Below are 922,746 nucleotides of genomic sequence, written 5' to 3'. Positions count from 1 at the left end.
GCCGCCTGCGCCGGAGAGACGTTGGGGTCGTTGCGGTCGACATGTTCGGCTCTGGCGGTGAGCAACCACACGGTGCGGCATCGCGGACCGATGAGCGCGGCGTAATCCGGTAGGCCCGCATCGGGCCGACCCGCGATCTGCTCGATCGCGGCGGCGGCGTCGACCTGATCGAGTCCGGGGACGGTGATCACCAGGATTTCCGCCTCAGTCGGTGAGACCGCTCGGCAATTGCCTCGTGCCGCAATGGCATCGACGAGGCGCTGGGTCAGCGCACCCGTACCGAAAAAGCCGACGTCAACGGGGGCCGCGCTCGGTGGGATGGGCGAAGACATCGGCTGCCAGTCCTCGACGGCCACGGTGGGCGCCGGCGGCGGCGCCGCTTGGGGCAGTCGCTCCGGTGCCGCCCACAAGTGCACCGCCCGCATCGGCGCGTTCGGGAATCCCCGCAGCGCGGGCCGGTCGGACATCGGAACCACGTCGGCCCACCTGTAGCCGGGGTCAGCGGTCGCAACGGCGGCGATGCTCGCCGACAGCGAGTCGGTGATGGATCGATCACGGTGCCCCGAGCCGACGATCACAGTCGACTCGTCATCGACGATGTCACCCAGCGGATAGAGCAGTGACGGGTGCGCCGAGAGCTCCACGAACGTGTCGGCACCGCAGGCGCGGGCGTGCTGCACGGCGCGGTCGAATCGCACTGTGCCGCAAAGATTTTCATACCAGTAGTTGCCGAAGTCGGGTTCGTCACCCAACTCGGTGCCCAGCGTGGAGCCGATGAACCGCACCGGGCTGTCCCGGAACGTCGACTTCGGCGTCAGGTCGGCCAGGCTCGCCCGCAACGGTCGTAGCGCAGTGGTGTGGCCGGGATAATCGACGGACAGTTGCTGGCTGAAGATCCCCCGCTGTTGGGCCAGTCGCACCGCGGCGGCCACCGCTTGGTGATCACCGGCGACCACGGTCGACGACGGCCCGTTGACCGCCGAAACTTCCAGCCAGCCCGGCGTCTCGGCCAGCACCGCCTCCGCGATGTCGAGGCCGGTGCCGAGCACCGCCATCGCGTAGCGGCCGGTCAGCTGCTCGACGACGGTGGCGCGGGCCACCACCAGAGCGACGGCGTCCGGCAATGCGATCACTTCCGCCACATAGGCCGCCGCCACCTCGCCCAGGCTGTGCCCGATGGTGATGTCGGGCAGCACCCCACAGAATCGCCACGCTGCGGCAAGGCTCACCGCGTGGGTGAACTGAGCACCCTGGATCTCGGGGCGCGACCAGCCGCGCTCCTCGTCACCCACCAGATATGGCAGCGGAGAGGGAAATCCGGCGGATGCGAACGCTTCCGCACACCGGTCGGCCGCGTCGCGGTAGGCCGGCAGCCGCCGGTAGGCGTCGGCTCCCATCGCCTGCCACTGATTGCCCTGGCCCGGAAACACGAACGCGGTGCACGGCGGCGTCGTCTTCGCGGAGTGCGAGACCAATTCGTGGTCGTCACCGCGAGAGATCGCGGACAGCCCCGCGAGCAGTTCGGTGCGATCGGCGGCTCGCAACACCGCGCGGTGACGTCGCACGCGTCGCAACCGCAGCAGGGTGGCGGCGACCGCAGCGGTCGGGTCGGCGTCGTCGATACGGCCTAGGTAGTCGGCGATCGCAGCGGCGTCCCGGCGGATCAGCTCGGGGTCGTGGGCGCTGAGCAGCACCGGGACGCGTCCATCCGGCAGCTCGTGGGTAAGCATCATGCGACCTCAGGTACGGAGACGATCAGATGTGCGTTGGTGCCGGCGATCCCGAACGCAGATACCGCGGCGATGCGCTGCCCGTCACTGGCCGGCCAGGGTGCCAACGTCTGCGCGAGCCGCAAACCTTGTTTCCCCCACTCAATCTCGGGACTGGCGTCGCCGGCGTGCAGGGTGGGTGGCACGGCGCCGTGCTCGGCGGAGACCAACACCTTGGCCAGCCCCAGCGCCCCGGCGGCGGCCAGCGAGTGGCCCACGTTGGATTTCACCGAGCCCAGCAGTGCTCCAGCGCCGGGTTCGGTGTCGCCGTAGGTCTGGGCCAGCGAGCGCAGCTCGGTCCGATCGCCGAGGCGGGTGCCCGTGCCGTGCCCCTCGATCATCCCCACCTGGCTGGGCTTGACCCCGGCCTGGCTGATGGCCCGGTGGAACAGTCGCACCTGGGCGTCGCCGCTGGGGGCGCTCAGACCGGCGCTGCGCCCGTCCTGATTCATGGTGGTGGCTCGCACCTCGGCCACGATCCGCCGGCCGGCACGCAGCGCCACCGACTTCCGTTGCAGCACAAACATCGCCGCGCCCTCGGCCCACACCGTTCCGCTGGCCTGCGCGCTGTAGGGGCGGCAGTATCCGTCGTCGGAGAGCGCGTGTTGTTTGGAGAACTCGACGAAGAAGCCCGGTGAGCCCAGCACGTTGACACCACCGGCGATGGCCAGGTCGCAGTCGCCGTTTTGCAGGGACCGCACCGCGACGTGGAAGGCCACCAGCGCGGACGCGCAGGAGGAGTCCAGGGTCAGCGCCGGCCCGGCCAATCCCAGGGTGTAGGCGATGCGGCCCGAGATCACACTGAGCGCGGTGCCGGCCAGCAGATGACCGCTGTGTTCGGAGAACTTGGCCATCTCGGGCCCGTAGCCGGTGGCCGAGGCGCCGACGAAACAGCCCACGTCGTGCCCGGCCAGATCGTCGGGGTTGATGCCGCTGTTCTCGCACGCCCGCCAGGCCACCCGGAGCGCGACCCGCTGCTGTGGATCCATCGCGACGGCCTCGCGGGGCGAGATGCCGAAGAACTCCGGATCGAATGTGGTTGCCCCGGTAAGGAAACCACCGCGGTCGTGAATCTCTTTGAACCCGCTACGGCGTGAGCCGGTGAGCAGTTCACGCACCGCCCAACCGCGGTCGGTGGGGAACGGGCCCAGCGCCTCACGGCCGTGTGCCAGCAGATCCCAATAGTCGTCGGCGGTTTCGATGCCGCCGGGCGCTTCCACACCCATGCCCACGATCACGACCGGGTCGGCGCGCTCGGCGTCGAACCCATCCTCAGACGTTGGTATCACCCGGCATTCACCTGCGCGGCGATCGCTTCGACATGCTCATACACATAGAAGTGCCCGCCGTCATACAGCGACACGGCGAAGGATCCGGCGGTGTGTCTTTCCCACCGCCGCAGCACGCCGGGGGCGATGCGGTGGTCGTCATGGCCACCCAAGACGTGAATGTCGGCGCCGATGCGAACATCGGGGCTGGGGGTGTACCCATTGAAGGCCTGGTAGTCGGCGCGCACGGCGGTGGTCAACAGTTCGGAGAACTCTTCGTCGGCAAGCAGTTCGGGATCGGTACCACCCAAATCGGCGATATCGGCCAGCAGCCCGTCGTCGCTGGTCGGCAGTTCGGGCATGTCGGCGACAACGCATGGCGGCGGACCGGCCGACACCCACAGTTTCCGCACGGGCGTGCCGTGTGTTTCGGCGACGCGGGCGAACTCGAAGGCGACGACGGCGCCCATGCTGTGCCCGAACAGCTTCAGCGGCGCGACGCTGGGCCATGGCGCGGCCTGGAAGAGGCTGACGGCCAGGTCGTGCACGCTGTGGTGAGCGGGTTCGCTGAGCCGGTCCGCCCGCTGCGGGTACTGCACGATGTACGTGTCGCCGCCGGCGGCCAGCGCGGCTGCCAAGACCCGATAGCTCGCGGCGGCCGCGCCGGCGTGCGGAAAGACCACGGTGGCACCGGCGGGTGATCCACTGTCCCGGCCCGGGGTCAGTTTGATCCAGGACGGGAACGTGGCGGATACGGTAGTCAGATTAGTCAATGTCATTGCACTACCTGGTATTTCGCGGTTTGCCGAGAGGCCGCCAGGACCGATTCGGCGTCCATGCCGATCACTTCCAGGTACAGCTCGGCGACCTGGTCGAGCCGGTCGGGGTCGTTCTCGCCGGCGTTGAGCAACGCGGCCAGTGCCGACACGGTTCGGTTGGCGAAGATGTCGGCGACCATGATGTCCGGCGCGTCCAGCCAGGCCCGAATCCGCGCCACCGCCTGGGTGGCGAGCACCGAGTCGCCGCCGAGGGCGAAGAAGTCGTCGTCGACCCCGATGTTGTCCCGGCCGAGCAGGTCGCCGACGATCGTTGCCAGGGCGGATTCCAACGGTGTCGACGGTGGGCGGTGCGCGGGCCGCTGCACTTGCGAGAGGGCGGTTTTCAACTCGCGTGCGACGGCACGGCGGTCGAGCTTTCCGGCATCGGTGAACCCGATCCGCTCCACCACGGTGATGTGCCGCGGGACCATGTGCGCGGGGACCAGGTCACCAAGGCACTGCCGGATCCGCGCGGCGGTCAGCGAGACGTCGTCGGTGCACACCTGCGCGGCCAGCACGTCGGATTCCCCGGACCCGGCGATCAAGGCGGCCACCGCCGTTCGGACCCCGGGTACGCGCCGCAACGCGGTCTCGACCTCGCCCAGTTCGACGCGATACCCGCTGATCTTCACACGGTGGTCGGCGCGGCCGACGAATTCGAGGGTGCCGTCCGGCCAGTAGCGCACCAAATCGCCGGTGCGATACCAGATTCGGCCGTCATGCTCGACGAAGCGTTCCGCGGTGAGATCGGGCCGCCCGCGGTAGCCGCGCGCGATGCCACGGCCGGCCACCCAGTACTCGCCGGCGACCCAATCGGGACAGTCGGCGCCGGTGTCATCGACGACGCGGCAGGCGTTGTTGGGCAGCGGGACGCCGAAGGGCAGGGCCGCCCAGCCCTCCGGTATCGGCTCGGTGACCTCGAAAATGCTGTTGTGCACCGGGGTTTCGGTCGCACCGCCGAGCCCCGCGAAGCGCAGGCGCGGCGCTTCGGCCTGCAAGCGGCGCACCACCTCGGGCCGCACCCAGTCGCCCCCGGTGGGGATCACCCGCACCGAGGACAGCCGCCCGCGGCCGACTTCGATCAGCATCTCCAGCCAGCCCGGCATGAAGTGCAGCACCGTGACTTGGTGGGTGTCGATGAGCCGGGCCCAGGCGTCGGGATCACGCCGCTGCGCTTCGTCGACCACCACGATGGTCCCGCCGGTGCGCAGGGTGACGAACACGTCCATCACCGAGATGTCACCTTCCAACGTCGACAGGGCCAGGCATCGATCAGCGGGCCCGATGTCGAAGTGGCGGCCGACGAATTCCACCGTGTTCATCGCCGCGTCGTGCGTGACCTCGACACCTTTCGGCTCTCCGGTGGAGCCCGAGGTGAACAGCACGTAGGCCAGCTCGGCGGGATCGATTCTCGCTGGGGCGATCTCAGCGCCACGGGGAACGTCGCGCAGCACCTCGGCGATCACGAGTTCAGGCACCGGCAAGGACAGCCGTTGTCCACCGCACACCACGGCCAGGCTCACCGCGCCGGTGTCGAGGATGCGCTCGGCGCGGTCGCGCGGCTGGTCGACGCCGATCGGCAGATACACGGCGCCGACGGACAGGATGCCCAACACCGCCGGAATCTGCTCGGCGGTCTTCGGGCCCATCACCGCGACGGTGTCGCCGACTGTGATGCCGGCGGCGCGCAACGCCGCGGCCACGGTCAGCGCCTGGTCGCGCAGTTGCGCGTAGCTGAGGTCGCCCGAACTGGCGATCACCGCGGGGGCGTCGGGCCACCGCTCGGCTTGCCGAAAGAAGCCGTCGTGCAAGGCTTCTCCGCTGGGCTCGGCGGTACGAGCGTTGGCGGCCTCGCGCACCGCGCGCTGCGCTTGCGGCAGCGCCGAGGGGCCCGGGGCGTCCCAGGAATCGTCGCCGCAGGCCAACTGGAGCAGCTCGTCGATGTGGTAGCCGAACATGGCGTCGATGACCCCGGGCGGGAACATGCCTTCGCGCACATCCCAATTCACCAGGACACCGCCGTCGAACTCGGTGACCTGCGCGTCAAGCAGCACCTGCGGCCCCTGGGAGATGATCCATCCCGGCGTGCCGAATTGGTCCGTCACGTCGCGGCTGAACAGTTCGCCGAGCCCCAGCGCGCTGGTGAAGACCACGGGCGCGAGCACCTGGGTACCACGGTGACGGCTGAGGTCGCGCAGTACCGAGAGCCCCGGATAGGCGGAATGGGCGGCGGCCCTGCGCATCGCGTCCTGCACCACCTGCGCCCGCGCGGTCGCGGTCTTGGCGCCGACGAGGTCGATGTCCAGCAGCAGCGAGGAGGTGAAGTCGCCGACCACCGAGTCGACGTCGGGGTGCAGGGCCTGGCGTCCGAACAGCGGGACGTTCAGCAGGAAGCGCGAGGTGGTCGACCAGCGCGCCAGGGTGTTGGCGAATCCCGCGGCCACGGCCATCGCCGGGGTGATGCCGCGCGCCTGGGCGCGGCCGAACAGCGCATCGCGGGTTTGCGGGTCCAGCCAGTGCCAGCGCCGGGTGCTCTGGTTCGAGGGGCCGGCACCGGTCGACGGCAACGCCGGCGGGTCCGGCAGCTCGGGAAGGCGCTGCGCCCACCAGGCCCGGTCGGCCTCGCGCGCGGGTTGCGGCTGCGCCTCTTCGGCCTCGACGGCTTGGCGGTATTGCCGGTAGGTGTAGCACAGCTCGGGGAGGTCGCGACCGCTGTAGAGGACCGCGAGATCGGCCATCAAAGTGCGATAGCTCATCGCGTCGGCGGCCTGCATGTCCAGATCGACGTGTAGCCGCGACCGCTGGGCCGGTAGCAGCGTCATGGCCAATTCAAACACCGCACCGTGCAGCTGTTGGTCCGATTTGGCAACCCGGATTGCGCCGAGCCGCCGCTCGACCTCACCGGCGCTGCGCGAGCGCAGGTCCTCGACGCTCACCGGGAAGTCGCCGCGCTCATCGGCCGGGGCGACGCGCTGGGTGCCGTCGGGCAGGAACTGCACCCGCAGCATCGGGTGGCGACGCGCCAGCGCGGTGGCCGCCGCGCGCAGCCGCTGGGCATCGATCGGGCCGCCGTCGAACTCCACGTAGAGGTGCCCGGCAACCCCGCCCAGCTGCTGGTTGTCTTGGCGACCGACCCACATCGCGTGCTGCATCGGGGCCAGGGAGAATGGCTCGCCCTCCCGGGACAGCTCAGCGCCGCCGGGCGACTCGGCGGGAGGGGCCTGCTGGCCGGCGTCTTGCCCGCCGGCGTCGACCAACCGGGCCCACGCCTCGACGGTCGGGGTTTCGGCAAGCGTGGCGAAGTCGACGGCGATGCCCTGGCGGCGCCAGCGGCCGGCCAGCGTCATGATCCGGATGGAGTCCAGGCCCTGGCCGACGAGGTTGCTATCGGGCTGAACTGCATCGACGTCGACGCCGAGCATTTCGGCCACCTCCGCGCGGATGTCCTCCGAGCGTGCCGAGGCGTGCACCACAGACCCTCCCTGAATTAGCACAGGCTGCCCTAATTTTTTGGTTACCCTATCCTTACTCCCTGCATCCCGCTACTACGCCCCGTCTAAGCCCCGCCTAAGGAGCCATGAGCCCGCCCACCCCGCAGCCGCCGACCGGAGCCCTCGACGGGTTCGTGCCGTTCCCTGCCGATCGGGGCGCCGCCTACCGGGCGGCCGGCTACTGGACGGGCCGGACCCTGGACACGCTCCTGGCCGACGCGGCTCGGCAATGGCCCGACCGGATCGCCGTCCGCGACGCCATGGGCGACACCGGCTTCAGTTATGCGGACCTCGACGAGCAGGCCAACCGCGCGGCCAGTGGTCTGCGCGGCGCGGGTATCGCGCCCGGCGACCGGGTGTTGTTGCAATTGCCGAACGGCTGCCAGTTCGCGGTGGTGCTGTTCGGCTTGCTGCGGGCGGGGGCCATCCCGGTGATGTGCCTGCCCGGCCACCGCGCCGCCGAACTTGGGCATTTCGCCGCGGTCAGCGAGGCCACCGGGCTGCTGATCGCCGACACCGCAGGGGGTTTCGACTACCGGACGATGGCACGAGGCCTCGTCGCGCAACACGCCTCGCTCAAACACGTCATCGTCGACGGCGACCCGGGGCCGTTCACTTCATGGGCACAGCTGCGCGATCAGGCGACCAGTGGCACCCCGGCATCGGCGCCTGATCCGGGATCGCCTGCGCTGCTGCTGGTTTCAGGTGGCACCACGGGCACGCCCAAACTCATCCCCCGCACCCACGACGACTACGTTTACAACGCCAGGGCCAGCGCCGAGCTGTGCCGGCTCACCTCAGACGACGTCTATCTGGCGGTGCTGTCGGCCGGGCACAATTTCCCGCTCGCCTGTCCGGGCCTGTTCGGCGCGATCACCGTCGGCGCCACCACCGTTTTCGGCACCGATCCCAGCCCCGAAGCGGCATTTGCGGCTATCGCGCGTCACCGCGTCACGGTGACCGCCCTGGTGCCGGCGTTGGCCAAGTTGTGGGCGCACGCCTGCGACTGGGAGCCCGTAACACCAAAAACTTTGCGGCTCTTGCAGGTTGGTGGCTCCAAGCTGGAACCCGAGGATGCCCGGTTGGTGCGCAGCACCCTGACGCCGGGACTGCAGCAGGTCTTCGGGATGGCCGAGGGGTTGCTGAACTACACCCGGCTCGACGATCCCCCGGAAATCACCGAGCACACCCAGGGCCGGCCGCTGTCGGCCGCCGACGAACTGCGGGTCGTCGATGCGGCGGGCGAGCCGGTGGCCCCGGGCGAGGAGGGTGAACTACTGGTCCGCGGGCCGTACACATTCAACGGCTACTTCCGCGCCGAGCGCGACAACGAACGCAGCTTCGACCCGGACGGCTACTTCCGCAGCGGCGACGTGGTGCGGCTGCGCGACGACGGTTATCTGGTGGTGACCGGTCGGGTCAAAGACGTGATCTGCCGTGCTGGGGAAACGATTTCCGCGGCAGATCTCGAGGAGCAGCTGCACCGCCACCCGGCGATTTTCTCGGCCGCCGCGGTGGCGCTGCCCGACCCGTACCTGGGCGAGAAGATCTGTGCGGCGGTCGTTTTCAATGGCCCTGAATTGTCGCTGGCCGACTTGAACGGCTATCTGGACACCCGTGGCGTGGCCGCGCACGCGCGCCCCGACGTCCTGATCGCGATGGCCTCGCTGCCCACCACCCCGATCGGCAAGATCGATAAGAAGGCGATCGCCGCCCAGGTTGGGGCGCGACAGGCACCCGCGCGACGCTGAGGCGCGGCGCCACCTCTGGTGTCCGATCGCCGCGCGGGCTCAGCCCATTGCCGCGTAGAGATCGGCGAGCAGGCCTGCCGTGGTCGGGAAGTCCATGCACTGATCGGTGACGGATTGGCCGTAAGTCAGCTGGCCGCCGAGCGATTGGGCGCCGGCCACCAGGAAGCTTTCCAGCATCAGACCGGCGATACCACGCTCGCCGGCGGCGATGCGTGCGGTCAGCTCGGCTGTGACCTCGGCCTGCCGCAGATGGTCTTTCGCGGAGTTTGCGTGTGAGCAGTCGATCATGACCTGCCCGGAAAGCCCTGCCGTGCCCAGCCGTTGGATGGCGGTGCTCACCGACGAGGTGTCGTAGTTCGGGCCGGCGGTACCACCCCGAAGGATCACATGACAGTCGGGATTGCCCATGGTCTGCACGACGGCCGCGTGACCGACGTTGTCGGTGCCGAAGAAATGGTGCGCTGCCGCAGCGGCTTTGACGCCGTCGATGGCGACCTGGATGTTGCCGTCGGTGCCGTTCTTGAAGCCGACCGGCATCGACAGCCCGGATGCCAACTGGCGGTGCACCTGCGATTCGGTGGTCCGGGCGCCGATCGCGCCCCACGCGACGGCGTCGGCGATGTACTGCGGACTGGTGGGCTCCAGGAATTCACATCCCACCGGGAGGCCGGCGTCGATGATGTCGAGCAACAGCCCACGCGCGACGCGGATCCCGCGTTCGACGTCGAAGCTGCCGTCCATGTTCGGATCGTTGATGAGTCCCTTCCAGCCGATGGTGGTGCGCGGCTTTTCGAAGTAGACCCGCATCACGATCTTCAGCCGATCCGCGTACTCGGCGGCCAGTGGCGCGAGCCGGCGTGCGTAATCGAGCGCGGCGACGGGGTCGTGCACCGAGCAGGGGCCGACGACGACGAAATCCTTCGCTATGTCATTTCCGACCCGGAGTTCATCACGTTGGTGCCGACCGATCTCGGACGGATGGCTCCTCACCAGATTCGCAAGCTGCTTCTCGATACGCCCGACCCGCTGCAGTGGGACTGCTTCACTTTCGGAATCATTCAGGCTCAGGACCGATTCACCATCTATATCGCCGTTGACCACTTGCGCGCCGATGGCATGTCGGCGGGGGTGATCTTCCTCGACATCCAAACGATGTATTTTGCCGCGCTGCAACGGGCGCAGAACCCGCTGCCACCAGCCCCGAGCCATCGCGAATACAGCGCGAACCAGCATGCGTACACCAGGGACCTGAATGAAGAGTCGCCCGAGATCCAGTCATGGCGGGCTTTTCTCGCCGCGAATAATGGGGCGCTACCGAAGTTTCCGCTGGAATTGGGTGAGGCGAACGCGGATACGCCCGGGGCCATCGACGTGTTCGACCTGATCGATGATGAACAGGGCCGACGGTTCGAAGCGGTGTGCCGGGCCGCCGGCGCGCGTTTCAGCGGCGGCGTGTTCGCCTGCGCTGCGCTGACCGAGCATCGGTTGACCGGCGCCCCAACCTATTTCGGTCTCACGCCATTCGACAACCGGCGGGATCCCGCGCATGCGACCGCGGTCGGTTGGCTGGCCAGTTTCGTCCCATTGGCGATTCCGACGGCCGGTGCATCGTTCGATGAGGTGGTCAGCGCCGCTCAGGCATCCTTCGATGGCAACACCGCCTTGGGCGCCGTGCCGTATTACCACTTGCTCGAGACCACGGACCCGTCGTCGAACCCCATCGAGGTTCCGGACCGTCCGGTCCCGATGCTGTCCTACATCGACATCCGCAAGTTGCCGTTCGGCGATTACTTCGACGGCCTGCAGGCCGGTGTCTGGGGCGACAACCGGCTGTCCGAGACGGTGTGCATGTGGGTCAATCGCATGCACGACAAAACACAGCTGGTTGTCGCTTACCCGGGCACCGACATCGCCCGCAGGTCCATCCTGCGCTATGTCGAGACGATGCGTGCCGAGTTCCGCCGGGTATCCGACGCCGGGCTGCATATCGATGCGTGACGCGGTTCCCGTCCCGCCGCCGGAGGCCCTGGTATGAGTGCCCTGGTGGCACTCACCTTGCGCACGTTGTCAGCGTCCAGACGCGACGCCGACCTGCTTTTCGCGGCATTGGCACCGGTGGGTTGCTTCCTGGGCTTCACTTTGGTCCTGGGTGGCCTTATCCACCCCGGGTCCATGACCTACCCGCAATACGTGCTTCCCGTGGTGATCGTGCAGGCCATGCTGTTCGGGGCGATGACCACAGCCGACCGTGCCGCGCGAGACCGGTTGTCCGGGTTCGGTTCCCGGCTTCGCACCCTGCCCGTTGCCGCGTGGGTGCCGCTGGGCGCGCGCATGCTTTATTGCTTGATACGCACGATCGTGGCACTGATTGCCGCCGTCGCGGTCGGATGGTCGTTCGGCTTCCGGACGGAAGGCGGCCCGGGCGACGCGGTTTTGTTCGTCAGCATCGTCGTGGCGTTCGCGATGGCGGTGTGCCTCGGCGCCGACGCCCTGGGCTCCCGGGTCGGGTCCGTCGAATCGTCGAGCCAACTGCTGCTCCTCCCCCAACTGGTCCTGGTTTTGCTGTCCACCGGCATCGCTCCGGCGGAATCGTTTCCGGCGTGGCTCGGCCCGTTCGTCCGATGGCAGCCGGTGTCGCAGGTCACCGAGACGCTGCGCGGCCTTGCCTCCGGTCACGCCACCGCGCGGGGCATGGCGGTGACGTCGACGTGGTGCCTCGGCCTGCTGGCACTCTTCGGCGTGCTCGCGGTGCGCATGCAGCGACGCGTCAGCGCAGGAGATTCGGGCGCGCCTCGGTTCGTCCGCAAGGTGCGTGACGGCGCCGTGCCGGATCTCGACGCGCCGGCAGATCGGCCTCTGGTCACGCTGAACGCCGAGACGCAGCAAGCGATTCCGCACCTAACCTCGCTGTTGTCGTTCGCCAGGCAAAGCGCATCGGAGACGGGGCGGCTGCTGCGCCGCTGGCGACGCGACCCAATCGTCGCGGTGCAAGCGCTGTTGTTTCCGACCTTTCTGCTGATCGTCTACAAACTGCTGGTCGGCAAAGCCGTCCTGGCCGTCACCGGACACGACAGCCTGTACGGACTGGTCCCGATGTGCGCGGTGGTCGGCGCCGTGTTCGGAACCCTCGGCGCCGGTTTGGCGTTACCCGCAGAGCGGGAGTCCGGCGTGCTGACCAGGTTGTGGGTGCAGCCGATTCATCGGGCCAGCGCAGTGGCGGGACGACTGGTCGCCGAGGCCATCCGAACTATCACGTCCGCCGTTGTGCTCACCGTCTTCGGCGTCGCTCTGGGGCTGCGATTCAGCTACGGATGGATCGCGATGTTGGCCTTTGTCCTGGTGCCCGTGGCGATTTCGGCGGGGATGGCGACGTTGGTCATCGCCATCGCCGCCCGCGCGGACGGCAAGGCGATGGTGACCTGGTTCGGTGCGGGGTGCGTGGTGCTGCTGTTCCTCAATACCGGGGTGGCGCCCGCCGAGGTGTTTCCGGGCTGGCTGCAACCGGTGGTGCGGTTTTCGCCCGTCTCCCCGACGATCGAGGCAATGCGCGCGCTCGCGCAGGGCGGCCCGGTGCTGTCGCCGCTGTGGCAGGCGGGCGTGTGGGGCGCCGTCCTCGTCGCGGTGTTCGCGCCGGTCGCGGTGCGCGGGTACCGCGCTGCGGCCGAGGCGGGATGCTAGTGGCGAGGCTGGCACTGCTGGACCAGGCTGCCTTCCTGCGGCTGCGTGCCACCGGTCAAGGCAGCACGGTGCAGTCCACCTGGATCTACGACCGCGACGTATCCGTCGACGAAGTGCGGGCCTTCAACGACAATCTGGGTGCCGGGCTGCTCGGGCGCCGCATCGAGCGCTCGCCGCTGCCGTTCGGGCGTCACCGCTGGGTAGTCGACAGCGACTCGCCCGACATCGCGTGGGAACCGCGGCGGCCGCGCGGCGAGATCGGTGCGTGGCTGGAACGACGCGCGCAGGTGAGCGTCGACCCCGAGCGTGGCCCGACGTTTCATCTCGGCGTGCTGCCGTTGGACGACGGCGGTGCGGCGGTCACCCTGGTGGCGTCGCACTGCGTGGTCGACGGGCTCGGACTGGTGATGGCCATCGCCGACGCGGTCAAGGGCGAACGCCGCAACCTTGGCTATCCGCAGCCGAATTCACGCGGGCGGTGTCGCGCGGTGTTGGAGGACCTTGCCGATGCCGTGCTCGCCGTGCCGGCGGCAGTCCGCGCGCTGATCGCGACTGTGTTCATATTGCTCAGGGTCTCTCCTGATCAGCACGTGCAGGCGCGCCGGCCCGGGCGCCCCGCCCCGACCGGCGATGACGCGAACACCTCGCCGTCGGTGACCATCCAGACCGACGCCGCGGCATGGGAGGAGCGAGCGCGCGCCCTCAACGGAAGCGGCAACGCACTTTTCGTCGCGTTCGCCGCTCGCCTGGCCCACCGGATGGGCAGGGTGCTGGCCGACGGGAACTCCGTGACGGTGGTGCTTCCGGTCAGCGACCGCACCGCAGAGGACGACCGCGCCAACGCGCTGACCTCGATCACGTTGACAGTCAACGGCGCGGTGGCTGACGACTTGAGCCACGTGCGCGCCGACATCAAGAGATCGCTGGCGTCCCTGGAGCAACAGCCCAACGAAATGCTCGCCGGGTTGCCGCTCATCCCGTTCACTCCGCAATGGCTGGTGCGGCGCGCCGAAGGCATCGCGATGTCGTCCGGACAATTGCCGGTGGGGTGCTCCAACCTTGGGCTCCTGGACAGCGCCGTCAGCCGCATCGACGGCGCGGAGGCGACCGAGGTCTCCATGCGGCTCGCCGAGCAGGGCCTCACGCAGGCCCGCATCGAGCAGGTTCAAGGCCAATTGTTCTGCGGCACAGGAGTCGTCAACGGGAGCCGGTTTCTCACCGTGGTGGCGTACCAGAGCGGCGCCGGCAATGCCGGAGCCACCCGCCAGCTCGCGTGTGGCGCGCTGGCCGACCTGCGGCTGTCCGCTACCTCGGTTTACGAGAGCCAGGTCTGATGGTGGCGTCGGGCGTTGAGGCGGATCAGCGTGCCCGCAACCGCCTTGTCGGCATCGGTGCCGCGATCGCGGCGTGGGTGGTGGCCGTGCTGTGGTTGGCGATCAAGGTTGTTCCGCTCGACGTGTACTGGATCTCGTATTACGCCGCCGACTACACACACGGCTTCGTCCGTCGCGGGCTCGCCGGAGAGCTGGTTCATCTGGTCCCGGGGCACTTCTTCGCCGCAGCGCTAGGCCTGCGCTGGCTGTCGACGGCCATTTATCTGTCCGGTCTGGCAATGGTCGCCGGCGTGGTGCTCTTAGCTGGCCATCGGTCCGAGCGCCGGCTGATGGTGGCGATGGTGATTCCGTTGCTGCCCTTCGGTGTTCCGTTCGCGGCGTTCTCCGCCCGCCCAGACCTGTTCGGTGGGGCGGCGCTGGCGCTGTTCGGCTCGGCCTTGGCATTGACCCGTTCCCGCGCCCTCGCGGTGGGGTGGTGCGTGGCCTACGGCGTCGCGAACGCGGTGCTGACGCTGGTGCACGAGGCGATAGGGCTGCAGTTCGCGTTGGGTGCGGTGCTTGCGGTCGTCGTGCTGGGCGCTGCGCTGGACTCCGCTCGGCGTTTCGGTGCGCTGGTGGCTGTTACTCCGGGGGTCATCGTCGCGGGCGTGGTGGCGGTCTTCGGTCGCCACGACATCGCGTCTCAGCTGTGTGCGGCCGTGCCTCATCACTTGATGCCCAACCCGTTCGCCACGGTCACGTCGCCGGAGACGCTGATGCGCTTCGTGATCGATGGGCGAACCGGTCAGACGGACTACCACGACTGGGTGTGCCGCAACGTGATGCCGCACTACGACCATGGCATCGCCGACGCGATCCGCACCGTCGGCCACATCGGAGCGCTCGGCCTCACCGTCTCTTTGATATTCGGTGCGGCAGCGCTCGCGGCGACGCTGGGCGGACTCAGCGGATTATCCGGTGTACCGCTGCGCGCGTTCGTTGAGGCGCTGCGAGGCCAAACAGCCTGGGTCGCCGCCGGGCTGTTGCTGGTCGTTCCCGTATTCCTCACCGGCTACGACTGGACCCGCTGGCTGACGATCGTGGCTTTCGACGTAGCGATGGTGTTCATTCTTTTCGCGGCGCGTCGAGCGGAGATCGAACGGAAGACCACACCAAAAACCCTGCGACTGTTCATTCTTCTCGTCGTCGCGTTCGCGCTGATCCCCGTGGGCGCCGTTCCAGGGTTCGGCGGACCGCGAATGATCTGATGCCGCGTGCGACGCCACCGCGTTCACCGATCGCTGGAGATCGGTCGTTGCACGGCTTACCGCTTCGCGCTCTTCGCTCGCGTCGTTACCGTCGCCGCGTCGGCGGCGGCGGGGCTGAGGATGCCCGGAATGACGAAGTTGCGCAGCGTCGACCGCCTGTCCATGTGCGCATCGTGCGGCCCTGCGGCGAGATGATCCATCAGCAGCATCTGCGCAACTCGCACCAACCAGTCTGCGACCGCGTCGGGGTCGAGTTGCTCTCGCAGTTCGCCGCTCGCCTTCGCCGCGTCGACGTAGGGTCGCAGCGTCTCGCGGATGCGGTCCCGGAAGGCGGTGGATGCTGCCGCGGCCACCGTCATGGTGAAGCTCTCCGGCGAAAACAGCACACGTAGCCAGCGAGACTTCTCGACCGCGGCGATCGCACCGTCGAGCGCATCGAGTAGGCGGTTGCCGAATGGGCGGCTGCCTTTCATCGATTGCTGGGCCCCCTCGATCACCCCGGCCGATTCGCGCAGCATCACGAACGCCAGCACGTCGTCGCGCGACCCGAAGTAGCGGTACACCGTCGTACGGTGCACTGACGCTTCCCTGGCGATGTCGTCGACCGTAGTGCGGCTCACGCCGTGACGCTCGTAGCAGGCCTCGGCAGCGTCGAGGAGGCGGCTACGCGCCTCCTCGTCGTCAGTCGGCGGACGATCGCCCCAGGTCCCAGCGCGCGACCTTCCTTTGACGACTCGGAGCCGGCTCGGCGTCACAAGCTCGGCCCCGATGGGGGGTGCGCCGCGCGAACGTCGCCAGAGTCGGCACTGCACGAATCGGTTGGCATTTAGCTGCGGATCTCCTCCGTCGGACCGGTGTCCCGGCAACAACGGTAGCGAACATGGCGCGGCGGGCACGTTCGATTGCCCAATCTTCGCGGGTTGCGCGCCGCACCGGTTCCGGCCGCGCCACTCCACATGCAACACACACCTGGATATGTTGTATGTTGCTTAAGCGCCGGCCGGCTGCACCGCGCGCCGGACCGTCGAAAGTGCTCAGGGGGCTGTATGGCGTGCCAACGACTTCAGACCGGTCCGGCCGAGGGCCGTGTCCGACGCTCGCGCCGGACACGGTGAACGACCATGCCGCGATCCCACCATGCCGACCACTACAGTGAGGCGCTGGCCGCGCTGGCCCGGTTCACACTGAAACACAAGGCCGTCGTCGTCGGCGCCTGGCTGGGGCTTGCCGCCGTGCTGGCCTTGGTGTTTCCGCAGCTGGAGACCGTCGTCAAACAGCAATCGGTGGATCCCGTTCCCCGCAATGTTGCGTCGTTCCAATCGCTGGACAGGATGGGGAAAGCTTTCGACGAGGTTGGCTCGGCGACGACGGTGGTGGTCGCGATGGAGAGTCCGGGCGGGCTGACTTCGCAAGTCCGCGAGCGATATTCGGCGATGGTCGATAAGTTGCGTGCCGACTCGGGCGAAGTGAAACTGGTGCGGGACCTGCTGGCCGATCCCGCGACTGCGCGGCAGGCGACAAGCGACGACGGGAAAGCGTGGTACCTGCCCGTCGGGATCGCCGGGACGCTCGGCAGCCCGCGGGCGGCCGAATCGGTGCAGTCGGTTCGCGAGATCGCCACCGAAGCCTTCCGAGGCACCGGAACCGTCGCTGAAGTGACCGGCCCACCGGCCACGATGAGCGATCAGATCGTCTCCGCCGACCGCGATCTGTTGGTCATCTCGCTGGCCACCGTCGGCCTGATCGCCGCGATCCTTCTACTGGTTTATCGCTCGGTGTTCACCGCGCTGCTTCCGCTGCTCGTCATCGGTCTGAGCCTGGGGATGGGGCGGGGGGTCCTGTCCGGACTCGGCGAACTCGGAATGCCGGTGTCGGAGTTCACCATTGCGCTCATGACTGTCATCCTCCTGGGTGCCGGCACCGACTATTCGGTCTTCTTGATCAGCCGATATCACGAGCAGCGGCGACAGTGCGTCGCGGTGGAGCAGGCAGTTGTACATGCCACGGCAACGATCGGCCGGGTGATTCTGGCGTCAGCCGCTACGGTCGCATTGGCGTTGGTGGCCATGGCATTTGCCAAACTGAACATCTTCGCGACGTCGGGACCGGCGTGCGCCATCGCCGTCCTGACGGGCTTTATCGCCTCGGTGACCTTGCTGCCACCGGTGCTCGTACTGGCCGCCAGACGCGGCATCGGCGAACCGCGTGCCGATCGCACCCGAGCCTACTGGAACCGCATCGCCGTCACAGTAGTACGCAGGCCGGTGCCCTTATTGGCGATCAGCCTGCTGATTTTGGTGGCGCTGGCCTCCATTTGCCTCACCGTGCGGATCAGTTACGACGACCGCAAGGCGCAGCCGGCCGAAACCTCCAGCAACAAGGGGTACCGCTTACTGGACAAGCACTTCCCCAAAGACACGACGATGACCGAGTTTTTACTCGTGGAGTCCGGGAAAGATATGCGCACCGGCACCGGCCTCGCCGATCTGGAAGAGATGGCCTCGCGTGTTTCACAGATCCCGGGCGTCACGAAGGTCGTCGGCGTTACCCGGCCAACCGGCAGGCGCCTCGATCAAGCCCAATTATCCTGGCAGAACGGTCAAATCGGCGACAAGCTCACCAATGCCGCAGTCGAGGCCGAGGGCCACAGAGATCAGCTGCAGCAACTCACCCACGGAGCCGACCGATTGGCCGACGGATTGACCCAGCTCTACACCAGCATCCAGTCGGCTCTCGGCCCGATGACCGGGCTGCTCGACCAGGCCCAACGGGCCGGTACCCAGATCGAAAGTTATCGGGCTGTGCTTACCCAGCTGAATGCCATGGCGCCCAACATTGATCGCCTTGTACAGGACCGTGAGAATTTGCGACCCTTGGCGTTGCGGGCGCGCGAAACCATCGCGGCGATCGAACCTTTGGCCGCCACGCTGGACAGCGCCCCCTGGTGTGCCGGTACGCCGCAGTGCGTGACGCTGCGCGACCACGTTCAGACGCTGGTTTCGCTGCGAAGTGGTGGTTTCTTCGATCAGATCGCCGACCTGGGCGATCAGCTGAGCGCACAGACCGGCGAGATAGCCGTCGCGCCGACGCTAGCGCAGATTCAAGGCGCGGCGGAGACCCTCGGCCGAAGCATGAACGAAGCCGGAGGCCCAAATGCCGGTGTTGCGGGGCAGATCCGGTTGCTGCAAAGTGGCATCGGACGACTCGCGTCGGGTGCGCGGGCACTGGCTGTGGGGGTTCACACGCTGGCCGACAGCAATATCCAGTTGGTCACGGGTATGAGCCAGGTCGCGGCACAACTGCAGGAATCGGCCCGTGGCTCCGCGGGAGCGGACTCGGCCGCGGGTTTCTACCTGCCGCCGAATGCTCTCGCGGACAAGCAATTTGGCGAGGTCGCTCGCCAGTTCGTATCACGGGACGGCAAGACCGTTCGCTTCCAAATCCAGTCGCAGTACGATCCCTATACGGCTGAGGCGATGGCGCTGGTCCACAAGATCGCTGCCGTCGCAGGCGCGTCGACGCCGAACACGTCGCTGGCGGGCGCCAAGGTTTCTATGGTCGGTTTCCCTGCGTTCAATGCCGACATCCAGCACCTGCTCGTCGACGACTTCGTCACGCTCGCGATCGCCACCCTGATCATCGTGGGACTGATACTGATTGTGCTTCTTCGAGCGGTCCTGGCGCCCCTGTATCTACTCGTTACCGTCGTGCTCAATTACGCCGCCGCTATGGGCATCGGAGTATTGATATTCCGGTATGGCCTGCACCACGACATCACCTGGCCGGTGCCGCTGTTGTCGTTCATCATCCTGGTAGCGGTTGGTGCCGACTACAACATGCTGCTCATTTCGCGGCTCCGCGAAGAGTCGGCCAATAACATTCGGGTGGGAGTGCTGCGGACCGTGGCCAGCACCGGCTCAGTGATCACCTCGGCCGGCCTGATTTTTTCGGCCAGCATGTTCGGGTTGATGGTCGGCTCGATCGCAACAATGGTTCAGATGGGTTTCATCGTCGGATGCGGCCTGCTCTTGGATACATTCGTCGTCCGAACATTGATGGTGCCCGCCATCGCCACATTGCTCCGCGAAGCGAGCTGGTGGCCCGGATACGGCCGACAGACGTCGCCGCGAGAGGCAACCGGTCGACGGAAGGTTATTCGGTTCGGATGGCGCCGCTTTCGGCCCGCGTGAACGAGCTTCTGCCGAGTATCAGGCGAAGCCGCTGGTGATCGCGGCCATGTCGAAGTAGTCGCGCCACGCCGCGATCTGTCCGTCGCGGATCTCGAAGACCCCGGCTACCGGAAGATGTATCTCACCGCCGTCTTTGCGTCGCAGCACATCCGTGCGTTCGTTCATCACCAGCCGCCCGTTGCTGAGCTGCCGATGGATTCGGAACTCGATGCCATCAAGCGCGGCGGTGAACCCCTCGATGAATTCCTTGATCGCAGCCCGCCCCTGCAGCGGTTGCATCGGGATATTGTGGTATACCGCGTCTTCGGTGAAATAGCCGGCCAACTTTTCCGGGTCGGGGCTGGCCCACAGCGTGCAGAATTCGGTAACCAGGTCGTCAGCTGATGTTGTCATGTCTTGATGAAAGCCGTTGCAGCACCGTAAATCAAGTAGCTACTTACGACATATTGCGTTGGATGTTGCACGGGTTATAGGGTGAGGTCATGCCGTCGGCATTAACCTTGGACGTCGATACCGTCGATTTCGCGTTCGATGATCAACCCGACCTGCACGCCGCGCTTGCGCGGCTGCGGGAACGCAAGCCCTACGCGATCGTGCGCTTCGCCGGCGTGCCGGCGGTCTTGCTCTTGACCGACGAGCTGGTTCGGGCCGCCTTCAGAGACGAGGCCACGTTTCCCGCTGCGCCCGTATACGCGATGACCACCGAACCGGTCTTCGGCAGAACGGTTTTAAGCATGTCGGGTACCGAACACCGCGCCAACCGGGTGCTGGTCTCCGCGCCGTTGCGACGCAATCGTGTCCAGGAGTACATAGAGCCGGTGATCGAACCGGTCATCAATGAGTTGATCGACCGATTCCTCGACCGAGGAAAGGTCGACCTGGTCGCCGACTTCACCCACCGGTATTCGCTGCTGATCATCACCCGCCTGCTCGGCATCCCCGTCGACGACGAAGCCAAAATCCATCGCTGGGCACAAGCGATGATCCACTACCCGTTCGATCCCGACTGGGCCACCCGGTCGGCGCGGGAGTTCACCGAATATGTGACCCCGCTGATCGCCCAACGCCGACGCGAACCGAGCGATGACATGATCTCGATGCTGATCACGGCCAGCACCGAGGACGGTGAAACCCTCACCGACGAACAGATTCACACGTTCTTGCGGATGTTGTTCCCCCTGGGGGCTGACACCACCATGCTCGCCCTGGGAAACATCTTGTCCGCGCTGCTCAACCACCCCGAGCAGCTCGACCTGTTGCGCTCCGATCTTGAAAAGCACACCCAACCGGCGGTCTGGGAAGGACTGCGCTGGGAACCCGCAGTCGGAATGCTCCCGCGGGCATGTCCCGAGGCGACCACATGGCACGGGATCGAGATCCCGGCACTGACGCCGATGATCTTCGCGATCAACGCGGCGCACCGAGATCCAGCGGTCTATGACCGTCCCGACGAATTCGATATCACCCGCAACGTCATGCCGACCGTGTCATTCGGGCAAGGCCCGCACAGCTGTATCGGCAATTGGCTGGCAAACGCCGAACTCGTCGCAGCATTGAGGTTGCTGGTGCAGCGCTTGCCCGATCTCGCGTTGGATCCCGCGCATGCCCAATGGTCGACCATCACCAGCCAGGTCGGCACCACGCTGCGTGGCCCGGATGCTCTGCGCGTCACCTTCACGACGCCGTAAGCCACGCCCGTAGCCCAGTACAGTTGCCAGGCGCTGACCCTGGCAACTGTACTGGCGGCGACTCCCAAACCGATTTTCTAAAGTAGCGACCGCCTCTATTGGAGGGACGCCACACCCTGATCGAGGTTCCGTACCCGCGAACGAGTCGGTGGTTGAGGGATGATAGACCCAGACCGACACGATGGACGGCGCCGGAGCGATCGAGGGAGGAAGCACGGTGAGCAGGTCACCGGCACGAGAGTCCGAGAGGCTCGGGCGGCCACGCCACTTCGACGACGACACCGAGCGTCGCTTGCTGATGGACGCCGCGGTGCGCTTGATGACGCGCAACGGTTTCGCCGACATGGCCGTTACCGATATCTTGGCCGAGGCCGAACTGTCGACGACCAGTTTCTACCGGCACTTTCAATCCAAGCACGCATTGCTGGCCGCGATCATTCAGCGCGACGGCGAGTCGGCACGACGAGCATTGGAACGCGCCATTGCGGCGGCCCCCGATCCTGTCACGGCGCTCGAGGCCTGGCTCGATGGGCTGCTAGCCCAATTTTTCGAACCCAGGAAGGCCTCGCGCACAGCGCTTTTCACCACATCGGAGGTACACAGCGCCACGGCGGTGACCGAGATCATGGAGATGCGCTGGCTGCTCTCCGAGCCGCTTGTCAAGGTGCTGCGCGCCGGCCACCGCGCCGGAGTGCTGCATTCACCCAAGCCGGAACCGGACGCCGTGAGCATGTTCGCCGTCGTCAGCAGCGCGGCCACCTCCCCGCACGGGCACCGCAAGAACCGCAAAGCGGCACGGGCGCAGGCCATACGATTCATCTGGCCCGCCTTGAAAATCACCGAATCCGGCCAGAGCCCTGACAATCCGAGTCATCGGTCAGGCAAGCCGCGTGAGCAGCACACAGCCTGAAATCGGTCCTCCGCCGTTGGATACCACCGCCACCTCGGGCTTTCCCGCGACCTGTCGTGCCGCGGCCTCCCCGCGCAGCTGCAGCACCGCCTCGTGCAGATAGCCATAGCCGTGCAGGCGGCCGCCCGATAGCTGGCCGCCGTTGGTGTTCAACGGCAGTTCGCCATCGAGGGCGATGCGCGCGCCACCCTCGATGAACGGGCCGCTTTCACCGTGACCACAAAACCCGAGCGCCTCCAACCATGACATGGTCAACCAGCTGAATCCGTCGTAAAGCTCCGCGATGTCGACATCGGAGGGCCGCAAATCGGTGCGCGACCACATGTGCTCGGCGGAGGTGCGCGCCGGCATGGTGGTCAGGTCCTCCCAATGTTCCCACGACGGTCGTCCCCGCAGCGCGGTCCCCACAGCTTCGACGCGCGCAACCGGATGGTCCACGGCCGACGCATGTTCGACTACAGACACCACCAGGGCGGTGGACCCGTCCACTGGAACATCGCAGTCATAGAGCCGAAACGGCGACGACACCATCCTCGACGCCAGGTAGTCCGCGAGAGTCAACGGATCACGGAACACCGCCTTCGGATTACGGGCGGCATTGCGGCGCCCGTTCAAGGCGATCTGCGCCATCTGCTCCGGAGTCGTTCCGAACTCATGAAAATGCCGCTGGGCATATAGCGCAAGCCAATTCGCCGCCGAATACGCGCGAAACGGGATCAGCCACTGCAGCGGGCCGCGCACGTCCCCGCCACCGACGCCGATGCCCGCGCGATGTCCGCTACCCTGCGCCGACGACTCGGTAACCGTGCGGTACACCAGGACATGCCGGGCCAGTCCCGTTGACACCGCGAGCACCGCGCTGACGACCGCCTGCAACTGTCCGGGCCCCTCGGCGGCGCCGCTGTGCCAGTTGAGCGACAACCGCAGCGCGTCCTGCACCTGGGGTGAACCGGGACCCGAGAACCCGGGAAACCCGTTGACGCCGCCCGGATAGGTGGCGAGCCCATCGATGTCAGCCACCGTCAGGCCGGCGTCCGCGATTGCCTCAAGGGCGGCATCGATGGTCAAGCTCAGACCGTCGCGCCCCAACCGCCGGCCTACCTGCGATTGGCCGATGCCCGAGATGACGGCTCGGCGTTCGTCGGCGGTCATGATGGCGCCGGGCGGAACAGCGGAAGATGTACCGGTGCGTGGTCCTCGAAGACCACTTCTACCGGCATGCCGATGCAGACGTCATCGGGTGCCAGGTCGACCACGTTGGTCATCAGCCGGAGGTCGTGCTGCTCATCCATCGCCACTAAACCGATGATGTAGGCGTCGGTCGAGCCGTCCCAGGGCTGATGATTCACCGTGTACGAGTAGAGCTTGCCTCGCCCCGAGACGGCTTCCGGTGCGGCGTCACGCCCGCCGCAGCGCGGGCAATACGGCGCAGGCGGATGAATGAAATATCTACACGCCGAGCAGCGTAGGAACCGGAGGCGACCATCGGCGCCCGACGTCCAAAAGAACCCGCTGGGCTCGTCGATTGAGGGCAACACGCGGGGTGGTCGGGGCATGGTGTCCATCCTGTGGGTGTTGGCTGCGCACTTGCGCCGGCGACACTATAAAAATAGCATTTGTAATGTCACTGCGGGGCTACCACACGGTCCGCGGGGCCAACGGAATTGGACGATGAGGGAGCCGGATGACGCAGGAGAATGACTCGCCCGGGCTGGGCCTACTGGCGGCTCCCGAACTGACCCGGAATCCCCAGCCGATATACAAGATGCTGCGGGACTCCGCTCCGGTCATGCGCGTGGACGGCGTCGGCGTACTGGTCAGCACCTGGGAGCTGGTGGACGAGGTGTTGCACAACCCGCAGCTGTACTCGTCGGCGCTGACCTCGGGGATGCTGAAGAACGACCGGCCGCTCATTCCCCTTCAGATCGATCCCCCGGAGCACGGAAAGTTTCGCAAGATCCTCGACCCGCTGTTCGCGCCGAAACGGATGAAAGCCCTTGAGGCATCGATGGCGGCACTGGTCGACCAACTCATCGACGGCTTCATCGGTCGAGAGGAGATCGACTTCGCCAAGGAGTTCTCCGTCCCCTTCCCCACCCAAGTCTTTCTGACCATGCTGGGGCTGCCGCTCGACGAATTACCCACGTTGCTGATGATGAAAGACGGGATCATCAGGCCGCACGAGTTAGTCGGGAAGCCGATCGGGCATCCCGATACCGATGCCTTTCAGGCGAGCACGGCACAGTCCATCTATAGCTACTTCACCGCCACGATGGAAAAGCGGAAGCGCGAGCGCCGCGACGATCTGCTGAGCTGGTTCCTTGAAGCGGAGATCGACGGAGACCGGCTCACCAGTGACGAAATCCTCGACATCTGCTTTCTGTTTCTCATCGCCGGTCTCGACACCGTATCGGCCTCACTCGATTGCTTTTTCAACTACCTCGCGCAACATTCAGATGTTCGTAGGGCGATCGCCGACGATCGGGAGAACGTTCCGTTCATCGTCGAGGAACTGCTGCGGTGGGAAACGCCCGTCATGGTGGTCGCACGCCAGGCTAAACACGACACCGAACTTGCCGGGTGCCCAATCCACGCCGGCGAGCAAGTGCTGGCCATGCTCGGTTCGGCCAACACCGATGAAAAGTCCGTCAACGAACCGGAATCCGTCCGATTCGACCGCAAAGTGAACCGACACTTGGGCTTCGGCGGCGGAGTTCACCGCTGCCTGGGATCGCACCTCGCTCGCATCGAGCTGCGAACGGCCCTGCGCATCTGGCACGAACGCATCCCGGAATATCACCTCAAACCCGGAGTGGAGCTCGACTTCACGCCGGGTGTGCGGGCAGTGCAGACATTCCCGATGATCCTGCAGGCCGGGGCCGAATGATGCCCGGGCCGGCCATACCGTCCGGTGCCTAGGCCTGCCGATGGTTGGCATGGTTCATGAGTCGCGCGACGGCACTGTTGCCTGGCTGACATTCGATCGTCCAGAATTTCTCAACGCGTTCACCGGGACCGGCTATCGAGAGCTGCGGATCGCGCTGCAGCGCGTCGCCGGTGATGACGCAGTGCGAGCCGTGGTGCTGACCGGCCGTGGACGGGCTTTCTCTGCCGGCGCCGACCGATCGCTCCTCGACGCCGCGACGCCAGATGCCGTGCGACAGCACGCCGGTGACGAATTCCTGCGGCTTCTCGACACCCTGGGTGACTTCGACAAACCCCTGCTCGCCGCGGTCAACGGGCTTGCGGTGGGGTTCGGCTGCACGCTGCTGCTGTACTGCGACCTGGTGCTCCTCGCCGAAACCGCCCGGCTGAGGTTTCCGTTCACCGCATTGGGCATCGTGCCGGAGGCGGGCAGCTCAGCGCTGCTGCCCACGAAAATGCGGTGGGCGGATGCTATGTGGGCGATGCTTTCCAGTGACTGGGTCGACGCCGCGTCGGCTTTCCGAGCCGGCCTGGCCTGGCGCGTGGTTCCCGACGCCGAACTCGTCGAGCAAGTCTCGTCCGCGGCAAAGCTAATTTGCACGCACGACGCGAACGCAGTGACCGCGACCAAGCGACTCATGACCAGCGGGCGGCGTGATGCGGCGCGCGAAGCGATCGGCCGCGAATTCGCCGAGATGCAAGCACTCCGACGTCCTTGATGAACCGACGGGCGAAAGCGGGATTCATCCGGCTGCCACCGTCGACAATCGACGCCGAGCAATCGTGCTCACAGGACGAATTATGACGACTTATTTCAACCCACCGGGCGCACGCGTCATCGAGGCGAAATTGTCACAGTGGTTAAGGCCTTTGTTCCGCCGGTGCGGTTAAGGCTCCGCAGGCCGGCACCTCCGCCGCAGCGAAGACCGTAACCCGAGGAAACATCAATGACTTCGATGCGAATCGCCCCTTATCCCGCGCAGCGTGTGGATCCTGAGGCGCATAAGGGTCGGCACTTCAGTAGCTTTCGCGATTACGTCGAAGCGCTCGAGGGCATCGGTGAAATTCAAGAGATCGACCAGCCCGTTGACTGGAATTTGGAGATGGGGGCGATCATTCGCCACTCCACCGAGACGAAGGCCGCTGCTCCGTTGTTCAACAATGTGATTGGAGCCGATCCGGGTTTGCGTGCTATGGGTGCGCCCGCGGCGACGAGCCGCCAACCCGGTCACTACCTGGCACGTCTGGCCATGATGATGGGACACGACCCACGCGCCACCGGTCTCGAACTCGTCGAAGCCTACGTTGAGGCGAAGTCACGCCCGGTGCTGGCGCCGATCCTGGTCTCGAGGGACACCGCGCCATGCAAGCAGAACATCATGCTGGGCGAAGATGTTGATCTCACGCGGTTTCCGGTGCCCTATATCCACGATGGCGACGGCGGCCGCTACATCCAAACGGCCGGCCTCAATATCGTGCGCTCACCGGACGGCACATGGACAAACTGGTCGGTGAATCGCTCCATGCTGGTGGATCGCAACCACCTCACCGGCCTGGTGATACCCGAGCAACACATCGGCATCGTGCACGGCATGTGGAAGCAACAGGGTAAGCCGACTCCATGGGCGCTGGCGCTGGGCGCGCCTCCGGCGGCGATGCTCGCTGCCGGCGCACCGATGCCCGCCTACGTCAACGAGCACGACTTCGTCAGCCAGCTGACCGGCGAACCGGTTGAACTGGTCAGATGCGAATCGGTCGACATTGAAGTCCCGGCCACGGCCGAAATCGTGTTAGAGGGTTTCATCTCCGACATGGAGACGGCGATGGAAGGCCCACTCGGCGAATACGGCGGGTACACGATGGGGGAGCCGGAGCCGTGGCCGCTGTTCACGGTGACCGCCGTGACCTACCGCGACCGCGCCATCCTGCCGGTGATCGCGCCGGGTCGTCCTGTCGAGGACGTGCACACGATATGGGGTTTGGGGATCTCGGCCGAGGCCTTGGATTTGTGTCGCAAGGCCCAGCTGCCCGTCACCGCCTGCTGGATTCCGCTGGACTCGGCGGCGCATTGGATGGTGGTCACTGTCCCGGACAGCTGGCACGACGATACGGGCCTTCCCGTCGACGATTTTTTGCACCGCATCGGCCAGACCATCTTCGCGTCACACACGGGTTGGCAGTTCCCCAAGATCCTGGTCATGGGCGACGACATTGACCCGACCGACCTTACTCAAGTCGTGTGGGCATTTTCGACCCGGTGCCACCCGGGTTCGGGTGAAATCTTGTTCACCAAAACCAAACTCGGCTTCTGGGTCGCCTACCTTGACTCATCGGAGAAATACACCGGCCGAGGCGGTCAGGCGCTGTACAACTGCTTGATGCACCCCCAATCGTTTGGGCGGCCGCTGCCCGAGGTCGCCTCGTTCACCACGGCTTATCCCAAGGCGTTGCAACAAAAGGTCCTCGCAAACTGGCACAGCTACGGCTATCCACCGGAATAACCACGTCGCTCGCCTAATCGGTAACCGGCGCCAGGCGTGATCCGATTATCGGTGCTTGCGTCGGCTAGGAGTCAAAGATTTTGGAAGCACAGGTTTTAACAGATTCTGGCGTTGCACGCAGCGCAAACGAGGAGCACGAGGCTGGCGGTAAGAACCGGCTCATCATCGGCATTTCCGGTGCCACCGGCATCATCTACGGTGTCCGACTGTTGGAGGAACTGCGTGCCGCTGGAGTGCAAACCCATCTGGTCACCAGCCGGGCTGGTGAAATAACCAGGTCATACGAAACGCCTTATTCGGCAAGCGAACTGCGGGCGAAGGCCGACGTGAGCTACCCCATCGGTGATGTGGGCGCGGCCATTGCCAGCGGATCGTTCCGGACGCGGGGAATGATCATCGCGCCATGCTCGATGCGCACACTGGCTGAAATCGCCACTGGCGTCACCACTACCCTGCTAACGCGAGCCGCCGACGTTTGTCTCAAAGAGCGCCGTCGCGTCGTCCTACTTGTGCGGGAAACCCCGCTCACAACGGTTCATTTGCGCAACATGCTTGCGGCAACCGAGGCGGGAGCCATCGTCTTTCCACCCGTACCGGCATTTTACGATCGGCCGTCAACCATCGAAGACATCGTCAACCACACAGTAGGGCGTGTACTGGACTTGTTCGACGTGGACTCCGACCTGCTCCATCGCTGGAGCGACTCGGCCCATCGCGACTTGGCCCAGCGAAACGGCAAGCACGTCTAGCTCGCAGAGACCCAACCTAAGATCGCGAGTACCAACGACCCGCGGCGATGGACCGCTACAGTTCCTCGATGTGGCCATCTGACCATTCGATACGCGTGCCGTAGTCGGGATGCGGGTAGATGTGGATGTTATAGAGGTCTTGTAATGAGTCCCACCACACGCAACTTCGCGATCCGACTCGCCAGCGTTGGGCCACCCTCCCGTCGGTGAACTCGCACATCTCGAACTGGACTTCGTCGGGCTCACCGTAGTTGGCCTTCTGAGGCTCCCGTTTCAACGCCTTGGCTTGCGTTCGATAGACAACTGCGGTTCTCAAAGGTCCCTCTCGAGTAGGTGTTCGCACGGGGGCTGCGAGCCCCCACGTGGCCCGCGGTTTGACGATCAACGCTTCAGCGGCGGCGTCCTCGCGGACAAACAGAAAGCGGCCAGGCTCGTCGTGCTCCCCCATAGCCAGGTTTGTCCGTCTCCTGCCGAATCCGTAACCGCTTGTTTGCAGCCAAGCCGACCGATACACCCGTGCGATATCCGCTAACCGCACCGAACTTGTCCCGTTTCCGTCAACCGGCGGCATGCGGGCGGGCAAGTTTCCGCTGTTGGATCGGCGCTGAGTGGCAGCTACAACCCCGATTCGGTCGCATTACCCGGTGCGAGGGACACGTCTGCTTTGAGGTTTTCGCTGCGGTCGAACGCGATCGGATGGCATGGTTGGAGGTGAGCATGTGGCTGCGAATGGACTGGAAGGACGCAAAGTCACTGGAGCGGGTAGCACCATGAACGAGTTAGCCTTTGATCTGGCACCCGAGGTTCGGACAAGGGACGTCGACGAGGCGACCGACGCTTTGGGGCGCGTCTACGTCGCGGCCGAGCTCACTCCGATCGGTACCAGTGTGGTGGACATGCAGATGAGAGCGGTGCAGTTTCCTCTCTTCACCGCCGGTTACCTTGGCTTCGGCACCGACATCGCTATCCGGGCAGACGACGTGACCGCCTATTACATCGACGCCCCGTTATCGGGTAGCGCGGTGAATCGGTGGCGCGACGGGGGCCTCGTTGAGGCGACGACCGGGTCATCCGCCATATTCACTCCGGGCACACCGTGTGTGCTTGACTGGTCCGGCGATTGCGCTCAGATCTGTCTTAAGGTTTCTGAAGCGCAGATGCGGCGGCAGCTGGAAGCCATGCTTAACACACCCGTCCGCAAACGCATTACATTTGCCCGTCATTTCGATCTGAGCACTGCCGCGGCGACCGATTGGCACCACTTGGTCCGGCTCCTGGCACGTGAAGTCGGCCAACCCGGGGGGCTTCTCAACCACCGACTCGCCGTGGAAAACCTACAGCTGCTGTTGATTCAGGGTCTGCTTCAGATCCAGCCCCACAATTACAGCGAGGCTCTGACTCAAAGTGAACGCGCGGCGAGCACAGCCGTCGTGAAGCGCGCAGTCGATTTAATGCAAGCCCACCCGGAAAAACCATGGTGCACTGCAGAACTGGCACGAGCAAGCGGGGTGAGCGCACGAGCCTTACAGCGGGCGTTTGAGCGGTCCGACCAACCCTCGCCAATGATGTATCTGCGGCGCATTCGGCTACACCGGGTACACGCAGAACTCGCCGCCAACTCCCCTGGGTCGGTCACGGTAACGATGGTTGCAAGCCGATGGGGGTTCGTACACCTTGGCAGGTTTGCCCGGCAATATCGCCAACTGTTCGGCGAAACTCCCTCGGAAACACTGCGCGCCCGGGGAAGCGACCCCGGCCACGGTCCACCCGGCACCGTCGGCTGCCCCGTCTGAGGGCGCCCGACTCTGGGCGGCCCCGGATTTCCGGGCCCCGCTCAACACCTTGTGCTGCCAGCCGTAGTTACCGGCGCCGTCGACAGCGCGTCTGCGCCGGCTTGAGCGGCGTCTTGGTCCTGGTCACCGCTGCCGCCGCTGACGCCGATCGCCCCGATGATCCGTCCGTCTTTTCGTAGCGGAATGCCGCCAGCAAAGATCATCACTCGGCCGTGGTTGCTGGCGTGGATGCCGTAGAACTGTTGCCCGGGCTGGGCGTTGTCGCCGAGGTCCTTAGTCGGGGTGTCGAAGGCACGCGCGGTGAAGGCCTTGTTGATGCTGATGTCGATGCTCCCGAGCCACGCCCCATCCATGCGCACGTGAGCGATCAGGTTGCCGCCGGCATCGACGACGGCGATGTTCTCGGGTTGCCCGATTTCGGTGGCGCGCTTTTCGGCAGCGGCGATGATGTGGCGGGCGTCGGCCAGGGTTAAGTTGGACATTGTCAATCGGGCCTCCCTCTGTGTGCGTGGCGCTTCGGCTTGCCGGCTTGCCGGCTGCCGACCCGAACAGCTCGGCCGCCCTCGCGGTTAAGTGCTTGGCGGACTAGACCTTTCAGGTGTGTGCAAGCCCGGTCATCGCGGATCGCGTCACCCCCGAGCCGCAACTGCTCGACGGCCTGCGCCTCAACAAGCGTGAATCTATCCCCGCGCGGCCGCATTGTGCTTCGTACCGGCGGAGCAAATCAGCGGCCGATATTTGGACCTGTGCGGCGCATGCACTCGCACTGTGCCAGGACGCATCGTTTACGGCGGTGCCTGTAATGCCGGGACTGAGGGGCAGAGCGCCTGTCATACGACACGGTGCCTCTTCGCTGCGGCGCCTTGTTTTTCGCCTACCGCTGCGGCCGCTAACTCGCCCCATAGGTGATGTCTCCGTGGCATGAGGTGACCGATGGGTCTCACACAGCAAGGAGAGTCGAAATGAAAGCAGTTGTTTACGACGGGCCTCGGGCGGTTCATGTCAAGGATGTGCCTGACGCCAGGGTGGAGCGGCCGACCGACGTGTTGGTGCGGATCACCAGCAGCAACATCTGCGGGTCGGATCTGCACATGTACGAGGGCCGCACCGATCTGGAACCGGGGATGGTTTTGGGTCACGAGAACCTCGGGATCGTCGCGGAGGTCGGTGATGCTGTGGTGAAGGTATCGCCCGGGGACCGGGTGTGTATCCCGTTCAACGTCGGCTGCGGTTTCTGCCGCAACTGTGAGGAAGGTCTGACCGCGTTTTGCCTGACGACACATCCGGATCCCAATATGGCCGGCGCCGCCTACGGCTTCGCCGACATGGGCCCGTACTGGGGTGGTCAGGCCGAGTACCTGCGGGTGCCGTTCGGCGACTTCAACTGCCTGCGGCTGCCTGAGGACGCGGCGGAAAAGGAAAACGATTACGTCATGCTGTCGGACATCTTCCCGACGGGATGGCACGCCACCCGGCTAGCCGATATGCAGCCCGGCGACTCGGTCGTCGTCTACGGTGCGGGCCCGGTCGGCCTGATGGCCGCCTACTCGGCGATGATCCAGGGGGCGTGCAAGGTGATGGTCGTCGATCGGCATCCCGATCGGCTGCGCCTGGCCGAGCAGATCGGGGCCATCCCCATCGACGACTCCAAGGGTGACCCGGTCGAGCAAGTTCTCGAGCAGACCAACGGCAAGGGCGCCGACAAGGGCTGCGAGTGTGTCGGCTATCAGGCGCACGACCCGCAGGGACATGAGGACTCCGCGATGACCATGAACCGGCTCGTCGACTCGGTGCGCTTTACCGGACACATCGGTGTGGTCGGGATTTATTTGCCCCAGGACCCAAATTCGCCGAACGAGCTGGAGAAAAACGGCAAGATCGCCTTCGACATGGGCAAATTCTGGTTCAAGGGCCAAAAGGTCGGAACCGGGCAGGCCAACGTCAAGCACTACAACCGTCACCTGCGCGACCTCATCCACGCGGGACGGGCAAAGCCGTCGTGGATCATCTCCCACGAACTGCCGCTGACCGAAGCCGAATCCGGCTACCAGCATTTCGACGCTCGCGACAACGGATGGACCAAAGTGGTTCTCCACCCCGACAAGGCGTAGCAAGCGGGGCGCGACTGGGGTTCTCCGCGGGATGACAGACCGGTAGTAGGTTCTTATGTCTGATGTCATATCGTGCTCCCCGACCTGCGGCGATGCCAGTTGTCTCACATCGTGTCATCTGCGTTTTGACTCATATTCGTGTCCCTAAGTTGAATGGTGTCTTGGGTTGGTGCTCTGGATGCCCAGCGCGGTGGGGTGTAGCTGAAATTCGTGTGCCGTTTGTGGCTGGAAATGACTGGCTGCCCCGCCGCGCTGGACGCTCCGGTCGCTGATTGAGAGCTGATGCGGATCGTCGCTGTTTAGGGAACTTGCGGCGGGGTCGTCCACGGGCTTGAGGTGCGATCAGAGGGAGAACAAGTGTGACGATGCAGCGGCGGGTGTGGATCGGGATCGATGTCGGCAAGTCCAGCCATCATGCGTGTGCGATCGACGAGACCGGAAGGTGGTGTGGAGTCAGAAGTTCGCCAACGAGCAGCGCGTGATTGAGCAGGTGGTTGCTCGTGCACGCATCGGCGCCGAGCAGGTGCGGTGGGCGATCGATCTGACCAGCCCGATGGCGCTGATGCTGATCGCCGTGCTGCTGGGTGCCGGACAATCTGTCGTCTATGTGCCCGGCCGGACGGTCAACACCATGACACATGCCTTCCGTGGAGAGGGAAAGACTGACGCCAAAGACGCCCGAGTGATCGCCGAAACCGCCAGGCTGCGAAACGATCTCAGCACTGTCGCGCTACCTGACGAGCTGGTCGTCGAGTTAACCCAGCTGACCGGCTACCGTGCCGATTTGATGTCCGACTGGGTGCGCGGCGTCAATCGGCTGCGTGCCTTGCTGGGATCCATCTTCCCCGGATTGGAGGCGGCGTTTGACTACACAACGCGCACCCCGCTGATCCTGGTCTCCGGCTGCGCACGCCGGCAGAGATCCGCGCGGCCGGAATCGATGGTATGACTGCATTTCTCGCAGATAATCACGCCTGGCGGACCCGGATCGCCAAGACCGCGGCGACGCTGGTCAACGAGCAGCCGCTCGCCGTGCCCGGAGAGGCCGGCACCGCCGCGCTGGTCAAGCGGCTGGCGCGCAGGGTGCTCGAGCTCGACCGCGAGATCAAAGCCATCGACAAGACCATCACCGAACGCTTCCGCGAGCACCCGTATGCGCGCAGCATCGAGTCCCTGCCCGGCTTCGGACCCGGCTTGGGGGCCGAATTCCTGGTCATCACCCGCGGCGACCTGGGGAATTTCGCCACCCCGGATGCCTGGCCTCCTATGCCGGATTGGTCCCGGTGCCAAAGGATTCCGGCCGAAAAACCGGTAACCTGCGTCGGCCGAAACGCTACAACCGCAGACTGCGGCGCGTGTTCTACCTGGCCGCGCTGTCCAGCATTCGCACCGACGGACCCTCGCGCCGCTTTTACGATCGCAAACGCACCGAAAGACTCGTCCACACCCAGGCCCTCCTAGCGCTCGCCCGCCGACTGACCGACGTGCTCTGGGTCCTACTCCGCGATGGCCGCGAATTCACCCCCGAGAAACCGACCACGACTACCGCAGCGGCTTGACTTAATCATTGAGAGTCATTTCTTGGGGTGTGCATTTGGGGTGGCTTCAGCAAGCTCTGGTCATCGCTCGGCGCGGCCGTAAGGGCCATGAGCGCCATTACGTCACGTGACAGCGACTAGAGGGGCGGACACTTCAGCGTAGGAGTCAACCAAACCCGGGGCAGTACCTAATGGCGTCAGCTCCGGGTGAGCTCTTGCAGGAGCGGCACCACCGGCGAGCCACGATGGTCATCCATCATGAGGCCAGGCAATATGCGGTGAGTATGCCAAAATCTGCTGTCCAGCCTTGTATCTGCGCGCGATCGCCCGGTGTCGGGTCGCCAAGCGTTAGCCAAAGCGCTTGAGCAACGGCAGCGGCAATACCCGCATGAGTTGCACCATCGGCCCCCAGGGCCACCAGGGCACAGCCGCCCGTCCCGGCTCGCGCTCGATCGCCGAAACCATTGACTTGACCCCAGTCTCGTTGTCCACCATGAACATGGTGCTCTGTGACTTGGCGGTCATCTCCGACTCGATATAACCGGGCTCTATCACCGAAACCTTGATCGGCCCACGCGCATACTCGGCGCGCAACGCTTCGCCAAGCGAACTCAACCCAGCCTTGCTGGCCGCGTAAGACGCTTTCACGCCCGGCACTCCCCTGACGCCGAGCACCGAGGAAATCAACACCAGGTGCCCCGATCCCTGCTCATGAAACATCTGCAGCGCGGTCTCGATCTGCACCAGCGCCGCCACCAAGTTGGTCTCGAGAGTCGCCTTATTGGCCCACAGTTTGCCCGACCCCAGGCGGGCACCCTTGCCGATGCCGGCGTTGACGATCACCCGGTCGATGCCGCCGAGTGCATCCGACAGCTCCTCGAACACCTTCGGCACCTGCTCGTGATCATTGACGTCCAACGCCGCGGTGGCAACATTTACATCAGAATGTTGTTGCACGAGCTCAGCTTTGAGATCAGCGAGCCGGTCGGTACGTCGAGCGCACAGTGCCAGGTCGCGCCCTTTGGCCGCAAACGCGTGAGCCATACCGGCACCCAGGCCGGAACTCGCACCGGTGATAAGGATCTTCTGCCGAGTCACGTCCGCAGTATAACCTCCTGAGCGAAAACGACTTTGGTCGGTTCGCTGATACTTTGACTGTCGGCGGCTGCCATTGCGGCTTCAGGCGAGGTCACTCATGAGCTCTTCACCTCGGGAGCCGGACCTGCGACGTATCGCTTCGCCGTTTGGCTTTGCGTCCGTCTGCGGCGCACCACGGGCCTCAATGCCGTTGATCAACATATGCATTGCCGTAGCGGGGGCCAACGTCACCCCGCCACGGCAAAGTTCCAGCATACCGGCCGAGCCCCTCGCCAATGGCAGCGGTAGCAGGCGCGGACACCGAGATGAAAACGGCGTCACTTCATCTCCGTTTGGAAGTCGGGTCCGAGCCGGCGATCTCGCGGCCGATGAGCTCCTTCATGATCTCCGTCGTGCCGCCATAAATTGTCTGCGCTCGGGTGTCGACATACGCTCGGGCAACGGGGTATTCAAGCATGTAGCCGTATCCGCCGTGGAGTTGCAGACACCGGTCGATGAGGCGGTGTTGAAGCTCGCTGACGTACCACTTGCCTTTCGCCGCATCAACTGGTGAAAGTTCGCCCGCATTGAACGCTTCTACCGATTTGTCGACGTAGGCTTCCGCGATATCGAGTTCCGTTGACATCTCAGCCAGTTCGAAGCGGATGTGTTGCTTCGCGGTCAGCGGCTGACCGAATGCCTTGCGCTGTCGGCAATACTCGACCGTGAGGTCGAATATTGCGCGTGTGGTCGCGATAGCCTGTGCCGTAACACCTAATCGCTCGCGCGGCAAATGGCTCATCAAGTATTGGAGGCCGCTGCCTTCCTTGCCGAGCAGATTTTCGATTGGAACGCGGGCGTCGTCGAAGAATAATTCGGCAGTGTCTTGGGCCGGTAGCCCGATCTTGTCCAGCTGGCGTCCGTGTCTGAATCCTGGGGTGTCGCGCTCGACTACGAACAAGCTGAAGCCTCGCGAGCCCGCCTCTTGATCGGTGCAGGCGGCTACCACGATGAGGTCGGCCATGATCCCACTGGAGATGAACGTTTTCTGCCCGTTGAGAACCCAGTGGTCGCCGTCGCGGCGAGCACTGGTGCGAATCCCTCGGAGGTCGCTGCCAGCACCCGGTTCCGTCATAGCGAGGGCGCCGATCAATTCACCGGAGGCGAAGCCCGGCAACCAACGTCGTTTCTGCTCCTCAGACGTGAGATCGAGGAGGTAGTGCAGCACGAGGTCGTCTTGGAGGCTGATGGTCAAGCCGAACGACAAAGCGTTGATTCGGGCGATCTCCTCGCAGACCACCATTCGGTAGCGGTAGTCGTATTCACCGGCACCTCCGTACCGTCCGTCCACTTCAAGTGCGTAGATGCCCGCTTTGGCTGCGCGGACGAACACGTCGCGGTCGATCCGGTGATCTCGGTCCCAACCGTGCTGGTGCGGGACCACTTCTCGGGCTAAGAATTCCTTGACCGTTTCCCGGTAGGCCTCATGGTCAGGGCCGTAGAGCGTTCGGCGCACAGCCTAAAGCCTCTCGATGATCGTGACGTTGGCTTGACCGCCGCCCTCGCACATCGTCTGCAGTCCGTAGCGGCCGCCGGTTCGCTCGAGCTCGTGCAACAGCGAGGTCATCAAGCGGGCGCCGGTGCAGCCGATGGGGTGGCCCAACGCGATCGCTCCACCGTTCACATTCACGCGATCCGGGTCGGCCTCGAGTTCTGCCAGCCAGGCGAGCACCACAGGTGCAAAAGCTTCGTTGATCTCGACGAGATCTATGTCGTCGATCGAGAGTCCCGTTCGCTTGAGTGCGTGTCGGGTGGCCGGAATCGGGGCCGTCAGCATCATCACCGGGTCGGCGCCACGCACGGACATGTGGTGAATTCGGGCCCGCGGTGTCAGTCCGAACCGCTTGACAGCGCTTTCCGACGCGATCAGCAGTGCCGCCGCCCCGTCGGAAATCTGGCTGGCCACCCCCGCGGTCAGCACTCCGCCCTCAACTAGGGTCGGCAGGGCCGCCATCTTCTCCAGTGAGGTGTTGGCGCGCGGCCCCTCGTCCACCGTGACGCCCGCGTACGGCGTTATTTCCCTTGTAAATCGGCCGTCGGCGATAGCTGCCACGGCGCGCTGGTGGCTGGTTAACGCAAATTTCTCGTTGTCCTCGCGACTCAACTTCCACTGACTGGCGATCATCTCCGCACCGCGGAACTGTGAGATCTCCTGGGTGCCGAACCTGGCCTCCCATCCGCGGCATCCGGTCCATGGATCGCTCGCGCCGAACGGCTCACCTGCGCCGAAAGCGCACAAGATCGGATACTGGCTCATTTTCTGCACGCCGCCCGCGACGATCAGATCAGAAGTTCCGCTCATCACCGCCTGCGCAGCGAAATGCACGGCCTGCTGAGCGGATCCGCACTGGCGGTCGATCGTGACGCCGGGAACCGACTCTGGCAGGCCGGCCGCAAGGGCCGCTGTCCGCGCGATGTCGCCGGCCTGGGAACCGATGTTGTCCAGGCAGCCCAAGATGACGTCATCGATCGACTCGGGGTCGATGTCGTGTCGATCGACGACAGTACGGATCACGTGGGCGGCCATGTCGGCCGGGTGCTCGTCAGCGAATCCACCACCGCGCTTACCCACAGGTGTACGAGCTGCGTCAACGATAAAGGCTTCAGTCACGCCTATAATTTAACATAGACTCAAAAAATCGTGAACCGGTCCCAGTCGGTCCATTCAAGTAGGCGGATGAGGTGGGTCCTCTGGGTGTTTCGCGTAGGTCTTGAGCACAGATCTCGAGTGAAGCCGAAACGAGTGACGAACAGCGCCAAGAAACTTAGCCTTCTCGGGGGGAGACATCCAACAGTGGCGCTCGGTGGCGGTCCGGCGGTTCAACCCAGCCACAGCCCAGGTCGAATCGTCTTACGACGCGGCCGCCCTTCACCCGCGTACGCGGCAAGACTGCACACGTCACGCATCACGAGCAGGAACGCTCTTATTGGCAGTATCACCCAATCACTTCGACAGTGCCGACATCGCCGTTGACACGTAACTGCGCACCGTCGGGGATGCGGTTGGTGCCGGTTTCGGTACCGCACACGCATGGTATGCCGATCTCGCGGGCGACGATCGGGCCGTGGCTGAGCATGCCGCCGTGATCGGTCACCACCGCCCCTGCCACCAGGAACAGTGACACCCAGGATGGGTCGGTGGTTTCGCACACGAGAATGTCACCGTCGTCGATGTCCACGTCGCCGGGGTCACGCACCACCCGCGCCCGCCCCTCGGCGATGCCGCCGCTGGCGGCCACGCCGGCCACTATCCCTCCGACGTCGAGCAGTTCGCCGGTAGCCGTTGCGAGTTTGGTGATCTCCGGGCTGCCGGACCATGCTTTGGGCAACCGAATACCTTGACGTTCGGCGTACTGCGCCACCCGATCGGCGACCGCGGCCCGCTGATCGCCGGATATTCCAGCTACCAGGTCTTGATACGAGAGGTGAAAAACGTCCTCGGAGTCGGCAATGATGCCGCGTTCGACGAGCAAAGCACCGAGCCTCCGAGCCGTCGCACGGGCCACGTCGTAGGTGAGCAGGTAACCGGCTTTACCCTGTTCCCGCAGAGCCAGGAAACGGGCCGCCAGTTTGACGATCATCGCAGTAAGGCGACGCTTGAATCTAGGAGTCGCGGCCAACAGTTCGGCGAGCGCCCGCTGGCGGGCGGCCGCTTGCGCGGCGCTGCGGTTGCGTGGTGCACGCGGGCTTCCGGCGTCAATCGCCCGATAGTCGTCAAGGCGCGCCAGGACGGGAGCTGGACTCTCGCGCCACGTGACGCCGATCAACTGCCCCTCGTTGGGGCCGTGGTAGCCGTGGCGGTCCGTGAATTCACCGACCGTTATCTGGTTGTGCGCCAACGCCCACAGATCGTGTGCGACCTCGTTTTCATCGGAGCCGACGCCGGAGAGCAGTTGCGCTTCCAGTCCCGGCTTACCGGCGGCGGCAGCAGCAGCAGCGACCTTCTCGGCGATCGATGAACTGATCATCGCAACGCCCATGTGAATCTTCATCATGTCCTCGAAGCGGCGGCGCGAGTCGGCAAGCACTGCCAGGCAACTGTTTTCGTCGAGATTGGGGATCCTCGACAGCTGATCGAGCCGCCATCTTCGGAGCTCGGCAAACATCGTGTTGTGCCGCTTGGGGGTGCTCAGCATCCAGCGCGGGGCTTTCACGATGATCGCCGGGTAGCGTTTCCGGCTGTTCTCGTCGACGGTCTCAGGCCGCGCATACCCGAAAAGCTGCTGCTCGACGGCTTTTGCGGTAGTCCCCGGCATGACATTGGCGATTTCGCGGAATTTGTCGATATTCCCTGCGCCCCAACCGGAGAACACCGTGAGGAAGCAGTCCTCAACATCCTCGGGCACCCGCAGCTCGTTACGGGCGAAGACCCCCAAGTCGACGAAAAGACGCCGGAATGACATCTCCATCGGCTCGAACGCGAACGTCATGCCGAACAGGGTGAACACGCCGGGAAAAGCCTCGGCAATGTTGCCGGTGGTCCACCGCACCCCCGGACGCGGATCAACCGTGTCCAGCGTCTCGAGCATGTCGCTTACCCGCGTCACCTGGCAATCCCCCGCGCAGCGTGCTGCTGACTCTTTCGGAACGTCAACATACATTTCTCGGCCACGAAACCTGCTGCCATATAAGGCATCACCTCAGTCGTTCGGGCGGGCAACCGCGGCGATTTTCGATCGAAGACGCTGATGGTCATTGCCTTTTCGTCAGGCCGCTGGCGAGCGCAGCGTTGATTGAAGTGCCGACGGGCGCGGTTCCTAATCTAGCGTTGTTGCTGATTTCGAAATCGCAGATCCCCCAACGGTCGGCGCCGGGCAATCGGACGTCGCAGATGGAGTCGACGTAGTAGGCGTTGTGCAGATGGGCCACGACGGCGTCGACGGGTTCGGCCCGAAGCTCGAAGACGTCTCCGTCGGGCATCCACCAGCGGACTTCGCCGCCTCGGTGCGTCAATCCATCGGGCTCGAGAAACGTCACGGCGTCAACGTCAGCCGCGTAGTTGACCTCTCCGTCGCGGACGAGGTAGCCGACCCTGACCATCGACTCGTCGGTGGCATGCCAGATGATTGAACCGAAAGACAGGTCCGAGCCAAAGGTTCCAGAGATCCACCGGTGGCTCTTCAGGGTCATCGTCTTGCGTAAACCCCAGGAGTGGTCGCGATGGTACATCCCGTCAACGTCGAAACTCCGGCCATCGATGCGGGCGCTACCGCGGATACGTCCCGACGTCTCGTAGTGGTCCTTGGCGAAATCCTCAGTCATGCTCCCCTTGGGTGGGAAGAAGTCGGTCAGCGGATAGAAGTTGTCCATGCGCAAGTCGACGTGCACGCCGGGTTCATTGATCACCAGCCTGGGTGCTCCCGCGTCGACATGCCACTCCGAGCCGCCGGAGCGAAATCCACGTGGTGATGCGGCCGGCTCGAAGGGAAGTTGAAAATCGTTGCGACGAAAGCGGATGCCGTCGGTGGTCGCCACGAAACAGTGCAGCGCCGACCGGCCACCGCCCGGTCGGTTCGGTTCGTGGCCGATCCGGCTGACTCCGCCGATCCCGGCGGCGCGGTCATACCAGTGCACGAACACACTTTCCTGCCAGTCGGGATCGTCGCTGGCCGGCTCGTGGCTGCCCTCGTCGTCGTAGGAATACTGCATGCTCATCCTCCGCGTCATCCGTGTTTCTTCAAACGGGCACAGACTTCGAGGTTCCTGTGCTGTCCGAGTTGTGCGTCCGCGGGGTCGAGGATGAGGGGCAGGATGTCGCAGACACTGACCCAGGTGGCCCCAGCCTCCACGTATTGCGCCACCTGGTCGGCGACGGAGGCCGGGGTGCCGTATACGAATGATTTCTGAGCCATCTCATGTGTTGTGCGGTTGAGCACACCGTCGATCTCGGCGTCGGTCCATTGAACCGGGAGCAGTTTGATGGCGTAATGCCAGTCCCTCGGCAACGGCGGTTCCATTCCCTCTGCGTTCCATGCGCTTTGGTCGACACGACCGAAGACCCCTGCCATCCAGCGCATCAGCGGATTGTCTAATGCCTGTTCGAGGAGTTGCTCATCTTCATGGATCAATGACATGAACCAGATGCCGAATTCGAAGGCTTCCGGGTCACGTCCTTTTCGCTCCAAGTCGGTCTTCAGCGTGGTAACCGTTTGAGCCCACGAATCCACGTTCGGAGCGACGCAGGGCACGATGGCAGAAAATCCGTCGGCGTACGTCGTGGCGAGGTCGAGAAGCTTTGGGCCTCCCCCCAACGCCCAGACGGTAGGTCGGTGACCACGCGCTTCACCCAACCAGGCATTTTTGAAAGTCCAGTGATTGCCTACCAAGTTAACGGGTCCGTCGGTATTCCAGAACGCGTCGAAGGCCTTGAACTGATCTTCGAGACGTTCTAGACCCTCTGACCTCCGCCACCCAAAAGGTGTTATCTGTTTGGCCTCGCCCGCTCCGATCATGATCTTCGCGCGACCCTCAGTGAGGTTGGCCAGAGTCATCATGGTTTGGGTCAGCTCCGCAGGCCCGCGCCGGATGGCGTCGGTGCTGATCGTCATGCCGAGGCCGGGAGCCTTCGCCGCGAGGTAGGCGCTCATCGCGAACGCGTCGCAGTACGAGTCCAGGTCGGGCACGACCGACGCCATGCGGGTATTGCCGGGGCACCACAGCTGTCGCGGCCAGAAATTGGTCATCTGATCCCAGACGAGCAGTTCGTCGACGGCGCCGCTGTCCAAAGCGGCCCCGGCCGCCTGCCCGAAAACCGCAGGGGGCGTGTAGCGATCGCACGAGAATGCCAGCGCCGTGGTCACAGGTCGGCGGCTCATTTCAGCAGCTCCATCGAGTCCAGGTCGCGAACTTGGTGGGCGTATGCGGCGAACATGCCGGCGAACAGCGCGTCGCCCCGGTCGGATCGCTCGAGTTGGACGGCCATTGGTATCGAGAGCATGAAGCCGTAGAAGGCACACCAGCGATAGCTCGCCCACGCGTCGTCGAAGGAGAAGTCCTTGACACCGCCAGACACCAGCCCGTCCTGGTATCGCTGTAACAGATCACGCTCGTGCGCTCGCCGATCCTCCAGCGAAAGACAACCGCCCAGGTAGACGGCCACATCTATCAGCGGCGGACCGAGCTGGGCGGCCTGCCAATCGATCACAGCGGCCGGCTGGTCGGGCACCGTCGGGAAGAACACATTGTCCATGCGGTAGTCACCGTGAAGAACCGTCTTGCGCCCCTGATTCGTCCGCTCCGCCCATGAGTTGGCGTGGGGTGCCACCTGCTCGGCGAGAGCCACGTCGCGAGAGTCGAGGCGGTCGCCGAAGCGCTCGAGAAAGCTTGGCAGCATCAGCTCGACTCCGGCGAAGAAGTTCTGCAGGCGTTGCGGGTTGGCCAACCACGTCAGTGCGGCCAGGCTCGGGTCAGACCACCTCGGCGCGTGCAGCGTTGTCAGCCCGTCCAGCGCCTGCGCGGCTTGCTCTAGGGTGCCGCCGGCGATCATGTCTCCGGGTGCAGCGATCGGGCTGAGATCTTCCAGCAACAGCGTGAAGCGCCCGGTCGCGGGCTCGATGTCAGCCGCGTAAAGCAGCGGAACTCGGACGCCGACGGTGGGCGCTATCTGTTGGTAGAACCCCACTTCGGCTTCGTAGAAGCCAAGGGACACGCTGAGGCCTCTACTCCCGGCATCAGTTGACGGCAGCTTCAACATGACGGAGGAAGGTGCATCCGATTCCACGCTGTCGTAGGCCAGATTCAAACGCGCGACCAGTCCCAGTTGACCTACATTCATGAGGTCGCTGGTCACCTCCGTGACCTCACCCTGGTGTAGCGCGCCCGCAGCCTGCAGGGTGCCGGTGAGCCAGGCTGGCGTTGCCTGGTCAACAAAATCAATGATGGCCGTGCGTCGGCGTTGCGCATCGACGGTAGACGTTGGCTTGACCATGGTGGCAGCGCTCCCGGCTTCGGTGACGTGAGTTGACTCGTTTATTAAATCTATATTCAAGTAAAAAGTCTTGCACAAGATCCGGGGCGAATTTGGTGTCCTGATGCTTTGCGGCTCAGGTTGGACGATGCGAACCGTGGGCCCGGGTCCGGTCTTGCCGGGCTCCGATGACGCACGGCATTCCCGGTCACGACTCGACCCTGCGGCCCCCAAGTAGGCTCCGAAAGCGGGTTGTGCTCTGGATCGCATTGAGCATACAGTGTGTATGGTGCATCAGAATCGTGGCGATGGCCACGGTGCCGACGGCCCTTGTTCGAGCGTTCGGGCAGGCACGCACTTGAGCGGGATTCATAGGGCGCCAAACCTTTCGGCCGCAACCGTGGGCCCGCGATAGCACTATTTAATATTGGTTAGATTTAGAGCGCTGAGCGAGTCTCGCTCTCGGACGATCGAAGGACTGGTGATGAAGGACGCTCTCCCGCCGCGCGAAGCCGACATTGTGGTTGTGGGATCGGGGCACAACGGGTTGGTCGCCGCGGCATATCTCGCGAAGGCCGGGCTGGATGTTCTCGTCGTCGAGGCGTCCCCGACCGCCGGCGGTATGACGTCGACGAATTCCTTCGCCCCAGAAGCGCCTGAGTACACGATCAACGAGGCGTCGATCCAGGCGTCGTTGTTCCGCACCACAACGATCGACCGCGATCTTGGGCTGTCCCGTTATTACGGTCTGCGGCAGACGGTTATCGACCCCGCACACTTTCAACTCTCGGCTGACGGCGCGTCGCTGGGGTTGTGGCGTGACCCCCGCAAGACCGCCGCAGAACTGGAGTACTTCTCGAAGAAGGACGCGCGCGCGCTACTCGAGCTCTACGAGGTAATCGACGCTGCCGTCGAAATCGGGCTGCCCATGATGCAGACCAACGTCCGTGAGCCGGAGATCAAGAACATCTTGAAATCGGCACGCGCGGTGCTGAAGAACCGGAAACAGCTCGCAGCGCTCGGCCGGTGGATGTCGAGCTCTCAAATGGAGGCGGTCGAGGAGAGCTTCGAGCACGACATGATCCGTGCACCGATGCTGGCCAGTCTGCCGTTCATGCCTTTCGACGCTGATATGTCTGGCTGGTCGCTGATCTACCTGGGGGTGCTGAGCAAGTATGGCGTGGCCATGTTCCACGGCGGCACCGGATCGCTGCCGAAAGCGCTGATCAGCGTGATCAAGGACAATCATGGTGACGTGATCACCAGCTCCCCTGTCGAAGAGCTGATCATCACCAACAACCGCTGCACCGGGGTACGTGTCAAGGGCGGGATTGAAATCCGCGCTCGGCGTGCCGTTCTCACCGCATGCAGTCCGAAGACGACGCTTACGCGGTTGCTCCCGCGTGGCGTTCTGGAACCGAAGAAGCAGAACGCCGCCGACCACATCCCGACCCGCAAACGCGGTATCGCCGACGCAAAAGTCAACGTCGCGCTGTCCGGACGCATCGACATGTCCAAGCATGAAAAGTGGCGCGGCGACGGTATCGATATGCGGCAGGCGTGCAACTGCTACCACACGTACGAGCAAGCAGTCGAGGCCGCCCGCGCCTGCGTGCGGGGCAAGGTGCCGGAGGCCATCCCGGGCCTGGCCCAGGTGACGAACTCTTTCGATCCGTCGATGTCGCCTCCCGGTAAGGACCTCTGGTGGTTCTGGACCGGCCTCACCCCGTCTTATCCAGAGGACGGCTGGGACGTGGCCCGCAAGAAGATCACCGACAGCATCATCAAAGACGCCGACGAGTACTACAAAGGCGTCGAAGACCTGCAGGTGGCCGTGCGTCCCTTGGTGTTGCCCGACATCGAAGAGCGGTTCTGGGCGATCGACGGCTCGGTGTACCACGTGGACCCGACCATCAGTCGCTTCGGCCCCAACAAGCCGGTCGCCGGATTCGCCGGGTACAAGACACCGATCGAAGGTCTCTACCTGACCGGATCCGGCACCCACCCGGTCGCCGGTATCAGCGGCATGCCCGGCCAGAACGCTGCGCGAACCATGCTCAAGGATTTCCACCTGCAGAAGAAAGGTGAGCGCATCGCGGGCGTGTTGAAAGAGTTGATGAGCTCACGGAAGGCAGCAGACACCGACCCCTACTCGAGCGGTCAGAACGACCCCTTCCCGGTAGCCCGTTGATGTGAGGCGCCGTCCTGATCGCTGACGGGACGGCGCCGTCCAAGTGCAGCCGAACCTCAGACTCTGCGATGACGCGCGATTTGTGTTCGGGCTTGGCCGAATTCAACGAAAGACGGCGCTCTAGTTAGTCGGCTGTGGGTCGACACGCGATGCGTCGTGCAGGATTTCCACGCGACCAGTCGTGCCGTCAACCCGGACCCGCATCCCGTCACGCAGCGTTGTGGTGCCGGTGCGGGTGCCGGCGACGCAGGGCAGCCCCAATTCCCGGCAGACGATGGCGGCGTGGCTCATCGCGCTGCCGACATCGGTGACCACCGCTTCGGCGAGCGCGAACAACGATGCCCAGCTGGGATCGGTCGCGCGGCACACCAGGATGGAGCCCTCGTCGATGTCGGCGTCATCGAGATCACGAACGACGCGCACGATTCCTTCGGCGGTACCGGCGCTCACCCCTAGACCTTCCACGACGTCGGGCTGGTGCTCGGGTGCCGGCCCGGTGGCCGCGGCAGCGGCGGCGGCAATCTCGGGCACGCCACGCCATACGTGCGGAAGAACGATCCGGTCGAACGTGGCGTGGTCGGATCGACGTTGACGGACGAGATCAGGCCAGTCGCCACGATCACCACGCACGATCTCGTCGATCGTCAGGAACATCACGTGCGTGGGATCGTCGAGCACACTCGCCTCGGCAAGATCCCGACCGACGACGCGTGATGCCGCGCGGGCGACGTCGACGGCTTGCAACATGCTGGCTCGCCCGGTTTCGCGCCACGTCGGCGCGTGCGCCGCGAATCGGATGAGCGCGCGTGCCGGGATCGATCGGATCGGGCCGAGCGCCTGCTCCAGCCGGCGGACTGCGGCCACATGCTCGCTCCGCCGTCGCGACACCAGGGCGTCAATGTCTTCACCGCCGCGACGGGAGCGGTAGGCGGCGGCCAGATCCGCGACGGGTTGGGTGTTCTCCCGCCATACCGTCGATTCCACCAGCCCCTCGCGGGGGCCGTGGAAGCCGTGCCGATGCAGGAAATCCTGGAGCGTGATCGTGTCGGCCGACAGGCTCCACAGATCGCGGACCAAGTCGAACTCGGCAGTCCCCTCATCGCTCTTGATGAGTTCATGCTGCACGCCGTCCAGCCCGGCCTTGACGGCCAATGCCTCGACGCGGCCCATCAGGCCCTGACACGCCATGGAGAGCACCATGTGCGTGACCAGGATTTCCTCGAACCGCCGACGCGCCTCGGCCAGTGCCAGCACAGCCGAATTGCCCACCAGCGCCTCGGGTTCGAAGACAGTGGCCCGCCACCAGCGGGCTGTATTCTGCGCGCACGGTTCAAGCTCGCGCATCGCGCGACGCAATGCGCGGGGAAACTTCGCCGCGACGAACGGATAGCGGCGCATCTTGCGTAATCCACTGGGCTCCGGTTCGCCATCGCGCTCGACCGATCCGAACAACTGAGCTTCCATGGTTGCCGCAGAGCCTCCCGGCACACGCGCCGCCATCTGGCCTAAGAGATCCAAGTTGGCGATGGCATGGCCGTAGGCCACGGAGAGGAAGCGACCGTCGACGTCGTCTGGGATCGGGCGCTGCGATTCCGGCAGCACACCGAGATCCACCCAGCAACCGCGCATGGTGGACTCGGTGGGCGGGAAGTACATGGACCAGGTCAGCGGGGTGATCGTTCCGGGCAGGCCTTCATCGACGTTGGCGGTGGTCCATCGTCGCTTGGCGCCCGGATGATGAACCGGACTTGCGGCCAGTTCTTCCGCGGACACGTCTAGGGCGGATTCCGACCGATTCAGCGACACCCTCACCGCTCCTCAGTTGACGGAAGAGCAGACGGTCGGTAGTCACGCTCGATGACGCCGTAACCGACTTCGCCGTCAGGCGCCACTACACGAACCGTGCTCTGCGTGACGATGAGAGGGTCGGGCTGGGTGACGACGTCGACTCCATTGATGTTCTCGTTGGGCTGTAGATACGTCAACGAATAGCCGTGCAGCCATGTGGCTTTCAAAACCTCGGAGGAATGGTCCGCCCGCTGCAGGGTGATATCCATCGAACGTGGTTCGTGAGTCGCGACCGAATGTAAACCGGTGACTCGGACATCGGTCCCCACCTCACAGACACCGGCCTGCTGAGTGCAGAAGGTGCGATGGTCGACCCTGCCGTCCTGACGCCAGTTCACCAGGCCGTTGACCACGCGACCACTCTCGGGAAACACCAACAACAGGAAGTGCAGCCCACCCAACTGCCCGACGTCCCGTGGCCCGCTGGAATGGTCCCGAATGGCGACGCCGTCGATGTCCCAACGCTGCGAGCCCGCGGTCAGCGAGCCCTTCGTTCGGAACCCCTGGTTGTGATGGAAGGAGGCCCAGCTCAGGCGGTCGATACCCAGCGCGCCGTGCAGGTCCCACACCGGGGCCGCGGCTTCTAGTTCCAGGTCGAAAGACAACCGGCGCGCCGGTCCGGCGCCCACCGGGCCTGCCGCCATTGCGCTGAGGTCACAGATAGCCCCAGCCCCGTCAAAGGCCAAGCGCCAGCTGCGCAACGGAGTAGTGCACGTGACTTTGAGGTTTCCCGTCGCCGGACCCCGATCGTCTGTTGCTCGCCCCCACGACCGATCGACCAGCAACTCACCATTGGGCAGCAACGCGATTACCTGAGCCCACCACAGATCGAGGTCGCTCGGCCACCTGCCGGTGTGCACGAATACACCGACATTCTCCCGGGGAGACCATGCGTGGAAGAACATCGTCTCGCTCCAGCCCGGTGCATCAGCCGGCGCTGTATGCAACAGGTCCATTTCGGGTTCGACATTGAAGGGGTTGCTGCCAATGAGTAACCGGCTTTCAGCGGTTACGGGATGAGACACAGGCGCCAGATTATAATCTGGATTAAATCTACGCAACACCTTGCCGACTTCGGCGGTATGCCTTGATGAGGACGTCAAAAGGCTACCGAGACCCGCAGAACGATCAGCAGGCATCCCTCTAAATTCTACCAAGACCCGTTGGCGCAGAACATAATCCATGAAGCCGGCGCCGATGGAGACGGAGACACCCACCGCAACAAAGCACCACCGTAATCGATTGTCAAGCGCCGACACGACATCCACCGAGTAACTTCTGGACCGCGAGCACCACGAGTAGTGAACTCGTCACTGATAGAAAGGTGCTGACGGCACCGAAAACTGGAGATTCGTGTGATCACATGCGACCGAACCGCTTCAGGCCGGTGCTAGTGGACCAGAAGTGCGCCACCTCGACAGCCGTCTGCGTCGGAGAATCGGTGGCAGCAGACCGACCATAATGATCGCTGGAAACAGTAGGAGCACGAACACCGCACCGCAGGAGGCCATCGTTCGCTGCACACCCTGCGTAATCACGGCATTCCCTCGATCGCCGGCTGAGGAAGCCGGGTCGCGTCAGGCGTGCCGACGGATCAGTCGTGGGTCGCCCAGGATTGACCCGAGCGACCCACGACGACGGTCAGACGGCGGCCCTGTCGCGCCGAGGATCCCGGCTTGCACCGTTCGGGAACACCAAGGTCGGTCCGACGAGCAGCGCCTGAGTTGGATCTTCCGGGTCGGTGGCAATCCCGTCTCCGGCTCGCACACCGCCTTCCTCGCACATTTTCTGCCACATGGCTTGGCGCATCGTCCGGCTGGGTGTGACCTTGCCGTAGGCGAAGATCCGCCACAGTGTCCAGTGCGGCGCGGGCAGGTCGTTCGGCCGACCAACGAGATGGTGCAGCACGAACATCCAGCCGACCATCATCGCCATCATGATGGTCGTAGCCACCCAGCGGACCGCGACAGGCAGCGTCGAGTTGCTGGCCAAAATGTGCACCCACCCGACACCGAAGTAGTTGAACATCATGCCGCTCGGCGCCGCCAGCAGCAGCCAGAGCTTCCGAGCGCCCTTCAATCGGGGTACCGCATACGCCAAGATCGCGCCGACGGTGACAAACGATGCACCGTTGATGAATCCCCACCAATAAGGGAAGTTCAGAAACTTGTACGGCTGCACGCCGTAGTAGGTGTAGACACCCAGGTTAATGCCGATCGTTTCCATCAACGCATCGGTGAATATGCCCAATCCGAGCATCATGACAAAGTGCCGGGCGTGTGCGCCATTGCGGATCACGAAATAGCAAAAGTAGGACTCGAGGCCGAGGAACGCGACGTAGCAGAGCGGAATCAGGGCCGGCACCGTGATCCCGAAGTTGGTGAATGCCGGCACCAAGTTCTTCGCCCAGTGCAGATGCCCCAGCATGTCGAGCATGGGCTCACACAGGCTGCACAGCAGGCCGCTACCGATCACCAGCAGTGGGGTGTAATTCCGACTTCGCATCGCCGCGCGGATGGCCCATGGGAGCGCGAAGATGACGACCGCGGCCCCGGCGATGAAGAAGAAGGCGAGTTGCGCCGGGGCGCTGCATTCGAAGTCACCCGGGCTCGGCACGATATTGGGTGGCCATCCCTCGTGACCTACCAGCGGCCACGCGCTGACGCTGATCATCGAACTCATCCGAATCTGACCTTTCCGCCTATCCATCGGCATTCTGTGCAACAGCGAGAGACACCCCTGGGCGCCAGTGACGGCGCTGACAGCTCCCCGCAGGTGTGGACCGGCTCACACTAACACAATGTCCATACAGCGTGTATACCTCAATTGAATTTAGTTTAAATTCGCCGTTCGGCGCCGCTGAGGTGGGCAAATCGGGAGTAAGGTGGCGGCGATGACCGAAACGACGAGGCGAACGCTCGGTCGACGAAGAGTCGCAGACGCCGACAGCGCCTCAGCAGCCGAGAACATCCTGGCCGCCACTGAGCGCCTACTCGCACGCCAATCGTTGACGGACATCAGCGTGGCGCAGATTCTCACTGAAGCGAAAGTATCGAGGGCGACCTTCTACTTTTACTTCGCCTCCAAGTTCTCCGTCGTCAGCGGCCTGCTCGAGCGCGCGATGGAAGACATCTTCCAGACCGTGCAGCCGTTTCTTGCTCGATCCCCCGAGGACTCGCCAACGGTTGCCCTGGAACGCAGCATTCGGGCCGTGACACGCGCCTGGCATCGACACCGACCGGTATTCCAGGCGACCAATCATCACTGGCATGCCGAGCCCGAACTGCGCGATCTGTGGCTGGCGATAGCCGAGCGATTCATCGCCGCCGGGGCGGCGGAGATCGAACGCGAACGCGCCGCCGGGATGATCACCTCGCCGATCCCGAGCAGAATGCTTGCGGCAACCCTGTTCTGGGGCACCGAAAGAGTGCTGCACATCGCTGGGCTCGGTGTCGAGTCAAGCCTTCGCGACGAGGAGAGCGCGGTCGACGTTCTGGTGGCCATGTGGCGAGGCACCCTGTACGCGGTCTGAATGCCGCCCGCGACTGAAGGCCCTGGTTGACCTTCGAGGTATATTCTAATCGCAGTTAAATTTTGTCGGATCAACATCAGATCGAGGGTGATCGTGGCGCTGAAGAACAAACTGGACGCGGATGCCGTCGGTGAACACCTTGCCGCCTGGCTACCGGCCGTGGTCGATGCCTCCGGGCCGGTCAAGGTGTCGAACGTGATAATTCCCTCGGCAAGTGGAATGTCCAGTGAGACGGTTTTATTCGAGGCCAGCTGGCGGCAGCACGGTGAGCTGGTGGAAGAGGGTTTAGTCGTTCGCATTCCCCCTCAGGACGGCGGATTGTTCGAGACCTACGATCTGGGCCGTGAACTCAGGGTGATGTCACTGCTGTCGGCGCACACCGACGCCCCGATTCCCCGGGTCCTGGCCCACGAGACCACCGGCGACGTTCTCGGTTCACCATTCGCATTGCTGGAGCGGGCGTATGGCGAAGTGCCTGGCGATGATCCGCCCTTTGTGACCGGGGGCTGGGTGGTCGACCTGACCGCCGAACAGCGCGCGACCATGTTCGACGAGGCTCTGAAGGTTATCGCGGACATCCAGCGGGCGGATCCGGTGGCGCTCGGCCTGACCGAGCTACTGCACGCCGACCTGGGCGACACGGTCATCGAGCAAGAACTGCAGTACTGGCAACGCTTCTACAGCTGGGCCGCCGGCGACACACTCAGCCCGACCATCGATAAGGCCTTCGAGCTGCTGGCGGCCTCCCGACCGACACAGGACAACCCGCTGGTCGTTTCCTGGGGCGACGCCCGATTCGGAAACCTCATGTTCGGCCCCGACCAGAAGGTCACCGGTGTCTTCGACTGGGAAATGGCCACCCTCGGGCGCCCCGAAGTCGACCTGGGCTACTTCTTGTTCTTCGACCGTGTCTATTCGGCCGGGATCGGGCTGTCGCGCCTGGAGGGCTTTCCGGACCGTAGCGCCGCTATAACACGTTTCGAGCAGCTCACCGGCCGCACAATGCAGGACCTCGACTGGTTCGAAGCGTGGGCTGCGCTGCGGGGCGCGATCCTGCTGCTGCGGGTCGGCAAGCAGATGATCGAGCTGGGCCTGCTGCCCCCGGATGCGCCAATGCCGTTCAACAATCCTGCCTCGCAGGTCTTGGCGTCCCTGCTCGATCTGCCCGCACCGACCGGCGCGGTCGGGTGGATCACCGGACACCGCTGACCCGTCCTCGGCCCCGTTGCCGGTCGCCCTGGTCGGTGCGGGTGCTCGATGGCTACGCGTAGGACATTCGATCAGAACACTCGGTGCAGGATGCCTTGCTCGAAAAACCCCGCGCCGGAACTGTTTTCGCTGTCGAGCAACATGAAGTCGTCATAGGTTCCAAAAGACGGCCCCTCGGAGTCTGCGCCCATTGGCACAAAGAATCCGGCCATCCTCGACGAGACCGTCACCAGCCGGCTGCCACCCTCCGCGTCTCGCAGACGAGCCAACCGGAATTGCCCGGCAGCATCGCGCCCGAACGTGACATCGACGATCGTGACCGATCGATTCGCGTCGATAAGGAACCCATCCGACCGTAGCGAGCCGTCTGCTCCCAGAAATTTCATGACGGTGACGAAGGTGTCGCCGATGACGGCCACCAGACCCGCATACTCAATCCACTGCGCGGACTCGTCGCGGAAACCCCAAGTGCGGTCGCGCATTCCCTGCGCTCGCACCGGTGACTCGACGCCGTCGAGCACCAGGGTGCCGTTGATCTCGCAGGCCTGCTGGAAGTGCTGCAGCGGCTTGCCGGGCACCAACTCGGGAACAACCCCACTCACCGCATAGTCGGCCGCGACGAACAGCGGAACATTGACCAAATCGGCGTGTAACCGCTCATGGCGCACTGCGATCCGGCCGTCGAGCCCGAATTGGATCGACGCGCTCTCAAAGCTGCCCGGTGGTAGATCTTCGATGATTTCCAGAACCTTGCCCTGCACGGACACGCTGCACCGGGCCCGCCGGGCGCCCGTTCCGTTGGGTGATGTGGAGACATGGAATGTGCCGAACACCTGGTTATGGGTGTCCCAGAAGGACAGGTAGGCGTTGTCTTTCCAGACCGGATCGGTGGGTCCGGCGGCGTCGGCGTGGATGGGTTCGGCCAGTGGCCCCCAAGCCTTGGTGATTTCGGCAGCGGTCATCAGGTGGTAACTCCTATTCGTTGCAGGATTTCAACGGTTCCGGCGGCACCGTCAATGCGGATCAAGTCGCCGGTCTGCAGAGTGGACGTGCCGCGGGCGGTGTTCATGACGCATGGGATGCCGAGTTCGCGCGCGACCACCGCGGCGTGGCTCATCATGCCGCCGATATCGACGACGAGCCCACTGGCGAGAAACATCAGCGACACCCAGGACGGATCGGTGGTGCGCGCGATCAAGATGTCACCGTCGTTGATCTCGGCATCCGCGGGTTCGTCGACCACCACCGCGCGACCTTCGACGACGCCTCCGGATGCGCCTACACCGGCCAGGGTGGTCACATCCTCGGCCTCTCCGCCGGTCCGCACGACCGGTTGCGGCTGCCCCTTCCACGACGACGGGACCGCGACCTGACGGTACTCGTCTCGAAGCTTGCGGCGCTGAGCCACAATGGTTTTGACGTCGGGCGGCAGGCTGGCGGATAGTTCTTCTGCGGTGAGATAAAATGCATCGTCGCGGTCGCCGAGGACACCTTCAGCGGCCAACTGGTCCCCGAGACGACGGGCACAGGCACGCACCACGTCGAGGCTTTGCAGGTATGAAACTTTCCCGACACCGCGCAGCGGCAGAAACCGGCGGGCGAGTCGCAGGACCAGCCGAGACTTGACCCGTTGCGCACCCCTGAACGACGCGTGGAAGCGGCTCTCGGCTGGCTTGCCCGCGCGGCGCTGCGCAGCGGGATCGCTGTCGGGCGCCGCCGTATCGTCCATCGCACGGTATTGCGCGATTAGCTTGCGCACGGGTTCAGGGTTCTCCCGCCATGTCACGCTGGACAACTCGCCCTCCCCCGGACAGTGGTAGCCGTGCCGGAGCAGAAAGTCCGACAGTTCGAGGCTGCCGCGCGAGACGCTCCACAGGTCGGCCAAAACCCGGGCCTCCTCGTGAGAGCCGTGACCGCGCAACAGTTCAGTGGCATCCACGCCGGCCATGGCGGCCAGGTTGGTCAGTTGCTCGTGCAACGGCTGAATAGCGCAGGCGCTGACCACGGCCTGCACGGCGAGTGTTTGCTCGAAGCGGAGAATCGCCTCTGCCATCAACGATCGGAGCTGCTCGCCGGACAGCGAATCGATCATGCCGATTGCGCTGCGCCACCAAGCGTCAGTTTCCGTGCGTAGCCCCTCGATTCGCCGCGCGATGTGCAGCAGCGTCCGGGGGTAGCGCGCGGCGATCGACGGGAGTCGCCGGATAGACGGCCTGCTGACGAAATCATCGGGAACAAAGCCGAAGAAGTCCCGGGAGAGCGCTTCGCCTGACTGCCCAGGGATCAGATCACCCATCGCGCAGAGGAAATCCACCCGCACGGCCATCCGGCCATAGAAGGCACCAGTGATCCGGTGCTCGTCACGCTCTGGGATAGCCGCCTGATTGGCCGGTAGCACACCCATGGCCACGAACGGGGCGCGCAGTCCGAGTTCGCTGGCCGGAACCCACACGCTGGCGCACAGCGGCGTCATCACACCCGGGACGGCCTCAGCCAGGTTGACCGAACTCCACGACGCATCCGGAGGCGAAACGGCATGTAGAGCAGACGCCGCCACAACGCCGGCCGCTTCCGCCACAAGAGCCTCCCGCTACTGGGGTATCAGGATTTTTTTATCCGTATTAAAAATACCATATGCACTCGTCCCGCGGAGGCATAGTGCGAAACCATTAATTGCCACGGAAAGCTATTCCGTTCCCTTGACGTCGCCCGCGCACTGCTCGCGTCCTCGCCCTGCTCGGGGCCCTACGCAGGAGGTGGTGGGGCCCCGCCCAGCTGAACGCCGACCGCCAAGCCCGGTCGAGTGTTAAATACCGCCGCGCGAAACAAGCTGACCTGCAATGACATTACGCTGAATTTCGTTGGTTCCCTCGCCGACAATCATCAGCGGCGCATCGCGGAAGTACCGCTCGACGTCGAACTCGGTCGAGTACCCGTAACCGCCATGAATCCGGACGGCATTCAGCGCGATCTCCATTGCCGTCTCCGATGCGAAGAGCTTGGCCATGCCGGCCTCCATGTCGGTGCGCTCGCCGCTGTCATAACGGTCGGCCGCATACAGAGTGAGCTGCCGAGCGGCAGTGAGCTTTGTCGCCATGTCGGCCAGATAATGGCCGATGGCTTGATGCTTCCAGATCGGCTGACCGAAGCTCTCCCGCTGCTGGGAGTAGGCGAGCGCGTCCTCAAGGGCGGCCGTGGCCACACCGAGCGCACGGGACGCGACTTGGATCCGGCCGGTCTCCAGGCCCTTCATCATTTGCGTGAAACCCTTGCCGGGCACCCCACCGAGGATCGCCGATTCGGCGACGCGGTAGCCGTCGAAGGACAGCTCGCAACTCTCCACGCCCTTGTAGCCCAGCTTGGGCAGATCGCGCGAGATCGTGAGTCCCGGGCCGGGTTCAACCAGCAGGATAGAGATGCCGGTGTGTCGCGGCGTCGCCTTCGGATCGGTCTTGCACAGCAGAGCAATCAGACCCGATCGGCGAGCGTTGGAGATCCACGTCTTAGCACCGGTGACCACAAAGTCGTCACCGTTACGGACCGCGGTGGTCGTCATGCTCTGCAGATCTGATCCGCCGCCGGGCTCGGTGAGCGCCATGGTCGCACGCATATCGCCGGATGCCATCGCCGGGAGATAGGCTCGCTTCTGCTCCTCGGTCCCGAACAGTGTCAGCAATTTGGCCACCACGGTGTGCCCACCCATGGCCCCGGCCAGGCTCATCCAACCGCGCGCCAATTCCTGCGTCACCAGCACATAACATGCCATCGACACCGGAGAGCCGCCGTATTCTTCGGGGATCGCCAGTCCGTATATCCCGATCTGTTTCATCTGTTCGATCCACTTCTCGGGGTACTCGTTGTCGTGCTCGACCTCGCGAACTGTCGGCTTGACCTCCCGATCGATGAACCCGCGCACGGTCTCGACGAGCAGGGTCTCTTCATCGGTCAATACAGTGTTCACGCCATCACCTCTCGGGCCAGATTTTATTCTAGATTAAACGCGGGGTGCGAGCACTTGGCGCATGCCCACCCTTCTTAGGGTCGGCCGGAGATGACGTGGGCCAAACAGTGATCGATGGCCGAGCCGACTACCCGACGCGTTTAGCTGGCGTGCCCGGCGCGTGCCTCATCCTCACGGGTGAGACCCGAGGCCTCGATGAATTCCTGATGAAGTTCGAACCATACGGTGTGGTAGGAGTCGGCGATCGGCCTGGCCAACCAACTGGTATCGCCGGCTTTGACCTTCGTCAAGGCCGACTCGAGTTTGTCGGCGTACGCCTTCAGCCGGTTCAGATATGTTGCAGCAGAATCGATGACCGGCCGCACCATTCGATGGACGTCATCGAGACGAGCAATCACAGCTGCGTCGTAGTCGAGGTCGTCGTGGGAGTTCGGTTGGCCGTCCTTTATCTGCCAGTCCGTTATGAGAGATTTGAACTCGTCGTTGGCGTCACGAAAGCTGTCGTAGATGCCGGCCAGTACATCTTGGTCGACGCCCGACCGCTCCTCAGCCAGAAGAGCGTTAAGCCGCTCGCGTCCCGCAGGACTGAGCCGGACAGTCTTTCCCTCGACGACGAGACCCCCTGAAATCAGTTGCTCCAGAGTCGATGCGACCGCTGCAGGGTCTTCACCGACGGTGGCGATCAAATCCGGCTCACGCACCCGACCCTTGAGGCGGATCGCTTGCAGGACAGTTAAATCAGACATCGGTCAGTACCTTTGTGTTGTTGTCGAGTTGGTGCGCGACCAACATGGTGATGAGCGGGTGCGGGGAAACGACGTCGGTGAGGCCTGCAGCAAGCGCGTTGGCCACCGCTGATGGAGACGTATCGGTAAGCGCCGGGTAATCGCCCACTGCATGGCCGCGAATCGGGCTGACACGGCGCGCGATCTCGGCTAGCTCAGCAAGGTCCGGGGAATCAGTCTCGGACCACGCGGTGAGTTCCAGGATCCCCTCGCGCACCTCACCCTCGGCCCCATCAACCGTTATCAGCTTGCCCTCGAGCTCCGCGACGGCCCCGTCTCCGCATCCGACGACGGCCGGTCTGCCTATCTCGCGGCTCACCACCGCGGCGTGCGATGTTGCGCCACCCGTCTCCGTGACGATTCCCCGCGCAGCCAGCATGCCTTGGACGTCGTCGGGGCTGGTGGCTGCGCGCACCAGGATCACATCTTCCCCCTCCTCGGCGGCATCGAGTGCCTCGTCGACGTCGGAATAGGCTTTGCCCGATACCACGCCTGGGCACGCCGGCAGTCCGCGTGCTAATAGTGGTGCGGCTAACCGGGTTTCAGGAAGAAGCGCCGGTGAGAGCAGCGTCTCGATCTGGCCCGGTGTCACACGGCGCAGTGCCTCCGCATCGTCGATCAGCTCTTCGTGGCGCAACCGCAGCGCCAGCCGTACCGCAGCCTGAGCGGACCGCTTGGCCGCCCGAGTCTGCAGCAGCCACAGTTTGCCCTCCTCCACGGTGAATTCGATGTCCTGGACGTCTGCGGCGAGCTGCTCCAGGGTCTGCGCCGCGCTCATGAGTTGGTCGTAGACGGCGGGCTGCTCATCCCGCAACGCCGCGATAGGTTCGACATCGACGTTCCCTGAGACCACGTCCTCACCTTGGCCGTTGGCAAGCCACTCACCGAATGGTTCGTCGGCTCCGGTGACAGGATTGCGCGAGAACAGCACCCCGGTGCCTGAATCGCGCGCGAGATTGCCAAACACCATGGCTTGCACGACAACTGCCGTTCCTGCGTCGGCATCCAAGCCACGGTGTCTTCGGTACGCGACGGCCCGCGGGCTGTTCCATGAGGCGAAGACGGCTTCGACCGCTCTCCGGAGTTGCTTCCACGGATCCGCCGGTACCTCGAGCTCTGGGTTTCCTCCCAGCACGATGCGCCGGTACATCTCGTTGAAGCGCTGGCGAGTGTCGCGGGCGAATTCGGCGGAAGCGGCGAGTGCGAGTGCCTTTTCGACGTCATCATTGATCCCGAGGTCGAGCACAGTGTCCATCATCCCGGGCATCGATAGAGCGGCTCCGCTGCGCACGCTGACCAACATCGGCCGTGGGCCGCGACCAAAAGTGCGGGATGTCTGATTCTCGAGCCGCCGTACGTGCTCGCATACCTCGGCCCACAGCCGGTCGACGCACTGAGTGCGATCGGCGAAAAACTCCGCGCAAACACTGGTCGTGATGCAAAATGCCGGCGGCACCGGCAACCCCTGCCGTCGCATCGAATCGATGCCGTACCCCTTGTTTCCAAGCACCTCACGGCCAAGGCCGGCCCGGCCGTCCAGAGCGACAACCGAGGGACTCGCTCCCTCACCTATTTTTGACATAAGATTAGATTCTAGATGAGTGTCGGAGATTTTGACACAAGATTAGATTTCTAGCGAAGTTCAGGCCACAGGGCATGACTCGGCCACGGGAGCCGGGCTGATCGCCCTGATTGTCGGAAATCTCGGGGACGACCAAAACCGTTCGACCAGCATCATGGATCATGATGCGCTGCACCCTCGCGAGTGACCGCGTACTGCTCCGGTCTCGCCGGTCCATGTCGACATCAACGAGACATCCGTCGGGTCTCGCGGGGGTTCAAGCCACGCTGCATGTCCTCGCCGAGCCTCTTCGGGCCATCGAATCCGGCGCTCCGCTCGTTGCTGTTGTCAGCAAGAAGAGGGCGGCATTGCCGCAGGCTTCTCGCCGATGCTTGGTGCTTGGTGGCCGGAAAAGGCGGCGAAACCCACAACTTGTGTTGAATACTATTGAACCGTGCCTAGAAACCCGTCTTCTACGAAGGCCGACGCTGACAGCACGAACACGAAGTCGCAACGCACGCGGGCGCGAATTCTCGACGCAGCCGCCCGTGTGCTCAGCGTCAAAGGTTTCGCCGGGACGCGGCTGACAGATGTAGCGGATGACGCCGAGATACAGGCACCGGCGATCTATTACTATTTCCCGTCCAGGGAGGACCTGATCGAGGAGGTGATGTATTGCGGGATCCACGATATGCGCACGCACCTACAGAAGACGCTGGACGCACTGCCGGCCGGCATGGCGCCCATGGATCGGATCATGGTCGCGGTCGAAGCTCACCTGCGGCACGCGCTTGAACTCTCCGACTACACCACCGCGTCGATCCGGAACTCAGGACAGATCCCCAGCCGGCTGAGCAAGCGGCAGAAGAAGGAGGAGGCCGCCTACGGCCGGATCTGGCAGGGGCTGTTCGCCGACGCCGTCGCAGAGGGTGAAGTCAACCCAGAGTTGGATCCGCAGCTGGCCCGATTCTTGGTGATGGGAGCTATGAACTGGACTGCGGAATGGTGGGACCCTCGCCGCGGATCCGTCGACGCCATTGTGGCCAACGCGCAACTTTTGGTCCGAAGTGGTCTCACCTCGGCGACCAAGGCATCCGCAGCGGCAACGCAACGCGCTGCCAAGCGTGCGGCGACATCGGCACGACCGACCGGCGCCCGCGCTCGCTCCCGCGCCCGTCGGCCATCTGAGTGACGCTGCCCGACGAGACCGCTCACGTGGCACTTCCACCCCAGCCGTATCGCGCGACCGGCCTAACCCAGTCCGGGTGAAGGGAGTCGACGGACTGCCGCCCCTCGACCACCGCCACCTCCAGCCGGCGCGGGGAGCTTGCGTCCCCGATCACCCGCACTATGGGGCAAACTCCGACGAGTTCCTGCTGCAAGGCCCGATCGGGTGTCCCTCCGCTCATCAAGACCACATCGTCGAAAGCAAGTCGTTGCATCCGGTGCGGGGCCTCGAAACAGGCCACCTCCGCAGAACCGGGTGACAGTCGGTGGATGACCGTTCGCGGGAAGAACGTGAAGTCGCCCTTCAGAAGCTTCGCTAGAACTGGGCTACCAACCATTTCCCACCGCATTTCCAGGTTCGCCGCTACCAGCGAATAACGGCTGACCATGAGGACGCGACGGCCGCTGTCGACGAGCTGTTGTGCGACGTCAGTGCTCTCGTAATGCCCGATCTCGTCGAGCATCAACACCGTGTGCCCGAGACTGGCTCCGCGCAGCACGTCCCAACCGGTGTGGACGCTGACCGTGCTGATTCCGGGCAACGGCAGGCGCGGCTGCAAAGTCTGGAATCCGTCTTGGCGGGGCTTGACGCCGGTAGCGACGATCACGGCGTCCGGTGCCATGCGCCGCACCGTCTGGACGTCAGCGGGAGTCCGCAGCCGTACATCGATGGCATGCAAGCGCATCTGGTGCTCGTAGAAATCGAGCAACCTTGCGATCTCCGGCCGGGTGGGCGGCACCAGCCGGAGCTGTCCCCCCAGTGCGTCGTCCGTCTCCAACAGAGTCACGCGGTGACCGGCGATAGCGGCGCTGCGGGCCGCTTCCATACCGGCCGGGCCACCGCCGATCACAACTACCTTCAGGCCTGGCGCGTGCCGGACGATGGTGCCGTCATCGTGGGTCAGTTCTCGACCGGCGGCGGGGTTGACCGTGCACATGGCGCGACCGCGGGTGTTCAGTCCGCCCGCACAGCTCTGCAAGCACGCGATACACGGGCGTATCTCGGCGCCGCGACCGCTTACCGTCTTGGTTATGAGCTCGGGTTCGGCGAGCGTGGCGCGAACCATGGCGACGAGATCTCCGACGCCGGAAGCCACTATCTGATCGGCCTGTTGCAAAGTGGCGATGCGACCGGCGACGATCGTCGGCAGCGTTGTCGCGCGGGTCATCCGTGCGCTGACCGGCAGCATGTATCCGGGTGGTTGATGCGCGCCGCCGATCAGCAGGTCGCGCGCGTAATGCGATCCCAGCGACACGTCCCAGAAATCGACCAAAGACTCACGCTCCAGCATCGAGATGAGCGTGCTGAGGTGCGACGGTGTCGTTTGGTCCTCCGGACCGTCGGGCGATATTCGCAGTCCGACGGGATAGTCCCGTCCGACCGCGGTACGGACCGCGCGGAGAACCTCCACCAGATATCGGGACCGATTTTCCAATGACCCGCCATACTCGTCATCGCGCAGATTGGTCGCCGGGGAGAGAAAGCTCGAGAAGAGGTAGCCATGTCCGGCGTGTAGTTCGATGCCGTCAATCCCCCCTTCGCGCGCGCGCAGCGCGGATGCGACGAAGGCTTCGGTCAACTCGTCCATCATCATGCGGGTCATCGGCACAGGCAGCATCCCGAGGCCTGGATCGGGAACGTGCGACGCGGCCCAGGGCGCTGAGCTGTCCCGGGTCAGCTGGGTCGGACCGCCATGCCAGATCTGCTGAAACAGCTTCATGCCCTCGGCATTCACGGCGGTGGTGAGCTTTGTCAGACCCGGCAGCACGCGGTCGCTGGTCAAATCGAGCATGGCCGGCGAACTCCAGTGGACCTGCGCGACATCGGCGAATGCGAGCGCTACCCCACCGCGGGCCCGAGCCAGCAAGAACGCGATCATGTCGTCGCTCACCAACTGGTTGACCGCCAGCCCGCTGCCCTGGGAGGTGCGGACCACCCGATTGCGCAGCAATACGGGACCGATGTGTGTCGGGCTCAGCACATGCTCGTAGCCGCTCATCGCGGGACCGGAGTAAAGACCACCTCTAGCTTCGCGGGCCCACGAGTATTGCCGCCTCCCCGCCATTCAATATCGGCCGGGCCGCCCTCGTCGGACAGCCGGTAGTCGGGAATGGTCGCGAGGATCTCCTCGAGGACGATCAACATCTCCGTCACCGCGAGGTGCTCGCCGAGACACCTGTGACGCCCGGACCCGAACGTGAGGTGGGGGTTGGGCGTCCGATCGATGTTGAAGGAGAACGGTTCGCTGAATTTTGCCGGGTCGCGGTTGGCCGCACCGAAATTGAGCATCACTTTGTCACCGCGGCGTAGCCGTGTGCCCGCTCGATCGTGGTCGTCGACGACGGTGCGGGCCATGTGGATGATCGGCGGGTCGATGCGCAACGACTCGTGCACCATCGCTTTCATCAGGGCGGCGTCGCTGAGCAGGCGGTCCTTGAGACCGGGCTCGGCGGCAACCCGGAACAACATGCTTCCGATGCCGTGGACGGTCGTCTCGTGTCCGGCCAATACCGTCAGTTGCACCATGCCCAAGGCGATCTGCGGCGGGATCTCCGCACCGTCGATGCGGGCGTTCACAAGTTTGCTTAGCGTGTCGTCGGTCGGGTTGGCACGCCTGCTGCGGATCAGTTCTTCGAGCCAATCTTCCAGCTCCTTGGCCGCCGCTCGTTTCGCCTCGATGCCGACCTTCGCCGTCGACAGGAAATTTCCGGTCAGGCGGCGCGCCACCGACCAATCCTCGCGCGGGAGGCCCAGCGCGAGGCCGATCGCCAGCGACGGCACGATCTCTGCCACAGATTGCACGAGATCGGTGCGCCCATCCGCCGAGAACGCCGCGATGCAGTCCCGAGCTATCTCGCGTAACTGCGGCTCCATAGCCGCGACGGCGGGGGCGGTGAAAAACGGCATGACCAGTTTGCGGTAGGGGGTGTGCTCCGGCGGGTCGAGTTCCGCCGGGACGACCGGCATCGATGCACCCGTTGGCGGGATCATGATGCCTGCCGTAGTGGTGTAGCGCTCGTGGTCGCGCGCCACCTCGAGCACATCGTCATACGTGGCGAGCAGCCAGAAGCCGCCATATTGATCACTCCACCCGACCGGACAGGTCTGCCGAATCGCCGCGAGGGTTTCATGCAAGTGGGACTGCACGGTTGGGTCGGCGAAGTCGTAGTCGATCGCTGGGCAGCGAACGCTCCCCGGGGCATCGGTGGTCATCGGGGACTCCTCACCGCGAGTCGTTCCAGGGGGAGCGCGGAAGCCGACCGAGGCAGATGCCACATTCGCCGCGCTGCGCCCTCGCGGATGTGCGGCCGCGCAGGGCATTGCGATTCGAGCTACCGCTAATCTAACGTCGTTAGGTGAGGATCGCAAGCAATCCCTGGACAGAATGGAGCGTCTGATGCATGTGCTGCTGTTAGGGGCAACCGGCAAGGTCGGCGCGCCGATCCGCGATGAATTGCGGGAGCGCGGCCACGAGGTGACCGCGGTGGTGCGCGACGGATCGCGACTGCCCCCGGCCGACGCGTCCCTACATCACCGGATCGGAGACGTCTTCGACGGCGCATTCCTCGACGACGCTGCGCAGGGCACCGAAGTCGTGCTCTGCTCGGTGGCGCTGCGTGACGAGGCCCAGCGTGATCGGACACCCGTGACGCTGATACGTCGCGCCGCCCACGCCGCCGGCCGCGCGGGCGCCCGCCTCATTGCGCTCGGCGGTGCGGGCAGCCTCCGAACGGCCTCAGGTGTCGACGTGGTCGACACGCCAAGCTTTCCCGAAGTCGCCAAGCGAGAGTCACTGGGATTCCGTGCGGCGCTGCATGATCTGATCGACGACGCCCCCGAGGACCTCGTGTGGACCGTGGTCTCGCCGCCCCTCGCTATCGAGTTCGACGGGCCGCGCACGGGCAGCTACCGAACCGCCTACGACGATCTCATCGTCGACGAGGCCGGCTCCTCGCGCATCTCCGCCGCCGACCTCGCCGTCGCCGTGGTGGACGAGGTGGAGAAGTCCCAATATCCGCGCCGACGATTCACCGTTGGATATTGACGGTCCACGGCCAATACCAATCGCTGCTTGATTAGGATGGGCGTACGTCGATAAGCTGCACGGATGACAGTCCGGCACGGCGACCTTCGACTCGAGCGCCACGGCAACGTCGCAGAGATCATCTGGGCAGCGCCCAAGCTGAACCTGTTCACCCCACACGTGGCCGAGGCGTTCGAGGCGATCCTCGGCCAGCTGCCCAGCGACATCCGGGCTCTGTTGCTGCGCGCCGAGGGCAAGGTTTTCTGCGCGGGGGTTCGGGTCCAGGAATTCACCGTCATGGACGACCGGGCCGGCGCGGATTTCAGCAGGCGCCTACTCACGTTGGTCCGCCGGATCGAGCAACTGCCCATACCGACGGTGGCGGTCGTCCACGCGCTCAACCTCACGATCGGTCTTGAACTGGCGTTGGCATGCGACTTCATCTGGTCGGCCGCGAACGTCGAGATGGGCCTGGTCGAGGCCACCGTTGGCATCACGCCGGCGGCGGGCGGCACCCAACGCCTGGTCGCGCGCGCCGGCGTGGCACGAGCCACCGAGATGGTCTACACCGGACGGACCTACGACGCGTCGCGATTGCGCGAGTGGGGTGTCGTCGACAAGGTCCTGCCATCCGACCAGCTCATCACCCAGGCCCGCGCCTTCGCCGATGAATTGGCGGCGGGTCCCACCGTCGCGACAGCGATTGCGAAACAGATCATCGCCGTGGCCCGCAATCGCGGCGTGGCCGCCGCCGACGACATCACCCCGGACCTGGCCGGACCGGTTCTCATCAGCGAGGACGCGGCGATCGGGCTAGAGACCTTGCTGTCGCAAGGGCCGGGCGCCAAACCCGCATTCGTTGGTCGGTGACGCTAGGCGCGCTTACCGAGCTCGGCGGCAGGCAACCACCGTGCCTGACGTTCCTTCACCGCCGTGTCGATCGCGTCCAGAATGCTGTTGGTGACCAGGTCGTAGATCTCGTCGAAGGACAGTCCACGTTCCGACAATGCTTTGGCCAACGCCGGATATTGATCGGCGTCGATGTCGTGCCGACTCTCGGGCGTGTATCCCTGCGTTTCGTGCAAGGCGCTGCCGATGGCGAAGAGCTCGAGAGCATCGAGCAAGGGCATCACCGCCGCGCCCGGAACGCCCTCCTCGACCAACCGCTGCGCCGAAGTATCAAGCATGCGGGCCCCCATTCCGAGCGAGCGTTTGCCGACGATCAGCGGGACCAACGCGGGGTGCTTGAGTAGCGCGGCACGCAACTTCCGGGCATTTTCGGGCAGCCAATGCCGCCAGTGGTCGTCAGATTCCTCCGGAGCGCGGACGTCAGCCAGCGCGAATTCCGCTGCGCCGATGAGGATTTCATCCTTGTTGTCGAAGTGGTGATACAGGGAAGCTCCGTTGACTCCGAGGGCGTCGGCTAACCTACGGATGCTGAGCCCTTCGAGTCCGTCTTCGTCGATGATGGCCAGGGCCGTCTCCAAGACTTTCCGCCGCGAGATCAGCGCCACCTTCGGTCGAGCCATGCGTGCTCCTCCCACGATGTTGCTGACAGCTTAACCAAACGCCGTACCCGCTGCTGAGCACCGCAACGGCGGTGTCATCACGATGGCTCTCGCACTAGGGAGCGGTCTGCATTGTCGCGGTGATTCGTCGGACTCGGTCGTCACCGCTGTGCCGACGCCACGGTCGAACGTCCAGAACCGTACTTCTGCTTCAGCTCGGCTTTCGGGATCTTGCCGGTGACGTTGCGTTCGAACGGCTCCACGACCAGGAAGTCGGCGGGCACCTTGTATTTGGCTAATCGGGTCCGACAGTGTTCGGCGATGGCCGTCGTATCGAGTTGCACACCGGGCCGCGGCACGATCAGCGCGCGACCGACCTCGCCCCAGCGCTCGTCAGCGATCGAGATGACCGCGGCGTCGGCCACGTCGGGATGCTCCGCAATGACGCGCTCGACCTCGGCCGGATACACGTTCTCGCCTCCGGACTTGTACATGTCCTTATAGCGGTCGACCATCGTCAAATATCCGTCCTCGTCTTGGACGAGGGCATCTCCGGTGCGGAACCATTCACCCGCGAATGCTGAGGTGTCGTCGCGGTCGCGGCGCCAGTAACCCGGCGTGACGGCCGGGCCGTGCGCCCACACCTCACCGGTCTGGCCGGGCGCGACGTCCTCGCCGTCGGGCCCGACGATCCGAATAGCGGTGTACTGCACGGGAAGTCCACATGAGCCGAACTTCGTCAGCGTGGCCGTGGGCGGAACGATGCTGACGATGGGACCCATCTCGGTGGAACCGTAACCGACACTCAGCGGCAACCCACGATCGTGGAAGGCTGTGGTGACCTCCCAGTTCAGGAAGCCGCCGCCAATCTGACCGTGCACCATGTGGTTGAAGTCAGCGTCGGCGAACGCGGGAACAGCACTCATCATCTGATACATGACCGGCGCCCCGGAGAAATGCGTGAAACCTCTGTCCCGGTCGGCCAGCAACTCGACTACTCGGACCGGATCGAATCTGGGTACTACCGCCACCGTTCCGCCCAGTGCCAGCACCGGGTTCGTCATGCTGTTGAGACCGGCCGCGTGAAAGAACGGCAACACCGCCAGATAACGACTGGACGACGACAGTCCGTAGGGCTGCACCGAGTTCAGCAGCTGGTAATGCAACGTCTGATGGGTGCAGATCGCCGCTTTGGGCCGGCCGGTCGTTCCTGAGGTGTAGAGGAGTTGCACCGGATCGGTGATGCGGCTTATCGGGCGGGCGGCTCTCGGTGCGGCGGCCGCAGCGCCGGCGACGATGTCGTACGCGCAATCGGCTGGAACGCCAGACTCGTCGGCTCCGGCCACGCCGGGGAAGGATGCCAGCCGCGGGATCCCGGCCGCCGCCGCGATGTCGACAGCCACCTCACGCATGCCGGCGTCGTGGATCAACACGATCGGATCCGAATCAGTGCACAGGAATTCCAGTTCCGGGCGAGCCAGCCGGAAGTTCAGCGGGACGAAGATCGCGCCGAGTCGCATACAGGCGAACTGCACCACTAGCACCCAAGGGTCGTTGTTCGCCAGCACGGCCACCCGATCGCCCTGAGCAACCCCCAGGTCGTCGGCGAGCGCGCCGGCCAGACCTCCAACCACCTCGTCGAGCGCGCGCCACGTCATGACCTCTCCGGTCGTGACGTCCTCGAGCGCGGGTGCGTGCGGCCTGCTGCGGCTGTGATAGCTGACCGGGTCAGAAGCCAGAGGGTGAACGCTCATAATCTCCGTTCTGCTGCGTCGTCAGTCAAGCTGTGGAATGACCGCGCTACCGATGAGTTCGACCATCTCACGGAATTCGCCCGCGGGCTGGCCACCCATGTCGATGTAGATGAGGTTGGTGGTGCTGGACAACAGCTGTGCCCAGGTGTTGAGCCGGTCGGCGACCTCTGCCGGACTACCTACGATCGCAGGGCCACGCGTGGTGAGGAATTCGAAGTCGAACGGCTTTTTGATGAATGGCGGCGGGTCCGGGTTGACCCTGCAGATGATGGTCTTCATCAGCTCGAAGTAGTTGTGGTAGCGCGGTTCCCACCGCTGCCTGGCCGCCTGGCTGGTTTCGGCGACATTGACATGCCAGCAGGCGCCGACCCGGGGTTGACGCGAGTGGCCGTACGAGGCGAACTTCTCCAGGTAGCTTTCGACCACCGGCTTGAACATCTCCGGATTGCCGAACGCCGAGGGCAGCATCAGATCGAGACCGAGTCGGGCGGCCAGTTCGAGCGACGATTCCGAGGCACCACCGCCGATCCACAACGGTACGGCGCCGACCGGCGCGGGTTGAAGCACGAAGTCGTCGATCGGCCCACGGTGGCGCGATCCGGCCCAGTCGATCTTCTTGCCCGCCCACAACTGGGTGAGCAGCTCGATGTTCTCGGCGAAGAGCTCGCGGGAGTCTTCCAATCGGTTGCCGAACAGCGTGTAGGTGGAGACGAAGAAATTGCCGCGCCCCGCGACCACCTCGCAGCGCCCTCCTGACAACGCGTCCACGGTCGCATAGTCCTCGGCCACCCGTATCGGGTCGAGGTTCGCGGCCAGCGTGACCGCGGTGGATAGTCGCAGGTCCTTGGTGCGCTCTCCGATCGCCGACAGGATCACCGGCGGTGCCGACGTCGTGTACTCCAGTCCGTGGTGCTCACCGATATGAACGCCGTGGAAACCGACGCCGTCAGCTGCCACGGCAGCTTCGACGATGCCGCGATGCCGTTCGGCCGCGGTCTCGGTTGCACCGGTGACAGGATCGGTGACCACATCCCCCAGCGACATCAAGCTCAAATTCATGTTGGCCTCCTGTAGGAGTAGAAAGGGCGGTCAGGAAGTGGCGAAGCCGTGCCGCTGCATCCAGTCGTGGACGTGATCGGCGGCTTTTGACAAGTGGGAGCGCTGGTCGTTGCCGGTGAAGTAGTGGTTCGCGTCGACCAGATCGATGCGTTCCTTGTCCTGGTGGCCGATGGCGTCGAACACCTGCTCTTGATGGCTGGTGGGCACGGCGTCGTCGGTGCCGTTGCACATCATGAGGATCGGGACCGACACCCTTGGTGCGGCGTCGCCTGCGTCGACCTGTGCGGTGTCCAGGCCCCACTGGGACAGCCAACTGCGCGCGGTGGTGAAGCGCATCAGCGCGCCCGGGCTGGTATTGGCGATCTCCGGGTCGCCGAGGTAGCTCCAGCGGGGCCGGCGTCCGTTGGGTTCGATGGCCGGGTCCAGCCAGCGAGGATCGGCCATGGTGCCGTGTACGACGAACGCGTGCTCGGCGTGTGGGCGGCCGTTCCGACGAAATTCGTCCAACTTCTCCTGAGCGAACGCGGTGATCCGACGGTTGCGCTCACGTTGCCGGTCCCGGTATGCGGCCAGAAAATCCGCCGAGTATGGCGGTTGATTCGGGTTGGCCGGATCGTAGAGATCGAACTCGGCGTCGCGATTTCGCTCGGGCACCAATTCGTCGGTAACCGAGGCATCGAGGAATTCGGTGAGCAGTCGGTGGCGACTGCGGGGGGCGGCCAGCAACATCACGCCGTCGGCAGCCGTCAGCGTGGTTTCGGCCAGCGGCGTCGGCTCCCCCGCCGCGGTCTGGGTGATACTAGGTTTTTCCGCTTCGGCCTGGTAGCCCATCATCGGTGAGCCGCCGCCGCTCCACCCGGCCAGCACAACCTTGCGGTATCCCAGCCGTTCTTTGGCGTCGCGCACGCAGGCGCCGACATCGAGGAGATGGTTTTCCATCTGCAGCGCCGAGTCGCCCAACGTGTAGCGATTCGCGCAGCCGATGACATGCAGGCCGGTCCGCGCCAACTCGGGAAAGAACGGCAGGTAGGCCGGCGAGCCGATCGGGTGCGACGCCACGATCACGGTGTCGGAGTCACGGTCCCCGCGCAGTAGCTGGGCCTGGCGCACGACGTTATCGCCGATAGTCCCATACACGTCCTTGCGCGCCGCCCGTTCGGTCGACACCACCAGATAGGGCGTCCGCCGGTACTTGGACCGCTCAACCGAGACTGGTTCGGCGGTCATAAGTAGCGCACTTTCCGCATGTTGCGCATCGCGTCCCTCATTTCCTGGTCATGGCGACCACAGCATCGTAACCATACATCGTTTGGTTTGTGAAGTCGCGGGTCAGGAACGTCGCGTCGCACGCCACGGGATGCCAGTGTCGACCCGAGGCTCGCCAGGCAGGCCGAGAACGCGCTCTCCGAGGATGTTGCGCAGGATCTCCGAGGTTCCACCCTCGATGGAGTTGGCCAACGAGCGCAGATAAGCCTTGCGGACATCGTCGCCGCCGTACGCCGACGATGCGGTCGGCGCGGTCTCTGCGTAACCGTCGATCAGCAGTCCGGCCGTGCCCGAAATGTCAACGCCGAACTCAAATATCGCCTTATTAAGCTCGGCCATCTGCAGTTTCGCGATCGAGCCCTCGGGCCCGGCTTCCCGGCCGGCCTGCGCGGCCCTGACATTCGTTAGGCGAGCGGCTTCTGCCTGCGTCCACAGCAGCATGAGCCGCTCGGTGGCGACTGCCGTCACCCGTCCGGCCGCGGCCGCCGCACGGTAAGTCGCGACGGCTCGGACGATCGTCCCGTGTCCGCGGGGCGTGGTGCGCGCGCCGATGGCGATCCGCTCGCTGGCCAAAGTGGTGATTGCGACTCGCCAGCCCCCGCCGACCTCACCGAGCACATTGGCCGCCGGGATGCGGACGTCCGTCAGGAACACCTCGTTGAACTCGGCCTCACCGGTGAGCTGACGCAGTGGCCTCACCTCAACCCCCGGCGTGTGCATGTCGAGGATGAAGTACGTGAGCCCTTTGTGTTTGGGAACGTCGGGGTCGGTACGCGCGAGCAACAGCCCGAACCGAGCGACGTGGCCCAGCGACGTCCAGATCTTCTGGCCGTTGACGACGAACTCGTCGCCGGCGGACACCGCACGGGTTGCCAACCCGGCCAGATCCGAGCCGGCGCCCGGCTCGGAGAACAGCTGGCACCAGATCTCCTCGCCGGAGAAACAGGGGCGTAAATAGCGGCGCTTCTGCTCTTCGGTGCCGTGTGCGTGAATGGTCGGCAAAGCCATCCCCAGCCCGATTACATTGCGCGCCTGATGATCCGGACAGCCCGCAGCAGCGAACCTGCGATCGACGACCGACTGCAGCGAGCTGTCGAGGCCGCGCCCACCATACCCGGGGGCAAAGCTCACGACCGCAATTCCGTCATCGAAGCGAGCTTCACGGAGCGCGCGATCCGATTCGCCGTCAGCCGGATCGCTGACCGGGTGTCGCCGCAGAAAATCAGCAACAGCTTCTTCGACCGCGTCGACTTCAGGCGACGGGTCACCGGGCTCCGTCTCGTTGAAGGTGCCTTCAGCGGCCGGCAGTTCGGACTCGCCAGCCATGTCGAGCAATTCGGCAAGCCGGGCGCGGTGGCTGAACGGGGATCCGAATAACAGCTGAGAGCTCTTGGCGCGCTTGAGATATAGATGCGCCGGGTGCTCCCAGGTGAACCCGATACCGCCGTGGATCTGGATATTGTGCGCCGCCACTCGCGTATACGCGTCCGAACACACGCTGCGGGCCAGGCTAGCTGCGACCGACAGGTTGGCCACATCGTGCACGGCCGTCCACAAGCCGTGGTGAACCACCGACCTCGCCGATTCGACATCGACAAGCATGTCAGCGCAGCGGTGCTTGATGGCCTGGAACGAGCCGATCGCCCGGCCGAACTGCACCCGGGTGGCGGCGTGCCGCACCGCGAGGTCGAGGGCCCGTGTCGCACCCCCGAGTTGTTCGGCGGCCAGATAGAGGGCCGCCAGGTCCGCGCTGCGCTGCAGAGCGTCTGCGGCGCCACCATCGACGCCAAGCAAGTCAGCCCGCGCGTGGTCGAAGGTGACTTCAGCCAGCTTGCGGGTGGTGTCCATGGTGCTCAGCGTCTTGCGCCGGACCCCGTCGGCATCACCACCGACGGCCAGCAGGCACGGGCCCGCTGCACTGCGGGCGGCGACGAACAACACATCGGCCGCGAGCCCGTCGACCACTATCGCGGCGGTACCGGATACCTCCCACTGACCGGCGTGCTTTGCCGCGGCCAACGCACTGCCCGCGGGGCCTGGGCCCGACCACGCCAGGGTCGCGATGGTCGTGCCGCCGGCGATTCCCGGCAACCATCGAGCCGCGGCAGCGTCGTCATCCAGTGCGAGCAGAGCGCTCGCGGCCATGCCCACGCTGGACAGGAACGGCCCACCGAACAACGCGGCGCCCATTTCTTCGAACACCACGCCGAGCTCGACCGCTGTCGCACCGCTGCCATCGAATCGCTCGGGAATTGCCAGGCCCTGCAGCCCCAGCTGGTCGGCCGCGCGACGCCAGACCGCCGGGTCGAAGCCGATCTCGGTCTCCATGCACCGCCGCACCGACGTTTCATCCGAATGCTTGTCGAGGAAGTCGCGCACCACCGCGCGCAGCTCCTCGGCATCCTCCCCCGGAAGGAAGTTCACACGTCTACCTCCGCGTCACTGGACCACGTCGAAAACCAAGGGCAAACTCTCCGGGCCGTTCGCGATTCCCGCCGCCCAATGGACCTCGGCCTCGGGGTCGGCGAGGCGCAAGTTCGTGATCCGTTTGAAGAGCTCGTCGAAGGCGATCGCGATCTGGATTCTGGCGAAATGGGCTCCCAGGCAACGGTGCAACCCGAGCCCGAACCCCACATGGCCGCCGCGACGCAGATCGAATCTCAGGTGCGAGGCATCCTCGAAGTGCGTCTCGTCGCGGTTCGCCGAGTCGAACCGCACCAGGATCTGCTCGCCCGCTTTGATCTGCAATCCGCCGACTTCGACGTCCTTGGTGGCCGTTCGCCCGAGACAGCCGACGGGCGAGGTCAGCCGGATGAGCTCATCCATGTCCTGGCGGATCCAGGCAGGGTCGCGGAGCCGCGTTTCCAACTCGGGATGAATTGCCAACTGATGGGCGATACCGCCAAGCGCACCCCGCGTGGTATCCAGGCCTCCGAGGAACAGCACGGCCACGACGCCGAGCCGCTCCATCTCGGTGAGGTGTCTACCGCCTTCGACGGTGCCGGTGGAGATGGCGTTCATCACTTCGTTGGCTGGATTGGGGTTTTCTGTCTGTTCGGCGAGGTACTGCACGGACAGCGCGACGAGTTCGCCATAGGCCTCGTCGGTTCCTTCGACCGCGACGCGGACCACCACGTCTTGGGCGTGCGCCATTCGCACGGGGTCGTCTTCGTTGAAAACAGCGCGCGACAAGGCATTTCCGACGAACGGCCCGGCGAATTCCCGGACGAAATCGAACCGGCCGTTACCAATGAATCCATCGATCAACTCGGCTGCGTTCTTGCGCAGTTCAGGCTCGAACTTCGTCAGGAAGGTGCGGGTGAAAAGGGGGTTGAGAATCTTGCGCAGATCAGGCTGATAGGGCGGATCGGCGTCCAGTGGGTTCAGTCTCACCGGAGACGGCCGAGGCGCCACACCTTTCGACGAGAAGGTGTATGGATCTTCCAGAATTCGTCGCACATCCTCGTACCGGAAAACCATGTACTGGCCACCGCCGTCGGCATCAGTGTGCGCGACAGGGCATTTTTCGCGGGCGTACGCGAGCACATCCCACTTGATCTTCTCGTGCGCGGGATCCCACATGTCAAAGTGCGGAAGCAATTCTTCGTAATCGATCCCCGGGTTGGACACCATCCACCACCACGCCCTTCATCGCCACTTAGTCATCCGCGCAGTTCACGCGGGAGCGTAAATCAGATTAAACCATCACCGTTTGGTTAGGGCCACCATGGCGAAATAGCTTCCGTCGGTCAGAACGTGATCATGCCGCGCATGATGGTTCCGCTGAGCAAATCGTCGTAGCCCTCGTTGACCTGCTCGAGGCGGTAGGTCTTGGTAATGAGCTCCTTGAGCTTGAGTTCGCCCCGTTTGTACAACGAGAGCAGACGGGGCAGGTCGGCGTGCGGGTTGCACCCTCCGAACACGTTGCCGACGATCTCTTTTTGGCTGAGGATCACGTCGACCAGCACGACGTCGACGTTGGTCACGCTAGGAGGCGCGACGGATGTCAGGCAGGCCCGACCGCCCTTGCGGGTCAGCAGCATGAGGGGCATCAGCATGTCGCCGCTCATCAGGCTTGCCGTCATGATGGTTTTGTCGGCCATGACACCTCGGGTCAGCTCGGTGACTAGAGGCATCGCCTCCTCCATCGACGCGACCGAGTGGGTGGCACCGAGCAACTCGGCCTGCTGCCGGCGGAACGGCACCGGATCGACCGCAACGATGACCTCGGCGCCGGCGATCCGCGACCCCTGAATGGCACTCGACCCGACGCCGCCGCACCCAACCACGACGACGGTGTCCCCCGGACCGACCTGTGCACGATTGACCGCCGCCCCGAATCCCGTTGCCACGCCGCATCCCACGAGCGAAGCCAGCTCCAGCGGGATGTCGTCGTCGATCTTCACGCACGAGTCTTGGTGAACGACGGCGTACGGGCTGAAAGTGCCCAACAACGACATCCGGGCCAAACCTTGTCCGCGAGCATGGGTGCGCGGTTTGCCGTCCACGATCGGCATTCCGGCCATGATGACGGCACCGTAGTTGCACAACACCGAATCACCGCTCGCGCACCACCGGCAGTGCCCGCATGCCGGCATGAAGGCCATCACAACGTGGTCACCCGGCTTGAGCCGCGTCACCCCGGCGCCGACCTCTTCCACGACACCGGCGCCTTCGTGTCCACCCACGATCGGAAGACCAATTGGCATGTCTCCCTTGACACCATGGTCGTCGGAGTGACAGAGGCCGCTGGCGGCGAGCCTGACCCGCACTTCGCCGGGCAGCGGGTCGTCGAGTTCGACGTCCTCAACACTCCACTTCTGCCCGACTTCCCACAAGACCGCCGCCGTTGTCTTCACTGGTTCTCCTTCGTGACTGAAAAGTAAGGGAGCGCGCAGAAGTCGCGGAGCTACCGGATGTCGAATTCGATCGGCAAGGCGTACAGGACGCGGCTCATCCCCGGCCGTCGCGCGATCTCGGCCCCCGGAGCAAGCCGTAGGTTGGTGATCCGTTCCAGGAGCGTGTCGATGGCGATGCGAATCTGCTGGCGCGCCAGGTGCATGCCGATGCAGCGGTGCACGCCCATACCGAAACCGACATGCGGGTTGCGTTCCCGGGTGTAGTCGAGTTCGTCGGCATGGTCGAAAACGTCGGCATCACGGTTTGCGCTGCCGAAGTGCACCAGCACCCGGTCGCCGGCGTGCAGCTGAGTGCCGTTGAGCTCCACGTCGCGGGTCACGATGCGTCCCATCGCATTGACCGGCGAGGTGTACCGCAGGAACTCATCCAGGATCGTGCGTTCCCAGCCCGGCTTGCGCACCAGCTCCTCGAACAAGGGGTTGGTGGCCAGCTGGAGCACCATGTCGCCGATCGCGACCTTGGTGGTGTCCAGACCGCCGACGAACAGCACCTGCACGACGCCGATCCGTTCGGCATCGGTCAACGGGCGGCCCAGCACCGTTCCCGTCGTGACGGCGTCGACGATGGCTCCCGGCTGCGAACTCGCCGCCCGTTTCTCGACGAATTGCACCATCAGTTGGTAGAAGTCCAAGACACCCTGAGTGTCGCCGGTGATGAAGCGCTCGTTGCACTCCGCGGCGTTGCGGAAGAGCTCGCCGTCGTCGTCTTCGAAGATCACCGACGCCAGGACGTTGGTGACAAACGGTCCGGCGAAATCCTGCATTGCTTCGCATCGGCCCGACCCGACCCAGGTGTCCATGGCGCAGCGAGCGATCTCGCGGACCCGCTCGTCGCTGGCGGCGAGCCGTTTGGGGTGAAAGAACGGATTGAGCAACTGGCGGAAGCCGTGCTGCAGCGGCGGATCGGTATCCAACGGAGGCAACGGCACCCCGCCATTGCCGGAGATGTTGGTGTACTCCGTGGAAGAGAAAGTCTCGGGGTCGGTCAGCACGCGCCGGACGTCGTCGTACCGGGTCACGATGTGATAGCCACCTGTGGCCGAAGTGTGTGGGACCGGACAGTGCCGGCGCGCGTAGCCCAGAATCTGTACTGATCGGTCCGCGTGCTCTTTGTCGAAGAAATCGAAATCCGGTAATAGGGCCGCTATCTCAGTTTCGGTCAGCACTGACGCGAGTTGGGCATCGCTATTCGCCGTGTCGGTCATGGAAACGGGCCCCTCTCGCCGTGCCGCTAGTGCAGCGCTGTGCGGCCAACCGATGAGCATGCCGACCGCGTGGAGCGATCCGGCTCTCCCAGTTTCGGAGTTGTCCAGATCACAGTCGCCAATAATCTAACGATGATTGGCTACCGCGAGCAAGTCTCGGCCGTCGGCGCGCCTTGCTTCGACTGTCACCACACGGGAACCGCCGTCCGCGCTCGACGCCAGTCAGACCCCGACCGAGGCCGGCCGCGCCGCGCGTTCACGCCAACACCGGATGAGCTCGGCATTCTCGGCCGGCGTGCTGCCGTAGATCGCGATCTCGTCGACCCCCGCCGCCCGGTATTCGGCGAGCCGGTCGGCACAGTGCTCGACGGAACCGATCGCACACGACTCGGACATCCACTCGTCGGGCACGAGCCGTGCCGGCTCCATCAACTCGGCACGGTGGAAATCCTGATCGGCGTTCTTACCCATCAGCTGTTTGTGCGTCCGCAACTTGTCCAGCACCGACTGATCCCAGCCGTTGGAGTTGGTCAGCGCCTCGCCATGCCCGGGCCACTCGAGGTAGGTGACCGCACGTGCGTGCGCGTAGGCGCGCGTGCTGAACTCGTCCAGCTCGGCGGCCACCACGATCGGGTGGCAGATGCGCAGCGAGGCCGGGTCGCGATTGCGGTCGGCGCAGGCGTTGCGCAGCCGCTCCACCACCGTGCGCACCGCATCGACGGTGAGGAAGGGATAGAGCATCACGGCGTCGAACGCGGCGTGGGCGACGGCCTTGGCGAACTTCGGTCGGCCGTACCCGCACGCCCAGACCTCGGGCTTGGGAACATCACCCAGCGCATCGATGGTCCGCAGTTGGGTGCCGTTGTAGTCGACCACGCCGCCTTGCCAGAGTGCTTTGACGGTCTCGGCGTAATGAACGAAGTGGTCGTAGGACAATTCCGGCATGTCCGGTAGCGGCACGCCGCGCCCAAGTCCGAGCACGAACCGCGGCCCGTAGAGCGCGTTCATGGTCGCGCCGAAGCTCGCGGCCACCATGGGGTGGCGCGAGGACGCCGACCACACCCCAGTGCCGACGCCGAAACGCGTTGTGCGCGCGGCGATGCCGCCGAGAATGGCGCCGGAGTCCTTGAGGTCGAAGCGTTCGCTGAGCCAGCCACGGCGAAAGCCGAGGCGCTCGGCGGCCTGCGCATCAGTCAGCGCGGTGCTGATGTGGGTGAAGCCGCGCTCTCGCTTGGTGGTCACCCGCCCGCAGATGAGGTAAATGCTGAGGTCGTCGACGACCGGCGCGAGTTGGCCGCTCGGGTCGTGATCCACGGTTTCCATTGCTGTGCTCCTCGGTGACGTCGCCGCGTGCAGCCGTGATCAATCCCATTGACCACCGGCATCTTTCAATCAATAACAGTAAGAGTACTTGTACGCAACGCGGCAGTGCGACAATTTGCAGATGCCGGCATCGCTGAAAGGTGGAGGCCAACTCACCCGTCGAACCGTGATCGCGACCGCCATCGCGCTCATCGAATCCGACGGCGTGGACACGTTGACCATGCGCAAGCTTGCCCGTGCCTGCGGAGCGGCGCCGATGTCGCTGTACCGGCACGTCGCCACGAAAGAGGAGCTGTTGCACGCAGTCGTGGATGCCTATCTCGCCGACGTCGAACTGCCGTCTACGGACGACCTGCCGTGGGATGAAGCGATCGAACGGGTCGTGCTGACCGTCGCGGCAGCATTCGACGCGCACCCACAGCTAGCGGAGATTCTGGCAGTTCAACCGATCGACGCCGCCGCGGTGTTGGACGCGATGGAACGCATCGCCCGAGCCTTGGGGTCTGCGGGATTCGACGACGGCGCGGTCAGAAGTGGACTGGCGACGCTGAGTGCCTTCGCCACCGGCTACGCGCACCGGCGTGCCGCGCATCGCCGGGCCCCGGATGTCCGCGCACGCCGTTTCGGTCGCCTCGCCGAGGAGCCGGAACGCTTTTCGGCTCTATTGTCGGTCTCCGCGGGGGAGGGTCTCGACACTCCAGAAAACTTTCGCGTCGGACTCGGATGCATCATCGACGCCCTGCGGCGTCAGGCGCCGGGCCCACGGCGTCGGGTCGGGTAGCCGACACGACCGGGCAATCCAAATCGTCACTGCCTCAACGATTGATCGCGGAACTGAGCTGTTCGATCAGCTTGTGTTTGCGGACTTTTCCGGTCGGTGTGAGCGGCAGGTCCTCGGCGCGGTAGAACACCACCCGCTTGGGCACCTTGAACCGCGCCAGATTGTCCCGGCAGAGGTCGAGGACGTCGTTTTCGGTAATTGTCGCGTCCGGCGCCGGAACGACGACCACCCAACCGGCCTCACCCCAGCGGTCGTCGACCATGCCAACAGCGAAAGCCTGGCTGATCTCGTCGTGGGATGCCAGCAGATCCTCGATCTCCTTGGGCATCACCAGTTCGCCGCCGCTCTTGTACAACTCGCGGCTCCGACCGGTCACCTGCAGGTAACCGTCGGCCCGCACCCGTCCAAGGTCTCCGGAGAACAACCGCCCCTGCCGCAGCGTCGCGGCGGTCTCCTGTGGACGGTTCCAATACCCGAGCATCACGGTCGGCCCGGACGACACCAACTCGCCTTCCTCGCCGGGCGGCAGATCCTTATGCGTCTCGGGATGCACTGTCGCGTAATGCACCAGAGCGTCGGTGCCTGGAATAGACGCGGCACCGGCCATTTTCGCCTTCCCGGCGGTTTCGGCGGTGAATTCCAACGGGTCTTCGGGTCGTGTCAACGTCATCGCCCCGCCGCACTCGGTCATCCCGTAGCCGGTGACGATCTCGCTGACACCGAGACGGTCTTCGACGTTGCGCCACAACCAGATCGGCGCAGGGGCCGACCCGCAGAGCATCGCCCGCAGGGAGGTGAGGTCGTAATCGCGGCGTGCGGCACTCTCGACCAACGCGACCGCCATGGTCGGCACGCACAGGATGTCACTGGCGCGGTGCCGGTCGACACCGGCGAAGTACCCTTCGGGACTGAACGTGGGCTGCAGAACGACCGCACCGCCGGCGAACATCGCCGAGAGCAAGCCTTCGATGTAACCGAACATGTGATAGCAAGGCAACGAGAACAGGATGCGCCGCCCGTCCTCATAGGCTCGTGTCAATGCCGACGCATAGGCGGTACGCAACACCGCGTCGTGGGTGACCAGTACGCCTTTGGGTGAGCCCGTCGTACCCGAGGTGTACAGCATGTCGCCGGGGTCGGCGGGGTGGGCCGCCAAATCGTCGGCAGCACCGCGGTTCTCGTCGCCGAGCTCAGCGAGTCCGGGCACCGTCAGGCAGCCGCGGCGTGCTCGGCCGTCGTTGTCGAGCAGCACTACATCGAGCGCGAAACCGGACCGCGGTGAATCCCAGCCGGGCATGATGCCGTCCAGCATCGACTGATAGTCGAGGCCATGGAAGCCGGTCATGGTGACTAACACGCGGCACCCGGCGTCATTGAGGACAAAGCGCAATTCGTCCTGCCGGTAGAAGAAGTTGACCGGAACGGCGATGGCTCCGACCCGGGCGATAGCGAACTTGACCGTCACAAACTCTGGGTAATTGGCCATCACCATGCCGACCCGATCGCCCGCGTGGACACCGAGTGCCGCGAGGCCGTCGGCCAGCCGGCGTGACTCTGCCGCGACCGCAACGTAACTGAGTTCTGCATCGTCGGTGAGCACCAAGGGCCGCTCGCCGTACTGCGCAGCGCACCAATCAAGCCACTCGGATAGGGTGTGAGATCGCCACACGGGGAATCGCGCGCGAAGCAGCTCCCGTCGCGCAGCGATGCTCGCGGTCAACGACTTACCCACGCCATGTCGGCCGCTTCCCTACCCCACCGGGTTGGTGCCGAGTTTTGCATGAGACATGTCGCTGATTTCGGCCCAGCGCTTGGTTATTTCGTCCAGAGTCGGCGGTGTGCCGAATGTGACGCCGTCGTTTTGGAACTGCGCGACGCGCTGCACCAGGCCGCCGCCGACGACGAAAACCGAACCGGATTCCTGGTTCTCTTCTGAAACCAGGTAACCGACGGCCGGCGCGACGTGGTCGGGGTTCAGCTTGTCGAGCACCTCCTGGGGTGCGATATCGGCGGTCATCCGAGTGGCAGCCATCGGCGCGACCCCGTTCGCGGTGATCCCGTACTTGGCGCCTTCGATCGCCAGGGTGTTGAGCAAGCCGACCAGTCCGAGCTTGGCGGCGCCATAGTTGGCCTGACCGAAATTGCCGTAGAGCCCGCTTGTCGACGTCGCCATGACGACGCGACCGAACTTCTGCTCGCGCATGTGCGGCCACGCCGCACGGGTGACGTAATAGCCGCCGTAGAGGTGCACTTGAATGACCGCGTCCCAGTTCTCATCGGTCATCTTGTGAAACGCGCCGTCGCGCAGGATGCCCGCGTTGCTCACCACACCGTGCACAGCCCCGAAGTTATCGATCGCGGTCGCAACGATCGCCTCGGCCCCTTCCCGGGTGGCCACACTGGAATAGTCGGCGACCGCACGGCCACCGGCACCGACAATCTCGTCTACGACCTTGTCCGCCATGCTGGTTCCCGATCCCGAGCCGTCCCTTGCCCCGCCGAGGTCATTGACGACGACGAGCGCTCCGTTGCCGGCCAGGAAGTGCGCATAGGACCGACCGAGGCCCCCGCCGGCGCCGGTGACGATGACAACCTTGTCCTGCAATCCGGGCACTTATGATCCTCCAGTCGGTTTCAGACGCTGACAGCTTGGTTTAATTTAGATTCAAATTTTCACTCGAGTCAACCGGCGTCGGGCAGAGTCGCGAAGATCTGGCGGTTTCGAATGCCTTGCACACGCCCACGCACCCGCGACGCTGCGGCCGACTAAAGTGCCAATGATGGCGAACGGCGTCTCCCGAGGGGCCTACTTCGACACGGGTCTCGACGTCCTCTCCGACCTGGGTTACGGCGGGCTGAAGTTGGCCGAGGTGTGTCAGCGGCTCGGGATCAGCACCGGTTCCTTCTATCACTACTTCGAAAACTGGCCCGCGTACACCCGCGAACTGGTCGAGCACTGGCGCCAGGTAAACACTGTTCGGTTGGTGGAGTGGATTCGGACCGAACCCGATCCGCGCCGACGCATCGACCGCATCATCGACATCGGCCTGAATTTGCCCCACGGCGCTGAGGCGGCTATCCGCGCGTGGAGCAGCGTGGATGCCCACGTGTATGCGGTACAAGCCGCCGTCGACAAAGAGCGCCACCAGATTCTTCGAGAGTGCGCATTCGAGATTCTGCGTAACGATCGGCAGGCGCAATTGTTCGCCGACTGGGCGGTCTACCTGCTGGTGGGCTACGAGCAGGCCACCTTGCCTCCCGACCCCGCCGCGCTCGAGTGGATTGTCAGCCAGTTGCTCGACGCCTTGGACGCCGACCGATTTTCTTCGGTGCCGCGCAGCTGAGCGACACGCTCATATCGCCAGCGCGGCCCGATGGGCTTCCTTGAAGCTGTCGAAGGCGGTTCGCGGTGCTACGGCGTCTCCGACCACCGAGTGGGGAATGCTGAGCGCCTGTACGACTGGAAGCAGACTGAGCGCCGGCCGCATCGGCACTGCGGCGACCACCGATCCGACGGCCAGCTCATCGATCGTCTCGCCGTCCGGCCGGACGATGGTGGCCACGCCGTCCTCCAGGTCGCCGAAAATGCCCTGGGTGATGATGCGTTTCAGCCGCCGGTGCCAGGTACGGGGGGCTTCGAAGCGATGCAGAATTCCGCCGAAGGGCATCACCGTCTCATAGCAGGTGACAAAGGTGACGGACCTGCCGTCGGCGGCCAGCGCCTCGGCGACCAGCGCTGCTTCGTTGGTACCGAGCGCGTCGTAGACGAGGACGTCGTCGTGCACGCTGCCGGAGAGCGCCGCGGCGGTGCTGATCATGTGTTCGGCGCCGACCAGGTCCGGCGCGAACGTCGCCCCCGTCGCCAGAACAACGTGATCCGGCGCGAGGTCGGCGAGCATGGCTGCGGTGACCTCCACGCCGAGCTCGACTTTCACCTGTGCTTCGGCGAGTTCGTTTACCAGATGGTCCAGCGAGCTGGCCAGGTCGGCTGCCGCGGTGAGTTCGACGGCGCGCAGCCGACCGCCGGTGCGCGTTCCGGCGTCGAGGATGCGAACTTGATGCCCGCGCTGCGCAGCGATCTCGGCGGATTTGAGACCCGCCGGCCCGGCGCCGACGACCAAGACCTGCTTGCGGAGGGTAGCGGGCCGGATGCGGAGCTCCTCCTCGCGCAGCACCGCCGGATTGTGAAAGCAGCTTGCGGTCGGCGAACCGGCGAGCTTGCGGTCGACGCAGACGTTCGCCGCGACACAGGGACGGATCCGATGCGCCTGCCCGGACTCGAGCTTGCGTATCAGCGCGGGCTCGGCGATGTATGCGCGGGTCATGGCTACCAACTCGCACTGGCCCTGAGTCAGCAGCGCCTCGGCGGTACCGGCAGAAGCGATCCGCCCGGTCCCGATCATCGGGACGGTTGTGTTCAGAGATTCGCGCAGCTGCCGCAGATAGCGGATGTTGGCGCCCTCGGGCTGCCGGTAGTTCGGGATCGCACGGTCGTAGCTCGGCCCGCCATAGCCGACAGTGGTGTTGAGCACATCGATCTCGCCGGTGTCGAGTAGGCGTTGCAGACCTTCTGCGATAGCTCGAGGGCCTTGTCCCCCGTCGTCGGCTGCCCGTAGGTCGTCGGTCGGGGTCCGATAGCCGAGTATGCGGTTTGCACCGATTTCGGCGCGGACCTGATCAATGAGGCAGCGGGCGAAACGTGTCCGATCGCCGCTGCCGGACGGCCCCCATTCGTCGTCGCGCGAGTTGTTCCACGGTGTCAGGGACTGCTGAATCAAATACCCGTGCCCGCCGTGGAGTTCCACCCCGTCGCACCCCGCCTGTGCGACAAGCCGCGCAGCGCGTCGATAGGCGTCGAGGACCTGCTCGATCTCTGCGCCGGTCATCTTGTGCACCGGCTCGCCCTCGGGCGTCTGGGTGTGGTCGAACCCCCACAACGCCGGCCGGGCGACATCGTTGTCGGTGCGGAACGTGGCGCCGAAGTGCACCAGCTGCACGATCAGCGGCGTGCCCTCCCGGTGCACCGCCTCGGCCAGGCGCGCGTGCCGGTCCAGGATCTCGGCCGGGTATTCGCCGAATGGGTTGACGTAAAACGGGTGCGCAATCAGCAGCCCTAGGCCGCCCGCAGCTCGTTGCCGGGCGAACTCGATGTACGAGTCGGCAGGCAGCAACGGGTTCCGCCAGGGTTCGCTGATGCTCGTGGCAGTCATGACGACGCGGTTGCGCAACTTCACCGTCCCGACCTGAAGCGGGGACAGCAGCGTAGGAAAACCAGTCACGGACCGGTCTTCTCCGGTGTGAACACGATCGGCAGTGACTCGACGCCCCGGGTGTTGCCGCCTCCCGTCCAGCGAATCTCGGCGCCCGGAGCGATCCGGGCGTCGGGCAACCTGCTCAACATCTCGTCGACCACCGCGGAAAGTTCGGCCACCGCGAGGTGTTCGCCCAGACAGCGATGCCGGCCGGTGCCGAACGTCACGTCCGACGGCGAGCGCGGCCGATCCAAGCTGAACGTGTCGGGCTCCGGAAACACCTCGTCGTCACGGTTGGCTGCGCCGAAACAGAGCATCACCTTGTCGCCGCTGTGCAGGTGTTGCCCGCGCTTTTCATGGTCGGCCACCACCGTCCTGGCCATGTGCATCACGGGCGCATCGAGTCGCAGGGCCTCGGCGATAGCCACGTGACGCAGAGACGGGTCAGCCAGCAGCCGGTCCCGCAAACCCGGCTCGGCCAGGATCCGGTAACAGAGGCTGCTGATACCGTGCACCGTCGTCTCGTGGCCGGCAGAGATGATCAGGCGAACCATTCCCAGGATCGCGGCGGGCTCGAGCGGGTCGCCGTTCTCGCCGGACAACGCCACACCGATGATCTTGCTCAGAGTGTCGTCGCCGGGCTCGTCGATTCTCTCGTCGATCTCGCGCTGGACGAAGGCCTCGAACCGTTTGGCGCTGGCCATCTTTTCGTCAAGACTCACCTTGGCCGACGAGAGGTACTCCATCATCAGCCGGCGCATCTCGTCGGCTCGATCGCGGTCCAAGCCGAGATAGTGCGCCAGTACCGCGGGCGGTACCGGGTCGGAGACAGCTGACACCAGGTCCGCGTGGCCGTCCGCGACGAACTTGTCGAAGCACTCCCGCACCAGCTCCCGGATAGCATCGTGGTTCAGCGCGACGGCCTTGTTCGTGAAGAACGGCATGACCATCTTGCGGTACGCGGAATGCTCGGGCGGATCGAACTCGGCCGGCACCAGGCGCATCGATGCCCCGGTCGGCGGAATCATGATCCCCTGCGTTGTCGTGAATACCGAGTGATCGCGTGCGGCATCGACAACGTCGTCGTAACGGGTCAGCGTCCAGAACCCGCCATAGTTGTCGCTCCAGCCGACCGGGCGGCGACTCCGGAGATCCGCGAGAGTCTGGTGCATCCGCGGTGGCAATTCCGGATCGCCATGGTCGAATCCGGTGGACGCCGGCCTAGTGCCCCGTGATGTCCCCGACTCCCTCATTCGGAAACCCCGTGCCTCATTTCGGCCGCAGTGGGTGCTGACACGACGGGTTGGCCGAGCTCGAGCTTTGAAATCCAGTCGTCGCAGTAATCGCGCCAAGTGGTGACCTTGTTTGCGTCGAATTCGAGAACTCCCGTAACCGGGATTTCCGCGATCACGGTGCCGTCGGCGCGGTACAGGTTGTCCGACCTTTCCACGACCACTCGGCGCGAGGTTGCGAGCAAGGTCCGGATCGGGCACTCGACCGTCGCGATCTGCAAGGCGTCGAACATCTCGTCGAGACCCTTCAGGCACTCTTCGAGACCCGTCAGGGCACCACGGCCGCTGTTCCACCAGACCAAGTCGTCCGTGCCGTACCGGCGGAACGATTCCTTGACTCCTTCGACACCCGGTCCCCACATCTCGAGGATGTGTCGCACGATCCGTTCCTCGTTGGTCACATCGGCCGCCTCAATCGAGCTGGCCGACGGCCAGCAGCGGGCCCGGATCGAAGTAGTCGCGCCACTGGGTGATCTTGCCATCGGCCCATTCGAGGACACCGACCACGGGAGCGGCGAAGATCTCCTCTCCGTCGGCGTCGAACACCCGGTCTATCCGCTCGACCATCACCAGGCCCGGCGTGGCCAATAGGGAGCGAGCGTCCACCCTGGTGCTGCTGAACTTCCATGCCTGGGCTTGCGCAGTCAGCAGTTCGATGCACGCTTCAAGGCCTTCGACGCTGGGAATGCCGGTATTGATCCACTTCACGTCGGGGGCGCAATAGCGTTTGAACGCGTCGATGATGCCGTCCACCCCTGATTCCCACAGCGCGATCATGTCCCGCGTGTGGCGTTCTTCGTCAAGCATGTGTCCGCCTCCTTCGTTCTCGTAAGCCGATCGGTGGAATAACGCGGCCGCGCTAGACGAGCGCGGGAACCTCCGGGACGCTCGATCTGGCGCAGCACATCGGCCAGATTCCAGTAGTCGCGGTTCTGCGCGATCAACTCACCGCGGATGACACCGGTCGAAATCCCACGGATGGTGAACTGCTGGCCCTGTCCGGTGAAAATGCCGAAGCTGCCGTCGATCACACCGGACACGGTCCACTCGAAGCTGTAGCTGTCCTCGTCGACCACGAGGCTCTCCTGCACCGCATTGAAGGAGTCGCCCGCCGCCTCGAAGTAGAGGTCCCAGAAAGCCTGCACCGAATCTTTTCCCCGGTGGATCTGCTGGACAGCGAGGTCCTCGTAGCTGATGTCGTCGGTGAAGCAGGCCAGCGCCGCTGGAACATCCTTGGCGGCGAACGCATTCCAATAGCGGGTCAGCATGTCTCGATTAGCGGCGACTGACATCGTGACTCTCCTTCTGGTGAGTGACCAGGGATTCGTGGTCGGTTGGCGGGGGCGTTGCCGTAGCCGAGTGGTAGTGCTCACGCAGCGCCGCCTTGGCCACCTTTCCGGTGGCATTGCGGGGCAGCGCCGCGACGACGTCAAGGTGTTTGGGGTACTTGTAGCGGGCGATGCGGCCCGCGCACGCGGATTGCAGAGCGTCGAGGGTCACGTCGGCGCCCGGGCTCGCCACCACGACCGCCAGGCCTACCTCGCCCCACTTCGCGTCGGGGACGCCGATGATCGCCACCTCGGCGACTTCGGGCAGGTCGATGAGAACGTTTTCGACTTCGGCCGCATAGACGTTCTCGCCACCGGACTTGTACATGTCCTTGTAGCGACCGGCGATATAGAAATAGCCGTCGGCATCGCGGCGGGCCGCATCGCCGGTGCGGAACCAGCCGTCCACGAAATACTGTTCGTTGGGCAGGTTCCAGTAGCCAGGGGTGACCGCCGGCCCCTTCAGCCACACCTCGCCGACCACGTCGTCGGCGACATCGGTCAACGTGTCGGGATCGACCAACCGCACCGCGGTATGCAGCACCGGCTTGCCGCACGTCCCCGACAGCGCCCGCTCCAGTCCCTCCTCGAGCACCAGCGCGGCCGGGCCAGTCTCGGTGCCGCCGTACTGCGGGTGCAGCGCGACATCCTTGGCAGCGAAGGCCCGCAGCAGCTGCGGAGTGGTGGTACCGCCGCCCAGGACGATCTTGCGCATCGTGCCGAAGTCGGTGGTGCCGAACGTCGGATCGTCGATGAGGGTCTGAAGCAGCGACGGCGCGGTGGTCAGATGGGTCACCCCGTTGGTCTGCTCGCCGATGTAAGCCAGGATTGCCGCCGGGTTCCAGCGCGCCATCGTGGTGACCTGCCCGCCATGCATCAGTATCGGGTTGGCCAGCACGTTCAACCCGCCGGCATGGAACAACGGCATTGGGTTGAGCATGTTCACAGCCGGGGCCGCGACCTGAGCCGCGGTGAGGATGTTGAAGGCGTTCCACATCATCGATGCGTGCGAGACCAACGCTCCCTTCGGCGTACCGGTGGTGCCGGACGTGTAGAGGATGTGCGTGATGGCGTCAGGGTCGTGGGGTTGCGGCGGCAGCGGAACGAGTCCATTCCCGGGCTCGGCGCTGGTCAATGTCTCCAGCTCGAGAATGGTCTGCACGCCCGCGGCGTCGGCGACGTCGCGCGCGGGTTCGACCCAGGTTGCGTCGTGGGTCAGTGCGGACACGGCGGCGTCGATGCACTGGTGCCGCATCTCCGCGGTGACCAGCCGCCAGTTCAGCGGCACCATGACCACACCCGCCCGCATCGCGGCGAACTGCAGCACGAACGCCCGTGGCGCGTTGTCGGCGACGACGGCGATCCGGTCTCCCGGCCGCAGTCCATGTGCCAGCAGCGCGGCAGCAGCCAAGCCCACTCGCTGCTCCAGCTGGGCCCAACTCACCTGCTCGCCAGTGTCGGCGCTGGCCAGCGCGATGGCGTGCGGCCGAACCGAAGCGTGGTGCGCGACCCAATCCGATACCGGAAATTGGAAAGTCCTCGACGGCATTGTCACCAGGGGGCACGACCGTCTGAAGCCGGTGTCGTGGCAACGATGTACGAACAATGCATGTTTCGTCAGCCCGCCCTTCTCCTACGTGCCCGATGGCCATCGAAGGCATTCGTCCGCACGGTGGGCACGAACTTGATCACGACGCGCCCCGGGTGATCGGCTGCGCGAGCATGGGCCTGCTGCGCCTGCTCGTCGTGCGGGTCGTAGCGGCGGGCGATCTCGGCCAGGAACCACAGAATGCGTTCGCGTTCCCGGACGACCTCGCTAATTCCCTTGAAGGACAGCGACTTTGAATGACCCATCGAGGTGCCCATCGAAGAGATGACCACGCACGAGCGGGGATCGCGCATGATCGCTTTGACGCGAACCCGGGATTCCTCGGCGCACAACCAGATTGCGCCTTCAGCGTGAATGAAAGCCTCAGTCAGCGCGACCGGGTCGCCAGCGCGGTTCGTCCAGCAGAAGGTGCACTCGAATTGCTCTGCCAGCAGTTGCGCGACCTCCTCGTCGCTGAGTGTGAACGCGCGGGCATCAGCGAGCGAGTCAACCTGAACGTCGCTACGTGAGGGCGGCGAGGAACTTCGGGTCATCGAGCATGTCCTTCCATGCGGCTGCTCAACAGGTTTCGTGACACGTCCGACGTGACGTCAGGCTCGTGCGGTATGCACCACTTGAGGCTCGGTGAACGCCAGCAGCCCGTCGACCCCGTTCTCCACACCGATGCCGCTCCATTTGGCGCCACCGAACGGCACCGTCGGCAGCAGCGCCGCGTGGGTGTTGACGAAGGCTGTACCGCACTCGAGGCGTTCGGCCACGTCACGGGCAGCCACTTCATCGGAGCCCCACACCGAACCGCACAGGCCGTACATCGTCGCGTTGGCCCGCTCGACCGCTTCGTCCACCCGCGAATAGCGCAGGATCGGCAGCACCGGACCGAACTGCTCCTCATCGACGACCGCGACACCCTCGGCGACATCGGCGAGGATGGTGGGCTTGAAGTAGTAGCCCGGCCCGTCGATCGCGTCACCACCGGCGACGATTCGGGCACCGTTGGCCACGGCGTCCTGCGCCAGGCCTTTGACGCGTTCGAACTGCGGTCGGGTGGACAGCGGACCCATTTGCGTGGCCGGATCGGTCGGGTCACCGACCGCGATCGCCGATGCCGCGGCTCCGAAGGCCTCGATCGCCTCGGCGTACACCCCGTCCGGCACGTAGATCCGCTTGGGCAGGGCGCACGCCTGGCCGGTATTGAAGAAAGCCACGCCGAGCAGCGCCGGGATCACCGAAGCCAGATCGGCGTCAGGCAACAGGATTGCAGCGTCGTTGCCGCCGAGTTCCAATGTCAGCCGCTTGAGGTCGGCGCCGGCCGCCACGGCGACATTCTTGCCGCCGGCGATCGAACCGGTGAAGGTGATTTTGCGGGGAATCGGATGCGCTACCAGCGCCCGTCCCAAATCGTCTCCACCCGAGATCACGTTCAGCACGCCGGGCGGCAATACCTCGCCCATGATCTCGCCCAGCAGCAGGGTTGCCATCGGGGTGAAGGGCGAGGGCTTGACGACGACGGTGTTGCCGGCCAACAGCGCCGGCGCGATCTTCCACATCGCTAGCCCCAACGGGAAATTCCACGGCGTGATCGCGCCGACAACACCGATGGGCCGCTGCGCGACTTCGATGAGCGCGCTGCTGTCGTCCTGCAGGATCCGCCGCGGGATTTCCATCTGGGCGAAAACCTGCAACCACGCGACGCAGATCTGCACCTCACTGGCGGACAGCGGGGCGGGCTTGCCCGTCTCCGCTGTCAGCGTGGTCGCGAGTTCGCTGTGGGCAGCGGCGATCGCGTCCGCCAGCCGCAGTAGCGCTTTGCGTCGCTCGGCTTCGTCCAGCCGCCACGACCGCCCGGCGGCTTGCGCACTTTCCAGCGTGTCATTGAGTTGCTCGACGGAGCACTCCGGCGCTTGACCCACCACGTCGCCCGTCGCGGGATCGATCACGTCAAAGGTTGCCTGCGCGTGGACTTTGTTCCCGTTGATCGTCATCGCGACCATAGTTCTCGCCTTCTCTTTCTCGAGTGAGGTAGCGGCAGGCAGTCGATGCGGCCCGGCTGGTAACGCCAGGTGACACAGCGTGTAAAGCTAACACTGATTGGTTTACTCCGAAAGTGTCGGCGGCGTCCGTAACACTTCCTCCACCAAACGGCATTGAGCAGCCTAACGTTGTTTGATAACCTCAGCTCCCAACACGCTGCTCGAACACATCGTGGTGAGGAGACAGTCAGTGAGCGGACCCTTGTCCAGAGAGCGCGTCGCGGATGTCCTCGTTGTCGGCGGCGGCCACAATGGGCTGGTAGCCGCGTGCTATCTCGCTCGAGCCGGGCTGGACGTCCTGGTGCTGGAAAGCCGCGATGTGCTCGGGGGCTGTACGACCACGGAGATCCTGATCCCCGAAGCGCCCGAGCACTGGTTCAGCCCCTGCGCAGACGACGTCATATCGCTTCGAGCCTCGACGGTTCCCAGGGATCTCGAGCTCGCCAGGTACGGCTACCACGAGATCGACGTCGATCCCCCGTACGTAGCGCTCGCCCCCGACGGCGGGTCGCTCGCGTTCTGGCGCGACGTCGGCCGCACCGTGGCAGAGGTAGCACATTTCTCCCGGCGCGACGCCCGGACGTTCGAACAGCTCATCGAGCAGCTGATGCCGATATCGGATGCCGCGATCGAACTGATGGCGACCAATCCGACGCGACCCGATCTGGGCAGCGTGCTGCGGGCCGCGAGCAAGCTGCGCCGCCCACGCGGTATCCCCACCCTCGCCTCGTTGGCCACCGTTTCGGCCGCCCAGGCGATTCAGGAGCGGTTCGAACATCCGCTAGTGCAAAGCGGCCTGGCTCAGCTCGCCAACTTCGGTTCGCCGATCACCATGGAGCACACCGGGATCAACTTGCTGATCGTCCCGCTGATCATGCGTGTCGGCATGGCACGCCCGCGGGGCGGGATGGGCATGCTGCCACGAGCGCTGGAACGCTCACTGGTCGCGGCCGGCGGCCGGGTCCAGACGTCTGCCCGCGTCCAAGAACTGCTGCTCGACGGCGGTCACATCGCCGGCGTGCGGCTGACCACGGGTGCGGAGCTGCGCGCCCGCACCGTGCTGACGGCGACCGAGCCGACGCAGGTGTTGAACAAATGGCTACCGGACGGTGCATTGTCAGAACGCATGGCCGCGCGCGCTTCACACATACCGACGCGTAGCGGCAACTGCGCACACTTCAAGATTCAGGTCGCTTTTCGCGGCAAGCTGCAGTTGAAGCGGCACAATGCCGCGCGCACCGACGGACTCGATCTACGGACGCCCACCCACGTCGTGGGAAGCATCGACGATATCTGCCGGGCGATCACCGACGCGGGTAGCGGCCGACTGCCCGACCCACTGCCTTACGCGAGCATGATCAACACCGCGATGGACTCAACCCTGGCGCCCGCCGGCCAAGACTGTCTGAGCCTGTGGTCGGGATGGGTGCCGTTGGAACCCGCCGAAGGGTGGGACGACATGAAGGCCGCCACGGAGAAGGCTCTGGTCGAACACGCAATGAGTTACCTGGACGGCTTCGAGTCTTTGGAGGTCGCCCGCTGGGTCGAGTCACCACCGGAGATGATGGCGCGAACCAGCGTGCCCACCGGCAACGTCTACCACGTCGACATGACCATGATGCACCTCGGCCCATTCCGGCCGGCGTGGGGTTTCGGGGGCTACCGGACACCGGTGCCGGGCCTATATCTCAGCGGCGGCGGCACCCACCCGGGGCCCTCGGTATCCGGCCTGCCCGGTCAGCAAGCTGCCCGCACCCTGCTGCGCGACCTGCGCAAAGGGAGAACACGCACGTCGGACAACGCACGACTGGCACAGCACGCGACCTGATGTCGGCCGTCGGCACGACCGCCGAAGCGGCCGGGCGACTCTCAATTGCTGCCGTAGTCCAACTTGAGCTGCGCCCTGGACACCTTGCCGGTCACGTTGCGTGGCAACTGATCCACCACCGACAGTCGCTTGGGCAGCTTGTAGCGCGCCAACCGCTGCGCGGCAAAGGCGTTGAGCTCGTCGAGGGTCACTGCCGTGCCCGGGGCGGGTACCACGACCGCCAGCCCGACTTCGCCCCACCTCGCGTCGGTGACGCCGACAACGGCGACGTCATGGACGTGCGGATGCAGAGCGAGCACCTGCTCGACCTCGGCCGGGTAGACGTTCTCGCCGCCTGATTTGAACATCTCCTTGGTGCGTCCCGACGGGTAGTAGAAGCCGTCGACGTCGCGGTAGGCGGCGTCGCCCGTCTTGAACCAGCCGTCCTCGGTGAAGTATGCGGCCTTGTCCTGCCTCCAGTAGCCGACGGTGATGCTCGGACCGCGCAACCAGATTTCACCCGTCACCCCGGTTTCGACGTCACGGTCGGCGGAATCGACCAACCTGATCTGGGTGTGTGGTGCCGCGCGGCCCGTCGACCCCTTCTTGGCGACGCCGATGTTCGCCCTTTCGTTGTCCAAAACCGTTGCCATCGGCCCCATCTCGGTGCCGCCGTACTGAGGCTGAAGCGGAAAACCGTGGTCGGCCCACTGCTGTAGCAACTCCGGTCCGGCGACCGCCCCGGCGATCACCCCGTGCCGAAGGTGCGACAGGTTCGCACTCGAGAAGCCGGGCAGGTCGGCGATGCGCTGGTACATCAGTGGAATCGCGGCGAAATGCGTGATCGGCGGCTGCCGGCTCAGCATTTGCTGCAGCACCTGCTCGGGGTCGAAGCGCGCCATCGTCGTCACTGCCCCGCCGAAGTAAAGAATCGAATTGGCCATCACGTTCAGTCCCCCGGCGTGGAACAACGGCATCGGGTTGAGATGGTGGCAGCCGGGTTGTGAGAAGCCGGTGGTGTGCGCGGCGCTGAGGGCCTGCCACACCAAAGTCGAGTTGGTCGAGATGGCACCCTTCGGCTTCCCCGTGGTGCCCGACGTATAGAGGATGTGGGTCGGGTCATCCATCGTGATATCACCCGTCGCCCGCAACGGCTTGGCTGTCCAGATCGCATCTTCATAGTCGATCGGGCCTTGCGGGCAATCCCAGGAGAGCTGACGCGGGATCCCTGCCTTGGTGGCGACCTCGAGAGCGACCTCTGCCCAGACACCGTCGTAAACAATGATGCGTGGCTGAGCGTCCAGACATATCTCTTGGATCTCAGCGGTATGCAGGCGCCAGTTGAGTGGGACGAACAGCGCCCCGAGGCGCATGCACGCGAATTGCACCTCGAACACCCGGGGATGATTCTCGGCGATCAGCGCAACCCGGTCACCGTGACCGGCGCCGAGTCCGCGCAGCGTGGCGGCAAGACCTGCCACCCGTTGCTCGAGTTCAGCCCACGTCGTTCGGATTCCGTCTTCGGCGCAGCCGAGCGCGAGCGCATCCGGGCGGTGCTGCGCGTGGTAATCCACCCAGTCGGTGGCGAAGAAGGCCAATTTCGCTCCAATCGCGACGGAGTTACCAAACGACGTATGAATGGTAGTAAAAGGCGCCCATGCTCACTCCGAAGCCGCTCGGCGGGCAGGGCAATGTTGTTTTACCAAACGCTGATCGGTATCGTCCATCCCAATGGCGCCGGACGAAGAGGCCCTGTCGATAACCGGAGATCACCATGACGCAGTTCGACCACCATTCCGAGGATTTTGCGCAGAACTGGCGAGAGATTTACGCCAGCATGCGCAACGAATGCCCGGTGGCGCACAGCGACCAGCACGGGGGCTTTTATGTCCTCACCCGCTACGACGATGCCAAGCGGGTGTTGCGGGAGTCCGACACTTTCGTCTGCGGGCGCGACCTGACATTTGGTGACACCGTCGTCAGGGGCGGGGTGACCGTGCCGACCAACCCGGTGCGGATGGGCATGATGGAGATGGATCCTCCGCAGTCACAGGCCTATCGGCAAGTGCTGGCACCGTGGCTGTCACGCAAGGCCGTGGAGCACTACCGGCCCCGCATGCAGGAGATCGTGTCCTGGATCGTCGACCGCGTGGTCGAGGCCGGTGAGCTCGATTTCATCGACGACATCGCCAACCCGCTGCCCGCGATGGTCTCGCTCGACTACTTCGGCTTGTCGCTGGAGAAATGGAGTGACTACGCGACGATCCTGCACAAGGCCGTCTACCGTGAGCCGGGCTCTGCGCGCGACCTCGCCGGGCTGCTGGACGACTTGCGCGCCACCGTCAAGGCGCGACGCGCGACGGCGCACACCCCGCCGACCAATCTCACCGAGGCGCTGCTCAATGCCGAGGTCGAGGGCGTGCCCATCGACGACGAAACGGTCACCGAGATGGTGTTCATGTTGCTCAACGGAGGTGTCGACACCTCCACTGCGCTGATCGCCAGCATGTTCCTCTACTTGGACGAGCACCCCGACCAGCGGGCTAGGTTACAAGCGGACCCCGGGCTGATTCCCGCCGCGATCGACGAGATGCTGCGCTATTTCACGCCCGGTCCCGGAGTCGCCCGCACGGTCGCCCGCCCGGTCGACATCAACGGCCAGCACCTCGAACCGGGCGACCGGGTATGGCTCGCACTTGGTTCGGCGAATGCCGATCCCGCCACCTTCACCGATCCCGAGCGGATCAATTTCGACCGCGACCGTGGCAGCACACACCTGGCATTCGGGTTCGGCATGCACCGCTGCCTCGGTGCGTTTTTGGCTCCGGTGGAGATCGCCATCCTCCTCGAGGAGGTGTTGCGCCGGTTGCCGGACTACCGCATCGATCGGGACCGGGTCCGGCACTATCCGACGATTCCGCTGGTCAACGGCTACCTCGCGATGCCGGCAACATTCACACCGGGACCACGGGTGCTGAGCGGCTACGCCGAGGCGCTGCCGATTCGGCTGGAACCCGAGGTCGTGGGACGAGGCTGATCGTCGATGCCCCGACGGCGCACGCGATTCCCGATATAGCGTCGGGTCGGCGATGACGCTCCGGTCGAACTCGCTCCGCCCGCCGCGCGGACGGCAGTGGCCGCGCCTCAGCGCCGTCGACCGCCCGAAGCGCTGCACTGGGAGCTCGGGCGCCACGGGGTGGCGGTCACCGGGTTGTGTCCCGGCGGCGTGCGAACCGAGTTCTCCGAGGTGGCGGGGCTGCTCGGCACCGAGAGCCGCACCCCGAGCGCGTTGATGGCCGAGCCTGCCGAGATCGCCGAGGCCGGGTTACGGGCGCTCGCACAGAGCAAACGCGTCGTCATCCCGCGCCGAAGCGTTCGCGCCTTCGCCTGGGTGGGTAGCCACGCCCCGCGGCGAATGTGGTTGCCGTTGGTCGGCCGCATGATGGGCGACGGGAACTGACTCCGACCGGCGCGCGATCACGACGACGACGTGGAGGTGTCGCTCATATAGCTGTCGCGGGTGCCGTCCAGAAAGGTCTGGCGGGCTTTGCTGCTGTCACCGAGCATATTCAGCTCGAAGGTGTAGCTCAGTTCCTGCCGATACAGCCGGCGCAAGTCACGGCCCGCGGTGTTGTTGAGCGTCAACTTGAGGGCCCTGATCACCCGGGGCGCTTTGGCCGCGATCGTCGCCGCGACCTCGTAGGTTTTGACCAGCGCGGCGTCGACCGTCGCTTCCACGTGGTACACGCTGCCATAACTGTGCAACTCGGCGATGTCGAACGGCTCGCAGGTGAACATCGCCGAACGCAGCCGGCGTTCCGGCAGCAGGCCCAGCGCCTGCACCGCGCCGGTCGTCGCGCCGTTGTCCGCCTCGGCGAGCACGAATCGTGTTCCCCGCGAACCGATCAGCACGTCGCAGGTGCCGGCCAGCAGCACCCCCAGGCCGACGCAGTAGCCGTGTATGCAGCCGATGACCGGAACCGCGCACTCGGCAATGGCCACGCTGGTGTCCTGGGACCCCCGAGCCTGACCGAGGATGCCGTCGAATCCCGGTAGGCTCTGCACCTCTTTGACGTCACCGCCGCCGCAAAACCCCTTGCCCTGCGCTCGCAACACCACGGCCCGGACTTCTTCGCGACGCTCGTAGCTGCGCAACAGTTCGGTCAGCTGGGCCAGGTCGCCGATCGAATAGGCGTTGACGGGCGGGCTCTCAACGACCAGTTCCGCGACACCCGCCAGTCGGCCGCTGTCGTGGACGGTCTCGGTTACCGGCACGCAGGTTCTCCCAGCGCCACCCCTGCCTCGCCCAGCAGTCCGCGCGCCTGGGTCACGATCCGCCCGACCAGGTCGGCGACCGTCGGGATGTCGTGTATGGCCGCGGACACCTGACCGGCCACCATCAGGCCGTCCACCACGTCGCCCTCGCGCTGGGCCTTGCGGATCTGCTCTTCCTCCCACACCTGAAAGTCCTCGGGAGACATGGTCTTTCGCATGTCCTCCATGAGCTCCAAACCCTTGTTGCGCAGGCCACGGATCGGGGCGTAGATGCCGCCGTAAACGACATCCTCCCACTCCTTCGCGTCGACGATGCGCTGTTTGTACGCCGCGTGCCACTGGTGCTCCTGGGTGGCGATGAACCGGGTGCCCATTGCGGCGGCGGCGCCACCCATCGCCAGGACGGCGGCCAGCCCGCGGCCGTCGCAGATCCCGCCGGATACCACGACGGGGATGTCAAGCGCGTCGATCACCTGCGGGGCCAGCACCATGGTGTGCACCCCTTTGGCGTGCGTGTGGCCGCCCATTTCGTAGCCCGAGGCGATGATCACGTTGGCACCGCTCTCGGCAGCCTTGAGCGCGTGCCGGACGGACCCGACCTTGGCCATGTGCACCAGGCCCGATTCCCGGATGGCCGCGCCGAACTCACCGGCGAAGCCGGCCGAGGTGACGATGGCCCTCAGCTGGTCGCCGGTCCGTCCGCCGTCACGTTTGACCGCGATGGCCTCGTCAATGCAGATGCGGCTGACCAGGAGGAGCTCGCCGCTGGCCGTCCGGCCGACCGGGACGTTGACGGCAAACGGACGGTCCGTGCTGGACGCCACATGCTCGATCGCCGCGCGGAATCCCTCGCGGAGGAACTGCTCGGAGCTGTTCACGATGGACGGACAGCTGACGGTGCCCAGCCCGCCGGCCGCTGACACCGCGGCGGCCAGCAAAGTGGTCGGCGACGGGCCCATGCCGTCCTGCATGATCGGGTACTCGATCCCGACCATGTCCTGAAAACGACGCCACATGGTCGTCATGGGTTCCTCCTGCAAGAAATCAGCGGCCGTCCTGATCACGGCCAACGGAAACGGTTTTCGGATGGGGCATCGGGTGACGCACGTCCGGCGCCTCGTCCGGGGCCTGGTCTCGCACCCAGCTGACGGCCTGCGTGTAGGCCTCGATCAGTCGGTCCTCGGCCGGGTAATCGAACCTCGCCGGATACAGCGGGTAGTCCTCGCTGGTGACTGGGTGCGCCTCGAGCCACTCTACGGCCTCCACCATCGCGTCGCGGGCGGATATGACCTCGCGGTAGCCCAGCTCGCGCTTCGCCTTGTTGGTGTCCAGCAGGATGTGCGGCCGCCCGGTCGGCGGCAACAGTTCGATCAGCGCCGAACCCGCGAGTTCGCCGGGAATGCCGACGAATTCGAGCTCACCGCCCATGATCTGCGCGATCGCCTCGGCCCACTGACGCACGGTGTATTGGTCGTCGTCGCCGGCGTTGTAGGCCTGGCCGTTGGCGACGTCGGGGTTGTCGACGGCGCCCAGCACGACCTCGGCGGCGTTACGCCCAGCGGCCCGGGAGATGATCCAAAAACCGTTGTCGGGCAGGATCATTCGGGTCCTGCCGTCGCGGATACGGCGCATCACCGACCATTCCCAGGGCACCAGGTTGCGTGGGCCGTAGATCGCGGGGTACCGGATCACCGTGCCGCGGAACGCGCCGGACGCCGCCCGATCCAGTACGGCGCGCTCGGCCGACCGGATCAGCTTGGCGAAACGCGGCACCGGTTCGGTGCCGTCGGCCAGCGGGCCATCCTCACGCGCGTTGAGCGCCATGCCGTAGGGCGTGACGGTTTCGGGCTGCAGACAACCGCGGTAGGCCGGCACCCCGCCGATGCTGATCAGCTGCCCGCACCGTCCGGCGAACACCTCCGCGATCGCAGCGACTCGCCCGTACATCGCCAGCACGATGTCGAAGGACTGGTCGCCCACCGCCTCAGTGATCGATTCGGCGAAGTGTGGGTCGGCGTGGATGTGCGGGACGTCCGGCAGGTCGGCCGGCTCGTGCACGCCGCGGTGCAGCATGGTCACGTCGTGACCCCGTTGCAGAAGTCCCTGCAGCACCGGGACGCCGGTTGCGCCGCTCCCGCCGATGACGAGCGCTTTCATACTTCATCCGCCTATCTACCGAACCAAACAGCAATTGGTTCTTCCATACAACCATATGCTGGGCCGGTCCGCTGTTGCCTGTCGCCAGTATCCGTACATCGTTCGTGATTACGGGCCGAGGCAAGGCGATCAGCGCGATGCCGCGCGTGGTAATCGACCCAATCCGGTGTGCGGACATCAATTTTTGTTCCGATCACCCGCTGCGTGCTACCGGCCAGATCACGCAGAATGACGGGACTCATATCCTCTACACGTCGGGGACCACCGGGAAACTGAGGGCTGCCCTGTCGACCAACACGACGTTGAGATGGCAGGCGGTCAACACATTTGCAGCTAAGTTGATGCGCTGCCTCGCAACGCCACCGGCAAGGTGGCTAAGCGCGCGTCGCGTGCCCACCACCACTCAGAAGGTGACAAACTAGCCACGCTCGGTGACGGCACCTCCCGCGGGAAGCTGTCCACGTCATTTCCCACATGACAAACGAAGCACCGATGGCGGTCGCCAGTGATGGGCGACCTTAGGGAATCGGCGTGTGTTCCCCGTTCTTGAGGTGGTCGCGATGGTGTCCGGGAGGGGTGCCATGCCAGCGTTTGTAGGCGTTCACGAATGCCGCAGGGTCATAGTAGCCGAGCCGGTCCGCGGTCTCGGCGATTGAACAGCCAGCTCTCAGCATCCCCTCGGCCCGGTTTCGGCGAATGTCTTGGATGATCGTTCGAAAGGACGTGCCCTCTCGGGACAGTGCGCGTCTGAGGCTCCGGAGCGAGAGATGGAACTCGGCGGCTATTTGCTCCATTGACGGCGGTGAGCCGGCGACATGCTGTAAGCGAGCGCGGACGGCTCCGGCCACGCCAGCGCGAGCTTGGCGATCGCGGAGCAAGGCCGGGCACTGTTGCTCGGACTGGCCGAATGCACGGCAATCGATCGCGGTGCGAGGCTGGTCGAGTTCGATGTCAAGGAACTCGATGCGGCATTTCTCTCCGTAAAATCGGGGCGTCAGCCCCAGGGCGTCGCGGTAGGTTTTCGAGAGCCCGGAGCGTGACGCGGGAAGCCAGACACGGGGCAGCGCCGCGCTGTCGTTCATTTCGCGCCAGGTCTTGATGACGGTCGCGAGGGCATGATCGATAACGAACGCTCGGATCCCCTGAGGAAGGTGAGTCGCGTCGAGTTCAAGGCGGGTCCGCTCTCGCGCACGCTTGATACTCGCCCGCGCCAGCGTGAAGGAGAGCTCCTGGTAGCGGACGGCCGTCTCGACAATCCTGCGCATCGTCGGAGCGCTGAGCATCGCGAAGCCGTAGATGCCGTAAATCCGGATGGAGTACATGGTCCCGACCCGTAGCCCGAGGGTCGGCTTCGCAGGCATTGCACCGACTAGGTTTTGGACGATGCGGATCTCCTGGTAGGCCGCAACCTCGGAGAGCGGGCTTTGGAGGTCATCGGGGCGAAGTCCGGTCTCATCCAGACAGCGGGCGCGCGAGACGCCTTGAGCGGATGCGAAGTCGAGCAGGAGCCGAGCACTTTCCGAGCCGCGCGGGAGGCTGGGATCCAGCATCGCCGCAGGGTAATCCCCGCTGGCCGAAAATCACAACTTTATGGCCGCGCGGAGCATCGCCGCCTTTCAATGCCGAATCTAACGTCATGGTCGCCGACTGAACATCTGCAAAGGAGTGAGGAATGACACCATTGAAGGTCGGGCTGCTTGCACCTGCATTTCCCCCGGTCGGTGCGGCGCTCGAGGCGGTCAGGCGCGCGGAGCGAATGGGATGGGACTTCGTCGATTATCCGGACCAGCTTGTGTCGACAAACCCGTATGGTCAGCTCGGACATCGACCTGTCCCCGCCAGTGATCCGTCGCTGCCGAGCGGCTTCTTCTGCGACGAATGGATGGCCTCGCTGCCGATGTGCGCCGCCGCGGCGGTGGCGACCGAGCGCATACCGATCATCGTCGGTGTCATCGATCCACTTCGCCGGGCGCCGGCGCTCATGGCCCAGGAGCTACTCACCCTTGATCACCTCACTGGTGGCCGGACCACCTTCGCGATTGGGAGCGGGGAAGCCAAGCAGTTCCGGCCGTACGGGATCTCGCGGTCCAAGCCGATCACTCGCATGCTCGAGGCGATCGAGGTGTGGCGAGCATTGTGGAACTTCGAGGGCACACCGCTGGTGCGTCCGTCGGAGTTCTTTCCGCTTGACAACGCTGTCTTCCCACTGCGCCCGTTCGAGGGCCGGTCGCCGAGCCTGCTCGCTGTCGGAGCGGGGGACAAGGTGTTTAACCTCGCTGGGCGCGTGTGCGACGGCTGGTTGACCTACCTGCCTGCCGGCCTAGGTGACGACTACAGCCAAATAGCAGAGGCGATTGCCGCGATCAAAGCGATCGCGGATGCCCACGGCCGGGATCCCGACGCGCTGCGGTTCAACGCCATGGTGAATGTGGCTTTCGCGGACACCGACGAGAAGGCGTGGGAGATGGTGCGGCATCCGGTCTGCGCCTGGATCTCGATGGCCGCCGCCGGCCTCAACGCCGGGAAGACTTGGGCCGAGTTCGGGTACGAGAACCCGCTCGGGAACGACTTCGTGTGGGCGCGCGATATGGATGCCTTAGTCGTCGATGCCGCCGAGGTGCCGGCGATGGCCGAGCGCGTCCCGGACGACATCGCCGACCGCGTGTATGTCTGGGGGACGCCCGGACGAGCCGCCGATCGCTTGCAGCGAATGGTCGATGCCGGTATCAACGAGATCTGTTTCATGAACGTCGCCGCCGGTGCTGATCCGGAATACGCCGCTACGTTCAACAGGCTTGCATCCGACGTCCTTGTGCGCCTCGGGCACGCCCCGCTTTGTCTGGAATCGGAGGATTCGGCCGTCATGGCCGCGGGCGTCTCACGATGTGCGACATGATCGTCGTCAGCGCCGCAGGTAGGGCGCACCGTTGACCGCCATCACTACGAAGCGAAACGGAATGCGCGAGCCACTCCGGGTCTAGCTCTGGGGCCGAGACTTCGGTGACTCCAGTAGTCAGGGTAGCTGTTCGTCACTGCCAGGTTGCCGCGAGCGAGGCGGGTGATCCGATGTCGCCGCCCAGCCCGGGGATGGCCTCCGCTTCCTTGATCAGGCTCTCCGCGAGGGCATCGTCATCTTCGTCGAACAATTCATCCAACCAATCCGAGGTGGGATAGATCCCGCCGATGTCTTTACCGTCGGGGGCCGACCAGGCACCTTGTTGTGTGCGAAGGTGAGTCCGGAGCCGAGGGTGATGCCGCGCGATCGGGAATATAGTACGCCTTCGTGTCAGGGCCTACCGCAGCGCGACGTTGCCGTAAAGGAACCTCACGCGGTCGCGCACAAACGTCCGGCGAGGTGCATCCAGGGCCCGGGTGTATTCGCTCTGCGGCATGAAGATCACAGGCGAGCACGACGCCTCGTCTCTTCGTGTTCGACCCCCGCAGCGTCTCGCCAGCTCAGCCGATGGTTTGGCGGCCAGGATGCGTGTGCGCTTGCTTTGACCGCCCTAGCCAACCACCTCCACGGTCGGCGCCGTATTGGCACTCGGCGGCCCAGGCATTCCCTGCCGTGCTTACGTGTGCGGGTCGGGTAGCCGAGAGCGTGCCAGGCGTGATTGAATTTCAAATCAACCACTGTTTGGTTTGAGCGGAGGGGCGCATGAGTCTTGCCTACGTCAGCACCATCATCGAAAGCGACGTCGACACCGTGTGGTCGGTGATCGGCGACTTCCACGGGTTGCCCGCCTGGATCACGATGGTTCGGTCCAACACGCCCGAGATCGGTGCCGGACCGGGCGCGGTGGGTTCGGTGCGCAACCTCACGCTGGAGCCCGGCGGCGGCACCGCCCGCGAACGGCTGGTGCGCTATGACGCAGCCGCCCGCAGCTATTCCTACGACTTCGCCAACGAGATACCTTTTCCGGTGTCTACCTACCGCGGCACCATCCGCGTGCTGCCAGTGACCGACTCGAACACCACGTTTCTCGAGTGGTACGGCGAGTTCGACTGCGAGCCAGCTGTTCTCGAGACGATGACCGCGACCTTCCGGGCGATCTACTCGCAGTTCATCGAAGATCTGCGCCAACACCTCAAAGGCCGCGATTTGAGCGTCCCCCAAGCATGAGCGGCGAGCTCGACGGCCGGGTCGCGCTTGTCACCGGCGCCGCGTCCGGGATCGGCGCGGCCAGCGCGCAGGCGCTGGCCGAGGCGGGAGCGGCAATCGCGGTCACCGACGTCAACATCGACTCCGCCGAAGCCGTTGCCGCAGCGATCGAGCGAACCGGTGGGCGGGCCCTCGCGCTGCGGCTCGATGTGGCCGACGAAGAACACTGGGCCGCCGCGATGCCGGTCGTGCGCGCCCGGTTGGGGCCCGTCACGGTCTTGCACAGCAACGCCGCCGATGTCTCGATCTTCAACCGCGACAACGACTTACTCACGTTGGAGGTCGCGACGTGGGACCGCGCATTCGCCGTTGCGGCCCGCGGATCGATGCTCAGTGCCAAACACACCCTGCCGGACATGATCGAAGCCGGCCGGGGCAGCATCATCTACACCTCGTCGGTCAAAGGGCGCTCGGGCTCCACCCGCCAGGTCGCGTACTCGTCGGCGAAGGGCGCCATTGAGTCACTGACGCGCATCATCGCGACGACATACGGTCCGTCAGGTGTGCGTTGCAATGCGATCGCGCCGGGCGTTGTCGATACGCCGGCTGCGCGCGCGAACGTCTCTGACGAACTGCGCCGGCTGATCATCGAGGGCCAGGTAGTGGGTCGGCTGGCCGAACCGGCGGATATCGCCCGCGTCGCGGTCTTCCTTGCCTCCGACGCCGCCGCGATGATCACCGGTCAGGTGCTTGTCGTCGACGGCGGGATGACCGGACACATTCCGGCGCTGTCCTCACGGTGACGCAACCGGCCACTGGGTGCCGGAGTCAGGCGCGGGTGACGCTTTGCGCCGAGGGCGACATCGCGGCCCGGATGCGCTCGGTCACCAAGCGTGCGGATTCCACGCAGCCGCTCTGGCCTGCCGTGGCCCACTCACGCACGCCGTCCCCGACGTTGAAAAGGTTTGCGATCGGGGTGGTTTGCGGCAGATCGCGGCCGGCGATGGCTCGCTGTGCGGGCCAGTCCTCCCCTGCGCAGATCTCGACCGACAAGATCCGGGCGGAGTCGAAGCCCGGGAAGTGTTCGTGCAGATCCGCTTTCAGCAACGCGACCTCGTGGTCGACGTCGAAATCGCCGGTCGCGGGGTGCGGCGTGGAGGCCGCCGCGTACAGGTTCCATCCTGCCGGCGCCATCTCCGGACATGTCGCGGTGAGATTGGCGGCGTAGGCCAGCCGGCGGGTAGGTCCGAAGAACACCAGGCCGGTGACCGAGCCCAACGGCTGCTCGCTGGCGAAATTCACGGTGATCAAGGCGCTCGGATCCGACTGTGCCCGAACATGTTCGGCGTAGCCATCGGGCAGGTTGGCGTCGCCGCACATGCGTACCGTCGCAACCGGTCCGGCGTTGCTGACCACCACGCGGGCGCTGACGTGGACCGTCCCGTCGGGCCGGCGGATCGTGGCGCCGTCGACCCGACCCGAATCGTCGAATGTCAACGCAACGGCCTGGCTGTTAAGCCAGAGCGTGCCGCCGCTGCGCTCGAAGTGATCTGCCAGCTGCCGCCACGGTCCGATGCTGCCCTCCGGATGCATGGCGTAGGTGTCGAGCGCCTTCGGCTTGGTGAGGTAGTCGAAGAATACGGCCGCCTCGACATCGCTGGGTTCGGCGGCGAACATCGCGCTGGTGAGGTTACGAACCAATCCATGGACGGACGCCCCGGCCCGCAGGCGGGACAGCCACTGCGCGGTGCTGATACCGCGTTGCGGACGCACCCGTGGCGCGCGGCGAGCGACGGCGCCGACCAGCGCGAGCAGCGCGCGAAAAATCAGGCCCGTCAGCCCGCTCATCATCGGCACATCCCAGCGGCCCAGCCGCAGCACCAGGGGCCGTTTGGGCGTCCGCGCGTTGATGGTGAGGCCGAGATCCTCGAAGAGCTTGGCGTTTTCACCACCGAGCTCGATGATCAAGGCACCGGTGTTGACCCGGAATCCGTCGACATCAATGGTGGAAGCCCGCCCGCCGACACGGTCGTATCTCTCCACCAGCAGCGTCGTGAAGCCGCTGGCGTTCAGCCGGGCCGCGGCCATTCCGCCGGCCCCGGCGCCGATCACTATCGCGTCGTAGGTCGCCAGGCTCTCTGCGTGATTGGTCACCACTGCCTCCCGCAGGTCGTAAAGTTGCTGGGATGACTCAACCTGGCGCTCGCCGCGGACCCGGCCGTCCGTTGGGCGCCGACGGAGCCGAGACCCGGCTCAAGATTCTGCACAGTGCCCGAGAAGTGTTCAGTACCATAGGATTCGACCGTGCCAGCCTTCGGCAGATCGCCGAGGAAGCCGGCTTCACCCGCAACGCGATCGCCAACTATTACCCGAGCAAGATCGAGTTGTACCGGGCCGCTTTGGCATCCGTGCACGAGGTGGTGATCTCGGAGATCCTCGGCCCGGCGCTGTGCCAGACCGGCTCGATCGACCGCCGGATCGTGGCGGTCTTCGACCGTGCGGTGGCGACCATCCGGATTGACCAGACCTTCGTGCGCTTCTTCGTCACGTCGACGGCCGACGCGATCCATCACCCGGATCTGCGGGACCAGGCCATGCAGCCTCTGGTCGCGGTACGCGAGCACTTTGCTGCGGCACTGGCAGCAGCGCAACGCGACGGCGAAGTCGACGCCGGCATCGACACCGAAGCCACCACGCAGGTCCTGGTCGACCTGCTGTGGGGACTTGCCGTCGACGCCGGTTTTTACTCTGACCAACACCGAACCCGTCGAACACTGGAGGCGCTCGAGCGGATCGTCGTGGCACTCACTTGATGGAGGCACCGGCGTCGATCGGCAGCGACACCCCCGTGATATAGCGAGCTTCATCGCTGGCCAAGAACAGCACCGCATTGGTGACGTCGATACTTTCGATCCACGGAATGGCCAGTGCGTTCATCTCGGTAGCCGGTACCGCGAACTTCTCCCGGGTGGGATTCGGGTCATCGGGGAGGAACACGCGGTATGTCGGCTCATTCTGGATCATGTCAGTGTCGACATTGGTCGGGTGGACGCTGTTGACCCGAATGTTGAACGGCGCCAACTCAAGTGCCAGTGTCTTCATCAGCCCAACGACGCCGTGCTTGGCCGAGACATAGTGCGCTAGTCCGGGTTGGGCGATCAGGCCGGCGATGCTACTGGTCAGCACGATGGATCCACCGTTTCCGGCAGCGATCATGTGTGGAATGGCCGCCTTGGTGGTCCGCCACGATCCGCTGAGATTGATGTCGATCATCTCTGTCCAGGTCTGCTCCGTCAGTTCAAATGACGGACCGATAGAGAGGATGCCGGCGTTGGCGGACACGATGTCCAGACGGCCGAGTTCGCTCACCCCCTCGCCGACTGCCGCTGTCAACGCCTCGCCGTCGCGAACGTCGACCTGGCGAGCGACCACGCGTCGGCCTCGAGCTTTGATTTCGCGCGCGGTCTCGTCCAGATCGGCAGGAGTGGCCAACGGGTAGGGCGCAGACTCAACCTGGGCGGCGATGTCGAGCGCGATGATGTCGGCGCCCTCGTCGGCCAACCGCAGTGCGTGGCTGCGCCCCTGCCCGCGAGCGGCGCCGGTGATCAGTGCGACCTTGCCCTCGACGCGTCCGGTCATAGGGTTCTCCTCGTTGAAAGACGTTGTGGGAAAAAGGGATTGACAGCGAGTGTCTAGACCTTGTCGAAAATCAGCGGAACACGGTCCGGGTAGTTGGCGATTCCGGGCACCCACTTCAGGTCGGCCGGGTCTGCGTCCAGCCGGAAGTTGGTGACGCGGGCGAGCAATTCCTCGAACGCGATGGCGATTTCCACCCGAGCCAAGTGCATGCCGATGCAACGGTGGATTCCGAGGCCGAAACCGGCGTTGCCACCGCGGGGCGGATCGAACTGCAACTGGTCGGCATTGGGGAACTTGGCGTCGTCGCGGTTGGCCGAATCGAACCGGATAAGCAGGCGCTCGCCCTTTTTGACTGGGCACCCGGCGATCTCGGTGTCCTTCATGACGGTGCGGCCGAACGTCCCCACCGGCGACGTCAGGCGGATGAACTCGTCCATGTCGTTGCGCACCCAACGGGGGTCTCGGACCCGTTGCTCGAGTTCGGGATTGAGCGCCATGTACATCGCGATGGCGCCGATCGCAGACCGGGTGGTGTCCAGCCCACCGAGGAACAACACCGAGATCGCACCGAGTGCCTGCTCGTTGGTCAACCGCTCGCCATTGATAGTCCCGGTCGCCAGCGCCCGCAGGATGCCGTCTTGTTCCGGCGGAGTCTCGATCGCCGCAAACAAGTACTCCGCCGAAAGCATCCCGAGGTTCATGAACGACTCCTCGGTGCCGTCCTCGGTGACCCGGTACACGATCTCTTTTGCGCGTTCCATCTTGGACATGTCGTTCTCGTTGAACACCATCCGCGCCAAGATGCGGGAGACGAACGGGCTCGCAAACTCGCTGAGCAACTCGACCTTGCCGTTTTCGATGAATCCGTCAATCAGCTCATTGGCGGTTTTGCGCATCTCGTCGGCGTATGTCAGCGCGAACTTGCGGGTCAGGTATGGGCTGAGCAGCGCGCGGAAGCCGGTGTGCTCGGGCGGGTCGGAATCCAGCGGACCCAACCGCACCGGCGCGGGTGCCGGCGATCCGCCCACCGAGGAGAACGTCTCTGGATCCTCGAGCACTCGCCGGACATCTTCGTAGCGCGTGATCATCCACATCGGCCCGGTGAGCTCGGTCTCGGTCCGCACCACCGGACAGTGCTGCCGCGCGTAGGCGAACGCGTCGTACTTCCACTCGACGTGGTCGCGATCGAACGGATCGTAAGACTCCAGCAGCGCGGCGAGGTCGCGGTCAGTACGTGCAGAGGTCATCGCATAGCTCCCCAAAGGTCGACAGCTTCGTCACTACCGTCCCGCGGTCAAACACTGTTCGGTATTAATTGGCCACGATGCCATATGGCTTGCGTCACGTCTAGGCCAGGGGTGTGACGTGGCTCGTCAAGACGGCGAGAGGTCAGCCCTGCAGCACGGGGTCGAGCTTCAGTGGGCGCGAGGCCTCGACCATGATGATTTCCCACTCGATGCGCGGGTGCTGCTCCCACTCCCGCCGGGACTTGATCCGGGCCCGATCAGGGAAGCCGTGGTGGATGCCCTGCGGATCGTGACTGACCAGGCCGGCCTTCAACGGTCGACCGAGAGACTTGCCGCCGTGAATAAGCGCGATCTCGTCATAATCGGCGTTGCGGTGGAACCACGGGATGCGTTCGACACCCTGCACCGACTCGAACGGTCGTGGCAGCAGATTGATGATGTTGATGCCCTCTGCCACAAGGAAGCAATGCATCGACGGCGGGAGGTGCAGGCTGTCGGACATGATCACGTTCCAGTCGCGAATGTTGAATGCAAATGGGAAGTAGTCGCCCTTCCACCCCTCTACATCGCACGGGTGAGAGGCGGCGTAGATCGATGAATATTCGCCGTCGTACTTGACCCTGATCTCGTACTCATGCTGGTCCGATGTCACCGGCACCGGTTCGGGTACGCGCACGACATCTGGGTCGAAAGGAGCGTGCCGGCCCAGGCCGACGTACGTCGGCGCCCGCAACTCGCCGACTGTTTCGATGCCGAACAGCATGGTCTCACCGGGGTCGACCACCCAACGATGGGTGACGGCCTTCGGTAGCACGACGTAGTCGCCCTGCTCGTAGCTGATCGGCCCGAATTCGGTCTCGACTGTCCCCGAGCCGCGGTGCACGAACCAGCATTCGTCGCCGTCGACGTTGCGCCGGTGGAAGGGCATCGGTTCGGACCGCCGGGATAGCCAGATCGTCGCGTCTGCGTTGTAGTACAGCCGCTGCGCTGCGCCCCGGGCGTCGGTGAGGTCGTCGGTCTTGATATCGGTCAATACCGCCGAGGTGGACTTGAAGCGGCCTTCGGTGCGAAAGACCGTCGGGTCGTTGGAGCGATACAGAACCGCTTCACGTCCGTCGAAGCCATGCCGGGTCAGTTCGTCGTCTTTGAGCAACGTCCCGTTTGAACTCGAGTCCGGCAGGTCGCGATGGGCCTGCCGGCTTGTCTTGCCCTTGCTGTGCTGGATCAGGGTTCGCATGTTCATGCCCTGCAGCATACGAATATGTCAAGCTTTTAACAATCGCCATTAGGTTAGGGGGTCCGCCGATCCGCGACGGTGGCCAAAAGGCGGCTGAGCAAGCGCTGTTCGGACGCGTCCAGGACCGAGAGCCACTGCCGCTCGCGGTCGGCCTGTTCGCGGATCGCATCGCATAGCTCCGTCCGTCCTCGCCCGGTCAACTCCAGCCGGATCAGCCGCCGATCGTGGCTGTCTCTGGTGCGGTTCACCAGGCCGTCGCGCTCCAAAGTGTTCAGCGCACTCGAGATCGCTGCGCGCGATCCGCCGGACAGCCGGGCCACGTCGCGTTGCTCAACAGTGCCGAACACCCACAGCACGTTCATGATCCGAAAGCCCGCCCACGTCCACCCACGCCGCCGGTGCAAGACCTCGAAGTCCTGCGAGATTCGGGTGTGCAGCCGAGAGAGGTTGAACACCAACTCCGCGTGCTCGGAAGCGTCGGCACCGACCGCGCCTTCCGCACGCAAGCGCTGCGTGAGCAGCGCTCGATACGCCTCGACGCTCGTCGGGTTGCTCGCGTGGGACTGCGCTCGGCTGCCCCGGGGATCGTCCGACTTCGTCCCAGGTCTCATCGGCGCGAACCTACGCGCCGTCGTCCGAGCACACAACCAAACTTTGTTTGATACTTTGATGGCGTGACAGGCGATTCCCCAATTTCGACCGGAGCTCCCCCGCTGAGCGGAGTGCGGGTCCTCGACCTCAGCGCGCTCGGGCCGGGCCCGTTCTGTTCCATGCTGCTCGCGGACTTCGGCGCTGATGTCGTCACCGTCGAACGACCGGGCGTCCCGCTCCCCTTCGATCCGGCCGCGAATATGTCCCGGGGCAAGCGCTCAGCGGCCATCGACCTGCGCGCGCCCCGCGGTGCCGGGGTGATCGCCCGACTTGCCGACCACGCCGACGTGCTGCTGGAGAGCAACCGTCCCGGCACCATGGAGCGGCGCGGGCTGGGCCCGGACGTACTGTGCGGGCGAAACCCCCGGCTGATCTATGCGAGGTTGACCGGATGGGGCCAGGATGGGCCATACAGCGACCGGGCCGGGCACGACATCAACTACACGGCGGTAGCCGGCACCCTCGGCACCATCGGCTCCGAAAAGCCTGTCACCCCCCTGGCCTACGTAGGTGACCTGGCAGGCGGGTCGCTGGTCACCGCCCTCGGAATCATGATGGCGCTCTTCGAACGGACCCGCACCGGCAAAGGGCAGGTGATCGACGGCGCCATCGTCGACGGCGCAGCCCTGCTTGCCGCGATCCACCTCGCTGAACTGAATAGCGGGCTGTGGTCCGGTCGCGGCAAGCACCTGTTGTCCGGCGGGGCGCCGTTCTACGGCGTTTACGAATGCGAAGACGGCCGATTTTTCGCCGTTGGCGCGATCGAACCCAAGTTCTACGCGCAATTCTTATCCGCGCTGGGCATCGAGGACATCGCCTTAGCCGCTCAACTGGATCCGACCGGCTGGGCGCAGCTACGGGAGCGGATCGCCGAGGCGTTCCGGTCCAAAGCCCGCTCGCACTGGTCGGCGGTGTTCGCTGACATCGATGGCTGCGGCGCGCCGGTGCTGGAACTGGACGAGTTGGCCGACGACCCGCACTTGCGGGCCCGCAACACGATCCTGGCAAGCGACGACGGGACAGTCACCGTGGCACCGGCGCCGCGGCTATCCCGCACCCCGGCACGCCTGCGACCGGCACCGGCCAGCCGGGGCGCCGACACGTCAGCGGTGCTCGGCGAGGCCGGCTTCACCGCAGACGAGATCCGCGAGCTGCAGGCGGACGGCACCATCACCACGACGGCTTGAAGACCAACACTCAGTCCGACAGCCGGATCGCATTCTCAGGGCAGCTGAAGACCGCTTCGTCGACGTCGGGCGATGACCCGGCCTCGTCGTCCAATACCTTGCCGAAGCCGTCGTCGTCCATGTCGAAATGGGTCGGGGCGATCAGCACGCAGCGACCATGACCCTGACATTTGCCGCTATCGATCGTTATTCGTGACACACCTATCTCCGCTCCTCAGAGATCATTTCGGTCCGCGCAGCCCAAGCCGACGACGCCAGTCGTGCGCTCCGGTGAGCCGGATCAGCCGCTTCTGCAGGCGACTCATCCGAGGCACGTAGGGATACCAGTGCGGCTCGGACTTGAGCCGGAACCGCTCGGAGACAATCGCCTGTTGCCGGCAGAATTTCAGCATTCCCGCGGGTCCCCCGTTGCGACCACCGACGCCAGAGGACTTCCAGCCGACCATCGGCAACGGGATCAGCATGGTGGCCGTCAGCGCGCTGTTGATGTTGACCGCGCCGGTCTCGAGTCGGCGCGCCACCCGGTCAGCGCGTTGCTCGTCGGCAGTCCAGACACTGGCCGCCAGCCCGTACGGCGAGTCATTGGCGAGGCGGATCGCCTCCTCATCGTTCTTGACCTTCATTACCGGCAGCGTCGGGCCGAACGTCTCCTCGCGCATGCACAGCATCGAGTGATCAACCCCGGTCAGCACGGTCGGTTCGAAGAACAGACCCTGGTCTTTACGCCGGCCACCGGTAACCGCGACCGCCCCGCGTTCGACGGCGTCGCCGACGTGGCGCTCGACGATCTGCACCTGGCGTTCGTTGGCCATCGCACCGATCTCGGTGGTGTAGCTGCCGTCGGGATCCATGCCTTGCCGCAGGGCTCGAACCTTGGCCACCAGCTTGTCGACGAACTCGTCGTAAACCCGCTCCTGGACGTAGATTCGCTCGACGGACACGCAGATCTGGCCCGAATTCCACAGGCCGCCCCAAACTGCGCCGCTGGTCGCGCGATCGATGTCAGCGTCGTCCAAGACGATCATCGCGTCTTTGCCGCCCAACTCCACGCTGTGCGGGATGAGGCGTTCGCCGGCACGAGCGGCGATCTTTCGCCCGGTCGCGATCGATCCGGTGAACTGGATCATGTCGACTTCGTCGAGCACCGCGGTTCCGGCGGCTCCACCGCCGGTGACACACGCGATCACAGGGGGAGCGCCGAGTTCCTCGATCCAGCCGCGAGTGACCTCTGACCAGGTCAACGGTGTCACCTCGGACGGCTTGAAGAGCACCGCGGCCCCGGCCATCAGTGCCGGGATGCCGTCGACGATCGGAGTCGCCAGCGGACCATTCCACGGTGTGATGATGCCGACGAGTGGGTGCGGCCGGATGAACACCCGAAGGTTCTTCGTCAACGACACCGGGCCGTCCCGCTTCACCGCCCGATCCGCAAGGAAGTCGGCCGCGTGCTTGGTGAAGTAGTTGATGGTGTCGAGGGCCACCGCGATCTCCATCGCCGCATCACCCCACGACTTGCCGGTTTCCTCCTGCATGATGCCGACCAGCCGGTCTTCGTTGTCCAATATCCAGTCGAGGAATCGGAGCAGATGCTTCTTGCGGCCGTGCGGCCCGAGCTCCTCCCACGCCGGCTGGGCGGCGCGCAGCCGGGCGGCCACCTCGTGCACCTCGGCTGCCGACATCTCGGGAACACTGCCGACAATTCGTCCATCCGCCGGACAGCGCACCACGATCCCGGCCGCTGCCGTGTCCGGATCCCCGACCTCTCGTGCGGTTGCCGTCATCGTGGACTGTCCTTTCCTCGCGAAACCGTCGCGCGCAGTACCATCACCGGATCCGAAGAATACCTAACGCTGTTTGGTGGCTGATGGCCAGCATGACATAAGTTGCGCGCAACGTCGAGAGCGTCGGACGCAGGATGCCCAGCAACTTCAGCGCAATTCAATGTCAACGGTGGCGCGGTCGCGGCCGTCGTCGCCGGTCGCCGACAGGGCGACAGACGTGCTGTCCGACGCCAACCGCTTCAGCCGCGCGGATTGCCCGCAGAACAGCGGCGCGACATTCCGGTGGCGCAGGCGGTGCACACCGGCGTCCGGCGTTTCCAACCGCACGATCTCGGCAAGCGCTAACGTCACGAGCGGCCCGTGCACCACCAGCCCCGGATATCCCTCGACACGGGTCGCGTACGGCCAGTCGTAGTGAATGCGATGGGCATTGGCGGTTGCGGCGCTGAATCGCATCAGCAACGACGGATCCGTTTCGAACTCCCACTCCCACTCGCCGGTGCGCCGCAGTGGCGACGGTGTCGGAGGCGTGATGGCGGCGTCAGCGGGATCGGAACCGCCGGAGGTCTGCGACGCCGCCTCCCGGAAGATCAGGTTCTGACGCTCAACGACGGCCAGGTCGGAATGGTCGTTGTACAAGTGCGTCGTCACCCGCACGATGACCAGAGAGCCGGACCGGCCGGTCTTCTCCTCAACGCCATCCACCCACGACTCGCGTCGTATGACGCGACCGACGGTGAGCGCAGCGTGAAAGTCGATCTCACCACCGGCGAACATCCGCCGTGGCAGGTCGATCGGCGGCAGGAACCTACCGCGTCGCGGATGGCCGTCGGACGACAGCGCAGAGGATGAACACCACTGCGGTAGCGCGACCCAGTGCCAGAGCGGCGGCAAGTCGTCACCCGGTAACGGGGCCGGGTTGCTGTCGTCGAAGAGGGCCGACAGGGCCGCCACACGACCAGCGTCCACGACCACGTCCTCGCAGACGGTGTGCGGCTCCCATCGCGGGTCAATCACTAATGCACTATGGCTCATAGTCTTTCGCTACTTGTGTTGGGGCGGTGATCTGCAAGCGAAATTAGCAGGCCGCGTCGCTCGAGTTGGCGGCGCTGAGCAGTTCGGCTATGTCAACGAATTTCACGCGTGGCCGCGAAGTTTCGCGACCCCGTTCGCGTTCGGCGGCGTCGATGGCACGCCAGCCCTGCCAGTCGACGGGCTCGGCCCCTCGTTCCGCGAGCAGATCGGCCATGGCGTCCCGGTCTGCGACCTCACGATCCAGCAAGCCCGAATCGTAGTCCTCCCAGAGCTTTTGGACCGTCTGCTCGGCACAGCTCCGATTGGTCCCGATCACGCCGCGCGGACCACGCTTGATCCATCCTGTGACATATACGCCGGGGACGTGCTGGCCGTCCTCGCGAAGTACTCTGCCGTGTTCGTTGGATACTACGCCGTTCGCGTCGTCGAAGGGCACACCGTCGATCGGCACACCCCGCTGTCCGATCGAACGCAGGATCAGCCGGCTCTCGATCACTTCGCTTTCCCCGCCTACATGCACCACGCGAAGACTCTCGGCATGCTCTTCGCCACCCACCTCCACGGGTGAGACCATGAAACGGAACACGATCCGCTTGTTCTGCGGCTGCGTCGGCCGTTGAGTGAACTCGCGCGCGATCTCCAACTTCATTCGTGTCTCGACGTCGTCGTCGTCGTGCGCGTCCAGTTCGTCGCTGTCAACGATGACATCGACCCCCGGCAGATGGCCCAGCGCCAGAAACTCGCCGACCGAGAAGGCGGCCTCCCTTAGCCCTCGGCGCGCCAAGATGACCACTTCGTCAATTGCGCTGTCCGACAACTTATCCAACGCATGCTGTGCAATGTCGGTCTTCGCGAGATCCTCCGGCGCCATCAGCAAGATCCGGGCCACGTCCAGTGCGACATTGCCGTTGCCGATGATCACCGCCCGATCTGCAGACAGGTCGAACGTGGTGTCAGCGTGGTCGGGGTGCCCGTTGTACCAGCCGACGAAGTCCGCGGCGGCATAACTTCCGGGCAGCTTCTCCCCCGGGATACCGAGGTCGCGGCCCTTCGGTGCCCCCACCGCGTAGATCACGGCATGATAGTGCGCCAGCAGATCTTCGTGCGTGATCGTCTTACCGACCTCGACGTTGAAGTGGCACTCGAAGCGCGGGCTCGCGAACGCGGGATCGAAGAGCTTGACCACCGCCTTGGTGTGCTGATGATCCGGCGCCACTCCGGTGCGCACGAGACCGAACGGCGTCGCAAGCCGATCGAACATATTTACTTCCACGCCGGCGACGCGGGTCAGCTCCGCTGCGGCGTAACAGGCTGCCGGTCCTGCCCCGACGATCGCGACCCGTAACGAGCCCCGCTCCACGGCGGGATGATCAGTACCGGCTCGCTGCGAATCCATCGCCAAGGGATGGTGTTCGAAGTAGCTGGAATTGATGTCTTTGAACCGCTCCAGCTCAGGCGGCAGCTCCTCCTCGTAGTAGATCGCGTCGACGGGACACGCGTCGACGCACGCGCCGCAGTCGATGCACGTGACCGGGTCGATATAGAGCATCTCGGTACCGGTGATTTCACCCGTCGCTCCCACCGGCCTGATGCAGTCCACCGGGCACACCGGCACGCAACTGGCGTCCTTGCAGCAACTTTGGGTGATGACGTAAGTCATTGCAGATGCTCCCTATTCATCGATAGACAGCGCGCCGGTCGGACAGTTGTTCACCGCCTCTTCGACTTCTGCCCTTTCGCCCTGCGCTGGTTCGGATTTGATGGCGTGCGCCTGGCCGTCGTCGCCGATCTCGAACACCGACGGTGCGGTGACCTCACACAACCCGATTCCTGAACACTTGGTGGTGTCAACCTTGACTTTCATCAGAACAATCTCCGCATGATGTTGAGGGCGAGTCGGCTGTAGGGCGGGTAGACCAGACGCGGATCGGGTTTCGCCGTTTTGGACAGCACCGCGCGGCGGTGGCTGAGCGTTTCGAAGCCCCATCTACCGTGGTAGGCGCCCATGCCGCTGGCGCCCACACCGCCAAACGGCAGCGACGGCACCAGACAATGCATAGCAACGTGATTGATCACCGCGCCGCCGGATGGGATGCGATCAACAAGGCCGCGGCTAGCGCGTCCGGAGCCAAAAACGTATAGCGCCAATGGTTTCGGTCGGCCGTTGACGAAGTCGACTGCTTGGTCGACTGACCTGTAGGTGATGATCGGCAGAAGCGGACCGAAGATCTCGTCGGCCATGACCGGGTCGCTGGGTGACGGATCAACGATGACGGTCGGTTCGATGCGCAGCGTGCTGCTGTCCCAATGGCCGCCGACGGCCACTTCGCCTTCGGTGCTGCCGATCAGCGAGACCAGCCGGTCGAATTGACGCTGGTTGACTATCGGTACCCCCAGACCACCTTCGTCCGAACGAAAGTCGCGAAGGTTGCCGACGACCTTGCCGACGAGTTCGTTGGCGATGCTGTGATCGGCGAGCACGTAATCCGGCGCGATGCACGTCTGACCGGAGTTCAGCAGCTTGACCCATGCGATGCGACGGGCGGCGACATCGATATCGGCATCGGCCGTGACAATCACCGGGCTCTTGCCGCCCAGCTCCAGCGTGACCGGGGTGAGCGTTGGTGCCGCCGCGGCCATGATCTTCTTGCCGACTTCGGTTCCGCCGGTGAAAAGAGCGTGGTCGAAGCCCGCCGCCAGCAAGTCTTGGGTGACCGCGGCGTCACCTTCCACGACACGCACGGCCTCGGGGTCGACGTACTGGCTGAGCTGTCGCGCCAACAACGCCGATGTGGCAGGCGCGAGTTCGGACGGCTTGATCACGGCGCAGTTGCCGGCCGCCACCGCGGCGACCAGCGGCGCCAGACTCAGATACAGCGGATAGTTCCACGGACCGATGATCAGCACAGCGCCCAACGGGTCGTATTGCACCCATGCCCGGCCAGGCAACTGCGCCATCGGCAACGATTCCCGTCGCCGGCGCATCCACTTCTTCAGGTGCTTGCGCGCATAGACGGCCTCGCCCTTGGTCGAGGCGATATCGCCCAGCCAGGCCTCCGCAGGACTGCGGCCGAGGTCATCGGCCAAGGCCGCAGCGATCGCGGGCTCGCGCTCCTCGACGAACCGCTCGATGCCGCGTAGCTGTTCTAGTCGCCACTGCAGGCCCCGCGTTCGACCGCGGTCGAAAACTTTCCGAAGATCGGCGAGCACATTGGCGCCAGCGGTGATCTTCGGTGCCGAGATAGTCACAGATTCTCCTGAGCGGTATAGGTTCTTCTTTGGGCGGTATCAGATTTCGGGCGCGGGGACTACGCCACTCGCGACCGCTCCGCTGATTCCGCCATCGACCGCGATAGCCTGACCGTTGACCCAGCGAGCGTCGTCGCCGGCCAGAAAAAGCACCACGTCGGCAACGTCGCCCGGATCGGCGTGACGCCCGAGCAGATTCTTCAATCCGTCAAGCGTGTCTTTGCCCATCGATTCTTCGAAGTCGACCAAGATCGGAGTCTCGACCGGTCCGGGCAACACCGCATTGATCCGAAAACCCATCTCTGCCACCGCCAAACCCATCGACATGGTGTAGACGGTGGAAACTTCCTTCGAGAAATTGTAGGCGTTACCCTGCTGCGGGTTGGCCTTGAACCAGGACGCGCCCTCCTCAAAGGTGTCGGTCGCCAACAGATCCCGGATCAGGTCGAGCCGTTGCGGCCAGCCGAACCCTGCCGTCGACGACACGATGGTGATCGCGGCGCCCGGCTTCAGTCGTTCGAAGAGCGACTCCGTCAAGTGACGAACCGCAAGGCTGTTGACGGCCAGCACCAGGTCGGCCGGCGCGGTTCCCGGTATACCGGCGATGTTCATCAAGCCGTCGAATTCTCCGTCGAGTTGCTCCACCGCCGTGTCGATGCTGTGGGGGTTCGCCAAATCGACTTCGATGTGTCGGGTCACCGGCGCTGTCGGTTGGTTGCGGTCCAGGCAGTGCACCTCCGCTCCTGCGGACAGCAAACGTTCTGCCACCGCGTGTCCAATGCCTGATGCGGCGCCGGTGACGACGTAGCGTTTCCCGGAAAAGTCGGCCATAGCTCTCCTAGTCGATCGTGTAGGGCAGGGATTTGACTGCGGTGATGAAGTTTCCGGTCAAATACTCGGGCTCGCCGACCCGCAGGCCCGGCGCCCGGAAGATCAGCTCGCGGAACATCGACTCCAGCTGCATCTTGGCCATGAACGCGCCCATACAGAAGTGCGGGCCGCCTCCGCCGAATGCGACATGCGGATTGGGTGAGCGGGTGATGTCGAATACGTTGGGGTTGTTGAACACTCGCTCGTCGCGGTTGGCCGAGGAATAGACCATCGTCACCCAGTCGCCCTCGCGGATGTGGTGGCCGTGCAGCTCGGTGTCCTGAGTGGCAGTGCGCCGGAACGTCATGACGGGGGTCGTCCAGCGGACGAACTCGTCCATCGCGACTTTGATCCGCCCGTCGAAATCCTGTGCCAGCAAGGCTTTCTGGTCGGGAAATTCCTGCAACGCAATTGTGGTGAAGGTGGTGGTGGTGCGCGTGGTGTCGTTGCCTGCCACCGAGAGCAGGACGAAGTAAGGCCCCAGTTCGTCGTCGGTGAGCTGCCGTCCATCGACTTCCGCTTGGACCAGGGACGTCATCAAGTCATTCTGCGGATGCGCCCGGCGCTTCTCGGCGAGACCGATCCCGATGTTGAGCAGCCCGACAAGGGAGTCGGTCAGCACTTCGCCGGGTTCACGACCGGCCGCGACATCGGGATCGGCCCATGCCACCATGCCCTCTGCCAGATGCGCCGCCTCGTCGCGCTCGTCCTCGGGCAGCCCGAGCATCTCGTAGATGGTCCACATCGGAAGGCGTTTGGCCACCTGTTGTACGAAGTCGCCTTCCTTCGCCTTGATCAGATCGCTGACAATCGATTCCGCCTGGTGCTCGATCTGTTCTTTGATCTTGGCGACCTGGCGGGGCGTGAAGACTGAACTGACCAGCCGTCGCAAGCTCGAGTGCTTCGCCCCATCCATACCCAGGAAGGACTGCGTTGCATCGAGCATCTCTTCGGGAACGGCCTCGAACGTAATGCCCTGCCCGGAGCAGAAGATCTCAGGGTTTTTGCTGACGTAGCTGACGTCCTCGTGGCGGGTCACGACCCAGACACCGTCGATTTCTGGCTCCATCATGGAGCCTTCGATCGGCCGGTGCCAGCTCACGGGGCGTTCGTCGCGAAGGATCTTGAATGCCTTCTCGCGCTCGTCGAAGCTTTGCGCCCAGAATGCTTGTGACGAGATGTCTACCGGGTCGAAGGGCGGGCGGTCGGTTTTGGCTGGTGTCTCAGTAGTCATGCGGGTGCCTCCATATAGCGGTCTTTGAGACTTCTCTTGGCGAGCTTTCCGGTGGCTGTCCTGGGCAGCTCGTCGACGAAGTCGACGGAGCGGGGTGCTTTGAAATGCGCGATGCGCTCCCGGACGTAGGCGATGATCTCGTCTGCCAATTCAGGAGATGGCGTTGCCTCAGAGCGTAATTGGACGACGGCTTTGACCTGTTCCCCCATCTCCGCATCGGGCACGCCGATGACCGCGACATCGAAGACCTTCGGGTGCAGCGTCAAGACGTTCTCGATTTCCTGCGGATAGATGTTCACTCCGCCGGAGATGATCACGAATGCTTTCCGATCGGTCAGGAACAGGTAGCCGTCGTCGTCGACGTAACCGATGTCGCCGACAGTGGTCCAGTTCTCGTGGGCCGGATGCCTCGACGAAGCGGTCTTTTCCGGATCGTTGTGATACTCGAAGGGCGCCACGTCGCGCTCGAAGTAGACGGCCCCGACCTCACCCGGGGGCAACTCACGGCCCTCCTCGTCGCAGATGTGCAGGACACCCAGCGCGGATTTGCCCACCGATCCCCGCTTGTCTTTCCACTCCGCGGCGGTGATCACGGTGGTGCCGTGTTGCTCTGTCGCGCCATAGTATTCGACCAGCACAGGGCCCCACCAGTCGATCATGGCGTCTTTGACGTCTGGCGGACAGGGCGCTGCCGCGTGCACGGCCAGCCTCAGTGACGAGAGGTCGTAGCGGTTGCGAACTTCCTCTGGCAACTGCAGCATGCGGACGAACATCGTCGGGACCATCTGACTGACTGTCACTCGGTACTTCTCGATGGCGGCCAGTGCCTGTTCGGCGTTGAACCGCTCCATCAGAATTACGGTGCCGCCCAATGCCTGAACCCCGCCACACCACTTCAGCGGGGCGGTGTGGTAAATCGGTGCGGGCGAAAGGTATACGTCATCGCTGGTGATCTTGAAGGCATGGGCCAGCAGCCCCACCAGCGGATCCCCGGGCTCGTCAACCTGGATCGGAAGCAGGTGCGGCCTGATGCCTTTGGGCCGTCCGGTGGTTCCGGATGAATACAACATCTCCGAACCGCGCGGCTGATCCGTGATCGTCGGGTTAGCGCTGGCCAGTAGGTCGTCGTAGGGCAGATAGCCGGCGATCGCATCGCCGATGGAGTACCAATGTCGTACCCCTGAAGCCCGATCACGCAGGTGACTGGCCAATTCCCGCACCCCGGCCGAGGCGAACACGACACTCGCGCCGCTGTCCTGCAGGATGTACGCCGCTTCCTCTGGAGCCAAGTGCCAATTGACAGCGGTGATGTACAGACCAGAACGTAATGCGGCCCAATAGATCTCGAAAGCTTCAGCCGTGTTGTCCGAGACCAGCGCAATGACGTCGCCTCTGCGTAGGCCCATTCCGTGCAGCGCCGCCGCGAGTCGGGCCGAATGATCGTCGAGTACGCCGTACGTCAGTGTCCGGCCCGACTCAGCCATGATCACAGCCGGTCGGTCCGGGGCGGACCGCGCGTGTGTACCGGGGAACATCGGCCTAGACGAGCAGGTCGTCGCGACCGTCGTTCTTGAGCCGCTCGATGTAGCTCGGGTACAGCTTCTTTCCAAGCGGGGCCAGCTTGAGCAGGCTCGCGACGTTGCCGTCGACTTTGATCTTCTTCTTGGCCATCGCCAGTGGCAGGTTGACCTTGCCCTGCCAATACCCGTTGCCGGTCTCAGCCGTCATGGACATAGTGGCGGTCGGCGGCGACCCGCCCTCGAGTCCTTCCCGCACGGATTTGTTCGCCATGTCGATGACCACAAGCGCCTCGGGATCGGAGAAGTCGAACGCCACCACGAGTCCGGTGGCAACTAGCTTCGGCCCGATTTCTTCATCCTCGAAGGCCGTCTCGAAAATCCCGCCGATGTATTTTGTGACTTCCGCCGAGTCCTTGAACCCCATTGTTCCGCGTCTCCTTAATCTCCGTTTAATTTAATTCAGATTCAAATCTTCGCCGAGTCAGGTTTCGTGCCACGAAGTGTGCTCGGCATGGTCTATGACCCCCGTCACAGGGACCATACCATAAGTCAACTTATGTTAAGGCGCCGCTCCTCGTCACCAACCCCGACATCCACCCTTGCGGCAGAGATCAGGCCCCTCGCAGGATCGGGATCGAAGCGGTATCGGCCTCGTCGTGCTGGTCGGCGTAACCGTCGTAGTCCTGAACTGCGGCATGCTTGCCGGCTTTCGCGAACGATTCGAGGATGGCCTCCTGGGCATCCTGGGGCAGCAGGTGCAGGTTCTCCCGAACCCGGGCCTGACGGCGGGAGACAGCTTTGCGCTCGGGCATGCCCGGAGTGCAGGTGATCTGTGGGGGCACGCCCTCGACCTCCTCGACACCACCGTCGTGGTGACCGGCCTCCATTTGGGCCTGCTCCTCGGCCATGGTGGCCTCGTCCTTTTCCTCGGACATGCCGATCGGCCCGATACGACGACCGTTGAGGAACTGCCGCACCACGGGCTCGTCGCTGGTCAGCAGCACTTCGCGGGGCCCGAACATGACCAGCTTGCGACGGAACAGCATGCCCATATTGTCGGGCACCGTCCGCGCAATGTTGATGTTGTGCGTCACGATCAAGATGGTCGCGTCGATCTGGGCGTTGATGTCGATCAGCAACTGCGACAGGTAAGCGGTACGGACCGGATCCAGACCCGAGTCGGGCTCGTCACACAGAATGATCTGCGGGTCCAACACCAGCGAGCGGGCCAGGCCGGCACGCTTGCGCATACCACCGGAGATCTCACCGGGGAACTTCTTCTCATCCCCGCCCAGACCGACGAGTTCCAGTTTCTCCATGACCACGTCACGGATCTCGCCTTCCTTCTTCTTGGTGTGCTCGCGCAATGGGAACGCGGTGTTGTCATACAGGTTCATCGACCCGAACAAAGCGCCGTCCTGGAAAAGCACGCCGAACATAGTGCGGATGTCATAGAGCTCCTTGGGCGAACACTCGGTGATGTCGGTGCCGTCGACCACGATCGAGCCGTGCTCTGGGCGCAGCAGACCGATCAACGACTTCAAGAACACTGACTTGCCGGTACCCGACGGGCCCAGCAGCACGCTGACCTCACCCTCCGGAATGTCCATCGTCACGTCTTCCCAAATTCGCTGAGCGCCGAATGACTTCGTCAGCCCCGTAACCGAAATACCGATACCCACGCCAAACCCCTCCCGTTTCGACACTTGCTCATCGCCGGTTCGCTCGGCGCGCGAGCAATCCGCTCAAGCGTGTCCGCCGGGGCCAGCATAACTTCGCTGCGTCGACGTGGCGGCAAGATTTTTATCTTAAATAGAAAAATTTCGGGCTGGTGCATGACGCCAGCGATCGCGTCGCCTCACTGGCCACGATTGCCGATGAAGCTGATGCTGACCGCGTCCGGAGGGGTCAGACCGAGCAACTTCGCGACCAGTTGGGTAGCCGGATTGCTCAGCGCCATCGTGGCGTCCGGCGGCAGAAGTCCGGCACCGATCATCAGGTGCGCGGCCCGAACCATCAAGATCGCCAACCGGGTTCCGGCCAAGACCTCGTAATAATCCAGGTTTTGCAGCCGGTGACCCGTGAGTTGCTCGTAGTAGTCGACCGTTTCGGCGTGATCGGGAATACCCTCAGGCAGCGGCAGGCCCACACCGTCGGTGTGATGGCGCTGGAGGAACAGCCACCAGCCAATTTCTTGCTCACGGCTGGCCAGGACAACCATCTCCCAGTCGAGCACCGCCGCGGCCGCCAGGCTGTCGGAGAAGATGATGTTGCCGACCCGTGCATCGCCCCAATTGAGCACCTTCTCTGTATCGGACTCAGGCCGGTTCTCGTCGAGCCATGCAAGGGCCGCTTCGATCGTCGGGTTCGGCTCGCCCTCGGCCGCCCAGTCGAATGTCTTCCGCCAATGAGCCAGGCCGGCGTCGAGACCGCTGTGGTTCTCGGGTGCGTCGAGGAACCCCAACCCGGCCCCGCGCCAGTCGACGCCGTGAATGGCGGCCATCGCGTCGATGCCGTTATGCCACATCCGACGTCGCTGCTCAGGCGTCAGGTCGAGCACCCACCCGGCCGCCGTAAACGGTGGGTCGTCAGCCGGGATGCGTCCGTCGATGCGCTCCATCACCAGGAACGGCGAACCGAGGATGGACGGATCCTCTTCGTAGAAGTAGGCCGCGGGGACCGGCACCTTCGTGTGTTTGCCCAATGCCTTGATGACGGCCCACTCCTTGTGCAGGTCGTAATCCGGGAAGACGCCGGGGCCGTCGGGCTGCACCCGGGCGACCATGCCTCTCGTTACTGCCGCACCGTCCTGCTGCCAGCACGCGGTGAACAGCACCGTTTCGTTCGACAACCCGCCGGCACCGGGCACCTGCAAGTCGGCGATCGTGATCTGCTGGGCCTCAGGTATTTTCGAGGACAGCCAGGAAGCCAGCTTGGCGGCTGCGACATCGGTGTCGATCACGTTCTTCAGTGCCATGAGATCTCCTCAACGAGAGTTCGAGAGTCGCTGCCTGGCGCGACCGACCAAGCCGTTGGACCGCTTCATCTTTTTCAGTAGCCATTTGGCCGATTGCTGACCGGGAATGGCGCTGATACCGCCCGTGGGATGCGTCCCGGCGCCGCTGAGGAACAACCCGGGAACTGGCGTGTCGTAACTGCCGAAACCCGTTGCGGGCCGTAATGGTCCGAACCGCATCCCGGCCGGGTCGACGTGATACACGTTGCCGCCCGGCACATTGAAGCGCGTCGCCAGGTCCGGAATGTTGAACACCCGTCGCTCGATGACCATCGAGTCCAGCCCTTTGTAGAAGTCGGCCGCTGCGCCCAATGCGCGGTCACCTATCTTGTCCCGGACGTCCTCCCACGGCTCGTCGGGATGCGCCGGCGTGATGCCGGACCAGTACCAGAACGTGTCCTTGCCGGCCGGGGCCTGGCTGGGATCCAGGGCTGTCGGGATGATCCCGATGCCGCAGATCGGGTCCGGCCAGCGGCCGGCAATGGTGTCCTCCCACGCCCGGATATGCTCTTCGAATGTCTGCCAGGCGCAGATCGGTTCGCGCAGATCCAAGCCGTCATCTCGCCAAGCCTGGTGGCGCGGCAGGGACAACTGACCGTCGAGTGCGACGTCGATCTTGAGCGTCGCGGCCTCGACCACATCGACCGGGATGGCGTCCGCGCGTCGTTGCATGGTGTCGTCGAGAACCCCGCGTGGCAATAGCTCGCACAGCGTGAGTTTCGGGCTGCACGACGCCAACACATAAGGCGCCCGCACTACCTCGCCGCTTTCCAGTCGAACACCGCTGATCTGACCGCGGTCGAGCAACAACTCTTCCACGCGTGCGGACAGCCGTACCTTGCCGCCATACGCCTCCAACGAACGCTGAATGGCCCCCGGCAACGCGCCCGAGCCTCCGACCATCCGAGACGAGTTGGTACGCAGGCACATTGCGATATAGATCAACGCCCAACCGGTGCCATCCTGCGTCATCCAGCAAAACGGCGGCATCGACGCCAGTGCGGCGCGCAATAGCGGAGTGTCGAAACGCTCGGTGATGATCTCGGCATGCGACCGGGTCAGGAAGCTGATCAGAGGAAGCAGATCCTTGCGCCGACGCATCGCCACGGGTATCGCATTGAGGATCGCTTTACCTGATGGGCGGGTCGGGTGTCCGTTCATAAAAGGCAGCGCGAGATCCATTGCCGCGTCGAGCTGTTGGGCGAACTCGAGATAGGCGCGAGCGTCTTTGCGTGAGAAGTACTTCAGCTCGTCAGCCGTACGCGCCGGGTCCTTCCAGAAAGCCAGCGATGGTCCGTCAGGATCGAGGTGCACGTGGAACGGATCGGCGATGACCTGCCGCAGGCCGTGGCGTTGCAGGCCCAGATCGGCCTCGACAGTGCTCGAGCGGAACAACGAAGCCTGGATACCGCCTTCGTTGATCAGATGTTGTGGTGCACTGTCGAAGATGGCGTTCGTACCCAGCATGCCGCCAGGCGTGGGCGAGGCCTCCAGCACGACCACCCGAAGTCCGGCCCGGGCGAGGTAGGCCGCGGCCGTCAACCCGTTGTGGCCGGCGCCGATCACTACGACGTCGTAGTCATTGCTCTTCGAATGAAACACTTCCTGCCCTCCCATTACGACTGCCACGCGGCCAGCGCACGGCGCTTCATCAGTTGCTGGTACTCGTGAAACCACAGTTCTTGGTACGTCGCGTATGTCATTCGGCCGTGTTCGTCGGTCCAGCGATAGACGCTGTCGTGAAAAGACGTGTTAGGCCACGCCGGCAGCGACGCGCAGGCGATCGCCTCGCCCTGAAACCGGTACACCTCGCCAAGCTCGTCCTCTGTAGTGATCTCCTGACGCATCGGCAGGTACGTTCGCTGGTGGTATTCGAGGACGTTGCGGCGTACCCACTTGATCGACCGGCTTTCGTCGCCGCGCTGAATCCAGGCGAAGTGGTGCGACGCGCGGTCGCCGACCTCGTAGAGCCCGGCCCATGCGGGATCGGTGTCCAGCGGTTCAAAGCTGATCTGGTTGAAGATCAAATCCGGACCGAAGTACATCGGTGACCAACCGACCGGCGGAACCGGGACTGCGCCGCGGCGTTCCACCCGGATCTGGCGCCACGATCGATCTCTGGGTGCATAGCAGTTGACCGCGTGAACCTCGCCCCGCAGTCGTAGTTCGCCGGTCACATGCATGAATTGCTCAGTACCGCCGGCCATCCGGGATGCTTCGTGGTGATCTTCTTCCCCCGGCATCACATGCCCTCGCGCCAGAAGCGGGGTCACCGCCTCGGCGATGACATCGATCGCGGCGGCTCCATCACCGCTGTCGTAGGTAAGCCGCGCGGTCTTTCCGGGCTCGATGAAGTCGATCGTCAGCCCATTGTCAGTGGTGATCGTGTTTCCCGACACTGTGGGCCACGGCATCGTTATCTCGTAGTCCAGGAAAGCCATGTCGGTGTATTCGATGTTGTCGGTGCCCTGAAAGATGCAGACGCCGCCCTGTGACAACGGGAACGCCGGCTGGTAGCGGACGTAGAGAAATACGCCGATCGCCGCCTCGGGAACCGAGAAGCCGAAGTAATGCGTATGGATGAGGTGTGGATCCCACTCCTCCCCTGCTGCAGGCAGCGGTAACAGCAGGTCGGTTGCGGCTGGATGAGTGTGTATCGGCATGAAAGCTCCTATGCATCAAATGGTTTGACGGCAGACAGCAGCCGGCGGGTGGGCCAGCGATTACCAGCCCGAAGCACGCGCGACCGTGCTCCCGACGCCGCCACGCCGGACACCAAGGTGTTCACGATTGCCTCGCCGCCCTGGGCATCGCCAGAAAGATCGGCGGCTTCGGGATCGCCTAGGGCAGCGGAGAAACCATCGGAATCTTCCTACTCATGTGAGCCAGTTCACGGCGCCACCCCTCGAAGCTAACATGAAAGTGAATAGGATTTCAAGCATGAATCCGCATTCAGCGCGTATGAATTCGGGCGTGGCCTCTGCTCCCGAAAGCAAGACGCTGACCCGCGTCGAGCGTCAGCGACTCCGCACGCGGCAGTCGCTGATGGATGCCGCTCGCTCGCTGATCGCAGCGAAAGGCGTTGCTCGCGTGCGTATTCAGGACATCACCGAGGAAGCAGATATCGCCTTGGGCGGCTTCTACAACTACTTCTCCTCCAAAGAAGAGCTGCTGGAGGCGGTGATCACCGAGAGCCTGTCCAAACTCGCGTTGGCAACGATCAGCGACATCAATGCGGACACCGATCCAGCGATCGTGGTGGCGCTGGCCAACCTCAGGGTGATCCGACTCGCCTACGACGAACCTGACTTCGCCCGGCTGATCGTGAACATCAGCCATTCGGAGGCCCTGTTCGGCGAAGCGGTCCACCCCCATGCTCGGGTCGCCGTCGAACGCGGTATCGCGAGCGACCGCTTCGTCGTCGCCGACATCGAGGTGGTACTGACTGCCGTGATCGGCGGCGCCTTCGCTCTGATTCGCGAGGTCCTCGACGGACGGCACGGTCCAGACGCCGACCGGGCATTTGCCCAGCATGTCCTCGCGGCGCTCGGAGTGCCGGCCACCGAAGCCGAAACCATCGTTCGCACGGCCGCCGACGAGCTGCTCTGATCAGCCTGTCCTCGCGGAGCCGAAAGACACGCCCAACACAGCGTCGCGCTCTAGATTCCTTGAGTCGCGCCTACTACCGAAACAAAAGAGACACAACTGCCCGGACGCCCGCCCAGGTTGTGGGTAAGCGCGGTGTGCGGATCGCGCAGTTGTCGCTGGCCCGCCTCTCCGCGGAACTGCAGCCACGCCTCGTACAGCATCCGCAGCCCGCTGGCGCCGACGGGATGGCCGAATGACTTCAGGCCACCGTCGGGGTTGATCGGCAACCGGCCATCAGCGTCGAAGTCACCCGCCAGCACGTCTTTGCACGCCTGACCGGGGTCGGCGAATCCGAGATCTTCCATCAACACGATCTCCGTGGGAGTGAAGCAGTCGTGGACCTCGGCCAGAGAGAATGCGGTCCGCGGATCCACTATGCCCGCCTGCCGGTAGGCGTCCTGGGCCGAGCGCACAACCTCGGGGAAACTGGTGTAGTCGTAGCTGGGATCCATCGCGCCGCGGCCCGAGCCGGCCACCAGTGAGAGTCCGAGAACATACATCGGCGTTTCGGTGTATTCATGAGCGCGTTCGGCCGGCACGATTACTGCGCAGGCGGCACCGTCGGACACCCCAGAGCAGTCGAAAACCCCGAGCCGTCCGGCCACCTTCGGCGCCTTGTCGATGGTTTCCCTGGCGACGGCAGAACGGAACTGCGCCTTGGGGTTACGGGCGCCGTTGGTGTGGTTCTTCCAGGCAACGTGAGTCATCGCCGCACGCATCTCGTCAGCGTGGGTGCCGTACTTCGCGCAGTAGGCCGGATCCAGTAGCGAGAAAGCCGCAGGTGCCGTCATCGACAGTTCGGGCGCGGTGCCATCGCTGGGCGGATCTTGACGTAACAACCCGGAGAAGCCGGAATCCTTGAGCTTCTCCACCCCGACCGCCATGGCCACGTCGTAGGCACCACTGGCGACCGCGTAACAGGCGTTGCGGAAAGCCTCCGATCCGCTGGCGCACATGTTCTCCACCCGAGTCACCGGTTTGTCGCCGGTTCCCAGTGGTCGGCTCAGAGTCAGGCCCGACATCCCCGAGCTCAAGGTGCCCAGCCAGTAGGCGTCAATATCGTTGGCGCTCAAGCCGGGAACCGACGTCATGCACTCGCTGTAGGCCTCGAGTAGCAAGTCGTCGGCAGAATCGGCCCACCGTTCGCCGAATCGCGAGCAGCCCATCGCCACGACTGCGACCTTGCCTGCTATTCCCCTGCTAGCCATCGCCGCTCCCGTCCAATCGGGCTTTCCAGAAATAGTTGTGCACGTCGCCTGCGGTGAACAGGCGCCGGAAGGTGAATCCCACCGTTGAGCCGACCTGGATGCGTTCCGGCTCGGCATCGGCAACTTGGCAGGCGAATCGGCCGCCACCGGACACGTCTACCACGGCCTGCACGACGGGCGGCGACGGTGAGTACGCCAGGTAGTCGACGGTGTAGGTAACGACGGCCCCTCGCATGGCCGCAACGGGCATCACGCCCATCTGGTCGGTCGCACCGCAACTCTTACAGACGCGGCCCGGTGGGAGATGAACGAATCCACAAGCCTCGCAGCACGATCCGCTGAGACCGAACTTCCACGGCGCAGACCGCTGCGCCGCCGGGCCCGAGGGCCGGTCCGGCTCCGGACGGCGCGGGGGTTCCATCTCGACCAACCCGCGCCACGACAGGTACGTCAAGTGCGCGACGGGCAGGCCGTCGGCCCGTTGCCGGGTGACCGGCCGTGGTTGACGGGCGCCCGGCAGCGCGGTCGTCGCCCGCAACAACATCGCGTCACAGCCATCGACTGCCCACAACACCAGGATGGTGTCCCCCGCATCGGCGGTATCGAGCACGCTGCACAGTGCCAGTGCGGCATCACAGGCACCCGAGAAGCCTATGGGCGAGGTGACCACCGACTTCTCCCCTTTGACCAAGGTCGCCGCTCGCTTGACGATCGCACTATTCGGGCAAGCGAGTACCACGTGGTCAACGTCGGCTACACCGGCAGGTTTCAGAACGCGTTCGACCGCGGCGCGGATGAGCGCCGCGTAACGCTCGGCACCGAACCGCTCCTCCCATTGCTCGCCAGTCACCGAAGTAACCGCGCGCCAACGATCCAGGAATTCCGCTGTCAGCGATGTACTAGCGACGACTTCGGCGAGAGCCTCATCGCTGTCTCCGAACAGCAGTGCTGCCGCGCCGTCGCCGCCAAGCTTCTCGTCCGCCGACCCGGGCCGTCCCACCCGGATGTCGGCGCTCACCGCGAGGCCGCCGGCGCGCGCGGCGGCCAAGACTGCCGCGAACCCGCTTCGGCCCGTCCCGCAGAAGTCGACGGCCAGGCTGTCTTCGGCCAGACCGAGCGCGGCGTGGATCGCGGTGGCGTTGGTCTTGTCGGCGTAAGCCGGTGTGCTGGTGGCGAAATACAGCGCAGTGGTGTTCTGTACGCCGGGTATCGCCGCTGCGGCCGCCACCGCCATCGTCGTGCTGTCCTCGTCGAATCCACCGAGTACCCGGTCTCCCCGACGTAGCCCGATGTCGGCGCCGGCCAATCGGTAGCGGGGCAGGTATGCCGCGTAGCCGACCAGACCCTTCATCGGCACACCACCTTCACCCCGACTCGCCGCGCACCCTGGTCGCCGGTCATGATGACGCTCCGCGGAATATCGCGGCAATGCCCTGCCCGCCACCGATACACATGGTCTCCAATGCCAAACCGCCCCCACGCCTGCGTAACTCGTGCAACATCGTGGTGAGTATGCGGACCCCAGTGGCGCCGATGGGGTGTCCCAGGGAAATGCCCGAGCCATTGACGTTCAGCCGGTCCTCGACGTCGTCGAGCTTGACGCCCCATCCGGCCAGCACCGCCAATACCTGCACCGCGAACGCTTCGTTCAGCTCGATCAGATCCAGGTCATCGAAGTTCAATCCTGTCCGACCGAATAGCTTTTCCACTGCACCGACCGGGCCGATGCCCATCCGTGACGGCTCACAACCGACGGCGGCCCAGCCCTCGAAATAGCCGAGCGGTTCCAGGCCGAGATCGTCCAGCCGACCTTCGGCCACCACCAGGCAGGCTGCCGCGGCATCGTTCTGCTGGCTCGAGTTGCCCGCGGTAACGGTGCCGTCGGGCATCACGGTGCGCAGGCGGCTCAGCGTGTCCGATGTGGTGTCCGGACGGACGCCCTCGTCGCGGTCGAAAATCAGCGCGTCGCCTTTACGCTGCGGCACCTGCACCGCGACGATCTCCTCGTCGAACAGACCTGCCCGCTGGGCCGCCGCGGCGCGTTGATGGCTGCGCGCGGCATAGCTGTCGGCGGCTTCGCGGTCGATGCCGTAATCGGTGGCCAGGTTCTCGGCCGTCTCGATCATGCCGCTGATCGGGCCGAATCGCGCGGGCGGCTGCGATAATTCGCGCCCGCGGTCGAGGCGGTCGTAGAGAGTCTGGTTGCCCGAACGGGATCCCCACCTCGCCGTCGTGGTGTAGTGCTCGATGTTGCTCATCGACTCGACGCCGCCGGCCAGCACGACGTCGGCGGCGCCGGTCTGCACTGTCATCGCCGCGGTGACAACCGCCTGCAATCCCCCACCGCAGCGCCGGTCGATCTGCAGACCGGGGACACTGATCGGAAGTCCGGCATGCAGTGCGGCCCACCGTCCGATGCACGGCGCCTCGGAATTCGCGTAGGACTGCGCGAATATGACGTCCTCGATGGCGGCCGGATCGACGGCGCTGTGCTCGACGACCGCGTCGATCACTCGCGCAGCGAGGTCCTCGGCGCGCAGCGGCCGTAGCGTGCCGCCGAAGCCGCCGACGGCCGTGCGCAGCGGGCTGACTATCGCCGCGCGCCTCACGCGTCGCCCCGCCAACGATCGGACGAGGGATTCATCAGGGCGGTCAATCGATCCTCAGGCAGCCAGACGATGGTCTCCAATTCCAACGCATCGAGGTAACGCACGCGGCCAGATCGAAGGTCCTCCAACCTCAGCCGCGGAGAATTACCTCTGGTATCGAAATTTACTGACACTTGGGCGAATTCACTGCCGATAACCGGACCCACACCGGCCGCGCTGACGGCATCGCCGTCGCCGAATTCAATCGTCATCAAAGGCTCAGATCAGAAATCCGAGGGTAGGAATCGGCCGGTCTTTATCCACCAGATCCACCTTCTTGTACACCAGTCGTAATTCCCCGTCCAGGCAACGCACCCGGTACGTGACGCGGCCGCCCCACAGGTGATTGCCGCGAGCCCGCGATTCCAGCACCATGAAGTTGGCGCCCACCTCCAAGTCGACTCCGCCGCTGGGATTTGGCTGAGTACCGAGGATTTCGATGTTGGACAAAAGACGGCGAAGATTCGACGGCGGCGCCTGGGCATAACGCTTGCCGGTGCGAACCTGCTTGAGGCGAGTCGCGATGCGACTGCGGTTGTCGTAGATCACCGACATCTCGCGCAGCGGATCGTCGGTCGAGGCGACCGGAACCCAGTAGAGCGCGTCATCGGTCCACAACGCCTCCCAGGCGTCGTAGTCGGACTCGTCTGCATAGCGCGCTTCCCGGTACAGGAATTGCTCGACCTCCCAGCGGTCGAAGCCCTCAGGGAGTCGCCCTACGGTGGCGGCGTCATCGCGTGTGCTCGTCACGATTCAGTCTCCATCAGCCTCTTGTAATGCGACCAAAACCCGCGCATCCCAGTCTCATCGGTGGCTCCGCCGATAGTGAAGCCGTTCTCGTCGACGCTTTCGCGACTGAGTCCACGACGAACGTCGAGCCATTCTGGCGTCAGGTTTTCCAGGCCCAGTTGGTTACGCTCATACATCTCGGTGTCGTCGGCCAGCAGCATTCCGGCCGGCCCGACCGAACCCATGCACTGCGACACCATGCGCTTGTTCATCTCCGGCGCGCCGGCCAGTTGCACGGCCGTGGAGTACTGGATGCACTCACCCACCGACACCGGTTGGATGTTGAATACCTGGATCTCCGCGATGAACAGGTTGGGGAAAATCATCACGTGCGGCCCACCTTCGATGAGGATTTCATCTGCCGCATCGCCGTATCGCTTGCGGATCGCCGCGACATAGTTGGGCACCCGGTCCTCGCTGGTGCCGAACCACCGCAATGGCTGGGCGAACTTGCGGAACTCCGGCCGCAAGTCGTTTTCGCTATGACCGTTTCCCAGGTCTCGGGTCACCGCGGTCGACGATTCGCTGTACAAAGGACCGATCGGGCTACCGGTGACGCCGAAGATCGAGCCGTGCACGAACTGGGGGTGGTAACCGTCGGTTTCGTTCTCCGCCAACAATTTCCAGTTGGCACGGGTCTGATGCTGCAACCACCCGGCGGTGAGCTGGACTTCCCCCTCCGGCGAGAGCCTGACTAGCCGGTCTATCTCACCGGCGGCTGCGCCGAGGTGCTCGGTAAGGCTGGGGCCGTCGGCGGCGAAGCTGCCGAACACGAACCCGCGGTAGGTATCCATTCGCGGCACCCTGCCCATTGGCAAGTCCAGCTTGCGTTCGCCGTAACCCTTGAAGAACGGGAACCCTACGAGTTCACCGTCGTTGCGGTAGGTCCATCCGTGATATGGACAACGGAAGGTTGACGAGTTGCCCTTGGCGTCGTCGCAGACCTGGTTGCCACGGTGCGCGCAGCGATTGAGCAGTAGGTGCAGCTGCCCGCCGCGGTCGCGGGTCATGATGACGTCTTGTAATCCGAGGCGCTTACGCACATAGTCGCCCGCCTGGGACACCTCGCTCTCGTGACCGACGAAAACCCAGGACCGATACCAAACTTTGCGTAGCTCCTCGGCAAAGATGGTGGGGTCGGTATAGAGCGATCCGTGCACCTTGTCGCGTTTGATCAACTGGTCGTAGCGACCGCCGGTCGCGGAGGCTGACTCGATCAACGAAGTCATTCTTGGGGCTCCTCTCGGGAGATCTCGCGCACGCTACCGTTTGCGATGAGGTCGGGTAAGGCGAACTTGCGCACCTTGCCGGTGGGCGTTCTGGGAAGGTCCTCAGTGGAGAACCAACGCTGCGGAACCTTGTGCGGTGTCAAGTGTTTGCGCGCATGCGCATGCAACCGATCAACGAGATCTGTCGGCGACGGATCCTGGGTCTCGATCACCGCGCCCACAACTTCGCCCAAGCGGTCATCGGGAAGACCGAAGACGCACACCCGGGCGTTCGCGTCATGCGTGGACAGACATGCCTCGATTTCTGCTGGGGCGATGTTCTCGCCACCGCGGATGATCAGCTCTTTGAGCCGGCCGGTGATGGTCAGGTAGCCACCCTCGTCCATGGCACCGATATCGCCGGTGTGCACAAAGCCGTCCGTATCAACCGTCGCAGCTGTGGCCTCAGGATCGTGCAGGTATCCGATCATCTGCTGATAGCCGCGCGCGCAGATCTCGCCCGGCTGCCCGACCGGTAATACCACACCTGTGGCCGGATCGACGACTTTGCAATCAACCTGCGGCAGTGCGCGACCCACGGTATGGAGCTGATCGGCACGGGCGTCGTCGGGCCGCGTTGCAGTGAGAACCGACGCCAGCTCGGTCTGACCAAAGACGGTCACCACCGCCGCGCCGAAAGTGCGTTCGGTCGCCTCGATGAGCTCCGCCGATACGGCGGACGCCCCGCCGAGGCAGATGGACAGCCGAGGTGGAGGATTGGTGGCGGTGCGCTGCGCTGCGACGAGACTGGACAGAATCGTAGGGACGAAGAACAGCACCGACGCCTGTGTGCGACGCAGGGTCTCCAGCACCGCGGTGGGCTCGAACCGGCCGATCAGCACCTCGGTACCGCCGATCCACATCGGGCCCAGCGTGCTGATCACGCAGGCGGCGGTGTGAAACATCGGCAGCGGGTTCACGGCTACCGCGCCGGCGGGGATGCCCGCAGACTGGACGGTCAGCTTCGCGACGTTGATCAGCGAACGGTGCCGCAGCAGCACTCCTTTCGGCGTGCCGGTGGTGCCCGAGGTGTACTGCAGCATGACTGCTTCATCAGGGTCGGTTGGAGCCGCGGCGATCACCGCGCCGTCGACAGCGTCAGCTCGCCACTGCGGTCGGGACGACAAGCTGATGGTGCGCAAGGCCGGGAGCGACTGGGCGATCTCGGCTACGACGGAGGCACAGTCGTAGTCGCGGCTGCGGTCAGCATGGATCAGCAACGAGGCACCAGAATGCTGCAGCGCGTAGCGCAGTTCGCTGGCACGCATCGCAGGGTTGAGCGCGACAAGGACCACGCCGGCAAGGGCCGCGCCATACTGAATTACCGGCCACTCCACCACATTCGGCGCCCACAACGCGACATAATCACCGGGCTGCGTCAACCGGGACAGCGCGGTCGCTACCCGGGAGGCCTCATCCAGCAGCTCGCCGTACGTGAATCGCAGCTGCGCCCCATCGCCATGACGCGGGCCGACCAAGGCCTCCACATCGTGGTGGGTATGGGCACGTTCGGTCAGCAGGCCACCGACGGTGTGGTCCACCAACTCCGTTCCGGTGTCGGCGTCCAGGTACGACCAGTCAAGGCGCCCGGCTAGTTTCGCGCTCACCGCGCCGGCGCTCCGAATTCCGGTCGTCGCTTGGTGTGGAAAGCGTCTATCCCCTCGGCGAAGTCGTCGGTGCCGAACAATTGTGCCTGGTGCTGAGCCTCGCGATCCAAGACGTCGAACGGGTCCATCGAAGGCCCCCGTGCGAGTAGCGATTTGATTACGCCGAATGCGTGCGTGGGACCGGCGGCGAGTCGCTCAGCGTCGATTAATCCGGCTTGTAACGCAGATCCCGGCTCGGCGAGCGCATCGACGAGACCCATGCTCAATGCCTCGATCGCGTCAAACGGCGTCGGCATCATCAGCATCTGCCGGGCGCGGGCCACGCCGACACGGGCCGGCAGCGAGACGAAGGTGCCCATGTCGCCCGCCAGGCCCACATTGGTGAAAGTCGTCGCAAAGCGAACGTTTCGGGCGGCGACCACACGGTCGCACGCGGCCGCGAGCGCGACGCCCGCACCGTAGGCGGAGCCTTCCAAAGCGGCGACGACGGGCTTTGGGGTTCTCCAAATCGCGCGAATCACCTGCTGTGCCAGCTGAGCCCGTTCCAACGCCGGCCCGGGTTCCATACGTTGCATTGATGTGATGTCGCCACCCGAGCAGAATGCCGGCCCCGCACCTGTGAGCAGGATTGCATGGATCGCGGTGTCGGCGTCGGCGCGCTCGAACGCGCCGGCAAGCTCGATTCGGACCCGAAGATCGATGGCGTTGCGCTTGTCCGGCCGGTTCAAGGTGATGATCCGCACCGCACCGCGGTCTTCGGTGACTACACAATCGGCGTTCATTGTCCGGTGAATTTCGGCTTGCGGCGTTCGATGACAGCCCGCAGGCCCTCGAGTGCGTCGGCGGTTCCGGAGAGTTCGGAAACCGTGCGCGCCTCTTCGGCCAGGCGTTCTTCGACCGACGACCCCAATCCGCTCCATACCAAGCGCTTGGTGGCCGACAGGGCGCGGTTCGGCAGCGTCGCCAGCTCGACCGCCCATCCCTCTGCGCGATTCAGCAATTCGTCATCGTCGACGACCTCGGTGATCAACCCGATATCAAGCGCCTCGTCGGCTGTCAGGGTGGGATTGGTCAGCAGGATCCGCAACGCCTGCCGCAGACCAACCAATTGCGCCAGCGTCACTGATGAGCCACCATCTGGTGCCATGCCGACCCGGACCGCGCCGGAGAAGAATTTTGCTGATCGCGCCGAGATGACGATGTCGGAAGCGCACACCAATCCCAGTCCGCCTCCCCCGGCGGCGAAGCCCTGGACGGCCGTCACCACCGGCGCCCGAAGCTGGATCAGCGCGGCAGTGGCCAGTTGCAGCCATGCCGTGGCCTCGCGCAGATAATCGGGGAGATCTGCACCCTTGGACTCGAAGGTGTGAATATCGCCGCCGGCGCAGAAATTGCGCCCCTCGCCGGTGAGCAACACCACGCGTACCGCGGGATCCGCATGACACGCCAGCACCTTCTCGTGCAGGGCCTTGAGGAACTCGACATTCATCCCGTTGGACGCCTTCGGCCGGTTCAGACGCAGCCTGGCAACGCCGTCCGCGACATCGAGGGCGACCGGCGCCACAGTTTCTTTGACGTTCATCGTTTGACTCCTCGCTGTCTGAATGCGGCCGCCCCGTTCTGTCCGGCACCCTCGCAGATGTGGTTGACCACCGTGTCGATTTCGTCATCCAATCCGCGGGGTGATGCCACCTCGACTCCGGCGTAGACAAGGCGCTTGATCGACGTGACAGCCTCTCGGCGCCGCCCGGCCAACGCGGTGACGAACCGTCTCACGCCCTCGTCGAAACCGGCTTGCGGAAAACTTCGATATGCCAAACCGTGGCGCACCGCCTCGGCGCCGGAAAGTCGATCGCCGGAGAGCAGCAGTCCCAGTGCCTGCTGACGCCCCACCAGCCGGGCCAGCCGCTGACTGCTACCGCCGCCGGGAACCATCCCGAACTTGATGTGGTTGTCAGCGATTTTGGCGTCGTCGCTGACCAGCGCAATGTCTGCGGCTTGCATCAGCTCGAAACCGCCGGCCATTGCGACACCCTCGACCGCCGCGATGACCGGAACCTCGACGCGGGCAATGGCTTCACACGCACGCCGAAACCCCACGAAGAGTTCCCGCAGCGCATCAGATCCCTTCGACCGCAGGCGCTCCACTTCCTCGAAATCGCCCCCCGCGCAGAAGTTTCCGTTGGCGCCCCGGATGACGGCAACAGTGACGTCGGAGTTGTCACCTACCTCCAGGATGGTCTGCGACAATTCCTCGTTCAGGCCGACGCTGATCGCATTGAGCTTCTCCGGTCGATTGAGCGTGACCCACGCTATTCCATCGACGACATCGCGTCTCACCAGCGTCATCGCTTGGGTCCTCCGGTGAACTGCGTTACGGTAACGGTCAATTCGGCCAAATCAGCGGTACCCCTCACCCGACGCCCTCGTCGGCTATCGCCCTGTGGGCGTCGAGCCCCATCCCCGGTCGTAGCGCCGGACGGCCGGAGCCGTTGCCATCGCCAGTGGTAGCGCGAGCGCACTGGTCGATCAACGACTCAGCCATCGTGACCTCTCTCTATCGAATCCAGTTACCCCTATTTCTAATCCACGTTAAACTAAGATGACGGCGGTCACAACAGCCGCCCCAATGAGGAGCTTGGAATGGACCTTGGACTGAAAGCTGCCCGCGTGGTAGTGACCGGCGGCGCTTCGAACATCGGACGCGGCATCGTGCATGTGTTCGCCTCGGAGGGTGCTCGAATCGTGATCAGCGATATCGATAAAGCTCAGGCGGACCGGGTTCGCCGCGAAGCGCAAGATAGGGGCGCCGCCGAGGTCGAAGTCGCGATAGGTGATCTTACGGCTCCCGACCAAGCCGAGGCCGCAATTGGCGTCTCGGTCGATAGTTGGGGCGGCATCGACGTCTTGGTCAACAATGCCGGTTGGAGTGTGCCCGGTTTCATCGCGACCGACACCGACCGCGAAAAGTGGGAACGCACCATCGAAGTCAACCTGTTCACCGCGATCGCGGCCACGCAGGCCGCGATCGGCCCGATGAAGGAGGCCGGCGGCGGCGCGATCGCGTTTATCGCCAGCGACGCTGCATTCGGTCAGATACGTCAAGGCGTTTACGGTGCGTCGAAAGCAGCGATGGTCGCCCTGGCCCGCACCGTGGCGCGCGAACACGGCCGCCATGGGATCAGGTCCAATGTCATCTGCCCGGGCCTGGTGATTCCCGAGGGCCCGGAGGCGATCGGCGAATCGAGCCTGTGGTCCGTCGGCCAGGATGAGGTCTTCAACCAGGATCAAATCGACTACATGATCAAGGGCACTCCGCTTCGCCGCTTGACCAGCGCCGAGGACGTCGCGAAGGCAGTGGCGTGGTTCTGTTCGCCGACGGCGGCGCGGCAGGTCACCGGCCAACTCATCTCGGTCAGCGGCGGCTACACGATCCCGTAACAGCGGCCATCCCGGCAAGGGCGAACGCCAGCATCGGCGCGCCGGCAGCAGAGCCCGAGAGCAGTCGCGATTTCGCGTTCTAGCTTTGCGACTTCGTCACTACGAGTAGCACGGGCCGCCGCCGGGTGGCGCACACGATGCCGGCCCGAGCTGGACCCAGGCCAGGTCTATCCACGGCGCCGACAGCCAGGTCTTGGTAGGTTCGATGACGAACCTCATTGGCCCGCGCTCACAGTAGGTTCTGTTGTCACCAGTTGCCGCGCAGCTCGTTCCCTCGTGGTCGATGCGGGCGTGCGGCGGCAACGGTTTGTCGGCTTGGTTGCCGGGAAACCGCGCCGCTACCGACCAGTCATAGTGCACTGCCCGGTCTCCCTCGATCCAGCCGATATGGCCGATTCCCGGACCGGTGCCGGGAATATCGCCGGCACAGCCGAAGCTGCCCCGGCGCCAGATCCCACACGTCTGTCCTGTCGGGGACAAGAAAAACACTCCACCCGGAGATGCGAAGTCTTCAGCGTTGACCTCGTCGTAAAACCGGATATCCGGAAAAGGGTCGGGCCCGGCGCCCGGTGCCGGATCGGCATGCGCCACCCCGGGATCGCCGAGGGCCAGCATGCCTACCCCGACAGCGGCCGCAGTGCGGAGGCCATCTCTGATCCCTCGACCGAGTCCGCGTCCGCGTCGAACAGTTCTTGGCTTTGACCTGATCACCAATTCTCCCGACCACCTCTCACGGCCCGCTTAGCGAAACGATGGAAATCTGCTCTGGCTACTAAGGCGATAAGGGTGGGTCTCATCGCGGGCCTACGTAATACGTGGCGTAATGCCGTAGCAAGCGGCATCACCGACATCGAGAGTGTTCTGGCACAGGAGCTTGCCCTGGTAAAAGATGCGCGCACTTACCCATTTGGAAGGGCCCGCGGTCGGACGCCAATCTGCGCGAACCTGGCTTCCATTCGGTGGCGGAGCTTTTACCGAGGCTATCGTCGCTTCAATTCGCCAGGGCAGCGGCACGTTCGGTATCGCCACCCGCCCTGACGAATCCTCGTATTCGATGTTTGCCACGGTAATCACGTCGGACACGACTTCATAGGTGACGGATTCATCAGCCCGCGCAGTCGATGGGTTTATGAGCGCGGAAATGCTGATCGCCGCCAAGGCGGCGATCGACCCCGCGGCGCGCCGGAGACCGCGACTCCGCCGTTGCGAGCGCTGACCAGCCGGGATCATTTGCCCGCCAGGACGACGACAGCAAGCGAGAGGCCGGTATCTGCATTGTGGAGAAGGCTGACACCGAAATCGGTGTAGGAGCAATTCGCCAATGGCGCTGGACCCGTGTCTTCCAGCGTCTTGAACACACCCGGGCTGACATTCAAGCTAACGCCGGCGCCCTGCGTAGTCCCTTCCAGTATCGCTCCTTTGATCGCGTCGGCGTCGCTGTCGTGCCCAGCGCCCTGCAGCGACCACGATTTGCCCGCGCTGCTGCCGAGGTCCTTGAGGATGGGCAGTGCGCCTGTCGGCGAGTCCGCGGGGGAATTCCTCGTCGTGTGGCTGACGTAGGCGTCGGTCGAGTGATTCACGATCTCCGCAGCGTGCTCGACGATCGGGTCATACCGCAGCGGCGGGCAACTTGTGCCACTGCGCGCCGACATGACGGCTTGTTGGAGCGCGGGGGACGGATCGGCAGTGCTCGGCGGAGCGGACAGTACAGCGCTACTCAAAGCCGCGGCGAGCGCGACCAACGTCGCGCCGACTGCCGGCGCGCGACCTTGACGTGCCCGAGCCGGCACAGCCGTGCCGACATGGATTCTCAACACGTGTGCCTCCTCATCGAGATGCCGCCCACCGGACCACTTTCAGTCGCAGACATGGGACCGCTGGATCTTGCTGCCGTAGTGCATTACCCGCTGAAACGATGGTCCGGTGAACCAGGTCGGCTGATGGCCCTTGATGCCCGCGCTGACGTTCGACAGGTTCTGCCAGAGGATGTAAAAGCTTTGACCCTCGTAAATCGGGAAATACATATCTCCTGCGTGGTCATAGCTCTGAGTCAGCGACTGAGTACGGGGAGCAAGGAAGTCCACCGACTGATCAATATTCGCAGTCATGGCAGCTTGCCGCTCCGGGATCCCCTCAGCATCCCAGTTACCGTTCCTGCTCAATACGCTGTTGTTGAATCTCTCGATCTGGAGCCTCAAATCCGCGTAATCCGCATTGAACCACCCACACATTTCTCGCTCGGCATTGATATCCGCGTCGGTGACGTTCCCCCGAGTCTGGTCGAACGGAAATGGAAATTTAGGCTGCCAATTTGCCATGGGCTTGACTGGCGCCAACGGCGGAGGCACCGAGTCGCGGCCCGGTGGATCTAGCGGGTCAGCGCCGGCGCGAGCCATGAGAGTTGCCGTCCCAGAGAGAACGAGCAGCATGCACATCATCACGAATCTGCTCCGGAGACGAGTTCCGGTCCGGCTGGTTGCTACGGATTCCATCCCTCAGCACATCCTTTGAAACATCGCCCGTTATTTCTGTCCAAGAGCTGCGGCGATGCCGCCGACGTCGCTGATTTGCCAGTCTTTGTTGCTGTCGATTGTGAGACTGTAGGTAGCGGTCGATTGCAGTCCCTCAGGAGCTTGCATTGTCTTGGTCAGAACGCTGACGAAGGAGTCGACGACATAGGTCCCGCCCACATCTGAGCGAACTTTCGCGGCCAACGGCCGCGCGGTCGAAATCCATTGCAGCGGAGTAAGGATCTGTTCCATCTCACCCGCGGCCTTGGTGAGCTTTTCCTTCAGTTCCGGGGAGGTGCCCTTGACGAGTTGCACCTTCCAAGCGTTGAGGTCCTGGAAGTTCATCTCGGCGGCATGCACGGCGTAGTCCTGGGCTATTTCTTCCGCATGCTTCTTGTTGCTGGTAGCGCGGGCTTCCGCACTCAATTTGTTCTGCGCGCCGATGTACAGCCACGCCAGCACTCCGATCGCGCTGACAGCAACGCAAATGACGGCCGCGATGACCAACGTGCGCACCGATATCGACACCCGGGCGCGGGACTTGTCAGAGTCCGCCTTGGACTTGCTCTTGACGGTCGCTGCTTCGTCAGCTTCTGAAGTTGTTTCCTCTGGCTTCTCGTCCTTTGCCGGCTTCTTGTCGGCTTCTGGCTTCTCGTTCACTTCTGGCTTCTCGTCGTCGACGACGTCCGACGACGCGTTCTCGATGTCGTGGTCAGTGATGGACACGGCTTCCCCTCAAAACTTCGATGATTGCCCGGCCTACCGGTCGGGAACGGCAACGTGCAGTGTAATCGCGCCCTCCTTCGGGATGCTCTTCAATATGTTTGAGAGAATCTGTCCACTGTCGAAATTCATCAGGGCTCCGCCAATGCCTTTGAAATGCGGCAAAAGCGTCTCCGTCAGAACTTTGAGGTCAGGAGCCCGCGTGTCCAGAAATTTCTGAATTCGGTCCAGGTAATCACCGAACAGCGCCATGTCTCGCGGGTTATTCCATTCCAGGGTGTGCATCATGCCTTGATAAGTACCGGCGGCCCCGAAACCCGCCGCTCGAATGGGTGAAATGAGATCACCGAGCAGGGGACCAACCCAGCCCGCGTTGCGCAGCAGCGCCTGCAGATTGTCGATCACTTCCTGTCCCCGGCCATGCATGCTTGTCGCTTGACTCCGCAGTAGCGAGCTCGCATGTGCCAGGTTGGGCAGCACCTGCTCGGGCGCGGGCAGAGCAGCGTCGGCCTCCCCCAGAATTCGTTTGAGCTGGCCGGGATCGAGCTGGTTGAGCACGCGCACCACGCTGGTGGCCAGCTCCGAGATGGACGGCGGCGCTTCTATCGTCTTCGGCGAGATACGTTGGCCGTCCTTGTATACCGGGCCTCCGCTCGTCCGTGGCGCCAGTCCGATGTAGGCCTCACCGAGCGCGGACAGATTGTCCAGCCGCACGTCGGTGTCGACAGGAATGTGGTGATCGCCGTCGACGTAGAACTGCACGGTAGCATCGCTAGTCGCCGTGTTGATTTCGGTCACCTTGCCGACCGGCTGGCCGCGGAGCAGCACATTCGAACCGACAACGAGGCCCTTGATGTCAGGGACCGCCATACTCAGGTTGGTCCGCTGAGCAGGCGGGCCGGTCCGAACACCGAACGACCAGATCACGCTGAGGGCGAACGCGATGATCACTCCGAACATCGCGAACGACAAGGCGCCCTTTAATTTCATGGCGTCGCTCCAAGAATCCGCAGCACGTCCTGCACGTTGTCGATCAGCTCTTTCCCATCCGGCCCTTTTATCGACGTGATGTTTATCGCCGGGTACTTATCTGCGGGAAGGAAGTAGTCGGTGAGTAGCCGCTGCCACGCGGGCGCTTCGTTCTCGAACGCCCATTTGCTCTCTTTCAGGGCTCCAAGCGCACCGCCGAGCGACTTCAGCAGGGGCACAAGCCAATAGCCACCGCTGTAGATACTGCCGATCGAGGGCAACACGGTAGCGATGTAAGACCCGACTTGGAATGAGCGTTTCCAGCCCAGCATCCCCTCCGTCGACCAGAAGTACTTGTATTCGGGTAGGTCGTTATACATGACCTGGGCTGTTCCGGATACGCCCGTAAGCCACTGATCGACCATGTCCATGTTGTTGCTCAGATCCGCGAGGTCGGTGTCTACCCGCTTCACCAGGTCGCGGAATTCACCGCTTCGTGCCGGCGTCACCCTGTTAATCCCGATGATGGTGTTTTGGGCACGCTGAATGGATCCGCTGCCGACGAAGTTCGCCAAGTTGGCGATCGTGTCCTCCAGTTGGGGAGGAGACGTGGTCTGTGCCAACGGAACCGTCCCGGCCGGGCGCAGTGCCGGCGCCGGCGGACCCGACTCAGGACGCTCGAGCGCGACATAGGTGTCACCGAGCACCGTGGCTTGCTGCAACGTCGCATGCACGTTTGCCGGCACCACCACGTCGGGGTCGATCCGCGTTACGACGTCGACGTGATTGCTCGCCAGATTGATCTTGGTTACCAATCCCACGGTCGTACCGTCCTGCACGACCTTCGCACGGTCGGGCAGGCTCAGGACGTTGGCGAACTGCAGGACGATTTCGTAACCGTCGCCGTAGCTCTTACCCGGTTGAGGTAAGGAGTTGACGGTCATGGAAGCACACGACGGAACCAACATGGCACTTGCCGCGACGGCGACAGCCGACCATATCCGCCGCCTCATCGCTTCGCCGCCTGCTGTAGCACGTACTGCAGGAGCGCGACGTCGACGGCAAAGGGCTGGCCGTTGACATCCGCGCAACTGCCGGGCATCGACGCGTTCATCATGCCGCAGAGCGCGAGCCCGTCGTGGGTCCGAACCCGATACAGCGGGGGCCGATAGGCGAGGTTGAACGTGTGGAAATCACGCCTGTTGAAGTGATTGGCGATCGTGTTGATCCACCACGGCACCGGGGTGAAAAGATCCGACATCGCGGTCGCGTGGGGAGTCAGCTTCCGCACCGTGACGCTGACCGTGTCGAGCGCTTGCTGTGTCTCGTCACCCAATCTGGTTTGCAGGATCGCCACCAACTCGGCCAGTGGCCCGAGGGTCCCCATTCCGCCGCCGGGACCGGCGAGCCCTGTAGTACCGTCCAGCGCCAACGCCAAGTCCGGCGTCGTCTTGCGCGCGTCGTACATGATCTGCTTCAACGGCGGCATCAGTTCGCGCAGTACACCGGTCAGCTCGGCGGTGTTGCGGATGATCGAGCCGATGTCACTGATCGCTTCGTCCGGGCTGTCAAGTAGTGCGGACGTCCTGGTCACGAGCTGGTTGATCCCGGCACCGTTGTTGTGCGCCAGTTCGTCAAGTCCGCGAACTGTGTCACCGACGTTCGTCGACCCGTTGGGGTTGATCGAGTTGAGAAAGGTGTAGGTCGATCCGACCACCTGCGAAATCGTCTTGGCCGAAAACGAGTGGTCGAGCCGAATGCACTTGTTGGGCTGGAGCCGCGGACCGGAACTGTAGTTGCCGACCAGTTCCAACGAACGGTCGGCAAGGATCGATGGCGACCGGATGACTGCCCTGACGTCGGGCGGGAGTGGCCTGCTCTGTGTGATTTCGAAGTCGACCCGGACCTGGGTGGGGCCAGCGGCGATGGACGTGACCTTGCCGATCTGATAGCCCATCTGGGTCACCGGGTTGCCGGCGTACAGACCGATGGTGTCTGGGAACATCGCGCAATAGGCGACGCTCTTCTCGCCGCCCATCATGGCGCAGGACGAGGCACCAGCGACGGTTGCAGCGCCCGTGAGTGTAGCTACGGCGGTACGAAATATGCGGCGAACCATTCGCGAGACCATCAGCACGGACTCCCCGCCATCGGGATGCAAAGATCTGTGGCAAGCAACTCGGGCGGCGCGTTCTGCGCGTCCAGCATCCGCTCGATCTTGTTCCTGATCCGCCGAAGTCTGGGAATGATCCGGCTGTTGTGGTCCTTCCACCGGGTGACTCTGTCCTGCCAGTCGCGAACCTTCTCGATGAACTCCTCGCGGTGGTTCACCCAAAAGTCGCCGAAGGGACGCAGGAACGCATCACCGACGTCGCCCATACCTTTCAGGGCCTCGCCGAAACCCTTGCCGTACAGAACGAGCGTCTCCTCGAGGATGGCAAGCTTGCTCACCAGGACCTTCAATTCGCCGGTGAAATTACGCAGCGCCTCGATGTACTCATCGGAAAGATTGAGGATCGAAGTAACCTGCCCCCGCTGACGCTCGATCGTGGACGTGAGGGCATTGCCCGCATCGATAACGGCGGAAAGAGTCTGCACGTTTGTGCCGGTGAGTCCCTCCTGGATTTGATCCAATGATTCGCGAATCGGCTTCGGATTAACTCGCTCGGTAATTTTTGTCGAATCGGTCAGCGCCCGCATCAGGCTGTACGGCATCGTCACGCGCTCTACCGGGATCGGATTTGCACCCAGTGGCTTTCTGCCCAGCGATACCAAATTGACATAATAACCGCCGACCACCGTGAGCATACGGACCTGAATTTGTGACTGATCACCGACAAATGCGTCGTGATCCACGGTTGCGCGAACCTTGACCTGATTCGGTTCGATTGACAGATCTTTCACTTTGCCGACCGTGATCCCGGCGATCCGCACGGTATCACCTGGATGGATTGCCGCCGCATCATCGGTGTAGAAGGAGATCGTCTTCTGGCCAGGAGGACTGATGTTGATTTCGGCAGCAGTGATCGCCAGCACGGCGACCAGTACCAGCGCGGTGACACCCCAGAACGTCGAACTCTTGAAAATTTTCATCGATTGCACAAGATCACCCTTTGGCCATTCAAGAGCACGTCCATTGAGTCGGGCAGTTGCGCGCGACCCCGCGAACAGGGCAATGGTGTATCAGGCGCCCCTGGCGGGGGAACGTTATCCCACATCACCGGTATCAGCTTGAGGACGTCGCGACTGTAGTCATCGAAACGCGTGATTGCCTTGTCGAGACCGTCGGCGATGTCGCTCCGCGAGGAGTCAACGACGTCGATTCTGCCGTCGGGTTGCTGCACCCGAGTGGCGGGCCCGAGCGGAAACCCTGCGTTGGCAAGGACTTGGAGAGTGGGCCCGGTGAAGGCAGGGCCATACAGCTCCGACTTACGAAACTCGTCCATGACCGAGATCGCCGCGTCCAACGGCTGATTCAGCCACTTCAGGACCTGGACGAAATCTTTCGAATGCCCGCCGAATGTGTCGGCCACAGCGTCGAGGTTGCGCATCACCGTCGCGATGACTTGTTCGCGGTCGGACGCGAACTGAGTCAGCTTTCGGACGCTGTCGAGCATCGGCTTGAGTCCGCCCTCACCCGAGAGATACGTCGCGGCATTCTCGGTGAAGGTGTCGATATCGCTGGGACTCAAGGTCGCGATAACGGGCTGCAGGCCGTTGAACAGAGTGGTGATGTCGAACGACGGTTGCGTCATGGTGATCGGAACATGCGACACAATGCTCGCCGCCGGCGCCGTCTCGGACGGATTGACGACATCGACGTAGCGCAACCCGGTGAGCGCCTGGTACTTGATGGCCAACCGCGACGTGGACACCACTACGTAGCGCTTGTCGAGACTGAACTCGACCGTTGCGAGGCTCTGTCCAGCCCTACGCTCGAGCGCCAGCGATTTGACTTTCCCGACCCGCACTCCCCGGACCCGCACGTCAGCGTCGACGTGCAGGCCCGACGCATCCGTGAATTGAGCTGTGTAGGAGCGTGTGGGTGCGGCAACTGGTTGTCGCAGGACATTGACCAGGACGATGAACACCGCCAGTGCGGCGGCGGCGGCCAACGCGAATCGCCATAATGCGGCCTTGGGCGTGATCACTGGGCTCCTATCGCACCGAGCGGGGCAGCCACACCGGGTAATTCATCCAGGACGATGTGCGTCTGTATCGCCCGTTGATCAGGGGATCCCGCATACAGATTTTCCAGTCGAGTTCGCAATTCCACCAAGTCTGAGGAGATATTGGCCGGTGTTATCAGACCGGGCACTACATCGGTCAGAGTTTTGACCAGATCGACCGCAGGCATCAAGTCTTGCGGGTGGGACGACAATAGCTTGCCTAATGCACCGAAGAATCTATTCGCCAGCAGGTCAAGCGTCGCTATAGACCTCTTGTTCCAATATTCATCTGTTTGATACTGGCCGAGAGAAGGGGCAAGGTTGACAAAATCTTGACCGGGCAGGCAGCCGTCGGCGGTCTGCATGAACCTCACGAATCCAGAGTTGTGATCGAAGTTATAGCCAGCAGAAGTAATCGAGTCCAGCGTGCCGGGGAATGCCACACTCACACCGGTCGTATTTCTCAGAAGTTGTTCGGTACTTACCGTCTGCACCTTGGTCACCGCCTCGGCCGCGACCACGATCGTCTCGATGAGTGGATTGAGCCCGTCGGTGAACCGGGTGGCGCGGTCCATCACGCGCACCAACTGTGGCGTCACTACGCCGCCGGTGATTTCACCCAGCCGGTAGAGCAACGCCTGCAGGGTGAAGTTTCCCTTTGGAACGGTGTCGATTCGCGAGCCATTTCGCAGCGGTGCGCCGCCCGTTAAGGCAACCAGGTTGATGGCGGTGACACCGAAATAATTGGACGGCCGGAAGTCGACGTTCATCTTGTCGGTCAAACCGGCAGTGGGCCCCGATCGGACGTCAGCGTTGAGCCGGACGCCACCGCTGGCAAGGCTCGACACGGAGGTGACTTGGCCGACGTTGACCCCGTGCATTATCAGCGCGGTACCTGCGGTGACTCCCTGACCCAGATACGGCAGGTCCATGACGATCGAGATCCGGTTCGCCGGGCGGCTTCGGAATGGGTTCACGGCGATCAACACGCCCGTCACCAACAAGGACAGCGCGAGCACCGCGCCGATGATGGTCAGCCGGCGCGCTTCGGCCGCCTCCGACATCCGGAATAGCAAGCTTTTCCCCTAGCCCTTGAACTCGAATTTCGGCGTCCAGCCCCAAATCATGACGGTCGTCATAATGTCGAGGACCATAATGGTGACGAGACTCGCGCGAATTGCGCGTCCGGAAGCCTGTCCGACCCCAACGGGTCCGCCCGATGCAAAATATCCGTAATAACAATGAATCAACGTTGCGGCGGCGCAGTAAATAATCGCCTTGGTGAGCGAATATGCAATGTCCGTCGGGGAGAGGAATTGAACAAAATAGTGATTGTATGTTCCGGCTGGTTGATTGTAGGAAACGCGAATCACCAGATCCGAGGTGAAGAAAGCAACCATCAACTCGAGCAGAAAGCCGGGTACCACACATATCATTCCGCCGACGAGACGCGTGCCCACGACGAACGGGATCGATCGCAGCCCCATCGACTCGGTGGCATCGATTTCGTCCGCGATCCGCATGGAGCCGATTTCGGCAGTCATCCGGCAGCCGGCTTGGGAGGCGAACGCGACGCCGGTGACCAGCGGTGCCATCTCCCGGACGTTTCCCCACCCGCCGATGATTCCGGACAGCGCGCCGAGGCCGATCAAGTTGAGCGTCGCATAGGCTTCGATGGCCACCATTGCGCCGATGGTCACACCAAGGATTGTCAGGATGCTGATCACGCCGCCGTCGACGACTATTGAACCCCGGCCCCACGCCAGGCTGTTCATCACTCGCACTGTTTCCCGTGAATACCGCCGAATGGTTGTCGGTAGCAGCCACACGGTCTGGGCGATGAACACCACCCATTGGCCCGCGGTTCTCAGCGTGCCATTAACGAGTCTGACCGGTGCCCGGCCAAAATTCAGATACTTTGACGGGACGGCGCGAGAGCCTGGCAGTGTCGGCTGCGCCACTATGCCACCGCCATGGGGAAGAACATCGTCTCCAGCTGAGTGATCGCCAGATTTGCGGTCACGATGCAGACGACGTTGAGTACGACAGCGGCGTTGACCGCATCCGCCACACCACGCGGTCCGCCCTTGGCCTCCATGCCCCGCATCGAGGAGATGATTGCGACAAACGCGGCGAAGGTGACGGTCTTGCCCATCGCAAACCAGACGTCGACCATCTTCGCAAACGAACCGAATGACAGCCAGAAGCTTCCGGGCGTCACGTCATTGACGGTGACCGAGATCGTGAAGGCTGCGGCCACGCCGGATGCGATGACGATGGTGCACAAGATCGGCGCGATGAGGATCAGGGCCAGAAAGCGCGGCACGACCAGACGCTGCACCGGATCGATACCGAGTGTTCTCAGTGCGTCGAGTTCCTCGCGGATCGCTCTGGCCCCGAAGTCGGCAGCGATCGCCGACGCCGCGGCGCCACCCATGAGCAAACCCGCGGTCATCGGTGCGCCCTGACGAACCACACCCACGCCGATTGCCGACCCGATAAGTGAGTTTGCCCCCACCTCGTTGACGAGGCCGGACACCTGGACAGCGATCATCGCGCCGAAGGGCACCGCCATCAGCACCGCTGGAACTGCCGTCACCTTGAGCAGGGTCCAGGCCTGCACGATGAGCTCACCGACGGGCAACCGCATCGAAATTGTGTCGATGACGGCATACCGCAAGACCGCGGCCGCCATCAGTACAGCGCGACCCGTGGTCGCCGTGCTGCGCGCCGGAATCGTGCCGACTCGCGATGCAGCCTTGGCGACGCTGGCGCCGGGCTGCGTCAGTACCGCGCGCCAGCCATCCGGCGGGGTGCCGTTCCCGAAAGGTGCGCGATGCAGGGCGCCGCGGTGCCCACTGTCGCCGTTTGCTGACCCGGCGCGCGTAGTCGCCGCCGTCGGCGTCTCTGTCGCCATCGAAAACTCGCCTCCTCCCCGTCGCGCTGACCACTGTCGTTTGCCTTGTGCTCCGGCTCACAACGCTGCTCCTGAGGCAAGGTACACCACATCGGAGCATTTTTGAACACAGTCTCAAAAATTCTCGATAGAACTTCCAAGGAACCAGGCGGCACGACGCCGACACACCTGCAGCGGCTCCCGAGTCGTCCCGCAAGACGGAGTAAGGACGAAGGTCAGACGAGTCGATTCCGTTGATTGGCAAGGACATTCGCGCGACCCGGGGCTCAGCGCGGACATGGGCGTCATTGACGACGCCGATCGCGTCGCCCGTCGGCCACCTCGGACAGGATGCCTCGTCGGGGCGCACGACAGGCCGCGGCGCCACCTGTTACGCCCTTGCGGGCGGACTGACCGGCTGCTTGCGGGTCCAGGCGCGGCATACCCCTACTCCTCATATGACAGCCCTTAGAGGCACCGCCGTGCCACCGCGAACGCTGACTGTAACGGCTGTCACAGTAGTCGTCCGCCAACGCAGTTGTCAAATAGTCGGCATCACCGTAACCTGGCGTCTGGCGGCGTTGAAGTTATGGCAGGAATGGCCAGGTCCGTACGCGTTCCTAACATCGCCATGTCCCGGTGACCCGGCGCTCGTGTCCGGACCGTTCTGGACTTCACCAAGCGCACGGTGACTCCCGGGTAGGGGAGTTAATGAGCTCGACAACGTCCCGTCTGATGGTGGGGGACTTGCCATTTCGGGTGAATGGCGATACTTCGGAGAATCGGCGCCGCAGCCAAGCGGCCGAGAGGTTTCGGCGTCGGTAATGCACGGCCCCGAGTTGGAGCGTGACGGCCCTGCGTGCATCACGGGCGCGGTTCCGGCTCCGGCCACCGGCTCGGTGTTTTCCGCTGGCAGATTGCCGCCACGGCCCAAGGCCAAACGCCGGAGCCCGTCGAGGCATCGGGGTCGTACACCGTACGGCGAAACTCTTTGCCTCTGTTCGGATTCCGGACCACCTCGGGTGAGCTGAGATGTCTGACCGCCAGCCGGCTTGACCCCGGTTTAGGTCAGGTACGAGAAGTCGCCCGCGGTAATCATCCATGGCAGCACGTCGGCGATGACCAAACCCGACTTGATCGCCGGGTCGTTTTCCGCGATGCGGGAAGCCTCAGCCGCGTCGATGCGGGGACTGAGGACCATCAGGCCACCAGCGCCTTCGGCCAGCAGCGGTCCACTCAGCAGGATCGCCCCCGACTCTTCGAGTTGCTGGACGTAGGCAAAGTGTTCGGCGACGCCGTCCTGTTCGGTGGGCGCGACCTCAGGTCGAAAGTTCGGGCCTGGGAGGTGCCTGATTACGAACAGAGTTGGACGGTTGTCAAACTGGTCGGCCATTGCTTTCATACCTTTCGCTACCCACGACGAAGGGCGCTCCCTATCGGCAGTGGCGCGCCACTCGACAGACGATGCTACGTTTGCGTTGATAAATCAACTACATCGTTGATCGGCCAACGATTGTTGCTCAACTGCTCGGTGGCCGGGCTGCGGCCCAGCCGGGTGATCAATTCACGCCGCGGCATCGGCGGCGAAAACGTCGACGGCGCAAAGATTGTCGACGATCAAGCCGGCGCGCGATCCCCCGGTGGAGCAAGATGTGATGACTCAGTCCGTAAGGTCCCAAGCCGTCACCCGCGCCCCCGCTCTAGATCAAGTTCGGCGGCAAAATCCGCAGCCTCGAGGCGACGCTTGATCGTGCTCAAGAAACGGCCGGCATCGGCGCCGTCCACCAGTCGATGGTCATAGGTCATAGACAGGTAGCAGACCGACCGCACGCCGATTGACTCGTTGCCGATCGCGTCGAGCACCACCCTGGGTTCCTTACGGATCACTCCGGTGGCCAGGATCGCCGCCTGGGGTTGCACCAGGATCGGCGTATCAAACAGCCCACCCTCACTGCCGATGTTGGTGATGGTGAAGGTTCCGCCCGACAATTCGTTTGGAGTCAGGTCGCCAGAACGCGCCCGCGCGGCAACGTCGACGATTGCCCGCGCCAACCCGCCAAGCGAGAGGTCACCGGCATTGGACACCACAGGCGCCAGCAGTCCTCTCGCCGTATCGACGGCGAAACCAAGGTGTTCGGCGTCATGGTAGGTAATGGTTTTGGACTCCTCGTCATAGCTGGCATTGATGTTGGGATGGGCTTTCAACGCATCGATCGCGGCGGTCGCAATGAACGGAAGGAACGTCAAGTTGACTCCTTCCCGCTCGGCAAAGGATTTTTTTGCCCGCGCCCGAAGCGCCGCGATCGCCGTCATGTCGACCTCGTGGGTCTGCGTCAATTGCGCTGTGCTCAAGAGTGATTCGTGGGTCTTTGCGGCGGTGAGCTGGCGGATCCTGCTGGCCTTCTGGACCGTGCCGCGCACCGGCGCATGGGCACGCGACGGTGAGGTTTGGTGACTGCGGTCTGCTGGGTGCGTGTGTCCGGCAGTGGAGCGCCCGTCCACCGGTGCCGGCGCGGGCGGTGCGGCGGGTTTGGGGGCGACCCTGGCTGCCGGCTCTGCACCGGGCGCGGGGTCGTCACGGGGCTCCGCGTCCGCTACGAACTGCGGCGCCGGTTCTCCTGCCGTCTGAGCTTCTCGTTGGGATTGTGGCGGCGCCTCTGATGCTCGCGGTGGCGCGGATGAAAGTGTCCGAGCCGCGCCGAGCTTGCCCAGCTCGGCACCGACTGGGACGACCTGGTCTGCAGCGGCGGTGATGGCCAACAGCGTCCCCGCAGCCGGCGACGGGATCTCCGTATCGACCTTGTCGGTGGACACTTCTACGAGCGCCTCATTCACTTCCACGTAGTCGCCGACGTCCTTCAGCCAGCGAGTCACCGTGCCCTCGGTGATCGACTCGCCCAGCTCGGGCATCGTCACCGACAACGTCTCAGCGTCCCCGCTGGGGGCCTGCTCTGCGGCGTCGAGTTCCGATCCGGACTGCCTGTCGGGAGCGGGCCCCCGGACAGCTTCGGGCGGCGCACCGACACGAGTCGGCGGCGGCCGGTTGTCGACCATTACCTCGGTGGGTGCGGAATCAGCTTCGGCGATGAGCGCCAGATCGCTGCCCACCGCGACGGTTTCATCCTCGCGCGCGAGGATCTCTGTGAGCACGCCGGCCGCCGGCGAGGGTATTTCGGTGTCGACTTTGTCTGTCGACACCTCCAGCAGAGGCTCATCGAGGGCGACGGTGTCCCCCTGCTGCTTGAGCCACCGGGTCACTGTCCCTTCCGTGACGCTCTCGCCGAGCGTCGGCATTTGGACGGTGATGGCCATGTGGCGACTCCTTGAGTCAGAGCAGCTGTGAACGACATGAGTTTACACATACGACTGATAGTTGACTGTAGCGTTGATTCGATCACGGGCGCGCCATCGGCTTGCGGTTCGGAGACACCCGACGAATGGCTGTTCACCGCCCCGCAGGATGACCCGATGGGTGCCGCGCGTCTTCGCGAGCGTGGCGTGGGGTCCTTTGGCGCACCGCGCGTCCGGATCTCCGAAGATTAAGCGTTTCACCAATTAAGATGGTTCGATGGCGAAAGCGACAGAGACCGCGTCGGGTTCCGGGGCGCGTGAGGCAACCAGGGACGGCAATGCGCAGTCCCAGCCGGCGGTCAGCATGCGCAAAGAGCTAGTCGAAAACCAGATGTACGAAACCGCGGCCAAGCTTTTCGCCGAGCGCGGCTTCGCCGGCACCAGTCTCCAAGATATCGCCGACGCCATGGGCATCACCCGTCCGGCTCTTTACTACTACGTCAAGAGCAAGGAAGATCTGCTCTCCAGGCTCGTCACCGAGATCACGGCGGGAAACACGGCGCAGATCCTGCGGGTGACAAACAATAAGACGATCGACCCTGTGCAGAAACTGTCCGAGGTCGCCTATCTGATGGCGCATAACCGTGCCCTGCACCCCACGCGCTTCTTACTGCTGGCTCGTTCCGAAGCCGAATTGCCCGAAGATCTGGCGAAGGTTCACGAGACCACCAAGCGCAAGATGTTGCGCAACCTCATCGAAGTCATCCAAGCTGGTATTGACGCAGGCCAGTTTCGCCCGGTGAATCCGCGAATCGCCGCGTTGGCCGTGATCGGTATGTGCAACTGGGTAGCGTGGTGGTTCCACGAAGATGACCCGGCCAGCGCTGAGCAGGTCGCCACCGACGTCGCCGACATGGCGGTGGCGAGCGTGCTGCAGGCGGAGAACCGGGTGACAGCGGCGACTGGACCGCGAGCCGCGTTGTCGCTGCTCCGTCAGGATGTCGCCTACCTCGAGCGCTTGCTCGACGATGCCGATAAGAAGCGCTGATCCCCTACCGGCCGAGCAAGGGCCGCCAGCACCGGTGCGGTTCGTGATCGGCCGGCCGTCAAGCTTGCCCGGAAGACAGTGGAGATTCCTGCTGCCACTGCGATCTGAGCGAGGCCATACGTTCCCAGAAGATTTCTCGACCGCTCCTGGCGTCGAGTCGACGAGCCCACAACGCGGCGAAAAGTGCGTCGTATGCCTCCATCGACGCATCGATGATCGCTTGGTCGTCGCCGCGCTGAAGCATAAGGCCCTCCGATAAGAGAGCCCATGCAACGCCGAGTTGGATCACCGAGTCCGGGGTATCGCCCTGATCTTCTTGCAGGACGTGGTGCACGCCCGCGCGAATGACAGCGGCCATATCCGCCAGGACCGGTGATTGCAGGCTGTAGGCGCGCAGAATCTTGTCGAAAGTCGTGCCGTCGTGATCATGCATCCCCAACGCTGCGCCCGGAAGTGCGAACGGTGTGGCGTCTTCGGGCCAGGGCCCGTCGGCATCGACAAAGAGGAATTGCGCCTCCGGATCCACGAAGCGTTTGATGAGCCACGGTGAGGCGACACGATCGAGGTGCACCGTCTGGCGCGTGACCCATTTCATCGACGATTACCCTCGTCGGCGAGCAATGTCGCGATCTCTTCGCGAAGAATCGCCTTATTGACTTTGTGGATATTGGTCAGCGGGAGTTCCGTTCGGATCTCAAGGCGCTCAGGCCATTTGAACTTTGCCACGCCTTGATCCGAAAGGAATTGCTTTACGGTCTCGAGCTCGATGGCCTCGGATCCCTGACGTAACACTACGAAGGCGCAGGCCCGCTCGCCTAAACGCGAGTCGGGCATCGCCACCAGTGCCGCACGCTCGATCCCCTCGTGCCGGAGTAGTAACAGCTCGACCTCTTCGGCATTGATCTTCTCGCCACCGCGATTGATCAGGTCCTTTATCCGGTCCTCGAGTCGGTAGTAAGACTTGTCGCCGTCGAGAATCTCTGTGACGATGTCGCCCGTACGGTAGAAGCCGTCGGAAGTGAAGGCTTCGGCGTTGCGTTCCGGGGCAGCGAAATAACCGCGAATGGTGTATGGACCTCTGGCGCACAGCTCCCCCGATGTTCCCGGCGGTACCTGTCGCTCACTGCCGGGTTCGAGTACCCGCACCTCGTCCCCGGGAGAGATTGGGGTTCCCTGTGTACCGTGCCGGATCTCCGCCGATGCGTCGCGTGGGGAGAACATGCACAGGCCCTCGCCCATACCGAACATCTGGACGACCTTGCACGCTCCGGTCTCGTACTCGTCGATCACTGCGCTGGGCACTGAGCGGTCGGCCCAGGCGACCGTGCGCAGCTCCGCCAGGGCCGCCCGCAGCCGTGTATCAGCCTCGATGACACGCGCGATCGGTCGCGTCATCAGCATGTGGGTGATAGCTACAGTCGACGCCAACCGCAAGAAGGCCGCGGTATCCGGCGGGCTGGTGGCAAAACACGCCCCGACTGAATGTGCCGCGTGAAGGGCACACACGATGCCGGCATTGTGGATCAACGGAAGCAGATGCACGGCAACGCTGGTCGAGTCCATGTTCATCGCGTCGCCCCACTGAGCGGCGTTGTACCAGTACTCGGTGCTCAGGCGCGGAATGAGTTTGGGCACACTCGTTGTTCCGCCGGAGAGTTGTAGCACCGCCAGACTCTCCGGGGAGAGTTGGCGTTGCACCTGCTCTATGGTGAGACGTCGCTGCTGAGCCGTAGATTCGTTGGCTTCGGCCAGCGATTCGATCGAAAGTTCGTCCGCGGCAGGTGCGGTCGTTCCGACCGTGAGCTTGATGCGCAGGCTCGGTTGTGCGTGTGCGATTTCTGTTGCGAGGCTGCGCAAATCATGACCGGCGAACCCGGGCTCGTACAGGTGCGCGGCCGGCGCACACTGCCCGGCGATCGCACTGATTTCGTGCCAACGATGCTGGGCCAGCGTCGCAACCGGAACGAGGCCGGCTTTCAGCACGCCGTACCAGCCCAGCACGGCCCAGACGTGATTGGTCGTCTGAAACAAGACACGCTCGCCGGGCTTCAGACCCGCCTGAAGCAAGCCGGTCGCAATCCGATCGGTGAGATCTCCCAGCTCGGCGTAGGTCAAGCTGACACCGGGATCGACCACAGCGAGCCGATCGGAAAAGCGTTCGACAGACTCCTGCAACTCCTGACACAGCGTCCGAGACCTCCAGAACCCGGCTGCCCGATAGCGCGCAGCCAACGAATCAGGATAGGGAGTTACCTTGTCCGCGATGTCCACGTCTTCGGTCCCGATCATCGCGAAGCCCGTTCGCTGACCCAAGTGGTTATCTTGTGTCCCGCCAACGGCATACCGTCAGGCTCACCATCCGCGAGCGGTCGACCGAAGTGGTCGGCGCGAATCGGATGATGGGTTACGTCAGCGGACGCTGCGCTCGCCATCGCCTCGCTGATGTCGCTGGGGAACACCGAGCAGTCACCGGTGAACTCGATGATGAGCACTGGCACGGATACACCCGCCAGGGAGCGGGCCACCGATGCGTTGGCCGACAGACCAGACCATGTCGACAGCCACGCCTCGGGTGTGGTCAGCCGGCCGAACCCGTTGACGCCGTAATTTGACACTGACGGCTTGGCGCTGATCACCGAACCGTAGGGCCGCTCGGATTTGTCCAGCCGCAGGTCCGTACAGCGGAGGTCCGCGTCGGTGCGGTAGGTGGTGATGACCGGGGTGAGGATGCTGCGGCGCTTATCCGCGCGAGTAGCGGTACCGGCCTTGATCTTCTTGCGGGCCGATAGCTGCTCGGCAATCAGTTCGCGCGCCCGCGCGTCGATGCGGGCAACCCGCTCTGCCTGCGCGTCCCGGTAGGCGATAACAAAAGCCTCCGAATACTGTGAGCCGCCCTCTTCAGCGGTTCCAAAGCCATTGGCAGGATCGAAGGGATCCAGGCTCGGATCGACCGAGAAAGGATCGGCTTCGTCGGTAACCGATGGGTCGATGGCCGCTTGCAGGAGTTTGCCTTGGCCCGGATGCGGAGCGATGAGCACCAGGCCGTCGGGTGCAGGCATCGGCGCATCCCCGAGCTTCGTTGGCGCGCCGCCCGGGGTACGTGAGATTCGCGAATCCGGTTGCGCTTCTGCTTGTTCGGCGTAGAACGAGTAGAGGCCGCCGCCTCCCGAATGGCCGATCAGGAAGATGCGTTCAAAGCCTTCCCGCCGCAGCCACTCCATCGCAGCGGCCACGTCGAGTAACGCGTTTTCGTGCACAAGCCGCAGATCGTTGCCGACATCACGCCCCACCTGTGCCCATACCGCGCTCCCCGATCTCAGCAACTCGGGGATCAGCGGGTGTTGACGAAGGTCTTGACGTGGATGCATCAGGCAGAACACGGTGCGTGCGCGCGCAGGCGGTTGATACAGCGTTCCACGGGTGACTTCGCCGTCGAAGGTAATCAGGGTTTCCGAACGCGCGGATACGCCATCGGGGAGGCGTGCGGGCCAAAAGTCGATCGCGAGCGCCGCACGGCCCCTGCCCGAGGGTTGATAGCCGGCCGGTGCCGGCGCATGCCCGGTGGTGGTTTGAGTCATCTGTCCCTACCTAGTGCTGCTATTACGTCGGTGTTGCCGTATTGCTCAGTGCTTCAGCTAATTTGGGAAGCAGGCGGACCGATCGGAGACCGGACCCATCGGCAGCGGCCTGAACCTGCTTCACACGCACGATCACCGCCGGGTTCGTTTCGCCGACCTTGGTGAATTCGGAACGAAAGGTGACCGATCGCTCGGAGAGCGTGTCGACCGACAATGTGGCCTGCACTCGATCATCGAGCCGCAGCGCCGACGCATATTCCATTTCGCACCGCACGGCGGGCAGACCATACCCATTGGCCAGCGCGTCAAAGGTTCCGCAGCCCACGTCGGCGAGCCAGGTGGAAACCAGCCGCTCGGCCCATAGCAGCGGGGCTCCGAAGTAGATAACCTGCGCCGCGTCGGTGTCGGCCATCACCACTCGGAATGAGCTCCGTGTCAACAGAGACGAGCTATCACGGGCCCGGTCTGACATAGACACGCGGAATTCGCTCCTCGCTGCGACGGCGGTTATCGGTGGGCCCGACAGATCAGAAGAACGGCACGTCCGGCGCCAGTCCGCAGCGGACCCGGCCGTGCAGTTCGGCATTTGTGCTGAAGACGAGGAATGAGTGCACCGTAAGCGCTTCGATGTCATCCACGATGCGGCCCATCGGATTCGACAGGGTCAGCGCGCTTGCGCCGGCGGCTTGGCGGATGACCTCGATCGCCTCACGGCTGCGGCGAAAGCACCAGGCTGCATCCGACCGGATTCGCACCCGGCTCGCCACATCGGCGAGGTTCTCAGAGACCTTCAAGGCGGTCTCGACGGCCCGCTCGGCATGGAAGCGCGCCTCGTCGATCTTCATGATCGCTTCATCCATCTGCAGATGCGTCACCACCGCGTCGGACTGCTTGGCGTAAGTCGTGTACGTGATACCACGCTTGTGAATTCGGGATGCGAACAAATCCATTGCCGCCCTCGCCATTCCGAGTGGGGCACCGGTGGCTCCGGCAGTAAAGAACGGGATATGAGGCACCTTGAAGTAGCTATCGGAGGCCAGCGATTCAGAACGGGTCTCCGCCATGGCTGCAACCGCGATGGGCTGCACCATGTGCTCAGGAACGAACAAATCCTCAACCGAGAGCGTGTTGGATCCTGATCCGCGCAGACCACTGACGTGCCAGTCGTCAGCGGCCACCATGTCGGAGCGTCGGATGATGAACGTGGCGGGCTCGGGATCTTGACCGTCGCGAACGATCATCGAGGCCATCAGGCCCCAGTCAGCGTGATGCTGGCCGCTGCAGAACCGCCACGAGGCCGTGATGCGATAGCCGCCATCGGTGGGAATGGCCTGCCCTGAGGGTGTGAAGTTCGAACACATCAATGGCGCACCATCGGCGAACACCTCGTCGAGCGCCCGGTCCGGGAAGGTGCAGCTCATATAGATGCCGCCGTTGTAGATGCTGGTGACCCACGACGTAGATGCACACCCGCGCGCCAACTCTTCGCCGATCCTGATGAAGGTCGGTAGCGACACCTGGTAGCCGCCGCGTGATCGAGGCGTCGTCAGCTTGAACATGCCGGCGTCACGAAGCGCCTCGATGACCGTATCAGCTGGCCGGGTCAGTTGCGACGCTTCGTCGGCGTGCTCGGCGAGCAGCGCGGACAACTCCGCAGCCTTGGCGATCAGCTGCTCCTCTGTATCCGGTTCCAGGGCCTCGTCAGTGGTGGTCAGTGCGGACACAGAATTCCTCCCAGGCGATGTTCTTGTGCGCGAGAATCGCTGTAATGCCAGTCACGTTAGGGGCACCCAACGCTATTGTCAAATAGTCGGCGTCACCGTAAGCTGACACCTGCCGGCTGGTGGCAACACCGAACAAGCAGCCGCGTCGCGAAACCAACCCGACATCAGGAGGCAGCGTTGTCACCGATCGGCATCGAGCGTGTCAACTACATCGCACTGAACGCTAAAAACCCGGAGACGGCCGCGGCATTCGCGGCCGAAAGGATGGGATTCTCGCTCGTCCACGCCGATCCTGACGGTACTCACTATCTCAGTGCGCACGGTGTCGATCGATACTCCCTGGTCTACAAACCCGGCGACGATCACGGTCTGCACCACGTGAGCTATCTCGTGCACGATGCCAAGACACTGGACGCAGCGGTCAGCCGCTTGGAAGCGACGGGCGCCAAGGTATCCAAACTTGAATCGGCCGGGTGGGAGGGAGCGCCCGCGGTCAGGGTTTTGACGCCGGCCGGTCACTGTCTCGAGTTGACGACAGGCGTGAGCACTGCGATTCCGGTTGCCCATCTCATCGAGGCACCTGAGACCGGCGGGCCCGAACCCGTTGTCGCGGATCATCTCGGACTTGGAGCCGCGGATTTCGAGGCCGAGGAAGCGTTCATGCTCGACACGCTCGGTCAGCTGTACTCCAGCCGCATCATGGGTCCTGGCGGAGTACAGGTGATGGGCTTCATGCGTTCCCCTGGCCGCTATCTCTATCACGATGTGGTGTTGGTGAGGACGCCGGCCACTGCGCTGCACCATTTGCAGTTCAGCATGAAGAATGTCGATTCTTTTTACGCCACCGCCGAAGCTCTGCAAGCCAACGATGTACGCATTGAATGGGGCCCGTTGCGGCACGGTCCGGGACATAACATCGCTCTTTACTTCCGCGACGCCGAGGGCTACTGGTTCGAATACTCGGTGGAAGAGGAGATCATCCTCCACGACCCGACCTACGTGCCGCGCACGTGGACGGTCGCCGATTCACACGCCGTCGATGAATGGAACACCGGCGCACCCCCGGCCGAGTTGATGGGTCCGCCCCCACCCGATGCGTTGCTGGGAGCGGATCTCAACGAGACGTTTGCAGTCACCGACAGCTGATACCGGCGCGGCGGGTCTTCGTCGTGGTCTTGATCAGAGGAGTTTTACATGAGTGCGCTCACAGTGGGTTTCATCGGCGTGGGCCGGCTGGGCTTGCCCTTGGCAAAGGGGTTGCTTGACAACGGGTTTCATGTCGTCTCCACCAAGCGCGGCCGATCCGAGGAATTGATTGCCGCCGGCGGTGCTGTTGCAGGCGACGGCTCGCCCCGCGACGTGGCCGAAGCCGCCGACGTCATCGTGACCTGCATGCCGTCCGCGGCGGCGTTTCAGGACGTCATCGACGGCCCAGACGGAATTCTTCGAGCCAGTGCAGTCCCAACCGTCATCGAGTGCAGCACCCTGCCCTTGGATGTCAAGCAAGGCGCGCGAAAGCTGTTGATCGACAGGCGTTCTCAATTTATCGATGCGCCAGTGAGCGGTACGCCACCGATGGTGGCTATGAAGATCGCGATGATCTATGCCAGCGGCGACCGCGACGCGTACCTCAGTTACGAAGCGGTACTGCAGGCCATGTGCCCCAAGGTCACCTATGTCGGGACCGAATTCAACGGTTCGAAGATCAAGTTCGTCGCCCAGTTCTTGGCGACCATCCATGTCACGGCCGCCGTCGAGGCGATGGTGTATGCCCAACGTGCCGGTCTCGATCTCAGCCAGGTCGCCGAACTCATCTCGGCGAGCCCCGGCGCCACCTCGGGGCAGTTTCAGATCCGCGCCCCAATGATCGCCGCCGGTAACTTCGACGCAACACTTGTCACCGTCGACATGACATTGAAGGATGTCGACGAGGTCATTGCGTTCGCCCGAGAAATCGGTGCTCCCACTGATTTGTCGCAGATCGTCGCAGATCGCTATCACCGGCTCAGTGATGCAGGCCACGGCAACGCTGAGCCGGCGGCGCTGTTCCGCGCTCTGTGTGACGGCGAACAATGACCGCCTCCCGACGGTTCGCCGACGATCGAGGCGAGCGAGGATGAGGCTCGTCCGCGCACACGGTGGTGCCACCGGCCTGATACTCGAGGCCGATGGGCGCCTCGAGGTACTCGACATCGCTGCAGCCGGCGAGACGCTGCGCGCTGCGAAGCCCCACATCGCCGACGGGGTTCAAGCTTTGTTTGATGACAAGCGGCAGAGCTGGCTGCCGATGATCGAGCGGTGGACCGAGGCGCGCGAGACGCTTCGGTTGCTTGCCGAGCATGCCTTTGGGTGCTGGGACAGCAGTACTCATGATCTCCCGCTGACACCCCTGAATGAGTTGGAGCTCGAACCCCCGTTGCCCGATCCGGGCTCTCGGATCTTTGCAATGGGCGGTAACTTTCCGGCCCACGCCTCGAAGATGTCCGGAGTGCTGAATCTGCCGGAGTCCGTGACGAATTCAGCTGCCCACGATGCGCCACCCTGGGGCTTCTACGTGATTCCCGGCACGGTGGTCGGACCGAACCACACGATCGTACCTCCGGCAGGAACCAAATACCTGGACTACGAAGCTGAAGTGGCCGTGGTGCTCGGCAGCGCTGCGCGCGACGAGCTATCCGCTCGTTTCTGGGGATATACAGCATGGAACGACTTCAGTATCCGCGACACAGCCCTCGGCGCTGCACAAACTGACCATGGACCCTTGACCTGGTCGTTGACTAAGAACTTCCGCACCGGGAATAGCTGCGGGCCCTGGATGGTCGTCAACTACCCCCCCGTCGACAATCTTTCGATCACCTGTCATGTCAACGACGAGTTACGACAGTCGGGCAGCACCGCGCAGATGGCCCATCCGTTTGGCCGAATCGCCAGCTATATCAGCGAATTCGTTCCGCTGAGCGCTGGCGACATGATTCTGTCCGGGACACCCGCCGGCACCGCGATCGAAGGCGGAGTTAATGGCGCATTCCTGCAGGCCGGCGATCACGTTGAGGTTCGGATCGATGGGGTCGACACGTTGCGCAACGTGATCGGCGCCGGTGACTGATGGTCTTCGCTTGATCGGAAGCCTCTTCCCATCACCTGCACAAATCTTCTGACGGAGGCATAGAGACACCATGCTCGTAAAGATCATCGGCGGTGGGCCCGCCGGCGCATTAACCGCCAGATTAGCAGCCTCGCGTCACGCCGACTGGACGATCGAGGTTTTCGAAACGCTGCCGCCCGATGATACTTTCGGATTCGGCGTCGGTCTGACCAGGGCTCTGTTGCACGCCGTGCAAGTAGCCGATCCGGTGGTCTTTGATCGCTTGATGGCGGCTACCTTCCCCTTCTCTTCCGCCAGCTTCCGCCTTCCCCAGGGCACAACGCAATTCGGGCAATTCCATAGCGGTGCCATCAGGCGTTCGGAACTGCTCCGGATACTGCTCGAAAGTGCCGCAGAGGCCGGCGCCGACGTCAACATCGGCAAGAGCGTCCATGTCGACGATCTAACGGAAGAAGCCGACATCGTCGTCGGAGCCGACGGGCTATCGAGCTCAACCCGCGCACGATTCGCGCCGCAGCTGGGCGTCCACCAGTCCAACGGCCGCGGAGCCTTCATCTGGTGCGCCGCTGACATCGAGTTGGACGGCACAGTCTTTCATCCGGTGCAGACGTCTGCTGGGACTTTTGTGGCGCATGCCTACCCCTATGCCCCCGGCCTTTCGACGTTCGTCATCGAAGCCAGCGTTGACACGCTGGAGCGCGCCGGGTTCGTCAACCGCACGTGGGAATCGGAATCCTCTTCCGATGAGGAGGCTTTGAACTACCTGTCCGAGGCCTTCGGCGCGTTGCTCAAGGGCGGCCACTTCTTCGGCAACCGCTCACGTTGGACGCACTTCACCACGTTGGCATGTGACCGTTGGTCCTACCGCAATGTCGTGCTGTTGGGTGACGCGGTGGCGACCGTGCACCCGTCGCTGGGCTCGGGCACCAAGGTGGCCCTCGAAAGTGCCATCGCCCTTGTCGACTACCTGGACACCGTTGAGGGCCAGCCCGTCTCTGATGCCCTGGCCGGGTTCAGTCGCAGTCGGCGGCCCAGTGTCGCGCGCCTGCAAGAGCGAGCGGCACGCAGCCAACTCTGGTGGGAGTCCTTTTCCCAGCGGCTGCACCTTTCGCCATCGCGCGTGGCAGTGGCCTATCTCAGTCGCGCCGGCGTGGTGTCGCTGGACAGCCTGGCTAAGACAGAGCCGGCGTTGGCGGCCAACGCAATTGCGGACTTCGCGGACGTTCCTGTCGACGATGTACCCGATTCCAACTTGACAGACTGGGTTTTGAATCTCCCGCTGCATACCGAGGCGATCAAGCTTGACGACCGCAGATTGCCGCCGCCGTCCGGACACGACGCTGCTTCGGGCGTCGCGACGATCGAGGTCAACTCCGGGGATGCCTGGGGGCCGCACGGCGAAGACTATCTAGATCTGGCACGCGAATACTTGCAGTCCGGCGCCACCGTTATCGCGTTACACGGCGGCGATACCCGCTCCGATGTGATGGATCGGTTAGCTGTCGCCGAGCGCATCCGCATCGAAACGGGCAGCGTCGTCGCCGTCCGAGCTCGACGAGACCACCAAGACATCGTCGCCGACGGCATTGTCGCTGGGCGAACAGACCTCATTCAACTCGAAGGAGCAAGGAGCCGTCCCGTGTCGAAATTCAACAGCAATTCTCTGCTGCCCGAAGGATCGGTGCTGGCGATGCTCAAGGCGGCGGTCAACGCGGCGCGCGAGCTCGAGGCGCCGTCGGGTGTGGCCATCGTGGACGCTACGGGTCTGTTGCGAGCCTGGGTGCTGATGGACGGCGCCACCCCGCTCGCCGTAGAAGTCGTGCCGAAAAAAGCACGCACTGCCGCGTTCAGCGGCCTACCCACCGGTGATGTGCCGGCCGAAATCTCAGCCCAGCTCGCCACGGCGTCGCAAACATTCGTCGCGTTGCCTGGCGGGTTGCCGATCGTCATCGACGGCGCCATCGTCGGTGGGATCGCCGCCGGAGGTGAGTCGGCGGAAAACGATGTCGCGATCGCTCAGGCCGGGCTCGACGTCCTGGCAACGCTTTAACCGGGTCGATCTAGCTCGGGCTCATCGCAAGGCATCGGGTACGTTTTCCTCGGCGACGCATGGGCTGGGCCGCTCGTAAAGTTTCAGCGATGCGGGGAACACGCGCCTGAGCGGTTGCCGCCCTCAGCCGACAACCGCGGCCGTTTCTGCCCGTGGGGTACTGACGATCGCGGATTCCCATCACCAGACCGGCGAAACCACTTGCTATTACACGTCGCCGACACACCGCCGCTCCCCGGCACCCTTCGAAGGTACCCCGGCTGCGGTCAACTCCCAATGCCGACGTCGCACCGACAACAGCTGAGGCTGGCCCGTCATCAACACCCCTGACTACGAAGTGTTGCAATCACCCCATGAGTCCAAGCCGCCGCCGATCGTAGTGTTCACCGACCCTGACCGGTAGCCATGACTGGCCACGTCATCCACCAGGCGGTGACGCGTCGATGCGGGGGTTGGCCTTATCTGTAGCGACGGCCATCAAAGGCCGGTCAAACGGCGCTAGTTGGGGCCGGATCGATATTCTTGTTGTATCGCAGCATGTTCTGCGGATCCCATTTGATCTTCGCATCGACTAGGCGGCGATATTTCTCGGGTGATCCCCACGCACCTTTGCGCCACGCGGAGCCCAGGTCGGTTGTGAGATTGATGTAGCAGTTATCCCTGAACTCAGGCCGCAGTTCAGCATCGAGGGCGTCAGCCCACGCCATGAACGTGGCGTCGTCGGACGGGTCATCCCATTGCGTCGCCACTTCCCAGAACCAGGTGGCGCCCTCTCGGGAGAAAGCGCAGGAATCTTCCTCGAAGTCGTCGCTGATCGCACCGCCGAGTGCCCAAAGGTTCTGCACGGTGCTGGGCGTCGGAGGTGCCGTGGGAGCAGGGGCGATCCCCGCGTGCTTGATGGTCGCGTCGATCGCACTGTCGGACAGCTCGCTCAGGTACCCGCCCTTGGTGTACACACGTCGCCCGTATGGCGCGATAACGTCGAGCATCGAATTGGCTGCGGGCCACGGAACCGGTTGCACAGCAACGGTAGCCGGCCTACCCAAACTTGCCAGTTGTGCCATCACCCGATCGGAGTCGCTTTGTGGACCGGTGAACACCACGACGAACATCAGAACGTCAGTGCCGTGTGCTTCGACCGGCACCGGCGGCAGGGGGGGACACTGGGTGAGGGCAGCAATCAGCGCCAATTCCCTTGGTGCCGTGGGCATATACTCGCGGAGAGACTGGAGGACCTCGGATGCCTGATCCAGCGAGAACGGGATCATGCCGGCTGACACCATCTGCGGTATGGGATGGGCCTGGAACTCGAAGTTGACCACCACGCCGAAGTTGCCGCCTCCACCGCGAACCGCCCAGAACAAGTCTGGGTTCTCGTCGGCGCTCGCACGTACTAGGCGCCCGTCGGTCGTGACGATGTCGCATGCGAGAAGGCTGTCTACCGTCGCGCCGCGGGCGCGCATGTTGTAGCCCACGCCTCCGCCGATTGTGAGCCCGGCGACCCCGGTGGTGCTCACCGTCCCGGCGGGCACCACTAGACCATATTCGGCGAGCGCTCCATCCATCTCGCCCAGTAGCACACCGGCGCCGAGTCGCACCCGACGCGAGTCGGGTTCGACGGAGATCTGCTTGAACTCACTGAGGTCAACTACCAGTGCATCGTCGGGCATCGCGCTTCCGTCCACCCCGTGCCCGCCGGCCCGGATCGCAAGACCGCGGCCCTGCTCGGCAGCGAATCGCACGGCGGCGATGACGTCGTCGGCGTCCAAAGCACGTGCGATAGCCAATGGCTGTTGATCGCTCATCCGCGTGTTGTAAATGGCGCGCGATCGCACGAACATTTCGTCGCCGGGCGTATATACCGGTCCCCGAAAGTTGGAAAGGCCTTTCAACACAGGCACCGACATGTCACTCCTCCGAAATGTAATCGCGGTTGATTGCCAAAGAGCTGCCGAGGTGCAAGTTGTTCTCTCGTCAGATCGATTTCTCGCCGGTCGTCACTCCGGCTGGATATGCAGCTGGTCGCTGTCGAACTGGGTCACCTTGCCGTTGCTCAGTGCGCCGATCGCGCTGAACCAGACTGCGCGTCGCGCACGCGCTTTCTTTCGGTCGATGATCAACGAGCCTTCACTGCTGATCTCGACGTAGTGGCCGATCACCCGCGCATGGTCGGCGACGGCGCTGCCCTCGTCGATGACGGGCTTGAATTCGGGCACGTTGAGCACATACAGGCGGATCACCGAATGAGCTCCGCAGCCGGCGAGATATCCTCGCTGTGTTTCAGGATAAGTTCGGCTTTGCGCGCCCACAGCGCCGCCAGCGAAGGCTTTTCCGACGACGCCACCACATCGAGCAAAGCTCGCACGGTCAATTCGGCATCATCATCGTCGGCAACGGTGGTCGCCCTCGTGGGATAGGTGAATTCGACGAGATACCCGTTGGGGTCATGGGTGTAGATCGACTCGATCGTCTCGTGCTTGACCCGCATTTCGACACGCCAGTCGTTGGACTGCATACGGCGTTGGTATTCCTCGAGGACGTCAACCGAATCCACATGGATCGCCAAGTGACGGGAATCTCGGAAGAACCCAGGAATTTCCGGGCCGTGGGTGGCGTACGCGTCGCCGTCGGGACTGAACCGCTCCACCCCGAAGTAATAGAAGAACGCGATTCGATCGCCTTTGCCGATGTCGAAGAAGAAGTGTACGAAATCCGGGTGGTCCGCCGGACCCCAGCCCACTGCGCAGACCGAGTGCACGATCGGAAAACCCAAGATGTCGTGGTAGAAGCGGACGGTGCCTGCGGGGTCGAACGTCGGGAATGCCGCATGGTCAACGCCGCGCGCCAAGTGCTCAAGCCCCGTGGGCGTGCTGTCAGCCACGTGTTCCACCTTCCTCGATCCAGGTGCTGCTGTCGTCCAGCCTAGGCGGCACTGGACCGCTCGTCAACACCATCGTCAACTATTGGTCTTATCCGTAAAACCCGGTGTGCGCTTATCCGTCGACGATGACCGCTTTGGTGGGGCACAGCTTTTGTGCGAATTCGACTTCTCCTCGCATGCTCTCGGGGGGGCTTTCCAGTACGACGTGTGCGATTTCGTCGGAGTCCGCCATGTCGAAGACCTGCGGTGCTGCGCTTACGCACTGCCCGTGGCCTTCACAGAGTCCGGTCTCGATCCTCACCTTCATGGTCACGACTTGAACACCGCGGGAAGCGATGGGATCGCCGCGGTTTCGGTCCCGCGGAACTCGTAAACCGCAGCCGCGGGATCGACCAGGGCGATATCGGGGGCCCGCGTCAGAAGCTCTTCGAGCGCCACCTTCATCTGCATGCGGGCAATGGGCGCTCCGGGGCAGGCGTGGATGCCGAAGCCGAAAGTCAGGTGCCTGTTACGTCGAGACTGCTTGCGGTCCAGGGAAAAAGCATCGGGGTCGTCGTAGACCTTCGGATCACGGTTGGCCGCAGCCCAGCACAACAGCACCGACTCGTTCTCGGCAATGTCGGCGTCACCAATGGTCGCCGGCTTGACCGCACGGCGGAATAACCCGAAGAAGGGGGGGTGGAGACGCAGTGTCTCTTCGATGGCTACGGGAATCAGGTCGTGGTCGGCAGAGAGCCGAGCTTTCACTTCGGGTGCCGATAGAACGTCGCACAGCAGACTTGACAGAGCCGCCACGGTGGTGCCGTGACCGGCCACCAGGAAACTACTCATGGTCATGGCGATCTGCTCGACACTGAGCAACTCGCCATCAATCTCGGCGGTAGACAACTCGGTGAGGAAGTCGTCGCGCGGCTGGTCGCGTCGCGCGAGGACCTCTTCGACACCCAATTGAGCCAGGGCCATGAAAGTGGCCCCCGCAAGCTCTTGGTCGCCCAGGCTGCCCACCATCTCTAGTGCCTTTGCGCGAACGGCATCCCGCTTCTCGGCGTCGAAGCCGAGAAAGTGACACAGCGCCAACAAGGGCAACTCCTCGGCGAAATCCGCGACGAGATCGAAGGAGCCACTCTCGCGCAGCCGGTCGATCAGTGTGATGACATCGGCCCGGACAAGAGGTTCGATCTGGGCGGCGGTCTCGTTGTTCAATATCCGGCTGAACAGCTCGCGCCATGAGGTGTGTTCGGGCGGATCCTGCTCGAGCGGTGGAAAGGCGGGGCGTTCGGCGAACGGGCGCGTCACGCTCGGTGACGATGCGTAGGTCTTCCAGTCACCCTGGACAGCCTTGACGTCGTCGTAGTTCAGCAGGAGCCGGAAGCCACCTTGCTTGTCACTGCGACCGACAGGGCAGGTTTCCCTGGCTTCCGCAAACAGTTCATAAGCGAGTTCAGGGGTGGTCTCGTCTGAGGAGAAATTGCGGAGTTTCTCGATGAGGTCTTCGTGGGACGCGGACAACGGGGATGGCCTTTCACTCGAATTACTGGGGCGCTGGGTTCAGATATCGATAGTCAGTTTTGTTCCGAGGCAGCGTGATACGCAGATCATCATCGACTCGTTCGACGCGCGGTCCTGAGGGCTGAGAAACGAGTCCCGATGGTCTGGGAGGCCTTCGAGAACGTCTACCTCGCAGGTGCCGCAGGTGCCTTCCATGCATGAGCTGAGCAGCTCGAGTCCTGCTTCTTGGGCGACTTCGAGAATGGATTTACCGGGAGGCACGGTAAGGGTGAGATCCGAAGTACTGCAATAGACTTCGAATGCCGACTCGGGCTCGAGTATCGTGTTCTGCTTGGGGGCGAAGCGTTCGACATGTAGTGTCACGTCGTCTCGGGTCTGGCAAATTTGCTCCGTGGCTTCGATCATCGGCTCCGGGCCGCAGCAGTACACCGCCGTCCCCGGCTCTAGATCAGCACATATAGCTTGGAGGTCAAGCAGTCCCTCTTCGTCTTCAGGGCGGCTCACGACTCTGTTTCCGTAAGTGGAGAGCTCGGCGAGAAAGGGCATCGCTGCGCGTGTCCGCCCGCCATAGTGCAACTGCCAGTGCGCGCCCCGGCGCGCAAGCTCGGCCATCATGGGTAGCAGCGGCGTGATGCCTATGCCGCCGGCGAGAAAGACATACCGTGGAGCGTCGCTGACGAGCGGAAAGCCATTCCGCGGGCCGCGGACAGTCAGCACCGACCCCTCAGTCACTTGGTCGTGCAGTCGAATGGATCCCCCTCGGCCGTCGGGCACTCGACGCACCGCAATCTGCCATCGGCGAACGTCGTCGGGGTCTCCGCACAGTGAGTACTGGCGAACGGTTGCCTCGTCGATGATCACGTCGACATGTGATCCCGGGGTCCAGATTGGCAGCGGCCCGCTGTCTTCGGCTCGTAAGGTGAGCTTGATGACGTCGGCAGCGGCGTGCTCGACGCTCTCGACGGTCATTTCTGCAACGGCCTCGCCCCCGGGTGGCGCGGCCGCACCCGTGGGGGTCCGTGAGGTGTGGGTCACAGTCATTGAAGCGATAGTAAACTATTCGACGTTGCCGTAGCAATGCATTCGGGCTGTGCGGGCCTCGAACAGCGACGGGGCCGCCAGGAGGTGGCCGTGGGTCGCTCGAGTGATCGGTGCCGATACCGGTCAGTCTCCGCGCTACCGCGCACGAACTTTGATCGTTCTACGAGTATGATTATTTTTCGACAAAAAAGTCAGGGCCGAGGCACACTGTAAACCCGCGGCCGGCGTCACCAACGGCCAATTGCGCGTGACAACAGACAAGAGGTGCTGATTGTTCGAGCCTGAGAACCGTACTGCGACGAACGCTGTGAACGCGGGCCGGATCCTGCATCGCACATCGTGCACGCGCCCACCGGGCCCCGGCCGGCCCCGATCCACCCGCGGCGTCGGCTGCCGGGCGCATCGCCTGACACGTCCGCATGAACTTGCCCTACTTGCCCGCCAGGAGCGCCCGTGACAACTGCTCAAGTTGATGACCACACGACATCAACAACCGAACCCCTTCAGCGGATCGCCGACCACGTGCGGTGGCTGGCAACTGCGATCGTCCATCACGCGAACCACGTCCGGCCAAACCCCAGCGGGCTGAAAGTCGGCGGGCACCAAAGTTCATCCGCGTCGATGGTCGAGATAATGACCGCGCTCTACTTCGAGGAACTCCGAGAAGGTGACCGGGTCTCGGTCAAGCCGCACGCGTCGCCGGTCCTGCACGCGATCAACTACCTGCTTGGTTGGCTCGATGAGAAGTACCTGACCACGCTGCGTGATTTCGGTGGGCTGCAAAGCTATCCCAGCCGGTCGAAGGATCCTGATCCCGTCGACTATTCGACGGGATCAGTCGGCATCGGCGCCACCGCGCCCATCTGGGGGGCCTTCGCGCGCCGGTACGTCGACGCGAACTTCGGCAGCACCGGCACCGGCCGTCAGTATTCTCTCGTCGGAGACGCCGAATTGGACGAGGGTGCGGTCTGGGAAGCGATTCTGGATCCATCTGTTCAAGAGCTGGGCGAAATCGTCTGGATCGTCGACATGAATCGTCAATCGCTGGACCGCGTCGTTCCCAACATAGCCGCCGGCAGACTGGCGACGATGTTCGACGCCGCCGGCTGGCAGGTCATCAATGTCAAATTCGGTGCGCTGCTAGAAGAACTGTTCACCCGCCCGGGCGGTGCGGAGCTGAGAACCCGCATCATCGAGATGGCCAACCCCGAATACCAGCGCCTGCTGCGCTGTCCGGCTGACGAGTTGCGCGCCCGACTGCCGGGTGACGGCCCCGGCTCGGCGGCGATCGCGCAACTTATCGGCGCACTCGACGACGAGACCGTCGTCGCGGCCATCAGCAACCTCGGTGGGCACGACCTCACCGCCCTGCGCAATGCGTTCGCACAGATCGACGACACTCGCCCCACGATCATCATCGCCTACACGATCAAGGGGTTCGGCCTTCCCACGCAAGGACATCCGCAGAATCACTCGTCGCTACTGAGCGTGGAGCAGTTCGAGCAACTCGCGGCAGCCACCGGCCAGGATGCTGCTCACCCATGGTCAAAGTTTGCGTCCGGCACTCCAGAGGGCCAGATCTGCGAGGCCGCCGCTCGGCGGTTACGCCGCTCGATCGGCAAGCGCAATTCGCCGCCGGCACTGCCCGTAGAGATCGGACGTACTCCGCTAGCCGTCACCACCACCCAGGCGGCCCTTGGGCGTACTCTGCTCGACTTGACCCGCGAGGCCCCCGAGGCCGCCCGCCGGGTCGTCACCGTCAGCCCCGACGTCAGCTCGAGCACCAATCTGGCCGGCTGGTTGAACAAAGTCGGCGTGTGGTCGGCGGCCGAGCGGCTCGATTGGTTCGCCGACGACGCGGAAACCATCATGCATTGGCGCGAAAGACCAACCGGCCAACACATGGAGCTCGGCATCGCTGAGACGAATCTCGTCGGACTCATCGGCGAACTCGGCGCCACCTGGAGCCGTTGGGGAGAGCCGCTATTGCCAATCGGTGTCTTGTACGACCCGTTCGTGGAGCGCGCGCTCGAGCCATGGTCCTACGGCATTTACGCCGGTGGGCAATCTATTCTCGTCGGCACACCCTCCGGTGTGACCTTGGCCGCCGAAGGTGGCGCGCACCAGTCGATCAAGACACCATCGATCGGTTTGGAGCAACCGGGCTGCCAGAGCTACGAGCCGGCTTTCGCCATCGAGGTCGAGTGGATGTTGTTGCACGCCCTGTCTCGATTGGGGCACCCCGACGGCGAATCCGCCTACTTGCGCCTCTCGACGCGTCCGGTCAAGCAGGAGCTCGCCGATTTACCAACCGACCCGGCCGCGCGGGAACGTCGCCGCCAGCATGTCCTGGCCGGCGCGTACACCATTCGAGCCTGCTCCAACCCTCAGGCGACGATCGTGTCAATGGGTGCCGTCGTGACCGAAGCCCTTGACGCCGCAGCCCGATTGGAGCAACTCGGGGTGCATTGCGAGGTCATCGTCGTCACGTGCCCAAGTCGGCTCTTCGAGGCCGTTCAGGCCCGACGAGGTCTTGCCGATGCGCCCTCGTGGATCGTCGACCAGGTGTTCCCCGCGCAACGCGCTGCGCCTATGGTGACCGTTCTGGATGGACACCCCCACACGTTGGCATTTTTATCGACGATCAACCGGGTGCCGACAAAATCCTTGGGAGTCAGCACGTTTGGACAGGTCGGGTCTCTGGACGCCGTGTATCGCTACCACGGCATCGATACCGACAGCATCGTCCGGGCAGCTCTGGACCTTCAGGACTGACCCGAACCAACCTGCGCATTCTCCCGACCACACCCCACAGAAGGAACGATGACCGAGAATCTCAAGGGTCCGCTCGCCGGGATACGCGTCCTCGAACTCGGCAATTTCATCGCTGCTCCCACGGCCGGCCGGATCCTCGCCGATTTCGGCGCCGACGTCATTAAAGTCGAGCGGCCTAGAGTCGGAGACGAACTGCGTCGGTGGCGGCTGCACGCAGGTTCGACGTCACTGCTGTTTCGCACCCTCGGCCGCAACAAGCGCAGCATCACCCTGGATGTCGGGACGCCGCAAGGCAAGCAGGTCGCGCTGCGGCTGATCGAGAAATCCGATGTGATCCTCGAGAATTTCCGACCGGGCACGCTCGAGAAATGGGGCCTTGGACCCAGCGAGATCAAACAAAGGAATCCCCAAGCCGTCCTCGTCCGCATCTCGGGCTATGGGCAAACCGGACCGTACCGCGACAGGCCTGGATTCGGTGGCGTCGCTGAAGCCATCGGCGGCCTGCGCCATGTCGTCGGTTACCCCGATCGCCCACCGGTGCGGGTAGGCGTCAGCCTTGCCGACACCGTCTCCGGCCTCTACGCGGTGATCGGCGCGTTGATGGGCTTACTGCAACGAGGCCGCGAGCCCAGCGGCGAAGTTGTCGATGTTGCGCTCTATGAAGCCGTGTTTTCGCTGATGGAGTCGCTGGTGCCCGACCACGACGCCTTCGGTATCCGCCGCGCGCCAGAAGGAGCCGGACTACCCGGCATCTCTCCGTCGAACACCTTCGCCTGTGCCGATGGCAAATACGTGGTCATCAGCGGTAACGGCGACGCCATCTTCAAGCGGTTGATGAACACAATCGGACGCCCCGACCTCGCGCAGAACCCAGAGCTTTCCGACAACGCCGGGCGGGTGGCCCACAATCAGGAATTGGAGGACGCGATCGCAGGCTGGGCGGCGACCCTGCCGTCCGACCAGATCCTCGCCGAACTCGAAAGAGCCGCAGTACCTTCCGGTCCGATATATCAAGCCAGCGACATCCTTGCCGACCCGCACTTCGCTGACCGAGGGATGCTGGAAACACACTGCGTCGATATCGGGCATGATCGCCCGCAGCCGGTCGTGTTCCCAGGCATCGTGCCGGCGCTGCAGAACCGCCCCGGCACCACGCGATGGCTTGGACCGGAACTGGGAGCGCACACCAGCGAAGTTCTCCGCGAACTGGGCTTCGACAGTGAAGCCGAAAACGAACTGCGCGAACAAGGAGTGATATAGCGATGCCTGCAGACGACACAGTGGTGGTCACCGAGGTCTCGCTCCGGGACGGTCTGCAGATCGAGCCCGTGATCGTCCCCACCGACAAGAAGGTGGCCTTCGCTCATCGACTCGTCGATGCCGGCTTCACCCAGCTCGAAGTCGGTGCCTTCGTCAATGCGGCCAAGGTACCGGCCATGGCCGACTCCGCGGAGGTGGTGCACCAGCTCGGCGACCTTCCGGTGACCCTGCATGCGCTGGTGTTCAACCTGAAAGGCGCCCAGCGTGCCATCGCCAGCGGATGCCGCAACGTGCGATTCGTCGTGTCGGCCAGCGACGGGCACAGCCATGCCAACGCGGGCGTCTCGACCTCTGATGCACTCGGCCGCGTCGACGAAGCCGCAGAACTGTTGCGCGACAACGATGTACACCTCGAAGCCACCATCGCCACCGCTTTTGTCTGTCCCTTCGACGGCGACACCCCGGTCCAACGGGTGTTGCGGGTCGCTGAGCGACTTATGCGTACCGGCATCGATGTCTTGCATCTCGCCGACACGATTGGCGCGGCGTCACCCGGCGATATCAGACGCACAATCAGTGCCGTCAGCGCTGAGTACACCGATGTGCCACTGGGACTGCACCTGCACAACACCTATGGCATGGCGGCCGCCAATGTCTGGGAGGGGTTGCAACTTGGAATCCGAAGGTTCGACGCCGCGCTCGGGGGTCTTGGCGGCTGTCCCTTCGCACCAGGAGCCGCCGGCAACATCGGCGCCGATGATTTGGTGCACTTCCTGCATCGCGAAGGGTTCGTTACCGGCGTTCAGCCAGATCGCCTGGCAGACGCGCGCGAGGAACTGACCCAATTGGTTGGGCACCAACTCGATTCGTCCCTCGCGCGTGCCAACAAGCCACCGGCCATGCTGCGGATCGCCTGACGGCTAGCGACGTGTAGGCCGGCCAGTGTCCGACGGTGTAGGCGCGGAACCAGCGGACGCCGGGCCCCACAGCGCCAGCGGTGCACGCCACACCGAGCTCCTGACTGATGCGATCTTGGGTGCGCCGCGGGAGTTCACCAGCTACGAGATCGCCGCCGCAGCGGACGTTCCGGTGTACCGAGCCCGGCGTTTCTGGCGCGCGCTCGGGTTGGCCAACCCCGAGGAGGGTGCCGCAGAATTCACCTCTGCCGACGGTGATGCGCTACGGCGCCTCCTCCTTCTCATTTCCGACGGCATCGTTGACGAGAGCCACGCACTGCACATAACTCGATCACTGGGTGGGTCAACGGCACGGGTAGCGCGGGCATTCGTCGAGGCGATGCTCGATCCGCTCCCGCCCGACGCGGATGGGGCTGAACGCACATTCGCCGTCGGCACTGAGGAACTCATCCGTGCGCTGAGCGACATGGAGAGCCTTCTGGTCTACAGCTGGCGACGACAGGTCACCGCCGCGCTGCCGGTGCTTCAACGGCGCGGTCCACGCAGCAGCATTGCCGTCGGATTTGCAGACCTCGTTTCCTTCACGCATCTCAGTCGCCAACTCTCAGATCGCGAACTCTCCAGTCTCGTCGCTCGATTCGAGGAGCGCGCAGGCAACCTCATCACCGCCTACGGCGGACGGATAGTGAAGTCGATCGGTGACGAAATCTTTTTTGCCGCCGACTCCCCTTCCGTCGCAGCTACCATCGCGCACCGGATAGCCGAGAACGTCAAGCGGCGCCGTGTCCCCGGAATACGGATTGGAGTCGAATACGGGCCAGTCATCACCCACGGCGGGGATCTATTCGGTGACACAGTGAATCTTGCGAGTCGACTCACCGCAATGGCCGCCCCCAACCAGATCGTGGTCGGACCGTCGATGATGGCCGCCTTGGCGACGGTGGCGGGCTTCGAGATCCATCCGCTCCCAGTCACCGACGTGAAGGGTTTCGGCAGCGTGACGCCCGGGGTTCTGAAGGCGTGCGGCCGCTAACCGGCCCGGACTCGACCGCTCTGACGTAGGGCGAGGCGCCCGCGGTCACGCGCCGGCGGTCGCCAGCTCCCCGTGGTCAATCGAACCACCCAGCGCGGCTTTGAGTAGTCCCAATTTCGATCTGACATGCACCTCGTCTTCGGCGCGACCGACAACGAACGACAACGCCCACACGAAGGTCAGAGCCAACCCGAGTGTGACCAACCAAGCCAGATGGGTCACCCATAGTGGTGCGCTGCGGTTGAGTGCCGTCCACACTGGCCATGCGGCCGCGCCGTTACCGATTCCGTCGGCCATCGGTATGAAGGCGATGACGAGCGCCAACCTCCAACCCGGCAGGTGTGGCCGCAATCGATAGATCAGAGTGCCCGCGGTGAGTGGCATGAGGGGATTCACGCACACCCACCACAACGGGAGCCCCCAGAAGTTCAGCGGTTGCGGACCGTAGTACTCGTAGGCCCCCATCAGGACTCCCGGACTTTCCAGCCAGATGTTGATGAACACATCGATCAGGTAGATGGCGAATACCATCCGGCGGGTGATTCCCACGTTGAAGATTCGATAGGCGAGGTAGGCCAGTCCCCCGACGTACCAGATGTAGACGAAGTTGATGAACAACGGGAAGTCTCTGCCCATCGAGTAAAACGTCGTCGTAGCTGCTCCCTGCCGGATATAGCAGAGACCGAGGGTGTCGACGATCGGCTCGAACAGGCACGCAATCCCGCCGCCGATCAGGCAGTACGTCAACAGCGGACCGCGCCCGTTCAGCAGGTGTTTGACGGCGAAGAAACAGCCGATCAGAACGGGCACTCCCAGGAAGATCGTGAACAACACCTCGGGCATGAACGGCATTGGAGTCTGAGGGTGCGCGGGAACGGCGCGCGCGGCCACGATCTCGTAATGCGAGGTCATTGTCGTCTCATCACCCGTCTGTGCGTGGATGCTCAATCAGGAATCGTGCGGCCCTTGGTGGGCTGTTCGAGGTTTTAATCCCCGCTCTGGGTCAGCTTAGCTTTGTGCTGAACATATTTTCAAGGATGAACTGCAATTCATTCTGCGGCCGCCCCCGAGTGGGTATCCCTACCCACAAGGGCGCCCAACGCGTCGGACTCTCCTCCGCGGCATCATCCAGAATTCCGCCCAGCTGCACAGTGTCATCTTCAGACCTCGCGCAGCAACGGCGGCGGAGCAAGTGGCGCAGGGTGATTCGCCGCTGCGCTCGGTGAATTTCCGTGACATCGCCGGGACCCGTTCCAGATAGCCGACCATCAGCAGACCAGTGCGACGGGAGGCCGTCCTCCCGTACGGCGGCTCAACGGATACCCGACGATGGGGCCCCGGATCGTCCAGACAAGCTCGACGAGATTCGAGCGAAATTACTCGGCTAGTGCACGTTGCCCAAGAGTCGACGCACCCTGCTCATTGCGCAGACAACCGGTGAAAGCCACTGCGGTGAAAGATGATCGGTTGCACGTCAGAGTAAAGAGTCACGCCCAGAACCGAAAGCACCACCATGGTGTGGTCGCCGACGCCGACGAGCTCGTGGATCGCCGTCTCCAGCCAGGCACTGGTCCCTTCGAGGAACACCGCACCCGTCTCGGCGGTCACCGTGGTCAGCTTGACGAACCGGTCGCCGCTCTTGGCCGCCAGCAACCGTGCAGCGTCCTCGTGGCCTTCTGCGAGTAGGCTCAGGCCGAGCCGCGGCCGGGCGACCAGCTTCGGCCAGGTGGTCGACGTGTTCTGCACGAAGAACGCCACCAGCGGTGGATCCAGGGATACCGGCACGAATGTGCTCGCGGCAAACCCCACCGGCTGATCGTCGACGGTCGCTGCCACGGCGACCACCCCCGAAGGAAAGTGGCCATACGCAGCGCGGAGCAAGAGTTGGTCGATTCCTACACCAGCTGGATCCACCGCGTCACCCCTCTAACCAATTCAACGGATACGCCAATTATTCAACGCTACCGTATCCGCGTGATTTCGGGCGCGGAGCGCGAGGGCCGGCCCGTCATGTCTCGGTCCGTGGCTCTACGATTGCCGCCACGCGGGTGTGCCGCCCGCGCAGCACCACCTCCGCGAACTGATACAGCAAGGCTCCGGTCGCGGCGTGGATGATGACGCCGAGCAGCGGGAACTCGATCAACAGCAGCCCAGACTGGGGATCTCGTGGAAATCGCGGCGTCACCAGTAGATCGGCTAGCGGCACGAAGTACGCGCGAGCGACCTCGCCAGGATTCGGACGAATCGTCGGGTCAGATTCTGCCCAGCACACGATCGTGCTGATGAGATGATCGGAGCGCGTCACATAGTCATCAATGCGCCCCAACACATCCTGGCGCCCCAACACGATCCCCGTTTCTTCCTCGAGTTCGCGTAGACCGGTGGCGATGACGTCCTCGCCAGGTTCAGACCGCCCGCCCGGCAATGCGTATTGGCCGGGAGCATGACGCAGTCCCGACGCCCGTTCGATGATCCAGATTCCGAATTCCTCGCCCCGACGGTGAACGACAATCACCACGGTTGCTCGTCGCAGCCCATCGCCGTCGAACGCCCAATGCGAGAAGCGTTGCAGCGCAGAGGCGATGGCTTCGCGGGTCAGGATCGAACGCTCTGGTCGAACCTGCCGGCCTGCGCCGTCGACATCGATGTCGGTTGGTGAGTCCGTCACGGCGCAGTCGACGACGGACCGTACTCCCTCGCGGCCACGTCGTCGATCGTTGCCGGCGGTCGGCCCAGGAGCTGGGTAAGCACGAACGGGTTGCCGCGAAACCCATGGCGGTCGTAGTGGGCGTAGGTGGAGATCATGTCAGCGGCCGCTACCGGGTCTTCAACCGCTCGGGGCGGCAGAGGGCCTTTGGCAACTGGAACCGTGCAGGCATGCAGGTCCCTGCCGCGCGCCCGGCCGAGCGCGCGGGCCGCCTCGCGCATCGTCGTAGCGGGACCGGCTAACTCGTAGCCCGCGTAGTCATGAGCACCGGGCTCGAGCAAGGTTCGCAAGGCAACTTCAGCCCAGTCATCGAGATCGATGACTGACACCTTGGCGTCGATGTCGAACGGGACCCACACGGCGCTGTCCTGAATCGGGCCGAACATCGCCAATACCACCTGCGCGTACATCGACGGTTGCAGGATGGTCCATTTCAGCGAGGGACTCGCGCGCAACACGCATTCGACACTGGCTTTGCGCTGATGGTTGCGTAGGAAGGGCGTATTCGAGTGCAGCACGGAGTGATAGACGAAACGTTCCACGCCGACGGCTTCGGCCGCCCGAATGGCGTTGATGAGGTATTCATCCTCGCGCGGATGCAAGGCGGGTGGGATTGCATATACCACAGAGGTATTCGTCAACGCCGGAGCCAAGCTCGCGGGCTCGCCCAGGTCCGCGACGACAGGTCTGGGCGCTCCTGCCTTCATCAACCGGGCGGCGCCCACGTCGCTATGGCTGACCACGCGATAGTCGGCGCGGGCAGCGTTGAGGGCGCGGACCAGACGTAGACCGGCCGTGCCGGCCGCACCGATGAGAACGATCTCACTCACCGCACTCCATTCTCCGCTTCGCTGACCGAATGGCCGTGCAGGCAGATCTACGGGCGGCGTGTGCGCTCGCGTCCGAGTCCCTCACCGTCCACCAGGTCAGTCATTTCGAGCATCCGTCGCCGGCCCTGAAGGATAGCGGCGCCTGTCAGCATCGTCAACGAATTGGTCAAGAATTAGTCCCCAGCGTAAGCTGCTGATCAACTTGCTGGGTTCCGCATTCGGTAGACCCAGCGCGACAAGAGCGGGGAGATGGTGACACCCTCCGACGGCGCCAGGCCTGCTCGCCTCAAGCGGCAACGCTCAGAAGAGACCTCATCGAGTCTGCGTCGAGACCTCGTCGAGCACCGGATGTATGCCACCGCAACCGAATTATTCGCGCAGCGCGGTTTTGCCGGCACCAGCTTGCAGGACATCGCCGACGCAATGGGCATCACCCGGCCTGCGCTCTACTACTACGTCAAGAGCAAGGACGACTTACTCGCTCGACTCATCGCCGAGATCACCGCGGGCAACACCGCACAGATTCGCGAGGTCGCAGAAAATGCGGCCTTGGACCCGGTCGCGAAGCTCTCGCAGATCGCCGAAATCATGGCGCTCAACCGAGCACGGCAACCGTCGCGGTTCGTCCTGCTGGCGCGCTCTGAAGCGGCGCTTCCGACCGATCTGGCCACGATCCACGAAACGACTAAGCGCGCGATGCTGCGCACACTCATCGGTGTGATCCGTGATGGCGTCGACACCGGCCACTTCCGCCACGTGGAGCCGCGGATGGCGGCATTGCAGATCATCGGCATGTGTAACTGGGTCGCGTGGTGGTTCCACAAAGATGACGCGACCACTGCCGAGATTGTCGCCGCCGATATCGCCGATCTGGCGGTCGCAAGCCTGGTTCGGTCGGGCGAACCGGCAGCGGTCGCCAGCGGTCCCCGCGCGGCGGTGGACCTGTTGCGCCGGGACCTGGACTATCTCGAACGCCTCATCGCTGAATCCGAACAGCCCGAGCCGATTTAGTCTTCGGTCGCCTCGAGGCGTTCGCGAAGTACCTGGGTCATCGATAGGCAATGGCTTCGACGGCCCGAGGTTGCATGACAGTGTCCAGGATGAGGATCAAGTCCCTCCGAGTCGGCGGCCGCCCGGTGAGAACGAAGTGCTGGCTGATGAGCGCCGGTCCAATTTCTACGCTCCACGGCGTGACTGAGGCCGAGTCGATCTCACCCTGCTCCAAAGCTGTTCGAAGGATAGATTCGATCACCGTCAACCGCGGCCGGATTACAGAATCTACGAAGATGGCGCGCAGCGCGGGCTCGTGTAGAAGCTGAGCGATGACGTTCAGGCCAGGGAACCCGGTCTTGCCCGCCAGCAGATCGCGATGTGCAGTCAGCACGACCAGCAGGTTTTCCCGTGCCGACCGGCGGGCGCTGGGTACAGGCAGCGGCGGTATGGCAGAAACCAGTGCAGCGCAAAGTAACTCGTGCTTGCTTGCCCATCGGCTGTATAGCGAGGCTTTGCCGGTACGTGCTCGGGCCGCAATTCCGCCCATCGTCAGCGCGGGGTATCCGTGCTCAGCCAGCTCGGTCAGCGTGGCATCGAACAGCACTCGCTCCAGTACCACCCCCCTTTTACGCCCGTGGCAGGTACTCGCCGGCGGGCCGGAACGCAGGCGCTCGCTCATCACCACCCATCTCGGTGCAGGTCCATACGGAGAGACCCAAACCCGGCGCGTCGTTTCGAGAACGCAGCCTGCCGGCTTTGGCCCTACGTGGCATTCTCGGCCGGCGACGGTCGGGCCAGGCCAGTCGTTTTCCCGGCAATATAGGCGTCGGATTCAATCCTGTCAACGTCTACGTCAATCATTAGTCGTAGGAGTAAATGCTTGACGCGCAGCGCCTTCGAGCAGGAATGATCTCGCGACCGATGCCTTGCCGGCCCCGGTCACCACCGCAATATTCTGCGCCAACAGTGGCTTGGTCATCGTCGCCAAACTCTCATCCAGACGGAACCGCCACCAATATGACGCAGCTTTCTAATCTAGGTTAAGTTAATCGCGCCGAACGCTTGGGACGACACCCCGATCCTGTCGCATATGCTTTGCCGCGTGATATTTGCCGTGAGATCCGAGGGTTCACGTCCGCCGGCAAACCGCGGCGCTTCGGCACGCCGTCCGCGCAAACCCGTCATGCCCGTCGCACGTCTGATGGTCGCGGCCGGTGTCGCTCTCGTCGTCACGCCCTGCTCGGCCAACGCCGCCGTCCGCCACAACATCACATTGACGCTGGTGCGGCATGCCCAGTCGGCTGGCAACGCGTCTGGCCTCATCGACACGTCAAGTCCTGGACCTGGACTCACCGCCAAAGGTTGGTGCCAAGCGGTGCTCGACAGCGGACCGCTAAGCGCCAATCACTACGACGGCGTATTCGCCTCCACCATGACCCGAACACAGCAAACGGCGACGCCGACGGCACAAGCACTTGGCGAACCCATCGACGTTCTGCCGGGACTGAGGGAGATCGAGGCCGGGCAATTCGAGGGGCCAACCCGAAGCGAACGCAACGACGTTCATGGCCGTGCCGATGCGTTGGTTACACGGTGACCGTAGCGCACGCATCCCGGGGTCGCTTGACCGGGACGAATTCGAAGCGCGATTCAACGCGGCCGTGCAGCGCATCTATGACAGTGGCGACGTGCACCCTGTGGCGTTCTCGCACGGCGGAGCGGTCATGATCTGGACGCTGATGAACATCCGCGAGCCAGACCTCTCGTTACCGGCCCGCCAGCAGTTCCCAACATGGGACGCCTGGTTCTGCAGGGGAATCCGGCGCAGGGTTGGACGTTGAGCGAATGGGATGCCGATCCTCCGCCGTGCTGAGCGGGCGAAATCAGCAGGAGTTCAAAGTCCCACCGCGCGGAAGGAGTCGAGGTCGTCGACCGCGGCAGCGGCGCGTCGGATGACTGCCTTGCAACGGTCGACCGGCTGCATCTGGGGTTGATACCACGCCCGCCCTATGGTGAATAGCCACGCAGTCAGAGGCCAGAAGCTCTGCTGCCGGTGGCGTGTTCCCCCTGATTGAGACCGGGAGGTTTTAGAGTCCTGTGGCCCGATGTCGGGCTGGAAGGGACGATGAAACACATGGCTGGTCGGAAGCGGAATTCCGCGGAGGACATCGTGCGCAAGTTGCGCCGCGCGGATGAGCTGCTGCCGAGGGCAAAACCGGCGAGGAGATCGCCGCCGAGCTGCAGGTGTCGCCGGCGACTCTGTACAACTGGCGGCGCACTTACGGCGGTATGGATACTGACGCTGCCAAGGAGCTCAAGGAGCTGCGCGAGCAGAACTCCCGACTAAAGCGGCTGCTGGCCGAGGCCGAGCTTGAGAAGGACGCGCTGCGGGAGGTCGCGAAGGGAAAATTCTGAGCCCAGCTGCCAAGCGCCGCGCTGTGGACATGCTCAAGACGACGTTGAGCGTGTCGGAGCGGTTGGCGTGCAAGGCCGTTGGGCTGGCCCGCTGCACCTACCGCCGGCTGCCACTGGCGCAGACCGCAGTCGATCCGGACGCCGAAATGAGGGCCTGGCTGCGCGCCTACGCCACCAAACATCCCTGCCACGGGTTCCGGCGAGCCTGGGCGGCGCTGCGCTACGACGAGCGCCGTGAGGTCAACAAGAAGAAGATCCACCGCCTGTGGCGCGAGGAAGGTCTGCAGGTGCGGGTGCACAGCCCGCGCAAACGGGCCGGCACCTCCTCGGTACCGCCGGTCCTCGCCGATGCACCGAAGGTGGTGTGGGCGGTCGAATTCCAGTTCGACTCCACCATCGACGGCAAGGCCATCAAGATCGCCTCGATGGTCGACGAACACACCCGCGAGTCGCTGCTGCACCTGGTGGAGCGCTCGATCACCGGCGAGCGCCTGGTCGAGGAGCTCACGAAGGTGTTCGCCGCTACGGGTGGGCCTCCGAAAGTGCTGCGCATGGACAACGGTCCGGAGATGGTTTCCCAAGCGCTGCAACGGTTCTGCCAGCACAAGACCGGGATGGTGTACATCCCGCCGGGCTGCCCGTGGGACAACGGCTACATCGAATCGTTCAACAACCGACTGCGCAAGGAGTGCCTGAACCGCAACTACTGGAACAGCCTGTTCGAGGCTCGCGTGGTCATCGGCGACTTCAAGGATGACCACAACCACCGACACCGCCACTCGGCCCTGGGCTACCGCACACCGGCCGAGTACGCTGCGGCGTGCAGGTGCACCCACACCCCACCGCACCACCATCCCGAGGAGCAAGGATTCGCGGCGGGCCGGTGATCTGCTCGACAGGGACTTCACCGCGTCGGCGCCGAACCACAAGTGGGTCACCGACTTCACCTACGTGCCCACCTGGTCGGGATTCGTCTACGTCGCGTTGGTGATCGACTGCTATTCGCGGGCGATCGTGGGCTGGCAGGTATCGACGAGCAAGGACACCGCGATGGTGACCACGGCGTTGAAGATGGCCCTGTGGCGCCGCGACCACTACGGTCGCACCGTCGCGCACGGATTGATCCACCACAGCGACGCCGGCTCGGCTTACACATCGATCGCGTTCGCCGAAACCCTTCTGCTGGAAGGGATCGCGGCATCAATCGGCAGCATCGGCGACGCTTACGACAACGCGTTGGCTGAGACCACGATCGGCTTATTCAAAACCGAAGCGATCACGCCGAACAGCCCATTTCGGACCGGGCCGCTCAGAACCCCCGATGACGTCGAATACCTCACCATGGAATGGGTCGACTGGTACAACAACCGCCGCCTTCACAGCGTGCTCGACTACGTCCCGCCCGACGAATATGAGGCCACCTACTACGCTCAACTCCGAGCGTCCCAGCCGGCGATGTCTCAACCATGAAGCCGGCATCAAACCCGGAACAGTTCACATCGGAGTGACACTCGAAATGAGACAGTGACATCTCATTTGAGAACTGACAGCCGCGACACGGTAGTTCAGTGGCTTCTCCCCAAAGCTGCCATTGACCAATGTCAACATTTGGTGTTGACTGCGTCGTATGACGGACGGCGTTCCGGCTCGCGGGTCGTTGCGATCCCGCGGCGCGGCAGCGGTAAGTACGTACACCCTTCGGCCGATCACCAGCGTGATTCCGCCCGAGCGGGCGTGGGGGCTGTGGCTATCACGCCAGATCATCGCCAGGATCATGGGGACTTTCGGCCCCTCGCTCGCGGGCACCCGCGTCGAATCGGTAGACGTCAAGCTACCCGACGGCCGCCGCGTCAAGGGTGAATGGGTCTACGGACCGCGAACGCCCACCAGCCAGACCGAGCGCTCGTCAATTCGCGAGGGCGCGATCTACTACGTGCACGGCAGCGGGTATGCCGTCTGCTCGCCAAAAACGCACCGCCGCTTGACATCCTGGTTGTCGTCGCTGACCGGCTTACCGGTGTTCTGCGTCGATTACCGCCTTGCACCACGTCATCGCTTTCCCACCGCGGCCGACGACGTCCGCGCCGGCTGGGACTGGCTGGTCGACACCTGCGGCGTGCCACCGAAACACATTGTGCTCGCCGGTGATTCGGCGGGTGGTCACCTGTCGGTCGACCTGATGCGGCAACCCGAAATCGGTCACCCGGCCGCCATGGTGCTGTTCTCTCCCCTGTACGACCTCACGTTCGAGCTATCGCTGGCGCGCGAACGGATCCGCCCCGATCCCGCCACCCGGGCCGCCAACGCGATCCGCCTTGTCGGCCTCTACCACAGCGGGATCGAGCTCACCCACCAACGACTGACGCTCAACGTCGCCGGCGGCCCCGCACTCCCGCCCACCCTGATCCAGGCCGGCGGCGCCGAAATGCTGCAAGAGGATGCGCGTCAACTCGCCGCCGACATCCGTACCGGCGGTGGCCGGTGCGAACTGCAGATCTGGCCCCACCAGGTGCACGTCTTTCAGGCGCTGCCACGCATGACACCCGAAGCCGCCAAGGCCATGGCCTATGTCGCGCGCTTCATCGCCCATGCCCTTCAGGATGCGCGGGCCGTGGCCGAGGAGGTTCACTGACCATGTTGGACAGACTGCTCAACCGGCACAAAACCAGCCATGGCGCGTCGGCGGTGGTCACCGGCGCCGGCAGCGGCATCGGCGCCGCGTTCGCCGTCGAACTGGGCAAGCGTGGTGGCGCGGTCGTGTGCAGCGACATCGACGAGGCCGCCGCCCAGCGGACGGCCGACGCGATCACCGAGAACGGCGCAAAAGCGATCGCCATTCGCTGCGACGTATCCCGATTCGACGATGTACAGGCGCTGTCCGAACAGTCGCAGTCCTGGTTCGGCGCGCCGCCCACGCTGGTGATCAACAACGCCGGCGTCGGCGCGGGCGGTGCCGCCATCGGCGATGCGCCGCTGGACGATTGGCGCTGGACCTTGGGCATCAACCTGTGGGGACCCATTCACGGCTGCCACGTGTTCACCCCTATCCTGCGCGATGCCGCCCCCTCGAATGCGCCGCGGGGCATCATCAACGTGGCCTCGGCGGCGGCGTTCGGCGCGGCACCCGGCATGGCCGCCTATAACGTCAGCAAGGCCGGTGTGCTCTCACTGTCCGAGACCCTCGCCGCCGAATTGGCCGGCACGCCGGTGCGAGTCACCGTGCTGTGTCCGACCTTCGTCAAGACCAACATCCTCGAATCCGGCCGCATCAGCGAGCAATCCAGCGAACTGGCCGGAAAACTGATGCGCTGGACCGGGCTGTCCGCGCAGAAAGTCGCCCGCACCTGCTTGGACGCCCACGACCGCGGCGAGCTCTACTGCATGCCGCAGCTCGACGCCAAGATCGGCTGGAACATCAAACGCCTTGCCCCGCAGACCTATACCCGAGCGGCCGGCCTGGTGTCCCGCATCAACCTGCCCTGATCACCCGACGAAAAAAGGAGCTCCCGGTGGCAATCGACATGGAAGCCATGCTCGCCAAGATCAAGGATCGACAGTGGGCCCTCGCCGACATCGATTGGGACGCGCCCGGCGCCGACACCATCCGGCCCGAATTCCGACCCAAGCTCAAGGCGTTCATGGCCGACCTGTGCTGGATCGAAAACGTCGGTGCGCGCGGGTTCGCGGCACTGGCCAAAAAGGCGCCAGACCCCACGCTGGCCGAGATCTACCGGTATTTTCACGCCGAGGAACAACGCCACGCCAACGCCGAGATGGCCCTGATGAAGCGCTGGGGCATGCTCGACGACGGCGAGGTGCCCAAGCCGAACGTCAACATCCGGCTGGCCATCGAATGGCTCGACACCTACTCCGACAACATGCCGCTGTCGGTGCTGGGAACCGTCATCCCCATGCTGGAGGTCGCCCTCGACGGAGCGCTGTTGAAGTTCTTGCTCGACACCGTGGAAGACCCGGTGTGCCATCAGGTATTCGAGAAGATCAACAACGACGAATCACGGCATATCGCCGTCGATTTCGAGGTGCTGGACATGATCGGGCACGCCAAGGCACGGCGGCTGGCCATCGAATTCATCGGCACGGTCGCCACGCCGGGCCTGATCATCGGCGCCCTGATGTACATTCCGCTGCTCAATCGCGTCCGCAACGAGATGGCCGGCATGGGCATGGAACCCGAACGTTTGTACAACGCGGTCAAGCGGTTCAAGCAACTGGGCGAGCGCGGCGAACGAACCCGGCGGGTGCCCGCCTACCAGGTGCTCAAGCGGCACGCCGGCTGGGTGGTCAACCCCGGTCATCCCTATCACCTGCTGGCCAATTCCATGGTGTGGCTTTCCGACCGATACCCCAAGCCCTTGCTGAAACCCGTGCCCAGCTGGTTCAAGGAACTCACCTACCGGCCGGCGGCGTGACCGTGGCGAACAACACCGCCCATGCGGCGCTCATCGTCGGCGCCGGCTTCACCGGTCTCGGGGCGGCGATCCGCCTGGCCGAAGCCGGAGTGCACGACATCGTGATGCTGGAACGCGCCGACCGCGTCGGCGGAACCTGGCGCGACACAACATATCCCGGCGCGAGCTGTGACGTCCCGTCGCTGCTGTACTCGTATTCCTTCGTCCAGAACCCGACGTGGTCGCGTACCTACTCGCCCGCCCCCGAGATTTATCGGCACCTCGAGGACATGGCGAGCAGGTTCGACATCCGCAGCCGCATCAAGTTCGGCCACGAGGTCAAGGGCTTGACCTTCGACGAAGACGCCGGCGTGTGGACCGCGACCACCAAGAACCGCAAGAAGTTCCGCGCCCGCACCGTCGTGCTGGCCTCCGGCCCGCTGTCCGACGTCAGCTTCCCCGACATCCGGGGCCTGGACAGCTACCGCGGACACAAGATCCACAGCGCCCGCTGGGATCACGACTACGACTTCACCGACAAACGCGTCGCGGTCATCGGTACCGGCGCCAGCGCCATCCAGATCATCCCCGAACTGGTCAAGCAGGCCGGATTCGTCAAGGTGTTTCAGCGCACACCCTGCTGGGTGCTGCCACGCCTCGACGTCGCCACCCCGCCGCCCGTGCAGGCCCTGTTCGCCAAAGTCCCTGCCACCCAACAACTTGCCCGCCAAGCGCTGTATTGGGGCCACGAAGCCAGCGCCACGGCGCTGGTGTGGGACACCCCGCTGACGTCACTGGTCGCCCGGCTCGGCCGGGCGCACCTGCGGGCCCAGGTGAAAGACCCGTGGTTGCGGCGGCAGCTGACGCCGGACTTCCGCCCCGGGTGCAAGCGAATGCTGGTCTCCAGCGAGTACTACCCCGCACTGCAACGCGACAACTGCAAGCTGATCGACTGGCCGATCGCCACGTTGAGCCCGGTCGGCATCCGCACCAGCGACGGCCTCGAGCATCACCTTGACTGCATCGTGTTCGCCACCGGTTACGACGTGCACTTGACCGGTCCGCCCTTCCCGGTGACCGGGCTCGGCGGCCGGTCGCTGGCCGCCGAATGGGCCGGCGGGGCACAGGCTTACAAGAGCATCAACGTGCACGGTTATCCGAACCTGTTTGTCATGACCGGCCCCAATTCCGGACCGGGCCACAACTCGCTGCTGGTCTACATCGAGGGCCAGCTGGACTACGCGGTACGCGGTATCACCACCGTGCTCAACGACGACCTGCGTTACCTCGATGTGCGCGAGGAGGTCCAACGCCGACACAACGAGGGCCTGCAGCGCCGGCTCACCAAGACGACCTGGATGTCGGGTTGCCGCAGTTGGTACCTGACCAAGGACGGGTTCAACGGGTCGATGTACCCCGGTTTCGCCACGCAGTATCTTCGCCAGATGAGGGATTTCCGGTACGAGGACTATCAGGCGGTGGCTCGTCATGCCCGGACACAGGCCACCGCGTCGGCCTGAGGTGCCGCACTGACATGGCCACCGAGCGCGCGTCACGGCCCGAACCCGGCACCATCGCCAGCGTGCTGCACAACGTGCGACGTGCACCGAAGCGGGTTCGGCGCCAATCGCGGGAGTATCGCCAGCTCATCGAGGGGGCGGTGTCACAGCTTTTCGACGCGGCCACCCGGCACCCGCACGGCGCCGCGAACTCCGGTGAGTACCGGATCGACGACCTGGCCCGGCTGGCCGGCACCACCACGCGCAATATCCGCGTCTACCGCGACCGCGGACTATTACCGCCCCCGCTGCGGGTGGGACGAATAGCGCTGTTCAACGACACCCACCTGACCCGGCTACGACTCATCACCTCGATGCTCGACCGGGGCTACAACATCGCACACGTGCGAGAAATGCTCAGCGCGTGGGAGGAAGGCAAAAATCTCGGCGACGTGCTGGGCCTGGAAACCGCCATCGTCGGCACCTGGACCACCGAAAAGCCGGAAACGATGGCGCTGGCCGACGCCCGGCGACTGGTCGACGACGCCGACGCGTTCGACCGCCTGGTGGCGCTGCAAGTGATCCGGGTGGAGGGGACGCAGGCCACCATCACCCGCCCGAAACTCATCGAAGCGTTCAACGAAATCCGGGGCTACGGCGTCAGATTCGATAAGCTCATCGACCTCCACGAACAGATCGTCCCGGAGATCGACAAGATCAGCGACATGCTGGTGCGCGCCGGAGCGGAACACGTGTTGGACCGCATCAAGCCCGGCGAACCGTTGCCGGCCGACGCCGAAATCGCCGAGCTGATCACCATGCTGGTGCGCTTCCGGACTCAAGCGGTCGCGACCGTCACCGCCACGCTCGCATCGTCGATCGAAGCGAATATCGAGTCGCTGGTCGGCCGCATCCTGGCCGACTACCTCGAGTCGAGCTCTTCGAGCTGACCTGCGTTCGCGTGCACCTCGGTCCGTAGCTATTGGCGCGCAATCAGGTACGGCGCGAGTGTGGACAGCTTTTCGCAGGTCTCTTCGAATTCGCGGTCGGGTGTCGACCCTTCGATGATGCCCGCGCCGGCCCGCAACCAGGTCTTGCCGTCACGTTCGTACGCCGCCCGCAACGTCAGCGCCGCATCAAGCCCGCCGTCGGCTGAAATCATCACGACCGCACCGGAATACAACCCACGCGGCCCCTCGTCGAGACGCATGATCGCGTCGACCCCACCGGCTTTCGGAATGCCCGACGCGGTGACCGCCGGGAACAGCGCTTCCAGCGCGTCCATCCGGTCATTGGCGGCGCCGAGCCGCCCGCTGACGGTGGAGCCGAGGTGCTGCACACTCCCCCGCTCCCGCACCGTCATGAAATCGGTGACCACCGTGGTGCCCGGCTCGGCGATCTCGGCCATCTCCCGCAGCGAGCTTCGGACCGAGATAGCATGCTCGACAATCTCTTTGGAGTTCGACTCCAAGTCGTCGCGGGCCTGGCGGTCGCGGACCTCGCCGCGGCCGAGCGCTCGGGTGCCCGCCAGCGGTTCGGTGACCACGACGCCGTCATGATGGACAGCCGCGACCAGCTCGGGGCTATATCCCAGCGCGCGAATGCCGCCCAGCCGCAACAGAAACGACCTCACCGGCGTGTTGTGCCGACGGGCCAACCGGTAGGTGGACGGGAAGTCCAGCGCGAAGGGCACATCGAGAGAACGGGAAAGAATCACCTTGTGGTAACGACCCGCGGCGATCTCACCGACGGCCGACGCCACCCGATCGCGATAGCCCGACGGGTCAGCGACCACGTCGACCGCCGAGGCGGCGCGCACCTCGGGCACCCCGTCGCCCAGGACACCCAAGACTTCGTCCCGGTGCCCGGCCGACGCGCCGAACAGGCGGACCTGCTCATTGGTGACCACGATGCGGCCGTGCGGCCAAAAAACCCGGGCCAGTGGGGTTCCCGGCGCCAGACGCTGCTGCAGCCCGTAGCGGTAAACACCGAATTCAAAGGCGATCCAGCCGAAGAGGTGGTCGGTTTCCAGCAGCAGCCGGTCAATGGCTTCTCCGAGCACCGGCCCGGGCCTGCCCGACCAGCGTTGGCATTGGGTGGTGCCGTCGCGGATCACTCGCAGCTCGTCGCTGTCCAGCTCAATCATCGCGCGCACCCCGGTGGCCAGCACCCATTCGCCGCCGCGCTCATAGAGCAGATACTCTTCGCCGACGCGCTCGGACAGCACCACGGCCAGTTCGGCCGCCAGATCCGCCGGATCGATATGCGGGGGGAGCGGAATCGACGGCGACTCGGAGCCGGCGGAACTCGTCTTGACGCTGACCTCGGTCACGGTTAGTAAATGTAGCCTAACCTATCTAGTTGTGCGCAACCGATCCCGCCAACTGCCCCTCGATTAACGCGTTCAGCTAATACTCCCGCAGAGTCAAAACACCAGCCCGTCCCCTCCCAGCCCGCCAGGGGTGCCGCTGCATTGCCGGCATCCGGCCGTTTGCGCAGGTACACCAGGCGAAACCCCGCCCATAAGGGCCGGGTCCGCACGCCGGCAGTGCAGGTCGCGGCTCCAAAGGTTTCCCAACCGTTTACGTTGCGGTCGCACACCGGGCGGCTGCGGCGGCCAGACTTTGCCTAGCGCCCGCGCCCGCCCGCCCGAATCCGCCGGATTGGAGGAACACCGTGTTCATCATCCGGCTTTTCAACGGCGAGGAAGTGCACGCAAGCGAAGGCGACGAGCTCGAAATCAATCCACAGACCGGTGTGCTTTCGGTATCCCGGGTCGACGGCTTCGAGCAAATTACGACGCATTACTCGCCGTCGGCCTGGCTGTCGGTGACGCACCGCAACAAGGGAGCCGGCGTCCGTCCCTCCCTCGTCCCGTCGGCACGCTGACCGTATTTGACTACACAGTAAACGCACAGCACTTTCACGCCAAACTCGCGGCGTACGCGTCGCGCACGGCTGGGTGATTACTCCGGGAGAATTTCGCCTTGACCAGGAGTTTTGCCAAGTGTCATCAGCCCTGCGGGCGTCGGTCACCCTGTGTGCTTTCAACTGGCGGCGCGTAAGCGGCGGGGATAAGTTCTTGACGGTCGTCGCGATGTTTCGTGGTTGCTCCGCTTGCGGACGGTGCTTCCCCAGATCAGCGCTCTAACCAACGGAGGCATCGATGCTGCAAGAGTTCTGGCACAACTTCACCCATAACTTGTTCAAGCCGCTTCTGCTGTTCTTCTACTTCGGGTTCCTGATTCCCATCTTGAAGGTGCGGTTCGAATTTCCCTATGTCATCTATCAGGGATTGACCATGTACCTGTTGCTGGCCATCGGCTGGCACGGCGGCGAGGAACTCGCGCGGGTCAGCGCGTCGAGCGTCGGCTCCATCGTGGGCTTCATGATCGTGGGCTTCGCGCTGAACTGTGCGATTGGCGCGCTGGCCTACCTGGGCCTCAGCCGCCTGAAATCACTTCGGAAAGTCGACCGCGCGACCATCGCCGGCTATTACGGGTCGGACTCGGCGGGGACCTTTGCCACCTGCGTGGCCGTCTTGGCCGCGGTGAACATCGCCTTCAACGCGTACATGCCGGTGATGCTGGCCGTGATGGAGATTCCGGGGTGCTTGGTGGCGCTGTATTTCGTTGCGCGACTTCGGCATCGGGGCATGGACTCCGCCGGCTACATGCCGGACGAGACCGGCTACACGCCGCCGGTCAAGGTGGGGGTCGGGCCCGGCACCGCCGCGCGCCCCCCGCATGGCCAGAGCCTCGAGAGTCAAGAGGAAGCCGCCATCGAGCAGGAGCTGGAGCTCTCGCTGGAAAAGATGGAGCACCAGGATTGGGAGCCCGACCAGAGCTCCGCGCGGACGGGCAAGAAGGTGCCGATCTTCTCCCGCGAGCTGTTCCAAGAAGTCTTCCTCAATCCCGGCCTCGTCCTCTTGATGGGCGGCATCATCATCGGCCTGGTCAGCGGGCTGCAGGGACAGAAGGTCGTTGCCGACGACGACAAATTCTTCGTCCTGGCCTTCCAGGGCGTGCTGTGTCTGTTCCTGCTCGAGATGGGCATGACCGCGTCGCGCAAGTTGAAAGACCTTCGCACGGCGGGCCCCGGATTCATCGTCTTCGGCCTGGTGGCACCGAACGTCTTTGCCACACTGGGCATCATCGTCGCCTGCAGCTACGCGTCGCTGACCCACACCGACTTTAAGACCGGAACCTACGTCTTGTTCGCGGTTCTGTGCGGCGCGGCGTCCTACATCGCCGTCCCGGCGGTGCAGCGCCTGGCGATCCCCGAAGCGAGCCCCACCCTGCCGCTGGCCGCCTCACTGGGCCTCACGTTCTCCTATAACGTCACCGTGGGGATCCCCCTCTACATCGAGATCGCCCGCGTCTTCGAGCATTGGTTCGGCGTCTGACACGGACGGCGCCGCTACCCCAACAGGGTTCGCACCACGGCGTCGGCCAGCAGCCGGCCGCGTGGAGTCAGGACAAACCTGTCACCCTCGGAAACCAACAGCCCGTCGGAAACCACGCCCTGCGCGCGGTCACGCTCTGCGGCACTCAGCAACTCTTTCGGGAGCCCTTGGCGTAGACGGGTTTTCAACAACACGTCCTCGGTGTGTAAGGCGTCGGCATCGAGCTGCTCGAATCCGGCCACCGGCAGTGCCGCGGCGCTCAACCGCTCCGCGTACGCGTTGGGATGCTTGACATTCCACCACCGGGTCGCACCGACGTAGCCGTGCGCGCCGGGCCCCGCACCCCACCACTGGCCGCCATCCCAGTAGCCGAGATTGTGTCGGCACTGACCGCCGGGCCGTGACCAGTTGGACACTTCGTACCAGGACATCCCGGCCTGCGACAGGTGCGCATCAACCAGCTCATAGCGGTGCGCCAGCACGTCGTCGTCGGGTGCGGCCAGCTCGCCGCGCCGGACCCGCCGGGCCAGCGCGGTACCTTCCTCGACGACCAGCGCGTAGGCAGACACGTGATCCACGCCGGTCTCGATCGCCGTCTCGACCGACCGCAACAGGTCGTCGTCTGACTCGCCCGGAGTTCCGTAGATCAAATCGAGGCTGACGTGCTCGAATCCCGCGGCCAGCGCCTCGCGGGCGGCGGCAGCGGACCGGTTCGGTGTGTGGATGCGGTCCAGGACACCCAGCACCCTCGGCGACACCGACTGCATCCCCAGCGATACCCGGGTGTAGCCGGCCGCACGGATGGCGTCGAAGAAGTCCGGCCATGCCGACTCCGGGTTGGCCTCGGTGGTGACCTCGGCGTCGGTCGCCAGAGTGAAGTGCTGGCGCACCATGCCCAGCAACGTGGCCATCCGCGCCCCGCCCAGCAGCGAAGGGGTTCCGCCACCGACAAACACGGTGTTCACCTGCGGCGCCTGCAACCTCGCGGCGGCCAGTTCCAGTTCCGTCCCCAGTGCGCTGAGCCAGGCGTCCGGATTGACGCCACCCAACTCGGCCGGCGTATAGGTGTTGAAATCGCAGTAGCCGCAACGTGTCACGCAGAACGGGACATGCACATAGATGCCAAACGGCTGCCCGGCGGCCGCCCCGACGTCGGGCAGCTCGACCGGTTGCTCGCGAATGGCCATGCCAAATGATCCCACGCCGCACGGGTGCATCCCGAGTCGTCGGTTCACCGGCAACGCCGGCCGGCGGTCGCATGAAGTTCTAAGGCTTTTCCGGGGTGATCCCCCAGAGTCGCGCGCTAGTTTTAATCACCGTGAGCCAAGATTTGACCTGCTCGCATGGCCCTTCGACAGCCATGGCACAATGGGGACGTGACCGCCGACCAGCCCAGCCCGCACATTGTGCTCGTGGCGCGACGGCACATTGATCTCAAGCGCGTGTGCAGCTGTATCTGTCTGCCTTGACGTGGTAGACCCAGGCCCCCTGTGTCTCCAGCTGGCCGACGGTTCCGCGCCGCCCAAAAGTGCCGGTGAACTGTGCTGGCCGCGCTGGCGATCTTTTTGAAGGAGAGAACTTCCGATGACCACCGCCCGAGCCGCAAAGCCCCGTAACGAGGGCCAATGGGCACTGGGAAATCGTGAGCCGCTGAACCCGAACGAAGAGATGAAGCAGGCCGGCGCCCCGCTGGACGTGCGGGAGCGCATCGAGACCGTGTACGCCAAGAACGGCTTCGACAGCATCGACAAGAGCGATCTGCGGGGGCGTTTCCGCTGGTGGGGCCTGTACACCCAGCGTGAACAGGGGTACGACGGCACGTTCACCGGCGACGACAACGCCGAGTTGCTGGAAGCCAGGTACTTCATGATGCGGGTGCGTTGCGACGGCGGCGCACTGTCGGCCGCCGCGCTGCGCACCGTGGGCCAGATCTCCACCGAATTCGGCCGCGACACCGCCGACATCACCGACCGTGAGAATATCCAGTACCACTGGATCGAGGTGGAGAACGTCCCCGAGATCTGGCGGCGGCTGGCCGAGGTCGGGCTGCAGACCGCCGAAGCCTGCGGCGATTGCCCCCGCGTGATCCTGGGTTCCCCGCTGGCCGGTGAGTCGCTCGACGAGGTGCTCGACCCCACCTGGGCGATCGACGAGATCGTGCGCCGCTACATCGGCCAGCCCGACTTCGCCGACCTGCCGCGCAAATACAAGACCGCGATCTCCGGCCTGCAGGACGTGGTGCACGAGGTGAACGACGTCGCGTTCATCGGCGTGAACCACCCCGAGCACGGCCCCGGGCTGGACCTGTGGGTCGGCGGCGGGCTGTCGACCAATCCGATGCTGGGCCAGCGGCTCGGCGCCTGGGTACCGCTCGAAGAGGTACCCGAGGTGTGGCACGCGGTGACCTCGATCTTCCGCGACTACGGCTACCGACGGCTGCGTTCCAAGGCGCGGCTGAAGTTCCTGGTCAAAGACTGGGGCGTGGAAAAATTCCGGGAAGTTCTCGAACAGGAATACCTGAAGCGTCCGCTGATCGACGGCCCGGCCCCCGAGCCGCTGAAACACCCGATCGACCACGTCGGGGTGCAGCGGCTCAAGAACGGGCTCAACGCCGTTGGCGTCGCCCCGATCGCGGGCCGGGTGTCGGGCACCATCCTCACCGCGGTGGCCGACCTCGCCGAGCGAGCCGGCTCGGACCGGATCCGGCTCACCCCCTACCAGAAGCTGGTCATCCTCGACGTTCCCGATGACAAGCTCGACGAACTGATCGCGGGTCTGGAGTCGCTGGGCCTGCAATCGCAGCCGTCGCATTGGCGCCGGAATGTGATGGCGTGCACAGGGATTGAATTCTGCAAGTTGTCGTTCGCCGAAACCCGGGTCAAGGCGCAGTCTTTGGTGCCCGACCTGGAACGCCGCCTCGCGGACATCAACGGCCAGCTCGACGCGCCGATCACCGTCAACCTCAACGGCTGTCCCAATTCCTGCGCCCGCATTCAGGTCGCCGACATCGGGCTGAAGGGCCAGATGGTCGACGACGGCGCGGGCGGCTCGGTGGAGGCCTTCCAGGTGCACCTGGGCGGCAGCCTGGGCCTGGACAGCGGCTTTGGCCGAAAGCTGCGCCAGCACAAGGTCACCAGCGACGAGCTCGGTGACTACATCGAGCGGGTCACACGCAACTTCCTGAAATATCGCGGTGAGGGTGAACGTTTCGCACAGTGGGCTATGAGGGCAGACGAGGACGATTTGCGATGAGCGAACGAACTACCAAACTTCCAGAAGCCGAGCTGCGGGCGCTTGCCGCCCGCGGTGCGGCCGAGCTGGAAGGCGCCAGCGCCGCCGACGTATTGCGTTGGACCGACGAGACGTTCGGCGGCATCAACGGGCCCCGCGGCTGGGCCACCTGCAACTATGTGGTGGCGTCCAGCATGCAGGAGGCGGTGTTGATCGATCTGGCGTCCAAGGTGCGTCCGGGTGTGCCGGTGGTGTTCTTGGACACGGGTTATCACTTCGTGGAGACCATCGGCACTCGCGACGCGATCGAGTCGGTGTATGACATCCGGGTGCTCAACGTCACTCCCGAGCACAGCGTGGCCGAGCAGGACAAAATGTTGGGCAAGGACCTGTTCGCGCGGGATCCCGGTGAGTGCTGCCGGCTGCGCAAGGTCGAGCCGCTGGGCAAGACGCTGCGCGGATACTCGGCATGGGTGACCGGGCTGCGCCGGTCGGAGGCGGCGACGCGCGCGAACGCCCCGGTGGTCGGCTTCGACGAGGGCTTCAAGCTGGTGAAGGTCAACCCGATGGCGACCTGGTCGGACGAGGACGTGCAGAACTACATCGACGAGCACAGCGTGCTGGTCAATCCCCTGATCTACGAAGGCTATTCGTCGATCGGTTGCGCTCCCTGCACGGCCAAGCCGCTGGCGGGCGCCGACCCGCGCAGCGGACGCTGGCAGGGACGGGCCAAGACCGAATGCGGGTTGCACGCGTCGTAGCGACAGCCGCGCGACAACCCGACGACGGATCCAGCCGGATCAGGCCGACGTCAGCGTGTTCTCGTCCGCGTCGGCCTGGTCGGCGCGACTGGCCTCGGCCGCGGCAGCGAGCGCGATCGGCGGCACCCGGGTAGCACGCACGTACACGGTGTCGCCCTCGCGCAACGCCAGCGCCTCGGCGTCGCCGCGGGTGATCTGGGCGGTGAAGAAGCCGCCGGTGGCGGCGCTGGTCAGCTCGACTCGCACCTCGAAACCCAGCGTGACGACGCGGTCGACGACGGCGCGCACCACCCCGACGGACTCGGCCGTGCCGTCGCCACCGGCGATCGCCATCTCGGGGTTGCGGCCCACCCGGATGTCGTGCGGCCGGACCAGGGTGCCGTTCAGGGTGGACACGGCGCCCAGAAACGACATCACGAACGCGTTCGCCGGGGCGTCATAGACGTCGGTGGGGGATCCGATCTGCTCGATGCGGCCCTGGTTCAACACCGCGATGCGGTCGGCGACGTCCAACGCCTCGGCCTGGTCGTGGGTGACCAGCACCGTGGTCACGTGCACCTCGTCGTGCAGGCGCCGCAGCCACGCCCGCAGGTCCTCGCGGACCTTGGCGTCCAGCGCGCCGAACGGCTCGTCGAGCAGCAGCACCTGCGGATCGACGGCCAATGCCCGCGCCAGCGCCATCCGCTGCCGCTGACCGCCGGACAGCTGGTTGGGGTAGCGGGCCTGAAACCCGCTCAGCCCCACCACTTCCAGCAGATTGTCCACCTTGGCTTTGATCTCGGCTTTGGGTCGCTTGCGGACCTTGAGCCCGTAGGCCACATTGTCGCGGACCGTCAAGTGCTTGAACGCCGCATAATGCTGGAACACGAAGCCGATGCCGCGGCGTTGCGGTGGCACCCGGGTCACGTCACGACCATAGATCGTGACGGTTCCGGTGTCGGGCTGGTCCAACCCGGCGATGGTACGCAGCAGGGTGGATTTACCCGAACCGCTGGGGCCCAGCAAAGCCGTCAGCGAGCCGGTGGGCACGACGAAGTCGACATGGTCGAGGGCGACGAAATCGCCATAACGCTTGTTGGCGTCACGCACGATGATGGCGAGGTCGTCGCGGTTGGTGCCGGTGTCAGTCACGGTCATTCTCCTCGTCAGGCCTGTCTGGCCGCTCGTGCGCGGCGCGCGTCGAGCACCACCTGGAAAACCAACACCAGCACGGCGACTCCCATCAGCAGCGTGGACAGCGCGTAAGCGCCGTACTCCGCGCCGCGGTTGTAGCGGTCGGAGACAAGCAATGTCAGCGTCTGCGACTTCCCTGGCAGGTTCGACGACACCATCAACACGGCACCGTATTCCCCCAGGGTACGGGCGATGGTCAACACGATGCCGTACGTCAGGCCCCACCGGATGGACGGCAGGGTGATCCGCCAGAACGTCTGCCACCAGCCCGAACCCAGGGTGGCCGCCGCCTCCTCCTGGTCCGTGCCCAGCTCGTGCAGCACCGGCTCCACTTCGCGCACCACGAATGGCAGCGTGACGAAGATGCTGGCCAGCACGATTCCCGGCAGGCCGAAGATGATCTTGAAGCCGAGGTCTTGCTCCACGAACCCGAGCGCACCGGCCGAGCCCCACAACACGATCAACGCGACGCCCACGATGACGGGCGAGACCGCGAACGGCAGATCGATGACAGCCTGCAGCACGCCCTTGCCCCGAAACCTGTTGCGGGCGAGGACCAATGCGGTCGGGATACCGAAGACGACGTTGAGGGGCACCACGATGGCCACCACCAGCAGCGTCAGATTCAGCGCCGATATCGCGGCGGGGGTGCTCACCCAGTCGAAGAACTGGCCGAGCCCGGGCTGAAATGTCCGCCACAGGATCAACGTCACCGGGACGACGAGCAGCACGAAGATGTATCCGAGCGCGATCAACCGCAACGAATAGCGCACTCCCGCAGCCGACGTCATGCGGACAGCTCCTCTCGCTTGGCCGCGCGTCCGCCCACGATCCTCAGGATGAGCAGCACGACGAACGAAATGCCCAACAGCACAATCGAAATTGCGGCGGCACCGGTGCGGTCGTCGTTCTCGATCAGGGTGCGTATCCACTGCGACGACACCTCGGTCTTGCCGGGCACCGCACCACCGATGAGCACCACGGATCCGAACTCGCCGATCGCCCGTGAAAACGCCAGGCCCGCACCGGACAACAACGCGGGCAGCAGCGACGGCAGCACCACGGACGTGAAGATCTTCGGGCCGCTGGCACCCAACGACGCCGCGGCCTCCTCGGTTTCGCGGTCCAATTCCAGCAGCACCGGCTGGACGGCGCGCACCACGAACGGCAGAGTGACGAAGGCCAGCGCCACCGTCACACCCCATGACGTGTGCTGCAGATGCAGGCCGACCGGGCTGTTGTTGCCGTACAGCGCCAGCATGACCAGGCTGGCGACGATGGTGGGCAGCGCGAACGGCAGATCGATGATCGCGTCGACGAGCCGCTTGCCCGGAAAGTCATCACGCACCAGCACCCACGCGATCACCAGACCGAACACCAGGTTGAGCACGGTGACCCCGGCCGAGATCGTTAAGGTCACCCGGAACGATTCGACCGCGGCATTGGAGGAGACGGCGAGCCAGAACGCATGCCAGCCGCCGCCGGCGGATTGCCAGGCGATCGCCGCCAGCGGCAGCAACACGATGACCGACAGCCACACCGTGGCCGCTCCGACCCGAAGAGCGGTGGTTCCGCGGCCGCGGCCGGCAAGCGCACCCGGTGGTGCTTCACCGCTGAGCTCGGGCCGGACGGCCAGCGGGTCCGGCGTGATCGCGGTCATCCGGTGGCCTTCGTGTAGATCTGGGTGATGCTGCCGGTGGTCTTGTCGAACAACTGCGGATCCGCGGTGGCCCAGCCGCCGAGGTCGGCGATGGTCCACAGCTTCGCCGGCACCGGGTACTGGGCGCGGAAGTCGGCGGCGACGGCCGGATCGACCGGACGGAAACCGGCCTGCGCCCAGACTTTTTGGGCTGCGGCCGTGTACTGGAAGTTCTTGAACGCGACGGCGGCGTCCAGGTGCGGGCTGGTGTTGACCACGGCCACCGGATTGTCGATCTTGAAGGTCTGCGCCAGATTGATGTGTTCGACCGGCTTTCCCGCCCGCTCGGTGGCGATGGCCTCGTTCTCGTAGCTGATCAAGACGTCACCGCTGCCCTGGACGAAGACATCGGTGGCCTCCCGCCCCGATCCGGGACGCAGTTTGACGTGTTCGGTTACCAACTTCTTGATGAAATCCACACCGGCGTCGGAGTGGGCGCCGCCCTCACTCTTGACGGCGTACGGCGCGAGTAGATTCCATTTGGCCGATCCAGAACTCAGCGGGCTGGGGGTGATGACCTCGACGCCCGGCCGCAGCAGGTCATCCCAATCCTTGATGTTCTTCGGATTGCCCTTTCGCACCACCAGCGTGACGACCGAGCCGAACGGAATTCCCTTGGTGGCGTCAGCATTCCAGTCCTTGGAGACCTTGCCGGCCTTCACCAGCCGAGCGATGTCGGGTTCGACGGAGAAGTTCACCACATCGGCCGGCTTGCCGTCGACGACACCGCGGGATTGGTCACCGGAGGCCCCGTAGGAGGTGACCACTTGCACGGCCTTTCCCTCATCGGAGGCATTGAACGCGGGAATTATCTTGCTCCACCCCGGTTCTGGGACCGAGTAGGCGACCAGGGTGATGCTGGTGCGCGCGTTCGACAGCCCCCCGCCACCGACGGCATCACTGGCGCCGCCATGGCATCCGGCGATGAGACCGGCAATCAGGGCAAGGGCGAGGACGGGCCGCCAATGCGATGCGGTCCTGATGTCCATTGAGGGCCTTCCGACGCGGAACGTATGGGATTTCGGTCCCGTTTCTGCGGATAGGCACCTAGAACTTCAGGAGAATTCGAAGACTCCAGACCAGACCGCGTAACGGGTTTGGGAGTCAGCGACAACAGTGCACGAAGGCATAGCACCCCGGAAAGCCGAATGCCACGCGCATGGCGGGAAGCCTAACAGGAATTGAGGTTGCCGCCACCGCCACGGTTGGCCCAGCAAACGGACCCTGCCCGTCAGTGGTGCATCAGGTGCGTTACCAACCATGTCACGACCACCAGCGCCACCAGGATGGCCAGAATCAGCGTCACGTGTGACCGGGGCATGGGCGTTACTCGGGGGTCCCGTCGGCGTGGCGGGCGCGGCGCATCAACTCGATGCCCTTGCCGAGCACGCCGTCCAACGCGGCCGCGGTGGCGTAGGCCACCGCCAGCACGACCGGGGTCACCACCATGGCCTGCAGCACGAAAGGGAGCCCCGACAGCCACAGCTCGTTGCCGTCCCACCAGTTGAGGAACGCGTTCACCGGGCTCACCCTATTCCGCCCGGCCGCCGAAGACCAATGTCTGACGGTCGGCGCGTGGTTGCCCGTCCGGATGACCCGACCCGCCTGATGGCCGCCGGCGGACCGACGGGCATGGGGCTTGACCCGCTGTCGGCGGGCGCCGGCATCACATCACGGTGATGGAGAAGCACGCCGACTTCCCGCGTGACTTCCCCCGAGGGGCCCGCGCCACGCCACCTGGCCGGAACGTTGGACGCGCGATAGCTGAGCAGCGATGATGTCCAGATGGTTCTGCATGCCCAACCCGAAGACCAGCCGGCCCAACCGGACGGGGCCATGCCCGAGGACGCGTTCCAAACCGCCTCCGCGGCGTCGATGTCGTCGTCCATCGACCTGCGCACGCCCGGGCCCCTGGCCCCCAGCGCCGCCCTGCGGAACCCATTCCCGCCGATCGCCGACTATGCGTTCCTCTCGGATTGGGAGACCACCTGCCTGATCTCGCCGGCCGGGTCGGTGGAATGGATGTGCGTGCCCCGGCCGGACTCCCCCAGCGTGTTCGGGGCGATCTTGGACCGCAGCGCCGGCCATTTCCGGCTGGGCCCCTATGGCGTCTCGGTGCCCTCGGCGCGCCGGTACCTCCCCGGCAGTCTCATCATGGAGACCACCTGGCAGACCCACACCGGGTGGCTGATCGTGCGTGACGCGCTGGTGATGGGCCCCTGGCATGACCTGGAGCGGCGGTCGCGGACGCATCGCCGCACCCCGATGGACTGGGATGCCGAACACATCCTGCTGCGCACCGTGCGCTGCGTCAGCGGCACCGTGGAATTGATGATGAGCTGCGAGCCGGCGTTCGACTACCACCGCGTCGGCGCTGCGTGGGAGTACTCCGCCAACGCGTACGGCGAGGCGGTCGCGCGCGCCACCAGGGATCCCGACGCCCACCCGACGCTGCGGCTCACCAGCAACCTGCGGATCGGGCTGGAAGGCCGCGAGGCACGCGCGCGCACCCGGATGAAAGAGGGCGACGACGTGTTCGTCGCGCTGAGCTGGACAAAGCACCCGGCGCCCCAGACGTACCAAGAGGCCGCGGACAAGATGTGGCAGACCACCGAGTGCTGGCGGCAGTGGATCAACATCGGCAACTTCCCCGATCACCCGTGGCGGGCGTACCTGCAGCGCAGTGCGCTGACGTTGAAGGGCCTCACCTACTCGCCCACCGGTGCGCTGCTGGCCGCCAGCACCACGTCGCTGCCGGAAACGCCGCAGGGCGAGCGCAACTGGGATTACCGCTACGCGTGGGTGCGCGATTCCACATTCGCGTTGTGGGGTCTGTACACGCTGGGGCTTGACCGCGAGGCGGACGACTTCTTCGCGTTCATCGCCGACGTCTCCGGCGCCAATAACAACGAGCGACACCCGCTGCAGGTCATGTACGGCGTGGGCGGTGAGCGCAGCCTGGTCGAAGAAGAGCTGCATCACCTGTCCGGCTACGACCACGCCCGCCCGGTGCGCATCGGCAATGGCGCCTACGACCAGGTCCAGCACGACATCTGGGGCTCGATCCTGGATTCCTTCTACCTGCACGCAAAGTCCCGAGAGCAGGTTCCGGAGACGTTGTGGCCGGTGCTGAAAAAGCAGGTGGAAGAGGCGATCAAGCACTGGCGCGAGCCCGACCGCGGCATCTGGGAGGTGCGCGGGGAACCGCAGCACTTCACCTCGTCGAAGGTGATGTGCTGGGTCGCGCTCGACCGCGGGGCCAAGCTGGCCGAGCGGCAGGGCGAGACGAGTTACGCCCAGCAGTGGCGGGCGATCGCCGAGGAGATCAAGGACGACATCCTGCAGCACGGCGTGGACTCCCGCGGGGTGTTCACCCAGCGCTACGGCAGCGACGCGCTGGACGCCTCGCTGCTGTTGGTGGTGCTGACGCGGTTCCTGCCGCCCGATGACCCGCGGGTGCGCAACACCGTCCTGGCGATCGCCGACGAACTCACTCAGGAAGGCCTGGTGCTGCGCTACCGGGTGGAGGAAACCGACGACGGGCTGTCCGGCGAGGAGGGCACCTTCACAATCTGCTCGTTCTGGCTGGTGTCGGCGCTGGTCGAGATCGGCGAGGTGCGACGCGCCAAGCGGCTCTGTGAACGGCTGCTGTCCTACGCGAGCCCGCTGCACCTCTACGCCGAGGAGATCGAACCGCGCACCGGCCGGCAGCTGGGCAACTTCCCGCAGGCGTTCACCCACCTGGCGCTGATCAACGCGGTGGTGCACGTGATCCGCGCCGAGGAGGAAGCCGACGGCTCCGGGATGTTCCAGCCCGCGAACGCACCTATGTAGGGACTTCGTATGTAGGGATTTCGCGGCGCAAGGCAACCGCGGGGCATCCGCCTAGCGCAGTGCGCCGACCTTGTCCCTCATAACCTGCGCAATGTCGAGCGCGCTGGCCTCGACTTCGTCTGGTTGGGTCAGCGGCCGAGTGAGGGGGTTCGCAAAGTCGACCTCGACTTCGATGAGGCAATTGTCCCGCACACCGATGGCCCGGCCGGCCGGTAGCGACTCCTCGACAAGCGGGTTCGGCGAATCGAGCTCGATCGATGTCTTCGCCGCGAGAACCGAAGCCGCGACTTGCACGCCGTCCACCTTGGCCTTCAGCCTGAACGGGCGTCCGGTCAGGGCAACCGTCTTGCCCTGACATCGTTGCCACTGCCGAGAGAACGTCACGAACAGCTCCTCGGCGTCGGCGGGCGTCGGCAGGTCGACGACCGCCTCTTGGACGCGGATTACGGTAGCGGTCGTGGATTCGGGCCGAAACGTCTCCTGCGCGACGTCTCTGACCCTCCGGTGACGGTAGGCGCTTTGCTGCAGCATCACCGCGACTTCGATGCAGTCGTCGGGCGACACGGCTCGGTCGCCCTGCAACGACTCGGGACCCGCGAAACTCGGCGGGAATCCGGGATCAATCTCCAAGGGCTGCTTGACAATTCGCGACAGTGCGGTCTTGCCGAGCAGCACCCGCTTGATGGTCGGCCCGCTGAGCGATCGCGGCGCCGCGCCGGGCACCGGCCGTGCCGTGCCGTCGACCGCCACGGAGCAACCCGAGGCCAGTACCGCGATGACCATCAGGGCGCTGAGGCCCCAGGGGCTTCTCGTACCGGTCTTCACACTGTTACCGCGCCTCCCCGAGTCCGTCGATCTACACCACAAGCCGCTTGACCAGCAGTTTACGGTCGCCGCCGAGGTAGAGACCACGCGCCACACCGTGGACATCCCCGGCGCCAGGCGCCACATCACCCCAGCGCGCTGACTTTGTCCATCAGGGCGTGCGCGACGTCGATGGCGCTGGAGTTGATGTCGGCCGATCCCGGATCGGAGGACCGGCGCCCGCCGAAGAACACCACCTGGACCTCGACCAGGCAGTTCGACCGGATACCGACGGCGCGCGCCTGAGGGGTGGGCCGCAGGGGCGGCATGTTCGGCAGGACCGAGGTCGCGGTCTTGGTGGCCGCGATGGTGGAGTCGGTGGTGCGGACGTCGCTGATCACGTTCGTGGTGCTGATCGGGCCGCTCTGTTCCGACGTCGTCATGCCGTTGCACTGCTGCCACTGCTGAGAGAACTGCGCGAACAATGCCTGGGCCTGGGCGGTCGACGGGAGGGCGACCACGCCCTCCTCCACCACGATCACCTGCGCGGGCTCGCCGTTGTTCCACCACGACTCCGACGCAACGTCTTTCACGTCCGCGGACCGGTATACGTCCTGTTGCAGCATCGCCGTCACGCCCAGACAGCCGGCCTGCGACATCGCCCGCCTGACCTGATAGAGCTTTTCCGGGCCGCCGTATTCGGCCGGATCCCGCGCCACAAAGGTCTGATTGAGCATCCGCGACAGCGTCGCGCCGTCGAGAAGCACCTGCTTGACCGTCGCACCGCTGAGCGGTTGCGGCTTGAGGTTCGGCGCCGGCTTTGCCGTGCCCGCCACCACGCCACCGCAGCCCGTCACCAACGCGGCGACCGCCATCAACGTCGTCGCTATCCCCCGTATCCGCATGGCTACTTTTTGCCCTTGTCCCCTGCGGCGTCGGCGGACAGCGCCGCGACGAAGGCCTCTTGCGGAACGTCAACCCGCCCAATGGTTTTCATCCGCTTTTTGCCCTCTTTCTGCTTCTCCAGCAGCTTGCGCTTGCGGGTGATGTCGCCGCCATAGCACTTGGACAGCACGTCCTTGCGGATCGCACGGATGTTCTCGCGCGCAATGATTTTCGATCCGATGGCCGCCTGGACGGGAACCTCGAACTGCTGGCGCGGGATGAGCTCCTTGAGCTTGGTGGTCATCTTGTTGCCGTAGGCCGCGGCGCCGTCTTTGTGCACGATCGCGCTGAACGCGTCGACCGCCTCGCCCTGCAGCAGTATGTCGACCTTGACCAGTTGCGCCGGTTGCTCGCCGGCCTCCTCGTAGTCGAGGCTGGCGTAACCGCGGGTGCGCGATTTCAGCGAGTCGAAGAAGTCGAAGATGATCTCACCCAGCGGCATGGTGTAGCGCAGTTCGACCCGTTCGGGCGACAGGTAATCCATGCCGCCCAGCTCGCCGCGGCGGGACTGGCACAGTTCCATGATGGTGCCGATGAATTCGCTGGGCGCGATGATCGTGGTCTTGACCACCGGCTCATAGACCTCGCGGATCTTGCCTTCCGGCCAGTCCGACGGGTTGGTCACCCGGATCTCGGTGTTGTCCTCTTTGATCACGCGATAGACGACATTGGGCGACGTCGAAATCAGGTCCAGGTTGAACTCGCGCTCCAGGCGCTCGCGGGTGATCTCCATGTGCAGCAGACCCAGGAAGCCGCAACGGAATCCGAAGCCCAGCGCCACCGACGTCTCCGGCTCATAGGTCAGGGCGGCATCGTTGAGTTGCAGCCGGTCCAGGGCATCCCGCAGATCCGGGTAATCCGAACCGTCCACCGGATACAGGCCCGAGTACACCATCGGCTTCGGTTCGCGGTATCCGGTCAGCGCCTCGGTGGCGCCGTGGCGCGCCGTCGTCACGGTGTCACCCACCTTGGATTGGCGGACGTCCTTCACGCCGGTGATCAAATAGCCGACCTCGCCGACCCCCAGCCCCTCGCTGGCCTTCGGCTCGGGCGAGACGATGCCGACCTCGAGCAGTTCGTGGGTGGCGCCGGTGGACATCATCGCGATGCGTTGGCGCGGGGTGATCTTGCCGTCGACCACCCGGACGTAGGTCACCACACCGCGGTAGATGTCGTAGACGGAGTCGAAGATCATGGCGCGCGCCGGCGCGTCGGCGTCACCCTGTGGGGGCGGCACCTCGCGCACCACATGGTCGAGCAGGTCGGCGACGCCATCACCGGTCTTGCCAGAGACGCGCAGCACGTCGCCCGGCTCGCAGCCGATGATGTGGGCGATCTCGGCGGCGTAGCGGTCGGGGTCCGCGGCGGGCAGGTCGATCTTGTTCAGCACCGGGATGATGTGCAGGTCGCGGTCCAGCGCCAGGTACAGGTTGGCCAGGGTCTGCGCCTCGATGCCCTGGGCGGCGTCGACCAGCAGCACCGCGCCCTCGCAGGCCTCCAGCGCGCGGGACACCTCGTAGGTGAAGTCGACGTGTCCGGGGGTGTCGATCAGGTGCAGCACGTAGTCGGTGTCACCCACCTTCCACGGCAGGCGCACGTTCTGGGCCTTGATGGTGATGCCGCGCTCGCGTTCGATGTCCATCCGGTCCAGGTACTGGGCGCGCATCGACCGCTCGTCGACGACGCCGGTGAGCTGGAGCATCCGGTCGGCCAACGTCGATTTGCCGTGGTCGATGTGGGCGATGATGCAGAAATTCCGAATCTGCGCCGGCGGCGTGAAGGTCTTGTCGGCGAAACTGCTGATGGAAATCTCCTGGTGCGTGCAAGCTTGGCGGGGCGCGGGGCGGCCGCTTCTGGGGCGGTTCGCGCGTATGTCCAGCGTATCCAGACACTGTCGCCCGGACCTAGTTGGACACAATCGCGGCCCACCGCTCGCGTCTATGCTGCGAATATGGCGTCTCCCCGCAAATCCCAGTGGAAGACGTTTCAGCGGTTCGCCGAGAATCTGGTGTTCAACGGCGCTTTACGCCTGGTCCGGCAGGTGCAGAATTCGCAGACCGTGCTGCGTGAGCTGCAGCAGGCCGTGCGGATCACCGCGAACGTCATCGCCGCTGTGGCGCCGCCGCCCACCGACACGCCCGTCACCGGCCGGCCGGTGACCAGCGCCAGCGTGCCGACCGCGCAACGGGCCCGCAAGCTGGTGTACGCGCCGAGCCTGGACGGCCGGGCCGATCCCGGCGAGATCGTCTGGACATGGGTGGTCTACGAGGACGATCCCACCCGCGGCAAGGACCGGCCCGTCCTGGTGGTGGGACGCGACCGCAGCGTCCTGCTGGGGTTGATGGTGTCCAGCCAGCAGCGCCACGCCGCGGATCCGAACTGGGTCGGAATCGGTTCTGGCCCTTGGGATTACGAGGGCAGGCTGAGCTGGGTTCGGCTGGACCGGGTGTTGGACGTGCCCGAAGAGGGCATTCGCCGCGAGGGCGCCATCTTGGATCGCGACATCTTCGACGCGGTGGCCGCGCGGCTGCGCGCCGACTATTCCTGGCGATAGTGCGCCGCCTGGCGTTGAGCTGCGGGCAATCAGCCCTGGGTGATGTAGGACTGCAGCTGCTGCTGCTCGGCCTCGAGTTCTTCCATCCGGGTCTTGACCACGTCGCCGATACTGACGATGCCGATCAGCTTCTTGCCGTCCATCACCGGCACGTGCCGGACCCGGTTCTTGGTCATCAACACGCTGATGGCGTCGACCTCGTCGGTCTTGGTGCAGGTGGCCAGCATCGACGTCATGATCTTGGACACCGGGCGCGACAGCACGCTGGCGCCGTGCGTGTGCAGCTGGCGCACCACGTCGCGCTCCGACACGATGCCGACGACACCCTCGTCGCCGACCACCACCATGGCGCCGATGTTCTGGTCACTCAGCCCGGCAAGCAGCTCGCGAACCGTCGCGTCCGGGTTGATCGTCACCACCGCCGCACCCTTGTTCCGCAAGACGTCCGCTATCCGCATTGAGGCCTCCAGCCGGGTTGTGATCTGCTTCACACCAGGCTACGGCTAACTAGCGCGGCGGAAAAGCCACTAGGAGAAGCTGCAAACAGATCGTGTCCAAGCGGTGAAAGCCGCGCGGATCGGCCGATTGAGCCACCGCGGACACCTTCGGCTTGCAAGATGGGGCCATGATCGAGGTCACGCTGCTGGGCACCGGAAGTCCGATCCCGGATCCGAACCGCGCCGGGCCGTCCACCCTGGTGCGGGCCGGTGGGCAGGCGTTCCTGGTCGATTGCGGGCGTGGGGTGCTGCAGCGCGCGGCCGCCGTCGGAGTGGGTGCTGCCGGCTTGACGGCGTTGCTACTCACCCACTTGCACAGCGACCACATCGGTGACCTCGGCGACGTCCTCATCACGCGGTGGATCAGCACCTTCGCCCCCGATCCCGCGCCGCTGCCCATCATCGGACCGCCCGGGACCGCCGAGGCGGTCGCGGCGACGCTGAATGCGCTCCGGCACGACATCGGCTACCGGATCGCCCATCACGCCGATATCAACGAGCCGCCGGCGGTGGACGTCCAGGAATACACCGAAGGCGCGGTCTGGGACCGCGACGGCCTGACCATCCGGGTGGGCCCCACCGATCACCGGCCGGTGGCCCCGACCATCGGCTTCCGGATCGATTACCAGGGCGCCTCGGTGGTGCTCGCCGGCGACACCGTCCCGTGCGCCGGCCTGGACGAGCTGGCAGCGGGCGCCGGCGCGCTGGTGCACACCGTGATCCGCAAGGACATCGTCGCCACCATCCCCCAGCAGCGGCTGCAAGACATCTGCGACTACCACTCGTCGGTGCAGGAAGCGGCGGCCACCGCGGCCCGCGCGGGAGTGGGCACCCTGGTCATGACGCACTACGTGCCGGCCCTGGTGCCCGGCCAGGAAGAACAGTGGCGGGCGTTGGCGGCCGCGCAGTTCGGCGGGCGCATCGAACTGGGTGACGACCTGCACCGCGTCCAGGTCGACGCGCCATCGTAACGCCGCGACTCACCGGGCGGGCGGAATTCGTTGCGCCGCAGCGGATAACGCAACCCCCGCCACCATCAGCCAGGTCAGCGCCAGCACCCGCGCGATCGGCAGGATCACGCCCAGCGCCGGCCAGATCAGCACTGCCGTCGTCAGTTCGGCGAGCGCGGCCGTCGCCAGACCGATCCAGACAACACCTCTGGGCATCAATCCGTGGCCGGGCACCGCGAGTGCGCCGACCAGCAGGCCCAACGCCACGATGTGTCCCGGGCCGCCGGTGAGAAACACCAACGCGTAGAGCGCCCGGACCACTGCCGCGTTGGCAGCGACTTCCGGTAGCGACAACGTCCAACCCAGCAGACCGGCCAGGCCGAGCGCACCGGCGGCCAGTGCGCCACCGGTCAACGCGATCGCGACGGACCCGGTTCCGGCCCTAAGTTGCCGCAGCCGGGCGCCGGCGATCGCCGCGTAGATCGCCAGCGGCACCGACGAGGCGAACGTCGCGACGGCGATGATGCGCACGGCAACCGGCTGGGCGCGAACGTAGCTGGTGACGGCGCCTGCCGGGCCGTAGGGCAACGGCATGACGCCCCCCACGGCGACGCCCAGGGCGATGCCGCCGACGAGCAGCCCGATGCAGAGCAGAGACAGTGCAACCAAGGCCGACCCGCGCCCGAGGGGCCGGACCGCGCCTTGTGCCGAATCGCTCATCCCTGCAACGGTATCGCCACGCCGGTGTACCGCCGACGGCTCGCTCCCGGGCTAGGCGAGCCGGGTCACCTCCACGATCACGTCGAGGTCGGTGGCGCCCTCCCCGGAGTAGATGCCCTTCAACGGGGACACGTCGGCGTAGTCGCGGCCGGAGCCCACGCCCACGTACTGCTCGGTGATCTCGGTGTCGTTGGTGGGGTCATAGCTCCACCACGCGCCGGTCCACGCCTCGATCCAGGCGTGGCTTCGCCCGTCCACGGTGTCCCCCACGACCGCGTCGCGTTTGGGATGCAGATAGCCCGAGACGTATTGCGCCGGAATGCCCATGCTGCGCAACACCATCAACGACAGATGCACGAAGTCCTGGCAGACACCCTTGCCCTCTTTGAGCGCGTCCAGCCCCGAGGAGGCCACGCTGGTGGTCCCGGGAAGGTATTCGAGTTCGTCGCGCACCCAATTGGCCACGGCGACAACTGCTTCGGCCGGCTTGTAGGCCTTACTGATCTTCTTGGCCACCGACGCCACCCGCTTGCTGGCCGGGGTGTGCTCGGTGGGGCGCAGCAGCTCGTCGTAGCGATCGATCACGGCCTCCGACTGCAGGTCGCTCCAGCCCACCTCGGTCGAGGGCGGCTCGGCGCGTTCGGTTTCCACCACCGACGACGACATCACCGTGAGATCGGTATGGGGAGCGTGCAGGTCGAACGCCGTGACCGCGGTGCCCCAGTAGTCGATGTAGCGGTAGGACCGCGTCGCCGGGATTGTTTCGACGCGGTTGAGGATGACGTTCTGCCGGGTGTTAGACCGCGGGGTCAGCCGGGCTTCGTTATAGGAGGCGGTCACCGGCGACTGGTAGGCGTATCCCGTGGTGTGCACCACCCGCAGCCGCCACATCAGCCGTCGCCTTTGCGGCTGACCAGCCGGCCGTGCTGGCCGGCGTCCGACCACGCCACCCAGGGTGTCACGTGGAAGTACTGCAGTGCCAACGCTTCTCCGACATCGCGGCAGGTGCTCTGCAGCCCCGCCAGGCGGCTCTCCAAGGTTTCCAGCAGCACGCCGGGCTGGACGAACTCCAACTCGCTGCGGGCCTGACCGAGCAGTCGCTGCGCCTCGGCGGTGGGCCCGATCCGGCTCTGCCGGTTACCCACCAGTTCGTCGAGGTTGTGTTCGGCCAGCCGCAGCGAATAGAACACCGAACGCGGAAACAGCCTGTCTAACAACATGAATTCGACCACCCGGGCCGCGTCCAGTACCCCGCGGTAGGTGCGCAGGTAGGTGTCGTGTGCGCCCGCCGAACGCAACAGCGTCACCCACGCCGGGGATGAGGCGCTGTCACCCACTCGCGACAGCAACAGCCGCACCGTCATGTCGACCCGCTCGATCGCCCGGCCCAGCACCATGAACCGGTAGCCGTCGTCGCGCGACAGCGTCGAGTCGGCCAGGCCGGCGAACATCGCCGCGCGCCGTTCGATGAACGACAAGAATTCGTGTGGCCCGAGGCGTTTGGCGGCACGTTGGCGTTCCGGCAGGGTGTGGTAGGTGGTGTTTAGGCACTCCCATATCTCGCTGGAGGTCACCTCGCGTGCCGACTTCGCGTTCTCCCGCGCCGAGGTGATGGCGTCGACGATCGAGCAGCCGCCCCGTGCGTTGGTGCTGTAGGCCACCAGGTCGGTCAACGACCACACGTCCAGGTCGTGAACCGGCGGGTCGATACCGAGCACCCGCAGCAGCAGGCGCGAAGCCTGGTCGGGGTCGACGCTGGAGTCCTCGAGCAGCTGGTGCAGCGCGACGTCCAGGATGCGCGCGGTGTCGTCGGCGCGTTCGACGTAGCGGCCGATCCAGTAGAGCGCCTCGGCGTTACGTGCCAGCATCGTGCACCGCCCTTTGCTGTTGCTGCTGCTCGAGCTGCTCGCGCCGGGGCAGTTCAGTGGGTTGCGCCTGCTGAGACGTCAGCCGCGGCTCGTCGTCGAGCAATGGATCCGGCATCGAGGCGGGCAATGACCGCACCACCTCCGCCGCCTCGAGTTCGTGGTCACCGGCCGCCGCCCGCGACGCCAGCACCCAGGTGTCCTTGGAACCGCCCCCTTGGCTGGAGTTGACCACCCGCGAGCCCTCGACCAGGGCCACCCGGCTCAAGCCGCCGGGCAGCACCCACACCTCGTTGCCGTCGTTGACCGCGAACGGCCGCAGATCCACGTAGCGCGGCGCCAGGGTGTTGCCGATCTGTGTGGGCACCGTCGAAAGCTCCATCATCGGCTGCGCGATCCAGCTGCGCGGATCGTCGCGCACCTTCTTGGCCACGGCAGCCAATTCCTTGGCCGAGGCCTCCGGGCCGAACACGATGCCGTAGCCGCCGGACCCCTCCACCGGCTTGAGGACCAACTCGTCGATGCGGTCCAGCACCTCTTCGCGCTCGTCATCGAGCCAGCAGCGCAACGTCTCCACGTTGGCCAGCAGCGGCTTCTCACCCAGGTAGTACTCGATCATGGTGGGCACATAGGTGTAGACGAGTTTGTCGTCGCCGACACCGTTGCCGATTGCGCTGGAGATGGAGACGTTGCCGGCGCGCGCGGCGTTGACCAGGCCGGCCACCCCCAGCATCGAATCGGCGCGAAACTGTAGCGGGTCCAGGAAGGCGTCGTCGATGCGCCGATAGATGACGTCGACCTGACGCTCGCCCTCGGTGGTGCGCATGTACACCTGGTTGTCGCGGCAGAACAGGTCGCGCCCTTCGACCAGCTCGACACCCATCTGACGGGCCAGCAGTGAATGCTCGAAGTAAGCCGAGTTGTACACGCCCGGGGTCAGCACCACCACCGTCGGGTCGGCCTCGTTGGTGGCCGCCGAGTTGCGCAGCGCCCGCAGCAGGTGCGAGGCATAGTCGTCGACCGCGCGCACCCGGTGGGTGGCGAACAGGTTCGGGAAGACGCGCGCCATGGTGCGGCGGTTCTCCATGACGTAGGACACACCCGACGGCGAGCGCAGGTTGTCCTCGAGAACCCGCCAGACGCCCTTCTCATCGCGGATCAGGTCGATGCCCGCGACGTGGATCCGCACGCCGTTGGGCGGGACGATGCCCATGGCCTGGCGGTGGAAGTGTTCGCACGACGTGATCAGCCGGCGCGGGATGACGCCGTCGGTGAGAATTTCCTGGTCGCCATAAATGTCGTCGAGGTACATCTCGAGCGCCTTGACCCGCTGGGTGATGCCGCGCTCCAGCCGGGTCCACTCGGCGGCCGAGATCACCCGCGGCACCAGGTCCAGCGGAAACGGCCGTTCCTGGCCCGACAACGAGAAGGTGATTCCCTGGTCGAGGAAGGCGCGGGATAGCGCTTCAGCGCGAGCTTTCAGCTCCGAGGCGTCCGATGGCGCAAGCTCGGCGTAGATGCCCTTGTAGGGGCCGCGGACGGTGCCCTGTGCGTCGAACATCTCGTCGAACGCCATCTGGTAAACGTCCGAGGAGTCGTTGTAACCGCCGAAAATCCGCTCAGAACGCGCAGCGCGAGACCCCCGCTTGGTGTCGTCAAGCTGGTTCGTAAGACTCACTGTTCAGATGCTGCCTCAGGTCGACGTTCTGGCAGCCCACGTGTTCCCGTTTTGGGAGAAAACGTAACTCACTGATAACCTGGGCAGTCGCTGTGGCGATATCCGGCGCCCACAAAAACGTCCAACCGAAGAAGGAACTCCAGCGTGGCCAACATCAAGTCGCAGCAGAAGCGCAACAAGACGAACGAGCGCGCTCGCCTGCGCAACAAGTCGGTGAAGTCGTCGCTGCGTACCGCTGTCCGCGCGTTCCGCGAGGCCGCCCACGCCGGGGACAAAGACAAGGCCGCCGAGCTGCTGGTGTCGACCAACCGCAAGCTGGACAAGGCGGCCAGCAAGGGCGTGATCCACAAGAACCAGGCGGCGAACAAGAAGTCGGCGCTGGCGCAGGCCCTCAACAAGATCTGAGGCCCCACAGCCGACGATCCGCCGCCTAGTGGTTGCGCTGGGCGGCTAGTTCGGCAACCTGCCGGACGGCGGATTCCAGGGCGTAATCGGCGTCTACCACCGCCCCCTTGACGTTCGCGTTCAGCGCGGCCACCACCTTCATCGCCGTCGCCACCGAGTCACGCGACCAACGCCGGGCCTGTTTCTGGGCCTTCTGGACCCGCCAGGGTGGCATTCCGAGCTGCGACGCCAGGCGGTAGGGATCGCCCGACAGGGGGCCGACCCGCCCGATTGTGTGGATCGCCTCGGCCAGCGCATCCGCCAGCACCACCAGCGGCTCGCCCCGCATCATCGCCCACCGCAGCGCCTCGGCGGCTCCTTCGATGTCGCCGGCCACCGCCTTGTCCGCGATGTCGAAGCCCTTCACCTCGGCCCTGCCGCTGTGGTAGCGGCGCACCGCGGCGGCGTCGACCACGCCGCCGGTGTCCGCGACCAGCTGGGAGCAGGCGGAGGCCAACTCGCGCAGATCGGAACCGACCGAATCCAGCATGGCGGTCACCGTCTCCTCGTCGACCTTGACTCGCAGGCCGCGAAATTCCTTGCGGACGAAGTCGATGCGTTCGCTGAGTTTGGTGATCCGCGCGCACGCATGTACCTCGGCGCCAAGCTTTTGCAGCTCGGTGGCCAGCGCCTTCGCCCGCCCGCCGCCCGAGTGCACCACCACCAGCACGACACCCGTCGGCATGTCGCTCGCGGCCGAAACAATCACCGCCGCAGCGTCTTTGCCCGCTTCGCCGGCGGCCTCCAGCACGACGATGCGCTCGTCGGCGAACAGCGACGGACTCAACAGCTCGGCCAGTTCATACGTGCTGACATCGCCCGCCCGCATCCGGTTGACCGGAACGTCGTGGGTGCCGGCCCGTTTCCGCGCCGCGCGCAGCACATCGGCGACCGCCCGCTCGACCAGCAGTTCCTCGTCTCCCAGGACCAGGTGCAACGGCGAAACCTCGCTCACCCCACGATCGTGTCACGCCGCACCGACCGCGCCGCTCGCGGATCCGGCGGGACAATCCCTCCTACCCCACGCCGGACAGCGCCCAGGCCAGCCCCGCCAGCGCCGCCCCTGCCGCCGCGAAGCGGAACGGCCGCCATCGCCACAGCACCACCGCCAGCACCGTGACCCCGGCGACGATCACCATGCCGGGCACACCCGGCGGGACCGGCAGCGTCGCGCCGGGCATGCCGGCCGCCCAACGGGCCACCCCGTCCACCCACCACAACTCCGGGCCGGTGAACCGGATCAGCAGCCGCGCCGCGGCCGGCCACTCCGCACACAGCGCGGCCGCCGCCGTACCGAGCACCGTGATCGGCGCGATCACGGCGGCCACGGCCAGATTCGCCAGCGTGGCGACCACACTGAATCGGCCCGAGATCGCCGCCACCAGCGGCGCGGTCACCACCTGTGCGGCCCAGGCGACGGCGAGCGCGTCGGCCAGCGGCTTGGGCCACCCCTTGGCCACCAGGCGCCGCGACCAGGCCGGCGCGACGACGATCAGCGCACCGGTGGCGACCACCGACAGCGCGAAGCCCACGTCGACGGCCAGCGCGGGTGCGACGGCCAGCAGCACCAGCACGGTCGCACCCAGGGCCGGGACGGCTTGGCGCCGACGCGACGACAGCATCCCCACCAGCGCAATGGCGCCCATCACGGCCGCCCGCAGCACACTTGCCGTCGGCTGCACGACGATGACGAACGCCACCAGCGCCAGCGCGGCGAGCGCGACCGCCGCGCGGGGGCCGACCAACCGAGCCGAAAACAGCACGGCCGCACACACGATCGTCACGTTGGCGCCCGATACCGCCATCAGGTGCGTCATACCGGCCGCGCGAAAGTCGCGGCTGGTCTCGGTCGGCACCGCCGAGGTGTCACCGAGCACCAGCGCGGGCAGCATCGCGGCCTGCTCGCCGGGCAACGTGTCGCGGACCGCGGCGGCGAACCGGCTGCGCACCCCATGCGCCGCCCGTTGTATGGCGCTGCCGGTGCCCATGGTCGGCGGCCCGGACGCGTTGAGCACCGCGACGGTCAGGTCGCGACGGGTCGGCCGGCCGATGCGCGCGGTGAACCGCACCGGCTGGCCCACCACCACGGCGGCGAAGTCCGACGCGCGGGCGAAAACGACGACCCGGCCGGATGTCTGATCGTCACGCACGCGTTTCAGGGCGGCGCGAAACATCAACCGGCCGCCGCCCAACGACACCGCACTCTCGGTGGGGGTGACCGTGACCGGAGCCCTGCTGCCGAACGCCGCGGTGATCGGGTGGTGAGCGACCGCGTCGGCGCGCATCGCCACGGCGAAGCCGTATCCCGCTCCCACCACGCCGACCGCGGCCAGGCCGGCGCTGATCGGCCGCAACCGTGCCCAGCGGCCGGGCCGGCGCACGCTGCGCCACCCCAGCACACCGGACGCCGCGATCAGCGCGACGCAGCACCAGGCGAGGATCCGGCCGGCCGGCCACCAGATGCCGGCGGCCGTCACCGCCCAACAGGTCAACGCGGCCGGCACCAGGCGCACGTCGATATGTGCCGAAGCCGATTCGCCGCCCGGCCCGGGAGGAAGCACCGGTGTCAGACACGGACCAGGGCGCGCAGTTTCTCCAACCGCGCCGGCCCGATGCCCTCGACGTCGGCGAGCTGCTCAACGCTGGTGAACTTGCCGTTGGACTGCCGCCACGCCACGATCGCGGCGGCGGTGACCGGCCCCACCCCGGGCAGCGCATCGAGCTCCTGCACGGTCGCGGTGTTCAGGTCGACCGGCTGGCCCGGCTTCGGCTTGGCCGATCCCGGCCCGGGTGCCGGTGCCTTCGACGTCGGTGTGGTTCCGGTGGCCACCGAGCTGCCCAGCGCCGTCGGCTGACCCGGCACCGGAGCGAGACCGACCACGATCTGTTCACCGTCACCCAGCGGCCGGGCCATGTTCAGTCCGATGGTGTCGGCGCCGTTCACCGCCCCGCCGGCGGCCTGCAACGCGTCGGCGACGCGCGCCCCCGGCGCGAGCGTCACCAGCCCCGGGGTGTGCACCAAACCGACCACGCTGACCACCACCGGGCGGTCGGGGCCTGGGAGCTGTGTGGTGGCCGGGCCTGTCGACGACCTGGGGACGGCCGTCGACACCTTCTGCACCGGAGGCAGCTTGGCCGACATCACCGGCGCCGGCTGGTCGCGCAGCAACGTGAAGACGGTGACCAGCACCGCCAGTGCCGCCACGATCGCCAGCCCGATGGCACCGGCGCGGCCGGGATCGGCGCGGATCCGGCCCAGCCAGCCGCGGTCCCGCGACGCGTCGGGAAGCCACCGCGGCAGCAGCGAATTCTGGTCGTCGTCGGGGGTGCCGTCGGTCGAGGCGGACCCGGCGTCCTCCGACTCGGAACACCCATCGGTCTCCGGTTCAGCGTGGAGCCGCCGCTGCAGGCGCTCCGCCGGAAGTTCTGTTCGCATGGGCCGACGGTAGGTCCGCGGACCGCCACACCGGCGCCGCTCAACGGCGCCACGGGGCCGATCTGTGGATTAACCCGAGGCTGTGCACGGGACCCCGCGAGCGATGGGTCAAGATGGAAGTCGAGCGAACGACCGACATCGTCAGAAAGCAGCTCTGGACGGTGGGTCGCCACGGTCACCGGAGAAACGACAGGAGGCTGCCATGCAACTGGCGCTCACGCCCGAGGAAGCCGCGTTCCGCGACGAACTGCGCACCATCTACACGACCAAGATCCCGGAGGACGTGCGCGAGCGGGTGCGCCGGGGCTCGGCGGAGGTCAACCACGAGGACATCGTCACCAGCCACAAGATCCTGCACGAGCACGGGCTGGCGGTACCGAACTGGCCGGTGGAGTGGGGCGGCAAGGACTGGACGCCGACCCAGCATCAGATCTGGGCCGACGAAATGCAGCTGGCCTGCGTGCCGGAGCCGCTGAACTTCAACACCAAAATGGTGGGCCCGGTGATCGCCGAATTCGGTTCGGAGGAGGTCAAGCAGCGCTTCCTGCCCCCGACGGCCAGCCTGGACATCTGGTGGTGCCAGGGATTCTCCGAGCCCGAGGCCGGCTCGGACCTGGCGTCGCTGCGCACCACCGCCGTCCGCGACGGCGACGACTACGTCGTGAACGGCCAAAAAACCTGGACCACGCTGGGCCAGTATGCGGACTGGATCTTCTGCCTGGTCCGCACCGACCCGCAGGCGCCCAAGCGGCAGGCCGGCATCTCGTTCCTGCTGTTCGACATGAAGACACCCGGCGTCACCCTGCGGCCCATCAAGACGATCGACGGCGGCCACGAGATCAACGAGGTCTTCTTCGAAGACGTCCGGGTGCCCGCCAATCAGCTTGTCGGAGAAGAGAACCAGGGCTGGACGTACGCGAAGTTCCTGCTGGGCAACGAGCGCACGGGCATCGCCGGTGTGGGGCGAACCAAGGTGCGCCTCGCAGAGGCGAAGAAACACGCCGCGGCCACCGGGGTGCTCACCGACCCGCTGTTCGCGGCGCGGCTGGCCGAGGTCGAAAACGAGCTGCTGGCACTGGAACTCACGCAGTCGCGGGTGGTCACCGACTCCGCCGACGGACAGCCCAACCCGGCATCGTCGGTGCTCAAGCTGCGAGGCAGCCAACTGCAGCAGGCGGCCACCGAACTGCTGGTCGAGGTCGCCGGGCCGGATGCGCTGCCGGCCGACGGCGAAGACATCTCATCGCCATCCTGGGCGCAACACAGTGCGCCGCACTACCTCAACTACCGCAAGACGACGATCTACGGCGGTAGCAGCGAGGTGCAGCGCAACATCATCGCGTCGACGATTCTGGGATTGTGAGGCAGCCATGGACTTTCAGCTGAGCGACGAGCAAGCCCTGCTCCGCGACACCACCCGCGACCTGTTGTCGCGCACCTATGACCCGGAGAGCCGCAACAAGATCATCGGCTCCGACCTCGGCTGGAGCCGCGAGGTGTGGAATCAGCTCGCGGACACCGGGATTCTCGGTCTGGGATTCGAGCCGGAGGAGTCCGGCCAGATCGAGATCATGGTGGTGCTCAACGAGGTCGGGCGGCGGCTGGCCCCCGAGCCGGTGCTGCACGCGGCGCTGGGTCCCGGTGCGCTGATCGCCGAGCTGGGCAGCGCCGAGCAGAAGGAACTGCTCGACGAGGTCGCGGGCGGCCAGCGGCTGCTGGCGTTCGCCCACCTCGAGCCGGGCCAGCGCAAGCCGTCCGCCGAAGTGAGCACCAAGGCTGCGCAGCAAGGTGATTCGTGGACGCTGAGCGGCCGGAAGAACCCGGTGCTGGCCGGGGACTGCGCCGACACCCTGGTGGTCAGCGCCGCCCTGCCGAACGGCGGCACCGGCCTGTTCCTGGTCGACGCGGCGACGGTGACCAGGCACCCGTACCGGACGTTCGACGGACAGCGCGGCGCCCAGATCGATCTGGACTCCACCGCAGCCGAGCCGCTGGGCGAGGCGGTCGACGCATCGGGCGCCATCCGCGACGCCATCGTGCGAATCTCCTCGGCGCTGTGCGCCGAAGCGCTGGGAGCGATGGAGGAGTCGCTGCGCCTGACCACCGATTACCTCAAGACCCGCAAGCAGTTCGGCGTCACGCTCAACAAATTCCAGGCGCTCACGCAGCGCGCGGCCGACATGTACGTGTCGCTGGAAATGGCCCGCAGCATGACCCTGTACGCGGCCATGTCGATCGCCGACGGCAACATCGACCCGGTGATCGCCTCGCGCGCCAAGCTGCAGATCGGCCGCTCGGGCCGGCACATCGCGCAGGAGTCGGTTCAGATGCACGGCGGCATCGGCGTGACGGCCGAATACCCGGTCAGCCACTACGCCGCCCGGCTGACCGCGATCGAAAACACCCTGGGCACCTCGGGTGAGCACCTGCACAACCTGATCGATCACCTCGGCGACTACGACCTGGCCCGCCTGTAACGCATGGCCGGGCCCGCGGAGCTGACCGAGAAGGTCGTCGAGTTCCTGTCGGCCGGCACCCGGACCGGGATGCTGGGGTACGTGGCTGCCGACGGCCGCCCGCTGGTGGCCCCGGTGTGGTTCGTCGTCGACAACGGTGAGCTGGTGTTCAACACCGGGCGCGACACCGCGAAAGGCCGTGCGCTGGCTCGGGATTCACGCGTCGTGATCTGCGTCGACGACCCGTCCCCGCCCTATTCGTTTGTCCAGGTGCAGGGCATTGCGACCGCGCAGGACGGCGCCGAGGACCTGCTCGAGATCGCTACCCGGATCGGTGGGCGCTACATGGGAGCAGATCGCGCCGACGAGTTCGGCCGGCGCAACGCCGTTCCCGGTGAGCTGGTGGTGCGAGTCCGGCCGACGAAGGTGAACGCGGCCTTCGATATCGCCGGCTGAACCCGTTAGATCTCAATTCGACCCTGTCGCCGCAGCCGATTCCGCGTCGGTGGATTGCGAGCGTGACTCCGACTCCGCGTCGGGCAGCTGATCTGCCAGATACTCGGCGAGCCCGCCGATCGTCGGATAGTCGAACACCGCGGTCGCGTTGATCGTGAACGCGCCACCGAATTGGCTGTGCAACCGGTTGCGAAGTTCGACGGCCATCAGGGAGTCCGTGCCCAGGTCCAAGAACCGACTGGTCGCTGCGGGTGGTTGGGCGAGCCGCAGGAATCCCTGCACTTCGCGCTGCAGGAATTCGGTGACGAAGCTGGCGCGCTGCGCCACCGGTATTTCGTAAAGTTGCCGGAGCAATTCGCTGTCGCCGGTCGCTTCCCCGGCGGCGCTCGGCAACACGAGGTCGAGAATCGGTGGGCGAGAAGCGCCCAGCAGCTTCGCGGCGCGTTGCCAGTTCGCCTTGATGACGGTCGCCTGTCCGGTTCCATTGGCGACAACCTCGGCGAGCGCATTGAGGGCGGCCGTCGGTTCCAACGGAATCAGGCCCTGCGCACCGATATTGGCGCGTGCCGCCTCCGAGGAGGCCATACCTCCTTGTGCCCAGGGGCCAAAGTTGACCCCCGTCGCCGGCAAGCCTCGCGCCGTTCGCTGGGCGACCAGCCCGTCGAGCAGCGCGTTGGCCGTCGAGTAGTTGGCTTGGCCGGGGGAACCCAGCAGGCTGGACACCGAGGAGGACACGATGAAGAAGTCGAGATCATCGCTTCTCGTCATCCGGTCCAAATGGCAAGCACCGAATGCCTTGGGCCCCAACGTCGTCCGGAAACGCTCCAGGTTTTGCTGGGACAGCAGGGCGTCGTCGAGCACGCCCGCCAGATGCGCCACCCCCGCGAGCGGAGGCAACTCCGCGCGGATCCGCGCCAGCAGCTCTTCGACTTGCGCCTCGTCGCCGACATCGGCCGCGAAGGTGTGGATGCGGCACCGATAGCGCTCGACGATGTCGTCAATTGAGCGTTGCGCGTCGGCGTCGGGCGCACGCCTGCTGGTCAGCACGAGGTCACCCGCTCCGAGTTGGGCCAGATAGGCCGCCATGTGCAGACCGATTGCACCGAGTCCACCGGTGATGAGATAGGTCCGATCAGCGCGCGGCTGCAGCGGGCCCGGCATCTGCAGCACGATCTTGCCGATATGCCGCGCTTGCTGCATGCGGCGAAACGCCGTCTTCGCCTCGGACAGCGGGTAGATCTCGGCGGGCAGCGGCGTCCACTCGCCGCTGGCCAACCCGTCCGACACCTCGGTCAGCAGCCGCCGAATGTGCTCCGGCTCCTGCACGCATGCCCAGTCCAACGCGACGATCTCGTAGGCGATATCGGGACGGGCCGCCGTCATCTGCTCGCGCGTCCAGATGTCTCGCTTGGCGATCTCGACGAACCGGCCGTGTTGGGCAGTCGCCCGCACGGTCGCCTCGATGAACCCTTCGTTGGTCAGGCTGTTGAGCACCACGTCGACGCCGGCGCCCTCGGTGTCGGCGAGGATCTGATCGGCGAAATCCGTTGTGCGCGAATCGTAGACATATTCCACGCCCAACTTGCGCAGTGTCGCACGTTTGTAGGTGCTGGCCGTCGCGAAGACGATCGCACCGTGCAGTTGCGCCAGCTGGATGGCGGCCAATCCGACCCCACCGCTGGCCGCGTGAATGAGCACCCGGTCACCGGGCTTCAGCGCCGCCCAATCGAACGCGAGCCGGGCCGTCAGCGCGGCGGCGGGGATGGTGGCCGCCGCGACTGCGCTCAGCCCGTCGGGTATCGGCGCCAGCAACTGGACCGGCACATTGAACCGGCTGGCGAACGCACCCTGCATGAAGCCATAGACACGTTGGCCGACCTCGAGTCCGGTGACACCCTCACCCAATTGCGTGACGGTGCCGGCGAAGTCGCCGCCGAGCGGGCCGGGATCGCCCGGGTAGAGGCCCAGCACATTGAGCACCTCCCGGAAGTTCAAACCGCCGGCCTCAACCCGGACCTGCACACAGCCCTCGGCCGGTGTCGACGCTTCTTTCTCGATCAGACGCAGATTGTCGATCGCGCCCCGTTCGGTCGGAGCCAGCACGTAATCGGTTCCGCGCGGCACCGTGAGATGGCCGCTGCGCGCCCACGGCAGCAACCGCGACGCCAACAACTTTCCTTGCCGCACTGCCAGTTCTGGTTCGTCGAGCCGCGCCCTGAGCAGTCCGGCCAGCGAATGCACGGCCTGCGGCGAGCCATCGCAATCGACCAGCCTGCAACGCAGGGCCGGTTCCTCGTTGAGGACGGTGCGCCCGAGGCCCCACAGCGCCGCCTGCACCGGATCGACCGGCTCGCCGGATTCGGTCGCCACCGCCCGTTCGGTGATGATCCAGAGCCCGTCGGGAAGTTGGGCTGCCGCCGAGTCACCAGCGGTCTGCAAGGTGTGCACCGCACTGAGCAGATGGGCGATCTCGGTTTCCAGCCGCCGCGCAAAATCAGCGCTCGATTCTTCGGCACTCGGTCCGCAGGCGCGCCAGACGATGCCGGCGAACGGCACGTCACGCTCTCGGGCCTGTGCCAACAACTGCGCCAGGGATTCCGGATCCGCATTCCGGTCAAAGGTGGTGCAACCGGGCAGATCGGCCGCCAGTTCGTCGAAGCCGGCAATCAGCCAGCTGCCGTTCGCATTTGCGGCGGCCTCGGCATCATCACTCGACGGCTGAGGCGGCACCTCGTGCCAGCCCAGGGTGTACAGCAGCCGGGTGGCATCGCCGCCGAGTCCACGCAACAGCGCCTCGCGGGGCGCGCGCTTGACCGTGAACTCGCGAATTCCGCCCAGCAGGCGACCGTCCCGATCGACGAAATCGATGTCGAAGACCTGTGTTTCGCTGTCGAGGGGGCTGGCGCGCCACTTCCCGCGGCAATAGAACCGTCGTGGCATCTTCTCCCGCAGTGACACTTGCCCGTACCGCAACGGCAGCAAGAGATCGTTGATCCCCTGTTCGGCCGCGAGCAGGGCCGGGAACGCTGGGAAGACCACGCCGGTACACAGATCGAGCAGCACCGGATGCATCGGCTCGGTGCCCAGGTGCTCGGCGAGTTCCTCGCCGACGGTGACATCGCCGATCGCCTCGCCGTCGCCGAACCACAGCGATTTGAGGGACGTCGACCAGGTAGTCCCCCATTCCAACTCGCTTTCGGCGAAGCTCTCGAACAGCAACTGGGGACGGCTGCGCTCCAGCCGCTCGATCGCCGCCTCGATGGAGTCCGCCGGGTCAGCGGCCGGCTCGTCATCGACACCGGTGACGACGGTGCCATCGGCGTTCAGCGCCCATTCGGCGTCGGCGACGCCGTAGGGGCGGCTGTTCACCCGGAAGCTCCAGCCGCCACCCTCCTCCAGTGGATGAAGGCTCAGCTGCACTTCGCGAGAAGCCTTCTCCGGCAAGATGATCGGCTCATAGAAATACACGTTTTGCACGCGCCCCGGCGCCCCGACGGCGGCCAGGGCCATCGCCGCATACGTTGCGCCCGGGACGACGACGGTGCCATAGATGACGTGGTCGGCGAGCCACGGCTGCGACTTGACCGACAACCGGCTGGTGTAGACGGAGTCGCCGGAGGCGAGCTCTTTCGCGCTGCCCAGCAGCCCGGATGCCGCAGCACCCTGGCCATCGATGCCGGCGATGCCAGAAGCCCTGGGCCAGAAGCGCCGGTGCTGGAACGGATAAGTGGGAAGTTCGAGCCTGCGGCGCGGTTGACGGTGCAGCGCAGCGAAGTCGGGCCGGTGACCGCTGACGTACGCCGCGGCCAGCGCCTCCGCGATCTGGCGCCGGTCGTTGACGCCCTTGCGCAGGGAGACGATCGCGCGCGGCGCGGCCAGATGTTCCGGCCAGACCTGCACCGCGGCCCCGGTCAGCACCGGTTGCGGACCGATCTCCATCACCACCGAGCATCCCAGCGCCGCCGCGGTCCGTACGCTCTCGGCGAACTGCACCGGCTGGCGGGAATGCCGTCGCCAGTATTGGGCGTCCAGTGGGGTATCGGCGGTGAGCACGGCACCGGTGCGGTTGCACACCAGCGGCAGCGTCGGTACCGCGAAATCCAAATGTGCTGCATATGCTTCGAATTCGCCGAGCACCGGCTCCAGCAGCTCCGAGTGGAAGGCGTGGCTGGTCTCCAGCCAGCTGCAGCGGATCCCGTCACTGCCACCTCGGGCGACGATCTGTTCCAGATCCGCGCCGGGACCCGACAGCACCGTGTTGGGGCCGTTGTAGGCCGCGACCGACACCCGGGGGAAGTCGTTCGCGATCTCCTCGACGTATTTGGGGTCGGCGAACACCGCAACCATTCGCCCGCCATCGGGCAGGCTGCCGAACAGCCGGCCCCGCTCAGCCATCAGCCGTGCCCCGTCCTCGAGGCTGAAAACCCCGGCCACGCACGCCGCCGCATACTGACCCACGCTGTGCCCCAGCACCACGTCGGGCTCGACGCCCCACGACTGCCACAGCCGGGCCAGGCCCATTTCGACGGCGAACAGCGCGGGCTGCGCAAAGGAGGTGTGCCGCAGCGTCTTTCCGGCTTCACCACCGGTCTCCCGGTCGGTCGCGAAGAGCACCTCCAGCAACGGACGCGCCAGCATCGCGTCGACCGCGTCCGCGCAGCGCGTCACCGTTTCGGCGAAAACCGGCTCTGCGTGAAACAATTCGCGTGCCATCCCGGGGTACTGGCTGCCTTGCCCGGTGAACAACCATGCCGTCGTCGGCGGCTCCGTGCACTCACCACGCACCACCCCGGGCCGCATCCGGTTCTCGGCCAGGTCGGCGAGCGCCTCGCGTGCGCTCTGAACCGAGTCCACCACCACCGCGGCCCGGTGCTCGAAATGCGAACGTCCGGCCCCGGCCGTCAAGCAGACATCGGCGATGTCGGCCTTCGGGTGGGTGTTCAACCATTCCTCGTAGCGCCGCGCCAATGCCACCAGGGCTTCCGGGGATCGCGCGGACAGCGGCAGCACGTCGGCCGGCTGGTCATGAACGTTCGTCTCCGCTGCCGCCGCGCGGTCGCCTGGGGAGTATTCGTCGTCGGTCGGCGATGACGCGGGCGCCTCCTCGATCAGCACGTGTGCGTTGGTGCCGGTGAACCCGAAAGAACTGACGCCGGCACGGCGCGGCCTGCCGTTGGCCTGCCACGGAATCGCTTCGTCCACGACCCGCACCGGCAGCGAGTCCCACGGGATGTGCGGCGACGGTGTCTGGAAGTGCAGGCTCTGCGGCAGCACTTCGTGCTGTAGCGACAACACGACTTTGATCAGACCGGCGATGCCCGACGCCGACTCGAGGTGGCCGATGTTGGTCTTCACCGAACCGATCAGCAACGGCCGGTCCACGTCACGGGCGGCACCGTAGGCGGCCCCGGCGGCCTGCACCTCGATCGGATCACCCAGCGCGGTGCCGGTCCCGTGCGCCTCGAGGTAGTCGATATCCTCGCCGGCCAGACCGGCGCGAGCCAACGCCGCGGCGATAAGACGTTGCTGCGCACCACCATTGGGCACCGTCAAACCACTGGAAGCGCCGTCCTGATTGATCGCGCTGCCCGGGATGACCGCGCAAACCCGATCGCCGTCACGCACCGCATCGCTCATCCTTTTGAGCACCATGATCCCGCAGCCCTCGCTGCGCACATAGCCGTCCGCGGAGGCGTCGAAGGTCTTGCATCGCCCGACCGGAGACAGCATCCTGGCACGCGACGCGGCGATGGTGGATACCGGACTCAGCAGGACGTTCACACCACCGGCCAACGCCAAATCGCAGTCGCCGGAATGCAATGCCTGGCAGGCCTGATGGACGGCCACCAACGACGAACTGCACGCGGTGTCGACCGCCACCGCCGGTCCTTCCAGCCCGAGTGCGAAGGCGACCCGGCCCGAAATGGCATTGAGCGCGTTGCCCGTGATGAAGTGGGGCTCGATTTTCTCAACCGAGTCGGCGGACAGCAGATGCGAATACTCGTTGGAGCCCACCCCCACGAAGATCCCGCTGCGGCTGCCGCGCAAGGCCCCCGGCGAATACCCGGCACGCTCCAAGCCCTCCCACGCAGTTTCGAGCATCAGCCGTTGCTGCGGATCCATCCAGACGGCCTCGCGCGGAGAGATACCGAAGAATTCCGGATCGAAACCGTCTATCCCGTCGAGGAATCCACCGAAACGGCTGTAGATCTTGCCCGGAGTGTCCGGATCCGGGTCGTAGAACTCATCGATGTCGTATCGGTCGTCGGGGACTTCCCGGATCGCATCGACACCACCGGACAACAGCTCCCAGAATGCTTCGGGATCGGCCGCACCGGGAAAACGGCACGCTACTGCGACGATTGCGATCGGCTCATCCGTGCGCGTCGTCACTACCGGGGCCGGTCGCGTCCCCGGATCGGCGGATGGCTGCTGGCTGAGCCCGAGCACGTCGCCCAGCAGATAATCCGCCACGTCGGACAGACGTGGATAGTCCATCGCCAGGGTGGCCGGCAACTCCTTACCCACCCCTTGCTCCATGCGGCGCCGCAGCTCGACGGCCATCAGCGAATCCATGCCGAGATCGAAGAAGCCGGCGTCGCCGCGGATCTCCGCTACATCGACTCGCGTCACCTCCGCTACCGCGCTACGCAGGTAATCGGTGATGAGTTTCTTGCGCTGCTGCACCGGAGCGTGGCTGAGCTGCTCGACCAGTTGCGTCCTTCCGGACGCCGTCGGGCCGGAGACGGAATCGGGAACTTCGCTTGCCAACTCAGCCAGCAAGGACCGCTTCCCGGCCTGCTGATAAAGCGGCAGGAAACGGGCCCAGTCGATTCGCGCCACCACCCCTTGGGCAACGTCCGGCGCGGCCGAAGCCGCCATGACGTCGGCCAGGCCCGCCAGCGCATCGGCAGGTGATAGCGTCTTGACCCCGCGTTCAGCCAGTCGCGCCCGAGCCGTCTCGTCGGCCATACCCGCCGACCAGGGACCGAAATTGACGCTGATCCCCGGCACGCCCTGCTCGCGCAGCCGCCAGGCCAACCCGTCGAGGAATGCGTTGGCCGCGCCGTAGGCCGTCTGACCGAGCCCGCCCCAGACCGAGGCGATCGATGAAGTGCTGAGGAAGAAGTCCAGCTGCAGGTCGGCGGCCGCTTCGCTCAAATGCCAAGCGCCCCAGACCTTGCCGGCGAACACTCTGTCCACCTCGGCGTCGTCCAAGGCCCGCAGCGCAGTGGTACCGATCTCGCCCGCCGCATGGACGATGCCTGCCAGCGGCAGTTCGGCCTGCACATTGCCCAGCAGCCGCGCGACGTCGTGGGCGTCGGCGACGTCCGCGGCGACCACCCGGACTTCGCATCCGTGCTGTTGCCGTAGGGCATCGATGCGCTGATGGGCGGCGTCGCTGGGCGCGCGGCGGCCGGTCAGCACCAGATGCCGGGCGCCGTGTGCGGCCAGATACCCGGCGACTTCCAGTCCGATCGAACCAAGCCCACCGGTCACCAAATACGTTGCATCCTCACGCAATGTCAGCGGTGTTGCGGCAGGCTGCCCGCGTCGCCGGACCAGCCGGGGAACATAGACGTCTTGGCCACGCAGCGCGATCTGGTCTTCCCGCACGGCCGAGGCGCGTGGTGCCGCCGCCACCTTGATCAGCCGCGACCACTCGTCGGCACCGCCCTGCGCCACGTCCGCCAGTCCGCCCCACAATTGCGGATGCTCCAGCGAGGCGGCGCGACCGAACCCCCATAGACAGCTCTGATCCGGGAATACGGTGTCGGCGTCAGTGACTCGTTGCGCGCCGCGGGTGACCATCCAAATGGGTTGGCGCAGTTCGGCGGCCGCCGCGGCCCGAAAGAGTCGCCGCGTTCCGGCCAGTACCCGGTGCTGCATCCGCAGCAGCGATCGCATCGACGGCGCGGTAACGGAATCGAGGGCGCCGACGTGCACGATGCGTAGCGGCGCCTCGTCTGCCGCGGCAGCGCGCAGCACGTTCTCGAGCCGCTCCTCGTCGGCGTCGGTGGTGGGCAACGCCCCCAGAATCCGGGGCTGGTGCCCACGCGCGGTGAGCGCGTCGACCAGAGGCTGGGCGGCATCGTCATCGCCGACCACAAGCCAGGTGGATTCCTCGTCGGCTTCCGCCTCGGAGAGCGGCACCGCGGCCTTGTCCCAGCGTATCTCGTAGCGGTCATCCGAAATGGTCTGGCTCTTACGCTGTTGATTGTGCTGCGCGGCAAGCTTTGTCAGCACATCGAGGGTGTTTTGGTCACCGTTCGTGCCATCGAGCAACGCGGCGAGCTCCGCGATGCGGTTGTCCTCGAGAAGTCGGACGGCGTCGGTCCGCGGGGCAGTGGCCTGGCGGGCAGAGGGCCGGACCCGCTTCTCGCGGAACCAGTACTGACGATGCTGGAACGGATAGGTGGGCAGGTCGAGCTTTCGCGCCGGTTCCCGCCGCACCGCACCGAATTCGGGCACGTGCCCCAGGACGTACGCGTCGGCAAGGGCTTCGGTGATCTGGCGATGGTCGGCGGTGTTTCGACGCATCGACGCGATCGCCCGCGGTGCGGTGGCGGGGTCAGGCCATGCCCGCAGTGCTGCGGCGGTGAGAACCGGTTGCGGGCCGATCTCGAGCAACACTTTGCAACTCAGGTCGGCAAGGGTCCGCACGCTCTTGGCGAATTCCACCGGTTGGCGGGCGTGGCGACGCCAATACGCCCCATCGAGTTTCACGCTCCTGCCGAGCGCGGCGCCGGTGCGGTTGCACACCAGAATCCGTTGTGGCGAGCGGAAATCGAACCGGTTCGCATACGACTCGAACTCGTCGAGGATCGGATCCAGCAGTGACGAGTGGAACGCATGGCTGGTGTCCAGCCAGTCGCAGCGGACACCGTCTTCCGTCAACCTGGCCACCGCCCGGTCGAGATCCTGCGCTGGTCCCGACAATACGGTGTTGGCGCCGTTGTAGGCGGCAACCGACAGGCTCGGGAACTCGTCAGTCAGCGCCTCGACCCGCTCGGCGGCGGTGAACGCCGCGACCATCCGACCGCCCGCGGGCAAACTGCCGAAAAGACGGCCGCGCTCGGCCATCAGCAGCGCCCCGTCCTCGAGGCTGAACACACCGGCGACGCAGGCCGCCGAATACTGGCCGACGCTGTGGCCCAGCACCACGTCGGGTTCGAAGCCCCACGACTGCCAGAGGCGGGCCAGGCCCATCTCCACCGCGAACAACGCGGGCTGGGCATAGCTGGTCTGCCGCAAGGTCTCTTCGCTGCCCGGACCGTCCGCATCGAAAATGACTTTCAGCAATGGTCTTTCGAGCACATCGGCAACCACTGCCGCGCAGCGGGTCAGTGTCTCGGCGAACACCGGCTCGGTGTCGAACAGCTCCCTGGCCATGCCGGCGTACTGGCTGCCCTGACCGGTGAACAGCCACGCCGTCTTGGGTGCGTCATCGGATACACCGCGAACCAAACCGGGTGCCGGCCGGTCATCGGCCAGCGCGCCGAGCAACTCACTGGCCGATTCTCTCGAATTCACCACCAGCGCGGCCCGATGTTCCAGGTGTGCCCGCCCCACCCCGGTGGTCAAGCGCAAATCGGCCAGCGTGGCGTCGGGGTTCGCGCTCAACCAATTTCGGTATCGCTCGGCGATCTGCACCAGCGCGGCGGGTGTCCGCGCCGACAGCGGAAGAATGCTGAACCGCCGGTCGTCGGTCCGGTCGGCAAAAACCGGGGCGACGGCGGCCTGGGCCACCTCCTCGGGCGCCTCCTCGAGGATGACGTGCGCGTTGGTCCCGGCGAACCCGAACGAACTGACTCCCGCAATACGCGGCCGACCGTTCCGTTCCCATGCGGTCGCCTCTTTGACGACCTGCACCGGAAGGCGGTCCCACGGAATGTGCGGAGACGGATCGCGGAAGTGTAAGTGCTGCGGCAATAACCCGTGCTCGAGCGACAGGATGACCTTGATGACGCCCGCGATCCCGGCGGCCGCTTCCAGGTGCCCGATGTTGGTCTTCACCGAGCCGATCAACAGCGGCTTACTCGCCTCGCGCCCGGCGCCGAGCACCGCGCCCGCGGCCTGGGCCTCGATCGGATCGCCCAGCGACGTCCCGGTCCCATGTGCCTCCAGGTATCCCACGTCCCCGGGTTCGATGCCGGCGCGCCGCAGCGCCTCGGCGATAACCCGTTGCTGAGCAACGCCATTCGGCACCGTCAAACCGCCCGATGCGCCATCCTGGTTGATTGCACTGCCCCGGATCACGGCCCGAATCCGGTCACCGTCACGAATCGCGTCTTCGAGCCGCTTCACGACGATGACGCCACAACCTTCGCCGCGCACGTAGCCATCCGCGGCCGCATCGAAAGTCTTGCACCGGCCGTCGGGCGCGAGCATGTGCGCGTGGGAAAAGGTGATCATGGTCGCCGGTGTGAGCAGGGCGTTTGCGCCGCCGGCCAGCGCGAGGTCACATTCGCCCAAGCGCAGCGCTTGGCATGCCTGGTGGATCGCCACCAACGACGAGCTGCAGGCGGTGTCGACGGCGACCGCCGGACCCTGCAGTCCCAGCCGATAGCTGATCCGGCCCGCTGCCGCGGCGGACGACGTCCCGATCGCCATATAGGCCTCGATCTCGGCGTACGTCAGCTCGTCGGACGCCATGCCCAGGTAGTCGTGGGTGGACATCCCGACGAACACACCAGTGTTGGTGTTCGCCAAGGCCGTTGGTGCGGTGCCCGAATGTTCCACCGCCTGCCACGCCGTCTCGAGCAAGATCCGCTGCTGCGGGTCCATCAACCTGACCTCACGCGTCGACATACCGAAAAACGGCGCGTCGAAACCCGTTACGTCGTCGACGAAACCTGCCCGGCGGGTGACAACTTTCCCGGGCGCGTCGGGATCCGGATCGAAGAATTCGTCGGCATCCCACCGGTCCTCGGGCACCTCCGAAATCGCATCCCGACCCTCTCGCAGCAGCTGCCAGAATTCGTCAGTGTCCGCGGCGCCGGGAAAACGCGCCGCGTATCCGACGATCGCGAAACCGGATGCGGGTCCCATCAGACCTTCGGCGGTTGACATGCGGTTGTCCTCTCTGCTTGGGCTCGTGAGGATTCCATGCGCCATGGGCCGGCCTTCAGCGCCACGGCCGTGGTGTTCCGTACCAGATCTTTGGTCGCTCGCTGCGCACCCCGGAGCAGACAGCGTGCGGGATTTTGCTGGTGCACTGCCTCCAGCAACCGTCGTCAACTCAAATCACTTCACCACCAAGCCGGCCCGCGTTCGGAGAGCACCCCGACCCGCCGCGCCGCAGATATTCTCAAGTGCAACATTCAAATTCGCGCTTCCCGCCAGTCATCGACTGCAGGAAGGTCTCCGGTACAGGCGACGACAATACACCCGCCGGGATCGGGGAGACGGAACCTGTCGCTGCGCCGGCGACAGTCGCCTCCTCGACGTGCGTGGACCCGCTGCGGCCAGGGATGCGAACGAACCCATCCCTACCATCCGCGGCCGGCTGCGCTGCTGTCACGAAACCACGTCATCCATCACCTTCAACGGCGCTCGGCGCGAGGCAACCCGCATCCCGGATCGCGTCAACCGTCCCACCGCGCGCGATCTAGTCCAACCGCCGTGCGAAATCTTATGTCCCGCAACGGGGTTCATGTTCACGGGTCCAGACCCGTGAACATGCGATGATTTACCCGCTCTCAAAGAGCCTTGACCCGACGTCTCGACGTATCGCCCATCTCGACACTCCTCGCAAGATCAAGTATTCGCGCCGGTCCAGCCATCACTGGCTGACCGCGTGGCAGCGAAACTATCAGGTCCGTAAAACAATGTACGCATGCCGCGCCGGTTGTGCACGCGTATAACAATCAAACGGGTATCGCGCTTCTCCGCGGCGCGTCGCATAAGTATCGTCGGGTGATCGCACGAGTATCGTCAACCCTCGGCGCCGGCCCGTGTCCGGCGCCAGCCGTTTTGTCCTCACGACCGCCGGCCGTGTCGGTGAGCTGTCGCAGGCGTATCCGCGCATCTCGCCGTCGGTCACTGCGGGGAAAGTTATCTTGGTGCCGCGACCGTGGCGCCCCACCGCGGCTGTCCAGAACGAGGAGATTCAATTGCGCATCGGGAAAATCACGATCGGTTCGCTCGGCGATTGGGCGCCGACACCTGGGTCGGTCATCTCCTGGCACCCGACGGCCGCGGCCGCCGAGCGGGCGCGACAAGCGCCGGCCAGTTCGGTACCGGTCAGCTATATGCAGGGCCAGCATCTTCGTAATTATCACGAGCGGACGTCCGCCGGCCTCGACTTTTCCCGCCAGATCATCGCTACCTGCGACGTGCCCGGCCAATGCGATGTTGCCGCCATGAACCATGCCGTCAACGCATACCTGCGCCGGCATGACACGTTCCGCAGTTGGTTCGACCACACCGGTAATGGGGAGTTCATCAGGCACACCATCAGCGACCCCGCTGATATCGAATTCGCACCGATCGATCACGGCGAAATGACTGTTGACGAAATGCGCGCTCACGTGGTGTCGATACCGAGTCCGCTGGAGTGGGGCTGCTTTACCTTCGGGATCGTCCAGGGTGCTGACTGCTTTACCTTCTTTGCCGCAATGGATCATGTCCACGGGGACGCGACGTTGATCGGCACCACGATGCTCGAGGCCAACGGAATGTATGCGGCGGCGAGCGCAGGCAATGAACCCCTTGAGCTTCCCGATGCCGGCAGTTTTGACGATTTCTGCGCCGGCGAGCGCAAGTACACCTCAACGTTGACCGTGGATTCGCCCGAAGTACGTGAGTGGATTGACTTCGCCGAGAACAACAACGGCAGTTTTCCCGAATTTCCGCTGCCCTTGGGCAATCCGTCCGGGGCGAGTGCGAGCGACATGGTGTCCGAACTCGTGATGGACGCAGAACAGACGGAGCGATTCGAATCAGCCTGCACCGCGGTCGGCGCGCGTTTCATCGGCGGCCTGTTCGCATGCATTGCCCTGGTGGAGCACGAATTCACCGGCGCTCCAACGTATTACGGCCTCACTCCCCGGGATACCCGCAGGACTACGGACAATTTCATGACGCAGGGCTGGTTTACCGGCCTGGTCCCGATCACCGTGCCGATCGCCGCGGCGTCTTTCGCCGAGGCCGCGTGGGCGGCGCAGACTTCTTTCGATTCGGGTCAGCACTTGGCGAAGGTGCCGTATTACCGCGTATTGGAATTGGCGCCGTGGCTGAAGTGGCCGCAACCGAACTTTCCGGTGTCCAATTTTTTCCACGGCGGCGCCGCTCCCCTCAACGCCGTACTCGCGGCAGCCGACCTCGGTTATGCGAACAACATCGGAATCTACTCGGACGGCCGGTATTCGTATCAGCTGACCGTCTATCTGTTTCGGTACGGGGAAGGCACGGCAATGGCGATGATGTTCCCCGACGATCCGGTAGCCCGGAAATCAGTTGTCCGCTATTTGGAAGCGATGAGATCCGTGTGCGGTCGGGTCGCTGACACCGGGCATTGGGGACGCGTCGGAGAGTCTGGAGTGGTTCGATGACTCGTGGGAATTTGCGCGCTTTGACAACAGCGCCGGGTGCCGTCGCAGTATGCAAACAACCGCGCCAGCCGGGATGAGGCCGATGTGCGACGAATAGCCGATTTCGTGGTGCGCTGGCCCTGGGTCGTCATTGCGGTCTGGGCCGCCTTAGCGGTCGCCCTCCCATTGACACTCCCATCCCTGGGCGAGATGGCCCAAAAGCATCCGCTCGCCATCTTGCCGAACAATGCACCATCCAGTATCGCCTCCCGAAATATGACCGAGGCGTTTCATGAATCGGGCTCGGACGACCTCCTATTGGTGGCCCTGACCGACGAGAAGGGCCTCGGGCCCGCCGACGAAGCCACCTATCGCAAATTGGTGGGCGCGCTGCGCCAGGACACGCGAGATGTCGTGATGTTGCAGGATTTCGTCAGCGCGCCGCCCCTGCGTTCGGCCGTGACCAGCAAGGACCATAAGGCGTGGGTGCTGCCGGTCGGCGTTGCGGGCGAGTTGGGCACCCCACAGTCTTACGCCGCATTCAACCGGATCAGCGACATCGTCAAACGAACCTTGCAGAACAATCCGACCGGAACGGCCCTCACGGTGAACCTCACCGGCCCCGCGGCGACCGTCGCCGACCTCACCGTCGCCGGGAACCGGGATCGCCTTCCGATCGAGCTGGCGATCGCCGGTCTGGTGCTCATCGTCCTGCTGTTGGTCTACCGCAGCGCGGTCACGATGCTGCTGCCGTTGATCACGATCGGACTATCCCTGATGATCGCGGAGGCGGCGGTGGCGGGCTACTCGCAACTGAGCGGCTCGGGGGTCTCGAACCAGTCCATCGTGTTTCTGAGCGCGATCATGGCCGGGGCCGGCACCGATTACGCGGTCTTTCTCATCAGTCGCTACCACGACTATCTACGGTCAGGGGATGATTTCGATCAGGCGGTCAAGCGGGCGCTGATCTCGATCGGGAAAGTGATCACCGCGTCGGCCAGTACCGTGGGAATCACCTTCCTTCTGATCAGCTTCGCCCGGATGGGCGTGTTCAAGACGGTCGGAATCTCCTCGGCAATCGGGATCGGCGTCGCGTTCCTGGCCGCGGTGACATTGCTGCCGGCGATCATGGTGCTCGCCGGACCGCGCGGTTGGATCAAGCCCCGGCGTGAACTGACCGCTCGGTTCTGGCGGCGATCCGGAATACGCATCGTGCGGCGCCCCCGGGTGCATCTGGTCGCCAGTGTGCTCGTGCTGATCATCCTGGCCAGCTGCGCGAGCTTGGTGCGCTACAACTACGACGACCGTAAGGCCCTGCGGTCGTCCGCTCCGAGCTCCATCGGCTACGCCGCGCTGGACCGCCATTACCCGGTGAATCAGTCCATTCCGGAATACATCCTGGTGCAGTCGCCGCATGACCTGCGCACGCCGCAGGCCCTCGCGGACCTGGAACAAATGGCGGATCGAGTCAGCCAACTGCCGAATATCAGTGCCGTCAGCGGCATCACCCGACCCACCGGGAATGTGCCGGAACAATTCAGGGCCACCTACCAGGCCGGCGCGATCGGCAGTCTGCTGGCCGGCGGGTCCAAGATGATCAACGACCAAACCAGCGACCTCAATCGCCTGACCGAAGGGGCCGGGACGCTGGCCGACAACCTCGGCGATGTCCGCGGCCAGGTCAACCAGCTCGCGGCGAGCGTGCGCGAACTGGAGAGCGCCTTCTCATCGACAAAGAATCAGTACAGCGGCAACGCGCTGGTCGAAGAGGTCGACATCGCAGCCCGACTCGTCGACCACGTCAACTCGCTCAGCAACGCGATGGGTTGGAACTTCTCAGCCGCCAAGAACATGTTCGCCTGGATAGGCCCGGTCCTGGCAGCGCTGCAGGGCAACCCGGTCTGCGATGCCGACTCGTCGTGCAGCGCCACCCGCGGGACATTCGAGCAGCTGGTGGGTGCGCGCGATCAAGCAGACCTCGACGCGATCAACGACTTGTCCCATCAATTGCAGGAGTACCCGGACAAGCGGGCCCTGAAAGCGTCGACAGACCGCCTGCGCAGCGCATTCGCCAAACTCAGCGACGTGCTGCATTCCATGGGGATGGACCGGCCCGGCGGTCTGCAGGCCAACCTGAACTCCTTGCAGAACGGCGCAGGCCAGCTCGCCGGTGGGAGCCGGCAGGTGGCCGACGCGGTGGCTGCGCTCATCGACAAGGTCAAGCAGCTGGGCGCGGGGCTCAGTGAGTCGGCCGCGTTTTTGTTGTCGCTCAAACACGACGCGGCGCGTCCGGCGATGGCGGGCTTCAATATCCCGGCCCAGCTGCTGCGTCTGCCGGAGTTCCAGCAGGCGGCCAAGGTGTTCATCTCGCCGGACGGCCGCTCGGTGCGGTATCTCGTCCAAACCAAACTCAATCCCTTCTCCACCGAAGCCATGGATCAGGTCAATGCGATCACCGCGACGGCCCGCGGAGCCCAGCCCAATACCGCGTTGGCGGACGCCACCGTCTCGATCGCGGGATACACCGCCGGACTGAAGGACACGCGAGACTATTACCAACACGACATCCGGTTCATCATCGCGGTGACCCTGTTCGTCGTGCTGCTGACCTTGATCGCGCTGCTACGCGCGATCGTCGCGCCGCTGTATCTGGTTGCCACCGTGGTGATTTCGTATCTGTCGGCGGTAGGCATCGGCGTTCTGTTTTTTCAATTCCTACTCGGCCAGCAATTGCATTGGAGTGTGCCGCCACTGGCATTCGTGGTATTGGTCGCGGTGGGAGCCGACTACAACATGCTGCTCGTCTCGCGGATGCGTGACGAGTCTCCGCACAGCATGCGTTACGGCATCATCCGCACCCTGAGTTCGACGGGCGGCGTGATCACCGCGGCGGGGCTGATCTTCGCCGCCTCGATGTGCGGCCTCCTGTTCTCCAGCATCGGCACGGTGATCCAAGGCGGTTTCGTGATCGGCGTGGGAATTCTGCTGGACACCTTTGTGGTGCGCACCATTACGGTTCCCGCCCTAGCGGCGCTGGTGGGCCGGGCGAATTGGTGGCCGTCACGAATGAGCGTGGGGCGGCCGGTGTCGGCAACCCCGGTCCGACGCGCCGAACCAGAGCCCAGTTAGGACGCACCCGTGATGTATGTGAGACTAGAGCAGCCGAAGGGTCAGGAGTAGGGATGAAGAAACTACTCGCAGGAGTTACGGCGCTGGTAACCGTCAGTGGCGCAGGCTATTTCGGCGTCGGTACGGCAAGGGCCGACACACCCATCGGCGGCCCGCCGACACCCGGAGCGCCGGGCGACCAAACCGCCTACGCCCTCGGCGGCGCGCACGTCCTGGGCATCCCGTACGACCAATACATCCGTATGGAAGGCGCGGAGTGGTTCCCGGGCCAGCAGCGCCAAATCGTTCGCTACCCGGCGGGTCAGGTGCAGGGGCATGTCCTGGAGCGACTTTTCCCAGGCATCGGCAAGCTCGACGAATCCTTCCCGGGTCTGGGAATGGACGGCCCCAGCGTGGGCGAGTCGGTCGACGAGGGCATCAACAATCTCGACGCAGCGATCCGCACCACCGGTCGCCCCGGCACGGCGATCGGCTTGTCGGAGGGCGGGTTCGTAGTCGACGGCGAGCAGGCCCGACTGGCCAATGACCCCACCGCTCCCCCGCCCGACAAGCTCAACTTCGCAACGTTCGGCGACCCGATCGGGCAGCACGCCTTCGGCCAGAGTTTCCTGAGCGCCATGTTCCCGGTCGGCAGCGTCGTGCCCGCACTGGACTACCGCATGCCACCGCCGTACGAGAGCCAGTACGACACCGACAAGTTCGTGGCCGCCTACGACTCGATCGCGGACTTCCCCGACCGGCCGGACAACTTGTTCGCTCTGGCCAACACTCTGCTGGGCCTCGCCACGGGTCACACCGCGGTGGCGTTCACGAACCCGAGCATGGTCCCGCCGCAGAACATCAGAACGACGGTCAACTCCCGGGGCGCCAAGGTCACCACGATCATGGTCCCCGAAAAGCACCTTCCGCTGGTGATGCCCCTGGCCTACATCGGGATCCCGGAGGACACGCTGAACAAGCTCGACGCAATCTTGACTCCCCGGGTGAACGCTGGCTATTCGCGAAACGACGACCCGGCGACCGCACCGGTTCAGGTGGACCCCGTGCACGGCTTCGACCCAGCGGCCGTCACGGCACCGGCCAACCAGGCGACATTCGGCGGCGGCGCTGACCCGTTCTCGCAGATTCTCAGCGGCGCCATGTCCGTGTTGTCGCACGGCGCAGGCGAAGCCGACCACTGAGTCCGAGCCCCGCAAATCGACTATCAGTATGGACGTGATGTGACGCCTATGTCCCAGTCTTCTATTCTCTCGATGCTGCACGGCCGTGCCAGCATGCGGCCCAATGACATAGCGTTCACGTTCACCAATTACGACGACGACTGGGCGGGTGTCCCCCAGAGCGTGACGTGGTCGCAGTTGTCGCGCCGCACCCTGAACCTGGCACGCGAACTTCACGTGCACGGGTCCGTCGGAGACCGGGCGGTGATCCTGGCCCCCCAGACACTGGACTACGTTGTGGCGTTTTTGGGATCCATGCAGGCCGGGCTCATCGCGGTGCCGCTTCCGTTACCGCACCGCGGCTCGAGTCACGAGCGGGTGAGCGGTGTCCTCGCCGATACGTCACCCTCAGTTGTCCTGACAACGTCCGCGGTCGCGGAGGACATCACCGAATACGTTGATGAAGCACGGCTGGACACTCTTCCCAAGATCGTCGAAATCGATTCTTTGCACCTCGATGTCGATGGCGGAACAAGCGTTCGGACGGCCGATCTGCCCAGCACCGCGTATTTGCAATACAGCTCGGGCTCGACACGCCAGCCAACCGGCGTCATGATCTCGCACCGCAACCTCCGCGTGAATTTCGAGCAGTTGATGCGTGGCTTCTTCGCGGATTCCGGGGTCACGGTCCCGTCAGATCTGACGATTGTCTCGTGGTTGCCCTTCTACCATGACATGGGTTTGGTGCTGGGGGTCTGCGCCCCGATCCTGGGCGGCTACCGCGGCGAATTGAGCAGTCCGATTTCGTTTTTGGAGAGGCCGGCCAGATGGGTGCGATCGTTGGCCTGCAATCCTCATGCGTGGTCGGCGGCGCCCAATTTCGCCTTCGACCTGGCCGCCCGCAAAACCACCGACGGCGACCTGGCCGGACTCGACCTCTCCGGCGTGCTCGGCATCATCAGCGGTGCCGAGCGCGTGGAGCCGGCCACGCTGCAACGTTTCGTTGACAGGTTCGCGCACTTCAACTTTCGCGACCACATGGTGCGTCCGTCATACGGTCTGGCGGAGGCGACCGTCTTCGCGGCGGCGGGTACCTGGTGTGATGCATCGGGCGCGGTGCATTTCGACAGCGGGGAGCTGTCCGCCGGCCGCGCCCGGCGATGTGCGGCCGGCACCGGCACGGCGCTGGTCAAATACAAGATGCCGCAAACGCCGACGCTGCGGATCGTCGACTGCGACACAAACCGGGAGTGCCCGCAAGGCACGATCGGCGAGATCTGGGTGCATGGCGATAACGTGGCCGACGGCTACTGGCGCAAAGCGCCCGAGGAGCAGCGCTGTTTCGGCGCAACGCTGGTCGAGCCGTCGCCGGGCACGCCCGAAGGGCCGTGGCTGAGAACCGGAGATCAGGGCTTCAGCTACGACGGCGAGCTGTTCATCGTGGGCCGGATCAAAGATCTGCTGATCATCCAGGGGCGCAACCACTACCCGGAGGACATCGAGGCGACAATCCAGGAGATCACCCGCGGCCGGGTCGCGGCGATATCGGTCCCGCTGAACAGTACCGAGAAGTTGGTCACCATCATCGAGGTAAAAAAGCGGGGCGAATCCAACGAGGAGACGATGCACTGGTTCACCGGCGTCAAAAGCGATGTCACCTCCGCGATAGCCAATACGCACGGGTTGAACGTCGGGGACCTTGTCCTGGTGCCACCGGGATCGATCCCCACCACTACCAGCGGCAAGATCCGCCGCGCCGCCTGTATCGAGCAGTACCGGCAGGAGCGGTTCGTCCGGCTGGACGCCTGAACCGTCCAATTGCGGGCGTGCAGCCGTATCGATGTTGATCACCGTCCTGGTAATGGCCGTTGCCGTGGCCGTCGAACCTTTCCGCATCGGCATGACGGTGCTCATGCTGAACAGGCCAAGACCGGCGCTGCAGTTGCTCGCTTTCTTGGCCGGCGCTTTCGCGATGGGAATGACGGTGGGCCTGGTGGTCTTGTTCCTGCTTCGCCGCGCGCTGACGGGGTCAACCTACTTCACCGTGCCGATGGTTCAGATCCTAATCGGGTTCCTGGCGTTGGCGGTCGCCGTCGCCGTGGCCGTGGACATCCCCGGAAGACTGGGCCCGCACCCGGCGAGATTGACGACGCCGGGCCAACGGTTTCTGCGGGGACATTCGTTGTCGGTCGCGGGAATCGCCGGTCTCAGCATCGCATTACCGTCGGTCGACTATCTCGCCGCGCTAGCGCTGATTCTGGCCTCGGGTGCGGCTGCCCCGACACAAATCGCAATGCTGTTGATGTTCAACGTCGTGGCCTTCGCGCTCGTGGAGCTTCCGCTGCTGGCCTATTCACTGGCGCCCGAGACAACCGCCAGGTCGATGAAAGCGTTGCACAACTGGATTCGATCGCGGCGCCGCCACGAAGTCGCGCTCCTGCTTGGCGCGGCCGGCTGCCTGTTCCTCGCGGCCGGCACGGCCGGACTGTGACCACCGGCTCGCGTGCAGGTGGGCCGGCCTGAACATAATGAGTCGATCGCACGGCAAAGGAGCCCGCATGAAAACGACCAGTCCATCCCGTCCCCTGCGGGTCATCCAATGGACGACCGGCAACATCGGCCGGCGTTCGCTGCACGCCATCATCGGGCGACCCGACCTGGAACTGGCCGGGGTGTATGCGCATGGCGCCGACAAGGTCGGTGTCGACGCCGCAGAACTGGCGGGCTGGCCGGAACCAACCGGTGTGCAAGCGACCAACGACATCGACGCGCTGTTGGCCCTGAGCGCCGACGCCTGTTGCTATAACCCGTTGTGGCCCAACATCGATGAATTGGTGCGGCTACTGGAAGCGGGCGTCAACGTATGCACCAGCGCCGCGTGGATCACCGGCGGCAAGCAGACACCGCAGGACCGCAAACGCATCGAGGATGCCTGCCGGAAGGGCAATTCCACGATCTTCGGCAGCGGCGCTCACCCGGGGATGACGAACATGGTGGGCATGGTGCTGTCCGCCTCGTGTGAGCGCGTCGACGAGATCCGCATCACCGAGTCGGTCGACTGTTCGACCTACGAGTCTGCGGAAACCCAGACGGCCATGGGGTTTTCGCAAGATCCCGACACCCCGGGATTGGCCGAAAGCGTCCGGCGGGAAAGCGAGGTCTTCGCGGAATCGGCCGCGATGATGGCCGACGCGATCGGGGCGAAGCTGGACAAGATGACCTTCGACGTCACCTTCACCGCGGCGACCGACGACTCCGATCTGGGCTTCATGAAGATTCCCGCCGGGACGGTCGGCAGCGTGTACGGCTATCACCGCGGCTGGGTCGGCGATCGCAACGTCGTCAGCGTCGGATTCAACTGGACCATGGGCAGTCACGTCGTCCCGCCCAAGCCGCTCGAGCACGGCCACGTCATCCAGGTGTTCGGGTTGCCCAACATGCGCACGGTGTTGCACTGCCTGCCACCCAAGGATTGGACGGAGCCCGGGTTCATGGGGTTGGGAATGATTTACACCGCGATGCCGGTTACCAACGCCGTCCCGGCGGTGGTGGCCGCCGAGCCCGGGATCGTCACGCTCGCGGATTTGCCGCCCGTCACCGGTCGGCTGGCGCCCTAGCGGTATGCGGTTCGCCACAACTGGCGTCCCCCGGGAGGAACGCTTGCGTGCACTAAGGTTAGTATCCCTAACTGAGCAAATGTTCCGTTGACATCGGTGTGCTCGGCGACGGTTGGTGAGCTTGACGGAAGGCGGTCAGGTGGTGGCTAGTCCAGACTCGGGTACCCGCCCCGGCCTTGTCAGCCGCGGGTTGAAACGGGCGTGGATTCCACTGCTGCTGGTCGTCGTTCTGGCGCTGTCCGCGCTCGTCGTGTCACGACTGCACAGGATCTTCGGCTCGGAGGATCTCAACGCAAACGCCGGCAAGGGGATCGAAATCGTGCAGTTCAACCCGAAGGTCGTCGTCTACGAGATCTCCGGCGCCCCCGGCACGACGGCGAACATCAACTACTGGGACGAGAACGCCAACACGCACCAGGTGAACAACGCCCCACTGCCGTGGTCCACCACGATCTCGACCACGCTGCCCTCGGTGAGCGCCAACATCATGGCGCAAAGCGACGGCAGCACGATCGCTTGCAAGATCACCGTGGACGGTGTCGTCCGCGACAACCAGACTTCCGCCGGCCATAACGCCCAGACCTTCTGCCTGGTGAAATCCGCATGAGCGACGTGAACAGTCAGACCGAGCGCGACCTGAGCGCTGCCGACACCGGCCCGATCACCACCCGGGGCTTATCGAAGGCCGAGCGCGGCCACCGGCCCTACCTTCCCCATGCGATCCGCATCTTTGCGATTCCCATCATTTTGGGCTGGGTGGCGGTCACCGTGCTGGTGAACGTCATCGTTCCCACGCTGGAAAAAGTCGGCGAGGCGCACTCGGCGCCGATGACACCGCTGGACGCACCATCGATGAAGGCGATGATGCGCCTGGGTCACAACTTCCACGAGTTCGACTCCAACAGCACCGTCATGATCGTCCTGGAGGGACAGCACCCCCTTGGCCCGGATGCGCACCAGTACTACGACAAGCTGATTCGGCAACTCCGCCAGGACCCCAGGCACATTCAGCACATCCAGGACTTCTGGGGCGACCGGCTGACGGCCGCGGGTGCGCAGAGCGCCGACGCCAAGGCCGCCTATGTGCAGGTGAACCTCGCCGGTAACCAGGGCACGACGCTGGCCAACGAGTCGGTCGATGCCGTTCGCAAGGTGATCGACGAGAACAAGGCGCCGCCCGGCGTGAAGGCCTACGTCACCGGCCCCGCGGCCCTGTCCGACGACATGCACATCATCGGTAACGCCAGCCTGGCCAAGATCACGCTGTTCACCCTGGGCGCCATCGCGATCATGCTGCTGCTGGTCTACCGGTCCGTCGTCACCACGCTCGTGCAGCTGTTCATGACCTTCGTCGCGCTGGCCTGTTCGCGCGGCGTCGTCGCGGTTCTCGCGTACCACAACGCGTTCGGGCTGACCACCTTCGCCGCCAACATCCTCACCATGCTGGCGATCGCGGCCGGAACGGACTACGGCATCTTCCTGGTCGGCCGATATCAGGAGGCGTTGGCCGCCGGCGAGGATCGAGAAACCGCGTACTACACCACATTCAAGGGCGTCGCCCCGGTCGTGTTGGGGTCGGGCCTGACGATCGCGGGCGCCACCTATTGCCTGAGTTTTTCGCGGCTGCCGTGGTTCAACACCATGGGTGCGCCCGTGGCGATCGGCATGCTGGTGGTGGTGCTGGCCGGCATCACGCTGGGCCCGGCGGTGGTCTTCATCGGCAGTCGGTTCCACCTCTTCGAGAAGCAGGCCAAGCGTGGCCGGCTGTGGCGTCGGGTCGGCACCGCCGTAGTGCGTTGGCCCGCACCGGTTTTGGCCGTCAGCGCCGCGGTCGTGCTGGTCGGCATGATCGCCCTGCCGAGCTTCCACACCAGCTATAACGACCGCCATTACCTGCCGTTGTCGGCACCTTCGAATCAAGGGCAAGAGGCCGCGAACCGGCATTTCTCCGAGGCTCGGATGAACCCCGACCTGTTGATGGTCGAGTCCGACCATGACATGCGCAACCCGGCCGACATGCTGGTGCTGGACCGGGTGGCCAAGAACGAGATGCGCACGCTCGGCATCGCCATGGTCCAGGACATCACACGCCCGCTGGGCATTCCGATTCAGCACAGCTCGATTCCGTTCCAGAACAGCGTCCAAAGCCAGACGACGATGCAGAACATGAGTTTTCTCAAGGAGCGCATCGCCGACATTTTGCGGATGGCGGACGACCTGCAGACCCAGATCGAGACCACCCAACGCCAGTACGAGGTGTCGCTGGATCTGGCCAACGCCGCCGACGACAGCGCCAAGACCACTGCGGTCACCTCGCAGATCACCGACACCCTGCGCGACCACATCGCGGATTTCGACGACACCTTCCGGCCGATACGCTCGTACATGTACTGGGAGAAGCACTGCTACGACATTCCGGTGTGCATCGGGCTGCGGTCCCTGTTCGACACGTTCGACGGGTTCGACCAACTGGCCGAACAGTTCCACTACCTCACCGCTGACATCCAGCACACCGCCAACGCCACCCATGACCTGAACGCGCTGTTTCCGCCGCTGATCACCACGCTGAAGACCACCAGGGGCATCACGCTCACGCTCTACCAGACGTTCAAGGCGATGATCGATCAGATGGAAGCGATGAGCAACACGGCCATCGTGATGGGGCAGAGCTTCGACGCGTCGAAGAACGACGACTTCTTCTACCTCCCGCCGGAAGCCTTCGACAATCCCGACTTCCAGACCGGTCTGCGCATGTTCCTATCGCCGGACGGAAAGTCTGCGCGGTTCTTCATCACCCATCAGGGTGATCCGATGTCGCCGGAGGGCATCGCGCGCGTCGACGCCGAACGCACCGCCGCGCAGGAGGGGTTGAAGCAGTCCTCGCTGTCGGATGCCAGGGTGTACCTCGGCGGAACCGCCGCGACCTTCAAGGACATGGCCGACGGCGAGAAATACGACCTGATGATCGCCGTGGTGTCGGCCCTGACACTGATCTTCATGATCATGCTGCTGCTGACCCGCAGTGTGGTGGCGGCGCTGGTGATCGTCGGCACCGCGGCCAGCTCGATCGCGGCGTCATTCGGTCTGTCCGTGCTGATTTGGCAGGATCTGTTCGGCATCCGGATCCACTGGATCGTGATGGCGCTGTCGGTCATCATCCTGCTGGCCGTCGGCTCGGACTACAACCTGCTGCTGGTCTCCCGGTTCCGCGAAGAGATCCATGGCGGGCTGAAAACCGGGATCATCCGGTCGATGGCCGGCACCGGTGGTGTGGTGACGGCGGCGGGCCTGGTGTTCGCCTTCACCATGGCGTCCATGCTGGGCAGCGACCTGCGCGTGCTGGGTCAGTTCGGGTCGACGGTATGCATCGGCCTGCTACTCGACACGCTGGTGGTGCGCACGCTGCTGATGCCCTCGATCGCCACGTTGCTCGGACGCTGGTTCTGGTGGCCACAGGTTGTGCACCCGCGCGGTGACAACGCGCGACGGCCGGTGCGGGTCCCCGCTACGGTCGCCGGGCCGGCCTAGGTCGCCGGCAGCTGCAGGCAGACCGCGACCGCGCCCGCGCCGACGTGTAATGCGAGCACCGGCCCGAGTTCGGTGACGATCGCCGGCTCACACGCCGGCAACCGCTCGCCCAAGGCCTTCGCCACCTCGCGGGCACCGTCCGGATTGTCGACGTGGTGCACCGCCAGGGCGGCGGCATCATCGCCGATGACCTGACAGACCCGGTCGATCATCACCTCGGTCGCATGGGTTACCGTGCGGACCCGCTGGGCCAGAACAAGTTTGCCGTCATCGATACGCAGCAGCGGCTTGAGCGCCAGCGCGGTGCCCAGCCACGCCTTCGCCCCGCCGATGCGTCCGCTGCGGCGCAGATTGTCCAGCCGGTGCACCACGATGAAGGCGTGTCCGCGGTCCGCGGCCGCGCGTGCGGCGTCCGCGACGGCATCCAGGTTTCCGCCGTCGCGCGCGGCCCTCGCCGCGGCCAGGGCGACGAAGCCGGTGCCCATCGCGGCGGATTTCGAGTCGATGACGCGCACCTTCGGATCGAGGTCGACCGCGGTGCGTTCGCCCGCTCGGCAGGTGCCCGACAGCTCCGACGAAATATGTACAGCGACAACGCCGTCGGCGTCGCTGTCGGCCAGCGCCTGCTGATATGCGTCGGCGAGTTCCGCCGGAGTGGCCGCCGCGGTGGTGGCGGCGAGTTTGTAGATGTCATCGGGAACGTCGTCCACACCGTCACGCAGATCGTCGCCGTCGAGCAGAATGTGCAGCGGAACGACGCGTATCCCCCACTTGTCGAGCAGGTCAGCCGGCAGACGTGCCGAGGAGTCGGTCACCACCACGACAGTCACGAGCGCTACCCGCGGGGCTTGTCGTTGGGCACGCCGGCTTGATTGCGCGGCTCCTCCTCATCGCGCTGCGCGCTCTGCATCGTCACCACGCCGGCCTCGGCGAGCGCCTTGAGCATCAACTCCGCGACCGCCTGGTGGGCTTCGAAATTCCAGTGAATGCCGTCGGGGTTTCCCCGGCCACTCATCACCTGCTCGGCGACAGCGGCTTTGAGATCGACCAGGGGCACCTCGTGGTTCTGCGCCCACTCGGTGATCGCGGCCGCTGTCCCGGCGCGGCCGTGGTGGGCCCTGCCATAGGTGTCGGCGATATGCACCGACGGCAGCGACGCCACGATCGGGATACCGGGGCGGTTGAAATCGATTGCGCCACGGGTTTGTTCGAGGTAATCGGCGCTCAAATGCGGGGGCAGGGCCGACCTGGCCACCGGTGAGAGCCTGGGCTGCAGCCAGCCATAACCGTCGCGGACCCAGCGCCGCAGCCAGGGCGGCCGCACATAGCGGATCAGCTCACGCAGCGCGGTGGGCAGCACCGACGGCAGCGAATCCATGCCGCCGGTGGCGAAAATGACCGCGCCAGCCCTCGGTAGCGCCGCCCAGGCCCGCGGGTCCTGGGTCGCCGCCCACCAGACATCCCGGCACGTCCAACCGATGCGGCCGATCAGCTCCACATCCCAACCTAATTGCGACGCAACGATGTTCGGCCAGATTCGCGGATCGTCGGCGGGCAGCCCGCCGGTCGGGCCGTAGTACGCCAGCGAGTCGGCGAAAATCAGCAGTGTGGGCTTGGGCCGCTGCTCAGAGGACATCGTTGGACACCTGCGCCGAAGCGTTCCACACATCCAGACGCCAACGGATGCTGTCGAATTCGTCGGCGGGATCGTCGTTATGGCCGGAAAGCTGCACCCAGCTGGCATTACCCATGCCACCCAGAATCGGCCAGCTGGCGACCGGAAGCTTCAGCAGTGCGGCCGACAGCGCGGCGATCAGCCCGCCGTGGGCCACCAGCACCACCGGGCGATCCGGCCCGTCGGGGTCGCCCCATTCCGGCTCGCCGGCCACCAGTTCGGCGACCAACGGCACGCTGCGTGCCGCGACGTCGACCCTGCTCTCGCCGCCATGCGGGGCCCAGGTGGCGTCTTCGCGCCAGGCCAGCCGCGCGCCGGGGGCCTGCGCATCGACCTCGGTGTGGGTCAATCCCTGCCAATCGCCGAGATGCGTTTCGCGCAACCTCTGATCCACCCGGATCGGCAGGCCGGTCAACTCCCCCAGCCTGACCGCGGTGTCATAGGCGCGGTGCAGATCCGACGACGCGATCAGCAACGGCTGCGACTTGCCCAACACCTCGGCGGCGGCAACCGCCTGGGCCCGTCCGAGCTCGCTGAGTTCGGAGTCCAGCTGGCCCTGCATCCGGCTGCCCGCGTTGAACTCGGTTTGCCCGTGCCGCAACATGATCAGACGACGAATTCTCATTGTTCGCCCGAGTCTTCGGAGTCGTCCCGGCCCTCGTCCAGGACAACCGGCACCACCGGGCAATCACTCCACAACCGGTCCAGGGCATAGAAGTCCCGGTCTTCCTGGTGCTGAATGTGAACGACGATGTCGCGATAGTCCAGCAGCGTCCAGCGGCCTTCCCGCGTGCCCTCACGGCGGGCCGGCTTGTAGCCGGCCTTGCGCATCTTCTCCTCGACCTCGTCGACGATGGCGTTGACCTGTCGCTCGTTGGACGCCGAGGCGATCACGAAGCAGTCGGTGATGGCCAGCTGAGCCGAGACGTCGATGACGACGACATCATCGGCCAGCTTCGCGGCGGCGGCGCCGGCGGCCACCGTCGCCATGTCGAGGGCTTCAGGGGTGGCGCTCATGGCCGTTCCCCCGTGGTCAGGCGTGTTTCGCTCACGATCACCGGCGGCCCCTCGTCGTCGCGGTAAAGCCGGCGCTTGGAGACGTACTGCACGACGCCGTCGGGCATCAGGTACCACAGCGGCCGGCGCTGCGCCGCCCGGCGGCGGCAATCGGTCGAGGAGATGGCCAGGGCCGGGATCTCGACCAGGGTCAGCGCATCCTCGGGGAGCTCACCGAGCACGCCGGTGACGTGTTCGCGGCGCAAGTCGTAGCCGGGCCGGCTGACGCCGATGAAGCGCGCCAGCTCGAACACCGTCTCCCAGCCCTGCCACGACAAAATGGAGGCCAACGCGTCGGCGCCGGTGATGAAGTACAGCTCGGAGTCCGGGTTGAGGGCGTGCAGGTCGCGCAGGGTGTCCTTGGTGTAGGTGGGGCCGGCGCGGTCGATGTCCACCCGGCTCACCGAGAAGCGGGGGTTGGAGGCGGTGGCGATCACCGTCATCAGATACCGGTCCTCGGCAGCGGAGACGTGCCGCTCCTTCTGCCAGGGCTGCCCGCTGGGCACGAACACCACTTGGTCCAGGCCGAACAGGTGGGCGACCTCACTGGCGGCAACCAGGTGGCCGTAATGGATGGGGTCGAACGTCCCACCCATCACTCCTAACCTGCGAAGCTGCTTTTGCACGATTTGCCAGCTTACTTGAGCCGGTGTTACGGCCCGATTTCCCAGGCATCGGTCACAGGCGCCACACCGGCCGCTGTGTCGTGCGCCGACACACCTACACCGGCAGCAGCTGGTCGATCACCGCGGCCAGCTGTTTGGCGGACCGGCACTCATGCATCGGGATGACTTCCTGATAGCGCGGCACCGCCGAGTCGCCGCTGCCCCACAGATGCTTGGGCTCGGGGTTCAGCCAGTGTGCATGCCGGCTGGCCGTCACCATGTGGGTCAGCAGCTCGGTTTCCGGATTGCGGTAATTGGTGCGGCCGTCGCCGAGCACCAGCAGCGAGGTGCGCGGCGACAGCACATTGGGGAATGCCTGGACGAACGATGCGAACGCGTTGCCGTAATCGGAATGGCCGTCGCGGCTGTAAACGCCGGATTCCCGGGTGATTCGCTGAATGGCCACGGCCAGGTCGGCTTCCGGGCCGAACATGTGGGTCACCTCGTCGGTGGTGTCGATGAAGGCGAACACCCGGACCCGGGAGAACTGTTGGCGCAGAGCATGTACCAAAAGCAACGTGAAATGGCTGAACCCGGCGACCGAGCCCGATACGTCACACAGCACCACCAGTTCCGGCCGTGCCGGACGCGGCTTGGCCAGCACCACGTCGATCGGCACCCCGCCGGTGGACATCGACTTGCGCAGCGTCTTGCGCAAATCGATCGACCCCGCCCGGGCGCGCCGCCGGCGGGCCGCCAGGCGGGTCGCCAACGTCCGGGCCAGCGGCGCCACCACCCGGCGCATCTGGCGCAGCTGCTCACCGGAGGCGCGCAGGAATTCCACGTTTTCGGAAAGCTGTGGGATGCCGTACATCTGGACGTGATCGCGGCCCAGCTGTTCCGCGGTGCGCCGCTTTGTCTCCGAGTCGACCATCTTGCGCAGCTGGGTGATCCGCTGCGCGGCAAGGGCTTTGGCGATCTCCTCCTGGCTGGGCGTAGGTTCGTCGCCGTACGAGGCGAGCAGTCCGGCCAGCAGCTTGCCCTCGAGTTCGTCGAGCGCCATCGCCTTGAGGGCCTGATACGACGAGAAGGACGGGCCTCGGCTGGAGCTGTACTTGCCGTAGGCTTCGACGATCCGGGCGATCATCGCGACCAGTCGCTCGTCCATGTCGGCGAGATCAGGGTTCTCGGTCAGCAGGTCCACCAGCATCTGGCGCATCGCCTCGACGTCGTCGGCCGGCAACGCGTTGTCGTCCGACGAGTCGTCGGCCTCCTCGTCGGTGACCACCGCGCGGGCGCCCAGCGCCGCGGGGAACCAGAGGTCGAACATGGCGTCGTAGGTCTCGCGGTGATCCGACCGGCGCAGCACGGCGCACGCCAGCCCCTCGCGCAGCACCTTGCGGTCCCCCAGGCCGAGCGTCGCCATCACCCGGCCGGCATCCACCGTCTCCGACGGGCCCACCGAAATCCCCGCTCCGCGAAGCGCTTCCACGAAGCCCACCAGGTGTCCCGGCAGCCCGTGCGGGGCGAGCGGCCGGGTGGGTCGGATACGGCGGGTGACCATCGCAACCTTCCTAATTCAGCCGCAGCTCGCCGGTTGCGCGCTGCTGGTCGGATTGGTGTTTGAGCACCACGCCGAGCGTGGCCGCGACGACCGCGTCGTCGATGGTGTCCAGGCCCAACGCGAGCAGCGTGCGGCCCCAGTCGATGGTCTCCGCGATGGACGGGACCTTCTTGAGTTGCATCCCGCGCAGCACGCCGATGATGCGAACCAGTTCCTCGGCCAGGTGCGCGGGCAACTCGGGTACCCGGGACAACAGGATGCGGCGTTCCAGGTCCGGACTGGGGAAGTCGATGTGCAAGAACAGGCAGCGACGCTTGAGCGCCTCGGACAGTTCGCGGGTGGCGTTGGAGGTCAATACCACCAGCGGCGTCCGCTCGGCGGTGATCGTGCCCAGTTCGGGAACGGTCACCGCGAAGTCCGACAGCACTTCCAGCAGCAGGCCTTCGATCTCGATGTCGGCCTTGTCGGTCTCATCGATGAGCAGCACCGTGGGCTCGGTGCGCCGGATGGCGGTCAGCAACGGACGCTGCAGCAGGAATTCCTCGCTGAAGACGTCGTCCTTGGTCTGGTCCCAGTCCCCGTGTCCGGCCTGGATGCGCAGGATCTGCTTGGCGTGGTTCCACTCGTAGAGCGCGCGAGCCTCGTCGACGCCTTCGTAGCACTGCAGGCGCACCAGGCCCGAGCCGGTGGCCTGGGCGATGGCGCGGGCCAACTCGGTCTTTCCCACGCCGGCCGGGCCTTCCACCAACAACGGCTTACCGAGCCGGTCGGCCAGGAACACTGCCGTGGCGGTAGCGGTGTCGGGCAGGTAGCCGGTCTCGGCCAGCCGCCGCGAGACGTCGTCGATGTCGTCGAACAGCGGCTTGGACCGGGCGGGCACACTCACAATCGGTTCTCCTAAAACACTTCCTCCACGCGGGTATCAGGCCGGACGAATTTGTCCGTCGCCCCACGCGATCCACTTGGTCGAGGTCAATTCGGGCAGCCCCATCGGACCGCGGGCATGCAATTTCTGGGTGGAGATGCCGATTTCGGCGCCGAACCCGAACTGCTCACCGTCGGTGAACGCCGTGGACGCGTTCACCATCACCGCGGCGGCATCTACACCGTCCGTAAACTTATGCGCCGCAGCCATATTGGTGGTCACGATGGCCTCGGTGTGCCCGGTGCCGTACTCGTTGATGTGAGCGATCGCCGCGTCGATTCCGTCGACCACCGCCACCGCGATGTCCATCGACAGGTACTCGCGACGCAGGTCATCCTCGTGCGCATCCTCGGAGAACCCACCATGCACCGTCACGCCGGCGTCCTCCAGGGCATTCACCAACCGGGGCAGCGCCTCCTCGGCGATCCCGACGTCGACGAGCAGGGTCTCGGCGGCGTTGCAGACGCTGGGCCGACGGGTCTTGGAATTCAGCAGGATTCGCTCTGCCACCTCCAAGTCGGCGCCCTCGTGCACGTAGACGTGACAGTTGCCGACACCGGTCTCGATGGTGGGCACCTGCGCGTCGCGGACCACCGCGTTGATCAGGCTGGCCCCGCCACGCGGGATCACCACGTCGACCAGCCCGCGGGCCTGGATCAGATGCGTCACCGTGGCGCGGTCATCGGCCGAGAGCAGCTGAACCGCATCGGCGGGCAGGTCCTCGCTGACCAGCGAAGCGCGCAGCACCTGCACCAGCGCCTGGTTGGACCGCGTCGCCGACGAACTTCCGCGCAGCAGCACGGCATTGCCGGATTTCAGCGCCAGACCGAACGCGTCGACGGTCACGTTGGGCCTGCCCTCGTAGATCATGCCGACGACGCCCAGCGGCACCCGCTGCTGACGAAGCTGCAGCCCGTTGGGCAGGGTGTAACCGCGCAACACCTCCCCGACCGGATCGGGCAGCCCGGCCACCTGACGCAATCCGGCGGCGATGCCCTCGACGCGTCTGGAGTCCAGTGCCAACCGGTCGAGCATCGCGGTCGGCGTCCCGGCGGCCCGGGCGGCATCGAGGTCTTCGGCGTTGGCCGACAGGATCAATTCGGTGTGGGCGGTGATCGCGTCGGCCGCGCAGCGCAGTGCCTGGTCCTTGGAAACCGTCGGCAGCAACGCCAGCACCCGGGACGCAACCCGGGCGCGGCGTGCGGCGTTGTGCACCTCCTGGCGCAAGTCGGGAAGCGATGGTGCTTGCAGACTCATTGAACCAGGGTATCGGGCGGCAAAACCCCGGGTGAGGCGACCCGTTCGCAGCCTTTCTTGCTACGGCGCTCGCCGACCCGCTCACCGCGCCGCGCGCTGCGCACCTTGCTGCGCCGCTCTTCGATGATGTTGCCGAAGTTCTGCAGCAGCAGGGGCGCACGCGTCACCAGGTGCTCGATGTGTTCCCGGTCGATCTCCAGCGCGGTGACCTCTTCCAGTGCGTACGCGCTGGCCAGGTTCGGTTGCCGAGTCAGCGCCGTCAGCCCCAGGAACGACCCCTCGACCAGAGTGCTGATCGGGACGGTCGATCCGTCGTCGGCGGTGGTGGTCAGTTGCACGCGCCCGGCGATCAGGAACGTCATGGTCGCGGGCACCTGGCCGGCGTACTCCACCACCTCGTCGGCGCCGTACCGGACGATCCGCGCCGCGGACCGCAACGCTCGCTGCTCCTCGGCGCCGATCCGCAATGCCGGCGCCACCACGGTGTGCAACGCATGCTCCACCCGTTCGACGGTGGAGAAGTCGTCGTCGGCGTCGTCGAGGTGCAGATCCTCCCGGCGCGTCGCATACCACGCCCAGCGCAAGAAGGTCGCCTTGGCGGCGCCGGCGTCCGCCGGTGAGTTCAAGCCGATGGTGGTGTGGTATTCGGCCGCGCCCACCGGCACCGTGCGGGGCACGCTGCCGGTCTTGAGCTGTGGCAACCCCTGGGCGATCCGCGACAGCAGCGCGCACACCCGGTCGGGCGGGTCCACGGGAGAGAACTTCGTCGTCACCGCCAGCTTGTAGGCACCGGGCGGGCGAGAAAGATTCGTGAACGCGTTGCTGGCGAGCATCGAGTTCGGCATGACCCGAATGCCGCTGCCGGTGTCGATGTGCACGGCGCGCCAGTTCACCTCGACCACGCGCCCGCGGGCCGTGCCGGTGTCCAGCCATTCATCGATCCGGAAGGGCTGCTCGAACAACATGAACAGGCCCGACACGATCTGGCCGACGGAGTTCTGCAGCATCAGACCGATGACGACCGATGTGACGCCCAGCGCGGTGAAGATGCCGCCGATTCGCACACCCCAGATGTAGGACGACATCACCGCCAGCCCGACGCCGATCACCGCGAACCGGGCGCAGTCCAAAAAGATGGTGGGCAGCCTTTTGCGCCAACTCTTTTCGGGCGCGGCTTCGAACATCGTCGCGTTCAGACCGGACAGCACCAGTACCAGCACCAGCAGGCCGAACAACGTGGTGAGGACGCGCACCGGAACGTCGCCGGCCGGAATCTGCGACGCCTGTACCAGCAGCAGCAACAGCGCACCGAGCGGCAGCAGGTAGTTGCGCAACAGGCCGACCTGCCTGGCCAGCGGGCTGTTCCTGCGCAGCAGCGCGTCGTGCAGTTCGGTGAGCGCGATCAACCCGAGCGGCAGCCCGACCGCAATGCCGATCGCCCAGTAGAACCACGTCGAGTTCAAGAGGTTCATCAGCGCTCCAGCAACCGGTAGATGGCCTGATCGGCGCCGCCGACCGAGATGGTGCCCGCGGGCGTGAACTGCCGGACGTCTCGCATCGCCTCGTACACATGGGAACTGACATAAACACCGGGCTGCGGTGCGCCACTGTGCATTTGGTAGGCCAGGCTGACCGCGCCGCCCCACATGTCATAGACCAGGCTGGAGCGGCCGACCAGCCCGCTCACCACGTTGCCGGTGTTCACGCCCACTCGCAGGCCCAGCTGGTGCACCGACTGACTGTTGAATCGGTCGATGATGCGACCGATTTCCAGAGCGAAGTCGACGGCACGATGGATGCTGTCCAGCCGGGGGGTGACCACCCCGCAGCTGGCCAGATAGCCGTTGTGGAACGTGCGAATCCGTTCGACGCCGAGGGCGTCGGCGGCCGAATCGAATTGGCGAAAGAGGTCGTCGACCGTGGCGACCACTTCGTTTTCCGGCAGGTCGTTGGAGATCTCGTCCAGGCCGACGATATCGGCAAAGATGATGGCGACGTCCTGATGTTTTTGGGCGATGGTCTCCTCGCCCTCGCGATAGCGTTGCAGTACCGATTCGGGCATCAATGCCAGCAGCAGCCGGTCGTTTTCCCGGCGCTGCTCGTCGAGCAGCTCTTCCTTGATCGCCAAACTCCGGCTCATCTCGTTGAATGCCGCGGTCAGATCACCGATTTCGTCGCGCCGCTGGACCGGGATGTTGATTTCGTAATCTCCGGAGCTGATCTTGCGGGTGCCCTCTTCGAGGCGCCGGACCGGTCGCACCGCGGCCTGCGCGACGAACATCGAGGCCACACAGATCGCGAAGATCATCGCCGCGACGGCGATCACCAGGTTCTTGCTGAACCTGCCGAGGCGGGCGAACGCATCGGAATTGTCCCGCGTCGCGAGGATCGACCAGTGCAGGTCGGAGTTGGGGATGTTCAGCGGGGCATAGGCTTCCAGCTCCCTGTTACCCAGGTAGTCGGTGGCGCTGACCACGCCCGTCTCGCCGCGTTTGGCGGCGCGAAGACCGGCGGTGTCGACCGGCTGCACCAGGGTGGTGGTGCCCAGCCGGATCGCCCGGTCCACCACGTCGGGCGGCGTGCCGGCGTCGATCGCCGCGCGTCGATAACCGTTCGGGTCCTCGATGAAATCCCTTGAATCGGAACGCATCAGGTCGTCGGGGCCGGCCAGATAGGTTTCGGTCGCGGGTCCCATCCCGGCGGCCTCCCAATGCTTGTCGGCGGTCATGATCTTGTTGATCTTGGCGACCGGGACGGGCAGCGCCATCACGCCTTCGAACTTGCCGTTCATGCCGATCGGTGACACCACCCAGGCCGTCGGGGTGTCGAGCGCCGGCTGGTACTGCTGGAAGTCGGTGATCCAGACGAAGTCGAGGTCGTTGGACGCCAAGGCTTTCTGGTACGCCTCCCGCAACTTCGATTCGCGGTACGGGCCGGTCAGGATGTTGGTCCCGAGATCGGGACCCTTCAGCACGCTGTAGACCACGTTGCCCTGCATGTCCAACAGCAGCGCGTCCCGATAGTCGAAGCGGGTGACGATGCCGCGCATGTAGAAGTCGAACCGCGCATTCGCCGCCGACCAGGCGCTGCCGTCACCGGCGTCCAGGGCGGGCAGCGCCTCGGGGTTCGGCCGCGGCGCGGCGGTGTAATACGCCTGAACGTACCTCTGGGCGTTGGAACTTGGCAGGACGGCCCGGATATCGATGTTGTCCCCGGTCATTTGCTTGATCGGCTTGATCATGTCGTTGTTGTAGTAATTGACCAGTGCCTGCTGTTGTTCCGGCGTGATCGTCGCATTGTTCAATTGCGCGAAGTCCGCGGTGAGGGCCGTCGTCGCCTGGTTGATGCCGAACCCGCCGCTCCAGGTGATCAGCGAATTCGACACCTCGCGAAACAGCGCCTGCACCGCGCGCTTCTGGGATTCCCGCATCTCGATCAAGCGTTCGGACTCGACCTGCCGCAACGCGTTGCGCCCTGACACCGCTCCGATGGCGCCGATCACCGCCACGCCCAGAATGCTGGACAGCAGCATGGTGATCAGAATCTTGGACTGGATGCCGAACCGGAACCGGGCCAGGGCACGCCGACGCGGGCGCTTGGTGGTCGGTTGGGCCGGTTCGGGATCGATGTGGGGTTCGGCGTCGGTGAGCTCGCTTGTGGTCAATCGCCTGCCCTTTTCTTTCGAATCCAGCACCCCTAACGCAGCAGAATATCGCGCGGACATCGAGTTATTCAGCGTTTGCCATGACGCGATTCGGTGTCGAAAGTGCTGGTCTCCCTGGTGTGCTTTGCGCTCCCGTCACGACTACCGTCGGTGTCATGGCAGGGGTGTGCGTAGTGGGCAGCGTGAATCTCGATCTGTCGTTAGATGTCGACGCCCTTCCGCGGCCCGGCGAAACGGTTTTGGCGTCGTCGTTGACGTACGCCCCTGGCGGCAAGGGCGGCAATCAGGCGGTGGCGGCGGCCCGCGCGGGCGCGCAGGTGCAGTTCGTCGGGGCGGTGGGCGATGACGCGGCCGCCGAACAATTGCGTGCGCACCTCGAGGCCAACGGCGTCGGGCTCGACGGAGCCGTCGAGATCCCCGGACCCAGCGGCACGGCGATCGTGGTGGTCGACGCGAACGCGGAGAACACCATCGTGGTCGCGCCCGGTGCCAACGGTCATTTCACGCTGACCGACGACCGTGTGCGCGCGGTCGTCGCCCGCTGCGATGTGTTGTTGACCCAGCTAGAGATTCCGGTGGACACGGCTGTCGCCGCGGCGCAACACGCGCGTTCGGCGGGAGCGGTCGTCGTCGTGAACGCCTCGCCGGCCGGTCGGGATTCCGGCTCGCTGGGCGACTTGGCGGCGGTCGCGGACGTGGTGATCACCAACGAAGACGAAGCCGCCGAATGGCCTTGGCGGCCAGAGCATTTGGTGGTTACGCTGGGTGCGCACGGCGCCCGGTACCTTGGCGCGGACGGCGAGTACACCGTACCGGCTCCGGCGGTGGATCCGGTGGACACCACCGGGGCGGGCGACGTGTTCGCCGGCGTGCTGGCCGCGAGCTGGCCGCCCAATCCCGGTTCTCGGGATCGGCGGCGGCTCGCGGTGCGACGTGCGTGCGCGGCGGGTGCGCTGGCGACACTGGTCCGCGGCGCCGGTGATTGCGCGCCCGACGTCCGGGCGATCGACAAGGCACTGCGGGCCGCGTCTTAACGGCCCTGACCGCCGACGTCGTGGGCGATCCTCAGCCCGTCGCCTGTCTCCATTTCGTCGGCCGTCTGGCTGAGCAGTACCCGACTTCGGCTCGGCGATAACAGGGCTGAGAGATAGTGATGCGGCGCATCGGCCGCGTAGACCAGCCGGTTCACCCGCAACAGCGCGGCGCCGATCGGCACGTCGAGCAGGTGCGCGTTGCGCGGCGCCGCGATTTCGGCCGTGATCTCGTGCCGCACCCGGTTCACCGTGACGCCGCTGTCGGACAGCAGCTCGTAGAGAGGTGCGCGCCGCAACGCGGCCTCGGTCAGTACGGCGGCCAATTTCGAGGGCAGCCAGGCGTCGGTCACCAGCAACGGCTCCCCTGTCCTGCGTTGCCGCCGCACGCGCACGATGTGCAGCAACTCGCCGGTGCGCCCGAGGGTTTCAGCGACGACCGGGATGGGTGGCCGGATGCCCAGTTCGACCACTTCTACTTCGGTTTCGAATTGGGTCTGTTGCAGTTCTTGCAGGTACGAGCGACCGGCCGGCACATCGGCCGGATCATGTTGGCGGACAAACGAACCGACGCCCTGCCGGCGTTCGATGTAGCCCTGCTCGGCCAGATCGGCCAGCGCGCGGCGCACGGTGATGCGAGACACCCCGAATTGATCGCACAGGGTCTGCTCGGTGGGCAACGCCTCGCCGGCGGCGATGGCCCCGCGGTCGATCTCGTCATGCAGCACCAAGAACAGCTGCCGATGCAGCGGCACACCGGCGGTAGCGGATACCGGCCCGGCCTTCTCGCTGCGCTGCTGCACGGTGCTCAATGCTGTCACACCGCCTCCCTTGCGTGATCCGACTAGTTGTTATAAATGTATAACAACTAGTCCGCCATTTACAGGGGGTCGCAATGACCGCGGTGCAGCAGCGGGCCGCCACCGATCCGACCGGGCCGACGGGACGCCTCGCCACCTGGGTCGCCGACCTCACGCTCGACGACGTCCCGGCCCCCGTGGTCGACCGAGCCAAACACCTGCTGCTGGACGGCATCGGCTGCGCCCTGGTGGGGGCCCAATTGCCGTGGTCACGCACCGCCACCGACGCCGTCTTGAGCTTGGAGGGCAGCGGCGACAGCATCGTCATCGGCACCGGTAGGCAGACGAGCGCGCCGGCCGCCGCGGTGCTCAACGGCACGTTCATCCAGGGCTTCGAACTCGACGACTTCCATCCGCTGGCCCCGCTGCACAGTTGCTCGCTGCTCATCCCTGCGTTGCTGTCGACGGCATCGACACGCCCGCTGCCGACGGCGGGCGCCGACCTTCTTCGCGCGGCCATAGCCGGGTTCGAAGTCGGGCCCCGCGTGGGCTACACCCTGCACGGCACCCAAATGCTGGACCGTGGCTGGCATTCGGGTCCGGTCTTCGGCACCCATTCGGCGGCAATGGCGTCCGGCAAGCTGCGCGGACTGCCGCCCGCGCAACTCGAGGACGCACTCGGACTGGCCGCAACCCAGTCGGCGGGCCTGATGGCCGCACAGTACGAAGCGATGAGCAAGCGCATGCACCACGGCCTGGCCGCACGCAACGGCTTCTATGCGGCGGGCCTGGCGGCTGCCGGATACACCGGCATCAAGCGCGTCTTCGAGCGCGAATATGGCGGGTTTCTCAGCGTTTTCGGCGAGGGTCACGATCCTGATGCCGCGCTGCTCACCGGCGAACTCGGCGGTCGCTGGGAAACCACCATCATCATGGTCAAGTCCTACGCCGCGATGGGTGGGCTGCACGGCGCCATCGACGCCGCCAGAAAGTTGCGGAAAACGGTTGCGCCCATAGATATCTCGTCGGTCGACATCACCGTCGGAGAGACCGTGTACAAGCATGGTTGGTGGCCGCCGGAGCGCCCGCTCACGCCGATCGGGGCGCAGATGAACATCGGGTACACCACCGCGGCGGCCCTGCTCGACGGCAATGTGCTGCCCGAACAGTTCACCGCGGCTCGACTCGACTCCGACGACATCTGGTCGCTGATCGCGGCGACCACGGTGCACCTCGACGAATCACTGGCCGACGCCGGCGTCACCGAGAAATTCCGCACCGACCTCGCGGTGACCAGCCGCGACGGAACCGTACACCGCGCGCGAGTCGACCTGCCGCACGGCGCTCCCAACGATCCGGTCACCAACGACGAATTGGTGGCCAAGTTCCACGCCCTGGCCGACCGGGTGACCAGCCACGACCGCGCCACGGCGATCGAGCGTGCGGTGGCCGGGCTGGACGACCTGACCGATGTCAACAACCTGATCGACCTGCTCGCCGGCCCCGTCGCCGGCGCGCTGGACTGAAAGGACGCAAGATGGCGACAACCCCGGCCCGCTCTCGGCTCAGAGAATTGCTGGACAAGCGCGAACTTATCGTCGCCCCAGGCGTTTTCGACGGAATATCGGCGCAACTGACCAGGCGCACCGGCCACGTTGCCGCGTATATGACCGGTGCCGGAGTGGCGGCGTCGGGGTTCGGCCTGCCCGACATCGGTCTGGTCACGGCGACCGAGATGGCCGATCGGGCCCGGGTGATCGTCGGCGCGTTGGGCGATGTCCCGCTGATCGCCGACGCCGACACCGGCTACGGCGCAGCCATGAACGTGGTGCGCACGGTTCGTTCCTACGAGGCGGCGGGAGTGGCCGCGATCCAGCTGGAGGACCAGGTCTTTCCCAAGCGCTGCGGTCACCTGCCGGACAAGCGGGTGGTCGACGCAGCGGTGTTCGAACAGTCGATCGCCGCAGCACTGGACGCCCGATCGGACGACAGTTTGCTGGTGGTGGCCCGCACCGACGCGCGCGCCCCGCTGGGCCTGGACGCCGCGATCGAGCGCGCCAACCGGTACGCGCGTGCGGGCGCCGACATCATCTTCGTCGAGGCACCGCAGGACGCCGACGAGATCGAGCGCATCGCGCGCGAGGTGGACGCTCCCCTGCTGATCAACCTGGTGCTCGGCGGTATGACGCCACTGCAGTCCGTGTCGCGACTGCAGGAGCTGGGCTACGCGATCGCGATCCACCCCAGCACTCTGCTGATGCAGACGACGTTTGCCATGCTGCGAGGCCTGTGCGAACTCAACGGCACTGATCTCGCCACTCAACTACCCACCTCCCCGGCCGACTTCTTCAACCTGGTGGGCATGGCGGAGTGGCGCGCGCTCGACGACAAATACGCACCCACCGAGGACCGCACATGGGCATGACCATCATCGAAAAGATCTTCGCCCGCAAAGCCGGGCTGGACTCGGTCGCACCGGGCGACACCGTCGTGGTCGACGTCGACATGACCGTTCTGATCGACCTGCAGTTCGCCACCATGTGGATACAGCCCAACCGGATTCACGATCCCGACAAGCTCGCGGTGATCATGGACCACGCCGTTCCCGCCCCGACCATCAAGGACGCCGAGGGCGGCAACCACGCCCGCAAATTCGTCGCCGACTTCGGCATCGAGCGCTTCTACGACGTCGGCCGGCATGGCATCTGCCATCAGGTGATCGCCGAGAACGGGTTAGCCCGCCCGGGAGAAGTGCTGGCCTGCACCGACTCTCACACCTGCGCGGCCGGTGCATACAACACCGCGGCCCGCGGACTGGGGCCTGCGGAGATCTATTCGATCATGTGCACCGGCTCCACCTGGTTCCAGGTTGCGCCGACGATCCGCTACGAACTCCACGGCACCAAACCGGACGTGGTGAGCGGCAAGGACATCTTTCTGCACATCGCCAACGAGTACGGCGATGCGCCCAATCAGAACCTCGAATTCGGCGGGCCCGGCCTGGCCGGCCTCCCGATGCACGATCGGCGGACCATCGCGACCCAGGGCGCCGAGGTGTCGGCCGATTTCAGCACATTCGAGCCCGATGACGTGCTGGCGTCGTTCTTCGATGAACGCGGGGTCGACGGATTCGACGCCGTCACACCGGATCCCGATGCCGTCTATCACGACCTCCGGCATGTCGACCTGGCGGCGCTGGAACCCTATGTGGCGCGTCCCGGCACCGTCAGCCGCAACGGTCTGCCGGTATCGCAGTTGGGCAAGCAGAAGATCGACCAGGCTTTCATCGGTTCCTGCGCCAACGGGCAGCTGGAGGACCTGCAGATCGCCGCGCAGGTGTTGCGCGGCAAGACCGTCGCGCCGGGCGTGCGGCTGCTGGTGACGCCCGCATCGCAGGCCGTGTACCGCGAGGCCATGCGGCGGGGCTACCTTCAGGACCTTGCCGACGCCGGCGCCGTCGTCACCAACTCCACCTGCGGGGCGTGTTTCGGCTATCACATGGGCGTGGTGGGGCCCGGCGAGGTGTGCATCACGGCCAGCACCCGTAACTTCACCGGACGCATGGGCAGCACCGAGGCCGAAATTTTCATGGCCTCACCGGCCACGGTCGCCGCGTCCGCGGTCACCGGATACATCAACGACCCTAGGAGTGTGACCGCGTGACGCTGCGTTCGCTCACCTTCCAAGGCAAAGTCTGGGTGTTCGGCGACGGCCTGAACACCGACGCTATGTATCCGGCGTTCGCCATGAAGATGGAACCCGCCGAGGCCGCCAAGCATGTCTTCTACGAGGTGCGGCCCGGCTGGACCGACGAGGTATCACAGGGCGATATCGTGTTGGCGGGCAAGAACTTCGGGCTCGGCTCATCGCGCCCCGTGGCAGCGCTGTTCGTTGAGCTGGGCGTCGCGGGTCTGGTCGCCGAGGAGTTCAACTCGCTGTTCTTCCGCAACGCCGTCAACTCCGGGCTGCCGGCGATCACCGTCCCCGACGCCACCTCGGTGTTCAGCGACGGCGACACCGGGACGTTCGACCTCGCCGACGGCAGCTGGCGCAACGACACCACCGGTGCCTCGGGCACGGTTGCGCGCCTGCCCGACCTGATCCTCGACATCATCGAGAGCGGCGGCGTGTTGCCCCGGCTTGCCCGGCAGGGTTTTCTGCCCAGCGAATTGGGCGACCTGCTGCGCTCACCCGCGGTGGCGATGCGCGGCGCGGGCAGCGGCGCATGATCGAGCTACTGGGCAAAATACTTCGCGGGGTGCGTGCGGGTGCCCACCGAAGCCCCCTCTCCGGCGACGCATTCGCGGCGCCCGCCTCCATCACGGTCACCAGCGCCGCGTTCGCCGACGGCGGCGCCATGGCGACGGCCAGCGCGGGCAAGGGTGTGGGTGACAACACGTCGCCGCCGTTGCATTGGGGTCCACTGCCCGTTGGCACCCGCCAGGTCGTGCTCGTCATCGACGATGTCGACGTTCCGCTGCCCCGTCCCCTGCTGCACACCGTCGCGGTGATCGAGCCAAGTGTCGACGGCGTGGCCGCGGGGGCACTGCGGCCGGGATGCCCGGGAGTTCGCTTCTTGCGGGCCGACCTGGGTCACCACGGCTACGCCGGCCCGCGGCCGATTCCCGGTCACGGGCCACACCGTTACCGCTTTCACGTGTTCGCGCTCGACGTGGTCGTTTCAGACACCGTGACCAACGCCAAAGGCCTGCTGGTCGCGATGCGCGGGCACGTGCTGGCCCGCGGCACGCTGACCGGAACCTATCAGCGCTGAGTGGCCAAGTCACCGCGCTGACCTGCGGTTGGCAGTGTTTGGCAGCGCCTGGCCTCGATCTGGCAGTGGTTCGCGAGCAGCGTCGATGGTGATCGCAGTCCGCCATCGAGAAAGGAACACCATGTCCGCAACCACGATTGACCGCACGGGTACCCGGGACGGCTTGCTCCGGCTCGCCATGCGCGGCGACGCCGCCATCAGCGGGCTGGTCGGCCTGGCCGGTCTCCCGTTCGCCGGCTGGCTCGCCGACGTCTCGGGCACCACGAAGGCGTTCGAGTACGGCGTGGGCGCGTTCTTGATCGCCTACGGCGTGGTGGTGTTCGGGCTGGCCACCTTGCCGTCGGTGCGGCGCGCCGGGATGGGCGTCATCATCGCGAACCTGGCGTACACGGTGGCGGCGATCGTCCTGGTGCTGGCCGACGTCTTCCCGTTGACGTCGACCGGCGTGGTGTTGAACCTGGCGGCCGGCGTCGGCACGCTGGTCATCGCCGAGATCCAATACCAGGGCTGGCGCCGCGCCAGGGCCTGATCCGGAGCTCAGGACCCGCCCGGTGCTATCCGGGCGGGCTACTCTTCGGGGACTTCGCGTTCGATCTCGTCGAGCCAGATGCGCGCCGACATGTCGGACGGGGCCCGCCAATCCCCCCGCGGCGACAGCGAACCGCCGTGCGAGACCTTGGGCCCGTTGGGCAGGGCCGAACGCTTGAACTGACTGAACGAGTAGAACCGCTGCACGAAGATTTGCAGCCAGTGCCGAATTTCCTTCAGTGAGTAGGACGGCCGTTTGTCCTGCGGGAAGCCGGGCGGCCAGATGCCGTGTTCGGGATCGCTCCACGCATGCCAGGCCAGGAAAGCGATCTTGGACGGCCGGAATCCGTAGCGCAGCACGTGGAACAGCGAAAAGTCCTGCAGCGCAAAGGGACCTACCTTCGCCTCGCTGCTCTGCAGCTCTTCCTCCTCGCCGCTGGGAACCAGCTCGGGGGTAATCTCGGTGTCGAGCACCGACTGCAGCACCTTGCAGACCTCCGGCTCGAACTGCTCCGACGAGATCACCCAGCGGATCAGGTGCTGGACCAGCGTCTTGGGCACGCCGGCGTTGACGTTGTAGTGCGACATCTGGTCGCCGACACCGTATGTCGACCAGCCCAGCGCGAGCTCGGACAGGTCGCCGGTGCCCAGCACGATGCCGCCACGCTGATTGGCCAGCCGGAACAGGTAGTCGGTGCGCAACCCGGCCTGGACGTTTTCGAAGGTGACGTCGTATACCTTCTCGCCCCGGGCGAACGGGTGATCCATATTCTTGAGCATCAGTTCCGCGGTCTCGCTGATGTCGATCTCGGCGAACGTCACGCCCAGCGCGCGGCACAGCTCGACCGCGTTTTGCTTGGTGTGGTCCCCGGTCGCGAAGCCGGGCAGCGTGAACGCCAATATGTCATTACGCGGCCGCTGTTCGCGATCCATCGCGCGGGCGGCGACGATCAGGGCGTGCGTCGAGTCCAGACCGCCGGAAATACCGATCACAATCTTGGGGAAATCCAGTGCGCGCAGCCGTTGTTCGAGACCGGCGACCTGGATGTTGTATGCCTCGAAGCAATCCTGTTCCAGCCGTTGCGGATCGGCGGGCACGAAGGGGAAGCGCTCAATCTCGCGGCGCAGCCCGATGTCGCCGCCCGGTGGGTCCACCCGGAACTCGATGCGCCGGTAGGTGTCCGTCGTCGTCCGGTGATGGCGCCGGTTGTCGTCGAAGGTGCCCATCCGGAGCCGTTCCGAGCGAAGCAATTCGAGGTCGATGTCGGCTATGCTGAGCCGCTCGCCTTTGGGGAAGCGCTCGGAGGAGGCCAGCATCACCCCGTTCTCGAACACCATGGTCTGACCGTCCCAGGCCAGGTCGGTCGTCGATTCGCCTTCCCCGGCAGCCGAATACACGTAGGCGGCCAGGCAACGGGACGAGGCCGAACGGGCCAGCAGGCAGCGGTCCTCGGCTCGGCCGATCGTGATCGGGCTGCCGGACAGGTTGGCCAGCACCGTCGCGCCCGCCAGCGCCGCCTCCGCGCTGGGCGGGATCGGCACGAACATGTCCTCGCAGATTTCCACGTGCAGCACCAGGCCGGGGACGTCGGACGCCGCGAACAGCAGGTCGGGACCGAACGGCACCTCGGCGTCGGCGAGGCGGATGGTGCCGCGCTCGTCGTCGCCGGGTGCGATCTGGCGACGCTCGTAGAACTCCCGGTAGGTGGGCAGGTAGGACTTCGGGGCCACCCCGAGCACTTGTCCGCGGTGGACGACCACGGCGGCGTTGTAGATCCGGTGCCGGTGCCGCAGCGGCGCCCCGACGACCAGGACCGGCAGCAATTCGGCCGAGGCCGCGGCGATCTCCGCAATGGCCTTCTCGACGTCGTCGAGCAACACGTCCTGCAGCACGATGTCTTCGATGGAATACCCGGACAGCGTCAGCTCCGGGAAGACGGCGAGCGCGACGGCGTCGTCGTGGCATTCCCTGGCCAGCCGCAGCACCGATTCGGCATTCGCGCCCGGATCGCCGATGACGGTGCGGTGCGTGCATGCGGCGACGCGGGCAAAGCCCTGGCTGTAAGCGTTGTAAAAGTCCATCGCCCTTCCATCGTCGTCCCAGGGGTGTCAACTCCCAGCCACCGGGTATCCCCGACACCATGAGCGACACTGCTGTCCTAGTCGTCGACATGATGAATACGTATCAGCATCCCGACGCTGAAAATCTAATACCCAATGTCGAGAAGATCATCGAGCCTTTGACCGATTTGGTTCGGCGGGCGCGCGCTGCCGACGGCGTCGACCTGGTCTATGTCAACGACAACTACGGCGACTTCACCGCCGAGTTCTCCGACATCGTCCATGCCGCATGCGACGGGGCGCGGCCGGATCTGGTGAAGCCGATCCTGCCGACCGACCAGTGCCGGGTGATGACCAAGGTGCGGCACAGCGCGTTCTACGCCACGGCGCTGGCGTATCTTCTCGGGCGGCTGGAAACCAAGCGGTTGATCATCACCGGTCAGGTCACCGAGCAATGCATCCTCTACACCGCCCTGGACGCGTACGTGCGGCACTTCCCCGTGGTGATCGCGACGGATACCGTCGCACACATCGATCCCGACCTGGGCGACGCGGCGTGCAGGATGATGCAGCAGAACATGTCCGCCGAACTCACTACCGCGGCGGACTGCCTGGGCTGAGTCTCTTACTCTGGATGGGTGATCGCCGGCCGCGCAGAATCGCCCGAACTGGTTACGTTGCTGGCCGGTCGGCGGATCGCGGTGCTCACGGGTGCCGGCATCTCCACCGATTCGGGCATTCCCGACTACCGCGGACCCGATTCACCGCCAAGCAACCCGATGACGATCCGCCAGTTCACCAGGGACCCGGTGTTTCGGCAGCGGTACTGGGCGCGCAACCACGTCGGTTGGCGGCACATGGACGACACGCTGCCCAATGCGGGCCACCGAGCGCTCGCCGCGCTCGAGGACGCGTCGGTGGTCACCGGCGTGATCACCCAGAACGTCGATCTGTTGCACACCAAGGCCGGTAGCAAAAACGTCATCAATTTGCACGGCAGCTATGCGCACGTGATCTGCCTGGACTGCGGAGCCATCATGACCCGTGCCGCCTTGGCCGAGCGGCTGGAGGCGCTCAACCCCGGCTTCATCGAACGCGCCGAAGCGATCGGCGGCCTGGCGGTGGCTCCCGACGCCGACGCCGTCGTCGCCGACACCACGTCGTTCCGCTACCTGGATTGCCAGCGCTGCCGCGGCATGCTCAAGCCCGACATCGTCTACTTTGGCGAGAGTGTCCCCAGAGACGTTGTCGCCGAAGGTTATAGGCTGGTCGACCGGGCCGAGGCGCTTTTGGTCGCCGGGTCGTCGCTGACCGTGTTCTCCGGCTACCGGTTCGTCCGTCACGCCGCCGCGCGGGGCATCCCGGTGGCCATCGTCAACCGTGGCGCGACCCGCGGCGACGCCCTGGCCACCGTCAAGGTCGACGGCGGCTGCTCGGAGTTGCTGGCGCTGCTGGCCAACGAATTAGCGCCCCTGTCAACGCGTTAGAAGGTGCACGGCATGCTGCGGATGGCGTGCACGAAATTGCCGGCCAGATACGCCGGCTCGCCGGCCTGGATGTCGGGCAGCTGACGGAACAGCTCGCCGAAGATGGCCCGCAGCTGCGCGCGCGCCACGTGTGCGCCCAGGCAGAAGTGCAGTCCGCCGCCGCCGAAACCGACGTGCGGATTGGGGTCTCGGCTCAGGGTCAAACGTTCCGGGTGGTCGAACGCCTCGGTATCCCAGTTGCCGGACGGGTAGAACATGACCACCTTCTCGCCCGCCGCGATGGTCTGACCGCCCAGCTCGATATCCGTTGCGGCGGTACGGCGGAAGGTCATGACCGGGGTTGCCCAGCGGATGAACTCCTCAATGGCGGTACCGATCCGGTTGTCGAAATCCTGCAGCAGCCAAGACTTTTCGTCGGGGAAATCGGTGAGCGCCCTCAGGGTGTGGCTGATGGTTTGCCGGGTGGTGTCGTTGCCCGCCACCGAGAGCAGGACGAAGAACGCCGCCACCTCCGCATCTTCCAGACGGTCGCCGTCCACCTCGGCGGTGACCAGGCTGCTGATCAGGTCGTCACCGGGGTGCTCGCGACGCTCGGTGGCCAGTGCGCCGACGACCTGGTGTAGATACAGCTGGTTTTCCACCAGGACTTCCATCGCCGGGCGCCCGTTTAGGAATTCCGGGTCGGCCCAGGAGACCAGGGCGTCGGTGGCGTGCGCCATGCGCTCACGCTCGGATTCCGGAATTCCCATCATGTCCGACAGGGTGCGGATCGGCAGTTCCTTGGCGCAGTGGTCGACGAAATCCGCGCCGGTGCCGGCGGCCTTCAATTCCTCGACGATAGTCTTGGCGTTGGCATTGATCGAGTCCTCGATGCGTCGGACCTGCCGGGGGCTGAGCGCGGCATGAGCGAGCTTGCGCAGCTTGGTGTGTCGCGGTGGGTCCATCGCCAGAAACGATTGCGACGCCTCGAGCAACTCCACCGGAATGCTCTCGAACATCACCCCCCGGCCGGACAGGAAGACGCCGTTGTTGCGGCTGACCGCGACGATGTCGGAGCGCCGGGTCACCGCCCAGAAGCCGGGGTCGGTCGGATCGGGCATCAGCGAGTCTTCGACGGGCGGGTGCCAGCTCACCGGGCGCTCGGCGCGCAGCACGGCGAAGGAGCGTTCCCGATCCGCCGCGGTGGTGGACCAGAACGCCCGCGAGGACAGATCGATCTCGTCGTAGGCGCGACCGGACTTGTCGGTCCCGGACTTACCCGTCAGCACGGCCATGGTGGTGATCCTCCGTCTCGTATGACCCCGGTCACAAGCTGCTCGTGACGATATGCCTAGACACTGTGTCTAGTCAATATGTCGGTCACTCGGCTATGCTCGGCGCATGCCGTCGCTCACCCGCAAGCCGCAGGGCAACCGGAGCCTGGGGCGCGAGCAGCGGCGCGAGCAGCTGGAGCGCCGGCTGTTGGACGCCACCGAACGGCTGATGCGCGACGGCGCCAGCTTCACCGAACTCAGCGTGGATCGGCTGTCGAACGAGGCCGGCATCTCCCGGGCCAGCTTTTACATTTACTTCGAGGACAAGGGTCAGCTGCTCCGCCGGCTGGCGGGCCAGGTGTTCGCCGACCTGACCGAGGGCGCCCGCAGCTGGTGGAGCGTGGCCGGACGGCACAATCCGGACGACGTGCGCACGGCGATGAGCCGCATCATCGCCACCTATCGGCGGCATCAGGCGGTGCTGGTCGCGCTCAATGAGATGGCCGCCTATGACCCGCAGACGGCGGAGACGTATCGCGAACTGCTGACCGGGATCTCGGAGCAGTTCACCCACGTCATCGAAGGCGGCCAGGCCGACGGCTCGATCCGTCCCGAGCTGGTCCCGCTGACCACCGCCAGCGCGCTGACCTGGATGGTCGAGCGGGCCTGCCAGCAGAACCTCCCAATAAAGCCACCCCAGTACGACGCCGAGCTGGCCGCGACCCTGACCGAAATTGTCTGGGGCGCACTGTATCTCAAGCCCATCTCGGCGAGCTGACAGTAGCGCGAGCCTACACCGCCACCAGGTCGTCGGCGTGCACCGCGGGCCTGCGCAGCTCGCCGGGCAGCTCGGAGGTCGAGCGGCCCATCATCGTGGTCAATTCGGTGGCGTCGTAGGCGACCACGCCACGGGCCACCATCACGGCGTCCGGGTCACGCAATTCGACGACGTCGCCGGCGTAGAACCGGCCGGCCACCGCGGTGATCCCGGCGGGCAGCAGCGACCGACGCTGATGCACCACGGCGCGCACCGCGCCCTCGTCCAGGGTCAGCGCGCCCGCGGCCTCTGCGGCGTAGCGGACCCAGAACCGCCGCGCCGACATCCGCACCGGGCGTGCCGCGAACACCGTGCCGACCGAGGCGTCGGTAAGCGCGGTGGCGGCGTCGGCGGCGGCGGCCAGCAGCACCGGCACACCGGCATCGGCGGCCAGCAGCGCCGAGGACATTTTGGAGGTCATCCCGCCGGTACCCAAATCGCTTCCTGGACCGGCGATTACACCGATCAGATCAGCGGAGCCCGACACCTCCGAGATGAACCTCGCGCCGTCGGTCTTGCGGGGATCCGAATCGTAGAGCCCATCGATGTCGGACAGCAACACCAACGCCTCGGCGCCGACCAGGTGAGCCACCAGCGCCGACAGCCGGTCGTTGTCGCCGAACCGGATCTCGTTGGTGGCCACCGTGTCGTTTTCGTTGACGATCGCCACCGCGTGCAGGGCGCGCAGCCGATCCAGCGTGCGCTGGGCGTTGGTGTGCTGGGCCCGCATCGCAAAATCGTGCGCGCTGAGCAGCACCTGCCCGACCGTGCGGCCATAGTGGGCGAACGCGGCGCTCCACGAATTCACCAGCGCGACCTGGCCGACGCTGGCCGCCGCCTGCTTCGTCGCCAAATCCCTTGGGCGACGGGATAATCCGAGCGGCTCGATGCCGGCGGCGATGGCCCCCGACGACACGATGACGACGTCGGTGCCCGCCTTCATCCGCGCCTCGATCGCATCGGCGAGTCCGGCCAGCCGGCCGGCATCGAACACCCCGGTCGGTGTGGTCAGCGCGTTGGTCCCCACCTTGACCACCAGGCTGCGCGCATTGCGGATGACGTCGCGGTGGGCGGTCACGATGCGCCGCTCTCCCCCGCCAGCGGGAGGTGCCCCCACCTCATCGCTACGCTCTGCATCGTCGCCGGCGGTCACGACTCCTCACCGTGTTCTCTGGTTCTGCGCCGCTCTCCCCCGCCAGCGGGAGGTGCCCCCACCTCATCGCTGCGCTCTGCATCGTCGCCGGCGCGGCGCTGCCGCCGGGCGGCCTTGCGCTCGGCGGCGCCGACGCGCTCGGTGCGCTCCAGCCGCGCGTCGGTGCCCCTTCCGGACATCGGGCCCTTCATCGCAGCCTGTTGTCCGGCAGGCGTTTGCGGCTCCCAATCGAATGTCATGTCCCCGATGGTCACTTCGCAGCCCGGCCGCGCACCCAGCCGCAGCAATTCTTCTTCGACACCGAGGCGCGCCAGCCGGTCGGCGAGATATCCCACGGCCTCGTCGTTGTCGAAGTTGGTCTGTCGGATCCACCGCTCGGGCCGCGCCCCGCTGACCACGAAGGCGCCCGGCTGTTCCGGATCCGGCTCGACGCTGAAACCGCTGTCATCGACGGGAACCGGACGGATCACCGGGCGACGCGGCACGACCTCCGGCTGGGCGGCCTGGTATTCCGAGATCATCTTCCATAATCCGAAGATCAACGGCTGCAATCCTTCTCGTGCGACCGTTGACACCAGGAACACCGGCCAGCCGCGCTCGGCGATCTCGTCGCGGACGAATTCGGCAAGCTCGCGCGCCTCGGGCACGTCGATCTTGTTGAGCACCACCGCGCGGGGCCGCTCGGTCAGATCACCCAGCGTCGCATCCCCTTGCAGGGTCGGCGTGTACGCGGCGAGCTCGGCCTCCAACGCGTCGATGTCCGAGATAGGGTCGCGGCCGGGTTCCGCGGTGGCGCAATCGACGACATGCACCAGCACCGCGCATCGCTCGATGTGCCGAAGGAAGTCCAGGCCCAGTCCGCGGCCCTGGGAGGCACCCGGGATCAGGCCGGGCACGTCGGCGACGGTGAAAGTGTGCTCGCCCGCCGATACCACACCCAGGTTGGGAACCAGCGTGGTGAACGGGTAGTCGGCGATCTTGGGTTTGGCCGCCGAGATCGTGGACACCAGTGACGATTTCCCCGCCGAGGGAAAACCGATCAGGCCGGCGTCGGCGACGGTCTTGAGTTCCAGGGTCAGGTCGCGGGTCTGGCCCTGCTCACCCAGCAGCGCAAAGCCGGGGGCCTTACGTGCCCGCGACGCGAGCGCGGCGTTGCCCAGCCCGCCGCGGCCACCCGCGGCGGCTTCAAAGCGGGTGCCGGCGCCGACCAGATCGGCCAGCAGCCGGCCGTTTTCGTCGAGGACGACGGTGCCGTCGGGGACTTTGACTTCCAGGTCGGCACCGGCGGCGCCGTCGCGGTTGTTGCCCATCCCCTGCTTGCCCGAGGGCGCGGTGACGTGCGGATGGAAATGGAAGTCGAGCAGGGTGTGCACCTGCGGATCGACGACCAAGACGATGCTGCCGCCGCGGCCGCCGTTACCGCCGTCCGGGCCGCCGAGCGGCTTGAACTTCTCGCGATGGACCGAGGCGCAGCCGTTACCTCCGGCACCGGCGCGCGCATGGATGACGACGCGGTCGACGAACCGAGGCATCGTGGGTCCTCTCACCTACCTCCGGGCGCCGAAATCACCGGGCTGGGCCCGGAACACGCTCAGTCGGCGGCTTGTCCCGCGGTCACGATGTTGACGGTCTTGCGGCCGCGCTTGACGCCGAACTCGACGGCGCCGGCTTCCTTGGCGAACAACGTGTCGTCCCCGCCGCGCCCGACACCCACGCCCGGGTGGAACTTGGTGCCGCGCTGCCGAACGATGATCTCGCCCGCCTTGACGACCTGGCCGCCGAATCGCTTGACGCCCAGCCGCTGCGCGGCGGAATCGCGACCGTTGCGCGAGCTGGAAGCGCCTTTCTTGTGTGCCATATCTATCGCCTCATCACTTGATGCCGGTGACCTTCAGGACCGTCAGCTGCTGACGGTGCCCCTGACGCTTGTGGTAGCCGGTCTTGTTCCTGAACTTGTGGATACGGATCTTGGGGCCCTTGGTGTGCTCGAGGACCTCGCCGGTCACGGCGACCTTGGCCAGCGCCGCCGCATCGGTGGTCACCTCGGCGCCGTCCACCACCAGGGCGACCGGCAGCGACACGTTTGAGCCGGGCTCGGACTCGAGCTTCTCGACCTTGACCACGTCCCCGACGGCGACCTTGTACTGCTTGCCGCCCGTCTTCACGATTGCGTAGGTCGCCATCGTTGCTCCTGCTCCTTCTGCTAGCCGCTGCTCTGCGCGTCGCGCGCGAACCAGCCGCGGTGCGCGTGGTGGGTCTGGGTTGCGGGCCTGCGCCGATTCCCCGGGAGTCCCGCTGCCGCCGGCCGAAGTTTAGTTGCCCGGCCTGACGACAACTGTCCAAGGGTACGTGACCAGCGGCTACAGGGTCAAACCGGACACGACCAGCGCGGTGTGGCCGCCGACTCAGTCCGCGTGGATCGGCGGTCCAGCCGGCCTGCCCGCGGCGCGTCTGCGCCTGGGGCGTGCCGGGCCGGCCTGGTCGGCCCCAGCCGAGCCCTGCCCGGGATCGGTGTCGTCCGAATCGTCGTCCTCGGTGTCCAGATCGTCGTCGTCGAGCTCGAGATCCTCGTCGTCGTCGCCGAGATCCTCTTCGTCGTCGATATCCTCGTCGTCGTCGAGGTCGTCATCGTCCGAGTCCTCGTCGTCTTCGTCCTCGTCGTCTTCGTCGTCCGAGTCCTCGTCTTCGTCGTCTTCGTCGTCCGAGTCCTCGTCTGTGTCGTCGAAGTCCTCTTGGTCGGCTTCCGCGGCCTCGCCGGCTCGCGCCGCCTTGTCCTGATCGAGCGCGTCGGTGGTGTCCTCGGTGGTCTCGTCGGCTTCGTCGTCGTCGTCGGACTGCGTGGAGGAACCGGCGGCCATCGCCTTGAACATCGGATGTTCACCGGGCGCGTGGGTGGGCACCTTCGCCACCACCGGCTCTTCGGCTTTGTTCTTCTTGCGCCTGCCCCGGCGGCCACCACCACCGGATTCGGATCTGCGGCCGTTCGACGGGGACGAATCCACCGGGTCGGTGTGCAACAGGATTCCGCGCCCGCCGCAGGCAGAACACGACGTCGAGAACGCCTCGATCAGCCCGGTGCCCAGCCGCTTACGGGTCAGCTGGACCAGCCCGAGCGAGGTCACCTCGGACACCTGATGCCGGGTACGGTCACGGGCCAGCGCCTCGGTCAGCCGCCGCAGCACCAGATCGCGGTTGGACTCCAGCACCATGTCGATGAAGTCGATCACCACGATGCCGCCGATGTCGCGCAGCCGCAGCTGACGCACGATCTCCTCGGCCGCCTCGAGGTTGTTCTTCGTGACGGTCTGCTCGAGGTTGCCCCCGGAACCGGTGAACTTGCCGGTGTTGACGTCGACCACCGTCATGGCCTCGGTCCGGTCGATGACCAGCGTGCCGCCCGAGGGCAGCCACACCTTGCGCTCCATCGCCTTGGCGAGCTGCTCGTCGATGCGATGCACCGCAAACACGTCCGGGCCGGCCTGCCCGTCCGGCCCAGCCGGCGGTTCGTACTTCGTCAGCTTCGAAACCAGGTCGGGCGCAACGGAATTCACGTAGTCGTTGATGGTGGTCCAGGCCTCGTCACCGGAGACGATGAGGCCGGCGAAGTCCTCGTTGAACAGGTCGCGGATGACCTTGACCAACACGTCGGGCTCTTCGTAGAGGGCCACCGCGGCGCCGGCGGCCTTCTCCTTGATCTCGATCGCCTTGGCCTCGATCTGCTTCCAACGCTCCTGCAGTCGGCTGACGTCGCTGCGGATGTCCTCTTCTTTGACGCCCTCGGACGCGGTCCGGATGATCACACCGGCGTCGGACGGCACCACTTCGCGCAGGATCTCTTTGAGCCGTTGCCGTTCGGTGTCGGGCAGCTTGCGGCTGATCCCGGTCGACGACGCCCCCGGCACATAGACCAGGTAGCGGCCCGCCAGGGACACCTGCGTGGTGAGCCGCGCGCCCTTGTGCCCGACCGGGTCCTTGCTGACCTGGACGACGACGTAGTCGCCGGGTTTGAGGGCCTGCTCGATCTTGCGGTCGGATCCGCCGAGACCGGCGGCTTCCCAGTTCACCTCGCCGGCGTAGAGCACACCGTTGCGACCGCGGCCGATGTCGACGAACGCCGCCTCCATCGACGGCAGCACGTTCTGCACGATGCCCAGGTAGATGTTGCCCACCAGCGACGCCGACGCGGCCGACGTGACGAAGTGCTCGACGACGATGCCGTCCTCGAGCACCGCGATCTGGGTGTAACGCGAGCCCTGGTGCGGCGGCTCGGTGCGGACCCGGTCGCGCACCACCATCATCCGCTCCACGGCCTCACGGCGGGCCAGGAATTCGGCCTCGGTCAGCACCGGGGGGCGGCGACGCCCGGCATCGCGACCGTCCCGGCGCCGTTGCCGCTTGGCCTCCAGCCGAGTGGAGCCGTTGATGCCCTTGATCTCGTTGTTCGAGCTGCCGGAGTCATCGCCGCCGCCGCTCTTGCCGTTGCGTGGCGGCCGCTCGTGCACCACGGTGTTGGGCGGATCGTCGGGCGATGACGCCTCGTCGTTGTCGTCGCCCGATCCGGATTTACGTCGCCGTCGCCGGCGGCGGCGGCGGTTGCCCCCGTCGGCCGAACCGTCGTCACCGTTGTCGGAGTCGTCGGAGTCATCTGAGTCGTCGGAGTCCTGGCCATCGGAGTCATCGGAGTCGGTGGAGTCGGCGGGGCCGCCCCTCTTGCCCCGCGGTTGCCCCTCGTCCTCGTCACCGTCGTCGCCCTGGCCGTCGGATGCGCCCTGCTCACCGCGCCCGCGGCCACGACCGCGGCGGCCGCGACGCCGCCGCCGGTTCGACGGGCGGTCGGCCTGGTCGTCGTCGTCGCTGTCGGAATCGTCGGAGTCGGCGTCGTCGTCGCTGCCGGCGTCCTCCTCGCGCGCGTCGATCGGCTGCGGCGCGACGAACAGCGGCATGTAGTGCGGCCGCTCGGCGGCGTTGTCCGGGGTCTCGAGCAGCAGCCGCGATTCGGGTTCGTCGGCCGCGGCGTCGGCGACCGCCGGAGCGCTATCCGCGGGTTGTGCGGCCGCCAGCAGGTCTCGCACCCGGACCGCGTCGTCGCGGTCCACGGTGGAATGCGCGCTGCGGATCCGCCCGTCCAGTTCGCTCAGCGCGTCCAGCACCCGCTTGCTGGTCGTCCCCAGCGTCCGGGCCAGCGAATGAACTCTCAGGCGGTCCGGCAGTTCCTCGGGCCGAGTCGATTCTTCTGATGGGTCTGCAGTCGGTGCACCGTCTACCACGTATTCTCCTCAAGCCCCCGGGCGCGTCGTTGCGACGCGGCCACGCGAGGGCTTCGCTATGGACCCGGGTCACTTCTCCCGGGCTTGTGATGGTCTCGCCCCGAGCGGCCCAGGATCGCAGACCCACTCGGCGCCGTGCTGAATGACGGCTTGACATGCAGCGAACCAAGGCGACGGGGCTATGGTCGCGCTTGTCTAAGTCTTCATTCGGGTGTCTGACGCCGGTCCGGCGACGTTCACCCGAGACCAGTATCCCACATCACGCGGCCGGTCCAGCCACACCTGATGCAGCCGGCTTCAGCAAACCGCTCGCGGGCGCGATCTCCGCAGCTCTAGGCGTTGGGAAACCAGAGCGCGATTTCGCGCTTGGCCGACTCGACCGAATCCGACCCGTGCACCAGGTTGAACTGGGTTTCTAGCCCGAAATCGCCGCGGATCGTGCCGGGGACCGCCTTCTCCACCGGGTCAGTACCGCCCGCGAGCTGCCGGAATGCCGCGATCGCGCGCGGCCCCTCCACGATGGCCGCCACCACCGGACCCGAGGTGATGAACTCCAGCAGCGACTCGAAGAAGGGCTTGCCGTCGTGTTCGGCGTAGTGCTGGGCGGCGAGGTCGCGGCCGACGAGCCGGAGCTCCAGCGCCGTGATGGAGAGGCCCTTGCGCTCGATGCGGCCGATGATCTCCCCGACCAGCTGCCGCTGCACGCCATCGGGCTTGATCAGTACCAATGTCCGTTCGGTCACGGCGCACAGCGTACATAACCAGGCGGCACCGAGCTGGGCGACGGCAACCGGCCCCTGCTCGGACCGTTACGCCGCCGCCTGCGGGCCTCATTCCTGCCTGCGCCGGACCTCGGCCCGGAAGTAGGCGATCAAGCCCCACAGGCCGGTGAACAGCACGCCGATGAACCCCACCCCCGGGTAGACCGCGAAGCCCGCGAGCAGGATCACCTGCACGCCGAGGTTGGCCCAGATCGCCCAGGGTTTGCGCTGTACCCCGGACATCAGGATCAGCAGCGTGGCCAGCCCGATCAGGTAGACCAGCGACACCGTCGTCAGGCCGCCGCCGACCGCGCCCACCACCGGGATCGCCAGCAGCACCACGATCGCCTCCAGGAACAGCGTCAGCGCCATCACCGCGCCGAAGCTCCGCCACGGGTCGGCCGGCGGCGCCGGGTCGGGCGCCTCGGGGTTCTCGGGCACGTCCGATTCGGTCATTCCGGATCCCGGCCGAACAGGGTGCGCGCAGCCCCGGCGGTGACCACCGAGCCGGTGATGACGATGCCGGTGCCGGAGAAGGCTTCGGCCGGGCCGTCCACCGCGGCGTCGTCCACCAGCGCGGTCGCGACGTCGATGGCGTCGCGCAGGTTCTCGGCGGTGCTCACCCGGTCCGGTCCGAAGCGTTCGCCCGCCGCCAGGGCCAGCGACTCGACGTCGAGTGCCCGCGGGGATCCGTTGTGGGTCACCACGACAGCGTCGAACACCGGCTGCAGCGCCGCCAGAATGCCGTCGACGTCCTTGTCCGCGAGCACGCTGAGCACCCCGACGAGATAGCGGAAGTCGAATTCGCCGGCCAGGGTCTGCGCCAGCGCGGCCGCGCCGGCGGGATTGTGCGCGGCGTCGATGAACACCGTGGGCGCGCTGCGCATCCGCTCCAGCCGGCCGGGGCTGGCGACGGCGGCGAAACCCGCCCGCACCGCCTCGACGTCGAGCTGGCGCTGCGCACCGGCGCCGAAGAACGCCTCCACCGCCGCGAGGGCCAGTGCGGCGTTGTGCGCCTGGTGTTCGCCGTGCAGCGGCAGGTAGACATCGGAATACACCCCACCGAGACCCTGCAGCTGCAACACCTGCCCGCCGATCGCGACCTGACGGCCCAGGACGGCGAACTCGGAGTCCTCGCGGGCCACCGCGGCGTCGGCGCGCACCGCTTGGGCCAACAGCACTTCCATCGCCTCGGGTGCCTGGCGCCCGATGACCGCGACGGTGTCGGGTGCCCCCTCGGGCGCCTTGGTGATGATGCCGGCCTTCTCCCCCGCGATGCCGGCCAGGTCGTCGCCCAGGTATTCGACGTGGTCGATGGAGACCGGGGTGATGACCGCCACCGGGGCGTTGATCACGTTGGTGGCATCCCAACGCCCCCCCATTCCCACCTCGACCACGGCGACGTCGACGGGGGCGTCGGCGAACGCGGCGAACGCCATCGCGGTCAGCACCTCGAACTTGCTCATCGCCGGGCCGCCGTCCGCCTGCGACTGCGCGTCGACCATCTGCACGAACGGCTCGATCTCGCGGTAGGTCGCCACGTATTGGGCCGGGCTGATCGGTTTGGAGTCGATCGAGATGCGTTCTACCGCCGATTGCAGGTGCGGGCTGGTGGTGCGCCCGGTACGGCGGTGCAGCGCGGTGATCAGGGCGTCGATCATCCGTGCCACCGAGGTCTTGCCGTTGGTGCCCGCGACGTGGATCGACGGGTAGGCCAGCTGCGGCGAGCCCAGCAGGTCCATCAGCGCGCTGATCCGGGTCAGGCTCGGCTCGATCTTGGTCTCCGGCCAGCGCTGGTCCAGCAGGTGCTCGACCTGCAACAGCGACGCGATTTCGTCCGGGGTGGGGACCGGGTCGGGGATCTCGGCGGGCACCTCGTCCTGCGGCCAGTCGGGCGGCTCAGTCATCGGTCACTCACTGCAGCCCGGTTAGCCGGGCGTTGATTCGCTCGGTTTCCTCCTGGGCCACGCGCTGACGGTCCCGGATCTTGTCGACGACGTTCTGCGGGGCCTTGCCCAGGAACTCGTCGTTGGCCAATTTGGCGGTGGTCGACGCCAGCTCCTTGTGCGCCGCGGCCAAGTCCTTTTCCAGCCGGCGCCGTTCGGCGGCGACGTCGATGGTGCCCGAGGTGTCGAGCTCGACGACGACGGTGCCGCTGCTGAGCCGCACTTCCACCGACGCCGACGGGCGAAACTCCGGGCCGGCGGCCGTAAGCCACGCCAGCGACGTCACCGCGCTCACCTGGGTGCTCAGATCGGCTTCGTCGACACCGGCCATCCGGGCCGGCACCTTTTGCCGGTCCGCCAGCCCTTGATCGCTGCGGAACCGGCGCACCTCGGTCACCAGCTTCTGCATGTCGGTAATCCGCTGTGCGGCAACCGGATCCAGGCTGATTCCGGACGACTGCGGCCAGTCGGCGATCACCAGGGACTCGTGTTGGCCGTCATCGCCGGTCAGCGCCTGCCACAGCGCCTCGGTGATGAAGGGGATCACCGGGTGTAGCAACCGCAGCAGGGTGTCCAGCGTCGCCGCCAGCACGGCCGTGGTGTGTGTGATCCCTTCGGCCAGTTGCGTCTTGGCCAATTCGACATACCAGTCGCAGAATTCGTCCCACGCGAAGTGGTAGAGCGCCTCGCAGGCGCGACTGAATTCGTAGCTGTCAAAAGCCGAATCAACTTCGGCGCGAACTTCTTCCAGTCGCCCGAGAATCCATCGGTCGGCATCGGTGAGCTCGGCCGGTGCGGGCAACGGGGCCAGCTTCGCGCCGTTGAGCAGCGCGTAGCGGGTGGCGTTGAACAACTTGGTACAGAAATTGCGCGACGCCCGGACATGGTCCTCACCGATGGCCAAATCACCGCCGGGACTGGCGCCGCGGGCCAGCGTGAACCGCAGCGCGTCGGCTCCGAAGATTTCCACCCAGTCCAGAGGGTCGATGACATTGCCCTTGGACTTGCTCATCTTACGGCCGGACTCGTCGCGGATCAGACCGTGCAGGAAGACATCGGTGAACGGCACCTGCGGGCCGCGGCGGCCGCCCAGGGTGATGGCTTCGTCGTCACCGACGAAGGTGCCGAACATCATCATCCGGGCCACCCAGAAGAAGAGGATGTCATAGCCGGTGACCAGAACGCTTGTGGGATAGAACTTTTCGAGCTCCGGGGTCTTGTCGGGCCAGCCCAACGTGGAGAACGGCCACAGGCCCGAGGAAAACCAGGTATCCAGCACGTCAGGGTCCTGCACCCATCCCTCCGGCGGCGTTTCGTCGGGGCCGACGCAACGCTGTTCGCCATTGGGGCCGTACCAGATCGGGATGCGATGGCCCCACCACAGCTGGCGCGAAATGCACCAGTCGCGCATGTCATCGACCCAGGCAAACCAGCGGGGTTCCATGCTGGCAGGGTGAATCACGGTGTCCCCGTTACGCACTGCATCACCGGCGGCCTTGGCCAGCGATTCCACCTTGACCCACCATTGCAGCGACAGCCGCGGTTCGATGACTTCGCCGCTGCGCTCCGAATGCCCGACGCTGTGCAGATAGGGACGCTTTTCCTCGACGATACGGCCCTGCGCTGCCAGGGCCTTGCGCACCGCGACACGGGCGTCGAATCGGTCCATGCCGTCGAATTCGGTTCCGGTGTCGGCGATCACGGCCTTGACGTCCATGATGGACGGCATTGGCAGGTGGTGCCGCAGCCCGATTTCGAAGTCGTTCGGATCATGCGCGGGGGTGACTTTGACCGCCCCGGTGCCGAAATCGGGGTCCACGTGCTCGTCGGCGACGATGACCAGCTCGCGATCGACGAATGGGTGGGGCAGCGTTGTCCCGACCAGGTGCGTGTAGCGCTTGTCGTCGGGATGCACAGCGATGGCGGTGTCGCCGAGCATCGTCTCTACCCGGGTGGTCGCCACGACGATGTGCGGCTCGTCATCGTTGAGTGATCCGTATCGGAACGAGACCAACTCGCCCTCGACGTCCTCGTAGACGACCTCGATGTCCGAGATCGCCGTCTGCAGCACCGGCGACCAGTTGACCAGCCGCTCGGCCTGATAGATCAACCCGGCGTCGTAGAGCCGCTTGAAGATGGTGCGGACCGCCCGGGACAGCCCCTCGTCCATGGTGAAGCGGTCGCGGCTCCAGTCCACGCCGTCGCCGAGCCTGCGCATCTGGCCGCCAATAGCGCCGCCGGATTCCCGCTTCCACTCCCAGACCTTTTCGATGAACAGCTCTCGGCCGAAGTCCTCTTTGGTCTTGCCGTCGACCGCCAGTTGCTTCTCCACCACGCTCTGCGTCGCGATGCCGGCGTGGTCCATGCCCGGCTGCCACAGCACCTCATATCCCTGCATCCGCTTGCGCCGGGTCAGGGCGTCCATCATGGTGTGCTCGAGCGCGTGGCCCATGTGCAGGCTGCCGGTCACGTTCGGCGGCGGCAGCACAATCGAATACCCGGGCTTGGTGCTATTGGGATCCGCCGTGAAGTACCCCGCGTCCACCCACTTCTGGTAGATCGCGCCTTCTACCGCACCGGGGTCCCACGACTTGGGGAGGTCGGTGGCGGGGCTGCGGCTGGCGGTCACCCGTCAATTCTAGGTAGCGGTGTTTACCTTCGTGTAAGCGCCCGAATGCGTGAGCCGGGTCACTAACTCCGCCGCTCGACCTCTAATCTCACGCCCGCGGCGGGAAATCGGTCCAGTAGCGCATCACCCATCGCGGCCGCGGGAGTGAGAACGCCACGCAGATCGGGAAGCTTGTCGCGGTCCGCTGCCAGGGCAAGGGCGCACTCCCCCAACAACACCGAAGTCGCCTTGTAACCCGGGTCACCGCGCTGCTCCATGCGCGCGACATAGCGGGCGCCGGTGGTTGTGGTGGTGAAGGTCTCGATCCGGTAGTAGCCGCGCTCCCGGGCGGCCTCGCTCGGGCCCGTTCCGGGTTTGGGCACAATTCGCTCCACCCATTTGCGCGGCAGGAACCGGAAATACCGGCTGCCCAATCCGAAGGCCGCCACGCCGATACCACCCACCACGGCGGATGCCACCGGGGCCACCGGCGAGGACCCCAGGCTCATGCTTTCGCTGTAACGCAAGTGTCGCCCGTAGGCCCAGTCCAGCAACGCGTTGCTGCGCCGCACAATTCGGGTGTTGTAGGGCGCCATCAGGAAGCCCGACGTCCATACGCCCGTCAGCTCCGGCGCGATCCGGCCACCACGGCGCCAGGGCAGATCGGGCTGGGGACCGACCTCGGGTTCGGCACCGCGGTCGGTGGTCAGCGTGTACGGGTCGGCAAGCTGGCGGCGGGCGTCGGGATCGCGGGAGGCGGTATCCAGCACTTCCAGCATCGACGCGACGGTTCCACCGGACACGCCGCCGGAGAAGGAGCGGACCACCAGATCGGTGTCGCCGAGCTCTCCGGCGCCGTCGTCTCGCACCGCCCGGTAGAGCGCATACACGCTGAGGTCCGAAGGGACGGAATCGAAGCCGCATGCATGCACGATGCGGGCTCCGGTGTCGGCGGCCTGCTTGTGGTACAGGTCGATGCTTTCCCGGACGAACATCGCCTCACCGGTCAGGTCGGCATAGTCGGTCCCCGCGGCTGCGCAGGCAGCCACCAGGGGCAACCCGTATCGGCTGTAAGGCCCGACCGTGGTGATGACGACCTGGGTGCGGGCCGCCATCTCATTGAGCGTCGAGGGCGACGAGGCGTCGGCGTTCAGGATGGGCCACGACTGCGCGCTGTCGCCCAACGTGTCGCGGACCGCGCGCAACCGTTTGGTCGACCTGCCGGCCAGAGCGATCCGCTGGTCCGGTGCCGAGCTGGCCAGATATTCCGCGGTCAGTTTCCCGACGAAGCCGGTCGCCCCATAAACCACGATGTCGAATTCGCGCGGCGTTGCGGTCACGGGCCCGACGCTACCCGACGGCGGGGGCCGCACCCCGTGGAGCTAAGAAGTGCCGGGCACGAGGGCCCGGCACTTCTTATCCGTATGACGCCGCAGCGTCGATTGCGGCTGTGGCTCAGCCTCGGCGGCCGCAGACCGGCCACGCGCCGATGCCCTGCGAGTGCAGCACGTTCTCGGCGACCCGGATCTGCTCCTCGCGGCTGGCGCCCGACGGGGAACCCGCGCCACCGTTGGCGCGCCAGGTGCTCGGGGTGAACTGCAGACCACCGGAGAAGCCGTTACCGGTGCTGATCCCCCAGTTGCCACCCGACTCGCACTGTGCGATGGCATCCCAGTTCACGCTGTACGCCCTGTGGGCGGGCGGCGGCGGGACCTCCGGGCCAGGCGGCGGAGCGTCCGGAGCCGGCGGCGGCGGAGCGTCCGGAGCCGGCGGCGGCGGAGCGTCCGGAGCCGGGGGCGGCGGAGCGTCCGGAGCCGGGGGCGGCGGAGCGTCCGGAGCCGGCGGCGGCGGCGGAGCATCGGGAGCCGGCGGCGGCGGCGGAGCATCGGGAGCGGGGCCGGCGGCCGGCGCGTTGGGGTCGAAGCCCACCGCTTCGGGGTCCGCGTGCGCGGTGGCCGATGGGATGGTCACGAGCGTGCCCGTGACGGCGGCAAGAATGAGCGTCTTTCGGACGTTCTTCAAGTGTGTTCCTTTCGCGGTGCGCGCGCCAAAGCAAGCCCACGGATGTGGGCCGAAGCTGTCTGGTTGATGCCTGCTTTGAAACGTGCCGTCTGGGTCAGGCACGGCAGCGGCGGGCCAAGTCTGCCCGGCGGGTGTTACCCACCGACCACGGTCGGGCTTTCGCCGTCCGTAGCGCCGCTCGCACGCGGGTCCGTGGATTCAATTATTTGATTACTCTTCGGTAACCCGTTGTGGGCTAACAGGGACCGTAGAAGACCCTGGCGCGTTCGTCATCTCCGGAAACCGCATATCTCGTTTCGGTAACGGGCCGATCACACCGCGGTAGCCCGGCCATTTGCGCAGGTCATCGGCGACGTTTGCGAATCGGCGCTTGGCGGGCGCGACCAAACGAATGGTGAGCCGAATCACCTGCATTTTGTGAGCTGGCGCACGTTTATTTGCGGCACTGCTATCGATTCTCCAGTGCTTCAACGGAACCGGACCCGTCCAGCGGCAAACGGCGCAGGATACCGCAACTCGCGCGTGCTTCGAGGAAGCCACGCCGACACGTGACTAAGACCACCCCGTGATTATCGACTTACATTGAACGCCAGCATATTTCGAAAGGGACGCCAATACGCTTGGCCGGGCGTTCCTCGCCAGGCAACACTCACCCGGCGTATTGCTCTGTTCTGCAACGACTCTCACGAATATCCCGCGGCAGCAACATCTTTCGGGCATTCACGGCGAGACGATGTCTCCCAGCAACACAGCCCGGCACCGCCAGCCGAGGGAATCCGATCGACTGCGGCGAGTGCGATTTCACGCGGCGCGGATTTGCCAGATGACAGCGGGCACTTTTACCGCAATACACAATCACCCCGCCTGACCACCACCGTCAGGTGCCATCTAACGATGCTCAGATCGCCGCTGCGCCAACACATCACGGTGCCCAACCGCCCGGCGACGCTAACGTAATTCAAATCGCCATACCGGAAAGGCAGTAATGCCATTCCGCGGAATATCGGATGCTTTGTTTACAGCACAGGCCGAATTATCGGCCCCATTGATTGCGCGAAATGCGGAGCCGCGGGCCGGTCGGGCCGGCGCTCGGTCTCAGCTTCGGGACTGCGCCAAAGCGAGCAGGTCGCTCTCCGTGTTGACGTTGGCCAGGAAGCGCGATTCCGGCAGCACGATCTGCTGGGCGTCGGAGGCATCGATCAGGGCGCGCATCGAGCGGGCGCCGCCGGCCACCAGGCCGGCAATCCGCTCGGCCAGATCGGTGCGGTACACCGCGGCCAGATAGTGGCTGCGACCGTCCCACGGCAGCACGATTTCGGCGCCGGTCTCGGCGGCCAGCTGCACCAGTTCGTCGATCAGATCGGCAGACAGAAGCGGCATGTCGACGGCGCAGACGAAGGCGTAGCGGGCGCCCGCCTCTGCGGCCGCCCGTAGCCCGCGTCCGGTGGCCGGTAGCGGGCCCTGGCCGCGCACCTCGTCGCGGATGACCTGCGCCTGCACCGTGGGCAGCGGTTGGCCCGGGGCGGCCATCACGAACACCGGCTCGCAGCGCTGTGCGATCACCCCGGTGACGTATTCCAGGAGCGTTGCGGCGCCGCCGGGACCGGGCAAGGTGGCCTTGTCGCGGCCCATCCGCCGAGATTCGCCGCCGGCCAGCACGATCCCTGCTAGCGACCCGGCGTTTTCCGTGTCAGGCATCTGGTCGGCCACGTCAGTCGACGGTCCAGGTGTCGCGCCCGCGCAGCAGCGATTGCAGCGCGGCGGAGTCGAAGGCCTTCGCCGACTGTGCCGCCTGCACCTGTGCGCGTGCCGCGTCGTCGTAGGTGGGCCGGCTGATGTTGCGGAAGATGCCGAGCACGGTGTGGTCGAGGTTCTGATCCGACAACCGGGACAGGGCAAAAGCGTAGGCCGAGTTGTCGGAGTGCGCGTCGTGCACCACGATCTCGTCGACCGACACGTCGGCCGTCTTGGCCACCTCCAGCCCGAAGCCCGACTTCACCACGCAGTATTCGCCGTTGGCGCCGAACACAATTGGCTCGCCGTGGCGGACGTTGATGACGCGCTCCTCGGCGCCTTCCTTGCGCAGCGCGTCGAACGAACCGTCGTTGAAGATCGGGCAGTCCTGCAGGATCTCGACCACGGCAGCGCCGCGGTGCCCGGCGGCGGCGCGCAGCACCTCGGTCAGGCCATTGCGGTCGGAGTCCAGCGCGCGCCCGACGAAGGTCGCCTCGGCGCCCAGGGCCAACGACACCGGGTTGAACGGGTGGTCCAGCGATCCCATCGGAGTCGACTTGGTGACCTTGCCGACCTCCGATGTCGGCGAGTACTGGCCCTTGGTCAGGCCGTAGATCCGGTTGTTGAACAGCAGGATGGTGATGTTGACATTGCGGCGCAGCGCGTGGATCAGGTGGTTACCGCCGATCGACAACGCGTCGCCGTCACCCGTGACCACCCACACCGAGAGGTCCTCGCGGGCCAGCGCCAGGCCGGTGGCGATGGCCGGAGCGCGGCCGTGAATCGAGTGGAAACCGTAGGTCTCCAGGTAGTACGGGAACCGGCTCGAGCAGCCGATGCCGCTGATGAACACGATGTTCTCGCGGCGCAGCCCGAGGTCGGGCAGGAAGTTGCGAATGGTGTTGAGGATGACGTAGTCACCGCAGCCCGGGCACCAACGAACCTCTTGGTCGCTGGTGAAATCCTTCGACTTCTGCGGCTGGTCCTCGGGAGTCAGCGTGGGAACCCCGTCGTTTTTGGTCAACTTGGCGGTCACACCGAGCTCTTTGCCCGCCAGGTTGCCGATCAGGTCAGTCACGAGCGCCGCTCCTCCTCATCGCTTCGCTCTGCATTGTCGCGGCGCGTGTCACGAGCGCCGCTCCCTCAGCGCTTCGCGCTAGGTTGTCGTCGGCCGGAACCACGGAGCTCATGCGCCGGCTCCCACCGTTGCTGCCGCCATCTTGGCGACCATCGTCTTGTCGTTCTCGACTTCGGCCAACGTCCCACCCAGTGCGGCGCGGATGACGCGGCCGATCTCGTCGGCCAGGAAGGCGACACCTTGCACCTTGCTGACCGACTGCACGTCCACCAGGTACTTGCCCCGCAGCAGGAACGCCAGTTGGCCCAAGTTCATCTCCGGCGCGACCACCTGCGGATAGCGCCGCAGCACCTCGCCCAGGTTGGCCGGGAAGGGGTTGAGGTAGCGCAAGTGGGCGTGCGCCACCTTGATGCCCTTGCGCCGCGCTCGCCGGCAGGCTTCACCAATCGGGCCGTACGAACTACCCCAACCGATCAGCAGTAGCTCGGCATCGCCGGTCGGATCGTCGACCTCCAGATCGGGGACCGAAATCCCGTCAATCTTGGCCTGACGCAACCGAACCATCAGATCGTGGTTGACCGGCTCGTAGGAGATGTTGCCCGAGCCGTTCGCGGCTTCCAAGCCACCGATGCGGTGCTCGAGCCCCGGGGTGCCGGGCACGGCGAATTGCCGGGCCAGGGTCTCCGGGTCACGCGCATACGGCTGGAACGGTTCATCCGGCTTGGCGAAGGTGTGCGTGATGCGCGGCAGCGTGCTGACGTCCGGAATGCGCCACGGCTCTGAGCCGTTGGCGATCGCGCCGTCGGACAACACGATCACCGGGGTGTGGTACGACACCGCGATGCGCGCGGCCTCGAGCGCGGTCTCGAAGCAGTCCGAGGGTGAGCGCGGGGCCAGTACCGCAACCGGTGATTCGCCGTTGCGGCCGAACAGCGCTTGGAGCAGGTCGGCCTGTTCTGTCTTGGTGGGCAGCCCGGTCGAGGGCCCGCCGCGCTGCACGTCGACGACCAGCAGTGGCAGCTCGGTCATCACGGCCAGCCCGAGCGCTTCGGACTTGAGCGAGATGCCCGGGCCGGAGGTGGTGGTGACGCCCAGCGCGCCGCCGTACGAGGCGCCGATTGCCGCGCAGATCCCACCGATCTCGTCCTCGGCCTGGAAGGTCATGACGTTGAAGTTCTTGTGCTTGGACAGCTCGTGCAGGATGTCGGAGGCCGGCGTGATCGGGTAGCTACCGAGCAGGACCGGGATGTCCGCCAGCTGGCCCGCCGCCACGATGCCGTACGCCAGCGCGGTGTTGCCGGATATCTGGCGGTATTCGCCCGACGGGAGTGTCGCTCGGGAGACCTCGTAGGTGGTGCCGAAAGCCTCGGTCGTCTCGCCGTAGTTCCAGCCCGCCTTCAGCGCCAGCACATTGGTCTCGGCGACATCGGGCTTGCGGGCGAACTTCTCCCGGATGAACTTTTCGCTGGTTTCGATCGGCCGCCCGTACATCCAGGACAACAGGCCCAGCGCGAACATGTTCTTGGCGCGCTGGCCGTCCTTCTTCGTGGCGCCGATCGTCTCGACGGCCCCGAGCGTGAGCGTGGTCATCGCGACGGAATGCACCACGTAGTCCGACAACTCGTCGCTCTCGAGTGGGTTGGTGACGTAGCCGACCTTGGTCAGGTTGCGCTTGGTGAACTCGTCGGAGTTCGCGATCACCATTCCCCCGCGGGGCAAGTCATCGATATTGGCTTTGAGCGCAGCGGGATTCATCGCGACGAGAACGTCGGGCCGGTCGCCGGCGGTCAGGATGTCGTAGTCCGCGATCTGAATCTGGAAGGACGAGACACCGGGCAGTGTTCCCGCGGGGGCGCGGATCTCGGCGGGATAGTTCGGCTGGGTCGCCAGGTCGTTGCCGAAAAGCGCTGCCTCGGACGTGAACCGGTCTCCGGTAAGCTGCATGCCATCGCCAGAGTCCCCCGCGAAGCGAATGACGACTTGTTCGAGGCGCTGACGGGCAGATCCGTTGGGAGAAGCCCCGTTCTGTGAGTCTGATCCGGCTCCGCCGCCGTTCGGATCCACGTCTTTGCCCTCCACTTTGTTTCACCGGACAGACAGTCCGCCGACGTTCCAGGTTACGCCCCGTTGGAGCAACGTCAGCGCAGCGGCGCTTTTATGTCACTGCCGGTATCAATTATGGCATTTGTTTGTGGGTTGTATTGCCGTCTCTTATGCGTCGCAAGCAGCGGGTTTGCCGGCAAAACACGAAGTCAATCGGGGCTACTGGCGGGTACGAAACCAAACTGTGGTATTGGTCACGTCTTTCCCTGGAAAATCGCACGCCGCGTTCCGGCGCCGGCTTTCGTCGTGGCCGTTTCCGGCGTCGCGATCAGCTAGAGCGTCAAACCCGCCGCCGCGAAGGACCCAGCTAGGTCCGGAGCGAGCGCAAGACAGCGCGCAGCGGCATCGCTGGGATTGCCGGTACGGTCCGCGATCTTGTTAGGCGCTCTTGTCCCGACGCTCGGAACGGGAAGGCTTGCGCGGCACGATGGTCGGCAGCACGTTGTCCTGGACGGTCTCCTTGGTCACCACGACTTTGGCGACGTCGTCGCGGCTCGGGATGTCATACATCACCGGCAGCAGGACCTCTTCCATGATGGCGCGCAGGCCACGGGCCCCGGTGCCGCGGTGGATCGCCTGGTCGGCGATCGCCTCCAGCGCGTCGTCGGTGAACTCCAGTTCCACGTTGTCCATTTCGAAGAGCCGGGTGTACTGCTTGACCAGCGCGTTCTTCGGCTCGGACAAGATCTTGACCAGCGATTCGCGGTCCAGGTTGGTGACCGAGGCGACCACCGGAAGTCGGCCGATGAATTCGGGGATCAGGCCGAACTTGATCAAGTCTTCGGGCATCACTTCGGCGAAGTGATCGGTGGTGTCGATCTCGGCCTTGGAGCGCACCTCGGCCCCGAAGCCCAGGCCGCGCTTACCGACGCGCTCGTAGATGATCTTCTCGAGGCCCGCGAAGGCCCCGGCGACGATGAACAGCACGTTGGTGGTGTCGATCTGGATGAACTCTTGGTGCGGGTGCTTGCGGCCGCCTTGCGGGGGAACCGAGGCCTGGGTGCCTTCCAGGATCTTCAGCAGCGCCTGCTGGACGCCCTCACCGGACACGTCGCGGGTGATCGACGGGTTCTCGCTCTTGCGGGCGATCTTGTCGACCTCATCGATGTAGATGATGCCGGTCTCGGCGCGCTTGACGTCGTAGTCGGCGGCCTGGATCAGCTTGAGCAAGATGTTCTCGACGTCCTCACCGACGTAGCCGGCCTCGGTCAGGGCGGTGGCGTCGGCGATGGCGAACGGGACGTTGAGCATCTTGGCGAGCGTCTGGGCCAGGTAGGTCTTGCCGCAGCCGGTCGGTCCGAGCATCAGAATGTTGGACTTGGTCAGCTCGACCGGCTCGTGCCGCGAGTCCCGGCCCTTTTCGCCGGCCTGGATCCGCTTGTAGTGGTTGTAGACGGCCACGGCCAGCGTCCGCTTGGCGGTGTCCTGCCCGATGACGTATCCCTCGAGGAACTCCCGGATCTCGATCGGCTTGGGGAGCTCATCAAGCTTCACGTCGTCGGCGTCGGCGAGCTCCTCCTCGATGATCTCGTTGCAGAGATCGATGCATTCATCGCAGATGTAAACGCCGGGGCCAGCAATGAGCTTCTTGACCTGCTTCTGGCTCTTCCCGCAGAACGAGCACTTCAACAGGTCACCGCCGTCTCCGATGCGCGCCATGGTGCTGAGGGCCTACTTCCTGTTCGCCGTTGGTGTTGCCTGTCCCCGCTTGTATTCACCGACGCTACCCGTTTGATCGGGCCCGACGCGACCATAAGGGCCGAATCGCGTCCATGCTATTTGCCGGAGTTCATGCCTGTTCCGTATGGATGAACATATAGCCAGACGGTGCCCGTCACTCGCGAAAGACGCGCTTTGCGTGTCTTTGGCGTGTCGCGGTCGTGATGCGACCGAGGCCGGCCGCCCTCCCACCTTGCTTCCGGTGGAGGTGCCAACCCAACGCCGACATTCACGCGAGGCCTGGGCGGACCCCCAAGAAATCACCCTACAGTGGCGACGTGGGTTTGGCTGGGGGCTTTGCATGGCCCGGCGGATCCGTGCTGCTCGACGGCGGCTTGGCCACCGAGCTGGAAGTGCGCGGGCATGACCTTTCCGATCCGTTGTGGTCGGCCAGGCTGCTCGCGGACGCCCCGCAGGACATTGCCGCCGTACACGCCGCCTACTTTCGCGCCGGGGCCGCGATCGCGACGACGGCCAGCTACCAGGCGTCGTTCGAGGGGTTCGCCGCACGCGGTCTCGATCGCCAGGAGACCGCCGGGCTGTTGCGCCGCAGCGTCGAGCTCGCGGCGGCGGCGCGGGAGGAAGCCGGCGCCGCCGGCCTCCTCGTCGCCGCCTCGATCGGACCGTACGGCGCGGCGCTGGCCGACGGATCCGAGTACCGGGGCCGATACGGCCTGTCCGTAGCGGCCCTGGCGCGATGGCATCGGCCACGGCTGGAGACCCTGGCCGAGGCCGGTGCGGATCTGCTCGCCTGCGAAACCGTGCCCGACGTCGACGAGGCGCAGGCCCTGGTCGAGCTGGTGCGCTCGGTCGGGCGCCCGGCCTGGCTGAGCTACACCATCGACGGCGACCGGACCCGCGCCGGGCAACCGCTGGCCGACGCGTTCGCGGTGGGCGCCGGCGTCGACGAGATCGTCGCGATCGGGGTGAACTGCTGCGCGCCCGGCGACGTATTGCCAGCGATCGCGCGCGCCGCAGTCGTCGGCAAGCCCGTCATCGTCTATCCGAACAGCGGTGAACGCTGGGACACATTGCGGCGCAAGTGGATTGGGCCGCCGCAGTTCAGCACGGACCTGGCGGGGCAGTGGATAGCGGCCGGGGCCCGCATCGTCGGCGGATGCTGCCGAGTGGGGCCCGCCGCTATCGAGACGCTGGCGACCTTAACGCCGCGAACGTAAGCGGGTCGCGGTTTCCGGGCCGGATTTTCGCAGTGGGAATACGCTCGCGAAGACCTGCCGCTAGGCGGTCTGCGCCGAAAGCTTCCGGTACTCCAGCACAGTGTCGATGATCCCGTAGTCCTTGGCCTCTTCGGCCGTGAGGATCTTGTCCCGGTCGGTGTCCTTGCGGATGACCGACGCGTCCTTGTTGGTGTGGCGCGCCAGCGTGGTCTCCATCAGCGTGCGCATCCGCTCGATCTCGGCGGCCTGGATCTCCAGGTCGGAGAACTGGCCCTGGATCACGCCCTGCAGCGACGGCTGGTGGATGAGGACTCGAGCGTTGGGCAGCGCCATCCGCTTACCCGGCGTCCCGGCGGCCAGCAGCACCGCCGCCGCGGAGGCGGCCTGACCCAGGCACACCGTCTGGATGTCGGCGCGCACGTACTGCATGGTGTCGTAAATCGCCATCAGCGAGGTGAATCCGCCGCCGGGCGAGTTGATGTACATGGTGATGTCGCGGTCGGGATCGAGGGATTCCAGCACCAGCAGCTGCGCCATGATGTCGTTGGCGGACGCGTCGTCCACCTGGACGCCGAGGAAGATGATGCGCTCCTCGAACAGCTTGTTGTACGGGTTGGACTCCTTGACGCCGAAGCTGGAGTGCTCGATGAACGACGGCAGGATGTAGCGCGCCTGCGGCTGGATGTTGGGGTGCTGAGTGCTCACTGGGCTTCTCCGTTGGTGATGTGGGCGGCGCGGGTGATGATGTGGTCGACGAACCCGTATTCGAGGGCTTCCTGGGCGGTGAACCAGCGGTCGCGATCGGAATCCGCCTCGATGCGTTCGATCGACTGCCCGGTGAATTCGGCGTTGAGCCGGAACATCTCCTTCTTGATGACGTGGAACTGCTCGGCCTGGATGGCGATGTCGGCGGCGCTACCGGTCACCCCACCCAGCGGCTGGTGCATGAGGATGCGCGCGTGCGGCAGCGCGAAGCGCTTGCCTTTGGTGCCCGCCGCGAGCAGGAACTCGCCCATCGAAGCGGCCATCCCCATCGCGTAGGTGGCGATGTCGCAGGGCGCGAGCACCATGGTGTCGTAGATGGCCATCCCGGCGCTGATCGATCCGCCCGGGGAGTTGATGTACAGCGAGATGTCCTTGTCGGCGTCCTCGGCGGCGAGCAGCAGAATCTGCGCGCACAGCCGGTTGGCGACTTCGTCGTTGACCTCCGAGCCCAGGAAGATGATGCGCTCAGACAGCAAGCGCTCATAGACCGAGTCCGTGAGGTTGAGCCCCTGCGAGGGCGAACGCATTTCAGACACGACTGGGTTACCTGCTTTCTCGAGATCTGTATTCACGACACTAACGAACCGAGCCCGCTGTTTCGCGGCCGCGCACCCCAGAAACGGGCGCGTTCGCTCTCAGCGTCATGGCGCGGTCAATTCCCGGCGCCGGCCTCATCGGATTCGCCGGCCTCAACTGAGTCCTCGTCGGCCTCCTCCGCCGCGCCGGCCGGCGCGGCTGCGTCGGCCTCCGAACGCTTGCCGAAGAATTCACTGGTGTCGATGGTGTTTCCGGCGGTATCGGTGACGGTCGCCGCCCGGATTACCTCGGCGATGGCCAGCGCCCGGCGCACGTCGGCGAACATGGCCGGCAGCTGGTTGTTCTCCTGGAGGTAGGCCAGCAGCTGCTGGGGCTCGATACCGTATTGGCGCGAGGTCGCCACCAACCGCTCGGTCAGGTCCTCCTGACCCACCTGGACCTCCAGCTCGTCGGCCAGGGCGTCCAGCAGCAGCTGCCGTTTGACGTCGGTCTCTGCGGCGGTGCGCGTTTCGGTCTCGAACTCTTCGCGGGACTTGCCTTGCTGGGCCAGCACTTCCTCGAGCTTGGCCTCGTCGTGGTCGAGGCCGTGCAGGGCGTTGTGCAGGGCGCTGTCCACCTGAGCCTTGACGATCGCTTCGGGCAGCGGCACCTCGACCTGCTCGAGCAGCGTGTCGAGGGCGGCCTCGCGAATGTTTTCGGCTTGCTGGGCACGCTTGGTGAGGCCGACCTGCTCGCGCAGGTTGGCCTTCAGCTCCTCGATGGTGTCGAACTCGCTGGCCAGTTGCGCGAACTCGTCGTCGGGTTCGGGTAGCTCGCGTTGCTTGATCGACTTGACGGTGACGGTCACCTGCGCGTCCTTGCCCGCGTGCTCGCCGGTCGCCAGCTGAGCGGTGAACTCCTTGGACTCGTCGACGGACAAACCGATCAGGGCTTCGTCGAGCCCCGCGATGAGCCGGCCCGAGCCGACCTCGTGGGACAGGCCTTGGGCGGCGGCGCCAGGGATCTCTTCGCCGTCGATGGTGGCCGACAGGTCGATCGAGACGAAGTCACCGTCGGCGACTGGGCGGTCCACTCCGGTCAGGGTGCCGAATCGGGCACGCAAAGACTGCAGTTCGGCGTCCACGTCCTCGTCGCTGACCTCGATCGGGTCCACCGAGACCTTGAGCGCGCCGGGGTCCGGCAGGGTCAGCTTGGGGCGGACGTCGACCTCGGCGGTGAAGGCCAGCTCCTCGCCGTACTCCTTCTTGGTGACCTCGATCTCGGGCTGGCCCAGCGGGTGCACCTCGGACTCGGCGACGGCCTGCCCGTACCGCGCGGGCAACGCCTCGTTGACGACCTGATCGAGCATCGCCTCGCGACCGAACCGCGCCTCCAGCAACTTCGCCGGCGCCTTGCCCGGACGGAAGCCGGGCAGTCGCACCTGCCGGGCCAGCTCTTTGTAGGCGCGCTGGAAGTCGGGTTCGAGTTCCGAGAAAGGGACCTCCACGTTGATGCGCACCCGGGTGGGGCTCAACTGCTCGACGGTGCTCTTCACGGGTGTGCTCCTCAGTGCTCGTTCTGTGCTCGTTCTTGGCGGCCGGTGGGTCGTGCGGGTGGCACGGGCCGGTGGTGCTGGTCGGGGTGACAGGATTTGAACCTGCGGCCTTCCGCTCCCAAAGCGGATGCGCTACCAAGCTGCGCTACACCCCGCGCTGACCTCGATGATCCTAAGGCCCCTCAACGCCGGGTTGGCCACGGGCTTCGCAGCGACATCGCAGACCTCACGGAGCGATCACAAAACCGAGTCGATTAGATTTGATCTTCGTCGCCAGCTACAGTCACGCTCGACTAACTACATGCGGGCGTAGCTCAATGGTAGAGCCCTAGTCTTCCAAACTAGCTACGCGGGTTCGATTCCCGTCGCCCGCTCGGGCTAACTATCTGCTCGATAGAGAGGCGCCATGAGCGACCCGAAGACCGACGCGTCAATCCACGGTTCATGCGCGTCGGACTTCATCGGAGTTCGCGACGCGTTCGAGCGCAATTTCACGCTGGGCGATGAAGTCGGCGCGGCCGTCGCCGTCTGGGTCGACGGGTCGCTGGTCGTCAATCTCTGGGGTGGCTGGGCCGACGGGGCCCGTACCCGCCCGTGGCAGCAGAACACCCTGACCACGGTGCTGTCCGGCACCAAAGGCCTGTCGGCCACCTGCGTGCACCAGCTCGCCGATCGCGGCGAGCTGGACCTGCAGGCGCCGGTCGCTCACTACTGGCCCGAATTCGCCCAGGCGGGCAAACAAGACATCACGCTGGCGATGGTGATGAGTCACCGATCCGGGGTGATCGGCCCACGCACCAGGATGCGGTGGGAGCAGGTCGCCGACTGGGATTACGTCTGCGAACAGCTGGCCGCCGCCGAGCCGTGGTGGAAGCCGGGCACCGCGCAGGGATACCACATGACCACCTTCGGTTTCATCATGGGCGAGGTGTTCCGCAGGGTGACCGGCCGGACCATCGGCCAGTACCTGCGCACCGAGATCGCCGAACCGTTCGGCGCCGACGTCCACATCGGGTTACCGCTGAGCGAACAGCACCGCTGCGCCGAGCGGGTCAACAAGCCGCACGCCCGCGACCTGCTGGCCGACGCGAAGGCCCCCGAGTATCCGATCAGCCTGGCTGAGCATCCCAAGGCGGGGCTGGCCATCTCGATGGGGTTCGCCCCCGACGACGAGCTCGGCTCGCACGACCTGAGCCTGTGGCGCGAACTCGAGTTCCCCGGCACCAACGGCCAGGTCTCGGCGCTGGGATTGGCGACGTTCTACAACGCGCTCGCCCAGGAGAAGGTGCTCAGCCGTGAGCACATGGACCTGGTGCGGATCTGCCAGGGCGGGCTGGAGACGGATTTGGTGCTGGGGCCGCGGGTCGCCGACCACGGATGGGGCCTGGGCTACATGCTCAACCAGCGCTGCGTCAACGGGCCCAACCCGCGGATCTTCGGCCACGGCGGGCTGGGCGGCTCGTTCGGGTTCGTCGACCTGGAGCACCGCATCGGCTACGCGTACGTGGCCAATCACTTCGACCCCACGAAGGCCAACGCGGACCCGCGCAGCCTGGTGCTGTCCAACGAGGTCTACTCCGTGCTGGGAGTCATCCAGCGCTGAAACGCAAACGCGCCCTGCCGGGACCGGCAGGGCGCGTTCGGTTGGATGACTTGTCGGATCAGGGGTGCCAGCCGGGAGGCGGCGGCGGCCCCCACGGACCACCCGGAGGTGGCGGCGGTCCCCACGGGCCACCTGGAGGCGGCGGCCCGCCACGCCAGTCGTGGCAGTGGTTCCAGTCCCAGTTATTACCCCAGCCTGGATCCCAGTTGTCACCCGGACACCATTGCGGGAAGGGTCCGGGGTGGGCCTGCGCCTCGGTTGCGACGCCCAAGCCCGCCAAACCCAGCCCGCCGATTGCGAGAGCCGTTGCGGCCATACGTGGAAGAGTTTTCACAGGAGATTTCTTACCCGCCCCGATGCTTTGACTAAACAATTCTCGCCAGTGTTTCGCGCTGAGAGTTCCCTGCCAATCCGCCCCGCCGCGGCTTTGCCGGGGCGGCCGGCTCACTTCTGGCAGGTCGGGCACCAAAAGACGTTGCGGCCCTCCAGCACCGCCGTGCGGATCGGATCGCCGGACACCCGGCACGGCTCGCCGGCGCGGCGGTACACGTAGGTGCGGGGCCGGTCGGGCCGATACGACGGCGCCCCGTGGTCGTGTTCGGGCCGCACCACGATGATCTTGCCGCGACGCAACCCGACCTTCATCAGGGCGACCAGATCGGCCCAGGCCGCGTCGAACTCGTCCTCGCCCACGTCGCGGCCGGGCCGGAACGGGTCGATCTGGTGGCGAAACAGTAACTCGCTGCGGTAGACGTTACCCACGCCGGCCATCACCGTCTGATCCATCAGCAGCGCGCCAATGGGCCTGCGAGACTTGGCAATCCGCTTCCACGCCCAGGACGGATCGGCGTCGCTGCGCAACGGGTCGGGGCCCAGCCTGGCCAGCACGTCGCTGACCTGACCCTCGTCGATGACTTCGCAGACCGTCGGGCCGCGCAGGTCGGTGCCGTAGCCGGCGCCGATCATGCGCATCCGCACCTGGCCGACCGCCTCCGGGAACAGCCCGTCGCCGGGCCGTTCCCACTCGGTAAAGGCGCCGTACAGGCCGAGATGCACGTGCACGATCGGGCCGCCGGTGTAGTGGTGAAAGAGGTGCTTGCCCCACGCGCTGGTGCGCTGCAGCACCCGGCCGTCGACTACCGCGGCCGACTCAGCGAAGCGACCCTGTGGGCTGGACACCGCGACGGGGGCGCCGGCGTATCGGCGGTGGTGCAGCCGGGCCAGCCGGTGCAGGGTATGCCCTTCGGGCACGCGCAGACCTTTCGGGCGTCAACCCGCCGCGCCGGGCACCGGCGGGGCTTGGTGGGTGCGTTCGTATTCGGTAAGGATGTCGATACGCCGTTGGTGGCGTTCGGCTTTCGACCAGGGCGTGGTCAGGAAGGCATCGACGATGGCCAGCGCCTCGGCCACGGTGTGCATGCGAGCGCCGATCCCGATCAGTTGGGCGTTGTTGTGTTCGCGGGCCAGCATCGCCGTTTCGACGCTCCAGGCCAGCGCGCAGCGTGCGCCGGGCACCTTGTTGGCGGCGATCTGCTCGCCGTTGCCCGAACCGCCCAGCACAATGCCCAGGCTGTCCGGGTCGGCCACCGTGCGTGTCGCCGCGGCGATGCAGAAGGCCGGGTAGTCGTCCTCGGCGTCGTAACTGAAGGCGCCGCAGTCGATCGGCTCGTGCCCGGATTTCGTCAGGTGATCGATGATCTGCTGCTTGAGCTCGAATCCGGCGTGGTCAGAGCCGAGGTAGACACGCATGCCCGCAATCCTTGCATAGCCGCCCGCCGACGGGCGGGCGGCGATCGCAGTGGCCCACCGGAGCCCGGCCAGCGGGGCGGTCGTCGCCGAACGCCCGCCTGGCCGGGCGCTCGGCTTCGGGCGAGCTGGTTAGTGGCGATCGCGAGCGCGGCGTAGCCGGGCGAAGCGGGTCGCCGCCATCGTGGTTAGTGGCGATCGCGAGCGCGGCGTAGCCGGGCGAAGCGGGTCGCCGCCATCGTGGTTAGTGGCGATCGCGAGCGCGGCGTAGCCGGGCGAAGCGGGTCGCCGCCATCGTGGTTAGTGGCGATCGCGAGCGCGGCGTAGCCGGGCGAAGCGGGTCGCCGCCATCGTGGTTAGTGGCGATCGCGAGCGCGGCGTAGCCGGGCGAAGCGGGTCGCCGCCATCGTGGTTAGTGGCGATCGCGAGGGCGGCGTAGCCGGGCGAAGCGGGTCGCCGCCATCGTGTCTAGTCGAATTCGGGCTTCTCGGTGCGGCTGCGCTTGAGCTCGAAGAAGTGCGGATAGGAGGCGAAGGTTACCGAGGCGTCCCACAGCTTGCCCGCTTGCTCGCCCCGCGGAATCTTGGAGAGCACCGGTCCGAAGAAGGCCACACCGTTGACGTGAATGGTCGGCGTGCCGACGTCATCGCCGACGGCGTCCATGCCGGCGTGGTGGCTCTTGCGCAGCGCCTCGTCGTACTCGCCACTGTTGGCGGCGTCGGCCAGCTCGGCCGGCAAGCCCACCTCCGCCAGCGACTGCTTGATGACGTCGTCGAGGTCCTTGTTGTCCTCGTTGTGAATGCGGGTGCCCATCGCGGTGTACAGCGGCGCGAGCACCTCGGCGCCGTGGGCCTGCTCGGCGGCGATCGCCACCCGTACCGGGCCGAACGCCTTGGCCAACCGTTCGCGGTATTCGTCGGGCAGACCCTCACGGTTTTCGTTGAGCACCGCCAGGCTCATCACGTGGAAGTTCACCTCGATGTCGCGGACCTTTTCCACCTCGAGGATCCAGCGCGAGGTGATCCACGCCCACGGACACAGCGGGTCGAACCAGAAATCGGCTTTGTTCTTCGCGGCGGCGGTGTCAGGCATGGCTCGTCCTCTCGTGGAGTTGAAAGTCTGATCTGCACAACCGTAGGCGTCTGTATCGTGTTCCCGAGATGCGCGACCCGTAAGTTGTACTCGTGGCTCTCCCCAACCTCACCCGCGAACAAGCCGTCGAGCGCGCGTCGCTGATCACCGTCGTCAGCTATCAGATCGACCTCGATCTCACCGACGGCGCCGGCGCCCCCGGCGAACGAACGTTCCACTCGGTCACCACGGTGGTGTTCGACGCGCTCGCCGGTGCCGACTCGGTCATCGACATCGCCGCCGACACCATCCGCAGCGCCACGCTCAACGGGCGCGACTTGGACGTCTCCGGTTACGACGAGTCGACCGGCATCCCGCTGCGCGGGCTGGCCGACCGCAACGTCGTCGTGGTCGACGCCGATTGCCGGTACTCAAACACCGGTGAGGGTCTGCACCGATTCGTCGACCCCGTCGACAACGAGACCTACCTGTACTCGCAGTTCGAAACCGCGGACGCCAAGCGCATGTTCGCCTGCTTCGACCAGCCCGACCTGAAGGCGACCTTCGACCTGCGGGTGATCGCGCCCACGCATTGGAAGGTGATCTCCAACGGCGCAACGGTGTCACTGACCGACGGCCTGCACACCTTTGCCACCACGCCGCGGATGAGCACCTACCTGGTGGCCCTGATCGCCGGCCCGTACGCCGAGTGGAACGACGTCTACACCGACGAGCACGGCGAGATCCCACTGGGCATCTTCTGCCGCTCGTCGCTGGCCCAATACATGGACGCCGAGCGGCTGTTCACGCAGACCAAGCAGGGTTTTGGCTTCTACCACAAGAACTTTGGCATGCCCTATGCGTTCGGCAAATACGACCAGCTGTTCGTGCCCGAATTCAACGCCGGCGCAATGGAGAACGCGGGCGCGGTGACGTTCTTGGAGGACTACGTCTTTCGCAGCAAGGTCACCCGGGCTTCCTACGAGCGGCGCGCCGAGACCGTGCTGCACGAGATGGCGCACATGTGGTTCGGCGACCTGGTCACCATGGCCTGGTGGGACGACCTGTGGTTGAACGAGTCGTTCGCGACCTTCGCATCGGTGCTGTGCCAAAGCGAGGCAACCGAATTCACCGAGGCCTGGACGACGTTTGCGACCGTCGAGAAGTCCTGGGCCTACCGTCAGGACCAGTTGCCCTCGACGCACCCCATCGCCGCCGACATCCCGGACCTGGCCGCGGTCGAGGTGAACTTTGACGGCATCACCTACGCCAAGGGCGCCTCGGTGCTCAAGCAGCTCGTCGCCTATGTCGGCCTGGAGCACTTCCTGGCCGGGCTGCGCGACTACTTCCGCGCCCACGCCTTCGGCAACGCCACGTTCGACGATCTGGTGGCGGCGCTGGAACAGGCGTCCGGGCGTGATCTGTCCGACTGGGGTCAGCAGTGGCTGAAGACGACCGGGTTGAACACGCTGCGGCCGGATTTCGACGTCGACACCGACGGCAAGTTCACCCGGTTCGCGGTGACGCAGAGCGGCGCCGCTCCGGGCGCCGGCGAAACCCGGGTGCACCGGCTGGCGGTCGGGATCTACGACGACGACGGAACCGGAAAGCTGGTGCGGGTACACCGGGAGGAACTCGACGTCGAAGGTCCCGTCATGGATGTCCCTGCGCTGGTTGGTATTCCGCGGGGCCAGCTGATTCTGGTCAATGACGACGACCTGACGTACTGCTCGTTACGGCTGGACGCCGAGTCGCTGCGCACCGCGCTGGAGCGCATCGCCGACATCGCCGAGCCGCTGCCGCGGTCGCTGGTCTGGTCGGCGGCCTGGGAGATGACCCGCGAGGCCGAGCTGCGCGCCCGCGACTTCGTCGCCCTGGTGACGGGTGGGGTGCACGCCGAGTCCGAGGTCGGGGTGGCCCAGCGGCTGCTGCTGCAGGCGCAGACGGCGCTGACGTCGTACGCCGAGCAGGGCTGGGCGCGCGAGCACGGCTGGCCGCAGTTCGCCGACCGGCTGCTGGAGCTGGCGCGTGGCGCGCAGCCCGGGTCGGATCACCAGCTCGCGTTCGTCAACACGCTGTGCTCGTCGGTGCTGTCGGCCGGCCATGTCGCGACGCTGGCGGATCTACTCGACCGCGACCCTGCCGAGTTGGGGCTGGCCGGCCTGGAAGTCGACACCGACCTGCGGTGGCGGATCGTGACGGCGCTGGCCGCCGCGGGCAGGGTCGACGCCGACGGGCCCGACACGCCATTCATCGACGCCGAGGTCCAGCGTGACCCGACCGCCGCAGGCAAGCGCCACGGGGCTCAGGCCGCGACGGCACGACCGCAGCTGCGGGTCAAGGAGGCAGCGTGGACGACGGTGGTCGAGGACGACACCTTGGCCAACATCACCGCCCGTTCGATCATCGCGGGCATCGCCCCGGCCGGGCAGGCCGAGTTGCTCAAGCCGTTCACCGCACGCTATTTCGAGGCGATCCCCGGCGTCTGGGCGCGCCGGTCCAGTGAAGTGGCCCAGACCGTGGTGATCGGCCTGTATCCGCACTGGGACATCAGTGACGACGGCGTCGCCGCGGCGGACACATTCCTGTCCGACCCGCAGGTGCCGGCGGCGTTGCGACGCCTGGTGCTCGAGGGCCAGGCCGGGGTGAAGCGGTCGTTGCGCGCGCGGCGATTCGACGCCGGCGAAGACTAGGCCGGCGAAATCCCGGCGCTGAGCACGCGGATCGCGCTGACCAGGCCGTCGACCAGGTCGCCCCGCTCGAACGCCGCGGACGCGGCGGCGACACCCAGCGGTGCCGCCGTCTCGGCTCCGCGGCCGCGAACCTGCGTGCCGTAGACCACCTCGATGACCTTCTGGTCGGGTGAGACGGCCAGCAACACCGCATTGTCCGGCGTGGGCACCTCGGCCAGGATCTCGCGCGCCCGCGCGGCGGTGTCGCTGCCCAGGTCGCCCAGGTAGATCGCGAAACGCGTCTTGGACGCCCGAGAGCCGTACTTCAGCGCATCGTCCACGGCGACCAGGTCTTTGGTCGAGAACGGGAAGTGCACCGACAGTTCGCCGGGCTCGGTGACGCCCGAGATCCGTCCGCTGGTGGTGATGACCCAGCCGGGCGGCAGCTCGGTGGGTTCTTTCGTCGCTACCTCACCACGTGCCACTGGCGCCACCTCCGACCGAGAATTCCGACGTGCCGTGCCCACCATGTCCGCCGTGGGCGTGGCCGACGTCCTCGTCGGTGGCGGCCCACAGGATCGGCGGGTGCGTCCACTTCTCACCCAGCTTGTATGCCGCTGGGTGCGGTCCCTTGTGGGACCAGATCAACACCGACAGCACAACCACCAGCAGCAGAGGTATTCCGACGATGAACAGATGGACTTGCATAGGACTCACGACGCAAACCGTATCCCACGAAGCGATCCACCGGCGCGACAGGACACCAGATTTGCGCTCAGGCCGCGCCCTCGCCGAGATATCGGGCCCAGGCGGGATCGAGCTCCTTGACCGTCGACAGCAGCCGCCAATGCTGCCCGGTCGGCGGCTGCGGCGGGCGGCGCAGCGCCCAGCCGAGCTCACTGAGCAACTTGTCGCCCTTGCGATGGTTACAGGTCGAGCAGCAGGCGACGCAGTTCTCCCAGCAATGGTCACCGCCGCGGCTGCGGGGCAGCACGTGGTCGACGGTGTCCGCCTTGGCCCCGCAGTAGGCGCAGCAGAACCGGTCGCGGTGCATCAGCGCGGCGCGGGTCATCGGCACGCGCGCCCGGTAGGGCACGCGGACATAGGACCGCAGCTGGATCACCGACGGCACCACGATCGAGCTGGTGGCCGAGTGGATGACGGGCCCGGCCGGATCGTGGTGGACCACGTCGGCCTTGCCGCAGATCACCATCACGATCGCGCGGCGCATCGGCAGCGCGGTCAGCGGCTCGTAGGTGGAGTTCAGCAGCAGCACCCGCCGGCGACTCCAGATGGACGCGCCTTCGGACCGGGCGGGCGGATGGATCTCAACACTATGCAGCGACGACGCGGCTGTAAGGCCGGTTAACCCTGCCGCGGCTACCTGAGTGCGGTGGCTGCGGCGTCTCTTGCCCTGCGCCATAGATCCTCCGCGAACAGTCCACCATGATTCGCCGCCAATCGCACCCCTATTGCAGGTGCGCGCCGTGTCGATCCGGTGAACACCAGGCATGGCGGCGGGCCGCCTCCGCTGGGCACCTCGCGGATGCACCACAATGGACGGTGATGGATCAGGTAGCAGAGTCCTTCTACGACGCGGTCGGCGGTGCCGAGACTTTCCACGCGATCGTCGCGCGTTTTTACGCCCAGGTTCCCGAAGACGAGATCCTGCGCGAGCTGTACCCGCTGGACGACCTCGAGGGGGCCGAAGAACGCCTGCGGATGTTCCTCGAGCAGTACTGGGGCGGCCCGCGCACCTACTCCGACCGGCGCGGACATCCCCGGCTGCGGATGCGTCACGTGCCGTTCCGGATCACTCCCCTGGCGCGTGACGCGTGGCTGCGGTGCATGCACACGGCCGTCGCATCCATCGATTCGCAGACCCTCGACGACGAGCACCGTCGCGAGTTGCTCGACTATCTGGAAATGGCTGCCCACTCACTGGTCAATTCGCCCCTGTAGATACCTCGCAACGAACGGAGCAGCATGAGCCCCGCAGCATGGTGGTCGAACGCGGTCTTTTACCAGGTCTATCCACGATCGTTCGCCGACAGCAACGGCGACGGTGTCGGCGACATCGACGGGATCGTCGCCCACCTGGATCACCTGGAGCGGCTGGGCATCGATGCGATTTGGCTCAGCCCGGTCACCGTCTCACCGATGGCCGACCACGGTTATGACGTCGCCGATCCCCGGGACATCGATACGTTGTTCGGCGGGATGCCCGCGATCGATCGGCTCATCGCGGCGGCGCACCAGCGGGGCATCAAGATCACCATGGACGTGGTGCCGAACCACACCAGCTCCGCGCACCCGTGGTTCCAGGCGGCGCTGGCCGCCGGGCCGGGTACCGACGCCCGGGAGCGCTATCACTTCCGCGACGGCAGGGGGCCGGGAGGGGCGCTGCCGCCGAACAACTGGACGTCGGTCTTCGGCGGATCCGCCTGGACGCGGGTGGTCGAGCCGGACGGCAACCCCGGTCAGTATTACCTGCACCTCTTCGACGCCGAGCAGCCGGACCTGAACTGGGAGAACCCCGAGGTTTTCGAGGACTTCGCGACATCGCTGCGGTTCTGGCTGGATCGCGGGGTGGACGGCTTCCGCATCGACGTCGCGCACGGGATGGCCAAGCCGCCCGGCCTGCCCGACGCCGAGGCGGACGTCAAGGTGCTGAGCCACACTGACGACGACCCGCGTTTCAACAACGCAGGCGTCCACGATATCCACCGGAAAATCCGCAAGGTCGTCGACGAGTATCCCGGAGCGGTGACCATCGGCGAGGTGTGGGTGATGGACAACCTGCTCTGGGCCGAGTATCTGCGGCCCGACGAACTCCACCTCGGCTTCAATTTCCGATTGACCAAGATCGCCTTCGAAGCCGACCAGATCCGTGACGCCATCGAGAACTCACTGGCGGCCACCGAGATCTACGACGCCGTCCCGACCTGGACGCTGTCCAACCACGACGTGGAACGCGAGGTGACCCGCTACGGGGGCGGCGACATCGGGCTGCGCAGGGCACGGGCCATGGCGATGGCGATGCTCGCCCTGCCGGGCACGGTGTTCATCTACAACGGCGAAGAGCTCGGGCTGCCCGACGTGCTGGATCTGCCCGAGGAGGTGCTGCAGGACCCGACCTGGGAGCGCTCCGGACATACCGAGCGGGGCCGCGACAAGTGCCGGGTGCCGCTCCCGTGGTCGGGTGAGGAACCCCCGTTCGGGTTCTCGTCCGCACCGGATACCTGGCTGCCGATGCCGAAGGAATGGGCGGCGCTGACCGTCGAGAAGCAAAGCGGCGACCCCGACTCCACCTTGTCGTTCTTCCAGCGCGCGCTCGAATTGCGAAAGCGCCGCGTGGAATTCGACGGCGACGGGATCGAGTGGCTGGACGCGCCCGGCGATGCGGTGATCTTCCGGCGCCCCGGCGGGCTGATCTGCGCGCTCAACTGCGGCAAATCGCCGGTGCCCCTGCCGGCCGGCGAGCTGATCCTGGCCAGTGCGCCGCTACTGGAGTGGAAACTGCCGCCGGATTCCGCGGCCTGGCTGGCGTAGCCGGCGCCGGCGAAGTCACGGTGAGCATTTCGGCGCCGACTGCTCTATATGTGGTGCATGGCTCCCTACGAGTGGACGGTGATCGGCGCCGGGCCGGCGGGCATCGCCGCGGTGGGCAGGCTGCTGGATCACGGGGTCGCCGCCAAGCGGATCGCCTGGGTTGACCCGGCCTTCGCCGGCGGCGACATCGGCGAGAAGTGGCGGTCGGTCCCGAGCAACACCCACGTCGGGCTGTTTCTCGAATATTTCCGCGGTTCCAAGGCGTTTCGGTTCTCCGAAGCACCACCCATGCCGCTCAAGGAGATCGATCCGCAAGAGACCTGCGCGCTGGGTCTGGTGGCCGAACCTTTGGTGTGGATCACCGAGCGGCTGCGCGAGCAGGTCGATGCCTTCACGGCGACCGCCACCGCGCTATTCTTGGCGAACAGGCAGTGGCGCATCCAGACGGGACAACGCGACGTCTTCTCCAAAAATGTGATCCTGGCCGTCGGCGCAGACCCGAAAAGACTGCACTATCCCGGCCTCGAGGAGATACCCGTCCAGGTCGCCCTGGATCCGGAGAAACTGGCCCGACAACCACTCGAGGGCGCGACGGTCGCCGTGTTCGGCTCGTCGCACTCGTCCATGATTGTGCTGCCGAACCTGCTGCGCCACCCCGTCAAGCGCGTCGTCAACTTCTATCGGAGTCCGCTGAAATACGCTGTCTATCTTGACGATTGGATCCTGTTTGACGACACCGGCCTGAAGGGCCGGGCGGCCGTCTGGGCGCGGGAGAACATCGACGGTGTGCTTCCCGACCGCTTGGAGCGGTGCTTGGTATCCAGCCCGCAATTCGCCGACAAACTGGCGGGGTGTGACCGCGTTGTCTACACCGTCGGCTTCGAGCGCAGGACGTCGCCCAAAACCCCGCAGTGGGGGCAGCTGGACTACAACCCCACCAACGGAATACTTGCTCCCGGCCTGTTCGGGGTGGGCATCGCGTTCCCTCAGTACGCCGAAGACCCCTACGGATACGGGCAGTTTCGGGTGGGGCTGAAGAAATTCATGGACTACCTCGACGCCGTCCTGCCGTTGTGGCTGCGCTACGGTCCCTGATTCGCGCGATCGAACCCCGCCGGCGATCGCATTTAACTCAGCCTGATCCGGTATAGACACCGCCCACGGCCGGCCGCGTCAGCCCAGTAGCAACGCGGGGTCGCCGCGGCGGCGATACACCGAACCGAACCTTGCGTCGAGCCGCAACCAGGTCGGCAGTATCCGGACCCGGATCAGTTCGTCGGCGTCGACCGCATCGGGCGACTGAGGCAGAAACCCCATCGCGGTCAACGCGAATACGGCCCGCATGGGCAATCCGACCTGCCCGTCGGCCGAGCTGACCTGAATGACTTCCTGGTCGAGCAGCGAAACCGGCGGGCCGTGAGAGCTGCTGTGCTCCTTGGCGAGTTGCGCGCCGCGCTGCGCCAGGCCCAGGATCACCCGGGCCGGGATGTCCTCGAGGTGGGTGAAGCCGGATTCCGGCGGCAAGACACCCCGCCACGCCGAGTCCATCGCGAAGCCCGGGTCGACATAACCGGATGCGTCCATCGCGGACAGGCCGCGCGCCAGCGCGTCCGCGCCCACCGACAGATCGGCGGGCCGCACCTCGCCGACGACCACCCTGCTGGCCAGCACGTCGAAACCCGTTGCGAACCACGCTGTTAGCAAGCCTTGAGCTCGAGTCCGGAATCGGATGATCGCGGCGTCATCGAGGCGCAGTGCGCGGTCAACGAACGCGGCCAGATCCGCGCGGTGGGCGTCCCGGGAGTCGGCGCCCAGCCAGAATCCTCGGTCGGCTACCTGATCCACCGTTGCAGATACTCCCGATGTTGTGGCGAGAGGCGCACCAGCCGCTCCTCCTCGATATGGACGGCGGCCAGTTGCGACTCGGCGATGACGGCGGGCTTCGACTCCGGATCCGCGGCGACCGAACGCACCTCGTAGCCCAGGGTGAAGTCGACCGCCCGCAGCCGCTTGGTCCACATGGTCACCTGCAGCGGCGAATCCACCAGCCGCAGCTGGCCTTTGTAGGTCACCTTGACCTCGGCGATGAGCAACCCGACGGTCAAGATATCGACCTCGAACGCCTCACGCAGGAACTGGACGCGCGCCTCCTCCAGGATCGTGACCATGGTGGCGTGGTTGACGTGCTGATACATGTCGATGTCCGACCAACGCACTGGCACGGGCGCGACGAAGCCGACGCTCAACTTGATGATCCTCTTCCACTGGTGCGGGTCATGCGGCGGATTTGTCGCGCGGCGACGGACAGCGTTGCGAGATCCTTCTCCCCGCTTTCCTGGATCTCGATGAGTGTTCGGCGGGCCCGCTCGACCCTGGAGGCACTCAGGTGTTCCCACTCGGCGATCTTTTCTTCACCACTTTCGTCCGGCTCCCCCACGGCGAGCACATCAAAGCACAGCGACCGCAACGAGGCATAGATGTCGTCGCGAATCGCCAAGCGCGCCAAGGAGTGCCAGCGGTCGCGTCGGGGCAGTTGGGACACCGCCGTCAGCAGCCCGTCGGTGCCGAGCCGGTTCATCAGCGCGAAATAGGTGTCGGCGACCTCGGCGGCGTCGATGTCGTTGATGTCGCCGATGTCGATGATGTCGAGCAGGCTGAAGCGGTAGAGGCCGGCGGCCACCGAATAGGCCAGGTCTTCGGGTGCACCCTGGGCGGCGAATTCCGCTGCTTCCTTTTCGACGATGGCCTTGTCGTCACCGCGCAGCCATTCCGACATGCGCGGCGTCAGCGCCTGGACCTTGGCGGCGAACCGGTTGATCTCGGCGCCGACCGCCAGGGGCTGCGGACGGTAGTTGAGCAGCCAGCGTCCGGCGCGGTCGATCAGCCTCCGGGTGTCCAGCGTGAGCCGATCCGACAGTGCCACCGGCAGATTCGCCATGCGGATGCGCCGCCATGTCTCTCCGACCCCGAAGATGGCGTCGGTGGCGACGTAGGTGCGCACCGCGTCGACCGACCCGACGCCGACGTCTTCGGCGATGCGGAACGCGTAGCTGATGCCGGCGGTGTCAACCAGGTCGTTGATCAGCATGGTGGTGACGATCTCGCGGCGTAGCTGATGGGTGCGGATCTCCGGAGCGAACCGCTCCCGCAACGGTTTAGGGAAGTACAGCGGCAGCCGGGAGGCGAACACGTCCTGCTCGGTGAGCTCGGTCCCGAGCATGTCTTCCTTGAGCCCCAGCTTCACGTGCGCCATCAGAGTGCACAGCTCCGGTGAGGTGAGCCCGATGCCTGCCTCGGCCCGCCGCGCGATCTCCTTCTCCGAGGGCAGCGCTTCTAGGTCGCGGTGGATGCCGCGCTCGTCGACCAGGTACTGAATCAGCCTGGCGTGCACCGGTAACAGGCTGGCCGCGTTCGCGCGGCTGGTGCCGATCAGGTCGTTCTGATCCTCGTTGTCGGTGAGCACCAGCTGCGCGACTTCGTCGGTCATCGACTCCAGCAGCGGTTTACGCTCCTCCGGCTTGACCTTACCGGCCGTCACCAGCGAGTCGATCAAGATTTTGATGTTGACCTCGTGGTCCGAGCAGTCCACGCCGGCCGAGTTGTCCATCGCGTCGGTGTTGATCCGGCCACCCGCCAGATCGAACTCGACGCGACCCAGCGCGGTCACCCCGAGGTTGCCGCCTTCACCGACCACCTTGGCGCGCACCTGGTTTCCGTTGACCCGGACCGGGTCGTTGGCGCGGTCGCCGACGTCGGCGTCCGATTCGGACTCCGCCTTGATGTAGGTGCCGATGCCGCCGTTGAACAGCAGATCCACCGGTGCTTGCAAGATCGCCTTGATCAGATTGGGCGGGGTCATCTCGGTGACGTCGTCCTCGATACCCAACGCGTCACTGACCTGCGGGCTGACCGGAATCGCCTTGTGTTCACGGCTGTACACCCCGCCGCCGGCACTGATCAACGACGAGTCATAGTCCTCCCAGCTGGACCGCGGCAGATTGAACATCCGCTGACGTTCCTGCCACGAAGCCGCGGCGTCGGGGTCGGGATCCAGGAAGATGTGCCGATGGTCGAAGGCGGCGAGCAACCGGATGTGCTTGCTCAGCAGCATGCCGTTGCCGAAGACGTCGCCGCTCATGTCGCCGACGCCCACCACGGTGAAGTCCTCGGTCTGGGTGTCGACATCCATTTCGCGGAAGTGCCGTTTGACGGCCTCCCACGCGCCCTTGGCGGTGATCCCCATGGCCTTGTGGTCGTAGCCGACCGACCCGCCGGACGCGAAGGCGTCGCCCAGCCAGAATCCGTAGGACTTCGCGACGTCGTTGGCGATGTCGGAGAAGGTGGCGGTGCCCTTGTCGGCCGCCACCACCAGATACGCGTCGTCGCCGTCGCGCCGCACGACTTCCGGTGGCGGACTGACCTTTCCGGTCGCGTGGTCGACGTTGTCGGTGACCTCGAGCAGGCCGGAGATGAACAGCTGATAGCAGGCGACGCCCTCCTCGCGGCTGGCGTCGCGGTCGGCGGCGGCATCGCCGGTGGGCAGCGGTGGCCGCTTGAGGACGAAGCCGCCCTTGGCGCCCACCGGCACGATGACGGCGTTCTTGACCGCTTGCGCCTTGACCAGACCCAGGATTTCGGTGCGGAAGTCGTCTCGACGGTCCGACCAGCGCAGTCCGCCACGGGCCACCGGCCCGAACCGCAGGTGCACGCCCTCGACCCGCGGCGAGTACACGAAGATCTCGTATTTGGGGCGCGGCAGTGGCAACTCGTCGACCAGCTGGGCGTCCAACTTGATCGCCAACACGTTACGCGCGCGGGCCGAACCCTGCCTTGTCACAAAGTAATTGGTCCGCAGCGTGGCCTGAACCAGCGATGCGAAGGCACGCAAGATGCGGTCGGTGTCCAGGCTGACCAGCGCGTCGATGTCGGCGGCGACCGCCGCTGCGGCCGCCTGCGCGTCGCGGCTCGACGACGACTCGGGCCTGGGGTCGAACAGCGCCTCGAAAAGCGTGACCAGCGACCGCGCGGTCGAGGCGTGCTCGTTGAGCACCGACTCGATGTAGGACTGACTGTAGGGAAAGTTCGCCTGCCGCAAATACTTTGCGTAGGCCCGCAACAGCACCACCTGCTGCCATCGAAGGCCGGCACGCATCACCAGCTCGTTGAATCGGTCGATCTCGAGGCGGCCCTGCCAGATGGCGGTGACCGCGTCCGCGAACCGCTCGGCCATCGCGTCGCGCTCGGCCTGCGTCGAGGCCAGCTCAATGGTGGGGTGCGGCGAGATCTTGAATTGATAGATCCACACCGGCAGCCCGTCGGACCGGTTGACCATGAAGGGGTGCTCCTCGAGCACCACCACACCCATGCTCTGCAGCATCGGCAGCAGCTGGCTCAGCGAGGCGGTGCGGCCGCCCATGAACCAGGTCAGCTGGGCGGTCCCGTCCTCGGCCTCGGCCTCGGTGAACACGAGCTTGACCGAGTTGTCTTGCAGCGCATTGATGATGGCAATGTGGTCGATGGCATCGGCCGGGTTGACGGCTTGCTTGTAGACCTCGGAAAAGGCGTCCGCGTAGTACTCGGCGTCGGCGTGATCCACCGCCCCTTCCGCGGCGGCGGCGATAAGCCGGTCGGTCCAGGTGCGCGCCGCCTCGCTCAGCAGCGCCTGAATGCGGATCCGGTTGTCTTCGGAAACGTCGATCGGCGCGGCGTCGGGGCCATCGGACGGCAGGCGGACCATGAAATGCATGAGGGCCCAGGGTGATTCGCTGACCCGAGCGGTGAACTCCAGTCGGGTGCCGCCGAATTCACGGACCAAGATGTCTTCGATCTGGAGCCGCACGGCCGTCGTGTAGCGGTCGCGGGGCAGATACACCAGGCAGGAAACGAAGTACTGCAGACGGTCGGCGCGCAGGAACAACAACGCGTTTCGTTGCGGGCCCAGGTCCACCACCGCCTTGGCCATCGCCAGTAGCCGTTCGGCGCTCAGGGTGAACAGCTCCGAGCGGGGAACGGTCTGGATGACGTCGAGCAGCAGCTGGCCCGGGTGAATCGGGTCGCTGTCGGCCATCGCCAGCACTTCGCGGACCCGGCGCGAGATGGTCGGGATCTCCAGGACATCGGCGTTCATGGCGGCCACCGTGAACAGCCCGACGAAGCGGTGCTCGATCACAGCGCCGTCCACGTATTCGCGGACCGCGATGGCATAGGGGTAGGCGCCGTAGCGCAGGTAGCTGCCCACCACCGATTGCGCGAGCACCAGCAGCCTGTCGTCGTCGGTCAACCGCGGGCGCGAGCCGGTACGAGTGCGCAGGACGCCGAGCCCGGGCGACCCGTCGCCGGAGACCTGTGTGTCGTGCACGTGGCAGCGCTGGTAGCCGAGCAACAGGAAGTTGCCGTTGCCCATCCAGCGCAGCAGCTCCGCGACGTCGTCGCGGTCCGGCGCGGAGAAGTGGTCATCGGTGTTGGCTTCGACCTGAGCGGCCAAATCGTTCAGCGCGGCGATCATGTCCGACGCGTCGCTGGCGACCTGCTGAACGTCGGTCAGCACCTTGGGCAGCAGCCGCTCGACCTCGGTGAGCGCCTTGCTGTCCACCGACGGCAGCAGCTGCACATGTATCCACGCCTCGCCGGCGTACTGCGAGGCGCCTTCGGCTTTCGGCTCGACGCTCAGCAGGTCGCCCTCGGGGCTGCGCTGCACTTCGAACACCGGCGTCATGATCGCCGTGTACGGGACGCCGAGCCGGTGCAACAGCACGGTGACGGAATCCATCAGCATGCCGCCGTGATCGGTGACGACCTGCAGGGCTGGACCGAATCCGGCGGGGTCTCCCGCCGGGTACACCGCGACGCGGCTTTCGCCGTCGGGCCGGTGCAGGCCCAAGCGATAATGCGCGCTGAGCATGGCCGGGGTCACGATCGCCGCCGGAACGGTCAGGTCGATGGGACCGCTGTCCGCGCCCTCCGCCTCGTCGCTATGCGGTCCGCGATAGCTCTCCACATAGGCTCTCGAGATCCACGCAGGAATGTCCTGCTGCTCGGTGAAGGTCGTCCACGGCTCGAGACCCTGTCTGGCTCCGGGATCGATCGTCATGCCGATAGCTCCCAACTGGCGACGGTTGTCAGTGCGCTCGTTCGCCTCGTTGTGTGGCGGTCCGGGGCAGAGCCGACACTAGTCGCGCGTTAGTTTGCGGTGGGTCACCCTGTGCGGCCGTGCCGCGTCGGCGCCGAGGCGTTCGATTTTGTTCTCCTCGTAGGCGCCGAAGTTGCCCTCGAACCAGAACCACTTGGCCTCGTTGTCGTCGTCGCCCTCCCAGGCCAGGATGTGTGTGCAGGTGCGGTCCAGGAACCACCGGTCGTGCGAAATGACCACCGCGCAGCCTGGGAATTGTTCGAGGGCGTTCTCCAGTGAACTCAGCGTTTCGACGTCGAGGTCGTTGGTGGGCTCGTCGAGCAGGATGAGGTTTCCGCCCTGCTTGAGCGTCAGCGCGAGGTTGAGCCTGTTGCGCTCGCCACCCGAGAGCACGCCGGCCGGTTTCTGCTGGTCGGGCCCTTTGAACCCGAACGCCGAGACGTAGGCGCGCGACGGCACCTCGGTCTGGCCGACGACGATGTGGTCGAGTCCGTCGGAGACGACTTCCCACACATTCTTTTTGGGATCGATTCCGGCGCGGGTCTGATCGACGTAGCTGAGTTTGACGGTCTCGCCGACCTTGACCGTGCCGCTGTCCGGCTGTTCGAGGCCCACGATGGTTTTGAACAGCGTGGTCTTGCCGACCCCGTTCGGGCCGATGACGCCGACGATGCCGTTGCGCGGCAGCGTGAACGACAAGTCTTTGATCAGGGTGCGGCCGTCGTAGCCCTTGTCCAGATGCTCGACCTCGACCACCACGTTGCCCAGCCGCGGGCCGACCGGGATCTGAATCTCCTCGAAGTCGAGCTTGCGCGTCTTCTCGGCCTCGGCGGCCATCTCCTCGTAGCGCTGCAGCCGCGCCTTGCTCTTGGCCTGACGCGCCTTGGCCCCGGAGCGCACCCACGCCAGCTCCTCGGCCAACCGCTTCTGCAGCTTGGCGTCCTTACGCCCCTGCACCGCGATCCGGTCGGCCTTCTTCTCCAGGTAGGTGGAGTAGTTGCCCTCGTAGGGGTAGGCGCGGCCGCGGTCCAGCTCCAAGATCCATTCGGCGACGTTGTCCAGGAAGTACCGGTCGTGGGTGACCGCCAGGATTGCGCCGGCGTAGGAAGCGAGGTGCTGCTCGAGCCACTGCACGCTCTCGGCATCCAGGTGGTTGGTGGGCTCGTCGAGGAGCAGCAGGTCCGGCTTGGACAGCAGCAGCTTGCACAGCGCGACGCGGCGACGTTCACCGCCGGACAGATTGGTCACCGGTTCGTCGGGCGGCGGGCAGCGCAGCGCGTCCATGGCCTGCTCCAGCTGCGAGTCGAGGTCCCACGCGTCGGCGTGATCGAGCTCCTCCTGCAGCCGGCCCATCTCCTCCATCAACTCGTCGGAGTAGTCGGTGGCCATCAACTCGGCGACCTCGTTGAAGCGGTCGAGCTTGACCTTGATTTCGCCCAGGCCTTCCTCGACGTTGCCGCGAACGGTCTTCTCCTCGTTCAGCGGCGGCTCCTGCAGCAAGATGCCCACGGTCGCGTCGTTGGCCAGGAAGGCATCACCGTTGTTCGGCTTATCCAGGCCCGCCATGATCCGCAAGACGCTCGACTTGCCGGCGCCGTTGGGCCCAACGACACCGATCTTGGCGCCTGGATAGAAACTCAACGTGACGTCGTCCAGGATCACCTTGTCGCCGTGCGCCTTGCGGACCTTTTTCATCGTGTAGATGAACTCAGCCATGCCGCGGTTATGCCTTTCTGGTTTGCAAGTGATCTCGCGGACCATCCTAGGCATCGCCCGGCAGCCGCAGCCCCGCGCCCGAGCCGGGGCTCAGGCGGAAATGGAAAGCGGGGCTTCGGCGGCGGCGTCGCCCGTGCCGGCCGAATCGTCACCGGCCGGCGGGTCCTCGCTATCAACGTCGGCGGTGGCGAGAGAAGTTCCCGGGGCCGCGCTGTCCGGCTCGACGGTGGGGCCGGCGTAGCCGGGCTTCTCGATGCGCACAATCGCGCGGGACACATCGGGCCCGACCGAGGTGGCACGCATCTCCAGCGACGACCGGCGGTTGCCGTCACGGTCCTCGTACTCGCTGGTGTACACGTGGCCCACCACGATCACCGGCGCGCCCTTGCCTAACGCGGCACCCACGCCGGTGACCAACTTGCCCCAGCAGTTGACGTTGATGAAAAGCGAATTGCCGGGCTCCCAGCCGCCGTCTGCCGTGCGCCGCCGGGAATTGCTGGCGACGCGGAACTTGATGACCTCCTGGTTGCCGACCTGTCGACGTTCGGGGTTGTTGACGATGTGACCGACGACGGTAAGCGAAGTTTCGAACATGGGCTGATCCCTTCTCGATTGCGTTGGCTATGGCTGCCAGTAGGCCCGGCGACACCGACGAACGCCATGGGGAACAACCCGGGCCGGCGGTCGCCTGTGGAAGAAACCGTGACTGGGGATCAGTCGGGATCGGCTGGGCCGGACCGCTTGGGCGGCTGGCCCTGCGCCAGCTGCGCCAGCATCGCGTTGTAGGCCACCAGTTCGGCGTCATCGTCGCGGTCGGCGGCCCGGTCCAACCGCTTGGCGGTGCGGCGGTCGCTGCGCGCCCACTGGATGAGCAGCGCGAGCATCACGATCACCAGCGGGAACTCCCCCGCCGCCCAGGCGATGCCCCCGCCCAGGCGCTGATCCCCCAGCAGATCGGTGTGCCAACTCAGGCCGAGCGAGCGGTAATAGTCGGCTCCGAGCACCTTCTTGGTGCCCATCAGCACCACCCCGAAGAAGGCGTGCAGCGGCAGGGACGCGAACACCACGGCCACCTTGGCCAGCGGCGGGATCGGTCGCGGTGTCGGGTCCACCCCGATCACCACCCAATAGAACAGGTAGCCGCTCAGCAGGAAGTGCACGTTCATCGCCAGGTGCCCGGCGTGGCTGCTCGCGGTGGTGTCGAAGAGGTTCGACAGATACAGCCCGTAGAACCCGGCGACGAACAACACGGTGGCCACCACCGGGTTGGTGAGGAAGCGGGAAACCCGGCTGTGCAGCGCGGCCAGCAGCCATTCCCGCATGCCCGGCGGCTCATCACGGCCGGCCGCCGGCAGCGCCCGCAGCGCCAGGGTGACCGGGGCGCCCAGCACCAACAGGATCGGGACCAGCATCGACAAGCACATATGGACCACCATGTGCATGCTGAACATCGCCGGCATGTAGCGTCCGACGCCCGACGACGTCGCGAACAGCAACACCAGGCAGCCGAGCAGCCAGGAGAAGGTCCGGCCCGGCGGCCACGTGTCGCCGCGGCGGCGCAGCCGCACCAGCGCCGCCACGTACAGCGCGGCGAAGACGAGGGCCGCGGAGCCGAAGATCAGGTCGAAGCGCCAGTCGAACAGGATGCGCGCCACGGTGGGGGGCCCGTCGAAGTCGTAACCGATCTCGGCTTCGGGGATCGACGGCAACCGCGCCGGCGGCAGGGGTGGTGGGGTGCGGCCCAGCCCGACGGCGATGCCGAAGGTCAGCCCGAAAATGGCGGACTCGACGAGCGTCAGCCGCAGTAGGGCCGCACGCGCGCGGGGAGGATTCGGATCCGCTTGCAGCGCAGCCACGCTCACCCGTCGCTGACGCCAGCCGAGCCCGCCCAGCAGGCACAGCGCGACGAACTTGGCGGTGACCAGCCGGCCGTAGTCGGTGTCGAACAGGTCGGTCGGCTGCACCCTGACCAGGGCGTTGACCAGTCCGCTCACCGCCATCGCGAGCCAACACCACAGCGCGATCATCGAGAAACGACGAGTGGCCAGCCCGAGGTGACCACCGCCGCGCAGGGCGTGGGCCAGCAGTGCGAGCAAACCACCGGCCCACAAGCTGGCGGCAACCAGATGGATCAGCAGGCTGTTGGTGGCCAGGTCGTGCGAACCGCCGGCCGACGAATGACCGGTCAACCCCAGCGGGATAAGTGTCAGCACCGACGCAGCGAGCAGCACCGGTGTCCACGACCACCGCAGCACCGACAGGCTCGCCAGCGTGACCACCGCGGCCAAAATCGCGGTCGAGCGCCAGGCCGAGGCGTTGGTGATCAGGCCGGCCAGCGACCACATCCGCGTCGGGCCGATGCCGGCCACCGGATGGCCGGACACGTCGGAAATGGTCAGCGGGACCAGCAGCGCGGCGCACACCGCCCACGCCCCCGACGCCACCGTCCCGATCCGCAGAGCCCGGTAGCCGTCGGCGTCGAGGACACCGTTGCGCTGCGGCGGCACCAGGAACGCGGCGAACAAAAACGACCCGACCGCGAGCACCGCGGCGATCTCACCCGCAGCCCGGACGAACGGCAACCCCAGCGTGGTCACCTGTCCCGGGTCGGGCAGGCCCGTCACGGCCAGCGCGCTGGCCAGCGAGAGCACGCCGATTCCCGCGGCCGTGCAACCCGCCAGCAGGGCCACCCCGGCCAACACCGGCCACACCGGCGCGCGGCGCTGGGTCGAGGCCTCGGTCGAGGTCTCGCCGGCCGGCGGGGCGACGGTCATCTGTCCAGGGTATGGGCGGGCCCGGCGGCTACCGAGGCTGGCTGTCCAGAAGCTCTTGCCGCGCCTTGGCCTCGCGGGCCACGAACTGGTCGCGCGCGATCTGTCCGACGTAGTTGAAGTCCTGCAGAATGTCGCGCAGCTCCTGCAGGAACGCGCTGCGCCTCTCCGCCAAATCCGGGGCCGGCGCAATCAGATCTTGATCCTCGATGACCTGGCGCGCGGTGGCGAACAACAGTGTCGACACCGATTCGCTGCTGCGAATCCGGGTCTGCGCCACGTACTGTCGTCCGACGCCCAACGCCAAGTCGGTCAGTTCCTTGCGTCCGATGTCCGCGGGCGCATCGCGCAGCACATCGGCGACTATCTCGTAGGCCTCGAAGAACACCCGCAACATCGCATCCGCCATTAGCGGACGCTTGGTGAACAACAGCGCGTGGATCCCGACGCCTCCGGCGGCGACCTGGCTTTCCCAATTGTTTTGCCACGCCATCTCTTCGGCGATGTGGTCCCGGAACGTCGCCGAGTCGGCGAAGTAGAAGTCGAACTTCAGCAGGTCGCGCAGCCGCATCGCCTGGGTCCAGAAGGCCTCCATGCGGTCGCCCTCGGCGCGGCGGGCGTGTGCCAGCGCGAGCTCGACGATCGACGTCTCCAGAAAGGCGTGGATCACCGAGTTGCGGTAGAAGGCGGCGGCGTGCTGTTCGTCGGGCGCGATGCGCCACACCGGTTCCCGGCCGCCGTCCACCCGGGTGATGGGGTGTCCGTTGGACAGCGCGTCGACCGCCGCGCGCACCCCGTCGTGCGTGCGCAGCCGTAATGCGCTGGTGGACATCGGGTTCTGTTTGCGTTCCAGGTAGTCCAGCGAGTCCTGTAGGGTGTGGTGCAGTTGGCCCAGTGTCAACGCCGCGCCGCGTGTGGTCAGCAGCAATGCGCAGACCAGTCCCGTCGCCGTCACCGGCGTCGCCTGCAGGATCCGCCAGGCGACTTCGAACGACATCTTCTGCAGCGCAAGCCGTTTGGCGTCCGGATCCTGGGCGAGAGGGCCGTGGGGTGCACCCAGGTACTGACGCATGGACACGGCTTCGGGAAATCGGACGTAGATCTTGCCGTAGTTGCGTTCACCCTGCGCCCGGATGAAGTTGTACAGCCAGCCGATGCCTTCTGGCGTCTTCTCACCGCCGCGGGCGTAGGCGGCGTATTCGGCGGTCTCGTGTAACTGGTCGAAGCTGATCGAGACCGGTTGCAGCAGAATGTCTTCGCTTCGACCATCCAAATACGCGTCGGCGACGTAGGCCAGCAACCCGAGCTTGGGGGGCAGCATCTTGCCGGTGCGCGAGCGGGTGCCCTCGATGGACCAGCTCAGGTTGAACCGCTTCTCGACGATGTAGCCGACGTACTCGCGCAGGACGTACTTGTACAGCGCGTTGCTGCCGATGTTGCGGCGGATGAAGATGACCCCGGAGCGTCGCAGCAACGGCCCCATCGCGCCGAACGACAAGTTGATGCCGGCGAACACGTGCACCGGCGGTAACCGGTTCTCCTGCATCGCGACCGGCACCACGGCGCCGTCGATGTAGGACCGGTGCGAGAACAACAGCACCGCCGGGTGGGCCTCCAGGCCGGCCCGCATCGCCGCGACCTGATACTCGTCGTAGTCGATGTCGGGGTCGAATCCCCGGCTGAGCGCCCGCCCGAGCACCCCGACCAGGTCGACCGACGCCCGGCTCCACCCGGTGGCGAGTTCGTCGAGCATCTTTCCGGCCTCGTCGACCGTGGCGCCGGGGATCTTGGCCAGGCCCGCGCGAAACCGGTTGGAGGACAAGATTTCCGGCTTCACCAACCGTGGTGACTTGTACTGCGGTCCGAGGATTCGGTACTCGACGCGTTCCATCGCCAAGATGGCGCGGCGGATCACGAATTGGGCGAAGTCGTTCTTGTCTTCTCCGACGGTGGTGTCGCGCCATTGCCGGCGCAGTTCGGCGACGGTGGCCGCTTCGCCGGCCACCACCCGCGCCCGCTGGGGTGCGTTCCGCACGATCTGCTCTTGCTGACGCTGGTTCGGGTGGTAGGGATCACGGCCGGGGAGCAGCCCGGCCAGCTTGGCGATGCGGCCGCGATTCGGCTCCGGCAGCCAGAACACCCGCACCGGCACGACCGAACGGTCTTCCCCCGACTCCAGCTGCTCGGCCAGGGCCGTCATCGCTTCCGGCGGCGCGTCCAGCGCCGGCAGTTTCACCAGGCGAAAATCGGCCCAGGGATGGCCGGTGCGCTGTTGATCCATCCACGCCGTAACCAGTTCCGTCTCGACCGGCGACGTCATCGACGCCAGTACCAGCGAGTCGCGTGCAGCAAGAACCGCGCTGCTGTCTGCAGCCGGTTCGGTCACGGATGCCCTCGGGGCGGCGTTTGCGGTGCCTCCGCATTGACGGCCGCCGGCTCGGCGGGTCGTTGCGCCTCGCCGTCTCTGAGCGCCACCTGGGATTCATGGGTGTTCGCGGTGGGCGGCTTCGCTTTCGGCGCGGCCTTCTTTGGCGCCGCCTTCTTGGCCGGTGTCTTCTTTGGCGCCGCCTTCTTGGGCGCCGCCTTCTTGGCCGCCGCCTTCTTCGCGGGTGCCTTCTTCGCGGGTGCCTTCTTGGCCGGCGCCTTCTTGGCCGGCGCCTTTTTCGCGGGTGCCTTCTTCGCCGGCGCTTTGTCGGTCCGGCGCTGCGCGTTGGCTGCCGCCTTCTGCTCGGCGTACAGGTCAACCTCGGGCAGTTCGTCGATCGGCCAGTTGGCCAGCGTGTCCAGGTACAGCTGACGCACCTCGGCGATACGGTCCGGCAGGGTGTCAAGTGTCCAGTCCTGCACCGAAATCGGAGGGAAGACCGCGACGTCGACGGTGCCTGGGTTGATGACGGTCGAGTTCCGGGCCGCGACGAGTTCGGCGTTGCGGATCACGATCGGGACGATCGGGATACCCGCGGCCATCGCCAGACGGAACGGCCCCTTCTTGAACGGACCGACCTCGGTGGTGTCCAGTCGGGTGCCTTCCGGAGCCATCACGATGGAAAGTCCGTTCTTGGCTCGCTCTTCGACCGTGCGCATCGTCTCCAGCGCCGAGACCGGATCGTCTCGGTCGATGAACACACCGTCCAACGCCTTACCGAGCAGGGCCATGACCGGATTCTTCTGCAGTTCCTTCTTGGCTACGGCAACCCAGTTGTCGTTCACCAGCGCACCGGCGATGACGGGGTCAACCTGATTGCGGTGGTTGTAGATGAAGACGGCCGGACGCTGGGCCCGCAGATTCTCTTTCCCGATGACATTGAGGTGTACTCCGGTGGTCGCGAGCACAGTTTGGGAGAAGACGGATGTGAAGAAATTGGCGCCCCTCCGCCGGCTGCCGGTCAACACACCCATCGCCACTGCGCCGGCGCCGACCGGGACGATCGAGCCGAGTCCGGCAAGTGTGCGCACCTGGCGCCGCAGACCGACGGGGCCACGGCTGCTGAATCTCAGGATCGGCCAACCGCGGCGCTTGGCCACCGCGGCCATCTTGCCTTCGGGGTTGGTCGGCCGCGGATTGCCGACCAGATACATCAGGGCGACGTCTTCGTCGCCGTCGGCGTAGAAGTAGCTGTCCTTGAGATCGATGTCGTGCTCGGCGGCAAAGCGTTGCACCGCAGCCGCTTTGCCCGGGCCCCACAGGATCGGCTTCTGGACGCCACCGGTGAGCATGCCGTCCTCGGTGGTCTCGAACTTGTTGGTGAGCATGTTGGGAATTCCCAGGAAACGCGCAACGGGGTTGACCTGGATGGTCAGCGCCGACGAACTGAGCACCACGGTGTGGCCGCGGGCCATGTGCGCGCGCACCAGCTCGCGCATCTCCGGGTAGATCCGTGACTCGATCCTCTGGACGAACAGCCGCTCACCGATCTCTTCCAGGTCATCGAGCAGTCGCCCGGTGAGCGCCGCGGCGGCCTTGCCGATGAGGTCCTCGAACTCGATGCGCCCCAAGGTGTGGCTCAGCCCGGCCTGCACCATGCCGAGCAGCTCTCCCACACCCATGTCGCGGCGTAACAGCCGCTCCTGGGTCAAGATGACCGCGGTGAAGCCGGCGACGAGCGTGCCGTCCAAGTCGAAGAACGCGCCGATCTTCGGTCCGGGCGGGCTGGCCATGATCTCGGCCACCGACCCGGGGAGTCGCATGTCCGCCCCTGGGGTTTCGACCTTTTCCTCCTGCTCCTTCGAGGCGCTCATGAGCCCGCCACCGATCGAGAAGTCACGGCCGGTTCGGTGAACGACGCGGGCACCGCGCGCGGCAACGGGTCACCGGCCAGCGCCAGCACCTCGTCGAAACCGTCCAACAGGCACTGGGCGAACAACGCCTCGTTCCGCACCGAGGCCCTGTCGTAGCGCACGGTGATGGTGCACCACCCGCCCCGCGAAATCAGCACCACCATCATCGCCACCCCGGGCAGCGGACCGATCCCATACTGCCGCAAGACCTTTGCGCCGGCGATGTAGGTGTCGCCCGGGAAGACCGGGACATTACTGGCCTGCACATCGGAGCCGATCACCGAGCCGGTGATGCCCTCCAGCACCGCGGTCGGCAAGACGCTGAGCACCGGCGCCATCGAACCGATGATGTTCATCGCGGGCTCGTCGCGGCGCTGCGTCATCTGGGCGCGAATCTTTTTCATCCGCGAGACGGGGTCGACGGTGCCGACCGGCGCCGCCAGGTTGACGCCGGTGAACCGGTTGCCGCCGGCCGCATCCGCTTCGGCTCGCAGGTTCACCGGCACCGCCATCGGCAGCGTGCTGATCGGCACGCCGTACGTCTGGTGGTAGCGGCGCAACGCGCCACAGAGTCCGGCAAGGTAGGCGTCGTTGATCGACCCGCCGCCGGCTTTTGCGGCTTTATGCAAGTCGGCGAGCGGGATATCGATCGCCTCGCTGCGGGTGGCCAGGCTGCGACGCCGCAGCAGCGGCGACGGCTCGGCGGCCCGGTTGAGCACCCGCATGCCCGACATGGCGTAACCGACGATCCCCGACACGGTGGCCGTCGGTTCCAGGACCGCCCGTCCGGCCGCCGATGCGGCCCCCGACAGAGCGTTCATCACGCCGCCGACAACGGCGAACGGCAGGCGGTTAATGCCTTGGCGCATCAGGTCATTGGACGTCAGATCCTGCGGGACGGGCAGCGGCAGCGTCGGCTTGGCCGGCGGATTGCGCTCGAGGTCATAGATCTCGGCGAACATCTGGACGCCGCCCACACCGTCGGTGACGGCATGGCTGACATGCAGCAGCGTCGCGGCTTTCCCGTCGGCCAGTCCCTCGACCAGGGTGGCCGTCCACAGCGGCCGCGAGATGTCCATCGGCGACTGCAGGGTGACCTCGGCGAGATCGAATACTTCGCGCAGCGTGCCGGGCTCGGACACCCGCACCCGCCGCACATGGAAATCCAGGTTGAAGTCGGGATCGATTACCCAGCGGGGCGCCGCCGTCGGCAGCGTCGGCACCACGACCTTTTGCCGCAGCCGCAGCACCCGCCGCGAGGCGCTCTCGAATCGGCCGCGGAACCGTTCCCATTCGGGCGCGCAGTCCAGGAGCTCCAGCGCCATGATGCCCGATCGGGTACGGGGATTCGCCTCTCCCCGGTGCAGTAGGTAGTCGACCGGCCCGAGCTCGTCGGACAACCTAATCGCCTCGACGGACTCAGCCATGGTCATCAGTTCGACGCGCCAACGTTGTCACCGTCGATCAAGCCTCCTGCCTCGGACCACGCACCCCAAACCGTCTACCCAACGCTAGTCGGGTTCCCGCGCTGGTGAAAGGAGCGGCAGGTGCCGAGGCGCGGGCTCAGCTGGCCGAAGTGGCCGACAGGGGCAGCGAGTCCAGCAGCGAGCTGACGCGCCGCCCGTAGACCACACCGAGGAAATCGGCGACCGCGTCAGCGGCCAACCGCGATCGAACCGTCGGCGTGATGTCGAAAGCGTGGTGCGCGTTGCCGAGTTCGGCGTGAGCCACCGTGGCCGCCCCGGCCGCGCGCAACGCCGCGCAGAAGGCGCGAGCCTGGCCGCTGGGCACCAATTCGTCCTTCTCGCCGTGCAGCACGAAGAAGGGCGGTGCCTCGCTGTGCACGTAGGAAACCGGCGACGCGGCCGTGAAGCGCTCTGGCTCGTCGGCGTAGCGGGCCTTCATCACGAACTGCTCGAGGAACGGCAGCATCAGCGGGTGCATGTTGTCGAAGTCGGTGAAGTCGTAGACGCCGTAATACGGCGCCACCGCCTGGACCGTGGTGTCGGCGTCTTCGAAGCCCGGCTGGAAGGTGGGGTCATTCGGGGTGAGTGCCGCAAGGGAGGCGAGATGCGCGCCCGCCGAGCCGCCGGTGATCGCGATGAAGTCAGGGTCGCCGCCGTAGTCGGCGATGTTCTCCCGCACCCAGGCGATCGCCCTTTTCACGTCGAGGAGGTGCGCGGGAAAGGTGGCGCGCGGGCTCTTGCTGTAGTCGATCGAGACGCAGATCCAGCCGAGTTGAACCATTCGGCTCATCAGCGTGTAGGCCTGCGGACGCCTGCCGTTCAGCGTCCAAGCCCCGCCCGGCACCTGGATCAGCACCGGCGCCCGGCAGCCGGGAGCCAGGTCATCGCGCCGCCAGATGTCGAGCAGGTTGTCGCGCGGACTGGGACCGTAGGAGATGTCGGACGTCTGCGCCGCGTACCGGCGGTGCGGTCCGGGCCGGCCCAGCAGGCGCCCACGCGGGGCGCACAGGGCCCCCACGGCGGCGGGGTGACACACCTGCTCACGAAACCCGGGCCCGAAGGACTCCTCCAGGGCCGAGGTCAGGCTCTTGTCCGCCCGCTGGGCGGCCAACGTCCTGCCGACTCGGCCGACGGACGGGTGCGAGACCCGCGACAGCGCGTGCCCGGTCACCACGTGCGGGGGAAATTCGGTGAAAAGCCAACCGGCCAAGCAGCCCAGCGCGAACGGTCCACCGCGCAACACCAAGTTGCCGAGCTGATAGACATCCCGCGCCTCGGCCGCCAGCCGTGCCGCCAGGGCGCCCGCCCACGCGCAGGGTGAAGACTGATTACTGGCCACGCTCATTGCAACGTCACCTCTCGACGTTATGCACACGCCTCGTTGCGGTTAACGGCCCATTACCGGCCGATGTTGTACGTGTGTCGAGGGTCCCAACGATAACCGATAACCGCGGCGCGCGAAGGGTTTTCGCGCGCGTGGCGGCGGGCAATCGGATCGGCGGGTGCGGTTGGATAGACTGACCTGCGCATTGCCTCCGTAGCTCAGGTGGATAGAGCAAGGGCCTTCTAATCCCTAGGTCGCACGTTCGAGTCGTGCCGGGGGCACTCCGTTGGTTGTATGACGTCGGTTGATGCGTGACAGTGGTGTCGGTTGATTCACGACACTCCCTCAGACGAGGGAGTTGAGCGTGGCCGAGCAGCAGGATCAGGCCGTGTTTGCGGTGATCCAGCGACGGGTTCGATCTCGCAGGTTGCCGAAAAAGTCGGGGTGTCCCGTCATCTGCGCGTCCAAGTCGCGCCGCGGGCAGCCGAGATCGTATGACCTCAGTTGATACGTGCCGTTACGTGTTCGGTCGGCCTTGACGCCTTTGGATGAGGCAGACAAACATCGCCGACGAGAGGAATCCACGTCCGGTAGAGAGCCGGACGGCCGACGCCTAGGTAGCCACTCCTGGTGACTACCTAGGCGGCTGATGGGCGGACCGACAATCAACGATGCCGAACGCCGGCTGAGGGTTGTCGATCACTATCACCTAGACCTCGATCGTCTGGCTGACGTAGTTCTCCCAGGTGGCGAGCTGGGCCGCGTCGACGAGCAGGCCTTGGTAATCCGGGTCATTGCTGAGACCCTGCTGGATCTGGCCATACGTGGCCCAGTCCTGGGTGGTCGACATTAAGCCGATGGCGTTGGTGCCCTGACCTCCAATCATGTTCACGAGCGCGGTGACGTTCTCGCCGCCATGTTTGCGGACAAGCCCGGTCGCCCGCTTCAGCTGCTTCTGAATGTCGTCCCAGGCGACACCAGGGTTGGGATGGACGATAGTGGTAGCGATGATGCTCATGGCTGAACCTTTCGCTGGAGAGGCGGGACTTCAATAGTCTCCGGCGCGCCAGATCGAGCCGTCTAGAGTAGGCGGCTACGCCATTTTCTGTGGGCGCGGGTAAGGGGATTGCTTGCTTAAGGCGGCGCCGCGCATCTCGAGCGAAGCGTGAGGGGACGCACCATGCCGAGGTTTCAAGCGGCCGCCTTGGGGAACAGTCACTGGATGGTGGCAAACGCGGGTAGCTGCCGTCGCAGCTAGCGATGCGCTCCACTGAGCAGGGAATCAATCAGGATGTTGTCAAGTAATAATAGAAGTTCAGCAAGCATATTCAGGCAAAAACAAGCCTTAATGGCTTCCTGTCTGAATCCACGGCACAAATACATTCAAGAGTGCCCTAAATGCAATTCGATACACGAAACGCAACACCAGGACGATGAATACTGTAATTGTTGCAAATGAACCAAAACAAAACACTTTGCCGACAGTAAGCCTCGAGAAAAAGTAGTGCATGACGCCGGCCTCCAGCCCGCGGCTTCCCGCTACTACCAGGAGATCCGGCGCTTTCACGCCATGGGCCGCGCTCCACGGGCAACGATTGAACGGGTCAGACATTTGCCCTGCCCGCCGGTAATCGTCACGCGTCACGGGGCATCGCAAGGATTGCAACGTCGTCGGCATCCTTCGCCGAGCCAGCAGCGTTGCGCCTTAAGGCCTAGCGATAACACACAGAAAACCATCGGCTATCGTTTTCGCTGCGTCGCACGTTCGAGTCGCGTGGATAGGGCTGGTTGCGGCAACGGAATGTCGCCGGCTTCCTCGGCCGGGCCATTAACGCGAATGAGCGGCGGTTCGCCTGCGGCGGACGATACCGGCAGCCGACAAGCCGTCCGCGTCCGAAGTTCCGGCATCGCGACGGTGTCATTCCAGCGGCACCTTCCTGGCCCCGGTGTGTCAGCATTGAAGCGTGAACGCAGGCGGGATGGCGCGTTTGCTGGGTGTCACCGCGGTGACCACCTGGGCGGCGGTGCTGTGCCCGCCGATTGCCGGCTCCGCTTCGCCCTGCCCCGACGTCGAGGTGACGTTCGCCCGCGGCATTGGCGAACCGCCGGGTGTCGGCGGTGTCGGACAGGCGTTCGTCGACTCGCTGCGTTCCCAGCTCGGGGGCCGGTCTTTGGGAGTGTACGCGGTCAATTACCCCGCGGACGAGGATTTCGCCCCGTCCGCGTCGGCCGGCGCCGGCGACGCACACGCTCACCTTCAGTCCATGGTGGCGAACTGCCCCACTACCAAACTTGTGCTCGGCGGTTATTCCCAGGGTGCAATGGTGATCGATCTGGTCACGATCGCCCAAGCCCCGATAGCGGGCTTGAACCCTCAGATACTCACGGCCGACGAGGCCGACCACGTTGCCGCCCTCGCCCTGTTCGGGAATCCGTCGGATCGGTATCTGGGCGCACCGGTCAGCGTGGTCAGCCCGTGGTACGGCGCGAAGGCCATTGACCTGTGTGCACCCGGCGACCCGGTGTGCACGCCGGGCGGTCCGCTGGCGCTGCCGTCGCACGACGAGATGTTCTCGGCGGCCCACCTGTCCTACCAAGGGTCCGGAATGCCCAGTCAGGCCGCGTCTTTCGTGACCGGCCACCTCTGAGGCCGCCTATTTAGTTCCTCCATGAACTTGCGCGCCAGCGGCGCCGCCCATCCGGCGCCCGGGGTCAAACGCGGCGACCCGGCTGGCCGCCCAGCGTGAGGCGACCGGCGGTGGCGCTCGTTCGTCCTTGCCGATAGCCACCTTTTGGGGGTGTTCGATCCAACCGAAACAGGCTGTGCCACTTGCTTTAACGTGTTTACGACGCCGGTACATACTGCCACACCGCCTCACGGTTTCCCATCGACGCCGGGCTGCACGACAAGGTGAGGCCGGTGGCGTCCTGCGTGGTCATGCCCGGAACGGAACAGTGCCGGCCGGCCAACGGATGAGCGAGGCTGGTGACGCCAACACCGAGGCCGATCAGCCCGGCCGTCGCGACGGAGACCGACATCACCCGCAGGTATCCGATTCTTTGACCGCGCGTTCTCACGTACGCCCGGTGGGCCGTAATTCCGTGCCGCGGTGTCCCATAGCCCGTTGTTCGCATGAGGTGCTCCTAGCGTTGATGCCCAGTGGGATGCCCTTTCGGGCTGACACGAGCCTGCCGAGCGCGCCTTGGCGGATCCTCAACGGATCCTTGGCTGCGACCCTGCCCGGAGTCCGGGCTTAAGCCACCGCAGGTTTCGACGAATCTGCTAACGAATCCGCTGGCGGATTCGAAAGTCACTTCATGATGGTGCTCATACAGTGGCAGAGCGGCGCGCGTCACCCGCTATTCAGGCGCACGCCAGCAACGGTCGCAGAGTTCATGCGACGAACCGCGGGTAATGCATTAGGGCTGTTTCCATACCTTCTGACGAACATGAAAAAGTCGAAGTGACTGCCAAAAGTTTGTTGTTTAATCTTTCGGGGAACAGCGTGTCGAAACGATGCGGATGGCGCTTACGGGGACATCACTATCTAGAGCGTCTTCTCTTCGAGGGGTTGGCGATATATGGCGTCGAATGACTGGCAGCCGGTGGTACGCGTCGGGGAGCCGAGGTTCATAGCTGGTGTTGGAAATCGAATTAAAGTCGAAGTCAAAACCAGGGGTTGGTTGAGCCGAGACTGGCGTTGTTACTTTGGAACGCAGGTCTCCCAGCAACAACTCGATGCCCGGTTTTCTTCCTATCCATGTTGGGATGAAGTCCAGCGCATCGTCGGCTCTTGCGCAGAGGATGAAGCGGAGCGGTACATCGAAATGATCGATGCCGCAATACATTACGCGAACACCAGGTTGCGTGATGATGCGCTGCCGACGGCCGTTCTGCAGGGCGCCCGCACGGAGCGGCGGGGGTGCGCGGTGCGCGAGCGCCAGGCCGAACTCAATGAGCTAGCGAAGAAGCTAGCGAAACCCGAGTTGTAGCGGAACCCGCGATCTTTGGCTCAACAGCGCCGCTGCTGAGGCGTTGACGCCTCGCCGGTGGGCCGACACCCGACTCCGCCTTTCACCAGGTCGCCTCGGATTCGGGCCGAACACCGTAAATGCTGCAGATAACGTTTCGATAAATACAGCATTACTTGTACATTCCGATATCCAGCCCCGCCGTCGGCAAAGGTTTTCACGTTTGCGCGCCAGGCCGAGGGGACTCGGGTCAACCGCTAATGGCGTTCGGCGCTCGGGACGACGCAATATGACCGGCTCGCCGGTGCCGAATGCCGGCCTTTCCCCGTTCGTTCTCGCTAATCGCGCTCACGCCGATCCACCCCCTGCGCAAGGCACGACGTAGTCTTACCTCGCCCGTGACCGTGCCGCCGACGGCCCGGTGTGCTCTAGGCGGATCCACAGCTAAAGCCCCGATTCCGGAGGTGCCCGATGGCCCAGTCCGAACTCATCCTGTGCGACGTCACCAACCGCGTCGCGCTGATCACCGTCAACGATCCCGGTCGGCGCAACGCGATAACCGCCGAGTCCTCGGGGCGCCTGCGCGAGGCCGTCGAGCGGGCCGAAGCCGATCCCGAAGTGCACGCCGTGGTGGTCACCGGGGCAGGCAAGGCGTTCTGCGCGGGCGCCGACCTCAGTGCCTTGGGCGCCGCCGGGGGCGGATCCGCCGAGTCGGGGCTGCAGCAGCTTTATGACGGCTTCATGGCGCTGGGGAGTTGCAGGCTGCCCACCATCGCCGCGGTCAACGGGGCGGCGGTGGGCGCTGGCCTGAATTTGGCCTTGGCGGCCGATGTGCGCATTGCCGGACCCGCCGCCGTGTTCGATGCGCGGTTCCAGAAGCTGGGGCTGCATCCCGGCGGGGGGGCCACATGGATGTTGCAGCGGGCGGTCGGCCCGCAGGTCGCCCGGGCGGCCCTGCTGTTCGGCATGCGGTTCGACGCCGACGCCGCCGTGCGCCACGGCTTAGCGCTGAGCGTCGCCGACGATCCGGTGGCTGCGGCGCTGGAGCTGGCCGCCGGCCCGGCGGCGGCTCCGCGGGAAGTGGTGCTGGCAACCAAGGCGACCATGCGCGCCACCGTCAGTCCGGGTTCACTGGACAACGAGCAACACCAGCTCGCCATGCGCGCCGAGCTCGGGCCGCAGTCCCATTCCATCCAATCACCGGAGTTCGCAGAGCGTTTGGCCGCAGCGCAACGCAGATAGACGGTCTCTGGCGCGAAATCTACAAATCCAGCAGCGCGGTGTCGGGCGATTCGATCAGATCCCTGAGCTCGCAGACGAATTGAGCGGCTTGCGCACCGTCGGCGATGCGATGGTCGAACACACAGGTCAGCGTCATCGTCGGGCGCGCGAGAATCTGGGTATCCACGACGACGGGCCGCGGCTTGATCGCACCCAGGCCGAGAATGGCGGCTTCGGGGTGGTTGATCACCGGCACACCGTCGTCCACACCCAGCGCCCCGAAATTCGTCACGGTGAACGTCGAGCCACGTAACTCCCCCGGCCCCAGGCTGCCCGCGCGCGCACCGGCGATCAATTCGGCTGCCCGGCTGCTTAATTCTCGGGTGGTCTTGCCGTGGGCGTCGGCGATCACCGGCACCAGCAGTCCGCGATCGGTGGCCACCGCGATGCCCAGATGCACCCGATGGTCCACGCGCACCTGCGGCCCCTGCGGCGAGTCGACCCAGGTCGAGTTCAACACCTCGTTGTGGCGCAACGCAATGACCAGCAGGCGCAACATGAGCACGAAGGGCGTGATGGTCCCCTCCGCCGATCTGAACCGGTCCGAGAGCCTGATCAACTCGGTGCAGTCAACCTCGACGCTGACCTTGGCCGCCGGAATTTCCTTGTGCGACAACGTCATCTTCTCCGCCATCCGGGCCTGTACACCCCGGACCGGCCGGACATCGGCGCCATTGCCCTCCCCCCGCGCCGCCGACAACACGTCCTCCCGGGTGATGACGGCGCCGGCGCCGTGCTGCACCGAGTTGAGGTCCACCATCAGCTCTTTGGCCAGCTTGCGCACCGGAGGGGCGGCGAGCGGACGGGTGGTGCGCCGGCTGGCGTCGATGGCTGCGTCCGCGCCATAACCGACCAGCGTGGGCACCGCCTTTTCCACCGCCGGTAGGTCGGCGTGGTGCGGTGCCGTGTCGATCCGCAGCAACACCGCGCCTACGCTGATCACATCGCCCTCGGCGCCGTTCCTTTCGACGATCCGCCCGCCGTACGGACTTGGGATCTCCACTTCGGCCTTGGCGGTCTCCACGGTGCACAGCACCTGATTGAGCTCGACCTCGTCGCCCACCGCCACGTGCCACTGCGTCACCGTGACTTCTTCCAGCCCCTCACCGAGGTCGGGCACCCGAAAAGGCTTGATCCGCTCGTCACTCATGGCTGCGCCAACACGCGCTCGACGCAATCCAGCAGCCGGTCCGGGCCAGGCAGCCACCACTTCTCCAGCCGCGCCGGTGGGTAGGGCGTGTCAAACCCGCACGCGCGCAACACCGGGGCCTCCAACTCGTAGAACAACTCTTCCTGGATTCGGGCGGCCAACCCCGCTCCATACCCCAGGCTGCGCGGCCCCTCGTGCATCACAACACAGCGCCCCGTCCGATGGATCGACGAGGCGACGGTGTCGAAGTCCAGCGGCACCAGGGACCGCAGATCGATGACGTCCAGGCTCCAACCGCGTTGCCGCTGCGCATCTTCGGCGGTACCGACCGCGGTGCTGACCAGGCTGCCGTAGGTCACGACGGTCACGTCGGTGCCAGGCCGGCGCACCATCGCCTGCCCGATCGGCGGTTCGGGCCGGGTGACGTCAACCAGTCCGCGGCCCTGATACCGGCGCTTGGGCTCCAGATACATCACCGGGTCCGGGCAGGTGATCGCGTGACGCAGCAGCCAATACGCGTCGGCCGGGTTGGACGGCACCACCACCTTCAACCCGGCCGTGTGCGCCCAGTACGACTCGGTGGAATCCGAATGATGTTCGGCGGCACCGATTCCCCCGAACGACGGGATGCGGACCGTCACCGGCATGTTGATTTCGCCTCGGGTACGGGTGCGGTACTTCGCCAGGTGGCTGACCACCTGATCGAAGGCCGGGTAGGAAAACCCGTCGAACTGGATCTCGGGTACCGGCACGAAGCCGCGTAACGCCAGCCCCACCGCGATCCCGATGATGGCGGACTCCGCCAGGGGCGTGTCGAAGCAACGGTCCTCGCCGAACGCCGCGGCCAGTCCCTCGGTAACCCGGAACACCCCTCCCTCGACCGAGACGTCCTCGCCGAACACCAGCACCCGATCGTCGGCGGCCATCGCGTCATGCAGCGCCCGGTTGAGCGCCTGCACCATGGTCAGCGACTGCGCGCCGACCGCGACGTTCGCTACTGCCGCGGTGAGTGTTTCGTCGTGGCCGGCCGGACGATCGGCGAGCTGTGTCATGGACGCCTCTCAATCACTTCGGTCGAGTTCGGCCCGCAGCTGCCGCCGCTGCGCCTGTAATCCCGGTGTGATTTCGGCGTACACCGACGTGAACACCTCGTCGATGTCGAAGTCGGGTGCGTCAAAAACCGCGTCACGCAGTTCCGTCCGCATCCGCTGTGCGCGACCGGCAATCCGCTCCTCCAACCGCTGCGACCACAGGCCCTGGCCTTGCAGATAGCTGCGGTACCGGGCGATCGGTTCCAGCGCCGCCCAGCGGTCAACTTCGTCCTGCGTCCGGTATCGACTCGGATCATCGGAGGTGGTGTGTGGCGCCAAACGGTAGGTGACCGCCTCGATCAACGTCGGCCCGCCGCCGGCGCGGGCCCGCGCGGCGGCCTCGGCCGTCACCGCATAGCAGGCCAGGACGTCGTTGCCGTCCACCCGGATTCCGGGCATTCCGTAGCCAATTGCCTTGTGCGCCAGCGATGGTGCGGCGGTCTGCTTGGATACCGGCACCGAGATCGCCCATTGATTGTTCTGCACGAAGAACACGCAGGGCGTGCCGAACACTGCCGCGAAGTTCAGCGCCTCGTGCACGTCTCCCACGCTGGTGGCACCGTCGCCCAGGAAAGCCACCGTCACCGAATCCTCGCCCAGCCGTTGGGCAGCCATCGCCGCCCCGACCGCGTGCAGGGTCTGGGTGCCGATCGGAATCGACAGCGGCGCGCAGCACTTCTTGGTGAAGTCCAGGCCGCCATGCCACGTTCCGCGCCACGCGGCCCCCACGTGGCCGGGCGGGATGCCGCGCACCAAAAACGCTCCGAGTTCCCGGTATTGGGGAAACAACCAATCCGTCTTGCGCAGGCACGCCGCGGCTCCAACCTGGGCGGCTTCCTGGCCGTGGCAGGAAGCATACAGCCCCAGCTCTCCCTGCCGCTTCAGGTTGACGAATTCGCCGTCCAGCTCGCGGGTAACCACCATCATCTCGTAAAGCCAGGTCAGCGTTTCCGCGGGAAGCCCACGGCTGTAACGGTGTTCGGGCGTGGGTGAACCATCGGGCGCGACGAGCTGCACCGGCTCGAGGTCGACAGTCATCGGCACCGAAGACATCTGCGCCACACCGCCTTCCTCGCCGGATGCCGCGTGGCCCGGTGAGCCACAGCGGGTCCCGGCACACGCTCAGCCGAGACCTACCGCGAGCGGAGATCGATCGCCGGTTACACGAAACACTTCGCTCGCCGCGACACTGACGTACCCACCATTATGCGCTCAAATGAGACCGGGTTGATTGCAACGACAAGCGCAGCGTGTCGCGCTCAGCCCAGGCAGCCGTCCGGTCTACTCGGGGAGGGTCTCGCCCGCTCTGCGCAACGTCATTTGCGCGTGCTTGAGCACCGGCGAGTCGACCATCTGCCCTTCGAATGCGAAGACCCCGCGCTCGGATCGTGCGGCCGTCAGCACCCGTCGTGCCCAGTCCAGCCGCTCCTCGCTGGGGCGATACGCCGCGCGTACCACCGGGATCTGGCTCGGGTGGATACACACCGTTCCGGCGAAGCCCAGCGCGACGGCGTCCTCGGCCTCGTCCCGCAAGCCGTCGAGGTCCCGGATGTCCAGGTGCACCGCGTCGAGCGCGACCCGACCGAAGGCGGACGCCGTGAGCAGGGCCGTCGACCGCACGTGATGGGCGACGTCACGGTAGGTGCCGTCCGCCTTGCGGCTGGAGCTACCGCCGAGCGTGGCGACCAGGTCTTCGGCGCCCCACATCAGCGCCACGGTGCCTGGTGCCGCCGCGATCTCGGCCGCGAACACCGCGCCGCGCGGCGTCTCCAGCAGCGCGATCACATCGCGTGGCGCAAGCGCCGTCACCTGCGCGGCCGATTCGGTCTTGGACAACATCACCGTCATATACGGGGTGCCGGCCAGCGCTTCAAGGTCCAAGGGGTATTCCGCGGTGTCGGCCGCGTTGACCCGCACCACGGTGCGCTCGGGATCCAGCGGCGTCTCCTGCAACGCCTTACGTGCCGCGGGTTTGTCCGCCTCGGCAACGCCGTCCTCGAGGTCGAGTATCACCACATCGGCGGCTGCGGCGGCCTTGGCGAAACGCTCGGGGCGGTCGGCCGGGCAGAACAGCCATCCCGGACCGGCGGCTTGCAGGTTCACTTGGCCTCCTCGTTGCTCGGGCGCTTCTGCACCAGCGTGGTGCGCACCGCGCGCGCGACGACGTCGCCGTGCTGGTTGCGTCCGGTGTGCTCGAGGGTGACGATGCCTTCGCCGGGCCGGCTCTTCGATTCGCGCTTGGCCGTGCACACCGTCTCCGCATACAGGGTGTCGCCGTGGAAAACCGGCTTGGGGAAGGACACCTCGGAGAAGCCCAGGTTGGCCACGATGGTGCCGAGCGTCAGCTGCGACACCGACAGCCCGACCAGGGTGGACAGAGTGAACATCGAGTTCACCAGGCGCTCGCCGCGGAAGCCGGGCTGCTCGGCGGCCCACGCCGCGTCGAGGTGCAGCGACTGGGTGTTCATGGTCAGCGTGGTGAACAGGACGTTGTCGGCCTCGGTCACCGTCCGGCCGGGCCGGTGCAGGTAGGTGGTGCCGATCTCGAACTCCTCAAACCACAAACCCCGCTGGACAACCGACTTACCTTCGGTCATACGCGCCGCTCCTCATCGCTTCCCACCGCATCGTCGCCGGCGCGGGTCATGACAGTCCCAGCGATCGCGCGATGAGCATCAACTGCACTTCGGTAGTCCCTTCGCCGATCTCGAGGATCTTGCTGTCGCGGTAGTGCCGCGCCACCGGATATTCGTTCATGAAGCCGTAGCCGCCGTGGATCTGGGTGGCGTCGCGGGCGTTGTCCATCGCAGCTTCCGAGGCGATCATCTTCGCGATTGCCGCCTCCTTCTTGAATGGTTTGCCCGCCAACATCTTTGCAGCCGCATCGTAGTAGGCGGTGCGCGCCACATGGGCGCGTGCCTCCATCCGCGCGATCTTGAAGCTGATCGCCTGGTAGGCGCCGATCGGCTGACCGAACGCTTGGCGTTCCTTGGCGTACTTGACGCTTTCGTCGACGCAGCCCTGCGCGGCCCCGGTCGCCAGCGCGGCGATCGCGATGCGGCCCTCGTCCAGGATAGACAGGAACCCCGAGTAGCCGGCGCCCCGGGCACCCAGCAGGTTCTCCTCCGGGACGCGGGCGTCATCGAAGCTCAGCGGGTGGGTGTCCGACGCGTTCCAGCCGACCTTGCTGTACACCGGCTCGACGGTGAATCCCGGTGTGCCGCTCGGCACGATGATCGACGAAATCTCTTTCTTACCGTTGGCGGCGGTGCCGGTGACGGCGGTGACGGTGACCAATGAGGTGATGTCGGTGCCGGAGTTGGTGATGAACTGCTTGCTGCCGTTGATCACCCAGTCGCCGTTGTCGAGGCGGGCCGTGGTGCGTGTTCCCCCGGCGTCCGAACCCGCCCCCGGTTCGGTGAGGCCGAAGCCGGCGAGCGCGCGGCCGGCCGTCAAGTCCGGCAGCCACTTCTGCTTCTGCTCTTCGGTGCCGAACCGATAGATCGGCATCGCGCCGAGGCTGGCACCGGCTTCCAGCGTGATCGCCACCGACTGGTCGACCTTGCCGAGTTCCTCGAGCGCCAGCGATAACGCGAAGTAGTCGCCGCCCATCCCGCCGTACTCCTCGGGGAACGGCAAACCGAACAGGCCCATCTCCCCCATCTTGGCGACGACTTCGTACGGGAAGCTGTGCTCCTCATCGTGTTTGGCCGACACCGGAGCGACCACGGTGCGGGCGAACTCGGCGACCGTGTCGCGAAGATCCTGATATTCCTTGGGCAGTGTCCCCGCGGTAATGGATGTGGTCATGACGCGTCCTTACTCGAATCGACTGTCGCGCTGGAGTCTTCGGGCACCAGCCGGGCCAGCACCTGATCCACCGTCACCTGCTCGCCGACGGAGACCAGCACCTCCACCCGTCCGGAAACCGGCGCGGCAAGCGAATGTTCCATTTTCATCGCCTCGACGACGACCACCACGTCGCCCTCGGAAACGTCGGTGCCCGAGGATGCCTGAACCGCGATCACGCTGCCGGGCATCGGGCTGACGATCTCGGCCCGCTGCGCGCCCGCGGCGCGGTGGATCTTGTTCTCCTCGGCCTCACGCAGGTGCCAGGTTCCGCGCTCGTCGGCGATCCACAGGTGCCGGTCGGCTTCGGCCCAGCGGTATTCTCGCCGTACACCGTCCAATGTCACGCTCATCATCGCGGGCTCGAGTTGTACTGCGGCGGAAAAGGTTTCACCCTCACCGATCTGCACCTTGGCCGCCTCGGGCAGACCCCGCACCGACACCGTCTCACTGCGCAGCGGGGTGCGCATGTCGGTGCGGACCGGCGCCGGGCTGCCGCCGACCCGCCATCCCGTCGGCTCGGCCCAGGGATTGCCCGCGAACCGGCGTGCCCGGAACGCCAGGGCCGATTGCCGATAGAGGCCGGCCGCCGCGAGCACGTCATCGGGCGCCGGCCGCGGGGTGAAGTCCGCCAGCCGCTCGTCCAGTATCGCGGTGTCCAGATCGCCCGCCTGCACCCGCTCGTCCGCGAGCAGGAAGCGCAGGAATTCGATGTTGGTCTGGACGCCCAGGATCGCGGTGCGGCTCAATGCCCGGTCGAGCTTCGCCAGCGCCTCGTCACGGTTGTCCCCGTGGGCGATCACCTTGCTCAGCATCGGGTCGTAGTCGCTGCCGACCAGCGTGCCGGGTAGCAGCGAGGAGTCAACCCGCACACCGTCATTCGACGGCTCAAAGACCTGCAGCACCCGCCCGCCGGTCGGCAGGAAGCCCCGCGCCGGATCCTCGGCGTACACCCGGGCCTCGATGGCGTGCCCGCGCAGTTCGATGTCGTCCTGGGCGAATCCCAGCTTTTCGCCGGCGGCCACCCGCAGCTGCCACTCGACCAGGTCCAGCCCGGTGACCGCCTCGGTGACCGGATGCTCAACTTGCAGGCGGGTGTTCATCTCCATGAAGAAGAACTCGTCGGGCCGGTCCGCGGATACGATGAACTCGACCGTGCCGGCACCGACGTAGTCGACGCTGCGGGCGGTGTTGCAGGCGGCCGCCCCGATGCGCGCCCGCGTCGCCTCGTCGAGCAAGGGTGACGGCGCCTCCTCGATGACCTTCTGATGGCGGCGCTGCAGACTGCACTCGCGCTCGCCCAGGTGCACGACGTTGCCGCGCGTGTCGGCGAGTACCTGCACCTCGATGTGCCTGGGCCGCAATACGAATCGTTCCAGGAAAAGAGTGTCGTCGCCGAACGACGAGGCGGCCTCCCGCCGGGCGCTCACCAGCGCATCGCGCAGCTTGGCCGGTTCTTCCACCAAGCGCATGCCCTTGCCGCCGCCGCCCGCCGACGGCTTGATCAACACCGGATATCCGACGTCGTCGGCGGCCGCGACCAGTTCGTCATCGCTCAACCCGGGCTTGGCCACCCCGGGAACCACCGGGACGCCGAAGGCGGCCACGGCGTTCTTGGCGGTGATCTTGTCGCCCATCACCTGGATCGCCCGGGCGGGCGGCCCTAGGAAGACCACCCCGGCCCGCTCGCAGGCGGAGGCGAAATCGGCGTTTTCGGAGAGGAAGCCGTAGCCCGGGTGGATCGCTTGAGACCCGGTGCGCACGGCCGCCTCGACGACCTTGTCGATGTTCAGGTAGCTCTCGCGCGCCGCGGCGGGACCCAGCCGCACCGCTTCGTCGGCCTCGAGGACGTGCCGCGCCCCGGCGTCGGGATCGCTGTAGACGGCGACCGAGCGAATGCCCAGGCGGCGCAGGGTGCGGATCACGCGTACCGCGATCTCGCCGCGGTTGGCCACTAATACGGTCTCGAACATTGCACTCACATCCGAAAGACGCCGTAGCAGACCGGCTCCAGCGGTGCTTGGGCGCACACCGAAAGAGCAAGCCCGACAACCGTTCTGGTGTCGGCGGGGTCGATGATCCCGTCGTCCCACAGCCGAGCCGTGGAGTAGTACGGGTTGCCCTGGCTTTCGTACTGTTCGCGAATCGGCGCCTTGAACGCCTCTTCCTCGTCGGCCGACCACGGTTTGCCCGCGGCGACGAGCTGCTCGCCGCGCACGGTGGCCAGCACCGAGGCGGCCTGTTCGCCGCCCATCACCGAGATGCGGGCGTTGGGCCACATCCACAGGAAGCGTGGCGAATACGCCCGGCCGCACATCGAGTAGTTGCCCGCACCATAAGATCCACCGATCACGACGGTCAGCTTGGGCACCCGCGCGCAGGCGACGGCGGTGACCAGCTTGGCGCCATGCTTGGCGATTCCGCCGGCCTCGTAGTCGCGGCCCACCATGAAGCCGGCGATGTTCTGCAAGAACAGCAGCGGGATCTTGCGCTTGTCACACAGCTCGATGAAATGCGCACCCTTCAAGGCGGATTCGCTGAACAGCACGCCGTTGTTGGCCACGATGCCCACCGGGTGGCCGTGGATGTGGGCGAACGCGGTAACCAGCGTCTTGCCGTAGTTGGCCTTGAATTCGCTGAATTCACCGCCGTCGACCAACCGCACGATGACCTCGTGCACGTCGTAGGGCACCCGAGGGTCGGGCGGCACCACGTCGTAGAGCTCCGTCTGGGCGCACCTGGGCGCCACCGGCGACCGCACGTCCCACGGGCTGGGCGCGCGCGGGCCGAAGGTGGCCGCGATGGCGCGGACGATCCGCAAGGCATCTTCGTCGTCCTCGGCGAGGTGGTCGGTGACGCCCGAAACCCGGGAATGCAGGTCGCCACCGCCGAGGTCTTCGGCCGATACGATCTCTCCGGTCGCCGCCTTGACCAGGGGCGGACCACCCAAGAAGATGGTGCCCTGCTCGCGGACGATGACCGCCTCGTCGCTCATCGCGGGCACGTAGGCACCGCCGGCGGTGCACGAACCGAGCACCGCGGCCACTTGCGGAATCTCCTTGGCGCTCATGGTCGCCTGGTTGTAGAAGATGCGGCCGAAATGCTCGCGGTCGGGGAAGACCTCGTCCTGCCGCGGCAGGAACGCGCCACCGGAGTCCACCAGGTAGATGCACGGGAGCCGATTCTGCAGCGCCACCTCTTGGGCGCGCAGGTGCTTTTTCACCGTCATCGGGTAGTAGGTGCCGCCCTTGACCGTCGCGTCGTTGGCGACGATCACGCACTCGCGGTCCGAGACCCGGCCGATGCCGGTGATGATCCCGGCCCCGGGAGATTCGTTGTCGTAAATGCCGTCCGCGGCCAGCGGGGAAAGCTCCAAGAACGGGCTCCCCGGATCGAGCAGCCGGTCCACCCGTTCGCGGGGCAGCAACTTCCCGCGGCTGACGTGACGCTCCCGCGCGCGCTCGTTTCCGCCCAGCGCGGCCGCCGCCAGCTTGGCATTCAACTCACCCACCAGTCGGCGGTGCTCTTCGGAGAACGACGCCCCGGCCCTGGCGGGCGAGGCCACCACGTTGTCCATCGCCGCAGCAGCCTCCTTGCCGTCGTGCGGTCGGGCTTTTTGAGTTAATGATCATTAACTCAAGGGTGAGAATACCATTGCCGCCTCTGCCGGTCCAGCGAGGACCCCGACCCCCGAAAAGCGCGAGTTAATCGTGAATAACTCGTGCTAGGTTAGGGCCAATTGACCAAACGGAGGTCCGTCATGACAGCGTCCGCCTCCGAGGGCCGGGCCGGTCCCGCCGACGCTCCGAATCGCCGGAGTCGGTTGAAATCCGACCGCCGCCTACAGCTGTTGTCCGCCGCTGAGCGGTTGTTCGCCGAGCGCGGGTTCCTGGCGGTGCGCCTGGAAGACATCGGTGCGGCCGCCGGCGTCAGCGGCCCGGCCATCTACCGCCATTTCCCTAACAAGGAGTCGCTGCTGGTCGAGTTGCTGGTGGGGATCAGCACCCGGCTGCTCGCCGGTGCCCGGCAGGTGCAGAGCGACAGCAGCGATGCGGCGGCCGCGCTGGACGGACTGATCGATTTCCATCTGGACTTCGTATTCAACGAACCCGACCTGATTCGAATCCAGGATCGCGATCTGACGTACCTGCCCGAGGCCGCCGAAAAGCAGGTGCGCAAATCGCAGCGCCAATACGTCGAGGTTTGGGTGGGCGTGCTGCGCGAGCTGAACCCGGAGCTGGCCGAGGCCGACGCCCGACTGACCGCGCACGCCGTATTCGGCCTGCTGAATTCGACACCGCACAGCATGAAGTCACCGGATACTTCGCGCAGCAAAGCCGGCCGGGCGGCGCGGTCGCGCGCCGTCATGCGGGCGATGACGGTGGCCGCCCTGGCGGCCGGAAATCAGTGCCCCTGAGCAGCCCGTCGTAAAGTGATTCGCGGCGTTATCAGCGAATCCAGGTACCCTGGCAACTCATGAGGTGGACATGAACGATTCACGTCCCACCGAGCGGTTTCCTACATCGCGGCCGGGGCCACCGCAACCGAGGTATGCGCCGCCGCCCGCCGATCCCGCGTATGCCGACCAGATGCCCTACGCACAGCGCTATGGCGGGACGACGTCGCCCTGGGCGCCCGCGCCGAACGAGCTGAACACGACTAAGCAGCTGCCGGCGTACTGGCAGCACGACCTTCCCCCGTCAGGTGACATGCCGACGGGCATGGCTCCCCCGCCGCCCCGCGGCCCGAAATCGTCGCGCTGGCTATGGATCGGCGCCGGCGCGGCGGTGCTGCTGGTCGTCGCGTTGGTGATCGCGCTGGTGCTGGCCAACGACGCGATCAAAACCCAGACCGCCGTCCCGCCGTTGCCGGCGATGCCCGAGCCGAGCACGCAAACGCCGACGACATCGACACACAGGTCGCCCTCGCTCATCCCAGCCCCGATACCGCCCACCAGCGCCCCGGAGCTGCCGCCCGAGACAACCGGGCCCGCCGCGATGCAAGACATCGTCTACACCGTCTCGGGTGAGGGCCGTGCGATCAGCATCATGTACATCGACACCGGCGGACTCATCCAAACCGAATTCAACGTCGCGCTGCCCTGGAGCAAGGAAGTCAGCCTGTCGAAGTCGGCTGACCACCCGCCTAACGTCACGATCGTAAACATCGGCCACAGCGTCACCTGCACCCTGACCGTAGACGGGGTTCAGGTCAGCAAGCGAGTCGGCGGCGGCCTGACGATCTGCGACGCCCGCGGCTAGGCACCGCATCCAGCCGACTACGACGGCTCGGCCGCGGGCTCGGCTACCGCGGCGCCACGCAGCGGAACCCGCACCGCCAGCATCGCCAGCAACCCGGCGATCAGCACCAGCGAGATCCCGCCCAGGCCGGCCCGCACGGCACCGAAGGCGTCGACGAACACCGAGAACAGCCACGGCGCCACGAACGCCACCGCCCGCCCGGTCATCGTGTAGAGGCCGAACGCGACGCCTTCCCTGCCGTGCTTGGCCATGTGCAACAGCAACGCGCGCGACGACGACTGCGACGGCCCGATGAACATGCACAGCAGCAGCCCGCACACCCAGAAGGCCACCGGCCCGGACAGCACCATCAAGGTCAGTCCCAGGACAACGATCGCGAACAGTGACGCCACGATGACGGGCTTCGATCCGACACGATGGTCGACGAAGCCGCCCAGCACCGCGCCCACCGCGGCGACCACACTGGCCGCCACCCCGAAGATCAGCACGTTGGCCTGCGAGATGCCGTACACGTTGACGCCGAGCACCGCGCCGAACGCGAAGATCGCGGCCAGCCCGTCCCGGAACAGCGCGCTGGCGAACAGGAAGTACACCAGGTTGCGGTCGCGCCGCCATTCCGCGGCGACCTCGGTCCACAACTTGCGGTAGCCACCCAGCATGCTCGTCGGCTGGTATTCCTCCGGCGACTCGGTCAGCCGGTGCGCGACGAACAGCAAGGGCAACGCCAGCACCGCGAGCCAGATCGCGGCCACCAACATCGCCTCACGGACATAAAGGCCGTCCCGCAAGGGAACTCGCAGCAGGCCACGCGTCGCGTCGGGTCCCTTGCCGGATCCGGAGATGAAGCCGGTGTAGATCACCAGCAGCAGCAGAACGCTTCCGACGTAACCCGCCGCCCAGCCGAATCCGGATATCCGCCCGGCCGTCTGCGGCGTCGACAGCTGACGCAGCATGGCGTTGTACGGGACGCTGGCCAAGTCGCCGCAGGCCGCCGTCGCCCCGAGCAGCACCAGACCCGCCCACAGGTAGCCGGGGCGGTCCCGGATGAAGAACATCAGGCAGGTCAGCGTCACCGCCGCGGCGGTCAGCACGCTCAGTGCCACCCGCCTGCGATGCGGGGACTCCACCCACACCCCGACGGCGGGCGCGAGCACGGCGACGGTCAGCCCGGCGATGGCAGCCGCGCGGCCCAACCAGCTGGCCGGCGTCGTGGCGCCGGCTATCCCCACCCCGACGCTGCTGGTCAAATAGACGGCAAAGACGAAGGTCGCCACGATCGCGTTCAGGCCGGTGGAGCCGCAGTCCCACAGGGCCCACGCCACCACCCGCGATCGCGCGGGGATGGCACGAGGCGACTCGGGCTGGCTCATGCCCGGCACTCTATCCGCGCTCGCGATCGCCTGCGGGGCCCGTTTGGCCCGCTGTCTACGATTGGGCGCATGCCGCTACCCGCTCCAAGCCCCGAGGCGCGCGCCGTTGTCACCGGAGCTTCGCAGAACATCGGTGAAGCGCTCGCCACTGAACTCGCCGCACGCGGATACCACCTGATCGTCACCGCGCGCCGCGAAGAACTGCTCAAGGCCCTGGCCGCCCGCCTGACCGACGAGTACGGCGTCACCGTCGAGGTGCGACCCGCCGACCTGGCCGACCCGGGCGAACGCGCGAAGCTGTGCGACGAGCTGGCCGCTCGCCCGATCTCGATCCTGTGCGCCAATGCGGGCACCGCGACGTTCGGTCCGGTTGCCACGCTCAATCCGGCCGGCGAAAAGGCTCAGTTGCAGCTCAATGTCCTTGGCGTGCACGACCTTACGTTGGCGGTGCTGCCGGGAATGGTCGAGCGCAGGTCCGGCGGCATCCTGATTTCCGGTTCGGCGGCAGGCAATTCGCCGATCCCCTATAACGCCACCTATGCGGCCACCAAGGCGTTTGCGAACACCTTCAGTGAATCGCTGCGCGGCGAGTTGCGCGGTTTCGGTGTGCACGTGACGCTGCTGGCGCCGGGCCCGGTGCGGACCGATCTGCCCGACGACGCCGAGGCCTCGATCGTCGAGCGCCTGGTGCCCGACTTCCTGTGGATCTCGACCGAACACACCGCGCGGGTATCACTGGATGCGTTGGCGCGCAACAAGATGCGTGTGGTTCCCGGCTTAACGTCGAAGGCGATGTCGGTGGCCAGCGGGTACGGTCCGCGCGCTATCGTGGCACCGATCGTCGGCGCGTTCTACAAGAAGCTGGGCGGCGGGTAGGCGCTACTTCCGGCGGCGGCCGGAACCGAATATGCCTTTCACCGCTTCGCGTATCGCGGTGTTGATCCCGCTTTTCACCGTCGGGTTCTGCAGCACTTCCTCCCACATGGAGGGTCCCTTCGCGCCCTTCGGCTCCGCCGGCTCCGGCATCGGCGGTACCGGCTCATTCGGCGGGACCGGCGGGTAGCCGGACTCGGCTTGCGGCGGCTGCGGCGCTGGTTGGGTCTGCGGCGGCTGCGGGCCGGGCTCAGACTGCCCGGGCCGGGGCGCCGTCTGGCCGTACTTCGCCTGCAGCGGACTGCCTTTCGCCGCGTCCGTGATCGCTTTGGGGCCGATCGACGCCATCAGCGAGCGGGGCACCCGCATGCGGGTCCATGCGACGGGCGTCGGCGCGCCCTTCTCCGACAACACGGTGACCACCGCCTCGCCGATTCCCAACGACGTCAACGCCGACTCCAGGTCGTATACATCGGTTTTGGGGTAGGTACGGACGGTCTTGCTCAGCGCCTTCTGGTCGTCGGGCGTGAACGCCCGCAGCGCGTGCTGAATCCGGGCGCCCAGCTGGGAGAGGACGTCGTTGGGAATATCCGTGGGCAACTGGGTGCAGAAGAACACCCCGACGCCCTTCGAGCGGATCAGCTTGACCGTTTGCTCGACCTGCTCGAGGAAGGCCTTGGACGCGTCGGCGAACAACAGGTGAGCCTCGTCGAAGAAGAAGACCAGCTTCGGCCTGTCCACGTCGCCGACCTCGTCCAGTTGGGTGTAGAGGTCGGCGAGCAGCCACATCAGGAAGGTGGAGAAGATGACGGGACGCACCGGCTGACCGGTGAATTCCAGCAGCGAGATGACGCCCTGGCCTTGGTCGTTGACGCGCAGCAGATCGTTCGGGTCGAGCTTGGGTTCGCCGAAGAAGGTGTCGCCCCCCTCGGCGTCGAGGTTCACCAGAGCCCGCAGGATCACGCCCGCGGTCGTCGCCGACACGCCGCCCAGTGATTTCAGGTCTTCCTTGCCCTCGTCGCTGGTGAGGTGGCCGATGGCGCTACGCAGATCGTCGGTGGTGACCAGCCGGCGGTTTTGATCCTTCGCCCAATGGAAGATCAGCCCCAGCGTTGACTCTTGAGTAGCGTTGAGCCCCAACACCTTTGATAGCAGGACAGGGCCGAAACTGTCGACGGTCGCGCGGATCGGGACGCCGATTCCCTTGGTGCCCAACGACAAAAACTCGACCGGAAACCCCGTCGGCGCCCAATTGTCACCGGTGTCCTTGGCCCGGGCGGCGGTCTTGTCGTTGCCCTCGCCCGGCCTGGACAGTCCGGACAGGTCGCCCTTCACGTCGGCCATCAGCACCGGGACGCCCGCGGCGCTGAGCTGCTCGGCGATCAGTTGCAGCGTCTTGGTCTTGCCGGTTCCGGTGGCCCCGGCCACCAGGCCGTGTCTGTTGATGGTGGCCAACGGGATGCGGATCTGCGCCGCCGGGTCGGCTACCCCGTCGATGACGACGGTGCCCAATTCCAGTGCCTGGCCGTTCACGGCATAGCCGTCGGCGATCCGCGTGGCGGCCGTGGCCGCTGAATCGGTGCTCATCGTGCTGCGTCCCTCTTCCCGAGCGTTCGGCATGCAGTTCGACAACGCTCACCCTACTTCTCCCGCTCTGCGGCGGGGCTGAGCTGCGGCGCGGGCTCCACCTGGGCCCAGGCCGATGGGGGCGACACGTCGCCCGCAAGCGGGTGGTGGTATCCCCATGCGTGCCGCGGCAAGGGGCATACCCCCAGCGCCCGGCTCCGCCGCCCTTGCGATCACCACTAGTCTGAGCGCTGTGCGGGACGAATTGGTGTGGATCGACTGCGAGATGACCGGGCTTGATCTGGGCTCGGACAAACTGATTGAGATCGCGGCGCTGGTGACCGACGCCGAATTGAACGTTCTCGGCGAGGGAGTCGACGTGGTGATCCATGCCGACGACGCCGCGCTCGCGGCGATGGGCGAGGTGGTCACCGAAATGCACTCGCGCTCCGGCCTGACCGACGAGGTGCGGGCATCCACCGTCGACCTGGCGACCGCCGAGGCGATGGTTCTGGACTACATCCGCGAACACGTCAAACAGCCCAAGACGGCGCCGCTGGCCGGGAACTCCATCGCCACCGACCGCGCCTTCATCGCGCGTGACATGCCCGCCCTGGACTCGTTCCTGCACTACCGGATGATCGATGTGAGTTCGATCAAAGAACTCTGCCGGCGCTGGTACCCGAGAATTTACTTCGGCCAGCCGGTCAAGGGGCTGGCCCACCGCGCACTGGCCGACATCCACGAGTCCATCCGCGAGCTGCAGTTCTATCGGCAAACCGTGTTCGTCCCGCCGCCAGGCCCCTCTACCAGCGAAATCGAGGCGGTGGTCGCCAGGCTTGGCGACGGAAAAGACGCACCGGGGCCAAGCGATTCGGCCTCCGCGCCGCCAACCGGCTAGTATCAACGTCGCCGCTCGTTGACCGACATCGTGCGCAGGTCGGCTTGCGGCCGTGGTGGGTGTAGTTCAGTTGGTAGAGCGTCAGGTTGTGATCCTGAATGTCGCGGGTTCGAGTCCCGTCACTCACCCCACAGGTTAGGGAGCGTCGCCGCTCCCTGACCTTTTATCGTGTAACCGACTCCCGCGCGACGCCGATGCACCCATGAATGGAACGCAGTGACCAGACCACGTGCCGCCCGGCCGTGGCACCGGCGCATGTGCCCGCCAGCAACGGCTGTTGTGGGGGTCGCGCTGTTCCTCGCGGGCTGCGGTGGGTCGAGTCACACCACGACGACCGTCATATCGACGGTGCCGGCCGAAACCAAGACGGTGACGAAGACCGTCGCCCCGCCGCCGCCGCCGGGGCCCAAGACCTCGATCGAAAAGAACGGCACCTACATCGTCAATAAGGACATCGCGGCGGGCACCTATCGCACCGATGGCGGCGTATCCGGGTGCTATTGGGCCAGGCTGCGCAGCTTCGACACCAACGACATCATCGACAACAACGTCGGCGACGGCCCTGAGGTGGTCCGGATCTTGCCGACCGATACCGCGTTCATGACCCGAAACTGCGGGAGCTGGCACAAGATCGATTGACCGGTACGTCAGGTGTTGGCGTTGCCGGCTTTCCACTGGGCCCAGGGGATGTTCCAGTCGCCGAGCCCCTCGATGCCGGGCAGGGTCGGCCCGACCGTGTGCACCACCTCGACGATGTCACCGCTCTTGCTGTGGTCATAGAACCACTCGGCGTTGCTCGGACTGACGTTGAGGCATCCGTGGCTGGTATTGGTGTGGCCCTGGGCGCCCACCGACCACGGGGCGGAATGCACAAAGACGCCGCTGTACGACATCTGGGTGGCCCAATCGACTTCGGTGCGATATCCGTTGGGCGAGTTGACCGGAACGCCATAAGTCGAGGAATCCATGATGATGTGCTTGAACCGCGCACCAATGATGTAGACGCCGTTGGCCGTTGGGGTGCTGTCCTTGCCCATCGACGTCGGCATGGTCTTGACGACATCACCGTTGACCCGCACGGTCACCGTCTTGGTGGTGTCGTCGGCCGTCGAGATCACCTCGTCACCGATGGTGAAGTGCGTCTTGACGTTGTCCTCGCCGAACATCCCGTCGCCCAAGTCCACCCCGTAGGTGTTGACCGCCACGTCGATGGTGGTTCCCGACTTCCAGAAATGCTCTGGGCGCCAACGCACTTCGCGGTTGTTCAGCCAATAGAACGCACCCTCCACCGGTGGGTTGGTGGTGATATTGATGGCCTTCTGGGCCGCCGCCCGGTTCGCGATGTTCTCGTCGAAGCGGATCGCCACCGGCTCACCGATGCCCACCACCTCGCCGTCGGCCGGACTGACGTAGGGCATGGTCAGGTGCGCGGGCGAACTGGTCTCGAACGTCATCTGCTTAGTGGTCGCACCGCCCAGACCGGTCGCCTTCGCGTTCAGCGTGTAACGCCTGTTGTAGCCGAGTTGCTCGGTGGTCGACCAGCGCAGCCCGTCGGCACTCAACTGCCCACTAATCGACCTACCGTTCTCGTTGACCATGGTGACCGACGCGAGCACGCCATCGGCAACGGTCACCGTGACCGGCGCATCGACGGTTACACCGACGGCGCCGTCGGTCACCGAGGCGGTGACCTTCGGGACCAGCAGGTCGGCCAGGGGGGTGCCCTTGTCGAAGATGACCTTCGACGGCGCCGCCGCCGGGTTGCCACTGCAGGCGGCGCCGAAGGCAGCAATCGCAACAATTGCGACTACCAGCCACGATCGCCGTCTCCGCAAATGCGTCATGCCAGTGACCTTCCATGTGATTCGCTAGTTGGTCACCGCTGACCAGCGAGGTAGCTGCAGGCATTCTAATGGCAGTTCCCTAGGCTCCATCCGCACGCGGGCCGGGGCAGCCGTTCGGTGTCGTCACCGCAACGAATTCGTCATTCAGCCGAGGTCAGGGCCCCACCGGGGGCGGCTTACGCCGGCGAGCCGGCCTCTTCGCGCAGCTGCTCCTCAACCCTGTCGCGGGTGCTGACCGCCTCGACGCGGGCGAGCTTGACGATGGCCGCCGTCATCACGACCGCCGCCATCACCAGCGCGATCATCCCGGCGCGGCCCGTATCGAGCGTCTCCCCCAGGACGACGACGCCGAGCGCCGCCGCCACCACCGGCTGTGACATCTGCAGGGTCGGCATGGACGCGGTCAGCGGGCCCTCCCGAAATGCCGACTGGCTCCACACCACACCCCCCAGCGCGACCAGGACGCAGGCGTAAAGCTCCGGTGTGCGCACCACCGCGCCCACGCCCTCGCCAAGCCGGGCGACGACCTCTTTGGTGAGCACCGCGAACACCCCCCATAGCGAGCCCGACACGAAGGCGAACAGCGCCGCGGCCACCGCGCCACCCCGAACCCGGCCCACCACCAAACAGGTGGCCAGCACCGGGCCAAGGACCACGGCCACCGCGGCCCAGGTCCGCAGCGAGGCGCCCGAATGACCGGCCTGCGGATTACCGACACTGACGACCACGATCACCGCGGCCGTCAGCAGAGCCGCCCACAACCATTCGCGGCCGGCCACGGTGCGGTGCGAAAACCAGGCATTGATGGGCAGCGCAAACAGCACCGAAGACATCAGCAGCGCCTGCACCAGCAGCACCGAACCCTCCCCCAAGGCCGCGGCCTGCAATGCGATGCTCGCCACCAAAAGCATTGCGCCCCACCACCATCGCTGATTGCGCAGCAGACTGGAGAACAGTCCGACGTGGCCGGTCAACCGGTCGGCGATGCAGTGCGCAGCGCGCTGCTGCAGGACGTCGCCCATCGCCACGCAGAGCGCGGAACTCAATGCCAGCAGCGCGGCGATATTCGTCTGAGCCATAGCGTTTCTCCGTCGATGTCCGGCGGCGCGAGCGTGAGTTGTTGACCAATGCAATTGCCCGCCAAGGTCATATCAGCTTCGATCGGATGCGGCTCTGGTGGGCCACCTACTCCTCATGGGCATCCTGGGCGCATCGGTGGCCCAGCGGCGGCGGCCCACCGCAACGGCCTCGCCCTCCCCCGTCGCGGACTGGTCCCGCAACAACGCCGACCACCGGGGAGCCCACCACGTCCACCGGCCTAGCAGGTGAATGGAGGCCGGCACCAGGACCATCCGCACCAACGTGGCGTCGACGAGCACACCGAGCGTGAGTCCCAGCCCCAGCATTCTCATGAACGACACGTGCGCGGGGATCAACGCGGCGAAGGAAATCGACATCACCACTGCGGCGGTGGTGACCACCCGGCCGATGCCGGCGATGCCCAGCGCGGTGCTCTCGTCGGTCGCGGCGCGCGCCTCGGCCGCGGTGGGTGGCGTTTCCCGGACGGCTTGCGATGCCAGCCAGTACTCGTGGATGCGCGAGACCAGGAATACCTCGTAGTCCATGGCCAACCCAAAAGCAATGCAGAACAACAATACTGGGATGTTGGCGTTCAGTGTTCCGTTGGGGGTGGTACCCAGGGCGCCCAGGTGGCCGTCCTGGAAGATCCACACCATCGCCCCGAATGCCGCCGTCAGTGACAGCACGTTGCACACCAGCGCCTGCAGCGGCAGCACTGCGCTGCCGGTGAGCAAGAACAGCAGTGTGAAGGTGATCAGGGCGATCAGCCCGAACACGAGCGGCAGTCGCTTGGTGATCGCGGCGACGCTGTCCCGGTTGATCTGTGCCAACCCGGTCATCTCCACCACCCGCCCCGCCGGGCCGCCGATCTGATGCAGTCGGTCCAGCTGGGAGTTCGAGGACCGCGAATACAGCGGTGCCGTGCTGTCCACGGTGAGGAAGGCGCTGCCGTTGGCCATGCCGGTGGCGGCGGCGGGCGGGCCGACCCGATTTCCGGCCACGAACGTGCCCGTCGGTGCGGAGACCGCGGACACGTCGGGCACCCGGGACAGCTCGGCGGCGTAGCGCTGCAGTTCGCCCGGGGTCACGCCGTGGGCGTCGGGGACGACGACGGACAACGAGGTTCCCAAGCCGTTCGCGAAGTCGTGGTCCAGCATGTCGGCGACCTGACGCGCCGACGCCGAGCGCGGAAGCACGCGCTCGTCGGGAAAGCCCCACTTCACGCCCAGGAACGGCACCCCCAGCAACAGCAACAGCGCGACGACGCTCAGGCCGACCGGCATGGCGCGGCGCAGCACGAATTTCGTCGAGCGGTACCAGAACTGCGACACGAGCGGCTGGTGCGCGGGATCGCGGTAGGGCCGCTGCCCGTGCAGGATGCGGTGCATCACTCGACGGGCGTCCATCGTGTCCAATCTGGGCCCCAGCAGCGCGATGGCCGCCGGGGTGACCACCACGGTCGCGACCGCGACGATCGCCGCGGTGGCCACGATGGTGTAGGCGGAAGACTTCAAGAAGTACATCGGAAACAGCGCCATCACCGCCATCGACAACCCGACGGTGGTGGCAGAGAACAACACCGTCCTGCCCGCGGTGGCCATGGTCCGCAACAGCGCGTCGTGTCGCGCCATCGTCCGCATCAGCTCCTGGTTACGGTTCGAATACTCGGTGCGCGCCAGTTCCTCGCGGTAGCGGGTGATGATCAGCAGGTTGTAGTCGATGGCCAACGCGAGGCCCATCGCGATGCTGAGGTCCAGCGCGTACGTCGAGACGTCGGTGGCGAAGCTGATCAGCCGCAGCACCGACATGGTGCACACGATGGCCAATGCGCCCAAGACGATCGGCAGCGCGGCTGCCACCACTCCGCCCAGCACCCAGACCAGCACCGCGAAGCTCAGCGGAATCGCGATGGATTCCATCAACAGCAGGTCGCGCTGGTTCTGGTCATTGATTTGCGCATACGCCACTGCCATGCCGCCGGCGCGCACGGTGACACCGTCGCGGTCATGCACCAGGTCCTTGGTCAGCGTGCTGGCGTACTTCTGCGCGTCATTTTCCCCGCCCCTGAGCCCGGTTACGATCATTCCGGACTTGCCGTCCTTGCTGATCAGCTGCGCCGCTGCCGCGGGCGGTGACGTCCACGCCGACGACACACTGAGCACCCACGGCGACCGTTTCAGCTGGTCGACGATGTCGGTGCCCACCCGGCGCGCCTGACCACCACGGGCGCCGGTGGGCGCGGTCACCACGATCAGCATCTGCTGATCGGTCTGGTTGAACTTGTCCCGAAGGGTGGCCGTCGCCCGCGAAGACTCCGAGGTGGGGTCTTGAAAGCCACCGCCGGAAAGCGCGTTGACCACGGGAAGCCCGAAGATCGCGGCCCCCAGCAACACCAGGACGGCAATCCCGATGACGCGGCGCGGCGCAGCGATCGCAAGCCGGGTGATCACTTGCAGCATGGCCTATCGCCTACCCGAAACCGTGCCGGTTGACCCGCCCCCAGCGGAATTGCTCACATCAGGCCGTATTTGTGGCCCGTTCGTTTAAAGGTTTGGCCGTCGGGCACTCGGGTAACGAATTTGGAAGCACCCTCGGTACCTGGATTCGGTGTGCGCAGTGCCGGTTTGCCTGGGCTACAAGCGGATTGGATATGCGATGGATGACAACGACGACGGCACCAAAATTCGTCATCCCAGCGAAGACGACTGGCAGGCGGTCTTTGAGAATCAGGCCAGGACTTTCGGCGATCCGGTGGGCCCGGAAGACTTCGAGGCGTGGAAACGCCGAGTCAGCCTCGATGACATTCTGATTGCCGAGGACGTTTCCGATCCGGAGCATCCAAATTTGGTGGGAACGTCCATCATCTACCGCTCGCGGCTCACCGTGCCGGGTAGCGCGACGCTGCGGGTGGCATGGCTGACAATGATCGCCGTCGCCTCGACGCATCAGGGCAAGGGGCTGTGGGCGCAGCTCAGTGCGAAGGGACTCGGAATCCTGCTGGACCGCGGCTATCCGATCGTCTGCGGCGTTCCGACGCAGACCGCGATGTACGACGGTTTCGGTGCCGGGGTGTCGAGCTACAGCCGCACCTACTCCATTGACCGCCGCTTCGCGAAGTTGCGCGACAAACCGAGCCGGATCAGGGCGCGTGAAGTCAACGCGATCGAGGCGCGGCAGCACGTGCCCGAGATCTACGAACGATGGTGCGCGGCAACCAATGGCGCGATATCTCGGGACAAAGCGTGGTGGGACGATTACATGGACGACCGACCAACCCAGCGCGGCAACGGATCTGCGTTGCACTACACGATTCACCCCGACGGCTTCCTGACTTACCGGGTGGTCGGATCGCACCAGCACGCATTCCGTCCACCGCTGGGCACCGTGGTCGTCGAAGACTTCTGCCCGGTCACCGAAGAAGCGCATACCGAGCTGCTGCAGACACTGCTGGTGTTGGAGATGTTCTACCGCGTCGAGGTCGACGTGCCCCCTGATGATCCGCTGCCGCTCAAACTCGTCGACCAGCGCGCCGCCGAAACCAAGGGCGTCACCGATTTCCTCTGGGTCCGCATCAACGACGTCCCCGAAACGCTGGCTGCGCGCACCTATGCCGCCGATGCGGACATCGTGCTGGAAGTCACAGACCCGCTCGACCTGGCGGGAGGGTGCTTTCAGCTGCAGATTCGCGATGGCGCCGGAAAGTGCGCGCCACATGACGGCTCCGCAGACATCAAGATCGGCCTGGCCGACTTGGCCACCATCTACATGGGGGCGCACCGAGTTTCCGAGCTTGCCCGGGCCAACCGCATCACCGAAGTCCGCCAGGGTGCATTGGACGAGCTGGAGGCCGCCTTCAGCACCGACCGGGCGCCCTTCTGCGGCACGGTGCTGTGACGATCAGCTTACCAAACCCGTTGTGCGGCAATTTCTTTCGGTCTGCGGGCGAAGCCGGACCCCAGCGGCGTCGGTCGTGAGTCGGTGCCACCGGGCAACGGTGGGAACCTGGCCGCCCCAAGCATGCAGGCGATCACCGGCCGCACACCAGGTACCCTGGACCAAGGTCGGGATTTCACTCCGTGGCGCAACGCCTGTTATTGTCGCCTACGCGGTCTCGGCCGACCACAAGCGCCGTTAGCTCAGTTGGTAGAGCAGCTGACTCTTAATCAGCGGGTCCGGGGTTCGAAACCCTGACGGCGCACCACATCGAATGTATGACGTCGGGTGATGCTCGACAGTTCGATTCCGACACTCCCCAGCAGCCACGAGCAGCCGATGCCTCGCTCCTACTGCTGTGGGGGCCGATCCGCGTCACGGAGATCCTCCGTCGCGGCGCCGGCGGTGTTGAGGGCCGTACTGCTGACGTCCCTGCCATCGACAACAGCGGGGACCAGGAGGTTGATTCGGTCCCCCGCGCTGAGCCGGACCGCGGGCTCGGCCTCTACCAGCCGGCGGTCGTGGAGGATCGACACCGGCCGGTGACCGTCCGGCCAGTCGAGCTCGCCCAGGGTACGGCCGACCGCGGCCGAGTCAGGTTGGAGCGTGTGTTCCACGATGCGGTATCCGGTGAGCTCGCTGTGCGGGTCGTGTTCGGCGGTTGCCGCGTGCGGGTCGGCCCACTGGGCGGCCTGATGGCTGGCGGCAATGTTCGGTTCGGCGGCATCGAGATAGCTGCCCACTGCGCGCAGCACATTCTGGTTGGTCAACCAGCCCTGGACGCGGCGAGCGTCGGTGTCAATGACCGGTAGCCCGTCGCGGCCGTACAGAACGAGCTGCCGCAGGGCTTGCGTCAGGCTGTCGTTGGCGAATAGCGCCTGTGGTTGGCGAACGCGGGTCACGGGGCCGAACAAGGCCGTCAAGTCCGCGCGGGGGTTGCCGCTGCCGGTGAGATCGAACGGAACGGCAAACCGGTGCATGGCGTCAGCGGCGGTAAGGTCGGCGAATGCATGGGTGGGTGTTGGGCGGTCGATGTCGATACCGCGGCGTAGCAGCTTGGTCGTGTAGATCGTGCCGTAGGACAGCGCGCGAGACATCGTCGTGCCGACGGCGACGGCGAGCATGACCGGCAAGGTGAGTGTGAAGTCCCCGGTCATCTCGACGGTGCTGGCCAGCGCGGTAAGCGGAGCTCGCGCGGCAGAGGCGAATACGGCGCCCATTCCGACAATCGCGTAGAGGGCCGGTTCCCCAGCTCCGGCGCCGATCAACTGGTGGACGACCAGACCGAAAGCCATGCCGGACGTAGCTCCGACGAACAGCGACGGTGCGAACACGCCGCCCGAACCGCCGATGCCGATGGTCAACCCGCAGGCCAGCATCTTGCCCGCGGCGAGGAGCAGCAAAAACCACAACGCATAGTGACCCGCGAACGCGGCGTACATCACGGGGTAGCCCACCCCATACAGTTGCGGCACGGCGAGGAGCAGCACGCCAAGTACAACCCCTCCGACCGCCGGCCTCGCCCAATCAGGACGGCCGCCCCACGCTCGGTCGCACCAATCCTCGGCCGTGTAAAGGACGGTCTTGAAGACAACCCCGATCACGCCTGCGATCGCCGCCAGGAGGGCCACTAACAGGTAGTTGGCGATATGGTCCAGCGCAATGCCCGCGGGCAGCTGGGTGAGGAAAGGAGCCGAGCCGAAGAAGACCCGCGCAATGACGTCGGCCACCATCGCCGAGAGCATGATGGTGAAGACCGCCTCAACCGACAGTTCCCGCAGGATCAACTCCACAGCGAAGAACACCCCGGTGACCGGCGCGTTGAAGGTGGCCGAAATGCCGCCGGCCGCGCCACAGGCAACCAGCACTCGCAGCCGGTTCTCCGGCATCCGCACCCACTGGCCGAGGCCGGACGCGAGCGCCGCGCCGATCTGTACGATCGGTCCTTCCCGGCCCACCGATCCGCCCGTTCCGATGCACAGCGCCGAGGCGAGCGCCTTCACCACAGTCACCTGGGGACGGATGCGACCACCGTTTTCGGCCACCGCGATCATCACTTCGGGCACGCCGTGGCCGCGGGCCTCACGGGCGAACCGCGAGATCAATGGACCGTAAAGCAACCCGCCGATGACCGGGATGACCACAAAGAACCCAACCCCCAGCCAGGGCAGGTGGTCGCTACCGACCCACCCCTGTTGGCCGAACTCGACGTGTCCGGTGGCCAACCAGGTGAATCCAAAGACCAGATAACGGAACGCCACCGCACCTAGCCCGGCACCCACCCCGACCGTGATCGCCACGCAGAACAGACCGAGGTGATCCCCGCGCAACCAGCCGGCCACCCGCCACATCGCCTCAGACATCCACCGCGACATCCGCACCGTACCCATAACCGCCTCCCACTCCAATCGTTCATCACCCTTTTTTCGGTGGCCGGGTGGGTGCAGGTATCGCATGTTCGCGGGTCGGTGCCCGGAGGCGAGCCCAAAGATTTTTTCTATTCGGCGCGCTTCGTTTGCTTGTCGAGCAGGCAAATGCATCGCACAACGCTTCCGCCCAGCAGTCACAGGCAGTTACGATAGCTAATGCAAACTGTTTCCTAGCGTTACTATAACAGGAGGACTGATTGCGCAGCGGTGCGCCGAGTGTTCTGGCACAAGCAAATACGGTCTGGCCCGGTCGAGGCCTTGGTAGTGATCACTGGCGTTCGCACCCAATATTGTTCGGTCACAACGTATTACGTCCGGCACCGCGACGGCGATACCCACCGTATGGCCTTCTGCTCGGTTACCCCTGCGCATCAGTCTCGTAATACGCCCGCCGTCAAGGAATTTCCGGAGGAAAGGGGACCGATAAATGGCCCGCCCGTATCGCACCATGGAATGGGCGCCTGGAAACGCCAGCCGTGCCCGCTGACGCTGCAGTGCGGTGGCAAGCGGTCGGAGGTTCAGCCGCTGGCGCGCCGACCGGGGAGAAATCTTCCAGAAGTCCTTCTCCCAGTAACTCCGGGAGCCCTACCATCGCCGCGGCGGCCTTTTGCAGAGGGGACTCGTGAGAACTGAGCTGAAGTGGGTCGAACCTCACCAGGGCCACCTCCACGCCAGCATCGACGACCGCGGCGAGTATCGAGTCCATGCGGTCTCCACGGGCGGCTTCCGCGCCGAGCGGGTCGATGACGGCTTCGTGCACCACGACCTGGGCCGGGCCGACACAGCCGCGGAGGCGCAGGCGATCTGTCAGGACCTGCACACCCGGACCCTGCGGCGCGCCGGGTGGGAGGCCTACATGGCCGAAAACGACCCGCCGGGCTGGCAGTAGCGAGGCCGGTCGCGTCAGCGATTCCGCACGCGACGCACCGCCACGAACACGACGAGGGCGCCGGCCCCGGCCAGCGAAGCCAGCACCACCGGCTTCTGCACGAATCCGATCACCCGGACCTTCAGGTCGTCGGCGAGGCGCCGCGGGTTGGCCCGCTCGGCAAGCGAGTCGACGGTGGCCGCCAGCTGGTCACGGGCGACGTCGATGTCCTGCTTGATGGCTTCGGGGTCCCGGTCCGCCACTGTGTCCTCCAAGTCGCCCACTATCCGGCTCTTACACCTGCCCGAACTACCCTAGATCAGCTGGCGGTAACCCCGACGCTCCGGTGAACAGAAAGGACTCACCTTGACCGAGACCACGCGGCTCGCACCGGGCGACAAAGCGCCCTCCTTCAGCCTGCCCGACGCCGACGGCAACAAGGTGTCGCTGGCCGATTACCAGGGGCGTCGCGTCGTCGTGTACTTCTACCCGGCCGCGTCGACGCCCGGGTGCACCAAGCAGGCGTGCGACTTTCGGGACAGCCTGGCCGAGCTCAACGAGGCCGGCCTCGACGTGGTGGGCATCTCCCCCGACAAGCCGGAGAAGCTGGCCAAGTTCCGCGACGCCGAGGGGCTGACGTTCCCGCTGCTGTCTGATCCCGACCGCAAGGTGCTGGCGGCCTACGGTGCCTACGGCGAGAAACAGATGTACGGCAAGACGGTCACCGGCGTCATCCGCTCCACCTTCGTGGTCGACGAGAAGGGCAAGATCGCGGTCGCGCAGTACAACGTGAAGGCGACCGGGCACGTCGCCAAGCTGCGCCGCGACCTGTCGGTGTAGTCAGTCGCCGATGACGGCGGCCTTGGTGTACTCGGTGATCGGCCGCGCGATCCCCTGTTCGTCGCAGACCCGCTGCAGCTTCTCGAGCGTCTCGTCGATCCCCGGTCCAAGCCGCCTGCCGGGGGTGAAGGTCGCCGGCAGGTGCTGCATGCCCTGGATCACGCCGATCGTGGGATAGTGCACGGTGCCCTCGGGGTCGCAGCGGTAGTCGGGCATCCGGTCGAGCACCGCCGTGAGCATCGACTTGAACACGATGCGCGCGACATTGGAGCCGATGCAGCGGTGGATGCCCAGCCCGAAGCTGAAGTGCCGGTTGTTCTTTCGGGTCAAGTCGAGTCGGTTCGGATCGGGGAACACCGCGGGGTCGCGGTTGGCCATCGCCCAGGACAACCACAGGCGATCGCCCTCCTTGAATTTCGTGCCCGCCAGTTCGAGGTCGGCGGCGATCGTTCGACCGTCCCCGGGGGCAGGCGTGAAGTATCGCAGGAATTCCTCGGTCGCCGAGTCGAGCAGCGTTTCGCGTTCACGCCTCAGCAGTTCGCGCTGCTCGGGATTTTCGCCCAGCCATTCGAGTGCGTGCGCGGTCAGCGCCGTCGTGGTGTCAAACCCCCCGCCGATGATCAAGCTGAGCATTCCGAGCAGTTCGGCGTCCGGGGCGGGTTCGCCGTCGATCTTCAGTCTTGCCAGCGCGTCCACCAGGCCGGGGCGCGGGTTCTCGCGGATCTCCAGGAGGTGGTTTAACAGGTCCGCTCCCATCGCCATCGCCTGATCCAAAACCCTTGGGGCATCTGGGGAATCGGCGGGTGTGTAGACGTTCGCGTGGGCCGGTTCGCAATAAAGCTGCCACTTCTTCAGGGCTACGCCCATCATGGCCAGGGTCAGGACGGCGGGCACGACGTTGGCGAGATCGTCGACGAAGTCGATCCGCCCGACTTCGATTTTCTCGTCGATGCTGGCCCGCACGATTTCGTCGACAAACGGCTTCCAGCGCTTGACGGCCGCCGGCGACAGGTAGGGGTTGAGGATGCTGCGGTAGGCGCTGTGCTCGGGTTCGTCCATCTCGAGCATGCCGCCGCGAACGCCGGTGCCCTGCGGCAGCGTGGGAATCGTGATGCCCTTGTAGCCGGTGCCCTCACCGGTGACGTCGTGGTCGTTGGACACCTGCGGACATCGCGCGAGCTCGAAAACTTCCCGGTTGCCCGCGGCCACCCAATGCCCGTCGTAGGTGTCGGTCCACGCCACCGGGCACTTGGCGTGCATCTCCTCGGTGATCGCGGTGAACCGCTCGCGGTACTCCGGGGTATGCCGATCAAAGTGATAACGCTTGGTCTTGCCGGCGTCTCCGGTCAGGGTGTTTTCCGTGCTCACGGTGGCGTCTCCTGCGGACGGGGGGCTGCATCTAGAAGCAGTATGCGACGAGACCAGCGGTCTCGTTGAGCGTTTTGACGGTCGAGTTTTCCGCTCAGCCCAGGTTGGCCAGCAGCAGCGCTTCGGTGATGGCCGCGCGCTCCAGCACGCCCAGATGCAGGCTCTCGTTGATGCTGTGGGCCTGCGTCGCGGGATCTTCCACGCCGGTGACGAGGATCTTCGCCCGCGGGAACGCCTCGGCGAACTCGGCGATGAACGGGATCGATCCGCCCATGCCCATGTCGATCGGGTCGGTCCCCCATCCCTGCCGGAAGGCGGCCCGGGCGGCGTCGTAGACGCTGCCGGTGGCATCGATGGCGTAGGGCTCGCCGATGTCGCCGCGGGTGACGCTGACGTGTGCGCCCCACGGCGCGTGCTGTTGCAGGTGCGCGGTCAACGCGTCCAGGTGCGCGGCGGCGTCCCCGCCGGGTGCGACGCGCATGCTGATTTTGGCCCGGGCCCGTGGGATCAGCGTGTTCGACGCTCTCTCGACGGGTGTGGTGTCGATGCCGATGACGGTGATCGCGGGCTTGGCCCACAGCCGCTGCGGCGCCGATCCCGATCCGATCTCGGACACCCCGTCCAGCAAGCCGGAGTCGGCGCGCACCCGCTCGGGCGGGTAATCGACTGCGGCGGCGGTGCTTTCGTGGAGGCCTTCGACTGCGACGTTGCCGTCGTCGTCGTGCAGGCTGGCCAGCAGTCGCACCAGCACGCTCAGCGCGTCGGGCACCACTCCGCCCCAGATGCCCGAGTGCAGCCCGTGGTCGAGCGTGGCGACCTCGACGACGCAGTCGACCAGGCCGCGCAGCGTCACCGTCAGCGCCGGAATTTCGGTGCTCCAGTTGTCCGAGTCGGCGATGACGATGACGTCGGCGGCCAGCGCGTCGCGGTGGGCGGCCAGCAGCCGGCCAAGGGACGGCGACCCGGATTCCTCCTCGCCCTCGACGAACACCGTCACGCCCACCGGGGGTTGACCGCCGTGCGCCCGGAACGCCGCCAAATGCGTTGCGATACATGCCTTGTCGTCGGCGGTGCCGCGGCCGTAGAGCCGGCCGTCGCGTTCGGTGGGTTCGAAGGGCGGCGACACCCATTGGCTGCGATCACCTTCGGGCTGCACGTCGTGGTGGGCGTACAGCAGCACGGTCGGCGCGCCGTCCTGCGCGGGGTGGCGCGCGATGACCGCCGGCGCTCCGCCCTCGCTGACGATCTGCACGTCACCGAAACCGGCCTGCGACAACAGATCCGCGACCGCCTGCGCGCTGCGGTGCACCTCGTCGCGGCGGCCGGGGTCGCCCCACACCGATTCGATGCGCACCAGGTCTTCCAGATCGCGGCGCACCGACGGCAGCACCGCGCGGACGCGCTCAACCAGATCGCTCATGGGTACGAGGCTAGTCGGCCGTCGTCTCCAGAATGGCCACCGCGGCCGCGGTATCCGCTTCGTGCGTCAGCGACACGTGAATCGTCACGTCGGCCAGGTGTTTGGCGATGTCACCGCTGAGCCGGACCCGCGGTCGGCCCCACATGTCGGTGACCACCTCGATGTCGCGATGGATGTCCTCCGGCAGCACCGGGCGCTGCGCGAACCGCGATCCCGACCACGCCTTGATCACGGCCTCCTTGGCCGCCCAGCGGGCCGCCAGGTGACGAGCCGCCGACGAACTCTTGTCCGAGGCGTCGCGGCGCTCCCCGGGGGTGAACGTCTCGGAGAAGACGGTTCCCGGTTGGTCGACCTGCTCGGCGAAATCAGGAATGGAGACGAGATCGATTCCCACACCGACAATTCCCATGGGTCGCCAGGCTAACGGACCGACGTCATCCGGCGGTCACCTGGTAGGCCTCGCCATCACCGAGTCGCGAATCCGGGTTGAGCAGCATCGCCGCCTCCTGACGCTTCTCCGACCCGTCGTGGTCGAAACGACGGTTCGGCGGCCGCTCGTACATCGGCGGGCCGCCGGCGATCGCCGAGGCCAGCCGACGCTGACCGGCCAGCAGGCGCGCATCCGCCCGCTGCTGGTACTCCGCGCGCTGCTTCGGGTCGAGCGCGGCGACGAACGCCTGCGGGTGCACCAGCGCGACCAGACCCGAAACATGGCCGAACCCAAGGCTGGTCACCAAGCCGGCCTTCAGCGGGAACTTCTCCCCGAGCCGCAGCGTCTCGCGCACCCACACGAAGTGGGCCGAGCCGGCCAGTTCGTCGTCGACGCAATCCAGGCTGCGGTTGGGCGGGATCACCCCGTCGCGCAGCATCTGGCACAGCCCCATCATCTGGAAGACCGCCGCGCCGCCCTTGGCGTGCCCGGTGAGGCTCTTCTGCGACACCACGAACAGCGGAGCACCCACTGAACGACCGAGCGAATCGGCGAGCCGCTCGTGCAGTTCGGTCTCGTTGGGATCGTTGGCCAGAGTGGACGTGTCGTGCTTGGAGATCACTGCGATGTCGTCGGCACCGACACCCAGCTTGGCCAGCGACCGCGCCAGCGCCGAATCCTTGCCACCGCGGCCGGCGCCCAGCGCGCCCAGGCCCGGGGCCGGGATGGAGGTGTGCACGCCGTCGGCAAACGACTGGGCATAGGCCACCACGGCCAGCACCGGCAGGCCCATCTTGAGCGCCAGGTCGCCGCGGGCCAACAGGATGGTGCCACCGCCCTGCGCCTCGAGGAATCCCAGCCGGCGACGATCGTTGGGCCGGGAGAACTTCGAGTCGTGGATGCCGCGGTCCCGCATCATGCCGGTGTCGGCGGTGGCGGCCATGTCACCGAAGCCGATGATGGCTTCCAGTGTCAGGTCGTCGAATCCGCCGGCGACCACCAGTTCGGCCTTGCCGAGACGGATCTTGTCCACGGCCTCCTCGACCGACACCGCCGCGGTCGCGCACGCGCCCACCGGGTGGATCATCGCGCCGTAGCTGCCGACGTAACTCTGAATGACGTGCGCGGCAACGACATTCGGCAAGACTTCCTGCAGGATGTCGTTCGGCTTGTTCCGGCCGAGCAGGTTGCCGTGATACATCGTCTGCATCGACGTCATGCCACCCATGCCGGTGCCCTGCGTGCTGGCCACCAGGCCCGGGTGCACCCAGCGCATCAACTCGGCCGGGGTGAATCCCGAAGACAGGAACGCGTCGACGGTCGCGACGATGTTCCACAACGCCACCCGGTCGGTCGAGCTGGCCATGTCCTGGCTGATGCCGAACACGGTCGGGTCGAACCCGGTCGGGATCTGTGCACCGACGGTCCGCGACAGCTTTGTCTTTCGCGGCACCCGGATCTCGGTGCCGGCCTTGCGGACGACCTGCCAGTCGGTGGAGTCGGGGACGGGCCGGATGATCGTGTGTTCCGGATCGAACTCGACGAACGCGCGCGCGTCGGCCTCCGAGGACACCACGAACGCGAAGTCCTTATCCAGGAACACCGACACCAGCAGCGGGGACGCGTGATCGGGGTCGATCGCGCCGTCGTCGACGAACTCGCGGATACCGCAGCGCTCTACGACGATGTCGTGGTAGCGCTCGACCAGCTCGGACTCGTCGACCAGATCACCGGATTGTGTGTCGTACCAACCCGGCTGGGGGTCGTCCTCCCAGCGGATCAGGCCGGTCGTCCAGGCCAGCTCCAGGACGCCCGCGGCCGAGAGTTCGTTGTCGACTTCCATCTCGAAGCGGGTCCGCGACGAGCCGTAGGGGCCCAGTTCCGCGCCACCGACGATGACCACCAGGTCGGCCGGGTCGACGTCGAGGTCGGCCCACTCCGGCGGTGGTGCCGGGGTGAAGCTGCGCGGCGGGGATGGCAGCGCGGCGATGGTGCCGTCGGCCGCGGAGGCGTCGGCCTCCTCACCCGACGCCGAGGTGGCCTGCTCACGGGCCTTGGCGGCCAGCTCCGCCATGTCGAGGTTCACCTCGCCCAGGCCGCCGGTCAGGTCCGCCTTGATCGGCGCACCGGCCGCGGCCACCTTGGACTCGATGTCGCAGAGGGACAGCAGCATCGCCGCCATCTCGTCGGTCGAGTACGTGGTGACGCCGGCCTCCTCGACCGCGTCGACAATGGCGTCGTTGTGGCCCATCAGGCCGGTGCCGCGGGTCCAGCCGATCAGCGCGTGCGCCAGGCTGACCCGGTCCGCCCACGACGACTCGGCGTGCCAACGGGTCACCAGGGCGTCCAGCGCCGACTTGGCTTCGCCGTAAGCGCCGTCACCGCCGAACATTCCGCGGTTCGGCGAACCCGGCAGCACCACGTGCAGCCGCGACGCGATGTCGCGCTCGGCGCCGATCTTCGACATCCCGCCGATCAACCGCTGCACCGCCCATAGCAGCACCTTCATCTCCATCTCGGAGCGAGAGCCGGCCTCGGACAGGTCGCCCGCCACCCGCGGTGCGGCGAACGGGAACAGCAATGTCGGTGTCTGCGCGTCCTTGATGTGAATCGACTGTGGCCCAAGGCTTTCGGTTTGCTCGGTGCCCACCCACTCGACGAGCGCATCGATGTCGGAGTAGGACGCCATGTTGGCCGCGACCACCCAGAGCGCCGCCCCGAACCGGGCATGGTCGCGGTAGAGCCCGCGGTAGAACGCCAGCCGCTCGTCGTCGAGCTTGGACGTCGTGGCGATGACGGTGGCGCCGCCGTCGAGCAGTCGCCCGACGACCGACGCCGCGATCGAGCCCTTGGAAGCGCCCGTCACCACCGCGACCTCGTGGCTGTAGGGGCCGGGGTCCGGGTTCTCCGCGCCGGCCGCGATGCGGCCGTACAGCGATGCGTGGATCTGACGGCCGGCGGACAGGGCCTTGCCCTGCCACCAGGTGGCCTGGGTGGCCACCACATGGCCTGCGCCCTCGAACCTTTCGGACAGCTCCACCCACCGGGCGTCGATATCGCCCTCGTCGGTCAGCCAGAGCTTGACCAGGTCTTCGCGGGCACTGGCCCAGCGGTCGTCGAACAACACGGCCTTCTTCGGCTCGAACGCCGGAGCCACCAGCCGTGGCCAGTCGGCACCGAGTTCGGTGGTCACCAGATCGATGAGCTCGGCATCGGTGGCCGCCGGCGAAACGCTGACCGGGTCGTCCAGGCCCAGCTGGTTCAGCACCAGGCGCGCCGCCGAGGCCAGCACGCCGTCGCGACCGGTGATCTGGTCGGTGAATTCGCCCAGTGCGGCAGCGTCGATGGTCGCACCGCCGCCGCCGCCCGACGATGGCAGGGCCACCGCGATGCCACGACGCGCCGCGACGGACGCCACCGCGGCATCGATAGCCTTGTCGACGGCGGCGGCGTCGGCCAGTGCGCCCTCGTGCAGGTGGCCCATGGCGCCGCCCCGGACACTGGTGCCCTCGCGGGTTCCCAGCGCGACCTCGACGGTGACGTGCTTGGCCCAACCGTCGCCGAGCTCCCAGACCTTCTTGACCCGCTCCGCAATGGCCGCGGGCCGCTTACCCGACGGCCCCAGCACCGTGCGCAGCTGGTCGTTGATCGCGTCGGAAAGCACTGGGCCGTAAGGCTTGTAGGTGCGCGCCAGCTTGGTCACCTGCGCGCGCAGCCCGGCCAGGTCGGCTTCGGCGGCGCCGTCGATGGCGCCCAGGTTCAGCTCCGAACCCAGGTCCACCAGCAGCTGGTTGCGTCGCGACGACGCACCGTCGGTGATGGATTCGATGGAGTCCAGCTCCTCGATCTGGTCGATGCGCATCTTGGCGGACAGCGCGATCAGCGCCAGCGTGGCGTCGGCGGCATCGAACCCGATGTCGTCCGGCCGGGCCGCACCCGACGGAGCGGTCGGCGCGGCGGGGGTCGCCGGTGCGGAAACCGCCGCTTCCGGTGCCGACGCACTCTCGGTGGGCGCGGCCGGCTCGTCCTCCGGCTCCGGCTCGGGGTCGGTGTCGGTGGCGAACAGCACCGCCGCGTCGCGCTCGGCGTTGAGCACTTCCACTGTGCTGTGCGCGTATTCGGGCAGCTTGAGGGTGTTGGTGGCCAGGCCCGCGACGGTCGGCGCGGACTTCACACCGATCTCCACGAACCGCTCCACACCCAGGCCGCCGGCGGCCTCTTCGGTGAACAGCAGGTCCTGGGTTTCGATCCAGCGCACCGGGCTGGCGAATTGCCATGCCAGCAGCTCGATCAGGACGATGCGTGCCATCTCGATGCGGCGCTCAGCAAGCCAGGTGTCGTAGTCGGCCAGGATCGGGTCGAGCGGCTCCGCCGGCACCAGGTCGCGGATCTCCTGGATGAAGTCGCGGTCCAGGGTGAACGGACGCGGCACCAGGTTGGGGATGTAGCGCCCGATGATGACGTCAGGATCCTTGTCGCGCGGCATGACTCGGTCGAGGGACCGACGGAACTCCGCCACACCGACTCGCAGCACCCGGGAGTGGAACGGCACGTCGATGCCGGGCACCAGGATGAAGGAGCGCTTTCCGCCGGTGATCTCGCGGCGCCGCTCCACCTCTTCCTCGAGCGCTTCCAGGCCGCGCACCGTGCCGGCGATCGCGTACTGCGAACCGCGCAGGTTGAAGTTGACGATCTCCAGGAACTCGCCTGTGCGCTCGGCGATTTCCGCGACAAACGCGGGAACCTCGTCGTCGGGCAGGTCGATCTGCGACGGCCGAATGGCCGCCAGCCGGTAATTGGACCGGCCCAGCTCGTCCCGCGGCACGATGTCGTGCATCTTCGATCCGCGGTGAAACACCGTCTCCAGCAGGGCTTCCAGCTCGTAGATGCCCGTCACGCAGGCCAGCGCGGTGTACTCGCCGACGGAGTGACCGCAGGCGATCGCATCCTCGACGAAGGCGCCCTGCTCACGCATCTCGGCGACCTGCGCCGCGGCCACCGTGGCCATCGCGACCTGGGTGAACTGCGTCAGGTACAGCACGCCCTCGGGGTGGTTGTAGTGCACACCGCTGGCGATGATGCTGGTCGGGTTGTCACGCACCACGTGCAGCACCGAGAAGCCCAACGTGTCGCGGGTGAACTTGTCGGCCTTGTCCCACACCTTGCGGGCGGCCTTGGACCGGGCCCGGACGTCCATGCCCATGCCCTTGTGCTGAATGCCCTGACCGGGGAACGCGTAGACGGTGTGCGGCGCCGCCAGACGAGCCGTCGCCGACATCACCAGATCGGCACCGATCTTGGCTGTGACCTCCAAAACCTCTGCACCCTGGTCGATTCCGACACGGTCGACCCGGAATGCGACCTCGTCGCCGGGACGCACCATGCCCAGGAAACGCGCGGTCCAGCCGATCAGCCGTGCCGGCGGGCGGGCCTGACCATCGGTGGCGGTCACCGCGTGCTGGGCGGCGGCCGACAGCCACATGCCGTGCACGATGGGCGATTCCAGGCCGGCCAGCAGCGCGGCGGCGCGATCGGTGTGAATGGGGTTGTGGTCACCGGAGACCACCGCGAATGGGCGCATGTCGACCGGCGCGGTGATGGTGACGTCGCGGCGACGGCGGCGCGGGGTGTCGGTCGCGTTCTGCGAGACCGCGCCACCGGCGCGCGTCGGGTCGGTCAGTTCGGCGGATCCGGTGCGGCCCAGGATGGCGAAGCGCTCATCGAGGGTGGCGACCACCTGGCCGTCGGGGTCGGCGATGGTGACCGAGACCGGCACGACGCGTCCCATGTCCGTGTCGATGGCCGCCGAAGCCGTTGCGGTGATTGTCAATTGCGACCGGTTCTTCGGCAGCTTGCCGACCATGTGGGCGGCGTGATCCAGATGCACCAGGCTCAGCAGGCCCTCGATGACCGGGACGCCGGCGTCGGTGACGGCCGAGCCGATCGCGGAGAAGACGGCGGGCCAGCACGGTCCGACGAGCGCGTCGGGAACGGTGCTGAGGCTGGGCGCCAACGGTTCTCCGAAGGTGGCCGTGACACCGGTGTGGTCGGCGACCCGCTCGGGGTCCCAGTCCACCGTGACGGTGGCGGTTCCGTCGGTGACCGGGGGCAAGAACTCCGGACCGTCGACCCCGGCCGCGATGGCCAGCACCGCACGCATGGCGGTGGTGGCGTCCTCGGTGGAGACCACCGGGGTAGCTCCGTCAACGGTGTTGGGCGGCAATGTGAATGGGATGTCGATCCAGCTGCCCGACACCGGGACACTGAGCACTACGCGGTCCCCGTCGACCTGCAGTCGCGCACCCGTGGACGAATGCGTGGCGCGGCGGCTCTCAGGTCCGTCATGCACCAGCCAGTCGGAGGGATCGGCGATCCGGTGGACCGGGTTTGTCGCGGTGCGGCCGGCCCACCGTACGTCGGGGGCGTCCAGCACGACGGCCAGCGGCCCGGTCACGTCGGCGCGGCCCGTGCGGCGTGACGTGACGGGCTTGGGCTCCAAGCCGGCGGCGAGCGCCTCGTCGATGGCCGCCTGCTCGAAGCGGTCCAGCAGTTCGCCGACGGGCTCGTCCATCCGGGTGATGCCGGCGACGGCCGCGGTACCCGGAATGATGCACACCTGATCGGCGTCGTAGCGCGCGTCGTGGGCCTGCCACAGCGAATCGCTGCGCCACCAGCGGCGCACATCCTTGTCGATCACCGGCACGAAGTTGACCGGCTTGCCCACCAGCTTGCACAGCGTGACGAAGAACGGGACATCGGCCGGGTGCAACTGCACGCGCTCAGCGTCGGGGTAGTGCGCCAACAGGGCGGCGATGGCCTCGGAAGAATTGTCCAGCAGCCGCGCGCCGGCATCGGAGGAGCCGTCGAACAGCGTCTCGATGGGGCCGAAATCCTGTGCATGCAAACGTGCCTCGGCCCGTTGCAGCATCTGCTCGAAACGGTCGCGCCAGGTGTCGGCCAGCCACGGGCTGCCCGGTGCGGCGGTGTCGGCGGTGGAATCGCCGTCGCCGATGGACAATTCGACGTAGCGCTGCAACCACTGCAGGTAGGTCATCTCACCGACGTCGCCGAAGTATGGCTTGGCGGTTTTGGCCATCGCCGCGATGATCTCGTCACGGCGCTCGGCGACGGCGTCCGCGTCACCGGCAACCTCGTCGAGGAGCCGACCGCACCGCGAGGCGCTGTTGTCGATTTCGTGGATATCCGCACCGAGCTGGCTGCGGCTGGAAGCCATGCCGCCCGAAGCTTTTCCGGCGCCGATCCACTGATCGGTGCCCTGGGTTTCGACCAGCATCCGCTTGACCGACGGCGATGTGGTGGCCTCCTTGGCCGCCATCGCCGCGGTGCCAACCAGGATGCCGTCGATCGGCATCAGCGGGAAGCCGTAGGCCTGTGCCCAACGCCCGGAAAGGTATTCGGCCGCCCGCTCCGGCGTGCCGATGCCGCCGCCGACGCAGACGGTGATGTTGGAGCGCGACCGCAGTTCGGAGTAGGTCGCCAGCAGCAGGTCGTCGAGGTCTTCCCAGGAGTGGTGGCCGCCGGCGCGTCCACCTTCGATGTGCGCGATCACCGGTTTGGTGGACACCTCGGTCGCGATGCGGATGACCGAGCGGATCTGTTCGACGGTGCCGGGCTTGAAGACGACGTGACTGATACCGACCTCGCCCAGCTCCTCGATCAGTTCGACGGCCTCCTCCAGGTCCGGGATGCCGGCGCTGATCACCAGGCCGTCGATCGCCGCGCCGGACTGACGCGCCTTCTGCACCAGCCGCTTGCCGCCCACCTGCAGCTTCCACAGGTATGGGTCCAGGAACAGCGCGTTGAATTGGTAGGTGCGTCCGTCCTCCAGCAGCTCGGACAGCTGCTGGACGCGGTCGGCGAAGATCTCCTCGGTGACCTGCCCGCCGCCGGCCAGCTCGGCCCAGTGCCCGGCGTTGGCCGCGGCGGCAACGATCTTTGCGTCGACCGTGGTCGGGGTCATGCCGGCCAGCAGGATCGGCGAGCGGCCGGTCAGGCGGGTGAACTTCGTCGAGAGCTTCACCCTGCCGTCCGGCAGGCGAACCAGCGTCGGCGCGTAGCTCGACCAGGCCCGCGCCACCTCGGGGACGGCGCCGACGGTGAACAGGTTGCGCTGCCCGCCGCGGGTCGCCGCGGGCACGATGCCCACACCGAGGCCCCGGATCACCGGCGCGGTCAGCCGGGTCAGGATGTCGCCCGGGCCCAGGTCGAGAATCCAGCGAGCACCGGCGTCGTTGACCCGGGTGATCTCCTCGACCCAGTCGACCGGACGCACCAGGATCGACTCGGTCAGTTGCCGGGCCAGCTCGACGTCCAGGCCGACCTTCTCGGCCCAGCTGCCGACGATGTCGATCCCGTCGGCCAGCCGGGGTGTGTGGAAGCCCACCTCGACCTGCACCGGGTCGAACACCGGCGAGAAGACGTCGCCGCCGCGCAGCTTGTTCTTCCGGTCGGCCTCTTCCTTCTCCGAGATCTGCTGGCAATACAGCTCGAAGCGGGACAGCTGTTCCGGGGTCCCGGTGATGACGACCGAGCGGCGGCCGTTGCGGATGGACAACACGGGCGGCAGCACTGTGCGCACGTCCTGCGCGAACTCGTCGAGCAGCCGGCCGATGCGGTCGGGATCGGCATTGGTGACCGACACCATCGGCGGACGGTCGCCAAGGACCGAAATGCCGCGCCGGCGGGCCACCAGGGTCCCGGCCGCTCCGATCAGCTGGGCCAGCGCCAGCAGCTCGACGTCGCGGGCGCCGCCGGCCTTCAGCGCCTCGACGGCGAGCACGCCCTGGGAATGCCCGGCGACAGCCACCGGCGGGGTGGCGTTCAGGTCCATGCCTTGGCGTGCCAGGGCGCGCACGGCCGCGATCTGGGTGAGCAGCACGCCCGGGATGGACACCGCGGCCGAGGTCAGGTGCTTGTCGGAGGGGACCGGGTCCTCGGCCGCCAGCGCGCGCACCCACGTCAGCGGCTCGAAGCCGATCGGGCGGACCACGACGAGGTCCTTGGCCACCGGCTCGAGGAGCAGGTTGACCTCACCGACCAGCGTTGCCAGCTCGGACTCGATGCCGGCCGACGACACCAGTTCTTCGAGGGTCTCCAGCCAGGCGCTGCCCTGGCCGCCGAATGCCACGGCGTACGGCTCGCCGGCCGTCAGGCGGTCGACCAGAGCGTGGGTGTCCCCGGCGTGTGGGTGCCTGCCGCCCTGCGGGCCTTGGCCGTCGCGGTCAGCGGACACCCGATCGTGCTCGTGGATCGTCACCTTTTCTGTCTCCCCTGTATGCGTCTTTAGGTCTCGTTCGTCTGGCGGTCACCGCCGCCGGGCGGGGTTCTGTCGATGCGGCGTGGTTCGGCGTCGAATCACAGCCGGGATACGGCTGGCCGGTGTGTTGTCGGCGGACCGCCCGACTGGTGCCGAGCGGCGCGACGGACTCCATCGGCTGTACTAAGAGTGTCATAAGGATCGGCCCTGGTTTCGCGAGCTGATCGGTTACTGGTGAGTTCTACGCATGGGTAACCGTGTCCTGGGTAACACGCGGTTTGACCGTCGGCACGGACCGGGTTACCAAACCCGCTGCATGCAGGTGGTTACGGTCGAGTAGCTACAACTGTGCAGATCAAGGCAGTCTTGTTATCGAATCGTTACATAAATTTTTTGAGCCGCGGAGTGCCGTCGCGGCGCGGTCACCGGCCGATGACGGCGATCGCTCGCCCGCGCCCGGCCGGAAAACCAGCGAACGAGTGTTTGCTGGAATTTTAAGAATGGGAGTCTCGGCGGGGCCGGACGCCGACATGCGGCGCTAGGCCCACTGGCCGAATTCGGGCTTGAGGATCTCGTTGATGTCCACACCGACACCACCGACGCTGCGTTTGTCGATTTCAACCTGGTGCAAATTGGCCGCCGGGTGGGCGTACCCCTTGGGCGAGCCCCAGTTGTGCTGCCAGAAGTAAGAGCCCAACCCATCGTGCAGTGCCCAGTCGATGGTTTTCGAATTGGCGTACACGCCTGTGCGCTGATGACCAATCACCGACTCCCATGACCGCAGGTAGGGCGCCACCTGGCTCTTGTACTGCTCATAGGAGGGATCGTCGTCGATCGAGGCATAGATGGGGGCGCTGGCGGGGCCACCTGCCGCGGCGTGCAGTTGCATCCCGCGCTGCGCGTGCTGCAGGCCGGCGCTGGCACCGCCCAGCCAGTCCGCGGTGCTGGCCTTGCCGTACTGATAGCAGGACACGATCTTCAGTCCGTTGCTATTGAGGTCGCGCGCTTCGGCGACCTGAAGGGGCTTGCCCAGCATCCAGTTGCCGCCCGGACGGCGATCCGACACGTACCGAATGGACCCGACCGCGCCGGCGGCCCGGATCTGGCTGGCCGGAATGACACCGGCCGCATAGTCGAGCAGGGTGCCGAGCGACGCCGATGCCGGCGCGGCGCTCAGTGACTCACCCGCGACGCCCAGGCCCAGCAGGGCCGGGGTGGCAGCCGCGAATTTGAGCAGGTCGCGTCGCGAAACGGATGGCACAAGCCACAGGGTACGACAAAAACCCCATATGACACATTGATCACACTCGTCACATGTGCATCACAGTGCCGCGTCGCTCGTTTGAACGGGTTGGCGCGCGGGCAGCACGATGACGCTGACGGCTTCCACCCCGCGTCGAGCGGTCTGCCGGGCGATCTCCTCGATGAAGCGGGCGGCCGCCGGGCTGATCGATCCCGCCCAGGCGCGAAACCCCTGCACGATCACCGGGTCGCGTTCCAGCAGCGGTTGCACGCCCCGCAACACGCCGACGACGTCATCGGGCAGCGGGTCGGCCAACTGCTGGTCAATCCACCCGCGCGCCAGTTGTCCCGCGGCCGCATCGTCATCGCCCAACGCGATCACGTCGGCGGCCAAGTCGCGCAACCGATCGAACAGCACCTGGTGGCCCCGCGTCTCGGCCAATTCCGACAGCAGGGTGCTGGCCGCGGTCGGCAGCACCATCTGGCCGAACAGGGCGGGGACCGGTAGGTCCCACTCGTCGAATAAGCCGGCGTACATCGCGGCGACGGGCGCCGGCAGAGGGGCGCTGAGCCGCCCGATCACCCCGATGCTGTCGCGGTGCGTGGTCGCCAGCCGGTGCAGAATCGCCTCGTTGAGGTCCGCGTCGCCGCACTCGGTGGCCGCATCGATGGCGCGAATCAGTTGGTCGAGTCGCTCCCGTTGCTGGATCAGCAGCGCGCGGTGCTGGTCGAGCAGGCCGGCCAGCGTGCTGTGCCCGCCCTCGATCAACCGCTGGATGTCATTGATACCGACGCCGAGGCTGCGCATCAGGTCTATGCGCAACAAGTCGAGGACCTGTTCGACGTCGAAGGTGCGATAGCCGTTGGGCAGGTGTTGCGCGTGCAGCAATCCGATTTTCTCGTAATGGCGAATACGGCCGGAAGCGATGCCGGTCAAGGCCGTGACGTCGCCGATCAGCAACTGCTCAGCCACACCTTGACCTTACAACTGTCGCAAGGTCTGTACTGGGCGGATGAGACACGACCAGCTTGTCGACCTGATGCGGCGTGGGTTGAAGTTGGCGCGGGACAAGACGACCGATCTCGCAGCGGCCCAGCACACGGTCGACGCGCGTGACTACACGAGTATCGAGCGGCACAACCTGGATCGGGCCTTGTTGCTGGCCAGTCCGCAGTTGGTCGGCTATGTGTCGGAACTTCCTGCCCCTGGGACGTATTGCACCAAGACGGTGATGGGGCGGTCCATTCTGTTGACCCGCACCTCAGAGGGAACGGTGAAGGCGTTCAACAACGTGTGTCTGCACCGGCAGTCGCAGGTGGTGTCGGGATGCGGCGTGGCCGGGCGGTTCACCTGCCCCTACCACGCCTGGACCTACGACAACAGCGGGCGCTTGGTGGCACTTCCGGGGCGCGAGGGGTTCCCCGAGGTGACGATCAAATCCGATGGACTGACTGAACTTCCGGCTACCGAGTTCGCTGGATTCCTCTGGGTCGCATTGGATCCCGGAGCGACCCTGGACGTGGCCGACCACCTGGGTCCGCTGGCCGAGGAACTCGACTCGTGGGGAATCGGGCGCTGGTCCCCGCTGGGCGAGAAGGTGCTGCACTCAGACATCAACTGGAAGCTGGCGGTCGACACCTTCTCCGAGAACTACCATTTCGCCACGGTTCATCGGCAGACCTTCGCCACCATCGCACGCAGCAATTGCACGCTGTTCGACTCCTACGGTCCGCACCACCGGCTGATCTTCCCGCTCAACACCATCCTGGAGCTCGACGACGTGCCCGAGGATCAGTGGAATCCGTTTCACAACTTGGTGGTGATCTATGCGCTGTTCCCCAACATCGTGCTGTCGGTGACCGTAGCCAACGGTGAGCTGTTCCGGATCTACCCCGGGGATCGGCCCGGCAGGTCGATCACCTTCCACCAGAACGCAACACCGCAGGACCTCTCCGATGAATCGGTGGCCGCCGGCGTCCAAGCCGTCTTCGACTATGCGCACGCCACCGTGCGCGACGAGGATTACCGACTGGCCGAGGGGCTGCAAGCCAATCTCGAGTCGGGCGCCCGCGAGCACCTGGTGTTCGGGCGCAACGAGCCGGGGTTGCAGCATCGCCACATCACGTGGGCCCGTGCGCTGGACCAGTCAGCTGACGTCGGCTGACAGCACCGCGATCAGATCGTCGAGAAGCTTTGCCAGCGTGTCGTTTTCGACAGGCGCCGAGCTGAACAGCAGCTCAACGGCATCCTTGCGCCGGCCGGCAGCGACCAGCGGCGCGACCTGATCCACCATGGTCTGCAACCCGGGCTCCGGAGGTGTCAGATTCGCGACGGTGGTGGACAGCACGTCGACGAGTTCCCAATCCCGGTACAGCGCCAGCGAGCGCTCGTTGAATGCGAAGCCGGTCACGGGTTTTCCCCACATGGTCCCTTGATAGCGGTAGGGGCCCTCCATGTACTCGATGGGCAGGCCGTGCGCAGGGGCCGCCACCAAGGGTTCGCCGACGAGGTCCAGTTGCAGTGTGGGACAAGTGATCCGGTGCCGGTCTGGCAGGTACCGGGCCGGGGCGGGCGGCCGGACCAGGGGTCGCATGGCCTCCGGCCATCGCACGTAGCTGCTGACCGTGACCTCGATGTCCTCGGCACATTCCGGCGCAATAGCGGGGTCTGGGTGGCTTGTCGTGACGCCGGTAAAAGGCTGCAGCGCATTGCCCTTGGTGCGATCGAACTGGCGCCAGATGCTCAGGTCGACGCCGTTATCGAAGTTGATCGTTCGCCATTCGTGCGACCGGGCCCGGGGGTCTCCCCCGGATCCCCCGCCGCCGGCGTATTTGGGGAACCACTGCCGATCGACGTGCCCGCTGGCGCCGGACACCTGCTGGACCACGTCTCCCCAGCGCAGCGTGCCGGTCATCGCCATGCCGGTCTGGAAATAGGAGTAGGTGTCGCTTTGCCCGAAGCAGACAATCTTTCCGTTGTACGTCGACGCACCCACCGGTGTCGGTGCGCGCGTTGGTGTTACAGCCAGATCCAGTCGCATCGGCCGACCGGACTGGTCCGTTCCGACCAGGCTGACCCGGTAGGTGTAGGGCAGCAGTTCGCCGTCGCCGTTGCGGCTGGTCGTCCAAGAGGCGGTTCCCGCGCTGCTGTGGTAGCTGATGTCCAGATGGCCGCGCGCCATCGTGAGCTTGCGCTGGGCGCCGGGTTCCATATTGGCCGGCGGCATGTCGTAGTCGGTGAAGGTGCCGTAGTCGCCGGTATCGAGGTCGAACAGCGCCAGCGTGTAGAAGTCCGCGACGACCGTTCCGCCGGGCCGGTTCTTGTTGAAAATGGTCAGGAAGGCCAAGGATCGGTCGGTCTCGGCGGCGTCGAGCTGGCCGGCGATGAACCAGGTGTCGGACTCTTGATCGGGGTGTTCGCCTTCGGCGGCGGGAAACTCCAACTGGCTGTCGCCGGGCACCAACTGAAACGGGTAACTGCGCCAATCGCTGGTCATATCGGGCCTCGCTGCTTTTTTCGCTATGTTAGCGTGAATAGCGACATTGCGGTCGCGGTCCGATCCCCTGAGGAAGTGCCCCGATGACAGAGACTTCCGGCCATCGCTCCTATAACGAGGTGTTTATCGGGGGCCAGTGGCGCAAGCCCGCCAATCCCCAGCAGCTCGCCGTGATCTCGCCGCACTCCGAAGAGCCGGTCGGGCATGTTCAGGTCGCGGGCCCCGAGGATGTCGATGCCGCCGTCGCGGCCGCACGACACGCCTTCGATCACGGCCCGTGGCCACGGATGAGCCACGCCGATCGGATGGCCAAGGTCGAACAGCTCGCCGGTATCTACGCCGGCCACGCCGACGAGATGGCCGACCTCATCACCGACGAGATGGGCTCGCCGCGTAGCTTCAGCCGCATGGGCCAGGGGGCGGCCGCCGCCGCGCTGATCCACCTTTCGCTGGCCGCCGCCCGTGAGTTCCCGTGGCAAGAACGCCGCCAGGGGGTGCTCGGCGAAGTCCACCTGCGCAGGGCCCCCGTCGGGGTGGTCGCTGCGATTGTGCCGTGGAACGTGCCGCAATTTCTGATCATGCCCAAGCTGATCCCGGCGCTGATCGCGGGTTGCACGGTCATCATCAAGCCGGCGCCCGAAACACCTTTAGACGCTTTGTGGTTGGCCGAGATGATCGAGCAGATCGGGCTGCCCGAAGGCGTGGTGTCGGTGCTGCCCGGCGGCCCCGAGATCGGTGAGGCGCTGGTCCGCCACCCCGGGGTGGACAAGGTCGCGTTCACCGGTTCCAGTGCCGTCGGCCGCCGGATCGCCGCGCTGTGTGGCGAGCAGCTGAAGCGGGTGAGCTTGGAGCTGGGCGGGAAGTCCGCGGCGATCATCCTCGACGACGCCGACATCGGTAAGACCGTGGCCGGGCTGAAGTCCGCGGGGCTGATGAACAACGGTCAGGCCTGTGTCGCGCAGACCCGGATCCTGGTCAGCGACCGCAAACACGACGAGGTCGTCGATGCGCTGGCCGACATGATGTCGGCGCTGAACGTCGGTGACCCGGCCGACGAGTCGACGGACATCGGACCGCTTGTGGCGCAACGACAACAGCGCCGCGTCCAGGAGTACATCAAGTCGGGCCGCAGCGAAGGAGCTCGCGTCGTGCTCGGTGGCGAGCAGAGCCCGTCCGACCGCGGCTGGTATGTGCAACCGACGCTGTTCGCCGACGCCACCAACGACATGCGCATCGCCCGCGAGGAGATTTTCGGTCCGGTGCTGACGGTGCTGCGCTACCGCGACGAGGACGACGCGATCCGCATCGCCAACGAGACCGACTACGGCCTGGCCGGTTCGGTGTGGACCGCCGACATCGAACACGGCCTGGACGTGGCGGCCGCCGTCCGCACCGGCACCTATGGCATCAACATGTACACCCTGGACATCGGCGCACCGTTCGGCGGCTTCAAGCAGTCCGGCATCGGCCGCGAATTCGGGCCCGAGGGGCTGCACGAGTACGTCGAGCTGCAGACGCTGATCTGCAAGGGCCAGCTGCCACCGCTATAGGGTTTGCGGTCGTCACGACGCGCCAAGGCGGGCGGGCACGTGAGAAGCCTTTCGTACATATCGATGCCGTCGCTCACCATGGAGCATCGAATGTGAATTGCCCTGTGTATTGACGTGGTTGAGCTTGAAATCCATTGCCCGCTAGTGACCGCGTTAGTTGTTTGTCGGTGGTGGCTGTGGCTAAAAGGGCGTGTACCACCACCAGTCGGCGCGCTCGCCGGTCGGTCCCGGGCATGGTGGCACCGCGGGCGGGGGTTGAGTGGGTGGGCGTGCCAGTGATCCCGGGCTCAGCAACCGGCCGGCGCTGTCGGTGACCACAAGTTCGCTCGCGGCTCCGTTGATGGTGATGAGGCCACGATGGTGCAACCGGTGATGGTAAGGGCAGACCAGCACCAGGTTGGCCAACTCCGTTGGGCCGCCGTCTTCCCAGTGCCGGATGTGATGGGCGTGCAGACCCCGGGTGGCCCCACAGCCCGGAACCGCGCACACCCGGTCGCGGTACTCCAGCGCGCGGCGCAGCCGCGGGCTGATCAGCCGCGTCGCCCGCCCGCCACCAATGACCTCACCGTACCGTTCGAACCACACCTCGCAGGTGGCATCACAGGTCAGGTATCGCCGTTCGGCATCGGACAGCAGCGGACCCAGATGCAGCTCCGCGGCGCGTTTTTCAACGTCGACATGCACCACCACGGTAGTCTGATGCCCGTGAGGGCGGCGGGTCGCCTCGGCGTCCCACCCATCCTCCACCAAGCGCATGAACGCTTCGACAGTGCCCGGCAACGGCGGCAGCTGATCGCAGGCGCGGTCGCCATTGTCGCGATCGCGCTTCCATTCGGCGATCAGCGCATCACGATGAGATGCCAACGCCGCGTCGAACTTCGCCGCATCGAGGTGCGGAAGTTTGATCCGCCAACAGCTGCCCTCATCGTCGCAGGTCTTGGTGATCGAGGCCTGCGGTTCAAGCGCCTCTGGCCGGGACTGGGGTTCGGATCGCGGCTCCAGCTTGACCGCGGTACGCAGCTGGTTAACCGTCGCAACCGAGGCAAGCTGTGCGTAATGCTCATCAGAACCCTGCCCAGCCCGCGCCGCAATCACCCCAACCTGGTCCAGCGACAGCCGGCCCTCCCGCATGCCCTGAGCGCAGCGCGGAAACTCTTGCAGCCGGCCCGCGATGGTGCTGATCGTGTGCGCATTGGCCGATGACGAACCCAGCTTCCAGGCAACCAACGCCGGCACCGACCGCGCCCCGGTCATCCCGCACAATTCGTCGCGATCGATCTCGGCCACGATCTCCACGATGCGCCCATCAATCGCATTGCGCTGACCCGTCAGTTCCGCCAGCTCCTCGAACAACACCGCAAGACGCTCGGCGGGAGTCAGCATCACCGGAGACGATGCGGTCGAAGACATGACGCCATCATCGCAGTTACCACCGACAAGAATGGCCGTCCGTTCCCCGGCTGAACGACAACAAATCCGCCGAACCGCCGGCACACCTCCAAGCGCCGTTCGCCTACGTCATCGGCCGCCCGAGGACTCTGGTACCTGCAAGGTGAGCTGGACCGGGCAGCACAGCGCGCCATGCTGATTGGTCACCTGGATTTCGATGTCGACCAGACAGCGCGGCGGGTCCACCGAGGTGTCCCGGCGTTTCGCCACTGCGCGGCCCCGGCCGATCATCGTGTCGCCGGCGTACACCGACCCGGTCAGCCGCATCGACCGGCGCACCACCCGGGACCGTGGGCCCGCCCAGTCAGTCGCGACGCGGTCGGCGAACCCCGCCAGGTGCATGGTGTTGACGTAGATCGTCGGATTGCCTTGGGCTGTAGCGTAATTCGGATCGAAATGGCCGGGAAAGTAGTCCCAGGTCGCACCGGCGTTCTCCACCACCCGCTGGTAGCTGATGTGGTCGACAACTTCCGGTAGCTCCGCCGGCACCCTGATCTGGTTCCAGTCCAGGCCGTCGCCCGTCACGACGACGCTCCGGGAGTGAACCGGAACAAGGTATTGCGGCAGGTGGCCACCACCGTCCCGTCCTGTCGGCGAAAGGTCTCCAGCGTCTCGACGAAATGGCCGACCCCCAGCCGCGTCCGCTTTTCCGGCGACACCGAAACCAACTCGTCGACGACGGTCAGCACATCGCCCTCGACGATGGGCTGCGGAAACTCAACCTCGTTGGCGGCGTTGATGAATGTGGTACCGGGCAACGGCACCCGCAGGGCGATCAACGTAGCCTTCTCCCTACCCCCGGGCTGCCACGGAGGTGCGATCAGCCAGCCCATCAACAGCGCCGGCGGTGCCAGCAGACCTCCCCAGTGCTGCCGGGCGAATCCAGGGTCCCAATACGAGCGATTGCCGTCCCGGACCAGCGCGGCGAACAACTGGATGCGTGCGGCGCTGACCGCCGTGGCCGCGGTGCGGGGCTCACTTTTTGCCCCGACCATCCGCAGCGCATCCTCGTAGGTGCCGAAGGCCAGCCGCTGGCTGAAATCCTGATCCACGTAGCGGTGTCGCTCACATGACGAGCGGATGCCGACTCGGTACCGAATCCCATTCCAGCACACGGGAAGTGAAGTACCAGCCGCCGCGCTCGTAGATCAGCTTGTCCTTGAATGTCCCGGTGGCCCGCAGCGCGATGTCGCCGAACATGCTGGCGAACAGCACGACGACACAATGCTGGACCGCATCGACGCCGTCGACTTTGATCTCGTGGTCGACGGTGATCATTCGCTGTCCATCGCCGCCGTCAAAGGCCGCGTTCAGATCGTCGAACAGTTCGCCGTCGCGGGTGTAGCTGGCCCCGGAATGGCGGAAGGTCGCTATCCAGCGCTTGCGGCTGCCGTCCGAATAGGCCCGATTGTGCCGGGCATTGAGGTCCAGGATGGCAGCGCGGCTCGTCGCGGCTTCGAGGAACTGTTCTTGCTGATAGGTCAGGGTCATCTGCTCTCCACGCTCTCTCGAAAAACGACGGACAATGCGCCTGATGTAACGCTAACGTAACTCAGCGACGAACGACATAACCATGTTGTTCCCGGTCCCATGCGGCATCACTTATGCCGCGGTTTCGCAACAGATCTTTACGCACTCGACCGATGACGTTCCTCGGGAGTTCATCGACCGTCTGCACGTATCGCGGCAGGCAGAAGTACGGCATCCGGGCCGCGCAGAAGTCGAGCAACTCCCCGCAATCCAGTGTGGCGCCGGGCCGCAACGCGATCACCACCAACACATCGTCCTCACCCAACTCGCTGGGCACGCCGACCGCGGCGGCCTCCGCCACCGCGGGATGGCGCATGACAACGCTCTCCACTTCGACCGAGGAGATATTTTCACCGCGCCGACGCAACGCATCCTTGATTCGGTCCACATAGGTCAGGTTCTGATCGTCATCGAGCCGCCCGAGATCACCGGTGCGAAACCACTCCGGATGCGGCTTCAGCTGCGAATCCGCGCCCACGTAACCCTCGCTCATCACGTGCGGATATCGTGGGCGACAGGCGATCTCACCCACCGTGTCGGCGGGCAGCGGGTTTCCGACCTGGTCAAGGATCCGGACGTCGAAATCGGGGTTCAGCCGTCCCGAGGTTCCGGGGATCCCCTTGTCGGCCAGCGCTTTGACCGCGATGGGAAACGCCTCGGTGAGCCCGTACATCGTGACGATGCGGCAGCCGTAACGCTTTTCGATGTCATGGTAGGAGTTCGCATCGATCGGCGCGGCGGAGATGAACCGCAGCGGCAGCCGTGCATCGTCCGGTTCCGGAGGCAGGTTCTGCAGCATGGAGACCATCGCCCCGGCGCCGGCAAACCCGACGGCACCGCGGGCGCGTACGTCGCCCCACACCTCGGCGGGGTGAAAAGCCCCCGCCAGCACGGTTGTTGCGCCCACCAGCATGGGCGCCAATATGCTGGGGGCGGCGCTGAGGTGAAACAGCGGCATCGCCGTCCACAGCACCTCGCCCTGCTGGAATTCCCAGGCCGTTGCGACGGTCGCGGCCACCGAAAACAGGTAGTGCCACGTCGTGGCGACCGCCTTGGACGGGCCGGTGGTGCCCGACGTGTAGAACAAGCAGCCGAGGTCGCCGGGCCGCGCCCGGCTGTCGGCGGGTGTGCCGTCGGTACTGAGGCTCAGCGTCGCCGTCAGTGTATCGTCTTGTACCACAATGTTTCTCAGGGTGTCCACCGCATCGGCTGCCTCGGCGGCGCGGGGGCGGCGTTCGGCGTCGGTCAGCATCACCTTGGCCTGTGACAGCCGAAGGGCGTGGAGCAGAAAGTCGCCCTTGTTCGCGGCGTTGATCGCCGCGCTCACCGCCCCGATTCGCGCGGCGCCCAGCCAAAAGTACACCCATTCCGGACAGGTGCCGGTGAACAACGCGACGCGGTCGCCCCGTCCGACGCCCAAGTCGGTCAACATGTTTGCCGCCGCGCAGGACCGCTGACGCATCTGCTCGAAGGTCACGTCGACGCCGGCGATCGACATCATCACCCGATCGGGGTACTGCTGCGCGCGGCGATCGAGTACGGCCGGCACGGTGAAACTGTCGACGCCGTAATCGGAGGGGCGCACCGGCCCACTGCGGTCAGCGCACATCAGGCTGCTTGGCCGTGATCAAGCTTGGGCGGCCGCCGGGTCGGGCTCGCCATCGGCGCCGTAGCCGAAGTCGGAGGGCGACGGCCGCTCGCCGGGGTAGAAGCGATGCGCCCACCGGCGAAGGGCCGCGTAGTCGTGCGCCTCCTCGGGAGCCAGGTTCGGCTTCTCCAGGTATTTCATGTTCTCCCAGGTGAAGAAGTCTTGCTTGATGACCTCTTGCTGCAGGGCGAGGAACCGGGCGGCACGGCCGGTGGGCACGTCACCGCTGTCGCCAGGTTCACGTACGGAAGCCTGGGTGTAGAAGTAATCGGTGTAGTCCTCGTCGACCGGCGTCTGGCCGGTGACCTGCACGGTGGCCACCAGTTCGCTCGGGAAGCGCACCACGCCCAGGCCCAGCGAGTAGTTGTCGTAGATGATCTTGGCGTCGACCGGACCGTTGGGGGTCAGCCACGTCTGCGCCCGGCCCCCACCGAAATGGGCGTTGACCGTGGCGTGCAGGTGATAGCCGGCCACCTCGAACGACGCCGTGGTGGCCGGATTGGCGGCCTTGTGTACGTACTGAACGTGGTACGGGTCAGCGGCGTTCTCGATGATCATCTGCGGATGCACCTTGACGCGGTTGAGCATCTGGGTGTGCGGGTGCAGCGGGTAGTACTCGTTGGTCTCCAGTTCCGGCAGCACCGGCGGCCGCCAGTACGGCGCCCGGCCGTGCCGCTCGTGCCAGGCCAGGATGAAGCCGTACCACTCCATGCTCGGATAGGTCCGGATGCGGACGTTGTTCTTGCAGCCGATCTTGCTGTAGGGAATCAGCGCGTTGGTTCCGTCGCCGTGCCACTGCCAGCCGTGCCAGGGGCAGACGATGTTCTCGCCTTGCACGGTGCCGCCGACGCCGAGGTTCGCGCCCAGGTGCTGGCAGTATGCGTCCATCACGTGGACGTGGCCCGACTCGGTGCGGAACAGCACCAAGTCCTCACCGAAGTAGTGCGCGCGCCTGACCTGCCCCGGACCCAGATCGGTGCCGAACGCGACTATGAACCAGCCCGTCGGGAAGCGGTAGGTCGACAGCGCTATGCCGCCCGGCCCGAACTCCCGTTCCGAAGGGTCGGATTCTGGAATCGTATTCGTCACAAGAACTCCGTTTCCCACGCGGCCGGGCGCATCTGGGCCGCTCTTACCTCACCGCGTTTCGACGACTAAAGTCTATTTTTACTATTTTAGACATTGAACGTCAACGCGGCGCCGGACGGCCGTCGCGTGCAGCCCGAGCCAACGGGGGTTCGCATGACCGCTGCTGCAGTGGATCTTTCCGATTTTGCTTTGTGGCGTAACGGTTTTCCCGACGAGGTGTTCGCGGACTTGCGGCGCACCAGGCCGCTTTTCAAGCACGACCTGACCCCGGGTGTCGCCGACACCGTACAGCGCCAATTCTGGGTCGCCACCAAACACCGTCATGCCGTCCGCCTGCACCGCGACACCGAGTCGTTCACCGCGGCCGACGGTCCGCTCATTCAGCCGGTCGCGATGTTCTCGTCATTCCCGACGATCATCACGCTGGACCCGCCGGAGCTGAACAAGCGCCGCAAACTGATCTCCAACGCCTTCAATCCGCGTGCGATCGCCAAGCTGGAGAACGGCATCCGGGCGCGTGCCGCGGGGATGATCGACGGCCTGCTCGCGCACGGCGGTGGAGACTGGATCGAGGACGTCGCCGACGCGTTGCCGATGACGGTCATCGGCGACATCATCGGCATCCCGGAGGAGGACCGGCCGCGCATATTCGACATCTTCGACCGGATCCTGAAGGCGCTTGCGCCCGAGGCGCGCCCGAGCGGGCAGGTGGAACTCGATCTCTTCGGCTCGGTGTTCGCCTACGCGATGGAACTCACCGCCGAGAAGCGGCGCAACCCGACCGATGACATCTGGAGCACGCTGGCGTCCGCGGTGATCACCGGTGACGACGGCAAGGAGTTCAGCCTGCCCGAAAACGAACTCGAGTTCTTCTTCTTCGTGCTGGCGTTCGCCGGCAGCGACACCACCAAAAACGCACTGGCCATCGGGTTGCAGGCATTCGTCGCCAATCCCGAGCAGATGGACCGCTATCGCGAGCGGGCAGACCTGCGGGCCGGCGCCGTCGAGGAGGTGTTGCGCTGGGCGTCACCGGTGGCCTACTGGACGCGCACCGCAAAGGTCGACGTGGAGATGGATGGCCAGCGCATCGCCGAGGGCGACCGCGTGGTGTCGACGCTGCGTTCGGCCAACCGCGACGAGGAGGTCTTCGAGTCCCCGTTCACCTTCGACATCGGTCGGCAGCCCAACCCGCACGTGGCGTTCGGGGGCGGCGGGCCGCATCACTGCCTGGGCGCGATGCTGGCCCGGGCGGAGCTCCGCGCGGTCCTGGACGAGCTGCTGCTGCGCTGCGACGACATCGAGATCGGTCCGGCGAAGGTTGCCCACCCGAACCTGACCACCAACATGTCGATCTACGACCAGATGGCCATCTCGCTGTCCGAGCGGCGCTGAGGCCGCCGGCGCCTGCACATCGACGCGCCGGTGGCAGCGCAACTCGAGTGCTCGTCAGTCCTGCAGACGCAACGCGGCCTTGGGACATTGGTCCACCGCTGCCCGCACATCGATTTCCAGCCGCGGTGGCACCGGGCCGTCCGCGATCTGCACGACGTCCTCATCGCCCAACTCGAACACTTCCGGCGCAAGCGATTCGCAGAAGCCGTTGGCCTCGCACAGGTTTTCATCGACAGTTACGCGCATCAGATGCCCTCCACTTCTCTAGAGGCCCTTGGGTCGGGTCCCGATCACCCCGCCGCTGGTGAGGCGGGTCAGTTCTTCGTCGCTCAGGCCACACCGATCGCGCAGGATCTCCTCATTGTGCTCGCCCAGCTTCGGCGGCGGCCGCCGCAGCCATCGGTCCTGACCGGCGAGCCGAGCGAACGGCGGGCACGGGTACAGGCCGAGACCGGTACTCGCATGATGCAACGCCTCGAAGAAGCCGCGCTCGCGCAGTTGCGGGTTGTCGGTGACCAGCGACGGCGACACCACCGGCGCGGCGGGAATTCCCGCGCCGGCCAACAACTCCACCGTCGAATCACGCGGCTGCCCGACGAACCAATCCGCCAGCCTGCGATCGATCTCGTCGGCTCGGTGATGGCGCCCGGCGACGGTGGACAGCTCCGCGTCGTCGCTCCACGCCGGTCGATCCATCAGATCCACCAGCGCCCGCCACTGGGCATCGTCCCGAATGGTGATCGCGATCCAGTCGTCGGATCCGGCGCACCGGTAGATGTTCTGGACGGCCGCGCTGTGACCGCGGTTGCCGCGACGGCTCAGCGTCACGCCGAAGACTTGGGACTCGATCGCCTGGATGGCGGTGGCGTTGAGCACGGTTTCGAGCATCGGTAGCTCGACCAGTTGACCCGTCCCGGTGCGTTCGGCAAAGTTCAGCGCGGCCAGCACGGCGAACGCCGCGTGCACACCGGCCAGCGGGTCGCAGGCCCCGCGCGGTGTCACCGGCGCCGCCTCCGGCAGGCCGGTCACCCAGGCCAGGCCGGCGATCTGTTCCATGGTGGGAGCGAACCCGACGCGGTCCCGCCATGGCCCTTCGACACCGAACGCCGGCATCCGGGCGAACACCAGTTTCGGGTTGACGGCGCGCAACACGTCGTCGGTGAGCCCGAATTGCTCCATCACCCGCGGCGAGAAGTTCTCGATCACGACGTCGGCGCCGGCGACCAGCTCGGTGAACAGGCCGCGGCCCTGCTCGGATCCCAAATCCAATGTGACCGAACGCTTGTTGGTGTTCATTGCGTGGAATACCCAGCCGTACTCCCACCAGTCGTCCACGTCGGTGCGCATCCCGCCCGAGTACCGGATGCCGTCGGGGCGCTGGATCGACTCGATCTTGACGACGTCCGCACCGAAGGCGGCCAGCAGGTGGGTCGCGGCGGGACCGGCCCAGAACGCGGTCAGGTCGACGATGCGAACACCGGCCAGCGGTAGCCCGCCAGACGCCGGGTGGGCATCGGATTGCGCACGGCGCCAAGGAGACTCGTCATCGGACCCGCCGAGCGGGGGCGCCTCCCCCAGGGCTACGGGCGCGCACACCGACATCAGCCAGGGCGGCCGGGGCTGATCGAAGCCGGCAGGGTTGCGGATGAAGACCTCGCGCTCGCGCACATACTCCAGCTCGCGGATGGTGGAGCCGTTGCCCAGCGCGGCGATCGGCAGCCGGAACAATTGCCCGAGTTCGACGATCTCCGCGACGGTCCGTTCGGCCAGCCAGGGATGGATCTGTTCGCGGATCATGTCGCGGTATTGCCACCGCCCGATCTGAAACCGCAACTGTTCGATCTGCTCCAGCTGCGGGCACTCGACCATCGCGGCGAAGTCCAGCCATTGCTGACCGGTGACCATGGTGATCCCGACGTAGCCGTCCTTGGCGGGTTCGATCGACGGCACTTCCGTGGTGCGGCGGATCGGCGGAACGCGCAGCAGCTGCGAGTGCAGCCATTCGCTGCTCTGCATCGCGGTGATCGCCTCCAGCATGGACAGGTCCAGGTGTTCGCCGGGCCCGCCGCGCTCGACGCGGCGGCGCAGTGCGAGCACGCCGAACGCGGCGAACACGCCACCCATGTACTCGCCGAGATCGCCACCGATGGCGATCGGCGGCCCGGCGGGATCACCGCGGAAGCCGGGCGAGCCCGCCCAGGCTTGCAGGGTGAACTCGGTGGCGGCCCGGTCCGCATAGGGTCCGGCCCAGCCGAAGTCGGAGATGGTGACGATGACCGCCCCCGGCGAATGGTCCAGCAGCCGTTGCGGTTCGACGCCCAGCTCCGCGGCGCGCGCCCGGCCGGCGGTCACGACGATGACGTCGGCGCCGGACAGTTCGTCGCGAAAGCGCTGCGAATTCGGGGCGAAAGTCATGCTGCGCTTGCCCGCGTTGAGATAGCTGAAGAACGGCGCGCTGTGTTCCGGGCGGACCCGCGAGCCGCCGGCGGAGTACCGCCGCAACCAATTCCCTTGCGGCGGCTCGATTTTATGCACTTGCGCGCCGGCGTCCCGCAGCAGCTTTCCGCAGTAGCTGCCCGCTATCCGGTCACTGATCTCGACGACACGCAAATCATGTAGCGGTGTCGGCCGGCTTTCGGACCGCTCGCTCAATTGCACCCGCCCTTCCGATCGACATGCGACCAGAGAAGCTATTTATATCATTACTGCTAAAATAGCTAAGCCAGCGAGTTGCTTTGTTTCGAGGATCGGATGACCGCCTTGGGAATTGGCCCCGACGCCCGGCGCCGGTTGTCGGCGCCGCGGATCGCCGAAATCGTAGCCGACGAGTTACGGCGTCAGATCATCGACGGTGAGCTCGCGGACGGCGATCTCTTGCCACGCCAAGAGGTGCTCGTCGAACAGTTCAACGTCAGTTTGGTCTCGTTGCGCGAAGCCCTGCGGATTCTGGAGACCGAGGGGCTGGTCTCGGTGCGGCGGGGCAACCGTGGTGGTGCCGTCGTCCACGCCCCGGCGAAGACCAGTGCGGCCTACATGCTCGGGTTGTTGCTGCAAAGCGAGTCCGTCGAGGTCGCAGATCTTGGCATGGCGTTGCAGGAACTCGAGCCCGCCTGTGCCGCCCTGGCCGCCCGCCGGCCGGACCGGGCCGACACCCTGATACCCGAACTCACCCGAATCAACGAGTCGATGGCCGAAAACCTGGACGACGGACGGCTTTTCACCGAGATCGGACGCGAATTCCATGATCACGTCGTGCGCGGCTGCGGCAACCACACGATCATCGCGGTCGTCGGCAGCCTGGAGACGCTGTGGAGCAGTCACGAACGCCAGTGGGCCGACGAGAGCGCGTCGCGCGGCACCTACCCGTCGCTCACCCAGCGCCGTGCGGTACTCAACACGCACGTCAAGCTGACCGAGACGATCGCCGAGGGCAACGTCGACCGGGCTCGCCGCATCGCGGGTCGCCACCTGGCCGATACCCAGACCTACGTCCTGTCCGGTCAGCAGGATCAACGCATCTACGCGCTCTCCCCGCAGGCGTTGTCGCGGCCGCGGGACATTCGGCACTCCTGACGAGCGGCCTGCACCCGTCATGCGAACTGCACTGGTCACCGGCGGAAGCGGCGGGATCGGAAAAGGATGCGCCCGCAAGCTGGTTGAGCGCGGTTACGACGTGGTGCTCTCGGCGCGCCGTGAGGCCCCATTACGCGCCGCCGCCCGGGAGATCGGCGCCCGCCATATCGCAGCCGACGCCTCCGACCCCGGCGGATTCGCCGCTGCGATAAGCGCATTGGAGACGGTCGACCTCGTTGTCCACGCGGCTGGCGCGCTCGGCGGAACCTATGCACGCAAGCAGACGTTCGAGCAGTGGCAGGCCATCATGTCGGCCAACCTGGATTCGTGCTTCGTGGTGACGTCCGCGGTGCTGCCGAAGATGGCGGCGGGTTCGCGGCTGGTCTTCATCTCGTCGTCGGCGGCACACGAGCCGATGCCGGCCCGCACCGCGTACTCCGCCTCGAAGGCCGGCATGAATGCATTCGCACGGGCCTTGGCGCTGGAAGTCGACCGCGACGGCATCAGCGTGCACATCGTGACTCCGGGACCGGTGGCCACCGAGATGCTGCAGGACGTTCCCTTCGAGATGTACGCGATCGGGGTGTCGGATGTCGCCGAGGCGGTCGCCTGGCTGGACACCGTCGACCCGTCGGTCGACCTGCCGGAGATCCGGCTGTCCGCCGTGGAGCGCGGCCCCTTCGCGCGACCGCCGGTGGTGCCCACCGAGGCCCGGCGCCGCGCGCGGCGGGGTTGAGGCCTACGGCGCGGGGAAGCCTTTGATCACCGATTCACCGAACTCGTGCAGCGAATCCGGGGCGGCGAAGTCGGCGAACCATACGTAGAACCGCTCGACCCGCTGTGCGGCCAAACCGCTGAAGTGTCCGATCAGCTCTTCGGCATCGCCGCAGACCAGGCCGGATCCGAGGTTGCCGAATCGCCGGGCGCTGACCTCGCGGACGGTGTCGGGGTCGCTGCCGGACCGCACAAAGCCCACCATCTGCTGAATCGACACCCGGGCCGTTCCCGCGGCCGGGGCGAGCTTCGGCAGCCTGTCGAGCTGGTTCGCCGGCAGGTTCCACCAATCCGCGTAGCGGCGAACGAGTTCCATCATCTTGGGCCCGCTTCCCCCCAGAACCAGCGGTATCGGCCTCGACCGTCGCGGGGCTTGCGGTGCCGGGTCTGAGTGCCCGTCACCGTCGCCCCAGTACCGCCTGATCAGTTCCAGGTGACGGCCGAGTTGTTCGACCCTGGCCCGCGGGTCCTGTTCACCGACACCGAATCTCGCGAATTCCGCGGGCCATGATCCGGCGCCGAGGCCCAGCTCGAACCTGCCATCGGATGCCTCCGACAGGGTGACGGCCTGTTTTGCGAGCACGGCGGGGTACCGGAACGCGTCACACAGCACCAGGTGGCCGATCCGCAGCCGCTCGGTCCTGGCCGCCACCCAGGTGGCAATGCCCATTGCCTCCCAGATGCTTTCGTCGGGCAGCCCAGGCGCCTCGAGGTGATCGATGAAGGCGATCCCGTCGAAGCCGCTGGCCTCGGCGTGACGTGCCCGGTCGGCGATGTCGGCCGCCGACAATCTCACCTGCGGCAGGAACAGATACCACTCGGCCATGGCCCACCTATGCGTCGGGTTCCGTGCGATTGACGGCACGGCTAGTTTATTATCTTTACTATGTTAGAGGTCTTATGGATGTCGGGCTGAACTCGGAGCAGCTGTCGCTGCGCGACACCGTACGCGACATCTTGCGTACGGAGTGCCCACCCGACGCCGCGCGTCAAGCGATCACCGATCCGGAGCGTTGGCGCACCCTGTGGAAGACGGTCGTCGATCTCGGCTGGACCGAGCTCGCCGCCCCCTCAGCGGAAGACGCCGGCGACTACGGCCCCGTCGAGCTGGCCGTCGTTCTCGAGGAGTGCGGGGCGGCCATCGCGCCAATTCCGTTGCTGGGCAGCATCGGTCTGGCCGCGGGCCTGTTGCGCAACACCTGCCTCGACACGGTGCTGACCGACATTGCCGGTGGCGTCGTGGCCACCGTGGCCCTGCATGCCCGGGGGTCTCGACTGCCCGGCGCGCCGATGACGCTGAGTCAGGGACGCCTGCGTGGCACGGCGGTTGCCGTCCCCAACCTGTCACGCGCGGAGCTCGTCGTCACGCTTGCCGGCACCGACCACGGTGACACCGTGGCGGCCGTGGCCCGCTGCGGTGACGGGGTCACCGTGGTGCCGGCGGCCGAATCCACCGATCCCGCTCAGCCGCTGGCCGGCGTCGAGATAGACGCCGAGCCCATCGCGGTCGCACCGGTTGACCTCGAATCGGCTTTGACGACGCCGTGGGTGGCCGCGGCGGCCGACCTCGTCGGCGTGGCGAGCGCCGCGTTGCACCGCTCGGTCGAGTACGCGAAGTCGCGGCTCCAGTTCGGCCGGCCGATCGGCGCGTTCCAAGGCATCAAGCACGCACTGGCCGACAACTACGTCAGCGTTGAACGCGCCCGCAGCCTGACCTACGCGGCGGCGGCGCGGCTCGCCGACGCGGCCACACCGCCCGCCGATGTGTGGACCGCCGCGGCGCTGGCCAAGGCGGCGGCCAACGACGCGGCGAGCAATTGTGCGCGCACCGCGGTCCAGGTACACGGCGCGCTCGGGCAGACCTGGGAGCACGACGCCCATCTCTACGTCAGGCGCGCCTGGCAGGGCGCCGCCCTGCTCGGCGACAGCCGCTCCCTGTATTACCAGGTGGGCCGCCGCTTCTGCGGGGGTGCCGGGTGACCCGCACCGGCGACGATGCAGTGGGGGTACCACCCGCCAGCCGGGGACGGTGCCCGTGAGCACTGTGGTTGAGGAATTCGGCGGGTGGTTGGCGGACTTCCTGCCCGACGACTACTACGCGAATTACCGGCAGTATCGCTGGGATCTGCGGTTGCGGCGCGAGTACCAGCGGGCCTCGTTCGAGGCCGGATGGTTGCAGCCGACCTGGCCCCGCGAACACGGCGGCCGCTCGCTGGGGTTGCGCGACGCCATGGAAGTCCGGATCGAGGCTGCGCTGCGCTCCGCACCCAAGCTGCCCAACATCGCCGGCCCCGGCGTCGCCGCTCCCGGCATTCGTCAGTTCGGCACGCCCGCCCAGATCGAGCGTCTGCTCGTTCCGCTGCTGCGCGGCGACGAGTGGTGGGCGCTGGGCATGTCCGAACCCGAAGCCGGGTCGGATTTCGCCGGCCTGCGGACCCGCGCCGAGCGGGACGGCGACGTGTTCCGGGTCAACGGCCACAAGATCTGGACCACCCAGGCGCACGAGTCGCGGTGGTGCACCCTGTATGCCCGCACGGACCCCGAAGCCCCGAAACACCGCGGCATCTCCTGCCTCATCCTCGATCTGCATTCTGCCGGGGTCCGGATCGAGCCGATCAGGATGGCGTCGATCTCCGACGAGACGTTCTGCGAGGTCCTCCTCGAGGACGTCGAGGTGCCCGCCGAGAATCTGTTGGGGCCACTGCACGGCGGCTGGAATGTCGCCATGTCGTCGCTACACCATGAACGCCAGATGATCTGGATCATGAACTGGGTCGAGATCAAACGCGGACTCGACTCGGTACGCGATGCCGACGCCGCGCACTCGAGCCAGGACGTGTACGCCGATCTCGGTTCGCTGCTGGCCGATACCGAAGCGTTGCGGGCCACCGGGTACCGCGCTCTGGGCAACGAACTCGCGGGACGGCCCAGTCCGGAAGCCGACACCATGAAGCTCCTCGGATCGCTTACGCTGCAGCGTGTTTGGGAACTGAGTGCCGCCGCCGCGGGCCCCGATTCGGCCACCGACCCGGATCTACTGTTCGAACGTCAGGACTCGTTGGCCGCGACGATCTACGGCGGCACGTCTGAGGTACAGCGCAACATCATCGCCGAGCGGCTGCTCGGGCTCCCGAAGGGATGACGACAGTGGACTACGACCTCGGCGACGACGCCGGGCAACTGCGCAGCCGTCTGCGCGAGCTGGTTGCCAACCACATCCCCCCCGACTTTCTGGGTGCCTGCACCGAGAACCCCCAGGACCTCGCCACCACCGAAACGTTCTGCAAGCTGCTGGCGGCCGAGGGACTGCTGGCGCTGGCGTGGCCGAAAGAGCATGGCGGCGGCGGTGGCTCGGTCTGGCAGCAGACGGTGCTGCGCGAGGAGATGTGGGCCCAGCACGAGCCGCGCGGTCCGCAGTACATGGGAATCAACTGGGTCGGGCCGGCACTGATGCGATATGGGACGGCCGAACAGAAGGCCAAGCACCTGGCCGCCATCGCCTCCGGAGACGTGATCTGGTGCCAGGGCTTCTCCGAGCCCGAGGCGGGCACCGACCTGGTGTCGCTGCGAACCCGCGCAGTTGCCGACGGTGACGGGTGGCGCATCACCGGACAGAAGGTGTGGACGTCGTACGCGCTGATGGCGTCCTGGTGCGTGTTGGCGGCGTGCACCGACCCCGAGGCTCCAAAACATAAGCGGCTCACCCTGTTTCTGATCCCGATGGACCGGGCCGGCTTCACCGTCCGGCCGATCCCGTCGATGCTGGGACCGCACCACCTGAACGAGATGTTCCTGGACGACGTGCGGGCCTTCCCCGCTGACGTGCTCGGCGAGGTCGGCGACGGATGGCGGGTGATGCGCGAAGCCCTGGCTTTCGAGCGGGTGGGCATCGCGCGCTACGCCCGCTGTGAATCGCTGCTCGAACGGATGCGCGCCCAACTCGGCGACGACTGGGATCAGCTGCCTGAGACGATCCGCACCCGGTGGGTGCGTGCACTTGTCGACCTACGGGTCGCGCGACTGCTGGCCTACCGCGCCGTGTCGCTGCAGGACGACCCGGCGGCAGGGGCGGCGGCCAGCGCCGCGCGCATCATCACCACCACGTGCGATCAGCTCGTCGCCGAGCTGCTGTTCGACTTGCTGGGCCCGGCGGCGCTGGACAGCGGGACCGCCGCCGCGCTGCACGGGGCGATCGAAGATCATTGGCGTTACGCGCAGGCGGCCACCGTGGCATCGGGCACCATCGAGGTGCAGCGCATGCTGGTGGCACGAGACGTATTGGGAGAACACAGGTGAATACTGAACTGCCACAAGATATCAGCGACTTCGCCCTAGTCGCGGGAAAGCGGCTGACCCGGTTAGGCGGACCGCCGGCCGCGCTGCGCGCCGAGACCGACGACGCCATCCGCGATGCCGCGCGTGCCGCGCTGAACGATGTGGGCGCGTTCGACCTCGACGTGCGCTCCGCGCCGGATGACCTGCTGGCCGCGGCGGTGCTGTGTCAGGCCGCCGGCGCCACCGTGCTCCCCTACCCTTTGGTGGAGGAGCTGTTGACGATCGATGGCGCGCGTCTGGCGCTGGTCAATCCGAAGGCCCCGCGCATCGACCACGGCGATCTGGCTGGTGGCTGGATCGCCGCGGACCTGGACGGTAATCGGTACCGGCCGCAGCCGGGCTCGCGGACCGGCGCCAAGCTGGGGCCGTTCCTGGTGCCCGCCGCCTTGAGCGCACCCGAGGGAACCGTCCCCGCCGCCGACGTTAACCTTCACCTCGTGCTGGGATCATGGCGGATTCTGGGGGCGGTGCAGCAGTCGCTGCGGATTGTCACCGAGCATGTGCGCGCCCGGATTCAGTTCGGCAAGCCGCTGGCGGACTTTCAGGCGGTCAGGTTCGCCGTCGCCGACGCGGCCGTCGCTGTCCGCGGACTGCACGAACTCGCGAAGTACACCATCTGCCGCCCGGATTGGCTTCCGGCGCAGATTCATTCGGCCGACGCCCTGATTCTGCGGCTCAAGGCCGCCGACACGGCACGACAGGTGATGCGCACGTCGCACCAGTTGCTCGGAGCGCTGGGCTTCTGCGACGAGTCCGATGTCAGCGTGCTCGACCGGCACACTCAACCGTTGATGCGGCTGCCGCTGGGCACCGAGGAACTGGCCCTGCGCCTGATGCCCGGCGTGTCGAACGGGTCGTTCGAGACACTGTTCAGCGAGCAGGTCTCGGCATGAGCACCACCGAATCCGTCGCGGCCGAAGCGCCACCTAACCCCTTTGCGGACGGGGTTCCGTTCTGCACCAAGCTGCGCGAGCTCGCCGAGCAACGTCGAGACGACACCGCCGTCACGATCGTGGCACTCGACGGAGCCGCCAAGTCGTTGACGTTTGGTGAGCTCGACGCACGCGCCAACCAGTGGGGCCGAGCACTTGCCGCCAACGGGGCCGAGACCGGCTCCCTTGTCGCACTCGCCATCCCCAACTCCCAACATCTGGTGCTGGCGACGCTGGGGTGCTGGAAGATCGGCGCGGTCCCCGTTCCGATGCACTGGGACCTACCCGAATGGGAGCGAGACCGGGTGCGCGAGGTGATCGGCCCCGCCGTCGTCGTCGACGAACAGACCCGCTGGGAGCTCGACACCCGCGCGGCCGGCGAGCCCGATGACGCGTTGCCGGTTGCCGTCTCCCCCACCGCCAACGGGATCTGCAGCAGCGGCTCCACCGGGGTGCCCAAGGTGATCCTCAACCTGGCGCCGTCGCTGTGGATCCCCGAGCAGGGCCAACCTTTCCTGTCGCACTGGACACCGGTGCCCCAGCCGCAGACGATCATGGTGCCGGCGCCGATGTATCACACCAACGGCTTCGCCACCTTACTCATGCTGCTGGGCGGCGATCACCTGGTGATACTCGAAAAGTTTGATGCGGCACTGGTTCTCGACGTCATCGAACGCTTCCGCATCACCAACTTCACCGCCACGCCCACCATGCTGGCGCGCATTGCCGCGCGCCCAGACGTCCGGCAGCGAGACCTGTCCAGCATCGTCTTCATCCTGCAGGGCGCCGCGGTGATGCCGCCGTCGCTGCTGCATACCTGGTTCGAACTGCTCAGCCCCGAGCAGATTGTGACGGCATACGGCATGACCGAGAATCTCGGGCTCACCGCGTTGCGCGGTGACGAGTGGCTCGCGCACCCGGGCAGCGTGGGCCGCGGTTTCCGGGACACCGAGATCCGGATCCTGGACGCCGACAAGCGTCCGCTGGGCCCCGGCCAGGACGGTGACGTGTACCTGCGGGCGCCGATGAGCGCGGGCTACCGCTACCTGGGTGGGGCGCCGCCGCTGCCGTCGACCGAGGACGGCTTCCGTTCCGCCGGGGACATCGGCCACCTCGACGAGGACGGCTACCTCTACATCGTCGACCGCCGCGTCGACATGATCGTCAGCGGCGGTGCCAACGTCTTTCCGGCCGAAGTGGAGTCCGCGCTGGCCGGCCACCCCGGCATCGCCGACGTTGTCGTGATCGGGCTGGCCGACCCGCAATGGGGACGTCGGGTGCACGCGGTGGTTCAGCGCGCCGACACCGACGGCACGGCGCCGCTGACCGAGCAACGAGTCATCGAGTACGCCAAGAGCCGCCTCGCCCCGTACAAGGTGCCCAAGACCGTCGAGTTCGTCGACATCATTCCGCGTACTGCGGCGACCAAGGTCAACCGCTCGGCGATGATCGAGGCCCGGGGCGGCTAATCCGGCGGCGACGGCGGGAATTCGGCGCGCTTCTCGATGGCATCGCGGTAGGCATACACACGACCCGCCGTCGTTCCAAGCACCGCTACGGTGTGACCGTTGCGACCGTACGCGGCAACGAATTCCCAGGAGTCGGGATCACCTTCGACAATTTCCAGTGCATCGTAATCCGTTGTCACACCGAGCATCTGGACCTTGACGTCGTATTGATCGGACCAGAAGTAGGGCAGCTCGTCGTACGCGTCCGCACGGTCGCGGCCGGCCAACAGGGTCCGGGCGGCGGCCGCGCCCTGGCGTCCGGCGTCGTCCCAGTGCTCGGTTCGCAGATGGCGCTCATACAGCGGATGCCACCAGCGCGCGACATCACCGGCCGCGACCACCGGGACGTCCGCGGCGTCGCCTTCGACCGCGCCCGTGGCGGCACAGATCACCCCGTCGTCGACCCGTAGTCCCGTGCCATCCAGCCAGTCGGTGGCCGGAGTCACGCCCAGGCCAAGGATGACAAGGTCGGCCGGCACCTGCGAACCGTCGGTGAGCCGAACCGCCTCGACGCGCCCGTTACCGACGAACGCGTCGACACCGGCACCCACCCGTAGGTCCACGCCATGGTCACGGTGCAATTGGGCCCAGTAGGGCGCCATCTCCTTGCCCAACGCGGCGAGCAGCGGGCTTTCGGCCTTCTCGACGAGGACCACGTCTAGGCCCAGGGATCGGCAACTGGCAGCCACCTCAGCGCCGATGAAGCCGCCGCCCACCACCACTACCCGCGGGCGCGCGCGCAGTCTTTGCCGGATTGCCAGGCAGTCCTCCACCGTGCGCAGCAGCAGTACCCCGTCGGGTACCGGACCGCCCGGCCACTCACGCGGCACCGCGCCGCTTGCGATCACCAGCCCGTCGAATTGCAATGCGAGGTCGCGGTTTTCGTCGCGCACGTGAACGGTACGCGCGGCCATGTCCAGCTTGAGCGCCGACGCCCCACGCAGCACGCGAGCGTCGAGCTCGAACTGGGGCGCGAGATCGACGCCAGCCCTATGAACCTCGCCGGTGAGCAACTTTTTCGACAGCGGCGGCCGGTGGTACGGGGCCTGTCGTTCGGCACCCACGATGGTCAGGTCGCCGTCGTACCCCTCTTGTCGCAGGGTTTCCGCCGCCCGTGACCCCGCGACGCCCGCACCGACGACGACAACCTGCCTCAGCTGATCTGTTGGCATCGGTCAGTCCTTCACCGTGATCGCCCGAGTGGGGCACGACACCTCGGCACCAATCAACTTGTCCCGCAATTCTTCCGGCGGTTGCTCCTGCAGCACGTGCAGTCCGTCCTCTCGCACGTCGAACACCTCATGGCAGATGCTCATGCAGACGCCATTTCCGTCACAGGTGTCCAGATCCACCACAACCTTCATCGGACCTCGGCCTTTCCTACCGCGCCGTTGGAACTTTCGATCCCTCGAGAACTGTCGGGCCCACCGGACTTCGCCTGCGAGCGTGCCCGCTCCTTAGCGGCTTTCGCCACTGGCGAGTAGTTCAGGTAGTCGACCGCCATCTGCGTGGACGCCTCGTCATTGGGATGGTGACTGGGCCGAAGGTAGCGGACCGGCGTTGTCACCATGAGCTTCCACGGGCCCGGCAACCGGTACTCGCGGGCGGCCCACAACCAGTCGCGAAAACGCCACTTCTGGTCGATGGTCGGGTCTTGGGCCATCAGGTAACGGGCGCCCGCGACCCACCAGGCGATGAACAACGGCGTAGTGAAGAACATCGAGAACGCCCTGATCCAGTAGTTCCCGCTGACGTGCTGGAAGACGTCGTATACCAGCGAGCGGTGCTCGACCTCCTCGGCGCCATGCCAGCGCAGTAGGTCGAGCATCATCGGGTCGGCCTTCGCATAGTCCAGGCCTCGGTTCGTCAGCACCCACTGGCCCAACATGGCGGTGTAATGCTCGAGCGCGGCCACATCGGCCAGCCGTCGATACAGCCACCACCGCTTCATCGCGGGGGGAAACCACCTTGGCGGATCACCCAACGTCAGCGACAACAGCCTTCCGAGCCGGTCGGTATACGGCTTGGTGTCGATGCCCTGCTCGGCCAAATGGTCCAACACCACCTGGTGCGCCCATGCGTGCCAGGACTCCTGCTGAATGAACGGCTTGATCGCCGCCTCCAGCTCCGGATCATCGACCAGCGACGACGCTTCGAGGACCGCTTTGATGAAGTGCCGCTCCCCCTCGGGCAGCAACAGGTGCAAAACGTTGATCATGTGCGTCGAGAACGGGTCGCCGGGCACCCAGTGCAGCGGGGTGTCCGACCAGTCGAACCGGACCATCCGTCGATACTTCGGATGTCCCTCGTGGTGAAGTTGGACCTCTGGCATCAGGAACCCTTCCTTCCCTCGGCCTGACCGCGTTGCCGCGGTCGATTTTCAAGAAACGGCCGGCTTAACAGCCGAACTGCAACCCCGTCGCATCACCGCCCGGTGTTGAGGCCGCACTTCGCCGAGTACAGCCGTTCACTGAGCGCGTACCCGCACCGGCGGCTGGCTATGCGTACCAGCGGTACCGGATCCGGCGAGAATTCACTCCCGACACGCGCCACCGTCTTCCGTAACCGGCTGTGCCGCCTGCGCGGTAACCTCATTCTCATGGCGCGACCTGCGCGCGAGGGAAGGGACGATCGCTCATGGCCGACCCCGGCGACGACGTCGAGATAACGCGCGGCGACCGCTTCATCAAGACCGCCGTGGCAATACTGGGCGAAACCGGACGCACCGACTTCACCGTGCAAGAGGTGGTGGCGCGCTCCAAGACGTCGCTGCGCGCGTTCTACCAACACTTCAGCAGCAAGGACGAATTGTTGCTGGCATTGTTCGACCGAACCATCGCCCAATCGGTGCAGACGTGGCGCGCTGAAATCACGGGACTGGACAGCACATCGGCGCTGAAATTGCTGATCGACCGGCTCAGCCAGCAACCGGAGTCAAGCACCCAGGACAGCCTCAACCGCGCTTTGACCCTGTATAACCAGCACCTGGCCGAGACCCGACCACGCGAATACGCCCGGGTGCTCTCTCCCTTGCACGGCCTGATTCGTGACATCGTCGGGCAGGGCATCACCGAAGGCGTCTTCAGCCCCGGCCTGGACGTCGGCGCGGCGGCTGCGATCGTCATGCAGACGATGATGGGTGCGCAGCGATTGCGTTGGCTCGGTTCGGAATTGAACGGGACACCGGTGGACGTCGGTCAGCTCTACGACTTCTGCGGCCGCGCCCTGGGTATCCGCGACACCGACGAAGATTCGGCCGCCCCGTCGCTGGCCGAGCTGTTCGCCCAAATCGGCATGCGGCCCAGCACCCGCAACGGCGAATTCGCCATGACCATGCCGGTCAGTCCCGCGGTCGTGAACACCTCCGGTGCGCTGCAGGGCGGCCTGATCGCCACCCTGGTGGATGTGGCGGGCGGACAATTCGGGCTGGACCATCTGCAACCGGGTACGACGATGACCACCGCGGACCTGTTCATCCGCTACCTGCGACCCGTCCGGCAGGGCGCGGCATTCGCGGTGCCCACGATGCTGCGATCCGGACGCCGCGCGATGGTGATGCAGGTGGACATCTACGGCGACGGCGACGACGAACTGCTGGCCACGGCGACGGTGAATTTCGCCGTGATCGAGGGGAAAACGCCACAGCTCCCGAGCTGGCCGGACGCATAAGCCGGCCGCATACCGGTATACCAGATTACGCAGGAGTGGTAACGTCATTACCAGGCAGTGAGAATCTGAGACTTTTGCAAGGAGATCGCCATGCCCTCTCGCGAGCTTCCCTTCCCCGTGTTCGACGCCGACAATCACATGTACGAGCCGCAGGAAGCGCTGACCAAGTTCCTTCCGGATAAGCGCAAGAACGTCATCGACTACGTCCAGGTCCGCGGCCGCACCAAAATCGTTGTGCGCGGCCACATCAGCGAATACATCCCAAACCCGACGTTCGAAGTGGTCGCGCGCCCGGGTGCGCAGGAGGACTACTTCCGGCACGGCGCGCAAGGCAAGAGCTACCGCGAGATCCTTGGTGAGCCGATGAAGGCGATCCCCGCCTTCCGGGAGCCGGGCGCGCGCCTCGAGGTGATGGACGAGCTCGGCATCGACTACGCGCTGATGTTCCCGACGCTGGCCAGCCTGGTCGAGGAGCGCATGAAGGACGACCCGGAGATGACCCACGACGTCATCCACGCACTCAACCAGTGGATGCACGAGCAGTGGTCGTTCAACTACAACGACCGCATTTTCGCCACGCCGGTGATCACCCTGCCCATCGTCGACCGTGCGCTCGAAGAACTGCAATGGTGTCTGGAGCGCGGCGCCCGCACCGTGCTGGTCCGGCCGGCGCCGGTGCCCGGCTACAAGGGCAGCCGATCGTTCGGGCTCGAGGAGTTCGACCCCTTCTGGCAGGCCTGCATCAAGGCCGAGATCCCGGTCGCGATGCACGCTTCGGACAGCGGCTACTCCGAATTCGCGAACGTATGGGAACCCGGTGACGAGTTCCTGCCGTTCAAGCCGACCGCGTTCCGGAGCTTCGCGATGGGTCACCGGCCGATCCTGGACGCGATGGGTGCGCTGGTATGCCACGGCGCCCTGTCCCGCAACCCGGAGCTGCGGATTCTGTCGATCGAAAACGGTGCCGATTGGGTGCCGGACCTGTTCAAGGGCCTCAAGGGCGTGTACAAGAAGATGCCGCAGTCATTCAGCGAGGACCCGATCGAGGCGTTCAAGCGGTGCGTCTACATCACCCCGTTCTGGGAGGACCGGTTCAGCGAGATCGTCAACATGGTCGGCACCGACCGGGTGCTGTTCGGCTCGGACTGGCCGCACCCCGAGGGCCTGAAAGACCCCATCAGCTTCGTCGACGAACTCACCGACTTCGCCGAAGCGGACGTCGCCAAGATCATGGGCGGAAACCTGATGAAACTCATGAAAGTTTCCGCCCCGGCGAAGAAACCGGTCTCAGCCTGATCGGTTGTCGGCACCGGAGGGTTCGGCATCGGGGATAATCGAGACAACGCCCTTGGTCTCGAACAACGCGAGGCGAATGTCGGCGGGCGTTTGATGACCGTGTTGACGCAAGACAGCGTCCAAATCTCCTCGAGTCAGCCTGCAGCGCTTTAAGTTTGCATCGTCGACTTGGCCGCCGCTGATCAGGACTCGCACCGGCGGGTCTACGAGCCGGCGAACCCACGGGATCAGGCGCAGCCGCGCGACGAGATCGTGGGCGGCGATCAGCGTGAGCAGCGCCGCGGTCCCGGTGAACCACGAGGTGTCGGCGGCAGTAGCGGTACGCCCCACGATGGCGCCGACCGCGACCGCGGTTACCCAGTCGAACGGCGTGAACTCGGCGATGGTCCGGCGCAGCACGAGCCGGAAAGCCGTTACCGCTGTGATGAATAAGGCAAGCGCCTTGAGCGCCGCATAGATCGCCGGCTGCCATCCGTTGAAGAACTGCGCTAGTAGGCCACTCATCGCCACCTCCCACGCGGCAACCGAAGACGAAATCGAATCAGGACTCGAGGCCATGATGGCCCATCGGTGTGCCGACGCGTCGGAATTCCTCGCTGGTGTCGATCTGTGGATCCCCCCGGAACTTCTGCGAGTCCTTCGGCCGTGCGCCGTCGATCTCCTGATCGACCGAACGCCGCACGCCCATTGCCGCACTTCGCGGCGCCCCGGTGGGCGATACCGGCGTCCGGCCGCCCGAATCGGGGTATACGCCACCATGGTGCGTGGTTCTGCGGTCATGTGCGTCGGACTGAGGAGGGCAGATGAGTGCGGCACCGGACAACGAGGCGCCGGTCAGTATCGATGACGACATCGCGTTCCTCACCGAGCAGATCGAGGCGCTTCAGCGACTCGGACAGCGAGACGACGTCGACGACGAAGAGATCTACGACCTGAGCATCAGGTGGGGTGCCGCTCTTGCGGGACGGCTGCCGCGCATGGCGCATTACGGTTCGCTGGGGCAACTCGGTGAAAACGATCAGCGGCGGTTTCGGTCGTTGTGCGACCAGCTACGTCAGTTGTGGCCGCTGATAGAGCGATTCGACCTCGCTCGGCCGCAGCTTCCGGGTTCCGCGGACGGCGAGGCTAGCGGGGGGCGGCGTCCTGCTCGGAAGCGCCGGAGTCGCTTGCTCCGTAGGTGAGAAAGTCTTGGTCGCGCAGTCTGATCGCGGTCCGCGGTTTGGGGCAGTCCGGATTGTGGCAGGTCAGCGCGACCATGTAGGCGTCGGCGTCCTCGTTCAAAAACAGGTAACCGAGGTAGAGCGCGTCGCCGACGGCGAAATCCGTTGCGCCGCAGGCTTCGCAATGTCCGCCCTTCGCCGCGATCTGCTCGAGCACGCGATGGTGTGCTACCTCATCCAAGCGGATCAGCTCGGGGCGTACCCCGACCCCTTCGGTCGCCGTGTCGGTCATCTCAGATCTCCACGTCCTTGTCGTAATACACCCGATCCTCGCGCCAGCCGCCGGTACCCATGCCGATCCCGGCGTAGTCCTCGACGAACTCGATCTGGTTGATCCACTTGGCCATTTTGAAACCCACCTGCGTTTCCACCCGCAGCCGCAACGGCGCGCCGTGCTGGATCGGCAAGGGAACGCCGTTCATTTGGTAGGCCAGCAGCGTCTGCGGCTTGTGAGCGAACTCCAAGTCGAGCACCTCATAGAACTGGCCTCCGCCGTGCGACGCCGGCTCGTCGGTGCTGTTGTCCTGCATGGTCAAAAAGCAGATGTAACGCGCCTGAGGCAGCGGCCGTACCAAGTCCACCAGTTGATGCAGGTGAACTCCGGTCCATTCGCCGATGCTGGTCCAGCCCTGGACGCAGTTGTGCATCACGCGTTGCGTTTCGGGCTCGGCCAGCGCACGCAGCGCACTCAGGTCCAGCGTCACCGGGTTCTCCACCAACCCGCCGACCCGCAGCCGCCAGTCCACGAAGTTGTGCACGGCCATCACTTTGTATTCCGTACTGGTGGGCGGCTTTCCGTTGACCCGGTGCTGCTTGGAGATCTTGTCCGCCGGATAGTTCTGCCGTGAATTCAGCGGTCGCAGCAGCAGCAGGCGAGCCGCGGTGACCACCGCCCCCAGCACGCGCTGGACCGACCGCGGGTTGCGCAGACTCCAGATCGTGGCCGCGACATGGACGGTGATGATCGCCGCAATGATCAGCAGCGAGATCGCGGTCGCCCAGTAGATGTTGTGAACCGCACCGAAAATCATTGCTGCGGTGAGCCGGCCCCACCCCCAGAAGAAAATCATCGACAGGTGAATCACGATGAAGACCAGGAACCCGACGAGCCCCAGGAAGTGCAAGCTGCGCGCCCACTGCCGACCGCCCCACATCTGGACGTACCACGGGAACCGCGCCTCGATGGCCGGCGACTGAGCTGCGCCGGTCAGGATCTGAAACGGCGCGAGAACAAATACGACCCCGGCGTAGGTCAGTTTCTGCATGGCGTCCAGCGGCTCACCGGGCAACACGGGCGGCAAGTTGAACGTCAGATACGTGACTATGTCGTCCCATGCTTCGGGAAAGATCGACCACGATGCCGGCCAGTAGCGGTGCCACTGGCCGGTTGCGAACAACAGGATGTAATACGACAGACCCAGCAGGATCCACCCGATGACCACGAAGAAGTGCCAGTGGCGGCCCACACCGAGCTGCGCGCGGCCGGGCAACGAAATGAACGGGCTGTAGTCCTCTTCCTCGTCAAGGGTGTCGTAGATCCTGTCCCGCGGCATCACTTTTCGGGTGAAGCGCGCCCACTCCGTACCCGGCTTGCTGTCGTCGTGCCAGTACAACTTGGGGTGGGTGGCCAGGATTTCGAGACCGCTGCGCAGAATCAGCGTCACAAACAGGACGTTGAGCCAATGATCGATGCGAAGCCATACCGGGTAGTCCAACGTTGTCATGCCTGAGCCCCGTCAGTCGTACCACTGCTGGCGCTGCGGGTAGGCCACGTTGATGCCGGACAACACCGTCGTGTGCACGGCGATATACGCCGCCGCGCAAGCCATCGCCAACGTTCCGGGCGCAAAGTCCCATCGCGCGGTCACCGTGGCGAGCCCGGGCAAGCTCACCCAACGGGTGACCAGATACACGGCGAGAAATGCCAAGCAGACCGCACTACCGAGATACCAGCCAGCTTGCGGCACAGCAGGTTTGATACCGACCACCATGGTGCTCGCCGCGACCAGGCACGCGGCTGCCAGTACCAGCGCGTAGGCGGAGAAATACCAGGGCAGGTTCGACCGGCTGGCCAGCACGTAGACGTGCACCGCGGCCAGTCCGGTCAACAGCGCACCGCCGAGCGCGGTCACCGTGCGCGGCAGGTTGAATGCCACCCAGCCGTTCAGGGTGAGCACCGGTGACGACAGCACACGCCCCCAAAGCGCGGTCGCGCGTTGCGCCACGAGATCGGCCACGACTGCGAGGTACCCTCCCTCAACCGGCCGCAAACGGGCCGTTTCGCCGTTGCCGGCCGCGATTTTTGCGGGCGTCAACTGGATTTCCCAACCGGATCAACCGACACAATTCAGACCGGTAACCAAACCGATCCGAGAACGATTGCTAATGTGCACAACTACGTGCGCAAATAAAGGTCAACCCATTGACCCGGTTTCCGATCCGGTCCTGCGCTGCGCGCCGCTCGGAGACTGCTAGGAGGAACGGCCAGGTGGTGGCCGAAAAGGACTGGGACAGAACCGTCGGAGCGGCAGACGACGTACGCCGCGTCTTCGAGAATGTCCCCGCTCTGCTGGTCGGGCTCGAGGGTCCCGACCACCGCTTTGTCGCGGCCAATGCAGCTTACCGCGCACTCACTCCGTCAATTGACTCCATCGGCTTATTTGTGCGCGACATCTACCCCGAACTGGAGAGCCAGGAAATCCTCCAGATGTTTGACCGGGTATATCAAACCGGCGAGCCACAGTCGGGCACAGAATGGCGGGTGCAGGCCGACTTCGAGGGCCAGGGTCGGCCACAGGAACACTTCTTTGACTTCATCGTCACGGCGCGGCGCGCCGACGACGGCTCGATCGAGGGCGTGCAGCTGGCCTTCGTCGACGTGACGAGCCGGGTGCAAACGCGAATGGCCGCCGAGGCACGGCTCGAGGAGATGTCCGAGCGGTACCGCAGCGTCCGCGATTCCGCCACCGTCATGCAGCAAGCGCTGCTGGCACCGTCGGTACCCATCACTCCCGGCGCGGACGTGACTGCGCAGTATCTCGTCGCCGCGGAGGACACCGCGGCCGGCGGCGATTGGTTCGACGCGATACCCCTCGGTGACCGGCTGGTGCTTGTCGTCGGAGACGTGGTCGGCCATGGCGTCAAAGCAGCCGCGGTGATGTCGCAGCTGCGAACCGCGCTACGTATGCAGATCCTGGCAGGATATCCAGTCGCCGAGGCGCTCGAGGCGGTCGACCGATTCCGCAGGCACGTGCCCGGGTCGAACACGGCCACCATCTGCGTCGGGTCGCTCGACTTCGGCACCGGCGAATTCCAGTACTGCACCGCCGGACACCCGCCGCCGCTACTGGTGACCGCGGACGCGGCCGCGCGCTATCTCGAGCCGTCCGGCGCGGGTCCACTCGGCAGCGGCACCGGCTTTCCGGTACGCACCGAATTCCTTGATATCGGCGACTCGATCCTGTTGTACACCGACGGTCTGATCGAACGGCCCGGCCGGCCACTGGGGGCCAGCACCGCCGAATTCGCCGAACTGGCCGCGAACATTGTGGGCGGCCAGCGCGGCTTCGTCATCGAGTCGTCGCTACGGCCGATCGACCGGATCTGTTCGGAGACGTTGGAATTACTGCTGCGCTCGACAGGTTATAGCGACGACGTGACACTTCTTGCGGCGCAACGCCGGACGCCGCCCGCACCCCTGCACCTGACACTGGATGCGACCATCCGCACCGCCCGTGCGGTCCGCACCCGGCTGCGGCAATGGCTGTCGGAAATCGGGGCAGACGCCGACGACATCTCCGATGTGGTGCACGCGATCTCGGAGTTCGTCGAGAACGCGGTGGAGCACGGCTATGCCGCCGAGGTCCCCGACGGGGTCGTGGTCGAGGCGACGCTGTCCGGCGATGGCAACCTGCACGCCTCGGTGAGCGACCGCGGACAGTGGAAGGATCACCTCGAGGGCGAAACGGGCCGCGGCCGCGGCCTTGCCATGGCCGAGGCGCTGGTCTCGGAGGCGCATGTCAGTCACGGGGCCGAGGGGACAACCGCCAGTGTGACGCACCAACTCTCGCGGCCGGCGATCTTCGTCGCCGACTCCGTGGTCGGCCGGGCGACCGACCGGCGAGCCGTCAGCGCGGAATTCGTCTCCGAGGTCAGCGAACCGGGCCGCATCGTGGTCAGTGGCGACGTCGACTCCAATACCGCATCCACCCTGGACCGTCAGATCGCCGTCGAAAGCCGTTCTGGCGTCGCACCGTTGACGGTCGACCTCACCGCCGTCACACACCTCGGATCGGCGGGGGTCAGCGCGCTGGCCGCCGCCCGCGAGCGGGCGCGCCGGCAGGGCAGCGAATATGTATTGGTGGCCCCGCCGGGAAGCCCGGCGCATCATGTGTTGTCGCTGGTGCAGATCCCGGTGGTCAGCGGCCTCGCCGAGAACGTCGTCGCCGAAGGTTAAGTCCGGTCGGCCCGTTCGCCGTGCCGCACCTGGTTGAACGGCACCCCGCGGTCCGCGGCGTACTCCCGAGGGAAGCCCAGCACTCGCTCGCCAATGACGTTGCGGGCCATCTCCGTTGTGCCGCCGCCGATGGCGACCGTCTGCCTGGACAGATATCGCAGGCCCGTTTCCAGTCCGGCGCCCGGCTCCCCCACCACGCCGGCGCTTCCCGCGATCGCCAACGCCGTGTCGACATCGGTGGTCGTGGTCTCGGAGTGAAACAGCCTGATGAGCGTACCGGCGGCCGGCGGCAGCGCGCCGTCGCGGACACTGCGGTACACGTGACCGATCAGTTGCTCGGCCACCGCACGGTGCACCAGGGCGCGACCGGCCATCTCACGCACCCGTTCGTTGTCGGCCTGCCCCGTCTTCTCCGCAAGCGCCACGTAGTCAACGGGAATCGCGTTGCCGCCCTCGCTGCCGCCGCCGCTGGCGAACTCGGACCCCTGCCCCACAGCTCGGCGTTCGTGGTACAGCTGCCGTGACGCCACCGCCCAGCCACCGTCGACCTCGCCGACGACGGCGTCGTCTCCGACATCGACGCCGTCGAGGAACTCCTCGCAGAATTCGGTGGAGCCGCTCAGCATCGTGATGTGCCGCAACGTGATGCCCGGATGCGCGATGGGCACCAGGAACATCGTCAGACCTTCGTGCTTGGGCACGTCCCAGTTGGTGCGGGCCAGACACAGGCCGTAATCAGCGGCGAACGCGCTCGTGCTCCAGGTCTTGGCACCGTTGATGATCCAGCGGTCACCGCGCCGCTCGGCCCGGGTCAGGACACCGGCCAGATCCGATCCGCCGCTGGGCTCGCTCAGCAACTGCACCAGCACTTCCTCGCCGCGCAGCGCGGCGGCGATATGCTGTTTCTTCTGCTCCTCGCTGCCGGTGTCGAGCAGCGTCGCGCAGCAGATGGTGAATGTCGGCGTGTTGAGAATCAACGGCATCTCGTAGTCGAGGGATTCGGCGTCGAACGCCTTCTGGTATTCGTAGTCAAGCCCGAGGCCGCCGTACTCGCGGGGGAAGCAGATGCCGGCGAATCCGCCGTCATACAACCGCTTTTGCAGTTCCCGAGCTCTCCGCCACGATCGTTCGTCGTCACGCGGCGCGGCCGGCGGGGCCTCCCGGTCAATGGCGGGCATGTTGTTCGCAAGCCATGCCCTGGCGCGGGCAGCGAACTCGGCAACGGACTCGGTCGAGGTCATCGGATCTTCATCATTTCGCCGCACGACCCGCCTTTTCGAACTCGTACACACGCAGGTTGTGTTCCTCTGGCGTGCCAAACATGCCGCGATACAACGTAATTCGGCGAAGGTACAGATGCAGGTCGTGTTCCCAGGTGACTCCGATGCCGCCGTGCATCTGCACACACGCCTGGACGATCTGTCCCGCCATCTCGCCCACGTAAGACTTGGCGATGCTGGCCGACAGGTTCGCTTCGGGCGTGCGGGCGGCCACCTCGGCGACCGCCGCCGAGGTGGTGGCGCGGCAGGCTTCCAGCCAGAGCTTCATGTCGGCGAACTTGTGTTTGAGCGCTTGGTAGGAAGCCAACGGGCGGCCGAATGTGTGCCGGTCCAGCGCCCACTGCACGGTGAGGTCGAACACCGTCTGCAGGGCACCGACCACCTCGGCGCATTGCAGCACCTGGGCGATCTGGCTTTGTCGATCGACAAGCGCGGCCGTCTCGTCGGCGGCCCCGACCGCCGCGGAGCCCGGCACCACGACACCGTCGAACTGCACCCGGGCGTATTGCTTGACCAGATCGACAGACTGCTGCGGCTCGATCCGGATCCCCGGCGCGTCCGTCGGCACCAGAAACTGGCGGATCTGAGCGCCGCAGCGCGCCACTACCAGCAGTGCGGCGCTCTGGGCGGCCGCCTCGACGCGGTCCTTGACTCCGTCGATGCGGAAACCGGAGCCGGTTTCGGTGGCCACCACCGAAGGATCCAGCGGAGCCCAACCCCGGCCCGGCTCGCAGACCGCCCACGAGGCCACCGTCTCACCGGCGATCAGCGCCTCGATGACGTCGGCGTGCTCGTTGGAGTTTGTGCACTCGACAAGCCCCGCGAGCACGGTGCTGACCGGATACAGCGGGCCGGGCGCCACCGTCTTGCCGAGTTGTTCGGCGACCATCGCCAGATCGGCGAAGCCGTCCCCCGAAACGCTGCCGCCGCCCAGCTCCTCCGGAACGAGCAGACCGGTCCAGCCGAGCTCCGCGGCGCGTCGCCACCACGCTGGGTCGAACGACGTACCCGTTGCGTGCAGCTCGCGCACCCGGCGCAGCGGCGCTTCCTTTTCCAGAAACGCCTGGGTGGTCGAGGTGAAAAGGATCTTTTCGGGAGAGTCGAGGGTGGTCATAGTGCCGAGGGGATCCTTCTTGACATTCGAACGCTGCGGCTGCAACGGAAACGGTTTGAGTGGTTGATCATCCGCCCGATCGGTCCTCGGTTGGCTGGCGATTCTGATGTTAGCAACGCTCGATACGGTAAGAGATACCGGAGTTCAGTCGGTAAAAGCGGGGACAGCCAGGTCGACCACGCAACCCGCCGCAGGCGGGGAACGCGGCGCCGCTACATGGCGAACACTCGGCGCACCGCCTGCGCGTGCAGCGCCCGATTCTCCTGCGAAACAACCCAATCGGGGACCATCGAGTCGAAGCCGTTGAACGTCGCCGCAATCACGTGCAATTCGGTATGTACGTACGCATGCAACAGCCGGTTCGCGTAGTCGATGGCCTCGTCGCGGCACGGATCGATCTCCGAGCAGCTGACGAACGTGGGCGGCAGGCCTTCGAGATTGGCTCGGTGGGCGGGCACATGCTGACCATTGGCGCCGGCGTGGCCGAGATAGTGGTTCCACGCCCGGCTCACGGCGGGACCGTTGAGGCCCGGGGTCTGCTGGAATTCCCGTCGCGACGGCGTGGCGTCGGAGTCGAGCATCGGCTGATGCAGGATCTGCATCAGGATCGCCGGACCTTCTTGGTCGAACATGCGCTGGGTCAGCCCCGCGACCAGCGCCGCACCGGCATCGCGTCCCATCACCGCGATGCGGCGCGCGTCGGCGTCCAGCTGCGCGCTGTTCTCGACGGCGTAACGGAAGGCCGCCTCGACATCGTCGAGCGCGGCCGGACAGGGATTCTCGGGAGCCAGTCGGTAGTCGACCGACACCACCAGACAACCGCCGTCACGGGCCAGTTCCACGCAGTGCGCATGGTCGGTCTCCAGGTTTCCGGTGACGAACCCGCCGCCGTGGGCGTACACCACCAAGGGCAAGGCGGATTCGGTGCGGCCGCGGTACAACCGCAGGCCCAGCTGCCGCCCATCGGGACCGGCGATGGACCGGGAATCAATTGAGACGCCGGTCGTGTCGGCCGCCGCGGCGCGCTGGGCGGCCAACATGTTGGCGTGTTCCCGCTCGGCGGGCAGTGTCTCGGTGCGGAATTCGAAGGCGCCCAACTCCACCGCGGCGTCGCGCAACACCGGATCGATGCGGTTGAGGCCGTGCGGCCGGGCCAGGTTCGTCTGTGTCATATCAACTCAAGGTAGACCTGGGGTTTTAGCGGGTGACACGCCAGGTGCTCGGTGCCGCGAAACACACCCGCCGGGCCGGCGTTGCGGTAGAAAAGGGGCCGTATCCCAGTGGGCCTTCGGCACGCCGTCGACCGGTCGCTGCCCGGCGCGCAGCGGTGAGCCGTTGGGCTTCGTTGCTATCTATACTATGATAGCTATTTTCGGCTCGGTCACACCTGCCGTGGATTTCGTGGGCACTCGCAATCCGGTCCGCGTGAACGGCCTTATCGGTTGTCTCAGGAGGAGCGCTGATGACGCTCAGCACTGGCCCGAACGGGCAGCACGTCGCACCGTCACTCGATCTCACCGGCGAAACCAGCCCCTACCCGTTCTTTGAACACATGCGGCACACCGACCCGGTATGGCATGGTTCCCTCGGCGACAACAGCCAGTTGCCGGAAGAACTGCGGCCCAACGACGAATGGGTCCTGTTCAGTTACGACGGTGTATCCCAAGCCTTTCGCGACGACAGGATCTTCACGTCCGCCGCCTATGACAAGACGATCGGGCTGGTGATGGGACACACCATTCTGGCGATGGGCGGCCGGGAACACCACGACCACCGCAACCTGGTGGCCAAAGCGTTTCGCGCGACCGCGCTGGAACGCTGGGAACCGTCGGTCATCGGACCGGTCTGCGACCAACTGGTCGACGAGATCAAGCATGACGGGCATGCCGACCTGGTCAAGGCGGTGACCTTCGAATTTCCCACCCGGATCATCTCGACGCTGCTCGGTCTGCCCGCCGAGGATCTCGACCTGTTCCGACGTCTGTCCCTCGACCTGATTTCGATCCCGACCGACATCATCGCGGGACTGAACGCCGCCACCGAGCTGCACGACTACTTCCTCGAACAAGTCGAACAGCGCCGGCGCAAGCGCACCGATGACATCATCGGCGACCTCGTCGCCGCCGAGATCGACGGGGAAAAGCTCACCGACGAGGCCATCATCGCCTTCTTGCGGTTGCTGCTGCCGGCCGGCCTGGAGACCACCTACCGCTCGTCGGGCAATCTGCTGTATCTGCTGCTGACCCACCCCGAACAGCTGGAGATGGTCAACCAGGACCGGTCCTTGATACCGATGGCGATCGAGGAGGGCTTACGGTTCGAAACGCCACTGACCACGGTCATGCGGACCACGACCGAAGAGGTCGAAATCGGCGGTAAGGCAATCCCGGCCGACGCCCAGATCGACATGTGTATGGGTTCTGCCAATCGGGACGAGAGCCGCTGGACCGATCCCAACACATTCGACATCCGCCGCCCCAGGCAATCCCACATCGCCTTCGCCGGCGGTATCCACATGTGCCTCGGCATGCACCTGGCCCGGCTGGAAACGCGGGTCATGTTGAACAGCCTGTTCGATCGCGTCGAACACCTCAGGTTCGCGCCCGACGACGGAACCGGCGAGGAAGCCAGGATCGTCGGGCTCACCTTCCGGTCGCCGAACAAGCTTCCGGTGACGTTCGCACCCGCCGCATGAGAAGCCGCGCAGCGATCCTGCACGACGTCGGTGGGCCGTGGTCCGTCGAGGAATTCGAGCTGGATCCGCCCAAGGCGGGCGAGGTCCTGGTGCAGATGGCGGCCGCCGGCTTGTGCCATTCCGACGACCACATCCTCAAAGGTGACATGTCGGCGCCCAATGAGGTGATGCGGTCGATGGGGTTGCCGACCATGTTCCCGACGATCGGCGGCCACGAGGGCTCCGGCATCGTCGGCGAGGTCGGCCCCGGTGTCACCGATTTCGCACCGGGTGACCATGTGGTGATGTCGTTCGTGGCCGTGTGCGGCCAATGTCGTTGGTGTGCGAGTGGAATCGAGTACCTGTGCGACGTCGGCATCGGCACCATGATCCCGGGGATGCCGACGGACGGCACATTCCGCCACCACACCGCCGACGGTCGCAGCCTCGGTCACATCGCCAAGATCGGCGCGTTCGCCGAACACACTGTGGTGTCGACGAATTCACTGGTGAAGATCGAGCCACACCTGCCGCTGACGTCGAGCGCTCTGCTGTCCTGCGCCATCCCGACCGGTTATGGCTCGGTCGCCAACCGGTCGAACATGCGCGCCGGCGACACGGTCGTGGTGATCGGCGTCGGCGGTATTGGCACCGGTGCGATCCAGGGAGCCCGCATCAACGGCGCCGCGCAGATCGTGGCAGTGGATCCGGTTGACTTCAAACAGAAGTCCGCGCTGCAGTTCGGCGCGACACACAGCGCGGCGACGATCGACGAGGCGCTGGACCTGGTGCGCGGCCTGACCTACGGGGTGATGGCGGACGCGGTGGTGGTCTCACCCTCGTTGATCACCGCGGAGGACGTCCGCGACGCGGTGAAGCTCACCCGAAAGGGGGGCACCTGCGTGCTCACCGGCATGACGTCGCAGTTGACCCGGTCGGTCAAGATCGACCTGCAAGACTTCATCCTGATGAACAAGACGTTGGCGGGCACCATATTCGGCTCATGCAACCCGAAGGCGGACATCTCCCGGCTGGCCAGGCTTTACGAGACGGGCCAGCTTCAGCTCGACGAGATGATCACCAAGCGCTATCGCCTCGACGAGGTCAACGACGCCTACGACGACCTGCTCAACGGCAAAATCGTCCGGGGCATCATCGATTTCGGCGTCGGCTGAACCTCCGCCTACATCTTGATCGCGGGGATCAGCCTGTTCAGATTCCACAACCGGTCTCTTCGCGCCGACAGACACGAGATTGCCAGTGCGACAGCCGTTATCCCGACCAACACGGTGATCGCCTGCCATAGCCGGGCGTCGATGCCGCCGAGTATCAGCTGGCGGAGTCCGTTGACGCCATAGGTCATCGGGTCAAAGCGGTGCAGGACCTGGAATGGTCGTGACGTGGTTTCCACGGGATACATGCCGCCCGCACTGACGAGCTGCAACATCAGCAAAGCCATGATCAGCACCCGGCCCACCGCCGGACCGACAAGCGCGTTGATCGCCTGCGTCGCGGCTACGAACGCACCGGAAATCAGCATCATGAATCCCAGCATCGCCACCGGATGGACGGCGTGCATACCGAGCGCGAACCGGACCACGCAATAGAGAATGACGGCCTGGAATACCGCGATCACGGCGGCAGGCAGGTAGCTGGCGAGCACCACGCGGATCGCGAGCACCTCCGCGGCGATGGCGCGACTCTGCAAGGGCCGCAGCACCATCCACAGCACCAGGGCGCCGAAGAACAAGGCGAGCGTGAGAAAGAACGGAGCCATACCGGTGCCGAAGTTGGGTGCGGCGTTCTCATGTGAAGCCTCGAGCTGCACCGGACCACCGATGGTGTTGGCGACCGCTTCCTTTTGCTGGGTTGTCCAGTTGGGCACCTGCTTGGCCCCGTCGGCGAGTTTGGCAGCCAGCTCGGCTGATCCCGTTTTGAGTTGGCGTGCGCCGTCGTCGAGTTTGGCGATGCCGCCGGCGAGTTCGGCGTTGCCGGTGGCCACCTGCTGGGCTCCGTCGCGCAGCTGGGTGAGCTTGTTCGTCAGGTCCTGTCCCTTGCTGCCGACCTGGTCGAGCGCCGACGCCAGCGGGCTGCCCGGGTTGCGCAACCCCGATGTCATGGCGATCGCCGCGTTCTGCGCGTCGGTGAGCTGCTGGCGGATCTGAGGGGTGAATTGGTGACCCCGAAGCTGATCTTGGATGCCGCGCAGGTTGTTTGCCAGCGGATCCTGCCGCGCGGAGAGCTGATCGATCACCGATGAGAGCGAGTTCGCGGCGGCATCCTGGGCCGCGGCGATGGTACCGATCTGGTCGTTGACCTGTGCAAGCGCGGTGGCACCCTGTTGCAGTTGCTGGGTGCTGCCGCCGATCTGCGACACCGCCTTGGTGACCGCGAGCAACGGGTCGGTGGCCTGGTTGATTCCGTCTGACAATTGCTTGGCGCCCGCGGCAAGGGTGGCCGAGCCGGACCGCGCGCTGTCCAGACCGGCGACCAGCCGACCGGCGCCGTCATCGAGTTGAGCGGCCCCGTCTGCGGCCTGCTTGATACCCGATCCCGACGAAACCACCACGGACAGCACCTGATTGACCGCCTGCCCCGAGATCCGGCTGGAGACGGCGTTGAGTACCTGGCCGATGGCGGTACGACCGATACTCGTCGAGATGTAATTGTTGGCGTCGTTGTACACGGCGATCAGGTTGGCCTTCTTGGGTTGCCCGGTCACCGGCGAAGCGATCGCCGCGCTGAAGTCGGGCGGCAATTCGACCATGAAGTAGTACTTGCCGTGGTCAACTCCGTTGCGTGCCTCCGGTAAGTCCACGACGTGCCAGTCCAGGCCGCCGTCCGCGGTCAGGCTCTTGGCGATCTCGGCGCCCGCGTTGAACTGCTGGCCGGACACGACGGCGCCACGGTCGGAGTTGACCAACGCCACCGGCATCTTGTTGGTGTGGCCGAAGGGATCCCAGAACGCCCACAGGTACAGCGCGCCGTACACCAGCGGCAGCAGCATCAGTACGACGATGGCCACGCGCGTCAATCGGCTGCGGCCGAAACGTTTGATCTCTGAGCCGAATGCGAGTCCAGCCAGCATTGTCAGTCCTCTCCGGTCAGGATGCGCTGATCGTGAAGTTCGTGGTTGGGTGCGTCCGTGCCGAGGGGGTTGGTCACCCCGACGATGACGGTGCGCTGCTCGGCGATCACGCCGAGCCGGTCGGCCGCGATCGCCCGCCGGGAGTTGTCACGAACCTGCTCGAGGTCGCCGACCACCAGGATCGGACGGTTGGACAGCAACGCCAGCGTGATTCGCAGTAAAAACAGTTCCAGGTCTGACAATTCGACGATGTAGGTGTCGTGGGACGGCGGGGTCATCTCGCCGAAGACCTCGGTCAGCTCGGCCTGGCCGGCTTGCAGCGGCACAAGTGAGTACCACGGTGCCAGCCACCGGAGTTGCTCGGCGAGCACGGTCTCCACGGTCACCGATTCCTCGAGCTCGTCGATGTCGTCGAAGGCCGCGATCGAGCAGTGCCGGCGGATCGCGCGCGGGGTTGTTTCGCCCAGGACCGTCAGCGTGCCGCGGCTCGGCTTGAAACGTCCCGCGAGCGTCAACAGCAGGGTGGTCTGCCCTGGCCCGCCGGGCAGCTGAATCGCGTGGAAACCCGGCCTGAGCGCCAGATTGATATCCGAGAAGAGGGGGCCGTGCTCGCCGTCGACGCCCAAACCGCGGGCGGTGATCATCGGCGCCGCAGCGTCCGACCCGTCATGTGTAACCATGGTGAGGCTCTCCCTAATCGGCGGAAACCGGGACCGATTCCAGCACCGCGCTGATCAGCCGCGCGAGCAGGTCGGGGTTGATGGTCCCGGGACGCAGGACCTCTTCCATCGCGATGCCGAGGTTGATCGTGACGACGAGTTGGGCGAGGTCGGCCAGCTCTTGCTCGGACGCCACGGAGGGGATCGACTTGACGATGTGCACCGCCTGATCGGCGGCGGCGGCGCGCCGGCGTTCGATGAGGCGCTCGCGAAGCTGGGGGTCACGCTGGGCGCGCAGCCAGTATTCGACGAACAGCACGTAAAAATCGGCATGCTCGCGAACGGCGTCCAACCAGGACCGGCTCAATTCTCGCGCGGCCGCGACGGTGTCGCCGCCGCTGCTGTCCAGCGCTGTGGCGATCTGCTCACCGCGAAGCTCGAACTCGCGGTCGAGCAGCGCTAGGAACAGTTCGTCCTTGGACTCGAAGTTCGAGTAGACCGCGCCTTTGGTGAAGCCTGCGGATTGGCCGATTGCGTCGATGGTGGCGCCGGCGAACCCCTCGGCGGCGAAAACCTTCGACGCAGCGTCCAGGATCCGGTCGCGAACCTCACCACGGGTCGGGCGGGTTCGGTGCGGCTTGACGGGCGACATGAGTCCCCAGCATACTGCAGAGTATCGACTGGATACTAGCGAGTATCGAAAACCTGGCGAAGCTGGCCAACTTCATTCATCCGGGCCGCCGTATCGAAGACTTGTATGGCGTTGTCGCTCATGCTCGATCCCCAGGTTCGCGCAGGAACTTCTCGACGACGGGCGCAAGCTCGGCCGCGTTGTGAACCAGGTCGATGTGTCCGCCGGCATGCAGGTGCAGTCGCGAATGGGGCAGCAACACCTTCATGACGCGGGCGTTGATCACCGGGATGATCGGATCGTCGGTGCCCGACACGATCAAGGTCTCCTGCCGCACCGCTGGGAGCGCGAACAGGCTGGTCCAGATCGCCCCCGCGAGCAACTGGTGCAGGTAGCCGACCTTAGATCCAGCGTGCAACTGCCGCACGAACAATCGCGCCACGTCTTCACCGTGGGCCCGGACCGTTCCCCCGTACAGCTCGCCCGCGATGGTCGCGGCATAGTCGGGGTCCGAGAACCTGCGCGGGGTAAGCATTTTCGCCAGTACGCGTGGATGCGCGGGCACCATCACCGCTCCGGTGCCGGTCGCCACCAGCACCAGGCGCCGGCATCGGTGCGGGTTTTGGAAGGCGAACTGTTGCGCCAGAGCCCCTCCCCAGGACAGCCCGAGCACGTCGACGACGCCGAATCCCAATTTGGACAGCACCCGGCCCAGCACCCAGGCGAGGTAGGGAAACCCGTAGGGCACCAGGGAGGTGGGCGATCCACCCGTCCCGGGGACGTCGAATCTGACGACTGTGCAATCCAATTGCTCGACCAGCGGATCGAGAACCTCCAGGCTGGCGCCGATGCCATTGCACACCACCAGCGGGACGCCTTTTCTGCGGCGCACGTTGACGCGGATCCGCTGACCACCCGCGGAGACATAGCGCTCCTCGCCGATCGTGCTGGGCGATACCACTCGAAGCCGCCTGGGAGTGGAGCCGCGCCTCACTTATCTCTCCATCACGTAGCTGCCCGGTGCCGGACCGAGCGGCGGAAGGTCCTCGCCACCAAGGGCTTTGGGTGCGTCGACTTCTGAGCCGCTGCGCTCGGCGAGCCAGCCGACGTAGTCCGGCCACCAGGAATCGGCGTGCTTCTCAGCGGACTCGAACCACTGCTGGGGATCCTCTGCATCGACCGGGGCGACGCGGAACGACGCCTTGGGATTGCCGGGCGGGTTGACCAGCGCCGCGATATGACCGTTGGTAGACAGCACGTAGCGATTGTCCTTACTGCCCAGCAGGCGGGCGCTTCGATAGGTGGCCTGCCACGGAGAGATGTGATCGGCGATGCCGCCGACGACGTAGGCATCGGCGGTGATCTTTGACAGGTCGACCGGGCTGCCCAACATGCTCACCGCCCCGGGAGTCACCAGCGCATTGTGCAGCCCCATCAGCACCAGGTCGCGGTGCAGCGCGGCGGCCATCCGGGTGGTGTCTGCGTTCCAGAACAACACATCGAACGGGGCCGGCTTACGGCCCTGCACGTAGTTGTTCACCACGTACCGCCACACCAGGTCGGTGGGCCGGAGCCAGGCGAACATCTCCGCCATGTCGCGCCCGTCGAGGAAACCCTTCCGGGCCGACACTCGGATCGCTGCCTGTGCCGCGCGATCGCTCATGGCGGCCGCCGCGAACCCTGCCCTGGTCTCATCCAACACGGTCACCGCCAGGTTGAGGCCTGCCACCCGGTCGCCCTCACCGATCTCGGCCAGGTGAGCCGCCGTCATCGCGGCCAAGATGCCGCCCGAGCAGGTGGCCAACAGATGGGTGCTGTCTGCCCCGGTGATCTTCGCCGTCGCGTTCATCGCCTCCACGATCGCCGCCCCGTAGGCATCGAACCCCCAATCCCGGTGGCGCGCCTGCGGGTTGCGCCACGAGATGACGAAAACCTGCTGACCTTGACCGACGAAGTACTCGATCATGCTGCGGCCCGGCGCGATGTCCATGACGTAGTACTTGTTGATCACCGGTGGCACCAAAAGCAGCGGGATCTCGCGCACCTTAGGCGTCTGCGGGGCGTATTGGATCAGCTCGAAGACCGAGGTTTGCAGCACAACCGCCCCCTTGGTGACGGCCAGGTTCTCCCCCACCACAAAGGCGTCGGGCTCGACCATCGCGGGCACGCGTGGTTTCGAAAGCATGTCGCGGGCAAAGGCTCTCATGCCTCGTACCATGCTCAGGCCGCCAGTGTCGATCAGCGCCTTCCAGCCCAGCGGACTGATCAGCGGGTTGTTGCTGGGCGCCAGACCCTCCACAACGTTGTCGACGACGAACTTCATCTTCTCGTTGTCGCGCCAATCCAGCCGTGCCTCGGCAAGCAATTCCTCGGCGGTTTCGGAACCCGCGAGGTAGGCCTGCATGATGCGGTGCAAGAACGGATTGCCATGCCACGCAGGGTCGGTGAAGCGTTTGTCGGCGCGTGCCGGAGCGCGATGTGACTTTCCGATCGCGATATCGCCGAGTTCACGCGTCAGCGTCCCGACCCGACCGGCCACCGTTCCCGGGTGCTGAGCAAGGTTGCCCGCAAGGCGAGCCCAGGTAGCGTTGGGCATCATCCGGCTGGCGAATGGTTTGGTGGCGCTTGTCAAGAGCAAGTCTAGCGGCGCGGCCAGTTCGTCGACTCTAGTGGTGGGGTCCTTGGGCTTCAAGGTGTTAGCCATGATTATCGCGTGCTTTCGGTTGCCGGAACAGTGATGTCGCGTTTTTGGACTTTGCCGGTGGGGCCTTTGGGCAGCGCATCGACAAGCCACACGACCCGGGGATACTTGTAAGCAGCCACCCGGGCCTTGACGTAGTCGCGTAAGTCGTCCGCGGTTAGTCGGCCCTCCGCCAAGGCCCCCTGCTTGAGGGCGACCGCTGCGCCGACTTCCTCGCCAAGGGAGTCGTGCGGAATGCCGATGACGGCGGCTTCGGCGACGTCCGGGTGCTCGTAAAGCACCTCCTCGATCTCGCGCGGGTAGACGTTGTATCCGCCGCGGATGATCATGTCCTTGGTCCGGTCGACGATGTAGAAGTAACCGTCTTCGTCAATGCGTCCGACGTCGCCGGTATTGAGCCATCCGTCGGAGGTGATCGTGGCCTTGGTGGCGTCGGGCAGGTTCCAGTAGCCCTTCATCACGTTGTGTCCTCGGATCTGGATCTCACCGGTTTGTCCTTGTGGGACCTCAAGTCCGTCCAGATCGACCACCCGCATCTCGATACCGTCGATCGGAGTGCCGATGGAACCCGCCTTGCGGGGCCGGCTCGGGTGGTTGAACGCAGCGACCGGCGAGCTCTCAGAGAGCCCGTACCCTTCGAGAACGGTGCAACCGAAAGCCTTTTCGAAGTCGGTAAGGACCTGGACGGGCATCGCCGCACCACCGGATACGCACACCCGAAGACTCTGCGTCGCAGCGTCTTTGGCTTCGTCCGCCACACCAAGCAACGCCGAATACATCGTCGGCACACCCTCGAAGACTGTGACGCGATCGCGCTCGATGACCTCGAGCGCCTTGCGCGGGTCGAAGCGCGGGATGAGGGTCATCATCGCGCCCGCGAGGACTGATCCGTTGAGCCCGCACGTCAGTCCGAAGACGTGAAACAGTGGCAAGCAACCCATTACCACGTCGTCGGGTCCCGTCTCGACGAGGGTGCGGACGCTGACTTCGGCGTTGCGGCTCAGGTTGCCATGGGTGAGCATCGCGCCCTTGGGCTTGCCGGTGGTGCCCGACGTGTGCAGAATGACCGCGACGTCGTCGTCGTCGCGCTGCACCGGGGACTTTTGTGCGGGCAGATCGGCGGTGAGGTTGGCCAGTCCGGCGTCGTCGACCACCAAGCACCGGGCGCGCACCTCGGCCGCGCCCGCGGTGGCCTCCGCGGCGAATACCGGGTCCGCAAACAACGCCTTGGCGCCGCTGTTGGACAGGTAGTAGGCCACCTCGCGGGACTTCAGGAGGGGGTTCATCGGGACCGCGACGGCACCCTGATACATGATCCCGTAGAAAGCAATGGCGAACGCGGGGGTGTTCGGCAGCATCACGCCCACCCGATCGCCGGGCTGGATCCCCCCGCGCTCCAACAGCGTTGCAACACGAGCGGCTGCGGCGTCGAATTCGGCGAAGGTGAGCTGCAAGTCGTCGCAGCGCAATGCCACTCGGTCGGGATGGCGATCCTTCGATGCGACGAGGTTGGCGCTCAAAGCGGTCATGGGGAGCCTCCTGCGAAGTGCTTGACGTGCGATTCCAGGGTGATCTTCGCGCCGGCACGCCACAATGTCCCCGCACACAACGCCATATCCGGTTCGCTGTTAACGCGCACATCCGCCGATAGCCGGGCATAGGGTTTCGGAGTATGGGAACGGCATCGAAAACCCGCGTGGGCCGGCGCGGAGCGTCGGCTGATCCGCATGTCATCGAGCTCGGCAGGCTCATGCTTCCCCAGGCCCCGGGACTGGGGAAGGAGATGGCGGAGCTACTCTGCCGCGACATCGACGCGTACCGCGACGGTTCCGTCGTCAGTAAGGAGGAGGTGGCCGAAAGTTGTGTCGCCAACGTGACTTTCATCTTCGATTCGCTCACCGGGAACGACGACGCCGACGTCTCGATTGCGGCTCAAACCGGTACCGCCCGCGCGCTCGCCGGTGTGCCACTGCCCGCCGTGATGACCGCCTACCGGATCGGGTTCCGATTCATGTGGGAAAAGACTCTCGCGACCGCACGCGAAGCCGCGATTCCTACCGAATCGATCCTGGGCGCCACCGCACGGGTCTTCCTCGCCCAGGACACTTTCGTCCAGGCGATGAGCACCGCCTATCGCCAACAACTGACCGCGCAGATCCTCGAGCGGGAAGAGGAGCGATCGGCGCTGGTGGAGGCGCTTTTGTCACGACGGATCACCGACAGGCACAACCTGTGGGAAGCGGCCGACCTGCTGCGGCTTCCCACGTCGGGACCGTACGCCGTCGTCGCGGCGGAATTACCCGCGATCGGAAAGCTGGGATTGCCAACCATCGAGAACAAGCTGTCGGTTCGTGACATCAGGTCGGCGTGGCGACTGCTACCCGACCTGCAGGTCGGCATCGTCCACCTGAGAGGCCCCAACACGGCTGAAGCCCTCGACGCGCTTGTCGAGGTGCTCCGGCAGGCCGCGAGTGCGCGTGTCGGGATCAGCCCGCCGTTTCACGAGCTGTCCGAAACTAATGACGCCCTGCGGTTCGCGCGGTTCGCGCTGACGGGCAAGCCCACGGCCGCCCCGCGCGTCACCGTGTTCGACGCCACCCCCCTTGCGGTGGCGGCGGTCAGCGCACCGGAGGTCATGGCGAAGATCGAATCCTCGGTCCTGGGCAGGTTGAACGCGCTGCCGGACGAGGAACGCTCGATCCTGCTCGATACCTTCCGGGCGTGGCTGGATGCCGGCGGCTCCGCCAATAACACTGCGGCCAAGATCTTCTGCCACCCCAACACTGTGCGGCACCGTCTGCACCGCATCGAGGAGCTGACCGACCGATCGCTCTCGCGGCCAAAAGATCTCGCCGAACTGTGTCTGGCATTCGAGATCGAGCGCCGGTTGCCTTGAGTCCAAATAGCTTCGCCCTCTAGGCGTAGCCGACCTTGGCCAAGCTGCGTTGCCACAGTTCGCGCGCGAGGACGGGATCGTAGGCCGCGCGGTTGGCTTTCGCGATCCTGCCTTTCGCGTAGTACTCGCCGGCGGCCCAGTCGACGCCGGGCACGCTGGTCGCCAGCCAGACCAACTGGTCGGCCCCGTGGTCCGCGGTCTTGATCATGCGGCTCACCGGTGTGCGCTGCATGGTCGTCAGGAACCGCGAGCCGGACGAGTGGCCGATGTTGGTGTTGACGAAGCCGGGGTGAACGACCACCGCCGAAAGGCCGTCGGCGGAAAAGCGCCGATGTAACTCCTTGGTGAATAAGATGTTTGCCAGCTTCGCCAACGCATAGGCGCCGCCAGGCCGGCGCCGAGCGGTGGTTTCGAAGTCGGTGATGCTGACTTTGCGAAGCAGCTTTTGCGACGAGCTGGACGTGTTGACGATCGTGGCACGCGAATTCAGCAGCACGTCCATCAGCAGCGTGGTGAGCAAGAACGGCGCCAAGTAATTGACCTGAAATGTGATCTCGTGACCGTCGGCTGTCTCGCACAGTTTGCTGAACACGCCGCCGGCGTTGTTGCCCAGCACGTCGATGCGCGGATGCTCGGACCTGATCTTGTCCGCCAGGGCCCGCACCTGGGACAGGTCGGCGAAGTCGGCGACGAAGTAGTCGGCATCGAGCTCGGCGGCCACGGCCGCGGTCTTGGGCTCCGAGCGTCCTACCAGCACCACGTTGTCGCCGCTGCGGCTGAGCCGGCGGGCCGCCGCTGCGCCGATGCCGTCGCTGGCACCGGTGATGATGATCGTCTTACGCGCCATTGCCTCGACCTCCCACGCGGAGTGTAGCGAGTTCCCGTTGGACGGGGTCGGCCGCGCTCAGGCCAACGAGTAGCGCACCGGCAGGTGCTTGAGGCCGCCGACGAAGGTGGTGGCCGTCAACTCCGGATCTCCGGTCAACTCAATCGATTTGAGCCGCGGCAACAGTTCGGAAAAGAAGCTGCTGACCTCCATGCGGGCCAGCGCGGCACCCATGCAGAAGTGCACTCCGTAACCGAAGGCGACGTGCTTGTTGGGGTCGCGGCCGACGTCGAAGCGGAACGGATCGCCGAAGACGTCCTCGTCGCGGTTGGCCGAAACGTAGGACAGCAGCACCGAATCGCCGGCGGCGATGGGCACACCACGCACGGTGGTGTCCTTCGCGGCGGTCCGCATGAATTCCTTGACCGGGGTTACCCAGCGGATCATCTCCTCGGTGGCCAGCGGCATCAAATCGAGGTTGCTGCGGAGCCGCTCGAGCTGGTCCGGGTTTTCGGCAAGTGCCTGCAGGCCGCCGGAAATGGTGGCACTGGTGGTGTCGTGACCCGCCGTGGCGACGATGAGGTAGTAAGAGACGGTTTCGATGTCGGACAGCGGTTCGCCGTCGATGCGCGCGTTGGCGATCGCCGACGCGAGATCCTCGGTGGGATGCTCACGGCGTGAGGCGGTCACCCCGTTGAAATAACCGAACATGTCCAGCAACGCAGGCAGCTGGTCCTCGTTCGTGGTACCGCGTTTGAATTCGGAGTCTTCACTGCCGAACAACTCCTGGGTCAGCTTCAGCATGCGCGGGAAGTCGACCTCCGGCAGCCCCAGCAGCGACATGATCACATACAGCGGGTAATTGACCGCGACTTGCTGGACGAAGTCGCACTCGGGACCGACGGACATCATCTTGTCGACGTAGCTCTTGGCCAGGTCGTCGACTCGAACCTTCAAGGCCCGCATCGCCTTTGGACGAAACCAGTCCGAGCCGATCGCGCGCACCACCCGGTGTTGAGGGTCGTCCAAGTGGATCAGTGTTCGGACGCCCACGGCTTCGGCTTGTGCGTCGCCCTCGGCGGTCGTCAACACCGGCCGTGGCCAGTTGGTGAAGAGCATGTTCTCGCGTTCGATGTGCATGACGTCGGCGTGTTTGGTGATCGCCCAGAACGGCCGGTAGTTCGGAACGTCCACCCAGGAAACCGGGGCGTTGGCGCGCAGGTGCGTCAGTGCCGCATGCAACCGGTGCTCGTCGGTGTACGCCAGCGGGTCCGCCAGTAGCTTCGCGGCCTCGTCCATCGTCGTTGCGCTCACTGGTGGGACTCCTCGGTCTGGGACGCCTCGTCGACCTCCAGACAGGCGGCGTCAGGCACGCGGGTAACTTTACAGTAAGCAATCCAGTATGTGACCCTGCAAATTTGTGGCGATCGCAAGCGCGGCGTAGCCGGGCGAAGTGGGTCGCCACCAGAGGATCTGGTCGCACGACGAATCTCCATGAGGTAGGACATAGGCATGCCGAAAGCCCAGGATTGGGGAGAAACGCTCGAGGATCTCGCGCGGCGCCGTCAGCAGGCGTGGGACATGGGCGGCCCGGAGCGCCTCGACAAGCATCGCAATAAGGGCAAACTGGACGCCCGCGCGCGCATCGACCATCTGCTCGACGCGGGCACCTTCCGCGAACTGGGCACCCTGGTCGGTGGCGAGATCGCGGCCGACGGGCTGGTCGTCGGCTCCGGTGAGATCAACGGATCACCGGTGATGCTGGGCGCCGAGGACTTCACCACCATGGCGGGCAGCATCGGGCCCGGTGGCAACTCGAAGCGGTACCGCATCGCCGAACTGGCGCTGCGGGACAAGATTCCGCTGGTGATGCTGCTCGAAGGCGCCGGCTTTCGCCCCACCGGCGGCCACTACGGCCGGACACCCACCGACCTGCTCGCCCAGGCGCAGTGCTCGGGGCGCGTCCCGACCGTCGCTGCCGTGCTCGGCCCGTCGGCCGGACACGGCGCCCTGGTGGCACCGGTCTGCGACTTCCGGATCATGAGCAGGCAGGGTGCCATTTTCACCGCCGGGCCGCCGGTCGTCAAAGAGTCGACCGGAGAAGAGATTTCGAAAGAAGACCTCGGTGGCCCGACCGTCGCGCTGCCCAGCGGAGTGATCCACAACGTGGCAGACGACGACGAGGCGGTCCTCGACGACGTTCGGCGCTATCTGTCCTACTTCCCGCCGAGCGCATGGTCCTACCCGCCGTCACTCCCCGCGGACGAGGCCGCTCGGCCGCGACAGACGCCGGAATTGCTCGACATCGTGTCCCGGGACAACCGCCGCGTCTACGACATGCGGGCCGTGCTCGACGTCGTCTTCGACAGCCCCGACTGGTTCGAGGTGCAGCCGCAATTCGGCAAGGCGATCATCTGCGGGCTCGCCCACCTCGGCGGCCACCCGGTCGCGGTGGTGGCCAACCAGCCCCAAGTGCTGGCCGGCTCCATCGACGCCGACGCCGCCGACAAGGCCGCACACTTCATCATGGTGGCCGACTCGTTCCACCTGCCCATCGTCTTTCTCGCCGACAATCCCGGCATGCTGCCCGGCAGCCGCTCCGAGCGCAGCGGTGTGCTGCGGGCCGGCGCGCGGATGTTCGCCGCGCAGACGGCCGCCACCACGTTGAAGCTGCACCTCACGCTGCGCAAGGCATACGGGTTCGGGTCGATGGTCATGTCGTTGTTGGGCTTCGACCATCAGGTCGCCACCTTTGCCTACCCCGGGGCGACGATGGGCGCCATGAGCGCCGCGGCGCTCAGCCGCGCATCGCATGCCGGGGAAGATCTCTCGGTCAAGCTGCGCGACGCCGAACTCCAGGCGTCGTATCGGTCCGCCGAACACATGGGGTTCGACGAATTGATCGATCCCCGTGAGACACGTGACGTCCTGCTCGCTTCGTTGAAGCGCGGCCTGTCCAGCAGGCAAGCCGCCGCCGAACCCGTCAGCCGCACCGTCATCATGCCGTAAGTGGCGCGCCCCCCGGCATGCCACAACCGAAGCTAATCCGCGGCGCGGTAAGCCGCGACGATCGGCTCGAGCTCGTCGGGTGTGGCGCCGTGCATGATGACCGCGTCGGCCCCACAGTCGAATTCTTTCCGGATGCGCTCCACGCACTGCTGCGCCGACCCGGTGGCCGAGGGCTCCAGCCATTCGTCGGGAATCAGCGTCGCGATGTGCTCGATCTGCTCGGCCGTGCCCTTGTGATCGATCCCGCCGGCGATCGAGGTGACCACCGGGTCTTCGCGGAACCGTTGCAGCACAGCGGGATCCCAGTTGTTGGTTTCGACCAGCAGGTCACCGTAGCCCTGCAGATAGGTGGCCAGGCGAGCCACGGTCTTCTTCAGCCGCAGCTGTTCGGGCAGGTGGTCGCCGACGGTGGCGAAGCACGACCACACCCGCACGCTGCCCGGGTCGCGTCCGGCCTTCTCCGCCGCGGACTTCACGGCCTTGACGCAGCGCTGCAAGGTCTCGGGGGTGAAGTAGGTGTGGAGGATGACGTCGTCGAACACGCGTCCGCCGAGGGCGAGCGTGTGGGGCCCGAAGGCCACCAGCGCCAGCCGAATGTCCTCGTTGAAGTCGGGATCGAGGAACAGGATGGGGTACTTGCCCATCGGGCCGTCGTGGTTGAAGATCAGCTCACCGCGCCACAACCGGCGCATCACGTGCGCCCAGTCCTCCATCTGCGCGGTCGTGACCGCCGGGATGCCGAAGGCCCCATAGATCGCGGCGATGCCGCGGCCGACGCCCAAGGTGAACCGGCCGCCGGACAGGCGATGCATCGTGGCCGCCCATGATCCGGTGATCAGGGGATGGCGGGTGTTGTGATTGGTTGCGGCGGTGGCGATTTGCATCCGATTGGTCACGGCGCACGCCGCTCCGACCAGAGACGACGCTTCCTTGACGTTCCACCGCTCGGAGATGAAGGCCGTGCCGAAGCCGAGTTCCTCGCCACGGCGGGCCTCGTCCAGCAACGTCGCCGGGCCCTCACCACCGGCGCCCGCCAGCAGGTAGTAACCCAATTCGTCAAGCACACGGTCACTCAATTCCAAACCCCTTGCTGGTAGCCGCAGTTCCAGACCTCGGTGATCTTGCCCTCGACGACGCGGAACACCTCGATGCCGGCGACGTTGGCCTCGGTGCCGTCTTTGGCGATGATCACCGAGTCGTAGACGATCGCCACGTGCTCGCCGTCGTCGCCCTCGATGACGACGTTGAGGTCGAAGTGCAGTGAATCGGCCATTTTCCACATGTCCACCACCCGCTGCACCGCTTCAGCGTGGGTCAGTGTGCGGATCCCACCGACCTCGTGCCGAATCACGGTGTCGGCCAACAGGTCCTCGGCCAGGTCGATGTTGCATTCGTTCCACACCACCAGGTTGTAGAGCTCGACCACCGTTCGCGCAGTCCATGTGGCCATTAGTCGGGCATCACTGCTTTTCGCGCGGCCACGTCACGCAGAAATCGATCGGTGACGCGCTGCACACGCCGGGAGAAGATGTGTCCGACATGGCTGCCGTCATACCAGTACAGTTGGCCGCCCCAACGTTCCTGCAACGCGTTGGCGGGCTCGCGCATCGCCATCCGGTCGTGCCACGCCCCGACGATGAGCCGGCGATCCGGCGGCGGAGACGGAATGGCCGCCAGCGGATCGATCACCGAGGTCAGCTGGGTAACGACAGGGGATTCCAGCAACTCGCGGAACCCCTCGCGCGATGTGCCCCACCGATGTAGGTGCCGCGCGATCATCGCATTGAGCCCAAGGATCGGCGTGTAGAGGGCGACCCCGTCGACCTGCTTCTCCAGGTGGGAGACTAGCGCGGCCACCGGACTGCCCATCGAAATGCCCGCCACCACAACGGCGCTGGCCTGTGGCCGCACCCAGCGCACGACCGCGCGCACCTCGGACACTACGCGCATCATGCCCGCGACGTTGCCCAGCGGATCCATGTCGGGATAGACCGGCCATTGGCGTCGCCGGCAGCCGTGGCCGGGCTGCACCGGCAGCGCAACATTGAATCCCAACTTGTGATGGATCCGCCCGATCCGGGACAACAGCAGGTCTTCGCTGCCACCCTGGCCGGCGCCGTGCACCCAGACCAGCCACGGCCTGGGATGGTCGCGATGCCGGCACAAGTGCACCACCGCCCGCGCCGGGCCACCCAGGCCGTCGGCCTCCAGAGTTGCCGGCAACGCCGGGTCGTGCTCGAAAGCCATTCGGTCATAAGCCAGGCCCGCGATGCTGCGCTTCCGAATCCAGCTCGGCCGCAACGGTGTCGGGTCTTCATGCGCCCGGTCGATGCCCAGCGAGGAGAGCTCCTCAGCCGCCGCCGTGCACGCATCCAGTGGTCGCATCGCCGCGGGACTTCCGCCCAGCAGCGAGAAGGCGCTCAGGACCAGTTCGTCGAGCATCGCCTCGCCGAACTGTCGTGCACCGCGTGGTGACAGCGGGGCCCAGCCGGTCGACTCCTGCAAGCCGGCCACCGTGCGCGGTGTCAGCATTCCCAATTCGCGGATCACATCTTTAGCCAGGCCCAACCCGCTCATTGTCGTCGCCATGTTGCTCACCTTCGCCAGCTACGCCAGTTTGAAGCCGGTGTATCCGCCGGCCGCGATTTCGTCGCAGCGGCGCCGGTATTCGGGTATTCCGCCGGTGTAGCCCATGTACATCCGTTTCTTGCCGGGCACGTTGCCGCCGTTGTACCAGGAGTTGCACGACGGGTGAACCAGCACCGTCGGCGCCACCAGCGCGGTGGCGTGATCGATCCACTCCCGCTGCGCGGTGCTCAGTGCTTCGATGGTCCGAATGTCGTTGGCGCGCAGATGCGCAATGCAGTCACCGATCCACTCCACGTGCTGTTCGAGAGCGGCCACGAAGTTCGTGGCGGCGCTCGGGCTGCCCGGCCCCTGCACCGTGAAGAGGTTCGGGAAGCCGGCGACCGCAAGGCCCAGATACGACAGCGGCCCTTCGGTGGCCCAGAATTCGCCCAGCGACATTCCGCCGCGACCGCGCACGTCGATCCGGCTCAGCGCGCCGGTCATGGCGTCAAACCCGGTGGCGTAGACGATCACGTCGAGTTCGTGCACCCGGTCCTCGGTGCGGATGCCGGCGGGCGTTACCTCGCGGATCGGCGACTTGCGCAGATCAACCAGCGTGACGTTGTCCCGGTTGAATGTCTCGTAGTAACCCTGGTCGATGATCGGCCGCTTGCACGCAAAGGGATGCACCGGCACCAACGACGCCGCGGTCGCGGGGTCCTTGACGATCCGGGCCACCGCCTCGCCGTACAGTGCGGCCGCCATCCGGTTGGCTTCGATGTCGAAGAAGATGTCGCCCCAGTTCAACGCGCCCAGCACGCCGTTCTCCTCGATCGCGCGCAGCTGTTCTTCGCGTGTCGCCGACTTCAGCGGCGGCCTGCCGAGCATCTCGAGCAGCACGGAGAAGGCGCTCAACCGGGCCGCCCCTATCGGGTGGGCTCGCTGGGCCGCCCGGATGTCGCCGTAGCGTGCCTTCATCTCGTCGAGTTCGCCGGGCTCGAACCGATGCACGCGCCAGGGCAGGGTGTATGCGGGCGAGCGCTGAAATACGGAGAGTTGCAAGGCTTCTCGGGCCACCACCGGGATGAGCTGAACGCCTGTCGAGCCGGTGCCGATGACGCCGACGCGCCTACCGGTGAGGTCGACGCCGTCCTCAGGCCAGCGGCTGGTGAACAGTGACGTCCCGGTGAAGGCGCCCATTCCGGGGATGTCGGGTTCCAGCGGCACCGACAGGATGCCGGAGGCAGCGACGACGAAGGGCACGCGGAACGTTTCGCCGGCTTCGGTGCGCACCAGCCACAGGGCGGCTTGTTCGTCGAACGTCATCGCGACGACCTTGGCGCCGAATTGGATGTCGCGACGGAGGTCGAGCCGGTCGGCCACGAAGTTGAGATAGGCCTCGATCTCGGGCTGGGCGGGCATCGACTCCGTCCACACCCACTCCTGCTGAATCTCTTCGGAGAAGCTGTAGGAGTATTCGATGCTCTCGATATCGCACCGCGCGCCGGGATAGCGGTTGACAAGCCAGGTGCCACCGACCTTTTCGGCCATCTCCAGCACCCGGGTGCGCATCCCGAGTTGCCGCAGCCGGTGCAGCATGTACAGCCCGGAGAAGCCGGCGCCGATGACCAGCACATCGAACGAGCTATCAGCCGCGGCCATCGTCACCACCGGTGATCTTCGAGATGCTTCGGCTGAGGTGCAGGGTCTTGATCCGCCCTGCACCGTCTGGCCTTCACCTGGCGGAGCGCTTCCAGCTCGTCAGCCGCCTCAGTCATGTCACTCCCTTGCCGCTTACGCACCAGACTGCTGAAATCTATACTGTAACGGGCTTAGTATCTATCCGGAACCGAGAGGCTGTGCGTGAAAGTCCCATTCACCTGGAAGGTCACCGGCTGGTTCATGGTCGGCTGGTCTCCCGAGTTTCCCATCGGCGAGGTGCGGCCGCTGCACTATTTCGGTGAGGACCTGGTGGCCTACCGGGATGAACAGGGTGAGCTGCACGTCTTGGAAGCACATTGCAAACACCTCGGCGCGCACATCGGTCACGGCGGCAAGGTGGTCGGCGACTGCGTCGAGTGCCCCTTCCACGGCTGGCGCTGGGGTCCGGACGGCACCAACCGATACATCCCCTATCAGCCCGACCGGCCGAACCGCGGGCTACGGCTCAGGGTGTTTCCCGTCCAGGAGCAGTACGACTGCGTCTTCGTCTGGCACCACCCGGACGGCACGAAGCCGCAATGGGAGATGCCGGACATCTTTCACAAGTTCCCGCAGTTCGAGACGGACCCGACGGCCTATTACCGGGCATACCCGGAATTCTCCCGGCGCGCTGAGCGCGAACCGGTGCATCCGCAGATCGTGGCCGAAAATGCCCCCGACAGCGCCCATTTCGAGTACGTGCATAAAGCCACGGTCACGCCCAAGGTGCTGGACTGGAAGATCGTCGACCAGGAATGGCAGTTCGTCGCGGGCTGGCCGGACGCGCGCAGCGACGACCCCGAGGGTCTCGCGTTGAAGTTTCACAGCCACTTGTTCGGTCTCGGCGGCGCGATCAGCGTCTTCGAGGGTGCACAGAATCATCGGCTGATCTTCACTTGCACACCCGTCGACGACGAATGCTCGGACCTGTTCTACTCGATCTGGTGGCCGCGACTCCCCGGCGACACCGCCGACGTTCCCGAGGGCAAACTGCGTGAGATCATCGAAAACCAGTTCCTGTCCACCGTCTTCGACGATCTACAGATCTGGCGATACCAGAAATACGTGGAGCACCCCGCGCTGTCGAAGGTCGATGCGAAAGGTTACATGGCGCTGCGGAAATGGGCGACGCAGTTCTATGACGTCGCGCCGGTGGGCGCTCCGGCATGACGGACCGACTGGCCCGACTGGCCGCACCCGAGCACACCGCGATCGTGACCCAGGAGTGCCAGGGCGCGGTGATGGGCCCCGACGCCGGACTGGCGATGCTCGCCGAGGAGGCCCGCCGCGAGGCGCTGCCCAACATTGCGCGCCTGCTGCCTGCGGCCCGGGCTGCCGGGGTGCGCGTCGTGCACTGCCTGGTGCAGCGGCGGGCCGACGGACTCGGCTCCAACCACAACGCGAAGATCTTCGCAATGGGCGGCGGCAATCAGGTGGACATCACACCCGGTACGCCGGGTGCGGAATTACTTCCCGAATTAGGGCCGGAGCCTTCGGATTTGGTGTTGCGCCGGTGGCACGGCGTGGGTCCGATGGGCGGCACCGACCTGGACGCGGTGCTGCGCAATCTCGGGGTTTCGACCCTTGTCGTGGTTGGTGTTTCGCTGAACATCGCGATTCCCAACCTCGTCATGGATGCCGTCAACGCGGCCTACCGGGTGGTCCTCCCCCGCGACGCGGTGGCCGGCGTACCCGCCGACTACGGTGCGGCGATGATCGCCAACACGCTGTCGCTGCTGGCCACCATCACCAGCACCGACGATCTGCTCCGGGCATGGGACGAAGGAACGCGATGACCGACACAGCGCCCGACGTTCGAGGCGGATCCCCCGACGTCAGGCCCGTCGCGGACGCGCCCGCGGAGTTGGGGCCGTTCGTCGCCGCGCTACGCCGCCTGCAGGATCTCACCGTGTCCACCAACCCGGACCCCGCGCTGTGGGCCGCCGCGGCCGAGCACCTGGAGACCGCCTGCGCGCTGCTGGACAGCCACCAGGTACCGGAGACCGAGGCGGTGGCCGGCCGGGTGCTGAGCCTGCCCGGGCTGGCCCATCCGCTGATGCCGCCCTGGATGATGACCGAGTCCGGTCCCGACGGCGTGCGGATGACCGGCCATTTCAGCACCGCCCACATCGGCGGGAACCGGGCCGTGCACGGCGGCATGATCCCGCTGTTCTACGACTGGTTGTTCGGCATGGTCGTGACCACCGCGGACATCCGGCCGACGCGCACGGCCTACCTACATGTCGACTTCCGCAGCGTCACCCCCATTGACCAGCCGCTGACCGCCCAGGGGCACATCACCAGCGTCGACGGCAGGAAGGTTTTCATTGACGCTACTATGACAGCCGCAGATGGAACCTTGCTCAGCGAAGCCAACGGCTTGATGGTTCGACTGCTACCCCACCAGCCGTGAGAGGCCCGATGTCCGACACCGCAACAACATTCACGGTTCCGGCCGTGGCCAAGGCCGTCGCCGCCGCAATCCCCGATCGAGAGCTGATCATCCAGGGAGACCGGCGCTACACCTACCAGCAGGTGATCGAACGCTCCACCCGGCTGGCCGCATACCTGCACTCGCACGGGTTGGGTTGCCACATCGAGCGCTCGGCGCTGGGCGGCCACGAGGTGGGCCAAGACCTGCTTGGGCTCTACGCCTACAACGGCAACGAATTCGTCGAGGCATTACTGGGCAGCTTCGAGGCGCGCGTCGCCCCGTTCAACGTCAACTTCCGCTACGTGAAGAGCGAACTGCAGTACCTGCTGGCGGATTCCGGCGCGACCGCGTTGCTCTACCACGCCGCGTTCGCACCACGAGTGGCCGAGATCCTGCCGGATCTGCCACAGCTGCGTGTGCTGATCCAGATCGCCGATGACTCGGGGAACGACTTGCTGGACGGCGCAGTCGATTACGAGGCCGCCCTGGCATCGGTGTCCCCGGAGCCACCGCCGGTGCAGCACTCCGCCGACGACCTGTACGTGCTGTACACCGGCGGCACCACGGGAATGCCGAAGGGCGTGTTGTGGCGCCAGCACGACATCTTCATGACGTCCTTCGGCGGCCGGAATCTGATGACCGGCGAGCCCTCGAGTTCCATCGACGAGATCGTCGAGCGTGCCGCCTCGGGTCCGGGCACCAAGCTGATGATTCTGCCTCCGCTGATCCACGGTGCGGCGCAGTGGAGTGTGATGACCGCGATCACCACCGGGCAGTCCGTCGTCTTTCCCACGGTCGTCGATCATCTGGACGCCGAGGACGTGGTGCGCACCATCGAGCGGGAAAAGGTCATGGTGGTCACGGTGGTTGGCGATGCGATGGCCCGGCCCTTGGTCGCCGCGATCGAGAAGGGGGTAGCCGACGTCTCGTCGCTGGCGGTCGTCGCCAACGGCGGTGCGCTGCTGACCCCGTACGTCAAGCAGCGCCTGATCGAGACGCTGCCGAACGCCGTTGTCGTCGACGGGGTCGGATCGTCGGAGACCGGGGCGCAGATGCACCACATGTCGACGCCGGGAGCGGTGGCGACCGGCACGTTCAACGCCGGGCCGGACACGTTCGTGGCCGCCGAGGACCTGACGGCAATCCTGGAACCGGGCCACGACGGCATGGGCTGGCTGGCGCAGCGGGGTTACGTCCCGCTCGGTTACAAGGACGATGCGGCCAAGACCGCCAAGACCTTTCCGGTGATCGACGGGGTTCGGTACGCCGTCCCCGGTGACCGCGCGCGCCACGGCGCCGACGGCTCCATCGAACTGCTGGGCCGGGATTCGGTGACCATCAACTCCGGCGGCGAGAAGATCTTCGTCGAGGAGGTCGAAACGGCCATCGCGTCGCATCCCGCGGTGGCCGACGTGGTGGTCGCCGGCCGGCCGAGCGAGCGGTGGGGCCAGGAGGTCGTCGCCGTGGTGGCGCTCGCTCCGGACGCCAGCGCCGACCCCGCAGAGCTGGTGGCGCACGCCGCGCAGACGCTGGCGCGCTACAAACTGCCCAAGGCGATCGTGTTCCGTCCGGTCATCGAGCGCAGCCCGTCGGGCAAGGCCGACTACCGGTGGGCACGCGAGCAGGCGGTGAGTGGCTGACCGGTGATCCCGGCGGCCCGCTACGAAATACGTGGACCATGTCGCTGCTGCCGTACGCCGGCGTCGACAAAACCGCGCAAAGTGGCTGACGCCGAATTGTTTCCGGGTGTGGAACCCTCACCGTCCGCCGGGCCAACCTGGCACAGTCAGGCCAATATTGCCTACTGTAAGAATTACAGTAGGATCTTACGAAGTAGGTGTTCGATCGTGCTGACATCAAGATGCTGGAGGTCGCGTGACGACCAACGTTCACACCGCCGCCGGTGCCGGCGACGAGACGGTCAGCCTGCGTGACCCCTACCCGTTCTTTGCCCGCAAGCGGCGGGAGGCCGGCGTGTTCGCCGGCACGGTGATGGACTACTCCAAGACGCCGGAGTCCCTGTGGCCCAAGCAGGAGTACTCCGCGATGTCGTTCAACGCGGTCAACACGGTTTTCCGGGATGGCCGGGTGTTCAGCTCCAAGCCGTATGACAAGACGATCGGCCTGTTCATGGGGCCGACGATTCTGGCGATGGGGGGCAAAAAGCACCGCGAACACCGCAACCTGGTATCCGCGGCGTTCAAGTCCAAGGCGCTGGCCCGCTGGGAACCTACCATCGTGCGGCCGATCTGCAACGCCCTGATCGACGAGTTCATCGAGACCGGCAGCGCCGACCTGGTGCGGCAGTTCACCTTCGAATTTCCCACCCGGGTCATCGCCCGGCTGCTCGGGCTGCCCGATGAAGACCTGCCGATATTCCGCACCCGCGCCGTGCAGTTGATCAGCTACCACGTCAATTACGAGCGCGCCTTCGAGGCTTCCGCGGCGCTCAAGGAGTATTTCATCGAGCAGATCGAACGGCGCAGGTCCAAGCCCACCGAGGACATCATCGGGGACCTGGTCACCGCGGAGATCGATGGCAAAAAGCTCACGGACGAAGCCATTTACTCGTTCCTGCGCCTGCTGCTACCCGCCGGCCTGGAAACCACCTACCGCTCGTCAGGAAACCTGTTGTATCTGCTGCTCACTCATCCCGAACAGTTCGCCGCGCTGCAAGCCGACCGCGAGCTGCTGGCTCCGGCCATCGAGGAGGGACTGCGCTATGAGACACCGCTCACCACCGTGCAACGCTTCACCACCGACGCCACCGAGCTGGAAGGCGTGAAAATTCCGGCACGTTCGGTGATCGGTGTGTGCGTCGGTTCGGCCAACCGCGACGAGCTGCGCTGGGAACGCTCCGAAGAGTTCGACATCTTCCGCAAGCACATGCCACACATCTCGTTCGCCGCCGGCGAGCACACCTGCCTGGGTTTGCATCTGGCACGGCTGGAAACGCGTGTCGCGATGGAATGCCTGCTGAACCGGCTGACCAACGTCACCTTGGTGACCGACGATGACCCGCACATCCACGGTCAGCCGTTCCGGTCACCGGATGCGCTTCCGGTGACGTTCGACGCGAAGTAGGGTCGGCAAAATGGTCAAAGTCATGTCGGGCTTTCGGGTCCTGGAGCTTGCGCAATTCACCTTCGTTCCGGCGGCGGGAGCCATCTTGGCCGACTGGGGAGCCGACGTCATCAAAGTCGAACACCCCGCGCGCGGCGACACCCAGCGCGGCTTCCTGAATATGGGTGGCATACAAGTCGATCCGGAGCGCCACCCGCTGATGGAACACCCCAACCGCGGCAAACGCAGCGTCGGGATCGACGTCTCCACGCCGGGCGGTCAGGAGGTGATCTACGAGCTGGCCAAGACCGCGGACGTGTTCCTCACCAACTACATGCCCGCCCAACGGCAGAAGCACAAGTTCGACGTGGAGCACATCCGCGCGGTGAACCCGAACATCGTGTACGCCCGCGGCTCGGCCTACGGCGACAAGGGGGCCGAGCGTGACACCGGCGGCTACGACGGCACGGCGTTCTGGACGCGCAGCGGCATCGGATACGCCCTGACACCTGAGGAACTGGGCGGTGCACTGGGGCAAGGCATTCCGGCATTCGGCGATTCGATCGGCGGCATGTTCATCGCCGGTGGCATCTCGGCCGCACTGCTGCATCGCGAGCGTACCGGCGAAGCCGTCGAGCTGGACGTGTCGCTGCTGAGCACCGCCTGGTGGGCGGCCGGCGCCAGCGTGACGCAGGGCATGGAGACCGGTGAAGTGATGCGCACGCCCATGCCCGGTTCCGGCGCGGCCTCGGTGAATCCCTTCATGGGCAACTACCAAACCTCCGACGGCGGCACCATCAACTTGTGCATCATCAGCCCGACCGGACTGATCCGCGACACGTTCGAACACCTGGGCATCCCCGAGGCGGCCGACGATCCCCGTTTCACCGACGTGCTCCCGCTGATCCAGAACGCCGACGCCGCCGCCGAGCTGATCTCGAAGGCCTTTGCCGGCAAGCCATTTGACTACTGGCGCCACCACCTCAAGACGATGAAAGGTCAGTGGGCACCGTTCCAGAGCCTCATCGACCTGATCGACGACGAGCAGGCGATCGCCAACGACATGATCGCCGAAGTCGAACTCGCCGGCGGCGGCAAGCCGTTCCGCGTGGTCCGCGGCCCCGTTCAGTTCAACCACGAGCCGTTGACGACGACGCGGGCGCCGCAGGCCAGCGAGCACACCGAGCTGGTCCTGATGGAGCTCGGCATGGACTGGGACCGGATCGAGGAACTGAAGAATGCAGGAGCCATTGCGTGAACCGCGCCGCGACGATGCAGTGCGGGTACCACCCGCCGGCGGGGGACGTAGCGATGAGGAGTGGCGCTCGTGAATGATGTCGCCATCATCGGCGTGGGTTTACACCCGTTCGGACGCTTCGAGGGCAAGTCTGCGATGCAGATGGGCGTCGACGCCATCCTCGCCGCGGTGGCCGACGCCGGTATCGCATGGCGGGACGTCCAATTCGCCACCGGCGGGAGCTGGACGGTGGCCAACCCGGACGCGATCGTCGGCATGGTCGGCCTAACCGGCATCCCGTTCACCAACGTGTTCAACGCATGCGCGACCGCCGCCAGCGCCGCCAAGGCGTGCGCCGACGGCATCCGGCTGGGCGACTACGACATCGGTATCGCCATCGGCCTGGACAAGCACCCCCGCGGTGCGTTCACCGAGGACCCCGCATTGGTCGGGATGCCGCGCTGGTATGCGGAGAACGGCCAGTACCTGACAACCCAGTTCTTCGGCATGAAAGCCAACCGCTACCTGCACGATCACGGCATCTCCCAGCAGACCCTGGCCAAGGTCGCCGCCAAGAACTTCCGCAACGGAGCGTCGAATCCAAACGCCTTTCGGCGCAAGCCCATCCCCGAAGAAGACATCCTGAACTCGGCGATGCTCAATTACCCACTGACCCAGTACATGTTCTGCGCACCCGACGAAGGCGCCGCCGCCGTGGTGATGTGCCGAGCGGACATCGCGCACCGCTATACAACCAAGCCCGTCTACCTGCGCGCGGTGCAGGTCCGCACCCGCCGCTACGGTGCCTACGAGGTCAACACCACCTGCGCGCCGGTCGAAGAAGATCTGGCCCCAACGGTTTACGCCGCCCGTAGCGCATTCGAGCAGGCCGGCATCGCCCCCGACGACGTCGACGTGATCCAGTTGCAGGACACCGACGCCGGCGCCGAGATCATCCACATGGCCGAGTGCGGCTTCTGCGAGCACGGCGATCAGGAGAAACTGCTGGCCGACGGTGCCACCGAGATCAACGGCGCGATGCCGGTCAACACCGACGGCGGGCTCATCGCCAACGGTGAGCCGATCGGCGCATCCGGTCTGCGGCAGATCCACGAAATCGTGCGCCAATTGCGCGGTGAGGCGGGCGAGCGCCAGGTGCCCGGCAACCCGAAGGTGGGATTCACCCAGTTGTACGGCGCGCCGGGCACAGCGGCGGCGACCATCCTCACGACCTGAGTTGCGTCGAGTGTGAATCCCTGGCTTTCAATGTGATTCCCAGGCGACGACACGCCGACGAAGCCCGGCCTCAGTTCACGCCGAAAGCCATCAATTCACAATCACTTTCGCCGATGTCCCGGCGTCAGGAGGCTTTCTGGGCGACCGGCGCGTAGGCCGGCTTACCGAGACCCAGCACGTACTGCGCGATCATGTTGCGGAACACCTCAAGCGTGCCGCCATAAATCCCGACCAGCGGGGCGAACCGGTAGACGTATTCCGCGGCACCGTTGTCGGCCGCGCCGTCGGTGCCGAAGGGCAGTGTGGCCGCGGTGCCGAGGATGTCCATCAGGTCCGGGGAGATGTCACGCATCGTCTGCGCCAGGGCGACGCGGCCGAAGATGCTGGGCGCACTCAGCGACGCCTCCATCCGCGCGGCGCTGCGCCCCAACCGATATGCCACGGACGAGTCATCAATCAGCCTGCGCCCGTTGGGATCGCGCTGCCCGACCTTGGCAGCGGCCTTGTCCAGGGCGTCGGCCATGAATCCGGCCTGGTGCATCATGATCGACACGTCCTGCAGTCCGTCCGGGGCGGCCGCCACCGCACCGTGCTCGGTGTTGAGGGGTTCACGCAACACCGTCCAGCCCGCGTTCACGTCGCCGAGGCGATACTTGTCGTCGACGCGCACGTCGCTGTAGTAGACGATGTTGGTGCGGTCGCCGTCGACGGTGCGGATGCCCTGGATCTCGATGCCCGGGGAGTCCAGCGGAACCAGGAACATGGTCAGGCTCTTGTGCTTCTGAGCGTCCGGATCGGTGTTGGTGATCAGGAAAACGTACTGGCAGTTGTGCGCTCCGGTGGTGAACATCTTGGAGCCGTTGATAATCCAGCCGTTGCCGTCCCGCACCGCGCGGGTCTTGCAGGTGGCGATGTCGGACCCGCCCTCGGGTTCGGTGTAGCCCAGACACAGCCGGACGTGCCCGCTGAAGACGCCCGGCAGCACCTCGTCCCGCAACTCGGCCGAGCCGAACCTGGCGACCGAACGGGCCACCATGGCGGTGGTACCCCAGGTCACCCAGGGCACGTGCGCGCGCCGCTTCTCCAGCTCCCAGATGCGGCGACGTACCCTGCTGAAGCCGCCGTCGGACTCGGACTTCCATTCGCGCTCGAGATAGCCGGCGGCGCCCAACGCCAGGTGCACACGTTCGTCGAAGTTGTCACCGGTTTCCCGGTCTCGGCGCTTGACGTCTTCCGTCACGTGTGTGCGCAGGAAGTCGCGTGCTTCTTCGAGGAAGCGCTGATCGTCGTCGGACAGCGTGACCCGTGAGAAGTCCACTTAGGCGCCCTTCCCACTTTCGCGTGCGGCGACCAGCTCGCCGATGTACTTGGCGCTGGCGCCGGGATCGCCGCCGGCCAGGGCCCAGCCCCGGGCACGGACCAGATAGGCGGTCGCGGCGGCCTCCGCCGAAACACCAAGCCCGCCTTGGATGTGTACCGCCATGGTCGCGGCCTTCGCCGCCTCCTCCGCCATGAACACGAACGCCGAGGGCGCCAGTTCCGGTCGCTCGTGCGGCTCGTTGTCCAGGAACCAGGCCGCGCGCCGCGCCAGATTGCGGCCGCCCTGCACGGTGATCGCGATATTGGCCAGCGGATGAGAAATGCCCTGCAGCGTCGAGATGGGCACGCCCAGCGTGTAGCGGGTCTTGGCGAACTCGGCCGCGATGGTCATGGTCTCCTCGACCAGGCCCACCAACGCGGCGGCGCTCAGCACCCGCCACTCATCGAGCGCCCGCTGATATTCCCCCAGCGCACCGGGCCCGCTGGCCAGCACGGTGCGGGTGTCGGCGGTGGCCGGGTCCACCCAGGCCATCGGCAACCGGCCGATGTTGTCGACCTTGGTGGGGCGGGTCCCGAAGGTCAGCGCGACGACGTCGTCACCATCGCGCACGATGATCTGATCGGCGATCGAGCCGGCCGGCAGGAGCCGAGCACCAGACGCGCTGTCGTGCTGCGGATCGAATGCGGCGAGTCGCTTGCCGTGCACGACGTCGGGTTCGGCCGCGCCGAGCCGAGCGAGCAACCGTGCGGTGCAGACCTGGTCGATCCACGGCACCGGCGCCAGCGACCGGCCGATCTCCTCGGCCACCAAGGTCAGGTCGACCATCGTCGCGCCGTCGCCGCCGGCGGATTCCGGGACGGCCATGGTCGTTGCGCCCATGGCGCACAACCGTTCCCACAGGTTCTTGTCGAAGCCGGTTTCCTCGGCGGCGCGCACCGTTTCGATCGGGCAATGCGTCTTGAAGAAATCGCGGTAGGCGGCCTGCAACGCCTCGTGGTCCGACGTCAGGCTGTAGTCGAGCCTGCGTAGCTCATAGCGGTCCATCCTCAGCCTTCCTCCTGGCCACCGAAGAAGAATTCGTGGGCATTGTTGTAGAGATAGTTGTCGAGCACGTCGGCGGGCAGATCCAGCCCGGCAGCTTCGGGGACGACCCGGTGCATTCTCAGCACCGGCCAGTCGGAAGCGAAGATGACCTTGTTCGGCCCGCGGGTCCGCATATAATGCAACAGGCTCTCCGGCAACCGCTTTGGCGACCACGCCGAGGTCATCAACCGCAGGTTGGCGTATTTGATCAATAGCCTGATCGCGATGTCCCACCACGGGTCCGCGCCGTGAATCATGCACAGCTTCAATTCCGGGAATCGCACGCAGACCCGGTCCAGGTGGATCGGATTCTGCACCTCACCGGGAATGGGGGGGCCGGGGATGCCGGTGTTGATACACAGCGGCAGCTCGAGCTCGGCACACTTGGTGTACAGCGGGTAATAGACCGCGTCGCTGGGCGGATACTGACCGTCGCCCCAAAAGCTCGGTCCCACAGCGGCATAGGCAACGGGCAGGTCATTGACGATCGAGGAAAGTTCTCGCAGAGACGGCATCGGACGCAGCAAATTGACCCCACCCATCGCCAGGGCGAAACGGTCGGGCTTCTCCTCGACGAATTTGCGCGCGGTCACCGACGGCTTGGCGAGGTTGTCCATCAAGATCGCCTTGCGCACACCCTGGGCGTCCATCTCCTCGAGCAGCTTCGACAACTCGACCGGCGCGAACATGGACTCCGGCCCCTTGAAGTAGTCGTCACGCACCTTGAGCATCCAGGTCGGCTGCTGCTCGGTCTCACCAAAGTGCACGTTGACCAGGCAATCGATAGCTTTCATGTCGGCATCGGCGCCTTTGCTGTTGCGTGACGTTTGGCCCAACGGTAATCCGCCTTGCCGTTGCCCAAGCGCTGGACCCGCTCGACGACGAGAAATTCCTTGGGCGCCTTGAACCGTGCCAGTCGCGATGTGCAGAGCGTGCGCAGCTCCTCGGTGGATGCAGCGGCTCCATCTCGCAGTTCGACGAGGGCGACGAGTTCTTCGCCCCAGCGCTCGCTGGACCGACCGACCACCAGCGCGTCGGCGACCGCCGGGTGCGCACGCAGCACCTCTTCGACTTCCTCGACGAAGACCTTTTCGCCGCCGGTGTTGACCACCAACGAGTCACGGCCGTACAACCGCAACGACCCGTCGGCTTCCAGTCCGGCCCGGTCACCGGATATCACCACCCTCGTGCCGTCGATTTCGGGGAAGGTCTTGCGGGTGGCGTCGGGATCGTCGAAGTATCCCAACGGGATACGCCCTGCCCTGGCGACCCAGCCCACCCCGGGCTCGCCGGGAGAAAGGAAATGGCTGTAGTCCTCGGACAGCACCAACCCGCCTTCGCGCAGCGTGAAGGTGTCCGATTGGGTGCCGCGCCTGCTGTGACCGAAGCCCATGTTCCCGGTCTCCGATGAGCCATAACCGTTGATCAGGGTGATGTGGGGTAACAGTTCCAGCAGGGCCTGCTGATACCTCGGATTCGTTGCGGCGCCGCCGGTACCGATGGCGTACAGCGCCGGCAATTCGTAGCAGCCGCCCTGCAGCTCGGCCACCAGAGGCGCGGCGTAGGCGTCCCCCACCATGGTCATCAAACCGACCTTCTCCCGCTGTGCCGTCTCCCACACGGACCGCGGTTCGAGCTTCTTGGCGGTGTCGTACATGACCACGGTGGTACCCGCCAAGATCGCCGAAAAGGCCGTCCACATGCCGGCCGCGTGCATCAGCGGCGACACGGCGAACCACGGGGCACCGGCGTTACCGCGCACCTTGTCGTGAATCTCCTGGGCACACGCATGGTCGGCCCCCACCATCGACGAGACGTAAATGTCGGATTGTCGCCACAGCACGCCCTTGGGCCGGCCGGTCGTGCCGCCGGTGCAGATCATCAGCAGATCATCCGGGGACGCCGTCACGCCGTGGTCGGTATCCCCCTGCGCCAGTCCGTCATCCAGCGACACCGCGCCGGGCAACTCCGGCACTTCACTCCCGTCGTCGACCGACAGCAACAGGTCGCCGCCGACGTCCGTCAGCACGTCGGCGAATTTTGCACCCAAGCCGCGGTGGTAGATCACCGCTCGGGGTTTGACGTAATCGAGTAGCTCGCCCACCTCGCGCGGCGTGTAGTAGTAGTTGATGTTCACCGGGACGGTCCGGGCCTTGAGGCAGCCGATCACCATGTCGGGATACAGATCGTTGTGCATGATCAGCGCCACCCGGTCCTGTCCGCATTCCCAGTTCTGCAGGCCTGCGCGTTCCCGATGAGCCCCTAAACCTCTGGCTGCCAAGAAGTTTGCCAGCCGCCGGGTGCGTTCCGCCGATTCCCGAAACGTGCTGCGGCGGCTGCCGCACACCGTCATCGTGCGGTCTCCGATGACGTCGGCGATTTCGTCGAAAACCGCCCCTATGGTCCATTCGCTCACGGGCGTAGCCGGCCTTGGGTGCTCAAGTCGATCAAGCGGCCGAGCCGACTTGGACGCCAAGCAGGTCCATGGCGTTGTCCCGCATAATCTTTCGGACGTCGGACTCGCTGAATCCCTTCAGCTCCTCGGCGAACGACACCGGCGATTCGAGGCCTTCTCCGTGCGGCCAGTCGGAACCGAACAGGATCTTGTCGACGCCGATGGCCTCAGCGAGCTGCGGCAGATCGTCCTCGTAGTAGGGGGCGATCCACACGTTGTTGCGCAGCTGCTCCACCGGGTCTTCGGGAAAAAACTGGGGTTGGGTATTCGCCGCCTTCTTCAGGCGCTTGATCAGCCGGTGCACGAAGTAAGAGCCGTTCTCGATGCTGACCGCCTTGAGTTTCGGATGACGGGTGAACACCCCGTGCACGATCATCGAGGCCATCGTGTCGTGAATGGCGCGGTCGTCGAGGAGCACCTGATCCAACGGGTCCTTGGCACCGAAGCCCTCGAACGTCGCCTTACCGCCCCACGCCGCCGCGATGTGCAGATAACCACTGTCGGACAGGTGGAATCCCACCGGCACCCCGGCCTCGGCCAGCCGGGCCCACACCGGGTCGTGGCTGCGATCGCCCAGCGACCGCGGCTTGACCAAGCCCGGCACCGGGGCCGGCCGCACCAGCACCAGCTTGGCGCCGCGCCCCAGGACGAACTCGACCTCTTCGACGGCCTTGGCCGGGTCGGCCAGTGAGATGATCGGCGCGGCAATGATTCGGTGATCGGGCCGGTCGAAGCCCCAGTCCTCGTCGAGCCACAGATTGAACGCGTGCACCGACGCCATCGTCGCCTCGATGTCGTGCTTGAGGGCCTCTTCGACCCCGCAGCCGAACGTCGGCAGCATGAATACCGTTTCGATGTCCTGGGTGTCCATCACCGTGATCCGGGCATCGCGGTTCTGATACTCGGGATGGTCCCCCAGCCGCTCGACCTTCATCAGCGAGGCCGGGTCGACGCCCACGGGAATCTCGCCCCGGAACAACAGGTCGAGGCAGCCCGGCACGATGATGGGGTCGAAGGTGGGATTGGGGATGAAGTGGTTGACGCGGTCGCCGATGACGGCCCAGGTCCGCTTGCCTTCGTTGACCATCTGGACTCCGCGCCGTTTGAACTTCTTGTCCAGGTGGCGGGTGAACGAGTCCAGCGGCTCGTAGTAATGGTTGTCGACGTCGATCGCCTGGTAACCCAAGTCAGCCATGATCATCCTTTCCGCCATTACCGGCGAACACTAAGCGTCGGTCGCATCGAGCGAGGGAAATCGCGGCGGCCGCTTCTCGAGAAAACTCGTGATGCCCTCGATGACGTCCGGGCGCGGCATGGCCTCGTGCAACAGAACTTCGGCGAGCGAATTGGCCTGTTCGACGTCGCGGGTCGCGTCACCGTAGACCTGCCTCTTGATCACCGCCATCGATGCCGGAGAGCAATTCGCGGCGATGTCCTCGGCATAGGACAGGGCGCGCTTCATCAGATTGTCCGGCGCGACAACTTCTTTCACCAGACCCAGCTCGGCCGCCTCCTCGGCGAGGAAGGTCCGCCCGCTCAGCAGCAGGTCGAGAGCGACGCCCCAGTTGCTCAGGCGGGGCAGTATCCAGGAGATGCCGAACTCCGCGATCAGACCGCGGCGCGCGAACACGGCGCCGAACTTCGCGCCGGCGGCCGCGAACCGGACATCGCACATCAGCGCCTGGGTCAGCCCGATGCCGACACACGCACCGTTGATCGCCGCGATGACGGGCTTGCGCAGCGTCGTGACGAAGTGGGGCGGGCGTTCGCCGACCAAGTCGGCGAGGTCTGCCCGACCCGCCTTCTCCATCGTCTCGGGGTAGCTGGGCGCCGAGTTCGGCGTGCCCAGATACGCACCGGCGCAAAAGCCGCGGCCCCGGCCGGTCAACACGATGGCCCGTACCGCCGGGTCCTGCTCGGCGCGGTCGATCGCCGCGTAGAAGCCGGCGGCGATGTCGGGGCCCCAGGCGTTGAGGCGATCCGGACGGTTGAATGTCAGGATCGCCACACCGGTTTCAGTGGCCTCATATAGCACTGCCTCATCGGTGACCACACGGTCGGCGGCGCTCATCTGACCGTCCCCTCATAGCTGACCAACGGGCGAGTTAGTACCCATACTGTATACCTATCGGTACCGCCTTCCACAACCGCTGCACTTCGACGATGAACCCCGACTAAACTGCGATTTCGGGCGCCGAAGCGTGGCTTGGCCACTCCCGGATCAACGGCCTCCCGATCGCCGAATTTGACGGGGTGGTAAGCCCAGAGTTGTGGACCGTCGGCATGTTTTGGAGCGCCACCGCCCCGCGACGTGGCAAGACTTAAATTTTGTGGTGTGGGACACGGTGGCCCCACGTTTGCTTCGGCCACGCGATCGGGAAACCCAGAACAAGCCAGCCGACAATGGGAGGTAAATGCAATGGTTGACGTCAAGAGCGGCCCCATCGAGCTCGTTCGCGGCATCGTCGAGGATGCCCTGGGTAAGACCAAGCAGGTCATCGGGATCATCATCGGCAACAACGGCCTGGTCGAAGAGGGCAAGGCTCAGCAGGACAAGGCGGAAGCGCAGCGCAACGCTGGGAAGAAGGAAGCCGCCGCTGAGAAGGCCCGTGGCAAGGCCAAGGCCTACGAGGAGCGGGAGCGGGCCGAGCAGAAGTAAACGTCCAGCTAAACGAGCGGGCCCGGTCACCGACCGGGCCCGCTTCGCTGGGTAATCCCCGCTATTGCATGACAGTTTCGAGCAGGCCCAGGCGCTGGTACGCGCTTTCGATCTGGGCTTTCGCCTCGGCGGGCAGCTCGGCCTGCGGGGGCCGGGAGTGCGGATACGCACCGATGGGCAGGCCGAGCAGCGACGCCGCGTGCTTGAATGCGCCGCCCCAGTGGGTGAAGTAATCCGCTCGCCCCGGATAACACGTCCACCAGGATCCGATGTCGAGGTCGAACTGGTCCAGGCCGGACTCGCGGCCGTAGTCCATGGCCTCGACGAGTTTGTCGGTGCGCACCAAATCCCAGTATTCGGAGAACAATCGCCGCGTGGGAGTTTCGAAAAGGTAGCCGGCGGTTCCCAGTTGCGCCGGGCACACGATCCCGGCGCGCAGCCAACCTGCCCGGTACACCATCTTGTCGCATTCCCACACCGCCAGGCCGGGTGCCAGTTCGTGCAGCATCCGGCTGCTCGCCGGCCGGAAAGCGCCCTCCTTGGTGGCACACACCGCGGGAACCTCGTGGTATATCCGGGCGCTTTCCGCCGGCGTCAGCACGTAACCCGACGACGGAGAATTGAACATGCCCAGTGCTATATCCGTGCGCGCGGCAACGTATTTGAAGAAGCGAAGTACGCCGTCGCCGCCGTGCGCCTCCATCATCGGCGTTTGGATGTAGACAATGTCGGCGCCGGCGTGCTGGGCGTGCAGCGTCAAGTCCACACACTCCTTCGCGGACATGGCCGCCGTGCACGCCTGCACCACCACGTCGGGATTGATGCTGCGTGCCTCCTCGATGGCCACCTCCAGCAGGCGCTTCCGCTCGTCGAGGGTCAGCGACCAGAACTCGGCGATTCCGCTGGTGCACCACAACATCGGATGCCCGAGATCGCCGACGCAGTATCGCACCAGTGTCCGGTAGGCATCCCAGTCGATGTCATCCCCGTCGGTGCCGCAGAACGGGGTGTAGAGGGAGTCGCCGATCCCCCGCAGTGCGCCGGGCGCCCATTCGCGCGCCTCTGCTGCCGTAGCCATGGTCGACTCCTTTTGTCTGCCAATCGATTTCTTCGACCCATCGTCAGGTGAAGTCTGAACCGCCGTCGACGTTGATGTTGGCTCCGGTCATGTAGGAGTTGCGCCGCGAGGCGAGAAACGCGGCAACCGGGCCGATTTCGTCCGGCAGGCCCGCACGTGGCAGGTGCGCGGGATGACCGAAATGCTTGGCAATGGCCTCCATCAGGGCATAGGGATCGTTGCCGTCGACCCCCACCGACGCCGCCCAGCCGACCAGGGATTCAGACGCGATGCTGCCGGGTGACACCACGTTGACCAGGATCTCGTCCTCGGCCAGCAGCAGAGACAGATTCTTCGAAACGCTGGTCAGCATCGACTTCGCCGCCGTATAGGCGGGCAGCATGACACTTTGCCGCTGAGTCGAGTGCGCCGAGAAGTTGACGATCCGGGCCCACGGCGCTTTGCGCAGCAGCGGGAGCGCCGCACGCACGCAGCGCACCATCCCCAGCACACCGTCTTCGACAGACTGGCGCCATTGGTCGTCGGTCAGATCCTCGAACGTGCCCGCGGCGCCCGGCCCCACCGTGATGACAAGGGCGTTGAGTTCGCCGCCCCATCGCCGCTCGAGCTCGCCGAACACGTCACCGACCGCGCCGTCGTCGCCGATGTCGGCCGTCAAGCCGACCGCGTCCGGGCTGCCCCGTTGCGTGAGATCTGTCACCGCTGCGTCCAGGGCATCGCGGCTACGGCCGACCACCGCCACCCGGGCGCCCTCCTCGGCGAGGCAGCGTGCCGTCGCCAATCCCATACCGCGGCTACCGCCGACTACCACCGCAGTGGCATTCGCCAGCCCTAGATCCATTGCTTGATCCGTAGCTCTCGTCTGGTCATTTCCGCCCGTCCAGCCGGTTTACCAAAAAGCCTACGATAGGTATTACAGTAGCAGAGGAAGATTGCGACACGAAGGCGTATCCGCAGGTCAGAAGAGAAGTGCCGGTAGATTTGATTTTACCGGTTGCACGACAACCGCACCGCATGCACGGAACAGATTTGATGGAGGTACCCGCAGTGGCAAAACAGGCTACCGCCGATAAACGCCAGCGACGCGAACGCGGGTCCATCAATCCCGACGACATCATCAGCGGCGCATTCGAACTCGCGGAGCAGGTGTCGATCGACAATTTGAGCATGCCGCTGCTCGGCAAACATCTCGGCGTCGGGGTGACGAGCATCTACTGGTACTTCCGCAAGAAGGACGACCTGCTCAACGCGATGACAGATCGCGCCCTGAGCAAGTACGTGTTCGCCACGCCCTATGTCGAAGCCAGCGACTGGCGCGAGACGTTGGCCAACCACGCGCGACTGATGCGTAAGACTTTCATGGGCAACCCAATTCTGTGCGACCTGATTCTGATTCGGGCCGCCCTTTCTCCGAAGGCGGCGCGGATGGGCGCTCAGGAGATGGAAAAGGCAGTGGCCAATCTGGTGCAGGCCGGCCTGTCACCGGAGGACGCATTCGACACCTATTCCGCGGTGTCGGTGCATGTGCGTGGATCGGTGGTGCTGCAACGGCTCTACGAAAAGAACCAATCCTCGGACATCGGGCCCCGGGCCATCGAAGACGCCGTCTCCATCGACCCGGAGAAGACCCCGCTCCTTGCTCAGATAACCCGGATAGGTCACCGCATCGGTGCGCCCGATGAAACCAATTTCGAATACGGGCTCACCTGCATTCTCGATCACGCCAGCCGGCTGATCGACGAGCGCAACGCTTCGAAGGGCAGCAAGGCGGGGCCGGTACGGCAGCGCAAGCCGGCCAAGGCGGCTCCCACCCGGGGCCGCACCAAGGCGGCAGCCGGTCGCTGATCCGGCCCGAGCGGCTTGTCAGCCCTCGGGTTCCGGTACGTGGAAGTGCTCGTCGCGTAACCGAAACGCCTCCCTGGCGCCGTGCTGCGCACGGGTTTTCACGAAGTTGAATTCGTCCGGGCCGAATTGCAGATTGGTGCCGAAGGCGTGGAACAAATAGCTGGCGACCTCTTCGCCCTGGTACGCCTGGCTCTGCTCGACGAGCCGGAATGCCTCCTTGGCGATGACGACCCCGTCGGCGGGCATCTTCGCCGCCTTCTCCGCCCAATATCGCGCTCGGGCCGTCACCGCGCCCGGAGTGCAGGTGTCGGTGAAGATTCCGAGGTGTTCGATCTCAGCCGCCTCGATGATGTCGCCGGTCAGCAGCAGGCGCCGCGCCAGCACCGGCCCGAGCCGGTGGAAGAACATGTGCAGGCTGCCGAGCGCGGGTCCGAGGAAACGGGTTGCGGGCATGCCGATCTTGGTGTCGCGCGCGATGACCGAGATGTCGGTCATCAACGCCATCTCGAAGCCGCCGCCGAGTGCGTAGCCGGCGATCTCCCCCACGGTCACCTTCGGGAACCCCATGAAATTGTGGTAGAAGCCAAAAGACTTGCGGTCCACGGTAAGTCGACGACGCTGACTGGGTCGACGTTCGGCCGCCCGGTCGCCGCCGGGTGCCTGGCTCTGCGACGCGGACGAGCCGTACCAACCATAGGCGTTGTTCATGTCGGCGCCGGTGGAAAAAACTCCCTCGGCGCCGCGCAGCAACACCACCGTGAGGTCGTCGTCCTCGGCCACGCGGTCCAGACAGCGGGCAACGGCCTCACGCATCGCCGCGTCATATGAGTTGCGTTGTTTGGGATTGTTCAGCGTGATGGTCGCTATGCGCCGACCCGGGTCAACGTCGAAGAGCACACGATCGTCTGAGGTGCTCGAGGCGGTCATGTTTCGGACTCCTTCCGGCGCCTGCCGAATCGCGATCCGGCAAGCTCCTCCGGCCGGGACGCCACTGTGCTGACCTCGCCGGTACACAGGACTTCGTCGCCGAGCAACAGCCGCCCGGTCGACGTTATGCCGCGTTCACCTTCAAAGCGGGCGATATCGAACCGAAGCTCGGCCAACACCGGTGTCGGTCGGCGGAAGGTCACCACCAGGGACCGTGTCTTACCGGAAAGGCCGGTGACGCAATTGTGGTGCTGAATGACGCAGTCGAAGAAGACGCCCAGAAATCCGCCGTGCACCAGTCCCGGCGGCCCCTCGTAGATCAGCGGGAATTCGACAGTGCCCGTGGCGGTTTCGGCATCAAGTCGGTCGAACCGATACTCGGGAAAGCACGGGTTGTACGCACCGATATCGGTTGCGTGGTTGAGATAGACGCGCCGGCGATCGTCGGGCAGCTCGCCGATGCGCGGGGCGTTGTCCGTCGGCGCCGCGGCCGCCAGTTCGCTCTCCCACTCGGCGAACTTCTGCAGCATCGCGTCCACGGCGCGGTGCGGATGCTCGAGGGATACCAGCAGCGAGCTCAGGCGTCGCATCGCGGCCGCCGCGGCCACGGTTTGGGCAAGCGGCGCCTCGCCGAATTTCGCGTCGCGGTTGCTGGTCGACGCGGGGGCGGCACTCCCTTCCGACAGTGTCATCTGCGCCACTCCTTTCCCCCGCAAGCGGGTGGGGGTACCTCCCACTTGTGGGGGCGTACCCCCCTGCAACGCCGGCGCGGCCATGGTTGTCTCTTTCACCTGAGCTGTTCCGCAGGCAGCGTATCCCTGCTAACTTATACAGCGTATCAATCGTATTGCCTACTGTATGGGTAACCGTATCGGCGAGGAAAGGCCGGATTCGACGGTGAGTCAGGGGGCCGACGCGGCCGGTGCCGACGGTGCGGTAACAGTGCACCGCGACGGTGCGGTGTTACTGATAACGATCGACCGCCCTTCCCGTCGTAATTCGTTGACGCAGTTGATGATCAGCATTGTGGTCGATGCACTTACCGATGCCGCCGCCGACGATTCGCTGCGAGCCGTCCACATCCGGGGCGCGGGCGACGACTTCTGTGCCGGCGCCGACTGGGTGGCCGCCAACGACCCCGGCGGGCAACGTCCCCGCACCGGTGATCTGGTGCGGCGCATCCCCCATGCCGCTCACCGGGTGATCGAGCTGGTCACGACCGTCCAGTTGCCGGTGGTATGCAGCGTGCGAGGCTGGGCCGTGGGGTTCGGCTGCAATCTCGCGCTGGCCGCCGACTTCACCGTGGCCGCCGACGACGCGGTGTTCTGGGAGCCCTTCATCGACCGTGGGTTCAGCCCGGACTCCGGCTCCACCTGGCTGCTGCCCCGGCTCGTCGGCGTGGCCCGGGCCAGGCGCATGCTGCTGCTCGGTGAGAAAGTGAGCGCTCCGGATGCGGCCGACTGGGGATTGATTCACCAGGCGGTGAGCGCCTCAGACCTTGCCCTCGCCGCCGAGCAGTTGGTGGGCCGACTCGCCGCCGGACCGACGGCCGCGATCGGGCTGGCCAAACAGGCGCTGAACTTCAGCCAGCATGCGACATTGAGCCAGTCGCTGACCCAGGAATTGTTCAACCTGGAATTGTCTTGCCGAACAAGTGATTTCAAGGAGGGCCTGGAGGCCTTCCGGCAGCGACGGGATCCAGATTTTCGTGGACGCTAGCCACTCCAAGACGCCGAGTGTGGGTTCTATGCACCATATTCGCCTCGACCCCGTCCCGCGGCCCCACCCTCGAGGGTCGCACCAGGCGCCGCATGAAGGGATGACCGATGCCCACTGAATCGTTCGACACGATCAAGTACGAAGTCGACGGGCACACCGCGACTATCACCCTGAATCGCCCGGACGCCCTCAATGCGCTCAGCCCGCACATGGTCACCGAGCTTCGGGCCGCCTACCACGAGGCCGAAAACGACGACAACGTCTGGCTGTCCATCGTCACCGGCACCGGCCGCGCCTTTTGCACCGGCGCCGACGTCAAGGAGATCCCCGAAGACGGCAAGGTGATCTACGAGCGGCCATACCTGTCGACGTACGACCAATGGGAGGCGCCGCAGGAGGGCACGCCCCCGTTTCGCACCATGGCCAAGCCCGTGTTGACCGCCGTGAACGGAATCTGCTGTGGCGCGGGAATGGATTGGGTCACCACGACCGACATCGTCATCGCCTCCGAGCGAGCGACCTTCTTCGATCCGCACGTCAGCATCGGGCTGGTGGCCGGCCGCGAGTTGGTGCGGGTGTCTCGGGTGTTGCCGCGCTCGATCGCGCTGCGGATGGCCTTGATGGGCAAGCACGAACGGATGAGCGCACAGCGCGCCTACGAGCTCGGACTGATCAGCGAGATCGTCGAGCATGATCGCCTGCTGGAGCGAGCGCACGAGATCGCCGATATCGTCAATTCCAATGCCCCGCTTGCTGTCCGGGGCACCCGGCTGGCGATCATCAAGGGCCTGAACGCGCCGCTGCACGAGGCGGAAATACTCGCCGAAACCTTCCGCGAGCGCGTGCTGCGCACCGAGGACGCGGCCGAAGGGCCCAGGGCGTTCATCGAGAAACGCGAACCGAAATGGCAATGCCGATGACTTTCGAAACGATCCTGCTCGAGGTGGATGCGCGGGACCATGTCGCCACTATCACGCTGAATCGCCCCGCTCAGCTCAACGCGTTCAATCGCACCATGTGCGAGGAGATGGCCCGTGCGTGGCGCATGGTCAAACTCGACGAGTCGGTGCATGCGGTGGTGTTGCGCGCCGCAGGCGACCGGGCTTTCAGCGCCGGGCTCGACATCAAGACCCCGTACGGCCAGCCCGAAAACATTTGGAACCACGAGGATCCCGGGGAGCTGTTGAGTCCCAAGTGGCAGAAGATGTGGAAACCCGTGGTCTGCGCGGTTCAGGGCATGTGCACTGCGGGCGGCTTCTACTTCATCAACGAATCCGACGTGGTTATCTGCTCCGAAGACGCCATGTTCTTCGACTCTCACGTGTCCGCGGGCCTGGTCTGCGCATTGGAGCCGATCGGCCTGATGCGGCGCATCGGCCTGGGCGAGACGTTGCGCATAGCACTGATGGGCAACGACGAGCGGGTCGGCGCCGAAACCGCGCTGCAAATCGGACTGGTCTCCGAAGTGGTGGCCGCCGAACAGCTGTGGAACCGGGCCCACCAGATCGCGGCGGCCATCGCCGCCAAGCCGCCGACGGCGACGGCCGGCACCGTCAAAGCGATCTGGGAGTCGCTGGACAAGCCGTACCGCGCCGCAATGGAGCAGAACCTGATCTACACCCGGCTGGGAAATCCGTTGGGCACCGCCGAGCTGGCCACGCAGAACGATTCCCATGCCCGGGCCGCGGCGCGCGAACCGAAGATTCGCTGATGGTGCGTCACCCGCTGGCTCAACGCATCACCGACGTGCTCGACCTACAGCCGGGCTCGCACGCCATCGAGTATGGCGGCCAGTGGATCTCCTGGGCTCGGCTCGCCGCATCGGCACGCCGCATCGCCGCCCACACCGGCGGGACCGAAGTCGGAATGCTGTTACGCAACCGGCCCGGGCACGTGGCCGCCTTTCTCGGCGCACTGCTGGGCGGTGGAACGGTGGTGGTCATCAACCCATCTCGCGGCGATGAGCGCACCAAGAGCGACGTCGCGGGGCTGCAGCTGCCCGTGATCGTCGGCGAGCGCGACGATCTGGCGACGCTGGCGCCCGCGGGCACGGCGACGATCGCAATTTCGGCTCTACTCGACGACGTCGACGCGCCCGCGCCGCCGGTCGGCGACACCGGCCCGCCGTCGGGTGTCGCGGTGCGCATGTTGACCAGCGGCACCACCGGCCCACCCAAGCGCATCGACCTGGGATACGACATGCTGGCGCGCAGCGTGATGGGCCCGGATCCCGATCATGCTGCGCCGCCGGCCGAGCTGCGCCGCGGCGTCGCCATCGTGAACTCACCGCTGGTGCACATCGGCGGGGTATTCCGCGTCCTGCAATGCATCGCCGAGGCGCGCCCGTTCGTGCTGCTGGAACGATTCGAACTCAACGCATGGGCCGAGGCGGTGCGCAAGCATCGCCCCCGCGCGGCGTCGCTGGTACCGGCCGCCCTGCGCACCGTACTGCACTCCGACGTTCCGCGCGCCGACCTGGCAAGCCTGCAGGTCGTCACCTGCGGAACGGCACCGCTGTCGGCCGAGGACGCCGACGCCTTCACCGAGAAGTACGGCGTCCCCGTGCTGACTTCGTACGCGGCAACCGAATTCGGTGGTGGCGTGGCGGGCTGGACCCTCCCCGACCATCAGCGGTACTGGACAACCAAGCGCGGCAGCGTCGGTCGGGCCAATCCGGGGTCCCAGCTCAGGGTGGTCGACGAGGACGGAACACCTTTGGGCCCAGACGAAGTCGGCCTGCTGGAGGTCAAGCCGGGCCAGCTGGGTCCTGCGGCGCAATGGCTGCGAACCACCGATATGGCGCGGATCGACGCCGACGGGTTTCTCTGGATCGTCGGCCGCGCCGACCAGGCGATCATCCGGGGCGGTTTCAAGGTGATGCCCGACGATGTTCGTGCCGCGCTGGAGAGCCACCCCGCGGTGGCCGGTGCGGCCGTGATCGCCCGACCCGACGCGCGGCTCGGCGAGACGCCGGTCGCCATGGTTGAGCTCCGCGAGAACGCCTGCACCGACCCCGGGGCGCTGGCCGAGTATTTGCGAGGGCGGCTGGCCCGCTACGAGATACCCACCGAAATCGCGATTGTCGACACCCTCCCCAGGACCCCGTCGGGCAAGGCCGACCTCGGCGCGATCCGGGGCTTCTTCCACCAAGCCCGCACCCAGCGTAACCATGCTCGTTGATCCGTTGACGGTCCCCGAGATTCTGCGGCAGCAAGCCCGCTTACGGGGCGACCACCCGCTACTGGTCTGCGACGGTGACCGGATCAGCTACGCCGAGGCCGACCGCCGGTCGGCGGTGCTCGCGCGCGGGCTGATCGCACTCGGCGCCGGCAAGGGCACTCATGTGGGGCTGCTCTATCCGAACGGACCCGAGTTCGTCGTCGGGGTGCTGGCGGCGGCGCGAATCGGTGCGGTGGTGATCCCGTTCTCCACGTTCGTCACCGCCCGCGAACTGTGCGAGCAACTCGTCGACGGTGATGTGTCAATCCTGTTGACCGCCGCATCTTTTCGCTCTCACGACTACGCGCGACGGCTGTCCGGCATCCTCGCGGGCGCCGACCTAGGTTCCCGATTGTTCTGCACGGCAGCGCCCCAGCTACGTCACGTCGCTGTCACGCACGAGGCGGTGTGCGGGCGGGCCGGCACCGTCGGTCCCGAACTCCTGACGGCGCTGGAAGACGATGTCGCCGAAGGTGATCCACTGGTAATCGTCTACACGTCGGGTTCGACCAGCGCTCCGAAGGGAGTGGTGCACACCCACGGTGGCCTGCTCGCACATCAGCGCAACCTCAATGCGATCCGTGGCTTGACGGCCGACGACAGGCTGTTCTGCAATTCGCCGTTCTTCTGGATCGGCGGCCTCGCGTTCGGCCTGCTCGCGACGTTGTTGGCCGGATCGACCCTGGTGTGTTCCAACGCCACCGACGCGGGCGCGACGCTCGATCTGCTGGAAGCCGAAAAGCCAACCATGACCAACGGGTTCGCCTCCGGGATCGCCCACCTGGCCGACCACCCGAGCTTCCCCGCGCGCGATCTGTCGTCGATGCGGCGTGGCAACCTGTACCCGATCATGGCTCCCGACGCCCGCCCGGCCGACCCGGAGCTGCGGCACAACATGCTGGGCATGACCGAGGCCGGCAGCGTCGTGCTGATCGGTGACGACGAATCCGACCAACCCGAGCACCGGCGCGGCTCGTTCGGCAAGGCGGCACCGGGATTCGAGACCAAGATCGTCGATCCCGACACCGCGGCCGTCGTGCCGGTCGGCCAGTTCGGTGAGCTGTGCATTCGCGGGCCGTACCTGATGCAGCGCTACCACAAACGCAGTCGGGAAGAATGTTTCGACGCCGACGGCTGGTTCCACACCGGCGACCTGGTGCGCGTCGATACCGACGGGCTCTTCTATTTCGTCGGCCGGCGCAGCGCGGTCATCAAATCGGCGGGCGCCAATGTCTCGGCGGCGGAAGTGGAGAAGGCCATCGGCAGGGTCACCGGCGGGGCGCCGGCGTACGTGATCGGCATTCCCGACGCCCGCCGCGGGCAGGTTGTCGCCGCGGTGGTAATTCAGCCAGACGGTGCCGCGGCATTCGACGAAGCCAGACTGGTCGAACTGCTCAAAACGGAACTGTCGGCGTACAAGATTCCCAAGCGGTTCGCCAGCCTACGCAGTGGCGACGTTCCGCTGCTGCCCAGTGGCAAGGTCGACATGCGCCAGCTCAGAAGGCTCTTCGATGTCTAGCACCATCGACCGATTGGTGCGGCTTCGGGCCGACCACCACGGTGACAAGCCGATGGTGGTCGATCCCGCCTCCCGGATCAGCTACCGCGAACTCGACTCGACCACGCGTAATTTGGCCGCCGCCTTCGTCGAGGCCGGCGTGGGCAAAGGCACTCGGGTAGGACTGATCATGGCCAACAGCACCCGGTGGGTGCAGGTCGCCGTCGCCCTGACCCGTATCGGCGCCGTGCTCGTTCCGCTGAGCACCCTGCTGACGGCCGCGGAGTTGGCCGCACAGCTGCGGGCCGCGTCGGTGCAATTCTTGGTCAGCGCCGAGGAATTCCGCGGCCACCGCTACCTTGATGACCTCAAGACGCTGCGGCGCTCCGATCTCCCTGCGTTACGCGAGGTTTGGCCGGTCGACCGGCTCGACCACGCCTCCGCGAGCGAGCGAGCCCGCAACATCGTCGACCCCATGACCGCGACGGTCACGCCCGCCGACCCGCTGGTGATCATGTTCACCTCGGGTAGCAGCGGATCGCCCAAGGGAGTGATCCACTCACACGGCAACGCGTTGGGCGCCGTGCAGTCGGGCCTGGCGGCTCGATGCATCACCGCCGACACCCGCCTGTATCTGCCGATGCCGTTCTTCTGGGTGGGCGGTTTCGGCGGCGGAATCCTCTCGGCCCTGCTGGCCGGTGCCACCCTGGTGACCGAAGAAATCCCCCGGCCCGAAACGACGTTGAGGCTGCTGGAAGGCGAACGGGTCACACTGTTTCGGGGCTGGCCCGACCAAGCCGAGGCGTTGGCCCGGCACGCCGGCAAGATCGGCGCCGACCTGTCGGCCCTACAGGCGGGAAGTTTGCAAGCCCTGCTGCCGGCCGAGCAGCGCGCCCGGCCCGGCGCGCGCGCCACGTTGTTCGGCATGACCGAAGCCTTCGGACCGTACTGCGGCTATCCTGCCGACACCGACATGCCCGCTTCGGCGTGGGGCAGTTGCGGAAAGCCGTTCCCAGGCATGGAAGTCCGCATCGTCGACATCGACAGCGGCGCACCCGTCGCGGCCGGAACCGCCGGCGTGGTTCAAATTCGCGGACCGCATACATTGCGTGGCATCTGCGGGCGCACCCGCGAGGACCTGTTCACCGCCGACGGCTTCTACCCCACCGGCGACCTCGGCCACCTCGACGAGGATGGATTCCTGTTCTACCACGGGCGATCCGACGACATGTTCAAAGTCAGCGGCGCGACCGTCTACCCCGGCGAGGTCGAGCGCGCGCTGCGCACGATCGACGGCGTCGACAACGCCGTCGTCACCAATGTGCCGGATACCGGCGGCAATCGGGTGGGTGCGGCGGTGGTGTGCCGTGGGCTGACCGCCGAACAGTTGCGCGGCTCGGCGCGAAGTCTGCTGAGCGCCTTCAAGGTCCCGACGGTGTGGTTATTGCTGGCGTCCGATGACGACGTTCCGCGCGGCGGCACCGGCAAGGTCGACATCCGTCGGCTGCGCGCAATGCTGACCGAAGCTGCCCGGCCCTAGGGCACCCGTGTCCACGGTTGGCAATTCTGCGACTCGAATGCCTTGATCGTGGTGTTGATATTGGCGAACATCGGACCGACGGACATGTTGGTTTGGACCACATGATCCTTGTTCGCATCAGGCGTGCTGTAGGTGAACCACGCGCACATCGAGTCCTGGGTCGGCACATTGTTGATCCACACTCCGAAGGTCGACGCCGAACCCGCCGTTCGGTACAAACCCGGTGCAATGTCGGGGCCGACGACGAAGACACCGTTGCCGGGGATCGGGTCGACCGGGTCCGCGACGACCTTAGGCGCGCCGGCGATCGCCGTCATGGTCGCAACGAGTAGGGCCGATGCGCGAAGCATTGCGGGCATCTTCTCTCCGTCCGTGGCCCACCCTGCTGGCAGCGTATGCCCAACCTGGCTGCGCGACAACAGGTGGCGGCCGGCCGCTAGCGTCGAGTCCCGGATACCGCCGAACGGGGCAGCCGGCCCGCGCGCGAATGCCCGCTCAGGGCGTCACCGTGCACCACGACGTCGAAATCGAGGTTCAGCCGCATAGGCTTGGTCACCGACTGCCGCCAAGTGAGACGGGTACCACTGTCGACTGTCTGAGCCGTCACCTGTTGCAACACAACGGTTTCATCCTTGTAGGTCGCCGTGCCGGCGAGCCCTTCGCGCGAGCGCGTGAACGCGTACCGCACCGGCAAGGTGCCGATCGGGGTCTTGATCTTCACGTCCCAGTCGCCTTCGACGGTCACTTAAACCTCCACTGGCTCTCGGCCGGCGGGCCGCCACACCGTGCCCCGCCGCTCGTATTCGAAGAGTTGCTCGACGGCGCAGGCGACTCGAGGGCCGTAGAAGCGATCGAGCAGATGGAGGCCCAAGTCGAGTCCCGAGGTGACGCCGCCGGCCGTGACCAGGTCACCATCGTCGACGACGCGGGCCGCCACCGGATGCACGCCCGCCGCCCCTAGCAGGTCCATACCCAGGTGATGTGTCACCGCGTGACGTCCTTCGATCAGCCCCGACATCGCCATGACGACAGAGCCGCCACACACCGCCGCCACGGTGATGTCCGGGTTGCCGAATGCCTTGTGCAGCAGCGGGGTCAGCGCGCTGTGCGCAGCGCGGCCCAGCAGGACCGGAATAGTCTCGACTCCATCGTCGGGGTCACCGACGGTCGGGCCACTGGCTCCGGGCACGACCACGCAGCCCGGCTCGGACGGATCGAGCGCGGCGGTGGCGGTCAGCGCGAGACCGCGCGTGCCGCTTGTCACGGTGCGCGGACCTTCGGCCGCCACCAACGTCACCGCGAGGTCACCGGACACCATTTCGCTGCCCGCGGCGAGGACTTCGAAGGGAGCGATGACGTCGAACGGGTCAAACCCGTCGTACAAAACGATTTGCGCACGCACTCGGCTATGGTCACTGCCACCCACTCCATCGCACCAGTGGCTGGATTGCCACCTTGCACCGGTATATTGCCAAGCCATGCATGCCGTCGCGATTCTGGCCGAGCCCGATGTCATCGCATTCGACCTCGCCATTGCGGTCGAGGTGTTCGGCCGTGTCTGGCTCGCTGACGGAGCGCCGGGCTACCGGGTCCGCGTGTGTGGCTGCGAACCTCTCGTCGCGGCCGGACCGATCCGGATCGCGACAGACTACGGCTTGGACGAGCTCGCCAGCGCGGACACCATCGTGGTGCCCGGCCGCAACGACGCCGCGACGCCGGTGTGCGACGATGTCATCAACGCGCTGAAGTCCGCGTACGACAACGGCGTTCGAATCGCTTCCATCTGTAGCGGCGCCTTCACCGTGGCCGCCGCGGGCATCCTCGACGGCAAACGCGCGACCACCCACTGGTTGGCCGCTGATCTATTCTCGGCGACCTACCCGAACGTCCGCCTCGACGCCGACGCGCTCTACGTCGACGAGGGCCAAGTGCTCACCTCGGCCGGGGCGTCCGCCGGACTGGATCTGTGTCTGCACATGGTCGCCCGCGACTATGGTTCGGCCGCAGCCGCCGACGCCGCCCGCCTGGCCGTCACGCCGCTGCATCGCAGCGGCGGCCAAGCACAATTCATCATCCGCAATCGCCGCGTGTCCAACACCGAACTGGACGACGTGTTGGTCTGGATCGAGAACAACGCGCACCTGCCGCTGACGCTGCGCGACATCGCGCGCCGGGCCTCCAGCAGCGAGCGGACGATCAACCGCCGGTTCAAAAACGAGACGGGCCACACCCCAATGCAGTGGGTCAACAACGTCCGGATCAGGCACGCGCAGCAGCTACTGGAGAGCACCGGCTACAGCATCGAAACCATCGCTCGCAAAACGGGTTTCGCGTCGTCAACGAATTTTCGTTACCAGTTTCGCCGCCTGGCGGGAGTGTCACCGCAGAGTTATCGACACACGTTTCGCGACGGGTGCACCGGCGGCGGCGACTAGGTCAGGCCATTCTCGTCGGCCACCACCCCGCGCGCGATGAGGTGATCGATCAGCGGCACCGCGCCGGCGGCAAGATGTTCCGACATCGCGGCGCGGGCGAGCTTGTCGTCGTGCTTTTTCAACGCGGACAAGATCCGCCGATGGTCCTGCATCGATTGCTCGGGCCAGCCCTCGATCGTCGGAAACACCGACTCGGGAGCGTAGCGGGTGATCTGTGACATCAGCTGAGCGAGCTTGGGCGAGTCCGCCGCGACATTGATGGCACGGTGAAATTCGTGGTTCAGCCGCACGGTGCGTTCGTGTTCGTCACCAGCGTAGGCATTCTCGAGCTGCGCCTGGATCTCCTTGAGCTCGTGCAGTTGGTCATCCGTAATGTTCAGCGCAGCCCGCGCGGCCAACTCACCACCGACGTGGGCCTGCACGTTGGCTACATCGGTGACGTCGCGTCCGGTGACCGGCAGCACCACGAAGCCCCGACGCGGCTGCTGGTTGATCAGGCCTTCGGCGCACAGCGCGAACAGCGCCTCCCGCACCGGTGTGACACTGATACCCAGCTCCGCAGCCAATTGATCCAGGCGGACGTACGACCCGGCGGCGTATGTCCCGTCGAATATCCGGCCGCGGATGATCCTCGCAACGTCCTCGGAAAGTTGAGGCCGCGCAACGAATTCCGGAACGCTCATCTGCCTACACCTGATACTCGGCGAGCAGTCGCTTGCTGATGATGTTCTTCTGGATCTCGCTGGTGCCCTCACCGATCAGCAAGAAAGGCGCGTCGCGCATCAGCCGCTCGATTTCGTACTCCTTGGAGTAGCCGTAGCCGCCGTGGATCCGGAAGCTCTGCTGGGTAACCTCGGTGCAGTACTCGCTGCACAAATACTTGGCCATCCCGGCGGCGACGTCGTTGCGCTCCCCCGAGTCCTTCAGCCGCGCCGCGTTGACCATCATCAGGTGTGCGGCTTCGACTTTCGTCGCCATCTCGGCAAGCTGAAAGGCGATGGCCTGATGCTCGGCGATCGGCTTTCCGAAGGTCTGGCGTTGCTGGGCGTAGCGCACCGCGAGCTCGAAGGCGCGAATCCCGAGGCCACAGGCGCGCGCCGACACGTTGACCCGGCCGACCTCGATGCCGTCCATCATCTGGAAGAAGCCCTGCCCGGTGGTGCCACCGAGCACGTCGTCGGCGCCGGCCTGGTAGCCGTCGAATATCATCTCCGTCGTCTCGATGCCCTTGTAGCCCAGCTTCTCGATCTTGCCCGGGATGCGCAGCCCCGGAACGACTTCACCGAAACCGACCGGTTTCTCGACCAGGAACGCGGTGAGGTTGCGGTGCGGTTTGTCCGACCCCTCGTCGGTACGCACCAGCACCGCCACCAGCGTGGAGGTGGCGCCGTTGGTCAGCCACATCTTCTGACCGTCAATGGTGTAGGTGCCGTCCGGGTTCCGCCGCGCCCGGGTGCGGATCGCGGCTACGTCGGAACCCAGCTCCGGCTCCGACATCGAGAAGGCGCCCCGGGTTTCACCGGCTGCCATCCGCGGCAGGAACCGCTGTTTCTGCTCGTCGGTGCCGTGCTGACGCAGCATGTACGCCACGATGAAGTGCGTATTGAGCACGCCGGACACGCTCATCCAGCCGCGTGCCAGCTCCTCGACGCACAGCGCGTAGGTCAACAGCGACTCACCCAGCCCGCCGTACTCCTGCGGAATCATCAGGCCGAACAGGCCCATCTCGCGCATCTGGTCGACGATGTCCTGCGGGTAGGTGTCGCTGCGTTCCAGTTCAGCCGCGTGGGGAATGACTTCCTTCTCGACGAATCGCCGCACCGTGGCAATGATCTCGGTCTGCACCTCGGTCAATCCGAGGGTCTGGGCGAGTTTGGTCATGTCTGGAGTTTCCCTTCCGGCTGCTCAGCAGGCGATGGTCTTGGCGTTGGTCAGGCGCTCGATATCGGCGGCGCTCAACCCCAACCGCGCAAGGACATCGGCGGTGTCCTGCCCCAGGGCCGGCGCCGGCGCGCTGGCCGGATGTGTGCCGTCGAATGCGGCCGGCAGGCCAGGAGCGAAGTACTCGCCCAGACCAGGTTGCCGTAAGCGCGAAAACATCGGATTGTCGGTGACCTTGGGTCCCGCGGCGACCTCGGCGAAGGTGCGGTACCGCTCGAACAGCACCGTGGTGTTCGACAGCGCGGTGCTGATTTCGTCGGCCGTGTGGGCGTTGAACCAGGTGGCGAACAGCCCGGAGAGCGCGTCGCGGTAGCGGTAGCGGTCGCCCTCGGAGCTGAAGTCCGCGCCCAGCGCCTCGGCGAGCGCCGATACCGCGGCGCCGGTGCCCGTCACCGCGAGCAGGTCGCGAAAGTGCCTACCGGTCAAGGTAACCACCATGAACCGGGCCCCGTCGCTGCTGTTGAAGTCCTGCCCGTACTGGCCGTAGATGGCGTTGCCCAGCCGTTCGCGTTGTGTCCCGTTGACTTGCGGCTCGGTCAGCAACCCAAGGTTGGCGGCGGTGGCCAGGGCGACATCCTCCAGCGCCAGACTGATCCGCGCCCCCGCCCCGGACCGTTCGCGGTGCCGCACGGCGGTGACGACGGCCAGCGCGGCGTACAGTCCGCAGCACACGTCCCAGGCCGGCAGCACGTGGTTGATCGCACCGGCATGATCGGCCGGGCCGGTGACGAGCGGGTAGCCGAGACCCGCGTTGACCGTGTAGTCCACTCCGGTGGAACCGTCACCGCGCCCGAGCAACTGAACGTGAATCACGTCCGGACGCTTGGCGGCCAAGACCTCGTGGCTGAGCCAGGACAAGCCCGCGGCGTTGGTCACGACGATGCCGTCACCCTCGGTGATCAGCCGCTGAACCAGTTCATGGCCATCGGTAGACCGCAAATCGATGGTGGCCGAACGCTTTCCCTTGTTCAGCCCGGTCCAGTAGATCGAGGTGCCGTCCGCTGCCAGCGGCCACCGTTGCACATCGGCAGCGCCGCCGATCGGATCGACCCGAATGACTTCTGCACCAAGCTGACTCAGCGTCATACCGCACAGCGGTGCGGCGACGAAACTCGACACCTCCACCACGGTGAGGCCGCACAGTGGCAACGCCGAATCGGTCATTGCGATGCGACCCGCTCGAAGACGGCAGCCAGGCCCTGGCCGCCGCCGATGCACATGGTCACCAGGCCATAGCGCGCCTCGCGGCGATGGAGCTCGCGCGCCAACGTCGCCAGCATCCGCCCGCCCGTCGCGCCCACCGGGTGGCCCAGCGAGATCCCCGAACCGTGCACATTGGTCCGCTGGTGATCGGCGGCGCCGAACTTCCATTCCCGCATCACCGCAAGCGCTTGCGCGGCAAAGGCTTCGTTGAGCTCGATGAGGTCGATGTCGGACAGGTGCAGGCCCGCCTTGGCCAGCGCCACCTCCGTCGCGGGCACCGGCCCGATGCCCATCAGGTGCGGCGCGACCCCCGCCACGCCCCACGACACCAGGCGCACCAACGGCCTCAGGCCGTATTCGTCGGCCTTCTCCCGGGTGGTGACCACGCACATCGACGCCGCGTCGTTCTGCCCGCTGGCGTTGCCGGCGGTGACCGTGGCCTCCGGATCATCCTTGAGCAGAACGGGTTTCAGCTTGCCCAGGGACTCGACCGACGTGTCGGCGCGCGGGTGTTCGTCGGTGTCGATGATGTCGTCACCCTGTCGACTGCGGATGATCACTGGAACTATTTCCGAGGCCACGATGCCGTCTTTCTGGGCGGCCACGGCACGCTGGTGGGATCGCACGGCGAGCTCGTCCTGCTCCCGGCGTGAAATGCCGTACTGGCGGCGCAGATTCTCGGCCGTTTCCAGCATTCCGCCGGGCACCGGGTAGTTACGGCCGCCGGCGGTCGTGCGTCCCCGGGCCAGCCCGTCGTGCACCTGTACCCCGCTGCGGGCGCCGCCCCACCGCATGTCGGTGGAGTAGAAGGCGACGTTGCTCATGCTCTCGCAGCCCCCGGCGACGACGAGGTCGTTGGCCCCAGTGCCCACCTGCAGGCACGCCTGGATGACCGCCTGCAGGCCCGAGCCGCAACGCCGGTCGACCTGCATGCCCGGAACCGTCACCGGCAGACCCGAATCCAGCGCCACCACGCGCCCGATCGCCGGCGCATCGCTGTTGGGATAGCAGTGGCCGAGGATGACATCCTGCACCGCGTCGGGCGCCAACCCGGTCCGCTCGAGCAGCCCTTTCAGCGCGGTGACGCCGAGGTCGACGGCGCTGCACGACTTGAACATTCCGCCGTAGCGGCCGATCGGCGTCCGAACCGGTTCACAGATGACGGCCTCGGCACTCATAGGTGCCGCCCGCCGGTGATCTCCATAACGGTGCCGGTCATGTACGACGACAGATCGGAAGCCAGGAACAGCGCCACGCTGGCGACCTCGCTGGGCTCACCGGCCCGGCCCAGCGGCACCTCGGCAACCTTGGAATCCCAAATGCGCTGCGGCATGGCCTCGGTCATGGCGGAGCGGATCAGGCCGGGGGCGATCGCATTCACCCGAACACCCAGGTAGGCAAGCTCTTTGGCGGCCGCTTTGGTCATGCCGACGATGCCGGCCTTGGCCGCCGAGTAGTTGGTTTGGCCGACCATGCCGACCTTGCCGGACACCGACGACATGTTGATGATCGCGCCGCGCTTGTTCTCCCGCATGACGGCGGCGGCCAGCCGGGTGCCGTTCCAGGTCCCCTTCAGGTGGACGTTGATCACCTGGTCGAATTGCTCCTCGGTCATCTTGCGCATCGTGGCGTCCCGGGTGATGCCGGCGTTGTTGACCATGATGTCCAGCCCGCCGAAACGCTCGACCGCGGTCTGGATCAAGGCCTCGACCTCAGCCGACCGGGTGACATCGCACCGGACCGCGACCGCGACGTCGTCGCCGCCCAACTGCTTGGCCACCACCTGGGCTTCCTCGAGATTGACGTCGCCGAGCACCACTCGCGCACCCTCGGCGACGAAGCGCTCCGCAATCGCCAGACCCAGCCCTTGCGCTCCGCCGGTGATTACCGCGGTCTGACCTGTCAACATCGCCACCTGGATCACACATCCTTCACTGTTATCGCCCGCTACGGGGCACGTCCGCGCCAAATATCATATTTGATATAGGATCCTGCTCTGAACCGGGGTGCCCCGGATCGAGAGAGGAGTGTGGAGCCTATGGCCAACACCGAAGTCACCGAAGTCTCCGACCAGGACTTCCGCGAGATCCTCGCTCAGACAAGGCAATTCGTCCGCAGCGCGGTTGTCCCTCGGGAGCAGGAGATTCTCGACACCGACCAGGTGCCCGACGACCTGCGCGACGAGGCCAAGAAGATGGGCCTGTTCGGCTACGCGATTCCCCAGCAGTGGGGCGGTCTTGGCCTCAACCTGATGCAGGACGTCGAGATGGCGATGGAGCTGGGCTACACCTCCCTGGCGCTGCGATCGATGTTCGGCACCAATAACGGCATCGCCGGACAGGTGCTGGTCGGCTTCGGCACCGACGAACAGAAATCCCGCTGGCTGGAGTCGATCGCGTCCGGCGACGTCGTCGCCTCCTTCGCGCTGACCGAACCCGGCGCTGGATCGAACCCGGCCGGGTTGCGGACCAAAGCCGTTCGCGACGGCTCCGATTGGGTGATCTCGGGGCAGAAGCGCTTCATCACCAACGCGCCCGTCGCCGATCTCTTCGTGGTGTTCGCGCGCACCCGGCCGGCCGACGACCAGGGTCCGGGGATCGCCGTCTTCCTGGTACCCGCGGATGCCACCGGCGTCGAGGTGGGCGCCAAGGACGCCAAGATGGGCCAGGAAGGCGCCTGGACGGCCGACGTCAATTTCACCGACGTGCGCGTCGGCTCCGACGCGCTCGTCGGCGGTAGCGAAGACCACGGATATCGTGCGGCCATGATCTCGTTGGCGCGCGGGCGGGTGCACATCGCCGCGCTGGCGGTGGGCTCCGCGCAACGCGCGCTCGACGAATCGGTGTCGTACGCCGCCACCGCGACACAGCGCGGAACGCCGATCGGAACCTTCCAGTTGGTGCAGGGCATGCTCGCCGACCAGCAGACCGGGGTGATGGCCGGCCGTGCGCTGGTGCGCGAAGCCGCTCGGTTGTGGGTCGCCGACGAGGATCGCCGGATCGCGCCGTCGGCCGCCAAGGTCTTTTGCACCGAAATGGCCGGGAATGTCGCTGATCTCGCGGTGCAGATTCACGGCGGCACCGGTTACATGAGAGGCGTTGCCGTCGAGCGCATCTACCGCGATGTGCGCCTGCTGCGGCTGTACGAGGGCACCAGTGAGATTCAGCGTTTGATCATCGGATCGAATCTCGTCAAGGCCGCGCAGCGATAAACGTTGCCGCGCAGCCTAATCGAATAGAGGAGCAGCTATGAGCGGCAGGCTTGCCGGAAGAGTGGCATTTATTACCGGCGCGGCCCGCGGCCAGGGCCGGGCGCACGCGGTGCGCATGGCCTCCGAAGGCGCGGACATCATCGCCGTCGATATCGCCGGCAAGCTGCCGTCCTGCGTGCCCTACGATCCGGCGACTCCCGACGACCTGAGCGAGACCGTCCGTCTGGTCGAAGCAGCGAACCGCCGGATCATCGCGTCGGTGGTCGACACCCGCGACTTCGACGGCCTCCGCAAGGTCGTGGCGGACGGCGTCGCCGAGCTGGGCCGGCTGGACATCATCGTCGCCAATGCCGGGGTCGCGGCACCGCAGGCGTGGGACGACATCACGCCGGAGAATTTCCGCGACGTGATGGAGATCAATGTGACCGGCACCTGGAACACGGTGATGGCCGGCGCGGACAAGATCATCGAGGGGGGCCGCGGCGGATCCATCATTCTGATCAGTTCAGCGGCCGGGATGAAGATGCAGCCGTTCATGGTCCACTACACCGCCAGCAAGCACGCCGTCACCGGGCTGGCGCGGGCCTTCGCAGCGGAATTGGGCAAGCATTCGATCCGTGTCAACAGCGTGCACCCCGGTCCGGTTAACACCCCGATGGGCTCCGGCGACATGGTCAACGCGGTGGGCAAGACCATGGAAACCAACCCGCAGCTGTCGCACGTCCTCACCCCGTTCCTGCCCGACTGGGTGGCCGAACCGGAGGAGATCGCCGATACGGTGTGCTGGCTGGCCAGCGACGAGTCGCGCAAGGTTACCGCCGCGCAAATCCCGGTCGACCAGGGCTCGACGCAGTACTGATCACCGGCCGCGCGGGAATAGCTCCACCGTCGCGGCGTTTGCACACGTCATGAAAGCCTTCAGCGAAACCGAGCGCCAGGAGTTCCTCGCCGACAAGCACGTGGCGGTGCTGTCCGTCGCCGCCACCGAAGGCCGGCCACCGGCCAGCGTCCCGATCTGGTACGACTACACCCCCGGCGGAGACGTCCGGATCATGACCGGGGCGTCCAGTCGCAAGGCCCGATTGATCAAGCAGGCGGGCGCCGTGACGCTGGTGGTCCAGCGCGAGGAGCCGCCGTACCAGTACGTGGTGGTCGAAGGCACCGTGGTCGAGACCACCCAGCCGGCCCCGGCGGACCTGCAGGAGTCGATCGCCATCCGCTACCTCGGCGAGGAGGGCGGCCGCGCATTCGTGCAAAGCATGGAGGGCGTCGAGGAGGTGCTGTTCACCATCCGGCCCGACCGCTGGCTGAGCGCCGACTTCACCGGCGATCTCTGAGGAATCAGCCGATCAACTCCAGCGTCCCCAGCTCGCGGATCGCCCGGCAGCCGCGGCGCAGCATGGTCAGCACCATGTCGTCACCGCGCTCGGTGGCCGCAGCGAACGCAAAGCCCAGCGCCGAGATCAGCGGTGCCTGCAATACACCGAGCCGGTAATCGCGCCAACAGGTTTCGCGGTCGTAGTCGCCGACCCCGCCGGTCGTCAAGGCGCGGTGATAGTCGTCGACGAGCTGTTCTTCGATGGCGGCGCGCAATTGCGAATTGAGACTGGTTGCGGTGAAGTAGGCCAGATCCCGGGCCGGCAATCCCACACCGAGCGTCTGCCAGTCGACCACACTGACCCTGGTTCGCTCGGGATCGAACAGCAGGTTGTCCAGCCGGTAGTCGCCGTGCAGCAAGGCGAAGCGGTCGTACTCGGAAAGTAGCCACGGAGCGACCGAACTCATTGCCGCACCGAAGGTCTCGCGGTCTTGCGCGCTCATCCGATCGCCGAGCTTCGCCAGCGTGATGTCGGCACTCATCTTCGCCACCTCGCCCATGCCGTTGGCACCGGCTTCATCCGGCCGGGCAAACGCGATGCCGGGAAAATCGAGCCAGCCGGGATCACACCAGCTGGGTGCGTGCAGGCCGGCCAGCGCGGTAACCGCCAGGCGCGCCTCGCTTTCGCCACAACCGACCAGCTGGTCGCCCTGCACCGCCGGCGCCTGATCGGCAAGCAGCAGAGCGAAGTCCATTGCATCCTCGGTGATCTCGGAATAGAAGCAGCGCGGCGTCGGCACCTGGACCCGATGCACCACCGACGAGTAGAACGCGCATTCGCTGCGGTAGCCGATGACCACCCGGTCGCGCACCGTGTCGTCCTGGGCGGGCAGCTTGATCACAAACGTCTGCGGCAGGTCACCGGGGTCTGTCGCATAGCGAGCGGTCACCCGGTAGGTCGCCCCCGTCTGCCCCGTGCCGATCGGGGTCACGTCGACGTCGGCGACCTCGACGCAGGTGCCGCCGCCACTGAGCGCGGCCGACAGCCACTGCGGCGTCACGTCGCCGGGGTAACGCGGTATCGACAGCACCGCACTCATAGGCAGCACGCCCTCCTCTTGCGCAGGACAACTCCGTCCGACCGACAAACTGTAAGGCATACCGCAAGAGTGGCGGTCAACCGCGGTGCGCTAGTCGGGCACGATGCGCCATTCGGCGGCTTCGTGTTGCTGACGCCAGAATTCGTCGAAACGTCCTCCCGCAGCCAGCAATTCGTCGACAGTTCCGTCTTCGACCACTCGGCCGTTGTCGACGAACAGCACTCGGTCGGCGTTCCTGATGCTGGCCAGCCGGTGCGCGACGATCACCCGGGTGCGTGATCGCGGTTCGGCGGTGAGTGCGTCGACCACGGCGGCTTCGTTCTCGGTGTCCAGCGCGCTGGTCGCCTCGTCTACCAGCAGTATCGGTGCCGGCTTGAGCAATGCGCGAGCGATGCTGACCCGTTGCCGCTCACCACCGGACAGTGCCGAGCCGGCCTCGCCGACCACGGTGTCGGCGCCGTCGGGCAGCCTCGCGGCCAGCTCGTCGACGCGGGCGAGTGCCACCGCGCGCGCGAAGCGCTCCTCGGCGGCGCCTGGATCCCCGGCCAGCACGTTGTCGCGGATCGACCCGTGGAACAGGTAGGGATGTTGGAATACCATGCTGCTCGCCGCTCGTCGGCTTTCGGCGTCCAGCGTGGTCGCGTCGACCCCGTCGATCAGCACCCGGCCGCCGGTGGGCTCATGTAGCCCGGCGATCAGGGCCAGGATGGTGCTCTTGCCCGAACCGGACGGTCCGACGATCGCCGTGGTGCTGCCCGGGTCCAAGGTGAAGCTCACTCCGTCAAGCACCGATGAACCCGCGCCCTGGTAGCCGAACACGACGCCGTCGAACTCGATACGCGGGACCGTGGTGCCCTGCAGCGTGGCGTCGCCGACATTCATCAGCGGCGCGGTGAGCACCGCACGGATGTTGCCGAGCGTGGCGCGGGTGCTCTCCAGCGCCGGCGCCAGCTCGCTGATGGTGGTGAACGGTTCGAGGTAGCGCACGATGACGACGATCAACGCGATGGCCTGGGGCACCGTGAGCGTTCCGTTCATGGTCAGTGCGGTAGTCGCCGCGGCCAGCAGGATCAACGCGAGCTGGCTGGCGAGGCTGAACAGCAGCTGCCCGGGGACCTGCATGGAGAGCAACCGCATGGTGGCGCCGTGTTGTGCGGCCAGCGCGTCGCCGACCAGGCTTCTCGCGGGCTCGACACGCCGCGCGGCTCGCAGCGCCTGCTGGGTCCGGGCGAACTCGATGATCCGTTCGGTGAGCGCGCTGTTGGCGTCGGCCGCCGCGCCATCCGCGCGCCGCGCCAGGCGGGCCGACGCCCACAGCGCACCCAACAGCAGCGGCAGGCCACCCAGCGCGGCGACCCCCAGCTGCCAGGAAACCGGCAACAACACCACCGCGATGGCCGCGGGCAGCAGGATGGCCGAGATCAGCGGCGTGAGCAGGTTGACGACCAGGCCGACGAGTTCCGGACCGGTGGCTGCGATCGCCTGCCGTGCCGTCGCCGTGTGCTCGGCGGTGAACCAATCCAGCCGCACGCCGGGCAGCCGGTCCGCCACGTCGTGCTGACTGTGATCCAGCACCGCGAAGCCCAGATTGAAACCGATACGCGCAGTTGCGGTGTCGATCACCCAGCCGGTCACGGTGGCCGCGGTCAGCCAGCCCAGCCAGATCAGCGCGCGCTGCGGGACGTCGCCGAACAACGCCCCAACCAGAGGGACCAGCAGGACGGTGGCCACCGCGCGCACCACCACGGAGAGCAATGCCAGCACCGTGTAGGTGATGACCCGGTTGCGGCGATCCACCGGAACCAGACTCAGCCACGTGCGAATCATCGCGCCCCCTCGCCGGTCGTCCCAGCGGCCACCCGATCGCGACGGTCGCCCTGCCACAGCCGCCGGTACCGGCCGTCGGTGGCCAGCAGCTCGTCGTGCGTGCCGCGTTCGACGATGCAGCCGTGGTCGAGCACCACGATCTGGTGGGCCCCGGTGATCGTGTGCAGTCGATGTGCGATCACCAGCACGGTGCGGTCCCGGGTCAGCCGGTTGAGCGCTTGCTGCACAAGGTATTCCGATTCAGGGTCGGCGAACGCGGTGGCCTCGTCGAGGATCAGCACCGGGGTGTCGGCCAGGATCGCGCGAGCGATGGTGAGCCGTTGGCGTTCGCCCCCCGACAGGCCGCTGCCGGCGCCCAGCATGGTGTCGTAGCGGTCCGGCAGTCGCATGATGCGGTCGTGGATTTGCGCATCGCGCGCCGCCCGCTCGACCTGCACCGCGGTGGCATCCGGGGCGGCCAGCGCGATGTTTTCCGCGACGGTGCCGTGTACCAATTGCGTTTCCTGCAACACGAATCCGACCTGAGCATAGAGCTGGTCGGCGGTCATCGACCGAATATCTTGTCCCCCAACGCGTATCGCGCCCTGCCCGACGTCGTGAAACCGGGCCAGCAAGGCGGCCAAGGTCGACTTGCCGGATCCGGAAGGGCCGACCAGCGCCGTGACGGTGCCGGGCCGCAAGGTCAGCGATACGTTGTGAATGACCGGGACGTCAGGGCGGTAACCGAAGCCGACACGGTCGAACACCACCGTGCCCGGCGGATCTCGATGCGCTTCGCCCTTGTCTCGCACGGCGAGATCTGTTTCGTCGAGCGTGTTCTGCAGGCGCCGGGCGGCCAGCATGCCGGCGCGGATGCCGCCGAGGCCGTAAGCGATGCCCAGCAGTCGCGCGCCGAACGTCGTGCCCAGCAACAGGAACGGCAGTAGATTCACCGGATTCATCCGGCCCGTGACCACCAGCAACGTGCCCGTGACCGCGATGAGCCAGAGAAACGTGGAGGGGCGGGTGACCAGATCCATGAAGGTCTTCTTGCCGGCCAGCGGACGCTGCCAGGCGACCAGGAAGCCGACGTATTCGTCCAGGCGACGGCGGAAGCTGGATGCGGCGGCACCACCGAAGACGCGGATCACCGGCTGGCCTTCCAGGTATGCGCCCGCCTCGCCGCTCATCGTCTCCGCCCAGCGCTGCGACTGCGGGATGCGCGGGCCGGACTGGACGGTGAGGGACGAGGTCAGCACCAGGTACACGAGGACGGGCACAAACAACACCAGCGCCACCCGCCAGTCGACGGCGAACAGGTACACCAGCACCGCGACCGGTGCGACGGCCGCGGCGACCGCATCCGGGATGGCGTGAGTGACCAGGTAGTGCAGGGACAGCGTGTCGTCCTGCAGCAGCTGCTTGATCGAGCCCGACCCGCGCGCGGTGAACCAACCCAGCGGTAACCGAGACAGCTTGCGCAACAGGCGCAATCGCAAATCGCGGGCGAAGCGCGCGTCGACGACATGAAGCCAGAGTGTGAGCGCGGCGCCGAGCAACGCTCCCAGGCCCAGCAGCGACACCGCGGCGACGCCGATGTCGGCCAATCGGGACGCGGGCGCCCCGGAAACCAGGAGCCGGGCCAGCTCGACCAGCAACACGAACGGCGCCAGCTGCACCAGCGTGATCAGCGCCTGCAGCACGCCCGAGAGAATCAGCGCCGACCGCAGCGGCGCAAGCAGTCGGCCAGCGCCCCGGGCACGCCAATTCCCGCGGACCGCCGGGGCCGGTGTCGTGTCCGGTGCCTGCGGATCCGAATCCTGCTGCGCTGCAACATCTTTCGCCGATACGCTGGGAGTGAGGCCGTCGGATTCCTCCGGCTCGTCGCCACGGCGGGTGCCCATCGCGCGCCCGGCGCTCCAGTAGGCCTGGGCATGCACCTCCGATTTGGGAAAGCCGAACTCGTCGCGCAGCCGGGTTCGCACCTGCTTGAGCGTCGTGGCCTCGGGCGTCACCCACGCATACCAGTCGGACCAGTCCCGGCTTTCGATCGCGGCGGCGAGAGACGTCTCGTCGTGGCGGGCCACCCAGTGCAGCCGTAGCCGGGGATGCTGCGCGATGGGGATCAACGTGTCGTTGGCGTCGTGTTGTTCGAGGTACATCTCGATCGGGACTTCGTCCGGGACGACCCCGATGATTCCGTTCATCCCCGGGATGGACGCCGAGTCACCGATCAGCAGGTAACCGGCCGGCTGCTCGTCGGGCACGTCGAATCGCGATGAGCCCATCAGGGCCATGACCGCGATGGTGGCCCCGGGCGCCACGGTGCGTGCCCACAACGACGCCGGACCCGCGGGATCGTGCAACACGACGTCGACCGCGAAGCGTCCGGCCGCAACGTCCGCCTCCGAGATGGTGTACGCGCGCTGGAATTCCGTTTTCGATCCGTCCGGATCCGGAAACCAGAACCGCAGCCACGCGGCCGGTTCGGCATCGACGTCTTCGAACAGCGTCGGCGACGTCATGCGAACCCGCACGAAATGCGGGGCTATACGGACGGTTTCGATCACCGTCGCGGTGTGGTCGCGCGCGCCGAAGCTGCGCAGCATCACACCGGAGAATCCGCGCGCCATTAGCGGTCCTTTCTCGCGGCGCCCCGCGCCGCGGCGGCCGCGCCGATCTGACGGCCCGGGGGTTCACCGCCACGAGCCACGGATCGATGTGGCCGGCGCGGCGCTCGCCCACCTGAATTCGACACCTGCCGCAGATCACCGGCCACCCGGTCACGACTCGGTACGTTCCCCCACAAACTAAGGGTTGCCTTACCAAAGGTCAACCTGGGTCCGCCCACTCAGTAGCCTGAGATTCATGAGCGGTGAGTCGGCGGCGCCCGTGCTGCTGTACGACGGGGTCTGCGGCGTGTGCAACCGGTCGGTGCGCACGATCCTTCGACTCGACCCCACCGGCCCGCTGCGCTTCGCGGCGCTAGACAGCGTGTTCGCCAAGGCGATCATCGAGCGGCACCCGGCGATTGCCGGCGTTGACTCGGTGGTGTTCGTCGATGACCCCGGCGGGTCCGCGGAAAGGGTGGCTGTGCGATCCGCGGCCGTACTGCGTGTGGCGGATTATCTCGGCGGACCGTGGCGGACGTTGAAGGTCGCCCGTGTCATTCCGGCTCCGCTGCTCGACTGGCTTTACGACAGGTTCGCTGCGGTGCGCTATTGCGTCGGCGGCAAGTACGACAGTTGCCCACTGCCTCCCCCGGAGGTACGTGCCCGCTTCGTGGAGGGTTGACCGGTTATTGGCCGACGTCCGGGGCCAGGTCCGCTTCGGACTCTTTGCGCTTCAACTCGGCGAGCTTGCGGTCTTCTTCGGCCGCTTGGCGGTGCTTGATCGCGGACCGGCGGTGCACGTCCGTATGCGACACGCCCTGCTCGACGGTCCAGTCCTGTGTCCTGGCGACCCGCTCGTGTTGGAGCGCGGACTCCTCAAAGCTTCGCGCTGCGGACAGCCCTGCACGGGCGGCGCGTTCACGGGCCGCGGCGGCCCTGCGTTCGGCGCGCTCGACGTCCTGTGCGGTGACGGCATTTTCACTTGGTGGCGGTGGCTCCGTTTCAGTGGGCATGGCGACTCCCTTGTGTCCTGTGACTTCCAAGTACCCCGCCCAGAGGGATTGATGCCTACACGCTCAAGATTTGGTGTCGGGTGTTGAGTGCGGGCGGAGGGACTCGAACCCTCAAGCTCTTTCGAGCAATGGCACCTAAAACCATCGCGTCTGCCAATTTCGCCACGCCCGCGCGCGCGTGCCGATCGTATCGCCTGCGCCCCCGCCGAGTTGCCGGCACGGGCCCGACGAATTCGTCGGGCCCGAATCGGGAGCGGTACGGTCAAGGGGTGTCCACTACGCATCGTCGCAGGCCCGCGCTCGTCGCGCTGGTGATCGTCGCGGCGTGCGGCTGCCTGGCGTTGGGCTGGTGGCAGTGGACCAGGTTCAATTCCGTGTCCGGCTCCTTTCAGAACCTCGGCTATGCGTTGCAGTGGCCGCTGTTCGCGGGGTTCTGCGTGTACGCGTACCGCAAATTCGTCCGCTATGAAGAGGAACCACCACAGCCGCGCAGCACCGACGCGATGACGGAGATACCCGCCGGGCTGCTGCCCGAGCGACCGAAGCCGGCGGCGCAGGCATCCGATGATCCCGCGCTGCGCGAGTACAACACCTACCTGGCCGAGCTCGCCGCGCAAGACGCCGAAAAGCAGAAGAGGACAACCGCATGACCACACCGGAGACGCCCGGCACATCAGTGCCCATGGTTCCCGTCGACAAGATCCGCACCGCGTTGCTCGGGTACCGGATCATGGCGTGGACGACCGGTCTGTGGCTCATCGCGCTGTGCTACGAGATCGTCTCGCACCTCGTCTTCGGCCACGAGATCCGGTGGATCGAAGTGGTCCACGGCTGGGTGTATTTCATCTACGTGTTGACCGCGTTCAATCTGGCGGTCAAGGTGCGCTGGCCGCTCGGCAAAACGGTCGGCGTGCTGCTGTCCGGGACCATCCCGCTGCTCGGCATCATCGTCGAACACTTCCAAACCAGGGACGTCAAGGCACGTTTCGGGCTGTAGGGCACTCCCGCCCCATTGGGGCCCTGGCGTCCTAGCCCCTCGCGCGGGCCAGCGTTTCCAAAGCCGGCAACAGCAGCCGCAACGCCCGCCCGCGATGCGAGATGGCGTCCTTCTCGGCGGCGCTCAACTGCGCCGCCGTGCGGTCGTGTCCGTGCGGAATGAAGACCGGATCGTAGCCGAAGCCACCGTCGCCACGCGGTTCGCGGGCGATGCTGCCGGGCCATTCGCCGCGGACCACGACCTCCCCCGCCCCCGAGACGAGCGCACAGGCGGACACGAACGCCGCACCGCGCCGTCCGTCGGGCACGTCGCGTAATTGCGCCAGCAGCAACGCGGTGTTGCCCGCGTCATCACCGTGCGTGCCCGACCAGCGCGCCGACAGCACGCCGGGCATGCCATTAAGCGCGGCCACCTCCAGTCCGGAATCGTCGGCCACGCTTGCCAGCCCGCTCGCGGTGAACGCATCGCGCGCCTTGGCCAAGGCGTTGTCCTCGAAGGTTGCGCCCGTCTCCGGCGCTTCCTCGAACGGCGCCACGTCGTCGAGCGACACCAACGTCAATCCCGTCAGACCCGCCGCATCGAGCACCCGGCGCAACTCGGCCAGCTTTTTGGGGTTGCGGCTGGCGACCAGCAGCCGGCGCGTCAGCTGCCGAACGCCTTCGGCGCCGGGGCCCCCTCCGGAAGCACGCCGGGATACGGCAACCGCAGCGCCTCGCGCTGCGCGGCGAACAACTTGTCGCAGGCGGCCAGCGCCACGTCGAGCAATTTGTCCAGCGTCGACCGGGGGAAGGTGGCCCCCTCGCCGGTCCCCTGGACTTCCACGAGGGTGCCGGTGTCGGTGGCGACGACGTTCATGTCGACCTCGGCGCGGGAGTCCTCCTCGTAGGGCAGATCGACCCGGATGCGGCCGTCGACCACGCCGACGCTGACCGCCGCGATCGCACACGACAACGGGCGGGGATCCGACAGCTTGCCGGCCGCCGCGAGATAGGTCACCGCGTCGGACAACGCCACGAAGGCGCCCGTGATGGCCGCGGTCCGAGTGCCACCGTCGGCCTGCAAGACGTCGCAGTCGACGGCGATGGTGTTCTCCCCCAGCGCCGCCAGGTCGATGCAGGCGCGCAGGGAGCGGCCGATGAGCCGGCTGATCTCCTGGGTGCGCCCGGACAGGCGGCCCTTCACCGATTCACGGTCCGAGCGGGTATGGGTCGCCGACGGCAACATGGCGTACTCCGCGGTCAGCCAGCCCAGGCCCGAGCCCTTCCGCCAGCGCGGCACCCCCTCGGTCACGCTGGCGGTGCACATGACCTTGGTGTGGCCGAATTCGATCAATACCGAACCGGCGGGGTGTTCAGTGAAACCGCGGGTGATGACCACGGGCCGCAGTTCGTCGTCAAGGCGGCCGTCTTCTCGTCTCGTCACCCCGCAACCCTAAGCCAACCAAGCGCTACCGACGACGCGTGCCCCGCACCGAGGAGGCGGCCAAGTCGCGGGCGGCTCAGACCCGCTCGGAGCGGCGAATATCGAACGTCTCCCCGCACACCACCGCATGCACGGGACCATCGAACTCCGCCTTGGCCTCGCTGATCACGTCCTCACGCGAGGTCCACGGCGGGATGTGCGTCAGCAACAGTTCGTGCACGCCGGCCTCGGCTGCGGCCCGGCCCGCGTCGGTGCCCGACAGGTGCAGCGCGGGCGGACGGTCCGGCGAGTGCGTCCACGACGCCTCGCAGAGAAAAACGTCGGCCCCGCGAGCCAACTCGACAAGTTGATCGCATGCTCCGGTGTCACCGCTGTAGACGAACGATGCGCCGGAGGGATCGGTGATCTTCAAGCCGTAGGACTCGGTCGGATGTGCCACCACTCGCGGCGTCACCGTCAGCGCGCCAATCGTCACCGGCTCACCCTCGACCCAATGACGAACGTCAAAAATGTCCGAACAGTCATCGATCTCACCGCCGTAGGGCGACGACGCGGCACCCAACCGCGACCAGGTGTCGCCCGGGCCGTAGAGCAACGCCTTGCCCAGGGGACGCTTCGGGTGGTAGCGCCGCCACACGAAAAGTCCGGGCAGATCCAGACAGTGATCGGCGTGCAAATGCGACAACAGAACGTGCACCGAACCGGGATCGGCATAGCGCTGCAGCGCGCCGAGAACACCCCCGCCGAAGTCGATGACCAACGGCGGAGTGTCCGGTGCCCGGAGCAGATAACCCGACGCAGGCGAATCCGGACCCACCACGCTGCCGGAGCAGCCGAGCACGGTTATTCGCACGGACACTACTGTGCCATGCCCGATGGGACCGTGACGAAAACATGGCCGCATTGGTGTGACGAGAATCTCGCGCCGGCGTCAATCAATGCGCACCTGATGAACGGGTTGCACGCCGGTGACGGCCGGACCGAGGAACCGCGCCGCCAATGCGGTGAACGCCTCGGGATCACCGGTGGCTTCGAAAAGCCGCGTCGCGGGTGGGGCGTCGTGCGGCCGGAGCAAGTCTTGCTCGGTGAGCACCCGAAGCACTTCCTTGGCGGTCTCCTCGGCGCTGGAGACCAACGCCACATTGTCACCCATCGCCAGCTGGATGATCCCGGACAGCAAGGGATAGTGCGTGCAGCCGAGCACCAAGGTGTCGACCTGCGCGCGCTGCAACGGCTCCAGATATCCCTCGGCCAGTCCGAGCACCTGACGCCCGCTGGTCACGCCGCGCTCCACGAAGTCGACGAAGCGCGGGCAGGCCACCGCGGTGATCTCGGTGTCGCGGGCGGCGGCGAACGCGTCCTGGTACGCGTGCGAGTTGATGGTCGCCTGGGTGCCGATGACGCCGATCCGGCCGTTGCGGGTGGTCGCGACGGCGCGGCGCACCGCGGGCAGGATCACCTCGACCACGGGCACGTCGTAGCGTTCGCGAGCGTCGCGCAGGCACGCCGCGGAGGCCGTGTTGCAGGCGATCACCAATGCCTTGACGCCGCGGCCGACGAGATCGTCGCCGATGGCCAGCGCGTGCGCTCGGACCTCGGGGATGGTCAGCGGGCCGTACGGACCGTGGCCGGTGTCGCCGACGTAGACGATGTCCTCGTCGGGCAGCTGGTCGATGATCGCTCGCGCGACGGTGAGTCCACCCACACCGGAGTCGAAGACCCCGATGGGCGCCAGCGCCGAACTCATGTCTTGGTCCGCGGCACACGGGTGCCGGCGCTCCTCGACGTCCGGCCCTTACGCTCCGGTGCGGACAACAGGTAGGCGGCCACGACGCCGGCGAGCGCCCCGCACAAGTGGCCCTGCCACGACACGCCTCCGCACCTGCCGAGCACCGGCATGGCTCCGAGCAGGACGCCACCGTAAGCGAACATCACGACCAGCCCGACGATGATGTCGCGCATCCGGCGGACGAAGATCCCGAACACCAGCAGGAAGGACAGCCAGCCGAAGATCAGGCCGGAGGCCCCGATGTGATCGGTGGGTCCGCAGCTGCTGCCGACGTTGCCGATGAGCCAGGTCCCGAAGCCACCGAGGATCCACACGATCGCGGTCGCCCAGACGAACCGGGACAAGCCAGCCAGCGTCATCAGGAATCCCAGGATCAGCAGCGGCACGGTGTTGGCCATCAGGTGCTGCCAGCTCTCGTGCAACACCGGGGCGAAGACGATGCCCCACAGGCCGTCGGCTTCCAGCGGCCTGATGCCGTTGGCGTCCAGCGAATGCCGGGTCAGCTGGTCGATCAGCTCGACGACGTAAAGCAGCGCGACAAAGGTGAGGATCGTGGCGGCACCCACCGCCGCGGCGGACCGCTTCTTCGTCTGGGCGGCGGGCACCCTCGGCGCGGTCTTACCCATGGCTGCCCTTCCAGCGTGTTTCCAGCATGTCAAGGCTACCGGCGCCGCGGCCGGCCGGTTTCATCGACCGAACGCGCCGGGCAGCACGTCGCGATAGCTCGGTATGCCGGCGATCGAGTCGGCCGCCAGCACCCCGGCCAGCACCGCCTGCGCCAGGCAATCGGCGGCGGCGATGCCGACCTCGGTGGCCAGCGGGGTCTCCGGGGAGAAGGCGGCGGGCGGCGGCTTTGCGCTGGCCGCCGGAGCCACCTCGATCGCCCCGGTGGCCAGCACGAACACCGTGTCGCCGTCGACCGGCGTGTGCGCCGGCCGGATGCTGCGGGCCAGGCCGTCGTGGGCGGAGATCGCCACCCGCCGGCACGCCGCCGGGCTCAGGGCGGCGTCGGTGGCCACCACCGCGATCACGGTGTTGAGCGGGTTGTCCACCGGATTCGACGGGGACGGTAACCGGGCGAAGGCGTCGATCTGCTCGGCCGGCGGCGGCCGCAGCCCGAACTCCCGGGCCAGGTCCGCCATCCACGGCAAGCCGGTGGTCCGGTCGACGACCTCGCCCGCGGCGTTCACCACGGCGACCGCCCCGACGGTCACGCCCGACGGCAGTGCCCTGGACGCGGTTCCGACGCCGCCCTTGAGCGCTCCGGCGCGTGCCCCGACCCCGGCGCCGACGGTCCCCACGGCCATCGTGTCGCTGTCTTCGGCGGCGGCGCAGGCCAGGTAGCCGAAGTCGGCCGTCGGGCGGCAGTCCCAGCCGCCGACCGGGAGATCGAAGATCACCGCTCCCGGAACGATGGGCACCAGCCCGCCGTCCATCGCCACACCGCGGTCGCGTTCCTCCAGCCAGCGCATGACCCCGTCCGCCGCGGCCAGACCGTAGGCGCTGCCTCCGGCCAGCAACACCGCGTCCACGAACCGCACGGTGTTGGCCGGGTCCAGCAGGTCGGTCTCGCGGGTTCCGGGCGCACCGCCCCGGCAATCGACGGCGCCGACGGTGCCCGGCGGGGTGAGCACGACGGTGACGCCGCAAGCCCAGCCCGCGCCCAGTGACGCGTCGGGATCCAGTTTCTGGTAGTGGCCGACCCGGATGCCCCCGACGTCGGTGATGGCGTTCATCTGCCGCCGCTCATCGGGGTCCCATCAGCACCAGGACCAGGTACTCCTGCAACACCGTCAGCCACTGGTACACGTCGAAGTGCACGGCCAGCGGATGGTCGGCCGGCAGGCGTTCCGGGCCCTCCGGCCCGACTTCGAGCATGACTCCCAGGGTCAGCCGGATGTCGTTGACCGCGGCGATCCACGAGTTCGCGTCGTCTTCGGTCAACTCGAAGCGGCCGCCATCGGCGGGGACCGTATGCAGCAACCGCTGTGCGGCAACGCGTTTAGCGTTGACGATGTCGGGCTCGTGCAGGCTGCGCAGTGCGGCGTTGAGACTATCCGCCGCCTCGGGCGGCGTGGTGTCCTCGGCGTCGTGCCGGTAGAAGTCGGGCAGCAGCCGTCGCAGCGTGGGATCCTTCGGCGGCTCGGCGTTGCCGGTCCTGATTCCGGTGATCTCCTCGAGTTCGTCTGCCGGCGAAGAAGATTCACGCTCATCGAGCAAGCCGATCATCGCCGTGGCCAGGTTCTTGAGCAGGGCGGCCTCATGCGAAGCCAGGGTCGACCGAAAACGCGGACCGCTTGCGGTCTCGACCCGCTTCCATTTGCGCACAGGGAATCGCCAGCGCCTCGGGCTTCAGCGGTCCTGCTGCATCGTCGCCCACAGACCGGCGGCGTGCAGCTTGGACACATCGACTTCCATGGACTCCCGACTGCCGGCGGACACCACGGCCTTTCCTTCGTTGTGCACCTGCAGCATCAGCTTGGTGGCATGCGGCTCGCTGTAGCCGAACAATTTCTGGAACACATACGTCACGTAGGTCATCAGATTGATCGGGTCGTCCCAGACGATGGTGACCCACGGACTCGACGTGGCCTCTACCGGAGCGGACTCTTGTTGTCCTGTAGTGCCCGGCTTAGTGGGCGCTGACATAACAACCATGGCCTACACGATACCGAGGGTTGGCCGACGTTTCCGAGCCCCGATCGCAGCCGATACCGTTATGGAATGAACGACCCGGTCGTTACTGGGCTGCTGACCGACAAGTACGAGTTGACGATGTTGGCGGCGGCGCTGCGAGACGGCAGCGCCGCTCGACGGACCACCTTCGAGCTTTTTGCCCGCCGGCTGCCCGAAGGGCGCCGCTACGGCGTGGTGGCCGGCACCGGCCGGCTGCTCGAAGCGCTGCCGCAGTTCACCTTCGATGATCAGGCATGCCAGTCGCTGGGGCAGTTCCTCGACCCAGATACGTTGCGGTACTTGCGCGAATTCCGGTTCGGCGGTGACATCGACGGTTACGCCGAGGGCGAGCTGTACTTTCCCGGGTCTCCGGTGCTGTCGGTCAGTGGGACATTCGCCGAATGTGTGGTGCTCGAGACGCTGGCGCTGTCGATTTTCAACCACGACATCGCGGTCGCTTCCGCCGCGGCGCGCATGGTGAGCGCGGCCAGGGGACGCCCGTTGATCGAGATGGGATCGCGACGGACGCACGAGCAGGCCGCCGTCGCCGCGGCCCGCGCCGCCTACCTGGCCGGCTTCGCCGCGTCGTCCAATCTGGAGGCGCAGCGCTGCTACGGGATACCCGCCGAGGGCACCTCCGCGCACGCGTTCACCATGCTGCACGCCCGCGCCGACTCCCCCACGGAATCGACCGAATTGGCGGCCTTTCGAGCGCAGGTCGACGCCCTCGGCGTCGACACCACCCTGCTGGTGGACACCTATGACGTGACGACCGGTGTGGCCAACGCGGTGGCCGCCGCGGGTACCGGGCTGGGCGCGGTGCGCATCGACTCCGGCGAGCTGGGCGTGCTGGCCCGCCAGGTGCGTGAACAGCTCGACAAGCTGGGAGCCACCCGGACCCGCATCGTGGTCTCCGGTGACCTCGACGAGTTCTCCATCGCGGCGCTGGCCGCCGAGCCGGTGGACAGTTACGGCGTGGGAACGTCGGTGGTGACCGGCTCGGGCGCCCCGACGGCAAACATGGTGTACAAGCTCGTCGAGGTGGACGGCCTTCCGGTCCAAAAACGCAGCAGCCACAAGGAATCCCACGGCGGGCGCAAGGAGGCGCTGCGCCTGTCGCGCGGCTCCGGCATCATCACCGAGGAGGTGGTGTATCCCGCCGGCCAGCAGCCAGCCGTCTCCGAACCGGCCCGGGTATTGACCGTCCCGCTGGTGCGCGGCGGAGAGCTGGTGTCCAAACCGAACCTCGCCGCGGCGCGGGAGCTGGTAACTTCCGGGCTGCGCAGTCTGCCATGGGAGGGATTGAACTTGTCGCACGGCGATCCCGCGGTCATGACGACGCAGATTCCTCCCGGCCGGCGCTAGCGCCGGCCCGAACAGCGAAGAGGGTAGCCACGTCCGACGTTTCCGTGTCCGAGCTGCTGGCCACCGCCGTGGCCGCGCTCGGCGGTAGTGAACGCAGCGGCCAGCAGGAGATGGCCGCCGCGGTGGCGCGGGCCTTCGCCACCGAGGAACACCTGGTGGTGCAGGCCGGCACCGGCACCGGCAAGTCGCTCGCCTACTTGGTGCCCGCGATCGTCCACGCCCTTGACGACGACTCCCCCGTCGTCGTGTCGACCGCCACGATCGCTCTGCAACGTCAGCTCGTCGATCGCGATCTGCCCAGGCTGGTCGATGCCCTGGCCGATGCGCTGCCGCGCCGACCGCAGTTCGCGTTGCTCAAGGGGCGGCGAAACTACTTGTGCTTGAACAAGATTCATAACGGCGGCGCGACCGACGGGGACGAAGGCGACGACCGCCCGCAGGAAGAGCTCTTCAACCCCATGGCGGTCAGCGCGTTGGGCCGCGACGTGCAACGGCTCACCGAATGGGCGTCGAGCACCGAATCCGGTGATCGCGACGACCTGAAGCCTGGGGTGCCGGACCGATCCTGGTCGCAGGTCAGCGTTTCCGCGCGGGAATGCCTTGGCGTGGCGCGCTGCCCGTTCGGCACCGAATGCTTTTCCGAACGGGCCAGAGCCCAGGCCGGTCGTGCCGATGTAGTGGTGACCAACCATGCGCTGCTGGCCATCGACGCGGTGGCCGAAACCGCGGTGCTGCCCGAGCATGCGCTGCTGGTCGTCGACGAAGCGCACGAGCTGGTCGATCGGGTCACATCGGTGGCCACAGCGGAGCTGACCTCGGCCTCCCTCGGCGTGGCCGCCCGGCGCATCGCCCGGCTGGTGGACCCGGAGTTGGTCCAGCGCCTGGAGGCGACGACGGCCAACTTCGCCTCGGTCATCCACGACGGCGCGCCGGGCCGCATCGATCGCCTCGACGAGGAGCTGGCGACCTACCTGACGGCGCTGCGCGACGTGGCGACGGCGGCGCGCTCCGCGATCGACACCACGCACGACCCCAAGGCGGCGTCGGCGCGCGCCGAAGCCGTTGCGGCACTTAGCGAGATCTCGGACACGGCGTCGCGCGTGCTGGCATCGTTCGGGCCGGCCATCCCCGACCGCACCGACGTGGTGTGGCTGGAGCACGAGGAGATCAGGGGTTCGGCGCGTCCGGTGTTGCGGGTGGCTCCGCTGTCGGTTGCCGGGCTGCTGCGGTCCCGGGTGTTCTCGCGGTCGACGGTGGTGCTGACGTCGGCGACGCTGACCATCGGCGGCTCATTCGACGCGATGGCCACGGCATGGGGGCTGACCGCCGAAGACGGCGACGCGCGGTGGCGCGGCCTGGACGTGGGTTCGCCGTTCCAGCACGCCAAAGCCGGCATCCTGTACGTGGCCGCGCACCTGCCCCCGCCGGGACGCGACGGCACCGGCTCGGCCGAGCAGCTCAACGAAATCGCCGAGCTCATCACCGCCGCGGACGGGCGCACCCTGGGCCTGTTCTCGTCGATGCGGGCGGCCCGGGCCGCCGCCGAGGCGATGCGCGCACGGCTGTCGACGCCGGTGCTCTGCCAGGGCGACGACAGTACGTCGGCGCTCGTCGAGCAGTTCAGCGCCGACCCGCAAACGTCACTGTTCGGCACGCTGTCGCTGTGGCAGGGCGTCGATGTGCCCGGTCCGTCGCTGTCGTTGGTGCTGATCGACCGCATCCCGTTTCCCCGGCCCGACGATCCCCTACTGGGTGCGCGACAGCGCGCCGTCGCCGCGCGCGGCGGCAACGGCTTCATGGCGGTCGCCGCCAACCATGCGGCGCTGCTGCTGGCGCAAGGATCGGGGCGGCTGTTGCGCCGGGTCACCGATCGCGGTGTGGTCGCGGTGCTGGACTCACGCATGGTCACCGCCGGCTACGGCGGCTACCTGCGGGCCTCGCTGCCGCCGTTCTGGCAGACCACCAACGGGGACCTGGTGCGCCAGGCGCTGCAGCGACTGCGGACGGCTTCGGCATCCGAACAGGGCCTGTCGGCCTGACCGGTGCGTGGCTATTAAGCCAGCGTGACCAGGCCGAGCTCGTTACTGGCCGCCAGCATCGGATGGTGGGGCAGCACGCGCACGGTGTAGCCGACCGACCCCGCCAGCGGCAGCGGCGTCGTCGTCGAGAACACCTGGTTGCCGCCCTCGGCGGTGCCGGTGTAGGACATCTCCACGGTGATCGGGTCCAGCAGGGCATCGCTGGCGTCGACCCGGCCCACCAGCGCCTGGACGGTGACCTCGTCGGGCGCCAAACCGGCCAGCTGCACGGTGGCGGTCAGGGTCAGTTTGGAACCGAGCACCGGACTGTCCGGCAGGCCGGTGCTGTCGACGTCGGTGATGACGATCTTTGGCCAGGCCTGCTGGGCGCGCCAGCGGTACGCGGCCAGTTCACGGGCGGCGCCGAACTCGCCGCCGCTCGCCGCGTCTTCGGCGGGTGCGATCGTCTTGCGCAGCGATTGCGCGGCGGGGGTGTAGTACTGCTCGACGTAATCACGCACCATGCGGGATGCCAACACTTTCGGACCGAGCGTCTGCAGGGTGTGACGCACCATTTCGATCCAGCGCGGCGGCACGCCGTGCTCATCGCGCTCGTAGAACTTCGGCGCCACGGCTTCTTCCAGCAGCGTGTACAGCCCGCTGGATTCCAGATCGTCGCGCCGTTCCTCGTCGGCCACGCCGTCGGCAGACGGTATCTCCCAACCGTTTTCGCCGTCGTACCATTCATCCCACCAACCATCGCGGATGGACAGGTTCAGCCCGCCGTTGAGCGCGCTCTTCATTCCCGAAGTGCCGCAAGCTTCCAACGGCCGCAGCGGATTGTTCAGCCAGACGTCACAACCCCAGTACAGCAGTCGCGCCATGGACATGTCGTAGTCCGGCAGAAAAGCGATGCGGTGGCGCACCTCCGGTCGGTCAGCAAAGCGCACGACTTGCTGGATCAGCGCCTTGCCGCCGTCGTCGGCCGGATGGGATTTTCCGGCGACGATCAGCTGAATGGGCCGCTCCTGGTCGAGCAGCAGCCGTTCCAGCCGATGCGGATCCCGCAGCATCAGCGTCAGCCGCTTGTAGGTCGGCACCCGCCGCGCGAACCCGATGGTCAACACCTCCGGGTCGAAGGCGGTTGCTATCCAACCCAATTCGGCGTCCGAGGCGCCTCGTTCCAGCCAGGAGCGACGTAGCCGCCGCCTGACGTCGTCGACCAACATTGACCTCAGCTGCGAGCGGATCCACCACAGATGGGTGGTGTCGACCTGCTTGAGTCGAAGCCACACCCCCGGGTCGCTGAACGAATCCGACCCGGCCAGCTCACGGCCCAGCTGCAGCCACTGCGGCGCCGCCCACGTGAGCGCGTGCACTCCGTTGGTAATCGAGCCGATCGGCACCTCACTCGCGTCGAAGCCCGGCCACAGTTCGTTGAACATGGATCGGCTCACCCGGCCGTGCAGCGACGACACCCCGTTGGCGCGCTGGGCCAGCCGCAGACCCATGTGGGCCATGTTGAACTTGGTGGGGTCGTCCTCGGCGCCGAGCGCCAGGATGCGGGCCGTCGGCACCCCCGGCAGCAACGCCGGCGCGGCATCGGATGTGTGCGCCTTCTCGCCGGATTCCGCTGCGTCGCCCGCGTGGTCGTCGAAATACCGCCGCACCATCTCGATGGGAAAGCGGTCGATCCCGGCGGGCACCGGCGTGTGGGTGGTGAACACGGTGCTGGACCGAACGACCGTCAGGGCGGTGTCGAAGTCCAATCCCGGACCGGTCATCAGCTCGCGAATGCGTTCCGCTCCCAGGAAGCCCGCGTGGCCCTCGTTCATGTGGAACACCTCGGGCGCGGGCAGGCCGTGAATGTCGGTGAAGGCGCGGATCGCCCGCACCCCACCGATGCCCGCCAGGATCTCCTGTCTCATCCGGTGTTCCTGGTCGCCCCCGTAGAGACGGTCGGTGACGCCGCGCAGATCGTGCTCGTTCTCGGGAACATCGGAATCCAGCAGCAACAGCGGGACCCGGCCCACCTGCGCGACCCAGATCCGGGCGTGCAGCTGCGCGGAGTCCGGCAGCATCAGCTCTACGAGGGCGGGCTCGCCGGTCGCGCCGGTCAGCAGTCGCAGCGGCAGGCCTTGCGGGTCCAGCGACGGATAGGTCTCGTTCTGCCAGCCGTCGGCGGTCAACGATTGCCGGAAGTAGCCGGAGCGGTAGTAGAGCCCCACCGCTACCAGCGGCACCCCCAGATCGGACGCGGACTTCAGGTGGTCGCCGGCGAGGATTCCCAAGCCGCCGGAGTAGTTGGGTAGCACCTCGGCGATGCCGAACTCCATCGAGAAGTAGGCGATGGCGGCCGGCATTTCGGCGCCCCGCTCCTGCTGCTGCTGGTACCACAGCGGGCGGCTCAGGTAGTCGTTCAAGTCGGCGGACAGCGCGTCGAGCCGGGCCAGGAAACTCTCGTCGAGCGCCAACTCATCGAGCCGCGCCGGATTGACTGCACCGAGCAATGCCACCGGGTCGCTGCCGCACCGCTGCCACAACTCCGGGTCGGTGGTGGCGAACAAGTCCTGGGTGGGTTTGTTCCACGACCACCGCAGGTTGGTGGACAGCTGATCCAGCGCGGTCAGACGCTCCGGAAGGTGAGCACGGACGGTAAACCGGCGGAGGGCTTTCACGCGTTACTACCTTACTGAGGTTCGCTCTCCGTGCATGGTGGAGGGACGGGCCGCTTTTCCTCGTCGGTGTGTGACCGAAGACTAGGGTGGGTATCGAGTAGTTACCGGGGTCGCAACGATGCCTCCCCATACAGAAAGTTTCCCCACGACAGGAAGTTTCCCCGACGAGCGGCATCCCGCGCGGATCAGACGCGCAATTGGCCGCACACAATCGGAACGGAGTGGTGGTGCCCGGTCGTGTCGAGATCGATAACGTCCAGCCGGTCGTTTCCTGTGGCGCATATCCCGCGAAAGCCGTGGTCGGCGAGGTCGTGCCGGTCAGGGCCGCGGTATGGCGGGAGGGCCACGAGGCCGTCGCGGCGACCTTGGTCGTGCGCTACCTCGGCCCCGGCTATCCGCAAGTAGCCGAGGCACGCCGGGTCAAGGCGGTTCAGGCCCCGGAAAAGCCGGTAACCCGCCGCGACGGCAAAGTGGACCAGCAACGCATCAAGCCGCTGTTGCTGCCAATGACGATGGGTGACGAACCCTACGTGTTTCACGGTCAGTTCACCCCCGATCAGGTCGGATTGTGGACGTTCCGGGTGGACGGATGGGGCGACCCGATTCATTCCTGGCGGCACGGGCTGATCGCCAAACTGGACGCGGGCCAGGGCGAGACCGAACTGTCCAATGACCTTCTGGTCGGCGCCGCGTTGTTCGAGCGCGCGGCGACGGGCGTGCCGCGCGCATTGCGCGAACCGCTGCTGGCCGCCGCCGCCGCGCTGCGCAAGCCCGGCGACCCGGTCACCCGAACGGCGCTGGCGCTGGGGCCCGAGATCGAGGAAATATTGGCGGACTATCCGCTGCGCGATCTGGTCACCCGGGGCGAGCAGTACGGCGTCTGGGTGGACCGGCCGTTGGCCCGGTTCGGCTCCTGGTATGAGATGTTTCCCCGTTCAACCGGCGGGTGGGACGCCGAGGGCAACCCGGTGCACGGCACCTTCGCCACGGCCGCCGCCGAGCTTCCGCGTATCGCGGCAATGGGATTCGACGTCGTCTACCTGCCGCCGATTCACCCGATCGGCAAGGTACATCGCAAGGGGCGCAACAACTCCCCGACCGCCGCCCCCGGCGATGTGGGGTCACCCTGGGCGATCGGCAGCGACGAAGGTGGCCATGACGCCGTCCATCCGGATCTGGGCACCATTGAGGATTTCGATGCCTTCGTCGCGGCGACCCGCGAGCTGGGCATGGAGGTCGCACTGGACCTCGCGCTGCAATGCGCACCGGATCATCCGTGGGCCCGCGATCACCGCAACTGGTTCACCGAATTGCCGGACGGGACCATCGCCTACGCGGAGAACCCGCCGAAGAAATACCAGGACATCTATCCGATCAATTTCGACAACGACCCGGCCGGCCTGTACGACGAGGTGCTGCGGGTGGTCCGGCACTGGATGGACCACGGCGTCAAGTTCTTTCGCGTTGACAATCCGCACACCAAACCGCCGGATTTCTGGGCCTGGCTGATCGGCGCGGTCAAGGCCATCGATCCCGACGTGCTGTTCCTGTCCGAGGCGTTCACGCCGCCGGTCCGCCAATATGGACTGGCCAAACTGGGGTTCACCCAGTCCTACAGCTACTTCACCTGGCGGACGGCGAAGTGGGAACTGACCGAGTTCGGCAACGACATCGCCAAGCTCGCCGACTTCCGACGACCCAACCTGTTCGTCAACACCCCCGACATCCTGCATGCCATCTTGCAGCACAACGGTCCCGGAATGTTCGCGATCCGCGCGGTGCTGGCGGCGACCATGGGGCCGGCCTGGGGCGTGTACTCGGGTTACGAACTGTTCGAACACCGAGCGGTCCGGGAGGGCAGCGAGGAATACCTGGACTCGGAGAAGTACCAGTTGCGGCCCCGCGATTTCGCGGGTGCGCTCGCCGAGGGACGCTCGCTTGAGCCATTCATCACGCGGCTCAACGCGATTCGCCGACTGCACCCCGCGCTGCAACAGCTGCGCACGATCCATTTCCACACCGTGGACAACGACGCACTGCTCGCCTACTCCAAGTTCGACCCGACGACCGGCGACTGCGTCTTGGTGGTCGTGACGCTCAACGCGTTCGGCGCCGAGGAGGCCACGCTGTTTTTAGATATGGAAGCTTTGGGTATGGAGCCCTACGAGCGTTTTTGGGTGCGCGACGAGATCACCGGCCAGGAATTCCAGTGGGGGCAGAGCAATTACGTTCGCATCGACCCCGGGCAGGCGGTCGCGCACATCATCAATATGCCGCTCATACCGTATGACTCACGAATGACATTGTTCCGCAGGCGATGAAACGGACCGGAGGTGAAAGGGACATGAGCCAAGCCGATCAACTCGCTCGGACGCACTTGGCGCCCGATTCGGCCGACCTGTCGCGCCTGATCGCCGGCACCCACTACAACCCGCACAGCATTCTGGGCGCCCACGAGTACGGCGATCACACCGTCATTCGGGCGTACCGGCCGCACGCGGTCGAAGTCGTCGCGCTGGTCGGTGATGACCGATTCCCGCTGCAGCACATCGAATCGGGTCTTTTCGCGGTGGCGTTGCCGTTCGTCAACCTGATCGACTACCGGCTGCAGATCACCTATGAGGGCGCCGATCCGTACACCGTCGCCGATGCGTACCGGTTCCTTCCCACGCTGGGCGAGGTCGACCTGCACCTGTTCGGGGAGGGTCGCCACGAGCGGCTGTGGGAAGTGCTTGGCGCACATCCTCGCTCGTTCACCACGGCTGACGGCGTCGTCACCGGGGTGTCGTTTGCGGTGTGGGCGCCGAACGCCAAGGGCGTCAATCTCATCGGTGAGTTCAACGGCTGGACCGGCAGTGAAGCCCCGATGCGGGTACTGGGCTCATCGGGCGTCTGGGAGCTGTTCTGGCCCGGGTTCCCCGTCGGTGGGCTGTACAAGTTTCGGGTGCACGGCGCCGACGGTGTCGTGACCGAGCGGGCCGACCCGATGGCGTTCGCCACCGAGGTGCCACCGCACACCGCCTCCCGGGTCACCCTCAGCGACTACACCTGGGAAGACGCCGACTGGATGGCGGAGCGTGCGCAACGCAACCCCGTCTTCGAGCCGATGAGCACCTACGAGGTTCACCTGGGCTCCTGGCGCCCCGGACTCAACTACCGCCAATTGGCCCGTGAACTGACCGATTACGTGGTGGAGCAAGGGTTCACGCACGTCGAATTGCTGCCGGTGGCCGAGCATCCCTTCGCCGGATCGTGGGGCTACCAGGTGACGTCGTACTACGCGCCGACGTCCCGGTTCGGCACACCGGACGAGTTCCGTGCTCTGGTCGATGCCCTGCACCAGGCCGGCATCGGAGTTCTGGTGGACTGGGTGCCGGCGCACTTCCCGAAGGACGCCTGGGCGCTGGGCCGGTTCGACGGCACGCCGCTCTACGAGCACTCCGACCCGAAGCGCGGCGAGCAACTCGATTGGGGCACTTACGTATTCGACTTCGGCCGTCGGGAGGTTCGAAACTTCCTGGTGGCAAACGCGCTGTTTTGGCTCGAAGAGTTCCACATCGACGGCTTGAGGGTGGATGCTGTCGCCTCGATGCTCTACCTGGATTACTCACGCCCCGAAGGCGGCTGGACCCCCAACATCTATGGCGGCCGGGAGAATCTGGAGGCCGTACAGTTCCTGCAGGAGATGAACGCCACGGTGCACAAGACCGCCCCGGGCATCGTCACCATCGCCGAAGAGTCAACCTCATGGCCCGGGGTGACTCGTCCGACAAACCTTGGCGGCCTGGGCTTTTCGATGAAGTGGAACATGGGCTGGATGCACGACACGCTGGACTACATCAGCCGCGATCCGATCCACCGCAGCTACCACCACCACGAGATGACGTTCTCGATGCTCTATGCATTCAGCGAAAACTACGTGCTGCCGATCAGCCACGACGAGGTGGTCCACGGCAAGGGCACGCTGTGGAGCCGGATGCCGGGCAATAATCACGTCAAGGCGGCCGGGCTGCGTAGCCTGCTCGCCTATCAGTGGGCGCACCCGGGCAAGCAATTGCTGTTCATGGGCCAGGAATTCGGGCAGCGCGCGGAGTGGTCGGAGGAGCGCGGTCTGGATTGGTGGCAGCTCGACGAGCAAGGGTTCTCCAACGGGGTGCTGCGCCTGGTCCGCGACATCAACGAGATCTATCGCAGTCATCCGGCGTTGTGGAGCCAGGACACGGTGCCCGACGGCTACTCCTGGATCGACGCCAACGACTCAGGCAACAACGTGCTGAGCTTCCTGCGCTACGGCAAGGACGGCTCGGTGATGGCGTGCGTGTTCAACTTTGCGGGCGCCGAGCATGGCGGATACCGGCTGGGGCTGCCGTCGGCCGGTCGCTGGCGCGAGGTGCTCAACACCGACGCGACGGTTTACAACGGTTCCGGTATCGGCAATATGGGCGGCGTCGACGCCACCGAGGACCCCTGGCATGGCCGACCGGCCTCGGCGCTGCTGGTGCTGCCGCCCACGTCAGCGCTGTGGCTGGAGCCGGAGTAAAGCTCCGGCCCGCCTCAGTACAGCGCGTTGGCGAGGTTGCGCCGTCCGGCGATGACCTCGGGATCGGCCGGGTCGAAGAGTTCGAACAGCTCGACCAGCCGGGTGCGGACCAGGGTGCGATCGTCCCCAGATGTGCTGCGTACCAAGGCGATCAGGCGATCGAACGCCGCACTGACATCCTGATTGAGGATCTGCACGTCGGCCGCCGCCAGGGCGGCTTGGATGTCGCTGGGCCCGGCGTCGGCGGCGGCGACGGCGTCCGGGCGTTGCGCAGTTGCGCGGGTGAGGAATTCGATCTGCCGAATCGCACCCTTGGCTTCGGTGTGGCCCGGGTTGGCGTCCAGTATCGCCTGATACGACGCCTTTGCCGCCTCGAAGTTACCGTCCTCCAACTGTTGGCGCGCCGCGGCCAGCTCGGGGTCGACGGCCTCCGGCTCGCCGGAACCCGTTGAGCCCCTGAGTTTTCCGGCGGTCGCCGACAGAATCTGGTCCAGCCATCCGCGCAACTGTTCGGCCGGCTGCATTCCCTGGAAGCTCGATATCGGCTGACCGGCGGCCAGCGCCACCACGGTGGGGACGGCGTCGACACCGAATATCTGCGCAACCCTGGGCGCGACGTCGACGTTGACCGTCGTCAACGACCACTTGCCGTTGTCCTGGGCGGCCAGGCCGGCGAACGTGTCCAGCAGCTGCACACACGCGTCGCTGCGCGGTGACCACAGCAGCACAACGACGGGCACTTCCTCGGACCGCAGCAGCACCTCGGCCTCGAAGTTGGCCTCGGTGACCGCGATGATTCCCGGATCGCCCTCGGCCGCCGACGGCCCTGATCCGGAAGGCCCGCCCGCGGGCTGGGGCCGCTGCTTGAGACCGGAGAGATCTACCGCACCAGCCAGGGCGGGGCCGATAGAGGGACGCGGACGTGTCACGCCTCAAGTTTGTCATGCGGGCGGGCTACCTATCCACCCGGTCGCGGTGCCACTCGCACAGCGGCGCATCGGCCGAAAATGCGCTCCGGAAGGGCTCGCGGTCGGCAAATATGACGAAGATCACAAATCAGCGCCGGCGCGCCGCGCCAGCAACGACGGCGAGGGCCCCGAACCGTGGCTAACCCGCGCGCAGAATCAGGGCGTCGCCCTGCCCGCCGGCCCCGCAGAGCGCCGCGACGGCGTACCCGGAGCCGCGTCGGGACAACTCCAGGGCGGCATGCAGCGTGATCCGCGCCCCGGACATCCCGATCGGGTGCCCGACGGCGATCGCGCCGCCGTTGACGTTGACCAGGTCGGGATTGACGCCCAGTTCGCGGGTCGACGCCAGCGCCACCGCGGAAAACGCCTCGTTGATCTCGATGACGTCGAGCTGGTCCACGGAGATGCCCTCCCGGCCGATCGCCTTCTTGATCGCGTTGGCCGGCTGTGATTGCAGGGTGGAGTCGGGCCCGGCCACCACGCCGTGCGCGCCGATCTCGGCCAGCCAGGTCAGCCCCAATTCCTGCGCCTTGGCTTTGCTCATCACCACCACCGCAGCCGCGCCATCGGAGATCTGGGAGGCCGAACCGGCGGTGATGGTGCCGTCGCGGCGAAAGGCCGGCTTGAGGCCGGCCAGCGACTCGGCGGTGGTGTTGGCGCGGATCCCCTCGTCCTCGGTGAACTGCAGCGGATCACTTTTGCGTTGCGGGATGTTGACCGGCACCACTTCGTCGGTGAAGACGCCGTCCTTCCAGGCCGCGGCCGCCCTCTGGTGGGACCGCGCAGCGAACTCGTCCTGCTCTTGCCGGGTGAACTGGTCGACGTCGTTGCGCTGCTCGGTGAGCGCACCCATCGGCTGGTCGGTGAAAACGTCGTGCAGGCCGTCATAGGCCATGTGGTCCAACACCGTCACGTCGCCGTACTTGTAGCCTGCGCGGCTATCCATCAGCAGGTGCGGCGCCTTGGTCATCGACTCCTGGCCGCCGGCCACCACCACGTCGAACTCCCCGGCGCGAATAAGCTGGTCAGCCAGCGCGATGGAGTCAATGCCGGACAAACACATCTTGTTGATGGTCAGCGCCGGAACATCCCAGCCGATGCCGGCCGCCACGGCCGCCTGACGGGCCGGCATCTGTCCGGCACCAGCCGTCAACACCTGGCCCATGATCACGTACTCGACGGCGGAGGCCGGCACGTTGGCCTTTTCCAGCGCGCCCGCGATCGCGATGGCCCCCAGATCGGTGGCGGAAAAGTCCTTCAGCGAACCCATCAATTTGCCGATGGGTGTCCGTGCTCCAGCAACGATCACCGACGTCGTCATCTCTGTCTCCTAACCCTGCGCCGACGGCCGGTTCGGCCTCCCGGGGAAGCGCAATCTTTGCCGCCAGGTTACCTTTATGTGATGACGACCGATCAAGTTGACGCCCGTCAGATGCTGGCCACCTCACTGGTGACGGCGATCGATCACGTCGGCATCGCAGTCGCCGACCTGGACGCTGCCATCGCCTGGTACCACGACACCCTCGGCATGATCCTGGTGCACGAGGAAGTCAACGAGGAGCAGGGAATCCGCGAAGCCATGCTGGCCGTGCGCGGCGCCCCGGCGGGCACCGCACAGATCCAGTTGATGGCCCCGATCGACGAGTCCTCGACGATCGCGAAGTTCCTCGACAAGCGCGGTCCGGGCATCCAGCAGATGGCCGTCCGGGTGAGCGACCTCGACGCCTTGGTTGAGCAGCTCCACGAGCAAGGCGTGCGCCTGGTCTACGACGCGCCCCGTCGCGGCACGGCAAACTCGCGGATCAACTTCATCCACCCCAAGGACGGTGGCGGAGTTCTGATCGAGCTGGTCGAGCCCGCCGCCTGAGAACGGTATTCACGACCACTTCCTGGTTGGACCGCGGGTAGCGCGGTGTGCCCAGCACGGCGTGTGCCAATGCCGGCGGTCGTCGACTTGACCCGGGCCGCCCCCGAGCGTCGAATCGATCGGCCATACCACCAGATGCGCTGAGCCGGAACGTATTTGGTGATCGCAACCGGGACACCGATAGGTCTTGACCGCACGGTCCCCCGGGACGGGACGGACCTCGTACTCATGACCATCCGGCCCGAGCTCCACCCGGCGCAGTGCCGGCGGCGGCGCCAGCGACCGCTGCCGCCGCGGCGGGGTACGGCGCCGAGCCATCCGGTCAGTCTAGTGGTGATCCTCAAAACAGCCGGTACTCGCCGCTGTCCATCCCGCGCATCTTGTCGTAATCCAATGTCAGACAACGGATACCGCGGTCCATGGCCAGTGTGCGGGCCTGCGGTTTGATCTGCTGGGCGGCGAACACCCCTCTTACCGGCGCCAGCACGGTGTCTCGGTTGAGTAGCTCCAGATACCTGGTGAGCTGCTCGACGCCATCGATCTCGCCGCGTCGCTTGATCTCCACCGCCACCGAGCCGCCGGACTCGTCACGGCAGAGCAGGTCGACCGGCCCGATGGCCGTCATGTACTCGCGGCGAACCAGCGTGTATCCCTCGCCCAGCAGTTGAACGTGCTCGGCGAGCAGCGCCTGTAAGTGGGCTTCGACGCCGTCCTTCACCAGCCCGGGATCGACGCCGAGCTCGTGGCTGGAGTCGTGTTCGATCTCCTCGACGGTGATGCGCAGTTGTTCACCGGCTTTGTTCTCGACCACCCACACCGGGGCCTGAGCACCGGCCTCCTCGGTCAGCCAGCACGGGGGGCTCATCCAGTTCAGCGGTTTATAGGCCCGGTCGTCGGCGTGCACGCTGACCGATCCATCGGCCTTGAACAGCAGCAGCCTGCGGGCGGACGGCAGATGCGCGGTGAGCCTGCCGACATAGTCAACGGTGCATTGAGCGATCACTAGGCGCACCCGATTCACCTTAGAGCGTGGCCGACGACATAGGCTGACGCCACCATGTCGGCCAACCGTTCCGTGGCACAGCGAATCGGCCGGGTGCTCGAGCGGGTCACCCGTCAGAGTGGCCGTCTGCCCGCGACGCCCGCGTACGGCTCCCTGCTGCTCGGCCGGGTGTCGGAGAGCCAAGGTCGTCGCCGGGTACGCATCCAGATCATCATGACCGTTTTGGTCCTGGGAGCGAACCTGCTCGGGATCGGCGCGGCGCTGGTGTTGGTGACAGTGGCCATCCCGGCACCGAGCATTTTCGACGACGCGCCCGCGTGGATCACCTGGGGGGCCGCGCCGGCCTACATCGTCCTGGCGTTGACGCTCGGCACCTTCTGGATCACCCGCAGAACTGTCCTCGCGTTGCGCTGGGCGATCGAGGGGCGCACGCCCACTCCGGAGGACGAGCGCAACACGTTCATCGCCCCGTGGCGGATCGCCTTGGTCGATCTCGTCTTGTGGGGAACCGGAGCGGTGTTGTTTACAGTGCTCTACGGCCTGGTCAACACGATGTTCATCCCTCGTTTCCTGGTCGGGGTGAGCTTTTGCGGCGTTCTGGTGGCCACCGGCAGTTATCTGCTCGCCGAGTTCGCGTTGCGGCCGGTGGCGGCCCAGGCGCTCGAGGCCGGCCCGCCGCCCCAGCGCCTGGCGTCGGGGATCATGGGCCGAACCATGACGGTGTGGTTCCTCGGTTCGGGTGTTCCGGTCATCGGCATTGCACTCTTGGCCTTCTTTGAGATATGGCTGAACAATCTCACCGAGACCCAGTTCGCGGTCGGTGTGCTGATCGTGGCGTCGGCCGCACTGATTTTCGGGTGCACCCTGATGTGGATCCTGGCCTGGCTGACGGCGACACCCGTGCGAGTGGTCCGGGCGGCGCTTCAGCGAGTCGAGAAGGGCGACCTGCGCGGCGACTTGGTGGTATTCGACGGCACCGAACTCGGTGAATTGCAACGCGGTTTCAACGCGATGGTCGACGGCCTGCGGGAGCGCGAACGGGTGCGAGATCTGTTCGGCCGCCACGTCGGCCGAGAGGTGGCGCTGGCCGCCGAACGCGAGATGCCGAAGCTGGGCGGCGAGGAACGCCACGTCGCGGTCGTCTTCATCGACATCATCGGATCCACGCAGTTGGTGACGAACAGCCCACCGGCCGAGGTGGTAAGTGTGCTCAACCGATTCTTCGCCATCGTCGTCGAAGAAGTGGATCGACATTGTGGGCTGGTCAACAAGTTCGAAGGCGATGCATCGCTGGCCATCTTCGGAGCACCCAACCGCCTGGACAGCGCGGAGGACGCGGCACTGGCCGCCGCCCGCCGCATTACCGAGCGGCTGGCCAACGAAATGTCCGAGCTCTCGGCCGGTATCGGCGTGGCGGCGGGTCAGGCCGTCGCCGGAAACATCGGCGCCAGGGAGCGTTTCGAATACACCGTGATCGGTGAACCGGTCAACGAGGCGGCCCGGTTGTGCGAGCTCGCCAAGTCGCACTCGAGCCGGCTGCTCGCGTCGGCCGACACCATCGAGCGGGCCAGCGAAAGTGAGCGCGCGCGTTGGTCTTTGGGCGACACTGTCACACTGCGCGGGCATGAGCGCCCCACGCGACTGGCATCGCCGGTGGACTCGCTGACCCATGATTGATACCGAGCCGAATTGGGTACAGCGACAAAGAACTTGACCCCTGAAGAGATTGGCTTCTACATGACCGGTAGTGCAACTGCCCGCCGTGTTACGGTCGCCGCGGGAATCGCCGCGGCGATTGCCTTGAGTTCGTTGACCGCGGGATGCTCGGGCAACAACAACAAGAACCCCGGCACCTCGACCGTCACCACCACCGTCACGACGCCGGCGAGCGTCACCACGACAGCGCCGGCGGCACCGGCACCCGGTGGTCCGGGTGGCGGCCCCGCTGTCGGACCGGGTGGCGCCACCACCGCCGGCCCTGGCGGATCGGGTGCGGGAGCCGGGCCCGGTGGGGCCAGTGCGGGCGTGCCGGGCGCCGGGGCGTCCGCCGGACCGGGCGGCGCGGGAGCGTGCGCCGGCGGCGTGTGCGTCGGGACGCCTCCCGGCTGATCCTTCGGGCTAGTGCACCGGGCGGATCATCGGACCGTGGCCACGGATCCCGCGAAGCGTTGGCTGGCGCGGGATCCGTTCTGGCGCACCAATAGCGCGACGAGCAGCGCGCCGGCCGCGAGCAATCCGCCCACAAACCCCGCCGTCGCCGCCCAACCGCCGACGCCGTAGACAAGACCGCCCACAGCGCCCGCCACCGGCCCACTCAGGTAGTAACCGAACAGGTACAGGGCGGACGCCTCGGCTCGGTCGCGCTGTGCCACCGCGCCCACCCAGCCGCTGGCAACGGTGTGCGCGGCGAAGAACCCACCGGTGCGTCGGAGACGGTCAATAGCAGGCCGGTAACCGCGATCGGCAACGCGGCGCCGAGCACGAGCCGCCGTCCCCTGCGGTCCGCGAGCCGGCCCGCCACCACCGACGTCCAGGTGCCCACCAGGTACAGGACAAACAACAGGCCGACCACCGAGGGTGCCAGTCGGAACGGTTGGTCGGTCAGTCGGTACTCCAGGTAGTTGTAGACGGTGACGCATCCCCCCATCAGCACGGAGCCCAACGCAAACAGCTACAGCAACAAGGGGTTTCGCGCATGTGCGGCAAGGCTGCGGATGGCGCCCCGCAGGCTCGCCGGGCCGCGGCGGTAGAGCATCGCGAGATGGAGACCCCCACCACCGCTCCCGCAGGAGGGTAGAGCGCGGCGTCGCGGACCGCGCGATCGCAGTAGATACCATTGTCGACGGCAAAATCTCGAATCGACGAGAAACCCGCGGGGGGATGTGGCGGCGCCGCCGGGCGATTCGGCGCCGCGGACACATCCCACCACGATGTCGTTTTTCCGCCAGTTTTGTCGGTCGGCGGGTGTAAGTCTGGAACCGTGCACGATGATTTCGAACGCTGCTACCGCGCCGTCCAGTCCAAGGACGCCCGGTTCGACGGCTGGTTCGTCACCGCTGTGCTGACCACCCGCATCTACTGCCGGCCCAGCTGCCCCGTCCGGCCACCGTTCGCACGCAATGTGCGGTTTTACCCGACCGCCGCGGCCGCCCAGCGCGCCGGCTTTCGGGCCTGCAAGCGGTGCCGCCCCGACGCGTCCCCGGGTTCCCCGGAATGGAACGTGCGCGGTGACATCGTGGCCCGGACGATGCGGTTGATCGCTGACGGGACGGTGGAGCGCGAAGGTGTCGGCGGCGTGGCCGCCCACCTCGGCTACACCATCCGCCAGTTGGAGCGGTTACTCCAGGCGGAGGTCGGGGCCGGCCCTCTGGCACTGGCCCGCGCGCAACGGGCGCAGACCGCGCGGCTGTTGATCGAAACCACCGCCCTGCCATTCGGCGACGTCGCATTCGCGGCCGGCTTTTCCAGCATCCGTCAGTTCAACGACACCGTGCGCTCGGTCTTCGAGAACACGCCGAGCGCATTGCGTCATCGCGCGACGACGCGCGCTGCGTCGGCCCCGAATTCCCCTGGCACCGTGTGCCTTCGACTTCCGGCACGCACACCCTTCGGCTACGCCGGTGTCTTCGGTCATCTGGCGGCCGGCACGGTGCCTGGTTGTGAAGAAGTCCGCGACGGCGCCTACCGGCGCAGCCTGCGCCTGCCGTTCGGCAACGCGATCGTCACCCTGAGCCCCTCGGTCGATCATGTCCGGTGCGTTCTCATGCTCGACGATTTCCGCGATCTGACGACGGCTATCGCGCGGTGCCGGCGGCTGCTGGACCTCGATGCCGATCCGGAAGCGGTGGACGAAGCGCTGAGCGGGGACGCGGAGTTCTGCGCCGTCGTGGCCAAAGCGCCGGGGCAGCGGATCCCCCGCACGGTCGACGAGGCCGAACTGGCGGTGCGCGCGGTGCTGGGCCAGCAGGTCTCCACCAAAGCGGCGGCCACCCACGCGGGGCGGCTGGTCGCCGCTTACGGACAACCGATCAGCGATCCCGAAGGAACGCTGACCCACACCTTCCCGTCCGTGGAGCAGCTCGCCGAAATCGACCCCGCCCATCTGGCGGTGCCCAAGGCGCGGCAGCGGACGCTGAGCGCTCTGCTCACCGGCCTCGCCGACGGAAGTGTCGTGCTGAGCGCCGGATGCGACTGGGAAAGCGCCCGAACGCAATTACTCGCATTGCCCGGAGTTGGCCCCTGGACCGCGGAAGTGATCGCCATGCGCGGCCTCGGTGATCCCGACGCGTTTCCCGCCAGCGACCTTGGCCTGCGGGTGGCCGCCAAACAGCTGGGGCTGCCGTCCGACGAGCGCTCCCTCGTCGCGCGCAGTGCCCGGTGGCGACCCTGGCGTTCCTATGCCACGCAATACCTTTGGACCACTCTGGAGCATCCGGTAAACCATTGGCCGCCTCAGGAGGTCGCATGATCGAGTACCGCACCATCGATAGCCCGATCGGACTGCTGACCCTGGCCGGCCGGGGCTCCGTGTTGACAAATCTGCGAATGGTCGACCAGACCTACGAACCGAGCCGCACCGGCTGGTCGCCGAACCCGCGGGCGTTCGGCGAGGCCGTCGACCAACTCGGCGCGTACTTCGCCGGCGAGCTGACGAATTTCGATATCGAGCTCGACCTGCGAGGCACCGAATTTCAGCGTCGAGTATGGCGGGCGCTGCTGACCATTCCGTACGGCCAAACCCGCTCGTACGGTGAAATCGCCGAGCAGATCGCGGCGCCCGGCGCCGCCCGCGCCGTCGGATGGGCCAACGGCCACAATCCGATCGCCATCGTTGTGCCCTGCCACCGCGTCATCGGCGCCAATGGAAACCTCACTGGCTTCGGCGGCGGGCTCGGCCGAAAACGCGCATTGCTCGAATTGGAAAAGCAGCGGGAGACTTTGACCCTATTCGATTAACCGTGAATGCAAAAACACCCCCGTTGCCGGGGGTGTTTTTGTGTATGTTCGGCGGTGTCCTACTTTTCCACCCGTATGGGCAGTATCATCGGCGCTGACAGGCTTAGCTTCCGGGTTCGGAATGGGACCGGGCGTTTCCCTGTCGCTGTGGCCGCCGTAACTCTATTTAAATTTGTTTGGTGGGGGGTGTGGCGTCAAAGCTATTCCGCGGCAAATAGCCGCAGAACTGGACCGTGGTTGCGATTGTGTGTTGGTAAGTTTTCGGCCGGTTAGTGCCAGTTCCCTGCACCCATTACTGGGCTTCCAGGTCTGGCCTATCGAACCCGTAGTCTGCGGGGGGCCTTATCCCTCTAAAAGGGTGAGAAACCTGATCTTGGAGAAGGTTTCCCGCTTAGATGCTTTCAGCGGTTATCCTGTCCGAACGTGGCTATCCAGCCGTGCCCCTGGTGGGACAACTGGTATACCAGAGGTTCGTCCGTCCCGGTCCTCTCGTACTAGGGACAGGTTTCCTCAAGTTTCTGACGCGCGCGGCGGATAGAGACCGAACTGTCTCACGACGTTCTAAACCCAGCTCGCGTGCCGCTTTAATGGGCGAACAGCCCAACCCTTGGGACCTGCTCCAGCCCCAGGATGCGACGAGCCGACATCGAGGTGCCAAACCATCCCGTCGATATGGACTCTTGGGGAAGATCAGCCTGTTATCCCCGGGGTACCTTTTATCCGTTGAGCGACACCCCTTCCACTCAGAGGTGCCGGATCACTAGTCCCGACTTTCGTCCCTGCTTGACTTGTAAGTCTCGCAGTCAAGCTCCCTTGTGCACTTACACTCAACACCTGATTGCCGTCCAGGTTGAGGGAACCTTTGGGCGCCTCCGTTACATTTTAGGAGGCAACCGCCCCAGTTAAACTACCCGCCAGGCACTGTCCGTGAACCCGATAAGGGTTCGACGTTAGGTGTCCAATACGATCAGAGTGGTATTTCAACAACGACTCCATACAGACTGGCGTCTGTACTTCACAGTCTCCCACCTATCCTACACAAACCGTACCGAACACCAATACCAAGTTGTAGTGAAGGTCCCGGGGTCTTGTCGTCCTGCCGCGCGTAACGAGCATCTTTACTCGTAGTGCAATTTCGCCGAGTCTATGGTTGAGACAGTTGGGAAGTCGTTACGCCATTCGTGCAGGTCGGAACTTACCCGACAAGGAATTTCGCTACCTTAGGATGGTTATAGTTACCACCGCCGTTTACTGGGGCTTAAATTCTCCGCTTCACCTTACGGTTAACGGGTCCTCTTAACCTTCCAGCACCGGGCAGGCGTCAGTCCGTATACATCGTCTTGCGACTTCGCACGGACCTGTGTTTTTAGTAAACAGTCGCTACCCACTGGTTTCTGCGGCCGAATCCCGCTCCCACCGCAAGGGTGTTCACGGTATTCCGGCCCCCCTTCTCCCGAAGTTACGGGGGCATTTTGCCGAGTTCCTTAACCATAGTTATCTCGTACGCCTTGGTATTCTCTACCTGACCACCTGTGTTGGTTTGGGGTACGGGCCGTGTATGTGCTCGCTAGAGGCTTTTCTTGGCAGCAGAGGATCACCGAATTCGCCTCAATCGGCTATGCATCACCTCTCGGGATTAATGAGCGACGGATTTGCCTATCGCTCTCCCTACAGGCTTGCCCCAGTATTACCACTGACTGGTACGGCTACCTTCCTGCGTCACCCCATCGCTTGACTACTACCAGCGAAGGTCCCACGCAGCCCCGAAACTCCATGCCCCCGAAGGGGCACGGTCGATCCGGTTTTGGGTGGTTAGTACCGCTGATTCATCAGGGACGCCTATACACGGGTACGGGAATATCAACCCGTTGTCCATCGACTACGCCTGTCGGCCTCGCCTTAGGTCCCGACTCACCCTGGGCGGACTGGCCTGGCCCAGGAACCCTTGGTCTTACGGCGGGCAAGGTTCTCACTTGCCTTATCGCTACTCATGCCTGCATTCTCACTCCCCCACCCTCCACCACCGGTTACCCGGAGGCTTCGCTGAATGGGGGACGCTCCCCTACCCACATTCACCGTACGGTGAATGTGCCGCGGCTTCGGCGGTGTGCTTGAGCCCCGCTACATTATCGGCGCATAATCACTTGACCAGTGAGCTATTACGCACTCTTTCAAGGGTGGCTGCTTCTAAGCCAACCTCCTGGTTGTCTCTGCGACTACACATCCTTTTCCACTTAGCACACGCTTAGGGGCCTTAGCCGGCGATCTGGGCTGTTTCCCTCTCGACGTACGGAGCTTATCCCCCGCCGTCTCACTGCCACGCTTTACACCACGGCATTCGGAGTTTGGCTGACGTCAGTAACCTAGTAGGGCCCATCGGCCATCCAGTAGCTCTACCTCCGTGGTGAACCACGCAACGCTGCACCTAAATGCATTTCGGGGAGAACCAGCTATCACGGAGTTTGATTGGCCTTTCACCCCTACCCACAGCTCATCCCCTCAGTCTTCAACCTAAGTGGGTTCGGGCCTCCACGCGGTCTTACCCGCGCTTCACCCTGGCCATGGGTAGATCACTCCGCTTCGGGTCCAGAACACGCCACTACACCCCAAAGGGGATGCGCCCTATTCAGACTCGCTTTCGCTGCGGCTACCCCGCACGGGTTAACCTCGCGACGTGTCCCTGACTCGCAGGCTCATTCTTCAAAAGGCACGCCATCACCCCACGAGGAGGCTCTGACGGATTGTAGGCACACGGTTTCAGGTACTATTTCACTCCCCTCCCGGGGTACTTTTCACCATTCCCTCACGGTACTAATCCGCTATCGGTCATCGAGAAGTATTTAGGCTTACCGGGTGGTCCCGGCAGATTCACAGCAGATTCCACGGGCCCGCTGCTACTCGGGAACTGATACAAGGTAGGTGTCGGGTTTTCGCGTACCGGGCTCTCACCGTCTACGGCAGGCCATCCCAGGCCATTTCTGCTAACCACGACACTTTCTGACTACCCCTCAGCCAGGTAGAGCTGAGACATATCACTCCCACAACACCGCGCACACAACCCCTACCCGGTTATACATGCGTGCGGTTTAGCCTGTTCCGCGTTCGCTCGCCACTACTGACGGAATCACAATTGTTTTCTTCTCCTACGGGTACTGAGATGTTTCACTTCCCCGCGTTACCTCCCGCACCCTATATATTCAGATACGGGTAACACGACATCACTCGTGCTGGGTTTCCCCATTCGGAAATCCTCGGATCAATGCTCGGTTGACAGCTCCCCGAGGCATATCGCAGCCTCCCACGTCCTTCATCGGCTCTCAATGCCAAGGCATCCACCATGCGCCCTTAAACACTTACTTACACACAAAAACCAAAGAAGAAATTACACATTTCGATGAACACGCCGGCCACGAAGGACCACGCGTTCATCTAGATGCTCGCAACCACTATCCAATACTCAAACACCACACCCCACCACCAAGATGGAGGGACTCCACACGGTTCGACCGAGTGTTGTCTCAGGGCCCAATAGTGTGTCTGGCAATCATTTGCTGTTGTGCACCCGGTTTTCGTCCACTACAGACGAGAACCCCTCACGGCTCGCACTTCACCAATTGAAGTGCTTTTCGTGGTGCTCCTTAGAAAGGAGGTGATCCAGCCGCACCTTCCGGTACGGCTACCTTGTTACGACTTCGTCCCAATCGCCGATCCCACCTTCGACAGCTCCCTCCAAAAGGTTAGGCCACTGGCTTCGGGTGTTACCGACTTTCATGACGTGACGGGCGGTGTGTACAAGGCCCGGGAACGTATTCACCGCAGCGTTGCTGATCTGCGATTACTAGCGACTCCGACTTCATGGGGTCGAGTTGCAGACCCCAATCCGAACTGAGACCGGCTTTAAAAGGATTCGCTTAACCTTGCGGCATCGCAGCCCTTTGTACCGGCCATTGTAGCATGTGTGAAGCCCTGGACATAAGGGGCATGATGACTTGACGTCATCCCCACCTTCCTCCGAGTTGACCCCGGCAGTCTCTCACGAGTCCCCGGCATTACCCGCTGGCAACATGAGACAAGGGTTGCGCTCGTTGCGGGACTTAACCCAACATCTCACGACACGAGCTGACGACAGCCATGCACCACCTGCACACAGGCCACAAGGGAACGCCTATCTCTAGACGCGTCCTGTGCATGTCAAACCCAGGTAAGGTTCTTCGCGTTGCATCGAATTAATCCACATGCTCCGCCGCTTGTGCGGGCCCCCGTCAATTCCTTTGAGTTTTAGCCTTGCGGCCGTACTCCCCAGGCGGGGTACTTAATGCGTTAGCTACGGCACGGATCCCAAGGAAGGAAACCCACACCTAGTACCCACCGTTTACGGCGTGGACTACCAGGGTATCTAATCCTGTTCGCTCCCCACGCTTTCGCTCCTCAGCGTCAGTTACTGCCCAGAGACCCGCCTTCGCCACCGGTGTTCCTCCTGATATCTGCGCATTCCACCGCTACACCAGGAATTCCAGTCTCCCCTGCAGTACTCTAGTCTGCCCGTATCGCCCGCACGCTCACAGTTAAGCCGTGAGATTTCACGAACAACGCGACAAACCACCTACGAGCTCTTTACGCCCAGTAATTCCGGACAACGCTCGCACCCTACGTATTACCGCGGCTGCTGGCACGTAGTTGGCCGGTGCTTCTTCTCCACCTACCGTCAATCCGAGAAAACCCGGACCTTCGTCGATGGTGAAAGAGGTTTACAACCCGAAGGCCGTCATCCCCCACGCGGCGTCGCTGCATCAGGCTTGCGCCCATTGTGCAATATTCCCCACTGCTGCCTCCCGTAGGAGTCTGGGCCGTATCTCAGTCCCAGTGTGGCCGGACACCCTCTCAGGCCGGCTACCCGTCGTCGCCTTGGTAGGCCATCACCCCACCAACAAGCTGATAGGCCGCGGGCCCATCCCACACCGCAAAAGCTTTCCACCAAAAGACATGCGTCTAAAGGTCCTATTCGGTATTAGACCCAGTTTCCCAGGCTTATCCCGAAGTGCAGGGCAGATTGCCCACGTGTTACTCACCCGTTCGCCACTCGAGTACCCCCGAAGGGGCCTTTCCGTTCGACTTGCATGTGTTAAGCACGCCGCCAGCGTTCGTCCTGAGCCAGGATCAAACTCTCCAAACAAAAACTCCTCGCAGAACGAGGTGAATTCAAATCAGAGAAAATCTGACCTAACAAAAAGACACCAAAACTGGCATCAAAATACGGCCATACCGACACACGGGGAGTGTTAAGTATGGCCAAAAAAACAACAACAAATAAAAAGACCAAACACACTATTGAGTTCTCAAACAACACTTGTTTCGCCCGTTTTGGGGCAACCCTGCCAGCTTAATACAGATCCGGCGGGTAAGTCAACTCCCAATCTTGATCTTCGAGAGACCGTCTCGGGAGCAGCCGTGCCAGGTTAGTACCAATCCAGCGAGGGAGTCAAGGCCCCGCTCTCGTCCACCTTCGCGTTGGTGACCGCGCTTGTGGGGCACTGACTTTGGTTACTGTACCCGCTCGATCTCCGCTCCCAAAATCGCCAGGTTTTCCACGAACAACGGGTAGCCGCGATCGATGTGGAAGACGTCGTGGACCTCGGTGTCTCCGTCGGCGACGAGCCCGGCCAACACCAGGCCGGCGCCGGCCCGAATGTCCGAACACCACACCGGTGCACTCGACAATTGCGGCAGCCCCCGAACGACGGCGTGATGTCCGTCGGTGCGGGCATCGGCGCCAAGGCGGATCATTTCTTCGACGAATCGGAAGCGCGCCTCGAACACGTTCTCGGTGATCATCGACGTGCCGTCGGCGATCGAGGCCAGCGCGATCGCCATTGGCTGCAAATCGGTGGGAAATCCGGGGAACGGCAGGGTCGCCACATTGACGGCCTTCGGGCGCTCGTACTGCGCCACCCGGAAGCTGTCGTCGGTCTGGGTCACGGTCGCGCCGGCATCGTGCAACTTGTGCAGCACCACCTGTAGGTGCGCGGGGTCGATGCCCGTCACCGTGATGTCTCCGCGAGTTATCGCGGCGGCGATCCCCCAGGTGGCGGCGACGATGCGATCCCCGATGACGCGATGCTCGGTCGGGTGCAGCTTCGGAACGCCGGTGATGGTCATCGTCGGCGAACCCGCACCCTCGATCTGCGCACCCATCTGGTTCAACATCGTGCACAAATCCACGACGTCGGGCTCGCGTGCCGCGTTGTGGATGGTGGTGACGCCCTCGGCCACGACCGCGGCCATCAGGATGTTCTCGGTGGCTCCCACCGAGGGGAATTCCAGCTGAATCTCCGCGCCGCGCAACGAGTCGGCTTGTGCCACCACGCATCCGTGCTCGATGTTGCACTGCGCACCGAGCTGGCGCAGGCCGGCCTGATGCATGTCCAGTGGGCGTGACCCGATCGCGTCACCGCCCGGCAGCGCGACGCGGGCGCGTTTGCACCGGCCGACCAGCGGTCCCAACACGCATACCGACGCGCGGAACTGGCGCACCGCGGCGAAGTCGGCGTCGTATTTGGGCTCATCCGGGGAGGTGATTCGGGCGACATCGCCGTCCAGTTCGACGGTTGCGCCCAAGCCGCGCAGCACCTCCGCCATCAGCGGCACGTCGAGGATGTCGGGGCAATTGGTGATCGTGCTGGTGCCTTCGGCCAACAGCGTCGCGGCCATCAGCTTGAGCACGCTGTTTTTTGCGCCCCCTACAGCGACTTCGCCTGACAACCGGTTGCCGCCGGTCACCACGAATCGCTCAGCCACCCGCGTCAGTCTAGTGAAGCGGTATCGGCTTGTCAGTCGGCCAACCCACACCCGAGTACGGTTTGCTCATGGCTGTACACCTGACTCGCATCTACACGCGAACCGGCGACGACGGCACCACGGGATTGAGTGACTTCTCGCGGGTGTCCAAGAACGACCCGCGGCTGGTGGCCTACGCCGATTGTGACGAGGCCAACTCGGCGATCGGCGTCGCCGTCGCCGTCGGTCAGCCGGACGAGAAGCTCACCGGTGTGCTGCGGCAGATCCAGAACGATTTGTTCGATGCCGGCGCGGATCTGTCGACCCCCGTCGTCGACAAGCCCGAATATCCGCCGCTTCGAGTTACCCAGCCCTACATCGATCGACTCGAAAAGTGGTGTGACACATATAACGAGCCACTGCCTAAGCTGAATTCGTTTGTGCTGCCAGGCGGTTCGCCGTTGTCCGCGCTGCTGCACGTGGCCCGCACCGTGGTGCGCCGGGCCGAGCGGTCGGCGTGGGCGGCCGTCGACGCCGCGCCCGAACAGGTCAGCGTCCTGCCGGCGAAATACCTCAACCGCCTCTCGGATCTGCTCTTCATCCTGTCGCGCGTGGCCAACCCCGACGGCGACGTGCTGTGGAAGCCCGGCGGGGAGCATGCCGCCACCGGTTAGCGCGGGTGGGTGGCGGGGGTCTACAGGCTGCGCCGTCGGGACCGGGGCGACGGACGCGATTCCAGCCAGGACAGGAACGCGGTCAACGCGCCCTTGTCAAGGGCGATCTCATAACCAGACCTGCGGTCCTGGGTGGTGTCGCGCAGCTCGATGACGACGATCTCGTCGGTCATGATGTCGAACTCGTCGCCGCGCGGCGCCCGCCGGGACACGATCTCCACGCCTCGCCGGCTCAGCCGCCGGTCCGGCCACAGTCGCAGACTGGAGAGCCGGTAGAACGCGGCTTCACCGCCGCGGTAACGGATTACGCCATGCCGCCAGCCATGCCCCCCGACCGCGGGAATGTCTCGCATGATCCCCGCCGTGCCACCCTGGCGCAGCTTCCACAGCCGATAACTCAGTCCGATGACGGCGCTCGCCAGCAGGACGACGAGCACGACCATGCCGACCATGGGCGCGCTCATCGGCGGTTAGTCGATCGCGCCGACGGCGCGCAATCTCGCGCGCCCTCTGGCGGCGATACGCGGATCGTCAGACTCAGCGGCCTCTCTGGCGGCGCTCTCGTCGATCTCGGACTCGAACTCGGCGGACTCGGCGAGGACCGTCACCGATTCCTCGGTGATGGACAAGAATCCGCCGTCGACCGCGATCCGCAGATCGTCTTCGCCTTCTCTTTCGACGCGCACCATTGCGTCGTCGACCAACTGCGCCACCAGCGGAATGTGCCGCGGCAGGATGCCGATCTCACCGACGGTGGTGCGGGTGAACAGGAACGTTGCCTCACCCGACCAGATCTTTCGGTCGACGGCGACGATCTCAACGTTCAATTCAGCCATGCCATGAGCCTTTCAGGGCTTTTTCGCTCACGCCTCAGGATTCCAGTTTGGCGCCAAAGCTTTCGGCCTTCTTGGCCAAATCGTCCAGGCCACCGATCAAGAAGAACGCCTGCTCGGGGATGTGGTCGAAATCGCCCTTGGTCAACCGGTCGAACGCCTCGATGGTCTCCTTCAACGGAACCGTCGAGCCCGGCTGGCCGGTGAACTGTTCGGCCGCCATCATGTTCTGCGACAGGAATCGCTCGATACGTCGTGCACGCTGAACGAGCTGCTTGTCCTCTTCGGACAACTCGTCGATACCGAGGATCGCGATGATGTCCTGCAGGTCCTTGTACCGCTGCAGGATTCGGATGACTTCCTGCGCCACCCGGTAGTGCTCGTCGCCGACGACGCTCGGGTCCAGGATGGTCGAGCTCGACGCCAGCGGGTCCACCGCGGGGAAGATGCCCTTGGAGAACACCGACCGCGACAGCTCGGTGGTGGCATCCAGGTGGGCGAACGTCGTTGCCGGCGCCGGGTCGGTGTAGTCGTCGGCGGGGACGTAGACGGCCTGCATGGACGTGATCGACTTGCCTCGCGTCGAGGTGATGCGTTCCTGCAGCTCACCCATCTCGTCGGCCAGCGTGGGCTGGTAACCCACGGCCGACGGCATACGACCGAGCAGGGTCGATACCTCGGATCCGGCCTGCGTGAACCGGAAGATGTTGTCGATGAACAGCAGCACGTCCTGGCCGGCCTCGTCCCGGAACCACTCGGCCATGGTCAGCGCGGACAGGGCCACCCGCATACGGGTGCCGGGCGGTTCGTCCATCTGACCGAACACCAGCGCGGTGTCCTTGAGTACGTCGGCCTCCTTGAGCTCGACCCACAGGTCGTTGCCCTCGCGGGTGCGCTCACCGACGCCGGCGAAAACCGAAGTGCCACCGAAGTTTCGGGCAATACGGTTGATCATCTCCTGGATCAACACCGTCTTGCCAACGCCGGCACCGCCGAACAGCGCGATCTTGCCGCCACGCACGTACGGGGTGAGCAGGTCGACGACCTTCAGACCCGTCTCGAGCATCTCGGTGCGGGGCTCGAGCTCCTCGAACGGCGGCGGTTTGCGGTGAATCGACCAGTGCTCGAACTCTTCTCCGTACCCGGGCTTGTCCAGACAGTCGCCCAGCGCGTTGAAGACGTGACCCTTGACCTCCTGGCCGACCGGCACCGAGATCGGCTTGCCACTGTCCGTCACTTCCACCCCGCGCACCAAGCCGTCGGTGGGCTGCAACGAAATGGTGCGCACCAGGTTGTCGCCGAGGTGCTGCGCCACCTCCAGCGTCAGGGTCTTCTTGAGCTCCTCGAAGGTGATCTCCGCGTTGAGCGCGTTGAACAGATCCGGCACGGACCCACGCGGGAACTCGACGTCGACCACCGGACCGGTGATTCGCACGACACGGCCGCTGGTGTCGGAGTTGGTGGTCTTTTCGTCAGTAGCAGTCATTTTCTTCTTCCTCGTGTGCTACTTAGCGTCGGCCAGCGCGTTTGCGCCGCCGACGATTTCGCTGATCTCTTGGGTGATCTGAGCCTGCCGCTCGCGGTTCGCCATCAGCGTGAGCTCTTTGATCAGGTCGTCCGCGTTGTCCGTCGCCGACTTCATCGCGCGTTGACGCGACGCGAGCTCCGATGCCGCCGATTCGAGTAGCGCCGCGTAAACCCGGGTCGTCACATACCGCGGCAGCAGCGCATCGAAAAGCGTTGTGGCGTCTGGCTCGAACGAGTACAAGGTATGAAGCTCGTCGGTGTCCTCGACGTATTCCATGACCAGCGGAGCGATGCGGTGGGCCACCGCGGCCTGCAACATCATCGACTTGAACTCCGAGTAGACGATGTGGAGTTCGTCGACGCCCTGGCCGTCCTGCGACTCGTCATCGCCCGTGTCGGCCATGAAGGTCTCGACCAGGGTGGACGCGATCTCCGCGGCGTTCTCGTACGTGGGCTGCTCGGAGAACCCCGTCCACGAATCCGTGATGTCCCAGTTGCGGAACGTGAAGTAGTTCAGCGCTTTACGGCCCACTGTGTAGACGACCGGCGTCTTGCCTTCCTGCCTCAGCAGGGAGAACAACTCCTCGGAGCGACGGAAGATGCTCGAGTTGTATGCGCCGCACAAACCACGGTCGGAGGACACCACCAGGACGCCGGCCCGCTTCGGCTCTTCACGCTCGACCAACAGTGGATGGTCCAAAGCGGCTTCGGAGGACAACGTCGTGAGCATCGACGTGATCTGGAAGGCGTAGGGCCGTGCGGCTTCCAACCTGGCCTGCGCCTTACCGATGCGCGAGGTCGCGATCATTTCCTGGGCCTTGGTGATCTTCTTGATCGACCCCGCCGAACGAATCCGGCCGCGTAATTCGCGAAGTGTTGCAGCCATCCGTAGCTACTTCTTGTCCTTGCCGGAGGCCTTGGAATCCTTGGAATCCTTCGAGTCCTTCGGCTTTTCCTTCTTGACCTGTACCGACTCTTTCTCCAGGTTCTCTTCGTCTAGGGGCTCGACGTGCTCGTCAGGCACGACCGATCCGCCGCCGGTGGCCGCGAAGCCCTTCTTGAAGTTGTTGATGATCTCGGTGAGCTGCTTCTCGCCCTCTTCGGAGAGCTTGCCGCTGTCACGGATGCCGGCCAGGAACTTCTCTTCCGAGGCGCGCATGTGGTCCAGCAGCTCGGTCTCGAAGCGGCGGACGTCCTCCACGGGCACCGAGTCCAGGTGGCCGCCGGTACCCAGGAAGATCGAAACCACCTGCTCCTCGACCGGCATGGGCTGGTATTGCGGCTGTTTCAGCAGTTCGACGAGGCGTTCGCCGCGCTCCAGCTGCGCCTTGGACGTCGCGTCCAGGTCCGAGGCGAAGGCGGCGAACGATTCCAGTTCGCGGTACTGCGACAGGTCAAGCCGCAGCGAACCGGCCACCTCTTTCATGGCCTTGATCTGCGCCGCACCACCCACCCGGGACACCGACACACCGACGTTGATGGCGGGCCGCACACCCTGGTTGAACAGGTCCGACTCCAGGAAGCACTGACCGTCGGTGATGGAGATGACGTTGGTGGGGATGTAGGCCGAGATGTCGTTGGCCTTGGTCTCGATGATCGGCAATCCGGTCAGCGAGCCACCGCCGAGCTCGTCGGACAGCTTGGCGCAGCGCTCCAGCAGCCGTGAGTGCAGGTAGAACACGTCGCCGGGGTACGCCTCGCGACCCGGCGGCCGGCGCAGCAGCAACGAGATCGCCCGGTAGGCCTCGGCCTGCTTGCTCAGGTCGTCGAAGACGATCAGCACATGCTTGCCGTCGTACATCCAGTGCTGGGCGATGGCCGAACCGGTGTATGGCGCAAGCCATTTGAAGCCGGCGGAGTCGGAGGCCGGGGCCGCGACGATGGTGGTGTAGTCCATCGCACCACCCTCTTCCAGGGCGCGCCGGACGGAGGCGATCGTGGTGCCCTTCTGGCCGATGGCCACGTACACGCAGCGCACCTGCTTGCGCTCGTCGCCGCTCTCCCAGTTCTCCCGCTGGTTGAGGATCGTGTCGACGCAGACGGCGGTCTTGCCGGTCTTGCGGTCGCCGATGATCAGCTGGCGCTGGCCGCGACCGATCGGGGTCATGGCGTCGATGGCCTTGATGCCCGTCTGCAGCGGCTCGCTCACGCTCTGCCGCTGCACCACCGACGGCGCCTGGATCTCCAGCGCGCGGCGAATGTCGGTGTCGATGTCTCCGCGACCGTCGATCGGCTGGCCGAGCGGATCGACCACGCGCCCCAGGAACGCGTCGCCGACGGGGACCGACAGGACTTCGCCGGTGCGCTTGACCTGTTGTCCCTCTTCGATCTTCTCGAAGTCACCCAGGATCACCGCGCCGACGCTGTGCTCGTCAAGGTTGAGCGCGACGCCGAGCACGCCGCCGGGGAACTCGAGCAGTTCCTGGGTCATGACCGAGGGCAAGCCTTCGACGTGCGCGATGCCGTCTCCAGCGTCAACGACGGTACCGACCTCTTCTCGGGAGGTGTCGGACGTAAAAGAGTCTACGTACTCCTCGATGGCGCTCTGGATGTCATCAGCGGAGATTGTCAACTCGGCCATGGCTTTTCGTCTTCCTACTTGATCTTGGTTCGCGTGCGATTCTGATGAATGGTTGGTGTCAGTCGGGCAATTGAGCCTCGGCCGCGGCAAGGCGAGAAGCGAGTGTCCCGTCGATCACTTCATCGGCCACGGAGATGAGCAGGCCGCCCAGTAGCTCGGCATCGATCTGCAGCTGCACCGCCACGGGGTGACCGTAGATACGGCCGAGCACGTCGGTGAGACGAGACCGCTGGGCATCGCTGAGTTCGGCCGCCGCTTTGACCGCGGCGACGATCTCGCCGCGGCGTGCCACCGCGACTTCCGTCAGGAACTGAACGGCCTCCTCGGCCGGCTGACCCCTGAGCAGTTGGACCGTCTGCGTGAGCAACGCGACCACGATCGGGTTGACCTTGCCGCTTGCGCTGTCAAGCACCTTGCGCAACAACGCGACTCGGCCTTCGACCGGAACGCCGTAGTCACCCAGCAGGATGGAAAGTTGCGGCTGCGCGTCAAGGATGCGGGAGAACCGGAACAGCTGTTCTTCGACCTCGTCGACGTTGTCCTCGCGTTCGGCGACTTCGAGCAGCGCCTGTCGTGACACGTGTTCGACGGCGTCGATGAGGTCGGAGTTGGCCGACCAACGCTCCGAGACCGCCGACCGCAGCACATCGAGTGTGGCGTCGCCGACCTTGCCGGAGAGCAGCCGTTCGATCAACCGGACACGCGGGGCGCCATCCTCGGCCGGAACGGTCAGATACCGCGTGACGACGATCTCGCGGTCCAGCATCTGGGCCACATCCACCAGTTCGCTGGAGAGGCTCGAAAGGCCCTTGTTGTCAAGGTCTTTGGCTATGGTGCTGAACTTGTCCGACAGGTTGTTCAGCGCGACGCGACTCGACGAGCGCATCTTGGTCATCAAGGGGTACTGGACATCGGCCGACGCGGGAGCCATCTCGTCGAGCTCATCGAGGAACCGCTCGACGGTCGCCGACTGCTGTGCCGAGTCGGCGACGTAGTTGCGCACCAGCTCCCCCGCCTGGCGCACCGCTTCGTGACCGAGTTCCAACCGGAGCTGTCGGCTCAGCTGGGTACGCAGCAGGTCGACCTGGCGGCTGCCCTGCGCGTTGATGCGTTCGGACTCGGCATCGGCCTGGGCCCGCAACTGTTCGACGATGCGGTCCGAGTCGGTCTTGGCCTCCTCGACGATCCGCTCGGCCTCCTCCTTGGCGGATTCGACGGCCTTGCTGTGTGCCGTGGTCGACTCGGTCAACCGCTCGGCCGCCGCCGCGGCGTCTTTGAGCTGCTGGCGCACGGCGTCTTGCCTGGCGGCCATCAGCCGACGCACCGGCGGCACGACATAACGCACCACCAGGAAGATGATGGCCGCAAAGCCCACCAGCTGGCCGATGAAAGTCGACATGCGTAATTACCGTCCGGATGTCTTGGTTGCGGATGTGGTAGCGGCGGCGGGGGCGACGTCGACGCCGAGGATTCGACTGGCCAGCGTCGCCGACATGGACGCCACGTTGGCACGCAGATCCAGTTCCACGGCGTCCCTCTCCCGCTTCAATTGCTCGGATGCCATTTGCAACGTCGACATCACCTGCTGTTCGGCACGGGCGCGCGCGTCTTCGACCACCTTACGACCTTCGGCGCGGGCGTTGTCGCGCAACGACGACGCCTGAACCCGCGCTTCGGTCAGGACTTTTTCGTAGTCGGCCTTGGCCGCGTCGAACTGTTCGGCCGCCTTCTTGTTGTCGGCGGCCGTTTTGGCGACCATGGCGTCGCGCTCGCGCAACACCTTCATCACCGGCGGCACGACGAATGTGCCGATCACGGCCAGCACGATCAGGAAGATGGCCAGCACGAAGAAGAAGGTGCCGTTGGGAACGAGGAAGTTGTTGCCGCCCTCGGCCACCACCTGGCTGGATGCCAGGACGCTCAGACTCGCGTCACCCATCACAGCGGACTAGGTGCCGACGGGCGTGGCGAAGACGAACAGCGCCATGAAGGCCAGGTTGATGAAGTAGGCCGCCTCAACCAGACCGACGGTGATGAAGAACGGCGTAAACAGCCGGCCTTGCGCCTCGGGTTGCCGGGCGATGCCGGACACCAGCGCGTTACCGGCGATACCGTCACCGATACCGGCACCGATCGCGCCGCCGCCCATGATGAGTCCACCGCCGATGAGTGCAGCGGCAGCGACTTGGGGGTCCAGAGCCATTCTTATCCTCCTTGATATCTGGTAGGGGTCTACCAGGTCTCTGTATTGGTGCGTGGGTCAGAACAATTCACGGTCGCCTCAGTCATGGTGATCCTCGATCTCCATGGCTTGACTGAAGTACAGGATGGTCAGAATCGCGAAGATGAAGGCCTGGATCGCCCCGACGAACAGGTCGAAGGCCTTCCAGATCGCGTTGGGCGCCCACATGATGTACGGCGGGAACAGCGCGATCAGCGCGACCAGGATGCCGCCGGCGAAGATGTTGCCGAAGAGTCGCAGCGACAACGAGATTGGCTTGGCCAGCTCTTCGACCAGGTTGATCGGCGCCAGGAACGCGACGTGGCCCTTGAGCACGGCCAGCGGGTGTCCGATGACACCGCGGCGCCAGATGCCCGCCACGTGGTAGCAGACGAACACGAAGAGAGCCAGCGCCAGCACGTAGTTGATGTCCGCCGCCGCCGACTTCAGCAGCTCGGTGGTGTGCCCCGACTTGTCGGTGTACTGCAGCGGCAGCACCGACAGCCAGTTGGAGATCAGGATGAACACGAAGATGGTGACGGCCAGCGGCAGCACGAACGGAGCGATCCGCATGCCGACCGCGCTCTCGATCTGGTCGCGCATCTGGACGGTGATGGCTTCCCAGAACAACTGAACGCCGCTGGGCACACCGGTGGAGGTGATCTTCGCGCGCAGGAAGAAGGCCAGTGCCAACACGATCAGCGCGGCGATCGCCGTCGACAGGATGGTGTCGGTGTTGACGGTCATGCCGAGCCACTTGGCATGGGTGTGCTCGCCAACCTCGATCGCGGCGGCCAGGAGCGTCGTCTCAGGCATCGGTGGGGTTCCTTCCTTCCGTTCCTTCCGATCCTGCGATCAGGCCGCCTTCGGCAGCGCCGGCAGACTCCGCCCAGTCGCCGGCGCGCAGCTTCTTCCACACCGGAAGCGCTGTCGAGGCGACCAATAGGACCTGGAAAAGCGCCAGTCCGAACACGACGCCCAGGCCGGCGGGCCGAAAGACGTAGGCGATGATCAGCCCCACCACGGTGATGATGGCCAGCCGTGACGCCGAGTTGACGGCCATCGACCGTTTCAGCGGGTGATCCTTGGCGGTAATCGACTCAACCGAGCGACGCACCAGAACCGCATTGAGCAAACCCAGGAGAAGGCCGATACCGAAGAAGGCGCCGACCATCAGGTGACCGGACAGTCCGGCGGCCAGCACCGCCACCGCCGTGATGGCAACGCTGATCACGAAGAGCCGAACCGGACGGAAAGCAACAGAGGGAAACACCAACGGCGCGTCCTGCGCTGGTGTCGTCACTGCAGCACCTCAATCCCAGGTTGGTAATACGGGAACCCCCCGACCGACTGATCGGTGGCCCGCCGAGCGTATCGCACGTCACAGTTGAATCACCCAAGGGGTATCTCCCGGGGCCGGTGTTCAACCAGCCCGATCGGATGAGCCTCCGACGGACCAGTAGCCTGCGCGGCTTTTTGGGGCTCTACCAGCACCGTACCACATGGAGGACCCCAACTACTACTCCTCGTCGTAGTAGTCGTCTCGGCGGCGTAGGAGCGGAATCGCGGTCGCGATGCCGGCCACCACGATGGCACCCAGCATCACCGCGGCGGTGTCGCGGGGCCGGAAAAAGATCGTGCTGGCCGCGCCGAACGCGACGATGCCCACCCACAGATAAATCAGCAACACCACCCGGCGGTGTGAATGGCCGATCTGCAGCAACCGGTGGTGCAGGTGCATCTTGTCCGGGCTGAACGCGCTGCGGCCCGCGCGGGTCCGGCGCACGATTGCCAGCAGCAAATCAAGCATGGGTACAAAGATGACCGCGGCCACCAGCAGGAACGGGGACAGCAAGACGAACACATCGCGGGCGCCGTAGGCGTTCTGCGAGACCGGGCCGGCGGCCGTCGTCGACGCGGCCGACAGCATCAGACCGATCAGCATCGAGCCGGAGTCGCCCATGAAGATCTTGGCGCGATGGAAGTTGTGCGGCAGAAAGCCCAGGCAGGCCCCAGCGAGCACCACCGAGATCACCGCGGGCGGATAGAACAGGACATCGCCGCCGTGGTCGCGTAGCAGGCCGACCGAGAACATGCAGATCGCCAGCGCGGTGATCAGTCCCAGCCCGGCGGCCAGACCGTCGAGCCCGTCGACGAAATTCATGGCGTTGACGACCGACACGGTCAGCGCCAAGGTGAGCAGGATGGACGAGGCCTGGTCGAGCACGATGGTGCCGACGCCGCCGATCGGGATGTATAGGACGCTCCACGCCACGCCCATGGTGACCAGCACGCTGGCCGCGGTGATCTGACCGGCGAACTTGGTCAAAGCGTCGAGGCCCCAACGGTCGTCGATGAGGCCGATGCCCATGATGACCGCGCCGGCCACCAAGACCGCGGGCATACCCGTCGAGTAGACGAACCCGCGGGTGAGCGCCGGAAGTTGGGACGCCAGAAAGACGGCCGTGATGACCCCGAGGAACATCGCCAGCCCGCCCATCCGGGGGGTCGGCGTGACATGGACGTCGCGCTCACGCGGATAGGCGACGGCGCCAAAGCGAGTGGCCAGCACCCGGACCGGTCCGGTGGCGAAGTACGTGATGATCGCCGCGGTCAACCCCACCAGCGCGAGCTCACGCAGCGGAACGCCGGCGCCGCGGTCGGCCAGCGCGAGCAACCCACCGGCAAGGTTGGTCACGTCGCTGGACATCACCGAGACCGTACTGGACAAACCTGGGACCTCGACAACCGCTCCAGTCAGGCCGGGGCGGTCAAGCTTTCGGGATCGACGGCCAGCACTTCCGCGATCCGCGTCGCGCTCACCGGGCCCGATCGCAGAATCCGCGGCGTGGCACCGGTCAGATCGACGATCGTGGAGGCAGCCCCCTGATCGGACGGACCCGCTTCCAGATAGACGTCCACCAGATCGCCGAGCTGGCTGCGCGCCTCGTTGGCGTCCACTGCGGCCGGACGGCCGGAGACGTTCGCACTCGACACGGCCAACGGCCCAACCTCACGCAACAGTTCGATGGCAACGGGATGCAGCGGCATCCGCAACATCACGGTGCCGCGGGCATCGCCGAGATCCCACTGCAACGACGGCGCCTGGTTCACCACGAGGCTCAACGCGCCCGGCCAGAAGGCGCGGATCAGGTCGCGCGCCCCGTCCGGTATGGTGTAGACGAGTCCCTCGATGGTGTGCCAGGAGCCGACCAGCACACCCACCGGCATGTCACGCCCCCGGCCCTTTGCCGACAGCAACGCGGAGACCGCGGCGCTGTTGAACGCGTCGGCGCCGATGCCGTACACGGTGTCGGTGGGCATGACTACCAGCCGGCCGCCCTTGAGTGCTCCTGCCGCCGCCGCGATTCCGAGTGAGCGCTGACCGGGATCCGCGCAGTCGAAGACGTCAGTCATCTACGCCGCTCTCCCCCGCAGGCGGGAGGTGCCCCCACCTCATCGCAGCGTTCTGCATCGTCGCGACGCGAGTCATCGGCGCCGCTCTCCCCCGTGCGTGCACTGCGGCGGGCTGTCACGAACCGCGGCCGCCCGGTCAGGTCTCGCCGGGACCGGATGTCCTCGAACTCTCCTGTGCGTTCGAACAATTCCATGGTCTGCGCCGAGGTGGTGTCGTCGTGTTCGATGCCGATCAATCCGCCCGGGCGCAGCCATCGGCCGGCCAGACGGACGATCGGGGCGATCACCGTCAGTCCGTCCGGGCCGCCGAAGACGGCTTGGTGCGGATCATGTTGCGCGACTTCGGGATCCAGCACGGCATCGTCGGGAACATACGGCGGGTTGGCCACCAGCAAGTCGACCCGGCCGTCCAGTTCGGCGAGCGGGCCCGGCTCCGACGCCAGTCCGGTGACGTCGGCGCGCAGCAGCTCGATCGCCGTGCCCCGCGTGTTGTGGCGCGCGTATTCCAGTGCGCTATCGGAGTTGTCGATGGCGACGATTCTGGCCGCGGGCCGGTGGTGGGCCAACGCCACCGCCAAGGCGCCCGAACCGGTGCACAGGTCGACGATGACGGGATGTTGCGTCAGCCGTTGGGCGACGGCCCATTCCAGCAGGGCCTCGGTTTCGGGGCGGGGTATGAACACCCCGGGGCCGACGTGCAGCATGACCGGTCCGAATGCCGCGGTCCCGAGCAGGTGCTGCAACGGCACGCGTTGCGAACGCGCCGCCACGACGTCGCGGTAGCGCCCGAGAAAATCGTCACCGGGTGAGTCCAGCAGGGCCAGGCGCCCGCGGTCGGTTCCCGCCAGGTGCGCGGCCAGCTGCTCGGCGTCCCAACGCGCAGAATCGATTCCCGCTTCGGCAAGGGTGGCCGCAGCATCGTCGATCGCGCGGCGCAGGACGTTCATGCCTGTTGCAGCCGGGACTGCTTGTCGGCGGCGGCCAGCGCGTCGAACAGTGCGTCGAGGTCACCGTCGAGGACCTGGTCGAGGTTGTGCGACTTGAAATTGATGCGATGGTCCGCGATCCGGTTTTCCGGGAAGTTATAGGTCCGGATGCGTTCGCTGCGGTCAACGGTGCGAATCTGGCTGGCCCGGTCCGCCGAGGCATCCGCCAGCGCCTGCTCTTCGGCCAAGGCCTGCAGACGGGCGGCCAGCACCTGCAGCGCCCGGGCTTTGTTCTGCAGTTGCGACCGTTCGTTCTGGCAGGTGACGACGATGCCGGTGGGCAGGTGCGTGATGCGCACCGCCGAGTCGGTGGTGTTGACGCCTTGGCCGCCCTTCCCCGATGAGCGATAGACATCGATGCGTAGGTCCGACTCGTCGATCTGCACCTCGCCGACCTCTTCGGGTTCGGGATACACGAGCACGCCGGCCGCCGAAGTGTGAACGCGGCCTTGGGATTCGGTCACCGGGACGCGCTGCACCCGGTGCACACCGCCCTCGAACTTCATCCGCGACCAGACCCCGTCGGCGGAGTCGCCCTTACTGGCGATGGCCAGCGTCGCGTCCTTGTATCCGCCCAGATCCGAGGTGGTCTCGTCCAGCACGGTGACGGTCCAGCCGTGCCGCTCGGCGTAGCGGATGTACATCCGCGCCAAGTCGGCGGCGAACAAGGCGGACTCCTCGCCGCCTTCACCCGATTTCACTTCGAGCACGATGTCGTCGGCGTCGTGCGGGTCGCGCGGTGCCAACATGTCGGTGAGCTGGGTGTCCAACTCGGCCACCTGGTTTTCCAGATCCGTCACCTCGTCGGCGAAGGACGCGTCGTCGGCGGCCAGCTCTCGCGCCGTCTCCAAGTCGTCGCGCGCGGCCACCAGCTTCCGGTAGGTGCCCACGATCGGGGCCAGCCGGGCGAACCGCCGTCCGACCTTGCGGGCCTCGTCGGGATTGCCGTGCAATTCCGGATCCGCCAGCCGGCGCTCCAGGTCGGCATGCTCGGCCAGCAGCACATCGATGGTCTGCACCGGCTTGGTCACCGCCACACCTCCTGTCCCGCCTCGCCTGTCATTACCGCAAACACAGACCGACGCCCGGCCTGTACGTCAGTGCGCACAGTTCGGGCGTCGGTATCCGAGCTATTTGTCGGCAGCAGCGCCGGCGTTGCGCTTGCCGTACCGCTTCTCGAAGCGGGCGACACGGCCACCGCTGTCCAGGATCTTCTGCTTGCCGGTGTAGAAGGGGTGGCACTGCGAGCAGACCTCGACGACGATGTGTCCGCCGTCCTTGGTGCTGCGAGTCTGGAAGGTGTTGCCGCACCCGCAGAGCACGGTGGTCTCCCCGTAGGCCGGGTGAATGTCAGATTTCATGCTGTCCTCTTTGGTCTTGTCGAACGTCGATTATGCCAGGTCAACCACTGCTCTCCCAAAACAACGGGGTACCCGTCCACATTCCCGGCGCATGGGCTGCGTCGAAACTTAAACCATCGCGGCGTCGGCCGGCATGTCGTGTGCGTGGTTTAAGTGTCGCGGTGCCGGCCCCGCCGAGGAACGCGGTTCGGCTAGTCGTTGGCTAGTCGTTGTCCATGGCCCCGGGGGTCGTCTTGGACACCTGGACCAGGAACTCGTAGTTGTTCTTCGTCTTGCGCAGCTGCGACATCAGCAGGTCGATGGCCTGATGAGAGTCCAGCCCCGACAGCACCCGGCGCAGCTTGTGCACGATGCCGAACTCGTCCGGGGACAGCAGCAGCTCGTCCTTGCGGGTACCGGACGGGTTGACGTCGACCGCCGGGAAGACCCGCCGCTCGGAGATCTTGCGGTCCAGCTTGAGCTCGGCGTTACCGGTGCCCTTGAACTCCTCGAAGATGACCGTGTCACCGGTGGACCCCGTCTCGACCATCGCGGTGGCGATGATGGTCAGCGATCCGCCTTCCTCGATGTTGCGGGCGGCGCCCAGGAACCGCTTGGGCGGGTACAGCGCCGTGGAGTCGACACCACCGGACAGGATCCGGCCCGAGGCGGGCGACGCGTTGTTGTAGGCGCGTCCGAGGCGGGTGATCGAGTCCAGCAGCACGACGACGTCCTTGCCCTGCTCAACCAACCGCTTCGCCCGCTCGATCGCCAGCTCGGCGACCGAGGTGTGGTCTGACGGCGGCCGGTCGAAGGTCGAGGCGATGACCTCACCCTTGACCGAGCGGGTCATGTCGGTGACCTCCTCGGGGCGCTCGTCGACGAGCACGACCATGAGGTGGCATTCCGGGTTGTTCCTGGTGATCGCGTTGGCGATGTCCTGCAGGATCGTCGTCTTACCGGCCTTGGGCGGCGACACGATCAGCGCACGCTGGCCTTTGCCGATCGGCATGATCAGGTCGATGACCCGAGTGGTCAGCCGGTCGCTGGTGGTTTCCAGACGAAGTCGCTGGTTGGGATACAACGGCGTCAGCTTGGAAAAATCGGGCCGCTTCTTGGCGTCCTCGACCGAGCCGCCGTTGACGCTGTCCAGGCGAACCAACGGGTTGAACTTCTGCCGCTGGTTGGGCTGTTCGCCGTCCTTGGGGACGCGGACCGCGCCGGTGACGGCGTCACCACGACGGAGGCCGTTCTTACGCACCATGTTCATCGACACGTAGACGTCATGCGGGCCGGCCAAGTAGCCGGAGGTCCGCACGAACGCGTAATTGTCGAGGACGTCAAGAATGCCGGCTACGGGCTGAACGACGTCGTCCTCGCGCAGCTCGGTGTCACCGCCCTCACCGGAGCGCTCACCCCGGCGGCGGCGGTCACGGAAGCGGCGTCCCCGCCGGCCCTGACGGCCTTCGCCGTCGTCGTCCTGCTGGTTCGAGCCGCCGCGGGCCTGCTGGCCGCCGGAATTCTGATCCTGGTCGCCGCCGTCCTGGCCGCGGTCGTCATTCTGGTTGTCTTGCTTGGGCTTCTCTCGACGGTCCGCCTCACCGGTAGCGGCGCCCTCGCGGCTGCCCGAGCTCTCGCGGTCGGCCTCGTCGTTGCCGCGGGCTGCCGATCCCGCTTCGCGGGAAGCGCCGCGTCGTTCGCGGCGGGGCGCCTCGGTCGTCGCACCGTTCTGGTCGCCCTTGGCCGCCTGGGCTTCGGCGACGTTGTTGGCGTTCTGGTCGTTGTTCTTGTTGTCCGACTTGCCGCTGTCCTCAGCGGACTTGACGCCATTGGCGGGAGCGCCGTTGGCCTGCCCCCGGATTTCTTTGATGGCGGCGATCAGTTCGTTCTTACGCATGCCCGACGTCCCTTTGACGCCAACTTGATTGGCCAGCGCGCGCAGCTCGGGCAGCACCATCGTGGACAGTGCACCAGCCGAGACGTTGGGTTTCGCGTCTGGAGTGTCTGTGGTCACGGCATTCGACAGTTGAGTGGCGTCAGTGTTTTCGCCAGCCGTGAACAGGTCCGTATCAGTCACGGATTTCCTTTCTTTCCCCCGCTGATCAGGTCATACGGAGGGTTCGTTGCATTCAGGCAAATTGCCGAGTGCGCCCAATCATCGACATTGCAACGGTGATCGCCTGGATCGGCGGAGTAAACGGCGAACCTCGTCCACAAGAAGAATTGGTGTGTCCTAGCGGCAAGGCAGTATGGATGCAGATGCAGATGCTGCGATTGCTGGACGCGTCCGAGGATAGCCCCCATCCTTGCCGGAAGCAAGCAAACCCTCCGGCCACGCCGTGGATCAACCGACGACGCTGACTCCTGGGCTCCAGCGAACCGGTTCGCCCGCGGTCATCTCCGTGATGGCAAACCCGTTGGCCTCCCCGTACTCCGCCACTTCGGAGGGCAGCCCCGCCGCTGTGGTTAACGCGATCAGCGATGGTCCGGCCCCGGAGAGCGTCGCTGCCACGTTATGACGCCGCAGCAGGCGCAAATATTCCGCCGAGGCCGGCATGGCCGGTGCGCGCTGCGGCTGGTGCAGCACGTCTTCGGTGGCCACCAGCAGCAGGTCGGGGCGTTCGGTGAGCGCCACCACCAGCAGCGCGGCGCGGCTCACGTTGAAGCGCGCGTCCTCGTGGCTGACCTGCGCGGGCAGCAGCACGCGGGTCTCCGCGGTGAGCGAGCGTTCCTCGGGAATCGCCGAATACAGCCGGATATCGGGGTGCAAGCGCAGCGGCACCGCCGCGTACCGGGGGCGGTCACCGGTGCGGTCCACCCACGAAACGACCGCACCGCCCAACACGGCGGCCGCCGCGTTGTCGGGGTGACCCTCGAACTCCGAGGACACCTGGATCAGTTGGGTATCGCTGAGCGGTTTCCAATCCATTTGTGCGACAAGGCCGTTCGCGGCCGCTAGGCCTCCGACCACCGCCGCCGCCGAGGAGCCGAGGCCGCGCGAATGCGGGATGGCGTTGCGGCAGCGCACCACCAGGCCCGGTGCACGGACCCCGACCGCGTGCAGCCCGCACTGCAGGGCTCGCACCACCAGGTGTTCGGGACCCACCGGCAACTGGCCCGCACCCTCGCCCTCGACCAGCACGACCAAGCCGGAATCGGTTGTCTCGACGGTGATTTCGTCGTAGAGGCTCAGTGCCAGACCGATGCTGTCGAAGCCGGGACCAAGATTGGCGCTGGACGCCGATACCACGGCGTTGGCCACCAGCCCGACGGGCAGCATCGGGGTCATCAACAGCCCTTCGCGATCGCGGAACCCACACAGACCACCGCGTGCCGACCCGTCCCCCGCAAGCGGGCGGGGATACCTCCCGCCGGGGGCGTGCCCCCAGCGCCCGGCTTCGCCGCGCTTGCGATCGCCACTAGGCCAGCCCCAACTTTTCGACCACCAGGACCGGGTCCACCGGCAGCGGGGTCACGGTCGGCATATCCCGCAGCGCGGTGTCGGGATCCTTGAGTCCGTTGCCGGTGACGGTGCACACGACCGTCGACCCCCGGGCCACCCAACCCTCGTCGACCGCCTTGAGCAGTCCGGCGATGCTGGCCGCCGAGGCGGGTTCGACGAAGACGCCTTCAGACTCCGCCACCAGGTGGTAGGCGGCCAGGATCTCTTCGTCGGTCGCTGCCAAGAAGCGGCCGTTCGATTGCTGCTGTGCGTCGACGGCTGCCGTCCACGACGCCGGCGCGCCGATGCGGATCGCGGTCGCGATGGTCTCCGGGTTCTTGACCGGCGCGCCGTGCACCAGCGGGGCCGCGCCGGCAGCCTGGGTGCCCAGCATCCGCGGCAACCTCTCGATCAGACCCTCGTGGTGATACTCGGTGTATCCCTTCCAGTACGCGGTGATGTTTCCGGCGTTGCCGACCGGCAGGGCGTGCACGTCGGGAGCGGTGCCCAGCGCGTCGACGATCTCGAACGCCGCCGTCTTCTGACCCTCGATGCGCACCGGGTTGACCGAGTTGACCAACGCGATGGTGGGAAAGTCGGCGGCCATCTTGCGCGCCAGCTCGAGGCAGTCGTCGAAGTTGCCGTCGATCTGGATGATCTTGGCGCCGTGCATGACCGCCTGCGCCAGCTTGCCCATCGCGATCTTGCCCTGGGGTATCAGCACCGCACAGGTGATGCCGGCACGCGCGGCGTATGCCGCCGCCGACGCCGAGGTGTTTCCGGTCGACGCGCACAACACCGCCTGCTGGCCGCGCGCCAGCGCATCGGTGACCGCCATCGTCATGCCGCGGTCTTTGAACGAGCCGGTGGGGTTGAGGCCCTCGACCTTGAGATGAACGCTGCAGCCGGTCTTTTCCGAGATTCGGCCCGCCGCGATCAGCGGGGTGCCGCCCTCGAGCAGGGTGACCGGGGTCCAGTCGTCGCCCACCGGCAAGCGGTCCCGATATGCCTCGATGAGGCCGGGCCACGGCTTGTGGACGGCGGTGCGCGGGGCGGTCATAGGGTGGTCCCTTCCAATCGCAGCACGCTGGTGACACTCTGCACGGCGTCCAAATCGGCCAGCGCCTCCACGGTTTCGGACAGCGCAGCATCCGTCGCGCGGTGGGTGACGACGACGATGCGGGCCCCCACCCGTCGTCCGCCCTCGTCCGCGACGCCTTCCTGGCGGACCTCGGCGATGCTGACCTCGCGCTTGGCGAATTCGGCGGCCACCGAGGACAGCACGCCGGGCTTGTCCGCGACGTTCATGCTGACGTAGTAGCGCGTCGAGATGAAACCCATTGGGGCGATGGGAAGTTGGGCGTACTTGGATTCCCTTGGCCCGCGGCTGCCCAGCACCCGGTTGCGCGCGGCCATCACCATGTCACCAGCCACCGCGGACGCGGTCGGCGCGCCACCGGCGCCCTGGCCGTAGAACATCAACCGGCCGGAGGCCTTGGCCTCGACGACCACCGCGTTGAAGGCGCCGTTGACGGTGGCCAACGGGTGCGACAACGGCACCAGCGCAGGGTAGACGCGCGCCGAGACCCGCTCCTTGCCATCGTCGGTCGTGATGCGCTCGCAGATGGACAACAGCTTGATGGTGCACCCCAGCGCGCGGGCCGACTCGAAGTCGTCCGGGGTGACCTTGGTGATGCCCTCGCGATAGACGTCGTCGGCGGTCACCCGGGTGTGAAACGCAATGGACGCCAGGATGGCGGCCTTGGCCGCGGCGTCGTAGCCCTCGACGTCGGCGGTGGGGTCCGCCTCGGCGTAGCCCAGCGCGCTGGCTTCGGCCAGCGCGGTGTCGTAGTCGGCGCCGGTGCTGTCCATCGCGGACAGGATGTAGTTGGTGGTGCCGTTGACGATCCCGGCGACCCGCAACACCGTGTCGCCGGCCAGCGACTGCGTCAGCGGGCGGATGACCGGGATGGCGCCCGCGACGGCCGCCTCGAAATACAGGTCGACGTTGGCAGTCTCGGCGGCCTGCGCCAACTCGCCGGTGGAGGTGGCCAACAGCGCCTTGTTCGCCGTGACGACCGACTTACCGTGCTCGAGGGCACACAGGATGGCCTTGCGCGACGGCTCCACCGGCCCCATCAGTTCCACCACGATGTCGACGTCGTCGCGCGCGGCGAGCGCTTCGATGTCGTCGGTGAGTAGCTCGGCGGGGACACCGCGGTCCTCGGCGACGCGGCGCACTCCGACGCCGCGCAACACCACGGGTGCGCCGACACGAGCGGCGAGGTCGTCAGCGCTGTCCTCGATGATTCGGACAACTTCGCTGCCGACGTTGCCCAACCCGAGAACCGCTACACCGACCGGCTTTTCGTCACCGGGCACAGTTCACCTCACTTCCAGACTCAGTAGATCGTCGACCGTCTCACGACGCAGGATCAGACGCGCGCGCCCGTCGCGCACCGCGACGACGGCTGGGCGGCAGATCATGTTGTAACGGCTCGACAGTGAATAGCAGTAGGCGCCGGTGGCGGCCACCCCGATCAGGTCGCCGGGTCGCAGGTCCCCGGGCACCCAGGTGTCGCGTACGACGATATCGCCGCTCTCGCAATGCTTTCCGACGACGCGGGCCAGTTCTGCCGGTGCATCGCTGAGCCGCGAGACCAGTCGGGCGTCGTACTGCGCGTCATAGAGTGCGGTGCGGATGTTGTCGCTCATGCCGCCGTCGACGCTGACGTAGCGCCGATGTGCGGTGGCGCTCACGTCGACGTCCTTGACGGTGCCCACCTCGTAGAGCGTGACGGTGCCTGGCCCGGCGATGGCCCGGCCCGGCTCGACCACCAGCCGCGGGGTGGGCAATCCGACGGCCGCCGATTCGTTCCGCACGATCTCGCTCAGCTTGGCGGCCAGCTCACCCATCGGTGGCGGATCGTCCGCGGCCAGGTAGGAGATGCCCAGTCCGCCACCGAGATCCACGGTGGAGATCTGTGCGGTCTTCTCGACGCCGAATTGTTCGACGGCTTGGTGCAGCAGGCCGATGACCCGGTGCGCGGCGATCTCGAAGCCGGCGACGTCGAAGATCTGCGAGCCGATGTGACTGTGCAGGCCCACCAGCCGCAGGTGCCCGGTTCCGAACACCTTGCCGACGGCCTCCAGTGCCGCACCGCTGGCCAGCGACAACCCGAACTTCTGGTCCTCGTGTGCGGTGGAGATGAACTCGTGGGTGTGCGCCTCGACACCGACGGTGAGACGGACGAAGACATCCTGGACGATGCCCGCCTCCGCCGCGATGGCGTCGAGGCGGTCGATCTCGACCATCGAGTCCAACACGACATGGCCGACGCCGGCTTTGACCGCGGCCGTCAACTCGGCGACGGATTTGTTGTTGCCGTGGAAGGTGATCCGCTCCGGCGGGAAGTTGGCGTGCAGCGCGACGGCCAGCTCGCCGCCGGTGCACACGTCGAGCGACAGACCTTCCTCGTCGATCCAGCGCGCAATCTCGCTGCACAGAAACGCCTTTGCGGCATAGTGCACGTTCTCGCCGCCGCCGAAGGCGGACGCGATCTCGCGGCAGCGGGACCGGAAGTCGTCCTCGTCGATGATGAACAGCGGGGTGCCGTACTCGTGGGCGAGGTTGGTCACCGTGACTCCCGCGATGCTGGCGACTCCTGCGTCGTCACGAGAGGTGTTGCGGGGCCATACATTCGGCGCCAGGAGCAGCAACTCCTCGGGGGATTGTGGCCGCAGCGGGCTTTCGGCGTGACGGGCCTCTTCGGCGTGCCGGGGACCGGCGGGGTGGACGTTCACATTCGCTCCGGGGCGGTGACGCCCAGTATCGCCAGCCCGTTGGCGATCACCTGACGGGTCGCCTGGCACAGCGCCAGGCGCGCGGTGTGCAGATCGGTCGGTTGCTCGTCGCCCTGCGGCAACACCCGGCACGAGTCGTAGAACCGGTGGTAGTCACCGGCGAGGTCTTCCAGGTACCGGCAAATCCGGTGGGGTTCGCGCAGTGTCGCCGCCGTGTTGAGCACCCGTGGGAATTCGCCGAGGGTGCGCAGCAGCGTCCCCTCCTTGTCGTGGCTGAGCAGTTCGAGGTGCCCGGTGTCGGGGATCAGTCCCAGCTCGGCTGCGTTGCGGGCCAGCGCCGAGAGCCGGGCGTGCGCGTATTGCACGTAATAGACCGGGTTTTCATTCGACGCGGACGACCACAGCGCGAGGTCGATGTCGATGGGGGTGTCCACCGAGGAACGGATCAGGCTGTAGCGGGCGGCGTCGACGCCGATCGCCTCGACGAGGTCGTCCAGGGTGATCACGGTTCCGGCCCGCTTGCTCATCCGGACCGGCTGGCCGTCGCGGACCAGGTTGACCATCTGCCCGATGAGTACCTCGACGGTGGCCGGATCGTCGCCGAACGCCGCCGCCACGGCCTGGAGCCGGGCGATGTAGCCGTGGTGGTCGGCCCCCAACATGTAGATGGCCAGGTCGAAGCCGCGCTGCCGCTTGTCCAGGTAGTAGGCGATGTCACCGGCGATGTAGGCCGGCTTGCCGTCGCTCTTGATGACGACGCGGTCCTTGTCGTCACCAAAAGCGCTGGTACGCAACCACGTTGCGCCGTCCTTCTCGTAGATGTTGCCGGTCTCGCGCAGCCTGCCGATGGCTTCGTCCACCAGACCCTTGGTGTGCATCGAGTCTTCGTGGGTGTAGACGTCGAAGTCGGTGCCGAACTCGTGCAACGACTCCTTGATGTGGGTGAACATCAGGTCGACACCGATTTCGCGGAAGGTCTCGCGCATCGCGGCGTCGGGCAGGCTCAGCGCGTCGGGCGCCTTCTGCAACACCTGGGCGGCGATGTCGTGGATGTAGGCGCCGGCGTAACCGTCTTCCGGGGTGGGCTCGCCTTTGGCCGCGGCGATCAGCGAGCTGGCGAAGCGGTCGATCTGGGCGCCGTGGTCGTTGAAATAGTATTCCCGCACCACGGCGGCGCCCTGGGTGGACAGCAGCCGGCCCAACGCGTCGCCGACGGCGGCCCACCGGGTGCCGCCGATGTGGATCGGTCCGGTCGGGTTGGCCGACACGAATTCCAGGTTGATGTTGCGGCCGGCCAGCGCGTCGGAGTGTCCGAAGCGGTCGCCGGCGTCGATGACGTTGCTGACGACGACGGCTTGCGCCGACGCCTCCAGGCGCAGGTTGATGAAGCCGGGTCCGGCCACCTCCGCCGACGCGATGCCGTCGGCCTGCGACAGCGCGTCGGCCAGCCATCCGGCCAGCTCACGGGGGTTGGCGCCGACCTTCTTGCCCAGCTGCAGTGCCAGGTTGCTGGCGTAATCGCCGTGCTCGGGATTGCGGGGACGCTCCACGGTGACCGTTTGCGGCAGCGCGCCAGCATCCAGGCCGCGCTCGGCCAGCACCGCGGCGGCGGTGGTTTTGAGCAGCTCAGCCAGGTCAGCGGGGGTCACGAGCGTCCATCCTATTGGCTGGGGTGCCCGCGCCCCGAATCCATTGCGGTGGCGGGGTGGCCACCCGGATGCGTTAGTCTGTCCGTGCTTGTTCGAAAGCCCCATGGCGCAACAGGCACGTCGGTGCGCCCCCGTAGCTCAGGGGATAGAGCGTCTGCCTCCGGAGCAGAAGGCCGCAGGTTCGAATCCTGCCGGGGGCACCCTTTCTAGCAGCCGAAACGGTGCCGGTCACTCACCTCGTGCCAGCACGAACGCCTCGATGTGCCGATCTTTGGCCCACACTTCGTACTTCCGCCAGCCGGGATACAGCTCGACGCCCTTGGCCCAGATCTCGTCACGCTCACGCGGCGTCGCGCGTCGCGCGGTGGCCTGCCACGTGTCGCGCCCGATCGTGACTGTCGCTTCCGGATTGGCCTTCAGGTTGTGGTACCAGGCAGGGTGTTTGGTACCGCCGAAGTTGGACGCGATGAGGGCCAGGCCGTCCGGATGGGGGATGCCGTACACGGCGACGGTGCGGGGTTCACCGGACTTGGCGCCCGTGGTGGTGAGCATGACCACCGGGATGCCGGTCGCGATTTCGGCGAAGCTGCTCCTACCGCCGGTGGCCTTGGCGACGAGGCGGTCGAGGTGGTGCGCGGTCGGGCGAAGAAGCGCCACCCCCACGGTCGTGGATGCGAAGCGGCGCATCGTCCGATGAAAAGCGTTCGCATCATCGAACGACCGTCCGGACATGGTGTCATTGTGGCCCGCGCCGAGCACCAGTGTTCTTCAAATCGTGTAACGCGCGTCACAGTGGACATTAAGCTGCTGGTCGTGAACCTAAGGATGTTGGCGAACGGTCGGGACCGTTGGCTGGCACTTCCGGCCTCGCTGGTCGTCTCCGCTGCGATGATCTACGCCCAGCACACACAGCCTCGGTGCTGCGTCGAAACGCCGGCGGCGGCCCCCGCCACCACGGCGGCCGCGCCGACCCACGGGGCGCGCCCCGCCAGTCCGGCCGAGGTGGAATCACTGACGGCGCTGGCACCGCCCGCCCCGTCTGCCGGCCAGCAATTCCAGCTCGCGTTGCCCCACAGTGTGGGATCTGAGGAACGGTTGCAGGTCAAGACCATCTGGGCGGCCCGCGTCATCAGCGTGCTCTTTCCGCAAATCAAGACCATCTATGGATACCGCGAGGACGCGTTACCGTGGCATCCCAACGGGCTGGCTATCGACGTGATGATCCCGAATTACCGCAGTCCCGAAGGCATCGAGCTCGGCAACCAGATCGCCGGCTACGCGTTGGCGAACGCGAAACGATGGGGCATCAACCACGTGATCTGGCGGCAGAAGATCTATCCGGGCGTCGGTGGGGGCAACTGGATGGCGGACCTGGGCTCAGAGACCGCTGACCATTACGACCACGTTCATATTGCTACCGGCGGAGGCGGTTACCCGACCGGGCACGAGACCTACTACATCGCCTCGATGACCCCCACCCCGCCGGACTGATCCGCTAAGGGCGGGGCGCGGCGACGCCGTGCGTTCGATCGGAGAGAGCCAACCCAGCCAGCGTGTTTGCCCCAGCCCAGATCCTCGATTGCTGACTCTGGACATAGTTGCGCTGTGATCATGTGTTGGCTTTTGCTGTTAGTCGCGCAATTCCTTGCTGCTGGCCGCATAATGAGGCCGTTATCGCCACTAATCGGAGAAGGAGCCGAGTATGAGGACTGTTTGCGGGTTACGCATGTTGTGTGTTCCGGCCGTCGTTGCTGCCGCATTAACGGTAGGTAGCGGAGTCGCCGTCGCCGACGACGACGGGTACCTAGGTCAATTGCAGAAGATCGGCGTGGTGTGGCAGCCCGGAGGGGAAGGCACGCTGATCTCGCTCGGTCACGCCATCTGCTCGGACCGCGCCGCGGGCAAGACACCGGACGAGCTGGCCACCGATGTTCACTCCGGCTTGAACAGCTCGTTCAACTACGCCGACGCCACAGCTATCGTGAGCGCCGCGGAATCCAACTACTGCCCCTAACCCGTCGTAGGGCGCTGTCTGGACGGCGTCCCCGTCATGCCGGCCCGGCGGCGAACGCCGCCACCGGCATTTCGACGGTCCCTTTGCACGGACCGCTGTTGATGTCGGTGTGCCAGGTCCCGCGTAGCGATCCGTCGGGCTGCGGCGCATAGAAGGCCCACGACCTCGCGGGTGCCCACACCTTCGAAACGCCTTCGCCCATATAGCAATCCCATTGAAAGTCGAAGCGCTCGACCCACTTGGCGCCGTCCCAGGTGTAGTGCGACGGCTGGGGCAGCGTCGGGTTCTTCGGCGTCGGGCCGTTGGTGGCGGTTGCCACGCACCTGCCCGACGAGCATGCGGTGGTGAAGACGTAATCCGCGCTGAAGGTCGGTTCGGCTTGCGCGGCGGCGACGCTGGTGCCGGTTTTGCTGACCGCATACCTCACCAGTGAGTATTTGCCGTTCCACGACGGTGCGAGTGCGTGCGCGCCTGTTCCGGGCGCTCCCGCGACCGATGCGGTGACGGCAGCCAGCACCGCTATTACCCGATACCACGGCCGCATTGCGTCAATGGTGGGCTTTCGACGACGCGGCGCGATCTCGGCGCGGACACGATCGCGGTGCTGTTGCGGGTTTATCGGTCTCGCAACAGGAATAGTCCATACGCGGCGATCGACTGCGCGTCGGCGATGATTCCGCCGCGGATCATTTCTTCGACCTCGGCACGCGAGAACCACGCACTGCGCATGTCCTGCTCCTCGTGCTCGAGGTCGGCTTCCCCCTCGGCGATGCCGGTGGCCAGAAACACCCAGCCGCGTTGGCTGGTCATTCCCGGTGCGACGTCGAGGTGGCCGAGTACCTCGAATGACGTTGCGCGCAAACCGGTTTCCTCACGGAGCTCACGCTCGGCCAACTCGGCCGGTTCGGCGTCGACCAGGTCCGGAGCGGTGCCTTGGGGAAACTCCCAGCGTCGCTCGCCGAGCGGATAGCGGTACTGCTCGACCAGCCGGAAGCGGTGCCCGTCGTAGGGCATCACGAGCGCATAGGCCGGCTTGTCGACGACGCTGTAGATGCCCGCACTGCCGTCGGGGCGGCGGATGTCGTCCTCACGCAGCACCATCCACGGGTTCCGGTAGATCTCGCGGCTCGCGAGGCGTTCGATGAAAGTCACGCCGCCAATATTGCCGTGAATACCGCAACTCATCCGGTGGCGGTGGCCCGGAGTAGCGTCCGAGGCTATGCCGTCCCCAGAAGCCATCACCGACACCGTCAGTCGATACCTCGCGCTGGTCGCGACGGGCACCGCCGACGACATCGTGACGCTCTATGCCGCCGACGCCACCATCGAGGATCCGATCGGGTCCGCCATTCGCCGCGGGCATGACGCCATCCGGGCGTTCTATGCGGGATTTCAAGACGCGAAGAAGGACACCGAACTGGCGGAATTACGGATCTCTGGCAGCGAGGCGGCCTTCTTCTGGCACCTCACGCTCGACGCCGGTGACAGCCGCACCCGAATTTCGCCCATCTCCACCATGTCGTTCGACGGGGAGGCCAAGATCACCTCGATGCGCGCGTTCTGGTCGCCCGCCGACGTTCGGGTCTTGTAGATCCGTCAATTGCGTTGGCCACCAGCCGACGCCAACGATGCTCGGACAGCCGCCGCCGCAATACGGTGTCATCGACCGCGACTCCAATGGCAGCTCGGCCACCCAGTCCCGGCATGGCCCGTTAAGCGCCGATGCGCATCGGGTATCTCCCCGCAAGACAGAGGACATGTCGCGCTGGCATCAAGCGGCACGGTGCCCGATAGTCGTAGCAGCAAGTGAGCGCCAATGTCGGCATAGGTGGGGATCCATGAGTACGCGCCGCCACATCATCGTCAGCGGTGACGACGCGCTCGCCATGACGATCGCCGAGGAACTCAACCGCGCGGGCGCCACCATCACCAAGTTGGACAGCGAGGAACTCGCCGGCGCCGATCTTGCCCGCGCAAGCGCCATCGTCTGCGCAGGGTACGACGATGCGAAAAACCTCGAAATCGCCTTGCTGGCAAGGAGAACGAACCCGAACGTGCGCGTGGTCGCCCGGTTGGGCAACGACGTGCTGCGGGCGGCGGTGGCCGCCGACAACGGTCCCGGCGCCATCCTGGACGTCGCCGACCTCGCGGCGCCGTCGGTGGTCGAGGCCTGTCTGTCGAGCAACACACACCCCGTCGAGGCGGCCGGCATCAAATTCGTTGTGTCGGGAGCCGATGCGCCGTATGACGCCAGCCTTCGCGAGATCTACGGCGACCTGGCACCGGTAGCGGTGATTCATGGCCAGAACTCAGCCGCTCCCGGCGAGGTGGTGCCGTGTCCCGGTCGAGACCATCAGGTGCGCGCCGGTGATTGGACAGCCATGATCGGCACCCCCGACGAGCTGGCCGCCCGCGGCATCGGTGTCCCCCGGCCGACGGCGACACGTTCTCGCCAATCCTGGTTGCGCCGTGTACTGGACGCTGCGCGCGCTGTACGCGACGACGTGAACCCCCTGATTCTGCCGGCGCTGATCGCCGCGCTCACCTTGGTGCTCGCGTCAACCCTCGTGATGCATTACGCCTATCGAAGGCCGCGGTTGTCCTGGCTGGATGCGTTGTACTTCACCTCAGAGACCCTCACCACGGTCGGCTATGGCGAATTCAGCTTCGCGCGGCAAGCCCCGTGGCTACGAGTATTTGCCGTCGCCATGATGTTCGGCGGCGTAACGACTACCGCGCTTCTCGTCGCTTTCGTGGCGGACCTGCTGCTCTCGCGGCGCTTCCTCCAATCGGCCGGCGCCCGGCGGGCCCGCCACCTGCGCGACCACATCATCGTCGTCGGACTGGGCTCTTTCGGCAGCCGTGTCGTCGCCGATCTGACTGCCGCCGGATACGACGTCGCGGTGATCGAGCGCGACGAGAACAACCGATTCCTGTCGACCGCAGCCGAACTCGACGTGCCGGTGATCTTCGGGGATGCGACCCTGCGCCAGACGCTGGCATCGGCCCGCATCGACCGCGCCCGGGCCGTTGCGGTGCTGACTCAGGAGGACATAGTCAACATCGAGATCGGGATTGTGCTGCGCGAAATGCTGGGTCCGCGGGTAATGCCTGAGGTCAACCGGTCCGACGTGCCCATCGTGCTGCGTATCTATGACCGCAACCTCGGCGACGCGGTGGCCAAGCGGTTCGGATTTGGGAATGTTCGCTCGATCGTCGACCTGGCCGCGCCCTGGTTCATCGGCGCCGCGATGGGCCTGCAGGTGCTGGGGACTTTCTCGGTCGGTCAGCGTTCCTTCATGGTCGGCGCCATGCACGTGGCGGCAGGGAGCGAACTCGACGGGGTGCGAATGTTTGAGATGTCCACGCAGACCCGGGTCATCGCGATCACCCGCCGCGAGACGCCCCCCGAGCTACACCCTCGCCGGGATGCGTGGTTGCGCGGCGGTGACACCGTCTACCTGGTGGGGCCCTACCGCGAGCTGCTGGAGGCGCTGCGCAAGGGGCAGCCTCCCCAGGAGCCCGCCGTCAACGACGAGCGCCCGGCCGATAAAGCGGCGACCTGAAGGTGGCTGCTCAGGACCCGCTCGGGATCAGGAAGCAGACCAGCCCAGCGACCGGTGGCCGCCGGGTTCGGCCGCGTGGTCACAGCGCCGGGCGCACGACTTGGCCAGCTGGTGGCGGGCCGCCGCGGTCACCGGGTGCTCGTTACCGAGTACGCGGGTCTCCTGTTCCACCAGCGCCTGCCAGGCGGCGACCGCGTCGGTGACGCCGGCCCGGTCCGGGGCCCACAGGGTGAACATGTGCCGGGCCATCAGCAGGTGAACGTGGTCGTCTCCCAGCTTGTCGTGCAGGTCGCCGATCAACGGCTCGAGCTCGGCGACGGCCCCGGGGACGTCCCCCGCCCGGCCGCGCCATATCGCCAGCAGCAATCTGGTGCCCAGAGTGTCGACGTGGTCGTCACCGAGCACGCGCCGCCGCGCGGCAAGGACGTGTTCACCCTCGGCCATCGCTCCCACGCGATCGCCTATCTCCCAACGCTTCTCGGCGATCTTCTCGCGGGTAACCAGCACACTCTCGTGGTCGGCCCCCAAGATGCGTTGTTCGTCGGCGAAAAGCTGCGACCATTCGGCTAGCGATGACAGCGAATGCTGGTGCCGGCCCGCCAGCAGGTGGCGAGCGCTCAGGGTGCTGAGGTGGTCGCGACCGAGTACCTCGACGAGGTCCGGTAGCAGCCGCGCGAACTCCTGGTAGGCGACGGTTTCGTCGCCCGCTCGCAGCTGCAGGGTGGCTAGCGACACCTTGAGTTCGAGGACAGTGGGGTGACGCTCGCCCAGCGTGGCCCGGCACAGGGTGACGAGCTCGTTCGCCTGTCGCGCAGCCCCCGCGTAATCACCGTTGTTCGCGCATTCCGTCATCAGCCCGGTCAGTTCGGCCAGCGGGGCGGGCAATTCCTGCTGCGGCATTCGATAATGAAATCGCCGTCGCGCCCACCCGGCAATTCACCCCAGTTGAACTGCGGCGATGCCGCAAACGGCGACTACAGCCGCGACGCCACATCCGCGGCGCGACGAAGCTGATCGACATCGGAGCTCGTCGGGATGAGCTGCACCTCGTCGGTGCCGATCTCGGAGAACCTGCGCAACACGTCCAGCAGCTCGTCCTCGCTGCCGGCCCAGCCCGTCATCGGCGCCATTGCGTCGACGTATTCGCCCGGTATCCAGTTCATGTAGCGCCGCAGATGACGGTGGATCTGGTTGCGAGAGCCCTCGGGCGACCCGAAGGCGAACCAAAACGACGTGATCAGGTGGGGTTTGGGTTTGCCGGCCTGGGCCCACGCTGCGCGGGCCACGTCGAACAGCTCGTCCTGCCTGGCGACGTCGAGGTCCAGCGTGGTGCCGGCCAGCCCATCGGCCCACGGGGCCGCGCTGCGAATGGTTTTCGGCCCGATGCTGCCGACGAACAGCGGCGGACCACCAGGCTGGACCGGGGCGGGTCCGACGGGCAGCACCGAGTCGGTGGTCTTCTCCCCCGCCCAGACACGCTTCATCACGGCGACGCGTTCGGCCATGCCGCGCATCGTCTGTGTCGCCGGATCGGCGCCCACGGCGTGGTAGTCCTCGTGCCGACCGCCCACCCCGAGACCCACGGTCAACCGGCCGCCGCTGAGCAGGTCGCCGGTGGCCAGACCCTTGGCGAGCATGACGGGATCGTGCAGCTGCGGCACGATGACCGTGGTCAACAGCCGCACCCGGTTGGTCCAGGCGGCCAACGCGCCCAGCAATGTCAGGTTGTCCGGGTTGTCGAAGGCGATCCGCTCGCCCCAGCACAGCGATGAGAACGGGCCCTCGTCAATAAAGCGCGCCCACGTCTCGAGCACCGTCGCATCCAGGTCCGGTTCCATCACCGGCATGGTCATCGCTATCTGCACGACGGCGATTCTGGCATGTTTAACATGCGGTGCTTCAGTGGAACCATGGAGCGAGTGGCGTTCACCTGTAGTTCCATCGCGCATGTCCGATTGACCGTGACCGATATCGAGCGGTCACGGCAGTTCTACGAGAGCGTGTTCGGCTGGCCGGTGTTGATCGAGGTTCCGGAGAACGCCGACGAGCCCACCCGTAATCAGTTGAGCTTCCTGTTCGGCGGCGTCATCTATGACCTGGGCGGCACGCTGCTCGGACTCCGGCCGGTCGCCGCGGACCGTTTCGACGAAGATCGCGTCGGACTCGACCACATTGCCTTCCGGGTCGCCAGCAAAGACGAATTAGATTTGGCCGCAGCGCATCTCGATGAGCTGGAAGTGGTTCACGAGCCGGTCAAAGACATTGGGCCGTCCTACATCCTGGAGTTCCGCGACCCCGACAACATCGCCCTGGAGCTAACCGCACCGAAGTAGCGCGGCGTTGTCGTGCCGGGTGCATGGTGGTTGACTGGAAAGAACTATGACCATCAGTTTCAACCACACCATCGTCGCGTCCCGCGACAAACACGAATCCGCGAAGTTTCTCACCGAGCTCTTCGGCCTACCCAGCCCAAAGCCCTTCGGCCACTTCATGGTTGTCGAACTCGAACACGGTGTGAGTCTCGACTACGCGGACGCCCCCGACGGCGCCGACATCCCGCGGCAGCACTATGCGTTCTTGGTGTCGGAGCAGGAGTTCGACACCATTTACGCCAAGATCCAGTCGCGCGGCCTGCAGCACTGGGCCGACCCGGGCGCCAAACGCCCGGGCGAGATCAACCACAGCCACGGCGGGCGCGGAGTCTATTTCCCGGACCCCTCCGGCCACGCCATGGAGATCCTCACCAGCCCGTACGGATCGGCGGGCTGAGCGAGCACGCGCCGCGTTCAGTCGCCGGTGCGCGCCGTGCCGTGCCGCAGGCTTTCCTGCTTGCGGTAGTCATCGGCCAGCTGCGCGACATGCTTGGGCAGGCTACCGGTGGCGACGTCGGCCAGCGTCGTCTCTTCCAGCACCGACCGCATGCTGGCCCGCAGCGCCCGCCACACATCGGTGAGCGCGGCCGTCGGCCCCGAATACGGCAAGTCGCCGAGCCCGATGTCACGGACGCTGGCCAACGGTCCGTCGATGCAGCGCAGCACGTCGGCAATGCTGATGTCTTCGCCGGAGCGGGCCAATTCGTAGCCACCCTCACGACCGCGATGGCTCCGCACCAGCCGGTCGGTGCGCAGGTTGGTCAGGATGTCGACGAGAAATTGCGGCGGAATGCCCTGCGCCTGGGCCAAATCGTCGGTCTTCACCAGCGTTCCGTCGGGCACCGTGGCGAGCTGGATCATCGCCCGCACGGCATACTCCGCCTTCGCCGACATGCGCACTCACAGGATTGTGCCACCCGACGGCGCGATTTCGGCGCAGCCTGGCTGATCTGGCGGCTACCCGCGTGATTCAAGCAGGTCGATGATCCGCTGCGCCTGCTCCTCCACCGTACCGTCCGAGGTCAGCCGCAGGTCGGGGTGCGCCGGCGCTTGATACGGGCTGTCGATGCCGGTGAACTGGGTGATCTCCCCGGCGCGCGCCTTGGCATACAAGCCTTTGGGATCACGCTTTTCGCATTCCTCGATCGGGGTGTCGCAGAACACCTCGATGAAATCGAACCCGGCCTCGGCGTGCACGTTGCGCGCGAATTCGCGTTGCTCGGCCAGCGGACTGATCGCCGGTACCAGCACGACGTTGCCGCAGTCGGCGAGCAGCGCCGCCACATGCGCCAGCCTGCGCAGGTTTTCGGCTCGGTCGGCCATGCTGAAGCCCAAGTCGGCGTTCAACCCATGCCGCAGATTGTCACCGTCGAGAACGTAAGCCAGTGCTCCCTTTTCGAGCAGCTTCTGCTCGACCAGCATGGCCACCGACGACTTGCCGGAACCGGACAAACCGGTGAACCAGACCGTCTTGCCCCGAGGCCGGGCCTCGGCGATCGCGGATGACTTGTGCCGCACCGTGTTCGGGCTCGCGGCCTGCGCCGAAGCATCGCGCAACACCATCCCCGCCGCCACCGTTCCGTTGGTGTGCGGGTCGATGAGGATGAATGACCCCGTGCTGGGGTTGCGGGTGTACTCGTCGAGCAGCAGCGGCACCTGGGTACGCAGCGAGATACGGCCGAGTTCGTTCAGCTGCAACGCCGTTGCTGCCTTGTCCCGATGCAACGTGTTGACGTCGAGCCGGTAGTCGAGCGCCGTCACCTTGGCGTGCGTGGTGCGGGTGGTGTGTTTGATGACGTAATCGCGGCCGGGCTCGAGGGCCGCATTGTCGGCCATCCAGCACACCGTCGCGTCGAACTCCTGCGCGATCCTCGGCTGATTGTGGGTGCGGGCGATCAGATCGCCGCGGGAGATGTCGATCTCGTCGGCCAGGGACAGCGACACGGCCATTGGCGGGAAGGCCTCTTCCACCGGGCCGTTCGGCCCATCGATGGCGGTGATGCGTGTGCGCTTGCCCACCGGCAGCACCACCACTTCATCGCCCGGGCGCATGACCCCGCTCGCGACGGTACCGGCGTAGCTGCGGTGGTCCTGGTGCTCGCGGGTGTGCGGGCGGATGACGTACTGCACCGGGAACCGCACGTCGACCAAGTTGCGGTCACCAGCGATGTACACCTCTTCGAGGTGCGACAGCAGCGCCGGGCCCTCGTACCAAGGTGCCTGGTCCGACTTGGTCACCACGTTGTCACCGTGCAGCGCCGATAGCGGGATGGTGGCCACGTCGTGCACATCCAGGCGTGCGGCGAACGCGTGGAACTCGTCCCGGATCGCCTCGAATTTCTCTCTGTCCCAATCGATCAGGTCCATTTTATTGACCGCGAGGACGATGTGCTGGATGCCCAGCAGGGACGCCAGGAAGGCGTGCCGGCGGGACTGCTCGAGCAAGCCGTGACGCGCATCGACCAACACGATCACCAGTTGAGCGGTCGACGCGCCGGTCACCATGTTGCGGGTGTACTGGATGTGGCCGGGGGTGTCGGCGATGATGAATTTTCGCTTGGGAGTGGCGAAGTAGCGGTATGCGACGTCGATCGTGATGCCCTGTTCGCGCTCGGCGCGCAGGCCGTCGGTCACCAGCGCCAGGTCGGTGTAGTCGTGACCGCGGTCCTTGGACGTCTGCTCCACCGCCGCCCACTGATCCTCCATCACGGCCTTGGAGTCATAGAGCAGCCGACCGATCAGGGTGGACTTGCCGTCGTCGACGGAACCCGCTGTGGCGAGCCTCAATAGCGTTGTCATCAGAAGTATCCCTGCCGTTTGCGGTCTTCCATGCCGGCCTCCGAGATCCGGTCGTCGGCCCGGGTCGCCCCGCGTTCGGTCAGCCGCGACACAGCGGTCTCGGCGATGACCTCGTCGACCGTGGCGGCCTCCGATTCCACGCATCCGGTGCACGTGACGTCCCCGACGGTGCGGAACCGCACGGTCGCCTCGAACACGGGCTCGTCATCGCGCGGCTGCATGTTGCGGTCGACCGCGAGCAACATGCCGTCGCGGCGAAAGACCTTGCGCTGGTGCGCGTAATAGATCGACGGCAGCGCGATGTTCTCGGCGCCGATGTAGGACCAGATGTCGAATTCGGTCCAGTTGGACAGCGGGAACACTCGGATGTGCTCGCCCTTGTGGTGCCGTCCGTTGTAGAGGTTCCACAGCTCGGGCCGCTGCGCCTTCGGGTCCCACTGGCCGAACTCGTCACGGAAGCTGAACACCCGCTCCTTGGCGCGGGCCTTCTCTTCGTCGCGGCGCGCTCCGCCGAATGCCGCGTCGAACCTGTTCTCCCGGATCGCACGCAGCAGCGTGACGGTCTGGATCGGGTTGCGTCCCTGGCGCGGCTCGACGACACGGCCGGCGTCGATGTCTTCCTGAACCGAGGCGACCACCAAGCGCACCCCGTGCTCGGCGACCAACTCGTCGCGGGTGGCGATCACCTCGTCGAAGTTGTGCCCGGTGTCGACGTGCATCACCGGGAAGGGCAACCGCCCGGGACGGAATGCCCGCAGCGCCAGGTGCAGCATGACGATGGAATCCTTGCCGCCCGAGAACAGCAGCACCGGGCGCTCGAACTCCGCGGCCACCTCACGAATGATGTGGATCGCCTCTGCCTCCAGCGAGCGCAGATGACTCAATTCGTACTGTCCGGCGGCGGGAGCCACCTTGACGTCACCGGTCATAGCTTCCTCTGATAAAACATGGTAGAACTGACCATATTTGGCATCTTAACGGTATATAAGACCAGTTCGCGCCAAAGCTGTCAACCGCGGCCGGACAGTTCGGGTCAGAGTCACGGCGGCATTGTTGTGGCCGACGCGAACGCGAAAACATAGGGGGATGAGCGCCACCCCCGAAGCCGCCCGGCCACCCGCGCCGAGCGGTCGCGCCCGCAGGGCACGCTGGTCGCCAAGGCCCTGGCGACCTACAAAGTCGGTTGAGTCCGCGAGCGTAATCCGACCGCGAGCATCCCCGCGGTCGTCCGCCGGGTGGTTACGTTGGTGCCCAACGGTGGATCAGGTGATTTCCTCGAGCTTGCCGGTCGCCACGTCGAAGACGAATCCGCGCGCGGAGACGTGCTTGGTGACGAACGGGCTGCCCTCGATGCGGCGCAGCGACTGGCGGACATCGTCGGCGAGGTCGGCGAAAGCCTCGGCCGCCCAGGGCGGTTTGATGCCCGTCTCCTCTTGGATGCCGCGTTTGAAGTCGTCGTCGGTGAAGGTGAGCATCCCGCAATCGGTGTGGTGAATCAGAATGATCTCCCGCGTCCCCAGCAGGCGTTGGCTGATGGCCAGTGAGCGGATGACGTCGTCGGTGACGACGCCGCCGGCGTTGCGGATGACGTGAGCCTCGCCCTCGTTGAGCCCGAGGATGCGGTAGACGTCGAGCCGAGCGTCCATGCAGGCGACGACCGCGACATGTTTGCCGGGCGGCATCGGCAGCGGTCCGTTGAATGTGCTCGCATATTCGGCGTTGTTGGCTAGGTAATCATCGGTAACCGTCACGCAAGCCTCCTTGGCAGTGTCGCGGCCTGAACCGCGCGGCGTTTGCCACGGCGCGGTACCGCGGTGGATCCTAGCAACCGATCGCACGCGATTCACCGGTGAGAATCAAGCGGATCGGAAACGACACCGAACGCGCCGGGCAACTGCACCGCGCGACGCTGCGCTGCCGGCTCGATAGCCTGTCCCAATGCGACGTGGGGTGTGCGGACGGGCATGACGCGGTTTCTGGCACGCCGGTTGCTCAACTACGTCGTGCTGCTGGCGCTGGCATCGTTTCTGACGTTCTGCCTGACATCGGTGGCCTTCAAGCCGCTGGACAGCCTGTTGCAGCGCAGCCCCCGGCCGCCGCAAGCCGTGATCGACGCCAGGGCGCACACGCTCGGACTGGACGAGCCGATACCGATCCGCTACGCACACTGGGCGTCGCACGCGGTCCGCGGCGACTTCGGCAAGACCGTCACCGGGCAGCCGGTCGGAACGACGCTGTGGCGTCGCGTCGGAGTAACCCTGCGCCTGCTGATCATCGGTTCGCTGGTGGGCACCGTGGGAGGCGTCGCGGCCGGGGCGTGGGGCGCCATCCGCCAGTACCGACTCAGCGATCGCGTGGTCACCATGGTCGCCCTGCTTATTCTCAGCACCCCGACGTTCGTGATCGCCAGCCTGTTGATCCTCGGCGCGCTGCGGGTGAACTGGGCCGTGGGTATGCACGTCTTCGACTACACCGGGGAGACGTCACCGGGCGTGCCGGGCGGGGCCGGCGCACACCTTCTCGACCGGTTACGGCATCTGGTCTTGCCGTCGCTGACGCTGGCCCTGGCCGCCGCCGCGGGATACAGCCGTTACCAGCGCAACGCGATGCTGGACGTCCTCGGCCAGGACTTCATCCGCACCGCGCGCGCCAAAGGGCTTACCCGCCGGCGGGCGCTGGTCAAGCACGGGCTGCGCACCGCGCTGATCCCGCTGGCCACGCTGTTCGCCTACGGGGTGGCCGGGCTGGTGACCGGGGCGGTGTTCGTGGAGAAGATCTTCGGCTGGCACGGCATGGGTGAATGGCTGGTGCAGGGTATAGCGACTCAGGACACCAACATCATCGCGGCGATCACTGTGTTCTCCGGTGCGGTGGTGCTGCTGGCCGGCCTCCTTTCGGACGTGTTCTACGCGGCCCTTGATCCGCGGGTTCGGGTGTCATGACGTCTCAGGCGGATATCGATGGGGCTCATGGCTTTTCGGGGCACGAAGTGGCGGATTTCACCTCACGCCGCACCCTGGTACTTCGGCGGTTCGCCCGCAACAGGTTCGCGGTGGCGTCGCTGGTGTTGTTGGTGCTGTTGTTCGTCGGCTGCTACGCGCTGCCCGCGGTGCTGCCCTATTCCTACGACGACCTCGATTTCACCGCGCTGCTGCAGCCGCCCAACGCGCGCCACTGGCTGGGCACCAACGCGCTGGGGCAAGACCTGCTGGCGCAGATCCTGCGCGGGATGCAGAAGTCGATGCTGATCGGTATCTGTGTCGCGGTGATTTCCACCGGCATCGCCGCCACCGTCGGGGCGATCTCGGGCTATTTCGGTGGCTGGCGCGATCGCGTGCTGATGTGGGTGGTCGACCTGCTGTTGGTGGTGCCCAGCTTCATCCTCATCGCCATCGTGACGCCCCGCATCAAGAACTCGGCCAATGTCTTGATGCTGGTTCTGCTGCTGGCCGGTTTCGGCTGGATGGTCAGCTCGCGCATGGTGCGCGGTATGACCATGAGTCTGCGTGAGCGCGAATTCATCCGGGCCGCAAGGTATATGGGAGTGTCCAGCAGTCGGATCATCGTCGGCCACGTGGTGCCCAACGTGGCTTCCATTCTGATCATCGACGCCGCGCTCAACGTCGCGTCGGCGATCCTGGCCGAAACCGGCCTGAGCTTCCTCGGCTTCGGCATTCAACCACCGGACGTGTCGCTGGGTACGCTGATCGCCAACGGCACCCAATCGGCGACCACCTTTCCATGGGTGTTTCTGTTTCCCGCGGGCGTGCTGGTGCTGATCCTGGTGTGTGCCAACCTCACCGGCGACGGCTTGCGGGATGCGCTCGACCCGGGTAGCGCCGGGCCGGGCGGTGGGGCCCGATGAGTGCGCTGCTCGAGGTGACCGATCTGGCGGTCACCTTCGCCACGGCCGGCGATCCGGTGACGGCGGTGCGCGGTATCAGCTACCGCGTCGAACCCGGAGAAGTCGTCGCCATGGTCGGCGAATCCGGTTCGGGGAAGTCCGTTTCGGCGATGGCGGCCATTGGTCTGCTGCCCGGGTACGCGCAGGTTCGGGGCTCGGTCCGACTGCACGACACCGAACTGCTGGGCCTCGGCGATGACGCGATGTCGCGATTGCGGGGCAAGACGGTCGGCATGGTGTTCCAGGATCCGATGTCCGCGCTGACGCCCGTGTACACCGTCGGTGACCAGATCGCCGAGGCGATCGAGATCCACCAGCCGCAGGTCGGTAAGAGGGCCGCTCGCCGGCGAGCGGTGGAATTGCTGGAGCTGGTCGGAATCACGCAGCCGGAGCGACGCGTCCGCGCGTTTCCACACGAGTTGTCCGGCGGCGAGCGGCAACGGGTGGTCATAGCGATAGCCATCGCCAACGACCCCGACTTGTTGATCTGCGACGAGCCCACCACCGCGCTGGACGTCACGGTGCAGGCGCAGATCCTCGAGGTGCTCAAAACGGCGCGTGACATCACCGGCGCGGGAGTGCTCTTCATCACCCACGACCTCGGTGTGGTGGCCGAGTTCGCCGATCGCGCCCTGGTGATGTACGCCGGCAGGGTCGTCGAATCCGCTTCCGTGCATGACCTTTACCGGGATCGCCGGATGCCCTACACCGTCGGCCTGCTGGGCTCGGTTCCGCGGCTCGACGCCGCACAGGGCACCCGGCTGGTGCCGATCCCCGGTGCGCCACCGCCGCTGGCCAGGCTGGAACCCGGGTGCCCCTTCGCCCCGCGCTGCCCGCTGGCCATCGACCAATGCCGGCTCGAGGAGCCGGAATTGCTCTTCGTCGGCACCGATCACCGGGCGGCCTGCATCCGCACCGATCAGGTCGACGGGCGAAGCGCCGCGGACATCTACGGGGTGAGTACCGAAGCCCACCAACCCGAATCCGCGGACACATCGGTGGTCATTCGCGTGCGCGATCTGACCAAAACCTACCGGCTGACGAAGGGCGTGTTGCGCCGCGGCGCCGGCGAGGTCCGCGCCGTCGACGGCGTCAGCTTCGAATTGCGGCAGGGCCGCACCCTGGGCATCGTCGGCGAGTCCGGCTCGGGCAAGTCGACCACGTTGCACGAGATCTTGGAACTCACTGGGCCAGAATCGGGTTCGATCGAAGTGCTGGGCACCGACGTCACCGCGCTGAATGCGGCGAGCAGGCGATCGCTGCGGCGCGACATCCAGGTCGTTTTCCAGGATCCCGTCGCGTCGCTGGACCCACGGCTGCCGGTGTTCGAGCTGCTCGCGGAGCCCCTGCGAGCCAACGGGTTTGGCAAGAGTCGCACCAATGCGCGCGTCGCGGAGCTACTTGACATCGTGGGGCTGCGCCGCGCCGATGCGGTCCGTTACCCCGCAGAGTTCTCCGGCGGACAGAAACAGCGCATCGGCATCGCCCGGGCGCTGGCCCTGCAACCGAAGATCCTGGCGCTCGACGAACCGGTGTCCGCGCTCGACGTGTCCATCCAGGCCGGGATCATCAACCTGCTGCTCGACCTGCAAGACCGGTTCGGTTTGTCGTATCTGTTTGTCTCTCACGATCTTTCAGTCGTCAAGCATCTCGCGCACGACGTCGTCGTGATGTATGCCGGCGCGATCGTGGAGCAGGGCGACAGCCGACGGGTCTTCGCCGAGCCGCAGCACGAATACACTCGGCGGCTGCTGGCCGCGGTGCCGCAACCGGATCCGGGCCGACGTGTCTAGCCGGGGAAGCAAAGCGGGTGCGGGCACCCGGCTGGCGGCGGCGTTTCTCGCGACAACGCTTGTGCTGTCGGGTTGTTCACCGGCCGTCAACCTGATTCCCGAAACGGGCCACAACGCGCAGATCGGCTCGACGAGCGACATCAACCCCCGCGATCCGGCCACCCTGCAAGACGGTGGCAACCTGCGACTCGCGCTCACCGACTTTCCGCCGAACTTCAACATCTTGCACATCGACGGCAATTCGGCCGACGTCTCCGCGATGATGAAAGCCACCCTGCCGCGGGCTTTCATCATCGGGCCGGACGGCTCGACGACGGTGGACAATGACTACTTCACCAGCATCGAGCTCACCGGCACCGCGCCGCAGGTGATTACGTACACGATCAACCCCAAGGCGGTGTGGTCCGACGGCACGCCGATCACCTGGGAGGACATCGCCAGCCAGATTCACGCCCTGAGCGGTGCCGACAAGAACTTCGAGATCGCCGGCCCGAGCGGCGCCGACCGCGTCGCCTCGGTGACCCGCGGTGTCGACGACCGGCAGGCCATCATGACGTTCGCCAAGCCCTACGCCGAGTGGCGCGGCATGTTCGCCGGCAACGGGATGCTGCTGCCCAAGAGCATGACGGCCACCCCGGATGCGTTCAACAAGGGTCAGCTGGAGGGGCCCGGCCCGTCGGCCGGCCCGTTCGTCGTCTCGTCGCTGGATCGGACCACCCAGCGGATCGTGTTGAGCCGCAACCCGAAATGGTGGGGCGCGCGGCCCCGGCTGGACAGCATCACCTACCTGGTGCTCGACGATGCCGCGCGGTTACCCGCGCTGCAGAACAACACCATCGACGCCACCGGGGTCGGCACCATCGACCAGCTGACCATCGCCCAGCGCACCAAGGGGATCTCGATCCGGCGCGCACCCGCTGCGGCCTGGTCTCACTTCACGTTCAACGGTGCCCCGGGCTCGATCCTGGCCGACAAGGCGTTGCGCGTCGCGGTGGCCAAGGGGATCGATCGGCAGACCATCGCCAAGGTTGTCCAGTACGGCCTCACCAATAACCCGGTGGCGCTGGGCAATCACATCTATGTCGCCGGACAGCAAGGCTATCGGGACAACAGCTCGGTGGTGCCCTACGACCCGGCCGGGGCCAGCCGCGAGCTTGACGCGTTGGGCTGGAAACGGGTAGGGCAGTTCCGGGAGAAGAACGGTCGGCAGCTGGTGATCCGGGATTTGTTCTATGACGCGCAGGGCAGCCGGCAGTTCGCCCAGATCGCCCAGCACAGTCTCGCTCAGATCGGCGTCAAACTCGAGCTCGTCTCCCGATCGGGCAGCGGCTTCTTCACCAACTACATCAACGTCGGGGCCTTCGATATGGCCCAATTCGGTTGGGTTGGGGACGCTTTCCCACTCTCGGCGCTGACCCAGATCTACAAGTCCGACGGGGAGAGCAATTTCGGCAAGATCGGCAGCGAGCAGATCGACGCCGCCATCGAGGGCACGCTGGAAGAACTCGATCCGGGCAAGGCGCAAGCTTTGGCCAATGATCTCGACAAGCTCATCTGGGCAGAGGGATTCAGCCTTCCGCTGACCCAGTCGCCCGGCGATGTCGCGGTGCGCAGCACGCTGGCCAATTTCGGCGCGGCCGGTCTGGCCGACCTCAATTACACCGCCATCGGGTTCACGCGGAGTTGAGCCGCCGCCGTAACCGATTCGGGATCGGCAGGGCGCCCTCGACGACGGCCGCGGCTCCGAGAGCCCTCCACAACAGCCGCACCTCGGGGCGCGGCGGCAGCGCGTCCAGCGCCGACGCCTGTGCGACAAGCCCCTTCAGGTCACCGCGCCGAACCGCGTCGGCACTGGCGAGCGCGACCGGCTCGCGAAAATCCAGTGCGCTGTGCGCCATGTTCGGCAAGCTCAAGAGCACCGCATTGGGCAGTAGCGACGCGACACGTTGCGCGACCGCGGGCGGGGTGATCAGATCGCGGCCTCCGGACACCACCGCGGTGGGCCAGTCGAATTTCGGCATTTCGGCCACCAGGTCATAGGGCTCGTCCTCGAAAGCCACCCGCTGGGTGCGGATTCTACTTTCGGCGACTGCGGGATCGAGCGGCAGGCCGTCGGGTTCGGCCGCGTAGTCCAGCTCGCGGAAAGCGATGCGGCTCACCAGATCTTCTTCGTAGCGATACGGTAGGTTGCTCAGGGTGGTGAAGCGGGACAGTGCCCACCACAGTAATCTCCGGCCATCGAGGAGCAGGTCGAGTTGCCGCTCGAGCAGCTCGGTCCCGCCGTAGCCGTAGATCGTCGCGACGACCTGCGTTGCCGTCGCAGTCATGGCCCCGGCGTCGACCAATTTTCGCATTTTCGGTGCCAGCGAGGCGGTTTCGGGGCTGTCGCCCTTCAGAAGCAGCCGGCGGATCGCCCTGCGCACGATGACGATGTCGTGCCGGGACAGCAACGGCGAATCGAGCACCATGCCCTTTACCCGGTGCGGATGGCGCACACCGACACCGGCAGCGATGTAGGTGCCGTACGAGGCGCCGTAGATGATGGCCGACTCGACATGGGCGTCGTCGAGCACCGCGGCCACGTCATCGACCACCTGGTTCACCGTCATCGATTGCGGGGGCAGATCGGCACCCGAATCGTCGTGACGCGACATCCCCACGCCGCGATGCTCGATCATGATGAGGTCGAGGCCGGCCGCCGCCGCGCGCCGCCGCAGCCCTTTGTACATCTGGATCGATGCCACCCCCGGACCGCCCGGAATGATGACCAGCGGATGGCTGGACTTGCGGCCGGCGCGCACGTAGTACAGATCGAACTCTTCGGCGCTGTGCGGTGAGATCGGCCGGCGCACGGGCCGCACGCCGGGCAGTTCCGCCAACTTCTGCTGTATCCGGTTGCGCTTCGCGGTCATCGTCATTCGTGTTGCCCCACCATGGGCCCATTGTGCAGGGCAGGCACCAGCGCGGCATTGGATCACTGTGAATCACCTTGACCAGCGACATCGGCTGGTCAGCCGCCAGGGCTAGGCGCTGAGATCGATGCGGTGTGCGCCCTTGACACCGTCGTAGCGGTCGGGGCTGCAGGTCAGCACGATCACCTGACCCTGGCTTCCGACCGTGTCGAACAACTCCCCCATCTTGGTCAGCCGGTCCGGGTCGGTGAACCCGAGGGCATCGTCGACCACTACCGGCACGGCGTCCTCCTTGGCAACCAGCGCCGCTCCGGCCAGCCGCGCCAGGATGCCGAGTTGCTCCTTGGCGCCGCCGGATAGGGATTCGTAGGGCACCGTGATGCCGTTCAGCGTGCGGCTACGGATGCACAGGTCGCTGTCGATGTCGACCTCGAAACTCGGGCCGAAGACCGGGCGGCCGAGCCGCTGCAGTTCGGCGCGGTAGGGCTCGACGTAGCGTCGCCGGGTGGTGTCGCGGTGGCGCGTCATGACCGAGCGCAGCAGTTGCGCGGCCCGGGCACGGCGACCCACTTGGCTGTGTTCGGTGGCGGCGTGCTCGCGCTCCGTTTTCGCGGTGTCGAGTTTGCCTTGCCGTCCCTCACTGCCGAATACCGAAAGTTCGATGGTGATCTCGCGCAGCGCGCGGGCGGCTTCCTCGTAGCGCTCGCGCAGCGAGTCGGCTTCCCGCTGGGCATCGGCCAATTCGGTGGCGACCGCATCGGGTTCGGCCGCGGCCAGGGCCTCGGTCAGTTCGGCGACCCGTCGTTGCGCGGCTTGCGCCGCACCCAGCGCCGTGTCGGCGGCGGCCGCGAGTTCGTCGTCGCCGGCCGACGCGCGCTCGGCGGCCAGTCGGCCGGCGGCGGCGTTCAGCTCGGCGCGCTGGGCCTCCAGGGTGTTCTGCAAAACGGTTGCCCGCGTGGATAGTTCGGCGAGTCGGGCGGCGGCGACGGCAGCGGCCTGACGGCGCGCATCACATTCGCTGGATGCCGCCGCGCGGGCCTCCTGGACGGCCGTGAGTTCGGCGCGCGCGGCGTCGATGTCCGTGAGGACGACTTCGGCTTCGGCGGGGTGCTCGGCGCGCAGCTGCGCCAGCCGGGACCGCAGCTCGTCGACCTGTTCGTCACCGCACAGCCCCGCCAGAGTTGCGCCGAGCTGATCACGGGTGCTGTCTAACTCGCGGCGACGCTGGGCGGCGGACCGCGCCGCGGCGAGGTCGGCGACCGCACCGGCCGCCAGCGCTGCAACTAACTCTTCTTGTGCCGCAGCATGTTTGGCGTGGATGTCCAGCGTGGTCGCGCCCGGGGTGACCCTGGCCGCCAGGACGCCGGGGACCTCGACAGCAGTGGGGCCGTCGGCGGTGAACGACCAGCTCTGTCCGGCCGGCAGCCAGACCTGTTGGCCGCCGACGACCAATTGGATGTCTGCGGCGGCGGTGAATTCGATGGCCGCCGATGTCAGCGCCAACTGGTCACCGGTGCGATCGACGGCGGCCGCGGCGTCCTCGATGCGTCGCAGCACCGCCTCGGTGACGGCGATCGTGTTGAGCTCGACGCCGATTCGCTCGCGATCCCGCTCGATGGCGTCGATCTTGGCCAGCCGGGCGGTCAACCGGTCGGCCTGTTCTTGGTTGGCGAGTTGGTCGACCGCGCGCCGCGCGGATTCGGCCCGGTGTTGCAGCTCGGCGAGGGCCTCGATGGCCTGCTGCAGCGCGGCGTCGGACGCCTCGGCCTCCGCATGCGCCGCCGCCTGGGCGGCGACGGCTTGTTGGGCCTGCGTATGCGTCTCCGCGACGGTCCCGGAGCGGGTGTCGATTTCGGTGAGCAGCTGGCGGCGAGCGGAATGCGCGCCGCTCGCCGCGGCGGCCGTGGCGGCCGCGGCCTCGGCGACCAGTTGGGCTTCACGCCGCTGCGCGGTCAGCGCTGCGATCTTGTCGGCGGCTTCCTGCGCGGCCGCAACCCGCGGACCGGCGGCGATACGGCGCTGGGAGAAGTCGGCCACCTGTTCGGTCAACACCGCATGACGAGCCACCCGGTCGTCGACTTCGGCCACCGCCGCCGCACACTCGGCTACCGCGGCCTCGGCGTCGGCCAGCCGGGTGATCGCGGCGGCCCATTCGCCCGTCGGACGCCCGGTCGCGGTGAAGTATCGCCCGTATTCGGCATCGATGCGTTCGATGAGCAGGGGTTCGGTGCCGCACAGCCCCCCGCTGTCGCCGGCGGCGGCCACATCAAGAGCGCGTGAGAGTGCGTCGCATCCGGACAGATCCACCGCGGCGGTCGACGCCGACTGCAGCACCCGCTGGGCGTGCCACAGGTCGCTGTCCACCGTCTCGGCGAGCATCGCCCGGACCCGTTCGTGGGCTTCGTCGCCGGTCAGCTGTTCGCGGTGCGGGCGGACCACCGTCAGCTCCGTCTCGCACTTCTTATGAAACCGCTTACGATAGATGAAACGGTAAGGCCCGCAACTGATTTCGGCGGAGACTTCGGAACCCACGTCGCTGTGGGTGGGCTTGACCTGCTTGACTTCCTTTTTCGTCGAGCGGTCCCGGGCTTCCAGCAGCAGGTCCAGGGCTTCGATCATCGACGACTTGCCGATCTCGTTGGCGCCGTACACCACCACGACGCCGTGGTCGGGGAGTTCTATTTCCCGGTGCGAAATGCCCCGGTAGTTCGTCAGGGTCAACCGGTGCAGCTTCACGCCGCGCCCCGGTCGGTGAGGCGCAGGAGTAGCGCCAGCGCCGCCTGCGCGTCGACGGCCGTCGCGCAGTCCTCCTCGCGCGCCGTCGCCACCAATTCGTCAACCGCCGCGGCGGCAAAACCGCCGATGCCGAGATCGCTGAACTCGCCGTCGGCCGGGATCACCGCCAAATCGGTGTGACGTTCCCACAGGCCCAACCACGCGAACAACCGGGCGTATTTATCCAGGCAAGCGTCCAGCGCCGCGCGGTCGGTGACCGTCAGCGAGCCGGTCAGCGCCAGGCGCACCACGGTTCGGTCCTTCTCGGTCATCAGGTCCAGGTTCATGTCGAGATCGGCGATGTCGCGGCTGGTGTCGACTTGCCGGTGCATCGTGACGAACCGCCAGGTTCCGACGCGTCGTGGGGTCACAGTGACCGCGCGCCGCGGGTCGGCTTCGTCGATGTCGACGATCAGGACATGGCCTGGGTCGGATTCGATGTCGTCGAAGTTGGTGACTTCCGGGGAGCCGGAGTACCACACCCGGCCGCTGCCGCCGACCGGGGTGCGCGAGTGCTTGTCCCCCAGCGCCACGTAGTGCACCGCACCGCGGGTCAGCGCGTCGTCAATCGTGGCGAGCCGGATCAGCGAGGGCTTGTCCCGATCGGGATCCAAGACGTCGACACCGCCGTGTGCGACGAGGATTCGGGTGCCGCCAGCGGCGGGCAGGCCGTTGAGGACGCCGGCGACCAGGTCGGTGGTCGGCACCTTCGACCGCCACGGCGCGGCGACGATCTCCACCCCGGGGCGCACCTGATGCACGCCGGCCTGATCGAGCACCACCACGTTGTCGGGACGCTCGGCGGTGAACAGCGCGCTGGTGTACACCGATGCGGCGTCCAGGGGATCATGGTTGCCCGGCAGCAGGTACACCGGAATTCCGATGGCGCGCATGGCTTCCAGCGATTGCCCGATCACCTTCGGCGGGAGTTGATTGTGTTCGAAGACGTCGCCTGACACGACGACGAACTCGGCGTCCACTTCCGCCGCCAGCTCGCCCAGACCGGCGACCGCGTCGCGGCGCGCCGCTGAATAGCGCGGCCGTGCGTCGCCGGCGAGGAAGTGCCGGGTCATGCCCAGCTGCCAGTCGGCGGTGTGCAGGAATCGCATGCCGGCGACCCCCTTTCGAAGTGCGTGTTTACCGGGGCATCGCGAGTTTAGGTCTGCGCACCGACAAGACGCGGGACCTCGACCGGCAGGTCTCGGTCCAAGAAGTCCGGCGATCCCGGCCGACTCCCGCTCGGCGCGTGCCATCCGGCGCAAGGCCCTGCGACGCACCCGGGGACTGCTCGCGACCCGAGCTCCACTTGAGTTGGGCGACCCCTCGACCGCCCGCACGGAGCTCTGGTTGCCGCGACGGCTACCAACGTGCACGGTGTAGAGCGGGCGGTGTAGCCGCAACGGCCGCTGACGCGCTGTCCCGTGATCGGAGGAAGGGTGAGCACCGCATCGAATGCAGCCGCCGTGTTGAGTGGCCTCGCCGAAATCCGCTCCTGGCAGGAGACCCTCTACCGCGACATCCACCAACACCCCGAACTGTCTCATCAGGAGTATCGGACCGCCAACCTTGCCGCCGACCGGCTGCGCAGATCGGGCTACGAGGTCCGTGACTCGATCGGCGGTACCGGCGTGGTCGGCATCCTGCGCAACGGCAGCGGCCCCACCGTGCTGATGCGCGCCGACATGGACGCGTTGCCCGTTCAGGAAGCCACCGGCCTTCCTTACGCCAGTACCGTGCGCGCCACCGACGCCGCCGGTAACGAGGTGCCGGTCATGCACGCCTGCGGCCACGATGTCCATGTCACCTGCTTGCTCGGCGCCGCCGCATTGTTCGCCGACGCAACGCAGCGTTGGAACGGAACCGTGATTGCGCTGTTTCAACCGGCCGAGGAAGTCGGCGACGGTGCCCGCGGCATGGTCGATGACGGGCTGGTCGAGGCGATTCCGGCCGTCGATGTTGCCCTGGCCCAGCATGTGCTTCCGGCCCCGGCAGGGCTCGTCGGCACCCACCAAGGCCCTGTGCTCTCCGCCGCCGACAGCATGCGCATCACCGTCTACGGCCGTGGTGCCCACGGTTCGATGCCACAGGCGGGCGTCGACTCGGTGGTGCTCGCGGCGATGATCGTGGTCCGCCTGCAAACAATCGTCTCGCGGGAGGTCGCTCCCACCGATACCGTCGTCGTGACGATAGGAAGCATCCACGCGGGCAGCAAAAGCAATGTCATCGGTGACCATGCCGTGCTGGAGTTGAATCTTCGCACCTACGACGAATCCGTACGCAACACCGTACTCGACGCGATCCGGCGCATCGTCATCGCGGAATGCCAGGCATCGAACTCGCCAAAAGAACCCGAATTTGAGCTCTACGAACGCTTTCCGCTCACTGTCAACGATGGCGGCGCCACCGACCGGGTGAACGACGCGTTCGGCGGATATTTCGGCGAACGGCTCAAACCAATGGCGGCCCAGTCAGCCAGTGAGGACTTCAGCGACATTCCGAATGCGCTGGGGGTGCCCTATACCTATTGGGGCATTGGCGGAATCGACGAGCAGCAATACCGGAGGGCGGCAGATGCCGGGCGGGTCTCTTACGACATCCCGGTCAATCACGCACCGACGTTCGCCCCCGTCATCCAACCCACCCTCGACACCGGCACTCAAGCACTGGTCGTCGCCGCACTGGCGTGGCTGGCCGGCTGACCACGCGGCGTAGTTGACCGGGCCGTCGCGCCGATTAATCTGACTTGTCGTGACTGGCCAGCGCACACTGCTGTTGATGCGGCACGCGAAGTCCGATTACCCGCCCGGTGTCGCCGACCATGACCGGCCGTTGGCCCCGCGCGGCGTCCGACAGGCCGGGCTCGCCGGCGACTGGCTGCGTGCCAACGCGCCCACCGTCGACGCCGTGCTGTGCTCCACGTCGACGCGCACCCGGGAGACGCTGCTGAACACCCGCATCGATGCGCCGGTCCGGTTCAGCGAGCGCCTCTATGCGACCACCCCGGGCACGATGATCGAGGAGATCAACGCGGTGGACGACGGCATCAGCACCCTGCTCGTTATCGGCCACGAGCCGACGATGTCCACGCTTGCGCTGGGACTCGGCGGTGCCAGAGATACGAATACCGTTGCCGCAGAACAAATCTCAGCAAAATTCCCAACATCGGCGATCGCCGTTCTCACCGTGCCGTGTGCGTGGAAGCAGCTGGAGCTCGGGATGGCGACGCTGATCGCCTTCGAGGTGCCGCGGTAGCCCCGGTCAGGAGTTGGTGGCCAGCGTCAGCTCCATCAGCTTGATGGCCTGTCCGCACGCGTCGATGCCCGGCGCCTGCGGGTTGATCCACCACCCGACCACCCCGGCGGCGTCGCTGGCCACGCCGCACGCACCGTTCGCGTCGTCGGGCCGCATCACGATGGAGTCGATGCCGGCGATCGAGCGCGTCTCGATCTTGTACTTCAAGAATTCGGCGACCTTGCGTTCGTTGCTGAGGCTGCCCTGCTCGAACCAGAACCGGGTGATGTCGATCAGACCGGCCGGGTTGGCCGCCTGCCAGCGGCAGATCGCCCCGACGAACGTGCTTTGAATGTCCAGTGGGTCCGCGCCCACCGTCTTGGCCAGGATGTCGCTGGTCAAGACCTCACATTCCTTGAGCAGGTTCGGATACTGCTGCTGGGAATTGTTGTTGCGTGGCACATTGCCGCCCGCCTTGACGGCGTTGCCCCCGATCGATCGGGAACAGCCGGTCAACACCAACAGCGCCGCGATCAGCACGGTCGCGGCCATGCGGGCGGTCCTTCTGCTCCGCGATCCGGCGTGCATCGAGGCCATCATTTCGAGTTCGCAATCGATTGACGAGCCAGTTCTTTCGCGATGTCACACGGCGGCGGGAACGGCTTCTGACTGAAACTGATCGACCACTCGATGAAGTCGTCCTGGAACTGGATGCCCACCTCACACAGTGAGTCACCCAGGTTGGGCTCGTTGCCGACGGCGATGAAACCGCCGTGGCCGTCGATGTTGATGTCATCGACGCTGGATCGGGAAAGCTCCTCGGTTTTGCGTTCGCGACCGATAGGGCTGCCGCGATACCAGGAGAAGGAGAAGTGCGGGCCGAGGATGCCGCCGCCCGCGAGCCACTGGCACCCGACGGAGTTGCGGGCGGTGTTGATCAGGCCGGTCACCTTGGTGAGCTCCGCCACGGTCTGGTCGCTGATGCCGCCGCACTGCGGGAACATCGCACCGTGGCTGCCCTGGCCGTTCTGCGGTGCCGACGACGACGCCGCTCCCGGTTTGTTGCCGCCGGAATCCGAGCAGCCCGTGGCCGTGGGGACCAGGATCGTCAATGCTGACGCCACGAGAGCCAGCGCCCTCGTGTCACGCCGCACCGCTACCCTGCTTCCGTTCCGCCCGCTGCTGGTCCACACGATGCACTGTAGCGGCAGCCCAGCGGGTCAACCACCGACGCGCCTGAGCAGCTATTTCGGGGCCGTCAACATATGTGGGTGGAGATTGACCGTCCGGCGGTTGGCCGGGTGGTCCGGGCGGACGGTGTGCGACAGTTACCCAATGCTCCTGGCACTGCTGCGCCAGTACATCCGGCCGTACCGACGGCTGGTGGCGGTGTTGATGGTGCTGCAACTGGTCAGCAACCTCGCGTCGCTGTATTTGCCGACGGTCAACGCCGCCATCATCGACGAGGGCGTCGCCAAGGGCGACACCACCACGATCGTCCGGCTCGGCATGGTGATGCTCGGGGTCACCGCACTGCAGGTGTTGTGCTCGGTCGGGGCGGTCTATTTCGGTTCGCGCACCGGAATGGGCTTCGGCCGCGACCTGCGCGCGGCGATGTTCGAACACGTCACCACCTTTTCTGAGCACGAGACCGCCCGCTTCGGGGCGCCGACGCTTCTGACGCGCAGCACCAACGACGTCCGGCAGATCCAGTACCTGGTCCAGATAGCCGGCACCGTGCTCGTGACGGCCCCGATCATGTGCCTCGGCGGGATCTTCATGGCGGTCCGCCAGGAGGCCGCGCTGACGTGGCTGCTGTTGGTCAGCGTGCCGATCATGGCGGTGGCCAACTACTGGGTGATGTCGCACATGCTGCCCCTGTTCCGCCGGATGCAGGGCCTGATCGACGCCATCAACCGGGTGCTGCGTGACCAGCTGGCCGGAGTCCGCGTCGTCCGGGCGTTCGCCCGGGAAGATTTCGAGCGTGACCGCTTCGCGCGGGCCAACACCGCGCTGTCGCATACCGCACTGACCGCGGGCAACTGGCAAGCGTTGATGCTGCCGGTGACCACGCTGACCATCAATGTGTCCAGCGTCGCGCTGATCTGGTTCGGCGGGTTGCGCATCGACCGGGGCCAGATGCAGGTCGGCTCGTTGACGGCATTCCTGGCCTACTTCACCCAGATCCTGATGGCGGTGTTGATGGCGACAATGACGCTGGTGGTGTTGCCGCGGGCCTCCGTGTGCGCCGAACGGATCGCTGAGGTGCTCGCCACCCGCCCGGCCGTCACCGATCCCCCGAACCCGCGTTCCCCGCGCGGCGCGATCACCGGGACGGTGCGTTTGGACGGTGCGACGTTCACCTATCCCGGCGCCGATCGCCCAGTGTTGCAAGGCATTTCATTGACGGCGCGACCCGGAACCACCACCGCCATCGTCGGCAGCACCGGTTCGGGCAAATCGACACTGGTCTCGCTGATCTGCCGGCTCTACGACGTGACCGGGGGCGCGGTGTCGATCGACGGCATCGACGTCCGCGACTACCAGACCGAGCGGCTGTGGTCGGCGATCGGGCTGGTTCCCCAGCGCGGCTACCTGTTTTCCGGGACCGTCGCGGACAACCTGCGGTACGGCGCCGCCCCGCACCAAGCGGTCACCGACGACCAGATGTGGGAAGCGTTGCGGGTGGCCGCCGCGGATGATTTCGTCCGCGCCCATGACGACGGGCTGCGCATGCGGGTGGCCCAGGGCGGCATCAACTTCTCCGGCGGACAGCGGCAACGACTCGCCATCGCCCGCGCGGTCATCCGCCGCCCGGCGATCTATTTGTTCGACGACTCGTTCGCCGCGCTCGATGCCCGCACCGACGCGCGGGTCCGCGCCTCACTGCGCGAAACATCAGGTGACGCCACCGTTATCATTGTGACACAACGCATTTCGATCGCGGCTACCGCCGACCAGGTGATCGTGATCGACAACGGGAATCTGGTGGGTGCGGGCAGCCACGAATCTCTGCTCGCCGATTGCGCGACCTACGCCGAGTTCGCCGACTCGCAGTCGGTCGGCGCAGTGCGCTCGGCGCAAGCCGGGGGTGCGCCGTGACCCGCGCGACCGCCACGGCACCCGGCCGGCCCGCCCCCGTCATCCGTTCCAGCGACTTTTGGGGCTCGGCCGTCCGCCTGGTGAAACGGCTTGCGCCGCAACGACGGCTGTGCGCCGCCGTGATCACGTTGGGAATCACCGGCACGGCGATCGGGGTGGTTGTTCCGCGGATCCTGGGGCACGCCACCGACCTGCTGTTCAACGGGGTGATCGGGCGGCAGCTGCCCGCCGGGATCACCAAGACGCAGGCCGTCGCCGCCGCACGCGGCCGAGGCGCAAACACCTTCGCCGACTTGCTGTCCGGGATGAACGTGGTGCCGGGCCGCGGCGTGGACTTCGGGGCGGTCGCGCGCACGCTGGCGCTGGCGCTGGCCCTGTATCTGGTTTCCGCGCTGCTGATCTGGGTGCAGGCCCGGTTGCTCAACGTCACCGTGCAGCGCACCATGGTGGCGCTGCGTTCCGATGTCGAGGACAAGATTCACCGGTTGCCGCTGTCCTACTTCGATGGCCGCCAGCGCGGTGAACTGCTGAGCCGCGTCACCAACGACATCGACAACATCCAGTCGTCGCTGTCGATGACGATCAGCCAGCTGCTGACATCGGTGCTGACCGTGGCGGCGGTGCTGGTGATGATGCTGTCCATCTCGCCGCTGCTGGTGCTGATCACCGTGCTGACGGTGCCGCTGTCACTGTTGGCGACCCGGGCGATCGCGCGACGTTCCCAACAGCTGTTCGTCGCCCAGTGGACCAGCATCGGGCGCCTCAACGCCCACATCGAGGAGACCTACAGCGGTTTCACGGTGGTCACGACGTTCGGCCACCGGGCCGCGGCGCGCGAGCGATTCGGCGCCCTCAACGACGACGTTTACCACGCCAGCTTCGGCGCGCAATTCTTCTCCGGGCTGGTGGCGCCGGCGACCACCTTCATCGGCAACCTCGGCTACGTCGCCGTCGCCGTGGTCGGCGGCCTGCAGGTTGCCACCGGCCACGTCACCCTGGGCAACATCCAGGCATTCATTCAGTATGTGCGGCAGTTCAACTCGCCGCTGAGCCAACTGGCCGGGATGTACAACACCCTGCAGTCCGGGGCGGCCAGTGCCGAACGTGTCTTCACGCTGCTCGACGAGCCCGAGCTATCGCCGGATCCCCCGGCCCCCGCCCAAATCGGCGCGGCCGGCGCAAGCCCCGGTGGACGCGTCGAATTCGCGCGCGTGAGCTTCGCCTACCGCCCGGGCACCCCGGTGATCGAGGACCTGTTCATGGTGGCCGAACCGGGCAGCACGGTGGCGATCGTCGGGCCGACCGGAGCGGGCAAGACCACGCTGGTGAACCTGCTGATGCGGTTCTATGACGTCGACGCGGGCCAGATCCTGCTCGACGGGGTCGACATCACCACGATGGACCGCCGGTCGCTGCGGTCGCGAATCGGCATGGTGCTGCAGGACACCTGGCTGTTCGACGGGACGATCGCAGAGAACATCGCCTACGGACGTCCCGACGCCGGTGAGGACGAGGTGCTCGAGGCCGCGAAGGCCGCCTACGTCGATCGTTTCGTGCGGACGTTGCCGGCCGGCTACCAGACCCGAGTCAGCGGTGACGGCGGCAACATCAGCGCCGGCGAAAAGCAGCTGATCACCATCGCACGCGCACTCCTTGCCCGCCCGCAGTTGCTGATCCTCGACGAGGCGACCAGTTCGGTCGATACCCGCACCGAGGTCCTCATCCAGCACGCGATGTGCGAACTGCGCCGGGACCGCACGAGTTTTATCATCGCGCACCGGCTTTCGACGATCCGCGATGCCGACCGGATCTTGGTGGTCGAGGCCGGCCGGATCGTCGAACAAGGCAATCACATTGAACTACTCGCCCGGCGCGGCACGTATTACGAGATGACACAGACGTAATGCCGCGCGTCTGGCGGGCGCATTGATAAGCGGCCGCGATCGCTACCAAGAAGTTATTGAGAAGACACCAAGGAACAAACGAAACGCTGGGATCGTCCTATTCGGTAACGCACCTGAAAGGGGTGGCAGCAATGTTCTCCAGCCGCATCACGACGATCGCCACCACCGCCCTTGGCACCGCCGCCATCGGGCTTGCGGCCGTCGGCTTGGCCGGGACGGCCGCAGCCCGCGCCGTGCAGACCGGCGACGAGGCGTTCCTCAGCGAGATGCAAAGCCTCGGCGTCACTTTCCCGTCACCGCAAGCCGCCGCGGGAGTGGGCCACCAGGTATGCACCGAGCTGTCCGCCGGCAACACCCCGACCGCCGTCACAGTCAAGATCTTCCGGCACACCAACCTGACTCCGCCGCAGGCGGCCAATGTGGTCATCGCGGCAACCCACGCCTACTGCCCGCAATTCTCCGGGCAGCCCGCCTGAGCGCCATCGCGGCCCACGATGGGTTCGGTGAGCGGAATCCCCCATCTCATGCTGGAGCAAACCACCCGCCGGAGGGCTCCAAGGATTCGTAGAGAAGTCAAGAAGGTGGACGTTCGAAGCTCTTCTCAACACCCCCGCTCACCGCGAGGCAAGAGAGAAGAGGCCAACCGTGAAGACCGCCAACATCGCCAAGACCCTCACCTTCGCGGTGGCCGCCACCGCAGTCGCGCTCGGCCTGGCGGCACCGGCCGGCGCCGCGGCTTCACAGCTCACCTACGGCGACCCGGCCGCGGCCGCTCAGTTCTGGCGCGAGCAGCAGTACGACGACTGCGTGCTCATGTCGAGTGCCGACGTCATCGGCGAGATCACCGGCACGCAGCCCTCCGAGCACGACATCATCGAAAAGGCTCAATCGACGCCCAGCGTCGTACACGCCGGCCCGATCTACACCAAGCCCGTCGCCATCGGCAATCCGGAATCGGGCCCGGGAGCAAACACGGCGGACATCCCCGAACTGCTCGCCCAATACAAGATCGGCGCGGTCGCCAGCGATAAGGATGACGTCGCACAGACCGGCGCCCCGTCGGGAATCGTCGGCATCGAACGTGCGCTGGCCGCCGGTCACAAGGTGATCGTCAGCCTCAACGCCGAACTCATCTGGCACCAGCCGGTCGAACAGAAAGACAAGAACGGCCGGCCCGAGTCCAATCACGCCGTGGTGGTGACGGGTGTGGATACCGTCGCCGGCATGGTCCATCTCAACGACAGCGGCACGCCGGAGGGCCGCAACGAGCAAATCCCCGTCCAGCTCTTCGTCGAGTCCTGGGACACCAGCAACCAGTTGATGGTCGTCACCACCTGAACCGGACCCCGATTCGCCGCACGCGGCGCGCAACGCCCTCGGGCGTGCGCGCCGCGTCGTCGCTATGTCTCGATGGTGCAATCCAATTCGCCCGCGCCAGCTACTATCGCTTTGGGCACGAACACCTTTCAGTCACTGGATCAACAGGGCAGTGTCCCAGCGGCCCGAGGAATTCGACGACATGCGGTCGGAGTTCGACGGATTATCGGGATTGTCAACGAATCCGCCCGGTTGGCGTCACAATCACACTCGTGACTTCATGGCATCCGACGCCGCGGATACGGAAAGGCTGGTAGGCGGGATGGCGGACGAACGTCTCGACCTCGGTCTGCTCGGACCGTTGCAGATGGGCGTTGACGGTGCCCTGGTGCCGCTGGGCACGCCCAAGCAGCGGGCGGTGCTGGCCCTGCTGCTGATGAACCGCAACAGCCCGGTCGGCGTCGACCGGCTTATCACGGGTCTGTGGGAGGAGTCGCCGCCGTCGGGGGCGCGGGCCAGCATTCACTCCTACGTGTCCAACCTGCGCAAGCTGCTCACCGGCGCCGGCGTCGACCCGCGCACCGTACTGGTCGCGGCCCCGCCGGGTTACCGGCTCAACATTCCCGATGACGCTTGCGATCTCGGCCGCTTCATCGCCGAAAAGACCGCCGGTGTGCACGCGGCCGCCGCGGGTCGCTTCGAACAGGCCAGTCAGCACCTGTCGGCCGCCTTGGCAGAATGGCGCGGCCCGGTGCTCGAGGACCTGCAGGAGTTCAGGTTCGTCGACGCCTTCAGCACTTCGCTCGTCGAGGAGAAGATCCTGGCCCACACGGCGCAGGCCGAGGCCGAAATCGCCTGCGGACGTGCGTTTACCGTGATCACCGAATTGGAAGCTCTAACGGCCGAACATCCTTACCGCGAGCAGCTCTGGGCACAGTTGATGAGCGCCTACTACCTCACCGACCGCCAGTCCGACGCGCTGGCGGCCTACCGACGCGTGCAAAAGTCGCTCGCCGATGACCTCGGGATCGACCCGGGCCAAAACCTGCGTGCCCTCAATGACCGGATCCTGCGCCAAGAACCGCTGGACGCCAAGAAGAACGCGATGACGACCGCGGCGGTCGCGATCACCGTCCTCGAGCACTACACGAACGACAAGAAGGCGGTCGCGTATTTGCACGAGGCGTCCGGGCGCAGCTATCCGCTGCAAGGCTCGACAACGATTGGGCGGCTCAGCGACAACGACATCGTCCTCGACTCCCCCAAAGTCAGCCGCCACCATGCCGTCATCGTCGACACCGGAGGCGGGTACATCATCGAAGACCTGCGGTCCTCCAACGGAGTGCGCGTGCAGGACCAACGCATCCGCTCGGCGGCCACCCTGCAAGACGGCGACCGCATCCGGATCTGCGACCACCAATTCACGTTCCAGATCGCCGCTGACAACGACGACGGGGGCCAGTACCTCGACAAGATCGTGGGCAAGATCGACAGCGAGAAGCCGGAAGGCTAGCCGGCCGTGCCGTTAAGGCCTTGTCACGACTGAAGATCCGGGCCCTGCGCGCGCAGGTCGTCGACCGCCGACATCGCGCCGCGCAATTTGGCCAGCCACTCCTCGGCGTGTTCACCGACCAGCTTCACCGACCACGCGAGGGCGTCGGCACGGGAACGGGCGACGCCGGCATCGACCAACGTATCGAGCACCTGGCGTTCGGGTTGCTTCAGTCGCGTCATGACCGGTACCGCGATGTGAGTGAACAGAATTCGCTCGGTGCCTGCCGTAGAACCGACCTCGACGCCCCAGGACACCTTGCGTCCGTAGCGATCCTGCGCTTCGTCGGCGATGTGCATTCGCTCCGACCGGGTGTCTTCGCGGAATCGTGAGGCCCGACCGGCCGCGCGGGCCTCGCTGGCTTCGCCCTCCGCACTCGCCGGCTCCGGGAGTTTGCCGATGACGGTGATCTCCTCGCGGTCGACGACCACCGTCGGGTCGCCGTCGAACCAGTCTTCCGGAAGGCGCCCGGCGAACCATTCCGCGGCGTCGCTGGCATCGGGTTGCTGGGCTTGCTGCCAGCCCCCGGGCCGGCCATACCGCCGTTGGGCGTGATGATGAGCTTTCATGATTACATGATTACACCGTTACAGAGGCCAAGGAATAGCTTTCACCGGCAGCGAAACGACGGACGGTACGCGGAGCCACTTCCGCCACCGCTCAGGTGCTAGCGGGGACCCGGAACGAGTGGGAAAAGCCGTTGATCCGGGCTGTTCGACGGCGTACTTTGGTTAACGAAGCAGGCCCGGAAGCGACCAATTCGAAGTGCCGGAACACGGGGTAGGAATCCGGCCGCGTAGGACACGCATAAGACGTAGTCACACGCCCCCTAGAGTCGCGCCGGGCCTGCCCTCGTGTCGGCAGCGTTGGGCCGGCGTGGCCGCTTCACTCACTGTCGCCGCGCCGGATGCGAAAGAGTTTCACCTCGCTCTTGATCCCCTTGAGGCGGCGGGCGCCGGCGAATGATCCGGAGAACTCCCCGCGGTCGCCGATGACGTCCCAGACCGAATCCGCGGCCAGAACCGTGCCGGGCCGCGCCACGTTGGTGATGCGGCTGGCCACGTTGACCGGGCTACCGAACCAATCACCCGCCCGGCTCACCGCCATGCCGGAGGCCACTCCGGCTCGCAACCTGGGAAAGTCGTTGTCGGTGTCGACGACTTCGACGAGCTTGAGGATGACGTCGAGCAACGGCAGCGGATCGGGGCAGACGAACATCACCGCGTCACCGATGGTCTTGATGAATCGCACCGGGGGCACGGCCATGTCCCGGGCGAGAATGGCGAGCCGGTTGGCCAGGTGCCCCAGCTCCTCGGGCGATACCGCCTCGCCGATCCTGGTGAACCCGACGAGGTCCGCAAAGGCAACCGTGATTTGGCGCGCTCCCGGGAGCGGCTTGCCGGCGGCGCGCTCGGCGGCGTTGATCGCTTCGGTCTCCATCATGTGACGCAGCTGCATGAACAACATGTGCTCGATCATCGGGCCCAGCATGGGCGCGATCTTGGACACCAAAGCCTTTGAACCCTGCGCTATTTCGAGCTCAGTTGCACCCGGACGCATGATCGCCGAAAGCGCTGTGTACCGCATGACTTCGGCGGCCCGGGACAGCCCCTCGGCGAGCACCCGAACCACCAGCACCAGCTGGTCGGGATCGAGCCCCAGCTCGAGGAACTGCTGGGTGAACGCGGCGGCTTCACCGTCGGCGCGCATGTGCACGACCGCGTCGGGGTCGTCCACCCGGACCAGGCCGATCGCGCGCTGCACCCGTTGCAGCAGCTCCAGGTCGATACCGTGTGCCTCGCTGATCTCGCGGGTGGACACGTAGGTGCCGTCGTCGCCGAGGAGGTGTCGGGTGGCCAGCAGCAGCGGCGGGTTGGCCGTGCGGATCTCCTCGGCGGTGATCCCTTGGTCGAGCAGCCACTGCAGCAGTTCGGCGCGCTCGGTTCGGGCGCTTCCGTCGAGCCCCTCGAGCAGCTCGTCGATGTTGTGGTCGGCCGCGTCCTGCACGTCGTCAACGTACAACGCGGGCCAGCCATGATGTGAGGCGATGGGCGCACCGCTGCTGCGCGGCGATAAGCCGCTACGAAACCGGCGGTCGACGCAGGGCCCACGGGCGGGCGGCTTCGATCTGCGCCGACAGTGACAGCAAGGTCGCTTCGTCATACGGCCTGCCGACGAGTTGCACCGAGATTGGCAGGCGGTCTGCGTCGAAGTCCCATGGAACGACCGCCGCGGGCTGTCCGGTGAGGTTCCAAATCTGTTGATAGGGAACGTATCGGCCGACCCTCAGCAGTGTCGACACGGCGCCGCGCCGTTGGTAGGCGCCGATGCGTGACGGGCCCGTTGCGGTGCCGGGGGTGACGACGACATCGACGTCGTCAAAGATCGCCTGAATCCGCGAGATCACGCCGCCCTCGTTCGCTCGGATGGCCTCCATCCGCCGGTCGGAGAAGAAGGACCCCAACCGGGCCATGTTGCGGGTTCGCGTTTCCAGCCGTTCGGGATGGGCCAGGGCGTCCGCGTCATCGCAGATACCGCGCAAATAGCGGGGCAGGTAGTTGGCGAGCATCGCCGAGGCCGGATATTCGGGGTCGGCCGCGATGACGTCATGGCCGAGGTCGCGGAGCAACGCACCCGCCTGGTCGACCGCCGTCAGCTCCGCCTTGCCGACCCTGACCGGCAGTGGCGTTGGGACCTTGGTGCTCAATGCAATTCGCAACCGGCCGGGACTGCGCCCCGCCGCCGTCACGAACTCCCCTTCGGGACCCGGCACCGTCGAGGTCGCATCCAGGAAGACGGCCGCGTCCATCACCGTCCGCGCGATCGGGCCGTTGACGCTCAGCCCGTACCAGGCGTCGTCGTGCGGTTCCAACGACACGCGGTCGCGTTGCGGTTTCAGGCCGAACAGGCCGCACCAGGTCGCCGGGATGCGAATCGAACCGCCCCCGTCGGATCCCAACGCCAGCGACGCCAGCCCGGCGGCGACCGCGGCGGCACTCCCGCCACTACTGCCGCCCGGGGTCCGGGTGGGGTTCCACGGATTACGCGTAGCCCCAAAGGTCATCGACTCGGTGTAGGGCAGCATCATCAGCTCGGGCACATTGGTCTTGCCGATGATCACGGCGCCGGCGGCTCGCAACCTGCGCACCACCTCCGCGTCGGAGGTGACGGCGGGCCGGTGTCCCCCGCTGCCAAAGGTCGTCACCTCCCCGGCGACGTCGACATCGTCTTTGATCGCGATCGGGACGCCGAGCAGTGGCAACCGTTCGCCCGCCTCCAGCCGCTCCTGCGCCACGGCGGCCTCGTATCGAGCTTGATCGGCGAGCACCACGCGATAACAACGCAGCTGGCTGTCCAGCCGCGCGATCCGCTCCAAGAACATCTCGAGCAACTCCGGCGCGGTGAGTTCACCGTTGGCCAGCATGCGCGCATGTGCCGCCGCGCCGGCGAAGGCGAGATCGTCCACCGCGGCAGCGTATCGGAGAGAACCGCGGCGGCCCAGGATGGTCTCGGCGTGGTGGTGGCGCCGCAGCCAGTACCGTGGGCGACATGTCCTGCGTGTTCTGTGCGATCGTCGCCGGCGAGGCTCCGGCCATCCGAATCTATGAGGACGACGACTACCTGGCCATCCTCGACATCCGCCCATTCACCCGCGGCCACACGTTGGTGCTACCGAAACGGCACAGCGTCGATCTCACCGATACCCCACCGGAGACGCTGGCCGGGATGGCCGTCTTGGGCCAACGCATCGCCCGGGCCGCGCGCACCGCCGAATTGGCGGACGCCACCAACATCGCCGTCAACGACGGCCGCGCCGCTTTCCAGACCGTGCTCCATATTCATCTGCATGTCTTGCCCCGGCGCAACGGCGACAAGCTGTCGTTAGCCAAGGGCATGCTGGTGCGCCGCGACCCGGACCGGGACGCCACCGGCCATATTCTGCGGACCGCGCTGGCCCGCATCGATGCGAGTCGGCCGGACTGAGCCGACCGGCGGCATCGCGGCAACCGGGGTTCGTCGGCGGCCCGGTTGCCTGACCGGTCCCAGCCGATCACGCCTACGCCCGCACCAACCTGGCAAAAGCCCCACTTGGCTCACCTCAGCAGCGGTTTAATGCCCTGTAACTCGTGGTGAAGTTGTTCGTTTCTTCGCCACACAGCAGGGGAGCGGCTGGTGCGGTGATGAAACGCTGGGCGGTGAATCCGTGGCGGCAGTCCGGGGTGCCCGCACGCACGGCCTGGCTGCTCGCCGCCGTCTACGGCGTCGCCGAGTTGCTGGTCTTGCTGTCCTCGCTGCGGGGGTGGCGTGGCCCCTACGGGACGTGGCCCATCAACGAGTGCGTCGTCGCCGTATCCCTGATCTTCGCGGCGATATGCGCCGGTCGCGCGGCCCGCAGCACGGACGGGCGGCGGCAGCGATACGGCTGGCTGGCGCTGGTGACGGCCCTGCTCGGGTGGACGGTGGGTGAGGGTATCTGGGCGGTTTACGACGTGCGACCGGAACTCGACCACGCCGCAAACCCGGCGGCGGCCGAGATCGTGCTGCTGTTGTATCCGTTCGGCGCCATGGTGTCGTTGGTGCTGCTGTCCAAGCTGTCACGCCACAGTCCCCGGCGGCTACTGCTCGACGGTCTGATCGTGGCGACGTCGCTGTTCGTCATCTCCTGGGTATTCGTGGTCGAAACGCAGCTACGGCAGCACACCGGCACCCGGTTGGCGACGCTGGCGGAAATCTTCAGCGACATCGTCCTGCTGACGACGGCGATCCTGATGCTGTCGCGAGCGCAGCCCGGCGAACGGCCCAGCCGGACCCTCGCCACCGGCGGCGTCGCGACGATCGCCATCGCCGACATGGTGATGGTCTTCTATACCGGCATCGGCAGTTACCACACCGGCGGCGTCGGTGACCTGATCCGGGTGGCGGGATTGGGGATGTTCGCGCTGGCGGCGGTGGCCGCCGTGCACGAGCACCCGGCGCCGGCGTCGCCGGACGACATCGAGTTCCGTGCCCGGTTGTGGCTGCCCTATCTGCCGTTGATCCTGGCAGCCGGGGTGGGCTGGGCGCACGTGGCGGGCAATTCGGTGCATGATCCGATGCTCGCCGGGCTGGGCATTCTCGTGGCCGCCGTCTTGGCCCGGCAATTCGTCGTCTTGGTCGAGAACCAGAATCTGTTGTCAGAAGTCGCGCGGGAGGCCTTCCGCGACCACCTGACCGGCCTGGCCAACCGGGCCCTCTTCCTGCACCGGCTGGAACAGGCCGTCGCGCGTAGGCACCCCGACGGCACACCCATCGCGGTGTTGTGCCTGGACCTCGACAATTTCAAGTCGGTCAACGACGCCCTGGGACATCCGGCCGGTGACGAACTCCTGGTCCGGGTGGCCGACCGGCTCACCGCGGCGCTGGGCGAACAGGGCACCATCGCCCGGCTCGGCGGCGACGAATTCGCGGCGGTCATCGAGGCGTCCGTCGAGGAGTCGCAGTTGGTCGCGCATCGCATCCTGGACGCCTTCACCGGAGCCATTCTGATCGAAGGCATTCCGATCACGGTGCGGCCGAGCATCGGGTTCACCGTCGCCAGCGGCACGTCGAACTGCACGGTCGATCAGTTGCTGCGGCACGCCGACCTGGCCATGTACGCCGCCAAACGTGAAGGTGGCCAGTGCATCCGCAGCTTCATGCCCGACCGACCACTGCCGTATGCGTTTCCGGCGGCGCCGGGTTCCAACCGATCCGTCGCATCGCTTGCCGTTGGCGATGGCGGCGGAGATGCGCCGAGGGATTCTCCGGAGATCACCGACCTCACCACATCAGCCCCACCCCGGCTCGAGGATGTGCCCGACGCTGTCCATTGGCCGCCGCGGGATATCCGGGTCACCATCGCGCTGCTGGCGATCGGAGTCGTCGCCTTCGCCGTGTCCAGCGTCGTACGTCCGAACGCCGGGCACGGCATCTTTTCGGCGGCGGCGCTGTACACGGCGCTGACCGTGGTCGCGGCCGGGCTGATCGCCCTTCGCGCCTCCCGCGTCCCGACTGACCGGCTGGCGTGGGCGCTGATCGCCGCAGGCATGGCGTCCTCGGCCATCGGTGACGTGGTCTACGCCGTGTGGGTGCCCAGCGGGCGGTCCCCGTCGGTGGCCGATCCGGAATACCTCGCGTACTACCCCTTCGTCTACGCCGGGCTGCTGCTGCTCATGCGTGCCCGGCTCAAACGGCTGCCGATCCCGATTCAGCTCGATTCATTCATCTGCGCCTTGACGCTGACGGCGGTGGCGGCCGCCCTGACGGCGGGGCCGATCCGGGCTGCCGCGGTACGCGTCCCGGCGACCGTATGGGTGGGACTGGCCTACCCGTGGAGCGATCTGGTGCTCCTGGCCCTGGCTGCGGGCATGTTGCCGATCCTTGGCTGGCGCAATGAAATTCGCTGGGCACTGCTGTTGGCCGGTTTAGTCCTGTTTGCGGTCGCCGACGCGGCCTATCTCTTTGAGACGTCCGCCGGCTTGTATCGCGCAGGCTCCCTGCTCGATGCCTGCTGGGCGGCGTCGTCGTTGCTCATCGCGATGGCCAGCTGGTCCAGATCGTCATCGATCACGCCACCCCACCGAAGCCGATATGGGCCCTACGTCACTCCGGTGGTGGCCGCCCTGGTGGCGCTGGGCGTCATTGTGCTGGCGCATCATTCGCGACTCGCCGCGACGCTGGCGGCGTTGAGCCTGGTGGCGGCGGCCGGCCGGTTCGCGCTGACCTTCCGGGACGCGAGCCTGCAGGAGACGAACGACAAACTCGCCATGACCGACGAGTTGACGGCGCTGCCGAACCGGCGCTCGCTGACAACGGCCCTGACCGCGCTGCCCGTTTCACCGGCGCCGGCAACTCCATCGATACCGACCAGGGCATCCGTACGTCAGGCGCTGTTGTTGTTGAGCCTGAGCGATTTCCACGAGATCGCCGACTCTATCGGCAACCAGGTCGGCGACGAGCTGCTGTGCCACATCGCAAATCGACTGGCCGGCTGCGTCCGTCGCGACGATCTGCTCGCGCGGGTGGGTGAAGACCAATTCGCCGTCCTGCTCTCGGATGGCGCGAATCTCACCGCGGCCAGCGCTTCGGCGGGCCGGCTACTCGAAGCCCTAAGTGAGCCAATCGCTTTGGATCCGATCACGGTACAAGTGGACGCGCGCATCGCCATCGCGCTCTGCCCTGATCACTGCGACTCACCGCAAGAGCTGTTGACCCGCGCCGAAACCACGATGGCACACGCCAAATCAGCCCGCACCAAGATCGCGGTCTACGACTCCTCGTTCGAGGCTTACCGCGACAACGACCCAAGCCTCATCGAGGAATTGCGCACGGCGCTATTCGAATCCGATGAGCTGAAACTGCACTACCAACCCAAGATCGACGGTCGCGACGGCAGCGTGCACAGTGTCGAGGCGGTGCTGCGCTGGCAGCACCCCACCCGCGGGACACTGCTGCCTGAGGAGTTCCTCTCCGTCGCCGAACGTGCCGGGCTGATGCGCAAAATCTCCAACCGCACGCTCAGCATGGCGCTCGCGCAGGCCCGCTCGTGGCGCGGGGAAGGCATCCCGCTGACCGTCGCGGTGAACCTCTCGACGACCAATCTGCTGGACATCGAACTCGTCGGCACCGTGGAACGGATCCTGGCCAACCACGACTTGCCCGCCGACACCCTCATTCTCGAGATCACCGAGAGCGCACTGGTGAACTCCGCGCGCTCCCGCAACACCGTTGCAGCGCTCCAGGGCTTGGGAATCCGGATCTCGCTGGACGATTACGGCACGGGTTGGTCGTCATTGGCCCGCCTGCAAGAGGTTTCGGTCGACGAGCTCAAACTCGACCGGATCTTCGTGTCGCGGTTGGCCCAGGACGCCCGATCGGTCGCCATCGTGCGATCGACGGTGGCGTTGGCGTCTTACCTGGGCGCCGACCTCGTCGCCGAGGGAGTCGAGGACGAGGCCACCCTGAACGCCTTGCGGCGGTACGGATGCCACATCACCCAGGGCTTCGTGCACTGCCCGCCGCTGCCACCGGACGACCTGCGGGACTGGATCGCTGAGCACGCGCCGAGCACCGATCCCCATCGGTCCAGCGAGCGGGCGCGATCGCCCGAGGGCTAGAACAGCTCTTTGGCCAGTAACTCCAGCGTCGCGACTCGCGCCGGTGCGGTGTCGCGAGGGGTGCCGCGGCGAGCCGAGGCCACCGGGTTGACCATGACTTCGTCGACGTCGAACCGGTCGGCCAGTGCCCGGATCTGCTCCGCGGCGTCGGCCGGTGCCCCCACAACGGCCCGCCGCAGGCCGCTTTCGACAATGTGCTGTTGCTGTCCGGTCAGCTCGGCAACGGCGGCCTCCTCGACCAGGGGCACCGGTCCGAGCGGCTGCCCGGTCCGCAACCGGGCCATCATCTGTAGGTTGGGCACCATCAATGCTGTTGCCTCTTCCCGGCTTTCGGCCACCGCGGCGTTCACCGTGAGGAACGTCAGCGGCTCGGGCGTCAGCTCACTGGGCTTGAATCGCGAACGGTAGACCTCGAGCGCCTCTTCGGTCCCGTTGCCGGAGAAGTGGTGTGCGAACACGTATGGCAACCCCTTGGCGGCGGCCAGATGCGCCGAGTACATCGACGAACCCAGTAGCCACAGCCGAGGCTCGCCCGCCGCGGCCGGGGTCGCCTTGAGGGTGTAGTCACCCGAGCGCAGCGGAACCCGCACTCCGCGCGCGCTCATCAGCGCCGCCACGTCGTCGAGGTATTCGGGGAAGTTCTCGATGTCGCGATCGTCGCGACCGCCCCGCAACGCATACGACGTCACCGGATCCGAGCCGGGGGCCCGGCCGATGGCCAGGTCGATCCGGCCCGGGGCGGCGGCTTCCAGCAGCGCGAACTGCTCGGCGACCGCCAGCGGCGCGTGATTGGGCAGCATCACGCCGCCCGACCCGAGCCGCAGCTGCGACGTCTGCGCGGCCAGGTAGGCGAGCACCACCGGCGGGCTGGTGGCACCGACCGACGGCATGTTGTGGTGCTCGGCGACCCAGTAGCGGGTGAAACCCAGCCGGTCGGCGGCCTGCGCCAGTTGCACGGTGGCCGCCAGCGCGCTGCCGGTCGTCTGGTCGGTGCGCACCGGGATGAGATCAAGAACGGAAAGACGCACGCCGGCATCAACGCGTGCGCGCCCGCAAACGTTCCCGCTCCCCCGCGTCCGGGCTCAGTAATCCTTCAGGCTGATCGAGGCGACGATGCGATCGAACACCTCTTGCGGTATCGGCGCACCGCCCGGGATGTTGTCCACGACCAGCCATTGATTGCGCTTGACGTAGTCGCTGAACTCGCGGTGGTAGTCGGCGAAGCCGGTCTCATAGTCGACAGCGCCGCCTTGGCTGGCCGCCTTGAGTTCGCCGGCCAGGATGTAGGCGCCCAGCAGCGCCACACTGGTCCCCTGGCCGGACAGGGGTGAACAGCAGTACCCGGCGTCACCGACCAGCGCCACCCTGCCCCGCGACCAGCGATCCATCTTGATCTGCGACATCTCGTCGAAGTAGAAATCCGGTGCGGTCCGCATGTACTCCAGCAGTTGGGGGCGAACCCAGCCGTCGCCGGCCATCCGCCGCTCCAGCTCGGCGAACTGCGCCTCGGTGTCGCGGTAGTCGAGCCGCAGCTCGGTGTCCATGAAACCCAACATGGCCCGGGCCTCGGAGTTGTTGCGCGCGCTGTAGACCCCCGCCATGGTGGCGTCGCCGTAGTGCCAGGTCTGCCAATAGTCCAGGTCCAAAAAATTCGGCACCGTGAAGATGGCCGCGTGCGTGCCGAGCCTTTCGATGAAGTCGTCTTCGGGGCCGAAGACCAACCGCCGGACATTGGAGTGCAATCCGTCGGCGCCGATGACGAGGTCAAAATTGCGCGGCGCCGCGCGTTCGAAGGTGACGCGGACCGCGGCACCGTCGTCCTGCACGGCGGTGATGGTGTCATCGAATAGATATTCGGCCGTCCATTGGCTTGCGCCGTAGAGCAATTCGACCAAGTCGTCGCGCAACAACTCGATGTCGGGGCTGTCGATGCGTCCACCGGTTGGTGTGGCTTCGGTGTCCCGGGACAATTCGTTGCCGTCACGGTCGACGACGGAGGAACCCTGCATTTGCGTCTTGCGCTGCTGGGCGGCGCCCAGCAGCCCCATGCGCTCGAGCACCGTCAGCGCCGGCCCCCGCACATCGATCGCCTGGCCGCCCGGCCTGGGACCGCGGTGGCGCTCGACCACGGTCACCGAAAAGCCATGCCGCCCAAGCCAGAACGCCGCCGCCGTCCCCGCCACACTGGCGCCGGATACCAGAACTTCGGTCACTTGATCCCTGCCAGTCCTTTTGCCTCGCGGAAGACGTCGTCGAGCATTGCCGGTGTCAACCTACCGGTGAACATGTTTTGCTGGCTCGGGTGGTAGCAGCCGAGCAATCGCACCCCGGGCGCCAGGTCGGCGACGACGCCGTGGCCGAACCTGGGCTTGCGCCCGGCCGAGGTGCCCGGCAGCCGCAACGCGACCTGCCAGCCGAACCCGCCCAGGGCCACGACCACGCGAACATCCTCGGACACCAATCGCCACTCGGCCTGCAGCCAGGGCCAGCAAGTATCCCGCTCCTGCGGCGTCGGGGCGTTGGCGGGAGGCGCACATCGCACCGGTGCGACGATGCGAATTTTCGTGGTCCGCAACCCATCCGCTGCATCGACGCTGGTCGGCTGGTTCACCAGCCCGGCCCGGTACAGCGCCGCGTACAACTGGTCACCCGAACGGTCGCCGGTGAACATCCGTCCCGTCCGGTTGGCGCCGTGCGCGGCGGGCGCCAAACCGACAATCAGCAGCCGGGGTCGCGCTGACCCCCAACTGGGCACCGGCCGTCCCCAATACGGTTGGTCGGCAAAGGCGCGGCGTTTGACGACCGCGACGTCCTCGCGCCAGCTGACCAACCGCGGGCAGGCCCGGCAGACACTGACCAGTGCGTCGATTTCGGGAATCGAGCCGGCGCGTTCGGCGAGCTCGGCGACGGCCGCGGCGTCGGCCGCCACCGGGGTCTGCGGCGTTGCCGGATCACCCGGCCACCCGCTGCCGGCACCGACCGGAGAGCCGAACGCCTGACCGGTACGTGGGTGGGCGAGCACATGACCATCCTGCATTCCCCCGGGGTGACCACGAAATCCAGTGGCTCCCGCAGTCGGTTTGCGGTTACATTTCCCGCGATATCCATGAGCCATACGAGCCGCGGCCCGGCGTCCCTGATCCTGTTCGCGACGCTGCTTGCGACGACGGGCACCGGCATTTCGATCGTGGCCTTCCCATGGCTGGCATTGCAGCACCACGACAGCGCGAAGGACGCCTCGATCGTGGCCGCGGCCATGACGCTGCCGTTGGTGCTCTCCACGCTGATCGCCGGGACCGCGGTCGATTTCTTCGGGCGCCGTCGGGTGTCGCTGGTCTCCGATTCCCTGTCCGGCCTGGCGGTCATCGGTGTGCCGCTGACCGCCTGGTTCTTCGGCGCCGAAGCGATCAACGTGACCGAGTTGGCCGTGCTGGCTTTCTGCGCCGCCGCCTTCGATCCCGCCGGGACAACGGCGCGCCAGTCGATGCTGCCGGAGGCCGCCGCCCGCGCGGACTGGTCCCTGGACCGCACCAACAGCAGCTACGAGGCGATCCTGAATCTGGCCTTCATCCTGGGTCCCGGCATCGGTGGATTGATGATCGCCACGCTGGGCGGCATCAACACGATGTGGGTCACGGCGGGTTGTTTCAGCTTGTCCTTTCTCGCCGTTGCCGCGTTGCGGCTGGAAGGCGCCGGCCAGCCCCACCAGGCGAACCGCCCGGTGGGGCTGGCGTCCGGCGTCGCCGAAGGGATGCGGTTCGTCTGGAACCTGCGGGTGCTGCGCACCCTCGGCTTGATCGATTTGTTCGTCACCGCGCTGTACCTGCCCATGGAAAGTGTGCTGTTCCCAAAGTATTTCGCCGACCAGCACCAACCCGCTCAATTGGGTTGGGCGCTGATGGCCCTCGGGGTCGGCGGCGTGGTGGGCGCACTCGGCTATGCCGCGCTGTCGAAGTACACCCGGCGGCGCACGGCGGTGCTGACCGCAACCATCACCTTTGGTGCCGCGACGGCCGGCATCGCGTTCCTGCCGCCGTTGCCGGTGATCCTGGCGTTGTGCGGCGTCACCGGCCTGGTCTACGGCCCCATCCAGCCGATCTACAACTACGTCATGCAGACCCGCGCGCCGCATCGTCTCCGCGGTCGAGTGGTCGGGGTGATGACGGGCCTGACCTACGCCGCCGGACCGTTGGGGTTGCTGGTCGCCGGCCCGCTGGCCGACGCAGCCGGACTGAAGGTCACGTTCCTGGCGCTGGCGGTCCCGATCCTGCTGATCGGCCTGGTCGCCTGCCGGCTGCCGTCGCTGCGCGAGCTGGACCGCACGCCGGCGTTCGCCGAAGACCAGGACGCCTGACGCGGGCTTAGTATCGGGCCGTGAGCTCTGATGCCCTGGCCACCCTGATCGCCGACCTGCCCGACGGGATGGTCGTCACCGATCCAACCGTCACCGAGGGCTATCGCCAGGACCGCGCCTTCGACCCGTCCGCGGGAAAGCCGCTGGCCGTGGTCCGGCCGCGGCGCACCGAAGAGGTGCAGACCGTGCTGCGCTGGGCCGCCGCGCACCGGGTGCCGGTCGTGACCCGTGGCGCCGGCAGCGGCCTGTCCGGCGGGGCGACCGCCCTGGACAACGGCATTGTGTTGTCCACCGAGAAGATGCGCGACATCGCGATCGACCCGGTGACCCGCACCGCGGTATGCCAGCCCGGGCTCTTCAATGCCGAGGTGAAGAAGGCCGCCGCCGAGCATGGCCTGTGGTACCCGCCCGATCCGTCGTCGTTCGAAATCTGCAGCATCGGGGGCAATATCGCCACCAACGCCGGTGGGCTGTGCTGCGTGAAGTACGGCGTCACCACCGACTACGTGCTGGGCATGCAGGTGGTGCTGGCCGACGGCACCGCCGTCCGGCTGGGCGGCCCACGGCTCAAGGATGTCGCGGGGCTGAGCCTGACCAAGCTGTTCGTCGGCAGCGAAGGCACGCTGGGCGTCATCACCGAAGTGACGCTGCGGCTGGTGCCCAAGCAGAACGCATCCAGCATCGTGGTGGCCAGCTTCGCGACCGTCGAGGACGCGGTGGAGGCGGTGCTCGGTGTCACCGCGCGGCTTCGCCCCTCGATGCTGGAGTTCATGGATTCGGTGGCGGTCAACGCCGTCGAGGACACTCTGCGGATGGATCTGGACCGCGGGGCGGCCGCCATGCTGGTGGCCGGGTCCGACGAGCGCGGCCGCGCCGGCAGCGAGGACGCCGAAATCATGGCCAAGGTGTTCGCGGAAAACGCTGCAACGGAAGTGTTTTCGACCGACGATCCCGACGAGGGCGAGGCTTTCGTCGTCGCGCGCCGGTTTTGCATCCCGGCCGTCGAAGCGAAGGGATCGTTACTGCTCGAAGATGTCGGGGTGCCGCTTCCGGCGCTGGGCAAGCTGGTCACCGGGATCGCGCGCATCGCCGCCGAGCGCGACCTGATGATCTCGGTGATCGCCCACGCCGGCGACGGCAACACCCATCCGCTGATCGTCTACGACCCCGCCGATGCCGACATGACCGAACGCGCCCACCTGGCGTTCGGCGAGATCATGGACCTGGCCGTCGGCCTGGGCGGCACGATCACCGGTGAGCACGGCGTCGGCCGGTTGAAGCGGCCCTGGCTGGCCGGCTACCTGGGGCCCGACGTGATGGAGCTCAACCGGCGGATCAAGCAGGCGCTGGATCCCCAGGGCATTCTCAACCCCGGCTCGGGCATCTAGTTCTAGAGTCGGCGACTTGTGAGATCTCAAACTGCTTGGCGGACAGCACTTTTGAAGTGCGTCTTGTGGCTGCGGTACCGACCGATAATGATGCGATGACCGACATCGAAGCAATCGAGCAAACCGGCCTGTTGGATGGTCTGGATGGCAACCTCCGGGTGGAGCGGGCTGAGCTCATCGCGTGGTTACTCCAGCAAGGTTTTGATGTGGAACAGATCCGGAGCGAGTTTGCTCCGACGCTCCTACCGGCACGCCGGGCGTTAGGTGATGACGGCAACCATGTGTCGGCGCGCGCAATCAGCGAAGCCCACGGCATCGACCTGGAGTTCCTCCGACGCATCATGCAGGCCTTGGGATTGCCCCGGGTGGATGATCCAGACGCAGTTGTCCACCTGCGCGCGGATGCTGAGGCCGCAGCGCGCCAACACCAGCTCATCGACATGGGTCTGGATGCCGATCGTGTGGTCTTGATAGTTCGTCGGCTCGCCGAGGGGCTTTCGCGCGCCGTCCCGGCAATGCGATACGGCACGATGTCGGCGGTCCTTCATCCGGGCATCACCGAGCTTCAGCTGGCACAGGCGCACGAAGCGTTAGCCCGCCAGATCGCGCCGCTGCTGTGCCAGACGGTTTGTGACACTTTGTTCGTGCAGCTACGGCGTGCGGTGGAGGGTGAGGAGCTCAACGCAACGGAGCGGGCGTCTGGCACCGCGCTTCCCGGGCCTCGGCTACTCGCTGTCGCGTTCGCCGACATGGTTGGCTTCACTCGTCTTGGCGAGGCGGTCCCACCAGAGGACCTGGTGCGACTCGTTGAAAGGCTGGCCGATCTGGCACGCGAAATCGTCGACCCGCCAGTGCGATTGGTCAAGACGATTGGTGACGCGGTGATGCTGATCTCCCCGAATCCCGTCAAGCTGGCTGATGCCATGCTGGAATTGTCCGAAGCCGCCGCCCGCGACGAGACCTTGCCAGAACTGCGGATCGGCATTGCGTCGGGTTGGGCGGTCAGCCGTGCCCGAGACTGGTTCGGCAGTCCGGTGAATGTTGCCAGTCGGGTCACCGAAATCGCCCCGCCCGGCGCGGTATTGGTAGCAGGGTCTGCGCGAGACGCGGTCGGCGACGCAGAGGGATTCGTGTGGTCCTTTGCGGGGGCGCCCCGGCTCAAGGGCGTTCGAGGTCCAACGCAACTGTTCCAGGCACGCCGAGCAACCGAAGAAGGCAGCAGCTCAACAAGCTCGCGATGCACAAGTCGGTGACCAGAGAGCACTGTAGGTCGAACGTGAACTTCACCGGCCGCAACGGTTGACATCCTGCCGTCATTGTCGTACGAATGAGACATGCCTGTGGTTATGTCTCACGATGCCCCGGTCAAATTCCAGCTGGCCACCGCCGACACGTGGCCGAATCCGTGGCCCATGTACCGCGCGTTGCGCGACCACGACCCCGTACACCACGTCGTGCCGTCCGATCACCCCGAGCATGACTACTACGTGCTCTCCCGGTATGCCGACGTGTGGGCCGCGGCCCGCGACCACGAGACCTTCTCCTCCGCCCAGGGCCTGACCGTCAACTATGGCGACCTGGAAATGATTGGGCTGCAGGATAATCCGCCGTTTGTGATGCAAGATCCACCCGTACACACCGAGTTCCGCAAACTGGTGTCGCGCGGATTCACGCCGCGACAGGTCGAGGCCGTGGAGCCCAAGGTCCGGGAGTTCGTCGCCGAGCGCATCGAGGGGTTGCGCTCGGCCGGCGGCGGCGACATCGTCGCCGAGCTGTTCAAACCGCTGCCGTCGATGGTCGTCGCCCACTATCTCGGTGTGCCCGAAGAAGATCGGGTCCAATTCGACGACTGGACCCAGGCGATCGTCGCGGCCAACACCGCCGAGGGCGGCGTCGCCGGCGCCTTGGAAACCGTCGGCGACGCGGTCGGATCGATGATGGCCTACTTCACCGCGCTGATCGAGCGGCGCCGAACCGAACCCGAGGACGACACCATCTCCCACTTGGTGGCCGCCGGGGTCGGCGCCGACGGCGACATCGCCGGCACGCTGTCCATTCTGGCGTTCACGTTCACCATGGTCACCGGCGGCAACGACACCGTCACCGGCATGCTCGGCGGCTCGATGCCGCTGCTGCACCAACGACCCGACCAACGTCAGCTGCTGGTGGACGACCCGGACCGCATTCCCGACGCGGTCGAGGAATTGCTGCGGATGACCTCACCGGTGCAGGGACTGGCCCGCACGGTCACCCGCGATGTGACCGTCGCCGAGACGACCATCCCGGCCGGACGCAGGGTATTCTTGCTGTACGGTTCGGCCAACCGCGACGAACGCCAATACGGTTCGGACGCAGGCGAACTCGACGTGACCCGATGCCCGCGCAACATCATGACGTTCAGCCACGGCGCACACCACTGCCTGGGCGCCGCCGCGGCCCGGATGCAATCTCGCGTTGCGCTGACCGAGCTGCTGGCCCGCTGCCCGGACTTCGACGTGGACGAATCCGGCATCGTCTGGGCCGACGGCAGTTATGTCCGGCGTCCGCTGTCGGTGCCGATTCAAGTGAAGTCCTGATGCCCGGCAACGACTGGCTGGGTACGCACCGGACCGAAGCGGCCGCCGACCGGATACTCGACGCGGCCGAGCAGCTCTACACGCAGCGCGACTCGGACTCGATCGGCATGAACGAAATCGCCAGGGCGGCGGGGTGTTCCCGAGCGACGCTGTACCGGTACTTCGAGAACCGCGAGGCGCTGCGAACCGCTTACATCCACCGTGAAACCCACCGGCTGGGCAGCGAGATCATCGCGCGCACCGGCGACATCGAGGACCCGCGGCAACGACTGGTCGCGAGCATCCTCGTCACACTGCGGATGGTTCGGGAGAGCCCCGCGCTGGCATCCTGGTTCGCCACCACCCGCCCGCCGGTGGGTGGCGAATTGGCCGGGCAGTCCGACGTGATCGCGGCGCTGGCTGCGGCGTTTCTGCACTCGCTGGGACCCGACGATCCCGCCGTCGTCGAACGCCGGGCTCGCTGGACGGTGCGGGTGATCGTCTCGCTGCTGACGTACCCGGGCCGCGACGAAGACGAAGAACGCGCGATGATCGAGGAATTCGTCGTGCCGATTGTGACGCCGGTTTCCGCCCGGGGCTAGTGGCGATCGCGAGCGCGGCGGAGCCGGGCGAAGCGGGTCGCCACCATCGGGGCCAGTGGCGATCGCGAGCGCGGCGGAGCCGGCGAAGCGGGTCGCCACCATCGGGTCTAGCCCGGCTCAGTCCCGCACCCTCGTGAAGCGGTGCAGTAGCCACGCCAGCGGGATCGTCACGACCAGCGTCGCGACGTACAGGTACAGCATCGAGCCGGTGTAGACGCGCGCGCCGACGATATAGTCCATCGCGAATTCCATGGTGATCAGGTGGATCAGGAAGATCTCGTAGGAGACCTCCCCCAACCACACCATCGGGCGGCTGGCCAGGACCTGCGAGTACCAGCCGTGATCGCCCAGGGCCAGGGGTGCCACCGCGAGCGCGGCGATGACGGCATAGAAGCACGTCTTGAACAACGCCTCGCTCAGGGTCGCCGGCGACGTCGTGGGCGCGCCGGCAATCGGCGTCGACACGATGAAATAGCAGACGACCGCCAGCGGTATGGCCACGAACCCGTACCCGCGCACCCCCATCTCCTGCAGCACGGTCAGCATCATGCCGGCGAGGAACCACGCCAGATAGGTGGGCAACCACAGCCTCGCGCCGTCGGGAAACCAGTGGTCGGTATGCACCAGGACCAGCCACGCCGGGCTGATCAACGCCATCGCCGCCAGCGCCGCCAGCACCAATTTCGGCTGCCACTGCCGTCGGCAGATCGCCACCAGCAGCAGGTACGCCAGCAGCGGCAGGATGACGTAGAAGGAGCCCTCCACCGCTAGGCTCCACATCTGGGTCAGCCCCTGGTGCAGATACTTACCCAGGTAGCCGTCGCAGTAAATTTGCGTCAGCGTCAGGTTGCGCGCCAGCCCCAGCCAACTGTGCCCGGGGTTCGGCCCGGCTTCGCGGAAGTGGTACAGGACGTAGGCGAACAACACGGTGATGACGTAGGCGGGCATGATGCGCCGAACCCGGTGCCACGCATAGCGACTCAGCGACGGCGGGGGGCCACCTGTGGCCGCGGACTTCACCCAAGGGCGGAACAACAGGTAGCCGGAGAGCACGAAAAAGATCGGCACCCCGATCTCCATCCGGGAGCCCACCAGGCCCCAGTAGCCGTGCGTGTACTTGCCGGTGGTGTAGGCCGCGTGGGTGCCGACGACGAGGAGCGCGGCGACCGCGCGGACCCCGGTCAGCGAGGCGACCCGGTCGACGCGAGAGGTCTGCTCGAGCCCGCCCTGGGCGTCTTGCTCTTCGGACAGCGTCATCCGTCGTGTTTCCTGCGCGGCTTCCCACCGTCTCGGCCGCGGGGCTTGTTAGCGGATGAGCGTTCCGGCGCAAGGTTGATCAGCACCCCCGAAATGCGGGTGTGCTCAAGCCTTTTGAACGTCGACTTAGGCAACTTGGCCGGCAGTTCCACCAGCGAGAAGTCCGGCCCGATCGCGATGTGACCGAAATCGCTGCGATGCAGGCCGCCCTCGTTGGCGATGGCGCCGACGATCGCGCCGGGGCCGATCTTGTGCCGCTTGCCCACCGCGATCCGATAGGTGGCGAATGGCTTTGCATTCCTTGGCCTTTCGGAGCGGTCGCGGCGCTCGGTACGCCGCTCGCGACGCTCCGGGGGCGGCTCGGGCGCCATCAGGAATTCCTCGCCGTCGCGGGATTGCAATGCCAGCGCGGCGGCGATATCGGCCATCGGGGTGTCGTGCTCGCGTTCGTAGTCCTGAACCAGCTTGCGGAACAGATCGATTCCCGGGGAGCCGAGCGCGGTGGTGATGGAATCGGCGAACTTGGCCACCCGCTGCGCGTTGACGTCCTCGACGGTGGGCAATTCGGTTTCGGTGAGCGTTTGCCGGGTGGCCTTTTCGATCGCCTTGAGCAGGTGGCGCTCGCGCGGGGAGACGAACAGGAGCGCGGTTCCCGAACGTCCGGCCCGGCCGGTGCGTCCGATCCGGTGCACGTAAGACTCGGTGTCATGCGGGATGTCGTAGTTGAGCACGTGTGATATCCGCTCCACGTCGAGCCCGCGCGCGGCCACGTCGGTGGCGACCAGGATGTCGATGCTGCCGTCTTTCAGGGCGGCGACGGTGCGCTCGCGCTGGCCCTGCGGGATGTCACCGTTGATCGCGGCCGCGGAGAAGCCTCGGGCCCTGAGCTTTTCCGCGACTTCCTCGGTGGCCTGTTTGGTCCTGACGAACACGATCATCGCCTCGAACGGCTCGACTTCCAGAACCCGTGTCAGCGCATCCATTTTGCGCGGCCCGGCGACCTGGATGTAGCGCTGCGTAATGTTCTCGGCGGTAGCGGTTTTCGCCTTGGTGCTGACCTCGAGCGGATCATGCAGGTACTTGGTGGTGATCTTGCGGATCGCGGGCGGCATGGTCGCAGAGAACAGCGCCACCTGCTTGTATTCCGGGGTTTCGGACAGGATGCGATCGACTTCCTCGGCGAAGCCCATGGTGAGCATTTCGTCGGCCTCGTCGAGCACCAGGTAGTCGACGTGGGACAGGTCCAGCGTCCCGCGCTCGAGATGATCGATGACCCGGCCCGGGGTGCCGACCACCACCTGGGCGCCGCGGCGCAGCCCGGCCAGCTGCACGCCGTAGGACGAACCGCCGTAGATCGGCAGCACGTTGATCTTGGGCAGGTGGGCCCCGTACCGGCTGAACGCCTCGGCCACCTGCAGGGCCAGTTCCCGGGTCGGGGCGAGCACCAGCGCCTGGGTGGCGGTGCTGGTGACGTCGATCTTGGACAGGATCGGGATCGCGAACGCGGCGGTCTTGCCGGTGCCGGTCTGGGCGAGCCCGACGACGTCGGAACCCGCCATCAGCGCCGGGATCGTCGCGGCCTGAATGCCGGTGGGCGACTCGTAGCCGACGTCGGCAATAGCCCGCAGGACCGAGGGGTGGATCTGCAGGTCGGCAAACGTCGGTGAGGCAGCTTCAGTCGAGCTGTCCGGGAGGGTCATCGTCCAAGGAGTCTAGTGGTGATCGCGAGCTCGGCGGAGCCGAGCGCTGCGGGTCACCGCCAGAGGGCCCCGTGGTGATCGCGAGCTCGGCGGAGCCGAGCGCTGCGGGTGATCGTCAGCACACTCGGCCACGCCTGCCACGGCCCCGGACCCGATGACGGTACGGTGCACAAATGTGTGGTCGCTGCCGTGTCGTACCGAGCCACTGGCTGGCTCGGCCGCTGTCGCTCTGATCGCCTTCACGCTGGCCGGCTGCGGTTCGGGAGACTCCACCGTCGCCAAGACGCCGCCGGCCAGGACTACGTCGGAGACCGCATCCGTCACGGCCCCGGCCACCCCGCCGGCGGCCGCCCAACCCGGCAACGCGCCGCCGGCCGACCCCTGCGCGGTCAACCTGGCCTCGCCCACCATCGCCAAGGTGGTGTCCGAGTTGCCCCGCGACCCGCGCAGCCAGCAGCCCTGGAACCCCGAACCGCTGGCCGGCAACTACAACCAGTGCGCACAGCTGTCGGCGATCATCATCAAGGCCAACACCAACGCGGTCAGTCCGACCACGCGTGCGGTGCTGTTTCACCTCGGCCAGTTCATCCCGCAGGGCGTGCCCGACACCTACGGCTTCAACGGCGTCGACCCCGCGCAAACCACGGGCGACACGGTGGCGCTGACCTACCCCGGCGGCATCAACGGCTTGAACACCGACGTGAAGTTTCACTGGAACGGCAACGCGGTCGAACTCATCGGCAACACCCCCGCCCACTGATCCGCGGCACGCCCGCCCGGCACGGCGGTCCTGTCGGTGCGCTGACCTACAGTGGCTCCGGTGTTGGTCTCCGGCGACAGCATCGTTTACAGCGCATCGGATCTTGCCGCTGCGGCCCGGTGCGAATTCGCGCTACTACGGGATTTCGACGCGAAGCTGGGCCGCGGTCCCGCCGTCACCGTTGAGGACGACCTGCTCGCGCGGACCGCCGACCTCGGTAGCGAACACGAGCGACGCGAGCTCGCCGCGCTGCGCGACCGGTTCGGGCAGGCGGTCGCGATCATCGGTCGCCCGGCCTACACGCCCGCCGGCTTTGCGGCTGCCGCCGACGCCACCCGGCGCGCCGTGGCCGATCGCGCGCCGGTGGTCTATCAGGCCGCCATGTTCGACGGCCGCTTGGTCGGCTTCGCCGATTTCCTGGTGCGCGACAACGACCGGTACCGGGTCGTCGATACCAAACTGGCCCGCTCGGCCAAGGTCACCGCGCTGCTGCAGCTGGCCGCCTACGCCGACGCGCTGGCCGCCTCGGGCGTCCCGGTCGCGCCGGAGGCCGAATTGCGGCTGGGCGATGGAACCGCGGTGCGACACCGGGTGTGCGACCTGATCCCGGTGTACCGCTCCCAGCGGGCCCGGCTGCAGCGCCTCCTCGATGAGCATTACGCGGGCGGCGCGGCGGTTCGCTGGGATGACGAAGGCGTGACCGCCTGCTTTCACTGCCCGTTGTGCGTCGAACAGCTGCGGGCGGCCGACGACGTTCTGCTGGTCGCCGGTCTGCGAGTAGGCCAGCGGGACAAGCTGTTTGAGGCCGGCATCGGCACGGTCGCGGCCCTGGCCGATCATCGGGGAGCCGTGCCGGGACTGTCGGCCGGTGTGCTGAACAAGCTGACCATTCAGGCGAAATTGCAAGTCCGCCAACGCGAAACCGGCCTTCCTCAGGTCGAGGTCATCGACCCGCAGCCCCTGGCCCTGCTCCCCGAGCCCGACCCGGGGGACCTGTTCTTCGACTTCGAAGGCGACCCGCTGTGGACCACCGATGGGCGCGACTGGGGCCTGGAATATCTGTTCGGCGTGTTGGAAGCCGGGCCGACGGGCAAGTTTCGCCCGCTGTGGGCCCACAACCGGGCCGACGAACGCAACGCGCTGATCGACTTCTTGGCACTGGTCGCCAAACGCCGCAAGCGCCGTCCCAACATGCACATCTACCATTACGCGCCTTACGAGAAGACCGCGCTGTTGCGGCTCGCCGGGCGCTACGGAGTGGGCGAGGACCAAGTCGACGAACTGCTGCGCAGCGGGACGCTGGTCGACCTCTACCCCTTGGTGCGCAGGAGCGTTCGGGTGGGTGCGGAATCGTTCAGCCTCAAGGCGCTGGAGCCGCTCTACATGGGGTCCCAGCTGCGCGCCGGTGACGTGACCACGGCCACCGGATCCATCACCTCCTACGCACGGTACTGCGACCTTCAAGCCGACGGCCGCGGCGACGAGGCCGCCTCCGTGCTCAAGGAGATCGAGGACTACAACCAGTACGACTGCCGGTCGACTCAGGAATTGCGAAACTGGCTGATGTTGCGGGCTTATGAATCTGGCGTGGTACCGATCGGCGCACAGCCGGTGGCCGACGGCAACACCGTCGACGACCGCGACCAGCTGGCGGTGACGTTGGCGACGTTCAGCGGGGCCGCCGGCGTCGACGATCGCACCCCGCAACAGACGGCGGTGGCGCTGCTGGCCGCCGCGCGCGGCTACCACCGACGTGAGGACAAACCCTTCTGGTGGGCGCATTTCGACCGGCTGAACTTCCCCATCGACGAGTGGGCGGACAACACCGATGTGTTCGTCGCTGAACACGCATCGGTCAGCGCCGACTGGCACACGCCTCCCCGCGCGCGCAAACCGCAGCGGCGGCTGCGGCTACGTGGCGAGCTGGCGCGCGGCGACTTGAAGAGCGACGTCTTCGCGCTTTATGACGCGCCGGCGCCGCCGGGCATGACCGACAGCCCGGACCGGCGGGCGGCCGGGCGGGCTACGGTCGTCGAGGCCGACGATCCGGCGACCCCCAACGAAGTGGTGATTCTCGAACGAGTTGGCAGCGACGGCAACACCTTTGACCAATTACCGTTCGCGCTGACTCCCGGCCCGCCCATCCCGACGACGGCCCTGCGCGAGTCGATCGAGGCGACCGCCACCGGGATAGCCGCCGGATTGCCGCAACTGCCGCCCACCGCCATCGTCGACGTGCTGTTGCGCCGCGCACCCCGCGCCCGCGGCGGCGCTGTCCTGCCGCGTAGCGACGACACCGTCACCGACATCACCGGCGCGCTACTCGATCTGGATTCGTCCTACCTGGCGGTGCACGGGCCACCGGGCACAGGCAAGACCCACACCGCCGCGCGGGTGATCCACGACCTGGTCACCCAACACGGCTGGCGCGTTGGTGTGGTGGCCCAATCGCACGCCACCGTGGAGAACGTGCTGGACTGTGTGATCGACGCCGGCCTGGACCCGCAACGGATCGCGAAGAAACGCTACGACCACTCGGCCCCGCGCTGGCGCGAGATCGACGGCGGAGCGTACGCCGCCTTCCTCGCCGACACGCCGGGCTGCGTGATCGGCGGAACGGCATGGGATTTCGCCAACGCCAACCGGATCCCACCGGGAAGCCTGGATCTGCTGGTGATCGACGAGGCCGGCCAATTCTGTTTGGCCAACACCATCGCCGTGGCCCCGGCCGCCGCGAATCTGCTGCTGCTCGGAGACCCTCAGCAGCTGCCGCAAGTCACCCAGGGCACGCATCCTGAGCCGGTGGACACCTCCGCGCTGGAGTGGCTGGTCGACGGTCAGCGCACCCTGCCCGATGAGCGCGGTTACTTCCTGAACCTCTCCTACCGCATGCATCCGGCGGTCTGCGCCGCGGTGTCAGCGCTCTCCTACGAGGGCAGGCTGCACTCCCACGACTGCACCGCCGCCCGCCGCCTGCACGGGTGTCGGCCCGGTGTGCAATTGCTTTCGGTTGAGCACCAAGGCAATTCAACCGAAAGCCCGGAGGAGGCCGACGCGATCGTCACCGAGATCGACCAGCTGCTCGGCGCCGCGTGGACCGACGAACACGGCACCCGGGCGTTGACGGCCGCCGACGTGCTGGTGCTGGCCCCCTACAACGCTCAGGTGGCGCTGCTGCGTCACCGGCTGACCGCCGCGGGGCTCGGCGGCGTGCGGGTGGGGACGGTCGACAAATTCCAGGGTGGGCAGGCGCCGGTCGTCTTCATCTCCATGACGGTGTCGTCCATGGATGTGGTGCCTCGCGGAATCTCCTTCCTGCTAAACCGGAATCGGCTCAACGTCGCGGTGAGCCGGGCTCAGTACGCAGCCGTGATCGTGCGGTCCCCGTCATTGACGGAGTATCTGCCCGCCAGCCCCACGGGCCTGATCGACTTGGGCGCGTTCCTGGCGCTCACGCAGCCGGATCTGCGGTAAACCGCCTACCCGGTTGACGAATGCCGGCCCGAACCGGTGGGGTCGTCGTCCGGATCGGAACGGTGCTGCTGACCGCGCAGCGATTCCCCCTCGGGGAAATGGCGTCCCGCCGAGCCGTTTGGTTGGCGGCGCGGCGGCCGGGTGAGGCGATCGCCGGGCGGGAGCGATTTCGGCGGGCGCCGCACCGCGACCTGGCGAAGGCGTTTGCCGCTGTCCACATGAGACCCGTTGTGGGCGTGCCCAATTGGTTGAGGCTGCGCGGCCGGGCTGCGCCGCGGCACTGCGCCGGGCGCCGGCGACGGGCGTTCGACCCGCTGCCGGGGTTGTTCGGGAATGCTCCCCCGCTCCACCTCGGGGTCACGCACCAGGAGGAATTCCACGTACTGGTCGTCGTCATAGTCCTCGTCGACGTCGTCGTCGGGATCGTGCGGAACGCCGCCGCCCCTGCCGGCGCCTTTGCCCGCCCACGGGGCGGAACCAGCCAGGAACAGCGCGGCGACGATCCCGAACAACGCGATGAACGCCGGCAACAGCGTCGATTGCGACATCGCGGCCGCGAACGGTTCGCGCAGGAACCCGGGCAACTGCAAGGTGAGCGCGTCTTCGCCGGTGGCGCCGCCGGACGGCTGCCTCGGCATCTCGGCGGTGATCCGCCACGTCATGAACGCGGCCATGCCGGCGCTGCCGAGCACCGCGCCGAGCTGGCGCACGGAGTTGTAGACCGCGGAGCCCGCGCCGGCCAGATGCGGCGGCAGGTTACGCGTGGCGGTGGCGGTCAGTGGTGACCACACGAACGCCATCCCGACACCCATCGCGAAGAACGGCAACACCAGCCGCCAGATCGGTGTCGTCGGGGACATCTCGAAGGCGAGCCAGGTCAGCGCGATCGCCAGCACCGAGAAGCCGAAACCGAGCACCGGCTGCGGGTGGTATTTGTCGACGATCCTTCCGACGAACGGCGCGAAGACGCCGTTGGCAATCGCCATCGGCGCGATGAGCAGGGCCGAGCGCGTCGGTGACAGCCCGCACACGGCCTGCGCGTAGAAGGTCAGCGGCAGCATCACGGCCGTTGCGGTGAACGAGATGATGGCGACCCCGACGTTGCACAGGCTGAAATCGCGGTCACTGAAGATCACCAACGGAATCAGCGGCTCATGGGCGTTCAGCGACTGCCAGAACGCGAAGGCCGTCATGAACCCGATGCCCGCGACGATCAGCGCCCAGATCCAGGGCTGCCAGTGCGCGGCCTGGCCCTGTTGCAGCCCGAACACGATCAAGAAGATGCCGATGCCGGACAGCGTGACCCCGATCAGGTCGAAGCGGTGCGACTGGGTGGGCAGCACCGGGATCAGCCAATACGCCAGCGCCAGCCCGACGACGCCGATGGGGACGTTGACGAAGAAGATCCACTGCCAGCCCAGCCCGTCGACCAGCACACCGCCGGCCAGCGGACCCACCAGGCTGGCGACGCCGGCGGTGGCGCCCCACAGGCTCACCGCGACGCCGCGCCGCTCCGACGGGAAGATGCGGGTGATCGTCGACAGGGTCTGCGGAGTGAGCAGCCCTGCGCCGACGCCCTGCACCACGCGCGCCGCGATCAGCATGGCGGCGCTGCCGGCCAGCCCGCACCACACCGATGAGGCGGTGAACACCACCAGGCCGATCAAATAGAGGTTCTTGGGACCGAACCGGTCACCCAGACGTCCGGCCACCAGCAACACGACCGCATACCCCAGCAGGTAGGCGCTGGTCACCCACACCACGGTGTCGTAACCGATGCTGGCCATGATGGTCGGGTTTGCGATCGCGACGATGGTCGAGTCGACCATGATCATGAAAAAGCCGATCATCATCGCCCACAGCGGGTTCCAGGGGTTCTGCGACTGCGGCGAGCTCCGGGTGAAGAAGTCCCAGCGTTCGGCGGCCCGGACCGGCCCCGATCCCGCGCGTCCCCTCGGCGCGCCGGGCGTAGCCGTGGTCATCCACCCCACCTCGTTTCGCTCCCGACGATGCTGTTCAGCCGTACCGGCCCGGCCGGTCGACCGGCCCCGCCCACGCAGGTGATACACACGCGTGCGGCGCGGTAAACAGCATGAGGGCCGACGAACGGCTACGACCGCCGCAGACATCCAGCGTGCATTATTCCCGGTGCGGCAAGAGGCCGGCAGCGCAGGACCCGGTCAGGGTGCATAACGCGTCGGGAATTGCCGCGAGCGGGTTAGCCTGGGGGAACGCCGTTTGCAGGAGAGACGATATGCGGGCTCGACGGAAAAGGTCGCCGAACCGGTTTTTCACCATGTCCGACGCGGGACAGCAGCCGGCCGCCAAGAGCGGTCGACCCAAAATGTCCGCGCGGGCGTTGGCGCAGGTCATCGAGCGGAGCTCGTGGATACAGGGCCCCGCCGCCGAGGCTTATGTGACCCGACTGCGCAACGCGCACCCGCAGGCCGGGCCGGCGGAGATCGTGGCCAAGTTGCAGAAGCGATATCTGGCCATCGTGACGGCCGCCGGCGTTGCCGTGGGGGCCGCGGCGACCGTTCCCGGTATCGGCACGATCAGCGCCCTGTCCGCGGCGGCCGCGGAAACGGTGACGTTCCTGGAGGCCACCGCGTTCTTCGTGTTGGCGATGGCGGTGGTGCACGACATTCCGGCCGATCACCGGGAACGGCGCCGCGCGCTGGTGCTGGCAGTCCTCGCCGGCGACAACAGCGAGCACGCCGTCGCCGAGCTGATCGGTCCACGCCGCACCAACGGCGGCTGGATCTCCGAGAGCCTGGCCGCCCTGCCGCTGTCGTCGATGTCGAAGCTGAACTCACGGCTGCTCAAGTCATGGGTCCGCAAGTACACGGTGCGACGCGGCGCCCTGTTGTTCGGCAAACTGCTGCCGGTCGGTATCGGGGTCGTGGTGGGCGCCATCGGCAACTATCTGGCCGGCAAGAAGATGATCCGCAACGCCAACAGGGCGTTCGGCGCCCCGCCCGCGCGCTGGCCCCGCGCGCTGCACCTGGTGCCTCCGGTCCACGAAGCCGGCTAGGTGGCACTCGCCAGCGCGGCCGCGGCGATGGCAAGCGCGGCGTGGCCACCATCGGGCTGGCCCGGCCGTCGCGATACCCCGGTCAACCTGGCGGATAAACGGCGAAAGGTTAGCCTTTATAGGGCGGAAGAACGGGTACCGCCTTCCAAATGAGGTGTTCGGTCGTCCGGGCCGACAAGGGTGCAGGCGTCCGCGGGAATGCGCTTGCAGAGCACAAGGATTGAGGCGAACTGCGGTCGTGAGCAACATAAGTTCACCATTCGGGCAAAACGAATGGCTGGTCGAGGAGATGTACCGCAAGTTCCGCGACGACCCCTCGTCAGTGGATCCGAGCTGGCACGAGTTCTTGGTCGACTACAACCCCGAGTCCACCAGCGAGCCGGCGCCGGCCGCCCCGACCAGCGGTGACCGTTCGGCGGCCACCGGCCCGGCCCCGGCGAAACCGGCTCCGGCGGCCCCGCAGACCGCCGAGCCCGCCAAGCCGCCGGCCCCCGCCAGCACGGCCACCGGCAATGGGGTCGCGGCGCGGCCGGCCAAGGCCGCCACACCCCCACCGTCGGAAGGCGACGAGCTGCAGCCGCTGCGCGGCGCCGCGGCGGCCGTCGTGAAGAACATGTCGGCGTCGCTGGAGGTGCCGACGGCGACCAGTGTGCGCGCCATCCCGGCCAAGCTGATGATCGACAACCGGATCGTCATCAACAACCAGCTCAAGCGCACCCGCGGCGGCAAGATCTCGTTCACGCACCTGCTGGGCTATGCGATGGTGCAGGCGATCAAGAAGTTCCCGAACATGAATCGGCACTACGCCGAGGTCGACGGCAAGCCCACCGCGGTGACGCCGGCGCACACCAACCTCGGTCTGGCCATCGACCTGCAGGGCAAGGACGGCAAGCGTTCCCTGGTGGTCGCGGGGATCAAGGGTTGCGAATCCATGCGCTTCGCGCAATTCGTCACCGCCTACGAAGACATCGTGCGGCGGGCCCGCGACGGCAAGCTGACCGCGGAAGACTTTGCCGGCGTAACCATTTCACTGACCAACCCGGGCACCATCGGCACCGTGCACTCGGTGCCGCGGCTGATGACGGGCCAGGGTGCCATCATCGGTGTCGGCGCCATGGAGTACCCCGCGGAGTTTCAGGGCGCCAGCGAGGAACGCATCGCCGAGCTGGGCATCGGCAAGCTGATCACGCTGACCTCCACCTACGACCACCGCATCATCCAGGGCGCGGAGTCCGGCGACTTCCTGCGCACCATCCACGAAATGCTGCTGTCGGACGCGTTCTGGGACGACATTTTCCGCGAGACGGGCAACCCCTACCTGCCCATCCGCTGGAGCACCGACAACCCGGACTCGATCGTGGACAAGAACGCCCGGGTGATGGAGTTGATCGCGGCCTACCGCAACCGCGGGCACCTGATGGCCGATATCGACCCGCTCCGGCTGGACAGCACCCGGTTCCGCAGTCACCCCGATCTCGAGATCGTCAACCATGGCCTGACGCTGTGGGACCTCGACCGAGTGTTCAAAGTCAACGGATTCGGCGGTCGCCAATATTCGAAGCTGCGCGACGTGCTGGGTCTGCTGCGCGACGCCTACTGCCGCCACATCGGCGTGGAGTACACCCACATCCTGGACCCTGCACAACAGGAGTGGCTGCAGCAGCGCGTCGAGACCAAGCACGTCAAACCGACGGTGGCTGAGCAGAAGTTCATTTTGAGCAAGCTGAACGCGGCCGAGGCCTTCGAAACCTTCCTGCAAACCAAATACGTTGGCCAAAAACGTTTTTCGTTGGAAGGCGCCGAGAGTGTGATCCCGATGATGGACGCGGCGATCGACCAGTGCGCCGAGCACGGCCTCGACGAAGTCGTCATCGCGATGCCGCACCGCGGCCGGCTCAACGTGCTGGCCAACATCGTTGGCAAGCCCTACTCACAGATCTTCAGCGAGTTCGAGGGCAACCTCAACCCGGCGCAGGCGCACGGGTCCGGCGACGTCAAATACCACCTCGGCGCCACCGGCGTGTACCTGCAGATGTTCGGCGACAACGACATTCAGGTTTCGCTGACGGCCAACCCCTCACACCTGGAAGCCGTGGACCCGGTGGCGGAGGGTCTGGTCCGGGCCAAACAGGATCTACTGGACCGGGGCGCGGATGACGAGGGTGGCAAGAGCTTCGCCGTGGTGCCCCTGATGCTGCATGGCGACGCCGCCTTCGCCGGCCAGGGTGTGGTGGCCGAGACGCTCAACCTGACCAACCTGCCCGGGTATCGCGTCGGCGGCACCATCCACATCATCGTCAACAATCAGATCGGCTTCACCACCGCGCCGGAGTACTCGCGCTCCAGCGAGTACTGCACCGACGTCGCCAAGATGGTCGGGGCCCCCATCTTTCACGTCAACGGCGACGACCCGGAAGCCTGCGCGTGGGTGGCAAAGCTGGCCGTGGATTTCCGCCAGGAGTTCAAGAAGGATGTCGTCATCGACATGCTGTGCTACCGCAGACGCGGGCACAACGAGGGCGACGACCCGTCGATGACCAACCCCGGGATGTACGACGTCGTCGATGTCAAGCGAGGGGTGCGCAAGAGTTACACCGAAGCCCTGATCGGCCGCGGCGACATTTCGATGAAAGAAGCCGAAGACGCGTTGCGCGACTACCAGGGCCAGCTGGAGCGGGTGTTCAACGAGGTCCGCGAGCTGGAAAAACATGGCGCCATGCCGAGCGAATCCGTCGAGTCCCATCAGATGGTGGCGGCCGGGCTGGACACCTCCGTGGACAAGTCCCTGCTGGCGCGGATTGGCGACGCGTTCCTGGCGGTGCCGGATGGCTTCACCGCACACCCGCGGGTGCAGCCGGTGCTGGAGAAGCGCCGCGAGATGGCCTACGAGGGCAAGATCGACTGGGCCTTCGCCGAACTGCTGGCGCTGGGTTCGCTGGTGGCCGAGGGCAAGCTGGTACGGCTGTCGGGGCAAGACACCCGGCGCGGTACCTTCTCCCAGCGGCACTCGGTGATCATCGACCGCAACACCGGCGAAGAATTCACGCCGCTCAAGCTGCTGGCGACCAATCCCGACGGCACCCCCACCGGCGGGAAGTTCCTGGTCTACGACTCGCCGCTCTCCGAGTACGCGGTTGTCGGATTCGAATACGGCTACACGGTCGGCAACCCCGACGCCCTGGTGTTGTGGGAGGCACAGTTCGGGGACTTCGTCAACGGGGCGCAGTCGATCATCGACGAGTTCATCAGCTCCGGTGAGGCCAAGTGGGGCCAGTTGTCCAGTGTCGTGCTGCTGCTGCCGCACGGCCACGAAGGCCAGGGTCCCGATCACACTTCGGGCCGCATCGAGCGCTTCCTGCAGCTGTGGGCCGAGGGTTCGATGACGATCGCGATGCCCTCGACGCCGTCCAACTATTTCCACTTGTTGCGGCGCCACGCCCTCGACGGTGTGCAGCGTCCACTGATCGTGTTCACCCCGAAGTCGATGCTGCGCAACAGGGCCGCAGTCAGCGACGTCAGGGACTTCACCGAGCTCAGGTTCCGCTCGGTGCTCGAAGAGCCGACGTACGAGGACGGCATCGGTGATCGAAGCAAGGTCACCCGGATCCTGCTGACCAGCGGCAAGCTCTACTACGAGTTGGCCGCCCGTAAGGCCAAGGACCACCGCGACGACGTGGCGATCGTGCGGATAGAGCAGCTTGCGCCGCTGCCGAAACACCGGCTCGAAGAAACACTGGACCGCTACCCGAATGCCGCCCAGTTCTTCTGGGTGCAGGAGGAACCGGCCAACCAGGGCGCCTGGCCGCGATTCGGGCTGGAGCTGCCCGAGCTGCTGCCCGACAAGCTGACCGGGCTCAAGCGGATCTCGCGCCGGGCGATGTCGGCGCCGTCGTCGGGCTCGTCGAAGGTGCACGCCGTCGAGCAGCAGGAGATCATCGACACGGCGTTCGGCTGACCGGGCGACGGCCGCTGACCCGGGCGCGATTCTGCGACCCACGGCTATCAGGGACCGCCGGTACCGGCTAGCCTCGACGCAAACGTGCCGAGAAGGAAGGGTGCTCATGCAAGGGTTCGCCGGCAAGGTCGCGGTGGTGACGGGCGCGGGTTCAGGTATCGGGCAGGCGCTGGCCCTGGAGTTGGCCCGCTCGGGCGCCAAGGTGGCGATCAGCGACGTCGACCTCGACGGTCTGGGGCACACCGAAGAGCAGCTCAAGGCGATCGGCGCGGCGTTCAAGTCGGACCGGCTCGACGTAACCGAGCGCGAGGCCTTCCTGGCCTACGCCGACAGCGTCAAGGACCATTTCGGCAAGGTCAACCAGATCTACAACAACGCCGGCATCGCCTTCACCGGCGACGTCGAAGTCAGCCAGTTCAAGGACATCGAACGGGTGATGGACGTCGACTTCTGGGGTGTCGTCAACGGCACCAAGGCGTTCCTGCCGCACCTGATCGCCTCCGGTGACGGGCACGTCGTCAACGTCTCCAGCGTGTTCGGGCTCTTTTCGGTGCCCGGGCAGGCCGCCTACAACTCGGCCAAGTTCGCCGTGCGGGGCTTCACCGAGGCGCTGCGACAAGAGATGGCGGCGGCCGGCCACCCGGTGGCGGTGACCACGGTGCACCCCGGCGGCATCAAGACCGCGATTGCGCGCAACGCCACCGCCGCCGAGGGCCTCGACCAGGCGGAGCTGGCCAAATTGTTCGACAAGCGGCTGGCCAAGACCACACCTCACCGCGCCGCCGAGGTCATCCTGGACGCCGTGCGCAAGAAGAAGGCTCGGGTGCTGGTGGGCACGGACGCCAAGCTCCTGGACGTCCTGGTGCGGCTGACGGGGTCGGGTTATCAGCAGCTGTTCGGGCCGGTGATGGGCCGGTTGCTGCCCAAGCAGTGATCGACCTCTGGTAACGATTAGCGTCAGGCGGTCACGCCGCGACGAGGGAGTGTTGCATGGGTACGTTCGCCGGGAAGGTCGCCGTCGTCACCGGCGCCGGTTCGGGCATCGGCCAGGCGCTGGCGGTTGAGCTGGGCCGGGCGGGCGCCAAGGTGGCCATCAGCGACGTCGACACCGAGGGGCTGGCGCAGACCGCCGAACAGCTGACGGCGATCGGCGCCGCGTTCAAGTCCGATCGGCTGGACGTCACCGAGCGCGAGGCCTTCCTCGCCTACGCCGACGCGGTCAACCAGCACTTCGGCAAGGTCAACCAGATCTACAACAACGCCGGCATCACCTTCATCGGATCCATCGAGGACAGCCGGTTCAAGGACATCGAGCGGGTGATCGACGTCGACTTCTGGGGCGTCGTCAATGGCACCAAGGCGTTCCTGCCGCACCTGATCGCCTCCGGCGACGGGCACGTCGTCAACATCTCGAGCGCGCTCGGCCTGTTTTCCGCGCCCGGCCAGGCGGCCTACGTCTCGGCCAAGTTCGCCGTCCGGGGCTTCACCGAGGCGCTGCATCAGGAGATGGCGGCGGCCGGGCACCCGGTGCGGGTGACGACGGTGCATCCCGGCGGCATCAAGACGGCCTTCGCCCGCAACGCCACCGCCGTCGAGGGGCTCGACCAAGCCGCGCTGGCCACCGTGTTCGAGGAGCAGCAGGCCAAGACCACCCCGCAGCGAGCCGCGCAGCTGATCCTCGACGGCGTGCGCAAGAACAAGGCCCGGGTCCTGGTCGGTCCCGACGTCAAGGCGATGGACCTGTTGGTCCGGCTTGCCGGACCCAACTACGAGCGTCTGGTGGGCGGGCCGGTGATGAGCCGGGTCAAGGACTTCGTGGCCCGGATGCTGCCGAAGCGCTGAGCGTCACCGGCCGAGCGGATGCTCGGCCAGCCAGCCCCCCGCCACCGCCTGTGGGTCTGCGCCGGTGCGGACCTGACGACGCATCTCGGCCAGGGCGGCCGTGTCCAGCACGCCCGCCACTTCGTTGATCGCCAGCAACTGCCGCTCGCTGAGCGCGTTGCGGCGATACAGCGGCACCACGTTCTCGGCGCGGATCAGTGCGGGTTTGCCGTCGGCCAGCGCGACCAGGTCGCCGGGTGCGCCGGGGTCGGCGGTTGTGGTCCACCCCGCGGTCAGCTGCCCGGCCCGGATCGCGGCGAACATTGTTGCACCATCCGGGAATTCGCGCGGTGCGCGAAGCTGGCAAGAGCCGACGGCCGAAGGCTCCCGGTGGCCGGCGACGGTCCCGACGACGAGGCCGTCGCAATGTCGGGGCAGCGTGCTCAAATCCGCGCTGACCTCGCTGCCGCCCCACGCCCTGGCGGTGGGCTGACTGACCAGCAACTCGGGTTTGTCCTCGGCGGCCGTGGTGTAGTCACCCGCGACGACGCCCTCGGGCAGCGCGGCGATCATCGCGCGGTAGACGTCTTTGTCCGACATCGCCGTCGCGCCGGGCTGCAGGGCTTGCAGCGTGCGGCCGGTGAAGGCGGGAACGACGGTGAACGCGCCGGAATCCAGCTGCGGCTTCGGGTCGGCCGCGGTGGCGGCCCGCGCGCCGAACCCGTAGGACCGCAGGGCCGCGACGTAGATGCCGGCTAGCAGCGCCGAATCGGCGTCAGTCCGGGATCCGACCACCACTTCGGCGCGGGCACGACGGTCGCCGGTGTCGGTTGCGCAACCGGCCACCACGAGTACGGCGGCGAGCAGTGGCACCGCCAGCCTGCCGATTCTCACCCCGCGGCAACGGAAGGGTCTGCAGCCTCGGTGGCCAGCGCCACCGCTGTGGCGACCGCTTCCCCAACACGGGTGTCCAGGGGGCTCGGGACGATGCGGTCGAGCGCGAGATCGTCGCTGGCGACCGAGAAAATCGCCTCTGCCGCGGCGACCATCATCTTTTCGGTGATCCGGCGGGCGCCGGCTTCCAGGGCGCCGCGGAACACTCCGGGGAAGGCCAGCACGTTGTTGATCTGATTCGGGAAATCGCTGCGGCCAGTCGCAACCACCGCGGCGTACTTGGCCGCGATCTGCGGGTGGATCTCCGGATCGGGATTGGACAATGCGAACACGATCCCGTTGGGCGCCATGCTGGCGATCATCTCTTCGGGAACCACGCCCCCCGAAAGGCCCAGGAACACGTCGGCGCCCCGGATGGCCTCGGCCAGACTGCCGGTCAGTTCGGCGGGGTTGGTGCGCCGCGCCAGAGCCACCTTGACGTCGTTCATGTCGTCGCGACCGGTGTGCAAAATGCCCCGCGAGTCCAGCACGATGATATCCGAAACACCCATCGCCACAAGGAGATTCGTGCACGCGACACCCGCCGCACCGGCCCCGGACACCACCACCTTCAGCGAGGTCATGTCGCGGCCGAGTGCCTTGCTGGCGCCCATCAGCGCGGCCAGCACCACGATCGCCGTGCCGTGCTGGTCGTCGTGCATCACCGGGCAGTCCAGCGCCTCGATGAGGCGACGCTCGATCTCGAAGCAGCGCGGCGCGGAGATGTCCTCCAGGTTGACGGCGCCGAACGTCGGGCGCAGCCGCACCAGGGTTTCCACGATCTCATCGGGGTCCTTGGTGTCCAGCACGATCGGGATGGCGTTCAGGCCGCCGTACGCCTGAAACAGCGCACACTTGCCTTCCATCACCGGCAACGACGCCGACGGTCCGATGTCGCCGAGGCCCAGCACCGCGCTGCCGTCGCTGACCACCGCCACCAACCGGTTCGCCCACGTGTAGCGGGCCGCCTGGGCATGGTCGGCGGCGATCGCGCGACTGACCTGTGCCACGCCAGGGGTGTAGGCGATCGACAAAGCGCGCTGAGTATCCAGCGGGGAGGTCAGGCCTACCGAAAGCTTGCCACCCAGGTGTGCCTCGAAGATCTCCGCGTCGGTGATCACGCCCTGCTCGGCGTTCGTCTGTATCGATTCAAGCAATTCGGACACGCGCTTCAGGGTACTGACTACCCATTAGTAGGCCTAATTGGTGAGCTGGGTCATCCAGGCCGACGGCCGTCGCTCAGATCAGCTTGAGTTCTGTGACGGCGGCGCGCTCGTCGACCAGCTCAGCGGTGGTCTTGTCGATGCGGCCACGGGAGAACTCGTCGATTTCCAGTCCCTGCACGATCGACCAGTCGCCGTCCTTGGTGGTTACCGGGAAGGACGACACGATCCCTTCCGGCACGCCGTAGGAGCCGTCGGAATACACCGCCATCGACACCCAGTCACCCTCCGGGCTGCCCAGCAGCCAGGACCGGGCGGCGTCGATGGTGGCCGACGCGGCTGACGCCGCCGAGGAGGCGCCGCGCGCGTCGATGATGGCCGCGCCGCGCTTGGCGACCGTCGGGATGAAGTCGTTTTCGATCCAGTTCTGGTCGTTGACCACCTCAGCGGCGTTCTTGCCGCCGACCTCGGCGTGGAAGATGTCGGGGTACTGGGTGGCTGAGTGGTTGCCCCAGATGGTCATCTTCTTGATGTCGGTGACCTTCGCGCCGGTCTTCTTGGCCAGCTGCGAGATCGCCCGGTTGTGGTCCAGCCGGGTCAGCGCGGAGAACCGCTCCTTGGGAATATCGGGGGCGTTGCTCAGCGCGATCAGCGCGTTGGTGTTGGCCGGGTTGCCGGTCACGCCGATGCGGACGTCGTCGGCGGCGACGGAGTTGAGCGCCTTGCCCTGCGCGGTGAAGATCGCGCCGTTGGCCTCGAGCAGGTCGCTGCGCTCCATGCCCGGGCCGCGCGGCCGCGCGCCGACGAGCAGCGCCAGGTTGACGCCGTCGAAGATCTTGTTGGCATCCGCGCCGATCTGCACGCCGGACAGCAGCGGGAACGCGCAGTCCTCCAGCTCCATGACGACGCCCTCCAGCGCCTTGAGCGCGGGCTCGATCTCAAGGAGACGCAGCTCGATGGGGCGGTCGGGGCCCAGCAACGAGCCACTGGCCAAGCGGAACAACAGGCTGTAGCCGATCTGGCCGGCGGCGCCGGTGACGGCGACCTTGAGAGGACTTGCGCTCACGTCGATTTACTCCTTGTGGAGAAGTTCGTGCAGATTCGGGTTCGGCTCGAAACTAGCGCACTCTTCTCCGCAGCCGATCTCCGGTCCGCTACCTGGGCTTTCCGACACCTGATCGTCGCCCTTTGAACAGCCTGGACGCGTACCATGGACCACCGCCCGGTCGGACCCGCGCATGGTGGGAGGTGGACATGTTCCAAGGATTTGATGCACTGCCGGAAGCGCTTCGCCCCCTTGCGCACGAGCCGCAGCCCAAGCCGAGCACCGCGCCGGACCGGCCCAAGCAGACATTGGTCGACTGCGCCGTCTACGCCGCCGGCCACCGGTTGCCCGGCAAGCTGGGCTATGCGGCCGCCCTGGAAAAAGTGCGCGAGCTCGAAGCGCTGAGCCACGACGCATTCGTCTGGGTCGGCCTGCGCGAACCCAACCAGTCCGAGATGCAGGAAGTTGCCGACGTGTTCGGGCTGCACCCGCTGGCCGTGGAGGACGCCGTGTGCGCACATCAGCGGCCCAAGGTGGAGCGCTACGACGACACCCTGTTCCTGGTCCTCAAGACCGTCAATTACGTGCCGCACGAGTCGGTGGTGCTGGCCCGCGAGATCGTCGAGACCGGCGAGATCATGGTCTTTGTCGGCAAGGATTTCGTGGTCACGGTCCGCCATGGCGAACACGGCGGACTGTCCGATGTGCGCAAGCGGATGGACGCCGATCCCGAGCAGATGCAGTTGGGCCCCTACGCGGTGCTGCACGCGATCGCCGACCATGTGGTGGACCACTACCTCGAGGTGAGCAGTCTGATGCTGTCCGACATCGACAGCATCGAGGGGCTGGCATTCGCCCCGGGCAGGAAGATCGACGTCGAACCGATCTATCTGCTCAAACGTGAGGTGGTCGAACTGCGCCGATGCGTCAACCCGCTGTCCGCCGCGTTCCATCGCATCCAGATGGACAACAAGGACGTGATCTCCAAGGAGGTGCGGCGCTACCTGCGCGACGTCGCCGACCACCACTCCGAGGCCGCCGACCAGATCGCCAGTTACGACGACATGCTCAACTCGCTGATCCAGGCGGCGCTGGCCCGGGTTGGCATGCAGCAGAACAACGACATGCGCAAGATGGCGGCCTGGGCCGGCATTTTGGCGGTGCCCACCATGGTCGCCGCCATCTACGGAATGAACTTCCATTTCATGCCCGAGCTCGACTGGACGTGGGGCTACCCGGGCATCATGGCCGTGATGGCCGTCGCCTGCGTGGGCCTGTATTTCCAGTTCCGGCACAACAACTGGCTGTAGCCCGTCCGCGCTGTCAGCTCAATTAGGCTGTGCGGCGGGGCGATTCGGATCCAGCACGTCGACGCCGTCGTTGTCCCAAGCCTGACGCATCGCCTCGGCACCCTTGAGCCGCACCCACGCCGCTTCCGTGGCGGTGATGGGGGTTGCCGACAGGAACTGCACGGGCTCGCGCGGCGGATCCAGCGGCAGATCGCGAATCTCGCTGTGGCCCAATAATACTGCGGTGAACGCCACCCGAGCCGACGGGGACGTCCACAGCGGCGAGCCGAGATCGACCAGCGCGTCGGGACACAACACCACACCGTCGACGGCCGGAGCCGCCGCCAGGATCGCCAGGCTGCGGGCGACGCCGGAGACCGGACCGGGATCGCGCAGCCGCAGCACGACTTCGGCGCGCGGACCGCGCAACGGATCGGCGATGTCGTGCGTTGGGTCGGTCATCGGGTGGCGCGAGCAGCCCAGCGTGACATAGTTCACCGTGCCCTCCGGGTCCCGGAAACGCAGCACCTCGATGGTCTCGGTGCCCAGAAATGTCACGCTCGCCGCATCGGGCTCGACGTCGGGGAAGTGAGCCTGCAGGTGCGCGCGCACCTGATCCAAACCCTGTGTCACGGCGCCCCAGACGGCGCGATGGTCAGGTTCGCGCCGGAATCCGCATCGAAGACCACCAGCTTGGTGGTGTCGAACGCCAACTCGATCGGCTGCCCGATCGCCGCCTTCGAGTCGGCGGGAACCCTTGCCACGAACTGGTTTTCATGGGCGTCGGACTCCGCGGCCAGCTCGTCCAGCTGAGCCGAGTGCGCGGCCCATGCCGCGGTGGAGAAGTAGACGTACTTGTCCGCACCCAGCGACTCCACCAAGTCGACCTTCACCTCGAAAGTCAGCGCCCTGATGCGCTGGTAACCGTCGATCAGTGCGGCATCGGACAGATGCTCGGGCCGCACGCCGACGATGACGTTCGCAGGCTCCGGATGCCGGGCGATCACCTCTTGGACTTGCGGTGTCAGCATCACTTCGCCGAACGGCAGCTTGAGCCCGTCGGGGGTCAGCGTGGCGGGGAAGAAATTCATCGCCGGCGAGCCGATGAAACCGGCCACGAACAGGTTGGCCGGATGCTCGTACAGCTCGTCCGGTGTGCCGATCTGCTGGGCCACACCGGAGTGCATCACCACCACGCGGTCACCCAGCGTCATGGCCTCGGTCTGGTCGTGCGTGACGTAGACCGTCGTGGTGCCCAACCTCTTCTGCAGCCTGGCGATCTCCCCGCGCATCTGGACCCGTAACTTGGCGTCCAGGTTCGACAGTGGCTCGTCCATCAGAAACGCCTTGGGATGGCGCACGATGGCGCGGCCCATCGCTACCCGCTGACGCTGCCCGCCGGACAGCTGCGACGGCTTGCGGTCCAGAAGTTCGGTCAGGTCAAGGGTTTTCGCGGTCTCCTCGACCTTCTGGGCGATTTCGGGCTTCGCCATCTTGGCCAGCGTCAACGGAAAGGCGATGTTCTGCCGCACCGTCATGTGCGGGTACAGCGCATAGGACTGGAATACCATCGCGATGTCGCGGTCTTTGGGCGCCTTCTCGTTCACCCGTTCGCCACCGATGCGCAGCTCGCCGGACGAGATGTCCTCAAGCCCGGCAATCATGTTCAGCGTCGTGGTCTTGCCGCAGCCCGAAGGTCCCACCAGGATCAGGAACTCGCCGTCGGCGATGGTGAGGTTGAGGTCGTGCACCGCCGTCGCGCCGTCCGGGTAACTCTTGCTGACATGGTCCAGCACAATCTCGGCCATCGAGTTATCCCTTCACCGCGCCAGAGGTCAATCCGGCGACGATTCGTCGTTGAAAGATTAAAACAAATACGATGATGGGCACCGTGATGACGACGGCGCCGGCCGCGATCGATCCCGTCGGCTCCTCGAACTGCGAACTGCCGCTGAAGTTCACGATCGCCACCGGGGCGGTGATGGCCGCTTTGGTGGCCGTCAGCGTCAACGCCAGCAGCAGGTCGTTCCAGGCGAAGATGAACACCAGGATCGCCGCCGTCACCACGCCCGGCGCCGCCAGCGGCACGATCACCTTGCGGAACGCCTGAGCGGGTGTCGCGCCGTCCATTTTGGCCGCCTTCTCCAGATCCCAAGGTATCTCCCGGAAGAAGGCCGACAGCGTGTAGATCGCCAGCGGCAGCGCGAAGGTGATGTAGGGCAGAATCAGGCCGGGCCAGGTGTCGAACAGACCGGTGAAGCGTTCGATGTTGAACAACGGCGTCACCAGCGAGATCGCGGGGAACATGGTGATCAACAAGGTGGTCCCGACCAGCAACCGCTTGCCCGGGAAGTCCAGCCGGGCAACCGCATACGCCGCCATGGCGCCGAGCACCACGGCGATCGCGGTGGTGATCGCCCCGATCCCGACGGAGTTGATCAGCGCCGAACTGAAGAAGTCACCGTGGAAGATGCCGCGATAGTTGTCCAGTGAGACCGACGAAGGAATCAGCTTGCCGTCCCTGACCGTCGAGCTCGGCTTCAGCGACAAACTGAAGATCCACAGCACCGGAAGAAGCGCATACACCACCACCAGGGTGTCGATGACGGCCCAGATCGCGGTGCGCCGCGCGCCCGTCGATACCCCCGTCCCCTTAGCGGCCATCGGCGTCACCCCCGGGGGCCGCCGCGCCGAACACCTTGATGAACACCCACGCGATCAAGCCCCCACAGACGAAGATCAGCACGCTGATCGCCGAGCCGAGCCCGACGTTGAAACCCTTGAACAAGTTGTCGTATCCCAGCATCGACACTGATCCGGTGTTGTTGGCGCCGTTGGTGATCACGTAGATGTTGTCGAAGATGCGAAACGCGTCCAGGGTGCGGAACAACAAGGCGACCACCACCGCCGGCTTGATGATCGGCAGGGTCACCCTGGTCAGCCGCCGCCACGCGCCCGCGCCGTCGACTTGGGCGGCCTTCAGCAGATCCTCGGGAACCAGCGACAAGCCGGCCAGCAGCAGCAGCGACATGAACGGGGTGGTTTTCCAAACCTCGGCGAGCACGACGATCGCCAGCGACGGGATCTGTTGGGTCAGCGGCGCGCTGCCCTGCGGCAGCAGGTCGGCCAAGTAGCCGGTGCCCGGCGTCCACGCGTAATACCAGCTGTACGACGCGACCACGGTGACAATGCCGTAAGGGATCAGCACCGCGGTGCGTACCAGACCCTTGCCGATCAGGGTGCGGTGCATCACCAGCGCCAGCGTCAGGCCCAGGACGAATTCGAGGGACACCGAGACCACCGTGATGCCCAGCGTGGCCACCAGCGCGGTCCACCAATAGCGGTCGGTCAGGACGGTCACGTAGTTGTTCAGGCCGACGAACGCGGTGTCATTGGGGACGGCAAAGTTATTGCGCTGCAGGCTCAACCACACGGCGTAGCCGATCGGATAGACCGTCACCGCCAGCATCAGGATCGCGGCCGGCGCGACCAGAAGAAGCGCCAACCGCTGTTCGGACGGGCGTCCGCGCAGCCGCGGTACCACCGAAGACGTTCGCGCGGCGCGGGTTTCGCCAACAGCGGGCGTCACGGCAGCAGCCCTTTCCCGTCGATCGCCTTTTGCACCTGGGTGCTGAGCTCGTCGGCCGTCCGCTCGGGATCGATCCGGGAGATGGGGCTCAGCGTCGCGGCGAGCCGGATGGACACACCCTGATAGACCGGCGTTGCCGGACGCACCGCCGCGTCGGTGAGCTGGCGGCGAATGATGGTGTACATCGGATATTTGCCCTGGAACTGCGGATCGGAATACAGCGAGACGCGTACCGGGGGCAGGCCGCCTTCGATCGAGACGTACTTCTGGTGCGCCAGATTTCGCAGGCAGCGGATGGCTTCGAAGGCTTCGGCACGGTGACGGGTGGTGCTGGCCACCGCCAGGTTCGCCCCACCGATCGTCACCTTGGCCGGACGGCCCGGCGCCACACCGGGATACGGCGCGAACCCGAGAACCTTCTGGCTGGCTTGGTACGCGATACGGAATTGCTCGTCATCGGGCACGAACGTCCCCGCGTTGTTGATGCTGCCGGCCAGCTTCGGATTCCGGTTGAGCGGCAGGAAGGGCACCCCGCCTTTGACCGCGTTCTCCAGCATGGACGCCAGTGCGTATGGCCAGTTGACGGCGAGCGCGGCCCGGCCTTGTTCGATCGCCAACCGCGCGGTGCTCTCATCGGTACGGCTGATCGACGGATCGGCACCGGGCGCAACGGCCACCGACTTGAGGATGCGCAGCGCATTGACGGTGGCCGCCCGGTGCGCAGGCGTGTCGGTGAGCGTGACGCGGCGGCCACCCTCGGAGAGCACCTGACCGCCCCCGCTCACCAGCAGCGTGTTGAACCAGACGACCAGACCTTCGCCCTCGTTGGCCTGCACGCCGACCCAGCTGGGCTGCCCCGCGTCGTGCAATCGGGTGGCCTCGGAGACCATGCCGTCCCACGTTCGCGGCGGCTGGCTCACCAAATCGGCTCGATACCAGAGTAATTCGGTGTTCGTGGTGACGGGTGCGCCAAACAACTTGCCGTGCCAGCGCGCCGTCGACAGCGGGCCCGGCAATGTGTCCATCGTGGCGTCGGCCTCCGCTTGTCCCTCGGGATCGTCAGACAACGGCAACGCCCAGCCCGCCTCGGCGAACTCGGCCGTCCACACCACGTCCAGCGACATCACGTCCAGCGTGCGGTCGTGACCGGTCAGCCGGCGGGCCAACTGCAAACGCTGCTCGCCGGGGGCCCGGGGCAAACTGATCTGCCGGATGGCGAAGCGGCCGTTGAATTGCTTCGTGCAGTCCTGCGCGACAGCGGTGAACGTCGCGCCATCGGCGGCGGTCGTATAAAAGCTGATGACCAACCCGCGGCTTGCGGAACCGCAGGCGGATGACGCCGCCGCGACGATCGCCGTCGCCAGCGCGATCACGCCCATCCGGTGCACGCGCCCGCGACGACTCACCACTGATTCACACCTCTCGCGGGCCTCAGATAGCCAAGCGCGCCAACAGGTCCCGTGCCTTTTCTGCGTTTTGCGGATCACACAGCACGTCGTAGCGCCCGGCTACCAGTTGCATGGTCGAGCTGAAATCCCTTGTGCCACGGGCCATCGAATAGGGAACCGCGGAAGTGATCAGTCCGAAGAAGACACCGGCGACCAGACCTGTGGCCAGGGCCCCCCACGGATTGGGGCTGAAAAAGCCCAGCACCAACCCGATGAACAGTCCGAGCCACGCGCCGCTGAGCACACCGCCGCCCAGCACCTTGGGCCATGTCAGTCGGCCGGTGACCCGCTCCACCTGCATCAGGTCGACACCGACGATGGTCACCTGCTGCACCGGGAACTGCTGGTCGGACAGGTAGTCGACGGCGCGCTGCGCCTCGGCGTAGGTGGGATAGGACCCGACCGGCCAGCCGCGCGGCGGCGTCGGTAGCCCGGGCGACCCGCGGCGTCCCGCGCCGCCCGGCGGCGTCGCGCCGGGGACCTGTCCAGGCTGGAAAGGATTAGTCATCGCCGCTCATTGTCCTCCGCCTCGGCCGTCGTTTCACCTCAGGGCCTCCCCACCCTATCCACCGGCATCGCGTCACCTGCGAAAACACCGATCTCCGATCTCCCCGCGGCCCCGGCGGCACGAGGAATCGAGGCTTCGTTCTCTCGACAGCCGGAACGGTCGCCGTATCTCCGGGTGGCCGGGCGGCGATTCGTGGCAGCCCCCGCCACCTGCGCATGGGTTAGGTTGAACACCATGACAGCTCCCGGGGGCGGCTTCGGCGAGGGCGCCCACGACGATAAGGCTGACTCGCCCACCGCCGGCGGCGGAGCCGGTGAGCAGCCGGATGCGTCTGCGCCGTGGGAGCCGCCCGAGGCGCCGCCGGCAGCCGAATCGGTGCCGCCGTCGTATCCCCCGCCGGGTTACTCCCCCGAATACGGATCCGGGTTCCCCCCGCCCGCCGGTCCGCCGCCCGGATACGAGCAGCCGCCCGGCTATGGCGGACCGGCCTATCCGCCGCCGCCCTACCCGCCGCCCCCCTATGGCGGACCGGCCTATCCGCCGCCGCCCTACCCGCCGCCCCCCTATGGCGGCCCGGCCTATCCGCCGCCGCCCTATGGCGGCCCACCCCCGTACGGGCCCCCCACCTATCCGGCCGGTTACTACCCGATGCCCGATTACCAGGGCGGCTATGGACCCGCCGGACCGCCGCCCGCGGGGACGAACAGGCTGGCAATCGCCTCGCTCATCGCGTCCTTCGCGGGCTTGTTGTTGCCGGTCAGTTCGATCGTGGCGATGGTGCTGGGCGTGATCGCGCTGGATCAGATCAGGCGCACCCGTCAGGATGGCTTCGGCATGGCGGTCGCCGGCATCGTCATCGGAATCGCCACTCTGCTGGTGGTTTTGGTGGTCCTCCTCTTCAAGCTGCACGTGTATTAGCGGGTCGTCACGCATCCGACCCCGCGACGTCCGGGCCAGGGTTGTCAGCCATCGGACCGACGGCTGCCTAGGCTCTACTTCCATGGGATCGGTCAACAGGGTGTACGTCGCGCGACTATCGCGGATGTTGGTGCTGGGGCCGCTCGGCGAATCCGTCGGGCGAGTCCGCGACGTCGTGGTCAGCATCAGCATCGTGCGTCAGCAACCGCGCGTGCTGGGGCTGGTGGTCGACCTGGCGACGCGACGCAGCATTTTCATCCCGATCCTGCGGGTCGCGTCCATCGAGCCCAACGCCGTCACGCTGAGCACCGGCAATGTGTCCCTACGCCATTTCGTCCAGCGGCCCGGCGAGGTGCTGGCGATCGGTCAGGTGCTCGACACGCAAGTCAAGGTGAACGACCCCGATCTGCCGGAACTGGCGGGCCTCGACGTGGTCGTCACGGACCTGGGAATCGAACAGACCCGGACTCGGGACTGGATGGTGAGCCGGGTCGCCGTCCGCGTGCCGAAACGGCTGGGACGGCGCGGCCCCGTGCACGTCGTCGACTGGCACAACGTCCAGGGCCTGACCCCGTCGGCGCTGGCGTTGCCCGGCCAGGGAGTCACCCAACTGCTGGACCAGTTCGAGGGCCGCAGGGCGGTCGACGTGGCGGATGCCATCCGCGGGCTGCCGGTTAAGCGGCGCTACGAGGTGCTCAAGGCGCTCGACGACGACCGACTGGCCGACGTTTTGCAGGAGCTGCCCGAATTGGACCAGGCCGACGTGCTGTCACAACTGGGCACCGAACGCTCCGCCGACGTGCTCGAAGAGATGGATCCCGACGACGCCGCCGATCTGCTCGGTGTGCTGAATCCGACCGACGCCGAGATGCTGCTGACCCGGATGGACCCCGATGACTCCGAGCCGGTGCGCCGGCTGCTCGCCCACTCCCCCGACACCGCCGGCGGCTTGATGACGTCGGACCCCGTGGTGCTGACTCCCGACACGTCGGTCGCCGAGGCGCTGGCCCGGGTTCGCGACCCCGAGCTCACCACCGCGCTGTCGTCCATGGTGTTCGTCGCGCGCCCGCCGACGTCCACCCCCACCGGGCGCTACCTGGGCTGCGTTCCCTTGCAACGACTGCTCCGCGAGCCGCCGTCGGCCCTGGTCGGTGGGATCGTCGACAGTGACCTGCTGACCCTGACGCCGGAGACCCCGCTTGGCGCGGTCACCCGCTATCTGGCCGCATACAACCTGGTGTGCGGACCGGTCGTCGACGACCAGAACCATCTGCTCGGCGCGGTAACGGTGGACGACCTGCTCGATCATCTGCTGCCGCATGACTGGCGGGTGGACATGCAGGAGGTCGACGTCGCCGGGCGGGTCAACGGACTGGAAGGATCCGAGTGAGCAAAACCTCGGCCCCGCGTGGCCTGTACACGCCGCGGACGTCGCGCAGGTATTCGCCGCGGCTGGATCCCGAAGCCGTCGGGCAGATCACCGAATCGATCGCGCGTTTCTTCGGCACCGGCCGCTATCTGCTGATCCAGACGGTCGTGGTGGTGGTGTGGATCGCGTTCAACCTGATCGCGGTCACGGCGCGCTTCGACCCCTACCCGTTCATCTTGCTGAACCTTGCTTTCTCGACTCAGGCCGCCTACGCCGCCCCGTTGATCCTGTTGGCGCAGAACCGCCAGGAGAACCGGGACCGAGTCGCCCTGGAGCACGACCGTCGTCGCGCCGCCGAAACCAAAGCCGACACCGAGTACCTGGCGCGCGAACTGGCGGCACTGCGGCTGGCCGTCGGCGAGGGCGTGACGCGCGAATATCTGCGCCATGAGCTCGATGACCTGCGCGAACTGTTGAGCAATCTGCTGCCCGGAAGTGCGGATGCCGACCCGGTTCAGGGCGGTGACGGCCTGGAGCGTACGGCTAATAAATCCAGGTGAGAACCATTTGGGCCATTGCGCCACTCGTGTCACAAGGGTTATGTATGGTGATCTGGTTCACCGAGCTAACAGAAAGTGGACCCAGCTCACATATCTAGGACGGTCGAGTGCGCATTGGGGGAAGCCGGGGTGAGAGCCCCGCCGCCGCGACTGAGCGGCAGCGATCACTTCGGAACACGCGCAAGCCGATTTTCGGCGTAGCAATGATTGCACCACTGGTCTTCGCGGGGGCGGTCAGCGCGGCGGCTCCCTCGCTTCCGGTACGAATGCCGCCGGTGCATGCCGCCGTCACCCCGGTCGCCGCGGTTTCGCCGACCTTCCCCGACCTCACCGGGCCCGCCGTCGTGGCGATCGACCGCAGCCCCACCGTCTTTCACGTCGCCGAGCCCGCGCTGTCTGCGCCTCCGCCGGCAATGATCGTGAATGCGCCTGGCGCGCTGGGCATTCCGAGCATCGCATTGGCCGCCTACCGCAACGCGGAGCAGAAGATGGCCGTCGCGGCCCCCGGCTGCGGCGTCAGCTGGAACCTGTTGGCCGGAATCGGACGCATCGAATCGGGTCACGCGGGCGGCGGAGCGGTCGACGCCCGCGGCACCGCCATCACCCCGATCTACGGCCCGTCACTGGACGGCACGCTGCCCGGCAACGAAACGATCATTCAAAGCAGCGCCGGCAACCGCGTCACCTACGCCCGCGCGATGGGACCGATGCAGTTCCTGCCCGGCACCTGGGCGCGCTACGCGTCCGACGGCAAGGGCGACGGGGTGGCGGACCCGCAGAACATCTTCGACGCCACCCTGGCGGCCGCCCGGTACCTGTGCAGCGGCGGACTGAACCTGCGTGATCAGTCGCAGGTGCTGACCGCGATCCTGCGCTACAACAACTCGATGCCCTACGCACAGAACGTGCTGGGCTGGGCGGCGGCCTACGCGACCGGTGTCGTCCCGGTCGACCTGCCGCCGATGACGGGACCGCCGCCGCCGCTGGGTGACGCACACCTCGAGCACCCGGAAGGGCTCGGCCCGAACTTGCCGATGAACATCAACGGCCTGCCGCTGGACGACCCGCTGGCGCGCGTTCCGTTGATCGACTTGAGCAGCCCGGCGATGGTCAGTCCCCCGCCGATGTTCCCGTGGATGACGCCCACGCCCCAGCAGGCGCCGGCCCAGATGCCCGGTTGCACGGTGATCTGCATCAGCTCGCAGGCCACACCGCCCGCGGGGCAGCCACCGTTCGGTGCGCCGCCCCAGCCGCCGTTCGCGCCACAGCCGCCGTTCGGTGCGCCGCCCCAGCCGCCGTTCGCGCCACAGCCGCCGTTCGGTGCGCCACCGCCGGACGCCGGCCCACCGCCAGCGCCCCCGGCCGCGGCGCCTGCGCCGCCTGCTGCGGCAACTCCGGCCGCCGGACCTGCGCCGGCCGCACCGGCGCCCAAGCCCGCCGGCCCGTCGGGCGCGGCGCCCGGCGCACCCAAGCCGAAGCAGCCCGGGGCCGGGTCCGGCTAGCTGACCCGCCCACCGGGTCGCCGCCAAACACCATCGTCACGCACGCCTACACTCGGCGGTGATGTCCCGCCATGACTCTTCTGATTCAGCAGCCGACCTGAGCGCGGCTATCCGCACCGCCCTGGGCAAGGTGATCGACCCCGAACTGCGGCGTCCGATCACCGAACTCGGGATGGTCAAGAGCATCGACACCGAGCCCGATGGGGCGGTGCATGTCGCGATCTACCTGACCACCGCGAGCTGCCCGAAGAAAACCGAGATCAGCGACCGCGTCAGCCAGGCGGTCTCCGACGTGCCCGGCACCGGCGCTGTCAAGGTCACCCTGGACGTGATGAACGACGAGCAGCGCACCGAGTTGCGCAAGCAGCTGCGTGGCGACGCCCGCGAGCCCGTCATCCCGTTCGCACAGCCCAATTCGCTGACCCGGGTGTACGCCGTCGCGTCCGGGAAGGGCGGGGTCGGCAAGTCCACCGTCACCGTCAACCTGGCGGCGGCGATGGCGGCCCGCGGCCTGTCGGTGGGCGTGCTGGACGCCGATATCCACGGTCACTCCATCCCGCGGATGATGGGCACCACCGACCGGCCCACCCAGGTCGAGTCGATGATCCTGCCGCCCATCGCGCACGACGTACGGGTCATCTCCATCGCGCAGTTCACCGAGGGCAACACCCCGGTGGTGTGGCGCGGGCCGATGCTGCACCGGGCGCTGCAGCAGTTCCTGGCCGACGTCTACTGGGGCGACCTGGACGTGCTGCTGCTCGACCTGCCGCCGGGCACCGGTGACATCGCCATCTCGGTGGCGCAGCTGATCCCCAGCGCGGAGATCCTGGTGGTGACGACACCGCAGCTGGCCGCGGCCGAGGTCGCCGAGCGGGCCGGCAGCATCGCGCTGCAGACCCGCCAGCGCGTCGTCGGCGTCGTGGAGAACATGTCCGGCCTCACCCTGCCCGACGGCTCCACGCTGCAGGTGTTCGGCGAGGGCGGCGGCCAGCAGGTGGCCGAGCGGCTGTCCCGGGCGGTCGGCGCCGACGTGCCACTGCTGGGGCAGATCCCGCTGGATCCCGAGTTGGTGGCCGCCGGCGATTCCGGCACGCCGCTGGTATTGAGCGCACCCGATTCACCGGTCGGCAAGGCGCTGCGCGGGGTGGCCGACAGCTTGTCGTCGCGCAAGCGCGGACTTGCCGGCGTGTCGCTCGGGCTCGACCCGACCCGGCGCTAAGACAGCCGCGGCGCTATCGGCGCTGTCGGCGCTGGACGGCGCTCAGGTCGCGTCGGTGTCGAACGGCGTATGGCCGCCGGTCTGCCGTTCGGCGGCCAGCGCCTGTCCGTTCGTCGCGGGCGGCGCCGGCGGCGGGGGCTGCGGGGGCGACCCGATCACCGGTTTGTCGAAACTCCCGGTCAAGAAGGAGTCGTCGCCGTCCAGCAGATGCTTGGTCAGCGCCGCGCGCGGTGTCATGCCCCGTAACTTCTGCAGTTCGCTGAGCGGAACGCGCAACTCGTCGAACTCGGGTCCGAGGTCCTCGCGCAGCTGGCTGGTGACACCGCTGAGGTAGTCACGCGCCTGCCGCAAGGCGTTCGATGCCCACCGGATGGCGCCCGGCAGCCGCTCCGGCCCGAGGACCACCAGCCCGACCACCACGAGGACGAGCATGTGCTCCCAGCTCAGGCTGCCGAACATCAGCTGTCGGGATCGGGTTTGACGGTCAGCGTGACGTGCCGGCCGTCGCGGACGACCTCGACCGGGGAGTCCTGGCCGATGGTCAACTGCCGCACCGCGACGACGAACTCGTCGGCGTCGGCGACCTTGCGGTTACCGACCTTGACGACGACGTCGTTCTCCAGGATTCCGCCCTTTTGCGCGGGGCTGCCCGCCTTCACGTTGGCCACCTGGGCGCCGGACGCGATCGCGTTGCTCACCGAGCGGGCGCTGACCCCGAGCGTCGGGTGCACGATCTTGCCGTCCTTGATCAGCGTCTGGGCGACTTCCTTGGCCTCGTTGATCGGGATCGCGAAGCCCAGCCCACTTGCGCTGTCGGACAACGACTTACCCGCGGTGTCGATGCCGATCACCTGGGAATCCATGCCGATCAGCGGACCGCCGGAGTTTCCGTGGTTGATCGAGGCGTCGGTCTGCAGCGCATCGATCACCGTGTCGGTGTCGGAGCCCTCCCCCGACAGCGGCACCGGTCGGTGCAGCGCGCTGATGATGCCGTGCGTCACGGTGCTGCGCAGTCCCAGCGGCGCACCCGCGGCCAACACCTCGTCACCCACCCGCACCTTGTCGGAATCGCCGAGACGTGCCACCGACAGGTTGTCGACGTTGTCCACCTTCAGCACGGCGAGGTCGGTCTTGGGGTCGCGGCCGACCAGGTTCGCCGGCACCTCTTTGCCGTCGTTGAACACCACGGTCGTCTTGAACTGGCTGGGGTTGTTCGCCGCCTCGGAGATGACGTGGTTGTTGGTGACGATGTAGCCGCGGCCGTCGATGACCACCCCAGAGCCCTGCATGCCTTCTTGGTCGCTCTTGGACTCGATGGTCACCACGGCGCCCGCCGTCGCGGCCGCCACCTTGGCGAAGCGACCGGCCGGGCCTTCGCCGTTGCCATTGGTCGCCAGCGTCACCTTCGAGGTGGTGAACGCCTCGGCGACCTCGGCCGTCTTGCGACCGATCACTCCGCCGAGCGCGCCGATGACCAACGCGATCAGCAGCAGGACCAGCAACGCCAGGTAGGACACCTTGCCGCCGAACAGCACATCGCGCACGCCCAGCTTGCCGCCGTAGCCCAGCGCGGTCCCGGACCGCGACGGCGCCACCGCCGGTGTGCCCAACGCCGCCGGGGCCGCGGGGTCCCGCCAGGGATCGTCGTGCTCGTCGGGCTCGGCGCCGTTTCTCTCGGCAGCCAGCGCGTTGGCGTCCACCGGGTGGCGCTGCAACGAGTCGGGGCTGCCGTCGGGCCGGTGGAAGGCCTCCTCCAGAACGGGGTCGGCCCGTCGGTCACTCGGCCGGAATTCGGCCTGGTCCCGGTACTTTTGCGGACGGACCCGTTCGGCCACGAACGACCCGCGCATCCCCTCGGGACGACCGAACTCGCGAGTCGACGCGGGGTCGACCGGCGGCCGCGAGATGGGGCGCGGCGCTAATCGGTTGCCGCTGTCTTTTGCTTGGTCGGAGGTCACGTTGTCCCTTTGGATCCTCTACTTGAGCGCTCGAGACAGGCCTTTACCGGGCGAAATACGCGGCACCGGCGTTGTCCGTGTCCACCCTAGTATCCATGGCGCGCCGCCGGTCGGCATGAACGCGCGTGTGGGGTGACTGGACGGCGCCGCGCGCGGACCGATCGCGGGGATATCGGTACGAAAGCGGCACGCTACCGGCGCTTGCGCCGCTCGCGCCCGTCACCGTCCGCGAAGCGGTCGGAAGTTTGCGCGGAGTCCTCGGGCGACTCGTAGGGAATGTCGGCGAGCATGCCGAGCAGCGTGCTGGGAATACGGATGGGGCGTGAATCGCGCAGCGCAGCGCGCGCCCTGCTCTGGTCCTCGACCTCGGCCGCGCACTGGGCGCACAGCGAGAGATGATGCGCGGCCCGCAAATGCGCGTTCATCCGCAACTCGCCGTCGACGAACGCCGCGATCGCTTCGACGGACAGGTGCTCGGTGGAACCGAACTGGCGCGGCGCGCCGACGGGCGCCTCACTTTGGGAGGCGAACTGCGTGGGGAGCCAGGAGAACGCGCGGCGGAACACATGTCCTCGATCGGGCATCACCAGCTCCTCGCGACTCAATTCTTATTGCCACCTTAATTCGAATGTAGCGCGAGCGGGTGCGCAATACGGGCCCCAAGGCCGCAAAGCGGCTGAATAGCGGCCCGAACGTTAGAGAGCGCGCCCGGAGTTATGCCGACTGGGCGCGCACCGCGTCCTGGTCGGGGTGCGCGGCGAGGTAATCCCGCAAGGCCTGGCGCCCGCGGTGGATGCGGCTGCGTACGGTGCCCAGCTTGACGCCCAAGGTGGCGCCGATCTCCTCGTAGGACAGACCTTCGATGTCGCACAGTACGACGGCGGCACGGAATTCCGGCGGCAGCGAGTCGAGCGCGGCCTGCAGGTCGGGCCCCAGCCGCGAGTCGTGGTAGATCTGCTCGGGGTTGGGCTCATCGGCGGGCACCCGCTCGTAATCCTCCGGCAGCGCCTCCATCCGGATGCGCGAGCGCCGGCGCACCATGTCGAGGAACAGGTTGGTGGTGATGCGGTGCAACCACCCTTCGAACGTTCCCGGCTGGTAGTTCTGCACCGACCGGAAGACCCGGATGAAGGTCTCCTGGGTGAGGTCCTCTGCGTCGTGTTGGTTGCCGGACAGCCGGTAAGCCAGCCGGTACACCCGGTCGGCGTGCTGACGCACCAACTCGTCCCAGGACGGCATGGCCGCCTTGTCTCCGGTCGCGTCGAAAACCGCGGTCCCTTGCAGCGCGTCGGACGGCTCCACCCACCCGTCGGCGGGGAGCTCCTGCGCATGAGACATGCTGGATGGGCTGAGAAGCGTGCTGATGATCAAGTCCTCCGAATCCGGCGTGCCAAGTAATGGCACCTCATCACTGGCGGCAACAGGTAGTTCCCATTCGGTATTCCCGGTCCAACGCCCTCCGCGATCCATAGGGCTACCGTCGCGTACCGGAGTATGTGCGGTATATGAACAATCTGAGCTGACCCTGAGAAACCGTATCGTTACCTGCGCTGCGCAGGAGATATCCACCGCGGAGTGACCTTAAACGCACCGGGACCGTTGGGCGTGTCACCGGAAGCGGGTTCAGGCGCGCCTGTCGGACTGCGCGCCGAAGTGGAATACGCTGCGGGCATGGACGGCACCGACGCAGAAGCCCCCGGCCCGGCAGCGCCCAGCCGGGCCGAATCGCTGTTCGCGCACGCCGAAAGCTCAATATCGGAAGACGCGCTGCTGGCGGCCGCCCGCGAGCGGGCCGTGGACATCGGTGCGGGCGCGGTGACGCCGGCGGTCGGTGCGTTGCTGAGCCTGCTGACCAAGCTGAGCGGCGGCAAGGCCATCGCCGAGGTGGGCACCGGTGCCGGGGTCAGCGGGCTGTGGTTGTTGTCCGGCATGAGTGACGACGGCGTCTTGACGACGATCGACATCGAGCCCGAGTATTTGCGGCTGGCCAAGCAGGCGTTCACCGAAGCCGGCATCGGTCCGTCGCGTACCCGGCTGATCGGTGGCCGCGCCCAGGAGGTGCTCACCCGGCTCGCCGACGAGTCGTACGACCTGGTGTTCATCGACGCCGACCCGATCGATCAACCGGATTACGTCGTCGAGGGTGTGCGGCTGCTGCGCCCCGGTGGCGTGATCGTGGTGCACCGCGCCGCGCTGGGCGGGCGAGCCGGCGATCCGGCCGCCCGTGACGCCGAGGTGGTCGCGGTGCGAGAGGCGGCGCGCCTGATCGCCGAGGACGAACGGCTCACCCCGGCGCTGGTGCCGCTCGGCGACGGCATTCTGGCCGCCGTGCGCGACTGATCAGGGCGGCCGCAACTTCCTGTCGGCTTTGGCGTTGACCGTCCCCGTTCCGGGGTCGCCCCCACCTTTACGAATTCTTGACGCGCATCATCATTGACGCCGGGTTGAACGCACGTTTAGCGTACTGAACATGCGTTCAGCCGACCTGACGGCCGCCGCCCGCATCCGAGATGCGGCGATCGAACAATTCGGCGAGCACGGGTTCGGCGTGGGGCTGCGCACCATCGCCGAAGCCGCCGGCGTGAGCGCCGCACTGGTCATCCACCACTTCGGCTCCAAGGATGGCCTGCGCAAAGCCTGCGAGGACTACATCGCCGAGACGATCCGCGGGAGCAAGTCCGAGGCGCTGCAATCCAACGACCCGGCCACCTGGTTCGCCAAGATGGCCGAGATCGAGGAATACGCACCGCTGATGGCATACCTGGTGCGCAGCATGCAGACCGGTGGCGACCTGGCAAACATGCTGTGGCGCAGGATGATTGACAACGCCGAGGAATACATGGAAGAGGGCGTGCGCGCCGGGACGATCAAGCCCAGCCGCGACCCCAAGGCCAGGGCCAGATATCTGGCCATCACCGGCGGTGGCGGCTTCCTGCTCTACATCCAAATGCACGAAACGCCAACGGATCTGCGTGCGGTGCTGCGCGACTACTCGCGCGACATGGTGTTGCCCGCGCTCGAGGTCTACACCGAGGGGCTGCTGACCGACCGGACCATGTACGACGCATTTCTGGCCGCTGAAGATCAAGGAGAATCGGATGCCCACTGAAAACACCACCGGCGTCGCGCCGATCGAGATCCGCGGCCTGACGAAAAATTTCGGTGCGGTCCGGGCGCTGGACGGTCTGGACCTCACGGTGCGGGAAGGCGAAGTTCACGGTTTCCTCGGGCCCAACGGCGCCGGGAAGTCGACCACGATCCGCATCCTGCTGGGCTTGGTGAAGGCCGACGGCGGCAGCGTGCGGCTGCTCGGCGGCGACCCGTGGACCCAGGCCGTCGCGCTGCATCGCCAGCTCGCCTACGTACCAGGCGATGTGACGCTGTGGCCCTCGCTGACCGGCGGGGAGATCATCGATCTGCTGGCCCGCATGCGGGGCGGTATCGACACAAAGCGCCGCGCCGAGCTGATCGAGCGCTTCGACCTGGACCCGCACAAGAAGGCGCGCACGTATTCCAAGGGCAACCGCCAGAAGGTCTCGCTGATTTCGGCGTTCTCGTCGCACGCCCGGCTGCTGCTCCTCGATGAGCCGAGCAGCGGACTGGACCCGTTGATGGAGAATGTGTTTCAACAGTGCGTGGCGCAGGCCCGCGACCGCGGCACGACGGTGCTGTTGTCCAGCCACATCCTGGCCGAAACGGAAGCGCTGTGCGAGCGGGTGACCATCATCCGCGCCGGCAAGACCATCGAAAGCGGCTCGCTGAGCTCCATGCGGCACCTCAGCCGCACCTCGATCACGGCCGAGATGACCGGTGACCCTGGTGATCTCAGGCGCATCAAAGGTGTCGAGGACGTCAGCGTCGAGGGCAACACGCTGCACGCCCAGGTCGACAGTGAAAGCCTGGGTGAACTCATCCGCGTACTCGGTGACGCCGGGGTGCGCAGTCTGGTCAGCCAGCCGCCGACCCTCGAGGAGCTGTTCCTGCGCCACTACGACACCTCGGGCGGCGACGGTCGGCACGGACGCGACGAAGCGAAGGTGTCGCTGTCATGAGCGCGACCACATTGAATCGGCCATCCCCGTCGGCATCGCCTGCGTCCCTTCGTAGTTCGGGCTTCTCCGGAACGATCTCGATGCTGCGCCTGTACCTGCGACGCGACCGCGTCTCGATGCCGCTATGGGTGCTGCTGCTGTCGGTACCGCTGGCCACCGTGTACGTCGGCAGTATCCAAAAGGTCTATCCCACCCCCTCGGCCCGCGCCGGGTTCGCGGCCTCCATCATGGCCAGTCCGGCCCAGCGCGCCCTCTACGGTCAGGTGTACAACGACAGCCTTGGCGCCGTTGGCATTTGGAAGGCCGGAATGTTCCACGTATTGATCGCGGTGGCCGTCATCCTCACGGTCATCCGGCATACCCGCGCCGACGAGGAGAATGGGCGGACCGAACTGGTGGACTCCACCGCGATCGGCCGCTACGCCAGCCTGAGCGCTGCGCTGCTGTTGGCGTCCGGGGCGTCGATTGCCACCGGCGCGATCGGCACGGCCGGACTGTTGAGCACCGACGTCCCAGCCGCCGGGTCACTGGCGTTCGGGACGGCGCTGGCCTGCTCCGGGCTGGTGTTCACCGCCGTCGCCGCGGTGGCCGCACAGTTGTCGACGAGCGCCCGCTTCGCCCGCGGCGCCGCGTTCGCCGTACTGGGCGCCGCGTTCACCCTGCGTGCCGTCGGCGACGCCGGTGACGGCACACTGTCGTGGCTGTCTCCGCTCGGGTGGTCGTTGCAGGTCAAACCGTATGCCGGTGACCGCTGGTGGGTGCTGGCGCTGCACCTGGTGACGACGGCCGTGTTGATCGTGCTCGCGTATCGGCTGCTCGCCGGCCGCGACGTCGGCGCCGGGCTCATCGCGGAGCGACCGGGGCCCGCCAACGCCGCGCCGGCGCTGGGCAACGCGTTCGGGTTGACGTGGCGGCTGGACCGGGCCGCGCTGCTGCTGTGGACAGTGGGGCTGTGCCTGTATGGCCTGCTGATCGGCAGCGTGGTGCGCGGTATCGGCGACGAGCTGGGCGACACCGGTGTGGCGCGTGACATCGTCGCCCGGATGGGCGGCACCACCGCGCTGGAGGAGGCCTTCATCGCCGTCGCGTTCGCCATGATGGGCATGGTGGCCTCGGCGTTCGCCGTCTCACTCACGTTGCGGCTGCACCAGGAAGAGGCGGGCCAGCGAGCCGAGACGGTGCTGGCCGGCGCGGTCTCGCGAACCCGTTGGCTGGCAAGTCATTTGGTGATCGCACTGGCGGGATCGGCGTTGGCGTTGCTGGCCAGCGGATTGACCGCCGGTGTCGTATACGGCGTCGCGGCCGGCGATGTCGGCGGCAAGCTGCCGATGGTCGTTGCCAGCGCGGCCGTTCAACTACCCGCTGTGTGGCTGTTGTCGGCCGTGACGGTCTGCCTGTTCGGCGTTGCGCCACGCCTGACGCCGGTGGCCTGGGGTGTGTTGACCGGCTTCGTCGCCTTGTACCTGATCGGGTCGTTGGCCGGTGTTTCGCAGTGGTTGCTCGACTTGGAACCGTTCGCACACATTCCGCGGATTGGCTCAGATTTCACCGTCGTACCACTGTTATGGCTACTGGCCACGGACGTAGGGTTAGTCGTTCTGGGTGCCATGGCTTTTCGGCGCCGCGATCTGCGCTGCTAGGAACGCGATGAAAACCGGGATCAGGATAACGGTGACATCCCTCGGGGGCGTTCTCTCGTGGATGTTGATCCTGCTGCTGCCGGCCGGCACGCTGCACTACTGGCAGGCGTGGCTCTTCATCGCCGTGTTCACGGTGGCGACCATCGTCCCCGCCGTCTATTTGGCCCGCGCCAATCCCGCGGCGCTGCAGCGCCGCATGCGTGCGGGTCCGCGGGCGGAACCCCGCAGGGCCCAGAAGTTCATCATCACCGGCTCATTCCTGGTCCTGTTCGCGACCATGGTGTTCAGCGCGTTCGATCACCGGTTCGGCTGGTCGTCGGTGCCTCCCTGGCTGTCGGTGCTGGGCGACGTGCTGGTGGCGACGGGTCTCGGCATCGCGATGCTGGTGATCGTCCAGAACAGCTATGCCGCCGCTACGGTCACGGTGGAAAGCGGCCAGACGGTCGTGTCCGAGGGGCTCTACGGATTCGTGCGCCACCCGATGTACGTCGGCAACGTGATCATGATGATCGGTATCCCGCTGGCGCTCGGCTCTTACTGGGGACTGCTCTTCGTCGTCTTGGGCGTCGTGGCACTCACGCTGCGCATCCTCGACGAAGAAAAGCTGCTCAACCGGGAACTGCCCGGATACCGCGAATACGGCCAACGGGTGCGCTACCGGTTGGTGCCTTACCTGTGGTAGCCACCGAGCACGCCGCCTAGGGTATGGGCGTGCGTCACAGTTGGCCATCGGCCCTCGATCGCCCGTGGCGGCGCCCCGGTGCGCTGCGGTATGCACTGAACCGGATTCGCGGCGTCGCCAAACCCCCCGTCACGGTCACCGACCCACCCGCCGGTCTGCATGTCGAGCGTGACGTCGCCGTAACCACACGCGACGGAACGATCTTGCGAATCAACGTCTTTCGCGAAGGTAGCGACCCCCAAACACCCCGACCGGTCATCCTGAGCATTCACCCGTACGGCAAGGACGACCTGCCCACCCGGCGCGGCAACAAGACGACGTTCTCGATGCAATACCGCATGATTCGTCAGCCGCAACCGGTGACCTTTTCCACCCTGACCGCCTGGGAGGCACCCGGCTGTACACCCACCGCGGCGGCAAGTGGACGACCTTCTACTCCGAAGGGGCGCTGGCCGAGCAGCTGAAGTTTTTCCGCGATGTGTTGGACGGCGTCCCGCCCTCGCGCAGTGTGCGCCTGGAAGTACGCGAGGACCGCGACACCGTCACCGCGGTGCGCGAAGAAACCGAATGGCCGCTGAGCCGAACACGTTGGCGCCCATTGTATCTGGGTGAAGCTGGCACTCTGACGTCGGAACAGCATGCGACTCCTGGGCGCATTGCGTTCCGAACACGTTCCGGCGCAGCATCATTCACCTGGACCGCGCCCGAGGACATCGAGCTGACCGGCCACATGGTGGCCCGGTTGTGGGTCGAGTTGAGCGGCTGTGACGACGCGAACTTGTTCGTGGGTGTGGAGAAATGGCGCTGCGGCCGGTTCAGGGGGCGGTTCGTCGGCTTCGAGGGGTCGTATGGCTACGGCCGCGATCGGGTGACCAGCGGGTGGCAACGAGTTGCACTGCGGGCCCGGGGTGCCGAGCTGTCCCGGTCGGCCGAACCCGTAATCACCGGCACCGATCCGCGACCGCTGTCGGCCGGCGAGCTGGCCGCGGTCGAGGTGGAGCTGGGCCCGTCGGCCACGCTGTTCCGCGCCGGGGAGCAGTTGCGGCTGGTGGTCGCCGGGCGCTGGTTGTCGCCGAGAAACCCACTCACCGGCCAGTTTCCGGCATGGTACAAAAGTTCGCCACGCGGTCGCATCGCCTTGCACTGGGGCCCACAGCGCGAGGCGCACCTGCTGGTTCCGGAGATCCCGCGCTAGATCCAACGGCACGACTCCTCAGCGGTCCCGCCGCCGGACCGCATCGTCGCCGCGCTAGATCCGACGGCGCGACTCCTCAGCGGTCCGCCGGACCGCATCGTCGTCGCGCTAGATCCAGACGCCCTTGCCCACAGCGACCACGCCGCCGGCACTGATCGCGAAGCGCTCGCGGTCCCTTTCCAGGTCCACGCCCACCATCTCGCCCGGCCCGACGACGACGTTCTTGTCCAGGATCGCGTGGCGGACCACCGCGCCGCGCCCGACCCGGGCCCCGGGCATGATCACGCTGCCCTCCACGATCGCGCCGTCGTCGACCACCACGTTGGACGACAGCACCGAGTTGCGCACCGAGGCCGCCGAGATGATGCTGCCCGCGCCCACCACCGACTCCTGCGCGGAACCGCCGTTGACGAACTTGGCCGGCGCCAAATTCTCCGACTCACCACGGATCGGCCAGCGCTTGTTGTACAGGTTGAACACCGGATGCACCGACACCAGGTCCATGTGCGCGTCGTAGAACGCGTCCAGCGTTCCCACGTCACGCCAGTACGCCCGGTCACGATCGGTGGCGCCGGGCACCTCGTTGTCGCTGAAGTCGTACACCGCGGCCATCCCGTCGTCGACCAGTCGCGGGATGATGTCCCCGCCCATGTCGTGATCGGAATGGTCGTCGTCGGCGTCCGCCCGGATCGCGTCGATCAGCACCTTCGTGGTGAAGATGTAATTGCCCATCGACACGAACGTCTGCTCCGGGTCGTCGGGGGTCCCCGGCGGATCCAGAGGCTTCTCCACGAAATTGCGGATGCGGCCCGACTCGTCGGAGTCGATGCAGCCGAACGCGGTGGCTTCGCTGCGGGGCACCCGGATGCCGGCCACCGTCGCGCCGGCACCGCTGTCGATGTGGAACCGGACCATCTGTTCGGGGTCCATCCGGTACACGTGGTCGGCACCGAAAACCACGATGTAGTCGGGGTCTTCGTCATAGATCAGGTTGAGCGACTGGTAGATCGCGTCGGCCGAGCCGGTGTACCAGCGCGGGCCCAGTCGCTGCTGCGCCGGTACCGGGGTGATGTACTCGCCGGCCAGGCCGGACAACCGCCAGTTCTGCGAGATATGACGGTCCAGTGAATGCGACTTGTACTGGGTGAGAACACAGATGCGCAAATATCGGGCGTTGACAAGGTTCGACAGGACGAAGTCGATCAATCGGTAGGCGCCGCCGAAGGGAACTGCGGGCTTGGCACGGTCCGCGGTCAGCGGGTACAGCCGCTTGCCCTCACCGCCGGCCAGGACGATGCCCAGCACGTGTGGCGCTTCCCTCATGCTTCAAACCTATCGGCCGTTGCGAAGGGCTGCCAGGGGGATCGGGTGATTGACAACGTTCTGTGCGGCTGTCCGTCAAGGTATTTGGCAGCGGCCGCCGCCGAGACCGACCCTGCGGTGTGGCGAACCCGATTCGCGGCGAGGCCCGGCGCCGAACTACCGTTCGGGTATGCGGGTGGCAATGATGACGCGCGAATACCCACCAGAGGTCTACGGCGGAGCGGGCGTACACGTCACGGAGCTCGTCGCCCAGTTGCGCAGGCTGTGCGCGGTCGACGTGCATTGCATGGGCGCACCGCGCCCGGGCGCCCACGTCCATGAGCCAGATCCGCGACTGCGGGGCGCCAACCCGGCGATGTCGACCTTGTCCGCCGACCTGATGATGGCCAACGCGGCGGCGGAGGCCAGCGTGGTGCATTCGCACACCTGGTATTCCGGCATGGCCGGGCATCTGGCCGCGCTGCTTTACGGCGTCCCGCACGTGTTGACCGCGCATTCGCTGGAGCCGCTGCGCCCGTGGAAGGCCGAGCAACTCGGTGGGGGCTACCGGATCTCCAGCTGGGTGGAGCAGACCGCGGTGCTGGCCGCGGACGCCGTCATCGCGGTCAGCTCGGCGATGCGCGAGGACGTCCTGCGTGTCTACCCCGCGCTGGATCCCAGCGCCGTGCACGTCATCCGCAACGGCGTCGACACCGACGTCTGGTACCCCGCCGGGCCGGTGCAAACCGGATCGATGCTGACCGAACTCGGCGTCAACCCCGACCGGCCCATCGTGGCGTTCGTGGGCCGGATCACGCGGCAGAAGGGCCTGGCTCACCTGGTGGCCGCCGCCCACCGGTTCAGCCCGGAGGCTCAGGTGGTGTTGTGCGCCGGCGCCCCCGATACCCCGGAGATTGCCGAGGAGATCCGCGACGCCGTGGCCGCCCTGTCCCGCAGCCGCACCGGGGTGTTTTGGATCCAGGAAATGCTGCCCATCGGGGAGCTACGCGAGATCCTTTCGGCGGCGTTGGTTTTCGTATGCCCGTCGGTGTACGAGCCGCTGGGCATCGTGAATCTGGAGGCGATGGCCTGCTCGACCGCGGTGGTGGCCTCCGATGTCGGCGGGATCCCGGAGGTGGTCGCCGACGGCGTCACCGGCACGCTGGTGCATTACGATCCTGCTGACGGGCCGGGGTATCAGGCCGGATTGGCCGAAGCGGTCAACGAGTTGATCGCCGACCGCGAAAAAGCGCAGCGCTACGGCAAGGCGGGACGCCAGCGCTGCGTCGAAGAGTTTTCTTGGGCCCACGTCGCCGAGCAGACCCTGGAGATCTATCGGAAGGTGGGTGCCTAGCGCCGCCGACATCGGTTCGGCGGCAAGCCCTAGCTGGAGCTCGTGACGCCCTTGAGTTCGTCACCGAGGGCAGCGGCTTCGTCGGGCGTCAGCTCGACGACCAGTCGACCGCCTCCCTCCAGTGGTACTCGCATCACGATGCCGCGCCCCTCCTTGGTTGCTTCCAGAGGACCGTCTCCGGTCCGGGGCTTCATCGCCGCCATCGAGTGCTCCCTCCAGGTTCGAGCTGGCCCGCCCGTGCGGACCTGGTCGGCGCCGAGCATGCCCCGCCAGCGAACTTCATGCCATGCCCGGCATCGAACTGCTTTATCACCCCTCCATTGTTCCCTATCCAGGTCACCACTTGTACAAAGACCCACTTGTGTGTGCTCAGCGGGCTGTTGCGGGCACCCAGCAATCGCGAAGGTGGTCGTCGACCATCCCGGTCGCCTGCATCAGCGCATAGGCGGTGGTCGGACCGACAAAACGGAACCCGCGCCGCTTGAGTTCGCGCGCCATGGCCTTTGATTCGTCACTGGCCGAGGGGATTTGGGACGGGTCAGCCGGCCGGGACCGCGGGGACGGCGCAAACGACCACAGCAGGTCCGCCAGGTCCGCCGGAGTTCCCAGTTCAGCAGCGGCACGCGCGTTGGCGATCGTCGATTCAATCTTGGCGCGGTTGCGGACGATTCCCGGATCCGCCATCAGCCGCCGCACGTCGTCCTCGGTGTACTCGGCGACCTTGGCGATGTCGAATCGGGCGAACACGCGCCGGAAATTCTCGCGTTTCCGCAGGATGATCAGCCACGACAGGCCGCTTTGAAAGGCCTCCAGACTCATCCGCTCGAACAACGCGACCCCGTCGTGCACCGGGCGGCCCCATTCGCGGTCGTGGTAGTCGCGGTAGAGCTCGAAATCCGGGCCGGGTCGCACGGTCGCCCAACAACAGCGAACCAGTTCGTCTTCGCTCACACCGATTCCTGACGGTCCTCGCCGTCGTCCGGTTCCCCGGGTTGGCCCCCGATCTCCTGCCCGGCGGCCGAAGTGGCGTGCACGGCGGCCAGCTGGCCACGCAGCGCCTCGAGCTCGCGCGCGAGCCGATCCAGCACCCAGTCCACCTCGCTGGTCTTGTAACCGCGCAGCACCTGGGTGAACTTGACGGCGTCGACGTCGGAGCCGGTCACTCCGAAGGCGGGCAGCACCGTGGCCGTAGTCCCCCGCGGCAGGGGCGGCAGGTGCTCGCCCCGACCGAACAACAGGCTGGCCGCGCCGAACAGGACGATCGCCACCAGCACCAGGACTACCAGGTACAGCAACACCAACGCCACGTGATCGATACTGCCCTATGCCACCGACGCGGTGACGGTCAGCGCCACCACCGACTAGCGCGGCCGGATCGCCTGCATCGGCGGCCGGTCCGCCAGCGACACCGCCGAGGTGCGCCGCGTGTAGCCCTGAAAGTCGGAGCCCGTGGGGGCATCGGCCACGAACTGGGTCAGCCCGACGCCGGAGTCGGGGATCCCGCAGCGGGACAGCAGGGTCGCGATGACCTGCCGGCTCATCACGCCCAGCTCGGCCAGCGGCCGGTTGCGGTGCGCGCGGACCCCCAGGTTGGCCTGGGCGATCGCGTCCAGCCCCAGCCGGTCGTAGGTGTCCACCAGCAGGCCGATCTCCACGCCGTAGCCCGGGGCGAACGGCACCGAGGTCAGCAGCTCGCGGGTGGCCGCGTATTCGCCGCCGAGCGGTTGGACCATGCAGCCCAGTTCGGGGCGTAGCGCCGCAAGCAACGGCCGGGCCACCAGCTCGGTCACCCGCCCACCGCCGGTGGCACTCGCGTCGGTGTCCACATCGCCGGCATCGGCGAGCTCGCTGCCCCGGAGCGGACGCCGATAGAAGCTTTTCACCAGATGAATGCGGTCGGCGGTGAGCAGCGGAGCGACCAGCCACGGCACGAACATCGGGTGCGGATCGATCAGGTCGGAGTCGACGAACACCACGATGTCGCCGCTGGTGGCCGCCAGCGAGCGCCACAGTGCTTCGCCCTTGCCGGGTCGTATCGGCACCTCGGGCAACGCCTGCTCACGACTGACCACGCGGGCGCCCGCCGCGACCGCGCGAATTTCGGTGTCATCGGTGGAGCCGGAGTCCAGCACGATCAGCTCGTCGACCAGCCCATCGACCAGCGGTGAGATGCTCTCGATCACCGATTCGATGGTTTCTTCCTCGTTCAGGGCCGGCAGCACCACCGAGATGGTCCGCCCCGCCTTCGCGGCCTCGAGCTCGGCGATCGTCCAGCTCGGCCGGCTCCACCTGCCGTCGGCGAACCAGGCGTCACCCGGGCGCGCAGCCAACATCCGGTCGTCGGAGAGATTCGCGTTGACCAGGTCAGATGTCGTCATGCCAGCCCCCTGACCGTGCGCGTCGGCGGCCGCGTCCCCTGGATCGAGGCCACCATTTCCAGCACCCGGCGGGTGGCCGCGACCTCGTGAACGCGAAACATCCGGACACCGGCAGCGGCCGCCAGCGCGGTGGCCGCCAACGTTCCCTCGAGCCGCTCGGTCAATTCCACCCCCAGAGTCTCCCCGACGAAGTCCTTGTTGCTCAAAGCCATGAGCACCGGCCACCCGGTGTTAACAAGATCGCCGACGTGGCGCAACAACAGCAGCCCGTGGAACGTGTTCTTGCCGAAGTCGTGCGTCGGGTCGATCAACACCCGGTCGCGGGCCACCCCGCAGTCCACCGCCCGCGCGGCGGCCGTGGTGACCTGGGCGATGACGTCGTCGACCACGCCGCGGGTGGTGGTTCCGTAGTTCACCCGGAACGGGCGGGTGCGCGGCGACGCGTTGCCGGTGTGCGAACACACCAGGCCCGCGCCGAACTCGGCGGCCACCTCGGGCAACGCCGGGTCGACGCCGCCCCAGGTGTCGTTGATCAGGTCCGCACCAGCCGCGCAGGCCACCTTGGCGACCTCGGAGCGCCAGGTATCGGCGCTGATCAACTGGTCGGGGTAGGCGTCGCGCAGCCACTCGATGAACGGCACCAGCCGGGCGATCTCGGTGTCGGCGTCGACTTCTTCACCGGGGCCGGCCTTGACACCGCCGACGTCGATGACGTCGGCACCGTCGGCCACGGCCCGATGGACGGCCGCCCTGGCAGCCTCGTCACTGAAGGTCGCACCCCGGTCGTAGAACGAGTCCGGGGTGCGATTGATGATCGCCATGATCAGCGCGCGATCGCCCGCAACCGGGCGGCCACACCACGTTGACTGCACACCTATATGGTGCCCGGTCACCGTGCGGGGTGCGGCCCGGGGATCGACGATCGGGTGTGCAGCCCGGGCGCGATGTCGCGGCGTGTCGTCGCCATCAGCGCACACCGAGCGCCATCAGCGCACACTCAGCCCTGGGGGCGTTTGCCCTCGGCTACCTCGCCCGGGTACTCGTCGTAGTACGGCACGTAGCCTTCGTCTCGTCCGGCCAGCACGAACAGCGGGTCCTTCACGTCGGGGCCGTAGGCCTGCTCACGCAGCTCCACCTTGCGGCTCTTGAAGGTGGTGGTCTGCTCGATGGACTCGACCACCCGCACGAACAGTGGCAGCGCGTAGACGGGGAGTTGGTCGTACACGGCGCGGGCCAACGACTTCCCGTCGAACTCGGCGCCGTCGCGCAGTTTGACCGCGGCCATCCCGGCGCGCCCGCCGGTGCGCGGAACCTCGACGCCGAAGACCGTGCAGTCCTCGACGGAGTCGTCGGATGCCAGCGCCGCCTCGACCTGCGTGGTCGCGACGTTCTCGCCCTTCCACCGGAAGGTGTCGCCGAGCCGGTCGACGAACGCGGCGTGGCCCATGCCCTGCGGGCTCATCACGTCGCCGGTGTTGAACCAGCAGTCGCCCTCACGAAAGGCGTTGCGCACCAACTTCTTTTCGCTCGACTCCTTATCGGTGTAGCCGTCGAAGGGCTGCAGCCGGTTGACCGGGCTGAGCAACAAACCGGGCTCGCCGGCCGGCGCGCGACGGACCCGCCCGTTGTCGTCGCGCAGCGGGGCGCCGGTGTCGGGGTCGTACTCGACGTAGGCCAGCGGCATCGGGAAGACGCCGGTGGAGCGGGGCACGTTGAAAACGTTGATGAACGCGGCGTTGCCCTCGCTGGAGGCGTAGAACTCGCAGACCCGGGCGATGCCGAACCGCTTGGTGAACTCGTCCCAGATCTCCGGTCGCAGACCATTGCCGGCGATCACCCGTACCTTGTGCGCGCGGTCGGTCGGCTTGGGCGGCTGGTTGAGCAGGTACCGGCACACCTCGCCGATGTAGATGAACGCGGTGGCCTCGTTGGCGATCACGTCGTCCCAGAACTTCGACGCCGAGAACGACTTGCCCAGCGCCAGCGTCGCCCCCGAGTTGATCACCGACGACAGCGCCACCGTCAGCGCGTTGTTGTGATACAGCGGCAGGCAGCAGTAGAGGGTGTCGGAGCTCTTGAGCCGCAAGCCGATGCCGCCGAACGCCGCGAGCGCCTTGAGCCACCGCAGGTGCGTCATAACGCTGGCCTTGGGGAATCCCGTTGTGCCCGAGGTGAAGATGTAAAACGCCGTGTCCCTGGCGTGCACGGCCGACGCCGAGGCGGGATTGGTGGCCGGCGCGCTCACCGCGAACCGCTCCAGGTCCTCGACCGTCAACGTCTCGGTGCTGCCCGAGCCGCCACACTCGGCCACGGCGCTGACCAGATCGGCCTCGGCGATGAGCACCTTCGCGTCCAGCAGGCCAAGGCTGTGCGCGAGCACCTCGCCGCGTTGGTGGTAGTTGAGCATGCCGGCCACGGCGCCGCACTTGACCGCGGCCAGCATGGCCAGCACCGTGTGGGGCGAGTTGCGCAGCATGATCGCGACGACGTCACCCTGGCCGACACCGCGCGCGGCCAGCACGGCGGCGTACCTGTTGGCGGCGGCGTTGGCGTCGCGGTAGCTCAGTTTCTGATCGCCCATCCGCAGGAAAATCCGGTCACCGTAGCGGGCGGCCCGCTCCTGGAACACCGTGCCGATCGATTTCTTCGAACCCGGCTGGGCCAACAGCCCGGTCCTCGCGCCGCGCACGATCACCGGCAGGTCGGCCAGCACGGCCGGCGCCCGAAATGCGATGTCGGTCAGTTTGACCGCCGCGCGCGCTGCCCCGTCACGATCGGACACGTGATCCCCTCAATTCGTTTCCCAAAGTCAGGCTCGGCGGACAGCCTAGTAGGGATGGCACACCCGGCGGCGGCTCAGCCGGGTGCACACGCTTCCAGCGCCGCTGCCACCTTGTCCACCAGCACCAACCGGTCCATCGCCAGCTGCGAGACGTAACCGCTGTCCAGCAATCCACACAACCACGTCCACAGCCCTTCGTAGTGACCGAACGGATCCAGCAACACGATGGGTTTGTCGTGCAGGCCGAGGAATGCCGTCGTCCAGGTGTCAAGCAACTCGTCGAGGGTGCCGAGACCACCCGGCAGCACCACGAACGCGTCGGCGCGGTCCTCCATGAGCTGCTTGCGCTCGTGCATGGTGTCGCTGACGATCAGCTCGTCGGCGTCCGTGTCGGCAATCTCGCGGCGCATCAGCACCTTGGGGATGACGCCGACGGTCCGGCCGCCGCGGGCGCGCGCCGCGCTCGCCACCGCGCCCATCGCCGACACCCGGCCCCCGCCCCACACCAGCGTCCAGCCGCGCTCGGCGATCGCCTCCCCGAGTTCCGCAGCAACGCCGAGCAATTCGGGGTGCTGCGGACCGGACGCGCAGTACACGCACACCGACCACTCGGCTGATGAATCGCGTCGGCCGGGCATATCCGCCAAGGTAGACCAACCTCGGATGCCCCGTCATATCTGGGGCTTTCGCCGTGCCGCCGGGGTCTCGCACCATAAAATTCGGCGGTGCCGATTCGATGGAACGTCCCCCAACATGCGACGGCCGCAGAGCGGCTGGATGCGGCGTTGGCCGAGGGGGCGCGCGGAGCGGTGGTGCTGGGACCCGACGGTGTCGGCAAATCCACTCTGGCCCGGTTGGCCGCCGAGCGTTTCGCCGATCGGCACCCGAACGCGCTCGTCCGCTGGGTCACCGGCACCCCGACCGAACGCGCGGTGCCGTTCGGGGCGTTCAGCCATCTGGTCGAGATCGCCGACCTCGGCAAGCCGGCAGCGCTGTTGCGCGCCGCCCGCTCATCGCTGGGCGGCGACGACTTGCTGCTCGTCGTCGACGATGCCCAACACCTCGACGTGCTGTCGGCCACGCTGGTCTACCAGCTGGCGCGCGAGGGCGGGGGACGGCTCATCGTCACCGCGCGTGCGGACCCCGCTCCGGAGGCCATCGCCGCGCTGTGGCGCGACGGGCTGCTCACCCGGATAGACATCGAGCCGCCCGGCGGGGTCAACACGCCCGCGCAGCTCGACGACTTCCTCGCCGAGCTGCCCGCGGCGGCGCGCACGGCGCTGGAATATCTCGCCCTCGCGGAGCCGCTGTCGGCGGCCGACCTGACCGTGCTCGCCGGTGACGGCGCAGTGGCCGACGCGGTGACGTGGGGTGCCGCGGAGACCCGGGCGCGGGGTGGGTCCTCCGAGGACCCGGTCGTCTATACGGCGCACCCGCTGTTCGCCGACCGGACGCGGGCCACGCTCGATCCCGGCGACGCCCGGCAACGACGCACCGAACTGGTCAAGCTGCTGTCGCAGCGGCCGTCCGAGCACCTCAGTGACCGGTTGCGGCTGGTGTTGCTGGCGCTGGACAGCGACACTCCCCCGAAAGTCGCCGACGTCGCCGCCGCCGCTCAGCAGGCGCTGCGGCTGGGCGACCTGGCGCTCGGAGAACGGCTGGCCCGGTCGGCGCTGCAGCGGTCCGGCGGGCTGGCGGCGCGGCTCGCGCTGGCACACGCACTGGCGTGGCAGGGCCGCGGCTGCGAGGCCGATTCGGTGCTCGCCGACGTCGACTCCACCGCTCTGACCGAAACGGCGCTGATGGACTGGGCGCTGCTGCGGGCGGCGAACCAGTTCTGGATGCTCAGCGAACCGGAGCGCGCCACCGCGTTCCTGCGGACCGTGCGCAACAGGGTTACCGATACCGGACCGCGGACCACCCTCGACGCGCTCAGCGCGACGTTCGCGATGAACGCGGGCAATGTCCGGCACGCCGTCAAGGTCGCCGGCGACGTCCTCGCATCGCCGGCGGCCGACGACCAGGCGGTGGCCTGGGCGGCCAGTGCGGCCGCGTTGTGCGCGGCCCGCGAGGGCCGGTTCGATGACGTCGAGCCGCTGGCGCAGCGCGCCTTGGCCGCCGAACATCCCGGGCTGCTGCGCTTCACCATCGGGCTGGGTCAGACCACCGCGCTGTTGATGGCCGGGCGGCTCGACCAGGCCCGCCGGCTCGCTCAGCAGTTCACCGATTTCGCCGAGCTGCAACAGCCCGGCCGCGCCATCGGCGAGGTGTTGCTGGCGCATGCGCTGATCGCCGCTGGTGAATTCGCCTCTGCGGCAACATTATTGACTCCAGCCGCCGCCACCTTGGAGCGCACCGGGTACTCGTGGGGGCCGCTGTCGCTGACGCTGCTGGCCACCGCGCTGGCCCAGCAGGGCGACACCACCGCCGCGGCAAAGGCGCTGAGCCGTGCCGAATCCCGGCACGGCACCAAGTCGGCGTTGTTCGCGCCCGAGCTCGGCGTGGCGCGGGCGTGGCGGCTGGCTCTGGTGCGCGACACCCATGGCGCGGTGGCCGCGGCGCGCGACGCCGCCCGGACGGCCGAGCGCGGTGGGCAGCGGGGTGTGGCGATGCGGGTCTGGCACGAGGCTGTGCGGCTGGGCGATACCCGCGCTGCCGAGCCCTTGGCCCGACTCTGCGCCGAGATCGACTGCATGGCAGGAAGAATCGCGCTGTCCCATGCCCGTGCGCTGGCTGCCGGTGATGCCTCGGGGCTGCGGGCGGTGTCAGAGGGGCTGACATCAATCGGCATGCACGCGGCCGCCGCCGACGCCGCCGCGCAGGCGCAGCGGTGCGGGGCGGGGACGGCCTAGCTGGGGCAGTGGCTATTCGCGGCGCCCTGGGACTCCGCAATCGGGGCGCCCTCGAGCTTCGTAATCCCTTGTGTAACAGTGGTTTCAGTGGTCACACAGTGGCGTTTCTTGTCGGTGACCTCCGATAGTTTCAGGGTGTGAGCGTAGATCGGGAGGCCTTGTCGGCGGCGTTTGACACCATCGACGCTGCCCTCGACGAACTGGTCGGGTATGACTGCGATGCGTTGGCCGCACGCGAGCAGTTGGCGGTGTTGGAACGCTGCGAAACGGTACGTCGCCGGTTGCCCGCTGTCGAGCATCCGCTGATCGATTCCCTTGCCCGCCAAGCACCCTCCGCCGAACTCGGCGGTACGTTAACCCACGCGCTCACCGAGGCGACGCTGATCAGCCGCACCGAAGCCTCCCGGCGCATCAAGGAAGCCCGCGATCTAGGATCACGGCACGGCCTGACCGGCGAACCGCTGCCACCGCTGCTGCCCGCCACCGCCGCCGCCCAACGCGACGGCGCACTGGGGCCTGGCCAGGTGGCGGTGATCCGCAAGTTCTACCACCAGCTGCCCGGCTGGGTGGACGCCGCGAGCCGCGAGCAGGCCGAAGCCCGGTTAGTCAAGGAGGGCAGCCGGTTTCGGCCAGAACAACTCGACAAGCTGGCCGCCACCCTCGCCGACTGCCTCAACCCCGACGGCACCTACCGCGACGAGGACCGGGCCCGCCGTCGCGGCCTGACGCTGGGCAACCAACAGGCCGACGGCATGTCGGCGCTGCGCGGCTGGCTAACGCCCGAAGCCCGTGCCACCTTGGAAGCCGTCCTAGCCAAACTCGCCGCGCCGGGCATGTGCAACCCCCTCGACGACACGCCCTGCGTCGACGGCACACCCACCCAGCAAGCCGTCGAGACTGACCCACGCTCGGCGAGCCAACGCAACCATGACGGACTCAACGCGGCATTGCGGGCATTGTTGGCGTCCGGCAACCTGGGTCAGCACAACGGCTTACCGGCCTCCATCGTCGTCACCACGACCCTGGCCGAGCTGGAAGCCGCCGCCGGGCGCGGCTTGACCGGCGGTGGCACCCTCCTGCCAATGAGCGACGTGATCCGCCTAGCCCGCCACGCCCGTCACTATTTGGCGATCTTCGACCAAGGCAAAGCGCTGGCGCTATACCACACCAAGCGCCTGGCCTCACCAGGGCAGCGAATCGTGTTGTACGGCAAGGACCGTGGTTGTAGCGCCCCTGGCTGCACCGTGCCCGGCTACTACTGCGAAGTCCATCACGTCACCGACTACAGCAAGTGCCACACCACCGACGTCAACGACCTCACCTTCGCCTGCGGCCCCCACCACCGCCTCCTGCAACCCGGCGGCTGGACCACCCGCAAAAACACCCGAGCCGACACCGAATGGCAACCGCCCGAACACCTCGACCGCGGCCGGCCCCGCACCAACACCTTTCACCACCCGGAAAAACTGCTACGCGACGGCGACGACGAGGACCCGTAACCCAACGATCACCAGCCAGACCACTAGCCGTTCAGGTAGCCGCGCAACACGTCTACGGCGGCGGTGATGTCGGCGACCGCGACCCGTTCGTCGCGCTTGTGCGCGAGGTTGGGATCACCGGGCCCGAAGTTGACCGCCGGGATGCCCAGCGCGGCAAACCGTGCCACGTCGGTCCAGCCGTACTTGGCGCGGACGTTGCCGCCGGCCGCCTCGACCAGGGCCTTGGCGGCGGGTTGGGACAGGCCGGGCAGCGCGCCCGCCGCCGCATCGGTCTGGTCGATGTGCACGTCGAGCCCGGCGAGCACGTCGTGCACGTGTTGCAGCGCGTCGGGCACCGACCGGTCGGGGGCGAAGCGGAAGTTGACCGTCACCGCGGCCGCGTCGGGAATGACGTTGCCCGCGACCCCACCGTCGATGCGCACGGCCGACAGGCCCTCGCGGTAGACGCAGCCGTCGATGTCGACGCTGCGTGCATGATACGCCGCGAGCCGCTCCAGCACGGCGCCGAGTTTGTGAATCGCATTGTCGCCCAACCAGGATCGCGCCGAGTGCGCCCGGGTGCCGGTGGCACTGACCACCACGCGCAGGGTGCCCTGGCAGCCGGCTTCGATGTAGCCGCCGGTGGGCTCACCCAGAATGGCCACGTCCGCGGCCAGCCAGTCAGGCAGCTCGCGTTCGATGCGGCCCAATCCGTTTGCCGCGGCGTCGATTTCCTCGCAGTCGTACATCACCAGCGTGAGATCGTGTACTGGTTCGGGCACGGTGGCGGCGAGATGCAGAAAAACCGCGTCCCCAGATTTCATGTCCGCCGTGCCGCAGCCGTACAGGTCGCCGCCGTCGCGGCGGCTGGGCAGGTTTCCGGCCACCGGCACGGTGTCCAGGTGTCCGGCCAGCAGCACCCGCGACGGCCGCTGGTGGTGTGTGCGCGCCAGCACGGCGTTGCCGTTGCGAATGATCTCGAACCCCGACGTCTGGGCCCGCAGCGCGGCCTCGACCTCGTCGGCCAGCCGCGCTTCGTCCCTGGATTCGCTGGGGATGTCAACCAGCGCCGCGGTGAGCGCGATCGGGTCCCCGCGTAAGTCCAGCACGGTCTCAGGTTAGTGGTGATCGCAAGCGCGGCGGAGCCGGGCGCCGCGGGTCGCCACCATCGGGTCAGTGGTGATCGCAAGCGCGGCGGAGCCGGGCGCCGCGGGTCAACTAGACGAGCAACCGCGTGGGCATCACCTTGGGTTTCACGCCGTACCGCGGTCCCATGCCGTAGCCGCCACCCCGCCCCGCCGAGGCGACGGCCGGCATTCCGGACGCCCACGTCGTCTGCGTCTCTTCGGCCGGTGCGGTCCAGCCGGTGCCCGCGACGGTTTCCGCGGGGACCCGTGGCGTGGCCGCCGACCACGCGGCGGGCGTCGACAACCCGCCGACCGGGGCAGCCGCGCCCATGCTGGCCAGCACCGGTGCGGTAGCTACGCCCGCGGTGCTGACCGGGGCCGCGGCGCTCACCAGGGCACCACCACCGACGGCGCCTTCCACACCGCTGGCGGCGGCCCCAGCGGACGCCGCCGTGTCGAGCGTGTGGTTGTAGAGGATGTTGGACACGATGGTGTTGAAGATGTTCCACGACCCCACGTCGAAAACGGCGTTGCCGGTCTGGTTCACCACCGGGTCCCCCAGAATGCTGTCCAGCGTGCTCAGGCCCGGCAGGCCCGGCGGGTCCGGTGCGGCGGCCGGCGCGGCGAACGACTGCACGGCGTTGGGCACGTTGGAGACGACCCCGCGCAACCCACTCGTCTGCGCGGCCGTGGCCGCGGTCTGCACGCCCAGCCCACCCGGGCTGTTGGTCGGCGCCGGTGACGTCAACGGGCTCAGCCGGGCCGCGGCGGCGGATGACGCGGCGTAGCCATACATCGCGGCGGCGTCCTGGGCCCACATCTCGCCGTACTGCGCCTCGGTGGCGACGATGGCCGGGGTGTTCTGGCCCAGCACGTTGGTCGCGACCAGGGCTGCCAGCTGAGCCCGGTTGGCCGCGACCACTGGCGGCGGCACGGTCATTGCGAAGGCCGCCTCGTAGGCAGCCGCCGACGCCATGGCCTGGGCCGCCGCCTGTTGTAGCTGCCCGGCGGTGGTGTGCATCCACAGCACATACGGCTCGGCGGCGGTAACCATCGCGACCGACGAGGGACCCATCCATTCCTCGCCGGTCAGGTTCGAAATCGCCGACTGGCTGGCCGACGCTGTGGTACTCAATTCGTCGGCCAGGCTGGTGAATGCCGCCGCGGCGGCCATCATCGGACCGGCGCCCGCGCCGGTGTACATGCGGATGGAGTTGATCTCTGGCGGAAGTGCTCCGAAGTCGAAAGTCATTGCCTCACTCCTGTTCTGTGCGGCTGTTCGGGGTTAGATGGCCGGCTTGGGCATCACGGTCGGCTTGACGCCGTAGCGCGGGGCACCGAGGCCGTAGCCGCCGCGGCCGCTGGTGGCCAGTGACGGCACGCCGCCCGGAATGGTGTTCACCGTGGCGTTCTGGGGCGCGGCGCTGGTGATCCCCGCGCCCACCAACTGCGCCGGGGTGGTGTTGACCGCCGGGACACCACTTGCCGCCCAACTGGGTGGCACCGACAACGCGCCGATCGAGGGCCCCCTGCCCATGCTCGCCAGCATGGGCGCCGCACCGACGGCCGCGGGGGCCGGCGCCGCGGAAGCACTCGCAGTCGCTGAGCTGAGACTTGGGGGCACGAAATTCGGGATCCCGGACGCGCCGGAGACGGGCGCGAATTGTCCCTCACCCAAGGTGATGAAGTCCGACGCGGCAGCACCGACGTTCTGTGTCCACTCGATAGTGGTGCCGAGGGAGGTATCCCCGGGCGGTGGGTCGGCGGCCGCGGCGGACGCGGCGGCCGGTGCGAACTGCTGCAGCGCCGTGGCTCTGGTGCTTACCTGGTTCGCGGCTTCCGTCGTTCCGTAGGAACCGGCGTTGCTGTTCAGGTTGTTCACCATGCCCTGGTGAATCGCGCGCGCCTGGCCGCTGACCTGCTGGTACCAGGCACCGTAGGCCGAGAATTGCGCGGCCTGCAGAGCGGACACCTCGTCGGCGGCCGCGGGAGCGATGGTCGTGGTGGGCGCCGCGGCGGCGGCATCCTGGGCGGCCATCGACGAGCCGAGCCCTTCGAGCGTGCTGGCTGCAGCCAGCAGCGCCTCGGGCCGTGTGGTGACAAAGGACATGTGTTTTCTCCTCGGGCAATCAGCGGCCACTACGGACCGGCGACAACAAACCCCGCGGCGAGGCCAGAACGACTCGCGGGACCCCCGCAGGCCGCGTACCCGAAACGGCGCTATCCACGCCTGACCTGCTAGAACCGACGGGGCCGGCCGCCCAGGAATGCACGACGTGCCTTGCCGTGCCGAATGGCCTTGCCCGCGTGGGTTTTTGAACACCGGGCGGCATCCCGATTCTTGGCCCCCAGCAGGGCGGGCGGACCGCGGCGCCGCCCACGAAGTAACCTGTCCGCCGTGACTGGAGCTGCAGGTATCGGGCTGGCAACGCTGGCCGCCGACGGATCGATCCTCGACACGTGGTTTCCCGCACCGGAACTGACCGAGTCGGGCACCAGCGCGACGTCGCGGCTGGCGCTGTCCGACGTTCCCGCGGAACTGGTCGCGCTGATCGGCCGCGACGACGACCGCGGCACCGAGACCGTCGCCGTTCGCACGGTGATCGGCTCGCTGGACGACGTGGCCGCCGACGCCTACGACGCCTACCTGCGGCTGCATCTGCTGTCGCACCGACTGGTGGCGCCGCACGGACTGAACGCCGGCGGCTTGTTCGGTGTGTTGACCAATGTGGTTTGGACTAATCGCGGACCCTGCGCCGTCGCGGGTTTCGAGGCGGTCCGCGCCCGGCTGCGCCGCCACGGACCGGTGACGGTCTACGGCGTCGACAAGTTCCCGCGCATGGTCGACTACGTCCTACCCGCCGGGGTGCGCATCGCCGACGCCGACCGGGTGCGCCTCGGCGCCCACCTGGCGCCGGGCACGACGGTGATGCACGAGGGCTTCGTCAACTACAACGCCGGCACCCTGGGGGCGTCCATGGTGGAGGGACGGATCTCCGCCGGGGTGGTGGTCGGCGACGGCTCCGACATCGGTGGTGGCGCCTCGATCATGGGCACGCTGTCCGGCGGCGGCACCGAGGTGATCTCGATCGGCAAGCGCTGCCTGCTCGGCGCCAACGCGGGCCTGGGCATCTCGTTGGGCGACGACTGCGTCGTCGAAGCGGGCCTGTACGTCACCGCCGGCACCAAAGTCGTTACGCCCGAGGGTAAAACGATGAAGGCCCTGGAGCTGTCCGGCGGCAACAACCTGCTGTTCCGCCGCAATTCGGTGAGCGGGGCGGTGGAAGTGGTGGCCCGCGGCGGTCAGGGCATCGCGCTGAACGAGGATCTGCACGCCAACTGAGGGCGCAGCTATAGGCCGGCGGCGACCTTGTCGGCGGTCGGGGTGGCGCTCAGCGTGGTTCCCCTGGTCTCGGGCAGCAGCGAGACCGACACGAAGCTGGCCGCGACGAGGGTGGCCATCATCAGCCCGATCGCCCAGCTGCCGTAGGTCGCCAGCAACGTGCCGGCCAACAGTGGCGGCACGGCGGCGCCGAGGATGCCGGCCAGGTTCATCGCCACCGCCGCGCCGCTGTAGCGGTAGCGCGTGGCGAACAGCTCGGGAACGAAGGCCCCGGTGGGGCCGTTGGCCACCGCCGCGCAGGCGAACATACCGAGGACGGCGACCGCGTACAGGACGCGGTTGCCGGTGTCCATCAGCGGGATGACCACGAATGCCCACGGCAGGCACGCCGCCAGGCCGCCCAGCATCACCCGGCGGCGCCCGATCCGATCGGACAACCAGGCCCCGAACGAGACAAACGCGATGCTGGTGAGTCCGCCGAGGGCGCCGATCCCCCAGATGAAGCTGCGCGAGTAGCCCAGGTGGGAGTGGGCGTACATGACCAGGAAGGTGTTGCCGAGGTAGACGAAGCCCATGCCGCCCAGGAAGCAGCCCGCGACCAACACGATCTCGCGCCGCTGCAGCCGCACCAGCTCCGCCAGCGGGGCTTTGGGCACCAGATTGCGGGCCTTCTCCTCCACGAACAGCGGTGTCTCGTCGATGTTGAGCCGCACGTAGAGGGCGATGGCGATCAGCCCGCTGCTGATCAGGAAGGGCACCCGCCATCCCCATTCGAGGAAGGCCGGGCTGCTCTCACCCACGGTGAGGCTGACGGCGAGGAAGGTCAGGCTGGCGAGGATGCCCGCGGTGCCGCCGCCCAGCGAGGTGAACATGCCGTACCAGCCGCGTTTGTCGGGGGGCGCGTACTCGGCGCTCAACAGCACGGAGCCGGCCCATTCTCCGCCGACGGCGAAGCCTTGCAGCAACCGTAGGACGATGAGGATCAAGGGTGCCGCGACGCCGATCGTCGCCGTGTCGGGGACCAGGCCCACGCTGACGGTCGATGTGCCCATGACCAGCAGCGTGGCGACCAGCGTTTTTTTGCGGCCCAGCCGGTCCCCGAAGTAGCCGAAGACGGCCGCGCCCAAGGGACGCGACAGGAACGCCGTCGCGAACGTCGCCATCGAGGCGATGGTGGCCACCGTCGGGCTGAGGTGGGGAAAGAACACCGCGGGAAACACCAGCGCGGCCGCGGTCCCGTAGATCAGGAAGTCATAGAACTCGATGGCCGAACCCACCAGACAGGCGGCCGCAATCCGGCGCATGGGGGTACGCGGGGCTGGGACAGGGGTGCCCCCGGATCCGATGGGCTCACCCATGGCGGCCGTTCGCCGTCCGGCTACATCGATGCACGGTTACGACGGTAAGGGAAGCTCGGCGGCGACGCTCGCCGCTGTAGCTGGCAACTTGCTGCGTGTCTCGCCGGCCCGCCGACCAGGGCCTCACCCGGTCGAGCGGCCACTCAGCCGTCGGTCAGGAGTTGCTTTTTGAGCACCTTGCCCATGGCGTTGCGCGGCAAGCCGTCCACGATGCGCACCTCCCGCGGCCGCTTGTGCACCGACAGCTGCTGGGCGACATAGTCGATCAGCGCGTCGCCGTCGGCCGATCCGACGACGAACGCGACGATGCGCTGCCCCAGGTCCGGGTCCGGCATCCCGACCACCGCCGCCTCTTGGACGCCCGGGTGCCCGAGCAGTACGGTTTCGATCTCGCCCGCACCGATGCGGTAACCGCCGGACTTGATCAGGTCGACCGACTCTCGCCCGACGATGCGGTGCATGCCGTCGCCGTCGATCACCGCGACGTCACCGGTGCGATACCAGCCGTCGGCGTCGAAAGCCTCGGCGGTGGCTTCCGGCCGGTTCAGGTAGCCGTCGAACATCATTGGCCCGCGCACCTGCAGTTTGCCGACGGTCTCGCTGTCCCGCGGCACCGGCCCGCCGTCGTCGTCGAGCACCCGGGTCGCCACACCGGACAGCGGCAGCCCCACCCACCCCGGGCGGCGCTCGCCGTCGGCGCGGGTGGACAACGTGATCAGCGATTCCGACGCGCCATAGCGTTCGATGGGCTGGTGTCCGGTGAGCCCGGCCAGCCGGTCGAACACCGGGACCGGCAGCGGCGCGCTTCCCGAGACCAGTAGCCGCGCCGGACGCAGCGCCCGGGCGGCCGCCTCGTCGGCCACCACCCGCGACCACACCGTCGGCACGCCGAAAAACAGCGTGCCGCCGTGGTCGGTCCCCGCCTGGGCGTAGCCCGCCGGCGTCGGCTTTCCGGTGTGGACGAAGCGGTTCCCGATCCGCAGCGAGCCGAGCAGGCCCAGCACCAGGCCGTGCACGTGAAACAGCGGCAGCCCGTGCACCAAGACGTCGTCGGCCGTCCATTGCCAGGCGTCCGCGAGGGCGTCGAGGTCCGCCGCGATCGCCCGTCGGCTCAACACCACACCTTTGGGCAGCCCGGTGGTCCCCGACGTGTAGATGATCATCGCGGTGGCGTCCGGCGACGGCTCGGGGTATCGGTGCCAGGACCGGGCGTGCAGCCGCACCGGGATGTGCGGTAGTCCTTCGGGCTCGTCAGGCACTCGCCCGAGCCAGGCCCGCACCCCGGAATCGGTGAGCATGTGACGGCGCTCGGCCGCACCGACGTCGGCGGGCACCGGGACGAAGGGCACCCCGGCGATCAGGCACCCGGTGACGGCCAGCACCGTCGCGGCGGTCGGGGCGGCCAGGATGGCGACGCGGCCGGCGCCGCCCACCCGTTCGGCCGCCGACGTCGCGGCGCCGACGAGGTCGCTGCGGCTGAGCGCGGTGCCGTCGATACGCACCGCGTCGGCTACATCTTTGGAGGTGAGGTCCGACGGATTCAGGGACGCCAGCAGCACGTCAGCAGGCTACCCGGCCGCGCAGAGGGTCAGCCCTGCTCGTCCCAGATCTTGGTAAGGGTGGACAGAATCTCCTCGCCGCGGCCCAGGCCGCCGAGGTGGCTCTCGCCGGGAAGCACGATGAGCTCACAGTCGGGCAGCAGGGACACGACGTGCTCGCCGTGCGCGAACGGCACGATGTGGTCGCTGTCGCCGTGCCACCAGCGCACCGGCACCTTGACCTCGTCGAGCCGGAATCCCCAGTCCTGGGTGAACAGGATGATGTCGTTGAACGGGGCCGCCAGCTGTTTGCGGCTGCCGTTGAGCAGGTCGTCGAGGAACATGGCGGCGAACTCAGGCCTAGTCAGCAGGCGCCGGTCGGCCTCCGGTGACACGGCGGCGTACAGAAGCAGCCCGGTGTTCGCGACCGGTCGGATCGACCGGATCACCAGGCTCGCGCCGATCCGCAGCGGGTCGCCGCCGAGCCGCAGCAGGGGCGCCAACCGCTTGCCCAGATTCATCAGCCCGCTGGTGATGCCCTCGTCGCCGATGAAGGGCGCGACGCCACCGAGCACGCCGAGTGCGACGACCCGGTCCGGCAGCACCGCCGCGGACGCGAGCGCGTACGGCCCGCCGCCGGACAGGCCGATGACGGCCATCCTGTCGATGCCCAGCGTGTCCGCGATCGTGCGCAGGTCGTCGCCGAACGCCCGGATGTTCTGGTAGCGGTGCGGCGTCGACGAGCCGATCCCCGGCCGGTCCAGGCCGATCAGCCGGATCTTGTGGTTTTCGGCGTACAGGCGGGCCTCGGTGGGAATCTGGCGACGGGCGCCGGGGGTGCCGTGCAGCCAGAAGAACGCCCGGCCCTGCGGATCACCGAACTCGGCGAAGCCGATTTGGCGGTCCTCGCCGACGGCGATGTTTCCTTCGAGTTTGGGGCGGGCGATCTCGATGACCATGTCAAGCAGCTTGGCATGTCCGGCGCGGTTCACCAAGGGCGGTCAGGCGTTGAGCACCCGCTCACCGATGATCCGCCGCTGCCGCAGGTCGGCCACCTCCTCCTCGGGCAGTCCCAGCTCGCGCAGGACCTCGTCGTTGTGCTGGCCGAGCGTGGGCGGGGCGGTGCGGTGGTGATGCCGCGGTCCGGGCGTGATGCGAAACGGCCAGCCCGGGTAGCGGTGCGGCCCGGTGATCCGGTGTTCGAGTTCCTGGTAGTAGCCTCGCGCATCGAGCTGGCCCCCGATCAGCTCCGGGTCATACATCTGGTCTCCGGTGATCACTCGCTCGGCCGCGATCCCCTGTGCGTGCAGGGTTTCCACGATCGCCGCGGCGGTGCGCGTGCGGGTCCAGGCGGCGACGAGCGTGTCGAACAGCTCGTGGTCGATCGGCTGCTCGGGCATGGACAGCGCCACCCACACGTCGTCCTCGCTGGTCGGGTAGACGCCTTGCAGGTAGCCCCGCCGGCGATTGCCCTCCCGCGGGCGCACGACACCGTTCATCGAGTACTCCAGCACCGGTTCGGCGGTGACCGCGGCGGCGACCTCGATCTGGGCGATCTCGATGAGTTGGCCGGCGCCGGTGCGGTCGCGGTGCTCGAGCGCGGCCAGCAGGGCCACCCCGGCGTGCACGCCGACGATCGGATCGGCGGGCCCCTGCGGGTTGCACGGCGGGCCGTCGGCGTATCCGGTGGCCGCCGACATGCCCGAAACCTGTTCGAAGTTGAGCGCCCAGCCGACGTAGTCGCGCCACGGGCCCCGCAGGCCATACCCCGGCATCCGCACCACGATCAGGTCGGGCTTGACCGCCACCAACGAGTCGTAGTCCAGGCCGAACCGCTCGACCACTCGCGGCGAGAAGTTCTCCACCACGACGTCGGCCTGCGCGGCCAGCCGCCGAGCGATGTCGAGGCCCCGCGGCGACGTGAGGTCGAGCGTGAGGTCGCGCTTGTTGAGGTTGGTGCCTTGCCAGATGGGGCTGCGCTCGTACCAGTCGTCACCCTCGTAGGCGAGCGCGCCCGAATAGCGGTGGCCGTCGGGCCGCTGGATCGACTCGACTTTGACGATGTCGGCGCCGAATGCCCCGAGGTAGCAGGTCAGATAGGCGCCTGCCCAGAACGTGGTGAGGTCGAGCACCCGCAGCCCGGTGAAGGGCAGCGGCCCCGTCGACCGCTGCAGCGATTGGCCGTCGCCGGCCCACTTGGCGGCTCGCTTTCCGCAGCGGCGGGCCGGATAGTGCTGCGGCACGGGTGTTTTGGACAGCCTGAACGGCGGTCCGGGACGCCGAAGTGACCCGCTTCCGATGAAGAAACCCCGCGCGGCATACTGCGGGCAGTCGAGCACAGTTTCGCCGTCGTTGACTGGAGCGGCCGGAATACGCAGGGCCTGAGCCAGTTCCACGATCTCGGCGACGGTCTGACCGGCCAGCACCGGCTCGGCCTTGGCGAAGAAATCGTCGCGCTCCGGGCCACCCATCATGATGGCGATCTGATGTTCGCCGAACTCGGGCAGGCCGAGCATCGCGCAGGCGTCGAGCCAGTGCTGACCCGTCAAACAGTTGACGCCCACCCAGCCGTCGGCGGCCCGGACGATGCCCAGCATGGGCGCCGATCGCAGGTTGGCGGGCAGGCCGAGCCGCCGCATCCGCTGCGCCATCAACATCGGATAGGGCAGCGTCGACAGCAACGATTCCAGCTGCGAGACATCCACTTCGGTGACGCTGCCGGCCGACCGCAGTCGCAGCGCGGTCAGCGCGCCCAGCGCACCGTAGGCGCCCGAGACGTACTCGGCGATCCGGGCGCCGACCTGAACGGGCGGCCGTTCGGGATCCCTCGAGCTGATCCAGCCCGATGCCGCCTGCAGGGTCAACGGTGTGCTCGGCCGGTGACCGAACGGGCCGGACTGACCGAACGCGGAAATGCTTAACAGCACCAGTTCTGGGTTCAGCCGCTGCAGGTCGTCGATCCCGAGTCCCCATCCTTGCAGCATTCCCGGCGCGAGATCCTCCACCAGCAGATGCGCCCCGGCGATCAGCTCGCGCGCGGTCGCAAGGTCATCTGCGACCGAGAAATGAAGGGCAGCAATGCTTTTCCCAGCGTTGAGGTACTCGAACAAGCCGGACCGATCCGGGTCGACGACGCCCGCCGGGAACGGTCCCCAGCGCCGCAGCGGGTCTCCGGCGGGCGGCTCGATCTTGATGACTTCGGCGCCCAGGTCGACCAGAAGCTTTGCGGCGTAGGGACCCGCGATCTCACTGGCTATTTCGACGACGTGCAGCCCCGCGAGGGGTCCACTCACGCGGGAACCCCGATGGCCATCGGTTCCATGTATTGGTGTAGCCCGCCGATCCCACCGCCCTCGCGGCCCAGCCCGCTGAGCTTGAAGCCACCGAACGGCGCGCCGGCGGGACTGATGCCGTTGACGGCGATCTGGCCGGTGCGGATGCGGCGCGCCACGCCCAGGGCGCGGTCGACGTCGCCACCCCAGACCGCACCGGAAAGCCCATACTGCGAGTTGTTCGCGATGGCGACCGCGTCGTCGTCGTCGCGGTAGCGCAGCACGGTCAGCACCGGGCCGAACACTTCCTCTTGTGCGATAGTCGAATTCGGCTCCACCTCGGACAGTATCGTCGGTTCGACGTAGAACCCGACATCCAAACCGGCTGGCCGGCCTCCCCCGGTAACCAGCTTCGCTCCGTCATTCAGGGCGCCGGCGACGTGCGCCTCGACCCGGTCGCGTTGCGCCGCACTGATCAGCGGACCCATCTGCACCTCGGGATCGGTCGGATCGCCCACCTTCACCTGGCGGGCCAATGCTGCGAGCCGATCGACGATGTCGTCGTGCAGCGAGTCGGGCAACAGCAGGCGGCTGTGCAGAATGCAGGCCTGTCCGGCGTGCAGCGAACAGGATTCGAACAGCATCTGTTGCAGCATTTCGTCGGTGACTTGGGCGTCGTCGAGGACGATGCTGGCCGACTTGCCACCCAGTTCCAACAGGATTCGCTTCATCGTGTCCCCGGCGGCAGACATGACCTGGCGTCCGACCACCGAGCTGCCGGTGAAGCTCACCATGTCGATGCGCGGGTCGGTGGTCAGCAATTTGGCCGCCTCGACACTCGATGGCGTGACGACGTTGACCACCCCGGGCGGGATGTCGGTGTGCTCGTCGATGAGCCGCGCCAGCGCCAGCCCGGCCAGCGGTGTGAGCGGAGAGGGCTTCAGCACGACCGTATTTCCCGCGGCCAGAGCGTGATTCAGCTTCATGACGTTGAGGCAGTGCGGGAAGTTCCACGGCGTCAGCACCGACACGACGCCCAGCGGCGCGTGCCGCAGCACCGTGGTCCCGGCGCTGATGCCGGTGACCTCCTGGTCGACCAGCTGGGTGGCGAGCTGGGCGGCATGCATGGACATGAACCCGGCGCCGTCGATCTGCATGATGCGCTCGTTGGCGATGCAGCCCCACTCCGCCTGGGACAGCGCGAAGAAGTCGTCGGCGTGCTTGGTCAGCGCCTCGCCCAGCTGATTCAGGCAGCCGGCGCGCTGCTCGGCCGACATCGTGCCCCACGGCCCGCTGTCGAAGGCGCGGCGCGCCGCCGCGATCGCGTCGCTCACCTGGGTGACGGTCGCGTCGGGCGCGGTGGCGATGACGGCCTCGGTGGACGGGGAGACGTCGTCATAGCGGCCGTCCTGCGGCTCAACCCAATCGCCGTCGATGTAGAGCTGGTAGGTCTGGACAAGAGCGGGCGAATCGGCCATCTGCTTCCTCCGGTCATCTGATCACTTGGTGTACACCCACACGTGCCCCTCGTCAATCACCTGTTCGATGAAATCCGAGTTATTCCAATAATTTGGTGTCCTATTGACAGCGTGTCGCGGCGCGGAGTAGACACAGACCGCAAGACAGATTGCGCCAATCTGTCGGACCGGGTGCCTGCGGAAGGGGCTAGCCGTGCAGACTCATCCGCCGCTGCGCTCGCCAAGCTTCCCGCTGCACTCCCCCGACTTCTACGCCGGCGACCCCTATCCCGCCTACCGGGAACTGCGCGCGACGGAGCCGGTGTGCTGGAACGACGTCACGAACTTCTGGGCCCTGTTGAAGTACGAGGACATCCGGTTCGTGTCCAGCAACCCGGCGCTGTTCTCGTCGACGAAGGGCATCACGATCCCCGACCCGCATATGCCCAACCCGGTGCAACAGGGCAGTCTGATCTTCACCGACCCGCCCCGGCACCGGCAGATGCGCAAGCTGATCAACTCCGGATTCACCAAGCGTCGGGTGGCCGTGCTGGAGCCGAAGATCCGCGAGATCGTCACAGGCATTCTGGACGGCATCGAGCCCGGCTCGGTGCATGAATTCGCGGAGGAGATCGCCGCGCCGTTGCCCACCCGGATGATCGCCGAATTGATCGGCGCCCCACCCGACGACTGGGAGCAGTTCCGGGCTTGGTCGGACGCGGCCACCGGTACGGCCGATCCGGACATCGAGCTCGACCCGTTGGTGGCGGCCGGTCAACTCTACGAGTACTTCCGCAAGCTGATCGCCGCCCGCCGCGCGCGACCGTGCGACGACCTGCTGTCGGTGCTGGCCGGGGCCGAGATCGACGACCAGCGGCTGACCGATGAGGACCTGCTCAACTTCGCCTTCCTGCTGCTGGTGGCCGGCAACGAAACCACCCGCAATCTCATCGCGTTCGGAACGCTGGCGCTGATCGCGCATCCCGACCAATGTCGCATTCTCGCCGAAGACCCTGCGCGAATTCCGCTCGCCGTCGAGGAGATGCTGCGGTGGAACAGTCCCGTGGTACACATGGCCCGCACCGCGACCGCCGACGTCGAGATCCGCGGCCGGCGCATCAAGGCCGGCGAGGTGGTGGTGATGCTGTACGGGTCGGCCAACCGGGACGAGGACGTATTCGGGCCCGACTCCGAGGAGTTCGACGTGACCCGCCATCCGAACCCGCACATCGCCTTCGGCTGCGGCGAACATTCCTGCATCGGTGCACAATTGGCGCGCCTGGAGGCGACGGTGTTCTTCGATGAGCTGCTGCGCCGCTTTCCCGGCATAAAACTGGTGGGCGAGGTGGACAGGATGCGGGCCACCATGGTGCCCGGCGTGAAACGCATGCCGGTGCGGATGGGGGGCTGAGCCGATGGATTTCGAATACACGCCTGAGCAGGAGAAGCTGCGCGCCGAGATGCGCGCGTCGCTGGAAACCGTGATGACGCCCGAACGCATCGCCGCGGTCAGCGAGCGGATGGAGGGCGGCCCCGCTGTGCGCGAATGCGTCCGCGCCCTGGCCGCGGCCAATCTATTGGGCGTGGGATGGCCCAAAGAGTATGGCGGTCAAGGGTTTTCGGCGGTCGAGCAGTTCATCTTCGCTGAGGAGGCGCGCCGGGTCAGCGCGCCCATCCCACTGGTGACGCTCAACACCGTCGGGCCGACGCTGATGCACTTCGGCACCGAGGAGCAGAAGCAGCGGTTTCTGCCGGCGATCCTGGACGGCACCGTGGAGTTCGCCATCGGCTACTCCGAGCCGGGCGCGGGCAGCGACCTGGCCTCGGTGCGCACGACCGCCGAACGGGTCGGCGACGAGTACGTGATCAACGGCCAGAAGATGTTCACCAGCGGCGCCGCCTACGCCGACTACATCTGGCTGGCCGTGCGCACCGATCCGGATGCCAAGAAACACAAGGGCATTTCCGTCCTCATCGTGCCGACCTCATCGCCCGGCTTTTCCTGGCAGCCGCTGCACACCATGCCCGGCATCTCGACGTTCTACACGTTCTACGACGACGTCCGGGTGCCGGTCAGCGCGCTGGTGGGCGCGGAGAACCAGGGCTGGCAGCTGATCACCACGCAGTTGAATTTCGAACGCGCCGCGCTGGGCAATCTCGGTGCGCTCGAGCCGCTCCTCGAGAAGACGTTGGACTGGGCCGTCAGCACCAAGCTCGACGGAGGCCGCGTCATCGACCAGCCCTGGGTGCAGCAGGCCCTGGCACGGGTCGAAGCCCAAGTCGCCGCATACAAACTCGTCAACCTGCGAGTGAACGCAGCGATGACGCAGGGCGTGCTCAGCATGGGCGAGGCATCGGCGGCGAAGGTGTTCGGCACCGAGCTCACCGGAGCGGTCGCCCGGGAGCTACTCGAGGTACTCGACGGCAACGGGGTGCGGCGCGGTGCCGACGCGCCGCTGCGCGGCGCGCTGGAGTCCGCCTACCGGCAGGCCGTCATCAATACCTTTGGCGGCGGAGCCAACGAAATCCAACGTGACATCATCGCCATGGCCGGGTTGGGCATGCCGCGGGCACCGCGCGACCTGCGGGCCGCGAAATAGTCAGGAGGACGAAACCAAGTGACCGACTCAGAAACCGTCAGCGCCAAGGTGCGGGCCCTGGTCGGCCAGCCCACCGGCGGCACCGGAAAGCCCTCACTGGCACCGGACCCGGTGAACCAGCCGATGATCCGGCACTGGGCGTACGCGATGGCCGACATGAACCCCGTCTACATCGACCCCGAGTTCGCCGAGTCGTCGCGGTTCGGCGGCATCGTGTCACCGCCGGTGATGCTGCAGACGTGGACGATGCCGTCGCCGAAGCTGGAGGGTATCGGCGAGCGGGGTGGGGCGCCGATCGAGATCCAGAGCAATCCAACGGCCTTCCTCGATGAGGCCGGCTACACCAGTACGGTGGCGACGAATTCGGAGTTCGAGATCGAGCGGTACCCGCGGCTGGGCGACGTGATCAGTGCGACGACGGTCTACGAATCCGTCTCCGACGAAAAGCAGACCGCGCTGGGCACCGGCTTCTTCCTCACCTGGCTGACGACCTACACCGACCAGCACGGCGAGGTGCTGGGCCGGCAACGGTTCCGCGTGCTGCGGTTCAGGCCGGCAAGCTGATGGCGGCCCGCCTGGCGCCGGCGATCACGCCGGACACCGACTTCTTCTGGAATGGGTTGCGGGAGAACAAACTCCTGATCCAGCGCTGCGGCGGCTGTGGGCAGTTGCGCCACCCGCCCCGCCCGATGTGCCCGCACTGCCGGTCGCTGCAGTGGGAGGCGATCGAGTCCTCGGGGCGCGGCACCGTCTACAGCTACGTGATGCCACACGAGCCCAAGTTTCCGTTCTTCGAATACCCCTACATCGTCGTCCTGGTGGAACTCGAGGAGGGGGTGCGCCTGGTGTCGAACCTGACCGGCATCGACCCTGCCGACGTGACACCGGGAATGCCGGTCCAGGTGTACTACCAGACATTCGATAACGACCTGGTGCTGCACCAGTTCCGGCCGAGCGCTTGAATCATGGACTTCTCGTTTACCGATGAGCAGGAGACGATCGCCAAGCTTGCCCGCGATCTGTTCGAGCGTCGCGCCACGCCGGAACGGCTGACCGAGCTCGAAGCCGGCGACGTCCGTTACGACGCCGCGCTTTGGAAAGAGCTGGCCGCCGCCGACCTGCTGGGCATCGCGCTGCCGGAGTCCGTGGGCGGCAACGGTGGTGGCTTCGTAGAGCTCGGGGTGCTGCTTTCCGAGGTCGGCTACAGCGTCGCACCGGTGCCCGCCTTCGCCGCGCTGGTGCTGGGCGCCGACCCGATCTCGCGGCACGGCAGCCACGAACAGCAACAGCGCTTCCTGCCGGGCGTAGTCACGGGATCCCGGATCCTGACAACGGGATTGGCCGAACCGGGCCGCTCGGACCCGGCGAGCCCGATCACCACCGCACGCCGCGACGGCCCGAACTGGCGCCTCGACGGCGCCAAGGAGTTGGTGCCGGCGGCGCAACTCGCCGACACGGTGCTGATTCCCGCCGTCACCGACGACGGCGACGTGGGCCTGTTCCTGCTGGCCGCCGACGCCCCCGGCGTCGAGGTCCGCCCGGTACCCACCACCAACCGCGAGCCACATGCGGACGTATTCCTGGACGGCGCAACCGTTTCCGCGACGGATGTGATTACCGGTGACGGGCTGGTCGAGTCGCTCCACACCCGCGCCCTGGTGGCGCTGTGCGCGATCCAGCTCGGCGTCGTCGAGCGCGCGCTGCGCATCGCCGCCGAATACACCACGGGCCGCGAACAATTCGGTCGCCCGATCGGCAGCTTCCAGGCAGTGCAGCAGCGCATGGCCGACGCGTTCATCGACGTCGAGGCGATCCGGTGGACCACCTGGCAGGCGGCCTGGCTGGTCACGCACGAACGTCCGGCCGACCGGGCGGCGCGCATCGCGAAGTTCTGGGCCGCCGACGCCGGCGCCCGTGTCGCCGCCACCGCCCAGCATGTCCACGGCGGCATCGGCATCGACGTCAGCTATCCCCTGCACCGCTATTTCCTGTGGGCCAAGCACAACGAGCTGACCCTCGGTCCGGCTTCGGCGCAGCTGGCCCAACTCGGCGCAACGTACTCGGAAGGACCCGCATGACGACCACCACCGGCCGTACCACCACCATCCGATGGCAAGAAATCGCGGAGGGCGACGAGGTCACCCCGCTTGAAATCCCGATCACCACAACGATGATCGTCGCCGGCGCGATCGCCACCCGGGACTTCATGCCGGTGCATCACGACCGCGACTACGCCAAGCAGCAGGGCTCGCCCAACCTGTTCATGAACATCTTGACCACCAACGGCTACTGCGTGCGCTTCCTCACCGACTGGGCCGGACCCGAAGCGATGGTGAAGAAGCTGTCCATCCGCCTCGGGGTGCCGTGCTTCCCCGACGACCCACTGCGGTTCACCGGCCGCGTCACCGGCAAGACCGAGGGCTCGGATGGTGAGAACTTCGTCGAGGTCACCTTCGCGGGCGCGAACAGCCTGGGAGACCACGTCTCGGGCACCGCGGTGCTCAGCCTGCTCGACGGATCCCAAGCATGAGCCGGACACTGTCCGGCGCCGCGGCCATTGTCGGGATCGGCCAGACGGAGTTCTCGAAGGAATCCGGGCGCAGCGAGCTGCAATTGGCGTGCGAGGCCGTCAGCGCCGCACTCGACGACGCCGGCCTGGCGCCCAGTGACGTCGACGGCATGGTCACCTTCACTATGGACTCCAGCGACGAGATCGACATCGCCCGCAATGTCGGCATCGGCGACCTGAGCTTCTTCTCCCGCGTGCACCACGGCGGCGGTGCGGCCGCCGGCACCGTCGTGCACGCGGCGATGGCCGTGGCCACCGGCGTCGCCGATGTGGTGGTGTGCTGGCGGGCCTTCAACGAGCGGTCCGGCTTCCGGTTCGGTGGCAGCGGCCGCAGCATGGCCGAAACACCGTTATTCATGGCGCATTACGCACCATTCGGACTGCTCACGCCGGCAGCCTGGGTCGCGGTGCACGCCCAGCGCTACATGTCGACGTACGGCGTCACCAACGAGGACTTCGGCAGGATCGCCGTCGTCGATCGTAAACATGCCGCGACCAACCCCGATGCCTGGTTCTACCAGCGCCCGATCACCCTGGAAGACCACCAGAATTCACGCTGGATCGTCGAACCCGTGCTGCGGCTGCTGGATTGCTGTCAGGAGAGCGACGGGGGCGTCGCGCTGGTCATCACCAGCGCCGAACGCGCGCGCGACCTGCGCCAGCCGCCGGCCATCATCACCGCGGCGGCCCAGGGCGCCGCCCACAACGGCGAGATGATGACGAGCTACTACCGCGACGACATCACCGGGCTACCGGAGATGGGTGTGGTTGCCCGGCGGCTGTGGCGCGATTCGGGCCTGAAACCGCAAGACATTCAAACCGCCTTCATCTACGACCATTTCACGCCGTTCGTGTTCGCCCAGCTCGAGGAACTCGGATTCTGCGGGCGCGGCGAGGCCAAGGACTTCGCCACCATCGAGCGGCTGTCGCTCGGTGGCGAGCTCCCGATCAACACGAACGGCGGCCTGCTCGGCGAGGCCTACATCCACGGCATGAACGGCATCACCGAGGGGGTGCGCCAGGTGCGCGGCACCTCGCACAACCAGGTCGACAACGTCGAGCACGTGCTGGTCACGTCCGGAACCGGCGTGCCCACCAGTGGTCTGATACTCGCGCCGGCCGGCTGAGGGGACGTCATGCCCAGGCTCGCGCTCCTGACCGCCCACGGCGGGCCCATCGAGCTGGCCGAATTCCCGTTGACCACACCGGCGCCGGGGACCGCGGCGCTGCGGCTGCGGATGGCCGGCATCTGCGGGTCCGACTTGCACATCTTCCGCGGCGAGCTGCCCCTGCCGTGCCCGTTCGCCATGGGTCACGAAATGGTCGGCGAGATCGCCGAACTCGGCGAGGGCCTGACCACCGACGCGACCGGGAAGCCGCTGGCCGTCGGCGATCGGGTGGTGGCGCCGTACTTCTGGTTCTGCGGCAGTTGTCACGCGTGCGCGCGGGGTCGGTCGTACGCATGCCAGAACCTGATGGCCGGCGAATACCGCACCCACGATCAGCCGCCGCACTTCGTCGCGGCCTACGGCGAGTACTACTACACCAGCCGCCGGCAGCCGTTGTATAAGGTTCCCGCCGACCTGCCCGACGAGGCCGTCGCCCCGCTGAACTGCGCGCTGGCCCAGGTGCTTTTCGCATTGCGCGACGTGCGGCTCGGGGACACCGTCGTCATTCAGGGCGCGGGCGGGCTGGGCATCAACGCCGCCGCCGTCGCGCGAACGGCGGGTGCCGCGGCGGTCATCGTCATCGACAAGATCGCCGAACGACTGGACGTCGCCGCCAATTTCGGGGCCACCCACTGCATCGACGCCAGCTGGATCTCGGCCGCCGAGGTCACCGAACGGGTGCGCGAACAGACCGGCGGCATCGGTGCGGACTGGGTGCTCGAGGTTGTGGGGGTGCCGGGCGTCATTCCGGAGGGGATCGGGTTCCTCAACAACGGAGGGACGCTGCTCGAGGTCGGCAACGTCGGGATGGGACGCACCTTCGAGCTCGACCCGAGCGCACTGGTCTACGGCAACAAGTCGGTGCGCGGCGTGATGCTGTATGACCCAGTTGCCCTGGCCACCGGTCTTTCGTTCCTGCAGCGCACCAGTTTTCCCTTCGAGCGGCTGATGCCCAAGCCGTTTCGTCTGGCCGACGTCAACGCCGCGTTCGCGTCGGCCGACGCCGGGCTGGTCCCGCGGGGGGCTTTGATTCCATGACGACTCAGCCGGCCCAGGAGACCCCCACCCGCGAGCTCATCGTGGAGTCCGCGTTCGCGTGTTTCGGCAGTCAGGGATTGCACAAGGCAACCATCGTCGACATCGCCAAGCGGGCCGGCGTATCGCGCAGCACCATCTACGAATACTTCTCCGACAAGGCCTCGATCGTCGAGGCGTGCGCCGAACACGCCTCCGAACGGTTCTACCGGGAGATGACCAAGGCGATGGAGCGCGGCGCCAGCCTGGAGGAAAAGCTCTGCTCGGCAGCGGTTTTCGTCACTCAGGCGCGACGGGTCATCTCGTCCGAGAAGTACTTCGACGAGGACGCGATCAGCCTGCTGCTGACCAAGGACGCCGCCGTGCTGCTGCGCGAATGCGTCGAGTTCTTCGCCCCCTACCTGTCCGCCGCCAGGCTCACGGGTGAGGTGCGCAAGGACCTCGACATCGAGGCCGCCGGTGAGTGGTTCGCGCGTATCCTGTTCTCGCTCTTCAGCACGCCGTCCTCGACGCTGGACATGGACAACCCCGACGTGGCTGCGGAATTCGTTCGCGCCCACGTGGTGCGCGGCTTCGCCAGCGACCGACCGCGACGGCGTTGAGCGCACAGTGACGGCGTTCAGTGACCGCGCTGCGCCAGTGCCCGCAGGAAAAACGTCAGGTTGGCGGGCCGCTCGGCCAGCCGCCGCATGAAGTAGCCGTACCACTGGGTGCCGAATGGGACGTATACCCGGACCTGGTTGCCGGTCTCGGCAAGGCGCCGCTGCTCGTCGTCGCGAATTCCATAGAGCATCTGGTATTCGAATTCGTCGCTGCGACGGCCTGACTCGCGCACCAGCTCGGGAACCGCCCCGATGATCTCCGGGTCATGGGAGGCCACCATCGGGTAGCCGGACCCGGCCATCAACGCCCGCAGGCAAGCCAGGTATGAGTCGGTGACCTCGGTCGGCTCGCGGTAGGCCAGCGACCCGGGTTCGTCGTAGGCCCCCTTGCACAGCCTGACCCGGGCGCCGGAGGCGGCGAATTCCTCGCAGTCATCCAGCGTGCGCCGCAGATATGCCTGCAAAACAAGCCCAAGCCATGGGAATTCGGCTCGCAGGTCGCGCACGATCTGCAGCGTCGAGTCGGTGGTGGCGTGGTCCTCGGCGTCCACGGTCACCCATACCCCGGCACGCTGCGCGGCGGCGCAAATCGACCACACGTTCTCCCGTGCGATCTTGTGCCCGTCGCGGTCCAGCGACTGCCCCAGCGCCGACAGCTTGACCGAGACTTCCAGCGGTCGGACCGTTTCGCCCGCGCTGCCGTCTCCAGCCAACGTGTCGATCAGGTCCAGGTAGGTCCGCACGGCAGCATCGGCGTCGTCGACGTCAACGACGTCCTCGCCCAGGTAGTCGACGCTGACGAAGCGGCCCGAATCACGAAGGGCCGCCACGCTGTTCAGCACGGAATCGATCGTTTCGCCGGGCACGAACCGGTGCACAACTTTACGGGTCACCGGCAGCCGCTCGGCGGTGCGGCGCAAGCCCTCGCGGCGGCTCGCGGCCATGATCGCCGGGCGCAGGGTGGCGGCGAACAGCCCGGCCATCAGTCGGCACCCATGTGCGGATAAGTGTGGTCGGTTGCCGGGATGAAGGTCTCCTTGATGGTGCGAGCCGACGTCCAGCGCAACATGTTCAGCATCGATCCGGCCTTGTCGTTGGTGCCCGAGCCACGCGATCCCCCGAACGGCTGGCGGCCGACGACCGCGCCGGTCGGCTTGTCGTTGATGTAGAAGTTCCCGGCCGCGAAGCGCAGCCGGTGCTGGGCGGTGAGCACGGCGTCGCGGTCGTCGGCGACGATGGCGCCGGTGAGTGCGTATCGAGACCCGGTATCGACGACGTCGAGGATGCGCTCGTAGTCGTCGTCGGGGTACACGTGCACCGACAGCAGCGGGCCGAAGTATTCCGTGGCGAACGACTCGTCGGTCGGGTCGTCGGACAGCAGCACCGTCGGCCGCACGAAATAGCCTTCGCTGTCGTCGTATTCGCCGCCGACGGCGATGGTGACGTGCGGCGCACCCTTGGCCCGCTCGATGGCGTCGACGTTCTTGATGAAGGCGCGCCGGTCGATCAGCGCTCCGCCATAGTTGGTCAGATCGGCGACGTCGCCGTAGCGCAGCGCGGCGGTCTTGCCCAGGAAGTCGTCACCCATGCGTCGCCACACCGACCGGGCGATGAAGGCCCGCGACGCCGCCGAGCATTTCTGCCCCTGGTAGTCGAACGCGCCGCGGATCAGCGCGGTGCACAACACGTCCGGCCGGGCCGAGGCATGGGCGACGACGAAGTCTTTGCCGCCGGTCTCGCCGACCAGCCGCGGATAGCTTTGGTAGCGCCCGATATTGGCGCCCACCCGCTGCCACAGCTGCTGGAAGGTGGCCGTCGACCCGGTGAAGTGGATGCCGGCCAGCCGCGGATCGGCCAGTGCCACATCGGAAACCGCAAGGCCGTCACCGGTGACCAGGTTGATCACCCCCGGCGGCAGTCCCGCCTCCTCGAGCAGCCGCATGGTCAGATAGGCCGACAATGTCTGGGTGATCGACGGCTTCCACACCACGGTGTTGCCCATCAGGGCCGGTGCGGTCGGCAGGTTGCCGGCAATGGAGGTGAAGTTGAACGGCGTGATGGCGTACACGAAGCCGTCCAGTGGGCGGTATTCGCTGCGGTTCCACTCGCCGGGTCCGCTGATCGGCTGCTGCGCCAGGATCTGGCGCGCGAACGCCACGTTGAATCGCCAGAAGTCGATCTGTTCACAGGGCGAGTCGATCTCGGCCTGATAGACCGACTTGGATTGACCGAGCATCGTCGCGGCGGCGATCCTCTCCCGCCACGGCCCGGCCAGCAGGTCGGCGGCACGCAGGAACACCGCCGCCCGCTCATCGAACGGCAGCTCCGCCCAGGCGCTTTTCGCGGCCATCGCGGCCTCGATCGCCGCCGTCGCGTCCGCGTGCCCGGCGTTGGTCAAGGTGCCCAGCTTCGCGGCGTGCCGGTGCGGCTGGACGACGTCGACGCGCTCACCGTCGCCCATCCGATGGGCACCGCCGATGACATGCGGCAGCTCGCGGGGGTGATCGCGCAGCGCGGCCAGCTCGCCGAGCAGTCGGGCGCGTTCCGGGGAGTGCGGTGCGTAGTCGTGGACCGGCTCGTTGGCCGGCATCGGGACCTGGGTTATCGCGTCCATGCTGCAAGGGTCCGCCCGACCGCGGCGCAGGGAATTAGCTGATCGGACAAGATGAGCCCGTACCCATAGTAGAATCGGACAACATGGCCGGCGTGGGGCTGGGGCAGTTACTGCTGGCCCTGGACGCGACCCTGGTCAGCCTGGTCGACGCGCCCCGGGGCCTGGACCTGCCGGTCGGGTCGGCGGCACTGATCGACTCCGACGACGTGCGGCTCGGGCTGGCGGCCGCGGCGGGCTCCGCCGACGTCTTCTTCCTGCTGGGCGTGGCCGACGACGAGGCAGTGCGCTGGATGAACAAGCAGGCGCGCGAACGCGTGCCGGTCGCCGTCTTCGCCAAAGCGCCGTCGGATGCCCTCGTGACCACGGCCGTCGCGGCCGGCTCCGCGGTGGTGGGCGTGGACCCGCGCGCTCGCTGGGAGCGGCTCTATCAGCTGGTGAACCATGTCCTGGAGCACCACGGCGATCGTGCCGATGCGATGGACGACTCGGGCACCGACCTGTTCGGCTTGGCACAATCGCTCGCCGACCGCATCCACGGCATGGTCAGCATCGAAAACGCGCAATCGCACGTCTTGGCCTACTCGGCCTCCAACGACGAGGCCGACGAACTGCGCCGTCTTTCCATCCTGGGCAGGGCGGGCCCGCCCGAGCATCTCGAGTGGATCGGCCAGTGGGGCATCTTCGACGCGCTGCGGTCCGGCGGCGAGGTGGTCCGCGTGGCCGAACGGCCGGAATTGGGGCTGCGTCCGCGACTGGCCGTCGGTGTCCACCAGCCCGCACCCGATGCGCGCCGACCGCCGGTGTTCGCCGGAACCATCTGGGTGCAGCAAGGTTCCCAACCGCTGGCCGACGACGCCGAGGAGATGTTGCGCGGCGCCGCCGTGCTGGCCGCCCGCATCATGTCGCGGCTGGCGGCCCGGCCGTCCACGCATGCCCGCCGGGTTCAGCAACTCCTCGGCCTCGCCGACGCGGAAACCCTTGCGCACGTCGACGCTGCCGCGGTCGCCCGCGAACTCGGTCTCGCCGCCGACGGCGACGCGGCCCTGATCGGTTGGGACGCGGCCGACGGTGCACCACGTCACGGCCGGCTCGCCGACGTGATTGCGTTGAGCGCCAGCGCATTTCGATCTGACGCGCAGGTCGCCTCGAACGGCGCGAGAACGTATGTGCTTCTCCCCCAGACCCGCAGCCGGTCGGTCGCCTCCTGGGTGCGCGGCACCATCGGCGCCATCCGCGCCGAACTCGGCGTGCAGCTGCGGGCGGCAATCGCCGCGCCGGTCGCGGGACTCGCCGGGGTCGCATCGGCGCGCACCGAGGTGGACCGGGTGCTGAATAGCGCTGTGCGGCATCCCATTTCGTTCGGACAGGTGACGTCGCTGGCCGAAGCGCGCACCACGGTGCTGCTCGACGAAATCGTGACCCTGGTCGGCAGCGACGAACGATTGATCGATCCGCGGATCGTGGCACTGCGCGACGACGATCCGGTGCTGGCGAAGACGCTACGGACCTATCTGGACGCCTTCGGCGACATCGCCGCGGCCGCGCAATCGTTGCGGGTGCATCCGAATACGGTTCGCTACCGGGTGCGACGGATCGAGAACTTGATGTCGACGTCGCTGGCCGATCCCGAGGTGCGGCTGCTGTTTTCACTGGGGTTACGGGTGCTGGAAAGTCATTGACGTGCCGGCTTTCCCGCCGCAGCGGCCGGTATACGCGAAAATCCAGCGGCGGCAACCTTGCCCGCATCTGCGGCCGCCCGTTCACCCGGCTGGACGCCTGGCCTTACTGGCTATTCGCCGTCTCGGCTTCCTCGAGGAAGCGACCGACCACGTCGGGGCCGGTGGAGTGCATCTTGATGGACAACTCGAGCAACCTGTCCTTGGCCTGCTTGGGCAGCAGCTCGATCGATCGGGTGGTGGCCGAGTCGTACTTCGCCCCCGGAAAGCGCTGCAGCAGAGTGTCTTTCTGCTCCTCGGTGGCGTAGATCTCCAGTAGCTTCATACCGGCGAACGCCTCGTTCGCCAGGTCCGCCATCCCGGCATTCGCCAGCGCTTCCAAGCGTTCCTCGTTGATCCAGACGTTGACCTTGATGTTCCTGTCGCCGATGCTCATGAGTTCTCCAGTTGGTTCAGCGTAAAGACCGGCAGCCTGTCCTTGAGATACTCCTCGGTGACGAACGGCGAACCCTGACCGTACTTGGCCGCGCTGTCCATCACGACTTCGAACACCTCGTGCCGCATCACCTTTTGGGTTGGCTTGACCTCGTCGGTCAAGATGCTTCGAATCAGGCTGCCGCTGAAGCTTTGTGCTTGATCGTCATGACCGCACAGGGCCGAGTTGGTGACCTCCTGGCATACCGGGCAGTACCAGTTCTCGCGCAGGAATACCGGCTTGATGCCCAGCTCGCTCCGGTATTGCTTGAGGATGTTCTGGGAATCGTAGGGGTGGTAGAAATCACCCACCCCGGCGTGGTCACGACCGAACATGTGATGCGTGCAGCCGAGGTTTGTCCGCAGGATCGCATGGAAGATGGCCTCCCGGGGCCCGGCGTAGCGCATGTCCCACAACGTGAACGACACCAGGTGCACCTCCTCGCGGAAGTACCCACTGGTTCGCAACTCGTTCTGCGCCAAAAGGATTGCCTCGTCGATGTAGTCGCCGACGCGCTTTTGTCCGATGATGGCATTGACCAGCACGCCCGTGTTGAGCTGGTCGACGGGCTGATCCTCGTTCGCCGCCAGCCAGGCCTGCTTCATCAAGGCCTCGTGGCCGGTATGCGGAACATTGCGAGTCTGGTGAGCGACGGCCCGCTTCCAGTCCTTTTTCGCCAGCACGTCCTTATGCTGCTTCGGCGTGAGCCAGAAGCTCTTGAAGGGTTCATTGAACACCGGCTCGTTGATGAGCGTGATGTCACCGCCGATGAAGCGGTTCGCGTAAGCCAAGGTCTTCTTGACGCCCGGGTGCCGAAGATCGGTCGTGCCGTAAGTCTTTTCGGCCATCCGTGCCAAGTCGTATTCGTAGATCTCGGACACCTCGAAGAGCGCCATCGGGGCGTCGAGATATTCGAGGACGACACTTTCGCCCTCCTTCACCCCGAACCTCTCGACGTCCTCCGCGGAGAGGTCGAACACGATCGGGATGCTCCATAGCGTGCCGTCGGGCAGCTGAAACTTGTCCAGCGTGCCATCCACTTCACGTCGGCCCATGAACCCCGTCAGCGGGGTGAAGAAGCCGTAGGACAGGCTGATCACCTCGTGCGCGGTGGCTTTCGAGATCGGGATGCGCGGTAGCCCCTCGATCTGACTCGCCGCATTTTGTGTGGACACCCGTTCCACGATCGGCTTCCCGTTATGACCTTGGTAGCTCATGAAAGTGACCTCGTTTCGCGTAATCAGCGGTTACCCGTGCGGTGAACGGCTTCTCATGCCGCCGCCGGACCCGTACCGCTAGGTCTCCCGCCGGCCCCAGACCGAGATGACGCCGACCCGCTCGAGGTGGGCGATCACTTCCTCGGCCAGCGTGTCGGCGTCCTTATTGCCGCCCTCGAGCCGCAGCTCGGGCTGCGCCGGCGCTTCGTAGGGGTCGTCGATTCCGGTGAACCCCTTGATCTCGCCGGCCCGCGCTTTCTTGTACAGCCCCTTCGGATCACGCTGCTCACAAATCTCGATCGGGGTGTCGATGAAGATCTCCTGGAAATCGCCGTCGCCCAGGGTCGCCCGGATAGCGTCCCGATCGCGAACGTAGGGGCTGATGAACGCCGTCAGCACGATGGTGCCGGACTCGCAGAACAGCTTCGCGACCGCCCCGATGCGACGGATGTTCTCCTCCCGATCCTGCGCGGAAAATCCCAGGCCGAACCGCTTCGCGAACTCGGGTCCGTGGCGTTCCTCGAGAAGATCCGGACCGGCATTGAGGCCATAGCGGACGTTGTCCCCGTCCAGCAAGTAGCTGCGGATTCCCCGCTGGTAAAGCTTCTGTTCGACGACGTTGGCCACGGTGCTCTTGCCGCTGCCGCTCAGCCCGGTGAACCAGATGACGCAACCCTTGTGGCCATTGAGCTTCTCGCGCTCGGCGCGGCTTATGTGATGTTCGTGCCAGGTGATGTTGTTCGACATTGCCAGCTCCTGTTCACAACGTTTCAGCCGCGCATGGACGCGCCCACAAATCTGCACCCGACACCGGGCTTCGGCGCGGTAACTCGCCGCATCGATCCTGGTCACGCGTCTTCACCATATTGTTTATCAACGAATCCGGACCAGAACCAGTCCACAAGTAAAGATGGTCAACTTACGCTAGTTTTTCGTTGCGGGACGACCACACGCCCAAGCCGCAACGCCCCAACTGTTCGACCACCGCGCGGGCCGCGTCGGCGCGAGGCTATTTCTCGCTGGATTGTTCGGAGCCTTCGGACTCGGCTTCCTCCGTGGGATCCTCGATGATTTGATAATCCGGATCGACCATCGATATCTCCCGGGTGCCGGTCTGGCGAGCCTTCCCGGTGATCCGCAGTACCTGACCCGGCTGGATGTCGTCGCCCCCGTGGCCGGGACGGAAGGTGACGGTCATTTCGCCGGTGTGGTCTCCGATGACGATTCGCCGGTAGGTCCGGCCGCGGGTCGTGATGTCTTCGACCTCGCTGACCCGGCCTTCGACGCTGGCACGCTGTCCCGAGATCAGGCCGGCCACCCTGACCACCGATCGCGATCCCTGCGGGTGTTCGTAGGCGTCGACCTTCTGGTCCTCGCCCTGGGACACCCACGCCTCGAGCTTTTCGATCGCCTGCGCGATCCGCTGCTCGACGGTGTCGGGGTAGGCCTCCCTGATCCGCGTTTCGACGTCGTAGGGCACGATCGTCGCCGCGGCGTCGGGGATGAGGCTGACTGCTCGCGAAATTTTGTCGGCGGTGCGGTCGTGCAGCAGCCGACCCAACAGTGGGCCGAACGTCCGCCGCGGCAGCAGCACCGTCACATTGGTGCGCGGGTGCTCATCACGGGCCTTGACGACCAGCAGCTGCGCGGCCCGGCTGATCCGGCGGTCCGGGCAATCCACAATCCGCAGCGGGGTGTCGAGTTCGAAGTGGTCCCAACGCTTTCGCAGCAGCGCCGCGTGGGCCGGGTCGACCATGAAATGCACCGCGATCAGCTCGTCGGCCCGCAAGCCCCTGCCGTAGCGCAATGCCTCGATCACCGCCAGGTCGACGGAGTCGATCAACACGAACACCCGGTGCCGCGCGTACTTCACCAGTTCCGGGCGGTCGGTGCGGAACATCTCGAGAATGGCTGCCTCGGCGCGGTATTCGCGGTTGAGCCGGGTCAACATGAACACCAACAGTGGGAACACGACGACCACAAGCCAAGCACCCTCGGTGAACTTCGCCACCGCGAAGATGCCCACCACGATCGTCGACAGGATCGCCGCGGACAGGTTGATCGCCAGCCGGCGCCGCCAGCCCGGTTCCCGATGCGTCAGATGGTGTTTGGTCATCCCGTAGCCGGCCATCGAGAAGCCGGTGAACACGCCGATCGCGTAGAACGGCACCAGCGCGTTCACCGAGCCGCCGGTGGTCACCAGCAATGCGACCGAGAGCGCCGTCAGCGTGATGATGCCGTTCGAAAACACCAGGCGATGGCCGCGTTTGGTCAGCTGCCTGGGCAAAAAGCGGTCTTCGGCAACGAAACTGGCCAGCGCCGGAAAGCCGTTGAAGCTGGTGTTCGCGCCGGTGAACAGGATCGCGGCCGTCGCCGCCTGGACCAGAACGTAGCAGACATCGCCCACCGCGCCGTTGCCGAAGACGGCCCGGCCGATCTGCGACAGGACCGACGGATACTCCGTCAGATACGGCGTGGCGTGGGTGACGTGGGCCAGGTAGGCGACACCGGCCAGCAGCAGGCCCAGAATGGTGGCCATCGCGGTCAGCACCCGACGCGCGTTGCGGCCCTGCGGCTTTCGGAAGTAGTCGACGGTGTTGGAGATGGCTTCGACCCCGGTCAGCGACGAACCGCCGTTGGCGAACGCACGCAGCAGCACCAAGATCGTGGCGCCCATCACCAACCCGTTGCCCTGGTGCACCGGCACCGTCCCGGCCATCTGTGCGGGATCGTAAATCGGCAGCTTTCCCAGGACGGCGCGGACGACGCCGATCACGATGGTCAGGCCGACCATGACAATGAAGGAATAGGTCGCCACCGCGAACGGCAGTCCCGCTTCTTTCAGCCCGCGCAGGTTGGCGTAGCAGATGAGCAGCACGACGGCGACGGTGAGCTCGAGGCTGTACGGGCCCAGCGCGGGAATCGCCGAGACCACCGCGACGGTGCCCGCCGCCGACTGCACGGCGACGGTGACCACATAGTCGATCAACAGGGCCGCGGCAGCGATCTGAGCCACCCGGGGCCCGAAATTGTCGCGCGCGACGATGTATGAGCCACCGGCCCGGGTGTAGGCCATGACCACCTGCCGATACGAGGCGGCCACCAGCACCAGGATCAGCAGAATGACACCGGTGATGGGCAGCAGGAGCAGGAATGCGGCCAGCCCGGCGTGGGGCAACAGTTCGATCAGGATCTGCTCGGGACCATACGCGACAGAAGAGACCGCGTCGGGCGAAAGCGCGCCCAACGCAACCGGATTCGATAACTTCTCGGAAGCGATGTCCTCGGTGATCAGCGGCTTCCCCAGGAAAACCCGCTTGGCTAAGTCCCCTAGCGAAAGCGGGATGCGCACCTTGCTGGCCGAACTGGTCACGAGCACCGTCCTTACCCGAAGTCGAGAACCTGAGACGCCTGTGATGCATTGTGCACGCTCGCCCGTTTCGGGCGCGGGCGGGCGGGGCGTGCCGGGTCAGGCGAGCCGCTGCACGGCGGCGGCGATCCGCTCGTCGCCGGCGGTGAGCGCCACTCGCACGTGCTGCGCACCGCGCGGACCGTAGAAATCACCCGGCGCCACCAAGATGCCGCGCTGGGCCAGCCAGGCGACGCTGTCGTGGCATGGCTCGCCACGGGTGGCCCACAGATAGAGGCCGGCCTCGGAATGGTCGACGACAAAGCCCGCCGAACGCAGCGCGGGCAGTAGGGCTGCGCGGCGCCGTTCGTAGCGTTGCCGCTGGGCCAGCTCGTGGGCGTCGTCGTCCAGGGCGGCCACCATGGCGGCCTGCACCGGCGTGGGCACCATCATGCCGGCGTGCTTGCGCACCGCCAGCAGCTCGGCGACCAGCTCGGGGTCTCCGGCGACGAAACCGGCCCGGTACCCGGCCAGCGACGAGCTCTTAGACAGAGAGTGGATGGCGATCAGCCCGGTATGGTCCCCGTCGCACACCGACGGGTGCAGGATCGACAGCGGCCGGTCATCCCAGCCCAGCCCCAGGTAGCACTCGTCGGAGGCCACCACGCAGCCCCTGTCGCGGGCCCAGCCGACCACCTTGCGCAGGTGCTCGGCGCCCAGCACGCGTCCGGTCGGGTTGCTCGGCGAATTCAGGTAGTACAGCGACGGTGATTGCGGGCCCAGTTGGGCGAGCGAATCCGCGCGCAGCACCCGCGCCCCCGCCAGCCGGGCCCCGACGTCATAGGTCGGATACGCCAGCTCGGGCACCACGATCACGTCAGCCGGGCCCAGGCCCAGCAGCGTGGGCAGCCAGGCGATCAGCTCCTTGCTGCCGATCACCGGCAGCACGGCCGCCTCGGTCAGCCCGGTGATGCCGAACCGGCGGTCCAGCGCCGCGACCGCCGATTGACGCAGCCTGGCGGTGCCCGCGGTGACGGGATATCCCGACGCCGAGGCGGCGGCGGCCAGCGCCGCCTGGATCACCGGGGCGACCGGGTCGACCGGGGTGCCGACGGAGAGGTCGACGATTCCGCCCGGATGGGCGCTGGCCTGCGCCTTCGCGTCAGCCAGAGTGTCCCAGGGGAACTCCGGCAAGGACGCCGACACCGTCGACCGGTGCTTTTTGAGCTGGTGTGGCACCGGGTCGCTCAGTCGCCTTCGCCCTGTGGTGGCAGATCCTTGACCACTTGCGGGTCGTTCTCGGTCAAGCCGACCTTGGCCGCACCGCCGGGCGATCCCAGCTCGGCGAAGAAGTCGGCGTTGATCTGCGTGTACTGGCTCCACTGATCCGGCACATCGTCTTCGTAGTAGATGGCTTCGACGGGGCACACCGGCTCGCACGCCCCACAATCGACGCATTCGTCGGGGTGGATGTAGAGCATCCGAGCGCCTTCATAAATGCAGTCGACCGGGCACTCCTCGATACAGGCTTTGTCCTTGATGTCGACACAGGGTTCGGCGATCGTGTACGTCACAGACGTCTCCTCCATGTACTAGGGCTGAAATGTCGGGCTGCTGCTCAGCTCGCACCGGCGCGTCCGGCGCTTCCGGTGAAGCTCTCGGTTACTGATACTAGACGTTGCAGATACAGGTCAACCATTTGGCACGCCCGTCGGCGCACAGATTTAAGACCGGCAGTCTCGGGCCCTGTGACCGGGTGAGGTTTCGCCCAGGGCGAACACCACAGACAGGGCGCTGACCTGCAAAGAGTAACGCCTCGGCGGTGCCACTCGATAGCTGTTGCGGTGCGAGCGCGCTCGCGGAGCCTGGTAATCTCAACACGAAAGACGGCAACCGCTGGGCAGACGTTCTCGCCGGAATAGCGGTGCATTAACTGGGGAAGGTGTCCACACATGAGGCTGTCGTTGAGCAAATTGAGCGTTGCGGTAGGCGGCGCGGCGGTGGCGTTGACCGCCGCGGGCGGGGTCGCATCGGCTGATCCTGCGGACGCGATCATCAACACCACCTGCAACTACGGGCAGGTCATCGCGGCGCTGAACGCGACGGACCCGGCGGCTGCCCAGCAGCTGAACTCGTCGCCGGTGGCGCAGTCCTACATCCGCAACTTCTTGGCCGCACCGCCGCCGAAGCGCCAGCAGATGGCCCAGCAAATCCAGGCCATGCCGTCGGCGCAGAAGTACTACGACGACATCAACCAGGTCGCCGTCACCTGTAACAACTACTGAGCCGATCGCTTCGCAGGAAGCGGTTCAGTAGCCGCCGAGCAGGCGGCGCACGCGCCTTAGGTTTCTGGCCCGACGCGGCCGCGAATGCGTGCTGGATCAGCGGGCCTACGCCCCCAGAGCAGCAGCACGCGCGCGGCCGCGTCGGTTTCCAGGGTGGCCGGGCCGTCCGCCTCGGCAATGTCGATGGTGATCTGATCCGAGTTGGCGGCCAGGACGGCGTCGTCGATTCGTCGCTTCACGGCGTACCCGCCGCCTGTGACAAAAAAGCGAACTACGCGGCCAGCGTCGTGTAGTCGGTGGTGCGTTGCCGCGCCGGACGACCGATGCCTTCGGCGATCGCGATCAGCTCGGCCACCGTCTTGGCCGAGCCGTGTTCGGAGCCGGCCATCCGCGAGATGGTCTCCTCCATCAGCGTGCCGCCCAGATCGTTGGCGCCGCCGTTGAGCATCACCTGCGTGCGTTCGACACCCAGCTTGACCCAGCTGGTCTGGATCTGGGAAATGCGGCCGTGCAACATGATTCGCGCAAGCGCGTGCACCGCACGGTTATCGCGATGGGTGGGCCCCGGACGCGACGCGCCGGCCAGATACAGCGGCGAACTCTGGTGCACGAACGGCAGTGGCACGAATTCGGTGAAGCCGCCGGTGCGGTCCTGGATGTCACGCAGCACGTTGAGGTGACCCACCCAGTGCCGCGGGTTGTCGACGTGGCCGTACATCATGGTCGACGACGACCGCAGCCCCACTTCGTGTGCGGTGCTGACGATTTCGATCCACAACGACGTCGGCAGCTTGCCCTTGGTCAGCACCCAGCGCACCTCGTCGTCCAGGATCTCGGCGGCGGTGCCGGGGATGGTGTCCAGGCCCGCTTCGCGCAGGCTGATCAGCCACTCGCGAATGCTCAAGCCGCTCTTGGTCACTCCGTTGGCGATCTCCATCGGGGAGAACGCGTGCACGTGCATGGACGGCACCCGCGCTTTAACGGCCCGCACCAGATCGGCATAGCCGGTGACCGGCAGCTCGGGGTCGATGCCACCCTGCATGCACACCTCGGTGGCGCCTTGCACGTGCGCCTCCCACGCACGGTCGGCGACCTCCTCGGTGGACAGCGAGTACGCGTCGGCGTCGCCTTTGCGCTGCGCGAACGCGCAGAACCGGCACCCGGTGTAGCAGATGTTGGTGAAGTTGATGTTGCGGTTCACCACGAAGGTCACGTCGTCGCCGACGGTCTCGCGGCGCAGCGTATCGGCCAGCGCGGCAACGGCTTCCAGTGCCGGACCGTCGGCGGTCGCCAGCGACAGGTATTCGCTGTCGGAGCAGCCGGCGGGGTCACGTTCGGCGGAGCGCAGCGCGGCGAGCACGTCGGTGTCCAGACGCTCTGGCGCTTTGGCGCCCTGGGCGGCCAGTTCGTGGACGTGGGCGCGGATCGATTCCCAGTCGCCGAAGGCACTGTCGATGTCGCTGCGGGTTTCGGTGTTGCGGCCCTCGCTGTCGATCGCCGCGTTGAGGTCCACCCGGCCCGACGAACCGACGTCGTCGGGCTCCTGCCACGGCATCCCCACGGGGTTGACGTCGCGAGCCAGTCCGGTAGCCGGATCGGCCAATGCCGTCACATGTCCGGACACCCGCGGGTCGATCCAGGCCGAGCCCGCCTGCACGTATTTGGGCTGCGCAGTCAGCCGCTGGACCAGCTCGTAGCCGGCTTCGGCGGTGACGGCGGCCAGATCGTCCAGGGCCGGCCACGGCCGCTCCGGGTTGACGTGGTCGGGGGTCAACGGTGACACCCCTCCCCAGTCGTCGACCCCGGCACCGATCAGCGCCAGGCACTCGTCGCGCGACACCAGGTTGGGTGGCGCCTGAATGCGCATCCCGGGTCCGAGCACCAGCCGCGCCACCGCCACAGTCGCCAGGTAATCCTCGATGCCGGCGTCGGGGACCGCGGCCATCGCGGTGTGTTCCTTGGCCCGGAAGTTCTGCACGATCACTTCCTGCACGTGACCGAATTCCTTGTGCGACTTGCGAATAGCGTGCAAGGTGTCGGCCCGCTCGGCGAGGGTCTCGCCGATGCCGACCAGCAGGCCGGTAGTGAACGGAATCGACAACCGGCCCGCGTCGGTCAGAGTGCGCAGGCGGACGGCCGGATCTTTGTCCGGGCTGCCATAGTGCGCAAGCCCTTTCGTTTCGAACAGCCGCCGCGATGTCGTCTCGAGCATCATGCCCATCGACGGCGCCACCGGCTTGAGCCGGGCCAGCTCCGCCCAAGTCATCACACCGGGGTTCAGGTGCGGCAACAGCCCCGTCTCTTCGAGCACCCGGATCGCCATCGCCCGCAGGTAGGACAGCGTCGAGTCATAGCCACGCGCCTCCAGCCACTCACGCGCCTCCGGCCACCGATCCTCGGGACGGTCACCGAGGGTGAAAAGCGCTTCCTTGCAACCGAGTTCCGCACCGCGGCGGGCGATGTCCAGAATCTCGTCGGGCTCGAGGTACATGCCGGCGCCCTGGGCGCGCAGCTTGCCCGGGACGGTGACGAAGGTGCAGTAATGGCAGCTGTCCCGGCACAGGTGGGTGACCGGAATGAAAACCTTGCGCGAGTAGGTGATCGGTAGCCCGCCACCCGGGCCGCGGCGACCGGCCGACTGCAGACCCGCGTCGCGCACCCGCGCCGCGCTGGCGCACAGATCCGCCAGGTCGGCGCCCCGCGCGGTCATCGCGACCGCCGCCTCGTCGATGTTCAGCGCCACGCCATCTCGAGCCCGTCGCAATACCCGCCGCAGCGCCGAGGCACTGACCTCACCCGAGGCCTTGCCCGGAATCACAGGGTCTGGCAGAGCGGTAGGCTCCTCGCCCGGAGTCAACAGCACTTTTGTGTAACTTCCCGACGATCGAATTTCATCCGTGGGTCCCAACATGTGAAATCGTGGCACCCGGTGGCGGGTCCGGTCTGGGCAACAGTCAACAGTAGCGGCACACCCGCGTCGGTGAGCGGGCGACTCCCGGCCGAACGTCAGGCGCCCTGACCGCGCCGCCATAGCACCCACACGGGCGGTGCGACCCCCAGAACCAGCAGCAACAAGGCCCCGTAGGCCATCAGGCCGCGGCCCCCCAGAATGACGTCGTCGGCCGGGCCGCCCATGCTGATCACCGCCACCGTCAGCAGCCAGGTCCATAACGGCAACGCGGCCAGCCGCGGCGAGCGGGTCCAGCGACCTGCGGCCCACACCAGCGCCGCGTTGACCAGTCCGGAAATCAGTCCGCTGATGGGAAACGGAACCGTCCCGATGTACAGAGGCAACAGCAGAGCTCCGGCGAGTGCGGAGAGCACCCCGTCGACCGCCAAAAGGGCCAACACGACGAAACGGATCGCCGGATCGGTTGCGCCGCTGTCGTCGACGGAGGCGACGCGTGGCTTGGTTTCGGTCAGGTCGGGACGCTGTCGATGTTGGACATGATGGAGCCGATAACCCACTGGAAGCTGTCCAGCCGGTCCTGCCAGTGCTGCAGATTAGGGTCCAGGTCGGGGTCCATGCGAATTCCTTCCGTGGCTGCCTGGTTGGCAGCTTACCGCGTCCGGGCCGACGGAAGATCAAGCCCTGCGAGCAGGTCCGTTTCCCAGCCGCGCCCGTCGCGCTCCCCCGCGGCTCCGGCCGCCAGGACGTAGTGCTCTTGCCCCACTATCGGTATCGCCGCGTTGTTGGACAGTGCGCAGGCCCGGCCGGTCGGCCCGACGACCACCTGGGTGGCGTGCGCTGCGAGCGCCGCCCGCTTGGCGGCCCAGGCCTGCGGGCCGGTCTCGACGACGGCGTCGATGTCGGCATCGGCGTACCCGAAGGAGAACTCCTCTTTCGGCGGGACCGACCATTCGGGCCGCAGATCCTCGGGCGTCAGCGCGTCCATCGCCGCCTCGAATGCGGTCGCCGCGAAGACCGACCAGTAGAACTTCGGTACGTCCCACGGCTCGCCTGGGTATTCGGCGGCTTTGGCTCCCGGGCCGGCCGCGGCCACGGCGGCCGCCGTCACCCGGTGCGCGTGCACATGATCGGGGTGGCCGTAGCCGCCGTCCGGGTCGTAGGTCACGACGACGTGCGGGCGCTGCTCCCGAATGACGGCCACCAGCGCGCCGACGGCCTCGCGCTCGTCGGCGTCGATGAACCGTTGCCGGTGCCGCCGGGGAGTGCCGCGCATGCCCGAATCGCGCCACCGGCCGGCGCCACCGAGATAGTGCGGTTCGCCGATGCCCAGCGCCCGCAGCGCGGCGGTCAATTCGCCGATCCGGTAACCGCCGAGTTGGTCGGCGCGATCGACTGCGAGTCCGGCCCAACGATCGCCGATCACCTCGCCCTCCTCGCCCAGCGTGCAGGTGACGACGCGAACATCCGCCCCGCGGGCGGCGTAGTGGGCGATGGTGGCGCCGGTGCCGAGGCTTTCGTCGTCGGGGTGCGCGTGCACGAACAGCAGCCGCGGCGTCTCAGGCATGGACGGCACCCTACCGTCAGCGGCGCCGCTTTCGGCAGCCCGGCGGCTACCCGCCGATAGGCGGCAGATAGGAACGCACCCGGCTACTATCGAGGGGTGCCCCAGCTCACGGACGCAAACCGCGCCGGCAGCCGAAGCCGCCGGCGCGGCGAAGTCCTCGAACGCGCGCTCTACGAGGCCACTCTGGCCGAGCTGACCGAAGTCGGTTACGGCGGCCTCACCATGGAGGGAATCGCGGCGCGGGCCCACACCGGCAAGGCCGCGCTGTACCGACGCTGGGATACCAAATGCGAGCTGGTGCACGCCGCTTTGGTGTACGCGCTGCCGCCGCTGCCCGAGCTGCGGTCCGGCCGTTCGGCCAGAGAGAACCTGCTGGCGATGTTCACCGCCCAGCGTGACCTGCTGGCCGGAAAGACCGGCTTCCCCGGTCTGGAGGTCATCCATCAGCTGTTGCACGAACCCGAGATGCGGGCCATCTTCGCCGACGCGGTGGTGCGGCCGCGCCTGCAGATCGTGGAAGCGATCCTGCAGGCCGCCATCGAAGACGGCGACCTCGACGCAAAGGTCGTCACGCCGCTCACCGCCCGCGTCGGGTCGGCGCTGATCAACCAGCACTTCCTGCTGAACGGGTCGCCGCCGAACCGGCGCGAGCTGGCGCTGATCGTCGACACCGTGATTCCGCCGCGGGCAGCGCGGCCCGCCGACTGACGACGCGGGCTACGGCCCGGTTTTGATCCACTGTCCGGCGTCGCCGACGATGCCGACCGGAACCGCACCGGACAAGCTGACGTTCTGCACGCTCGGCCCCGCCGCGACGATCGTGGTGTCCTGCAAGATCGGCAGCACGGTGGACATGTTCCACAGTCGCGGTTCGACCGCGGTGATCACGTCGTTGATGTTCTTGGTGCCGTTGAGGGCGGCGTCGATGTTGGACTGGATGCTGCGATCGCAGATCCCGGTCAGGTTCGACGGCGCCTGCACCAGCGCATTGGGATCGGCGGGGCGGCTGGGCGGCGGCGTCGTGGTCGGTGTCGTCGACGCGGTGGCGCGCCCGGTGGACGGCGCGGCACCGGCGGTGGTGGAGGGCGCGGGCGCCGCCGCGTTGGAAATCGGAACCTGGGTGGATTCCAGTGCGCGACAACCGTACCGGGAGGCCAGCCGGGTGGCCAGGTTTCCGCCCGCCTGATGCCAGCCGACGATCGCGTCCACGCGGTTGTCGTTCAGCGCGTCGTGGTAGAGGGTCACCGGGTCCAGCGCCAGCACGGTCGCGGCGATGCCGACGTTGCGCAATCTGTCGGCGGCGGTATTGGCCACCGCGACCGCGGTCGGGTCGTTTGCCGCCACCCCGATGACCAGCGAAAGCTGTTGGCCGTCCTTGCTTATCCGGCCGCGGATGACCTCGGGGGGCCCGGTGTTCGGCGTCGGGACCGGCGGGGCCCCGGAAGCCGAAGCGTTGGGCTCGACCTTGTATCCGGCCCCCTCCAGCAATGCCAGCGCCGCCGGCGTCGTCATCGCCGGTGGCGCGGTCGGCTCGTAGCCGGGGTCGCTCGGCGCCCGGATCTGGGCCTGATCCAGGGTGACCGTGTTGTCGCTGCCCGCTCCGACGGCGGCCAGCAGGTCGACATCGAGCAGCCCCAAGATCGCCTTACGGACTTGCGTGTCAGCCAGTTTGGCCTCGGTGGCGCGCAGCGTGAGCTGCATGACCCGCGGCGTGACGATCCGGGCGGTCCGGACGTCGGGAATGGCGGACAGCTGCGCGAAGGCCGCCGAACCGCCGTGCACCTGCGCCACCTGGGTGTCGCCGTTGCGCACCGAATCGGCCAGCGCGGCGGGCGCACCGGCGCGGCGGAAGAGAATGAGCCCGGGTTTGGCCGGTGGGCCCCAGTAGCGGTCGTTGCGCGCCACCAGGATCTCGTCACGCTGCGGGTCGATGCTCTCCACGCGGAACTGCCCGCCGGTGACCGGGAGCGCCCGGGCCAGGCCGGCCGCGAAGCCGCCGGGCACGTCCTTGACGATGTGCGCCGGAAGGATGTTGCTGAACAACTCTTTCCACGCCGGATACGGTTCGGCGAAGGTGACCACCGCCTGCTTGCCCCCTTCCAAGGACTGCACTCCGGTGACGAGGTCGTACCCGGCCGGGTCCACCACCCCGGGCTGGCTGACCATCTGGTGCCACAGGTACCAGAAGTCGTCGGCGGCGATGGGCGCGTTGTCGGTCCACTGCGCCTCGGGCCGAATCTTGTACGTCACCGTGAACGGGTTCTGGTTGGACACCTCGGCCGACACCAGCAGGGTCGGGTCCATCTCCCAGCGCGAGCCGGTCGGCGTGTTGGGGTCGGGGACCGGCCGAAAGGCGCTGGGCAACACCAGCGCGCTGATCGCCGCGTTCACCGGGGACAGGTCGGACAGCAGGTGCGGATTGAAGCCGGCGCCGATCGAGTCGATGCCCATGATGATCTCGCTGACCCGCGGCGGCGGCGGCACCGAGTTGTGCGGCGTGTCGGTGCTTTGCGGCGCCGGCGGCGGGTTGACGGTACAGGCCGAAACCACGAGTCCGACCAATGCGACCAGCCCGCTCAGCACCATGAACCAACGGCGGACTCGTCTCGGCACGCTGATCAGGTTATCGAGCAGCCGCACAGCAGCCCGTCCGACCACGCGGCGTTAACCCCGGGCCTTGGCGCGCGATCGGCTGCGGGCCCGGGCGGTGGCGTCGAGCTCGACCTTGCGCACCCGCACGATCTCCGGGGTCACCTCGACGCATTCGTCTTGCGCGCAGAATTCCATGGCCTGCTCGAGATCGAGCTCGAGCGGCCTGGCCAACGTTTCGATGACATCGGCGGTCGAGGACCGCATGTTGGTCAGCTTCTTCTCGCGGGTGACGTTGATGTCGAGATCCTCAGCGCGCGGGTTGATTCCGACGACCTGACCCTCGTAGGTGTCCTGGCCGGGCTCGACGAAGAACTGGCCGCGGTCGGCGAGCTGGATCATGGCGAACGGTGTGATGACGCCCGCCCGGTCGGACACCAGCGAGCCGGTGTGGCGCGCCCGGATCTCGCCCGCCCACGGCCGATAGCCGTCGAACACGGCGTTGGCGATGCCGGTGCCGCGGGTCAGGGTGAGGAATTCGGTACGGAAGCCGATCAGGCCGCGGCTGGGCACGATGAAGTCCATCCGGACCCAGCCCGCCGCGTGGTTGGTCATCTCTTCCATGCGGCCCTTGCGGGCGGCCATCAGCTGGGTGATCGCGCCGACGAACTCGTCGGGGCAGTCGATGGTCATCGCCTCGAACGGCTCGTGCAGCTTGCCGTCGATCGTCTGCGTGACCACCTGCGGCTTGCCGACCGTGAGCTCGAAGCCCTCCCGGCGCATCTGCTCGACGAGCACCGCCAGCGCCAGCTCGCCGCGGCCCTGCACCTCCCAGGCGTCGGGCCGGTCGATATCGACGACCTTGATCGAGACGTTGCCGACGAGTTCGGCGTCGAGCCGCGACTTCACCATGCGAGCGGTCAACTTGTGACCTTTCACCTTGCCCGCCAGCGGCGAGGTGTTGGTGCCGATGGTCACCGAGATGGCGGGTTCGTCGACGGTGATGCGCGGCAGCGCGTGGGCGTGGTCCGGATCGGCCAGCGTGTCACCGATCATGATCTCCGGAATGCCCGCGACAGCGACGATGTCCCCGGCGATGGCCTCGTCGGTGGGCGTGCGTTCCACACCCTCGGTCACCAGCAGTTCGGTGATCTTCGCGTTCGTGATGACGGGATGCCCGTCCACCTCGCGCATCCAGGCCACCTGCTGGCCCTTGCGGATCCGGCCCTTGTAGATGCGGATCAGCGCGAGCCGTCCGAGGAAGGCCGAGGCGTCGAGGTTGGTGACCAGCGCCTGCAGCGGTGCCTCGGGATCGCCCTGCGGCGGCGGGATGTGCTCGAGCAGAACGTCGAACAGCGGATCGAGGTTGTCGCCCTCGGGATTCTCGCCGTTGGCCGGTTCCTTTGTACTGGCGATGCCCGCTCGTCCCGAGGCGTACAGCGTCGGCAGATCGAGGGCTGCCTCGGCGGCCTTCTGCGCTTCCTCGTCGAGGTCGGAGGCGACGTCGAGCAGCAGGTCGTGACTCTCCGAGACGACCTCGGAGATCCGGGCGTCCGGCCGGTCCGTCTTGTTGACGACCAGGATCACCGGAAGGTGGGCGGCCAGGGCCTTGCGCAGCACGAACCGGGTCTGCGGCAGCGGCCCCTCGGAAGCGTCGACCAGCAGCAGCACCCCGTCGACCATGGACAGCCCGCGCTCCACCTCTCCGCCGAAGTCGGCGTGGCCCGGGGTGTCGATGACGTTGATGACGGTCGTCGTTCCGTCGGCATTCTTGCGATGCACGGCCGTGTTCTTGGCCAGGATCGTGATGCCCTTTTCTTTCTCCAGGTCCCCGGAGTCCATCAGGCGCTCGACGGCGTCGTCACCCCGGTGATGCAGCGCACCCGACTGCCGCAGCATGGCGTCGACCAGGGTGGTCTTTCCGTGGTCGACGTGGGCGACGATGGCGACGTTGCGAAATAGCACGTCGGTGATTGTGGCAGCGGGGGCCCCGGATAGCGAACCGGCTGGTAACCGGACGCCCCTCGCCGGCCGCTACCAGCCCCGTCGGCGCGGTGCCGTACCGACGAGTTCGCCCTTGCCCGCGGCCTCGCGGCTGCGATGCACGATATAGGGCCTGAACAGGTAGACGACCGGGGCGCCGAACACGCGCACCAGCCGTCAAAGGGCCCGGCTCAGCGCCCCTAACCAGCCACGATCGGCTGGCACCCAGTCCAGGTCGTCCAGCTCGGCCGCCGTGATCCAGCGCAGGGCGCGGTGATCGCGGGCGTCGGGTTCGCCGCGGATCAGGCGTACGCGGTAGGCCCGCAGCGTGAACCGGCCGTCCACCGCGATGTCGGCGCCCAGGCGGTCACCCACCGCGATGTCGCCGACCGCCAGCCCCAACTCCTCGGACAACTCGCGCGCCAGCGCGTCGCGCTCCGTTTCCCCGGGCGCGACCTTGCCACCGGGCAGTTCCCAGCGGCCGGCCAACTCGGGCGGACGGGCGCGTTGTGCCACCAAGACCTTGGAGTCGCAGATAAGGGCGCCCGCGACGACGATCTGGGTCGGCATGGCCAGTGACGGTATACCGTCGGCGGCACCCAGCTGGGTACGACGCCGTAGCTCGGCGGTAGCAGATTCAACGCAAATGGCAGCTAAGCGTGGCGATGTGGATCGAATTCGCTTGCGGCACACCGGCTCTCTTACGATCTGAGCGTCACCGTGGGATACTCGACGCTAGTTGGTCACCATCTCTAACAGGCACTTCCTCAGAATGGGGGGTTGGCAATGACCATCGAGCCCGCAAAGACATTCCGCCGCACCTTCAGGGGCTATGACACGGCTGCGGTCGATGCCCACATCCAGGTGCTGCTCGCCAAGCAACAGTTCCTGATCGACGAAGTTCAGAACCTGAGGGCCCAGCGCAACCAATCCGGCGATGAAGCGGCCGCGCTGCGGATTGAGGTCGCGTGCCTCGCGGATGAGGTCGCCCTCCTCTCTGACACCTCGCCGTCGCCCTACGCGATGCACCATCGGATGGCAAAGTTGCTGCGGCGTGCGCTCGATGAGATTTCCCAGATGCAGGCCGAGGCGCGCGCCGAGGTAGCAGCGCTGGTCGCCGAGGCCGAGGCCGAGACCGAGACCGCCCAACGAGAGCATCGGGAGTTGCTGGCCGACATCGCGGCGCAGCGACAAGCGCTGGAGGCGGAGTGCGCGGCAACCAGGAAAGAGTTCGACACAGAACTCGCCAGGATGCGCGCTGAATCCCGGTCGTTGATCGATAAGGCGTGGCAGGATGCCCAGCAGGAGCGCGATCAACTGCTCGCCGAGGCAAAACAGAGGGCGCGTCAATCCGATGAGCAGGCCCGCAGGACGCTGGCCGAGGCGAATCAGCAACGCATCATGATCCTGGAAGAACTGATGGGCGTGGCTCGCGACCTCCACCGGGTTCCGGCGATCCTCGAGTCGGCATACCAAGGACGAAACAACGCGCTGGAGCCAAGCGTCGTGGTGCAGCTCGATCAAAAAAGTCAGACGCCAGGTCCCGCTGTTGCCTCGTAAGTGACCCCCGTCGGGGCAGGTCCATATACGGCGTGTAGCCCCACTTGATCTGCTGCGTATTCATCCCCACGGCGGGGCCGGTGACGGTATACCGTCGGGGGATGGCTGTGTTAACGGATGAGCAAGTAGACGCCGCACTGCCCGATCTCAACGGTTGGGAGCGCGCCGAAGGCGCCCTGCGCCGCTCGATCAAATTTCCCAGTTTTCTCGCCGGCATCGATGCCGTGCGCCGGGTGGGCGAACACGCGGAGAGCAAGGACCACCACCCGGACATCGATATTCGTTGGCGGACAGTGACTTTCGCTCTGGTCACACACTCCGAGGGCGGCATCACCAAAAACGACATCGAGATGGCCCGCGATATCAACGGCATCGTCGACGGCTAGACCGCGGCCGGGCCCGTCTGTTCGGTCTCCCGGCTGCCGGCGGCCGCGATCCAGATCAACGTCGCCACCGCCGCCACGATGTAAATCAGTCCGGCCCAGGCCAGGTACCACGGCCGGCTGATCTGCCAGATGGTCGGTTGAGCGAAGCTGAGCAACCACGGCACGCCGATCGCGGTGAGGGCCAGCCAGCCCCAGCCGACGATGCCCGCCCCGCGCCACTCGCGCACCGGGCCGTGGATCGCCCAGATCATCAGCGGCACCAGCCATACCCAGTGATGGGTCCAGGAGATCGGTGAGAGCAGCAGCCCGAACAGCTCCACCACCACAAGCCTGCCCAGCCGGTCGGCGGCGTCCAGGGCGCGCCACGCCAGCACGGCCAGCACCGCGGTGACAGCGACGGCGGCCACCAACAGCGGGCCGAATCCGACGTCGTGGCCCAAGATCCGCGAAAGGCCGCCGCGCCATGACTGATTGAACGAGGTGGCGATGGGGCCCACCCGGTGGGCGTCACCCAGCAGGTCGGCGAAGTAGTAACGCGTCTGGTCACCGACGACCAACACCGAAATCCCCACGGTGGCAACGAAAACGACCGCCGAGAACGCCGCTGCAGCCCACCGGCGGGCGCCGACCAGATAGACGCCGGAGATCGCGGGGGTGAGCTTGATTCCCGCCGCCACGCCGACCAGCAATCCCGACAGCCACCACCGCGTGCTGTACACCGCCCACAGCACCGCCGTCATCAGCAACACGTTGACTTGGCCGTAGTCGAAAGTGCTGCGCAGCGGCTCGATCCAGATGGCTACCGCCGTCCACAACATCGCGACGCGCCGACCGGCGGCGCCGGCCGCGACGCCCATCAGGCGCTGGCTGAGCCGGATCGCGCCGTACAACGCGGCCATGGTCGCGATCTGCCAAACGAAGGCCACCAGGCCGAACGGCAGCAGGTGCAGCGGGTAGAACACGACCGCCGCGAACGGCGGGTAGGTGAACGGCAGCGGGAAGTCCGGCGTCTGGTCGGCGTAGACGTAGCTGTACAGGGTGCCGGGGTGGTCGATCGCGGCGGAACCGCCGAGGTAGACGTGCAAATCGACGAAGTTCGCGCCGTTGGGCGCCAAATACGTCCAGGCCAGCCGCGCGGCGATGCTCGCGATGAGCAGCATCGGCGCGGCCACCTGAAGAAGGCTCGCCAACCGCTGGGTACGGGGTGCCGCCGGAGCGGCGGCCGAGGTGGTGTTTATCCGCCCGACTTTAGCGAGCGAGGTACCCGCCAGCGCGCCGTCGGTCCCCACATCTGTCCTAGGAGTGGTTATTTCACGCGTTCGGTCACCGGTCCCACTCGTATCAGTAACGAGTTCATAAATGCCACACGTGTCACTTGAGTCCCATCTGCATCAAAGTAACTTCAGCGCCGGACCTGCAATCGATCAATCAGGGAGAGTCATGCCAACCATCTGGACTTACATGCGAGCAGCCGCCGTCGTGGTCGGTTCGTCCGCAGCGCTATTGACGGGCGGGATCGCCCATGCCGACCCCATGCCGGCCCCGGCCGTACCGAACATTCCGCAGCAGCTGATCAGCTCGGCGGCCAACGCACCGCAAATCCTGCAGAACCTCGCGACCGCACTCGGCGCCACGCCGCCGGCGGCCCCGGCCACTCCGGGCATCAGTTTCCCGGGTGTCCCGGCGGCCACTTCGCCGGCAACCCCGGCGGCTCCGGCGGCGGGTCTTCCGTCGATTCCCGGACTGACCGCGCCGACGAGCCCCGCCGCCCAGGCGCCTGCCCAGGCGGCCAACCCCTTCCTTCCGGGGCTGGCGCAGTCGGCCACCCCGGCCGCGCCGTCGACGGCGACGGGCGGCATTCCGGGGATGATCCAGGGCCTGACGGGTGCGCAGCCGGCCGCTGCGGGTCCCGCCGCTCCGGCCGCGCCATCGATCCCGGGCCTGCCGGCGATCCCGGGGCTGTCGTCTCCGGCGGCACCGGCCACCCCGCCCGCGCCGCAGATTCCGCAGGCGCAGGTCAACATGCCGGCGATGCCGGCCGGCCTGCCGGTCAGTGTGCCTCCGAAAGTGACGCTCCCGCAGGATCTGCCGGCGCTCGCTTCGGGTCAGGCTCCGGGCGCGCCCGCGGCACCAGCGGCACCCGCACCGGCGGTTAGCCCCGCCGGACCGGCAGCGCCGCTGCTGGCCGCCCTGCCCTGATCAGTTTCGTAACCGACTAATTCACTACCGAGAACCGGAGGACACCGTGGCAACCACTTGGAATCTGTCCAAAGGTTTGGCCGCTGTCGTCACGGCATCGGCTGTCGCGTTCGGGCTCTGCCCGAGCGCGGCAGCCGACCCGGCGGCGCCGCAGCCGATACCGCAACCGAATGCGGCCCAAGCGCTGCCGGGTCTGCCTGCCTTGTCGCAGCTGAGCCCGCTCATCCAGCAAGCGGCCGCCGACCCTCAGCAGGCGACGCAGCTGCTGATGGCCGCAGCGCAGGCTTTCGCCCACAACCCGAGCACGCCCAACGAGTCCAAAAACGTTGCCGCGGCTGTCAATCAATTTGTCGCCGAGCCCGGCGCGCCGGTGCAACACGTGCCCGCGGCCGGGGTAGAACCCGGTTTGCAGGCTCACCTGCCCGCCGGCATCGACCCGGCTCACGCGGCCGGCCCGGCCCCCGAGGCCGCGCCCGCTGCGGCCCCGGCACCCATCAATGCCCCGGCACCCGCTGCGGCCCCGGCGCCCGAGGCGCACCTGCCGGCCGGTGTCGACCCGGCTCACGCGGCCGGTCCCGCACCCGCTGCGGCACCCGCCGCACCGCCCGCCCAACCGGCCAACGTGCCTGTCGCCGCGCCAGTCCCGGCACCACCGGCGCCGGCCGCAGCACCACCGGCGGCCCCGCCGGCACCGGCCGCCGCACCACCGGCGGCCCCGCCCGCACCGGAGGCCGCACCCGCACCGGCACCCGCGCCCGCACCGGCACCGGACGCCGCCCCTGCGGCGGCGGCTCCGGGGTTCGGCCCTGACTCGCCTCCCACGCAGGACTTCATGTACCCGTCCATCGGCACCAACTGCCTGGCGGACGGCACCAGCGCCATCGCCACGGCGCTGTCGGTGGCGGGGCCGGCCAAGATCCCAGCCCCGGGACCGGGGCCGGGCCAGACCGCCTACGTGTTCACCGCGGTCGGCACACCGGGACCCGCCGAGGTGCAGAAGCTGCCGCTGAACGTCACCTGGGTGAATCTGACCACCGGCAAGTCGGGGACCGTCGCGCTCACGCCGCGTTCGGACATCAACCCGGAGGGGCCGACGACGCTGAGCGCGATCGCCGACACCGGCTCGGGCAGCATCATGTCGACGATCTTCGGGCAGGTCACCACCAAGGAAAAGCAGTGCCAGTTCATGCCCACGATCGGCTCGACGGTGGTGCCGTAGCAGACCGGCGCCGCCGCCGTCTCACGGCCCTGACGCGCGTGTCCCCGGCCGGGGGCACGCGCGTTCGCGTTAAGCAGTCCAGCTAGTACGCCATGAACAAGATGGCGTCGCGGTCGTACTCGAGGCCAGGATGATCGCTGGCGAGGTGAGCTTGGGTCAACTCGACCAGCTCGTCCTCATCCTTGCCGACGATGGCTTCGCCGCACGGACACGTTATGTGTGTCTTCACCTTGTCGCCCTTCCCTTCTGTGGACTTGCTACTTCGCCGCTTTGGCCGCCGCTTTCATCTGCTTCTTGTACGCGCGCACTTTCCCCATCGATTGGGCGTCGACGATGTCGGCGACGGATATGTGCGAACCGGCCTTCCCGAACTCCCCCGCCGCGGCGCGCCAGCCCTTCGGCGTCACGCCGTACTGCTTGCCCAGCAGCGCCAAAAAGATCCGCGCTTTCACGTCCCCGAATCCGGGCAAGCCCTTGATCCGCCGCAGCAGCTCGCTCCCATCGGGATCGCCGGCAGTCCACAATCCGGCCGCGTCGCCGTCGTAACGGTCCACGATGATCTGCGCCAGCGTTTGGATGCGCTTGGCCATTGACCCCGGAAAGCGATGTATTGCAGGTCTTTGCGAGCACAACGCGGCGAACTTATCCGGGTCGTACTCCGCGATTTCGGCGGCATCGAGGCTGCCCATCCGGTCCGCGATCTTCTTCGGTCCGGCGAACGCCGTCTCGAAGGGGACCTGCTGATCCAGCACCATCCCGATGAGCAACGCCAACGGACTCTGGTCCAGCAGCTCGTCGGCCTCAGGATCTTGAGCGAGGCAAATTTTCACCGTCAACGATCTTCCTTCCGCGCAGGACTCTGGGGCCGGGGAGCCGTTGGTGGCAAGACTACTCACCAGCGATGACCGCGTTATCGTGGCGTGGTGGTGGACTAGGCCAAACTGGCACTGATGCTCGCCCGCGACTGGCGCACAACACCTTTCGATGCGGACGAGCGGCCGTCAGCCGCTCTTGCGGCGGAACTCCCGCCGGTTTCCCACCGCGCCGTGCGCCCGCGATTGCTTGCCGGCACCGTCCTTATGGTCGGAACCGCTGGAAGATTTCGACATCTTGCGGTCCAGGGCTTCGCGGAACTTGCGCTTGGTGTCGTCGTCCGAGCCGGGCGACCCGGCGGCCCCTGAAGACTCCGACGACTTCGAACCCTGGCGGGCATTCGATTCAGCCATAGGGGCAGCCTAGCCCGAGTTTGCCGAAACGGTTCGCCTAGGCGCCGCGGCTACCGCATCCCGGGCGGCATGCCGTACAAATGCGAGATCGGCAGCGTCAGCAGCACTCGCCGGTCGGTGACCATCGCCTGCCGGTATTCGTCCCAATCCGGGTGCTCTCCGGCGATGTTGCGGTACAACGCAATCAGCGCCTCGACGGTGTCGTCGTCGGGCGCGGCCGCCGGCGGCGTCAACTCGGCGGTGCCCTCGGCCACCGCGTAGGACCAGCCGTCGTCGGCGTCGACCAGGATGGAGGCCCGCGGGTCTCGACGCAGGTTGCGGGTCTTGGCGCGCGGCTCGGTGATCGACACCTGGATCGCCACGGTGCGCGGGTCGAAGTGATAGCTCACGTTCGACAGCTGCGGCCGCCCGTCGCGCTTGATGGTGGCCAGCACCCCGAGGGAATGTCCACTGATCAAGGCCAGCAATTTGTCGTCGAAGACTTGGCGTCCCATGACGAAAGCCTACGTCGCGCGGGGCCGGGTGGCCCGGGATGGCTGTCGCGCGACCGGCCTGGTGGAATCGGGGCATGACCAAGTACGCGGCGTTTCTGCGTGGCGTCAACGTCGGGGGCGTCAACCTCAAGATGGCCGAGGTGGCGGCGGCGCTGACCGAGGCGGGGTTCACCGGGGTCCGGACCATCCTGGCGACCGGCAACGTGCTGCTGGAGTCGGCCGACGGCGTGGCGTCGGTGCGCAAGAAGGCCGAGAGAGTGTTGCGCGACCGGTTCGGCTACGACGCGTGGGTGCTCGCCTATGACGTCGATACCGTGCGCGCCGTAGTCGATGCCTACCCGTTCGAGCGTGAGGTCGACGGCTATCACTCCTACGTCACGTTCGTCGCCGATAAGGCGGTCCTGGACGAGCTCGCCGCGCTGGACAAGGACGCGGGTCCCGACGAGAAGATCCGCCGCGGTGACGGTGTGATCTATTGGCAGGTCCCCAAGGGCAGCACGCTAAATAGCAGCATCGGCAAGACGATGGGCAAGCCGCGGTACAAGTCGTCGACCACGACACGCAACCTGCGCACGCTGAACAAGGTGTTGCGCTGACTGCGGCTACCAGACCGTCGGTGCGCCAAGGGTTTTCGACGCTCGCAGGACATTCCTCATTCGTCGGGCACCGCTTCGATGTAGCGCACCGCATCGGCCTTGTCCAACCCGAGTCCGCGCGCAACCCGCACGTACTCGCGCGCCGCGGCCGCCATGGCAGCATCGGTCGGGTCGTAGCGGGCGACGAAAGTGCCGAAACGCCCGCGGGTTTCGATGATGGCGGAGCTTTCCAGCTCGCGATAGGCGCGCGCGACGGTGTTCACGGCGACGCCGAGCTGGCCGGCCAGATCCCGCACGGTGGGCAACCGGGTGCCGGGCGGCAGCGCGCCCTCCCGAACCCCGTCGATGACCTGCGTCCGAAGCTGGTCGAACAACGGCTTTCCCGCCTTCATGTCGACCTTCAACCAGTCACCCAGCTCCACCCGTTCAGTATCCCCCTCCCGCGGCTATCTTGGTGGAATGCGAGTAGCGGTGCTCAGCGGTGCGGGTATTTCCGCGGAGAGCGGCGTGCCGACCTTCCGCGACGACAAAAACGGGTTGTGGGCCCGCTTCGACCCCTACGAGTTGTCCAGCACCCAGGGCTGGCGCGACAACCCGCAGCGGGTCTGGGGCTGGTATCTGTGGCGCCACTACCTGGTCGCCGACGTACAACCGAACGCGGGTCATCGCGCCATCGCCGCCTGGCAAGACGACGCCCAGGTCAGCGTCATCACCCAGAACGTGGACGATCTGCACGAGCGCGCAGGCAGCCGGTCGGTTCACCATTTGCACGGCAGCCTGTTCGAATTCCGTTGCGCGCGTTGTGGTCTGCGCTACTCTGATGCGCTGCCCGAAATGGCCGAACCGGCGCTGGAGGTGGAGCCCCCGGTGTGCCAGTGCGGCGGCCTGATCCGGCCCGACATCGTGTGGTTCGGTGAACAGCTGCCCGACGAGCCGTGGCAGCGCGCCGTCGAGGCGACCGAGGCGGCCGATGTGATGGTGGTGGTCGGAACCTCGGCGATCGTGTATCCGGCGGCCGGGCTGGCCGAGCTGGCGCTGTCCCGCGGCACCGCCGTCATCGAGGTCAATCCCGAGGTCACCCCGTTGTCGGCCTGCGCGACGGTCAGCATGCGGGAGACGGCAAGCCAGGCGCTGCCCGGCCTGCTGCAGCGGCTACCCGCCCTGCTGAACTGACGGTCCGGCCGGTCAGGCCCGGCGGGCGCGACCGAGAAGCAGTTCCGAGACCGGCATCGGCGCCCACGCCGGCAGCGTGAATTCGCGCCGGGAGGCGTCGATCTCGAACCCGGCCTCGACGATCGAGCGTTCGGTGTCACGGTGGGTGTGGCAGTTGCCGAACAGCCGCGGCCACAACGTCGCATCGGCGAACCGCTGAAAGCGGCCCCGCGCACCGGCACTGGCGATGTGCTCGAGGTAGCGCAGCTCGCCGCCCGGCCGCAGCAACGAATGCAGGCGCCGCAACACGCCGCCGGGGTCACGCACCGAGCACAACACCAGCGAGCACACCACCGCGTCGAACGCCTCCCCGCCGCGGAACGTCTCGGCCGTCTCGCCGGTCACGACGATGTGAATGGGCACCGCCGCGGCCGCGGCGCGGGCCTGGGCCGCCAGCCGCGGTTCGGGCTCCACCGCGATCACCTCATCGACGGAGTCCGGGTAGTAGGGAAAGTTTGTGCCGATGCCCGCGCCGACTTCCAGCACCCGGCCGGACAGCCCGGCCAGGTTCTCCTGGCGCAAGGCCCGGATCGCCTCGGCTTCATGCGTGGCGACGACCGGCCAGATGCGCGCGAAGAAGGGGTTGTCGACCACCGTTGTCATACCGTTGCGAACCTTTCCGAATCCATTGAGCCCCACGATAGGTTCTCAGCGACGAACCGATCGGCGTCAACCGGCATTGGGCACGGGCTCGGCGACCGCCGGCCCGGGAAGCTCGACGGGTTCCACGGTCGGGTCGAGGTATCCGACGGTTTCTTCGGTGCCACCCTCGCTGATGCCGAACCGGTCGTGCAGCCACGCCAAGGGTTTTGGCGCCCACCAATTCCATCGGCCCATCACGTGCATGAACGCCGGGACGACCACCATTCGCACCAGGGTGGCGTCGGCGAACACGGCGAGGGTCAGGCCGAGGCCGAACATCCGCATGAACGAGACGTGGGCGGCGATCAACGCGGCGAACGACATCGACATCACCAACGCGGCCGCGGTGATCACCCGGCCGGTGCGGGCGACGCCCAGCGCCACGCTTTCGTCGTTGGCGGCGTGGGCCTGCTTCGCGGTCGGCTTTGCCGGTCGGGCGGCGCCGGACGCCAGCCAGTACTCGCGGATCCTGGAGAGCAGGAACACCTCATAGTCCATGGACAGCCCGAAGGCGATGCAGAACAGCAGCACCGGCATGTTGGCCACCAGCGTGCCGCTGGGCGTCGTCCCGAGCGCACCCAGGTGTCCGTCCTGGAAGATCCACACCAAAGCGCCGAACGCCGCGGTCAACGACAGGAAGTTGCAGGCCAGAGCCTTGGCCGGCAGCAGCACGCTGCCGGTCAGCAGGAACAGCAACACGAAGGTGATGGCCGCCATCAACCCGAGGACCAGCGGCAACCGGTCAGTGACGGCATCGACGCTGTCGCGGTTGACCTGCGCCACCCCGCCCATCTCGACGGAGCGACCCGCGGGCCCGGGCACCTCGTGCAAGCGCTTGAGTTGGGTGTCGTTCGCCGAGGAGAACAGCGGCGCCGTGCTGCTGACGGTCAGGAACGCGCTGCCGTCGTTCACCCCGGTGGGCCCGGCCGGTGGTCCCACCCGGTTGCCGGACGCGAAGGTGCCGCCGGGGGCCGCCACCGCCGACACGTCGGCAACCCGCGACAAATCGGCGGCGTAGTGGTCGAAGTCCGCCGGCTTCAGCCCGGTGGCATCGGGGATGACGATGGGCACCGACGTCGCCGAGTCGTGCGCGAAATCGTTGCGCAGCTGGTCACCGACCTGATGCGCCGACGCCGACCGCGGCAGCACCCGGTCGTCGGGAAAGCCCCACGTCACGCGGAGGAACGGATACCCGAGCAGCAGCAGCAGCGCGACGACGGTCAGGCCGACCGGTGCCCAGCGCCGCATCACGAACCTGGTGGACCGATACCAGAACATCTGTTGGACGGGCTTGTGCACCGGTTCGGGACGGCGCAGCGTGCGGCGCATCAGCCGGCGCACGTTCAGGGCGTCCAGCCGGGGGCCGAGCAGCACGATCGCGGCCGGGGTGATCACGATCGAGGCGGCCGCCACGAAGGCGACGGTTGCCACGCCGGCGTAGGCGAACGATTTGAGGAAGTACATCGGAAATGCCACCGTCGCCGACATCGACAACGCCACGGTGACCGCGGAGAACAGCACGGTTCGCCCGGAGGTGGCCATGGTCCGGATGAGCGCTTCGTCACGGTCGTGGCCCTCGGCCAACTCGTCGCGGTAGCGGCTGACGATCAGCAGGGTGTAGTCGATGGCCAGGGCCAGGCCGAGCGCGGTGCTCAGGTTGAGGGCGAAGATCGAGACTTCAGTGGTGAAGGTGATGAGGCGCAACACCGTCATCGACCCGACGACGGCCAGGGCGCCCAGCGCCATCGGCAGCGCCGCCGCCAGCAGCCCGCCGAACACCCAGATCAGCACCAGGAAGCTCAGCGGGAGCGCGATCAGCTCCATCACCAGCAGGTCGGCCTGGTTCTGGGTGTTGATCTGCGCGTACTGCATCGCAGCGCCGCCGGCGCGGACGGTGACGCCGTCGCGGTCATGGATGAACTGGTCGGCCAAGGTCTGGGCGTTGCTCTGCGCATAGTTCTCGCCGCCCTTGAGGTTGACCAAGACGAGCCCGGACTTGCCGTCGCGGCTCACCAAATCGGCCGCCGCCGGGGGCTGCGCGGTCCACGGCGAGGACACGTTGTAGACCAGCGGGGACTTCCGCAGCTGATCGACGAGTTCGGTGCCCACCTTGCGGGCCTGTTCGCTGTTGGTGCCGCCCGGAGCGGTCACCAGGATGAGCACCTGCTGACCGCTCTGCCCGAACTTGTCGCTCAGCACGCCGATGGCGTGCGCCGACTCGGAGTCCGGGTCTTGGAAACCGCCAGGCGACAGGCTTTTGGCGACGGGGACGCCGAAGATGGCGGCGGCGACGAAAACCAGGACGCCGGTCGCGATGATGCGGCGGGGCGCCCTGATCGCGACTCGGGCGATTTTTTGCAGCATGTCGAGCCCTTCCGCTGCCGGTGCCCCGTTGCGCTGGCCGCTGACTGATCCGCGACAACGTAACAAACGCTAGTTGGCACGCGTCGAACAGTGTTCTCTGTAAGCACGTAAGAGACCGCCCCAGCGTTCAACGCCGGGTTTTAAACCGCATCGACACTAAGAGTCCGGCCAGAAAAATATGTCGTAATTAAGCAGCTCACGGCCTAAATCGCCGGGCGAGCGCCGGTCAACCTACTTGCCGGTAAATTGCCAAGGTTTTCCGAATCGTGACTCAAAGATTCCTTAATGGTGGCCCATACGCTCAGTGTCATGTGGATCGACGACACAAGTGCCGACGTCATCAAAGTTGACTTCGAAGCCCTCTACCACGGCGACGTGCTGGTCGAAGGCGAGACCTCGGAGCAGTTCGAAGAACTGCAAGCGGCGAGCTGAGGCTGACCATGAGCATGCTCGCGCGTTTGTTAATGGCCGAACCCAACGTCAGTCGATGGTTCCGCAAGTAACCGTTGAACCTGGTTATCACGAAAGCCCCCCGGCGATGCGGGGGGCTTTCGCTTTATCCGACGGTGGCGCGGTTCAGCGAGGCGCCATGCGAATGGCGCCGTCCAGGCGGATGACCTCGCCGTTGAGCATCGGGTTCTCCACGATGTGGACGGCCAGGGCGCCGTACTCGTCGGGATCACCCAGCCGGGCCGGGTGCGGCACCTGCTTGCCCAGTGACTTCTGGGCCTCCTCGGGCAGCGAACCCAGCAGCGGGGTCTTGAACAATCCCGGCGCGATGGTCACCACACGGATGAGCTCGCGCGACAGGTCGCGCGCGATCGGCAGCGTCATGCCGACCACGCCGCCCTTGGACGCCGAGTAGGCGGCCTGACCGATCTGGCCCTCGAACGCGGCGACCGAGGCGGTGTTGATGATGACGCCACGCTCTGGGCTTGTTTCGGGGCCGATGGGTTCGGTCTTGGCGATCCGCTCGGCGGCCAGCCGCAACACGTTGAAGGTGCCGATCAGGTTCACCCCGATGACCTTCTTGAAGCCGTCCAGCGGGAAGGGCCCGTCCTTGGACAGCGTCTTGATGGCGTTGCCGATGCCGGCGCAGTTGACGTTGATGCGCAGGGTGCCCATCGACTCCGCGGCATCGAGCGCCTTGCCGACGGCGGCCTCGTCGGTGACGTCGGCCTCGACGAAGCGGGCCCGATCGCCCAGCTCGCGGACCGCTTCCTCGCCGCGCAGGTCGATGACCACCACCTGGGCGCCGCGATCGAGCAGTCGCTTGGTGGTGGCCAGGCCCAGGCCTGACGCTCCCCCGGTGACAACGGCAACTGCGTCCTTGATCTCCATCCGAGTCCTTCCTGATCCACTCGAGTCCAGCCAACTGGTTGGTTGGGACTATACCCAGTCCCTCAGTACGGTCTCCGCGTCGGTCACCGGCGCCGCGGGGCGCGGTGTCTCGGGCGCGGTGCGGGAGAAGCGCGGCGCCGGCAGCGGCTGCAGGCCGCCGTCGACTTCGTAGAACGTGTTCCGCTCGGTGATGTGCGGCTCGCTCTGCACCTCGCCGAACGCCAGCACCGGCGTCACGCACGCGTCCGAGTCCGCGAACACCTTGGCCCAGTGGTCGCGGTCCTGACTCGCGAACCTCTCGGTCAACAGAGCCCGCAGTTCGGGCCAGCGGCTGACGTCGTTCTGGCCGGGCAGGTCGGCGCCGTCCAAACCGAGTCCGGTCAGCATGGCGGCGTAGAACTGCGGCTCGATGGCACCGACCGCGACATAACGCCCGTCGGCGCATTCGTAGGTGTCGTAATAGGGCGCGCCGCCGTCGAGCAGGTTGGTGCCGCGGGCGTCGGTCCACATTCCCGAGGCCCGCATCTGCCACATCATCTGCACCAGCACGCTGGAACCGTCCACCATCGCAGCGTCGACGACCTGACCCTTGCCGGAGGTTTGCCGCTCCCACAGCGCGGACAGGATGCCGAGCAGCAAGAACATCGACCCGCCACCGAAGTCGCCGACCAGGTTCAGCGGCGGGACCGGCCGCTCGTTCGCCCGGCCGATGGAGTGCAGGATGCCGTTCAGCGAGATGTAGTTGATGTCGTGGCCCGCCTGCTGGCTGCGCGGACCGGTCTGGCCCCAGCCGGTCATCCGGGCGTAGACCAGCCGGTCGTTGACCTTGGCGCAGTCCTCCGGACCCAGGCCGAGCCGCTCGGTGACGCCGGGACGGTAGCCCTCGATCAGCACGTCGGCCTTGGCGATCAGCCGGAGGACCAGGCCGCGCCCTTCGTCGGACTTGAGATCGGCGGCCACCACCCGCCGGTTGCGCATCATGGCGTCTTTCGCGACGCCCCCGGCGCCCCCGGGGGTTTTGGCCGGGCGATCGATGCGCACCACGTCGGCGCCCAGATCCCCCAAAATCATCGCGGCGTGCGGGCCGGGGCCGATGCCGGCCAGCTCGACAACGCGCAGTCCACTCAACGGTCCAGCCACGATCCACCGACCTTTCGTCCGCTCTGACGCCTCGACCGTTCGCCACCAAACAACCGGTCGTTCGACATCTTCGCAGCCGCGCCGGACGGCCGCGCACCCCGGTCACTTATGGTGAGCCCATGACTTCATCCGCGATCACCACCCTCGCCCCAGTCGCAGGCCTTGACGTCGCACTGTCCGACGGTGTGTTGTCGGTGACCATCAACCGGCCCGACAGCCTGAATTCGCTGTCCATTCCGGTGATCACCGGTATCGCGGACGCGATGGAGTACGCGGCCACCGACCCCGAGGTCAAGGTGGTGCGGCTCGGTGGCGCCGGACGCGGCTTCTGCTCCGGTGCGGGCATCAGCGCCGACGACGTCTCCGACGGTGGCGTCCCGCCGGACCAGATCATCCTCGAGATCAACCGGCTGGTGCGCGCGATCGCCGCGCTGCCGCACCCGGTGGTCGCCGTGGTTCAGGGGCCCGCGGCCGGGGTCGGCGTCTCCATCGCCCTGGCTTGTGACGTCGTATTGGCTTCGGAGAGCGCGTTTTTCATGCTCGCCTTCACCAAGATCGGGTTGATGCCGGACGGCGGCGCGTCGGCGTTGGTGGCCGCCGCGATCGGCCGGATCCGGGCCATGCAGATGGCGCTGCTTCCGGAACGGCTGACGGCCGCGGAGGCGTTGTCGTGGGGCCTGGTCACCGCGGTCTACCCGGCCGGCGAGTTCGATGCCGAGGTGGACAAGGTGATCGCACGGCTGCTGGCCGGGCCGACGGTGGCCTTCGCCAAGACCAAGCTGGCGATCAACGCGGCCACCCTGACCGAATTGGACGCGGCCCTGCAGCATGAGTTCGACGGACAGTCGGTGCTGTTGAAATCCCCCGACTTCGCCGAGGGCGCCACGGCCTTCCAGCAACGGCGCGCCGCCAACTTCACCGATCGCTGAAAGGCGTTGCGGTGATCGGCCGCAACGCTTAATCACCCGTCGATGCGGTAATCCTCCTCGTCAGACTCCCTGACGAACGACGGAGGATCGATGCCCGAACAAGTGCGGTGCCTGGTGACCGGAGCGACCGGCTACATCGGCGGGCGCCTGGTGCCCCGACTGCTCGACCAGGGCCATCACGTTCGGGCGTTGGCGCGCGACCCCGAGAAGCTGGCGCAGGTGCCGTGGCGGCAGCAGGCGGAGGTGGCGCGCGGTGACCTCGGCGACGCCGACTCGCTGATCGCCGCGTTCGACGGCATCGAGGTCGTCTACTACCTCGTCCACTCGATGGGCACCTCGAAGGATTTCGCCGCCGAGGAAATCCGCGCCGCCGGCAACGTCGTCACAGCCGCGCGACGCGCCGGCGTGCGGCGGCTGGTGTATCTGAGTGGGCTGCATCCCGAAAACAGTGATCTCTCGCCGCATCTCGCGTCCCGCAAGGCCGTCGGGGACACGCTGATCGACTCCGGCATCGAGACGGTGGTGTTGCAGGCGGGGGTGGTCATCGGCTCGGGGTCGGCGTCATTCGAGATGATCCGGCACCTCACCGACCGGTTGCCGGTGATGACCACGCCGAAATGGGTGCACAACAAGATTCAGCCGATCGCGGTGCGCGACGTGCTCTACTACCTGGCCGCCGCGGCTTCTCCTTCGAAGGCCCCGGTCCCGGCGTCGCGCACCTGGGACATCGGCGGGCCCGACGTGTTGGAGTACGGCGACATGATGCGGATCTACGCCGACGTGGCGGGCCTGGGCAAGCGCTACCTCATTGTGCTGCCGTTCCTGACCCCGACGATCGCCAGCCTATGGGTCGGGACCGTGACGCCGATTCCACCCGGCCTGGCGCGTCCGCTGATCGAATCGCTGGAATGCGATGCGGTGATGCGCAATTCGGACATCGACGGCATCATCCAACCGCCGCCGGACGGACTGATCGGCTACCGCCGGTCCGTCGAACTCGCGCTGGCGCGCGCCGCGCGTGGCGTCCCCGAACCCACCTGGTCGTCGTTGCGGTCCGAACCGGCCGCGGCACTGCCCACGGACCCGGACTGGGCGGGCGAAATCGCCTACACCGACGTGCACACCACCGCAGTTGCGGCCGAACCCGAGACCGTCTGGAAGGCGGCGGAGGATGCCGTGAGCTCGCGGGCCGCCGGGTGGACGGTCGAGGAGCGCACCGCGGGCACCCTGTTGCTGCGCTCCACCAGGCGAGCGCCGGGGCGGGAATGGCTCGAAATTGCGGTCACTCGGCAAGACGGTGGGGGCGCCCGCTATACCCAGCGGTCTGCCTTTGTGCCGAGGGGCATTCCGGGGCGGGTGTACTGGTTCTTCGCGCGGCCGGTCCGCACCGCCGCGCTGCGGTCGCTGGCCAGCGAGGTCGTCGGTTCGGCCCGATAGCCGGCGTCAGACCCCGAACATCGGGGGCAGCACGAGAACCATGATGAGGCCCCAGACCAAATGGGTGAGCATCGGCGCCAGCACACCGCCGGTGGCCCGGCGCTCGAACGCGCACACCGTCCCTAGGATGATCGCGGCGAAGCCGAGCATCGGGTTGCCACTGGCCAGCGTCGCGCACGTGTAGACGATCGTCGAGATCACGACCGGGTGATAGCGGCCCAGCGCGGTGTAGAGCGCGCCGCGAAAGAACACTTCCTCGGCAACGCCGTTGGCAAGCGTGATCGCCACGATCACCGGATACCACCCGTGGTGGGCGTAGAGCAGCACCCGGGTGATCAATTCCGCCACGGGCGTGATCTGCCGGACGATCAGTCCACCCACGACGAAGACCGCACCGAGCAGCAGACCGATCGTCGTCCCGGTGATGACCGGCCGCTGGTTACGGCCCCGCCAGCAGATGCCGCCCAGGTGCAGCGGACCGGAGATCAGCCCTCCTGCGGTCCATACCGCGGCGAGCACCAGGGTCAGCCAGTAGAAACTGGACTCCCCCGGATGGCGCCGCAGCGAGTACCCGAGCACGGCCGCGCCGATCACCAGCGTGATCGCGACGATGACGCGCCGACGCCGCACGATGGCGGGCGATTCATTGTGCGGCACAGCGACATTGGTGGCCGCGCGGCGCAGCTCGGTGAAGACGCCGGTGTGGTACGGACTCATCGACTGGGTCATGCAGGGTGCACCTTCGGGGTCAGGGCGATCAGGATGTCGAGGCCGGTGCGTACCGCTCCGGCCACCGGTCCGGGGACCCTGTTCACCAGCCCCAGGGTCGGCCGCACGATGGAGGGGGTGACCCGCCGAGCGAGTCGGCGGATGCGCAGCGCGTCGCCGCCGGCCCAGGTGGGATCGGTGTTCGCCAGGTGGTGCGGGTCGGCCAGGGCGTTGACGGGACGCGGCCGGTCAGTGGACTGGCCGGCCAACGCCAGGGCGATGGACTCGTCGATGCCCAGCAGGCCGCCGGGCGGGTCGGGCACCCGATCGCGCAGGCCGCTGACGGATGCCACCATCGGGTGGTCCAGCGATTCGACCAGATCACCCGCCAGCCCCGGCGGCACCGGCAACGCCACGCCCGTGATCAGCGACGCCAGCGAGGTGTCGATCCTGCCCACCGGCAGTCCGGTGTGCCAGCGGCCGGAGACGCGCGCGTACGCCTTGAGCAGTTCCCGATAGGTCGTGGTGTCCGGGCCGGCGATGTCGTACGCCCCGGCGGGCACCCGGTCACGATCGGCGGCGGCCACCAGATAGTGCAGCACGTCGCGGACGGAGATCGGGTCGATCGGGTTGTCCATCCAGCTCGGGATCGGGATCAGCGGGAAACGGTCGCCGACGTAGCGCATCATCTCGAACGACGTCGAGCCGGCGCCGATGATGATCGCCGCGCCCAGCCACACCAGCTCGGGGCCGTCCGGGATGGTGAGCGCCTCGGCCACCTCGGCCCGGCTGCTCAAGTGCTCGGACAGGTCTTCGCCGGCGGGCACGAAGCCGCCCAGGTAGATGATGCGCCGCACCCCGGCGTCGCGGGCCGCCGCCGCGAAGTTCGCCGCCGCCGCCTTGTCGGCGTCGCGGAAGCCGGGCTGGCCGATCGCATGCACCAGGTAATACGCCACGTCAACCGGACCGCAACCGGCGAACGCGGAGGCCAGTGACGCCGGGTCCGCGGCGTCCAATTTCACCGGTGTGACGTCGTCGAACCAGCCGAAACGCTTGAGGCGCGCCGGGTTTCGGGTCGCCGCCGCGACCTGGTGCTGATCGGACAGCAGCGCGGTAACCAGGCGTGATCCGACATAACCGGTGGCACCGGTGACCAGAGCCCGCATACCCCGACCCTAGCGGCCCGGCCGCGCGGCGGGCAGGTGAACCGACGGCGCGGCGGCATCGTCACCCCTACATGGACCTTGGGGAAAGCGGTGATTTCGCCGGCGCGACGGCGGTCTCGACAAACATTGCGGTGAGAAATCCGTCCATTGCCAGCGTTGCGGTGAAGTTTCCACCCCACCGCTATACCCAAACCGCAGCCATCCGCGCCCTGACCGACGTGGCCGGTCCGGACTTTCAGCGTCTCGCGCGCGACAGTGCGGTCGATTTGCGCGATACCGCGATGCGGCCGCCCCGCTACCGCGGGCTGCGCGGCTGCACCGCGGCCGACGACGCCTACCTCGAGGTCGCGCTCGAGCTGGGCGAGCAGGCGCTGCGGGCCGCGCTAGAGGAGGCCAAGGTCAAACCATCCGAGCTCGACATCGTGTTTTCGACGCCCGTGGCCGGGCTGGCCGCGCCGACGCTGGATGCCCGGCTGGCGACGCGGGTCGGGCTGCGGCCGGACCTCAAACGCGTGCCGCTGTTCGGCCTCGACTCTGTGGCCGCCGCGGCCGGCGTGGCGCGCATGCACGACTACCTGCGTGCGTTCCCCGATCAGACGGCCGCGCTGCTCGCGGTGGAACTGTGCTCGCTGACCGTGCAGCGTCAAGACACGTCGGTCGCCAGTGCCGTGGCCACCAGCCTGTTCGGCGACGGCGCGGCCGCGGTGATCACCGAAGGCGCCCACCGGACCGGCCGGGAACACACCGGCCCCCGAGTGCTGGCGACGCGCAGTCGCAGCTATCCCGACACCGAGGAGGTCACGAGCTGGAAGATCGGCGGCGACGGCTTCCGGGTCGTGCTGTCCGCCGACGTCTGCACCATCGCCCAGAAATACCTGGGCGACGACGTCCGCGAATTCCTCGCCGACCACGGACTGGCCCCGCGCGATGTGACCACCTGGGTATGCCACCCGGGCGGCCCGCGGGTGATCGAGAACGTCGAGAGCGTCCTGAAACTTCCCCCGGGCGCTCTCGACCACACGCGGAAGTCGTTGCGCGAGAACGGAAATCTGTCGTCGCTCTCGTTGTTCGACGTGCTCGCGGCCAATATGGCCGATCCGCCTGCACCGGGGGCGATCGGCCTGATGATCGCGATGGGCCCGGCTTTCTGTTCCGAGCTGGTACTGCTGGCCTGGTAGCGCTGGTAAAGACTGTAGCCATGTATTACCTGCTGGTGCTGATAGTCGGGCTCGAGCGCGTCGTGGAGCTGGTGGTGTCCACCCGCAACGCGAGCTGGTCGTTTACAAAGGGCGCCAAGGAGTTTGGTCGAGCGCACTATCCGGTGATGGTGATCATCCACACCGGTTTGTTGGTCGGCTGCCTCGTCGAGCCGTGGGCGCTGCACCGGCCGTTCATCGCATGGCTGGGCTGGCCGATGCTGGCAGTGGTGCTGGCCAGCCAGGCGTTGCGCTGGTGGTGCATCGCGACGCTGGGCCGGCGGTGGAACACCCGGGTGATCGTCCTGCCGCAGACGCCGTTGGTGCGTCAGGGCCCCTACCGCTGGCTGCACCATCCGAACTATGTTGCAGTGGTGGCTGAGGGGGTGGCGTTGCCGTTGGTGCATACGGCCTGGCTGACCGCGGCCGTCTTCACGCTGGCCAACGCCGCCTTGCTGCGGGTGCGCCTGCGGGTGGAGAACTCCGCGTTGGGGTACACGTGAGCGACTACGACGCGGACCTGCTGATCGCCGGTGGCGGCCCGGGCGGGCTGGCCACGGCGTTACATGCACGCCGGCAAGGACTTTCGGTGATCGTCGCCGAGCCGCGGGACGGCCCCATCGATAAGGCCTGCGGCGAGGGGTTGATGCCCGGCGGGCTGGCCGAACTGACCTCGCTGGGCGTGGATCCCGTCGGGATGCCGTTTCACGGGATTGCCTACCTGAGTGAACAACGGCAGGCCCAGGCGCGTTTTCGCAACGGGCCGGGGCGCGGCGTGCGTCGCACCACGTTGCACGCGGCGCTGGCCGCGCGGGCCAAAGAGCAAGACACCGACTGGATCCGCACGCGGGTGACCAGCGTCGCGCAAGACGCCCACGGCGTCTCGGCCGCCGGTGTGCGCGCGAAATGGTTGGTGGCGGCCGACGGATTGCATTCGCAGGTCCGGCGCGCCGCCGGAATCACGGCGGCGGCGGGAACACCGCGGCGCTACGGCGTGCGGTGGCACTACCGGGTGCCGGCATGGTCGGACTTCGTCGAGGTCTATTGGTCGCGCTGGGGTGAGGCGTACGTGACGCCGGTGGAGCCCGATCTGATCGGTGTGGCGATCCTGTCGCGCGGCCGGCCCAACCTGGCCTGGTTCCCGCGGCTGAGCCGCCAGCTGCGGGGCGCAGCCGGACAGCCACGCGGCTGCGGCCCGCTGCGGCAGGTGGTCTCGCGCCGGGTCGCGGGACGCGTGCTGCTGGTCGGGGACGCGGCCGGTTACGAGGACGCGCTCACCGGCGAGGGCATCAGCCTGGCGCTCAAGCAGGCCGCCGCCGCCGTCGACGCCATCGTCAACGAGACGCCGGCATCATACGAGCGGGCGTGGCACCGGATCACCCGCGATTACCGGCTGCTGACCCGCGGGTTGGTGCTGGCCAGCACGCCACGGGCGGTGCGGCGCGCCATCGTGCCGACGTGCACGCTGCTACCCGGGGTGTTCGACCGCGGGGTCAACGTCCTGGCGGGCTGATTTCGATGGTGCGACCCGCTTCGCCCGGCCACGCCGCGCTCGCGATCGCACTGATTTGTTGGCGCTAGCGCGCCTTCCAGACCGGCTCCCGCTTCTCGGCGAACGCCAGCGGTCCCTCCTTGGCATCCTCGGACCTGAGCAAGGCCTTCATCTCGCGGATGGTGCGCGGCCAACCGGGTTCGTCACCGACGACGACGCCGTCGTCGACGCCGTAGGCGATCCGCTTGCTGGCCTGAACCGACAGCGGCGCGTTGACGGTGATCCGTTGGGCCAGCGCCAGCGCGGCGTCCAGCACCGAGCCCTGGGCGACGACCTCGTTGATCAGCCCCCATTCGCAGGCGGCGGCCGCAGTGAGCGGTTCGCCGGTCAGCAGCAGCCGCATCGCCACCTTGCGGGGTAGCTGCTCGACGATGCGGAACACCCCACCGGCGGCGGCGATCAGCCCCCGCTTGACCTCCGGCAGGCCGAACTGCGCTCGTTCATCGGCCACCACCAGGTCGCTGGCCAGCGCCAGCTCGGTGCCGCCGCCCAGAGCGGTGCCGTTCACCGCCGCGATCGTGGGCTTGTCGATGAAGTGATGGACATATCCGGCAAAGCCCCACTCGGGGTGGTCCGGGTGATAGAGGTTCTCCCGCCGCGCGATTGCCTTGAGGTCGGCCCCGGCGCAGAACGACTTGTCGCCGGCACCGGTGACCACCACCGCCCGCACCTCGGGGTCGTGCTGCGCCGCTTCGAGTGCGTCCCCGAGGCCGATGCTGACGGCGGCGTTTACCGCGTTGCGGGCCTCCGGCCGGTTGATGGTTATCACCATCACGTTGCCCCGGCGCTCGGCCAGGGCGCCCGGCGCTTCGGTCACAGCAGTTCCACGATGGTGGCGTTGGCCTGGCCGCCGCCCTCGCACATGGTCTGCAGGCCGTACTGAATTCCCTTGTCCCGCATGTGATACAGCAGGGTGGTCATGATCCGGGCACCGGATCCGCCGAGCGGGTGGCCCAGCGCGATGGCACCGCCGTTGGGGTTGAGCTTCGTCTCGTCGGCGCCGATGTCCTTGAGCCAGGCCAGCGGAACCGGGGCGAACGCCTCGTTGACCTCGTAGACGCCGATGTCGCCGATGGACAGTCCGGACTTCTTCAGCACCTTCTGGGTCGCCGGGATGGGCGCGGTCAGCATGATCACCGGGTCGGCCCCGGCCAGGGTCGCGGTGTGCACCTTGGCGATCGGCTTGAGCCCGAGTTCCTTGGCCTTTTCGGCGGACATGAACAGGATCGCCGCCGAGCCGTCGGAGATCTGCGATGAGTTGCCGGCGTGAATCACGCCGTCTTCCTTGAACGCCGGCTTCAGCGAGGCCATCTTCTCCATCGGCGTGCCGCGGCGGATTCCCTCGTCCTTGAGCACCACGTTGCCGTCCTGGTCCTTAATGCCCACGATCTGGTCATCGAAGGCGCCGGAATCCTGTGCGGCAGCGGCCTTTTCGTGCGAGTCGAGGGAGAACTGGTCGAGCGTGGTGCGGTCGAACCCCCACTGCTCGGCGATCATCTCCGCGCCGATGCCCTGGTTGGGAATCTGGCCTTCGTAGCGGTCCAAGAAGGCTTGCGGGTATGGGCGCCCGCCGTTGGCCAGCGATGCGCCCATCGGGGTCCGCGACATCGACTCGACACCGCCGGCGACGACGACGTCGTAGTGTCCGGCAATGACGCCGGCGGCGGCGAAGTGAATGGACTGCTGGCTGGATCCGCACTGGCGGTCCACGGTCACGCCCGGCACCGTCTCAGGCCAGCCGGCGGTCAGCAGCGCGGTGCGGCCGATGTCGAGCGCCTGTTCGCCGGCCTGCATCACGCAGCCCCAGATGACATCGTCGACCAACCCCGGGTCGACGCCGGCCTTGTCGACCAGGCCGTTGAGCACCTGTGCGGACAGATCCGCCGGGTGCACCCCGGACAATCCGCCGTTGCGCTTCCCGATCGGGGATCGCACTGCCTCGACGATGACGGCTTCAGCCATGTTGTGTCTCCTTTGACTGCTGGGCTTCAGACTCGATGTCTTCAGTGGGCCTTGCCACCGATTGTCAACCAACGCGTTGGGAGGTGGGGCGGCGGGGTAGGCCACGCGAATGCGCGGCCGAGCGGAGGGCTCGCTCGGACCAGGTATTTGTTTTCTCTTCAGGCGGCTGAAGCGGGTCCGACTGTGGTCAAATACCGTGCCGCCCATTGCAAGCGAGCCGCCTGCGCGGCGATCGGCGGCCGCTGCTCAGGCCCTCGGGAGATGACCGGCACGCTGTTGCTGCCACGGCTGAGCCCGCACGGGGCCACGCAGTCAGAGCGTCTCGAGTGGGCGCGGTCGGATCGGCGGCGGGAAGGCCTCGTCGAGCACACTCAAATCCTCTGGCGCCAAGTGGATCTCAGCGCTGGCGGCGTTCTGCCGAACATGCGCGGGCGTGCCAGAGCGCGGGATGGCGTTGACGCCGTCGTGGCGCAGCACCCAGGCCAGCGCGATTTGCGCCGGCGTCACACCGTGCCGCCGGGCCACCTCGTCCAGCGCCGGGTGTCCAAGCACGCGACCTTGCTCGATCGGCGAGTAGGCCATGATCGGGATCGCGCGCTCGGACAGCCACGGGATGAGGTCGTACTCCGGTCCGCGGCGCGAGAGGTTGTACAGGATCTGGTCTGTCTGCACCTGCTCACCGCCGGGCAACCCCATTAGCTCGACCATGTCGTCGCCGTCGAGGTTGCTCACGCCCCAGTAGCGGATCAGCCCCGCGGCCATCAGGTCCATGAAACCCTCGACCGTCTCGGCGAGCGGGACGTTGCCCCGCCAGTGCAGCAGGTAGAGATCGATGCGGTCGGTGTGGAGTCGGGCCAGGCTGGCCTTGCAGGCTCGCACAGTACCGTCCCGGGTGGCGTGCTGCGGCAAGACCTTGTCCACCAGGAAGACCTCGTCGCGTCGCCCGGCGATCGCCTCTCCTACCAGTTCCTCTGATGCGCCGTCGGCGTACATCTCGGCGGTGTCGACCACGGTCATGCCGAGGTCGAGTCCGAGCCGGATCGAGGCGATCTCGTCGGCTCTTCGCGCGGGACGTTCCGCGAAGTGCCAGGTGCCCTGGCCCAGCGCGGCGATCTCCTCCCCGGAGGGAAGAACGGTCGAGCGGATGGTCTTCATGTTCAGCCTCCCCAGCGTGTCGGCGCCGGCACCGGGGCGGATCGCCGGCTCGTCGCACACCAGATCGCCATGGTGACACCCGTGCCTCCGATCGGGCTTCCACCCGGTGGTGCAGCAATGCGAGCCCGATGTGGTCCCACCAGGTCGAGAGCAAGGCGTTTGAGGCATGCCGCAACTTCTGTGGGTGACCTATCGGTCGCGGGTGTTGCCGGCACGCCGGAGGATGTGGGCGGTGCAGCCAGGCCAGCCGGCGGTCAGCAGCGCGGTGCGGCCGATGTCGAGCGCCTGTTCGCCGGCCTGCATCACGCAGCCCCAGATGACATCGTCGACCAGGCCGTTGAGCACCTGGGCGGACAGATCCGCCGGGTGCACCCCGGACAATCCACGCACGCCGACGCTCGGCACTGCCCTGCGAACCAGAATTTTGTTCTCATCGCTGGCCGCGCAGGGCAATAATGATCGCGTGAAGCGGCTCAACGGTATGGACGCGATGCTGTTGTATAGCGAGACGCCGAGCCTGCACACGCACACCTTGAAGGTGGCGATCGTCGACGCCGCCGACTACGGCGGCGAGTTCACCTTCGACCTTTTTCGGCAAACGCTACGCCGACGACTGCATCGGCTGGAGCCGCTGCGCTACAAGCTGATCGACATCCCATGGCGATTGCACCATCCGATGTGGCTGCAGAATTGCGAGGTCGACCTCGACTACCATGTGCGGCGCGTCCAGGTGCCCGCCCCCGGCGGCCGCCGAGAGCTCGACGAGGTGATCGGGCAGATTGCCGGCATCCCGCTGGATCGCGACCGTCCGTTGTGGGAGTTCTATTTCGCCGAAGGCCTGGCCGACCACAAATTCGCGGTCATCGGCAAGATGCACCACGCCTTGGCCGACGGCGTCGCCTCCGCCAATCTGCTGGCCAGACTCATGGACGCGACCGGCCCGGTGCAGGACGAGCGTGACAACGACACGACGTGCACCCCGCCCTCGACGGCGCAGCTGCTGCGCGCCGCCGCCGCGGATCACGCCCGGCAGGCCGCCGCCTTACCCGGGGTGATCGCCGAGGCGCTCGCCGGGGCGCGTCGGCTGCGGCGGCGCGCCCGGCAGCGCGGCGAGCAGCCCGACCTCGCCAGGATGCTGCACGCACCGCCGACATTCATCAACCACAAAGTCTCTCCGGCAAGGACTTTCGCCACCGCGACCCTGTCATTGGCTCAGGTCAAACAGACCGGCAAACAGCTGCAGATCACCATCAACGACATGGTGATGGCGATCGCGGCGGGTGCATTGCGCGAACTGCTCTTGCGCTACGACGGCTGCGCAGACCGGCCCCTGGTCGCCTCGGTCCCGGCCACCACGGACAGGTCCCCGGAGCGGATCAGCGGCAACGAACTCGGCGGCATGGCGGTGTCGCTCCCCACCCACATCGACGATCCGCTGCAGCGGGTGCGGCTGACGTCCATGGCAACGACGATCGCCAAGGAGAACAACGAGCTGTTCGGCCCGGAACTGTATGGCAGATTGATCAGCTACCTACCGGGGGCCGCGGCCCCGCCGGCGTTCAGATGGCTGGCCCGGCGGAACACCGGCAACAGGTTGTTCAACATCCCGATTTCCAACGTGGTGGGACCGCGCGAGCGTGGCCGTTTGGCCGGTGCCCCGATCAGCGAGATCTATTCCGCGGGCCCGCTGATCACCGCCTGTGGGCTCAACATCACGGTGTGGAGCTACGTCGATCAGCTCAACATATCGGTGATCGCCGACGACCGCACCCTCGGCGACACCCATGAGCTCACCGACGCCATGGTCAGCGCGTTCTGCGAAATACGAACCGCGGCAGGGTTATCCGATGACGTGGCCGCCGTGCGGAGCGCGATGCCACCGGTCACGCTCAAACCGTGAGCGCCGCCGCGCTATCCGAGAACGGGAAAGCGTCGCTCGCGAGCCAGCTCGTCCAGGGCGTCCTGCATGGCCGAACGCACGTATGCGTCGACGTCCGTGACCTCTGGCGTGTTGCCGAATTGCGCGGCGACGTCGATCGGCTCCAGGACTTGGCTGACGATCTTGGTCGGCAGCGGTAGGTTGGGCGGGACGATGATGCTCAGCCCGAAGGGTAGGCCCCAGGTGACGGGCAGGATGTCGGACCGCCACCGCGACAGGCCCAACCGCTTCGCCAGAAATGTTCCACGCGTGAGGAACAACTGGCTTTCCTGCCCACCGATGGAGACGATCGGCACGATCGGCACGTGTGCGTCGATCGCCGACCTGATGTATCCGGTCCGGCCGTTGAAGTCGATGACGTTCTCCGCCAGCGTCGGTCGGTAGGCGTCGTAGATCCCGCCCGGAAACACCAGCACCACACCGCCGGACCGCAGCGCTTGCGCGGTGTTTTTCTGGGTGGCGCGAATGACCCCGAGGCGGCCCAGCCAGCCCGACATCGGCCCGACGAACATCCCGTCGTGCCCGAGGGTGTACAGCGGGCGCCGGTAGCCGAACCTGCGGTAGAAGGCCGCGGCGAAGATCAGCACGTCCGGCGTGAGCATGCCGCCCGAGTGGTTGCCGACGATCAGGGCACCACCGTCGGACGGCAACGATTCGAGCCCGCGCACGTCGAAACGAAACCAGGCCCGCGCCAAAGGTTCTGCCGCCCCCACCAAGCGCTGGGTGAACCCGGCGTCCCACCCGCCGATGCCGCGGTCGCTCACGAAATCGGCGTGAATTCGAGGTGCAACTCACTCAGGCCCCGCATCTGCCACGTCGGGTCGTAGGTGTAGCGGCGGGCGTCGGGCGGCCCGTGCTCGGCCTCCCTGATGGCGATGTCCGCCATCCGGTCGAGTATGCGGTTCAGCGAGATTCGCCCCTCCGCGCGGGCCAACGGCGCGCCCGGGCAGGAGTGGTTGCCGCGCCCGAAGGCCACATGTTCGCGCACGTTCGGCCGGTCGATGCGGAACTCGTCGGGCTGCTCGAACTTTCGTGCGTCCCGGTTGCTCGCGCCGGGCAGCAGCATCACCGTGCTGCCCGCCGGGATGTCGGTGTCACCGATCGTGGTCGTCGTGCGGGCCATCCGGAAGTGGCACTTGACAGGACTCTCCATGCGCAGCGTCTCTTCGATGAAATTCGGTATCCGGCTGCGGTCTTCGCGGAGCAGCTTCTGCAACTCCGGGTTCTCGGCGAGCGCGCGGACCCCGAAGCTGAGCAGCTTGGTCGTGGTTTCCTGCCCGGCGGCGAACAGGAACGTCGCCAGCCGGACCACGTCGATGACTTCGGGAGTCGAGCCGTCGGGGTACTTCGCCTGGGCCAGCTCGGTCAGCACATCTTCGCGTGGCTGGCGGCGGCGTTCGGTGATGTGAGTGGTGAACTTGTCGTCGAGGTATTCCAGCGGATTGTGCGCGCGCGTTACTGAATCGTCCTCGACCCCACCGGAGAACTTGCCCGAGAACACATCCCGAAACTCTTCGTGATCCTCGACGGGAACTCCCAGGAGGTCGGCGATCACCAACCCGGAGAACGGCCGCGCGTAGTCGTCGAGGAATTCACAAGTCCCGTGGGACAGGAACTCGTCGATCTGTTGATCGGCGAGCCCCCACATGAAATCTTCATTTTCCTTGAGCCGCTTGGGTGTCAGCAGGCGGCTGAGCAGGCCCCGCGTCCGGGCATGCTCCGGTGGATCCTGCGTCACGATGTGTTCGCTCATCGGGATCTGCGAGCGATGTTGTTCGATCAGGCTGCCGATGTCGTCACCCTCGGGCTCGAACGGCAACCCCGAAAACGGCCCGGCGACCGAGACACACGACGAGAACGCCGGATCTTTGTAGACGGCGAGCGCCTCTGGGTGCCCTGTTACCGCCACGACGCCCTGGTCGGGTCGCGGCAGCACCGGGCAGCGCGCGCGCAGATGATCGAAGTACGGGTACGGGTCCGGAATCAGGGACACGTCAGTGAAGAAATCAACCGATTCGAATTCGCTCAACAGAACTCCTAGGCATCCAGGTAACCGCCGCCCCCACCAACGTCAGCCCGGGCGACGTAACCTCTCTTTGCCAATCTATTGCTGAACAAATATTAGGTCAAGCTTGCGATCCCGGATGCGTCCGCGCGATCTCCCGCTGGGCGCGGGACCTACCGCACCATCAGCGCTGTGACGCCAGTTCTTCGGCGGTGTGTACCGCGTCCGTCACTCGCAGTTCATTTCCGTTGGGTCGAGGGCGCATATGGTCCCCGAATGTGAGCACTCCTGCACCCGGGCCCGGTTGGTGGCTGGCGTCAGACGGCACGTGGTACCCCCAACGATGGGAAAGCATCTTCCTCTCGCACACCCACGAGTCGCTGGAAACGGTCTTGGAACAGGCGAACCGCCTCACGATGACCTACGGCGAGCAGGGCTGGGAAATCGTGGGCTCCTCGGTGCAACGCACCCAAGTGGCCCACCGATTCAAGGAATACGACAAGGGCGGTGACCACTATTTCGAGTGGAGCATCGTCTGCACACTCAAACGCCCACTGCCGCCGGGTTAGCAGCAGCGCGACCTCAACGCCGCTCTATCCGGATAGTCGCTGAATAAGTCGTGGCAGGCCCGGCCCGTCGAGCGTGTGCGCCAGTGCGGTGCGGCCGGCAACGGTCATCATCAGGGCAGCCACCGGCCCTCGAATTTCTGCGCCATTGCCCCATTGGCTACCAATGTCATTGGCGTGCAAGCTAATCCCACGCAACAGGCCAAGTGGTACAAACCCGAACGGCCACCAGCCGGTGAGGAAGTCCATGGCCAACGCCGTTCGCTTTGGGTCGGGTTGGAAGGGCAACCCGAGAGGGATCCTGATGTCGCCGCTGTGCACCAAAATATCCGCGAGCGGGTCCAGCGGACCAAATAGCGGCGGATCGATCCGGCGATCCGCACACTGACGCAAGCCGGCTACGATCTCGGCGGCCGGCAATTGGGCACGACGGCGGGCCAATTCGTCGATCGCGCGAGCCATGCTCCCACGGCGCAGGGCGAGCCACAGGAATGTGAGGGTGCCGTCGGTAGCGGTACTGATCGCATGAGCCGCGACTGTCTTGACATCCCATGCCGCGCACAGGCTCGGCGTCGCCAACTGCGCGGCGTCCAACCCGTCCAGCAGGTCCGCGATTCGATGCCGCTCGTCGCCCACGGCGGCGAAGACAAACTCGCGGTCCACATCATGCATCACTGCCACCCGGTTAGCGCGTCAAGAATGCCGCCATGGCCGTGATCGTTGCCAAAACCGCGACCCTGACGGCAATCTCGTCGAAGGGTGATTCTTAGCCGGCGGGGTAGGCGACCGACTTGATCTCGGTGTACTGGTCGAACCCGGCGACACCGTTCTGGCGTCCCACACCGCTTTCCTTGTAGCCACCGAACGGTGTGTCGGCACCGTACGGGGCACCGCCGTTGACGCCCATGAAGCCGGCCCTGATCCGGCGGGTCACCGACAGCGCGCGCTCGAGCGAACCCGCAAACACGTTGCCGGCCAACCCGTACACGCTGTCGTTGGCGATCCGGATCGCGTCCTCCTCGTCTTCGAACGGGATGACCGACAGCACCGGACCGAAGATTTCTTCCTGCGCGATTGTCATCTTGTTGTCGACGTTGGTGAAAAGTGTAGGGCGGACGTAATATCCCTTGTCGAAGCCGGTCGGCGCGTCCGGACCGCCGACCAGCGCGGTGGCACCTTCCTCGACGCCCTTCTTGATGTAGCCCGTCACCCGCTCGAGCTGACGTTGCGAGATCACCGGGCCGCACAGCGTCGCGGGATCCTGCGGGTCGCCGCACGTGACGTTCTCGTAGATGTTCTTAAGGATCTCGACGCCCTCGTCGTAGCGGGACCGTGGCAGCAACAGCCGGGTGGGGTTGGCGCAGCCCTGCCCGGCGTGCATGCACGGCGCGATGCCGACCATGCACGCCGTCGCGAAGTCGGCGTCCTCCAGCACGATGGTGGCCGACTTGCCGCCGAGCTCTAAGAACAGCCGCTTCATCGTCGCGGCGCCCTTCTCCATGATCCGCTTACCGACCACCGTGGAGCCGGTGAACGAAATCAGATCGACCTTGGGCGACAGCGTGAGCTCTTCGCCGACAAAGTGATCGGAGGCGGTGACGACGTTGACGACGCCGGCCGGGATGTCGGTCTTTTCGGCGATCAGCCGACCGAGCCGGGTCGCGTTGAACGGCGTGTTGGGCGCGGGCTTGAGCACCACGGTGTTGCCGGTGCCCAACGCCTGGCCGAGCTTGTTGAGCGTGACCTCGAATGGGAAGTTCCACGGCACGATCGCGCCGACCACGCCCACCGGTTCCCGCCAGACCTTGCGGGTGGTCAGGGTGCCGGTCAGGCTGATCACCTTGTCACCGAGGTCGGTTTCCCACGCGTACTCGTCGATCAGCCGCGCGGGGTACTTCAGCCCGTCCTCCAGCGGCGCGTCCAGCTGCGGCCCGAAGGTGATGGCCCGGGGCGAGCCGACCTCGAGGATCAGCTCCTCGCGCAGCTCGTCGATCTCGGATTCGATCGCCTCGTGCAGCTGCAGCAGGCAGCGCTTGCGCAGCTCCTTGTTGGTCGACCAGTCGGTCTCGTCGAAGGCGCGCCGGGCGGCGTCGATGGCCCGGTGCATGTCCTCCTTCGAGGCGTCGGCGACCTCGCCGAGCGGCTCCTCGGTCGCCGGATTGATGTTCGTGAAGGTGCCGGCCTGCCCGTCAACGAGCTTGCCGTCGATCATCATCTTCGGCTCGAAGCGGACCTTTACAGCCTCAGTCATATCTGTCACTCTCTTCCGGGTCGTTGAGGGGCTACGGAGAGCCTTGCCCGAAACTAGCCGATTGGCAAGCTGCAACCGCTGCAGCGCTGGTTATTGGGGGTCGAACAGCACCGGAACCGACGTCGGTGACCTGAAGACCTGACCGCGGATATGCGGGTCGTCCGCGTCGGGGTCCAGCCGAAGGTTCGGCAGCCGGTCCAGCAGCAGGTTGATCGCGGTGCGCATTTCCAGCCGTGCCAGGTGCATGCCCAGGCAGACGTGGACGCCGTGACCCCAGCCCAGGTTCGCCTTGGCCGGCCGGAAAATGTCGAAGGTGTCAGGGTCTTCGTAGCGGTCTTCCTGCCGATTCGCCGACCCCAGCATCGGCATGACCGTCGCACCGGCGGGAATCTTGACGCCGCCGAGTTCGGTGTCGCGGGTGGCCACCCGGGTGATGGTCAGCAGCGGAGGTTCCCAGCGCACCCCCTCTTCGATCGCCTGCGGGATCAACGAACGGTCAGCCCGGATTGCGTCGAGCTGGTCGGGGTTCGACAGCAGCCCGAGCAACAGGCTGCCCAGCGAGCGGTACGTCGTCTCCACGCCGGCGGGCAGCAGCAGTCGCAGGAACGAGAAGATTTCCTCGTTGGTCAGCTTCTCGCCGTCGATCTCGGCGGCGCCCAGCGCACTGATCAGGTCATCCTTGGGCTCGAGACGACGCGCTTCGAGGATCGGCTCGAAGTATTCGCACAGCGCGGCCGACGCTGCGAGCCCGCGCTCGGGGTTCATCAGCCAGCTCAGCAGCGAGATCGACCAGCGCTGGAACTGAGGGTAATCCTTTTCCGGCAAGCCCAGCAGGCCCGCGATGATCTGGCTCGGGTAGTCGAAGGTGAATTCCTTGACCAGATCCGCCTTGCCGTTGGGCGCAAAGTTGTCGATCAGACTGTTCGCCACGCGGCCGACCAACTCGTCTTGCCAGCGCGCCAATGACTTCTGCGAGAACGCCTTTGATACCAATGAACGCAGCCGGCCGTGGATCGGCTCGTCCATTCCGAGCATCACGCCTTCACCCAGCACGGGCCCGAACGCCGCGATGACGGCCGACGACGAAAACGTCTCGTTGTCGCGCAGCATCTGCTGGATGTCCTCGTGGCGATACACGATGAACATCGGCAGCCCTTCCTCGTGCGGAAGCGCGCCCGACGTCTCGAGTCGCTGCACCGGTTCTTCATGGCGCAGCCGCGCCAATTCGGTGTACGGGTCACGCACGTCACCGGATATCGCGTCGTCGAAGGCGCCGAAATCCGCTAGGTCGTCGAAAAGTTGTTCCATGATTGCCCCTTTAATCCCCTTGCGGTGCCGCATCTTTCTGCGACGAGAACCGCCCGGCTACCGCGGCCAAGCGCTGCAGTACCGGCTGCGGAAGAACACGGGCGACGAAGACCATCGCCTTTTGACTTGTCGTCAACGGCCACGCTCCATCGCGCATCGACCCCTGCCGCGGTATGCCCAGCACGATCCGCGACAGGTGGTGCATGCCCGATGCCGGCAGGATCCTGTTGGCCACCAACAGCATCGATGCGTCCGGACCGATGCCACGGCGGCGGAATGCCCCCCGGTCATCGATCGCCTTGAGCAGGCCGTCGGTGAACCGCTCGGGTGGCCGCGCCAATTTCATCGCGAAGCGCCCGCGACTGTTCATGGTGGTGTGTAGCCGGGCGTATGGGCCGCCGAAGTTGCGGTCATCGATGGTGCCGGCGTCGGTGATGATCTCGGTGTCATACGTGCCGGCCACCAGAACGGTGACGCCGAGACCGAACGGCGCGATCTCGCACGCCATCGATTCCCCCCAGCGCTCCAGCGCCCCCTTGGCCGCCGAGTACGGCGCGGTGGCGGGCTGGCCGCGCACCCCGGCCGCGCTGGACACCAGGACGATTCTGCCCTGGCCCGCCGCCCGCATCGACGGCAGCAGGGCCTGGGTGAGCGTGACGGGGCCCAGGACGCTGGTGGCCAGCATGCGCTGCCACAACGCCATGTCGGTCTCCTCCACCATTCCGGCGGCGGAGATACCGGCGTTGTGCACAAGTGCGTACGGTGCTCCCACGGCTTCTTCGATTGTCTTGGCCGCCGCGGCGATCGACGCGCTGTCGGTCAGGTCGAGTTGAGTGCCGATCAGCCGTTCGTCGTCGATGGCGGCACCGGTAGCCGCGCGCAGCAGCGGCATTCCCTCGTCGGGGGTGCGCATGGCCGCGACCACGCGCCACCCCTCCCGGTACATCCGCACCGCCGAGGCGAAGCCCAGTCCGCGGGACGCGCCGGTGATGACGACCGCGCGCGGCTCAGCCATGCTGGGCCGCCTTGTGATCCTGGACAGCGCACGCACCCTCACCGGGCGGCGGAGGATCGACGTGGGGCCGCCCGTTGGGCTCCCCGCTCGCCCAAGTGGACCAGATGCCGACCGAGTACGGCCCCTGAGCGCCCGCCTTCTCGTAATACCCTTGGGGGTCATACACTTTCGCCTCAGGATACGGCCACGGGCACGCCACCGAGGTGGCGGCATGGCTGACCTTGATGGCCCAGAACCAGCCACCGTAGGCGAAGTAGGACACGTTGATGATGACGAACATCACCAGGAACGTGCCCAGCACCGGTCGCGACGGGAACAACTTCGCTTTTGCGGCAAGCTTTTCCGCCACCGACTTACCGGTGTCGTCCCGGTAGCAGAGGATCGCGGCGGGCACCATCACGAAGCACACCGAGAACGACTCCCAGATCAGCGGGAACTGGAAGGTGGTGCCAGTGAACACCGATCCCCATGGGATCACCTGCGAGTAGATGTACATGCCCCAATGGATCAGGATGTTTTCCAGGAAGGCATCGAAAACGAACCCGATCACCAGGGTGATCAGCCCCAGGCTGATCAGGGGATGCCGCGACACATAACTTGTGGGCCCGTACTTTGCCTGCAGCTTGCGCAGCAACCAGACCGCCGGGAAGTAGGGACCGAAGTAGAACATCACGTAACCGAAGACCACGAACGGTTCGACCGTCGGCGACAACGACACCAACGGCCAGGATTCCGGCCAGTGCACGAGATCGGGGTTGTAGACCGCGAACGGCGACCAGTTCATGATCGGGTCCTGCCACACGATCAGCGTGGTACACAAGAACATCAACATCACCGGACTGCCGGGATTGCGGCGCCAGCCCCGGATGAAGACCACCAACAGGACGATCAACGCCACGACGGTGGCCCAGTCCAGAAAGGTGATGTAGTCGAGTCCGAACGTGAATCTCACCGGGCGCGGCCGGCCCTGCACGTTCGGGTTGGCGACGCGAGGATCCAGAGCAACGCGGGAATTGGCGATGAAGAACAGCGCGAAGGCGGCCAGCGCGGCGCCGGCGATCCAACCGCCCCAGCCGCGCTTGCCATTTCGCTGCGCGGCGGCCGGTTCCTCCGGCGCGGCGGGCGATATGGGCTGTTCCCTGGAAATCATCGGGTCAGCCTTCCTCTCCGAAGCGATCGACGAGGTGCGAGTTGACACCGTCAGCGTCGAGGGTGCGCGCCACCAGATAGCCGGCACCCATCCATGCGCGGCGCGTCCACTTGCCGAACGACACCCGGGTGCCGGGGGCACCCGAGGCCGCGGGCATCATCTTGACCCGCTCCAGCGCCTCCTTGACCCCACGGGGACTGAGCGGATGGGCGTCGGTGAACGCGCGCACCAGCGTCGCGGCGACGTCGCGGTTCACTACAGTCACGCAGAATTCGGGGCGACTGCCGTTGTACTTCTTGGCGTAGCGGTCGAGGAAGTCCTGGCCGATCCGGTTCGCCTCGTCGTACTGGTCGACACCGGTCCAGCCCATGAACGCGTTCCACATGATCGGGTTGACCCAGGCGTTCTGCCACGCGGTGGTGGTGAAGCGGGGCGGATCCCAACCGAGGGCCTCGAGCGCGGGATTGATGAAGACGATTCCGAATCCGAACCCCAGATGCACGATCGCCTCAGCCTTCGCCTCATGAAGCGTTTGGACCGCGGCGTTGATGTCCTGGGCCGTCTGGGCGATCGACACCTCGGCGACGATGCGAATGCCTTTGCGCCGGCACGCACTTCGGAGGTTTTTCAGGTAGCTCTCGCCAATCAGGCTCTGCTCGACCAGAACCCCGATCTCGGCGAGTCGGCGTTTGGCGATGAGGTCCGCCAGAAAGATCGGCTCGTCGGTCATCGATCCCTGAGGGAAGGAGAACGTCCACTCGCCCAGCCAGTCGTCGGTGCCGGTCACGCTGATCGCGGGCACCTTGAACCGTTCCTCGATCGCTTCTCGTAACGGCACGCAGTTGTCGGTGATGTTCGGACCGAAGACGACGAGGCAGCCCTCGTCGACCAGTTCGCCATACGCATCGATCACCGCCTTGACCGAACCCTTGGGCAGGCCCTCCACCTCTCGATAGATCATCTGCACGGGCCGGTCCATCAGGCCCTGGGCGACCGCCTCTTCGAAGATCAGGTCGAACGTCTGGGTGAAGGAAGCGAACAGCTCCTCGGGGAATCCCGGGGGGAGCTTGAAGTCCATCAGATAGCCGACCTTGATCGGCTCTGCGCTGCTCTCGTAGGACATCCGACCTCCCAGCTGTCTAGATTTTCGCGCGCCGATCAAAAACCTAATATTTGTTCAGACCCTAGCGGGGCCGGTATGCAGCGTCAATCATCGGAGCCGCCGGACCCGTCCGGCGCCAGGTAAATTTCGATCATTTCGCCCAGCGCCTTGCCCACCGCGACATCGTCGGTCAGCGGGCCGGCGATCGCGGCACGGGCCGCCTCACGCATGCTCAGGCCCTCGGCGACCAGCCTGCCGGCGGCGATCAGCACCCGCGTCGACGCGACCTCACGCAGCCCGCCGGTCTCCAGCCGGCGGATGGCCTGCCCGAAACGGACCAGCTCCGCCGCGGTGGACCCGTCCACGCCGGCCTCGTGCGCGACGATGCCCTCTTCGATATCGGCTGCGGGGAAATCGAATTCGATTGCCACCATCCGCTGCCGTGTCGAATCCTTGAGGTCCTTCAACACGCTCTGATAGCCGGGGTTGTAGGAGACGACCAGGCCGAATCCGGGCGCCGCGTCCAGCGTGACGCCGAGTCGCTCGATCGGCAGCTGTCGCCGGTGATCGGCAAGCGGATGCAGCACCACCGTGGTGTCCTGCCGGGCCTCCACCACCTCGTCGAGGTAGCAGATCGCTCCCTCGCGCACCGCATGGGTCAGCGGGCCGTCCACCCACACGGTCTCGTCGCCGCGCAGCAGATACCGGCCGACCAGGTCCGCGGTGGTGAGGTCGTCATGGCAGGCGACGGTGATCAGCGGCCGGCCCAGGTCGTACGCCATCGCCTCGACGAATCGGGTCTTTCCGCACCCGGTCGGACCCTTCAGGACCAGCGCGAGGCCCTGGCGGTAGGCCGCCTTGAAAACGGCCTCTTCGCCGCCGACCGCTTGGTAGTAGGGCCGCACTTCTTCCTTCCCGTCCGCTTCGGACGGACCGCCGTTGAAGTATGCAAGCCCGGACTCGTTGGCCATAGCTTCCCTTCTGCCCGCCGATTGGAGCCTAACCGGAACAGATCTTTGTTTTCAAGTGCTCTGACGGGCGGTGTTGACGTGGTCGCGCGCCAACTGTGTTCTGGGACTTGGCATCACCGATATCCTGCGACGAACCTCCGCCGAACGCAGGGCGGATCGGAACAACGGTCCGATCACGCCGGCGAGCTGTTCGGGGCGCGCGATGGTGGCGTGCGCGGTACTGCCGAACACCCGGCGCAACGACGACACGTCGGTTCCCGCGCCGATCGTCAGGCACACGCAGCCGGTTCCCCGGCGGCGGGCCTCGGTCAGCGCGCGGCGCGCGTCGGCGGCACCGTAAGCCCGCTCGTATCCGTGGTCGTAGGCCAGTCCATCGGAGAGCACCACCAACAGCCGTCGTGACGTACCGCCGCGCGCCTCCAGGGTCGCCGAACCGTGCCGGATCGCCGCGCCCAGGCGTGAATACGCGCCCGGTTCCAGGCTGTTGAGCCGCCGGATCACCTGGGCGTTCAGCTGGTCGTCGAACCGCTTCACCGGCACCATGCTCACCGCGCGACGGCCCTGCGAGTAATACGCGTACAGCGCGACGCGGTCACCCAGATCGTGCAACGCCACGGTCAGGTTGGCCACCGCCGCCCGCTGTTGTTCGTGCACCGTGCGCCCGACCGTTCCGGGTTCGCCCGACGAGCCGGACACATCGAGCAGCAGCAACACCGACAGGTCGCGACGGCGCCGCAGGCTGTCGAGGTACACGGCCTCGTCGGGCACCGATCCGGCCCGCACCTCGACCCGAGCCTCGACGGCCGCGTCGATGTCGATGTCGTCGCCCTGCGACTGCCGGTGCCGACGGTGCAGGCCCATACCGAGCCGCGACAGCGGCCGCCGCACGCCGATGGCGTCGTCGAGTGGCCAGGCCGCCCCGAAAGAGGTGGCCTTGATCTGCGGCTCGACCTCACGCACCGTGCACCATGCCGGACGGTAACTCTTGCGCGCGACGTCCCATTCCGGATACCGCACACCGTCCGCGGCGGTTTGCGCATCGTGCTCGGCGTCCGCGTCGTCGTCACCGGAGGTCGACGCCAGCGACGCGACGGCGTAGACACCGCGCTTGCCGGATTTCGTGCGGTGGGTCGGGTTGTCCACGCCAGGCGGGCCGCCGCCACTGCCGGTCTTGCGCGCGGAGGACAGCATCTTCTTCAGCCATTTGCCGATGAATCCACCCCCGCCGACGGGGCTGGTGAACAGGTCCGGGTCATCGGAGTCGTCCACCTCGCCGTCGTCGAGCTCCTCGAGTTCCGTTGCGCCGTGGCGCCGCGGCATATGCTCCGGCTTCGCCTCTTCGTCTTGTTTCGCCGTCCGGGCGCAGGCGGCTACCACCTTCGCCGCGCGGATGACGCCGAAGTCCGGTGCCGGGTCCTCGAGCGTCACCCGTGCGGCGGCAATGGCGAGCGACTCCTCAGGTGAGTCGCTGCGAGCCGCGATAGCACGGTCACCCAGCGACGCCAGAACACTTGGTAGCAAAGGGGCGTTGGCGACCAGTGCGCGGTGGCCTTCGACCGAGAGATAACGCTTGGTCAGCCTGCGGCGGCGAACCATCGCGCCCACCACATCGGGTTCCAGGCTGCCGGCGGCGATCATCGACGCCTGCACGGCTACGGCGTTCAGTTGCGCGAGCAGGCCCGCGGCGCCATCGACGTAGATGATCTGGCCGTCGGTCCATGCCGGTTCACCCGGTGGCAACCCGGCGACCGCGACGGCCCGGCCCGCGAGCGCGGAGGCGAGCATGCCCAGGGCCTGCAGTCGGTCGGCACCGTCGCCGTCCACCACCCTCAACCTCCAGTATTGTTGACCAAATATCTGTTCCACCGTAAAGTCCGGCTGCACAGCAGTCAATGAATCAGGAGCACACGATGATTGACTTCACCGGCCAGGTGGCGGTGGTGACCGGGGCCGGTCGGGGACTCGGTCGGCTGTACGCGCTGGACCTGGCGCGCCGCGGCGCCGCCGTGGTGGTCAACGATCTCGGCGGCTCGATGCGCGGCGACGGTTCCGACAGAGGCGTCGCCGACGAGGTGGTCGACGAGATCAGGCAGGCCGGCGGTCGGGCGATCGCCTCATACGACTCCGTGGACAACCCGGCCGGCGGCCAGGCGATCATCGATGCGGCCGTGGACACCTTCGGGCGCCTCGACGCCGTCGTCAGCAACGCCGGCATCTTCGGCAGCGTGCCCTTCGAGGACCTCGCGCACGACGACTGGACGCGGATGCTGCGCGTACATCTCGACGGCGGCTTTCACCTGTCCCAGCCCGCGTATCGCGTGATGAAGAACAACGACGGCGGACGATTCGTGTTCATCTCGTCCTCCGCCGGGATCTTCGGCCAGCCGATGGAGGCGCACTACGCGGCGGCCAAGGCCGGGTTGGTCGGGTTGACGAACGTCATCGCCATCGAAGGCGAAGCGCACGGCATATTGGCCAATTCCGTTATGCCGACCGGGTTCTCGCGGATGGTCACCGAGACCGTCGGCGACGAGAAGTTCCTCGCCGAATCGGGCTTCATGCGAGCCATCCGGCCCGAGCTTGTGGTGCCGCTGGTGACGTTTCTGGCCAGCACCGCCTGCACGTTCACCCACCGCAACTATTCCGCGGCCGCCGGCCGCTACGCGCGGGTGTTCGTCGGCCTCACCGAAGGCTGGCTCGCCGACGCCGAAAGCCGGCCCACCGCCGAGGACATCGAGGCGCATCTCGAGCGGATTTCGTCGACGGAGAAGTTCATCGTGCCCGCGTCGATCGTCGACGAGGTGCTGGAAGTGTGTGAGCGGCGTGGCGTCAGCCCGATGCCGGGCAACGCTGAGGTCGCATTCCCCGAACCCCGAGGGAGCTGAACGTGGACGGCGAATTGCGCGACCAGGTCCGGCATCTCACCGACCGCGCGGAGATCTACGACTGCATGCAGCGCTACGCGCGCGGAATCGACCGGCAGGATCGGGCATTGCTGCGGTCCGCCTACCACGACGGCGCCGTCGACGACCACGTCGGATTCGTCGGCCAGGTAGACGATTTCATCGACTGGGCGCTCGCGTATCACGGCAGCCAGACGCGATATCAGCACTATCTGCTGAACCACACCGCCGACATCGACGGCGACGAGGCCCACGCCGAGACCTACTACCTGTTCGTCGGGACCGACCGTGAACCGGCGAACCACATGACGGTCTCCGGCGGTCGTTACGTGGATCGCCTGGAGCGGCGCGACGGGCGTTGGGCCATCGTCGATCGCGTCTGCCTGGTGGAGTTCATCAACGAATCGCAATCGCTGCTCACCGACGAAGCCATCGCCATGGTGCCCGGAACCCGCACGCCCCGCCACGACAGGACGGACGCCTCATACGACCGGCCACTCACGGCGTCGCGCATGCCCGCCGACATCGTTGACCAGATATCCGCCCAACCGTAGAGTCCGGCTTGGTCAGGGCATTACGACGCTGAAGACAGAGGAACGTGGACTTTTCATACCCGACGGAAGTTGAACGGTTCCGCAGCGAGCTGCGTGACTGGCTCTCGCAGAACCTGACCGACGAGCTGGTGGCGGCACGCCGGCCCACCGGCCGCGACGACGCCGGGTTCGAGATGTTGCGCGCGTGGAACGCGACAATGGCCGACGCGGGATGGGCCGCGGTGTCGTGGCCACCCGAATACGGTGGGCGCGGCGCAACGGTGCTCGAGCAGCTGGTCTACACCGAAGAGACCACGCGCGCCCGAGCTCCGATGCCGCTCAACGTGATTGGGCTCAACAACATCGCCCCGGCCATCATGCAATACGGCACCGAGTCGCAGAAGATCACGCTGCTCCCCCGCATGATGCGCGCCGACGACATCTGGTGCCAGGGCATGTCGGAGCCCGAAGCGGGGTCCGATCTCGCGGCGCTGCGCACCCGCGCCGTGCGAGACGGCTCTGAAGATGGAGACTTCGTCGTCAACGGCCAGAAGATCTGGACCTCGCTGGGGCACCGGGCCGACTGGTGTCAGCTCTACGTGCGCACCGATCCCGAGGCGCCCAAGCACAAGGGGATCTCCTGCCTGATCGTCGACATGACGCTGCCGGGCATCGAGGTCCGCCCGCTGGTCACGCTCAACGGTGACGCCGACTTCGCCGAGGTCTTCTTCCACAACGTGCGGGTTCCCGCGGACGCGTTGCTCGGTCCGCTCAACGCGGGCTGGCAGGTGGCCACCACCACGCTCAGCCACGAGCGCGCCGGGGCCGCCAGGCTGTACGCGGAGATGCAGGTGCGGCTCGAGGAGCTGGTCAACGATCTCGCCGCGGCCGGCACCGGCGCGCTGGACGATCCGGTGACGCTGCGGCGCCTCGGCGAAATCGCGGTTCGCATCAAGTATCTCGAGGTCCTGTGTCAGCGTTCGATCTCGGCGACGCTGCACGGCGGCCCAGAAATCGTAGCGTTGGGGTCCGCCAGCCTCGCCAAGACCGTGTGGGGCGAGATCGGACAGGACCTCGCCGCACTGGCCTTCGACGCTCTCGGCACCCGGGGTGCCGGTGCGCCGTGGGCGAACTACCGCCTGACGTCGCGGTCCCTGACCATCGCGGGCGGTACCACGCAGATCAACAAGAACATCACCGCGCAACGAGTGCTGGGGCTGCCGCGCAAATGAACCTCGAACTCACCGACGAACAGGTGGCGCTGCGCGACACCACACGGCGCTTCCTCGCTGAGAAGGCACCGATTTCGCAGCATGTGCGCGTGCTGCTCGATGATCCGGCCGGAACGGACGAGGCGGTCTGGCGCGGTCTCGCCGATCTCGGAACCACCGGCCTGCTGGTGCCGGAGGAGTACGGCGGCGCCGGCATGACGATGGTCGAGGCCGGCATCGTCGCCGAAGAGCTGGGCGCCGCGCTGCATCCGGGGCCGTGGTTGTCGACCGCGGTGGCCGCCGCGCGGGTGCTGACCCGGCTCGGGGATAACGACATCGCACCGAAGTTGTTGCGCGGCATCGCCGACGGCACCACGGTGGCCACCGTCTGCTTCCCCGATTCGCCGAACGCCTCGATCGCCGCGAGCCGACGCGATGACGCGATCGTGCTGCGCGGCGAGATCGCCGCGGTGCCCGACGCCGCGGCCGCCGATGTTCTGCTCGTGGTCGCCGAAGACGACGACGGCAGCGCGCTTTTCGCGGTGCGGGCCGGCTCGTCCGGGTTGTCGGTCGCGCCCGAGCACGGCATCGACCAGACCCGCAAGCAGTTCCGCGTCACGTTCGACGCCGTACCCACGCAGCGACTGGCCTCGGCGCCCGCGGACCACCTGGCGGCGGTGATCGACGACGTGCTGATCGCCACCGCGGCCGACGCGCTCGGCGCCGCCCGCGCCATCATGGGCCTCGCCGTCGAATACGCGAAAAGCAGAACACAATTCGGCCAGCCGATCGGCTCCTTCCAGGCCATCCAGCACCTGTGCGTGGACATGTTCGAGACGGTCGAGCTGGCCCGCAGCGGTGTGATCCACGCGCTGTGGGCCAGCGACGCGTTCCCGGGAGCCGACGGCCAATCCGGCGAGGAGCGCCATCTTGCCGCGATGCGGGTGAAGGCGTTCGCGGGGCGACTGGCCACCGTGGCCGACACCGCGATCCAGGTGTTCGGTGGGATCGGCTACACCTGGGAGCACGATGCCCACCTCTATCTCAAACGCCTGCTGAGCTGGAGCGCTTTCCTCGGCGGTCCCGACCGGTATCTCACCGAACTCGGTGCGCGCCTTGCCAACAGAGGTCGCCGGTGATGGCCGCGCACGGGTCGAATGCCCAGGCATGGTTTTGTGCAGGGCATTCATCGCGCCGGGTTTGATAACCTTCAACAAAGAATTGGTTCGGCAAGGAAGGACGAATGCGAATGTTCGCCAGCCCGCAGTCGTCCCGATTTGCACACCGCTAATCATGGCGAAGGCCAGGTCGCCGCGGGCCAGCAGCTCAGCTGATTCTCCGACGCGCCGCGCCGAGATTCTGGCCACCGCCGCGTCATTGATCGCCTCCTCGGGGTTGCGGACGTCGCTGCAGGAGATCGCCGATGCCGCAGGCATTCTTCCCGGCAGCCTGTATCACCATTTCGAGTCCAAAGAGGCCATCCTGGTCGAGTTGATCCGCCGTTACCAGGACGACCTGGAGCGCATCGGCCGGGCCGCACAGGCGAGACTGGACGAACCCGACTCACGCCCGATCGCCGAACAGATCATCGCGCTCGGCTCGGCGATCGCCGACTGCGCCGTCGAGCACCGCGCCGCGTTGCAGATGTCGTTCTATGAGGGGCCGAGTACGGATCCTGAACTGATCGAGCTGACGCGGCAACGGCCTGTCGCGATCCAGGAGGCGATGCTGCAGACGCTGCGTGCCGCCCGGTGGAGCGGTTACATCAAACCCGATATCGACCTGCCCACGCTGGCCGACCGGATATGCCAGACCATGCTGCAGGTCGGGCTCGATGTCATGCGCCACAAATCCGCCGCAGACCAGGTGGCCCGACTGCTGTGCCAAATCATCTTGCACGGCTTGGCAACTCGGCCCCCTACCGACTCGGCGCTAGACCGGTCGAAAGCGTTCACCGCCGCCAGTGACGTCATCGCGACATGGTCGGACGACAGCGATGCGGACCCGAGCGATAAGGCGGCGGCGGTGCGCGCGATCGCACGGGCCGAATTCGGCCGCAAAGGATACGAAGTCACCACCATCAGGGACATCGCCTCGGCGGCCGGCCTTGGCACCGGAACGGTGTATCGCGTGATCGGATCTAAGGACGAACTCCTCGCATCGATCATGGAATCCTTCGGCAGGAAGGTCGAGGCGGGCTGGGTCAGCGTCCTGCGCTCTGATGCCACACCGATCGAAAAGTTGGATGCGTTGAGCTGGGTCAACGTCAACGCGCTCGATCGGTTTTCCGACGAGTTCAGGATCCAGCTGGCCTGGATGCGCCAATCGCCACCGGACACGCCCAACCCGGGCTGGCTCTATGCCGCGCGGCTGCGGCAGATGAAAACGCTTCTATCCGAGGGCATCCGGTCGGGCGAAATAAGCGTCGACGCACCGTCCACCGCGATGTTGGCCCGCTGCGTCATCGGGCTGCAGTGGATACCGGAGAACATCCTTCAAGACATCGGCACCCGTGCGAGCCTGGTGCACGCCCGCGACACCGTCCTGCGGGGCGTCGCCGTCCGCGGCAAGTAAACCTCAATCAGCCGCCCCGGTATTGAACCAAATAACTGTTACCCATACAGTTGGGCACGTAGAATCGCGTTGGCGGTTAATGAGAAGGAGATTTCCATGTCTATTGTCGATCGCTTGCGCTACGACGGAAAGCGCGCCCTTGTTGTCGGCGGCGCGACCGGAATGGGCGCGGCGGCGGCCAAGTCGGCCGCGGAACTCGGTGCTGAGGTCATCGTGCTGGATTACGCGCCGGTGGACTACGACGTTGCGCAGTCCGTGCACGTCGACCTGCGCGACCCCGCCTCGATCGACGCCGCGCTCGAGCAGATCGGCGGGCCCATCCACGCGTTGTTCTCGGCCGCCGGGGTGGCCGACGGCACGACCGACCTGTTGAAGATCAACTTCATCGGCCACCGCCACCTCATCGACCGGCTGCTGGAAAAGAACCAGCTGCCCAACGGCTCGGCAATCTGCTTCATCTCCTCGGTCGCCGGCATGGGCTGGGAGAACGACCTGGACCTGATCAATGAATTCCTGGCCACCCCGGACTATGCGGCGGCCGTGGCGTGGTCGGAGGCGCACGAGGCCGAGGGCATCATTCACTACGGCACCAGCAAGAAGATCATCAACACCTATGTGGCCAACCAGGGCTACCCGCTGCTGAAGAAAGGCATTCGCATCAACGCGATCTGCCCGGGCCCGACCGACACCCCGCTGGCCCAGGCCAATGCGGACCTGTGGTTGTCCTTCGCGCAGGACTACCGCGACGAAACCGGCTCCAAGGTCCACACGCCCGAGCAGATGGGCGACGTGATGGCATTCCTCAACAGCGAGGCCGCCTCCGGCGTCAGCGGCGTCACCCTGCTGGTGGACACAGGGCACACGATGGCGTCGATCACCGGCTCCTACGCGCCGGGCAAGCCCCTGATCGACCTGATCATGGGGAAGGTCAAGCTCTGACCGCGCTACCGTCGAAGGCATGGCACGCATCATTGTCTTCGGCGGGCACGGCAAGGTCGCACTGCAGCTCTCCCGGATTCTGAGCGAACGCGGCGACGAGGTGAGCTCGGTCTTCCGCAATCCCGATCAATCCGACGATGTCGCTGCCACCGGCGCCAAGCCGGTGGTGGCCGACATCGAGCGGCTCGACACCGACGCGCTGGCCGATTTGGTGACCGGGCACGACGCGGTCGTCTTCTCCGCGGGGGCGGGGGGTGGCAATCCGGAGCGGACCTATGCAGTCGACCGGGACGCCGCTATCCGAATCATCGACGCTGCCGGGCAGGCGGGCGTCAAGCGGTTCGTCATGGTGTCCTACTTCGGCGCAGGCCCGGATCATGGTGTGCCGCAAGATGATCCGTTCTTCGCCTACGCGGAGTCCAAGGCGGCGGCGGACGCCCACCTGCGCGCCAGCGACCTGGACTGGACGGTGCTCGGACCCAGCCGGCTCACCTTCGAGCCCGCGACCGGACGAATCGAGATCGACGGGGAAATGCGCGAAGTCTCGCGTGCGGACGTCGCACTCGTCATCGCGGCCGCACTGGCAGAAGATGCCACCATCCGGCGGACGATCGAATTCAACAACGGCGACGTCCCTATCGCCCAGGCACTGTCGGGCTGAGCGCGGCAGGCAGCCGAGTACGTTTCACAGCGCAGCTGGCCTATGGCGTTGAGTCGGGCTGACGCCGACGTCACGAGCTAGTCTGAGGCCGTTCAATGACATCACGTCTCAGTCGACATCACCTCGAAGTCAGGTTGTGATGAAAGTTCTGCTCGCGGTCCATGGAACTCGTGGCGACATCGAACCTGCCGCCGCCATCGGGCGGGAACTGCTGCGCCGAGGTCACGACGTGTGCATGGCTGTGCCGCCTCACATGTGTGCCTTCGTGGAGTCGGCGGGGCTTGACGTGGTTGCGTGGGAGAGCACGCCGTGGCCGGGCTACGGGGATTTCATTCGCAACGCGGACGGCGGGATTCCACCGGATGTGATGACCGAAATGATGGAGCATGTCGCCCGCGCCTGGGCGGAGTGGTGCACCACGCTGATGGCGCTGGCAACAGGGGCCGACCTGCTGGTCGTGAACAAAGCCGGGCAGGGCCGCGCCGCCATCGTCGCGGAGTATCACGACATTCCGCTGGCCGTGCTGACCTTCTTCCCCCAAGAACCGCCCCGCTTGGGTGGCATACTCGGCCACACCACCAAGGGCGCTGAAGACGCCCTACGCCGGGCGGTGGGTCTGCCAGAGACAACAGGATCCTCTGAAGCGCTGGAACTCCATGCCTACGACGGGCTCTGTTTCCCCGAAGTCGCAACGGAGTGGGCGGAACAGCGTGGGCGATGGCCCTTCATCGGCGCGCTGACACTGGAGTCGTCGACGGATGCCGACGACGAGGCTTTGGCCTGGATTGCTGCGGGCACCCCGCCTATCTACTTCGGGTTTGGCAGCATGTCGATCGAATCTCCGGCTGAGATGATCGCCACGATCAGCGCTGCCTGCGCGCAGTTGGGCGAGCGGGCGTTGGTCTGCGCCGGCTGGAGTGATTTCGCCGGCGTCCCCCATGACGAGCACGTCAAGGTCGTGGATGCGGTGAATCACACGGCCATCTTTCCGACCTGTCGCGCGGTGGTCCACCACGGTGGTTCAGGCACCACGGCTGCCGGTCTGCGGGCCGGAGTGCCCACGTTGATCCTCTGGTTCATGGTCCATGATCAACCGCTGTGGGCGGCGACGGTCGAACGGCTGGAAGTGGGCCGCGGTCGGGCTTTTTCGGAAAGCACCCTGGCATCACTGGTCGCGGACCTGCGTTGCATCCTCACTCCGGAATGTATGCGTCGAGCCCGTGAGGTCGCGGCACAGATGACCACGCCCGCCCAGAGCGTTGCCAGCGCCGCCGATCTTCTGGAAGAGGCTGTCCGACCCAAGCACTCGTCCGCCGTTATTTCTGAGGTCTTCGCTGACGACCGAATCGATGACGTAGCCCCCCGGTGACATCATCGCTACCGGTGGTGTCCAAAGAGGCTTCGTAATCCGGGAATCCGGGGAACCGGGCCGAAACTCATCGTCATCGCGCGGTTGACTAAGCTACGCCTTGCAGCTGGTCTGCTTGCGCCGCAACCGCGGCGCGGGCATCGAGCGAGGCAATGTTAGTGACGCTTCGTAAGAGGGAACCCGGTGAGAATCCGGGACTGTCCCGCAACGGTATGCAGGAACGACCGCCGTCAGAGTTTTTGGCAAGCACTGGTCGCAAGACTGGGAAGCGACGGCCACTAGTAAACCTGCCCGGCTCCTCAGCGGCCCGTTTTCGGGCCGCATCGTCGGCCGGGCGGAGCACCAGCCGGTGCACGCCTGCGAGTCCGGAGACCTGCCAGCTGTGCCGGGCGCGCCGCGTCCGGCGGCTCATCGCCTCGAGGAATGGGCGTTAGGCTGCAGCCGTTGCGGTGGTATCTGGGTACACGCCGCTAACGGATCAGCTGCACGTCCACCGGCGGTGACCATCACGCTGATTGAAGGACGAATATCGTGACCCCTCAAGCATTCACCGCAACGGTTGTCGGCTCGCCACGCATCGGCCCGAAGCGCGAACTCAAGCGCGCCACCGAGGGCTACTGGAAAGGACGTACCAGCCGCGCGGAACTCGAAGACGTCGCGGTCACCCTGCGCCGCGACACCTGGAAGAATCTGGCTGACGCCGGTCTCGACTCGGTACCGGTGAACACCTTCTCCTACTACGACCAGGTGCTCGACACCGCGGTCATGTTGGGCGCGTTGCCGTCCCGGGCCGCGCAGGTCCCCGACGACCTGGACCGCTACTTCGCCGCGGCACGCGGTAATAAGGACGTCGCGCCGCTGGAGATGACCAAGTGGTTCGACACCAACTACCACTACATCGTTCCCGAGATCGAGGCCGCGACGAAGTTCACGCTGAACCCGGACAAGGTGCTCTCCGAGCTGAAAGAAGCTCTGGAACAAGGAATTCCGGCGCGGCCCGTGGTCATCGGGCCGGTTACCTTCCTGTTGCTGAGCAAGGCTGTCAACGGTGGCGGCGCGCCGATCGAGCGGCTGCAGGAGCTGGTGCCGATCTATTCCGAATTGCTGTCGTTGCTGGCCGACCACGGCGCGCAATGGGTGCAGATCGACGAGCCCGCGCTGGTCACCGACATCTCCCCCGACGCGCCGGCGTTGGCCGAGGCGGTCTACAACAAGCTGGGTTCGGTGAGCAACCGTCCCGCGATCTACGTGGCCACCTACTTCGGTGACCCCGGCGATTCGTTGGGCGCCCTGGCCCGCACGCCCGTCGAGGCGGTCGGCGTCGACCTGGTTTACGGTGCCGACACCGCGGTCGCGGCGGTACCCGAGCTCGGCAACAAGATCCTGGTGGCCGGTGTGGTCGACGGGCGCAACATCTGGCGCACCGACCTCGAGGCAGCGCTGAGCAAGCTGGTGACGCTGCAGGGTTCGGCGGCCCACGTCGCGGTTTCGACGTCCTGCTCCACCCTGCACGTGCCCTACTCGCTGGAGCCCGAGACGGGCCTGGACGATGCGCTGCGCAGCTGGCTGGCGTTCGGGCAGGAGAAGGTCGCCGAGGTGGTGACGCTCGCCCGCGCCTTGAACGAGGGTCGCGACGCGGTCGCCGATGAGATCGCGGCATCAAACGCCGCGGCGGCGTCCCGCAAGAGCGACCCACGCCTGCACAACGACGATCTGCGGGCACGCATCGACGCGATCGTCGCGTCGGGTACGCACCGGGGTGACGCGGCCCGACGCCGCGCCAGCCAGGAGGCGCGGCTGCATCTGCCGCCGCTGCCAACCACCACCATCGGGTCTTTCCCGCAGACCGTCGAAATCCGCAAGGCGCGCGCCGCACTGGTCGCCGGCGAGATCGACGAGGGTGAGTACGAGAAGCGGATGAAGCAAGAGATCGCGGACGTCATCAAGTTGCAAGAGAGCCTCGGGATTGACGTGCTGGTCCACGGTGAGCCGGAGCGCAACGACATGGTGCAGTACTTCGCCGAGCAGCTGGACGGCTTCTTCGCCACCAAGAACGGCTGGGTGCAGTCCTACGGCAGCCGCTGCGTGCGCCCGCCGGTGCTCTTCGGCGACGTGATCCGCCGGCACCCGATGACGGTGGAGTGGGCCAAGTATGCGCAGTCGCTGACCGACAAGCCGGTCAAGGGCATGCTGACCGGGCCGGTGACGATCCTGGCGTGGTCGTTCGTTCGGGACGACCAGCCGCTGGCCGACACCGCCAATCAGGTGGCGCTGGCCATCCGCGACGAAACCGTGGACCTGCAGGCTGCCGGGATTGCGGTCATCCAGGTCGACGAGCCCGCGCTGCGTGAGCTGCTGCCGCTGCGCCGGGCCGATCAGGAGGATTACTTGCGTTGGGCCGTAGGGTCTTTCCGCTTGGCTACCTCAGGCGTCGCGGACTCAACGCAGATCCACACTCACCTGTGCTACTCGGAATTCGGTGAGGTGATCGGCGCCATCGCCGACCTGGACGCCGACGTGACGTCCATCGAGGCTGCGCGCTCGCACATGGAGGTGCTGGACGATCTGAACTCGATCGGCTTCTCCAACAGCGTCGGTCCGGGCGTTTACGACATCCACTCGCCGCGGGTGCCGAGTACCGGTGAGATGGCGGAGTCGCTGCGCGCGGCGCTGCGCGCGGTGCCGGCCGAGCGACTGTGGGTCAACCCCGACTGCGGTTTGAAGACCCGCAACCCCGAAGAGGTGAGCGCGTCGCTGAAGAACATGGTTGCCGCCGCACAGGAAGTGCGCGCCGGCGTCTGAGGGTTTCGCGAGCGTAACCACACTGCGATTTTCGGAGCAACATTTCGCAGTGTGGTTACGCTCGCGGCCTACTGTTCTGACTCCGAAAGCAGTTGCACCGGAACATCGTCGGCCCACGGCTGGCGGACGACCATATCGGCGACCCGGACGATGCCGCGCTCGAACTCACCGGTCGCCGCATCGACCAGCCGGTACTCCTGCGTCTGCTTGTGAATCGGTTGTGCGTCAAGCAGAACCACCCGGACCTCGCCCGGCTCGAAGTGGCAGCGCTCCTGCAGGGCGGCGATCAACTGCTCGTTGTGCATGTGGCCGTCGCCGAAATTCCAGCCGATGGCGGTGCTGCAGATCCGCTCGCCGTCGGTGATGACGTAGTCGTCCTCGTTCTGCCCCGCCATCGCGCGGTGCGCCAGCGTGAACAATGCGCGACCGTGAGTGTTGAAGCCGCGGAACGCGTATCCCATGTAGATCGGGATCTGGGCCGCCTCGGGGCTGCCATAGAACCGCTCCAGCTGGGCCTGCGGCATGCTGGCGATCGCCACGATGCCCCTGCTGATCTTGTCGTTGGCTGATCCCTTGATGCACCACAGCGTCGTGTCCCAGTTGCCGGCGTAGTAACGCATCCCCGGCAGGAACGAGATCTTGCGCGGAAACATGTTGCCCAACACGACGATCCCCGCGATGACGACGAACAGGACCGCCACCACCACCGGATGCCGCAGGTCGCGCAGCCCGATGTGGGTGTGCGCGACGAACAACGACAACACCCCGAAGATCATGAAGACGTTCCACTCCAGCGGCACGCCCATCGGGATCGATACCAGGATCCCCAGATGGAAACAGACCATCACGATGGCGGCGATCGTGACGGGCCACCCACCGTGACAGAAGAAAAGCGGTAGTGGCACCAACATCTCGATGGCGGTGCTCAGGTGCGCCAGCCAACGTGACAGCCGTCCGGGCCGAAGATCGTCCGGAAAATTCTCGAAGAACCGTCTTTTCAGCCAGCGGGGCCGCACCAGCGGGTTGTTGGACATCATCGTCGAGATGACGAACGGGAAGTGTTTGTTGAGCTTGGATGTGGCCGCGCCCATCCAGATCACCAAAAACACCACCTTGGACCCGACGATCATGTCGGGTGGGGCGAACAGGAACGTCACCGCCATAGTCGCGTAGACCTCGCCCCGGGCGGCCAGGAAGATCACCTTGTCGCGCAGGCCGACCACCGCCAGCAGCAGCAGGATCAGCACGATCTTCCAGGCGGGCAGCAGTCCGATGGTGGTCCCCAATTCGGGTATCGGTCCGGTCCCGTCGGCGAACAGCGCCGCAAACGTCACCAGCAGGAAGAGCGCGTACAGCGCGACGTCGACCGGTTTGCGCTTGGTGCCCTTGGTGAGCGGAACCCGATCCGGCCACGGTGGCAGCCGGATGGTGCCGAAGCGCATCCAGTACAGGATCGAGCCCATCGGCGGGAAGAACCGGTTGTTCAGCGGCCCGAAGCCGCATCCCAGCCCGATCACCTCGAAGAGCATGGTGTAGAGCACGACCTTCTCGAACACGATCGGCTCCGACCACCACGACGCGACGTGGGTGAACCCGCCCAGGCCGTTGGTGGCCGACGCGAACAGCCACGCGCCCAGGATGTAGAGCAGGATTTTGGCGACATAGAACAGATGCAGCACCACCGGCGTGCCGAAGCCCACCTCGGCCCAGTGCTTGGCCATCGGCCGGATCTTGTCGCTACGGGTGCCTTTGCTCCATTCGGCCATGTCGAGCTGCGGCAGCTCGGGCTTCAGAAATCCCATGGTTTCACAGACTAGAACGTGTTCTAGGGCTCCGTGCTGCAACCACGAGCAAGAAACTTTTGCCCGCGGCTTTCGCGCAGATACCGTTGAACGCGGGTCGGCGTGCGGTTAAGGGGATATCGATCATGAGTAGGCCTCGGCGGTCCCTCGTACTGGCAATGGTTTCCGCAGCCTGCGCAATCGTGTCGGCCGGCGAAGGCCGTGCCGATCCGCCCTCGCCCGGTGACCAGTGCACGGTGTTGCACTCCACCACCCGGGACGTCAACGACCGACCGATGTGGTGTAACCCGACCACCACCGGTCCGCCCGCCCTGGTCTGGCAGTACGGCGGGCCCGCGTAACGGTTTGCCGTCTGGCTGGCTTGTGCGCCAAGGGGTTTCAGCCACTCGACGCGCCCCACTGCCGGCAGCCAGGCCGGCCGGCAACGCGAACGCCCGCGGAAATCTGCGTTAACCGGCCACCGCCGTCGCCCGACCGGTGTAGTTTGCTGCTGGGGTGGGCGACGTTGAGGAGCCAGCCGTGTCCGAGGTCGACTATTGCGTGGTCGGAGCGGGATTCGCCGGTTTGACGGCCGCCTTGCGGCTCACCCGAGCGGGTCATTCGGTGGCCTTGCTGGAGGCGCGTGATCGGGTCGGTGGTCGCACCTTCACCGAGACGCGGGCCGACGGTACGTGGATCGATCGCGGCGGCGCGTGGATCGGTCCGGGCCAGGACCGGATTTATGCGCTGATGAACGAGTTCGGCGTGCCGGAGTACAAACAACACAACGACGGTGACGCGATGATGATCGTCGGCGGCAAGAAGCACCGCTACGGCGGCACGATCCCGTGGACCGTGAGCCCCTGGGCGGTCGCCAACCTCGGGCTCGGCTTGGCCGCCATCGAGAAGATGTGCAAAGCGATTCCCCGCGAAGCGCCGTGGGCGGCGAAGAAGGCCCACGAGTGGGACCGCATCAGCATCGGGCAGTGGATCGAAAAGAATTCCCTCTCCGCGGAGGCCGCCGAGATGCTTGACATGGCCTTCGCCGGGCTGTACACCTCGGCGGCGTCGGAGACGTCGTTGCTGTGGGGATTGGTGCAGACGGCCTCCGCGGGCGGGCTCACGTTCGCGATTTCGGGCAAGGGCGGCTCTCAGGATGCCCGCCCGGTTGGTGGGATGGGCGCCGTCCATCGTCCGATGGTGGCGGAACTCGGTGATGCACTGTGGCTTTCGCAGCCGGTCCAGCAGATCAGTCAGGATGCCGACGGTGTGACAATCAGCGCGGCCGATCTGACGGTGCGGGCGCGCCGAGTCATCGTCACGATCCCGCTGGCGATCGCCACCTCGATTGAGTACGAGCCGATGCTTCCGGTGGACCGGGCATTTCTGCACCAGCGCATGCCGAGCGGCGCAGTCATCAAGACCTCGCTCATCTATGACGAGCCGTTCTGGCGTGCCGACGGGTTCTCCGGCCAGTCGGCCTCGCCGGGGTCCCCGGCCACACTGACCATCGACGCCTACACCGACACCGGGGACCCGGGCATCATGTGCGTGATCACCGAGGGCCGCGCGGCGCGGCGGCTGACGAAACTCGAGGAGGCCGAGCGCAGGGCGGTAATCGTCGGCGAGCTCGTCGACCGGTTCGGCAGCAAGGCCAACGCGCCGCAGGAATTTCATGAGCAGAACTGGACCGTGGACCGCTATTCCGGCGGCGGCATGATCGGCCACGCCCCCACCGGCGTGCTGACCGAATACGGCTATACCCTCCGCGAGCCCTGTGGCCGCATCCACTGGGCGGGTACCGAAAGCTCGGCCGTCATGTGCGGGTGGATCGATGGTGCGATCCGCTCCGGCGAGCGCGCCGCGGCCGAGGTGATCGAAGCCGAGACCGTGGCGGTCGCGTAGGCGAATCACCGCGCCCGTTGCGCCGTGCCCGTCGCGCGCACCGTCGCGCCCGAATCACTTGCGCCTGGCGTGGCACTCCTCGCACCCCACCCTTCGTGCTCAAATCACTTGTGCCACTTTTGTTTCAGTGGTTTCACCGGGGCGTATCTTGATGCTCCTATCTGTGTTACGACGTCAAGCGGCGTCGATGTGGTGGGTGTTGAGCCAGTGGCGGTAGTTGGCGGCGAGGGTGTCGTGGCGTTGGACTCCTCGTTCGAGTCGTGAGATGACGGTGGGCCAGACGCCGAGGTGGTGTGCGGCGCTGGTCAGGGTGATGTTGCGGGCTTGCCGTGCTGGTCTGAGATCGCTGTAGTCATCGATGGGGCAGGGTGCGGTGAGGTGTTTGAACATCTCGCGGGCGATGGCGCGTTTGAGTAGTCGCAGGACGTCTTTTTTGGATCGTCCGGCGGCGAGTTGGCGGGCGGCGTAGTCGCGGGTGCGTTCGTCGTGAGACCAGCGGACCAGTGCGATGCGGTGCAGGGCGTTGTTGGCGGCGCGGTCCCCACCGCGCGAGAGCCGATGGCGGGTGATTTTTCCTGAGGAAGCCGGGATCGGTGCGACACCGGCCAGGCGGGCGAAGGCGGCTTCTGAGCGCAGGCGGTCGGTGTTGGTTCCGGCCGTGATGAGCAGCTGTGCGGCGGTGTCGGGGCCGACGCCAAAGGCGGCTCGCAGCGCAGGGTTCAAAGCGCGGGTCAAGGTGTCGAGTTGGGTGGTCAGCTCACCGATTTGGTGGTCGAGGAACTCGATGCGCTGGGCCAGGGCTTTGCAGGCGATCAGCACCGCCCCGGCGGTGATGGGGTCGTCGTGGGTGCACGGCTGGGACCGGGCCAAGGCCTCGACTAGGCGCAGGGTGGTGGCGTAGCGGCGGTAGCGCTCCCGCAGCTCTGCTGGCGCGGTGACGAGGAGGTCTTTGATCTGCTGAATGGCCGCGGTGCGGGCCTTAACTGCGCCGCGGCGGGCGATCAGCAGGGCTTTGAGTGCGCCGGTGTTGGGGTCTTTGGGCACGGCCAGGCCGTGGCCGGCCAGCACGGCGCGAGCGGCGCTGTAGGCGTCCAGTGGGTCGGATTTACCCTGGCGACGCCGGGTAGAGCGGTCGGGTCGGTTGACCTCGACAACGTGAATCCCGTTGACCTGCAATGCTTGGGTGAACCCAGCCCCATAGCTGCTCGTGCCCTCGACGCCGGCGATGAACACCTCTCCAAAGCTTTGCGCCCAGCGCCGGGCGACGTAGTAACCGGTCGGGTTGGTGCGAAACTCGGCATCGCCAAGCAGTTGACCGGTGTCGGTGATGGCCGCGAGGTGAATGGTGTCGAGATGAGTATCGACGCCGATGACGACCCGGCGTGGGGATGTCACGATGGTTGGTGTCCTCTCTGTGCAATGAACCGTGCGGTGGGTGACACCCCGGTGGGGCGGGCAGACAAGACATTGACGAGGGAACTGCCAGGCTCCTGATTAGGTCATGCCCGCCGCACTGGGGCTCTCGTGGTGGTGCTTGCCCGCTCGTCGCTGGTGAGACAGATCAATTGGAAGACAACCCAGCAGGGCATCAGTCGGTGCGAGGGTCATCACCAGCAGCGAGCGGGCAAGACCATCCTCACCCGAACCGGCTTAACAGAATCAATGTCGGCAGCCGGCGCTAGTATTCGAACATGTTTTCGATAGATCGGCTGGACGAGCTCGAGGCGATGCACAGCCGTTTCTTCTCGTTGCGCTTCGACTTGCTGACGCCGTCAGAGCTGCTGGCGACCCTGGAGCGCTATGCGTTCCTGATGGGCCGGTTGAAGGCACTGAGGTATGAGCTGACCAGCCCGTTCGGGTGGCACGCATGACGGTGTGCGACCGGGAGCAGATTCAGGCCGACGTGGATGCGTTATGTGCTGTGGTCTCTCGGTTTCAGGAGCATGGCTATGCGGTATTGACCAATCCGGAACGCTGGAGAATCTTGGCGAAACTCGAATGCGTGACACGCCAGCTGCAGGCGCCCGGTCATCAGCTGATCAATCAGCTCGGCGAGCAAGCGGATTCAAGCGAGTTGGGCGGCACGTTGTGCTGGGCGCTGGCCGAGCGGCTGCACCTGACCCGGGCCGAGGCCGGCCGGCGTATCGCCGAGGCGGCCGAGCTGGGGCCGCGCCGGGCGTTGACCGGCCAGCCGTTGGCGCCGGTGTTGCCCGCGACCGCGGCGGCCCAGCGCGCCGGGGCCATCGGTGCCGATCATGTGGCGGTGATCCGGCGGTTTTTCCGCGAGTTGCCCGCCTCGGTCGATCTCAAGACGTGTGTGCACGCCGAACAACAGCTGGCGGCCAAGGCCACCGAATTTCGCTCCGATCAGCTCGCCAAGCTGGCCAAGCGCCTGATGGACTGCCTCAACCCCGACGGCACCTATACCGACGCCGACCGGGCGCGGATGCGCGGGCTGGTGCTGGGCACCCAGCAACCCGACGGCATGACCCGCCTGAGCGGATGGTTGACACCGGAAGCCAGGGCCAGCTGGGAGGCGGTGCTGGCCAAGCTGGCCGCCCCCGGCATGTGCAACCCCGAGGATGACACCCCGACCCTGGACGGCGCCCCGCCCGAAGAGGCGGTGCAGCGCGACAGCCGCAGTACCGCCCAGCGCAACCACGACGGGCTCAACGCCGCGCTGCGCGCGCTGCTGGCCAGCGGAGACCTCGGTCAGCACAACGGATTACCGGCGTCCATCATCGTGACCACCACCCTGGCCGAGCTCGAAGCCGCCGCCGGGACGGGCCTGACCGGCGGCGGCACCCTGCTGCCCATGTCCGACGTGATCCGCCTGGCCCGCCACGCCCATCAATATCTGGCCATCTTCGACAAGGGCAAGGCCCTGGCGCTCTACCACACCAAGCGCCTGGCTTCGCCTGGCCAGCGAATTGTCTTGTACGCCAAGGACCGTGGGTGTTCGCATCCCGGTTGCGACGTGTCGGGTTACTACTGCGAGGTCCACCACGTCCAAGACTGGGCCACGACCCACTGCACCGACATCGACCAGCTCACCTTGGCCTGCGGCCCCCACCACCGGCTCCTCGAGAAGGGCTGGACCACTCGACAACGCGTCAACGGCGACACCGAATGGCTCCCGCCGCCACACCTCGACCGCGGCCAACCCCGCACCAACACCTACCACCACCCCGAAGAGCTGCTGGCGGGCGAGGACGACGACGACCCGTAACTAACCGGCTTGCTTAGCCGGCGGGCGGTAGAAGATCGCCAGCTGGCCGATGGCGCCGGCCAAGCCGAGCCCCGCCGAGATCACCAGGCCCTGCCAGCCGTCGAACCAGTTTTTCCCGAACACCAGGTGGTCCAGGCTGAACTTGCCCGCGCCTAGTGTGGCCACGCAGACGGCGCTGACCGCCAGCACCAGGTTGTACTCCCAGCCCTCCTGGACGATGAAGAAGCCGTTGGCGCGGTGCACCGTCCAGGCCGCGACCAGCATCAGTGAGACGAAGCCCGCCGCAGGGATCGGGGTCAGAAATCCGGCGGCCAGGCCCAGGCCGGCGGCCATTTCCGTGGTCGCCGCCACGGTGGCGTGGAACTTACCGGGCTTCATGCCGATGCTCTCGAACCAGCGCGCGGTGCCGGGGATGCGGCCACCGCCGAAGAACTTGTTGTAGCCATGCGCGGCCAACGTCACGCCCAACACCAGCCGCAGGATCAGTACTCCGACGTCATGGAACGTGTCATATGAAGTCATAACTGTAAACCTAGATCATGGGCCGGGTGGCACCACAAGAGCCGCCGAGCAGCTACATCGCTTAATCCGCTGCTCTGTGTGGGAACATAGCGGGCGTTCCGACGTCGGCCCATCAGTAGCCACACCACCAAGGGGGTGCACCACGGCTGGCACCGCACGAGGTAGCGGCGCCCACCGCAATGCGTCAAGCGGCCGTGGGTCTGCGCCTATCGAGCACCCCGTGGTGTTGCTGGACGGCACATCGAGCCACCCGAGGGAGCTGCTGGGCAACAAGGGCCACGGCATCGAGGTGATGCGCCGGCACCACCTGCCGGTGCCGCCGGCATTCTGCATCACCACCGCGGTGGGTCTGCGGTATCTCGCCGACCCCGCGGCGACCATGGACGCCGTCTGGGACGAGGTGCTCGACCGGATGCGCTGGCTGGAGGCACAGACCTCGCGCACGTTTGGGCGGGGCCCGCATCCCCTGTTGGTCAGCGTGCGCTCCGGAGCCACCCAGTCCATGCCGGGCATGATGGACACCATCCTCGATCTCGGTATCAACGACGACGTCGAACACGCGCTGGCGGCGGCCGGTGGCCAGGCTTTCGCCCACGACACCCGCCGGCGGTTCTCGGACATGTATCGACGCATCGTCGGCGACGCCGAATCCGTGCCGTCCGACCCGTATGCGCAGTTGCGCGCCGGCATCGAAGCGGTGTTCTCCTCGTGGAATTCGCCGCGGGCGGTCGCCTACCGCGCCCACTACGGGATTGACGATCGGCACGGCACCGCGGTGGTGGTGCAGGCGATGGTGTTCGGCAATCATGGCCCCAATTCCGGTGCCGGGGCGTTCTTTTCCCGCAACCCGATCACCGGCGACAACGAACCGTTCGGCGAATGGCTGCCCGGCGGCCAGGGCGACGACGTGGTGTCGGGATCGGTCGACGTCGAGCCGATCGTGGCGCTGCGTGACGAGCAGCCGATGGTCTACGACGAGCTGATCGATGCCGGCCGCAGGTTGGAGCGGCTGGACTCCGACATCCAGGAGATCGAGTTCACCGTCGAAGACGGCAGGCTGTGGTTGTTGCAGACGCGGGCGGCGGAGCGCTCGGCGCAGGCGGCGGTGCGCACGGCGCTGCAGCTGCGACACGAGGGACTCATCGATGACGCGGAGACATTGCGGCGGGTCACCCCGGCGCACGTCCAGACCCTTCTGCAACCGGCACTGCAGCCCGAAACACGTTTGGCAGCGCCGCTGTTGGCCAAAGGCGTGCCGGCGTGTCCGGGCGTGGCCGCGGGCAAGGCCTACACCGACGTCGACGAGGCGCTGCGCGCCGCCGAGCGCGGCGAGCGGGTGATTCTGGTGCGCGACCACACCCGGCCCGAAGACGTGTCGGGCATGCTGGCCGCGCAGGGCATCGTCACAGAGGTCGGGGGCGCCTCCAGCCATGCGGCCGTGGTCAGTCGCGAACTGGGCCGGGTGGCCGTGGTGGGCTGCGGCCACGGCGTCGCGGCCGCGCTGGCCGGCAAGCAGATCACCGTCGACGGCGCCGAAGGGGAAGTGCGCGAAGGTGATCTGAGCCTGTCCGCGTGGTCCGAAGACGACACGCCGGAACTGCGCGAACTCGCCGACATCGCGCGGCGGATCAGCCCGCTGCGTGCCCATGCCGCGGGTGACCACGTGCGGCTGGACGACAGCTCGGAGGCCGCGGTGCGCGCCGCGCTGGACAGCGGGCATGCCGACGTGGTGTCGGCGACCCCGTTGCTAGTGATGCTGACCGCGCTGCGGCTGGCGCCAAGAGCCGCGTCATGACCGAATTGGCGGCGCTGCAAGGGGTTCGGCTCAAGGGCCGGGTGACCCCCGCCGACCTGGCCGCGACGCTGGGTGCGCACCTTGACGACATCGCCTCCACCATCGAGCACCTTTCCGCGGCGGGACTGCTGACCGAAGGCCCGACGTTGCGGATAACCCCCGCCGGCAGCGATCGGCTCGCGAGGCTGCTCGCCGAAGAGCGCGAGGGCATCAATTCACAAGCGATGGCCGCCGCCTACGACAATTTCCGGGCCGTCAACGCCGATTTCAAACGTCTGGTGACGGATTGGCAGCTCAAGGGCGGCCCGGGCGGCGCCCCCAACGCCCACGACGACGCCGACTACGATGCCGCGGTGCTGGCCCGCCTCGACGACGTGCACGCCCGCGCGATGCCGATCATCGAGGCCGCCTCCGCACAACTGCCGAGGCTTTGCGCCTATGCGACGAAACTGGCTGCGGCGCTGGACAAAGTGAGGGCCGGGGAGACGACCTGGCTGACCCGGCCGTTGATCGACTCCTACCACACGGTGTGGTTCGAGCTACACGAAGAGCTCATCGGCGCCGTCGGTCTGACCCGCGAAGAAGCGGCCAGATCCGGCGATGCGCAATAGCTAGAGCGCCGCGTCTAGTAGCGCCAGATAGGCATCGACGTCGGGCACGGCCGAAGCCGCCGCGTGCACACTGATCGCGACGGTGTCGCCGATGCCGTGCACCCCGTGCGTCAGCCCCATCATCGGTGACAGCGCCGGGTATCCCGACGTCAGCACCACCCGGGCGCCGCCGAAGCTCAGATCGGCCGCCCCGCGGTTGACGCTGGACACCACGGTATTGCCGGACACCCGCGTCGCGCGCTGTTGGACATCGAACTGCCCGATGCCCCAACGCAGCAGCCCGGCCGGCACCGCCGCGAACGCACGGTCGGCGGCCCGGGTGGCCGGGTGCTCGAAGCGGCGCCGGCCGTTGGCCAGGTCGGCCGCGATCCGCTCGGCCCGGGCTTGCGGCCCGAGCCCGGGGTACAGCCCCACCACGATATTGCCGAAGTGATTGTTGGCCTGCGGCGCACCGGGTTTGGCCATCGGAACCTCGGCGCCCAGCGAATCGCATTGTCCGTCAAGAAGATTCGACAGGGCCTGCGATACCGAACCCAGCACGCCCACGGTGATCGTGGGCCCGGGCAGCTGCGAGCGGTGCCGCACCAACGTCCGCACCGCGCGGGCCCCCTCCGGCCGCGCATTCGTCGGCAACGGCGGACGCGACCCCGCCCCGCCGGTCAGCAGCCCCGCGCGGATGTCGCGCTCCAGCAGGCGATGGGCGCGCGCCGCTTGCACGGCCCGCCAGGGCAGGAAGCCCGGCGACGGTTTGGGCGCCTCGGGCACCGGGTCCGGCCGGCCGAACAACCAGGCTGCCATCGCCGCGGAGCGGGCGCCGTCGGCCAGCGCGTGCGCGACCTGCAGCACCGCCACCGTGCCGGACCCGGTGACGCCGGGGATCCCGCGCACCGGGGTGAAAACGTGCAGCCGCCAAGCCATCCGGCGAACGTCCAGCTGGTCGTCGGCGAGACCGGCGACGGACGCCAGGACGCCGTCCCAGCTGTGGTCGGCGAGGCTGTGGCGGACCACCTGGTCGGGCGTGACGGACACCGGTACCCACCGCGGATAGCGAAACCGGCCTCGGTCGCGCACCCGCATCGTCAGCGCCGGCTCGGCGTTGGCCCGCAAGCGGACTTGCTCGACGGCACGCGAGTAATCGGCGGGCTCACCGTCGAACGCGTAGAGCAGGAACTCGTCGCTGGGAATCTTGGCCGACATCCAGTAGAACTGCGCGTCGACGGCAGCCATCCGCTGCCCCGGCACGGCCCGAGCCACGGCGTCAGCCGGGTGAGCCGATGAACCCGAGCACCAGGTCGGCGACCTTGTCGGGCTGCTCGAGCTGCAGGAAATGGCCGGCGTGTTCGACGATGCCGACCTCGCTGCCCGCCGGCAGCACCTTCTCGGCCCACTGCGCGAAAGCCGGTGTCATGCAACCGTCGTCGCGGCCGTGCAAGTACAGGCACGGCAGCACCGGTTCTTTGGTCCACAACCGGTTCAATTCGGCATATCGCGCCGACGGCGAGGTGTTGCGAATGGTGGCGCGGTAGGGTCCCAGCGCCGCGCGCCAGCTCTCCGGTGCCCCGATCGCGGCGTCGACGTGACGCAAATCCTCATCGGCGCGATAACCCGGTGACCACCGCCGCCACAGCAGCGGCAACACCCATGAGGCCGAACGTTCGGGCAGCCAAGGCAATTGGAAGTACATGATGTACCAACTGCGGAAAACCTGGCGCGCCAGATGGGCGGCCAGTCGGCCTCGCTCGGCCGCGCCACCGCCGCGCCGCCGGAACGCCGCCGACGGCGGCACCGACATGATCACCGCCTTGGTGAACGGGCTGTCGGGCATGGCGGCCAGGCCGGTGCCGGCGATCGCGCCCCAGTCGTGGCCGATGATCACGTCCCGATCGGTGCCACCGGCGGCCGCGCGCACCCGCAGGGCGTCGTCCATCAGCGCGCCTACCTGATAACTGCCGTCGACCGGGATCGACGACGGCGCGTATCCGCGCATGAACGGCGCGACCACCCGCCACCCCGCCTCCGCGAGCCGGGGAGCGACCTTGCGCCAGCCGTAGGGCGTGTCGGGGAAACCATGCAGGCACAACGCGATGGGGCCGTCTGGCGGCCCCCAGGTGAGGGCCTTGAGGGAGCCCGCGGGGCCGGTCACGTCGACCCAGCCTGGTTCAGCCATGTTCACTCCCTGCTCGACGTCTCCGCAGGGATCAACCTAACCTGTGTGGCCTCAGCACGCACCGACCGTGGTCGGTACGGTGCCAAATCGCTGCTGTATCAGTACTTTTCATCGTTGCAGCGCGGCGGCCCGTTCCAGCTCGTCGATGATGATCTTGCGCATGCCGTACATCGCGTTGGTGGCCGCCGCTGCCCGCGTGCGATCGGGATCGCTGATCAGTTCATAGAGCCGGTCCGGGACGACTTGCCAGCTCAATCCGTAGCGGTCTTTGAGCCAGCCGCATTGCGACTCCTCGCCGCCGTCGGTAAGCCGGTCCCAGTAGTAGTCGACCTCGTCCTGGTCTTTGCAGTGGATCGTGAAGGACACCGCTTCGGTGAACCGGAAGTGCGGACCGCCGTTGATCCCGATGAACCGGGTGCCGTCCAACACGAAGCTGCCGGACAGGACGGTGCCGGGCTCACCCGGTCCGGCCTCGGTGGTCTGGTTGAAGCCTTCGACGTGGGAGTTGGGAAACACCGAGGTGTAGAACCTGGCGGCCTCCTCCAGATTGTCGTCGAACCACAACGACGGGGTGATCGATGGCATGTGCGGGCCCTCCTTGAGGTCTGGTTGGTCTGCCATTGGTAGACCCCTGCACCGACGAAAACTCACCGCGTCGTCCACCCACGTAACGGTGCTTAACCGGCCTATGTAACGTCAGATCGCATGAGTACCGTCAGCAGCAGTCCCGAGACGGTTGAGTTCGTCGGCGCCGACGGGATCACCCTGGTCGCCGACGAATGGAATCGCGGCTCCGACGGCGCCGGGCGACCGAGCATCCTGATGCTGCACGGTGGCGGCCAGAACCGTTTCTCCTGGAAGAACACCGGTCAGAGGCTGGCCGATGAGGGGCTGCACGTGGTGGCGCTGGACTCGCGGGGACACGGCGACAGCGCACGCTCCCCCGACGCCGACTACGAGATCGAGACGCTGACGGCCGACGTCATGCGGGTGCTGGACGAGATCGGCCGGCCCGTGACGATCATCGGGGCCAGCATGGGCGGACTGACCGGCATCCTCGCCGCGCACCGGGCCGGTCCCGCAAGGGTGACCCGGTTGGTGCTCGTCGACGTGGTCCCGCGATTCGAAAAGGGCGGCAGCGCCCGCATCCGCGACTTCATGTTCAGCGGCCTCGACGGCTTCGACTCACTGGAGCAGGCCGCCGACGCCGTCGCCGCCTACCTGCCCTACCGGAGCAAGCCGCGCAGCCCCGAGGGGCTGAAAAAGAACCTGCGCCTGCGCGACGGCCGCTGGTATTGGCACTGGGACCCCGCCTTCATGACGAAGCCCGGCGACGATCCCGAACTGCGCACCGAGAGCTTCGAGCAGGCCGCCAAGCACCTGACGATTCCCGTCTTGCTGATCCGCGGCAAGCTGTCCGACGTGGTCAGCCCCGAGGGCGTTCGGCACTTCCTGGCAACCGTGCCGCGCGCCGAGTTCGTCGAGCTGTCCAACGCCGGGCACACCGCGGCCGGCGACGACAACGACGCGTTCAGCGACGCGGTGGTCGCGTTCGTCAACCGCCGCTGATATAGATCGAGTTGGTCCTTCTCAAATGCCTCCGGAGGTGTCAGGAAGGGATCTGTAACTGATTCCTGTCGGGGTCCGTGTGTTGGCGCACGTGGACCTCTTCCTGACACCCCCCGGAGGTGTTGTTGTGTCTGTGCAAACCGCTCCAGTCACGTTGTCGACGATCGTCGTTGCCGTGGATGTCGGCAAGACTTCGGCACTGTTTTCTGTGACCGATGCAAGTCGCCATCGGTTGCTTGGTCCGTTGGAGTTCACGATGAACCGGTCGGGCTTGTCCGCGGTGGCGGCTCGGGTGATGGCCGTGGTTCCTGCATCGGGGCGTGTCAAGGTCGGCGTGGAGGCTGCGGGCCACTATCACCGTCCAGTGCTGGACTATCGGTGGCCGCCGGGGTGGGAGGTGCTGGAACTCAATCCCGCCCATGTCGCCGAGCAGCGCCGGGCGCAGGGCCGGCGGCGGGTCAAGACCGACGTCATCGACGTGGAGGCGATTGCCGAACTCGTGCTGGTCGGGCACGGGAATCCTGTGGCCGATCACGATGTCGTGATCGGTGAAATGAGCGCCTGGGCGGCGCATCGGAACCGACGGGTGGCCACGCGGACCGCGACGAAAAACCAGCTGCTCGGTCAACTCGATCGAGCGTTTCCTGGACTGACCGTGGCGCTGCCCGACGTGCTGGCCACCAGGATCGGCCGGCTGGTCGCCGCCGAATTCTGTGACCCCGCACGGTTGGCTGCACTCGGAGTCAACCGACTGATCCGTTTCGCCGCGACCCGAGACCTGCAGCTGCGGCGCCCGGTCGCCGAGCGTCTGGTCGCCGTAGCACGCGAGGCACTACCCACCCGGGATGCGGTGATCGCCCGCCAGATCCTGGCCGCCGACCTGAACTTGCTGGCCGACCTCGACGAGCAGATCCAGGCGGCCGAGACCGCGTTGAGCGCCCTGCTGCCGCGCAGCCCGTATGCCACCTTGACCACGGTGCCGGGCTGGGGTGTGGTGCGAGTATCCAATTATGCTGCTGCCCTGGGCGATCCGACCCGGTGGCCGGGACCGCGACAGGTCTACCGCGCGTCGGGGCTTTCCCCGATGCAGTACGAATCCGCTCACAAACGCCGAGACGGGGCCATTAGCCGAGAAGGCAGCGTCGCGCTGCGCCGCGCACTGATCGATCTCGGCGTAGGACTGTGGCTGACCGAGCCGGCGGCCAAGGCCTACGCCCTGGGCCTTAAGGCCCGCGGCAAGCATGGCGGAATCATCGCCTGCGCACTGGCCCATCGCGCTACCCGCATCGCCCACGCACTGGTGCGCGACCACATCGGCTACGACCGGACCCGCTGGCACTGACACCCAAGCCCGGACACCGTCGAGGAAGGACACGACGACACCCTTCACACCATCCACCGGCAGTGCCAAGCTCGAGGGACGGGACGAAGGGCCGGATCAGATGCCGTCGCCGCTATGGCGGGCCCACTAAGGGTTACGCCGTGACTAGCTTGGCACCCGGTCCTTCGCCTCCACGGCAGCCCGAACGACGCCAGATGACCCACACCACGAGGTCGCATACATCAGCGTGGGCGCCCCGCACCCGATCCCCAGCCCATCACCGCCGACAACACCCGCACCCTCAACAGCACCCGCAACCCGGATGCCGACGAACCACGACTGAACCCAGAACTTGACACGAACTACAGCCAGCTAGTTCGCCGGCTTCTCCGCGTGCCCGCCGAACTGCTTGCGCATCGCCGAGAGCGCCTTGTTGGCGAAGTCGTCCAGCGAACGCGAGGCGAAGCGGGACTGCAGCGCGGTCGTCAGCACCGGCGAGGGGACGCCCTCGTCGATCGCCGCGATGGCGGTCCACCGGCCCTCGCCGGAGTCGGAGACCCGTCCGGAGAATTCCTTGAGATCGGGTGAGTCGTGCAGCGCGATCGCGGTCAGGTCCAGGAGCCAAGAGCCGATGACGCTGCCGCGCCGCCACACCTCGGCGACCTCCGGGATGTCGAAGTCATACTGATAGAACTCGGGGTGCTCCAGCGGCGCGGTTTCGGCGTCACCCTCTTGCACGTGCTTGCCGATGTCGGCATTGCGCAAGATGTTCAGCCCTTCGGCGAGCGAGGCCATCATGCCGTACTCGATTCCGTTGTGCACCATTTTCACGAAGTGCCCGGCACCGGACGGTCCGCAGTGAAGATAGCCCTGCTCCGACCGAGCGACCTCGCCATCGCGACCGGGCGTGCGGGCCGCGGCATCCACGCCCGGTGCGACGCTGGCGAAGATCGGCTCGGCGTGCAGGAAAGCCTCGTCGTCGCCGCCGATCATCAGGCAATAGCCGCGTTCCCGACCCCACACGCCGCCGCTGGTGCCACAGTCGAGTAAGTGAATGCCTTTCTCCGACAGCGTTTCCGCGTGGCGAATGTCGTCGCGGTAGTAGGAGTTGCCGCCGTCGATGACGATGTCCCCGGAGTCGAGCGTTTTGGCCAGCTCGTCGATCACCCCCGTGGTGATGGTCCCGGCCGGGACCATCACCCAGACCAGCCGCGGCGCAGTCAGCTTCTCGGCGAGCTCCTGCAGTGAGGACACCCCGGTGATCTTGTCCTCACCGGCCATCGCCTTGACCGCATCGGGGTTGTGGTCGTAGACAACGCATTCGTGCCCGTCCGCGACTACCCGGCGGACGATGTTCGCCCCCATCCGGCCGAGGCCGATCATCCCAAGCTGCATCGTGCCAGTCTCCTTACTGTTCGGTGGGCTTGCTACGCGGCAGCCACGGCTCGTGCCAGCTGTGGTGGCCGCGCGGCAGCGCCTGTGCGGCCTCGGGTCCCCACGAGCCCTGGTCGTAAAGGTGAATGCGGCCCGGCTTGTCCAGCACGGGCTGCACGATCCGCCACGTCTCTTCGATGGCATCTTCGCGGGCGAACAACTGGCGATCGCCGTTGAACGCGGCGTAGAGCAACCGCTCGTAGGGCCGGACCGGTTCGCCGAGATCCTCGGCGAACGACGAGTCCAAGTTGACATCCTGCCACGAATCGCCGACCTGAGCGGACAACTGCAGCCGCATCCCGGGATCAGGATCGATGCGCAGCACGATCTGGTTGCACTGGGGCGGGCGGCGGTTGGGCAGGAACGAAAACCCGGGAACATGGTGCAGGAACATCCGGACCTCGGTCACCTTCTCCGGCAACGCTTTTCCGGCGCGCAAAAAGATCGGCACTCCCGCCCAGCGCCAGTTGTCGATCTCGGTGCGCAGCGCGATATAGGTCTCGGTGGTGGAATCCTTTGCCACACCGGCCACGTCGGTGTAACCGCGGTACTGCCCGCGGACGCAACGCTGTGGATCCAGCGCCGGCATCGCCCGGAAAACCTCGGCCTTCTTGTCGTTCAGGTCGTCGGCGCTCGGGCCGACCGGAGGTTCCATGGCCACCAGGGCAAGCACCTGCAGCAGGTGGTTTTGCACGACGTCGCGAAGGGTGCCTACCGCGTCATAGAACTTGCCCCGGTCCTCGATGCCGAAGTCCTCGGCCATGGTGATGTGGATCTCGGAGATGCTGTCGCGGTCCCACAGCTTGGCCAGCCCTTGGTTCGCGAACCGCAGGTATTGCAGCTCTTCGACGGGTTGTTTGCCCAAAAAGTGGTCCACGCGCAGGATTTGGTCTTCGTCGAGCACCGCGCGCAACCGCTCGTTGAGGTCGCGCGCCGACTCCAGGTCGTGGCCGAACGGCTTCTCCACCGCCACCCGGGCCCGCTCGAGCAGGTCGGCTTTCGCCAGGTTCTCCACGATGGGCGCGAACAGGTCCGGCGGCATCTCCAGGTAGTAGAGCGGATGAGAGTCTGAAGGAATCTTCTTGGCGAGCTCCTTGTAGAGACCGGCGTCGGTGACGTCGCCGTGCAAGTAGGACAGTCGATCGGCGAGCCGGCCGAACACCGCGTCGTCGAATGACTCCCCCGACGCCTTGATGGCGTCGCGCGCCCGATCCCGCAGTTGCTCGACGGTGATGTCGTCACTGGCCACACCCACGATCGGGTGACTCAGCATGTTGCGGCGCTCGAGCCGGTACAACGCCCGGAACGTCATCTTGCGCGCCAAATCACCGGTGATTCCGAAAATCACCAGCAGGTCAGATGAGTTACTGTCGTCCCCGGCCAAAACCGCTCCTCCCGAAAGTCACCTGGTCGGCTCCCTTGAGATCACTACCCGCGGCTGGCGGAATCAACACTAGACATTGCCGGTAGGGCCGACAACCTGAGTGGACCGCAGTCTTGAAAGGATGGTCGGCATGGCTGACGCGCTGCACGTCACGGTCTATATCCTGGCCGGGATTGCCGTGATCGAAGGTGTCGCGCTGCTGGTGCTGTGGCGGCTACTGGTGCGCAGTCGGCAGGAGCTCGACGAGCTGCGCCACCGGACCGACGCGCGCAATCAGCTGCTGTCGGGCGGTCGCGAGGCCGTCAAAAGGGTGTGGAATACCGCCAACCTGATGCGCAAAGAGGGTTTCGGTGCCGCCGTGCGCAGCAGCATCGAGGACCTCGCCGACTGGGCGGAGGTCGAGCGACCCGACCTTGCCCGCGTCACCCCGGACGGCCGGGTGGTGATTTTGTTCTCCGACATCGAGGAGTCCACCGCACTCAACGAGCGGATCGGGGACCGGGCGTGGGTCAAGCTGATCAGTTCGCACGACAAGCTGGTCTCAGACCTGGTGCGGCGACGGTCCGGTCATGTGGTAAAGAGTCAGGGCGACGGATTCATGATCGCCTTCGCACGCGCCGAGGAAGCCGTGTGGTGCGGCATCGACCTGCAGCGCGCGTTGCGCCGAGACGCAAAGCGCAAGCGGCGCGAGGAGATTCGCGTCCGGATCGGCATTCACATGGGTCGCTCGGTGCGCCGCGGAGATGATTTGTTCGGCCGCAACGTGGCAATGGCGGCACGGGTCGCCGCGCAAGCGGTGGGCGGTCAGATTCTGGTGAGCCAGACGGTGCGAGACGCGCTTTGCGATTCCGACGGCATCCGGTTCGATGACGGCCGCGACGTTGAGCTGAAAGGCTTTTCGGGCAGCTACCGACTGTTCGCCGTTGAGCCTCCGGCTGATACCGAGCCTGACTGAGCCCCGTCCCCGTTGTATTCAGCCAGTCGCTGATGCAGTCGCTCGCGGACCTCGTCCGCGGTGTACGCGCGGCGTTTGCGTTGGTCGCGGACGACCAGCGCGCCCCCGGCGACGACACCGGCGGCACCGGCCAATCCCACCCATTTCCACACATTGCGCATGACACCAGGCTATGCGCGGCCGGGTCGGTGTGGCCCGGTTGTGATTGACTGGGGTGCCCGCAACGTTCGGCAACGCATCGTGCGTGACGTACCGCCGGGCTCCTATTGGCGACGACAGCGGTGAAAGCCGCGGCGGCGAAGGGGCTTACAGGCAGATGCTCACCTTGGACCAGGCGCTCGAACAGACCCGCACCGGCGACCTTTGGCTGTTTCGCGGCGGCTCGGGACCCGACCGTGCCATCCAGACGCTGACGAACAGCCCGGTGAACCACGTCGGCATGACGGTGGCCATCGACGACTTGCCGCCGTTGATCTGGCACGCCGAACTCGGTGACAAGCTCGTCGACCTGTGGACTGGGACGAATCATCGTGGCGTGCAACTCAACGACCTCGCCCAATCGGTCTTGCAGTGGTCGCAGCGCTACCACCAGCGTTGCTGGCTACGCCAGCTGACTCCGCCGGCCACCCGGGAGCAGGAGAACAAGCTGTTGCGGGTGATCGCCCGTATGGACGGCACCCCGTTTCCCACCACCATGCGCTTGACGGGACGGTGGCTGCGTGGCCGGCTCCCCAACGCCTACGACTGGGTGCGCGGAATCCCGTTCGTGGACAAGAAAATTCGGGAATCGACGCAGCGACGCAAGGAGCGCCAGCGGCTCGGCTTGGAGGTGGCCTACTGTGCGGAAACGGTGGCCATCACCTACGAGGAGATAGGACTGCTCACCACCGAGAAGTTCTCCAACTACTTCGACCCCGGCTCGTTCTGGAGCGGTGACAAACTTCCGCTCGCGCCGGGTTACGCCTTGGGCGACGAGATCGAGATCGCGGTCGGCTAGTCGAGGATTACTCGACCGCGATCTCGCCCATCTCCGACCAGCCGGTGGCATCGATGGTCTGGTTGATGATCTTGGGCGTCGACTTCAGCGCCTGCGGAGCTTGTTGGATGAAGCGCTTGAAGTGGTCACTGTTGACGTGGACACCGCCCGCCTCATCGTCGCGGAACGCCTCCACCAGAACGTACTCCGCCGGGTTGTCCAGGCTGCGTGACCACTCGAACCAGAGATTGCCGTCCTCGGCCCGAGTCGCCGCGGTGAACTCTGCGACGAGTTCCGGCCAGCGGTCGGTCCACTCGGGTTTGGTCTCGAACTTGACGACGATGAAGATCATTGCGGCCCCGCCTAGGTTCGCTGCTTTCCGGTTACGCACGGCCCGATCTCCGTCGGGCAGCGCCAGCCTATCGGGCTCGCGGGTGGCACGGCGCCGGCCCCGGCGGCGAAGCGCCGAACATAATTTCCTTAAGTAATAGTTACAGCAAAGTGTGCCCATGCGTCACACATGACGCATGAGCACACTGTTGCCGCACCTCACCGTTCGCCGTCAGTGGCGCAGCTCACAACCCAGCCTTCAGCCGACGTACTTCACTTTTCCATCCCACGGTCAGCTCGCTGACGCGTACGACACGAAAATATCGATTTATTGTCGGTGCCTATTTGCGTTCCAATTGTTATTAGTTCGCAATTCCCGCGGCGCCGAATAATGGTAAATCAGGGAGCCGGCGGAGGCGGCGCCGGGGGCGCCGGGGCGTCGATCAAAACGGCCGGCGGAGGAGGCGGAGCGTCCGGCGCGGGCGGCGGGGGCGGAGCGTCAGGAGGGGGCGGCGGAGCGTCAGGCGCGGGCGGCGGGGGCGGAGCGTCGGGCGGTGGCGGGGCGCCACCATCCGGTGCCATCGGGAGGAACATGTGATGCGTAAATCCGGCCTGGTAGGCGCCAGGACCGCCCAGGTGTACGCCGCCGCGCTCACCGCTGGATACCGAGGTTCCGTCCGGCAGCGTCACCGCGGTGTGGCCGCCATTCCAGCCGATGACCAAGGCGTTGGGGGCCGTCCCGTACTGGAAGCCGCGCGCCAACAATGCACCCTCTTCGTTTCCGGTGTTGAAGCGATCCCCGAAGACGGGCCTGTCAGTTGCTGCATTCGCAATCCACGAAGCAAGTCCCGAACAATCCGTGCCGGCGGGTGAATCTCCACCCGGAATATAGGGCGTGCCGGAGACCTGACCGATCAGCGACATCAATGTTGCAATAACGACCATGGGCAGCGAGGCTAGCAATAACGTTTATTCTGAACCAAAATCTGTGGCGCAGATCATCCAGTAATCGGACAATGACGTACGCCGCACTCGAGCGAACTCGTTATTCAACGGTATAGTTTTTGCAGCAAATATCTGCGCGCCCGGTGCCGGTAACCGCGAGAGGTATCTGCGGATCTCGGCTAGCCGTTGCCGCGGCCTCGTTCGGTTTCCGCCGTCTCCCGGTCGACGTCGGCTTGCTCCCGGTTCGCGCGGGCTCGCACGCGCTTGGAGCGTTCCTCGACGCGTCGCAGTCGCTCGCGTTCGCGCTCCATAGCCGTGCCCTCGCGTTCGTCCGCACGCTGCTCTCGTTCGTCTGCCAGCCGCTCGCGGTCGTCCGCTGTTTGCTCGCGTTGGTCGGCGACGCGGTCTCGTCTGCCCGCCTGGAATTCGCGGCGGTGGAGTTCGGCCTCACGCTGGACGAGGGCCTCTTCGCGCTCGTCGAGCGAGTGAGCCCGCCGTTCCAACTCCGCGGGCGGCTCGGCACGATCATCGGCGGCCACAGCTCACCCTAACGCTGGGCGGCCGGCTGTTCGACCCGCCCACGGGCCGCCTATCGCCGGCCGGTTCGTGACAATCAGCGAGCTATCACAGGGGAGTCCAAATTCCGTTGTTCCAGATTCCCCAGTTGCCGGCTCCGGTCGGATTCCACATCATCTGCGCCCCGGGGGCCCAGGCCGGTTGGGGCGGCTGCGGCGGCGCCCACGCCGGCGGAGGGCCCCAGGGCCCCCATCCCGCCGGGGCGGTCGGGCCCCCCGGACGTTGCCAGTCGTGGCATTGATGCCAATCCCAGTCCAGGACGTTGCCCCACGTCGGGTTCCAGGGGTCACCTGGGCACCAGTGACCGGTCGGTGACGGCGCTGGGGCCGCCTGAGCGACGGTGCCGCCGACCAGTCCCAGAGCCGCCAGCGCCCACGCGACGCTCACCACCGCGCTCGCAGACCGCCAAACCGCACGCTTTACAGTCGCCATCTCCTAAGACTTTCCCCCGGCGGGAATCCGGGCAAGTAGTAATTCGGATTCGTGGTCGATCCCCGCATCACACTGCGAACTTGGCCCGCGCCTGGTCTGTCACCGGGGTGAACAGGTTGACCAGGTTTCCGTCCGGATCCCGGAACAGCAGAGCGCGATTTCCCCAGGGCATCGTGGTCGGCGTCGCCACGACCTCGCCCACCCGCTCGCGGAGCCGCTCATACTCGGCGTCCACGTCCTCGACGATGAACTCCAGGATGGCGCTGCGGTTGGCCGCGGGTTCGGCGGACCCGGCGCCGAACAGCGGGACGGTCTGGTCGCTGCCGATCGCCAGAGTGCCGACCGGCGTCGGGATCTCGGCGAACAGCTCGTTGCCCCAGATCGCGGAAACCCCGGTGACCATCTCGTAGAAAGCGACCGTACGCCTGACGTCGGCCGTGATGATGCGGGTGGAAATGAACTTCATGGATAGCCCTCCAGGTCAGCTGCGGATCAGGCACGAATGCTAAACGCAGCCTCCGACAACTCCTGGCGAAGGCGCGAATGTCGCGATAGAAGGACCAGAGTTGTCGGGGCGTAGGCACTTTCGGCACCCAAAGGGCGACGTGGTTGATGCCGACCGCTTGATCGGTGTGCGTCAGCTTCGTGCCACTGCGGGCGGGCTGGATCCCGATGTAGCTGTGCGGGTTGACGTTTCGCGTCATGTACTAGGTCGACCGGTATTCCATGTGCGGAGACGAGAAGCTGCTGTGGCGAAGCCAGCCGAACGACGCGTCGTAGATTGCGATCGAGGTGTCGTGGTCCAACACCGCGAACTCGACATGACCGCGAATCGCGCTGACGGCCCGCTTAGCTGAGCGCAGCGGATCAGTTTGGAACGGCGACGCTCATGCCCCCGTCGATCATCCAGACGGCGCCCACCGCATAACTCGCCAGGTCGGAGGCCAAAAAGGTTGCGACGTGGGCTATTTCAGTGGGATCCGCGGCGCGTTGGATGGGTGCGCCTTTCCCGTGCTCGACCAGGTTTTCGGGATTGCCCAGGATGTTGGTGACGACATCACCGACGCCGAGGGCGTTGATTCGGATGCCGTCATCGATTGCCTCCAGGGCGGCGGTGCGGGTCAGCTGCGCGAGGGCTCCTTTGGATGCGGCGTAGGCAGAAATCGTCTTGAAGCTTTGAAAGCAAGCGTACGAACCGATATTGACGATGGCGCCGCTCTGACGGGGGATCATTGCGCGCATCGCCTCCCGGGTGTGCAGAAACGCCCCGGTGACGTTGGTTCCCAGGATGTGATTCCAGTCTTCCAGGGTCGTTTCGATGACCGGCTTGTTAATGATGGTGCCCGCGTTGTTGATCAGGATGTCGAGCTGCCCGAAGCGGCGACCGGCCAACTCGACCGCGTCGTGCGCCGTTTGTTCCTGCGCGACATCACCGACGAGTGGCACCGCCATGTCGGTGTCGGCGTAGAGGTCCGCGATCGCGGGGTTGATGTCTTCGGCGATCACCGAGACGCCGTATTCGATCAATTGTCGGGTGATAGCCGCACCGATGCCGCTGGCAGCGCCGGTCACGATCGCGACTTTGCCGTGCAGGTTCTCCCTGAGGTGATCGACGCTCATGCCATCCTTCCTCGTCCGACGAACAATGCTCGCTCAAGCAACGCTACGTAGCGCGGACCCATTCACCACCGCCTGCATGTCCCTACGAGATGCGAGCTGTCGGAGACATATAACAATGCGCTACTAGACGCCGTCTTCACTGGGGCAGCTACCTGATGGTGGCGGCGTCGGCGCGGGCGAGGGAATGGCGCGCTCGATCAGAGCGGCCGCGATGCCGGCAGCGGTCGGGAAGGCGTCCGTGCCCAAGGCCCTGGTCCGAACCGAGGCGCCATCGAGCAACAGCGCCAGTTGCGCACCGAGCAGGACCGGATCGGCGGCACCGGCCTCGCGGGCGGTCTCGCTCAGGCGGGCGGCGACGGAGGTCTTGTACTCGCGAGCCCGCACGCGCGCGGGATGCTTCGGATCGGAAATCTCCACGGCGGCGGCGATGAACGGGCATAGGGGCATCGGGCCGTGGGTGAACGCAGGCTTCTCGAATACCGCGAGCAGGCGTTCGCGGGGGGTTAGGTCGGCGCGTTCGAAGACCTCGGGCATGGTGTTGACGTCGTGACGTCGTAGATACTCGGCGATCAGCTCGTCCTTGCTGCCGAAGTGCTGGTAGGCGGTGCGCTTGGACACCTGCGCCGCGGCGCAGAGCAGATCCATTCCGGTGTTGTTGATGCCCCGCTCACGAAACAGCTGCTGCGCCGCGCCGAGGATGCGCTCGCGCGCGCCCCGGCCTCGTCGCCGGCCCGACGGACCTTTTTCCAGCTCGGTCACGTCGTTCAGGGTAACGCTAAGTGTACTTAGCTGGTGTGTAGTCACATGGTCCGTTAGCTTAGATACACAGATCGGTATACCTAATGCCAGCGAGGAGGGGATGTGGGAAAGCTTGACGGCAAGGTTGCGGTGATCACGGGCGGATCGAGCGGTCTGGCACTCGCCAGCGCGAAGCTGTTCGTCGACGAGGGAGCGTACGTCTTCATCACGGGCCGGCGGGAGCAGGCGCTGGACGAGGCCGTCGCCTTGATCGGCCACAACGTCACCGCCGTGCAGGGCGACGCGGCCAACCTCGATGACTTGGATCGGTTGTTTGACACGGTGAAGCGGGAGAAGGGCAGCATCGACGTGCTCTTCGCCAGCGCCGGAACGGGAGGGGAAGCGCGCAAGCTCGGTGAGATCACCGAGGAGGACTTCGACACCGTCTTCGGTCTGAATACCCGCGCCACCCTCTTCACGGTGCAAAAGGCGCTGCCACTGTTCAACGATGGCGGGTCCATCTTCATGACAGGGTCCATCGCCTCGGTGAAGGGCTGGCCCGACTACAGCGTGTACTCGGCGAGCAAGGCTGCCTTGCGCTCGTTCGCCCGCACCTGGCTCAACGAACTGAAGGACCGGCAGATCCGTGTGAACGTGCTCAGCCCGGGGGCAGGTCGCTACACCAATCCAGGAGCAGATGTTCGACGCTGAGACAAAACGGCAGTTCGAATCCCTGATTCCGCGAGGAACGATGGGCCGCCCCGAAGAGATTGCCACGGTGGCGCTGTTCCTGGCCTCCGACGACTCTAGCTACGTAAATGGGGTGGAGTTGGCCGTCGACGGTGGCACCTCGGCGATCTGACGCTCGCGCACCGCGCAGGGACCGGCCTCGAACTCCAGGAGCGAAACACAATCGACGGTTTCACCCACGTCGCCAATACGGTGACGGCATACGGGTTCAACGACGAGGGACGCATCGAGGCTCTCGACGTGTACGTGATGAGCCTCAGTCGGCAGTAGCCACTTAGCCGAAGTCGACATGCTCCGTGGCGGAACTCGACAACGTCGCGGTCAGTCTGGATCGACCCGCGCGCCAGTCAAATACGCCGCAAGATTCGTCAAAGACGATCGAAGTCCATCAATGTGGTCTGCACGGGAGATGCCGGCTGGGACGTCATCGGCTCGGATCTCAACACGGGTGCTGCCGACGCTCACTGCGGTAACCGACCACGTCATGGTCATCGTTCCGGCAAACGACGTGTCATCGGATTCGAATTCGACGGCCTGAACGACACGTTCATCGGGCACGATCTCGACGAATCGAACATCAACGACATCTGAGTCGGCGTTCGACTTGCCGCCCGACTCGGGCGCGTCGGCGTACGTCAGCCTCATCCGGTAGGAGCCGCCTGGGCGGACGTCAAAGTGTTCGAACTGACCTGACATCCCGTGCGGCGGAAGCCACTCGAGGAGCGCCTGCGGTTCCACCAGTGCGGCGTACACCCGACGCAGCGGGGCGTCAATCACCAACGAGGCCGAATCCGTTCGTCCCATATCTCCATGTTCCTGAATGGGGTCATCGGCCTAGCCGGCGGGTTCTAGTGAGCAGCAGCCTTCGCCCTCTAGACGTTGAACCGGAACTCCACCACGTCGCCGTCGGCCCGCGGACTACTGCTGTCCTTCCAGCAGATGGGCATACGGGTCAGCGTCGCCACCAACCGATTCCGGCATCGGATAGTAGGTCTTGATGAGCAGGTTTCCGTCGTCGTCCCAGGCGAAGGTCTCGATGCTGTATGCAACGCCGACGTTCGGTTCGGTGCCGAAGTGGTTCTCGCACACCCACGCCATCTCGTTCCCATTGACCTGAACCGTGATCATCTTGATCCTGAGGATCGACTGAAACATGTCGAAGGCATCCGACGTGGCGGCGGCGAACCCGTGTTTCTCCTCGGTGCCGACCGGGTCGAACATGCGGACCTCGCCGGGACAGATGGTGCGCCATGACGCCACCCACTCGTCCTTCTTGCCCGCATTCCACAGATCGGCGTGCTTGGACGCGTGCGCTAAGCGAGCCTCCCGGCTCGGAACCTTGCTCATCTCTGCCCCATCTCCCTTCCATCAGCGTGAGGTCACGATAACTGGACAGCTGTCCAGCCGGAAGGGCCTATGCCTTGGCTTTCGATGTAGACGTTGATCCAAACCGGAACTCGACCTCGTCGCCGTCAGTCAGCGCCCGGGCCGGCTCCCTCGTTCAGCCATGTAGACCGCGAGGTTGGCGAGCGACGAGGCCATTCCCTCCTCATGGTCCTCTGCCGAGATCCCGGGTGGCACGTTGTCGGCACGCATATCGACTCGTGTCCCACCGTCCGTCGCGGCCACCGACCACGTCATGGTCATCGTTCCTCTGAATGAAGGGTCGTCCGATCTGAAGTCGACAACTTGAACGACGCGTTCATCGGGTGCGATGTCGATGAAGCGGCCCTCGGTCACATCAGAATTCTGATCGGATTTGCCGCCCGCTGCTGGTGCCCGGTCGTACGTCAAGACCATTCGATAGGACCCGCCGGCGCGACCATCGAAATAGTCGAATCGCCCCGTCATCCCCGAAGGGGGAAGCCATCGGACAAGTGCTTCTGGATCAACAAGTGCAGCAAAGACACGCGCAAGCGGAGCTTGGATCACCCTCGACGCCGTATCCGTCCGTCCCATGCCGCCGCCCCATCGTCGATGCCTCGTGAGACTACCGCCCGGCCGCCTTACCACCTGACGTTGTCTGGAACCGGAACTCGACCACGTCACCGTCGGCCATGACATAGTCCTTGCCCTCCATCCGGACCTTGCCGGCCGCCTTGGCCGCCGCCATCGAGCCCGCGGCGATCAGGTCGTCGTACGAGACGATCTCGGCTTTGATGAAGCCCTTTTCGAAGTCGGTGTGAATGACCCCGGCGGCCTTCGGCGCGGTATCGCCCTGGTGAATCACCCACGCGCGCGCCTCTTTTGGGCCCGCCGTCAAGTAGGTCTGCAGCTTGAGGGTGTGAAAACCCGACCGCGCCAACGCATCTAGCCCACGCTCGGTTTGCCCGATGGACTCCAGCAACTCAGCGGCCGACTCGTCGTCCAGCTCTTGCAGTTCTGCTTCGATCTTCGCGTCGAGGAACACCGCGTCGGCGGGCGCGACCATCGCGCGCAGCTCGGCTTTGCGGGCATCGTCGGTCAGTACGGATTCATCGGCGTTGAACACATAGAGAAACGGCTTGGTGGTCATCAGATTCAATTCGCGCAGCAATGAGGTGTCTACACCGGATGCAAACAGCGTCTTGCCGGAGTCCAGCTCGGCCTCCGCGGCGACGGCCGCCTCGTGCACCGGCTTGCGCTCCTTGTTGTTGCGGGCTTCCTTCTCCAGCCGCGGCAGGGCCTTCTCCAGTGTCTGCATGTCGGCGAGGATCAGCTCCGTTTCGATCACCTCGATGTCGGAGCGCGGATCGACCTTGCCGTCGACGTGCACGACGTCGTCGTCGGCGAACACCCGCACCACCTGACAGATCGCGTCACACTCGCGGATGTTGGCCAGGAACTTGTTGCCCAGCCCGGCGCCCTCGGAGGCACCCTTGACGATTCCGGCGATGTCGACGAACGTCACCGGTGCCGGCACGATCTTCTCGGAATCGAACATCTCGGCCAGCTTGTCCAGCCGGGGATCGGGCAGCGGGACCACGCCCTCGTTGGGCTCGATCGTCGCGAACGGATAGTTGGCCGCCACCACGTTGTTCCGGGTCAGCGCGTTGAACAAGGTCGACTTGCCGACGTTGGGCAGCCCCACAATTCCCAGGCTCAGGCTCACGGAGAACCAAGTCTAGGTGCCTTGGCGGCGACGAGCGCCGGGGACCATCGGTCACCACCGTTCGTGCACGACGGCATGGCACGCCCAGGATCGCTACGAGGTATTTACGGGCCTTTCGGCCCATTCCCGGTACGGTCTACATGTGTCAGCACAGCGGGACAGTTCGACGGTGGACAATGCTCACCGTTCGATCCACCCAAATATCCCAGGTGTCCCCTGGTATGCAGCGCTGCTCATCGCCGTCACCGCGACTGCTATCGGCTACGGAATCGACGCTGGTCACAAGGAACTGACCCACGTCTTCGCCGGCTTCTATATAGCCGGCTGTGTAGCGGCGGTGCTGGCGGTGCGCCAGGACGGCATCTTCACCACGATCATCCAGCCGCCCCTGATCCTGTTCGGAGCGGTCCCCGGCGCCTACTGGCTGTTCCACGACGCCAAGGTCGGCCGCCTCAAAGACCTGCTGATCAACTGCGGCTATCCGCTGATCGAACGCTTCCCGCTGATGCTGGGCACCGCGGGTGGCGTGCTGGTGATCGGGCTGGCCCGCTGGTACTTCGGAAACGCTTACCGGGCGAGCGCACCGGCAAAGGCGTCTGAGGGCCCCGCCGCAGCCACGAACGTCGACGTCAAGTCCTTCTTCAACGGCATCGTCGCCAAAGCGCAGGCGTTGCTACACCCCGGCGCCGACGCGGAGGACGCCGACGACAGCGCCGAGTCCCGTCGCGGCCGCAGGTCGGCCTCTTCGTCGAGGACCCGCAGCACGACGCGCAGCGCCCGCTCCCGCTCCTCGACGCGTTCGGCCCGAACCCGCTCCCGGCACTCGCGCGAGCCGCTGGGCGATGGGTCCGAGCCGGTCGAGCGTCCCGAGCGGACCGAGCGCCCGAGGCGCAGCACTCGCCGCAGCGCGGCGTCGGCCCGCGACTATGACACCGTCGAGCCGCCTCGGCGATCGCGCCGCCGGCCCCGGCCGGACGCCGACCCCGATTCGCGGAGCCAAACGCCGCGAGAACCCCGTCGCGAGCCCCGCACCCGGCGCAGTCCCTACGAGCGGCCGACCCCACGAAGCAGCCGTTTCGACGGCTTCGAGTCCTACGGGGACAGGTACGAGCCGCCGAGCGGCCCAAGTTCCGCGAGCCGGTATGAGAGCCGCTACGAAAGCCGCGAGCCCTACGAGCCCTCATATGAACCGAGACGCCGACGGCCCCCGTCAAACGGCTCCGGCGGGACGCATCACCCGATCTCGCAGGTCCGCTACCGCGGTGCCGGCGCCGCGGACCCGCCACGCGAGCCGCACACCGAGCGCCGCACCCGCTCGCGGACACCCGGACGCACCCACGGACGCCCGCCCGCGGAATCGTGGGAGTACGACGTCTAGTGGTGATCGCAAGCGCGGCCGTGGCGATCGCAAGCGCGGCCGTGGCCGGGCGCAGCGGGTCGCCACTACAGGGCGTGGCCGGCCGCAGCGGGTCGCCACCATCGAATGCCGCAGCGGTCGCTCAGCGAACTGACCGGATCTCGCGGGGCAGCGCGAACACCAGGGTCTCCTGCGCCGTCGTGACCGGCTGCACCACGTCATAGCCGCACTCGGCGAGGCGCGCCAGCACGCCTTCCACCAGGACCTCGGGAACCGACGCTCCCGAGGTGACGCCCACCGTGGTGACGCCTTCCAGCCATGCCGGGTCAATGTCGTCGGCCCAGTCGACCAGGTGCGCGGCGGCGGCCCCGCCACCCAGCGCCACCTCGACCAGCCGCACCGAGTTCGAGGAGTTGCGGGACCCGACGACGATCACCAGGTCACACTCCGGAGCCATCGCCTTGACGGCGACCTGGCGGTTCTGGGTCGCATAGCAAATGTCGTCGCTGGGTGGATCCTGCAGTTTCGGGAACCGCTGCCGCAGCCGCTCGACGATCTCCATGGTCTCGTCGACCGACAGCGTGGTCTGCGAGAGCCACACCACCTTGTCCTCGTCGCGCACCGATACGTTGTCCACCGCGGCGACCCCGTCGACCAGCTGCACGTGGTCGGGCGCCTCCCCGGCGGTGCCGACGACCTCCTCGTGGCCCTCGTGGCCGATGAGCAGGATGTCGTAGTCGTTGCGCGCGAATCGCCTGGCTTCGTTGTGCACCTTGGTCACCAGCGGGCAGGTGGCGTCGATGGTGTGCAGGTTCCGGTCGGCGGCCGCGGCGTGCACCGTGGGCGCGACGCCATGGGCGGAGAACACCACGATGGCGCCCTCGGGGACCTCGTCGGTCTCCTCCACGAACACCGCGCCGGCCTTTTCCAGGGTGCTGACGACGTGGCGGTTGTGCACGATCTCATGGCGCACATAAACCGGGGGACCATGCTTTTCCAGCGCTCGCTCCACGGTCTCCACGGCCCTGTCCACGCCCGCGCAGTAACCCCGCGGTTCGGCCAGGAGGACTCGCTTACGCACTGGGTCGCCGGGTACCGATCGCACTGGTCCTCCCACAAAGCCGGGAATCCCCATATCGATAGTCGGCGGCATGTCGTCCAGGGTACTTACTGCCGACACGGGCTTGCCAGCTCACGCCGGTGGGCTTGGACTTAGCCGCCGCTTAGGGCAATCTTGGACCCATGGGCACTGCACCGTATGGCGTTCGGCTGCTGGTCGGCGCGGCAACAGTCGCTGTCGAAGAGACCATCAGGCTGCCGAAAACCATCCTCATGTACCCGATGACGCTGGCCAGCCAGGCGGCCCACATCGTGATGCGCTTCCAGCAAAACCTGGCCGAGCTGGCCATCAAGGGCGACAGCACCCTCGAATCGATCTTCCCGCCCAAGGACGAGAAGCCGGAATGGGCGACCTTCGACGAGGACCTGACCGACGCGAACGACCGAGGTCAGGGCGCGGCGCAAGACGGCGGTGAGGGCGAACGCCGGGCGGAGGGCCGGTTCGCGCTGTACTCGGTGGCCGACGCGCACGAAGACGCCAGTGCGCTGACCAACGCCGCCCGGCAATCGAAGAAACCGGCCGGCAACGCATCTGTTCCCCAGCCGGCGGTGGTCAGCGAACTGGACTACTCGTCGCTGACCCTGGCCCAGCTGCGGGCCCGTCTGCAATCGCTGAGTGTGGACGAACTCGAAGCCCTGCTGGCCTACGAGCAGGCCACCAAGGGCCGTGCGCCGTTCCAGACGCTGCTCGCCAACAGGATCACCCGCGCGAACGCGAAGTGACCCCGGCCGTTACCTCCGAACCCAACTCCGCCGAGAATCCATTTCCGGTGCGCGCGGTGGCCATCCGGGTCGCGGGCTGGATCGACAAGCTGGGCACCGTGTGGGTCGAGGGCCAACTTGCCCAGATTTCGATGCGGCAGGACTCCAAAACCGTGTTCATGGTGCTGCGTGACCCGGCCGCCGACATGTCGCTGACCGTGACGTGCCCGCGCGATCTGGTGCTGAACGCCCCGGTGAAGCTGGCCGAAGGCACGCAGGTGGTGGTGCGCGGCAAGCCGTCTTTCTACACCGGCCGGGGCACATTCTCGTTGCGGCTCACCGAGATTCGCGCGGTCGGGGTGGGCGAGCTGCTGGCCCGCATCGACCGGCTGCGCCGGCTGCTGGACGCCGAGGGGCTCTTCGACCCGCGGCTTAAGCGGCCGATCCCCTTCTTGCCCAACATGATCGGATTGATCACCGGCCGGGCCAGCGCCGCCGAACGCGATGTGACGACCGTGGCCGCGGCACGCTGGCCCGGGGTCCGATTCGCGGTGCGCAACACCGCGGTCCAGGGACCCAACGCGGTCGCCCAGATCGTCGAGGCGCTGGGCGAACTCGATCGCGACGCCGGGGTCGACGTCATCGTGATCGCCCGCGGCGGCGGCAGCGTGGAGGACCTGCTGCCGTTCTCCGATGAGACGCTGTGCCGCGCCATCGCGGCGTGCCGCACCCCGGTGATCAGTGCGGTCGGGCATGAACCCGACAACCCGCTGTGTGATCTGGTCGCCGACCTGCGTGCGGCCACTCCGACCGACGCGGCGAAGAAGGTGGTGCCCGACACCGCCGCCGAGCAACGGCTGATCGACGACCTGCGCCGGCGCAGCGCGCAGGCGTTGCGCAACTGGGTGTCTCGCGAGCAACGGGCGCTGGCCCAGATACGCAGCCGCCCGGTGCTGGCCGAGCCGCTGGCGGCGCTGACCGCGCGCGCCGAGGAGGTCCACCGCGCCCGGGCGGCGATCCGCCGGGACATCACCCGGCTGGCTGCCGGCGAAACCGAACGCATCGGGCACCTCAGCGCGCGGCTGTCGACATTGGGGCCGGCGGCCACCCTGGCCCGCGGTTACGCCATCGTGCAAACCACCGTGCAAGCCATCGGGCCGACGAGCCGGGTGCTCCGTTCGGTCGCCGACGCACCGGCGGGCACGCGGCTGCGGGTACGGGTGGCCGACGGCGCGGTGGCCGCGGTGAGCGAAGGACCGACTGATGGCGCCTGAAAAAAGTGACGAGAGCGGCTCCACCACCCCGAAAGAGGGCGGATCCATTACACCCATTAGTCACCTGGCCTATGAAGCGTGCCGCGACGAATTGATCGAAGTCGTGCGGGCGTTGGAACAAGGCGGCTTGGACCTGGATGAGTCGCTGAAACTCTGGGAAAGGGGCGAACAGCTGGCTAAACGTTGCGAAGAGCACTTAGCTGGCGCGCGCAAGAGAATCGAAGATGCGCTCGCAGCGGGCGAGGCCGAGGATGGCTGAAGTTCGGGAACCCGGAGGACTTGGTTGAAAACTTTTTTCCAAACTGAAACACGTTTCAGTTATGCTCTCGGCCATGGGTGATGCATCGCTGACGGCCGAACTCGGCCGCGTCCTCGTCACCGGGGGCTCCGGATTCGTGGGCGCCAACCTGGTGTCCACCTTGCTCGACCGCGGACATCAGGTCCGCTCCTTCGACCGCGCGCCCTCACCGCTGCCGCCGCATCCGCGACTGGAGGTGCTGCAGGGTGACATCACCGACACCGCCGCGTGCGCCCAAGCGGTCGACGGCATCGATACCGTCTTTCACACCGCGGCGATCATCGACCTGATGGGCGGCGCGTCGGTGACCGAGGAGTACCGGCAACGCAGCTTCGGGGTCAACGTCGGCGGCACCGAGAATCTGGTGCGCGCCGGGCAGGCGGCCGGGGTGCAACGCTTCGTCTACACCTCGTCCAACAGCGTGGTCATGGGTGGCCAGAACATCGCCGGCGGTGACGAGACCCTGCCCTACACCAACCGGTTCAACGACCTCTACACCGAGACCAAGGTGCTCGCCGAGCGATTCGTCTTGGGCCAGAACGGTGTTGACGGCCTATTGACGTGCGCGGTTCGGCCCAGCGGCATCTGGGGCCGTGGTGATCAGACGATGTTCCGCAAGCTATTCGAGAGCGTGATCGCCGGCCACGTCAAGGTGCTGATCGGCCGCAAATCGGCCCGGCTGGATAACTCCTACGTACACAACCTGATTCACGGTTTCATCTTGGCGGCCGAACACCTGACGCCGGGCGGCACCGCGCCCGGCCAGGCGTATTTCATCAACGATGCCGAGCCGATCAACATGTTCGAGTTCGCCAGGCCGGTGGTCGAGGCCTGCGGGGTGAAGTGGCCCCGGGTCCGGGTCAACGGGCCCGTCGTGCGCGCGGCGATGACGGGCTGGCAGCGGCTGCATTTCCGGTTCGGCATCCCGGCGCCGCTGCTCGAGCCGCTGGCCGTCGAGCGGCTGTACCTGGACAACTTCTTCTCGATCGCCAAGGCGTCCCGCGATCTCGGCTACCAACCCTTGTTCAACACCGAGCAGGCGCTGGCGGAATGCCTGTCGTACTACGTCGACATGTTCGACCAGATGAAGCGACAAGCCCTGGCGGGCAAGGCATCCGCCTAGCGGAAACTCACCATCGAGCTGCCCCAGGCCGCACGGATGTTGGCGTCGATGTCGTGTGCGACGGTGTCGCTGCGGCCGATGACCAAGCAGGAACGGTCGGTCTCCGCATAGGGTGTCCACTCTGGCGCGCCGGCTGGCCCCGCGGGTGTGGCGTGCGCGGCGAAGTTTATCCATCGGGTGCGCACCCGCTTGGACACCGCCTTGGCGGCCTTGGTGCCGCCCAGCTTCAGCGTGGGATCCTTCGGTGCGCCGAGATTGCCCCAGACGAACGGCAATTCGGTGGCATGAGCGGCTCCGACCATCAGCAGCTTCAACAACGGCGTGGCGTAATCGAACCGATACAGATACACCGGCGCCACGCGGGCGTGCCCCTCGGCGAGCCACACCGACGGCATCCGGAAACCGACGTCGGTCGCGATGCTCAAACTCCTTGCGCCGCGCCGCAATCGCGAATACGCCGTGCCGATCTCCTCCTCGGAGGGCAACTGCAGATCGGGTTGTTCGGCGGCGATCTGGTTGAACATCGACGTGATCGCGCTCGGCGTGATCGGCATCAGCGGGGAGCGCATCAACCGGAAGAGCGCCGCCTCGTGCTTGTTGGTGCCGATGATCAACGGCACCGGATGTGAGCGGCCCTCTTGGGCAAGCTTGACCGGATAGTCGCTCAGCACATCGCCATCCACGATCGGGACGAACGCCAGCGTTCCCGGGTTACGCACCGGCACTTCGTCGAACACCTGTTGCGTCGCGGTCAGGATCGCCGCCATCGGGATGTCGATAAGCCGCCGGGATTCGGCCGGGGTGACTTCCAGCCGGTCGAGGAACGCCCGGGCCACCCGGCCGGCACGTTCGCGGTCGTATACCGAAGTGGCCGGCGAGCTCTGTGCGATCGCCCCTGCGAACAGACCCTCGGCCGCCGGGCTGGCCAGCAGCGTGGTGACCATCCCGGCCCCGGCGGACTCGCCGAACAGCGTGACCCGCCGCGGATCACCACCGAAGGCGGCGATGTTGTCCCGCACCCACTCCAGCGCCGCGAGCGCGTCGCGCAGCCCGACGTTCGAGTCGAAATAACGCCCACCGGAGTCGAACGACGACAGGTCGAGAAAGCCGAGCGCCCCGAGCCGATAGTTGACTGTCACCACGATGACGTCGCCGTGGCAGACCAGCCTGCGGCCGTTGTAGAGGGTCTGGCTGCTCGATCCCAGGACGTAGGCGCCGCCGTGCAACCAGACCATCACGGGTTTGGCGTCGCCGGGGTGGGTGTCAGAAGACGCCCAGATGTTGAGCCGCAAGCAGTCTTCGCCCTGCGGCGCACCCAGATCCAATGGCATGTTGGGAAATACAGGTTGTGGGCAGGCCGGGCCGAATGCGGTGGCGTCGGTGACCTCGGTGCTCCGCGCGGGCGGCTGGGGCGCGCGGAAACGCAGCTCGCCCACCGGGGCGGCCGCGTACCGAACGCCCTTCCACGCCTTGACGCCGTCCTCTTCGATGCCCCGGACCGGGCCGGAGTTGGTTTCGACCACCAGATCGTCGATTGCCATGCGCGTGCGAAATCTCCTGAACGACTAAAAGAGGCGCTGGGTGAGGAACTCGACCACCCGCTTGCGGGCCTCGTAGGCGGGGTGGCCGTCGACTTCGCGGACCTCGTCGGTGATCACCGAGTGCGCCCTCTTGCCGAAGCCGTGCTGATTGCCGGGGCCCGAGTCGATGTCGATCACCTCGAAGGCGTCGCCGAGCCGCTCCTTGAGCGTCGCGAACCGCTCGGCGGGCGCCGTCTTGTCCTCGCTGAACCGCAGGCCCATGGCGCACAGGCCGTCGTTGGCGCATCGGTCGGCCACGGTGGCCAGCTCGGACTCGCTCAGCCCCGGGTCCCGGCGCCGCGCGGCGCCCAGCGGGAACGGAACCGACGGCTGTGACAACACCGGCGCCAGCACGCTGTCGTCGACCGCCGCGGCCAAAGCGAACCCACCGGTGAAGCATTGGCCGATCACGCCGACGCCCCTGCCCGGCGTCGAGGCGTTCAGATCGCGGGCCAAGGCACGCAGAAACAGCGACACCGGCCGCTGCTTGTTCAGTGCGAGTGCCGCGAATTCCCGTGCTACACAAGCCCGGCCAATGGAGCTGATGATGTAACCGGCCGTTTTGGCCTTGCCCGGTTCGCCGAACAGTGACGGCATGGCGACGGTGAAGCCGTTGTCCACCAAGTGATTACCGAGCGCGAGCACTCCGGGATGGATTCCGGGCAGCTCGGGGATCAGCACCACCCCGGGGCCGCTGCCTTTGCGGTAGACGTCATGGGTGTATCCGCCTCCGCTGAACGGTGCCGCCGACCATCCGGACAGATCAGCCTGTGGTGCAGTCACGTCGACGGGATCCCTTTGCTCGCGCGGGTGAGCTAGCGGCTTGGCAAAGGCGGTTGCGATTGCGTCGCCGACGCCAGCGTACGGAATTGATCGGTGTTCCCGGCGCCGGTTATCGCAATTTGGGTGGTACCGCCCGGCCCGCTGAGCCGGGTCGTCCATATCGGTTCGGCGTCCGCGCCGTCCTGGCCGGAACCCTGATAGACCACCCAGTTGGTTCCGTCGACGTCGACCGTTCCGGTCGGGTAGGCCGACGGATGGATCGAATTGACGAGCTTGTCCTCGTCGGCGTTGCTCTGGGTCAGGCTCAGATACATCCCGGTCGGGCTGATGAAGCCGACCACCGAGACAGGTGCGTTCACCCGTTGACCGCTCGCGGGGTCTGTGCGCCCGCCCTGGATACCACCGCGATGACCGGAGTTGGCCTGCCAGCCGGCGGGCAGCCGGGGTTGCCGGACGGGGAAGCCGAGCGCAGCGGCGTCCGCGCGCAGGGCCGCCCCGGCGTCATAGGACGGCACGGAACCCTGGTGGCTGCCGACCTGAAACGAGCACATGCCCAGCATGCCTGCCAGCACGACGCACCCGAAGACAAGCGGAATCAGGGACCAGAACATGTCCCGTCCGTCCTGCAGCAGCCGGGGTTTCGCCGGCCTGGGCGCCGGTCCGGCCTGGGGCGACGGCGCGGCGGCTTCGCTCCTGCCAAGCTGGGCATTCAGCGGCGGCTCCTCCGTCATCCCCCAAGTATCCCAGTTCCAGCGGACCGATCCGCCTCTGGGACAATCAACAACCATGACAGTTGAGGGCGACCGCTCGACCGCCGCCGCCGGCCGAGCCGCAGCGCAAGGGCGATCGCGCCGTGAGGCTCCCGACCGCAACCTGGCTTTGGAACTGGTACGCGTCACCGAGGCCGGTGCCATGGCCGCAGGTCGCTGGGTCGGCCGCGGCGACAAAGAGGGCGGCGACGGGGCCGCCGTCGACGCGATGCGCGAGCTGGTCAACACGGTGTCGATGCGCGGCGTCGTCGTCATCGGCGAGGGCGAGAAGGACCACGCGCCGATGCTCTACAACGGCGAGGAGGTCGGCAACGGCGACGGCGCGGAGTGCGACTTCGCGGTCGACCCGATCGACGGCACCACCCTGATGAGCAAGGGCATGCCGAACGCCATCTCGGTGCTGGCGGTGGCAGACCGCGGGGCGATGTTCGACCCGTCGGCGGTGTTCTACATGAACAAGGTCGCCGTCGGGCCCGAGGCGGCGCACGTGCTCGACATCACCGCCCCGATCGCCGAGAACATCAAGGCCGTCGCCAAGGTCAAGGCGCTGTCGGTGCGCGACATGACCGTCTGCATCCTGGACCGGCCGCGGCACGCCCAGCTGATCCACGACGTCCGCGCCACCGGCGCCCGCATCCGGCTGATCACCGACGGCGACGTCGCCGGCGCGATCTCGGCCTGCCGGCCGCACTCGGGCACCGACATGCTGGCCGGGATCGGCGGCACACCGGAAGGCATCATCGCCGCCGCCGCGATCCGCTGCATGGGCGGCGCGATCCAGGCGCAGCTGGCTCCCACCGACGACGACGAACGCCAGAAGGCCATCGACGCCGGCTACGACCTCGACCAGGTGCTGACGACCGAGGACCTGGTGTCGGGCGAGAACGTGTTCTTCTGCGCCACCGGGGTCACCAGTGGTGACCTCCTCAAGGGGGTGCAGTACTACCCGGGCGGCTGCACCACGCAGTCGATCGTGATGCGCTCGAAGTCGGGAACCGTCCGGATGATCGAGGCCTACCACCGGCTTTCGAAACTCAACGAGTACTCCGCCATCGACTTCACCGGCGATAGTTCCGCCGCCTATCCCCTGCCCTGACCACCGATCGAAGAACGAGGAAGCCACTTCATGGGCGCTGAAAACGTCGAAGACACCGAGTACCGCATCGAGCACGACACCATGGGCGAGGTACGCGTACCCGCAAAAGCCTTGTGGCGCGCGCAAACTCAGCGCGCGGTCGAGAACTTCCCGATCTCGGGCCGCGGCCTGGAGCGCACCCAGATCCGCGCGCTGGGCTTGCTGAAGGGCGCCTGCGCGCAGGTCAACAAGGACCTCGGCTTGCTGGCGCCGGAGAAGGCCGACGCGATCATCGCCGCGGCCGCCGAGATCGCCGACGGCCAACACGACGACCAGTTCCCCATCGACGTCTTCCAGACCGGCTCGGGCACCAGCTCCAACATGAACACCAACGAGGTGATCGCCAGCATCGCCGCCCGCAACGGTGTCACGGTGCACCCCAATGACGATGTCAACATGTCGCAGTCGTCCAACGACACCTTCCCGTCCGCCACCCACATCGCCGCGACCGAGGCGGCGGTGCGCCACCTCATCCCGGCGCTGGAGGTGCTGCACGAGGCGTTAGACGGCAAGGCGCGCGAATGGCGCACGGTGGTGAAGTCCGGCCGCACCCACCTGATGGACGCCGTTCCCGTGACGCTGGGCCAGGAGTTCAGCGGGTACGCGCGTCAGATCGAGGCGGGCATCGAGCGGGTCCGGGCCACGCTGCCGCGGCTGGGCGAGCTGGCGATCGGCGGGACCGCGGTCGGCACCGGGCTGAACGCTCCCGACGACTTCGGCGCCAAGGTGGTCGAGACACTGGTGGCTTCCACCGGTCTGAGCGAATTGCGCACGGCGGTAAATTCATTCGAGGCGCAGGCGGCGCGTGACGGACTGGTCGAGGCTTCCGGCGCGCTGCGGACCATCGCGGTGTCGCTGACCAAGATCGCCAACGACGTGCGCTGGATGGGCTCCGGGCCGCTGACCGGCCTGGCCGAAATTCAGCTGCCGGACCTGCAGCCGGGCAGCTCGATCATGCCCGGCAAGGTGAATCCCGTTCTCCCCGAGGCCGTTACGCAGGTCGCCGCGCAGGTGATCGGTAACGATGCCGCCGTCGCGTGGGGCGGCGCGAACGGCGCCTTCGAGCTCAACGTCTACATCCCGATGATGGCCCGCAACGTCCTGGAGTCCTTCAAACTGCTGACCAATGTGTCCCGGTTGTTCGCGGAGCGCTGCATCGTCGGGCTGCGGGCCAACGTCGAGCGCCTGCGGGAGCTGGCCGAATCGTCGCCGTCCATCGTGACGCCGCTGAACTCGGTGATCGGCTACGAGGAGGCCGCCGCGGTGGCCAAACAAGCGCTCAAGGAGCGCAAAACGATTCGCCAGACGGTGATCGATCGCGGCCTGATCGGCGACAAGTTGTCGATCGAGGAACTCGACCGGCGGCTCGATGTGCTGGCGATGGCCAAGGTCAAGCCCGAAGACTGAGCCGGCTGTCAGGGGGTGACGGCGGTGATCGACGAGAGTAAGGGTGGTTTTCCATGACGGCTCCTCCCGGCGGTCCCTACGGTCAGGGGCCCTACGGAAGCAATCCGTATGGGCAGGAACCGAATTGGGGCGGCCAGCCGCAGGGCGGCCCTGGCCCCTACCCGCAGGGCGGTCCGGGTCCTTCCCCGCAGGGTGGTCCAGGACCCTATCCGCCGGGTGGCCCGTACGGGTACCCGCCGCCGAACGCGTACCCCTACCCGCCCGGTAGCTATCCCTACCCGAACCAGCAGTATCCGCAACCGGGACAGCACTTTCCGCCTGGCGGCCCGGGCGCGCCCTACCCGCCGGGACCGCCGCCGCGTGGGCCCGGCTCCAAGCTGCCCTGGCTGATCGTCGCCGGCCTGGTCGTCCTGGTGGTCATCGCGCTGGTGGTGACGCTGCTGGTGATGCGGGGCGGCCACGGCAACAAGCCGGCCGCCGCACCCTCGACGACGAGCACCTCGGCCTCGCCGCCGAAGAACTCCGCGCAGAACGCGACGGACTGCACGCCGAACGTGTCCGGCGGCGAGATGCCCCGGACCGACTCGATCGCCGCGGGCAAGCTTTCGTTCCCGGCCAGTGCGGCGCCGGGCGGATGGACGGTGTTCTCCGACGACCAGGGGCCTAACCTGATCGGCGGGCTGGGTGTCGCCCAGGACGTGCCCGGGGCCAATCAGTGGATGATGACGGCCGAGGTCGCTGTCACCAATTTCGTTGCCAGCATGGACCTCACGGCCCAAGCCACGAAGTTGATGCAATGCATCGTCGCCGGCCCCGGTTACGCCAACGCGCAGCCCACGCTCGGGCCGACGAAGTCGTCGTCGATCACCGTCGACGGCACCAAGGCGGTCCGTGTCGACGCCGACGTCACGATCGCCGACCCCAGTCGCAACGTCAAGGGTGACTCCGTCACCATCATCGCCGTGGACACCAAGCCGGTCACCGTCTTCATCGGCAGCACACCCATCGGTGACGCCGCTTCGGCGGCCCTGGTCGGCAAAATCATTTCCGCGCTGAAGGTTTCGAAGTCCTGACGCGGGTTGGCCCGGTCAACCAGCCGGGCCCGCCGGCGCCGAGACGTGGGTGGCCTCGGACCGGCCGCGCAGCACCGTCGAGTAGCACTCGGCCCACTGCGCGCGCTCGGCCTCGCCCGCGGCATCGATGGCGCCCGCCGAGCACAGGATTCGCCGGTCGGAGGTCTTGGCGAGGTCGGCCAGCCGCGCGGCTTCGTTGACGGCGTCGCCGATCACCGTGTACTCATACCGGTTTTCGGCGCCGACGTTGCCGGCGAACACCCGCCCCGCCGAGACGCCGATGCCGAAATCGACCGGCAGCCGCCGCAGTTGGGAGCCGAGCGTACGTGCGGTCGCCAACGCCGACGACGCCGGCTCGCTGGTCGGCAACGGCGCCCCGAAGACGGCCAGCGCGGCGTCGCCGGCGAATTTGTTGACCAGACCGTGGTGTTCGTCCACGGCGCGCACGACGATCCGGAAGAAGTCGTTGAGCACCTCCGCGACCTCTTGCGGCGGGCGGTTTTCCGCGAGTTGGGTGGACCCCACCAGGTCGATGAAGAGCACCGCCGCTTCGACCACGTCTCCTGAGAGCGATGCTCCCTCGTTGAGAGCGCGCTGTGCGACGTCGGTTCCGACATGGCGTCCGAACAGGTCACGCAACCGGTCCCGTTCGGCCAGCCCGGCCACCATTCGATTGAATCCGGTTTGCAGACGCCCGATCTGGGATCGCTCGTAGGCACCGACGTAGGTCTGCATGCGGCCGTGCTCGACCTCGGCCATCGCGTCGACGACCTCGCCGACCGGATCCGAGATGGACCGCGAGGTCAAGATCATCGTGGGCAGTCCCAGCACCAGCGCCGCCAGCGACACCACCAGAATCGGCACGTCCAACGAGGCAGACTTCTCGATCAGCCACCCGTACGAGCGCAGAACGACCAGCGTCGCAATGACGGCGATGGGGAACGCGCTACACAGAAACCACAGCAGAACCAGCCGCGCGTACACGCTCGGCACCGCCAGTCGCGGCTCGGCGCCCAGCGTGGCGGCACGCATGATGGGCCGCAGGGTCCGTTGCGCGAGCAGCATCCCGGTGCCGGCGGCCGCCGACCCGCCGAGCAGCACGCCGAGCGCGATGGGCAGCAAAAGCCGCAGTCCGCCACTCAGATTCAGCAGGATGAAGATCCCACCGGTCAAGGCCCATGACATCACCAGAATCGCCGACTGGCGCCCGGCCAGCTTCATCACGGCATCGCATTGCTGCGGGGTGGGTTTGTCACCCGCGACGTACCAGCGCACGGTGGGAGCCAGGCTGACAGCGCCGGCCACCGCGACGCTGACGATGCCCAGCATGACGAGCAGCACGACCGGCGCCGTGTTCTGTCGCGCGAAATCAGCGTCGGCGCCGACGGAAGTGTGGCCCCGCAATGGAATCAGGATCGCCGCCGCTTCGACGGCGGCCAGCAGGTAAGACAGGCTCAGCTCGAACCCGTATTGAAACAACCACCGTCGAAAGGACTTTGGTTGCCCCGTGGCGGACTGCCGCGCCGGGCTGCGCCATGGTGACGGAAGCCGATCCCGAAGCCAGCCCACGCTGATCACCCTACAAAGGTAGCCGCGCGTGGTCCGGAATTTGCTCTACGCACCGTTGTTCGGCCCGCCGGAGTTCTGTCCTGGGATGTCGGTGATCGGGAAGTTGGGCATCGGTTTCGGCGAGGGCGTGTTCGGCAGCGTGGGAATGTCACCGGGTGGGATGTCGTGCAGGCCGTTGACCGGCGGACCGTTCTCCCGGCTGCCGTAACTGCTGCCGGGGGCCCGCGGTCCCAGCAGGTCACTGACCGTCACCAGCCGGTAACCGTTGGCCTTGAGCACCGGGATGAACTGATACACCAGATCGACGGTGCTCGAGTACGTGTTATGGAACAACACCACCGAGCCAGGCTTGATGTAGGTCATCAACATGTACCGGGTCGCCGCCGTGTTCGAGTCGTTCGCCCAATCGAAAGGGATGACATCCCAGAGGATTTCGGCCAGGCCGAACTGGCCGGCGGTCTGGCGCACCACCGGGTCGGACAGCCCACCCGCGGGTCGATACAGGGTGGGGGTGCGACCGGTTGCGGCGGTGATCGCGTCGTTGGCCTTGGAGAACTGGGCGGCGATGTCGTCGCGCGGGATCGTGGTCATGTTGGGGTGTTCCCAGGTGTGGCTGCCGATTTCCATCCCCGCGTCGGCGATGCGCTTGGCCCCCGCCGGGTTGGCCGCCACCTTGTTGCCGATCAGGAAGAACGTGGCCTTGGCGTCGTTCTGCTTCAGGATTTGCAGCAGCCGCTCATCGAACGGCCCCGGCCCGTCGTCGAAGGTGAACGCGACGCACTTGATCACCGAGCAACTGAGGTCGTCGGCACGCGTCACGTGACCGGTGAGTCCGCCGATCACCAGCACCGCGACCGCCGCCGCCACACCGACAACCGTGCGCCAGTAGCGCCAGGCCTGGGTGTCGGGTCGTTTCGCCACCGTGCGAGTTTATCGAAGGGATGCCCGCCGGACATCGACCACGCTGGTCAGGCGCCCTCACTGGGGGCCGGCGATCTCCTCGAGCATCTCGGTGACCAGGGCGGCGATCGGCGATCGCTCGCTGCGCAGCAGGGTGATGTGGGCGAACAGCGGATGGCCCTTGAGCTTCTCGATCACCGCCGCGACCCCGTCATGGCGGCCCACCCGCAAGTTGTCGCGCTGCGCGATGTCGTGCGTCAACACCACCCGTGACCCGGTGCCCAGCCTGGACAGCACGGTCAGCAGCACGTTGCGCTCCAGCGACTGTGCCTCGTCGACGATGACGAACGAGTCGTGGAGCGAGCGGCCGCGGATGTGGGTCAGCGGCAGCACTTCGAGCATGCCGCGGGAGAGCACTTCCTCCAGCACCGCCGGGCTGGCCAGTCCCTCGAGGGTGTCGAAGACGGCCTGGGCCCACGGGCCCATCTTTTCGCTCTCGCTACCGGGTAGGTACCCCAGCTCCTGCCCGCCCACGGCGTAGAGCGGCCGAAAGACCACTACCTTGCGCTGGGTGCGCCGCTCCAGCACCGCCTCCAGGCCGGCGCACAGCGCGAGCGCCGACTTGCCGGTGCCGGCCTTGCCGCCCAGCGACACGATGCCCACCGACTCGTCGAGCAGCAGGTCGAGCGCTACCCGCTGTTCGGCGGACCGCCCGCGCAGTCCGAACACCTCGCGGTCGCCGCGAACCAGCTGGACGCGTTTGTCCGCGTTGACCCGGCCCAGCGCATGAGAGCTCCCGCCGAGCAGCCGAACACCGGTGTGGCAGGGCAGGTCTCGCGCTTCCATCAGATCGATCTCGCCGTCGGCGAACAGCGCGTCGATGTCCTCGGTGGCGGTCTCGATCTCGCGCATCCCCGACCACCCCGACGCCACCACGTCCTGCGCGTGATATTCGTCGGCGGCCAGGCCCACCGCGGCGGCCTTGACCCGAAGCGGAATATCCTTGCTCACCAACGTAACTCGCTTGCCTTCGGCGGCGAGGTTGGCGGCACAGCTCAGGATTCGTGAGTCGTTGCTGTCGCTGCGGAAACCGGCCGGCAGCACCGACGGATCCGTGTGGTTGAGCTCGACGTGTAGCGAACCACCTTGTGTTCCAACGGGTATGGGCTGATCCAGCCGTCCGTGCATGAGCCGCAGGTCGTCGAACAGTCGCAGCGACTGGCGGGCGAACCATCCCAGCTCGTGGTGGTGGCGTTTAGCCTCCAGCTCACTGATCACCACCAACGGAACAACCACCTCGTGTTCGGCGAACCGGCTGCACGCCCAGGGGTCGGACAGCAGCACCGAAGTGTCGATCACGTAGGTCCGGATTTCGGTCACGTAGCGCTCCTCGAGCGGGATGAGCCCGCGCGGACCCGCGCAGGCATGTCGACGGGAACCGCAGCACCAGGACCGGGGCCGGTCCTTCCGTTGTTGCGACGGGAGGTGCCGCCCTGGCAGCAGAGCATGACGCTGACCATCGAGAACGACGCTACTCCGGTGGCCGCATGCGCGCTGCGCAGGCGCGCCGACGTTGCGAGCCGCGACCACCTTCGGTGGGTGGCCGATGTCGTGAGGCGGGAACGGCCGGCCTAGCCGACGATGAATTGCCGCAGTTCAGGCTGGTCCGCAAGCCCCCATGCGGTGATGCGGTCCGAAATCGCCTGACGCAGCTGCTCCGGACCGAAAATGCCTGCCTTCTCGACGTTCTGCACTTTGTCCTGATACGCGTCGATGTCGGCGCCGGGCACCTTCAGGTCGGCCGCGCGGGCGGCGATCGCCGCGATGGTCTCGTCCCGGGTGTACCCGAGGCAGTGTTCGACGAGGTTGGAGAAGAAGATCTCGTGGCGCCGTTCATCCCGGGCGATCCGGTCGATGAGACCGGCCAGGATGGGCTCCTCGAGCTGGGCGGCCAGGTTTTCGCAGAACACGGCGTGGGTGCGTTCGACCAGCGCCAGGTGCACCAGGATCTCCACCTGCGAGTAGGTGTCGGCGCGGTAGCCCTTCATGACGTACTGGACGCGGGCCTCTTCGTTGGCCGTGGGGTCGACCTCGCGGGTCACCACCAGGTACTCGCGCAGCGCGATGGCGTGCAGGTGTTCCTCGGCGGTCCACCGGCCCAGCCAGCGGCCCCAGTAGTCCTCCAAAATGAAGTGCTCGACCAGCTCGCGGTGGTGTGCGGCGAGGTTGTCCTTGAGCAGCAGCATGATCTCGCAGGCGTCCGTCAGCGGCCTCGGCAGCGTCATCGACGACGGGTCCCAGTCGCGCCCACCGAGGAAGGCGAAGTTCTCCCCACGGTCGAACGGCACGTAGTCGTGCGCGAACCAGAGTTCTTCGGTGGACAGATGGCGGTCGACGTTTGCTTCGACGACCGGCTCGAGTTCCAGGGTCAGTGCGTTAGCGACAGGTCTTTCGGCCATGAGATAACTGTAACCCGCGTACACAGGTTCATGAAATCGACCGGGTCGTGTCGCGGCAACTGGTGACTTTGGTCCTCAACAGCCGCTGCCCTCGGGCTAACGGCCGACCAGCGCCCAGTCTTCGAGGCCCTCGTACAGCGGAAACTCTTGGGCCAGTCGCGTCACCCGCTGGCGCAGTCCCGCCACGTCGGCCGAACTGCCGGCCGCCAGCGCGGTGGCGATCACGTCGGCGACCTCGCTGAATTCGGCGTCGCCGAAGCCCCGGGTGGCCAGGGCGGGCGTCCCGATTCGCAGCCCCGACGTGATCATCGGCGGGCGCGGGTCATTGGGCACGGCGTTGCGGTTGACGGTGATGCCGACCTCGTGCAGCAGGTCCTCGGCGGCCTGGCCGTCCAGCGGGGAGTTACGCAGGTCCACCAGCACCAGGTGCACGTCGGTGCCGCCGCTGACCACCGACACGCCGGCCTTCGCGACATCGGCGGCCAGCAGCCGATCGGCCAGGATGCGCGCGCCGGACAGGGTGCGCTGCTGCCGCTCGACGAATTCGGGGGTGCCGGCGATCTTCAGCGCGACGGCCTTGCCCGCGATCACGTGCATGAGCGGGCCACCCTGCTGGCCGGGGAACACCGCGGAGTTGACGGCCTTGGCGTACTCCTGCTTGCCCAGGATCATGCCCGACCGGCCGCCGCCCAGAGTCTTGTGAATGGTGGTCGACACGATGTCGGCGTGCGGCACCGGAGAGGGATGCAGCCCGGCAGCGACGAGTCCCGCGAAGTGGGCCATGTCCACCCAGAGCTTTGCGCCGACCTCGTCGGCGATCGACCGGAACGCCGCGAAGTCGAGGATCCGCGGATAGGCCGACCAGCCGGCAATGATCACCTTCGGGCGGAATTCCAGCGCCTGGGTGCGCACCGCGTCCATGTCGACCAGATGTGTGGTCGGGTCTACGCCGTAGAAACCGTTCTCGTAGAGCTTGCCGGAGAAGTTCAGCTTCATGCCGTGCGTCAGGTGACCACCGTTGGCCAGGTCCAGGCCCAGCAGCCGCTCCCCCGGCGACATCAGCGCGTGCAGCACCGCGGCGTTGGCCTGGGCACCCGAATGCGGCTGCACATTGGCGAAGTCGGCGCCGAACAGCGCCTTGGCCCGGTCACGGGCGATGTTTTCCACGACGTCGACGTACTCACAGCCGCCGTAGTAACGGCGCCCGGGCAACCCCTCGGCGTACTTGTTGGTCAGCACGCTGCCCTGCGCCTGCAGCACCGCGCGCGGCACGAAATTCTCCGAAGCGATCATCTCGAGCGTGTCGCGTTGCCGGCCGAGTTCCTTGCCGAGCAGCTCGGCGATGTCCGGGTCGACCTCGGACAGCGAAGCGGCCATGACGGACGCCGTGTAGGGGTCAGCGGGGCGGGCATCAGGTGCAGCAGTCACGGCCGCCAGTCTATCCAGCGCCGAGTATTCGCCAGCCCAGCCGTCGGGCTTTGCGGCGCTCCTGCAACACTGGCACTATGCCGCGGCTTAGCGAGCCGAGCCCTTATGTGGAGTTCGACCGAAAGCAATGGCGTGCGCTTCGTATGTCGACGCCGCTGGCCCTCACCGAGGAAGAGCTCGTCGGCCTGCGCGGTTTGGGTGAGCAAATCGACCTGCTCGAAGTCGAAGAGGTCTACCTGCCGCTGGCCCGACTCATCCACCTGCAGGTCGCGGCGCGCCAGCGATTGTTCGCCGCCACCGCCGAATTCCTCGGCGAGCCCCACCAAAACCCGGACCGGCCGGTGCCGTTCATCATCGGGGTGGCCGGCAGCGTGGCGGTCGGCAAGTCGACGACCGCCCGCGTGCTGCAGGCCCTGCTGGCCCGCTGGGATCACCACCCGCGGGTGGACCTGGTCACCACCGACGGATTCCTGTACCCCAACGCCGAGTTGGAACGGCGAAACCTGATGCACCGCAAGGGGTTTCCCGAAAGCTACAACCGCCGGGCGTTGATGCGGTTCGTGACCTCGGTGAAATCCGGTTCGGACTACGCGTGCGCGCCGGTGTACTCGCACCTCAAATACGACATCATCCCCGGGGCCAAACACGTGGTCCGGCACCCCGACATCTTGATCCTGGAGGGCCTCAACGTTCTGCAGACAGGTCCGACCCTGATGGTGTCGGACCTGTTCGACTTCGGCATCTACGTCGACGCCCGAATCGAAGACATCGAGCAGTGGTATGTGTCGCGGTTCCTGGCCATGCGCAGCACCGCCTTCGCGGATCCCGAATCGCACTTCCACCACTACTCGGCGCTCAACGACACGAAGGCGGTCGCCGCCGCTCGCGAGATCTGGCGCTCGATCAACCGCCCCAATCTGGTCGAGAACATCCTGCCCACTCGGCCACGCGCCACCCTGGTGTTGCGCAAAGACGCCGACCACTCGATCAACCGGCTGCGGCTGCGGAAGCTCTGAGGCTCCGCAGCCGCCCGGCAGATCAGGCCGCGAGGCGACGCAGCCCCAGGTATTGCAGCCCCCCGAACGCCGCCGCGCCGGCGCCGGTGGCCAGCGTCAACGCGACTCCGGTACCGGTCAGCGGCAGCGCTGCCGCCGCCGCGAACGAGCCCAGCACGAAAACGAGGTTGGCCGCCAGGACGCTGATACCGACGCGGCGAAGATCCGGCACCGCCCCGAGGCTGAACACCAGCAGGCCGTAGAGCACAAGGAAGACGCCTCCCACGTATTCCTGGAACGACGTCAGGCCGGTCAGCGAGGAAATCGGGTCGGCCAGGAAGGCGATGGTCAGACCGCACAACCCCGTCAGGGTCGCGTCGGCACGCACGGCAAAACGCAACAGCGAGTCCGTGGAGTCATAGAGGGGCCGGGTCGGGATGCTGGAAACACCGGTGATCGAGCTCATGCGCTTACTCCTCGCGATGGCGGGTTGGGTCGAACAGCTTTGAGCGTGCCGCCAGTGCACTGCCATATCGACTCGTGGCGCTGCCAATTACTGCCACGGATACAAAGACGAGGTGGTTCACCCGGCTATTCCCATCCGCGGGTAAACATTTGACACGCGCCGGTGCAGGTCGGCGGCCCACGAGTCACAGCGGCACGGACACAGCGCTGTGCCGTCGGGCGACCGCGGTGACTGAAGTACCCGTTCTAGTCGCTGGGAACCGGGACCCGGCCACGAAGATCGGCGGCGATCAGCCGGGCGGCGGCGTTCTGCCAGTTATGCAGCGAGCGCTGGGGAACCTCGGTGACGAACCATTGCCAGGCCTGCCGCGCGGTCGGATCCAGACCCGACGCGGTGGCGTTCTGCGCGTACGCGCGCACCCCGACGACGTAGGGGAAATACAGCGAGTTGTAATACCGCCACTCTTCGGTGGTACCGAAGTCGCCGCCGTCGCGCGGCCTCAGCCGCGCTATGCCGTCGGCCAGCACGGCCTTGAGCTCGTTGGCCCGCTCGATCGGATGGTCGGGGGCTCCCCGGGCGGCCAGCCGTTCGTCGATCACCGGCAATGCGGTCAGCGGGCTGGCGACCAGCTTGCTCAGGTCGCCGTAGTGGCCCAGGGCCCGCCTGGTGAGCCTGGCGAAGGTGTCGTCGTCGACGCCCGCGAGCGGGTGCTCCTGCCGCAGCGGCAGCGCCGCGCCGGTGTGCCGCAGCGCGGCCCGATCCGCCCGCAGCGCCGGCGATCTCGCGAATGCCAGCCGGTCGAGCACCCCGGCCAGCGGATCGGCGAGCACCTGCACGGCGACCGCGATCGACAGGCTGGTGAACAGCAGCACGGTCAGCGCGGTCTGCGCGCCGGGATCGTCGCGGGTCACCGCCAGCCCGATCAGTGCCTGGCCGCCGAACGGCACCGCCACCGCCACCGAGCCGGCGAACGAGCGGAGCATGTCGGCGCGCAGCGCGTGGCCCTCGTCGAACGCGTCCCACAGGGCGACGGCGACCCCGAGCCCGAGGACGTCGCAACTCGTCGACGCCAGCGCGACCCAGCTGGGCACCAGGCCAAGCGGAATGATCAGAATCGCGTTGCTCAGCGCGAAGAACAGGGTGGCGGTGATCGCGAGCCCGACGGCCGGCCGCGGCCGCCGCGGGCGGCGCAACGCGACGGCCCCCGCGCCGAGCGTCGACACCGAGATCACCGCAAACATCAGCCAGTGGCCCAGCCGCAGCGGCCCGTCGACGCTGCCTGCCAGGGCCGCCCCGAACAGAGTCAGCGCGGCGACCCCGGCCACCAGCAACACCTCGCGGGTGCGCGCCCGCCAGCCGTCGCTGGGACGGGACAGCTCGACGAGCACCGCGAACCACGCCACGCCGGGGATGGCCGCCAGATAGATCTCAACCCGGCTCAACAGCTGGGCATACGCCGGGCTGGCGGTCCGTACCGCGTCCAACCCCACCACGAGCGAGAACCCACACAGCCCGATGGCCGCCAGCGCGAGAACGGGTTTGCGCGGATCGCGCGCCGCCAGATAGAGGCCCAGCCAGGCGCTCAGCGTGAACACCACCGCCGACAGCGCAGCCATGCCCTTAGTGTGGCACGCAGGCGACCCGCCGCTTAAGGCCTATTTGCCGTGCCGGCGATCCCGCCGGCTGTAGTCGCGCAGGGCGCGCAAGAAGTCGACGTGGCGAAAGGCCGGCCAATGCGTCTCGCAGAACCACATCTCCGAATACGCGCTCTGCCACAGCAGAAACCCGGATAGCCGTTGCTCGCCCGAGGTGCGGATCACCAGGTCGGGGTCGGGTTGCCCGGAGGTGTAGAGGTTCTCGGAGATGGCATCGACGGTCACCGCGTCGACGAGCTCCTCGGCGGTGGCGCCGTTGGCGAGTTGCTTGTTCAGCAACGCGCGCACCGCGCCGACGATCTCCTGCCGGCCGCCGTAGCCGACCGCCACGTTGACGTGAAAAGGCGCGACGGCGGGTGTGGACTCGACGGCATCGCGCAACCGGCGGGCCGGCTCGTCGCCCAGCAGTTCCAGGTCCCCCACCGTGCGCACGCTCCAGCGGTTGGCAGGCGCGCAGATCTCCTCGACGACGTCGGTGATGATCTCGATCAGCCCGGCCAGCTCGTCGGGATCGCGTTGCAGGTTCTCGGTGGACAGCAGGTACACCGTGGTCATTTCGACGCCGGCTTCCTGACACCAGCGCAGCATCTCGGCGATCTTGGACGCACCCATCCGGTAGCCGTAGCTGACGTCCTCGTAACCCGCGTCGCGGGCCCACCGCCGGTTCCCGTCGCACAACACGGCGATATGCCGGGGCAGCTGGGACTTCGAGGCGGCCAGACCCTGCCTCAGCCGCAACTCGTAGACGCGATACAGCGGCTCTTTGAGGCGCGGCGGGATAATTTCCACGAACATCCACCCTACTGCCAGCGGTGATTTATTCCTCGGTTCTCAATTCGGCCCGGTCGGCTGAGAGTCGAGACTGTGCCGTAACCATCCCTGGCTACTGTGGATCTGGAGCAGCCTCCGGCGGCTTTCCCACTGGCATCCCATATTGCGAGGACACAGCAGACATGAGCAGCCAGACCAGCACCGTCCCCAACCCGGAACCCGAACCCGAGTCGATCGTTCCGGGCAACACCGTCGAACAGCTCGTCGAGGGCGCCGCCCAGTTTTTGGGCAAGCCCCGGATGCGCGGCTGGATTCACTTCGTCTCGGCGTGGCTGGCCATCATCACCGGCGCCACCCTGGTGTCGGTGTCGTGGGCGGTCGCCTCGCCCCGCGCCGGCCACTCGACGCTGGTCTACGCCGCGGCGACGGTGGCGATGTTCGCGGTGAGCGCCACCTATCACCGGGTGCAGTGGAAATCAGACGTCGCACGCAGCCGGATGAAGCGGCTCGACCATTCGATGATCTTCGTGTTCATCGCCGGCAGCTACACCCCGTTCGCGCGGCTGGTCATGCCGCAGAACACCGGAGTCCTGGTGCAATGCATCGTGTGGGGTGGGGCGGCGGCCGGCATCACGTTGAAGATGTGTTGGCCGACGGCGCCGCGCTGGGTCGGGGTGCCGCTCTACCTGCTGCTGGGCTGGGTGGCCGTCTGGTTCGCCCCCACGATCCTGCACCAGGCCGGCGTCGCCGCGATGGTCCTGTTGGCGGTGGGCGGCGTGTTCTACAGCGTCGGCGGCATCTTCTACGGGCTGCGCTGGCCCGACCTGTGGCCGAGGACGTTCGGTTATCACGAGTTCTTCCACGCCTTCACCGCGATCGCGGCGATCCTGCACTACATCGCCATGTGGTTCGCCGTCTTCTACGCCGGCAACCACGCCTGGCTGGCGGGCGGCTGAGGCCGCCCGGTCGCCCCGCTAGGACGGGGTGACGTCGTCCTCGGGTGACCAGTACGCCTTCATCGAGGCGATCTTGCCGCCGCTGTCGAAGACCATGACGTCGATCGGCTCGATCACCATCCGGTGCTCGCCCGCGGTCACGGTCAGCCGGAACTGGAAGGCGGCCTCGTTGCCGGCGACGCGCAGCGTCACCAGTTCGCACTCGCGCTGAAGTCCGTCGATCGCGGAATAGAAGCCGTGGATCGCCCGCCGGCCGATGTGCACCTCGCCACCGACCGGATCCTCGACGGTGGCGTCATCGGCGTACAACTCGACCAGATCATCGGCGCCGCCCTTGGCGACCAGTTCGATGTAGCGGTTGACCGTGCTTCTGATCGCCTCGGTCTTGGCGGCATTCGGCATGGGACGCAGAGTATCCCCGCGCGGTGGTGATCGCGTAGCCGGGCGCGGCGAGTCACCACCATCGGGATCAGTGGTGATCGCCAGCGCGGCGTAGCCGGGCGCGGCGGGTCACCACCATCGGGATCAGTGGCGGGAAACACCTAGGGCGGCGGCGAGTTCGGCTGCGCTGGTCACCGGCAGGTCACAGACCCGGCCGCGGCACACGTAGGCAGCGTCGGCGCCGCCCACCCGGGGCCGGCCGGCCAGCAGTGGCGACGAATTCACCTCCCCGCCCACGACGATCGCCCCGCCGGGTGCCAACCGTCGCGCGTCGGCCAGCAGCGCCGAGGCCGACGGGTCGCAGGCGACCGCGATCTGCACCGGGCCGCGCACCGCCGCCTCCGCGACGGCCAGCCACTGCCCGGCCGATCGCGGCGCGCGTTCCAGCAGCACCGAGTGCGCACCGAGCGATTCGGCCGCCGCCCGCAGATACCGCTCGGCGCGGTCACCGTCGACCAGATGTGCGGCGGTCAGCAGCGCCTCGGTGATCGAGGACGCTCCCGACGGCGTCGCGCCGTCCAACGGGTCGGCCGGCCGGAGCACCAACTGCTCGGCATCGTCGGCGGTGTCGAACCAGCGGCCCGGTTGTTGCGGATCGGCGAAATGCGCCAGGGCGGTGTCCAGCAGATCGGTTGCCGTCGTCAGCCAGGCCGACTCGGCGGTGAGCTGATACAAGGCGAGCAGCCCGGTGGCCAGCATCGCGTGGTCCTCGAGGATGGCGGCGCTGTCACCGACCACACCGCCCAGACTGGCGCGTCGCAGCCGGCCATCCACGACATGTAGATCCAGCAGGGCCCGCGCGCAGCGCCGTGCGGCCTCGATCAATTCGGGCTCGTCCAGCGCCACGCCGGCCTCGGCCAACGCGGTGATCGCCAGACCGTTCCACGACGTGACGACCTTATCGTCGCGCCCGGGCTGGATCCGGGTGAGGCGGGCGAACAGCAGCGCGGACCGCACGCGTTCCAGCCGCTGGAAATCCTCGGGATCGGCCGGCAGCTGCAGCACCGAGCTGCCGTGCTCGAAGGTGCCGCTGTGGGTGACCGCGAAAACGCTTGCCGCCCAAGCGCCATCGTCGGGTCCGAGTACTTCGTTGAGCTGCGCCGGCGTCCACACGTAGGTCGAGCCCTCGCGGCCATCGGCGTCGGCGGCCAGCGACGAGGTGAACATGGCACCGTCGGCCAGGTCGACGAGCAGGAACCGGGCGGTCTGGGCGGTGATACGGCGCGCCAGCGGGTCACCCGTGCGCCGGGCCCAGTGCGCGTAGGCTCGCAGCAGCAACGCGTTGTCGTAGAGCATCTTCTCGAAATGCGGTACCACCCAAGCGTTGTCGACGCTGTACCGGGCGAAGCCGCCGCCCAGCTGGTCGTAGATGCCGCCGCGCGCCATCGCGTTGCCGGTGTGCGCAACCGCCGCAAGCGCCGCCGGCGAGCCGGTGCGCTCGAAGTGCCGCAGCAGCGCCTCGAGCAGCGCCGACGGCGGGAATTTGGGCGCACCGCCGAACCCGCCGTGCACCGCATCGCGTTCCGTCAGCAGCGCGGCGACGGCGTGGTCACACAACTCCGGCGACACCGACGGACCGCCACCGGGAAGAGCCGAAGCCATCTTGCGCAGCTCACCGGCGATCCGGTCGGAGGCCTCCTCCACCTCACCACGGCGCTCCCGCCAGGTGTCGGACACCGCCGAAAGGAGCTGCAGGAAGCCTTCTTTCGGATAGTAGGTGCCGCAGAAGAAGGGACGCCCGTCCGGCGTGAGGAAACAGGTCATCGGCCAACCACCGTGACCGTTGAGGGCGACCGTGGCGTTCATGTACACCGCGTCGATGTCCGGGCGTTCCTCACGGTCGACCTTGATGCAGACGAATCCGGCGTTCATCGCGGCGGCCACTTCGTCGTCTTCAAACGATTCGTGGGCCATGACGTGGCACCAGTGGCAGGCGGCGTAGCCGACGGAGAGCAGGATAGGCACGTCGCGGCCAGCGGCATCGGCCAGCGCCTCGGGGGTCCACTGCTGCCAATGCACCGGATTGTCGGCGTGCTGCCGCAGATACGGACTGGTCGCCAGCCCAAGGGTATTCGTCGAAGCGGGGTCAGCCGGACTCATCGCCGGGCCCCGGGGCTCGCGGCGAGCCGTCCGCCTCGTCCGGGCCAACGGCGTCGGTACCCTCATCGGCGGCCTGGTCCGGTTCGGGGTGCTTGGGATCAAACGAATCCGGCACCTTCTTCAGCTGCCGGTTCATCGAACGCAGCAAAAACAGCGTGCTGATCAAGAGCAATACGACGATCAGCAGCCCGACCGGGCTGGCTTTGCCGAAATCGGGGCCGGTGTGGTGTGGCGGGCCGTCGGCTTGCCAGCCGGCGGCGGTGACGGCCACCAATAGGTGATTCACTCGTCGCTCTCGATCCCGGCGAACAGGTCGTCCTCGGGCAGTTGGACCGGGACCCGAGACCGCGCCAACTCGAATTCCTCGGTGGGCCAAAGCCGTTGCTGCCATGCGATGGGGGCGGCGAAGAAGTCGTGGTCGGGGTCGATCTGGGTGGTGTGCGCCCGCAGCGCGTCGTCGCGCTGGCTGAAGTAGGCCGAGCACTCGACCCGGGTGGTGACGCGGGACTCGAACGGATCGTGTTTGGCGGGCCAGTGCTCGAGCCACTTCTTGAACGGAGGTTCTTGTCCGTGCTTGATGGCTTCGTCGTGCAGCAACTGCATCCGGGCGCGCAGGAAACCGTGGTTGTAGTAGAGCTTGGACACCGTCCACGGTTCGCCGGCGTCGGGGAAAAGCCGGTAATCGCCGGCGGCCTCGAACGCGCCGACCGAAACCTGGTGGCAGCGAATGTGATCGGGATGGGGATAGCCGCCGGTTTCGTCGTACGTGGTCATCACGTGCGGGCGGAACTCACGGACCACGCGCACCAGCGCCTCGACCGATTCCTCCAGCGGCACCAGCGCGAAGCAGCCCTCGGGCAACGGCGGCGGCGGGTCACCCTGGGGTAACCCGGAGTCGACGAATCCCAGCCAGGTGTGTTCCACGCCCAGGATCTCGGCGGCCTTGGCCATCTCGTCCCGGCGGATTTCGGCGATGTGTCCGTGCACCTCGGGCAGGTCCATCGCCGGGTTGAGGATGTCGCCGCGCTCACCGCCGGTCAACGTCACCACCAGCACTCGGTGGCCTTCGTCGGCGTAGCGGGCCAGCGTGGCCGCGCCCTTGCTGGACTCGTCGTCGGGGTGGGCGTGCACCGCCATCAACCGCAATTCGCTCACGTGCTCCCTTGTCACCTCTGGTGGTCGCCCGGTCTGACCCTATAATTCCAGTTCCGAGTTCGTTGCATGCCGCCGGCCGGTGCCGCACGCCCGACGACCAGGCATAACATGCATAACCAGCTATGACCGAAACCCCGATGACTCGTCCGGAAGCCCGCTACGGGCGCTCCGGACTGTCGCGCATCCCCCGGCGGTGGGTGATCGTCACGCTGGGCGCGCTGGTGGTGGTGGCCGGGCTCGGCATCGCCGTGATCGGTTATCACCGGTTCGGCACCAGCGACGTCAAGGGGACGACGACCGGCTATCGGGTGATCGATGACCAGACGGCGTCGATAACGATCAGTGTGACGCGCTCGGATCCGTCGCGGCCGGTGGACTGCATCGTGCGGGTCCGCTCGCAGGACGGCAGCGAGACCGGCCGGCGAGAGCTGCTGGTCCCGCCGTCGCACGCGGCCACCGTTCAGGTGACCACGACCGTGAAATCTTTCGAACCGCCGGTGGTGGCCGACATCTATGGCTGCGGCACCGATGTGCCCGCCTACCTGCGCCCGGCGTGACCTCCCGTCCACGTACCAATCCACGTCGAACTGCGAATATGGAGTCATCAACTGTTAGCGCGGTGGTAACATGGATGAATGCACGGTTCCGGTTGGGACCGTGTTGCTGCATTAGCGGCCGTGAGCAAAACGGCAGCGGCGGCACACGGGGAGGCACCCGCACACTCCGGGGCGGCGGAGCTGACAGGACTCAACGCGGACTCGCGGAACAACATACGAGGAGCACGACGAGATGACGGACACTTCCGTGACCTGGCTTACCCAGGAGTCCTACGACCGGCTCAAGGCCGAGCTCGATCAGCTGATCGCGAATCGTCCGGTCATCGCAGCGGAGATCAATGACCGCCGCGAGGAGGGTGATCTGCGCGAGAACGGCGGCTACCACGCCGCCCGCGAAGAGCAGGGTCAGCAGGAGGCCCGCATCCGCCAGCTGCAGGATCTGCTCAACAACGCGAAGGTCGGCGAGGCGCCCAAGCAGTCCGGCATCGCGCTGCCCGGCTCGGTGGTGAAGGTCTACTACAACGGCGACAAGTCCGACACCGAGACCTTCTTGATCGCCACCCGCCAGGAGGGCGTCAACGACGGCAAGCTCGAGGTGTACTCGCCCAACTCACCGCTGGGCGGCGCCCTGATCGACGCCAAGGAAGGCGAGACCCGCAGCTACGTGGTGCCCAACGGCAACACCGTTGAGGTCACGCTGGTCAGCGCGGAGCCCTACCACTCCTGAGCGGGTTTACCGCAGGGCCTGACCCAGATCGGCCAACAGGTCGGCGATGTCTTCGATGCCGACCGACAGGCGGACCAGATCGTCGGGGACTTCCAACTGCGAACCCGCCGTCGAGGCGTGCGTCATGGCGCTGGGGTGCTCGATCAACGACTCGACCCCGCCCAGCGATTCGGCCAGGATGAACACCTTGGTTCTGGCACACAGATCTCGGGCGGCCTGGCGGCCGCCGCGCATCCGGACCGACACCATGCCGCCGAAACCGCTCATCTGCCGGGCGGCGATCTCATGCCCGGGGTGTGACGGCAGACCGGGGTACAGCACCGTACTCACCGCGGGATGCCCGGCGAGGAAATCCGCTACGGCCGAAGCGTTTTCGCTGTGCCGCTGCATGCGTAGCACCAGCGTCTTGAGGCCGCGCATCGTCAGGTAGGCATCGAACGGGCCTGGCACCGCACCGGCCCCGTTCTGCAGAAAGGCGAACGCGTCGTCCAGCTCCCGGTCGTTGGTGACCAGGGCACCGCCGACGACATCGGAGTGCCCGCCAATGTATTTGGTGGTGGAGTGCAGCACGATGTCGGCGCCCAGCGTCAACGGCCGCTGCAGCGCAGGGGACGCAAAAGTGTTGTCCACCAACACCTTTGCCGAGCTCCGCTGGCCCAGCTCGGCCAGGGCGGCGATGTCGGCGATGGAAAGCAGCGGATTGGTGGGGGTTTCCGCCCAGATCAACCGGGTTCGCGGCGTGATCGCGGCGGCAACGGCGTCCAGCTGATGCAGCGCCACCGGCGTGTACTCGACGTTCCACTGGGTGAAGACCTTGTCGATCAGCCGGAAGGTACCGCCGTAGGCATCGTTGGGGATGACCACGTGGTCCCCGGGCCGCAGCACCGCCCGCAGCGCACAGTCGGTGGCGGCCATGCCGGAACCGAAGGCTCGCCCGTAGGCGCCCTCTTCGACGGCGGCCAGCGCCGCTTCCAGCGCTGTCCGGGTCGGGTTGCCGGTGCGCGCGTATTCGAACCCGCCGCGCAGCGCGCCGACACCGTCCTGGGCGAAGGTGCTGCTGGCGTAGATCGGGGCGTTCACCGCGCCGGTCGCCGGGTCCGGCCGATAGCCGGCGTGAATCGCCTTGGTGGCCAGCCCGGTGAACTCGTGGTGCGCGTCGTCGCTCATCGACGATCAGCCTAGGTGACGGCCGGCCTCTCGGCGCCGTCGATCGGCAGGCACACCGTCGTCATGATCTTGTCCGCCAGCGTCTGACGCTTCGAATCCCACAGCGGGAAAAGGAAACCGATGAAGCAGATGATCGCGTCGACGAAGTGCGCCAGCGACCGCACCACCGACATCCCGAAGCCGATGGGTTGGCCGGTGACCTCGCTGACCACTTTGAACTTGAGCACCGATTTGCCGACGCTCGATCCGGTGGTGCCCTGCCGGTAGCCGTAATTCCAGATCAGATAGAACAGCCCGATTATCGACGCCAGCCACTGCGCCACCATGCCGACGGTCGAGTTCTGGGTGGCGCAGTACTGGTTGACGGCGTACTGGGTGACGTCGGTGATGCAGGCGGTCTGCTGCGTGGCGACCAGGATCGCGGTGCCGATGCCGTGCACGACGACGTACGGGAGGATGTCGATGACGAACGCCAGCGCACGGGTCAGCCACGGCGTGTATTCCTCGGTCGGCAGCGTGCGGATCGCCGGCCCGGGTGGCGGCGGCGCATACCCACCGGCCGACGGCGGGGGCGGCGGATAGGACCCGCCGGGCGGCGGTGGGGGCGGCGGATAGGACCCGCCGGGGGGCGTCTGAGGCGGCGGCACCTGCTGTCCGCTCGACGGCGGCTGCTCACCACCGGTGGGCCCGGGCGACGAGGGAGGTGGGGGGTAGGCGCCGCCGGGCGGCGGTTGATCGGTCATGGGCAACCTTCCACTCGGGTCCAGCCGAACTAGGCCGAAACAGTACCCGAGCGCGTCGCTAGCCGGGCGAGACGCGCGGCGCGCGCCCGCGGTCGGGTGCAGCACCGCGGACTACCGGCGCACGGACAGCCCCCGAGGCCCGTCGGAGAGGAAACCCAGCAGGTCATAGCGGGTGATCACGCCCACCGGCTTGCCTCCCTCGACCACCATCAACGCGTCCCAGTCGCGCAGCGCCTTGCCGGCCGCGCTGACCAACTCGCCGGCGCCGATCATCGGCAGCGGCGGGCTCATGTGCTGCGCGACGGCGTCGGCCAACTTCGCCCGGCCCTCGAAGACGGCCGACAGCAGCTCGCGCTCCGATACGCTGCCGGCCACCTCCCCCGCCATCACCGGCGGCTCGGCGCCGACCACCGGCATCTGGGACACCCCGTATTCGCGCAAGATGCCGATCGCGTCGCGCACCGTTTCGGACGGGTGAGTGTGCACCAAGTCAGGCAGTTCACCGGATTTACGGCGCAGCACGTCGCCGACCCTGGACTGTTCGGTCGAGCCGTCGAGGCGGCTGCGCAGGAACCCGTACGACGACATCCACGCGTCGTTGAAGATCTTCGACATGTAGCCCCGCCCGCCGTCGGGCAGCAGCACCACCACGACCGAGTCGGGGCCGGCCTGCTCGGCGACCTTGAGCGCGGCGACCACCGCCATCCCGCACGAGCCGCCGACCAGCATCGCTTCCTCGCGGGCCAACCGCCGGGTCATGTCGAAGGAGTCGGCGTCGGAAACCGCGATGATCTCGTCGGGGACCGTCGGGTCGTAGGCCGCCGGCCAGAAGTCCTCGCCGACGCCCTCCACCAGGTAGGGCCGGCCGGTGCCCCCGGAATACACCGAGCCCTCCGGATCCGCGCCCACGATGCGCACCGCCCCGCCGGACACCTCTTTGAGGTAGCGGCCCGCCCCGGTGATCGTTCCGCCGGTGCCGATGCCGGCGACGAAGTGGGTGACCTTGCCATCGGTGTCGGCCCAGATCTCCGGGCCGGTGGTGGCGTAGTGGCTGGCCGGGCCTTCCGGATTGGCGTACTGGTCGGGCTTCCAGGCGCCGTCGATCTCGGTGACCAGCCGATCCGAGACGCTGTAGTAGCTGTCCGGGTGCCCGGGCGGTACGGCCGTCGGGCAGACGACGACCTCGGCGCCGTAGGCCATCAGCACGTTGCGTTTGTCCTCGCTGACCTTGTCCGGGCAGACGAACACGCACTTGTAGCCGCGTTTCTGGGCGACCAGGGCCAACCCGACGCCGGTGTTGCCCGAGGTGGGTTCGACGATGGTGCCGCCGGGCCGCAGCTGTCCGCTGGCTTCGGCGGCGTCGATCATCTTCACCGCGATGCGGTCCTTCGAGCTGCCACCGGGATTGAGGTATTCGACCTTGGCCGCCACGAGGCCGGCGCCGGCGGGGACGACGGAGTTCAGCCGCACCAGCGGGGTGCCGCCGATGAGGTCACTGATGTGCTGCGCGATCCGCATGCGTTCATCGTCTCAGGCGGTTTCCCCCGGCGCACAATTGCTCTCCGCCCAGCTGCACGGTTACCCGGTCGCCTCGCGGATGTAGTCGCCGATCTGCCGCAGCGAGCGCAGGGCCTCGGGCACCATCGGCGCGGCCAGTTGGAAGTCGTGGACCTGTCCGGGCCACACCCGCACCTCGGCGGGCACGCCCACCGCGGCCAGCCTGCTCGCCGCCAGCCGCGCGTCGTGCAGCAGCACCTCGGAGCCCGACACGTGGATCAGCGTGCGCGGCAGGCCCGGCTTGATGTGCTCGAGCGGCTCGTAGATCTCCTCGGGCTTCCCGTCGACGATGTTCTTCGCGGCGGCGGAGGCCACCAGTTCGGCGAGCGCGTCGAACGCCCCGGCGGTGAACATCGCGTCGGTCTCGATGTTGGGATGGGCCTGCTTGGGTTCCTTGGCCAGCTGCAACAGGGGCGAGATCGCGACCAGCGCCGCGGGATCCTCGCCCTCCTCCTGCAGGCGTTGGGCCAACGTGAGCGCCAGGTAGCCGCCGGCGGAGTCGCCGGCCAGCACGATCTGGTCGGGTTGGTATCCGCGCTGCCGCAGCCAGCGGTAGGCGTCGTGGCAGTCGTCGAGCGCCATCCCCACCGAATTCTTGGGCAGCAGGCGGTAATTGACCACCAGGATGGGCGAGTCGGCGAACTTGGAGAGGGCTTCCACGAGCCGGCCGTGGGAGTTCGCCCCACACGTCAGAAACGCGCCGCCGTGCAGGTAGACGATCACGCGGCGGCTGCCGTCGGCGGGCAGCACTCCGGGTGCGCGGACCAGCTGCGCCGCCGCGTGCGGCAGCTTCACGGTCTCGCGGACGGTGGCCGACGCCGGGATCAGCACCCGGGCCGTGAGGTCGATCAGACCCCAGGGCCACGGCAAGTTGGGGACGCGGCTGCCGACGGAAAGAATCGGCCGGATGGTCAGCCGCGACGTGAGGTTCGCCAGTCGCGCGGCGACGCTGGGCCCGGACTCCAGGACCTCGACGGGTGCGCCGTCGCTGATGGCGAATTTGCGCGCCTGGGCTCGACGCGCTCGGAGGACGTCATGGGGCCGGACGGTAGTTGTCGAGGACCCCGATTCCTTGCTAGGTGCAGTCATGCTCAACACTTCCTACAACGTTGTAGTGCGATACAGCATGGGACGAGGCGACCGCGCGTCTAGTTCAGGCGTTTGCCAAGGCGCTCAGCCAACCCCTTGTCTTCAGCTTGACAGGCGTTGCTTAGTACAACGTATGAAATAGCTGATTCGATACCAGTTTTGCTTCGCACCGTGATCACTTCGTTTTCCAGCCGCCCGCGCAAACCCCGAAGCCGCTCTAAACTTGATTCCGTGACCATGCGGGTGCCACGTCGTTCGGCCATCGCCCTGGCCACAGCGGGTGCGCTCGCCTCAACAGGAACGGCCTATCTGGGGGCACGCAGTCTGTTGGTCGGCCAGGCCACCCACGCGCGCACCATCATCCCCAAGTCATGGGACATCCCGCCCCGCGCGGACGGCGTGTACGTGCGCGGCGGCGGCCCGGTGGAACGCTGGCACCGCGGCATGGCGGTCGACCAGCATCTGATGATCTTCGGTGACTCGACCGCGGCCGGATACGGCTGCATGAGCGCCGACGAAGTGCCGGGAGTACGCATTGCCCGGGGCCTGGCCGAGCAGACCGGCAAGCGAATCCGGTTGAGCACCAAAGCGATTGTGGGCGCCACCTCCAAGGGCGTGTGCGGTCAGGTGGACGCGATGTTCGTGGCCGGCCCGCCGCCGGACATCGCGGTGATCATGGTCGGCGCCAACGACGTCACCGCCCTCAACGGCATCAGCCAATCGGCGCAGCGGCTGGGGCTGACCGTGCGCAAGTTGCGCGCCCGCGGCGCCGTCGTCATCGTCGGCACCTGCCCCGATCTCGGGTTCATCAGCGCCATTCCGCAGCCGCTGCGGTCGTTGGCGCACGAGCGTTGCCTGCAGCTGGCCCGCGCCCAGACCGCGGCGGTCCGGTCGGCCGGTGGTGTGCCGGTGCCGTTGGCGCAGCTGATGGCGCCGCAATTCCGCGCCACCCCCGACGCCATGTTCTCCGCCGACGGCTATCACCCTTCGGCACCCGCCTATGCGCTCGCCGCCGACGCTCTACTGCTCGCCCTCTGCGATGCGCTGGGTGAGGAGGTGGAGCGGCCGCCGGCGAGTTCGCCGGTGCCGGCGGCGACGCCGGTGCTCGGCCAGCGGCACACCCGCAGCAGCGTGATGTCGCGGCTGTGGCGGCGTCCGGCGCCCGGACCTGCCCCGTCCTCGTGCCCCGAGGTGGGCAGCGACTAGATTTGTTCTCGCCCGTCGAGGTGGACCTACCGCCCGAAGGTGAAGCGAGCCAGCCCCATCTGTGGGATCTGCAGGGATCTGAAGGGAACCACCATGCCTGAAGCCGTCATTGTCTCAACTGCTCGCTCGCCGATCGGCCGCGCGATGAAGGGGTCGCTGGTCAACATGCGCCCCGACGACCTGACGGTGCAGATCGTGCGCGCCGCGCTCGACAAGGTGCCCGCCCTCAACCCGCACCAGATCGACGACCTGATCCTGGGGTGCGGCCAGCCCGCCGGCGAGTCCGGGTTCAACCTGGCTCGGGTCATCGCCGTCGAGCTCGGCTACGACTTCCTGCCGGGCACCACCGTCAACCGGTACTGCTCGTCGTCGCTGCAGACGTCCCGGATGGCCTTCCACGCGATCAAGGCCGGTGAGGGCGACGCCTTCATCTCGGCGGGTGTCGAGACCGTGTCCCGCTTCGTCAAGGGCAGCGCCGACTCGTGGCCGGACACCAAGAACTCGCTGTTCGCCGAGGCCCAGGAGCGGTCGGCCGCCGCGGCCGAAGGCGCCGAGGAATGGCACGACCCCCGCGCCGACGACAACATCCCCGACGTCTACATCGCGATGGGCCAGACGGCGGAAAACGTCGCGCTGCTGACCGGTATCAGTCGCGAGGACCAGGACCACTGGGGCGTCCGCAGCCAGAACCGCGCCGAGGAGGCGATCAAGAGCGGCTTCTTCGAGCGTGAGATCACCCCGGTGACACTGCCCGACGGCACCACCGTGAGCACCGACGACGGCCCGCGCCCCGGCACCACCTACGAGAAGATCAGCCAGCTCAAGCCGGTGTTCCGGCCCAACGGCACGGTGACCGCGGGCAACGCGTGTCCGCTCAACGACGGTGCCGCCGCGGTGGTGATCACCAGCGACGCGAAGGCCAAGGAACTGGGGCTGACGCCGCTGGCGCGCATCGTGTCCACCGGGGTCAGCGGCTTGTCCCCGGAGATCATGGGCCTGGGCCCGATCGAGGCAACCAAGAAGGCGCTGGCGCGCGCCAAGCTGTCGGTCAGCGACATCGACCTGTTCGAGATCAACGAGGCGTTCGCGGTCCAGGTGCTGGGCTCTGCGCGCGAGCTGGGCATCGACGAAGACAAGCTGAACGTGTCCGGCGGGGCGATCGCGCTGGGCCACCCGTTCGGCATGACCGGCGCACGCATCACCACCACGCTGCTCAACAACCTGCAGACGCACGACAAGACGTTCGGTCTGGAGACCATGTGCGTCGGCGGCGGCCAGGGCATGGCGATGGTGATCGAGCGGCTGAGCTAGGTCCTTCGGCCAGCGCCCCTCAGGCGCACACGAAAAAACCGGCACGCCCTTGGGACGTGCCGGTTTTCTCTGTGGGCAGAGCTAGTCGTTCTGCAGATAACTCAGCAGACGCAGGATCTCGATGTACAGCCAGACCAGCGTCACGGTCAGGCCGAGCGCGATGCCCCATGCCGCCTTCTCCGGCGCGCCGGCGCGGACCATCTGGTCGGCCGCATCGAAGTCGATCAGGAAGCTGAACGCCGCAATCGCGATGCACACCAGCGAGAAGATGATCGCCACCGTGCCGCCGCTGCGCAGGCCCAGGCCGGTGCCGCCGTTGACGTGGAACATCGCCAACACGAAGTTGCCGAGCATCAGGGCCAGCACGCCGAACATCGCGGCGACCAGCATGCGAGTGAACTTGGGCGTCACTCGGATGGCCCCGGTCTTGTAGACGACGAGCATGCCGAAGAACACCCCGAAGGTGCCCAGCACCGCCTCACCGATGAGCGCCCCGGCGTTGGCATTCGACACCGAGAAGTTGGCGAAGACGAACGAGATGGCGCCCAGGACCAGACCCTCGAGCACGGCGTAGCTCAACACGATGCCCGGGTTGTCCTGCTTGCGGCCGAAGGTGGCCACCAGCACCAGCACCAGGCCGCCCAGCCCGCCGACCAGGGCCAGCGGCATCGCCAGCGCCACGTCACGGGCGACCAGGAAGTAGGACACCACTGCGGAGACCGCCAGCACGGCCAGCGTGATGCCGGTCTTGGTGACGACGTCGTCGATGGTCAGCGGACGCGAAGCTTTGGCCTCCTGGTACGGGGCCGCGTACGGAGCCGCATAGGGATTGGCCCCATACCCCTGCATCGGGGGCGCGCCCGTGCCGAATTGCGCGTATCCGCCCCTCCCCTTAGGCAGCGAACGAAATACCGGATTGCTTGTCTCCCGCACCGTCGGATCCTCTCTAATTGGCTTCGAGCTGTGCGAACACAATCTCAACGATCGGCGGTAGATCCTGGTTCCCAGCGGACCTGGGCGTTTTCCCGGGTAAATGGCCTCCGCCGTTGTCGTCGCGTTAAAGATAACCCTTACCCGCGGGTACCGCGCCGGTCGTGACGATCTAGATTTCTTCCTCGAGGCTGGACTGGTGATGGGAGGCGAGGGCGTGACCGACGAAGCCGATGAGGTTTTGACCGAAGTCGAGGGAAGCGTCGGGTTGATCACGCTCAACCGGCCCAAAGCGATCAACTCGCTGAATCAGCGGATGGTGGACGCGCTGACCGCGGTCCTGGCTGACTGGGCGGGCGATGACGCGGTGCGTGCGGTGGTGCTGTCCGGCGCCGGTGAACGCGGGCTGTGCGCGGGCGGCGACGTGGTCTCGATCTATCACAGCGCGCGCAAGGACGGGGTCGAGGCGCGACGCTTCTGGCGCGACGAGTATCTGCTCAACGCGCAGATCGCCGAGTTCTCCAAGCCGTACGTGGCGTTGATGGACGGCATCGTGATGGGCGGTGGCGTCGGGGTCAGCGCGCACGCGAACACCCGGGTGGTCACCGATACTTCCAAGATCGCCATGCCCGAGGTCGGCATCGGCTTCATCCCCGACGTCGGCGGCGTTTATCTGCTGTCTCGCGCTCCCGGCGGGTTGGGTCTGCATGCCGCACTGACCGGGGCGCCGTTCTCCGGGGCCGACGCCATCGCCATGGGTTTCGCCGACCACTACGTTCCGCACGGCGACGTCGAGGCGTTCCGCCGTGCGGTGGTCACCGACAACATCGAGGCCGCTCTCGCCAAGTACGCAGTCGAACCGCCGCCCAGTGAGCTTGCAGCGCAACGTGAGTGGATCGACGAATGCTATGGCGGTGACACCGTCGAGGACATCGTCGGCGCGCTGCGGGAGCGCGACGCGCGCCCTGCCCAAGACGCCGCCGACCTGATCGCCACCCGCTCCCCGATCGCGTTGTCGGTGACGCTGGCGGCGGTGCGCCGCGCCGCCAAGATTCCGACGCTGAAAGACGTTCTGGTGCAGGACTATCGGGTGTCATCGGCGTCGCTGCGCTCGCATGATCTGGTGGAGGGCATCCGCGCACAGCTGATCGACAAAGATCGCAATCCAAAGTGGTCGCCTGCGCGGCTGTCCGAAGTGACCGAGGCCGACGTCGAAGCGTATTTCGCCCCGGTCGACGACGACTTGAGTTTCTAGAAAGGCGATGTGGATGACGGATCCGGCCCCCGAAAACTACGAGACCATCCTCGTCGAGCGCGATGAGCGCGTCGGCATCATCACCCTGAACCGGCCGAAGGCCCTGAACGCGCTGAACACTCAGGTGATGAACGAAGTCACCAGTGCCGCAGCGGATTTCGATGACGATCCGGGCATCGGAGCCATCATCATCACCGGCTCGGCCAAGGCGTTCGCCGCCGGGGCCGACATCAAGGAGATGGCCGAGCTGACGTTCGCCGACGCCTTCGGCGCCGACTTCTTCGCCCCGTGGAGCAAGCTCGCCGCGGTCCGCACCCCGACGATCGCCGCGGTGGCCGGGCACGCATTGGGCGGCGGCTGCGAGCTCGCGATGATGTGCGATGTGCTGATCGCCGCCGACACAGCAAAATTCGGCCAGCCCGAGATCAAGCTCGGCGTGCTGCCGGGCATGGGCGGCTCGCAACGGCTGACCCGCGCGATCGGCAAGGCCAAGGCCATGGACCTCATCCTGACCGGCCGCACCATCGGCGCCGAAGAAGCCGAGCGCAGCGGCCTGGTTTCCCGCGTGGTGCCGGCCGACGACCTGCTGACCGAGGCCAAGGCCGTCGCGACCACCATTTCGCAGATGTCGCGCTCGGCCGCCAGGATGGCCAAGGAGGCCGTCAACCGCGCGTTCGAATCCACCCTGGCCGAGGGACTTCTCTACGAGCGCAGGCTGTTTCACTCGACTTTCGCGACCCAGGATCAGTCCGAAGGGATGGCGGCCTTCGTCGAGAAGCGTCCGCCGAACTTCACCCACCGCTAGGACGCTTGCATGAGCGAACCGGTTTCCGCGACACACGCCGAGACAGGTCATCCCCCGGCGGACGACGCCGAGGAGTCCGCCGCCGAGCCGGACGTCGCCTCCGAACCGCGATCCAAGCGCGCGGCGCCCACCCTGCCATGGACTGAAAAGCCTTGGTGGGTACGGCATTACACGTTCACCGGCACCACGTTCGGCCTGATCTTCATCTGGCTGTCGCTGACTCCCTCGCTGCTGCCGCGCGGGCCCTTGTTCCAGGGGCTGGTCAGCGGACTCTCCGGCGCCATCGGCTATGGACTGGGCGTCTTTTTAGTCTGGCTGGTGCGGTTCATGCGCGAGAAGGATCACAGCCCGCCGCCGCCACGCTGGGCATGGAAGGTGTTGATTCCGGTCGGCGTGGTGGGCCAAGTCCTCATGGCGATCTGGTTCCACGTGTGGCAAGACGACGTGCGCGACCTGATGGGCGTGCCACATCTGGAGTGGTATGACTACCCGCTGGCCGGGGTGCTGTCGCTGGTGGTGTTGTTCGCGGTGGTCGAGCTGGGCCAGTTCACCCGCTGGTTGGTCAGAGTCCTGGTCGGTCAGGTAGACCGGATCGCGCCGTTTCGGCTCTCGGCAACCATCGTGGTCGTCGCACTCGTGGTCCTGACCATCACCCTGCTCAACGGTGTCGTGCTCAAGTTTGCGATGCGCACCATGAACCACACCTTCGCCTCGGCCAACGAAGAGATGAATCCCGACACCGCTCCCCCGAAAACCCCGCTGCGATCGGGCGGCCCGCAGTCGCTGGTGTCGTGGGAATCGCTGGGCCGCGAGGGCCGCATCTTCGTCGGGGGCGGTCCGACCGTGCAGCAACTCGGCGCCTTCAACGGAGCGCCCGCCACCGAGCCGATCCGGGCCTACGCGGGATTGGAGTCATCCCAGGGGATCACCGCGGCCGCCGAGGTGGCGGCACAGGAGTTGCAGCGCACCGGCGGGCTGCAGCGCGCTGTCGTCGCGGTGGGCACCACCACCGGCACCGGCTGGATCAACGAGGCGGAGGCCTCGGCGCTGGAGTACATGTACAACGGCAACACCGCGATCGTGAGCATGCAGTATTCGTTCCTGCCGAGCTGGCTGTCGTTCCTGGTGGACAAGGAGAACGCCCGGCACGCCGGACAGGCGCTCTTCGAGGCCGTCGACAAGCTGATCCGCCAGATGCCCGAGGGCAGTCGGCCCAAGCTCGTCGTGTTCGGCGAGAGCCTGGGGTCGTTCGGGGGCGAGGCGCCGTTTCTCAGCCTGAACAACGTGCTGGCGCGCACCGACGGGGCGTTGTTCAGCGGACCGACCTTCAAAAACACCATCTGGACCGATCTGACGGCGACGCGTGACAAGGGATCCCCCGAGTGGTTACCGATCTACCAGGACGGTCGTTATGTCCGATTCGTCGCTCGCGCAAAGGATTTGGCGCGTCCCGCCGCGCCGTGGGATCACCCGCGGGTGGTGTACCTGCAGCACGCGTCGGATCCGATCGCCTGGTGGACGCCGGACCTGTTGTTCAGCCGGCCCGACTGGCTGCGCGAACCGCGCGGCTATGACGTGTTGCCGCAGACGCGCTGGATCCCCGTGGTCACCTTCCTGCAGGTGTCCGCCGACATGGCCGTGGCGGTGGACGTACCGGACGGCCATGGCCACCGTTACGTCGCCGACGTGGCCGACGGCTGGGCGGCCGTGCTGTCGCCGCCCGGCTGGACGCAGGACAAGACGGCGAAGCTGCGTCCGCTGCTGCACGCCGACGAGAAGAGCTAGATCCAGCGGCGAGCGGTGTCGGCGAATCCCGCATCCACGCGGCCCCCGGCCAGCTCGCTCAGCACGCCGGCGCCGGCCAGCGCGTGATAGCCGCCGATGACGTCGGTCGCGCGGTGCAGGCCGATGTCCAGCAGCGCGGCCGCCGCCAGGCTGGACGTGTAGCCCTCCGAACACAGGATCACCCATTCGACGTCGTCGCCGACGGCCTCGGGCAGCTTGGCCTCGCTGGTGGGATCGCAGCGCCACTCCAGCACGTTGCGTTCGATGACCAGTGCTCCGGGCACCTCGCCTTCGCGAAAACGTTGGGCCTGGGGCCGGATGTCGACCAGCACCGCGCCCCGGCGGAGCGCATCGGGCACTTCGACGGCAGGCAGGCGGCGATACCGGCGCCGGGCGGATCTCAACACGACGTCGATGCGGCTCATAGAGATCCTTCCGGCTGGTCGGTCAGTTCGGTGCGCTCGCGGCGCAACGTCATGCGGTCGGTGATCTCGTAGTAGGACATCGCGGTCAGGGGCGGCGAGTAGGCGTGCACGCTCAGCGTCGGCTGCCCAGGCGCCGCGACGGCGCTCGGCGCCCCCGTGACGGGCAACGACACCGGCGCCGTGACCGGCCGCGGCGCCCACACCACGTCATGCACCCAGCCCAACGGGAATCCGGCCTGATCGCCGGCGTCGAGCCGACGGCGCCGCAACGCCTTTCCGTCCCAACGATATTCGTTCAGTGATCCGGAAATGACGGTCAACGCGCCCAGCGACCCGCCGTGGTCATGCAGCTCGGTCGGCTGGCCGGGCACCCAGCTGATCAGCCAGACGTCGAGTTCTTCGTCGCCGTGGATGCGGGTGAACCAGCGCCGCGAGTCGGGTATGCCGCCCCGGGGCAACAGGTGGTCGCGGCGCCCGCTCAGCACATCGTCGGCGGCCTGATCGGTGGCGTAAAGCAGATCAGGCACTCTCAGCCGGGTCGGGCCGGCGGACGGGGCGGAGAGGGCTCGCGGGCGGCGGACGGCCGCGGTGGCGACGGGCGCAGGCCCGGCAAGGGGCAAAGACACGGTGGAGGCTCCAAGGCGAAAACGGACGGGACAAGCGGCGGCGTGTTACGGCCGACAACACTCGCAAAATCCAAAGCGCTCCATCACGGCCGCCAGTGTTGCATAGATTGAGACCGTGCGCTGGTGCGGTGATCGGTCCCGGCGATGGGGCGCGGTTGTTGCCGCGGCCGCCATGCTGGCGGCCACGGCGTGCGGGCACGGCGCCCACAGCGGTACGCCCTCGTCGCCGTCGCCGCGGCAATCCGGCAGCCGGAACGGCCCGGGGTCGGCAGCTGCGGGCTCCGTTGGGCTGTCCCCCGGCGGCGTGACGACCAGGGTCGATGTCCCAGCGGACTCCACCGAAGAGGAGTACTACCAGGCCTGTCACGCCGCGAAAGAGTGGATGGACGCCCAGCCCCCAACCGGTACCTCGCTGTTCGAGCCGTATCTGTCGATGGTTCAGGCCTCCCCGGTGGGCACCGCGGGCAGCTGGAACGCCCCGTGGTCGAAGTTGACGCCGGCCCGCCAGGCCGCCGTGATCGTCGCCGCGCGGGCGGCCGCGAACAACGAATGCGGGTAGCGCCGCGGCCGGGGATTCGCCTCGGCCCGTAATTGGGATCACGGGTGAAAAAAGTGCCCGCGGCGCGCGCTGACGGGTCCCCGCCGCGCAAAATGGAGCGGTGCCTGACGAAGTTCCGCGTCGATCAGAACCGACCCGGGTGGCACTCGCGCTCGGCAGCGGCGGCGCCCGCGGCTATGCCCATATCGGGGTGATCGAGGCCCTGGAAGCGCGCGGTTACGACATCGTCGGTGTCTCCGGCTCGTCGATGGGCGCGCTAGTCGGCGGCCTGCAGGCGGCCGGGCGGCTCGGCGAGTTCGCCGATTGGGCGAAGTCGCTGACCCAGCGCACCATCCTGCGGCTGCTGGACCCGTCCATCAGCGCGGCCGGTGTGATGCGGGCCGGCAAGATCCTGGACGCGGTGCGCGACATCCTCGGCCCGGTCGCCATCGAAGAGTTGCCCGTCCCCTACACCGCGGTGGCGACCGACCTGCTGGCGGGCAAGTCGGTGTGGTTTCAGCGCGGCCCGCTCGACGAGGCGATCCGCGCGTCCATCGCGATCCCCGGTGTGATCGCGCCGCATGCGGTCGACGGGCGGCTGCTGGCCGACGGCGGCATCCTGGATCCGCTGCCGTTGGCCCCGCTCGCCGCGGTGAACGCCGACCTGACCATCGCAGTGAGTCTGTCCGGCAGCGAGGCGATCAACAATCGCGAGCCGGAGCCGGGTGCCACCGTCGAGTGGCTGACCCGCATGGTGCGCAGTACCTCCGCGCTGCTCGACACGGCCGCCGCCCGGTCGCTGCTGGATCGGCCGACGGCGCGCGCGGTGCTGAGCCGATTGGGCGGGCCGGCCGGTGAGTCGGACAGCTGGTCGGACGCCCCGGACGACGAGCCGCCCGCGGCCGACGAGGCAGGTGAACTGGCCGGCGTGGGACCGGACGTGCCGAAACTGGGCAGCTTCGAGGTGATGAACCGGACCATCGACATCGCCCAGGCCGCGCTGGCACGCCACACCCTGGCGGTCTACCCGCCCGACCTGCACATCGAGGTCCCGCGATCGACGTGCCGGGCCCTGGAATTCCACCGCGCGGTAGAGGTGATCGCCGCCGGCCGCGCGCTGGCGGACGCGGCGCTGGGCGCGCTGGAAGTCGAGGACGACCAACCCGTCCCGCCCGCTATCGAGCGCTGAGCGGAGCTCAATTCGCTTGCGCGGCAACAGTTCTCACACCCCCAGGAAGCGGGCGAGGTTCGGGGCTTCACGGCGGCCCTGCTCGCGTCCGGCCAGGGCCGACGGGATACGACAGCCGGGATCCAGCGCGTTGGGCCCGAAGGCGGCCAGCGAATCGGCGTCGGCGAAGACGGCGAACGCGGCGCCGGGAAACGCCGAGACCTCGGCGGCCGGCCCGGCGCCGAACGGCGACGGCGCATCCACGCCCGACGGCACCAGCACCACCGCCGTCGCGCAGTCGGCGGCCACCGCGAGGTTGACCGAGCTGGCGACCCCACCGTCCATGTAGTGACGTCCGGCGATGGTCACCGGTGGCCACGCCCCGGGCACCGCACAGCTGGCCGCGACGGCATCGACCAGGTCGACGCCGGAGTCGCGGTCGAAAACGGTCAATTCGCCGGTGGCGACGTCGATCGCGGTGAGGCGTAGCTCCCGGTCCGGCCACTGGTGCGAGGGCAACCGCCGCGCGATGACGTCGCGGCGCACCGGCGCGGGAACCGTGTCGGTGGCCAACGCCACGGCGCCGATGCGCTGCATCTGTTGCCGGGTCTTGTCCAGCGTCTCCTCGTACGGCTCCGCCAGGGCCGCCAAGAACAGCTCGGTGATGGTCTCGACGTCGACGCCGGAATCGATCTCGGCCGACGACTCGGCGACCTGCCGGTCGAACAGCTCGTCCAGGCTGTGGCCGCTGCCCAGCTGCGCGGCGACGGCCGAGCCCGCCGAGGTTCCGACCAGCACATCCGACTCGGCCAATAGCCGGGCCACCGCCGGCGACTCGTCGGCGATGCCCCGCAGAACACCTGTCTCCCAGGCGATTCCCGCGATTCCCCCACCGGCCAGTACCAGGGCACGTTTGGTTGTCACGCTCACCAACTCTGCCAAACGGCGTCAGGCCGACCGTCGAGTGCTCGGCAGCGCGTGCTGTGAGTTCTCCACCGGCACGCTCAGATCCTCACGGCGCAGCAGATGCTTGGGCGGGTCGGGCAATATCAGGCTGCGGCTGACCTGCAGGCCGGCGTCGACGTGGATCAGCTCCCCCGGCTCCAGCAGGCGCCAACGGGTGTCGCCGTCCATGCGTTCGGTGGCGAACACCACCGACGGCCGGGTGCGCAGATGGTCGGAGCGCGCGTGAATCCGCAAGGTATGCAAGTCGAAGTCGGCGTCGCCCGCGCCTGCATCACCGGATCGGTCCAGCACGTAAAGCTCGTGGGTCTGCGGGTAACGCAACGCCCACATGTCGGTGGCGGTGCTCAGCAACACGTTGACCGCGTAGATCGCCGCGTGCTCGGCCAGCCACTGCATGGCGTCGGTGAGGCCGGCCGTGATGTCGCCGTCGCGCGCCCGGATCGCGGCGGTGATCAATGCGAACACCCGCTCGGAGTCGGTGTCGCCCAACACCAGATCGTCGGTGCCGACCTCACGCAGCCGCTCGTCGATGACGTCCAATTCCTCGAGGACGCCGTTGTGCGCGAAGATCCGCCCGTCCTGCAGGAACGGGTGGGTGTTGCGGATGTCGAGCGATCCGGTGGTCGCGTAGCGGACGTGGGCGATGACGGTCGTGCCGGTCATCCGGTGCGCCTCGGTCGCGAATTTGGCGTCCTGCCAGGCCGCGATCGGTTCCTTGTACACGTGTGGCTGGCCGTGTTCGTCGAAGATGCCCAGGCCGGTGCCGTCCGGATTCCTCCTGCTCTGTTGGGCCAAGCTGTCCGGGGCGTCCAGCAGCCAGAAGGTCGCCGTGCACGCGTGCGTCCCGGCGTGCAGGCCAAAGAGTCGGCACATGGGTTCTGACGCTAGCGCTCGCGGGTCAGTCCGTCAGCACGGCCGATAGGTCGTGCAGCGCCCGGCGCGCGTAGCCCTGCCACATCCTGCCCAGCACCGGCAGGGCCCAGGCCGTCAGCGCCGAGCGCGCGCGGATATCCCAGCGCCAGGTGATCTCGGTGCCTCCCGCGGCCGGGGCGAAGATCCATTCGCCGAGGACGTGGTCGACCAGCAGCGCCATCGGGCCGGTGACCTCCGAAAGCCGGTAGCCGAACGACCGCGGCGGGTCGACGCTGGTCAGTTCCTCGCGCATGGTGGCCCCGCCGGCCAGCTGCACGACCCGGGTTTGGCCGGCCGAGTCCCAGGCGCCGGTCTGCTCGCGCACTTCCTTGATCGGCGGGAACGGCCCGTACCAGCGGTGAAAAAGGGTCGGAAGCGGAATCGGCAGCGTCCGGTGAAAGGCGTCCCGGACCGCGACCGGGGTGACCACGGATTGATCGACGACGAGTGAATGTGCCACTGGTGTAACGCCTTTCAGCTCAGCGGACCTCGACCACCTGGTACCCGTCTTCGGCGTATCGCGACCGGATGGTTTTCTTGTCGTACTTGCCGACGCTGGTGCGCGGGATCTCGTCGATGAAGGTCCATCGTTCGGGCAGCCACCATCGAACAACCTTGTCGGCGAGGAAGTTTCGCAACTGTTCGGCATTGACCGACGCGCCGTCTTTGGCCACGATCACCGCGAGCGGCCGTTCTTCCCAGCGCTCGTCGGGGACACCGACCACCGCGGCCTCGACCACGTCCGGGTGCCCGATCAACAAGTTCTCCAGCTCGACCGAGGAGATCCATTCCCCACCGGATTTGATGACGTCCTTGGCGCGGTCGGTCAGGGTGACGAACCCGCGCTCGTCGATGCGGCCCACGTCGCCGGTGCGCAGCCAGCCGGAGTCGAATTTCGATTGGTCGCGGCCCAGGTAGTAGGAGCCGGCGATCCACGGTCCGCGGACCTCGACCTCGCCGACGGCCTTACCGTCGTTGGGCAGCACCTGTCCGTCGTCGTCGACGATGCGCATCTCCACCCCGCAGACCGGCTGGCCCTGCGTCCCGCGGAACGCCCAGTGCTGGTCCTCCGGGGTGCCCGGTGGGGGCCACGCCATGGTCGCCAGCGGCGACGTCTCCGTCATGCCCCACAGCTGCCGGATCTGAACGTCGTGTTTCTCCTCGAAGGTGCGCATCAGCGATACCGGGACCGCCGAGCCGCCGCACACCACCAACCGCAGCGACGACATGTCGTGGTCGGGGTCGTCCTCGAGGTGGTGCAGGACGCCGTTCCAGATCGTCGGCACCGCGCCCGTGACGGTGGGCTTCAGGTCCTCGATCATGCTGACCAGCGACCGGGGGTCGAGGTGGCAATCGGGCAGCACCAGGTCGGCGCCGGCCATCAGCGCCGCGTACGGCAGCCCCCATGCGTTGGCGTGGAACATCGGCACGATGGGCAGCACACTGTCGGTGGCCCCGACCCCGATGCCGTTGGCGGTGCACGCGCCCATGGTGTGCAGGAACGACGAACGGTGGCTGTACACCACGCCTTTCGGGTTGCCGGTGGTTCCGCTGGTGTAGCACATCGCGGCCGCGGAGTTCTCGTCGATGCGCGGCCAGTCGAACTCGGTGGGCTCGCCGTCGAGGACGTCGGCGTAGCGCAGCACGGTCTTACCCGATCCCTGCAGCGACCCGATGTCGTCGCCGACCACGATCACGGTGTGCACGGTCTCGAGCTCGGGGAGCACGGGTGCGAGCAGTTTGACCAGCGAGGCGTCGACCAGCACCACCTGGTCTTCGGCTTCGTTGGCGACGAAGGCGATCTGCTCGGGGAACAGCCGGATGTTCAGGGTGTGCAGGACCGCACCCATCGACGGCAACGCGAGGTATGCGGTGAGATGCTCGGCGTTGTTCCACATGAACGTGCCCACCCGCTGGTAACCGGTGACACCGAGCCGGCGCAGGCCATTCGCCAGCTGCGCGGCCTCGCGACCCAGCTCCCGGTAGGTCGTGCGCCGGTAGCCGTCCCCGGTGGCGGTCGTTACGGTGCGTTCTCCGTGCACGGTGCAGCCGTGCCGCATGATCGCGGTGATGGTCAACGGATAGTCCTGCATCGTGCCGTCCACTGATCAACCGCCTTAGTCTCGGAGCAGCACCGCCTGTGCCGTCGGCCGTCTCCACCCTAAGCCCGAATTCGGCGAGAGTGTCGATCCCCGACCACACTGACCGTCGGTTGCGTGGATCCCGTTCGCCCGGGGCAGCTTTGGGCGCCCACCCGACCCAGGCGGGCTAGGCTAGGGCCGGCTCCCACTCCGGCAGATCGGGCAGCCAGCCGGCGGCCGACAGGTCGCGGCCGCTGACGCCGCCGCGGGTCTGCGACGGTGCGGGCGAGGCGATCCGCGCCGCGCTGAGAACGCCGGAGTAGTCGGCGACGTAGAGATGGGTGCCGTCGGGGCTTTCCAGCACGCACGACGGCTGCTTGGACACGTGGACCTCGCCGACGGCGTCCAGTTGGTGCGTGCTCAGCACGGTGATGCGATCGTCGCTGACCAGGTAGGCCCGCACGCCGTCGCGGCTGAGCGTCATCCGGGTGAGCGGGCCGGTGATCTCCGGGACCTTGTGGGTGCCGACGATCTTGTTCAGTCGGGTGTCGACCACGTCGAGTACCGCGCCCGCGACCGGGTCGCAGCTCGCCACGTACGCCGTGCCGCCGTCAGTGCTCAGCGCCACATCGCGCAGGGGCAGGCCGAGGTCGACGACGCCGACGATGCGCGACCGGCCGCCGATCCGCCGATCGTCGGACCTTGTCCGGGTCTCGACGATGGCGAGGCTGCCGCCGGACGGGGAATTCATCCCGATGTACAACCGACGCCCGTCCGCGCTGACCCGCACGCATTCGGTGGTGTCGCCCGGCGCGGTCGCCAAATCGATGACCTCGAGTTCACCGGTGGTGGTGTCCAGCGCCGTCACGTCGGCGCGACGCACCGCATTCCGGCTGGCGTACAGGTGCCTGCCGTCCGGGCTTACCGTCAGGTCACTGACGCTGTTCGCGAGGCGATGCGTGGCGATACGCCAGTTCGTGACGACGTCGATGACCTCGATGGCATCGCAACCGGCGCTCGCGGTGCTGACGTAGGCATAGTTTGAGTCCGCGCCGCTCATCGTGACCGAGAAAGGTTCAGCCAGCCCGGTGATGGTGCTCGAGACACGGCACGTGTGGGCGTCGATGACCGAAACCATGTCCCGGCCGTAGTTCGTGGCAACCAGGCGGCGCCCGTCGGGGCTGACGGCGATGTCGCTGATCGGACCGTGGTGCACCGGCACCTGCACCACCGAGGTGGTGTCGAGCTGGAAGACCCGCCCGTCTCGATCGTCGTGCGCGGCCGTAGGGCCGTTCACATCGTTCACGCTGGCACCGCCTTTGCTGTGGTCGTCGGCTCTAGCTCGGTCAGCATCGCCGAAACCGCCGGCTGGACCGCAACTGCGCCGTCAGCCCACGCGGGCACTATCGTGCCGGGAATGCCGGGACTGCCCGGACGCGCCAACGCCGGTTTTGGCGCACCCCGCTACGGCTTCAAACCCCTTGTCATGCCCAAGAAACCAGTCGTCTAGCACCCGCTCGAGAACGGCGCTCACAATCCGAACCGAAGACAATCAGTCACGTTAGTGGACGAAGGATGGAACAAATGCCTGAATGGGGAGCCCTACCTCCGGAGGTCAACTCCGCACGCATGTATGCCGGCGCAGGCTCCGGGCCGTTGTTGGCCGCGGCTACAACGTTCAGCAGTTTGAGCTCAGAGTTGAGTTCTACGGCAAACTCCTACCAATCTGTGATCTCTCAGCTGACCGGCTCTGAATGGCTAGGGCCGTCCTCGACAGCGATGGCCGCTTCGGCCGAGCCATACATCTCTTGGTTGAGCACCACCTCCGCGCAGCTCCAAGAGGCGGTCCCTCAGGCCACCGCCTCGGCGGCGGCCTACGAAGCGGCCTCTGCGGCCACGGTGCCGCCAACGCAGGTCGCCGCCAACCGCACTCAGCTAGCTGTTCTGACCTGACAGGTTAGGTACGCGGGTGGCGGGTGGTTGGCCGCCGAGTGCAGTGTGGCCGCGGTGGTGATTGTAGGTGTGTAGCCAGATGGGGAACTGTTCGCAGCGTTCGGTGTCGCTGGTGTAGAGGCGGGCATAGGCCCATTCGTCAGCCAAGGTCCGGTGGAATCTCTCCACTTTGCCGTTGGTTTGAGGGCGATAGGGGCGGGTCCTGCGGTGCTCGATGTCATCTAGGGCATCGCGGAATGCGTGGGATCGGTAGCAGGAACCGTTGTCTGTCAGCACTTGTCGAACAGTGATGCCGCATTGGTTGAACCAGCTGTTAGCGCGTGTCCAAAACGCGGCGGCGGTGTCTTTGCGTTCGTCGGTCAAGATCTCGCTGTAGACGAGCCGTGAGTGCCCGTCTAAGGCGGTATGCAGGAAATGGTGCCCACGCAAGGGATGACGGTGCTTACTCGATAGCCCCGAACTCTTGTCGGCCTGAGCGTTGCGGTTGCCGACGGTGCGGCCCAGCATCCGCCAGCCACCGCCGGCCGGGATCTTGCCCAGTTTCTTGACATCGACATGGACCAAATCACCGGGCTTGACGGATTCGATACGACGAATGACACGCCCAGTCGGGCGATCCAGCCAGCGCAGTTTGGCCAATCCGTAGCGGGTCAACACGCGGTGCACGGTCGAGGGGTGAATGCCCAGCAGGTAACCAATACGCGCGGGTCCCCAGCGTCGCAGGACGCGAATTTTGATGATCCGCCGCTCGATGCGTGCAGGCGTGCGATTCGGGCTGCGGTGCGGCCGTGAGCTGCGATCAACCATCCCCGCTAAGCCGTGGTTGCGATAACGGTGGGCCCAGCGGGCCGCCGTGGTGGGCGACACCTGGAACCGCTCGGCGGCCCGGCGCAGCGGCCAACCGTCTTCGACAACACAACGGGCCAGCCTTAGTCGACCGGTTTCTGACAAGGGGGCATTACGGTGGGACACGAAGACCTCCGAAGTGAGTGGTGCGTTCCTTGACAGCTCGCACTTCACTCGGAGGTCTTCGCTATGTCACCACGCCACGCCGTCCCTAACGTCTGTGGTCAGAACAGCTAGCGACGCTGGTGGCCACCAATTTCTTGGGCATCAACAGCGGCAATGGCGGCCACCGAGGCGCAATACGCCGAAATGTGGGCCCAAGATGCGACCGCGATGTACACATACGCCGCTACATCGTCGGCCTCGTCGCAGGTGTCGCCTCTCACGTCGCCGACGGAGACGACCAACGCCGGCGCGGCGGGAGTCCAAGCCTCCGGGGTCTCTTCAGCCGCGGCCGGTAACTCGACCACGTCAAGCCTGAACACAACGCTGTCTAACTTGTCCAATTCGCTTTCCTCGGTAGGTGATTCGGTGAGTAGCAGCAGTTCGAGCTCGGGCACCTCGCTTTTGGACGCGCTGAACGACTTGTTGGGAACCGGTTTCGTGGAAAACGGCGTCAACGGAGCCGTGAACACCGCGGCCTGGTTCGTCATAGACACCATCCCCACCGCGGTGTCGCTGGGTCACACGCTTTCAGCCGCCGCGCCGGCCGCCGCGGTCAGTGACGTGGAGCCCGTCGCAGGCGTAATCGAAGGCGGCACCATGGTCAATGCTGTGGCGCCAACCGGTTTGGGTGCAGCGGCCTCGGTGAGCCTCGGAGAGGCGTCCGCGATCGGCGGGTTGTCGGTGCCGGTTAGCTGGTCTTCGACCGCGCCGGCTACCACGTTGGCTGCTGCCAACACTCCCCTCGGAGGGTCGGGCTGGACGGTCGCCTCCGAGGCGGCCCAGCCGGTTACCGCGATGCCGGGCATGCCGGGGGCGGCCGCAGCGGCCAAAGGTGTCGGCGCACACGGCGCCGGACCCCGGTACGGCTTCAAGCCGGTCGTCATGCCCAAGCAGACCGTCGTCTGAGCGCGGAAACGACCGCGCTCGAAGCATCCGGCTCAGCGGAGGGCCGAAAGTCAAACCGCTCTGCCGGCTCGGTCACTTCCACTGGGAGGCAACGTCGGCCAGTTCGGCGACACAACGCCGCAGCTGGTCAGCAGTGTTTTTATCCCCCCAATACTCGAGATCTGCGGCGCGCGATTGCCAACGCCCAGCCAACTCCCAAAGATCCTGATGCCTGGCGTAATACTGCAGCCGACGTCGGCCCACCACATCCGACACTTTCATTCGCAGCCTTGCCGGAAGGGCGCATCGCTGGAGTAGTCCTCGTAGTCTTTGGTTCCCGGCGCTCCCGGTGTGAAACAGCATCTCTGACTCGGCATTTCGTATTGGCCCGACTGTGCTTACCAATGCTTGGCTCACCATTGCTTGCTGGTCGGTCGGCATGGGCACCTTCCGCAGTACAACGAACTGTAAGGATCCCGCATGACCGTAGGAAGCGAATCTGAACTTAACCTGAAAAATTTGCGCCACCGCCGTGCCTTCAGCTCGAGTTGACCAACCAAATTGTCAACGTGCGAAACGACGCGCTAGGTACCTCTATCTGTTTGGCCGCGCCGCTAATCCCCGCGTCAACACTGACGGCGTTCGCGATCTGGCCTGCGATTCCCGTTAGTGTTGTGCGGCCAGGTCGTACACCTGGATGCCGCCGATGTCGCGGGCGGAGAAGGTGTGCTGCACCCAGTTGGTGATCTGGGTCGATGTGGTCGGAGTTCCATCGGGCTTTGGCCCGTCAGCGGGACCATTGGACACAATGAAATATCGGATCTGGTGCTGGGCGACATAGCCCTGAAATTGCTGCAGGGTTGGCGCCGGGTCGCTCCCGGTGAACCCACCGACGGACATCACCGATGTACCGGTGGCCAGCTCCAAATCGGCTGCGGTCGGCGACCCCACAGTGGCTGCGGCCCAATGGTTGTGCGCGGCGGTGATCATCGACTTCAACTGGGCATTGTCAGCGGCACGGGACAACGGTCCGCCCGGCGCGCCAGGACCGCCGGGACCGCCAGGTCCGAAGTTCATCGTGCTCGAGTGCGGACTGGAAGTCGGGATCGGGCCGGAATGGCCGCTGGCTACCACCGTGTCGACGGTCGAGGCTGTCGTGCTGGCCAGCCCCAGCACTAGTCCGGTCGCGGCCAACGCTGTAGCTGCAGCTCGGCTGAGGCGTTGCAGCCTGATTGCCAATACTGCCGATAGCGCAATGGCGGCGATTAGTATGACCCAGCGCAGCCAAGGCAGCCAGTCCGAAGCGCGTCCGAGTAGAATAAAATTCCATACCGCCGTGGCGCTCAGCATGAGAGCCAACGCAATACGCGGCCACAGGCTGACCCGGTCGCGCCATAGATCGGTGACCGCCATTCCGACTAGTGCGGCGATAGCCGGGGCCAGGGCGACGGTGTAGTACGGGTGAATGATGCCCTTCATCAAGCTGAAAACCGTTGCGGTGACCATCATCCAGCCGCCCCATAGCAGTAGCGCAACGCGGTATGGGCTGGTTCGTGGAGCGTGGCGGGTGGACCACAGTCCTGCCAGCATGCCTACTAGCGCCGCGGGCAGTAGCCAAGAAATCTCGTTACCCATGGACTCACCGAACAACCTGGTAACGCCGGCCTGACCACCGAACATGACTGAGGCACCAGGCGGCCCGAACCCCCCGGCACCACCGGGATTGCCATCGCCGCCAAACACACGACCTAAACCGTTGTAGCCCAGCGCCAGCTGCAACAGGCTGTTGTTGGTCGAGCCGCCGATGTAGGGGCGAGATCTCGCCGGCCACAGGGTGCCGAGTACTAAGAACCAGCCGGCTGAAACGACAGTCGTGACCACCCCGATCACCAGGATTCGCATCCGTACCCACACGCCGCCGGGTAGTGCGACGATCACTACCAAAGCCAGGGCCGGGGTAACCAGCAAGGCCTGCAGTAGCTTGGCCAAGAACGCGAATCCGATCAGAACGCCGGCAAGCGCGATCCAGCGTGTCTGACTCGCATACAGAGCGCGAACCACGCAATAGGCAGATGCGACCAGCAAAAGCACCAGCAACGCGTCGGGATTGTTGAAGCGAAACATCAAAGCAGCAACGGGGGTTGCGGCCAGCACCGCACCGGAGATGAGGCCCGCAGCCGGACCACTGACCCGGCGCACCGCGGCGTAGAGCAAGCCGACTGAGGCCACGCCCATCAAGGCCTGCGGCACCAGCATCGATAACGTGCTGAATCCAAAGACTCGGCCCGATAGCGCCATCACCCAAAGCGCGGCGGGTGGCTTGTCGACGGTGATCGCATTGCCGGGATCCAGGGAACCGAACAGCATCGCCGTCCAGTTCTGTGTGCCGGCCTCAACGGCAGCTGCATAGTAATCGTTGGCCCACCCCGCGGCATGGAGGCCCCACAGGTAGACCAAGGCGCTCACTGCGAGCAACACAAGCACCGCGGGCCGCGCCCACCGAGGATGGGACAGCCTCTCAGCTTCCGAGACAGTCGCTGCCGCGACATTGTCTACGGCGGTCACTTCACACCCCCGTTGAGGATCGGCCGGCTCGGCGTGGGTGGAATACCCAGCCGCGCAACAGTATGAAGCGCAGCACCGTCGCCACCAGGTTGGCCGTGACCAGAACCAACAGCTCCACGTCGTGGGCCGCTTCGCCCAGCGTGTGCAGCACCGCCAACGATCCACTGGTGAGGCCAAGTCCGATGCCGAACACGACCAATCCCTCGAAATGATGCTTCACCACGCGACGAGCGCCGCGGACCCCGAAGGTAAAGTGTCGGTTGGCTGCCGTGTTGGCAATTGCCGTGAGCAGCAAGGCAACCAGGTTGGCACCTTGAGCACCCATCGGACGCAGCAAAAGGAACAGCAGCAGATACGTTAGCGTCGAAAACATGCCGATCGTCGCGAAGCGCACGCACTGGTTGAGTAGCGACCTCGGGGCGTTCGCCCGATCGCCAAACTGGGCACCGATGGCTTGTACCGGGATTTCGCCGTTGCCAAATCCCTTGATCAAACGCACGATACCCTTCAGGTCGGCCAGCGCGGTCGCGACGATATCAACCCGGCTGTCCGGATCGTCGACCCAATCCACTGGCACCTCGTGGATCCGCAGTCCGCTCCGCTCGGCCAATACCAGCAGTTCGGTGTCGAAGAACCAGCCGGTGTCAACAACATGTGGCAACAGCCGGTCGGCGACATCGGCTCTGATGGCTTTGAATCCGCACTGCGCGTCGCTGAATTGCGCCGACAGTGCCGACCGCAATATCAAGTTGTAGCAACGTGAAATGATCTCCCGCTTGGCTCCACGCACCACCCGTGATCCGCGTGCGAGCCGGGTACCAATCGCCAAGTCAGAGTGCCCGGATACCAGCGGCGCCACCAGCGGCGCCAGGGCGGCCAGGTCGGTAGACAAGTCGACATCCATGTACGCGAGCACCCGAGCATCCGAAATGGACCACACCGCATGCAGTGCGCGCCCGCGGCCCTTCTTCTCCAACCTCACCACCCGAACCTCCATCAGCTCGTCGGCTAACTCCGCCGCAATCGCCGGCGTGGCATCGACACTCGCGTTGTCGGCGATGGTTATACGAAACGTGAATGGAAACTCATCGTTCAGATACTCGTGAAGGCGGTGGATCGAATTGGCAAGGCCGCCTTGCTCGTTGTATACGGGAATCACAATTTCGACGACCGGGATCCCCTGACCGGCAGCCATGAGAGGAGCGGTATTCCGTTGAGCTCTAGGCGGTTTCATGATCGTCATGGCTTAATACTCATCGGTGAGGGTAAGCCGGGAATGTGTGCTTTCTGTGTATCAGCTATGTTGCCGCTTAAACAGGTCGTAGACCGTGACTCCACTGATGTTCTGGGGCAGAAAGTTTCCGTCGACCCATTGCGCGATCTGTGTCGCCTCATCACTTCTTCCCGACACATCTCCGGACAGCGGTTTCGGGATGTAGCTGTCGATAAACCAGTGGATACGTGCCTGCGCCACATAGGTTTTGAATTGATCCAGCGTTGGCGTGGGATCGGTTCCATTGAATCCGCCGATCGCCATCACCGGTACTTCCGCGGCTAGCTGGTAACCCGCCGCGCTGTTGGAACCCACCACGGCAGCCGCCCAGGTAAAGGCGTCGGCACGCACACGCAACGTTGCCCTCAGCGCCGGATCAGGCTGCGGAGCAACAAGGAAGCCCATCACTGAACGGCCCACCGGCGGAAGGCGCGGACCCGGTTCCAGCGGATGGTTCGGACCAACTGCCGGGCCCACCGACGGAATCGCGCCGCAGTGTGGCGTCGCCGCAGTGGCGAGCGTATAGGCGGTCGGTCCTGCTAGGGCCACCGCCAGAGCCGCACTCGCGACAACCCCACCCGCCCACTTCGGCAGCTGCCTGATAACCGTCAACGACGGCGTGCACGCGATGGCACCGCCCACCAGGAATGTGGTCAACCAATGCTGGAAGCTCAGGTCTTGTTGTAGCAGTTCATATCCCAAGGCGCCGGTAATGGCCACCATACTGGCGAGGGTAGCGGCCGCTCGAAGGTCGCTGCGGCGCCGCCAGAGCAGTACCGTGCCGATCGTTCCGCCGCCGGCCAGCGCGGGCGCCAGCGCCACCGTGTAGTACGGATGTAATATGCCGCCGGCATAACTGAAGACGCCCGCGGTCACGAATAACCATAAGCCCCAGAGCAGTAGCGCGGCCCTGGTGGGATCCGTGCGGGGTGTACGCCAGGTGATACACAATCCGGCGACGATGGCGATGGCTGCCGCAGGCAGCAGCCAGGCGATGTGGGTGCCCATCTGTGCGCCGAATAGACGCGCCCACCCGACGTCGCCGTCCATGTTGCCCAGCCCACCTGTCTCGTTTCCGGTGAGCCGACCGATCCCGTTGTAACCAAGACTTAGTTCGATAATTGAATTGTGCTGCGAGCCACCGATATAGGGCCGCGAGGAAGAAGGCCATAGTTCCACCAGCAGCAGATACCAACCCCCGGATACCATGAGTGTCGCCGTCGCAATACCCAGTCTGCGGATGCGTGCGGCCAGTGGGTAACCCGCGGCGACGAGAAACGCCGCTCCCAATGCGGGCAGTATCAGTGCCACCTGCAGCGTCTTGGCCAGGAAGCCAAGCCCCACGGCTGCCCCTGCCAGCACCGTCCACCAGACTGAGGCGCCGCGGTCCAGCGCTCGCTGGGTCGCATAGGCCGCGGTTACGCCCGCTAGCACCAACAGAGCATCTGGGTTGTTGAACCGAAAGATCAACGCGGCCACCGGAGTAAGCGCAAGCACGCTGCCGGCGAGCAATCCAGCGGATGGACCGGCGGTACGGCGGACCGAGGCGTAGAGCACGCCCACTGCAGTGACCCCCTCGAGAGCCTGGGGCACAAGGATGCTCCACGAGCTGAGCCCGAAGATCCGCGCCGAGATACCCATCACCCACAGCGCACCGGGCGGCTTATCGACCGTGATCGAATTGGCCGCATCGGTGGAACCGAACAGGAATGCCGTCCAGTTGTGCATGCCAGCCTGCACCGCCGCGGCGTAGAAGCTGTTGGCCCATCCGCTGGCGCCGAGGTCCCATACGTACAGCACCGCCGTCGACGCCAACAGAACTGCGAACCCGAGATTAGTCCAGCGCACCGTGAATCGATGATCGAAGGTGCGCGAGATCGCCGCGCGCAGGCTTGGCTGGGCAGAGTACGTCTCCGCGGGCTCCGCATCGTCCAGTGCCGTCTGGCACGGCGAGACGCTTTGCGCCGGCTGTGCGTGGTCGGCGGACGCAGGATTCGGTATCGCCTCACCTGGTAGGCACTGCGCTCGTGACGTTGCGCGCATGGACCACCACCCCCGCCATGAGCGCAGCAAGGGGGTCCATCGACCCGTGCGTGCGGCCCCACGGCGGCCTGGCCACGGGCCCCCGATAACGAATCCTCCGCAACGGCGGAATACCGTTGCGTGACAGGTAACTCACCCCTCCGACCCGACTACAGCTCGGGGCGCATCCGAAGTCGGCGGCGGCGAAGACTACAACGCCGTGCACGGATGACCGCCAGGGCATTAGCCGGATTTGCCCTGTAACGACCGGTAATCGGCCCATGCGCCCTCCCGCCTATTCGCCCCGATGCATGTATTTGCGATGGTAGGAAGCGAACCTGAAGCAGATCTGAAGACATTTCGGGGCCAGAACGTGGGTGGAATATGCCGATGTCAGACGTTAGAACGGCACCGGTCACCCGGCGGGGGGCGTTTGCTCGTTGTGTTGCCGCGCCGAAACGCGGTTAAGGAGGCCGCTAAGCCGAGCCATACGTTGACGGGCTACCGCTAACCTGCTCGACCTCTCCGGAGCACATGTACAGATGGCATCGACCGTCAGCGGAGCAGCCAAGCTAAGTTGTAGCCAGACGCTCGCACTGTGAACAGATCCCCAAAGGGTTACGGGGGCTGGGCGTATCGATCGATTTAGCTGTCCACTAGGCCCAGGTTCCCCTGCGTCGATGGGCCATCGCGACCACCTCGAGAATGGGCTTCATGATCGCTGGGCGGAGAAGGCGAAAGGATGGGCTGTTGTAGTTGCTGCGGAAGTCATCCAACGCCGTACGGAAGCCGTATTCGCTTGCCCGATACTGCGCAAAGATGCGATCTAACACGGACTCATCGCAGGGCTCGTCTCGGGCGGCCGCGCGCAAAGTATTGTAGGCCGTCCACACCCAGTCTCCCCCGAAGGGGTCAGTCACCTGGCCGCCGTGTCGCTGACGATGAAGATCTGGTCTGAGAAATTCGTCGATCACGGTGTCATCCCGCGCGCTGAGATCAATCGCCAGACCCTCGGAGATGCGCGCCACTTCACGGCGCCAGTCCTCGAGTAGGTTTGCGTAGTCGACGAAGACGCGGGGCACGCCGCGCGTGTGCCTTTCCGCCAGGAGATTTCCCTTCAGCCATAGTGCGGCGGCAAGCTCCGGCGAGCTTCGCATTGCCCTGGCGAGTGAGGCGATCACTTCTTGCGGGTGCCGCACCGCGATCACGGTCGCGACATCAAATCCGGCCTGACGTGCGGCCTCAAACCACATGCCGGACAATACAACTATATTTAGGTCCTTGATGACCACCAGTGGCGCGGCTGGGATCTTTTGAAGAAACGCATTAATCTCGGCCATGCAGACAGCCTTTTCTTGTGCGTCAAACCGGCCGTCCTCCAAAACACGCAGTGTCGGATCGAACCAAGCGCTGCCGTGCCGATACAGGATTGCTCCGTTGAGAAGCAGAGATTCGCGCGGCTCCCAATAGCCGCGTGGGTTGGTGGCGTCGGCACCCAACATCCCCGGCGGCAGGGCGGCACCGCACAACGAGAGAAGCCGAGTCAGCGCAGAAGTCCCGGATCGGCCCATCCCCAGCACGAATAGAGCGACCGGAGGGCGTTCTCTCCCCATTCGTTCAGGTGTGGTCATGCGCACCACTGTGCTGCCGAATAGCCTTGCGGCTCCGCGCCACTGCCGGGCATCGAGCTCATAGCCACCGGGGTCATGGGGTCACTACGGAACGCCGCGAGCGTGGCGTACGTGCGTCTGCTGATCGTCGCGGATGGGTCGCGTGGTGGTTGCATGTCGTTCGGTACGCCCTTCAGTGGTTTGAGCCGCTGCGATGGTGGCGAGGGTAAGCACCGAATCTGAACTCAGCCTGAACGTTTCGCCGGGACCCGCCAGATTCTCAATGGGCACGTCGCGACCATGCGGCAGCTCTTAGCTGTCGTGACCTGACACGTTGTTGTCAGGCGGCGAGTCGGCTGATTGGTGGTCGTCCGCCGGGGGCGGAGTGGCCTCGTCGAGTGTTGTAGCGGCGAAGGAATTGGTCAAGACCGCGTCTGCGCAGGGTGTTGTTGGTCCAGGGGCGGGCGTAGGCCCATTCGTTGAGCAGGGTCCGGTTGAAGCGTTCTGCTTTGCCGTTGGTCCAGGGTTATCCGGGCTTGCTGAATCGGCGTTTGAGCTGCCAGGCCGAACAAACCCAGCCCCAGTCGGTGCCGTGTCGGTAGACCAACGCGTTGTCGGTCAGTAACCGACGCACGCGCACGCCTTGGGCGGCGAACCAGGCCAGTGCTCGGTGGAGAAACCCAGCGCACGTCGGGTCCTTCTCGTCGCAGAGCACTTCGCTGTAGGCCAGCCGGGTGTAGTCATCGATGGCGGTGTGGACGTAGTCGTAGCCGATCTTGGTCTTCTTGTGCCGGTGGGTAACTGAGACCGCGGCGTCGCGGCCGTGCAGCCGCCAGCCACCGCCGGAGGGGATGCGGCCGAGCTTTTTGACGTCGACATGAACCATGGCCCCCGGCGTGGGGTGTTCGTAGCGGTTGGGGCTGCGCCGAGAGCAGCGCACCGCCTCGCCGGTGATCGGGTCGATGGCACTCAGATGCGGCATCTGGTGGCGCGCCAGGATCCGCCCGACTGTCGAGGGGTTCAGATCGAGTTCGGCGGCAAGCACCACAGCGCCGCGCCTACGTCGTCGGCGGGCGGCGAGCACCTTCTGCTCGACCCGATGGCTCGTGCGGTCGGGCATCCGGATCGGCCGTGACGAACGGTCGGCCAGCGCGGCATTGCCGCCCTGGGCATATCGGCGCAACCACTTGTACACCGTTGCCCGCGAAATCCCCAGTTGCTCAGCCACATGCGCGGCCGGCCACCCGGCGGCGACACGCTCAACGATCAGCCGACGAGCGAACACATTGGTACGGGCGTTAGCGTGAGACACGAGGACCTCCTACGGGTGAATGCCAGACACATCCACTCCGTCAGGAGGTCCTCCCACTTTCAAGCAGGCACGCCGTCAACAACCTCCCGGGTCACGACACCTAGCCGGCGGCTGGCGGCCGGGTGACCACGTAAGGCCGAAAGCCATACTTCGGAGGCTTGCTCGTCAGACTGTTCGCGGGCACATTGGTGATCGGCATCCCTGGCATTCCCGGAAGTCCCGACGTGACCGCCGGCGCGGTGTTGACCGGGTCGGCCGCTACCGCCGATGCGAGGTGAATCCCCGGGGAGTCCGCACTTGTCACGCTCGGCGGCACCGACAACGGCCCCAGATAGGCCGCTCGACCGAACGCCGCCGAGATCTGTCCGGCATGGTTATCGGACCCGCTCCATCCGGACGCACCGACCAACGTGCCCGGACCCGGGGCGCCGAGAACATCGTTCGCAGCCGCCGCGGCCCCGGCGCCCTGTTGGCTTTGGCTCATGAAGTCAGCGGCCGTTCCTAGGTAGTTGCCGGGCATGAAGAATCCGGAGGAGAAAATGGTGTTCCAGATGTTGGCGTCGGGTCCCCAATCGTCCCAAAGATCCGACAGCAGGGATGACGATGAAGACGAAGACGAAGACGAAGACGACGACGAGGACGACGACGAGGACGAGGACGAGGACGAGGCAACGGAAGCCACGGATGATGTCGCCGAGCTGGACGAAGTTGATGACGTCGACGAGCCAGGAGACGCCATGCTTTGCAACGTATTTGGCACTGAGGAGACCACGCGCGACAGTGTTGCCTGGCTGTCGGATTCCGTCGAGGTGGCTGTCGCTTGGCTGACCGCCCGGGCCTGGTTCGCCAAACCGGCGGAATTGGTGTTCTGTCCCGGCTGGGCAAATGGAGTCAGTTGAGTGGCCGCCGCCGACGATCCCGCGTAGGAATACATCGCTGAGGAATCCTGGGCCCACATTTCGGCGTAGTCGGCCTCAGTGGCCGCTATCGCCGCAGTGTTTTGTCCTAGCACATTGGTGGCAACCAACGATGCCAGCAGGGCACGGTTGTCCGCGACGATCGCAGGGGGAACCGTCAGCGAAAAGGCAACTTCATAGGCTGCGGCGGCAGCCCTGGCCTGGTTGGCTGCTTCCTCGGCCTGTGCTGCAGTGCTGGTCATCCACGCCACGTAGCTTGCCGCGGCGCTCGCCATCGACGTCGATGCGGCACCGCGCCATTGATCGGTGCTCAATCCCGAAACGATGGAGCTATAGGACGTCGCCTGGGCACGCAAGTCATCGCTCAAGCCCTCCCAGGTGCTCGCAGCAGTAATCAGCGAAGCCGAGCCGGCACCGGCGTACATGCGAGTCGAATTGATTTCTGGTGGCAGCGAGCCGTAGTCAATCATCGTGATTCTCAACAGGTCCGAGAGATATCAGCGGTGTGGGCCGCCGGGTGCGAACCGGCACCGCCGGTCGCCACGAGGTCGTGCCCATGGTGGCCTCGGGTTGCAACGACATCGCCGTAGCGTTTTTCCGCCGTGGTGGGTGTGTGCGGGTGTCCCATCGCACAAAGCATTCGATTCCTCCTTAAGTAGCGCACGGTGAACTTAGATCTGGAGCGTCACGGCGCAACACGATGGACACACACGCAAAGAAGATATTGCGCGTCGGAACTCGCAGCAGCACAGGTCGATTCAGATCGCTAGCCAGACCGGGAGCCCGATCGAAGCGAAAGAGTTGTCGGTCCCGGACAGGGTCTATCAGATGGACTCATTCCGCCTCACCTCCTAAGCGTCTGGCGCACGGGCCGCCGGTTGAGAGCGCAGCGAGATGAAACGGCCGGCGGTAAGTGGCAGACCGTGGCACCCCTCTCGTCAGAGCTTTGGCACTGCACGGCGTATTCGTCCATGAGTACGAAAGCCACTTGGGCTCAACCCTTGACCCGGGAAGAGCTGTCCTGACCGGGGGCGTCTTTCGACGTTCGGGGTCAGTGGCCTTTGTCCGTGCCGACGCCTCACCTAGCGAGGTGCTTGCGCCGGTAATAGTTGCACCCAGGCTCTCGATAGTCAACCGAATTGCACGAAAACAATTTTCGGCAACGTTGGCAACCGGGGGGCGGACTGCAAGCAGCTGCACATCGAACATGGGCACTTCGTCCGACGAGCTGCGGGCACGTAAAACCGTTGTGTGGCAGTGCATCAACTTGCCCGCACAGGCCCCACATCAACGACGCCGATAACCGGTGAACAGGCGATGCCTCTACCGCTGGGGACATTCGATCCAGTTGCGCACAGCCGTCGCGAGCGCGCGGCCTCCATGACGAACGGCTGGTAATGACCTTTTTTTCATCGCGATTTTTGATCGTCGGCTAGGCCATTGGGGAAACAACAGGTGAAAATGCGCTGCCGCAGAGCGATATTCAGTTTGGTTTCAGATTCGACTCTTACGGTTCCCGGCATCGGTGACAATCGAGGGAGGACGCGATGTCTTTTGAGACCACACAGACAGATGCGGTGGTGGCGACAGTGAATGAACTGCAGAAGATCAATGCCACGCTGGCTGCCCATTACGCGGCTCAGGCGGCACCAATAGCGGCTGTGATACCTCCTGGCGGCGACGTCATATCTGCCTTGACGGCAGCACGTTTCAGCGCTCACGCAGAACAGTGCCAGGCGATATACGGCCAAGCCTCCGTCGCGCTGGACGTTCTTGCACGACTCTTGGGAGCAGCCGTCGCCACCGAAGCGGCAACCATAACGGCCGCCGAGGCCGAGGCCAGTTAAGGGATCACAATGGTGGATTACGGTTCACTAGCGCCAGAAATCAACTCCGCGCGCCTGTATTCCGGTCCGGGGTCGACATCGCTGACCTCAGCAGCCTCCGCATGGAATACCCTTGCCTCCGAGCTGAATTCAGCGGCACTGGACTATCAAAATATTGTGACACAGTTGTCCAGCGAGGAATGGCTAGGATCCTCCTCAGCGGCGATGGAATCCGCGGTCAGCCCCTATGTGGAATGGATGAGCACCACCGCATCCCAGGCCGAAGAGGCCGCTACCCAAGCCAGTGCGGCTGCGGCGGCTTATGAAACCGCACTCTCTTCGGTGACGCCTCCCCCGGTGATTGCGGCGAACCGCGCTGAGTTGACGCAGCTGGTGTCCACCAATGTGTTGGGGCAGAACAGCGCTGCCATCGCAGCCAATGAGGCCGAGTACGGCAACATGTGGGCTCAGAGCGCCAGCGCTATGTATTCGTACGCAGGGCAATCCGCATCCGCGACCAAGGTCACGAGTTTTACCGATGCGCCACAGATCACCAACTCGAGCGCCCAAGCTACCCAAAGCGCTGCGGTCTCCTCGGCGACAGGCACTTCGGCAGGTAACTCGCAATCCACGTTGTCGCAGGTGCCTAGCACCTTGCAAAGCCTCGCGTCGTCGGGATCCTCGGCAGCATCGTCGAGTAGCACATCGAGCAACTCGACGAACGCAACGTCGAGCAGTGCGTCAAGTTCGTCGAGTAGCTCATCCTCGAGCCTGCTCACCGAAATTTGGTACCTGTTAACAGGTCAGACCAGCCTGCCCACCAGCCTCGGCGCGCTGATAAACGGCTACAGCCCTTTCGCGGGTTTGTTCTATAACACCGAGGGCCTGCCGTACTTCAGCGTTGGTATGGCCAACAGCGGTGTGCAGATGGCCAAGACCTTGGGGCTGATCGGTGGCGCGGCCGCCAGTGCGGCCAAAGCTCTGCCTGGTCTCGGTGGGCTGGGCGGCATGCTGGGTGGCGGCGCGCACGTAGCGGCTTCCTTGGGCAATGCCACCGCGGTGGGGCCGTTGTCGGTGCCTCCCGTATGGGCGGGAACCGGTGCCTCGCCGGCGATCACCCACGCCATACCGGTTAGCACCGTCAGCGCCACTCCCGAGGCCAACGGATACGGAAATGTCTTGGGCGGCATGCCCTTTGCAGGCAGCGGGGCCGACGCTGGTGCCCGTGGACCCCGATACGGAGTCCGACCCACCGTCATGGCCCGTCCCCCTCTAGGCGGTTAGCAACGCCATGGACTTCGGAGCATTACCGCCGGAAATCAACTCCGCCCGCATGTATGCGGGCCCGGGATCGGCGCCGATCATGGCCGCGGCCGCAGCCTGGGATGAAGTAGCGGCAGAACTGGATATCGCTGCAAGCGGATACGCTTCGATCATCTCGGAACTGACCGGTGGCCCCTGGCTCGGCCCGGCGTCGACCTCAATGGTGTCAGGGGTAGCCCCATTCATGGCGTGGCTGGGCGCGGCAACCACTCAAGCTGAGGAAACGGCCAACCAAGCCCGAGCCGCCGCCGCCGCCTACGAGGCCGCCTTCACGTTGACGGTGCCCCCGCCGGTGATCGCCTCCAATCGCGTGCAGTTGGCGACGCTCATCGCGACTAATTTCCTGGGACAGAACACGCCAGCGATCGAGGCCACCGAGGCGCAGTACATGGAAATGTGGGCTCAAGATGCCGCGGCCATGTACAGCTACGCCGCGTCGTCGGCCACCGCTTCGCAATTGTCCCCGTTCACGTCACCTCCGGATACCACCAACTCCGACGGCGCAGCTGACCAGTCCGCGGCGGTCACCCAAGCCAGCAGCACTCAAGCGGGCAGCTCAGCGCAAACCACCGCTTCCACAACTGCCCAGCTGACCGCGACATCCACCACATCGCAAGCGGTGCAAGAAGTCTCGTCGTCAACTACTTCATCGACCAATTCGACTGTGTCGTCGTCATCCACATCCACCACATCGTCCTCGTCGTCCTCGTCGTCCTCGTCGTCGACCTTGTCGTCACTCGAATCGCTGCTGGGGCTCAGTTCGTCGAACTACAGCACGATTCTCAAACAAACCACCGGACTGGCTTACTTTTCAGATGGTTTGAGCAGTTTCGGAATGTCAATCGGGCAACAACTGACAACGGGCCCAGGCGGCACAACCGCCGGTGCCGGGGGCGCTTGGTTTCCGACGCCACAATTCGCGCACTTAGGTCTAGGCAACCTCGGAAGTGGCGAGGTGTCGGCGAACGTGGCATCCGCTGGGAGGATCGGGGGTTTGTCGGTGCCGACCAGTTGGAGCACTGCGGCGGGCACACTGCAAGACTCGCCTGCTCCCATCGCGGCCGTCAACCATGCCGTCGGGCCACAGGGCGGATCAAACGCCATACTGAGCGGAATGCCCACGAGCTCTGGGGCGGCACGTCGCGCCACGGCGGGCTTCACCCATAAATATGGCTTTAAGCAACGCGTGCTCACCCGCCCACCATCAGCCGGATGACGGCGAGCCTTCGCCGTTTAGGCTTCTATGTCCGGCGCCCCACACAGACCGCGTCATTGCTCAGCCTGCAAGGCATAAAGAATTCAGCTCGGCGACCGACAGGCACAGCAGGCATTTATCGACCGCGGATGGCGGACGGCGTGCTGGGGCACAGCGGCAGGCTGCGCTGGAACCGTGCACCTCGCCTGTGCGTGAGCAGATTAGGTCCCCGCCGTCGGCTCCGCGCTGGTCAACATTCCGGTGCAATTAGGCAATCATCGTGCGACATGCAGTTCCCACACAGCTGGAGGGGCCAAATTAGGCTTGAGCTAGGGCAGTCGCCCCTGTGCGCAAGCCTCTGCGCGAATCACAAACGGCTAAGCGCAAGGCGCGCTGGCACAGCCGTCTTCATCCGTTGATTTACTCATGGCGAAAATGGGACTGCCCCCGGTTTGGTTGACTCCTGACCTGTGAGGATTCGTCCTTGCTGGAAGGATCAATCTCGTGCCGAAGCCGTTTCCCGCTGAGTTCCGAGCCGATGTCATCGCCGTGGCCCGCAAGGGTGAGGCGCCGTTGCGCCAGATCGCGCAGGATTTCGGGATCTCGGAGGCCTGCCTGCATCGCTGGCTCAAGATCGCCGACCGCGAGGACGGTGCCAACCGGCCGGGGTCTGCGGCGGCCTCTGGTGATGTGTCGGCGCAGCTGCGCGAGGCGCATAAGCGGATCAAGCTCCTCGAGCAGGAGGCTGAAGTGATGCGTCGCGCGGTCGGCTACCTGTCCCGGGATGCCAACCCAAAATGATCTACCCGCTGGTCCTCGACCTTGCCGATGACGGCGTGCCCGTCACGGTGACCTGCCGGGTCCTGGGATTCTCCACCCAGGCGTTCTACAAATGGCGCAAAGCACCTGTATCACAGCGAGATTGGGATGATGCGCACCTGATCAACGCCGCCCGCGACATCCATGCCGACGACCCCGCATTCGGCTACCGATTCATCGCCGACGAACTTCCCGGGCGCGGGATCTCCGCCAGCGAGAACCGTGTCGCACGGTTATGTTCCCAAGAGCGCATCTGGTCGATTTTCGCCAAGAAGCGAGGACTGAACCGTCGATCGGGGCCACCGGTCCACGACGACCTCGTGCAGCGTCAGTTCAGCGCCCAGTCCGCCAACCAGGTCTGGCTGGCCGACATCACCGAACATCGCACCGATGAAGGCAAGCTCTACCTCTGCGCCATCAAAGATGTCTATTCCAACCGGATCGTGGGTTACTCGATGGACTCGCGGATGAAGTCCTCGCTGGCGGTGGCAGCCCTGGATCACGCCGTGGCGCTGCGTTCGCCTGCCGCGACGGTCGTTCATTCGGACAGGGGTAGTCAATTTCGCTCGCGCAACTTCGTCCGCGCACTGTCACACAACGGATTACACGGATCGATGGGTCGCGTCGGTGCGTGCGGGGACAACGCTGCCATGGAGTCGTTCTTCGCCCTTCTCCAACGCAACGTGCTCGACCGGCGACGCTGGACCACCCGAGCCGAACTGCGCCTTGCGATCGTGTCGTGGATTGAGCGGACCTACCACCGACGCCGCCGGCAACGCGCACTCGGCAGGCTCACCCCGATAGAGTTCGAACTGCTCCACACACCAGTCGCAACCGCGGCTTGAAAATCACACCCCGCGAGTCAACTGAACCCGGGGCAGTCCCAATCAGCAAGAGTTATCACTCGATAACGTGTTATCGGCTAAGGCAAAACAGGGGGTGCCGCTTGGTTTTCCATGCACTGCGTCAGCGTCGTATTCCTAGGGGGAGGTCGTGATGACAACAGTCGAACTGCCTGCCGCCACAGAGCAAAAATCACAGGGCGACGGCACGGTGGCCGCAATCCCGCGAGGCATCCCAGCTCCTCGGTTCGCGCGGCCCACCATCGCGGTGCCGACTGTGCTGGTCTGGCTCGGATCGTTCGTCGCGTGGTCGGCGGCGACGGCAGCGGTTGTCTGTGGAGTGAGTCGTTGGTGGTTGGTAGTTACCATCATCGTTCAGGGTCTTGTGACATTTTCAATGTTCACCGTGTTGCACGAATCGATTCACCACACCGTCGGCCGACCAAAGTGGATCAACCAGGTCTTCGGCCGCTTGTCGATGCCGTTCGTCTCATTGTTCGGAACATTTCCTATGCTTGCGTGCACGCATCTCGCGCACCACCGCTACACCAACGAGAGCATCCACGACGATCCGGACACGTGGAGTTCCACCGGTCCAAGTTGGCAGCTTCCGTTGCGCTGGTTAACAATCGACGCCTGGTACTGCCGCTTTTACCTAGCGCGCCTGCGCCGGCGCCCGCGCAAAGAGGCGCTGGGATTCGCCATATACTTCACTGTGGCCGTTGCCTTCGTCGCCACCATCGTGAGTCTGGGCTACGGGCGCGAAATGGTGCTCATCTATTTCATCCCACAGCGGATTGGCATGGTCATTCTCGCCTGGTGGTTTGACTGGCTGCCTCATCACAGCCTTGGCACAGCACAGACCGACCGATACCGGGCCACCCGCGTTCGGGTTGGCGGCGAGCGGGTTCTGTGCCCGGTGTTGATGTATCAGAACTATCACTTAGTCCATCACATCCACCCGGCGATCCCGTTTTACCTCTACATCAAGGCATGGAAGGCCACAGAAGCAGACTATCTGGAGCGAAACGTGCCAATCACCGACGCGTGGGGCCGGGAAATGACCCCGTCGGAGTACCGCACCTGGCGGGAGGTCACCTCGCCGCAGCGTCGGTGCGGATCGCGGTGATCGCAGCGCGACGGTCGGCGGCGCGCGGGTCAGGGTTGGGTTGCTGGCCTCGACCTTGACGGCGGCTCGACGCATTCCTCAAGGGCTCCAACCGTTTAAGTCTCGAGGTAATCTCTGACAGCTTCGCCCACACGGGGCCCGCACCGCCGGCCCCCTCCCCCCGGTGGTGGCACTCGATGAGTACTTTGCTCGTCCGCGTTCCTCGAACGCCTGCGACATCGAGGGCTTCACTGCATCCGAGACGGCCCAGGCCCAGCGGTACGCGGCCAAACAGCGGGGGCATTGCCAAGCTCGCCCAGTGTCGGCAAGACGCAGAACCGAAATGACGAATGACTTCGACACTCCAAGCATCACCACCGATGCGGGGGGCTACGCCCAACTGCTGGCCCGATGCATCGCCGCTCACACGATGGGCGTCCATTACAGGTTTCAGGTACCCGATTTCGTAGGCCAGCAGCTACGGCACGCACACAACCTTCGCGAGCATCTGATCAGCCCACAGCTAGCGTATGACGAAGACATCAAAGCGATTTGGCCATCGTATCCCCCAGCGGCGGTAGCCGAAGCCGCCTACCGCCCAACCGACGGCGTCTCAACGAGGCCTCTGCGGATGCTGACGCAGCTGGGGTATGTTTAGGCCGACCGGGAGTTAATTGCCCCGGTGTTAGTTGGTGCGTTCGGCCCAGCCCGGGGGCAGCTGATTCGGGGGCCACCGATATAGGCGACTCGTCGTCGATGCCGACGTGGTCGATGAAGGTGATGGTGGCGAACTCGGGCACGACGTAGATCGGGTACGACATCAGCGCGCACCCATAACGGCGCGAAGCATTCACTATCCCCCATCTCTTCCTCCGCCCGTACGATATGCAATGTTTGAAGTGCTGCAACTGTAAGTTCGTGTCATGCCACCTACTGCTTTCAATGGCCAGGTTGAAGTATCCGCTGGTGGCCAGATGAAAGTATCCACTCCGTACGGTAGTTCTAGGTTGGCTTGGGGTTCTCCTTCCGGTGGTGGGCGTCTTTCATGCGGTAGGAGTCGCCGTCGGTGATGATGACGGTGGCGTGGTGCAGCAGGCGGTCCAGGATGCTGACGGCGGTGGTCTGCTCGGGCAGGAACCGCCCCCATTGTTCGAAGGGCCAGTGCGAGCCGATGGCCAGGGAGCGGCGCTCGTAGGCGCCGGCGACGAGCCGGAACAACAGCTGGGTGCCGGTGTCATCGAGGGGGGCGAAGCCTAGTTCGTCGAGGATGATCAAATCGACCCGGAGCAAAGATTCGATGATCTTGCCGACGGTGTTGTCGGCCAGGCCGCGGTAAAGGGTTTCGACGAGGTCGGCGGCGGTGAAGTAGCGGACCTTGTGCCCGGCGTGGATCGCGGCCGTCCCCAGCCCGATCAGGGTGTGGGACTTGCCGGTGCCTGCGGGCTCGATGATCGCTAGATTCTGTTGCGCACGAATCCATTCCAGGCTCGATAAGTAGTCGAACACCTTGGGCTGGATCGACGAGGCGGCCACGTCGAACGACTCCAACATCTTGGGAACGGGGAACGCCGCGGCCTTGAGCCGGTTGACGATGTTGGAGGCGTCCCGGGCGGCCAGTTCGGTCTCGACCAGGGTGCGTAGCACTTCCTCGGGTGTCCAGCGTTGCGTTTTGGCGGTCAGCAGGACTTCGGGTGCGGTGCGCCGGATCGCCGCGAGTTTGAGGCGGCGCAACCCCGCATCCAGATCAGCAGCCAATTGTGGGAGCGACGGTGGTGCAACGGATTTGATCTCTTTGGCCGTTGTTGTCATGACGTCGCCTCGCCGTCGGCGACGGGAGCGACCCTGTAGGCCTCCAGCGAGCGGGTCGGGGCGACCGGCAAGTCCAGGATCAGGGCGTTCCCGGCTGGGCGTGGTTGGGGTGTTCCGGCGCCAGCAGCCAGGATCGAACGAACATCGGTGGCCCGGAACCGCCGGAACGCCACCGCCCGGTGCAAGGCCGCGATCAGGGCGTCGGTGCCATGCGCGGCACCGAGGGCGAGCAGGACCTCCAACTCCGATCCGAGCCGGGTGTTGCCGATCGCTGCTGCCCCGACGAGAAACGCCTCGGCGTCGGCGCCGAGATCGCAGAACTGCTTCTCAATGCTGGTTTTGGGGCGCGGCCCCCGGCTCGGTGCTGGGCGGGGACCGTCATAGTGGGCGTCGAGGATCGAGGCGCTGCCGGGGGATGAGTTCGTGTTCGGCCACGATCATCCCGGTGCAGGGTTCGACCAGGCAGACCGCGCCGTGATCGACCACGATGGCCACGGTGGTCCCGATCAGGCGGGTCGGTACCGAGTAGCGGGCCGACCCGTAACGCACACAGGACAGCCGATCGACCTTGCGCAGTACCGACGGCGCTCCGATCTGCAGTCGCAGCGATGGGAGGGGCTGCAGCACATCACGTTCGACGATCAACCGCTCATCGGGAACGGCCTGGATCTCCGCATGCGTCGGCGAGTTGACCTCTGCGCACCAGGTGCCAGCAGCCATGTTGGCGGCCCGCACATCCACCACGGTGCCTGCGACGGCGGCCGCAGTCAATAGCGGCACCGCGAGGTCACGTTGGGCATACCCGCACAAGTGCTCCACGATGCCCTTGGATTCTGGGTCATGGGCATGGCAGAAGTACGGCGCGAACCCGTAATGCGAAGCAACGCACGTAATCCGGCGTAGGGACAACCACATTGGCGACCACACCACCTTTGAGGCAGGCCATCCGGTCGGCCAGCACCCGCGCCGGCACGCCGTCGATCGCGGCCAGAGCCTCGGCGATCAACGCCAACGTGGTCGCCGCTCGTTGGTCGGTGGCGAAGCGGACGAAACGCCACCGGGAGAACGCCAGCACCCCGCAGAACAGAACCAATCCTGGTGCCGCCTGGGCCCAGTCGATGACCAAATACTCGCCCGGTGACCATACTGCCGGACGGCGACCGCGATGATTCTGACTGCGCCAGAACGCTTTTGCGTCAGCGACAAGCCGCCGGAAGTTGCGGTCAGAACCAGTGTAACCAGCGGCCACCGCGATCGGTAGCAGCCGCTTGGCCGAAATCCGTCCGTGGGACTTCTCGATCCGTTCGGTGACCAGGTCAGCCACCGCATCGTAGTTATGCGCTCGCTGAACTCGTGGTGCTGGCCGGTCGCCGGCCTGGTCGGCTTCGAACTTGTCCACGACCTTCTTGACGGTCCGGTGGGTCGTGCCGCACTGCTCGGCGGCGGCTCGGTAAGACCCGAGCTGTTGATAGGCAGAAATGATGTCCATACGGTCCCTCGCAGACTTCAATGGAACTCCCCGGTGGTGGCGGCGTTTGGTTGGCGCCTTCACCGTCACCACCGCGGGGCCCGCAGTTCCTGATCGACACGACGAACACGGAGTGGATACTTTTACCTGGCCAAAACTGGATACCTCTACTTGGCCACCAGTGGGTACTTTTTCATGGCCACGGACACTGCTCCTGTCTCAAGCGACCCCCGACATGCGCGATAATGTCAACGATTAGCTGATGGGCGAAGAGCCAGAACTACGGCTGGCTTTCGGACCTAACGCCGGTGGCCTCCCATCGACGAACCATCGGGCGTCTTGCGCTGCAGCCCCAAGACTTTCGGCGGCGGCGCGAATACCAGTGATGGCCGCTCGGAGTTCGTGGGCGGCACCCGCGAATTATTGGCGCGTATGCTCATCAGAGGCTTCCAAATACATCCAGCGCTTCGCCGAACGCTGCTGATGGCCTGCGTATTTCGACGCGAGATCGGTGCGGGCCGAAATCCTTCGCCCCGGTCACCGCGTTGGAGGCCTACAAGTCAGAGGGCAACACGCCACCGCACACCGGAACCGTGCGCGTCATTGCCAATGCCCAGAGGCGTTTGCGCCCATCACACAAGATTACCGAGCGTTGCTCCGTACTGATCGGGCGCGACCGCGTTCTTGCTTCTTGTATCGCCGCTGATAGGGGTCCATCCCGAGGCGAGTCGCCAGTGCGACGACCGCGCGGAGCCTTTTCGCGATGGATGGTCGGAATACGGTCCTCAGCAAGACGGTGTTCAGACTGAAGTGTGCGTTGTAATCGTGGAGCGCCGTGCGGAAGTCGCGCTCGCTGAGCCTGTACAGGTCGAACACGTAATCCAGGGTCTTCTCGTCCAAGGTGTGGTCATGGGCGGCCGCGTGTAAGGCTTCGTAGGTTCGGGAGATCCAGTCGGAGCCGAATCGGTCTGTCACCGAATCGTTGGTTTGCTGACGGTGTAGGTCGGGGTTGAGGAACTCCTTGATCGCGAGCTCATTTGGGGTATCAAGATCAATTGCGAGCGCAGTAGAAATCCGCGCTATCTCCCGTCGCCAATCCTGGAGGAAGTTGGCGTAGTCGACGAAAACACGTGGCAGGCCGCGCGTTTGCCGTTCGGCCAGCAAACTGTATTTCAGCCATAAGGCGCTGGCAAGCTCCTGTGAGGCTCGATCCCGCGTCGCGAGGGACTTGATGACTTCCTGCGGGTGACGCACCGCGATCACAACCGCGACGTCGAGGCCGGCTCGACGCGCGGCTTCTAACCACACGTCGAACAGCAGGGATATCCTCGGCTCTTTGATGACCACCAGTGGCGCGGCCGGCAGTGTGGCAAGAAACGCCTCGATCGCGGTAATGGAAGCTTCTTTCTCATCAGGAGTGAACGGGCCCTCGCTGATGCGCAGCGTGGGATCGGCCCAACCGCTGTGTCGCCGGTAGAGGATTTCTTCGTTGATATCCATGGCGTCGCGTGGCTCCCAGAGGCCCGTCGGATTGCTCGCGTCAGGACCTAACAGCCGGGCCGGGAGCGCGGCACCGCACAGGGAGATCACCCGCGTGAGCGCCGACGTTCCAGACCGGCCCATACCCAGGACGAATAATGCGACCGGGCGCTCCGAAGCCCGCGGCCAGGCGACGACGGGGCTCATCAGTTCACCTATGCGCTCGCTGCTGTCTTTATGGAGATGGTTTTGGTTGCTGCTCGCCCCGCGGGGTTGCGCGGATACTCGCAGATGTTTCGCCGCCGGTGCGCCGTGCACTGGTTGCATCTCGTTCATAAGGCTCTTCTCGTGCCACCAACTTTTCGACGTGCAAGATGCTAGGAACCGGACCTGAACTTGACCTGAAGACTGCGGCCGAGCGGCGCGGATTCATCAATTGTTTCATTTCAGCGGCCGTGCAGATGACCCCCAAAACGGGTGGGGAGAACCCGTTTTCTCGTTGTGCAGTGAGCCTTATGGCAACCCGATCAAGCGCCTACGGCATCCCATGGGCGCTACAACATGCAGCCATCCACGCGACGTCCGTTAACTTTGGTTGCCGCGCCGCAAGGGGAGCAAATACCTTTGTCAGGCGGCGCGCCCGTGGGGGCTGAGCTGCGCACCGAGCTTCGGCAGGCTTCATCCACAGGCAAGTAGGGCGGCCAAGCACGCGAGCCTAGCCGCCCTCCCTCATCCGGATAAGGGGCCGATATAGGCCGTACCCCCCGTCTGGATCGTCCGACAGACAGTCTATCTGCGATCAAGCCGACATGCGGTGGCGGCAGATTAAAGGCACGAACGGTTTCGCCGCCCGACCCGGCCAGCCGGCCTTATCCGCGGCTAAATGTTTGGTGCTCGGGCCGGTCTGTACACGGTTGTCCCTAGCGCGAGTAGGCAGTCTGCGTCCGCTTCCCAAAGCCTTCAGGCTGGATTCAGATTCGGTTCATATCGTCGCTGGCGTCCCAGCGGTTCACACCTAGGGAGATGCCGTGGCCGATGAAGAACCATCCTTGAGCACACTTGGCGAGCTGAAGCGCCAGCAGCTGTGTTCGGGCGCTATACCCTCCGCTGCCATTGAGGCAGGCGAAGCCGCACCGACACGATCCGCCGCAGCGGCACCCGAAGCATCTGTCCTACGGCGCCACCCTCTCGGTGTCGCGGTCAGCGCCGGCATCATCGGATTGATCGTCGGTGTGATCCTGACAGCCGCACTCCTAATTGGTCCGTGGGCTAACCGACCCCAACCGGTGCCCTGGTATGTGCCATCACCTCCACCAGGATGGCCATCGTCCCCGGCATGGACGGTACCGCCCGGCGGATGGGGTACTCCCCTCGCGCCCCCTCCTCAGCCACCGCCAGCCTTCGGGCCCCAACCAACAGGCCACCTGCCAGCGCAGCGCCCCGGTGGCGCGCCCGTCGCGCCGCCGCCTAGCGGGCCGCCGCCGGCGTCCGGGCAACAGTAATGGCGCCGCGAGTCGCACGCATAGCGATCATCCAGGGCGATTCGGGGCACTGTGCCTCAGGAAGCTGCCCGCGGGAGCAACGTGGCAGCCGCCAATCGACGCCGTCTCGCGCGCCACCGTGGTCATCACCGCGCCTGCCTTGCAGGGGCCGGGCCCTAATTCCATCCGCGTCTCACGACGGGCTATAACAGGAGCAAGGAAACAGATAGGAGAAACAAGTCAAGTATGAAGATTAAGCAGGCTATCACTGGTTCGCTACTAGCCGGTGCACTCGGCGTGGCTGTTGGCTTTGGTGCTGCCGTCGCCAATGCCGATCCCCCGCCGCCGCCACCGGGCCCAGGGCAGCCGGGGCTCCCACCGCCCGGTCCGGGTGGACCCCTAGGGCCACCCGGGCCGGGTGGACCGCTGGGGCCGCCCGCACCACACCCTGGACCGGGGGGGCCACCACCGCCGGGTGCGCCACCGCCGGGCTTCTAACGACAGGGGGCGCAGAACCGCACTGACAGAGTGGCTGCCTCGAGCTTTGTCGCTCGAGGCAGCCACTCACTACCACAAGAGGAGTCGTACACCCTCAACGTTTTTGGAGGGATGCAGACTGGCTATCGAGCCGAGTCAGCCGCTGCGCGGGGGACACCGCGTCTACGACGTCTGCGATGTGAAATCGCCCGTCGGCCGCTCAACTAGCAGAATCTCCATCAGGATGGCCGAAGTCGCGCCGTCGCGTCCGGGCCTAGCCTCCAACTACATCAAGGCTTCGATATGGCGCGCTGGGGTGCAGGCAGGGTGAGCTGGAAGCGTGCTCCAGGTTGATGCGGTATGCAGACCAAGTCTCCATGGTGGGCGTGTGCTAGCGCGCGGGCGATGGGTAGGCCAAGCCCAGCACCGCCATGGTCGCGGTCGCGGGCGGTATCCAAACGGACAAGTCGGTCAAAGATCCGCTCGCGGTCAGAATCCGGGACCCCCAATCCCGAATCAGTGACCGTTAACTGGGCGACAGGGTCGGTGTTGCCGGCTGGATTGACCTGGTGGGTGGCGCGTACATCGATGACGATGTGCCCGCCAGGCGGCGTGTGGCGCCGGGCATTGTCAACAACATTCGACACGATTTGTGTGATCCGGATTTGGTCGGCGCGGATAGGCACGCGCGGCTCCCCGGTACGGGTGACAGTGATCGCTGGTGAGAGGAGTGCTGCTCGTTCTCGTTCAGCATCGGCAATTTCGACGAGGTCAGTGTCGGAGAAATCAAGTGCCACACCGGCGTCGATGCGGCTGAGGTCAAGCATGTCGGCGACTAATCGACCTGCACGTCGAGACTCATCGAGCAGCAACGCCGCTCGCCGATACTGGTTGTTCGCGTCCGCGTCGTCGCCGTGTTCAGCGGCAGCGCTGAGAATTTGCTCGGCCGCGGCGCGGATACCGGTGATGGGTGTGCGTAACTCGTGGGCGGCATCGGCGAGGAATTGGCGCGTGCGTTGTTCGGAGGCTTCCAACGCGTCCAGCATGCCGTCGAAAGCCGCGGCTGCACGTCCGAGCTCGGTATCTGAGCGATCGGGTCGTAGTCGCTGACCCCGGTCGCCGGTCGTGATGGATCGGGCCAGGTCGGTTAGCCGATCCAACGGCCGCAAAGCCCCGTGGGTGGCCAGGCTAAGCAGTAGCGCCGCCACGGCCACGGTGATCAGGGCCCCGGCGGCCATGATTTCGCGCAGGCGTCGGATCAACGCCGTGGTCTGCGTGGTATCAGCGACCAAAATCACCCGGCCACCGGGCTGTAGCGGGTGCACCACAACAGTGGCGGTCCCATTCGTTGGTCCGGGTGGTGGCGGCGGCGGCCATCCTGGCGGTATCGGGGGAAGGGGTGGCCAGCCCGGCGGCGGTAGGGGTGGCGGAGGGAGCACGGTGGGTCCGGGGGTCGTGTCGAGACGAATGGCGGTGTCGCCGTGGGTAGTGCCGTCTGGCGCGACAAGCAACGCGCGGATCCCGCCACCACCAAGCACTGATACCAGCTGATCTGGAGGAGTATGTGCTGCGGCCAACACGTCGGCGCGGGCAACAGCGCTCGCCAATCTGTCCTGGACGTCGTGGCGAGTTTGCACGCGCACCAGTACATCGATCATGAAACCAAGCGCCACCAACAGGATTGTCAGCAGCCCAAGGACCATGAGAGCCACCCGCCGACGTAGCGAGGGTGTGGCCGTATACGGCGGCGCCGAGTCGCTCACGAGCGAAGTGGCTGTAGCCGGTACCCAATGCCGCGCACAGTGTGGAGGATACGGGGCCCGTGAGCCTCAAGTTTGCGGCGCAGCTTATTGATGTGAACGTGAACTAGGTTCACGTCGTAGGCGTCGTGGCCCCATAGCGCATTGAGGATCTGGTTGGTACTGACGATGCGGCCACGCTGTTCGGCCAGAAACGCGAGCAGACGAAGCTCGGTAGCAGTCACGTCCAGTTGTGATCCAGCACGCACCGCGATCGCGGCGTCGAAGTCCAACGTGAGATCGCCGTATTGGACGACTGCTGGCAGCTGTCCGCGGCGGCGCAGCACCGCAGCCACGCGGGAGATCAGCTCGGCCATTTCGAATGGTTTCACCACGTAGTCGTCCGCGCCACTGTCGAGGCCCCGCAACCGATCAGGCAGCCCATCGCGAGCGGTGAGTAGCACAATTCCAGCAGGGCCCCAGTCGCGGACGACGTTAATTAACTCGAAGCCGTCGCGGCCGGGCATCATTACATCCAGGACGACGAGGTCGGGCCGAAACCCGTCGAGCACATCCTCTAGCTGAGACCCGTCGGGCCGCGAAGCCGTCAGGTATCCGACGCCAGTCAACGCCTCGCTGACCATGTCGCGGATAGCCCGGACATCCTCCACCACCAGGACCCGCGCCATAGGTTTTTCCGGGGGCCGCGCCCCGCGAGGGGAGTTGTTCATCCCTTGTATTGTCAGCACGTTCCTGAAACGAACCTGAAAAACCACGCTTGAGCGGACCCCGTGAACTGGTCCACGGCGGCCGAGAGTCGTTCATTGGCGGGTACAGGTGGCAGCGTAGCGGGCCGGGGTCTGGTAGCCCAGTGACGAATGCCGGCGGTGGACTCTTCTATATGTTGTCAAGCGGCCTGCGGGTGGACGTCGTGGTTGGCGTGGAACCTTTCGAGGGTCCGGTAGAGCTGACGGGCTAGGTAGCGTTTGAGGCAGCGCCGGATTTCCTTGGTGGTGCGTCCTTCTGCGCGGCGCCAATCGACGTAGGCCCGGGTTTCAGGGTCTTGAGTCATTCGGATGATAACGGCCATGTGCAGGGCACGGTTGAGTCGCCTGTCTCCGCCGCGGTCGAGTCGGTGGCGGATGGTGTTCCCCGAGGAGGCCGGTATCGGGTTGACGCCGGCCAAGGCTGCGAACGCTGCCTCGGAACGGACCCGGCCGGCATGCGACCAGCCGTGTAGACGACCGCGGCAGTGACTGGGCCGATGCCGGTTTTATTTAGCAATGCAGCCGCTTTGCTGGCGTGGAGGAGATTGGTCATCTGCGCCTGGTTGGCCGCGAGTTGGTCGTTGAGATCGACCACGCGCTTGGCCATCCGGATTGCCTCGGCGCGCGCGGTGCTCGTAGCAATGTCTTCGACGCGGGTGCGCCAGCGAGCGATCTCCCCAATCTGGCTGGCAGTCAACGGCTTGCGGGCGTCGATACCGAGGGCGGCTGTCCGTAGCAAGGCGGTGAGCGCGTTAATAGTCGCCGTGCGTTCGGTGGTCATATGTGCGCGAGCAGTGACCAAAACCCGCAATGCAGCCCGGATACCGTCATCGCTTCGCGACCGGCGCAGCTGCTCTGGCTCAAGGGACAAGACCGAGGCTGCGATCCTGCGGGCATCGAAGGGGTCGGACTTTCCGGTGCCCCGACGTGTCCGCGCGTCCATCCGACCCGCCTCCACGACCTCGAAGCCGGCTCGCTTCGCTGTCGAGGCCAACTGGGCTCCGTAGGTGGCGACGCCTTCAATGACCCACAAGGAAGCCATCTCGCCATCGGTGGCGCGCGGCCCAGGCCACAGCCCGGTCCATGCCCGCAGCGGTGGCAGGGAACTGCTCAGTGCCGACCAGTTCGCCTGTTGCAGCGACCAAGACGGCCAGGGTGTGAGTGCGGGCGTGGGTGTCCACTCCGATGACGAACGGGTGGGCATGCGCAACGATGGTCATGGCGGCGGGCTTCCTTCCAGAAGCGGGGACAGGTCCGGCCGCCAACGCGGCCGGCGCTGGCCTGGATGGAAGTCACTTCGGAGCAGCACTGTAGCCTGGCTACCCGGTTCAGCTCATCGATCAGGTTATCGGCAGTGATGGAGCGTTCGACTAGGGCGTGTCTGACAAATGCGGTAGCCAGAGCGTGATGGCGCGCAGGACCGCTGCGCCGCGGTAGACGAGGGCGAGTTTGTCATAGCGGGTGGCCAGCCCGCGCCACTGCTTGACGACGTTGAATTTCCGTTCAACGACATTGCGGCCCTTGTAATCCTCGGCGTCGAACGCGGGTGGCCGGCCGCCACGTGCACCCCGCCGTTTACGGTGGGCGATCTGGTCAGACGGTTCGGGAATGACCGCGCCGATGCCGCGTCGGCGTAGCCGAGCGCGTGTTGCTCGGCTGGAGTAGGCCTTGTCGGCGCGGATGCGATCGGGGCGAGTACGTGGCCGGCCACCGCGGCGGCGGTCTACTTGCAAGTGCGCGAGCAAATGCTCGAAGACCGGTCCGTCGTGGGCTTGACCGGGGCTGACGAGCACCACCAAGGGCCGTCCGCGGCCTTCGACGAGATGGTGGATTTTGCTGGTCAACCGGCCGCGGGAGCGGCCAATGCCGTGGTCAGGCGGCTCGCTCGTCAGATTCGTGTAATTCGACCCAGCCCCCCCCGTGTGGCGGGTGACGTTCGTGGCGCGTTGGTTCGCACGAGCGATCGTGGAATCCACCGCCACCGCCCAATCGATGATTCCGCCCTCCTCAGCGGCGGCCAGCAACCGAGATAGCACCACGTCCCGGGTGCCCTCGCCGCTCATCCGCCGATGCCAGTCCAAATCGACTGCCATCGTCCAAACACCGCGGGCACGTCTCGCCAGGCGATGCCGCACCGATACCGATTTGTCAGACACGCTCTAGTCGTCGAGTGGCGAAGCCGCCGATACGCATGCGACGAGTTGGCCTGACGGATCCGCCGGCTTTCAGCACCGAAAAGCGCTGACGAGATTGGTTTTCGGTAGTCTACTGGCCAAAATTCGCCTCATCGCAGTTCGAGATGCTCGACGTTAGCTACGTCACTTCGCGCACTCAGGTTCTGCTCAGACTTCCAATCCCGCTGTATCGCAGTCGCTTACCCGTAGCGAAAGGCGGGCAAACGCGCTTCCGGCGGCTTTCGCTTTCGCCGCTAACGGCCCACGGGAGCGCGCTATCGGCGCAGGCAGTAAGGAATTCTCAGGTTTTGCCGCCGACGAGGGATACATCACACCTCGGGGGCGGGTTGCCCGGGGCCGTGACGCCGGGATGCGGCCGTGTCGCACACGGAATGCCCTGGATCACAGCGCGTTGTGGCCACGTTCCCCGGTCCGGATGCGGACAAGCGCTTCCACCGGCGACACCCACACCTTGCCATCGCCGATCTTCCCGGTGTGAGCCGCGCCGATGATCGCTCCTGTGACCCGGTCGACGAATTCCTCGTCGATCAGTACCTCGACCCGGACTTTCGGCACGAAATCGACCGCATATTCGGCCCCGCGGTAGACCTCGGTATGCCCCCGCTGCCTGCCATACCCCTGGACTTCGGTGACGGTCAAACCCAGCACACCGGCGGATTCCACGGCATGCCTGACGTCATCGAGGGCGTAGGGCTGGACGATCGCGGTAATCAGCTTCATGACATCTTCGCGTTCTCAATCGTCAACCGGCGCAACGGGTTCGGAGACGTCCGCGGCACTGCGCGATACGGATAGCGGCTCGATCCGCCGACCGGTGACGAGTGTTTCGTCGGGGTAAGCCTCTTCGTCGTGGGCACCGAGGTCGCCGGTTTCCAGTACCTCGTCGGGCAACCGCAATTTCATAAAGAGGCCAAGAACTTTCAGGATGACGAACGTGACGAGGGCATCCCAGACGATGACCGTACCGGCAGCACCGGCCTGGATCAGTATCTGTTTGGGATGGTGACCGTACAGCCAACCGGCGAAGGTCACGTCCTGTCCCGCGCTGCCGCCCAGGTATTCGACGATGTGCGGATCGGCGAGCACACCGACCAGCAACCCACCGGCCAAACCCGCCACACCGTGCGTGTGAAACACACCCAGCGTGTCGTCCACCTTTTGGAAAAGCCTTGTCGTACCGAGCCAATTCCACGACATCCATACCAGGGACGAGGCGACGGCGCCGATGATCATCGCACCGAAGCTGTTGACAAAGCCGGCCGCCGGCGTGATGGCGACCAGGCCGCTGATCATCCCGTTCACAGCGCCCAGGAATGTGGGTTTGCGCTGCTTGCTCCCGACAAGGTCCCAGATCACCCAGGTGAGCAATGCGACTGCGGTGGCGAGGTTGGTGTTGAGCACCGCCAGTGACGCGTCGGCGCCGGAAAAGTATGGGTCACCGCCGTTGAATCCGTTCCAACCCAACCACAGAACGCCGGCACCGACCGCGGCCAGGGGCAGGTTGTTCGGCACCGCGCGTTCCCGGTCGCGGGCCAGCCTCGGACCTATCACCGCGGCGGCGACGAACCCGGAAGTCCCGGCGGCGAGGTGAATCACGTAGCCGCCGCTGTAATCCAGGGCGCCCGCATGCGACCACCAGCCGCCGCCCCACAACAGAAACGCATTCACCGAGTAGGCGAACGTCGACCACAGCGGCACGAAGATCAGCCAGACCTTGAAGCTCATTCGCCCGATCACGCTGCCGAGAAAAAGGAGCGGAGTGATGGCGGCGAACACGAATTGGAAGTACGCGAGCGTGGTCTCCGAGAAGCGGAAAGACGGCATGGTGCCGTCCAGCAGCGGGATGTAGGCGATCTGCTGGTTGTTGCTACTCAGGATGGTCCTGGGTTTCCCGACCGCCGACTGCAGGATGCCCGGTCCGAGTTTCAGCGGTTCGCCGAAGCCCATCTTGAAACCCCAGAGCACCCACACGACCAGCACCAGAGAGAACCCGGTGAAGGCCATCAGCATGGTGTTGACGGCCCACTTTCTCTGCACGATTCCGCCGTATAGGACGGCGATGCCTGGAATGCTCATCAGGCCGACCAGAGTCGCCGCCACCAACTGCCAGGCGTTGTCTCCGGGATTTACCCAATCTGGATAAGGCAACATGGTTCAGACACACCCCAATTCGGGCCGGCAGGCCTTTGAGAATCAGCTGCGGTGCGAAGTGACGCCGTAGACGGGTGAAGCGTCGAATGGCAATGTTTCGTCTGTATGAGCACGACTTTAAGAATGTATTTCGGATTGCAACGCGGCTAGCTGAACTGCGTCTGCGGTCGCGCCAGCCTGACCCCGTCGACAGTGATGTCGACCTTCTCGTTGTAGAACGCGATGAGACCGGCCACCTGACCGACCGCCGGGAGCGGATAGTGGTAGGTCCACGCCAGGTCCTCGCGTACGGTGTCACCGACCCGCACCGACCAATAGCCCGACGTTACCCCCTTGTACGGGCACAACGTCTGCGTCGCGCTGGGTTCCAGATGCGCGAACGCGACATCGGTAGGGTCGATGTAATACCTTGTCGGCAAACCGGTCTCGAACAGCAACACGGGAGTTGCGGTGTCCGCCAAAAGAATTCCGTCGAGTTCGACCCGGACGTGCCGGTGCGAGCGCAGGGCGTCGACGCGCGAATACGGGTTGCGCGGGTGGCCGTAGATCGGCTCATCTTCTTCGAACCAGCGCAACGGATTCCACTCAAACCGCACGGTACCGGCCAGCGGGCCGTCGCCGCCGAAGAGCCGCGCGGCCGACGCATGCGTCTGGCCGTCCCCCACCAGCGAGTACAGCCGCGACGGTCCGAATTGCACCTTCTGGGAATGGTTTTCGTCGCGCAGGAACTCGGAACGGACATCGTCGAGCGGGATGTAGTACTGCGGGTAGTACGGCACTTCCCACACGTATCGGGCGGCGGTGGTATCGAACACCAGCGCATCGCCGAGATAACCACGGACCCGCCGCGGGGCGGGTTCGATCCTGCCGCGCTCGGCGGCCATCCGCGGGTAACCGGTTTCGGCGGTCATCGGTGACCTACTGGTCCTTGGAGGCCAGTCCGGCCGGCGCGTGCCCGATGGCCGTGCGGATGGCGTCGGCCAGCGCGAGCGCGCTCTCCTCGGTCAATTCCAGGGCCACCCGCGCCGACGGGCCGAGGTGCGGGTTGATCACGTCGATGTTGACGGTGTGGCCGTAGGGCGCATGGACGGGGTGGTCGACATACACCGTGGCGCGGTTGGCGCCGAACCATCCCGTCGCGCCCTTGGCGCTGCCGTCGATCTCGACATGCTCGGTGAGATAAGTGCACATCGGTTTCTCCCTATGTCAAGCCGCTGCCGTTTGGCAAGGCTGGATTCGGTTTTGATAGTCGGTATGGAGGTGGTGGAACACCACGCGAGCTAGGCGGCGTTTCAGGCAGCGCAGCGCTTCGGTCCTGGAGTCGCCGGCCTCGAGGCGTTTGCGAAAGTAGGCCTGTCCAAGACCGGCAAGGCGGATCTGGGTCACGGCGATACGGTGCAGTGCGGCGTTGAGTTGGCGATTGCCCGAACGGGTCATGCGGACCCGCCCGGCGGTGTTTCCTGACCACACCGGAATCGGGGCCACCCCGGCATGGCGGGCGAAGGCGGCCTCAGTTTTGAACCGGGTCACGCCCGCGGCCTCGCCGACAAGTTTGGCTGCAGTCAACTCTCCACAGCCTGGCATCGCCAACAACACCGGTGCCATGATGCGCACACGATCACCAATTCGTTTGGCCAACGTGTTGATCGTCTCGGTGAGCCAGGTGATGTCGGCCAGCTCATCGCGGGCCAACTCGGCGACCAGCCCGTGCTGGGTTGTCAGCCACTGACCCAGGAGTCGACGGTGCTTGGCCAGATCCAGCGAGCGTGGCTTGGGGGCGCGTTCGGGATCAAGTTCATGCACCCGCCACAACAGGCGATTGATCGTCGAAGTGCGTTGCGCGACAAGATCTTCACGCCGATCAACCAGGAGTTTGAGCTCGCGTGAGGCCTCGTCATGCGACGCGACCGGAAGATCGGGTTCACGCAGGAATGCCCGCGCGACCGCCAGCGCATCGATCGGATCGGATTTACCCCGCGTGCGCGCTGAGGCCCGCACCTGAGCCATCAACTTCGGCGGCACCCGCACCACCTGCTGACCGGCCGTGAGCAAGTCGCGCTCCAGCCGCGCCGACAAATGCCGGCAGTCCTCGATCGCCCACACCACGTCGGGCCCGAAGCGTTCCCGAGCCCACATCACTGCCTCGGCATGCCCGACGCTGGTCGCCGCAACGACCTTCTCACCGAGCTTGCGCCCAACCCCGTCCACAGCGACAAACGTGTGGGTGCGCTTGTGGACATCGGCTCCAACAACAACCATGGAGGTTGCCTCCTTCACTGTGAGGTGACGGTTGGGCCGGTCGGCGGACACATCTCAGTCGGGGGCGATGCCACGCTCCTATCAAGTCACGCCGGCCGGTCCTTCACACCTGATGCCGACAAAACGGATGCACGCCAACCCCAAGGGCGGCACTGAGCCTACGAGCCAGACACCAAGTGATCAGGATCCAACCACCGCAACAAGCGGCAACCTCACCCTGACACTGAGAAGATGCCTAGCCTTTCAGGTAGGTGGCGAAAAACTCGTCGATGCGCTGCCAGCCGGCCACCGCGGCCTCCGGCCGGTATGCCGGCCGGTCGACGGAGAAGAAGGAATGGCCGGCTCCCGCGTAGGAGTGGAACTCGTGCGGCTTGTCCAGCTTGGTGAGCTCGGCATCCAGCGTGGCCACCGCGGGCGGCGCCGGAAACCGGTCGTCGAGTCCGAACAGGCCCAGCAGCGGGCAGCTCAGATTGGGGGCCAGGTCCAGGATCGGCTTGATGGCCTTGGGCATCCCCTCGGGCGGATCCTCGACGATGAAGGCGCCGTAGCAGTCCACCGCCGCATCGAGCGGCAGCGAGCACGCCGCCAGAAAGGCGTGCCGTCCGCCCGAACAATGCCCGATGACACCGAACTTGCCGTTGGCACCGGGCAACGTGCGCAGCCGCTCGACCGCGCCCGCGACGTCGCCGACCAATCGTTCGTCGGGCACCCCACGCCCGCGCCGCCGCGGCCGCGTCGTCGGGCGCGGCACCCGGGGCTTCCCGCGAGTACAGGTTGGGCGCCACGGTGTTGTAGCCGTTCACGGCGAGCCGGCGGACGAATTCCTTGGTTTCCCGGTCGTATCCGGGCATGTGGTGAATCCACACCACGCCGCCTCGTGAGCCCTGCGCGAGCGGCACGGCGTGGTAGGCCTCGATCTCATCGCCGCCGTGCCCGGCGATGGTAATGGTTTCTGCGCGGATGGCGTCAGCGCTGGGTGCGTTCATCACGACTCCTTTTCTCCGCTCCGGCGGCATTCCCGTTGTGGGTCACCCGGATGCGAAGCGCTGCGGCAGGTCCGGGGCCGTTCCGCCGAGAACCAACGTAGCCGAACCGCGGTGCGCGTTCAGCGCCGCTTGTCGCGCACCTTGTACGTCGAGGGCCACGACTTGCGGGACTCGTCCCCGGTCAACGGGGTTCCCATCCCGCCGACCTTGACGGCATAGGCCTCCTTGCCCGGGCCGACCTCGCGATTGGCGTGTTCGGTGGCCAGGAAGTACAGCTCGTCGATGGTGGCTTCGTCATAGGCGACAAACGAGGTTTCCCGCGCGACGTCGTCGATGCCGACCAGCATCCGGTCGGGCAACAGCCGGGAGGCCACCGCCGCCAGCCCCAGCAGGCCGAACGGAACGATCCAGTAGCACAGGAAGGACAGCGGCGTCTTCGTGTCCAGCATCAAGGCGGTGGTGGTCCCGGCGGGGCCTTCGGGACGTTCCAGGATCGACGGGATCAGCGACGACACCGTCATCGCGGCGAACGTCGCGACCCACAGCCAGCTGAGGATCTTGACGACGCGGCCGAACAGCTCGGTTCTGACGACGTCGGGAGCCTGTTCTGCCGCGACGAACTCGGTCACGAACGGCTTGCCGATCAGCACCCCGATCAGTGTCACCAGGAAGAGGCCGGCGTTGCTCAGCGGCAGTATCCACCGCTCGAGGAATGATTCGCTGAGCGCGAAGGCCAGCACGGCGACCACCAAAAGCACTGCGACGGAGGCAAAGTCAAAGAACTGCCACTTCCTGCCCATCGCACCCCCCAGGCCCAGGCTGGTGGCGGCGATCACCAGCGCGACCAGCACGGCCGCGGGGAACGGAACATTACCGACGAGTACCCAATACACGATCCACGGCGCGAGGCCGAACAGCATGCCCATGCTGGGTCAGTGTATGGACGACGGTCTGCGGCGCCGTCAGCGGCAGGCCCAAAGTATTGGTCCGCGTGTCACGGACTAACGCGCGGCGTCGGATCGAAGTGCTGTGCCCCCAGTCGGACTCGAACCGACACTTGACGGATTTTAAGTCCGCTGCCTCTGCCAATTGGGCTATGGGGGCCCGGTGGCGAATGTAGCCGACGGTGGGCCAGCTATCCGGTAGGGCCTTTGAGCGCCATGGCCAAAAAGTCCAGCCGCCACAGGTTCCTGAATAGCTTGTGCCCGAAATCTTGCAGCAGGGCCCTCTGTTCGTCGGGCACGTCACCGGCGCGTGCCACACATTCGATGATGTCCGCGATGGTGCGGCGGCCGTCGACGTGTTGGACGAAGGGCAGCTGGGCCGGGGTGAGTTTCTGCTTGCCGCCCGGCCAACGGATTTCGTCGCCGGACAACATGCACGCCGTGCGCAGCAGCGGTACGTAATCGAACGAAGCCGGTGCCGCGAAATCGACCGTGTACTGGTCCTTGGGACGTTCCGGGCGGCAGGCCAGGAAGAAGTGGGTGGCGTTGGCCGGCTGCAGGCGTTCCATCACCGACCACAGTTCGGCGTCGGGCAATTGATTCAACGCCGATTGGAACCCGCTCACCGGCGTAAGCATGTCGTGCGAGTAGTAGGGCGTCTTGTGAAACCATCCCTGGAATGCGAGTCCGGCCGCGGCGACCAGGTCCAGGCATTCCGCAACGGTGTAGCTTCGCGCACGACTGTGCAGGAACGTGTCGACCAGGGCACCGTCGGAGACGAGGTCTCGCGCGGCTTTCAGATAGCTGCGCACCGGATGGTCCGCCGGTAGCACCGCGATCGCCTCTTTTACCAACTGGACCGAGGCCTCGTCCTGCGACAGCCGGAGGTCGCGAAACACCGACTCGAGCATTTCGACGCCGATCCGGCCGTACTTCGCGTAGAGCATCACCGCGAGGACGCCGTCGCTGCGCAGGCACTGGCCCAGCGCCGTCAGCCCGGCCAGCGGATCGGCCATGTGGTGCAGGACGCCGCTGGAGACGATGAGGTCGAAGTCGCGCCCGAGCGCGGACACCTCTTCGATTGACAGCAGGCGCAGCTCCAAATTCTGTAGCCCGTGCTTGTCCTTCAGCCGCCTCTGGTGATTCAGGGCACTGCCGCTGACGTCGATCCCCACCACCTTGGCGCCGCGGTTCTTGAAGGCGAACAGGGCGGCCTGAAAGGTGCCGCAACCCGCGATCAGGATGTCGAGGTCCGGCTTGTACTCCCGGTCCGGCCACAACACCCTGTGGCACCAGAACGGATCGAACCAGTCCCAGTGCGTTTCGCTCCACGCCGCGAGATCGGCCACCGGGGGCGGATATTCCCACCGATCGTATTGGCGGGAGACACCGTCAGCGCTCGGATCCTCGGTCACTTCGGCACAAGCTCCTCCGCTGTCTGAGCGGCGTGAATCCGCTGGTGAGCCATCGAGACAGAATTGCCGAAGACAATTATGATTCGGCTTCTGCACCCAGGCATCGCCACGGAGGAGTCGACGAGTGAAGAACGCGGCACGGTTGGCCGGCCCGGTGGCTGTCGCGGTGGCCGGTTTGATCAGCATCGCCGTCGCGCCGATGGCGAGCGCCGACCCGGCGGATGACCAGTACCTGCAAACTCTGCGGTTACGCGGCCTGAGCTGGGCGGATGGCGCCGATCAGTCGATGATCAATGTGGGGCATGCCGTATGTACGGACTTCGACGGCGGGGACACGGCGTCCCAGACCATCGGCGATGTGAAGAAGTCGCTCGGGTTGAGCAGCGGCGGCGCCAACATCATCGTTGGCGCCGCGGTTGCGGCGTACTGCCCGCAAAACCGCGCCAAATTGTAGCGTCGCCAGCAGCGGCGGTGGCACCACAATCGGGTGCTGCGACGGGCGCTTACTGCTCCGAGTTTCAGAGCAAGTTTCTAGCCGCTCGGGGGTTTGCTGCCTGACGCCGGGAGCAGCCACTGGCGCTCCGGGATGATCATGCCGTGCCCCGTTTGCGCGACAGCTGTCCCGGCCGAGCGTCGCCGGACCCGTGATCCGGGTCAAGCGAGCGCGACCGCGACTTTCCGCGCCGTCGAACTCCAACGGGCGCTGAGGCTTTTGGCTCCGCCTCTTCTCGCCGATCGGGCCACCGCAGGCCCGGCGCGGGCAATCACCCGCGGGCGCGGCCACCCGTCCGCAATTAGCCAGATGTCTAATGTGCGGCGCAAACGGCAGTCGACTAATATCCGCGCGTCGCACGCAGTATCCGCGGACGGCCCCGGCGTTGAGGTGACGTCGCGGTGTCCACCGACGGAAGCTTGTTAAAACTATGACACTCGGCGTTAAGAAGCCGTAAACGGCTGTCACGTGTGCCTTTCCGACGGGAACGTGGGGCCAGTGAGTCGTTTAGCCTTTGCCTACGCACAGGCGACGTGACGTGAACACACAGGCCGACTCACCGCATGGGGATCGGCATTTTAGAACCCAAGGAGCAATAGATGTCGTTCGTAAAGACACTGCTTGCAGATTTGCTCGCCGCCCAGGGGCAGTTGACGTCAGTCAACAGCAATCTGGAAGCACAGAACGCGGGCGCCGCGTCGGCGACCACTGTCGTCTCGCCCGCCGCCTCCGACCCGGTATCGATCCAGCAAGCAGCACTCTTCTCGGCGTACGGCACCCAGTACCAAACGCTCGCCGCCCAGGCGCAAACCCAGCTGCAGCAGTACGCAGCCAACCTCGGAGTCAGTTCCAATAGCTACGGCGACACCGAGAGCACGAACGCGGCGGCGAACACCATTTCGAGCGCGGTGTCGAATGCGAGCAGTAGCTCCAGCTCCACCGGTGGTAGCACTATCGGGGACTTGATCGAAGACTTGGCCAACTTCCTGGGCAACAACAGCGCCACGGGGCTTTCCAGCAGCTTCTCGAACATCTTGAACATCGGTGGCGGTAACTGGGCCTCGGCCGCTTCCGACCTGCTCGGACTGGCAGGCGGTGGTCTGCTCGACACGTCCGCTGACGCCGCCGGCGCCGGGCTGGCCGCGGACGTCGCCGCCTCGCCGGGGCTGGGCGCGACTGGGGCAGCGGCCGGCGGGATGGTCGGCATGGGCGGGATGCCGGTGGCCTCGATGGGCTCGGCGACGATGGTCAGCAGCCTGGCGGTGCCGCCCAGTTGGGCTGGCGTGGCGCCGGTGGCCAGCGCAGTCACTCCGGTCCAGACGGTGGGTTGGACCGCGGCCGCACCGCAGGCCGGCGTTGGCACGGTCGTCCCCGGCATGCCCGGAATGGCAGCGGGCGCGCGCAGTTCCGCCGGCTTCGGCGCGCCGCGCTACGGCGTTAAGCCAATCGTCATGCCAAAGCCGAAGGCCATCTAGGCAGCCGGCGCCGTCACAACCACTCAACGTACCGCGAATTCGAACTAAGAAAAGGAACGGGATAGAAATGCTTGAAGGTTCACCACCGGAAATCATCTCGGGACTCATGTACGCGGGCTCGGGATCCGGGCCGATGATGGCCGCCGCAACGGCATACGCCAACCTGGCCGCCGAGGTCAGTACGACCGCAACCCAGTGGGAATCGATCATGTCGACGTTGACCACCGGCTCCTGGACGGGTGGCGGGTCGGCCGCGGCATCGGCTGCGGCCCAGCCGATTGTGGCCTACCTGCACCAGACCGCGGCGGCTCTCGAGCAGGCCGGTGCTCAGGCCACCGCGTCGGCGGCCGCGTACGAGGCGGCGTATGCGGCGACGGTGCCCCCCGCGACGATCACTGCCAACAGGACGCTGCTTTCGACGCTGGTCGCGACCAACTTCCTGGGCGTCAACTCGGCCGCCATCGCAGCCACTGAGGCGCAATACGCCGAGATGTGGGTCCAGGACTCCACGATGTATGCCACCTATCAGGCGTCGTCGGCGGCGTCCTCGGCCCTTCAGCCGGTGACGCCGCTGTCCTCGAACACCGATTCCTCCGCCCAGGCAGTCGGCACCAGCAGTTCCACCGCGAATTCCGCCTTGCAAAGCACGTCCGACGCCGTTGAGTCAACAGCCAGCACCACGACGCACACGTCGATCCTGGACGCGCTCAACGACTTGCTTGGCACTGGTTTCGTGGAAAACGGCATCAATGGTGCCGTTAACACCGCGGCCTGGTTCGTCATGAACACCATCCCGACGGCGGTGTCCCTGGGCCACACCCTGGGCGCCGTGCCGGCCATCGCGGTCGGCGACGTGGCACCCGATGGCGTCGCCGGCATCACGGAAGGCACCATGGTGGGCTCTGTGGCGCCGATGGGCGGATTAGGTGCCGCTGCGTCGGCGAGCGTCGGCGAGGCGTCCACGGTCGGCCGTCTGTCGGTGCCGTCCACGTGGTCTGCGGCCGCACCGGCGACGCAGTTGGCTTCGGCGGCCGCCCCGCTCGAGGGCTCGGGTTGGACCGTCGCCTCCGAAGCCGAACCCGTCACCGCGTTGCCCGGCATGCCGGGGATGGCGGCGGCAGCAAAGGGCGCCGGCGCCTACGGCAGCGGGCCGCGGTACGGCTTCAAGCCGATCGTCATGCCCAAACAGGTTGTCGTCTGAGCGGGTCTGCTGATATGGGAAAAAGGGGGTACACGTCACCCATTTGAGGCGAGCAATTTACCGGCAGGCCGTAACCTGTTTACAAAGCGGCCACCGCAACATCAATTACTACTGTTAAGACTTCGGCGAACTGAAGCTTCGAGATAGGAGATAGTCGACATGGCAACACGTTTTATGACCGACCCGCACGAGATGCGGGCGATGGCGGGCCGCTTCGAGGTGCACGCTCAGACCGTTGAGGACGAGGCTCGCAAGATGTGGGCGTCGTCGATGAACATCGCCGGCTCGGGCTGGAGCGGTCAGGCCCAGGCCACCTCGTACGACACCATGGGTCAGGTCAACCAGGCCTTCCGCAACATCGTCAACATGCTCCACGGAGTGCGCGACGGACTGATTCGCGACGCGAACAACTACGAGCAGCAAGAGCAGGCCTCGCAGCAAATCCTCAGCAGCTAGCAATCAAAACGGCTGTCGTCCAACACTTTTAAGGAGCTAAGTAAATGAGCATCAATTACCAGTTCGGCGACGTGGATGCCCACGGCGCGTTGATCCGCGCCCAGGCCGCGTCCTTGGAGGCTGAGCACCAGTCCATCGTTCGCGATGTGCTTGCTGCCGGCGACTTCTGGGGCGGTGCGGGTTCGGTGGCATGCCAGGAGTTCATCACCCAGTTGGGTCGCAACTTCCAGGTCATCTACGAGCAGGCCAACTCTCACGGACAGAAGGTTCAGTCCGCGGGCAGCAACATGGCCAGCACCGACAGCGCCGTCGGGTCCAGCTGGGCCTGACACCTCACCTCGACAACAGGGGCCGCACACCACATGGTGTGCGGCCCCTGTTTATTGACGAATGGGCTTGTGCGGCAACGGCGCAAGCCCCCCTTCACTGCAGGCCTCGGCTATCCGGCCGCCGGTGAACGCGGAAACAGCGAGGGGCGTAAGCCGATTCGGTGCACCGCGCCGTCGGACTCACGGCCGACCATCGCACCCAGCGGGAGCTTGGAGACACCGGAAGTGGTTGCCGGTGACGCCGCCGCGCCCAGCGGTCCCGGAGCGGGAGCGTCGAAGGCCGGCAACGGCGCAACCGACGACACCGTCTCGGCCCACGTCGGCGGCACCGACAGCGTGCCGAGCGACGACGCCTGACCGACACTCGCCGACGTGGCCGTGCCGAGTCCTCCCAGTTGCCCAAAGCTGCCCAGCGCGCCCATGCCGCCCAGGTTCCCCACGCCCGGCGCCGCGCCGCCTTCGGCGTCGATGATCGAACCCGCCCCCTCCATGTCGAGTCCGACGCCGTACACGTCCATGGCGACCCCGGCGCCGTCGCCGCCCAATCCGGCCCCATCGGCGCCCAGGCCGGCAAAATCGGAACCCAGGCCGATAGCGTCCGACGCCAGGCCGGCCGCCTGACCGGACCCCGCCGCACCGCCGAGGGCGGAGCCGACGCCCTGCACGGCTGCCACCCCGGTGCTCGCGCCCTTGGTGGCACTTTTGCTCGTGCCGGACAAGCCGGACAGCGCGCTGATCGGGGCGGAGGCTCCGGTCGACCCGAGCGAGGCCCCGGTGCCCACCGCGGCCGGCGACAAAGCCGTACCCGTCGATGAGCCCGGCGCGGAGAGGCCTTGCAGCGTTTGCGGCACCGAGGACATCGCGTGCGCCGAGGCCGTCTGGACGTGGCCGCCGGCCTGAGTCGCGGTCGCCTGCGCGACCGCGCCGGCCTGGCCGGTCATGCCGCCCGGATTCGTCGTCTGCGGTGGCGGCGTGAAGGCGCTGAAGGTCGAGGCGGTAGCCGAGCTGGCCGCATAGCCGTACATCGCGGCGGCATCCTGGGCCCACATCTCGCCGTACTGCGCCTCGGTGGCCATGATCGCGGGGGTGTTCTGTCCGAGGAAATTGGTCGCGATCAGCGCCATCAGCTGAGCTCGGTTGGCCGCGATGAGCGGCGGCGGCACCGTCATCACGTAGGCGGTTTCGTACGCGGCCGTGGCGGCCGCGGCCTGCAGGCCCGACTGCTCACATTGCTCGGCGGTGGCCCGCAGCCACAACACGTACGGCGCGACCGCGGCCGCCATCGACATCGACGTCGGGCCCAACCACTCGCTGGTCAAGGTGGCGATCACCGACTCATAGCCACCGGCGGCGGCGCTCAGCTCGGCGGCCAGTGCGTCCCAGGCCGCCGCAGCGGACAGCAGCGTCCCGGGGCCGGGGCCCACATACATCCGACCGGAGTTGACTTCCGGCGGCAGTGCGCCGAAATCCATGGCTTGCCTGCTTTCTACTGAAGTTTGCTGGGTGGGCCGAACGGTGATGACCCGCCGCGGCCCGGCACCCGGGCGCGTCCCCGCGGAAACGATGTGCCGCATCGGCGGTGGCCGCCGTCGCGTGCGTCGGGGCGGCGGCGCGGATCCGGCTCGGCGTGTCGAACAGTGTTCGGGATTTCGCGCAACCGCTGTGCACCACGAAATGCAGGTCAATCAACCAGTATTCGTACACCACGTAACTTGAACGTTATGAAGATCGGGACACCGTCTTCCCCCGCCGGCGTGCATACGTGTCAACATCCGACGGCTTCGCTGCACCGCAGCGCTCGTTAGGTGAAATGTGTTTAGCCACCGTTGATTTGGCGACATCGACCGTGCACCGGATCGCTACCGTCAAACCAACGACTCTGCAGTCCAGTATTTTTCGCATGACAGGTCATCTCAAGCCGACACACGCCGCACATAGAGAACACATATTTGAGCCGCGTCGGATGTCTGCTGGCCGACAAAGCTACATTTGAGAATTCTATGAACTCCGTGACAGTTCCGTGTGTGGCTTGCCACAATGTAGGAACATGACCGCAATGCCGGGATACTCAGGCGCGCAGCGCCCACGCCAAGCCATCCTGGGACAGCTGCCCAGGATCTATCGTGCCGACGGATCACCCATCAGGGTTTTGCTGGTCGATGACGAGCCGGCGCTGACCAATCTGGTGAAGATGGCGCTTCACTACGAAGGCTGGGTGGTCGACATCGCCCACAACGGACGGGAGGCCTTGGCCAAGTTCGACCGGGTCAGCCCCGATGTCCTCGTCCTCGACATCATGCTTCCCGACGTGGACGGGTTGCGAATCCTGGAACGTGTCCGCCAATCCGACGCCTACACGCCCACGTTGTTCCTCACCGCGCGCGACTCGGTGATGGACCGGGTCACCGGCCTGACCGCGGGTGCCGACGACTACATGACCAAGCCGTTCAGTCTCGAGGAACTGGTCGCCCGGTTGCGCGGGTTGCTGCGCCGGTCCGGCCAGCAGCCCACACCGACCGCCGAAACCCTCAAAGTCGGTGACCTCAAGGTAGACAGCGCCAGCCGGGAAGTCACCCGTGATGGCGACCCGATATCGCTGTCCTCCACCGAATTCGAACTGCTGCGCTTCCTGATGCGCAATCCCCGGCGCGCGCTGAGCCGCACCGAGATCCTGGACCGTGTCTGGAATTACGACTTCGCCGGACGCACCAGCATCGTGGATCTCTACATCTCATACCTGAGAAAGAAGATCGATTCCGGGCGGGAACCGATGATTCATACCGTCCGCGGCGTGGGGTACATGCTGCGGCCGGCGGAATGACGCAACACCGCGGCACCACCTCCGGGGGCTTTCCCCGGTGGTTTCCCCATTCGTTACGCCGCCAGCTGCTGTTGGGGGTGCTGGCCGTGGTCAGCGTGGTGCTGGTGACGGTCGGCATCGTCTCGGTGCTGAGCCTGCGTGGCTATGTCAACGCCATGAGCGACGCGGACGTCGCCGAGTCCCTGGACGCGTTGAGCCACCAGTACACCAAATACCGCAACGGCGAACATGCTTCGCCGCATCCCGGCACCCCGCCGATCGCCCAGGCGATGCTGGAGTTCACCGGGCAGACGCCGGGAAACCTGATCGCCGTGCTGCACGACGGCACCGTGATCGGCTCGGCGGTTTTCTCCGAGGACGAACCGAAACCCGCGCCGGCCGACGTCGTCCGCGACCTGCAAGCCCAGTCGTGGAGTGACGGACCGCCGCGCACCGAAATGCTCGGCCGGCTGGGACCTCACCGCGTGGACAGCACCATCGTCGGGTCCGACGTCCTCGTGGTCGGGGTGTCGCAGAACCTCGCCGACCGGATCATCGCCCGCAAACAGCTCACCACCATCGTGCTCACCGCGGCGGCGTTGGTCCTCACTGCCGGGCTCACCGGGTGGGTGGTCGGCTACACGCTTCGTCCGCTGCGCCGGCTCGCGGCGATCGCCGCCGGTGTCGCCGCCATGCCGCTGACCGGCGACGACCACCGGATCAGCGTCCGGGTACCGCCGCAGGACACCGACCCGCACAACGAGGTCGGGATCGTCGGGCACACGCTGAACCGCTTGCTGGACAACGTCGATAGCGCGCTGGCGCATCGGGTCGACTCTGATCTGCGGATGCGCCAATTCATCACCGATGCCAGCCACGAATTGCGCACCCCCCTGGCCGCCATTCAGGGCTATGCCGAACTCACCCGTCAGGACAGCTCGGCGCTGCCGCCCACCACCGAGTACGCGCTGGCCCGAATCGAATCCGAAGCCCGGCGGATGGCTCTGCTCGTCGACGAGTTGCTCCTGCTATCCCGCCTGGGCGAAGGGCAAGACCTGCAATCCGAGGACGTCGACCTGGCAGAGGTGGTCAGCAACGCGGTCAATGACGCGACCGTGGCGGCCCCGACGCACCACTGGGTCAAAGACCTGCCGGACGGGCCGGTATGGGTGCGGGGCGATCATGCCCGGCTGCATCAGCTGGTCAGCAATCTGCTCAGCAATGCCCACGTACACACCCCGCCGGGGGTGACGGTGACAACCGGAATCACCTGCAGCCGCGAGGGTCCCGAGCCGCCTTACGCGGAATTGACCGTCGCCGACGACGGTCCGGGCATCGACGCGGAGCTGCTGCCCAAGTTGTTCGAGCGGTTCGTTCGGGCCGACCGGTCGAGATCCAACGGCTCGGGCAATGGCCTGGGGCTGGCCATCGTCAGTTCGATCGTCAAGGCCCATCATGGTTCGGTCACCGCCGAATCCACCAAGGGCAGCACGGTTTTCCGGGTACGGCTGCCGTTGATCTCGGTCGCCGAACAACCACCGCGTTAGCTCGCACGGTGCGTGAATGTCGTTGTCGCATCACGTTATTGCGGACGCCGCCGGCCTCTCGGTCCTGACCGTAGCCGTGGCCGGGCCGGCGCCGGCCGGATGCCGCCGTAGGGGGCGTTAAGAAACCGTAAAGGTGCACTGCGCGCCCGTTAGGAAACCGTCAACCGGGCGCCCCGGCGGATGACGTCCCGATACTTTCAAGCTGATCTTGGCTGGCGAGACCGCGGTGTGGCCGGCTCGCCGAGGTCTCTTTCGTATGCACTGATTGGCGCGGGACGGAGAAATGATGGGCGTGCTGGTGTATCTCGTGCTGACCGTGGCGGTGTTCGCCGCACTCGGCCTGGTCCAGAAGTTGGTCGAGCGGTTGTGAACTACGAAAATTCCGTCGGCTTGGTACTTTCCGTCGTTCTCGCGCTGTACCTGGCGGGCGCCCTGCTGTTCCCGGAGAAGTTCTAGTGAGCACGACAACTGCGGGGCTGATCTTCCTCGCCGTTCTCGTCGTCGCACTCGTGGCGGTACATGTGCCCTTCGGGGACTACATGTATCGGGTCTACACATCGGACAAGGACTCCTCCGCCGAGCGGGTGATCTACCGGCTCATCGGCGTCGATTCGCGCTCGGAGCAGACGTGGGGCGCGTACGCCCGAAGCGTCCTGGCGTTCAGCTCGATCAGCATCCTGTTCCTGTTCGCATTCCAGCTCGTGCAGGGCAAGCTGCCGCTGCACCTGCATGACCCGGCCACGCAAATGACCCCTGGTCTGGCGTGGAACAGCGCGGTCAGCTTCGTCACCAACACCAACTGGCAGGCATATTCCGGCGAATCGACGCAGGGGCATCTGGTGCAGATGGCCGGTTTGGCGGTGCAGAACTTCGTCTCGGCCGCCGTCGGCATGGCGGTGGCGATAGCGCTGGTGCGCGGCTTTGCCCGCAAGCGCACCGGCAATCTGGGCAACTTCTGGGTCGACCTGGTGCGCACCGTGCTGCGCATCCTGCTGCCCGTCGCGATCGTCGGTGCGATCGTGTTGATCGCCGGAGGCGTGATCCAGAACTTCCACCTGCACGACCAGGTCGTCACCACCCTTGGCGGCGCCCAGCAGACAGTCACCGGCGGCCCGGTGGCCAGCCAGGAGGTCATCAAGGAGTTCGGCACCAACGGCGGCGGGTTCTACAACGCGAACTCAGCGCACCCGTTTGAGAACCCGACGGCGTGGACCAACTGGATTGAGATTTTCCTGCTGCTGGCCATCAGCTTCTCGCTGCCACGCACGTTTGGGCGCATGGTGGGCAGCACTAAGCAGGGCTATGCGATCGCATCGGTCATGGCGAGCCTCTACCTGATCAGCGTGTCGTTCATGATGTGGTTCCAGCTGCAGCACCACGGCACGGTCCCGACCGCCATTGGGTCTGCCATGGAGGGCGTCGAGCAGCGGTTCGGCGTCGCCGACTCGGCGGTGTTCGCCGACTCGACGACGCTCACCTCCACCGGTGCCGTCGACTCGTTCCACGACTCGTACACGAGCCTGGGCGGGATGATCACGATGTTCAACATGCAGCTCGGCGAGGTCGCGCCGGGCGGCACCGGCTCGGGCCTCTACGGCATGCTGATCCTGGCGGTGATTACCGTCTTCGTCGCCGGGCTGATGGTGGGACGCACGCCCGAATACCTTGGCAAGAAGATCAACCCCCGCGAAATCAAGCTTGCCGCAAGCTATTTCCTGGTGACCCCGCTGATCGTGCTGATGGGCACCGCGATCGCGATGGCGCTGCCCGGCGAGCGCGCCGGCATGCTGAACACCGGCCCGCACGGGCTGTCGGAAGTGCTGTACGCGTTCACCTCCGCCGCCAACAACAACGGGTCCGCCTTCGCCGGGATCAGCGTCAATACCAACTGGTACAACACCGCCCTGGGGCTGGCCATGGTCTTCGGCCGATTCCTGCCGATGGTGCTGGTGCTCGCCCTCGCCGGCTCGCTCGCCAAGCAGGGCATGACGCCGGAATCGGCAGGCACGTTGCCAACTCACCGGCCGCAGTTCGTCGGCATGGTCGCCGGCGTCACCGTGATCCTCGTCGCCCTCACCTTCCTGCCGATGCTCGCCCTCGGCCCTCTCGCTGAAGGAATCCACTGATGACCGCAACCGCCATCGATCCGGCTGAGCAGACGCAGCCAGCGGACCACGCCGGCCCGAAACGGGTTCAGGGTGGCCTGCTCGACCCGAAGATGCTGTGGAAGTCCACCCCGGACGCGTTGCGCAAGCTCGACCCGCGCACCCTGTGGCGCAACCCGGTGATGTTCATCGTCGAAATCGGCGCCGCCTGGAGCACCGTGCTGGCGATCATCAACCCGACATGGTTCGCGTGGCTGACTGTGGCCTGGCTCTGGCTGACCGTGCTGTTCGCGAACCTCGCCGAGGCGGTGGCCGAAGGCCGGGGCAAGGCCCAGGCAGAGACGCTGCGCCGGGCCAAAAGCCACACCCTGGCACGACGGCTCAAGGATTACCAGCCCGGCGGCCCGGCGGTCGAGGAGGAAATCGCGGCACCATTGCTGCAACAAGGTGACGTCGTCGTAGTCGAGGCCGGGCAGGTCATACCGGGTGACGGGGACGTGGTGGAAGGCATTGCCTCCGTTGATGAATCGGCGATCACGGGTGAGTCGGCGCCGGTGATCCGCGAGTCCGGTGGTGACCGCTCGGCGGTCACCGGCGGCACCACCGTGCTGAGCGATCGGATCATCGTGCAGATCACCCAGAAGCCCGGGGAAAGCTTTATCGACCGGATGATCGCGCTCGTCGAAGGTGCCAACCGGCAGAAGACGCCCAACGAGATCGCGCTGAACATCCTGCTGGCCGCGTTGACGATCATCTTCGTTTTCGCCGTCGCCACCCTGCAGCCGCTGGCGATCTACTCGAAAATGAACAATCCCGGGGTCCCAGACACGCAGGCGCTCAACACAAACGGCGTCACCGGAATCGTCATGGTGGCGCTGCTGGTGTGCCTGATCCCGACCACCATCGGCGCACTGCTCTCAGCCATCGGCATCGCCGGCATGGACCGGCTGGTGCAACGCAACGTGCTGGCCATGTCCGGGCGGGCGGTGGAGGCCGCGGGCGACGTCAACACGCTGCTGCTGGACAAGACGGGCACCATCACCCTGGGCAACCGGCAGGCCACGGCCTTCGTCCCCCTCGATGGAGTCACCAACGAGCAACTGGCCGACGCCGCGCAGCTGTCCAGCCTCGCCGACGAGACACCCGAAGGACGCTCGATCGTCGTATATGCCAAGCGGCATTTCGGGCTGCGCGCGCGCACACCGGGCGAACTCTCCCAGGCCCAATGGGTGGCCTTCTCCGCCACCACCCGGATGTCGGGTGTCGACCTCAACGGGCACCTGCTGCGCAAGGGTGCGGCCAGCTCGGTCGCGGAATGGGTTCGCGGGCAAGGCGGGAAGGTTCCGCATCAGCTCGGCGAGATCGTCGACGGCATTTCCGCCGCCGGCGGCACCCCGCTGGTCGTCGGGGAGTCCGTGAACGACGAGGCGGTGGTGCTCGGTGTCGTCCACCTCAAGGACGTCGTCAAGCAGGGCATGCGCGAACGCTTCGACGAGATGCGCAAGATGGGCATCCGGACGGTGATGATCACCGGCGATAACCCGTTGACCGCCAAGGCGATTGCCGACGAGGCCGGGGTCGACGACTTCCTCGCCGAGGCCACACCCGAGGACAAGCTCGCCCTGATCAAGCGTGAGCAGGAGGGCGGCAAGCTGGTCGCGATGACCGGCGACGGCACCAACGATGCTCCGGCGCTGGCTCAGGCCGACGTGGGCGTGGCGATGAACACGGGAACGTCGGCCGCCAAAGAGGCCGGCAACATGGTCGACCTGGACTCCGACCCCACCAAGCTCATCGAGATCGTCGAGATCGGCAAGCAGCTTCTCATCACCCGCGGAGCGCTGACCACCTTCTCGATCGCCAACGACATCGCGAAATACTTCGCGATCATCCCGGCGATGTTCGTCGCGCTGTTCCCCGGGCTGGACATGATCAACATCATGCGGCTGCACAGCCCGCAGTCGGCGATCCTGTCGGCGGTGATCTTCAACGCGGTGGTCATCGTGGCGCTGATCCCGCTGTCGCTGCGCGGTGTGCGCTACACGCCGAGCAGCGCATCAAAGCTGTTGAGCCGCAATCTCTACATCTACGGCCTCGGCGGCATCGTCGCCCCGTTCATCGGGATCAAGGCAATCGACCTGATCATCCAATTCGTCCCAGGGATGTCCTGACATGAAGTTCTCGAATTTCGTCCGCATGCACTGGGCGGCCTTCCGCGCGTTGCTGGTGCTGACCGTGATCACCGGTCTGGCCTACCCCCTGTTCATCTGGCTGGTCGCGCAACTGCCCGGACTGCACGATAAGGCCGAGGGGTCGATCCTGACCGCCAACGGCAAGCCGGTCGGCAGCCGGCTGATCGGTCAGCTGTTCACCGACAAGGACGGCAACCCCTTGCCGCGATACTTCCAAAGTCGCCCGTCGGCGGCCGGCAACGGCTATGACCCGCTGTCGTCGAGTGCGAGCAACCTCGGGCCGGAAAGCATCGTCGACACACCCGCCGACCCCGCGCAGCTGGCGGCCGGCAAGTCCGCCTCCGACGCGGGCTTCAAGCCGAGCCTGCTGACCACGGTGTGCTCGCGCAGCGCCGCGGTGGGCGAGCTCGAAGGTGTCGACGGGTCACGTCCGTTCTGCACCGGCGGCGGCGTCGGTGCAGTGCTGTCGGTGATCGGACCCCGCGACGCCCGCGGCAATGTCATCCACCCCAGCCGCGTGGTCAGCGTCAACGAGCCTTGCCAGACGACGTCGGCCCCGTTCCTGACCCTCTACGAGGGTGTGCGGGTCGAATGCGCCAAGTACGGCGAGGACTACACGATCGGCCAGATCGTGCCGATCCGCGGCGCCGCGCCCGCCGCCCCTGCCGTGCCCACCGACGCCGTCACCGCCAGCGGCAGCGGCCTGGACCCGAATATCTCACCGGCCTACGCCGACATCCAGGTCGCCCGGGTGGCCAAAGCCCGGCACGTCAGCGCGGATCAGATTCGTGCGCTGGTAGCCCAGTACACAAGCGGGCGCACCCTTGGGGTTTTCGGGGAACCGTGCGTCAACGTGTTGCAACTGAACCTGCAACTCGATCGCCGGTATCCGGTTACGGGCTAGCTTCAAGGAGGGATGATGGTTGACGTGGGCGTCATCGATCACCCCCCTAAACGCGGCGAGTTGCGTATCTACCTCGGCGCTGCTCCGGGCGTCGGCAAGACCTACGCGATGCTCGGTGAGGCGCATCGCCGGCTGGAGCGCGGGACCGATGTGGTGGCGGGCGTCGTCGAAACTCACGGCCGATCGAAAACCGCTGAGCTGCTTGAGGGCATCGAGTTCATTCCACCGCGCTACATCGAATACCGCGGCGGCACCTTCGCCGAACTCGACGTGCCTGCGGTGCTGGAGCGCCGACCTCAGGTCGTCCTCGTCGACGAACTCGCTCACACCAACACACCGGGTAGCAAGAACGCCAAGCGCTGGCAGGATGTCGAGGAACTGCTCGACGCCGGAATCACCGTGATCTCCACGGTCAACGTGCAACACCTGGAAAGCCTCAACGACGTCGTCGCCCAGATCACCGGCATCGAACAGAAAGAGACCATACCCGACTCGGTCGTGCGGCAGGCCGCACAGGTCGAACTCATCGACATCACGCCGGAGGCACTGCGCCGCAGGCTTTCTCACGGGAACGTCTACACGCCGGAGCGGATCGATGCGGCGCTGTCGAATTACTTCCGCCGTGGAAACCTCACCGCATTAAGGGAATTGGCGCTGCTATGGCTGGCCGACCAGGTCGATACCGCGCTGGCGAAATATCGCGCGGAGAACAAGATCACCGACATGTGGGAGGCCCGCGAACGAGTCGTGGTGGCGGTCACCGGTGGCCCGGAATCGGAGACGCTGGTGCGCCGGGCATCCCGGATCGCCTCGAAGTCCAGCGCCGAGTTGATGGTGGTGCACGTCATCCGCGGTGACGGACTGGCCGGCCTGTCGGAGTCCCGGATGGCCAAGATTCGAGAGTTGGCGAGCAGCCTGGACGCGTCCCTGCACACCGTGGTCGGCGACGATGTGCCCACGGCCCTACTCGATTTCGCCCGCGAGATGAACGCCACCCAGCTGGTGATCGGCACCTCCCGGCGGTCGCGGTGGGCGCGTATCTTCGAGGAGGGGATCGGCGCGACGGTCGTCGAGCGGTCCGCAAAGATCGACGTGCATCTGGTGACCCACGAGGAATCCAAACGCGGCTTCCGCGCGGCATCGCTCGCGCCCCGCGAGCGGCGGGTGGCGTCGTGGCTGGCGGCTTTCATCGTGCCGTCGGTCATCTGCGCGATCACCGTGACGACGCTCGACCCGTATCTGGATACCGGTGGTGAGAGCGCGCTGTTCTTCGTCGGGGTGCTACTGGTCGGGCTGTTGGGAGGTATTGCGCCCGCGGCACTTTCGGCGGTGCTGTCCGGGCTGTTGCTGAACTATTTCCTGATCGCACCGCGGCACAGCTTCACCATCGCCGAACCCAACAGCGCCATTACCGAATTGGTGCTGCTGCTCATCGCGGTCGCCGTGGCGGTGCTGGTCGACTTCGCGGCCAAACGCACCCGGGAAGCCCGCCGCGCTTCGCAGGAGGCGGAGCTGCTCACCCTGTTCGCGGGTTCGGTGCTGCGCGGCGCCGATCTGGAAACGCTGCTCGAACGAGTGCGAGAGACGTACGCGCAGCGGGCGGTCAGCATGCTGCGAGAGCCCGGTGAGGAGGCGCGCACCAGCGGCAAGAAGAGTGACGTCGTCGCCTGTGTGGGCCGCGATCCCTGTGTCACCATCGATTCCGCCGACACCGCGATCGAGGTCGGCGACGATGAGTTCTGGATGCTGCTGGCGGGCAGAAAGCTCTCCGCGCGTGACCGGCGGGTGCTCAGCGCGGTGGCCAAGCAGGCCGTGGGGCTGATCCGGCAGCGCGAGCTGGCCGAGGAGGCCAGCCGTGCCGAGGCGATCGTCCGGGCCGACGAACTGCGACGCTCCCTGCTGTCGGCGGTCAGCCACGACCTGCGTACCCCGCTGGCGGCGGCCAAGGTCGCCGTCTCCAGCCTGCGCGCCGAGGACGTCGCCTTCTCCCCCGCCGACACCGCCGAATTGCTGGCCACCATCGAGGAGTCGATCGATCAGCTGACCGCGCTGGTCGGAAACCTGCTCGACTCATCGCGGTTGGCCGCCGGGGTGATCCACCCGGATCTACGCCGGGTGTATCTGGAGGAGGCCGTGCAGCGGGCTCTGGTCAGCATCGGCAAGGGTGCTACCGGTTTCTTCCGGTCCGCCATCGACCGGGTCAAGGTCGACGTGGCTGACGCGATGGTGATGGCCGACGCCGGGCTGCTGGAACGCGTGCTGGCCAACCTGATCGACAACGCGCTGCGCTACGCGCCCGACTGCGTGGTCCGCGTCAACGCCGGGCGGGTGGGTGATCGCGTGCTGATCAACGTGATCGACGAGGGCCCCGGGATCCCGCACGGCGCCGAGGAACAGATCTTCGGGGCGTTTCAGCGACTCGGCGATCAGGACAACACCATCGGCGTCGGCCTGGGAATGTCGGTGGCGCGCGGCTTCGTCGAAGCGATGGGCGGGACAATTGCGGCGACCGACACCCCGGGAGGCGGGCTGACCGTGATCGTGGATATGGCTGCGCCGCAGGCGATGGACACGGTATGACGCGGGTTTTGGTGATCGACGACGAACCGCAGATCCTGCGTGCGCTGCGCATCAACCTGACCGTACGGGGCTACGAGGTGATCACCGCGTCCAGCGGGGCCGGCGCGTTGCGCGCGGCCGCCGAGCACAAGCCCGACGTGGTGATCCTCGACCTCGGCCTGCCTGACATCTCCGGCATCGATGTGCTGGCCGGCCTGCGCGGGTGGCTCACCGCGCCGGTGATCGTGTTGTCGGCACGCACCGACTCGTCGGACAAAGTCGAGGCGCTGGACGCCGGTGCCGACGACTATGTGACCAAACCCTTTGGGATGGACGAGTTCTTGGCCCGGCTGCGTGCGGCGGTGCGCCGCAACACCGCCGCGTCCGAACTGGAGCAACCGGTCATCGAGACCGAATCGTTCACCGTCGACCTGGCCGCCAAGAAGGTCACCAGGAACGGCGCCGAAGTCCACCTCACCCCGACCGAGTGGGGAATGCTCGAGGTCCTGGTCCGCAACCGCGGCAAGCTGGTCGGCCGCGAGGAACTCCTCAAAGAGGTGTGGGGCCCGGCGTACGCCACCGAAACGCATTACCTGCGTGTGTATCTCGCGCAGCTGCGCCGCAAACTCGAGAACGACCCGTCGCATCCCAAACACCTGCTGACCGAGTCGGGCATGGGGTACCGGTTCGAGGCGTGAGCCTCGCGGAGCGGGCCGTCGAGCGTGCGCTCATGGCGTGAATTTGGTGAAATCTCCGCCCTCACAGCACACGCAAAGCCCTGGACGCACACTCAACCGGCGATGGACAACACGATGCCGTCCAGGATGTCGTGCTCGCTGACCGTCAGCTCGTCGATGCCGGCACGGGCGCGCAACTCGCGCGCCAACTCCTCGACCACGATCGCGCCCCCGCCGATCACGTCGGCTCGACCCTCATGCATCGGCGGCAGGGCCGCGCGCTCGGCGCGGGTCATGCCGATCAGCCGTTCGCACACCGCCAGCAGATCGTCTCCGGCGACGCGCGAAAGATGAATGGCCGCAGGGTCATAGGCCGTCAAGTTGTGGGCCAGCGCGGACAGCGTCGTCATCGTCCCGGCCAACCCGACCCAGGTCTTCGCCCCCTCGACAGGCACCACGCCGAACGCGACCTCGAGCCGTTCGCGCACCACCTGGCGCGCCGCGGCGACCTCCTCGGGCGTCGGCGGGTCCGAGTGCAAGCAGCGTTCGGTCAGCCGCACGCAGCCGATGTCGGCCGAGTGACTCGCCACCACCGCATCACCGCCGAATACTATTTCGGTGGAGCCACCACCGAGGTCAACGACGACGAAAGGACCTGCAGCACTGTCCAATTCACCGACCGCGCCGCGGAACGAGAGCTCGGCCTCTTCGGCGCCGGTGATCACCTCCGCCACCGCCCCAGGCGACACCGCACCCAACACGTCGGCGGTCATCGCAAAAAAGGCATCGCGGTTGGCGACATCGCGGGCGGCCGATGTCGCCACCATCCGCACCCGCCGTGCACCGTGCTCTTTGATCAACGCCGCGTAATCGGTGAGCGCCGCGCGGGTACGGGCTATCGCTTCCGCCGCGAATTCACCGGTGGCGTCCACACCTTGGCCCAGCCGCACGATCCGCGTCTCCCGGTGCACATCGCGTAGCCGGCCACCGTCGAAGTCGGCGATCAGCAACCGGATCGAGTTGGTACCGCAGTCGATTCCCGCGAGCCTGCCGTTCACCATTGGCCGGCCACCAGAATGCCGGACATGGCGGGCTCGTCGGCCAGGATAGCCAGTGCCTCGTCGCCGAACGGGTTCACGCCGGGACCCTTGGCCAGCGAATGGGCGATCAGCACGTGCAGACACTTGACGCGGTCGGGCATTCCGCCGCCGGAGAACGTGGTCCCCAACGGTTCGATCGCGTCGCGTTCGGCCAGGTAGGACTCGTGGGCACGCCGGTACGCGGCCGCCAATGCCTGGTCCTGGTTTAGCCGCTCGGTCATCTCGCGCATCAGTCCCGTGGTCTCCAGTCTGCTGGCGGCTGCCGTCAGCGCCGGATGGGTCAGGTAGTACAACGTGGGAAACGGAGTGCCGTCAGGCAGTTTCGGTGCTGTCTTCACCACGCCGGGCTCACCATTGGGACAACGGTAGGCGATCTCGAGTACCCCGCGCGGCTCGCGCCCGAGCTGGCGCGCCACCGCTTCCAGGTCGGCACGATCAGCCACCGGGACCCGCGGGGTTCGGTGCGGGCGCCGGACCGGGTGATCCCGGTTCGGCCGGAGGGGGCGGGGGCACCGGCGAATTGGCCGGCGGCAGGTGCGGGGCGTCGGCAATGGTGTGCCACAGCGACGTGTACCACGGGTCGCCGTTGGCGGGCTTCGCCGACGGGGACCCGGGCTGCGTGGGCTCGGCCGCCGACGGTGGCAGCTGCACCTGGAACGGGATGTCTCCGGGCTTGACGAAGCCGAGCCGCTCGCGGGCCTGCGCCGCAATGTAGGCCGGGTCAGCGAGTTTGGCCTTCTGCTGTTCTAACTCCGCGACCTGGCGGCGCAGCGCCGCCTCGCTGGCGGCCAGCTGATTCATCTCGGTGCGCTGAGCGAAGTAGGTGCGCACCGGTCCGGCGATGGTCAACGTCAGCACGCAGATCACCGCCGCCAGCACCGCGGCGCGGCGGGCGGTGAACCCCAGCCGTTGCTCGGAGCGCTGCTCAACCGATTCGGCGGCTTGACGGGTGATGGGCTCGACGACATGCTCGTGCTGCGTTCGGGTGGTGGTCCGGCCGGGCTGGTTCGCCGTGGGAGACGTTCGCGAAGACGGCTTGGCGGACGGCTTGGCCGTGCGACGGCCCCGGCCCGAATCGCCGGCCTTCCCCGGACGCGATGCCGGGGAGCGCCGTTTCGAATCGGGCCGTTGCGCGTCAGCCATGTCAGCCGTTGAGCGTCAAGCTATTTCGACTCCACAGCGTATCGCGGGAAGGCCAGGTCGCCGGCGTAGCGGGCGGCGTCACCGAGCGCCTCTTCGATCCGCAGCAGCTGGTTGTACTTGGCGACGCGTTCGCTGCGGGCCGGTGCGCCCGTCTTGATCTGACCGCTGCCGACGGCGACCGCCAGGTCGGCGATCGTGGTGTCCTCGGTCTCGCCGCTGCGATGACTCATCATCGTCCGATAGCCACTGTGGTGGGCGAGCGCGACGGCGTCCAGCGTCTCGGTCAGCGTGCCGATCTGATTCACCTTGACCAGCAAGGCGTTTGCCACACCCTTGTCGATACCCTCTTCCAGGCGCTCCGGGTTGGTGACGAAGATGTCGTCGCCGACCAGCTGGACCCGGTCACCGATCGACGCGGTCAAAGTCGCCCAGCCGTCCCAATCGTCTTCGGACAGCGGGTCTTCGATGGACACCAGCGGGTACGAGCCCAGCAAGCCGGCGTAGAAGTCCGCCATCTGCTCGGCGGTGCGCGTGGCGCCCTCGAACTTGTAACCGCTTCCCTCGGTGAAGAACTCGGTGGCCGCCGCGTCCAGGGCCAGCGCCACGTCGGCGCCGGGCTTGAAACCGGCCGACTCGATGGCCCGGCTGATCAGATCCAACGCCGCGGTGGTCCCCGCCACGTCGGGGGCGAAGCCGCCCTCGTCGCCCAGGCCCGTGCTCAGGCCCTCCTTCTTGAGCACCGACTTCAGCGCGTGATACACCTCGGCGCCCCAGCGCAACGCCTCGGCGAAGCTGGGCGCTCCGATCGGCGCGACCATGAACTCCTGGATGTCGACGGCGGTGTCGGCGTGCGCGCCGCCGTTGAGGATGTTCATCATCGGCACCGGCAGGATGTGGGCGTTCGGGCCGCCGAGGTAGCGGAACAGCGGCAGTGCGGCGGAATCGGCGGCGGCCTTGGCGACGGCCAGGGACACGCCCAGGATCGCGTTGCCGCCCAGCCTGGACTTGTCGGGGGTGCCGTCCAGATCAAGCAGCGCCTGGTCCACCAGCCGCTGATCGTCGGCGTTCAGGCCGATCACCGCCGGACCGATCTCGTCCAGCACGGCCTGCACCGCCTTCTGCACGCCCTTGCCACCGTAGCGCTCGCCCCCGTCGCGAAGCTCGACGGCCTCGTGCTCGCCCGTCGACGCGCCGGACGGCACCGCCGCGCGGGCAAACGTTCCGTCGATCAGGGCTATCTCGACCTCGACTGTCGGGTTACCGCGGGAATCGAGGATCTCGCGGGCCCCGACCTGCTCGATAATCGGCACTGAGTTCTCCTTGCGTCTTCGCCGGTGCGTGCTTTCGCCGGTCAGCGATACATCCTGCTACAGCGGGTGGCCTTTCGCGTAGGCGGTCGCCCAATCCCGGACCGCCCGGGCGTAGACGCCGGAGTTGTTGTAGGCGCGCAGTGCGGTGATCCAGCCGCGTGGGGTTGCGAGATCCTTTCCACGCCAACACAGATAACCGGCGGCGGCGAGCGCGGCGTCGTCGATGTTGTCGGGGCTGACGCGGCCGTCGTTGTGAGCGTCGACACCATAGAGCCGCCACGTCTCCGGGATGAACTGCATCGGCCCCATGGCGCGCGTCACACCGTCCTCGTCCGTGACGTCCTCTTCCGTGTCGACGATGCGCAGCGTGCCGCCGCTGCCGTCCAGGCGGACACCCCGGATCGGGGGGCTCACATCGCCGTTGGGGGCCAACCGGGCGCCGCGGTAGGTGCCGTGATGGCTCTCGACCTGTCCGATGCCCGCCAGGGTGGTCCACGCGATGTGGCATTTGGGGTTCTCGACTTCGGCGACCCGGGCCGCGTAGGCGTAGGCCTCGAGCGCGATCACCGGGATCTCCAAACCCGGTGCCCGTTGCTGCGCCCATTCCCGTAACTGATCCGCGGGCCGACCGCTGGCATGAGTGTTGACCGGCGGCACCGGATCCCCGGCCGGTGGCGGCACGCCGTCGGGGATGAACAGGCTGAGCTGCCAGGTACAACTGGAGGCCAGAACGATCGCGGTCGCGCCGATCACGGCGGCCGCGCGCATCCAACGCCTCGGCGACACCATGCTTTCCTGAGCTCCCCTAAACTCGCCTGCACCAACTTCCGCCACACCATCGTCCCATGTGTTCGGGAACTACCCGGTTGCCTCGGGCCTCGGCGCACCGACATATCGTCGGTTTCAGCTAATCCCTGGTTAGCTGAAGGTCGCTTCGGCTAGCGCGGTCAGACCTAGGCCGACCACGGGGATTCGCAACCTCATCGGCGATATTACCGAGCGACACACGACAAATCGGGCAAACATTCCGGCAATCGCTCGCGTCGGAGCCCAAAAGTGGGAAATAACGCGCGGCAGTGCCGCCGTTCCGGCGCGGCAGTGCCGCCGTTCCGGCGCTGCGGGCCGGTCAGGCGTCGTCGGCGGCGACGTTGGCGGCGGATTCCGCTTCGACCAAGTCGGCGATCGGGCCGGCCTCGCCGTCGGTCTCGGGCTCCGGATCGCGCGGCCGGTCGTGGACCGCCGGCGCCCCGGCCGGCCAGTGCTCGCGCCACTCGTCCGCGGAGATCTCGCCGAGCGGCGCGACGTCGAACTCCTCGGGAACCCCGGTGCCGCGGCGTGCGGCCGAGATCGACCGCTCCACTTCGCGAACCGTTTCCACGAAGTCCAGAACGGCGGAGCGCAGCGCACTTTCGGCATCGACGTCGGCCGACACCGACACCGAGGTGATCGCCTCGGGGATCAGATCGGGCGGCAGGCCGGCCTTGCCCGCGCGCGCAATGACCTTCTGGGCCAGCGCCAATGCGGGTTGCCCGGTGTGCACATCGTCCATCACCGATTTCCGCGGCTTCTCGGCGGCCTTCCGCTCTTCCCACTGGGCCAACTGCTCTTCGAGCGAAATGGATTGCCCGGCAAGCACTCCCGGTACCCGATTGCCGAGCTTGCGCATCAGGGTGGCGGCGACGTCGTCGATGGTGAAGGGGGACTGCGCAGCGTCCTCGGCGATGCGCGCGTGGAACAGCACCTGCAGCAGCACGTCGCCGAGCTCTTCGCGCAACTGGTCGGCGTTGCCGCTACCGACCGCGTCCAGCAGCTCGTAGGTCTCCTCCAGCAAGAATCTGCGCAGCGAGTCGTGGGTTTGCTCGCTCTCCCACGGCCCGGCGGTGCGCAGCTTGTCCATCATCGCCACCGCATCGACCAGCCGTTCACCGCGCGGCGTGTCGGGCGCCGAGATCAGCCGGGCGCCGGCCGCCAACCGGGCGACGACGGCGGGGTGGTCGGGGTCCGACGACAGCAGCACCGGGGCGTCCTCGCCGGAGTGCACCGGGCGCGCCGCGGGCAGTGACCAGGGCACCGCGACGGGCATCTCTTCGGTGTATTGCACCTCGCCGGACAGGTGCTCGATGGCCTCGACGGGCACCAGCGAGGGACGGCGGGGGTCGAACAAGACGACGATCACGGGCGCCCCTCCTCTTCATCGCGTCGTCCCCCGCAAGCGGGTGGGGCCACCCCCAGCCGCACCGCGGCGAGGGGGCCTACCCCCACTGCATCGTCGCGGGCGGGGATCACGCCTGCCGCTCCTCACTTGCCATCGACGCAGGTAGTTCACTGGTTATACCAATGTCTGTCTGCGGTTTGCCCTGCAGTGCCGTCACCAGGTTGGCCACCATCTGCACCAGCTCGACATCGCGCAGCCGCGGCGCGCCCACCCCGCCGTCCCGCGGGATGGGAACCTGCACGGTGGACGTCGTGGCGCGGTAGCTCGCGGCCGGATACATCCGCTTGAGCCGCACCTGAGCCGAATCCGGCAGCGTCATCGGCGAGATCCGCACGGTCGACGCCGACGGCGCCGACACCTCGGTGATGCCGGCGGTGCGGCACAACAGCCGCAGTCGCGCCACCGCCACCAGCCGCAGGGCCGGTTCGGGCAGCGCCCCGTACCGGTCGATGAGCTCCTCGACGACCGCGTCGATCTCGCCGTCGGAGGCCGCGGCGGCCAGCCGCCGGTAGCCCTCCAGCCGCAGCCGGTCGCTGGCGATGTAGTCCGGCGGCAGGTGCGCATCGACCGGCAGGTCGATCCGCACGTCCTTGGGCTCCTCGGCGGTCGTGACGGTCTGGCCGTCGGCGGCCGCCCGGTAGGCCTCCACCGCCTCGCCCACCAACCGGACATACAGGTCGAAGCCGACCCCGGCGACGTGCCCGGACTGCTCGACGCCGAGCACGTTGCCGGCGCCGCGGATTTCGAGGTCTTTCATCGCGACGGCCATACCCGCGCCCAGCTCGTTGTTCTGCGCGATGGTGGCCAGCCTGTCGTAGGCCGTCTCGGTCAGCGGCGAGTGCGGCGGATACAGGAAGTAGGCGTAGCCGCGCTCACGGCTGCGGCCGACGCGGCCGCGTAGCTGGTGCAGCTGGGACAGGCCGAAGGTGTCGGCGCGCTCGACGATCAGCGTGTTGGCGTTGGAGATGTCCAGCCCGGTCTCCACGATCGTGGTGCACACCAGGATGTCGTATTCGCGGTTCCAGAATCCTTGCACCGTGCGTTCCAGCCGTTCCTCGGGCATCTGCCCGTGCGCCACGGCCACCCGCGCCTCGGGCACCAACTCCCGGATCCGGGCCGCCGTCCGGTCGATCGAGCTGACCCGGTTGTGCACGTAGAACACCTGCCCGTCGCGCAGCAGCTCGCGGCGCAGGGCGGCCGCCACCTGCTTGTCGTCGTGCGGGCCGACGTAGGTCAGCACCGGATACCGCTCTTCGGGCGGTGTCAGGATCGTCGACATCTCGCGGATGCCGGCCAGGCTCATCTCCAGCGTCCGCGGGATAGGGGTGGCGCTCATGGTCAGCACGTCGACGTGGGTGCGCAGCGACTTGATGTGCTCCTTGTGCTCGACACCGAACCGCTGCTCCTCGTCGACCACCACCAGGCCGAGGTCCTTCCAGCGCACCCCGGTCTGCAGCAGCCGGTGCGTGCCGATCACCACGTCCACCGATCCGTCGGCCATGCCCTCGACCACGGCCTTGGATTCCGCCGGATCGGTGAACCGGGACAGGCCTTTGACGGTCACCGGGAACCCGGCCATCCGGTCGGTGAAGGTCTGCAGATGCTGGTCGGCCAGCAACGTGGTGGGCACCAGCACGGCCACCTGTTTGCCGTCCTGGATCGCCTTGAACGCCGCCCGCACCGCGATCTCGGTCTTGCCGTAGCCGACGTCGCCGCAGATCACCCGGTCCATCGGGATGGGCTTTTCCATGTCGGACTTGACCTCGGTGATCGCGGTGAGCTGGTCAACGGTCTCGGTGTAGCCGAACGCATCTTCCATCTCGGCCTGCCAGGGGGTGTCCGGCCCGAACGCGTGCCCGGGGCTGGCCTGCCGCTTGGCGTACAGCGCGACGAGCTCGCCGGCGATCTCCCGCACCGCGCGGCGGGCCTTGGTCTTGGTGTTGGTCCAGTCACTGCCGCCCAGCTTGCTCAGCGCGGGCGCCTGCCCGCCGACGTACCGCGACAGCTGATCCAGCGAATCCATCGGCACATACAGCTTGTCGGAACCGCCGCCGCGCTTGCTCGAGGCGTATTCGAGCACCAGGTACTCGCGGCGGGCACCGCCGACGGTGCGCTCGACCATCTCCACGAACCGGCCGATGCCGTGCTGATCGTGCACCACCAGATCGCCGGCGGTCAGCGCCAGCGGATCGACGGTGTTGCGCCGCTTGGCGGCAAGGCGCTTGCCCTCGACGGCCGTCACCCGGCTGCCGGTCAGGTCGGTCTCGGTGATCACCACCAGCGTGGCGCCGGGGATGATGACGCCGTCGTGCAGCGGCCCCTTGAGCACACCGACCACGCCGGCCTTGGGTGTGGCACCCGATTCGAGCATGGCCGCAGGGGTGTCGCATTCGGCCAGCCGTTCCACCACGCGATGCGCGGTGCCGGCGCCGGGCGCGACGACGACGGCGTAGCCACCGGTGCTGACGTGCGCGCGCAGCATCGCGAAGATGCCGTCGATGTCGTGCTGATGCCCCCGGGCCGACGGGGCCGCCCGGATATCGAGTTCCACGGCCGACTCGTCGGACAGCTGGCTCAGCGTCCACCACGGGTGCCCGGCGCCCACCGCCGCGGCCCGCACCTCGTCGAGTTCGGCGAATCCCGATCCGCCGAACTGCGCGACGTCGACCGGGGCGTCGGTACCCAACGCGGCGACCGACCACGACGCTTCGAGAAATTCGCTGCCGGTTTTGATCAGGTCGGCGGCCCGGGTGCGGACCTTTTCCGGGTCACACAGCAAGACCGGTGTGCCCTCCGCCAATTGATCGGTCAGCAGCACGTGCTCGCCGGGCCGAAGCACCGGCAGCAGCGCCTCCATGCCGTCGACCGTGATGCCCTCGCCGATCTTGGCCAGCATGTCGGTGACACTGCCGGTGATGGCGGGCTCGGTGCTGCGGTGCCGGGCGGCCAGCTCGGCGGCCCGCTCCCGCACCTCATCGGTGAGCAACAGTTCACGACAGGCGACCGCGATCACGGTGTCGACCTCGATCTCCGGGATCGAACGCTGATCGGCGACCGAGAACATCCGCATCTCGCTGACCTCGTCGCCCCAGAACTCGATGCGCACCGGGTGCTCGGCGGTCGGCGGGAAGACGTCGAGAATCCCGCCGCGCACGGCGAATTCGCCGCGCCGGCCGACCATGTCGACCCGGGTGTAGGCCAACTCGGCGAGCCGGGTGATGACGCCCTCGAACTCGATTTCCGCACCGACGCTCAACGTGACCGGCTCCACGAGCCCCAACTGCGGCGTCATCGGCTGCAGCAGCGAGCGGACCGCGGTCACCACCACCTGCAGGGGCGGACCCAGCCGTGCGTCGTCGGGATGGGCCAACCGGCGCAGCACCGTCAAACGGGCGCCGACGGTGTCCACGCCGGGCGAAAGTCGCTCGTGCGGCAGCGTCTCCCAGGACGGGAAGACCGCGACGGCATCGCCGAAGACGCCGCGCAATTCAGCGGTCAAGTCGTCGGCTTCGCGCCCGGTCGCGGTGACTACCAGCAGAGGACCCAACCGCGCCAGCGCACTGGCCACGAAGAGCCGTGCGCTGGCTGGACCCACCAGGCTCAACTCGGCCGGCGAAGCGGCCGCGCTGTCGATCAGCTGCTGGAAGGTCGGCGCGGTGAGCGCCAATTCAACGAGCCCCGCGATCGGGGTTTCTGGGCGAGCAGCCCCCGGTGCGGTCATGATGAATTCCATTCTAGGGGCCCTCCGTGACAGGGCCGGACACACCGAACCACGTCAAGATCGAGCTCGCCGCCGTCAAGGGATCGTAAGAAAAGCACCACCGGATTACCCGCGGGCGCACGTTGAATTCATGACATTGCTGGACATCTTGCCGTCTCTGGGTCAGGCGGCTCCCCCGCGTTTCGATCCCGCGATCTGGCCAGTGACCGCGCATCCCGACGAGGAGGGCAGGCTGTGCGTCGGCGGAGTACCACTGGCCGATATCGCCGACGAGTTTCACACCCCGGCCTACGTGATCGACGAGACCGACTTCCGCCATCGCGCCCGCCGCTACCGCCGCACGCTGCGCGGCGTCGACGTCGTTTACGCCGGAAAGTCGCTACTGAGCACCGCGGTGGCCCGCTGGGCCCGCGAAGAGGGCCTCGGCGTCGACGTCTGCTCCAGCGGCGAGCTGGCCGTCGCCCTTGCCGGTGGAGTCGACCCGGCGCGCATCGTCATGCACGGCAACGCGAAATCGCCGGACGAGCTGCGCGAAGCGGTGCGCGTCGGCGTGGGACGCATCGTGCTGGACTCCGGCATCGAAATCGCCTACCTCGCCGGCCTGGCGCAACGCCGGCAACAGGTGCTCATCCGGGTCACCCCCGACATCGACATCCACGGCCATCGCGCCGTCACCACCGGTGTCAGCGACCAGAAGTTCGGATTCACGCTGCACGGCGACCGGGCCGACGTCGCCGCCCAGCGGGTGCTGTCGCATCCCATCCTCGATCTGGTCGGCCTGCACTGCCATATCGGTTCGCAGGTCACCGACCCCGCCCTGTACGGGGAGGCGATCCGCCGGATGATCGCCGCGATGGCCGACATCCGCTCCCGGCACGGCGTCATCCTCACCGAGCTGAACATCGGCGGCGGCCATGCCATCCCGTATGTCCCCGGCGATCGCGAGCTGGACCTCGACCAGCTGGCCGACGTCATCGAGGACGCACTCGATGAGGCCTGTGCCGCTGAGCATTTCCCGCGGCCGCAGATCGTGGTGGAACCCGGGCGGGCCATTTGCGGCCGGGCCGGCGTGACGGTGTACCGGGTGTGCTCGATCAAAACCCAGCCGGGTGGGCGCACCTTCGTCGCGGTCGACGGCGGCATGAGCGATAACCCGCGGGTGTCGCTGTATGGCGCCCGCTACACGGCCGCGCTGGCCAACCGGCATTCGATGGGACTCAAGCAGCGGGTCACGGTGGTCGGCCGGCATTGCGAGGCGGGCGACGAGATCGCCCGCGACATCGACCTTCCCGCGGACCTGCACCCCGGCGACCTGCTGGCCGTGGCCTGCACCGGCGCCTACCACCACAGTATGGCGTCGAACTACAACATGGTCGGCCGCCCCGCGCTGGTGGCGGTCAAGGATGGACGGGCCCGCGAACTGGTTCGCCGGGAGACGGTCGCCGACCTGCTGGCCCGCGACCGCGGGTGACCCGCGCCGCGTCGGCCGCCGAGCGTAAGCGCACTGCGGAAAATCCCGCCGAAAATCGCAGTGCGCTTACGCTCGCGAGCCGCGCCGGCTACTCGTCCCGCAGGCGGGGGTCGGCCTCCAGGTGGGTCAGCCCGTTCCACATCAGGTTCACCAGGTGCGCGGCCACCACTTCCTTCTTGGGCTCGCGGGTGTCCAGCCACCATTGCGCCGTCATCGACACCGAGCCGACGAGCGCCTGCGCGTACAGCGGCGCCAGCCCGGGATCCAGGCCGCGACGGGAGAAGTCGCCGGCCAGGATGGAACTGACCTGGTTGACGGCGTCGTTGAGCAGGCTGGAGTAGGTGCCCGAGCTGATCGCGGCCGGCGAGTCGCGGATCATGATCCGGAAGCCGTCGGTGCGCTCTTCGACGTAGGTGAGCAGCGCCAGCGCGACCCGTTCGACCCGCACCCGGGACCGGTTGTTGGTCAGCGACGACGTGATGCCGTCCAGCAGCGCCGACATCTCGCGGTCGACGACGACGGCGTACAAGCCTTCCTTGCCGCCGAAATGCTCGTAGACGACCGGCTTGGACACGTTGGCGCGCAGCGCGATCTCCTCGATCGAGGTGCCCTCGTAGCCGCGTTCGGCGAACAGCGTGCGGGCGATGCCGACGAGCTGTTGGCGACGCTCGGTGCCGGTCATCCGCGCACGCGGCGCCCGCGCTTCCTTCTCTACCTTGTCCGGGTCACGATCCAGCACGGCCACGTCAATCAGCGTATCGGTCCACAGCCGACAAGCGGCCCGCATCGACGTCGGACTAAAGTCTTCTTGGCGCGGTCGGTCTCAGCCCGCCGCTCGCCGTGGGTCAGCGATCCGTCGTGGTGTAATCGGCAGCACCTCTGATTTTGGTTCAGATAGTTCAGGTTCGAGTCCTGGCGACGGAGCTTCAATTGCCAGTTGCGATATCCCATCGTTTTTTGCCTTCACCGCAGCCGAAGTGACACGCTTGACGGCGTGTCGGCGCTTCCGCGCGCAGCCCGCGCGGGACAAACCCGAAGAGGAGGGTTGATGTCGTCTCCTGGTGATACCGCGGTCCTGGTGCTGGCGGCCGGACCCGGCACCCGGATGCGGTCGGACACCCCGAAAGTCCTGCACACCATCGGCGGGCGCAGCATGTTGTCCCATCTGCTGCATGCGGTCGCCAAGGTGGCGCCGCAGCACCTGGCCGTCGTTCTCGGCCACGACCACGAGCGGATCGCACCGCTGGTTGCCGACTGGGCCGACGCGCTGGGACGTCCCATCGTCGTGGCGCTGCAGGACCGGCCGCGCGGCACCGGCGACGCCGTGCTGTGCGGCCTGTCCGCACTGCCGCCCGACTACGCCGGGGTCGTGGTCGTCACTTCGGGCGACACCCCGCTGCTCGACGCCGACACGCTGGCCGACCTGATCGCCGCCCACACCGCGGCGGGGTCGCGTCAGGGGGCCGCGGTCACGGTGCTGACCACCACGGTGAACGACCCCAGCGGCTACGGCCGGATCCTGCGCACCCAGGACAACGAGGTCATGGCGATCGTGGAACACGCCGACGCCACGTCCTCGCAACGCGAGATCCGTGAGGTCAACGCCGGCGTCTACGCCTTCGACATCGCGGCGCTGCGCTCGGCGCTGAACCGGTTGAGCTCCGACAACGCCCAGCAGGAGCTCTACCTGACCGACGTCATCGCCATCCTGCGCGGCGACGGCCTGGCCATCCACGCCCGCCATGTCGACGACAGCGCGCTGGTGGCCGGCGTCAACAACCGCGTCCAGCTCGCGCAGCTGGGCGCCGAACTCAATCGCCGCCTCATCGCGGCCCACCAGCTGGCCGGCGTCACCATCGTCGACCCCGCCACCACCTGGATCGACGTCGACGTCAGCATCGGCCGCGACACCGTCGTCCAGCCGGGGACGCAGCTGCTCGGCCGCACTCAGGTCGGCAGTCACTGCGTCGTCGGCCCGGACACCACCCTGACCGACGTCAGCGTCGGCGACGGCGCCTCGGTGGTGCGCACTCACGGCACCGCGTCGTCGATCGGTGCCGGCGCGACCGTCGGGCCGTTCACCTACCTGCGGCCCGGCACGGTGCTGGGTGATGACGGCAAGCTCGGAGCCTTCGTCGAGACCAAGAACGCCACTATCGGCAAAGGCTCCAAAGTGCCGCACCTGACCTATGTCGGGGACGCCGACATCGGTGAACACAGCAATATCGGGGCGTCCAGCGTGTTCGTCAACTACGACGGCGAATCCAAGCGGCGGACCACCATCGGCTCGCACGTGCGCACCGGCTCGGACACCATGTTCGTGGCGCCGGTGACCGTCGGCGACGGTGCCTACACCGGCGCGGGCACGGTGGTCCGCAACGACGTCCCGCCCGGCACACTGGCGGTGTCCGCCGGTCCGCAGCGCAACATCGAGGGCTGGGTGCACCGCAAACGCCCCGGCAGCGCGGCCGCTCAAGCGGCCGAGGCCGCCCAGAAAGCCGCAGCTCAGAGCGCCCCCCAGGTCTCCAAGGCCGGCCCCTCCGCAGACGCCGAACCGACACCGTGAATTTGCTAGCTGGCAACCCGGCCACCTTTCCGTACGATTCGCTTCGTACGATGGGGCCTTCCATCCCCCACCCCGATTTGGCGAGGGCAGTGCGTTGAGCCACGACTGGACCGATAACCGCAAAAACTTGATGCTCTTCTCCGGCCGTGCGCATCCCGAGCTGGCCGAGCAGGTGGCCAAAGAGCTCGACGTCCACGTCACCGCGCAGACCGCGCGGGAGTTCGCCAACGGTGAGATCTTCGTGCGGTTCCACGAATCGGTGCGCGGCTGCGACGCCTTCGTCCTGCAGTCGGCCCCGGCGCCGGTTAACCGCTGGCTGATGGAACAGCTGATCATGATCGACGCGCTCAAGCGGGGCAGCGCCAAGCGGATCACCGCGGTCATGCCGTTCTACCCGTATGCCCGGCAGGACAAGAAGCACCGCGGCCGCGAGCCGATCTCTGCTCGGCTGGTCGCCGACCTGCTCAAGACCGCGGGCGCGGACCGGATCGTCACCGTCGACCTGCACACCGACCAGATCCAGGGCTTCTTCGACGGACCCGTCGACCACATGCGCGGGCAGAACCTGCTGACCGGCTACATCCGGGACAACTACCCCGACGGCAACATGGTGGTCGTCTCACCCGACTCGGGGCGGGTGCGCATCGCCGAGAAGTGGGCCGACGCGCTGGGCGGCGTCCCGCTGGCCTTCATCCACAAGACCCGCGACCCGCGGGTGCCCAACCAGGTGGTGTCCAACCGCGTCGTCGGCGAGGTGGCCGGACGCACCTGCGTGCTGATCGACGACATGATCGACACCGGTGGCACCATCGCGGGCGCGGTGAAGCTGCTGCGCGACGAGGGTGCCGGCGACGTGATCATCGCGGCCACCCACGGTGTGCTCTCCGACCCGGCCGCCGAGAAGTTGGCCGCCTGCGGCGCCCGGGAAGTGATCGTGACGAACACCCTTCCGATCGGCGAGGAGAAGCGTTTCCCGCAGCTGACGGTCCTGTCCATCGCCCCACTGCTGGCCAGCACCATCCGCGCGGTCTTCGAAAACGGTTCGGTCACCGGACTTTTCGATGGAGACGCCTAGATGGCCGATTCCGTCATCTATCACAACCCCAAATGCAGCACCTCCCGTAAGACACTGGACTTGTTGCGCGACAGTGGTATTGAGCCCACGGTCGTCCAATATCTGAAGACCCCGCCGTCGCGCGACGAGCTGGTGAAGCTGATCCGCGATGCGGGTATCGACGTGCGCACCGCGGTCCGCAAGCGCGAGTCCCTGTATGGAGAGCTCAACCTCGCGGACGCCAGTGATGACCGGCTGCTCGACGCCATGGTCGAACACCCCATCCTCATCGAACGACCCTTCGTCGTCACGCCGAAGGGCACTCGGCTGGCCCGCCCGATCGACGCGGTCCGCGAGATTCTGTGAATCGGCTCGGCCGCCTCGTGGCCGCCGCCGCGACGGCGGCGTTCTGCGTGGGCGGCTGTGCACCGAAACCGCCTGACTATCAATCGATCTTGTCGACCACTCCGACGACAACCACCACGAAGGCGGCGGACAAACCCGTCCCACTGTCGCAGTATCTACAAAGCATCGGAGTGACCGGACAGCCGGTGGCACCGGGATCCCTGCCCGACCTGACGGTGTCGATACCGACACCGCCGGGCTGGTCGCAGTTCACCAGCCCGAACATCAGTCCGCAAACGCTGATCATCTCCCAGGGCGGCAAGTTCCCCACCGCGCGGCTGGTGGTGTTCAAGCTCAACGGCGACTTCGACCCGGCCCAGGTGATCAAGCACGGCAACGACGATGCGCAACTGTTCGAGAACTTCAAGCAGCTGGACGCCTCGGGCGCGCCCTACAACGGCTTTCCCTCGTCGATGATCCAGGGCAGCTACGACCTCGAAGGCGGCATGCGGCTGCACAGCTGGAACCGCATAGTCATTGCGACCGGATCACCGCCCGCCCACCAGCGTTATCTGGTGCAGCTGACCATCACCGGCTTCGCCAATCAGGCTGCCGCACAGTCACCGGACATCGACACGATCATTCACGGATTCGTGGTCGCGGCAAAGTGATTCAGGCGTGCCGACCGGCCTCCTGTACGAGCTGAACGCGCGACGTCAGGCCGAGCTTGGCGTAGACGTGCGTCAGGTGCGTCTGCACGGTGCGCGGTGAGATGAACAGCCGCGCACCGATCTCCTTATTGGCCAGTCCTTCCACCACCAGCCGCGCCACATCGTTTTCCATCGGGGTCAGCGACTGCCAACCGCTGGCGGGGCGTTTGCGCTCGCCGCGGCCGCGTTGCGCGTATGCGATCGCCTCCTCGGTGGACAGTGCCGCGCCCTCGGCCCAAGCGATATCAAAGTCGTTCTGCCCCAGTGCTTCTCGTACCGCAGTCAGCACCGCATCGTAACCGGCCTGGTACATCGGCAGGCGGGCGTGCCCCATGCGCTGTCGGATCCCCACCGCCGCACCCAGCAGACGCGCCGCATACGGATGGTTGCCAGCGTCGGCAGCGATGCGGGCCAGGCATTCCAGGACGTCGCAAACCCGCAGGTACCCCTGGGTGCGGACGGCCAATGCGAGGGCGTCGTGAGCGTCGCGCAAGGCCCGTTCGGGATCGTTCTGCGCGATAGCGAGGAACGCGGACACGGTCAGCGCCCTCATGCGGTACCAGCCAGACACCACGGCCAGGGTGTCGTCGGCCCAACGGCGCGCGACTGCCAGATCACCGCAGGACAGCGCGGCCTCATTCATCGGGGTGACCAGTCTGGTGAAGAATACGCGCTGGGGATTGGTGTGCTGCCAGGCGTTTTCGGCCGCCCGCAGTGCCGCCGCTGCGTCACCGGCTGCCATGGCGGTGTTGGCGAACAGCGCATACACCGCGTCCTCCAGGAACCCGCCGATCGCCTCGGCGGCGGTGAGGGCCGATTGCGCCTCCTGGTATGCGGCGGCCACGTCACCCTGGAACACGTGCACCGTGCCGCAAGCCACATGGCCATAGACCTGCATCATGAGGTCTCCGGCCGCCTCCGCCTCGTCGACCAGTGCACGGCTGACTCGGCCGCCCCCCTCGATGTCTCCCCGCATCGTCAGCGCCACCGACAGCCATGCTCGACAGTGCCGGGAGAAAAACCGATCGCCGAGCGCGTCGGCGAGGTCACGTCCCTCTGCGGCGGCCGCGCATCCCGCGATCGGTTCGCCCCCCATGCAGGCGATGGCCGCTTGATAGCTGAAGATTTGGCACAGGCTCCACCGGTCGGAGGTCGCGCGCGCGAGATCAATCGCCTCGGCGAAATAGCACCGGGCCTCCTCGGCGCCGAAGTACACCAGCCTCCCGCGGGCGATGAGGGCCCGGGTGATCAGTGCCGGGTCGTCGAGCTGACGAGCGACGGTCAGGGCCTGCTCTGCCCGAGCCGGGTCCATCGGAGCGCCGATCCATGCCGAGAGGACCGCTTGTTGGGCCACCGCGGCCACCCACACCGCCGGTGCCATCGGCGAGCGATCCTCGCCGGCCAAAATGGCCTCCAGGCCGACCAGTGCTTCCTTCACCCGGCCGCCTCGTAACCACAACGGCCGCAGGGACTCGATGAGCTGCAGGCCTGTCGCCGGGTCGGAGTTCTCCAGGCTCCACGCGAAAGCGGCGCGCAGATTTTCGATCTCGGCTTGTGCCCACGCCAGCAGCTCATCGTCGCGGGCGTGGCCGCGCGATTCCAGCTCGGCGACTTTGGCGGCGTAGTAGTCGCGGTGGCGGGTGCGCACCGTGTCGGCCTCGCCCGACTCGCCGAGCTTTTCTTGGGCGTATTGGCGCACGGTCTCCAACAACCGGTATCGCATTCCCTCGCCGCTGTCCTCGGCAACCACCAAGGATTTGTCCACCAGCAAGCTGAGTTGGTCCAGTAGCTGATAGTGCTCCACTTCGCTGCTGGACCCGACCGCCTGGGCAGCATCGAGGTCGAACCCCCCGGCGAACGCCGCCAGCCGGCGGAACAACACCTGCTCGGGCTCGGTCAGCAGAGCATGCGACCAATCCACCGACGCTCGCAGCGTCTGCTGGCGACGCACCGCGGTGCGCGCACCCCCGGTGAGCAACCGGAACCGGTCATGCAGGCTGTCGACGATCTGGGCCAGCGACAGCGCCCGAACCCGCGCCGCGGCAAGCTCTATCGCCAGCGGCATCCCATCGAGGCGCCGACAGATCTCCTCCACTAGCGCGGTATTGCCCTCGCCGACAACGAAATTCGGCCGGGCCCGGCGGGCACGGTCGGTGAACAACTCGATCGCGTCATCGGTGAGCGACAAGGACGGTACGCGCCAGCTCAGTTCACCGGGTAAGCCCAACGGCTCACGGCTGGTGGCCAGAATCGTCAACTGCTGGCAGCCTTCCAGCAACTCAATCACCATGGCACCGCAGGCATCCAGCAGATGCTCACAATTGTCGAACACCAACAGCATCGTCTTCGCACCGATGAACCGGGTCAGCAGCTCCATCGTTGAGCGTCCCGGCTGATCGGGCAGACCCAGGGTTCGGGCGACGGTCACCGGCGCCACGGCCGCGACGGTGACCGGCGCCAGATCCACATACCACACCCCGTCGGCGAACTCGTCGGTCAGCCGCGCGGCGATCTCGACGGCAAGCCGGGTCTTACCGGCCCCGCCGGCACCCGTCAACGTCACCAGCCGATTCGCGGCGATGATCTCTCGCAACTCGGCCATTTGAGCTTGGCGCCCAACAAAACTCGTCAACCGAGCGGGAAGGTTCTGCGCGGCGGCCACGGTCCGCACCCGAAGTGGCGGAAATTCGTTGAGCAGATCCGGGTGGCACATCTGCACCACACGCTCGGGACGCGGCAGGTCCCGCAGTGGGTAGCTGCCCAGTTCGGCCAACCACACATAGTCGGGTAACCGATCCACTACCAACGATTCAGCGGCGCCCGACAACACCGTTTGCCCACCGTGGGCCAAGTCGCGCAGCCGCGCGGTCCGGTTGATCGTCGGGCCCGCGTAGTTGGCGTCGTCGCGCAGCTGAATCTCGCCGGTATGGATGCCGATGCGCAGCCGGATCGGGGCGAGCGGCGCCCGCTGCAAGTCCAGCGCGCACGCCACCGCATCGGACGCCCGGGCGAAGGCGGCCACAAAGCTGTCGCCCTCGCCTTGTTCGAGCGGGCGCACGCCGTCGTGCGCCGCGACGCACTGGTTGACGGTTTTGTTCAGCCGGACCAGTGCGTCGGTCATTTCCGCGGGTTGCGTCTCCCACAACCGCGTCGAGCCCTCGACATCTGCCAGCAGCAACGTCACCGTCCCGGTTGGCAGCAAATCGCTCACGCCAAAATCGCTCCAGGTTAGCGCTGGATTCTCTGCACCTTGGCTCATGGTAGTCAGCATCGCCTTCCGGTTGAAGGTAAACATCGGCCAGAACGCGCAGATCCGCCATCGGTGCATGCGGATCTACGACCCCCGCGCGCACAGAAATCCGCGTAGTGGCGGATGGTCTTGTCCGCGCTGCGCCGGATAGTCGACTCAAACCGACCGAGGAGACCCGATGACAATCGCTCAGACGACCACCCACCCAAGCGTTTTCGAAGCCGGCCTGCCCGTCATCGCCTACGACCACCTCACCGATCCCGACGAGGCGCACCGCATCATCGGCGCCGCCCGCGAGCTGTCGCCGATCGCGATGGGTCCGCACGGGCCGGAAGTCTTGAGCTACGAGCTGGTCCGAACCGTATTGCGCGACAGCAGGTTCGTCACCGCGCACGGGCTGGGACTCGACCTGCAGGGCATCACCTCCGGCCCGCTGTGGCACAGGGCGATCAGCAATATCCTCGGGCTCGACGGCGCTGCGCATCATCGGCTGCGCCGGCTGGTGTCGAAGGCGTTCGCGCCGCGCGGGGCGCAACGGCTGCGCGGGCTGGTCGTCGAGGTCATCAATGGCTTGGTGGAGCCGCTCACGGCCGTGGGCCGCTGCGACGTCGTATGCGATATCGCCCGCCGTTACCCCACGCCGGTCATCTGCGCCTTGCTGGGCGCGCCGCCCGAGGACTGGGACCTGTTCAGTGACTGGACCGATGACCTCAAGAAGATCTTCGATTGGAACGTCGCCGAGGACGGGCCGGCGATCTTGGCCGCCTGGGATCACCTGGACGCCTACCTGGAAGAGCTGATCGCGCGGCGGCGCGCATCGCTGTCCGACGACCTGATCTCCGAGCTGATCCGAAGCGAAGAGGACGGTGACCGACTGAGCCACGACGAACTGCTCATGCTGTGCGCGACCCTGCTGGCCGCCGGTACCGACACCACCCGCAACCAGCTCGCCGCCGCGGTGCAGGCGCTGGCCGACCACCCCGACCAGTGGGCATTGCTTTCCCAACGCCCCGAGCTGGCAACCCAGGCGGTGCACGAGCTGATGCGTTGTTACCCAATTGTTTTCGGTGCCGTGCGGCGTGCCGCCGAAGATGTTGAACTGGCCGGAGTCCGCATCCCCGCCGGCACCTTCGTGCTGGCCAACACCGCCTCGGCCAACCGCGACGCCGGCGTCTACGACTCGCCCGGCCGCCTCGACATCACCCGAGAGGACCCTCCGGCGGTACTCACCTTCGGCGGCGGCGTGCACTACTGCCTCGGCGCCCACCTCGCGCGCCTCGAACTGGCCGAAGCGCTGCGGGTGCTCACCCGACGCATGCCCAACCCCCGCCGAACCGGCCCGGCCCCGTGGAAGGCGATCAGCGGGATCACCGGCCCCGTCACCCTGCCGCTGGAATTCGACGTCGGGCACTAGGCGGTCTCGCGCGCTGCGCGATTAGTGTTGTCAGCCATGACTGGCTGGACCGCCGCAGATCTACCCTCGTTCGCCGAACGAACCGTCATCATCACCGGTGCCAACAGTGGGTTGGGCGCCGTGACCGCCCGCGAGCTGGCCCGACGAGGGGCCACCATCATCATGGCCGTCCGCAACATCCGCAAGGGCGAGACGGCGGCCCGTCAGATGGCCGGCCAGGTCGAGGTGCGAGAACTCGACCTGCAGGACTTGTCGTCGGTGCGCCGGTTCGCCGACGGGGTGAGCAAGGCCGACGTGCTGATCAACAACGCCGGCATCATGGCCGCCCCCTTCGCGCTGACGGTCGACGGCTTCGAGACCCAGATCGGCACCAACCATCTCGGTCACTTCGCGCTGACGAACCTGTTGCTGCCCAAGCTGACCGATCGGGTGGTGACGGTCTCGTCGATGGCGCACTGGCCCGGCAGCATCAACCTCGACGACCTGCACTGGCAGCAGCGGCGCTACTCGCCGTGGTTGGCCTACAGCCAGTCCAAGCTCGCCAACCTGCTGTTCACCAGCGAGCTGCAGCGCCGCCTCACCGCTGCCGGTTCGCCGCTGCGCGCGCTCGCCGCCCACCCCGGCTACTCGCACACCAACCTGCAGGGCGCCTCCGGCCGCAAGCTGGGCGACACGCTGATGTCGGCAGTCACCCGGCTGGTCGCCACCAACGCCGATTTCGGCGCCCGGCAAACCCTGTACGCGGCGTCCCAGGATCTGCCCGGCGACACCTTTGTCGGCCCCCGCTTCGGTCAGTTGGGCCGCACCCAACCGGTCGCGCGCAGCCGGCGTGCCCGCGACACGGCCACCGCCGCGGCGCTGTGGTCGTTGTCCGAGCAGCTGACGAAAACGAAGTTCCCGCTCTGAGCTCATCGGTCCCACCTGCCACCGAATTTCCCCTCTGAGGTGCAGATGCGCTAACCTGGCCGGGCGTCACGGCGAGGGTGGCTGGCTGGCCAGCACCGTTATCGACGGAGACCGACGAATCGTCGCGACCCCGGCCGTGCCCCGAAACACAGGCGAGCACACAGGAGCGACAAGATGGCCAAGCAAGCACTCAACCAGTTGAAGGTCGCGGTCCGCGCCGAGACCGGCAAGGGTGCGTCCCGGCGCGCGCGGCGCGACGGCAAGATTCCGGCCGTCCTCTACGGCCACGGAACCGACCCCCAGCACCTGGAACTCCCCGGGCACGACTTCGCCGCGGTGCTCCGGCACGCGGGCACCAACGCGGTGCTGACCCTCGACATCGAGGGCAAGGAGCAGCTGGCGCTGACCAAGTCGCTGGACATCCACCCCATCCGCCGCACCATTCAGCACGCCGACCTGCTCGTCGTGCGCCGCGGCGAGAAGGTCGTCGTCGAGGTCCGCGTCGTCATCGAGGGCGAGGCCGTGCCGGGCACCCTGGTGACCCAGGACGCCAGCGCCATCGAGATCGAGGCCGACGCCCTGTCGATTCCCGAGCAGCTGACGGTGTCGGTTGAGGGCGCCGAGCCCGGCACCCAGTTCTCCGCCGGACAGATTCCCCTGCCCGACGGCGTCAACCTGATCTCCGACCCGGAGACGTTGGTGGTCAACGTGGTTACCGCGCCGACGGCCGAGGAACTCGCCGAGGAGGGCGCGGGCGAGGTCACCGAGGAAGCCGCGGCGGCCGAAGGCGAAGCAGAGGGCGAGGCCGGCGAAGAAGCGGCCGCCGAAACCGAGTCCGAGTAACCGGATCACAACGTGGCCGAGCCGTTGTTGGTCGTCGGCCTGGGCAATCCCGGAGACAACTACGCCCGGACCCGGCACAACATCGGGTTCATGGTCGCCGACCTGCTCGCGGCGCGGATGGGTTCGAAGTTCAAGGCGCACAAGCGTTCCGGCGCCGAGATTGTCAGCGGCCGGCTCGCCGGGCACTCGGTGGTGGTGGCCAAGCCGCGCTGCTATATGAACGAATCCGGCCGTCAGGTCGGGCCGTTGGCGAAGTTCTACTCGGTGCCACCGGGCGACATCGTCGTCATCCACGACGACCTCGACCTGGACTTCGGCCGTATCCGGTTGAAGATCGGTGGCGGCGAAGGCGGCCACAACGGTCTACGATCGATCGCTAATGCTCTGGGCAGCAAGGACTTTCAGCGGGTTCGCATCGGAATCGGTCGGCCACCGGGACGCAAGGACCCGGCGGCGTTCGTGCTGGAAAGCTTCACCGCCGCCGAGCGCGCCGAGGTTCCCACCATCTGTGAGCAGGCCGCGGATGCGACCGAGCTACTGATCGAACTCGGCCTGGAGCCCGCGCAGAACCGAGTCCACGCCTGGTAGGGCCAACCCCGGACTAGGTGACCAGGCTGACGGAGGTCGAGCGCCGCAACTTGCCCGACGGCGTCTTCGGGATGGTCCCCGGACCGAGCACCACCACGTTGCGCGGCCGCACGTCGACCTCGGCCACCACCTCCCGGGCGACCTGGTGCTCGATGCGACGCACCTCGGCCTGGTCCTGGAAGGCGTTGGACTCCACGGCCACGGCGAACGTCTCGCGGGAGTGTCCGGCGTCCAGCCGCACCGCCACGGCGCAGCCGGGCCGCACCCCTTCGACGCGGCAGGCGGCGCGCTCGATGTCGGTGGGATAGATGTTGCGGCCCGCCATGATGATCACGTCCTTGACGCGGCCGCAGACCACCACGTGGCCTTCTTCGGTCAGGTAACCGAGGTCGCCGGTGTCATACCAGCCGTTCTCGTCCTGGGCCGAGATGAAGCCGCCCATGGTGAGGTAGCCGGGCGTCAGCGACTCGCCGCGCAGCTCGATGACACCGACGCCGCGGGGCGGCATCACGTCGCCGTTCTCGTCGATGATGCGCGCCTCGAGGTCGCGCAGCAGCGGACCGAGCGTGGCCAGCCTGCGGGTGTTGCCCTTGGTGGCCGGCACCGCGCGGCGCAGCGCGGCCAGCAGGTCCGCGTCCACCTCGTCGACGACCAGGCCGGCGTTGCACTCAGAGAACGACACGGCCAGCGTCGTCTCGGCCATGCCGTAGGCGGGCAGGATCGCCGAGGGCCGCAGGCCGAACGGCTTGCCGGCGTCCAGCAGGTCCTCGACGTCGGCGGGTTCGACGGGCTCGGCACCCGAGAGCGCGAAGCGCAGGGTGGACAGGTCGAAGTCACCGGGCTTGGCGTTGCGGCGCAGCCGCTTGGCCAGCAGCGCATAGGCGAAGTTGGGCGCCGCGGTCATAGTGCCCTTGTACTTGTCGATGAGCTTGGCCCACAGCAGCGTGTCGCGCAGGAAGTCCATCGGGGTGACCTTGACCAGCTCCGCACCGAAATACATGGGGATGGTGAGGAAGCCGACCATGCCCATGTCGTGGAAGCAGGGCAGCCAGCTGACCATGACGTCCTTGGTGACGTCGTACTGGGCGCCGATGAACATCGCCTCGGCGTTGGAGTAGATGTTGCGGTGGGTGATCTGGACGGCCTTGGGAGATCCGGTCGAGCCGCTGGTCAGCTGCATCAACGCGAGCGCATCCTCGCCGACCTCGACGGGTTCGATGGGCTCCGCGGCCAACAGGTCGGCCACGGTGACGACCTTGATGCCCTTCTCCTCCAGCACCGGGATGGCCACCAGAAACGGCTCGGAGACGACGACGGCCTTCGCCTCGATCATGCCGATGACGTTCATGGTGTCCTCGGCCCAGACGGCCAGGTCCGTGCGCGGCGTGGGCTGGTGCAACATGGTCAGGCTGGCCCCGCGCATCCACAGACCCTGCGCCGTCGGCGCGATCTCCACCGGATACCCGGCGAGCACACCGACGGCGTCGCCATGCCCGATGCCCGCGGCGGCCAGGCCACCCGCGATGCGGCGCGCGCGCTCGTGGACCTCGCCCCAGGTGTGGCGAACCGGTTCGTGAGGTTCACCGGTGACCATGCCCGTCGTCGCGGACCGGGCATTGCGGTACATCTTCTCGGTAAACCTGCTCACAAACCCCTCCTCGGTTCCAGCCCTCGTCGCAACGCCCGGAATCTCATGTTCCGCCGTCGGGTAACACTTCGCCGCAAGCACGCAAACACAGTTGGGCGGCGGTTAGGTCTCGGATCGATGATGTGTCCGAGCCCGCCGCAAGCCGGCGCCGCTCGGCCACTCGATGCGCACGAAACAGGCCCGAGAAGCCTTGCCGGGCCCGATTCGATCGCCCGCCCGGACGCCCGGCGGACGATGAATTCAAGTGATCTTGCTCAACGCTTCCCGTCACCGCGCATTATCTTAAGCTCCTCTTAGGGACGCGCAAAACTAATGCGCAAATTGGGAAAATTTTCACACCTCGGTGGGTGCGGGGACCACGCGCGCGCCCACCACCGGCCCGCTGGCGACCCGCACCGTGCGGCAGACACCCGCCCCCGACACCTCCGCGCCGACGTCGACCGCAGCGGCGGCCGACGAACACAGGAACGCACACGTGGGGCCCGAACCGGAGACGATGCCCGCCAGCGCGCCGGCCTGGACACCGGCGCGCAGCGTCCGCCGCAGGGCGGGGCGCAAACTCACCGCGGCCGCCTGCATCTCGTTGCCCAACAGCGGCGCCAACTGCTCGGCATCCCCGGCGGCCAGGGCGGCCAGCACCGGCCCCGGAGCGGGCAGCCGGGGCGGATCGCCCGCCTCGCGCAGCCGGTCCAATTCGGTGAACACCGCCGGCGTCAGCAGCTCGCTGTCGGCGAACGCCAATACCCAGTGGAAGGTGTTGCGGGACAACACCGTCGCCAACTCCTCGCCGCGACCGGTGCCCAGCGCGGTTCCGCCGTGCAGCGCGAACGGCACATCACTGCCCAACCGGGCGGCCAGCATGCGCAGGTCGCGGCGGGGCACGTTGAGTTCCCACAACGAGTTCATCCCGACCAGCACGGCCGCCGCGTCGGCGCTGCCACCCGCCATGCCGCCGGCCACCGGAATGGATTTGTCGATCATGATCGACACGTCCGGCGCCCGGCCGACGTGTTCGGCCATCAGCTCGGCGGCCTGCCAGGCCAGGTTGCGTTCGTCGGTGGGCAGCTTCTCGGCGCCCTCGCCGACGATCTCGAGCGAGAGCACGTCGGCATTGCGGACAGTCACCTCGTCGAGCAGCGAAACGGCCTGAAAGATGGTGTTCAGCTCGTGGTAGCCGTCCTCGCGGCGGTCACCGACCGCCAGGTAGAGGTTCACTTTTCCGGGCACCCGAACGGTGACCGAGCCGGTGGGAACCCACTGGGCGGCGGTATTGCCGTCAGACGCTGACACCGCAGCAGACTATCGCTGCTGGGAGCCAACCACACGCATCGGCGCTGTGGCGGCCCGCCGTCAGCCGGCAGACGCTCCTTGCTCGGCGGTCCGCGCGGCCGCCTCGGCGGTGCCGTGCGGCCGATCGGCGGATCGCTGCAACAACCGGACGAAGTCGTCGATCGACAGCGTCTCACCGCGGCGGGCGGGGTCGATGCTGGCGGCCAACAGCCGATCCGCCGACTCGTTGCCCGAACCCGCCCAGTCCACAAACGCGTTGCGACAGGTCTTGCGCCGCTGCCCGAACGCGATGTCGATCAGTTCGAACACCTGGTGGCGGAAGGCCTCGTCGGTGGGCCAGGGCGAGGTCGCGTACCGGTCGATGCGGACCAGCCCCGAATAGACCCGGGGAATCGGCCAGAAGACGGTCGGCGACACCATGCCGCAACGGCGAACCTGACCGTAGAAGCGCACCTTGACGCTGGGCACGCCGTACTCCTTGCCACCCGGCTCGGCGGCCAGTCGCTCGGCGACCTCGGCCTGCACCATGACGGTCACGGTTCGAATGGACGGGAACTCGGCGAGCAGGTGCAACAGCGCCGGCACGGCGACGTTGTAGGGCAGGTTGGCGACCAGGGCGGTCGGCTGCACGGCGAGTTCGTCGCGGCGCAGGGTCAGGACGTCGTGGTTGACCACCGTGAGGCGTTGGGCCTCGCTGTTGGAGTGCTCGGCGACGGTTTGGGGCAGCCGCTCGGCCAATACCGGGTCGATTTCGACGGCGGTGACGGCGGAGCCGCGATCCAGCAATGCCAGGGTGAGCGACCCCAGACCGGGCCCGACTTCAAGGACGTGGTCAGCGCGGCTCACCCCGGAGGTCGCAACTATCCGGCGCACCGTATTGGCGTCGTGGACGAAGTTTTGGCCCAGGGATTTCCGTGGCCGAAAATCAAGTTCTTTGGCCAGCCGCCTGATCTCGGTACGCCCGAGCAGCCGGATGGTCAGCGCGCACCAGCTCTTCCACTGCAGACTGGCCACGCACCCCAACCCTGGCGCTCACGGGTCACCTCGGCAACGGTGATCTGCTCCTCGCGGGTGGCGAGGTCGGCGCGGGCGGCGAACCGCAACCCGCCGTTTCGCTCCCACGTGCCCTGGTCGAACTGCACACCGCCGTAATACCCATTACCGGTGTTGATAGCCCAGTTTCCGCCGGCCTCACAGCCCGCGATCGCATCCCAGATGGAGCCGTCGGTGACCGGAGGCACTTCGGTGCCGGGCTTGGTGCCGATCCGGACCACCGAGTCACGGGCGGGGACGATCACCGTGTTGGCGATCGGCAGCCGGCCGGTCTCGACGCCGTTGACGGTCGCCACCGAGAAGGTGACGTCCTGCGTGCCCGGGCTGCCCGGATCCTCGACGACCTGGCGGCTCATGTTCATGCCCGGATCCTCGATACGACGGGCACTGGGCGGCAGCGGGATGCGCTCGGTCACCTGATGAATCCGGTTCCGGGTCACCTGGACTTCCATCCCGTCGACGATCGGCGCCGTCGCGGGGGGCGTCACCTGATCGCTGTCGAGCAGCGGGGCGCCGGCGGCGCTCAACAGGCCGGCCACATTCGGCGCCGCCAGGTGCACGTTGCGGATCGCGCCGCCATCGTTGATGCGGACGGTCTTGGCGCTCACGACGGGCAGCGCCATCCCGGCGAGCGGAACGCGGCTGGCGCGGTTGGCCGCCGCCGGGGCGGTGTCGGTCATCGCCAGCTGGGCCAGCGCTTCGTCGACGGTGGACGCGGTGGTCCACACCTGCTTGGTGTCATGACCATCCAGCGAGATCTGCAGGGGGCGGCTGCGCCGCAACACGATCTTGCCGGCGTCATGAATCGCTACGTCACCGGCGGGATACAGGTCGTCGCGCTCGTCGATGACGAAACCGTTCTCCTGGACGACGTCGATGACCCGGGACTTCATGGTGGTCACCCGCATGGCGACCCCGTCGACGGTCAGCGTCACCGTCTTGCACACCGAGACCGCATATCCGCCCGCGAATGCCAGGACTACCAACAGTCCTCCGACTACGAGACGCAACAGTGGCGAAGGATTCTGATGAAGTTTTGTCAATACACTCAACGCGCGTTACCCAACCCTCAACAACCCACTCATTCGGCAGCAAGTCACAAATTAAGGGCCCGCAGGCCCTACCGTTCGATCACAAGACGGTAACGAACCGGTCAACGTACGGCAACTCCAACGCGGCGATGTTATAAGAATCGCCTGGTCGTTGACGTCACACTGTGACCAATCCGTACACCCGCGCAGCGTTGCGAGTTGTTATCTCGGCCAGCTCTTCTGGGCGACGATCCACCAGTTCGGCGATCGCCCGAACAGTATAAGGAAGGCAATACGGCTCATTCGCCGTCCCCCGATAGGGGTGTGGCGTCAAGAATGGCGCGTCGGTCTCCACCAGCAACTGCTCCAGCGGTATCGACGGGATGGCTTCGCGCAGGTTATGCGCATTGCGGAAACTCGCGGTGCCGGACAGGCTCAGCAGCCATCCGGCGTCCACGCAGCGGCGGGCCATGGCCGCATCCGAGGAAAAGCAGTGGAAGATCACGGCGTCCGGGGCGCCCTCGGCCGCCAGCACGTCGAGCACCTCGGAGTCGGCGTCCCGGTTGTGGATCATCAGCGGTTTGCCGCACCGCTTTGCCAGGTCGATGTGCCAGGCGAACGCCTCCCGCTGCACGGCCGGCTCGGCGCAGCCGTCCAGGCGGCCGGGCCAAAACAGGTCCAGGCCGGTCTCGCCGACGGCCACCACCCTGGGATGGGCCACGAGTCGCTCGATTTCGGTGCGGGCGGCGTCGTCGAGCGCGTTGGCGCGCGTCGGATGCAATGCGACCGCGGCATAGACCCGCGCGTCCCACTCGGCGGCGCGCGTGACCCAGCGTGCCGACCCCAGGTCGTCGGCGATCGTGACGACCGCGCGCACTCCGACCGCCGCGGCGCGGTCCACGATCGCCCGCACGTCCTCGGCGTCGGCGGCACCGCACGCATCCAGATGGGTGTGCGCGTCGACGAGTGGGCGCAACGGCTCGGGCGCCGGGGGCGGCTGACGATTGGAACTCACGCGCACACATTATGGGGCCCACAAATAAGGTTGAGGGCGATGAGGCCCTATTACGTCACCACCGCGATCACCTACCCCAACGGCGATCCGCATATCGGCCACGCGTACGAGTACATCGCGACCGACGCGATCGCCCGGTTCAAGCGGCTCGATGGATTCGATGTGCGGTTTCTGACCGGCACCGACGAGCACGGCCTCAAGATGGTCGAAACCGCGGCGGCCGAGGGCATCCCGACGCCCGAGCTGGCCCGGCGCAACTCCGACGTGTTCCAGCGGCTGCAGGAGCGGTTGAACATCTCCTTCGACCGGTTCATCCGCACCACCGATCCCGACCACCACGAGGCGTCCAAGGAGATCTGGCGCCGGATGTCGGCGGCCGGCGACATCTACCTGGACACCTACTCGGGCTGGTATTCGGTGCGCGACGAACGGTTCTTCGTCGAATCGGAGACCGAACTCCTCGATGACGGGACCCGGTTGGCCACCGAAACCGGCGCCCCGGTGACCTGGACGGAGGAGCAGACGTACTTCTTCCGGCTGTCCGCCTACGCCGACAAGCTGCTGGCCCACTACGCGGCGAACCCGGACTTCATCGCCCCCGACGCGCGGCGCAACGAGGTGGTCAGCTTCGTCTCGGGCGGGCTGCGCGATCTGTCCGTCTCGCGCACCTCGTTCGACTGGGGCGTGCAGGTGCCCGAGCATCCCGACCACGTGATGTACGTCTGGGTCGACGCGCTGACCAACTACCTGACCGGGGTCGGCTACCCCGACACCGAATCCGAGCAGTTCCGGCGCTACTGGCCGGCCGACTTGCACATGATCGGCAAGGACATCATCCGGTTCCACACCGTGTACTGGCCGGCGTTTTTGATGTCGGCCGGAATCGAGTTGCCGCGCAGGGTTTTTGCGCACGGGTTTTTGCTCAACCGCGGCGAGAAGATGAGCAAGTCGGTGGGCAACGTCGTCGACCCGGTAAACCTGATCGACACGTTCGGCGTGGACCAGGTGCGCTATTTCTTGTTGCGGGAAGTTCCGTTCGGACAGGACGGCAGTTTCAGCGAAGACGCCATCGTCACCCGGATCAATTCCGATCTGGCCAACGAGTTGGGCAACCTGGCGCAGCGGTCGCTGTCGATGATCGCCAAGAACCTCGACGGGGTGGTTCCCGAACCCGGCGAACTGGTCGCCGCCGACTCCGAGTTGCTCGCGGCGGCCGACGGTCTGCTGGAACGCGTGCGGGCAAGTTTCGACTCGCAGGCGATGCATCTGGCCCTGGAAGCGATCTGGCTGATGCTCGGCGAGGCCAACAAATACTTCTCGGCACAGCAGCCGTGGGTCCTGCGTAAGAGCGAGTCCGAGGCCGATCAGGACCGATTCCGCACCGTTTTGTACGTCACCTGCGAAACCGTCCGCATCGCCGCGCTGCTGATCCAGCCCGTGATGCCCGAGTCGGCCGGCAAGCTGCTGGACCTGCTCGGGCAGGCCCCCGATCAACGAACCTTCGCCGCCGTCGGCACCCGCCTGGCACCCGGGACGGCGCTGCCCGTCCCGGCGGGTGTGTTCCCCCGCTATCAGCCGGTTTCCGACGTCGAGTGAGCAGAAGGTAGTGCTGCCGACCGGGCAGAGCACCCCGCACCGGAGTTGAGTGAGCAGAACGCGTCGCGCGCCGACCAGGCAGAGCGTCCGCCGCGGACGTAAAGTGAGCCGAAAGCGTGAAGTGGAGTAACCCGCGTGTTAACACGAATACTTCGGTGCCGCATTAGAGTGAAGTACTCAACATATCTTCTGGCGTAGACCATAATCTTCGGTGTGGAACGACGCCAGAACAGCCACCAGAGCCAATCGCCGATGACGACCTTGAAGGAGCTGCCCGCCCTGGTCGTGCTGGAGCGGATCCCGGTTCCGGTGCTCGCCATCGGCGATGACGGCAGTATCTTGTTCGCCAACACCGCATTTGCCGACATGATGGGCTACGAGCCAGACGAGGCCTTGTCACTGCGATTCGAACAGATCTTCCATCAGGCGCCGGCGTCGGATTCACTGTTGGCGACCGTGCACGCTCTGGCGAACATGGTCGTCGAGCTCGCGCACAAGGACGGTTCGGTGGTGCGCGCGATGATGAGCAAGTCCGCCGTGCGGCGGGCGGACGACCAGTTCGCCCTTGCGGCGTTCCAGGATCTGACCGAACAGCTCTGGGAAGAAGCGCGCTAGCTGTACCCGGCTCAGCGGGTCAGCCGGCGACCGTCTTGCGCCGCCGCGGCAGGCCGCCGGACACCGTGAGCCGGAAGTAATCGAACGAGGCATTGCTGCCCACCGCCAACCGCGGCAGTGCCAGCGGGTCGCAGCGACGATCGGCGAACCCCGGGGCGGTGGACAACGCCCAGCGCACCCCGCGTCGACGCAACGCATCCTTGGCTCGGGAATCGAAATCCTGTGGCCGGCCGTTGGGGTAGGCGAATACGGTTGGCGTCCGGCCGATTTCACGTTCGAGGGCTGCGCAGGAATCGGCGATCTCCCGCTCGACCTTGTCGTCGCCGCACCGGGCGAGGATGGGATGGGTCACCGTGTGCGGATACAGCGTCATCAGCGGATCGCCGGCAAGTTCGCGCGCCTCGTCCCAAGTGAGCATCCGGAACGGGCCGGCGTCGCCGTCGCCGCGCTGCCCGAGCGCGCCCAAGATGTCGTCCAGCACCGCGATACGTTCCGCGTCGGCAACGTTCTTCAATGCCTCGACGGCCGCCACGTAGACCCTGCCACGGCTGGTGCTGCCGTCAAGCGAGCGGCTGCCCAATCCCAGTGCCGACAAATCTATTTCGGTGGCGTTGCTGCGGGCGATCGCGAGCCACAGCCGGTCGGGCCACAGGGTTTCGGCGGTGCCTATCGGGCCCGTCGCGAGGAACACCGCCGCGGGCAAATTCAGGTCGCGCAGCACCGGCAGCGCGTGGGTCAGGAGGTTTCGGGTGCCGTCATCGAACGTGATCGCCAGCGCGCGCGGCGGCAACGTCCCGGCGGCAAGGTTAGCCAGCGCCACCTCCAGCGGAAGGACGTTGAAGTGCTCGGCCACGTACTCCAATTGGCGGCGATACAGTGCCGCACCGTTGACATGCCAGCACGGTGGCGACAGCGGTTGGTCTTCGACGCCGTGGAACATGACGATGGCCAGCGCGCCGCGGTGGCGTCGTCGCGTCAACGCCGGAACCGCGGCGGCACAGAGCAGTCCGGCCGCGACGCTCTTGATGGCCGGCCGCATCAGCGTGCCCCTGTCTCGCGCAAGTGCCGAACGCTATCGGCGCCGCCATGATTCGCGTCTGACGCGCCACAGGATCACCCCGGCGCCAACGATGGCCACGGCGCCCCAGCCGGCGCCGAACCACCACAGCCAGTCGAGGTCTGAATGGCCTCCCGAACCCGCGGCGGATGCACCCGCGACCAACGGCGGATGGTCGACGGTCACCGGTTCTTGCCCGGGCACCGACACCACCGCGACACCCTTGAGCCGCTGCCAGTGCTTGTTGTCGTCGCTCTTGAGCCACCGGATCAGCTCGTCGAGCTGTCCGGGCGCTCCGTTGGACGTCGCGATCAGCAACGACCTGCCGCGGTGGAAAACCGTTTGGAGGGAGGCGAATCGCAGCACCGGGTCCAGCGTGAGCTTGGCCGGCTTGTCACCGGACCCGACGGCGCTGACGGTGATCGGGCCGCTGGGTCCCGCGGTCACCGGCAATACCACGTCGGACTGGTTCCATCCGTCGGCGGAGATCAGTAGCGCGGGGTTCGAGGAATCGATCGCTTGTTTGACGCTGGTGACCGTGGTGTCGATCGGAATCGAACTGATGCGCTGCAAACCGACCATGATGTCGAGCGCGCGTACGGTGTCGATGAACGAGTGCTCGGCGATGCCCACCTGGACGCGAGGCATCAGGGTCTGGGGCACCGATTGAAAGCCATCGGGCACCGGCGGCGCGGCGGGGCTGCTTTCAACCGCGCTGTCGCCGTTGATGTTCAGCGTGAGGAGCTGGTTCCCGGGCCCGGCGGTGTAGAAGTCGCCGCAGTGTCCGACATTGCTCGCCACATCGAGCACCAACTCAATGTTGGTGTAGCGCTGCAGCAGCCGGTCCGGCACGTCGACCCAGTGGTCGATGGTGCCATGACCATCGGTCGGCCAATGGTCGATGGTCTCCGAGCCGACCGTTACCGCGAACTGGCCGACGCCATTGTTTGACGTCGGGGTGTACGACCCCTGCAGATGCACCCGCACCGAGTGAATGGATCTGCCAAATCTGGTCTGGTCCACTCCGATCGATACCCGTGGTTGCAGGGACGTCGAGTTGGCGAAGGGCTGCCCGAGCTCGCGTAGCGAGGCGGCATTGCCGGGTAATTGCACTTTGGGCTTGGGTGAATCCAGCGCCGCCTTGGACGACAGGGCAAGTTCCGACACGTCGCTGAACAACACGGCTGTCTCCGAATCGTCGGTTCGGTTCAGCGGTCCCGAAACCAGCAGCCACGGCACGCCGGAGGAGCCTTGCAGTGAAAGCCCGTTGTCCGGGCCCTCTTTGATGACGACCTGGCGTTCCAACGATTGCGGCGGGCCCGGGGGCGCGGTCTGGCCTTCCTGCAGTGGGACCACCACAATGTCGGGAACCTGTTTGCCGTAGTGCGCGGCCGCGGAGGCGGCGAATTGAATTGCCGTGTCGGACTCGGCCGTCGACGGCGATTGCGGTAGATAGATGGTCAGCTTGCGCAGCACCGGCGGCAGGAAATGCGCCACCGTGGTGGGCGGCAGTTCGACACCGGTGTAGGTGACCGTTCCATTGGTCAAACGCAGCGGGCTTTCCTGGTATAGGCAATATCCGTCCAGCGGAACCAGGTATGCGTGCACGGTTACCGTCAGCCAGTTATCGGTCACTTCCGCGCCGGCCAACGGGATGGCGATCGGTGTCTGATCGGCGGTGGGCAGGTTCAGCCTGGCCAGCGTGCGCTCGCCCTGCGTCACGGTGATCAAACCCGACCGCAGGTTGACGGGCAGTTCGACCGTCGCATTCAGAACGGTGGGGGTCAGCCCCCGCAGCACCGGCACGGTCAGTTGCTGGCTGCTTGTCAGGCCCCAGAATTCCAGGGTGGCGGCAGACCCGACGTCAAGCAGTGAGAGGGTCGTCGTGGAATCCGCCGATGGCGCCGGGTCGGCCGGCGCACCCCATGATGCCGGAGCACTCATCACCAAGAATCCGACGACACCGGCCAGCGCAATTACTCGACCGAGAGTTTTCCGGTACATCACCGGAACAGTATGCATTGTCGAAAGCGCTTCAACCCCAATAACGGAATTGCCGTCGTGGCAACCCCGAAAAGGTATCTAACAACACCTTTTCGAAATCCTGCGGCGCCCGGGCAACGGCTCTGGCCGGATCTAATCGGCTTCCGATTCCGCCGCCGCCTCTTCGCGGGCGGCCCTGGCCGCGGTATGACGCATTTCTTCGCGCCGCAGGAATTGCCGAAAGTAGGGCAGCGACGCTTCCGAGACAACGCCGGGAAGCAGCAGGTTCCATATCTGATGCAGGCGCGCGGTGGGGTCGCCGATGATGTCGCCGATTCTGCCGTGGCTGGATATGGCGTTAGTCACCAACCGCGCCCCGAAAATGGTGCCGATGATCGAAGCGCTGAGCACGTCAGGGTCGATTTCGGTACGCAGGTCGCACTCCTTGACCGCGCGTCGGGCCTCTTGCGCCGTCTCCAACATCAGGTTCGCGTAGAAGCGCGAGGCCGCTTCGTTGAATCCGCTTAAAGCCGAGGCCAATTGCGCGGCCGCGCGGGCCATTTTGTCCGAGCTCAACACCTCGACGATCGTGAATGTGCCGTGCAGCAGGTTCTCCAGCCCCGGTGACGACGCCCCGCACACATTGCGGAAAGCGCTGAGAAGTGTGTCGGAGCCTTCTTCGATGATGTTCGACGCCAACGATTCTTTGGAATCAAAGTGGTGATAGAGGGCACCCTTGGTCATTCCGGTCCGCTCGATGATGGTGCTCCATCCAGCGGCGGCGTACCCGACGTCGCCGAACACCTCGATCGCGGCGTCGAGAATTTTGCGACGCGTGGCCTCAGACCGAACCTGGCGCGCCATTGTGCACGCACCTCCGGAGTCTCATCGGATGCGCAGGGTGCTCATCTAACTTCACATTGCCCGCAAGACGGCCAACAGTAGCAGCCGACATCGCAGTGGTCCGACCTTTCGACGCGGCAGCGCAGCCCCCGCTAGTCGGCATCCGCGGAACTGGTGTTGATGGCGAGCGCCGCACGCCGCCTGAGGAACTGGCGGAAGTACTCGGTGCGGTCCGGCTGCAGCACCCCGGTCAGCAGCAGTAACCAGCACTGCTCCAGGTCGCGCAGGAACCGTTCGGGTTCGTCCAGATTGCTGGTTTTCCGCAGGCCCATATGCAGCGAGACCATCAAGCGGCCGAGGTCGTGCGGGTCGCACGCGTCATTGATGTCGCCCTCGGCTTTGGCCTGCTCTGCAACCCTGGCCAGGGCCTTGATCCACTGGTCGAACAATTTCTCCTGGAGCCCGTTGGCCAGGCCGACCGACTCCATCAGGTTCAGGCCCGACCTGACGATATCGGTTTTGATGTCCTTGATCGCGATCAAGTACGAGAAGTCGATCAGGGTTTCGAGGCCCGAAAGACCCCGCGACAGCAGGTCTTGCACGGCTTCGGTGCCGGCCTCGGTCTGGCCGTCGATGATCGCGACCGCCAACGCGTGCTTCGACTTGAAATGGAAGTACATCGCGCCCTTGGTCAGTTCGGCCTCGGCGAGGATGTCGTCGAGGCCGACGTCGTGGTATGGGCGTCGGGCGAACTGATGGGACGCGGCCCGCAGTATCTGCTGCCGGGTCGCATCTGCTCGTCCATCGGTCGAATGGGTCGTCATCGCAATCGAGAACTCGGATTCCCCGCGGCGCGCCTTTTGATTCCAATGTCCCGGCCGAGGCTGACGTCGCAGGCCATTCCGCCCGCCGTCACGTCGACAAACGCCTTGCTCGAGCAGGGCACAGCTACCTCGGTTCTGCAGGGGTTGGAGCGAACACGCACCCGCGTCGCTCGAGACATCTCGTTCACTCCAGAGGTTAGCAGTCATACGGCTGTACTGGTTGACGCGTGCGTTAATACCTGAGGTCTAGATAACACGTGCTTGTCAAACTATTGGTATGTTTTGTACGCTATTGTCATATCGTCAGTTTGCAATCGACCTCAACATCGTCTCGACCGTCTGCACCGCATAAGGGGAAGCACATGTCGTTCGTCGCGACGAACAGCTGGTCACAGGCCTCACCCGAGCGACTGGCCTCGGCTGACCTGCGATTCTTCGATGAATCGACGGTCGTCTGCACCTCCCCCGCCGTCATCGCCGCCTCGGCCCGCCTGACGGCCCGGGCCTGAAATGATCGATTTCGGAGCGCTTCCGCCGGAGATCAACTCCACCAGGATGTACGCCGGTCCCGGGCCACTGTCGCTGATCGCCGCCGCCGTGGCCTGGGACGGCCTGGCGGCCGAACTGCATGCCGCCTCGAGCTGCTACCGCACGGTGATCGCGGGTTTGACCACCCAGCGCTGGATGGGTCCGTCGTCGCTGGCGATGGCTTCCGCCTTCGCCCCGTACATGGCGTGGACGGCCGGGGCAGCCGCGCGGGCCGCGGAATCGGCCGGTCAGGCCAGGCTCGCCGTCGAGGTTTACGAAGCCGCCTTCGCGATGACCGTCCCCCCACCGGCCGTCGCTGCCAACCGGGCGCAGCTGGCGATGCTGGTCGCGACCAACTTCTTCGGTCAGAACGCGGCGGCGATCGCGGCCACCGAAGCCGAGTACGGCGAGATGTGGGCGCAGGACGCCGCGGCGATGTATGAGTACGCGGCCGGCTCGGCCGCCGCGTGCTCGGTGACACAGTTCAGCCCGGCGCCACATGTCACCAACGAGAGCGGGATGGCCCAGCAGGCCGCGGTGGTCGGTCAGGTCACCTCGCAGAGTGAGCAGGCGAACCTCGCGCACGTGGTGTCCAACGTGCCCACCGCACTGCACCAGCTTTCCTCACCGATGACCTCCGGGGCCTCCGCGCTCACCGAGACCGTCAGCGGCACCACCACGGCCACGAACTCCAGCTCGTCGTCAATCATGACGGGCCTCGCGTCGGGCATACCCGGCGCCATTCCCAGCGCCTTCTCGGCAGCCGCGACCCCGCTGTACGGGATGTCCTCCATCCTCGGCATGGCCCAGACCGCGCAGGGCCTGGCGAACGCAGCGACCAGCGGAGCAGCCGCCGCTGCCACGGGAGCCGCGAGTGCGGCCAGTTCCGGCGCGGGAGCGCTCGGTTCGCTGGGATCTGGTGTGTTCGGCAGCCTCGGCAGCGCCGCCTCGCTGGGACCGCTGGCGGTGCCGGCGAGCTGGACAAGCGTCATCCCGGCCGCCAACAGCGCCGTTTCGGCGTTGCCCGCCATCAACCTCGCCGGCGCGAATGTGCCGCCCAGCGTGATGGGCTCGCTGCCCCGGCTGGCGGCCGCGTCGGGCAAATCGCTCGGACCCCGATACGGCGTTATCCCCACCGTGATGACCCGGCCACCGGCTGCCGGATATGGGTAAGCCACCGCCTGCGCGCAACGGTTTTGTCCGAACCCGGTATACGAGAAGGAGTGGTAAGTGAAGTACACGCCCACCAAGGTCGCCGGGGTGACGATCATCGATCTCGAACTCCTCCGCGACCACCGCGGGTTTTCCTCACGGACGTTCTGCGCCAGGGACTTCGCTAATCACGGACTGAATTTCGATGTCACGCAGACGAATACCGTCTTCAGCCACACCCGGGGCACCGTGCGTGGTCTGTACCGTCGGGTGCCGCCACATGCCGAGGCCAAGCTCGTCCGCTGCACCCGCGGTGCCATCGCCGCCGTTGCGGTCGACGTCCGGCCCGACTCGCTGACCTATGGCGACCACGTGATGGTCGAATTGAGCGCCGACGACCACCGCACGCTGTACCTGCCGCCCTACGTTGCCCACGGCTTTCAGACGCAGATCGACGGCACCGAAGTCAGCTACCAGGTCAGCGGGGCATCCGCGATGAACGACGAACAGGGAATTCGTTGGGACGACCCCGAATTCGGCATCTCGTGGCCGATTCCGGTCACGGTCATCTCCGAGCAGGACGCGAGCTGGCCCACGCGTCAACCCAGATTGGTTCCAGTGGAGCAGGTGGCATCGTGCGGCAGTCGGTAATGGTTCGCAACCCGGCGTATGTCATGGAGCCCAACCGTCGGCCGCTGAGGCCCTGGCCGGTCGACCTGACCGCGCCGCATCGCGGCGACACCGGTGGTTCCCCGGTAGCCGCAGGTCCGGCGCCTTCGGCTGGTGGCAACGTCTTACGGCGCTGGCAGGATCAATATTCGCAGTACCTGCGAATCAGCGACTCGGTGATCGTCTGCGCCTCGGTCTTGCTTGCTCAGTACGTTCGGTTCGGCGAGATCGCGAACACGTCGGGTTATTCGGACCCGATGATGACGCTGTTCTCCTTCCTGTTCGCGGCGCTGTGGATGTCGGCCCTCGCGGTATTCCAAGCGCGCTCAACGCGAGTCATCGGCGCCGGGATCGAGGAGTACCGCCGGATCGGCACCGCGTCCTTCTGGACATTCGGAATCATCGCGATGGTGACGTTGCTGGCCAAGGTCGACTTGGCGCGCGGTTACCTGGCCATCGCGCTTCCCGTCGGGACCCTGGCGCTGCTCGGCAGCCGCAGCGCGTGGCGCAAGCACGTCAACCGCAAGCGCGCGGAAGGCCGGTGCCAGAACCGGGTTTTGGCGATCGGGGACCGCCAGGCGGTTACGCACCTCGCGCATGAGCTGGGCCGCAATCCCCAGGCCGGCTGCGTCGTGGTCGGTGTCTGCATCCCCGGCTACGGGCCGGCCCGCGGCAACACGCTGACGATCGCAGGCCGCGAGATCCCGATCCTGGGCGACCAAACCCACGCCGCCACCGCGATCGCCAGCTGCGGCGCGGACACCGTAGCGCTGACACAGACGGATCACTTTGGGATGCACGGGATCAGGGAGCTGATGTGGCAGCTCGAGACGATGGACGTCGACCTGGTGGTGTCTCCGGGCGTGATGGACGTGACCGCGGCACGCTTGACGCTGCGCCTCACCGCAGGGCTGCCTTTGTTGCACGTGGACAAGCCACAATATGAAGGGGCACACCGCTTTCAGAAGCAGGCTTTCGACTTCCTGTTCTCACTGGTGGCATTGGTCGCCACCGCACCGCTTCTGATCGCGGCTGCCATCGCCATCAAGCTGACCAGCAAGGGACCCGTCTTCTACCCGTCCGAACGCATCGGCGTCGACGGAAAGCCCTTCACGATGCTGAAGTTCCGCACCATGACCGACGGGGCGGACAGCCAGCTCGAGCAGCTGCTGTCGCTCAACGAGGGCGCCGGCGGCATGCTGTTCAAGATGCGCGAAGACCCCCGGGTCACCCCCGTCGGCAAGATTCTTCGCCGGTACAGCATCGACGAACTGCCCCAGTTCATCAACGTCCTCAAGGGAGACATGAGCGTCGTGGGGCCGCGGCCTCCGTTACGCCGCGAGGTCGACAACTACGAAAGCAACGTGAAGCGGCGGTTACTGGTCAAGCCGGGGGTCAGCGGGTTGTGGCAAGTGAGCGGCCGCTCGGACCTGTCCTGGGAAGAGTCGGTGCGGCTGGATCAGTCCTACGTCGACAACTGGTCGATGTCAGGTGATCTGGTGATTGTCGCCAAGACGGTGAAAGCGGTCCTTACGAGCCACGGAGCCTACTAGGCTCGCGAGCCATGACCGAGCCGACGGCACCTGATGCGCTGGTGACCTCGGTGCCGCTCACGCGGATGGCTCACGCGTTCTCGATCCAGTTGATCTGCCGGGCACTGGGAATGCTCGCCTCGGTGGTCTCGGTAGCCATGACCGCTCGCTATCTGGGCCCGGGGCGCTATGGTCTGCTCACCGTCGCGGCCGCGTTCATCGGGATGTGGACCAGTTTCGCCGACCTCGGATTCGCCACCGTGATCGTGCGCCGGGTGACCGCCGGCCGGGGCGACCTGGAGCGCCTGGTGCGCGTCAACAGTGGCATGGCCCTGGTCTACTGCGTCCCGCTGGCGGCACTGGCGGCCGGCTCGGGCTTGCTCGTCTACAGCGATGCCGACGTGCGGGTGATGCTCGTAGTGCTGTCGGGCGGTCTGCTGATGCAGACCGTGGTGACGCGTTTCGAACCGGTGTTTTTGGCCACCGTCCGGTTTTCCGCGGTCGCCGTCTCCGACGTCACCGCCCGGGTAGCCACACTGACGATGGTTGCTTGCCTGGTGACTGCGCGCGCCGACGTCATCTGGTTCGCTGTCGCACAACTCATCCCGCCCGCGGTGCAACTGTTGATTCAAGGCGCGGCGGCGATGCGGCACATTTCGGTGCGTCCGATCTTCGCCGCGCGGGAGTCCGCCGATCTGTTGCGGGAGACCCTGCCGCTGATCGGATTCATGGTGGTCGGGATCCTGTACACCCGCGCCGACGGCGTGATTCTGTCCCTGTTAAGCACGCACTCCGAGGTGGGCGTGTACGGCCTGGCCCTGACCATCGCCTTCAACACGATCGTGGTGTCGTTGATCTTCCACAAGGCGACGCTGGCGACGGCCACCGAGCTGTTCTCGCGCGACGTCGCGGCCTTCGCCCATTTCCTGCGCCGCAGTGTGGAATTGATGTACTTCGCGGCGGTCCCGGTCGCCGTGGTCGGCGTGCTGCTGGCCGGTCCGTTGATCGCGTTGTTCGGCGACAAGGCGTTCGTCGCGCGCGGGACACCGGCACTGGCGCTGCTGTTCGTCGCGGCCGCGCTGCGGTTCGTCGGTGGCACCCTCGGCCAAGGTCTGGTTGCCGCCCACTACCAACAGGTCCTGCTGTGGTTGACGGTCGCGACGCTCGCACTCAACGTCGGGCTCAACCTGGCACTGGCGGCACGATTGGGCGCCGTCGGGCCCGGTGTGGCGCTGGTGTGCACGGAGTTGTTCAACATGGTGGTGTCCAGCTGGTGGCTGCGCCGTCGGTGCGGCTACCGTACGCCGGTAATATTCGTGCTGCGGTTGCTCATTCCCACCGGCGCGAGTGTCGTTGTGACACTGCTGCTCTCGGGCCACCATGTCATTTTAGTGCTGGCCGCTGCCGCCGTGGTGTACCTGGCCACCAGTGCGGTGTTCGGCCCGATCACCCGGTCGACGCTGGCCACGCTCCGCGAGAAGCAGTTGACGCCATGACTCGTGACACGGACCGGGCATACCTGAAGCGCCCGGTCGGCGGCGCGGCCACGCTGCCCGTCGTGCGGCCGCTGGCGGTACTGATTGTGACGGGTGAAGACCGCGGTCGGCTCGAAACGTGCCTGGACAGTGTCGCCCAGCACCTGCCTGGGCTACCTGTCTATGTCTACGGATCTGCGGAACTGGCAACGAAATTTCCTGCGGTGCATTGGGTGTCGGGACCCCCCGGCGTCGGCTCCGCCGCGGCATTCAACGCCCTGGCCGAACACGCGCCGAGCGATGCCGACCTGCTGCTGCTCACTTCCGATACACGGCTGTTGGGACGGTTGCCCCGCACCCGAAAGCTGCTCCGCCAGTCGCAGGTGGCAGCCGTGTCGCCGATGGTGCGAGACGACACGGCGCCGGGCCGCAAGCCGTGGGATGTCGCGTCGCGGCGCCGGACGTTGATCCGGGAACTCAGCACGGCGGCCGGCGCTTCGGAGTCGCGGCGCGGCGGCCCGATCTCCCGCCTCTATGCCAGACAACCTTCCGAAACGGAAGGTATCGACGGCGATGTGGGTGGTGGTTGCCTGGCGATCAACCGCCTGGCGTGGAATAGCGTCGGCGGCTTTGACGAAGAGTTCTTTCACGCCGAAGCCGCCGACTGGCAGGCGCGTGCCCGGATGGCGGGCTGGCGCATTCTGCTGGCCGACGAGCTCGGCGCCCAACGCGCGCCGATCGCCGGGAAGGTCGCGGCCGACTATCGTGACCGCGACGTAGCACGGGCCGACACCGCGCTCTTGCTCGAACATCAACACAGCGTTCACCACGCGGACCTATATCTGGCGTGCACCACCGCACTGGGAAAACTTCGACCGTCGAACCGCGCCGGGCGACTGATAGACCGGCCATCGATCGTCATCGCCACCAACCGCTTGGTTTACGGCGGCGCTGAGCGGCAAAAAGCGCTGTTGGCAACGGAATTGGATCGGCGCGGCTACTCGGTCACGATCGTCTGCGTGCAGCGGTTCGGTCCATTGCTCGCCGAAATTCCGGACACCGTGCGCGTGGTTCGCCAGCCGTGGTGGGCGCCGGCGGTCGACATTGCCAAGGGCCCGGCGGTGCTCATCACCGGCGACACCAACACCGAGGTCGGATTCGGCACGCTGTGGCGTGCGGCGGGAAAGGACCGACGCTGGTTGGTCGCTCCGCATGTTCCGCCCGAGGAGGACCGGCCCATCTACTCGCGGCCTTTGACCGCCGCCATGCGCCGCGCAGACGGTTTCATCGTCTTGGCGCAACGGCATTGGGATATGCTGGCCGCCCAGCACCGGCTTTGGGGACAGCGATTCGTCGCCCCCAATGGCGTCGCCGAGACCAGCGAACCGTCTCCTCGCGTTCGCCCCTCGGGCGAGCCGGTGCACTTGGTTATGCTCTCGCGCATCGTCGAGCACAAGAACCCACATCTGCTGATCGAGGCTCTGGGCGGGCTTGCCGAATTACCCTGGCGGCTATCGATTTTCGGTGACGGCCCGGACCGGGAGCGGTTGCAGGGTACTACGCCGGCAAGGTTGCGCGATCGGGTGCAGTGGTGCGGATGGTCGGCCGGCCCCGGCCCCGCCCTGAAAGACGCGGACCTGCTGTGCGTTCCCAGCCGCTCGGAAGCGTTCCCGCTGGTGATTCTCGAGGCGATGGCCCGGGCGGTGCCGGTCGCGGCGTCCGCGATTTGCGCGGTCCCGGAGATGCTGGATTTCGGCAGGGCCGGTTTCCTCGTCGAGTCCGTGTCGGTGTCGGGATGGCGAGAACAGCTGTGCCGGATCCTGGCCGAGCCCGCCGCGCTGCCGATGGTGGGCCGTCGTGGCCATGAGCGGATGCGGAAGCACTATACGGTCGGGGCGATGACCGATGCCTACCTCGACGCGATCGGAGCGGTGATGTGAACGCGACTCGGGTGCTGTGGCTTTCGCCGTGGACACGCCCGGCGGTGCGCGTGCAGGCCGAGGCGCTGATCCGGCATGGGGCCGACGTGCTGCTGGTGACCTCCGACCAGCACCCGGAGTCGGACGCCGCCCGCGATTACGAGCTGGTGCTCGACCCGCGGTTCAAAACGGCGGCAACCTGGGTCCCGACGCTCAAGGCCTGGCGGCGAATTCGCCGCTATCAGCCCGACGTGGTGATCGCCGAGATCGTGCGCGATCCGCGGTGGATCGTGCTGGCCGGGAGCGCGCCACGCATTCAGGTGGTCCACGACGACCGTCCGCACGACCCCGACGAATTGACGCCCGCCTACGAACGTGCGGTGTTCGACCGGTGGGGGGCCCGTTCGGCGGCCACCATCACCTACAGCGACTACGTCGCGACCGCCGTCATCGCGCGCCGCGACGTCGCCGACACGCCCGTGCATGTCGTGCCACTGGCCAGTGACCTTGACCTGGACCGGGTTCCACCGTTCGTCGGAGCGCAGGGCCGCCATGACTTCGTGATGTTCGGCCGGCTCAACCCGTACAAGAACCTCGGCGTCGTGTTGGAGGCCTGGCAGCGACATGTGCGGGGCGGCGGGTGGCGTGGTGACAACCTGGTGCTGATCGGGGGCGGGTCACTGGACGTCGGGGGCATGCCCAAACACACCCGGTGGCGCGACGGCAGTTTCCGCTACGCCGATGTCATCCCGGCGCTGTCCACCGCGAAAGGTTCTGTCGCACACTACCGGCGGGCTTCGCAAAGCGGCGTTCAAGCGCTCTCGATGCAGCTGGGAGTGATGCCGATTGTGTCCACCGCCGGTGGCCTGCCCGAGTACCAGCCGCCGGGGTGCGCCCCGGTGGGCATCGACGACGTCGCCGGACTCGCCGCCGCCTTCGACATGCTGGCCGACCCGGTCACCGCAGCGGAGCAGGGCGCCGCCGCGGCACGCCACTACGCCCAGCGCTGCGCCGTCGACCTTGTCGCGCAGCGCTTTCTGGAGGTCATCGACGGGGTGCTGGCCCGTCGGCGTGGCGGCCGGATGCGCAGGTAAGGGAGCGCCAGTAGGCTTCCAGCCACCCGGTCAGTTCTCGGGCCCGGCCCAGCGCGTCGGCGGGAGCCGACCGAGACCGCGTCGCCGCGATGGCCGCCGGCAACTCCCGCATTTCGTTGACGACGGTCGCCAGCCCGGCCGCCGCCAGCTTCTCCGCGAACGGCAGCTGGTGCTCGTCGACGTGCTCTCCGCACGACGAGCGACGCGGCACCAGTACCGGGTGCTTGCCCTGCTCGATGCAGACCAAGGCCGATCCGGCGCCGGCGTGGGTGACGGCAACGGATGCGCGGCGGATCTGCTCACACACATCCCCGAAGGACAAGAAGCGCTCAAACCGGGCGTGCAGCGGCTGGTATCGGCATGTTCCGAGTTGGACGAAGAAGTCCTCCCCCATCTCGCCCGTGCGGGCCAGCTCGTCGACCGCGCGGGCCAGCCGGTCGAAAGGATGTACCTCCATACCCATGATCACGAAGATCACACGATTCTCCCGTGGTACTCCGTGCCAGGCATCCGATCGACCAACTCGGGCCATTGCACCAAGAAGTGGGAGGCGAAGGGCTTCACCATCCGGGCGGTGAGGGAGAGCTCGGTGATGCGGGTGATCGACTCGACGAACACAGTCGGAATCCGCAGCAGCCATGCCAGCCACAGGAACGGGGCGGCCACGCCGGAACCGGTGGTCAAAATCATGGTGGGGCGGTGGCGGATCAGCAGCCGGACCGCCAGGACCAAGTTGCGCAACAGGTTTGGCACGTTGCGGACCGTGGGGTGTGCCGCCCAGTAAACCTGCTTCTCGTCCTGTAACAGATAGCGGGCATCGGCGGTCCCGAAACTGACCCAGTACCGATCCTTGCCCTGCCAGAACTCGCGCAGGCAGAACATCTCGTAGATATGCCCACCGGAGGACGCGATGAGCAGCAGGCGGCCCATGTCGTCCCTCACCTCGAGGCGCTCGAGATTACGGTCTGCCGCACCAACGGATTCTCCCTTCGGTGCATCGAGCAAGGCAGGTTCATGGTAATGAAACCGGTCACGCCGCATAGCGTTCTTGGATTTACCGGTCGAATTCGGCTTACACGAGATCGACGCGATCATCAAAATACGCGATATTCCGGTGCTAACGTGCTTCTAGTTTGCTCGAACACAATGATGGGCCCCCGCACGCCGGTCTTGACGGGCGTACTCAAGACTTAAGTGAGGGACGCAGAAGATGATTCGGACGGCCCTGGTCGGCCTGGGAAAGATGGGGCTGTCACATCTTGCGATCCTGCGCACGCACCCGGACCTCGACGTGGTGGGCATCTGTGATTCGGCCGGCTATGTGCGAAATGTTCTCTCCAAATACACCGGCCTGAACTGCTACGACGATTTTGATCGAATGCTGGCGGCCACCAAAGCCGAAGCGGTTGTCGTCGCCGTCCCGTCCAGGCTGCACGCGCCCATTGTCGAAAAGGCGTTGCGGGCCGGGGCACACGTCTTCTGCGAGAAGCCGTTCGTCCTCGATGTGGATGACGGCGAACGCCTGGTGACCCTGGCCGAGACGAGTCGGCTCGTTACCCAGGTCGGCTATCACTGCCGCTTCATCGGTTCTTTCCAAGAGGCGGCGCGGATCGTTGCGGCCGGCGCGCTGGGGCGCGTCCACCATGTGCGCGCGGAAGCATACGGCCCGGTCGTCCTTTGCGAGAAGGGAAGCACCTGGCGCGGGGTGAAGGCCGAGGGCGGTGGCGCGCTTTACGACTACGCTTGCCACGCCATCGATCTGATGAACTTTGTGGCCGGCGTGCGACCCCGATCGGTGGACGGGGTCATCCGGCACAGCGTCTTCTCGCGCGATGTCGACGACGAGGTCTACTGCACCATGCGCTATCCCGACGGTTCGACCGGCCAGCTGTGCGTGAATTGGAGCGACGAAAGTTTCCGCAAGATGTCGACGAAGGTATCGGTATGGGGAACCAATGGCCGCATCACCGCCGACCGACAGGAGTGCCAGATCTACCTTCGTGAGCCACATCCCCAGCTCCCCGAGTTGGCGAAGGGCTGGACAATCCGGTACACCACCGACCTCACCAAGCAGGTTTGGTATTACCTTCGCGGCGAGGAGTATTCGGAGCAGATCGACTATTTCGCCGACAGCGTGAAACAGAACCGGGTGGACGGGGAAAACACGTTCCGCTCGGCGCTCGACGTCGATCGAGTGGTCGACATGATCACCGGGCACGGGGGCACCATGGTCTCCGCTCCGCCGCCGCGGGGTGCGGCGAATGGATCTCCGCGCGGCGCATTCCGGCGGGAGATCGTGGCGCGTATCAAGAAACTTGCCACTTCGAAGGCGTCGTGACGATGGACCGTGTGCTGTTCGGGGACAACCAGTTCTTCGGCGTCAATCACATGTCCGAGGAAAAGGCACGGGCCCAGGCGATACGTTTCCAGCATCTCCCCGCTGTGCTCGCGACGCTGGATGACGCCTATCGGGAAGGCATCCGCACGTTCGTCTGCACCACCCACGACCGGGTTGGCGAAATCTGTGATCACTTCCGCGCCAACCGGACTGAATATCCCGACTATGTCTTCTACCCGTGCATGCCCTACGCGCACAAATATGCGAATGCGGTGACCGAGTTCGGCATTGTCGACGCGATCCGAAGGTTCCTGCCGGACGACGGGGCGGTCAGGTCGATGGTCAAGGGCGGCGTCGCGATCGCCGGTAAGGACATCGGACCCCTGATGCAGCTGCTGGTCGACGCCGAGATGAAGATGTTCTCCGGAATGTCGACGCCCGTCATATTCGTCCAAAATGTGGTCACCGACTTGCTTCTCGGGCTCGGGATGGACGAGGCCTTTCGGCTGTTCTCCGATTACATCCGGCTCAAGTACAACGCCGAGCCGGGCTTTATCACGATGAACCTGCCCAGGCTCCTCGATGCACTCGATAGGCAAGGCATCGAGAACCCGATCGTATGCGCCAACTTCAACAAGATCGGCTTCCGGATGTGCGGGGGGATAGAACTTTACGAGAGAACCGTGCGCGAACGGCAGTGCCGGCTGATCGCGATGTCTGTGCTGGCCTCGGGTGCGATCCCGCCCCGCGAGGCGATCGAGTACGTCTGCGGGCAACCGCAGATCCAGTCGATCGTGTTCGGTGCGTCCAGCCGCGCCAACATCCGGCAGACGAAGTCCCTCATCGACGACTTCTGGCAGCCGGTGACCTGATTCCCGCGTCGCGCCTGGTCAGTGTTTGTTCGCGGGCTTGCCGAATGCGGCCGGACTGCAAGTCTTTCGAGCGACTGCGAGGCGCCGGGCAAGCCGTACCCCCAAGGCGATCCCGACGAGGGTCGGGTTGGCTTGACTGGAGGTCGGCAGCACCGACGTGCTCGCCACATACAGGCCGCGCACGCCGTGCACCTGTAGCTGCGGGTCCACCACACCGTCCTGTGGTGACTTCGACATCCTGGTGGTTCCCGCCTGGTGGAAGCCGGTGCGCTCGGCCATGAACGCACGCACCGCGCCCTCGACGTCGTCAGTCAGCCATTCCACATGACCCACGCCGTGGCGGCGCAGGTGCTCGTCGATCGCGCCGATGGCCCTGCGCACGCTGCGGTAATCGTCCTCGGAGAAGTGCATGTGGGTACGAATTCGTCTCATGCCCAAGGCGTCCCGCTCGTCGGTCAGCTCGACGCGGCTCTCCCAATGCGGAAGATGCTCGCCGTGGTACTGGAGCAGGTAGCGATTGTCGGCGCTCTTGACGAAAAAGCCCGGCGCCTTCCTGCCCCGCCGAAGAAACCGGGCATAGCAGAACGCGACCGCGAACCGGACTGACGGGATCAGGTCTCGCACGATATTGCGCAGGTGCGCCGTAATCCGCGGCGATCCCTCCGTCTTGGTGTGCGCCTCACGAATGGCCCCGGCGAGCAGGAACCGGCCCAGCGGGGAGACGAGAGTCAGATAAACCCCCGACAGAATCCCGCTGCCATGACCGGCGTCGCTGATCGGCGGATTCACCAACCAGACCGCGGCGTTGGGCATCCCGGCTTCGCGCAGCAGCGCCGGATCGAAGGTGAAACGCCGTCGAACGTACACACCGTCGTTGTCCCGTTCGTAGGCGTAGCGGACCCGGTCTGTGGTGAATTGCACCCGCGCCACCCGGCCCTCGACGTGAGCCATGTACCACCGGCCCAGGTGCCCGCCCGCATTCCCCAGCCCCCCGGGGTGATGGCGGTCGGACGCCAGCAGCAGCCGGGTCGCCTCCAAACCGCCGGTCGCGACGATGTAGTCGGCCGCGACCACCTTGCCCTGCCGGCCGTCAAGCGTCTTGACCAGAAGATGATCAACGCGGTCACCGGTCGGGGACGTCACGATCTCGGTGCAGGTGAGGCCGGTCCACAGGGTGAGGCCGGACGTGCGCCTCAATGCCGCGCGGTAGTGGCGACCGAAACGTGTTGGCAGGGCCCACCGCTCGAGGTCTGTGCTACGCACCTGGCCGTCGGGAAGCCCGTCGACCATGTCGCGGTGCGCGATTTCGGGGATTTCGCGCGCGTTGAATGCCGCCCGGCCGCACACGGCCCAATCGCAGGCGCGTTGCAGATACGGGGTGATGTCGTCATGCCCGATGGGCCACGGCGCCGCAGCGGTGATGGGCCGCTCCTCGAAATCGATGGGGTCAAATTTGACGCAGCGCCCACCCCACAGCGCCGAGGTTCCTCCGACCTGCCGGCGGACGGTGAGCTCACTGCGGGAATGGAAGTAGTCGTCCTGGCGGGAATCGAAAGCCGACAGCCGCTGCGCCGCTCGTTCCGGGCCTTCGAGGCCGCTTTCGATGAGCGCCACCTGCACGCCCGCCCCCGCGAGTTCGAGCGCGGTGGCGATGCCGATCGGACCGGCCCCGACGATGACGACGTCGGTCTGGATTCTCATGCCGGGCGAGAAGTCCGCCACGCCGCGGATCACGCGGCGTTCCCGTCTCGAAACTCCTTGGCAAGAGCGAGGAATCGGGTCACGGTCTCCGCGTCCGGCGGTGACGAGACGGCCAACGCGGCTTCGGCGGCCCGTTGTGGCTGGGTGGTGCTGTACAGAATGGCTCGGCAACCCGTCGCGGCGAACGACGACGCGATGATGAGCCTGGACAGCACGCCGACGGCAAGGGGATCGGTCTGCAGGGTCTCACGCCAGCGCCGTGCCAACGCCGGGTCGGTGTGCAACGCTCCCAAGAGTTTTCGGTACGGCCCGCGGAGCACCCCGAAGGCCAGGTCAGCGGTTCGGGGTGCCGGAGTGAGGAGATCGCTGCGAAGCTGACTCACCCCGCCGGGCGCGAAGGCGCGGGCAAAGTCGGCGTCGAGATCCTCGTCTTGGGAGACACCCCAGGCGCGAATCTTGCCCTGCCGGCGGGCGTGTTCGAAGAAATCGTGGAGTTCGTCGTGGGCGACCGTGTCCTGCGATCGCGGAGCGTGAACGAACAGGATGTCGACATAGTCGAGGCCGAGCGCCGTAAGGCTCTGGTCGAGGCTGCGCGCCGCGACGGCCTTGTCGTACAGCCGCGGGCTCGCCGAGGGTGCCTGCCGCCGCTTGACGGTATTGCGGAGTGCGGGCGCTTTTCGGAGCAAAGCTCGTGCCGGACTTTGGAATCGGGCGAGCCGGCGCGCCGCGCCGCCCACGTCGATGCCGAACTTGGTTGCGACAGTTACGGTGTCACGCTCGACGGTGCGCAAGAATACACCCAGCTCGGCCTCCGCCCTGCCCAGGCCGTACATCCGAGCGGTGTCGAAATGGGTGATGCCGCCGGCAAGTGCGGCGGCCAGCACCGCCATGCGCTCCTTGCGGGAAGGCAACTGCATCAGCGACCCGCACCCGAAACCGATTGCGCTGAACGACAATTGCGCCCCGTCCAGTTCAACGCGCCGCAACGCCGCCGCCCTGGTAAATCTGGCGGAGCCGAGCATCGATGACTTCGGGGCTGCGGGTCGCCGCAACATGCTCCTGGCCCCGCAGCCCATCCCGCTCGGCCAGGTCGGGATCGTTCAAATACCTGCGGATCGCCGCCGCCAGTGCGGACGCGTCGTCAACGGGAACGAGCATGCTCGGGTCCGGTGCGATCGCTGCCGTACCCCCGACCGGGGTCGCCACGAACGGCCGTGCGCTGGCAAGCGCCTCGGTCAGAATCATCGGCATGCCTTCGGCGAACGACGGGAGGGTGACCACTCGCACCGACCGGATCAACTCCCGGACCGCGCCCGGGTGTACCGGGTCTTCGACGGTCAGCCGCTCCGTCGGCGGCGGAACGTAGTCGTCGATGGGACCGACGATGCGGCAACGCCCTTCGATACCCTCGGTGAGAAGCTGCTGCCACGCCGCGACGAGCCGGTGCACACCTTTCCGGTAACCGATGGTGCCGGCGAACAGCACCACCGGTGGCGTCGATCCGGCCGCGGGCGCATCGCGATCGATCACGATCGGGTTCGCCACCACGGTAGTTAGCACCGCGGGAGCCAGCTCGGCGACGACGGCGCGCGCTTCCTCCGACAGCAGGATCACATGATCCGCATTCTTCAACGTGGCGGCTACGAACCGAGGGTGTGATCTGGCGAAGTGGGGAAAGTCCGAACCGTGCAGCGTGACGATTACCCGTAGCCCCCGAGCGTTGGCCAGTCGAAGCAACGGTCCCTCGCGCAGCCATGCTCCGCCGTTCGAGATATGAAAGTGCACGATGGCCCGGCGAGCGAGCCGCGCCAGCGCCACCGCCGCGCGGGCCGTGAGAAACAGGTTCCTCAGGTGGTGGCGGCCGTTCCACGTGGAAAGCACGCGGATGTCGTCGGCGCCGATCTGGTTGTCGTGGATGACCCGGATGACCGATTGCGTCCCCCCGACGCTGTACATGTCGGGCCCTACGTGTGTCACCGCGAGCATCGTGGCCAACCTCTGCTACGCGGAAGCGGCCATGCCGACAGTGGCATTGGGGGTCGGGCCGGGCGCGGCGGCCGGTGCCGGGGCGGGGTTGACGTCGCCGTGATCGCCGTCACCGCTTCGGCGCCGCAGCCCGGCGTACCCCATCGCCGTTCCCAGCGCCATGCCCAGGCCCAGAGCGTCCATCGGCATCTCCGGCAACGGCCAAACCGCGGAGATCGCCAGCAGCCCTGCGGCAACCGCCGCACTGATTTTCGCCGCCGCCGGTGCACATCGCAGCGCCAGGATCACCGGCGTGAGCGCGAACAGCGCGAACACCGCCATGCCCACCGCTCCGGCCTTGGCCAACCACCAGAGGTAGAAGTTGTGGGAGTACGCGGGATAGAGGTACAGGTGGAACTCGTCGTCCCCGGTCGGCGGCTGGTACACGTAGCCCAGGCCATGACCGAACACCGGGGCGCGGGCGATGGTCTCCTTGAGGAGGTTGATTTCCCGCAGCCGTTCCAGCGCCGAATCGTCCACGGCGAGTGCGCTTGACGTCACCCCGCCCAGCACCCGCTGATTGAACGCGACGAACTGATCGCCCAGCCACGCCCCGGTTTTGGTGCCGCTCAACAAAAACAGCGACGCCGGCACCGAAACCGCGATGACGGCCAGGCCGGCCGTGGCGGTGGCGATCGTGCGTCGCACCGCAGCCCAGCTCAAGCTGCCGAGCAAAGCTACGCCCGCGGCCACTCCCATGGAGATCAACGTGTTGCGAGAGAAGGACAGCAACGAAATGCTCAGCGCCGGCGGGCCCAGCGCGAGATACATTGCGGGCCTGACTCGCCCGATGATCGGGGCGGCCACCAGGGCGGACAAGGTGGCGGTGGCCGGCGTCTGGGTGGACAGAATGATACGCACCGCCTGGCCGGCGCCGGTGGTTCCTTCCAGACTCTCTGCGCGCCCGGCCAGCCGGATGGCGAACAGGGAGCTCACGATTGCCATGCCTGCCGAAAACCACAGGATCGCGATCATCACCCGGATCGAGAATTTGACGTAACCGCTGTAGACGACGAACAACGCGAGCACGAAGCCGATGGTCATTTCGATCATGGTGGTCGATTCACGCACCACGACCAGGTCGGGGTGTCCGGTCGCGAATCCGGTGAAGGTGGACCACATCACCATCAGCACCATGATTCCCGGTAATAGGAAATCGGAGGACCGCGGTTTCGCGGACCGGTACAGGAAACCGATCGCAAGCAGCGCCGCCAGGTGGTAAGCGTAAATCGTCAGCGGGCCAAAGACTTTGCCGACGTGCAGACCTTCTGGGAGCGCCGCGAACGCCCCGAACAGCGTGACCCCCACCATCCCTTCGGGTTTCACCCAGTACACCACCACGCAGAACAATGCGGCGGTCAACAGCACTCCCTCGGTGGTTCGCCGCACCGAGAGCACGCCGAACACGAAGCACCCGAGCACGAACATCGCCAGCACAGCTCCATCCAATGCCAAGCGATGCCGAGCCCGCAGGTAGGGGATCACGCCGGCCTGCTGACCTTCGACCGGTAGGCGCGGTCCGCGGCCCTGATGTGCAGCGACTGACGGGCGTCGGTCAGCACGGTGCCGACGACGTTGGCACCGGCCGCACGCAGTGCGGTCAGCGCGTCCTTGAGTTCGTCGGCGCTGGTGCGCTTGGCCCGCGCCACCAACACCGTGGCTTGGACGGCGCCGGCCAGCAGGCCGGCATCTGCCGTCGCAAGCACCGGCGGCCCGTCGACCACGATTCGATCGAATCGGGACGACAATTCGCGCAGCACTCGGTCGGTCACTTCCGGCAGATATGCGCTGGGAGGCAAACTTTCGCGGCGAGCCGATCGAGACGCGAGAATGAACAGCTTGGAAATCGGTGTCGGCTTCACCGCCTCGCCGGCGGAGTCGGGGTTGGCCAGCACGTTGGCCAGGCCCTCCCCCGAGTCGACCCGCAGCAGACCGGCGATCACGTGCCGGCGACTGTCACCTTCGACCAACAGCGCGTCTTCGCCCATTTCGGCCAGCGCGAGCGCCAGGTTCAGCGCCGTCGTCGTCGTTCCTTCGCCGCCGAACGGCCCCACCACCAGCACTCGGTGGGCATCGGGCCCCATCGCCCTGAGCAGTCGGGTGCGCATGCCCCGTACCGCGTCGTCGAAAGCCACGTCGGTGCCGAACCGCGGAGTGCCGCCGCGCTTTCCAGGCAGTTCGGCCAAAGTGGGCAGGCCCGTGAGTTCTTCCAGCTTCGTGCGGGTACGCACGGTGCGATCGCCGGCCTCACGGGTCAATGCCACCGCGATGGCAAGCAGCACACCGGCGATGAACCCGATCAGCATGTTCCGCAGCGGCACGGGCGATACCGGCACCCGCGGCACCCGGGGCGGCTCGATCATGGTTGCCTGGGCCTTGGGCCACGGTTTGCCCGTTGGCCCCGCCCCCGGCACCTCCGCCGGCGGGCCGGACGACGGCCCCGTCGGCGGGCTTGCCTCAACCGCCTCGGGGCGTGGACCGGCTGTTGGCGGCGCGCCCAAGGTATTCGGCGTCGGCGTCGGACCGAGCGTCGGAAGGATCGCGCTGAACTGGTTGGCCATGGCTCCTGCCAGCGCGGCAGCGCGCGCCGGATCGGTATCCTTGACACTGATCGTGAAGAGCAGTGACTTCGGGGTGTATTTCACCTGGGTTTGACTCAGCACATCGTCGGTGCTGAGCGGAAGTTGCAGCTGGCGGATTGCGCGCTCGGTAACGATGTGTCCGCCGGCGATTTGGGCGTACGAGGACAATCGCTCTTGTGCGGCTTCCGTGCCGCTGTAAACCTCATTGAGGTCGGTCGCACCGGAAAACGAAATGAGGACCGTGGCCGACGACTGGTAGTGCTTCGTCTGCAACGCCGTGACGAACGCGGCCCCGACCGTACAGGCCAGCAGGGCCGTCAGCGCGAGTTTCCAGTGTGCGCCGAGAATCCGGACGAAGGTACGGAAATCCATCGGCTAATAACCTTTCCCAAAAGCATTCGGCGCGAATAGCGTCATTGAGATTTCCTAGCACCGGCCGCGCAAACCCACTGCAGATTATGCAGCATTATCGGGCGGGCTTTGGTGGAATTTGAGCACTGCCGCCCGGGCGGTGCTTGCGACGTTGACCGCTGACTTGGTCGGTGCCACCCATCGTCAAGCGACGCGAGTCAGCGCATCGCGCGTCAGGCCAAGCGTCGCAAGCGGATAGCATCCGGCACCGTCACGCCCGTCGCGGGCCAACCGCATGGGCGGATAGTTCACCACATGCGAGGCGCCCGGCTTGTGCTGTTGCCACTCGACCGCCGCGCATAGCGTGTAGTGCCCGGGCGCCAAGCCCGCCAGGTCGAGGTGAATGGACTCGGTGAACGAGGTTGGCACGGGTTCTTTATGGGCGCCGTCTCCGAGTTGCCCTTGGGTCAGCGACTTCAGCGCCACCGTCGCTGGAATGGAACGGACCACCGTTCCGGAGAAATCGACCAGCCGATAGCCCGGCACCCAATTCTCGGTCGCAGCGGCGGCGCCGGAATTCGTCCAGGTAACCGTCAGCGTGGCCGTTCCATCGCTCGCCGACTGCGAGCCCGGCCCCGCCTCGACCGAATAGCGGTATCCGGCGACGACGTTGGCTTGCGCCCACAGCAGGTATAGCGCGGGATCCATCGGGGTGGTGGAATCCACCGCCGGGAAGTTGAAACTGGACGTCATCGACACGTGGTACTTGACGACGTCGTCCAGGCCCTTTTCGTAATAGGTCCGCGGATCGGTCCCGCCGGGCAACTGACACCATTCGGTGATCACCAGGGCCGAGGCCATCCGGTTGCGCAACGCACCCACCAGTGGATCCTTCGACTGCACATAGTGCGAGCCATCCTTTTCCGCCCACGCCGGCAGTGGCGGCTGGACCCCGAGGCAGTCCGCACGGATGCCCACCGGTGCGGACAGTTTCTTCGTGACATCGTCGGCGAGCAGTTGACGAACAATTTCTGGATTCAGCGCCGTCGTCACCAATTGTGTGTGCGGAAAGGCGGTTACGGTCGCCGCGACCAACTGCTCGATGGCGGCTTTGGTGATGCTCTGGTCGCGAAACTGGCTGTAATACCCGAGTTTGGCGACGCTCTCGTCAGGTGCAGGTCCCGGCGCACCCAGCGTGTCGCGCAGATACGAGATGTGATTCTCGCTGAAATCTCCGTAACCGGAGAACTCGAAAACGCTGAGCCGCTCGTCGCCGTCGTAGCGGCGGCCCAGCGCGCCCAACAGCTGACTGAAAGCGTTCAGATAGTTCGGGTCATTCCAGTTCGGGACGACCTGGGTCACTCCGGGAGTCCACCAATAGCGTTGCGGGCCGGTGTAATTGGTGGATGCGAAGCGCATCCAGTCCGGCACGGCGATATTCGTGTTGTTCGCATAGGTGTTGTCGCAACACGAGTTGTACGCGACCACGCGAAGGGTCAGCCGCATGTTGCGACTGGCCAGTTTTGCCAGCGCGTCATCGATCACGCTGAAATCGAACTTGCGATCGTCGGGAGCGTCCGGCGGCAGGGTGCTCGGGTCGGTCGGCTGCAACTGTCGCCACGGAACACGCAGGCTGGCGTCAAACGACGCCGGCCACGCCGGATAGCGATGCTGCGCGCGATTGCCTTGCGGGAACAGCGGTTGCAAGAGATCTTCATATTGACCGCGCAGCGGGTTCGATACGTCCTGCACGGACAACGGGATGGCCGGGCTGCCAATGATGGTCAGCGGCGACGGGTCATCGCCACGACTACAACCGCTCAGCACCAGCGCCAAGCACACGCCGACGATGACAACGTGGGGTCGTCGAATTGTCCGGACCATGTTGCTGTCGCTAAACCACGTCGCCGGCATGCACCGTCTCCATCAAACGCATCGACTGCTACCTCTCTGGTGGTTCGCGTTTCGACTACCGGCGTTACCCGTTTGGTTGACGTCGCCTGGTGGTGCGGGATGTCAAGGGTGACAACAGGCTATAGGCCACACCCGGGCCACACCGGCAAATCCGGGTGACTGTCCGCAACCACCTCCTGGTGCGGCCGGCGTCGACTAAGCTGATGGCTCCGCAAATCGGGCAGGAGATCACCGAAGATGGCTGTCGCAGGCTCGGTCAAACGTCGGCTGGCACCTGCGGCCAGGAAACTCGCCCCGCGCCGGTTCTGGCGGCGGAAATTCCGCATCCTGCAACGCCTGGGGCAATCCCGCCCGGACATACAGCTGGTTGCATCGCTGTGCGATCCGCACCGGATCTCCGTGGATGTCGGAGCCGATCTCGGCGAGTTCACCATCGCCATGCTGGCGTCGTCGCGATCCGTGATCGCAGTCGAACCGCGGCCGGCCCAGGCCCGCAATCTGGCATCGATGTTCGAGGCGGTCGGCGCCGCGGTGCAAGTGGCGGCGGTGGCCCTGTCTGATGAACCCGGAACGATGACCATGCGGGTGGTCGCAGCCGAGCCGGGCCGCAGCACCATCGAGGCCGGCAACGCCCTGGGTGATGTGAATGACGGCGAGATTGAGAGCATCGACGTGCCGGTGAGACGCCTCGACGATCTGCGGTTGGCGGACGTCGGCCTGATCAAGATCGACGTCGAAGGCCATGAGATCGCCGTGTTGCACGGCGCCACAGAGACACTCACGCGCCACCGCCCCGCGATCGTGGTGGAGGCCGAGGAACGCCATCACGCCAATGCGGTCACCGAGATCACCGGGCTGCTGAATGGACTCGGCTACGCCGGTTACTTCGATCTCGGCGGCGTCAGGCGGCCGATCGCCGAGTTCGACCCGGCCCGGCATCAGGATCCGGCCAACGTCGGCAGCCCGCAAGATGGTTGGGCCGGCCGCGGCGTCTACGTCAACAACTTCATCTTCTTGCCGGAGAATGCCTGAGCGGCGATAGCGCCGCGGGGGCCGCTAGAGCGAACCCAGCGACGATGACTGGCGATCGGTCAGGAACGGCATCGGCATCCAGCGCGCCGACAGCAACGCTTCCATCCCGTCGCCGGCGATGGGACGCGACAACAGGAAGCCCTGCGCCCGGTGACAGCCGTGTTGCATCAAAGTCAGTGCGGCAGAGGGTGTCTCGACACCTTCGGCGACCACCTCCAGGCCGAAGGCTTCGGCCAGACCGATGATCGCGCGGACGATGGCCAGGTCGCCGGCGTTGGTGCCCACGTCGCGCACGAACCCGGCATCGATCTTGAGCATGTCGACCGGAAGGGATTTCAGGTGCGACAGAACGGCGTAACCGGTGCCGAAGTCGTCGATGGCGATCTGCACGCCCACTTCCTTGAGCTCCGTCAAGGTCTTTCGCGTGGTGTCGATGTCATGTACCACCGCACGTTCGGTGATCTCCAGGCACACCGACTCGGCATCGATGCCGAACTCGCCGATGGTGTCGGCGACACTTTCCACGAAACCACGGCTGATCAGCTGAATGGGCGACACGTTGATGCGCAGCATGGCGCCCTCCCCCACCCCGTTGGCCCGCCACCCGCTGAACTCGGCGCAGGCGCTGCGCATCACCCATCGGCCCAACTCCGCGGCCAGGTTGGTCGATTCGGCGACACCGATGAACGCGTCGGGCAACAGCAGTCCCCAGACGGGATGCCGCCAGCGCACCAGCGCCTCGGCGCCGACGATCGCGCCGGTCCACAGGTCGACCTCGGGCAGGTAGTGCAGGAGCAGGCCTTCGCTTTCGATGTCGCCCTGCAGGTGCAGCTCGATGTCGTTGCGGAAGGCCCGTTTCAACGACATGTCATCCGTGGACACCGCGATCTGGTTACCGCCGGCACGCTTGGCGGTCAGTACGGCCTCGTCGGCGCGCCGGAGCAGATCGGCACAGTTATCGGTGCCGGGCGCGCCCACCGCCAGCCCGATGCTGACGGTCCGGCTGATCACGTGGCCGCCGATGGTCAGGCGGTCGCACAGCATCGCCGACAGGCGACGCGCGAACGCCTCGGCGTCCTCCGATGACATCGGCTGGTGCGGGATGACCACGAACTCGTCGCCACCCAGCCGGGCGATCATGCTCTGGCTTCCCGCGCACTCCTCGAGGCGTTGGGCGAACATTCTGATGAACCAGTCGCCCGCGGAGTGGCCGAGATAATCGTTGATCGGTTTGAGCCGGTCGAGGTCGAGGTAAAAGACCGCGACGGGCCCGGGCCTTCCGGCCACCAGCCGCTCGGTCAGGTGCGCGACCAGCGCCCGACGGTTGTAGACGCCGGTCAGGTCGTCGTGTTCGGCGAGATGGCGAAGCCGTTCCTCGGCGGCGATGCGGGCCTGCAGCTGAGCGAACAGCGCGGCGACCGCCTCGAGCGTATTGATTTCCTCTTGTCTCCACTTGCGGGCGCCGAACTTGACGAAGCCGAGCACACCGGTGGTCGCATCGCCGGACACCAGCGGCGCGACGGCCAGCGAGGGCTTGCCCTGGTTCAGCGAGCGGCGGATCCAGCCGTTGGGCTGATCCGGCCAGGTCACCACCGGCTTCCTGTCGCGCTCGCACTGGGCGAGCACCGAGTCGGCGCCATCCAGGTCGAGATCTGCCACCAGATCCGGATCAGCCGCGTCGGCTCGCCGTGGCCACTCGGCCACCAACACCGAAGCCGAGGCGTCCTGCTCGTGGTGACGCAGGAAGCTGGCGTCCACATCGAACTGCTCGACGAGCTGCGCGAGAACCTTTTCGCTGACCTGGGTCGCAGTCGACGCCGTGGCCTCCATCAACTGGGTGGCGACGGAGGTGACCACCAGGTCCAGGCTGCGCGGCACGGGTCCTCCGTTACGGGCACACTCGGCGACGCTTTCCGAATACCCACGAAAAGGTCCGATAGTTCGCTGCGTTCTTTGCTGATCGAACTTCAAACCGCGCTGTGGCGCGGCCGAAATCCGTCTGGAAACGGTATCACGCACTGCCCCGTCGCTCAGGACTTACCACACGGGACCGGTCGGCGTCGCGACGCAATGCATCACTGACCGTTTGCTGAGGCCGCGTCGCTCGGAATGTCAAGTGTGGCAATCGGGTACAGCCCGGAACCGTCGCGGCCGTCCCGGGCCAGGGCCATCGGGGCGTAGTTCACCACATGCGACGCACCCGGGATGTGCTGTTGCCATTCGACGGACGCGCGCAGCGTGTAGTGACCGGGCGCCAGACCGGTGACGTCCACATGCACCGACTCGGTGGCCGACTCGGCGACCGGCTCCACACGGGACAAGCTGGACTCGTCGTGGACCAGCTTCTTGAGATTGACCGCCGCCGGCAGGCTGCGCACCACCGCCCCGGAGAAGTCCACCAGCTTGTACCCGGGCACCCACCGCTCGGTGGCCGCCGCCGAGCCGTAGTTGGTCCAGTCGACCGAGATCGTCGCCACCTTGCCCTGGATCGATTGCGATCCCGGCTCGGCCTCGACCGAATACCGGTAGCCGGCAGAGGTATTGGCCTGGCTCCACAGCTGAAACAGCTTGGGGTCCATCGCCGACGTCGCATCGCGGTCCGGGAATTCGGCGCTCGACGTCATCGACACGTGGTACCGGATGACGTCGTGCAGGCCCTTCTCGTAGTAGGACCGGGCATCGGCTCCACCCGGCAATCGGCACCACTGGCTGATCACCAGCGCCGTCATCAGCCGCTGTTTGATCGCGTTGACGACCGCGTCGTTGGACCTCACGTACTGCGAGTCGGTGGACTCGGCCCATTCCGGCAACGGGGCCTGCACCCCGAGGCAGTCGGCACGGATCCCGACCGGTGCGGCCAACCTCTTGGTGACGTCGTCGGCGAACAGTTGGCGGACGATCTCCGGGTTCTGCGGAGCCACCACCAGCTGGATGTGCGGGAAAGCGTTGACGTTGGCCGCGACCAGCTGCGCGATGGAGGCCTTGGTGATGGTCTGGTCGCGGAACTGGCTGTAATAGCCGAGCTTCGTCGTGCTGTCGTCGGGGGTGGGGCCCGGCGCGCTCAGCGAATCACGCAGATACCCGAGCTGGTTCTGGCCGAAGTCCCCGTACCCGGAGAACTCGAACACGGACAGCCGCTCATCGCCGTCGTAGCGGCGGCCGAGCGCGGCCAGCAGCTGGCTGACGCCGTTGAGGTAGTCGGGGTCGTTGAAGTTCGGCACCACCTGGGTGACGCCCGGGGCCGAACCGTTCGGCGGCGCGGGATAGCTGGCCGCCGATGGGCGCAGCCAATCCGGAATCGCGATGTTGGTGTTATCGGCGTAGGAGTCGTTGCAGCAGGACTTGTAGACGTACACGCCAAGGACCAGGCGCATGTTGCGGGCGCCGAGCTTGGCCAGCGCATCATCGATGGCGCTGAAATCGAACTTGCGGTCATCGGGTGCGTCCGGAGGCAACGTGCGCGGATCGACCGGCTGCAATTGCCGCCACGAGACACGCAAACTGGCATCGTAGGACGCGGGCCAGGCCGAGTAACGCTGCTGAGACGGATTACCCTGCGGGAAAAGAGGATTCAGCATTTCCTCGTACTGGCCGCGCAGCGGGTTGGGTATCTCCTGCGCAGTGGGCGGGATGGCCGGGCTGACCATAGCCGACAGCGGTCCGGGATCGCTCTTACCGCCGCAGCCGCTGAGCACTGTCGTCGCGCACACGACAACGGCCAGCGCACGTTTCCTCAATGAGCACCTCATGGTCACCGGCGTCAGACAGCGCCCGACGACAACGGCTTGCGCGGCCGGCGCGACGGCGCCGGTGCGGCGCCGTGCCCAGTCAAGGCGATCGTCGTCAAGGTTGCTTCTCCCAACACACACCGATGCGACTGAAGTGGCCCCATATTCGCGCGTTGAGTGGTGCGTCATCCGGTTCGGGGCAGGCCACGAATTGGCGTAGCGCAGCGTATCACGCGCGTTGCGGCATAACGTCGTCCCAGCTCAGCGGGGGTGCAGGCACCAATCGGCCCGCGCCGCCGGCCCGCCGGCAGTGAGACGGGTCACAATTGCGGGCAAGCTTGTCACGCTCGGCGGTTCTGCGGTGTCTCAAGGCACAGATCCTCAGCAAAAAGGAGACAGCCATGACCGAGGTGACCCCCGCAAAAACGCATGTCGTCGTTGTCGGCGCCGGATACGCCGGAACCCTGGCGGCCAACCATCTGCGCCAGCGCCCGGACATCGACATCACCGTCGTGAATCCGCGACCGGTCTTCGTCGAGCGAATCCGGCTGCACCAGCTGGTTGCCGATACCGGCACGGCGACAGCCGATTACGCGACGCTGCTCGGTGCGGGAATCCAATTGGTCGTCGACGCCGTCGAGCGCATCGAGACCGCCGGCCGGCGGGTCCTGCTCGCCTCGGGCGCGGAGCTGCACTACGACTATTTGATCTACGCGGTGGGCAGCACGGGCGCCACCGCTTCGACGGTGCCCGGCTGCGCGGAATTCGCGCATTCGGTCGCCGACCTGGAAAGCGCGCAGCGGCTGCACTATGCGCTCATCGATCTGCCGCTGCCCGCGCCCATCACCGTGGTCGGTGGCGGGTTGACCGGTATCGAGACGGCCGCCGAGCTTGCCGAGGGCGGACGCCCGGTGACCCTGGTCTGCGGCCCGGTGCTCGGTCCGTCGCTGAGCAAGCGGGGCCGACGCTCGGTGGCCAAGCGGCTGCGCCGGCTGGGTGTTGATGTGCTGGAGTCCGTGGCGGTGGCCGAGGTGCGCTGGGATGAGGTGGTGCTCACCGACGGCGTGGTGCTGCCCAGCGCGGCGACCATCTGGACGGCGGGATTCGCCGTCCCGGATCTGGCCGCGCGCAGCGGGCTGCACACCGACCCGATCGGCCGGCTGCTCACCGACGAGACACTCACCAGCATCGACGACGAGCGCGTGGTCGCCGCGGGTGACGCGGCCGCGCCGTCCGGCCGGCCGCTGCGGATGAGCTGCCAGGCCGCCGGCCCGATGGGTGCCCAGGCCGCCAACACCGTGCTCGCCCGCATCACCGGCGACACCCCGGCGGCGCTGAGCCAGGCGTTCGTCGGGCAGTGCATCAGCCTGGGCCGCACGCACGCCACGGTGCAGTTCTCCCGCACCGATGACACCCCGGTGAACCTGTTCCTCGGCGGCCGGCCAGCTGCTTCGCTCAAGGAGGCGATCTGCAAGGGCACGCTATGGGCGATCCGGCGGGAGGCCGCCAAGCCCGGTTCGTATCTGTGGCTCAAGGGTGGCAACCGGCCCGCGCAGGCACCGGCCGACGAGCAGGTCGCCTCGCGATGACGCAAGCCCCGACCGGCAGCGAGCACGCCGAACGGTTCACCCTGCTGCGGCCGCTGCTGTTCACCATCGCCTACCAGATGCTGGGCTCGGCGACCGAGGCCGACGACGTGCTGCAGGACAGCTATCTGCGGTGGGCGGCGGTCGACTTGGCGACGGTGCGCGACACCAAGTCGTATCTGGCCCAGCTGGTCACCCGCCAGGCGCTGAACTCGCTGCGGGCCGGTGCTCGCCGGCGCGAGGATTACGTGGGGCCGTGGCTGCCCGAGCCGCTGCTGCTCGACGACCAGGATCCCTCGGCCGACGTCGTTCTGGCCGAGTCCATTTCGATGGCGATGCTGGTGTTGCTGGAGACGTTGAGTCCCGACGAGCGGGCCGTGTTCGTGCTGCGCGAGGTGTTCGGTTTCGAGTACGGCGAGATCGCCGACGCGGTGGGCAGGCCAGCGTCGACCGTGCGACAGGTGGCCCACCGGGCCCGCGAGCACGTGCGGGCCCGGCGGAGGCGATTCGACGCGAAAGACCCGGAGCGCAACGCCGCGATCACGGCGCAGTTTCTGGCCACGGCGGCCGGCGGTGACGTCGAGGCGCTGATGACGATGCTCGCCCCGGATGCCACCTGGACGGCCGACAGCGGCGGAATGGTGAGCGCCGCCCGCCGGCCGGTGGTCGGCGCCGAAAAGGTGGCCCGCGCGATCGCCGGCCTGATGCGCCGGGCCGCGGCGCTCGGCACGATGCGGGTGGACATGGTGACCTGCAACAGCGCCCCGGCGGTGTTGCTCTACCTCGGCGAACAGCTCGAAGGCGTGATCACGCTGGAGATCGCCGAGGACAAGATCACCAACTTCTACGTGATGCGCAACCCGCAGAAGCTTGCCGCCCTGGCCACCGTGCGCGACGTCAGCCGCGGCTGAGCCCCGCGGGCACCGCGGGGCTCCACCATCCGACCAGCGCCAGGCACCGCGGGTGCGAAACGCCGCCGCTCTGTCAAGCTAGGGCTGTGCGAATCGACCGGCTCGGCGATCTTGGCGCCGCCCCCCAGGTGCTGCGCGCCGTGGGTGAGGCCACCTGCCGGCTCGGACTCCCGCCGCCGGCCGCGCTGACCGGCGAGTGGTTCGGCGCGCTGGCGGTGATCGCGCCGAGCCTGTCGGTGCGCCCGGTGCACGCCGACGACGTGTTCGCGGTTCAGGCGTCGCGGACCCTCGAGCCGCGTGCGGTGGGGGGCGGCTGGATCGGTTACCTGTCGTATCCCGACCCCGGCGCCGACGGGCAACCCAACCGGATTCCCGAGGCCGCCGGCGGCTGGACCGACTGCGTGCTGCGCCGCGACCGCGACGGCCAGTGGTGGTACGAGAGCCTCTCCGGCGCGCCGATGCCGGCGTGGCTGGCCGCCGCGCTCGCCGCACCGACGGCCACGCCGCGCGAATGCCACATCGATTGGGACAACGCCGACCGTGCGGCACATCGGGACGGGGTGCTGGCCTGCCTGGAAGCCATCCGCGCCGGCGAGGTCTACCAGGCCTGCGTGTGCACGCAGTTCACCGGGAGGGTCACCGGCAGTCCGCTGGACTTCTTCGTCGACGGCGTCGCGCGCACCTCCCCGGCCCGGGCGGCCTACGTCGCCGGCGCGTGGGGCGCCGTCGCGTCGCTGTCCCCGGAGCTCTTCCTGCGGCGGCGGGGCGCGGTCGTCACGTCCAGCCCGATCAAGGGCACCTTGCCGCTGGATGCCTGGCCGTCGGCGCTGCGCGCGTCGGCCAAAGAGGTCGCCGAGAACATCATGATCGTCGACCTGGTGCGCAACGATCTCGGCCGGGTGGCGATCGTCGGCACGGTGACCGTGCCCGAGCTGCTGGTGGTACGGCGGGCACCGGGCGTGTGGCACCTGGTGTCGACGGTGTCCGCGCGGGTCGCCGCGGAGTTGCCGACGTCGGCGCTGCTGGACGCCACCTTCCCGCCGGCCTCGGTCACCGGAACGCCTAAACACCGTGCCCGCCAGCTGCTCTCGCAATGGGAGCCGGATCGTCGTGGAATATATTGCGGCACAGTTGGATTGGCCTCACCCGTGGCCGGCTGCGAACTGAATGTCGCGATCCGCACCGTCGAGTTCGATGCGACGGGCGGCGCGGTGCTGGGCGTCGGCGGCGGGATCACCGCCGATTCCGACCCGGACGCCGAATGGGCCGAGTGCCTGCACAAGGCATCCCCGATCGTCGGGCTGCCGTCCGCCGCCGCCGCGAGCCCGGCCGGCTAGTCCTGACGGCGGCGGCCCGCTGCTCCCGGCTTCGCCGCGCTTGCGACCGCCGCTAGACCTGACGGCGGCGGCCCGCTGCTCCCGGCTTCGCCGCGCTTGCGACCGCCGCTAGACCTGACGGCGGCGGGACTGCAGCACCGCGTCGTAGAGCTGGCGCGAACGCACCCCCGGATGGTCGGCCGCCACCTCACCGCAGGCGTCCTTGACCCGGGTGCCGGCCGCGACCAGTTCCTCAACCTCGGCGACCAGCGACGGCAGGTCGGCGCTCGGGGTGGCGCCTTCCAGCACGACGGTGATCTCGCCGAGCACACCGTCGGCCGCCCACACCGCCAGCTCGTCGAGCGACCCGCGCACCACTTCCTCGTGCACCTTGGTCAGCTCCCGGCAGACGGCCGCCCGGCGGGCACCGCCGAGCCGCTCGACCGCATCCTGCAGGCAGGCGGACAACCGGCGCGGCGATTCGAAGAACACACAGGTCCGCCGTTCGTCGGCCAGCGAGTCCAGCCAGGTGCGCCGCGCCGCCTTCTTGCGCGGCGCGAATCCCTCGAAGCAGAACCTCTCGGCCGGTAGACCGGACAGGGCCAGCGCGGTCGTCACCGCCGACGGCCCCGGCAGGCATCCCACCGGCAGGCCGGCCTCGACGCAGGCCGTCACCAGCCGGTAGCCGGGGTCGCTGATCAGCGGCATCCCGGCGTCGCTGACCACCAGCACGGTCGCGCCACCGCGGATCGCCTCGATCACCGACTCCGCCCGCGCGTTTTCGACCTGGTCGAACATGCTGATCACCCGACCGCTGATCCGTACATCGAGGGACTTGGCCAAGGTGCGCACCCGCCGGGTGTCCTCGGCGGCCACCACATCGGCTCGGGCCAGCGCGTCCAGCAGCCGGGGGGAGGCATCCGACGGCTGGCCCAAGGGGGTCGCGCCCAGCAACAGGCGGCCGGTGGTCATGACGGACAGCCTACGATCGACGTGATGACCGCCCCGCCCCGCGAATCCGCCTTGACCGAGGAGGCCGCCGACCAGGAGCGCGTGGTGCCCGTCGTAAGCCCCGGGCCGCTGGTGCCGGTGGCGGATTTCGGCCCGACAGATCAGATCCGCGGCTGGGTGGTGACCGGCGTGATCACGCTGGTGGCGGCGGTGACCCGGTTCCTGAACCTGGGCTCACCAACCGATGGCGGCACCCCGGTCTTCGACGAGAAGCACTATGCGCCGCAGGCCTGGCAGGTGCTGCACAACCACGGCGTGGAAGACAATCCCGGGTTCGGCCTGGTCGTGCACCCGCCGGTGGGCAAGCAACTGATCGCCCTGGGCGAGGCGATCTTCGGCTACAGCGGCATCGGCTGGCGGTTCACCGGCGCGTTGCTGAGCGTGATCATGGTAGCCCTGGTGATGCGGATCGTCCGGCGGATCAGCCGCTCGACGTTGGTCGGCGCCATCGCCGGGGTGCTGGTGATCTGCGACGGCGTCAGCTTTGTCGCCGGGCGCACGGCCTTGCTCGACGGCATCCTGACGTTCTTCGTGGTCGCGGCGTTCGGCGCGCTGATCGTCGACCGCGACGAGGTTCGGCAACGGATGCACATCGCGCTGTTGGAAGGCCGCACCGCCGACACGGTGTGGGGCCCGCGGCTGGGCGTGCGGTGGTGGCGCTTCGGCGCCGGCATCCTGCTCGGATTGGCCTGCGGCACAAAGTGGTCCGGCCTGTATTTCGTGCTGTTCTTCGGTGCCATGTCGCTGGCGTTCGACGTGGCCGCGCGGCGTCAGTACCAGGTCACCCGACCCTGGCTGGGGACCTTGCGGCGCGACCTCGCCCCGACCGTGTATGCGTTGGCCGTCATCCCGGTGCTGGTGTATCTGGCCAGCTACGCACCGTGGTTCGCCTCCGAGACCGCCATCGACCGGCATGAGGTGGGCCAGACGATCGGCCCGCATTCGGTGCTGCCGCTGCCCGACGCCATCCGATCGCTGTGGCACTACACGGCCAAGGCGTTCCAATTCCATGCGGGCTTGACGAATTCCGCCGGCAACTACCACCCCTGGGAATCGAAACCGTGGAGTTGGCCGATGTCGCTGCGGCCCGTGCTCTATGCCATCGACGAGCAGAATGTCGCCGGCTGCGGCGCGCAATCGTGCGTCAAGGCCGAGATGCTGGTGGGCACCCCGGCGATGTGGTGGCTGGCGGTGCCGGTGCTGGTTTTCGCGTTGTGGCGCACGCTGGTTCGCCGTGACTGGCGTTACGCCGCGGTGCTGGTCGGCTATTGCGCCGGCTGGCTGCCCTGGTTCGCCGACATCGATCGGCAGATGTACTTCTTCTACGCGGCCACCATGGCGCCGTTTTTGGTGATGGCCATCGCGCTGATCTGCGGCGACGTTCTCTACACCCCCGGTGCACCGCCCCGGCGGCTGCGGCTGCAGGCGAACTCGGAGCGGCGCACGCTGGGGTTGATCGCCGTGTGCTGTTACGTGGCCTTAGTGGTGACCAACTTCGCGTGGTTGTTCCCGGTGCTCACCGGCCTGCCGATTTCGCAGCAGACCTGGAACATGGAGATCTGGCTGCCCAGCTGGCGCTAGTTCTGTTCGCCGAGATTGCCGTGAGGGTTGTACAACGCGCGTTGTCCACAGCCATGGCGGCAATGTGGACGGGATAGCGGTGCCACAGCTCATGATGAGCGCGTGGCGAGGATCTTCCTCGGTAGCGAAGCGATAGCCCGTGGCGCGATGACGCGCGGTCAATTGCGTTGGAATTACCGGCGTATCCATCAAAACGTCTACCTGCCGAAGGCCGCGTCGAGGTCATTGCTAGACAACATCCACGGCGCGTGGTTGTGGTCCGGCCGCCGGGGCGTCATCGCGGGTCGCGCCGCGGCGGCACTCCATGGGGCGAGGTGGATCGACGAGTTCACTCCGGTCGAGATCATCGGGCCGTTCAACCATCCACCGCCCGGGATTATCGTTCGCCGTGAACGGATCAGTGCTACCGACGTCGTTGAACTGGACGGCCTGCCCGTCACCAATCGGGCGCGCACCGCGTTTGATCTTGGTCGGCACCTACCGCGCGCCCTGGCCGTGACCCACCTCGACGCGTTGTCCGCCGCGACCGGTGTCACGGCCGCCGAGGTGACTCCGTTGATCGCCCACCATAAAGGAGCCAGGGGTGTGCGCCAATGCCGAACAGCCCTGTCGCTCATGGACGCCGGGTCGCAATCGCCCAAAGAGAGCTGGTTGCGGCTCGTCCTCGTCGACGCCGCTCTGCCCCGGCCCGTTACGCAGATCCGGGTTACCGATGGCCGGCTCGTGGCTTATCTGGATATGGGTTGGGAACAGCCGATGGTGGCAGTCGAGTACGACGGCGAACAACATCGCACCGACCGAAGCCAATACGTGAAAGACATCCGGCGAGCCGAGATGGTGAGCCGGCTCGGCTGGCACGTGATCAGGGTCATCAAAGAGGACCGGCCCAACCTCATCGTTCAACGCGCGCGCGAGGCGCTGGCGCGCCGTTCTGTGTCGAGATTGCCGTGAGGGCTGCGCTTCGCGCCCGAAACGCGACTGTGGCGGCAATCTCGGCGTTCGACTACAGCGGGTCGCGGGCGACCGGACACGACATGCACCGGGGCCCGCCACGGCCGGTGCCCAGTTCGGACCCGGCGATGGTCAGCACCTCGATGCCGGCGTCCTGCAGGCGAGTGTTGGTCTGCACGTTGCGCTCGTAGGCGACCACCACGCCGGGCGCCAGCGCCAGCGTGTTGTTGCCGTCGTCCCATTGCTCGCGTTCGGCGACGACGGGGTCCAGTCCGGTATCGATGACCCGCAGCTCGTCGATTTCCATCGCCTTGGCCGCGGCTTCCAGGAACGGGGTCTCGTCGCTGATCGAAACTCCGTCGGGTGTTCGCTGAATGGTGAAGGCCGACAACGAGTCGACGATGTTGGCGTACATCACCACCTTGTCGGTGTCGACCATCGTGCACACCGTGTCCAGGTGCATCTGGGCGCGCCGCTGCGCGATCGGAACCGCGAGCACCGTGTTCGCCAGGTCGTCGTCAAACAGGCTGCGGGCCAGCGCTTCCGCACCCGCGGGAGTGGTCCGCTCCCCGACCCCGACCGCGACCACGCCGGGCGCCAGCAGCAGCACGTCACCGCCCTCGACGGGGGCGGTGCGCGACTCGTAGGCGCGCCGCACGCCGGTGAACCGCGGGTGGTGGGCGTAGATGAGATCGGTCAGCGACGCCTCGCGGATGCGGGCGCGCAGCGCCAGCGTCGGGATGACCACCCGCTGACCGATCCAGATCGACGCGTCGCGGGTGAACACCAGGTTGGGCAGCGGGTCGATGACGAAATCGCCGCCGTGGTGCATGCGCAGCACCAGCGACACGTCGGTGCGGGTGTCCGACGGCAATTCGTTGAACGTCATGCCGGCCATCAGCACCTGGGCCAGCCGGGCCGGCTCGAGCCCCCGCAGGTACGCCGAAAGTTGTTGCGCCAGCGGCACTCCGAGCCGTCGCGCGTCGACGGCGGCCGCGACGCCCTGCATCCGCGCGGCCCCGCTGTGCGTCAGCGCCTCGGTGAGCAGGTCCGACAACAGCAGCACCTCGATGCCGCGCGACCGCAACAGCGCGGAGAACTGGTCGTGCTCCTCCTGCGCGCGGGCGACCCACGGCAGGCCGTCGAACAGCAGCTGGTCCACATTGCGGGGATTGAGCCGGAGCAGCTCGGCGCCGGGGCGGTGCAGGATGACCACCCGCAGCGCGCCGACCTCGGAATTGGTGCCCAGCTCCACAACACCCACAGCTCAACCGTAGCGGCGTCGGGGCGCGCGGACTCCGCACACATCCATAGCGCGCCCAAACGCCATCGAACGAATGTGCGATAAACTCGGTGGCGTGGAGATCGCGGTCCAAGGCTCCCTGTTCCAGCACACCGAGCGCAGACAGCTCGGTGACGGCGCGTTCATCGAGATCCGCGCGGGCTGGCTCACCGACGCCGATGACCTGCTGGAGGCCTTGCTGTCGACGGTGCCGTGGCGCGAGGAGCGCCGGCAGATGTACGACCGGGTGGTTGACGTGCCGCGCCTGGTGAGCTTTCACGACCTCACGGTCGACGAGGCCCCGCATCCGGAGCTGGCCCGGCTACGGCGCCGGCTCAACGACATCTACGCCGGCGAGCTCGGTGAGCCGTTCACCACGGTCGGTTTGTGCTGCTATCGCGACGGCTCGGACAGTGTGGCCTGGCACGGCGACACCATCGGCCGCAGCAGTTCCGAGGACACCATGGTGGCGATCGTCAGCCTGGGCGCCACCCGCTCGTTCGCGATGCGCCGCCGCGGCGGCGGCCCGTCGCTGCGGTTGCCGCAGGCGCACGGGGATCTGCTGGTGATGGGTGGGTCGTGCCAACGCACCTGGGAGCACTCGGTGCCCAAGACGACGGCATCCGTCGGCCCCCGGGTGAGCATTCAATTCCGGCCGCGCGGGGTGCGTTAACCGTCAGGTACGCACCGCGGACACCGCTTTGACCAGCAGGTCGCGCGCCCGCTGGGTGTCAACGGGAGCGACGGGCTGATTGGGCATCACCAGCGGGTTGGCGATGACGATCACCTGATAGTCGCCGAATGCGGCCGAATAGTCGTACAGCTCGCCGGTGCGTGGACCGCCCGGCGTCAGCGCCTGCATGACACGGTGGACGCCCAGCGTGCGGGTGCTCTCGATCTGCGGCACCTCGACCACCTGGATACCGCCCCGCATCTGTGGCCCGGTGAAGGTCACCTTGCTGCAGTCCTTCCCGGGATCGTTGAACGGCAACGCTTTTGAGGTCTCCAACGCGATCACCACGAATCGATTGCCGCGGCCCTCGGCGGTGACCGCGGACATGTTGCCCTGCAGGTCGGCCGGCATGTCCGGCCCGGCCGCCACTTTCGCGCAGTTCGCAGGGTCGAACCTCAACCCGTCGGGCAGTTTGCGGCCGGCCAGCAGCTTGGGATCGATCCCCCGTTCGCTGATGTCGCTGACCTTGAAATCGGGTCCGAAACTGGACTTCACGTCGACGATCTTGTTGATGTCGACCTTCGCCGGGTGAGTGGACGATGAGCAGCCGGCCAGGACGCAGACCGCCGCGACCGCGAGCAACATCTTGGACATCGTGGCCAATCTACCCAAGCGGGTAGCTCAGCTGCGCAACGTGGACACCGTTTTGGCGAGCAGATCCGCGGCGAATTGCGGTGGTAGCCCCGGAAGCGCTGAACCCGGATCGGTGGTCAGCGTGGTGAACGCGTAGTAGTTGCCCAGGTACGCGATGAATGTGTAAATGCGCGAATCTATTTCGGTGCCCGACTCCACGGACGATTTGACGTCGGCCACCATGCCGACGGTCTCGACACCGTCGATGTGCGGCGGGTCGATGAGGTGGACGTGCGCCACGGCCCGCGCGGCGGTCTCCGACCACTGGGAACACGCGGCGAGCAGGTCGCCCGGGAAGTCCACCGGCCCCGGCAAAGCCACCACGATCGCGTCGACGATGCCGCCGCCCCCCGATCCCGACACGCCCTGCGCCGACTGGTCGCGCCCGTTGCCGGGGTCGGCCAGCGTCCCGCAGTTGGCCGGCCTGGCCTGCAGGTCGTCGCCCAGGCTCCAGATCACCCGTGGCGAGGCGAAGCTGGGAATTCCGGTGGTGACCTCGTAGCCGGGCGGCAGGTCGCGAACGACTCGTTTGATGTTGGTGGGAGTCACGGCAGCGGTGTTGCTCGTCGGGGATTTTGCCGGGGCGGGCGGTGGTTTGGGCGCCGGTGAATGGGCGCATCCGGCGACGGCCAACGTGAGCGCGGTAGTCACCGCCGGGCCAATCCCGAACGGGCGCATGAGGAGTTGATAGCACAGGAGACCGCCGTACCGTCTCCCCCACGCCAGTATCGGGGCTGTCACACCGGAGACTGGCCGCGGTTGGAGCAGTACGCCGGTTTCAGCCGACGGCCTCGATCACCTGGCGGGCCACGCGCTTGATCTGCTCGGCCTCGTCACGCCGGAACGGCAGGTGCCGCGGGTGGGGCACGTCAATCACGGTGGTGATGACGCCGACGTCTTCGCGCTGCCAGACGGCGCCGTAGCGGTCCATGATCGCGCGCATCGGCCCATTGTCGGAAAGCATTCGCACTGAGAATCTTTCGATGCCGTCGACCTCTGCGGCTATGGCCAGTGCGCTGATCAAAAAGGTGCCGATACCGCGGCCCTGATAGGCGTCGGCGACGGTGAAGGCGATCTCGGCGACCGTCGGGTCGTTTGCGTCGCGCACGAAGCGCGCGTCGGCCACCGGGTCGCTGCCGTCGGTGACCACCCACACGAAGTGGTCGACGTAGTCGACCTCCGACAGGTAGTGCATCAACGCCGGGCTGGGCAGTCGCGGGGTCATGAAGCGCCGATACAGCGTGTCGCTGGAGAAGTAGATGTGTCCGTGCACGGTGCGCTCACTGTCGCCGGGGAGCACCGGGCGCAGCAGGAGCAGCGTGCCGTCGCGAACCCGGATCGGGATCGGCGTGATGAACGCGGCGAGACGCTGGCGCACCGTGCGCAGCAGCCGCGGCGTGATGCCCGGGATCTGCACCATGCTGGCGAAGGCGCTGGTGTCGCCGATCCACCCGGTCAGCGGTTCGGCGGTGGTCACCGTCGCGGTACGGGGGATGTCACGCAGCAGGGCGATCTCGCCGACGATCATGCCCGGGGACGCGTGCTGGACGATCACGACTCCGTCGTCGCCGACGTGTTTGATCTCGGCGGTACCCGAGGAGATCAGCAGAAACGAGACGGCCTGCTCCCCCTGCCGCATCAGCACCTGGCCGGCCGGGGCGCGCAGCGGCTGCAGGCGGCCCGCCAACGGGGCGAGGTCTTCGGCGGGACATCCCTGGAAGATGTCCATCGTCGCCAGCTCGTCCACCCTGGCGCCGGTCAGGCCGGCCACCGCTATAGACCGCCGCCCGCAGCACCACGACGCCGCTCAGCCCGTCGCGGTAATGCCATGACCTGCCCGCCTGCTTGCCGTCGTCTACCGCGCCAGCCCGAAGAACCTGGCTGCGGTCGGATGTTGCCCAGGTTATGAGCAGGGTCGTGGCTCCGGCAAGGATGCGGGTCGAGCCGCCGCGTTGCGCGCCGCCCGTCGAGGTCCGCTGAGCAGCAAGAGTCAGCCGGCTCGGGCGCCCAAAATCAGCTCGACCGCGGCGGCCAGGTCGTTGACCACAAAGTCCGCATCGACGGACGCCTGGCCACCCGGGCGGAGCAGGACGGTCACCGTTCCGGCCGCCCTGCCGGCCGTCACGTCGGTGTCACCGTCGCCGATGATGACCGACTCGGTTAGATCGAAATCGTGCTCGCGCGCGGCACGCACCAACATGCCGGCAAGCGGCTTGCGGCAGTCGCAACTGTTCGCCGCGTGCGGACAGTGATAGACGGCATCGATCCGGGCGCCCTCACCCGCCAGCAGTTCGTGCAGTCGCCGCTGGATTGCCGTGAAATGTGCTGGTTCCGCGGCCTTTTCCGAGAGCCAGCGCTGGTTGGTGACCAGCACGGTCCGCAGGCCCGCGGCGTTGAGCGCGGCCACCGCCCTGGCCGCGCCGGGCAACAGCACCAACTCGGCCGGTGATCGGATGTACTCACCCGCGGCGGCCTTGACGTTGATGGTGCCGTCGCGGTCCAAGAACACGGTGCGCACCTTACGCAGGTCGGGCGCGGCCATCCTCATTGTCAGGAGGGCCTGGGAAACAGTGCCGCTTCGACCATTTCGCAGATGGAGTGACCCAGGTGCAGGCACGCCTCCTGAATCCGCCCGGTGTCGTGGCTGGGCACCTGGATGCAGATGTCGGCGACGTCGACCACCTTGCCACCGCGTGCACCGGTGAGGGTCACGGTGGTCATGCCCGCCTGGCCGCCGGCTTCGAGCGCGCGAACGACGTTGGGAGAGTTACCCGAGGTGGTCAGCCCGATCACCACGTCGCCGGGACGCCCGGCGGCGAGGACCTGCCGGGCGAACACCTCGTCGTAGGAGTAGTCGTTGCCGATCGCCGTGATCGCCGCGGTGGCATCCGGAAGGCTGATCGCCGCCAGACCGGGACGGTCAAAAGCGAAGCGGCCCATGAGTTCGGCGGCCAGGTGTCCGGCGTCTTGCGCGGATCCACCGTTGCCGAAGAAGATCACCTTTCCGCCGGCGCGCAACGAGCCGATGATCACCCGGGCCACCTCAACGGTC

Annotated in this window: 786 protein-coding genes, 9 tRNA genes, 3 rRNA genes, 19 pseudogenes and 2 riboswitches (2 of these 819 only partly in view); of the genes and pseudogenes, 314 read left to right on the top strand and 503 right to left on the bottom strand. The window is 66.3% G+C overall.

Annotation, left to right across the window (positions count from 1 at the left end):
- The 4 genes in view from mbtD to ACIUM1_RS23975 are tightly spaced (each overlapping or abutting the next) and all read right to left on the bottom strand, a layout consistent with a single transcriptional unit that may run on beyond the window.
- A protein-coding gene (gene mbtD, locus ACIUM1_RS23990; RefSeq protein WP_406817841.1) for a mycobactin polyketide synthase MbtD crosses the window boundary here: on the bottom strand, positions 1-1,730 show its 5' portion. The gene continues 1,315 nt to the left of window position 1, outside the view; 1,730 of the gene's 3,045 nt are visible here — the first part of the coding sequence; it begins with the start codon at positions 1,728-1,730; the stop codon falls past the left edge of the window.
- Positions 1,730-3,058, bottom strand: a complete 1,329-nt coding sequence (locus ACIUM1_RS23985) for a polyketide synthase (protein WP_406814974.1) — start codon at positions 3,056-3,058, stop codon at positions 1,730-1,732. Before ACIUM1_RS23985 ends, mbtD begins: the two co-directional genes overlap by 1 nt.
- Positions 3,055-3,816 (bottom strand): thioesterase II family protein, encoded by a 762-nt coding sequence (locus ACIUM1_RS23980; protein ID WP_406814973.1) that lies wholly within the window; start codon positions 3,814-3,816, stop codon positions 3,055-3,057. Before ACIUM1_RS23980 ends, ACIUM1_RS23985 begins: the two co-directional genes overlap by 4 nt.
- Positions 3,813-7,328: an amino acid adenylation domain-containing protein gene (locus ACIUM1_RS23975; RefSeq protein WP_406814972.1), complete on the bottom strand. Its 3,516-nt coding sequence runs from the start codon at positions 7,326-7,328 to the stop codon at positions 3,813-3,815. The genes ACIUM1_RS23980 and ACIUM1_RS23975 overlap by 4 nt, the downstream gene beginning before the upstream one ends.
- A 104-nt stretch (positions 7,329-7,432) precedes the next feature.
- Between ACIUM1_RS23975 and ACIUM1_RS23970 the strand changes: the two genes are divergently transcribed.
- Positions 7,433-9,097: a (2,3-dihydroxybenzoyl)adenylate synthase gene (locus tag ACIUM1_RS23970; protein WP_406814971.1), complete on the top strand. Its 1,665-nt coding sequence runs from the start codon at positions 7,433-7,435 to the stop codon at positions 9,095-9,097.
- 39 nt (positions 9,098-9,136) lie between these two features.
- Here ACIUM1_RS23970 and ACIUM1_RS23965 read toward each other — a convergent pair whose 3' ends face one another.
- Entirely contained in the window at positions 9,137-10,090 is a 954-nt protein-coding gene (locus ACIUM1_RS23965; protein WP_406817840.1) for a 3-deoxy-7-phosphoheptulonate synthase, read from the bottom strand.
- Here ACIUM1_RS23965 and ACIUM1_RS23960 point away from each other — a divergent pair.
- The 4 genes from ACIUM1_RS23960 to ACIUM1_RS23945 are packed head-to-tail and all read left to right on the top strand — an operon-like array spanning position 9,983 to position 15,356.
- Entirely contained in the window at positions 9,983-11,095 is a 1,113-nt protein-coding gene (locus ACIUM1_RS23960) for a condensation domain-containing protein (RefSeq protein WP_406814970.1), read from the top strand. The two genes, ACIUM1_RS23965 and ACIUM1_RS23960, sit on opposite strands and share 108 nt — an antisense overlap.
- A 33-nt stretch (positions 11,096-11,128) precedes the next feature.
- The gene (locus tag ACIUM1_RS23955) at positions 11,129-12,775 is read left to right on the top strand and encodes an ABC transporter permease (RefSeq protein WP_406814969.1); all 1,647 of its coding nucleotides are present in this window, start codon (positions 11,129-11,131) and stop codon (positions 12,773-12,775) included.
- Positions 12,775-14,109: a hypothetical protein gene (locus tag ACIUM1_RS23950; protein ID WP_406814968.1), complete on the top strand. Its 1,335-nt coding sequence runs from the start codon at positions 12,775-12,777 to the stop codon at positions 14,107-14,109. The genes ACIUM1_RS23955 and ACIUM1_RS23950 overlap by 1 nt, the downstream gene beginning before the upstream one ends.
- On the top strand, positions 14,109-15,356 hold the full coding sequence (locus tag ACIUM1_RS23945) for a hypothetical protein (protein ID WP_406814967.1): 1,248 nt from the start codon (positions 14,109-14,111) through the stop codon (positions 15,354-15,356). Before ACIUM1_RS23950 ends, ACIUM1_RS23945 begins: the two co-directional genes overlap by 1 nt.
- 56 nt (positions 15,357-15,412) lie before the next feature.
- On the opposite strand, the gene ACIUM1_RS23940 is transcribed toward ACIUM1_RS23945, so the two are convergent.
- Positions 15,413-16,111, bottom strand: a complete 699-nt coding sequence (locus ACIUM1_RS23940; RefSeq protein ID WP_406817839.1) for a TetR/AcrR family transcriptional regulator — start codon at positions 16,109-16,111, stop codon at positions 15,413-15,415.
- Between the two features lie 366 nt (positions 16,112-16,477).
- Between ACIUM1_RS23940 and ACIUM1_RS23935 the strand changes: the two genes are divergently transcribed.
- A complete protein-coding gene (locus ACIUM1_RS23935; protein WP_406814966.1) occupies positions 16,478-19,546 on the top strand; it encodes an RND family transporter in 3,069 nt (1,022 codons plus the stop codon).
- A gap of 18 nt (positions 19,547-19,564) precedes the next feature.
- Here ACIUM1_RS23935 and ACIUM1_RS23930 read toward each other — a convergent pair whose 3' ends face one another.
- Positions 19,565-19,939, bottom strand: a complete 375-nt coding sequence (locus ACIUM1_RS23930; protein ID WP_406814965.1) for a nuclear transport factor 2 family protein — start codon at positions 19,937-19,939, stop codon at positions 19,565-19,567.
- 89 nt (positions 19,940-20,028) lie between these two features.
- On the opposite strand from ACIUM1_RS23930, the gene ACIUM1_RS23925 reads away from it, so the two are divergent.
- Positions 20,029-21,234 carry a cytochrome P450 gene (locus ACIUM1_RS23925; protein ID WP_406814964.1) on the top strand — a complete coding sequence of 402 codons (1,206 nt, stop codon included), beginning with the start codon at positions 20,029-20,031 and terminating at the stop codon, positions 21,232-21,234.
- A gap of 298 nt (positions 21,235-21,532) precedes the next feature.
- A complete protein-coding gene (locus ACIUM1_RS23920) occupies positions 21,533-22,144 on the top strand; it encodes a TetR/AcrR family transcriptional regulator (RefSeq protein ID WP_406814963.1) in 612 nt (203 codons plus the stop codon).
- Here ACIUM1_RS23920 and ACIUM1_RS23915 read toward each other — a convergent pair.
- The 3 genes and pseudogenes from ACIUM1_RS23915 to ACIUM1_RS23905 all read right to left on the bottom strand — a co-directional run.
- Positions 22,112-23,296 (bottom strand): thiolase family protein, encoded by a 1,185-nt coding sequence (locus ACIUM1_RS23915; protein WP_406814962.1) that lies wholly within the window; start codon positions 23,294-23,296, stop codon positions 22,112-22,114. The genes ACIUM1_RS23920 and ACIUM1_RS23915 overlap by 33 nt on opposite strands.
- A complete protein-coding gene (locus tag ACIUM1_RS23910; protein ID WP_406817838.1) occupies positions 23,293-23,493 on the bottom strand; it encodes a Zn-ribbon domain-containing OB-fold protein in 201 nt (66 codons plus the stop codon). Before ACIUM1_RS23910 ends, ACIUM1_RS23915 begins: the two co-directional genes overlap by 4 nt.
- Before the next feature lie 96 nt (positions 23,494-23,589).
- A pseudogene (locus ACIUM1_RS23905) lies at positions 23,590-23,700 on the bottom strand (DNA-binding protein); the annotation flags it as partial.
- Between the two features lie 128 nt (positions 23,701-23,828).
- On the opposite strand from ACIUM1_RS23905, the gene ACIUM1_RS23900 reads away from it, so the two are divergent.
- The 4 genes from ACIUM1_RS23900 to ACIUM1_RS23885 all read left to right on the top strand — a co-directional run bounded on the left by ACIUM1_RS23900 (position 23,829) and on the right by ACIUM1_RS23885 (position 28,319).
- Positions 23,829-25,031 carry a cytochrome P450 gene (locus ACIUM1_RS23900; RefSeq protein WP_406814961.1) on the top strand — a complete coding sequence of 401 codons (1,203 nt, stop codon included), beginning with the start codon at positions 23,829-23,831 and terminating at the stop codon, positions 25,029-25,031.
- A 49-nt stretch (positions 25,032-25,080) separates the two neighbouring features.
- The gene (locus tag ACIUM1_RS23895) at positions 25,081-25,788 is read left to right on the top strand and encodes an enoyl-CoA hydratase/isomerase family protein (protein WP_406814960.1); all 708 of its coding nucleotides are present in this window, start codon (positions 25,081-25,083) and stop codon (positions 25,786-25,788) included.
- Between the two features lie 228 nt (positions 25,789-26,016).
- The gene (locus tag ACIUM1_RS23890) at positions 26,017-27,570 is read left to right on the top strand and encodes a UbiD family decarboxylase (protein ID WP_406814959.1); all 1,554 of its coding nucleotides are present in this window, start codon (positions 26,017-26,019) and stop codon (positions 27,568-27,570) included.
- A gap of 170 nt (positions 27,571-27,740) precedes the next feature.
- The gene (locus ACIUM1_RS23885) at positions 27,741-28,319 is read left to right on the top strand and encodes a UbiX family flavin prenyltransferase (protein WP_406817837.1); all 579 of its coding nucleotides are present in this window, start codon (positions 27,741-27,743) and stop codon (positions 28,317-28,319) included.
- A 55-nt stretch (positions 28,320-28,374) separates the two neighbouring features.
- Here ACIUM1_RS23885 and ACIUM1_RS23880 read toward each other — a convergent pair whose 3' ends face one another.
- The gene (locus ACIUM1_RS23880; protein ID WP_406814958.1) at positions 28,375-28,596 is read right to left on the bottom strand and encodes a hypothetical protein; all 222 of its coding nucleotides are present in this window, start codon (positions 28,594-28,596) and stop codon (positions 28,375-28,377) included.
- 493 nt (positions 28,597-29,089) lie between these two features.
- Here ACIUM1_RS23880 and ACIUM1_RS23875 point away from each other — a divergent pair, with 493 nt between their 5' ends.
- Positions 29,090-30,112, top strand: a complete 1,023-nt coding sequence (locus ACIUM1_RS23875; protein WP_406814957.1) for an AraC family transcriptional regulator — start codon at positions 29,090-29,092, stop codon at positions 30,110-30,112.
- Between the two features lie 41 nt (positions 30,113-30,153).
- Here ACIUM1_RS23875 and ACIUM1_RS23870 read toward each other — a convergent pair whose 3' ends face one another.
- Positions 30,154-30,594 carry a GlcG/HbpS family heme-binding protein gene (locus ACIUM1_RS23870; protein ID WP_406814956.1) on the bottom strand — a complete coding sequence of 147 codons (441 nt, stop codon included), beginning with the start codon at positions 30,592-30,594 and terminating at the stop codon, positions 30,154-30,156.
- A 480-nt stretch (positions 30,595-31,074) separates the two neighbouring features.
- Between ACIUM1_RS23870 and ACIUM1_RS23865 the strand changes: the two genes are divergently transcribed.
- On the top strand, positions 31,075-32,223 hold the full coding sequence (locus ACIUM1_RS23865; RefSeq protein ID WP_406814955.1) for a glutathione-independent formaldehyde dehydrogenase: 1,149 nt from the start codon (positions 31,075-31,077) through the stop codon (positions 32,221-32,223).
- Between the two features lie 359 nt (positions 32,224-32,582).
- Positions 32,583-33,782: pseudogene (locus ACIUM1_RS23860) on the top strand (IS110 family transposase).
- Between the two features lie 327 nt (positions 33,783-34,109).
- On the opposite strand, the gene ACIUM1_RS23855 reads toward ACIUM1_RS23860, so the two are convergent.
- The 7 genes from ACIUM1_RS23855 to ACIUM1_RS23825 all read right to left on the bottom strand — a co-directional run bounded on the left by ACIUM1_RS23855 (position 34,110) and on the right by ACIUM1_RS23825 (position 42,546).
- Positions 34,110-34,859, bottom strand: a complete 750-nt coding sequence (locus ACIUM1_RS23855; protein WP_406814954.1) for an SDR family oxidoreductase — start codon at positions 34,857-34,859, stop codon at positions 34,110-34,112.
- Between the two features lie 322 nt (positions 34,860-35,181).
- Positions 35,182-36,354, bottom strand: coding sequence for an acyl-CoA dehydrogenase family protein (locus ACIUM1_RS23850; RefSeq protein WP_406814953.1), 1,173 nt, complete (start codon positions 36,352-36,354; stop codon positions 35,182-35,184).
- A 3-nt stretch (positions 36,355-36,357) separates the two neighbouring features.
- Entirely contained in the window at positions 36,358-37,509 is a 1,152-nt protein-coding gene (locus ACIUM1_RS23845; protein WP_043954285.1) for an acetyl-CoA C-acetyltransferase, read from the bottom strand.
- A 325-nt stretch (positions 37,510-37,834) separates the two neighbouring features.
- On the bottom strand, positions 37,835-39,445 hold the full coding sequence (locus tag ACIUM1_RS23840) for a PEP-utilizing enzyme (protein ID WP_406814952.1): 1,611 nt from the start codon (positions 39,443-39,445) through the stop codon (positions 37,835-37,837).
- A gap of 145 nt (positions 39,446-39,590) precedes the next feature.
- Positions 39,591-40,553 carry a propanediol utilization protein gene (locus ACIUM1_RS23835; protein WP_406817836.1) on the bottom strand — a complete coding sequence of 321 codons (963 nt, stop codon included), beginning with the start codon at positions 40,551-40,553 and terminating at the stop codon, positions 39,591-39,593.
- Between the two features lie 8 nt (positions 40,554-40,561).
- On the bottom strand, positions 40,562-41,698 hold the full coding sequence (locus tag ACIUM1_RS23830) for an LLM class flavin-dependent oxidoreductase (RefSeq protein WP_406814951.1): 1,137 nt from the start codon (positions 41,696-41,698) through the stop codon (positions 40,562-40,564).
- Between the two features lie 11 nt (positions 41,699-41,709).
- Entirely contained in the window at positions 41,710-42,546 is an 837-nt protein-coding gene (locus ACIUM1_RS23825; RefSeq protein WP_406814950.1) for a phosphotransferase, read from the bottom strand.
- A 742-nt stretch (positions 42,547-43,288) separates the two neighbouring features.
- On the opposite strand from ACIUM1_RS23825, the gene ACIUM1_RS23820 reads away from it, so the two are divergent.
- Complete coding sequence (locus tag ACIUM1_RS23820) at positions 43,289-44,995, top strand: phytoene desaturase family protein (RefSeq protein WP_406814949.1); 1,707 nt, start codon at positions 43,289-43,291, stop codon at positions 44,993-44,995.
- A 120-nt stretch (positions 44,996-45,115) separates the two neighbouring features.
- On the opposite strand, the gene ACIUM1_RS23815 is transcribed toward ACIUM1_RS23820, so the two are convergent.
- The 3 genes from ACIUM1_RS23815 to ACIUM1_RS23805 all read right to left on the bottom strand — a co-directional run bounded on the left by ACIUM1_RS23815 (position 45,116) and on the right by ACIUM1_RS23805 (position 49,402).
- Positions 45,116-46,597, bottom strand: a complete 1,482-nt coding sequence (locus tag ACIUM1_RS23815; protein WP_406814948.1) for a PEP-utilizing enzyme — start codon at positions 46,595-46,597, stop codon at positions 45,116-45,118.
- Positions 46,598-46,803: 206 nt separating this feature from the next.
- Complete coding sequence (locus ACIUM1_RS23810; RefSeq protein WP_406814947.1) at positions 46,804-48,111, bottom strand: hypothetical protein; 1,308 nt, start codon at positions 48,109-48,111, stop codon at positions 46,804-46,806.
- Between the two features lie 373 nt (positions 48,112-48,484).
- Positions 48,485-49,402 carry a hypothetical protein gene (locus tag ACIUM1_RS23805; RefSeq protein ID WP_406817835.1) on the bottom strand — a complete coding sequence of 306 codons (918 nt, stop codon included), beginning with the start codon at positions 49,400-49,402 and terminating at the stop codon, positions 48,485-48,487.
- A gap of 334 nt (positions 49,403-49,736) precedes the next feature.
- Here ACIUM1_RS23805 and ACIUM1_RS23800 point away from each other — a divergent pair, with 334 nt between their 5' ends.
- Positions 49,737-50,375 (top strand): TetR/AcrR family transcriptional regulator, encoded by a 639-nt coding sequence (locus ACIUM1_RS23800; RefSeq protein ID WP_406814946.1) that lies wholly within the window; start codon positions 49,737-49,739, stop codon positions 50,373-50,375.
- Between the two features lie 93 nt (positions 50,376-50,468).
- Positions 50,469-51,584: a phosphotransferase family protein gene (locus ACIUM1_RS23795; protein ID WP_406814945.1), complete on the top strand. Its 1,116-nt coding sequence runs from the start codon at positions 50,469-50,471 to the stop codon at positions 51,582-51,584.
- Positions 51,585-51,655: 71 nt separating this feature from the next.
- Here the strand turns inward: ACIUM1_RS23795 and ACIUM1_RS23790 are convergent, their stop codons facing one another.
- The 5 genes from ACIUM1_RS23790 to ACIUM1_RS23770 all read right to left on the bottom strand — a co-directional run bounded on the left by ACIUM1_RS23790 (position 51,656) and on the right by ACIUM1_RS23770 (position 57,912).
- A complete protein-coding gene (locus ACIUM1_RS23790; protein WP_406814944.1) occupies positions 51,656-52,546 on the bottom strand; it encodes a hypothetical protein in 891 nt (296 codons plus the stop codon).
- The gene (locus tag ACIUM1_RS23785; protein WP_406817834.1) at positions 52,546-54,057 is read right to left on the bottom strand and encodes a PEP-utilizing enzyme; all 1,512 of its coding nucleotides are present in this window, start codon (positions 54,055-54,057) and stop codon (positions 52,546-52,548) included. The genes ACIUM1_RS23790 and ACIUM1_RS23785 overlap by 1 nt, the downstream gene beginning before the upstream one ends.
- Before the next feature lie 333 nt (positions 54,058-54,390).
- Positions 54,391-55,545: an acyl-CoA dehydrogenase family protein gene (locus ACIUM1_RS23780; protein ID WP_406814943.1), complete on the bottom strand. Its 1,155-nt coding sequence runs from the start codon at positions 55,543-55,545 to the stop codon at positions 54,391-54,393.
- Positions 55,546-55,685: 140 nt separating this feature from the next.
- On the bottom strand, positions 55,686-56,291 hold the full coding sequence (locus ACIUM1_RS23775) for a MarR family transcriptional regulator (protein WP_406814942.1): 606 nt from the start codon (positions 56,289-56,291) through the stop codon (positions 55,686-55,688).
- Complete coding sequence (locus ACIUM1_RS23770; protein WP_406814941.1) at positions 56,284-57,912, bottom strand: pyruvate, phosphate dikinase; 1,629 nt, start codon at positions 57,910-57,912, stop codon at positions 56,284-56,286. Before ACIUM1_RS23770 ends, ACIUM1_RS23775 begins: the two co-directional genes overlap by 8 nt.
- Before the next feature lie 433 nt (positions 57,913-58,345).
- Between ACIUM1_RS23770 and ACIUM1_RS23765 the strand changes: the two genes are divergently transcribed.
- Positions 58,346-59,083, top strand: a complete 738-nt coding sequence (locus ACIUM1_RS23765; protein ID WP_406814940.1) for a TetR/AcrR family transcriptional regulator — start codon at positions 58,346-58,348, stop codon at positions 59,081-59,083.
- 19 nt (positions 59,084-59,102) lie between these two features.
- Here ACIUM1_RS23765 and ACIUM1_RS23760 read toward each other — a convergent pair whose 3' ends face one another.
- Positions 59,103-61,118 carry an FAD-dependent oxidoreductase gene (locus tag ACIUM1_RS23760; protein ID WP_406814939.1) on the bottom strand — a complete coding sequence of 672 codons (2,016 nt, stop codon included), beginning with the start codon at positions 61,116-61,118 and terminating at the stop codon, positions 59,103-59,105.
- Positions 61,115-62,332: a cytochrome P450 gene (locus tag ACIUM1_RS23755; RefSeq protein WP_406814938.1), complete on the bottom strand. Its 1,218-nt coding sequence runs from the start codon at positions 62,330-62,332 to the stop codon at positions 61,115-61,117. The genes ACIUM1_RS23760 and ACIUM1_RS23755 overlap by 4 nt, the downstream gene beginning before the upstream one ends.
- A gap of 184 nt (positions 62,333-62,516) precedes the next feature.
- Here ACIUM1_RS23755 and ACIUM1_RS23750 point away from each other — a divergent pair, with 184 nt between their 5' ends.
- Positions 62,517-63,164, top strand: coding sequence for an NAD(P)-dependent oxidoreductase (locus ACIUM1_RS23750; protein WP_236591253.1), 648 nt, complete (start codon positions 62,517-62,519; stop codon positions 63,162-63,164).
- 63 nt (positions 63,165-63,227) lie between these two features.
- The gene (locus tag ACIUM1_RS23745) at positions 63,228-64,013 is read left to right on the top strand and encodes an enoyl-CoA hydratase/isomerase family protein (RefSeq protein WP_406814937.1); all 786 of its coding nucleotides are present in this window, start codon (positions 63,228-63,230) and stop codon (positions 64,011-64,013) included.
- A 2-nt stretch (positions 64,014-64,015) separates the two neighbouring features.
- Here the strand turns inward: ACIUM1_RS23745 and ACIUM1_RS23740 are convergent, their stop codons facing one another.
- From ACIUM1_RS23740 to ACIUM1_RS23700, 9 genes are all read right to left on the bottom strand, one after another.
- Positions 64,016-64,672, bottom strand: a complete 657-nt coding sequence (locus ACIUM1_RS23740; RefSeq protein WP_014711274.1) for a TetR family transcriptional regulator — start codon at positions 64,670-64,672, stop codon at positions 64,016-64,018.
- A 140-nt stretch (positions 64,673-64,812) separates the two neighbouring features.
- Positions 64,813-66,405: an AMP-binding protein gene (locus tag ACIUM1_RS23735; RefSeq protein ID WP_406814936.1), complete on the bottom strand. Its 1,593-nt coding sequence runs from the start codon at positions 66,403-66,405 to the stop codon at positions 64,813-64,815.
- A 21-nt stretch (positions 66,406-66,426) separates the two neighbouring features.
- Positions 66,427-67,464, bottom strand: coding sequence for an LLM class flavin-dependent oxidoreductase (locus tag ACIUM1_RS23730; protein WP_406814935.1), 1,038 nt, complete (start codon positions 67,462-67,464; stop codon positions 66,427-66,429).
- Between the two features lie 30 nt (positions 67,465-67,494).
- The gene (locus ACIUM1_RS23725) at positions 67,495-68,691 is read right to left on the bottom strand and encodes an alpha/beta hydrolase (protein ID WP_406814934.1); all 1,197 of its coding nucleotides are present in this window, start codon (positions 68,689-68,691) and stop codon (positions 67,495-67,497) included.
- Between the two features lie 102 nt (positions 68,692-68,793).
- Entirely contained in the window at positions 68,794-71,154 is a 2,361-nt protein-coding gene (locus ACIUM1_RS23720; RefSeq protein WP_406814933.1) for an acyl-CoA dehydrogenase, read from the bottom strand.
- 15 nt (positions 71,155-71,169) lie between these two features.
- The gene (locus ACIUM1_RS23715) at positions 71,170-72,363 is read right to left on the bottom strand and encodes a cytochrome P450 (RefSeq protein ID WP_406814932.1); all 1,194 of its coding nucleotides are present in this window, start codon (positions 72,361-72,363) and stop codon (positions 71,170-71,172) included.
- A 116-nt stretch (positions 72,364-72,479) separates the two neighbouring features.
- Positions 72,480-73,589 carry an NDMA-dependent alcohol dehydrogenase gene (locus tag ACIUM1_RS23710; protein ID WP_406814931.1) on the bottom strand — a complete coding sequence of 370 codons (1,110 nt, stop codon included), beginning with the start codon at positions 73,587-73,589 and terminating at the stop codon, positions 72,480-72,482.
- A 50-nt stretch (positions 73,590-73,639) separates the two neighbouring features.
- Entirely contained in the window at positions 73,640-74,854 is a 1,215-nt protein-coding gene (locus ACIUM1_RS23705) for a cytochrome P450 (RefSeq protein WP_406814930.1), read from the bottom strand.
- Positions 74,855-75,076: 222 nt separating this feature from the next.
- Positions 75,077-76,177 carry a TIGR03857 family LLM class F420-dependent oxidoreductase gene (locus ACIUM1_RS23700; RefSeq protein ID WP_406814929.1) on the bottom strand — a complete coding sequence of 367 codons (1,101 nt, stop codon included), beginning with the start codon at positions 76,175-76,177 and terminating at the stop codon, positions 75,077-75,079.
- A gap of 121 nt (positions 76,178-76,298) precedes the next feature.
- On the opposite strand from ACIUM1_RS23700, the gene ACIUM1_RS23695 reads away from it, so the two are divergent.
- A complete protein-coding gene (locus ACIUM1_RS23695; RefSeq protein ID WP_406814928.1) occupies positions 76,299-76,958 on the top strand; it encodes a TetR/AcrR family transcriptional regulator in 660 nt (219 codons plus the stop codon).
- Positions 76,959-76,992: 34 nt separating this feature from the next.
- Here the strand turns inward: ACIUM1_RS23695 and ACIUM1_RS23690 are convergent, their stop codons facing one another.
- Complete coding sequence (locus tag ACIUM1_RS23690; protein ID WP_406814927.1) at positions 76,993-78,690, bottom strand: class I adenylate-forming enzyme family protein; 1,698 nt, start codon at positions 78,688-78,690, stop codon at positions 76,993-76,995.
- Between the two features lie 18 nt (positions 78,691-78,708).
- The gene (locus ACIUM1_RS23685; RefSeq protein ID WP_007170510.1) at positions 78,709-79,572 is read right to left on the bottom strand and encodes an SDR family oxidoreductase; all 864 of its coding nucleotides are present in this window, start codon (positions 79,570-79,572) and stop codon (positions 78,709-78,711) included.
- A gap of 163 nt (positions 79,573-79,735) precedes the next feature.
- Here ACIUM1_RS23685 and ACIUM1_RS23680 point away from each other — a divergent pair, with 163 nt between their 5' ends.
- On the top strand, positions 79,736-80,302 hold the full coding sequence (locus ACIUM1_RS23680) for a TetR/AcrR family transcriptional regulator (RefSeq protein ID WP_014711262.1): 567 nt from the start codon (positions 79,736-79,738) through the stop codon (positions 80,300-80,302).
- Between the two features lie 9 nt (positions 80,303-80,311).
- Here ACIUM1_RS23680 and ACIUM1_RS23675 read toward each other — a convergent pair whose 3' ends face one another.
- From ACIUM1_RS23675 to ACIUM1_RS23640, 8 genes are all read right to left on the bottom strand, one after another.
- The gene (locus ACIUM1_RS23675; RefSeq protein ID WP_406814926.1) at positions 80,312-82,237 is read right to left on the bottom strand and encodes an FAD-dependent oxidoreductase; all 1,926 of its coding nucleotides are present in this window, start codon (positions 82,235-82,237) and stop codon (positions 80,312-80,314) included.
- The gene (locus ACIUM1_RS23670; RefSeq protein ID WP_406814925.1) at positions 82,234-83,382 is read right to left on the bottom strand and encodes a cytochrome P450; all 1,149 of its coding nucleotides are present in this window, start codon (positions 83,380-83,382) and stop codon (positions 82,234-82,236) included. The genes ACIUM1_RS23675 and ACIUM1_RS23670 overlap by 4 nt, the downstream gene beginning before the upstream one ends.
- A gap of 77 nt (positions 83,383-83,459) precedes the next feature.
- The gene (locus tag ACIUM1_RS23665; RefSeq protein WP_406814924.1) at positions 83,460-83,903 is read right to left on the bottom strand and encodes a limonene-1,2-epoxide hydrolase family protein; all 444 of its coding nucleotides are present in this window, start codon (positions 83,901-83,903) and stop codon (positions 83,460-83,462) included.
- A gap of 10 nt (positions 83,904-83,913) precedes the next feature.
- On the bottom strand, positions 83,914-84,309 hold the full coding sequence (locus tag ACIUM1_RS23660; RefSeq protein ID WP_406814923.1) for a limonene-1,2-epoxide hydrolase family protein: 396 nt from the start codon (positions 84,307-84,309) through the stop codon (positions 83,914-83,916).
- Positions 84,276-84,770, bottom strand: coding sequence for a nuclear transport factor 2 family protein (locus ACIUM1_RS23655; protein ID WP_406814922.1), 495 nt, complete (start codon positions 84,768-84,770; stop codon positions 84,276-84,278). The genes ACIUM1_RS23660 and ACIUM1_RS23655 overlap by 34 nt, the downstream gene beginning before the upstream one ends.
- A 7-nt stretch (positions 84,771-84,777) precedes the next feature.
- Positions 84,778-86,379 (bottom strand): AMP-binding protein, encoded by a 1,602-nt coding sequence (locus ACIUM1_RS23650; RefSeq protein ID WP_406814921.1) that lies wholly within the window; start codon positions 86,377-86,379, stop codon positions 84,778-84,780.
- Positions 86,380-86,447: 68 nt separating this feature from the next.
- Positions 86,448-86,972, bottom strand: coding sequence for a hypothetical protein (locus tag ACIUM1_RS23645; RefSeq protein ID WP_406814920.1), 525 nt, complete (start codon positions 86,970-86,972; stop codon positions 86,448-86,450).
- 57 nt (positions 86,973-87,029) lie between these two features.
- A complete protein-coding gene (locus tag ACIUM1_RS23640) occupies positions 87,030-88,430 on the bottom strand; it encodes an aldehyde dehydrogenase family protein (RefSeq protein WP_406814919.1) in 1,401 nt (466 codons plus the stop codon).
- A gap of 229 nt (positions 88,431-88,659) precedes the next feature.
- Here ACIUM1_RS23640 and ACIUM1_RS23635 point away from each other — a divergent pair, with 229 nt between their 5' ends.
- Complete coding sequence (locus ACIUM1_RS23635; RefSeq protein ID WP_406814918.1) at positions 88,660-90,297, top strand: phytoene desaturase family protein; 1,638 nt, start codon at positions 88,660-88,662, stop codon at positions 90,295-90,297.
- A 41-nt stretch (positions 90,298-90,338) separates the two neighbouring features.
- Here the strand turns inward: ACIUM1_RS23635 and ACIUM1_RS23630 are convergent, their stop codons facing one another.
- Positions 90,339-91,874 carry an AMP-binding protein gene (locus ACIUM1_RS23630; RefSeq protein WP_406814917.1) on the bottom strand — a complete coding sequence of 512 codons (1,536 nt, stop codon included), beginning with the start codon at positions 91,872-91,874 and terminating at the stop codon, positions 90,339-90,341.
- A 176-nt stretch (positions 91,875-92,050) separates the two neighbouring features.
- Here ACIUM1_RS23630 and ACIUM1_RS23625 point away from each other — a divergent pair, with 176 nt between their 5' ends.
- Both ACIUM1_RS23625 and ACIUM1_RS23620 read left to right on the top strand, forming a co-directional pair.
- Entirely contained in the window at positions 92,051-93,313 is a 1,263-nt protein-coding gene (locus ACIUM1_RS23625) for a cytochrome P450 (protein ID WP_406814916.1), read from the top strand.
- Between the two features lie 96 nt (positions 93,314-93,409).
- On the top strand, positions 93,410-93,736 hold the full coding sequence (locus ACIUM1_RS23620; protein WP_406814915.1) for a hypothetical protein: 327 nt from the start codon (positions 93,410-93,412) through the stop codon (positions 93,734-93,736).
- A gap of 17 nt (positions 93,737-93,753) precedes the next feature.
- Here ACIUM1_RS23620 and ACIUM1_RS23615 read toward each other — a convergent pair whose 3' ends face one another.
- The 4 genes from ACIUM1_RS23615 to ACIUM1_RS23600 form a co-directional block, all read right to left on the bottom strand.
- Positions 93,754-94,551, bottom strand: coding sequence for an enoyl-CoA hydratase-related protein (locus ACIUM1_RS23615; protein WP_406814914.1), 798 nt, complete (start codon positions 94,549-94,551; stop codon positions 93,754-93,756).
- A complete protein-coding gene (locus tag ACIUM1_RS23610) occupies positions 94,542-95,576 on the bottom strand; it encodes an NAD(P)H-dependent flavin oxidoreductase (protein ID WP_406814913.1) in 1,035 nt (344 codons plus the stop codon). Before ACIUM1_RS23610 ends, ACIUM1_RS23615 begins: the two co-directional genes overlap by 10 nt.
- 19 nt (positions 95,577-95,595) lie before the next feature.
- Positions 95,596-96,708 (bottom strand): epimerase, encoded by a 1,113-nt coding sequence (locus ACIUM1_RS23605; protein ID WP_406814912.1) that lies wholly within the window; start codon positions 96,706-96,708, stop codon positions 95,596-95,598.
- A gap of 518 nt (positions 96,709-97,226) precedes the next feature.
- The gene (locus tag ACIUM1_RS23600; RefSeq protein WP_406814911.1) at positions 97,227-98,258 is read right to left on the bottom strand and encodes an AraC family transcriptional regulator ligand-binding domain-containing protein; all 1,032 of its coding nucleotides are present in this window, start codon (positions 98,256-98,258) and stop codon (positions 97,227-97,229) included.
- A 122-nt stretch (positions 98,259-98,380) separates the two neighbouring features.
- On the opposite strand from ACIUM1_RS23600, the gene ACIUM1_RS23595 reads away from it, so the two are divergent.
- The 3 genes from ACIUM1_RS23595 to ACIUM1_RS23585 all read left to right on the top strand — a co-directional run bounded on the left by ACIUM1_RS23595 (position 98,381) and on the right by ACIUM1_RS23585 (position 101,613).
- Positions 98,381-99,604, top strand: coding sequence for an LLM class flavin-dependent oxidoreductase (locus ACIUM1_RS23595; protein ID WP_406814910.1), 1,224 nt, complete (start codon positions 98,381-98,383; stop codon positions 99,602-99,604).
- A gap of 762 nt (positions 99,605-100,366) precedes the next feature.
- A complete protein-coding gene (locus tag ACIUM1_RS23590; RefSeq protein WP_406814909.1) occupies positions 100,367-100,831 on the top strand; it encodes an SRPBCC family protein in 465 nt (154 codons plus the stop codon).
- A complete protein-coding gene (locus tag ACIUM1_RS23585) occupies positions 100,828-101,613 on the top strand; it encodes an SDR family NAD(P)-dependent oxidoreductase (protein WP_406814908.1) in 786 nt (261 codons plus the stop codon). The genes ACIUM1_RS23590 and ACIUM1_RS23585 overlap by 4 nt, the downstream gene beginning before the upstream one ends.
- A 25-nt stretch (positions 101,614-101,638) precedes the next feature.
- Here ACIUM1_RS23585 and ACIUM1_RS23580 read toward each other — a convergent pair whose 3' ends face one another.
- Positions 101,639-102,964, bottom strand: a complete 1,326-nt coding sequence (locus ACIUM1_RS23580; RefSeq protein WP_406814907.1) for a phytoene desaturase family protein — start codon at positions 102,962-102,964, stop codon at positions 101,639-101,641.
- A 32-nt stretch (positions 102,965-102,996) separates the two neighbouring features.
- On the opposite strand from ACIUM1_RS23580, the gene ACIUM1_RS23575 reads away from it, so the two are divergent.
- Positions 102,997-103,623: a TetR/AcrR family transcriptional regulator gene (locus ACIUM1_RS23575; RefSeq protein WP_043954262.1), complete on the top strand. Its 627-nt coding sequence runs from the start codon at positions 102,997-102,999 to the stop codon at positions 103,621-103,623.
- Here the strand turns inward: ACIUM1_RS23575 and ACIUM1_RS23570 are convergent.
- From ACIUM1_RS23570 to ACIUM1_RS23555, 4 genes are all read right to left on the bottom strand, one after another.
- Positions 103,616-104,449, bottom strand: coding sequence for a mycofactocin-coupled SDR family oxidoreductase (locus ACIUM1_RS23570; protein ID WP_406814906.1), 834 nt, complete (start codon positions 104,447-104,449; stop codon positions 103,616-103,618). The two genes, ACIUM1_RS23575 and ACIUM1_RS23570, sit on opposite strands and share 8 nt — an antisense overlap.
- 53 nt (positions 104,450-104,502) lie before the next feature.
- The gene (locus tag ACIUM1_RS23565) at positions 104,503-105,696 is read right to left on the bottom strand and encodes a cytochrome P450 (protein ID WP_406814905.1); all 1,194 of its coding nucleotides are present in this window, start codon (positions 105,694-105,696) and stop codon (positions 104,503-104,505) included.
- Positions 105,697-105,838: 142 nt separating this feature from the next.
- Positions 105,839-106,939, bottom strand: coding sequence for a homogentisate 1,2-dioxygenase (locus tag ACIUM1_RS23560; RefSeq protein ID WP_406814904.1), 1,101 nt, complete (start codon positions 106,937-106,939; stop codon positions 105,839-105,841).
- A 47-nt stretch (positions 106,940-106,986) separates the two neighbouring features.
- Positions 106,987-107,544, bottom strand: a complete 558-nt coding sequence (locus tag ACIUM1_RS23555) for a MarR family winged helix-turn-helix transcriptional regulator (protein ID WP_406814903.1) — start codon at positions 107,542-107,544, stop codon at positions 106,987-106,989.
- Between the two features lie 111 nt (positions 107,545-107,655).
- Between ACIUM1_RS23555 and ACIUM1_RS23550 the strand changes: the two genes are divergently transcribed.
- Positions 107,656-108,771 (top strand): CaiB/BaiF CoA transferase family protein, encoded by a 1,116-nt coding sequence (locus ACIUM1_RS23550; protein ID WP_406817833.1) that lies wholly within the window; start codon positions 107,656-107,658, stop codon positions 108,769-108,771.
- Positions 108,772-108,781: 10 nt separating this feature from the next.
- Here the strand turns inward: ACIUM1_RS23550 and ACIUM1_RS23545 are convergent, their stop codons facing one another.
- The 14 genes from ACIUM1_RS23545 to ACIUM1_RS23480 all read right to left on the bottom strand — a co-directional run bounded on the left by ACIUM1_RS23545 (position 108,782) and on the right by ACIUM1_RS23480 (position 124,139).
- Positions 108,782-108,970, bottom strand: a complete 189-nt coding sequence (locus tag ACIUM1_RS23545) for a ferredoxin (RefSeq protein ID WP_255348942.1) — start codon at positions 108,968-108,970, stop codon at positions 108,782-108,784.
- Between the two features lie 22 nt (positions 108,971-108,992).
- On the bottom strand, positions 108,993-110,552 hold the full coding sequence (locus tag ACIUM1_RS23540) for an aldehyde dehydrogenase family protein (protein ID WP_406814902.1): 1,560 nt from the start codon (positions 110,550-110,552) through the stop codon (positions 108,993-108,995).
- Positions 110,553-110,699: 147 nt separating this feature from the next.
- The gene (locus tag ACIUM1_RS23535; protein WP_406814901.1) at positions 110,700-111,587 is read right to left on the bottom strand and encodes a MaoC family dehydratase N-terminal domain-containing protein; all 888 of its coding nucleotides are present in this window, start codon (positions 111,585-111,587) and stop codon (positions 110,700-110,702) included.
- A gap of 43 nt (positions 111,588-111,630) precedes the next feature.
- The gene (locus tag ACIUM1_RS23530) at positions 111,631-113,247 is read right to left on the bottom strand and encodes an FAD-dependent oxidoreductase (RefSeq protein WP_406814900.1); all 1,617 of its coding nucleotides are present in this window, start codon (positions 113,245-113,247) and stop codon (positions 111,631-111,633) included.
- 12 nt (positions 113,248-113,259) lie between these two features.
- Complete coding sequence (locus ACIUM1_RS23525; protein WP_007170544.1) at positions 113,260-113,451, bottom strand: ferredoxin; 192 nt, start codon at positions 113,449-113,451, stop codon at positions 113,260-113,262.
- Complete coding sequence (locus ACIUM1_RS23520) at positions 113,451-114,836, bottom strand: aldehyde dehydrogenase family protein (RefSeq protein ID WP_406814899.1); 1,386 nt, start codon at positions 114,834-114,836, stop codon at positions 113,451-113,453. The genes ACIUM1_RS23525 and ACIUM1_RS23520 overlap by 1 nt, the downstream gene beginning before the upstream one ends.
- A gap of 39 nt (positions 114,837-114,875) precedes the next feature.
- On the bottom strand, positions 114,876-115,667 hold the full coding sequence (locus ACIUM1_RS23515) for a coniferyl-alcohol dehydrogenase (protein WP_014711227.1): 792 nt from the start codon (positions 115,665-115,667) through the stop codon (positions 114,876-114,878).
- Between the two features lie 7 nt (positions 115,668-115,674).
- A complete protein-coding gene (locus ACIUM1_RS23510; protein ID WP_406814898.1) occupies positions 115,675-116,940 on the bottom strand; it encodes a cytochrome P450 in 1,266 nt (421 codons plus the stop codon).
- The gene (locus ACIUM1_RS23505) at positions 116,937-118,475 is read right to left on the bottom strand and encodes an acyl-CoA synthetase (RefSeq protein ID WP_083862978.1); all 1,539 of its coding nucleotides are present in this window, start codon (positions 118,473-118,475) and stop codon (positions 116,937-116,939) included. The genes ACIUM1_RS23510 and ACIUM1_RS23505 overlap by 4 nt, the downstream gene beginning before the upstream one ends.
- Before the next feature lie 4 nt (positions 118,476-118,479).
- Positions 118,480-118,884, bottom strand: a complete 405-nt coding sequence (locus ACIUM1_RS23500) for an SCP2 sterol-binding domain-containing protein (RefSeq protein ID WP_014941025.1) — start codon at positions 118,882-118,884, stop codon at positions 118,480-118,482.
- A 187-nt stretch (positions 118,885-119,071) separates the two neighbouring features.
- Positions 119,072-120,142: an ABC transporter ATP-binding protein gene (locus ACIUM1_RS23495; RefSeq protein ID WP_014941024.1), complete on the bottom strand. Its 1,071-nt coding sequence runs from the start codon at positions 120,140-120,142 to the stop codon at positions 119,072-119,074.
- A 176-nt stretch (positions 120,143-120,318) separates the two neighbouring features.
- A complete protein-coding gene (locus ACIUM1_RS23490) occupies positions 120,319-121,437 on the bottom strand; it encodes a phosphotransferase family protein (protein WP_406814897.1) in 1,119 nt (372 codons plus the stop codon).
- Between the two features lie 9 nt (positions 121,438-121,446).
- On the bottom strand, positions 121,447-123,093 hold the full coding sequence (locus ACIUM1_RS23485; protein ID WP_406817832.1) for a phytoene desaturase family protein: 1,647 nt from the start codon (positions 123,091-123,093) through the stop codon (positions 121,447-121,449).
- A complete protein-coding gene (locus ACIUM1_RS23480; RefSeq protein WP_406814896.1) occupies positions 123,093-124,139 on the bottom strand; it encodes a tyrosine protein kinase in 1,047 nt (348 codons plus the stop codon). Before ACIUM1_RS23480 ends, ACIUM1_RS23485 begins: the two co-directional genes overlap by 1 nt.
- Positions 124,140-124,437: 298 nt before the next feature.
- Between ACIUM1_RS23480 and ACIUM1_RS23475 the strand changes: the two genes are divergently transcribed.
- On the top strand, positions 124,438-125,085 hold the full coding sequence (locus tag ACIUM1_RS23475; RefSeq protein WP_014711219.1) for a TetR/AcrR family transcriptional regulator: 648 nt from the start codon (positions 124,438-124,440) through the stop codon (positions 125,083-125,085).
- A gap of 50 nt (positions 125,086-125,135) precedes the next feature.
- On the opposite strand, the gene ACIUM1_RS23470 is transcribed toward ACIUM1_RS23475, so the two are convergent.
- Genes ACIUM1_RS23470 through ACIUM1_RS23425 form a run of 10 tightly spaced genes read right to left on the bottom strand, consistent with a single transcriptional unit; the run spans position 125,136 to position 134,993 of the window.
- On the bottom strand, positions 125,136-126,332 hold the full coding sequence (locus ACIUM1_RS23470) for an acetyl-CoA acetyltransferase (protein ID WP_406814895.1): 1,197 nt from the start codon (positions 126,330-126,332) through the stop codon (positions 125,136-125,138).
- On the bottom strand, positions 126,325-127,683 hold the full coding sequence (locus tag ACIUM1_RS23465; protein ID WP_406814894.1) for an OB-fold domain-containing protein: 1,359 nt from the start codon (positions 127,681-127,683) through the stop codon (positions 126,325-126,327). The genes ACIUM1_RS23470 and ACIUM1_RS23465 overlap by 8 nt, the downstream gene beginning before the upstream one ends.
- A gap of 46 nt (positions 127,684-127,729) precedes the next feature.
- On the bottom strand, positions 127,730-128,941 hold the full coding sequence (locus ACIUM1_RS23460) for an acetyl-CoA C-acetyltransferase (RefSeq protein WP_406814893.1): 1,212 nt from the start codon (positions 128,939-128,941) through the stop codon (positions 127,730-127,732).
- Positions 128,938-129,192 (bottom strand): hypothetical protein, encoded by a 255-nt coding sequence (locus tag ACIUM1_RS23455; protein WP_014941016.1) that lies wholly within the window; start codon positions 129,190-129,192, stop codon positions 128,938-128,940. Before ACIUM1_RS23455 ends, ACIUM1_RS23460 begins: the two co-directional genes overlap by 4 nt.
- Positions 129,193-129,199: 7 nt before the next feature.
- Positions 129,200-129,730 (bottom strand): aromatic-ring-hydroxylating dioxygenase subunit beta, encoded by a 531-nt coding sequence (locus ACIUM1_RS23450; protein ID WP_014941015.1) that lies wholly within the window; start codon positions 129,728-129,730, stop codon positions 129,200-129,202.
- On the bottom strand, positions 129,727-130,998 hold the full coding sequence (locus tag ACIUM1_RS23445) for a Rieske 2Fe-2S domain-containing protein (RefSeq protein WP_406814892.1): 1,272 nt from the start codon (positions 130,996-130,998) through the stop codon (positions 129,727-129,729). Before ACIUM1_RS23445 ends, ACIUM1_RS23450 begins: the two co-directional genes overlap by 4 nt.
- On the bottom strand, positions 130,995-132,644 hold the full coding sequence (locus ACIUM1_RS23440; RefSeq protein WP_406814891.1) for a class I adenylate-forming enzyme family protein: 1,650 nt from the start codon (positions 132,642-132,644) through the stop codon (positions 130,995-130,997). The genes ACIUM1_RS23445 and ACIUM1_RS23440 overlap by 4 nt, the downstream gene beginning before the upstream one ends.
- The gene (locus tag ACIUM1_RS23435; protein WP_406814890.1) at positions 132,641-133,426 is read right to left on the bottom strand and encodes an enoyl-CoA hydratase/isomerase family protein; all 786 of its coding nucleotides are present in this window, start codon (positions 133,424-133,426) and stop codon (positions 132,641-132,643) included. The genes ACIUM1_RS23440 and ACIUM1_RS23435 overlap by 4 nt, the downstream gene beginning before the upstream one ends.
- Entirely contained in the window at positions 133,423-134,226 is an 804-nt protein-coding gene (locus tag ACIUM1_RS23430; protein WP_406814889.1) for an enoyl-CoA hydratase/isomerase family protein, read from the bottom strand. The genes ACIUM1_RS23435 and ACIUM1_RS23430 overlap by 4 nt, the downstream gene beginning before the upstream one ends.
- Entirely contained in the window at positions 134,223-134,993 is a 771-nt protein-coding gene (locus ACIUM1_RS23425; protein ID WP_406814888.1) for an enoyl-CoA hydratase/isomerase family protein, read from the bottom strand. The genes ACIUM1_RS23430 and ACIUM1_RS23425 overlap by 4 nt, the downstream gene beginning before the upstream one ends.
- Before the next feature lie 294 nt (positions 134,994-135,287).
- Between ACIUM1_RS23425 and ACIUM1_RS23420 the strand changes: the two genes are divergently transcribed.
- Entirely contained in the window at positions 135,288-136,085 is a 798-nt protein-coding gene (locus ACIUM1_RS23420; RefSeq protein ID WP_043954249.1) for an SDR family NAD(P)-dependent oxidoreductase, read from the top strand.
- Positions 136,086-136,184: 99 nt separating this feature from the next.
- Here the strand turns inward: ACIUM1_RS23420 and ACIUM1_RS23415 are convergent, their stop codons facing one another.
- From ACIUM1_RS23415 to sucB, 15 genes are all read right to left on the bottom strand, one after another.
- Positions 136,185-136,700 carry a hypothetical protein gene (locus ACIUM1_RS23415; RefSeq protein WP_014941008.1) on the bottom strand — a complete coding sequence of 172 codons (516 nt, stop codon included), beginning with the start codon at positions 136,698-136,700 and terminating at the stop codon, positions 136,185-136,187.
- Positions 136,701-136,889: 189 nt separating this feature from the next.
- Entirely contained in the window at positions 136,890-137,243 is a 354-nt protein-coding gene (locus ACIUM1_RS23410; protein ID WP_406814887.1) for a hypothetical protein, read from the bottom strand.
- A 68-nt stretch (positions 137,244-137,311) separates the two neighbouring features.
- A complete protein-coding gene (locus ACIUM1_RS23405) occupies positions 137,312-137,899 on the bottom strand; it encodes a hypothetical protein (RefSeq protein ID WP_406814886.1) in 588 nt (195 codons plus the stop codon).
- A gap of 42 nt (positions 137,900-137,941) precedes the next feature.
- The gene (locus tag ACIUM1_RS23400; RefSeq protein ID WP_014711206.1) at positions 137,942-138,523 is read right to left on the bottom strand and encodes a hypothetical protein; all 582 of its coding nucleotides are present in this window, start codon (positions 138,521-138,523) and stop codon (positions 137,942-137,944) included.
- Positions 138,524-138,607: 84 nt separating this feature from the next.
- A complete protein-coding gene (locus tag ACIUM1_RS23395) occupies positions 138,608-139,321 on the bottom strand; it encodes a hypothetical protein (RefSeq protein WP_406814885.1) in 714 nt (237 codons plus the stop codon).
- Between the two features lie 33 nt (positions 139,322-139,354).
- Positions 139,355-140,308: an MlaD family protein gene (locus ACIUM1_RS23390; protein ID WP_014941005.1), complete on the bottom strand. Its 954-nt coding sequence runs from the start codon at positions 140,306-140,308 to the stop codon at positions 139,355-139,357.
- Entirely contained in the window at positions 140,305-141,300 is a 996-nt protein-coding gene (locus ACIUM1_RS23385; protein WP_176218135.1) for an MlaD family protein, read from the bottom strand. The genes ACIUM1_RS23390 and ACIUM1_RS23385 overlap by 4 nt, the downstream gene beginning before the upstream one ends.
- On the bottom strand, positions 141,297-142,328 hold the full coding sequence (locus ACIUM1_RS23380) for an MlaD family protein (protein WP_406814884.1): 1,032 nt from the start codon (positions 142,326-142,328) through the stop codon (positions 141,297-141,299). Before ACIUM1_RS23380 ends, ACIUM1_RS23385 begins: the two co-directional genes overlap by 4 nt.
- A gap of 89 nt (positions 142,329-142,417) precedes the next feature.
- Positions 142,418-143,380, bottom strand: a complete 963-nt coding sequence (locus tag ACIUM1_RS23375) for an MlaD family protein (RefSeq protein WP_406817831.1) — start codon at positions 143,378-143,380, stop codon at positions 142,418-142,420.
- Positions 143,377-144,438 carry an MlaD family protein gene (locus ACIUM1_RS23370; RefSeq protein ID WP_406814883.1) on the bottom strand — a complete coding sequence of 354 codons (1,062 nt, stop codon included), beginning with the start codon at positions 144,436-144,438 and terminating at the stop codon, positions 143,377-143,379. The genes ACIUM1_RS23375 and ACIUM1_RS23370 overlap by 4 nt, the downstream gene beginning before the upstream one ends.
- Positions 144,435-145,520, bottom strand: a complete 1,086-nt coding sequence (locus tag ACIUM1_RS23365; protein ID WP_406814882.1) for a Mammalian cell entry related domain protein — start codon at positions 145,518-145,520, stop codon at positions 144,435-144,437. Before ACIUM1_RS23365 ends, ACIUM1_RS23370 begins: the two co-directional genes overlap by 4 nt.
- 21 nt (positions 145,521-145,541) lie before the next feature.
- Positions 145,542-146,306, bottom strand: coding sequence for an ABC transporter permease (locus ACIUM1_RS23360; RefSeq protein WP_014711199.1), 765 nt, complete (start codon positions 146,304-146,306; stop codon positions 145,542-145,544).
- A gap of 110 nt (positions 146,307-146,416) precedes the next feature.
- The gene (locus ACIUM1_RS23355; RefSeq protein ID WP_014711198.1) at positions 146,417-147,373 is read right to left on the bottom strand and encodes an ABC transporter permease; all 957 of its coding nucleotides are present in this window, start codon (positions 147,371-147,373) and stop codon (positions 146,417-146,419) included.
- A 1,042-nt stretch (positions 147,374-148,415) separates the two neighbouring features.
- The gene (locus tag ACIUM1_RS23350) at positions 148,416-148,745 is read right to left on the bottom strand and encodes a YciI family protein (RefSeq protein ID WP_406814881.1); all 330 of its coding nucleotides are present in this window, start codon (positions 148,743-148,745) and stop codon (positions 148,416-148,418) included.
- A gap of 290 nt (positions 148,746-149,035) precedes the next feature.
- Positions 149,036-150,664: a 2-oxoglutarate dehydrogenase, E2 component, dihydrolipoamide succinyltransferase gene (sucB, locus tag ACIUM1_RS23345; RefSeq protein WP_406814880.1), complete on the bottom strand. Its 1,629-nt coding sequence runs from the start codon at positions 150,662-150,664 to the stop codon at positions 149,036-149,038.
- Between the two features lie 256 nt (positions 150,665-150,920).
- Between sucB and ACIUM1_RS23340 the strand changes: the two genes are divergently transcribed.
- Complete coding sequence (locus ACIUM1_RS23340) at positions 150,921-151,691, top strand: TetR/AcrR family transcriptional regulator (RefSeq protein ID WP_014711195.1); 771 nt, start codon at positions 150,921-150,923, stop codon at positions 151,689-151,691.
- 58 nt (positions 151,692-151,749) lie between these two features.
- Here the strand turns inward: ACIUM1_RS23340 and ACIUM1_RS23335 are convergent, their stop codons facing one another.
- The 5 genes from ACIUM1_RS23335 to ACIUM1_RS23315 form a co-directional block, all read right to left on the bottom strand.
- The gene (locus ACIUM1_RS23335) at positions 151,750-152,286 is read right to left on the bottom strand and encodes a chromate resistance protein ChrB domain-containing protein (protein ID WP_406814879.1); all 537 of its coding nucleotides are present in this window, start codon (positions 152,284-152,286) and stop codon (positions 151,750-151,752) included.
- Positions 152,283-153,980 (bottom strand): AMP-binding protein, encoded by a 1,698-nt coding sequence (locus ACIUM1_RS23330; RefSeq protein WP_406814878.1) that lies wholly within the window; start codon positions 153,978-153,980, stop codon positions 152,283-152,285. The genes ACIUM1_RS23335 and ACIUM1_RS23330 overlap by 4 nt, the downstream gene beginning before the upstream one ends.
- Complete coding sequence (locus tag ACIUM1_RS23325; RefSeq protein ID WP_406814877.1) at positions 153,977-155,269, bottom strand: alpha/beta hydrolase; 1,293 nt, start codon at positions 155,267-155,269, stop codon at positions 153,977-153,979. Before ACIUM1_RS23325 ends, ACIUM1_RS23330 begins: the two co-directional genes overlap by 4 nt.
- 22 nt (positions 155,270-155,291) lie before the next feature.
- Complete coding sequence (locus tag ACIUM1_RS23320; protein ID WP_406817830.1) at positions 155,292-155,681, bottom strand: acyl-CoA thioesterase; 390 nt, start codon at positions 155,679-155,681, stop codon at positions 155,292-155,294.
- A 115-nt stretch (positions 155,682-155,796) separates the two neighbouring features.
- Positions 155,797-156,993, bottom strand: coding sequence for an acyl-CoA dehydrogenase family protein (locus ACIUM1_RS23315; RefSeq protein WP_406814876.1), 1,197 nt, complete (start codon positions 156,991-156,993; stop codon positions 155,797-155,799).
- A 177-nt stretch (positions 156,994-157,170) separates the two neighbouring features.
- Here ACIUM1_RS23315 and ACIUM1_RS23310 point away from each other — a divergent pair, with 177 nt between their 5' ends.
- The 4 genes from ACIUM1_RS23310 (at position 157,171) to ACIUM1_RS23295 (ending at position 162,149) form a co-directional block, all read left to right on the top strand.
- On the top strand, positions 157,171-158,139 hold the full coding sequence (locus ACIUM1_RS23310) for a VOC family protein (RefSeq protein ID WP_014711189.1): 969 nt from the start codon (positions 157,171-157,173) through the stop codon (positions 158,137-158,139).
- A gap of 48 nt (positions 158,140-158,187) precedes the next feature.
- On the top strand, positions 158,188-159,069 hold the full coding sequence (locus tag ACIUM1_RS23305) for an NAD(P)-dependent oxidoreductase (protein WP_406814875.1): 882 nt from the start codon (positions 158,188-158,190) through the stop codon (positions 159,067-159,069).
- A gap of 40 nt (positions 159,070-159,109) precedes the next feature.
- Positions 159,110-160,099, top strand: a complete 990-nt coding sequence (locus ACIUM1_RS23300; protein ID WP_406814874.1) for a fumarylacetoacetate hydrolase family protein — start codon at positions 159,110-159,112, stop codon at positions 160,097-160,099.
- A 70-nt stretch (positions 160,100-160,169) separates the two neighbouring features.
- Entirely contained in the window at positions 160,170-162,149 is a 1,980-nt protein-coding gene (locus ACIUM1_RS23295; protein ID WP_406814873.1) for a heme-binding protein, read from the top strand.
- A 488-nt stretch (positions 162,150-162,637) separates the two neighbouring features.
- Here ACIUM1_RS23295 and ACIUM1_RS23290 read toward each other — a convergent pair whose 3' ends face one another.
- From ACIUM1_RS23290 to ACIUM1_RS23265, 6 genes are all read right to left on the bottom strand, one after another.
- Complete coding sequence (locus ACIUM1_RS23290) at positions 162,638-164,056, bottom strand: FAD-binding oxidoreductase (protein WP_406814872.1); 1,419 nt, start codon at positions 164,054-164,056, stop codon at positions 162,638-162,640.
- A gap of 90 nt (positions 164,057-164,146) precedes the next feature.
- Complete coding sequence (locus tag ACIUM1_RS23285; protein WP_014711184.1) at positions 164,147-164,389, bottom strand: hypothetical protein; 243 nt, start codon at positions 164,387-164,389, stop codon at positions 164,147-164,149.
- Positions 164,386-165,039 carry a VOC family protein gene (locus ACIUM1_RS23280; protein ID WP_043954233.1) on the bottom strand — a complete coding sequence of 218 codons (654 nt, stop codon included), beginning with the start codon at positions 165,037-165,039 and terminating at the stop codon, positions 164,386-164,388. Before ACIUM1_RS23280 ends, ACIUM1_RS23285 begins: the two co-directional genes overlap by 4 nt.
- Positions 165,040-165,142: 103 nt before the next feature.
- Positions 165,143-165,337 (bottom strand): ferredoxin, encoded by a 195-nt coding sequence (locus ACIUM1_RS23275; protein ID WP_083862977.1) that lies wholly within the window; start codon positions 165,335-165,337, stop codon positions 165,143-165,145.
- 2 nt (positions 165,338-165,339) lie between these two features.
- Positions 165,340-166,539 carry a cytochrome P450 gene (locus ACIUM1_RS23270; RefSeq protein ID WP_406814871.1) on the bottom strand — a complete coding sequence of 400 codons (1,200 nt, stop codon included), beginning with the start codon at positions 166,537-166,539 and terminating at the stop codon, positions 165,340-165,342.
- A 39-nt stretch (positions 166,540-166,578) separates the two neighbouring features.
- Positions 166,579-167,508: a PDR/VanB family oxidoreductase gene (locus ACIUM1_RS23265; RefSeq protein ID WP_406814870.1), complete on the bottom strand. Its 930-nt coding sequence runs from the start codon at positions 167,506-167,508 to the stop codon at positions 166,579-166,581.
- A gap of 693 nt (positions 167,509-168,201) precedes the next feature.
- On the opposite strand from ACIUM1_RS23265, the gene ACIUM1_RS23260 reads away from it, so the two are divergent.
- The 4 genes from ACIUM1_RS23260 to ACIUM1_RS23245 are packed head-to-tail and all read left to right on the top strand — an operon-like array spanning position 168,202 to position 173,565.
- The gene (locus ACIUM1_RS23260) at positions 168,202-170,355 is read left to right on the top strand and encodes a transketolase-like TK C-terminal-containing protein (protein ID WP_406814869.1); all 2,154 of its coding nucleotides are present in this window, start codon (positions 168,202-168,204) and stop codon (positions 170,353-170,355) included.
- Positions 170,356-170,403: 48 nt separating this feature from the next.
- Positions 170,404-171,615: a CaiB/BaiF CoA transferase family protein gene (locus ACIUM1_RS23255; RefSeq protein ID WP_406814868.1), complete on the top strand. Its 1,212-nt coding sequence runs from the start codon at positions 170,404-170,406 to the stop codon at positions 171,613-171,615.
- A 20-nt stretch (positions 171,616-171,635) separates the two neighbouring features.
- Positions 171,636-172,532, top strand: coding sequence for a hydroxymethylglutaryl-CoA lyase (locus tag ACIUM1_RS23250; protein WP_406814867.1), 897 nt, complete (start codon positions 171,636-171,638; stop codon positions 172,530-172,532).
- Between the two features lie 25 nt (positions 172,533-172,557).
- Positions 172,558-173,565, top strand: a complete 1,008-nt coding sequence (locus tag ACIUM1_RS23245; protein WP_406814866.1) for an adenylate/guanylate cyclase domain-containing protein — start codon at positions 172,558-172,560, stop codon at positions 173,563-173,565.
- Positions 173,566-173,610: 45 nt separating this feature from the next.
- Here ACIUM1_RS23245 and ACIUM1_RS23240 read toward each other — a convergent pair whose 3' ends face one another.
- From ACIUM1_RS23240 to ACIUM1_RS23225, 4 genes are all read right to left on the bottom strand, one after another.
- A complete protein-coding gene (locus ACIUM1_RS23240; RefSeq protein WP_014940975.1) occupies positions 173,611-174,477 on the bottom strand; it encodes a hypothetical protein in 867 nt (288 codons plus the stop codon).
- 507 nt (positions 174,478-174,984) lie between these two features.
- The gene (locus ACIUM1_RS23235; protein WP_406817829.1) at positions 174,985-175,458 is read right to left on the bottom strand and encodes a flavin reductase family protein; all 474 of its coding nucleotides are present in this window, start codon (positions 175,456-175,458) and stop codon (positions 174,985-174,987) included.
- Positions 175,459-175,573: 115 nt separating this feature from the next.
- Positions 175,574-176,233 carry an NUDIX hydrolase gene (locus tag ACIUM1_RS23230; RefSeq protein ID WP_406814865.1) on the bottom strand — a complete coding sequence of 220 codons (660 nt, stop codon included), beginning with the start codon at positions 176,231-176,233 and terminating at the stop codon, positions 175,574-175,576.
- Positions 176,230-177,102 (bottom strand): SDR family oxidoreductase, encoded by an 873-nt coding sequence (locus ACIUM1_RS23225; protein WP_406814864.1) that lies wholly within the window; start codon positions 177,100-177,102, stop codon positions 176,230-176,232. Before ACIUM1_RS23225 ends, ACIUM1_RS23230 begins: the two co-directional genes overlap by 4 nt.
- A gap of 249 nt (positions 177,103-177,351) precedes the next feature.
- Between ACIUM1_RS23225 and ACIUM1_RS23220 the strand changes: the two genes are divergently transcribed.
- Complete coding sequence (locus ACIUM1_RS23220; protein WP_406814863.1) at positions 177,352-178,113, top strand: TetR/AcrR family transcriptional regulator; 762 nt, start codon at positions 177,352-177,354, stop codon at positions 178,111-178,113.
- A 37-nt stretch (positions 178,114-178,150) separates the two neighbouring features.
- Here ACIUM1_RS23220 and ACIUM1_RS23215 read toward each other — a convergent pair whose 3' ends face one another.
- A complete protein-coding gene (locus ACIUM1_RS23215) occupies positions 178,151-178,762 on the bottom strand; it encodes a TetR/AcrR family transcriptional regulator (RefSeq protein ID WP_406817828.1) in 612 nt (203 codons plus the stop codon).
- A gap of 186 nt (positions 178,763-178,948) precedes the next feature.
- Positions 178,949-179,074 (bottom strand): hypothetical protein, encoded by a 126-nt coding sequence (locus tag ACIUM1_RS23210; protein ID WP_406814862.1) that lies wholly within the window; start codon positions 179,072-179,074, stop codon positions 178,949-178,951.
- 222 nt (positions 179,075-179,296) lie between these two features.
- Between ACIUM1_RS23210 and ACIUM1_RS23205 the strand changes: the two genes are divergently transcribed.
- The 8 genes and pseudogenes from ACIUM1_RS23205 (at position 179,297) to ACIUM1_RS23170 (ending at position 187,368) form a co-directional block, all read left to right on the top strand.
- Entirely contained in the window at positions 179,297-179,692 is a 396-nt protein-coding gene (locus ACIUM1_RS23205) for a histidine phosphatase family protein (RefSeq protein WP_406814861.1), read from the top strand.
- 537 nt (positions 179,693-180,229) lie between these two features.
- A pseudogene (locus ACIUM1_RS23200) lies at positions 180,230-181,397 on the top strand (IS3 family transposase).
- Positions 181,324-181,980, top strand: coding sequence for an IS3 family transposase (locus ACIUM1_RS23195; protein WP_406817827.1), 657 nt, complete (start codon positions 181,324-181,326; stop codon positions 181,978-181,980). The pseudogene ACIUM1_RS23200 and the gene ACIUM1_RS23195 overlap by 74 nt, the downstream one beginning before the upstream one ends.
- 157 nt (positions 181,981-182,137) lie before the next feature.
- On the top strand, positions 182,138-183,142 hold the full coding sequence (locus ACIUM1_RS23190) for an alpha/beta hydrolase (RefSeq protein ID WP_406814860.1): 1,005 nt from the start codon (positions 182,138-182,140) through the stop codon (positions 183,140-183,142).
- Between the two features lie 2 nt (positions 183,143-183,144).
- Positions 183,145-183,993, top strand: a complete 849-nt coding sequence (locus tag ACIUM1_RS23185; protein WP_406814859.1) for an SDR family NAD(P)-dependent oxidoreductase — start codon at positions 183,145-183,147, stop codon at positions 183,991-183,993.
- A 26-nt stretch (positions 183,994-184,019) separates the two neighbouring features.
- A complete protein-coding gene (locus ACIUM1_RS23180) occupies positions 184,020-184,940 on the top strand; it encodes a ferritin-like domain-containing protein (protein ID WP_406814858.1) in 921 nt (306 codons plus the stop codon).
- Positions 184,937-186,439 carry a flavin-containing monooxygenase gene (locus tag ACIUM1_RS23175; protein WP_406814857.1) on the top strand — a complete coding sequence of 501 codons (1,503 nt, stop codon included), beginning with the start codon at positions 184,937-184,939 and terminating at the stop codon, positions 186,437-186,439. The genes ACIUM1_RS23180 and ACIUM1_RS23175 overlap by 4 nt, the downstream gene beginning before the upstream one ends.
- Before the next feature lie 14 nt (positions 186,440-186,453).
- A complete protein-coding gene (locus ACIUM1_RS23170; RefSeq protein WP_406814856.1) occupies positions 186,454-187,368 on the top strand; it encodes a MerR family transcriptional regulator in 915 nt (304 codons plus the stop codon).
- A 29-nt stretch (positions 187,369-187,397) separates the two neighbouring features.
- Here ACIUM1_RS23170 and ACIUM1_RS23165 read toward each other — a convergent pair whose 3' ends face one another.
- Positions 187,398-188,750, bottom strand: coding sequence for a salicylate synthase (locus ACIUM1_RS23165; RefSeq protein ID WP_406814855.1), 1,353 nt, complete (start codon positions 188,748-188,750; stop codon positions 187,398-187,400).
- Between the two features lie 344 nt (positions 188,751-189,094).
- Here ACIUM1_RS23165 and ACIUM1_RS23160 point away from each other — a divergent pair, with 344 nt between their 5' ends.
- Positions 189,095-189,307: a hypothetical protein gene (locus ACIUM1_RS23160; protein ID WP_406814854.1), complete on the top strand. Its 213-nt coding sequence runs from the start codon at positions 189,095-189,097 to the stop codon at positions 189,305-189,307.
- Between the two features lie 277 nt (positions 189,308-189,584).
- Complete coding sequence (locus tag ACIUM1_RS23155; protein ID WP_406814853.1) at positions 189,585-190,823, top strand: sodium-dependent bicarbonate transport family permease; 1,239 nt, start codon at positions 189,585-189,587, stop codon at positions 190,821-190,823.
- Between the two features lie 14 nt (positions 190,824-190,837).
- Here ACIUM1_RS23155 and hemW read toward each other — a convergent pair whose 3' ends face one another.
- Entirely contained in the window at positions 190,838-192,010 is a 1,173-nt protein-coding gene (hemW, locus tag ACIUM1_RS23150; protein ID WP_406814852.1) for a radical SAM family heme chaperone HemW, read from the bottom strand.
- 156 nt (positions 192,011-192,166) lie between these two features.
- On the opposite strand from hemW, the gene ACIUM1_RS23145 reads away from it, so the two are divergent.
- The 3 genes from ACIUM1_RS23145 (at position 192,167) to ACIUM1_RS23135 (ending at position 194,815) form a co-directional block, all read left to right on the top strand.
- Positions 192,167-192,292, top strand: coding sequence for an Ms4527A family Cys-rich leader peptide (locus tag ACIUM1_RS23145; protein ID WP_406814851.1), 126 nt, complete (start codon positions 192,167-192,169; stop codon positions 192,290-192,292).
- Positions 192,293-192,407: 115 nt separating this feature from the next.
- Positions 192,408-194,075: a nitrite/sulfite reductase gene (locus tag ACIUM1_RS23140; protein ID WP_406814850.1), complete on the top strand. Its 1,668-nt coding sequence runs from the start codon at positions 192,408-192,410 to the stop codon at positions 194,073-194,075.
- On the top strand, positions 194,072-194,815 hold the full coding sequence (locus ACIUM1_RS23135; RefSeq protein ID WP_406814849.1) for a phosphoadenylyl-sulfate reductase: 744 nt from the start codon (positions 194,072-194,074) through the stop codon (positions 194,813-194,815). The genes ACIUM1_RS23140 and ACIUM1_RS23135 overlap by 4 nt, the downstream gene beginning before the upstream one ends.
- Before the next feature lie 39 nt (positions 194,816-194,854).
- Here ACIUM1_RS23135 and ACIUM1_RS23130 read toward each other — a convergent pair whose 3' ends face one another.
- From ACIUM1_RS23130 to ACIUM1_RS23110, 5 genes are all read right to left on the bottom strand, one after another.
- On the bottom strand, positions 194,855-195,952 hold the full coding sequence (locus ACIUM1_RS23130) for a sulfate/molybdate ABC transporter ATP-binding protein (RefSeq protein ID WP_406814848.1): 1,098 nt from the start codon (positions 195,950-195,952) through the stop codon (positions 194,855-194,857).
- Positions 195,953-195,960: 8 nt separating this feature from the next.
- Positions 195,961-196,779: a sulfate ABC transporter permease subunit CysW gene (gene cysW, locus ACIUM1_RS23125; protein ID WP_406814847.1), complete on the bottom strand. Its 819-nt coding sequence runs from the start codon at positions 196,777-196,779 to the stop codon at positions 195,961-195,963.
- A complete protein-coding gene (gene cysT / locus ACIUM1_RS23120) occupies positions 196,776-197,648 on the bottom strand; it encodes a sulfate ABC transporter permease subunit CysT (protein ID WP_406814846.1) in 873 nt (290 codons plus the stop codon). Before cysT ends, cysW begins: the two co-directional genes overlap by 4 nt.
- Positions 197,645-198,676, bottom strand: a complete 1,032-nt coding sequence (locus tag ACIUM1_RS23115; RefSeq protein ID WP_406814845.1) for a sulfate ABC transporter substrate-binding protein — start codon at positions 198,674-198,676, stop codon at positions 197,645-197,647. Before ACIUM1_RS23115 ends, cysT begins: the two co-directional genes overlap by 4 nt.
- A gap of 337 nt (positions 198,677-199,013) precedes the next feature.
- Positions 199,014-199,217: a hypothetical protein gene (locus tag ACIUM1_RS23110; RefSeq protein ID WP_406814844.1), complete on the bottom strand. Its 204-nt coding sequence runs from the start codon at positions 199,215-199,217 to the stop codon at positions 199,014-199,016.
- Between the two features lie 255 nt (positions 199,218-199,472).
- Here ACIUM1_RS23110 and ACIUM1_RS23105 point away from each other — a divergent pair, with 255 nt between their 5' ends.
- Positions 199,473-201,521, top strand: coding sequence for a glycoside hydrolase family 15 protein (locus tag ACIUM1_RS23105; protein WP_406814843.1), 2,049 nt, complete (start codon positions 199,473-199,475; stop codon positions 201,519-201,521).
- Between the two features lie 51 nt (positions 201,522-201,572).
- Here ACIUM1_RS23105 and ACIUM1_RS23100 read toward each other — a convergent pair whose 3' ends face one another.
- From ACIUM1_RS23100 to lepA, 3 genes and pseudogenes are all read right to left on the bottom strand, one after another.
- On the bottom strand, positions 201,573-202,346 hold the full coding sequence (locus ACIUM1_RS23100) for a sensor domain-containing protein (RefSeq protein WP_406814842.1): 774 nt from the start codon (positions 202,344-202,346) through the stop codon (positions 201,573-201,575).
- Between the two features lie 125 nt (positions 202,347-202,471).
- Positions 202,472-203,230, bottom strand: a complete 759-nt coding sequence (locus ACIUM1_RS23095; protein WP_406814841.1) for a sensor domain-containing protein — start codon at positions 203,228-203,230, stop codon at positions 202,472-202,474.
- Between the two features lie 2 nt (positions 203,231-203,232).
- Positions 203,233-205,240 (bottom strand): annotated as a pseudogene (gene lepA, locus ACIUM1_RS23090) (translation elongation factor 4).
- Between lepA and ACIUM1_RS23085 the strand changes: the two are divergent.
- Positions 205,222-205,824, top strand: coding sequence for a type II toxin-antitoxin system PemK/MazF family toxin (locus tag ACIUM1_RS23085; protein ID WP_406814840.1), 603 nt, complete (start codon positions 205,222-205,224; stop codon positions 205,822-205,824). The pseudogene lepA and the gene ACIUM1_RS23085 overlap by 19 nt on opposite strands.
- Before the next feature lie 29 nt (positions 205,825-205,853).
- Here ACIUM1_RS23085 and ACIUM1_RS23080 read toward each other — a convergent pair whose 3' ends face one another.
- A complete protein-coding gene (locus ACIUM1_RS23080) occupies positions 205,854-206,282 on the bottom strand; it encodes a CBS domain-containing protein (protein ID WP_406817826.1) in 429 nt (142 codons plus the stop codon).
- Positions 206,283-206,449: 167 nt separating this feature from the next.
- Between ACIUM1_RS23080 and ACIUM1_RS23075 the strand changes: the two genes are divergently transcribed.
- The gene (locus ACIUM1_RS23075; protein WP_406814839.1) at positions 206,450-207,292 is read left to right on the top strand and encodes a ribonuclease Z; all 843 of its coding nucleotides are present in this window, start codon (positions 206,450-206,452) and stop codon (positions 207,290-207,292) included.
- Between the two features lie 9 nt (positions 207,293-207,301).
- Here the strand turns inward: ACIUM1_RS23075 and ACIUM1_RS23070 are convergent, their stop codons facing one another.
- From ACIUM1_RS23070 to ACIUM1_RS23055, 4 genes are read right to left on the bottom strand one after another with little or no spacing between them, the layout of a single operon-like run.
- Entirely contained in the window at positions 207,302-207,991 is a 690-nt protein-coding gene (locus tag ACIUM1_RS23070; protein ID WP_406814838.1) for a hypothetical protein, read from the bottom strand.
- Between the two features lie 51 nt (positions 207,992-208,042).
- Positions 208,043-208,882, bottom strand: coding sequence for a transglutaminase domain-containing protein (locus ACIUM1_RS23065; RefSeq protein WP_406814837.1), 840 nt, complete (start codon positions 208,880-208,882; stop codon positions 208,043-208,045).
- Complete coding sequence (locus ACIUM1_RS23060; RefSeq protein WP_406814836.1) at positions 208,882-209,859, bottom strand: alpha-E domain-containing protein; 978 nt, start codon at positions 209,857-209,859, stop codon at positions 208,882-208,884. The genes ACIUM1_RS23065 and ACIUM1_RS23060 overlap by 1 nt, the downstream gene beginning before the upstream one ends.
- The gene (locus ACIUM1_RS23055) at positions 209,846-211,534 is read right to left on the bottom strand and encodes a circularly permuted type 2 ATP-grasp protein (protein WP_406814835.1); all 1,689 of its coding nucleotides are present in this window, start codon (positions 211,532-211,534) and stop codon (positions 209,846-209,848) included. Before ACIUM1_RS23055 ends, ACIUM1_RS23060 begins: the two co-directional genes overlap by 14 nt.
- A 144-nt stretch (positions 211,535-211,678) precedes the next feature.
- On the opposite strand from ACIUM1_RS23055, the gene rpsT reads away from it, so the two are divergent.
- A complete protein-coding gene (gene rpsT, locus ACIUM1_RS23050; RefSeq protein ID WP_406814834.1) occupies positions 211,679-211,939 on the top strand; it encodes a 30S ribosomal protein S20 in 261 nt (86 codons plus the stop codon).
- A 25-nt stretch (positions 211,940-211,964) separates the two neighbouring features.
- Here rpsT and holA read toward each other — a convergent pair whose 3' ends face one another.
- The 3 genes from holA to ACIUM1_RS23035 form a co-directional block, all read right to left on the bottom strand.
- Positions 211,965-212,915 (bottom strand): DNA polymerase III subunit delta, encoded by a 951-nt coding sequence (gene holA / locus ACIUM1_RS23045; RefSeq protein ID WP_406817825.1) that lies wholly within the window; start codon positions 212,913-212,915, stop codon positions 211,965-211,967.
- Between the two features lie 79 nt (positions 212,916-212,994).
- The gene (locus tag ACIUM1_RS23040) at positions 212,995-214,491 is read right to left on the bottom strand and encodes a ComEC/Rec2 family competence protein (protein WP_406817824.1); all 1,497 of its coding nucleotides are present in this window, start codon (positions 214,489-214,491) and stop codon (positions 212,995-212,997) included.
- Positions 214,492-214,544: 53 nt separating this feature from the next.
- Positions 214,545-215,414 (bottom strand): ComEA family DNA-binding protein, encoded by an 870-nt coding sequence (locus tag ACIUM1_RS23035; RefSeq protein ID WP_406814833.1) that lies wholly within the window; start codon positions 215,412-215,414, stop codon positions 214,545-214,547.
- 202 nt (positions 215,415-215,616) lie between these two features.
- Between ACIUM1_RS23035 and ACIUM1_RS23030 the strand changes: the two genes are divergently transcribed.
- The 3 genes from ACIUM1_RS23030 to ACIUM1_RS23020 are packed head-to-tail and all read left to right on the top strand — an operon-like array spanning position 215,617 to position 218,326.
- Positions 215,617-216,777 (top strand): acyl-CoA dehydrogenase family protein, encoded by a 1,161-nt coding sequence (locus tag ACIUM1_RS23030; RefSeq protein ID WP_406814832.1) that lies wholly within the window; start codon positions 215,617-215,619, stop codon positions 216,775-216,777.
- 7 nt (positions 216,778-216,784) lie between these two features.
- Positions 216,785-217,891, top strand: a complete 1,107-nt coding sequence (locus ACIUM1_RS23025; RefSeq protein ID WP_406814831.1) for an acyl-CoA dehydrogenase family protein — start codon at positions 216,785-216,787, stop codon at positions 217,889-217,891.
- Positions 217,892-217,894: 3 nt separating this feature from the next.
- Positions 217,895-218,326: a PPOX class F420-dependent oxidoreductase gene (locus ACIUM1_RS23020; RefSeq protein WP_406814830.1), complete on the top strand. Its 432-nt coding sequence runs from the start codon at positions 217,895-217,897 to the stop codon at positions 218,324-218,326.
- A 12-nt stretch (positions 218,327-218,338) separates the two neighbouring features.
- Here ACIUM1_RS23020 and ACIUM1_RS23015 read toward each other — a convergent pair whose 3' ends face one another.
- Positions 218,339-229,399 carry a type I polyketide synthase gene (locus ACIUM1_RS23015; protein WP_406814829.1) on the bottom strand — a complete coding sequence of 3,687 codons (11,061 nt, stop codon included), beginning with the start codon at positions 229,397-229,399 and terminating at the stop codon, positions 218,339-218,341.
- A gap of 1,043 nt (positions 229,400-230,442) precedes the next feature.
- Between ACIUM1_RS23015 and ACIUM1_RS23010 the strand changes: the two genes are divergently transcribed.
- The 8 genes from ACIUM1_RS23010 to ACIUM1_RS22975 all read left to right on the top strand — a co-directional run bounded on the left by ACIUM1_RS23010 (position 230,443) and on the right by ACIUM1_RS22975 (position 243,295).
- The gene (locus tag ACIUM1_RS23010) at positions 230,443-231,882 is read left to right on the top strand and encodes a condensation domain-containing protein (protein WP_406817823.1); all 1,440 of its coding nucleotides are present in this window, start codon (positions 230,443-230,445) and stop codon (positions 231,880-231,882) included.
- Positions 231,883-231,966: 84 nt separating this feature from the next.
- A complete protein-coding gene (locus tag ACIUM1_RS23005) occupies positions 231,967-234,990 on the top strand; it encodes an RND family transporter (protein WP_406814828.1) in 3,024 nt (1,007 codons plus the stop codon).
- Positions 234,991-235,043: 53 nt separating this feature from the next.
- Positions 235,044-236,171 carry an acyltransferase PE gene (pe, locus tag ACIUM1_RS23000; protein ID WP_406814827.1) on the top strand — a complete coding sequence of 376 codons (1,128 nt, stop codon included), beginning with the start codon at positions 235,044-235,046 and terminating at the stop codon, positions 236,169-236,171.
- A 48-nt stretch (positions 236,172-236,219) separates the two neighbouring features.
- Positions 236,220-237,959 (top strand): AMP-binding protein, encoded by a 1,740-nt coding sequence (locus ACIUM1_RS22995; protein ID WP_406814826.1) that lies wholly within the window; start codon positions 236,220-236,222, stop codon positions 237,957-237,959.
- A 31-nt stretch (positions 237,960-237,990) separates the two neighbouring features.
- A complete protein-coding gene (locus tag ACIUM1_RS22990) occupies positions 237,991-238,641 on the top strand; it encodes a GAP family protein (RefSeq protein ID WP_406814825.1) in 651 nt (216 codons plus the stop codon).
- 67 nt (positions 238,642-238,708) lie between these two features.
- Entirely contained in the window at positions 238,709-239,767 is a 1,059-nt protein-coding gene (locus ACIUM1_RS22985; protein WP_406814824.1) for a dihydrodipicolinate reductase, read from the top strand.
- A 139-nt stretch (positions 239,768-239,906) separates the two neighbouring features.
- Positions 239,907-240,374, top strand: coding sequence for an MmpS family transport accessory protein (locus ACIUM1_RS22980; RefSeq protein WP_406814823.1), 468 nt, complete (start codon positions 239,907-239,909; stop codon positions 240,372-240,374).
- Positions 240,371-243,295: an RND family transporter gene (locus ACIUM1_RS22975; RefSeq protein ID WP_406814822.1), complete on the top strand. Its 2,925-nt coding sequence runs from the start codon at positions 240,371-240,373 to the stop codon at positions 243,293-243,295. The genes ACIUM1_RS22980 and ACIUM1_RS22975 overlap by 4 nt, the downstream gene beginning before the upstream one ends.
- On the opposite strand, the gene ACIUM1_RS22970 is transcribed toward ACIUM1_RS22975, so the two are convergent.
- The 10 genes from ACIUM1_RS22970 to ACIUM1_RS22925 all read right to left on the bottom strand — a co-directional run bounded on the left by ACIUM1_RS22970 (position 243,292) and on the right by ACIUM1_RS22925 (position 254,041).
- Positions 243,292-244,125 carry a DegV family protein gene (locus ACIUM1_RS22970; protein WP_406814821.1) on the bottom strand — a complete coding sequence of 278 codons (834 nt, stop codon included), beginning with the start codon at positions 244,123-244,125 and terminating at the stop codon, positions 243,292-243,294. The genes ACIUM1_RS22975 and ACIUM1_RS22970 overlap by 4 nt on opposite strands.
- Positions 244,126-244,130: 5 nt before the next feature.
- Positions 244,131-244,931, bottom strand: a complete 801-nt coding sequence (gene octT / locus ACIUM1_RS22965; protein WP_406814820.1) for a diglucosylglycerate octanoyltransferase — start codon at positions 244,929-244,931, stop codon at positions 244,131-244,133.
- Positions 244,921-245,595: a glucosyl-3-phosphoglycerate phosphatase gene (gpgP, locus tag ACIUM1_RS22960; protein ID WP_406814819.1), complete on the bottom strand. Its 675-nt coding sequence runs from the start codon at positions 245,593-245,595 to the stop codon at positions 244,921-244,923. The genes octT and gpgP overlap by 11 nt, the downstream gene beginning before the upstream one ends.
- Positions 245,592-245,987 (bottom strand): ribosome silencing factor, encoded by a 396-nt coding sequence (gene rsfS, locus ACIUM1_RS22955; protein WP_406814818.1) that lies wholly within the window; start codon positions 245,985-245,987, stop codon positions 245,592-245,594. The genes gpgP and rsfS overlap by 4 nt, the downstream gene beginning before the upstream one ends.
- Positions 245,984-246,652, bottom strand: a complete 669-nt coding sequence (gene nadD, locus ACIUM1_RS22950) for a nicotinate-nucleotide adenylyltransferase (RefSeq protein ID WP_406814817.1) — start codon at positions 246,650-246,652, stop codon at positions 245,984-245,986. Before nadD ends, rsfS begins: the two co-directional genes overlap by 4 nt.
- 94 nt (positions 246,653-246,746) lie before the next feature.
- Positions 246,747-248,195, bottom strand: a complete 1,449-nt coding sequence (locus ACIUM1_RS22945; protein WP_406814816.1) for a vWA domain-containing protein — start codon at positions 248,193-248,195, stop codon at positions 246,747-246,749.
- 10 nt (positions 248,196-248,205) lie between these two features.
- Positions 248,206-249,081 (bottom strand): AAA family ATPase, encoded by an 876-nt coding sequence (locus ACIUM1_RS22940; RefSeq protein WP_406814815.1) that lies wholly within the window; start codon positions 249,079-249,081, stop codon positions 248,206-248,208.
- Positions 249,082-249,117: 36 nt separating this feature from the next.
- Positions 249,118-250,377: a glutamate-5-semialdehyde dehydrogenase gene (locus ACIUM1_RS22935; RefSeq protein ID WP_406814814.1), complete on the bottom strand. Its 1,260-nt coding sequence runs from the start codon at positions 250,375-250,377 to the stop codon at positions 249,118-249,120.
- Positions 250,374-251,849 (bottom strand): mechanosensitive ion channel domain-containing protein, encoded by a 1,476-nt coding sequence (locus tag ACIUM1_RS22930; protein WP_406814813.1) that lies wholly within the window; start codon positions 251,847-251,849, stop codon positions 250,374-250,376. Before ACIUM1_RS22930 ends, ACIUM1_RS22935 begins: the two co-directional genes overlap by 4 nt.
- Positions 251,849-254,041 (bottom strand): adenylate/guanylate cyclase domain-containing protein, encoded by a 2,193-nt coding sequence (locus ACIUM1_RS22925; RefSeq protein WP_406814812.1) that lies wholly within the window; start codon positions 254,039-254,041, stop codon positions 251,849-251,851. Before ACIUM1_RS22925 ends, ACIUM1_RS22930 begins: the two co-directional genes overlap by 1 nt.
- A 155-nt stretch (positions 254,042-254,196) precedes the next feature.
- Between ACIUM1_RS22925 and ACIUM1_RS22920 the strand changes: the two genes are divergently transcribed.
- Positions 254,197-255,075 (top strand): ribokinase, encoded by an 879-nt coding sequence (locus tag ACIUM1_RS22920; RefSeq protein ID WP_406814811.1) that lies wholly within the window; start codon positions 254,197-254,199, stop codon positions 255,073-255,075.
- On the opposite strand, the gene ACIUM1_RS22915 is transcribed toward ACIUM1_RS22920, so the two are convergent.
- Positions 255,072-255,884, bottom strand: coding sequence for a GntR family transcriptional regulator (locus ACIUM1_RS22915; RefSeq protein ID WP_406817822.1), 813 nt, complete (start codon positions 255,882-255,884; stop codon positions 255,072-255,074). The two genes, ACIUM1_RS22920 and ACIUM1_RS22915, sit on opposite strands and share 4 nt — an antisense overlap.
- An 83-nt stretch (positions 255,885-255,967) precedes the next feature.
- Between ACIUM1_RS22915 and ACIUM1_RS22910 the strand changes: the two genes are divergently transcribed.
- The 6 genes from ACIUM1_RS22910 (at position 255,968) to ACIUM1_RS22885 (ending at position 261,175) form a co-directional block, all read left to right on the top strand.
- Complete coding sequence (locus ACIUM1_RS22910) at positions 255,968-257,398, top strand: MmgE/PrpD family protein (protein ID WP_406814810.1); 1,431 nt, start codon at positions 255,968-255,970, stop codon at positions 257,396-257,398.
- Between the two features lie 11 nt (positions 257,399-257,409).
- Complete coding sequence (locus tag ACIUM1_RS22905) at positions 257,410-258,297, top strand: oxaloacetate decarboxylase (RefSeq protein ID WP_406814809.1); 888 nt, start codon at positions 257,410-257,412, stop codon at positions 258,295-258,297.
- Positions 258,288-259,535 (top strand): aconitase/3-isopropylmalate dehydratase large subunit family protein, encoded by a 1,248-nt coding sequence (locus tag ACIUM1_RS22900; protein WP_406814808.1) that lies wholly within the window; start codon positions 258,288-258,290, stop codon positions 259,533-259,535. Before ACIUM1_RS22905 ends, ACIUM1_RS22900 begins: the two co-directional genes overlap by 10 nt.
- On the top strand, positions 259,532-260,101 hold the full coding sequence (locus ACIUM1_RS22895; RefSeq protein WP_406814807.1) for a 3-isopropylmalate dehydratase: 570 nt from the start codon (positions 259,532-259,534) through the stop codon (positions 260,099-260,101). Before ACIUM1_RS22900 ends, ACIUM1_RS22895 begins: the two co-directional genes overlap by 4 nt.
- On the top strand, positions 260,098-260,646 hold the full coding sequence (locus ACIUM1_RS22890; protein WP_406814806.1) for a YbhB/YbcL family Raf kinase inhibitor-like protein: 549 nt from the start codon (positions 260,098-260,100) through the stop codon (positions 260,644-260,646). Before ACIUM1_RS22895 ends, ACIUM1_RS22890 begins: the two co-directional genes overlap by 4 nt.
- A gap of 121 nt (positions 260,647-260,767) precedes the next feature.
- A complete protein-coding gene (locus ACIUM1_RS22885; RefSeq protein WP_406814805.1) occupies positions 260,768-261,175 on the top strand; it encodes a hypothetical protein in 408 nt (135 codons plus the stop codon).
- A 38-nt stretch (positions 261,176-261,213) separates the two neighbouring features.
- Here the strand turns inward: ACIUM1_RS22885 and ACIUM1_RS22880 are convergent, their stop codons facing one another.
- Positions 261,214-263,256: an NAD(+) synthase gene (locus tag ACIUM1_RS22880; protein WP_406814804.1), complete on the bottom strand. Its 2,043-nt coding sequence runs from the start codon at positions 263,254-263,256 to the stop codon at positions 261,214-261,216.
- A gap of 59 nt (positions 263,257-263,315) precedes the next feature.
- Between ACIUM1_RS22880 and ACIUM1_RS22875 the strand changes: the two genes are divergently transcribed.
- Complete coding sequence (locus ACIUM1_RS22875) at positions 263,316-263,855, top strand: cysteine hydrolase family protein (protein WP_406814803.1); 540 nt, start codon at positions 263,316-263,318, stop codon at positions 263,853-263,855.
- 18 nt (positions 263,856-263,873) lie between these two features.
- The gene (locus ACIUM1_RS22870) at positions 263,874-264,722 is read left to right on the top strand and encodes an SIR2 family NAD-dependent protein deacylase (RefSeq protein ID WP_406814802.1); all 849 of its coding nucleotides are present in this window, start codon (positions 263,874-263,876) and stop codon (positions 264,720-264,722) included.
- Here ACIUM1_RS22870 and ACIUM1_RS22865 read toward each other — a convergent pair.
- Positions 264,719-265,996 carry a cytochrome P450 gene (locus tag ACIUM1_RS22865; protein WP_406814801.1) on the bottom strand — a complete coding sequence of 426 codons (1,278 nt, stop codon included), beginning with the start codon at positions 265,994-265,996 and terminating at the stop codon, positions 264,719-264,721. The genes ACIUM1_RS22870 and ACIUM1_RS22865 overlap by 4 nt on opposite strands.
- Positions 265,997-266,102: 106 nt before the next feature.
- Here ACIUM1_RS22865 and ACIUM1_RS22860 point away from each other — a divergent pair, with 106 nt between their 5' ends.
- Positions 266,103-266,753: a TetR/AcrR family transcriptional regulator gene (locus tag ACIUM1_RS22860; protein ID WP_406814800.1), complete on the top strand. Its 651-nt coding sequence runs from the start codon at positions 266,103-266,105 to the stop codon at positions 266,751-266,753.
- Between the two features lie 13 nt (positions 266,754-266,766).
- Here ACIUM1_RS22860 and proB read toward each other — a convergent pair whose 3' ends face one another.
- From proB to clpX, 15 genes are all read right to left on the bottom strand, one after another.
- On the bottom strand, positions 266,767-267,873 hold the full coding sequence (gene proB / locus ACIUM1_RS22855; protein WP_406817821.1) for a glutamate 5-kinase: 1,107 nt from the start codon (positions 267,871-267,873) through the stop codon (positions 266,767-266,769).
- Between the two features lie 68 nt (positions 267,874-267,941).
- Complete coding sequence (gene obgE / locus ACIUM1_RS22850; protein ID WP_406814799.1) at positions 267,942-269,477, bottom strand: GTPase ObgE; 1,536 nt, start codon at positions 269,475-269,477, stop codon at positions 267,942-267,944.
- A 59-nt stretch (positions 269,478-269,536) separates the two neighbouring features.
- Positions 269,537-269,803 carry a 50S ribosomal protein L27 gene (gene rpmA / locus ACIUM1_RS22845; protein WP_406814798.1) on the bottom strand — a complete coding sequence of 89 codons (267 nt, stop codon included), beginning with the start codon at positions 269,801-269,803 and terminating at the stop codon, positions 269,537-269,539.
- A gap of 13 nt (positions 269,804-269,816) precedes the next feature.
- On the bottom strand, positions 269,817-270,128 hold the full coding sequence (gene rplU, locus ACIUM1_RS22840) for a 50S ribosomal protein L21 (protein ID WP_112710006.1): 312 nt from the start codon (positions 270,126-270,128) through the stop codon (positions 269,817-269,819).
- A 222-nt stretch (positions 270,129-270,350) separates the two neighbouring features.
- Positions 270,351-273,212 (bottom strand): Rne/Rng family ribonuclease, encoded by a 2,862-nt coding sequence (locus tag ACIUM1_RS22835; RefSeq protein WP_406814797.1) that lies wholly within the window; start codon positions 273,210-273,212, stop codon positions 270,351-270,353.
- A 332-nt stretch (positions 273,213-273,544) separates the two neighbouring features.
- Positions 273,545-273,955: a nucleoside-diphosphate kinase gene (ndk, locus tag ACIUM1_RS22830; RefSeq protein ID WP_406814796.1), complete on the bottom strand. Its 411-nt coding sequence runs from the start codon at positions 273,953-273,955 to the stop codon at positions 273,545-273,547.
- An 87-nt stretch (positions 273,956-274,042) separates the two neighbouring features.
- A complete protein-coding gene (locus tag ACIUM1_RS22825; protein WP_406814795.1) occupies positions 274,043-274,429 on the bottom strand; it encodes a DUF4233 domain-containing protein in 387 nt (128 codons plus the stop codon).
- Positions 274,426-275,880, bottom strand: coding sequence for a bifunctional folylpolyglutamate synthase/dihydrofolate synthase (locus ACIUM1_RS22820; RefSeq protein WP_406814794.1), 1,455 nt, complete (start codon positions 275,878-275,880; stop codon positions 274,426-274,428). Before ACIUM1_RS22820 ends, ACIUM1_RS22825 begins: the two co-directional genes overlap by 4 nt.
- Positions 275,881-275,887: 7 nt before the next feature.
- Positions 275,888-278,548 carry a valine--tRNA ligase gene (locus ACIUM1_RS22815; RefSeq protein WP_406814793.1) on the bottom strand — a complete coding sequence of 887 codons (2,661 nt, stop codon included), beginning with the start codon at positions 278,546-278,548 and terminating at the stop codon, positions 275,888-275,890.
- A 62-nt stretch (positions 278,549-278,610) separates the two neighbouring features.
- Positions 278,611-279,867, bottom strand: coding sequence for a saccharopine dehydrogenase family protein (locus ACIUM1_RS22810; protein ID WP_406814792.1), 1,257 nt, complete (start codon positions 279,865-279,867; stop codon positions 278,611-278,613).
- A 115-nt stretch (positions 279,868-279,982) separates the two neighbouring features.
- Positions 279,983-280,549 carry a transglycosylase family protein gene (locus ACIUM1_RS22805; protein WP_406814791.1) on the bottom strand — a complete coding sequence of 189 codons (567 nt, stop codon included), beginning with the start codon at positions 280,547-280,549 and terminating at the stop codon, positions 279,983-279,985.
- Positions 280,550-281,644: 1,095 nt separating this feature from the next.
- Entirely contained in the window at positions 281,645-282,247 is a 603-nt protein-coding gene (gene mobA, locus ACIUM1_RS22800; protein WP_406814790.1) for a molybdenum cofactor guanylyltransferase, read from the bottom strand.
- 13 nt (positions 282,248-282,260) lie between these two features.
- Entirely contained in the window at positions 282,261-283,361 is a 1,101-nt protein-coding gene (locus ACIUM1_RS22795; RefSeq protein WP_406814789.1) for a 2-oxoacid:ferredoxin oxidoreductase subunit beta, read from the bottom strand.
- 108 nt (positions 283,362-283,469) lie between these two features.
- Complete coding sequence (locus tag ACIUM1_RS22790) at positions 283,470-285,425, bottom strand: 2-oxoacid:acceptor oxidoreductase subunit alpha (RefSeq protein WP_406814788.1); 1,956 nt, start codon at positions 285,423-285,425, stop codon at positions 283,470-283,472.
- 417 nt (positions 285,426-285,842) lie between these two features.
- Positions 285,843-287,123 carry an ATP-dependent Clp protease ATP-binding subunit ClpX gene (gene clpX, locus ACIUM1_RS22785; protein WP_064953001.1) on the bottom strand — a complete coding sequence of 427 codons (1,281 nt, stop codon included), beginning with the start codon at positions 287,121-287,123 and terminating at the stop codon, positions 285,843-285,845.
- 338 nt (positions 287,124-287,461) lie between these two features.
- Between clpX and mmuM the strand changes: the two genes are divergently transcribed.
- Positions 287,462-288,361 (top strand): homocysteine S-methyltransferase, encoded by a 900-nt coding sequence (gene mmuM / locus ACIUM1_RS22780; protein ID WP_406814787.1) that lies wholly within the window; start codon positions 287,462-287,464, stop codon positions 288,359-288,361.
- Positions 288,362-288,421: 60 nt separating this feature from the next.
- Here the strand turns inward: mmuM and clpP2 are convergent, their stop codons facing one another.
- The 4 genes from clpP2 to ACIUM1_RS22760 all read right to left on the bottom strand — a co-directional run bounded on the left by clpP2 (position 288,422) and on the right by ACIUM1_RS22760 (position 291,352).
- Entirely contained in the window at positions 288,422-289,066 is a 645-nt protein-coding gene (clpP2, locus tag ACIUM1_RS22775; protein ID WP_406814786.1) for an ATP-dependent CLP protease proteolytic subunit ClpP2, read from the bottom strand.
- Entirely contained in the window at positions 289,063-289,653 is a 591-nt protein-coding gene (clpP1, locus tag ACIUM1_RS22770; protein WP_067917131.1) for an ATP-dependent CLP protease proteolytic subunit ClpP1, read from the bottom strand. Before clpP1 ends, clpP2 begins: the two co-directional genes overlap by 4 nt.
- Before the next feature lie 125 nt (positions 289,654-289,778).
- Positions 289,779-291,197, bottom strand: a complete 1,419-nt coding sequence (tig, locus tag ACIUM1_RS22765) for a trigger factor (protein ID WP_406814785.1) — start codon at positions 291,195-291,197, stop codon at positions 289,779-289,781.
- A 78-nt stretch (positions 291,198-291,275) separates the two neighbouring features.
- Positions 291,276-291,352, bottom strand: a tRNA-Pro gene (locus tag ACIUM1_RS22760).
- A 148-nt stretch (positions 291,353-291,500) separates the two neighbouring features.
- On the opposite strand from ACIUM1_RS22760, the gene ACIUM1_RS22755 reads away from it, so the two are divergent.
- Positions 291,501-291,571, top strand: a tRNA-Gly gene (locus ACIUM1_RS22755).
- Positions 291,572-291,603: 32 nt separating this feature from the next.
- Positions 291,604-292,800: a serine hydrolase domain-containing protein gene (locus ACIUM1_RS22750; protein ID WP_406814784.1), complete on the top strand. Its 1,197-nt coding sequence runs from the start codon at positions 291,604-291,606 to the stop codon at positions 292,798-292,800.
- Between the two features lie 444 nt (positions 292,801-293,244).
- Here ACIUM1_RS22750 and ACIUM1_RS22745 read toward each other — a convergent pair whose 3' ends face one another.
- The 3 genes from ACIUM1_RS22745 to ACIUM1_RS22735 all read right to left on the bottom strand — a co-directional run bounded on the left by ACIUM1_RS22745 (position 293,245) and on the right by ACIUM1_RS22735 (position 295,638).
- Positions 293,245-294,051: an Fpg/Nei family DNA glycosylase gene (locus ACIUM1_RS22745; RefSeq protein WP_406814783.1), complete on the bottom strand. Its 807-nt coding sequence runs from the start codon at positions 294,049-294,051 to the stop codon at positions 293,245-293,247.
- Positions 294,052-294,069: 18 nt separating this feature from the next.
- Positions 294,070-294,549: a ribose-5-phosphate isomerase gene (locus ACIUM1_RS22740; protein WP_406814782.1), complete on the bottom strand. Its 480-nt coding sequence runs from the start codon at positions 294,547-294,549 to the stop codon at positions 294,070-294,072.
- Positions 294,550-295,014: 465 nt separating this feature from the next.
- Positions 295,015-295,638 (bottom strand): DsbA family protein, encoded by a 624-nt coding sequence (locus ACIUM1_RS22735; RefSeq protein ID WP_406814781.1) that lies wholly within the window; start codon positions 295,636-295,638, stop codon positions 295,015-295,017.
- 92 nt (positions 295,639-295,730) lie between these two features.
- Between ACIUM1_RS22735 and pepN the strand changes: the two genes are divergently transcribed.
- On the top strand, positions 295,731-298,310 hold the full coding sequence (pepN, locus tag ACIUM1_RS22730; protein WP_406814780.1) for an aminopeptidase N: 2,580 nt from the start codon (positions 295,731-295,733) through the stop codon (positions 298,308-298,310).
- Here the strand turns inward: pepN and ACIUM1_RS22725 are convergent.
- The 3 genes from ACIUM1_RS22725 to ACIUM1_RS22715 all read right to left on the bottom strand — a co-directional run bounded on the left by ACIUM1_RS22725 (position 298,307) and on the right by ACIUM1_RS22715 (position 299,712).
- Positions 298,307-298,774: a DUF5130 domain-containing protein gene (locus ACIUM1_RS22725; RefSeq protein ID WP_406814779.1), complete on the bottom strand. Its 468-nt coding sequence runs from the start codon at positions 298,772-298,774 to the stop codon at positions 298,307-298,309. The two genes, pepN and ACIUM1_RS22725, sit on opposite strands and share 4 nt — an antisense overlap.
- On the bottom strand, positions 298,761-298,997 hold the full coding sequence (locus tag ACIUM1_RS22720; protein ID WP_406817820.1) for a hypothetical protein: 237 nt from the start codon (positions 298,995-298,997) through the stop codon (positions 298,761-298,763). Before ACIUM1_RS22720 ends, ACIUM1_RS22725 begins: the two co-directional genes overlap by 14 nt.
- Before the next feature lie 67 nt (positions 298,998-299,064).
- Positions 299,065-299,712: an HNH endonuclease gene (locus ACIUM1_RS22715; RefSeq protein ID WP_406814778.1), complete on the bottom strand. Its 648-nt coding sequence runs from the start codon at positions 299,710-299,712 to the stop codon at positions 299,065-299,067.
- Positions 299,713-299,855: 143 nt separating this feature from the next.
- Between ACIUM1_RS22715 and ACIUM1_RS22710 the strand changes: the two genes are divergently transcribed.
- The 3 genes from ACIUM1_RS22710 to ACIUM1_RS22700 all read left to right on the top strand — a co-directional run bounded on the left by ACIUM1_RS22710 (position 299,856) and on the right by ACIUM1_RS22700 (position 302,936).
- Positions 299,856-300,251: a globin gene (locus tag ACIUM1_RS22710; RefSeq protein WP_406814777.1), complete on the top strand. Its 396-nt coding sequence runs from the start codon at positions 299,856-299,858 to the stop codon at positions 300,249-300,251.
- A 24-nt stretch (positions 300,252-300,275) separates the two neighbouring features.
- A complete protein-coding gene (locus ACIUM1_RS22705) occupies positions 300,276-301,841 on the top strand; it encodes a glycoside hydrolase family 13 protein (protein ID WP_406814776.1) in 1,566 nt (521 codons plus the stop codon).
- A gap of 78 nt (positions 301,842-301,919) precedes the next feature.
- Positions 301,920-302,936 (top strand): pyridine nucleotide-disulfide oxidoreductase, encoded by a 1,017-nt coding sequence (locus ACIUM1_RS22700; RefSeq protein ID WP_406817819.1) that lies wholly within the window; start codon positions 301,920-301,922, stop codon positions 302,934-302,936.
- Between the two features lie 78 nt (positions 302,937-303,014).
- On the opposite strand, the gene ACIUM1_RS22695 is transcribed toward ACIUM1_RS22700, so the two are convergent.
- The 10 genes from ACIUM1_RS22695 to ACIUM1_RS22650 form a co-directional block, all read right to left on the bottom strand.
- A complete protein-coding gene (locus tag ACIUM1_RS22695) occupies positions 303,015-303,686 on the bottom strand; it encodes a hypothetical protein (protein WP_406814775.1) in 672 nt (223 codons plus the stop codon).
- Complete coding sequence (locus ACIUM1_RS22690) at positions 303,674-304,087, bottom strand: acyl-CoA thioesterase (protein WP_406814774.1); 414 nt, start codon at positions 304,085-304,087, stop codon at positions 303,674-303,676. The genes ACIUM1_RS22695 and ACIUM1_RS22690 overlap by 13 nt, the downstream gene beginning before the upstream one ends.
- Positions 304,084-308,931 (bottom strand): NAD-glutamate dehydrogenase, encoded by a 4,848-nt coding sequence (locus ACIUM1_RS22685; protein WP_406814773.1) that lies wholly within the window; start codon positions 308,929-308,931, stop codon positions 304,084-304,086. Before ACIUM1_RS22685 ends, ACIUM1_RS22690 begins: the two co-directional genes overlap by 4 nt.
- A gap of 78 nt (positions 308,932-309,009) precedes the next feature.
- Entirely contained in the window at positions 309,010-310,686 is a 1,677-nt protein-coding gene (ettA, locus tag ACIUM1_RS22680; RefSeq protein ID WP_406814772.1) for an energy-dependent translational throttle protein EttA, read from the bottom strand.
- A gap of 90 nt (positions 310,687-310,776) precedes the next feature.
- Positions 310,777-311,280, bottom strand: a complete 504-nt coding sequence (locus ACIUM1_RS22675) for a single-stranded DNA-binding protein (RefSeq protein ID WP_406814771.1) — start codon at positions 311,278-311,280, stop codon at positions 310,777-310,779.
- A gap of 119 nt (positions 311,281-311,399) precedes the next feature.
- Entirely contained in the window at positions 311,400-313,460 is a 2,061-nt protein-coding gene (locus tag ACIUM1_RS22670) for a cytochrome c oxidase assembly protein (protein WP_406814770.1), read from the bottom strand.
- 28 nt (positions 313,461-313,488) lie between these two features.
- The gene (locus ACIUM1_RS22665; RefSeq protein ID WP_406814769.1) at positions 313,489-315,843 is read right to left on the bottom strand and encodes a glycerol-3-phosphate 1-O-acyltransferase; all 2,355 of its coding nucleotides are present in this window, start codon (positions 315,841-315,843) and stop codon (positions 313,489-313,491) included.
- Positions 315,840-317,696: an HAD-IB family hydrolase gene (locus ACIUM1_RS22660; RefSeq protein WP_406814768.1), complete on the bottom strand. Its 1,857-nt coding sequence runs from the start codon at positions 317,694-317,696 to the stop codon at positions 315,840-315,842. Before ACIUM1_RS22660 ends, ACIUM1_RS22665 begins: the two co-directional genes overlap by 4 nt.
- Complete coding sequence (locus ACIUM1_RS22655; RefSeq protein WP_406814767.1) at positions 317,693-319,162, bottom strand: WS/DGAT/MGAT family O-acyltransferase; 1,470 nt, start codon at positions 319,160-319,162, stop codon at positions 317,693-317,695. Before ACIUM1_RS22655 ends, ACIUM1_RS22660 begins: the two co-directional genes overlap by 4 nt.
- Before the next feature lie 136 nt (positions 319,163-319,298).
- The gene (locus ACIUM1_RS22650) at positions 319,299-320,546 is read right to left on the bottom strand and encodes an alpha/beta hydrolase fold domain-containing protein (RefSeq protein ID WP_406814766.1); all 1,248 of its coding nucleotides are present in this window, start codon (positions 320,544-320,546) and stop codon (positions 319,299-319,301) included.
- Positions 320,547-320,732: 186 nt separating this feature from the next.
- Between ACIUM1_RS22650 and ACIUM1_RS22645 the strand changes: the two genes are divergently transcribed.
- Positions 320,733-320,806, top strand: a tRNA-Arg gene (locus ACIUM1_RS22645).
- 428 nt (positions 320,807-321,234) lie between these two features.
- Here the strand turns inward: ACIUM1_RS22645 and ACIUM1_RS22640 are convergent.
- Entirely contained in the window at positions 321,235-321,543 is a 309-nt protein-coding gene (locus ACIUM1_RS22640; protein WP_406814765.1) for a hypothetical protein, read from the bottom strand.
- 327 nt (positions 321,544-321,870) lie between these two features.
- A complete protein-coding gene (locus ACIUM1_RS22635) occupies positions 321,871-322,137 on the bottom strand; it encodes a hypothetical protein (protein ID WP_406814764.1) in 267 nt (88 codons plus the stop codon).
- A 367-nt stretch (positions 322,138-322,504) separates the two neighbouring features.
- Between ACIUM1_RS22635 and ACIUM1_RS22630 the strand changes: the two genes are divergently transcribed.
- A complete protein-coding gene (locus ACIUM1_RS22630) occupies positions 322,505-323,173 on the top strand; it encodes a cutinase family protein (RefSeq protein ID WP_406814763.1) in 669 nt (222 codons plus the stop codon).
- Between the two features lie 196 nt (positions 323,174-323,369).
- On the opposite strand, the gene ACIUM1_RS22625 is transcribed toward ACIUM1_RS22630, so the two are convergent.
- On the bottom strand, positions 323,370-323,564 hold the full coding sequence (locus tag ACIUM1_RS22625) for a hypothetical protein (protein WP_406814762.1): 195 nt from the start codon (positions 323,562-323,564) through the stop codon (positions 323,370-323,372).
- A 543-nt stretch (positions 323,565-324,107) separates the two neighbouring features.
- Between ACIUM1_RS22625 and ACIUM1_RS22620 the strand changes: the two genes are divergently transcribed.
- Positions 324,108-324,518 carry a hypothetical protein gene (locus ACIUM1_RS22620; RefSeq protein ID WP_406814761.1) on the top strand — a complete coding sequence of 137 codons (411 nt, stop codon included), beginning with the start codon at positions 324,108-324,110 and terminating at the stop codon, positions 324,516-324,518.
- Positions 324,519-324,968: 450 nt separating this feature from the next.
- Entirely contained in the window at positions 324,969-325,739 is a 771-nt protein-coding gene (locus ACIUM1_RS22615; protein WP_406814760.1) for an enoyl-CoA hydratase, read from the top strand.
- Between the two features lie 19 nt (positions 325,740-325,758).
- Here ACIUM1_RS22615 and ACIUM1_RS22610 read toward each other — a convergent pair whose 3' ends face one another.
- The 8 genes from ACIUM1_RS22610 to ACIUM1_RS22575 form a co-directional block, all read right to left on the bottom strand.
- Complete coding sequence (locus ACIUM1_RS22610) at positions 325,759-326,928, bottom strand: dihydrolipoamide acetyltransferase family protein (RefSeq protein WP_406814759.1); 1,170 nt, start codon at positions 326,926-326,928, stop codon at positions 325,759-325,761.
- A complete protein-coding gene (gene bkdB, locus ACIUM1_RS22605; RefSeq protein WP_406814758.1) occupies positions 326,925-327,980 on the bottom strand; it encodes a 3-methyl-2-oxobutanoate dehydrogenase subunit beta in 1,056 nt (351 codons plus the stop codon). Before bkdB ends, ACIUM1_RS22610 begins: the two co-directional genes overlap by 4 nt.
- 9 nt (positions 327,981-327,989) lie before the next feature.
- Positions 327,990-329,072: a pyruvate dehydrogenase (acetyl-transferring) E1 component subunit alpha gene (gene pdhA / locus ACIUM1_RS22600; RefSeq protein ID WP_406817818.1), complete on the bottom strand. Its 1,083-nt coding sequence runs from the start codon at positions 329,070-329,072 to the stop codon at positions 327,990-327,992.
- A 228-nt stretch (positions 329,073-329,300) separates the two neighbouring features.
- Positions 329,301-330,122 (bottom strand): HpcH/HpaI aldolase/citrate lyase family protein, encoded by an 822-nt coding sequence (locus ACIUM1_RS22595; RefSeq protein ID WP_406814757.1) that lies wholly within the window; start codon positions 330,120-330,122, stop codon positions 329,301-329,303.
- Positions 330,119-330,616, bottom strand: coding sequence for a MaoC family dehydratase (locus ACIUM1_RS22590; protein WP_406814756.1), 498 nt, complete (start codon positions 330,614-330,616; stop codon positions 330,119-330,121). Before ACIUM1_RS22590 ends, ACIUM1_RS22595 begins: the two co-directional genes overlap by 4 nt.
- Positions 330,617-330,662: 46 nt before the next feature.
- Positions 330,663-331,829, bottom strand: a complete 1,167-nt coding sequence (locus ACIUM1_RS22585) for an acyl-CoA dehydrogenase family protein (protein WP_406814755.1) — start codon at positions 331,827-331,829, stop codon at positions 330,663-330,665.
- A complete protein-coding gene (locus ACIUM1_RS22580) occupies positions 331,826-333,841 on the bottom strand; it encodes an acetyl-CoA carboxylase biotin carboxylase subunit (protein ID WP_406814754.1) in 2,016 nt (671 codons plus the stop codon). The genes ACIUM1_RS22585 and ACIUM1_RS22580 overlap by 4 nt, the downstream gene beginning before the upstream one ends.
- Before the next feature lie 5 nt (positions 333,842-333,846).
- Positions 333,847-335,445: a carboxyl transferase domain-containing protein gene (locus ACIUM1_RS22575; protein WP_406814753.1), complete on the bottom strand. Its 1,599-nt coding sequence runs from the start codon at positions 335,443-335,445 to the stop codon at positions 333,847-333,849.
- Positions 335,446-335,628: 183 nt separating this feature from the next.
- On the opposite strand from ACIUM1_RS22575, the gene ACIUM1_RS22570 reads away from it, so the two are divergent.
- Both ACIUM1_RS22570 and ACIUM1_RS22565 read left to right on the top strand, forming a co-directional pair.
- Positions 335,629-336,285 (top strand): TetR/AcrR family transcriptional regulator, encoded by a 657-nt coding sequence (locus ACIUM1_RS22570; RefSeq protein WP_406814752.1) that lies wholly within the window; start codon positions 335,629-335,631, stop codon positions 336,283-336,285.
- A gap of 64 nt (positions 336,286-336,349) precedes the next feature.
- A complete protein-coding gene (locus ACIUM1_RS22565; protein WP_406814751.1) occupies positions 336,350-337,129 on the top strand; it encodes an MmpS family transport accessory protein in 780 nt (259 codons plus the stop codon).
- Positions 337,130-337,146: 17 nt separating this feature from the next.
- On the opposite strand, the gene ACIUM1_RS22560 is transcribed toward ACIUM1_RS22565, so the two are convergent.
- Positions 337,147-338,499, bottom strand: coding sequence for an MFS transporter (locus ACIUM1_RS22560; RefSeq protein WP_406814750.1), 1,353 nt, complete (start codon positions 338,497-338,499; stop codon positions 337,147-337,149).
- 69 nt (positions 338,500-338,568) lie between these two features.
- On the opposite strand from ACIUM1_RS22560, the gene cmrA reads away from it, so the two are divergent.
- A complete protein-coding gene (gene cmrA / locus ACIUM1_RS22555) occupies positions 338,569-339,375 on the top strand; it encodes a mycolate reductase (RefSeq protein WP_406814749.1) in 807 nt (268 codons plus the stop codon).
- 3 nt (positions 339,376-339,378) lie between these two features.
- Here cmrA and ACIUM1_RS22550 read toward each other — a convergent pair whose 3' ends face one another.
- Positions 339,379-340,959 carry a helicase HerA-like domain-containing protein gene (locus ACIUM1_RS22550; protein ID WP_406814748.1) on the bottom strand — a complete coding sequence of 527 codons (1,581 nt, stop codon included), beginning with the start codon at positions 340,957-340,959 and terminating at the stop codon, positions 339,379-339,381.
- 232 nt (positions 340,960-341,191) lie between these two features.
- Here ACIUM1_RS22550 and orn point away from each other — a divergent pair, with 232 nt between their 5' ends.
- The 3 genes from orn (at position 341,192) to ACIUM1_RS22535 (ending at position 342,478) form a co-directional block, all read left to right on the top strand.
- On the top strand, positions 341,192-341,839 hold the full coding sequence (gene orn / locus ACIUM1_RS22545) for an oligoribonuclease (protein WP_406814747.1): 648 nt from the start codon (positions 341,192-341,194) through the stop codon (positions 341,837-341,839).
- A 55-nt stretch (positions 341,840-341,894) separates the two neighbouring features.
- Positions 341,895-341,970 (top strand) — tRNA-His (locus ACIUM1_RS22540).
- Positions 341,971-342,094: 124 nt separating this feature from the next.
- Complete coding sequence (locus ACIUM1_RS22535; protein WP_406817817.1) at positions 342,095-342,478, top strand: hypothetical protein; 384 nt, start codon at positions 342,095-342,097, stop codon at positions 342,476-342,478.
- An 8-nt stretch (positions 342,479-342,486) separates the two neighbouring features.
- Here the strand turns inward: ACIUM1_RS22535 and ACIUM1_RS22530 are convergent, their stop codons facing one another.
- From ACIUM1_RS22530 to ACIUM1_RS22520, 3 genes are all read right to left on the bottom strand, one after another.
- On the bottom strand, positions 342,487-343,683 hold the full coding sequence (locus tag ACIUM1_RS22530) for an Ig-like domain-containing protein (RefSeq protein WP_406814746.1): 1,197 nt from the start codon (positions 343,681-343,683) through the stop codon (positions 342,487-342,489).
- A 176-nt stretch (positions 343,684-343,859) separates the two neighbouring features.
- Positions 343,860-344,762 carry a DMT family transporter gene (locus ACIUM1_RS22525; RefSeq protein ID WP_406814745.1) on the bottom strand — a complete coding sequence of 301 codons (903 nt, stop codon included), beginning with the start codon at positions 344,760-344,762 and terminating at the stop codon, positions 343,860-343,862.
- Positions 344,763-344,834: 72 nt separating this feature from the next.
- Complete coding sequence (locus ACIUM1_RS22520; RefSeq protein WP_406814744.1) at positions 344,835-347,222, bottom strand: MMPL family transporter; 2,388 nt, start codon at positions 347,220-347,222, stop codon at positions 344,835-344,837.
- 196 nt (positions 347,223-347,418) lie between these two features.
- On the opposite strand from ACIUM1_RS22520, the gene ACIUM1_RS22515 reads away from it, so the two are divergent.
- Both ACIUM1_RS22515 and ACIUM1_RS22510 read left to right on the top strand, forming a co-directional pair.
- Complete coding sequence (locus tag ACIUM1_RS22515) at positions 347,419-348,657, top strand: GNAT family N-acetyltransferase (protein ID WP_406814743.1); 1,239 nt, start codon at positions 347,419-347,421, stop codon at positions 348,655-348,657.
- A gap of 231 nt (positions 348,658-348,888) precedes the next feature.
- A tRNA-Lys gene (locus ACIUM1_RS22510) sits at positions 348,889-348,964 on the top strand.
- Positions 348,965-349,046: 82 nt separating this feature from the next.
- Here ACIUM1_RS22510 and ACIUM1_RS22505 read toward each other — a convergent pair.
- Positions 349,047-351,086, bottom strand: coding sequence for a chloride channel protein (locus ACIUM1_RS22505; RefSeq protein WP_406814742.1), 2,040 nt, complete (start codon positions 351,084-351,086; stop codon positions 349,047-349,049).
- 661 nt (positions 351,087-351,747) lie between these two features.
- On the opposite strand from ACIUM1_RS22505, the gene ACIUM1_RS22500 reads away from it, so the two are divergent.
- The gene (locus ACIUM1_RS22500; protein WP_406814741.1) at positions 351,748-352,014 is read left to right on the top strand and encodes a hypothetical protein; all 267 of its coding nucleotides are present in this window, start codon (positions 351,748-351,750) and stop codon (positions 352,012-352,014) included.
- Positions 352,015-352,028: 14 nt separating this feature from the next.
- On the opposite strand, the gene ACIUM1_RS22495 is transcribed toward ACIUM1_RS22500, so the two are convergent.
- Entirely contained in the window at positions 352,029-352,256 is a 228-nt protein-coding gene (locus ACIUM1_RS22495) for a DUF3618 domain-containing protein (protein ID WP_406817816.1), read from the bottom strand.
- A gap of 103 nt (positions 352,257-352,359) precedes the next feature.
- On the opposite strand from ACIUM1_RS22495, the gene bcp reads away from it, so the two are divergent.
- A complete protein-coding gene (gene bcp, locus ACIUM1_RS22490) occupies positions 352,360-352,833 on the top strand; it encodes a thioredoxin-dependent thiol peroxidase (protein WP_406814740.1) in 474 nt (157 codons plus the stop codon).
- On the opposite strand, the gene ACIUM1_RS22485 is transcribed toward bcp, so the two are convergent.
- The 6 genes from ACIUM1_RS22485 to ACIUM1_RS22460 all read right to left on the bottom strand — a co-directional run bounded on the left by ACIUM1_RS22485 (position 352,834) and on the right by ACIUM1_RS22460 (position 367,543).
- Positions 352,834-354,201, bottom strand: a complete 1,368-nt coding sequence (locus ACIUM1_RS22485; protein WP_406814739.1) for a cytochrome P450 — start codon at positions 354,199-354,201, stop codon at positions 352,834-352,836.
- A gap of 94 nt (positions 354,202-354,295) precedes the next feature.
- Positions 354,296-355,621: a dipeptidase gene (locus ACIUM1_RS22480; RefSeq protein WP_406814738.1), complete on the bottom strand. Its 1,326-nt coding sequence runs from the start codon at positions 355,619-355,621 to the stop codon at positions 354,296-354,298.
- Positions 355,622-355,631: 10 nt separating this feature from the next.
- Positions 355,632-356,030, bottom strand: coding sequence for a holo-ACP synthase (locus ACIUM1_RS22475; protein WP_067097005.1), 399 nt, complete (start codon positions 356,028-356,030; stop codon positions 355,632-355,634).
- 25 nt (positions 356,031-356,055) lie between these two features.
- The gene (locus ACIUM1_RS22470) at positions 356,056-365,328 is read right to left on the bottom strand and encodes a fatty acid synthase subunit beta domain-containing protein (RefSeq protein ID WP_406814737.1); all 9,273 of its coding nucleotides are present in this window, start codon (positions 365,326-365,328) and stop codon (positions 356,056-356,058) included.
- Between the two features lie 538 nt (positions 365,329-365,866).
- Positions 365,867-366,589 (bottom strand): DUF1906 domain-containing protein, encoded by a 723-nt coding sequence (locus ACIUM1_RS22465; RefSeq protein ID WP_406814736.1) that lies wholly within the window; start codon positions 366,587-366,589, stop codon positions 365,867-365,869.
- A gap of 60 nt (positions 366,590-366,649) precedes the next feature.
- Complete coding sequence (locus tag ACIUM1_RS22460; protein ID WP_406814735.1) at positions 366,650-367,543, bottom strand: MerR family transcriptional regulator; 894 nt, start codon at positions 367,541-367,543, stop codon at positions 366,650-366,652.
- 40 nt (positions 367,544-367,583) lie between these two features.
- On the opposite strand from ACIUM1_RS22460, the gene ACIUM1_RS22455 reads away from it, so the two are divergent.
- Entirely contained in the window at positions 367,584-368,735 is a 1,152-nt protein-coding gene (locus tag ACIUM1_RS22455; RefSeq protein WP_406814734.1) for an aromatic ring-hydroxylating dioxygenase subunit alpha, read from the top strand.
- On the opposite strand, the gene ACIUM1_RS22450 is transcribed toward ACIUM1_RS22455, so the two are convergent.
- A complete protein-coding gene (locus ACIUM1_RS22450; RefSeq protein ID WP_406814733.1) occupies positions 368,718-370,067 on the bottom strand; it encodes a secreted hydrolase in 1,350 nt (449 codons plus the stop codon). The genes ACIUM1_RS22455 and ACIUM1_RS22450 overlap by 18 nt on opposite strands.
- 83 nt (positions 370,068-370,150) lie before the next feature.
- On the opposite strand from ACIUM1_RS22450, the gene ACIUM1_RS22445 reads away from it, so the two are divergent.
- Positions 370,151-371,617, top strand: coding sequence for an aldehyde dehydrogenase (locus tag ACIUM1_RS22445; RefSeq protein ID WP_406814732.1), 1,467 nt, complete (start codon positions 370,151-370,153; stop codon positions 371,615-371,617).
- Positions 371,618-371,797: 180 nt separating this feature from the next.
- Here the strand turns inward: ACIUM1_RS22445 and ACIUM1_RS22440 are convergent, their stop codons facing one another.
- From ACIUM1_RS22440 to ACIUM1_RS22415, 6 genes are all read right to left on the bottom strand, one after another.
- Complete coding sequence (locus ACIUM1_RS22440) at positions 371,798-373,027, bottom strand: HNH endonuclease signature motif containing protein (protein WP_406814730.1); 1,230 nt, start codon at positions 373,025-373,027, stop codon at positions 371,798-371,800.
- Positions 373,028-373,135: 108 nt separating this feature from the next.
- A complete protein-coding gene (locus ACIUM1_RS22435) occupies positions 373,136-373,591 on the bottom strand; it encodes a MaoC/PaaZ C-terminal domain-containing protein (protein WP_406814729.1) in 456 nt (151 codons plus the stop codon).
- Entirely contained in the window at positions 373,588-374,118 is a 531-nt protein-coding gene (locus ACIUM1_RS22430; RefSeq protein WP_406814728.1) for a MaoC family dehydratase, read from the bottom strand. Before ACIUM1_RS22430 ends, ACIUM1_RS22435 begins: the two co-directional genes overlap by 4 nt.
- A gap of 13 nt (positions 374,119-374,131) precedes the next feature.
- Entirely contained in the window at positions 374,132-374,557 is a 426-nt protein-coding gene (locus tag ACIUM1_RS22425) for a nuclear transport factor 2 family protein (protein WP_406814727.1), read from the bottom strand.
- A gap of 61 nt (positions 374,558-374,618) precedes the next feature.
- The gene (locus ACIUM1_RS22420) at positions 374,619-376,205 is read right to left on the bottom strand and encodes an AMP-binding protein (RefSeq protein WP_406814726.1); all 1,587 of its coding nucleotides are present in this window, start codon (positions 376,203-376,205) and stop codon (positions 374,619-374,621) included.
- Positions 376,206-376,223: 18 nt separating this feature from the next.
- A complete protein-coding gene (locus ACIUM1_RS22415; protein ID WP_406814725.1) occupies positions 376,224-377,333 on the bottom strand; it encodes an aromatic ring-hydroxylating dioxygenase subunit alpha in 1,110 nt (369 codons plus the stop codon).
- Between the two features lie 93 nt (positions 377,334-377,426).
- Here ACIUM1_RS22415 and ACIUM1_RS22410 point away from each other — a divergent pair, with 93 nt between their 5' ends.
- Complete coding sequence (locus tag ACIUM1_RS22410) at positions 377,427-378,725, top strand: cytochrome P450 (protein ID WP_406814724.1); 1,299 nt, start codon at positions 377,427-377,429, stop codon at positions 378,723-378,725.
- A 54-nt stretch (positions 378,726-378,779) separates the two neighbouring features.
- Here the strand turns inward: ACIUM1_RS22410 and ACIUM1_RS22405 are convergent, their stop codons facing one another.
- Both ACIUM1_RS22405 and ACIUM1_RS22400 read right to left on the bottom strand, forming a co-directional pair.
- Positions 378,780-378,971, bottom strand: coding sequence for a ferredoxin (locus ACIUM1_RS22405; RefSeq protein ID WP_064884705.1), 192 nt, complete (start codon positions 378,969-378,971; stop codon positions 378,780-378,782).
- Between the two features lie 18 nt (positions 378,972-378,989).
- A complete protein-coding gene (locus tag ACIUM1_RS22400) occupies positions 378,990-381,383 on the bottom strand; it encodes a CoA transferase (protein ID WP_406814723.1) in 2,394 nt (797 codons plus the stop codon).
- A gap of 93 nt (positions 381,384-381,476) precedes the next feature.
- On the opposite strand from ACIUM1_RS22400, the gene ACIUM1_RS22395 reads away from it, so the two are divergent.
- On the top strand, positions 381,477-382,298 hold the full coding sequence (locus ACIUM1_RS22395) for a FadR/GntR family transcriptional regulator (RefSeq protein WP_406814722.1): 822 nt from the start codon (positions 381,477-381,479) through the stop codon (positions 382,296-382,298).
- Positions 382,299-382,317: 19 nt separating this feature from the next.
- Positions 382,318-383,034 carry an SDR family oxidoreductase gene (locus ACIUM1_RS22390; RefSeq protein ID WP_406814721.1) on the top strand — a complete coding sequence of 239 codons (717 nt, stop codon included), beginning with the start codon at positions 382,318-382,320 and terminating at the stop codon, positions 383,032-383,034.
- Between the two features lie 3 nt (positions 383,035-383,037).
- Here the strand turns inward: ACIUM1_RS22390 and ACIUM1_RS22385 are convergent, their stop codons facing one another.
- Positions 383,038-383,898, bottom strand: a complete 861-nt coding sequence (locus ACIUM1_RS22385; protein WP_406814720.1) for an LLM class flavin-dependent oxidoreductase — start codon at positions 383,896-383,898, stop codon at positions 383,038-383,040.
- A 74-nt stretch (positions 383,899-383,972) separates the two neighbouring features.
- Here ACIUM1_RS22385 and ACIUM1_RS22380 point away from each other — a divergent pair, with 74 nt between their 5' ends.
- The 5 genes from ACIUM1_RS22380 (at position 383,973) to ACIUM1_RS22360 (ending at position 389,808) form a co-directional block, all read left to right on the top strand.
- On the top strand, positions 383,973-385,052 hold the full coding sequence (locus ACIUM1_RS22380) for an acyl-CoA dehydrogenase family protein (protein ID WP_406814719.1): 1,080 nt from the start codon (positions 383,973-383,975) through the stop codon (positions 385,050-385,052).
- Between the two features lie 64 nt (positions 385,053-385,116).
- The gene (locus tag ACIUM1_RS22375; protein WP_406817815.1) at positions 385,117-386,214 is read left to right on the top strand and encodes an acyl-CoA dehydrogenase family protein; all 1,098 of its coding nucleotides are present in this window, start codon (positions 385,117-385,119) and stop codon (positions 386,212-386,214) included.
- Positions 386,211-387,368 carry an acyl-CoA dehydrogenase family protein gene (locus ACIUM1_RS22370; protein ID WP_406814718.1) on the top strand — a complete coding sequence of 386 codons (1,158 nt, stop codon included), beginning with the start codon at positions 386,211-386,213 and terminating at the stop codon, positions 387,366-387,368. Before ACIUM1_RS22375 ends, ACIUM1_RS22370 begins: the two co-directional genes overlap by 4 nt.
- The gene (locus tag ACIUM1_RS22365) at positions 387,365-388,300 is read left to right on the top strand and encodes an acyl-CoA dehydrogenase family protein (RefSeq protein WP_406814717.1); all 936 of its coding nucleotides are present in this window, start codon (positions 387,365-387,367) and stop codon (positions 388,298-388,300) included. The genes ACIUM1_RS22370 and ACIUM1_RS22365 overlap by 4 nt, the downstream gene beginning before the upstream one ends.
- Complete coding sequence (locus tag ACIUM1_RS22360; RefSeq protein WP_406814716.1) at positions 388,297-389,808, top strand: class I adenylate-forming enzyme family protein; 1,512 nt, start codon at positions 388,297-388,299, stop codon at positions 389,806-389,808. The genes ACIUM1_RS22365 and ACIUM1_RS22360 overlap by 4 nt, the downstream gene beginning before the upstream one ends.
- Here the strand turns inward: ACIUM1_RS22360 and ACIUM1_RS22355 are convergent.
- Genes ACIUM1_RS22355 through ACIUM1_RS22345 form a run of 3 tightly spaced genes read right to left on the bottom strand, consistent with a single transcriptional unit; the run spans position 389,805 to position 392,179 of the window.
- Positions 389,805-391,019, bottom strand: a complete 1,215-nt coding sequence (locus ACIUM1_RS22355; RefSeq protein ID WP_406814715.1) for an NAD(P)/FAD-dependent oxidoreductase — start codon at positions 391,017-391,019, stop codon at positions 389,805-389,807. The genes ACIUM1_RS22360 and ACIUM1_RS22355 overlap by 4 nt on opposite strands.
- Positions 391,020-391,022: 3 nt before the next feature.
- A complete protein-coding gene (locus ACIUM1_RS22350) occupies positions 391,023-391,211 on the bottom strand; it encodes a ferredoxin (protein WP_406814714.1) in 189 nt (62 codons plus the stop codon).
- Complete coding sequence (locus ACIUM1_RS22345; RefSeq protein WP_406814713.1) at positions 391,208-392,179, bottom strand: metal-dependent hydrolase; 972 nt, start codon at positions 392,177-392,179, stop codon at positions 391,208-391,210. The genes ACIUM1_RS22350 and ACIUM1_RS22345 overlap by 4 nt, the downstream gene beginning before the upstream one ends.
- Before the next feature lie 305 nt (positions 392,180-392,484).
- On the opposite strand from ACIUM1_RS22345, the gene ACIUM1_RS22340 reads away from it, so the two are divergent.
- Positions 392,485-393,516 carry a hotdog fold thioesterase gene (locus ACIUM1_RS22340; RefSeq protein ID WP_406814712.1) on the top strand — a complete coding sequence of 344 codons (1,032 nt, stop codon included), beginning with the start codon at positions 392,485-392,487 and terminating at the stop codon, positions 393,514-393,516.
- A gap of 90 nt (positions 393,517-393,606) precedes the next feature.
- On the top strand, positions 393,607-394,812 hold the full coding sequence (locus tag ACIUM1_RS22335) for an amidohydrolase family protein (RefSeq protein WP_406814711.1): 1,206 nt from the start codon (positions 393,607-393,609) through the stop codon (positions 394,810-394,812).
- Here ACIUM1_RS22335 and ACIUM1_RS22330 read toward each other — a convergent pair.
- From ACIUM1_RS22330 to ACIUM1_RS22310, 5 genes are all read right to left on the bottom strand, one after another.
- The gene (locus ACIUM1_RS22330) at positions 394,804-395,316 is read right to left on the bottom strand and encodes a DUF421 domain-containing protein (RefSeq protein WP_406817814.1); all 513 of its coding nucleotides are present in this window, start codon (positions 395,314-395,316) and stop codon (positions 394,804-394,806) included. The two genes, ACIUM1_RS22335 and ACIUM1_RS22330, sit on opposite strands and share 9 nt — an antisense overlap.
- Positions 395,317-395,353: 37 nt before the next feature.
- On the bottom strand, positions 395,354-395,665 hold the full coding sequence (locus ACIUM1_RS22325) for a hypothetical protein (RefSeq protein WP_406814710.1): 312 nt from the start codon (positions 395,663-395,665) through the stop codon (positions 395,354-395,356).
- Between the two features lie 272 nt (positions 395,666-395,937).
- On the bottom strand, positions 395,938-396,264 hold the full coding sequence (locus ACIUM1_RS22320) for a hypothetical protein (RefSeq protein WP_406814709.1): 327 nt from the start codon (positions 396,262-396,264) through the stop codon (positions 395,938-395,940).
- A 1-nt stretch (position 396,265) separates the two neighbouring features.
- Complete coding sequence (locus tag ACIUM1_RS22315; RefSeq protein WP_406814708.1) at positions 396,266-397,756, bottom strand: molybdopterin-dependent oxidoreductase; 1,491 nt, start codon at positions 397,754-397,756, stop codon at positions 396,266-396,268.
- A gap of 12 nt (positions 397,757-397,768) precedes the next feature.
- Positions 397,769-398,269, bottom strand: a complete 501-nt coding sequence (locus tag ACIUM1_RS22310; RefSeq protein ID WP_406814707.1) for an oxidoreductase — start codon at positions 398,267-398,269, stop codon at positions 397,769-397,771.
- Between the two features lie 251 nt (positions 398,270-398,520).
- On the opposite strand from ACIUM1_RS22310, the gene ACIUM1_RS22305 reads away from it, so the two are divergent.
- Positions 398,521-400,488 (top strand): SpoIIE family protein phosphatase, encoded by a 1,968-nt coding sequence (locus ACIUM1_RS22305; RefSeq protein ID WP_406814706.1) that lies wholly within the window; start codon positions 398,521-398,523, stop codon positions 400,486-400,488.
- Here ACIUM1_RS22305 and ACIUM1_RS22300 read toward each other — a convergent pair.
- The 3 genes from ACIUM1_RS22300 to ACIUM1_RS22290 form a co-directional block, all read right to left on the bottom strand.
- Positions 400,485-401,729, bottom strand: coding sequence for an acyl-CoA dehydrogenase family protein (locus ACIUM1_RS22300; protein ID WP_406814705.1), 1,245 nt, complete (start codon positions 401,727-401,729; stop codon positions 400,485-400,487). The genes ACIUM1_RS22305 and ACIUM1_RS22300 overlap by 4 nt on opposite strands.
- 10 nt (positions 401,730-401,739) lie before the next feature.
- On the bottom strand, positions 401,740-402,882 hold the full coding sequence (locus ACIUM1_RS22295) for an acyl-CoA dehydrogenase family protein (RefSeq protein WP_406814704.1): 1,143 nt from the start codon (positions 402,880-402,882) through the stop codon (positions 401,740-401,742).
- 212 nt (positions 402,883-403,094) lie between these two features.
- Positions 403,095-404,054 (bottom strand): alpha/beta hydrolase, encoded by a 960-nt coding sequence (locus tag ACIUM1_RS22290; protein WP_406814703.1) that lies wholly within the window; start codon positions 404,052-404,054, stop codon positions 403,095-403,097.
- Between the two features lie 290 nt (positions 404,055-404,344).
- Here ACIUM1_RS22290 and ACIUM1_RS22285 point away from each other — a divergent pair, with 290 nt between their 5' ends.
- Positions 404,345-405,577 (top strand): cytochrome P450, encoded by a 1,233-nt coding sequence (locus ACIUM1_RS22285; protein ID WP_406814702.1) that lies wholly within the window; start codon positions 404,345-404,347, stop codon positions 405,575-405,577.
- Positions 405,574-406,731 (top strand): Zn-dependent alcohol dehydrogenase, encoded by a 1,158-nt coding sequence (locus ACIUM1_RS22280; RefSeq protein ID WP_406814701.1) that lies wholly within the window; start codon positions 405,574-405,576, stop codon positions 406,729-406,731. The genes ACIUM1_RS22285 and ACIUM1_RS22280 overlap by 4 nt, the downstream gene beginning before the upstream one ends.
- An 8-nt stretch (positions 406,732-406,739) precedes the next feature.
- Here ACIUM1_RS22280 and ACIUM1_RS22275 read toward each other — a convergent pair whose 3' ends face one another.
- From ACIUM1_RS22275 to ACIUM1_RS22250, 6 genes are all read right to left on the bottom strand, one after another.
- Positions 406,740-408,644: a YhgE/Pip family protein gene (locus ACIUM1_RS22275; protein WP_406814700.1), complete on the bottom strand. Its 1,905-nt coding sequence runs from the start codon at positions 408,642-408,644 to the stop codon at positions 406,740-406,742.
- Between the two features lie 2 nt (positions 408,645-408,646).
- Positions 408,647-409,324, bottom strand: a complete 678-nt coding sequence (locus ACIUM1_RS22270; RefSeq protein ID WP_406814699.1) for a hypothetical protein — start codon at positions 409,322-409,324, stop codon at positions 408,647-408,649.
- Positions 409,325-409,337: 13 nt separating this feature from the next.
- Complete coding sequence (locus tag ACIUM1_RS22265) at positions 409,338-409,955, bottom strand: TetR/AcrR family transcriptional regulator (protein ID WP_406814698.1); 618 nt, start codon at positions 409,953-409,955, stop codon at positions 409,338-409,340.
- A gap of 118 nt (positions 409,956-410,073) precedes the next feature.
- On the bottom strand, positions 410,074-410,895 hold the full coding sequence (phaZ, locus tag ACIUM1_RS22260) for a poly(3-hydroxyalkanoate) depolymerase (protein WP_406814697.1): 822 nt from the start codon (positions 410,893-410,895) through the stop codon (positions 410,074-410,076).
- Positions 410,896-410,928: 33 nt separating this feature from the next.
- The gene (locus ACIUM1_RS22255; protein ID WP_406814696.1) at positions 410,929-412,638 is read right to left on the bottom strand and encodes a PHA/PHB synthase family protein; all 1,710 of its coding nucleotides are present in this window, start codon (positions 412,636-412,638) and stop codon (positions 410,929-410,931) included.
- Between the two features lie 2 nt (positions 412,639-412,640).
- A complete protein-coding gene (locus ACIUM1_RS22250) occupies positions 412,641-414,164 on the bottom strand; it encodes a long-chain-fatty-acid--CoA ligase (RefSeq protein ID WP_406814695.1) in 1,524 nt (507 codons plus the stop codon).
- A 143-nt stretch (positions 414,165-414,307) separates the two neighbouring features.
- Here ACIUM1_RS22250 and ACIUM1_RS22245 point away from each other — a divergent pair, with 143 nt between their 5' ends.
- Positions 414,308-415,531, top strand: coding sequence for a PucR family transcriptional regulator (locus ACIUM1_RS22245; protein WP_406814694.1), 1,224 nt, complete (start codon positions 414,308-414,310; stop codon positions 415,529-415,531).
- A 19-nt stretch (positions 415,532-415,550) separates the two neighbouring features.
- Here ACIUM1_RS22245 and ACIUM1_RS22240 read toward each other — a convergent pair whose 3' ends face one another.
- Complete coding sequence (locus tag ACIUM1_RS22240) at positions 415,551-416,378, bottom strand: SDR family NAD(P)-dependent oxidoreductase (protein WP_406814693.1); 828 nt, start codon at positions 416,376-416,378, stop codon at positions 415,551-415,553.
- A gap of 57 nt (positions 416,379-416,435) precedes the next feature.
- Entirely contained in the window at positions 416,436-417,656 is a 1,221-nt protein-coding gene (locus ACIUM1_RS22235; protein ID WP_406817813.1) for a cytochrome P450, read from the bottom strand.
- 213 nt (positions 417,657-417,869) lie between these two features.
- On the opposite strand from ACIUM1_RS22235, the gene ACIUM1_RS22230 reads away from it, so the two are divergent.
- Positions 417,870-419,366: an acyl-CoA carboxylase subunit beta gene (locus ACIUM1_RS22230; protein WP_406814692.1), complete on the top strand. Its 1,497-nt coding sequence runs from the start codon at positions 417,870-417,872 to the stop codon at positions 419,364-419,366.
- Positions 419,367-419,398: 32 nt separating this feature from the next.
- Here ACIUM1_RS22230 and ACIUM1_RS22225 read toward each other — a convergent pair whose 3' ends face one another.
- From ACIUM1_RS22225 to ACIUM1_RS22210, 4 genes are read right to left on the bottom strand one after another with little or no spacing between them, the layout of a single operon-like run.
- Positions 419,399-420,442 carry a TIGR03857 family LLM class F420-dependent oxidoreductase gene (locus tag ACIUM1_RS22225; protein ID WP_406814691.1) on the bottom strand — a complete coding sequence of 348 codons (1,044 nt, stop codon included), beginning with the start codon at positions 420,440-420,442 and terminating at the stop codon, positions 419,399-419,401.
- Positions 420,439-420,816, bottom strand: coding sequence for a nuclear transport factor 2 family protein (locus tag ACIUM1_RS22220; RefSeq protein ID WP_406814690.1), 378 nt, complete (start codon positions 420,814-420,816; stop codon positions 420,439-420,441). The genes ACIUM1_RS22225 and ACIUM1_RS22220 overlap by 4 nt, the downstream gene beginning before the upstream one ends.
- Positions 420,816-421,955: a PHB depolymerase family esterase gene (locus tag ACIUM1_RS22215; RefSeq protein ID WP_406814689.1), complete on the bottom strand. Its 1,140-nt coding sequence runs from the start codon at positions 421,953-421,955 to the stop codon at positions 420,816-420,818. The genes ACIUM1_RS22220 and ACIUM1_RS22215 overlap by 1 nt, the downstream gene beginning before the upstream one ends.
- A gap of 18 nt (positions 421,956-421,973) precedes the next feature.
- A complete protein-coding gene (locus ACIUM1_RS22210) occupies positions 421,974-423,596 on the bottom strand; it encodes a flavin-containing monooxygenase (RefSeq protein WP_406814688.1) in 1,623 nt (540 codons plus the stop codon).
- Positions 423,597-423,797: 201 nt separating this feature from the next.
- On the opposite strand from ACIUM1_RS22210, the gene ACIUM1_RS22205 reads away from it, so the two are divergent.
- From ACIUM1_RS22205 to ACIUM1_RS22175, 7 genes are all read left to right on the top strand, one after another.
- The gene (locus ACIUM1_RS22205; protein ID WP_406814687.1) at positions 423,798-424,805 is read left to right on the top strand and encodes a Rieske 2Fe-2S domain-containing protein; all 1,008 of its coding nucleotides are present in this window, start codon (positions 423,798-423,800) and stop codon (positions 424,803-424,805) included.
- A complete protein-coding gene (locus ACIUM1_RS22200) occupies positions 424,802-425,431 on the top strand; it encodes a cysteine hydrolase (RefSeq protein WP_406814686.1) in 630 nt (209 codons plus the stop codon). The genes ACIUM1_RS22205 and ACIUM1_RS22200 overlap by 4 nt, the downstream gene beginning before the upstream one ends.
- Positions 425,428-426,048 carry a PaaI family thioesterase gene (locus ACIUM1_RS22195; RefSeq protein ID WP_406814685.1) on the top strand — a complete coding sequence of 207 codons (621 nt, stop codon included), beginning with the start codon at positions 425,428-425,430 and terminating at the stop codon, positions 426,046-426,048. The genes ACIUM1_RS22200 and ACIUM1_RS22195 overlap by 4 nt, the downstream gene beginning before the upstream one ends.
- 8 nt (positions 426,049-426,056) lie before the next feature.
- Entirely contained in the window at positions 426,057-427,709 is a 1,653-nt protein-coding gene (locus ACIUM1_RS22190) for an acyl-CoA synthetase (RefSeq protein WP_406814684.1), read from the top strand.
- A 235-nt stretch (positions 427,710-427,944) separates the two neighbouring features.
- Complete coding sequence (locus ACIUM1_RS22185) at positions 427,945-429,153, top strand: cytochrome P450 (protein ID WP_406814683.1); 1,209 nt, start codon at positions 427,945-427,947, stop codon at positions 429,151-429,153.
- Positions 429,154-429,175: 22 nt separating this feature from the next.
- Positions 429,176-430,390: a CaiB/BaiF CoA transferase family protein gene (locus ACIUM1_RS22180; RefSeq protein ID WP_406817812.1), complete on the top strand. Its 1,215-nt coding sequence runs from the start codon at positions 429,176-429,178 to the stop codon at positions 430,388-430,390.
- Positions 430,391-430,459: 69 nt separating this feature from the next.
- Positions 430,460-431,605 (top strand): thiolase family protein, encoded by a 1,146-nt coding sequence (locus ACIUM1_RS22175; protein WP_406814682.1) that lies wholly within the window; start codon positions 430,460-430,462, stop codon positions 431,603-431,605.
- A 124-nt stretch (positions 431,606-431,729) separates the two neighbouring features.
- Here ACIUM1_RS22175 and ACIUM1_RS22170 read toward each other — a convergent pair whose 3' ends face one another.
- Genes ACIUM1_RS22170 through ACIUM1_RS22145 form a run of 6 tightly spaced genes read right to left on the bottom strand, consistent with a single transcriptional unit; the run spans position 431,730 to position 438,535 of the window.
- On the bottom strand, positions 431,730-432,923 hold the full coding sequence (locus ACIUM1_RS22170) for an acyl-CoA dehydrogenase family protein (protein ID WP_406814681.1): 1,194 nt from the start codon (positions 432,921-432,923) through the stop codon (positions 431,730-431,732).
- Complete coding sequence (locus tag ACIUM1_RS22165; protein ID WP_406814680.1) at positions 432,924-433,970, bottom strand: acyl-CoA dehydrogenase family protein; 1,047 nt, start codon at positions 433,968-433,970, stop codon at positions 432,924-432,926.
- A gap of 2 nt (positions 433,971-433,972) precedes the next feature.
- Positions 433,973-434,803, bottom strand: a complete 831-nt coding sequence (locus ACIUM1_RS22160; RefSeq protein ID WP_406814679.1) for an amidohydrolase family protein — start codon at positions 434,801-434,803, stop codon at positions 433,973-433,975.
- Positions 434,800-436,425: an acyl-CoA synthetase gene (locus tag ACIUM1_RS22155; protein ID WP_406814678.1), complete on the bottom strand. Its 1,626-nt coding sequence runs from the start codon at positions 436,423-436,425 to the stop codon at positions 434,800-434,802. Before ACIUM1_RS22155 ends, ACIUM1_RS22160 begins: the two co-directional genes overlap by 4 nt.
- Positions 436,426-436,456: 31 nt before the next feature.
- Positions 436,457-437,659: an amidohydrolase family protein gene (locus ACIUM1_RS22150; RefSeq protein ID WP_406814677.1), complete on the bottom strand. Its 1,203-nt coding sequence runs from the start codon at positions 437,657-437,659 to the stop codon at positions 436,457-436,459.
- 30 nt (positions 437,660-437,689) lie between these two features.
- Positions 437,690-438,535, bottom strand: a complete 846-nt coding sequence (locus ACIUM1_RS22145; RefSeq protein WP_406814676.1) for an enoyl-CoA hydratase — start codon at positions 438,533-438,535, stop codon at positions 437,690-437,692.
- A gap of 348 nt (positions 438,536-438,883) precedes the next feature.
- Between ACIUM1_RS22145 and ACIUM1_RS22140 the strand changes: the two genes are divergently transcribed.
- Positions 438,884-439,123, top strand: coding sequence for a CsbD family protein (locus ACIUM1_RS22140; protein WP_406814675.1), 240 nt, complete (start codon positions 438,884-438,886; stop codon positions 439,121-439,123).
- Between the two features lie 61 nt (positions 439,124-439,184).
- Here ACIUM1_RS22140 and ACIUM1_RS22135 read toward each other — a convergent pair whose 3' ends face one another.
- Positions 439,185-440,201, bottom strand: coding sequence for a dihydrodipicolinate synthase family protein (locus tag ACIUM1_RS22135; protein WP_406814674.1), 1,017 nt, complete (start codon positions 440,199-440,201; stop codon positions 439,185-439,187).
- A gap of 43 nt (positions 440,202-440,244) precedes the next feature.
- Entirely contained in the window at positions 440,245-441,042 is a 798-nt protein-coding gene (locus tag ACIUM1_RS22130) for an SDR family NAD(P)-dependent oxidoreductase (RefSeq protein WP_406814673.1), read from the bottom strand.
- Between the two features lie 191 nt (positions 441,043-441,233).
- On the opposite strand from ACIUM1_RS22130, the gene ACIUM1_RS22125 reads away from it, so the two are divergent.
- Positions 441,234-442,046: a TetR/AcrR family transcriptional regulator gene (locus tag ACIUM1_RS22125; RefSeq protein ID WP_406814672.1), complete on the top strand. Its 813-nt coding sequence runs from the start codon at positions 441,234-441,236 to the stop codon at positions 442,044-442,046.
- Between the two features lie 18 nt (positions 442,047-442,064).
- On the opposite strand, the gene ACIUM1_RS22120 is transcribed toward ACIUM1_RS22125, so the two are convergent.
- Entirely contained in the window at positions 442,065-442,973 is a 909-nt protein-coding gene (locus tag ACIUM1_RS22120; RefSeq protein WP_406814671.1) for an enoyl-CoA hydratase/isomerase family protein, read from the bottom strand.
- Entirely contained in the window at positions 442,970-443,665 is a 696-nt protein-coding gene (locus tag ACIUM1_RS22115) for a hypothetical protein (RefSeq protein ID WP_406814670.1), read from the bottom strand. Before ACIUM1_RS22115 ends, ACIUM1_RS22120 begins: the two co-directional genes overlap by 4 nt.
- Positions 443,666-443,870: 205 nt before the next feature.
- Between ACIUM1_RS22115 and ACIUM1_RS22110 the strand changes: the two genes are divergently transcribed.
- The 6 genes from ACIUM1_RS22110 (at position 443,871) to ACIUM1_RS22085 (ending at position 450,949) form a co-directional block, all read left to right on the top strand.
- The gene (locus ACIUM1_RS22110) at positions 443,871-444,692 is read left to right on the top strand and encodes an enoyl-CoA hydratase/isomerase family protein (protein WP_406814669.1); all 822 of its coding nucleotides are present in this window, start codon (positions 443,871-443,873) and stop codon (positions 444,690-444,692) included.
- Between the two features lie 107 nt (positions 444,693-444,799).
- Positions 444,800-445,612, top strand: coding sequence for an enoyl-CoA hydratase/isomerase family protein (locus tag ACIUM1_RS22105; protein WP_406814668.1), 813 nt, complete (start codon positions 444,800-444,802; stop codon positions 445,610-445,612).
- A complete protein-coding gene (locus tag ACIUM1_RS22100; RefSeq protein WP_406814667.1) occupies positions 445,609-446,403 on the top strand; it encodes an enoyl-CoA hydratase/isomerase family protein in 795 nt (264 codons plus the stop codon). The genes ACIUM1_RS22105 and ACIUM1_RS22100 overlap by 4 nt, the downstream gene beginning before the upstream one ends.
- Positions 446,403-447,872, top strand: coding sequence for a class I adenylate-forming enzyme family protein (locus ACIUM1_RS22095; RefSeq protein ID WP_406814666.1), 1,470 nt, complete (start codon positions 446,403-446,405; stop codon positions 447,870-447,872). The genes ACIUM1_RS22100 and ACIUM1_RS22095 overlap by 1 nt, the downstream gene beginning before the upstream one ends.
- Positions 447,862-449,430 (top strand): class I adenylate-forming enzyme family protein, encoded by a 1,569-nt coding sequence (locus ACIUM1_RS22090; RefSeq protein WP_406814665.1) that lies wholly within the window; start codon positions 447,862-447,864, stop codon positions 449,428-449,430. The genes ACIUM1_RS22095 and ACIUM1_RS22090 overlap by 11 nt, the downstream gene beginning before the upstream one ends.
- Positions 449,423-450,949, top strand: coding sequence for a class I adenylate-forming enzyme family protein (locus ACIUM1_RS22085; RefSeq protein WP_406814664.1), 1,527 nt, complete (start codon positions 449,423-449,425; stop codon positions 450,947-450,949). The genes ACIUM1_RS22090 and ACIUM1_RS22085 overlap by 8 nt, the downstream gene beginning before the upstream one ends.
- Here ACIUM1_RS22085 and ACIUM1_RS22080 read toward each other — a convergent pair.
- From ACIUM1_RS22080 to ACIUM1_RS22070, 3 genes are all read right to left on the bottom strand, one after another.
- Entirely contained in the window at positions 450,946-451,308 is a 363-nt protein-coding gene (locus tag ACIUM1_RS22080; RefSeq protein ID WP_406814663.1) for a hypothetical protein, read from the bottom strand. The two genes, ACIUM1_RS22085 and ACIUM1_RS22080, sit on opposite strands and share 4 nt — an antisense overlap.
- Before the next feature lie 77 nt (positions 451,309-451,385).
- Positions 451,386-451,694, bottom strand: coding sequence for a hypothetical protein (locus ACIUM1_RS22075; protein WP_406814662.1), 309 nt, complete (start codon positions 451,692-451,694; stop codon positions 451,386-451,388).
- Positions 451,695-452,351 (bottom strand): DJ-1/PfpI family protein, encoded by a 657-nt coding sequence (locus tag ACIUM1_RS22070; protein ID WP_406814661.1) that lies wholly within the window; start codon positions 452,349-452,351, stop codon positions 451,695-451,697. It abuts the gene before it with no gap.
- 76 nt (positions 452,352-452,427) lie between these two features.
- On the opposite strand from ACIUM1_RS22070, the gene ACIUM1_RS22065 reads away from it, so the two are divergent.
- Entirely contained in the window at positions 452,428-453,384 is a 957-nt protein-coding gene (locus ACIUM1_RS22065; protein WP_406814660.1) for a GlxA family transcriptional regulator, read from the top strand.
- Here ACIUM1_RS22065 and ACIUM1_RS22060 read toward each other — a convergent pair.
- Genes ACIUM1_RS22060 through fabG form a run of 5 tightly spaced genes read right to left on the bottom strand, consistent with a single transcriptional unit; the run spans position 453,381 to position 458,437 of the window.
- On the bottom strand, positions 453,381-454,067 hold the full coding sequence (locus ACIUM1_RS22060) for a GntR family transcriptional regulator (protein WP_406814659.1): 687 nt from the start codon (positions 454,065-454,067) through the stop codon (positions 453,381-453,383). The genes ACIUM1_RS22065 and ACIUM1_RS22060 overlap by 4 nt on opposite strands.
- Positions 454,068-454,071: 4 nt before the next feature.
- Complete coding sequence (locus tag ACIUM1_RS22055; protein WP_406814658.1) at positions 454,072-455,265, bottom strand: acyl-CoA dehydrogenase family protein; 1,194 nt, start codon at positions 455,263-455,265, stop codon at positions 454,072-454,074.
- Positions 455,266-455,289: 24 nt separating this feature from the next.
- Positions 455,290-456,489 carry a CoA transferase gene (locus ACIUM1_RS22050; protein ID WP_406814657.1) on the bottom strand — a complete coding sequence of 400 codons (1,200 nt, stop codon included), beginning with the start codon at positions 456,487-456,489 and terminating at the stop codon, positions 455,290-455,292.
- Positions 456,486-457,706 (bottom strand): acetyl-CoA C-acetyltransferase, encoded by a 1,221-nt coding sequence (locus ACIUM1_RS22045; protein WP_406814656.1) that lies wholly within the window; start codon positions 457,704-457,706, stop codon positions 456,486-456,488. The genes ACIUM1_RS22050 and ACIUM1_RS22045 overlap by 4 nt, the downstream gene beginning before the upstream one ends.
- Positions 457,703-458,437 carry a 3-oxoacyl-ACP reductase FabG gene (gene fabG, locus ACIUM1_RS22040; protein WP_406817811.1) on the bottom strand — a complete coding sequence of 245 codons (735 nt, stop codon included), beginning with the start codon at positions 458,435-458,437 and terminating at the stop codon, positions 457,703-457,705. The genes ACIUM1_RS22045 and fabG overlap by 4 nt, the downstream gene beginning before the upstream one ends.
- A 129-nt stretch (positions 458,438-458,566) precedes the next feature.
- Here fabG and ACIUM1_RS22035 point away from each other — a divergent pair, with 129 nt between their 5' ends.
- The 3 genes from ACIUM1_RS22035 to ACIUM1_RS22025 are packed head-to-tail and all read left to right on the top strand — an operon-like array spanning position 458,567 to position 461,076.
- Entirely contained in the window at positions 458,567-459,739 is a 1,173-nt protein-coding gene (locus tag ACIUM1_RS22035) for an acyl-CoA dehydrogenase family protein (RefSeq protein WP_406814655.1), read from the top strand.
- 37 nt (positions 459,740-459,776) lie between these two features.
- Positions 459,777-460,598, top strand: coding sequence for a mycofactocin-coupled SDR family oxidoreductase (locus ACIUM1_RS22030; protein ID WP_406814654.1), 822 nt, complete (start codon positions 459,777-459,779; stop codon positions 460,596-460,598).
- A 49-nt stretch (positions 460,599-460,647) separates the two neighbouring features.
- Complete coding sequence (locus ACIUM1_RS22025) at positions 460,648-461,076, top strand: pyridoxamine 5'-phosphate oxidase family protein (RefSeq protein WP_406814653.1); 429 nt, start codon at positions 460,648-460,650, stop codon at positions 461,074-461,076.
- Between the two features lie 4 nt (positions 461,077-461,080).
- Here the strand turns inward: ACIUM1_RS22025 and ACIUM1_RS22020 are convergent, their stop codons facing one another.
- The 3 genes from ACIUM1_RS22020 to ACIUM1_RS22010 form a co-directional block, all read right to left on the bottom strand.
- Positions 461,081-462,157, bottom strand: coding sequence for a phosphotransferase family protein (locus ACIUM1_RS22020; protein WP_406814652.1), 1,077 nt, complete (start codon positions 462,155-462,157; stop codon positions 461,081-461,083).
- A gap of 90 nt (positions 462,158-462,247) precedes the next feature.
- Positions 462,248-463,984: an ABC transporter ATP-binding protein gene (locus ACIUM1_RS22015; protein ID WP_406814651.1), complete on the bottom strand. Its 1,737-nt coding sequence runs from the start codon at positions 463,982-463,984 to the stop codon at positions 462,248-462,250.
- Entirely contained in the window at positions 463,981-466,596 is a 2,616-nt protein-coding gene (locus tag ACIUM1_RS22010; protein WP_406814650.1) for an ABC transporter ATP-binding protein/permease, read from the bottom strand. Before ACIUM1_RS22010 ends, ACIUM1_RS22015 begins: the two co-directional genes overlap by 4 nt.
- 235 nt (positions 466,597-466,831) lie before the next feature.
- Between ACIUM1_RS22010 and ACIUM1_RS22005 the strand changes: the two genes are divergently transcribed.
- Positions 466,832-467,257, top strand: coding sequence for a thiol-disulfide oxidoreductase DCC family protein (locus ACIUM1_RS22005; RefSeq protein ID WP_406814649.1), 426 nt, complete (start codon positions 466,832-466,834; stop codon positions 467,255-467,257).
- 4 nt (positions 467,258-467,261) lie between these two features.
- Here ACIUM1_RS22005 and ACIUM1_RS22000 read toward each other — a convergent pair whose 3' ends face one another.
- Both ACIUM1_RS22000 and ACIUM1_RS21995 read right to left on the bottom strand, forming a co-directional pair.
- Positions 467,262-467,588, bottom strand: a complete 327-nt coding sequence (locus ACIUM1_RS22000; RefSeq protein ID WP_406814648.1) for a hypothetical protein — start codon at positions 467,586-467,588, stop codon at positions 467,262-467,264.
- 88 nt (positions 467,589-467,676) lie between these two features.
- A tRNA-Leu gene (locus ACIUM1_RS21995) sits at positions 467,677-467,760 on the bottom strand.
- A gap of 97 nt (positions 467,761-467,857) precedes the next feature.
- Here ACIUM1_RS21995 and ACIUM1_RS21990 point away from each other — a divergent pair.
- Both ACIUM1_RS21990 and ACIUM1_RS21985 read left to right on the top strand, forming a co-directional pair.
- Positions 467,858-468,238, top strand: a complete 381-nt coding sequence (locus ACIUM1_RS21990) for a hypothetical protein (RefSeq protein WP_406814647.1) — start codon at positions 467,858-467,860, stop codon at positions 468,236-468,238.
- Positions 468,235-468,585, top strand: a complete 351-nt coding sequence (locus ACIUM1_RS21985) for a DUF3817 domain-containing protein (RefSeq protein ID WP_406814646.1) — start codon at positions 468,235-468,237, stop codon at positions 468,583-468,585. Before ACIUM1_RS21990 ends, ACIUM1_RS21985 begins: the two co-directional genes overlap by 4 nt.
- Positions 468,586-468,616: 31 nt before the next feature.
- On the opposite strand, the gene rdgB is transcribed toward ACIUM1_RS21985, so the two are convergent.
- The 8 genes from rdgB to clpS all read right to left on the bottom strand — a co-directional run bounded on the left by rdgB (position 468,617) and on the right by clpS (position 474,454).
- A complete protein-coding gene (gene rdgB, locus ACIUM1_RS21980) occupies positions 468,617-469,231 on the bottom strand; it encodes an RdgB/HAM1 family non-canonical purine NTP pyrophosphatase (protein ID WP_406817810.1) in 615 nt (204 codons plus the stop codon).
- Positions 469,228-470,007, bottom strand: coding sequence for a ribonuclease PH (gene rph / locus ACIUM1_RS21975; protein WP_406814645.1), 780 nt, complete (start codon positions 470,005-470,007; stop codon positions 469,228-469,230). The genes rdgB and rph overlap by 4 nt, the downstream gene beginning before the upstream one ends.
- Positions 470,008-470,083: 76 nt before the next feature.
- Entirely contained in the window at positions 470,084-470,866 is a 783-nt protein-coding gene (locus ACIUM1_RS21970) for a cyclic nucleotide-degrading phosphodiesterase (protein ID WP_406814644.1), read from the bottom strand.
- A 72-nt stretch (positions 470,867-470,938) separates the two neighbouring features.
- Positions 470,939-471,754 (bottom strand): glutamate racemase, encoded by an 816-nt coding sequence (murI, locus tag ACIUM1_RS21965; protein ID WP_406814643.1) that lies wholly within the window; start codon positions 471,752-471,754, stop codon positions 470,939-470,941.
- Positions 471,751-472,422, bottom strand: a complete 672-nt coding sequence (locus tag ACIUM1_RS21960; protein ID WP_406814642.1) for a rhomboid family intramembrane serine protease — start codon at positions 472,420-472,422, stop codon at positions 471,751-471,753. Before ACIUM1_RS21960 ends, murI begins: the two co-directional genes overlap by 4 nt.
- Before the next feature lie 60 nt (positions 472,423-472,482).
- Complete coding sequence (locus tag ACIUM1_RS21955) at positions 472,483-473,532, bottom strand: P1 family peptidase (RefSeq protein ID WP_406814641.1); 1,050 nt, start codon at positions 473,530-473,532, stop codon at positions 472,483-472,485.
- A 10-nt stretch (positions 473,533-473,542) separates the two neighbouring features.
- Positions 473,543-474,124 carry a DUF2017 domain-containing protein gene (locus tag ACIUM1_RS21950; protein ID WP_406814640.1) on the bottom strand — a complete coding sequence of 194 codons (582 nt, stop codon included), beginning with the start codon at positions 474,122-474,124 and terminating at the stop codon, positions 473,543-473,545.
- A 24-nt stretch (positions 474,125-474,148) separates the two neighbouring features.
- On the bottom strand, positions 474,149-474,454 hold the full coding sequence (clpS, locus tag ACIUM1_RS21945) for an ATP-dependent Clp protease adapter ClpS (RefSeq protein WP_406814639.1): 306 nt from the start codon (positions 474,452-474,454) through the stop codon (positions 474,149-474,151).
- 66 nt (positions 474,455-474,520) lie between these two features.
- Between clpS and ACIUM1_RS21940 the strand changes: the two genes are divergently transcribed.
- Positions 474,521-475,837: a nicotinate phosphoribosyltransferase gene (locus tag ACIUM1_RS21940; protein WP_406814638.1), complete on the top strand. Its 1,317-nt coding sequence runs from the start codon at positions 474,521-474,523 to the stop codon at positions 475,835-475,837.
- Positions 475,838-475,881: 44 nt separating this feature from the next.
- Positions 475,882-477,876, top strand: a complete 1,995-nt coding sequence (locus tag ACIUM1_RS21935) for an ATP-dependent DNA helicase (RefSeq protein WP_406814637.1) — start codon at positions 475,882-475,884, stop codon at positions 477,874-477,876.
- A 14-nt stretch (positions 477,877-477,890) separates the two neighbouring features.
- Here ACIUM1_RS21935 and glgP read toward each other — a convergent pair whose 3' ends face one another.
- A complete protein-coding gene (glgP, locus tag ACIUM1_RS21930; RefSeq protein ID WP_406814636.1) occupies positions 477,891-480,533 on the bottom strand; it encodes an alpha-glucan family phosphorylase in 2,643 nt (880 codons plus the stop codon).
- 227 nt (positions 480,534-480,760) lie between these two features.
- Here glgP and ACIUM1_RS21925 point away from each other — a divergent pair, with 227 nt between their 5' ends.
- Together ACIUM1_RS21925 and glgB are read left to right on the top strand one after the other, a co-directional pair.
- A complete protein-coding gene (locus tag ACIUM1_RS21925; RefSeq protein WP_406814635.1) occupies positions 480,761-482,854 on the top strand; it encodes an alpha-1,4-glucan--maltose-1-phosphate maltosyltransferase in 2,094 nt (697 codons plus the stop codon).
- A 23-nt stretch (positions 482,855-482,877) separates the two neighbouring features.
- Positions 482,878-485,073, top strand: a complete 2,196-nt coding sequence (glgB, locus tag ACIUM1_RS21920) for a 1,4-alpha-glucan branching protein GlgB (RefSeq protein WP_406814634.1) — start codon at positions 482,878-482,880, stop codon at positions 485,071-485,073.
- A 14-nt stretch (positions 485,074-485,087) separates the two neighbouring features.
- Here the strand turns inward: glgB and ACIUM1_RS21915 are convergent, their stop codons facing one another.
- Both ACIUM1_RS21915 and ACIUM1_RS21910 read right to left on the bottom strand, forming a co-directional pair.
- The gene (locus ACIUM1_RS21915) at positions 485,088-486,002 is read right to left on the bottom strand and encodes a co-chaperone YbbN (protein ID WP_406814633.1); all 915 of its coding nucleotides are present in this window, start codon (positions 486,000-486,002) and stop codon (positions 485,088-485,090) included.
- A 178-nt stretch (positions 486,003-486,180) separates the two neighbouring features.
- Entirely contained in the window at positions 486,181-487,362 is a 1,182-nt protein-coding gene (locus ACIUM1_RS21910; protein ID WP_406814632.1) for an acetyl-CoA C-acetyltransferase, read from the bottom strand.
- Positions 487,363-487,440: 78 nt separating this feature from the next.
- Here ACIUM1_RS21910 and mce point away from each other — a divergent pair, with 78 nt between their 5' ends.
- Positions 487,441-487,908 (top strand): methylmalonyl-CoA epimerase, encoded by a 468-nt coding sequence (mce, locus tag ACIUM1_RS21905; RefSeq protein ID WP_406814631.1) that lies wholly within the window; start codon positions 487,441-487,443, stop codon positions 487,906-487,908.
- Positions 487,909-487,917: 9 nt separating this feature from the next.
- On the opposite strand, the gene ACIUM1_RS21900 is transcribed toward mce, so the two are convergent.
- Together ACIUM1_RS21900 and nucS are read right to left on the bottom strand one after the other, a co-directional pair.
- A complete protein-coding gene (locus ACIUM1_RS21900) occupies positions 487,918-488,226 on the bottom strand; it encodes a hypothetical protein (RefSeq protein WP_406814630.1) in 309 nt (102 codons plus the stop codon).
- Positions 488,227-488,248: 22 nt separating this feature from the next.
- On the bottom strand, positions 488,249-488,920 hold the full coding sequence (gene nucS / locus ACIUM1_RS21895) for an endonuclease NucS (protein WP_406814629.1): 672 nt from the start codon (positions 488,918-488,920) through the stop codon (positions 488,249-488,251).
- A 45-nt stretch (positions 488,921-488,965) separates the two neighbouring features.
- Here nucS and ACIUM1_RS21890 point away from each other — a divergent pair, with 45 nt between their 5' ends.
- Together ACIUM1_RS21890 and ACIUM1_RS21885 are read left to right on the top strand one after the other, a co-directional pair.
- Positions 488,966-490,588 carry an adenylate/guanylate cyclase domain-containing protein gene (locus ACIUM1_RS21890; protein ID WP_406814628.1) on the top strand — a complete coding sequence of 541 codons (1,623 nt, stop codon included), beginning with the start codon at positions 488,966-488,968 and terminating at the stop codon, positions 490,586-490,588.
- 60 nt (positions 490,589-490,648) lie between these two features.
- A complete protein-coding gene (locus ACIUM1_RS21885) occupies positions 490,649-491,020 on the top strand; it encodes a hypothetical protein (RefSeq protein ID WP_406814627.1) in 372 nt (123 codons plus the stop codon).
- A gap of 26 nt (positions 491,021-491,046) precedes the next feature.
- On the opposite strand, the pseudogene ACIUM1_RS21880 reads toward ACIUM1_RS21885, so the two are convergent.
- Positions 491,047-491,627: pseudogene (locus tag ACIUM1_RS21880) on the bottom strand (MFS transporter); the annotation flags it as partial.
- A 264-nt stretch (positions 491,628-491,891) separates the two neighbouring features.
- Between ACIUM1_RS21880 and ACIUM1_RS21875 the strand changes: the two are divergent.
- Together ACIUM1_RS21875 and ACIUM1_RS21870 are read left to right on the top strand one after the other, a co-directional pair.
- Entirely contained in the window at positions 491,892-493,379 is a 1,488-nt protein-coding gene (locus ACIUM1_RS21875; protein WP_406814626.1) for an AlkA N-terminal domain-containing protein, read from the top strand.
- Positions 493,376-493,867: a methylated-DNA--[protein]-cysteine S-methyltransferase gene (locus ACIUM1_RS21870; RefSeq protein ID WP_406814625.1), complete on the top strand. Its 492-nt coding sequence runs from the start codon at positions 493,376-493,378 to the stop codon at positions 493,865-493,867. The genes ACIUM1_RS21875 and ACIUM1_RS21870 overlap by 4 nt, the downstream gene beginning before the upstream one ends.
- A 46-nt stretch (positions 493,868-493,913) precedes the next feature.
- Here the strand turns inward: ACIUM1_RS21870 and rrf are convergent.
- From rrf to murA, 4 genes are all read right to left on the bottom strand, one after another.
- A 5S ribosomal RNA gene (gene rrf, locus ACIUM1_RS21865) occupies positions 493,914-494,026 on the bottom strand.
- 90 nt (positions 494,027-494,116) lie between these two features.
- Positions 494,117-497,226: ribosomal RNA gene (locus ACIUM1_RS21860) — 23S ribosomal RNA — on the bottom strand.
- 283 nt (positions 497,227-497,509) lie between these two features.
- A 16S ribosomal RNA gene (locus ACIUM1_RS21855) occupies positions 497,510-499,040 on the bottom strand.
- Together the 16S, 23S and 5S rRNA genes form the textbook arrangement of a ribosomal RNA operon.
- 368 nt (positions 499,041-499,408) lie before the next feature.
- Positions 499,409-500,662 (bottom strand): UDP-N-acetylglucosamine 1-carboxyvinyltransferase, encoded by a 1,254-nt coding sequence (murA, locus tag ACIUM1_RS21850; RefSeq protein ID WP_406814624.1) that lies wholly within the window; start codon positions 500,660-500,662, stop codon positions 499,409-499,411.
- Between the two features lie 68 nt (positions 500,663-500,730).
- Here murA and ACIUM1_RS21845 point away from each other — a divergent pair, with 68 nt between their 5' ends.
- A complete protein-coding gene (locus ACIUM1_RS21845) occupies positions 500,731-501,315 on the top strand; it encodes a cob(I)yrinic acid a,c-diamide adenosyltransferase (protein ID WP_406814623.1) in 585 nt (194 codons plus the stop codon).
- 20 nt (positions 501,316-501,335) lie between these two features.
- Here ACIUM1_RS21845 and ACIUM1_RS21840 read toward each other — a convergent pair whose 3' ends face one another.
- From ACIUM1_RS21840 to argS, 21 genes and pseudogenes are all read right to left on the bottom strand, one after another.
- Entirely contained in the window at positions 501,336-501,779 is a 444-nt protein-coding gene (locus ACIUM1_RS21840; protein WP_406814622.1) for a DUF2550 domain-containing protein, read from the bottom strand.
- A 6-nt stretch (positions 501,780-501,785) separates the two neighbouring features.
- Positions 501,786-502,151 carry a F0F1 ATP synthase subunit epsilon gene (locus ACIUM1_RS21835; RefSeq protein ID WP_406814621.1) on the bottom strand — a complete coding sequence of 122 codons (366 nt, stop codon included), beginning with the start codon at positions 502,149-502,151 and terminating at the stop codon, positions 501,786-501,788.
- A 34-nt stretch (positions 502,152-502,185) separates the two neighbouring features.
- The gene (gene atpD / locus ACIUM1_RS21830; RefSeq protein WP_406814620.1) at positions 502,186-503,634 is read right to left on the bottom strand and encodes a F0F1 ATP synthase subunit beta; all 1,449 of its coding nucleotides are present in this window, start codon (positions 503,632-503,634) and stop codon (positions 502,186-502,188) included.
- Positions 503,635-503,652: 18 nt separating this feature from the next.
- On the bottom strand, positions 503,653-504,561 hold the full coding sequence (locus ACIUM1_RS21825; RefSeq protein ID WP_406814619.1) for a F0F1 ATP synthase subunit gamma: 909 nt from the start codon (positions 504,559-504,561) through the stop codon (positions 503,653-503,655).
- Positions 504,562-504,567: 6 nt separating this feature from the next.
- Entirely contained in the window at positions 504,568-506,256 is a 1,689-nt protein-coding gene (gene atpA, locus ACIUM1_RS21820) for a F0F1 ATP synthase subunit alpha (RefSeq protein ID WP_406814618.1), read from the bottom strand.
- Between the two features lie 58 nt (positions 506,257-506,314).
- Entirely contained in the window at positions 506,315-507,655 is a 1,341-nt protein-coding gene (locus ACIUM1_RS21815; RefSeq protein ID WP_406814617.1) for a F0F1 ATP synthase subunit B/delta, read from the bottom strand.
- Positions 507,656-507,661: 6 nt separating this feature from the next.
- Positions 507,662-508,195 (bottom strand): F0F1 ATP synthase subunit B, encoded by a 534-nt coding sequence (locus ACIUM1_RS21810; protein WP_406814616.1) that lies wholly within the window; start codon positions 508,193-508,195, stop codon positions 507,662-507,664.
- Positions 508,196-508,204: 9 nt separating this feature from the next.
- Positions 508,205-508,453 carry a F0F1 ATP synthase subunit C gene (locus ACIUM1_RS21805; protein ID WP_024636915.1) on the bottom strand — a complete coding sequence of 83 codons (249 nt, stop codon included), beginning with the start codon at positions 508,451-508,453 and terminating at the stop codon, positions 508,205-508,207.
- Positions 508,454-508,537: 84 nt separating this feature from the next.
- Positions 508,538-509,293, bottom strand: coding sequence for a F0F1 ATP synthase subunit A (gene atpB / locus ACIUM1_RS21800; RefSeq protein ID WP_406814615.1), 756 nt, complete (start codon positions 509,291-509,293; stop codon positions 508,538-508,540).
- On the bottom strand, positions 509,286-509,780 hold the full coding sequence (locus ACIUM1_RS21795; RefSeq protein ID WP_406814614.1) for an ATP synthase subunit I: 495 nt from the start codon (positions 509,778-509,780) through the stop codon (positions 509,286-509,288). Before ACIUM1_RS21795 ends, atpB begins: the two co-directional genes overlap by 8 nt.
- 216 nt (positions 509,781-509,996) lie before the next feature.
- Positions 509,997-511,206: pseudogene (locus ACIUM1_RS21790) on the bottom strand (glycosyltransferase family 4 protein); the annotation flags it as partial.
- A 28-nt stretch (positions 511,207-511,234) separates the two neighbouring features.
- On the bottom strand, positions 511,235-511,894 hold the full coding sequence (locus ACIUM1_RS21785; protein WP_406814613.1) for an L-threonylcarbamoyladenylate synthase: 660 nt from the start codon (positions 511,892-511,894) through the stop codon (positions 511,235-511,237).
- Positions 511,891-512,841, bottom strand: a complete 951-nt coding sequence (prmC, locus tag ACIUM1_RS21780) for a peptide chain release factor N(5)-glutamine methyltransferase (RefSeq protein ID WP_406814612.1) — start codon at positions 512,839-512,841, stop codon at positions 511,891-511,893. The genes ACIUM1_RS21785 and prmC overlap by 4 nt, the downstream gene beginning before the upstream one ends.
- Positions 512,838-513,911 (bottom strand): peptide chain release factor 1, encoded by a 1,074-nt coding sequence (gene prfA, locus ACIUM1_RS21775; protein WP_406814611.1) that lies wholly within the window; start codon positions 513,909-513,911, stop codon positions 512,838-512,840. Before prfA ends, prmC begins: the two co-directional genes overlap by 4 nt.
- 99 nt (positions 513,912-514,010) lie before the next feature.
- Positions 514,011-514,241: a 50S ribosomal protein L31 gene (gene rpmE, locus ACIUM1_RS21770; protein WP_406814610.1), complete on the bottom strand. Its 231-nt coding sequence runs from the start codon at positions 514,239-514,241 to the stop codon at positions 514,011-514,013.
- 202 nt (positions 514,242-514,443) lie between these two features.
- A complete protein-coding gene (gene rho, locus ACIUM1_RS21765; protein WP_406814609.1) occupies positions 514,444-516,297 on the bottom strand; it encodes a transcription termination factor Rho in 1,854 nt (617 codons plus the stop codon).
- 267 nt (positions 516,298-516,564) lie between these two features.
- Positions 516,565-517,500: a homoserine kinase gene (thrB, locus tag ACIUM1_RS21760; protein ID WP_406817809.1), complete on the bottom strand. Its 936-nt coding sequence runs from the start codon at positions 517,498-517,500 to the stop codon at positions 516,565-516,567.
- Positions 517,501-517,639: 139 nt separating this feature from the next.
- Positions 517,640-518,722: a threonine synthase gene (gene thrC / locus ACIUM1_RS21755; RefSeq protein WP_406814608.1), complete on the bottom strand. Its 1,083-nt coding sequence runs from the start codon at positions 518,720-518,722 to the stop codon at positions 517,640-517,642.
- A complete protein-coding gene (locus ACIUM1_RS21750) occupies positions 518,719-520,044 on the bottom strand; it encodes a homoserine dehydrogenase (RefSeq protein ID WP_406814607.1) in 1,326 nt (441 codons plus the stop codon). The genes thrC and ACIUM1_RS21750 overlap by 4 nt, the downstream gene beginning before the upstream one ends.
- A 3-nt stretch (positions 520,045-520,047) precedes the next feature.
- Entirely contained in the window at positions 520,048-521,406 is a 1,359-nt protein-coding gene (lysA, locus tag ACIUM1_RS21745; protein WP_406817808.1) for a diaminopimelate decarboxylase, read from the bottom strand.
- A 56-nt stretch (positions 521,407-521,462) separates the two neighbouring features.
- Positions 521,463-523,115, bottom strand: coding sequence for an arginine--tRNA ligase (argS, locus tag ACIUM1_RS21740; protein WP_406814606.1), 1,653 nt, complete (start codon positions 523,113-523,115; stop codon positions 521,463-521,465).
- A 127-nt stretch (positions 523,116-523,242) separates the two neighbouring features.
- On the opposite strand from argS, the gene ACIUM1_RS21735 reads away from it, so the two are divergent.
- Positions 523,243-523,315 (top strand) — tRNA-Arg (locus ACIUM1_RS21735).
- Positions 523,316-523,343: 28 nt separating this feature from the next.
- Here ACIUM1_RS21735 and ACIUM1_RS21730 read toward each other — a convergent pair.
- The gene (locus tag ACIUM1_RS21730; protein ID WP_406817807.1) at positions 523,344-523,847 is read right to left on the bottom strand and encodes a nitroreductase family deazaflavin-dependent oxidoreductase; all 504 of its coding nucleotides are present in this window, start codon (positions 523,845-523,847) and stop codon (positions 523,344-523,346) included.
- A gap of 93 nt (positions 523,848-523,940) precedes the next feature.
- On the opposite strand from ACIUM1_RS21730, the gene ACIUM1_RS21725 reads away from it, so the two are divergent.
- Both ACIUM1_RS21725 and ACIUM1_RS21720 read left to right on the top strand, forming a co-directional pair.
- Positions 523,941-524,606, top strand: a complete 666-nt coding sequence (locus tag ACIUM1_RS21725) for a glycoside hydrolase (protein ID WP_406817806.1) — start codon at positions 523,941-523,943, stop codon at positions 524,604-524,606.
- Between the two features lie 235 nt (positions 524,607-524,841).
- Positions 524,842-525,129: a DUF732 domain-containing protein gene (locus ACIUM1_RS21720; RefSeq protein WP_406817805.1), complete on the top strand. Its 288-nt coding sequence runs from the start codon at positions 524,842-524,844 to the stop codon at positions 525,127-525,129.
- A gap of 34 nt (positions 525,130-525,163) precedes the next feature.
- Here ACIUM1_RS21720 and ACIUM1_RS21715 read toward each other — a convergent pair whose 3' ends face one another.
- Both ACIUM1_RS21715 and ACIUM1_RS21710 read right to left on the bottom strand, forming a co-directional pair.
- Positions 525,164-525,673: a hypothetical protein gene (locus tag ACIUM1_RS21715; RefSeq protein WP_406814605.1), complete on the bottom strand. Its 510-nt coding sequence runs from the start codon at positions 525,671-525,673 to the stop codon at positions 525,164-525,166.
- 71 nt (positions 525,674-525,744) lie between these two features.
- Complete coding sequence (locus tag ACIUM1_RS21710) at positions 525,745-526,314, bottom strand: NUDIX domain-containing protein (protein ID WP_406817804.1); 570 nt, start codon at positions 526,312-526,314, stop codon at positions 525,745-525,747.
- A gap of 34 nt (positions 526,315-526,348) precedes the next feature.
- Here ACIUM1_RS21710 and ACIUM1_RS21705 point away from each other — a divergent pair, with 34 nt between their 5' ends.
- A complete protein-coding gene (locus ACIUM1_RS21705) occupies positions 526,349-526,720 on the top strand; it encodes a nuclear transport factor 2 family protein (RefSeq protein WP_406814604.1) in 372 nt (123 codons plus the stop codon).
- A 247-nt stretch (positions 526,721-526,967) separates the two neighbouring features.
- Positions 526,968-528,695 carry an NAD-binding protein gene (locus tag ACIUM1_RS21700; protein WP_406814603.1) on the top strand — a complete coding sequence of 576 codons (1,728 nt, stop codon included), beginning with the start codon at positions 526,968-526,970 and terminating at the stop codon, positions 528,693-528,695.
- Positions 528,696-528,722: 27 nt separating this feature from the next.
- Here the strand turns inward: ACIUM1_RS21700 and ACIUM1_RS21695 are convergent, their stop codons facing one another.
- Positions 528,723-529,595 carry a tetratricopeptide repeat protein gene (locus ACIUM1_RS21695; protein ID WP_406814602.1) on the bottom strand — a complete coding sequence of 291 codons (873 nt, stop codon included), beginning with the start codon at positions 529,593-529,595 and terminating at the stop codon, positions 528,723-528,725.
- A gap of 74 nt (positions 529,596-529,669) precedes the next feature.
- Positions 529,670-530,548: an LLM class flavin-dependent oxidoreductase gene (locus tag ACIUM1_RS21690; protein WP_406817803.1), complete on the bottom strand. Its 879-nt coding sequence runs from the start codon at positions 530,546-530,548 to the stop codon at positions 529,670-529,672.
- A 57-nt stretch (positions 530,549-530,605) separates the two neighbouring features.
- On the opposite strand from ACIUM1_RS21690, the gene ACIUM1_RS21685 reads away from it, so the two are divergent.
- Both ACIUM1_RS21685 and ACIUM1_RS21680 read left to right on the top strand, forming a co-directional pair.
- Complete coding sequence (locus tag ACIUM1_RS21685) at positions 530,606-531,028, top strand: VOC family protein (protein WP_406817802.1); 423 nt, start codon at positions 530,606-530,608, stop codon at positions 531,026-531,028.
- Between the two features lie 46 nt (positions 531,029-531,074).
- Entirely contained in the window at positions 531,075-531,464 is a 390-nt protein-coding gene (locus tag ACIUM1_RS21680; protein WP_406814601.1) for a VOC family protein, read from the top strand.
- Positions 531,465-531,481: 17 nt separating this feature from the next.
- Here ACIUM1_RS21680 and ACIUM1_RS21675 read toward each other — a convergent pair whose 3' ends face one another.
- From ACIUM1_RS21675 to cysD, 3 genes are read right to left on the bottom strand one after another with little or no spacing between them, the layout of a single operon-like run.
- Complete coding sequence (locus ACIUM1_RS21675) at positions 531,482-531,967, bottom strand: Rrf2 family transcriptional regulator (protein ID WP_406814600.1); 486 nt, start codon at positions 531,965-531,967, stop codon at positions 531,482-531,484.
- A gap of 57 nt (positions 531,968-532,024) precedes the next feature.
- Positions 532,025-533,866 (bottom strand): adenylyl-sulfate kinase, encoded by a 1,842-nt coding sequence (gene cysC, locus ACIUM1_RS21670; protein WP_406814599.1) that lies wholly within the window; start codon positions 533,864-533,866, stop codon positions 532,025-532,027.
- Positions 533,866-534,795 carry a sulfate adenylyltransferase subunit CysD gene (gene cysD / locus ACIUM1_RS21665; protein WP_406814598.1) on the bottom strand — a complete coding sequence of 310 codons (930 nt, stop codon included), beginning with the start codon at positions 534,793-534,795 and terminating at the stop codon, positions 533,866-533,868. The genes cysC (ACIUM1_RS21670) and cysD overlap by 1 nt, the downstream gene beginning before the upstream one ends.
- Positions 534,796-534,957: 162 nt before the next feature.
- On the opposite strand from cysD, the pseudogene ACIUM1_RS21660 reads away from it, so the two are divergent.
- A pseudogene (locus ACIUM1_RS21660) lies at positions 534,958-535,053 on the top strand (PaaI family thioesterase); the annotation flags it as partial.
- Between the two features lie 75 nt (positions 535,054-535,128).
- On the opposite strand, the gene ACIUM1_RS21655 reads toward ACIUM1_RS21660, so the two are convergent.
- Complete coding sequence (locus ACIUM1_RS21655) at positions 535,129-535,617, bottom strand: beta-class carbonic anhydrase (protein WP_406814597.1); 489 nt, start codon at positions 535,615-535,617, stop codon at positions 535,129-535,131.
- Positions 535,618-535,830: 213 nt separating this feature from the next.
- Between ACIUM1_RS21655 and ACIUM1_RS21650 the strand changes: the two genes are divergently transcribed.
- From ACIUM1_RS21650 to ACIUM1_RS21635, 4 genes are read left to right on the top strand one after another with little or no spacing between them, the layout of a single operon-like run.
- Entirely contained in the window at positions 535,831-536,808 is a 978-nt protein-coding gene (locus ACIUM1_RS21650; protein WP_406814596.1) for an ABC transporter permease, read from the top strand.
- 47 nt (positions 536,809-536,855) lie between these two features.
- Positions 536,856-537,731 (top strand): ABC transporter permease, encoded by an 876-nt coding sequence (locus ACIUM1_RS21645; protein ID WP_406817801.1) that lies wholly within the window; start codon positions 536,856-536,858, stop codon positions 537,729-537,731.
- Entirely contained in the window at positions 537,728-539,563 is a 1,836-nt protein-coding gene (locus tag ACIUM1_RS21640) for an ABC transporter ATP-binding protein (protein ID WP_406814595.1), read from the top strand. Before ACIUM1_RS21645 ends, ACIUM1_RS21640 begins: the two co-directional genes overlap by 4 nt.
- The gene (locus tag ACIUM1_RS21635; RefSeq protein WP_406817800.1) at positions 539,544-541,250 is read left to right on the top strand and encodes an ABC transporter family substrate-binding protein; all 1,707 of its coding nucleotides are present in this window, start codon (positions 539,544-539,546) and stop codon (positions 541,248-541,250) included. Before ACIUM1_RS21640 ends, ACIUM1_RS21635 begins: the two co-directional genes overlap by 20 nt.
- Here the strand turns inward: ACIUM1_RS21635 and ACIUM1_RS21630 are convergent.
- From ACIUM1_RS21630 to ACIUM1_RS21620, 3 genes are all read right to left on the bottom strand, one after another.
- Positions 541,237-542,481: an alpha/beta hydrolase gene (locus ACIUM1_RS21630; protein WP_406814594.1), complete on the bottom strand. Its 1,245-nt coding sequence runs from the start codon at positions 542,479-542,481 to the stop codon at positions 541,237-541,239. The genes ACIUM1_RS21635 and ACIUM1_RS21630 overlap by 14 nt on opposite strands.
- A 105-nt stretch (positions 542,482-542,586) precedes the next feature.
- On the bottom strand, positions 542,587-545,211 hold the full coding sequence (locus ACIUM1_RS21625; RefSeq protein ID WP_406814593.1) for an AAA family ATPase: 2,625 nt from the start codon (positions 545,209-545,211) through the stop codon (positions 542,587-542,589).
- Entirely contained in the window at positions 545,208-546,359 is a 1,152-nt protein-coding gene (locus ACIUM1_RS21620) for an exonuclease SbcCD subunit D (protein WP_406814592.1), read from the bottom strand. The genes ACIUM1_RS21625 and ACIUM1_RS21620 overlap by 4 nt, the downstream gene beginning before the upstream one ends.
- A gap of 327 nt (positions 546,360-546,686) precedes the next feature.
- Here ACIUM1_RS21620 and ACIUM1_RS21615 point away from each other — a divergent pair, with 327 nt between their 5' ends.
- Together ACIUM1_RS21615 and ACIUM1_RS21610 are read left to right on the top strand one after the other, a co-directional pair.
- Positions 546,687-547,949, top strand: coding sequence for a M20 family metallopeptidase (locus ACIUM1_RS21615; RefSeq protein WP_406814591.1), 1,263 nt, complete (start codon positions 546,687-546,689; stop codon positions 547,947-547,949).
- 49 nt (positions 547,950-547,998) lie between these two features.
- Positions 547,999-548,502: a SixA phosphatase family protein gene (locus ACIUM1_RS21610; RefSeq protein ID WP_406814590.1), complete on the top strand. Its 504-nt coding sequence runs from the start codon at positions 547,999-548,001 to the stop codon at positions 548,500-548,502.
- A 6-nt stretch (positions 548,503-548,508) separates the two neighbouring features.
- On the opposite strand, the gene ACIUM1_RS21605 is transcribed toward ACIUM1_RS21610, so the two are convergent.
- Both ACIUM1_RS21605 and ACIUM1_RS21600 read right to left on the bottom strand, forming a co-directional pair.
- Positions 548,509-549,033 (bottom strand): DUF3558 domain-containing protein, encoded by a 525-nt coding sequence (locus ACIUM1_RS21605; RefSeq protein ID WP_406814589.1) that lies wholly within the window; start codon positions 549,031-549,033, stop codon positions 548,509-548,511.
- 44 nt (positions 549,034-549,077) lie between these two features.
- Positions 549,078-549,635 (bottom strand): DUF3558 domain-containing protein, encoded by a 558-nt coding sequence (locus tag ACIUM1_RS21600; RefSeq protein WP_406814588.1) that lies wholly within the window; start codon positions 549,633-549,635, stop codon positions 549,078-549,080.
- Between the two features lie 181 nt (positions 549,636-549,816).
- Between ACIUM1_RS21600 and ACIUM1_RS21595 the strand changes: the two genes are divergently transcribed.
- From ACIUM1_RS21595 to ACIUM1_RS21575, 5 genes are all read left to right on the top strand, one after another.
- Positions 549,817-551,583, top strand: coding sequence for an ABC transporter ATP-binding protein (locus ACIUM1_RS21595; RefSeq protein WP_406814587.1), 1,767 nt, complete (start codon positions 549,817-549,819; stop codon positions 551,581-551,583).
- Positions 551,580-553,487, top strand: a complete 1,908-nt coding sequence (locus ACIUM1_RS21590) for an ABC transporter ATP-binding protein (protein WP_406814586.1) — start codon at positions 551,580-551,582, stop codon at positions 553,485-553,487. The genes ACIUM1_RS21595 and ACIUM1_RS21590 overlap by 4 nt, the downstream gene beginning before the upstream one ends.
- Positions 553,488-553,618: 131 nt before the next feature.
- Entirely contained in the window at positions 553,619-553,963 is a 345-nt protein-coding gene (locus tag ACIUM1_RS21585; RefSeq protein WP_406814585.1) for a DUF732 domain-containing protein, read from the top strand.
- A 169-nt stretch (positions 553,964-554,132) separates the two neighbouring features.
- A complete protein-coding gene (locus ACIUM1_RS21580; protein WP_406814584.1) occupies positions 554,133-554,825 on the top strand; it encodes a hypothetical protein in 693 nt (230 codons plus the stop codon).
- Positions 554,826-555,126: 301 nt separating this feature from the next.
- Positions 555,127-556,317: a BTAD domain-containing putative transcriptional regulator gene (locus ACIUM1_RS21575; protein WP_406814583.1), complete on the top strand. Its 1,191-nt coding sequence runs from the start codon at positions 555,127-555,129 to the stop codon at positions 556,315-556,317.
- Positions 556,318-556,340: 23 nt separating this feature from the next.
- Here the strand turns inward: ACIUM1_RS21575 and ACIUM1_RS21570 are convergent, their stop codons facing one another.
- The 3 genes from ACIUM1_RS21570 to ACIUM1_RS21560 form a co-directional block, all read right to left on the bottom strand.
- Positions 556,341-556,925 carry a hypothetical protein gene (locus ACIUM1_RS21570; protein ID WP_406814582.1) on the bottom strand — a complete coding sequence of 195 codons (585 nt, stop codon included), beginning with the start codon at positions 556,923-556,925 and terminating at the stop codon, positions 556,341-556,343.
- A 316-nt stretch (positions 556,926-557,241) separates the two neighbouring features.
- On the bottom strand, positions 557,242-558,405 hold the full coding sequence (locus ACIUM1_RS21565) for an adenylate/guanylate cyclase domain-containing protein (RefSeq protein WP_406817799.1): 1,164 nt from the start codon (positions 558,403-558,405) through the stop codon (positions 557,242-557,244).
- Between the two features lie 31 nt (positions 558,406-558,436).
- On the bottom strand, positions 558,437-559,822 hold the full coding sequence (locus tag ACIUM1_RS21560; protein WP_406814581.1) for an amidase: 1,386 nt from the start codon (positions 559,820-559,822) through the stop codon (positions 558,437-558,439).
- A gap of 83 nt (positions 559,823-559,905) precedes the next feature.
- Here ACIUM1_RS21560 and ACIUM1_RS21555 point away from each other — a divergent pair, with 83 nt between their 5' ends.
- Both ACIUM1_RS21555 and ACIUM1_RS21550 read left to right on the top strand, forming a co-directional pair.
- Positions 559,906-560,340, top strand: a complete 435-nt coding sequence (locus ACIUM1_RS21555; RefSeq protein ID WP_406814580.1) for an HIT family protein — start codon at positions 559,906-559,908, stop codon at positions 560,338-560,340.
- A 197-nt stretch (positions 560,341-560,537) separates the two neighbouring features.
- Positions 560,538-564,491 carry a diguanylate cyclase domain-containing protein gene (locus ACIUM1_RS21550; RefSeq protein ID WP_406817798.1) on the top strand — a complete coding sequence of 1,318 codons (3,954 nt, stop codon included), beginning with the start codon at positions 560,538-560,540 and terminating at the stop codon, positions 564,489-564,491.
- Here ACIUM1_RS21550 and ACIUM1_RS21545 read toward each other — a convergent pair.
- From ACIUM1_RS21545 to ACIUM1_RS21535, 3 genes are read right to left on the bottom strand one after another with little or no spacing between them, the layout of a single operon-like run.
- Positions 564,488-565,519: an LLM class flavin-dependent oxidoreductase gene (locus tag ACIUM1_RS21545; protein ID WP_406814579.1), complete on the bottom strand. Its 1,032-nt coding sequence runs from the start codon at positions 565,517-565,519 to the stop codon at positions 564,488-564,490. The genes ACIUM1_RS21550 and ACIUM1_RS21545 overlap by 4 nt on opposite strands.
- Positions 565,520-565,573: 54 nt before the next feature.
- Positions 565,574-566,704: an FAD-binding protein gene (locus ACIUM1_RS21540; RefSeq protein ID WP_406814578.1), complete on the bottom strand. Its 1,131-nt coding sequence runs from the start codon at positions 566,702-566,704 to the stop codon at positions 565,574-565,576.
- Positions 566,701-567,528, bottom strand: a complete 828-nt coding sequence (locus ACIUM1_RS21535; protein WP_406814577.1) for a uracil-DNA glycosylase — start codon at positions 567,526-567,528, stop codon at positions 566,701-566,703. The genes ACIUM1_RS21540 and ACIUM1_RS21535 overlap by 4 nt, the downstream gene beginning before the upstream one ends.
- A gap of 69 nt (positions 567,529-567,597) precedes the next feature.
- Here ACIUM1_RS21535 and ACIUM1_RS21530 point away from each other — a divergent pair, with 69 nt between their 5' ends.
- The 5 genes from ACIUM1_RS21530 to ACIUM1_RS21510 all read left to right on the top strand — a co-directional run bounded on the left by ACIUM1_RS21530 (position 567,598) and on the right by ACIUM1_RS21510 (position 573,390).
- Positions 567,598-568,845 carry an MFS transporter gene (locus ACIUM1_RS21530; protein WP_406814576.1) on the top strand — a complete coding sequence of 416 codons (1,248 nt, stop codon included), beginning with the start codon at positions 567,598-567,600 and terminating at the stop codon, positions 568,843-568,845.
- A gap of 20 nt (positions 568,846-568,865) precedes the next feature.
- Positions 568,866-570,233 (top strand): FAD-binding oxidoreductase, encoded by a 1,368-nt coding sequence (locus tag ACIUM1_RS21525; RefSeq protein WP_406814575.1) that lies wholly within the window; start codon positions 568,866-568,868, stop codon positions 570,231-570,233.
- A gap of 95 nt (positions 570,234-570,328) precedes the next feature.
- Positions 570,329-571,486, top strand: a complete 1,158-nt coding sequence (locus tag ACIUM1_RS21520) for an adenylate cyclase regulatory domain-containing protein (RefSeq protein WP_406814574.1) — start codon at positions 570,329-570,331, stop codon at positions 571,484-571,486.
- 81 nt (positions 571,487-571,567) lie between these two features.
- Entirely contained in the window at positions 571,568-572,809 is a 1,242-nt protein-coding gene (locus ACIUM1_RS21515; protein WP_406814573.1) for a cytochrome P450, read from the top strand.
- Entirely contained in the window at positions 572,809-573,390 is a 582-nt protein-coding gene (locus ACIUM1_RS21510; protein ID WP_406814572.1) for a TetR/AcrR family transcriptional regulator, read from the top strand. Before ACIUM1_RS21515 ends, ACIUM1_RS21510 begins: the two co-directional genes overlap by 1 nt.
- A 117-nt stretch (positions 573,391-573,507) precedes the next feature.
- Here the strand turns inward: ACIUM1_RS21510 and ACIUM1_RS21505 are convergent, their stop codons facing one another.
- Both ACIUM1_RS21505 and ACIUM1_RS21500 read right to left on the bottom strand, forming a co-directional pair.
- Positions 573,508-574,647, bottom strand: a complete 1,140-nt coding sequence (locus tag ACIUM1_RS21505; protein WP_406814571.1) for an acyltransferase family protein — start codon at positions 574,645-574,647, stop codon at positions 573,508-573,510.
- Positions 574,644-576,347 (bottom strand): DEAD/DEAH box helicase, encoded by a 1,704-nt coding sequence (locus tag ACIUM1_RS21500; RefSeq protein ID WP_406814570.1) that lies wholly within the window; start codon positions 576,345-576,347, stop codon positions 574,644-574,646. Before ACIUM1_RS21500 ends, ACIUM1_RS21505 begins: the two co-directional genes overlap by 4 nt.
- 154 nt (positions 576,348-576,501) lie before the next feature.
- Here ACIUM1_RS21500 and ACIUM1_RS21495 point away from each other — a divergent pair, with 154 nt between their 5' ends.
- Positions 576,502-577,107, top strand: a complete 606-nt coding sequence (locus tag ACIUM1_RS21495) for an LppP/LprE family lipoprotein (protein WP_406814569.1) — start codon at positions 576,502-576,504, stop codon at positions 577,105-577,107.
- Positions 577,108-577,167: 60 nt separating this feature from the next.
- Positions 577,168-580,581 (top strand): TM0106 family RecB-like putative nuclease, encoded by a 3,414-nt coding sequence (locus tag ACIUM1_RS21490; RefSeq protein WP_406814568.1) that lies wholly within the window; start codon positions 577,168-577,170, stop codon positions 580,579-580,581.
- Positions 580,582-580,586: 5 nt separating this feature from the next.
- Here ACIUM1_RS21490 and ACIUM1_RS21485 read toward each other — a convergent pair whose 3' ends face one another.
- A complete protein-coding gene (locus ACIUM1_RS21485; RefSeq protein ID WP_406814567.1) occupies positions 580,587-582,563 on the bottom strand; it encodes an MFS transporter in 1,977 nt (658 codons plus the stop codon).
- A gap of 272 nt (positions 582,564-582,835) precedes the next feature.
- On the opposite strand from ACIUM1_RS21485, the gene ACIUM1_RS21480 reads away from it, so the two are divergent.
- The 4 genes from ACIUM1_RS21480 (at position 582,836) to ACIUM1_RS21465 (ending at position 589,412) form a co-directional block, all read left to right on the top strand.
- Positions 582,836-583,615, top strand: a complete 780-nt coding sequence (locus tag ACIUM1_RS21480) for a hypothetical protein (protein ID WP_406814566.1) — start codon at positions 582,836-582,838, stop codon at positions 583,613-583,615.
- 238 nt (positions 583,616-583,853) lie between these two features.
- Complete coding sequence (locus tag ACIUM1_RS21475) at positions 583,854-587,570, top strand: multifunctional oxoglutarate decarboxylase/oxoglutarate dehydrogenase thiamine pyrophosphate-binding subunit/dihydrolipoyllysine-residue succinyltransferase subunit (RefSeq protein WP_406814565.1); 3,717 nt, start codon at positions 583,854-583,856, stop codon at positions 587,568-587,570.
- A 106-nt stretch (positions 587,571-587,676) separates the two neighbouring features.
- Positions 587,677-588,504 carry an SDR family NAD(P)-dependent oxidoreductase gene (locus tag ACIUM1_RS21470; RefSeq protein ID WP_406814564.1) on the top strand — a complete coding sequence of 276 codons (828 nt, stop codon included), beginning with the start codon at positions 587,677-587,679 and terminating at the stop codon, positions 588,502-588,504.
- Between the two features lie 56 nt (positions 588,505-588,560).
- A complete protein-coding gene (locus tag ACIUM1_RS21465; RefSeq protein ID WP_406814563.1) occupies positions 588,561-589,412 on the top strand; it encodes an SDR family NAD(P)-dependent oxidoreductase in 852 nt (283 codons plus the stop codon).
- 3 nt (positions 589,413-589,415) lie between these two features.
- Here ACIUM1_RS21465 and ACIUM1_RS21460 read toward each other — a convergent pair whose 3' ends face one another.
- The 3 genes from ACIUM1_RS21460 to ACIUM1_RS21450 all read right to left on the bottom strand — a co-directional run bounded on the left by ACIUM1_RS21460 (position 589,416) and on the right by ACIUM1_RS21450 (position 592,553).
- On the bottom strand, positions 589,416-590,285 hold the full coding sequence (locus ACIUM1_RS21460; RefSeq protein ID WP_406814562.1) for a glycine betaine ABC transporter substrate-binding protein: 870 nt from the start codon (positions 590,283-590,285) through the stop codon (positions 589,416-589,418).
- The gene (locus tag ACIUM1_RS21455; protein WP_406814561.1) at positions 590,282-591,490 is read right to left on the bottom strand and encodes an NADP-dependent malic enzyme; all 1,209 of its coding nucleotides are present in this window, start codon (positions 591,488-591,490) and stop codon (positions 590,282-590,284) included. The genes ACIUM1_RS21460 and ACIUM1_RS21455 overlap by 4 nt, the downstream gene beginning before the upstream one ends.
- A gap of 73 nt (positions 591,491-591,563) precedes the next feature.
- A complete protein-coding gene (locus tag ACIUM1_RS21450) occupies positions 591,564-592,553 on the bottom strand; it encodes a malate dehydrogenase (protein ID WP_406814560.1) in 990 nt (329 codons plus the stop codon).
- A gap of 188 nt (positions 592,554-592,741) precedes the next feature.
- Here ACIUM1_RS21450 and corA point away from each other — a divergent pair, with 188 nt between their 5' ends.
- Positions 592,742-593,842: a magnesium/cobalt transporter CorA gene (gene corA, locus ACIUM1_RS21445; RefSeq protein WP_406814559.1), complete on the top strand. Its 1,101-nt coding sequence runs from the start codon at positions 592,742-592,744 to the stop codon at positions 593,840-593,842.
- 18 nt (positions 593,843-593,860) lie between these two features.
- Here corA and ACIUM1_RS21440 read toward each other — a convergent pair whose 3' ends face one another.
- From ACIUM1_RS21440 to ACIUM1_RS21415, 6 genes are read right to left on the bottom strand one after another with little or no spacing between them, the layout of a single operon-like run.
- Positions 593,861-594,454 (bottom strand): suppressor of fused domain protein, encoded by a 594-nt coding sequence (locus ACIUM1_RS21440; RefSeq protein WP_406814558.1) that lies wholly within the window; start codon positions 594,452-594,454, stop codon positions 593,861-593,863.
- Positions 594,451-595,629, bottom strand: a complete 1,179-nt coding sequence (locus ACIUM1_RS21435; RefSeq protein ID WP_406814557.1) for an ABC transporter ATP-binding protein — start codon at positions 595,627-595,629, stop codon at positions 594,451-594,453. Before ACIUM1_RS21435 ends, ACIUM1_RS21440 begins: the two co-directional genes overlap by 4 nt.
- 4 nt (positions 595,630-595,633) lie before the next feature.
- A complete protein-coding gene (locus ACIUM1_RS21430) occupies positions 595,634-596,485 on the bottom strand; it encodes a carbohydrate ABC transporter permease (protein WP_406814556.1) in 852 nt (283 codons plus the stop codon).
- Positions 596,475-597,353 carry a carbohydrate ABC transporter permease gene (locus ACIUM1_RS21425; RefSeq protein WP_406817797.1) on the bottom strand — a complete coding sequence of 293 codons (879 nt, stop codon included), beginning with the start codon at positions 597,351-597,353 and terminating at the stop codon, positions 596,475-596,477. The genes ACIUM1_RS21430 and ACIUM1_RS21425 overlap by 11 nt, the downstream gene beginning before the upstream one ends.
- 53 nt (positions 597,354-597,406) lie before the next feature.
- Positions 597,407-598,819 (bottom strand): extracellular solute-binding protein, encoded by a 1,413-nt coding sequence (locus ACIUM1_RS21420; protein WP_406814555.1) that lies wholly within the window; start codon positions 598,817-598,819, stop codon positions 597,407-597,409.
- A gap of 22 nt (positions 598,820-598,841) precedes the next feature.
- A complete protein-coding gene (locus tag ACIUM1_RS21415; RefSeq protein ID WP_406814554.1) occupies positions 598,842-599,366 on the bottom strand; it encodes a general stress protein in 525 nt (174 codons plus the stop codon).
- 234 nt (positions 599,367-599,600) lie between these two features.
- On the opposite strand from ACIUM1_RS21415, the gene ACIUM1_RS21410 reads away from it, so the two are divergent.
- The 5 genes from ACIUM1_RS21410 to ACIUM1_RS21390 all read left to right on the top strand — a co-directional run bounded on the left by ACIUM1_RS21410 (position 599,601) and on the right by ACIUM1_RS21390 (position 604,934).
- The gene (locus ACIUM1_RS21410) at positions 599,601-600,284 is read left to right on the top strand and encodes a DUF4190 domain-containing protein (RefSeq protein WP_406814553.1); all 684 of its coding nucleotides are present in this window, start codon (positions 599,601-599,603) and stop codon (positions 600,282-600,284) included.
- Between the two features lie 82 nt (positions 600,285-600,366).
- The gene (locus tag ACIUM1_RS21405) at positions 600,367-601,674 is read left to right on the top strand and encodes a magnesium transporter MgtE N-terminal domain-containing protein (RefSeq protein ID WP_406814552.1); all 1,308 of its coding nucleotides are present in this window, start codon (positions 600,367-600,369) and stop codon (positions 601,672-601,674) included.
- Positions 601,671-602,213: a DUF1003 domain-containing protein gene (locus tag ACIUM1_RS21400; protein ID WP_406814551.1), complete on the top strand. Its 543-nt coding sequence runs from the start codon at positions 601,671-601,673 to the stop codon at positions 602,211-602,213. The genes ACIUM1_RS21405 and ACIUM1_RS21400 overlap by 4 nt, the downstream gene beginning before the upstream one ends.
- 107 nt (positions 602,214-602,320) lie before the next feature.
- Positions 602,321-603,715 carry a lytic transglycosylase domain-containing protein gene (locus tag ACIUM1_RS21395; protein ID WP_406814550.1) on the top strand — a complete coding sequence of 465 codons (1,395 nt, stop codon included), beginning with the start codon at positions 602,321-602,323 and terminating at the stop codon, positions 603,713-603,715.
- Between the two features lie 61 nt (positions 603,716-603,776).
- Entirely contained in the window at positions 603,777-604,934 is a 1,158-nt protein-coding gene (locus ACIUM1_RS21390) for an Mrp/NBP35 family ATP-binding protein (RefSeq protein ID WP_406814549.1), read from the top strand.
- 42 nt (positions 604,935-604,976) lie between these two features.
- Here ACIUM1_RS21390 and tatB read toward each other — a convergent pair whose 3' ends face one another.
- The 4 genes from tatB to sigE all read right to left on the bottom strand — a co-directional run bounded on the left by tatB (position 604,977) and on the right by sigE (position 608,362).
- A complete protein-coding gene (gene tatB, locus ACIUM1_RS21385) occupies positions 604,977-605,393 on the bottom strand; it encodes a Sec-independent protein translocase protein TatB (protein ID WP_406814548.1) in 417 nt (138 codons plus the stop codon).
- Positions 605,393-606,892, bottom strand: coding sequence for a S1C family serine protease (locus ACIUM1_RS21380; protein WP_406814547.1), 1,500 nt, complete (start codon positions 606,890-606,892; stop codon positions 605,393-605,395). The genes tatB and ACIUM1_RS21380 overlap by 1 nt, the downstream gene beginning before the upstream one ends.
- Positions 606,893-607,083: 191 nt before the next feature.
- A complete protein-coding gene (gene rseA / locus ACIUM1_RS21375) occupies positions 607,084-607,476 on the bottom strand; it encodes an anti-sigma E factor RseA (RefSeq protein WP_406814546.1) in 393 nt (130 codons plus the stop codon).
- Between the two features lie 130 nt (positions 607,477-607,606).
- Positions 607,607-608,362: an RNA polymerase sigma factor SigE gene (sigE, locus tag ACIUM1_RS21370; protein ID WP_406814545.1), complete on the bottom strand. Its 756-nt coding sequence runs from the start codon at positions 608,360-608,362 to the stop codon at positions 607,607-607,609.
- A 201-nt stretch (positions 608,363-608,563) separates the two neighbouring features.
- Here sigE and ACIUM1_RS21365 point away from each other — a divergent pair, with 201 nt between their 5' ends.
- From ACIUM1_RS21365 to ACIUM1_RS21340, 6 genes and pseudogenes are all read left to right on the top strand, one after another.
- Positions 608,564-609,232 carry an O-methyltransferase gene (locus tag ACIUM1_RS21365; protein ID WP_406814544.1) on the top strand — a complete coding sequence of 223 codons (669 nt, stop codon included), beginning with the start codon at positions 608,564-608,566 and terminating at the stop codon, positions 609,230-609,232.
- A 130-nt stretch (positions 609,233-609,362) separates the two neighbouring features.
- Positions 609,363-610,001 (top strand): TetR family transcriptional regulator, encoded by a 639-nt coding sequence (locus ACIUM1_RS21360; RefSeq protein ID WP_406814543.1) that lies wholly within the window; start codon positions 609,363-609,365, stop codon positions 609,999-610,001.
- A complete protein-coding gene (locus ACIUM1_RS21355) occupies positions 609,991-610,944 on the top strand; it encodes an ATP-binding cassette domain-containing protein (protein WP_406814542.1) in 954 nt (317 codons plus the stop codon). The genes ACIUM1_RS21360 and ACIUM1_RS21355 overlap by 11 nt, the downstream gene beginning before the upstream one ends.
- Positions 610,941-612,584 carry an ABC transporter permease gene (locus ACIUM1_RS21350; protein WP_406814541.1) on the top strand — a complete coding sequence of 548 codons (1,644 nt, stop codon included), beginning with the start codon at positions 610,941-610,943 and terminating at the stop codon, positions 612,582-612,584. Before ACIUM1_RS21355 ends, ACIUM1_RS21350 begins: the two co-directional genes overlap by 4 nt.
- Positions 612,585-612,591: 7 nt before the next feature.
- Positions 612,592-613,266, top strand: coding sequence for a methyltransferase family protein (locus ACIUM1_RS21345; RefSeq protein ID WP_406814540.1), 675 nt, complete (start codon positions 612,592-612,594; stop codon positions 613,264-613,266).
- 23 nt (positions 613,267-613,289) lie between these two features.
- Positions 613,290-614,461 (top strand): annotated as a pseudogene (locus tag ACIUM1_RS21340) (CocE/NonD family hydrolase).
- Between the two features lie 108 nt (positions 614,462-614,569).
- On the opposite strand, the gene glgC reads toward ACIUM1_RS21340, so the two are convergent.
- Positions 614,570-615,784: a glucose-1-phosphate adenylyltransferase gene (gene glgC, locus ACIUM1_RS21335; RefSeq protein ID WP_406814539.1), complete on the bottom strand. Its 1,215-nt coding sequence runs from the start codon at positions 615,782-615,784 to the stop codon at positions 614,570-614,572.
- 169 nt (positions 615,785-615,953) lie between these two features.
- Between glgC and glgA the strand changes: the two genes are divergently transcribed.
- Complete coding sequence (gene glgA / locus ACIUM1_RS21330) at positions 615,954-617,117, top strand: glycogen synthase (RefSeq protein ID WP_406814538.1); 1,164 nt, start codon at positions 615,954-615,956, stop codon at positions 617,115-617,117.
- Positions 617,118-617,146: 29 nt separating this feature from the next.
- Here the strand turns inward: glgA and ACIUM1_RS21325 are convergent, their stop codons facing one another.
- From ACIUM1_RS21325 to ACIUM1_RS21295, 7 genes are all read right to left on the bottom strand, one after another.
- A complete protein-coding gene (locus tag ACIUM1_RS21325) occupies positions 617,147-617,320 on the bottom strand; it encodes a DUF3117 domain-containing protein (RefSeq protein ID WP_003878471.1) in 174 nt (57 codons plus the stop codon).
- Between the two features lie 166 nt (positions 617,321-617,486).
- Complete coding sequence (locus ACIUM1_RS21320) at positions 617,487-618,068, bottom strand: DNA-3-methyladenine glycosylase I (protein ID WP_406814537.1); 582 nt, start codon at positions 618,066-618,068, stop codon at positions 617,487-617,489.
- On the bottom strand, positions 618,065-618,424 hold the full coding sequence (locus ACIUM1_RS21315; RefSeq protein WP_406814536.1) for a DivIVA domain-containing protein: 360 nt from the start codon (positions 618,422-618,424) through the stop codon (positions 618,065-618,067). The genes ACIUM1_RS21320 and ACIUM1_RS21315 overlap by 4 nt, the downstream gene beginning before the upstream one ends.
- Positions 618,425-618,478: 54 nt before the next feature.
- Positions 618,479-619,495: a glucosyl-3-phosphoglycerate synthase gene (locus tag ACIUM1_RS21310; RefSeq protein ID WP_406814535.1), complete on the bottom strand. Its 1,017-nt coding sequence runs from the start codon at positions 619,493-619,495 to the stop codon at positions 618,479-618,481.
- Positions 619,492-620,316 carry a dihydropteroate synthase gene (gene folP / locus ACIUM1_RS21305; protein ID WP_406814534.1) on the bottom strand — a complete coding sequence of 275 codons (825 nt, stop codon included), beginning with the start codon at positions 620,314-620,316 and terminating at the stop codon, positions 619,492-619,494. Before folP ends, ACIUM1_RS21310 begins: the two co-directional genes overlap by 4 nt.
- Before the next feature lie 176 nt (positions 620,317-620,492).
- Positions 620,493-622,277, bottom strand: a complete 1,785-nt coding sequence (gene fadD6 / locus ACIUM1_RS21300) for a long-chain-acyl-CoA synthetase FadD6 (RefSeq protein WP_406814533.1) — start codon at positions 622,275-622,277, stop codon at positions 620,493-620,495.
- Positions 622,278-622,351: 74 nt separating this feature from the next.
- Entirely contained in the window at positions 622,352-622,915 is a 564-nt protein-coding gene (locus ACIUM1_RS21295) for a TIGR00730 family Rossman fold protein (protein WP_406814532.1), read from the bottom strand.
- Between the two features lie 87 nt (positions 622,916-623,002).
- Here ACIUM1_RS21295 and ACIUM1_RS21290 point away from each other — a divergent pair, with 87 nt between their 5' ends.
- Entirely contained in the window at positions 623,003-625,129 is a 2,127-nt protein-coding gene (locus ACIUM1_RS21290) for an AAA family ATPase (protein ID WP_406814531.1), read from the top strand.
- Positions 625,130-625,266: 137 nt separating this feature from the next.
- Complete coding sequence (locus tag ACIUM1_RS21285) at positions 625,267-626,628, top strand: HNH endonuclease signature motif containing protein (protein WP_406814530.1); 1,362 nt, start codon at positions 625,267-625,269, stop codon at positions 626,626-626,628.
- A gap of 23 nt (positions 626,629-626,651) precedes the next feature.
- Here ACIUM1_RS21285 and dapE read toward each other — a convergent pair whose 3' ends face one another.
- From dapE to ACIUM1_RS21270, 3 genes are all read right to left on the bottom strand, one after another.
- A complete protein-coding gene (dapE, locus tag ACIUM1_RS21280; RefSeq protein WP_406814529.1) occupies positions 626,652-627,716 on the bottom strand; it encodes a succinyl-diaminopimelate desuccinylase in 1,065 nt (354 codons plus the stop codon).
- A gap of 109 nt (positions 627,717-627,825) precedes the next feature.
- Positions 627,826-628,986, bottom strand: a complete 1,161-nt coding sequence (locus ACIUM1_RS21275) for a PPE family protein (RefSeq protein ID WP_406814528.1) — start codon at positions 628,984-628,986, stop codon at positions 627,826-627,828.
- A gap of 33 nt (positions 628,987-629,019) precedes the next feature.
- Entirely contained in the window at positions 629,020-629,844 is an 825-nt protein-coding gene (locus tag ACIUM1_RS21270) for a PPE family protein, SVP subgroup (protein WP_406814527.1), read from the bottom strand.
- Between the two features lie 279 nt (positions 629,845-630,123).
- Here ACIUM1_RS21270 and dapD point away from each other — a divergent pair, with 279 nt between their 5' ends.
- Positions 630,124-631,077, top strand: a complete 954-nt coding sequence (dapD, locus tag ACIUM1_RS21265; RefSeq protein ID WP_406817796.1) for a 2,3,4,5-tetrahydropyridine-2,6-dicarboxylate N-succinyltransferase — start codon at positions 630,124-630,126, stop codon at positions 631,075-631,077.
- A gap of 8 nt (positions 631,078-631,085) precedes the next feature.
- Here dapD and ACIUM1_RS21260 read toward each other — a convergent pair whose 3' ends face one another.
- From ACIUM1_RS21260 to ACIUM1_RS21240, 5 genes are all read right to left on the bottom strand, one after another.
- Positions 631,086-632,381 carry an MFS transporter gene (locus ACIUM1_RS21260; RefSeq protein WP_406814526.1) on the bottom strand — a complete coding sequence of 432 codons (1,296 nt, stop codon included), beginning with the start codon at positions 632,379-632,381 and terminating at the stop codon, positions 631,086-631,088.
- Between the two features lie 197 nt (positions 632,382-632,578).
- Positions 632,579-633,994 carry an acyl-CoA synthetase gene (locus ACIUM1_RS21255; RefSeq protein WP_406814525.1) on the bottom strand — a complete coding sequence of 472 codons (1,416 nt, stop codon included), beginning with the start codon at positions 633,992-633,994 and terminating at the stop codon, positions 632,579-632,581.
- Between the two features lie 29 nt (positions 633,995-634,023).
- Positions 634,024-634,932, bottom strand: coding sequence for an alpha/beta fold hydrolase (locus tag ACIUM1_RS21250; protein ID WP_406814524.1), 909 nt, complete (start codon positions 634,930-634,932; stop codon positions 634,024-634,026).
- Positions 634,933-634,974: 42 nt separating this feature from the next.
- Positions 634,975-637,266 (bottom strand): CaiB/BaiF CoA transferase family protein, encoded by a 2,292-nt coding sequence (locus ACIUM1_RS21245; protein ID WP_406814523.1) that lies wholly within the window; start codon positions 637,264-637,266, stop codon positions 634,975-634,977.
- Positions 637,263-638,723: an aldehyde dehydrogenase family protein gene (locus tag ACIUM1_RS21240; RefSeq protein WP_406814522.1), complete on the bottom strand. Its 1,461-nt coding sequence runs from the start codon at positions 638,721-638,723 to the stop codon at positions 637,263-637,265. The genes ACIUM1_RS21245 and ACIUM1_RS21240 overlap by 4 nt, the downstream gene beginning before the upstream one ends.
- A 193-nt stretch (positions 638,724-638,916) precedes the next feature.
- Between ACIUM1_RS21240 and ACIUM1_RS21235 the strand changes: the two genes are divergently transcribed.
- The 9 genes from ACIUM1_RS21235 to ACIUM1_RS21195 are packed head-to-tail and all read left to right on the top strand — an operon-like array spanning position 638,917 to position 646,677.
- On the top strand, positions 638,917-640,113 hold the full coding sequence (locus tag ACIUM1_RS21235; protein WP_406814521.1) for a cytochrome P450: 1,197 nt from the start codon (positions 638,917-638,919) through the stop codon (positions 640,111-640,113).
- Positions 640,114-640,117: 4 nt separating this feature from the next.
- Complete coding sequence (locus ACIUM1_RS21230) at positions 640,118-641,302, top strand: acyl-CoA dehydrogenase family protein (RefSeq protein ID WP_406814520.1); 1,185 nt, start codon at positions 640,118-640,120, stop codon at positions 641,300-641,302.
- Positions 641,303-641,320: 18 nt separating this feature from the next.
- The gene (locus tag ACIUM1_RS21225) at positions 641,321-641,866 is read left to right on the top strand and encodes a MaoC family dehydratase N-terminal domain-containing protein (RefSeq protein WP_406814519.1); all 546 of its coding nucleotides are present in this window, start codon (positions 641,321-641,323) and stop codon (positions 641,864-641,866) included.
- The gene (locus ACIUM1_RS21220; RefSeq protein ID WP_406814518.1) at positions 641,866-642,264 is read left to right on the top strand and encodes a Zn-ribbon domain-containing OB-fold protein; all 399 of its coding nucleotides are present in this window, start codon (positions 641,866-641,868) and stop codon (positions 642,262-642,264) included. Before ACIUM1_RS21225 ends, ACIUM1_RS21220 begins: the two co-directional genes overlap by 1 nt.
- Positions 642,265-642,267: 3 nt before the next feature.
- The gene (locus ACIUM1_RS21215) at positions 642,268-643,380 is read left to right on the top strand and encodes an acyl-CoA dehydrogenase family protein (protein ID WP_406814517.1); all 1,113 of its coding nucleotides are present in this window, start codon (positions 642,268-642,270) and stop codon (positions 643,378-643,380) included.
- The gene (locus tag ACIUM1_RS21210; RefSeq protein WP_406814516.1) at positions 643,377-643,832 is read left to right on the top strand and encodes a MaoC family dehydratase; all 456 of its coding nucleotides are present in this window, start codon (positions 643,377-643,379) and stop codon (positions 643,830-643,832) included. Before ACIUM1_RS21215 ends, ACIUM1_RS21210 begins: the two co-directional genes overlap by 4 nt.
- On the top strand, positions 643,829-644,998 hold the full coding sequence (locus tag ACIUM1_RS21205) for a lipid-transfer protein (RefSeq protein ID WP_406814515.1): 1,170 nt from the start codon (positions 643,829-643,831) through the stop codon (positions 644,996-644,998). The genes ACIUM1_RS21210 and ACIUM1_RS21205 overlap by 4 nt, the downstream gene beginning before the upstream one ends.
- Positions 644,999-645,007: 9 nt before the next feature.
- A complete protein-coding gene (locus ACIUM1_RS21200) occupies positions 645,008-646,078 on the top strand; it encodes a zinc-binding dehydrogenase (protein WP_406814514.1) in 1,071 nt (356 codons plus the stop codon).
- A complete protein-coding gene (locus ACIUM1_RS21195) occupies positions 646,075-646,677 on the top strand; it encodes a TetR/AcrR family transcriptional regulator (protein ID WP_406814513.1) in 603 nt (200 codons plus the stop codon). The genes ACIUM1_RS21200 and ACIUM1_RS21195 overlap by 4 nt, the downstream gene beginning before the upstream one ends.
- 17 nt (positions 646,678-646,694) lie before the next feature.
- Here ACIUM1_RS21195 and ACIUM1_RS21190 read toward each other — a convergent pair whose 3' ends face one another.
- Together ACIUM1_RS21190 and pruA are read right to left on the bottom strand one after the other, a co-directional pair.
- The gene (locus ACIUM1_RS21190) at positions 646,695-647,660 is read right to left on the bottom strand and encodes a proline dehydrogenase family protein (protein WP_406814512.1); all 966 of its coding nucleotides are present in this window, start codon (positions 647,658-647,660) and stop codon (positions 646,695-646,697) included.
- Positions 647,660-649,291 (bottom strand): L-glutamate gamma-semialdehyde dehydrogenase, encoded by a 1,632-nt coding sequence (gene pruA / locus ACIUM1_RS21185; protein ID WP_406814511.1) that lies wholly within the window; start codon positions 649,289-649,291, stop codon positions 647,660-647,662. The genes ACIUM1_RS21190 and pruA overlap by 1 nt, the downstream gene beginning before the upstream one ends.
- Before the next feature lie 83 nt (positions 649,292-649,374).
- Between pruA and ACIUM1_RS21180 the strand changes: the two genes are divergently transcribed.
- Positions 649,375-650,970: a PucR family transcriptional regulator gene (locus ACIUM1_RS21180; RefSeq protein ID WP_406814510.1), complete on the top strand. Its 1,596-nt coding sequence runs from the start codon at positions 649,375-649,377 to the stop codon at positions 650,968-650,970.
- Positions 650,971-651,073: 103 nt separating this feature from the next.
- Here ACIUM1_RS21180 and ACIUM1_RS21175 read toward each other — a convergent pair whose 3' ends face one another.
- The 6 genes from ACIUM1_RS21175 to fdxA form a co-directional block, all read right to left on the bottom strand.
- Positions 651,074-651,403: a DUF6955 family protein gene (locus tag ACIUM1_RS21175; protein ID WP_406814509.1), complete on the bottom strand. Its 330-nt coding sequence runs from the start codon at positions 651,401-651,403 to the stop codon at positions 651,074-651,076.
- Complete coding sequence (gene sat / locus ACIUM1_RS21170) at positions 651,400-652,659, bottom strand: sulfate adenylyltransferase (RefSeq protein WP_406814508.1); 1,260 nt, start codon at positions 652,657-652,659, stop codon at positions 651,400-651,402. Before sat ends, ACIUM1_RS21175 begins: the two co-directional genes overlap by 4 nt.
- A 78-nt stretch (positions 652,660-652,737) precedes the next feature.
- Positions 652,738-653,406, bottom strand: coding sequence for an adenylyl-sulfate kinase (gene cysC, locus ACIUM1_RS21165; protein ID WP_406814507.1), 669 nt, complete (start codon positions 653,404-653,406; stop codon positions 652,738-652,740).
- Between the two features lie 262 nt (positions 653,407-653,668).
- Complete coding sequence (locus ACIUM1_RS21160; RefSeq protein WP_406814506.1) at positions 653,669-656,032, bottom strand: amino acid permease; 2,364 nt, start codon at positions 656,030-656,032, stop codon at positions 653,669-653,671.
- A gap of 96 nt (positions 656,033-656,128) precedes the next feature.
- A complete protein-coding gene (gene dapC / locus ACIUM1_RS21155; protein ID WP_406817795.1) occupies positions 656,129-657,214 on the bottom strand; it encodes a succinyldiaminopimelate transaminase in 1,086 nt (361 codons plus the stop codon).
- 41 nt (positions 657,215-657,255) lie between these two features.
- A complete protein-coding gene (gene fdxA, locus ACIUM1_RS21150) occupies positions 657,256-657,582 on the bottom strand; it encodes a ferredoxin (protein ID WP_003875467.1) in 327 nt (108 codons plus the stop codon).
- A gap of 378 nt (positions 657,583-657,960) precedes the next feature.
- Here fdxA and ACIUM1_RS21145 point away from each other — a divergent pair, with 378 nt between their 5' ends.
- Positions 657,961-658,293 (top strand): hemophore-related protein, encoded by a 333-nt coding sequence (locus ACIUM1_RS21145; protein WP_406814505.1) that lies wholly within the window; start codon positions 657,961-657,963, stop codon positions 658,291-658,293.
- 24 nt (positions 658,294-658,317) lie between these two features.
- Here the strand turns inward: ACIUM1_RS21145 and ACIUM1_RS21140 are convergent.
- The 4 genes and pseudogenes from ACIUM1_RS21140 to mshB form a co-directional block, all read right to left on the bottom strand.
- Positions 658,318-658,517 (bottom strand): annotated as a pseudogene (locus ACIUM1_RS21140) (hypothetical protein); the annotation flags it as partial.
- Positions 658,518-658,564: 47 nt separating this feature from the next.
- The gene (locus ACIUM1_RS21135) at positions 658,565-661,204 is read right to left on the bottom strand and encodes a bifunctional FO biosynthesis protein CofGH (protein WP_406814504.1); all 2,640 of its coding nucleotides are present in this window, start codon (positions 661,202-661,204) and stop codon (positions 658,565-658,567) included.
- A gap of 95 nt (positions 661,205-661,299) precedes the next feature.
- Complete coding sequence (locus tag ACIUM1_RS21130) at positions 661,300-661,761, bottom strand: hypothetical protein (protein ID WP_406814503.1); 462 nt, start codon at positions 661,759-661,761, stop codon at positions 661,300-661,302.
- 92 nt (positions 661,762-661,853) lie between these two features.
- Positions 661,854-662,768 (bottom strand): N-acetyl-1-D-myo-inositol-2-amino-2-deoxy-alpha-D-glucopyranoside deacetylase, encoded by a 915-nt coding sequence (mshB, locus tag ACIUM1_RS21125; protein ID WP_406814502.1) that lies wholly within the window; start codon positions 662,766-662,768, stop codon positions 661,854-661,856.
- Positions 662,769-662,864: 96 nt separating this feature from the next.
- Between mshB and ACIUM1_RS21120 the strand changes: the two genes are divergently transcribed.
- On the top strand, positions 662,865-663,476 hold the full coding sequence (locus ACIUM1_RS21120; RefSeq protein ID WP_406814501.1) for a TetR/AcrR family transcriptional regulator: 612 nt from the start codon (positions 662,865-662,867) through the stop codon (positions 663,474-663,476).
- Positions 663,477-663,485: 9 nt separating this feature from the next.
- Here ACIUM1_RS21120 and ACIUM1_RS21115 read toward each other — a convergent pair whose 3' ends face one another.
- From ACIUM1_RS21115 to ACIUM1_RS21100, 4 genes and pseudogenes are all read right to left on the bottom strand, one after another.
- A complete protein-coding gene (locus ACIUM1_RS21115; protein WP_406817794.1) occupies positions 663,486-665,387 on the bottom strand; it encodes an ABC transporter family substrate-binding protein in 1,902 nt (633 codons plus the stop codon).
- 45 nt (positions 665,388-665,432) lie between these two features.
- Entirely contained in the window at positions 665,433-667,322 is a 1,890-nt protein-coding gene (gene typA / locus ACIUM1_RS21110) for a translational GTPase TypA (protein ID WP_406814500.1), read from the bottom strand.
- 69 nt (positions 667,323-667,391) lie between these two features.
- A pseudogene (locus ACIUM1_RS21105) lies at positions 667,392-667,517 on the bottom strand (respiratory nitrate reductase subunit gamma); the annotation flags it as partial.
- Positions 667,518-667,910 carry a (deoxy)nucleoside triphosphate pyrophosphohydrolase gene (locus ACIUM1_RS21100; protein WP_406814499.1) on the bottom strand — a complete coding sequence of 131 codons (393 nt, stop codon included), beginning with the start codon at positions 667,908-667,910 and terminating at the stop codon, positions 667,518-667,520.
- Positions 667,911-668,126: 216 nt separating this feature from the next.
- Between ACIUM1_RS21100 and ACIUM1_RS21095 the strand changes: the two genes are divergently transcribed.
- Both ACIUM1_RS21095 and ACIUM1_RS21090 read left to right on the top strand, forming a co-directional pair.
- The gene (locus tag ACIUM1_RS21095; RefSeq protein WP_406814498.1) at positions 668,127-668,900 is read left to right on the top strand and encodes a cell division protein DivIVA; all 774 of its coding nucleotides are present in this window, start codon (positions 668,127-668,129) and stop codon (positions 668,898-668,900) included.
- A gap of 101 nt (positions 668,901-669,001) precedes the next feature.
- A complete protein-coding gene (locus ACIUM1_RS21090) occupies positions 669,002-669,286 on the top strand; it encodes a 4a-hydroxytetrahydrobiopterin dehydratase (RefSeq protein ID WP_406814497.1) in 285 nt (94 codons plus the stop codon).
- On the opposite strand, the gene ACIUM1_RS21085 is transcribed toward ACIUM1_RS21090, so the two are convergent.
- Entirely contained in the window at positions 669,283-670,575 is a 1,293-nt protein-coding gene (locus tag ACIUM1_RS21085) for a mannosyltransferase (protein ID WP_406814496.1), read from the bottom strand. The genes ACIUM1_RS21090 and ACIUM1_RS21085 overlap by 4 nt on opposite strands.
- Positions 670,576-670,726: 151 nt before the next feature.
- Here ACIUM1_RS21085 and ACIUM1_RS21080 point away from each other — a divergent pair, with 151 nt between their 5' ends.
- Positions 670,727-671,485: a hypothetical protein gene (locus ACIUM1_RS21080; RefSeq protein ID WP_406814495.1), complete on the top strand. Its 759-nt coding sequence runs from the start codon at positions 670,727-670,729 to the stop codon at positions 671,483-671,485.
- Positions 671,486-671,531: 46 nt separating this feature from the next.
- Positions 671,532-672,704, top strand: a complete 1,173-nt coding sequence (locus ACIUM1_RS21075; protein WP_406814494.1) for a hypothetical protein — start codon at positions 671,532-671,534, stop codon at positions 672,702-672,704.
- Positions 672,705-672,786: 82 nt separating this feature from the next.
- Here the strand turns inward: ACIUM1_RS21075 and ACIUM1_RS21070 are convergent, their stop codons facing one another.
- From ACIUM1_RS21070 to ACIUM1_RS21055, 4 genes are all read right to left on the bottom strand, one after another.
- Positions 672,787-672,933, bottom strand: a complete 147-nt coding sequence (locus ACIUM1_RS21070) for a DUF1059 domain-containing protein (RefSeq protein WP_066951537.1) — start codon at positions 672,931-672,933, stop codon at positions 672,787-672,789.
- Positions 672,934-672,961: 28 nt separating this feature from the next.
- Positions 672,962-673,534, bottom strand: a complete 573-nt coding sequence (locus ACIUM1_RS21065; RefSeq protein WP_406817793.1) for an HhH-GPD-type base excision DNA repair protein — start codon at positions 673,532-673,534, stop codon at positions 672,962-672,964.
- Positions 673,535-673,705: 171 nt separating this feature from the next.
- Positions 673,706-673,930, bottom strand: a complete 225-nt coding sequence (locus tag ACIUM1_RS21060; RefSeq protein WP_406814493.1) for a DUF5302 domain-containing protein — start codon at positions 673,928-673,930, stop codon at positions 673,706-673,708.
- 50 nt (positions 673,931-673,980) lie between these two features.
- Positions 673,981-674,424 (bottom strand): PPOX class F420-dependent oxidoreductase, encoded by a 444-nt coding sequence (locus ACIUM1_RS21055; protein ID WP_406814492.1) that lies wholly within the window; start codon positions 674,422-674,424, stop codon positions 673,981-673,983.
- A 74-nt stretch (positions 674,425-674,498) separates the two neighbouring features.
- Here ACIUM1_RS21055 and ACIUM1_RS21050 point away from each other — a divergent pair, with 74 nt between their 5' ends.
- Positions 674,499-675,020: a DUF1697 domain-containing protein gene (locus ACIUM1_RS21050; RefSeq protein WP_406814491.1), complete on the top strand. Its 522-nt coding sequence runs from the start codon at positions 674,499-674,501 to the stop codon at positions 675,018-675,020.
- Between the two features lie 56 nt (positions 675,021-675,076).
- Here the strand turns inward: ACIUM1_RS21050 and ACIUM1_RS21045 are convergent, their stop codons facing one another.
- On the bottom strand, positions 675,077-675,442 hold the full coding sequence (locus ACIUM1_RS21045; RefSeq protein ID WP_064952452.1) for a GntR family transcriptional regulator: 366 nt from the start codon (positions 675,440-675,442) through the stop codon (positions 675,077-675,079).
- 37 nt (positions 675,443-675,479) lie between these two features.
- Between ACIUM1_RS21045 and ACIUM1_RS21040 the strand changes: the two genes are divergently transcribed.
- Positions 675,480-676,193, top strand: coding sequence for an SIR2 family NAD-dependent protein deacylase (locus ACIUM1_RS21040; RefSeq protein ID WP_406814490.1), 714 nt, complete (start codon positions 675,480-675,482; stop codon positions 676,191-676,193).
- A 12-nt stretch (positions 676,194-676,205) separates the two neighbouring features.
- Here ACIUM1_RS21040 and ACIUM1_RS21035 read toward each other — a convergent pair whose 3' ends face one another.
- Together ACIUM1_RS21035 and ACIUM1_RS21030 are read right to left on the bottom strand one after the other, a co-directional pair.
- Positions 676,206-676,835 (bottom strand): class I SAM-dependent methyltransferase, encoded by a 630-nt coding sequence (locus ACIUM1_RS21035; RefSeq protein WP_406814489.1) that lies wholly within the window; start codon positions 676,833-676,835, stop codon positions 676,206-676,208.
- A gap of 66 nt (positions 676,836-676,901) precedes the next feature.
- Complete coding sequence (locus tag ACIUM1_RS21030; RefSeq protein ID WP_406814488.1) at positions 676,902-679,238, bottom strand: MMPL family transporter; 2,337 nt, start codon at positions 679,236-679,238, stop codon at positions 676,902-676,904.
- 285 nt (positions 679,239-679,523) lie between these two features.
- Between ACIUM1_RS21030 and ACIUM1_RS21025 the strand changes: the two genes are divergently transcribed.
- Positions 679,524-679,670 (top strand): hypothetical protein, encoded by a 147-nt coding sequence (locus ACIUM1_RS21025; RefSeq protein WP_007169068.1) that lies wholly within the window; start codon positions 679,524-679,526, stop codon positions 679,668-679,670.
- Between the two features lie 144 nt (positions 679,671-679,814).
- On the opposite strand, the gene ACIUM1_RS21020 is transcribed toward ACIUM1_RS21025, so the two are convergent.
- Both ACIUM1_RS21020 and ACIUM1_RS21015 read right to left on the bottom strand, forming a co-directional pair.
- Entirely contained in the window at positions 679,815-680,579 is a 765-nt protein-coding gene (locus tag ACIUM1_RS21020) for a 3-hydroxyacyl-CoA dehydrogenase (RefSeq protein WP_406814487.1), read from the bottom strand.
- A 48-nt stretch (positions 680,580-680,627) separates the two neighbouring features.
- Positions 680,628-681,719, bottom strand: coding sequence for a CaiB/BaiF CoA transferase family protein (locus tag ACIUM1_RS21015; RefSeq protein ID WP_406814486.1), 1,092 nt, complete (start codon positions 681,717-681,719; stop codon positions 680,628-680,630).
- Between the two features lie 119 nt (positions 681,720-681,838).
- Here ACIUM1_RS21015 and ACIUM1_RS21010 point away from each other — a divergent pair, with 119 nt between their 5' ends.
- Both ACIUM1_RS21010 and ACIUM1_RS21005 read left to right on the top strand, forming a co-directional pair.
- Positions 681,839-682,648: an enoyl-CoA hydratase gene (locus ACIUM1_RS21010; protein WP_406814485.1), complete on the top strand. Its 810-nt coding sequence runs from the start codon at positions 681,839-681,841 to the stop codon at positions 682,646-682,648.
- Between the two features lie 90 nt (positions 682,649-682,738).
- Complete coding sequence (locus ACIUM1_RS21005; protein WP_406814484.1) at positions 682,739-684,085, top strand: DUF2867 domain-containing protein; 1,347 nt, start codon at positions 682,739-682,741, stop codon at positions 684,083-684,085.
- Positions 684,086-684,091: 6 nt separating this feature from the next.
- On the opposite strand, the gene ACIUM1_RS21000 is transcribed toward ACIUM1_RS21005, so the two are convergent.
- Both ACIUM1_RS21000 and ACIUM1_RS20995 read right to left on the bottom strand, forming a co-directional pair.
- A complete protein-coding gene (locus ACIUM1_RS21000; RefSeq protein ID WP_406814483.1) occupies positions 684,092-684,814 on the bottom strand; it encodes a lysostaphin resistance A-like protein in 723 nt (240 codons plus the stop codon).
- Positions 684,811-685,959, bottom strand: coding sequence for an NAD(P)H-binding protein (locus ACIUM1_RS20995; RefSeq protein WP_406814482.1), 1,149 nt, complete (start codon positions 685,957-685,959; stop codon positions 684,811-684,813). The genes ACIUM1_RS21000 and ACIUM1_RS20995 overlap by 4 nt, the downstream gene beginning before the upstream one ends.
- A 71-nt stretch (positions 685,960-686,030) precedes the next feature.
- Here ACIUM1_RS20995 and ACIUM1_RS20990 point away from each other — a divergent pair, with 71 nt between their 5' ends.
- From ACIUM1_RS20990 to ACIUM1_RS20980, 3 genes are read left to right on the top strand one after another with little or no spacing between them, the layout of a single operon-like run.
- Positions 686,031-687,137 carry a type III polyketide synthase gene (locus ACIUM1_RS20990; RefSeq protein ID WP_406814481.1) on the top strand — a complete coding sequence of 369 codons (1,107 nt, stop codon included), beginning with the start codon at positions 686,031-686,033 and terminating at the stop codon, positions 687,135-687,137.
- Between the two features lie 20 nt (positions 687,138-687,157).
- A complete protein-coding gene (locus tag ACIUM1_RS20985; RefSeq protein ID WP_406814480.1) occupies positions 687,158-687,658 on the top strand; it encodes an isoprenylcysteine carboxyl methyltransferase family protein in 501 nt (166 codons plus the stop codon).
- Complete coding sequence (locus ACIUM1_RS20980) at positions 687,655-688,668, top strand: NAD(P)/FAD-dependent oxidoreductase (protein ID WP_406814479.1); 1,014 nt, start codon at positions 687,655-687,657, stop codon at positions 688,666-688,668. Before ACIUM1_RS20985 ends, ACIUM1_RS20980 begins: the two co-directional genes overlap by 4 nt.
- Positions 688,669-688,732: 64 nt before the next feature.
- On the opposite strand, the gene ACIUM1_RS20975 is transcribed toward ACIUM1_RS20980, so the two are convergent.
- The 4 genes and pseudogenes from ACIUM1_RS20975 to ACIUM1_RS20960 all read right to left on the bottom strand — a co-directional run.
- Entirely contained in the window at positions 688,733-689,524 is a 792-nt protein-coding gene (locus tag ACIUM1_RS20975) for a crotonase/enoyl-CoA hydratase family protein (RefSeq protein ID WP_406814478.1), read from the bottom strand.
- Positions 689,521-690,669 (bottom strand): thiolase family protein, encoded by a 1,149-nt coding sequence (locus ACIUM1_RS20970; RefSeq protein WP_406814477.1) that lies wholly within the window; start codon positions 690,667-690,669, stop codon positions 689,521-689,523. The genes ACIUM1_RS20975 and ACIUM1_RS20970 overlap by 4 nt, the downstream gene beginning before the upstream one ends.
- Before the next feature lie 312 nt (positions 690,670-690,981).
- Positions 690,982-691,824 (bottom strand): aldo/keto reductase, encoded by an 843-nt coding sequence (locus ACIUM1_RS20965; protein ID WP_406814476.1) that lies wholly within the window; start codon positions 691,822-691,824, stop codon positions 690,982-690,984.
- A 240-nt stretch (positions 691,825-692,064) separates the two neighbouring features.
- Positions 692,065-692,247, bottom strand: a pseudogene (locus tag ACIUM1_RS20960) (acetyl-CoA C-acetyltransferase); the annotation flags it as partial.
- A 40-nt stretch (positions 692,248-692,287) separates the two neighbouring features.
- Here ACIUM1_RS20960 and ACIUM1_RS20955 point away from each other — a divergent pair.
- Entirely contained in the window at positions 692,288-693,724 is a 1,437-nt protein-coding gene (locus ACIUM1_RS20955) for a WS/DGAT/MGAT family O-acyltransferase (protein ID WP_406814475.1), read from the top strand.
- Positions 693,725-693,735: 11 nt separating this feature from the next.
- Here ACIUM1_RS20955 and ACIUM1_RS20950 read toward each other — a convergent pair whose 3' ends face one another.
- Together ACIUM1_RS20950 and ACIUM1_RS20945 are read right to left on the bottom strand one after the other, a co-directional pair.
- Positions 693,736-694,527, bottom strand: coding sequence for a lysophospholipid acyltransferase family protein (locus ACIUM1_RS20950; RefSeq protein WP_406814474.1), 792 nt, complete (start codon positions 694,525-694,527; stop codon positions 693,736-693,738).
- Entirely contained in the window at positions 694,524-695,792 is a 1,269-nt protein-coding gene (locus tag ACIUM1_RS20945) for a cytochrome P450 (protein WP_406814473.1), read from the bottom strand. The genes ACIUM1_RS20950 and ACIUM1_RS20945 overlap by 4 nt, the downstream gene beginning before the upstream one ends.
- 254 nt (positions 695,793-696,046) lie before the next feature.
- Between ACIUM1_RS20945 and ACIUM1_RS20940 the strand changes: the two genes are divergently transcribed.
- Positions 696,047-696,337, top strand: a complete 291-nt coding sequence (locus ACIUM1_RS20940; RefSeq protein WP_406814472.1) for a hypothetical protein — start codon at positions 696,047-696,049, stop codon at positions 696,335-696,337.
- A 24-nt stretch (positions 696,338-696,361) separates the two neighbouring features.
- On the opposite strand, the gene ACIUM1_RS20935 is transcribed toward ACIUM1_RS20940, so the two are convergent.
- The 8 genes from ACIUM1_RS20935 to ACIUM1_RS20900 form a co-directional block, all read right to left on the bottom strand.
- Positions 696,362-696,997: a maleylpyruvate isomerase family mycothiol-dependent enzyme gene (locus ACIUM1_RS20935; RefSeq protein WP_406817792.1), complete on the bottom strand. Its 636-nt coding sequence runs from the start codon at positions 696,995-696,997 to the stop codon at positions 696,362-696,364.
- Positions 696,998-697,100: 103 nt separating this feature from the next.
- Entirely contained in the window at positions 697,101-698,585 is a 1,485-nt protein-coding gene (locus ACIUM1_RS20930; protein WP_406814471.1) for an aldehyde dehydrogenase family protein, read from the bottom strand.
- A gap of 90 nt (positions 698,586-698,675) precedes the next feature.
- Positions 698,676-699,893: a cytochrome P450 gene (locus ACIUM1_RS20925; RefSeq protein WP_406814470.1), complete on the bottom strand. Its 1,218-nt coding sequence runs from the start codon at positions 699,891-699,893 to the stop codon at positions 698,676-698,678.
- 10 nt (positions 699,894-699,903) lie between these two features.
- The gene (locus ACIUM1_RS20920; protein WP_406814469.1) at positions 699,904-700,908 is read right to left on the bottom strand and encodes an SDR family oxidoreductase; all 1,005 of its coding nucleotides are present in this window, start codon (positions 700,906-700,908) and stop codon (positions 699,904-699,906) included.
- A complete protein-coding gene (locus ACIUM1_RS20915) occupies positions 700,901-702,055 on the bottom strand; it encodes a spirocyclase AveC family protein (RefSeq protein ID WP_406817791.1) in 1,155 nt (384 codons plus the stop codon). Before ACIUM1_RS20915 ends, ACIUM1_RS20920 begins: the two co-directional genes overlap by 8 nt.
- A 7-nt stretch (positions 702,056-702,062) precedes the next feature.
- Entirely contained in the window at positions 702,063-703,181 is a 1,119-nt protein-coding gene (locus tag ACIUM1_RS20910) for an ABC transporter substrate-binding protein (RefSeq protein ID WP_406814468.1), read from the bottom strand.
- An 83-nt stretch (positions 703,182-703,264) separates the two neighbouring features.
- Entirely contained in the window at positions 703,265-704,131 is an 867-nt protein-coding gene (locus tag ACIUM1_RS20905; RefSeq protein ID WP_406814467.1) for a CbbQ/NirQ/NorQ/GpvN family protein, read from the bottom strand.
- Positions 704,132-704,182: 51 nt separating this feature from the next.
- On the bottom strand, positions 704,183-705,916 hold the full coding sequence (locus tag ACIUM1_RS20900; RefSeq protein WP_406817790.1) for a nitric oxide reductase activation protein NorD: 1,734 nt from the start codon (positions 705,914-705,916) through the stop codon (positions 704,183-704,185).
- Between the two features lie 125 nt (positions 705,917-706,041).
- On the opposite strand from ACIUM1_RS20900, the gene ACIUM1_RS20895 reads away from it, so the two are divergent.
- The 9 genes from ACIUM1_RS20895 to metE all read left to right on the top strand — a co-directional run bounded on the left by ACIUM1_RS20895 (position 706,042) and on the right by metE (position 717,123).
- Entirely contained in the window at positions 706,042-707,016 is a 975-nt protein-coding gene (locus ACIUM1_RS20895) for an SDR family NAD(P)-dependent oxidoreductase (RefSeq protein WP_406814466.1), read from the top strand.
- Positions 707,017-707,018: 2 nt separating this feature from the next.
- Positions 707,019-707,588, top strand: a complete 570-nt coding sequence (locus tag ACIUM1_RS20890) for a nuclear transport factor 2 family protein (RefSeq protein ID WP_406814465.1) — start codon at positions 707,019-707,021, stop codon at positions 707,586-707,588.
- Between the two features lie 44 nt (positions 707,589-707,632).
- Positions 707,633-708,799, top strand: a complete 1,167-nt coding sequence (locus tag ACIUM1_RS20885; protein WP_406814464.1) for an acyl-CoA dehydrogenase family protein — start codon at positions 707,633-707,635, stop codon at positions 708,797-708,799.
- The gene (locus tag ACIUM1_RS20880) at positions 708,796-709,917 is read left to right on the top strand and encodes an acyl-CoA dehydrogenase family protein (protein ID WP_406814463.1); all 1,122 of its coding nucleotides are present in this window, start codon (positions 708,796-708,798) and stop codon (positions 709,915-709,917) included. Before ACIUM1_RS20885 ends, ACIUM1_RS20880 begins: the two co-directional genes overlap by 4 nt.
- Positions 709,918-710,071: 154 nt before the next feature.
- The gene (locus ACIUM1_RS20875) at positions 710,072-711,352 is read left to right on the top strand and encodes a TetR/AcrR family transcriptional regulator (protein WP_406814462.1); all 1,281 of its coding nucleotides are present in this window, start codon (positions 710,072-710,074) and stop codon (positions 711,350-711,352) included.
- A gap of 96 nt (positions 711,353-711,448) precedes the next feature.
- On the top strand, positions 711,449-712,291 hold the full coding sequence (locus ACIUM1_RS20870; RefSeq protein WP_406814461.1) for an SDR family oxidoreductase: 843 nt from the start codon (positions 711,449-711,451) through the stop codon (positions 712,289-712,291).
- Positions 712,292-712,310: 19 nt separating this feature from the next.
- Positions 712,311-712,952, top strand: a complete 642-nt coding sequence (locus ACIUM1_RS20865) for an SDR family oxidoreductase (protein WP_406814460.1) — start codon at positions 712,311-712,313, stop codon at positions 712,950-712,952.
- A 139-nt stretch (positions 712,953-713,091) separates the two neighbouring features.
- Positions 713,092-714,321, top strand: a complete 1,230-nt coding sequence (locus tag ACIUM1_RS20860; protein ID WP_406814459.1) for a glycosyltransferase — start codon at positions 713,092-713,094, stop codon at positions 714,319-714,321.
- 139 nt (positions 714,322-714,460) lie between these two features.
- A riboswitch (cobalamin riboswitch) is annotated at positions 714,461-714,717 on the top strand.
- 135 nt (positions 714,718-714,852) lie between these two features.
- Complete coding sequence (metE, locus tag ACIUM1_RS20855; RefSeq protein ID WP_406814458.1) at positions 714,853-717,123, top strand: 5-methyltetrahydropteroyltriglutamate--homocysteine S-methyltransferase; 2,271 nt, start codon at positions 714,853-714,855, stop codon at positions 717,121-717,123.
- Positions 717,124-717,191: 68 nt separating this feature from the next.
- Here the strand turns inward: metE and ACIUM1_RS20850 are convergent, their stop codons facing one another.
- Entirely contained in the window at positions 717,192-718,925 is a 1,734-nt protein-coding gene (locus ACIUM1_RS20850) for a DUF3556 domain-containing protein (RefSeq protein WP_406814457.1), read from the bottom strand.
- A 125-nt stretch (positions 718,926-719,050) separates the two neighbouring features.
- Here ACIUM1_RS20850 and ACIUM1_RS20845 point away from each other — a divergent pair, with 125 nt between their 5' ends.
- The gene (locus ACIUM1_RS20845) at positions 719,051-719,266 is read left to right on the top strand and encodes a hypothetical protein (protein ID WP_406814456.1); all 216 of its coding nucleotides are present in this window, start codon (positions 719,051-719,053) and stop codon (positions 719,264-719,266) included.
- 178 nt (positions 719,267-719,444) lie between these two features.
- Positions 719,445-720,809, top strand: coding sequence for a flavin monoamine oxidase family protein (locus tag ACIUM1_RS20840; RefSeq protein ID WP_406814455.1), 1,365 nt, complete (start codon positions 719,445-719,447; stop codon positions 720,807-720,809).
- Between the two features lie 174 nt (positions 720,810-720,983).
- Here the strand turns inward: ACIUM1_RS20840 and ACIUM1_RS20835 are convergent, their stop codons facing one another.
- A complete protein-coding gene (locus tag ACIUM1_RS20835; protein WP_406814454.1) occupies positions 720,984-722,204 on the bottom strand; it encodes an IS110 family transposase in 1,221 nt (406 codons plus the stop codon).
- A 296-nt stretch (positions 722,205-722,500) separates the two neighbouring features.
- Here ACIUM1_RS20835 and ACIUM1_RS20830 point away from each other — a divergent pair, with 296 nt between their 5' ends.
- The gene (locus tag ACIUM1_RS20830) at positions 722,501-722,680 is read left to right on the top strand and encodes a hypothetical protein (RefSeq protein ID WP_406814453.1); all 180 of its coding nucleotides are present in this window, start codon (positions 722,501-722,503) and stop codon (positions 722,678-722,680) included.
- Positions 722,677-724,038 carry an HNH endonuclease signature motif containing protein gene (locus tag ACIUM1_RS20825; RefSeq protein ID WP_406814452.1) on the top strand — a complete coding sequence of 454 codons (1,362 nt, stop codon included), beginning with the start codon at positions 722,677-722,679 and terminating at the stop codon, positions 724,036-724,038. Before ACIUM1_RS20830 ends, ACIUM1_RS20825 begins: the two co-directional genes overlap by 4 nt.
- Here ACIUM1_RS20825 and ACIUM1_RS20820 read toward each other — a convergent pair whose 3' ends face one another.
- On the bottom strand, positions 724,039-724,560 hold the full coding sequence (locus ACIUM1_RS20820) for a DoxX family protein (protein WP_406814451.1): 522 nt from the start codon (positions 724,558-724,560) through the stop codon (positions 724,039-724,041). It lies immediately after the preceding gene.
- A gap of 208 nt (positions 724,561-724,768) precedes the next feature.
- Between ACIUM1_RS20820 and ACIUM1_RS20815 the strand changes: the two genes are divergently transcribed.
- Entirely contained in the window at positions 724,769-726,355 is a 1,587-nt protein-coding gene (locus ACIUM1_RS20815; RefSeq protein ID WP_406817789.1) for a pyruvate, phosphate dikinase, read from the top strand.
- The gene (locus ACIUM1_RS20810) at positions 726,352-726,966 is read left to right on the top strand and encodes a MarR family transcriptional regulator (RefSeq protein WP_406814450.1); all 615 of its coding nucleotides are present in this window, start codon (positions 726,352-726,354) and stop codon (positions 726,964-726,966) included. Before ACIUM1_RS20815 ends, ACIUM1_RS20810 begins: the two co-directional genes overlap by 4 nt.
- Here the strand turns inward: ACIUM1_RS20810 and ACIUM1_RS20805 are convergent, their stop codons facing one another.
- The 3 genes from ACIUM1_RS20805 to ACIUM1_RS20795 all read right to left on the bottom strand — a co-directional run bounded on the left by ACIUM1_RS20805 (position 726,967) and on the right by ACIUM1_RS20795 (position 729,718).
- Positions 726,967-728,208 (bottom strand): wax ester/triacylglycerol synthase domain-containing protein, encoded by a 1,242-nt coding sequence (locus tag ACIUM1_RS20805; protein ID WP_406817788.1) that lies wholly within the window; start codon positions 728,206-728,208, stop codon positions 726,967-726,969.
- A gap of 16 nt (positions 728,209-728,224) precedes the next feature.
- Positions 728,225-729,133: an alpha/beta fold hydrolase gene (locus ACIUM1_RS20800; protein WP_406814449.1), complete on the bottom strand. Its 909-nt coding sequence runs from the start codon at positions 729,131-729,133 to the stop codon at positions 728,225-728,227.
- A gap of 108 nt (positions 729,134-729,241) precedes the next feature.
- Positions 729,242-729,718: a VOC family protein gene (locus tag ACIUM1_RS20795; RefSeq protein ID WP_406814448.1), complete on the bottom strand. Its 477-nt coding sequence runs from the start codon at positions 729,716-729,718 to the stop codon at positions 729,242-729,244.
- Positions 729,719-729,838: 120 nt separating this feature from the next.
- On the opposite strand from ACIUM1_RS20795, the gene ACIUM1_RS20790 reads away from it, so the two are divergent.
- Both ACIUM1_RS20790 and ACIUM1_RS20785 read left to right on the top strand, forming a co-directional pair.
- Positions 729,839-730,702 carry an alpha/beta fold hydrolase gene (locus tag ACIUM1_RS20790; RefSeq protein ID WP_406814447.1) on the top strand — a complete coding sequence of 288 codons (864 nt, stop codon included), beginning with the start codon at positions 729,839-729,841 and terminating at the stop codon, positions 730,700-730,702.
- Between the two features lie 127 nt (positions 730,703-730,829).
- Positions 730,830-732,044, top strand: coding sequence for an IS110 family transposase (locus ACIUM1_RS20785; RefSeq protein WP_406813442.1), 1,215 nt, complete (start codon positions 730,830-730,832; stop codon positions 732,042-732,044).
- Between the two features lie 351 nt (positions 732,045-732,395).
- Here the strand turns inward: ACIUM1_RS20785 and gnd are convergent, their stop codons facing one another.
- Both gnd and ACIUM1_RS20775 read right to left on the bottom strand, forming a co-directional pair.
- On the bottom strand, positions 732,396-733,418 hold the full coding sequence (gnd, locus tag ACIUM1_RS20780) for a phosphogluconate dehydrogenase (NAD(+)-dependent, decarboxylating) (protein ID WP_406814446.1): 1,023 nt from the start codon (positions 733,416-733,418) through the stop codon (positions 732,396-732,398).
- A gap of 13 nt (positions 733,419-733,431) precedes the next feature.
- Entirely contained in the window at positions 733,432-734,841 is a 1,410-nt protein-coding gene (locus ACIUM1_RS20775; RefSeq protein ID WP_406814445.1) for a glucose-6-phosphate dehydrogenase, read from the bottom strand.
- A 121-nt stretch (positions 734,842-734,962) separates the two neighbouring features.
- On the opposite strand from ACIUM1_RS20775, the gene ACIUM1_RS20770 reads away from it, so the two are divergent.
- Positions 734,963-735,796, top strand: a complete 834-nt coding sequence (locus ACIUM1_RS20770; RefSeq protein ID WP_406814444.1) for an adenylate/guanylate cyclase domain-containing protein — start codon at positions 734,963-734,965, stop codon at positions 735,794-735,796.
- On the opposite strand, the gene ACIUM1_RS20765 is transcribed toward ACIUM1_RS20770, so the two are convergent.
- Complete coding sequence (locus ACIUM1_RS20765) at positions 735,748-735,957, bottom strand: hypothetical protein (protein ID WP_406814443.1); 210 nt, start codon at positions 735,955-735,957, stop codon at positions 735,748-735,750. The genes ACIUM1_RS20770 and ACIUM1_RS20765 overlap by 49 nt on opposite strands.
- Before the next feature lie 155 nt (positions 735,958-736,112).
- Between ACIUM1_RS20765 and ACIUM1_RS20760 the strand changes: the two genes are divergently transcribed.
- Positions 736,113-736,793 carry a guanylate cyclase gene (locus ACIUM1_RS20760; protein ID WP_406814442.1) on the top strand — a complete coding sequence of 227 codons (681 nt, stop codon included), beginning with the start codon at positions 736,113-736,115 and terminating at the stop codon, positions 736,791-736,793.
- A gap of 7 nt (positions 736,794-736,800) precedes the next feature.
- Here the strand turns inward: ACIUM1_RS20760 and ACIUM1_RS20755 are convergent, their stop codons facing one another.
- From ACIUM1_RS20755 to ACIUM1_RS20725, 7 genes are all read right to left on the bottom strand, one after another.
- Positions 736,801-737,124 carry a putative quinol monooxygenase gene (locus tag ACIUM1_RS20755; protein ID WP_406814441.1) on the bottom strand — a complete coding sequence of 108 codons (324 nt, stop codon included), beginning with the start codon at positions 737,122-737,124 and terminating at the stop codon, positions 736,801-736,803.
- A 377-nt stretch (positions 737,125-737,501) separates the two neighbouring features.
- A complete protein-coding gene (locus ACIUM1_RS20750) occupies positions 737,502-738,047 on the bottom strand; it encodes a peptidoglycan endopeptidase (protein ID WP_406814440.1) in 546 nt (181 codons plus the stop codon).
- 179 nt (positions 738,048-738,226) lie between these two features.
- Positions 738,227-738,586 carry a hypothetical protein gene (locus tag ACIUM1_RS20745; protein WP_406814439.1) on the bottom strand — a complete coding sequence of 120 codons (360 nt, stop codon included), beginning with the start codon at positions 738,584-738,586 and terminating at the stop codon, positions 738,227-738,229.
- Between the two features lie 85 nt (positions 738,587-738,671).
- Positions 738,672-739,055 carry a hypothetical protein gene (locus ACIUM1_RS20740; RefSeq protein ID WP_406814438.1) on the bottom strand — a complete coding sequence of 128 codons (384 nt, stop codon included), beginning with the start codon at positions 739,053-739,055 and terminating at the stop codon, positions 738,672-738,674.
- Positions 739,056-739,122: 67 nt separating this feature from the next.
- Positions 739,123-739,521, bottom strand: coding sequence for a VOC family protein (locus tag ACIUM1_RS20735; protein WP_406814437.1), 399 nt, complete (start codon positions 739,519-739,521; stop codon positions 739,123-739,125).
- Positions 739,522-739,922: 401 nt separating this feature from the next.
- Positions 739,923-740,675: an SDR family NAD(P)-dependent oxidoreductase gene (locus tag ACIUM1_RS20730; RefSeq protein WP_406814436.1), complete on the bottom strand. Its 753-nt coding sequence runs from the start codon at positions 740,673-740,675 to the stop codon at positions 739,923-739,925.
- 123 nt (positions 740,676-740,798) lie between these two features.
- Positions 740,799-741,122: a hypothetical protein gene (locus tag ACIUM1_RS20725; protein ID WP_406817787.1), complete on the bottom strand. Its 324-nt coding sequence runs from the start codon at positions 741,120-741,122 to the stop codon at positions 740,799-740,801.
- A 414-nt stretch (positions 741,123-741,536) separates the two neighbouring features.
- On the opposite strand from ACIUM1_RS20725, the pseudogene ACIUM1_RS20720 reads away from it, so the two are divergent.
- Positions 741,537-742,275: pseudogene (locus ACIUM1_RS20720) on the top strand (SDR family NAD(P)-dependent oxidoreductase).
- Positions 742,276-742,484: 209 nt separating this feature from the next.
- Here ACIUM1_RS20720 and ACIUM1_RS20715 read toward each other — a convergent pair.
- The 4 genes from ACIUM1_RS20715 to ychF form a co-directional block, all read right to left on the bottom strand.
- Positions 742,485-742,916, bottom strand: a complete 432-nt coding sequence (locus ACIUM1_RS20715) for an SRPBCC domain-containing protein (protein ID WP_406814435.1) — start codon at positions 742,914-742,916, stop codon at positions 742,485-742,487.
- 165 nt (positions 742,917-743,081) lie between these two features.
- Entirely contained in the window at positions 743,082-743,510 is a 429-nt protein-coding gene (locus ACIUM1_RS20710; protein WP_406814434.1) for a hypothetical protein, read from the bottom strand.
- A 129-nt stretch (positions 743,511-743,639) separates the two neighbouring features.
- A complete protein-coding gene (locus ACIUM1_RS20705; RefSeq protein ID WP_406814433.1) occupies positions 743,640-744,122 on the bottom strand; it encodes an SRPBCC family protein in 483 nt (160 codons plus the stop codon).
- Positions 744,123-744,153: 31 nt separating this feature from the next.
- Positions 744,154-745,254 carry a redox-regulated ATPase YchF gene (gene ychF, locus ACIUM1_RS20700; RefSeq protein ID WP_406814432.1) on the bottom strand — a complete coding sequence of 367 codons (1,101 nt, stop codon included), beginning with the start codon at positions 745,252-745,254 and terminating at the stop codon, positions 744,154-744,156.
- A gap of 169 nt (positions 745,255-745,423) precedes the next feature.
- Here ychF and ACIUM1_RS20695 point away from each other — a divergent pair, with 169 nt between their 5' ends.
- Positions 745,424-746,632 carry a DUF6542 domain-containing protein gene (locus tag ACIUM1_RS20695; RefSeq protein ID WP_406814431.1) on the top strand — a complete coding sequence of 403 codons (1,209 nt, stop codon included), beginning with the start codon at positions 745,424-745,426 and terminating at the stop codon, positions 746,630-746,632.
- A 121-nt stretch (positions 746,633-746,753) separates the two neighbouring features.
- Here the strand turns inward: ACIUM1_RS20695 and ACIUM1_RS20690 are convergent, their stop codons facing one another.
- Positions 746,754-747,764 (bottom strand): 4-hydroxy-3-methylbut-2-enyl diphosphate reductase, encoded by a 1,011-nt coding sequence (locus ACIUM1_RS20690; protein ID WP_406817786.1) that lies wholly within the window; start codon positions 747,762-747,764, stop codon positions 746,754-746,756.
- A gap of 89 nt (positions 747,765-747,853) precedes the next feature.
- On the opposite strand from ACIUM1_RS20690, the gene ACIUM1_RS20685 reads away from it, so the two are divergent.
- From ACIUM1_RS20685 to ACIUM1_RS20670, 4 genes are all read left to right on the top strand, one after another.
- A complete protein-coding gene (locus ACIUM1_RS20685) occupies positions 747,854-748,453 on the top strand; it encodes a lipid droplet-associated protein (protein WP_406814430.1) in 600 nt (199 codons plus the stop codon).
- Positions 748,450-749,706 carry an exodeoxyribonuclease VII large subunit gene (xseA, locus tag ACIUM1_RS20680; RefSeq protein WP_406814429.1) on the top strand — a complete coding sequence of 419 codons (1,257 nt, stop codon included), beginning with the start codon at positions 748,450-748,452 and terminating at the stop codon, positions 749,704-749,706. The genes ACIUM1_RS20685 and xseA overlap by 4 nt, the downstream gene beginning before the upstream one ends.
- Positions 749,696-749,965: an exodeoxyribonuclease VII small subunit gene (locus ACIUM1_RS20675; protein ID WP_406814428.1), complete on the top strand. Its 270-nt coding sequence runs from the start codon at positions 749,696-749,698 to the stop codon at positions 749,963-749,965. The genes xseA and ACIUM1_RS20675 overlap by 11 nt, the downstream gene beginning before the upstream one ends.
- Before the next feature lie 61 nt (positions 749,966-750,026).
- A complete protein-coding gene (locus ACIUM1_RS20670) occupies positions 750,027-751,127 on the top strand; it encodes an NAD-dependent epimerase/dehydratase family protein (protein ID WP_406814427.1) in 1,101 nt (366 codons plus the stop codon).
- On the opposite strand, the gene ACIUM1_RS20665 is transcribed toward ACIUM1_RS20670, so the two are convergent.
- Genes ACIUM1_RS20665 through ACIUM1_RS20655 form a run of 3 tightly spaced genes read right to left on the bottom strand, consistent with a single transcriptional unit; the run spans position 751,124 to position 754,221 of the window.
- Complete coding sequence (locus tag ACIUM1_RS20665; RefSeq protein WP_406814426.1) at positions 751,124-752,668, bottom strand: carboxylesterase/lipase family protein; 1,545 nt, start codon at positions 752,666-752,668, stop codon at positions 751,124-751,126. The genes ACIUM1_RS20670 and ACIUM1_RS20665 overlap by 4 nt on opposite strands.
- 24 nt (positions 752,669-752,692) lie before the next feature.
- Entirely contained in the window at positions 752,693-753,490 is a 798-nt protein-coding gene (locus ACIUM1_RS20660; protein ID WP_406814425.1) for a dienelactone hydrolase family protein, read from the bottom strand.
- 32 nt (positions 753,491-753,522) lie between these two features.
- Positions 753,523-754,221 carry a DUF4245 domain-containing protein gene (locus ACIUM1_RS20655; protein WP_406814424.1) on the bottom strand — a complete coding sequence of 233 codons (699 nt, stop codon included), beginning with the start codon at positions 754,219-754,221 and terminating at the stop codon, positions 753,523-753,525.
- Between the two features lie 55 nt (positions 754,222-754,276).
- Here ACIUM1_RS20655 and glpX point away from each other — a divergent pair, with 55 nt between their 5' ends.
- Genes glpX through ACIUM1_RS20640 form a run of 3 tightly spaced genes read left to right on the top strand, consistent with a single transcriptional unit; the run spans position 754,277 to position 757,875 of the window.
- Positions 754,277-755,356, top strand: coding sequence for a class II fructose-bisphosphatase (glpX, locus tag ACIUM1_RS20650; RefSeq protein ID WP_406814423.1), 1,080 nt, complete (start codon positions 754,277-754,279; stop codon positions 755,354-755,356).
- A gap of 30 nt (positions 755,357-755,386) precedes the next feature.
- Entirely contained in the window at positions 755,387-756,802 is a 1,416-nt protein-coding gene (locus tag ACIUM1_RS20645) for a class II fumarate hydratase (protein WP_406814422.1), read from the top strand.
- A gap of 53 nt (positions 756,803-756,855) precedes the next feature.
- Entirely contained in the window at positions 756,856-757,875 is a 1,020-nt protein-coding gene (locus ACIUM1_RS20640) for a hypothetical protein (protein ID WP_406814421.1), read from the top strand.
- 15 nt (positions 757,876-757,890) lie between these two features.
- Here the strand turns inward: ACIUM1_RS20640 and ACIUM1_RS20635 are convergent, their stop codons facing one another.
- The 5 genes from ACIUM1_RS20635 to glyA form a co-directional block, all read right to left on the bottom strand.
- Positions 757,891-759,333, bottom strand: coding sequence for an adenylate/guanylate cyclase domain-containing protein (locus tag ACIUM1_RS20635; RefSeq protein WP_406817785.1), 1,443 nt, complete (start codon positions 759,331-759,333; stop codon positions 757,891-757,893).
- Positions 759,334-759,489: 156 nt separating this feature from the next.
- Entirely contained in the window at positions 759,490-760,365 is an 876-nt protein-coding gene (locus tag ACIUM1_RS20630; RefSeq protein WP_406814420.1) for a polysaccharide deacetylase family protein, read from the bottom strand.
- 57 nt (positions 760,366-760,422) lie between these two features.
- Positions 760,423-761,724, bottom strand: coding sequence for a PhoH family protein (locus ACIUM1_RS20625; RefSeq protein ID WP_406814419.1), 1,302 nt, complete (start codon positions 761,722-761,724; stop codon positions 760,423-760,425).
- 251 nt (positions 761,725-761,975) lie between these two features.
- The gene (locus ACIUM1_RS20620) at positions 761,976-762,803 is read right to left on the bottom strand and encodes an acyl-ACP desaturase (RefSeq protein ID WP_406814418.1); all 828 of its coding nucleotides are present in this window, start codon (positions 762,801-762,803) and stop codon (positions 761,976-761,978) included.
- Positions 762,804-762,899: 96 nt separating this feature from the next.
- Positions 762,900-764,180: a serine hydroxymethyltransferase gene (glyA, locus tag ACIUM1_RS20615; protein ID WP_406817784.1), complete on the bottom strand. Its 1,281-nt coding sequence runs from the start codon at positions 764,178-764,180 to the stop codon at positions 762,900-762,902.
- A gap of 128 nt (positions 764,181-764,308) precedes the next feature.
- On the opposite strand from glyA, the gene coaA reads away from it, so the two are divergent.
- Positions 764,309-765,247 (top strand): type I pantothenate kinase, encoded by a 939-nt coding sequence (gene coaA, locus ACIUM1_RS20610; protein WP_406814417.1) that lies wholly within the window; start codon positions 764,309-764,311, stop codon positions 765,245-765,247.
- Positions 765,248-765,269: 22 nt separating this feature from the next.
- On the opposite strand, the gene ACIUM1_RS20605 is transcribed toward coaA, so the two are convergent.
- The 3 genes from ACIUM1_RS20605 to ACIUM1_RS20595 all read right to left on the bottom strand — a co-directional run bounded on the left by ACIUM1_RS20605 (position 765,270) and on the right by ACIUM1_RS20595 (position 768,136).
- On the bottom strand, positions 765,270-765,692 hold the full coding sequence (locus tag ACIUM1_RS20605) for a hypothetical protein (protein ID WP_406814416.1): 423 nt from the start codon (positions 765,690-765,692) through the stop codon (positions 765,270-765,272).
- 245 nt (positions 765,693-765,937) lie between these two features.
- Positions 765,938-767,308, bottom strand: coding sequence for a hypothetical protein (locus ACIUM1_RS20600; RefSeq protein ID WP_406814415.1), 1,371 nt, complete (start codon positions 767,306-767,308; stop codon positions 765,938-765,940).
- A 39-nt stretch (positions 767,309-767,347) separates the two neighbouring features.
- The gene (locus ACIUM1_RS20595) at positions 767,348-768,136 is read right to left on the bottom strand and encodes a (2Z,6E)-farnesyl diphosphate synthase (protein WP_406814414.1); all 789 of its coding nucleotides are present in this window, start codon (positions 768,134-768,136) and stop codon (positions 767,348-767,350) included.
- Between the two features lie 164 nt (positions 768,137-768,300).
- Here ACIUM1_RS20595 and ACIUM1_RS20590 point away from each other — a divergent pair, with 164 nt between their 5' ends.
- Positions 768,301-769,074 carry a hemolysin III family protein gene (locus tag ACIUM1_RS20590; protein ID WP_406814413.1) on the top strand — a complete coding sequence of 258 codons (774 nt, stop codon included), beginning with the start codon at positions 768,301-768,303 and terminating at the stop codon, positions 769,072-769,074.
- Between the two features lie 18 nt (positions 769,075-769,092).
- Here the strand turns inward: ACIUM1_RS20590 and ACIUM1_RS20585 are convergent, their stop codons facing one another.
- From ACIUM1_RS20585 to mca, 4 genes are all read right to left on the bottom strand, one after another.
- Positions 769,093-769,476: a nuclear transport factor 2 family protein gene (locus ACIUM1_RS20585; RefSeq protein ID WP_406814412.1), complete on the bottom strand. Its 384-nt coding sequence runs from the start codon at positions 769,474-769,476 to the stop codon at positions 769,093-769,095.
- 123 nt (positions 769,477-769,599) lie between these two features.
- Entirely contained in the window at positions 769,600-771,615 is a 2,016-nt protein-coding gene (locus tag ACIUM1_RS20580; protein ID WP_406814411.1) for a thioredoxin domain-containing protein, read from the bottom strand.
- A complete protein-coding gene (locus ACIUM1_RS20575) occupies positions 771,602-771,901 on the bottom strand; it encodes a hypothetical protein (RefSeq protein ID WP_406814410.1) in 300 nt (99 codons plus the stop codon). Before ACIUM1_RS20575 ends, ACIUM1_RS20580 begins: the two co-directional genes overlap by 14 nt.
- Entirely contained in the window at positions 771,898-772,770 is an 873-nt protein-coding gene (mca, locus tag ACIUM1_RS20570; protein WP_406814409.1) for a mycothiol conjugate amidase Mca, read from the bottom strand. The genes ACIUM1_RS20575 and mca overlap by 4 nt, the downstream gene beginning before the upstream one ends.
- Positions 772,771-772,892: 122 nt before the next feature.
- On the opposite strand from mca, the gene ACIUM1_RS20565 reads away from it, so the two are divergent.
- Entirely contained in the window at positions 772,893-773,327 is a 435-nt protein-coding gene (locus ACIUM1_RS20565) for a DUF4307 domain-containing protein (protein ID WP_406814408.1), read from the top strand.
- A 232-nt stretch (positions 773,328-773,559) separates the two neighbouring features.
- On the top strand, positions 773,560-774,054 hold the full coding sequence (gene greA, locus ACIUM1_RS20560) for a transcription elongation factor GreA (RefSeq protein WP_406814407.1): 495 nt from the start codon (positions 773,560-773,562) through the stop codon (positions 774,052-774,054).
- A 6-nt stretch (positions 774,055-774,060) separates the two neighbouring features.
- Here the strand turns inward: greA and ACIUM1_RS20555 are convergent, their stop codons facing one another.
- The 4 genes from ACIUM1_RS20555 to ACIUM1_RS20540 form a co-directional block, all read right to left on the bottom strand.
- Positions 774,061-775,221 carry a cystathionine gamma-synthase gene (locus ACIUM1_RS20555; RefSeq protein WP_406814406.1) on the bottom strand — a complete coding sequence of 387 codons (1,161 nt, stop codon included), beginning with the start codon at positions 775,219-775,221 and terminating at the stop codon, positions 774,061-774,063.
- An 11-nt stretch (positions 775,222-775,232) separates the two neighbouring features.
- Positions 775,233-775,964, bottom strand: a complete 732-nt coding sequence (locus tag ACIUM1_RS20550; protein WP_406814405.1) for an RDD family protein — start codon at positions 775,962-775,964, stop codon at positions 775,233-775,235.
- Between the two features lie 111 nt (positions 775,965-776,075).
- Positions 776,076-777,482, bottom strand: a complete 1,407-nt coding sequence (locus ACIUM1_RS20545) for a cystathionine beta-synthase (protein WP_406814404.1) — start codon at positions 777,480-777,482, stop codon at positions 776,076-776,078.
- A 60-nt stretch (positions 777,483-777,542) separates the two neighbouring features.
- Complete coding sequence (locus tag ACIUM1_RS20540) at positions 777,543-778,610, bottom strand: alpha/beta hydrolase (RefSeq protein WP_406814403.1); 1,068 nt, start codon at positions 778,608-778,610, stop codon at positions 777,543-777,545.
- A 243-nt stretch (positions 778,611-778,853) separates the two neighbouring features.
- Between ACIUM1_RS20540 and ACIUM1_RS20535 the strand changes: the two genes are divergently transcribed.
- A complete protein-coding gene (locus ACIUM1_RS20535; protein WP_406817783.1) occupies positions 778,854-779,816 on the top strand; it encodes an SGNH/GDSL hydrolase family protein in 963 nt (320 codons plus the stop codon).
- 93 nt (positions 779,817-779,909) lie between these two features.
- Positions 779,910-781,127: an acetyl-CoA C-acetyltransferase gene (locus ACIUM1_RS20530; protein ID WP_406814402.1), complete on the top strand. Its 1,218-nt coding sequence runs from the start codon at positions 779,910-779,912 to the stop codon at positions 781,125-781,127.
- A gap of 81 nt (positions 781,128-781,208) precedes the next feature.
- Here the strand turns inward: ACIUM1_RS20530 and ACIUM1_RS20525 are convergent, their stop codons facing one another.
- Positions 781,209-782,060 carry a Bax inhibitor-1/YccA family protein gene (locus ACIUM1_RS20525; RefSeq protein WP_406814401.1) on the bottom strand — a complete coding sequence of 284 codons (852 nt, stop codon included), beginning with the start codon at positions 782,058-782,060 and terminating at the stop codon, positions 781,209-781,211.
- Positions 782,061-782,274: 214 nt separating this feature from the next.
- Between ACIUM1_RS20525 and ACIUM1_RS20520 the strand changes: the two genes are divergently transcribed.
- From ACIUM1_RS20520 to ACIUM1_RS20510, 3 genes are read left to right on the top strand one after another with little or no spacing between them, the layout of a single operon-like run.
- Positions 782,275-783,312, top strand: a complete 1,038-nt coding sequence (locus ACIUM1_RS20520; RefSeq protein WP_406814400.1) for an enoyl-CoA hydratase/isomerase family protein — start codon at positions 782,275-782,277, stop codon at positions 783,310-783,312.
- A 13-nt stretch (positions 783,313-783,325) separates the two neighbouring features.
- Positions 783,326-784,117 (top strand): enoyl-CoA hydratase, encoded by a 792-nt coding sequence (locus ACIUM1_RS20515; protein ID WP_406814399.1) that lies wholly within the window; start codon positions 783,326-783,328, stop codon positions 784,115-784,117.
- A gap of 9 nt (positions 784,118-784,126) precedes the next feature.
- A complete protein-coding gene (locus ACIUM1_RS20510; protein ID WP_406814398.1) occupies positions 784,127-785,902 on the top strand; it encodes an alpha/beta hydrolase in 1,776 nt (591 codons plus the stop codon).
- On the opposite strand, the gene ACIUM1_RS20505 is transcribed toward ACIUM1_RS20510, so the two are convergent.
- Positions 785,899-786,327 (bottom strand): rhodanese-like domain-containing protein, encoded by a 429-nt coding sequence (locus tag ACIUM1_RS20505; protein ID WP_406814397.1) that lies wholly within the window; start codon positions 786,325-786,327, stop codon positions 785,899-785,901. The genes ACIUM1_RS20510 and ACIUM1_RS20505 overlap by 4 nt on opposite strands.
- A complete protein-coding gene (locus ACIUM1_RS20500; RefSeq protein ID WP_406817782.1) occupies positions 786,324-786,947 on the bottom strand; it encodes a cysteine dioxygenase in 624 nt (207 codons plus the stop codon). The genes ACIUM1_RS20505 and ACIUM1_RS20500 overlap by 4 nt, the downstream gene beginning before the upstream one ends.
- Positions 786,948-787,125: 178 nt before the next feature.
- Between ACIUM1_RS20500 and ACIUM1_RS20495 the strand changes: the two genes are divergently transcribed.
- Entirely contained in the window at positions 787,126-787,512 is a 387-nt protein-coding gene (locus ACIUM1_RS20495) for a lipoprotein LpqV (protein WP_406817781.1), read from the top strand.
- 100 nt (positions 787,513-787,612) lie between these two features.
- Positions 787,613-788,680 (top strand): patatin-like phospholipase family protein, encoded by a 1,068-nt coding sequence (locus tag ACIUM1_RS20490; protein ID WP_406814396.1) that lies wholly within the window; start codon positions 787,613-787,615, stop codon positions 788,678-788,680.
- Between the two features lie 33 nt (positions 788,681-788,713).
- Here ACIUM1_RS20490 and ACIUM1_RS20485 read toward each other — a convergent pair whose 3' ends face one another.
- The 5 genes from ACIUM1_RS20485 to ACIUM1_RS20465 form a co-directional block, all read right to left on the bottom strand.
- Positions 788,714-789,583 carry a patatin-like phospholipase family protein gene (locus ACIUM1_RS20485; RefSeq protein ID WP_406814395.1) on the bottom strand — a complete coding sequence of 290 codons (870 nt, stop codon included), beginning with the start codon at positions 789,581-789,583 and terminating at the stop codon, positions 788,714-788,716.
- Between the two features lie 24 nt (positions 789,584-789,607).
- Positions 789,608-790,498: a class II glutamine amidotransferase gene (locus ACIUM1_RS20480; protein ID WP_406814394.1), complete on the bottom strand. Its 891-nt coding sequence runs from the start codon at positions 790,496-790,498 to the stop codon at positions 789,608-789,610.
- Between the two features lie 25 nt (positions 790,499-790,523).
- Positions 790,524-790,997 (bottom strand): SRPBCC family protein, encoded by a 474-nt coding sequence (locus ACIUM1_RS20475; RefSeq protein ID WP_406814393.1) that lies wholly within the window; start codon positions 790,995-790,997, stop codon positions 790,524-790,526.
- 19 nt (positions 790,998-791,016) lie between these two features.
- The gene (locus ACIUM1_RS20470) at positions 791,017-792,642 is read right to left on the bottom strand and encodes a long-chain fatty acid--CoA ligase (RefSeq protein WP_406814392.1); all 1,626 of its coding nucleotides are present in this window, start codon (positions 792,640-792,642) and stop codon (positions 791,017-791,019) included.
- A gap of 163 nt (positions 792,643-792,805) precedes the next feature.
- Positions 792,806-793,924 (bottom strand): WD40 repeat domain-containing protein, encoded by a 1,119-nt coding sequence (locus ACIUM1_RS20465; RefSeq protein WP_406814391.1) that lies wholly within the window; start codon positions 793,922-793,924, stop codon positions 792,806-792,808.
- 33 nt (positions 793,925-793,957) lie between these two features.
- Here ACIUM1_RS20465 and ACIUM1_RS20460 point away from each other — a divergent pair.
- A pseudogene (locus tag ACIUM1_RS20460) lies at positions 793,958-794,128 on the top strand (PPE family protein, SVP subgroup); the annotation flags it as partial.
- A 74-nt stretch (positions 794,129-794,202) separates the two neighbouring features.
- Positions 794,203-794,565 (top strand): annotated as a pseudogene (locus ACIUM1_RS20455) (PPE family protein); the annotation flags it as partial.
- Here ACIUM1_RS20455 and ACIUM1_RS20450 read toward each other — a convergent pair.
- Complete coding sequence (locus tag ACIUM1_RS20450; protein ID WP_406817780.1) at positions 794,554-795,543, bottom strand: IS481 family transposase; 990 nt, start codon at positions 795,541-795,543, stop codon at positions 794,554-794,556. The pseudogene ACIUM1_RS20455 and the gene ACIUM1_RS20450 sit on opposite strands and share 12 nt — an antisense overlap.
- Before the next feature lie 405 nt (positions 795,544-795,948).
- On the opposite strand from ACIUM1_RS20450, the gene ACIUM1_RS20445 reads away from it, so the two are divergent.
- Positions 795,949-796,488 (top strand): PPE family protein, SVP subgroup, encoded by a 540-nt coding sequence (locus ACIUM1_RS20445; protein ID WP_406817779.1) that lies wholly within the window; start codon positions 795,949-795,951, stop codon positions 796,486-796,488.
- Positions 796,489-797,133: 645 nt separating this feature from the next.
- On the opposite strand, the gene ACIUM1_RS20440 is transcribed toward ACIUM1_RS20445, so the two are convergent.
- The 6 genes and pseudogenes from ACIUM1_RS20440 to ACIUM1_RS20415 form a co-directional block, all read right to left on the bottom strand.
- Entirely contained in the window at positions 797,134-799,032 is a 1,899-nt protein-coding gene (locus ACIUM1_RS20440) for an ArnT family glycosyltransferase (protein WP_406814390.1), read from the bottom strand.
- Between the two features lies 1 nt (position 799,033).
- Positions 799,034-800,227 (bottom strand): glycosyltransferase, encoded by a 1,194-nt coding sequence (locus tag ACIUM1_RS20435; RefSeq protein ID WP_406814389.1) that lies wholly within the window; start codon positions 800,225-800,227, stop codon positions 799,034-799,036.
- Between the two features lie 99 nt (positions 800,228-800,326).
- The gene (locus tag ACIUM1_RS20430) at positions 800,327-802,348 is read right to left on the bottom strand and encodes a glycosyltransferase family 39 protein (RefSeq protein ID WP_406814388.1); all 2,022 of its coding nucleotides are present in this window, start codon (positions 802,346-802,348) and stop codon (positions 800,327-800,329) included.
- Positions 802,349-802,983: 635 nt separating this feature from the next.
- Positions 802,984-803,958, bottom strand: a complete 975-nt coding sequence (locus tag ACIUM1_RS20425; RefSeq protein WP_406814387.1) for a sulfotransferase family protein — start codon at positions 803,956-803,958, stop codon at positions 802,984-802,986.
- 319 nt (positions 803,959-804,277) lie between these two features.
- Positions 804,278-805,249 (bottom strand): annotated as a pseudogene (locus tag ACIUM1_RS20420) (IS481 family transposase).
- A 100-nt stretch (positions 805,250-805,349) separates the two neighbouring features.
- Positions 805,350-806,636, bottom strand: a complete 1,287-nt coding sequence (locus tag ACIUM1_RS20415; RefSeq protein ID WP_406814386.1) for a PPE family protein — start codon at positions 806,634-806,636, stop codon at positions 805,350-805,352.
- Between the two features lie 453 nt (positions 806,637-807,089).
- Positions 807,090-807,263: riboswitch (M-box (ykoK) riboswitch) on the bottom strand.
- A 450-nt stretch (positions 807,264-807,713) separates the two neighbouring features.
- On the opposite strand from ACIUM1_RS20415, the gene ACIUM1_RS20410 reads away from it, so the two are divergent.
- The 5 genes from ACIUM1_RS20410 (at position 807,714) to ACIUM1_RS20390 (ending at position 813,300) form a co-directional block, all read left to right on the top strand.
- Entirely contained in the window at positions 807,714-808,013 is a 300-nt protein-coding gene (locus ACIUM1_RS20410; protein ID WP_406814385.1) for a PE family protein, read from the top strand.
- A 9-nt stretch (positions 808,014-808,022) separates the two neighbouring features.
- Positions 808,023-809,276, top strand: coding sequence for a PPE family protein (locus ACIUM1_RS20405; protein WP_406814384.1), 1,254 nt, complete (start codon positions 808,023-808,025; stop codon positions 809,274-809,276).
- A 7-nt stretch (positions 809,277-809,283) separates the two neighbouring features.
- Positions 809,284-810,531, top strand: a complete 1,248-nt coding sequence (locus ACIUM1_RS20400; protein ID WP_406814383.1) for a PPE family protein — start codon at positions 809,284-809,286, stop codon at positions 810,529-810,531.
- Positions 810,532-811,014: 483 nt separating this feature from the next.
- A protein-coding gene (locus ACIUM1_RS20395; protein ID WP_406814382.1) for an IS3 family transposase occupies positions 811,015-812,174 on the top strand; the annotation gives its coding sequence in 2 pieces (ribosomal slippage) (positions 811,015-811,306 and positions 811,306-812,174; 1,161 coding nt in all).
- 151 nt (positions 812,175-812,325) lie between these two features.
- Positions 812,326-813,300 carry a fatty acid desaturase gene (locus tag ACIUM1_RS20390; protein ID WP_406814381.1) on the top strand — a complete coding sequence of 325 codons (975 nt, stop codon included), beginning with the start codon at positions 812,326-812,328 and terminating at the stop codon, positions 813,298-813,300.
- 521 nt (positions 813,301-813,821) lie between these two features.
- Here the strand turns inward: ACIUM1_RS20390 and ACIUM1_RS20385 are convergent.
- From ACIUM1_RS20385 to ACIUM1_RS20300, 18 genes and pseudogenes are all read right to left on the bottom strand, one after another.
- Entirely contained in the window at positions 813,822-814,100 is a 279-nt protein-coding gene (locus ACIUM1_RS20385) for a phenolic acid decarboxylase (RefSeq protein WP_406817778.1), read from the bottom strand.
- Between the two features lie 181 nt (positions 814,101-814,281).
- Positions 814,282-815,088 carry an IS21-like element helper ATPase IstB gene (gene istB / locus ACIUM1_RS20380; protein ID WP_406814380.1) on the bottom strand — a complete coding sequence of 269 codons (807 nt, stop codon included), beginning with the start codon at positions 815,086-815,088 and terminating at the stop codon, positions 814,282-814,284.
- Positions 815,085-816,598, bottom strand: a pseudogene (istA, locus tag ACIUM1_RS20375) (IS21 family transposase). The gene istB and the pseudogene istA overlap by 4 nt, the downstream one beginning before the upstream one ends.
- A 600-nt stretch (positions 816,599-817,198) precedes the next feature.
- Positions 817,199-818,242 (bottom strand): sulfotransferase family protein, encoded by a 1,044-nt coding sequence (locus tag ACIUM1_RS20370; RefSeq protein ID WP_406817777.1) that lies wholly within the window; start codon positions 818,240-818,242, stop codon positions 817,199-817,201.
- Between the two features lie 2,041 nt (positions 818,243-820,283).
- The gene (locus tag ACIUM1_RS20365) at positions 820,284-821,696 is read right to left on the bottom strand and encodes an ATP-binding protein (RefSeq protein WP_406814379.1); all 1,413 of its coding nucleotides are present in this window, start codon (positions 821,694-821,696) and stop codon (positions 820,284-820,286) included.
- Between the two features lie 56 nt (positions 821,697-821,752).
- Entirely contained in the window at positions 821,753-822,463 is a 711-nt protein-coding gene (locus ACIUM1_RS20360) for a response regulator transcription factor (RefSeq protein ID WP_406817776.1), read from the bottom strand.
- A gap of 176 nt (positions 822,464-822,639) precedes the next feature.
- Positions 822,640-823,719: pseudogene (locus ACIUM1_RS20355) on the bottom strand (IS110 family transposase).
- A gap of 150 nt (positions 823,720-823,869) precedes the next feature.
- Positions 823,870-824,592 carry an IS5 family transposase gene (locus tag ACIUM1_RS20350; RefSeq protein WP_406814378.1) on the bottom strand — a complete coding sequence of 241 codons (723 nt, stop codon included), beginning with the start codon at positions 824,590-824,592 and terminating at the stop codon, positions 823,870-823,872.
- 483 nt (positions 824,593-825,075) lie between these two features.
- Positions 825,076-825,414 (bottom strand): P-II family nitrogen regulator, encoded by a 339-nt coding sequence (locus tag ACIUM1_RS20345; protein ID WP_406814377.1) that lies wholly within the window; start codon positions 825,412-825,414, stop codon positions 825,076-825,078.
- Between the two features lie 15 nt (positions 825,415-825,429).
- The gene (locus tag ACIUM1_RS20340; RefSeq protein ID WP_406814376.1) at positions 825,430-826,845 is read right to left on the bottom strand and encodes an ammonium transporter; all 1,416 of its coding nucleotides are present in this window, start codon (positions 826,843-826,845) and stop codon (positions 825,430-825,432) included.
- A 146-nt stretch (positions 826,846-826,991) separates the two neighbouring features.
- A complete protein-coding gene (locus ACIUM1_RS20335; RefSeq protein WP_406814375.1) occupies positions 826,992-827,756 on the bottom strand; it encodes a DUF427 domain-containing protein in 765 nt (254 codons plus the stop codon).
- 7 nt (positions 827,757-827,763) lie between these two features.
- Positions 827,764-828,036, bottom strand: a complete 273-nt coding sequence (locus tag ACIUM1_RS20330; protein ID WP_406814374.1) for a DUF6295 family protein — start codon at positions 828,034-828,036, stop codon at positions 827,764-827,766.
- 15 nt (positions 828,037-828,051) lie between these two features.
- A complete protein-coding gene (locus ACIUM1_RS20325) occupies positions 828,052-829,122 on the bottom strand; it encodes an IS110 family transposase (protein WP_406814373.1) in 1,071 nt (356 codons plus the stop codon).
- Between the two features lie 217 nt (positions 829,123-829,339).
- Positions 829,340-829,970, bottom strand: a pseudogene (locus tag ACIUM1_RS20320) (dienelactone hydrolase family protein).
- Between the two features lie 33 nt (positions 829,971-830,003).
- Positions 830,004-830,090, bottom strand: a pseudogene (locus ACIUM1_RS20315) (dienelactone hydrolase family protein); the annotation flags it as partial.
- A 119-nt stretch (positions 830,091-830,209) separates the two neighbouring features.
- Positions 830,210-831,016, bottom strand: coding sequence for a hypothetical protein (locus ACIUM1_RS20310; RefSeq protein ID WP_406814372.1), 807 nt, complete (start codon positions 831,014-831,016; stop codon positions 830,210-830,212).
- 104 nt (positions 831,017-831,120) lie between these two features.
- A tRNA-Leu gene (locus tag ACIUM1_RS20305) sits at positions 831,121-831,194 on the bottom strand.
- Positions 831,195-831,225: 31 nt separating this feature from the next.
- Entirely contained in the window at positions 831,226-832,449 is a 1,224-nt protein-coding gene (locus ACIUM1_RS20300; protein WP_406814371.1) for a class I SAM-dependent methyltransferase, read from the bottom strand.
- A gap of 124 nt (positions 832,450-832,573) precedes the next feature.
- On the opposite strand from ACIUM1_RS20300, the gene ACIUM1_RS20295 reads away from it, so the two are divergent.
- From ACIUM1_RS20295 to ACIUM1_RS20275, 5 genes are all read left to right on the top strand, one after another.
- Positions 832,574-832,903 carry a DUF732 domain-containing protein gene (locus ACIUM1_RS20295; protein WP_406814370.1) on the top strand — a complete coding sequence of 110 codons (330 nt, stop codon included), beginning with the start codon at positions 832,574-832,576 and terminating at the stop codon, positions 832,901-832,903.
- Between the two features lie 638 nt (positions 832,904-833,541).
- On the top strand, positions 833,542-834,417 hold the full coding sequence (locus ACIUM1_RS20290; RefSeq protein WP_406814369.1) for a PPE family protein, SVP subgroup: 876 nt from the start codon (positions 833,542-833,544) through the stop codon (positions 834,415-834,417).
- A gap of 67 nt (positions 834,418-834,484) precedes the next feature.
- Positions 834,485-835,618 carry a PPE family protein gene (locus tag ACIUM1_RS20285; RefSeq protein ID WP_406814368.1) on the top strand — a complete coding sequence of 378 codons (1,134 nt, stop codon included), beginning with the start codon at positions 834,485-834,487 and terminating at the stop codon, positions 835,616-835,618.
- A gap of 159 nt (positions 835,619-835,777) precedes the next feature.
- Complete coding sequence (locus tag ACIUM1_RS20280; RefSeq protein ID WP_007168951.1) at positions 835,778-836,074, top strand: WXG100 family type VII secretion target; 297 nt, start codon at positions 835,778-835,780, stop codon at positions 836,072-836,074.
- A 44-nt stretch (positions 836,075-836,118) separates the two neighbouring features.
- A complete protein-coding gene (locus tag ACIUM1_RS20275) occupies positions 836,119-836,403 on the top strand; it encodes a WXG100 family type VII secretion target (protein ID WP_406814367.1) in 285 nt (94 codons plus the stop codon).
- A gap of 110 nt (positions 836,404-836,513) precedes the next feature.
- Here the strand turns inward: ACIUM1_RS20275 and ACIUM1_RS20270 are convergent, their stop codons facing one another.
- Positions 836,514-837,875 carry a PPE family protein gene (locus tag ACIUM1_RS20270; RefSeq protein ID WP_406814366.1) on the bottom strand — a complete coding sequence of 454 codons (1,362 nt, stop codon included), beginning with the start codon at positions 837,873-837,875 and terminating at the stop codon, positions 836,514-836,516.
- A gap of 575 nt (positions 837,876-838,450) precedes the next feature.
- On the opposite strand from ACIUM1_RS20270, the gene ACIUM1_RS20265 reads away from it, so the two are divergent.
- The 9 genes from ACIUM1_RS20265 (at position 838,451) to ACIUM1_RS20225 (ending at position 849,208) form a co-directional block, all read left to right on the top strand.
- On the top strand, positions 838,451-839,224 hold the full coding sequence (locus tag ACIUM1_RS20265; protein WP_406814365.1) for a response regulator transcription factor: 774 nt from the start codon (positions 838,451-838,453) through the stop codon (positions 839,222-839,224).
- Positions 839,221-840,750 (top strand): sensor histidine kinase, encoded by a 1,530-nt coding sequence (locus tag ACIUM1_RS20260; protein ID WP_406814364.1) that lies wholly within the window; start codon positions 839,221-839,223, stop codon positions 840,748-840,750. Before ACIUM1_RS20265 ends, ACIUM1_RS20260 begins: the two co-directional genes overlap by 4 nt.
- A gap of 286 nt (positions 840,751-841,036) precedes the next feature.
- On the top strand, positions 841,037-841,120 hold the full coding sequence (locus ACIUM1_RS20255; RefSeq protein ID WP_406817775.1) for a potassium ABC transporter ATPase: 84 nt from the start codon (positions 841,037-841,039) through the stop codon (positions 841,118-841,120).
- Complete coding sequence (kdpF, locus tag ACIUM1_RS20250) at positions 841,117-841,206, top strand: K(+)-transporting ATPase subunit F (protein WP_406814363.1); 90 nt, start codon at positions 841,117-841,119, stop codon at positions 841,204-841,206. Before ACIUM1_RS20255 ends, kdpF begins: the two co-directional genes overlap by 4 nt.
- Positions 841,206-842,876 carry a potassium-transporting ATPase subunit KdpA gene (gene kdpA / locus ACIUM1_RS20245; protein ID WP_406814362.1) on the top strand — a complete coding sequence of 557 codons (1,671 nt, stop codon included), beginning with the start codon at positions 841,206-841,208 and terminating at the stop codon, positions 842,874-842,876. The genes kdpF and kdpA overlap by 1 nt, the downstream gene beginning before the upstream one ends.
- A complete protein-coding gene (gene kdpB / locus ACIUM1_RS20240) occupies positions 842,876-845,026 on the top strand; it encodes a potassium-transporting ATPase subunit KdpB (protein ID WP_406814361.1) in 2,151 nt (716 codons plus the stop codon). The genes kdpA and kdpB overlap by 1 nt, the downstream gene beginning before the upstream one ends.
- 1 nt (position 845,027) lies before the next feature.
- Positions 845,028-845,951, top strand: a complete 924-nt coding sequence (locus ACIUM1_RS20235; RefSeq protein ID WP_406814360.1) for a potassium-transporting ATPase subunit C — start codon at positions 845,028-845,030, stop codon at positions 845,949-845,951.
- A 12-nt stretch (positions 845,952-845,963) separates the two neighbouring features.
- The gene (locus ACIUM1_RS20230; protein WP_406814359.1) at positions 845,964-848,531 is read left to right on the top strand and encodes an ATP-binding protein; all 2,568 of its coding nucleotides are present in this window, start codon (positions 845,964-845,966) and stop codon (positions 848,529-848,531) included.
- The gene (locus ACIUM1_RS20225; RefSeq protein WP_406814358.1) at positions 848,528-849,208 is read left to right on the top strand and encodes a response regulator; all 681 of its coding nucleotides are present in this window, start codon (positions 848,528-848,530) and stop codon (positions 849,206-849,208) included. The genes ACIUM1_RS20230 and ACIUM1_RS20225 overlap by 4 nt, the downstream gene beginning before the upstream one ends.
- 92 nt (positions 849,209-849,300) lie before the next feature.
- Here ACIUM1_RS20225 and ACIUM1_RS20220 read toward each other — a convergent pair whose 3' ends face one another.
- From ACIUM1_RS20220 to mfd, 7 genes are all read right to left on the bottom strand, one after another.
- A complete protein-coding gene (locus ACIUM1_RS20220) occupies positions 849,301-850,248 on the bottom strand; it encodes an exopolyphosphatase (RefSeq protein ID WP_406814357.1) in 948 nt (315 codons plus the stop codon).
- Positions 850,242-850,730 carry a DUF501 domain-containing protein gene (locus ACIUM1_RS20215; protein ID WP_406814356.1) on the bottom strand — a complete coding sequence of 163 codons (489 nt, stop codon included), beginning with the start codon at positions 850,728-850,730 and terminating at the stop codon, positions 850,242-850,244. Before ACIUM1_RS20215 ends, ACIUM1_RS20220 begins: the two co-directional genes overlap by 7 nt.
- The gene (locus ACIUM1_RS20210) at positions 850,723-851,430 is read right to left on the bottom strand and encodes a septum formation initiator family protein (RefSeq protein ID WP_406814355.1); all 708 of its coding nucleotides are present in this window, start codon (positions 851,428-851,430) and stop codon (positions 850,723-850,725) included. Before ACIUM1_RS20210 ends, ACIUM1_RS20215 begins: the two co-directional genes overlap by 8 nt.
- A 20-nt stretch (positions 851,431-851,450) precedes the next feature.
- Entirely contained in the window at positions 851,451-852,740 is a 1,290-nt protein-coding gene (gene eno / locus ACIUM1_RS20205; protein ID WP_406814354.1) for a phosphopyruvate hydratase, read from the bottom strand.
- A 57-nt stretch (positions 852,741-852,797) separates the two neighbouring features.
- Positions 852,798-853,526: a lytic transglycosylase domain-containing protein gene (locus tag ACIUM1_RS20200; RefSeq protein WP_406814353.1), complete on the bottom strand. Its 729-nt coding sequence runs from the start codon at positions 853,524-853,526 to the stop codon at positions 852,798-852,800.
- 340 nt (positions 853,527-853,866) lie between these two features.
- Positions 853,867-854,916, bottom strand: coding sequence for a nucleoside triphosphate pyrophosphohydrolase (locus ACIUM1_RS20195; protein ID WP_406814352.1), 1,050 nt, complete (start codon positions 854,914-854,916; stop codon positions 853,867-853,869).
- Between the two features lie 106 nt (positions 854,917-855,022).
- Positions 855,023-858,676, bottom strand: a complete 3,654-nt coding sequence (gene mfd, locus ACIUM1_RS20190; protein ID WP_406814351.1) for a transcription-repair coupling factor — start codon at positions 858,674-858,676, stop codon at positions 855,023-855,025.
- A 130-nt stretch (positions 858,677-858,806) separates the two neighbouring features.
- Between mfd and lysA (ACIUM1_RS20185) the strand changes: the two genes are divergently transcribed.
- Complete coding sequence (gene lysA, locus ACIUM1_RS20185; protein ID WP_406814350.1) at positions 858,807-860,147, top strand: diaminopimelate decarboxylase; 1,341 nt, start codon at positions 858,807-858,809, stop codon at positions 860,145-860,147.
- Positions 860,148-860,235: 88 nt separating this feature from the next.
- On the opposite strand, the gene ACIUM1_RS20180 is transcribed toward lysA (ACIUM1_RS20185), so the two are convergent.
- Positions 860,236-860,829, bottom strand: a complete 594-nt coding sequence (locus ACIUM1_RS20180) for a TetR/AcrR family transcriptional regulator (RefSeq protein ID WP_406817774.1) — start codon at positions 860,827-860,829, stop codon at positions 860,236-860,238.
- Between the two features lie 170 nt (positions 860,830-860,999).
- Here ACIUM1_RS20180 and ACIUM1_RS20175 point away from each other — a divergent pair.
- The 5 genes from ACIUM1_RS20175 (at position 861,000) to ACIUM1_RS20155 (ending at position 864,783) form a co-directional block, all read left to right on the top strand.
- A tRNA-Gln gene (locus tag ACIUM1_RS20175) sits at positions 861,000-861,071 on the top strand.
- A gap of 124 nt (positions 861,072-861,195) precedes the next feature.
- The gene (gene glmU / locus ACIUM1_RS20170; protein WP_406814349.1) at positions 861,196-862,713 is read left to right on the top strand and encodes a bifunctional UDP-N-acetylglucosamine diphosphorylase/glucosamine-1-phosphate N-acetyltransferase GlmU; all 1,518 of its coding nucleotides are present in this window, start codon (positions 861,196-861,198) and stop codon (positions 862,711-862,713) included.
- A 94-nt stretch (positions 862,714-862,807) separates the two neighbouring features.
- Positions 862,808-863,788 carry a ribose-phosphate diphosphokinase gene (locus tag ACIUM1_RS20165; protein ID WP_406814348.1) on the top strand — a complete coding sequence of 327 codons (981 nt, stop codon included), beginning with the start codon at positions 862,808-862,810 and terminating at the stop codon, positions 863,786-863,788.
- Positions 863,789-864,133: an arsenate reductase (glutaredoxin) gene (arsC, locus tag ACIUM1_RS20160; RefSeq protein WP_406814347.1), complete on the top strand. Its 345-nt coding sequence runs from the start codon at positions 863,789-863,791 to the stop codon at positions 864,131-864,133. It abuts the gene before it with no gap.
- 17 nt (positions 864,134-864,150) lie between these two features.
- Positions 864,151-864,783, top strand: coding sequence for an LpqN/LpqT family lipoprotein (locus ACIUM1_RS20155; protein WP_406817773.1), 633 nt, complete (start codon positions 864,151-864,153; stop codon positions 864,781-864,783).
- 1 nt (position 864,784) lies between these two features.
- Here the strand turns inward: ACIUM1_RS20155 and ACIUM1_RS20150 are convergent, their stop codons facing one another.
- Positions 864,785-868,093: a LuxR C-terminal-related transcriptional regulator gene (locus tag ACIUM1_RS20150; protein ID WP_406814346.1), complete on the bottom strand. Its 3,309-nt coding sequence runs from the start codon at positions 868,091-868,093 to the stop codon at positions 864,785-864,787.
- A gap of 157 nt (positions 868,094-868,250) precedes the next feature.
- On the opposite strand from ACIUM1_RS20150, the gene ACIUM1_RS20145 reads away from it, so the two are divergent.
- The 4 genes from ACIUM1_RS20145 (at position 868,251) to pth (ending at position 871,823) form a co-directional block, all read left to right on the top strand.
- Positions 868,251-869,486, top strand: a complete 1,236-nt coding sequence (locus ACIUM1_RS20145; RefSeq protein ID WP_406814345.1) for a cytochrome P450 — start codon at positions 868,251-868,253, stop codon at positions 869,484-869,486.
- Positions 869,487-869,522: 36 nt separating this feature from the next.
- On the top strand, positions 869,523-870,392 hold the full coding sequence (locus tag ACIUM1_RS20140) for an oxidoreductase (protein ID WP_406814344.1): 870 nt from the start codon (positions 869,523-869,525) through the stop codon (positions 870,390-870,392).
- A gap of 174 nt (positions 870,393-870,566) precedes the next feature.
- Positions 870,567-871,235: a 50S ribosomal protein L25/general stress protein Ctc gene (locus ACIUM1_RS20135; protein ID WP_406814343.1), complete on the top strand. Its 669-nt coding sequence runs from the start codon at positions 870,567-870,569 to the stop codon at positions 871,233-871,235.
- A 12-nt stretch (positions 871,236-871,247) separates the two neighbouring features.
- Positions 871,248-871,823 (top strand): aminoacyl-tRNA hydrolase, encoded by a 576-nt coding sequence (pth, locus tag ACIUM1_RS20130; protein WP_406814342.1) that lies wholly within the window; start codon positions 871,248-871,250, stop codon positions 871,821-871,823.
- Between the two features lie 13 nt (positions 871,824-871,836).
- Here the strand turns inward: pth and ACIUM1_RS20125 are convergent, their stop codons facing one another.
- The 5 genes from ACIUM1_RS20125 to ACIUM1_RS20105 form a co-directional block, all read right to left on the bottom strand.
- Positions 871,837-873,471 (bottom strand): fatty acyl-AMP ligase, encoded by a 1,635-nt coding sequence (locus tag ACIUM1_RS20125; protein WP_406814341.1) that lies wholly within the window; start codon positions 873,469-873,471, stop codon positions 871,837-871,839.
- A gap of 333 nt (positions 873,472-873,804) precedes the next feature.
- The gene (locus ACIUM1_RS20120) at positions 873,805-874,761 is read right to left on the bottom strand and encodes a 4-(cytidine 5'-diphospho)-2-C-methyl-D-erythritol kinase (protein ID WP_406814340.1); all 957 of its coding nucleotides are present in this window, start codon (positions 874,759-874,761) and stop codon (positions 873,805-873,807) included.
- Between the two features lie 60 nt (positions 874,762-874,821).
- Positions 874,822-875,775 carry a 16S rRNA (adenine(1518)-N(6)/adenine(1519)-N(6))-dimethyltransferase RsmA gene (gene rsmA / locus ACIUM1_RS20115; RefSeq protein WP_406814339.1) on the bottom strand — a complete coding sequence of 318 codons (954 nt, stop codon included), beginning with the start codon at positions 875,773-875,775 and terminating at the stop codon, positions 874,822-874,824.
- Positions 875,739-876,866 carry a transglycosylase family protein gene (locus ACIUM1_RS20110; RefSeq protein ID WP_406814338.1) on the bottom strand — a complete coding sequence of 376 codons (1,128 nt, stop codon included), beginning with the start codon at positions 876,864-876,866 and terminating at the stop codon, positions 875,739-875,741. The genes rsmA and ACIUM1_RS20110 overlap by 37 nt, the downstream gene beginning before the upstream one ends.
- A gap of 157 nt (positions 876,867-877,023) precedes the next feature.
- Positions 877,024-877,866, bottom strand: a complete 843-nt coding sequence (locus ACIUM1_RS20105) for a TatD family hydrolase (protein ID WP_406814337.1) — start codon at positions 877,864-877,866, stop codon at positions 877,024-877,026.
- A gap of 33 nt (positions 877,867-877,899) precedes the next feature.
- Here ACIUM1_RS20105 and metG point away from each other — a divergent pair, with 33 nt between their 5' ends.
- On the top strand, positions 877,900-879,456 hold the full coding sequence (metG, locus tag ACIUM1_RS20100; RefSeq protein ID WP_406814336.1) for a methionine--tRNA ligase: 1,557 nt from the start codon (positions 877,900-877,902) through the stop codon (positions 879,454-879,456).
- A 252-nt stretch (positions 879,457-879,708) separates the two neighbouring features.
- Positions 879,709-880,071, top strand: a complete 363-nt coding sequence (locus tag ACIUM1_RS20095) for a PAS domain S-box protein (protein WP_081389457.1) — start codon at positions 879,709-879,711, stop codon at positions 880,069-880,071.
- A 19-nt stretch (positions 880,072-880,090) separates the two neighbouring features.
- Here ACIUM1_RS20095 and ACIUM1_RS20090 read toward each other — a convergent pair whose 3' ends face one another.
- The 4 genes from ACIUM1_RS20090 to ACIUM1_RS20075 form a co-directional block, all read right to left on the bottom strand.
- The gene (locus ACIUM1_RS20090) at positions 880,091-881,110 is read right to left on the bottom strand and encodes a polysaccharide deacetylase family protein (RefSeq protein ID WP_406814335.1); all 1,020 of its coding nucleotides are present in this window, start codon (positions 881,108-881,110) and stop codon (positions 880,091-880,093) included.
- A 33-nt stretch (positions 881,111-881,143) separates the two neighbouring features.
- Positions 881,144-883,150, bottom strand: a complete 2,007-nt coding sequence (locus ACIUM1_RS20085) for a hypothetical protein (RefSeq protein ID WP_406814334.1) — start codon at positions 883,148-883,150, stop codon at positions 881,144-881,146.
- Between the two features lie 114 nt (positions 883,151-883,264).
- Positions 883,265-883,975, bottom strand: coding sequence for a TetR family transcriptional regulator (locus tag ACIUM1_RS20080; protein ID WP_406814333.1), 711 nt, complete (start codon positions 883,973-883,975; stop codon positions 883,265-883,267).
- A 131-nt stretch (positions 883,976-884,106) separates the two neighbouring features.
- A complete protein-coding gene (locus ACIUM1_RS20075; RefSeq protein WP_406814332.1) occupies positions 884,107-884,778 on the bottom strand; it encodes a TetR family transcriptional regulator in 672 nt (223 codons plus the stop codon).
- A gap of 362 nt (positions 884,779-885,140) precedes the next feature.
- On the opposite strand from ACIUM1_RS20075, the gene ACIUM1_RS20070 reads away from it, so the two are divergent.
- Genes ACIUM1_RS20070 through ACIUM1_RS20040 form a run of 7 tightly spaced genes read left to right on the top strand, consistent with a single transcriptional unit; the run spans position 885,141 to position 893,147 of the window.
- A complete protein-coding gene (locus tag ACIUM1_RS20070; protein ID WP_406814331.1) occupies positions 885,141-885,287 on the top strand; it encodes a hypothetical protein in 147 nt (48 codons plus the stop codon).
- Position 885,288: 1 nt separating this feature from the next.
- Positions 885,289-886,479: a PPE family protein gene (locus tag ACIUM1_RS20065; protein WP_406814330.1), complete on the top strand. Its 1,191-nt coding sequence runs from the start codon at positions 885,289-885,291 to the stop codon at positions 886,477-886,479.
- Between the two features lie 57 nt (positions 886,480-886,536).
- Entirely contained in the window at positions 886,537-887,109 is a 573-nt protein-coding gene (locus tag ACIUM1_RS20060) for a dTDP-4-dehydrorhamnose 3,5-epimerase family protein (protein ID WP_406814329.1), read from the top strand.
- Between the two features lie 23 nt (positions 887,110-887,132).
- Entirely contained in the window at positions 887,133-888,680 is a 1,548-nt protein-coding gene (locus ACIUM1_RS20055; protein WP_406817772.1) for a sugar transferase, read from the top strand.
- An 11-nt stretch (positions 888,681-888,691) separates the two neighbouring features.
- The gene (locus ACIUM1_RS20050; RefSeq protein ID WP_406814328.1) at positions 888,692-890,155 is read left to right on the top strand and encodes an oligosaccharide flippase family protein; all 1,464 of its coding nucleotides are present in this window, start codon (positions 888,692-888,694) and stop codon (positions 890,153-890,155) included.
- Positions 890,152-892,074, top strand: a complete 1,923-nt coding sequence (locus ACIUM1_RS20045; RefSeq protein WP_406814327.1) for a glycosyltransferase — start codon at positions 890,152-890,154, stop codon at positions 892,072-892,074. Before ACIUM1_RS20050 ends, ACIUM1_RS20045 begins: the two co-directional genes overlap by 4 nt.
- Before the next feature lie 11 nt (positions 892,075-892,085).
- On the top strand, positions 892,086-893,147 hold the full coding sequence (locus ACIUM1_RS20040; protein ID WP_406817771.1) for a glycosyltransferase: 1,062 nt from the start codon (positions 892,086-892,088) through the stop codon (positions 893,145-893,147).
- Here the strand turns inward: ACIUM1_RS20040 and ACIUM1_RS20035 are convergent.
- Together ACIUM1_RS20035 and ACIUM1_RS20030 are read right to left on the bottom strand one after the other, a co-directional pair.
- Complete coding sequence (locus tag ACIUM1_RS20035) at positions 893,098-893,625, bottom strand: glycosyltransferase (protein WP_406814326.1); 528 nt, start codon at positions 893,623-893,625, stop codon at positions 893,098-893,100. The genes ACIUM1_RS20040 and ACIUM1_RS20035 overlap by 50 nt on opposite strands.
- The gene (locus ACIUM1_RS20030; protein WP_406817770.1) at positions 893,622-894,077 is read right to left on the bottom strand and encodes a UDP-N-acetylglucosamine--LPS N-acetylglucosamine transferase; all 456 of its coding nucleotides are present in this window, start codon (positions 894,075-894,077) and stop codon (positions 893,622-893,624) included. Before ACIUM1_RS20030 ends, ACIUM1_RS20035 begins: the two co-directional genes overlap by 4 nt.
- A 280-nt stretch (positions 894,078-894,357) precedes the next feature.
- Here ACIUM1_RS20030 and ACIUM1_RS20025 point away from each other — a divergent pair, with 280 nt between their 5' ends.
- Entirely contained in the window at positions 894,358-895,485 is a 1,128-nt protein-coding gene (locus ACIUM1_RS20025; protein ID WP_406814325.1) for a Gfo/Idh/MocA family protein, read from the top strand.
- The gene (locus ACIUM1_RS20020; RefSeq protein WP_406814324.1) at positions 895,482-896,357 is read left to right on the top strand and encodes a hypothetical protein; all 876 of its coding nucleotides are present in this window, start codon (positions 895,482-895,484) and stop codon (positions 896,355-896,357) included. The genes ACIUM1_RS20025 and ACIUM1_RS20020 overlap by 4 nt, the downstream gene beginning before the upstream one ends.
- A gap of 18 nt (positions 896,358-896,375) precedes the next feature.
- Here ACIUM1_RS20020 and ACIUM1_RS20015 read toward each other — a convergent pair whose 3' ends face one another.
- From ACIUM1_RS20015 to ACIUM1_RS19990, 6 genes are all read right to left on the bottom strand, one after another.
- Positions 896,376-898,091, bottom strand: a complete 1,716-nt coding sequence (locus ACIUM1_RS20015) for an FAD-dependent oxidoreductase (RefSeq protein ID WP_406814323.1) — start codon at positions 898,089-898,091, stop codon at positions 896,376-896,378.
- Positions 898,088-899,014, bottom strand: a complete 927-nt coding sequence (locus ACIUM1_RS20010; RefSeq protein WP_406817769.1) for an aldo/keto reductase — start codon at positions 899,012-899,014, stop codon at positions 898,088-898,090. The genes ACIUM1_RS20015 and ACIUM1_RS20010 overlap by 4 nt, the downstream gene beginning before the upstream one ends.
- 16 nt (positions 899,015-899,030) lie before the next feature.
- A complete protein-coding gene (locus ACIUM1_RS20005) occupies positions 899,031-900,044 on the bottom strand; it encodes a glycosyltransferase family 4 protein (protein ID WP_406814322.1) in 1,014 nt (337 codons plus the stop codon).
- 15 nt (positions 900,045-900,059) lie between these two features.
- Positions 900,060-901,511: an O-antigen ligase family protein gene (locus tag ACIUM1_RS20000; RefSeq protein ID WP_406817768.1), complete on the bottom strand. Its 1,452-nt coding sequence runs from the start codon at positions 901,509-901,511 to the stop codon at positions 900,060-900,062.
- Between the two features lie 53 nt (positions 901,512-901,564).
- Entirely contained in the window at positions 901,565-903,037 is a 1,473-nt protein-coding gene (locus tag ACIUM1_RS19995) for an AAA family ATPase (protein ID WP_406814321.1), read from the bottom strand.
- Positions 903,038-903,220: 183 nt separating this feature from the next.
- Positions 903,221-904,900, bottom strand: a complete 1,680-nt coding sequence (locus ACIUM1_RS19990; RefSeq protein ID WP_406814320.1) for a hypothetical protein — start codon at positions 904,898-904,900, stop codon at positions 903,221-903,223.
- A 267-nt stretch (positions 904,901-905,167) separates the two neighbouring features.
- Between ACIUM1_RS19990 and ACIUM1_RS19985 the strand changes: the two genes are divergently transcribed.
- Positions 905,168-905,962, top strand: a complete 795-nt coding sequence (locus ACIUM1_RS19985) for an FkbM family methyltransferase (RefSeq protein ID WP_406814319.1) — start codon at positions 905,168-905,170, stop codon at positions 905,960-905,962.
- Positions 905,963-905,986: 24 nt separating this feature from the next.
- On the opposite strand, the gene ACIUM1_RS19980 is transcribed toward ACIUM1_RS19985, so the two are convergent.
- Entirely contained in the window at positions 905,987-907,840 is a 1,854-nt protein-coding gene (locus tag ACIUM1_RS19980; protein ID WP_406814318.1) for a putative bifunctional diguanylate cyclase/phosphodiesterase, read from the bottom strand.
- Between the two features lie 197 nt (positions 907,841-908,037).
- Positions 908,038-909,711, bottom strand: a complete 1,674-nt coding sequence (locus ACIUM1_RS19975; RefSeq protein ID WP_406817767.1) for a hypothetical protein — start codon at positions 909,709-909,711, stop codon at positions 908,038-908,040.
- 380 nt (positions 909,712-910,091) lie between these two features.
- Between ACIUM1_RS19975 and ACIUM1_RS19970 the strand changes: the two genes are divergently transcribed.
- The 3 genes from ACIUM1_RS19970 to ACIUM1_RS19960 all read left to right on the top strand — a co-directional run bounded on the left by ACIUM1_RS19970 (position 910,092) and on the right by ACIUM1_RS19960 (position 913,524).
- Complete coding sequence (locus ACIUM1_RS19970; RefSeq protein ID WP_406814317.1) at positions 910,092-911,279, top strand: NAD(P)/FAD-dependent oxidoreductase; 1,188 nt, start codon at positions 910,092-910,094, stop codon at positions 911,277-911,279.
- A complete protein-coding gene (locus ACIUM1_RS19965) occupies positions 911,276-912,187 on the top strand; it encodes an RNA polymerase sigma-70 factor (protein ID WP_406814316.1) in 912 nt (303 codons plus the stop codon). Before ACIUM1_RS19970 ends, ACIUM1_RS19965 begins: the two co-directional genes overlap by 4 nt.
- An 86-nt stretch (positions 912,188-912,273) precedes the next feature.
- The gene (locus ACIUM1_RS19960) at positions 912,274-913,524 is read left to right on the top strand and encodes an aminodeoxychorismate synthase component I (RefSeq protein WP_406814315.1); all 1,251 of its coding nucleotides are present in this window, start codon (positions 912,274-912,276) and stop codon (positions 913,522-913,524) included.
- A gap of 108 nt (positions 913,525-913,632) precedes the next feature.
- On the opposite strand, the gene rsmI is transcribed toward ACIUM1_RS19960, so the two are convergent.
- The gene (rsmI, locus tag ACIUM1_RS19955) at positions 913,633-914,475 is read right to left on the bottom strand and encodes a 16S rRNA (cytidine(1402)-2'-O)-methyltransferase (protein ID WP_406814314.1); all 843 of its coding nucleotides are present in this window, start codon (positions 914,473-914,475) and stop codon (positions 913,633-913,635) included.
- Between the two features lie 81 nt (positions 914,476-914,556).
- Between rsmI and ACIUM1_RS19950 the strand changes: the two genes are divergently transcribed.
- On the top strand, positions 914,557-916,095 hold the full coding sequence (locus ACIUM1_RS19950) for a dolichyl-phosphate-mannose--protein mannosyltransferase (RefSeq protein ID WP_406817766.1): 1,539 nt from the start codon (positions 914,557-914,559) through the stop codon (positions 916,093-916,095).
- Positions 916,096-916,197: 102 nt separating this feature from the next.
- The gene (locus tag ACIUM1_RS19945; protein WP_406817765.1) at positions 916,198-917,046 is read left to right on the top strand and encodes a DUF559 domain-containing protein; all 849 of its coding nucleotides are present in this window, start codon (positions 916,198-916,200) and stop codon (positions 917,044-917,046) included.
- Between the two features lie 52 nt (positions 917,047-917,098).
- Here the strand turns inward: ACIUM1_RS19945 and arcA are convergent, their stop codons facing one another.
- The gene (arcA, locus tag ACIUM1_RS19940) at positions 917,099-918,310 is read right to left on the bottom strand and encodes an arginine deiminase (RefSeq protein WP_406814313.1); all 1,212 of its coding nucleotides are present in this window, start codon (positions 918,308-918,310) and stop codon (positions 917,099-917,101) included.
- Between the two features lie 94 nt (positions 918,311-918,404).
- Here arcA and ACIUM1_RS19935 point away from each other — a divergent pair, with 94 nt between their 5' ends.
- Positions 918,405-919,001, top strand: coding sequence for an alpha-ketoglutarate-dependent dioxygenase AlkB (locus ACIUM1_RS19935; protein ID WP_406814312.1), 597 nt, complete (start codon positions 918,405-918,407; stop codon positions 918,999-919,001).
- 3 nt (positions 919,002-919,004) lie between these two features.
- On the opposite strand, the gene ACIUM1_RS19930 is transcribed toward ACIUM1_RS19935, so the two are convergent.
- The 5 genes from ACIUM1_RS19930 to ACIUM1_RS19910 all read right to left on the bottom strand — a co-directional run.
- Positions 919,005-919,655 carry a DUF5642 family protein gene (locus ACIUM1_RS19930; RefSeq protein WP_406814311.1) on the bottom strand — a complete coding sequence of 217 codons (651 nt, stop codon included), beginning with the start codon at positions 919,653-919,655 and terminating at the stop codon, positions 919,005-919,007.
- A gap of 27 nt (positions 919,656-919,682) precedes the next feature.
- Complete coding sequence (locus ACIUM1_RS19925; RefSeq protein ID WP_406814310.1) at positions 919,683-920,372, bottom strand: DUF5642 family protein; 690 nt, start codon at positions 920,370-920,372, stop codon at positions 919,683-919,685.
- A 100-nt stretch (positions 920,373-920,472) separates the two neighbouring features.
- Positions 920,473-921,423 (bottom strand): GNAT family N-acetyltransferase, encoded by a 951-nt coding sequence (locus tag ACIUM1_RS19920; protein ID WP_406817764.1) that lies wholly within the window; start codon positions 921,421-921,423, stop codon positions 920,473-920,475.
- 261 nt (positions 921,424-921,684) lie between these two features.
- A complete protein-coding gene (locus ACIUM1_RS19915; RefSeq protein WP_406814309.1) occupies positions 921,685-922,236 on the bottom strand; it encodes a D-glycero-alpha-D-manno-heptose-1,7-bisphosphate 7-phosphatase in 552 nt (183 codons plus the stop codon).
- A gap of 8 nt (positions 922,237-922,244) precedes the next feature.
- Positions 922,245-922,746, bottom strand: the 3' portion of a protein-coding gene (locus ACIUM1_RS19910; protein WP_406814308.1) for an SIS domain-containing protein. 116 nt of this gene lie beyond the right edge of the window; only the last 502 of its 618 coding nucleotides appear in the window; the start codon falls outside the window, past its right edge; the stop codon is at positions 922,245-922,247.

This window comes from Mycobacterium sp. M23085 (genome assembly GCF_045343915.1).
GTDB lineage: Bacteria > Actinomycetota > Actinomycetes > Mycobacteriales > Mycobacteriaceae > Mycobacterium.
This window is presented reverse-complemented; position numbering and strand designations above follow the sequence as displayed.

Bases quoted from the DNA above. Each gene is read 5' to 3' on its own strand.
- ACIUM1_RS23980 (WP_406814973.1), bottom strand. From the start codon at position 3,816: ATGACATTGACTAATCTGACTACCGTATCCGCCACGTTCCCGTCCTGG.
- ACIUM1_RS23970 (WP_406814971.1), top strand. From the start codon at position 7,433: ATGAGCCCGCCCACCCCGCAGCCGCCGACCGGAGCCCTCGACGGGTTC.
- ACIUM1_RS23955 (WP_406814969.1), top strand. From the start codon at position 11,129: ATGAGTGCCCTGGTGGCACTCACCTTGCGCACGTTGTCAGCGTCCAGA.
- ACIUM1_RS23945 (WP_406814967.1), top strand. From the start codon at position 14,109: ATGGTGGCGTCGGGCGTTGAGGCGGATCAGCGTGCCCGCAACCGCCTT.
- ACIUM1_RS23935 (WP_406814966.1), top strand. From the start codon at position 16,478: ATGCCGCGATCCCACCATGCCGACCACTACAGTGAGGCGCTGGCCGCG.
- ACIUM1_RS23930 (WP_406814965.1), bottom strand. From the start codon at position 19,939: ATGACAACATCAGCTGACGACCTGGTTACCGAATTCTGCACGCTGTGG.
- ACIUM1_RS23925 (WP_406814964.1), top strand. From the start codon at position 20,029: ATGCCGTCGGCATTAACCTTGGACGTCGATACCGTCGATTTCGCGTTC.
- ACIUM1_RS23920 (WP_406814963.1), top strand. From the start codon at position 21,533: ATGGACGCCGCGGTGCGCTTGATGACGCGCAACGGTTTCGCCGACATG.
- ACIUM1_RS23915 (WP_406814962.1), bottom strand. From the start codon at position 23,296: ATGACCGCCGACGAACGCCGAGCCGTCATCTCGGGCATCGGCCAATCG.
- ACIUM1_RS23900 (WP_406814961.1), top strand. From the start codon at position 23,829: ATGACGCAGGAGAATGACTCGCCCGGGCTGGGCCTACTGGCGGCTCCC.
- ACIUM1_RS23895 (WP_406814960.1), top strand. From the start codon at position 25,081: ATGGTTCATGAGTCGCGCGACGGCACTGTTGCCTGGCTGACATTCGAT.
- ACIUM1_RS23890 (WP_406814959.1), top strand. From the start codon at position 26,017: ATGACTTCGATGCGAATCGCCCCTTATCCCGCGCAGCGTGTGGATCCT.
- ACIUM1_RS23875 (WP_406814957.1), top strand. From the start codon at position 29,090: ATGAACGAGTTAGCCTTTGATCTGGCACCCGAGGTTCGGACAAGGGAC.
- ACIUM1_RS23870 (WP_406814956.1), bottom strand. From the start codon at position 30,594: ATGTCCAACTTAACCCTGGCCGACGCCCGCCACATCATCGCCGCTGCC.
- ACIUM1_RS23865 (WP_406814955.1), top strand. From the start codon at position 31,075: ATGAAAGCAGTTGTTTACGACGGGCCTCGGGCGGTTCATGTCAAGGAT.
- ACIUM1_RS23835 (WP_406817836.1), bottom strand. From the start codon at position 40,553: ATGAGCATGCAGTATTCCTACGACGACGAGGGCAGCCACGAGCCGGCC.
- ACIUM1_RS23820 (WP_406814949.1), top strand. From the start codon at position 43,289: ATGAAGGACGCTCTCCCGCCGCGCGAAGCCGACATTGTGGTTGTGGGA.
- ACIUM1_RS23800 (WP_406814946.1), top strand. From the start codon at position 49,737: ATGACCGAAACGACGAGGCGAACGCTCGGTCGACGAAGAGTCGCAGAC.
- ACIUM1_RS23790 (WP_406814944.1), bottom strand. From the start codon at position 52,546: ATGACCGCTGCCGAAATCACCAAGGCTTGGGGGCCACTGGCCGAACCC.
- ACIUM1_RS23785 (WP_406817834.1), bottom strand. From the start codon at position 54,057: ATGACGCCGCTGTGCGCCAGCGTGTGGGTTCCGGCCAGCGAACTCGGA.
- ACIUM1_RS23775 (WP_406814942.1), bottom strand. From the start codon at position 56,291: ATGTCTGATTTAACTGTCCTGCAAGCGATCCGCCTCAAGGGTCGGGTG.
- ACIUM1_RS23770 (WP_406814941.1), bottom strand. From the start codon at position 57,912: ATGTCAAAAATAGGTGAGGGAGCGAGTCCCTCGGTTGTCGCTCTGGAC.
- ACIUM1_RS23760 (WP_406814939.1), bottom strand. From the start codon at position 61,118: ATGAGCGGCTACGAGCATGTGCTGAGCCCGACACACATCGGTCCCGTA.
- ACIUM1_RS23755 (WP_406814938.1), bottom strand. From the start codon at position 62,332: ATGACCACCGATGCCCCGGGGAGCGTTCGCTGCCCAGCGATCGACTAC.
- ACIUM1_RS23750 (WP_236591253.1), top strand. From the start codon at position 62,517: ATGCATGTGCTGCTGTTAGGGGCAACCGGCAAGGTCGGCGCGCCGATC.
- ACIUM1_RS23745 (WP_406814937.1), top strand. From the start codon at position 63,228: ATGACAGTCCGGCACGGCGACCTTCGACTCGAGCGCCACGGCAACGTC.
- ACIUM1_RS23740 (WP_014711274.1), bottom strand. From the start codon at position 64,672: ATGGCTCGACCGAAGGTGGCGCTGATCTCGCGGCGGAAAGTCTTGGAG.
- ACIUM1_RS23735 (WP_406814936.1), bottom strand. From the start codon at position 66,405: ATGAGCGTTCACCCTCTGGCTTCTGACCCGGTCAGCTATCACAGCCGC.
- ACIUM1_RS23730 (WP_406814935.1), bottom strand. From the start codon at position 67,464: ATGAATTTGAGCTTGATGTCGCTGGGGGATGTGGTCACCGATCCTGTC.
- ACIUM1_RS23725 (WP_406814934.1), bottom strand. From the start codon at position 68,691: ATGACCGCCGAACCAGTCTCGGTTGAGCGGTCCAAGTACCGGCGGACG.
- ACIUM1_RS23715 (WP_406814932.1), bottom strand. From the start codon at position 72,363: ATGGTGTCCAACCCGGGGATCGATTACGAAGAATTGCTTCCGCACTTT.
- ACIUM1_RS23705 (WP_406814930.1), bottom strand. From the start codon at position 74,854: ATGACCGACACGGCGAATAGCGATGCCCAACTCGCGTCAGTGCTGACC.
- ACIUM1_RS23700 (WP_406814929.1), bottom strand. From the start codon at position 76,177: ATGGAAACCGTGGATCACGACCCGAGCGGCCAACTCGCGCCGGTCGTC.
- ACIUM1_RS23695 (WP_406814928.1), top strand. From the start codon at position 76,299: ATGCCGGCATCGCTGAAAGGTGGAGGCCAACTCACCCGTCGAACCGTG.
- ACIUM1_RS23680 (WP_014711262.1), top strand. From the start codon at position 79,736: ATGATGGCGAACGGCGTCTCCCGAGGGGCCTACTTCGACACGGGTCTC.
- ACIUM1_RS23670 (WP_406814925.1), bottom strand. From the start codon at position 83,382: ATGCACCAGACTCTCGCGGATCTCCGGAGTCGCCGCCCGGTCGGCTGG.
- ACIUM1_RS23660 (WP_406814923.1), bottom strand. From the start codon at position 84,309: ATGCTTGACGAAGAACGCCACACGCGGGACATGATCGCGCTGTGGGAA.
- ACIUM1_RS23655 (WP_406814922.1), bottom strand. From the start codon at position 84,770: ATGCTGACCCGCTATTGGAATGCGTTCGCCGCCAAGGATGTTCCAGCG.
- ACIUM1_RS23650 (WP_406814921.1), bottom strand. From the start codon at position 86,379: ATGCCGTCGAGGACTTTCCAATTTCCGGTATCGGATTGGGTCGCGCAC.
- ACIUM1_RS23645 (WP_406814920.1), bottom strand. From the start codon at position 86,972: ATGACCCGAAGTTCCTCGCCGCCCTCACGTAGCGACGTTCAGGTTGAC.
- ACIUM1_RS23640 (WP_406814919.1), bottom strand. From the start codon at position 88,430: ATGGTCGCGATGACGATCAACGGGAACAAAGTCCACGCGCAGGCAACC.
- ACIUM1_RS23625 (WP_406814916.1), top strand. From the start codon at position 92,051: ATGACGCAGTTCGACCACCATTCCGAGGATTTTGCGCAGAACTGGCGA.
- ACIUM1_RS23610 (WP_406814913.1), bottom strand. From the start codon at position 95,576: ATGACGACCATGTGGCGTCGTTTTCAGGACATGGTCGGGATCGAGTAC.
- ACIUM1_RS23605 (WP_406814912.1), bottom strand. From the start codon at position 96,708: ATGAAAGCGCTCGTCATCGGCGGGAGCGGCGCAACCGGCGTCCCGGTG.
- ACIUM1_RS23600 (WP_406814911.1), bottom strand. From the start codon at position 98,258: ATGCTGGATCCCAGCCTCCCGCGCGGCTCGGAAAGTGCTCGGCTCCTG.
- ACIUM1_RS23595 (WP_406814910.1), top strand. From the start codon at position 98,381: ATGACACCATTGAAGGTCGGGCTGCTTGCACCTGCATTTCCCCCGGTC.
- ACIUM1_RS23590 (WP_406814909.1), top strand. From the start codon at position 100,367: ATGAGTCTTGCCTACGTCAGCACCATCATCGAAAGCGACGTCGACACC.
- ACIUM1_RS23585 (WP_406814908.1), top strand. From the start codon at position 100,828: ATGAGCGGCGAGCTCGACGGCCGGGTCGCGCTTGTCACCGGCGCCGCG.
- ACIUM1_RS23575 (WP_043954262.1), top strand. From the start codon at position 102,997: ATGACTCAACCTGGCGCTCGCCGCGGACCCGGCCGTCCGTTGGGCGCC.
- ACIUM1_RS23570 (WP_406814906.1), bottom strand. From the start codon at position 104,449: ATGACCGGACGCGTCGAGGGCAAGGTCGCACTGATCACCGGCGCCGCT.
- ACIUM1_RS23565 (WP_406814905.1), bottom strand. From the start codon at position 105,696: ATGACCTCTGCACGTACTGACCGCGACCTCGCCGCGCTGCTGGAGTCT.
- ACIUM1_RS23560 (WP_406814904.1), bottom strand. From the start codon at position 106,939: ATGAACATGCGAACCCTGATCCAGCACAGCAAGGGCAAGACAAGCCGG.
- ACIUM1_RS23555 (WP_406814903.1), bottom strand. From the start codon at position 107,544: ATGAGACCTGGGACGAAGTCGGACGATCCCCGGGGCAGCCGAGCGCAG.
- ACIUM1_RS23540 (WP_406814902.1), bottom strand. From the start codon at position 110,552: ATGACGGCAACCGCACGAGAGGTCGGGGATCCGGACACGGCAGCGGCC.
- ACIUM1_RS23535 (WP_406814901.1), bottom strand. From the start codon at position 111,587: ATGAGCCATAGTGCATTAGTGATTGACCCGCGATGGGAGCCGCACACC.
- ACIUM1_RS23530 (WP_406814900.1), bottom strand. From the start codon at position 113,247: ATGACTTACGTCATCACCCAAAGTTGCTGCAAGGACGCCAGTTGCGTG.
- ACIUM1_RS23525 (WP_007170544.1), bottom strand. From the start codon at position 113,451: ATGAAAGTCAAGGTTGACACCACCAAGTGTTCAGGAATCGGGTTGTGT.
- ACIUM1_RS23515 (WP_014711227.1), bottom strand. From the start codon at position 115,667: ATGGCCGACTTTTCCGGGAAACGCTACGTCGTCACCGGCGCCGCATCA.
- ACIUM1_RS23510 (WP_406814898.1), bottom strand. From the start codon at position 116,940: ATGACTACTGAGACACCAGCCAAAACCGACCGCCCGCCCTTCGACCCG.
- ACIUM1_RS23505 (WP_083862978.1), bottom strand. From the start codon at position 118,475: ATGTTCCCCGGTACACACGCGCGGTCCGCCCCGGACCGACCGGCTGTG.
- ACIUM1_RS23500 (WP_014941025.1), bottom strand. From the start codon at position 118,884: ATGGGGTTCAAGGACTCGGCGGAAGTCACAAAATACATCGGCGGGATT.
- ACIUM1_RS23490 (WP_406814897.1), bottom strand. From the start codon at position 121,437: ATGGCACTGAAGAACGTGATCGACACCGATGTCGCAGCCGCCAAGCTG.
- ACIUM1_RS23485 (WP_406817832.1), bottom strand. From the start codon at position 123,093: ATGGGAGGGCAGGAAGTGTTTCATTCGAAGAGCAATGACTACGACGTC.
- ACIUM1_RS23480 (WP_406814896.1), bottom strand. From the start codon at position 124,139: ATGCCGATACACACTCATCCAGCCGCAACCGACCTGCTGTTACCGCTG.
- ACIUM1_RS23475 (WP_014711219.1), top strand. From the start codon at position 124,438: ATGAATTCGGGCGTGGCCTCTGCTCCCGAAAGCAAGACGCTGACCCGC.
- ACIUM1_RS23470 (WP_406814895.1), bottom strand. From the start codon at position 126,332: ATGGCTAGCAGGGGAATAGCAGGCAAGGTCGCAGTCGTGGCGATGGGC.
- ACIUM1_RS23465 (WP_406814894.1), bottom strand. From the start codon at position 127,683: ATGAAGGGTCTGGTCGGCTACGCGGCATACCTGCCCCGCTACCGATTG.
- ACIUM1_RS23455 (WP_014941016.1), bottom strand. From the start codon at position 129,192: ATGACGATTGAATTCGGCGACGGCGATGCCGTCAGCGCGGCCGGTGTG.
- ACIUM1_RS23445 (WP_406814892.1), bottom strand. From the start codon at position 130,998: ATGACTTCGTTGATCGAGTCAGCCTCCGCGACCGGCGGTCGCTACGAC.
- ACIUM1_RS23435 (WP_406814890.1), bottom strand. From the start codon at position 133,426: ATGAACGCCGATTGTGTAGTCACCGAAGACCGCGGTGCGGTGCGGATC.
- ACIUM1_RS23430 (WP_406814889.1), bottom strand. From the start codon at position 134,226: ATGAACGTCAAAGAAACTGTGGCGCCGGTCGCCCTCGATGTCGCGGAC.
- ACIUM1_RS23425 (WP_406814888.1), bottom strand. From the start codon at position 134,993: ATGACGCTGGTGAGACGCGATGTCGTCGATGGAATAGCGTGGGTCACG.
- ACIUM1_RS23420 (WP_043954249.1), top strand. From the start codon at position 135,288: ATGGACCTTGGACTGAAAGCTGCCCGCGTGGTAGTGACCGGCGGCGCT.
- ACIUM1_RS23415 (WP_014941008.1), bottom strand. From the start codon at position 136,700: ATGCTGGCCCTCGGCGATCCCGGGGTGGCGCATGCCGATCCGGCACCG.
- ACIUM1_RS23400 (WP_014711206.1), bottom strand. From the start codon at position 138,523: ATGATGTGCATGCTGCTCGTTCTCTCTGGGACGGCAACTCTCATGGCT.
- ACIUM1_RS23390 (WP_014941005.1), bottom strand. From the start codon at position 140,308: ATGAAATTAAAGGGCGCCTTGTCGTTCGCGATGTTCGGAGTGATCATC.
- ACIUM1_RS23385 (WP_176218135.1), bottom strand. From the start codon at position 141,300: ATGAGGCGGCGGATATGGTCGGCTGTCGCCGTCGCGGCAAGTGCCATG.
- ACIUM1_RS23380 (WP_406814884.1), bottom strand. From the start codon at position 142,328: ATGATGGGCGGCGAGAAGAGCGTCGCCTATTGCGCGATGTTCCCAGAC.
- ACIUM1_RS23375 (WP_406817831.1), bottom strand. From the start codon at position 143,380: ATGAAAATTTTCAAGAGTTCGACGTTCTGGGGTGTCACCGCGCTGGTA.
- ACIUM1_RS23365 (WP_406814882.1), bottom strand. From the start codon at position 145,520: ATGTCGGAGGCGGCCGAAGCGCGCCGGCTGACCATCATCGGCGCGGTG.
- ACIUM1_RS23355 (WP_014711198.1), bottom strand. From the start codon at position 147,373: ATGGCGACAGAGACGCCGACGGCGGCGACTACGCGCGCCGGGTCAGCA.
- ACIUM1_RS23350 (WP_406814881.1), bottom strand. From the start codon at position 148,745: ATGGCCGACCAGTTTGACAACCGTCCAACTCTGTTCGTAATCAGGCAC.
- sucB (WP_406814880.1), bottom strand. From the start codon at position 150,664: ATGGCCATCACCGTCCAAATGCCGACGCTCGGCGAGAGCGTCACGGAA.
- ACIUM1_RS23340 (WP_014711195.1), top strand. From the start codon at position 150,921: ATGGCGAAAGCGACAGAGACCGCGTCGGGTTCCGGGGCGCGTGAGGCA.
- ACIUM1_RS23335 (WP_406814879.1), bottom strand. From the start codon at position 152,286: ATGAAATGGGTCACGCGCCAGACGGTGCACCTCGATCGTGTCGCCTCA.
- ACIUM1_RS23330 (WP_406814878.1), bottom strand. From the start codon at position 153,980: ATGATCGGGACCGAAGACGTGGACATCGCGGACAAGGTAACTCCCTAT.
- ACIUM1_RS23325 (WP_406814877.1), bottom strand. From the start codon at position 155,269: ATGACTCAAACCACCACCGGGCATGCGCCGGCACCGGCCGGCTATCAA.
- ACIUM1_RS23320 (WP_406817830.1), bottom strand. From the start codon at position 155,681: ATGGCCGACACCGACGCGGCGCAGGTTATCTACTTCGGAGCCCCGCTG.
- ACIUM1_RS23305 (WP_406814875.1), top strand. From the start codon at position 158,188: ATGAGTGCGCTCACAGTGGGTTTCATCGGCGTGGGCCGGCTGGGCTTG.
- ACIUM1_RS23300 (WP_406814874.1), top strand. From the start codon at position 159,110: ATGAGGCTCGTCCGCGCACACGGTGGTGCCACCGGCCTGATACTCGAG.
- ACIUM1_RS23295 (WP_406814873.1), top strand. From the start codon at position 160,170: ATGCTCGTAAAGATCATCGGCGGTGGGCCCGCCGGCGCATTAACCGCC.
- ACIUM1_RS23290 (WP_406814872.1), bottom strand. From the start codon at position 164,056: ATGTCGGTGCCTGTGTTGAAAGGCCTTTCCAACTTTCGGGGACCGGTA.
- ACIUM1_RS23275 (WP_083862977.1), bottom strand. From the start codon at position 165,337: ATGAAGGTGAGGATCGAGACCGGACTCTGTGAAGGCCACGGGCAGTGC.
- ACIUM1_RS23265 (WP_406814870.1), bottom strand. From the start codon at position 167,508: ATGACCGTCGAGAGCGTCGAGCACGCCGCTGCCGACGTCATCAAGCTC.
- ACIUM1_RS23260 (WP_406814869.1), top strand. From the start codon at position 168,202: ATGGTCGAGATAATGACCGCGCTCTACTTCGAGGAACTCCGAGAAGGT.
- ACIUM1_RS23255 (WP_406814868.1), top strand. From the start codon at position 170,404: ATGACCGAGAATCTCAAGGGTCCGCTCGCCGGGATACGCGTCCTCGAA.
- ACIUM1_RS23240 (WP_014940975.1), bottom strand. From the start codon at position 174,477: ATGACCTCGCATTACGAGATCGTGGCCGCGCGCGCCGTTCCCGCGCAC.
- ACIUM1_RS23220 (WP_406814863.1), top strand. From the start codon at position 177,352: ATGGTGACACCCTCCGACGGCGCCAGGCCTGCTCGCCTCAAGCGGCAA.
- ACIUM1_RS23210 (WP_406814862.1), bottom strand. From the start codon at position 179,074: ATGACCAAGCCACTGTTGGCGCAGAATATTGCGGTGGTGACCGGGGCC.
- ACIUM1_RS23205 (WP_406814861.1), top strand. From the start codon at position 179,297: ATGGTCGCGGCCGGTGTCGCTCTCGTCGTCACGCCCTGCTCGGCCAAC.
- ACIUM1_RS23190 (WP_406814860.1), top strand. From the start codon at position 182,138: ATGACGGACGGCGTTCCGGCTCGCGGGTCGTTGCGATCCCGCGGCGCG.
- ACIUM1_RS23185 (WP_406814859.1), top strand. From the start codon at position 183,145: ATGTTGGACAGACTGCTCAACCGGCACAAAACCAGCCATGGCGCGTCG.
- ACIUM1_RS23170 (WP_406814856.1), top strand. From the start codon at position 186,454: ATGGCCACCGAGCGCGCGTCACGGCCCGAACCCGGCACCATCGCCAGC.
- ACIUM1_RS23155 (WP_406814853.1), top strand. From the start codon at position 189,585: ATGCTGCAAGAGTTCTGGCACAACTTCACCCATAACTTGTTCAAGCCG.
- hemW (WP_406814852.1), bottom strand. From the start codon at position 192,010: ATGGCCATTCGCGAGCAACCGGTCGAGCTGCCCGACGTCGGGGCGGCC.
- ACIUM1_RS23145 (WP_406814851.1), top strand. From the start codon at position 192,167: ATGGCCCTTCGACAGCCATGGCACAATGGGGACGTGACCGCCGACCAG.
- ACIUM1_RS23140 (WP_406814850.1), top strand. From the start codon at position 192,408: ATGACCACCGCCCGAGCCGCAAAGCCCCGTAACGAGGGCCAATGGGCA.
- ACIUM1_RS23135 (WP_406814849.1), top strand. From the start codon at position 194,072: ATGAGCGAACGAACTACCAAACTTCCAGAAGCCGAGCTGCGGGCGCTT.
- ACIUM1_RS23130 (WP_406814848.1), bottom strand. From the start codon at position 195,952: ATGACCGTGACTGACACCGGCACCAACCGCGACGACCTCGCCATCATC.
- cysW (WP_406814847.1), bottom strand. From the start codon at position 196,779: ATGACGTCGGCTGCGGGAGTGCGCTATTCGTTGCGGTTGATCGCGCTC.
- cysT (WP_406814846.1), bottom strand. From the start codon at position 197,648: ATGACCGCGATCACGCCGGACCCGCTGGCCGTCCGGCCCGAGCTCAGC.
- ACIUM1_RS23115 (WP_406814845.1), bottom strand. From the start codon at position 198,676: ATGGACATCAGGACCGCATCGCATTGGCGGCCCGTCCTCGCCCTTGCC.
- ACIUM1_RS23105 (WP_406814843.1), top strand. From the start codon at position 199,473: ATGGTTCTGCATGCCCAACCCGAAGACCAGCCGGCCCAACCGGACGGG.
- ACIUM1_RS23095 (WP_406814841.1), bottom strand. From the start codon at position 203,230: ATGCGGATACGGGGGATAGCGACGACGTTGATGGCGGTCGCCGCGTTG.
- ACIUM1_RS23085 (WP_406814840.1), top strand. From the start codon at position 205,222: ATGGCGTCTCCCCGCAAATCCCAGTGGAAGACGTTTCAGCGGTTCGCC.
- ACIUM1_RS23080 (WP_406817826.1), bottom strand. From the start codon at position 206,282: ATGCGGATAGCGGACGTCTTGCGGAACAAGGGTGCGGCGGTGGTGACG.
- ACIUM1_RS23075 (WP_406814839.1), top strand. From the start codon at position 206,450: ATGATCGAGGTCACGCTGCTGGGCACCGGAAGTCCGATCCCGGATCCG.
- ACIUM1_RS23070 (WP_406814838.1), bottom strand. From the start codon at position 207,991: ATGAGCGATTCGGCACAAGGCGCGGTCCGGCCCCTCGGGCGCGGGTCG.
- ACIUM1_RS23065 (WP_406814837.1), bottom strand. From the start codon at position 208,882: ATGTGGCGGCTGCGGGTGGTGCACACCACGGGATACGCCTACCAGTCG.
- ACIUM1_RS23060 (WP_406814836.1), bottom strand. From the start codon at position 209,859: ATGCTGGCACGTAACGCCGAGGCGCTCTACTGGATCGGCCGCTACGTC.
- ACIUM1_RS23035 (WP_406814833.1), bottom strand. From the start codon at position 215,414: ATGCGAACAGAACTTCCGGCGGAGCGCCTGCAGCGGCGGCTCCACGCT.
- ACIUM1_RS23030 (WP_406814832.1), top strand. From the start codon at position 215,617: ATGCAACTGGCGCTCACGCCCGAGGAAGCCGCGTTCCGCGACGAACTG.
- ACIUM1_RS23025 (WP_406814831.1), top strand. From the start codon at position 216,785: ATGGACTTTCAGCTGAGCGACGAGCAAGCCCTGCTCCGCGACACCACC.
- ACIUM1_RS23020 (WP_406814830.1), top strand. From the start codon at position 217,895: ATGGCCGGGCCCGCGGAGCTGACCGAGAAGGTCGTCGAGTTCCTGTCG.
- ACIUM1_RS23015 (WP_406814829.1), bottom strand. From the start codon at position 229,399: ATGTCAACCGCCGAAGGTCTGATGGGACCCGCATCCGGTTTCGCGATC.
- pe (WP_406814827.1), top strand. From the start codon at position 235,044: ATGAAGAAACTACTCGCAGGAGTTACGGCGCTGGTAACCGTCAGTGGC.
- ACIUM1_RS22995 (WP_406814826.1), top strand. From the start codon at position 236,220: ATGTCCCAGTCTTCTATTCTCTCGATGCTGCACGGCCGTGCCAGCATG.
- ACIUM1_RS22990 (WP_406814825.1), top strand. From the start codon at position 237,991: ATGTTGATCACCGTCCTGGTAATGGCCGTTGCCGTGGCCGTCGAACCT.
- ACIUM1_RS22985 (WP_406814824.1), top strand. From the start codon at position 238,709: ATGAAAACGACCAGTCCATCCCGTCCCCTGCGGGTCATCCAATGGACG.
- ACIUM1_RS22975 (WP_406814822.1), top strand. From the start codon at position 240,371: ATGAGCGACGTGAACAGTCAGACCGAGCGCGACCTGAGCGCTGCCGAC.
- octT (WP_406814820.1), bottom strand. From the start codon at position 244,931: ATGTCCTCTGAGCAGCGGCCCAAGCCCACACTGCTGATTTTCGCCGAC.
- gpgP (WP_406814819.1), bottom strand. From the start codon at position 245,595: ATGAGAATTCGTCGTCTGATCATGTTGCGGCACGGGCAAACCGAGTTC.
- rsfS (WP_406814818.1), bottom strand. From the start codon at position 245,987: ATGAGCGCCACCCCTGAAGCCCTCGACATGGCGACGGTGGCCGCCGGC.
- ACIUM1_RS22945 (WP_406814816.1), bottom strand. From the start codon at position 248,195: ATGGTCACCCGCCGTATCCGACCCACCCGGCCGCTCGCCCCGCACGGG.
- ACIUM1_RS22935 (WP_406814814.1), bottom strand. From the start codon at position 250,377: ATGAGTCTGCAAGCACCATCGCTTCCCGACTTGCGCCAGGAGGTGCAC.
- ACIUM1_RS22930 (WP_406814813.1), bottom strand. From the start codon at position 251,849: ATGAACCTCTTGAACTCGACGTGGTTCTACTGGGCGATCGGCATTGCG.
- ACIUM1_RS22920 (WP_406814811.1), top strand. From the start codon at position 254,197: ATGGCAGGGGTGTGCGTAGTGGGCAGCGTGAATCTCGATCTGTCGTTA.
- ACIUM1_RS22910 (WP_406814810.1), top strand. From the start codon at position 255,968: ATGACCGCGGTGCAGCAGCGGGCCGCCACCGATCCGACCGGGCCGACG.
- ACIUM1_RS22905 (WP_406814809.1), top strand. From the start codon at position 257,410: ATGGCGACAACCCCGGCCCGCTCTCGGCTCAGAGAATTGCTGGACAAG.
- ACIUM1_RS22900 (WP_406814808.1), top strand. From the start codon at position 258,288: ATGGGCATGACCATCATCGAAAAGATCTTCGCCCGCAAAGCCGGGCTG.
- ACIUM1_RS22890 (WP_406814806.1), top strand. From the start codon at position 260,098: ATGATCGAGCTACTGGGCAAAATACTTCGCGGGGTGCGTGCGGGTGCC.
- ACIUM1_RS22885 (WP_406814805.1), top strand. From the start codon at position 260,768: ATGTCCGCAACCACGATTGACCGCACGGGTACCCGGGACGGCTTGCTC.
- ACIUM1_RS22880 (WP_406814804.1), bottom strand. From the start codon at position 263,256: ATGGACTTTTACAACGCTTACAGCCAGGGCTTTGCCCGCGTCGCCGCA.
- ACIUM1_RS22875 (WP_406814803.1), top strand. From the start codon at position 263,316: ATGAGCGACACTGCTGTCCTAGTCGTCGACATGATGAATACGTATCAG.
- ACIUM1_RS22865 (WP_406814801.1), bottom strand. From the start codon at position 265,996: ATGGCCGTGCTGACGGGTAAGTCCGGGACCGACAAGTCCGGTCGCGCC.
- ACIUM1_RS22860 (WP_406814800.1), top strand. From the start codon at position 266,103: ATGCCGTCGCTCACCCGCAAGCCGCAGGGCAACCGGAGCCTGGGGCGC.
- obgE (WP_406814799.1), bottom strand. From the start codon at position 269,477: ATGCCTCGGTTCGTCGACCGCGTCGTCATCCATGCGCGCGCCGGTGCC.
- rpmA (WP_406814798.1), bottom strand. From the start codon at position 269,803: ATGGCACACAAGAAAGGCGCTTCCAGCTCGCGCAACGGTCGCGATTCC.
- rplU (WP_112710006.1), bottom strand. From the start codon at position 270,128: ATGGCGACCTACGCAATCGTGAAGACGGGCGGCAAGCAGTACAAGGTC.
- ACIUM1_RS22825 (WP_406814795.1), bottom strand. From the start codon at position 274,429: ATGACCGAATCGGACGTGCCCGAGAACCCCGAGGCGCCCGACCCGGCG.
- ACIUM1_RS22820 (WP_406814794.1), bottom strand. From the start codon at position 275,880: ATGACTGAGCCGCCCGACTGGCCGCAGGACGAGGTGCCCGCCGAGATC.
- mobA (WP_406814790.1), bottom strand. From the start codon at position 282,247: ATGCCTGACACGGAAAACGCCGGGTCGCTAGCAGGGATCGTGCTGGCC.
- clpX (WP_064953001.1), bottom strand. From the start codon at position 287,123: ATGGCGCGCATCGGAGACGGCGGTGACCTGTTGAAGTGCTCGTTCTGC.
- clpP1 (WP_067917131.1), bottom strand. From the start codon at position 289,653: ATGCGTTCGCCCTCGCAGGGGCTCAACCTCACGGACTCGGTCTATGAG.
- ACIUM1_RS22750 (WP_406814784.1), top strand. From the start codon at position 291,604: ATGAGCGACCCGAAGACCGACGCGTCAATCCACGGTTCATGCGCGTCG.
- ACIUM1_RS22740 (WP_406814782.1), bottom strand. From the start codon at position 294,549: ATGCGTGTCTACCTCGGCTCTGACCACGCCGGATTCGAGCTCAAGCAG.
- ACIUM1_RS22735 (WP_406814781.1), bottom strand. From the start codon at position 295,638: ATGCCTGACACCGCCGCCGCGAAGAACAAAGCCGATTTCTGGTTCGAC.
- ACIUM1_RS22720 (WP_406817820.1), bottom strand. From the start codon at position 298,997: ATGCAAGTCCATCTGTTCATCGTCGGAATACCTCTGCTGCTGGTGGTT.
- ACIUM1_RS22715 (WP_406814778.1), bottom strand. From the start codon at position 299,712: ATGGCGCAGGGCAAGAGACGCCGCAGCCACCGCACTCAGGTAGCCGCG.
- ACIUM1_RS22710 (WP_406814777.1), top strand. From the start codon at position 299,856: ATGGATCAGGTAGCAGAGTCCTTCTACGACGCGGTCGGCGGTGCCGAG.
- ACIUM1_RS22705 (WP_406814776.1), top strand. From the start codon at position 300,276: ATGAGCCCCGCAGCATGGTGGTCGAACGCGGTCTTTTACCAGGTCTAT.
- ACIUM1_RS22685 (WP_406814773.1), bottom strand. From the start codon at position 308,931: ATGACGATCGATCCCGGAGCCAGACAGGGTCTCGAGCCGTGGACGACC.
- ettA (WP_406814772.1), bottom strand. From the start codon at position 310,686: ATGGCTGAGTTCATCTACACGATGAAAAAGGTCCGCAAGGCGCACGGC.
- ACIUM1_RS22675 (WP_406814771.1), bottom strand. From the start codon at position 311,280: ATGTTCGAAACTTCGCTTACCGTCGTCGGTCACATCGTCAACAACCCC.
- ACIUM1_RS22670 (WP_406814770.1), bottom strand. From the start codon at position 313,460: ATGACCGTCGCCCCGCCGGCCGGCGAGACCTCGACCGAGGCCTCGACC.
- ACIUM1_RS22660 (WP_406814768.1), bottom strand. From the start codon at position 317,696: ATGAGCGCCTCGAAGGAGCAGGAGGAAAAGGTCGAAACCCCAGGGGCG.
- ACIUM1_RS22655 (WP_406814767.1), bottom strand. From the start codon at position 319,162: ATGGCTGAGTCCGTCGAGGCGATTAGGTTGTCCGACGAGCTCGGGCCG.
- ACIUM1_RS22650 (WP_406814766.1), bottom strand. From the start codon at position 320,546: ATGAGCGTGGCCAGTAATCAGTCTTCACCCTGCGCGTGGGCGGGCGCC.
- ACIUM1_RS22640 (WP_406814765.1), bottom strand. From the start codon at position 321,543: ATGAGCATCATCGCTACCACTATCGTCCATCCCAACCCTGGTGTCGCC.
- ACIUM1_RS22635 (WP_406814764.1), bottom strand. From the start codon at position 322,137: ATGTCTGACCCGTTCAATCGTTGCCCGTGGAGCGCGGCCCATGGCGTG.
- ACIUM1_RS22630 (WP_406814763.1), top strand. From the start codon at position 322,505: ATGGCGCGTTTGCTGGGTGTCACCGCGGTGACCACCTGGGCGGCGGTG.
- ACIUM1_RS22625 (WP_406814762.1), bottom strand. From the start codon at position 323,564: ATGTCGGTCTCCGTCGCGACGGCCGGGCTGATCGGCCTCGGTGTTGGC.
- ACIUM1_RS22620 (WP_406814761.1), top strand. From the start codon at position 324,108: ATGGCGTCGAATGACTGGCAGCCGGTGGTACGCGTCGGGGAGCCGAGG.
- ACIUM1_RS22615 (WP_406814760.1), top strand. From the start codon at position 324,969: ATGGCCCAGTCCGAACTCATCCTGTGCGACGTCACCAACCGCGTCGCG.
- ACIUM1_RS22610 (WP_406814759.1), bottom strand. From the start codon at position 326,928: ATGAGTGACGAGCGGATCAAGCCTTTTCGGGTGCCCGACCTCGGTGAG.
- bkdB (WP_406814758.1), bottom strand. From the start codon at position 327,980: ATGACACAGCTCGCCGATCGTCCGGCCGGCCACGACGAAACACTCACC.
- pdhA (WP_406817818.1), bottom strand. From the start codon at position 329,072: ATGTCTTCGGTGCCGATGACTGTCGACCTCGAGCCGGTGCAGCTCGTC.
- ACIUM1_RS22590 (WP_406814756.1), bottom strand. From the start codon at position 330,616: ATGACCGAAGGTAAGTCGGTTGTCCAGCGGGGTTTGTGGTTTGAGGAG.
- ACIUM1_RS22585 (WP_406814755.1), bottom strand. From the start codon at position 331,829: ATGACCACATCCATTACCGCGGGGACACTGCCCAAGGAATATCAGGAT.
- ACIUM1_RS22580 (WP_406814754.1), bottom strand. From the start codon at position 333,841: ATGTTCGAGACCGTATTAGTGGCCAACCGCGGCGAGATCGCGGTACGC.
- ACIUM1_RS22575 (WP_406814753.1), bottom strand. From the start codon at position 335,445: ATGGACAACGTGGTGGCCTCGCCCGCCAGGGCCGGGGCGTCGTTCTCC.
- ACIUM1_RS22570 (WP_406814752.1), top strand. From the start codon at position 335,629: ATGACAGCGTCCGCCTCCGAGGGCCGGGCCGGTCCCGCCGACGCTCCG.
- ACIUM1_RS22560 (WP_406814750.1), bottom strand. From the start codon at position 338,499: ATGAGCCAGCCCGAGTCGCCTCGTGCCATCCCCGCGCGATCGCGGGTG.
- cmrA (WP_406814749.1), top strand. From the start codon at position 338,569: ATGCCGCTACCCGCTCCAAGCCCCGAGGCGCGCGCCGTTGTCACCGGA.
- ACIUM1_RS22550 (WP_406814748.1), bottom strand. From the start codon at position 340,959: ATGAGCACCGATTCAGCGGCCACGGCCGCCACGCGGATCGCCGACGGC.
- ACIUM1_RS22535 (WP_406817817.1), top strand. From the start codon at position 342,095: ATGTGCCCGCCAGCAACGGCTGTTGTGGGGGTCGCGCTGTTCCTCGCG.
- ACIUM1_RS22530 (WP_406814746.1), bottom strand. From the start codon at position 343,683: ATGACGCATTTGCGGAGACGGCGATCGTGGCTGGTAGTCGCAATTGTT.
- ACIUM1_RS22525 (WP_406814745.1), bottom strand. From the start codon at position 344,762: ATGGCTCAGACGAATATCGCCGCGCTGCTGGCATTGAGTTCCGCGCTC.
- ACIUM1_RS22520 (WP_406814744.1), bottom strand. From the start codon at position 347,222: ATGCTGCAAGTGATCACCCGGCTTGCGATCGCTGCGCCGCGCCGCGTC.
- ACIUM1_RS22515 (WP_406814743.1), top strand. From the start codon at position 347,419: ATGGATGACAACGACGACGGCACCAAAATTCGTCATCCCAGCGAAGAC.
- ACIUM1_RS22505 (WP_406814742.1), bottom strand. From the start codon at position 351,086: ATGGGTACGGTGCGGATGTCGCGGTGGATGTCTGAGGCGATGTGGCGG.
- ACIUM1_RS22480 (WP_406814738.1), bottom strand. From the start codon at position 355,621: ATGAGCGATCTGGTTGAGCGCGTCCGCGCGGTGCTGCCGTCGGTGCGC.
- ACIUM1_RS22475 (WP_067097005.1), bottom strand. From the start codon at position 356,030: ATGGGAATTGTCGGTGTGGGAATCGATCTCGTCTCCATTCCTGATTTC.
- ACIUM1_RS22455 (WP_406814734.1), top strand. From the start codon at position 367,584: ATGAGACACGACCAGCTTGTCGACCTGATGCGGCGTGGGTTGAAGTTG.
- ACIUM1_RS22450 (WP_406814733.1), bottom strand. From the start codon at position 370,067: ATGACCAGCGATTGGCGCAGTTACCCGTTTCAGTTGGTGCCCGGCGAC.
- ACIUM1_RS22445 (WP_406814732.1), top strand. From the start codon at position 370,151: ATGACAGAGACTTCCGGCCATCGCTCCTATAACGAGGTGTTTATCGGG.
- ACIUM1_RS22440 (WP_406814730.1), bottom strand. From the start codon at position 373,027: ATGTCTTCGACCGCATCGTCTCCGGTGATGCTGACTCCCGCCGAGCGT.
- ACIUM1_RS22425 (WP_406814727.1), bottom strand. From the start codon at position 374,557: ATGACCCTGACCTATCAGCAAGAACAGTTCCTCGAAGCCGCGACGAGC.
- ACIUM1_RS22420 (WP_406814726.1), bottom strand. From the start codon at position 376,205: ATGTGCGCTGACCGCAGTGGGCCGGTGCGCCCCTCCGATTACGGCGTC.
- ACIUM1_RS22405 (WP_064884705.1), bottom strand. From the start codon at position 378,971: ATGCGCGTAACTGTCGATGAAAACCTGTGCGAGGCCAACGGCTTCTGC.
- ACIUM1_RS22395 (WP_406814722.1), top strand. From the start codon at position 381,477: ATGACCGCCTTGGGAATTGGCCCCGACGCCCGGCGCCGGTTGTCGGCG.
- ACIUM1_RS22390 (WP_406814721.1), top strand. From the start codon at position 382,318: ATGCGAACTGCACTGGTCACCGGCGGAAGCGGCGGGATCGGAAAAGGA.
- ACIUM1_RS22385 (WP_406814720.1), bottom strand. From the start codon at position 383,898: ATGGCCGAGTGGTATCTGTTCCTGCCGCAGGTGAGATTGTCGGCGGCC.
- ACIUM1_RS22380 (WP_406814719.1), top strand. From the start codon at position 383,973: ATGGATGTCGGGCTGAACTCGGAGCAGCTGTCGCTGCGCGACACCGTA.
- ACIUM1_RS22370 (WP_406814718.1), top strand. From the start codon at position 386,211: ATGACGACAGTGGACTACGACCTCGGCGACGACGCCGGGCAACTGCGC.
- ACIUM1_RS22360 (WP_406814716.1), top strand. From the start codon at position 388,297: ATGAGCACCACCGAATCCGTCGCGGCCGAAGCGCCACCTAACCCCTTT.
- ACIUM1_RS22355 (WP_406814715.1), bottom strand. From the start codon at position 391,019: ATGCCAACAGATCAGCTGAGGCAGGTTGTCGTCGTCGGTGCGGGCGTC.
- ACIUM1_RS22350 (WP_406814714.1), bottom strand. From the start codon at position 391,211: ATGAAGGTTGTGGTGGATCTGGACACCTGTGACGGAAATGGCGTCTGC.
- ACIUM1_RS22345 (WP_406814713.1), bottom strand. From the start codon at position 392,179: ATGCCAGAGGTCCAACTTCACCACGAGGGACATCCGAAGTATCGACGG.
- ACIUM1_RS22340 (WP_406814712.1), top strand. From the start codon at position 392,485: ATGGCCGACCCCGGCGACGACGTCGAGATAACGCGCGGCGACCGCTTC.
- ACIUM1_RS22335 (WP_406814711.1), top strand. From the start codon at position 393,607: ATGCCCTCTCGCGAGCTTCCCTTCCCCGTGTTCGACGCCGACAATCAC.
- ACIUM1_RS22330 (WP_406817814.1), bottom strand. From the start codon at position 395,316: ATGAGTGGCCTACTAGCGCAGTTCTTCAACGGATGGCAGCCGGCGATC.
- ACIUM1_RS22325 (WP_406814710.1), bottom strand. From the start codon at position 395,665: ATGTCGTCATCGATACTGACCGGCGCCTCGTTGTCCGGTGCCGCACTC.
- ACIUM1_RS22320 (WP_406814709.1), bottom strand. From the start codon at position 396,264: ATGACCGACACGGCGACCGAAGGGGTCGGGGTACGCCCCGAGCTGATC.
- ACIUM1_RS22315 (WP_406814708.1), bottom strand. From the start codon at position 397,756: ATGACAACGTTGGACTACCCGGTATGGCTTCGCATCGATCATTGGCTC.
- ACIUM1_RS22300 (WP_406814705.1), bottom strand. From the start codon at position 401,729: ATGACCTCGACCGAGTCCGTTGCCGAGTTCGCTGCCCGCGCCAGGGCA.
- ACIUM1_RS22295 (WP_406814704.1), bottom strand. From the start codon at position 402,882: ATGACCACCCTCGACTCTCCCGAAAAGATCCTTTTCACCTCGACCACC.
- ACIUM1_RS22290 (WP_406814703.1), bottom strand. From the start codon at position 404,054: ATGACACAGACGAACCTGGCCCGGCCGCACGGCCTCAACCGCATCGAT.
- ACIUM1_RS22285 (WP_406814702.1), top strand. From the start codon at position 404,345: ATGACGCTCAGCACTGGCCCGAACGGGCAGCACGTCGCACCGTCACTC.
- ACIUM1_RS22280 (WP_406814701.1), top strand. From the start codon at position 405,574: ATGAGAAGCCGCGCAGCGATCCTGCACGACGTCGGTGGGCCGTGGTCC.
- ACIUM1_RS22275 (WP_406814700.1), bottom strand. From the start codon at position 408,644: ATGCTGGCTGGACTCGCATTCGGCTCAGAGATCAAACGTTTCGGCCGC.
- ACIUM1_RS22270 (WP_406814699.1), bottom strand. From the start codon at position 409,324: ATGGTTACACATGACGGGTCGGACGCTGCGGCGCCGATGATCACCGCC.
- ACIUM1_RS22265 (WP_406814698.1), bottom strand. From the start codon at position 409,955: ATGTCGCCCGTCAAGCCGCACCGAACCCGCCCGACCCGTGGTGAGGTT.
- ACIUM1_RS22255 (WP_406814696.1), bottom strand. From the start codon at position 412,638: ATGGCTAACACCTTGAAGCCCAAGGACCCCACCACTAGAGTCGACGAA.
- ACIUM1_RS22250 (WP_406814695.1), bottom strand. From the start codon at position 414,164: ATGACCGCTTTGAGCGCCAACCTCGTCGCATCGAAGGATCGCCATCCC.
- ACIUM1_RS22245 (WP_406814694.1), top strand. From the start codon at position 414,308: ATGGGAACGGCATCGAAAACCCGCGTGGGCCGGCGCGGAGCGTCGGCT.
- ACIUM1_RS22240 (WP_406814693.1), bottom strand. From the start codon at position 416,378: ATGGCGCGTAAGACGATCATCATCACCGGTGCCAGCGACGGCATCGGC.
- ACIUM1_RS22235 (WP_406817813.1), bottom strand. From the start codon at position 417,656: ATGGACGAGGCCGCGAAGCTACTGGCGGACCCGCTGGCGTACACCGAC.
- ACIUM1_RS22230 (WP_406814692.1), top strand. From the start codon at position 417,870: ATGCCGAAAGCCCAGGATTGGGGAGAAACGCTCGAGGATCTCGCGCGG.
- ACIUM1_RS22220 (WP_406814690.1), bottom strand. From the start codon at position 420,816: ATGGCCACATGGACTGCGCGAACGGTGGTCGAGCTCTACAACCTGGTG.
- ACIUM1_RS22215 (WP_406814689.1), bottom strand. From the start codon at position 421,955: ATGGCGACGACAATGAGCGGGTTGGGCCTGGCTAAAGATGTGATCCGC.
- ACIUM1_RS22210 (WP_406814688.1), bottom strand. From the start codon at position 423,596: ATGGCCGCGGCTGATAGCTCGTTCGATGTGCTGGTCATCGGCGCCGGC.
- ACIUM1_RS22200 (WP_406814686.1), top strand. From the start codon at position 424,802: ATGACGGACCGACTGGCCCGACTGGCCGCACCCGAGCACACCGCGATC.
- ACIUM1_RS22195 (WP_406814685.1), top strand. From the start codon at position 425,428: ATGACCGACACAGCGCCCGACGTTCGAGGCGGATCCCCCGACGTCAGG.
- ACIUM1_RS22190 (WP_406814684.1), top strand. From the start codon at position 426,057: ATGTCCGACACCGCAACAACATTCACGGTTCCGGCCGTGGCCAAGGCC.
- ACIUM1_RS22180 (WP_406817812.1), top strand. From the start codon at position 429,176: ATGTCGGGCTTTCGGGTCCTGGAGCTTGCGCAATTCACCTTCGTTCCG.
- ACIUM1_RS22165 (WP_406814680.1), bottom strand. From the start codon at position 433,970: ATGGACCGCTATGAGCTACGCAGGCTCGACTACAGCCTGACGTCGGAC.
- ACIUM1_RS22160 (WP_406814679.1), bottom strand. From the start codon at position 434,803: ATGAAAGCTATCGATTGCCTGGTCAACGTGCACTTTGGTGAGACCGAG.
- ACIUM1_RS22150 (WP_406814677.1), bottom strand. From the start codon at position 437,659: ATGGCTGACTTGGGTTACCAGGCGATCGACGTCGACAACCATTACTAC.
- ACIUM1_RS22145 (WP_406814676.1), bottom strand. From the start codon at position 438,535: ATGAGCGCCGCCGACCGTGTGGTCACCGATGAGGCAGTGCTATATGAG.
- ACIUM1_RS22140 (WP_406814675.1), top strand. From the start codon at position 438,884: ATGGTTGACGTCAAGAGCGGCCCCATCGAGCTCGTTCGCGGCATCGTC.
- ACIUM1_RS22135 (WP_406814674.1), bottom strand. From the start codon at position 440,201: ATGGCTACGGCAGCAGAGGCGCGCGAATGGGCGCCCGGCGCACTGCGG.
- ACIUM1_RS22130 (WP_406814673.1), bottom strand. From the start codon at position 441,042: ATGGATCTAGGGCTGGCGAATGCCACTGCGGTGGTAGTCGGCGGTAGC.
- ACIUM1_RS22125 (WP_406814672.1), top strand. From the start codon at position 441,234: ATGGAGGTACCCGCAGTGGCAAAACAGGCTACCGCCGATAAACGCCAG.
- ACIUM1_RS22120 (WP_406814671.1), bottom strand. From the start codon at position 442,973: ATGACCGCCTCGAGCACCTCAGACGATCGTGTGCTCTTCGACGTTGAC.
- ACIUM1_RS22115 (WP_406814670.1), bottom strand. From the start codon at position 443,665: ATGACACTGTCGGAAGGGAGTGCCGCCCCCGCGTCGACCAGCAACCGC.
- ACIUM1_RS22105 (WP_406814668.1), top strand. From the start codon at position 444,800: ATGCCCACTGAATCGTTCGACACGATCAAGTACGAAGTCGACGGGCAC.
- ACIUM1_RS22100 (WP_406814667.1), top strand. From the start codon at position 445,609: ATGACTTTCGAAACGATCCTGCTCGAGGTGGATGCGCGGGACCATGTC.
- ACIUM1_RS22095 (WP_406814666.1), top strand. From the start codon at position 446,403: ATGGTGCGTCACCCGCTGGCTCAACGCATCACCGACGTGCTCGACCTA.
- ACIUM1_RS22090 (WP_406814665.1), top strand. From the start codon at position 447,862: ATGCTCGTTGATCCGTTGACGGTCCCCGAGATTCTGCGGCAGCAAGCC.
- ACIUM1_RS22085 (WP_406814664.1), top strand. From the start codon at position 449,423: ATGTCTAGCACCATCGACCGATTGGTGCGGCTTCGGGCCGACCACCAC.
- ACIUM1_RS22080 (WP_406814663.1), bottom strand. From the start codon at position 451,308: ATGCCCGCAATGCTTCGCGCATCGGCCCTACTCGTTGCGACCATGACG.
- ACIUM1_RS22065 (WP_406814660.1), top strand. From the start codon at position 452,428: ATGCATGCCGTCGCGATTCTGGCCGAGCCCGATGTCATCGCATTCGAC.
- ACIUM1_RS22060 (WP_406814659.1), bottom strand. From the start codon at position 454,067: ATGAGCGTTCCGGAATTCGTTGCGCGGCCTCAACTTTCCGAGGACGTT.
- ACIUM1_RS22055 (WP_406814658.1), bottom strand. From the start codon at position 455,265: ATGACCAAACTCGCCCAGACCCTCGGATTGACCGAGGTGCAGACCGAG.
- ACIUM1_RS22050 (WP_406814657.1), bottom strand. From the start codon at position 456,489: ATGACCGATTCGGCGTTGCCACTGTGCGGCCTCACCGTGGTGGAGGTG.
- ACIUM1_RS22045 (WP_406814656.1), bottom strand. From the start codon at position 457,706: ATGAGTGCCGAGGCCGTCATCTGTGAACCGGTTCGGACGCCGATCGGC.
- fabG (WP_406817811.1), bottom strand. From the start codon at position 458,437: ATGTTGACAGGTCAGACCGCGGTAATCACCGGCGGAGCGCAAGGGCTG.
- ACIUM1_RS22035 (WP_406814655.1), top strand. From the start codon at position 458,567: ATGGCCAACACCGAAGTCACCGAAGTCTCCGACCAGGACTTCCGCGAG.
- ACIUM1_RS22030 (WP_406814654.1), top strand. From the start codon at position 459,777: ATGAGCGGCAGGCTTGCCGGAAGAGTGGCATTTATTACCGGCGCGGCC.
- ACIUM1_RS22025 (WP_406814653.1), top strand. From the start codon at position 460,648: ATGAAAGCCTTCAGCGAAACCGAGCGCCAGGAGTTCCTCGCCGACAAG.
- ACIUM1_RS22020 (WP_406814652.1), bottom strand. From the start codon at position 462,157: ATGAGTGCGGTGCTGTCGATACCGCGTTACCCCGGCGACGTGACGCCG.
- ACIUM1_RS22015 (WP_406814651.1), bottom strand. From the start codon at position 463,984: ATGATTCGCACGTGGCTGAGTCTGGTTCCGGTGGATCGCCGCAACCGG.
- ACIUM1_RS22010 (WP_406814650.1), bottom strand. From the start codon at position 466,596: ATGGCGCGCGGATTCTCCGGTGTGATGCTGCGCAGCTTCGGCGCGCGC.
- ACIUM1_RS22005 (WP_406814649.1), top strand. From the start codon at position 466,832: ATGAGCGGTGAGTCGGCGGCGCCCGTGCTGCTGTACGACGGGGTCTGC.
- ACIUM1_RS22000 (WP_406814648.1), bottom strand. From the start codon at position 467,588: ATGCCCACTGAAACGGAGCCACCGCCACCAAGTGAAAATGCCGTCACC.
- ACIUM1_RS21985 (WP_406814646.1), top strand. From the start codon at position 468,235: ATGACCACACCGGAGACGCCCGGCACATCAGTGCCCATGGTTCCCGTC.
- murI (WP_406814643.1), bottom strand. From the start codon at position 471,754: ATGAGTTCGGCGCTGGCGCCCATCGGGGTCTTCGACTCCGGTGTGGGT.
- ACIUM1_RS21960 (WP_406814642.1), bottom strand. From the start codon at position 472,422: ATGGGTAAGACCGCGCCGAGGGTGCCCGCCGCCCAGACGAAGAAGCGG.
- ACIUM1_RS21955 (WP_406814641.1), bottom strand. From the start codon at position 473,532: ATGAACGCCATCACCGACGTCGGGGGCATCCGGGTCGGCCACTACCAG.
- clpS (WP_406814639.1), bottom strand. From the start codon at position 474,454: ATGGTTGTTATGTCAGCGCCCACTAAGCCGGGCACTACAGGACAACAA.
- ACIUM1_RS21940 (WP_406814638.1), top strand. From the start codon at position 474,521: ATGAACGACCCGGTCGTTACTGGGCTGCTGACCGACAAGTACGAGTTG.
- glgB (WP_406814634.1), top strand. From the start codon at position 482,878: ATGAGCCAAGCCGATCAACTCGCTCGGACGCACTTGGCGCCCGATTCG.
- ACIUM1_RS21910 (WP_406814632.1), bottom strand. From the start codon at position 487,362: ATGACGACGTCGGTGATCGTTGCTGGAGCACGGACACCCATCGGCAAA.
- ACIUM1_RS21900 (WP_406814630.1), bottom strand. From the start codon at position 488,226: ATGGCTCGGCGCCGTACCCCGCCGCGGCGGCAGCGGTCGCTGGCGCCG.
- ACIUM1_RS21890 (WP_406814628.1), top strand. From the start codon at position 488,966: ATGTCGGCCAACCGTTCCGTGGCACAGCGAATCGGCCGGGTGCTCGAG.
- ACIUM1_RS21885 (WP_406814627.1), top strand. From the start codon at position 490,649: ATGACCGGTAGTGCAACTGCCCGCCGTGTTACGGTCGCCGCGGGAATC.
- ACIUM1_RS21870 (WP_406814625.1), top strand. From the start codon at position 493,376: ATGATCGAGTACCGCACCATCGATAGCCCGATCGGACTGCTGACCCTG.
- ACIUM1_RS21845 (WP_406814623.1), top strand. From the start codon at position 500,731: ATGGCTGTACACCTGACTCGCATCTACACGCGAACCGGCGACGACGGC.
- ACIUM1_RS21840 (WP_406814622.1), bottom strand. From the start codon at position 501,779: ATGAGCGCGCCCATGGTCGGCATGGTCGTGCTCGTCGTCCTGCTGGCG.
- ACIUM1_RS21835 (WP_406814621.1), bottom strand. From the start codon at position 502,151: ATGGCTGAATTGAACGTTGAGATCGTCGCCGTCGACCGAAAGATCTGG.
- atpD (WP_406814620.1), bottom strand. From the start codon at position 503,634: ATGACTGCTACTGACGAAAAGACCACCAACTCCGACACCAGCGGCCGT.
- ACIUM1_RS21825 (WP_406814619.1), bottom strand. From the start codon at position 504,561: ATGGCTGCAACACTTCGCGAATTACGCGGCCGGATTCGTTCGGCGGGG.
- atpA (WP_406814618.1), bottom strand. From the start codon at position 506,256: ATGGCCGAGTTGACAATCTCCGCTGATGACATCCAGAGCGCCATCGAG.
- ACIUM1_RS21815 (WP_406814617.1), bottom strand. From the start codon at position 507,655: ATGTCGACTTTCATCGGCCAGCTGGTGGGCTTTGCGGCCATCATCTTC.
- ACIUM1_RS21810 (WP_406814616.1), bottom strand. From the start codon at position 508,195: ATGGGTGACGCGAGTCTGAGCGTCCTGGCATCCAGCCAGGTGGTGGCC.
- atpB (WP_406814615.1), bottom strand. From the start codon at position 509,293: ATGCCTGAGACGACGCTCCTGGCCGCCGCGATCGAGGTTGGCGAGCAC.
- ACIUM1_RS21785 (WP_406814613.1), bottom strand. From the start codon at position 511,894: ATGACTGACGTCTTCGACTGCGCGGATCCCGGTCAGCGCTCACTCGGA.
- prmC (WP_406814612.1), bottom strand. From the start codon at position 512,841: ATGAACGTCCTGCGCCGCGCGATCGACGATGCTGCGGCCACCCTTGCC.
- rpmE (WP_406814610.1), bottom strand. From the start codon at position 514,241: ATGAAATCTGACATTCACCCGGCCTACGGGGAGACCACCGTGCTCTGC.
- thrB (WP_406817809.1), bottom strand. From the start codon at position 517,500: ATGCTGCCCGTCGGGCTGGTGGCCAACGCCGTGGTATCGGCGTCCAGC.
- thrC (WP_406814608.1), bottom strand. From the start codon at position 518,722: ATGACCGCCCCGCGCACCGCCGTCCACAAGCCGTGGCCCGGCCTCATC.
- ACIUM1_RS21730 (WP_406817807.1), bottom strand. From the start codon at position 523,847: ATGTCCGGACGGTCGTTCGATGATGCGAACGCTTTTCATCGGACGATG.
- ACIUM1_RS21725 (WP_406817806.1), top strand. From the start codon at position 523,941: ATGTTGGCGAACGGTCGGGACCGTTGGCTGGCACTTCCGGCCTCGCTG.
- ACIUM1_RS21720 (WP_406817805.1), top strand. From the start codon at position 524,842: ATGTTGTGTGTTCCGGCCGTCGTTGCTGCCGCATTAACGGTAGGTAGC.
- ACIUM1_RS21715 (WP_406814605.1), bottom strand. From the start codon at position 525,673: ATGCGGCCGTGGTATCGGGTAATAGCGGTGCTGGCTGCCGTCACCGCA.
- ACIUM1_RS21710 (WP_406817804.1), bottom strand. From the start codon at position 526,314: ATGAGTTGCGGTATTCACGGCAATATTGGCGGCGTGACTTTCATCGAA.
- ACIUM1_RS21705 (WP_406814604.1), top strand. From the start codon at position 526,349: ATGCCGTCCCCAGAAGCCATCACCGACACCGTCAGTCGATACCTCGCG.
- ACIUM1_RS21700 (WP_406814603.1), top strand. From the start codon at position 526,968: ATGAGTACGCGCCGCCACATCATCGTCAGCGGTGACGACGCGCTCGCC.
- ACIUM1_RS21695 (WP_406814602.1), bottom strand. From the start codon at position 529,595: ATGCCGCAGCAGGAATTGCCCGCCCCGCTGGCCGAACTGACCGGGCTG.
- ACIUM1_RS21690 (WP_406817803.1), bottom strand. From the start codon at position 530,548: ATGACCATGCCGGTGATGGAACCGGACCTGGATGCGACGGTGCTCGAG.
- ACIUM1_RS21685 (WP_406817802.1), top strand. From the start codon at position 530,606: ATGGAGCGAGTGGCGTTCACCTGTAGTTCCATCGCGCATGTCCGATTG.
- ACIUM1_RS21680 (WP_406814601.1), top strand. From the start codon at position 531,075: ATGACCATCAGTTTCAACCACACCATCGTCGCGTCCCGCGACAAACAC.
- cysC (WP_406814599.1), bottom strand. From the start codon at position 533,866: ATGACAACGCTATTGAGGCTCGCCACAGCGGGTTCCGTCGACGACGGC.
- cysD (WP_406814598.1), bottom strand. From the start codon at position 534,795: ATGACCGGTGACGTCAAGGTGGCTCCCGCCGCCGGACAGTACGAATTG.
- ACIUM1_RS21650 (WP_406814596.1), top strand. From the start codon at position 535,831: ATGACGCGGTTTCTGGCACGCCGGTTGCTCAACTACGTCGTGCTGCTG.
- ACIUM1_RS21640 (WP_406814595.1), top strand. From the start codon at position 537,728: ATGAGTGCGCTGCTCGAGGTGACCGATCTGGCGGTCACCTTCGCCACG.
- ACIUM1_RS21630 (WP_406814594.1), bottom strand. From the start codon at position 542,481: ATGACGATGACCGCGAAGCGCAACCGGATACAGCAGAAGTTGGCGGAA.
- ACIUM1_RS21620 (WP_406814592.1), bottom strand. From the start codon at position 546,359: ATGCGATTCCTGCACACCGCCGACTGGCAGCTGGGCATGACCCGGCAC.
- ACIUM1_RS21605 (WP_406814589.1), bottom strand. From the start codon at position 549,033: ATGGCCGCGACCGTGCTGATCGCGGCGCTGTTGGTGTTGACCGGCTGT.
- ACIUM1_RS21595 (WP_406814587.1), top strand. From the start codon at position 549,817: ATGCTCCTGGCACTGCTGCGCCAGTACATCCGGCCGTACCGACGGCTG.
- ACIUM1_RS21585 (WP_406814585.1), top strand. From the start codon at position 553,619: ATGTTCTCCAGCCGCATCACGACGATCGCCACCACCGCCCTTGGCACC.
- ACIUM1_RS21575 (WP_406814583.1), top strand. From the start codon at position 555,127: ATGGCGGACGAACGTCTCGACCTCGGTCTGCTCGGACCGTTGCAGATG.
- ACIUM1_RS21570 (WP_406814582.1), bottom strand. From the start codon at position 556,925: ATGAAAGCTCATCATCACGCCCAACGGCGGTATGGCCGGCCCGGGGGC.
- ACIUM1_RS21555 (WP_406814580.1), top strand. From the start codon at position 559,906: ATGTCCTGCGTGTTCTGTGCGATCGTCGCCGGCGAGGCTCCGGCCATC.
- ACIUM1_RS21550 (WP_406817798.1), top strand. From the start codon at position 560,538: ATGAAACGCTGGGCGGTGAATCCGTGGCGGCAGTCCGGGGTGCCCGCA.
- ACIUM1_RS21535 (WP_406814577.1), bottom strand. From the start codon at position 567,528: ATGCAGGATGGTCATGTGCTCGCCCACCCACGTACCGGTCAGGCGTTC.
- ACIUM1_RS21530 (WP_406814576.1), top strand. From the start codon at position 567,598: ATGAGCCATACGAGCCGCGGCCCGGCGTCCCTGATCCTGTTCGCGACG.
- ACIUM1_RS21520 (WP_406814574.1), top strand. From the start codon at position 570,329: ATGACCGACATCGAAGCAATCGAGCAAACCGGCCTGTTGGATGGTCTG.
- ACIUM1_RS21515 (WP_406814573.1), top strand. From the start codon at position 571,568: ATGCCTGTGGTTATGTCTCACGATGCCCCGGTCAAATTCCAGCTGGCC.
- ACIUM1_RS21510 (WP_406814572.1), top strand. From the start codon at position 572,809: ATGCCCGGCAACGACTGGCTGGGTACGCACCGGACCGAAGCGGCCGCC.
- ACIUM1_RS21505 (WP_406814571.1), bottom strand. From the start codon at position 574,647: ATGACGCTGTCCGAAGAGCAAGACGCCCAGGGCGGGCTCGAGCAGACC.
- ACIUM1_RS21500 (WP_406814570.1), bottom strand. From the start codon at position 576,347: ATGACCCTCCCGGACAGCTCGACTGAAGCTGCCTCACCGACGTTTGCC.
- ACIUM1_RS21495 (WP_406814569.1), top strand. From the start codon at position 576,502: ATGACGGTACGGTGCACAAATGTGTGGTCGCTGCCGTGTCGTACCGAG.
- ACIUM1_RS21485 (WP_406814567.1), bottom strand. From the start codon at position 582,563: ATGACCACGGCTACGCCCGGCGCGCCGAGGGGACGCGCGGGATCGGGG.
- ACIUM1_RS21480 (WP_406814566.1), top strand. From the start codon at position 582,836: ATGCGGGCTCGACGGAAAAGGTCGCCGAACCGGTTTTTCACCATGTCC.
- ACIUM1_RS21470 (WP_406814564.1), top strand. From the start codon at position 587,677: ATGCAAGGGTTCGCCGGCAAGGTCGCGGTGGTGACGGGCGCGGGTTCA.
- ACIUM1_RS21465 (WP_406814563.1), top strand. From the start codon at position 588,561: ATGGGTACGTTCGCCGGGAAGGTCGCCGTCGTCACCGGCGCCGGTTCG.
- corA (WP_406814559.1), top strand. From the start codon at position 592,742: ATGTTCCAAGGATTTGATGCACTGCCGGAAGCGCTTCGCCCCCTTGCG.
- ACIUM1_RS21435 (WP_406814557.1), bottom strand. From the start codon at position 595,629: ATGGCCGAGATTGTGCTGGACCATGTCAGCAAGAGTTACCCGGACGGC.
- ACIUM1_RS21430 (WP_406814556.1), bottom strand. From the start codon at position 596,485: ATGGCCGCTAAGGGGACGGGGGTATCGACGGGCGCGCGGCGCACCGCG.
- ACIUM1_RS21415 (WP_406814554.1), bottom strand. From the start codon at position 599,366: ATGACTAATCCTTTCCAGCCTGGACAGGTCCCCGGCGCGACGCCGCCG.
- ACIUM1_RS21410 (WP_406814553.1), top strand. From the start codon at position 599,601: ATGACAGCTCCCGGGGGCGGCTTCGGCGAGGGCGCCCACGACGATAAG.
- ACIUM1_RS21405 (WP_406814552.1), top strand. From the start codon at position 600,367: ATGGGATCGGTCAACAGGGTGTACGTCGCGCGACTATCGCGGATGTTG.
- ACIUM1_RS21390 (WP_406814549.1), top strand. From the start codon at position 603,777: ATGTCCCGCCATGACTCTTCTGATTCAGCAGCCGACCTGAGCGCGGCT.
- tatB (WP_406814548.1), bottom strand. From the start codon at position 605,393: ATGTTCGGCAGCCTGAGCTGGGAGCACATGCTCGTCCTCGTGGTGGTC.
- rseA (WP_406814546.1), bottom strand. From the start codon at position 607,476: ATGCCCGATCGAGGACATGTGTTCCGCCGCGCGTTCTCCTGGCTCCCC.
- sigE (WP_406814545.1), bottom strand. From the start codon at position 608,362: ATGGATCGCGGAGGGCGTTGGACCGGGAATACCGAATGGGAACTACCT.
- ACIUM1_RS21365 (WP_406814544.1), top strand. From the start codon at position 608,564: ATGGACGGCACCGACGCAGAAGCCCCCGGCCCGGCAGCGCCCAGCCGG.
- ACIUM1_RS21360 (WP_406814543.1), top strand. From the start codon at position 609,363: ATGCGTTCAGCCGACCTGACGGCCGCCGCCCGCATCCGAGATGCGGCG.
- ACIUM1_RS21355 (WP_406814542.1), top strand. From the start codon at position 609,991: ATGCCCACTGAAAACACCACCGGCGTCGCGCCGATCGAGATCCGCGGC.
- ACIUM1_RS21350 (WP_406814541.1), top strand. From the start codon at position 610,941: ATGAGCGCGACCACATTGAATCGGCCATCCCCGTCGGCATCGCCTGCG.
- ACIUM1_RS21345 (WP_406814540.1), top strand. From the start codon at position 612,592: ATGAAAACCGGGATCAGGATAACGGTGACATCCCTCGGGGGCGTTCTC.
- glgC (WP_406814539.1), bottom strand. From the start codon at position 615,784: ATGAGGGAAGCGCCACACGTGCTGGGCATCGTCCTGGCCGGCGGTGAG.
- glgA (WP_406814538.1), top strand. From the start codon at position 615,954: ATGCGGGTGGCAATGATGACGCGCGAATACCCACCAGAGGTCTACGGC.
- ACIUM1_RS21325 (WP_003878471.1), bottom strand. From the start codon at position 617,320: ATGGCGGCGATGAAGCCCCGGACCGGAGACGGTCCTCTGGAAGCAACC.
- ACIUM1_RS21310 (WP_406814535.1), bottom strand. From the start codon at position 619,495: ATGACGACATCTGACCTGGTCAACGCGAATCTCTCCGACGACCGGATG.
- folP (WP_406814534.1), bottom strand. From the start codon at position 620,316: ATGGCGATCATCAATCGCACCCCGGACTCGTTCTACGACCGGGGTGCG.
- ACIUM1_RS21295 (WP_406814532.1), bottom strand. From the start codon at position 622,915: ATGCCCGGCCGACGCGATTCATCAGCCGAGTGGTCGGTGTGCGTGTAC.
- ACIUM1_RS21275 (WP_406814528.1), bottom strand. From the start codon at position 628,986: ATGACTTTCGACTTCGGAGCACTTCCGCCAGAGATCAACTCCATCCGC.
- ACIUM1_RS21270 (WP_406814527.1), bottom strand. From the start codon at position 629,844: ATGTCCTTTGTCACCACACGGCCCGAGGCGCTGCTGGCTGCAGCCAGC.
- ACIUM1_RS21260 (WP_406814526.1), bottom strand. From the start codon at position 632,381: ATGCGCCGGATTGCGGCCGCCTGTCTGGTGGGTTCGGCCATCGAGTTC.
- ACIUM1_RS21250 (WP_406814524.1), bottom strand. From the start codon at position 634,932: ATGGTCATCGAGATCGCCCGCCCCAAACTCGAAGGAAACATCGCCGTC.
- ACIUM1_RS21240 (WP_406814522.1), bottom strand. From the start codon at position 638,723: ATGGCCGATTCGCCCGCTCTTGTCCAGACCTACCAGCTCTACATCGAC.
- ACIUM1_RS21230 (WP_406814520.1), top strand. From the start codon at position 640,118: ATGGATTTCGAATACACGCCTGAGCAGGAGAAGCTGCGCGCCGAGATG.
- ACIUM1_RS21220 (WP_406814518.1), top strand. From the start codon at position 641,866: ATGGCGGCCCGCCTGGCGCCGGCGATCACGCCGGACACCGACTTCTTC.
- ACIUM1_RS21215 (WP_406814517.1), top strand. From the start codon at position 642,268: ATGGACTTCTCGTTTACCGATGAGCAGGAGACGATCGCCAAGCTTGCC.
- ACIUM1_RS21210 (WP_406814516.1), top strand. From the start codon at position 643,377: ATGACGACCACCACCGGCCGTACCACCACCATCCGATGGCAAGAAATC.
- ACIUM1_RS21205 (WP_406814515.1), top strand. From the start codon at position 643,829: ATGAGCCGGACACTGTCCGGCGCCGCGGCCATTGTCGGGATCGGCCAG.
- ACIUM1_RS21200 (WP_406814514.1), top strand. From the start codon at position 645,008: ATGCCCAGGCTCGCGCTCCTGACCGCCCACGGCGGGCCCATCGAGCTG.
- ACIUM1_RS21195 (WP_406814513.1), top strand. From the start codon at position 646,075: ATGACGACTCAGCCGGCCCAGGAGACCCCCACCCGCGAGCTCATCGTG.
- ACIUM1_RS21190 (WP_406814512.1), bottom strand. From the start codon at position 647,660: ATGGCCGGGCTGTTCGCCGCCACCCTGCGCCCGGCGATCATGGCCGCG.
- pruA (WP_406814511.1), bottom strand. From the start codon at position 649,291: ATGGACGCGATAACCCAGGTCCCGATGCCGGCCAACGAGCCGGTCCAC.
- ACIUM1_RS21180 (WP_406814510.1), top strand. From the start codon at position 649,375: ATGGCCGGCGTGGGGCTGGGGCAGTTACTGCTGGCCCTGGACGCGACC.
- ACIUM1_RS21175 (WP_406814509.1), bottom strand. From the start codon at position 651,403: ATGAGCATCGGCGACAGGAACATCAAGGTCAACGTCTGGATCAACGAG.
- sat (WP_406814508.1), bottom strand. From the start codon at position 652,659: ATGAGCTACCAAGGTCATAACGGGAAGCCGATCGTGGAACGGGTGTCC.
- cysC (WP_406814507.1), bottom strand. From the start codon at position 653,406: ATGTCGAACAACATCACCTGGCACGAACATCACATAAGCCGCGCCGAG.
- ACIUM1_RS21145 (WP_406814505.1), top strand. From the start codon at position 657,961: ATGAGGCTGTCGTTGAGCAAATTGAGCGTTGCGGTAGGCGGCGCGGCG.
- ACIUM1_RS21135 (WP_406814504.1), bottom strand. From the start codon at position 661,204: ATGTTGGGACCCACGGATGAAATTCGATCGTCGGGAAGTTACACAAAA.
- mshB (WP_406814502.1), bottom strand. From the start codon at position 662,768: ATGCCTGAGACGCCGCGGCTGCTGTTCGTGCACGCGCACCCCGACGAC.
- ACIUM1_RS21100 (WP_406814499.1), bottom strand. From the start codon at position 667,910: ATGCCGACCCAGATCGTCGTCGCGGGCGCCCTTATCTGCGACTCCAAG.
- ACIUM1_RS21095 (WP_406814498.1), top strand. From the start codon at position 668,127: ATGACCATCGAGCCCGCAAAGACATTCCGCCGCACCTTCAGGGGCTAT.
- ACIUM1_RS21090 (WP_406814497.1), top strand. From the start codon at position 669,002: ATGGCTGTGTTAACGGATGAGCAAGTAGACGCCGCACTGCCCGATCTC.
- ACIUM1_RS21080 (WP_406814495.1), top strand. From the start codon at position 670,727: ATGCCAACCATCTGGACTTACATGCGAGCAGCCGCCGTCGTGGTCGGT.
- ACIUM1_RS21060 (WP_406814493.1), bottom strand. From the start codon at position 673,930: ATGGCTGAATCGAATGCCCGCCAGGGTTCGAAGTCGTCGGAGTCTTCA.
- ACIUM1_RS21055 (WP_406814492.1), bottom strand. From the start codon at position 674,424: ATGGGACGCCAAGTCTTCGACGACAAATTGCTGGCCTTGATCAGTGGA.
- ACIUM1_RS21050 (WP_406814491.1), top strand. From the start codon at position 674,499: ATGACCAAGTACGCGGCGTTTCTGCGTGGCGTCAACGTCGGGGGCGTC.
- ACIUM1_RS21040 (WP_406814490.1), top strand. From the start codon at position 675,480: ATGCGAGTAGCGGTGCTCAGCGGTGCGGGTATTTCCGCGGAGAGCGGC.
- ACIUM1_RS21035 (WP_406814489.1), bottom strand. From the start codon at position 676,835: ATGACAACGGTGGTCGACAACCCCTTCTTCGCGCGCATCTGGCCGGTC.
- ACIUM1_RS21030 (WP_406814488.1), bottom strand. From the start codon at position 679,238: ATGCTGCAAAAAATCGCCCGAGTCGCGATCAGGGCGCCCCGCCGCATC.
- ACIUM1_RS21025 (WP_007169068.1), top strand. From the start codon at position 679,524: ATGGTGGCCCATACGCTCAGTGTCATGTGGATCGACGACACAAGTGCC.
- ACIUM1_RS21020 (WP_406814487.1), bottom strand. From the start codon at position 680,579: ATGGAGATCAAGGACGCAGTTGCCGTTGTCACCGGGGGAGCGTCAGGC.
- ACIUM1_RS21010 (WP_406814485.1), top strand. From the start codon at position 681,839: ATGACTTCATCCGCGATCACCACCCTCGCCCCAGTCGCAGGCCTTGAC.
- ACIUM1_RS21005 (WP_406814484.1), top strand. From the start codon at position 682,739: ATGCCCGAACAAGTGCGGTGCCTGGTGACCGGAGCGACCGGCTACATC.
- ACIUM1_RS21000 (WP_406814483.1), bottom strand. From the start codon at position 684,814: ATGACCCAGTCGATGAGTCCGTACCACACCGGCGTCTTCACCGAGCTG.
- ACIUM1_RS20995 (WP_406814482.1), bottom strand. From the start codon at position 685,959: ATGCGGGCTCTGGTCACCGGTGCCACCGGTTATGTCGGATCACGCCTG.
- ACIUM1_RS20990 (WP_406814481.1), top strand. From the start codon at position 686,031: ATGGACCTTGGGGAAAGCGGTGATTTCGCCGGCGCGACGGCGGTCTCG.
- ACIUM1_RS20985 (WP_406814480.1), top strand. From the start codon at position 687,158: ATGTATTACCTGCTGGTGCTGATAGTCGGGCTCGAGCGCGTCGTGGAG.
- ACIUM1_RS20970 (WP_406814477.1), bottom strand. From the start codon at position 690,669: ATGGCTGAAGCCGTCATCGTCGAGGCAGTGCGATCCCCGATCGGGAAG.
- ACIUM1_RS20965 (WP_406814476.1), bottom strand. From the start codon at position 691,824: ATGAAGACCATCCGCTCGACCGTTCTTCCCTCCGGGGAGGAGATCGCC.
- ACIUM1_RS20930 (WP_406814471.1), bottom strand. From the start codon at position 698,585: ATGACTGAGGCTGTAAAGGTCCGCTTCGAGCCGAAGATGATGATCGAC.
- ACIUM1_RS20925 (WP_406814470.1), bottom strand. From the start codon at position 699,893: ATGGAACAACTTTTCGACGACCTAGCGGATTTCGGCGCCTTCGACGAC.
- ACIUM1_RS20920 (WP_406814469.1), bottom strand. From the start codon at position 700,908: ATGGCTGAGCCGCGCGCGGTCGTCATCACCGGCGCGTCCCGCGGACTG.
- ACIUM1_RS20910 (WP_406814468.1), bottom strand. From the start codon at position 703,181: ATGTCCTACGAGAGCAGCGCAGAGCCGATCAAGGTCGGCTATCTGATG.
- ACIUM1_RS20905 (WP_406814467.1), bottom strand. From the start codon at position 704,131: ATGGCCAACGAGTCCGGGCTTGCATACTTCAACGGCGGTCCGTCCGAA.
- ACIUM1_RS20900 (WP_406817790.1), bottom strand. From the start codon at position 705,916: ATGCTCGCCTCCGCGCTCGCGGGCCGGGCCGTCGCGGTCGCCGGGTTG.
- ACIUM1_RS20895 (WP_406814466.1), top strand. From the start codon at position 706,042: ATGATTGACTTCACCGGCCAGGTGGCGGTGGTGACCGGGGCCGGTCGG.
- ACIUM1_RS20880 (WP_406814463.1), top strand. From the start codon at position 708,796: ATGAACCTCGAACTCACCGACGAACAGGTGGCGCTGCGCGACACCACA.
- ACIUM1_RS20875 (WP_406814462.1), top strand. From the start codon at position 710,072: ATGGCGAAGGCCAGGTCGCCGCGGGCCAGCAGCTCAGCTGATTCTCCG.
- ACIUM1_RS20870 (WP_406814461.1), top strand. From the start codon at position 711,449: ATGTCTATTGTCGATCGCTTGCGCTACGACGGAAAGCGCGCCCTTGTT.
- ACIUM1_RS20865 (WP_406814460.1), top strand. From the start codon at position 712,311: ATGGCACGCATCATTGTCTTCGGCGGGCACGGCAAGGTCGCACTGCAG.
- ACIUM1_RS20860 (WP_406814459.1), top strand. From the start codon at position 713,092: ATGAAAGTTCTGCTCGCGGTCCATGGAACTCGTGGCGACATCGAACCT.
- ACIUM1_RS20850 (WP_406814457.1), bottom strand. From the start codon at position 718,925: ATGGGATTTCTGAAGCCCGAGCTGCCGCAGCTCGACATGGCCGAATGG.
- ACIUM1_RS20845 (WP_406814456.1), top strand. From the start codon at position 719,051: ATGAGTAGGCCTCGGCGGTCCCTCGTACTGGCAATGGTTTCCGCAGCC.
- ACIUM1_RS20830 (WP_406814453.1), top strand. From the start codon at position 722,501: ATGTTTTCGATAGATCGGCTGGACGAGCTCGAGGCGATGCACAGCCGT.
- ACIUM1_RS20825 (WP_406814452.1), top strand. From the start codon at position 722,677: ATGACGGTGTGCGACCGGGAGCAGATTCAGGCCGACGTGGATGCGTTA.
- ACIUM1_RS20820 (WP_406814451.1), bottom strand. From the start codon at position 724,560: ATGACTTCATATGACACGTTCCATGACGTCGGAGTACTGATCCTGCGG.
- ACIUM1_RS20810 (WP_406814450.1), top strand. From the start codon at position 726,352: ATGACCGAATTGGCGGCGCTGCAAGGGGTTCGGCTCAAGGGCCGGGTG.
- ACIUM1_RS20800 (WP_406814449.1), bottom strand. From the start codon at position 729,133: ATGGCTGAACCAGGCTGGGTCGACGTGACCGGCCCCGCGGGCTCCCTC.
- ACIUM1_RS20795 (WP_406814448.1), bottom strand. From the start codon at position 729,718: ATGCCATCGATCACCCCGTCGTTGTGGTTCGACGACAATCTGGAGGAG.
- ACIUM1_RS20790 (WP_406814447.1), top strand. From the start codon at position 729,839: ATGAGTACCGTCAGCAGCAGTCCCGAGACGGTTGAGTTCGTCGGCGCC.
- gnd (WP_406814446.1), bottom strand. From the start codon at position 733,418: ATGCAGCTTGGGATGATCGGCCTCGGCCGGATGGGGGCGAACATCGTC.
- ACIUM1_RS20770 (WP_406814444.1), top strand. From the start codon at position 734,963: ATGGTCGGCATGGCTGACGCGCTGCACGTCACGGTCTATATCCTGGCC.
- ACIUM1_RS20765 (WP_406814443.1), bottom strand. From the start codon at position 735,957: ATGCGCAATGTGTGGAAATGGGTGGGATTGGCCGGTGCCGCCGGTGTC.
- ACIUM1_RS20760 (WP_406814442.1), top strand. From the start codon at position 736,113: ATGCTCACCTTGGACCAGGCGCTCGAACAGACCCGCACCGGCGACCTT.
- ACIUM1_RS20755 (WP_406814441.1), bottom strand. From the start codon at position 737,124: ATGATCTTCATCGTCGTCAAGTTCGAGACCAAACCCGAGTGGACCGAC.
- ACIUM1_RS20750 (WP_406814440.1), bottom strand. From the start codon at position 738,047: ATGGTCGTTATTGCAACATTGATGTCGCTGATCGGTCAGGTCTCCGGC.
- ACIUM1_RS20740 (WP_406814438.1), bottom strand. From the start codon at position 739,055: ATGGCGACTGTAAAGCGTGCGGTTTGGCGGTCTGCGAGCGCGGTGGTG.
- ACIUM1_RS20735 (WP_406814437.1), bottom strand. From the start codon at position 739,521: ATGAAGTTCATTTCCACCCGCATCATCACGGCCGACGTCAGGCGTACG.
- ACIUM1_RS20730 (WP_406814436.1), bottom strand. From the start codon at position 740,675: ATGAGCGTCGATCACCTCAGGGAGAACCTGCACGGCAAAGTCGCGATC.
- ACIUM1_RS20725 (WP_406817787.1), bottom strand. From the start codon at position 741,122: ATGCCCCTATGCCCGTTCATCGCCGCCGCCGTGGAGATTTCCGATCCG.
- ACIUM1_RS20710 (WP_406814434.1), bottom strand. From the start codon at position 743,510: ATGAGCAAGGTTCCGAGCCGGGAGGCTCGCTTAGCGCACGCGTCCAAG.
- ACIUM1_RS20705 (WP_406814433.1), bottom strand. From the start codon at position 744,122: ATGGGACGGACGGATACGGCGTCGAGGGTGATCCAAGCTCCGCTTGCG.
- ACIUM1_RS20690 (WP_406817786.1), bottom strand. From the start codon at position 747,764: ATGCCGCCGACTATCGATATGGGGATTCCCGGCTTTGTGGGAGGACCA.
- ACIUM1_RS20685 (WP_406814430.1), top strand. From the start codon at position 747,854: ATGGGCACTGCACCGTATGGCGTTCGGCTGCTGGTCGGCGCGGCAACA.
- ACIUM1_RS20675 (WP_406814428.1), top strand. From the start codon at position 749,696: ATGGCGCCTGAAAAAAGTGACGAGAGCGGCTCCACCACCCCGAAAGAG.
- ACIUM1_RS20670 (WP_406814427.1), top strand. From the start codon at position 750,027: ATGCTCTCGGCCATGGGTGATGCATCGCTGACGGCCGAACTCGGCCGC.
- ACIUM1_RS20665 (WP_406814426.1), bottom strand. From the start codon at position 752,668: ATGGCAATCGACGATCTGGTGGTCGAAACCAACTCCGGCCCGGTCCGG.
- ACIUM1_RS20655 (WP_406814424.1), bottom strand. From the start codon at position 754,221: ATGACGGAGGAGCCGCCGCTGAATGCCCAGCTTGGCAGGAGCGAAGCC.
- glpX (WP_406814423.1), top strand. From the start codon at position 754,277: ATGACAGTTGAGGGCGACCGCTCGACCGCCGCCGCCGGCCGAGCCGCA.
- ACIUM1_RS20645 (WP_406814422.1), top strand. From the start codon at position 755,387: ATGGGCGCTGAAAACGTCGAAGACACCGAGTACCGCATCGAGCACGAC.
- ACIUM1_RS20640 (WP_406814421.1), top strand. From the start codon at position 756,856: ATGACGGCTCCTCCCGGCGGTCCCTACGGTCAGGGGCCCTACGGAAGC.
- ACIUM1_RS20620 (WP_406814418.1), bottom strand. From the start codon at position 762,803: ATGGCCGAAAGACCTGTCGCTAACGCACTGACCCTGGAACTCGAGCCG.
- glyA (WP_406817784.1), bottom strand. From the start codon at position 764,180: ATGGCCGCTTCGCTGTCCGAGGTCGACCCGGACATCGCCGAGCTGCTC.
- coaA (WP_406814417.1), top strand. From the start codon at position 764,309: ATGCCGCGGCTTAGCGAGCCGAGCCCTTATGTGGAGTTCGACCGAAAG.
- ACIUM1_RS20605 (WP_406814416.1), bottom strand. From the start codon at position 765,692: ATGAGCTCGATCACCGGTGTTTCCAGCATCCCGACCCGGCCCCTCTAT.
- ACIUM1_RS20600 (WP_406814415.1), bottom strand. From the start codon at position 767,308: ATGGCTGCGCTGTCGGCGGTGGTGTTCACGCTGAGCGCCTGGCTGGGC.
- ACIUM1_RS20590 (WP_406814413.1), top strand. From the start codon at position 768,301: ATGAGCAGCCAGACCAGCACCGTCCCCAACCCGGAACCCGAACCCGAG.
- ACIUM1_RS20585 (WP_406814412.1), bottom strand. From the start codon at position 769,476: ATGCCGAATGCCGCCAAGACCGAGGCGATCAGAAGCACGGTCAACCGC.
- ACIUM1_RS20580 (WP_406814411.1), bottom strand. From the start codon at position 771,615: ATGAGTCCGGCTGACCCCGCTTCGACGAATACCCTTGGGCTGGCGACC.
- ACIUM1_RS20565 (WP_406814408.1), top strand. From the start codon at position 772,893: ATGACCGAAACCCCGATGACTCGTCCGGAAGCCCGCTACGGGCGCTCC.
- greA (WP_406814407.1), top strand. From the start codon at position 773,560: ATGACGGACACTTCCGTGACCTGGCTTACCCAGGAGTCCTACGACCGG.
- ACIUM1_RS20555 (WP_406814406.1), bottom strand. From the start codon at position 775,221: ATGAGCGACGACGCGCACCACGAGTTCACCGGGCTGGCCACCAAGGCG.
- ACIUM1_RS20550 (WP_406814405.1), bottom strand. From the start codon at position 775,964: ATGACCGATCAACCGCCGCCCGGCGGCGCCTACCCCCCACCTCCCTCG.
- ACIUM1_RS20545 (WP_406814404.1), bottom strand. From the start codon at position 777,482: ATGCGGATCGCGCAGCACATCAGTGACCTCATCGGCGGCACCCCGCTG.
- ACIUM1_RS20540 (WP_406814403.1), bottom strand. From the start codon at position 778,610: ATGACTGCACCTAGCAAGGAATCGGGGTCCTCGACAACTACCGTCCGG.
- ACIUM1_RS20530 (WP_406814402.1), top strand. From the start codon at position 779,910: ATGCCTGAAGCCGTCATTGTCTCAACTGCTCGCTCGCCGATCGGCCGC.
- ACIUM1_RS20515 (WP_406814399.1), top strand. From the start codon at position 783,326: ATGACGGATCCGGCCCCCGAAAACTACGAGACCATCCTCGTCGAGCGC.
- ACIUM1_RS20510 (WP_406814398.1), top strand. From the start codon at position 784,127: ATGAGCGAACCGGTTTCCGCGACACACGCCGAGACAGGTCATCCCCCG.
- ACIUM1_RS20505 (WP_406814397.1), bottom strand. From the start codon at position 786,327: ATGAGCCGCATCGACGTCGTGTTGAGATCCGCCCGGCGCCGGTATCGC.
- ACIUM1_RS20495 (WP_406817781.1), top strand. From the start codon at position 787,126: ATGCTGGCGGCCACGGCGTGCGGGCACGGCGCCCACAGCGGTACGCCC.
- ACIUM1_RS20480 (WP_406814394.1), bottom strand. From the start codon at position 790,498: ATGTGCCGACTCTTTGGCCTGCACGCCGGGACGCACGCGTGCACGGCG.
- ACIUM1_RS20435 (WP_406814389.1), bottom strand. From the start codon at position 800,227: ATGGCTGCCGGTCAGGGGATCCCGGTCGTCGAAATTGTGATTCCCGTA.
- ACIUM1_RS20430 (WP_406814388.1), bottom strand. From the start codon at position 802,348: ATGCGCGCAACGTCACGAGCGCAGTGCCTACCAGGTGAGGCGATACCG.
- ACIUM1_RS20425 (WP_406814387.1), bottom strand. From the start codon at position 803,958: ATGACCACACCTGAACGAATGGGGAGAGAACGCCCTCCGGTCGCTCTA.
- ACIUM1_RS20415 (WP_406814386.1), bottom strand. From the start codon at position 806,636: ATGATTGACTACGGCTCGCTGCCACCAGAAATCAATTCGACTCGCATG.
- ACIUM1_RS20410 (WP_406814385.1), top strand. From the start codon at position 807,714: ATGTCTTTTGAGACCACACAGACAGATGCGGTGGTGGCGACAGTGAAT.
- ACIUM1_RS20405 (WP_406814384.1), top strand. From the start codon at position 808,023: ATGGTGGATTACGGTTCACTAGCGCCAGAAATCAACTCCGCGCGCCTG.
- ACIUM1_RS20400 (WP_406814383.1), top strand. From the start codon at position 809,284: ATGGACTTCGGAGCATTACCGCCGGAAATCAACTCCGCCCGCATGTAT.
- ACIUM1_RS20390 (WP_406814381.1), top strand. From the start codon at position 812,326: ATGACAACAGTCGAACTGCCTGCCGCCACAGAGCAAAAATCACAGGGC.
- ACIUM1_RS20385 (WP_406817778.1), bottom strand. From the start codon at position 814,100: ATGTCGTACCCGATCTACGTCGTGCCCGAGTTCGCCACCATCACCTTC.
- istB (WP_406814380.1), bottom strand. From the start codon at position 815,088: ATGACAACAACGGCCAAAGAGATCAAATCCGTTGCACCACCGTCGCTC.
- ACIUM1_RS20370 (WP_406817777.1), bottom strand. From the start codon at position 818,242: ATGAGCCCCGTCGTCGCCTGGCCGCGGGCTTCGGAGCGCCCGGTCGCA.
- ACIUM1_RS20365 (WP_406814379.1), bottom strand. From the start codon at position 821,696: ATGGTCCTTGGGCTGCTGACAATCCTGTTGGTGGCGCTTGGTTTCATG.
- ACIUM1_RS20360 (WP_406817776.1), bottom strand. From the start codon at position 822,463: ATGAACAACTCCCCTCGCGGGGCGCGGCCCCCGGAAAAACCTATGGCG.
- ACIUM1_RS20350 (WP_406814378.1), bottom strand. From the start codon at position 824,592: ATGGCAGTCGATTTGGACTGGCATCGGCGGATGAGCGGCGAGGGCACC.
- ACIUM1_RS20345 (WP_406814377.1), bottom strand. From the start codon at position 825,414: ATGAAGCTGATTACCGCGATCGTCCAGCCCTACGCCCTCGATGACGTC.
- ACIUM1_RS20340 (WP_406814376.1), bottom strand. From the start codon at position 826,845: ATGTTGCCTTATCCAGATTGGGTAAATCCCGGAGACAACGCCTGGCAG.
- ACIUM1_RS20335 (WP_406814375.1), bottom strand. From the start codon at position 827,756: ATGACCGCCGAAACCGGTTACCCGCGGATGGCCGCCGAGCGCGGCAGG.
- ACIUM1_RS20330 (WP_406814374.1), bottom strand. From the start codon at position 828,036: ATGTGCACTTATCTCACCGAGCATGTCGAGATCGACGGCAGCGCCAAG.
- ACIUM1_RS20310 (WP_406814372.1), bottom strand. From the start codon at position 831,016: ATGGGCATGCTGTTCGGCCTCGCGCCGTGGATCGTGTATTGGGTACTC.
- ACIUM1_RS20290 (WP_406814369.1), top strand. From the start codon at position 833,542: ATGTCGTTCGTAAAGACACTGCTTGCAGATTTGCTCGCCGCCCAGGGG.
- ACIUM1_RS20285 (WP_406814368.1), top strand. From the start codon at position 834,485: ATGCTTGAAGGTTCACCACCGGAAATCATCTCGGGACTCATGTACGCG.
- ACIUM1_RS20280 (WP_007168951.1), top strand. From the start codon at position 835,778: ATGGCAACACGTTTTATGACCGACCCGCACGAGATGCGGGCGATGGCG.
- ACIUM1_RS20275 (WP_406814367.1), top strand. From the start codon at position 836,119: ATGAGCATCAATTACCAGTTCGGCGACGTGGATGCCCACGGCGCGTTG.
- ACIUM1_RS20270 (WP_406814366.1), bottom strand. From the start codon at position 837,875: ATGGATTTCGGCGCACTGCCGCCGGAAGTCAACTCCGGTCGGATGTAT.
- ACIUM1_RS20265 (WP_406814365.1), top strand. From the start codon at position 838,451: ATGACCGCAATGCCGGGATACTCAGGCGCGCAGCGCCCACGCCAAGCC.
- ACIUM1_RS20260 (WP_406814364.1), top strand. From the start codon at position 839,221: ATGACGCAACACCGCGGCACCACCTCCGGGGGCTTTCCCCGGTGGTTT.
- ACIUM1_RS20255 (WP_406817775.1), top strand. From the start codon at position 841,037: ATGGGCGTGCTGGTGTATCTCGTGCTGACCGTGGCGGTGTTCGCCGCA.
- kdpB (WP_406814361.1), top strand. From the start codon at position 842,876: ATGACCGCAACCGCCATCGATCCGGCTGAGCAGACGCAGCCAGCGGAC.
- ACIUM1_RS20235 (WP_406814360.1), top strand. From the start codon at position 845,028: ATGAAGTTCTCGAATTTCGTCCGCATGCACTGGGCGGCCTTCCGCGCG.
- ACIUM1_RS20230 (WP_406814359.1), top strand. From the start codon at position 845,964: ATGATGGTTGACGTGGGCGTCATCGATCACCCCCCTAAACGCGGCGAG.
- ACIUM1_RS20225 (WP_406814358.1), top strand. From the start codon at position 848,528: ATGACGCGGGTTTTGGTGATCGACGACGAACCGCAGATCCTGCGTGCG.
- ACIUM1_RS20220 (WP_406814357.1), bottom strand. From the start codon at position 850,248: ATGGTGAACGGCAGGCTCGCGGGAATCGACTGCGGTACCAACTCGATC.
- ACIUM1_RS20210 (WP_406814355.1), bottom strand. From the start codon at position 851,430: ATGGCTGACGCGCAACGGCCCGATTCGAAACGGCGCTCCCCGGCATCG.
- mfd (WP_406814351.1), bottom strand. From the start codon at position 858,676: ATGACCGCACCGGGGGCTGCTCGCCCAGAAACCCCGATCGCGGGGCTC.
- lysA (WP_406814350.1), top strand. From the start codon at position 858,807: ATGACATTGCTGGACATCTTGCCGTCTCTGGGTCAGGCGGCTCCCCCG.
- ACIUM1_RS20180 (WP_406817774.1), bottom strand. From the start codon at position 860,829: ATGACCGGCACCGAGCGTCGCCAACAGCTCGTCGGCATCGCCCGCACG.
- glmU (WP_406814349.1), top strand. From the start codon at position 861,196: ATGTCGTCTCCTGGTGATACCGCGGTCCTGGTGCTGGCGGCCGGACCC.
- arsC (WP_406814347.1), top strand. From the start codon at position 863,789: ATGGCCGATTCCGTCATCTATCACAACCCCAAATGCAGCACCTCCCGT.
- ACIUM1_RS20150 (WP_406814346.1), bottom strand. From the start codon at position 868,093: ATGCTGACTACCATGAGCCAAGGTGCAGAGAATCCAGCGCTAACCTGG.
- ACIUM1_RS20145 (WP_406814345.1), top strand. From the start codon at position 868,251: ATGACAATCGCTCAGACGACCACCCACCCAAGCGTTTTCGAAGCCGGC.
- ACIUM1_RS20140 (WP_406814344.1), top strand. From the start codon at position 869,523: ATGACTGGCTGGACCGCCGCAGATCTACCCTCGTTCGCCGAACGAACC.
- ACIUM1_RS20135 (WP_406814343.1), top strand. From the start codon at position 870,567: ATGGCCAAGCAAGCACTCAACCAGTTGAAGGTCGCGGTCCGCGCCGAG.
- metG (WP_406814336.1), top strand. From the start codon at position 877,900: ATGAGGCCCTATTACGTCACCACCGCGATCACCTACCCCAACGGCGAT.
- ACIUM1_RS20095 (WP_081389457.1), top strand. From the start codon at position 879,709: ATGACGACCTTGAAGGAGCTGCCCGCCCTGGTCGTGCTGGAGCGGATC.
- ACIUM1_RS20090 (WP_406814335.1), bottom strand. From the start codon at position 881,110: ATGCGGCCGGCCATCAAGAGCGTCGCGGCCGGACTGCTCTGTGCCGCC.
- ACIUM1_RS20085 (WP_406814334.1), bottom strand. From the start codon at position 883,150: ATGCATACTGTTCCGGTGATGTACCGGAAAACTCTCGGTCGAGTAATT.
- ACIUM1_RS20080 (WP_406814333.1), bottom strand. From the start codon at position 883,975: ATGGCGCGCCAGGTTCGGTCTGAGGCCACGCGTCGCAAAATTCTCGAC.
- ACIUM1_RS20075 (WP_406814332.1), bottom strand. From the start codon at position 884,778: ATGACGACCCATTCGACCGATGGACGAGCAGATGCGACCCGGCAGCAG.
- ACIUM1_RS20070 (WP_406814331.1), top strand. From the start codon at position 885,141: ATGTCGTTCGTCGCGACGAACAGCTGGTCACAGGCCTCACCCGAGCGA.
- ACIUM1_RS20065 (WP_406814330.1), top strand. From the start codon at position 885,289: ATGATCGATTTCGGAGCGCTTCCGCCGGAGATCAACTCCACCAGGATG.
- ACIUM1_RS20055 (WP_406817772.1), top strand. From the start codon at position 887,133: ATGGAGCCCAACCGTCGGCCGCTGAGGCCCTGGCCGGTCGACCTGACC.
- ACIUM1_RS20050 (WP_406814328.1), top strand. From the start codon at position 888,692: ATGACCGAGCCGACGGCACCTGATGCGCTGGTGACCTCGGTGCCGCTC.
- ACIUM1_RS20045 (WP_406814327.1), top strand. From the start codon at position 890,152: ATGACTCGTGACACGGACCGGGCATACCTGAAGCGCCCGGTCGGCGGC.
- ACIUM1_RS20030 (WP_406817770.1), bottom strand. From the start codon at position 894,077: ATGGGCCGCCTGCTGCTCATCGCGTCCTCCGGTGGGCATATCTACGAG.
- ACIUM1_RS20025 (WP_406814325.1), top strand. From the start codon at position 894,358: ATGATTCGGACGGCCCTGGTCGGCCTGGGAAAGATGGGGCTGTCACAT.
- ACIUM1_RS20005 (WP_406814322.1), bottom strand. From the start codon at position 900,044: ATGCTCGCGGTGACACACGTAGGGCCCGACATGTACAGCGTCGGGGGG.
- ACIUM1_RS20000 (WP_406817768.1), bottom strand. From the start codon at position 901,511: ATGTTCGTGCTCGGGTGCTTCGTGTTCGGCGTGCTCTCGGTGCGGCGA.
- ACIUM1_RS19995 (WP_406814321.1), bottom strand. From the start codon at position 903,037: ATGGATTTCCGTACCTTCGTCCGGATTCTCGGCGCACACTGGAAACTC.
- ACIUM1_RS19990 (WP_406814320.1), bottom strand. From the start codon at position 904,900: ATGGTCCGGACAATTCGACGACCCCACGTTGTCATCGTCGGCGTGTGC.
- ACIUM1_RS19985 (WP_406814319.1), top strand. From the start codon at position 905,168: ATGGCTGTCGCAGGCTCGGTCAAACGTCGGCTGGCACCTGCGGCCAGG.
- ACIUM1_RS19975 (WP_406817767.1), bottom strand. From the start codon at position 909,711: ATGAGGTGCTCATTGAGGAAACGTGCGCTGGCCGTTGTCGTGTGCGCG.
- ACIUM1_RS19970 (WP_406814317.1), top strand. From the start codon at position 910,092: ATGACCGAGGTGACCCCCGCAAAAACGCATGTCGTCGTTGTCGGCGCC.
- ACIUM1_RS19965 (WP_406814316.1), top strand. From the start codon at position 911,276: ATGACGCAAGCCCCGACCGGCAGCGAGCACGCCGAACGGTTCACCCTG.
- rsmI (WP_406814314.1), bottom strand. From the start codon at position 914,475: ATGACCACCGGCCGCCTGTTGCTGGGCGCGACCCCCTTGGGCCAGCCG.
- ACIUM1_RS19930 (WP_406814311.1), bottom strand. From the start codon at position 919,655: ATGTCCAAGATGTTGCTCGCGGTCGCGGCGGTCTGCGTCCTGGCCGGC.
- ACIUM1_RS19925 (WP_406814310.1), bottom strand. From the start codon at position 920,372: ATGCGCCCGTTCGGGATTGGCCCGGCGGTGACTACCGCGCTCACGTTG.
- ACIUM1_RS19920 (WP_406817764.1), bottom strand. From the start codon at position 921,423: ATGGACATCTTCCAGGGATGTCCCGCCGAAGACCTCGCCCCGTTGGCG.
- ACIUM1_RS19915 (WP_406814309.1), bottom strand. From the start codon at position 922,236: ATGGCCGCGCCCGACCTGCGTAAGGTGCGCACCGTGTTCTTGGACCGC.